This is a genomic window from Mycobacterium hackensackense (assembly GCF_025822555.1).
Classification (GTDB): Bacteria; Actinomycetota; Actinomycetes; order Mycobacteriales; family Mycobacteriaceae; genus Mycobacterium; species Mycobacterium fluoranthenivorans.
Genome location: NZ_JACKUC010000030.1, coordinates 457,044 through 1,379,789, shown reverse-complemented (window position 1 = coordinate 1,379,789; position 922,746 = coordinate 457,044). Strand labels below are relative to the sequence as shown.

At 67.2% G+C, this 922,746-nt stretch carries 862 protein-coding genes, 5 tRNA genes, 13 pseudogenes and 1 riboswitch (2 of these 881 running past the window's edge); of the genes and pseudogenes, 466 read left to right on the top strand and 414 right to left on the bottom strand.

The window, feature by feature from the left end; translation table 11 throughout:
- Nucleotides 1-212, bottom strand: the beginning of a protein-coding gene (locus H7J86_RS16040) for a potassium transporter Kup (RefSeq protein WP_372517278.1). 1,693 nt of this gene lie to the left of the window's left edge; 212 of the gene's 1,905 nt are visible here — the first part of the coding sequence; the start codon lies at nt 210-212; its stop codon lies beyond the left edge, outside the window.
- A gap of 61 nt (nt 213-273) precedes the next feature.
- Between H7J86_RS16040 and H7J86_RS16035 the strand changes: the two genes are divergently transcribed.
- Entirely contained in the window at nt 274-1,170 is an 897-nt protein-coding gene (locus tag H7J86_RS16035) for an alpha/beta hydrolase (protein WP_267292038.1), read from the top strand.
- 15 nt (nt 1,171-1,185) lie between these two features.
- On the opposite strand, the gene H7J86_RS16030 is transcribed toward H7J86_RS16035, so the two are convergent.
- Nucleotides 1,186-1,725, bottom strand: a complete 540-nt coding sequence (locus H7J86_RS16030) for a GNAT family N-acetyltransferase (protein ID WP_090361840.1) — start codon at nt 1,723-1,725, stop codon at nt 1,186-1,188.
- A gap of 66 nt (nt 1,726-1,791) precedes the next feature.
- On the bottom strand, nt 1,792-2,784 hold the full coding sequence (locus H7J86_RS16025; RefSeq protein ID WP_267292036.1) for a GGDEF domain-containing protein: 993 nt from the start codon (nt 2,782-2,784) through the stop codon (nt 1,792-1,794).
- Between the two features lie 867 nt (nt 2,785-3,651).
- Between H7J86_RS16025 and H7J86_RS16020 the strand changes: the two genes are divergently transcribed.
- Nucleotides 3,652-4,065, top strand: a complete 414-nt coding sequence (locus H7J86_RS16020; protein WP_267292034.1) for a helix-turn-helix domain-containing protein — start codon at nt 3,652-3,654, stop codon at nt 4,063-4,065.
- 51 nt (nt 4,066-4,116) lie between these two features.
- Here the strand turns inward: H7J86_RS16020 and H7J86_RS16015 are convergent, their stop codons facing one another.
- The 3 genes from H7J86_RS16015 to H7J86_RS16005 form a co-directional block, all read right to left on the bottom strand.
- Nucleotides 4,117-4,710 carry a hypothetical protein gene (locus H7J86_RS16015; protein ID WP_267292032.1) on the bottom strand — a complete coding sequence of 198 codons (594 nt, stop codon included), beginning with the start codon at nt 4,708-4,710 and terminating at the stop codon, nt 4,117-4,119.
- Between the two features lie 204 nt (nt 4,711-4,914).
- Nucleotides 4,915-5,004 (bottom strand) — tRNA-Ser (locus tag H7J86_RS16010).
- A 19-nt stretch (nt 5,005-5,023) separates the two neighbouring features.
- Entirely contained in the window at nt 5,024-5,536 is a 513-nt protein-coding gene (locus H7J86_RS16005; protein ID WP_090361852.1) for a MarR family winged helix-turn-helix transcriptional regulator, read from the bottom strand.
- A 41-nt stretch (nt 5,537-5,577) separates the two neighbouring features.
- Between H7J86_RS16005 and H7J86_RS16000 the strand changes: the two genes are divergently transcribed.
- Nucleotides 5,578-6,549, top strand: a complete 972-nt coding sequence (locus H7J86_RS16000; RefSeq protein WP_187097288.1) for an NAD(P)H-quinone oxidoreductase — start codon at nt 5,578-5,580, stop codon at nt 6,547-6,549.
- Here H7J86_RS16000 and H7J86_RS15995 read toward each other — a convergent pair.
- Entirely contained in the window at nt 6,546-7,742 is a 1,197-nt protein-coding gene (locus tag H7J86_RS15995; RefSeq protein ID WP_090361858.1) for a cysteine desulfurase-like protein, read from the bottom strand. The genes H7J86_RS16000 and H7J86_RS15995 overlap by 4 nt on opposite strands.
- 124 nt (nt 7,743-7,866) lie before the next feature.
- Here H7J86_RS15995 and H7J86_RS15990 point away from each other — a divergent pair, with 124 nt between their 5' ends.
- From H7J86_RS15990 to H7J86_RS15965, 6 genes are all read left to right on the top strand, one after another.
- Nucleotides 7,867-9,870, top strand: coding sequence for a DUF6541 family protein (locus H7J86_RS15990; protein WP_267292030.1), 2,004 nt, complete (start codon nt 7,867-7,869; stop codon nt 9,868-9,870).
- A gap of 8 nt (nt 9,871-9,878) precedes the next feature.
- Nucleotides 9,879-10,388, top strand: a complete 510-nt coding sequence (locus tag H7J86_RS15985) for a bacterial proteasome activator family protein (protein WP_372517306.1) — start codon at nt 9,879-9,881, stop codon at nt 10,386-10,388.
- Nucleotides 10,389-10,398: 10 nt separating this feature from the next.
- Entirely contained in the window at nt 10,399-11,199 is an 801-nt protein-coding gene (gene wzt, locus H7J86_RS15980; protein ID WP_267292028.1) for a galactan export ABC transporter ATP-binding subunit Wzt/RfbE, read from the top strand.
- On the top strand, nt 11,192-12,151 hold the full coding sequence (glfT1, locus tag H7J86_RS15975; RefSeq protein ID WP_267292026.1) for a galactofuranosyltransferase GlfT1: 960 nt from the start codon (nt 11,192-11,194) through the stop codon (nt 12,149-12,151). The genes wzt and glfT1 overlap by 8 nt, the downstream gene beginning before the upstream one ends.
- Entirely contained in the window at nt 12,148-12,978 is an 831-nt protein-coding gene (gene wzm, locus H7J86_RS15970) for a galactan export ABC transporter permease subunit Wzm/RfbD (protein WP_090361872.1), read from the top strand. The genes glfT1 and wzm overlap by 4 nt, the downstream gene beginning before the upstream one ends.
- Nucleotides 12,979-13,074: 96 nt before the next feature.
- A complete protein-coding gene (locus H7J86_RS15965) occupies nt 13,075-13,707 on the top strand; it encodes a hypothetical protein (RefSeq protein ID WP_090361875.1) in 633 nt (210 codons plus the stop codon).
- Nucleotides 13,708-13,802: 95 nt separating this feature from the next.
- Here the strand turns inward: H7J86_RS15965 and H7J86_RS15960 are convergent, their stop codons facing one another.
- Nucleotides 13,803-14,630, bottom strand: coding sequence for an oxidoreductase (locus tag H7J86_RS15960; RefSeq protein ID WP_267292024.1), 828 nt, complete (start codon nt 14,628-14,630; stop codon nt 13,803-13,805).
- Nucleotides 14,631-14,773: 143 nt separating this feature from the next.
- Between H7J86_RS15960 and H7J86_RS15955 the strand changes: the two genes are divergently transcribed.
- Nucleotides 14,774-15,619, top strand: a complete 846-nt coding sequence (locus tag H7J86_RS15955; RefSeq protein WP_267292022.1) for a helix-turn-helix transcriptional regulator — start codon at nt 14,774-14,776, stop codon at nt 15,617-15,619.
- Between the two features lie 11 nt (nt 15,620-15,630).
- Here the strand turns inward: H7J86_RS15955 and H7J86_RS15950 are convergent, their stop codons facing one another.
- Nucleotides 15,631-16,101, bottom strand: coding sequence for a carboxymuconolactone decarboxylase family protein (locus H7J86_RS15950; RefSeq protein ID WP_090362207.1), 471 nt, complete (start codon nt 16,099-16,101; stop codon nt 15,631-15,633).
- A gap of 50 nt (nt 16,102-16,151) precedes the next feature.
- Here H7J86_RS15950 and pdxR point away from each other — a divergent pair, with 50 nt between their 5' ends.
- Nucleotides 16,152-17,573 (top strand): MocR-like pyridoxine biosynthesis transcription factor PdxR, encoded by a 1,422-nt coding sequence (gene pdxR, locus H7J86_RS15945; RefSeq protein ID WP_267292020.1) that lies wholly within the window; start codon nt 16,152-16,154, stop codon nt 17,571-17,573.
- Here pdxR and H7J86_RS15940 read toward each other — a convergent pair.
- The gene (locus H7J86_RS15940) at nt 17,563-18,198 is read right to left on the bottom strand and encodes an HD domain-containing protein (RefSeq protein WP_267292018.1); all 636 of its coding nucleotides are present in this window, start codon (nt 18,196-18,198) and stop codon (nt 17,563-17,565) included. The two genes, pdxR and H7J86_RS15940, sit on opposite strands and share 11 nt — an antisense overlap.
- A gap of 68 nt (nt 18,199-18,266) precedes the next feature.
- Here H7J86_RS15940 and H7J86_RS15935 point away from each other — a divergent pair, with 68 nt between their 5' ends.
- The 6 genes from H7J86_RS15935 (at nt 18,267) to H7J86_RS15910 (ending at nt 27,988) form a co-directional block, all read left to right on the top strand.
- Nucleotides 18,267-18,692, top strand: a complete 426-nt coding sequence (locus tag H7J86_RS15935) for a GtrA family protein (RefSeq protein WP_090361882.1) — start codon at nt 18,267-18,269, stop codon at nt 18,690-18,692.
- A 41-nt stretch (nt 18,693-18,733) separates the two neighbouring features.
- Nucleotides 18,734-20,146, top strand: a complete 1,413-nt coding sequence (dprE1, locus tag H7J86_RS15930; protein ID WP_090361885.1) for a decaprenylphosphoryl-beta-D-ribose oxidase — start codon at nt 18,734-18,736, stop codon at nt 20,144-20,146.
- Between the two features lie 19 nt (nt 20,147-20,165).
- Entirely contained in the window at nt 20,166-20,945 is a 780-nt protein-coding gene (gene dprE2 / locus H7J86_RS15925; RefSeq protein WP_090361888.1) for a decaprenylphospho-beta-D-erythro-pentofuranosid-2-ulose 2-reductase, read from the top strand.
- A gap of 34 nt (nt 20,946-20,979) precedes the next feature.
- On the top strand, nt 20,980-22,884 hold the full coding sequence (locus H7J86_RS15920; protein WP_090361891.1) for a galactan 5-O-arabinofuranosyltransferase: 1,905 nt from the start codon (nt 20,980-20,982) through the stop codon (nt 22,882-22,884).
- The gene (locus H7J86_RS15915) at nt 22,881-26,102 is read left to right on the top strand and encodes an arabinosyltransferase domain-containing protein (protein ID WP_267292016.1); all 3,222 of its coding nucleotides are present in this window, start codon (nt 22,881-22,883) and stop codon (nt 26,100-26,102) included. Before H7J86_RS15920 ends, H7J86_RS15915 begins: the two co-directional genes overlap by 4 nt.
- A 200-nt stretch (nt 26,103-26,302) precedes the next feature.
- A complete protein-coding gene (locus H7J86_RS15910) occupies nt 26,303-27,988 on the top strand; it encodes a DUF7159 family protein (protein ID WP_267292014.1) in 1,686 nt (561 codons plus the stop codon).
- Here H7J86_RS15910 and H7J86_RS15905 read toward each other — a convergent pair.
- A complete protein-coding gene (locus H7J86_RS15905; protein ID WP_235633012.1) occupies nt 27,985-29,475 on the bottom strand; it encodes a GMC oxidoreductase in 1,491 nt (496 codons plus the stop codon). The genes H7J86_RS15910 and H7J86_RS15905 overlap by 4 nt on opposite strands.
- A 241-nt stretch (nt 29,476-29,716) precedes the next feature.
- Between H7J86_RS15905 and H7J86_RS15900 the strand changes: the two genes are divergently transcribed.
- From H7J86_RS15900 to H7J86_RS15890, 3 genes are all read left to right on the top strand, one after another.
- The gene (locus H7J86_RS15900; protein WP_372517277.1) at nt 29,717-30,904 is read left to right on the top strand and encodes an alkane 1-monooxygenase; all 1,188 of its coding nucleotides are present in this window, start codon (nt 29,717-29,719) and stop codon (nt 30,902-30,904) included.
- A gap of 75 nt (nt 30,905-30,979) precedes the next feature.
- On the top strand, nt 30,980-34,222 hold the full coding sequence (locus H7J86_RS15895; RefSeq protein ID WP_267292010.1) for an arabinosyltransferase domain-containing protein: 3,243 nt from the start codon (nt 30,980-30,982) through the stop codon (nt 34,220-34,222).
- Nucleotides 34,219-37,413 (top strand): arabinosyltransferase domain-containing protein, encoded by a 3,195-nt coding sequence (locus tag H7J86_RS15890; protein WP_267292008.1) that lies wholly within the window; start codon nt 34,219-34,221, stop codon nt 37,411-37,413. The genes H7J86_RS15895 and H7J86_RS15890 overlap by 4 nt, the downstream gene beginning before the upstream one ends.
- On the opposite strand, the gene H7J86_RS15885 is transcribed toward H7J86_RS15890, so the two are convergent.
- A complete protein-coding gene (locus H7J86_RS15885; RefSeq protein WP_267292006.1) occupies nt 37,403-38,545 on the bottom strand; it encodes an ankyrin repeat domain-containing protein in 1,143 nt (380 codons plus the stop codon). The two genes, H7J86_RS15890 and H7J86_RS15885, sit on opposite strands and share 11 nt — an antisense overlap.
- 161 nt (nt 38,546-38,706) lie before the next feature.
- On the opposite strand from H7J86_RS15885, the gene H7J86_RS15880 reads away from it, so the two are divergent.
- Nucleotides 38,707-39,588, top strand: coding sequence for an MBL fold metallo-hydrolase (locus H7J86_RS15880; RefSeq protein WP_267292004.1), 882 nt, complete (start codon nt 38,707-38,709; stop codon nt 39,586-39,588).
- A 16-nt stretch (nt 39,589-39,604) separates the two neighbouring features.
- Here H7J86_RS15880 and H7J86_RS15875 read toward each other — a convergent pair whose 3' ends face one another.
- The 20 genes from H7J86_RS15875 to glf form a co-directional block, all read right to left on the bottom strand.
- Nucleotides 39,605-40,501 (bottom strand): SDR family NAD(P)-dependent oxidoreductase, encoded by an 897-nt coding sequence (locus H7J86_RS15875; RefSeq protein ID WP_267292002.1) that lies wholly within the window; start codon nt 40,499-40,501, stop codon nt 39,605-39,607.
- Nucleotides 40,498-41,103, bottom strand: coding sequence for a TetR/AcrR family transcriptional regulator (locus H7J86_RS15870; protein ID WP_267292000.1), 606 nt, complete (start codon nt 41,101-41,103; stop codon nt 40,498-40,500). The genes H7J86_RS15875 and H7J86_RS15870 overlap by 4 nt, the downstream gene beginning before the upstream one ends.
- Before the next feature lie 56 nt (nt 41,104-41,159).
- Complete coding sequence (locus H7J86_RS15865; RefSeq protein ID WP_267291998.1) at nt 41,160-42,161, bottom strand: DUF4331 family protein; 1,002 nt, start codon at nt 42,159-42,161, stop codon at nt 41,160-41,162.
- 23 nt (nt 42,162-42,184) lie between these two features.
- Nucleotides 42,185-42,610 carry an RDD family protein gene (locus H7J86_RS15860; RefSeq protein WP_267291996.1) on the bottom strand — a complete coding sequence of 142 codons (426 nt, stop codon included), beginning with the start codon at nt 42,608-42,610 and terminating at the stop codon, nt 42,185-42,187.
- Entirely contained in the window at nt 42,603-43,037 is a 435-nt protein-coding gene (locus tag H7J86_RS15855; protein ID WP_235633015.1) for a hypothetical protein, read from the bottom strand. The genes H7J86_RS15860 and H7J86_RS15855 overlap by 8 nt, the downstream gene beginning before the upstream one ends.
- A gap of 11 nt (nt 43,038-43,048) precedes the next feature.
- Nucleotides 43,049-44,446 carry a serine/threonine-protein kinase gene (locus H7J86_RS15850; RefSeq protein ID WP_267291994.1) on the bottom strand — a complete coding sequence of 466 codons (1,398 nt, stop codon included), beginning with the start codon at nt 44,444-44,446 and terminating at the stop codon, nt 43,049-43,051.
- Between the two features lie 98 nt (nt 44,447-44,544).
- On the bottom strand, nt 44,545-45,960 hold the full coding sequence (locus tag H7J86_RS15845; RefSeq protein ID WP_267291992.1) for a phytoene desaturase family protein: 1,416 nt from the start codon (nt 45,958-45,960) through the stop codon (nt 44,545-44,547).
- 3 nt (nt 45,961-45,963) lie between these two features.
- Nucleotides 45,964-47,508, bottom strand: coding sequence for an acyl-CoA carboxylase subunit beta (locus H7J86_RS15840; protein ID WP_267291990.1), 1,545 nt, complete (start codon nt 47,506-47,508; stop codon nt 45,964-45,966).
- A gap of 23 nt (nt 47,509-47,531) precedes the next feature.
- Nucleotides 47,532-52,943, bottom strand: a complete 5,412-nt coding sequence (gene pks13, locus H7J86_RS15835; protein WP_372517276.1) for a polyketide synthase Pks13 — start codon at nt 52,941-52,943, stop codon at nt 47,532-47,534.
- Nucleotides 52,944-52,999: 56 nt separating this feature from the next.
- Nucleotides 53,000-54,889, bottom strand: a complete 1,890-nt coding sequence (gene fadD32 / locus H7J86_RS15830) for a long-chain-fatty-acid--AMP ligase FadD32 (RefSeq protein ID WP_090361930.1) — start codon at nt 54,887-54,889, stop codon at nt 53,000-53,002.
- 202 nt (nt 54,890-55,091) lie between these two features.
- Nucleotides 55,092-56,102: a carboxylesterase Culp6 gene (culp6, locus tag H7J86_RS15825; RefSeq protein WP_090361933.1), complete on the bottom strand. Its 1,011-nt coding sequence runs from the start codon at nt 56,100-56,102 to the stop codon at nt 55,092-55,094.
- Nucleotides 56,103-56,166: 64 nt separating this feature from the next.
- Nucleotides 56,167-56,664, bottom strand: a complete 498-nt coding sequence (locus tag H7J86_RS15820; RefSeq protein ID WP_090361937.1) for a DUF732 domain-containing protein — start codon at nt 56,662-56,664, stop codon at nt 56,167-56,169.
- 88 nt (nt 56,665-56,752) lie between these two features.
- Nucleotides 56,753-57,790 (bottom strand): alpha/beta hydrolase-fold protein, encoded by a 1,038-nt coding sequence (locus H7J86_RS15815; protein ID WP_267291988.1) that lies wholly within the window; start codon nt 57,788-57,790, stop codon nt 56,753-56,755.
- Nucleotides 57,791-57,915: 125 nt separating this feature from the next.
- Complete coding sequence (locus H7J86_RS15810; protein WP_090361942.1) at nt 57,916-58,920, bottom strand: esterase family protein; 1,005 nt, start codon at nt 58,918-58,920, stop codon at nt 57,916-57,918.
- Nucleotides 58,921-59,052: 132 nt separating this feature from the next.
- Nucleotides 59,053-60,036 carry an esterase family protein gene (locus H7J86_RS15805; protein WP_187097311.1) on the bottom strand — a complete coding sequence of 328 codons (984 nt, stop codon included), beginning with the start codon at nt 60,034-60,036 and terminating at the stop codon, nt 59,053-59,055.
- Between the two features lie 150 nt (nt 60,037-60,186).
- Nucleotides 60,187-62,148: a terminal beta-(1->2)-arabinofuranosyltransferase gene (aftB, locus tag H7J86_RS15800; protein WP_235633023.1), complete on the bottom strand. Its 1,962-nt coding sequence runs from the start codon at nt 62,146-62,148 to the stop codon at nt 60,187-60,189.
- A 16-nt stretch (nt 62,149-62,164) separates the two neighbouring features.
- Complete coding sequence (locus H7J86_RS15795) at nt 62,165-63,082, bottom strand: decaprenyl-phosphate phosphoribosyltransferase (RefSeq protein WP_090361946.1); 918 nt, start codon at nt 63,080-63,082, stop codon at nt 62,165-62,167.
- Nucleotides 63,079-63,609, bottom strand: coding sequence for a phosphatase PAP2 family protein (locus H7J86_RS15790; protein WP_090361949.1), 531 nt, complete (start codon nt 63,607-63,609; stop codon nt 63,079-63,081). The genes H7J86_RS15795 and H7J86_RS15790 overlap by 4 nt, the downstream gene beginning before the upstream one ends.
- A gap of 1 nt (nt 63,610) precedes the next feature.
- Nucleotides 63,611-65,569, bottom strand: a complete 1,959-nt coding sequence (locus H7J86_RS15785) for a glycosyltransferase (RefSeq protein WP_267291986.1) — start codon at nt 65,567-65,569, stop codon at nt 63,611-63,613.
- Nucleotides 65,566-66,804 carry a UDP-galactopyranose mutase gene (glf, locus tag H7J86_RS15780; RefSeq protein WP_187097313.1) on the bottom strand — a complete coding sequence of 413 codons (1,239 nt, stop codon included), beginning with the start codon at nt 66,802-66,804 and terminating at the stop codon, nt 65,566-65,568. Before glf ends, H7J86_RS15785 begins: the two co-directional genes overlap by 4 nt.
- Before the next feature lie 288 nt (nt 66,805-67,092).
- On the opposite strand from glf, the gene H7J86_RS15775 reads away from it, so the two are divergent.
- Together H7J86_RS15775 and H7J86_RS15770 are read left to right on the top strand one after the other, a co-directional pair.
- The gene (locus tag H7J86_RS15775) at nt 67,093-68,040 is read left to right on the top strand and encodes a hypothetical protein (protein ID WP_267291984.1); all 948 of its coding nucleotides are present in this window, start codon (nt 67,093-67,095) and stop codon (nt 68,038-68,040) included.
- Nucleotides 68,041-68,169: 129 nt separating this feature from the next.
- On the top strand, nt 68,170-69,762 hold the full coding sequence (locus H7J86_RS15770) for an N-acetylmuramoyl-L-alanine amidase (RefSeq protein WP_090361959.1): 1,593 nt from the start codon (nt 68,170-68,172) through the stop codon (nt 69,760-69,762).
- Nucleotides 69,763-69,777: 15 nt separating this feature from the next.
- Here the strand turns inward: H7J86_RS15770 and H7J86_RS15765 are convergent, their stop codons facing one another.
- The 3 genes from H7J86_RS15765 to H7J86_RS15755 are packed head-to-tail and all read right to left on the bottom strand — an operon-like array spanning nt 69,778 to nt 72,113.
- Nucleotides 69,778-70,590, bottom strand: a complete 813-nt coding sequence (locus H7J86_RS15765) for an HAD family hydrolase (RefSeq protein ID WP_090361962.1) — start codon at nt 70,588-70,590, stop codon at nt 69,778-69,780.
- On the bottom strand, nt 70,591-71,337 hold the full coding sequence (locus tag H7J86_RS15760; protein WP_090361965.1) for a lysophospholipid acyltransferase family protein: 747 nt from the start codon (nt 71,335-71,337) through the stop codon (nt 70,591-70,593). It abuts the gene before it with no gap.
- 5 nt (nt 71,338-71,342) lie between these two features.
- Nucleotides 71,343-72,113 carry a lysophospholipid acyltransferase family protein gene (locus tag H7J86_RS15755; RefSeq protein ID WP_090361967.1) on the bottom strand — a complete coding sequence of 257 codons (771 nt, stop codon included), beginning with the start codon at nt 72,111-72,113 and terminating at the stop codon, nt 71,343-71,345.
- A gap of 118 nt (nt 72,114-72,231) precedes the next feature.
- Between H7J86_RS15755 and H7J86_RS15750 the strand changes: the two genes are divergently transcribed.
- Nucleotides 72,232-73,776 carry an MBL fold metallo-hydrolase gene (locus H7J86_RS15750; protein WP_187097316.1) on the top strand — a complete coding sequence of 515 codons (1,545 nt, stop codon included), beginning with the start codon at nt 72,232-72,234 and terminating at the stop codon, nt 73,774-73,776.
- Nucleotides 73,773-74,111, top strand: coding sequence for a hypothetical protein (locus H7J86_RS15745; protein ID WP_090361973.1), 339 nt, complete (start codon nt 73,773-73,775; stop codon nt 74,109-74,111). The genes H7J86_RS15750 and H7J86_RS15745 overlap by 4 nt, the downstream gene beginning before the upstream one ends.
- On the opposite strand, the gene H7J86_RS15740 is transcribed toward H7J86_RS15745, so the two are convergent.
- Both H7J86_RS15740 and serS read right to left on the bottom strand, forming a co-directional pair.
- Nucleotides 74,108-74,917: a DUF5718 family protein gene (locus H7J86_RS15740; RefSeq protein WP_187097317.1), complete on the bottom strand. Its 810-nt coding sequence runs from the start codon at nt 74,915-74,917 to the stop codon at nt 74,108-74,110. The genes H7J86_RS15745 and H7J86_RS15740 overlap by 4 nt on opposite strands.
- Nucleotides 74,914-76,167, bottom strand: a complete 1,254-nt coding sequence (serS, locus tag H7J86_RS15735) for a serine--tRNA ligase (RefSeq protein ID WP_090361977.1) — start codon at nt 76,165-76,167, stop codon at nt 74,914-74,916. The genes H7J86_RS15740 and serS overlap by 4 nt, the downstream gene beginning before the upstream one ends.
- 114 nt (nt 76,168-76,281) lie before the next feature.
- On the opposite strand from serS, the gene H7J86_RS15730 reads away from it, so the two are divergent.
- The 3 genes from H7J86_RS15730 (at nt 76,282) to H7J86_RS15720 (ending at nt 78,405) form a co-directional block, all read left to right on the top strand.
- Nucleotides 76,282-77,724, top strand: coding sequence for a septum formation family protein (locus H7J86_RS15730; RefSeq protein WP_267291982.1), 1,443 nt, complete (start codon nt 76,282-76,284; stop codon nt 77,722-77,724).
- A gap of 7 nt (nt 77,725-77,731) precedes the next feature.
- On the top strand, nt 77,732-78,082 hold the full coding sequence (locus H7J86_RS15725) for a metallopeptidase family protein (protein ID WP_090361982.1): 351 nt from the start codon (nt 77,732-77,734) through the stop codon (nt 78,080-78,082).
- 71 nt (nt 78,083-78,153) lie between these two features.
- Complete coding sequence (locus H7J86_RS15720) at nt 78,154-78,405, top strand: hypothetical protein (protein ID WP_308204844.1); 252 nt, start codon at nt 78,154-78,156, stop codon at nt 78,403-78,405.
- Here the strand turns inward: H7J86_RS15720 and H7J86_RS15715 are convergent.
- Nucleotides 78,357-79,028 carry a histidine phosphatase family protein gene (locus H7J86_RS15715; protein ID WP_090361985.1) on the bottom strand — a complete coding sequence of 224 codons (672 nt, stop codon included), beginning with the start codon at nt 79,026-79,028 and terminating at the stop codon, nt 78,357-78,359. The genes H7J86_RS15720 and H7J86_RS15715 overlap by 49 nt on opposite strands.
- Nucleotides 79,025-79,957, bottom strand: a complete 933-nt coding sequence (gene pheA, locus H7J86_RS15710) for a prephenate dehydratase (protein ID WP_187097320.1) — start codon at nt 79,955-79,957, stop codon at nt 79,025-79,027. Before pheA ends, H7J86_RS15715 begins: the two co-directional genes overlap by 4 nt.
- A gap of 115 nt (nt 79,958-80,072) precedes the next feature.
- Between pheA and H7J86_RS15705 the strand changes: the two genes are divergently transcribed.
- From H7J86_RS15705 to H7J86_RS15685, 4 genes are all read left to right on the top strand, one after another.
- Complete coding sequence (locus H7J86_RS15705) at nt 80,073-80,864, top strand: DUF2470 domain-containing protein (RefSeq protein WP_187097321.1); 792 nt, start codon at nt 80,073-80,075, stop codon at nt 80,862-80,864.
- 31 nt (nt 80,865-80,895) lie between these two features.
- Complete coding sequence (locus H7J86_RS15700) at nt 80,896-81,663, top strand: CPBP family intramembrane glutamic endopeptidase (RefSeq protein WP_090362227.1); 768 nt, start codon at nt 80,896-80,898, stop codon at nt 81,661-81,663.
- Between the two features lie 64 nt (nt 81,664-81,727).
- Nucleotides 81,728-82,936, top strand: coding sequence for an LCP family protein (locus H7J86_RS15690; protein WP_276065472.1), 1,209 nt, complete (start codon nt 81,728-81,730; stop codon nt 82,934-82,936).
- A 140-nt stretch (nt 82,937-83,076) separates the two neighbouring features.
- Nucleotides 83,077-83,622 (top strand): ferritin, encoded by a 546-nt coding sequence (locus H7J86_RS15685; protein ID WP_090361993.1) that lies wholly within the window; start codon nt 83,077-83,079, stop codon nt 83,620-83,622.
- A gap of 1 nt (nt 83,623) precedes the next feature.
- On the opposite strand, the gene H7J86_RS15680 is transcribed toward H7J86_RS15685, so the two are convergent.
- From H7J86_RS15680 to H7J86_RS15670, 3 genes are read right to left on the bottom strand one after another with little or no spacing between them, the layout of a single operon-like run.
- Nucleotides 83,624-84,490, bottom strand: coding sequence for a glycerophosphodiester phosphodiesterase (locus H7J86_RS15680; RefSeq protein WP_235683443.1), 867 nt, complete (start codon nt 84,488-84,490; stop codon nt 83,624-83,626).
- Between the two features lie 4 nt (nt 84,491-84,494).
- Nucleotides 84,495-85,562, bottom strand: coding sequence for a DUF4328 domain-containing protein (locus H7J86_RS15675; RefSeq protein ID WP_090361998.1), 1,068 nt, complete (start codon nt 85,560-85,562; stop codon nt 84,495-84,497).
- A 21-nt stretch (nt 85,563-85,583) separates the two neighbouring features.
- A complete protein-coding gene (locus H7J86_RS15670; RefSeq protein WP_090362001.1) occupies nt 85,584-85,937 on the bottom strand; it encodes a rhodanese-like domain-containing protein in 354 nt (117 codons plus the stop codon).
- A gap of 431 nt (nt 85,938-86,368) precedes the next feature.
- Here H7J86_RS15670 and H7J86_RS15665 point away from each other — a divergent pair, with 431 nt between their 5' ends.
- From H7J86_RS15665 to H7J86_RS15645, 5 genes are all read left to right on the top strand, one after another.
- A complete protein-coding gene (locus H7J86_RS15665; protein ID WP_167154391.1) occupies nt 86,369-86,524 on the top strand; it encodes a hypothetical protein in 156 nt (51 codons plus the stop codon).
- Between the two features lie 166 nt (nt 86,525-86,690).
- Nucleotides 86,691-87,314, top strand: coding sequence for a superoxide dismutase (locus tag H7J86_RS15660; protein WP_090362005.1), 624 nt, complete (start codon nt 86,691-86,693; stop codon nt 87,312-87,314).
- A gap of 177 nt (nt 87,315-87,491) precedes the next feature.
- Nucleotides 87,492-88,025, top strand: coding sequence for a peptidase (locus tag H7J86_RS15655; RefSeq protein WP_267291978.1), 534 nt, complete (start codon nt 87,492-87,494; stop codon nt 88,023-88,025).
- A 254-nt stretch (nt 88,026-88,279) separates the two neighbouring features.
- Nucleotides 88,280-88,996 (top strand): TMEM165/GDT1 family protein, encoded by a 717-nt coding sequence (locus tag H7J86_RS15650; RefSeq protein ID WP_090362010.1) that lies wholly within the window; start codon nt 88,280-88,282, stop codon nt 88,994-88,996.
- A 435-nt stretch (nt 88,997-89,431) separates the two neighbouring features.
- The gene (locus H7J86_RS15645) at nt 89,432-89,830 is read left to right on the top strand and encodes a helix-turn-helix domain-containing protein (protein ID WP_090362012.1); all 399 of its coding nucleotides are present in this window, start codon (nt 89,432-89,434) and stop codon (nt 89,828-89,830) included.
- A 54-nt stretch (nt 89,831-89,884) separates the two neighbouring features.
- On the opposite strand, the gene H7J86_RS15640 is transcribed toward H7J86_RS15645, so the two are convergent.
- From H7J86_RS15640 to H7J86_RS15630, 3 genes are all read right to left on the bottom strand, one after another.
- Nucleotides 89,885-91,066, bottom strand: a complete 1,182-nt coding sequence (locus H7J86_RS15640; RefSeq protein WP_267291976.1) for a hypothetical protein — start codon at nt 91,064-91,066, stop codon at nt 89,885-89,887.
- On the bottom strand, nt 91,063-91,554 hold the full coding sequence (locus H7J86_RS15635; protein ID WP_090362230.1) for an ImmA/IrrE family metallo-endopeptidase: 492 nt from the start codon (nt 91,552-91,554) through the stop codon (nt 91,063-91,065). Before H7J86_RS15635 ends, H7J86_RS15640 begins: the two co-directional genes overlap by 4 nt.
- Nucleotides 91,555-91,617: 63 nt before the next feature.
- Nucleotides 91,618-92,790 carry a hypothetical protein gene (locus H7J86_RS15630; protein WP_267291974.1) on the bottom strand — a complete coding sequence of 391 codons (1,173 nt, stop codon included), beginning with the start codon at nt 92,788-92,790 and terminating at the stop codon, nt 91,618-91,620.
- 188 nt (nt 92,791-92,978) lie between these two features.
- On the opposite strand from H7J86_RS15630, the gene H7J86_RS15625 reads away from it, so the two are divergent.
- The 7 genes from H7J86_RS15625 to rraA are packed head-to-tail and all read left to right on the top strand — an operon-like array spanning nt 92,979 to nt 97,264.
- Nucleotides 92,979-93,647, top strand: coding sequence for a DUF6474 family protein (locus H7J86_RS15625; RefSeq protein WP_267291972.1), 669 nt, complete (start codon nt 92,979-92,981; stop codon nt 93,645-93,647).
- A 7-nt stretch (nt 93,648-93,654) separates the two neighbouring features.
- Nucleotides 93,655-94,164 (top strand): hypothetical protein, encoded by a 510-nt coding sequence (locus tag H7J86_RS15620; RefSeq protein WP_090362023.1) that lies wholly within the window; start codon nt 93,655-93,657, stop codon nt 94,162-94,164.
- A gap of 41 nt (nt 94,165-94,205) precedes the next feature.
- Nucleotides 94,206-94,874 carry a YcnI family copper-binding membrane protein gene (locus H7J86_RS15615; protein ID WP_090362026.1) on the top strand — a complete coding sequence of 223 codons (669 nt, stop codon included), beginning with the start codon at nt 94,206-94,208 and terminating at the stop codon, nt 94,872-94,874.
- The gene (locus tag H7J86_RS15610) at nt 94,871-95,374 is read left to right on the top strand and encodes a copper resistance CopC family protein (protein WP_090362028.1); all 504 of its coding nucleotides are present in this window, start codon (nt 94,871-94,873) and stop codon (nt 95,372-95,374) included. Before H7J86_RS15615 ends, H7J86_RS15610 begins: the two co-directional genes overlap by 4 nt.
- Nucleotides 95,375-95,379: 5 nt before the next feature.
- Complete coding sequence (locus H7J86_RS15605) at nt 95,380-96,282, top strand: CopD family protein (RefSeq protein ID WP_267291970.1); 903 nt, start codon at nt 95,380-95,382, stop codon at nt 96,280-96,282.
- A 59-nt stretch (nt 96,283-96,341) separates the two neighbouring features.
- Complete coding sequence (locus tag H7J86_RS15600) at nt 96,342-96,761, top strand: hypothetical protein (protein ID WP_267291968.1); 420 nt, start codon at nt 96,342-96,344, stop codon at nt 96,759-96,761.
- A gap of 23 nt (nt 96,762-96,784) precedes the next feature.
- Nucleotides 96,785-97,264, top strand: a complete 480-nt coding sequence (gene rraA, locus H7J86_RS15595; protein WP_090362036.1) for a ribonuclease E activity regulator RraA — start codon at nt 96,785-96,787, stop codon at nt 97,262-97,264.
- Between the two features lie 63 nt (nt 97,265-97,327).
- On the opposite strand, the gene H7J86_RS15590 is transcribed toward rraA, so the two are convergent.
- Nucleotides 97,328-98,797, bottom strand: a complete 1,470-nt coding sequence (locus H7J86_RS15590) for a flavin-containing monooxygenase (protein WP_267291966.1) — start codon at nt 98,795-98,797, stop codon at nt 97,328-97,330.
- Between the two features lie 78 nt (nt 98,798-98,875).
- Here H7J86_RS15590 and H7J86_RS15585 point away from each other — a divergent pair, with 78 nt between their 5' ends.
- Nucleotides 98,876-99,529, top strand: coding sequence for a TetR/AcrR family transcriptional regulator (locus tag H7J86_RS15585; RefSeq protein ID WP_267291964.1), 654 nt, complete (start codon nt 98,876-98,878; stop codon nt 99,527-99,529).
- A gap of 24 nt (nt 99,530-99,553) precedes the next feature.
- Nucleotides 99,554-100,768, top strand: a complete 1,215-nt coding sequence (gene dinB, locus H7J86_RS15580; RefSeq protein WP_267291962.1) for a DNA polymerase IV — start codon at nt 99,554-99,556, stop codon at nt 100,766-100,768.
- On the opposite strand, the gene H7J86_RS15575 is transcribed toward dinB, so the two are convergent.
- Complete coding sequence (locus H7J86_RS15575) at nt 100,765-101,196, bottom strand: hypothetical protein (RefSeq protein WP_267291960.1); 432 nt, start codon at nt 101,194-101,196, stop codon at nt 100,765-100,767. The two genes, dinB and H7J86_RS15575, sit on opposite strands and share 4 nt — an antisense overlap.
- Nucleotides 101,197-101,206: 10 nt before the next feature.
- Complete coding sequence (locus H7J86_RS15570) at nt 101,207-102,220, bottom strand: PHP domain-containing protein (RefSeq protein ID WP_187097334.1); 1,014 nt, start codon at nt 102,218-102,220, stop codon at nt 101,207-101,209.
- Between the two features lie 76 nt (nt 102,221-102,296).
- Here H7J86_RS15570 and H7J86_RS15565 point away from each other — a divergent pair, with 76 nt between their 5' ends.
- The 5 genes from H7J86_RS15565 to H7J86_RS15545 all read left to right on the top strand — a co-directional run bounded on the left by H7J86_RS15565 (nt 102,297) and on the right by H7J86_RS15545 (nt 106,427).
- Nucleotides 102,297-103,271 (top strand): EspA/EspE family type VII secretion system effector, encoded by a 975-nt coding sequence (locus H7J86_RS15565; RefSeq protein WP_267291958.1) that lies wholly within the window; start codon nt 102,297-102,299, stop codon nt 103,269-103,271.
- A 3-nt stretch (nt 103,272-103,274) separates the two neighbouring features.
- Nucleotides 103,275-103,598 carry an ESX-1 secretion-associated protein gene (locus H7J86_RS15560; protein WP_187097336.1) on the top strand — a complete coding sequence of 108 codons (324 nt, stop codon included), beginning with the start codon at nt 103,275-103,277 and terminating at the stop codon, nt 103,596-103,598.
- Nucleotides 103,595-104,101 carry a YbaB/EbfC family nucleoid-associated protein gene (locus H7J86_RS15555; RefSeq protein WP_187097337.1) on the top strand — a complete coding sequence of 169 codons (507 nt, stop codon included), beginning with the start codon at nt 103,595-103,597 and terminating at the stop codon, nt 104,099-104,101. The genes H7J86_RS15560 and H7J86_RS15555 overlap by 4 nt, the downstream gene beginning before the upstream one ends.
- Nucleotides 104,086-105,507, top strand: coding sequence for a 9-bladed beta-propeller domain-containing protein (locus tag H7J86_RS15550; RefSeq protein ID WP_267291956.1), 1,422 nt, complete (start codon nt 104,086-104,088; stop codon nt 105,505-105,507). The genes H7J86_RS15555 and H7J86_RS15550 overlap by 16 nt, the downstream gene beginning before the upstream one ends.
- Before the next feature lie 77 nt (nt 105,508-105,584).
- A complete protein-coding gene (locus tag H7J86_RS15545; protein WP_267291954.1) occupies nt 105,585-106,427 on the top strand; it encodes an LLM class F420-dependent oxidoreductase in 843 nt (280 codons plus the stop codon).
- A 172-nt stretch (nt 106,428-106,599) separates the two neighbouring features.
- Here H7J86_RS15545 and H7J86_RS15540 read toward each other — a convergent pair whose 3' ends face one another.
- Together H7J86_RS15540 and H7J86_RS15535 are read right to left on the bottom strand one after the other, a co-directional pair.
- Entirely contained in the window at nt 106,600-107,445 is an 846-nt protein-coding gene (locus tag H7J86_RS15540) for an enoyl-CoA hydratase/isomerase family protein (protein WP_267291952.1), read from the bottom strand.
- A complete protein-coding gene (locus H7J86_RS15535) occupies nt 107,442-108,926 on the bottom strand; it encodes an aldehyde dehydrogenase family protein (protein WP_267292972.1) in 1,485 nt (494 codons plus the stop codon). Before H7J86_RS15535 ends, H7J86_RS15540 begins: the two co-directional genes overlap by 4 nt.
- 129 nt (nt 108,927-109,055) lie before the next feature.
- On the opposite strand from H7J86_RS15535, the gene H7J86_RS15530 reads away from it, so the two are divergent.
- From H7J86_RS15530 to H7J86_RS15520, 3 genes are all read left to right on the top strand, one after another.
- A complete protein-coding gene (locus tag H7J86_RS15530) occupies nt 109,056-109,688 on the top strand; it encodes a TetR/AcrR family transcriptional regulator (protein WP_090362071.1) in 633 nt (210 codons plus the stop codon).
- A gap of 109 nt (nt 109,689-109,797) precedes the next feature.
- Nucleotides 109,798-110,058: a ferredoxin gene (locus H7J86_RS15525; protein WP_372517275.1), complete on the top strand. Its 261-nt coding sequence runs from the start codon at nt 109,798-109,800 to the stop codon at nt 110,056-110,058.
- Complete coding sequence (locus tag H7J86_RS15520; protein ID WP_372517274.1) at nt 110,015-111,424, top strand: cytochrome P450; 1,410 nt, start codon at nt 110,015-110,017, stop codon at nt 111,422-111,424. Before H7J86_RS15525 ends, H7J86_RS15520 begins: the two co-directional genes overlap by 44 nt.
- Before the next feature lie 545 nt (nt 111,425-111,969).
- Here H7J86_RS15520 and H7J86_RS15515 read toward each other — a convergent pair.
- Together H7J86_RS15515 and gltB are read right to left on the bottom strand one after the other, a co-directional pair.
- Nucleotides 111,970-113,436 carry a glutamate synthase subunit beta gene (locus tag H7J86_RS15515; RefSeq protein ID WP_267291948.1) on the bottom strand — a complete coding sequence of 489 codons (1,467 nt, stop codon included), beginning with the start codon at nt 113,434-113,436 and terminating at the stop codon, nt 111,970-111,972.
- A complete protein-coding gene (gene gltB / locus H7J86_RS15510) occupies nt 113,429-118,012 on the bottom strand; it encodes a glutamate synthase large subunit (protein WP_090362083.1) in 4,584 nt (1,527 codons plus the stop codon). Before gltB ends, H7J86_RS15515 begins: the two co-directional genes overlap by 8 nt.
- A 549-nt stretch (nt 118,013-118,561) precedes the next feature.
- Here gltB and H7J86_RS15505 point away from each other — a divergent pair.
- The 3 genes from H7J86_RS15505 to aqpZ all read left to right on the top strand — a co-directional run bounded on the left by H7J86_RS15505 (nt 118,562) and on the right by aqpZ (nt 121,649).
- Nucleotides 118,562-119,386: a PaaI family thioesterase gene (locus H7J86_RS15505; protein ID WP_090362086.1), complete on the top strand. Its 825-nt coding sequence runs from the start codon at nt 118,562-118,564 to the stop codon at nt 119,384-119,386.
- 32 nt (nt 119,387-119,418) lie between these two features.
- Complete coding sequence (locus H7J86_RS15500) at nt 119,419-120,777, top strand: chloride channel protein (RefSeq protein ID WP_187097346.1); 1,359 nt, start codon at nt 119,419-119,421, stop codon at nt 120,775-120,777.
- A 101-nt stretch (nt 120,778-120,878) separates the two neighbouring features.
- Entirely contained in the window at nt 120,879-121,649 is a 771-nt protein-coding gene (gene aqpZ, locus H7J86_RS15495; RefSeq protein ID WP_090362091.1) for an aquaporin Z, read from the top strand.
- On the opposite strand, the gene H7J86_RS15490 is transcribed toward aqpZ, so the two are convergent.
- Both H7J86_RS15490 and H7J86_RS15485 read right to left on the bottom strand, forming a co-directional pair.
- Nucleotides 121,646-122,530 (bottom strand): DNA-3-methyladenine glycosylase family protein, encoded by an 885-nt coding sequence (locus H7J86_RS15490; RefSeq protein ID WP_090362093.1) that lies wholly within the window; start codon nt 122,528-122,530, stop codon nt 121,646-121,648. The two genes, aqpZ and H7J86_RS15490, sit on opposite strands and share 4 nt — an antisense overlap.
- 9 nt (nt 122,531-122,539) lie before the next feature.
- Nucleotides 122,540-122,902, bottom strand: a complete 363-nt coding sequence (locus H7J86_RS15485) for a DUF427 domain-containing protein (protein WP_090362096.1) — start codon at nt 122,900-122,902, stop codon at nt 122,540-122,542.
- A 65-nt stretch (nt 122,903-122,967) separates the two neighbouring features.
- On the opposite strand from H7J86_RS15485, the gene H7J86_RS15480 reads away from it, so the two are divergent.
- Complete coding sequence (locus H7J86_RS15480; protein WP_267291946.1) at nt 122,968-123,435, top strand: SRPBCC family protein; 468 nt, start codon at nt 122,968-122,970, stop codon at nt 123,433-123,435.
- A gap of 36 nt (nt 123,436-123,471) precedes the next feature.
- Here H7J86_RS15480 and H7J86_RS15475 read toward each other — a convergent pair whose 3' ends face one another.
- From H7J86_RS15475 to H7J86_RS15440, 8 genes are all read right to left on the bottom strand, one after another.
- Nucleotides 123,472-124,245: a class I SAM-dependent methyltransferase gene (locus H7J86_RS15475; protein ID WP_267292970.1), complete on the bottom strand. Its 774-nt coding sequence runs from the start codon at nt 124,243-124,245 to the stop codon at nt 123,472-123,474.
- Between the two features lie 108 nt (nt 124,246-124,353).
- A complete protein-coding gene (locus H7J86_RS15470) occupies nt 124,354-125,370 on the bottom strand; it encodes an NAD-dependent epimerase/dehydratase family protein (protein WP_187097349.1) in 1,017 nt (338 codons plus the stop codon).
- Nucleotides 125,367-125,873, bottom strand: a complete 507-nt coding sequence (locus H7J86_RS15465) for a nuclear transport factor 2 family protein (RefSeq protein WP_267291944.1) — start codon at nt 125,871-125,873, stop codon at nt 125,367-125,369. Before H7J86_RS15465 ends, H7J86_RS15470 begins: the two co-directional genes overlap by 4 nt.
- Nucleotides 125,874-125,915: 42 nt before the next feature.
- The gene (locus tag H7J86_RS15460) at nt 125,916-126,728 is read right to left on the bottom strand and encodes a DUF4349 domain-containing protein (protein WP_372517305.1); all 813 of its coding nucleotides are present in this window, start codon (nt 126,726-126,728) and stop codon (nt 125,916-125,918) included.
- A 92-nt stretch (nt 126,729-126,820) separates the two neighbouring features.
- Nucleotides 126,821-127,705: a helix-turn-helix domain-containing protein gene (locus tag H7J86_RS15455; protein WP_267291942.1), complete on the bottom strand. Its 885-nt coding sequence runs from the start codon at nt 127,703-127,705 to the stop codon at nt 126,821-126,823.
- Complete coding sequence (locus H7J86_RS15450) at nt 127,705-128,508, bottom strand: alpha/beta hydrolase (protein ID WP_090362111.1); 804 nt, start codon at nt 128,506-128,508, stop codon at nt 127,705-127,707. The genes H7J86_RS15455 and H7J86_RS15450 overlap by 1 nt, the downstream gene beginning before the upstream one ends.
- Before the next feature lie 10 nt (nt 128,509-128,518).
- Entirely contained in the window at nt 128,519-129,619 is a 1,101-nt protein-coding gene (locus H7J86_RS15445) for an NAD(P)-dependent alcohol dehydrogenase (protein ID WP_267291940.1), read from the bottom strand.
- Between the two features lie 58 nt (nt 129,620-129,677).
- Entirely contained in the window at nt 129,678-132,866 is a 3,189-nt protein-coding gene (locus H7J86_RS15440; RefSeq protein ID WP_267291938.1) for an ATP-binding protein, read from the bottom strand.
- 201 nt (nt 132,867-133,067) lie between these two features.
- Here H7J86_RS15440 and H7J86_RS15435 point away from each other — a divergent pair, with 201 nt between their 5' ends.
- The 6 genes from H7J86_RS15435 to msrA all read left to right on the top strand — a co-directional run bounded on the left by H7J86_RS15435 (nt 133,068) and on the right by msrA (nt 136,504).
- Nucleotides 133,068-133,499, top strand: coding sequence for a VOC family protein (locus H7J86_RS15435; protein WP_267291936.1), 432 nt, complete (start codon nt 133,068-133,070; stop codon nt 133,497-133,499).
- A gap of 93 nt (nt 133,500-133,592) precedes the next feature.
- Nucleotides 133,593-134,267 (top strand): type 1 glutamine amidotransferase domain-containing protein, encoded by a 675-nt coding sequence (locus tag H7J86_RS15430; protein WP_267291934.1) that lies wholly within the window; start codon nt 133,593-133,595, stop codon nt 134,265-134,267.
- Complete coding sequence (locus H7J86_RS15425) at nt 134,267-134,575, top strand: putative quinol monooxygenase (RefSeq protein WP_267291932.1); 309 nt, start codon at nt 134,267-134,269, stop codon at nt 134,573-134,575. The genes H7J86_RS15430 and H7J86_RS15425 overlap by 1 nt, the downstream gene beginning before the upstream one ends.
- A 29-nt stretch (nt 134,576-134,604) precedes the next feature.
- Entirely contained in the window at nt 134,605-135,516 is a 912-nt protein-coding gene (locus H7J86_RS15420) for an alpha/beta fold hydrolase (protein WP_267291930.1), read from the top strand.
- A gap of 26 nt (nt 135,517-135,542) precedes the next feature.
- Complete coding sequence (gene msrB, locus H7J86_RS15415; RefSeq protein WP_267291928.1) at nt 135,543-135,995, top strand: peptide-methionine (R)-S-oxide reductase MsrB; 453 nt, start codon at nt 135,543-135,545, stop codon at nt 135,993-135,995.
- Nucleotides 135,992-136,504: a peptide-methionine (S)-S-oxide reductase MsrA gene (msrA, locus tag H7J86_RS15410; protein ID WP_443677655.1), complete on the top strand. Its 513-nt coding sequence runs from the start codon at nt 135,992-135,994 to the stop codon at nt 136,502-136,504. Before msrB ends, msrA begins: the two co-directional genes overlap by 4 nt.
- Here the strand turns inward: msrA and H7J86_RS15405 are convergent.
- Nucleotides 136,494-137,822: a cytochrome P450 gene (locus tag H7J86_RS15405; RefSeq protein ID WP_267291926.1), complete on the bottom strand. Its 1,329-nt coding sequence runs from the start codon at nt 137,820-137,822 to the stop codon at nt 136,494-136,496. The genes msrA and H7J86_RS15405 overlap by 11 nt on opposite strands.
- Before the next feature lie 133 nt (nt 137,823-137,955).
- A complete protein-coding gene (locus tag H7J86_RS15400) occupies nt 137,956-138,525 on the bottom strand; it encodes a TetR family transcriptional regulator (protein WP_090362129.1) in 570 nt (189 codons plus the stop codon).
- Between the two features lie 53 nt (nt 138,526-138,578).
- Here H7J86_RS15400 and H7J86_RS15395 point away from each other — a divergent pair, with 53 nt between their 5' ends.
- A complete protein-coding gene (locus H7J86_RS15395) occupies nt 138,579-139,229 on the top strand; it encodes a class I SAM-dependent methyltransferase (protein WP_267291924.1) in 651 nt (216 codons plus the stop codon).
- A gap of 60 nt (nt 139,230-139,289) precedes the next feature.
- Nucleotides 139,290-140,591 carry a cytochrome P450 gene (locus tag H7J86_RS15390; protein WP_267291922.1) on the top strand — a complete coding sequence of 434 codons (1,302 nt, stop codon included), beginning with the start codon at nt 139,290-139,292 and terminating at the stop codon, nt 140,589-140,591.
- On the opposite strand, the gene mmpH is transcribed toward H7J86_RS15390, so the two are convergent.
- From mmpH to H7J86_RS15370, 4 genes are all read right to left on the bottom strand, one after another.
- Nucleotides 140,588-141,658: an MMP endo-(1,4)-3-O-methyl-alpha-D-mannosidase gene (mmpH, locus tag H7J86_RS15385; RefSeq protein ID WP_267291920.1), complete on the bottom strand. Its 1,071-nt coding sequence runs from the start codon at nt 141,656-141,658 to the stop codon at nt 140,588-140,590. The two genes, H7J86_RS15390 and mmpH, sit on opposite strands and share 4 nt — an antisense overlap.
- Before the next feature lie 6 nt (nt 141,659-141,664).
- A complete protein-coding gene (locus tag H7J86_RS15380; RefSeq protein ID WP_267291919.1) occupies nt 141,665-142,381 on the bottom strand; it encodes a class I SAM-dependent methyltransferase in 717 nt (238 codons plus the stop codon).
- Between the two features lie 4 nt (nt 142,382-142,385).
- Nucleotides 142,386-143,618, bottom strand: a complete 1,233-nt coding sequence (gene manT, locus H7J86_RS15375; RefSeq protein WP_090362141.1) for an MMP alpha-(1->4)-mannosyltransferase — start codon at nt 143,616-143,618, stop codon at nt 142,386-142,388.
- A 92-nt stretch (nt 143,619-143,710) separates the two neighbouring features.
- Nucleotides 143,711-144,223, bottom strand: coding sequence for a hypothetical protein (locus tag H7J86_RS15370; RefSeq protein ID WP_090362248.1), 513 nt, complete (start codon nt 144,221-144,223; stop codon nt 143,711-143,713).
- A 137-nt stretch (nt 144,224-144,360) separates the two neighbouring features.
- Between H7J86_RS15370 and H7J86_RS15365 the strand changes: the two genes are divergently transcribed.
- From H7J86_RS15365 to H7J86_RS15340, 6 genes and pseudogenes are all read left to right on the top strand, one after another.
- Entirely contained in the window at nt 144,361-146,187 is a 1,827-nt protein-coding gene (locus H7J86_RS15365) for a hypothetical protein (protein WP_267291917.1), read from the top strand.
- On the top strand, nt 146,184-146,354 hold the full coding sequence (locus H7J86_RS15360) for a hypothetical protein (RefSeq protein WP_187097368.1): 171 nt from the start codon (nt 146,184-146,186) through the stop codon (nt 146,352-146,354). The genes H7J86_RS15365 and H7J86_RS15360 overlap by 4 nt, the downstream gene beginning before the upstream one ends.
- Complete coding sequence (locus H7J86_RS15355; protein ID WP_267291915.1) at nt 146,351-146,761, top strand: hypothetical protein; 411 nt, start codon at nt 146,351-146,353, stop codon at nt 146,759-146,761. The genes H7J86_RS15360 and H7J86_RS15355 overlap by 4 nt, the downstream gene beginning before the upstream one ends.
- On the top strand, nt 146,758-148,029 hold the full coding sequence (locus tag H7J86_RS15350; RefSeq protein ID WP_267291913.1) for a hypothetical protein: 1,272 nt from the start codon (nt 146,758-146,760) through the stop codon (nt 148,027-148,029). The genes H7J86_RS15355 and H7J86_RS15350 overlap by 4 nt, the downstream gene beginning before the upstream one ends.
- A gap of 9 nt (nt 148,030-148,038) precedes the next feature.
- Entirely contained in the window at nt 148,039-148,587 is a 549-nt protein-coding gene (locus H7J86_RS15345) for an isochorismatase family protein (RefSeq protein ID WP_267291911.1), read from the top strand.
- 32 nt (nt 148,588-148,619) lie between these two features.
- Nucleotides 148,620-149,330, top strand: a pseudogene (locus H7J86_RS15340) (DUF222 domain-containing protein); the annotation flags it as partial.
- 781 nt (nt 149,331-150,111) lie between these two features.
- Here the strand turns inward: H7J86_RS15340 and H7J86_RS15335 are convergent.
- Nucleotides 150,112-150,912 (bottom strand): enoyl-CoA hydratase/isomerase family protein, encoded by an 801-nt coding sequence (locus tag H7J86_RS15335; RefSeq protein ID WP_267291910.1) that lies wholly within the window; start codon nt 150,910-150,912, stop codon nt 150,112-150,114.
- A gap of 73 nt (nt 150,913-150,985) precedes the next feature.
- Here H7J86_RS15335 and H7J86_RS15330 point away from each other — a divergent pair, with 73 nt between their 5' ends.
- From H7J86_RS15330 to H7J86_RS15315, 4 genes are read left to right on the top strand one after another with little or no spacing between them, the layout of a single operon-like run.
- The gene (locus tag H7J86_RS15330; RefSeq protein WP_090364961.1) at nt 150,986-151,441 is read left to right on the top strand and encodes a MarR family winged helix-turn-helix transcriptional regulator; all 456 of its coding nucleotides are present in this window, start codon (nt 150,986-150,988) and stop codon (nt 151,439-151,441) included.
- Nucleotides 151,438-152,250 (top strand): ATP-binding cassette domain-containing protein, encoded by an 813-nt coding sequence (locus tag H7J86_RS15325; protein WP_090364959.1) that lies wholly within the window; start codon nt 151,438-151,440, stop codon nt 152,248-152,250. Before H7J86_RS15330 ends, H7J86_RS15325 begins: the two co-directional genes overlap by 4 nt.
- 55 nt (nt 152,251-152,305) lie before the next feature.
- Nucleotides 152,306-153,052: an ABC transporter permease gene (locus H7J86_RS15320; protein WP_267292966.1), complete on the top strand. Its 747-nt coding sequence runs from the start codon at nt 152,306-152,308 to the stop codon at nt 153,050-153,052.
- Nucleotides 153,053-153,103: 51 nt separating this feature from the next.
- Nucleotides 153,104-153,400: an SDR family NAD(P)-dependent oxidoreductase gene (locus H7J86_RS15315; protein ID WP_090364957.1), complete on the top strand. Its 297-nt coding sequence runs from the start codon at nt 153,104-153,106 to the stop codon at nt 153,398-153,400.
- Here the strand turns inward: H7J86_RS15315 and H7J86_RS15310 are convergent.
- Both H7J86_RS15310 and H7J86_RS15305 read right to left on the bottom strand, forming a co-directional pair.
- A complete protein-coding gene (locus H7J86_RS15310) occupies nt 153,389-155,428 on the bottom strand; it encodes an ArnT family glycosyltransferase (protein ID WP_443677659.1) in 2,040 nt (679 codons plus the stop codon). The genes H7J86_RS15315 and H7J86_RS15310 overlap by 12 nt on opposite strands.
- A 75-nt stretch (nt 155,429-155,503) precedes the next feature.
- Nucleotides 155,504-156,730 carry a maltokinase N-terminal cap-like domain-containing protein gene (locus H7J86_RS15305; RefSeq protein WP_267292964.1) on the bottom strand — a complete coding sequence of 409 codons (1,227 nt, stop codon included), beginning with the start codon at nt 156,728-156,730 and terminating at the stop codon, nt 155,504-155,506.
- 136 nt (nt 156,731-156,866) lie between these two features.
- On the opposite strand from H7J86_RS15305, the gene H7J86_RS15300 reads away from it, so the two are divergent.
- Both H7J86_RS15300 and H7J86_RS15295 read left to right on the top strand, forming a co-directional pair.
- Nucleotides 156,867-157,661 (top strand): HugZ family pyridoxamine 5'-phosphate oxidase, encoded by a 795-nt coding sequence (locus H7J86_RS15300; protein WP_267292962.1) that lies wholly within the window; start codon nt 156,867-156,869, stop codon nt 157,659-157,661.
- Nucleotides 157,662-157,694: 33 nt separating this feature from the next.
- A complete protein-coding gene (locus H7J86_RS15295; protein WP_267291906.1) occupies nt 157,695-158,261 on the top strand; it encodes an orotate phosphoribosyltransferase in 567 nt (188 codons plus the stop codon).
- Here H7J86_RS15295 and eccD (H7J86_RS15290) read toward each other — a convergent pair.
- The 14 genes from eccD (H7J86_RS15290) to H7J86_RS15225 form a co-directional block, all read right to left on the bottom strand.
- Nucleotides 158,258-159,796 carry a type VII secretion integral membrane protein EccD gene (eccD, locus tag H7J86_RS15290; protein ID WP_267291904.1) on the bottom strand — a complete coding sequence of 513 codons (1,539 nt, stop codon included), beginning with the start codon at nt 159,794-159,796 and terminating at the stop codon, nt 158,258-158,260. The genes H7J86_RS15295 and eccD (H7J86_RS15290) overlap by 4 nt on opposite strands.
- Nucleotides 159,793-161,193: a MinD/ParA family ATP-binding protein gene (locus tag H7J86_RS15285; RefSeq protein WP_090364752.1), complete on the bottom strand. Its 1,401-nt coding sequence runs from the start codon at nt 161,191-161,193 to the stop codon at nt 159,793-159,795. Before H7J86_RS15285 ends, eccD (H7J86_RS15290) begins: the two co-directional genes overlap by 4 nt.
- 92 nt (nt 161,194-161,285) lie before the next feature.
- Nucleotides 161,286-161,576 carry a WXG100 family type VII secretion target gene (locus tag H7J86_RS15280; protein ID WP_090364751.1) on the bottom strand — a complete coding sequence of 97 codons (291 nt, stop codon included), beginning with the start codon at nt 161,574-161,576 and terminating at the stop codon, nt 161,286-161,288.
- 42 nt (nt 161,577-161,618) lie between these two features.
- A complete protein-coding gene (locus H7J86_RS15275; RefSeq protein WP_234901109.1) occupies nt 161,619-161,927 on the bottom strand; it encodes a WXG100 family type VII secretion target in 309 nt (102 codons plus the stop codon).
- 104 nt (nt 161,928-162,031) lie between these two features.
- Nucleotides 162,032-163,339, bottom strand: coding sequence for a PPE family protein (locus tag H7J86_RS15270; RefSeq protein ID WP_235683448.1), 1,308 nt, complete (start codon nt 163,337-163,339; stop codon nt 162,032-162,034).
- A gap of 47 nt (nt 163,340-163,386) precedes the next feature.
- On the bottom strand, nt 163,387-163,683 hold the full coding sequence (locus tag H7J86_RS15265) for a PE family protein (protein ID WP_267291902.1): 297 nt from the start codon (nt 163,681-163,683) through the stop codon (nt 163,387-163,389).
- 149 nt (nt 163,684-163,832) lie between these two features.
- A complete protein-coding gene (gene eccCb, locus H7J86_RS15260) occupies nt 163,833-165,611 on the bottom strand; it encodes a type VII secretion protein EccCb (RefSeq protein WP_187099114.1) in 1,779 nt (592 codons plus the stop codon).
- An 8-nt stretch (nt 165,612-165,619) separates the two neighbouring features.
- Nucleotides 165,620-167,851: a type VII secretion protein EccCa gene (gene eccCa / locus H7J86_RS15255; protein ID WP_267291900.1), complete on the bottom strand. Its 2,232-nt coding sequence runs from the start codon at nt 167,849-167,851 to the stop codon at nt 165,620-165,622.
- Nucleotides 167,852-167,866: 15 nt separating this feature from the next.
- On the bottom strand, nt 167,867-169,393 hold the full coding sequence (gene eccB / locus H7J86_RS15250) for a type VII secretion protein EccB (protein WP_267291898.1): 1,527 nt from the start codon (nt 169,391-169,393) through the stop codon (nt 167,867-167,869).
- Between the two features lie 4 nt (nt 169,394-169,397).
- Nucleotides 169,398-171,119: a type VII secretion AAA-ATPase EccA gene (eccA, locus tag H7J86_RS15245; RefSeq protein ID WP_090364768.1), complete on the bottom strand. Its 1,722-nt coding sequence runs from the start codon at nt 171,117-171,119 to the stop codon at nt 169,398-169,400.
- Nucleotides 171,112-171,663, bottom strand: coding sequence for a YbaB/EbfC family DNA-binding protein (locus H7J86_RS15240; protein ID WP_267291896.1), 552 nt, complete (start codon nt 171,661-171,663; stop codon nt 171,112-171,114). The genes eccA (H7J86_RS15245) and H7J86_RS15240 overlap by 8 nt, the downstream gene beginning before the upstream one ends.
- A gap of 12 nt (nt 171,664-171,675) precedes the next feature.
- Nucleotides 171,676-172,518 carry an ESX secretion-associated protein EspG gene (locus H7J86_RS15235; protein WP_090364739.1) on the bottom strand — a complete coding sequence of 281 codons (843 nt, stop codon included), beginning with the start codon at nt 172,516-172,518 and terminating at the stop codon, nt 171,676-171,678.
- Complete coding sequence (locus H7J86_RS15230) at nt 172,518-172,838, bottom strand: type VII secretion target (RefSeq protein WP_267291894.1); 321 nt, start codon at nt 172,836-172,838, stop codon at nt 172,518-172,520. Before H7J86_RS15230 ends, H7J86_RS15235 begins: the two co-directional genes overlap by 1 nt.
- Nucleotides 172,839-172,844: 6 nt before the next feature.
- Nucleotides 172,845-173,942, bottom strand: coding sequence for an EspA/EspE family type VII secretion system effector (locus H7J86_RS15225; protein WP_267291893.1), 1,098 nt, complete (start codon nt 173,940-173,942; stop codon nt 172,845-172,847).
- Nucleotides 173,943-174,312: 370 nt separating this feature from the next.
- Here H7J86_RS15225 and H7J86_RS15220 point away from each other — a divergent pair, with 370 nt between their 5' ends.
- Nucleotides 174,313-175,686 (top strand): MinD/ParA family ATP-binding protein, encoded by a 1,374-nt coding sequence (locus H7J86_RS15220; RefSeq protein ID WP_267291892.1) that lies wholly within the window; start codon nt 174,313-174,315, stop codon nt 175,684-175,686.
- Nucleotides 175,687-175,710: 24 nt separating this feature from the next.
- Here the strand turns inward: H7J86_RS15220 and H7J86_RS15215 are convergent, their stop codons facing one another.
- Nucleotides 175,711-176,388 carry a helix-turn-helix domain-containing protein gene (locus H7J86_RS15215; RefSeq protein WP_267292960.1) on the bottom strand — a complete coding sequence of 226 codons (678 nt, stop codon included), beginning with the start codon at nt 176,386-176,388 and terminating at the stop codon, nt 175,711-175,713.
- Between the two features lie 321 nt (nt 176,389-176,709).
- Between H7J86_RS15215 and H7J86_RS15210 the strand changes: the two genes are divergently transcribed.
- On the top strand, nt 176,710-177,000 hold the full coding sequence (locus H7J86_RS15210) for a WhiB family transcriptional regulator (RefSeq protein WP_090364731.1): 291 nt from the start codon (nt 176,710-176,712) through the stop codon (nt 176,998-177,000).
- A 60-nt stretch (nt 177,001-177,060) separates the two neighbouring features.
- Here H7J86_RS15210 and H7J86_RS15205 read toward each other — a convergent pair whose 3' ends face one another.
- Entirely contained in the window at nt 177,061-177,531 is a 471-nt protein-coding gene (locus H7J86_RS15205) for a hypothetical protein (protein ID WP_267291890.1), read from the bottom strand.
- A 265-nt stretch (nt 177,532-177,796) separates the two neighbouring features.
- On the opposite strand from H7J86_RS15205, the gene H7J86_RS15200 reads away from it, so the two are divergent.
- Genes H7J86_RS15200 through H7J86_RS15190 form a run of 3 tightly spaced genes read left to right on the top strand, consistent with a single transcriptional unit; the run spans nt 177,797 to nt 179,806 of the window.
- Entirely contained in the window at nt 177,797-178,753 is a 957-nt protein-coding gene (locus H7J86_RS15200; protein ID WP_267291888.1) for a pirin family protein, read from the top strand.
- The gene (locus H7J86_RS15195; protein ID WP_090364725.1) at nt 178,743-179,012 is read left to right on the top strand and encodes a GNAT family N-acetyltransferase; all 270 of its coding nucleotides are present in this window, start codon (nt 178,743-178,745) and stop codon (nt 179,010-179,012) included. The genes H7J86_RS15200 and H7J86_RS15195 overlap by 11 nt, the downstream gene beginning before the upstream one ends.
- Nucleotides 179,009-179,806: an acyl-CoA thioesterase domain-containing protein gene (locus tag H7J86_RS15190; RefSeq protein ID WP_267291887.1), complete on the top strand. Its 798-nt coding sequence runs from the start codon at nt 179,009-179,011 to the stop codon at nt 179,804-179,806. The genes H7J86_RS15195 and H7J86_RS15190 overlap by 4 nt, the downstream gene beginning before the upstream one ends.
- Here the strand turns inward: H7J86_RS15190 and H7J86_RS15185 are convergent.
- The 3 genes from H7J86_RS15185 to H7J86_RS15175 all read right to left on the bottom strand — a co-directional run bounded on the left by H7J86_RS15185 (nt 179,784) and on the right by H7J86_RS15175 (nt 181,640).
- A complete protein-coding gene (locus H7J86_RS15185) occupies nt 179,784-180,302 on the bottom strand; it encodes a pyridoxamine 5'-phosphate oxidase family protein (RefSeq protein WP_267291885.1) in 519 nt (172 codons plus the stop codon). The genes H7J86_RS15190 and H7J86_RS15185 overlap by 23 nt on opposite strands.
- A gap of 70 nt (nt 180,303-180,372) precedes the next feature.
- Nucleotides 180,373-181,032, bottom strand: coding sequence for an enoyl-CoA hydratase-related protein (locus H7J86_RS15180; RefSeq protein WP_267291883.1), 660 nt, complete (start codon nt 181,030-181,032; stop codon nt 180,373-180,375).
- Entirely contained in the window at nt 181,029-181,640 is a 612-nt protein-coding gene (locus H7J86_RS15175; protein ID WP_267291881.1) for a TetR/AcrR family transcriptional regulator, read from the bottom strand. Before H7J86_RS15175 ends, H7J86_RS15180 begins: the two co-directional genes overlap by 4 nt.
- A 75-nt stretch (nt 181,641-181,715) precedes the next feature.
- Here H7J86_RS15175 and H7J86_RS15170 point away from each other — a divergent pair, with 75 nt between their 5' ends.
- A complete protein-coding gene (locus H7J86_RS15170; protein ID WP_267291879.1) occupies nt 181,716-182,660 on the top strand; it encodes a DUF808 domain-containing protein in 945 nt (314 codons plus the stop codon).
- A 31-nt stretch (nt 182,661-182,691) separates the two neighbouring features.
- Complete coding sequence (locus H7J86_RS15165) at nt 182,692-183,114, top strand: EVE domain-containing protein (protein ID WP_090364716.1); 423 nt, start codon at nt 182,692-182,694, stop codon at nt 183,112-183,114.
- On the opposite strand, the gene H7J86_RS15160 is transcribed toward H7J86_RS15165, so the two are convergent.
- Complete coding sequence (locus H7J86_RS15160) at nt 183,095-183,472, bottom strand: hypothetical protein (RefSeq protein ID WP_187097390.1); 378 nt, start codon at nt 183,470-183,472, stop codon at nt 183,095-183,097. The two genes, H7J86_RS15165 and H7J86_RS15160, sit on opposite strands and share 20 nt — an antisense overlap.
- Nucleotides 183,473-183,512: 40 nt before the next feature.
- On the bottom strand, nt 183,513-184,076 hold the full coding sequence (locus H7J86_RS15155; protein ID WP_267291877.1) for a TetR family transcriptional regulator: 564 nt from the start codon (nt 184,074-184,076) through the stop codon (nt 183,513-183,515).
- An 84-nt stretch (nt 184,077-184,160) separates the two neighbouring features.
- Here H7J86_RS15155 and H7J86_RS15150 point away from each other — a divergent pair, with 84 nt between their 5' ends.
- The gene (locus tag H7J86_RS15150; RefSeq protein ID WP_267291875.1) at nt 184,161-185,042 is read left to right on the top strand and encodes an SDR family oxidoreductase; all 882 of its coding nucleotides are present in this window, start codon (nt 184,161-184,163) and stop codon (nt 185,040-185,042) included.
- 68 nt (nt 185,043-185,110) lie between these two features.
- On the opposite strand, the gene katG is transcribed toward H7J86_RS15150, so the two are convergent.
- The 5 genes from katG to H7J86_RS33390 form a co-directional block, all read right to left on the bottom strand.
- Complete coding sequence (gene katG / locus H7J86_RS15145) at nt 185,111-187,300, bottom strand: catalase/peroxidase HPI (protein ID WP_187097393.1); 2,190 nt, start codon at nt 187,298-187,300, stop codon at nt 185,111-185,113.
- Nucleotides 187,301-187,339: 39 nt separating this feature from the next.
- On the bottom strand, nt 187,340-187,744 hold the full coding sequence (locus H7J86_RS15140; RefSeq protein WP_181953126.1) for a Fur family transcriptional regulator: 405 nt from the start codon (nt 187,742-187,744) through the stop codon (nt 187,340-187,342).
- Nucleotides 187,745-187,889: 145 nt separating this feature from the next.
- A complete protein-coding gene (locus H7J86_RS15135) occupies nt 187,890-188,168 on the bottom strand; it encodes a GlsB/YeaQ/YmgE family stress response membrane protein (protein WP_187097394.1) in 279 nt (92 codons plus the stop codon).
- Nucleotides 188,169-188,239: 71 nt separating this feature from the next.
- Nucleotides 188,240-188,956, bottom strand: coding sequence for a GAF and ANTAR domain-containing protein (locus H7J86_RS15130; protein WP_235633142.1), 717 nt, complete (start codon nt 188,954-188,956; stop codon nt 188,240-188,242).
- 35 nt (nt 188,957-188,991) lie between these two features.
- Nucleotides 188,992-189,999 (bottom strand): helix-turn-helix transcriptional regulator, encoded by a 1,008-nt coding sequence (locus tag H7J86_RS33390; RefSeq protein ID WP_235683450.1) that lies wholly within the window; start codon nt 189,997-189,999, stop codon nt 188,992-188,994.
- 244 nt (nt 190,000-190,243) lie between these two features.
- On the opposite strand from H7J86_RS33390, the gene H7J86_RS15120 reads away from it, so the two are divergent.
- Entirely contained in the window at nt 190,244-190,945 is a 702-nt protein-coding gene (locus tag H7J86_RS15120) for an STAS domain-containing protein (protein WP_235683451.1), read from the top strand.
- A 44-nt stretch (nt 190,946-190,989) separates the two neighbouring features.
- Here H7J86_RS15120 and H7J86_RS15115 read toward each other — a convergent pair whose 3' ends face one another.
- Nucleotides 190,990-191,439, bottom strand: a complete 450-nt coding sequence (locus tag H7J86_RS15115; RefSeq protein ID WP_187097395.1) for an STAS domain-containing protein — start codon at nt 191,437-191,439, stop codon at nt 190,990-190,992.
- 418 nt (nt 191,440-191,857) lie between these two features.
- On the opposite strand from H7J86_RS15115, the gene H7J86_RS15110 reads away from it, so the two are divergent.
- On the top strand, nt 191,858-193,690 hold the full coding sequence (locus tag H7J86_RS15110) for a fatty acyl-AMP ligase (protein WP_267291873.1): 1,833 nt from the start codon (nt 191,858-191,860) through the stop codon (nt 193,688-193,690).
- Between the two features lie 211 nt (nt 193,691-193,901).
- Here H7J86_RS15110 and H7J86_RS15105 read toward each other — a convergent pair whose 3' ends face one another.
- Nucleotides 193,902-194,318 carry a hypothetical protein gene (locus H7J86_RS15105; protein ID WP_090364694.1) on the bottom strand — a complete coding sequence of 139 codons (417 nt, stop codon included), beginning with the start codon at nt 194,316-194,318 and terminating at the stop codon, nt 193,902-193,904.
- Between the two features lie 635 nt (nt 194,319-194,953).
- Between H7J86_RS15105 and H7J86_RS33610 the strand changes: the two genes are divergently transcribed.
- Entirely contained in the window at nt 194,954-195,340 is a 387-nt protein-coding gene (locus H7J86_RS33610) for a GntR family transcriptional regulator (protein WP_372517304.1), read from the top strand.
- 66 nt (nt 195,341-195,406) lie between these two features.
- Complete coding sequence (locus tag H7J86_RS15100) at nt 195,407-196,825, top strand: amidase (RefSeq protein WP_267291871.1); 1,419 nt, start codon at nt 195,407-195,409, stop codon at nt 196,823-196,825.
- Here the strand turns inward: H7J86_RS15100 and H7J86_RS15095 are convergent.
- Genes H7J86_RS15095 through H7J86_RS15065 form a run of 7 tightly spaced genes read right to left on the bottom strand, consistent with a single transcriptional unit; the run spans nt 196,822 to nt 204,016 of the window.
- Nucleotides 196,822-197,796 (bottom strand): choline kinase family protein, encoded by a 975-nt coding sequence (locus H7J86_RS15095; RefSeq protein WP_267291869.1) that lies wholly within the window; start codon nt 197,794-197,796, stop codon nt 196,822-196,824. The two genes, H7J86_RS15100 and H7J86_RS15095, sit on opposite strands and share 4 nt — an antisense overlap.
- A complete protein-coding gene (locus H7J86_RS15090; RefSeq protein WP_267291867.1) occupies nt 197,793-198,737 on the bottom strand; it encodes a phosphotransferase in 945 nt (314 codons plus the stop codon). The genes H7J86_RS15095 and H7J86_RS15090 overlap by 4 nt, the downstream gene beginning before the upstream one ends.
- 1 nt (nt 198,738) lies before the next feature.
- Complete coding sequence (locus H7J86_RS15085; protein WP_267291865.1) at nt 198,739-200,151, bottom strand: amidase; 1,413 nt, start codon at nt 200,149-200,151, stop codon at nt 198,739-198,741.
- Nucleotides 200,148-201,395, bottom strand: a complete 1,248-nt coding sequence (locus tag H7J86_RS15080; protein ID WP_267291863.1) for a M20 family metallo-hydrolase — start codon at nt 201,393-201,395, stop codon at nt 200,148-200,150. The genes H7J86_RS15085 and H7J86_RS15080 overlap by 4 nt, the downstream gene beginning before the upstream one ends.
- Entirely contained in the window at nt 201,392-202,948 is a 1,557-nt protein-coding gene (locus tag H7J86_RS15075; protein ID WP_267291861.1) for a sodium:solute symporter family protein, read from the bottom strand. The genes H7J86_RS15080 and H7J86_RS15075 overlap by 4 nt, the downstream gene beginning before the upstream one ends.
- Before the next feature lies 1 nt (nt 202,949).
- Entirely contained in the window at nt 202,950-203,228 is a 279-nt protein-coding gene (locus H7J86_RS15070; RefSeq protein ID WP_090364878.1) for a hypothetical protein, read from the bottom strand.
- Nucleotides 203,225-204,016 carry an inositol monophosphatase family protein gene (locus H7J86_RS15065; RefSeq protein WP_267291859.1) on the bottom strand — a complete coding sequence of 264 codons (792 nt, stop codon included), beginning with the start codon at nt 204,014-204,016 and terminating at the stop codon, nt 203,225-203,227. Before H7J86_RS15065 ends, H7J86_RS15070 begins: the two co-directional genes overlap by 4 nt.
- 163 nt (nt 204,017-204,179) lie before the next feature.
- Between H7J86_RS15065 and H7J86_RS15060 the strand changes: the two genes are divergently transcribed.
- Nucleotides 204,180-204,953 (top strand): GntR family transcriptional regulator, encoded by a 774-nt coding sequence (locus H7J86_RS15060; RefSeq protein WP_267291857.1) that lies wholly within the window; start codon nt 204,180-204,182, stop codon nt 204,951-204,953.
- On the opposite strand, the gene H7J86_RS15055 is transcribed toward H7J86_RS15060, so the two are convergent.
- Both H7J86_RS15055 and H7J86_RS15050 read right to left on the bottom strand, forming a co-directional pair.
- A complete protein-coding gene (locus H7J86_RS15055; protein WP_267291855.1) occupies nt 204,941-205,111 on the bottom strand; it encodes a hypothetical protein in 171 nt (56 codons plus the stop codon). The genes H7J86_RS15060 and H7J86_RS15055 overlap by 13 nt on opposite strands.
- A 103-nt stretch (nt 205,112-205,214) precedes the next feature.
- A complete protein-coding gene (locus H7J86_RS15050) occupies nt 205,215-206,117 on the bottom strand; it encodes a leucine-rich repeat domain-containing protein (protein WP_267291853.1) in 903 nt (300 codons plus the stop codon).
- A gap of 2,154 nt (nt 206,118-208,271) precedes the next feature.
- On the opposite strand from H7J86_RS15050, the gene H7J86_RS15045 reads away from it, so the two are divergent.
- Together H7J86_RS15045 and H7J86_RS15040 are read left to right on the top strand one after the other, a co-directional pair.
- Nucleotides 208,272-208,421 carry a hypothetical protein gene (locus tag H7J86_RS15045; RefSeq protein WP_267291851.1) on the top strand — a complete coding sequence of 50 codons (150 nt, stop codon included), beginning with the start codon at nt 208,272-208,274 and terminating at the stop codon, nt 208,419-208,421.
- Nucleotides 208,422-208,439: 18 nt separating this feature from the next.
- Nucleotides 208,440-208,631 (top strand): hypothetical protein, encoded by a 192-nt coding sequence (locus tag H7J86_RS15040; protein WP_267291850.1) that lies wholly within the window; start codon nt 208,440-208,442, stop codon nt 208,629-208,631.
- A gap of 662 nt (nt 208,632-209,293) precedes the next feature.
- Here H7J86_RS15040 and H7J86_RS15035 read toward each other — a convergent pair.
- From H7J86_RS15035 to H7J86_RS15025, 3 genes are all read right to left on the bottom strand, one after another.
- The gene (locus tag H7J86_RS15035) at nt 209,294-209,767 is read right to left on the bottom strand and encodes a MerR family transcriptional regulator (RefSeq protein WP_267291849.1); all 474 of its coding nucleotides are present in this window, start codon (nt 209,765-209,767) and stop codon (nt 209,294-209,296) included.
- An 8-nt stretch (nt 209,768-209,775) separates the two neighbouring features.
- Nucleotides 209,776-210,648 carry an SDR family NAD(P)-dependent oxidoreductase gene (locus H7J86_RS15030; RefSeq protein ID WP_267291848.1) on the bottom strand — a complete coding sequence of 291 codons (873 nt, stop codon included), beginning with the start codon at nt 210,646-210,648 and terminating at the stop codon, nt 209,776-209,778.
- A gap of 87 nt (nt 210,649-210,735) precedes the next feature.
- Nucleotides 210,736-211,368: a TetR/AcrR family transcriptional regulator gene (locus tag H7J86_RS15025; RefSeq protein ID WP_267291846.1), complete on the bottom strand. Its 633-nt coding sequence runs from the start codon at nt 211,366-211,368 to the stop codon at nt 210,736-210,738.
- On the opposite strand from H7J86_RS15025, the gene H7J86_RS15020 reads away from it, so the two are divergent.
- On the top strand, nt 211,357-211,902 hold the full coding sequence (locus tag H7J86_RS15020) for a hypothetical protein (RefSeq protein ID WP_267291844.1): 546 nt from the start codon (nt 211,357-211,359) through the stop codon (nt 211,900-211,902). The genes H7J86_RS15025 and H7J86_RS15020 overlap by 12 nt on opposite strands.
- A gap of 445 nt (nt 211,903-212,347) precedes the next feature.
- Here H7J86_RS15020 and H7J86_RS15015 read toward each other — a convergent pair whose 3' ends face one another.
- From H7J86_RS15015 to H7J86_RS14995, 5 genes are all read right to left on the bottom strand, one after another.
- A complete protein-coding gene (locus tag H7J86_RS15015) occupies nt 212,348-215,284 on the bottom strand; it encodes a type I restriction endonuclease subunit R (RefSeq protein WP_267291842.1) in 2,937 nt (978 codons plus the stop codon).
- The gene (locus H7J86_RS15010; protein WP_267291840.1) at nt 215,284-216,447 is read right to left on the bottom strand and encodes a restriction endonuclease subunit S; all 1,164 of its coding nucleotides are present in this window, start codon (nt 216,445-216,447) and stop codon (nt 215,284-215,286) included. Before H7J86_RS15010 ends, H7J86_RS15015 begins: the two co-directional genes overlap by 1 nt.
- Nucleotides 216,444-217,937: a type I restriction-modification system subunit M gene (locus H7J86_RS15005; RefSeq protein WP_267291838.1), complete on the bottom strand. Its 1,494-nt coding sequence runs from the start codon at nt 217,935-217,937 to the stop codon at nt 216,444-216,446. Before H7J86_RS15005 ends, H7J86_RS15010 begins: the two co-directional genes overlap by 4 nt.
- Nucleotides 217,934-219,415 (bottom strand): type I restriction-modification system subunit M, encoded by a 1,482-nt coding sequence (locus H7J86_RS15000; protein WP_267291836.1) that lies wholly within the window; start codon nt 219,413-219,415, stop codon nt 217,934-217,936. The genes H7J86_RS15005 and H7J86_RS15000 overlap by 4 nt, the downstream gene beginning before the upstream one ends.
- Before the next feature lie 295 nt (nt 219,416-219,710).
- Nucleotides 219,711-219,793, bottom strand: a tRNA-Leu gene (locus tag H7J86_RS14995).
- Nucleotides 219,794-220,009: 216 nt separating this feature from the next.
- Between H7J86_RS14995 and H7J86_RS14990 the strand changes: the two genes are divergently transcribed.
- The 7 genes and pseudogenes from H7J86_RS14990 to pknB all read left to right on the top strand — a co-directional run bounded on the left by H7J86_RS14990 (nt 220,010) and on the right by pknB (nt 229,505).
- The gene (locus tag H7J86_RS14990; RefSeq protein ID WP_187097431.1) at nt 220,010-221,434 is read left to right on the top strand and encodes an FhaA domain-containing protein; all 1,425 of its coding nucleotides are present in this window, start codon (nt 220,010-220,012) and stop codon (nt 221,432-221,434) included.
- Nucleotides 221,435-221,539: 105 nt separating this feature from the next.
- Nucleotides 221,540-222,007 (top strand): FHA domain-containing protein FhaB/FipA, encoded by a 468-nt coding sequence (locus H7J86_RS14985; RefSeq protein WP_090359607.1) that lies wholly within the window; start codon nt 221,540-221,542, stop codon nt 222,005-222,007.
- A complete protein-coding gene (locus H7J86_RS14980) occupies nt 222,004-223,557 on the top strand; it encodes a PP2C family protein-serine/threonine phosphatase (protein ID WP_187097432.1) in 1,554 nt (517 codons plus the stop codon). Before H7J86_RS14985 ends, H7J86_RS14980 begins: the two co-directional genes overlap by 4 nt.
- Nucleotides 223,554-224,963 carry an FtsW/RodA/SpoVE family cell cycle protein gene (locus H7J86_RS14975; protein ID WP_187097433.1) on the top strand — a complete coding sequence of 470 codons (1,410 nt, stop codon included), beginning with the start codon at nt 223,554-223,556 and terminating at the stop codon, nt 224,961-224,963. The genes H7J86_RS14980 and H7J86_RS14975 overlap by 4 nt, the downstream gene beginning before the upstream one ends.
- Nucleotides 224,960-226,435, top strand: coding sequence for a D,D-transpeptidase PbpA (gene pbpA / locus H7J86_RS14970; RefSeq protein WP_090359601.1), 1,476 nt, complete (start codon nt 224,960-224,962; stop codon nt 226,433-226,435). Before H7J86_RS14975 ends, pbpA begins: the two co-directional genes overlap by 4 nt.
- Nucleotides 226,432-227,604, top strand: a pseudogene (locus H7J86_RS14965) (protein kinase domain-containing protein); the annotation flags it as partial. The gene pbpA and the pseudogene H7J86_RS14965, both read left to right, overlap by 4 nt.
- Nucleotides 227,605-227,693: 89 nt before the next feature.
- Nucleotides 227,694-229,505, top strand: coding sequence for a Stk1 family PASTA domain-containing Ser/Thr kinase (gene pknB / locus H7J86_RS14960; protein WP_372517303.1), 1,812 nt, complete (start codon nt 227,694-227,696; stop codon nt 229,503-229,505).
- 84 nt (nt 229,506-229,589) lie between these two features.
- Here pknB and H7J86_RS14955 read toward each other — a convergent pair whose 3' ends face one another.
- Nucleotides 229,590-230,243 carry an aminodeoxychorismate/anthranilate synthase component II gene (locus tag H7J86_RS14955; RefSeq protein ID WP_167154685.1) on the bottom strand — a complete coding sequence of 218 codons (654 nt, stop codon included), beginning with the start codon at nt 230,241-230,243 and terminating at the stop codon, nt 229,590-229,592.
- 30 nt (nt 230,244-230,273) lie between these two features.
- Nucleotides 230,274-231,083, bottom strand: coding sequence for a DUF881 domain-containing protein (locus tag H7J86_RS14950; RefSeq protein ID WP_267291832.1), 810 nt, complete (start codon nt 231,081-231,083; stop codon nt 230,274-230,276).
- A 17-nt stretch (nt 231,084-231,100) separates the two neighbouring features.
- Between H7J86_RS14950 and crgA the strand changes: the two genes are divergently transcribed.
- Nucleotides 231,101-231,382, top strand: coding sequence for a cell division protein CrgA (gene crgA, locus H7J86_RS14945; RefSeq protein WP_090359595.1), 282 nt, complete (start codon nt 231,101-231,103; stop codon nt 231,380-231,382).
- Between the two features lie 155 nt (nt 231,383-231,537).
- Complete coding sequence (locus tag H7J86_RS14940) at nt 231,538-231,954, top strand: PH domain-containing protein (protein ID WP_267291830.1); 417 nt, start codon at nt 231,538-231,540, stop codon at nt 231,952-231,954.
- 53 nt (nt 231,955-232,007) lie between these two features.
- On the opposite strand, the gene H7J86_RS14935 is transcribed toward H7J86_RS14940, so the two are convergent.
- A complete protein-coding gene (locus H7J86_RS14935) occupies nt 232,008-232,535 on the bottom strand; it encodes a peptidylprolyl isomerase (protein ID WP_090359591.1) in 528 nt (175 codons plus the stop codon).
- 141 nt (nt 232,536-232,676) lie between these two features.
- Between H7J86_RS14935 and cwsA the strand changes: the two genes are divergently transcribed.
- Nucleotides 232,677-233,003, top strand: coding sequence for a cell wall synthesis protein CwsA (gene cwsA, locus H7J86_RS14930; RefSeq protein WP_267291828.1), 327 nt, complete (start codon nt 232,677-232,679; stop codon nt 233,001-233,003).
- Between the two features lie 6 nt (nt 233,004-233,009).
- Here the strand turns inward: cwsA and H7J86_RS14925 are convergent, their stop codons facing one another.
- The 11 genes from H7J86_RS14925 to dnaA form a co-directional block, all read right to left on the bottom strand.
- Nucleotides 233,010-233,642, bottom strand: coding sequence for a hypothetical protein (locus H7J86_RS14925; RefSeq protein ID WP_267291826.1), 633 nt, complete (start codon nt 233,640-233,642; stop codon nt 233,010-233,012).
- Between the two features lie 288 nt (nt 233,643-233,930).
- Nucleotides 233,931-234,003 (bottom strand) — tRNA-Ala (locus H7J86_RS14920).
- A gap of 115 nt (nt 234,004-234,118) precedes the next feature.
- Nucleotides 234,119-234,192 (bottom strand) — tRNA-Ile (locus H7J86_RS14915).
- Between the two features lie 68 nt (nt 234,193-234,260).
- Complete coding sequence (locus H7J86_RS14910) at nt 234,261-235,130, bottom strand: DUF3566 domain-containing protein (RefSeq protein WP_267291824.1); 870 nt, start codon at nt 235,128-235,130, stop codon at nt 234,261-234,263.
- A 54-nt stretch (nt 235,131-235,184) separates the two neighbouring features.
- Entirely contained in the window at nt 235,185-237,695 is a 2,511-nt protein-coding gene (gene gyrA, locus H7J86_RS14905) for a DNA gyrase subunit A (protein ID WP_187097529.1), read from the bottom strand.
- A 26-nt stretch (nt 237,696-237,721) separates the two neighbouring features.
- Nucleotides 237,722-239,788 (bottom strand): DNA topoisomerase (ATP-hydrolyzing) subunit B, encoded by a 2,067-nt coding sequence (gene gyrB, locus H7J86_RS14900; protein WP_276065435.1) that lies wholly within the window; start codon nt 239,786-239,788, stop codon nt 237,722-237,724.
- Between the two features lie 154 nt (nt 239,789-239,942).
- Entirely contained in the window at nt 239,943-240,491 is a 549-nt protein-coding gene (locus tag H7J86_RS14895; protein WP_187097530.1) for a DUF721 family protein, read from the bottom strand.
- Entirely contained in the window at nt 240,488-241,648 is a 1,161-nt protein-coding gene (gene recF / locus H7J86_RS14890; RefSeq protein ID WP_090359548.1) for a DNA replication/repair protein RecF, read from the bottom strand. The genes H7J86_RS14895 and recF overlap by 4 nt, the downstream gene beginning before the upstream one ends.
- A gap of 14 nt (nt 241,649-241,662) precedes the next feature.
- On the bottom strand, nt 241,663-242,556 hold the full coding sequence (gene gnd, locus H7J86_RS14885) for a phosphogluconate dehydrogenase (NAD(+)-dependent, decarboxylating) (RefSeq protein WP_267291822.1): 894 nt from the start codon (nt 242,554-242,556) through the stop codon (nt 241,663-241,665).
- 30 nt (nt 242,557-242,586) lie between these two features.
- Nucleotides 242,587-243,786: a DNA polymerase III subunit beta gene (gene dnaN, locus H7J86_RS14880; protein ID WP_090359544.1), complete on the bottom strand. Its 1,200-nt coding sequence runs from the start codon at nt 243,784-243,786 to the stop codon at nt 242,587-242,589.
- A 581-nt stretch (nt 243,787-244,367) separates the two neighbouring features.
- On the bottom strand, nt 244,368-245,801 hold the full coding sequence (gene dnaA, locus H7J86_RS14875; RefSeq protein ID WP_267291820.1) for a chromosomal replication initiator protein DnaA: 1,434 nt from the start codon (nt 245,799-245,801) through the stop codon (nt 244,368-244,370).
- A gap of 613 nt (nt 245,802-246,414) precedes the next feature.
- Here dnaA and rpmH point away from each other — a divergent pair.
- The 9 genes from rpmH to H7J86_RS14830 all read left to right on the top strand — a co-directional run bounded on the left by rpmH (nt 246,415) and on the right by H7J86_RS14830 (nt 252,693).
- The gene (gene rpmH, locus H7J86_RS14870) at nt 246,415-246,558 is read left to right on the top strand and encodes a 50S ribosomal protein L34 (protein ID WP_073695092.1); all 144 of its coding nucleotides are present in this window, start codon (nt 246,415-246,417) and stop codon (nt 246,556-246,558) included.
- Nucleotides 246,559-246,578: 20 nt separating this feature from the next.
- Nucleotides 246,579-246,950 (top strand): ribonuclease P protein component, encoded by a 372-nt coding sequence (rnpA, locus tag H7J86_RS14865; RefSeq protein WP_187097532.1) that lies wholly within the window; start codon nt 246,579-246,581, stop codon nt 246,948-246,950.
- Between the two features lie 50 nt (nt 246,951-247,000).
- Nucleotides 247,001-247,231 (top strand): membrane protein insertion efficiency factor YidD, encoded by a 231-nt coding sequence (gene yidD / locus H7J86_RS14860; protein ID WP_208410311.1) that lies wholly within the window; start codon nt 247,001-247,003, stop codon nt 247,229-247,231.
- Between the two features lie 43 nt (nt 247,232-247,274).
- Nucleotides 247,275-248,300, top strand: a complete 1,026-nt coding sequence (gene yidC / locus H7J86_RS14855) for a membrane protein insertase YidC (RefSeq protein ID WP_267292958.1) — start codon at nt 247,275-247,277, stop codon at nt 248,298-248,300.
- A 113-nt stretch (nt 248,301-248,413) separates the two neighbouring features.
- Entirely contained in the window at nt 248,414-248,959 is a 546-nt protein-coding gene (locus H7J86_RS14850) for a Jag family protein (RefSeq protein WP_090359535.1), read from the top strand.
- A 61-nt stretch (nt 248,960-249,020) separates the two neighbouring features.
- Nucleotides 249,021-249,713, top strand: a complete 693-nt coding sequence (gene rsmG, locus H7J86_RS14845) for a 16S rRNA (guanine(527)-N(7))-methyltransferase RsmG (protein WP_090359533.1) — start codon at nt 249,021-249,023, stop codon at nt 249,711-249,713.
- The gene (locus H7J86_RS14840; protein WP_267291818.1) at nt 249,710-250,684 is read left to right on the top strand and encodes a ParA family protein; all 975 of its coding nucleotides are present in this window, start codon (nt 249,710-249,712) and stop codon (nt 250,682-250,684) included. Before rsmG ends, H7J86_RS14840 begins: the two co-directional genes overlap by 4 nt.
- Nucleotides 250,681-251,685: a ParB/RepB/Spo0J family partition protein gene (locus H7J86_RS14835; RefSeq protein WP_267291816.1), complete on the top strand. Its 1,005-nt coding sequence runs from the start codon at nt 250,681-250,683 to the stop codon at nt 251,683-251,685. Before H7J86_RS14840 ends, H7J86_RS14835 begins: the two co-directional genes overlap by 4 nt.
- Before the next feature lie 261 nt (nt 251,686-251,946).
- Nucleotides 251,947-252,693 (top strand): acetyltransferase, encoded by a 747-nt coding sequence (locus H7J86_RS14830; RefSeq protein WP_090359527.1) that lies wholly within the window; start codon nt 251,947-251,949, stop codon nt 252,691-252,693.
- 13 nt (nt 252,694-252,706) lie between these two features.
- Here H7J86_RS14830 and H7J86_RS14825 read toward each other — a convergent pair whose 3' ends face one another.
- The 8 genes from H7J86_RS14825 to H7J86_RS14790 form a co-directional block, all read right to left on the bottom strand.
- Complete coding sequence (locus H7J86_RS14825; protein ID WP_267291814.1) at nt 252,707-253,903, bottom strand: N-acetylmuramoyl-L-alanine amidase; 1,197 nt, start codon at nt 253,901-253,903, stop codon at nt 252,707-252,709.
- A 127-nt stretch (nt 253,904-254,030) separates the two neighbouring features.
- Nucleotides 254,031-254,363: a thioredoxin gene (gene trxA, locus H7J86_RS14820; protein ID WP_090359524.1), complete on the bottom strand. Its 333-nt coding sequence runs from the start codon at nt 254,361-254,363 to the stop codon at nt 254,031-254,033.
- A gap of 43 nt (nt 254,364-254,406) precedes the next feature.
- Nucleotides 254,407-255,342, bottom strand: a complete 936-nt coding sequence (gene trxB, locus H7J86_RS14815) for a thioredoxin-disulfide reductase (RefSeq protein ID WP_267291812.1) — start codon at nt 255,340-255,342, stop codon at nt 254,407-254,409.
- 94 nt (nt 255,343-255,436) lie between these two features.
- Nucleotides 255,437-256,033 (bottom strand): RsmA family anti-sigma factor, encoded by a 597-nt coding sequence (locus H7J86_RS14810; RefSeq protein ID WP_090359521.1) that lies wholly within the window; start codon nt 256,031-256,033, stop codon nt 255,437-255,439.
- Nucleotides 256,034-256,040: 7 nt separating this feature from the next.
- Entirely contained in the window at nt 256,041-256,616 is a 576-nt protein-coding gene (gene sigM / locus H7J86_RS14805) for an RNA polymerase sigma factor SigM (RefSeq protein WP_187097539.1), read from the bottom strand.
- 108 nt (nt 256,617-256,724) lie between these two features.
- Nucleotides 256,725-260,288, bottom strand: coding sequence for a murein biosynthesis integral membrane protein MurJ (gene murJ / locus H7J86_RS14800; RefSeq protein ID WP_267291810.1), 3,564 nt, complete (start codon nt 260,286-260,288; stop codon nt 256,725-256,727).
- A complete protein-coding gene (locus H7J86_RS14795) occupies nt 260,285-262,696 on the bottom strand; it encodes a hypothetical protein (RefSeq protein ID WP_372517302.1) in 2,412 nt (803 codons plus the stop codon). Before H7J86_RS14795 ends, murJ begins: the two co-directional genes overlap by 4 nt.
- 5 nt (nt 262,697-262,701) lie before the next feature.
- Entirely contained in the window at nt 262,702-263,475 is a 774-nt protein-coding gene (locus H7J86_RS14790; RefSeq protein WP_090359515.1) for an NUDIX hydrolase, read from the bottom strand.
- Between the two features lie 174 nt (nt 263,476-263,649).
- On the opposite strand from H7J86_RS14790, the gene H7J86_RS14785 reads away from it, so the two are divergent.
- Nucleotides 263,650-265,113 carry a CCA tRNA nucleotidyltransferase gene (locus H7J86_RS14785; protein WP_090359513.1) on the top strand — a complete coding sequence of 488 codons (1,464 nt, stop codon included), beginning with the start codon at nt 263,650-263,652 and terminating at the stop codon, nt 265,111-265,113.
- A 15-nt stretch (nt 265,114-265,128) separates the two neighbouring features.
- Nucleotides 265,129-265,617, top strand: a complete 489-nt coding sequence (locus tag H7J86_RS14780) for a pullulanase (protein WP_090359511.1) — start codon at nt 265,129-265,131, stop codon at nt 265,615-265,617.
- A 7-nt stretch (nt 265,618-265,624) separates the two neighbouring features.
- On the opposite strand, the gene H7J86_RS14775 is transcribed toward H7J86_RS14780, so the two are convergent.
- On the bottom strand, nt 265,625-266,401 hold the full coding sequence (locus H7J86_RS14775; protein ID WP_267291808.1) for a TIGR03084 family metal-binding protein: 777 nt from the start codon (nt 266,399-266,401) through the stop codon (nt 265,625-265,627).
- A gap of 10 nt (nt 266,402-266,411) precedes the next feature.
- Complete coding sequence (locus H7J86_RS14770) at nt 266,412-267,710, bottom strand: MFS transporter (protein WP_267291806.1); 1,299 nt, start codon at nt 267,708-267,710, stop codon at nt 266,412-266,414.
- A 122-nt stretch (nt 267,711-267,832) separates the two neighbouring features.
- Here H7J86_RS14770 and H7J86_RS14765 point away from each other — a divergent pair, with 122 nt between their 5' ends.
- The gene (locus H7J86_RS14765; protein ID WP_090359505.1) at nt 267,833-268,438 is read left to right on the top strand and encodes a YqgE/AlgH family protein; all 606 of its coding nucleotides are present in this window, start codon (nt 267,833-267,835) and stop codon (nt 268,436-268,438) included.
- Between the two features lies 1 nt (nt 268,439).
- On the opposite strand, the gene H7J86_RS14760 is transcribed toward H7J86_RS14765, so the two are convergent.
- Both H7J86_RS14760 and H7J86_RS14755 read right to left on the bottom strand, forming a co-directional pair.
- The gene (locus H7J86_RS14760) at nt 268,440-268,817 is read right to left on the bottom strand and encodes a hypothetical protein (protein ID WP_187097544.1); all 378 of its coding nucleotides are present in this window, start codon (nt 268,815-268,817) and stop codon (nt 268,440-268,442) included.
- Nucleotides 268,818-268,848: 31 nt separating this feature from the next.
- Entirely contained in the window at nt 268,849-269,904 is a 1,056-nt protein-coding gene (locus tag H7J86_RS14755; RefSeq protein ID WP_267291804.1) for an LpqN/LpqT family lipoprotein, read from the bottom strand.
- A gap of 174 nt (nt 269,905-270,078) precedes the next feature.
- On the opposite strand from H7J86_RS14755, the gene leuS reads away from it, so the two are divergent.
- A complete protein-coding gene (gene leuS, locus H7J86_RS14750; RefSeq protein ID WP_267291802.1) occupies nt 270,079-272,943 on the top strand; it encodes a leucine--tRNA ligase in 2,865 nt (954 codons plus the stop codon).
- Between the two features lie 183 nt (nt 272,944-273,126).
- Entirely contained in the window at nt 273,127-274,341 is a 1,215-nt protein-coding gene (gene fdhA / locus H7J86_RS14745; protein WP_090359499.1) for a formaldehyde dehydrogenase, glutathione-independent, read from the top strand.
- 2 nt (nt 274,342-274,343) lie between these two features.
- On the opposite strand, the gene H7J86_RS14740 is transcribed toward fdhA, so the two are convergent.
- Complete coding sequence (locus H7J86_RS14740; protein ID WP_267291800.1) at nt 274,344-275,018, bottom strand: SDR family oxidoreductase; 675 nt, start codon at nt 275,016-275,018, stop codon at nt 274,344-274,346.
- A gap of 67 nt (nt 275,019-275,085) precedes the next feature.
- On the opposite strand from H7J86_RS14740, the gene ggh reads away from it, so the two are divergent.
- Entirely contained in the window at nt 275,086-276,426 is a 1,341-nt protein-coding gene (gene ggh, locus H7J86_RS14735) for a glucosylglycerate hydrolase (protein ID WP_267291798.1), read from the top strand.
- Here the strand turns inward: ggh and H7J86_RS14730 are convergent.
- The 11 genes from H7J86_RS14730 to H7J86_RS14680 form a co-directional block, all read right to left on the bottom strand.
- Complete coding sequence (locus H7J86_RS14730) at nt 276,423-276,893, bottom strand: MarR family winged helix-turn-helix transcriptional regulator (RefSeq protein ID WP_090359493.1); 471 nt, start codon at nt 276,891-276,893, stop codon at nt 276,423-276,425. The genes ggh and H7J86_RS14730 overlap by 4 nt on opposite strands.
- Before the next feature lie 69 nt (nt 276,894-276,962).
- Nucleotides 276,963-277,724: an amino acid ABC transporter ATP-binding protein gene (locus H7J86_RS14725; protein WP_267291796.1), complete on the bottom strand. Its 762-nt coding sequence runs from the start codon at nt 277,722-277,724 to the stop codon at nt 276,963-276,965.
- The gene (locus tag H7J86_RS14720; RefSeq protein ID WP_267292954.1) at nt 277,724-279,430 is read right to left on the bottom strand and encodes an ABC transporter substrate-binding protein/permease; all 1,707 of its coding nucleotides are present in this window, start codon (nt 279,428-279,430) and stop codon (nt 277,724-277,726) included. The genes H7J86_RS14725 and H7J86_RS14720 overlap by 1 nt, the downstream gene beginning before the upstream one ends.
- Before the next feature lie 98 nt (nt 279,431-279,528).
- Nucleotides 279,529-280,206: a GntR family transcriptional regulator gene (locus H7J86_RS14715; RefSeq protein ID WP_267291794.1), complete on the bottom strand. Its 678-nt coding sequence runs from the start codon at nt 280,204-280,206 to the stop codon at nt 279,529-279,531.
- A gap of 1 nt (nt 280,207) precedes the next feature.
- Nucleotides 280,208-280,984, bottom strand: a complete 777-nt coding sequence (locus H7J86_RS14710) for an LLM class F420-dependent oxidoreductase (protein WP_090359487.1) — start codon at nt 280,982-280,984, stop codon at nt 280,208-280,210.
- Between the two features lie 17 nt (nt 280,985-281,001).
- A complete protein-coding gene (locus H7J86_RS14705; protein ID WP_267291792.1) occupies nt 281,002-283,050 on the bottom strand; it encodes a PhoX family protein in 2,049 nt (682 codons plus the stop codon).
- Between the two features lie 58 nt (nt 283,051-283,108).
- Complete coding sequence (locus H7J86_RS14700) at nt 283,109-284,005, bottom strand: Rv0045c family esterase (RefSeq protein WP_267291790.1); 897 nt, start codon at nt 284,003-284,005, stop codon at nt 283,109-283,111.
- A 45-nt stretch (nt 284,006-284,050) separates the two neighbouring features.
- Nucleotides 284,051-285,139, bottom strand: a complete 1,089-nt coding sequence (locus tag H7J86_RS14695) for an inositol-3-phosphate synthase (protein ID WP_090359481.1) — start codon at nt 285,137-285,139, stop codon at nt 284,051-284,053.
- Nucleotides 285,140-285,192: 53 nt separating this feature from the next.
- The gene (locus H7J86_RS14690) at nt 285,193-285,741 is read right to left on the bottom strand and encodes a PadR family transcriptional regulator (RefSeq protein WP_090359479.1); all 549 of its coding nucleotides are present in this window, start codon (nt 285,739-285,741) and stop codon (nt 285,193-285,195) included.
- Nucleotides 285,742-285,884: 143 nt separating this feature from the next.
- A complete protein-coding gene (locus H7J86_RS14685) occupies nt 285,885-286,751 on the bottom strand; it encodes a DUF1707 SHOCT-like domain-containing protein (RefSeq protein ID WP_187097551.1) in 867 nt (288 codons plus the stop codon).
- A 37-nt stretch (nt 286,752-286,788) separates the two neighbouring features.
- The gene (locus H7J86_RS14680; protein WP_267291788.1) at nt 286,789-287,646 is read right to left on the bottom strand and encodes a DUF1707 SHOCT-like domain-containing protein; all 858 of its coding nucleotides are present in this window, start codon (nt 287,644-287,646) and stop codon (nt 286,789-286,791) included.
- 101 nt (nt 287,647-287,747) lie between these two features.
- Here H7J86_RS14680 and H7J86_RS14675 point away from each other — a divergent pair, with 101 nt between their 5' ends.
- From H7J86_RS14675 to H7J86_RS14635, 9 genes are all read left to right on the top strand, one after another.
- On the top strand, nt 287,748-288,179 hold the full coding sequence (locus H7J86_RS14675) for a DUF5318 family protein (RefSeq protein ID WP_090359708.1): 432 nt from the start codon (nt 287,748-287,750) through the stop codon (nt 288,177-288,179).
- 109 nt (nt 288,180-288,288) lie between these two features.
- Nucleotides 288,289-290,571, top strand: coding sequence for a transglycosylase domain-containing protein (locus H7J86_RS14670; RefSeq protein WP_276065427.1), 2,283 nt, complete (start codon nt 288,289-288,291; stop codon nt 290,569-290,571).
- The gene (locus tag H7J86_RS14665; protein ID WP_267291784.1) at nt 290,568-292,205 is read left to right on the top strand and encodes a glycosyltransferase family 87 protein; all 1,638 of its coding nucleotides are present in this window, start codon (nt 290,568-290,570) and stop codon (nt 292,203-292,205) included. The genes H7J86_RS14670 and H7J86_RS14665 overlap by 4 nt, the downstream gene beginning before the upstream one ends.
- 190 nt (nt 292,206-292,395) lie before the next feature.
- Nucleotides 292,396-292,686, top strand: a complete 291-nt coding sequence (rpsF, locus tag H7J86_RS14660) for a 30S ribosomal protein S6 (protein WP_018603055.1) — start codon at nt 292,396-292,398, stop codon at nt 292,684-292,686.
- Between the two features lie 79 nt (nt 292,687-292,765).
- A complete protein-coding gene (locus H7J86_RS14655) occupies nt 292,766-293,269 on the top strand; it encodes a single-stranded DNA-binding protein (protein ID WP_090359468.1) in 504 nt (167 codons plus the stop codon).
- A gap of 36 nt (nt 293,270-293,305) precedes the next feature.
- Nucleotides 293,306-293,572 (top strand): 30S ribosomal protein S18, encoded by a 267-nt coding sequence (gene rpsR, locus H7J86_RS14650; protein WP_090359466.1) that lies wholly within the window; start codon nt 293,306-293,308, stop codon nt 293,570-293,572.
- A gap of 15 nt (nt 293,573-293,587) precedes the next feature.
- Complete coding sequence (gene rplI, locus H7J86_RS14645; RefSeq protein ID WP_090359464.1) at nt 293,588-294,040, top strand: 50S ribosomal protein L9; 453 nt, start codon at nt 293,588-293,590, stop codon at nt 294,038-294,040.
- Between the two features lie 503 nt (nt 294,041-294,543).
- Nucleotides 294,544-295,923, top strand: coding sequence for a replicative DNA helicase (dnaB, locus tag H7J86_RS14640; protein ID WP_090359462.1), 1,380 nt, complete (start codon nt 294,544-294,546; stop codon nt 295,921-295,923).
- Nucleotides 295,924-296,343: 420 nt separating this feature from the next.
- Nucleotides 296,344-297,339: a serine/threonine protein phosphatase gene (locus H7J86_RS14635; protein ID WP_267291782.1), complete on the top strand. Its 996-nt coding sequence runs from the start codon at nt 296,344-296,346 to the stop codon at nt 297,337-297,339.
- Between the two features lie 114 nt (nt 297,340-297,453).
- Here H7J86_RS14635 and H7J86_RS14630 read toward each other — a convergent pair whose 3' ends face one another.
- The gene (locus H7J86_RS14630) at nt 297,454-297,960 is read right to left on the bottom strand and encodes an NUDIX domain-containing protein (protein ID WP_267291780.1); all 507 of its coding nucleotides are present in this window, start codon (nt 297,958-297,960) and stop codon (nt 297,454-297,456) included.
- Between the two features lie 218 nt (nt 297,961-298,178).
- Here H7J86_RS14630 and H7J86_RS14625 point away from each other — a divergent pair.
- The 9 genes and pseudogenes from H7J86_RS14625 to H7J86_RS14585 form a co-directional block, all read left to right on the top strand.
- Nucleotides 298,179-298,316: pseudogene (locus tag H7J86_RS14625) on the top strand (meromycolate extension acyl carrier protein AcpM); the annotation flags it as partial.
- A 3-nt stretch (nt 298,317-298,319) separates the two neighbouring features.
- Nucleotides 298,320-298,802 (top strand): hypothetical protein, encoded by a 483-nt coding sequence (locus H7J86_RS14620; RefSeq protein ID WP_267291778.1) that lies wholly within the window; start codon nt 298,320-298,322, stop codon nt 298,800-298,802.
- 1 nt (nt 298,803) lies between these two features.
- On the top strand, nt 298,804-299,664 hold the full coding sequence (locus H7J86_RS14615) for a hypothetical protein (protein WP_267291776.1): 861 nt from the start codon (nt 298,804-298,806) through the stop codon (nt 299,662-299,664).
- A 249-nt stretch (nt 299,665-299,913) separates the two neighbouring features.
- Nucleotides 299,914-301,239, top strand: coding sequence for an AbiH family protein (locus tag H7J86_RS14610; protein ID WP_267291774.1), 1,326 nt, complete (start codon nt 299,914-299,916; stop codon nt 301,237-301,239).
- Nucleotides 301,240-301,514: 275 nt separating this feature from the next.
- Nucleotides 301,515-304,352 carry an NACHT domain-containing protein gene (locus tag H7J86_RS14605; protein WP_267291772.1) on the top strand — a complete coding sequence of 946 codons (2,838 nt, stop codon included), beginning with the start codon at nt 301,515-301,517 and terminating at the stop codon, nt 304,350-304,352.
- Between the two features lie 148 nt (nt 304,353-304,500).
- Nucleotides 304,501-305,097, top strand: a complete 597-nt coding sequence (locus H7J86_RS14600; protein ID WP_267291770.1) for a hypothetical protein — start codon at nt 304,501-304,503, stop codon at nt 305,095-305,097.
- 929 nt (nt 305,098-306,026) lie between these two features.
- Complete coding sequence (locus H7J86_RS14595; RefSeq protein WP_090359460.1) at nt 306,027-307,139, top strand: VldE C-terminal domain-containing protein; 1,113 nt, start codon at nt 306,027-306,029, stop codon at nt 307,137-307,139.
- 46 nt (nt 307,140-307,185) lie between these two features.
- Nucleotides 307,186-307,701, top strand: coding sequence for a DUF4262 domain-containing protein (locus tag H7J86_RS14590; protein ID WP_235683475.1), 516 nt, complete (start codon nt 307,186-307,188; stop codon nt 307,699-307,701).
- Between the two features lie 79 nt (nt 307,702-307,780).
- Nucleotides 307,781-309,394, top strand: a complete 1,614-nt coding sequence (locus H7J86_RS14585; RefSeq protein WP_267291768.1) for an arylsulfatase — start codon at nt 307,781-307,783, stop codon at nt 309,392-309,394.
- Nucleotides 309,395-309,656: 262 nt separating this feature from the next.
- Here the strand turns inward: H7J86_RS14585 and H7J86_RS14580 are convergent, their stop codons facing one another.
- The 3 genes from H7J86_RS14580 to H7J86_RS14570 all read right to left on the bottom strand — a co-directional run bounded on the left by H7J86_RS14580 (nt 309,657) and on the right by H7J86_RS14570 (nt 311,617).
- Nucleotides 309,657-309,929, bottom strand: a complete 273-nt coding sequence (locus H7J86_RS14580; RefSeq protein WP_227456369.1) for a hypothetical protein — start codon at nt 309,927-309,929, stop codon at nt 309,657-309,659.
- Nucleotides 309,930-310,430: 501 nt separating this feature from the next.
- Complete coding sequence (locus H7J86_RS14575) at nt 310,431-311,270, bottom strand: SDR family NAD(P)-dependent oxidoreductase (RefSeq protein WP_267291766.1); 840 nt, start codon at nt 311,268-311,270, stop codon at nt 310,431-310,433.
- A complete protein-coding gene (locus tag H7J86_RS14570; protein ID WP_267291763.1) occupies nt 311,267-311,617 on the bottom strand; it encodes a nuclear transport factor 2-like protein in 351 nt (116 codons plus the stop codon). The genes H7J86_RS14575 and H7J86_RS14570 overlap by 4 nt, the downstream gene beginning before the upstream one ends.
- Before the next feature lie 148 nt (nt 311,618-311,765).
- On the opposite strand from H7J86_RS14570, the gene H7J86_RS14565 reads away from it, so the two are divergent.
- Complete coding sequence (locus H7J86_RS14565; RefSeq protein ID WP_267291761.1) at nt 311,766-312,596, top strand: MerR family transcriptional regulator; 831 nt, start codon at nt 311,766-311,768, stop codon at nt 312,594-312,596.
- Nucleotides 312,597-312,671: 75 nt separating this feature from the next.
- Nucleotides 312,672-313,529 (top strand): TIGR03620 family F420-dependent LLM class oxidoreductase, encoded by an 858-nt coding sequence (locus H7J86_RS14560; protein WP_267291759.1) that lies wholly within the window; start codon nt 312,672-312,674, stop codon nt 313,527-313,529.
- An 85-nt stretch (nt 313,530-313,614) separates the two neighbouring features.
- On the opposite strand, the pseudogene H7J86_RS14555 reads toward H7J86_RS14560, so the two are convergent.
- Nucleotides 313,615-313,761: pseudogene (locus H7J86_RS14555) on the bottom strand (FAD-dependent oxidoreductase); the annotation flags it as partial.
- Nucleotides 313,762-313,854: 93 nt separating this feature from the next.
- Here H7J86_RS14555 and H7J86_RS14550 point away from each other — a divergent pair.
- The 4 genes from H7J86_RS14550 (at nt 313,855) to H7J86_RS14535 (ending at nt 317,428) form a co-directional block, all read left to right on the top strand.
- Nucleotides 313,855-314,421 (top strand): TetR/AcrR family transcriptional regulator, encoded by a 567-nt coding sequence (locus H7J86_RS14550; protein WP_187097562.1) that lies wholly within the window; start codon nt 313,855-313,857, stop codon nt 314,419-314,421.
- Nucleotides 314,418-315,428: an NAD-dependent epimerase/dehydratase family protein gene (locus tag H7J86_RS14545; protein WP_267291757.1), complete on the top strand. Its 1,011-nt coding sequence runs from the start codon at nt 314,418-314,420 to the stop codon at nt 315,426-315,428. Before H7J86_RS14550 ends, H7J86_RS14545 begins: the two co-directional genes overlap by 4 nt.
- 251 nt (nt 315,429-315,679) lie before the next feature.
- The gene (locus H7J86_RS14540) at nt 315,680-316,420 is read left to right on the top strand and encodes an SDR family oxidoreductase (protein WP_187097564.1); all 741 of its coding nucleotides are present in this window, start codon (nt 315,680-315,682) and stop codon (nt 316,418-316,420) included.
- Between the two features lie 60 nt (nt 316,421-316,480).
- A complete protein-coding gene (locus H7J86_RS14535; protein WP_235632928.1) occupies nt 316,481-317,428 on the top strand; it encodes an AraC family transcriptional regulator in 948 nt (315 codons plus the stop codon).
- A 168-nt stretch (nt 317,429-317,596) separates the two neighbouring features.
- Here H7J86_RS14535 and H7J86_RS14530 read toward each other — a convergent pair whose 3' ends face one another.
- From H7J86_RS14530 to H7J86_RS14520, 3 genes are read right to left on the bottom strand one after another with little or no spacing between them, the layout of a single operon-like run.
- Nucleotides 317,597-317,977 carry a DUF4267 domain-containing protein gene (locus tag H7J86_RS14530; protein WP_090359700.1) on the bottom strand — a complete coding sequence of 127 codons (381 nt, stop codon included), beginning with the start codon at nt 317,975-317,977 and terminating at the stop codon, nt 317,597-317,599.
- 22 nt (nt 317,978-317,999) lie between these two features.
- Nucleotides 318,000-318,317, bottom strand: a complete 318-nt coding sequence (locus H7J86_RS14525) for an NIPSNAP family protein (protein WP_187097565.1) — start codon at nt 318,315-318,317, stop codon at nt 318,000-318,002.
- Nucleotides 318,318-318,375: 58 nt separating this feature from the next.
- Entirely contained in the window at nt 318,376-318,852 is a 477-nt protein-coding gene (locus H7J86_RS14520; protein WP_267291755.1) for a DUF1772 domain-containing protein, read from the bottom strand.
- Between the two features lie 97 nt (nt 318,853-318,949).
- On the opposite strand from H7J86_RS14520, the gene H7J86_RS14515 reads away from it, so the two are divergent.
- A complete protein-coding gene (locus H7J86_RS14515; protein WP_090359439.1) occupies nt 318,950-319,555 on the top strand; it encodes a TetR/AcrR family transcriptional regulator in 606 nt (201 codons plus the stop codon).
- Nucleotides 319,552-319,743: an acetolactate decarboxylase gene (locus H7J86_RS14510; RefSeq protein ID WP_090359437.1), complete on the top strand. Its 192-nt coding sequence runs from the start codon at nt 319,552-319,554 to the stop codon at nt 319,741-319,743. The genes H7J86_RS14515 and H7J86_RS14510 overlap by 4 nt, the downstream gene beginning before the upstream one ends.
- 211 nt (nt 319,744-319,954) lie before the next feature.
- Here the strand turns inward: H7J86_RS14510 and H7J86_RS14505 are convergent, their stop codons facing one another.
- On the bottom strand, nt 319,955-320,506 hold the full coding sequence (locus H7J86_RS14505; protein WP_090359436.1) for a YaeQ family protein: 552 nt from the start codon (nt 320,504-320,506) through the stop codon (nt 319,955-319,957).
- A 245-nt stretch (nt 320,507-320,751) separates the two neighbouring features.
- Here H7J86_RS14505 and H7J86_RS14500 point away from each other — a divergent pair, with 245 nt between their 5' ends.
- Complete coding sequence (locus tag H7J86_RS14500) at nt 320,752-321,831, top strand: GGDEF domain-containing protein (RefSeq protein WP_267291753.1); 1,080 nt, start codon at nt 320,752-320,754, stop codon at nt 321,829-321,831.
- A 91-nt stretch (nt 321,832-321,922) separates the two neighbouring features.
- Here the strand turns inward: H7J86_RS14500 and H7J86_RS14495 are convergent, their stop codons facing one another.
- Entirely contained in the window at nt 321,923-322,411 is a 489-nt protein-coding gene (locus H7J86_RS14495; RefSeq protein WP_267291751.1) for a nuclear transport factor 2 family protein, read from the bottom strand.
- 146 nt (nt 322,412-322,557) lie between these two features.
- Between H7J86_RS14495 and H7J86_RS14490 the strand changes: the two genes are divergently transcribed.
- Together H7J86_RS14490 and H7J86_RS14485 are read left to right on the top strand one after the other, a co-directional pair.
- Nucleotides 322,558-323,151, top strand: coding sequence for a TetR/AcrR family transcriptional regulator (locus tag H7J86_RS14490; protein WP_267291749.1), 594 nt, complete (start codon nt 322,558-322,560; stop codon nt 323,149-323,151).
- Nucleotides 323,152-323,306: 155 nt separating this feature from the next.
- The gene (locus H7J86_RS14485; RefSeq protein ID WP_267291747.1) at nt 323,307-323,525 is read left to right on the top strand and encodes a hypothetical protein; all 219 of its coding nucleotides are present in this window, start codon (nt 323,307-323,309) and stop codon (nt 323,523-323,525) included.
- Between the two features lie 366 nt (nt 323,526-323,891).
- Here the strand turns inward: H7J86_RS14485 and H7J86_RS14480 are convergent, their stop codons facing one another.
- Together H7J86_RS14480 and H7J86_RS14475 are read right to left on the bottom strand one after the other, a co-directional pair.
- Nucleotides 323,892-324,653: a GAP family protein gene (locus H7J86_RS14480; RefSeq protein WP_267291745.1), complete on the bottom strand. Its 762-nt coding sequence runs from the start codon at nt 324,651-324,653 to the stop codon at nt 323,892-323,894.
- Nucleotides 324,654-324,774: 121 nt separating this feature from the next.
- The gene (locus tag H7J86_RS14475; protein WP_267291744.1) at nt 324,775-325,566 is read right to left on the bottom strand and encodes an alpha/beta fold hydrolase; all 792 of its coding nucleotides are present in this window, start codon (nt 325,564-325,566) and stop codon (nt 324,775-324,777) included.
- Nucleotides 325,567-325,638: 72 nt separating this feature from the next.
- Between H7J86_RS14475 and H7J86_RS14470 the strand changes: the two genes are divergently transcribed.
- On the top strand, nt 325,639-326,019 hold the full coding sequence (locus H7J86_RS14470) for a MerR family transcriptional regulator (RefSeq protein ID WP_267291742.1): 381 nt from the start codon (nt 325,639-325,641) through the stop codon (nt 326,017-326,019).
- Here H7J86_RS14470 and H7J86_RS14465 read toward each other — a convergent pair.
- The 3 genes from H7J86_RS14465 to H7J86_RS14455 form a co-directional block, all read right to left on the bottom strand.
- Nucleotides 325,995-326,783, bottom strand: a complete 789-nt coding sequence (locus H7J86_RS14465) for a class I SAM-dependent methyltransferase (protein WP_267291740.1) — start codon at nt 326,781-326,783, stop codon at nt 325,995-325,997. The genes H7J86_RS14470 and H7J86_RS14465 overlap by 25 nt on opposite strands.
- Nucleotides 326,784-327,119: 336 nt before the next feature.
- Entirely contained in the window at nt 327,120-328,304 is a 1,185-nt protein-coding gene (locus H7J86_RS14460; RefSeq protein WP_267291738.1) for an endo-1,4-beta-xylanase, read from the bottom strand.
- 61 nt (nt 328,305-328,365) lie between these two features.
- Nucleotides 328,366-328,938 (bottom strand): TetR/AcrR family transcriptional regulator, encoded by a 573-nt coding sequence (locus H7J86_RS14455; protein ID WP_267291736.1) that lies wholly within the window; start codon nt 328,936-328,938, stop codon nt 328,366-328,368.
- A 78-nt stretch (nt 328,939-329,016) separates the two neighbouring features.
- Between H7J86_RS14455 and H7J86_RS14450 the strand changes: the two genes are divergently transcribed.
- Nucleotides 329,017-330,066, top strand: coding sequence for an aldo/keto reductase (locus H7J86_RS14450; RefSeq protein WP_267291734.1), 1,050 nt, complete (start codon nt 329,017-329,019; stop codon nt 330,064-330,066).
- An 83-nt stretch (nt 330,067-330,149) separates the two neighbouring features.
- Nucleotides 330,150-330,593: a thiol-disulfide oxidoreductase DCC family protein gene (locus tag H7J86_RS14445; protein WP_267291732.1), complete on the top strand. Its 444-nt coding sequence runs from the start codon at nt 330,150-330,152 to the stop codon at nt 330,591-330,593.
- 28 nt (nt 330,594-330,621) lie between these two features.
- On the opposite strand, the gene H7J86_RS14440 is transcribed toward H7J86_RS14445, so the two are convergent.
- Nucleotides 330,622-331,524 (bottom strand): serine hydrolase, encoded by a 903-nt coding sequence (locus tag H7J86_RS14440; protein ID WP_267291730.1) that lies wholly within the window; start codon nt 331,522-331,524, stop codon nt 330,622-330,624.
- Nucleotides 331,525-331,798: 274 nt separating this feature from the next.
- Between H7J86_RS14440 and H7J86_RS14435 the strand changes: the two genes are divergently transcribed.
- Nucleotides 331,799-333,142: an acyl-CoA dehydrogenase family protein gene (locus H7J86_RS14435; RefSeq protein WP_267291728.1), complete on the top strand. Its 1,344-nt coding sequence runs from the start codon at nt 331,799-331,801 to the stop codon at nt 333,140-333,142.
- Here the strand turns inward: H7J86_RS14435 and H7J86_RS14430 are convergent.
- On the bottom strand, nt 333,100-334,017 hold the full coding sequence (locus H7J86_RS14430; protein WP_267292952.1) for a helix-turn-helix domain-containing protein: 918 nt from the start codon (nt 334,015-334,017) through the stop codon (nt 333,100-333,102). The genes H7J86_RS14435 and H7J86_RS14430 overlap by 43 nt on opposite strands.
- Nucleotides 334,018-334,280: 263 nt before the next feature.
- Nucleotides 334,281-335,072: a DUF1906 domain-containing protein gene (locus H7J86_RS14425; RefSeq protein ID WP_267292950.1), complete on the bottom strand. Its 792-nt coding sequence runs from the start codon at nt 335,070-335,072 to the stop codon at nt 334,281-334,283.
- 250 nt (nt 335,073-335,322) lie between these two features.
- Here H7J86_RS14425 and H7J86_RS14420 point away from each other — a divergent pair, with 250 nt between their 5' ends.
- Nucleotides 335,323-335,856 (top strand): type 1 glutamine amidotransferase domain-containing protein, encoded by a 534-nt coding sequence (locus H7J86_RS14420; RefSeq protein ID WP_267292948.1) that lies wholly within the window; start codon nt 335,323-335,325, stop codon nt 335,854-335,856.
- Nucleotides 335,857-335,860: 4 nt separating this feature from the next.
- Here H7J86_RS14420 and H7J86_RS14415 read toward each other — a convergent pair whose 3' ends face one another.
- From H7J86_RS14415 to H7J86_RS14395, 5 genes are all read right to left on the bottom strand, one after another.
- Complete coding sequence (locus H7J86_RS14415; RefSeq protein WP_267291726.1) at nt 335,861-336,460, bottom strand: hypothetical protein; 600 nt, start codon at nt 336,458-336,460, stop codon at nt 335,861-335,863.
- A 96-nt stretch (nt 336,461-336,556) separates the two neighbouring features.
- Complete coding sequence (locus H7J86_RS14410; protein WP_267291724.1) at nt 336,557-336,964, bottom strand: DUF732 domain-containing protein; 408 nt, start codon at nt 336,962-336,964, stop codon at nt 336,557-336,559.
- A 181-nt stretch (nt 336,965-337,145) separates the two neighbouring features.
- Nucleotides 337,146-337,733: a TetR/AcrR family transcriptional regulator gene (locus H7J86_RS14405; protein WP_267291722.1), complete on the bottom strand. Its 588-nt coding sequence runs from the start codon at nt 337,731-337,733 to the stop codon at nt 337,146-337,148.
- Nucleotides 337,734-337,846: 113 nt separating this feature from the next.
- Nucleotides 337,847-339,538: an MFS transporter gene (locus tag H7J86_RS14400; protein WP_267291720.1), complete on the bottom strand. Its 1,692-nt coding sequence runs from the start codon at nt 339,536-339,538 to the stop codon at nt 337,847-337,849.
- Nucleotides 339,539-339,973: a MarR family winged helix-turn-helix transcriptional regulator gene (locus H7J86_RS14395; protein WP_267291718.1), complete on the bottom strand. Its 435-nt coding sequence runs from the start codon at nt 339,971-339,973 to the stop codon at nt 339,539-339,541.
- A gap of 188 nt (nt 339,974-340,161) precedes the next feature.
- On the opposite strand from H7J86_RS14395, the gene H7J86_RS14390 reads away from it, so the two are divergent.
- The 8 genes from H7J86_RS14390 to H7J86_RS14355 are packed head-to-tail and all read left to right on the top strand — an operon-like array spanning nt 340,162 to nt 347,298.
- On the top strand, nt 340,162-341,160 hold the full coding sequence (locus H7J86_RS14390; protein ID WP_090359385.1) for a substrate-binding domain-containing protein: 999 nt from the start codon (nt 340,162-340,164) through the stop codon (nt 341,158-341,160).
- A gap of 8 nt (nt 341,161-341,168) precedes the next feature.
- Nucleotides 341,169-342,176: an ABC transporter permease gene (locus H7J86_RS14385; protein WP_090359383.1), complete on the top strand. Its 1,008-nt coding sequence runs from the start codon at nt 341,169-341,171 to the stop codon at nt 342,174-342,176.
- The gene (locus tag H7J86_RS14380; protein WP_235632924.1) at nt 342,173-342,982 is read left to right on the top strand and encodes an ATP-binding cassette domain-containing protein; all 810 of its coding nucleotides are present in this window, start codon (nt 342,173-342,175) and stop codon (nt 342,980-342,982) included. Before H7J86_RS14385 ends, H7J86_RS14380 begins: the two co-directional genes overlap by 4 nt.
- Nucleotides 342,960-343,880 (top strand): PfkB family carbohydrate kinase, encoded by a 921-nt coding sequence (locus H7J86_RS14375; protein ID WP_267291716.1) that lies wholly within the window; start codon nt 342,960-342,962, stop codon nt 343,878-343,880. The genes H7J86_RS14380 and H7J86_RS14375 overlap by 23 nt, the downstream gene beginning before the upstream one ends.
- Nucleotides 343,877-344,527, top strand: coding sequence for a nucleoside/nucleotide kinase family protein (locus tag H7J86_RS14370; RefSeq protein ID WP_090359380.1), 651 nt, complete (start codon nt 343,877-343,879; stop codon nt 344,525-344,527). Before H7J86_RS14375 ends, H7J86_RS14370 begins: the two co-directional genes overlap by 4 nt.
- 5 nt (nt 344,528-344,532) lie before the next feature.
- On the top strand, nt 344,533-345,522 hold the full coding sequence (locus H7J86_RS14365) for a LacI family DNA-binding transcriptional regulator (RefSeq protein ID WP_235632936.1): 990 nt from the start codon (nt 344,533-344,535) through the stop codon (nt 345,520-345,522).
- A 24-nt stretch (nt 345,523-345,546) separates the two neighbouring features.
- A complete protein-coding gene (gene fbaA, locus H7J86_RS14360; protein ID WP_267291714.1) occupies nt 345,547-346,569 on the top strand; it encodes a class II fructose-bisphosphate aldolase in 1,023 nt (340 codons plus the stop codon).
- A 27-nt stretch (nt 346,570-346,596) separates the two neighbouring features.
- The gene (locus H7J86_RS14355; protein WP_267291712.1) at nt 346,597-347,298 is read left to right on the top strand and encodes an MBL fold metallo-hydrolase; all 702 of its coding nucleotides are present in this window, start codon (nt 346,597-346,599) and stop codon (nt 347,296-347,298) included.
- Between the two features lie 39 nt (nt 347,299-347,337).
- Here H7J86_RS14355 and H7J86_RS14350 read toward each other — a convergent pair whose 3' ends face one another.
- On the bottom strand, nt 347,338-347,760 hold the full coding sequence (locus tag H7J86_RS14350) for a helix-turn-helix domain-containing protein (protein WP_267291710.1): 423 nt from the start codon (nt 347,758-347,760) through the stop codon (nt 347,338-347,340).
- 82 nt (nt 347,761-347,842) lie between these two features.
- Here H7J86_RS14350 and H7J86_RS14345 point away from each other — a divergent pair, with 82 nt between their 5' ends.
- Entirely contained in the window at nt 347,843-348,679 is an 837-nt protein-coding gene (locus tag H7J86_RS14345) for a class I SAM-dependent methyltransferase (RefSeq protein ID WP_267291708.1), read from the top strand.
- Between the two features lie 78 nt (nt 348,680-348,757).
- Here the strand turns inward: H7J86_RS14345 and H7J86_RS14340 are convergent, their stop codons facing one another.
- Entirely contained in the window at nt 348,758-349,216 is a 459-nt protein-coding gene (locus H7J86_RS14340) for a MarR family winged helix-turn-helix transcriptional regulator (RefSeq protein ID WP_187097596.1), read from the bottom strand.
- 121 nt (nt 349,217-349,337) lie between these two features.
- Between H7J86_RS14340 and H7J86_RS14335 the strand changes: the two genes are divergently transcribed.
- Nucleotides 349,338-350,366 (top strand): quinone oxidoreductase family protein, encoded by a 1,029-nt coding sequence (locus tag H7J86_RS14335; RefSeq protein WP_267291706.1) that lies wholly within the window; start codon nt 349,338-349,340, stop codon nt 350,364-350,366.
- A 20-nt stretch (nt 350,367-350,386) separates the two neighbouring features.
- Here the strand turns inward: H7J86_RS14335 and H7J86_RS14330 are convergent, their stop codons facing one another.
- Entirely contained in the window at nt 350,387-352,408 is a 2,022-nt protein-coding gene (locus H7J86_RS14330; protein WP_267291704.1) for a fatty acid desaturase, read from the bottom strand.
- Between the two features lie 141 nt (nt 352,409-352,549).
- On the opposite strand from H7J86_RS14330, the gene H7J86_RS14325 reads away from it, so the two are divergent.
- Nucleotides 352,550-353,806: a PucR family transcriptional regulator gene (locus tag H7J86_RS14325; RefSeq protein WP_267291702.1), complete on the top strand. Its 1,257-nt coding sequence runs from the start codon at nt 352,550-352,552 to the stop codon at nt 353,804-353,806.
- 63 nt (nt 353,807-353,869) lie between these two features.
- Nucleotides 353,870-354,547, top strand: coding sequence for a maleylpyruvate isomerase family mycothiol-dependent enzyme (locus H7J86_RS14320; RefSeq protein ID WP_187097599.1), 678 nt, complete (start codon nt 353,870-353,872; stop codon nt 354,545-354,547).
- Here H7J86_RS14320 and H7J86_RS14315 read toward each other — a convergent pair.
- Complete coding sequence (locus H7J86_RS14315) at nt 354,503-355,501, bottom strand: cation transporter (protein ID WP_267291700.1); 999 nt, start codon at nt 355,499-355,501, stop codon at nt 354,503-354,505. The genes H7J86_RS14320 and H7J86_RS14315 overlap by 45 nt on opposite strands.
- A gap of 116 nt (nt 355,502-355,617) precedes the next feature.
- Between H7J86_RS14315 and H7J86_RS14310 the strand changes: the two genes are divergently transcribed.
- Complete coding sequence (locus H7J86_RS14310; RefSeq protein ID WP_267291698.1) at nt 355,618-356,469, top strand: HpcH/HpaI aldolase/citrate lyase family protein; 852 nt, start codon at nt 355,618-355,620, stop codon at nt 356,467-356,469.
- On the opposite strand, the gene H7J86_RS14305 is transcribed toward H7J86_RS14310, so the two are convergent.
- Nucleotides 356,462-357,571: an ROK family transcriptional regulator gene (locus tag H7J86_RS14305; protein WP_267291696.1), complete on the bottom strand. Its 1,110-nt coding sequence runs from the start codon at nt 357,569-357,571 to the stop codon at nt 356,462-356,464. The genes H7J86_RS14310 and H7J86_RS14305 overlap by 8 nt on opposite strands.
- A 79-nt stretch (nt 357,572-357,650) precedes the next feature.
- Between H7J86_RS14305 and xylA the strand changes: the two genes are divergently transcribed.
- From xylA to H7J86_RS14275, 6 genes are all read left to right on the top strand, one after another.
- Nucleotides 357,651-358,874 (top strand): xylose isomerase, encoded by a 1,224-nt coding sequence (gene xylA, locus H7J86_RS14300; RefSeq protein WP_187097603.1) that lies wholly within the window; start codon nt 357,651-357,653, stop codon nt 358,872-358,874.
- A 101-nt stretch (nt 358,875-358,975) separates the two neighbouring features.
- On the top strand, nt 358,976-360,055 hold the full coding sequence (locus H7J86_RS14295; RefSeq protein ID WP_267291694.1) for a sugar ABC transporter substrate-binding protein: 1,080 nt from the start codon (nt 358,976-358,978) through the stop codon (nt 360,053-360,055).
- Nucleotides 360,056-360,062: 7 nt separating this feature from the next.
- Complete coding sequence (locus H7J86_RS14290) at nt 360,063-360,848, top strand: ATP-binding cassette domain-containing protein (protein WP_235632923.1); 786 nt, start codon at nt 360,063-360,065, stop codon at nt 360,846-360,848.
- 10 nt (nt 360,849-360,858) lie between these two features.
- Complete coding sequence (locus tag H7J86_RS14285) at nt 360,859-362,124, top strand: sugar ABC transporter permease (protein ID WP_267291692.1); 1,266 nt, start codon at nt 360,859-360,861, stop codon at nt 362,122-362,124.
- A 236-nt stretch (nt 362,125-362,360) separates the two neighbouring features.
- Nucleotides 362,361-362,807 carry an MmpS family transport accessory protein gene (locus H7J86_RS14280; protein WP_090359346.1) on the top strand — a complete coding sequence of 149 codons (447 nt, stop codon included), beginning with the start codon at nt 362,361-362,363 and terminating at the stop codon, nt 362,805-362,807.
- Entirely contained in the window at nt 362,804-365,701 is a 2,898-nt protein-coding gene (locus H7J86_RS14275) for an MMPL/RND family transporter (protein WP_267291690.1), read from the top strand. Before H7J86_RS14280 ends, H7J86_RS14275 begins: the two co-directional genes overlap by 4 nt.
- Here H7J86_RS14275 and H7J86_RS14270 read toward each other — a convergent pair.
- The 3 genes from H7J86_RS14270 to H7J86_RS14260 form a co-directional block, all read right to left on the bottom strand.
- Complete coding sequence (locus H7J86_RS14270) at nt 365,641-366,153, bottom strand: hypothetical protein (protein ID WP_308204843.1); 513 nt, start codon at nt 366,151-366,153, stop codon at nt 365,641-365,643. The two genes, H7J86_RS14275 and H7J86_RS14270, sit on opposite strands and share 61 nt — an antisense overlap.
- Nucleotides 366,154-366,246: 93 nt before the next feature.
- Nucleotides 366,247-367,275: a fused (3R)-hydroxyacyl-ACP dehydratase subunits HadA/HadB gene (locus H7J86_RS14265; RefSeq protein WP_090359342.1), complete on the bottom strand. Its 1,029-nt coding sequence runs from the start codon at nt 367,273-367,275 to the stop codon at nt 366,247-366,249.
- Nucleotides 367,276-367,372: 97 nt separating this feature from the next.
- The gene (locus H7J86_RS14260) at nt 367,373-367,945 is read right to left on the bottom strand and encodes a TetR/AcrR family transcriptional regulator C-terminal ligand-binding domain-containing protein (protein WP_235632922.1); all 573 of its coding nucleotides are present in this window, start codon (nt 367,943-367,945) and stop codon (nt 367,373-367,375) included.
- A 282-nt stretch (nt 367,946-368,227) separates the two neighbouring features.
- Here H7J86_RS14260 and H7J86_RS14255 point away from each other — a divergent pair, with 282 nt between their 5' ends.
- The 4 genes from H7J86_RS14255 (at nt 368,228) to H7J86_RS14240 (ending at nt 372,848) form a co-directional block, all read left to right on the top strand.
- Nucleotides 368,228-368,527 carry a hypothetical protein gene (locus tag H7J86_RS14255; RefSeq protein ID WP_187097606.1) on the top strand — a complete coding sequence of 100 codons (300 nt, stop codon included), beginning with the start codon at nt 368,228-368,230 and terminating at the stop codon, nt 368,525-368,527.
- Between the two features lie 165 nt (nt 368,528-368,692).
- Nucleotides 368,693-370,396, top strand: coding sequence for a metallophosphoesterase (locus H7J86_RS14250; RefSeq protein WP_267291688.1), 1,704 nt, complete (start codon nt 368,693-368,695; stop codon nt 370,394-370,396).
- A gap of 70 nt (nt 370,397-370,466) precedes the next feature.
- Nucleotides 370,467-371,597: a ferredoxin reductase gene (locus H7J86_RS14245; RefSeq protein ID WP_267291686.1), complete on the top strand. Its 1,131-nt coding sequence runs from the start codon at nt 370,467-370,469 to the stop codon at nt 371,595-371,597.
- A gap of 12 nt (nt 371,598-371,609) precedes the next feature.
- Complete coding sequence (locus H7J86_RS14240; protein ID WP_267291684.1) at nt 371,610-372,848, top strand: fatty acid desaturase family protein; 1,239 nt, start codon at nt 371,610-371,612, stop codon at nt 372,846-372,848.
- A gap of 12 nt (nt 372,849-372,860) precedes the next feature.
- Here H7J86_RS14240 and H7J86_RS14235 read toward each other — a convergent pair whose 3' ends face one another.
- Nucleotides 372,861-373,385, bottom strand: a complete 525-nt coding sequence (locus H7J86_RS14235; protein ID WP_090359332.1) for a hypothetical protein — start codon at nt 373,383-373,385, stop codon at nt 372,861-372,863.
- A gap of 320 nt (nt 373,386-373,705) precedes the next feature.
- On the opposite strand from H7J86_RS14235, the gene H7J86_RS14230 reads away from it, so the two are divergent.
- Nucleotides 373,706-374,692: a glycoside hydrolase family 6 protein gene (locus H7J86_RS14230; protein ID WP_187099147.1), complete on the top strand. Its 987-nt coding sequence runs from the start codon at nt 373,706-373,708 to the stop codon at nt 374,690-374,692.
- Complete coding sequence (abc-f, locus tag H7J86_RS14225) at nt 374,689-376,335, top strand: ribosomal protection-like ABC-F family protein (protein WP_187097616.1); 1,647 nt, start codon at nt 374,689-374,691, stop codon at nt 376,333-376,335. Before H7J86_RS14230 ends, abc-f begins: the two co-directional genes overlap by 4 nt.
- A gap of 4 nt (nt 376,336-376,339) precedes the next feature.
- On the opposite strand, the gene H7J86_RS14220 is transcribed toward abc-f, so the two are convergent.
- The 3 genes from H7J86_RS14220 to H7J86_RS14210 all read right to left on the bottom strand — a co-directional run bounded on the left by H7J86_RS14220 (nt 376,340) and on the right by H7J86_RS14210 (nt 379,355).
- A complete protein-coding gene (locus tag H7J86_RS14220) occupies nt 376,340-376,564 on the bottom strand; it encodes a hypothetical protein (RefSeq protein ID WP_090359329.1) in 225 nt (74 codons plus the stop codon).
- Nucleotides 376,565-376,614: 50 nt separating this feature from the next.
- Nucleotides 376,615-378,729, bottom strand: coding sequence for an MDR family MFS transporter (locus H7J86_RS14215; protein ID WP_267291682.1), 2,115 nt, complete (start codon nt 378,727-378,729; stop codon nt 376,615-376,617).
- 161 nt (nt 378,730-378,890) lie between these two features.
- The gene (locus tag H7J86_RS14210; protein ID WP_267291680.1) at nt 378,891-379,355 is read right to left on the bottom strand and encodes a hypothetical protein; all 465 of its coding nucleotides are present in this window, start codon (nt 379,353-379,355) and stop codon (nt 378,891-378,893) included.
- 337 nt (nt 379,356-379,692) lie between these two features.
- Here H7J86_RS14210 and H7J86_RS14205 point away from each other — a divergent pair, with 337 nt between their 5' ends.
- The 3 genes from H7J86_RS14205 to H7J86_RS14195 are packed head-to-tail and all read left to right on the top strand — an operon-like array spanning nt 379,693 to nt 381,877.
- The gene (locus H7J86_RS14205; RefSeq protein WP_187099560.1) at nt 379,693-379,866 is read left to right on the top strand and encodes a hypothetical protein; all 174 of its coding nucleotides are present in this window, start codon (nt 379,693-379,695) and stop codon (nt 379,864-379,866) included.
- A gap of 21 nt (nt 379,867-379,887) precedes the next feature.
- A complete protein-coding gene (locus tag H7J86_RS14200; RefSeq protein ID WP_187097619.1) occupies nt 379,888-380,382 on the top strand; it encodes a GNAT family N-acetyltransferase in 495 nt (164 codons plus the stop codon).
- Between the two features lie 49 nt (nt 380,383-380,431).
- Entirely contained in the window at nt 380,432-381,877 is a 1,446-nt protein-coding gene (locus H7J86_RS14195; protein ID WP_267291678.1) for a phospholipase D-like domain-containing protein, read from the top strand.
- Nucleotides 381,878-381,895: 18 nt separating this feature from the next.
- Here H7J86_RS14195 and H7J86_RS14190 read toward each other — a convergent pair whose 3' ends face one another.
- Nucleotides 381,896-382,876 carry an amidohydrolase family protein gene (locus tag H7J86_RS14190; RefSeq protein ID WP_267291676.1) on the bottom strand — a complete coding sequence of 327 codons (981 nt, stop codon included), beginning with the start codon at nt 382,874-382,876 and terminating at the stop codon, nt 381,896-381,898.
- A 123-nt stretch (nt 382,877-382,999) separates the two neighbouring features.
- On the opposite strand from H7J86_RS14190, the gene H7J86_RS14185 reads away from it, so the two are divergent.
- The 5 genes from H7J86_RS14185 (at nt 383,000) to H7J86_RS14165 (ending at nt 386,103) form a co-directional block, all read left to right on the top strand.
- Entirely contained in the window at nt 383,000-383,167 is a 168-nt protein-coding gene (locus H7J86_RS14185; RefSeq protein WP_090359320.1) for a hypothetical protein, read from the top strand.
- 3 nt (nt 383,168-383,170) lie between these two features.
- Nucleotides 383,171-384,001 (top strand): LLM class F420-dependent oxidoreductase, encoded by an 831-nt coding sequence (locus H7J86_RS14180; protein ID WP_267291674.1) that lies wholly within the window; start codon nt 383,171-383,173, stop codon nt 383,999-384,001.
- Nucleotides 384,002-384,093: 92 nt separating this feature from the next.
- The gene (locus tag H7J86_RS14175; protein ID WP_267291672.1) at nt 384,094-384,459 is read left to right on the top strand and encodes a VOC family protein; all 366 of its coding nucleotides are present in this window, start codon (nt 384,094-384,096) and stop codon (nt 384,457-384,459) included.
- 79 nt (nt 384,460-384,538) lie between these two features.
- Complete coding sequence (locus H7J86_RS14170) at nt 384,539-384,946, top strand: YciI family protein (RefSeq protein ID WP_090359315.1); 408 nt, start codon at nt 384,539-384,541, stop codon at nt 384,944-384,946.
- Nucleotides 384,946-386,103, top strand: coding sequence for an RNA polymerase sigma factor (locus H7J86_RS14165; RefSeq protein ID WP_267291670.1), 1,158 nt, complete (start codon nt 384,946-384,948; stop codon nt 386,101-386,103). Before H7J86_RS14170 ends, H7J86_RS14165 begins: the two co-directional genes overlap by 1 nt.
- On the opposite strand, the gene H7J86_RS14160 is transcribed toward H7J86_RS14165, so the two are convergent.
- The gene (locus tag H7J86_RS14160) at nt 386,048-386,671 is read right to left on the bottom strand and encodes a TetR/AcrR family transcriptional regulator (RefSeq protein WP_267291668.1); all 624 of its coding nucleotides are present in this window, start codon (nt 386,669-386,671) and stop codon (nt 386,048-386,050) included. The genes H7J86_RS14165 and H7J86_RS14160 overlap by 56 nt on opposite strands.
- 56 nt (nt 386,672-386,727) lie before the next feature.
- Between H7J86_RS14160 and H7J86_RS14155 the strand changes: the two genes are divergently transcribed.
- On the top strand, nt 386,728-387,582 hold the full coding sequence (locus H7J86_RS14155) for an SDR family NAD(P)-dependent oxidoreductase (protein ID WP_267291666.1): 855 nt from the start codon (nt 386,728-386,730) through the stop codon (nt 387,580-387,582).
- A gap of 3 nt (nt 387,583-387,585) precedes the next feature.
- On the opposite strand, the gene H7J86_RS14150 is transcribed toward H7J86_RS14155, so the two are convergent.
- Nucleotides 387,586-388,329 carry an SDR family oxidoreductase gene (locus tag H7J86_RS14150; protein WP_267291664.1) on the bottom strand — a complete coding sequence of 248 codons (744 nt, stop codon included), beginning with the start codon at nt 388,327-388,329 and terminating at the stop codon, nt 387,586-387,588.
- 134 nt (nt 388,330-388,463) lie between these two features.
- On the opposite strand from H7J86_RS14150, the gene H7J86_RS14145 reads away from it, so the two are divergent.
- The gene (locus H7J86_RS14145; protein ID WP_267291662.1) at nt 388,464-389,303 is read left to right on the top strand and encodes an SDR family oxidoreductase; all 840 of its coding nucleotides are present in this window, start codon (nt 388,464-388,466) and stop codon (nt 389,301-389,303) included.
- 31 nt (nt 389,304-389,334) lie between these two features.
- On the opposite strand, the gene H7J86_RS14140 is transcribed toward H7J86_RS14145, so the two are convergent.
- From H7J86_RS14140 to H7J86_RS14130, 3 genes are all read right to left on the bottom strand, one after another.
- Nucleotides 389,335-390,153 (bottom strand): glycoside hydrolase family 16 protein, encoded by an 819-nt coding sequence (locus H7J86_RS14140; protein ID WP_235632920.1) that lies wholly within the window; start codon nt 390,151-390,153, stop codon nt 389,335-389,337.
- Nucleotides 390,154-390,166: 13 nt separating this feature from the next.
- A complete protein-coding gene (locus tag H7J86_RS14135; protein WP_267291660.1) occupies nt 390,167-392,146 on the bottom strand; it encodes a universal stress protein in 1,980 nt (659 codons plus the stop codon).
- Between the two features lie 319 nt (nt 392,147-392,465).
- Entirely contained in the window at nt 392,466-393,473 is a 1,008-nt protein-coding gene (locus tag H7J86_RS14130; protein ID WP_267291658.1) for a prenyltransferase/squalene oxidase repeat-containing protein, read from the bottom strand.
- An 85-nt stretch (nt 393,474-393,558) separates the two neighbouring features.
- Here H7J86_RS14130 and H7J86_RS14125 point away from each other — a divergent pair, with 85 nt between their 5' ends.
- Complete coding sequence (locus tag H7J86_RS14125; protein WP_267291656.1) at nt 393,559-394,377, top strand: cutinase family protein; 819 nt, start codon at nt 393,559-393,561, stop codon at nt 394,375-394,377.
- Here H7J86_RS14125 and helR read toward each other — a convergent pair.
- Entirely contained in the window at nt 394,351-396,525 is a 2,175-nt protein-coding gene (gene helR, locus H7J86_RS14120) for an RNA polymerase recycling motor ATPase HelR (protein ID WP_267291654.1), read from the bottom strand. The two genes, H7J86_RS14125 and helR, sit on opposite strands and share 27 nt — an antisense overlap.
- 48 nt (nt 396,526-396,573) lie before the next feature.
- Nucleotides 396,574-397,257, bottom strand: coding sequence for a winged helix-turn-helix transcriptional regulator (locus H7J86_RS14115; protein ID WP_090359299.1), 684 nt, complete (start codon nt 397,255-397,257; stop codon nt 396,574-396,576).
- A 112-nt stretch (nt 397,258-397,369) separates the two neighbouring features.
- On the opposite strand from H7J86_RS14115, the gene H7J86_RS14110 reads away from it, so the two are divergent.
- A complete protein-coding gene (locus H7J86_RS14110; protein ID WP_090359297.1) occupies nt 397,370-397,591 on the top strand; it encodes a hypothetical protein in 222 nt (73 codons plus the stop codon).
- Here H7J86_RS14110 and H7J86_RS14105 read toward each other — a convergent pair.
- Nucleotides 397,568-398,143 carry a PadR family transcriptional regulator gene (locus tag H7J86_RS14105; RefSeq protein ID WP_090359295.1) on the bottom strand — a complete coding sequence of 192 codons (576 nt, stop codon included), beginning with the start codon at nt 398,141-398,143 and terminating at the stop codon, nt 397,568-397,570. The two genes, H7J86_RS14110 and H7J86_RS14105, sit on opposite strands and share 24 nt — an antisense overlap.
- 57 nt (nt 398,144-398,200) lie before the next feature.
- On the opposite strand from H7J86_RS14105, the gene H7J86_RS14100 reads away from it, so the two are divergent.
- The gene (locus tag H7J86_RS14100) at nt 398,201-398,632 is read left to right on the top strand and encodes a nuclear transport factor 2 family protein (protein ID WP_267291652.1); all 432 of its coding nucleotides are present in this window, start codon (nt 398,201-398,203) and stop codon (nt 398,630-398,632) included.
- Entirely contained in the window at nt 398,629-399,666 is a 1,038-nt protein-coding gene (locus H7J86_RS14095) for an LLM class F420-dependent oxidoreductase (RefSeq protein ID WP_267291650.1), read from the top strand. Before H7J86_RS14100 ends, H7J86_RS14095 begins: the two co-directional genes overlap by 4 nt.
- Here H7J86_RS14095 and H7J86_RS14090 read toward each other — a convergent pair.
- On the bottom strand, nt 399,663-400,355 hold the full coding sequence (locus tag H7J86_RS14090; protein ID WP_267292946.1) for a cutinase family protein: 693 nt from the start codon (nt 400,353-400,355) through the stop codon (nt 399,663-399,665). The two genes, H7J86_RS14095 and H7J86_RS14090, sit on opposite strands and share 4 nt — an antisense overlap.
- Nucleotides 400,356-400,518: 163 nt before the next feature.
- Entirely contained in the window at nt 400,519-403,059 is a 2,541-nt protein-coding gene (locus H7J86_RS14085; protein WP_267291648.1) for a DEAD/DEAH box helicase, read from the bottom strand.
- Between the two features lie 63 nt (nt 403,060-403,122).
- Here H7J86_RS14085 and H7J86_RS14080 point away from each other — a divergent pair, with 63 nt between their 5' ends.
- Entirely contained in the window at nt 403,123-405,015 is a 1,893-nt protein-coding gene (locus H7J86_RS14080; RefSeq protein ID WP_267291646.1) for a serine/threonine-protein kinase, read from the top strand.
- Between the two features lie 20 nt (nt 405,016-405,035).
- Nucleotides 405,036-406,256: a DUF7373 family lipoprotein gene (locus H7J86_RS14075; protein WP_090359287.1), complete on the top strand. Its 1,221-nt coding sequence runs from the start codon at nt 405,036-405,038 to the stop codon at nt 406,254-406,256.
- Nucleotides 406,257-406,259: 3 nt separating this feature from the next.
- On the opposite strand, the gene H7J86_RS14070 is transcribed toward H7J86_RS14075, so the two are convergent.
- Both H7J86_RS14070 and H7J86_RS14065 read right to left on the bottom strand, forming a co-directional pair.
- Nucleotides 406,260-407,471, bottom strand: a complete 1,212-nt coding sequence (locus tag H7J86_RS14070; RefSeq protein ID WP_090359285.1) for an acyl-CoA dehydrogenase family protein — start codon at nt 407,469-407,471, stop codon at nt 406,260-406,262.
- Between the two features lie 25 nt (nt 407,472-407,496).
- Complete coding sequence (locus H7J86_RS14065) at nt 407,497-408,081, bottom strand: TetR/AcrR family transcriptional regulator (RefSeq protein ID WP_090359283.1); 585 nt, start codon at nt 408,079-408,081, stop codon at nt 407,497-407,499.
- A 97-nt stretch (nt 408,082-408,178) separates the two neighbouring features.
- Between H7J86_RS14065 and H7J86_RS14060 the strand changes: the two genes are divergently transcribed.
- From H7J86_RS14060 to H7J86_RS14050, 3 genes are all read left to right on the top strand, one after another.
- Entirely contained in the window at nt 408,179-408,796 is a 618-nt protein-coding gene (locus H7J86_RS14060) for a DUF3159 domain-containing protein (RefSeq protein WP_187097638.1), read from the top strand.
- Nucleotides 408,797-408,917: 121 nt separating this feature from the next.
- Nucleotides 408,918-409,445: a hypothetical protein gene (locus tag H7J86_RS14055; RefSeq protein WP_267291644.1), complete on the top strand. Its 528-nt coding sequence runs from the start codon at nt 408,918-408,920 to the stop codon at nt 409,443-409,445.
- Between the two features lie 45 nt (nt 409,446-409,490).
- Entirely contained in the window at nt 409,491-409,907 is a 417-nt protein-coding gene (locus tag H7J86_RS14050; protein WP_267291642.1) for a hypothetical protein, read from the top strand.
- Here the strand turns inward: H7J86_RS14050 and H7J86_RS14045 are convergent.
- Both H7J86_RS14045 and H7J86_RS14040 read right to left on the bottom strand, forming a co-directional pair.
- Nucleotides 409,893-410,450, bottom strand: coding sequence for a chorismate mutase (locus tag H7J86_RS14045; RefSeq protein ID WP_267292944.1), 558 nt, complete (start codon nt 410,448-410,450; stop codon nt 409,893-409,895). The two genes, H7J86_RS14050 and H7J86_RS14045, sit on opposite strands and share 15 nt — an antisense overlap.
- Nucleotides 410,451-410,458: 8 nt before the next feature.
- Nucleotides 410,459-411,049 carry a TetR/AcrR family transcriptional regulator gene (locus tag H7J86_RS14040; protein WP_090359276.1) on the bottom strand — a complete coding sequence of 197 codons (591 nt, stop codon included), beginning with the start codon at nt 411,047-411,049 and terminating at the stop codon, nt 410,459-410,461.
- A gap of 186 nt (nt 411,050-411,235) precedes the next feature.
- Between H7J86_RS14040 and H7J86_RS14035 the strand changes: the two genes are divergently transcribed.
- The 7 genes and pseudogenes from H7J86_RS14035 to H7J86_RS14005 all read left to right on the top strand — a co-directional run bounded on the left by H7J86_RS14035 (nt 411,236) and on the right by H7J86_RS14005 (nt 417,842).
- Nucleotides 411,236-411,667: an MmpS family transport accessory protein gene (locus H7J86_RS14035; protein WP_090359274.1), complete on the top strand. Its 432-nt coding sequence runs from the start codon at nt 411,236-411,238 to the stop codon at nt 411,665-411,667.
- A 17-nt stretch (nt 411,668-411,684) separates the two neighbouring features.
- Nucleotides 411,685-414,834, top strand: a complete 3,150-nt coding sequence (locus H7J86_RS14030) for an MMPL/RND family transporter (RefSeq protein WP_267292942.1) — start codon at nt 411,685-411,687, stop codon at nt 414,832-414,834.
- Complete coding sequence (locus H7J86_RS14025; protein ID WP_187097641.1) at nt 414,831-415,172, top strand: DUF732 domain-containing protein; 342 nt, start codon at nt 414,831-414,833, stop codon at nt 415,170-415,172. Before H7J86_RS14030 ends, H7J86_RS14025 begins: the two co-directional genes overlap by 4 nt.
- A gap of 16 nt (nt 415,173-415,188) precedes the next feature.
- Nucleotides 415,189-415,659, top strand: coding sequence for a DUF5078 domain-containing protein (locus tag H7J86_RS14020; RefSeq protein ID WP_267292940.1), 471 nt, complete (start codon nt 415,189-415,191; stop codon nt 415,657-415,659).
- A pseudogene (locus H7J86_RS14015) lies at nt 415,660-415,779 on the top strand (DUF5078 domain-containing protein); the annotation flags it as partial. It abuts the gene before it with no gap.
- 101 nt (nt 415,780-415,880) lie between these two features.
- A pseudogene (locus tag H7J86_RS14010) lies at nt 415,881-417,228 on the top strand (MCE family protein).
- 26 nt (nt 417,229-417,254) lie between these two features.
- On the top strand, nt 417,255-417,842 hold the full coding sequence (locus tag H7J86_RS14005) for a hypothetical protein (protein WP_267291640.1): 588 nt from the start codon (nt 417,255-417,257) through the stop codon (nt 417,840-417,842).
- A gap of 1 nt (nt 417,843) precedes the next feature.
- Here the strand turns inward: H7J86_RS14005 and H7J86_RS14000 are convergent, their stop codons facing one another.
- Complete coding sequence (locus H7J86_RS14000) at nt 417,844-419,667, bottom strand: flavin-containing monooxygenase (RefSeq protein WP_267291638.1); 1,824 nt, start codon at nt 419,665-419,667, stop codon at nt 417,844-417,846.
- Between the two features lie 149 nt (nt 419,668-419,816).
- On the opposite strand from H7J86_RS14000, the gene H7J86_RS13995 reads away from it, so the two are divergent.
- From H7J86_RS13995 to H7J86_RS13985, 3 genes are read left to right on the top strand one after another with little or no spacing between them, the layout of a single operon-like run.
- Complete coding sequence (locus H7J86_RS13995) at nt 419,817-420,863, top strand: 2,3-butanediol dehydrogenase (RefSeq protein ID WP_090359266.1); 1,047 nt, start codon at nt 419,817-419,819, stop codon at nt 420,861-420,863.
- 35 nt (nt 420,864-420,898) lie between these two features.
- Nucleotides 420,899-421,711 carry an acetoin reductase gene (locus H7J86_RS13990; RefSeq protein WP_267291636.1) on the top strand — a complete coding sequence of 271 codons (813 nt, stop codon included), beginning with the start codon at nt 420,899-420,901 and terminating at the stop codon, nt 421,709-421,711.
- A 53-nt stretch (nt 421,712-421,764) separates the two neighbouring features.
- Complete coding sequence (locus H7J86_RS13985) at nt 421,765-423,045, top strand: GAF domain-containing protein (protein WP_090359262.1); 1,281 nt, start codon at nt 421,765-421,767, stop codon at nt 423,043-423,045.
- Here H7J86_RS13985 and H7J86_RS13980 read toward each other — a convergent pair.
- Genes H7J86_RS13980 through H7J86_RS13970 form a run of 3 tightly spaced genes read right to left on the bottom strand, consistent with a single transcriptional unit; the run spans nt 423,038 to nt 425,218 of the window.
- Entirely contained in the window at nt 423,038-423,823 is a 786-nt protein-coding gene (locus H7J86_RS13980) for a serine hydrolase (protein ID WP_267292938.1), read from the bottom strand. The genes H7J86_RS13985 and H7J86_RS13980 overlap by 8 nt on opposite strands.
- A gap of 31 nt (nt 423,824-423,854) precedes the next feature.
- Nucleotides 423,855-424,622, bottom strand: coding sequence for a 4,5-DOPA-extradiol-dioxygenase (ygiD, locus tag H7J86_RS13975; RefSeq protein WP_090359259.1), 768 nt, complete (start codon nt 424,620-424,622; stop codon nt 423,855-423,857).
- Between the two features lie 2 nt (nt 424,623-424,624).
- Entirely contained in the window at nt 424,625-425,218 is a 594-nt protein-coding gene (locus H7J86_RS13970; RefSeq protein ID WP_187097644.1) for a TetR/AcrR family transcriptional regulator, read from the bottom strand.
- Nucleotides 425,219-425,348: 130 nt separating this feature from the next.
- Between H7J86_RS13970 and H7J86_RS13965 the strand changes: the two genes are divergently transcribed.
- From H7J86_RS13965 to H7J86_RS13950, 4 genes are all read left to right on the top strand, one after another.
- Nucleotides 425,349-426,638 (top strand): cytochrome P450, encoded by a 1,290-nt coding sequence (locus tag H7J86_RS13965; RefSeq protein WP_372517273.1) that lies wholly within the window; start codon nt 425,349-425,351, stop codon nt 426,636-426,638.
- Nucleotides 426,635-426,826, top strand: coding sequence for a ferredoxin (locus H7J86_RS13960; protein WP_090359255.1), 192 nt, complete (start codon nt 426,635-426,637; stop codon nt 426,824-426,826). The genes H7J86_RS13965 and H7J86_RS13960 overlap by 4 nt, the downstream gene beginning before the upstream one ends.
- A gap of 10 nt (nt 426,827-426,836) precedes the next feature.
- A complete protein-coding gene (locus H7J86_RS13955; protein ID WP_267291634.1) occupies nt 426,837-427,691 on the top strand; it encodes an SDR family NAD(P)-dependent oxidoreductase in 855 nt (284 codons plus the stop codon).
- Between the two features lie 66 nt (nt 427,692-427,757).
- Nucleotides 427,758-429,098, top strand: a complete 1,341-nt coding sequence (locus tag H7J86_RS13950) for an FAD-dependent oxidoreductase (RefSeq protein ID WP_267291632.1) — start codon at nt 427,758-427,760, stop codon at nt 429,096-429,098.
- Between the two features lie 8 nt (nt 429,099-429,106).
- Here H7J86_RS13950 and H7J86_RS13945 read toward each other — a convergent pair whose 3' ends face one another.
- The 3 genes from H7J86_RS13945 to H7J86_RS13935 all read right to left on the bottom strand — a co-directional run bounded on the left by H7J86_RS13945 (nt 429,107) and on the right by H7J86_RS13935 (nt 431,518).
- The gene (locus tag H7J86_RS13945) at nt 429,107-430,237 is read right to left on the bottom strand and encodes a N(5)-(carboxyethyl)ornithine synthase (protein WP_267291630.1); all 1,131 of its coding nucleotides are present in this window, start codon (nt 430,235-430,237) and stop codon (nt 429,107-429,109) included.
- Nucleotides 430,230-430,628 (bottom strand): DUF5994 family protein, encoded by a 399-nt coding sequence (locus H7J86_RS13940; RefSeq protein WP_267291628.1) that lies wholly within the window; start codon nt 430,626-430,628, stop codon nt 430,230-430,232. The genes H7J86_RS13945 and H7J86_RS13940 overlap by 8 nt, the downstream gene beginning before the upstream one ends.
- 128 nt (nt 430,629-430,756) lie before the next feature.
- Nucleotides 430,757-431,518, bottom strand: a complete 762-nt coding sequence (locus H7J86_RS13935) for an alpha/beta hydrolase family protein (protein WP_090359245.1) — start codon at nt 431,516-431,518, stop codon at nt 430,757-430,759.
- 46 nt (nt 431,519-431,564) lie between these two features.
- Here H7J86_RS13935 and H7J86_RS13930 point away from each other — a divergent pair, with 46 nt between their 5' ends.
- Nucleotides 431,565-432,464, top strand: coding sequence for a mycobacterial-type methylenetetrahydrofolate reductase (locus H7J86_RS13930; RefSeq protein WP_235632916.1), 900 nt, complete (start codon nt 431,565-431,567; stop codon nt 432,462-432,464).
- 14 nt (nt 432,465-432,478) lie between these two features.
- Here the strand turns inward: H7J86_RS13930 and H7J86_RS13925 are convergent, their stop codons facing one another.
- Complete coding sequence (locus tag H7J86_RS13925; RefSeq protein WP_267291626.1) at nt 432,479-432,952, bottom strand: hypothetical protein; 474 nt, start codon at nt 432,950-432,952, stop codon at nt 432,479-432,481.
- A 52-nt stretch (nt 432,953-433,004) separates the two neighbouring features.
- Here H7J86_RS13925 and hrpA point away from each other — a divergent pair, with 52 nt between their 5' ends.
- On the top strand, nt 433,005-436,913 hold the full coding sequence (gene hrpA, locus H7J86_RS13920; protein ID WP_267291624.1) for an ATP-dependent RNA helicase HrpA: 3,909 nt from the start codon (nt 433,005-433,007) through the stop codon (nt 436,911-436,913).
- 4 nt (nt 436,914-436,917) lie between these two features.
- Here hrpA and H7J86_RS13915 read toward each other — a convergent pair whose 3' ends face one another.
- Complete coding sequence (locus H7J86_RS13915; protein ID WP_090359238.1) at nt 436,918-437,358, bottom strand: DUF4383 domain-containing protein; 441 nt, start codon at nt 437,356-437,358, stop codon at nt 436,918-436,920.
- A 98-nt stretch (nt 437,359-437,456) separates the two neighbouring features.
- On the opposite strand from H7J86_RS13915, the gene H7J86_RS13910 reads away from it, so the two are divergent.
- The gene (locus H7J86_RS13910) at nt 437,457-438,566 is read left to right on the top strand and encodes an FAD-dependent oxidoreductase (protein ID WP_267291622.1); all 1,110 of its coding nucleotides are present in this window, start codon (nt 437,457-437,459) and stop codon (nt 438,564-438,566) included.
- 56 nt (nt 438,567-438,622) lie between these two features.
- A complete protein-coding gene (locus tag H7J86_RS13905) occupies nt 438,623-439,972 on the top strand; it encodes a hypothetical protein (RefSeq protein ID WP_267291620.1) in 1,350 nt (449 codons plus the stop codon).
- Here the strand turns inward: H7J86_RS13905 and H7J86_RS13900 are convergent.
- Genes H7J86_RS13900 through H7J86_RS13880 form a run of 5 tightly spaced genes read right to left on the bottom strand, consistent with a single transcriptional unit; the run spans nt 439,898 to nt 443,415 of the window.
- The gene (locus H7J86_RS13900; RefSeq protein ID WP_267291618.1) at nt 439,898-440,365 is read right to left on the bottom strand and encodes a hypothetical protein; all 468 of its coding nucleotides are present in this window, start codon (nt 440,363-440,365) and stop codon (nt 439,898-439,900) included. The two genes, H7J86_RS13905 and H7J86_RS13900, sit on opposite strands and share 75 nt — an antisense overlap.
- Complete coding sequence (locus H7J86_RS13895; protein WP_170847305.1) at nt 440,362-441,468, bottom strand: molybdopterin-dependent oxidoreductase; 1,107 nt, start codon at nt 441,466-441,468, stop codon at nt 440,362-440,364. The genes H7J86_RS13900 and H7J86_RS13895 overlap by 4 nt, the downstream gene beginning before the upstream one ends.
- Nucleotides 441,465-442,094, bottom strand: a complete 630-nt coding sequence (locus H7J86_RS13890; protein WP_090359651.1) for a methyltransferase domain-containing protein — start codon at nt 442,092-442,094, stop codon at nt 441,465-441,467. The genes H7J86_RS13895 and H7J86_RS13890 overlap by 4 nt, the downstream gene beginning before the upstream one ends.
- Entirely contained in the window at nt 442,094-442,762 is a 669-nt protein-coding gene (locus tag H7J86_RS13885) for a TIGR04282 family arsenosugar biosynthesis glycosyltransferase (RefSeq protein ID WP_267291616.1), read from the bottom strand. The genes H7J86_RS13890 and H7J86_RS13885 overlap by 1 nt, the downstream gene beginning before the upstream one ends.
- A complete protein-coding gene (locus H7J86_RS13880; protein ID WP_267291614.1) occupies nt 442,759-443,415 on the bottom strand; it encodes a glycosyltransferase family 2 protein in 657 nt (218 codons plus the stop codon). The genes H7J86_RS13885 and H7J86_RS13880 overlap by 4 nt, the downstream gene beginning before the upstream one ends.
- A 103-nt stretch (nt 443,416-443,518) precedes the next feature.
- On the opposite strand from H7J86_RS13880, the gene H7J86_RS13875 reads away from it, so the two are divergent.
- Genes H7J86_RS13875 through H7J86_RS13865 form a run of 3 tightly spaced genes read left to right on the top strand, consistent with a single transcriptional unit; the run spans nt 443,519 to nt 446,269 of the window.
- Nucleotides 443,519-444,220, top strand: coding sequence for a response regulator transcription factor (locus tag H7J86_RS13875; RefSeq protein WP_267291613.1), 702 nt, complete (start codon nt 443,519-443,521; stop codon nt 444,218-444,220).
- The gene (locus H7J86_RS13870) at nt 444,207-445,232 is read left to right on the top strand and encodes a sensor histidine kinase (protein ID WP_090359645.1); all 1,026 of its coding nucleotides are present in this window, start codon (nt 444,207-444,209) and stop codon (nt 445,230-445,232) included. Before H7J86_RS13875 ends, H7J86_RS13870 begins: the two co-directional genes overlap by 14 nt.
- Nucleotides 445,229-446,269, top strand: coding sequence for an NAD-dependent epimerase/dehydratase family protein (locus H7J86_RS13865; protein ID WP_267291611.1), 1,041 nt, complete (start codon nt 445,229-445,231; stop codon nt 446,267-446,269). The genes H7J86_RS13870 and H7J86_RS13865 overlap by 4 nt, the downstream gene beginning before the upstream one ends.
- Nucleotides 446,270-446,309: 40 nt before the next feature.
- On the opposite strand, the gene H7J86_RS13860 is transcribed toward H7J86_RS13865, so the two are convergent.
- The 6 genes from H7J86_RS13860 to H7J86_RS13835 are packed head-to-tail and all read right to left on the bottom strand — an operon-like array spanning nt 446,310 to nt 452,608.
- Nucleotides 446,310-447,080 (bottom strand): DeoR/GlpR family DNA-binding transcription regulator, encoded by a 771-nt coding sequence (locus H7J86_RS13860; RefSeq protein ID WP_267291609.1) that lies wholly within the window; start codon nt 447,078-447,080, stop codon nt 446,310-446,312.
- A gap of 9 nt (nt 447,081-447,089) precedes the next feature.
- Nucleotides 447,090-448,094: a 4-hydroxythreonine-4-phosphate dehydrogenase PdxA gene (gene pdxA / locus H7J86_RS13855; RefSeq protein ID WP_267291607.1), complete on the bottom strand. Its 1,005-nt coding sequence runs from the start codon at nt 448,092-448,094 to the stop codon at nt 447,090-447,092.
- Nucleotides 448,091-449,185, bottom strand: coding sequence for a four-carbon acid sugar kinase family protein (locus tag H7J86_RS13850; protein WP_267291605.1), 1,095 nt, complete (start codon nt 449,183-449,185; stop codon nt 448,091-448,093). The genes pdxA and H7J86_RS13850 overlap by 4 nt, the downstream gene beginning before the upstream one ends.
- On the bottom strand, nt 449,182-449,859 hold the full coding sequence (locus H7J86_RS13845; protein ID WP_267291603.1) for an SDR family NAD(P)-dependent oxidoreductase: 678 nt from the start codon (nt 449,857-449,859) through the stop codon (nt 449,182-449,184). Before H7J86_RS13845 ends, H7J86_RS13850 begins: the two co-directional genes overlap by 4 nt.
- A complete protein-coding gene (locus tag H7J86_RS13840; RefSeq protein ID WP_267291601.1) occupies nt 449,856-451,028 on the bottom strand; it encodes a sialidase family protein in 1,173 nt (390 codons plus the stop codon). The genes H7J86_RS13845 and H7J86_RS13840 overlap by 4 nt, the downstream gene beginning before the upstream one ends.
- Nucleotides 451,025-452,608, bottom strand: a complete 1,584-nt coding sequence (locus H7J86_RS13835; protein ID WP_372517272.1) for an ABC transporter substrate-binding protein — start codon at nt 452,606-452,608, stop codon at nt 451,025-451,027. The genes H7J86_RS13840 and H7J86_RS13835 overlap by 4 nt, the downstream gene beginning before the upstream one ends.
- Before the next feature lie 243 nt (nt 452,609-452,851).
- Between H7J86_RS13835 and H7J86_RS13830 the strand changes: the two genes are divergently transcribed.
- The 7 genes from H7J86_RS13830 to H7J86_RS13800 are packed head-to-tail and all read left to right on the top strand — an operon-like array spanning nt 452,852 to nt 459,385.
- The gene (locus H7J86_RS13830) at nt 452,852-453,787 is read left to right on the top strand and encodes an ABC transporter permease (protein WP_308204851.1); all 936 of its coding nucleotides are present in this window, start codon (nt 452,852-452,854) and stop codon (nt 453,785-453,787) included.
- The gene (locus tag H7J86_RS13825) at nt 453,784-454,737 is read left to right on the top strand and encodes an ABC transporter permease (RefSeq protein WP_267291595.1); all 954 of its coding nucleotides are present in this window, start codon (nt 453,784-453,786) and stop codon (nt 454,735-454,737) included. Before H7J86_RS13830 ends, H7J86_RS13825 begins: the two co-directional genes overlap by 4 nt.
- A 1-nt stretch (nt 454,738) precedes the next feature.
- Nucleotides 454,739-455,551, top strand: a complete 813-nt coding sequence (locus H7J86_RS13820) for an ABC transporter ATP-binding protein (protein WP_267291593.1) — start codon at nt 454,739-454,741, stop codon at nt 455,549-455,551.
- A complete protein-coding gene (locus H7J86_RS13815; RefSeq protein WP_267291591.1) occupies nt 455,548-456,372 on the top strand; it encodes an ATP-binding cassette domain-containing protein in 825 nt (274 codons plus the stop codon). The genes H7J86_RS13820 and H7J86_RS13815 overlap by 4 nt, the downstream gene beginning before the upstream one ends.
- Entirely contained in the window at nt 456,372-457,328 is a 957-nt protein-coding gene (locus H7J86_RS13810) for an aldo/keto reductase (protein ID WP_267291589.1), read from the top strand. Before H7J86_RS13815 ends, H7J86_RS13810 begins: the two co-directional genes overlap by 1 nt.
- Nucleotides 457,329-457,334: 6 nt before the next feature.
- Entirely contained in the window at nt 457,335-458,105 is a 771-nt protein-coding gene (locus tag H7J86_RS13805; RefSeq protein ID WP_267291587.1) for an HpcH/HpaI aldolase family protein, read from the top strand.
- 59 nt (nt 458,106-458,164) lie between these two features.
- Nucleotides 458,165-459,385 carry a CaiB/BaiF CoA transferase family protein gene (locus H7J86_RS13800; protein WP_267291585.1) on the top strand — a complete coding sequence of 407 codons (1,221 nt, stop codon included), beginning with the start codon at nt 458,165-458,167 and terminating at the stop codon, nt 459,383-459,385.
- Between the two features lie 7 nt (nt 459,386-459,392).
- Here the strand turns inward: H7J86_RS13800 and H7J86_RS13795 are convergent, their stop codons facing one another.
- The 3 genes from H7J86_RS13795 to H7J86_RS13785 all read right to left on the bottom strand — a co-directional run bounded on the left by H7J86_RS13795 (nt 459,393) and on the right by H7J86_RS13785 (nt 463,292).
- The gene (locus H7J86_RS13795; RefSeq protein WP_267291583.1) at nt 459,393-460,865 is read right to left on the bottom strand and encodes an HNH endonuclease signature motif containing protein; all 1,473 of its coding nucleotides are present in this window, start codon (nt 460,863-460,865) and stop codon (nt 459,393-459,395) included.
- Between the two features lie 107 nt (nt 460,866-460,972).
- Nucleotides 460,973-462,106, bottom strand: a complete 1,134-nt coding sequence (locus tag H7J86_RS13790; protein ID WP_267291581.1) for an acyl-CoA dehydrogenase family protein — start codon at nt 462,104-462,106, stop codon at nt 460,973-460,975.
- On the bottom strand, nt 462,099-463,292 hold the full coding sequence (locus H7J86_RS13785; protein ID WP_267291579.1) for an acyl-CoA dehydrogenase family protein: 1,194 nt from the start codon (nt 463,290-463,292) through the stop codon (nt 462,099-462,101). The genes H7J86_RS13790 and H7J86_RS13785 overlap by 8 nt, the downstream gene beginning before the upstream one ends.
- Before the next feature lie 69 nt (nt 463,293-463,361).
- Here H7J86_RS13785 and H7J86_RS13780 point away from each other — a divergent pair, with 69 nt between their 5' ends.
- A complete protein-coding gene (locus tag H7J86_RS13780) occupies nt 463,362-463,781 on the top strand; it encodes an SRPBCC family protein (protein WP_090359217.1) in 420 nt (139 codons plus the stop codon).
- On the opposite strand, the gene lipE is transcribed toward H7J86_RS13780, so the two are convergent.
- Nucleotides 463,771-465,009, bottom strand: a complete 1,239-nt coding sequence (gene lipE, locus H7J86_RS13775; protein ID WP_267292935.1) for a lipase LipE — start codon at nt 465,007-465,009, stop codon at nt 463,771-463,773. The genes H7J86_RS13780 and lipE overlap by 11 nt on opposite strands.
- An 8-nt stretch (nt 465,010-465,017) precedes the next feature.
- On the bottom strand, nt 465,018-465,494 hold the full coding sequence (locus tag H7J86_RS13770) for a peroxynitrite isomerase (protein WP_187097664.1): 477 nt from the start codon (nt 465,492-465,494) through the stop codon (nt 465,018-465,020).
- A gap of 36 nt (nt 465,495-465,530) precedes the next feature.
- Between H7J86_RS13770 and H7J86_RS13765 the strand changes: the two genes are divergently transcribed.
- Nucleotides 465,531-465,998: an acyl-CoA thioesterase gene (locus H7J86_RS13765; protein ID WP_267291577.1), complete on the top strand. Its 468-nt coding sequence runs from the start codon at nt 465,531-465,533 to the stop codon at nt 465,996-465,998.
- A 5-nt stretch (nt 465,999-466,003) separates the two neighbouring features.
- On the opposite strand, the gene H7J86_RS13760 is transcribed toward H7J86_RS13765, so the two are convergent.
- On the bottom strand, nt 466,004-467,386 hold the full coding sequence (locus H7J86_RS13760) for an aspartate aminotransferase family protein (protein WP_267291575.1): 1,383 nt from the start codon (nt 467,384-467,386) through the stop codon (nt 466,004-466,006).
- A 29-nt stretch (nt 467,387-467,415) separates the two neighbouring features.
- Nucleotides 467,416-468,906, bottom strand: a complete 1,491-nt coding sequence (locus H7J86_RS13755; protein WP_090359211.1) for a CoA-acylating methylmalonate-semialdehyde dehydrogenase — start codon at nt 468,904-468,906, stop codon at nt 467,416-467,418.
- A 109-nt stretch (nt 468,907-469,015) separates the two neighbouring features.
- On the opposite strand from H7J86_RS13755, the gene H7J86_RS13750 reads away from it, so the two are divergent.
- The 6 genes from H7J86_RS13750 to H7J86_RS13725 all read left to right on the top strand — a co-directional run bounded on the left by H7J86_RS13750 (nt 469,016) and on the right by H7J86_RS13725 (nt 472,568).
- Nucleotides 469,016-470,647 (top strand): PucR family transcriptional regulator, encoded by a 1,632-nt coding sequence (locus tag H7J86_RS13750; RefSeq protein ID WP_267291573.1) that lies wholly within the window; start codon nt 469,016-469,018, stop codon nt 470,645-470,647.
- 27 nt (nt 470,648-470,674) lie between these two features.
- Entirely contained in the window at nt 470,675-470,875 is a 201-nt protein-coding gene (locus H7J86_RS13745) for a hypothetical protein (RefSeq protein ID WP_187097668.1), read from the top strand.
- Nucleotides 470,876-470,891: 16 nt separating this feature from the next.
- Nucleotides 470,892-471,155, top strand: coding sequence for a hypothetical protein (locus H7J86_RS13740; protein ID WP_267291571.1), 264 nt, complete (start codon nt 470,892-470,894; stop codon nt 471,153-471,155).
- Nucleotides 471,142-471,951: a dienelactone hydrolase family protein gene (locus tag H7J86_RS13735; RefSeq protein WP_090359204.1), complete on the top strand. Its 810-nt coding sequence runs from the start codon at nt 471,142-471,144 to the stop codon at nt 471,949-471,951. Before H7J86_RS13740 ends, H7J86_RS13735 begins: the two co-directional genes overlap by 14 nt.
- Before the next feature lie 158 nt (nt 471,952-472,109).
- Nucleotides 472,110-472,262, top strand: a complete 153-nt coding sequence (locus tag H7J86_RS13730; RefSeq protein WP_170847304.1) for a hypothetical protein — start codon at nt 472,110-472,112, stop codon at nt 472,260-472,262.
- A gap of 18 nt (nt 472,263-472,280) precedes the next feature.
- The gene (locus H7J86_RS13725; RefSeq protein ID WP_267291569.1) at nt 472,281-472,568 is read left to right on the top strand and encodes a hypothetical protein; all 288 of its coding nucleotides are present in this window, start codon (nt 472,281-472,283) and stop codon (nt 472,566-472,568) included.
- A 7-nt stretch (nt 472,569-472,575) separates the two neighbouring features.
- Here H7J86_RS13725 and H7J86_RS13720 read toward each other — a convergent pair whose 3' ends face one another.
- The gene (locus H7J86_RS13720; protein WP_187097671.1) at nt 472,576-473,712 is read right to left on the bottom strand and encodes a GGDEF domain-containing protein; all 1,137 of its coding nucleotides are present in this window, start codon (nt 473,710-473,712) and stop codon (nt 472,576-472,578) included.
- Nucleotides 473,713-473,825: 113 nt separating this feature from the next.
- Here H7J86_RS13720 and H7J86_RS13715 point away from each other — a divergent pair, with 113 nt between their 5' ends.
- Genes H7J86_RS13715 through H7J86_RS13700 form a run of 5 tightly spaced genes read left to right on the top strand, consistent with a single transcriptional unit; the run spans nt 473,826 to nt 476,287 of the window.
- The gene (locus tag H7J86_RS13715) at nt 473,826-474,746 is read left to right on the top strand and encodes an SDR family NAD(P)-dependent oxidoreductase (RefSeq protein ID WP_090359198.1); all 921 of its coding nucleotides are present in this window, start codon (nt 473,826-473,828) and stop codon (nt 474,744-474,746) included.
- A 52-nt stretch (nt 474,747-474,798) separates the two neighbouring features.
- Entirely contained in the window at nt 474,799-475,284 is a 486-nt protein-coding gene (locus H7J86_RS13710) for a GtrA family protein (protein ID WP_187097673.1), read from the top strand.
- Complete coding sequence (locus H7J86_RS33600) at nt 475,281-475,379, top strand: DUF6529 family protein (protein WP_372517271.1); 99 nt, start codon at nt 475,281-475,283, stop codon at nt 475,377-475,379. The genes H7J86_RS13710 and H7J86_RS33600 overlap by 4 nt, the downstream gene beginning before the upstream one ends.
- Before the next feature lie 16 nt (nt 475,380-475,395).
- Nucleotides 475,396-475,833: a Rieske (2Fe-2S) protein gene (locus H7J86_RS13705; protein WP_267291567.1), complete on the top strand. Its 438-nt coding sequence runs from the start codon at nt 475,396-475,398 to the stop codon at nt 475,831-475,833.
- Between the two features lie 43 nt (nt 475,834-475,876).
- Complete coding sequence (locus H7J86_RS13700) at nt 475,877-476,287, top strand: hypothetical protein (protein ID WP_090359192.1); 411 nt, start codon at nt 475,877-475,879, stop codon at nt 476,285-476,287.
- A gap of 10 nt (nt 476,288-476,297) precedes the next feature.
- On the opposite strand, the gene H7J86_RS13695 is transcribed toward H7J86_RS13700, so the two are convergent.
- Nucleotides 476,298-477,557, bottom strand: coding sequence for a L,D-transpeptidase (locus H7J86_RS13695; RefSeq protein WP_372517270.1), 1,260 nt, complete (start codon nt 477,555-477,557; stop codon nt 476,298-476,300).
- 357 nt (nt 477,558-477,914) lie between these two features.
- Between H7J86_RS13695 and H7J86_RS13690 the strand changes: the two genes are divergently transcribed.
- Nucleotides 477,915-478,919 (top strand): TerC family protein, encoded by a 1,005-nt coding sequence (locus tag H7J86_RS13690; protein WP_267291565.1) that lies wholly within the window; start codon nt 477,915-477,917, stop codon nt 478,917-478,919.
- A gap of 1 nt (nt 478,920) precedes the next feature.
- Here the strand turns inward: H7J86_RS13690 and H7J86_RS13685 are convergent, their stop codons facing one another.
- Together H7J86_RS13685 and H7J86_RS13680 are read right to left on the bottom strand one after the other, a co-directional pair.
- Nucleotides 478,921-479,574, bottom strand: a complete 654-nt coding sequence (locus H7J86_RS13685; protein WP_267291563.1) for a nitroreductase — start codon at nt 479,572-479,574, stop codon at nt 478,921-478,923.
- Nucleotides 479,575-479,620: 46 nt separating this feature from the next.
- A complete protein-coding gene (locus H7J86_RS13680) occupies nt 479,621-480,406 on the bottom strand; it encodes an SDR family NAD(P)-dependent oxidoreductase (protein WP_267291561.1) in 786 nt (261 codons plus the stop codon).
- Nucleotides 480,407-480,561: 155 nt separating this feature from the next.
- On the opposite strand from H7J86_RS13680, the gene H7J86_RS13675 reads away from it, so the two are divergent.
- The 8 genes and pseudogenes from H7J86_RS13675 to car (H7J86_RS13635) all read left to right on the top strand — a co-directional run bounded on the left by H7J86_RS13675 (nt 480,562) and on the right by car (H7J86_RS13635) (nt 494,637).
- Complete coding sequence (locus H7J86_RS13675) at nt 480,562-481,755, top strand: PE-PPE domain-containing protein (RefSeq protein ID WP_267291559.1); 1,194 nt, start codon at nt 480,562-480,564, stop codon at nt 481,753-481,755.
- Nucleotides 481,756-481,854: 99 nt separating this feature from the next.
- Complete coding sequence (locus tag H7J86_RS13670; RefSeq protein WP_267291557.1) at nt 481,855-483,129, top strand: MFS transporter; 1,275 nt, start codon at nt 481,855-481,857, stop codon at nt 483,127-483,129.
- 7 nt (nt 483,130-483,136) lie between these two features.
- Nucleotides 483,137-484,123, top strand: coding sequence for a LacI family DNA-binding transcriptional regulator (locus H7J86_RS13665; protein ID WP_090359179.1), 987 nt, complete (start codon nt 483,137-483,139; stop codon nt 484,121-484,123).
- Nucleotides 484,124-484,204: 81 nt separating this feature from the next.
- Nucleotides 484,205-485,407: a cytochrome P450 gene (locus H7J86_RS13660; protein ID WP_267291555.1), complete on the top strand. Its 1,203-nt coding sequence runs from the start codon at nt 484,205-484,207 to the stop codon at nt 485,405-485,407.
- A gap of 50 nt (nt 485,408-485,457) precedes the next feature.
- Nucleotides 485,458-486,498 carry a phosphotransferase gene (locus H7J86_RS13655; protein WP_267292934.1) on the top strand — a complete coding sequence of 347 codons (1,041 nt, stop codon included), beginning with the start codon at nt 485,458-485,460 and terminating at the stop codon, nt 486,496-486,498.
- Between the two features lie 45 nt (nt 486,499-486,543).
- Nucleotides 486,544-487,437 carry a DMT family transporter gene (locus H7J86_RS13650; RefSeq protein ID WP_090359173.1) on the top strand — a complete coding sequence of 298 codons (894 nt, stop codon included), beginning with the start codon at nt 486,544-486,546 and terminating at the stop codon, nt 487,435-487,437.
- 138 nt (nt 487,438-487,575) lie between these two features.
- A pseudogene (car, locus tag H7J86_RS33225) lies at nt 487,576-491,027 on the top strand (carboxylic acid reductase).
- Between the two features lie 131 nt (nt 491,028-491,158).
- Nucleotides 491,159-494,637 (top strand): annotated as a pseudogene (car, locus tag H7J86_RS13635) (carboxylic acid reductase).
- 58 nt (nt 494,638-494,695) lie between these two features.
- Here the strand turns inward: car (H7J86_RS13635) and H7J86_RS13630 are convergent.
- The 3 genes from H7J86_RS13630 to H7J86_RS13620 form a co-directional block, all read right to left on the bottom strand.
- Nucleotides 494,696-494,995, bottom strand: a complete 300-nt coding sequence (locus H7J86_RS13630; protein ID WP_090359642.1) for a hypothetical protein — start codon at nt 494,993-494,995, stop codon at nt 494,696-494,698.
- 176 nt (nt 494,996-495,171) lie between these two features.
- Nucleotides 495,172-495,573, bottom strand: coding sequence for a TIGR03668 family PPOX class F420-dependent oxidoreductase (locus tag H7J86_RS13625; RefSeq protein WP_187097685.1), 402 nt, complete (start codon nt 495,571-495,573; stop codon nt 495,172-495,174).
- Nucleotides 495,570-496,145: a hypothetical protein gene (locus tag H7J86_RS13620; protein ID WP_090359165.1), complete on the bottom strand. Its 576-nt coding sequence runs from the start codon at nt 496,143-496,145 to the stop codon at nt 495,570-495,572. The genes H7J86_RS13625 and H7J86_RS13620 overlap by 4 nt, the downstream gene beginning before the upstream one ends.
- Nucleotides 496,146-496,368: 223 nt before the next feature.
- Here H7J86_RS13620 and H7J86_RS13615 point away from each other — a divergent pair, with 223 nt between their 5' ends.
- From H7J86_RS13615 to H7J86_RS13600, 4 genes are read left to right on the top strand one after another with little or no spacing between them, the layout of a single operon-like run.
- Nucleotides 496,369-497,487, top strand: coding sequence for an ABC transporter substrate-binding protein (locus tag H7J86_RS13615; RefSeq protein ID WP_267291553.1), 1,119 nt, complete (start codon nt 496,369-496,371; stop codon nt 497,485-497,487).
- A gap of 14 nt (nt 497,488-497,501) precedes the next feature.
- Complete coding sequence (locus tag H7J86_RS13610) at nt 497,502-498,344, top strand: ABC transporter permease (protein ID WP_235632913.1); 843 nt, start codon at nt 497,502-497,504, stop codon at nt 498,342-498,344.
- The gene (locus H7J86_RS13605; RefSeq protein ID WP_267291551.1) at nt 498,341-499,099 is read left to right on the top strand and encodes an ABC transporter permease; all 759 of its coding nucleotides are present in this window, start codon (nt 498,341-498,343) and stop codon (nt 499,097-499,099) included. The genes H7J86_RS13610 and H7J86_RS13605 overlap by 4 nt, the downstream gene beginning before the upstream one ends.
- Complete coding sequence (locus H7J86_RS13600) at nt 499,096-500,133, top strand: ABC transporter ATP-binding protein (RefSeq protein ID WP_267291549.1); 1,038 nt, start codon at nt 499,096-499,098, stop codon at nt 500,131-500,133. Before H7J86_RS13605 ends, H7J86_RS13600 begins: the two co-directional genes overlap by 4 nt.
- A gap of 14 nt (nt 500,134-500,147) precedes the next feature.
- On the opposite strand, the gene H7J86_RS13595 is transcribed toward H7J86_RS13600, so the two are convergent.
- From H7J86_RS13595 to H7J86_RS13555, 9 genes are all read right to left on the bottom strand, one after another.
- The gene (locus H7J86_RS13595; protein WP_267291547.1) at nt 500,148-503,342 is read right to left on the bottom strand and encodes an ATP-binding protein; all 3,195 of its coding nucleotides are present in this window, start codon (nt 503,340-503,342) and stop codon (nt 500,148-500,150) included.
- A 22-nt stretch (nt 503,343-503,364) separates the two neighbouring features.
- Nucleotides 503,365-503,691: a YbaB/EbfC family nucleoid-associated protein gene (locus H7J86_RS13590; protein WP_267292930.1), complete on the bottom strand. Its 327-nt coding sequence runs from the start codon at nt 503,689-503,691 to the stop codon at nt 503,365-503,367.
- A gap of 20 nt (nt 503,692-503,711) precedes the next feature.
- The gene (locus H7J86_RS13585) at nt 503,712-505,259 is read right to left on the bottom strand and encodes a PPE domain-containing protein (protein WP_267291545.1); all 1,548 of its coding nucleotides are present in this window, start codon (nt 505,257-505,259) and stop codon (nt 503,712-503,714) included.
- 31 nt (nt 505,260-505,290) lie between these two features.
- Nucleotides 505,291-506,694 carry a type VII secretion protein EccE gene (eccE, locus tag H7J86_RS13580; protein ID WP_267291543.1) on the bottom strand — a complete coding sequence of 468 codons (1,404 nt, stop codon included), beginning with the start codon at nt 506,692-506,694 and terminating at the stop codon, nt 505,291-505,293.
- A complete protein-coding gene (mycP, locus tag H7J86_RS13575; protein ID WP_090359638.1) occupies nt 506,691-508,037 on the bottom strand; it encodes a type VII secretion-associated serine protease mycosin in 1,347 nt (448 codons plus the stop codon). Before mycP (H7J86_RS13575) ends, eccE (H7J86_RS13580) begins: the two co-directional genes overlap by 4 nt.
- A gap of 191 nt (nt 508,038-508,228) precedes the next feature.
- Nucleotides 508,229-508,486: an HPr family phosphocarrier protein gene (locus tag H7J86_RS13570; RefSeq protein ID WP_090359152.1), complete on the bottom strand. Its 258-nt coding sequence runs from the start codon at nt 508,484-508,486 to the stop codon at nt 508,229-508,231.
- Between the two features lie 44 nt (nt 508,487-508,530).
- Nucleotides 508,531-510,540: a PTS fructose transporter subunit IIABC gene (locus H7J86_RS13565; protein ID WP_267291541.1), complete on the bottom strand. Its 2,010-nt coding sequence runs from the start codon at nt 510,538-510,540 to the stop codon at nt 508,531-508,533.
- 28 nt (nt 510,541-510,568) lie between these two features.
- A complete protein-coding gene (locus tag H7J86_RS13560; RefSeq protein WP_267291539.1) occupies nt 510,569-511,540 on the bottom strand; it encodes a 1-phosphofructokinase family hexose kinase in 972 nt (323 codons plus the stop codon).
- The gene (locus tag H7J86_RS13555; protein ID WP_090359147.1) at nt 511,537-512,316 is read right to left on the bottom strand and encodes a DeoR/GlpR family DNA-binding transcription regulator; all 780 of its coding nucleotides are present in this window, start codon (nt 512,314-512,316) and stop codon (nt 511,537-511,539) included. The genes H7J86_RS13560 and H7J86_RS13555 overlap by 4 nt, the downstream gene beginning before the upstream one ends.
- Nucleotides 512,317-512,389: 73 nt before the next feature.
- Between H7J86_RS13555 and H7J86_RS13550 the strand changes: the two genes are divergently transcribed.
- Together H7J86_RS13550 and H7J86_RS13545 are read left to right on the top strand one after the other, a co-directional pair.
- Nucleotides 512,390-514,135: a phosphoenolpyruvate--protein phosphotransferase gene (locus H7J86_RS13550; RefSeq protein ID WP_267291537.1), complete on the top strand. Its 1,746-nt coding sequence runs from the start codon at nt 512,390-512,392 to the stop codon at nt 514,133-514,135.
- Between the two features lie 50 nt (nt 514,136-514,185).
- Complete coding sequence (locus H7J86_RS13545; RefSeq protein WP_267291535.1) at nt 514,186-515,151, top strand: pirin family protein; 966 nt, start codon at nt 514,186-514,188, stop codon at nt 515,149-515,151.
- On the opposite strand, the gene H7J86_RS13540 is transcribed toward H7J86_RS13545, so the two are convergent.
- Both H7J86_RS13540 and H7J86_RS13535 read right to left on the bottom strand, forming a co-directional pair.
- Nucleotides 515,096-517,285, bottom strand: coding sequence for an FUSC family protein (locus tag H7J86_RS13540; RefSeq protein ID WP_267291533.1), 2,190 nt, complete (start codon nt 517,283-517,285; stop codon nt 515,096-515,098). The two genes, H7J86_RS13545 and H7J86_RS13540, sit on opposite strands and share 56 nt — an antisense overlap.
- 19 nt (nt 517,286-517,304) lie before the next feature.
- Nucleotides 517,305-517,871, bottom strand: coding sequence for a TetR/AcrR family transcriptional regulator (locus H7J86_RS13535; RefSeq protein ID WP_090359140.1), 567 nt, complete (start codon nt 517,869-517,871; stop codon nt 517,305-517,307).
- A 158-nt stretch (nt 517,872-518,029) separates the two neighbouring features.
- Here H7J86_RS13535 and H7J86_RS13530 point away from each other — a divergent pair, with 158 nt between their 5' ends.
- The 3 genes from H7J86_RS13530 to H7J86_RS13520 all read left to right on the top strand — a co-directional run bounded on the left by H7J86_RS13530 (nt 518,030) and on the right by H7J86_RS13520 (nt 521,147).
- Nucleotides 518,030-518,665, top strand: coding sequence for a TetR/AcrR family transcriptional regulator (locus H7J86_RS13530; protein WP_090359138.1), 636 nt, complete (start codon nt 518,030-518,032; stop codon nt 518,663-518,665).
- Nucleotides 518,666-518,718: 53 nt separating this feature from the next.
- Complete coding sequence (locus tag H7J86_RS13525; RefSeq protein ID WP_267291531.1) at nt 518,719-519,660, top strand: class I SAM-dependent methyltransferase; 942 nt, start codon at nt 518,719-518,721, stop codon at nt 519,658-519,660.
- Nucleotides 519,661-519,737: 77 nt separating this feature from the next.
- Nucleotides 519,738-521,147, top strand: coding sequence for an aldehyde dehydrogenase family protein (locus H7J86_RS13520; protein WP_235632911.1), 1,410 nt, complete (start codon nt 519,738-519,740; stop codon nt 521,145-521,147).
- A 50-nt stretch (nt 521,148-521,197) separates the two neighbouring features.
- On the opposite strand, the gene H7J86_RS13515 is transcribed toward H7J86_RS13520, so the two are convergent.
- Nucleotides 521,198-521,374 carry a hypothetical protein gene (locus tag H7J86_RS13515; RefSeq protein ID WP_090359132.1) on the bottom strand — a complete coding sequence of 59 codons (177 nt, stop codon included), beginning with the start codon at nt 521,372-521,374 and terminating at the stop codon, nt 521,198-521,200.
- A gap of 213 nt (nt 521,375-521,587) precedes the next feature.
- Between H7J86_RS13515 and H7J86_RS13510 the strand changes: the two genes are divergently transcribed.
- From H7J86_RS13510 to H7J86_RS13500, 3 genes are read left to right on the top strand one after another with little or no spacing between them, the layout of a single operon-like run.
- Nucleotides 521,588-522,451: an SDR family oxidoreductase gene (locus H7J86_RS13510; RefSeq protein WP_090359130.1), complete on the top strand. Its 864-nt coding sequence runs from the start codon at nt 521,588-521,590 to the stop codon at nt 522,449-522,451.
- Nucleotides 522,448-523,413 (top strand): NADPH:quinone oxidoreductase family protein, encoded by a 966-nt coding sequence (locus H7J86_RS13505; RefSeq protein WP_267291529.1) that lies wholly within the window; start codon nt 522,448-522,450, stop codon nt 523,411-523,413. The genes H7J86_RS13510 and H7J86_RS13505 overlap by 4 nt, the downstream gene beginning before the upstream one ends.
- 9 nt (nt 523,414-523,422) lie before the next feature.
- Nucleotides 523,423-523,905 carry a DUF456 domain-containing protein gene (locus H7J86_RS13500; protein WP_267291528.1) on the top strand — a complete coding sequence of 161 codons (483 nt, stop codon included), beginning with the start codon at nt 523,423-523,425 and terminating at the stop codon, nt 523,903-523,905.
- 2 nt (nt 523,906-523,907) lie between these two features.
- Here H7J86_RS13500 and H7J86_RS13495 read toward each other — a convergent pair whose 3' ends face one another.
- The 4 genes from H7J86_RS13495 to H7J86_RS13480 all read right to left on the bottom strand — a co-directional run bounded on the left by H7J86_RS13495 (nt 523,908) and on the right by H7J86_RS13480 (nt 528,144).
- Complete coding sequence (locus H7J86_RS13495; protein WP_090359124.1) at nt 523,908-524,690, bottom strand: tyrosine-protein phosphatase; 783 nt, start codon at nt 524,688-524,690, stop codon at nt 523,908-523,910.
- A gap of 5 nt (nt 524,691-524,695) precedes the next feature.
- Nucleotides 524,696-525,910: an acyl-CoA dehydrogenase family protein gene (locus H7J86_RS13490; RefSeq protein ID WP_267292928.1), complete on the bottom strand. Its 1,215-nt coding sequence runs from the start codon at nt 525,908-525,910 to the stop codon at nt 524,696-524,698.
- Nucleotides 525,911-526,001: 91 nt separating this feature from the next.
- The gene (locus H7J86_RS13485) at nt 526,002-527,216 is read right to left on the bottom strand and encodes an MFS transporter (RefSeq protein ID WP_267291526.1); all 1,215 of its coding nucleotides are present in this window, start codon (nt 527,214-527,216) and stop codon (nt 526,002-526,004) included.
- A gap of 46 nt (nt 527,217-527,262) precedes the next feature.
- Entirely contained in the window at nt 527,263-528,144 is an 882-nt protein-coding gene (locus H7J86_RS13480; protein WP_187097703.1) for a LysR family transcriptional regulator, read from the bottom strand.
- Between the two features lie 46 nt (nt 528,145-528,190).
- On the opposite strand from H7J86_RS13480, the gene H7J86_RS13475 reads away from it, so the two are divergent.
- Nucleotides 528,191-528,838, top strand: a complete 648-nt coding sequence (locus H7J86_RS13475; RefSeq protein ID WP_170847301.1) for a response regulator — start codon at nt 528,191-528,193, stop codon at nt 528,836-528,838.
- Between the two features lies 1 nt (nt 528,839).
- Nucleotides 528,840-530,027, top strand: a complete 1,188-nt coding sequence (locus H7J86_RS13470) for a sensor histidine kinase (RefSeq protein WP_235683485.1) — start codon at nt 528,840-528,842, stop codon at nt 530,025-530,027.
- Here H7J86_RS13470 and H7J86_RS13465 read toward each other — a convergent pair.
- On the bottom strand, nt 530,017-531,156 hold the full coding sequence (locus H7J86_RS13465) for an acyl-CoA dehydrogenase family protein (RefSeq protein ID WP_090359114.1): 1,140 nt from the start codon (nt 531,154-531,156) through the stop codon (nt 530,017-530,019). The two genes, H7J86_RS13470 and H7J86_RS13465, sit on opposite strands and share 11 nt — an antisense overlap.
- Before the next feature lie 87 nt (nt 531,157-531,243).
- Between H7J86_RS13465 and H7J86_RS13460 the strand changes: the two genes are divergently transcribed.
- Complete coding sequence (locus H7J86_RS13460; RefSeq protein WP_090359111.1) at nt 531,244-531,822, top strand: TetR/AcrR family transcriptional regulator; 579 nt, start codon at nt 531,244-531,246, stop codon at nt 531,820-531,822.
- 15 nt (nt 531,823-531,837) lie between these two features.
- On the opposite strand, the gene pntB is transcribed toward H7J86_RS13460, so the two are convergent.
- The 4 genes from pntB to H7J86_RS13440 form a co-directional block, all read right to left on the bottom strand.
- Nucleotides 531,838-533,259: a Re/Si-specific NAD(P)(+) transhydrogenase subunit beta gene (pntB, locus tag H7J86_RS13455; protein ID WP_267291524.1), complete on the bottom strand. Its 1,422-nt coding sequence runs from the start codon at nt 533,257-533,259 to the stop codon at nt 531,838-531,840.
- A gap of 62 nt (nt 533,260-533,321) precedes the next feature.
- A complete protein-coding gene (locus H7J86_RS13450; protein ID WP_267292926.1) occupies nt 533,322-534,845 on the bottom strand; it encodes a Re/Si-specific NAD(P)(+) transhydrogenase subunit alpha in 1,524 nt (507 codons plus the stop codon).
- A 106-nt stretch (nt 534,846-534,951) separates the two neighbouring features.
- On the bottom strand, nt 534,952-535,959 hold the full coding sequence (locus H7J86_RS13445; protein ID WP_267291522.1) for a magnesium transporter CorA family protein: 1,008 nt from the start codon (nt 535,957-535,959) through the stop codon (nt 534,952-534,954).
- Nucleotides 535,956-537,254, bottom strand: a complete 1,299-nt coding sequence (locus tag H7J86_RS13440) for a serine/threonine-protein kinase (RefSeq protein ID WP_267291520.1) — start codon at nt 537,252-537,254, stop codon at nt 535,956-535,958. The genes H7J86_RS13445 and H7J86_RS13440 overlap by 4 nt, the downstream gene beginning before the upstream one ends.
- 238 nt (nt 537,255-537,492) lie before the next feature.
- On the opposite strand from H7J86_RS13440, the gene H7J86_RS13435 reads away from it, so the two are divergent.
- From H7J86_RS13435 to H7J86_RS13425, 3 genes are read left to right on the top strand one after another with little or no spacing between them, the layout of a single operon-like run.
- The gene (locus tag H7J86_RS13435; RefSeq protein WP_090359103.1) at nt 537,493-538,356 is read left to right on the top strand and encodes an ABC transporter permease; all 864 of its coding nucleotides are present in this window, start codon (nt 537,493-537,495) and stop codon (nt 538,354-538,356) included.
- Nucleotides 538,353-539,384, top strand: a complete 1,032-nt coding sequence (locus H7J86_RS13430; RefSeq protein WP_187097709.1) for a taurine ABC transporter substrate-binding protein — start codon at nt 538,353-538,355, stop codon at nt 539,382-539,384. The genes H7J86_RS13435 and H7J86_RS13430 overlap by 4 nt, the downstream gene beginning before the upstream one ends.
- Nucleotides 539,365-540,153, top strand: a complete 789-nt coding sequence (locus H7J86_RS13425; RefSeq protein ID WP_267291518.1) for an ABC transporter ATP-binding protein — start codon at nt 539,365-539,367, stop codon at nt 540,151-540,153. The genes H7J86_RS13430 and H7J86_RS13425 overlap by 20 nt, the downstream gene beginning before the upstream one ends.
- A gap of 111 nt (nt 540,154-540,264) precedes the next feature.
- On the opposite strand, the gene H7J86_RS13420 is transcribed toward H7J86_RS13425, so the two are convergent.
- Nucleotides 540,265-540,375 (bottom strand): hypothetical protein, encoded by a 111-nt coding sequence (locus tag H7J86_RS13420; protein ID WP_019514171.1) that lies wholly within the window; start codon nt 540,373-540,375, stop codon nt 540,265-540,267.
- A gap of 143 nt (nt 540,376-540,518) precedes the next feature.
- Here H7J86_RS13420 and H7J86_RS13415 point away from each other — a divergent pair, with 143 nt between their 5' ends.
- The 3 genes from H7J86_RS13415 to H7J86_RS13405 are packed head-to-tail and all read left to right on the top strand — an operon-like array spanning nt 540,519 to nt 543,689.
- Nucleotides 540,519-541,211, top strand: coding sequence for a TetR/AcrR family transcriptional regulator (locus tag H7J86_RS13415; RefSeq protein ID WP_090359099.1), 693 nt, complete (start codon nt 540,519-540,521; stop codon nt 541,209-541,211).
- On the top strand, nt 541,204-541,980 hold the full coding sequence (locus H7J86_RS13410; protein WP_090359633.1) for an SDR family oxidoreductase: 777 nt from the start codon (nt 541,204-541,206) through the stop codon (nt 541,978-541,980). The genes H7J86_RS13415 and H7J86_RS13410 overlap by 8 nt, the downstream gene beginning before the upstream one ends.
- Nucleotides 541,977-543,689 (top strand): acyl-CoA dehydrogenase, encoded by a 1,713-nt coding sequence (locus tag H7J86_RS13405; RefSeq protein ID WP_267291516.1) that lies wholly within the window; start codon nt 541,977-541,979, stop codon nt 543,687-543,689. Before H7J86_RS13410 ends, H7J86_RS13405 begins: the two co-directional genes overlap by 4 nt.
- A 131-nt stretch (nt 543,690-543,820) precedes the next feature.
- Here H7J86_RS13405 and H7J86_RS13400 read toward each other — a convergent pair whose 3' ends face one another.
- Nucleotides 543,821-544,915 (bottom strand): alcohol dehydrogenase catalytic domain-containing protein, encoded by a 1,095-nt coding sequence (locus H7J86_RS13400; RefSeq protein ID WP_267291514.1) that lies wholly within the window; start codon nt 544,913-544,915, stop codon nt 543,821-543,823.
- 26 nt (nt 544,916-544,941) lie between these two features.
- On the opposite strand from H7J86_RS13400, the gene H7J86_RS13395 reads away from it, so the two are divergent.
- Nucleotides 544,942-545,361, top strand: a complete 420-nt coding sequence (locus H7J86_RS13395) for an acyl-CoA thioesterase (RefSeq protein ID WP_187097714.1) — start codon at nt 544,942-544,944, stop codon at nt 545,359-545,361.
- On the opposite strand, the gene H7J86_RS13390 is transcribed toward H7J86_RS13395, so the two are convergent.
- The gene (locus H7J86_RS13390) at nt 545,338-546,291 is read right to left on the bottom strand and encodes a D-2-hydroxyacid dehydrogenase family protein (protein WP_187097715.1); all 954 of its coding nucleotides are present in this window, start codon (nt 546,289-546,291) and stop codon (nt 545,338-545,340) included. The genes H7J86_RS13395 and H7J86_RS13390 overlap by 24 nt on opposite strands.
- A gap of 19 nt (nt 546,292-546,310) precedes the next feature.
- Between H7J86_RS13390 and H7J86_RS13385 the strand changes: the two genes are divergently transcribed.
- The gene (locus H7J86_RS13385) at nt 546,311-546,751 is read left to right on the top strand and encodes an SRPBCC family protein (RefSeq protein ID WP_167155331.1); all 441 of its coding nucleotides are present in this window, start codon (nt 546,311-546,313) and stop codon (nt 546,749-546,751) included.
- Between the two features lies 1 nt (nt 546,752).
- Here the strand turns inward: H7J86_RS13385 and H7J86_RS13380 are convergent, their stop codons facing one another.
- A complete protein-coding gene (locus tag H7J86_RS13380) occupies nt 546,753-547,433 on the bottom strand; it encodes a GntR family transcriptional regulator (RefSeq protein WP_267291512.1) in 681 nt (226 codons plus the stop codon).
- Nucleotides 547,434-547,586: 153 nt separating this feature from the next.
- Here H7J86_RS13380 and fadD5 point away from each other — a divergent pair, with 153 nt between their 5' ends.
- From fadD5 to H7J86_RS13300, 16 genes and pseudogenes are all read left to right on the top strand, one after another.
- A complete protein-coding gene (gene fadD5 / locus H7J86_RS13375) occupies nt 547,587-549,230 on the top strand; it encodes a fatty-acid--CoA ligase FadD5 (protein ID WP_187097718.1) in 1,644 nt (547 codons plus the stop codon).
- Nucleotides 549,231-549,513: 283 nt separating this feature from the next.
- Nucleotides 549,514-550,251, top strand: coding sequence for an MlaE family ABC transporter permease (locus tag H7J86_RS13370; protein ID WP_170847319.1), 738 nt, complete (start codon nt 549,514-549,516; stop codon nt 550,249-550,251).
- Between the two features lie 67 nt (nt 550,252-550,318).
- Nucleotides 550,319-551,188 carry an MlaE family ABC transporter permease gene (locus H7J86_RS13365; protein WP_090359085.1) on the top strand — a complete coding sequence of 290 codons (870 nt, stop codon included), beginning with the start codon at nt 550,319-550,321 and terminating at the stop codon, nt 551,186-551,188.
- A 4-nt stretch (nt 551,189-551,192) separates the two neighbouring features.
- Nucleotides 551,193-552,513, top strand: a pseudogene (locus H7J86_RS33595) (MCE family protein).
- 61 nt (nt 552,514-552,574) lie between these two features.
- Nucleotides 552,575-553,606 (top strand): MCE family protein, encoded by a 1,032-nt coding sequence (locus tag H7J86_RS13355; protein WP_187097720.1) that lies wholly within the window; start codon nt 552,575-552,577, stop codon nt 553,604-553,606.
- Complete coding sequence (locus tag H7J86_RS13350; RefSeq protein WP_187097721.1) at nt 553,603-555,195, top strand: MCE family protein; 1,593 nt, start codon at nt 553,603-553,605, stop codon at nt 555,193-555,195. Before H7J86_RS13355 ends, H7J86_RS13350 begins: the two co-directional genes overlap by 4 nt.
- A complete protein-coding gene (locus tag H7J86_RS13345) occupies nt 555,195-556,844 on the top strand; it encodes a virulence factor Mce family protein (RefSeq protein ID WP_267291510.1) in 1,650 nt (549 codons plus the stop codon). The genes H7J86_RS13350 and H7J86_RS13345 overlap by 1 nt, the downstream gene beginning before the upstream one ends.
- Nucleotides 556,844-557,995 carry a virulence factor Mce family protein gene (locus tag H7J86_RS13340; RefSeq protein WP_090359076.1) on the top strand — a complete coding sequence of 384 codons (1,152 nt, stop codon included), beginning with the start codon at nt 556,844-556,846 and terminating at the stop codon, nt 557,993-557,995. Before H7J86_RS13345 ends, H7J86_RS13340 begins: the two co-directional genes overlap by 1 nt.
- Nucleotides 557,996-558,001: 6 nt before the next feature.
- Nucleotides 558,002-559,552, top strand: coding sequence for an MCE family protein (locus H7J86_RS13335; protein WP_308204850.1), 1,551 nt, complete (start codon nt 558,002-558,004; stop codon nt 559,550-559,552).
- Nucleotides 559,522-560,145: an Rv1363c family protein gene (locus H7J86_RS13330; protein ID WP_090359072.1), complete on the top strand. Its 624-nt coding sequence runs from the start codon at nt 559,522-559,524 to the stop codon at nt 560,143-560,145. The genes H7J86_RS13335 and H7J86_RS13330 overlap by 31 nt, the downstream gene beginning before the upstream one ends.
- Nucleotides 560,142-561,119 carry an RDD family protein gene (locus H7J86_RS13325; protein ID WP_372517269.1) on the top strand — a complete coding sequence of 326 codons (978 nt, stop codon included), beginning with the start codon at nt 560,142-560,144 and terminating at the stop codon, nt 561,117-561,119. Before H7J86_RS13330 ends, H7J86_RS13325 begins: the two co-directional genes overlap by 4 nt.
- A complete protein-coding gene (locus H7J86_RS13320; protein WP_267291506.1) occupies nt 561,116-561,667 on the top strand; it encodes an Rv1363c family protein in 552 nt (183 codons plus the stop codon). The genes H7J86_RS13325 and H7J86_RS13320 overlap by 4 nt, the downstream gene beginning before the upstream one ends.
- The gene (locus H7J86_RS13315) at nt 561,634-562,341 is read left to right on the top strand and encodes a mammalian cell entry protein (RefSeq protein WP_090359067.1); all 708 of its coding nucleotides are present in this window, start codon (nt 561,634-561,636) and stop codon (nt 562,339-562,341) included. Before H7J86_RS13320 ends, H7J86_RS13315 begins: the two co-directional genes overlap by 34 nt.
- A gap of 7 nt (nt 562,342-562,348) precedes the next feature.
- The gene (locus H7J86_RS13310) at nt 562,349-563,023 is read left to right on the top strand and encodes a YoaK family protein (RefSeq protein WP_267291504.1); all 675 of its coding nucleotides are present in this window, start codon (nt 562,349-562,351) and stop codon (nt 563,021-563,023) included.
- 9 nt (nt 563,024-563,032) lie between these two features.
- Nucleotides 563,033-563,860 carry an SDR family oxidoreductase gene (locus H7J86_RS13305; RefSeq protein ID WP_267291502.1) on the top strand — a complete coding sequence of 276 codons (828 nt, stop codon included), beginning with the start codon at nt 563,033-563,035 and terminating at the stop codon, nt 563,858-563,860.
- Nucleotides 563,861-563,983: 123 nt separating this feature from the next.
- Nucleotides 563,984-566,215 carry an alpha/beta hydrolase family protein gene (locus H7J86_RS13300; protein ID WP_267291500.1) on the top strand — a complete coding sequence of 744 codons (2,232 nt, stop codon included), beginning with the start codon at nt 563,984-563,986 and terminating at the stop codon, nt 566,213-566,215.
- An 11-nt stretch (nt 566,216-566,226) separates the two neighbouring features.
- Here the strand turns inward: H7J86_RS13300 and H7J86_RS13295 are convergent, their stop codons facing one another.
- The 3 genes from H7J86_RS13295 to H7J86_RS13285 all read right to left on the bottom strand — a co-directional run bounded on the left by H7J86_RS13295 (nt 566,227) and on the right by H7J86_RS13285 (nt 569,437).
- Nucleotides 566,227-567,327, bottom strand: coding sequence for a phosphodiester glycosidase family protein (locus H7J86_RS13295; protein ID WP_372517268.1), 1,101 nt, complete (start codon nt 567,325-567,327; stop codon nt 566,227-566,229).
- Nucleotides 567,328-567,414: 87 nt separating this feature from the next.
- Complete coding sequence (locus H7J86_RS13290; RefSeq protein ID WP_267291496.1) at nt 567,415-568,695, bottom strand: PQQ-dependent sugar dehydrogenase; 1,281 nt, start codon at nt 568,693-568,695, stop codon at nt 567,415-567,417.
- A complete protein-coding gene (locus H7J86_RS13285) occupies nt 568,676-569,437 on the bottom strand; it encodes a pirin family protein (protein ID WP_187097730.1) in 762 nt (253 codons plus the stop codon). The genes H7J86_RS13290 and H7J86_RS13285 overlap by 20 nt, the downstream gene beginning before the upstream one ends.
- A 69-nt stretch (nt 569,438-569,506) precedes the next feature.
- Here H7J86_RS13285 and H7J86_RS13280 point away from each other — a divergent pair, with 69 nt between their 5' ends.
- Both H7J86_RS13280 and H7J86_RS13275 read left to right on the top strand, forming a co-directional pair.
- On the top strand, nt 569,507-569,959 hold the full coding sequence (locus H7J86_RS13280; protein WP_267291494.1) for a MarR family winged helix-turn-helix transcriptional regulator: 453 nt from the start codon (nt 569,507-569,509) through the stop codon (nt 569,957-569,959).
- Nucleotides 569,960-569,963: 4 nt separating this feature from the next.
- Nucleotides 569,964-570,581: a maleylpyruvate isomerase family mycothiol-dependent enzyme gene (locus H7J86_RS13275; RefSeq protein WP_267291492.1), complete on the top strand. Its 618-nt coding sequence runs from the start codon at nt 569,964-569,966 to the stop codon at nt 570,579-570,581.
- Here H7J86_RS13275 and H7J86_RS13270 read toward each other — a convergent pair.
- Nucleotides 570,578-572,158: a class I SAM-dependent methyltransferase gene (locus H7J86_RS13270; protein WP_267291490.1), complete on the bottom strand. Its 1,581-nt coding sequence runs from the start codon at nt 572,156-572,158 to the stop codon at nt 570,578-570,580. The two genes, H7J86_RS13275 and H7J86_RS13270, sit on opposite strands and share 4 nt — an antisense overlap.
- A gap of 118 nt (nt 572,159-572,276) precedes the next feature.
- On the opposite strand from H7J86_RS13270, the gene H7J86_RS13265 reads away from it, so the two are divergent.
- Nucleotides 572,277-573,053: an SDR family NAD(P)-dependent oxidoreductase gene (locus H7J86_RS13265; protein WP_090359049.1), complete on the top strand. Its 777-nt coding sequence runs from the start codon at nt 572,277-572,279 to the stop codon at nt 573,051-573,053.
- A 54-nt stretch (nt 573,054-573,107) separates the two neighbouring features.
- Here H7J86_RS13265 and H7J86_RS13260 read toward each other — a convergent pair whose 3' ends face one another.
- Nucleotides 573,108-574,232, bottom strand: a complete 1,125-nt coding sequence (locus tag H7J86_RS13260; protein WP_090359047.1) for an NDMA-dependent alcohol dehydrogenase — start codon at nt 574,230-574,232, stop codon at nt 573,108-573,110.
- A gap of 128 nt (nt 574,233-574,360) precedes the next feature.
- On the opposite strand from H7J86_RS13260, the gene H7J86_RS13255 reads away from it, so the two are divergent.
- Entirely contained in the window at nt 574,361-574,852 is a 492-nt protein-coding gene (locus tag H7J86_RS13255; protein ID WP_187099158.1) for a VOC family protein, read from the top strand.
- A 21-nt stretch (nt 574,853-574,873) separates the two neighbouring features.
- Here H7J86_RS13255 and H7J86_RS13250 read toward each other — a convergent pair whose 3' ends face one another.
- Nucleotides 574,874-575,878, bottom strand: a complete 1,005-nt coding sequence (locus tag H7J86_RS13250) for a sigma-70 family RNA polymerase sigma factor (RefSeq protein WP_267291488.1) — start codon at nt 575,876-575,878, stop codon at nt 574,874-574,876.
- Nucleotides 575,879-575,930: 52 nt separating this feature from the next.
- Between H7J86_RS13250 and H7J86_RS13245 the strand changes: the two genes are divergently transcribed.
- Genes H7J86_RS13245 through H7J86_RS13225 form a run of 5 tightly spaced genes read left to right on the top strand, consistent with a single transcriptional unit; the run spans nt 575,931 to nt 579,716 of the window.
- Nucleotides 575,931-576,770, top strand: coding sequence for an alpha/beta hydrolase (locus H7J86_RS13245; protein ID WP_090359041.1), 840 nt, complete (start codon nt 575,931-575,933; stop codon nt 576,768-576,770).
- Complete coding sequence (locus H7J86_RS13240) at nt 576,767-577,801, top strand: alpha/beta hydrolase family protein (RefSeq protein WP_267291486.1); 1,035 nt, start codon at nt 576,767-576,769, stop codon at nt 577,799-577,801. The genes H7J86_RS13245 and H7J86_RS13240 overlap by 4 nt, the downstream gene beginning before the upstream one ends.
- Nucleotides 577,802-577,832: 31 nt before the next feature.
- The gene (locus H7J86_RS13235; RefSeq protein WP_267291484.1) at nt 577,833-578,573 is read left to right on the top strand and encodes a DUF2786 domain-containing protein; all 741 of its coding nucleotides are present in this window, start codon (nt 577,833-577,835) and stop codon (nt 578,571-578,573) included.
- A gap of 7 nt (nt 578,574-578,580) precedes the next feature.
- A complete protein-coding gene (locus H7J86_RS13230) occupies nt 578,581-579,069 on the top strand; it encodes a TIGR04338 family metallohydrolase (protein ID WP_090359035.1) in 489 nt (162 codons plus the stop codon).
- Nucleotides 579,069-579,716, top strand: a complete 648-nt coding sequence (locus tag H7J86_RS13225; protein ID WP_090359033.1) for an O-methyltransferase — start codon at nt 579,069-579,071, stop codon at nt 579,714-579,716. The genes H7J86_RS13230 and H7J86_RS13225 overlap by 1 nt, the downstream gene beginning before the upstream one ends.
- A 4-nt stretch (nt 579,717-579,720) precedes the next feature.
- Here H7J86_RS13225 and H7J86_RS13220 read toward each other — a convergent pair whose 3' ends face one another.
- Complete coding sequence (locus H7J86_RS13220; RefSeq protein ID WP_090359031.1) at nt 579,721-580,395, bottom strand: Crp/Fnr family transcriptional regulator; 675 nt, start codon at nt 580,393-580,395, stop codon at nt 579,721-579,723.
- Nucleotides 580,396-580,556: 161 nt separating this feature from the next.
- Nucleotides 580,557-581,207 carry an IclR family transcriptional regulator gene (locus H7J86_RS13215; protein ID WP_090359029.1) on the bottom strand — a complete coding sequence of 217 codons (651 nt, stop codon included), beginning with the start codon at nt 581,205-581,207 and terminating at the stop codon, nt 580,557-580,559.
- A gap of 65 nt (nt 581,208-581,272) precedes the next feature.
- Here H7J86_RS13215 and H7J86_RS13210 point away from each other — a divergent pair, with 65 nt between their 5' ends.
- The 5 genes from H7J86_RS13210 (at nt 581,273) to H7J86_RS13190 (ending at nt 585,423) form a co-directional block, all read left to right on the top strand.
- Complete coding sequence (locus H7J86_RS13210) at nt 581,273-582,613, top strand: FAD-binding oxidoreductase (RefSeq protein WP_267291482.1); 1,341 nt, start codon at nt 581,273-581,275, stop codon at nt 582,611-582,613.
- A 1-nt stretch (nt 582,614) separates the two neighbouring features.
- Nucleotides 582,615-583,367, top strand: coding sequence for a DAPG hydrolase family protein (locus H7J86_RS13205; RefSeq protein ID WP_267291480.1), 753 nt, complete (start codon nt 582,615-582,617; stop codon nt 583,365-583,367).
- A gap of 219 nt (nt 583,368-583,586) precedes the next feature.
- On the top strand, nt 583,587-584,876 hold the full coding sequence (locus H7J86_RS13200; protein ID WP_267291478.1) for an HNH endonuclease signature motif containing protein: 1,290 nt from the start codon (nt 583,587-583,589) through the stop codon (nt 584,874-584,876).
- A 42-nt stretch (nt 584,877-584,918) separates the two neighbouring features.
- On the top strand, nt 584,919-585,287 hold the full coding sequence (locus tag H7J86_RS13195) for an SRPBCC family protein (RefSeq protein ID WP_267291476.1): 369 nt from the start codon (nt 584,919-584,921) through the stop codon (nt 585,285-585,287).
- A gap of 37 nt (nt 585,288-585,324) precedes the next feature.
- A tRNA-Thr gene (locus H7J86_RS13190) sits at nt 585,325-585,423 on the top strand.
- Nucleotides 585,424-585,967: 544 nt separating this feature from the next.
- Here H7J86_RS13190 and H7J86_RS33690 read toward each other — a convergent pair.
- Nucleotides 585,968-586,825: pseudogene (locus tag H7J86_RS33690) on the bottom strand (dihydroxy-acid dehydratase domain-containing protein); the annotation flags it as partial.
- A gap of 288 nt (nt 586,826-587,113) precedes the next feature.
- Here H7J86_RS33690 and H7J86_RS13180 point away from each other — a divergent pair.
- From H7J86_RS13180 to H7J86_RS13170, 3 genes are all read left to right on the top strand, one after another.
- On the top strand, nt 587,114-587,689 hold the full coding sequence (locus H7J86_RS13180; protein ID WP_267291474.1) for a DUF305 domain-containing protein: 576 nt from the start codon (nt 587,114-587,116) through the stop codon (nt 587,687-587,689).
- Between the two features lie 4 nt (nt 587,690-587,693).
- A complete protein-coding gene (gene ricR / locus H7J86_RS13175; RefSeq protein ID WP_090363033.1) occupies nt 587,694-587,996 on the top strand; it encodes a copper-sensing transcriptional repressor RicR in 303 nt (100 codons plus the stop codon).
- Between the two features lie 174 nt (nt 587,997-588,170).
- Nucleotides 588,171-589,223, top strand: coding sequence for a L,D-transpeptidase (locus tag H7J86_RS13170; RefSeq protein ID WP_267291472.1), 1,053 nt, complete (start codon nt 588,171-588,173; stop codon nt 589,221-589,223).
- Nucleotides 589,224-589,232: 9 nt separating this feature from the next.
- Here the strand turns inward: H7J86_RS13170 and H7J86_RS13165 are convergent, their stop codons facing one another.
- Nucleotides 589,233-591,230 carry a M13 family metallopeptidase gene (locus H7J86_RS13165; protein ID WP_267291470.1) on the bottom strand — a complete coding sequence of 666 codons (1,998 nt, stop codon included), beginning with the start codon at nt 591,228-591,230 and terminating at the stop codon, nt 589,233-589,235.
- 54 nt (nt 591,231-591,284) lie between these two features.
- Between H7J86_RS13165 and H7J86_RS13160 the strand changes: the two genes are divergently transcribed.
- Nucleotides 591,285-591,869: a hypothetical protein gene (locus tag H7J86_RS13160; protein WP_267291468.1), complete on the top strand. Its 585-nt coding sequence runs from the start codon at nt 591,285-591,287 to the stop codon at nt 591,867-591,869.
- Entirely contained in the window at nt 591,866-592,555 is a 690-nt protein-coding gene (locus H7J86_RS13155; RefSeq protein ID WP_090363026.1) for a hypothetical protein, read from the top strand. Before H7J86_RS13160 ends, H7J86_RS13155 begins: the two co-directional genes overlap by 4 nt.
- A gap of 15 nt (nt 592,556-592,570) precedes the next feature.
- On the opposite strand, the gene H7J86_RS13150 is transcribed toward H7J86_RS13155, so the two are convergent.
- Both H7J86_RS13150 and H7J86_RS13145 read right to left on the bottom strand, forming a co-directional pair.
- On the bottom strand, nt 592,571-593,044 hold the full coding sequence (locus H7J86_RS13150) for an XRE family transcriptional regulator (RefSeq protein ID WP_235633046.1): 474 nt from the start codon (nt 593,042-593,044) through the stop codon (nt 592,571-592,573).
- Nucleotides 593,041-595,980 carry an MMPL family transporter gene (locus H7J86_RS13145; protein WP_267291466.1) on the bottom strand — a complete coding sequence of 980 codons (2,940 nt, stop codon included), beginning with the start codon at nt 595,978-595,980 and terminating at the stop codon, nt 593,041-593,043. The genes H7J86_RS13150 and H7J86_RS13145 overlap by 4 nt, the downstream gene beginning before the upstream one ends.
- Before the next feature lie 373 nt (nt 595,981-596,353).
- Here H7J86_RS13145 and H7J86_RS13140 point away from each other — a divergent pair, with 373 nt between their 5' ends.
- The 4 genes from H7J86_RS13140 to H7J86_RS13125 all read left to right on the top strand — a co-directional run bounded on the left by H7J86_RS13140 (nt 596,354) and on the right by H7J86_RS13125 (nt 599,656).
- A complete protein-coding gene (locus tag H7J86_RS13140) occupies nt 596,354-596,929 on the top strand; it encodes a hemophore (protein WP_372517267.1) in 576 nt (191 codons plus the stop codon).
- Nucleotides 596,930-597,110: 181 nt separating this feature from the next.
- Nucleotides 597,111-597,494, top strand: a complete 384-nt coding sequence (locus H7J86_RS13135; RefSeq protein ID WP_090363023.1) for a heme-binding protein — start codon at nt 597,111-597,113, stop codon at nt 597,492-597,494.
- A 59-nt stretch (nt 597,495-597,553) separates the two neighbouring features.
- Nucleotides 597,554-598,222, top strand: a complete 669-nt coding sequence (locus H7J86_RS13130) for a response regulator transcription factor (RefSeq protein ID WP_372517266.1) — start codon at nt 597,554-597,556, stop codon at nt 598,220-598,222.
- Between the two features lie 3 nt (nt 598,223-598,225).
- A complete protein-coding gene (locus H7J86_RS13125; RefSeq protein ID WP_090363019.1) occupies nt 598,226-599,656 on the top strand; it encodes a sensor histidine kinase in 1,431 nt (476 codons plus the stop codon).
- Here H7J86_RS13125 and H7J86_RS13120 read toward each other — a convergent pair.
- Genes H7J86_RS13120 through H7J86_RS13110 form a run of 3 tightly spaced genes read right to left on the bottom strand, consistent with a single transcriptional unit; the run spans nt 599,571 to nt 602,291 of the window.
- Nucleotides 599,571-599,933: a DUF3054 domain-containing protein gene (locus tag H7J86_RS13120; protein ID WP_267291464.1), complete on the bottom strand. Its 363-nt coding sequence runs from the start codon at nt 599,931-599,933 to the stop codon at nt 599,571-599,573. The genes H7J86_RS13125 and H7J86_RS13120 overlap by 86 nt on opposite strands.
- Complete coding sequence (locus tag H7J86_RS13115) at nt 599,926-601,146, bottom strand: peptidoglycan DD-metalloendopeptidase family protein (RefSeq protein WP_267291462.1); 1,221 nt, start codon at nt 601,144-601,146, stop codon at nt 599,926-599,928. Before H7J86_RS13115 ends, H7J86_RS13120 begins: the two co-directional genes overlap by 8 nt.
- Nucleotides 601,143-602,291 (bottom strand): lysylphosphatidylglycerol synthase transmembrane domain-containing protein, encoded by a 1,149-nt coding sequence (locus H7J86_RS13110; RefSeq protein ID WP_267292923.1) that lies wholly within the window; start codon nt 602,289-602,291, stop codon nt 601,143-601,145. The genes H7J86_RS13115 and H7J86_RS13110 overlap by 4 nt, the downstream gene beginning before the upstream one ends.
- A gap of 95 nt (nt 602,292-602,386) precedes the next feature.
- Here H7J86_RS13110 and H7J86_RS13105 point away from each other — a divergent pair, with 95 nt between their 5' ends.
- The gene (locus H7J86_RS13105; RefSeq protein ID WP_090363016.1) at nt 602,387-603,553 is read left to right on the top strand and encodes an AI-2E family transporter; all 1,167 of its coding nucleotides are present in this window, start codon (nt 602,387-602,389) and stop codon (nt 603,551-603,553) included.
- Here H7J86_RS13105 and mmpL3 read toward each other — a convergent pair.
- The 3 genes from mmpL3 to trmB are packed head-to-tail and all read right to left on the bottom strand — an operon-like array spanning nt 603,550 to nt 608,090.
- Nucleotides 603,550-606,456, bottom strand: coding sequence for a trehalose monomycolate exporter MmpL3 (mmpL3, locus tag H7J86_RS13100; RefSeq protein WP_267291460.1), 2,907 nt, complete (start codon nt 606,454-606,456; stop codon nt 603,550-603,552). The genes H7J86_RS13105 and mmpL3 overlap by 4 nt on opposite strands.
- 55 nt (nt 606,457-606,511) lie before the next feature.
- Complete coding sequence (locus tag H7J86_RS13095) at nt 606,512-607,240, bottom strand: NYN domain-containing protein (RefSeq protein ID WP_187099161.1); 729 nt, start codon at nt 607,238-607,240, stop codon at nt 606,512-606,514.
- Between the two features lie 28 nt (nt 607,241-607,268).
- A complete protein-coding gene (gene trmB, locus H7J86_RS13090) occupies nt 607,269-608,090 on the bottom strand; it encodes a tRNA (guanosine(46)-N7)-methyltransferase TrmB (protein ID WP_090363084.1) in 822 nt (273 codons plus the stop codon).
- Between the two features lie 171 nt (nt 608,091-608,261).
- On the opposite strand from trmB, the gene H7J86_RS13085 reads away from it, so the two are divergent.
- From H7J86_RS13085 to H7J86_RS13065, 5 genes are all read left to right on the top strand, one after another.
- Nucleotides 608,262-609,134 (top strand): hypothetical protein, encoded by an 873-nt coding sequence (locus H7J86_RS13085; protein ID WP_267291458.1) that lies wholly within the window; start codon nt 608,262-608,264, stop codon nt 609,132-609,134.
- 376 nt (nt 609,135-609,510) lie between these two features.
- The gene (locus H7J86_RS13080) at nt 609,511-610,533 is read left to right on the top strand and encodes a hypothetical protein (RefSeq protein ID WP_267291456.1); all 1,023 of its coding nucleotides are present in this window, start codon (nt 609,511-609,513) and stop codon (nt 610,531-610,533) included.
- A gap of 164 nt (nt 610,534-610,697) precedes the next feature.
- The gene (locus H7J86_RS13075) at nt 610,698-612,527 is read left to right on the top strand and encodes a phosphoenolpyruvate carboxykinase (GTP) (RefSeq protein WP_090363008.1); all 1,830 of its coding nucleotides are present in this window, start codon (nt 610,698-610,700) and stop codon (nt 612,525-612,527) included.
- A gap of 371 nt (nt 612,528-612,898) precedes the next feature.
- Complete coding sequence (locus H7J86_RS13070) at nt 612,899-614,233, top strand: calcium:cation antiporter family protein (protein ID WP_372517265.1); 1,335 nt, start codon at nt 612,899-612,901, stop codon at nt 614,231-614,233.
- Between the two features lie 11 nt (nt 614,234-614,244).
- The gene (locus tag H7J86_RS13065) at nt 614,245-615,195 is read left to right on the top strand and encodes an SDR family NAD(P)-dependent oxidoreductase (protein WP_267291452.1); all 951 of its coding nucleotides are present in this window, start codon (nt 614,245-614,247) and stop codon (nt 615,193-615,195) included.
- Nucleotides 615,196-615,198: 3 nt separating this feature from the next.
- On the opposite strand, the gene H7J86_RS13060 is transcribed toward H7J86_RS13065, so the two are convergent.
- The gene (locus tag H7J86_RS13060; protein ID WP_267291450.1) at nt 615,199-615,630 is read right to left on the bottom strand and encodes an SRPBCC family protein; all 432 of its coding nucleotides are present in this window, start codon (nt 615,628-615,630) and stop codon (nt 615,199-615,201) included.
- Nucleotides 615,627-617,024 (bottom strand): DUF2867 domain-containing protein, encoded by a 1,398-nt coding sequence (locus tag H7J86_RS13055; RefSeq protein WP_267291448.1) that lies wholly within the window; start codon nt 617,022-617,024, stop codon nt 615,627-615,629. The genes H7J86_RS13060 and H7J86_RS13055 overlap by 4 nt, the downstream gene beginning before the upstream one ends.
- 192 nt (nt 617,025-617,216) lie before the next feature.
- Here H7J86_RS13055 and fadD4 point away from each other — a divergent pair, with 192 nt between their 5' ends.
- From fadD4 to H7J86_RS13020, 7 genes are read left to right on the top strand one after another with little or no spacing between them, the layout of a single operon-like run.
- A complete protein-coding gene (fadD4, locus tag H7J86_RS13050) occupies nt 617,217-618,737 on the top strand; it encodes a fatty-acid--CoA ligase FadD4 (RefSeq protein WP_267291446.1) in 1,521 nt (506 codons plus the stop codon).
- The gene (locus H7J86_RS13045; protein WP_267291444.1) at nt 618,734-619,627 is read left to right on the top strand and encodes an enoyl-CoA hydratase/isomerase family protein; all 894 of its coding nucleotides are present in this window, start codon (nt 618,734-618,736) and stop codon (nt 619,625-619,627) included. Before fadD4 ends, H7J86_RS13045 begins: the two co-directional genes overlap by 4 nt.
- 46 nt (nt 619,628-619,673) lie before the next feature.
- Nucleotides 619,674-620,933, top strand: a complete 1,260-nt coding sequence (locus H7J86_RS13040; protein ID WP_267291442.1) for an MFS transporter — start codon at nt 619,674-619,676, stop codon at nt 620,931-620,933.
- Nucleotides 620,866-621,249: an ArsR/SmtB family transcription factor gene (locus H7J86_RS13035; RefSeq protein WP_090362997.1), complete on the top strand. Its 384-nt coding sequence runs from the start codon at nt 620,866-620,868 to the stop codon at nt 621,247-621,249. The genes H7J86_RS13040 and H7J86_RS13035 overlap by 68 nt, the downstream gene beginning before the upstream one ends.
- 15 nt (nt 621,250-621,264) lie before the next feature.
- Nucleotides 621,265-622,221: a MaoC family dehydratase gene (locus H7J86_RS13030; protein ID WP_267291440.1), complete on the top strand. Its 957-nt coding sequence runs from the start codon at nt 621,265-621,267 to the stop codon at nt 622,219-622,221.
- A 40-nt stretch (nt 622,222-622,261) separates the two neighbouring features.
- Nucleotides 622,262-623,365: a CoA transferase gene (locus H7J86_RS13025; RefSeq protein WP_267291438.1), complete on the top strand. Its 1,104-nt coding sequence runs from the start codon at nt 622,262-622,264 to the stop codon at nt 623,363-623,365.
- On the top strand, nt 623,359-624,660 hold the full coding sequence (locus H7J86_RS13020) for an amidohydrolase family protein (protein WP_267291436.1): 1,302 nt from the start codon (nt 623,359-623,361) through the stop codon (nt 624,658-624,660). Before H7J86_RS13025 ends, H7J86_RS13020 begins: the two co-directional genes overlap by 7 nt.
- Before the next feature lie 9 nt (nt 624,661-624,669).
- On the opposite strand, the gene H7J86_RS13015 is transcribed toward H7J86_RS13020, so the two are convergent.
- The 11 genes from H7J86_RS13015 to H7J86_RS12965 form a co-directional block, all read right to left on the bottom strand.
- Nucleotides 624,670-626,124, bottom strand: a complete 1,455-nt coding sequence (locus H7J86_RS13015) for an aldehyde dehydrogenase family protein (RefSeq protein WP_090362994.1) — start codon at nt 626,122-626,124, stop codon at nt 624,670-624,672.
- 130 nt (nt 626,125-626,254) lie between these two features.
- Nucleotides 626,255-627,019 (bottom strand): GntR family transcriptional regulator, encoded by a 765-nt coding sequence (locus H7J86_RS13010; protein WP_090362992.1) that lies wholly within the window; start codon nt 627,017-627,019, stop codon nt 626,255-626,257.
- Between the two features lie 69 nt (nt 627,020-627,088).
- Entirely contained in the window at nt 627,089-627,868 is a 780-nt protein-coding gene (fabG, locus tag H7J86_RS13005; protein WP_187097759.1) for a 3-oxoacyl-ACP reductase FabG, read from the bottom strand.
- A gap of 11 nt (nt 627,869-627,879) precedes the next feature.
- Nucleotides 627,880-628,875 carry a phosphotransferase enzyme family protein gene (locus tag H7J86_RS13000; RefSeq protein WP_267291434.1) on the bottom strand — a complete coding sequence of 332 codons (996 nt, stop codon included), beginning with the start codon at nt 628,873-628,875 and terminating at the stop codon, nt 627,880-627,882.
- Nucleotides 628,872-629,537, bottom strand: coding sequence for a microcompartment protein (locus tag H7J86_RS12995; protein WP_267291432.1), 666 nt, complete (start codon nt 629,535-629,537; stop codon nt 628,872-628,874). Before H7J86_RS12995 ends, H7J86_RS13000 begins: the two co-directional genes overlap by 4 nt.
- 4 nt (nt 629,538-629,541) lie before the next feature.
- Nucleotides 629,542-629,823 (bottom strand): BMC domain-containing protein, encoded by a 282-nt coding sequence (locus tag H7J86_RS12990; protein ID WP_090362988.1) that lies wholly within the window; start codon nt 629,821-629,823, stop codon nt 629,542-629,544.
- Nucleotides 629,824-629,834: 11 nt separating this feature from the next.
- The gene (locus tag H7J86_RS12985; RefSeq protein WP_090362986.1) at nt 629,835-630,083 is read right to left on the bottom strand and encodes a EutN/CcmL family microcompartment protein; all 249 of its coding nucleotides are present in this window, start codon (nt 630,081-630,083) and stop codon (nt 629,835-629,837) included.
- A gap of 25 nt (nt 630,084-630,108) precedes the next feature.
- The gene (locus tag H7J86_RS12980; RefSeq protein ID WP_267291430.1) at nt 630,109-630,588 is read right to left on the bottom strand and encodes a hypothetical protein; all 480 of its coding nucleotides are present in this window, start codon (nt 630,586-630,588) and stop codon (nt 630,109-630,111) included.
- Complete coding sequence (locus H7J86_RS12975; RefSeq protein WP_267291428.1) at nt 630,585-631,196, bottom strand: BMC domain-containing protein; 612 nt, start codon at nt 631,194-631,196, stop codon at nt 630,585-630,587. Before H7J86_RS12975 ends, H7J86_RS12980 begins: the two co-directional genes overlap by 4 nt.
- Nucleotides 631,197-631,200: 4 nt before the next feature.
- Nucleotides 631,201-632,748 (bottom strand): aldehyde dehydrogenase family protein, encoded by a 1,548-nt coding sequence (locus H7J86_RS12970; RefSeq protein WP_267291426.1) that lies wholly within the window; start codon nt 632,746-632,748, stop codon nt 631,201-631,203.
- Nucleotides 632,745-634,025 (bottom strand): class-III pyridoxal-phosphate-dependent aminotransferase, encoded by a 1,281-nt coding sequence (locus H7J86_RS12965; protein WP_267291424.1) that lies wholly within the window; start codon nt 634,023-634,025, stop codon nt 632,745-632,747. Before H7J86_RS12965 ends, H7J86_RS12970 begins: the two co-directional genes overlap by 4 nt.
- Nucleotides 634,026-634,210: 185 nt before the next feature.
- Here H7J86_RS12965 and H7J86_RS12960 point away from each other — a divergent pair, with 185 nt between their 5' ends.
- Entirely contained in the window at nt 634,211-635,752 is a 1,542-nt protein-coding gene (locus H7J86_RS12960; RefSeq protein ID WP_267291422.1) for an APC family permease, read from the top strand.
- Nucleotides 635,753-635,755: 3 nt separating this feature from the next.
- On the opposite strand, the gene H7J86_RS12955 is transcribed toward H7J86_RS12960, so the two are convergent.
- Genes H7J86_RS12955 through H7J86_RS12945 form a run of 3 tightly spaced genes read right to left on the bottom strand, consistent with a single transcriptional unit; the run spans nt 635,756 to nt 637,916 of the window.
- Complete coding sequence (locus H7J86_RS12955; RefSeq protein ID WP_235633041.1) at nt 635,756-636,664, bottom strand: alpha/beta hydrolase; 909 nt, start codon at nt 636,662-636,664, stop codon at nt 635,756-635,758.
- 26 nt (nt 636,665-636,690) lie between these two features.
- On the bottom strand, nt 636,691-637,401 hold the full coding sequence (locus H7J86_RS12950) for a GntR family transcriptional regulator (protein WP_267291420.1): 711 nt from the start codon (nt 637,399-637,401) through the stop codon (nt 636,691-636,693).
- Nucleotides 637,398-637,916: an HD family phosphohydrolase gene (locus tag H7J86_RS12945; RefSeq protein ID WP_267291418.1), complete on the bottom strand. Its 519-nt coding sequence runs from the start codon at nt 637,914-637,916 to the stop codon at nt 637,398-637,400. The genes H7J86_RS12950 and H7J86_RS12945 overlap by 4 nt, the downstream gene beginning before the upstream one ends.
- A gap of 109 nt (nt 637,917-638,025) precedes the next feature.
- Here H7J86_RS12945 and H7J86_RS12940 point away from each other — a divergent pair, with 109 nt between their 5' ends.
- The 6 genes from H7J86_RS12940 to H7J86_RS12915 are packed head-to-tail and all read left to right on the top strand — an operon-like array spanning nt 638,026 to nt 643,735.
- Nucleotides 638,026-639,141 carry a TIGR03364 family FAD-dependent oxidoreductase gene (locus H7J86_RS12940; RefSeq protein ID WP_267291416.1) on the top strand — a complete coding sequence of 372 codons (1,116 nt, stop codon included), beginning with the start codon at nt 638,026-638,028 and terminating at the stop codon, nt 639,139-639,141.
- A 9-nt stretch (nt 639,142-639,150) separates the two neighbouring features.
- Nucleotides 639,151-639,837 carry a phosphonatase-like hydrolase gene (locus H7J86_RS12935; RefSeq protein ID WP_267291414.1) on the top strand — a complete coding sequence of 229 codons (687 nt, stop codon included), beginning with the start codon at nt 639,151-639,153 and terminating at the stop codon, nt 639,835-639,837.
- Nucleotides 639,838-639,852: 15 nt separating this feature from the next.
- Nucleotides 639,853-640,905 carry a 2-aminoethylphosphonate ABC transporter substrate-binding protein gene (locus H7J86_RS12930; RefSeq protein WP_267291412.1) on the top strand — a complete coding sequence of 351 codons (1,053 nt, stop codon included), beginning with the start codon at nt 639,853-639,855 and terminating at the stop codon, nt 640,903-640,905.
- A gap of 1 nt (nt 640,906) precedes the next feature.
- Complete coding sequence (locus H7J86_RS12925) at nt 640,907-642,073, top strand: ABC transporter ATP-binding protein (protein WP_267291410.1); 1,167 nt, start codon at nt 640,907-640,909, stop codon at nt 642,071-642,073.
- Nucleotides 642,070-642,963: a 2-aminoethylphosphonate ABC transporter permease subunit gene (locus H7J86_RS12920; protein ID WP_372517264.1), complete on the top strand. Its 894-nt coding sequence runs from the start codon at nt 642,070-642,072 to the stop codon at nt 642,961-642,963. The genes H7J86_RS12925 and H7J86_RS12920 overlap by 4 nt, the downstream gene beginning before the upstream one ends.
- Entirely contained in the window at nt 642,938-643,735 is a 798-nt protein-coding gene (locus H7J86_RS12915; protein WP_090362969.1) for an ABC transporter permease, read from the top strand. The genes H7J86_RS12920 and H7J86_RS12915 overlap by 26 nt, the downstream gene beginning before the upstream one ends.
- A gap of 6 nt (nt 643,736-643,741) precedes the next feature.
- On the opposite strand, the gene H7J86_RS12910 is transcribed toward H7J86_RS12915, so the two are convergent.
- Nucleotides 643,742-645,946, bottom strand: coding sequence for an acyl-CoA dehydrogenase family protein (locus H7J86_RS12910; RefSeq protein ID WP_267291408.1), 2,205 nt, complete (start codon nt 645,944-645,946; stop codon nt 643,742-643,744).
- Between the two features lie 125 nt (nt 645,947-646,071).
- On the opposite strand from H7J86_RS12910, the gene H7J86_RS12905 reads away from it, so the two are divergent.
- From H7J86_RS12905 to H7J86_RS12895, 3 genes are read left to right on the top strand one after another with little or no spacing between them, the layout of a single operon-like run.
- The gene (locus H7J86_RS12905; RefSeq protein WP_170847440.1) at nt 646,072-647,295 is read left to right on the top strand and encodes an alpha/beta hydrolase; all 1,224 of its coding nucleotides are present in this window, start codon (nt 646,072-646,074) and stop codon (nt 647,293-647,295) included.
- A 25-nt stretch (nt 647,296-647,320) separates the two neighbouring features.
- A complete protein-coding gene (locus H7J86_RS12900; protein ID WP_267291406.1) occupies nt 647,321-648,760 on the top strand; it encodes a WS/DGAT/MGAT family O-acyltransferase in 1,440 nt (479 codons plus the stop codon).
- A gap of 43 nt (nt 648,761-648,803) precedes the next feature.
- On the top strand, nt 648,804-649,580 hold the full coding sequence (locus tag H7J86_RS12895; RefSeq protein WP_090362965.1) for a hypothetical protein: 777 nt from the start codon (nt 648,804-648,806) through the stop codon (nt 649,578-649,580).
- Nucleotides 649,581-649,610: 30 nt separating this feature from the next.
- On the opposite strand, the gene H7J86_RS12890 is transcribed toward H7J86_RS12895, so the two are convergent.
- The 5 genes from H7J86_RS12890 to H7J86_RS12870 are packed head-to-tail and all read right to left on the bottom strand — an operon-like array spanning nt 649,611 to nt 655,170.
- Nucleotides 649,611-650,834: an MFS transporter gene (locus tag H7J86_RS12890; RefSeq protein WP_267291404.1), complete on the bottom strand. Its 1,224-nt coding sequence runs from the start codon at nt 650,832-650,834 to the stop codon at nt 649,611-649,613.
- A complete protein-coding gene (locus tag H7J86_RS12885; RefSeq protein WP_267291402.1) occupies nt 650,831-651,469 on the bottom strand; it encodes a GntR family transcriptional regulator in 639 nt (212 codons plus the stop codon). Before H7J86_RS12885 ends, H7J86_RS12890 begins: the two co-directional genes overlap by 4 nt.
- Before the next feature lie 55 nt (nt 651,470-651,524).
- Nucleotides 651,525-652,733, bottom strand: coding sequence for an alpha/beta hydrolase (locus H7J86_RS12880; RefSeq protein WP_267291400.1), 1,209 nt, complete (start codon nt 652,731-652,733; stop codon nt 651,525-651,527).
- Nucleotides 652,726-654,354 carry an acyl-CoA ligase FadD12 gene (fadD12, locus tag H7J86_RS12875; RefSeq protein ID WP_267291398.1) on the bottom strand — a complete coding sequence of 543 codons (1,629 nt, stop codon included), beginning with the start codon at nt 654,352-654,354 and terminating at the stop codon, nt 652,726-652,728. Before fadD12 ends, H7J86_RS12880 begins: the two co-directional genes overlap by 8 nt.
- Nucleotides 654,355-654,360: 6 nt before the next feature.
- A complete protein-coding gene (locus tag H7J86_RS12870) occupies nt 654,361-655,170 on the bottom strand; it encodes a 1-acyl-sn-glycerol-3-phosphate acyltransferase (protein WP_090362958.1) in 810 nt (269 codons plus the stop codon).
- A 179-nt stretch (nt 655,171-655,349) separates the two neighbouring features.
- Between H7J86_RS12870 and H7J86_RS12865 the strand changes: the two genes are divergently transcribed.
- Nucleotides 655,350-656,162, top strand: coding sequence for an arylamine N-acetyltransferase family protein (locus H7J86_RS12865; protein WP_090362956.1), 813 nt, complete (start codon nt 655,350-655,352; stop codon nt 656,160-656,162).
- Here the strand turns inward: H7J86_RS12865 and H7J86_RS12860 are convergent.
- Complete coding sequence (locus H7J86_RS12860; protein ID WP_267291397.1) at nt 656,140-657,129, bottom strand: acyl-CoA dehydrogenase family protein; 990 nt, start codon at nt 657,127-657,129, stop codon at nt 656,140-656,142. The two genes, H7J86_RS12865 and H7J86_RS12860, sit on opposite strands and share 23 nt — an antisense overlap.
- A gap of 2 nt (nt 657,130-657,131) precedes the next feature.
- Nucleotides 657,132-658,274, bottom strand: a complete 1,143-nt coding sequence (locus H7J86_RS12855; RefSeq protein WP_090362953.1) for an acyl-CoA dehydrogenase family protein — start codon at nt 658,272-658,274, stop codon at nt 657,132-657,134.
- 46 nt (nt 658,275-658,320) lie between these two features.
- Between H7J86_RS12855 and H7J86_RS12850 the strand changes: the two genes are divergently transcribed.
- Nucleotides 658,321-658,851, top strand: a complete 531-nt coding sequence (locus H7J86_RS12850; protein ID WP_267292919.1) for a dihydrofolate reductase family protein — start codon at nt 658,321-658,323, stop codon at nt 658,849-658,851.
- Nucleotides 658,852-659,575: 724 nt separating this feature from the next.
- On the top strand, nt 659,576-660,523 hold the full coding sequence (locus H7J86_RS12845; protein WP_267291395.1) for a hypothetical protein: 948 nt from the start codon (nt 659,576-659,578) through the stop codon (nt 660,521-660,523).
- Here the strand turns inward: H7J86_RS12845 and H7J86_RS12840 are convergent.
- Both H7J86_RS12840 and H7J86_RS12835 read right to left on the bottom strand, forming a co-directional pair.
- Nucleotides 660,520-661,089 (bottom strand): TetR/AcrR family transcriptional regulator, encoded by a 570-nt coding sequence (locus H7J86_RS12840; RefSeq protein ID WP_267292917.1) that lies wholly within the window; start codon nt 661,087-661,089, stop codon nt 660,520-660,522. The genes H7J86_RS12845 and H7J86_RS12840 overlap by 4 nt on opposite strands.
- A gap of 29 nt (nt 661,090-661,118) precedes the next feature.
- Nucleotides 661,119-661,253 (bottom strand): hypothetical protein, encoded by a 135-nt coding sequence (locus H7J86_RS12835; protein ID WP_267291393.1) that lies wholly within the window; start codon nt 661,251-661,253, stop codon nt 661,119-661,121.
- A gap of 236 nt (nt 661,254-661,489) precedes the next feature.
- On the opposite strand from H7J86_RS12835, the gene H7J86_RS12830 reads away from it, so the two are divergent.
- Both H7J86_RS12830 and H7J86_RS12825 read left to right on the top strand, forming a co-directional pair.
- Nucleotides 661,490-663,319 carry an acyl-CoA dehydrogenase gene (locus tag H7J86_RS12830; RefSeq protein ID WP_090362950.1) on the top strand — a complete coding sequence of 610 codons (1,830 nt, stop codon included), beginning with the start codon at nt 661,490-661,492 and terminating at the stop codon, nt 663,317-663,319.
- Nucleotides 663,320-663,367: 48 nt separating this feature from the next.
- Nucleotides 663,368-663,913, top strand: a complete 546-nt coding sequence (locus H7J86_RS12825) for a hypothetical protein (RefSeq protein WP_187097783.1) — start codon at nt 663,368-663,370, stop codon at nt 663,911-663,913.
- A gap of 71 nt (nt 663,914-663,984) precedes the next feature.
- Here H7J86_RS12825 and H7J86_RS12820 read toward each other — a convergent pair whose 3' ends face one another.
- Complete coding sequence (locus tag H7J86_RS12820) at nt 663,985-665,454, bottom strand: aldehyde dehydrogenase (RefSeq protein ID WP_267291391.1); 1,470 nt, start codon at nt 665,452-665,454, stop codon at nt 663,985-663,987.
- Nucleotides 665,455-665,508: 54 nt separating this feature from the next.
- Entirely contained in the window at nt 665,509-666,273 is a 765-nt protein-coding gene (locus tag H7J86_RS12815; RefSeq protein WP_267291389.1) for a class I SAM-dependent methyltransferase, read from the bottom strand.
- A 33-nt stretch (nt 666,274-666,306) separates the two neighbouring features.
- Between H7J86_RS12815 and H7J86_RS12810 the strand changes: the two genes are divergently transcribed.
- The gene (locus H7J86_RS12810; protein ID WP_187097786.1) at nt 666,307-667,470 is read left to right on the top strand and encodes a glycosyltransferase family 4 protein; all 1,164 of its coding nucleotides are present in this window, start codon (nt 666,307-666,309) and stop codon (nt 667,468-667,470) included.
- Between the two features lie 6 nt (nt 667,471-667,476).
- Here the strand turns inward: H7J86_RS12810 and H7J86_RS12805 are convergent, their stop codons facing one another.
- Genes H7J86_RS12805 through pgfA form a run of 3 tightly spaced genes read right to left on the bottom strand, consistent with a single transcriptional unit; the run spans nt 667,477 to nt 670,710 of the window.
- Complete coding sequence (locus H7J86_RS12805) at nt 667,477-667,770, bottom strand: hypothetical protein (RefSeq protein WP_267291387.1); 294 nt, start codon at nt 667,768-667,770, stop codon at nt 667,477-667,479.
- Between the two features lie 58 nt (nt 667,771-667,828).
- A complete protein-coding gene (locus H7J86_RS12800) occupies nt 667,829-669,448 on the bottom strand; it encodes an MmpA family trehalose lipid delivery protein (protein WP_267292915.1) in 1,620 nt (539 codons plus the stop codon).
- Nucleotides 669,449-669,498: 50 nt separating this feature from the next.
- Nucleotides 669,499-670,710, bottom strand: coding sequence for a cell envelope lipid trafficking protein PgfA (pgfA, locus tag H7J86_RS12795; protein ID WP_267291385.1), 1,212 nt, complete (start codon nt 670,708-670,710; stop codon nt 669,499-669,501).
- 181 nt (nt 670,711-670,891) lie between these two features.
- Here pgfA and H7J86_RS12790 point away from each other — a divergent pair, with 181 nt between their 5' ends.
- The 3 genes from H7J86_RS12790 to H7J86_RS12780 are packed head-to-tail and all read left to right on the top strand — an operon-like array spanning nt 670,892 to nt 674,008.
- Entirely contained in the window at nt 670,892-672,001 is a 1,110-nt protein-coding gene (locus H7J86_RS12790) for an acyltransferase family protein (protein WP_267292913.1), read from the top strand.
- Between the two features lie 46 nt (nt 672,002-672,047).
- A complete protein-coding gene (locus H7J86_RS12785) occupies nt 672,048-672,944 on the top strand; it encodes a metal-dependent hydrolase (protein ID WP_090362938.1) in 897 nt (298 codons plus the stop codon).
- Nucleotides 672,941-674,008 carry a PDR/VanB family oxidoreductase gene (locus H7J86_RS12780; protein ID WP_372517263.1) on the top strand — a complete coding sequence of 356 codons (1,068 nt, stop codon included), beginning with the start codon at nt 672,941-672,943 and terminating at the stop codon, nt 674,006-674,008. The genes H7J86_RS12785 and H7J86_RS12780 overlap by 4 nt, the downstream gene beginning before the upstream one ends.
- On the opposite strand, the gene H7J86_RS12775 is transcribed toward H7J86_RS12780, so the two are convergent.
- Entirely contained in the window at nt 673,945-678,129 is a 4,185-nt protein-coding gene (locus tag H7J86_RS12775; RefSeq protein WP_267292909.1) for an alpha-(1->3)-arabinofuranosyltransferase, read from the bottom strand. The two genes, H7J86_RS12780 and H7J86_RS12775, sit on opposite strands and share 64 nt — an antisense overlap.
- Before the next feature lie 61 nt (nt 678,130-678,190).
- Nucleotides 678,191-678,364 carry a DUF2613 domain-containing protein gene (locus H7J86_RS12770; protein WP_064961435.1) on the bottom strand — a complete coding sequence of 58 codons (174 nt, stop codon included), beginning with the start codon at nt 678,362-678,364 and terminating at the stop codon, nt 678,191-678,193.
- Between the two features lie 103 nt (nt 678,365-678,467).
- Between H7J86_RS12770 and H7J86_RS12765 the strand changes: the two genes are divergently transcribed.
- Together H7J86_RS12765 and H7J86_RS12760 are read left to right on the top strand one after the other, a co-directional pair.
- On the top strand, nt 678,468-679,616 hold the full coding sequence (locus tag H7J86_RS12765) for a glycoside hydrolase family 3 N-terminal domain-containing protein (RefSeq protein ID WP_090362936.1): 1,149 nt from the start codon (nt 678,468-678,470) through the stop codon (nt 679,614-679,616).
- A gap of 57 nt (nt 679,617-679,673) precedes the next feature.
- Nucleotides 679,674-680,687 (top strand): alcohol dehydrogenase catalytic domain-containing protein, encoded by a 1,014-nt coding sequence (locus H7J86_RS12760; RefSeq protein ID WP_267291383.1) that lies wholly within the window; start codon nt 679,674-679,676, stop codon nt 680,685-680,687.
- A 6-nt stretch (nt 680,688-680,693) separates the two neighbouring features.
- Here the strand turns inward: H7J86_RS12760 and H7J86_RS12755 are convergent, their stop codons facing one another.
- From H7J86_RS12755 to H7J86_RS12735, 5 genes are read right to left on the bottom strand one after another with little or no spacing between them, the layout of a single operon-like run.
- On the bottom strand, nt 680,694-682,142 hold the full coding sequence (locus tag H7J86_RS12755; RefSeq protein WP_267291381.1) for an aminotransferase class I/II-fold pyridoxal phosphate-dependent enzyme: 1,449 nt from the start codon (nt 682,140-682,142) through the stop codon (nt 680,694-680,696).
- Entirely contained in the window at nt 682,139-683,305 is a 1,167-nt protein-coding gene (locus H7J86_RS12750) for an amidohydrolase family protein (protein ID WP_267291379.1), read from the bottom strand. The genes H7J86_RS12755 and H7J86_RS12750 overlap by 4 nt, the downstream gene beginning before the upstream one ends.
- Nucleotides 683,292-684,578, bottom strand: a complete 1,287-nt coding sequence (locus H7J86_RS12745; RefSeq protein ID WP_267291377.1) for an aspartate aminotransferase family protein — start codon at nt 684,576-684,578, stop codon at nt 683,292-683,294. The genes H7J86_RS12750 and H7J86_RS12745 overlap by 14 nt, the downstream gene beginning before the upstream one ends.
- Nucleotides 684,575-686,059, bottom strand: coding sequence for an APC family permease (locus H7J86_RS12740; RefSeq protein WP_090362928.1), 1,485 nt, complete (start codon nt 686,057-686,059; stop codon nt 684,575-684,577). Before H7J86_RS12740 ends, H7J86_RS12745 begins: the two co-directional genes overlap by 4 nt.
- Before the next feature lie 34 nt (nt 686,060-686,093).
- The gene (locus tag H7J86_RS12735) at nt 686,094-687,413 is read right to left on the bottom strand and encodes a type I glutamate--ammonia ligase (RefSeq protein ID WP_267291375.1); all 1,320 of its coding nucleotides are present in this window, start codon (nt 687,411-687,413) and stop codon (nt 686,094-686,096) included.
- A gap of 116 nt (nt 687,414-687,529) precedes the next feature.
- Between H7J86_RS12735 and H7J86_RS12730 the strand changes: the two genes are divergently transcribed.
- The 3 genes from H7J86_RS12730 to H7J86_RS12720 are packed head-to-tail and all read left to right on the top strand — an operon-like array spanning nt 687,530 to nt 689,827.
- Nucleotides 687,530-688,321 (top strand): class II glutamine amidotransferase, encoded by a 792-nt coding sequence (locus H7J86_RS12730; protein ID WP_090362925.1) that lies wholly within the window; start codon nt 687,530-687,532, stop codon nt 688,319-688,321.
- Nucleotides 688,322-688,326: 5 nt separating this feature from the next.
- On the top strand, nt 688,327-689,196 hold the full coding sequence (locus tag H7J86_RS12725; protein WP_235633039.1) for a MurR/RpiR family transcriptional regulator: 870 nt from the start codon (nt 688,327-688,329) through the stop codon (nt 689,194-689,196).
- A gap of 25 nt (nt 689,197-689,221) precedes the next feature.
- Nucleotides 689,222-689,827, top strand: a complete 606-nt coding sequence (locus H7J86_RS12720; protein ID WP_090362924.1) for a TetR/AcrR family transcriptional regulator — start codon at nt 689,222-689,224, stop codon at nt 689,825-689,827.
- Between the two features lie 3 nt (nt 689,828-689,830).
- Here H7J86_RS12720 and H7J86_RS12715 read toward each other — a convergent pair whose 3' ends face one another.
- On the bottom strand, nt 689,831-690,964 hold the full coding sequence (locus H7J86_RS12715; RefSeq protein WP_267291373.1) for a helix-turn-helix transcriptional regulator: 1,134 nt from the start codon (nt 690,962-690,964) through the stop codon (nt 689,831-689,833).
- A 162-nt stretch (nt 690,965-691,126) separates the two neighbouring features.
- Here H7J86_RS12715 and H7J86_RS12710 point away from each other — a divergent pair, with 162 nt between their 5' ends.
- Nucleotides 691,127-692,488: an FAD-binding oxidoreductase gene (locus tag H7J86_RS12710; RefSeq protein ID WP_090362921.1), complete on the top strand. Its 1,362-nt coding sequence runs from the start codon at nt 691,127-691,129 to the stop codon at nt 692,486-692,488.
- Nucleotides 692,489-692,503: 15 nt separating this feature from the next.
- Here H7J86_RS12710 and H7J86_RS12705 read toward each other — a convergent pair whose 3' ends face one another.
- Together H7J86_RS12705 and H7J86_RS12700 are read right to left on the bottom strand one after the other, a co-directional pair.
- Nucleotides 692,504-693,349 (bottom strand): MaoC/PaaZ C-terminal domain-containing protein, encoded by an 846-nt coding sequence (locus H7J86_RS12705; protein WP_090362919.1) that lies wholly within the window; start codon nt 693,347-693,349, stop codon nt 692,504-692,506.
- Nucleotides 693,349-694,701 carry a 3-oxoacyl-ACP reductase gene (locus H7J86_RS12700; protein ID WP_267291371.1) on the bottom strand — a complete coding sequence of 451 codons (1,353 nt, stop codon included), beginning with the start codon at nt 694,699-694,701 and terminating at the stop codon, nt 693,349-693,351. The genes H7J86_RS12705 and H7J86_RS12700 overlap by 1 nt, the downstream gene beginning before the upstream one ends.
- Before the next feature lie 46 nt (nt 694,702-694,747).
- Between H7J86_RS12700 and H7J86_RS12695 the strand changes: the two genes are divergently transcribed.
- Nucleotides 694,748-696,046: an acetyl-CoA C-acetyltransferase gene (locus H7J86_RS12695; protein ID WP_267291369.1), complete on the top strand. Its 1,299-nt coding sequence runs from the start codon at nt 694,748-694,750 to the stop codon at nt 696,044-696,046.
- Between the two features lie 124 nt (nt 696,047-696,170).
- Here H7J86_RS12695 and H7J86_RS12690 read toward each other — a convergent pair whose 3' ends face one another.
- The gene (locus tag H7J86_RS12690) at nt 696,171-697,283 is read right to left on the bottom strand and encodes a TDT family transporter (protein ID WP_267291367.1); all 1,113 of its coding nucleotides are present in this window, start codon (nt 697,281-697,283) and stop codon (nt 696,171-696,173) included.
- A 26-nt stretch (nt 697,284-697,309) separates the two neighbouring features.
- On the opposite strand from H7J86_RS12690, the gene H7J86_RS12685 reads away from it, so the two are divergent.
- Nucleotides 697,310-698,218: a TIGR03564 family F420-dependent LLM class oxidoreductase gene (locus tag H7J86_RS12685; protein WP_267291366.1), complete on the top strand. Its 909-nt coding sequence runs from the start codon at nt 697,310-697,312 to the stop codon at nt 698,216-698,218.
- Nucleotides 698,219-698,438: 220 nt separating this feature from the next.
- A complete protein-coding gene (locus H7J86_RS12680; RefSeq protein WP_267291365.1) occupies nt 698,439-698,762 on the top strand; it encodes a helix-turn-helix domain-containing protein in 324 nt (107 codons plus the stop codon).
- Here H7J86_RS12680 and H7J86_RS12675 read toward each other — a convergent pair.
- The 7 genes from H7J86_RS12675 to H7J86_RS12645 form a co-directional block, all read right to left on the bottom strand.
- Complete coding sequence (locus H7J86_RS12675; RefSeq protein ID WP_267291364.1) at nt 698,759-699,352, bottom strand: ClpP family protease; 594 nt, start codon at nt 699,350-699,352, stop codon at nt 698,759-698,761. The genes H7J86_RS12680 and H7J86_RS12675 overlap by 4 nt on opposite strands.
- A 28-nt stretch (nt 699,353-699,380) precedes the next feature.
- Nucleotides 699,381-699,980 (bottom strand): ClpP family protease, encoded by a 600-nt coding sequence (locus H7J86_RS12670; protein WP_267291362.1) that lies wholly within the window; start codon nt 699,978-699,980, stop codon nt 699,381-699,383.
- Between the two features lie 72 nt (nt 699,981-700,052).
- The gene (locus H7J86_RS12665; RefSeq protein WP_267291360.1) at nt 700,053-700,724 is read right to left on the bottom strand and encodes an RsiV family protein; all 672 of its coding nucleotides are present in this window, start codon (nt 700,722-700,724) and stop codon (nt 700,053-700,055) included.
- Nucleotides 700,721-701,881: a hypothetical protein gene (locus tag H7J86_RS12660; protein ID WP_267291358.1), complete on the bottom strand. Its 1,161-nt coding sequence runs from the start codon at nt 701,879-701,881 to the stop codon at nt 700,721-700,723. The genes H7J86_RS12665 and H7J86_RS12660 overlap by 4 nt, the downstream gene beginning before the upstream one ends.
- 129 nt (nt 701,882-702,010) lie before the next feature.
- Nucleotides 702,011-702,406, bottom strand: a complete 396-nt coding sequence (locus tag H7J86_RS12655; protein WP_267291356.1) for a hypothetical protein — start codon at nt 702,404-702,406, stop codon at nt 702,011-702,013.
- Entirely contained in the window at nt 702,403-702,861 is a 459-nt protein-coding gene (locus H7J86_RS12650) for a hypothetical protein (RefSeq protein WP_267291354.1), read from the bottom strand. Before H7J86_RS12650 ends, H7J86_RS12655 begins: the two co-directional genes overlap by 4 nt.
- A 78-nt stretch (nt 702,862-702,939) precedes the next feature.
- A complete protein-coding gene (locus tag H7J86_RS12645; RefSeq protein ID WP_267291353.1) occupies nt 702,940-703,578 on the bottom strand; it encodes a DUF1361 domain-containing protein in 639 nt (212 codons plus the stop codon).
- A 154-nt stretch (nt 703,579-703,732) separates the two neighbouring features.
- On the opposite strand from H7J86_RS12645, the gene H7J86_RS12640 reads away from it, so the two are divergent.
- On the top strand, nt 703,733-703,954 hold the full coding sequence (locus tag H7J86_RS12640; RefSeq protein WP_235683495.1) for a hypothetical protein: 222 nt from the start codon (nt 703,733-703,735) through the stop codon (nt 703,952-703,954).
- A gap of 67 nt (nt 703,955-704,021) precedes the next feature.
- On the opposite strand, the gene H7J86_RS12635 is transcribed toward H7J86_RS12640, so the two are convergent.
- A complete protein-coding gene (locus tag H7J86_RS12635; protein ID WP_090362900.1) occupies nt 704,022-705,857 on the bottom strand; it encodes an acyl-CoA dehydrogenase in 1,836 nt (611 codons plus the stop codon).
- 249 nt (nt 705,858-706,106) lie between these two features.
- On the opposite strand from H7J86_RS12635, the gene H7J86_RS12630 reads away from it, so the two are divergent.
- Nucleotides 706,107-707,186, top strand: coding sequence for an NAD(P)H-dependent amine dehydrogenase family protein (locus H7J86_RS12630; protein WP_267291351.1), 1,080 nt, complete (start codon nt 706,107-706,109; stop codon nt 707,184-707,186).
- On the opposite strand, the gene H7J86_RS12625 is transcribed toward H7J86_RS12630, so the two are convergent.
- On the bottom strand, nt 707,183-718,132 hold the full coding sequence (locus H7J86_RS12625; RefSeq protein ID WP_267291349.1) for a type I polyketide synthase: 10,950 nt from the start codon (nt 718,130-718,132) through the stop codon (nt 707,183-707,185). The genes H7J86_RS12630 and H7J86_RS12625 overlap by 4 nt on opposite strands.
- Nucleotides 718,133-718,481: 349 nt before the next feature.
- On the opposite strand from H7J86_RS12625, the gene H7J86_RS12620 reads away from it, so the two are divergent.
- The 9 genes from H7J86_RS12620 to H7J86_RS12580 all read left to right on the top strand — a co-directional run bounded on the left by H7J86_RS12620 (nt 718,482) and on the right by H7J86_RS12580 (nt 729,791).
- Nucleotides 718,482-719,903 carry a condensation domain-containing protein gene (locus H7J86_RS12620; RefSeq protein WP_276065352.1) on the top strand — a complete coding sequence of 474 codons (1,422 nt, stop codon included), beginning with the start codon at nt 718,482-718,484 and terminating at the stop codon, nt 719,901-719,903.
- A 94-nt stretch (nt 719,904-719,997) separates the two neighbouring features.
- Complete coding sequence (locus H7J86_RS12615) at nt 719,998-722,976, top strand: MMPL/RND family transporter (RefSeq protein WP_267291347.1); 2,979 nt, start codon at nt 719,998-720,000, stop codon at nt 722,974-722,976.
- Nucleotides 722,973-724,106, top strand: coding sequence for an acyltransferase PE (gene pe, locus H7J86_RS12610; RefSeq protein WP_267291345.1), 1,134 nt, complete (start codon nt 722,973-722,975; stop codon nt 724,104-724,106). Before H7J86_RS12615 ends, pe begins: the two co-directional genes overlap by 4 nt.
- A gap of 229 nt (nt 724,107-724,335) precedes the next feature.
- The gene (locus tag H7J86_RS12605) at nt 724,336-724,830 is read left to right on the top strand and encodes a hypothetical protein (RefSeq protein WP_267291343.1); all 495 of its coding nucleotides are present in this window, start codon (nt 724,336-724,338) and stop codon (nt 724,828-724,830) included.
- Nucleotides 724,831-725,425: 595 nt separating this feature from the next.
- Complete coding sequence (locus tag H7J86_RS12600; RefSeq protein WP_267291341.1) at nt 725,426-726,271, top strand: hypothetical protein; 846 nt, start codon at nt 725,426-725,428, stop codon at nt 726,269-726,271.
- A 164-nt stretch (nt 726,272-726,435) separates the two neighbouring features.
- On the top strand, nt 726,436-726,768 hold the full coding sequence (locus tag H7J86_RS12595; protein WP_267291339.1) for a hypothetical protein: 333 nt from the start codon (nt 726,436-726,438) through the stop codon (nt 726,766-726,768).
- A 90-nt stretch (nt 726,769-726,858) separates the two neighbouring features.
- On the top strand, nt 726,859-728,070 hold the full coding sequence (locus H7J86_RS12590; protein WP_267291337.1) for a glycoside hydrolase 5 family protein: 1,212 nt from the start codon (nt 726,859-726,861) through the stop codon (nt 728,068-728,070).
- A gap of 28 nt (nt 728,071-728,098) precedes the next feature.
- Complete coding sequence (locus H7J86_RS12585; RefSeq protein WP_267291335.1) at nt 728,099-728,323, top strand: hypothetical protein; 225 nt, start codon at nt 728,099-728,101, stop codon at nt 728,321-728,323.
- Between the two features lie 43 nt (nt 728,324-728,366).
- Complete coding sequence (locus H7J86_RS12580) at nt 728,367-729,791, top strand: lipopolysaccharide biosynthesis protein (protein ID WP_267291333.1); 1,425 nt, start codon at nt 728,367-728,369, stop codon at nt 729,789-729,791.
- Between the two features lie 38 nt (nt 729,792-729,829).
- On the opposite strand, the gene H7J86_RS12575 is transcribed toward H7J86_RS12580, so the two are convergent.
- Entirely contained in the window at nt 729,830-730,921 is a 1,092-nt protein-coding gene (locus tag H7J86_RS12575; RefSeq protein ID WP_267291331.1) for a glycosyltransferase family 4 protein, read from the bottom strand.
- Between the two features lie 615 nt (nt 730,922-731,536).
- On the opposite strand from H7J86_RS12575, the gene H7J86_RS12570 reads away from it, so the two are divergent.
- The 5 genes from H7J86_RS12570 to H7J86_RS12550 all read left to right on the top strand — a co-directional run bounded on the left by H7J86_RS12570 (nt 731,537) and on the right by H7J86_RS12550 (nt 737,511).
- Nucleotides 731,537-732,514 (top strand): class I SAM-dependent methyltransferase, encoded by a 978-nt coding sequence (locus H7J86_RS12570; RefSeq protein ID WP_267291329.1) that lies wholly within the window; start codon nt 731,537-731,539, stop codon nt 732,512-732,514.
- A 253-nt stretch (nt 732,515-732,767) separates the two neighbouring features.
- Nucleotides 732,768-733,658 carry a polysaccharide pyruvyl transferase family protein gene (locus H7J86_RS12565; RefSeq protein WP_267291327.1) on the top strand — a complete coding sequence of 297 codons (891 nt, stop codon included), beginning with the start codon at nt 732,768-732,770 and terminating at the stop codon, nt 733,656-733,658.
- A 31-nt stretch (nt 733,659-733,689) separates the two neighbouring features.
- The gene (locus H7J86_RS12560; protein ID WP_308204841.1) at nt 733,690-734,880 is read left to right on the top strand and encodes a glycosyltransferase family 4 protein; all 1,191 of its coding nucleotides are present in this window, start codon (nt 733,690-733,692) and stop codon (nt 734,878-734,880) included.
- 414 nt (nt 734,881-735,294) lie between these two features.
- Entirely contained in the window at nt 735,295-736,128 is an 834-nt protein-coding gene (locus H7J86_RS12555) for a glycosyltransferase (protein WP_267291326.1), read from the top strand.
- A gap of 54 nt (nt 736,129-736,182) precedes the next feature.
- Entirely contained in the window at nt 736,183-737,511 is a 1,329-nt protein-coding gene (locus tag H7J86_RS12550; protein ID WP_267291324.1) for an O-antigen ligase family protein, read from the top strand.
- Nucleotides 737,512-737,612: 101 nt separating this feature from the next.
- Here H7J86_RS12550 and H7J86_RS12545 read toward each other — a convergent pair whose 3' ends face one another.
- The 4 genes from H7J86_RS12545 to H7J86_RS12530 all read right to left on the bottom strand — a co-directional run bounded on the left by H7J86_RS12545 (nt 737,613) and on the right by H7J86_RS12530 (nt 743,172).
- Nucleotides 737,613-739,331 carry an AMP-binding protein gene (locus H7J86_RS12545; RefSeq protein WP_267291322.1) on the bottom strand — a complete coding sequence of 573 codons (1,719 nt, stop codon included), beginning with the start codon at nt 739,329-739,331 and terminating at the stop codon, nt 737,613-737,615.
- Between the two features lie 108 nt (nt 739,332-739,439).
- Nucleotides 739,440-740,741, bottom strand: a complete 1,302-nt coding sequence (locus tag H7J86_RS12540; RefSeq protein WP_267291320.1) for a sugar transferase — start codon at nt 740,739-740,741, stop codon at nt 739,440-739,442.
- Between the two features lie 1,254 nt (nt 740,742-741,995).
- Nucleotides 741,996-742,628, bottom strand: coding sequence for a GAP family protein (locus tag H7J86_RS12535; RefSeq protein WP_267291319.1), 633 nt, complete (start codon nt 742,626-742,628; stop codon nt 741,996-741,998).
- Between the two features lie 7 nt (nt 742,629-742,635).
- Nucleotides 742,636-743,172 (bottom strand): arsenate reductase/protein-tyrosine-phosphatase family protein, encoded by a 537-nt coding sequence (locus H7J86_RS12530; protein WP_443677658.1) that lies wholly within the window; start codon nt 743,170-743,172, stop codon nt 742,636-742,638.
- A gap of 112 nt (nt 743,173-743,284) precedes the next feature.
- Here H7J86_RS12530 and rfbA point away from each other — a divergent pair, with 112 nt between their 5' ends.
- From rfbA to H7J86_RS12490, 8 genes are all read left to right on the top strand, one after another.
- Complete coding sequence (gene rfbA / locus H7J86_RS12525) at nt 743,285-744,154, top strand: glucose-1-phosphate thymidylyltransferase RfbA (protein ID WP_267291317.1); 870 nt, start codon at nt 743,285-743,287, stop codon at nt 744,152-744,154.
- Nucleotides 744,154-745,152 (top strand): dTDP-glucose 4,6-dehydratase, encoded by a 999-nt coding sequence (gene rfbB / locus H7J86_RS12520; RefSeq protein WP_267291315.1) that lies wholly within the window; start codon nt 744,154-744,156, stop codon nt 745,150-745,152. The genes rfbA and rfbB overlap by 1 nt, the downstream gene beginning before the upstream one ends.
- 2 nt (nt 745,153-745,154) lie before the next feature.
- A complete protein-coding gene (locus tag H7J86_RS12515; RefSeq protein WP_267291313.1) occupies nt 745,155-746,588 on the top strand; it encodes a sugar nucleotide-binding protein in 1,434 nt (477 codons plus the stop codon).
- Between the two features lie 195 nt (nt 746,589-746,783).
- Nucleotides 746,784-747,137: a hypothetical protein gene (locus tag H7J86_RS12510; protein WP_267291311.1), complete on the top strand. Its 354-nt coding sequence runs from the start codon at nt 746,784-746,786 to the stop codon at nt 747,135-747,137.
- A gap of 193 nt (nt 747,138-747,330) precedes the next feature.
- Nucleotides 747,331-749,064: a DUF4012 domain-containing protein gene (locus H7J86_RS12505; RefSeq protein WP_267292903.1), complete on the top strand. Its 1,734-nt coding sequence runs from the start codon at nt 747,331-747,333 to the stop codon at nt 749,062-749,064.
- 159 nt (nt 749,065-749,223) lie between these two features.
- Nucleotides 749,224-750,588 (top strand): tyrosine-protein kinase domain-containing protein, encoded by a 1,365-nt coding sequence (locus H7J86_RS12500; RefSeq protein ID WP_267291309.1) that lies wholly within the window; start codon nt 749,224-749,226, stop codon nt 750,586-750,588.
- 59 nt (nt 750,589-750,647) lie between these two features.
- Complete coding sequence (locus H7J86_RS12495; RefSeq protein WP_267291307.1) at nt 750,648-751,667, top strand: isopenicillin N synthase family dioxygenase; 1,020 nt, start codon at nt 750,648-750,650, stop codon at nt 751,665-751,667.
- A 13-nt stretch (nt 751,668-751,680) separates the two neighbouring features.
- Entirely contained in the window at nt 751,681-752,163 is a 483-nt protein-coding gene (locus H7J86_RS12490; protein WP_167155764.1) for a flavin reductase family protein, read from the top strand.
- Here H7J86_RS12490 and H7J86_RS12485 read toward each other — a convergent pair.
- The gene (locus tag H7J86_RS12485; protein ID WP_090362847.1) at nt 752,160-752,321 is read right to left on the bottom strand and encodes a hypothetical protein; all 162 of its coding nucleotides are present in this window, start codon (nt 752,319-752,321) and stop codon (nt 752,160-752,162) included. The genes H7J86_RS12490 and H7J86_RS12485 overlap by 4 nt on opposite strands.
- 242 nt (nt 752,322-752,563) lie before the next feature.
- Here H7J86_RS12485 and H7J86_RS12480 point away from each other — a divergent pair, with 242 nt between their 5' ends.
- Nucleotides 752,564-752,794 (top strand): hypothetical protein, encoded by a 231-nt coding sequence (locus tag H7J86_RS12480; protein ID WP_267291305.1) that lies wholly within the window; start codon nt 752,564-752,566, stop codon nt 752,792-752,794.
- A gap of 17 nt (nt 752,795-752,811) precedes the next feature.
- Here the strand turns inward: H7J86_RS12480 and H7J86_RS12475 are convergent, their stop codons facing one another.
- Nucleotides 752,812-753,414, bottom strand: a complete 603-nt coding sequence (locus H7J86_RS12475; RefSeq protein ID WP_267291303.1) for a TetR/AcrR family transcriptional regulator — start codon at nt 753,412-753,414, stop codon at nt 752,812-752,814.
- 74 nt (nt 753,415-753,488) lie between these two features.
- Between H7J86_RS12475 and H7J86_RS12470 the strand changes: the two genes are divergently transcribed.
- The gene (locus tag H7J86_RS12470; protein WP_267291301.1) at nt 753,489-754,718 is read left to right on the top strand and encodes an FAD-dependent monooxygenase; all 1,230 of its coding nucleotides are present in this window, start codon (nt 753,489-753,491) and stop codon (nt 754,716-754,718) included.
- A gap of 30 nt (nt 754,719-754,748) precedes the next feature.
- Here H7J86_RS12470 and H7J86_RS12465 read toward each other — a convergent pair whose 3' ends face one another.
- From H7J86_RS12465 to H7J86_RS12450, 4 genes are read right to left on the bottom strand one after another with little or no spacing between them, the layout of a single operon-like run.
- Nucleotides 754,749-755,498, bottom strand: a complete 750-nt coding sequence (locus H7J86_RS12465) for a succinate dehydrogenase/fumarate reductase iron-sulfur subunit (protein ID WP_090362840.1) — start codon at nt 755,496-755,498, stop codon at nt 754,749-754,751.
- Nucleotides 755,499-755,500: 2 nt separating this feature from the next.
- A complete protein-coding gene (locus H7J86_RS12460; RefSeq protein ID WP_267291299.1) occupies nt 755,501-757,417 on the bottom strand; it encodes a fumarate reductase/succinate dehydrogenase flavoprotein subunit in 1,917 nt (638 codons plus the stop codon).
- Nucleotides 757,418-757,462: 45 nt separating this feature from the next.
- The gene (sdhC, locus tag H7J86_RS12455) at nt 757,463-758,293 is read right to left on the bottom strand and encodes a succinate dehydrogenase subunit SdhC (protein WP_090362836.1); all 831 of its coding nucleotides are present in this window, start codon (nt 758,291-758,293) and stop codon (nt 757,463-757,465) included.
- Nucleotides 758,294-758,331: 38 nt separating this feature from the next.
- Entirely contained in the window at nt 758,332-758,634 is a 303-nt protein-coding gene (locus tag H7J86_RS12450) for an Rv0250c family protein (protein WP_090363052.1), read from the bottom strand.
- Nucleotides 758,635-758,750: 116 nt separating this feature from the next.
- Between H7J86_RS12450 and H7J86_RS12445 the strand changes: the two genes are divergently transcribed.
- Nucleotides 758,751-759,506, top strand: a complete 756-nt coding sequence (locus tag H7J86_RS12445) for an isocitrate lyase/PEP mutase family protein (protein WP_267291297.1) — start codon at nt 758,751-758,753, stop codon at nt 759,504-759,506.
- Between the two features lie 115 nt (nt 759,507-759,621).
- Entirely contained in the window at nt 759,622-760,452 is an 831-nt protein-coding gene (locus H7J86_RS12440; protein WP_267292901.1) for a type IV toxin-antitoxin system AbiEi family antitoxin, read from the top strand.
- Between the two features lie 75 nt (nt 760,453-760,527).
- Here H7J86_RS12440 and H7J86_RS12435 read toward each other — a convergent pair whose 3' ends face one another.
- From H7J86_RS12435 to H7J86_RS12420, 4 genes are all read right to left on the bottom strand, one after another.
- Nucleotides 760,528-762,177: an acetolactate synthase large subunit gene (locus H7J86_RS12435; RefSeq protein WP_267291295.1), complete on the bottom strand. Its 1,650-nt coding sequence runs from the start codon at nt 762,175-762,177 to the stop codon at nt 760,528-760,530.
- A 61-nt stretch (nt 762,178-762,238) separates the two neighbouring features.
- On the bottom strand, nt 762,239-763,174 hold the full coding sequence (locus tag H7J86_RS12430; RefSeq protein ID WP_267291293.1) for an aldo/keto reductase: 936 nt from the start codon (nt 763,172-763,174) through the stop codon (nt 762,239-762,241).
- Nucleotides 763,171-763,881 carry a cysteine hydrolase family protein gene (locus H7J86_RS12425; RefSeq protein WP_267291290.1) on the bottom strand — a complete coding sequence of 237 codons (711 nt, stop codon included), beginning with the start codon at nt 763,879-763,881 and terminating at the stop codon, nt 763,171-763,173. Before H7J86_RS12425 ends, H7J86_RS12430 begins: the two co-directional genes overlap by 4 nt.
- A gap of 96 nt (nt 763,882-763,977) precedes the next feature.
- Nucleotides 763,978-764,583 (bottom strand): TetR/AcrR family transcriptional regulator, encoded by a 606-nt coding sequence (locus H7J86_RS12420; protein ID WP_167155791.1) that lies wholly within the window; start codon nt 764,581-764,583, stop codon nt 763,978-763,980.
- Nucleotides 764,584-764,718: 135 nt separating this feature from the next.
- Between H7J86_RS12420 and nirB the strand changes: the two genes are divergently transcribed.
- Entirely contained in the window at nt 764,719-767,280 is a 2,562-nt protein-coding gene (gene nirB, locus H7J86_RS12415; RefSeq protein ID WP_267291288.1) for a nitrite reductase large subunit NirB, read from the top strand.
- Nucleotides 767,277-767,648, top strand: coding sequence for a nitrite reductase small subunit NirD (nirD, locus tag H7J86_RS12410; RefSeq protein ID WP_167155797.1), 372 nt, complete (start codon nt 767,277-767,279; stop codon nt 767,646-767,648). Before nirB ends, nirD begins: the two co-directional genes overlap by 4 nt.
- Here nirD and H7J86_RS12405 read toward each other — a convergent pair.
- The 10 genes from H7J86_RS12405 to H7J86_RS12360 form a co-directional block, all read right to left on the bottom strand.
- Complete coding sequence (locus H7J86_RS12405; protein WP_090362821.1) at nt 767,614-767,883, bottom strand: helix-turn-helix domain-containing protein; 270 nt, start codon at nt 767,881-767,883, stop codon at nt 767,614-767,616. The two genes, nirD and H7J86_RS12405, sit on opposite strands and share 35 nt — an antisense overlap.
- A 526-nt stretch (nt 767,884-768,409) precedes the next feature.
- Nucleotides 768,410-769,105: a sirohydrochlorin chelatase gene (locus H7J86_RS12400; RefSeq protein WP_267291286.1), complete on the bottom strand. Its 696-nt coding sequence runs from the start codon at nt 769,103-769,105 to the stop codon at nt 768,410-768,412.
- On the bottom strand, nt 769,105-770,250 hold the full coding sequence (locus H7J86_RS12395; protein WP_267291284.1) for a uroporphyrinogen-III synthase: 1,146 nt from the start codon (nt 770,248-770,250) through the stop codon (nt 769,105-769,107). Before H7J86_RS12395 ends, H7J86_RS12400 begins: the two co-directional genes overlap by 1 nt.
- A 203-nt stretch (nt 770,251-770,453) precedes the next feature.
- Nucleotides 770,454-770,993: a GNAT family N-acetyltransferase gene (locus H7J86_RS12390; protein WP_267291282.1), complete on the bottom strand. Its 540-nt coding sequence runs from the start codon at nt 770,991-770,993 to the stop codon at nt 770,454-770,456.
- Between the two features lie 27 nt (nt 770,994-771,020).
- Nucleotides 771,021-771,902: a 5-oxoprolinase/urea amidolyase family protein gene (locus H7J86_RS12385; protein ID WP_267291280.1), complete on the bottom strand. Its 882-nt coding sequence runs from the start codon at nt 771,900-771,902 to the stop codon at nt 771,021-771,023.
- Nucleotides 771,899-772,543, bottom strand: a complete 645-nt coding sequence (locus H7J86_RS12380) for a 5-oxoprolinase subunit B family protein (RefSeq protein ID WP_167155807.1) — start codon at nt 772,541-772,543, stop codon at nt 771,899-771,901. The genes H7J86_RS12385 and H7J86_RS12380 overlap by 4 nt, the downstream gene beginning before the upstream one ends.
- A 74-nt stretch (nt 772,544-772,617) precedes the next feature.
- Nucleotides 772,618-773,259, bottom strand: coding sequence for a queuosine precursor transporter (locus tag H7J86_RS12375; RefSeq protein ID WP_167160567.1), 642 nt, complete (start codon nt 773,257-773,259; stop codon nt 772,618-772,620).
- Between the two features lie 79 nt (nt 773,260-773,338).
- On the bottom strand, nt 773,339-774,280 hold the full coding sequence (locus tag H7J86_RS12370; RefSeq protein WP_267291277.1) for an ABC transporter substrate-binding protein: 942 nt from the start codon (nt 774,278-774,280) through the stop codon (nt 773,339-773,341).
- A 98-nt stretch (nt 774,281-774,378) separates the two neighbouring features.
- Nucleotides 774,379-775,071: a maleylpyruvate isomerase family mycothiol-dependent enzyme gene (locus tag H7J86_RS12365; RefSeq protein WP_267291275.1), complete on the bottom strand. Its 693-nt coding sequence runs from the start codon at nt 775,069-775,071 to the stop codon at nt 774,379-774,381.
- Nucleotides 775,072-775,080: 9 nt separating this feature from the next.
- Nucleotides 775,081-775,677, bottom strand: a complete 597-nt coding sequence (locus H7J86_RS12360; RefSeq protein ID WP_267291272.1) for a TetR/AcrR family transcriptional regulator C-terminal domain-containing protein — start codon at nt 775,675-775,677, stop codon at nt 775,081-775,083.
- A gap of 79 nt (nt 775,678-775,756) precedes the next feature.
- Between H7J86_RS12360 and H7J86_RS12355 the strand changes: the two genes are divergently transcribed.
- Genes H7J86_RS12355 through H7J86_RS12340 form a run of 4 tightly spaced genes read left to right on the top strand, consistent with a single transcriptional unit; the run spans nt 775,757 to nt 780,728 of the window.
- Nucleotides 775,757-776,737 carry a nitrilase-related carbon-nitrogen hydrolase gene (locus H7J86_RS12355; protein WP_267291270.1) on the top strand — a complete coding sequence of 327 codons (981 nt, stop codon included), beginning with the start codon at nt 775,757-775,759 and terminating at the stop codon, nt 776,735-776,737.
- Nucleotides 776,734-777,747, top strand: a complete 1,014-nt coding sequence (locus H7J86_RS12350; RefSeq protein WP_267291268.1) for an agmatine deiminase family protein — start codon at nt 776,734-776,736, stop codon at nt 777,745-777,747. The genes H7J86_RS12355 and H7J86_RS12350 overlap by 4 nt, the downstream gene beginning before the upstream one ends.
- Entirely contained in the window at nt 777,748-779,373 is a 1,626-nt protein-coding gene (locus H7J86_RS12345; protein ID WP_267291265.1) for an amidohydrolase, read from the top strand.
- A gap of 11 nt (nt 779,374-779,384) precedes the next feature.
- Nucleotides 779,385-780,728 carry an APC family permease gene (locus H7J86_RS12340; protein ID WP_267291262.1) on the top strand — a complete coding sequence of 448 codons (1,344 nt, stop codon included), beginning with the start codon at nt 779,385-779,387 and terminating at the stop codon, nt 780,726-780,728.
- Between the two features lie 73 nt (nt 780,729-780,801).
- Here the strand turns inward: H7J86_RS12340 and H7J86_RS12335 are convergent, their stop codons facing one another.
- Nucleotides 780,802-781,206, bottom strand: a complete 405-nt coding sequence (locus H7J86_RS12335) for an organic hydroperoxide resistance protein (RefSeq protein WP_090362801.1) — start codon at nt 781,204-781,206, stop codon at nt 780,802-780,804.
- A gap of 113 nt (nt 781,207-781,319) precedes the next feature.
- On the opposite strand from H7J86_RS12335, the gene H7J86_RS12330 reads away from it, so the two are divergent.
- Together H7J86_RS12330 and H7J86_RS12325 are read left to right on the top strand one after the other, a co-directional pair.
- Entirely contained in the window at nt 781,320-781,769 is a 450-nt protein-coding gene (locus H7J86_RS12330; RefSeq protein WP_267291260.1) for a MarR family winged helix-turn-helix transcriptional regulator, read from the top strand.
- Nucleotides 781,770-781,796: 27 nt separating this feature from the next.
- Nucleotides 781,797-783,362 carry an FAD-dependent monooxygenase gene (locus tag H7J86_RS12325; protein WP_267291257.1) on the top strand — a complete coding sequence of 522 codons (1,566 nt, stop codon included), beginning with the start codon at nt 781,797-781,799 and terminating at the stop codon, nt 783,360-783,362.
- 77 nt (nt 783,363-783,439) lie between these two features.
- Here H7J86_RS12325 and H7J86_RS12320 read toward each other — a convergent pair whose 3' ends face one another.
- The 3 genes from H7J86_RS12320 to H7J86_RS12310 form a co-directional block, all read right to left on the bottom strand.
- The gene (locus tag H7J86_RS12320; RefSeq protein WP_267292899.1) at nt 783,440-784,465 is read right to left on the bottom strand and encodes an alcohol dehydrogenase catalytic domain-containing protein; all 1,026 of its coding nucleotides are present in this window, start codon (nt 784,463-784,465) and stop codon (nt 783,440-783,442) included.
- Between the two features lie 2 nt (nt 784,466-784,467).
- Nucleotides 784,468-786,378: a flavin-containing monooxygenase gene (locus H7J86_RS12315; RefSeq protein WP_267291255.1), complete on the bottom strand. Its 1,911-nt coding sequence runs from the start codon at nt 786,376-786,378 to the stop codon at nt 784,468-784,470.
- A gap of 102 nt (nt 786,379-786,480) precedes the next feature.
- Nucleotides 786,481-787,479, bottom strand: a complete 999-nt coding sequence (locus H7J86_RS12310; RefSeq protein ID WP_267292897.1) for a GlxA family transcriptional regulator — start codon at nt 787,477-787,479, stop codon at nt 786,481-786,483.
- A gap of 325 nt (nt 787,480-787,804) precedes the next feature.
- Here H7J86_RS12310 and H7J86_RS12305 point away from each other — a divergent pair, with 325 nt between their 5' ends.
- Genes H7J86_RS12305 through H7J86_RS12280 form a run of 6 tightly spaced genes read left to right on the top strand, consistent with a single transcriptional unit; the run spans nt 787,805 to nt 791,077 of the window.
- Nucleotides 787,805-788,326: a DUF1097 domain-containing protein gene (locus tag H7J86_RS12305; protein ID WP_267291253.1), complete on the top strand. Its 522-nt coding sequence runs from the start codon at nt 787,805-787,807 to the stop codon at nt 788,324-788,326.
- Nucleotides 788,326-789,060, top strand: a complete 735-nt coding sequence (gene nthB, locus H7J86_RS12300) for a nitrile hydratase subunit beta (RefSeq protein WP_267291251.1) — start codon at nt 788,326-788,328, stop codon at nt 789,058-789,060. The genes H7J86_RS12305 and nthB overlap by 1 nt, the downstream gene beginning before the upstream one ends.
- Entirely contained in the window at nt 789,057-789,674 is a 618-nt protein-coding gene (gene nthA / locus H7J86_RS12295; protein WP_267291249.1) for a nitrile hydratase subunit alpha, read from the top strand. Before nthB ends, nthA begins: the two co-directional genes overlap by 4 nt.
- The gene (locus tag H7J86_RS12290; protein ID WP_267291247.1) at nt 789,674-789,991 is read left to right on the top strand and encodes a nitrile hydratase accessory protein; all 318 of its coding nucleotides are present in this window, start codon (nt 789,674-789,676) and stop codon (nt 789,989-789,991) included. The genes nthA and H7J86_RS12290 overlap by 1 nt, the downstream gene beginning before the upstream one ends.
- A 19-nt stretch (nt 789,992-790,010) precedes the next feature.
- On the top strand, nt 790,011-790,235 hold the full coding sequence (locus H7J86_RS12285) for a CbtB domain-containing protein (RefSeq protein ID WP_267291245.1): 225 nt from the start codon (nt 790,011-790,013) through the stop codon (nt 790,233-790,235).
- A gap of 17 nt (nt 790,236-790,252) precedes the next feature.
- On the top strand, nt 790,253-791,077 hold the full coding sequence (locus H7J86_RS12280; protein WP_267291243.1) for a CbtA family protein: 825 nt from the start codon (nt 790,253-790,255) through the stop codon (nt 791,075-791,077).
- 37 nt (nt 791,078-791,114) lie between these two features.
- On the opposite strand, the gene H7J86_RS12275 is transcribed toward H7J86_RS12280, so the two are convergent.
- Together H7J86_RS12275 and H7J86_RS12270 are read right to left on the bottom strand one after the other, a co-directional pair.
- The gene (locus H7J86_RS12275) at nt 791,115-792,284 is read right to left on the bottom strand and encodes a thiolase domain-containing protein (RefSeq protein WP_267292895.1); all 1,170 of its coding nucleotides are present in this window, start codon (nt 792,282-792,284) and stop codon (nt 791,115-791,117) included.
- 114 nt (nt 792,285-792,398) lie between these two features.
- Nucleotides 792,399-794,249: a sigma-54-dependent Fis family transcriptional regulator gene (locus H7J86_RS12270; protein WP_267291240.1), complete on the bottom strand. Its 1,851-nt coding sequence runs from the start codon at nt 794,247-794,249 to the stop codon at nt 792,399-792,401.
- A 179-nt stretch (nt 794,250-794,428) separates the two neighbouring features.
- Here H7J86_RS12270 and H7J86_RS12265 point away from each other — a divergent pair, with 179 nt between their 5' ends.
- The 10 genes from H7J86_RS12265 (at nt 794,429) to H7J86_RS12220 (ending at nt 805,928) form a co-directional block, all read left to right on the top strand.
- Nucleotides 794,429-796,360, top strand: coding sequence for a hydantoinase/oxoprolinase family protein (locus H7J86_RS12265; RefSeq protein ID WP_267291238.1), 1,932 nt, complete (start codon nt 794,429-794,431; stop codon nt 796,358-796,360).
- Between the two features lie 46 nt (nt 796,361-796,406).
- Nucleotides 796,407-796,835: an acetone carboxylase subunit gamma gene (locus H7J86_RS12260; protein ID WP_167155922.1), complete on the top strand. Its 429-nt coding sequence runs from the start codon at nt 796,407-796,409 to the stop codon at nt 796,833-796,835.
- A 29-nt stretch (nt 796,836-796,864) separates the two neighbouring features.
- Complete coding sequence (locus H7J86_RS12255; protein ID WP_267291236.1) at nt 796,865-798,994, top strand: hydantoinase/oxoprolinase family protein; 2,130 nt, start codon at nt 796,865-796,867, stop codon at nt 798,992-798,994.
- A gap of 39 nt (nt 798,995-799,033) precedes the next feature.
- Complete coding sequence (locus H7J86_RS12250; RefSeq protein WP_267291234.1) at nt 799,034-801,346, top strand: hydantoinase B/oxoprolinase family protein; 2,313 nt, start codon at nt 799,034-799,036, stop codon at nt 801,344-801,346.
- Between the two features lie 79 nt (nt 801,347-801,425).
- On the top strand, nt 801,426-802,214 hold the full coding sequence (locus H7J86_RS12245; protein ID WP_267291232.1) for a hypothetical protein: 789 nt from the start codon (nt 801,426-801,428) through the stop codon (nt 802,212-802,214).
- Nucleotides 802,215-802,223: 9 nt separating this feature from the next.
- On the top strand, nt 802,224-803,036 hold the full coding sequence (locus tag H7J86_RS12240; protein ID WP_267291229.1) for a CoA transferase subunit A: 813 nt from the start codon (nt 802,224-802,226) through the stop codon (nt 803,034-803,036).
- Nucleotides 803,036-803,668 (top strand): 3-oxoacid CoA-transferase subunit B, encoded by a 633-nt coding sequence (locus H7J86_RS12235; RefSeq protein ID WP_267291227.1) that lies wholly within the window; start codon nt 803,036-803,038, stop codon nt 803,666-803,668. The genes H7J86_RS12240 and H7J86_RS12235 overlap by 1 nt, the downstream gene beginning before the upstream one ends.
- A 36-nt stretch (nt 803,669-803,704) precedes the next feature.
- Nucleotides 803,705-804,760, top strand: coding sequence for a zinc-dependent alcohol dehydrogenase family protein (locus H7J86_RS12230; RefSeq protein ID WP_267291225.1), 1,056 nt, complete (start codon nt 803,705-803,707; stop codon nt 804,758-804,760).
- Nucleotides 804,761-804,942: 182 nt separating this feature from the next.
- Entirely contained in the window at nt 804,943-805,392 is a 450-nt protein-coding gene (locus H7J86_RS12225; RefSeq protein WP_267291223.1) for an SRPBCC family protein, read from the top strand.
- Nucleotides 805,393-805,481: 89 nt separating this feature from the next.
- Nucleotides 805,482-805,928 carry a response regulator gene (locus H7J86_RS12220; protein WP_167155936.1) on the top strand — a complete coding sequence of 149 codons (447 nt, stop codon included), beginning with the start codon at nt 805,482-805,484 and terminating at the stop codon, nt 805,926-805,928.
- Nucleotides 805,929-805,937: 9 nt separating this feature from the next.
- On the opposite strand, the gene H7J86_RS12215 is transcribed toward H7J86_RS12220, so the two are convergent.
- A complete protein-coding gene (locus H7J86_RS12215; protein ID WP_267291221.1) occupies nt 805,938-806,327 on the bottom strand; it encodes an STAS domain-containing protein in 390 nt (129 codons plus the stop codon).
- A 263-nt stretch (nt 806,328-806,590) separates the two neighbouring features.
- Between H7J86_RS12215 and H7J86_RS12210 the strand changes: the two genes are divergently transcribed.
- The 10 genes from H7J86_RS12210 (at nt 806,591) to H7J86_RS12165 (ending at nt 815,653) form a co-directional block, all read left to right on the top strand.
- Nucleotides 806,591-807,853 (top strand): class I SAM-dependent methyltransferase, encoded by a 1,263-nt coding sequence (locus H7J86_RS12210; RefSeq protein WP_267291219.1) that lies wholly within the window; start codon nt 806,591-806,593, stop codon nt 807,851-807,853.
- On the top strand, nt 807,844-808,911 hold the full coding sequence (locus H7J86_RS12205) for a glycosyltransferase (RefSeq protein ID WP_267291217.1): 1,068 nt from the start codon (nt 807,844-807,846) through the stop codon (nt 808,909-808,911). Before H7J86_RS12210 ends, H7J86_RS12205 begins: the two co-directional genes overlap by 10 nt.
- A 109-nt stretch (nt 808,912-809,020) precedes the next feature.
- Complete coding sequence (mbp1, locus tag H7J86_RS12200; protein WP_090363875.1) at nt 809,021-809,254, top strand: microaggregate-binding protein 1; 234 nt, start codon at nt 809,021-809,023, stop codon at nt 809,252-809,254.
- Nucleotides 809,255-809,316: 62 nt separating this feature from the next.
- On the top strand, nt 809,317-810,081 hold the full coding sequence (locus tag H7J86_RS12195) for a glycosyltransferase family 2 protein (protein ID WP_267291215.1): 765 nt from the start codon (nt 809,317-809,319) through the stop codon (nt 810,079-810,081).
- Complete coding sequence (locus H7J86_RS12190; RefSeq protein ID WP_267291212.1) at nt 810,078-811,052, top strand: acyl-CoA dehydrogenase family protein; 975 nt, start codon at nt 810,078-810,080, stop codon at nt 811,050-811,052. The genes H7J86_RS12195 and H7J86_RS12190 overlap by 4 nt, the downstream gene beginning before the upstream one ends.
- Entirely contained in the window at nt 811,049-811,840 is a 792-nt protein-coding gene (locus tag H7J86_RS12185; RefSeq protein WP_267292893.1) for a PIG-L deacetylase family protein, read from the top strand. The genes H7J86_RS12190 and H7J86_RS12185 overlap by 4 nt, the downstream gene beginning before the upstream one ends.
- A 287-nt stretch (nt 811,841-812,127) precedes the next feature.
- The gene (locus tag H7J86_RS12180; protein ID WP_267291210.1) at nt 812,128-813,246 is read left to right on the top strand and encodes a GGDEF domain-containing protein; all 1,119 of its coding nucleotides are present in this window, start codon (nt 812,128-812,130) and stop codon (nt 813,244-813,246) included.
- A 115-nt stretch (nt 813,247-813,361) separates the two neighbouring features.
- A complete protein-coding gene (locus tag H7J86_RS12175) occupies nt 813,362-814,291 on the top strand; it encodes a mechanosensitive ion channel family protein (protein ID WP_267291207.1) in 930 nt (309 codons plus the stop codon).
- Between the two features lie 87 nt (nt 814,292-814,378).
- Nucleotides 814,379-815,020, top strand: a complete 642-nt coding sequence (gene phoU / locus H7J86_RS12170; RefSeq protein ID WP_267291205.1) for a phosphate signaling complex protein PhoU — start codon at nt 814,379-814,381, stop codon at nt 815,018-815,020.
- Nucleotides 815,021-815,146: 126 nt separating this feature from the next.
- Entirely contained in the window at nt 815,147-815,653 is a 507-nt protein-coding gene (locus H7J86_RS12165; protein ID WP_267291202.1) for a hypothetical protein, read from the top strand.
- Nucleotides 815,654-815,656: 3 nt separating this feature from the next.
- On the opposite strand, the pseudogene H7J86_RS12160 reads toward H7J86_RS12165, so the two are convergent.
- The 4 genes and pseudogenes from H7J86_RS12160 to H7J86_RS12145 form a co-directional block, all read right to left on the bottom strand.
- Nucleotides 815,657-816,035, bottom strand: a pseudogene (locus H7J86_RS12160) (DUF5078 domain-containing protein).
- A 14-nt stretch (nt 816,036-816,049) separates the two neighbouring features.
- A pseudogene (locus H7J86_RS12155) lies at nt 816,050-816,333 on the bottom strand (DUF732 domain-containing protein).
- On the bottom strand, nt 816,330-819,200 hold the full coding sequence (locus H7J86_RS12150; RefSeq protein ID WP_267291200.1) for an MMPL/RND family transporter: 2,871 nt from the start codon (nt 819,198-819,200) through the stop codon (nt 816,330-816,332). Before H7J86_RS12150 ends, H7J86_RS12155 begins: the two are co-directional and overlap by 4 nt.
- On the bottom strand, nt 819,197-819,643 hold the full coding sequence (locus tag H7J86_RS12145) for an MmpS family transport accessory protein (RefSeq protein WP_167155961.1): 447 nt from the start codon (nt 819,641-819,643) through the stop codon (nt 819,197-819,199). Before H7J86_RS12145 ends, H7J86_RS12150 begins: the two co-directional genes overlap by 4 nt.
- A 192-nt stretch (nt 819,644-819,835) precedes the next feature.
- Between H7J86_RS12145 and H7J86_RS12140 the strand changes: the two genes are divergently transcribed.
- A complete protein-coding gene (locus H7J86_RS12140) occupies nt 819,836-820,435 on the top strand; it encodes a TetR/AcrR family transcriptional regulator (RefSeq protein ID WP_267292891.1) in 600 nt (199 codons plus the stop codon).
- Nucleotides 820,436-820,594: 159 nt separating this feature from the next.
- On the opposite strand, the pseudogene H7J86_RS12135 reads toward H7J86_RS12140, so the two are convergent.
- A pseudogene (locus tag H7J86_RS12135) lies at nt 820,595-822,086 on the bottom strand (catalase); the annotation flags it as partial.
- 8 nt (nt 822,087-822,094) lie between these two features.
- Between H7J86_RS12135 and H7J86_RS12130 the strand changes: the two are divergent.
- Nucleotides 822,095-822,706, top strand: coding sequence for an LLM class flavin-dependent oxidoreductase (locus H7J86_RS12130; RefSeq protein ID WP_308204849.1), 612 nt, complete (start codon nt 822,095-822,097; stop codon nt 822,704-822,706).
- Between the two features lie 168 nt (nt 822,707-822,874).
- Here the strand turns inward: H7J86_RS12130 and H7J86_RS12125 are convergent, their stop codons facing one another.
- Nucleotides 822,875-824,080, bottom strand: a complete 1,206-nt coding sequence (locus H7J86_RS12125; RefSeq protein WP_267291198.1) for an MCE family protein — start codon at nt 824,078-824,080, stop codon at nt 822,875-822,877.
- A gap of 101 nt (nt 824,081-824,181) precedes the next feature.
- On the opposite strand from H7J86_RS12125, the gene H7J86_RS12120 reads away from it, so the two are divergent.
- Nucleotides 824,182-825,003: a hypothetical protein gene (locus H7J86_RS12120; protein ID WP_267291196.1), complete on the top strand. Its 822-nt coding sequence runs from the start codon at nt 824,182-824,184 to the stop codon at nt 825,001-825,003.
- A gap of 304 nt (nt 825,004-825,307) precedes the next feature.
- Here the strand turns inward: H7J86_RS12120 and H7J86_RS12115 are convergent, their stop codons facing one another.
- Both H7J86_RS12115 and H7J86_RS12110 read right to left on the bottom strand, forming a co-directional pair.
- The gene (locus tag H7J86_RS12115; RefSeq protein WP_235632885.1) at nt 825,308-825,715 is read right to left on the bottom strand and encodes a hypothetical protein; all 408 of its coding nucleotides are present in this window, start codon (nt 825,713-825,715) and stop codon (nt 825,308-825,310) included.
- A gap of 223 nt (nt 825,716-825,938) precedes the next feature.
- The gene (locus H7J86_RS12110; protein WP_267291193.1) at nt 825,939-826,079 is read right to left on the bottom strand and encodes a hypothetical protein; all 141 of its coding nucleotides are present in this window, start codon (nt 826,077-826,079) and stop codon (nt 825,939-825,941) included.
- Nucleotides 826,080-826,126: 47 nt separating this feature from the next.
- Between H7J86_RS12110 and H7J86_RS12105 the strand changes: the two genes are divergently transcribed.
- A complete protein-coding gene (locus H7J86_RS12105) occupies nt 826,127-826,588 on the top strand; it encodes a PPOX class F420-dependent oxidoreductase (protein ID WP_090358411.1) in 462 nt (153 codons plus the stop codon).
- Here H7J86_RS12105 and H7J86_RS12100 read toward each other — a convergent pair.
- The 3 genes from H7J86_RS12100 to H7J86_RS12090 are packed head-to-tail and all read right to left on the bottom strand — an operon-like array spanning nt 826,585 to nt 828,475.
- The gene (locus H7J86_RS12100) at nt 826,585-827,199 is read right to left on the bottom strand and encodes a TenA family protein (protein ID WP_187098001.1); all 615 of its coding nucleotides are present in this window, start codon (nt 827,197-827,199) and stop codon (nt 826,585-826,587) included. The two genes, H7J86_RS12105 and H7J86_RS12100, sit on opposite strands and share 4 nt — an antisense overlap.
- Nucleotides 827,196-827,753, bottom strand: coding sequence for a TenA family protein (locus H7J86_RS12095; RefSeq protein ID WP_267291191.1), 558 nt, complete (start codon nt 827,751-827,753; stop codon nt 827,196-827,198). Before H7J86_RS12095 ends, H7J86_RS12100 begins: the two co-directional genes overlap by 4 nt.
- A 53-nt stretch (nt 827,754-827,806) precedes the next feature.
- Nucleotides 827,807-828,475, bottom strand: a complete 669-nt coding sequence (locus H7J86_RS12090) for a TetR/AcrR family transcriptional regulator (RefSeq protein WP_267291189.1) — start codon at nt 828,473-828,475, stop codon at nt 827,807-827,809.
- A gap of 133 nt (nt 828,476-828,608) precedes the next feature.
- On the opposite strand from H7J86_RS12090, the gene H7J86_RS12085 reads away from it, so the two are divergent.
- The 3 genes from H7J86_RS12085 (at nt 828,609) to H7J86_RS12075 (ending at nt 831,796) form a co-directional block, all read left to right on the top strand.
- The gene (locus H7J86_RS12085) at nt 828,609-830,210 is read left to right on the top strand and encodes an alpha/beta hydrolase family protein (RefSeq protein ID WP_267291187.1); all 1,602 of its coding nucleotides are present in this window, start codon (nt 828,609-828,611) and stop codon (nt 830,208-830,210) included.
- A 28-nt stretch (nt 830,211-830,238) separates the two neighbouring features.
- A complete protein-coding gene (locus H7J86_RS12080) occupies nt 830,239-831,102 on the top strand; it encodes a LysR family transcriptional regulator ArgP (RefSeq protein ID WP_090358420.1) in 864 nt (287 codons plus the stop codon).
- A 103-nt stretch (nt 831,103-831,205) separates the two neighbouring features.
- A complete protein-coding gene (locus tag H7J86_RS12075) occupies nt 831,206-831,796 on the top strand; it encodes a TetR/AcrR family transcriptional regulator (protein WP_372517262.1) in 591 nt (196 codons plus the stop codon).
- Between the two features lie 52 nt (nt 831,797-831,848).
- On the opposite strand, the gene H7J86_RS12070 is transcribed toward H7J86_RS12075, so the two are convergent.
- The 3 genes from H7J86_RS12070 to H7J86_RS12060 form a co-directional block, all read right to left on the bottom strand.
- Entirely contained in the window at nt 831,849-833,549 is a 1,701-nt protein-coding gene (locus H7J86_RS12070; RefSeq protein WP_267291184.1) for a sensor histidine kinase, read from the bottom strand.
- Between the two features lie 9 nt (nt 833,550-833,558).
- Nucleotides 833,559-834,206, bottom strand: coding sequence for a hypoxia response regulator transcription factor DosR/DevR (dosR, locus tag H7J86_RS12065; protein ID WP_090358425.1), 648 nt, complete (start codon nt 834,204-834,206; stop codon nt 833,559-833,561).
- Between the two features lie 144 nt (nt 834,207-834,350).
- A complete protein-coding gene (locus tag H7J86_RS12060) occupies nt 834,351-835,340 on the bottom strand; it encodes an Acg family FMN-binding oxidoreductase (RefSeq protein ID WP_090358427.1) in 990 nt (329 codons plus the stop codon).
- A 107-nt stretch (nt 835,341-835,447) separates the two neighbouring features.
- On the opposite strand from H7J86_RS12060, the gene H7J86_RS12055 reads away from it, so the two are divergent.
- Complete coding sequence (locus H7J86_RS12055; RefSeq protein ID WP_090358429.1) at nt 835,448-835,885, top strand: pyridoxamine 5'-phosphate oxidase family protein; 438 nt, start codon at nt 835,448-835,450, stop codon at nt 835,883-835,885.
- On the opposite strand, the gene H7J86_RS12050 is transcribed toward H7J86_RS12055, so the two are convergent.
- On the bottom strand, nt 835,827-836,501 hold the full coding sequence (locus H7J86_RS12050; RefSeq protein ID WP_187098007.1) for a TetR/AcrR family transcriptional regulator: 675 nt from the start codon (nt 836,499-836,501) through the stop codon (nt 835,827-835,829). The two genes, H7J86_RS12055 and H7J86_RS12050, sit on opposite strands and share 59 nt — an antisense overlap.
- Nucleotides 836,502-836,558: 57 nt before the next feature.
- On the opposite strand from H7J86_RS12050, the gene H7J86_RS12045 reads away from it, so the two are divergent.
- Nucleotides 836,559-837,578, top strand: coding sequence for an aromatic ring-hydroxylating dioxygenase subunit alpha (locus H7J86_RS12045; RefSeq protein WP_187098008.1), 1,020 nt, complete (start codon nt 836,559-836,561; stop codon nt 837,576-837,578).
- A 7-nt stretch (nt 837,579-837,585) separates the two neighbouring features.
- Entirely contained in the window at nt 837,586-838,662 is a 1,077-nt protein-coding gene (locus H7J86_RS12040; protein ID WP_090358435.1) for an NAD(P)H-dependent amine dehydrogenase family protein, read from the top strand.
- A 54-nt stretch (nt 838,663-838,716) separates the two neighbouring features.
- Here H7J86_RS12040 and H7J86_RS12035 read toward each other — a convergent pair whose 3' ends face one another.
- Entirely contained in the window at nt 838,717-839,028 is a 312-nt protein-coding gene (locus H7J86_RS12035) for a hypothetical protein (protein ID WP_090358437.1), read from the bottom strand.
- A 217-nt stretch (nt 839,029-839,245) separates the two neighbouring features.
- Here H7J86_RS12035 and H7J86_RS12030 point away from each other — a divergent pair, with 217 nt between their 5' ends.
- Nucleotides 839,246-840,046: an acyl-CoA thioesterase gene (locus H7J86_RS12030; protein WP_090358438.1), complete on the top strand. Its 801-nt coding sequence runs from the start codon at nt 839,246-839,248 to the stop codon at nt 840,044-840,046.
- 156 nt (nt 840,047-840,202) lie between these two features.
- Here H7J86_RS12030 and H7J86_RS12025 read toward each other — a convergent pair whose 3' ends face one another.
- Nucleotides 840,203-840,625 carry an STAS domain-containing protein gene (locus H7J86_RS12025; RefSeq protein WP_090358440.1) on the bottom strand — a complete coding sequence of 141 codons (423 nt, stop codon included), beginning with the start codon at nt 840,623-840,625 and terminating at the stop codon, nt 840,203-840,205.
- 222 nt (nt 840,626-840,847) lie between these two features.
- Nucleotides 840,848-842,077 carry a non-homologous end-joining DNA ligase gene (ligD, locus tag H7J86_RS12020; protein WP_267291181.1) on the bottom strand — a complete coding sequence of 410 codons (1,230 nt, stop codon included), beginning with the start codon at nt 842,075-842,077 and terminating at the stop codon, nt 840,848-840,850.
- 54 nt (nt 842,078-842,131) lie between these two features.
- On the opposite strand from ligD, the gene fadD2 reads away from it, so the two are divergent.
- The 3 genes from fadD2 to H7J86_RS12005 all read left to right on the top strand — a co-directional run bounded on the left by fadD2 (nt 842,132) and on the right by H7J86_RS12005 (nt 846,466).
- Nucleotides 842,132-843,802 carry a long-chain-fatty-acid--CoA ligase FadD2 gene (gene fadD2 / locus H7J86_RS12015; protein WP_090358443.1) on the top strand — a complete coding sequence of 557 codons (1,671 nt, stop codon included), beginning with the start codon at nt 842,132-842,134 and terminating at the stop codon, nt 843,800-843,802.
- A 130-nt stretch (nt 843,803-843,932) separates the two neighbouring features.
- Complete coding sequence (gene ctaD, locus H7J86_RS12010) at nt 843,933-845,603, top strand: aa3-type cytochrome oxidase subunit I (RefSeq protein ID WP_267291179.1); 1,671 nt, start codon at nt 843,933-843,935, stop codon at nt 845,601-845,603.
- Between the two features lie 74 nt (nt 845,604-845,677).
- Nucleotides 845,678-846,466 (top strand): SDR family NAD(P)-dependent oxidoreductase, encoded by a 789-nt coding sequence (locus H7J86_RS12005; RefSeq protein WP_090358447.1) that lies wholly within the window; start codon nt 845,678-845,680, stop codon nt 846,464-846,466.
- A gap of 70 nt (nt 846,467-846,536) precedes the next feature.
- Here H7J86_RS12005 and H7J86_RS12000 read toward each other — a convergent pair whose 3' ends face one another.
- From H7J86_RS12000 to H7J86_RS11985, 4 genes are all read right to left on the bottom strand, one after another.
- Complete coding sequence (locus H7J86_RS12000) at nt 846,537-848,735, bottom strand: acyl-CoA dehydrogenase family protein (RefSeq protein ID WP_267291177.1); 2,199 nt, start codon at nt 848,733-848,735, stop codon at nt 846,537-846,539.
- A gap of 72 nt (nt 848,736-848,807) precedes the next feature.
- Nucleotides 848,808-849,776: a 2-hydroxyacid dehydrogenase gene (locus tag H7J86_RS11995; protein ID WP_267291175.1), complete on the bottom strand. Its 969-nt coding sequence runs from the start codon at nt 849,774-849,776 to the stop codon at nt 848,808-848,810.
- Nucleotides 849,752-850,885, bottom strand: a complete 1,134-nt coding sequence (locus tag H7J86_RS11990) for an alpha/beta hydrolase (protein WP_187098013.1) — start codon at nt 850,883-850,885, stop codon at nt 849,752-849,754. Before H7J86_RS11990 ends, H7J86_RS11995 begins: the two co-directional genes overlap by 25 nt.
- Nucleotides 850,882-851,451, bottom strand: a complete 570-nt coding sequence (locus H7J86_RS11985) for a TetR/AcrR family transcriptional regulator (RefSeq protein WP_187099201.1) — start codon at nt 851,449-851,451, stop codon at nt 850,882-850,884. Before H7J86_RS11985 ends, H7J86_RS11990 begins: the two co-directional genes overlap by 4 nt.
- A 143-nt stretch (nt 851,452-851,594) precedes the next feature.
- Between H7J86_RS11985 and H7J86_RS11980 the strand changes: the two genes are divergently transcribed.
- On the top strand, nt 851,595-852,170 hold the full coding sequence (locus tag H7J86_RS11980) for a VOC family protein (protein WP_090358454.1): 576 nt from the start codon (nt 851,595-851,597) through the stop codon (nt 852,168-852,170).
- A gap of 61 nt (nt 852,171-852,231) precedes the next feature.
- Here H7J86_RS11980 and H7J86_RS11975 read toward each other — a convergent pair whose 3' ends face one another.
- Nucleotides 852,232-852,459, bottom strand: coding sequence for a hypothetical protein (locus H7J86_RS11975; RefSeq protein WP_267291173.1), 228 nt, complete (start codon nt 852,457-852,459; stop codon nt 852,232-852,234).
- Nucleotides 852,460-852,594: 135 nt separating this feature from the next.
- Nucleotides 852,595-853,158: a TetR/AcrR family transcriptional regulator gene (locus H7J86_RS11970; protein ID WP_267292885.1), complete on the bottom strand. Its 564-nt coding sequence runs from the start codon at nt 853,156-853,158 to the stop codon at nt 852,595-852,597.
- Nucleotides 853,159-853,281: 123 nt separating this feature from the next.
- On the opposite strand from H7J86_RS11970, the gene H7J86_RS11965 reads away from it, so the two are divergent.
- From H7J86_RS11965 to eccE (H7J86_RS11910), 12 genes are all read left to right on the top strand, one after another.
- On the top strand, nt 853,282-854,160 hold the full coding sequence (locus H7J86_RS11965; protein WP_267291170.1) for an oxygenase MpaB family protein: 879 nt from the start codon (nt 853,282-853,284) through the stop codon (nt 854,158-854,160).
- Nucleotides 854,161-854,466: 306 nt separating this feature from the next.
- Nucleotides 854,467-856,335 carry a type VII secretion AAA-ATPase EccA gene (gene eccA, locus H7J86_RS11960; RefSeq protein WP_267291168.1) on the top strand — a complete coding sequence of 623 codons (1,869 nt, stop codon included), beginning with the start codon at nt 854,467-854,469 and terminating at the stop codon, nt 856,333-856,335.
- Complete coding sequence (gene eccB, locus H7J86_RS11955) at nt 856,332-857,897, top strand: type VII secretion protein EccB (protein ID WP_267291165.1); 1,566 nt, start codon at nt 856,332-856,334, stop codon at nt 857,895-857,897. Before eccA (H7J86_RS11960) ends, eccB (H7J86_RS11955) begins: the two co-directional genes overlap by 4 nt.
- Entirely contained in the window at nt 857,897-861,922 is a 4,026-nt protein-coding gene (gene eccCa / locus H7J86_RS11950; protein ID WP_267291163.1) for a type VII secretion protein EccCa, read from the top strand. Before eccB (H7J86_RS11955) ends, eccCa (H7J86_RS11950) begins: the two co-directional genes overlap by 1 nt.
- The gene (locus H7J86_RS11945; RefSeq protein ID WP_187098018.1) at nt 861,922-862,230 is read left to right on the top strand and encodes a PE domain-containing protein; all 309 of its coding nucleotides are present in this window, start codon (nt 861,922-861,924) and stop codon (nt 862,228-862,230) included. Before eccCa (H7J86_RS11950) ends, H7J86_RS11945 begins: the two co-directional genes overlap by 1 nt.
- Nucleotides 862,231-862,263: 33 nt before the next feature.
- Complete coding sequence (locus H7J86_RS11940) at nt 862,264-863,811, top strand: PPE family protein (protein ID WP_267291161.1); 1,548 nt, start codon at nt 862,264-862,266, stop codon at nt 863,809-863,811.
- Between the two features lie 53 nt (nt 863,812-863,864).
- Nucleotides 863,865-864,158 carry a type VII secretion protein EsxS gene (locus tag H7J86_RS11935; RefSeq protein WP_167156113.1) on the top strand — a complete coding sequence of 98 codons (294 nt, stop codon included), beginning with the start codon at nt 863,865-863,867 and terminating at the stop codon, nt 864,156-864,158.
- A gap of 25 nt (nt 864,159-864,183) precedes the next feature.
- Entirely contained in the window at nt 864,184-864,471 is a 288-nt protein-coding gene (locus H7J86_RS11930; RefSeq protein WP_090358481.1) for a WXG100 family type VII secretion target, read from the top strand.
- A complete protein-coding gene (locus tag H7J86_RS11925; RefSeq protein ID WP_267291159.1) occupies nt 864,472-865,389 on the top strand; it encodes an ESX secretion-associated protein EspG in 918 nt (305 codons plus the stop codon). It abuts the gene before it with no gap.
- Entirely contained in the window at nt 865,371-866,762 is a 1,392-nt protein-coding gene (gene eccD / locus H7J86_RS11920) for a type VII secretion integral membrane protein EccD (RefSeq protein WP_267291157.1), read from the top strand. The genes H7J86_RS11925 and eccD (H7J86_RS11920) overlap by 19 nt, the downstream gene beginning before the upstream one ends.
- Nucleotides 866,759-868,141: a type VII secretion-associated serine protease mycosin gene (mycP, locus tag H7J86_RS11915; protein ID WP_372517261.1), complete on the top strand. Its 1,383-nt coding sequence runs from the start codon at nt 866,759-866,761 to the stop codon at nt 868,139-868,141. The genes eccD (H7J86_RS11920) and mycP (H7J86_RS11915) overlap by 4 nt, the downstream gene beginning before the upstream one ends.
- Nucleotides 868,138-869,052, top strand: a complete 915-nt coding sequence (gene eccE / locus H7J86_RS11910; RefSeq protein WP_267291155.1) for a type VII secretion protein EccE — start codon at nt 868,138-868,140, stop codon at nt 869,050-869,052. Before mycP (H7J86_RS11915) ends, eccE (H7J86_RS11910) begins: the two co-directional genes overlap by 4 nt.
- Here the strand turns inward: eccE (H7J86_RS11910) and H7J86_RS11905 are convergent.
- Both H7J86_RS11905 and H7J86_RS11900 read right to left on the bottom strand, forming a co-directional pair.
- The gene (locus H7J86_RS11905) at nt 869,042-870,292 is read right to left on the bottom strand and encodes an alpha/beta hydrolase family protein (RefSeq protein WP_372517260.1); all 1,251 of its coding nucleotides are present in this window, start codon (nt 870,290-870,292) and stop codon (nt 869,042-869,044) included. The two genes, eccE (H7J86_RS11910) and H7J86_RS11905, sit on opposite strands and share 11 nt — an antisense overlap.
- The gene (locus tag H7J86_RS11900; protein WP_267291151.1) at nt 870,264-871,139 is read right to left on the bottom strand and encodes an amidohydrolase family protein; all 876 of its coding nucleotides are present in this window, start codon (nt 871,137-871,139) and stop codon (nt 870,264-870,266) included. The genes H7J86_RS11905 and H7J86_RS11900 overlap by 29 nt, the downstream gene beginning before the upstream one ends.
- A 44-nt stretch (nt 871,140-871,183) precedes the next feature.
- Here H7J86_RS11900 and H7J86_RS11895 point away from each other — a divergent pair, with 44 nt between their 5' ends.
- Entirely contained in the window at nt 871,184-871,954 is a 771-nt protein-coding gene (locus tag H7J86_RS11895; RefSeq protein WP_090358492.1) for a trans-aconitate 2-methyltransferase, read from the top strand.
- On the opposite strand, the gene cysC is transcribed toward H7J86_RS11895, so the two are convergent.
- The 7 genes from cysC to H7J86_RS11860 all read right to left on the bottom strand — a co-directional run bounded on the left by cysC (nt 871,941) and on the right by H7J86_RS11860 (nt 880,041).
- A complete protein-coding gene (gene cysC, locus H7J86_RS11890; RefSeq protein WP_267291149.1) occupies nt 871,941-873,821 on the bottom strand; it encodes an adenylyl-sulfate kinase in 1,881 nt (626 codons plus the stop codon). The two genes, H7J86_RS11895 and cysC, sit on opposite strands and share 14 nt — an antisense overlap.
- Nucleotides 873,821-874,738 carry a sulfate adenylyltransferase subunit CysD gene (gene cysD, locus H7J86_RS11885; RefSeq protein WP_267291147.1) on the bottom strand — a complete coding sequence of 306 codons (918 nt, stop codon included), beginning with the start codon at nt 874,736-874,738 and terminating at the stop codon, nt 873,821-873,823. The genes cysC and cysD overlap by 1 nt, the downstream gene beginning before the upstream one ends.
- Nucleotides 874,735-875,544, bottom strand: coding sequence for a trehalose 2-sulfotransferase (gene stf0 / locus H7J86_RS11880; RefSeq protein WP_090358498.1), 810 nt, complete (start codon nt 875,542-875,544; stop codon nt 874,735-874,737). The genes cysD and stf0 overlap by 4 nt, the downstream gene beginning before the upstream one ends.
- Before the next feature lie 47 nt (nt 875,545-875,591).
- Entirely contained in the window at nt 875,592-877,022 is a 1,431-nt protein-coding gene (locus H7J86_RS11875; protein ID WP_267291144.1) for a sulfatase family protein, read from the bottom strand.
- Between the two features lie 92 nt (nt 877,023-877,114).
- A complete protein-coding gene (locus H7J86_RS11870) occupies nt 877,115-877,834 on the bottom strand; it encodes an NUDIX hydrolase (protein ID WP_267291142.1) in 720 nt (239 codons plus the stop codon).
- Nucleotides 877,831-878,313 carry a hypothetical protein gene (locus H7J86_RS11865; protein WP_267291140.1) on the bottom strand — a complete coding sequence of 161 codons (483 nt, stop codon included), beginning with the start codon at nt 878,311-878,313 and terminating at the stop codon, nt 877,831-877,833. The genes H7J86_RS11870 and H7J86_RS11865 overlap by 4 nt, the downstream gene beginning before the upstream one ends.
- A 72-nt stretch (nt 878,314-878,385) precedes the next feature.
- Nucleotides 878,386-880,041, bottom strand: a complete 1,656-nt coding sequence (locus H7J86_RS11860; RefSeq protein ID WP_267291138.1) for a purine-cytosine permease family protein — start codon at nt 880,039-880,041, stop codon at nt 878,386-878,388.
- A 100-nt stretch (nt 880,042-880,141) separates the two neighbouring features.
- On the opposite strand from H7J86_RS11860, the gene H7J86_RS11855 reads away from it, so the two are divergent.
- On the top strand, nt 880,142-880,813 hold the full coding sequence (locus tag H7J86_RS11855; RefSeq protein ID WP_267291136.1) for a phosphatase PAP2 family protein: 672 nt from the start codon (nt 880,142-880,144) through the stop codon (nt 880,811-880,813).
- Here the strand turns inward: H7J86_RS11855 and H7J86_RS11850 are convergent.
- Entirely contained in the window at nt 880,755-882,248 is a 1,494-nt protein-coding gene (locus tag H7J86_RS11850; protein WP_267291134.1) for a bifunctional phosphatase PAP2/diacylglycerol kinase family protein, read from the bottom strand. The genes H7J86_RS11855 and H7J86_RS11850 overlap by 59 nt on opposite strands.
- Nucleotides 882,249-882,342: 94 nt before the next feature.
- Between H7J86_RS11850 and H7J86_RS11845 the strand changes: the two genes are divergently transcribed.
- Complete coding sequence (locus tag H7J86_RS11845) at nt 882,343-883,002, top strand: L,D-transpeptidase family protein (RefSeq protein WP_267291132.1); 660 nt, start codon at nt 882,343-882,345, stop codon at nt 883,000-883,002.
- A gap of 15 nt (nt 883,003-883,017) precedes the next feature.
- On the opposite strand, the gene H7J86_RS11840 is transcribed toward H7J86_RS11845, so the two are convergent.
- Nucleotides 883,018-883,500: a nuclear transport factor 2 family protein gene (locus H7J86_RS11840; protein ID WP_090358514.1), complete on the bottom strand. Its 483-nt coding sequence runs from the start codon at nt 883,498-883,500 to the stop codon at nt 883,018-883,020.
- Between the two features lie 24 nt (nt 883,501-883,524).
- Here H7J86_RS11840 and H7J86_RS11835 point away from each other — a divergent pair, with 24 nt between their 5' ends.
- From H7J86_RS11835 to H7J86_RS11815, 5 genes are all read left to right on the top strand, one after another.
- On the top strand, nt 883,525-883,719 hold the full coding sequence (locus H7J86_RS11835) for a hypothetical protein (RefSeq protein WP_090358515.1): 195 nt from the start codon (nt 883,525-883,527) through the stop codon (nt 883,717-883,719).
- Nucleotides 883,720-883,782: 63 nt separating this feature from the next.
- Nucleotides 883,783-885,672: an Hsp70 family protein gene (locus H7J86_RS11830; RefSeq protein ID WP_267291130.1), complete on the top strand. Its 1,890-nt coding sequence runs from the start codon at nt 883,783-883,785 to the stop codon at nt 885,670-885,672.
- Between the two features lie 97 nt (nt 885,673-885,769).
- Nucleotides 885,770-886,039, top strand: a complete 270-nt coding sequence (locus tag H7J86_RS11825) for a hypothetical protein (RefSeq protein ID WP_181953092.1) — start codon at nt 885,770-885,772, stop codon at nt 886,037-886,039.
- Entirely contained in the window at nt 886,039-886,464 is a 426-nt protein-coding gene (locus H7J86_RS11820; protein WP_235683511.1) for a hypothetical protein, read from the top strand. Before H7J86_RS11825 ends, H7J86_RS11820 begins: the two co-directional genes overlap by 1 nt.
- 208 nt (nt 886,465-886,672) lie before the next feature.
- Entirely contained in the window at nt 886,673-887,347 is a 675-nt protein-coding gene (locus H7J86_RS11815) for an Rv3717 family N-acetylmuramoyl-L-alanine amidase (protein ID WP_187099204.1), read from the top strand.
- A gap of 10 nt (nt 887,348-887,357) precedes the next feature.
- Here the strand turns inward: H7J86_RS11815 and H7J86_RS11810 are convergent, their stop codons facing one another.
- The gene (locus H7J86_RS11810; RefSeq protein WP_267291127.1) at nt 887,358-888,767 is read right to left on the bottom strand and encodes a short-chain fatty acyl-CoA regulator family protein; all 1,410 of its coding nucleotides are present in this window, start codon (nt 888,765-888,767) and stop codon (nt 887,358-887,360) included.
- A gap of 119 nt (nt 888,768-888,886) precedes the next feature.
- Here H7J86_RS11810 and prpD point away from each other — a divergent pair, with 119 nt between their 5' ends.
- Genes prpD through H7J86_RS11790 form a run of 4 tightly spaced genes read left to right on the top strand, consistent with a single transcriptional unit; the run spans nt 888,887 to nt 892,777 of the window.
- Entirely contained in the window at nt 888,887-890,404 is a 1,518-nt protein-coding gene (gene prpD / locus H7J86_RS11805) for a 2-methylcitrate dehydratase PrpD (protein WP_267291125.1), read from the top strand.
- A 41-nt stretch (nt 890,405-890,445) separates the two neighbouring features.
- Nucleotides 890,446-891,318: a methylisocitrate lyase gene (gene prpB, locus H7J86_RS11800; protein WP_276065335.1), complete on the top strand. Its 873-nt coding sequence runs from the start codon at nt 890,446-890,448 to the stop codon at nt 891,316-891,318.
- Nucleotides 891,315-892,439: a bifunctional 2-methylcitrate synthase/citrate synthase gene (locus tag H7J86_RS11795; RefSeq protein ID WP_187098038.1), complete on the top strand. Its 1,125-nt coding sequence runs from the start codon at nt 891,315-891,317 to the stop codon at nt 892,437-892,439. The genes prpB and H7J86_RS11795 overlap by 4 nt, the downstream gene beginning before the upstream one ends.
- Nucleotides 892,436-892,777, top strand: coding sequence for a WhiB family transcriptional regulator (locus H7J86_RS11790; RefSeq protein WP_308204839.1), 342 nt, complete (start codon nt 892,436-892,438; stop codon nt 892,775-892,777). Before H7J86_RS11795 ends, H7J86_RS11790 begins: the two co-directional genes overlap by 4 nt.
- A gap of 67 nt (nt 892,778-892,844) precedes the next feature.
- On the opposite strand, the gene metE is transcribed toward H7J86_RS11790, so the two are convergent.
- A complete protein-coding gene (gene metE, locus H7J86_RS11785) occupies nt 892,845-895,145 on the bottom strand; it encodes a 5-methyltetrahydropteroyltriglutamate--homocysteine S-methyltransferase (RefSeq protein ID WP_372517259.1) in 2,301 nt (766 codons plus the stop codon).
- A gap of 132 nt (nt 895,146-895,277) precedes the next feature.
- A riboswitch (cobalamin riboswitch) is annotated at nt 895,278-895,486 on the bottom strand.
- A 380-nt stretch (nt 895,487-895,866) separates the two neighbouring features.
- Between metE and H7J86_RS11780 the strand changes: the two genes are divergently transcribed.
- From H7J86_RS11780 to H7J86_RS11745, 8 genes are all read left to right on the top strand, one after another.
- Nucleotides 895,867-897,483, top strand: coding sequence for an ABC transporter substrate-binding protein (locus H7J86_RS11780; RefSeq protein ID WP_267292877.1), 1,617 nt, complete (start codon nt 895,867-895,869; stop codon nt 897,481-897,483).
- Nucleotides 897,484-898,521 (top strand): ABC transporter permease, encoded by a 1,038-nt coding sequence (locus H7J86_RS11775; RefSeq protein ID WP_090358530.1) that lies wholly within the window; start codon nt 897,484-897,486, stop codon nt 898,519-898,521. It abuts the gene before it with no gap.
- Between the two features lie 3 nt (nt 898,522-898,524).
- Entirely contained in the window at nt 898,525-899,487 is a 963-nt protein-coding gene (locus H7J86_RS11770) for an ABC transporter permease (protein ID WP_090358532.1), read from the top strand.
- Nucleotides 899,484-900,485, top strand: a complete 1,002-nt coding sequence (locus H7J86_RS11765) for an ABC transporter ATP-binding protein (RefSeq protein WP_267291119.1) — start codon at nt 899,484-899,486, stop codon at nt 900,483-900,485. The genes H7J86_RS11770 and H7J86_RS11765 overlap by 4 nt, the downstream gene beginning before the upstream one ends.
- Nucleotides 900,482-901,477 carry an ABC transporter ATP-binding protein gene (locus H7J86_RS11760; RefSeq protein WP_267291117.1) on the top strand — a complete coding sequence of 332 codons (996 nt, stop codon included), beginning with the start codon at nt 900,482-900,484 and terminating at the stop codon, nt 901,475-901,477. Before H7J86_RS11765 ends, H7J86_RS11760 begins: the two co-directional genes overlap by 4 nt.
- A gap of 158 nt (nt 901,478-901,635) precedes the next feature.
- Nucleotides 901,636-902,322, top strand: coding sequence for a VldE C-terminal domain-containing protein (locus H7J86_RS11755; RefSeq protein ID WP_090358993.1), 687 nt, complete (start codon nt 901,636-901,638; stop codon nt 902,320-902,322).
- A gap of 75 nt (nt 902,323-902,397) precedes the next feature.
- On the top strand, nt 902,398-904,236 hold the full coding sequence (locus H7J86_RS11750) for an ABC transporter ATP-binding protein (protein ID WP_267291114.1): 1,839 nt from the start codon (nt 902,398-902,400) through the stop codon (nt 904,234-904,236).
- Nucleotides 904,237-904,320: 84 nt separating this feature from the next.
- A complete protein-coding gene (locus H7J86_RS11745; RefSeq protein ID WP_170847293.1) occupies nt 904,321-905,205 on the top strand; it encodes a glycoside hydrolase family 16 protein in 885 nt (294 codons plus the stop codon).
- A 10-nt stretch (nt 905,206-905,215) separates the two neighbouring features.
- Here the strand turns inward: H7J86_RS11745 and H7J86_RS11740 are convergent, their stop codons facing one another.
- Both H7J86_RS11740 and H7J86_RS11735 read right to left on the bottom strand, forming a co-directional pair.
- The gene (locus H7J86_RS11740; protein WP_267291112.1) at nt 905,216-905,698 is read right to left on the bottom strand and encodes a hypothetical protein; all 483 of its coding nucleotides are present in this window, start codon (nt 905,696-905,698) and stop codon (nt 905,216-905,218) included.
- A 115-nt stretch (nt 905,699-905,813) separates the two neighbouring features.
- Nucleotides 905,814-906,668, bottom strand: a complete 855-nt coding sequence (locus tag H7J86_RS11735; RefSeq protein ID WP_267291110.1) for a LysR substrate-binding domain-containing protein — start codon at nt 906,666-906,668, stop codon at nt 905,814-905,816.
- A gap of 71 nt (nt 906,669-906,739) precedes the next feature.
- Between H7J86_RS11735 and H7J86_RS11730 the strand changes: the two genes are divergently transcribed.
- Nucleotides 906,740-907,744: a bile acid:sodium symporter family protein gene (locus H7J86_RS11730; RefSeq protein WP_090358997.1), complete on the top strand. Its 1,005-nt coding sequence runs from the start codon at nt 906,740-906,742 to the stop codon at nt 907,742-907,744.
- An 18-nt stretch (nt 907,745-907,762) separates the two neighbouring features.
- Here H7J86_RS11730 and H7J86_RS11725 read toward each other — a convergent pair whose 3' ends face one another.
- Nucleotides 907,763-907,996 (bottom strand): hypothetical protein, encoded by a 234-nt coding sequence (locus tag H7J86_RS11725; protein ID WP_139169979.1) that lies wholly within the window; start codon nt 907,994-907,996, stop codon nt 907,763-907,765.
- 144 nt (nt 907,997-908,140) lie between these two features.
- Between H7J86_RS11725 and ppk2 the strand changes: the two genes are divergently transcribed.
- Complete coding sequence (gene ppk2, locus H7J86_RS11720) at nt 908,141-909,004, top strand: polyphosphate kinase 2 (RefSeq protein WP_090358544.1); 864 nt, start codon at nt 908,141-908,143, stop codon at nt 909,002-909,004.
- 9 nt (nt 909,005-909,013) lie between these two features.
- Here the strand turns inward: ppk2 and H7J86_RS11715 are convergent, their stop codons facing one another.
- From H7J86_RS11715 to H7J86_RS11700, 4 genes are read right to left on the bottom strand one after another with little or no spacing between them, the layout of a single operon-like run.
- Nucleotides 909,014-910,462: an aldehyde dehydrogenase family protein gene (locus tag H7J86_RS11715; RefSeq protein ID WP_267291108.1), complete on the bottom strand. Its 1,449-nt coding sequence runs from the start codon at nt 910,460-910,462 to the stop codon at nt 909,014-909,016.
- The gene (locus H7J86_RS11710; RefSeq protein ID WP_090358547.1) at nt 910,459-911,271 is read right to left on the bottom strand and encodes a carboxymuconolactone decarboxylase family protein; all 813 of its coding nucleotides are present in this window, start codon (nt 911,269-911,271) and stop codon (nt 910,459-910,461) included. Before H7J86_RS11710 ends, H7J86_RS11715 begins: the two co-directional genes overlap by 4 nt.
- 22 nt (nt 911,272-911,293) lie before the next feature.
- Nucleotides 911,294-912,097 (bottom strand): mycofactocin-coupled SDR family oxidoreductase, encoded by an 804-nt coding sequence (locus H7J86_RS11705; protein ID WP_267291106.1) that lies wholly within the window; start codon nt 912,095-912,097, stop codon nt 911,294-911,296.
- Entirely contained in the window at nt 912,094-912,924 is an 831-nt protein-coding gene (locus H7J86_RS11700; RefSeq protein WP_267291104.1) for a mycofactocin-coupled SDR family oxidoreductase, read from the bottom strand. Before H7J86_RS11700 ends, H7J86_RS11705 begins: the two co-directional genes overlap by 4 nt.
- Nucleotides 912,925-913,024: 100 nt before the next feature.
- On the opposite strand from H7J86_RS11700, the gene H7J86_RS11695 reads away from it, so the two are divergent.
- The gene (locus H7J86_RS11695; RefSeq protein WP_267291102.1) at nt 913,025-913,612 is read left to right on the top strand and encodes a TetR/AcrR family transcriptional regulator; all 588 of its coding nucleotides are present in this window, start codon (nt 913,025-913,027) and stop codon (nt 913,610-913,612) included.
- Between the two features lie 8 nt (nt 913,613-913,620).
- Here H7J86_RS11695 and H7J86_RS11690 read toward each other — a convergent pair whose 3' ends face one another.
- From H7J86_RS11690 to H7J86_RS11680, 3 genes are read right to left on the bottom strand one after another with little or no spacing between them, the layout of a single operon-like run.
- Nucleotides 913,621-915,075, bottom strand: coding sequence for an aldehyde dehydrogenase family protein (locus tag H7J86_RS11690; RefSeq protein WP_187098049.1), 1,455 nt, complete (start codon nt 915,073-915,075; stop codon nt 913,621-913,623).
- Nucleotides 915,072-916,355, bottom strand: a complete 1,284-nt coding sequence (locus tag H7J86_RS11685; protein ID WP_267291100.1) for a cytochrome P450 — start codon at nt 916,353-916,355, stop codon at nt 915,072-915,074. Before H7J86_RS11685 ends, H7J86_RS11690 begins: the two co-directional genes overlap by 4 nt.
- A gap of 23 nt (nt 916,356-916,378) precedes the next feature.
- Nucleotides 916,379-916,609 (bottom strand): ferredoxin, encoded by a 231-nt coding sequence (locus tag H7J86_RS11680; protein WP_267291098.1) that lies wholly within the window; start codon nt 916,607-916,609, stop codon nt 916,379-916,381.
- A 128-nt stretch (nt 916,610-916,737) separates the two neighbouring features.
- Between H7J86_RS11680 and H7J86_RS11675 the strand changes: the two genes are divergently transcribed.
- A complete protein-coding gene (locus tag H7J86_RS11675) occupies nt 916,738-917,337 on the top strand; it encodes a TetR/AcrR family transcriptional regulator (protein ID WP_372517258.1) in 600 nt (199 codons plus the stop codon).
- A 180-nt stretch (nt 917,338-917,517) separates the two neighbouring features.
- On the top strand, nt 917,518-918,357 hold the full coding sequence (locus tag H7J86_RS11670; RefSeq protein ID WP_090358998.1) for a mycofactocin-coupled SDR family oxidoreductase: 840 nt from the start codon (nt 917,518-917,520) through the stop codon (nt 918,355-918,357).
- Between the two features lie 190 nt (nt 918,358-918,547).
- On the opposite strand, the gene H7J86_RS11665 is transcribed toward H7J86_RS11670, so the two are convergent.
- Nucleotides 918,548-919,015 (bottom strand): hypothetical protein, encoded by a 468-nt coding sequence (locus H7J86_RS11665; protein WP_267291096.1) that lies wholly within the window; start codon nt 919,013-919,015, stop codon nt 918,548-918,550.
- Between the two features lie 70 nt (nt 919,016-919,085).
- On the opposite strand from H7J86_RS11665, the gene H7J86_RS11660 reads away from it, so the two are divergent.
- Nucleotides 919,086-921,002, top strand: a complete 1,917-nt coding sequence (locus H7J86_RS11660) for a cadherin-like domain-containing protein (protein ID WP_235683514.1) — start codon at nt 919,086-919,088, stop codon at nt 921,000-921,002.
- A 248-nt stretch (nt 921,003-921,250) separates the two neighbouring features.
- On the top strand, nt 921,251-921,430 hold the full coding sequence (locus H7J86_RS11655; RefSeq protein WP_139169983.1) for a hypothetical protein: 180 nt from the start codon (nt 921,251-921,253) through the stop codon (nt 921,428-921,430).
- Between the two features lie 29 nt (nt 921,431-921,459).
- On the opposite strand, the gene H7J86_RS11650 is transcribed toward H7J86_RS11655, so the two are convergent.
- Together H7J86_RS11650 and H7J86_RS11645 are read right to left on the bottom strand one after the other, a co-directional pair.
- Nucleotides 921,460-921,762, bottom strand: coding sequence for a hypothetical protein (locus tag H7J86_RS11650; protein WP_187098052.1), 303 nt, complete (start codon nt 921,760-921,762; stop codon nt 921,460-921,462).
- 89 nt (nt 921,763-921,851) lie between these two features.
- A protein-coding gene (locus H7J86_RS11645; protein WP_267291094.1) for an APC family permease crosses the window boundary here: on the bottom strand, nt 921,852-922,746 show its 3' portion. 536 nt of this gene lie beyond the right edge of the window; the window shows 895 of its 1,431 coding nt (coding positions 537-1,431); the start codon falls outside the window, past its right edge — the gene reads right to left on this strand; it ends in the stop codon at nt 921,852-921,854.

The window sequence follows — 922,746 nt, the reverse complement described above, 5'->3', positions numbered from 1 at the left end:
CTGACGTAGGTGAGGGTGACGATGAGCATCACCGACCAGAAGATCAACGACACCACGCCGTAGACATGTGTCTCACTGATCGGTACCGGATGCGGGTCGCCGGGGTTGAAGACCGTCTGGAGGGTGTAGATGGGACTGGTGCCGATATCGCCGAACACCACGCCGAGCGCGGCGATCACCAAAGGCGGCCGCAGGGCCTGCTTGTTGTGCACGGCAAGTATTGTGCCGTCGAAGACTGTCGGGCGGCGGGAGATCCGGGATCGGTGAGGGCGAATGCGTGAGAACACGGAGTTTTCCAGCGGCGGCGAACGTTGCGACGCATGGCTTTACCGGCCGCAGTCGGACGGTGACGGCGCGCCGACACCCGTCATCGTGATGGCCCACGGCCTCGGTGGCACGAAGGCCATGCACCTGGACGCGTACGCCCAGCGCTTCACCGCCGCAGGCTACGCATGCCTGGTGTTCGACTACCGCCACTTCGGCGACAGTGCAGGCTTGCCACGGCAATTGCTGTCGGTACCCCGACAGCTGGCCGACTGGGAGGCGGCGATCGCGTTCGCCCGGTCGTTACCCGGTATCGATGCCGGCCGGGTGGTCACCTGGGGAACCAGCTTCGGCGGCGGGCATTCGCTGACCATGGCCGCGCGCGACCACCGCCTCGCCGCCGCGATCGCCCAATGCCCGTTCACCGACGGTCTGGCCTCCGCCCTGGCTGTCAATCCGTTGACCAGCGCCCGGGTCACGTTCGCCGCCGTACGGGACCTCATCGGTGCCGCCCGCGGCGCGGCGCCGCGCTACCTGCCGTCGGCGGCACGACCAGGCACCCCGTCGTTCATGAGTGCGCATGACGCGCTGCCCGGCATCACGGCGCTGGGTGCCGAGGACGCCGACTTCGACAACAGAATCACCGCACGCTCGGCGTTCGATGTTCTTCTCTACGCACCCGGCCGGCACACCAAAGACATCCGCTGCCCGGTCTACGTCGCGCTCTGCGACCCGGATACCGTGGCCCCCAACCGCACCGCCGAGCGGCAGACGTCCCGGGCATCCACTGCGGAAGTGCACACGTATCCGGTCGGCCATTTCGACATCTATTTCGGCGAGCACTTCGACCGCGCGGTCTCGGACTACCTGGATTTCCTCCGGCGACACGTTCCCGTCGCGACATAGCCCCGACGCATCGGATCAGACTGCGGAGTGGGTCGTTTCGCGACTGTCGACACGCAATTCGTACTTGATCTCGCAGATGTACTTGCCTCCCACGAAATCGGTTCGCTCGGATCCTTCGATGGTCCAGCCGGCACGCGCATAGAAGCGTCGTGCACGGGTGTTCGTCGACAGCACCCACAAATAGGCCAAGCCGTATCCGGCCTGGCTCAACTGCCGGCACGCGGCTGCCAGCAGGGCGCTGCCCACACCTGATCCCCAGTGCGCGGGATCGACATAGAGCGACCAGATCTCGCCGAACTCGTCGTGCTCACGTTCCCGTGATCGCCCCAGCGTGACATGCCCGCATACGACGCCCTCGTCGACGGCTACCAGCGTGTAGGGCCCGTTGACGGGGTCCATCCGTTCGAACTTGTAGCGACTGGCCCTGTCCTCGGGGCGCATCCGGTCGAGGTACTTCTGCGAGATCAGTCCCGCATAGCCGACTTGCCAGGAACGGACGTGCGTCTCTGCCACGGCCAGCGCATCGGCCGGGACCGCGTCCCGCACTTCCACCATGAACGGAATTATCACTGTGAGTCCGTCATTTGGTGCTGTATTCGCCCCGACTGCCCGGGCTTTCGACTAGCTGTTCGCGACGGTGTCAGGGCCTTGGAGGCGACGACCGCGACTCTGGTAGAGCGCGGCATCGGCTTGCGCATACAGGGCGGCGATGTTGGCTCCGGACAAGTTCGCAGTGGCCGTTCCGAGGCTGACCGACGGTGTCCTTGTCCGGACGCCGTCGAGGAAATCCCTGACGACCCCGGGATCTTCACCTGCGATGCAGACGGCGAACTCGTCGCCGCCGAGGCGGGCCAACACAGCACGTCGGGGTACCAGCTGTTTCCACTGGTGGGCATAGTCGGTGATGCGGCGGTCTCCGGCTTGATGGCCCTGCGTGTCGTTGAGGGTCTTCAGGCCATCGATATCCAGCGCGACGACAACCACCGAGACCGACGTGGTCGGCCGGAAATGCCTGAGCAGATCGGAGGTTCCGATCTCCCACCCGGCGCGATTCAGCAGGCCCGTCATCGGGTCGGTACATGCGGCGGTGAACATCGCGCGCATGAGTAGACCGAAAGACTCGGCTGCTGCCGTGATGGCGACGACGATGATGAGAAACGTGATGACGCCGACGTGCCGTGCGGGGGCGAGGGCGACCGCGACCACACAGGCCACGGTGAGCACCGCGATCAGCATCCACGCCTGGTAGGGCGGATGGAAGGCACGCAGATACATCGCCAAGAACATCGGGGCGATCAGGCAGACGTACTCGGCGGTGATGGAGACGTGAAAAGCCATCACCACCGGGGTGGCCGCGATCGCGGCCACGGTGGGGAACATGACGCGCTCCGGCTGGATCGCGAGCTGCGCGAGTGCCGCCATCCCGAGAATGATGGCGATGATGCCGCCGGTCGGATTGCCGTAGGCGATGTCGCTGCGCACCGGAAACAAGGTGAACACAACACCGTACAGGTACAGAAACGTCGTGGCGCTCAAATAGATTCGCAACAGCCGCACTCGCTGCTTGCGCCCGACGCCGATACCGGCCCCGGCGACCGAGCTCAGGCGATACATGACGCCAACTTGCCTGTGAATGAGTTGATCGTCAACCGAGACGACTGTCGGACCGGCTGGGCTCAGGTCCGCAAAATTCGGTGTTCGGCCGAATACCGAGTGTGGATTCGACTTTTATCGCAATCCATACCGGTGCGCACCGTGGCGCACGTACATCACTTTTATGCCCTACAGGTTCACGGCATTCGCCGTACGCCGCGACAGAATACGTACAGGGTGGGCGATGTGGTGAACATTCCTCCCCACGATGACCCGCAGCCACTCTTTCTGGCCGATCCGCGTCATCGAGCCAATCGACAGACGGTCTGCCGGCGCGCGTTCGCGACTGCGCCGCGGATCAAAGCGACCAACGAGCGGGACACATCGAGCAATCATCACGGGTGCACCGACAGTAACTCACAGCGTCGGCGCCGAGGTGTGTACGTGACACCTCGCCGGCTCTCCGTGTGCCGGCGGCACGTCGGTGCTTGGATGTCACGGCGCTGACCAGGAGAGCCCCCACCGAAATAGCTGACATGACCAGCGGCAATCCATCAAATATTGCTGGCTGCATACCCGAGCGTCCTTCCAATGGTTCTACCTGTAACATTGTTCGGCTCGAACTGCCGTCCGATATTGCTGTGCATACATCAAGATCGTTCCCAAGGAACATGTCACGCGCGTAACGATCGCGTCAATATGGCCCGGCACACACTCACGGCGTGGTACTCGTTTCGGTATCGGAATCGTCGGTCGTGGTCAGCCGAGGCAACGTCGCCACACGCTCCGCTGGCTACTACTCCACGCGGTGGATGAGGCGGAGCCGAAGCCCGGCCGTTCGCACCGAACGGCCGCCGTCACATGAGACGTGGAGGTTGGCAGGACGGTATGAATACAACTTTCGCCGCCCGTCTCAACAAACTGTTCGAGGCCGTCTACCCACCCGGGCGCGGCCCTCACACTTCTCATGAAGTGGTCAAGGAATTGCGCGGCGAGGGGATAAGGATTTCAGCGCCCTATCTGTCGCAATTACGCACCGGTCAGCGCACGAATCCGTCTGCTGAAATGATGGAGGCGATCGCTCAATTCTTCCGAGTCAGCGTCGCCTACTTCACCGATGACAGGTACTTCCAGAAGGTCGATGAGGAACTCACCTGGCTGCTGCACATGCGCAATGAGAACGTCCGATTTGTCACGTCCCGTGCGCTCGGACTCTCCGAGGTCTCCCTGTCCGAATGGATCTGCTACGCCGACACCCTGCGACGCCATGAGGCCACTGCAGAACACGATGCGGTCGGATAGACCTTTCGGTGGTTCCGATCTTTTTCCTAAAATCACGAATGTTGCTGCCCATCAACTGTTCTCGCGGACGAGCCAGTCGAAGGCTTCGGTGACCAGCTGTTGCGCCAGGACCGGCCGGTCGTCACCCGGCAGGTCACGGTTTACGGGGTATCCGCGAACATCGAAGTAGTAGGCAAGCATTCGGTAGCTTGCGGGCATCGCGGCGAGCCGCTCGCGATCGACCGACAAGGAACTGCCGGGTACGACGGGGCTCAGGGTGTCTCGTTCATAGATCGTCGAGAGATCACAAATTCCGGTCTGCCCGTCACGGTGTTCCACGCGGTAGATGCCGCGGGCGTAACTGATGAGATCGGCCTCGACTCCGTGGATGTCGATGCGAAATTCGATCGCCATGGGCATCGACACCACTGCACGCCGACCGTGCCGATGCACCGAGGGGAAGGCCAGGCGGTGTCTGGCGTGGTCACCTCGCTGTGCCATGGCGCGGGAGGCAGCGGCGAATTCCTCGCCGGTGCCGGTGAACCACATCGACCGCACACGCGAATCGCGGTGATAACACCCGGCCATCTGGTCCCACCAACCCCGGTCACGGGCTTCCCGCTCGTGTGCGACCACGTGCACGACGTCAGTTACTGGATCAGTCATGTGGAAGGGCCTCCGTCGCTAGCCGGGCACCCATGTCGGTGGGCTCATTACCGAGTCTCGGCGGCCGGGCAGCGGCCTGGATAGGTCCCGCTCATCCTGGGTACTGGGAGGCCCACTCTTGGCTACGCCGGGACGCTGACCGGCGGCACTGCGCTCGGCGACCACCGCGAGCTCAATCGGTGTGGACAACGAAGATCGAACTTGTGGCGGTGGCGGAGGGATTTGAACCCCCGGTCGGTGTTAGCCGACTCTCGCTTTCAAGGCGAGTGCATTAGGCCGCTCTGCCACGCCACCGCCGATAAGCGTAAAGGGTCTAGACCCGGCCGAGCCTCGCGGGCGGCGCATCCGACTGCAGGCCGGCACTGATCCGGCGGCAGTTCTCCCCCACCGCAGCCATCTGCGGCCGCGACAGGCGGCCCAGGTAGTGCGTGCGCACCCCGTCACCGTAGGTTTCCAGCGCTTCCTTGAGCAGCGCCCGCCCGTCGTCGGTGATCGTGGCGAGCACCCCTCGGCCGTCTTCCGGGCTGGCCACCCGCTGGACCAGTTTGAGCTTCTCCAGCCGGTGGATCTGCCGGGTTACCCTGCTGGGCAGTGACATCAGGTTCTCCGCCAGGTCGCCCATCCGCGCGGACCCTGTCATCGAACGGTCCAGGATGTCGAGAAGACGCACGTCGTTGAGCGTCAGCCGATGCGCGTCCACCAGGGAACGATTCAGCGTCGCGTACAGCCGGAGCGCGGAGTCCAGGAAGTTTTGCCAGGATCTCTGCTCAGCGATATCCAGACCCGGCATCGTGCTGGCTGTCCGCCCGGCGATTGTGCCTTCCATCGCGCCATCGTAAGGCTCTCAGCACAAGTAACGTTGTCCGAATGCGCGCCATCGTTGCAGTTTCAACCGAACGTATGACAATGCAAGTAGTTCCCGACGTCGCAGCTCACACCCGTCAAGTTGTGATCCGCGTGGCTGCCGCCGGCGTGAATCGGGCCGATCTTCTGCAGGCTGCAGGTAACTACCCGCCCCCTCCCGGCGCCAGCGACATACTCGGGCTCGAGGTTTCCGGGACGATCGCCGAAGTGGGCAGCGAAGTCACCGAGTGGTCCGTCGGGCAACCGGTATGTGCGTTGCTGGCGGGCGGTGGCTATGCCGAGTACGTAGCGGTTCCGGCCGAGCAGGTGATGCCGATTCCCGACGGCGTCGGGCTGCACGAGGCCGCCGCACTACCGGAGGTGGCGTGCACAGTCTGGTCAAATCTGATGATGACGGCACATCTCGATCCGGGCCGGCTACTGCTCGTGCACGGCGGCGCCAGCGGTATCGGCACGCACGCCATCCAGGTTGCCCACGCATTGGGCAGCCATGTCGCCGTCACCGCCGGCTCCGCGGAGAAGCTGGCGGTGTGCGCCGACCTCGGGGCCGACATCACCATCAACTACCGCGAGGAGGATTTCGTCGAGCGGGTGCGCGCCGCCGGTGGAGCCGAGGTGATCCTCGACATCATGGGGGCGAAGTACCTGGACCGGAACATCGACGCCCTCGCCGATGGCGGCCGGCTCGTCGTCATCGGCATGCAGGGCGGGATCAAGGCCGAGCTGAACCTCGGCAAGCTGCTGAGCAAGCGGGCCGGGGTGATCGCGACCGCACTGCGGTCCCGGCCGGTCGACGGGCCCGACGGCAAGGGCGCGATCGTCGATGCGGTGGTCGCCAACGTGTGGCCGTTGATCAGCGCGGGCAAGGTCAAGCCGATCATCGGCGCCGAGTTGCCGATCGAAGAGGCCGCACGGGCCCATGCGCTGCTGGCCGCCGGCGAGGTGCACGGAAAGGTGTTGCTGCGGGTGTCTTAGCCCAGGGAGGCGAGCGCCCGAACCAACTGGTCGACCTCGGCCGTCGTCGTGTACGGGGCCAGTCCGACGGTGACCGCACCACCGACGTCGCTCACCCCGATGAGGTCGAGCACGCGCGAGTTCGGATCGATCGACGCCAGCACGCCGTTATCGGCGAGCCGCTGCAGCACGCGCTCCGCGGGCACGCCCTGCACCGCGAAGCTGAGCACGGGGATGCGCTCGGCCGGGCTGCCCAGCACCATCACCAGCGGCAGTGAGCGCAACGACGCCAGCAGATAGCCGAACAGCCGGTCCATGTAGGCCGCCGCAGACTCCATTGACACCCCGAGTCTTTCGCGCCTGGTGCCCTGCGCGGCCTCGTCGAGCGACGCCAGGTATTCGATGCTGGCCACCACGCCGGCGAGCAACCCGAACTGGTGGTTGCCCATCTCCAGCCGAGCCGGGCCCGTGGCGTGCGGATCCAGCGACACCGAGCTGAACATGTCGATCACCGACGGATCGCGGAACACCAACGCGCCGATCGGCGGTCCGCCCCAGGCGACGGCGTTCAGGGCCAGGACGTCGGCATCGATATCGTCGATGTCGATCAGCCGGTACGGCGCCGCCGCGGAGTGGTCGACGATGACCAGCCCGTTGTTGGCGTGCACCAGCTTGGTGACCGGTTCCAGGTCGGTGAGGGTGCCCAGCGTCGAGGACGCCGACGTGATGGCCACCAACCGGGTCGGCTTGGTGATCAGGTTCTCCCACTGCCATCCGGGCAGCTCACCGGTCTCGACATCGACCTCGGCCCATTTGACCTTGGCGCCGTACCGGTTGGCCGCGCGCAACCACGGCGAGATGTTCGCCTCGTCGTCCAGGCGCGTCAGCACCACCTCGTAACCCAGCCCCACCCGGGACGAGGCCGCGTCCGACAGCAGGGTCAACAGCACGGACCGGTCGGCGCCCAACACCACCCCGTCCGGACTCGCCCCGACCAGATCCGCGATGGCCTGGCGGGCGGCGGCCAGCACAGTGGCACTGCGTCGCGCGGACGGATGCGGGCCGGATGCGATCGGCATGGAGCCACGGAAGGCCGTCGATACCGTGGTGGACACGGAATCGGGCAGCAGCATCCCGTCCGGTGCGTCGAAATGCACCCAGCCGTCGCCAAGTGACGGGTGCAATCCGCGCACCCGGGCGACGTCATAAGCCATGCAAGCCACCTTAGAGCGTCTGCAATTCGTGCAGACGGACACAGTTGCGGTAAGTGCCCGGTAGCACCACGGCGTCTTGGGCCGGGGTCCTGGGCCGGATCACTTCGGCAGCCATACTAGTGCAGTGGGCTTGTCGTTCGGGGTGCTGATTGCCCTGCTTTTGCTGGTGTGCCCGGGAGCAATCGTCGGACGAACGGCGGGCCTGACCTGGCCGACTGCCGTGGCGGTGGGTCCCGCGGTGACGTATGGCGTTGTGGCACTGGCCATCGTGCCGATGGGCGCCGTCGGTATCCCCTGGATGGTCTGGACGGCCCTGGCGGCCCTGATTCTTGTGATCGGCATCACTTTCGGTTTGCGCCGGCTCCTCATCCGGTTCGGTGATCGTGATGCCGAGGAACGCGCCGCAGAGCGCGGACCTGCGCTGGTGGTGGCGGCCGGGGTGGTGTTGGGCGCCCTGTTCATCTGGTTCGCCGCGGTGCGCGGACTCCCGAACTGGCAGTCGATTCCCAGCAACTGGGACTCCGTCTGGCACGCCAACACCATCCGCTGGATCCTCGACACCGGTCAGGCCTCACCGACGCATATGGGGGAACTGCGCAACGTCGAGACCCATGACGCGCTGTACTACCCGTCCACCTTCCATGCGCTCGCCGCGATCTACAGCCAGGTCAGCGGCGCCGCGGCGACCACCGCGTACACAATCAACTCGCTCGTCGCCTCGATCTGGCTGTTCCCGGTCAGCGCGGCCAGTCTCACCTGGCTGATACTGCGCCGAACGACCACGTTCGGCGGGCAGGAGCGTAGCGACCCGGGGATTGGGCAATGGCGCACCGCCGGGTGCGCGGCCACCGCGGCCGCCCTGTCGGCATCCTTCACCTCGGTCCCCTACGTCGAATTCGACACCGCGTCCATGCCCAATCTGGCCGCATACGGCGTGGCCGTACCCACGGCGGCACTGACCATCTCGGCGCTGCGGCACCGCGACCGGATCCCGCTGGCGGTCCTCGCCGTGATCGGTGTGTTCTCCGTCCACATCACCGGTGGCGTGGTGGCCGTGCTGTTGGTCGCCGCGTGGTGGTTGTTCGACGGCCTGTTGCGCCCCGTGCGCGGCCGGCTCGGCGATTTCCTCACCCTGCTGGCCGTCGGCCTGCCGGCGCTGGTCCTGCTTCTTCCCCAGTTCGTCGGAGTGCTGCAGCAGGCCGAGATCATCGTCGGGCACGCGTTCGTCACCCACGAGGGCAAGAAGCGCGGCCTCATCGACGCCGTCGTGCAGCACACCCGCCACCTCAACGACTTCCCGATCCAGTGGTTCCTCGTCCTGGCCGCGGCCGTCGGCGCCGGCGTCCTGGTGTACCGCCGGATCTGGTGGCCGCTCGCGGTCTGGTGCCTGCTGGTGGTGTCGATCGTGCATTCGTCGGCCCCGTTCGGCGGCATCATCGGCACCCTCACCGGGCGGTTCAGCGACCTGTTCTACAGCGACCCGCGCCGGCTTTCTGCCGTGGTGACGATGCTGCTCACCGCCACGGCCGGCATCGGGTTGTTCACGGTGGTCGCCCTGGCGGTGGCCACCGTCCGCCGGTTCGCCCACCGCGGCACAGCCCGGGTGTGGCACGGGGTGACCGCCGCGGTACTGGTCGCCGTCGCATTCACCAGTGCCTGGCACTACTTCCCACGGCATCGCTTCCTGATCGGCGACAAGTACGACCACGTGATCATCGACGACAAGGACCTCGAGGCCATGTCGTATCTGGCCGCGCTGCCCGGGGCGCGCAACACCATGATCGGGGATGCCAACACCGACGGCACCGCCTGGATGTACGCCGTGGCGGGGCTGCATCCGCTGTGGACGCACTACGACTATCCCCAGCAGCAGGGGCCCGGCTACCACCGGTTCATCTTCTGGGCCTACGCCGATGACGCCGATCACGACCCGCGGGTGGCCGAGGCCGTGCACGCGCTCAATATCCGCTACGTGCTGACCAGCACCCCGGTCGTGCGCGGGTTCGTGATGCCCGACGGACTAGTGTCACTGGACAAGTCGAAGTCGTGGGCCAAGATCTACGACAATGGGGAGTCCCGCATCTACGAGTGGCGCGGTGACACCCCATCGACACCGACCAACGGGTGAGGACGGGTATCAGGAAGGCCATGACGATCAATCCCGACGACGACAACATCGAGATCCTGGCGGGCGACCCGAGCACGGGTACCGCCGAGGACGACAAGTCCCTGACCGACCTCATCGAGCAGCCCGCCAAGGTCATGCGGATCGGCACCATGATCAAGCAGCTTCTCGAAGAGGTACGCGCCGCACCTCTCGACGATGCCAGCCGCACCAAGCTGCTGCAGATCCACAAGAGCAGCATCCGTGAGCTCGAAGACGGTCTGGCCCCTGAACTTCGCGAGGAGCTGGAGCGGCTGACGTTGCCGTTCACCGATGACTCGGTGCCCTCGGACGCCGAACTGCGCATCGCACAGGCCCAGCTGGTCGGCTGGCTGGAGGGACTGTTCCACGGCATCCAGACCGCTCTGTTCGCCCAGCAGATGGCCGCGCGGGCCCAGCTCGAGCAGATGCGTCAACTGCCGCCGGGAATGGCCGGCCAGCAGCGCGGTCCCGGACACCCCGGCACCGGGCAGTACCTGTAGCCCTCATCGCATGAGCAATCCGCATATCGAGACCCGCAACGCGTGGGTCGAGTTCCCGATCTTCGACGCCAAGTCGCGCTCGCTGAAGAAGGCGTTCCTCGGCAAGGCCGGTGGTGCGATCGGGCGCAACGAATCCAACGTCGTGGTCATCGAGGCCCTGCGGGACATCACGCTGTCGCTGAAGATGGGCGATCGGGTGGGGTTGGTCGGGCACAACGGCGCGGGCAAATCGACGCTGCTGCGGCTGTTGTCGGGGATCTACGAACCGACGCGCGGCTCGGCGACCGTCACCGGGCGCGTGGCGCCGGTATTCGACCTCGGCGTCGGTATGGATCCGGAGATCTCGGGTTTCGAGAACATCATCATCCGCGGGTTGTTCCTGGGTCAGACGCGCAAGCAGATGATGGCCAAGGTCGATGAGATCGCGGAGTTCACCGAGCTGGGCGACTACCTGTCCATGCCGCTGCGCACCTACTCGACCGGTATGCGGGTGCGGCTGGCGATGGGTGTGGTCACCAGCATCGACCCCGAGATCCTGTTGTTGGACGAGAATATCGGCGCGGTGGACGCCGAGTTCATGCACAAGGCGCGCAAACGCCTCCAAGACCTGGTGGCGCGCTCCGGAATCCTGGTTTTTGCCAGCCATTCCAACGAATTCCTGGCCCAGCTGTGCGACACGGCGATGTGGGTGGACCACGGCACCATCAAGATGGCCGGCGGTATCGAAGAGGTCGTCGGCGCCTACGAGGGTCCGGACGCCGCGCGGCATGTGCGTGAGGTGCTCGAGGAGAATGCCCGCGCCGATGGCTGATCTTGTGATCGCCGTGGTCGTCACGCACCGCCGGGTCGACACCTTGGCGACGTCCCTGGCCGCGGTGTGCGGCCAGGACCGTGCGCCGGATCATCTGATCGTCGTCGACAACGACGCCGATGACCGCGTCCGCACGGTGGTCGACGGCCAGCCGGTACCGGCGACGTATCTGGGTTCGCACCGAAACCTGGGCGGTGCAGGCGGTTTCGCCCTGGGCATGCTGCACGCGCTGGCCCTGGGCGCGGACTGGATCTGGCTCGCCGACGATGACGGCAGGCCCGCCGACCCCTCCGTGCTCAGCACGCTAATCGACTGTGCCGCAACGCATTCCCTGGACGAGGTGTCCCCTATGGTGTGCGATATGGACGCACCGGAACGACTTGCCTTCCCGCTGCGCCGGGGGCTGGTGTGGCGACGGCGAGTGTCGGAGTTGCGTGAAGGTACCGGCGATCTGCTGCCCGGCATCGCCTCGCTGTTCAACGGTGCACTGTTCTCCGCGGCGGCCGTGGAAACCGTTGGAGTGCCTGACCTTCGGCTGTTCATCCGGGGCGACGAGGTAGACCTGCACCGGCGGCTGGCCCTGTCCGGGCTGGCGTTCGGCACCTGCCTGGAGGCGAAGTACCTGCATCCGTACGGCACCGACGAGTTCAAGCCGATCCTCGGCGGGCGCATGCACACCCAGTATCCGGACAACGACGTCAAACGCTTCTACACCTACCGCAACCGCGGCTACGTGCAGTCCCAACGCGGTCAGCGACGGCTGATCCCCCAGGAGTGGGTGCGGTTCGGCTGGTACTTCCTGGTGACCCGGCGCGATCCGGCGGGACTGCGGGAGTGGTGGCGACTGCGGCGGTTGGGCCGCCGGGAGAGGTTCGCAAGGTTCGAGAACCTAGGCGAGCGAAGCGACGGGGGAAAAGCCGGCGAGGGACGCGACGGGAGAGGCAACCGATGACATTCACCGACGCGGCGGCACAATCCAAGACCTTCGGTCGCGCCTGGTCCGATCTGGTGGTCGGCTTCGGCAAGCGGGAGCTGTGGCTGCACCTGGGCTGGCAGGACATCAAGCAGCGCTACCGGCGCAGCGTGCTCGGCCCGTTCTGGATCACCATCGCCACCGGCACCATGGCCGTCGCACTGGGCGGGTTGTACTCACAGTTGTTCCACCTGAAGCTGGCCGAGCATCTGCCCTATGTGACGCTCGGCCTGATCATCTGGAACATGATCAACGCCGCGATCATCGAGGGCGCCGACGTGTTCGTCGCCAACGAGGGCCTGATCAAACAGCTGCCCACCCCGCTGAGCGTGCACGTCTACCGACTGGTGTGGCGCCAGGTCCTACTGTTCGCACACAACATCATCATCTTCGTGATCATCGCGATCATCTTCCCGCAGCCGTGGAAGTGGACCGATCTGACATTCATCCCGGCCCTGGCACTGCTGGTGGCCAATTGCGTATGGGTGGCATTGTGTTTCGGCATCCTGGCCACCCGATACCGCGATATCAGCCCACTGCTCTTCAGCCTGGTGCAGCTGTTGTTCTACATGACGCCGATCATCTGGAACGACCAGACACTGCGCGATCAGGGCGCCGGCGGCTGGGCCAAGATCATCGAATTGAATCCGCTGCTGCACTATGTCGACATCGTCCGGGCGCCGCTGCTGGGCGCCGACCAGGAGCTGCGGCACTGGATCGTGGTGCTGGTGTTCACCGTGCTGGGCTGGATGATGGCGGCCATCGCCATGCGGCAGTACCGGGCCCGCGTGCCGTACTGGGTGTAGTTCGACCGTTCACCTTCACGCAATCGACGATTCGGCTGCGCCGCGTTGAATGGTGCGCATCCCACATCTGACTTTTCCAGATTCCCAGGAGTTGCCATGACCGACGTCATCAACGGCGAAACCACCACACCGGCCCCGGAGAGCTTCGTCGAAGCCGAGATCGTGCCGGTGCTCAATCAAGCCGAAGCCGCCGCACTCGAGGCCGAAGCGGCGGTGAAGCACCGCGTCCTGGAGGTGCGCGAGGTTTTGGAGCGTCAGCTCGTCGCCGGACACAGCCTGTCCGGCGAGCTGGTCACGGCCACCACCGACGCCACCGCGGCCCTGGTCGAGGCCCCCGCCAAGGTGATCGCCGCCGTCCGCGACGGCGCCACCCTGCCCGCCGCGTTCGGCGAGACGGGCGACGCCGTGCAGGTCGCCGTGAGCGAGGCGGGCACCCGGATCCGCACCGCCGTCGGCCAGTACGTCGGCCAGCAGTCGACCCTGCCCAACGCCGTCATCACCGGCGCCGCCGAGGTGGCGGGCTCGCTGGTCCGCGCCCAGGGTTCCCTGGCGGTCGCCGCCGTCGACGGCGCCTTCAGCGTCGCCACCGTCGCCAGCAAGGGCGGCGATGTCCGCGACGCCATCGATCAGGAGTGGAGCGAGTTCAACGCCACCGCGGTGGCCGCGCGTGACGCCGTCGAGGCCCGGGTCTCGACAGCGCGCCAGGCCATCCGCGACGCGATCGCCTGACCCCCACAGCCACCTCCGGGTGTGGGCGTCGTGCCCGCACCGGCTCAGCTCCTCGGCACCGCCGGGGAGCTGACTGCTGCGCCGGGACGCGCGGGTCAGAAGTCGGCGGACAGCGCGACCTCGCGCCATTGCTCCAGGTCTCGTGATGTCCGGGCGAGCTTGTCGGCGATGTCATGAACGGCGTTGGCGCCGAGCTGGATTCGCTCCGGAAGTCGGTCCTCGGACGCGAGGCCGACGATGATCGCGGCGGCCTTCTCCGGATCTCCGGCCTGCCCGGCGTTGTTGTCGACGGCCCAGGTACGCGCCGCGCCGCCGGTCGAGGCGTAGTCGGCGATCTCGGTGGCCGCGATGTGCAGGCTGCTGCCGTCGAGGAAGTCCGTCCGGAACGGCCCCGGCTCGATCGCGGTCACCTTGATACCCAGCGGCTCCAGCTCATGTTTCATGGCGTCCGACAGACCCTCGACGGCAAATTTGGTCGCGCAGTAAACCCCCCAGCCCGGCCAGGCGACGAAGCCGCCAACCGAGGACACGTTGATGACGAGGCCTGATCCCTGGGCACGCATCTGGGGCAGCACCGCCCGCGTCACGGCGAGCAGGCCGAAGACGTTCACGTCGAATACCGCACGTGCCTCCGCATCCGAGGTCTCCTCGACGGCGCCCACCAGACCACGGCCGGCGTTGTTCACCAGGGCGTCGATCCGCCCGAATGCCGCCACCGCGGCGTCGACCGCCGTGGCGATCTGCTCGGGTCGATGCACATCGAGTTCGACGGTGAGCAGGCGTTCGTCGCCTGCCGGGAGCACCTCGGCGAGGGCCTGCAGGTTGCGCGCGGTGGCCACGACGCTGTCGCCGCGGCCGAGGGCCGCACTCGCGATTGCCAGGCCGAATCCACGCGATGCCCCGGTGATGAACCAGACGGTCATGATGTTCCCTTCGTGTTGTTGCTTACCTGGAAATCAACACAGCGGGACGGCTACGCGACAGCGGATTTCCCGCCCTGTTGTTCCTAGGTCTGCCAGACCTGGTCTCGGCTGCGCGCGGCGGCCGCTCGCCGATAATGGGAACCATGACGCAGCCCAATGAGCTCGGCGAGTTCCTCCGCTCGCGCCGGTCCAGGCTGTCGCCCACCGAGGTGGGCCTGCACGGCAGCACCGCGCGCCGCGTCACCGGTCTGCGCCGGGAAGAACTGGCGGTACTCGCCGGTGTCAGTGCCGACTACTACGCGCGCCTGGAACAGGGCCGGGCCCGCAACATCTCCGATTCGGTGCTGTCGGCGGTAGCCGACGCGCTGCGCCTCGATGATCTCGAGCGGCGTCACCTCACCGAGTTGGTGCGGCCGGCACGGTCTGTGTCTTCGACAACCAGCAAGCCGCTGCGGGTGCGTGCCGCCCTTCGGGCGATGATCCACGCGCTGGATCCGACACCCGCTGTGCTGCACGGCCCGAGGATGGAGGTTCTCGCCATCAATCGCGCGGGTGCGACGCTGCTCGACGACTTCGAGGCGATGCCACCCGCCGAACGCAACATGGTGCACTGGATGTTCCTCAACCCGAAGGCCAGGGCCGTATATCCGGACTGGTCCGATATCGCCGCGCAGCTGGTGGCGATTCTGCGGTTGGCCGCCGGCCGGGACGCCGGCGACCAGCGACTGGCAGCTCTCATCGACGAAATCACCGCGCAGTCGGACGAGTTCGCCACCTATTGGTCCGACCACCGCGTGTCCCAGCACACGCACGGCCCCAAGAGATTCGAGATCGAGTCCGTCGGTGCGCTGACGCTGAACTACGAAGCACTGATCCCACCCAGTGATCCCGAGCTACGGGTGATCATCTACACCGCCGAGGTGGGATCGCCGTCGGAAGAGCGACTCCGCGAGCTGCTGAAGTCCCGGCCCGTCGACGTAGGAACGTGAGCAGACAGGGCTCAGCGGCGCGGCGCCTTCAGCCGGGTCGCGACGTTGAACCGGTTCCACGCGTTGATGGTGACGGCCATCGCGATGACCTGGGCGAGCTCCTTCTCGCTGAAGACGGCGGCGGCCTTCGCGTACACCTCGTCGGACACGTGGCCGTGGTGCAGTTCGGTGATCGCCTCGGTCAGTTCGAGGGCGGCGCGCTCCCGTTCGGTGAACAGGTTGCCCGCCTCTTCCCACGCCGCGATGAGCGCCAGCCGTTGCTCGGTCTCGCCCTGTTTGCGGGCGTCCGCGACGTGCATGTCCAGGCAGAATGCGCAGTGGTTGAGCTGGCTGGCGCGGATCTTGATGAGCTCACCGATGGTCGGGTCGACATCCTTGGCGGATGCGCCGGACAGTTTCATCATGGCGTCGTAGAGCTCGGGGGAGACCTTGTAGATCTGCACGCGGTCGATGGCGGTGGGGTGTTCGAGTGTCTGTGTCATGCCTTCCACGCTAGGTCCACAAAGACCCACATACATGGTTCAATCCGTTAGTGAGTTCATGGGCCAATTCCGAGCCGGCAGATCCGGGATCGCGGGACCTACATCTGGACCTACGTGAGGTCATCACACCGGGCGCTCGCGGGGCACGGGAACTGCTGCTGAGCGCACTGCGCGACGCCGTGCGTTCCGGTCGGCTGTCCGCGGGCACGATGCTGCCACCGTCACGGACCCTGGCCGCCGACTTGGGCCTGGCCCGGAACACCGTCGCCGACACCTATGCCGAACTGGTGGCCGAGGGCTGGCTGGCCTCCCGGCAGGGCGCCGGGACCTGGGTGGTCAACACCGGGGCCGCCACTCCCCTGCCCACCCGGCCGCGCGGCGCACCCGGCACCCCGCTGCACAACCTGATGCCCGGCTCACCCGATGTCGCAGAGTTCCCCCGTGCCGCCTGGCTGGCGTCCACCCGCCGGATGATGGCCACCGCCCCCAATGATGCTCTGCGGATGGGTGATCCACGCGGGCGCATCGAATTGCGCACGGCCCTGGCCGAATACCTCGCCCGGGTGCGCGGCGTACGCACCACCGCGGACGAGATCGTCATCTGCGCCGGGACCCGGCATGCAGTCGAGATCCTCGCGCGCGCCCTCGGCGGACCGTTCGCCGTGGAATCCTACGGCTTGTTCCTGTTCCGCGATGCCCTTGCCGCACAAGGTATCCTGACCGTACCGATCGACGTCGACGAGCACGGCGCGGTCGTCGACACGCTGCCGGATGAGGCCCGCGCCGCACTGCTGACCCCGGCCCACCACTTCCCGCACGGGGTGCCGTTGCACCCGGTCCGGCGCACCGCCGCACTGGACTGGGCGCACCGCACCGATGGCTATCTCGTGGAGGACGACTACGACGGGGAGTTCCGCTACGACCGCCAGCCGATCGGCGCCGTACAGGGCCGTGATCCCGACCGGGTGGTCTACCTCGGCTCCACCAGCAAGAGCCTGGCCCCCGTGCTGCGGCTGGGCTGGATGGTGGTCCCCGGCGATCTGCTCGACGCCGTGCTCGCGGCGATGGGCGGTGACCAGTTCTACGTCAACGGGCTCACCACCCTGACGATGGCCGACTTCATCGCACATGGCAGCTACGACAAGCACATTCGGCGGATGCGGCTGATGTACCGGCGCCGCCGCGACCGCCTGGTGGCCGCGCTGGAACCACTGGGTGTGGGTGTCAGTGGGGTATCCGCCGGGCTGCATCTGTTGCTCACCCTGCCCGAGGGCACCGAGGCCGAGGTGGTGCGCCGCGCCGGGGAGGCCGGTATCGCGCTGTCCGGGCTGGCCATGCTGCGCCATCCCGACGCCGGGCCGGGCACCCCCGAGCGGGACGGTGTGGTGGTCAGTTTCGGCACCCCTGCCGAGCATGCCTTTGCACCCGCGATCGAGGCGCTGTGCCGGGTACTCGCCGGGATCAGTCGCTGAGCGCACGCAGTTCGGCGGACATGTTGGCCCGCGCGGCGTCCTCCCACAGCCGGCGGCCCAGCTCGGTGCGGTAGAGCGACGGCGCCGACAGCAGCGACCCAATGACGCGTACCCGCCCGGCCCGAAAGTCCCCGTCGGTGACGTGGCCGTACTCGGCGCGCACCTTGGCGGTGTTGCGCCGGTAATCCTCCGGAGGAAGGCCCAGCACGGCCAGGTCGGCATCGGAGAGCACCTGCCCGTTGCGGTCCTGGGGCGCGGGATCATGCTCGACGGTCATCCGCACCAACCGAGCCACCTCCGCCACGAACTCCGGCGCCGCCCCCAGCCCGGTGAGATCCGATTCGGCCAGCAGCGCGCTGTTCTCCTCGTCATCGGGCTGACCGGCGTACACGGCGTCGTGGTACCAGGCGGCCAGTCGCACGGCGTCCACATCGACATCTGCGGCGTCGGCTCCGGCGGTCAGTTCCTCGATCGCCTCGAGCACCCCGCGCAGATGCGACAGATCGTGGTAGCGGCGGTGCGGTTCGGACCACCGTGCCAGCAGCGCCGCCCCCACGGCCTCCACATCCGGTGACGCGGTATGGCGCGTAAGCACGGCGCGCCAGGCCTCGAGCAGATCCGTCACCTCACCATGGTGCACCGCCGGCGCCGACGGGATCAGGCGACCCCAGGTGCTGCCGCTAAGCTGCCCGGGTGGCCGAGACAGCCGACGGATCCGTCCAGGGCGGCGCACCTTTGAGCCTGCTCACCCAGGCCTGGCGATTCCTGGTCACCGGTGGGCTGTCGGCCTGTGTCGACTTCGGGCTCTACGTGCTGTTCCTCAAGCTGGGACTGCAGGTCAATGTGGCCAAGACGCTGAGCTTCATCGCAGGGACCACCACGGCGTACCTGATCAACCGCCGGTGGACCTTCCAGGCCCCGCCGAGCACGGCGCGATTCATCGCGGTGATCGCCCTGTACGCGCTGACCTATGCAGTGCAGGTCGGTATCAACTACCTCTTCTACATGAAGTTCGCCGGCCAGCCGTGGCAGGTCCCGGTGGCATTCGTCATCGCGCAGGGCACCGCCACCGTCATCAACTTCGCGGTGCAGCGCGCGGTGATATTCCGGTTGAGGTAAATCCGCCCCGGTGGCCCGGACCGGTATCGTCTGGCACTGATATGTCTACCGAACTCCCCCTCACGCGGCGATCCCTCACCGGGTTCGGCCAAACCGCGCCCAGTGTGGCGCAGGTGCTGACCACCCCCGACGTCGAGGTGATCGCCGCCGCCGTGCGGCAGGTGGCCGACGCCTCGTCCGCCAGTCCGTCCCATCTGCGCCGCGGGATCGTGGCCCGCGGCCTGGGCCGGTCCTATGGCGACCACTCCTGCAACGGCGGCGGCATCGTCGTCGACATGACGCGGGTGAACCGCATCCACTCGCTGTCCGCCGAGACCGCGATCGCCGATGTGGACGCCGGGGTGAGCCTGGATCAGCTGATGAAGGCCGCCCTGCCGTTCGGCCTGTGGGTGCCGGTGCTGCCGGGTACCCGGCAGGTCACGGTCGGTGGCGCCATCGGCTCGGACATCCACGGCAAGAACCATCACAGCGCGGGCAGCTTCGGCAACCACGTGCTGTCCCTCGACCTGTTGATGGCCGACGGTGAGGTGCACACCCTGACCCCCACCGGCAGCCCCGGCGACGAGGACGGGTCGCTGTTCTGGGCCACCATCGGCGGAAACGGCTTGACCGGCATCGTCATCCGCGCGCGCATCGCGATGACCAGGACCGAGACCGCCTATTTCATCGCCGACGGGATCGCCACGGCGGACCTCGACGAGACCGTGGCGGTGCACCAGGACGGCAGCGAGGACAACTACACCTACTCCAGCGCCTGGTTCGACCTGATCAACCCGCCGCCGAAGCTCGGCCGCGCGGCGGTCAGCCGCGGCAGTCTGGCCAAGCTGGATCAACTGCCGCCCAAGCTGGCCGCGAACCCGCTGCAGTTCACCGCGCCGAAGCTGCCCGCGGTACCGAACCTGTTCCCGGTCAGCGTGATGAACAAGTTCACGCTGAGCATGGTCGGCGAGGCGTTCTACCGGGTCAGCGGCAACTACCAGAACAAGATCGTCAACCTGACGCAGTTCTACCATATGCTGGACATCACCACGGGATGGCAAAAGGCTTATGGCCCAGCAGGTTTCGCCCAGCACCAGTTCCTGGTGCCGCCGAACGCCCTGGACGATTTCAAGGCGATCATCCGGTGGATCCAGACCCAGGGCCATTACTCGGCACTGAATGTGTTCAAGCTGTTCGGCCCCGGCAACAAGGCGCCGCTGAGCTTCCCGATGGCCGGCTGGAACGTGGCCATGGACTTCCCCAACAAACCCGGCGTCAACGAATTCCTCAACGAACTCGACAGTCGCGTCATGGAATTCGGCGGCCGCGTCTACACCGCCAAGGACTCCCGGGTCAGCGCGGAGAACTTCCACAAGATGTATCCCCGGGTCGACGAATGGATCGCCGTGCGCCGCAAGGCAGATCCGCAGGGCGTCTTCGCCTCCGATATGGCCCGCCGTCTCGAACTGCTGTAGAAAGGCACACCCCGCGAACATGATCGACGCCACCGGTAACCCGCAGACCGTTCTGCTGCTGGGCGGAACGTCCGAGATCGCCCTGGCCATCGCCGAGCGCTACCTGCGCAATGCGAAGGCCCGGATCATCCTGGCCGATCTGCCCAACGCCCCGAAGCGCGACGCCGCGATCGCGCAACTGGAGGCCGCCGGGGCCAAGTCGGTCGAGTACCTCGACTTCGATGCCCTGGACACCGCATCACATCCCGCGGTGATCGAATCGGCTTGGGCACAAGGCGATGTCGATGTCGCGGTGGTCGCCTTCGGGGTGCTCGGCGATGCCGAGGAGCTGTGGCAGAACCAGGCGAAGGCCGTGCTGACCGCCCAGATCAACTATGTCGCCGCGGTGTCGGTGGGTGTGCTGATCGCCGAGAAGATGCGCGCACAGGGCTTCGGGCAGATCATCGCCATGTCGTCGGTGGCCGGCGAGCGGGTGCGCCGCTCCAACTTCGTGTACGGCTCCACCAAGGCCGGATTGGACGGCTTCTACCTGGGGCTGGGAGAAGCCTTGCGCGAGTTCGGTGTTCACGTGTTGGTGATCCGGCCCGGACAGGTGCGCACCACCACCACCCTGGAGCACTGGAAGGCCACCGGCGCCAAGGAGGCCCCGTTCACGGTCGACAAGGAATACGTCGCCGACCTGGCGGTGACCTCGGCAGCCAAGGGCAAGGACCTGGTGTGGGCACCGGGACAGGTGCGCGTGCTGATGTCGGTGCTGCGCCATATCCCGCGCCCGATCTTCCGCAAGCTGCCTTTCTGATGTTCCGGAGGGCAGGAGCGAAGCGACCCGGGAAATGAAACCCAGCATGCTGGTCGGCCCGGCCCGGGTGATCGGCCAGATGATGGTCGCGGTCATCCTGTCGGCCACGGTGACGGGTATCGCCCTCATCGCGATCAAACGCGTCGAATGGCCGGCGTACAACTCGTCGAACCAGCTGCACGCCCTGACCACCGTGGGCCAGGTCGTCAGCCTGGCCGGGATCTTCGGCGCCGGGCTGCTGTGGCGGCGGGGCCGGCGGGTGCTGGCCCGGATCACGGCCGTGTTCATGCTCTCGGCACTGTCGGCGGTCACCCTGGCGATGCCATTGGGGGCCACCAAGCTGTACCTCTTCGGCATCTCGGTCGATCAGCAGTTCCGCACCGAATACCTGACCCGACTGGCCGACAGCCCGGCCCTGCACGATATGACCTATCAGGGGCTGCCGCCGTTCTACCCGCCCGGCTGGTTCTGGATCGGCGGCCGCCTGGCCGCCCTCACCGGCACCCCGGCCTGGGAGATGTACAAGCCGTGGTCGATCCTCTCCATCACCGCCGCGATCGCGGTCGCCTTCGTGCTGTGGAAAGCGATGATCCGGTTCGAGGCGGCGCTGGTGGTCACCACCGCCACCGCGGTCGTCACGCTCGCCTACACCTCCACCGAGCCCTACGCCGCCGTCATCACCGTGCTGTTGCCGCCCGCGTTCGTGCTGGCGTGGAGCGGACTCGGCGGGCTGGGTGGCCGCAGCAGAAACGGCGGATGGGGCGCTGTCCTCGGCGTCGGGGTCGTGCTGGGCGCCGCGGCGCTCAGCTACGCCCTGCTGCTGGGTTACGCCGCGTTCACCGTCACGTTGATGGCGCTGATGCTGACCATCTCCAGGCGCACCCTCGAACCTCTGCTGCGCTTGGCGGTCATCGCCGTCATCTCCGGCGCGATCGCCCTCGTCGGCTGGGCGCCGTACCTGCTGGCGGCCGCCAAAGGCACGCCCGCCGACAAGGGCACCGCGCAGCACTATCTACCCAATGATGCTGCCGTCCTGACATTCCCGATGTTCCAGACCACCCTGCTGGGGGCGTTGTGCCTGCTCGGCACCGTGTGGCTGGTGATGTACGCCCGCAGCTCGACGCGGGCCGGCGATGAGGGCTTGCGCGCAGAGAATGCTGCCCCAGCACTGACCATCGCGGTGCTCGCGGTGTACGCATGGTCGTTGCTGTCGATGCTCACCACCCTGGTGGGCACCACCCTGTTGTCGTTCCGGCTGCAGCCCACCCTGAGCGTGCTGCTCGCCGCGGCCGGCGCGTTCGGGTTCATCGCGGTAACCCAGGCCGCCACCGCGCGCTACCAGCATCCCGGCCGGCACGTGGTGGCCATCGCCGCGACCATCGGCGCGATCGGCGCGATCACGTTCACCCAGGACGTTCCCGACGTGCTGCGCTCGGACATCAACGTCGCCTACACCGACACCGACGGCTACGGCCAGCGCGCCGACCGGCGCCCGCCCGGCTCCGAGCAGTACTACCGCCAGATCGACGCGCGCATCCAGCAGGTCACCGGCCGGCCGCCGCACGACACCGTGGTGCTGACCGCCGACTACAGCTTCCTGTCGTACTACCCCTACTACGGGTTCCAGGGCCTCACCTCGCATTACGCGAATCCGCTGGCACAGTTCAAGGAACGTTCGGCGGCCATCGAGAGCTGGGCGTTGTTCACCAAACCGGATCAGTTGATCGGCGCGCTCGACCAGCTGCCCTGGGCACCGCCCTCGGTGTTCCTGATGCGCCGCGGCGGTCCGGACAGCTACACGCTGCGACTGGCGGCCGACGTCTACCCGAACCAGCCCAACGTCAAGCGCTACCAGGTCGAGCTGAACTCGGCCCTGTTCGACGATCCGCGCTGGGACGTCTCGACGGCGGGACCGTTCACGCTGGCGATCCGACGGTGACGGCCAAAGAGAGCGTGCCGTTAGCATCACCATCCGTGACCAACCACCGATCTACGCGGCTGGTGGCCATCGTTGCGGGCTTGCTGGGCACCGTGCTCGCGGTGGCGACACCCTTTCTGCCCGTCACCCAGACCACCGCGCAGCTCAATTGGCCCCAGAACGGCACGCTCACCAGCGTCGACGCCCCGCTGATCGGGTACGTCGCCACCGACCTGAACATCTCGATCCCCTGCAGCGCCGCCGCGGGCCTGACCGGCAGCCGCAACATCCTGCTGTCCACGGTGCCCAAGCAGGCGCCCAAGGCGGTTGACCGCGGCTTGCTCATCGAGCGGGTCGGCAACGACCTGCTGATGATCGTGCGCAACACGCCGGTCGTCAGCGCACCGCTGACCCAGGTCCTCAGCCCGGCCTGCGAGCAGATCACCTTCACCGCGCATGCCGACAAGGTCACCGGTGAGTTCGTGGGCCTGCGAAAAGAACCTGACGAGGAAGGATCAGCCAAGCCGGGCGCACCGCTGCGCGGCGAACGGGGCGGCTATGACTTCCGTCCGCAGATCGTCGGCGTCTTCACCGACCTGTCCGGACCCGCCCCGCCCGGTCTGACGTTCTCGGCCACCATCGACTCCCGCTACAGCAGCTCCCCGACCTGGGTGAAGATGCTGGCGATGATCATGGCGGTGGCCATGACGGCGATATCCCTGATCGCACTGCACCGCCTCGACATCGCCGACGGCAGACCCACCCGGCGGTTCCTGCCGCAGCGCTGGTGGTCGCTGACCCCGCTGGACGGCCTGGTCGGCGCGCTCCTGGTGTGGTGGCATGTCGTCGGCGCCAACACCTCCGACGACGGCTACATCCTCACCATGGCCCGGGTCTCCGAGCATGCCGGCTACATGGCGAACTACTACCGCTGGTTCGGCACCCCGGAGGCGCCGTTCGGCTGGTATTACGACCTGCTCGCGCTGTGGACGCACATCTCCACGGCCAGCGTCTGGGTACGGCTGCCGACCCTGCTGATGGCACTGGCCTGCTGGTGGCTGATCAGCCGCGAGGTGATCCCCCGCCTGGGCCACGCGGTCAAGCACAGTCGGCCGGCCGCGTGGACGGCGGCGGCGATGTTCCTGGCGTTCTGGCTGCCGTTGAACAACGGCTTGCGGCCGGAGCCGATCATCGCCCTGGGCATCCTGCTCACATGGTGTTCGGTGGAACGCGGGGTGGCCACCAGCCGGCTGCTGCCGGTTGCCATCGCGATCATCATCGGCGCACTGACGCTGTTCTCCGGCCCCACCGGCGTCGCCGCGGTGGGCGCCCTGCTGGTGGCGGTCGGTCCGCTGAGAACCATCGTGGCTGCCCACACGTCACGTTTCGGGCACTGGGCTCTGCTGGCCCCGATCGCCGCCGCCGCCACGGTGACGATCGTGCTGATCTTCCGCGACCAGACGATGGCCGGTGAGATCCAAGCCAGCTCCTTCAAGTCCCTGGTCGGCCCCAGCCTGAGCTGGTTCGACGAGCACATCAGGTATGAGCGGCTGTTCACCACCAGCCCGGACGGTTCGGTGGCCCGGCGCTTCGCCGTGCTGACTCTTCTTCTGGCACTGGCTATCTCGGTCGCGATGTCACTGCGCAAGGGCAGGATTCCCGGTACGGCCATGGGACCGGCGCGGCGCATCATCGGCATCACCATCATCTCGTTCCTGGCGATGATGTTCACCCCGACGAAGTGGACGCACCATTTCGGCGTGTTCGCCGGATTGGCCGGTTCGCTGGGCGCGCTCGCCGCGGTCGCGGTGACCGCCGCCGCCATGCGATCCAAACGCAACCGGACGATCTTCACCGCCGTGGTGCTGTTCATGATGGCTTTGTCCTTCGCCACCGTGAACGGCTGGTGGTACGTCTCGAACTTCGGCGTACCGTGGTCGAATCAGTTCCCGGAGTGGCACTTCGGCTTCACCACCATGCTGCTCGGGCTGTCGGTGCTGGCCCTGTTGGTCGCGGCGTGGCTGCACTTCTCCGGCCGGGACCGGCCCCGGCCGTGGGCCCGCTTCACCCAAGCTCCGCTGGCCGCGGCGGCCTGGGTGGTGGTGATCTTCGAGGTGCTGTCCCTGACACTGGGCGTCACCCAGCAGTACCCGGCATGGTCGGTGGGGCGGTCGAACCTGGACGCCCTCACCGGCAAGACCTGCGGCCTGGCCGATGACGTGATGGTCGAACAGGATCCGAACGTCGGCCTGCTCGTTCCTGTCGACAAGCCGGTCGGCGAAGCGCTGGGCGGGGTGACCGCGCAGAACTTCAGCCCGAGCGGGATTCCCGCAGACGTGTCCGCCGACCCGGTGATGGAACAACCGGGCGGCACGAACTTCGCCGATAGCGATACCGGCCCCGTCACCGGCAGTGAACCCGGCACCGAAGGTGGCACCACCGCCGCGGCCGGCGTGAACGGATCGCGGGCACGGCTGCCCTACAACCTCGATCCGGCCCGCACACCGGTGATGGGCAGCTGGCGCGCCGGCGCCCAGCAGCCCGCCGCGCTGCGCTCCTCCTGGTACCGGCTCCCGCCCCGCGGCGAGCGCGGCCCTCTGCTGGTGGTCGCCGCCGCGGGCCGGTTCGATCCGGGCGAGGTCGTGGTGCAGTGGGCCACCGACGAGCAGGCCGCCAAGGGCACCGCCGGCGGCAGTCTCGGCTTCGCGGATGTCGGCGCGGCACCGGCGTGGCGCAATCTGCGTGCCCCGATGTCGGCGATTCCGCCGGAGGCCACCCAGGTGCGCCTCGTTGCCACAGATGACGATCTGGCACCACAGCACTGGATCGCGGTCACCCCGCCCCGGATTCCGACCTTGCGGAGTTTGCAGGACGTCGTCGGGTCCTCGGATCCGGTGCTGCTCGACTGGCTGGTCGGTCTGGCGTTCCCCTGCCAGCGCCCATTCGGGCATCAGTACGGCGTCACCGAGGTGCCCAAGTGGCGCATCCTGCCGGATCGTTTCGGCGCCGAGGCAAACTCGCCCGTGATGGATTACCTGGGTGGCGGGCCGCTCGGCATCACGGAATTGCTGCTGCGTGCCAACCCTGTGCCGACGTACCTGAAGGACGACTGGTTCCGCGACTGGGGATCGCTGCAGCAACTGACGCCGTTCTATCCCAATGCCGTGGCGGCACGCATCGACCTGGGTACCGCGACCCGCAGTGGACTGTGGAGTCCGGCGCCCCTTCGGCCGTCCTAGGCCGGCACGGGCATGTATTTCCTTGGCAGTCTTCTTATCTCGCCTTAAGCAGTCAGTAAGGAAACTGCCGCACTCCGCTATGCCCGCTATCGTGGAGTGAGGACCGCACTTCTGGTGCGTCGGTTGATTGCTGACAACGTTTGCTGACAACGAAGTCACGCACCCCGCTTACGGACACATGAGACAGGGAATCAGTGGTAATGGACGTCGTGCTTGGAATAGCGCTGACGGTCGACAGCGTTCGGTTGGTTCTGGTCGAGGGATCCGGCGGCGGCGATCTCATCGATCAGGACATTTTTGATGTCGATCGCAGTGGCGGAGTCGAAAGTGCCACTGTCACAGAACATATCGTCAACGCGGTGCTCGGAACCTACGGCGTCGCCGCCGCCAACGGGCACCACGTCGAACGAATCGCCGTCACGTGGACCGACGGCGCCGCCGAGGACGCCGATTTGCTGATCGAGGCACTCGGCGAGGTCGGGCTGCCGAATGTCGTTGCCATCACAGGGTGTGACGCCGCCGAGACCTTCGTCGAGCAGATGGCCTCGGCAGCCGGTGAGAGCTGCGCGGCCGCGTGCCTGATCGAAGGCACCCAGGCACCGGTGGCCTATATCGCCGTCATGCACGCCGCCGGCGGTGTGCGCCGCATGCGTAGTCGTGTGGTGGATGCCGCTGATCACCGCCAATTGGCGTTGTCGGTGCGCGGCGCCTGCGCCGAGTGCGCCGCCGAGGCCGACGAGGTCGCGGTATACGCCGCCGGCTCCGCCGGTGTGCTCACCGGAATGCTTGCCGGAGAACTCAATTCGACGCTGTCCACCCAGGTGACCATCCCGCAGAACGCGGCGTTGGCGTTTGCCCGCGGCGCCGCCCTGACCAATGCCGGCGCGCATCGCCGATTGCATGTCGTCGGCACCCGGTCCGCGATGGCCGCAGGTGGCGGGTCCGGCATCGGTCTGCCGGCGCCCGCCCTGTTCGTGCCACGCACCGCCAAGCTGATGGCCATCCCCGGTGTCGGCACCGCCCCCGCGCCCGTCTCGGCACCGGCCGTCGCCGTGACCACCCCCGACCACAGCCGCCAGCTGCGGATGCTGACCGCCGTCGTCGGCGGCGGCGTACTGGCGTTCGTCGCGGCGGTGTCGATGTATGTCGGCAGCCAGCTGCGCACCGGCGACGAGCAGACCGCCGAAGCCAAGCCCCGCCCCGCCAACGTGGCTCCGGCCGCCGCGGAGACGCCGGCTCCGCAGGCCGCCCCGACGCCCGACGCCGCCGCAGCACCGGCTGCCCCACCGCCGCCGGCCGCTCCGCAGCTGCCCCCGGCACCTGCCGCACCGGCGGTCCCGGCCGCGGTGACGGTCATCGCCCCGCCCGCGGCGCCCGCACCCGCCGTCCCGCCCAATCCGCTGCAGCTGCTTGCCGCAGTGGCCGGCCCCCAACTCGCCGCCCTGAACCAGGGCCTGCACGGCGGAGCGATGCCCGGCAGTACCGCACCCGGCGCCAACCCGTTGAGTGCGTTGGCGCCCGGCGCCCTCCCGCCCAATCCGGCGGCGGGCGACCCGGCCCTCAACAACGCCGCCTTCCAGGTGGCCCAGGCCGTCGTCCCGCCGGCGCTGGACCGCGCCGATCAGCCGGTGAACCTGCCGGCCGTGCCGCCGGTCACCGACAAGCCGATCAATCTGCCGCCGCTGCGCGACATCATCGACGGTGTGCGTCCGGACCGGCAGAACGAGGATGCCCATTTCGGGGTGAACGTGCCCAAGCCGGACAGCCCGTACTACCAGCCGCCGGGCGCGAGCGCAGCGACGGGGGAAACACCTGTCGAGGCGGCACCTCCGCCCGCCGAGGCACCGCTACCCGCCGAAGCCGGTGCGGCGCCGCCCAGTCCTTAGTGGCGGCCGGCCAGGATCCCCTCGATGTTGCGCTCGGCCAGTGCGGTGATCGACATGTACGGGTTACAGCCGATATAGCCCGGAATCAGTGACGCGTCGTTGACGAACAGATTGTCATAGCCGTTGACCCGGCCGAACGCGTCGGTGGCCTTGCCCCGCACACACCCACCCAGCGGGTGAACGGTGTTGGAGGCGAAGGCTTCTCCTGAAAAAAGGTCGTCGCGATAGTCGACTCCGTTGGCCGCGGTGAGCTTGTCGAACACGATCTTGGCCCGCTCGATCAGATGGTCGGTGTGACTTTGGGGCCAGTCGATCCGAATGGAATCCGACGCCTTGTCGAAGGTGATGTCGGAGCGATCGCCGGTCTTGACCATCACGTAGTACCCCAGCGCGTGCGTCTCGATGGGCAGCGGCAGCGAGAACATGCTGGCGTAGACCGGGTTCACCGGGTCGTCGCGGCCGTCGAGATTGATCATGCCCAGCAGGGACTGTTTGGTGCCCGCCGGATCGCTGTCCTTGAGGTTGTGCGCGAGCATCAGATCCCCGTTGTTGCCGTAGCCGCGGCCGACCTCGTCGGACAGGTCCGACAGCGTGCCGGTATCGCGGGCGCGGAGCAGAAGCTGGTTGGTGCCCAGCACACCGGCGGCGAGATAGAGCTGGTCACAACCGAATTCGTCGCGGGACTGTTCGGCGCCCCACCGGTCTATGCGCCGGGTGGACACCACGTACTCACCGGAGCGCTCCCGCCGAATCCCGGTGACCTCGGTCAGCGGTTGCAACGTCACCTTGCCGGTCTTGACCGCCGCGGCGATATACGTCTGGTCGACACTGCCGTCGCGGCCGTAGTTGTTGCCGAACTGGCACTCCCAGTCCAGGGCGGAAAGCGGCACCTCACCGTTGGCCTCACGCATCATGTAGTCGAACGAATACGCGCTGCCGTTGTAGTCCACCTTGTATCCGGCGGTCTGGGCGTACGCGCGGCCCACCCTGGCGTACTGGAAGTACGGGGTCTGCTCGAACCAGTCCATGTTCCGGTAGCTGATCCGCAGCGCCGTCCTGGCACGGTCCATATAGGTGCCGAGGAATTCCGTGGGATCGATATCGGGGAAGGCCGCCCGCACCTGGTCCGGGGTCGGGATCGCCGCGATGGCGGCGTTCACCATCGAGCCACCGCCCACCCCGACGCCGTGGAACACGTGGTGGGCACCGTGGGTGACCTTCTCGCAAATCCCGGCCTGCTTGGGCTGGGAGGACGGGTTGTGGGCGGCGACGGCGTCGATGGAAACTCCCCGGAACGACGTCACGATGCTGGGCGGGACGTCGGAGAACCAACCCGCACGGGTGTCGGCGGGGAGCATCTTGGTGAACCGCTTACCGTCCGCGTCGGGGGTGTCCCACAACCTGCCCCGCTCCAGGACGAGGGTCTCCACACCGGCCTGGCCCAGGCGCAGGGCACTCACTCCGCCGCCGTAACCACTGCCGATCACGATGGCGGGGTAATGCCGGCGCGAGTCCGGACGATGTTCCGTCCGAGAGAGGAGATAGGCACCCGCGCCCACGCCGCCGAGCGCGATCCCTGTGGCGGCGCCCAGAAATTTACGCCTTGTCAACTTATCTTGCGGTAGTGTCACACATACCCTCTCAGCAAATACTTCCCTGGCCGTCGTTCGCGTTTGCGTTCCGCCGAGTTCCAGGTTAAATAGTCACCACAGCAAAGAACTCGAATCAATGGCAAGGAATAACGTGGCAGATCAAGAGGGCCTCCGCACGCCGGCCTGGCGTGACGCGAAGCGATACCTCTGGTTGCTCGGTGCCATTGTGCCCGGCCTGGTTCCTTTCGCGTGGCTACTAGTCCATGTGACCGGCCAGGAGGTGTTCTGGTGGGTCGGTCCGCTCATGGCCTTCATCATCATCCCTGTCGTCGATCACCTGGTCGGAAGCGATAATTCCCGTGCGTCCGAAAAGACCCTGGAGTGGCTCGAGGACGATGCCTTCTACCGCTGGGTGACCTACCTCTACCTACCCAACCAGTACCTGTCGCTGGTGTTCGCATGTTGGCTGTGGAGCGGCGGCGGCTGGGTCACCATGCACACGCTGGACAAAGTCGGGTTGATGGTGACCGTCGGCATCGTGGGCGGGATCTCGATCAACGCCGCACATGAGCTTGGTCACCGTCGGGCGACCGCTGAGCGGCGCCTCAGCAAGATCGCGCTGGCGCAGACCGGCTACGGACATTTCTTCGTCGAACACAACCGGGGCCATCACGTCCGGGTCGCGACGGTCGAGGACCCCGCCAGCGCCCGCCTCGGCGAGCCCCTGGTTCACTTCATCCCCCGCTCGGTCCTGGGCGGCGTGTGCTCGGCCTGGCGTCTGGAGGGCGAACGGCTGGCCCGGGCCGGCACACCGAAATGGTCCCTGCGCTGGATCCTCAAGAACGAGGTACTCAACGCCTGGCTAATGACCCTCGCCCTGTTCCTCGGGCTGAGTGTGTGGTTCGGCATCGTCATCGCGCCCTGGCTGATCGGTCAGGCCATCATCGGGGTGTGCCTGCTGGAGTCGGTGAACTATCTGGAGCACTACGGGCTGCGCCGCCAGCGGCTGGCCAGTGGCCGGTACGAGCGGGTGGGGCCCCAGCACTCCTGGAACAGCGACACGCTGATCGCCAATGTGTTCCTGTTCCACCTGCAGCGCCATTCCGACCATCACACCAATCCGCAGCGCCGGTATCAGACCCTGCGGCCTGCCGACCAAGCACCGCAGTTGCCGTACGGCTACGGCACCATGCTGGTGCTGGCCTGGTTCACGCCGCTGTGGCGCCGGACCATGGACCACCGGGTGCTCGCCCACTACGGCGGCGACGCCGCCCTGGCGGCGCTCGGTCCCGCCCGATCCCGTTCCGCCGCGCAGCGCGCATAGGCGCGGACAAAACTTGGGACACCGCCGCGGGTCGGCGGGCAGCGCCCATAGCTACGTCGCATACTCTTGAGCCTCGTGCCCGCCAGGACTACCCGACTCGTCGCCATCATCGCGGGCATCGTCGGCCTGCTGCTGTGTGCCTTGACCCCGCTCCTCCCGGTCAAGCAGACCACCGCCACCATCATCTGGCCCCAGGCCCCCACCGCAGACGGATTCGTCGGGGACCTGACGGCGCCGCTGGTCTCCGGTGCCCCGCTGGCCCTCGATGTCTCGATCCCGTGCCAGGCGGTGGCCACCCTTCCGGCCTCCGGCGGTCTGGTGTTCGCCACCATCCCGCCCGGGGGTATCGACGCCACCCGTAACGGCCTGTTCGCCCGCGCCACCGCCGACACCGTCTTCGTGGCCTTCCGCGATACCGTCACCGCGGTCGCGCCGCGCGCCGCCGTCAGCGCGGGCGCCTGCAGCACGCTGCACATCTGGGCCAACACCGGCGGCGTCGGCGCAGATTTCGTCGGGATCCCCGGCGCGGCGGGTACCGCGGCGATCGAGAAGAAGCCACAGGTTGCCGGGATCTTCACCGATCTCAAGGTGGCCCCGCAGCAGGGGTTGGGCGCCCGGGTGGACATCGACACCCGGTTCATCTCCACACCGACGGCACTCAAAGCCGCGGTCATGGGGCTCGGCGTGCTGAGCGTGCTGATCTCGATCGTGATGCTCGCCGTCCTGGACCGCGGCGCCACCCACCGGATCCGGCACGTGTGGCGACGGTTCTGGCGGGTCGGTTGGGCCACCTGGGCCGCCGATGCCGCCGTGCTCGGCGGACTGTTGGTGTGGCACGTCATCGGCGCCATCTCCTCCGATGACGGTTACAACCTGACGATGGCCCGGGTGTCCGGTGACGCCGGCTACGTCGCCAACTACTACCGCTATTTCGGCACCTCGGAGGCCCCGTTCGACTGGTACCAGTCGGTGCTCAGCCATTTCGCCGCCCTCAGCACCGCCGGCGTGTGGATGCGGCTGCCCGCACTCCTGGCCGGCATCGGGACGTGGATCCTGCTGTCGCGCTGGCTCATTCCCCGGTTGGGCCGCCGGCTGGCCACCAATCGCATCGCGGTCTGGACGGCGGCTGCGGTATTCCTGGCCGCCTGGTTCCCGTTCAACAACGGTCTGCGCCCCGAACCGCTGATCGCCTTCGGCGTCCTGGCGGTGTGGGCACTCGTCGAACTCACCATCGGCACCCGCCGGCTGTGGCCCGCGGCGCTCGCCGTCGTGCTCGCGGTGTTCACCGTGACGCTGGCCCCGCAGGGCATCCTGGCGCTGGCCCCCCTGCTGGTCGGTGGGCGGGTCATCGTCACGGTGCTGCGGGACCGGCGCGCGGTGCTGCCCGCGCTGGCCGCGTTCGCGGCCGCGGCGTCGCTGCTGGCGGTGATCGTGTTCCGGAGCCAGACCCTGGCGAGTGTCGCCGAAGCGGTGCGGATCAAGTACACCGTCGGCCCGACCATCTCCTGGTACCAGGAATTCCTGCGCTACTACTTCCTCACCGTGGAGGACAGCACCGACGGCTCCCTGACGCGGCGGTTCTCGGTCCTGGTGTTGATGCTGTGCCTGTTCGGCATGATCGCGGTGCTGCTGCGCAAGGGTCGGATCCCCGGTCTGGCGGGCGGGCCGATGTGGCGGTTGATCGGGATATGCGCGGTGGGCCTGCTGCTGCTGACCTTCACACCGACCAAGTGGGCCGTGCAGTTCGGTGCGTTCGCCGGGATCTCCGGCGCGTTCGGTGCGGTGACCGCCTTCACGTTCGCGCGGGTGGGTCTGCACAGCCGCCGGAACCTCGCCCTGTACGTCACCGCGCTGCTGTTCGTGTTGGCGTGGGCGACCTCCGGTATCAACGGCTGGTTCTACACCGGCAACTACGGGGTGCCCTGGTTCGACCGCCAGCCGGTGCTGGCCGGCCAGCCGGTCACCACCATGTTCCTGGCGTTGGCGATCATCACCGGGGTGTTGGCCGGCTGGCTGCACTTCCGCATCGACTACGCCGGGCACACCGAGGTGGCCGACACCCGGCGCAACCGCGTGCTCGCGTCGACCCCGCTGCTGGTGGTCGCCATCATCATGGTGGTGCTCGAAGTCGGTTCCATGGCAAAGGGATTCGTACAGCGCTACCCGGCGTACACCAACGCCAAGGCGAACGTGTCGGCGCTGACCTCCGGGCTGTCGAGCGCCAGTTGCGGGATGGCCGACGAGGTCCTGGTCGAGGCAGACCCCAATGCCGGTATGCTGCAACCGGTTCCGGGCCAGACCTACGGCAAGTACGGACCACTCGGCGGTGAGAACCCGGTCGGGTTCACCCCCACCGGCATCAGCGACACCCTCGAGCCGCCCAAACCGGTGGTGGCCAACCCGGGCACCGTGAACTCCGACGGATCCCCCAACAAGCCCAATGTCGGGATCGCGTACGCGGCCGGCACCGGCGGCGGCTACGGCCCGGTCGGGGTGAACGGCTCGAATGTGTTCCTGCCGTTCGGGCTCGATCCCGCCCGCACCCCGGTGATGGGCAGCTACAAGGAGAACTCCACCGCCGCCAAGGCCACCTCGGCCTGGTACCAGCTGCCGCCACGCACCGCGGACCGCCCGCTGGTGACCGTCGCCGCCGCCGGCGCCATCTGGTACTACGACGAGGAAGGCGACTTCCACTACGGGCAGTCGCTGAAGCTGCAGTGGGGTGTGCACCGTCCCGACGGCAGCTACCAGGCCCTCGATGCGGTCCAGCCCATCGACGTGTTCGCCCAGTACGCATGGCGCAACCTGCGTTTCCCGTTGGCGTGGGCGCCGCCGGAGGCCAACGTCGCCCGCCTGGTGGCCGACGACCCGAACCTGTCCGACGACCAGTGGTTCGGTTTCACCCCACCGCGGGTGCCGCAACTGCAGACCGCCCAACAGTTCCTCGGCTCGCAGACGCCGGTGATGCTGGACATCGCCACCGCCGCGAACTTCCCGTGCCAGCGGCCGTTCTCCGAACACCTCGGCGTCGCCGAGCTTCCGCAGTACCGCATCCTGCCCAACGTCAAACAAGTGGTGGTGTCGTCGAACATGTGGCAGTCCGCCCAGAAGGGTGGCCCCTTCCTGTTCATCCAGGCGTTGTTGCGCACGTCGACCATCCCGACGTACCTGAACAACGACTGGTACCGCGACTGGGGCTCACTGGAACGCTACGACCCGGTGGTGCCGCCGGCCCAGGCGCCGGTGGCCGCCATCGACCAGGGCACCCAGCGGGTGTTCGGCTGGAGTAGGTCCGGGCCGATCAGGGCGCTGCCATGACCGGGGCCGTGAGCGACCTGAAAGACGACGTGAAGCTGACCCGATGGATCGCGATGATCGCCGGCCTCATCGGTTTCCTGTGTGCGGTGGCCACACCGCTGCTGCCGGTGGTGCAGACCACGGCGACGCTGAACTGGCCGCAGGCTGGCCAGCTGAACAGCGTCACCGCGCCGCTGATCACCCAGACACCGGTGCACATGACCGCGACCGTGCCGTGCGAGGTCATCAGGTCGGTGCCGCCGGCCGGGGCCCTGGTCTTCGGCACGGCCCCCAAGTCGGGTAAGCAGGCCGCGCTCAACGCCTTGTTCGTCAACGTCACCGGCTCGCGTGTCGACATCACCGACCGCAACGTGGTGATCGCGAGTGTGCCGCGCGCCAAAGCCGAGGCGTGTCAGCGCATCGAGATCACCTCCTCGGCGGAAGGGACGTTCGCGACGTTCGTGGGGTTGCCCGGCAGCGACGGCAAGGATCTGCGCAGCGGGTTCGCCGACCCGAATCTGCGCCCCGGCATCGTCGGGGTGTTCACCGAACTGACCGGTCCTGCACCGCAAGGTCTTTCGCTGTCGGCGACGATCGACACCCGGTTCACCACCAAACCCACCGCCCTCAAGCTCGCCGCGATCGTGCTCGGCATCGTGGCCACCGTGGTGGCGCTGTTCGCCTTGTGGCGCCTGGATCAGCTCGACGGCCGGCGGATGCAGCGGATCATCCCGACCCGCTGGCGCACCGCGACCCCGGTCGACGGTGTCGTGGTCGGTGGGTTCCTGCTGTGGCACGTGATCGGCGCCAACTCCTCCGACGACGGCTACATCCTGCAGATGGCCCGTGTCGCCGACCATGCCGGCTACATGTCGAACTACTTCCGCTGGTTCGGCAGCCCGGAGGATCCGTTCGGCTGGTTCTACAACCTGCTCGCCCTGATGACCCACGTCAGCGATGCCAGCATCTGGATGCGGCTGCCGGACCTGGTGTGCGCGCTGGTGTGCTGGTTACTGCTCTCGCGTGAGGTGCTGCCCCGGCTGGGGCCCGCCGTCATCGCGAGCCGGCCCGCGCTGTGGGCGGCGGGTTTCGTGCTGATGGGCGCGTGGATGCCGTTCAACAACGGGCTGCGCCCGGAGGGCCAGATCGCGACCGGCGCGCTGATCACCTATGTGCTCATCGAACGGGCCATCATCTCGGGCCGGCTCACTCCAGCGGCCATGGCGATCATCTCCGCGGCGTTCACCCTGGGTATCCAGCCGACCGGACTGATCGCCGTGGCGGCCCTGCTGGCCGGTGGCCGGCCGGTGCTGCGCATCCTGGTGCAGCGCCGCCGCCGGGTCGGGCTGTGGCCGCTGATCCTGCCGCTGCTGGCCGCGGGCACCGTGATCCTGTGCGTGGTGTTCGCCGACCAGACGCTGGCAACGGTGCTGGAGGCCACCAGGATTCGGACCGCGATCGGGCCGAGCCAGGAGTGGTACACCGAGAACCTGCGCTACTACTACCTGATCCTGCCCACCGTGGACGGTTCGGTGTCACGCCGGTTCGGCTTCATGATCACCGCGTTGAGCCTGTTCGCGTCGATGTTCATCATGTTGCGCCGCAAGCGGATTCCCGGCGTGGCCCGCGGCCCGGTGTGGCGGCTGATGGGCATCATCTTCGCGACGGTGTTCTGCCTGATGTTCACCCCCACCAAGTGGGTGCACCACTTCGGCCTGTTCGCCGCCGTGGGCGCGGCCATGGCCGCGGTGGTGACGGTGCTCGCCTCGCGCGCGGTGCTGCGTTCGGCGCGGAACCGGATGGCGTTCACCGCTGCCGTGTTGTTCGTGCTGGCGCTGTGCTTCGCCACCACCAACGGCTGGTGGTACGTGTCGAGCTACGGGGTGCCGTTCAACAACGACAAGCCCCAGATCGGCGGAATCACCGTCAGCGCAATCTTCTTCGCGCTGTTCGTGATCACCGCGGTGTGGGCGTTCCTGTTGCATTTGGCGCCCCGCGACCGCGGCGAGAGCAGGGTGATCCGCCTGCTCACGGCGGCGCCCGTGCCGATCGCGGCCGGATTCATGGTCACGGTGTTCGTGGCGTCGATGCTGTTCGGCGTGGTGCGCCAGCACGGCACCTACACGAACGCGTCGTCGAATATCGAAGCGCTCGCCGGCGGATGCGGGCTGGCCGACAACGTGTTGGTCGAGCCGGATCCCAACGAGGGATTCCTGACGGCACTGCCGGGTGATTACGGTCCGCTCGGCCCGCTGGGCGGCGTCAAGCCGGTCGGCTTCACCCCTAACGGCGTCCCGGATCACATTGTCGCCGAAGCGATCCGGCTGACCCTACCGATGCCAGGCACCGACTACGACTGGGATGCGCCGGTCAAGCTGAAGACCCCGGGGATCAACGGCTCGACCGTGCCACTGCCCTACGGTCTGGACCCGGCCAAGGTGCCGCTGGCCGGAAGCTTCGTCGAGGGCCCGGCCCAGCAGGAGGCCCGGCTGGCCTCGGCGTGGTACCAGCTGCCGCCGCCGGACGCCGGACATCCGCTGGTGGTGGTGACCGCCGCAGGCACCATCACCGGCAACAGCATCTTCAACGGCCTCACCCAGGGCCAGCCGGTCGAACTCGAGTACGGCCGCCCCGGTCCCGACGGTGCTCCCGTGCCCGCCGGGCGCGTGGTGCCCTACGACATCGGCCCGCTGCCCTCGTGGCGCAACCTGCGCTATGACCGCAGCCGGATCCCGGCCGACGCGACGTTCGTTCGCGTGGTGGCCGAGGACAAGTCGCTGTCCCAGGGTGATTGGGTCGCCATCACCCCGCCGCGGGTGCCGCAGGTCAAGACGATCCAGGAGTACCTCGGGTCTGCGCAACCGGTGCTGATGGACTGGGCGGTCGGCCTGGCCTTCCCGTGCCAGCAGCCGATGCTGCACGCCAACGGCGTCACCGATGTGCCCAAGTACCGCATCACCCCGGACTACAACGCCAAGATGAAGGACACCGACACCTGGCAGGACGGCATCAACGGCGGCCTGCTGGGGATCAGTGACCTGCTGCTGCGGGCACACCTGATGGCGACGTACCTGAACAAGGACTGGGGCCGGGACTGGGGTTCGCTGCGCAAGTTCGAGACCATCGTCGATGCCGCGCCCGCCGAGATCGACCTGGGCACGGCGACGCACTCGGGGCTGTACTCGCCGGGGCAGATCCGGATCAAGCCGTAGCACCGCGCAGCAGGTCGGCGGCCTCGGTCTGATAGGCGTATTCGGCCCAGCCCAGCGGTGTCGCACCGAATCTCAGGTCGGTGATGGTGGGGTCGGCGCCTGCCGCGAGTAGCCGTGCGATCAGCTCGAGGTTGCCGGCCCACGCCGCGTGGTGCAGCGGCGTGGCGCCCTCGTCATCGCGCAGGTTCGGGTCGGCGGGGAAGCTCACCTGGTGCAGTCGGGCGGTCGAGATGTCGACACCGTGGTGGCCGAGTAGCGCCAGGCGGTCGGCGAATCCGTGCTCGGCCGCCCAGTCCACCTGCCTGCGCCACATCTGGTCGCGGGTTTCCATGGCCGCACCGAGCCGGCGTTCCCACGGGCTCGGGGGCGCGTCGGCCAGGCCATGGGCGAACAGTAGGCGCAGGTGCGCGTCGTCGGCGCCGAACATCCGGTTGTACAGGGTCTGTTGATCCGCCGGGTGCGCCCCGCGCTGCAGTAACACGGTGGCCAGTTCCTCGGCGTGGGGGTGTCGAGGCTGCCGGCGCGTCCCCTGCTCGCCCTCCCCGAACACTCCGGTGAGCACCGTGAACGGGGTGGCCATCCCGCGCCACAGATAACCGTCGTCGGGATCCGCTCCGGCGTCGAGCAGGATCAGCGCAGCCGAGACGGAGTCACCGGGCACCCGGCTGTAGGCCAGGTACATCAGCGGCGACCAGCCGTAGGGTCCGCCCTTGGCGGTGGGCTGGGTGGTGCGCAGGTGGTAGCGCAGTGCGTCTGGGTCGGCGGCCGCGGCGGCGGCCCAGATGTGGTTGCGCACCAACTCCGGTCGCGCGGCCAGCAGATCCGCCGCGGCCCGCCACCGGGGCGGGGCGTCGTCGGCGTCGTACCGCAACGACGCCAACGCGCAGAACCGGTCCGGCGGCGCGAGCGCGTCCTCGTCGACGGCGCCGGGGTCGACGCTCAGCCCGGCCGCGACCTTCAGATACCGCACCAATGCCGGCCAGCCGGCGAAGCCGTAACCACGGGCCACCGTCAACTGGGCTTCGTGCAGGGCGTAGTGCTCACGACCGGAAGCGATCTCGGCCCGCTGTAGCTCCCGGGCCTCTCGTTTGAGCCGATCCAGGGACGGATTGTCGGGCAGTGTGCTGGCCATGACGGCCTCCTCTCGCAAGCCCGGTGTCCGCGAAGTCGGGCCGAGAAGAGGTCGGCTTCGGTCAGGTGCTGCTGCAGGAGGGCTGAGCCCCTTCGAGCGGACGTCGGGCGTTCCTGCGCGCCTTCACCGCAACCTACCCGATATCACCGTACGGTCGGGGTATGGCCGACACAGTCCGCCTCGGTGCCGCCGTGCTCACCCGCGTGGTGGAGACGATGTTCGAACCGACGTCCGCGGTCTTCGCCCATACCCCGGCGCAAGCGTGGAGTGAGCACGCCGACCTGCTGGTACCCACGTTCTACCAACCGGACACGCAGCGTTGGCGCGTCACCGTGCAGTCCTGGGTGGTCGACGTCGACGGGCTGCGGATCCTGATCGACACCGGCGTCGGCAACGGTCGCCGGCGCGCCGTCGCGGTGCTCGACCACCTGGACACCGACTTCCCCGGCGCCCTCGCCCGCGCGGGTGTGCCACCCGAGAGTGTGGACGTGGTGATCAACACCCATCTGCACAGCGATCACGTCGGCTGGAACACCTGGCGCAGTGCCGACGCCTGGGTGCCGTTCTTTCCAAACGCCCGATATCTGTTGCCCGAGGCGGACTTCCGGCACTTCGAGCCGGGTGGCCCGGGCGCCGACGAGGCCGCGGCCATCGTGTTCGACGACAGTGTGGCCCCGGTATACGCGGCGGGTCAGGTCGAATTGTGCTCCGGCGAACATCAATTGAGCGAATCGGTGTGGTTGCGTCCGGCGCCCGGACATACGCCGGGCTCCTCGGTGCTCTGGCTGGACGCGGGTAAGCCGGCGGTGTTCGTCGGCGACCTCACCCACTGCCCCATCCAGATTCCGCGTCCCGCCGACCCGTGCGCCTTCGATGTCGACGGGCCGGCAGCGGTGGCCACGCGCAAACGTATCTTCACCGAGGCGGCCCGCTGGCGCGCCGTGGTGATCCCCGCGCACTACCCGGGCCACGGCGGTGCGACCATCGTCGCCCGTGGTGATGCCTTCATGGTCGATGACTGGCTGGCCCTCGACCCGATCTGAGTGACACCGTCCCGGACTACAGCGCAGCCAGCCGCTCGCTGGTGTCCCACAGATCGCGCGCCTTGGCGGTGTCATACGAATCCGCCGACGAAAGAATGGGTTTGGCGCCCTCGAAATACTCTCCGGTGACATGGGCGAACCTCGGATCGACGGCGAGTGCGGCCAGGTTTGCGCCCGACGTGGCGACGCTGTGGACGTTGGGCAGCACGCGCAACAGCGGGGACACCATGCGCCAGAGCACCTTCTGCGCCGGGCTGTAGTCGCGGGACAGTCCGGAGGCCGGCATCAGGCCCGGGTCGAATGCCGTCACCGTGATGCCGCGGTCACCGTGGCCGAGCCTGCGGTCGAGCTCATAGGCGAACAGCACGTTGCACAGCTTCGAGGTGGTGTATCTGCGCCTGCCGTCGATGGGAGCACCGGGTTGCGGGTGGGCCAGCTCCTCGGCCGAGGTGTACGCGGGGTGCGGCATCCCGGTCAGCTTCTCCGGATCGTGGGTGCCGCTGGCGACCAGCACGATCCGGGCGGGCGCGACGAGGTGCTCGAGCAGTCCGTCGACCAGCGCGAAATGTCCGAGATGGTTGACACCGAAAGTCATCTCGACGCCGTCGGCGGTCTGCTGCAAGCCGGACACGATCTGCAGACCGGCGTTGCACACGAGGGCATGCAACGGGGGCAGGCCCGCCTCGGCGAAGACGGCGGGGAAGGCGCGCACCGATTGCAGCGAGGCGAGGTCGCACGGCAGTACCGTGCATCGATCCGGTGTCCCGAGTTCGGCGACGGCCGCCGCACCGCGTTGTGGGTCGCGTACAGCGAGCACGACGTGCCAGCACTCATCGGCCGCGAGGATCGCCCGGGCGCACTCCAGCCCGAGGCCCGCGTTGGCTCCGGTGATGATGACGGATCTGGTGGTCATGTCTCCTCCAGGAGGATGGGAATGAGCGCCGCGACGGCTTGAAACATGCGGGTGTACATCCGGTCTACGTCGGTGGACTCCGGCTCGAGGTGATCGGCGAAGAACACCCCGTCGGACAGCGCGGTGGCAAAGCTCGCCAGTTCGGCGACCACCCGTTCGGTGCGCTCGTGCTCCACCCCGGCAGGAATCATCTGCCTGATCACGTCGCGGAAGCCGGCGATCGCGGTGTCGCGGACCCGGCGGACCGCGGCACCGACCGCGGGGTCCGCACTGCGCTCCAGCGAGAGGATGTAGGTCAATCTCAGGAATTCGGGATGTTCGGCGAGCAGCTTCGCCGCGGCCGCCCGGGTGGTCTCGACATCCCGGTTGCGTGGGATCTGCGCGAAGAACCGCTCGGCACCGCGCTCCATGACCGCGGCCAGCACGCCCTCTTTGGAACCGAAATGCCAGTAGATGGAGCTCGCCGGCAGGCCGCATTCCGCACGGAGATGACTGATCGAGGTGGCCGCATAGCCCTGCGTGGACATCAGTCGCTCCGCGGCGTCGAGAATCTGCCCGCGGGAGCTCTCACCCTGCTGCTGGCGCTTGGTCTGTGCGCGCATCACCGGAACCCCGTGTCTGTAAGGATCGTTACAGACACGGTAGCAGGTGTGCGGATCTAGTGCGGTGTGCCGAGGTAGGGGAACACCTCCAGGGTGTCGGTGTGCGGGCGCAGACCGCTCGGCGGGCAGTCGCCCTTGGTCAGCGAGGCCAGTCGGTAGTCGATGACATCGTCGGTGAACGTCCGACCGTTCGGGTACCTGGCGGGTTCGGCCGGGTCGAAGGTGAGCATGTCGGGCAGGATGCCCTCGGCGTCGATCGCTTCCACGGCCTCGTCGTGCGAGTAGCCGCCGGTGTGTCCGAGCAAGTGGACGAACTGTCCCAGCCAGCGGGCACGGTCGGCGATGGGCTCGCTGGCGTTGTACTCCTCCTTGGTCTCATCGGTGTTGAAGAAGCTGCTCACCGACGGGTGCCCGGCCCGGTCCACGTGCACCAGCTCACCGTCGCGGCGCACGCTGCAGCGACCCCAGATCCGGATGTCCGGGGCGGCGCCCAGCCTGGCGGTCGGCAGCTCCAGCACAAAAGCCATCACGTTGGCTTCGGTGTTGGAATCGACGCCGGTCCAGGGTGATTCGCTGCCGAGGTGCGGTGCGGTGAAATTACGGCCGCCGGTGATGTCGAACAGGTTCTTGATCCCGTCGAAATCGAAGAAGAACGCATCGCTGCGCGCCCCCGCGAAGAACATGTAGTCGCCCTCGCGAGCAATGACGGGTTCCTTACCGAAGGACACCGGGACGGATTCGAAGATCTTCTCCCCCACCGCTTCCGGTTCTTCGGCTTGGTCGCCGACGGCCAGGTACACATCGACGGTCTGGCGACCGTCGGCAGGTTCGGAGAACACATAGCTGAACGCGATGTCGTTACGCAGGTCACCGTCGTTGTCCACGGCGAGCCGGTAGATGGCGTCGGGGTGCAAGGCGTCGGCACTGGGGTTGGCGTTGAGGATCAGCACGGTGTTGGCGGGGTTGGCCGGTGACTGGAATGCGTACAGGTCGCACAGGTCAAGCCGCTGATCGCCCAGCGGCGGGCCTAGGGACAACCCGGTGAAATGATTGGACATACCGCCATCCAACCCCGTTTGCGCTACGGCCGGGCGTAAACGACCCGGCTGCCGAACACGATGTCCTGTAGGGATCTTCGGTGCCGGTCGACGGCCACCCACAACAGCCCGACGGGCAACAGCACACAGGCCACCGCCCGCAGCAGCGCCACTGCCGGCGACAGCCGGCGTCCGCGCCGGCCGATCACCCGTAACCCCATGGTCACCGATCCGACGGTGCAGCCCGATACCGCCCAGCATGCCGTCAGGTAGCAGACCGCGACACCGAACAGCACGGCGGTGGAGAAGACGGCGCTCATGGTCGGCGCGCGGAACGCGGTGGGGTGAAACATCAGCCGGGTCAGGATGAGACCGAGGTAGATCGCGGCCAGCACCATCGCGACGATGATCAGGTCGATCACCGCGGCCACGCCACGGCTCACCACACCGGCGGGGCGGACCTCAGTCACGGTCGCGCCCCAGCAGGCGGTCGACGAAACCCGATACCAGGTCGTCGGCCCGCTCGCCCTGGCTGCGCACATCGGTCATCACCTCTGCGGTGACGGATTCGGTGGACTGCCTGATGATGGCCTGCAGGTCGATACCGTCGACCACCTCGTTGGCCAGCCCGACCAGATCCACCCGCGTGCGCACCAGCTCGTTGAGGTCGAGTTGGTCGAGCACGCGTTCGACGATCTGCACCGCGATGCCGGCCACCGCCGCTTTGGCCGGTTCCAGGGCACGCTCACCGCGGGCGGCCAGTCCCGTGCGGGCCTGGTACAGCAGGCCGCCGAGGACGGGTAGCCGTTCGGCACCGCGATACACCGCGACGGCGCCGCCGACCGCGGTGGCCGCGATACCTGCCGCGATGTCGACCGTGGCGGATGGTCGCGGCACCTCAGGGGGCATCAGGCTCCGCCGTTGCCGCGCACGATGTCCTCCAGACAGCGCAGCCGGGTCTGATGCGTCTGATCCACGCAGACCCGTACCGGGCCCTCGGTTTCGGGGGCATAGGTCTGCTCGCCCTCGGCGGGAGTGGCGCTGGGCGCGGACGGCTCGGTGACCTGCTGGCTCAGCGACCAGATGGTGGAGCCGGAGTTCGGCAGCTGAGCGCAGTACGCGGGTGCTCCCGACTCCGCGACGCCGGCGGCGCCCAGGGTGGCACAGGTGGCCCCGATGACGACGACGGGTATGGCCGGCGCCTGAGCGGCTGCCGGCGACGAAAGCGCTGGTGGCGGCGGGGCGGCCGTCGCGGTGGAAGTCTTGGTCTGCGTGGGTGCCGGTGTGCCACCGGGCCGGCCGAAGGCGCCCATCGCGAACGCCACCGCCGCCGCGATCACGGCGACGAGCGCCACGGCCGCGGCGGGCACCACCAGCTTGGACCGGGACCTGGCCGGCGCGGGATGTGCTTTGGCGTGCCGCGGTCCGGAGGCTGTGACGGCGAGCATGGTGGCCTCGGATCCGACGGTGCCGATCCGGTGTTCGAGGGCGCGGGCGAAGTCCACGCACTTGCCGTACCGCTCGGCGGGATGCTTGGCCAGGGCACGCTCGAAAACCGGTCCCAGACCGGAGAGTTCCGGCCTGCGGTCCCCGATCGGTGGCGGGCTGGCGGTCAGGTGCTGGCTGATCACCACGGCCGGATTGGAATGCTGGAAGGGTGGGGACCCCGTGAGCAACTGGTAAGCGCTCGAAGCCAGCGCGTACTGGTCGGCGCGACCGTCGATCTCGGCACCGGTCAGCTGTTCGGGTGCCGCGTAGGCCACGGTGCCGACGGTCATGTTGGTGCCGGTGAGATTGCTGGTCTCACCGGTACGACGGGCGATGCCGAAGTCGGCCAACAGGACTCGTTCATCGGAGGTGTCCGGGTTGGCGATCAGGATGTTGGCCGGTTTGACGTCGCGGTGCAGCAGGCCCTTCTGGTGGGCGTAGTCGAGCGCTTCGGCGACGGCGGTGACGATGCGCACCACCTCATCGGCCGGCATTCCGCTCGGGTAGCGCTCGGCCAGCAGCGCGCCGGCGTCGGTGCCCTCGACATAGTCCATGGCGATCCACAACTGACCGTCGACATCGCCGCGGTCGTGCACCTCCACGATGTGCGGATGCCAGAGGGTGGCGGCGATATCCGCCTCACGCTCGAAACGCTGCCGATATTCGGAGTCGGCGCACACCGTGGCGCCGAGGACCTTGAGCGCGTCGCGGCGGGGCAGCCGCGGGTGTTGTGCCAGGTAGACCTCGCCCATACCGCCGGCGCCGAGAGACCGCACCACGGTGTACCCGGCGATCACCTGGCCTTCCTCGAGCGGCATGGGCGAAGTGTAATGGCCGATCAGAGATGGTGTGCCGCATCTCCATATGCGCGGCTACGCACCTGATCAGCGAGGGTGCGCCGGCAGCGCGAGGAGCATCACCGTCGCAGGTGGGCCAGCGCCTCGGCGGCCGCGTTGGCCCCGCACATGCCGTGCGCGCCGGGGCCGGGCGGCGTGGCCCCGGAGCAGAGGTACATGCCGGGCACCCCGAGCCGGTACGGGTGCAGGGTGGGCCGCGGTCCGAACACCAGCTGGCGGATGTCCTTGGCGCCGGTACAGATATCGCCGCCGACGAAATTGGGGTTGTGTACCGACATCTCGGTGGTGGAGCGGACCGCCATGCCGACCACCCGGTCGCGGAATCCGGGGGCGAACCGCTCGAACTGACCGATGATGGCCTCGGCGGCGTCTCCGGTGAACCCGTGCGGCACATGGGCGTAGGAGTACACCGGATGGATGTCCCCGACCGAGCGGCCGGGGTCGGCCAGATACTGCTGGCCGACGAGCACGAAAGGCCGCGCCGGCATGCGGCCGGCGTGGATGTCGCGTTCGGTGGCCGCGATCTCGCCGAGATCACCGCCCAGATGCACGGTGCCGGCCCGCCCGGCGTCGGGATTGCGCCACGGCGCCCCGCCCTGCACCGCGAAGTCGACCTTGAAAGCCCCTGGGCCATAACGGAATTTGCTCAAGGCCCGGCTTGCGCGCCGGGGCAGCCGGTCACCCAGGATATCGGCGACAGCGGTCGGCGCCAGGTCGAAGAGCACCACGTCGGCGGCGGGCAGCTGGGCCGCCGAGGTGACGCGCACCCCGGTTCGGACCTCGCCGCCGTGCTCGGACAGCGTGGCCGCGAGGGCATCGGTGATCGACTGCGAACCACCCTCGGCGACCGCCCAGCCGTGCCGGTGCCCGGCGGTGATGATGCCCAGCCCGATCGCCGATGTCATCGGGTAGTGCAGGGGACGGAAGGTGTGCGCGGCGACACCGCCGAACAGCGCTGCGGCCGCCGGCGTGCGGAACACCCGGGCCAGCGTCGCGGCGGGTAGCAGCGTCGGCGCACCGAAACGGGCCAGCGTCAGGGGATGTTTCGGGACATGCAGCAGCGGTCCCATGATGTCCTGCGACAGCCTGTCGAACCGGCCGACGGAACCGGCGAACAGCGCCCGCCAGCGCGCACCGTCGGGCCCCAACCCCGCGGCGGTGTCGTCGACGCTGCGGTACAGCAGCGCGGCGCCGCCACCGTCGAGTGGATGTGCACAGTCGACTTCGGGCCAGCGCCAACGTAATCCGTGTCGTGCCAGATTCAGATCGGCGAGAAAAGCCGAACCGACGGCCATCGGGTGGATGGCGGCGCAGTGGTCGTGCACCAGCCCGGGGACGATCGCTTCCCCGGAACGCACGCCGCCGCCGATCTCATCGGCGGCCTCCAGCACGGTGACCTCGACGCCGGCCCGGGCCAGCGTGATGGCGGCGGCGAGCCCGTTGGGGCCGCCACCCACCACCACCGCGGATGTCATCAGCTACAGCGGGGTCAGGCCGTGCTTGCGCTGCACCTTGTGGATGTTCTGCTTGTCCCGCAACAGATGCAGCGACTTGCGCAGCAGCAGCCGGGTCTCGTGCGGTTCGATGACACCGTCGATGTAGCCGCGCTCGGCGGCAATCCACGGCGTCGCCAGGTTGAGGTTGTAGCCCTCGATGAAGTCGGCACGGATCTTCTGCACCTCGGGTGCGGTCGGATCCGGGAAACGCTTCACCAGCAACTGCGCCGCACCTTCGGCGCCGATCACCGCGATGCGGGCGGTGGGCCAGGCGAAGTTGAGGTCCGCGGACAGCTGCTTGGAGCCCATCACGGCGTATCCGCCGCCGTAGGCCTTGCGCACGATGATGGTCACCTTGGGCACATCGGCTTCCACGATGGCGTTGAAGAACCGCCCACCGCGCTTGATGATGCCGCCCTTCTCCTCTTCCACACCCGGCATCGCACCCGGGGTGTCGACGACGAACACCAAGGGCAGGTTGAACGAGTCGCAGAACCGGATGAACCCGGCGGCCTTGTCGGAGGCCTCGTTACCCACCGCGCCGGACATGTGCATGGGCTGGTTGGCCACCACCCCGACCGGGCGGCCGTCCACCCGGGCGAACGCCGTGATCATGGACGGGCTGCGCTGGTCGGCGATCTCGAAGACGTCACCGTCGTCGAAGATCCGGAGCAGGACCTCGTGCATGTCGTAGGCCATGTTGTCCGAGTCCGGCACGATCGTGTCGAGCTCCAGATCACTCGGGGTGATCTCGGGCTCCAGGCCCGGGTTGACGATGGGCGCATCGTCGAAGTGGTTGGGGGGCAAGAAGCTCAGGTAGTCGCGGACGTATTGGTACGCCGCGGCCTCCGACTCGACCACCTTGTGGATGTTGCCGCGCTGCGCCTGCACATCGGCGCCGCCCAACTCGTCGAAGCTGACATCCTCACCGGTGACGTCCTTGATGACATCCGGACCGGTGATGAACATGTAGCCCTGATCGCGCACCGCCACAACGAGATCGGTCTGGATCGGCGAGTACACCGCGCCACCGGCGCACTTGCCGAAGATCAGCGAGATCTCCGGGACAAGCCCGCGCAGCATCTCATGGCGGCGCCCGAGTTCGGCGTACCAGGCCAGCGAGGTCGCGGTGTCCTGGATGCGGGCACCGGCCGAGTCGTTGATACCGATGATCGGGCAGCCGACCATGGCCACCCACTCCATCAGCTTGGCGACCTTGCGGCCGAACATCTCACCGACCGAGCCCTGGAACACCGTCTGATCGTGGCTGAACACGCCGACGGGGCGGCCGTCGATGGTGCCGTGCCCGGTGACCACACCGTCGCCGAAGTAGGCGTTGGGGTCCCCGGGGGTCTTGGCCAGCGCGCCGATCTCCAGGAAGCTGCCCGGATCGAGCAGCGCGTGGATGCGGGCGCGGGCACTCGGAATGCCCTTCTTGTCGCGGCGGGCCTTGGCCTTCTCATCACCGGGGTCGGCGGCCAGTGCCAGCTTCTCGCGGAGCTCGGCCAGCTTCTGCGCCGTGGTCACCGCTGGGACACTGGAGGTTTCGGTCACTTGTTCGCGCCCTTCTCTGCTGTGTTAGCCGTCGCTTCGCTCTCGATACGGTTGATGGCCTCGCTCATGTGCGCGCCGACCTTCGCGATATAGGGCTCGTCAATGGCCTGGATGTGCTCACCGCCGATCGGCACCACCTCCAGCTCGGACACGTACTCGCCCCAGCCTCCGTCGGGCTTCCGGGTGGCGTACGCGGGCTCGAACACGATGGCGTCATCGTGGTACCGGTCGGCCAGATAGAGCGCGACATGCCCGTCGTAGGGCTGGACCTCGATGGTGGCTAGGGCACGCTGATCCAGATACGAGGTGCGCTGGTGCTCGATGATCCCGCCGGGGATCTGCACACCGCTCTGGGACACGGCATCCAGTACGAACTTCACCTGGCCCTCGTCGTCGAGCTTCTCCAGCTCCTCATAAGGAATCTCCGGGATCTCGACGTTGAAGGTGCGCTGGGCGAACAGCGCGTAGCGGTCCCAACGGGCACGGTTGCCTTCCTTGGACTGATCGATCGGCTCACCGGGCAGGGCGAGGTCAATGAGGCCGACGAACCGCACATCCGCACCGGCCTGCTTGAGCCCGATCGCGCAGGCATAGGCCAGCGCGCCACCGAGCGACCAGCCCGCCAACACGAACGGACCCTGATGCACCCCAAGCAGTTTCGGCACGTACTCGGCGGCCCGCTCCTCGATGGAGCCTTCGACACGCTCGATGCCGTACACCGGGGTGTCCGCGGGCAGCCGTTTGATCAGCGGTTCGTACACCACCGTCGACCCACCGGCCGGGTGGAAGACGAACAGCGGAAGGGCGGTCGAACCCTCCTTCGGCGCCCGCAGGGTGCGGATGAATCCGTCGACCACACCCTCTTCGAGCTGGGCGCGCACGACGGTGGCCAGTTCCTCGATGTTCTTGGCGGAACGCACATCCTCGACGGTGATGTTGCCTTCGGCGCGCTCCGTCAGCCGTTTCGCCATCTTGTCGGCGGCCGCGTCATCGAGTTTCGGGAGGTCGTTGAAGATGCCGCCCGGCGACTTGCCGGTGACGATGGCCCAGGTGGCGAACGTGACGCGTTCGGCGGCGTCGCGCGGCGGCACATCGGCGCCAAGCGCCTCGGTGACGGCCTCCTGGGTCAGCACCTTCGCCGCGGCCGCGGCCGCGGTGGCCTTGCTGGGGCCGGCCGGATCACTCGGCGGTGCGGGGATGTTGGCCGTGGGTCCGGCCGGATCCGTGGGCGGCGGCGGGATTTCGAGCTCGGTGGGCGACGCGACCGGGGTCTGCCCGCTCTCCGCCAACGGGTGACCCGCCTCGGTCACATTCCCCGTCGCTGCGCTCGCCTCGGCCAACTTCGCCTCCAACTCCGCCACAGTCGTCGCCCCGCCCAGCAGTTCGGCCTGCGCGGCCGCGATCTCCTCGGCGGTCTGTCCCTTCTGGGATTCGGCGATCTCATCGACCTCGTCGCGGTGCTCGATCGCGTACTTGATGAGCTCCTCGACGTTGTAGAGGTTGGCATCGCGCACGGCGGTCAGCTGGATCGGCGGCAGGTCGAAGTCGTACTCGACGCGGTTCTTGATCCGCACGGCCATCAGCGAATCCAGGCCCAGCTCGATCAGCGGGACCTCCCACGGCAGGTCCTCGGGTTCGTAACCCATGGCCCCACCGACGATGCTGCCGAGGCGATCCGCCACCGTCTCACCGGTTTCCGGTGACCACTTGGCGAAATTCGCGGCCAGGCCGGCGCCGGCGGTCAGGTTGTCCTGCAGGATAGCCACATCGGCGACGTCCTCGGGCGCCGCCTCGGCCACCGGCTCAGCCGCAATCGCCACCGCGGCACCCGTGGCCACGGGCAGCACCGCGGCGCTACCGCTGCGGCTGACCACCGCGTCGTACACCAAGGTGAACGACTCGTCGATACGCGCGTGCACCTGCACGGTGCCCCCGCCGGGATGCCGGGTGAGCGTGGTGACCAGCCGGGCCCCGTCACCGGGGACCGCACGCTGTTCGAAGGCGGTCAGCACGGCGTCCGGAAGAACCTGGGTGGCAGCGGCTTTCACCAGAGCCGCGAGATCGGTGGCACCGCTGGGGGCGTACTCCCAGACATGCCGGCCGTCGGGAGTGGCGACATGAGTGCCCGGGAGGACCACCGAGCTGTCACCGGCGAACCGGGCGTTGAGCCAGTGCTCCTTGTACTTGAAGCGGGTGGGCGGGATGTTCGCGTGCTCACCGGGGCCGAAGAACACCCGCGGATCCAGATCGTGGCCGTACACGAAGAGATTGGCCATCGCCACCGTCATCGAGTCGACCTCATCCTGCTTACGGGCGAGCGTGCCGATGAGTTGCGCATCGTGCAGACCGGCGCTGGCAGTCGTCAGGCCGACCTGCATGAGCGCCACCGGGTTCGGCGCGAGCTCCAGGAAGGTGGTGTGCCCGTTGTCGACGGCGTTGCGGATCCCGTGGGTGAAATAGACGCTGTGCCGCAGGCCCTTCTTCCAGTACTCCACATCGTGGATCGGATCGGCCCCGGCCCGGATGAACTTGCCTTCGTGCACGGTGGAGAAGTACGCCGTCTGCAGTGGCAGCGCCTGGATGCCCTGGATCTCGGCGGAGAGCTCACCCAGCAGCGGGTCCATCTGCTGGGTGTGGCTGGCGCCCTTGGTCTGCAGCTTGCGGGCGAACTTACCCTCGGATTCGGCCCGGGCGATGATCGCGTCGATCTGCTCGGGCGGGCCGCCGATGACGGTCTGGGTGGGAGCGGCGTAGACGCAGACCTCCAGACCCGGGAAGTCGGAGAAGACGGTCTTGATCTCCTCGGCCGAATACTCGACCAGCGCCATCAGCCGGATGTAGTCACCGAACAGCATCGCCTCGCCCTCACCCATGAGATGCGCGCGCGAGCAGATGGTGCGGGTGGCGTCGGCCAGGGACAGACCACCGGAGAAATAGGCTGCGGCCGCTTCACCGAGCGACTGACCCACCACCGCAGCGGGTTTCGCACCGTGATGCTTCAGCAGTTCACCGAGCGCGATCTGGATGGCGAAGATCACCGTCTGGACCACTTCGATGGGGTATTCGCAGGTCTCGTTGGTGTAGTCGATCGCATCGTCGAGGATCAGCTCGACGACGGAGTAGCCGCGTTCGTCCTGGATGTGCGCGTCGACCTTGTTGATCCACTCGGCGAACACCTCGTCGCGCAGATACAGGCTCTTGCCCATCTTGCGGTGCTGCGCGCCGAAACCGGCCAGCACCCAGACGGGTCCGTTGGTGACGGGGCCGTCGGCGGCCAGCACCAGCGGGCTCTGCTTGCCCTCGGCGACGGCCCGCAGGCCCTTGACGGCCTCGTCGTGGTCATGGGCCAGCACCACGGCGCGCGAGCGGCCGTGGTTGCGCTTGGACAGCGAGCGGCCGATCGACTCCAGTGACGAGGCGCGGCCCTCTTCGCTGTCGATCCAGTCGGCGAGCTCCGCGGCAGCGGACTTCTTACGCGAGGTGAGGAATCCGGAGATCACCAGCGGCACAACGGGAGTGAACTCCAGCGCCTCGATCTCGGCACGACCGACCTCGATCAGCCGCTTGGCCTCATCGGTCAGACCGGGCAGCTCGTAGCCGCCCTCGTCATGCGAAGAGGAGCCCGGGAGACCATCCGCGCCGTCGCTGTCGACGAACTCGCCGTACTCGTCCATCCGGACCCCGCCGACGTACACGGCGTCGGCGTCATCCGACTTCTGTTCGCTGACTTCGGGTTCCGGCTCGGGTTCGACCAGATCAGCCGGCAGCACCTCACGCAGCACCAGGTGGGCGTTGGCGCCACCGAAACCGAAGCCCGACACACCCGCGATGGCGTGTCCGCTGTAACGCGGCCACTCCGAGACGGTGTCGTTGACCTTGAGGTGTTCCTTGTCGAAGTCGATGTACGGGTTAGGGCCCGCATAGTTGATCGACGGGGGCAGCTTGTCGTGCTGCAGCGACAACGCCACTTTGGCGAGGCTCGCCGCGCCCGCGGCCGATTCGAGGTGTCCCAGATTGGATTTCACCGCACCCAGCAGCGCCGGCTTGTCGGCGGCGCGGCCACGGCCGACGACCCGGCCCAGGGCGTCGGCCTCGATCGGGTCACCCAGGATGGTGCCGGTGCCATGCGCCTCGATGTAGTCGACGTCGCGGGGGTCGATACCCGCGTTCTTGTAGGCCTTACGCAGAACCGCTTCCTGCGCATCGGGATTGGGGGCCAGCATGCCGTTGGACCGGCCGTCGTGGTTGATCGCGGAGCCGGCGATGACGGCCAGGATCTGGTCACCGTCGCGGCGGGCGTCCGACAGCCGCTTGAGTGCCAGCATGCCGCCGCCTTCGGAACGGGCGTAACCGTTGGCGTCCGAAGAGAAGGACTTGCAGCGGCCGTCCGGGGCCAGCACCCCGCCGACCTCGTCGAAACCGATGGTGACGATCGGGGTCACCATGGCGTTCACCCCACCGACGATCGCCACGTCGATCTCGCCGCTGCGCAGGGCCTGCACACCCTGGTGGGCGGCGACCAGCGAGCTGGAGCACGCGGTGTCGATGGACTCCGACGGTCCGCGGAAGTCGAAGAAGTACGACACCCGGTTGGCGATGATGGAGCTGGCCGTGCCGGTGATGGCGTACGGGTGAGCGGTGGTGGGGTCGGCGACCGCCAGCAACATATAGTCGTTGTTCGAACTGCCCACATACACACCGACATCGGCGCCGCGCAGGCTGGAGGCCGGGATCCGGGCATGCTCAAGGGCCTGCCAGGTCAGCTCGAGTGCCATCCGCTGCTGCGGGTCGACGTTGTCGGCTTCCATCTTCGACAGTGCGAAGAACTCGGAGTCGAAACCCTTGATATCCGACAGATACCCGCCGCGGGTGTGGGCCCTGGCCACGCGCTCGGCGACCCGGGGCTCACCGAGGAACTCCGACCAACGGCCCTCGGGCAGATCCGAACTGGCGTCGCGGCCCTCGAGCAGCGCCGCCCACATCTCGTCGGGGGTGTTCATGTCCCCCGGGAAGCGGGTCGCCACACCGACGATCGCGATGTCCTCTACCTCGGCCGGGCGCGACCAGTCCTCGTCGCCGGTGTCCTCGGGTTCGGGCTCACCCTCGATGAGCACCTTCGCCAGCGACTCGACGGTCGGATTGCGGAAGACGACGGTGGCGGTCAGCGTGACACCGGTGAGGTCCTCGATATCGGAGGCCATCGCGACGGCATCGCGGGAGGACAGGCCGAGCTCGACCATCGGGGCCGACTCGTTGATCGTGTCGGGCGACTGGCCGGTGGCGTTGGCGATCCAGTTGCGCAGCCATTCGCGCATCTCGGCGACCGTCATGTCGACGGCCGGAGCCGCGCCGGCGGCGGCGACGGCGTTGGATTCTGAAGTCTGCGAGTTCTCGCCAGTGTCAGTCATTTTCATTCACTTTCGCCGCCGTGCGGCCTGGTTGAGGGGCCGGATGTGTGCGGGGTTCAGTCCGTTTCGTCCGGGAAGTCGTTCGCGGTCTTGCCGCTGCGCAGGCTGCCGTCGAGGTAACCGGCGCGGCATGCGCGACGGCCGATCTTGCCGCTGGAGGTACGCGGGATGGCACCTGCCGGTGTCAGCAGCACATCGCGCACCGTCACGCCGTGCCGGACGGCGATGGCGGCGCGGATATCGTCGACGACCGGTCCCAGGTCGAGCTTGTGCGAGCCCGGCGCGCGTTCGCCCACGATGACGAGCTGTTCGGAGGTGTCCTCCGGATCGAATTTCAGGCCGGCGTGGGTGTTTTCGAACACCTCGGCAGGCAATTGATTCGCCGGCACCGAGAAGGCCGCCACGAACCCGGTACGCAGCGCCTTGGTGGATTCCTGCGCCGAGTACTCCAGGTCCTGCGGGTAGTGGTTGCGGCCGTCGATGATGACCAGGTCCTTGACGCGGCCGGTGATGTAGAGGTCACCGTCGTAGAACGCGCCGAAGTCACCGGTGCGCACCCAGGTCGCGTCATCCGCCGCACCTTCGGCGTGCGAGGGGCTGGTCCGCGATTTGAGGGTGTTCTGGAAGATCTCACGGGTCTCCTCCGGCTTACCCCAGTAACCGGTGCCCATGTTCTGGCCGCTGATCCAGATCTCGCCGATCTGTCCGTCGGGCAGCTCCGTCGCGGATTCCGCATCCACGATGACGGCCCATTCGGAGATGCCGACCTTGCCTGCCGAGGCCTGCGCCACCGCCTTGGGCGAGTCCGCGTCCACCTCGACGATGCGACCGGTGTTCAGCGCATCGCGGTCGACGTTGATGATCTTCGGCTCTTCGGCGGCCGGGGTGGTGGACACGAACAGGGTGGCCTCGGCCAGGCCGTAGGACGGCTTGATGGCCTTGGGCGGGAAGCCGAAAGGCGCGAAGGCCTCGTTGAACCGGCGCACGGTGGCCGCCGAGATGGGCTCGCTGCCGTTGAGGACCGCCTTGACATGGGAGAGGTCGACGGGCGCGTCGCCCTCTTTCGGCACGCCGCGGGCGGCGGCGTGATCGAAGGCGAAGTTGGGGGCCACCGAGATGACACCGCCGGTGTCGTCGGGCTTGAAGCCCATCTCGCGGATCCAGCGCTCGGGCCGGCGCACGAAGGCCGCCGGCGTCATGAAGGTGAAGTAGTGGCCGATCATCGGGGCGATCAGCGCGGTGATCAGCCCCATGTCGTGGAAGAACGGCAGCCAGGACAGGCCGCGATCGCCTTCCTCGCCTTCCAGGGCCTCGACCACCTGCAGGACGTTGGTGGCCAGGTTCAGATGGGTGATCTGCACACCGGTGGGGATGCGCGTCGAACCCGAGGTGTACTGCAGGTAGGCGATGGTCTCTTCGGTGGCCACCACCTCTTCCCAGGTGACGGCGACGTCGTCGGGCACGGCATCCACCGCGATGACCCGGGGCCGCTGGTTCGCCGGCCGGCTGCGGAAGAACTTGCGCACGCCCTCGGCGGCGTCGGTGGTGGTCAGGATGGCCGACGGGCTGCAGTTGTCCAGGACGGCGTGCAGGCGTCCGACGTGCCCGGGCTCCGACGGATCGAACAGCGGCACCGCGATGCGTCCGGCGTAGAGCGCGCCGAAGAAGGCGACGAGGTAGTCCAGGTTCTGCGGGCAGAGGATCGCGACGCGGTCACCGGGCTGGGTGACCTGCTGCAACCGGGCCGCGACAGCCTTGTTGCGGGCGCTGAACTGGGCCCAGGTGAGGTCGCGGGCGACACCGTCGCGCTCGGTGGAGTAGTCCAGGAACCGGTAGGCGAGCTTGTCGCCGCGGACCTTGGCCCAGCGCTCGACGTGCGAGACGATACTGGCGCCATCAGGGAACTTGATCTGACCGTCCTTGATGAACGGGTTATGGAACGGCATCAAATTCTCCTGTCACTGCACACTCTTCGCACGGTCGTCGCGAGCCCCGGCGATCGTACCGGGACGCCCTGTTCCCACCCCTCGACGCCCGCCCGCCGCTCTTAGTTTTCTCTTAATGTTAGGGGACCGATTCTCGCAGGCCAAATCTGGTTACCGGCGAGTCGGGTTCCCGGGGGGCGAAGCCACGGGGAGAGCGAACAGATCAGCCGTGTTTGGGGTGTGGCGCGTTGTCCAGCAGGTTGCGGGCCCACTGCTCGGTCCACTGGGTGGCCGTCTGGCCGTCCAGGCTCCAGAACTGGGGGGTGTTGTAGAGCGCGTGCACCGGCCCCGCCGTGCTGCCCAGCAGGGTCTGCAGCGTCGCGGGCAGATTGCCGACGGAGAACGCCTGCTCGGGGGCGGCGCAGATCAGGTCGCCGTTCCCACAGATCTGGTACGTGCGGTCGTTGAGCGCTCCGAAACCCCCGTCGCGCGGGCCGGTCATCGACAGACCCAGCGCGGACAGCATCGGCAGTTCGTGCAGGGTGATCTCGGCACCCTGCCCCGGCGGATTCGCGGGCAGGCTCTGACCGACGTTGTCCTGGCGCCGGCCGTCGGCGATCAGCGTCACGCCCAGCACCAGGTCCTGGTCGACCGGGCCGCGGCCATTGCCGATATCGCTGGCGATATCGCCGCCAATGACCGCGCCCTGGGAGAATCCGATGATCACATAGCTGCTCAGCGGGCAGCGGTTGTTCATATCGGTCAGTGCCTGGACCGCCTTCTTGGTGCCCTCGGTGCGGGAGTCGTTGTAGGACATCTGACCGTCCGCGGCGAACGGGTTATGGAACTGTGCGGTGTAGGGGACCGTGTAGACCTGGATCCGGTCTGGGCCGAACTGCTGCAGCAGCGGGTTGGTGACATTGAGCAACAGCGCGGCCGGGAACTGCACCGGGTTGTTCGGGTCGAGCACCGGTGAGGATTCCCAGGTGCCGGGAATGGACAGCACGAACACATCCGGGCAGCTGGCGTCCTGGAACTCCGGGCGCGGTTTGCTCGGCGAGGGACCCGTGGTCGGGACCGCGGTGGGCGGCGCCGTCGGCGGCGTGGCCAGCGGCGGATGCTCCGGCTGACGCAGCCAGACCACGAGTGCGGCGACGATCACCGCCACCAGGACGGCAACCGCCCCGGCCGCGGCCACCGCGAGAATCCGGTGGCGTTTGCGGTTGTTCGCCATAGTTGATGAGCTCCTCGGTTCAGCTGGGTTGCCCGAGCGCTGCTGTCAGGTCCGCGGGAAGCGGTCAGCAGAGCTGTTCGGTCGCGATGCGAATGTAGTCGGCGGTGACAGAGTCGACCTCACCCGTCGGCGGGGCCGTCGAACTCACGTGCGCCTCACGGACATCCGCCCGGACCAGCGGCACGACGAAGTCCCACACCGCTTGATCGGTCTGCTTGGCCGCCCGTGCCTGACACACGTAGGACCCGATGGTGAGCGCGATGATCTCGTCGGAGGGGTGCACGCCGGCCGTGCCCAGCGCGTCCAGATAGGACTGCTGCTGAGGGGACATCGGCATGTGCTCGTGGTAGCCGCCGGCCGCGCTGGCGGCCGGCGGGGCGATGTCCGCCAGCCCGTCCGACGGTCCGGCGGACTGTGAAGACGGCAGTCCGATGGTCGTGATGACGTCGTCGCTGAACGAACATCCGCACACCGCCGCCGCGGTGGAGGCCAGCATCAGCGGGGTCAACACCAGCGCGGGTCGCTTTGCCAGACCCGCAGTCCACCGGTGGTTACGCTGCACGGTTCCACGGTACCGGCTGTCCAGCGCGTCCCCCCGGGCCGAGACGATGCCGTGATGTGATATTTCCCGCGGCTGCGCTCGCCCCGACTTAGCGGATGGCGGCCGAGAGGTCGCCGGACAGGGCCGCCAGTTGCGGGCCCCAGCTGCTCCAGTCGTGCTGGCCACCGGTCGGGAAGTCGAAGTGCCCGTTACGGCCGCCGAGGCTGCGATAGTGCGAGTAGAACGCACGGTTGCTGCCCTGGGCCTGATCGCAATAGCCGATCATCGCGGCCGGATCGCTGCAGGTCAGGGTCTGCGGGCTGAACACCCAGATCCGGGTGTTGTTATCCGCCAGCAGCTGCACGTGGGCATCCGGGTCGTGCCACTTCCACCGCCCGAACTGCGCCGGGCCCCACATGTCCTGGGTGTTGACCCCACCGAACTGCGCCATACCCGCGGTGATCGCACCGTTGAGGAAGGTGTTGCCGACCGTCAGGAAGCCCGACATCGAGCCGGCATAGCGGAACCGGTCCGGGTGGAACTCCGCCAGCGTCAGCGCCGCGGTGCCGCCCTGGGCCGCGCCCACGACACCGTGCCCGCTAGGGGCCAGGCCCTTGTTGGCGGCCAGCCAGTCCGGCAGCTCCTGAGACAGGAACGTCTCCCACTGCTTACTGCCGTCCTGCTCCCAGTTCGTGTACATGCTGAACGCACCACCGGCCGGGGCGGCCACCGAGATGCCCTTACCGGCCAGGGTGTTGAACGCGCCGGCATTGACCCAGTTGCTCACATCGGGTGCGGCGTTGAACGCGTCGAGGAGGTAGACCGCGTGCGGACCGCCGGCTTGAAAGGCCACCGGGATGTCGCGGCCCATGGCGGCCGACGGCACCTGGAGGTACTCGATCCCGGCCGCCTGGGCCGGGGCCCCTGCCGTCGACCACAGCCCCAGCGCCAGCAACGCCGCACATGTCACCTGCACCGTCTTGCGGATCGCCGACTGCAGGGTGGATTTCCCGTCGCTTCGCTCGCCCCGGATGAGTTTCCCGTCGCTTCGCTCGCCCCGGATGAGTTTCCCGTCGCTTCGCTCGCCCCGGATGAGTTTCCCGTCGCTTCGCTTGCCCAGCCGCATATCCCACCTCATCGAAGTCACCGATTCTCCCCACCGCCGCGTTGTAGTGAACCACATCACCGCAGTCCACTGCTTTGAAAACGACTGACGGCGGTGCCCCCGAGGGGTCACCGCCGTCAGTCTTCAGGTTGTTGCTGCGCCGCGGGTCAGGCGGTCGGCACCGCGCCCAGCACGCGCTGCATGTCCGGCTTCATGGCCTGCAGCTGCTGGCCCCAGTACGGCCAGTCGTGCACACCGTTCTCCGGGAAGTTGAACACGGCGTTGGTGCCACCGTTGGCGATGTAGGTGTCCCGGAAGGTCTTGTTGGTGCGGATGGTCAGGCCTTCGAGGAACTTCGCGTTGAACAGGTTGCCCGCGCTGGCGCCGCCGCTGAGTTCGGACGGGGTGCCGTTACCGCAGTAGACCCAGAGCCGGGTGTTGTTGGCGATCAGCTGGTTGATGTTCACGAACGGGTCGTTGCGCTTCCATGCGTTCCCGGCGTCGCCGGTCTTGCCCCACATGTCGTCGGCCTTGTAGCCACCGGCGTCACCCATCGAGATGTTCACCAGGAACGGCCACCAGCCCTCGGACAGGTTCAGGAAGCCCGACATCGAGCCGGCGTAGATGAACTGCTGCGGGTGGTAGATCGCCAGCGTCATGGCCGCCGAACCTGCCATCGACAGACCGACGGCGGCGCCACCGGTCGGCTTCACCTGACGGTTGGTCTGCAGCCACGCGGGCAGCTCCGAGGTCAGGAAGGTCTCCCACTTGTAGGTGGTGCAACCGGACTTGCCGCAGGCCGGCTTGTACCAGTCGGAGTAGAAGCTGGACTGGCCACCGACCGGCATCACCATCGAGATGCCCGAGCCGTTGTACCACTCGAAGGCGGCGGTGTTGATGTCCCAGCCGTTGAAGTCATCCTGCGCGCGCAGGCCGTCGAGCATGTAGACGGCCGGGGAGTTGGCGCCACCGCTCTGGAACTGGATACGGATGTCGCGGCCCATACCGGCCGACGGGACATCCAGGTACTCGACCGGCAGACCCGGCCGCGAGAAGGCACCAGCAGTCGCCGAGCCTCCGACGACGCCGACCAAACCGGGCAGTACCGCGGCAGCAGCTGCCGCGACCACCACTCGGCGCGTGGCGCCGCGAATCTTCCCAACGAAACTCATCACTGCTTACCTATCCATTCTGTCGTGTGCCGCACCCGGTCGGTGTGCGCCGGTCCGGGCCGCATTGCCCATGTAGTCAACCACAAGTCTGGGTGTCTCTCTCTTCCTCGAAAGTCCTGTCCGGTCGCCCCATCAGCCGTTCAGGGTCGCGATCAGATCGGGTTTGAGAGCCTGTAATTGGGCGCCCCAGTAGGCCCACGAATGGTTCCCGGACGGCGGGAACTGGAAGGTCGCATTGCGGCCGCCGGCAGCGGTGTAGCGGTCCTGGAACCGCTTGTTGCTGCCGATCGCCAGACCTTCCAGGCTGTCGGCGTTGAGCTTCTGCCCGGGGTCGGCGTTCTCGTCGAGCGGGGTCGACCCGCCCGGGGCGCAGTAGATCCACAGCCGCGTGCCGTTGGCCACGAGCCTGCCGACCTGCTCGACCGGATCGTTGCGCTTCCATGCGGGATCCCAGGGCGGGCCCCACATGTTGTCGACGTTGTACCCACCGGCGTCGAGCATGGCGACCCGGATGGCCTGCTTCATGAAAACCGTCGACGGGTTGAGGAACCCGGACAGCGAAGCGGCATAGCTGAACTGCTGCGGATGGTAGGCGGCCAGGATCAGTGCGGCCCCGCCCGCCATCGACAGTCCGACCACGCCGTTGCGGGAGGTGGAGACCTGCTTGTTGGCCGCCAGGAACTGCGGCAGCTCCTGAGTCAGGAAGGTCTCCCACTTGTAGGTGTAGCCCTGGCTGTTGAAAGTCGACGGCGAGTACCAGTCGCTGTAGAAGCTGGATTGCCCGCCGACCGGCATCACGACCGAGACGCCGGAGCCGTAGAACCATTCGAACGCGGCGGTGTTGATATCCCAGCCGTTGTAATCGTCCTGGGCACGCAGGCCGTCGAGGAGGTAGACGGCACGGCTGCCCGGGGCGCCCGTGCCCTGGAACTCGACTCGGATGTTCCGGTTCATCGCCGTGGAGAACACGTCCAGGTACTCGACCGGCAGACCCTCACGGGAGAACGCCTGGGCAGCGGGCAACGGCAGCGCCAGCGCGGCCATCACAGTGACAACCATCACAGCAGCCGCGCGCAGCGGTGCTGTGATCAGCCTCACACAAGTGGTCCTACGCATGCGTCGTTCATCCATTCCGCTTCACAGGCAATGCGATGCTTCGCATTTCAAGGTCCGGATCTCGGTGCGGGGGCGCCAGCACAGGCCGGATGCCACCACGCTTCGTCTATCGCCACAACATAGCCGGGGCGTTACGCGACCCGCAAAACCCTAAGGCCCCGTCGCAGGCATTCCGGTGTACGGCGGCGCCTTGGGCGGCGGGGCCACCAGACCGCATCGGTACAGCTCATAGAGCGGAACGCGGTCGATCCGATAGCTGCCGAACTGCAGCGCATGAGTGAGGTTGGACAAGAACAACCGCGGCGTCAGATTTCCGCGCACGGAGTTCAGGATCACGTGGGTCTCCGGACACGTCAGCGCAACCTCGGCCTGGGCGATCCAATCCTCGTCCAGATAGGCCGGGATGTAGGGGCGCTCCTTGAGGAACGGGCCTTCCGCGACCGCCCAGTCCGGGAACAGGTTCTTGTCGTGGCCGATGCGCGCGTCCTCGAGGCGGGCGGTGTGTGCGGCCAAGGTGTTGACCAGGCCGATCTGGTCGATCACCCGGACATCGAGGCCGACGTTCATTCCCAGCATGCCCATATTGGTGAAAAAGACTGTGTGCGGGCCTGTTTCACCATTTCGGTACGGTTTGTCCGCCGGCGGCGGGATGGCGGGCACCACATCCCACCGGTCGTAGTCGCCGGACGGCAGCAACAGGGCGCCGTCGGGGGTGTTGTTGATCGCGGTCAGCACCGCGCGCATCCGTGGATAGTCCAGGTAGTCGGCCGCGGTCAGGGGGTGCGCGTGGCCGGTGGCCTGCGCATAGAACCGCCGCTCGTCGACGATGCCGGAGTAGGTGACCCTGGTGGCGTCGGCGCCCATCCCGGGCGAATTCGCCGCCCACAGTGACCATCCCGCAATCGACAGCCACAGCACGCTGGTCGCGCCGGCCAGCAGGTAGCCGGTCTGCCGGCTGACCCGGGCCTCATCGGGAACCCGGACCGGGATCACCGAGATCGGGGCGAGCACACAGAACAGTGCCGTCAGAAGCACCCGCCCGTGCATGAAATCGCCGCCCTGGCGTATCCAGTACACGGCCTGCAGCAGACCGCTCACCACGATGAACACGACCACCGCGGCCGGACTCTGCACGATGCGCGCCAGCCGGCCCGGTCCGGCGGCCGACGGCAGGGACTCGAACGGCTGGATCTTCCAGGGGTGCGACCTACCGCGCAGCAGCACGACGGCCAGCAGTATCGCCAGGACCAGAGGCACCCAGAGCAGGTAGGGACTGTTGAAATTGGCCAGATACTGAAAACCCTGCGCCCACTTCGAGCCCGTCGCGTCCTTGGCGATGGCGGTCTGCGGAACCGCAAGAGCGTAGTAGCCCATGCGAAAGATCTGATAGCCCACCGGAAGTGCGCCACCGGCCGCGACGATCAGAATCCTGCGCCGCCAGCCGCGTTCGGCCACCAGCAACATCACCAGCGCGGCGCCGCCGAGCAGTGCGAGTTCCGGGCGCACCAGCACGGACAGTCCCGCGACGAAGGCCAGTGCGCCGAGGAACACCGCGCCCTGGCGCCGCGGCGCGGGCAGTCGCGCCGCCTGCGACCAGCACACCATCAACCACCACAGCAGGCCGATATAGGCCAGTACCAAACCGTTTTCCAGGCCTGAGGTGGCGAAGTCGCGGGCCGGCGGTATCGCGATGTAGATGAGCGCACCGGCCGGCAACAACACGGCGTGACGGCCCACCAGGCCGGGTGCGTACAGCCGGCCGGTGCCCAGCATCAGCATCACCACCCCGGCGACCGAGAACACCAGGGCCAGCGTCAGCGCCACGTACTCCAGCCGCACCGGGCCACTGATCCAGCTGACGCCGTAGATCAGGTACGTCCACAGGGTGGAGGTGTTGGACTCCACCCGTTCCCCGGCATTGAAGACCGGCCCGTTGCCCGCCAACAGGTTCCGCACGGTACGCAACACGATCAGGCCGTCGTCGGCGATCCAGCGTCGTTGCCACGCACCCCAGCCGAAGAGCGCGGCGACCACCGCCACCGACAGCCACAGGCTGATCCGCACCGACACGCTGTACCGGAAAGACGGCCAGCCCGACAGGCTGGCCGCGATGGCTCGGCCGACGCGGTCAGCCGAAGTACGCAGCGGCACCGACGGTTCCGATCAACGCCAACGCGAGCAGTTGCAGCACGCGGTCGCCCAGCGCGATCTCCTCGGGTTCGCCGGCCTCGCCACCGTCGATATCGACGGCGTAGCGCAGGATCGCGATGGTGAACGGGATGATCGACACGGCCCACCACGACGCCGAACCGCCGTCGCGTTCGAAGGCGAACAGGGCGTAGCACAACACCACGGCGGTGGCCGCCAGCGTCCAGACGAAACGGAGGTAGGAGCTGGTGTAGCTCTCCAGCGATTTGCGGATCTTGGCTCCGGTGCGTTCGGCCAGCGCCAGCTCGGCGTACCGCTTACCCGCGGCCATGAACAACGACCCGAAGGCGAACACCAGCAGGAACCACTGGGACAGCTGGATCGACGCGGCCGCACCACCGGCGATGGCACGGATCAGAAAGCCCGAGGAGACGATGCAGATGTCCAGCACCGCTTGATGTTTGAGGCCGAAACAGTAGGCCAGCTGAATCGCGATGTAGACCGCCATCACGATGGTCAGGTTCGTGTTGACCAACCACGAGATGCCCAGCGAGGCGACGCCCAGCACGACGGCCAGCGAGTAGGCCAGCGAAACCGGCACCACCCCGGCCGCGATCGGGCGGAAGCGCTTGGTGGGATGCGCGCGGTCGGCTTCGACATCGCGGGCGTCGTTGACCAGGTAGATGCTCGACGCCGCCAGACAGAACGCCACGAACGCGACACCGACGTGGGCGAGCACCTCGGGGTAGTTCAGGTTGGCGTCGACGCCGAAGGCGGCCAGCGGTGCGGCGAGCACCAACAGGTTCTTCACCCATTGCCGCGGACGGATCGCCTTGATCACCCCGGCAAAGAGGTTCTTCGGCGGGCCCAGGGTCGATGCCGGCGCTTCTTCACTCACTGCACGACTCCTTCGCCCCAGTTGTCTGAGATCGCCCCCACCGTCTTCGCGGTCACCACACCGACCACCGCTCCGGTGAGAACGTCCGTCGGGTAGTGCACCCCGAGAACCAAGCGCGACAACGCCATCGGCGGGATCAGCAGCCAGGGCAGCCGCGAACCGGTCGCCCGGCCGATCAGGATGGCGGCCGCGGTGGTCGAGGTGGCATGAGCCGACGGGAAGCTGAGCCTGCTCGGCGTGGCGACGTTCACCGCGATCGCGGGGTGATGCGGACGTTCGCGCTTCACCACCCGCTTGATCACCACCGCGGCCGCATGGGCGGCGAAGGCGCCGAGGCCCACGGTCAGCCAGGCCCGCCTGCGTTGCGGTTGCAGTACCGCACCCAGCGCGGCGATGCCCACCCAGCCCGCGCTGTGCTCACCGAAATGCGAAAGGGCGCGCGCGGTGCCGGGCACCCCCGGCCGCCCGGCCAGTGCGGCCTGGACCACCACCAGCGCGGTCTCCTCGCGCGTCAGATCGCCTGCCACATCAGGCCTTTTCCAGGGACGGAGCGGGGTCCGGTGCGGAGGCCAGCAGCACGTTCTCCCACCGCTGGGTGCTGGTCAGTTCCGGCAGCGCGGCGCGGTACACCTTGCGCATCCGGTTGAACTTGCGGGCCAGCAGCGTCTGGCGCTTCACCGACTCGCGCAGCAGCTCGAACATCTTCTCGCGGTCCCGCTGCCGGTACACCACACCGCGGCCGTCGGCGGTGGTGACCGTGACACCGTCGACCTTGCACAGCGAGAACCAGCGGGCGTCCTGGGTGGCGACGTTGACCTGCGGACGGACGTGATGCGCCGGGTCGTGCGCCTTGAGCTGGTGCATCACCCCGCGGGCCAGCCGCCACGAGATCGACAGCGGGCTGGTGGGGATCGCCACCTTCTTGCGCCACTTCTTGTCCGAGGGGGTGGGCAGCGTGGTGGCACTCGGCAACACCACCGCGTCGGGGAATTGCTGGCGCATCGCGCGGACGTCGGGCAGCGCGGACTCCAGGATGGAGAAGATGTGCTCGGGGCCGGCCAGGAAGTCGTCCATTGCCTTGTTCTGGATGGCCACGGTCGAATATTCAAGGCAGAGAAGGTGTTTGAACGTCGCCTTGAGATGGCTGGCGAGCAGTCCCTTGATATCGCCGTCCCAGTGCAGCGCCGCCACCACCAGCCGGTTGCGCAGGTGGAAGTAGGCCTGCCAGTCGATGGCGTCGTCCTTGTCGCTCCACGCCATATGCCAGATGGCCGCACCCGGCAGCGTGACGGTCGGGTAGCCGTGCTCACCGGCGCGCAGGCCGTAATCGGCGTCGTCCCACTTGATGAACAGCGGCAGCGGCTGGCCGAGTTCCTCGGCGACCTTGCGCGGGATCATGCACATCCACCAGCCGTTGTAGTCGACATCGATACGGCGGTGCAGCAGCCGGCTGCGGTAGGCCTCTTCGTCGTTGAGCGGGTACTTGGCGAAGTTGTGGTCGTATTCGGTGTTGACCGCGCCGGTCCACATGAAATTCGTCGCGTCCACCATCTCGCCCATCACGTGCAGGTGCGAGGGCTCCTGCAGGTTGAGCATCTGCCCGCCGATGAGTGTCGGCACCTTGGCGAACCGGCTCAGCGCCAGTGCCCGCAGGATCGAATCCGGTTCGATCCGGATGTCGTCGTCCATGAACAGGATCTGTTCGCAGTCGGTGTGGTGCAGCGCCTCGTACATCACCCGGCTGTAGCCACCGGACCCGCCCAGGTTGGGCTGGTTGTAGATCGAGAGCCGGTCCCCCAGCGGCGCGGCCGCCGCGGCGAATCCGGGATGGTCCACCGCCTTCTTGGTGCCCTGGTCGGTGACGATGACCGCGCTGATCACCTGATCCACCAACGGATCCGAGGTGAGCGCCGCCAAGGCGTTGACACAGTCCGACGGCCGGTTGAAGGTCGGGATCCCCAGGGCGATATCGGCCCTCCCGGGTGCCGGCACCGGGGCGAACCAGCCCGCACTGCGCACCGTCACCGCGGTGTCGGTGGTGATGTCGAACCAGATCCAGCCGCCATCCTCGAACGGGTCTAGTTCGATCTCGAATTCGGCCACGGCCGGGGTCGGACCGCCGCTGTCGGATATCTCCGTGCCGCCCACCGTGATTCGCGCACCGGTCGCCTTGGACCGGTACAGGTCGATGCGGGCGCTGCCGGTGATCTCGACCCGCAACACCACCGACTCCAGGATCGACCAGCGCCGCCAGTAACTGGCCGGGAAGGCGTTGAAGTAGGTGGCGAACGACACCTCCGATTCGGCGCCGATCTCCAGCGTGGTGCGGGTCGGGGCGTGCGCCCGGCGCGCGTTGGTGGCCGACTCCTCGATGTAGAGCTTGCGCACATCGAGTGGTTCACCGGGCCGCGGCAGGATCACCCGCGAGAGCAGGCTGACCGCCCGCGACTCGGCGCCGTCGAGTGCACCGGAGGGGATGTCGCTCATGCTGTACTGCTTTCGTCTGAGGCCGGCAGCGGCGCGCCGTCGCGCAGGTGCGGAGCCAGGATGTTGTCGTACATGTTCAGCGCACTGGCGATGGCCATGTGCATGTCGAGGTACTGATAGGTGCCCAGGCGACCACCGAACAGCACCGCGGCGGTCGCGGTTTCGGCCCGGGCCCGGTCGCGATAGCCGGCCAGTAACGCCCGGTCGGCTTCGGTGTTGATCGGGTAGTACGGTTCGTCGTCGTTCTCGGCGAAGCGGGAGTACTCCCGCATGATGACCGTCTTGTCGGTCGGGTAGTCGCGTTCGGGATGGAAGTGCCGGAACTCGTGGATGCGGGTGAACGGCACGTCGATGTCGTTGTAGTTCATGACGGGCGTGCCCTGGAAATCTCCGGTCGGCAGCACCTCGGTCTCGAAATCGAGCGTGCGCCAGCCGAGCCGGCCGTCGGCATAGTCGAAGTAGCGGTCCAGGGGGCCGGTGTACACCACCGGCGCCTGTGGGGACTCAGCGCGGAGTTCTTCACGGACGTCGAACCAGTCGGTGTCCAGCCGCACCTCGATCCGGTCGTCGGCGGCCATCTTCTTCAGCCAGGCCGTGTAGCCGTCGGCGGGCAGGCCCTCGTAGGTGTCGTTGAAGTAGCGGTTGTCGAAGGTGTAGCGCATGGGCAGCCGGTTGATCACCGCGGCGGGGAGCTCGGCGGGATCGGTCTGCCACTGCTTGGCGGTGTAACCCTTGACGAACGCCTCATAGAGCGGGCGGCCGATCAGCGAGATGGCCTTCTCTTCGAGGTTCTGCGCATCCTCGGTCTTGATCTCGGCGGCCTGTTCGGCGATCAGGGCGCGGGCCTCGTCCGGGGAGAAGTACCGGCCGAAGAACTGCGACACCAGCCCCAGACCCAGCGGGAACTGGTAGGCCTGGCCCTTGTGCAGCGCGAACACCCGGTGCTGGTAGCCCGTGAAGTCGGTGAACTGCCGCACGTAGTCCCACACCCGCTTGTTGCTGGTGTGGAAGAGGTGGGCCCCGTATTTGTGGATCTCGATACCGGTCTCCGGTTCGGGCTCCGAATAGGCGTTACCGCCGAGATGGGACCGGCGTTCGACCACCAGGACCCGCTTGTCCAGTTGTGTCGCGGCGCGTTCGGCGATGGTGAGGCCGAAGAAGCCCGAACCCACAACGAGGAGGTCGTAACGACCGGTGGAAGGGCGTGCATCGACCCGGGCAGATTGATCGGTCATCGGCAGCAAGGGTATCCGACCGGCCCTCGGCCGCCCGAAACGTGTGACGGCGCGGGCGCGGGGAGGCCCGGTGAGGCGGCCGCGCCCACATTCGCGGCAGGTCGCAATTCGCTCACAATTCAATATCGTCACTCTAGACCCAGTAGTCACACCAGTACCATCGATCACGTTGGAAGACGACGTTTTCGGAGCTGATGGCAAGGCACAGGACCTTCAGAAAGGGAACGTCGCCGACGCTGCACCGAACACACACCGCTCACACGTAGTCCATGTATTGAGGAGACTTCCGTGCCGAACCGACGTCGACGCAAGCTCTCGACAGCCATGAGCGCAGTCGCCGCCCTGGCCGTCGCAAGTCCAGTTGCCATTGCTGCACTCTCAGAACTACCCGCCAAGAACGATCAGCCCCAGCATCGGCAGTTCGTCCAGGCCGCCCTGGTCACCGACCTCCCGGGCGAGCTGATGTCAGCCCTGTCCCAGGGCCTGTCACAGTTCGGGATCAACCTGCCTCCGATGCCGACCGGCATGCTGACCGGCTCACCGGCAGCGAGCCCGACGCTGACCTCACCCGGCCTGGGCGCCACCGGTCTGACCTCGCCGTTGTCACCCGGGCTTGGCACCGCCGGCCTCAGCACCCCCGGTCTCACGTCACCCGCGGGAGCCACCGGCCTGGGTGTGCCCGCGGCGGGGTCGACCTCGCCGCTGGCTCCCGGGCTCAGTGTGCCGCCGATCAATGCGACCACCCCGTCGCTGAGCCCCACCTCGCTCACCGATCCGCTCAACACCAACCCGGCCCTGACCGGCGCGACCCCGGGCCTCACGTCGCCGAGCCTGGCCAGCCCCGCGGGTCTGGGCACCACCGGTCTGGGCACGACCGGCCTGGGGGCCACCGGCCTCGGCGTTCCGGGTGAGGTGCCGATCTCGGCACCGATCGGATTGGACCCCGCGGCGGGCACCTACCCGATCCTGGGCGGCGATCCGGGCCTCGGCCTCGGCGCCCCGGCCGCAGCCAGCGGAAGCGGCGGGCTGATCGGCGACCTCAGCAGTGCGGCGAATCAGCTCGGTGCCGGCCAGGCCATCGACCTGCTCAAGGGCATGGTGATGCCGGCCATCCAGTCGGCCATCAAGCAGGCGGCCCCGGCCGCCGCGGCAGCCGCTCCCGCCGCAGCTGCGGCCCCGGCCCTGACCGCGGCTCCGGCAGCCATTGCCCAGGTCGCCTCGGGCGCCGGCGCCTGACCCGTACAAGCCTGTCACCGAACGGCACCGCAGAAGCCTTCCCGGCTCTGCGGTGCCGTTGTGTGGTGAGCGGAATTCGTATCGTGTCGAAACTCTGGTAACACTGGACTCATACGTAACATTCGGGACGTGTCGCGTCGTCGTCCTGCACCTTCGCTGCTGTTATCGGCAGTCGTGGGCACGGTGGTCATCCTGCCGTGGGCGGTCAACGGCGTCCCCGAGAATCCCGGTCCGCCCCCTGTCGTCATCAGCCAGCAGCCACTGGGCGGGCTGGGCACGGGCGACTCGGCCGGTGAGACCATCCGGGAGGTACACCAGGACACCCCGTTCTCCATGGTCGCCATCACCGCCGACGACCTGGACGGCACCACCGCGCGCGTGCGGGCCAGACAACCGGATGGCTCATGGGGGCCCTGGTACGACGCCGAGGCCCTGGACGGCGTCGGGCCACAGGACAAGACCACCCACGGCACCGAACCGGTGTTCGTCGGCCGCACCACCACCGTGCAGATCGCGGTGCGCCGGCAGCCGGCCGCGCCGCCGGCCACCCACGCCGGCCTCGGCTACATCCCGGTCAATGTCGAGCAACCACTGCCGCAGAACGTCAACGCGGTCCTGATCAGCCCGCCCAAAGCGCCCATCGACGTGCAGTTCAACCCGCCGGCGGCGGCCGCGACCATCCCCGGCCAGCCGCCGAACATCATCAGTCGCGCGCAGTGGGGTGCCGACGAATCGATGAAATGCGGCGCCCCCATCTACGACCAGGGCGTGCGCGCCGGCGTGGTGCATCACACCGCCGGCAGCAACGACTATCTCCCCGAGGATTCCGCGGCCATCGTCCGGTCCATCTACGAGTACCACGCCCGCACGCTGGGCTGGTGCGATATCGCCTACAACGCGCTGGTCGACAAGTACGGGCAGGTGTTCGAGGGCCGCGCAGGCGGAATGGACCGGCCCGTCCAGGGCGCACACACCGGCGGGTTCAACACCGACACCTGGGGTGTGGCGATGCTCGGCGATTTCGACGTCGTACCGCCGACCCCGATTCAGTTGCGGACCGTGGGCCGCCTGCTGGGCTGGCGACTCGGGCTCGATCACGTCGACCCGCTCGGCACCGTGACGCTGACCTCGGCCGGCGGCGACTTCACCAAGTTCGCGGCGGGTGCCGTGGAGAACCTGCCCACGATCTTCACCCATCGCGATGTCGGCAACACCGACTGCCCGGGTAACGCCGCGTACGCCCTGATGCCCGTGCTGCGCGATATCGCCGCGCGGTTCAACCGGCCCGCCGGCCCCGCCGACCTGGTCGACACCCTGCGCGGCGGGGCAATCTTCGCCAAATGGCAGGCGATGGGCGCGGACAAGGGGCCGCTCGGCATGCCCACCTCACCGGAAGCCGCCGGCAACGGCGATGCCCGCTATGTGACCTTCGACCGGGGAGCCATGTACTGGTCACCGGTCAGCGGCGCACAGCCCGTGACCGGGGCCATCTACGACGCCTGGGGTGCACTGGGTTTCGAGCGCGGCGCGCTCGGACTGCCCACCAGCGGTGAGATCAACGAACCGCAGTGGATCGTGCAGAACTTCCAGCACGGGACGTTGAACTTCGACCGCGAGACCGGCGCCGTCACCCGGGTCACCGACGGCGTTCCGCTGAAGCTGCCCACACCGAACCACTCACCGATTCAGATGGAGCGGTTCACTCCGATCGACCCGCGCTGAGCTCGCTCGCCCCGGCTACATCCACCAGCGTTCGAGCACCCGCGCCACCCCGTCATCGGCATTCGTGGTGGTGATCTCGTTGGCGGCAGCCAGCGCATCGGGATGCGCGTTGCCCATGGCCACACCGAGTCCCGCCCAGCGCAGCATCGGCACATCGTTGGGCATATCGCCGAAGGTCACCGCGTCCTCGGCGGCGATCCCCAGGGGCCGGGCCACCTCTTCGATACCCGAGGCCTTGCTGATGCCGATCGGCATCACCTCGATCAGGCCGTTGTTGGTCGAGTAGGTCAGATCGCCCTCGATCCCGATATGCGGGGCCAGCGCCGCGGCCATATCCGCACTGCGCGCGCCGGCCTTGCGAATCAGCAGCTTCACCGCGGGCGCGCTGAGCAGGTCCTCGAGCGACACCTCGGTGTTGTCCGGATTCAGCCACGCATGCTCGTACCCGGGTGAGCTGACGAACTGCGGGGTGGCCGCGTCGTGCGCGCTGCGCCCCACCCGCTCCACGGCCAGCCCGGCACCCGGAATGACCCGGGTGGCGATATCGGCCAGTGTCGTGAGCAGTTCCGCGGACAGGGTGCGCGCCGACACGATCCGGTCGGTGGCGGAGTCGTAGATCACCGCGCCGTTGGCGCAGACGGCCATCGGCGCAAAGCCCAGTTCCTCCACCACCGGGGGCACCCATCGCGGTGGACGGCCGGTGGCCAGCACGAAATGGGTTCCGGCGTCGACCGCGGCATGTACCGCGGCCCGCGTCCGGGCGGTGACGTGTTCGTCTGCGTCGAGCAGCGTGCCGTCGACATCCGTGGCGATCAGGGTAGGCAGCATTCAGTGGTTCCCCAGCTGTTTACGGCCGCGCTCGGCGAGCTCGGCCTCGTCGAGGCGCTTGGCCTCCTCAGGTGTCGGCGCCCCGCCGCCGAGGCGACGGGGCACCCAGTATGCCCCCGGGGGCTGCGGGTAGGCGTCCTGCACCTTGTAGAGCAGTGCCCCCATGGCCTGGCGCAGCTCGGCCATCAGCCGGTCCACGCCCCCCTCGGCGGGCAGCGCCGGGCCGAGCGCCACCGTCACCGGAATCTTGTTGCGGCCCAAAGCCTTCGGATGATCCTTTGTCCATATCCGATGCACGCCCCACACGACCAGCGGAACGATCGGCACCTGGGCGTCGAGGGCCATCCGAGCCGCCCCGGTCTTGAAGTCCTTCAGCTCGAAGCTACGGCTGATGGTGGCCTCCGGATACACCCCGACGAGCTCACCGGCGCGCAGCCGCGCGACGGCCACCGGGTACGCCTCACCGCCGGCACTGCGGTCCACCGGGATGGTGCCCGCGTGCTTGATCAGGAAGTTGACGCCCCGCACGTCCTGCATCTCGGCCTTGATCATGAACCGCATCCGCCGCTTGCGGGCTGTCGCGGCCAGGGCTGCCGGCAGGAAGTCGACATAGCTGGTGTGGTTGATCGCGACGACCGCGCCACCCGTGCCGGGAAGGTGCTCCAGCCCCTGGAAGTCCAGCCTGGTGCCGGTGACGCGCATCGCCGTCTTCCCTGCGATTTCGAGGGAACGAAAGACCGGCTCCATAGGCGCTACTCCGGCGCCTCACCGGCGCGCTGGGCCCGTCGGGCCGCCTTCTCCGCTGCCTCTTCGGCGTCCATCCGGTTGGCCTCGGCCAGCGTCGGCGCGCCGCCACCGAGACGGTGCGGCACCCAGAACTCTCCGGCCGGATGCTCCCCGTAGGAGTCCTGTACCCGCTCCAGCAGATGCTGCATCCGGGAGTGCAGCAGAGCGGTCAGCTCGGCGGCCGGCAATGTCGGGTAGATGGGTTCACCGACGGCCACGGTGATGGGCACCTTGGGCCGCCACATCTTCTTCGGGTGCCCCTTGGTCCAGATGCGCTGAGCACCCCAGACGATATGCGGGATGATCGGCACGTCCGCCGCGATGGCCATCCGGGCGGCGCCCGACTTGAAGTCCTTGATCTCGAAACTGCGGCTGATGGTGGCCTCGGGGTACACCCCGACCAGTTCGCCGGCCTTGAGGGCCTGGCAGGCGGCGGTGAACGAGTCGGCACCGCTGTCCCGGTCCACCTCGATATGGCGCAGGCTGCGCATGATCGGGCCGCTGACCTTGGAGTCGAAGACTTCCTTCTTGGCCATGAACCGGACTTTGCGGCCGCGGTGCTGCAGGTAGGCGGGTAACCCGGCAAAGGTGAAATCGAAATAGCTGGTGTGGTTGATCGCGATGACCGCGCCGCCGGTCACCGGGAGGTGTTCGACCCCGGTCACGGTGAACTTCAGGCCCTGTAACCGCCAGATGAGGCGGGCGGCTTGGATGACAGTTCCGTATACCGGCTCCACACTGGACAGCCTAGTGCCGGTCGCCACCGGTGTTCATGCGCCTTGGTCTCTGGCGCGCGGGCCGCGGTGCGCCGGTTACCCTGATATGGCACGACGGCAACCATGCGAAAGGGTATTTGTGCAGGTCACGAACGTGGGGCACGCGGGCTTCCGGATTGACACGGCAGCAGGCAGCATCTTGTGCGACCCCTGGGTCAATCCGGCGTACTTCGCCTCCTGGTTCCCGTTCCCCGACAACAGCGCCCTGGACTGGGACGCGCTCGGGGACTGCGACTACCTCTACGTCAGCCACCTGCACAAAGACCATTTCGACCCGGTCAACCTACGCGACCACGTCAACAAGGACGCGGTGGTGCTGTTGCCCGACTTCCCGGTGCCGGATCTGCGCCGCGAACTGGAGGCCCTCGGTTTCCACACCTTCGTCGAGACCACCGATTCGGTGAAGCACACCGTGACCGGCCCCAAGGGTGACCTGGACGTGATGATCATCGCGCTGCGGGCCCCCGCCGACGGCCCGATCGGGGACTCGGGCCTGGTGGTGTCGGACGGCGTCACGACGGTTTTCAACATGAACGACGCCCGGCCGGTGGAGTTGGACGTCCTGGCCCAGTTCGGCCATATCGACGTGCACATGCTGCAGTACTCCGGCGCCATCTGGTACCCGATGGTCTACGACATGCCGGCCCGGGCCAAGGAGGCGTTCGGCATCCAGAAGCGGCAGCGTCAGATGGACCGTTGCCGCCAGTACATCGCCCAGGTCGGGGCGACCTGGGTGGTGCCCTCGGCAGGGCCACCCTGTTTCCTGGATCCGGAATTGCGGGATCTCAACGACGATCACGGCGACCCGGCCAACATCTTCCCGGATCAGATCGTGTTCCTGGACCAGATGCGCAGCCACGGACACGACGGCGGACTGCTGATGATCCCCGGTTCCGTAGCGGATTTCACCGGCTCCCAACTGGATTCGCTGACGCATCCGGTCGAAGATCCGGAGAACATCTTCACCACCGGTAAGGCCGCCTACATCGAGGACTACGCGCAACGGATGGCGCCCGTGCTGACCGCCGAGAAGGCGGGGTGGGCGCCGGCCGAGGGCGAGTCGCTGCTGGAGCCGCTGCGCGCGCTGTTCGAACCGATCATGATCCAGTCCGATCAGATCTGCGACGGTATCGGATACCCCGTCGAACTGCGCCTGGGGCCGGAGACCGTCGTTCTCGACTTCCCCAAACGCGCTGTGCGCGAGCCTGTTCCGGATGAGAAGTTCCGCTACGGTTTCGAGATACCGGCCCAGTTGGTGCGTACCGTGGTCCGCGATCACGAACCCGACTGGGTGAACACCATCTTCCTGTCCACCCGGTTCAAAGCCTGGCGGGTCGGCGGATACAACGAGTATCTCTACACGTTCTTCAAGTGTCTCACCGACGAGCGGATCGCCTATGCAGACGGCTGGTTCGCCGAGGCCCATGACGACAGCGCCTCGACCACGCTGGACGGCTGGGAGATCCAGCGCCGGTGTCCGCACCTCAAGGCCGACCTGTCGAAATTCGGTGTGGTGGAAGGCTCCACGCTGACCTGCAATCTGCACGGCTGGCAGTGGAACCTGGAGAACGGCCGCTGTCTGACGGCCAAGGGCCACCAGCTCAGGAGTGCGAGACGATCATGACGACGGCGGTGTCGTATGACGACGGGCTGATCCAGCTGGATCGCCAGGCTCTGACGCTGCGCCGCTATCACTTCCCGTCGGGTACATCGAAGATCATTCCACTGCAGTCGATCCGGGGTTACAAAGCCGAGACCATGGGGTTGGCGTTCGACCGGTTCCGGATCTGGGGGCCGTCGGACGACCCGCGCCGCTGGCTCCCCCTGGACGTGTGGCGGCCCATCAAGTCCACCCTGGTGGTGCTCGACGTGCCCGGCACCCGGCCAAGCCCCGCGTTCACGCCGTTGCGGGCCAGGGAGTTCCTGGCGGTGCTGGACGAACTGCTCGGCCGCGACTAGCTGCTGCCCGAAACCTTCTGCCGCAGTTCGGAGAACTCATCCGATGCGGTGTCATACACCCGGACCACCGCCTCGTCGCCGGGCTGCAGGAACGTCGACTCACCCAGCGCGGTGTAGCGCGTCGCACCGATCCCGATGAGCACCCGCTCGGGGTGACCCGACGCGACCATCAGCGCGCCGACGTCCTCCAGCGGGGTGTCCGGCGAACCCTTCTGGTTGGCCAGCCGTTCGGTGATCCAGTCCAGCAGCACTTCGCCGTAGTAGGAGTAGCCCAGCAGCGGGCTGTCCACCCCGTACTCGTGTTCTTGTCCGTCGGCGGTGTTGAGGTAGCACACCAGCCGCAACGTCGCGGTCGGGCCGTCCGGGGTGAGGTCGCTGATGTCGAAGAACTCGCGCGCCACGCCTTTGGACGCCGGGCCCCAGTTCTTCTTGTGGCTGATCTTCGGCGCGTTGGGCCGCCGGATCGAGCAGTCGTTGAACGCGCCGAGCGCGAACGGCACGAGCGAGGTGACGGTGTCGCCCTGCCAGCGCACCTCACACGCCAGTCCGACCTCGGGTTCGATCTGGAGGTTCAGCGGGGTCTCACTGGCCGGCAACGCGATCGTGTCGTGCGACAGCGGGAACTCGCCCAGGAAGCCGTCGTATCCCGGTGCGTACCAGGGAAAGATGCCCTTGGGGGCTGGGCCCTCGGACTTGACGTTGACGAAATCCGCTGCCTCCCCGGCTTGTTCGAGGTGTCCGGCGAAATTGCCCGCCACTCCGAAGCCGAACCAGTTCCGCAGCTCCGCGTCGTCGAGTTCGATCATGGTGTCAGGACCTCCGTACCGAGATAGGGCACCAGCGCGGCGGGCACCCGCACACTGCCGTCGGGCTGCTGATGGTTCTCCAGGATGGCGACCAGCCAGCGGGTGGTCGCCAGCGTGCCGTTGAGTGTCGCGGCGATCTGCGGCTTGCCGTCGTCGTCGCGGTAGCGGGTGGACAACCGGCGGGCCTGGAACGTCGAGCAGTTCGAGGTGGAGGTGAGCTCGCGGTAGGTCCCCTGGGTGGGCACCCAGGCCTCGCAGTCGTACTTGCGCGCAGCCGAGGAGCCGAGATCGCCTGCGGCGACGTCGATCACACGGTAGGGCACCTCGATGGCGGCCAGCATCTCGCGCTGCCAGCCCAGCAGCCGCTGATGTTCGGCCTCTGCGTCCTGCGGCTTGCAGTAGACGAACGCCTCGACCTTGTCGAACTGGTGCACGCGGATGATGCCCCGGGTGTCCTTGCCGTAACTCCCCGCCTCGCGGCGGAAGCACGACGACCATCCGGCATAACGCTTCGGGCCCTCGGACAGGTCCAGGATCTCGTCGGCGTGATAGCCCGCCAGCGGCACCTCGGAGGTGCCCACCAGGTACAGGTCGTCTTCCTCGAGCCGGTAGATCTCGTCGGCATGGGAACCGAGGAATCCGGTGCCCGCCATCACCTCCGGACGCACCAGCACCGGCGGGATCATCAGGGTGAAACCGTTGGCGGTCGCCAGCTTGACGGCCAGCTGCAGCAGACCGAGCTGCAGCAGTGCGCCCTGACCGGTCAGGAAGTAGAAGCGCGATCCCGACACCTTGGCGCCGCGCTCCATGTCGATCAGGCCCAGTGCCTCACCGAGTTCCAGATGATCCTTGGGATCCGACAGGGTCCGCGGCTCACCCACCACGTCCAGCACGACGAAGTTGTCCTCACCGCCGGCGGGCACGCCGTCGACGATGACGTTGGCGACGGCCAGGTGGGCGGCGGTGAAGGTGGCCTCGGCGTCAGCCTGGGCCGCTTCGGCGGACTTGACGGCCTCGGCGAGCTCCTTGGCCCGCGCCAGCAGGGCGGGGCGCTCCTCCGGGGAGGCCTTGCCCACCGACTTGCTCGCCGCCTTCTGTTCGGCGCGCAGGTTGTCCGCGACAGAGATGGCGGAACGGCGGGCGGTATCCGCTTCCAGCAGCGCGTCCACCAGGCCCGGATCCTCGCCACGGGCTCGTTGTGACGCACGTACCCGGTCGGGTTCGTCACGCAGCAGCTTGAGGTCGATCACGGCAGCAACCCTACTGTGCCGCACGGCGCCGGCCGGGGCAGCATGCCACAACCACATAACTTTACAACTGCATCACTTGTCACAGCACGTGACACGCCTGTCACAATAGAGCCGATGTTGGACGCACCCGAACACCCGGAGCCGTTCCTGCCAGACGGGACGGCTGAGCCGACCCAGCCGCAGCGACGCCTGGGTTGGTTGCGGGATGCGCAGCTCACCCCGACGCGGCGCGCCCTGCTCCTCACCGCCCTCGGCGGACTCATGATCGCCGGTGTCATCACCGTCCTGCCCGATACCGCGGCCGGTGGCCGGCTGGCCGGCCTGAGCTCGGGCGCCGGTGGACTGTCCCGCGCCAACAGCACGTTCGACCACGCCTCCAGCGGCGCCTGCCTGAACTGGCCCGACCGGGTACCCGATGCCGCCCAGATCGTCGACTGCACCACCGAGCACCGGTTCGAGGTCGCCGAGGCCATCGACCTGAAGGCCTTCCCCGGCACCGAGTACGGCCCCAACGCCGCGCCGCCGTCGCCGGCCCGTATCCAGCAGATCAGCCAGGAGCAGTGCCAGAGCGCCGTCCAGCGCTACCTGGGCGACAAGTACGACCCGAACGGCCGGTTCGCGGTCAGCCTGCTCTGGTCCGGGGAGAAGGCTTGGCGGCAGAACGGCGAACGCCGGATGCTGTGCGGCCTGCAGCTGCCCGGCGCCGACAATCAGCAGCAGGCCTTCCAGGGCAAGGTCGCCGCGGTGGACCAGTCCAAGGTGTGGCCGGCCGGAACCTGCCTGGGCATCGACCCCGCCACCAACCAGCCCACCGATGTCCCGGTCGACTGCGCGAGCCCCCACGCCCTCGAGGTGACCGGCGCGGTGAACCTCGCCGAGAAGTACCCCGCCGGCGTCCCGCCCGAGCAGGAACAGGATTCCTACGTCAAGGACACCTGCGCCAAGGTCACCGATGACTACCTGGCGCCACTGAAGCTGCGCACCACCACGCTGACCCTGGTCTACAGCACCATCTCGCTGCCCAGCTGGCTGGCGGGCAGCCACCAGGTGTCCTGCAGCATCGGCACCACGCTCGGCAACGGCGGCTGGTCCACGCTGCTCAACAGCGCCAAGGGCGCGCTGATGATCAACGGCCGGCCTCCGGTCCCGCCCCCGGACATCCCCGACGAGCGGCTGAACATGCCGGCCATCCCGCTGCCCTCGATCGACCTGACCCAGAGCCAGTACTCGGGATCGTCTGACTCCAGCCAGTCCTCGCAGCAGACGCAGTCGACCCAGCAGACCCAGTCCAACCAGCACCTGCCCGGCCAGACGAGCCAGACGAGCCAGACGCCCGCCACCCAGAGCACTCAGCCGTCGACGGCCGCGCCGGTGCCGCCCGGGAACACCTTCCTCAACGGACCGCCCCCGCCCGATCAGGTCGGTGATCAGCCGGTACCTGCTGGTCCGCCGCTGGACGGTCCGCCGCCTCCCGCAGATGCGCCCGCGGCACCCGCCCCGGCGGGTCCGGCACCCGGCCCGGCAGAGCCGGTGCTGCCGCCCGCACCGGTGCAGTAATCGCGCGATGCCGGTACAGATGAACCGGAAACGGTTCGACGAACTGGTGTCGGATGCACTGGACCTGATCCCGCCGGAGCTGGCCGCCGCCGCCGACAACGTGGTCTTCCTGGTGGAGGGCCACCATCCCGAGGAGCCCGATCTGCTGGGCCTCTACGAGGGTGTCGCACTGACCGAACGCGACTCGTCCTACGGTGGCTATCTGCCGGACACCATCACCATCTACCGCGACGCCCTGCTGCAGATGTGTGAGTCCGAGCAGGAGGTGGTCGAGGAGGTGGCGATCACCGTGGTCCACGAGTTGGCCCACCACTTCGGTATCGACGACGACCGGCTACACGAATTGGGCTGGGCCTGACCGCGAAACGACGGGGGGATCATCCCGCGTGGGAACCCACCGATGTCGGTGCACGGTGCTATGAACGGGTCATGAGCATCAGCGAGAAGCCGAAGGCGGAATCGCGCATGAGTGCTGAATGCCGGGATTGCGCGGGCGGTCTCGCACACTGCCACGGCACGGTGATCCTGCACATCGGCCAGCGGGCCGAATGCACCGACGACTGCGGCGTCCCGGAGATCGCGCACACCCTGACCATCGACTGCGCAGTCCTCGGTTGCGGTTGCGCCGCGGATCAGCCCATCGGGTCGGGCACCGGGTCCTCGCGGGTGCGCTCCGCGTAGAACGGCGGGCTGAGCGCACCCCACTGGACGCAACTCCACCGGCCGTCGGTGATCGGGCTGAGTACCACGCTCTCGGTGTTGGCCAGATGGTGATCGAGCGCGAACTTCCCGTCGACACCGGCCAGCACCGCAGCCACCAGCCGGATCGCCGCGCCGTGGCTGACCACCACGATGTCGTGGTGCCAGTCGTGGTCGTCGAGGTGGCGCATCCGCAGCCTGGTGAGCACGGGGACGACGCGCTGAAGAACCTGCCTGCCGCTCTCCCCGCCGGGCATGGCCGCGTCGATATCACCCAGCTGCCAGCGCTCGTAGATCGCGTCGAACTGCGCGACGGCGGCCTCGTCGTTGCGGTCTTCCAGGTCGCCGACCTGGACCTCGTAGATATCGTCGAACTCGTGCGGCGTCAGGGTCAGGCCGGCACCGATATCGGCGGCCGTCTCCCTGGCCCGGGTGGCCACCGAATGACCGACCAGACCGACGGGGTGGCTCCAGTCGCGGGCGAACGTCTGCGCCTGTTCGTGGCCGAGTTCGGTGAGCGCGGCACCGGGCGGGCGGGTGTCGAGGCGTTTTTCGACATTGCCGAACGACTGCCCGTGCCGCACCAGAACCAGCCGCCCGCTCACGATCGCTCCCCCTGTCGAAGTGCCGTCAACCACCGGGTCGCCTCGCGTGCCTTCTCCGATCCCGGCGGGTTCGCCCCGACCGCGGCGCCGGTCGGCCAGGAACCCAGATACCGGACATCGACGCAGCGCCGATACAGCGCCTTGAGCGCCTCGGCGACGGCGTCATCGGCGATATGCCCGACACAATCGAGGAAGAACTTGTAGGTACCCAATTCCGTTCGGGTGGGCCGTGATTCGATGCGGGTGAGGTCGATGCCCCGTATCGCGAACTCGGTCATGGCGGCCACCAGCGCACCGGGTTCGTTGTCCAGGCTCAGCACCACCGAGGTGCGATCGGCGCCGGTGCGGGCGGGTGGCGGCCCGGGCGGGCCGGCCAGCACGAACCGGGTCCGGGCGTTCGGTTCGTCGACCACACCGGCGGCGAGCACCGACAGCCCGTAACGCTGCGCGGCCAGCGCCGTGCTGACCCCGGCGTCGGCGCGCCCGTCGGCGACATCGGCGGCGGCCGCGGCATTGGATTGGGCGGGAACCACCACAGCCTGCGGCAGTTCGGCGGCCAGCCACCGCCGAACCTGGGCGGCCGCGACCGGGAAGGCCGCGATGGTGGCGACATCAGGGGCCGCCACACCGGCCCTGGCCACGATGCTGAACGCGACGTCGAGGGTGTGCTCGGCGTAGATCTGTAGCGCCGATCCGGTGGCCAGGGCGTCGAGGGAGGGCAGCACCGACCCTTCGATGGAGTTCTCGATGGGGACGCAGGCATAGGACGCCTCGCCGGCGCGGACGGCTTCCAGCGCCGCGGGCGGGCTGTCACACGGCACCGGAGTGAAATCGCCACCACCACCGGGGACCAGTGCACCGGCCGCCATCTGCAGCAATGCCGCCTCGGTGAACGTTCCCTCCGGTCCGAGATAGGCGATGCGCGGCACGGCTTCAACCCTAGTGGCTCGCCGCGGCGACTCAGGTACGCCGAGAGGAAAACCTTGCGCCACCCTCGGTCCTGTAGTTAAGTAAGGCTTACCTCACTAAATGGAAGGTGGTCAGATGACGACTGTGGTGGCGGCACCGACAACGGCCGAGCGGATCCGCAGCGCCTGCGCACGGGCGGGCGGCGCGATGCTGGCGGTCGAGGGGCTCGAGCCGGTCGCCACTCCCGTGCACCACTTACTCGCCGACGGCTCGTTCGCGGTCACCATCCCCACCGATGGGCCGCTGGCCGGCTCACTGGTGTCCGCCGGCGCGGGCGGGCTGCAGGCCGTGCTGGAAATGACCGATTACGCACCGCTGCCGCTCCGCGAACCGGTGCGCTCGCTGGTGTGGATCCGTGGCCGGTTGTTCACCGTGCCCGCCGGCGAGATCCCGGGAGTGCTCGACCTGATCGCCACCGAGCACCCCAATCCCGCTCTGCTGCAGGTGAACACCGAAGGCTCCGCGGGAGACGAGACCGCGTACGCGCTGGTTCGCCTGGAGATCGAATCCGTGGTGGTCGCCGACTCGACCGGCGCCGAGTCGGTGGGCGTGGGCGCCTTGCTGGAGGCGTTGCCCGACCCGTTCTGCGGCCTGGAGTCCGGCTGGCTGCGCCACCTGGAGTCGGCGCACCGCGACGTCGTGGAACGCCTGTCGGCGCGCCTGCCGATGACGCTGCGCAGCGGCCGGGTCCGGCCCCTGGGCCTGGATCGCTACGGCGTCCAGCTGCGCGTCGAGGACGAGTCCGGTGACCACGATGTGCGGCTGCCGTTCGCCAAACCGGTCGACGACGTCACCGGCCTGAGCCAGGCCATCCGCGTGCTGATGGGCTGCCCGTTCCTCAACGGGCTACGCGCGCGCCGAATCTGAGCACACCGCCGCGGCGGTTACCGTGTCTGCGGTGACCTCAGGACTGGACCCCGCGGCCGAACTTCCCCGGCGCACCCTGCGCATCGAGGTCCTCGTCGTCCTTGCGGTCACCTTCGGCCTGAGCGCCTACACCGCGCTGCTCGATCTCATCGAAGCGGTCCTACTCGGCCTGTCCGGCCGCCATGTCGCGCTGAACCAGCGCCGGTCCCCCTTCGACCTGATCGACTTCGGCCTCAACATGGCCGCTGTCTTCCAGCTGCTCGCCTGGGGCGCGCTGGGCCTGTACCTGCTGTGGCGCAGCGGCTTCGGGCCGAGAAGCATCGGGCTCGGCCGGATCCGCTGGCATCCCGACGTGACCGGCGGCCTGGCCCTGGCCGCGCTCATCGGGCTGCCGGGGCTCGGGCTGTACGTCGCCGCACGGGCGATGGGCCTGAGCGCCGCCGTCGAGCCCGCCCAGCTCTACGACACGTGGTGGCGCATCCCCGTACTGCTGGCGCTCGCATTCGCCAACGGCTGGGCCGAAGAGATCATCGTGGTCGCCTTCCTGATCACCAGGTTGCGCCAGCTTCAGGTCAACCCCATGGCGGCGCTGGCGGTCTCCGCGGTCCTACGCGGGACGTATCACCTGTACCAGGGTTACAGCGCCGGGCTGGGCAATGTGGTGATGGGGCTCGTGTTCGGTTATGTCTGGATGCGCACCGGCAGGCTGTGGCCGCTGATCGTCGCGCACGGCTTGATCGACACGGTGGCGTTCGTCGGCTACTCACTGGCCGCCGGCCACTTGAGTTGGCTGGGCTGAATATGCGGCCGCGACCAGTACATTCGCAGTTGTGAACGACGACCGGCCGCCCGGACCGGAGCCACTGCCGCCGAGGCCGCGGCCACCCCGGCGGGAGCCGTCTCAGGTCATCCGCCGCGACCCCGGCCATCGGCCGCCGCCCGTCTGGCCCCCCGCTCCGCCGACACCGCCACCACCGGCACCCCGGCGGCCGACACCCCCACCGCCGCCGCCGGTCCGTCGTCCGGCACCACCGCCGCCACCACCCTTGCCCCCAACCAAGAGACAAACCGCGCCACCGCCGCAGCCCCCACCGGCCCGGCCACGCCGCCGCGGTCGGCTCCGGCGGGCCGCGGCACTTCTCCTGGCGCTGATACTGACCGTGCTGGCCGCCGGCGTCGGCGGTGCGGTCTGGTTCGACACCACGCTGCACCGGATTCCCGCACTGGCGGATTACCCGGACCGGCCGAGCGCCGGCAAGGGCGTCACCTGGCTGCTGGTGGGTTCCGACAGTCGCCAGAATCTGTCCCCGGAGCAACAGGCCGAGCTGGCGACGGGCGGCGATATCGGCAACGGGAGAACCGACACGATCCTGCTGGTCCACATCGGTGGGTGGGCGTCCGGCATACCCACCACCATGGTGTCGCTGCCTCGCGACTCCTATGTCGACATCCCCGGCCACGGCCAGGACAAGATCAACGCCGCATTCGCGATCGGCGGCGCACCGCTGTTGACCCAGACCGTGGAACAGGCCACCGGGCTGCACCTGGACCACTACGCCGAGGTGGGTTTCGACGGATTCGCCGAACTCGTCGACGCCGTCGGCGGGGTGACCATGTGTCCGACCGAGCCGATCAGCGACCCACTGGCCGGTATCGACCTCCCCGCGGGCTGCCAGGAGCTCGACGGCCGCAGTGCGCTCGGTTTCGTTCGTACCCGGGCCACGCCCCGGGCCGACCTGGACCGGATGCTGCACCAGCGCGCCTTCATGTCGGCCCTGCTGCATCGGGCGGCCAGCCCGGCGGTACTGCTCAATCCACTGCGCTGGTACCCCATGGCGCACGCCGTCGGCGGGGCACTCACCGTGGATCAGGGCGGCCATGTCTGGGATCTGGCCCGGCTGGGCTGGGCGCTGCACGGGGACACCGTGACCACGACGGTGCCCATCGGCGACTTCACCAGCAGCGACTCGGGCTCGGTGGTGATCTGGGACCGCGAGGCGGCCGGTCGGCTGTTCGCCGCACTCGCCGCCGACACCCCGGTCCCCGCGGACGTTCTCAACACGGTTGGGTGAACGCCCCAGACTTCGGCTCAGCAAACTTTCACGCTTGCCCAAAGTACCCCCTAACTGGAGTCACTCCAGTTAGGAAACGCTAACCTGAATAAGGGTCACCTTTGCTGACAAGCCCTCTGACCTGCACTATTGTCGTTCCCATGAACGACGCGACCCCACTCGACACGAAATTCAACACGCTCCTCCGGGAGCAGATCCGCAGCGAATTCACCGCGTCGCAGCAATACATCGCCGTTGCCGTGTACTGCGACGGATCCGACCTGCCTCAGCTCGCCGCGCACTTCTATGCCCAGTCCGTGGAAGAGCGCAACCACGCGATGATGCTGGTGCAGTACCTGCTCGACCGCGACCTAGACGTCGAGATCCCGGGCGTCGACGCGGTGCAGAACTCCTTCGACACCCCGGCCCAGGCGCTGCGGTTGGCCCTCGAGCAGGAGCGCACGGTCACCGAGCAGATCACCCGGCTGGCCAGCGTCGCCCGCGAAGAGGGCGACTACCTCGGCGAACAGTTCATGCAGTGGTTCCTGAAGGAGCAGATCGAGGAGGTCGCCACCATCTCGTCGCTGGTCCGCATCGCCGAACGCGCCGGCGCCAACCTGTTCCACCTGGAGGACTTCGTCGCCCGCGAACTCACCCGCGGCGGCACCGACCCGAGCGCCCCCAAGGCCGCCGGCGGAAGTCTCTGATCTAGTCCCGCCCCACCCCGGTCAACCCGTTCTGCAGCCAGTCCTTGGTGCGGCCGGGGTGGTTGGTGGCGACCCAGCCGACCCCGACGTCACGGCAGTACCGGACGTCCTCGTAATGGTCGACGGTCCAGCAGTACAGCGCGCGGCCCTGCGCGGCCGCGCGGTCCACCAGCTCGGGGTGGTCCCGCAGGGTGGCGATGGACGGCCCCACCGCGGTGGCACCCACCGTGGTGGCCGCACTGCCCCCCAGATAGCGCGAGGTCTCGCCCAACAGCACGGTGGGCAGCATCGGCGCCGCACGCCGGATCCGCCACACCGCCGCCGCCGAGAACGACATGACCACGGCGCGGGCCAGATCCGCCGACGGCGGCGCGGCGATCCCGTACCGGTGCAGCAGCGCCAGCACCTTGCTCTCGACAAGGGCGCCGTAGCGCACCGGGTGTTTGGTCTCGATGAAGATCTTCACCGGCCGCTTCCAGTCCAGCACCAGCGTGAGCAAGGCGTCCAGCGTCAGCAGCCCGGTATCGCCGGACGCGCCGCCGGCACGCCAGCCGGCATGCCAGGAGCCGTAGTCCAGCTCCCGCAACTGGGCCAGCGTCATCTCGCTGACCAGACCGGTTCCGTCGGAGGTGCGGTCGACCCGGCGGTCGTGCACGCACACCAGGTGCCCATCCCTGGTCAGCCGGACATCGCACTCGACGCCATCGGCACCTTCTTGCAAGGCCAGCTCATACGCGGCGATGGTGTGCTCCGGACGTTCGGCGGAGGCACCCCGGTGCGCGACGACGAAGGGGTCGCGTTCGGCCGGGGAGGCCGATATCGGTTCCGATCCGGCCGGCCCAGTGGCGCCGGCGTCGCCCGCGGTCATACGGCTATGCTGCCGGGTTTTGGTCTTCGGCCTCAACCGCTGGCGCGGATTCGGTCGATTCCTCTTCGGATTCCTCTTCGGATCGGCCGGCGCCGGGCACCGTCGCGACCATCACCCAGCGTTTGACCGGACGATCGACGGGCCGGCGCTCGAAGCCTTGGAAGACCTCCAACACGAGCACCACCGTCGCGAGCGCCAGCAGGTAGGCGATCGTGGTGGTGACCGTGTTGTTCGCGATGCCCTGGGCGTCGCTGGCGAAACTGGTGGCGATCGAGAACACCGACACCACCGTGCTGAGCACCCACGCAATCCACCATGCGGTGATCCGCAGGCCGGTACGGCCCTCGGCGCGGGAGAGTTCGATGAGGTAGACGGGCGCCCAGAACAGATTGACCAGCGGGATCAGACATCCCGCCCACAGCTGCCACTTCGACCGCGGATCTTCGCGGCCGTGGTGCGCGAACACCGCGGCCCGACGGGCGATGAGCCAATTGGTCAGCACCACCGCCGTCACGACCACCGCGAATGCCGCCAGCACGCTGGCCACCACCCCGCCCCAGGTCACCACCGCCGCGAGTAGGGGGTTCAGCAGCACCGTGCGGTTGATCAGCAGCAGGGCGTATCGCACGATGTGCATCAGCACAGCGAAGCCCAGGAGAGCCATGGTGGTGATCAGGGTGGCGCGGACCATCGTCGCCGACGGCCCGCTGCGGGCCCCGGCACCGGTCGTGGTGTCGACGGTGTGCTCGCCGGCCGGGTCGTAAAGGCTCCAGCGCGGAATGCCCGCGTAACGCGGAGTGGGTCCCAGCGGCCGACGGGGCTGCCGGGGTGGCGGCGCCGCACCGGGGCGCACCGCGATCCATTTGAAACCCTGTGGGAGCGGACCGGGCTGCGGCCGGTTGGGGGCAGCTGCCGGGGCGCCCCACCGCCGATCCGGAGGGCCCTGCTGCGGCGGCGCCGCCGGCGGCAGCGCACCGGGCGCCAGCAGGGTGCCTCGGCATCGCGGGCACCAGACCCGCTGGCGGTCACGGACGTTCCACCGCGTCCCGCACTGAGCGCAGACCTGAATCACGCCGACCAGCCTACGGCGTGCTCAGACCGTGCCGACGGAACCGCCGTCCGGCCCCTCCGGCGCCGTCACCGGCCGGCCGGCCTGCGCCCACGCCAGCATCCCGCCGGTCACGTTGATGGGTTCGAATCCGTTGCGGGCCAGATACTGGGCAACGCGCAGCGAGCGGCCGCCGGCATGGCACATCACGTAGAGCGTCGCGTCCCGGTCGATCTCGTCGATCCGGGCCGGGACATCGCCCATCGGGATGTGCTGCGCGCCGGCGACATGTCCGCGCTGCCACTCGTCGTCCTCGCGGACATCAAGCAGGACCACAGAATCGTCGAACGTCAGCGGAACGTCGTTCACTTCGGCATGCGCCACGTCGATGTCAGACATGGGCAGACATTCTCGCCGGTCCGTCGGTGCGCGCCTGGCAGTGGGTCATACGGTCCATGCTGGCATGGGCTGCCCGAGCCAGCAATGAACGGGCTATCCACAGTTTCCACAGGTTCATCCACAGGCACTGGGTGCCATAGAACCCCCGAATGCGTGCGACTCCGCCGATCGGCTGTGGATAACCTGAGCCCGAAAGACGCCACGATCAACAAGGGCAGGCGTGGGCTGAGCGAAAAAGATCGCTGAGCTAACTTTCACATCCGGTCAATTCGGCCGGGTTCGGATCAGCGTGATCATTGCCCCCGGGGCACAATCTCAAACACGGGTGCCGATTTCGCCCGTGGCCGATCAAGGCTTATGATCACCGTCACCACAGCCGTGTGACAGATCTCACTGGGGGATATTTCGATCGTGCAGGTCAGGAGCTTGTGATGGCAGCGCACCCACTGGGCCACGGAGCAGCCGTGCCCCCGTCCGACTGGCAGGGCCCGGCGCGGATGTACGGCAACCAGGCCATGGCCTGTCTGCGCGCCGGCGTGATCGCGCTGGTCCTTCTCGCAGTCCTCGCACTCATCGTATTGACCTGACTGCGGCCGCTCTTATTCCCCGTGTGCGCTGACGGCACACGTCCTTGCGGTGCCAGCCGTCATGAGGCAAGGATGGAGCCGAGCTTGTTGTCGAGATACGCCTGCCATATCCGACGCCGAACTCCACCGCCGATCCAGACGGATCACATGACTAGGAAGGAAGCCAGTGGCTGAATACACCCTCCCAGAGCTTGACTACGACTACAGCGCCCTGGAACCCCACATTTCCGGACAGATCAACGAGATCCACCACAGCAAGCACCACGCGACCTACGTCAAGGGTCTGAACGACGCGCTGTCCAAGCTCGAGGAAGCCCGCGCCAAGGACGATCAGTCGGCCATCTTCCTGAACGAGAAGAACCTCGCGTTCCACCTCGGCGGTCACGTCAACCACAGCATCTGGTGGAAGAACCTCTCCCCCAACGGTGGCGACAAGCCCACCGGCGAGCTCGCGCAGGCGATCGACGACCAGTTCGGTTCGTTCGACAAGTTCCGTGCGCAGTTCACGGCGGCGGCCAACGGCCTGCAGGGCTCGGGCTGGGCCGTGCTCGGCTACGACAGCCTGGGCGACCGCCTGCTGACCTTCCAGCTGTACGACCAGCAGGCCAACGTGCCGCTGGGCATCATCCCGCTGCTCCAGGTCGACATGTGGGAGCACGCGTACTACCTGCAGTACAAGAACGTGAAGGCCGACTACGTGACCGCGTTCTGGAACGTCGTCAACTGGGCCGACGTGCAGGACCGGTTCGCCAAGGCGACCACCAAGACCGGCGGCCTCATCTTCGGCTGAGCTGCCCCGCACCCCCAACGGGACCCCGCACGCGGCAAGCGTGCGGGGTCCCTTGCGTTGCGTACCGGTTCGGCTCTGGCACTCGTGTCCTCTTGCGTGCTAGCCACCTCCTGCCTCATTCTGTGCGGATCGACCCACAGCAGTGTCGCCAGCGTTCCAGCACTGTCGGGAGGCCAGATGGATACCGGACCCCAACAAGCGGTGGAGATTGCCCCGTTCCACACCGGTGGTTCCCTCAAAGGATTCGTGGTGTCCGGCCGTTGGCCCGACTCGACCAAAGAGTGGGCGCAGCTGCTGATGGTCGCTGTCCGGGTTGCATCGTTGCCCGGATTACTCTCCACCACAACGATTTTCGGTGTTCGCGAGGAGCTCCCGGACGAGCCCGCACCGGGCACGGTCGGCCTGGTGCTCGCCGAGGGTCCGGTGGTCGGTGAATCTGCCGTTCCCCCCGGCTTTTTCGCCGCCCGTCAGCCGCCGGCGCTGTTGATGCTGCACCCGCCGTCGGAGACCACTCCGTCACTGCCCGAATGCACCGGTGCGGCTTCGGGTTGCGTGCTGCTGCCGGGTCTGCCACACCTCGGCCTGGAGCACCGGGCCGCCTGGGTGGAAGCGGAGTCCGACGGGACCATCACGTCGATGATCAGCCGCGTGGGAGTGGACCCGATCAGCCATCCGGATACTGCGATCCTGGCGATGCTGCTTGCCGCATAAGGCTTTTCGCACACCGTCGTAAGAAAGTGCGGGTGCCCGAACTCGCCGGCCGAGCTGGCGCGGTCACCCGCGGGCGGTTATCGTCGGTGGCATCAGCGAAGGGGAGTAGCCCCCAATCGTCGTGTCGACATACTGGCGAAAGCCCGGCCGGCGAACCGCACCTGAGCTTGCAGGGGTGGTGGGCGAGACCTTCGACCGAATGTCCGGTGGCAGCTGCACGCAGCCCGCCGGCGCCGTGTCGAAAGGTCGTCGTCGTGCTCAGTGCCGCACTCGTCAGTCTCGGGGTGGTGTTCGTCGCCGAACTCGGTGACAAGTCCCAGTTGATCACCATGACCTACGCGTTGCGGCACCGCTGGTGGGTGGTGCTCTCCGGCGTCGGTATCGCCGCCTTCCTGGTGCACGGCCTCTCTGTCACCATCGGTCACTTCCTGGGCCTGACCCTGCCGCAACGGCCCATCGCCTTCGCGGCAGCCATCGCCTTCCTCCTCTTCGCCGCGTGGACCTGGCGCGACAGCCGCGCCAAAGACGACGACACCCAAGAAGTCCGGGTCGCCGAGCCGCGGTTCATCGTGTTCGCCGTCGTCTCCTCCTTCGTGCTCGCCGAACTCGGCGACAAGACGATGCTGGCGACGGTGGCGCTGGCCAGCGACCACAACTGGGCCGGCGTGTGGATCGGCGCCACCATCGGGATGGTGGCCGCCGACGGTGTCGCCATCGCGGCGGGCGCACTGCTGCACCGGCGGCTGCCAGCGGGCTTCCTGCACGGCATGGCCGCGGTGATCTTCGCCCTGTTCGGCTTCTGGCTGTTGTTCGACAACGCGCTCGGCCTGCGCTGGCTGGCGATCGCGGTCACCGGCACCGTGGCGGTCACGGCCATCGGTACCGCGGCGGTGCGCTACCGGCGCAAACGCGTGGTTTCCGCTACCGAAAACGGCTCCGCGCCACTGGATTCGTCGTCCGAACGCCGCTGAACGACTGCTGGCTACTGCCCCTCGCCCGGATCGCATCCGAGATCGGCCGTGGCGCCCGCATATTCACGTGGCCATAAGCCGACCTACGCAGGAGGCTAACCATATTTCGCCAGCGTGCACAGCAAATTCGAGTTCCCGCTTTGCTACGGGTAGCACTCCCGGCTGGGCGGACACCATGGGCAAGCTGTGACAATCCGTCCCAGTGTGCCGATACGGGCAAAACAACGCATACGTCATTTTTTCGTTCGCCGGACCGGCGGTCCTGGGTTTTCAAAACTCCCTGAGATGCTGCTGGGGAGCCCCGCGGAGTATGCTGCGTCAGTGGGTTGAGACTTTTCAGTCGTTTGCACTTGGTTGTGGCGATAACTCTCGCTACGATGATCAGCAAATACGAGACTAACGTGCACCGCTCGTGAGTTATGTGGAGGAAAGTAGATGAGCAAGACGTTCGCCGCCCGGCTAAACCGGTTGTTCGAGACGGTTTACCCGCCGGGACGCGGCCCGCACACATCTGCTGAGGTCATCGGCGCGTTGAAGGCTGAAGGCGTCACGATGTCGGCTCCTTACCTGTCGCAGCTTCGTTCGGGCAACCGCACGAATCCCTCGGTCACGACGATGGCCGCGCTGGCCAACTTCTTCCGGATCAAGCCGGCGTACTTCACCGATGACGAGTACTACGAGAAGCTCGACAAAGAGCTGAGCTGGCTGGCCAACATGCGCGACGAAGGTGTGCGCCGCATCGCCGCCCGCACCGTCGGGCTCTCCCCCGAGTCGCAGCAGGATCTCGCCCTCAAGGCCGACGAGCTGCGCCGCAAGGAGAACCTCGACAGCTGACCCGGCTTCGGCCCGGTCCCCGAGAACGTCACCACACACGGTGTCATCGCGCGTCTAACGCGCGGTGGCACCGTGTGTGCGTTCGAGATCGCAGTACTGCTCGGCGATCGCCAGAATCCACTCCCGATCCGAGAACGTCGGCGGCTGACGCAGCCAGTTGAGCCCGGGAAACTCCCGGTTGGCGGCGTCACGGTCGGCACCGCGCCCGTCGTAGATCCACTGCGCGATACCCCTGGCCTGTTCGGCGGCCGGCACCGGCGGACCCTCCAGCTCGGCGATATCCACGAATTCGTCGGGATCGTCGTCGTGGTCGTCAGCCAGCTGCCGGGCCGCCGATCCGTGGGCCTGGACACGGCGGCGGACGGTCTCGGCCGCGGTGGCTTCCAGATACAGCGAGTCGGAGATCAGGGACATCTGCTCAGCCACCCGGAACAGCAGCGGCCCCCGCGGGCGCACACCGATACCCACATCCGGGTGCCGGGCACTGAGTTCGGCCAGCAGTGGCGAAACCGTGCGCAGTTCACGCCGGGCGCCGAACCAGTCCTCGATACTCGGCAGCAGGGATCCGCCCGCGACCACCAGCATGGCGCACCCGAGCAGCGTCGCCGCAGATCCGACCCCGAGCAGGTCGGTGTTCCCGACGGCCCGGAGCAGGAAGAAGGCACTGGCCAGGACGATCAGCACGATTCCGATGCTGAATACGAACAGGGCGCGCCCGCGCCGGGTGCGGTTGGAGTGCCGTACACCCGCCCACGCCACCAGGGTCAGCGCCAACAACACGTAGAGCATCGGCAGCAGCCACGCCGACCAGCCGCCCGCCGAGCCCAGGTTGCGGCGCAGGTACTCCTGCGGCGCCATCTCCGGCTCCTGCCCCGAGACGAAGAACCCGACCATCGTGCCCACCGCGATGGCGAGCGCCACCAGGTACTGCGCGATGGCGATCCGCCGGATCGTCACCGGCTTACGGTCCGAGGCCACCGTGGTGATCATGACGCAGCTGCCCGCCGCACAGGAGATCAGCGCCACCTGACTGAGCGCGACGGCGATGTTGGGCCAGTGCAACGCCGTGTCGATCAGCAGGGTCAGCGGCTGCCAGTTCAAGGCCGCGACAGTGCCCAGACTGCCCAGCGCCAGGATCATGGCGCTGCTGACCAGGGATTGCTTGTTGACCAGAGCCCATCCGATACGCAAGCCGGTCGCCAGTCCGAGGAGACCGGCGATCACCCAGACGATCAACCAAATGCCTCTCCGAGCCGCACCTGCACAATCGACGATCGATCGGACGGCAGCCGGCCGAGACGGTAGATCAGCAGTGCGGCGAAATCCTCCGCCTCCTGCTCGGCGTCCTCGCCGGCAGGTCCCATGCAGCCGGTCCGCTGGTTCAGCATGTAGCCGATGAGGTCAGATCCGGCCAGTTCCATGGTTCCGCGGGCCGCCTCCACCACGGAGATGCCGTCATGTCCCAGCACGAGGTGGCCGAGCTCGTGGGCCAGGGTGCGATCCCATGCAGGCAACCCTTTTTGGATCAGAAACACGTCGTGGTCAGCGTACTGACGCCATTGCCCGCAGACACCGGCCGGCAGATCCGCCATCTTCAGTTCGATCGGGCGGCCGCGGTCGGCACTGACTGCCTCGACCAACCGTGGCAGGGACACCTCTCCCTTCCGCGGGGCAAGATCCAGTACGGCACTGACGGCTCTGGTCACACTGCGACTAGCAGGCATTTCGACCTCCTTCCGGTACTTTCCACTATGGCGGTGCAGCGCCGCGTAGGCGAGCACTTCCGGTCAACTCGTGAACCGCGCCGACCGGGTCGATCGCAAGGTGAGCGCCGACCGGGCCTGGCGGTACCCAATGATCCCACCCGCTCCCGTCAGCAACATGATCCCCGTGAACCCGGGAACGGCAACCGCAACCACCTGCGAGGTGCCGGCCGTGCGCAGGTACTCGCCGTATCCCACCCGGTAGGACGCCGGCACCACAGGATTGTCGACGGCCTGAACCGGTGACCGCGGCGGTTCTGCGGGAGAGCGGGGCGCACTCGGGGCGCGCGGCGCGGCAGGGGGCGGGGCCCCGGATCCCCCGGCCGCCGCTCCGCCGCCGCCACCGCCCGCCGCCGGTGGCACGACGATCTGTGGCACCGACACCGGTGGCAGCGGTAAGCCGGCGGCTGCCGAGGCCAGCCCAGGCAAGACATCGACCACATCGGGAAGGGCGGGCACCACCGGAACCTCGCCGTTCGGGGCCCACTGGGGAGCCGGGGTGGGCAGTTGCATCACCGGGGGCCGGGACGGACGTCCGGACGGCGGTTTGGGGGCACCGCTGCCGACACCGCCGTTCCCGTTACCCGGGGACACCACGACCGGTTTGGGCCACCACCAGGGCAGGCAGTGGTGGCCGTTCTCATCGCACTCGTCCGGATCGTCCGGATCCTCCGGATCGTCCGGGTCTTCGGGATCCAGCCCGGGGTCCGGCGGATCCGCGACCGTCGACGGCAAGGTGGAGCCCAGGGGCGGTTGGGCGGTGACCGGCGGCAGCGCCGGAGGCGCCGCACCCACCCCGGTGTTTCGTTCGCCGGCGGCTCCCGAAGACGCGCCGCCCGAGCCGCGATCGACGGTCGCGGATTGTTTGCTGGAAGTGTCGCCCTTGGTGCTTTCCCCAGCATCCGACGGCGCCGCGTCGCGGCCGTTGCCGATGACCACGCGGGGTGGCTGCGGGTGCCGCCCGCGCCGGTCGGGACGACCGCTCCCCGCGCCGTCGACAGCGGCCGGCCCCTCCGCGTCCGAGGGTGCGTCGCCGAGGGTGCCGCCGGTCGTCCCCGCACCGCCTGCACCATCGGTTTCGTCCGGGTTGGCAAACGCCAGTGCACCGCCGGCACCACCGACGAACAGGCCGGAAACCATCAGACAGGCTGCCGCCGCGACTCGCACCCGCGACACCACGTCGTCACCACCCCTCACGGCACCGCACTGTGTGGCGGCAGGAATTTACCCGATTGTCGCACACCGAGGTCAAATTGTTTGCTGAGAGACAAAATGTGCTACCACGAGAGGACACCGGCGGCCGATGCATGTTACGGGCGATAGTGTTGGCCACAACTGCCGTCCTGCGACCGCGGTAGTCGATGAGATATTGGGAGGCAACGCCGATGGGCCTGTTCACGCGACGCAAGAGCCGGGCGATCCGCCGGGCCGAGGCCCGCGCCATCAAGCGCTCCATCAAGACAAAGGCCAAGCTGGAGGCCAAACTCGCGGCCAAGAACGACGCCCGCCGCGTCAAAGCCGACCGCAAGGAGCAGTCCCGGGCGCTCAAGTCCCAGATCAAGGCCCAACGGGACAGCGATCGCACGGCACTCAAAGTTGCTGAAACGCAGCTCAAGGCCGCCCGAGAGGGCAAGCTGCTCTCGCCCAGCAGGATTCGCCGGACCTTGACGGTGTCCCGCCTGCTCGCGCCGATTCTCGTGCCGCTGGCCTACCGCGTCGCGGTGACCGCACGGGGCTTGATCGACCAGCGCCGCGCCGATCGTCTCGGCGTTCCGCTGAGCCAGCTCGGCCAGTTCTCCGGACACGGCGCGGCCCTGTCGGCGCGGATCGCCGGTGCCGAGCAGACACTGCGGCAGGTGGCCGCCAAGAAGCCCAAGGACGCCGAGACCAAACAGTTCGTCACGGCGATCACCGACCGGCTGACCGACCTGTCCGCCGCGGTCACCGCGGCCGAGAACATGCCGTCGGAGCGCCGCCGCGCGGCACACGCCGCCATCATCGCCCAACTCGACGGTGTCGACGCCGACCTCCTGGCGCGCCTCGGACTCGGCTGAGACACCCATGACCGCCGCATCGCCCCGTCGCCCCGCGCTTCTGCGCGGTGGTGCCGTCGGGGCGCTGACGGCGGCATTGGCCCTGGCCGCGCACGGAACCGCGTCCGGCATGTTCCCCGCGGGCGCGGCGACGGCCCAGCTCCTGGTCCTGGCCGGTGCGGTGGGAGCGGTGGCGTCGACCACCCGCAGGGGCTTCTGGCCCCTGCTGACGGCGCTGGCGGCCGGTCAGGCGCTCGGCCATCACCTACTCGGCGTCGGGGATCATCCGCATGTCTCGGCGCACCCCCTGACGATGCTGGCCGCGCACCTCGCCGCGGTGTTGGCGGGGGCACTTCTGATCGGGGCGGGTGAACGGCTGTGCGCCGCACTGTCGCGCACCGTCGCGGCCATCGCAGGCCCGGTATCGCTACCTGTGGCACCTGCCACCGTGACCTATCGCGCCGAGGGCCAACCGCTGCACTCGGTTTCGTTGTTGCGCTCGTCGATATCGCATCGGGGTCCGCCGGTCCCGGCTTGACCGCCGACCCCCGACCCTCACCCCAGAAAGCCGACAACAGAATGCGATTCACCCACCGGGCGCCCGCGCGCGCCCTCCTCACGCTGGCCGCGGCCGGCGCCGCGCTCATCACCGCCGCACCGGCATCGGCGCACGTCCACGTCGACGCCGACGACGCCCATCCGGGCGGCTCCGCCGTACTCACCTTCCGGGTGCCCGGCGAGTCCGAAAAAGGAGCCCTGACAACACAATTCAGTGTGACCCTGCCGAACGTCGCCTCGGCCCGCACCGAATTGATGCCCGGCTGGACCGCACGCCTGGACCGCGACACCGCGGCAGGCACGGTCCGTTCGGTCACCTGGACGGCCGCACCCGCGGTCGGCATCGCACCCGACCAGTTCGGATTGTTCAAGGTCTCGGTGACCCTGCCCAAACAGGACACCGTCAGCTTCCCCGCCACCCAGACCTATTCCGACGGGACCGTCGTGCACTGGGATCAGGCCCCGCTGCCCGGCGGCGGCGAACCCGAGTACCCCGCGCCGGAGTTGTCCCTGACGGGCGAGCCCGAGCCCGCCCATGCACCGGCGGCCCCCGCGGTGGCGGCGTCGCCCGCGGTGGACGCGCAACCGGTCAGCCGAGCCGACAACGGCGCACGCTGGCTGGCCGGCGGCGCCCTGGCCTTGGCCGCGGTCGCCGTGGCCGCCGCGCTCATCGGGCGACGACGGGCATGAGACTGCGCATGCTCGCCGCGCTCGGCGCTGTCCTCGCGATGGTCGCGCTGGCCGGAGCCGGCGTGGCCTCGGCGCACGCGGTGCGGGTATCCAGCGACCCGGCCCCGGATGCCGTGCTCACCCAAGGGCCGGCCCGGATCACCGCCACGTTCAACGAGCAGCTCCAGACGGCGTTCGCCTCGATGACGCTGGTCGGGCCGGACGGCAATCTCTGGTCGACGGGCGAAGCCAAGGTGCAGGGCCCGGCGGTCCAGGTCGATCTGCGACCGCTCGGCCCGGCCGGCACCTATACCGCCAACTACCGGGTGACATCCGCCGACGGGCACGTCGTGAACGGTTCGTGGTCGTTCCGGCTCTCCGTGGCGGGTGCCGGCACCCCGGGCCCACCCGTCGCCGCACCGGCAGCCGCGGACGGGGAGATCCCCGTCTGGCCCTTCGCCGTCCTCGCCGTGGCGATCGTGGGCGCGGGCGTGTGGTGGAGCCGGCGCCGGCAGACGTGAGGCGAATGCTCGGGGGCACGGCGGCGCTGGTGGTCGGGCTCCTGCTGGCCTGGGCGTTGACCTACCCGCAGGTGGCGTTCGGCGCCACCGTGACCCGGGCCGCGGCCGACGTGGCCGCGGTGGTGGTGCTGGGCTTGGCGTTGGTGCCGATGCTGGACGTCCCGCGCTACCGCGACGAACTGGCCACGCGCAGCGCCGCGGCGATGACGGTCGCCGCGGCGCTGTGGCTGGTCGCGGAGGTGGCTCGGCTGTTCACCGCCGCTGCCGCCACTGCGGCCGTGCCGCTGAGCACCCTCGGGGTCCGGACCACCGTCGAATACGCGATATCGACGGTGGCCGGCCGGGCCGACCTGATCAGCGTGCTGGCCGCGGCGCTGGTGGGCGCCCTGACCATCTGGTGGCGGACGCCCGCCGCCGGGGTCGCGGTCGCCGGAATCGCGGCGATCGGCACCACCGCGCGCACGCTGGCCGGCCATCTCTCCGGGAACGCGTTCGGCGGGATCGCGGTCACCCTGCACGCCCTTGCCGCGGCCGTCTGGTGCGGCCTGCTGGCGGCACTGGTGCTCACCGTCGGGCATCGCGGCCAGTGGGCGCGCGTGCTGCCACGGTTCTCGGCGCTGTCCCTGTGGTGTGTGGTGGTGCTGCTGGTGGGCGGGATCGGCAGTGCCGTGGTGACGCTCGACGCGCCCACCCAGTTGTGGAGCACCGGCTACGGGCGGCTGGTCCTGGCCAAGGTGCTGTTCACCGCCGCCCTCCTGGGGCTGGCCTGGCACAACCGGACCGATTGGCTGCCGTCGGCTCGGGGACATCGGGTGACGGCAGCCACCTCCAGCCGGCGGTCCTACACCGAGTTGGCTCTCATGACCGTGGCCCTGACGCTTGCTGCCGCGCTGGCGGTCACCGGCTAGCGATTATCCGACTGGCATGATGGAACCACTGTCTGTGCCACAGCGAAGGAGCGCCCCACATGGCCGACGAGCCGGACCGGCCCGACGAGACACCGAGTGAGCAGCCACCGGTTCCGCCTGCGAAGAAGGCACCGGTCAAGAAAGCCCCGGCGAAGAAGGCTCCGGTGAAGAAGGCCACCCCGGCCAAGAAGGCAGCTCCGGTCAAGAAGGTCGCGCCCGCCAAGAAGGCCGCCCCGGCCAAGAAAGTGCCACCACCGCCCGCGGCCCCGAAGCCCGTCCCGGCCGAACCGCTGTCACCGGCCAAAGAAGTTGCCGCCCAGGCGAAGTCGACTGTGGCCACGGCTCCCGCGCAACTCGTCGCGGTACCGTCGCCCGGTCCGGGGCAATCCCGGTGGCCGTTGGCCGCGGCCCTGGCGGCCGCCGTGCTCGCGGTGCTCGTGGTGTACCTGGCCCGCCGCGGGTCCGACGAACAGGACTGAGCCGCCTCGCTAGCATCGACGGCGTGAGTATCGAACCCCGCGCCACCGCCGACCTGGTCGATGAGATCTATCCCGACGTCCGCAGCTGCGATCTGCAGCTACAGAACTACGGCGCGCGCACCAGCTTCGCCGGCCGGATCACCACCGTGCGGTGTTTCGAGGACAACGCGCTGCTGAAGTCGATTCTGTCGACACCCGGTGAAGGCGGAGTACTCGTCGTCGACGGCGACGGTTCCCTGCACACCGCGCTGGTCGGCGACATCATCGCCGGCCTGGCGCGCGACAACGGGTGGGCCGGTGTCATCGTGCACGGGGCGGTGCGCGACGCCGCGACGCTGCGCACCATCGATGTCGGCATCAAGGCGCTGGGCACCAACCCGCGCAAGGGCACCAAAACCGGTGCCGGGGAGCGTGATGTCGCGGTCACCTTCGGTGGCGTCACGTTCGTCCCCGGCGAGATCGCCTACAGCGACGAGGACGGGATCGTCGTCGTCGCTCCCTAGGACGGCCAAACGCGAATACCCCCGGAATCCGTGGATTCCGGGGGTATTCGCGTCGTGTCGCGGTTAAACCGTCACGGCCGCACGGTGCTTGGTGAAGTGCAGCGACTCCTCGTCGACCTTGCCGTACCGGATGGTCCGCAGGTCGAAGAAGTAGTTCTGCTTGAGCCGCCACGGCGCCTCCGAACCCGACTTGGGCAGGCTGTCCATGGCCCGCCGGAAGTAGCCCGGGGTGAAGTCCATGAACGGCTCCTCATCGACGGCTGCACCGGGATGCTGCGGTTCGACGCGGTCGAATCCGTTGTCGTCCATGAAGTTCAGTACACGGCAGATGAATTCCGACACCAGGTCGGCCTTCAGCGTCCAGGACGCGTTGGTGTACCCGAAGGTGATCGCCATGTTCGGCACACCGGAGAGCATCAGGCCCTTGTAGGTCATCGACTTGGTCAGGTCGATGGGCTGGCCGTTGCGCAGCGCCTTCGCGCCGCCGAACAGCTGCATGTTCAAACCTGTTGCGGTGATGATGATGTCGGCCGCCAGCTCTTCACCGGAGGTCAGCTTGATACCGGTCTCGGTGAACCGGTCGATGGTGTCGGTGACCACGCCGGCCTTGCCGGACCGGATGGCCTTGAACAGATCGCCGTTGGGCGCCAAGCAGACTCGCTCATCCCAGGGGTTGTAGCGCGGGCTGAAATGCTTCTCGTAGTCGAAGTCCGCGGGCAGTCGGCGGGTCGCCATCTCACGCAGCGCCTTCTTGAACACGGCCGGGAACTTACGGGCCAGCTGGTACTGCGCGGTGGCGTAGGCGATGGCCTTCCACCGGTTGACCCAGTGCGCTGCGTTCTTCGGCAGATACTTGTTGGCCTGCTTGGCCACCGGATCCTCCAGCGGCAGGGAGCCGATGTAGGTGGGCGAGCGCTGCAGCATCGTCACATGGCCCGCGCCACCGTTGACCAGCGACGGAATCAGGGTGACGGCGGTGGCGCCGGAGCCGATCACGACGATCTTCTTGCCGGCATAGTCCAGATCCTCCGGCCAATGCTGCGGATGGATGATCTGGCCCTTGAAGTCCTCCGCACCGGTGAAGGTCGGGGTGTAGCCCTCGTCGTAGTTGTAGTAGCCGCTGCAGACCGACAGGAACGACGCGGTGATCTGCTTCTCTTCGCCGTCGGTCTCGACGGTGACGGTCCACCTGTTGTCGGCATCGGACCAGTCGGCGGCAATCACCTTCTGACCGGTGCGGATGTGCTTGTCGATACCGTTTTCCTGGGCGGCCTCGTTGATGTAGTTCCAGATCGCGGGACCGTCGGCAATCGAGCGGGCCGAGGTCCACGGCTTGAACCGGAAGCCGAGGGTGAACATGTCCGAGTCGGAGCGGATGCCCGGGTACTTGAACAGGTCCCAGGTCCCGCCGATGTTCTCGCGGCGTTCCAGGATGACGTAGCTCTTGGACGGGCAGCGCTCCTGCAGGTGCCATGCGGTGCTGACACCGGAGATGCCGGCACCGACGATCACGACATCGAAGTGTTCGTTCATGGGACCGACGGTATCAACACAGTGTCGAGTCGGTCAACGGTGTGTTGAAATTTTCGACATGGCGTAAAGTGCCTGGTGATGACGCAGCCCGATGTGAGGCAGAGCCCGGTGAAGACCGCCCGCGGCCGCCGCGCGACCCGCCCCTCCGGCGACGATCGCGAAGCGGCCATCCTGGCGACCGCGCAACGCCTGCTCGAGGAGCGCGCCTTCGCCGACATCTCCGTCGACGACCTCGCCAAGGGGGCCGGCATCTCCCGGCCGACGTTCTACTTCTACTTCGCCTCGAAGGAAGCCGTCCTGCTGACGCTGCTGGATCCGCTGATCAAACTCGCCGACACCGGGTTCGACAGCGCACTGGAGGACATGCCCTCCGATCCGAAGAGCGCGATCCGCCGGGGCATCGAGATCTTCTTCAGCTCGTTCGGTTCGCACCCCGCCACCGCGCGGGCCGGCGTCGAGGCGGTGACGGTCAGCCCGGAGTTCCGGGCGGTGTGGCAGGGCTTGATGCAGAAGTGGATCGCCATGACCGCGGCGCTCATCAAAGTCGAACGTGAGCGTGGCGCCGCCGCCGAGACCATCCCCGCCTCGGACCTGGCGACCTCGCTGAACCTGATGAACGAGCGGATGATGATGGCCACCTTGGCGGGTGATCAGCCGGCAGTGGAGCATGCCCGCGTCGTCGACACGCTCACCCATATCTGGTTGACCAGCATCTACGGCAGCACACCCTGATCTGTCGGCACCTGATGCGAACATATGTTCGTGTCTCGGCCCGTGCCTGCAGCGCACATCCTGCACGCTGATCTCGACTCGTTCTACGCCTCGGTAGAGCAGCGGGATGACCCGGCGCTGCGCGGCCGCCCGGTGATCGTGGGCGGCGGGGTGGTGCTGGCGGCCAGCTACGAGGCGAAGGCCTACGGCGTCCGCACCGCCATGGGCGGCCATCAAGCCCGGCGGCTGTGCCCACACGCCATCGTGGTCCCGCCCCGCATGTCGGCCTACTCGCAGGCCAGCCGCGTCGTCTTCGAGGTCTTCCATGACACCACCCCGCTGGTCGAGCCGCTGTCGGTGGACGAGGCCTTCCTCGACGTCTCCGGCCTGGCCCGGGTGTCGGGCACCCCGGTGCAGATCGGGGCAGCATTGCGCGAACACGTCCGCGACCGGGCCGGGCTGCCCATCACGGTGGGCATCGCCCGCACCAAATTCCTCGCCAAGGTCGCCAGCCAGCAGGCGAAACCGGATGGGCTCCTCCTGGTGCCACCCGATCGCGAGCTGGCGTTCCTGCACCCGCTGCCGGTGCGCAGCCTGTGGGGAGTGGGCGCCAAGACCGCCGAGAAGCTGCACGCGCACGGCATCCGCACCGTCGCCGATGTCGCCGAACTGAGCGAGAGCTCGCTGGGCGCGATGGTCGGCGGCGCCATGGGACACCAACTGTTCTGCCTGTCCCGCAATATCGATCGCCGGCGAGTGGTCACCGGCGTGCGCCGGCGCTCGGTGGGTGCCCAGCGGGCACTGGGGCGAGCCGGAAACACCATGTCCGACAAAGAGATCGATGTGGTGGTGGTCAACCTCGTCGACCGGATCACCAGGCGGATGCGGGCGTCCGGGCGCACCGGACGCACAGTGGTGCTCCGGCTGCGGTTCGACGATTTCGGCCGGGCCACCCGGTCGCACACTCTCGCCCGGGCCACCGCGTCCACCGAGGCGGTGCTGGCCGCCGCCCGTGAGCTGATGGCCGGTGCGGCACCGATCATCGGCGAACGCGGCCTGACCCTGGTCGGCTTCGCGGTGTCCAATATCGACCGGGACGGAGCCACTCAACTGGAGCTGCCGTTCGGCGGCGCCGCCGATCCCGTGGCCGTCGACACCGCCGTGGACCGGGTCCGGCAGCGATTCGGGAACGCGATGCTGACCCGAGGAGTGCTGCTCGGACGCGACCCGGGATTGGAGATGCCCATGCTGGCGGACTAGCCGAATTGCGCGGCGGCAAAGCCGCTGAACAGCACCAGGAACCCGCCGATCTCACCGGCCATCAGTGCCACCATTCCGGCGTGCAACCCCGGTGCGGGCCGCTCGAACTGATTGGTGGTGTCGCGCCGCAGACCGTGCTGGACATAAGCCCCGATGGCCACCACGAAGAAGAACACCACCACCATTGCGGCCGTGAGGTTCAACCACGTCGGCCAGGCGCTGAGCTCGACGAACACGGCGATGAGCAAGGTGGCGAAGGAGTACAACAGCGCCGCGCGGTGCGCGATGTCGACGTAGGGGTGGGCCAGATGGTCCGGGCTGGTCGCCATCTGCCGGTACTTCCAGGCGCCGAGGACGAGCGCCGCCAGGAAGATCAGCCCGGTCGCCAGCAGGGTGACGACGGTGTCGATGCCGAGATGCGTGCTCATCGCGCCGAGTCTAGGAAGCCGTCCACGCCAGGAGTCGCTCGGCCGTCCAGGTGTTGACGATGCGGTCCTGCGGGACCCCGGCGTCCAGCGCCCGCTGCGCCCCGTAACCGAGGAAGTCCAGCTGACCGGGCGCGTGCGCGTCGGTGTCGATACTGAACACGCACCCGATCTCGATCGCCAGGCTCAGCAGCCGGTCCGGCGGATCGCAGCGTTCCGGGCGCGAATTGATCTCGACGGCAACGCCGTTGTCGCGACAGGCGGTGAACACCCGCTCCGCGTCGAACTTCGACTCGGGCCGGGTGCCGCGGCTGCCCTCCACCAGCCGGCCCGTGCAGTGGCCGAGCACATCGGCGTGACCGCCCTCGACGGCGCGGACCATCCGCCTGGTCATGGCATCGGCATCCATGGCGAGTTTGGAGTGCACACTGGCCACGACGACGTCCAAGCGCTCCAGCAGGGCGGGTTCCTGGTCGAGACTTCCGTCGTCGAGGATATCCACCTCGATACCGGTCAGGATGCGCATCGGTGTGGTGCTCGAGAACTCCTCGCGCAGTTCGTCGATCACGTCGAGCTGGTGCCGTAACCGCTCCGGCGAGAGCCCGTTGGCGATGGTGAGCCGCGGGGAATGATCGGTCAGCGCGCAGTATTCGTGCCCGAGCCGCTGCGCGGTCGCCATCATCTCGGCGATCGGCGCCGATCCGTCCGACCAGTTCGAGTGCAGATGCAGATCGCCCTTGAGCGCGGCACGGATGTCACCGCCACCGAGATCTGTTGCGTTCTGCCGTAATTCGGCGAGGGTATCGGGTTCGCGGCCCGCCCAGGCCTGTGCGATGACCTTGGCGGTCTTGGGCCCGACCCCGGGCAGCGCCTGCCAGCCGTTGGTGCGCCCCAGCTTGTCCCGCTGCTCGTCGGTCAGCGCCTCGACCACGTCGGCGGCCTTGCGGTAGGCCATCACTCGCCGGGATTCCTCGCGCGCCCGGTCCTTGAAGTAGGCGATCTCGCGCAACGCGGCAACCGGGTCCATCGATTCAGTGTGCCGCGAAAACGTGCTCCGGCACACCGTGAGGCCTTGTTAAGCTGCCGGATGGGGGTGATGGTGCGTGAGTGACGGCGGTAGCGATCTTCTCAAGGATCTGTTCGACCTCGGCAACGGAATCCGCAGCGGCATCCAGGACGTCCCGAAACTCTTCCAGGACGTCGTGACCCTCGACGCCCACGGAGCGTTGACCGACGGCCGCAAGGTCATCGGCGATGTGGGCGATGTCCTGAACGGCCTGGGTGGGCTGGGCATGGGGCTGACCGAGGTGCCCAGGCAGATCGCGGAGAAGTACGCCGGGTCCGCGCTGGGCAAGCTGGCCGATTCCAAGATTCTGTCCGCCGCGCAGTTGGCGATCGAGGCCGAGAAGGCCACTACTGGTTCCGGTGATCCCGAGGACGGCAACGGCTACCACGACTCGGCGGTCCGGATGCAGGAGGTGGTGCAGACACTGTCGGACGCGGATCCGCGAGACGATCGGTGGAACGGCAGAGCGGCCGAGACCTACACCGCCACCAACAGCGCTCACCGCAAGCACTCCTCCGCCGTCCAAGCCGCCGACCAGGAGATCGCGAACATCCTCAGCGGCGAAGCAACCCAGGTGAGTCGCACCCGTAGAACACTCGACGAGACGAACCAGTATCTTTCGGACTACGGGGCAGCCACCGCATGGATGAACTTCGTTCCAGGCCTGGCACAGGCGAAGGCGGTGGCCGACATCGCTGCAGCCTCGGCCGCACTGCTGACCACGAACACCACGATGGCAGTTCTCGTCGCCGACGCCGCGCAGAATGCGCTCCGTGTTCGCGCGCAGATCGACAGTTACGTTGCCGCAGCAGACCTTCCTGCAAGACCGGACCTGCCGCAGACAGAGCAGCCCGGCGAGGGCGAGCCGTTCGTGTCCCAGACTGCTGACATCGCCGATGGCACTGCACCGGGGCGACTCAACAACGACCGTTCGTTCGACGTTCCGCGTGCCGATGAACCACCGAACAGTCCCGGAATCCCCTACGGTTCCGCGACGGCAGCAGGAGGGTGACCCGTGACGGTAGAAGCCGACAACCTTCGTGTCTTGACCGAACAAGTCAGGAAGCTGTCGAGTAAGCAGCGCTCTGCCGCAGACCAAGTCACCGGTGCGAACCGGGCGATCGCCGGTGTCGCCGACCGCGTATCGAGTACCCATGGGGTCGTCTGTTTTCTGACCTCCAACGCTCTGACGGCTGCCGATGGGGCGCGTAACGCCGCGGGTTCGGCGTTGCACACGGTGTCTAATGACCTTTCCGAGAAGCTCACCACCGCGGCGGACAATTACGACAACGCCGACTATCGAGCAGGAAAGCGCATCAGCCAAGCCGGGCGCATGTGAGCGATTCGGCCGGGGGATCGTGGGACGACGATGACGACGATCAAAGGCACGCTGACGAGACATCGGTGTTTGAAGCCTTTGCGGTCTACGTATCCGATGACGCCGACGCGGCAGGAATTCTCGACGAGCTTGGCTCGAACACTGACGACGATCTCCTCACCGTCGTCTTCACCGCAACCAACCCGCAAGGCTCGGTCTCGGTGACCGCGCTCCTGGACGGCAGGGTGCTACGCGTCGATTTGGACCCCAAGGTGTCGTCCATGACCGAGGCCGAACTCTCACAGGAAATCGTCGCCATCGCCAGGCTCGCCACCCGGCAAGCGCTTGCGGGTCAACACCTTGTGATCGCCGCGCTCATGCAACGTCGTGGTCATGACTCGGCCAACACCCGTAGCTTTCTGGAGCGCGAACTACGCCTCCCACCCCCTGATGTCGTGGTGGCCGAGCGCGCTCAGCTCTTCGCCCATCGATATGCGGAGAAAGAGGAGTGGCGGCGCCAATGAGGTCGGTTCCACAGCCCTACAGGCGAGTCTGGCTGATCGTCCTCGTCGTGCTCGTTGCCGTCCCAGCACTTGTCATCACGATCGTCACTCTCATCGGGCAGCGCGCCCTGACGAAGACGACCGACAACGTCACCTTCACACGCGGCGACTGGCAGCCTCCGACTCAGGCGCTTCTCTCCTCACCGATGCAGGTGCGGCCGGTGCCCGGATGGCGCACTACGACAACCGATCTCGGCGTGACGGATGCTGAGCCTTCGGCGCCACCCCTGTTCGCCAACGATCCCGCTCCGTTCCGATCAGACTCTTACCTGGGTAACGTCGATGATCGGGCGTTCTTCATGGTGGGCAACGTGGGTGCGCCCGCCCCGCAGTGGTGGCTGGTTGCCATCGACGTGAGCAATGGCGGCCGAGTGTTCCGCCCGGTTCCCCTCATCACCAGTCACGCCCGCCCGAGGTGCTACCTCAATGGCCCAGACGCCGTCCTGTGTTTGACGGACGACGCCAACGACACCACCGCGTGGGTTATCAACAGCCACAGCGGAATAGTCGAATACAGCGGGCCGACTCCGCTGACGGTCTACTCCTCGAGATTCATCATGCAGCAGGCCGGCATCTACGCCGTGGCGATGAAACAGTACGAAGGCATCTACGGCATCGGCCCGACTGCGAACACCAGCTGGTTCGTACCCGGCTATGGAACCCTCGACACAGACGTTCGCAACCCGTTCCTGTTCGCGCCGCCGAGCCTGGCCACACAATCTGCCGGACGCGGAGCCGACCGCACCATCACCTTCTCACTGAAAGACGGCACTGTCGTCCGGCCCGAGATCGCTGCCGGCCAGCAGCAAGAGCGGGCCGTCACCTATCTCGGCGGATTCGCGGCCGAGGTGGCTGTTCCACGCGGCACCACGGATGTTCAATTCTTCGACGACACCGGCCGACGCGCGGGGCAGAACAGTGCCCCAGGAACGCTCGTCGGATCGGGCGGTCTGCCCCTGGTGAACCTGACCGGCGGAGGATGGGCCCTGTTCAACACCCGGGGCGAAGTACTCATCCAACGGGCGGCTCCGGAGGATGCGCAGCCGGCCGTCATCGGAGACTTCTTGCTGATCAGTGGTGACCAGCGGGAGGACAAGCACCAGTACGACCTGAAGTCTGGCGCGGAGATGAAAGCCTGTGACCTGCCGAGCGGATACTTCGCAAGTGACGGCAGGGTCGCCCTCGGCTACCACGGCTACGCCGACACCGTCAGCACGCTCGCGGCCGTCGACCTCGCCACCTGTGACACGCTGTGGACAACGCAGTCCCCGGTCGGCTCGTTTCGCAAACTCTGGCGCATCAACACCACGCTCGTCCAATTGTCCGATGACGGAAAAGAACTGATGTCACTCGTGGCGCCCAGCTGACTCCGGGCGCGGCATTCACACCGAATTGCCAACAAGTCTCCGGAATGAACCGCTCGCGCGGACTAGTTTCGGGATGTGTGAGATTCGCATTCAAGACATCCCCGCAGAACACGCCATGGGCCGACATGCTGGCCATCTGGGAAGCCGCAGATGACATCGACGTCTTCGAATCGGGCTGGACCTTCGATCACTTCTATCCGATCTTCTCCGACTCCACCGGCCCCTGCCTGGAGGGCTGGACCACGCTGACCGCACTGGCCCAGGCCACCAAGCGGCTGCGGGTGGGTGTGCTGGTCACCGGCATCCATTACCGCCATCCCGCGGTGCTCGCCAATATGGCGGCTGCGCTGGACATCATTTCCAACGGCCGGCTCGAACTCGGCATCGGCGCCGGGTGGAACGAGGAGGAGTCGAGCGCCTACGGCATCGAACTGGGCAGCATCAAGGAGCGCTTCGACCGCTTCGAAGAGGCCTGCGAGGTCCTCAAGGGCCTGCTCAGCCAGGAGACCACCACCTTCGACGGCAAGTTCTACCAACTCAAGGACGCCCGCAACGAGCCGAAGGGCCCGCAACAGCCGCACCCGCCGTTCTGTATCGGCGGTAGCGGTGAGAAGCGCACCCTGCGCATCACCGCCAAGTACGCCGATCACTGGAACTTCGTCGGCGGCCCGCCGGAGGAGTTCGCGCGTAAACGCGATGTGCTCGCCTCGCACTGTGCCGACATCGGGCGCGACCCGAAGGAGATCACGCTGTCCGCGCACGTCCGGCTCGGCGCGGACCGCGACTACGCCAAGGTCGTCGCCGAGGCCGCCGCCCTCGGCGAGGAGGGGCTGGATCTGGCCATCATCTACCTGCCACCGCCCTATGACACCGCGGTGCTGGAGCCGCTGGCCGAGACCATTCGGGACGCCAAGCTCTGAGCTCGGGACGGTTCCCGCAGGGGGCAGGTCACCCTGCGGGAACCGCCGGTCCGGCCGAGAACAGGGACGGCGCCGCTGCTCTCTGGGTACATCCTGTGCATTGCGCGACGATTCCGCGCGATGAAACGCCAGTTCGGGGGGCAGCTTTTTCCCGGGAACGCCACGACCGGCCCTACAGCCGGCCATCCGATCGCAGCTGCGGGTGTACCCAATTCGGGGAACGCCGCTCCTTGAACGCCATGAAGCCTTCGATCGACTCGGGCGCTCCCAGGCTGGACTCCATCCCGATGCGGTCATACAGGCCGATGAAGCTGTCCAGGCTCGACTTGATGACGTTCCTGGCTTTCGGTGCGGTGCGACAGCACTGCGCGAGCACTTCGCGTGCAGCGTCGTGCAGGTCGTCATGCGCCACCACCCGCGCCACCATGCCCCAGTCCAGGGCTTCCGCTGCGGACAGACTACGGCCGGTGAACATCAAGTCGCGGGTACGCACGGGTCCGATCAGCCGCGCCAACATGTGGCTGTAGTAGGTGTCGGCGATCCCGCGATAGAGCTCGGGGACGCGGAAGGTGGCGCGCTCGCTGACCACCGCCATATCCGCGCACAGCGCGATCTGTAATCCGCCACCCTGGCACAGTCCGTTCACCGCGACCACGACGGGCTTGGCCGACTGACGCAGCGTGTCAAAGGGGAGTGCATCCATGCCGAGTGCGGAACCGAACGTCAGCCAGTTGTCCGCTCCGCCACCACCCATATCGCCACCGGGTGCGAAGACGTCACCGGTACCGGTGATCAACAGCCCGGCCAGGTCGGAGTCGGTGCCTACGTGCCGCACGGCGTACTTGATGCCGAAGTACATCGCCGGGGTCATCGCGTTGCGCGCCTCCGGCCGGTCCAGGGTGCACACCCCGAACGCGCCTTCGCGGGTGAACCGCAGGTAAGGCGTGCCCAGCCAGTCACCCTCCGGTGGTCGGGGCGCGGCCTCGTTGTCATCGACGACTCCGGTCCCGTGGCTCATACCGGCATCCCGACCGTTTTGGACTCCAGGTACTCCTTGAATCCCTCCTCACCGTTGCGCCGCCCGAGGCCGGATTGCTTGATACCGCCGAAGGGGCTGCCGATCCCGAAGTGGCTCTTGCCGTTGATGGTGACATTCCCGGTGCGCATGCGCCGGGCCACCGCGACCGCACGATCCACATCCGCGCTGGATACCTCGCCGGACAACCCGTAGATGGAGTTGTTGGCGATGCCGATGGCTTCGTCCTCGCTGTCATACGCCGTCACGGCCAGCACGGGACCGAAGATCTCTTCTTGCGCCACAGGGCTGTTCGGATCGACATCGACGAGCAGCGTCGGTTGCACGTAGTAGCCGACGGGCAGGTTTGCGGGCACTCCCCCACCGGTGACGACCCGGGCGCCGGAGTCGACGCCGGAAGCAATCAGTCCGAGAACCTTCGCTCGTTGAGTGGCGCTGATCTGCGGGCCTTGCATGATGCCCGGCGTCCATGGATCACCGATGGGGAACCCCTGCATGCTCGCCTTGAGAATGTCCACTCCTTCGTCATACCTGCTGCGCGGCAGGAGAATCCGCGAGGACAGGATGCAGGATTGGCCGCTCATCACACACGCCATCATCGCCGCGAGCGGCAGCGCGGAGCTGAGGTCGGCATCGTCGAGAACGATGTGGGCGGACTTGCCGCCCAACTCCAGGAGGGTCTTCTTCACGGTGGGCGCCGCAGCGCCCAGGATCGTCCTGCCCGTTGTCGTCGAACCCGTGAAGGTGATCATGTCGACCCGCGGATCCGCGCTCAGCGCCGCACCGACCTCGTTGGCATTGGAGAGCACCACGTTGAACACTCCGGGCGGAATGTCGGTCTCCTCGGCCACGATACGTCCCAATTCACTGCCCGACCACGGTGTGAGCTGAGCGGGCTTGAGCACCACCGTATTACCGGCCATCAGCGCGGGCATCGTCTCGGCGATGTTCAGGTAGAACGGCACATTCCACGGAGTGATGGCCCCCACCACACCAGCGGGCTCGTAGAATATCTTGCGCCGGGCCGGACCCAAGGGGGTCTCGTGTACGCCATTGTCGATCTCGTATGGGAACGTGCGGCCGTGTTCGGCCCAATGCCGCAATTCGTTGATCGGCTCGTCGATCTGGCTGCCGGTCACACTGATCGGACAACCGACCTCGGTGACCAGGATCCTTCTCAGCCGCTCCTTCTGGGCCTCCAGCGCATCGGCCAATTGGACCAGGCAGTGGTGGCGGAACTCCGTGTCACGGGACCAATGTGTGGTGTCGAAGGCTCGGCGCGCGGCGCCGACGGCCCGCGTCATGTCACTGACGGTGCCGTCGGTCGCCTGTCCGGCGACCTGCTCGGTCGCGGGGTGTACGACATCGAACATCACGCCACCGGCCGTCTGCTGCAGTTCCCCGTCGATGAGCATCCGCTCGTCGCCTGCCAGCACACCGCTCTCACTCTGCACACCGGTCAATGCGTTCACTCCTCGCAGCATTCGGGTCAGTAACCTCTTCGATTGACTCTAAACTATTAGAGATGGAGGATTCAATGGATTGCGGGAGCCGCCTGGGCAGCGGAATCGCGCCCGGTAGATTCGAACGTCGTGAATCAACGTAGGGCCGACGGCGAGCAGCGTCGCAAGATGCTGTGCGATACGGCGATCCAGGTACTCGCCGACGAAGGCGCCAAAGGGCTGAGCCACCCCAAGGTCGATCAGCGCGCCGGCCTTCCCGCCGGCAGCACGTCGTTCTACTTCCGCACCCGCGCAGCGCTTCTGCTGGCCACCACCCAACGGGTGTGCGAGCTGGACCTGGCAGACCTGTCGGCGGTACTGGACCCGCGGCCCGACGAACCCGCCGACGACACCCGATCGAGCGCATCCCCGTTGGCGGTGTTGATCGCACAATCGGCGCAAGAGCCACGCCTGAGCCGCACCAAAGCGCGCTTCGAGCTGTTGCTGCAAGCCACCCGGGATCCCGCCCTGGCCGGCGCGTTCCGGGAGAACATGACGTTGTTCGCCCAGGTCCAGCGCGATATCGTCGTGCGCTCACAGCCTGGCCGCGACCTGAGCCCCGCGGTGGTACACGAACAGGTCGTTGCAACGCTCAACTTCGTCAGCGGATTGTTCATGCGGCTCGTGGCGGGCGAGCAGTCCTTCGAGAGTGCCGAACACCTCGACCGGACACTGGCCGGCATCGTCAATGGGATCGCGGCGGCTTATCGGGACAGCGCCTGAGCCGTACGCGCCGCACCGGGGCCGGTCGCGAATCACCCCTTGCCTGACAGACTCTAATTAATTAGAGTCTGGTTTTACTCGACCCTATTCGAGGTCGGGTTGAAATGGAGTGATCGTGCGGGCTTCGGTCGATTCAAACCGGTGTCAAGGCCATACCCTGTGCGCCATGATCGCCCCGGCCGCGTTCGAACTGGATGACCTCGACGGCCGGGCAGCACCCGTCAGCGAGGTGGTGTCCATCGAGCAACAGCGACTGGTTCGGGAGGCAGCCCGGTCATGTCCGGAGCGCGCGATCCATCTCGCCGATGACCCCGACACAGCGGCCGATGCGCCGCACACACCCGACGGAGGCGACCACGGTGGACGTTGACAGTTCCGCTACCCCGGCCGAACCCGGGATCCGCTTCGACTTCGACAGGCATTCACCCGAATACCGGGATCGGTTCGACGAGATCACCCACCAGATGCACGCCAGGTGCCCCGTCGCGTGGACGGAAACCTATGGGGGCCACTGGGTCGCGGCGGGCAGCCAACACGTTTTCGAACTCGCGCGCTGCCCCGCGGTGTCCAACGACCACGATATCCGCCACGAACGCAAGGGCTACAAGGGGATTTCCATACCCACCGCGCAACGCGTCGGGGCCACCCGCGGCGGCATCCTCGAGATGGACGATCCGGAACACCGCATCTACCGCAGTGTCCTCAATCCGTATCTGTCGCCGGCGGCGGTCAGGCGCTGGCAGCCCTTCGTCCATGAGATCGTCCGCGCCGCCCTTGACGAGAGCATCGAGTCCGGTCACATCGATTTCGTCGACGATCTCGCCAACATCGTGCCCGCCGTTTTCACACTGGCAATGATGGGCATCCCGCTGAAGAAGTGGCAGATCTACAGCGAGCCCACACACGCCGCCGTATACACCCCGGAGCACTCTCCCGACGCCGCCCGCGTGGCGGAGATGCACCGCCAGATGGGCTTGGACCTGCTAGCCAATATGGTCGAGATCCGCGAACACCCGCGCCCCGGCCTGGTCAACGCGTTGATCGCAGCGCGGATCGATGGTGAGCCCGCGCCCGACGTGGAGATACTGGGCAATCTCGGATTGATCATCGGAGGCGGGTTCGACACCACCACCGCGCTGACCGCACATGCGCTGGAATGGCTTTCCCAGCACCCGGACGAGCGGGCGACCTTGTCGCGGGAACGACACCGCCTGCTGGACCCCGCGACCGAGGAATTCCTGCGGTTTTTCACGCCGGCACCAGGCAACGGACGCACCTTCTCATCAGACGTCGTGGTCGAGGGCACTCAATTCCGAGAAGGCGAACGGCTGTGGATCTCCTGGGCCATGGCCAATCGCGATCCATCGGTCTTCGATAGTCCTGACGATATCGTGTTCGACCGAAAGGGCAACCGCCACTTCAGCTTCGGTATCGGTGTACATCGATGCGTCGGGTCCAACGTCGCCCGCATGCTTTTCAAGGCGATGTTGACCGCCGTCCTCGACCGCATACCCGACTTCCGATGCGATCCCGATGGCACCGTGCACTACGACACCATCGGCGTCATTCAAGGCATGCGGCATCTGCCGGCCTCCTTCACCCCCGGCACACGGCGTGGCCCCGGCCTGGAGGAGACGCTGGACAAGCTCCAACGAATCTGTGACGAACAGGGACTGGCCCGGCCGATCACCGAACGTAAGGAGGCCGCGATCATCGACTCGGCGCTACCGAACTGACGGTAACGAAACGATCACAACCGGCAAAGTAGCGCGCCCGTCAGTGACGGGCGAGTCATGAAACTGGATCAGACGCCGAAGCGGAGCATTTCCGCGGCGGTGATCAGGCGCTCGTGCTTAGCTGGAAACTCGCGGCTCTTCACTGGGTGGCGGAACCATGACCAGGCGATTCGGCTCATTCGTGACCGTGAATCCGGGAAGTTGTACACGGTGAAAACTCCTGCGGTCGGGCGTATAGCTGCACCGGGGGGTCACTTTACCGCACGACCCCTACCAGATCATTAGATAACGCTCACAGAGCAAACACAGCGAGGCGCGCCGACATAAAATCGGATGTTTTTCCTGTGACTGAAGTTGCTGGAGTTGCGTTGCGCAACCGCTCCGAGACCAACCCGCGCCGCGAAATTGTTGCCATCGCCACGTTCTGCCAGGACAGCGGGCAACCGCAACAATCTCGCGACGAATCGGTGAACGCCCGATCTACCGCTGTTCTATCGGCTCTTCGCGCAAGCGCTCAGCCGCCTATCGGCTCTTCGCGCAAGCGCTCATCGCTGCGGCGCGGCGGTGGGCTTGATCGGCACAGGCAAGGCCGACTCGCCCATCAGGAACCGGTCGACACCTGCGGCCGCGGCCCGGCCCTCGGCGATCGCCCACACGATCAGCGACTGCCCACGCCCCATGTCACCGGCCACGAACACGCCGGGAACGGTCGTCTGGAAGTCATCGGTGCGTGCCACGTTGCCGCGGTCGGTGAACTCCACGCCCAGATCGGTCAGCAGACCCTCGCGCTCCGGCCCCACGAAGCCCATGGCCAGGAAGACGATATCGGCATCCAGATCGAAATCTGATCCCTCCACCTTCTCGAACTTGCCGGCATTCATCTTGACCTCGTGCACCTCCAGCGAGGACACCTTGCCGTCGGTCCCGACGAACTGCTCGGTGTTGACGGAGAACACCCGCTCGCCGCCCTCTTCATGCGCAGAGGCCACCCGGAACATCAGCGGGTAGGTCGGCCACGGCGTCGAATCCGCCCGCGTCTCCGGCGGGCGCGGCATGATCTCGAACTGGTGCACGCTGGCCGCGCCCTGGCGGTGCGCGGTGCCCAGGCAGTCCGCGCCGGTGTCGCCACCGCCGATGATGACGACCTTCTTACCCTTGGCCGTGATCGGCGGCTGGCCGTCGGGGCCGGCCACGTCATCGCCCTGCTGCAGGCGGTTGGCCCACGGCAGATACTCCATGGCCTGGTGGATCCCGTCCAGCTCGCGGCCCGGGATCGGCAGGTCACGCCACGCGGTCGCACCGCCGGCCAGCACCACCGCGTCGAAATCGTCCTGCAGCTGCTCGACGGTGATGTCGACGCCGACGTTGACGCCGGTGCGGAACTGGGTGCCCTCGGCCGCCATCTGCTCCAGGCGGCGGTCGATGTGGCGCTTCTCCATCTTGAACTCGGGGATGCCGTAGCGCAGCAGACCGCCGATGCGGTCGGCACGCTCGAACACCGTCACCTCGTGACCGGCACGCGTGAGCTGCTGGGCCGCAGCCAGCCCGGCCGGCCCGGAGCCGACCACGGCGACCTTCTTGCCCGTCAGCACGTCCGGCGGCAGCGGCTTGACCCAGCCCTGCTCCCAGGCGTTGTCGATGATCTCGACCTCGACCTGCTTGATGGTCACCGGGTCCTGGTTGATGCCGAGCACACAGGACGCCTCACAGGGCGCCGGGCACAACCGGCCGGTGAACTCCGGGAAGTTGTTGGTCGCGTGCAGGCGCTCGATACCGTCACGCCAACGGCCCCGGAACACCAGATCGTTCCACTCGGGGATCAGGTTCCCCAACGGACAACCGTTGTGGCAGAACGGGATACCGCAGTCCATACAGCGTGATGCCTGGACCTGCAGGGTGTCCTTGGAGAAGTCCTCGTAGACCTCTTTCCAGTCCCGCAGACGCAGGTCCACGGGACGACGAGCCGGGGTCTCCCGGACCGTGTGCTTGAGAAAACCGAACGGATCAGCCACGAGCCGCCGCCATGATCGCCTCGTCGACGTCGCTGCCCGAAGCCTCAGCCTCGGCGATCGCCGACAGCACGCGCTTGTAATCGCGTGGCATCACCTTCACGAACTTCGACTGATGCGCCGGCCAGTCGGCCAGGATCCGGTGGCCCACGGCCGAATCCGTGGCATCCACATGCGCGGTGATCATGCCGTGCAACCATTCGAGGTCGGCATCGTCCAGAGCGTCAAGATCGACCATCTCCCCATTCACGTTGCCCGGCAAGACCTTGTCGGGGTCGTAGACATACGCGGCGCCACCTGACATACCGGCGGCGAAGTTCCGCCCGGTCTGACCGAGGATGACGACCTTGCCACCGGTCATGTACTCACATCCGTGGTCGCCCACACCTTCGACGACGGCGTGCGCACCGGAGTTGCGGACGGCGAAACGCTCGCCGACCACTCCGCGCAGGAACGCCTGCCCGCTGGTGGCACCGAACAAGATCACGTTTCCGCCGATGATGTTCTCCTCGGCGACGTAGTTCGCCGGGGCGCTGGCGGACGGACGCACCACGATGCGCCCACCCGAAAGGCCCTTGCCCACATAGTCGTTGGCATCGCCGCGGACCGTCAGCGTGATACCGCGCGGCACGAACGCACCGAAGCTGTTACCGGCCGATCCGTCGAACGTGATATCGATGGTTCCGTCCGGAAGACCTTCGGCGCCATAGACTTTGGTCACCTCGTGGCCCAGCATGGTGCCGACCGTGCGGTTCACGTTGGCGATCTTGGTGGTGAAGCTGACCGCGGTGCCACTGTCGATGGCCTCACGACTCTGCGCGATCAACTGCTGATCCAGCGCCTTGTCCAGCCCATGGTCCTGGACCGACGTGCAGTACAGGTCCTGGTTCATGAACGCCGACTCCGGCTCGTGCAGCACCGGCGACAGGTCGAGCTTGTGCGCCTTCCAGTGCTCGGCAGCCCGCTGGGTGTCCAGCGTCCCGACCTGGCCGACCATCTCGTTGACGGTGCGGAAGCCGAGCTGGGCCATGAGCTCCCGGACTTCCTCGGCGATGAACAGGAAGAAGTTCTCCACGAACTCGGGCTTCCCGTTGAAGCGCTGCCGCAGCACCGGATTCTGCGTGGCCACGCCCACCGGGCAGGTGTCGAGATGGCAGACCCGCATCATGATGCAGCCCGACACCACCAGCGGCGCCGTGGCGAAGCCGAACTCCTCGGCCCCCAGCAGCGCGGCGATCACGACATCGCGGCCGGTCTTGAGCTGACCGTCGACCTGCACGACGATGCGGTCGCGCAACCCGTTGAGCAGCAGGGTCTGCTGCGTCTCGGCCAGGCCCAGCTCCCACGGGGCGCCGGCATGCTTCTGCGAGGTCAGCGGTGTCGCACCGGTGCCTCCGTCGTGGCCGGAGATCAGCACCACGTCGGCATGGGCCTTCGACACACCCGCGGCCACCGTCCCGACCCCGTTCTCGGACACCAGCTTGACGTGCACCCGCGCCGCCGGATTGGCGTTCTTCAGGTCGTGGATCAGCTGCGCCAGATCCTCGATCGAGTAGATGTCGTGGTGCGGCGGGGGCGAGATCAGCCCGACGCCGGGTGTCGAATGCCGCACCTCGGCCACCCAGGGGTACACCTTGTGTCCCGGAAGTTGGCCGCCTTCACCGGGTTTCGCGCCCTGGGCCATCTTGATCTGGATATCGGTGCAGTTGGTCAGGTAGTGGCTCGTGACACCGAAGCGGCCCGAGGCGACCTGCTTGATCGCGCTGCGGCGCCAGTCACCGTTGGCGTCCGGCTCGAATCGCCCGACGGCCTCGCCGCCCTCGCCGGAGTTGGACCGGCCGCCGAGCCGGTTCATCGCGATGGCCAGCGTCTCGTGCGCCTCGGCGGAGATCGAGCCGTAGCTCATCGCGCCGGTGGAGAAACGCTTGACGATCTCGCTGGCGGATTCCACCTCATCGAGCGGAACCGGCTGCCGTACACCATCTTTGAACTTGAACAGGCCACGAAGCGAGGCCATCCGCTCGCTCTGGTCGTCGACCAGCTTGGTGTACTCCTTGAACACCGAGTACTGCCCGGTGCGGGTCGAGTGCTGCAGCTTGAACACCGTGTCGGGGTTGAACAGGTGGTACTCACCCTCACGCCGCCACTGGTACTCGCCACCGACCTCGAGCTCCCGGTGGGCCCATTCGTCGGGCCGGTCCAGGTAGGCCAGCTGGTGCCGGGTCGACACATCGGCGGCGATATCGTCCAGATCGATACCGCCCGTCGGGCAGTGCAATCCGGTGAAATACTCGTCGAGCACCCGCTGGCTGATGCCGACCGCCTGGAACAGCTGCGCTCCGGTGTAGGAGGCCAGCGTGGAGATGCCCATCTTGGACATCACCTTGAGCACACCCTTACCGGCGGCCTTGACGAAGTTGGCCTTGGCCGCATCACTGGTCAGCCCGGTGATGATGCCGCGGTCGACCATGTCCTCGATGGACTCGAAGGCCATGTACGGGTTGATCGCGGCCGCGCCGAAGCCGACCAGCATGGCCATGTGGTGCACCTCGCGGGCGTCACCGGTCTCGACCACCAGGCCGACCTGGGTGCGGGTGCGTTCCCGGACCAGGTGGTGGTGCACCGCGGCGACGGACAGCAGCGACGGGATCGGTGCCAGCCATTCGGTGGACTCGCGGTCGGAGAGCACGATGATGCGCGCGCCGTTGCGGATGGCCTGGCTCACCTTGGCGCGGACTTCCTCCAGCGCACGGCGCAGCCCGGGACCACCGTCGGCGACGGGGTACAGGCAGCTCACCACGGCGGCCCGCATGCCGTGCTTGCGGCCGCGGATCTCGTGGTCGGGATCGACGTGGATGAGCTTGGACAGATCGGCGTTGCGCAGGATCGGCTGCGACAGCACGATCTGGCGGCACGAGTTCTCGTCCGGGTTCAGCAGGTCGCCCTCGGGACCGATGACACCCGCCAGGCTGGTGACCACCTCTTCGCGGATGGCGTCCAGCGGCGGGTTGGTGACCTGCGCGAACAACTGCTGGAAGTAGTCGTAGAGCATCCGGGGGCGTTGCGAGAGCACCGCGATCGGGGTGTCGGTACCCATCGAGCCCAGCGCCTCGGCGCCGGTGCGCGCCATCGGCGCCACCAGCAGGTTGAGCTCTTCGTAGGTGTAACCAAACGCCTGCTGCCGCAGGACAACCCGATGGTGCGGCATCTTGACGTAATCGCCGGGCGGCAGATCGTCGACGTGGAACTGGCCGGCGTCCAGCCATTCCTGGTAGGGATGCTCGGCGGCCAGCTCGGCCTTGATCTCCTCATCGGAGACGATGCGGCCCTGGGCGGTGTCCACCAGGAACATCCGGCCGGGCTGCAGACGGAGCTTCTGCACCACGGTGGCCGGGTCGAGGTCGAGCACACCGGCCTCCGAGGCCATCACCACAAGACCGTCGTCGGTCACCCAGATGCGCGACGGGCGCAGGCCGTTGCGGTCCAACACCGCGCCGACGACGGTGCCGTCGGTGAAGCACACCGAGGCCGGGCCGTCCCACGGCTCCATCAGCGAACCGTGGTAGCGGTAGAAGGCCCGCCGGGCCGGGTCCATGTCCTCGTTGCGCTCCCACGCCTCGGGGATCATCATCAGCACGGCGTGCGCGATGCTGCGTCCACCCAGGTGCAGCAGTTCCAGGACCTCGTCGAAGCGCGCGGTGTCCGAGGCCCCGGGCGTACAGACCGGGAAGATCTTGTTCAGGTCGTTGTGGTAGCCGAACACGTCGGTGTGGATCAGCGCTTCGCGCGCCCGCATCCAGTTCTCGTTACCCGTGACGGTGTTGATCTCGCCGTTGTGCGCCACGCGGCGGAACGGATGCGCCAGCGGCCACGACGGGAACGTGTTCGTGGAGAACCGCGAGTGCACGATGCCCAGTGCGCTGGTCAGCCGGTCATCCTGCAGATCCAGGTAGAACGCCCGCAGCTGGGGCGTGGTGAGCATGCCCTTGTAGACCAGCGTCTGCCCGGAAAGACTTGGGAAGTAGACGGTCTCACGGCCGGGGCCGTCCTGCCCGGGGCCCTTGGTGCCCAATTCGTGCTCGGCACGCTTGCGGATCACGAAGGCGCGTCGCTCCAGGTCCATCCCGGAGGCGCCGCCGATGAACACCTGGCGCAACGTCGGCATGGCGTCGCGGGCCAAGGCGCCCAGCGAGGAATCGTCGGTCGGGACATCCCGCCAGCCCAGCAAGGTCAGGCCCTCGGCCTCGATGATCTTCTCGACGGCCTCGCAGGCCAGCTTGGCGTCGCGGGCCGACTGCGGCAGGAAGGCGATGCCCGTGACGTAGCTGCCCTCCTCGGGCAGGTCGAAGTCGCACACGGCACGTAGGAACTCGTCGGGAACCTGCAGCAGGATGCCCGCACCGTCGCCGGTGTTCGGTTCGGCGCCGGCGGCGCCGCGGTGCTCCAGGTTCAGCAGGGCCGTGATGGCCTTGTCGACGATGTCGCGGCTACGGCGGCCGTGCATATCGGCGACCATGGCCACACCGCATGAGTCGTGCTCGTATGCGGGGTTGTACAGACCACTGGGCCCTGGTCCCACCGGATACCACCTGACCTTCACTATCTTGATCTTGCCCGAGCTTGCGTGAAGCCGGGTGTGTTGCTGCCTGCTGTGACCAGCGGCATCCGCCGGCTTTCCGGCCAGGCGATCGCGGTGCCTTTCGTGCAGCATTGAACGACGGCCAGTCCCGCTCGCCTTGAGTTGGGAAAAACGATATGACAAACACCGCCTGACATGCCAACTTAGTCAAACCTAACTAACCCGGAGACCAGGGCGTCCCGCGACCACCGTGCGCTATTCGCACGAGCAGTGAAAGTGCCTGCAGTTCTTGAGTTTTCATGAATACGCCCGCACCAGCGCCACAATTCCGCACCGGGGGCAATATCTCGTCGATGTTTGCTAGGAGATCGTCATATCTCGATTAACTGCACCGATGCTAGATGGCATATTTGCTCAAAGCCTGGTCAGATTCTTAGGCGCCGCCGTACCCCGCAGATTCACCGACCCCACCGGCCACATCCGACACTTCGGTCGCACAGCGAATTCCCGCGCGCGCCGCGGCCGGCCCGCCGTGTCAAGCTCATCACGATGTCGAATTCAACGACGGCGGAGTATCCGCTGAACACCCCACCAGGCCGGTTCGGGATCACCAACCTGTCTGCCGATGCCGAACGCTGTGCCGCCACCATGCCGGTATCGGGCCTGTGCAACCCGTTCACCGGCGCGCCGAGCCTCGCTCCGCTGGCCGTCCTCGTCGATCACATCGCCGGCTTCGCCAACCACCTGCGCCGCCCCGACGGCCATTGGACGGTCTCCAGCGAGCTGACCATGGAGTTCACCCCGGACGCACTGGCCGTGATCGCCTCCGACCCGGCCGTCCCGGTGCTCGTGGAGAGCCGGTCGGTGGGCACCGCGACCGCCACCTCGCTGTCCGCCTGTGATCTCAGCCACGGCGGGGTCCAGATCGGGGTGGGCACCGTCCGGACCTTCTACATCGCCGTCTCCGCACCGGCGGCGCCTGCCGGGGAGCCCGTCACCACTTCCGAGCCCGCACCCCGCGCGCTCGACGCCCTGATGGCCGTCGAGGTGGCCGAGGGCGGCGGCGCCGAGCCGGTGCTGGTGCAGCATGCCCACCCCGCCGTGAACAACACCCTGGGCGCGGTACACGGCGGCGTCGCCGCGGCGGGCCTGGAACTGGTGGGCGCCGCAGCCCTCAACGCCGACCGGGGCGACGCGCCACTGAACACCGCCTCGCTACGGGTGAACTATCTGCGCCGGCTGATCTCCGGGGCGCGATCCCACTACACCGCAACCGCGTTACACAGCGGGCGCAGCAGTGGCGTGGCCGACGCGCAGGCGTTCGACGCCGACGGCCGTCTGGCCCTGGTCGGGCGACTCACCGCTTACCTCTGACACTCGCCCCGCTCCAGCACTAACATCCGACTGTGCTGGCCCCCCTCGCCGCGTTCGTGCGCAACTCCGGTTACCTGCGCAAGTGGCTCATCCTCGGTATCGCGATCGGCGTCATCGCCGGACTCGGCGCGGTGCTCTTCTACCTCATGCTCGACTACTCGGGCCGCTTCCTGCTCGGCTACCTCGGCGGATACGACGTCCCCACCGCGTCCGGTGACGGCGGGCAACCGGGCTCCGGGCATTTCGAGCGCGCCTGGGCCATCCCGCTGATCACCTTCGGCGGCGCCCTGGTGTCCGCGCTCATCGTCGCGCGGTTCGCCCCCGAGGCGCAGGGTCACGGCACGGACAACGCCATCGAGGCCGTCCATACCGATCCCCGCGCCATCCGGGCCCGCGCCGTCCTGGTGAAGATGGTGTCCAGCGCCCTCACCATCGGTTCCGGCGGTTCGGCCGGGCGAGAGGGACCCACCGCCCAGATCTCCGCGGGCTTCGGTTCGCTGCTGACCCGGCGACTGGACCTCTCCGATGCCGACGGACGGGTCGCGGTGTCGCTGGGCATCGGCTCGGGTATCGGTGCGATCTTCGGCGCGCCCCTGGGTGGGGCGGTGCTGGCCGCGTCGATCGTCTACCGCGAGGATTTCGACTACCGCTCGCTGGTCCCCGGATTCATCACCTCGGGTACCGCCTATGCGGTGTACGGCAGCATCCTCGGATTCCAGCCGCTGTTCGGCACCGTCGTCACCGGCTACGTGTTCGACCCGGCGCAGCTGGGCTGGTTCGTCCTCATCGGAATCGTCTCCGCGGCAATCGGATACGCCTATGCCCGGGTGTTCTACGGCACCGTGGCGCTGACCGGACGGCTACCCGGTGGCATCGTCGTCAAGCCCGCACTGGGCGGCCTCGCAGTGGGTCTGCTGGCACTGGTGGTCCCGCAGATCCTGGGCAGCGGGTATGGCTGGGTGCAACTGGCCGCCGCCGAAGCGACCCTGTCCGCCTTCCCCCTGTGGATCGTGCTGGTGCTGCCCCTGGCCAAGATCCTCGCCACCTCGCTGTCCATCGGCACCGGCGGCTCGGGCGGTATCTTCGGGCCCGGCATCGTCATCGGCGCATTCGTCGGCGCCGCGATCTGGCGACTCGCGGAACTGACCGGACTGCCCGGAATCCCGGACGGCCCCGGCGTATTCGTGGTGGTCGCGATGATGGCATGCTTCGGCAGCGTGGCGCACGCACCGCTGGCGGTGATGATCATGGTGGCCGAGATGACCAACTCGTTCGCGGTGCTACCCGGTGCGATGATCACCGTCGGCATCGCCTATCTTCTGATCAGTCGCACCCCGGTGTCGATCTATCGAGCGCAGCGGCTGAACCGCCTGAGCGACAGCGCGATCTAGAAACCGTCTCTAAACAGCCAAGATTCGGACACATTCCCCCTTGCTGGGCGCCTGCTGTGCGACCCTCACGACAGACGTCATGTCCAGCAAAGGAGCTCGTCATGTCAAGACCCACCATGCGCCATCGGCTGGCCGCCGAATTCATCGGAACATTCTGGCTCGTCCTCGGCGGCTGCGGTAGCGCCGTCTTCGCCGCCAAGTTCGTGGCCGGCGACGGCACCTCGCTCGGCATCGGATTCCTCGGCGTTGCACTGGCATTCGGCCTCACAGTGCTCACCGGTGTCTACGCCTTCGGCACCATCTCCGGCGGTCATTTCAATCCGGCGGTCACTCTCGGCGCGGCCTTGGCCCGGCGGGTGGAATGGTCGGCGCTGCCCTTCTATTGGGTGGCCCAGGTGCTCGGCGGCCTGGTGGCCGGCGGTGTCATCTACTTCGTGGCCAGCGGCCAGCAGGGCTGGAGCGCAACCGGCAACATGGCGGCCAACGGTTACGGGGCGCACTCACCGGGCGGCTTCTCGCTGGTGGCCGTGCTGGTCACCGAGGTTGTCCTGACGGCGATCTTCCTTTTGGTGATCCTCGGCTCCACCGATGACCGGGCCCCGAAAGGCTTCGCCGGCCTTTCCATCGGCCTCACCCTGACGCTCATCCACCTGATCTCCATCCCGATCTCGAACACGTCGGTGAACCCGGCCCGTTCGACGGCGGTGGCGTTCTTCAACGGCGACGGCGCACCCGCCCAGCTGTGGGCGTTCTGGCTGGCGCCGCTGGTGGGCGCGGCCATCGCCGGCGTGGCCTATCCGTTCCTGTTCGGGGTCGCCGAACAGCTCGCGGACCGGCCGGATCGCGACAGCGCGCTGGAGCGGGCCACCTAGAGCGCCTTCAAGTCGGGAATGGCCTGGCGCGCACCGAATCTCGGATTGCGCGCCAGGCCACTGGCCTCGAGTAGACGCACCGCCCGCTGGCGGTGCGGCCGCATCGGCTCGAGCAGCTCGAGCATGGCCGCATCGTCGATGCGGTACCCCAGCAACGTCATACCCACCATGTTGGACAGGTGGTAGTCGCCCACCGACACGGCGTCGGCGTCGCCGAAGGCGCGCTGCATCGTCTCGGCGGCGGTCCACTCCCCGACGCCGGGCAACGACCGCAAACCCGCTTCGCCACGACAGCGCTCCAATGCGTCGGCCCGCTGCGCGCAGCCCACGATGGTGCGGGCCCGGCCGGGATCGACATTGGCGCGGTGGAACTCCCAGGACGGAATGCGCCGCCACACCTCGGCCGTCGGCGGCACCCGCATCCCCGACGGCGCCGGGCCCGGCGCCGGGGCACCGTATTTCGTCACCAACAGCCGCCAGGCCCGGAACGCATCCTTGCCCGACACCCGCTGTTCGATGATCGCCGGGATCAGCGCCTCCAGCACCCGCCCGGTCCGGCCCAGCCTCAGATGCGGCACCCTGCGGTGCGCCTCGGCGATCGTCGGTTCCGTCGGCGCGAAACCCGACGCGTCGTCATCGGCGCCCAGGTAGGCGGGCAGCCCGTCCAGGAACTCGTCCGCGCCGGCACCCCACGCCTCGCATTCGGCAACACTGCGGGTGCTGCTGATCCGGGCCGTCACCGGACCGGTGGGCATCAGGCTGGCGCGCCAGATCACGCCGTCCACCACCCGGAAGCAGGGGTCACCGGGCCCGCGGCGCAACGGGAAGAGCGTCAGGCCCGGGCTGACGGGACCGGTGAAGGCCACACTGCTCGTCGGCACCGCTCCAGGTTAGGGGGCGAGGGTGATATCGGCCTTGTCCGGATAGAACGCCACCCGGCCCGCGATCGCGGCCACCGCCGGGTAAGGCTGCTCGTAGGTCCAGATGGCATCCGGCACGCCGGCCACGTCGTAGTACCCCGCCTCACCCTTGTACGGGCAGTAGGTCGAGGTGTCGCTGCGGGTCAGCACGCCGGGAACGACATCCGCCAGCGGTAGGTACTGGACGGCCGGATAGCTCGACTCCTGCAGGGTCAGCGCATCGTCGGTATCGGCGACGACGGCGCCGTCGACCCGCACTGTGACCCGCCGGCCGGTGGGTGTGATGGTGATGGGGTGCTCCGGGCCTGGCTCGAGCACAAGACGATCGGTCATACGGTGGACAACGTGCGGCAGCCGGCCTGTGATTCCCGCCACCCGCCGGGTTTACCATCGACCGCATGGAAACCTCCGGACCGGCCGCTGCGGGCGCCGACGTCACCATCGCCGCCTCACCCGAGGCGGTATACGCGCTGATCACCGACCTGCAGACGATGGCGACGCTGGCCGAGGAGACGCACGCCATGGAGTGGGTCACCGGTAATGCGGCGGCCCCGGGCGCAGTGTTCAAGGGCCACAACCGCAACGGGTCGAAGAAGTGGACCACCAAGTGCACCGTGACCGCCGCCGAGCCGGGCCGGACCTTCGCCTTCGACGTGAAGTCCACCGGCCTGCCGATCGCGCACTGGCGGTATGACATCACGGCGACCGACGGCGGGTGCACGGTCACCGAGCAGACCTGGGACCGCAGGCCCGGCTGGTTCAAGCCGTTTGCCGGCCTGGCCACCGGTGTCAGCGACCGCGACACGGCCAATGCCGAACACATCAAGGTCACCTTGGCGCGACTGAAGGCCAAGGCCGAGGGCTGACGCGCCGCGTCGCCCGGTGATCACGGGAGCGAGGCCTCAGAACGCGTAGCGGTGGTACTGCGCCATGTACTTCGTCGCTCGGACCCCCGACATCGCCCGCCCCAGCACCCGGAATGCCCACGACACCTGGCGGAAGCTGGCCGTTTCGAACGGGGACTGCCACGCCAGCAGTCGCACGCCGGGCACCGCTGCCACGATCTCGTCGGGCCGGTTGATGCCCCAGTACAGCGTCGCACCCGACCTGCGCACCACCGCATTGCTCCACTGCGTCCTGATCCCGAACCGGCTGAAGGCGTCGAATTGCAGTTCCCCACTGGGGAAGTGCGCCACGATCCGCCGCAGCAGCGCCACGCCGTCGACCTCGGTCAGGTACATGGTGAGACCTTCGCCGAGCATCAGCACCGGGCGGTCGCGTGGGATTTCGGCCAGCCAGCCGGGGTCGGTCACCGAGGCGGGAACCACCCGATACCCGTCGGCGGCGGGGTAGAGCCGCTCGCGCAGCCCAGCCACCTCGGGATAGTCGATGTCGTACCACAGCACGCCAGGTCCGGGCCCGACCCGGAAGAACCGACTGTCCAGCCCGCATCCCAGATGCAGCACCACGGCATGCGGGTTCGCGGCGAGGAACTGGCGTGTCCAGTGGTCGAAGTGTGCCGAGCGGGTGGTCACCGCCGGGGAATTCCGCGCAGTGATGGTGGTGCGGGACCAGTCGTAGTCGATGCGGTCGACGATCTGTTTGGCCCACCTGTCGTGCAAGATCGAATTCGGCAGGTCGGCGTCGAGGGCCTTGGCGTAGAACGTCGCGAGCATGGTCTGCGGGGCCCCGCTGAGGTCGACTTCCACGTGGTCGGTCACCACCCGAGGCTAACCCGGGCGCGGCGCCGCGGTGGACGCACTGAACGCCGACCGGCGTGGCGTTCAGCCTGCCTTACTCTTGCGCCGCGCCGCGCGCAGCCCCACCCAGAACCGCGCCGCCTCCCGAATCGATTGCTCGACAGGTGTTGGCGCCCAGTCGAGTTCGCGTCTGGCCTTGCTGCAGTCGACCGGCGCCTCGGCACGCATCAGCCGCAGCGAGGCCAAGGAGAGTTTCTCGTCGGTGCCCTTCAGCCGGCCCTTCACCGTGCCCAGGGTGGCCAGCAGGTAGGTCAGCGGCAGCGGTAGCGAATGGGCCGGGGCGGGCACTCCGGCGGCTTCCGCGGCGATCCGTGCCACCTCGGCATTGCTGATCATCTTCTCCGAGATCAGGTAGCGCTCGCCGACCCGGCCCTTGGCGGCGGCCTTGATCAGCGCACGGGCGGCATCGTTGACCCCGACGGCCTCGAGCTCGATCCCGCTCATCACGAACGGCAGCTTGCCGAACGCGGCGCCGGCGATGATCTCGCCGTGTGGGGTCCGGCCCCAGTCCTTACCGCCGTAGGTGGTGGACACGCACATGGCCACCGCCGGCAGGCCGCGCTCACGGGCATACTGCAACACCAGCCGTTCGGCCTGAACCCGCGACCGCACATAGGGCGTCAGCCCTTTCTCGGAGATGACGTCGGCTTCGGTGGCCACCCGCCCGCGGCGCCGGCCGACCGTGGCATAGCTGCTGGTGAACACGAACTTCTTGAGGCCGGAGGCGATTTCAGGTTCGGTTGCGATATCGAGCACGTGGCGCGTGCCCTCGACGTTGGTGCGGAACAGCGGTGCCGGGTCGCGTAGCCAGCCGCGGGTGTCGACGACGCAGTAGTAGACGACGTCGACTCCCGTCATCGCCGCGCGCAGGGCGTCGTCGTCCCAGATGTCACCGACGAAGCGCGTCACGTCCAGGTCGTCGATCCCGATGGTGTTGGCGCCCTCGCGCACCATCACCCGGACCTCCTCGCCGTCCTCGACCAGGGCGCGCACCACGTGCGAACCGAGGTAGCCGTTGCCGCCGATCACCAGGGACGTCATCGCCCACCCTTCATGTCCCGCATCCATGCCGCCGCTTCGTCCGGCAGCGTGCCCAGTTCCCCGGCCTTCTTGCACCACTTCATGGCCGCCGACACGAACCGCAGCGGGTTGTAGATGTCCTCCTGGCGCCGCCACAGCCCGTCACCGGCGTAGGTGACGATCGAGATGTTCGTGGCGCTGATGATGGTGCCGTCACCGGGATCGCGCATCGGGTTGTCCAGCTCGCAGATCACCCGGCCGGTCGGCTCATCGATCACCGTCCACAACGACGGGAACGCGGTCATGTAGCTGCCGGGGAAGGACTCCATGGTCTTCCAGATCCACGGCCGCACCTGTTCACGGCCACGCATGGTGCCCGCCGCGTGTTCGATGTACTCGACGTCCTCGGTGCACTGGTCGACCCACGGATCCCAATTCCGCGTCTCGGCGGCACCGGCGACGGTCCGCTCGAATTGCGCGAATGCCTCTGCCAGCTCGTCACGGGTGAACAACCTGCTCGTCACATCTCAAACTAGAACACGTTCTAACGACTCTTGTCGAGATTTTCACGAACGACGGGCGCGCACCAGCTTCACGATTCCGTATCCGATCGCGCCGAGGACCGCCGCTGCCGCCAGCCACGGGAGCATCAGCCCGAAGGCCAGCACGACATTGGACACCGCGGCCACCAGCAGGTCCCAGCCGCGTTCCACCTGCCCGAGGAAACCGCGGTACTCCTGCGGTGCGGGGCCTCCGACACGCTCGGCGCGGATCTCCACGTTCACGGTGCTGTAGTCGATCTGGGCACCGAGTGCGGCACGCTGCGCGCGCAGGCTGTCCAGATCCGCCTGCCGCTGCGACAGCGCGTCCTCGGCCTTGATCAGCGCCTCCGGATCCTTGGCATCGCGCATGATGCCTAGCAGCCGGTCCACCGAGGTCTGCAATGCGGTGATGCGCGCATCCAGGTCGACCCGCTGTGCGGTCACGTCGTCGGAGCTGATCTGCATGCTGTCCACGGTGCCGAGCTTCTTGATATCGCCCAGCGCCGCATCGAGTTTCGCTGCGGGCACCCGCAGTACCAGCGAGATGTGCGCCCGCCCGGTCCCCGAACCAGCGTCCTCGGACCGGTTGTCGACGCGGCCACCCGCCGCGGTCGCGATATCGGCCGCCTTGTCGGCCGTGGCGGGCACATCGGCGGCGGTCATCGTCACGGTCGCCGTTTTGATGATGTCGCGTTTCACATCCGGTGCCGGTTCACCGGGCGGCGCCAACGGCGGGCCGCCGCCGGCATCGGAGAGTTTGGACTGCGGGGCTCCGGCCGCATTCGGTGCGGTGTGGTCACGCACCGGGGATCCGCCGGCACATCCGGTGAGCGCCACCAGGAGAACAACCAGGGCGAGGGCCTTTGCCATAGATCGAATGTACCGATTCGCTGTGAACTTCCTTGAGATCGCGCTCGGGACGGCTCGCCCTACCCGGCGGCGGCACCCCACGAATCCGGGCGCGCACCGGCGTAGCGGCCGGGTGTCACGCCGTACCGGCCGTGGAATTCCTTGATGAAGTGCGACACGCTGGTATACCCGACCTCACGGGATACCGCCGTCACCCCGACTTGCCCGCCATCCAGGAGCCGCCGGGCGTGATCGAGCCGCTTTTCCTTCACATACTGATACGGCGACTGCGCCGTCAGGTCCCGAAACGCCCGGGAGAAGGCCGACGGGCTCAGACATGCCTGCGCAGCCAGCGTGTCCACCCTCAGCGGTTCTGCCAGATTCGCCGAAATGTAGCTCAACGCCGACCCGATCGGACTCCTGATCGTCTGGGCGGCGGCCAGTTCCACCAGCGTGACCCGCTGCTCGCGCTGCAGCACCCGATACACCAACTCCTGCAGGTACAAAGGTGCCAGGACCCGACGGTCATCGGCGGACGTCAGCGCGCCGAGAAAGCGTGCGACCGTGTACGACATCTCGGTGTCGAGAGGTGAGACCCCGCGCGGGTCCAGGTCCTTGGCCTGCGCACGACCACGCACGTTCTCGCCCACCGCGCGAACCAGTTGCGGCTCGATCTGCAAGACCAGACACCACGCCGGACGAGGGACCGAGGCCGCCACGACACCGCACCCGGTGTCGCGGCGGTCGCCGAGCACCCGGTAGCACATCTCGTCCGTCGCCTGGGTCGCCGGAACGATGACGGCGAGCGCGAGGCGGTCGATGTCATCGAAGCCCAGGCGCGTGGGCCGGGTGAAGCGATACGTCGTCAGACCCGGCCATGCGCCGGCATTGGCTCCCTCATGCCGGGCGAGTCTGCTCAGTTCGGACACCAGCGCCGACGCCGCCTCGCGCTCGGAAACGGCCACTACCGCGGGTCTCCGGAGAACCCCTTGTCGGCAAGCCAACTCAATGCGACGTCGGCGACCTCCCGCCAGCGGTGGTCCACCGTCAGGGAATGCCCGGCCCCGTCGAACCGGTGAAAGTCGGTCACGGCAGAGGATCTCGCGTACTGCTTGTACGTGGCGTGGGCGCTCACGAACGGCACGGTGTGGTCGAGGGTGCCGCCCGTGATCAGCAGTGGGCCCCTGGTGGAGTTCTCGACGTCGACCTTGGCGGGCGAGTGCGGCGAGAAGTTTGCGATCGCCGCCTCGAACAGCGGCTTACCCGGCGACGGAATGGACCATCGTTCCCAGAGCGCATCCGACTCGTCGGTGTCCAGTCCATTGCCGAAGCCGTACCGGAACTGGTTGCGGGTCAGGGCTTTCGCCCGACCCCGGTTACGCGGGTTGCTCAGCACCGGGAATGCGGATCGCAGCTGGGCCGGCGGTAACGGCTTGACGCCCTTGATCGGCGCGGGATCGATCGCCACCGCCGCGGCGACTTTTCCCCGGCCGAGCAGCTTCTGGGCGATCAGACCGCCGAACGAATGCCCGATCGCAATCGGCGGGGTGTCGAACTGCTCGATCACCGCGGTGAAATGCTCGGTGAGTGCTTCGATGCCGTAACCGGCTTGGGCATCGGGGTTTTCGCGGGACTCGGCCGCCGACTCACCTTCTCCGAGCCAGCGCGGAGCAATGCCGCGATATCCGTGGGTCTCGACATGGGCGATCCACGGTTGCCACGCCGTGTACGAGATCCACAACCCGTGGATGAAGACGATATCTGCCATGCGCGGGCTTTCAGTCGAACACGATGACAGCACGGCCGACGATGTCACCGCGCCCCAGTGCTTCGAGGTTGGCATTGACGTCCTCGAGTTTCACCGGCACCACGTTGTGCTTGATCAAGCCCTGTCCGGCCAGCGTGAGCACGTCCCGGAGATCGTTGTAGTTTCCCCAGAACGACCCGAAGTAGGACTTCTCCCCGCTCACGAACGGAAAGAGCGGCAACTCCACGCGTTGTCCCATCAGACCCACCTGGCAGAGGGCGCCTTCGGTGGCCAGGATGGCGGCCGCCAGACCGAGCGAATCCGGAGATCCCGCGCAGTCGAGCACGGCATCCACCGTGCGCCGTCCGGTGAGGTCTTCGAGTTCGTCCTGGACACCGTCGGCCGTCTTGTCACGCACGTTGATGGTGTGATCTGCTCCGTTTTCCCTTGCGACGGACAACTTCTCGGCAGTGCGGGCGAACCCCAGAACGGTGGCGCCGGCGCCGAGAAGCCGCGCGTACTGCACCCCGTAGGCACCCAGACCGCCGATGCCGTTGATGACGACGGTCCGGCCGGGGCCCAGCTTGCCGGCATCGCGGAGCTTCTTCATTCCGCGGTAGGGAGTCAGCCCGGCGTCGGTCAGCGGTGCCAGATACTCAGGTGGCAGCCCGGTGTCGGCGACGGGTATGACGTGGTCGAACGGTGCGACCATGTATTCGGCGAAACCGCCGTTCGGCCCGAATCCGGCGAGTTGTCCACCACTGCAGAGCTGTTGGTTGCCTTCATGACATTGCCGGCAGGTGCCGTCGCCCCATTGCGCATCGACGACCACCAGATCGCCCTCGGACAGTCCTGCGGATTTCGGCACGCCGGCACCCAGAGCCGCCACGGTGCCGGCGACCTCGTGCCCCGGGATGAACGGCAGATCGACGGGCAGGCCGTGCCGGAAGTAGCCGTCCAGGAGCTGATAGTCGCTGCGGCACATACCTGCCGCGGCGACCTTGAGCAGCACCTGGTTCGGTCCGGCTTCGGGGACCGGGACTTCGTCCAGTTCCAAAGGCTCATTGAAGTGGTGGATTCGTGCCGCGCGCATCTGCATGGTCTGCACCTCTGCGTTCGTCTCAACGTCCACCGAAAGGTATCCGGACGGTGTTGACGAGTTGTGGATGCTTAGTTGATCGCCGGTCCACTCAGCCGATTTCGGCCAGGAACCGGTCGACACGCTGCACGAACAGGCGGGCTTCGCTCTCGTCGGACAGCGTGCGGGCGGCCGTCGCGGCGGCTCGCACCTCCACCATCGGTGTGCCGCGCGCGTGCAACAGCCGGGCACGCAGCAGCAGAAGCAGGCCCTCCGGGTAGCGCTGCCCGAAGGTGTCGAGGTAGAACTCCGCCCGGTCCAGCGCCGCGGCGGCATCGTCCAGCGATCCGGCCGCCAAGTACATCTCGCCGAGGAGCGCGTACCAGGTGGCCACACACGAACGTGGGGGATCGAGGAGGTTCGCGGCGATGAGCCTTTGGGCTTCGGAGATCGCGGCTGCGGCTGCGGCCGGGTCGTTCGCGGTCACCGCCCGCGCCCAGCATCCGGCCAGTCGTTGATAGGTCCCCAGGAAGACGAACGAGAACCCCGGATCCACGGTGGTCCCGCGCTCCGCGCTCAACAGGGCCCACGCCGGATCGCCCACGATGGTCGCGATCCGGCCTGCCATCGTGGCCCATATCGTCACTCGATAGGGATGGTCACCTGCCACCGATTCCAGGGTGTCGAGCAGGTCCCGCGCTGCGGGGACGTCGCCGTGCAGCGCGGTGATCTCCGCGAGCATGCCCAGCATCAGCAGCTCGAGATCCCCGCGCACCGGGTCCTCCTCGGCTCGCTCGAGCCCGCCCAGCAGCGAACTCTCGGTCTGGCTCAGATAGCGGAAGGCCTCGCCGATATTGCTGACATCCCATTGGTGCAGGCCCCACGCCTGCAGACCGTACGTGCGCACCATCGGTTCCGAGGACGCGTAACCCTGATCCAGCAGGCGCCGGGCAAGCGGGCCGCTGCGATCGAGCTCGAGCGCTTGTTGATGTGCACTCCAGCGCGAGAAGAGAAAGGCCGCCGCCTCGACCTCGCGGCCCAGCCCACGCGCCAATTGCTCTGCGCGCTCGAACAAGTCGACGGCCGCGGTGCCATACATCGAACGCATTCCGACCACCGCCGTCAGCTGCGCCAGCGCCGAGAGTTCAAGCTCCGCGAGGCCGGCCTCGCGCGCGATGTGTACAGCGGACCGCAGCTGACGCTCGGCGGCCTCGAGTGCCGATTTCGCCGCCGCGCAGCCGCCCGCACGCGCCAACGCCTGCGCGGTGCGCGCCGCGTCGGCAAGCGGGCCGGCTGACCACAGGTGGTAGGCCAGCCGCTCCGCGATGGTCTCGTCGTCGGCATCGCTGCCCTCCAGCGCGTCGGCGATTCGCAAGTGCAGCATGGTCGCTCGCCCCGGCGGTGTGCTCGCCGCCACCGACTCGCGGACCAGATCGTGGGTGTACCGGAACGAGTGCGGGTCATCGGGTGCGGACTCGAGCAGTCCGAGGGCCCGCAAGGGTTCGAGCCTCGCCAAACAGTCCGAGATATCGACACCGGCCACGGCGGCGAGCAGGCCGATGCCCACACCGCGGCCCAGCAGTGCCGCGATCTGCAACAGCAGGATGAGGTGGTCGTCGAGCCGGGACATCCGGTCCCGCACCACATCCCGGACGGTCGCAGGCACGCCGCGATGCGCCGTCGTGTCCTTGGCGAAGACGCCCCCGTCGTTGAGGAACCGGGATAGTTCACGCACGAAAAAGGGGTTGCCCGCGGTGCGCGCATGGATATCCCGCGCAGATCGGGTACTGGGTTCGTGCCCGGTCTCACGGCGGACGAGTTCGGCGACTTCGGCGAGGTTGAGCGGACCGAGCGCGATACGGCGGTGGCCTGGGACCCGGCTGGCGGCGGCCAGTACCCGGGCCAACTCGGTGCCGGGTGACGGCGCGCGGTCGCGCAGGGCGCCGACGACCACGGCGCCGCCCGGCAATCGTGCCGCCAGGTGGGTGAACAACTGCAACGAGGCGATATCGGCCCAGTGCAGATCATCGATCACGATCAGCAGTGGCCGCTGCGCCGATACCTCGCCGACGAGGGCGACGACCTCCTCGAACAGCCGGAACTGGGCGCCGGTGTCCACCAAAGCGGCGCCGGCCAGCACGATATCGCGGGGCTCGGTGAGCCGGCCGAGGTCGCCGGTGCGCCACTTCTGCGCGAGCGCGGCAGGCAGTGAGCGCAGCACGCCGTTCACCACCTGCAGCCATGGCCACATCGACGGCGTTCCGTCGCCTTCCAGGCAGCGCCCCCAGACGATCACGGCGTCGCCGGCTCCGGCCTCGTCGGCGATCTCCTGCAGCAGGCGGGTTTTGCCCACCCCCGGCTCACCTTCCACGACCACCAGACCGGTACGTCCGTGGGCGGCCGCGTGCACGGCCTGCCGCAGCAGGGCGAGTTCGTCGCGGCGGCCCACCAGACCGCTGAAGGGTTCCGTCGGTCCGGGTTCCGCGGTGCGCAACGTCGCGTTCAGCACTCGCCGATGGGCATCCTCCAGGGCGGGTCCCGGGTCGAGCCCGAGTTCCTCGGCCAGGCGGGTCCGTACGGCGCGAAACGCCGACAACGCCTCGACCTGTCGCCCGGCAGCTCCCAGCAGTGAGATCAGGGCGGCCTGCACGGGTTCGTGCAGCGGAGCCAGCACTGCTGCCCGGCGCACCGCAGCGAGGACGTGTTCGGGTCGACCCACCTGCACCGCGAGATCCGCTGCGACGGTGCATACCGAGAAGAACTCGTCGTCCAGTCCGGCGAAGATCGGTATCGCTGCCGGTGCCGGGTGCAGTCCTGCCCCCGCCGGCCCGGTCCACAGGCGCAGCGCCGCCGCGTAGAGATCGAGTGCGCGGTCAAGGTGGTGTTGCGAGAGGGCCGCGTCGGCGGCTGTCGTGAGGTCGCGGAAGCCGAGCAGGTCCAGCTCGCTCGCGTCAGCGGTGAACACATAGCCGTTACCCCTCCGCAGCAGATGGGATCCGGCTTTGCGCGCGGGAAGACTGGGTTCGATCAGCCGCCGCAGCGCACCGATGTACTTGTGGAGCACATTGAGGGCGCTGACGGGTGCGTCCTCTCCCCACAGCAGGTCGACCAGTTCCGAGGTGCTGCTGACCCGCCCCACCCGCGCCAGCAACAGCGCGAGGAGGTATCCCTGTTGCCGCGGACCCGCATCCAGCTCGACGTCGTCACGCCAGACCCGTAACGGCCCGAGAATCTGCAGGCGCAAGGTACTGGCGGAGGCCGACTCGCCGCCGCCGGGATCATCGACTGGACCGTTCGGCACAGTCCGTCCACCGTTTCGGGATCGTTGAACGGCCACACAGCCTGCTCAGTTGCCCGTTGAGTTTACTGCGAAGTCGCTGTCCTCGTGCTGCGTCCGCGCTGCCCCCCGGTATGACGCATTCCCGTCGAGGTGTAGCGGGCATCGGCCTTCCGCTCGCGCGGGCCTGTACCCCAGCCGGGACGCCAGTCCACAATCATGCACATGAGTGCAAGCAACGACGCCACTTTCAGCGGCGTCCACCATGTGTCGTTGACCGTCACCGATCTCCCCGCCAGCATCGAGTGGTACCAGCGGGTGTTTCGGACCCAGCGATTGGACATCACGATCCCGCACTACGGGCGGGAGGAGACGGGATACAGCGTGCTGTTACCCGAGCCTCGCTCCGGGTTGATCTTCGGGCTGCACACCAATAGCGGCAATCGCGGTGAACCGTTCGACGAGGCTCGAACCGGCTTGGATCATGTGTCGTTCGGGGTGTCCGGCCGGCCAGCGCTGGAAGCCTGGGTCGCCTGGCTGGATGAACTCGGGGTCGAGCACACCGGCATCGTGGACGAAGTGGACCCGATCCGGTACTCGACGGTGGTGTTCCGCGACCCGGACAACATCCAGCTCGAACTCATCGCGATGGACTGACGCGCCCCGCCCGATCGCGATCGTCTCCGAATGGGCTACTGCCGGAGCGGAATACGATACTCAGTCGCGGGTGCGGTGCGGCATTCTCGACCCGTGAGCGTTCCCTATGTCCTGTTCGTCGTGACGAACGCGGCCGTGATCGGCCCGAACAATCGTGCAACGGGTTTCTTCTTCCCCGAGGTGGCCCATCCCTACGAGGTGCTCAACCGGCACGGGGTGGCAGTCGAATTCTGCTCCCCGCAAGGCGGCCGACCCCCCGAAGACGGGTTCGACGCCACCGACCCGACGCAGACCGAGTTCCTGGACACCAAGGCCTACCGCCGGTTGGGCCGAAGCCGCAAACTGTCCGAGGTCGACGTACTCGACTACGACGCGGTCTTCATTCCGGGCGGGTTGGGACCGATGGTGGACATCACCGGCAATCCGGAGGTCCAGGACACCGTCCTGCGCGCGTGGAATGCGGGATTGATCGTGTCCGCGGTCTGCCACGGGCCGTCTGCGTTCCTGGGTGTCGTACTCGACGACGGGTCGCCGCTGGTGCGTGGTCGCCACCTCACGTCCTTCTCGGCCGCCGAGGAGGACGGGTACGCCGACAAGGACGTTCCGTTCGATCTCGAGGCGGCCTTGCGTGCGGAGGGCGCTCTGTATCAGGCGACCGACCCCTGGCAGCCGAAGCTCGTGGTGGACGGCCGCCTGATCACCGGCCAGAATCCGCAATCGGGCACGCTGGTCGGTGAGGCGCTGGCCGAGGCGCTCGGGAAGCACTGATGGGATCGACCGATCCTGTTGTCGTGGTGGCCCATTGGCAGACGACCGAGACCGAACTGGGCACAGTGCTGGCACACGTCGCCGCGCTCCGGCCCCAGGCACTGGCCGAACCAGGGTGCCTCGGCTATCAGGCGTTCCAGAGCGTGGACGACCCCACCCATCTGCTGCTCGTCGAGCATTACCGTGACGCCGCCGCCCTCGACGAGCACCTGGCCTCCCGTCACTATCAGGAGCTGGCGGTGGAGCGCGTCCGCCCACTGCTCACCGACAGGCAGGTCGAACTTCTGCAACCGCGGAACGCCACCTGAGGCCGCACAGGCGGCCATAGGGTGACCGTATGTGGATCCGGCCGGTCCTGGCCGTCGCACTGCTCGCCATCGCCGTCGGCGTGGGGCCGCCCGCCGCCGCCGACACCTCGCGCCTGGTTCCCATCGGTGACGGGCGCTCCCTGTTCCTGGACTGCCAGGGATCCGGCGCGCCGACGGTGTTCGTCATCCCCGGCAAAGGCAGTTACGCACAGGCCTGGAACGCCGCCATCGCGCCCGACGACCCGGCCCGGGCGTCCCCGTACGACCTGATCGAGCAGGCCGAGCCGGTACTGACCCCGATCTCGGCGCAGCCGCTGGTCGCCAGGACCACCCGGATCTGCACCTACGATCGCCCCGGCACCCGCCCGGACGGCAACGACCGCTCCACCGCGGTGCCGCAACCGCACCATGTCCGCGACGATGTCGACGATGTCGTGAAACTCATTGCCGCGGCACACCTTCCGACGCCCATGGTGTTCGTCGCGCACTCCTATGGCGCGCTGATCCTGGATCTGCTGGCCCGCACACATCCCGAACTGGTCAGCGGGATGGTGTTCTCCGAGCCGACATCGGAGTTCCTGATGGCGCTGGGCCGGCCGGATCAGAACGCCGCCTTCGACCGCGACGGCATGGTGGTCGACCCGCAGAGCCCCGAAGCGATCCTGGCCGATGACGCCTTCGCGCAGATCGCCGCGGCACCTCCCCTGCCCCGGGTGCCCGCGATCGTGCTCAGCGCGGACAAGTTCGCGCCACCGTGGGCGCTCACACCGGACAATTACACGCAGGCGCAGATACACGCCGCCAACGATCTGCTGGCGGCCGCACTGGGCACCACCGATGTGATCATCCCCGACACCGGCCACAACCAGATGCTGTACCAACCGCACGCCGTCGCCGACCAGATCGCCGGCGTCGTCGCGCGGGTCCGCGACGGGAACTAACCGCACGTCAACGGGGTTATCACTACGTGACGTACAACAAGAATCCCGGGGCAGTCGACGCACTGACCCCGGAGCAGTACCGGGTCACCCAGCGCGACGGCACGGAACGGCCCTTCACCGGTGAGTATTGGGACAACCACGAACCGGGTATCTACGTCGATGTGGTGTCAGGCGAGCCACTGTTCGCCTCGACCGACAAGTTCGACAGCGGTAGCGGCTGGCCCAGTTTCACCAAACCGATCAACGGCTCGAACGTGGTGGAGAAGCGCGACTTCTCGCACCTGATGATCAGAACCGAAGTGCGGTCGGCCAACGCCGACAGCCACCTCGGCCACCTGTTCACCGACGGGCCCCGCGACCGGGGAGGCTTGCGCTACTGCATCAACTCGGCTTCGCTGAGATTCATCCACCTCGACGACCTCGAGGCGCAGGGGTACGGCGAGTACCGGGCCCTTTTCCCGACACAGGAGGACAAGTGAGCAACAAGAAGGCGATTCTGGCCGGCGGCTGCTTCTGGGGCATGCAGGACCTGATCCGCAAGCAGCCCGGTGTGGTGTCCACCCGGGTCGGGTACACGGGCGGCCGAAACGACCACCCGACCTACCGCAACCACCCCGGCCACGCCGAGGCGATCGAGATCATCTACGACCCCGCGCTGACCGACTACCGGGCGCTGCTGGAGTTCTTCTTCCAGATCCACGACCCGTCCACGAAGGACCGGCAGGGCAATGACATCGGCAGCAGCTACCGGTCGGCGATCTTCTACGTCGACGACGAGCAGAAGCAGGTGGCGCTGGACACCATCGCCGATGTGGACGCCTCCGGGCTGTGGCCCGGCAAGGTGGTGACCGAAGTGGTGCCCGAGGCCGACTTCTGGCAGGCCGAACCGGAGCATCAGGACTACCTGGTGCGCTACCCGTCGGGCTACACCTGCCACTTCCCGCGACCGGGCTGGAAGCTGCCCAAGCGGGCCGACGCTAGCGCCTAGCCAGCGTCACCCGGCCACCGCGCTTGGGCGTGAAGGCCACTCCTCGCGAGTGCACCTTCTCCCCCGGCGCGGTGGTCGTGGTGAGGGTGAAGTGCCGCAACACCGTTCGCAGCACGATGTCCATCTCCACATTCGCGAACACGGCGCCGACGCACCGGCGGGTGCCACCGCCGTAGGCCGCCCAGGCCAGCGGCGGCCGGGTCCCCATGAAGCGCTCGGGATCGAATCGGTCGGCGTCCGCGAACTCGCGCTGGTGCAGCTGCGAGAGGCTGACCATGATCGAATGCCCCTGCGGGACAACCCATTCACCCATCTCGAAGGTCGGCGAATGGACATGTCTACCGGCGAAGTCGATGACGGTGCGGTTGCGCTGGGTCTCCAGGATGACGGCCTGCCGGTACTCGTTCCCCTCACCGTCCGCCTCGTCGACCAGCCGGGCCAGCACCTGCGGATGCCGGCTGATCCGCTCGAACACCCAGGCCAGAGTGGAGGCCGTGGTCTCGTGTCCGGCGGCCAGCAACGTCAGGAGTTCGTCGGCGATGTCCTGGCGTGACATCGCGGTTCCGTCCTCGTAGGTGCTGCGCAGCAGCAAGGCCAGCACATCGTCGCGACCGGCCAGACCGGGATCCGCGCGCACCTCGTCGATCAGCCGGCCCACCACGATGTCGTACCGGCGGCGGTACTCGGCCAGCCGCCCCCACGGGCTCAGCCGCCCGTAATCGCGCTTCGGGCTGGGCATCGTGGCCACCCGGGAGCCCAGCGTCACCCATGGCGGGATGATGCGGCGCAATTCGTCCAGGTGCGCACCATCGGCCCCGAACACCGCCCGCAGGATCGCGTTCAAGGTGATCCGCATCATCGGCTCGAGCGTCGGGAACTCCTGCCCGACGGGCCAGTCAGCGGCCTCGCGCAGCGTCTCCTCTTCGAAGATCCGCTCGTAGTTCTTGATGCTCTTGCCGTGGAACGGCGGGGTCAGCAGCTTGCGGCGGCGCCGGTGTTCGGCCCGGTCCAGCGCGAACACCGAGCCGGGGCCGAGCACCCGGGACAGATTCGGCTGGATGTTGCCGACGTCGTCGGTGTGGGCGGTGAAAAGCTGCTTGGCCAGGTGTGGGTCGGCGACGATCACGGTCTGGCCGAACACCGGCAGGCTGATGGTGACCGCGGGTCCGTACCGGCGCACCAGCATCTCGGTCATCGGCCGGCGGAACAGGGCGAAGGCAATGCCCTGCAGCGAGCGGGCGACGCGCGGGCCGGGCGGCAGATGCTCCGCGCGGACGGAAGCGGGCTGCTCCGAAGTCGTCAAGGCCGTCTCAGTCATGCGCACTCCAGACCCGTACGTTGGTACTTCTATGTACCAATGGCGTGTGCGTCACGGTACTCCGCGGTACCGATGGGGCGCAAGAGCCTCCGGTAGGACATTCGAAGGCGCGCAGCGGCCCCGTACTTGAGCTTCAGCCCAGGATCAGCCGCGCCGAACGCTCCAGGCGCGGCGCGATATCGGCATAAGAGACATACCCCATGCCCGCGCGGACCAGGGCACCCGAATACAACAGCTCCAGCGTCTCGATGACGGCGATATCGGTTTCGGGACCGAGCGCGGCCATCAGCCGCTCCCGGATGTCGAGGCCGATGCGTTGGCGCAACACCTCGACATCGGCATCGCGGGCCAGTAGCGCACTGGTGACGGCACCGGCGAACTCCGGTTCGTCGGCCACCAGCAGCGCGATGTGACGCAGCACCCCGATCGCCCTGGCCGCCGCGTCGCCGTCACCGGGCTCAGTGGGTGGCGACGCCGCGAGCCGGCGCCAGAACACCTCGGCGACAAGGTGTTCCTTCGAGGAGAAGTAGGTGTAGGCGGTGGCCGCTCCCACGCCCGCATCCGCGGCCACCCGGCGCACGGTCAGTGCGGCGAAACCTTCGCGGTTGAGCAGGCCGATCGCGGCGTTGCCAAGGCGCTCGACGGTATCGGCCTGCTTGGCGCTCAGACGCCGCCGAGTCGACTCCACAGCCGCGTCGGACACGTGTCTGGACGCTACTACAACGACCCGGTACCAGCAACGGTAGGTTGACTGCCATGAGTGCAGCCGACATCGCCCTGCCACCCGACGCCGCGCGGCTCTTCGAGTTCGCCGAGACCGTCATCGGCTTCATGCCCGCCGACGAGGGCCGGGCCCTGTACGACGCGGCCGTGCACTACCTCTGCGGTGGCGTCGGCGTCGAGATCGGCACCTACTGCGGCAAGTCGACGGTGTTGCTCGGGGCCGCCGCCCGCCAGGTCGGCGGCGTCATCTACACCGTCGACCACCACCACGGCTCCGAGGAACATCAGCCCGGCTGGGAGTACCACGACACCACCCTCGTCGACCCGGTCACCGGACGTTTCGACACCCTGCCCACGCTGCGGCACACCCTGGACCTGGCCGGCCTCGAGGACAGCGTCATCCCGATCGTCGGCAAGTCCCCGACCGTGGCGCAGGTGTGGCGAACGCCGTTGCAATTCCTGTTCATCGACGGCGGCCACACCGAGGAACACGCCCAGCGCGACTACGACGGGTGGGCCACATGGGTCGCCCCCGGCGGCGCCCTGGTGATCCACGATGTCTTCCCCGACCCGAATGACGGCGGCCAGGCGCCGTATCACATCTACCGTCGCGCAATCGATTCCGGTGACTTCCGCGAGGTCTCCGTGACCAGCTCACTGCGGCTGCTGGAGCGCGCAAGCTAGACGAACGGACGCCTGCCGTCCACCCGTTCGACGTTTCGGCCCTCTATCGTGCGCGGCGCCATGACCGCACACTCGTACCTGCCTCCCGGTCCGCCGCTGCCGCGCGCGGTGCAGGGCGCACTCGGCGTCGCCGACCGGATTCGCGCACTGCAGATCCTGCGTTCGCGATACGGCTCGGCTTTCTCGATCGACCTGCCGATCTTCGGCCACCTGGTGGTGCTCAGCGATCCCGACCAGGTGCGCGAGCTGTTCCGGTGCGGTCCTGCGGTGGTCGACACGACCGAGGCCAATCTGGGCCGCGTGATGGGCCCGCATTCGTTGTTCGCACTGACCGGTGACCGGCACCTCGCCCGGCGCAAACTGCTCACACCGCCGTTCCACGGCCGCCGGCTGACGGCCTTCGAGCAGATCGCCGAACAGGAGACACTGCGCGAGGCCGCGAACTGGCCGGTGGCACAGGAGTTCCCGATACTGCCGTCGATGATGCGTATCACGTTGAACGTCATCCTGCGGGCGGTGTTCGGGGCCGACGGCCAGGAGTTGCAGCAGCTGCGCGCGGTGCTGCCACCGGCGATCCGGCTGGGCTCGGCGTTGTCGCTCATCCCTGTGCCGCAATGGGATTGGGGACGCTGGAGCCCGTGGGGCCGGGTATACCGGTACCGCCGCGAGTACGACGCCATCGTGGACCGGCTGATCGACAAAGCGCTGGCCGATCCCGCACTGGCCGATCGCGACGACGTGCTGGCCACGCTGCTGCAGAGCAGATACGAAGACGGCAGCCCGATGGCCCGGGCCGAGATCGCCGATGAACTCCTCACGATGCTCGCGGCCGGCCACGAGACGACGGCCACCACCCTGGCCTGGGCGATAGAACGGCTGCAACGACACCCCGCCTTGCTGGCCCGGCTCACCGCCGAACTGGACCGGGGCGCGACAGATCTGCTCGATGCCACCCTCCTGGAGGTACTGCGGGTCCGGCCCGTCATCGACGTGACGTTCCGGCAGGTGAAAAGTCCAGTGCTGCAACTCGGCCCGTGGCGGCTACCGCAGGGCCAGACGATCGCCGCCGGTATCGGACTGCTGCACTCGGACCCCAAGGTCTTCCCCGATCCGCGTCGGTTCGACCCGGACCGCTTCCTGCACCGGCCGCCCAACGCCGGCGAGTGGATGCCCTACGGGGGTGGGGTCCGGCGCTGTATCGGCGCCGCATTCGCGACGATGGAGATGCGGGTGGTGTTGCGGACGCTGTTGCTCGAACACACCCTGGCGACCACGACCGCACCGGGTGAGCGGTGCCGGTCCCGCGGAGTGGCGATCGCGCCGGCGCGGGGCGCCCTGGTGCGGGTCGACAGGCGGACCTAGCGGCCCGAAGCCGCGCAGACGCAGTCGAATTCGTCCTCCAGCCCACGCGGCAACCCGGCACCGCGGAAGATACCGCTGGCCGGGCTGGTGAGGGACAACGCGTCGGCCGCCAGGATCATCGCCGCACCGGTCCAGGTGGTGCGCTCCTCGGGCCAGCGCTTGCCGTCGGCGAACACCAGCCCCGTCCAGTACGAGCCGTCCGTCTCACGCAGGTGCTGCATGGCGGCGAACTGCTGGTGTGCCCTCGCCCGGTCGCCGATCGCATCCAGCGCCATCACCAGCTCGCAGGTCTCCGCACCGGTGACCCACGGCCGATGGTCCACGCACCGGATGCCCAGTCCGTCGACCACGAAGTCATCCCAGCGGTCCTCGATCCGGGCCCGCGCGGCGGCACCGCGCACCGCTCCGCCCAGTATCGGGTAGTACCACTCCATCGCGTGAGTGTCTTTCGGACTGAACGCATCCGGATGCTCGGCGATCACATGGCCGAGCCGGCCGACGGCCACCTCCCATTCGGGCTGCGGTTCGTCGAGATAGTTCGCCAGCGCCAGCGCACACCTGATGCTGTGGTAGATGCTCGCGCACCCGGTCAGCAAGGCCTCGTCCATCATCCCGGCATCGCTTCTGGCCCAGCTGATCTGGCCGCCGGGCAGCTGCATACTGAGCACCAGCTCGATCGCCCGGCTGACCGTCGGCCACATCCGCAGCGCAAAGCGCCGGTCCCCGGTGATCAGCACGTGGTGCCAGACTCCGGTGGCGATGTAGGCGCAGAAGTTGCTGTCGGTGTTGGCGTCCTCGATGACACCGTTACGCGTTTGGATCGGCCACGACCCGTCGGCCCGTTGGGTGCTGCGGCACCAGTCGAATCCGGCCCGAGCCGGCTCGAGAAGACCTGCGACGGTCAGCGCCATCAGGTTCTCGACGTGATCCCACGGGTCGGTGTGACCGCCCACCGACCACGGCACGGCACCGTCGGACTCCTGGGTGTCGGCGATGGACTGAGCCGTCTGCAGGCACTGCAGCGGCGTCAATACACCTGACACACCGGGAATCTCGTGGTGGCGCATGGCGTCCTACGCGGCCGGCTTGGCGAAGTAGAGCGCCACACTCTTGCCGATCAGCGGGTTCAGCACGTCCTCGGCGGTGCGCGTCAACCACGGCCGGCTCATCATGTCCCACACCAGCAGCTTGTGGTAGGCGGTGACCGCGGGGTGCTTCGGTTTATCCACGCCGACAGCACATTTCAGCCACCAGAACGGTGCGTGCAGCGCGTGTGCGTGATGGGCGTGGATGAACGTCACCCCGCGGGAGGTGATCTTGTCGCGCAGCTCGTCGGCACGATAGATGCGGATGTGTCCGCCCTCGTTGGCGTGGTACTCGTCCGACAGCAGCCAGCACACCTTCTCCGGCAGCCAGCGCGGTACCGTGACCGCGAGCTTGCCGCCGGGCTTGAGCACCCGCACCAGTTCGGCGATCGCCGCGTCATCGGCGGGCACGTGCTCCAGGATCTCCGAAGCGATGACGACATCGAAGGTGCCGTCGGCGTAGGGCAGATCCAGGGCGTCGCCCTTGACCGCTTCCGCACGGGCCCCGGCCGGAGCCTCGCCCTGTTCCTTCATCGCGGTCAGGATGGCATCGACATCGTTGAGGTCCTCGACGCTCTGATCGAAGGCGATGACGTCGGCGCCGCGCCGGTAGGCCTCGAACGAGTGCCGGCCGGCACCGCAGCCCACGTCGATCACCGAGATGCCGGGTCCGACACCCAGGCGGTCATAGTCGACGGTCAGCACGACGTCATCCTCTCGTGGTCCTCTCGATTGCCTTTTCGTACACCGAAACTGTCTGTGCAGCAACCGATTCCCAACTGAACACCGCCAAGGCCCGCTGGCGTCCGGCCGCGCCGAGCTTGCGGCGTTGCGCCGGGGAGTCCAACAGCTCGCCGAGCACGGCGGTCAGTCGGTCGATATTGCCCGGCGGCACCAGGCGGGCGCATTCGCCTTCGGCGCCCAGCACTTCGGGCAGCGCTCCCGCGCGGCTCGCCACGATGGGCGTGCCGCTGGCCATCGCCTCCACGGCCGGCAGCGAGAACCCCTCGTAAAGCGAAGGAATACAAGCGATCTCAGCCGAGGCCAGCAGGCGGGCCAGCTCCTCGTCGGGCAGGCCGGACGAGCTGTGCACGATATCGGAGATGCCGAGTTCGGCGATCAACTTCTCGGTGGGTCCGTTGGGCTCCAGCTTGGACACCAGCTGAACGTCCAGATTGTGGTGCGCGCGCAGCCTCGCGACCGCATGCAGCAGATTGCTGACACCCTTGAGCGGAACGTCGGCGCTGGCGATCGCGATGATGCGGCCGGGCACCCGGTGGTCGGCCGGCCGGAACAGGTCGGTGTCGACCCCGAGCGGCACCACGTGCAGCTGGTCGTCGGCCACCCCGAAGTCCTCGGCGATATCGGCACCCGAGGTCGTCGACACCGTCAGCAATTCGGGGATCCGGCGGGCCACCCGCTTCTGCATCTCGGCGAATCCGTACCAGCGCCGCACCAGGGGTTTGCGCCACCAGGTGGCGGCGGCCACCTCGAGCACCCGGTCCCGGGTGATCGGATGGTGCACGGTCGCGACCAGCGGGATATCCCTGGCGATCCCCAGCAGGGCGGCGCCCAGGCTCTGGTTGTCGTGCACGACATCGAACTCGTCACGACGTTCGGCCAGGATCCGGGCCACGCGCATGCAGAACGTACGGGGTTCCGGGAAGCCGGCGGACCACATGGTGAACAGCTCCAGCAGATCGATACCGTCCCGGATCTCACTGGGACGCGGCACCCGGAACGGATCGGGTTCGCGGTAGAGGTCCAGGCTCGGCACCTTGGTCAGCCGGACGCGAGGATCCAGCCCTTCCGGATACGGCTGGCCGGAGAACACCTCGACGTCGTGGCCGAGCTCGACCAGACCGCGGGACAGGTGCCGGACGTACACACCTTGGCCACCGCAGTGCGTCTTGCTTCGATACGAAAGCAGGGCGATACGCACGTCAGCTCAATCCGCTGAACTGCGGCGAGACACACTGGACATGTGTCCAGACTATAGTTTGACGAGCTAGCAGACGCAACGCGGCCGCTGAGTCACCACCGGCGGGGAAGCACGAAGGCAAACGGTGTCGGGAAGCCCAGCCCGGTCAGCCCGCCACGCCGGACGGCGTCGATCGCCACCTCGCGCACCTGTCCGGAACTGGGCTCATAGCAATGCAACCGACCCTCGCCCGCGCCGACGACGAGGATCCAGTGTCGGGGTAGGAATCGGCCGACGAGCACCGCCACCGGGCGCCCCGCCCGCACCGCCGAGAGCACATCGGAAAGGGCGTCCCGGCCACCGGGCAGCAGGCCGCGGAACAGTCGCCACCGGTACCGGACCGGGCTGTGCGCGCTGATGGCCCTGGCCACCCCGACCGGCGTGGTCCCCAGCCGACGGGGCCAGAACCGGTTGACCAGACGGTGCACCCGGCCCTGTTCGGCATGGAAGAGATGCGGGGTTTGCAGCGCTTCGCGGTACCCCGGATCCAGCAGCGCACCCGCCACCACCGCCACGGTCGGTCCGCACGTGACGCCATCGCGCTGCCGCAGGCCCGCGAGTTTCATCACGCTCAAGGCTAGCGACGGCGCCAGCAAACTGCCTAGGCTCGACAGTGTGTCCGGTACCCCTGGTTTCGGATACAGCTTTCTGACAACATTACCGGCGAGTAGGTATCGAGCTCTTCAACGTAGCGGGGTGGGACATGGCGCAACGGGTTGCTGTATTGGCCGCGGCCGGGACCGAAGGCGGCGGTGCGGCGCTGGACCAGGTCATCGGGATGTCGGTGGCCACCGCCATCATCACCGCCGGACTGTTGTGGATCGGCTACCTGCACCGTCAGCGCCGGATCACCTGGCTGCACGATCTCGCCGAGAAGACCGGCCGCAAGATGAATCGCCCCGGCTGGGTGGCCCTGCCCGCGCTGCTGTTCACCTCGACCATCATCTGCGCCATGTTCGGCTTCATCTGGGATGTCAGCCTGCACATCGGCAAGGGCCGCGACGCGGGCCCACTGGCCAACCCGGCCCACTACTTCATCCTGATCGGCTTGTTCCTGCTGTTCATCGCCGGATCCCTGTCGATCATCCTGCCCTACGAGAAACCCGGACCGGCCGCGGTAAAGATCACCCGGACCTGGTACGCACCCGTCGGCGGCATCCTGATGGCCGGCTGCGGTCTGTACGCCCTCATCGGCTTCCCCCTGGATGACATCTGGCACCGGATCTTCGGCCAGGACGTCACCCTGTGGGGTCCCACTCACCTCATGCTCATCGGTGGCGCGGGCCTGTCCCTGGTGGCCACGCTGCTGCTGACCCGGGAGGGCGATATCGCCATGGGCGCCGAGGCGCCGGAGCAGCGCCGCAGCATCCTGGCGTATCTGGCGTGCGGCGGCCTGGTCATCGGCCTGTCGGTGTTTCCGGTCGAATACGACTTCGGCGTCGAGCAGTTCCGTTTGGTGCTGCACCCCATGCTCATCGCCGCGGCAGCCGCCATGTCCCTGGTCGTCACGCGACTGTTCCTCGGCCGCTTCGCCACCTTCGGTGCGATCGCCTTCGCCTTCCTCATCCGCGGCCTGGTGGCACTGGTCGTCGGACCCGTACTGGGCGCACCGCACAGCTGGTTCGCGCTCTACCTCGGGTCGGCCATCGTGGTGGAACTCCTCGGGCTCACGCCACTTGCCAAGCGGCCCATCCTGTTCGGTGCGGTTGCCGGTCTGGGCGTCGGGTCCGTGGGCATGTGGCTGGAGTCGTTCTGGGTCGACGCCGTCTTCCGCAACCCGTGGCCGCAGAGCATGTGGGGCGAGGCGCTGGCCACCTCGGTGCCGGTGGCCGTCGGGATGGGCATGTGCGGTGCCCTGCTCGCCATCGTGCTCACTGGCCAGAAACTGCCGCAGCGCCCCCTCGGCATCGGCATCGTCGCCGCGACGGTGCTGGTCATCGCCGGCGCCGTCGCCAACGGGCTGAACACCACGGTGCCAGAGAATGCCAGCGCGCAGATCACCCTCACCGACGTGCCGAGCGACGCAGGCCAGCGACTGGCGAACGCCGACGTCAAGATCACGCCGGCCAACCTGATCAGCGCCGACCCCGAATGGGTGTCCATCCTGGCGTGGCAGGGCAAGCTCGACCACGAGCGTGGTTTGGTCATCGACCACCTGGAGCGGGTCGGCCCGGGCCACTACCGGTCCACGCGCCCCATTCCGGTATGGGGTACCTGGAAGACGGTGCTGCGCGTACAGGACGGCCGGACCATGGCCGCCGTGCCGATCTTCCTGCCCGCCGACCCCGGTATCGGCGCCGACGAGACCCCGGCTCTGGCCTCGACCTCGCGTGACTTCACCGAGGAGATCAAGGTCTTGCAGCGCGAACGCAACCTCGACGTCCCGTCCTGGCTGTACAGCGCGGCATCGCTGGTGGTGCTGGTGTGCTCGCTGATCCTGGTGGCACTGCTGAGTTGGGGTGCGGGACGGATCAATTCGCGCGAGCAGCACAGCACCGCCGAGACCCGGGAACCCGTCGGACAGCCGTGACCGTTCTCGCCGACCATTCGCTCTGGCTGGCGCTGCCCGCGTTCGCACCGGCCGTCGTGGTGGCCGGGGTGGTGGCCTGGGTGGCCGTCCGCGACAGACGGGCCGGCCCCGATGGCGATTCTGACAGCGAGAACGCAGGTTCGACCGACGAGGATGGTTCAGCGTGACTCTCATCAAGACACTTACCGCCGTGTGCGCCGTCGCCCTGATCGCCGGCTGCGGCAGCTCGACGACGCCGGAGAACACCGGCACGACGTCGAGCACCGGGACCGCCGCGCCCGAGATGACGGACCAGCAGTCCCCGCCGGAACGCGTCGTCATCGACGTCACCATCGCCGGCGGCAACGTCACCCCGACCAACCAGCAGGTGCAGGCCAAGGTCAAGCAGCCGATCATCGTCCGGGTCAACAGTGACGCCGCCGATCAGCTGCACGTGCACTCCAACCCCGAGCACACCTTCGACATAAAGCCGGAGAACGGTCAGGCGTTCCAGTTCACCGTGGACGTGCCCGGCAAGGTCGATGTCGAACTGCACCACCTGGACAAGACCGTCGCGACCATCACGGTGCAGTGATCCTGGCGCACGGGCTGGGCGGCTCGGCCGATCTGCCCATCCCGCTGACCTATGCCCTGATCGGCGCGGCGTGGGCACTCACCTTCACCTTCGCGGTGGTGGCACTGGCATGGCGTAGACCACGCTTCGATCCCGCGACGCCGGGGCGACCGTTGCCGCATTGGGTGACGGAATTCGTCGATTCGCCGGCGACCCGGTGGACGGTCGGTCTGCTGGGGCTGGCGTTCGCGGGGTGGGTCGCGGTGGCTGCGGCGTTCGGTCCGCAGAACTCGTCGAATGCCCTGCCCGGTGTGTTCTACGTGCTGCTGTGGGTCGGATTGGTTGCGCTGTCAGTCGTTTTCGGACCGGTGTGGCGGGTGCTCTCGCCGGTACGGACCGTCGCCCGGCTGTTCCGGGTACGCGCTTCGTCCTACCCCGAGCGACTCGGCTACTGGCCCGCCGCCTTCGGATTGTTCGCCTTCGTATGGCTCGAGCTGGCCAGCCCGGACCCCGGTTCGCTTGGTGCCGTGAAGATCTGGTTGTTGATCTACCTCGGTGTCACCATGGGTGGGACTTTCGCCTTCGGCCCCCGGTGGTGCTCACACGCCGACCCGTTCGAGGTGTACAGCGTGGTGGCGTCACGATGCTCCCCGTTGCGGCGCAACGCCGATGGGCGCATCGCGGTCGGCAACCCGTTCGACCACCTTCCGACCTTGCCGGTCCGGCCCGCGACGGTGACGGTGCTCGCCATCCTGCTGGGGTCGACGGCCTTCGACAGCTTCTCGGCGACACCGGCGTGGCGCGGGTTCGTCGACGCGCACACCTCAGGCGCTTGGCAGCCAACGGTTTTCAAGACCGTCGGGCTTGCGGCATTCGTCTTGATCGTGGCGCTGACGTTCAGTCTCGCGGCCCGGGCCACCGGCGGGGTGAGCCGGGAGCGGCGCCGGGAGTTGCCGGGGCTGATGGCGCACTCCCTCATCCCGATCGTCATCGGCTACGTGTTTGCGCACTACCTGACCTATCTGGTCGAGAAGGGTCAGCAGACCGTCTACGCGCTGTTGGGTATGCACGATGCGCACGTGTATTACGTGCTGTCCCTGCATCCGTCGGTACTGGCCACATTGAAGGTCCTGTTCGTGGTCGGTGGCCATATCGCCGGGGTGATCGCCGCACACGACTGCGCACTGCGTGTCCTGCCCAAGCGGCATCAGCTGACCGGCCAGCTCGCGATGATGCTGGTGATGGTCGGCTACACCTTCACCGGCCTGTACCTGCTGTTCGGCGGTTAGGCTTTGGGCATGCGGGCTTTGATCGTCGTCGACGTACAGCGGGACTTCTGCGAGGGTGGCTCCCTGGCCGTGGCGGGCGGCGCCGACGTCGCTCGCGCAGTGACCGCACTGCTGGGTTCGCACGACTACGACCATGTGGTGGCCACCAAGGACAATCACATCGATCCGGGGTCCCATTTCTCCGATACTCCCGACTACCGGGATTCCTGGCCGCGGCACTGCGTCGTCGGCACCCCGGGCGTCGAGTTCCATCCGTCGTTCGATCCGTCGGCGGTGGAGGCGGTGTTCACCAAGGGTGAGTATTCCGCGGCGTACAGCGGTTTCGAGGGCGCGGAAGCGTCCGGGGCCGGCCTGGCTTCATGGCTACGCGAGCGCGGGGTGACCGACGTGGACGTGGTGGGTATCGCCACTGACTATTGCGTGAAGGCCACCGCCGCCGATGCCGCGGCCGCGGGTTTCCGCACCCGGGTGCTAGTGGATCTGACTGCGGGTGTGGCCCCGACGAGCACCGACGAGGCGGTGGCCGCGTTGCGGGCGGCCGGCGTCGAGGTCGTCTGAACGTGTCGTAGCTCCCGCCTATAGTCGAACGTATGTTCGAACTGGGTGGTGTGGGGGATGCGGCGCTGATCGAGGCGTTGCGCGCCGCGACCCGGGCCGAGGCGGTGGCCGCGGCGCAGCGGTGGGCGATCATCGCCGCTCTGGTCGACTGGCACTGCAAGGACGAAGACCAGGCGCGGGCCTCTGCGGCGTTGGATGGGTGGGAGTACGCCGCCGCCGACATATCGGCGGCCTGCCAGATGCGCATCGCGCTCGCGTTGCGGGACCGGCTCCCGAAAGTGGGGGCGCTACTGGAGCACGGGGAGATTTCGGCCAAAACCGCGGCCGCGATCACCTGGCGCACCCGGCTGGTCACCGATACCGAGGCGTTGGCGTTGATCGACGCCGCCCTGGCCGGGGTCGCCCCGACGTTGGGGGTGCTCTCGCAGAAGAGCACCGAGGCTGCTATCGATGTGTGGATCGAGAAGTTCGATCCGGTCGCGGTGCACTGCACCCGCACCGCGGCCCGATCCCGGTGTCTGGAGTTCGGGGCGCAGGAGGATCCCGCCGGCACCGTCGCGGTGTGGGGGCGGCTGCTGGCCACCGACGCCGCGGTGCTGCGGGCCCGGCTCACCACCCTCGCCGACACGGTGTGTGACGCCGATCCCCGGACTGTCGGGCAACGCCGCGCCGATGCCATGGGGTTACTGGCCGTCGACCCGAACGCCGACCGGCTGGCGTGTTTGTGCGGGGAGCCAGGCTGCCCGGCCGGCGGGGTAGATCCCCGCTCGGCCGCGGTGACGGTCTATGTCCTCACCGACACGGTGCCTCACTCCGCCGACGAGGGCACACCGGCTGCTCCTGATCCTGAACCCGACACCCCGGCGCGCGACCCCGGTGTGCACGGCGACGACCTGCAGACCCTGCGCACCCCGGCTGCGGTGACCGGCTCACCAGGGGTCATTGTCGGGGGCGGTGTCGTGCCCGCCCCGCTGGTCGCCGAACTCATCGCCACCGGCGCCCGGGTGAAAACCCTCACCGACCCGGCCGCACTGACCGCTGAGCCGCGGTACCGGCCCTCGGCAAGGCTGGCGGCCTGGGGTCCGCACCCGCGACCTCACCTGCACCTTCCCTGGCTGTCACCGCGGCGCCCAGCACTGCGACCTCGACCACAGCGTGCCATGGCCGAGCGGGGCCACCCACCCCGGAAACCTCGCCGCACTGTGCCGCACCCATCACCTACTCAAAACCTTCGGCGGCTGGACCACCCTCCAGCACCCCGACGGGACACACACCTGGACCAACCCCACCGGGCACACCTACACCACCGTGCCGCTGACCCGGATCCTGTTCCCCGACAAACACATTCACACCCCGCCACCACCACCGACACCAACCACCACCGGTATCGGGGATCGGGGGCTGGCCATGCCCCGACGCCGCCACACCCGCGCCCACACCCACGCCGCCCGCATCAACACCGAACGCCGCCTCAACCAACAAACCCTCCAACAGAACGCGAAACCACCACCGTCCTGAGAGAACTCAGCGCGTCGGATCCACCGGAGCACCCGTCCACCGCGGTGCCCGCCCCGCGAGATGCGCGCGCACACCCTCCCGGGCGTCCTCGTGGGCCATCACCTGCCGGTGGATCTCGGTCTCCCTCGCACCCACCTGCTCGCGCGTGAGCCCGAACGAATCCCACAGCAGCCGCTTGCTCGCGGCAACCGACATGGGCGCGGTGTTCTCGGCGATATCGCTGGCGATCTCCAACGCCGTGGGCAGCACCTCCGCCGCGGGGAGCGCCCTACTCCCGAGCCCCATCTCCACAGCCCGTCTGCCGTCGAAAGTGGCTCCGGTCAAAAGGATTTCCGCGGCCGCTGAGATTCCCACCAGCCGGGGCAGCACCCAGTGCGCATACGCGTCGCCCACCACACCGCGCCGCACCTGCACGACGCCATAGCGGGCGTCGGCCGCGAAGATCCGGATATCGCACTGCAGGGCCAGCGTCAGACCCAGACCGATGGCGTGGCCGTTGACCGCCGCGATCACCGGTTTGTCCAGGCTCCAGGCCGGCACCTCGATCCCGGCGGCGCTGAACCCCGCTCCCGGTTCGGCGAAGGTCTGGTCCCCGGCTCCGAGATCGGCGCCCGCGCAGAAGGCGGGCGGCGCACCGGTGAGCACCACGGCACGGATCGTGTCGTCGGCATCGCAACGGCGGTAGGCGTCGGCCAACTCCGCACGCATCCCGTCACCGAAGGCGTTGCGCCGTTCGGGCCGGTTCAACGTGATGACGGCGACGCCGCCGTCGGTGTCGAGCAGCAGTGTCCGGTACTCGTGCACCACCTCATCATGGGGTAAGGCGTCAAGATGTTCGGCCCAATCGATATTACCTCTGTAACAGAGGTAATATGTCCCGGTGGACGCCTACGACGACCTCGTCACCGAACTGTTCGGTGTGGTGGGGCGATTCCGGAGACAGTTGCGCCGCTCGACCGGGGGCGGCGGATTCGACCGGTCCGGGTTGACCCAGTCCCAGGCCGAGCTGTTGCGGCTGGTCGGGCGCAAACCCGGAATCTCGGTGCGGGAGGCCGCCACCGAACTCAGCCTGGCCGCCAACAGCGCCTCCACCCTGGTCTCCCGGCTCGCCGCGGACGGACTGCTCATCCGGGAGGTGGACGACGCCGATCGCAGGATCGGACGCTTGCGCCTGGCCGTGCCGGCGCAACGCATCGCCGACGACTCGCGCCACGCCCGCCGTGCTGCGATGGCCGATGCCCTCGATGAACTCGACCCTTCCCAGATCGACCAACTCGCAAAAGGTTTGACGGTCCTCGCCGAACTGACCCGGATACTCCAGGAAAGGCAGCCATGACCACCACCCCGCCGGCAATCGAATGCCGCCGGCTCACCCATCGCTACGGCCAGTTCACCGCCGTGCACGAACTCGACCTGCAGGTGTCCACCGGCGAGACGGTAGGTCTTCTCGGCCCCAACGGCGCCGGGAAGACCACCGTGATCCGGGTGCTCACCACGCTGACCCCCGTGCAAGAAGGCGACGTCCGGATCTTCGGGCTGGACGCGCGACGCGACACCATGGACATCCGCTTCAACATCGGCTATGTCCCGCAACAACTTTCCATCGAAGCAGCACTCACCGGACGGCAGAACGTGGAGCTGTTCGCCCGGCTCTACGATGTGCCGCGTCGCGAACGGGCCGAGCGGGTCGCCGACGCGCTGGACGCCATGCAGCTCACCGACGTGGCCGACAATGTGGCGGGAACCTACTCCGGCGGGATGGTCCGTCGGCTGGAATTGGCGCAGGCCCTGGTGAACCGGCCGTCACTGCTGTTGCTCGACGAACCGACCGTGGGCCTGGACCCCATCGCGCGGGACAGCGTGTGGGAGCAGGTCGACCGGATGAAGGCGGACTTCGGCATGACGGTACTGCTCACGACGCACTACATGGGCGAAGCCGATGCGCTCTGCGACCGGGTGGCCCTGATGCACCACGGCCGGCTACAGGCGGTCGGCACCCCGGCGGAACTGAAGGCGACCGTGAGCCCCACCGCCACCCTCGAAGACGTCTTCCGGCACTACGCGGGATCCGATCTCGACGAGCCCACCCAAGCGGGCCTGCGTGAGGTGCAGGCCGCTCGACGGACGGCGCGCCGTGTCGGCTGAACCACTCACCCTGGTCCGGGCACCGCGGGGCTGGCGCCGGCTGCGCGGACTGGCCATGCGCATCGGCGCCTTCTCCTTGGTCGAACTACAGAAGCTGCGCCACGACCGCACCGAGTTGTTCACCCGCATGGTGCAGCCGGCGCTGTGGCTGCTGATCTTCGGCCAGACCTTCAGCCGGCTGCGCGTCATCGATACCGGCCACGTCGACTATCTGGCCTTCCTGGCCCCGGGCATCATCGCCCAGTCCGCCCTGTTCATCTCGATCTTCTACGGAATCCAGATCATCTGGGACCGCGATGCGGGCATCCTGGCCAAGCTCATGGTGACCCCGGCACCACCGTCGGCACTGGTCACCGGGAAGGCCTTCGCCGCAGGTGTGCGCTCGGTGGTGCAGGTGATCGGCGTGGTGCTGCTGGCCTACCTGCTGGGTGTGCACATGACCGTCAACCCGCTACGCATCCTCGGCGCGATGGCCGTGGTGGTGCTGGGATCGGCGTTCTTCGCCTGTCTGTCCATGTCGCTGGCGGGCCTGGTCCGGCACCGCGACCGGCTGATGGGCATCGGCCAGGCCATCACCATGCCGCTGTTCTTCGCCTCCAACGCGCTCTACCCGGTGGACGTGATGCCGCAGTGGTTGCGCTGGCTCTCCGCGGTCAACCCGCTGAGCTACGAGGTGAATGCGTTGCGCGGCCTGCTGATCGGCACGCCCACCAACGGTTGGCTCGATATCGCGGTCCTGATCGTCGCGGCCGTGCTCGGCATCGCCACCGCGTCGGCACTGCTACGCCGCCTGGTGCGGTAAGACATATTCAGCACATATCGGGCACCCAGATTCACGGCGTTGAGTTGAGTCATGAGCACCGAGAATCGTGACAGCGCAGGCAGAGTCGTCGTCGTGCTGGACGCCGGCACCACCGAGGGATACCGCACCGCCCGCGCGCTGCTGGCCGACGGCTGCCGTGTGGTCGCCACCGACCGGCACGCCGCGGCGCTGGTACGCATCCTGCACGACCAGTCCGCGGATCGTCTGTTGCTACTGGCCGCCGATGACTCCCAGCGCAACCTGGTGCTGGCCAAAGCGAAAGCCCGGTTCGGCCGGGTGGACTCGGTGATCCGGCCGGCCGCGCTGCCGCTGGTGCTATCGGCCTGACAGGTCGTACACCGTCATCGATCCGATGAGCTGAGCCGGAAAATGCGCGGCCACCCACTGCGTGATGTCACCGTGGGCGCGGGTGTTCAGCGACGGCCCGTGCCCGGGTGCCTTCTCGACGAGGTAGTACCCGATCTGGTGGCGCGCCACGTCATCCTGGAACTGCTTCAGTGTCGGCACCGGGTCTGTTCCGGAGAAGCCCCCGATCGCCATCAACGCCGTGTGCGTCGCAAGTTCCAAACCGGCTGCGCTGGAGGAGCGTTCGATGGCCGCCGACCACGGCGCGGTGCTGGCCGAGAGCAGCGTCTCGAGTGCGGAGGTGTCCGCGTCGCGACCCCACATACCGGTGTCCTTAGCCGATCGGTGCGGGCCGACCAACGGCCCGCCGCCCTGGTGCGCGTTGGCGACGGTCGCCACGGCGTAGGCGGCCGGCCCGAGCAGCGCGGCGCAGAGGGCAAGTACGAGGGCCCCTCGCGCGATCACCGGCTTGCGAATCCAGAACGCCAGACCGGCGACCGCCAGCACGACGATGCCCCAGCGGATCACCGGCAGCCAGTGCGGGTTTCGGTGCAGCAACCACCATCCCCAGCCGGCGGTACCGGCCAGCAGCGCCGTCAAACCCACCCGGCCGAACCAGGTGCCCCGGCACTCCCACATCCGGCGCACGCCGAGGGCGAACATCGCGGCCACGGCGGGCGCCACCGACAGGCAGTAGTACGCGTGTGCGGTGCCGTGCATGAAGCTGAGCACCAATCCGTCCACCAGCAGCCAGCCGCCGAACAGCACGGCGCCCGCCCGCACCCGGTCGGTGCGCGGCGCCCGGCCCCGTTCCACCAGCACCAGCACGGTGGCCAACAACGCACCGGGCAGCAGCCAGCCGATCTCGAAGCCGAACTCGCCGTGGAAAAGCCTTGCCAGTCCCTGTGATTGGCCACCCCAGCTGCCGACGCTGCCGCCCTGGATTCCCATCGATCCGAAACTGGTCTCGCTGTGCCTACCCAGGACACGGGCCACACCGTTGTAGCCCAGCACCAGATTCATGAAGTTGTTGTCGGTGGACCCGGCGAGATACGGCCGCGACGACGCCGGCCACGCCAGCGTCAGCAGCACGTACCAGCCCGCCGAGACCAGGAACGCAACCAGCGCCCCAAGCAGGTGCACCAACCGCGACCGCATTGCCACCGGCGCCGCGATCAGGTAAACCAACCCCACCGCAGGCATCGACATGAGCCCTTCGAGCATCTTGGCCAGGAACGCGAAACCCAGCGCGACACCGGCCAATGCCATCCACCGCACACCATGCCGTTCCAGGGCCCGCACCGTGCAATACGCCGCCGCGGTCATCAACAACACCATCACCGCATCGGGATTGTTGAACCGGAACATCAACGCCGCCACCGGCGTCAACGCCAACCCCGCACCGGCCAGCAGCCCCGCCCGCACCGTGCAATACGCCGCCGCGGTCATCAACAACACCATCACCGCATCGGGATTGTTGAACCGGAACATCAACGCCGCCACCGGCGTCAACGCCAACCCCGCACCGGCCAGCAGCCCCGCCCACCGCCCACCGATCCGGCGCACCGCCCCATANAGCAGCCACACCGANCCGACCGCCATCAACGCCTCGGGCACCAGCATGCTCGCACTGCTGAACCCGAACAGCTGACCCGACAGACCCATCACCCACTGCGACACCGGCGGCTTGTCCACCGTGATGAAATTGCGCGGATCCAACGACCCGAACAACAACGCCTCCCAGTTCACCGACCCGGCCTGCGCCGCCGCATGACCCGACAGACCCATCACCCACTGCGACACCGGCGGCTTGTCCACCGTGATGAAATTGCGCGGATCCAACGACCCGAACAACAACGCCTCCCAGTTCACCGACCCGGCCTGCGCCGCCGCGGCATAGAACTGATTGCCCATCCCGTTGACGGTGATATTCCACAGATAGAGCACGGCGGTGCCGATCAGCAGCACGGCCAGGCCGGCCTTGGCCCGAAGGTAGGTCACGCCCAACAGTCAGCCATCCCGACCGTGAGCGAACCTGTGAGTCCGCCGCGAGGACGCTGCGGGTCGGTGACGAGGGGAGCGACGCTATCCGGCCACGATCCTGTCGACGGCGGCCAGCGGGATAGGCAACCAGTCCGGGCGGTACCGCGCCTCGTACCCGACCTCGTAGACCGCCTTGTCCAGTTCGTAGGCCGCCAGGGCCGCGGCCTCGTGGCGCGGGTCGGTGCCACTGACGGCGGCGTAGCCGTCGCAGAACGCCGCGCAGTTGCGGTCCACCCACGCCCGCGAGCCGCGTGCCGCGTAGTCGTAGGACCGCAGCATGCCGGCGACGTCGCGCAGTGCGGAGTCCGGGCGCCGGCGATCCGCCAGCGGCTGGCCCGGCTCGCCTTCGAAATCGATCACCAGCCAGGTGCTCGGGGTGTGCAGCACCTGACCCAGGTGCAGGTCGCCGTGGATCCGTTGAACCGTGCTCGGCGCATCGGTCAGGGCGCGGTAGCGGGTCTCGATCCGCGGGACGTAGTCATGCAGCTGGGGCACCGCAGCGGCCACGCCGCGCAACCGCCGAACCCAGGTGTCGACGGGGAACGGTGCGGTCGAGGTGCCGAGCGTGGCGGCCAGTGCCGCGTGCACACTGCCGACCGCCTGACCCAAGGCGTAGGAATCGGCGTCGAAGTCGACGGAGGGGTCTCCGGCGGCGGCCAGGGCCAGGTCCCATCCGTCGGTCGAGCCGGCGGCGAAGGTGGTGAGCATTCCCAGCGCATACGGCTCACCGTCGCCGGCCAGCTCGTAGCAGCCCAGGAGCGGGGTCACATGCGGGTTGCCGGCCAGGGCGCGGGTCAGTTCGATATCGGGATTGATACCGGCGATGAGGTGCCGGAACACCTTGAGGATGGCCTGCTCACCGAACACCACGCTGGTATTGGACTGTTCGGCACCCAGCCGGCGGCCCACCCGGTCGGCCGGGAGCACCGCCCCCGGTTCCAGGCGAAAGGTCACCGGCCCGACGGTCTCGGACGCCTCCAGCAGATTCAGCAGGATGCCTGCCGCGGCGGGATCGGCCATCGCGTCGTAGCCGACGCGGTCACCGTCGACGCCGATCATCGCGGGGTCATCTCGGCCGTCTCCGTCCTGCCACCGCACCAGCACCTGGTACTGCTCGACCGAGCCGTCGGTGTAGCCGACGTCCAGCAGCGCGAGTTCCAGATCGTGGGTCAACTGCACCGTCTGCGCCGGCACCACCGCGCGCAGTTGCCTGCCGCGTCCCGAGTACCAGCGCTGCGCGGGCAGCCACGCGTCGAACGCAAGATTCACCAAAGCCACGTATCCCTCCGTACCCGACTGCTGATCTTCGTACACCCCGCAGGTTTGTGGGTATGGTGCCGACGTGGCTGACCAACCCCCCGTCGCTTCGCTCGCCCCCGCCTCTGGCTCTGCCTCTGGCTCTACCCTGCGTGATCACGGCGACCCCGGCGACGCCCCGAGCATCCCGCCGGCCCTGACCCCCGTCGTCAACGCCACCCGGCCGTCGGCGGCCGAAGAGGCCCGCACCATCGCCTCCTCCACCAACGCCGGCACCCTGGCCACCCTCACCGCCGACGGCGACCCCTGGGCGTCGTTCATCACCTACGGCCTGGTGGGCGGTGCGCCGGTGTTGTGCGTATCCAATATGGCCGAGCACGGCCGCAACCTGGCCGGTGATCAGCGGGCCAGCATCTCGATCGTGGCGCCGGACGCGCCGGAGGACCCGCTGGCGTCCGGCCGGATCACCCTGGCCGGGGTCGTCACCCGGCCCACCGGCGCCGAACTCGACGCCGCCCGGCAGGCACATCTGGACGCGGTGCCCGCCGCCAAGTACTACATCGACTACAGCGACTTCACCCTCTGGGTGCTGCAGGTGCAGCGGGTCCGCTGGGTCGGGGGTTACGGCCGGATGGATTCCACCACCGGTGCCGACTACGCCGCCGCAGAACCCGATCCGGTGTCCCCGCACGCCGCCGGCGCCATCGCCCATCTCAACGCCGACCACGCCGATGCGCTGACGGCCATCGCCCAAACCCTCGGCGGCTACCCGGACGCCACCGCCGTGACCTGCACCGCCGCCGACCGTTATGGCCTGGACCTGCGGGTGCTCACCCCGCGGGGCATGGCCTACACCCGGGCCGGGTATTCCGAGCCCATCAACTCCATCGGTGAATTACGTGCGGCCTCAGTCGAATTGACGCGTCGGGCCCGGCAGGCCTGAGCGCTGCGTGCCCGGTGCAATACGATTCCGGGTATGCAGCGACCGGACACCTGGCAGGCGGCCTTCGACCTGATCCGCACCCGCGCCCACGAACGGCGTGAAGAACCGTTCCGGCTGGTCAGCGGCCAGCTGAGCCACGACTACATCGACGGCAAGTACGCCATCGACAACGGTGGACGGCTCACCACCGTCAGCCGGGCGGTGGCCGATCTGGCGGCGCTGAACGGTATCGAGTTCGACGCCGTCGGCGGTCTGACCATGGGGGCGGACCCGTTGGCGCACGGTATTGCGATGGTGACGGGTAAGGCCTGGTTCTCGGTGCGCAAGGAGCAGAAGCAGCGCGGGCGTGAGCAGTGGATCGAGGGCACCCGCCTGAAGGAGGGTGACCGGGTCCTGCTGGTCGACGACGTGATCAGCACCGGGGGTTCGACGGAGAAGGCCTACGAGCGGGTGCTGCAGGTCGGCGCCGTGGTGACGGGCGTGATCCCGATGGTGGACCGCGGCGACGTGGCAGCCGAACTGTTCGGCGGTAAAGGGGTGCCGTTCGTCGCTCTGGTCACCTACAAGGATCTGGGCATCGACCCGGTCAAAGCCGTCTAAAACCGGAGATTGCGCAACAGGTCGTAGACGCCCGCGATCCAGAGCAGCAGCGGGATCACCGCGGCGATGGCCGCGCCGTCGAGCAGTTCCAGGATGCGTTTGGTGACCGGTGAGACGCGCTGCACATCGGAGGTGGCGCCGACGATGATCAGTGCCACCACCGCGACCGCGGTGTAGACGGCCAACACCAACCAGGCCGAGTGCGGATACCAGAGGCACAGCCGGATCATCACCCCGGTCGGCACCGCCACGGTGACACCCAAAAGGGCCCAGGCGCACCAGCGTTCGGCGTACAGCCGGGAGCGGAAGCCACTCACCGCGGCCACCAGTGCGGCCACGATCAGGCTGTGCACGAAGAAGTGGCCCTGCTCCACCACCGCGATCGCGCCGGCGGCCAACACCACCGCACCCGCGGTGAGGAAACCGTTGAGAAGCTGCTTGGAGAGCTGACTGCGCTCGCTGAGGCGCGCGGCCGACTCGGGGACCGAGGCGATGATCGCCTGCCACGTGGGGCTTTCCTCGTCGGCGCCCTCGGGGTGGGACACCGGGTCCAGCAGTTCGTCGTTGGCCACCGTCTCCCCCGGCGCCGGGATCGGCGGGAGCGCGATACGCGCGACGGCCACGGTCAGCTTGGCCGCATTGGTCACCACGATGAGGCCGAAGGCGATGGCGCCGGCGGGCACCCAGTCCTGGGCGCCGTACCCGTAGGCGACCGCCGCCGCGGTGAGGGCCGTCGCCGCCACCGCGAGAAAGGAGGCCAGATCCGCACGCCGGCGCGGGCCGCCCCGGGTGGCCAGGGCGTACAGCAGGACGACGCCGGCCGCCGCGGCGATCTGGGGGGCGCCGAGACCGTCGGCATCCCGTGGCAGCGGCACCGCCAGCGCGACGGCACCCGCCAGCGCGGGAAGCGCTGCCACCAACAGACTTTCGGCCATGTCGATATTGCCGAATCGGCTCTTCGACAGCATGGCGCCGGCGAGCAGACCCAGCCCCAGCACACCCAGCGCGACGGTCCACCACCAGCCGTGGCCGGACTGCGACCAGGCCAGCAGGGCGGTGATGACCACGACGGTCGACACGACCGGAACCGCCAGCCCGACAAACCGGTTCAGCGCGGTGCGGTCGAACACCGGGGATTCGTCGAGTACGGCGATCGCATCGATGACGTCCTCGACGAGCGGCCGATAGCGCTCGGTGCGGCTGACCGACACCAAGGTCAGCAGCGATCCGTCGACGACGCCCGCATCGTCGAGCGACTCGGTGGCCTTCAGCGGCGGAGCGCCCGGCCGCGCGAACGCCCACTCGCCCTGCGCCTTGAAGTCGAACCCCGCCAGTACCTCGGCCGGTGTGTCATCCAGCAGATCCGCCAGTACGGCCACCGTCTCGTCGATGTAGGTCTCGATCGAGGCGGCGGCCGGCAGCACCAGGTCGGTGAGACGGCGTCCGGTCAGGATGGTGACTCGGGTCGTTGCTGGGCGGCCGGGCGTCACGCTCGAGGACGCGGGTGCGGCCGCACCGGTTGAGGTGGCGGTCAACGACGTTCGAGGCGGTCGAAGTCGTCGGACAGCGCCGCGGCGAGTTCCACGATCCGGCGCTGGAACGTGCTGCCCAGCAGTTCGAGCTGGATCTCGGTACCGGCGGCGATGTGCTTGTCCCAGGGCAGCACGATGACCCGGCCGGGTGCGACATGTCGCTCGAACTGCTGCACGAGGTCTTCCACGTCGATGTTGGTCTTGCCCGGTGTGACGTGGTTGATCACCACGCACGACCGGCCCAGCAGATCTTGATAGCCGTTCTGCCGCAACCAGTCCATGGTGACCGCGGCCTGGCGGGCTCCGTCGATGGAGGCACTCGCGACGATCACCAGACCGGACACCGTGGACAGCACGCCGCGCGAGGCCGGCTGGAACAGCCCGGCGCCACAGTCGGCGAGCACGAGGTTGTAGTAGCGCGAGACGATGCCGACCGCGCCCTTCCAGTCGTCGTCGTTGAACTCGCGCCGGGCGGCGCTGTACTCCTCCGAGGACAACACCTCGAGGTTGGCGCCGTTCATGCTGGTGTACGCCCGGATGTCGTTGTAACGAGACAACTCTTGGTCGGACAACAGATCTGAGATCGTGGCCGCGGACTGCCGGCCCGCCCGGTCGGCGAGGTTGCCGCCGTCGGGGTCGGCATCGATGGCCAGGATACGGTCGCCGCGGACCCGGCTCAGCGCCGAACCGAGCGCCACGGTGACAGCGGTCTTTCCGACGCCACCCTTGAGCCCGAACACGCCGATCTGGTAGGAGTCCCTCGCATTTCGGCGGATTCGCGCGTGCAGGTCCATCTCGTAGATCTCGTCGGGCGAGAGCCCGAGGTTGATCCGGCTGAACACATACAGCCAGTGCCGCCAGCCGCGCTGGGACGGCATCTTCACCGCCGTGCGGACACCGACGTGTGAGAGTGCGTCGATGGCACGGTGATTGCCCATGCTGGCGGCCGAGGTCGGCGCGGGCTGGGCCGGGATCGGCTGGCTCTGCGACCACACCGGTTCCGGCGCCTCGGCGAAGACCTGGCTGGGTGCCGGCGCAGGCGCCGGACGGGCCTGCGGGGCCGGTGCGGGCCGCTGCTGCTCGTGCCGGGCACCGGAGGTCTGGGCGGCGGGCGGCGGGGTGCGCAGCATCCCGTTCTGGGCGCGCTGCGGACCGGTGTGTTGGGCCGGCCGGATCTGCTGGGTGATCTCCGCCTCGCGCGGGGCGGGGACACCCGACGCCTGGGTCTGCGTCGGGGCGACCGGCATCGACGGCGGAGTCACCTCGGTGGCACGCGGCGCCGAGGCGTGGATGGGCATCGGTGGCGGTGTGACCGCCGGTGCCGCACCGTCGATTTCGCTGTTGGCCTCACCGTCGGCGGGGCCGGCGGAGTGGAAGAGCCGGTCATAGTCGGCCGACATGATTACCTCTCATAGGTGATACGCGACTGTGCAAGCAGGAGGTGGGCGGACAAGCCTCAGGCTAGTCCGCCCACCCCACCTGCACTGTGGTTCTAACCGGCGAACATCCCGGTGACGCCGGCTTCGGTCTGCGCCATGGTCTGGGCGGCTTCGTCGACGGTCTGCGCCAGGTTCTGCAGCGCGTTGTTCAGCTCGGCCGCCGTGCTGTTCCAGCGGACCTGCAGGGCCTGGTAGGCCTCGCGGGCGGCGCCGTCCCAGGTGGCCGCGAGCCGGCCCAGCGAGGCCTCGCCCTCTTCGAGCAGGCTCTGGGTGGTACCCACGGAGCCGTGGATGTCGGCGGCGCCGGCCATGATGGCGGCGAAATTCCATGTCTGTTGGCTCATGATTCGATTTCTCCGTTTCGGTGGTGGTAGGTGGTTCGGGTGCTAGATCATCCGGCTGGCGAGGGCGCTGGCCTGGTCCTCATCGGTGCTGCCGTACTGCGTGCCACCGATGCCCAGGTTCTCGGAGATGTCGTCGAGCTCCCGGTTCTGCTGCGTGGCGGCCTCGTGGAAGCGCAGCAGGGCGGCCTGCGCGGCGGTCGCCGACGCACCGACCCACGCCGGCTGCAGGCCGGCCGCGGTGGCCTCGACGTGGGCCATCACGGTCCTGAGTTCGTCCGCGATGCGCTGGAAGTTGGCCGACTCGCCCGCGATGACGGAGAGATCGGCTTCCATCCCCTGTCCTGAAGTCATGGTGAAGCTACCTTTCCTTTTCCTGTGTCCTCACCACGTGTTGGCGAGTCTTCCAGCCCCCTCGGCCGGGAAGTTTGTGTGTTGCCGGTGCCGGTCATCGGCCGTCACCAGTCGTCGTCGTCTTCATCGAAACCATGTGCCAGCGGTGACGGGGTGGCGAGCGCCTCCCGCTTGCCACCGCTCTTCTCGCGCTGAGCGGCGCCGTTCATCGGGCCACCGCCGCCCGATCCGGCACCCACCGGTGCCAGACCGGCACCGGCTCCCCCGGCGGATGCTCCGGTCGGCACCGGGGTCGACTGGGCCGGCGACCCGACCAGACTCGACATCAGCGGCGTCCGGGCCAGGGTGCCGCCGGCGCCGGGCAGCGACGCGGCGCGCACCAGACCCGCGCCCGATGTCGCACCCGAGCCGCCGAGCAGCGGGTGCTCCGAGAACGGGCTCGCGCCGATCAGGCCGAACTGCCGTCCGCCGCTTCCGCCCATCTGACCGAAGATCGAGCTCACCTGCTGCAACGGCTGGGTCAGCGTCTGCGCCCCCTGGGTAACGCCCTGCGTCATCTGCTGAGGCGCCTGCATCAGCGACTGTCCCAGTTGCGAGGCGATCTGCATGCCCTGTTGCATCCCTTGCTGCAGCATCTGCTGGGTCTGCTGGCCCTGAGCCTTATCGGCTTTCTGCGCGGCCCCCTGAGCACGCTGCTCACCCTGATTCGCAAATGCCGCACCACGTCCCGCCGTCAGCCCGGCCGACTCCACCGTCGCCTGCATGGTGGTGTGCGCGAAGGCGGCCTCGCGCAGCGCCGAGCCGGGCAGCGTCGCGGCGAGCTGCCCCGAGGCCATGCCCAGTGCCGACTCCCCGACCCCCGGCACGACGATGGGCGTCATCGGCAGAATCGGTTCGAAGATGGTGTTGGCCGTGGTCTCGGCCTGGTACCCGAACATCACGGCGGCGGCCTGTTCCCACATCCGGACGTAGTCGGCCTCGTTGATGCCGATCGGTACCGCATTCACGCCGAGGAAGTTGGTGGCGTTGAGCACCGCGTTCGTGACGTGGTTCATCTCGATCTCGGGCAACGGCGGCGTCACCGCCATGGCCAGCGCGTACGAATTCGCTTGTGCGATGGCCTGCATGGCTCGCTTCTGTGACTGCAGCGCCGCGGTGCGCAGCCACACCACCATCGGAGTGGTCGCGGTGACCGCCTGCTCACTGGCCTGGCCCTGCCAGGAACCCGACAGCGAGGCGAGACTGGCCGCGAGTTCTTCAGCCTGCGTCTCCAGGGAGATCGCCAGGGTTTCCCACGCCGCCGCCGCCTGGAGCATCGGCGTCGGGCCGGCACCGGCCATCAGGCGGCCGGTGTTGATCTCCGGTGGCAATGCTTCATAGAACATCGTCAACATTGCGGGGACTGCAGACATTGTTTGCCAGCTTCGCTCTCGTCAATTCTTGGCGGTCGCCGAGCCGGTCACATCAGGGTGGCGGCGCCCTCGGCGTCCACCGTCGTGTAGATCCCGGAAGACTCCAGATAGGCGGCGCCGGCGCGGGCCAGTTCCTGCTGTGCGAAGGCATTCAGCGCCGCAACCTGGGCGGCCTCGCTAGCAAATGCGAGGGCGGCCTGGACCGACACCTCTTCGGCACCTGCAGGCAGGAGGGCCATTGCCTCACTTGTCGCGGTGGTTCCGGTGGCGAGTCCGCGTCCCCCGTTGGCAACCACCTGGCTGCCGATGCCCAGCACTGCGGGCGAGTGTTCCATCGGTTGCATGTGCAGTTCCTCCTCAACGGTTCCAAACGAGCTGGATGACATCTTTGGGATGGGGACCGCAAGTCCTGCCGTGGCGCTTCAATCGTGGACCCCCCGATCCGTTTGCTACCTCGTCGCCGTCAATTTTGCCAGGCGACTCGAAATCCATACTAACCGTGGTTTTGGGGTGCTGCCGACACTTCTTCTTCCGGAGGATCGACATACGCCGCCTGAATCACCTCCTTCGCGTCCGGAGAGACGAGAAGTGCCTGGCCAGGCGGCCTGCGCTTGAGTTTGAACGCACTCGACGGGAACTCGGTCTTGTCGCCGGAGAGGAACAACGTCGGGGTCCCCGCGCCGTAGGCCGCACCGACGAACCGGTCCATCGTGGCCCGCTGCGCCTGACTCATCTGGCACGTGACGACGAGGTGCAGGCCGATGTCGGCGGCAGCGGGCAGCAGGGGCCACAACGGCGCCATCGGAGGCAGGCCGCCCGCGGCCGCCACCACCATGTGCCAGTCGTCGATCAGCAGCACGATATCGGGGCCCGACCACCAGGATCGGGACCGCAATTGGGAGGTCGTCAGGTCCGCCGGAGGGAGCCGCTGCTGGAGCAGAACCGCCAGCCCCTTCACCGACTCGTCGAACGTCGCGGCATTGCGATTGATCGCTCCGGCCGACAGCAAATGACTCTCGGGAACCGCATCCAGCAAACCCGATCGGAAGTCACCGACCATGAACCGCACCTGATCTCGATTGTTGCGCAAGCAAATAGCTTGGGCGATCGCATGCGCGATCCGGGTCTTGCCGGACTTCGGCGCACCGAAGACCAACACATGCGGCGTGCGCTGCATATCGGTGTAGGACACCGACAAGTCGGACTCGCGCACACCCAGCGGAATGGTCCACCGCGTGCGGTAGTCGGCATCGGGTCCGGGCGGATTGGGGTCCATCTCGTTCAGGTAGATCCGGCTGGGCAGGACTCTGACCTGTGGGGCTTCCTCGGTGTGCAGCGAGGCGATGTGGTCGACGGCTGCGGTGATGGCCGGCACCAGGTCGGCGCCGCTGTGCACACCGTCCAGGCGCGGCACCCCGATCATCAGGTGGTGCTTCTCCAACGAGATGGCCCGGCCCGGCCGGTTCGCCGGGATCTCCCGGGTCATCCGGTCTATCTGCGTCTCGTTGACATCGCCGAGCCGGAATTCCACCTTGGTGCCCAGGTAATCCCGGACCCGGGAGCGCAGCTCGGTCCAGCGCGGTGTGGCGATCACGGTGTGCACCCCGAACGCCAAGCCCTGGGCGGCCAGGTCCTGCACCACCGGCTCCAGATCGGGGAACTCGCCGACGAACGCCGGCCAGCCGTCGATCACGAGGAAGACGTCACCGAACGGGTCCTGCGACGCCGCGTGATTCGGGTCCTCCCGCATCTGCCGGTACGCGGCGATGGAACCGACCCGGTACTGCTTGAACGTCGCTTCCCGCTGCCGCAGCACGGCCTTGATCTCCGCCACGGCCCGGTTGACCCGGTCCGGCTCGGCCCGGGTGGCGACCCCGCCGACATGCGGCAGCCCTTCCAGGTACATCAAACCGCCACCACCCATGTCGATGCAGTAGAACTGCACCTGGCGGGGAGTGTGCGTGGCCGCGGCCGAGAGCACCAGGGTCTGCAGGAAGGTGGACTTCCCGGTCTGGGGCGCCCCACCGACGGCGATGTTGCCGCCGGCTCCGGACACATCGATACCCCAGACCTCCTGGCGGTGCCGGCGCGGCTCGTCCATGATCCCGAGCCCGAAACGCAACGGCTGCCGGTGATCCCGCTCGACGAGCTCGTTGACCGGGGTGGGATCCGCCAGCGGGGGCAGCCACATCTTGTACGCCCGCACCTCACCGGTGGTCAGCTGTTCGAGCACCACCTCGCGCAGCACCCGCTGGTCACCGAGCTCGGTCATACCGTTGGTCACGACACCACCCCCGCGTCCAGCAGCGGTGCCGCCGTGAAGGGCTGAATGCGCACCACCTGGCGCTTGGGCTGGACCCGTGGCGCATCGTCGTCGGCGCCCGCGAGCACGGTGGGCACGTAGTTGGTACCGGTGTACACACTGTGGAATTTCACCGGGTCCTCCATCCCCACCCGCAGGAATCCGACCCCGCTCTCCTTGTTTGTGATGTACTGCGCCTCCGGCGTACCGATCACCGCCTTGGACTCCGCGGAACTGGTGGTGCGCAAGGCAATCCGATAGGTGAGGTTGGGTTCGAGCTTGTCGATCCGGACACCGCCGGTGTTCAGCGACTGGGTGGCCAGCAGCAGATGCACCCGCAGCGACCGGCCGACGCGGCAGATCCGGTCGAACAGCGCGATGAAGTCGGGGTGGTTCTGCAGAAGTTCGGCGAACTCGTCGACGACGACGAAGAGTGTCGGCAGCGGAGCCAGATCGGCCCCGCGTTCCCGGTGCTTCTCGTACTCGGCCACCCCGGAGAGCGCACCGGCGGCACCGACCTGCATACCCGCCTGGCGCAGAATGGACTGCCTGCGGTCCAGCTCACCGGTCAGCACCTCACCCATCCGGCTGACCAGCTCGGCCTCCTCCTCCATGTTGGTGACCACCGCCGCGGTATGCGGCAGCTTCTCCATGCCGAGGAAGGTGGAGCCACCCTTGAAGTCGGTGAGCAGCAGATTGACCTGATCCGGGTGATGCGTCGCGGCCAGCGACAGGATCAGGGTGCGCAGGAACTCTGATTTACCGGAACCTGTTGTCCCGATCAGCATTCCGTGTGGACCGGCGCCGAACTCGGCGCCTTCCTTGATGTCCAGGTGCATGATGTCGCCGGTCTTGAGCTCATGCCCGAACGGAATCCGCAGCCGGTCCCGGTCGGTATCGGTGAACATCCGCCAGCGCGCGGGGGTGACCTCTTCCACCGTCTGCGCCCCGACCAACTGGTGCCACTCGGTGGCGACCTTCTTCTGCACCCGGGTGGTCTTGTCGATGATCGTCCCGGTGATGGACCAGCCGGCGAGCTTCCTGGCGATCCGGCCCGCCTGGGCCGGCGTCATGGAGTCCGTCACCCGGACCACCTGGCGCCAACCCTGTTGGGCCAGTTTGTCTTCGGCAGATCCGTCGGGATTCACCTTCAGTTTGTAGGCCGATCCCCGGTGATTGCCCAGCGTGATCACCGTGACACCGGCACGGCCGTCCACCGGGAAACCGGCCCGACCGCCGGTGAGGTCGATGACGACGACATAGGCGCCGGCCGGTGCGGCGTCGGCGGTGTGCGGACCGCGCGCCGTGAGATCGGACAGTCCGTCCGGCCGGGTGAACACCAGCCGGGTCGGGCCGGCCACGTCGGTATCGGTCTGGTGCTGCGCATGCGGCAGCCATTTCAGCCAGGCCCAGCTCGGGTCCTCCGGGGTGTCCGTGAGCACCCGGATCTGCAGCAGGTCCGGTGGATGCAAGACGGCCAGATGGCAGATCATCGCGGTCAGCAGACCGGCCGCACGTTCGGGCTCACCGCCGACGGCGATCGTCGGGAAGGTGCGCAACTGCACCAACTTCGGGCAGTCGTGGATCAGGCCGTGCGTGCGCAGGAACTTGATCAGCCACATGTGGCTGACCGGCTCCAGGTGCGGTTGTGGCGCACCCTGGGGTCCGGCCAACTCACCGCCCACCGCCGGCTTGAGCAGCCGGTCGACGGCCGGCTCGGCACCGATGCCGATCCGGGTGGCCGCGAAGAAGTCGCCGTTGGCCGGCCGCGACCACTGCCGGTTGGTGCCGACCATCGACAGCAGGTCGCCGGGATGCGGTGCGTGATAACCGAAGAACGTCACCTGAGCGGCGGCCGAAGTGGTGACCCGGGACCGCAGGCCGGCCAGATACCGCAGGTACTCCTTGCGGTCCGCGTTGATCTCGGGCACCTTCTTGCCGCCTGGGCCGCCACCGGCCATGAAGCCGACCGTGCCCATGATCATCATCAGCGGCATCATCAGCATGTAGGGCGACAGCTGCCGGATGCCGGTGAAGATCATGATGGCGAGCATGCCGAGCATCCCGCCGCCCATGACGTAGGGCAGCGCCTTCTGCAGGCCCGACGGTGGGATCTCGATACCCAGGTCATCCGGTGGGGTGACGTTGATCTCGCCCGGTGTCAACCGCGGGCCCCGCCGGATGGTGGGGGTGAACTTCTTGGTGGTCATCGTCCACCTCCTTTCCTAACGTATCGGCGCACCCGGCGCGGGCATCGGCAGTGGTGCGGCCGCACCCGGCGGCGCGGGGGCGCCCTGGCCGGGCGCCTGCTGGCCGGCCGCCGTGCCCGCGACCTTGCGGGGGTCGGGGTCGGCGGGCAGCGTGTCGTGCTCGAGCAATGCCGCCTCCTTGGACAGCACCGGACCGTCGACGAGCAGGCTGACCACCTGCCAGGGCGCGGTCTGCGGTGAGGTCAGCCCGAGCACGGTGGCGGTGTCCTGATTCGGCAGGCCGTACCGGATGCCCTGCGGGTCGATGTAGTAGAGCGCCTCGCCGTAGCGCGGATCCGGTGACTGCAGCCGGATGAACTGCCCGCCCTCGATGTACACCGTTGCGGTGCCGGCGATCTGGCGAATGCCCGCGTTCATCCGGGCCGCCGGGATCGGCAGATGCCGTCCGCTGAAAACGGTCTGGCGCGGCGACTGGTCGCCGGGTTCACGCTGCCAGGACCAGCACAGCGTCGGGGCGTCGTGGCGCCGCCGGATCTCCATCGGTTGATCGGGCAACGGCGACACGAAAACCTGTTCGGCAATCTTGGCGACATCGCTGGCCTCCACCGACGGCGGCGAGATCAGTCCGAACGAGTTGGACGCGCGCAAGGCGGCGGCCGTCGTGCCGTTGACCTTCGCGACACCGTCGGCAAGCACCACATACTGCTGCTCGCCCGCGTCGGAGATCGTCTTGAACACCGACCCGATCACCAGATTCGGCGGCAGGCCAACGGTATTGGGGGCGCCCGCGCCGGCGATCTCCGGCAACTGCCAGGGGCCGGCGTTGGGCAGCGCGTTGAACAGGCCCTCGGAGATCGGCGTGGGCCGCGCGGTGACCGGGATGCCGACCGCACTGGTCACGGCCCGGTTGGCCAGGTCGATGGAATGCCGGCCGTCCTGGGTCACCAGCCAGTTGCGGTCCTGATAGGACACCAGCACGCCCTGGCTGGGGCGGATCGGCCCGACCGAGGCGTCGACCGCCGGGGGCATGATGACCACCGACGTCTCCACCGAAGGTGCGACGCTGTCGGGTTTGGTGACCGTGTCGCACAATGTCCACGTCGACGCCGGCGCACCCAACGGGGTGGCATACGGCGCACCCGGGATACCGATCGGCTGGCCCTTCGACATCCGGTTCAGCTCATCGGATTTCACCGCCGACGGATTGTTGGAGTTACCCAGCACCAAGCGGGCCGACGTCAGGTTGTAGACGGGCCGCAACTCTCCGGTGCCGGGCAGCACGACGTAGAGCTGGTTGGTCGTCCGGTCCACCAGAAGTGAGTCGTCGCCGCGCTTGCCGAGTGGTTTGAAGTACGCCAGCAGCGCCGCGCCGAGGCACACCAGCACCGCGATCACGATGCCCGCGCTGACCGCCCGGCTGTAGAACTGCAGCGGGTCGTCGTACATCCGGGTATCGCGCCGGACGATCGCATGCTCGACCCGCCGCAGCAGGAAACGCCATCCGCTGACCTGGACCTTGGTGGTGAGCCGGAAACCTGCCATCTGCTCAGGCGCCGATATTCAGGCGGGCGTGCACAGCCTCGATCGCGGCGGCCATATCCTCGCCGGTGACCTCGCTGAGCGCATCGACGTCGAGGTTCTCGAAGTCCAGCGAACGAGCCAGCCGCATGTCCCGGCTCTGCTCGCCCGCCTCGACGAGCTGGCGGGCATACCGGCCGTTGCCCGCGATGTCGAGCGCCGGCTTACCGTTGAGGTTCCGCTGGCTCAGCAGGGTCGCCGCCTCCAGCACACGCTTGGCCGCCTCCTCATCCAGGCGCGAATCATTGGCCCCGGCAATGACCTTGGCGATCTCGACGATCTCCTCGGGTGCATAGGAATCGAACTCCACGCGGGTGGAGAAGCGCGACCGCAGACCGTCGTTGGTCTCCAGTAGTCGGTCGATGTCGGCGCTGTACCCGGCGATGATGACCACGAGCCGGTCGCGGTCGTTCTCCATCCGGGCCAGCAGCGTGTCCAACGCCTCGGTGCCGAACGGGTCGGCGCGGCCGTCCCGCTCCTGCACCAGGGTGTACGCCTCGTCGATGAACAACACCCCGCCGACGGCCCTGTCGATGGTCCGCGACGTCTTCACCGCCGACTGGCCTTCGTACTCGGCGACGAAATCCTTGCGGGAGGTCTCCACCAGTTTGGGTTCGGTGATGACGCCGAGGCCGGCCAGGATGTTGGCCACCACGCGGGCGATGGTGGTCTTGCCGGTGCCGGGCGGTCCGGTGAAGATCATGTGCTTGGACTGTTGGGCGACCTTCATCCCGCGCGCGGCCCGGACCCGGGCCATCTGGGTGGCCGCCCGGTACTTCTCGATCTGCTCCTTGACCCGGCTCAGCCCGATCTGCCGGTCGAGTTCGGCCTGCGCCTCGGCGAGCAGTCGTTCGCGGCCGGAGTTGTCGGCGGCGACGCTGGCGGGATCCCAGGGGTCCTTGCGGGCGGCGATCTTCTCGGCGGTGGTGGTCTCCATCCGGTAGGACGGATCGCGCAGGGCCGCTGTCACTTTCGGGGACGGGTGGGTGGCCTGCAGCCATTCCAGCAGCGCGATGGCCGCATCCTCGTTGCCCTGGCTGCGCCGGGTCATCGCCAGGAACCAGGCGATCGCCGGCGCGCACGCCTCACCGGCCGGCGCCGAATTTGCCTCCGTCAGTCTGCGTTCGGCCTCGGTGAACAGACCGAGGTTGGCCACCGCCACACCGTGCGCCACGCTCGCGGCCGCGCCGAGGAACTTGTCCGGCCAGCCGGCCGCCCCCCGCACCTGGTCGATCACATCGGTCCAGCGTTCGGCAGCGCCGTAGATGACCGCCTTGATCCAGGAGACCAGGTACTCGGCACCGGCGGCGGGCGCGTCGTCGAGTGCTTCGATCGCGTCGGCATAGTTGCCCTCGGCGGCCTCGCGCACCGCGAAGGCCATCGTGATGGCCAGCGGCGAGTTCACCGGGTAGGTGATATCCCCGTACAGCCCGCCGATCGGGATCCGGGCACCCAGGCTGTTCATCGAGACCTCGGCACGGCCGGCGAGCTGGCCGAAGTTGCCGCGGGAGAACCAGGCTCGGAACAGGGTGGCCCGGTCGGTGTCCCCGCACCGGATCCGCCCGACCCACGCGTCGCAGGCGGTCTCGTCGACGGCGGTGATCTCGGTGAACAGTTCCAGGGACCGGGCGGGTGAACTGGGCAGCATGCCGATCGCGGTGCCGAACAGACTCGCCAGATGTTCAGTCATGGTCACCTGCATACCTGGTCGCGAAAACGTGCGCCTGCGCGGCATCGGCCTCCTCCGGGGAGGGCAGATCGAGATCGCGCTTCAAGAAATCCCGGGTGACCACATCGTCCTGGCCTTCGCGCCGCATTCCTTCGAGCATGTAGGTGAACTGCGCGGAGCGGGCCTGCGCGGTGGCCAGCCCGGCGATCACGACGATCTCGTCGGCGAGCTGCGCCTCCGTCGACAAGACGGCGGAGGGGGCCAGCTCGATGCGCTGCACCCGACCGTCCATCAGCGCCGTCACCGTCACCGTGCCGGGCGGGTTCGTGACCGAGAACACCGCCACATCCGCGTCGAGGTCCTCCTCGGGAGGCCCCTCGTCGTCATCCACAGCAGCGGGCAACCCGGCGTCGAACACACTGAAGGCATCGAAAACCGATCCCTCCTCGTCCACGGCCTCGGCGTCGCCCGCCGCGAAGTCCAGCCCGACCAGATCGTCGAACCCATCCTCGGTCCCCCCGGGATGCGGATAGTCATCGTCGTCGTACGACGGAGTCCCCACCATCGAATGCTCTCTTCAGTCCCCGTCGAAGTAGTCGGTGTCCACCGTGCGTTCGAACCAGGTGCCCGACGGCAGGAATTCGATCAGCCCGTCCAAGGCCCGTTGCAGGTTCTCCTGGGTGCCGGGCAGGAAGCTGCCGAACAACTCGCCGTTGACGCGGCGCGGGATCGAGACGATCCGGCCGAGTTTGGAATCCAGCACGCCGGCGGCGACGGCGGCCTGACTGTAGGTGCCGCCGTCATGCCGTTCGTTCGCCGTGATCTCGACCCAGCTGTCGGGTTCCGCGGTCGCCTGGGCGTACACGCGTGCCGACGCCGGGGCGATGCCGAACTGGGCCAGCTGGTGTGGGGTCCGGGCGTCGGCGAGCTGCGAGCTGACCGCGGTCATCGGTTCCACGTCGGCGGGTTCGGCGGTGCCGAGCACGGCGGTCACCATCCCGGCGAGTCCGACCTGCGGCGCCACCCGCTGCAAGACCAGCATTTCCCCATCCCTGGCGGCGATGACATGACGCTCCCCCTTGCGACACACCACGAATCGCACCATCTTCCCACCCACATCTCGACGCCACCACCGGCCCTCCAGGGTCCGGTCCGGGCGGGCCAGGGTGTCGGTCATCGCCGCCACCTCGGGGTGCGGTGCACCGAAGACGTCGAGCACGCCCTGCGCGGTGAGGTCGCGCGCGACCTGCTCCCACACCAGGTCCCGGAGTTCGGGCTGCGGGATGTTGGGCCGGATGCCCAACGAGGTCGGGAACTCCACCAGGTTGAGCCGGTCGGCGATCACCAGCATTCCGTCGATGGTGACCTCCACCGCGACGACGTCGTCGTAGTGCGTGGGTTCGCGGTGGAAGCTCGTCATCACCGGCCCCCTGCGATCTGCCGGTCCAGAGCCGACCGCTGCGCTTCATCGGTGCGGTCGTACCGCCCGGCCGAATCGCCGAGCCGGACACCGAGACCCTGCGACACCGACGCCATCCGCGTACCGGCGTCCGTGCGGGCCGCCTGTACGGCCGCGAGCGCCGCGGAGGTCGCGGAGGCGACCACACCGTGCGTGGCGCGCACGGCAGGCGGCGTTGCCTCGGGCATTGCGGTGGCGGCGGCGAGTTCACCGGCGGCACGCTCCTGGACGGCGGCCAGGCCACGTAAGCACGCGGTGGTGACGCGCAGATCGTCAGACACGTGGTCTTACCTCCCAGGTGGTTGCGTGGCGGCGTCCGATACGGGCGTATGGCCGGGGTTAACGTTAGCCGGGTCGGAGCCGCCAGGACCACTGTCTTCTGCGCGGACGTGAATTAGCTCATCCGGAACGGCCGTCGAGGACGGGCCGGGTTCGCTTTCGTCCTCGTCGTCGGGCTGGTGCTCGCGCGGGCCGGCCGCCGCACCCTGGGCGGCCGCCTGCACCGCCGCGGCGACAAGCCCGCCGGCGGGCGCGAGCAGCGCGGCCAGCGGGGCGGTGAACGCCGTGGCCAGCGCGGGCAGCGCGCCCGCCATCCCGAACAGACCGGCGAGTGCGGCCGGCGGACCCGGTTGATCGGCGGGGTCCACACCGGTCGACTCCGCGAGATCCTCGGCACCGCCGGCGGCGCCGACGGCACCACCCATGGCACCGAGATCGTCGGGTTCGGCGTCCGGCGGGCGCGACGGGCCACCGCCGGGTCCGCCGAACCCACCGTCAGGCAGTTCCGCGCCGGCGGCGATCGCCTGGTAGCGGCCGACGAGATCCTTCAGCTTGTCCGCGTTGTCTGCGGCCTCCTGGTGCATATTGGCGACCTCGAACCCCGCAGATGCCAGCGCCGTGTGCACCGCCGCGCTCTCGACCACAAGTTTGGCCGCGTCGCCGTACCGCGGCACCAGATCCAGCCATCGGGTGTACTCCGACAGCTCGCCGAGCCAGTTGTAGAGCTCGTCGATCTGCCTGCGGTGAAAGCTCACCTGGTACGCCTCGCCGGCCAGCACGCGGTGCACCTCGCGGTCGGCGTCGGCCACGGATTCCGCGCGCATCCGCTGCCGGGCGTTCTGGTCTGCGTAGGCGTCCGCACCCTCCCCCGCCCAGTGGTCCGCGGCGACCGCCCCACCGAGTTCCGCGTCCGCGCTGCGGAATCCCTCCGCCGCCGCGCCGAACGCCCGCCCGTCATCGGGATCACCGTCACCGAGGGTGCGCTTCATCTCGGTGAGCAGCCACTGACCGCCCGCGAGGATGTGCGAGCCGACCGCCTCGACGAGGGCGCCGGTGAGCTCGCCGTCCTTCCTCGACGGGCCGGGTGGCGTCGGTCGCGTGCTCACCGTGCCCCCGCCAACCATCCGGCGCGCCCGAATCTCACTTTGCCAACCCCATTCCGGTACCTGTCGGATCGCAGGTCCATCCGCCTCCGGAAACGACCATAACAGCGGATCCCGGCCACCTCACGCACCAATTTCCGCCCGCAGCCGGGCCCTATTTCTGCACTACAAGTGGCCTATCTGGAAAGTACCCGCACCGGCGGCGCCGATGCGACGACCAATGACGCGCGGGCCGAACGTCACCGCGCAGTTGCCGTTCCTCCAGGACAACGTGTTTGCTGCCCGGTGCCGCCTCACCCCGTCGCCGAGGGCGGTGGTTGATACTGGTGGGACCTGACGTCCGTGTCGGGAGACTGCGCAGAGGAGGACCACGGTGAGCGACCGTGACGACGCGCTGCGTCACGAGCTCGGTTGGACCGGGCCGGAGGAATCCGACTACGAACCGCCGACCACGAAGGCGCGCTCGGCGGCGCCGGCCCCTGCCGCTGTGCCCGCCCGCCCGCCGGTGGATTTCGTGGCGCCCACACCCGACGAGCCGCGTCCGCCCGCGCAGCATCACCGGTCCGACGCCGGCGACGACACCGGACCGATCGCCGCCGTGCGGCCCGAGCCCGTTCCCGGTCACCTCCGAGCCGAACACCCGCACGCCCACTCCCGCCCCGAGCACGCCGCGCCCGCCCGGTCCGACTGGCCGCCGCAACCGGCTGCACCGCCCCCGCGCCCGGCGCCCCAGGGTCCCGGCCATCCGCACCCGGGCCACCCGTGGCCGCCGCCCGCCGGGTACGCCCCCGCAGCTCCTTCGTCGTACGCCGACCGGATCCCGGTCAGGGATCTGGTTCCCACCCGGCCCGCACCACCCACCCGTGGCTGGCGCCGCGTGCTGCACACGCTCACCTTCGGGCTGGTGAACCTCGGCCCCTCGCCCGACGAGATCCGGGAGGCCGAGCTCGAGGCCGGCATCCGCGGCGTGCTGCGCGGCCATTACAAGATCGGGGTCATGGGCAAAGGCGGCGTCGGCAAGACGACCGTATCCGCAAGTGTCGGTTCGGTTTTCGCAGAGCTGAGGCCTGACGACCGGGTGGTGGCCGTCGATGCGGACACCGCCTTCGGGAAACTGGGCAGCCGGGTGGATCCGCGCGCGGTCGGCTCATACTGGGAGCTGGCGTCCGACCAGCATCTGGACACGTTCGCCGATATCCGCAACCGGGTCGGAAACAACGCCGCAGGGTTGTTCGTGCTGGCGGGCGAGGCCAGCCCCGCGCGCCGGCGCATCCTCGACCCGGCCATCTACCGGGAAGCGACCTCACGGTTGGACCGGTACTTCTCCATCTCGATCGTCGACTGCAGTTCCACCATGGACACTCCGGTCACCCAAGAAGTGCTCCGCGATCTCGACGCGCTGATCGTGGTGTCCTCGCCCTGGGTGGACGGTGCCGCCGCGGCCGGGCAGACGATGGACTGGCTGGCCAGCCGTGGACACACGAACCTGCTGCAGCGCACCGTCGTGGTGCTCAACGACTCCGACGGGCACTCCGACAAACGCACCCGCTCGATCTTGGTCCAGCAGTTCGCCGGGCAAGGCCAGGCCGTGGTCGAGGTACCCTTCGACAGCCAGATCAGGCCCGGCGGAGTGATACCCGGCACCAGGGGAATGTCACCGCAGACCCGGCGAAAGTTCGTCGAGATCGCCGCGGCGCTGGCCGCCCACTTTCCCCGCACCGACGACCGGAACCGGGAACGCTTCTGACCACGTTGCAGGTCGCTTCGCCGTTCAGCGCCAGTCGATCTGAGCGATGAGTTCGTCGACGGCGGCCGACGCGTCGGCGGGCACCTGCTCCTCGGCCTCGACGCGGGTGACGACGTCCTCGGGTACTCCGGCGGCCTGCGCGGTCTCGGCGATGGTGAGGTTGGCCCGTCTGCGCGTGGCGTAGAGCCGCTGCCCCAGGGTCGCTCCCGGGGCGGCTGCGGCACGCAGGGTGAGCTCGTCGATCAGATTGCGCACGGTACTCAGCGCCCGGATCAGCGCGGGTGTCACCTGGATCCGGGTGGCCCGGGCGGCGACCGCCTCCAACTGACGCAGATCGGACAGGATCGCGGTCGCACGCGGGATGAACTCCGGGTGCTCGGGGTCGGGCAGAGCGGTGATCGTCGACCCGAAGGTGTTCGCCGCCGCCGTCACCGCCTGCGCGATCAGCGGGATCTCATCCGCGGCCGTTCGACGCTCGGTCCGCGCCTCCGCCGGTTCACCCCGGCGCAGGCGCTCGATGGCGCCGGGCGGCCATTGCAGGATCGCTTCGAGCTTGGCCCGGGTGCCCTGCCGCGGCCAGCTGCGGCCCTTCTCGAAGGCGATCAGGGCGCCCGCATTGATGACCCCCTCGGCCGCGAGGCTGCGCTGACTGACATTGAGTTCGCGGCGACGGGCGGCGGCGGCGGCGCCGGCACGGACCATTCCCGGGTCTTCGCCAGGGTCGGGTTCGACCACGCGCGTGACCTCCCTGAACCCTGGACCGGATGCGACTAGGTGCGCCAATAGTAGCGAAACTACAGCGGCACCATCTACAACTCGCCACAAAACTGTTGCATTGACACCCTTACTTCCGTTGCGTTCGAGCTGCAGAATTGCATCGCTGTAAGCATTTCACACAACTTGCCTGCGCAAACAGTTCGATCGAAGGCGCACTGCCGCCACCTTGAAACTGTTGCATCGCTACGGTTTGTGTTCTACATTCGTCTGCAACGCGGCAGACCCGCCGCCGACAGGAGGATCACCATGAGCCCATTGAGCGCAGACGGACTGCCCATCGGCGAGTGCACGCGGGATCCCGAGCGTTGGACCTCGGCGGCCGACGAGGATGCGAAAACGATCTGCCGGATGTGCCCGCGCCGCTGGGCCTGCGCGAGGGAAGCCTGCGAACTGCCCCGCGCCGAAGGATTGTGGGCAGGCATCGTCATCCCCGAAGGAGGACGTGGCCGCACCTTCGCGTTACGGCAGCTGCGATCGCTGGCCGAACGCAACGGTTATCCCGTCCGGGCACGCCGGCTCTACCTCGAGTCGGCCTGAGACCGGCTGCTCCCGCTACCGCATTCGAGGGGCCGGTAGCGGGAGTGGCCTTCTCGGCTCTCAGATCTTGGCGATGAAGTCCGTGGTGTACGCCTCGGCGGGCTGCTGCGAATACGCACTGGGGCGTTCGACGGAGATCCAGACTCCGGTAGCGCCGGGATTGACCGCCGTGCGGATGGTAGCGTGCGCCGCGCCGACCCCGTCGGTCTGCAGCAACACCGGGGCGACACCGCAGTCGTTGGAGGCACGCGGCATCTGGAACACCCGGGCGAAGTACTGGGTGTCGGGCCGTGCGGTCAACAGCTCGACATCGACGACGAGCGTGTCGCCCTCGGTCCGCACATGCGCCAGCGGTCGCGCATAACCGGTGGCCCACGTGCGCTCCGCCGGGGTGTAATCGCAGGCCCGCACGGTACTGGTGAACGGCATGATGGTGGCGTCGGCCGCGGCCGTACCCACCGGGAAAACCACCGACAGCGCCGCCATCACCGCGCCCAGTCCGGCCGCAGTCACTTTGGCACGCTTTTGCATGTGGCTCTGGTCTCCCTAAGTTACTTGCCGGTAATTTTACCGCCGCGTTGATTGCCGCGGGAGTGGCCGCCGCGGTGATACTGCTCACCGCGCCACCGACGGAATAGCCACGGCCCCCGGCCTGTTGGACAGTCCGACGGTGCCGGTCATGCCCCGGGTACCACATCAGAATCGTCGCCTCGAGCGACCACTTGCCGAGAGGCGCCATGCCGGTACCGTCCCCAAACTTCTGCTCCCCGCCGCGCGCCGGGGCTACTGTGGCAGCGTGAGCAACGCGGATGCGAACCCGGATGAAGTCGACTGCGGCGCATCGCGATTCAGTGGGGTGTTACATGCTCGCGAGGTGCCGCTGGGCGGTCCGCGAGCGATGACGGTGCGGCGCACGCTGCCCGCAAAGGAACGCTCCATGGTGGGGGCGTGGTGTTTCGCCGACCACTACGGTCCCCAGGACGTGCGTGGCGGTCCCGGAATGGACGTCCCGCCCCACCCGCACACCGGATTGCAGACCGTCAGTTGGCTTTTCAGCGGTGAGATCGAACACCGCGACAGCGCCGGGGTACACGCCATGGTCCGGCCCGGTGAGCTGAACCTGATGACCGCCGGTGCGGGTATCTGCCATTCCGAGGTGTCGACCGCGGCCACCACCGTGTTGCACGGCGTCCAGTTGTGGGTGGCGCTACCCGACACGGCCCGCGACCGCGGCCGCGATTTCGCGCACTATGCGCCGCCCGCCGTCTCCATCGGAGGTGCCACGCTGCGGGTGTTCCTCGGCGAGTTGGGCGCAAGCCGCTCGCCGGTGTCCACCGCCACCGCGCTGCTGGGCGCCCAAATCGATGTGGCTCCCGGGGCGACCATCGACTTGGACGTCGACCCGGCCTTCGAGCACGGTGCGCTGCTGGACCAGGGTGAGGTCGAGGTCGCCGGCGATCAATTGCAGGTCGCCGATCTCGCCTACCAATCCCCCGGCTGCGATCGCCTGCAGATCGTCAACCGTGCCGACGCGCCGGCACGGCTGATCCTGTTGGGCGGTCCGCCGTTTCCCGAGCGGCTGGTCATGTGGTGGAACTTCGTCGGCCGCAGCCACGAGGACATCGTGGAATATCGCGAGGCCTGGCAGGCCGGGGATGCGCGGTTCGGCGCCGTCGAGGGCTATGCCGGTGCACTCCCCCGACTGCCCGCGCCCGTGCTGCCCGGAGCTAGGCTCAAACCCCGTGAGCGCTGAATACACGGCAGCCGTGGTGACACCCGGCGACAACCGGTTCACCATCTCCCTGGACGGCAGGCAGGTCGGTCTGGTCGACTTCCACGATCGCGACGGGGTACGGGTGTTCACGCACACCGAGATCGATCCCGCATTCGGCGGGCGCGGCCTGGGGACGCAGCTGGTCGCCGAGACCGTGGCGGCCACCCGTGCCGACGGGCTGTCCATCGAGTCGTACTGCTCGATGGTCACCCAATACATCGCGAAGCACCCGGAGTGAGCTTGCCAGCGGCCTACTTTCGGGCCGCCGGGAACGGGTTCGCGCCGACGCCGCTCGCCCAGGGCCCGTGGGGTCAGACCATCAGCGGCAACGTGCTGGGCGGTCTGCTCGGATTCGTCCTCGACCGCGACGCGGGCGACCCGCAGATGCAACCGGCCCGGCTCACCGTCGACCTCTTCCGGCCCGCCGCACTTGAGCCGGTCACGGTGCGCACCCAGGTGGTCCGCTCCGGCAAACGCATCAAAGTTGTTGATGCTCAAGCGTTTCAAGGTGACGTCATGGTGGCGCGGGCCAGCACCGTGTTCCTGCGCCGCGGCGAGCCCGCCCCGACCGATATCTGGACATCCGAGATCGCCATCCCGGCCGCGCCGCCGCCCGACCACGATGACGACCGGCCGATGCAGATCGTCGCGCACGGGGCCGGGACGGAACCGAGTTCGGATCTGACCGCCTGGCAGCACACCGGACCCAAACACGCGTGGGTGCGCAACACGGCACCGGTGGTCGACGGCGAACCGATGACACCGTTCACCCGGGCGGCCATGGCCGGCGACGTGGTGAGCTCACTGACGCATTTCGGGCCGGGCGGGCTGCACTACATCAACGCCGACTACACCTTGACGCTGAGCCGCCTGCCCGTCGGACCTGATATCGGTCTCACCGCGCTGACCCACTACAGCAGTGCCGGCGTCGCGACCGGCACCGCGGCGTTGTTCGATCGCAGCGGACCGATCGGCAGTGGCATGGCGACCGCGGTGACCAGCGGCGGCTTCAGCCCGCCGCCGGGTCGCTAGCCAGATACTGGGCGGTGCTGCCGCTGACCGGCATCTCCGGCATGCCCAGCTTGCGGTGATCCCAACTGCGCCGCCGCGACTCCACCACCCGGATGCAGACCCGGTTGTTCATCATCTGGTCCACAAAGGGTTTCATCTCGTCGGTGTAGGGACCGGTGTAGCGCTCCCACACACTGATGCCGACCCGCAGGTTGGTCTCGGGATCGTCGATGATCTCCGCGGTGCCGTCGATCGACACTCCGCGCAAGGTGTTGTAGGTCAACCCGTCCTCGATCATCACGGTGATGGTCGGATCGCGGCGCAGGTTCACCGCCTTCTGCGATTTGGCCTTGGTCTCGAACCAGATCTCCCCGTCGAGGACGGCGTACCACATCGCCACCAGGTGGGGCCGGCCGTTCGGCAGCACCGTCGCCATGGTGGCGGTGCGGCTGCGCTCGATGAACTCGGTGATCTCGTCATCGGCCATCACGATCGTGGCGCGCTGATTGGTTCCCATGATCAATCCTTACCAGGGGGCCGCGGCGGCCACCGTCACCGGGATGCCGTTGCGCCCCCTGTCGACCGGGCTACCGGCCGGCCGTGAGGACTTCGGCGGCAGCACCGTACATGGTCTGCTTGATGGCCCCCAACGTGCCGGGGTCTTTCCCGGCCAGCGGCCGCAGGATGTCCAGGGCGGCATCGTCGACCGCACCCTCACCGGCGGTGCCGTCGACGATGGCGTAGGCCTGTGCGTCGACACCTCCGAACCGGCGGCCGGTGGTCATCGACGCGACGGCGGCCTGCGGGGTGAGCTTGGCCTGGATGAGCGCCGCCATCCCGTCGGTGAACGGGATGCGGATATCGGCCTCGGGGAAACAGAAGAAGCCGCGGTCGGCGCGCATCACCCGGAAGTCGTGCGCGACGGCGAGCATCGCCCCGGCGCCGAACGCGTGCCCGACGATCGCGGCGGCGGTCGGGATGGGCAGGGTCAGCATCCGGGCCAGCAGGCCCTGCACCTGTCCGACATACCACGGGGTGCGGTCGGCGTTGGCCGCCAGCCAGTCGAGGTCCAGCCCGTTGGTGTAGAACTTCCCGCTCGCCGTGGTGAGCAGCCCGGCGGCCCCGTCTGCGAGCACGGTGTCCAGATGTGCGTTGACGGTATCGAGAAAGTCTGGGGTGAAACGGTTCTCGTCGTCACCGAGGTTGAGCACGGCGATCTTGTCGGTGTATTCGAGGGTGGCTGTCATGGTCGGGTTCCTTTCAGGGGTGGCGGTCCGATATCGAGCACGGCGCGTACGGCCGCGCTCAGGTGGTTGCGGGCGGTAGGGCTGGCCAGTCGGTCCCGGGTGAGCAGGATGGCGGTCGGCAGGTCCACGACGCAGGTGGTGATGGTGTCCGCCGCGGCGCGGTCGCGGCGGTGCCACAGGCCGTCGGCCAGTCGCACCATCGTGTCGACCAGCCGGATCTGCAGCTGGTGCAGTTCGCGGGCCAGCCCGTCGGGTAGCTCGGCATCCAGGATGTCCTCGCGTCGCACGGTCAGCACCAGGCGACCGGAATCCGGGTAGCGGTCCGCCAGCACCGCGGGCGCTCCGGCGGCGGCGATCACGGCGGCCACCGGGTCCGGCGCCTGGTCGATGAGGGCGTCCTGAACCTGCAGGAACCGGTTACCGGCCCGCAGCCAGGCCCGGCCCAGTAGCTCCGACCGCGACGAGAAGCTGTGGTAGAGCGCGCCGTTCGAGATGCCGGCGGCGGTGGCGACGGCGCGCACGGTCACGGCCGCCGGACCCTGTTGGACCACCAGCGTCTCGACGGCGTCGAGCACGGTGTCCGGGTCGTACACGCGCGGGCGGGCCATGGTGCCACCATAACAGAGCATCCGCTCTGTTATGGCCGGCCTGAGCGGTTCCTGCGTACCGGGTACCCTTCGGGCATGAGCGCCGGGCTGTTCGGACTACTCGACGACGTCGCCGCCCTGGCCCGGTTGGCGGCCGCGTCCATCGACGACATCGGCGCGGCCACGGGCAAGGCGACGGCCAAGGCCGCGGGCGTGGTGATCGACGACACCGCGGTGACGCCCCAGTACGTGCACGGCATCACCGCCGACCGCGAACTACCGATGATCAAACGCATCGCTGTCGGGTCACTGCGCAACAAGTTGGTGTTCATCCTCCCGGCGGCGCTGCTGTTGAGCCAGTTCGCACCGTGGTTGCTGACACCGATCCTGATGCTCGGCGCGACGTACCTGTGTTTCGAAGGCGCCGAGAAGGTGCTGGGCCGGTTCCTGCATCACGACGCGCACGGGTCTGACGACGCAGAGGCGTCCGCCGGGGCGGTCGACGAGAAGGCGATGACGGCCGGTGCCATCCGGACCGACTTCATCCTGTCCGCCGAGATCATGGTGATCGCGCTCAACGAGGTGGCCCATCAGCCGTTCGTACCGCGGTTGATCATCCTGGTGATCGTCGCGCTGGTGATCACCGCCGCCGTCTATGGCGTCGTCGGCGTTCTGGTCAAGATGGACGATGTGGGGCTCAGCCTGGCGCAACGGCAATCCCGCTTCACCCAGAAGATCGGCCGCGGCCTGGTCGCGGGAATGCCGAAGGTGCTGGCCGCGCTGTCGACCATCGGCACCGTCGCGATGCTGTGGGTGGGCGGGCACATCCTGCTCACCGGTACCGACAACCTCGGCTGGCATGCGCCCTACGGTCTGGTGCACCACGCCGAGGACTTCGTGCACCACGCGGTGCAGGGCATCGGCGGCCTGCTGGCCTGGCTGACGAACACTGCGGCCTCCGCCGTCGTCGGCCTCGTCGTCGGCGCCATCGTGGTGGGTGTCGTCCACGTGCTGCCGTTCGGCAAGAAGAAGCACGACTGAACCTGTCGGGGCCCGCGCCTACCCTGCGGGCATGACGTACTGGATCAACACCGTCAGTCGCGGTCACGTCGAACGCGGCGTCGCCGGCGGCTTCACCCAGGCCAACCACGGCAAGCCGCACGGGCTGCGCAAACTGGCCCGCGATGACTGGATCGCCTTCTATTCACCGAAGACCGACTACCCCGAAGGCGCACCGCTACAAGCATTCACGGCGCTGGGTCGGGTGTCCGACGACGCGCCGTATCAGGCCGACAACGAGCACTGGCGACGCCGGGTCGAGTTCGTGACGTGTACCGAGACTCCCATCCGTCCGCTCCTGGATCGGCTGGACTTCATCGTCGACAAGGCGCGCTGGGGCTACCGGTTCCGGTTCGGGTTGTTCCCGATAGAGCAGACCGACTTCGAGGTGATCCGCGCGGCGATGTGCCCCGACGTCAATGCGGTACCGCACTGAGCATCAGGTAGGCCAGACACAGCATCGCGTTGAGCGCTATCAGCGCCACCGCGACGAAGATCGCCGCCTGCACGGCACTCGCGCGGGCGCGCCGCATCGCGGCCTGGTGTCGCTGTTGTTCGATATCGAGGGCGGTGAGCGCGAACCGCACGTCGGTCACTTCCGCATCGGTCGCCTCGTGGCCCGCTTCGGCGGTGCCCGCGACCAACTCCCGCAGCCGGGGCGCGGAAATGGTGACCCCGACCCCGGAGAACCGCCGGCTCCAGTGCCGTGCCTGCCGTCTGCTCAGCGACTGCGACCGCCCGTACGCCCGGTGCGGAGCGGCTCCCCATTCGCCGGCCCATACCGGGAATGACACCCCTTGATGTTAGGCCGATTCCCGCTGCAAGGGAACGGCTTTAGCCGTTCGCGCTCAGCACCTTCAGCGCCTCGAGAGCGTCCTCGACGGCCTCCGTCAGCTCGCTTTCCTCGGCCCGGATCCACCGCTCGAATGCCACCTTGAACACCGCGATACCCGCCTCCGCGGTGACCCGCGCCGCCAGTTCTGGCACCCCGCGCCCCCGTAGCGCCTCGGTCAGGGCAGTGCCCAATGTCGCAAGCTTGCTCAGCTCCCGTTCCTGCAGACCGGGATTGGCGTCGATCACCGCCTGCCGGCGACGGGCACCGTCGCGCCGGCCACCGATGACGCGCGCCGCCGCATGCAGTCCGGCGCCCACCGCGTCGAGGGGCGCCGTGCCCGCGGGCATCCCGACCACCGCGCCGGTCATCGATTCGATCAGTGCCGCCTGCCCGGAGAACAGCACCTCGCGCTTGTCGGCGAAGTATCGGAAGAAGGTGCGCTCGGTGAGCCCGGCATGTGCGGCGATCTCCGCCACCGTCGTCGCGTCGAAACCGTGCGACGCGTAGAGCTCGAGTGCCGCCTCCTCGAGACGGCCACGGGCGTTGGGCTGCCACCGGCTCACGCAGAGATCCTAGCCCGAGGGAATGACAGCGACTGTCATCAACGTTAACCCCATGACAGCTACTGACATCACAGGGAGGATCACATGCGTATCTTCGTCACCGGAGCATCCGGCTTCGTCGGATCGGCGGTCGTTGCCGAGCTGGTCGGCGCCGGTCACGAGGTCACCGGCCTGGCCCGGTCACCGGAGTCGGCCGACGCCGTCGCCGCCGCGGGCGCCGTCCCGCACCGCGGCGACCTCACCGACCTCGCCGGCCTGCGGGCAGCGGCCGAGGATGCCGACGCCGTCGCGCATCTGGCGTTCCACCACGATTTCACCGACTTCGCACGGGCGAGCGCAATGGATCAAGCCGCCATCGCGGCCCTCGGCGAGGCGCTGGCCGGCTCGAACCGCCCATTGGTCGTCACCTCGGGGATGGCGGTCGTGAGTTCCGCCGGGCTGATCACCGAGGCCGATCCGGCAGCGCCCGGCATTCCCCGGCAGTCCGAAGCGGCCGCCCTCGGCTTCGCGCAGCGCGGCGTCCGCGCGCTCGCGGTGCGGCTGCCACCGACCGTGCACGGCAAGGGTGATCACGGCTTCGTGCCGCGGCTCATCGACATCGCCCGCGAGACCGGGGTGGCGGCCTATCCGGGCGAAGGGGCCAACCGGTGGCCGGCGGTCCACCGGTTCGACGCGGCGCGCGCGTTCCGGCTGGCGCTCGAGGGCGATATCCCGGCCGGCAGCATCGTGCACGCGGTCGCCGAGGAGGGCATCCCCACCCGGGTCATCGCCGAGACGATCGGCGCCCATCTGGATCTGCCGGTGCGCTCGGCACAGCCCGACCATTTCGGCTGGCTCGGCGCCTTCTTCGCCCTCGATCTGGCGGCCTCCAGCGTGCACACCCGGAAAGCGTTGGGCTGGCAGCCCACCGAGATCGGCCTGATGGAAGATCTGGCACAGGGCCACTACTTCACGCCTCGGCCGTGAAAACGGTCCAGGCCGGCCCCCGAGGGGACCGGCCTGGATCGAGGGGCTGCAGGTGAGATTCAGCTCGCCTAGAAAAGATCCGAGTTGGCGACCTTGGTCCACGCGGCGACGAAGTCCTTGACGAACTTCTCCTTCGCGTCGTCCTCGGCGTACACCTCAACCAGCGCTCGCAGCTGCGAGTTCGACCCGAACAGCAGGTCAACGCGGCTGGCGGTCCACTTCGGCGCACCGGTCGCCCGGTCGGTGCCGACGTAGGTGCCGTCCTCGGCCGAGGATGGCGTCCACTTGGTGCTCATGTCCAGCAGGTTCACGAAGAAGTCGGTCGTCAACTGCCCCGGCTTGTCGGTGAACACACCGAGGTCGGTGCCCTGGTAGTTGGCGCCCAGCACCCGCAGGCCACCGATCAGCACCGTCATCTCCGGACCGGACAGGTTCAGCTGGTTGGCCCGGTCGATGAGCACGTACTCCGACGGCAGCGGCAGACCCTTGCCCGCGTAGTTGCGGAAGCCATCGGCCTTGGGCTCCAGGTAGGCGAACGACTCGACGTCGGTCTGTTCCTGGGTGGCATCGCCACGCCCGGAGGTGAACGGCACGGTGATATCGAATCCGGCTGCCTTGGCAGCCTTTTCGACACCCACGTTGCCGGCCAGCACGACCAGATCGGCGAAGGACACGGGCACACCGGCGGAGGACTGGATCTCCTCCAGCTTGGCGATCACCGGGACCAGCTCGTCGGTCTCGTTGGCTTCCCAGCCCAGCTGCGGCTGCAGCCGGATCCGCCCGCCGTTGGCGCCGCCACGCATATCGCTGTGCCGGTAGGACGCGGCAGCCTTCCACGCGGTCGACACCAGCTGCGGCACCGTCAGACCCGACTCGGCGATGGCCGCCTTGAGGGTCGCGACATCGGCATCGCCGATCTTCTGGCCGGCGGGCACGATGTCCTGCCACAGCCAGGTCTCCTTGGGCACCAGCGGTCCGAGGTAACGCGAGACCGGCCCCAGGTCACGGTGCAGAAGCTTGAACCAGGCCTTGGCGAACGCGTCGGCCAGCTCCTCCGGGTGATCCAGCCAACGCCGGGTGATGGCGCCGTAGATCGGGTCCATCCGCATCGACAGGTCGGTGGTGAGCATCGCCGGATGAGTCTTGCCGTCGCCCTGGGCCATCGGTACCGAGTTGGCCCAGCCGCCGTCCTTGGGCCGCCACTGGTTGGCGCCCGCGGGGCTCTTGAACAGCTCCCACTCGTTGCCGTAGAGGATCTCCAGGAACGAGTTGTCCCACTTGGTGGGGGTGTGGGTCCAGGTCACCTCGAGACCGCTGCTGACGGTCTCGTTGCCCACACCCGAGTTCGCCCAGCCCAGGCCCTGCATCTCCAGCGGCGCGGCTTCGGGCTCCACGCCGTTCTCCACCTCGGTGGCGCCGTGGGTCTTACCGAAGGTGTGACCACCGACGATCAGGGCTGCGGTCTCCTCGTCGTTCATCGCCATCCGGCCGAACGTCTCGCGGATATCGATGGCGGCGGCCACCGGATCCGGATTGCCTTCGGGGCCTTCGGGGTTGACGTAGATCAAACCCATGTGGCTGGCGCCCAGCGGGTTCTCCAGCTTGGTCCGGTCCTTGCCCGCACCGGCGTAGCGCTCCTGGGAGCCCAGCCACTCGTGCTCGGCGCCCCAGTAGATGTCCTCTTCGGGCTCCCAGTAGTCGGGGCGGCCGAACGCGAAGCCCGCGGTCTTGAAGCCCATGTTCTCCAGGGCGCGGTTGCCTGCGTACACGAGCAGGTCGGACCAGGACAGCTTCTTGCCGTACTTCTTCTTCACCGGCCACAGCAGACGGCGGGCCTTGTCCAGGCTGACGTTGTCGGGCCAGCTGTTCAGCGGCGCGAACCGCTGCATGCCCTTACCGCCGCCGCCACGGCCGTCCGCGACCCGGTAGGTGCCGGCCGCGTGCCAGGACATCCGGATGAAGAACGGTCCGTAGTGCCCGAAGTCCGCGGGCCACCAGTCCTGCGAATCGGTCATCACGGCGTCGACGTCAGCGGCGAGTTGATCGAAATCGAGGGTTTGCACGGCCGCGCTGTAGTCGAAGTCCGGGTCCAGCGGGTTGATGACGTCGGGATCCTTCTGCAGGATCTTCAGGTTGACCGCGTTGGGCCACCAGTCGCGGTTGCTGCCACCCTCGACGGGCGGCTTGATGAGCATGGGACAACCACTCTCGGCGGGCTCAGTCTGGGCTTCACCGATCGGTGGGGATGTCTCTGGCATGTGAAACCTTTCCGGGGCTGTCGGACTGACTACAGGTGATCAAACAGTTTGTGCGATAGCACAATCGGGGCAAACGCCCCAGTAGATGACTTCGGCCTCATCGATCGCGAAACCGAGGTCGTCGGATGCCGTCAGACACGGCGCCTCGCCGACCGCACAGTCGACGTCGGCGATCACGCCGCACTTTCGGCACACCACATGGTGGTGGTTGTCCCCGACTCGGGACTCATAGCGAGCCACCGAACCCGACGGCTGGATTCGCCGTACCAGACCTGCGGCAGTCAGCGCATTGAGCGCGTCGTACACCGTCTGATGCGACACCTCCGGAAGGTCCGCCCGCACCGAACGGATGACCGTGTCGGTATCGGCATGCGGATGACCGTGCACGGCGCCCAGCACGGCGACCCGGGGACGGGTGACGCGCAGAGAGGCGTCCCGCAGCATCTGCTGGAACTCCTCTGCCGTACCCACGCAGTCGAGTCTTGCCCCTTATCTGGAATTAGTCAAGAAAAAGGTTGGTGTTTTTCGGGTGAAGTCCAGACATGCGAAAGCCCCGACCGTGGCCGGGGCTTTCGGTGTCGCGGAAGTGTCAGTGCGTGACGTGATGCGACCGGCCGCGGACGGCCAGGTACACCGCGATCAGCGCGGCGGCCACGGCGATGCCGACGACGAACGGGATGATCTCCCACCCACCGTTGGCGTTGTGGTAGCCCAGTTGGTAGGTCGCCCAGCTGCCGATTAGCGAGCCGAGAGCGCCGAGCCCGATGGTCATGAGGATGCCGATGTCCTGCTTGCCCGGCATGACAAGCCGAGCCAGGGCGCCGATGATCAATCCGACGACGAGAGCGCTGATGATGGTCCCGATCATGGTCGTACTCCTGTCGATGCGGTGCACCCCGATGGTGCGCCCAGGTCAGGATTGCCCGCTGCCGGTGAGTCTCAAACCGACCCGACGACCGATCCGTCATTGTCGGTCGAGTTGCGCTCGGCCAGTCGGGCCGCGATGACCTTCACCGGCGTGTTGGACTCCTGCGACACCCGGCGCAACAGCTCGAAGGCGCGGACCGCGTCGACGTCGAACCGTTCCATGATGATGCCCTTGGCCTGCCCGATCAGGTCCCGGCTGGCCAGCGCCGAGTCGAACTGCTGCTGCCGGTTGGCCGCCACCAGGGAGATGGCCGCGTGTGTGGCCAGCATGGCGCCCAGGGCCTCGGGTTCGGCGGTGAACGAGCCGGTTCCGAAGCCGAACAGATTCAGCGCACCGCTGTCCACCCCCTTGGTGTACAACCGGAACGACATCACACTGAGCACACCGGTGGCTATCGCGACCTCACTGAAGCGCGGCCAGCGACCGTCCTTGCGCAGATCGTTACACCGCACGATGACATCGCGCTCGGCCGCATCGACACAGGGCCCCTCCCCGGTATCCCGCTGCGCGTGGTCGAGTGCTCTCGCGACGTCCGATGTACCTGCGAGCGAGGAGAATTCACCGTCCTTGATCAGCAGCACGCCGGCACAGTCCACGCCCTCGATGAGCGCCACCGCGGCCTCGGTCAATTCGGACAGGGTGCGTTCGATCGGCTTGCGGGCGTCCTCGGCGGTGCCGGCCAGGTCCGCCATGGCCGTCCTGAGGGCGTCGTCATAACTGTGCGTCACCGCGCCGTCATCTCCGTCATCTGCACACCTTCTCACTAACGTCGCAATGTCATATGCGGGCTGACTCCATAAGTCTCCCGGTAGAGGACCGCAAAACGTCCGGTATGGCCGAATCCCCAGCGTCGCGCCACCTCGGACACCGTCGTGCTGCTTCGGTCGGCCGCGAGCAGGTCCAGATGGGCCCGCTGGAGCCGCACCCGACGTAGGTGTTCGGTCGGAGTTTCGTCGAGGTGCTTACGAAACAGGTACTGGACGGCCCGCGGCGACAGATGCACCGCTTCGGCGATCTCGTTGACGCCGATCATCTCGCGCGCGCCGGCGGCGATGAAAGCCATGGCGCGCCGCAACGGCGTAGGCAGATCCGCGACGTGCGCGCCCCCCGGCGTGGGCGGTGCTGAAGGTGGCGCGAAGCAGGCGAGCACCGCGGCGGCGAGTACCTGGCCGCCGGCATCGACGAGAGCGCGCGGCGCCCGGGCGTCCATCATCTCCACGACGTAGTGCACGCTGCGCTGCCAGGCTTCGCCCAACTGCTGCACCACCGGTCGAAGGTGCAGGTCGCGCGTCGTGAGCAGTCCCGACGCGCCCCGTTCATCCGCGGCTCGCTGAATCAGCCACGCCTCGAGCATGATCAGCACGACGGTGCCCGAGCGCGCCGTCGCGGTCCAGCCGCGCCGCTCATCCGCCAGGACCGACTCGCCGGGTCCGAGTTCGGTGTCCCCCAACTGCACGGCACCGTCCACCGCGAGGGCGATCAACACGCCGGTCCCGGGCCGGGCGACCAGCCGGACACCGCGCCGAAGGCTCACCTCGTCCACCGTGAACCCACTGGCCGTGCCGTACCGGTGCCGGACCGAACTGCCCGGACCGAGGCCGTCGATGGACAGGGCCGTGCCATATGTCGCGTCGAGATAGGCCCGTTCCGCGTTCCAGTCGGCGGCGCCGAATTCGATCAGCCATCCCCCGGACCCGCGCCGGCCGTCACCGTGCCGAAGGATCGGCGCAAATGGCGGTGCCGTGGTATCCACGTCGGGGAGTGATTTCACGATCTGTCCGCTCTGCCAAGATGGGCCGGTTGACACCGATCCGCGCACACAGGGGCGCCGAAGGATCGGGACGGCTCTTGCTCAGCCAGACGTCGCCAGCATACCGCCGCCGCACCGATACCGTTTCCACCGCCCGGACAAGGGGTAGTCCTGCGGATATGAGAGTGGGCGGCCGTCAGCGCGTGGACCGGTGACCGCGTCGATTCAGGTGGACGGACCTGTACGCGGGGCGTGCGGTGAGTCCGTGTTGAGCTGCACCGGGACCCTCGACGGGACTTCGTATGTGACGTTGCGCGACAGCGTGATCGACGCCGCGCTCGAGGAGCCGCGGGCGGTCATCGTCGACGTCAGCGCCCTCGACGTGCCCGCGACGACGGCGTGGTCTGCGATCACCAGCGCACACTGGCACGTCCACACGTGGCCGAACGTTCCGCTGATGCTGGTGTGCCCGGACTCCGCCGTCCGTGACGCGCTGCGCGGCAAGGGCATCACCCGGCAGGTGCCCGTGTACCGCAGCCTGGAGGAGGCCCGCCGAGCCTGCGTGGCCAAGAGACGGACGCACAGGCAGCGGGCCTGCACCCGGCTGCCCGCGACGGTGCTCAGCGCGGCCCGGGCGCGGCGCCTGGTGCATCGCTGGCTGACGGCCTGGTCCTGCCCGGCGATGATCTCCGCGGCCGCCACCGTCGCTTCCGAACTGGTGGAAAACACTCTCCTGCATACGAATTCGGCACCACGGCTCACCGTCGAGTACGACGGAGAGCTGGTCGCGGTGGCCGTCGAGGACACCAGCCGAGTGCGCGCCCAGCGCAGAGAAGACGCCACTCATGGCACCAACCCCGTCTCGGGACTGGCGGTCGTCGCCGCACTGAGCCGGTCCTGGGGATGCACACCCAAGCGGACCGGCAAGACGGTCTGGGCCGTGTTCGGTCCCGAGAATGCTTTGTAAGCGCTCCGGATGGTTCTGTGCAGCACCGGTTTTGGATGACCGGTTCAGGCGATCCGGCCCCCGTCGCCGGGGCCTGCCACCTGCACGATGGGCACATGTAGTTCTGCGGCGGCGAACGCGTCTTCCAGACATGTCGTCGTCGGCACCATGCCGGTGGTGTCGAACCGATGCAACAGCCGCTGGACCGCGTCCGAGGGGATGATCGTCCACCTGGTGTCCGCGATCTCGCAGCGCCCGTGCAGGAGAAGCAGCGCCTCAAGTCCGGATATGGACATATACGTGACATCGCGTAGGTCGACGATCAACGAGCAGCACAGCATGGCCCGGTCCAACACCACGTCGACCAGGGTGTCGACATTCGCCGCATCGACGACGCCGTCGATGGTCGCCACGATGACCGCCGGGTCGTACCACCGGGTCGCCACCGCCAGCGCGGTATCCCCGCGGCGGGGAGGCCGAAAAAGGTTGCCGGTCCGGTTCCGAGTCGACGCCATGGGCAACTTCCTCACTCTCGGGATGCCCGGCCGCCGCCGTACAGCCGCCGGTCCACACTCCATGCGGTTTCGAGCAAGCTGTTGTTTCAACTTTGTTCAGGCTAGTGAGCTAACACACAGAAGGCGATCCCCGCCCGAAGGTCTTCGGTTTGCGGACTACCGACCATCGATGGTGCTGAACTGGCGTGCGCACAGAGCCCATGGCGCCCAATGGTTTGCCGCGAGTGGCACAGCGCGACAGATGCGAGGCCGCGATGTCCAAGAAACGAAGAGCCTCGGCACTCACGCCGTCGGGCATTGCCGCAGGCGGCGGTACGCTTCATCGCTATGCGCTGTACGTCACAGAACGGCACCGGAGTGAGAACTCCCATCACTCCACGATTCACCGAATAGTTAGCGCTGCTACTATATTTGTGCTATGGGTCGGGAAGCGTTGAGTGCCAAGATCGTTGAATCTGCCGTGCCGAGTATCGAAGAATACGTCCGGCCAGACGGCACCATTGTCATACCCGACGGCGTCACGCTGACCTCTTTTCTGGACCGCAATCGCGAGGCGTACGGCGATGCTCCGTCCTACCGGTTCCTGGACTACACCCAGGGTGCGGACGGCCGGGCGATCGAGCTCAGCTGGAACGGGATGTGGGCCAAGGTCGGCGCGGTCGGCGCCCGGTTGCAACAGGTCACCACCCGCGGTGACCGCGTCGCAATCCTGGCCCCCCAGGGCGTGGACTACGTGGCGGCGTTCTTCGCGGCGATCCATGCAGGCAATATCGCGGTGCCGCTGTTCGCCCCGGCTCTGGCCGGGCATACCGAACGGCTGGCGGCGGTGCTCGCCGACGCCAAACCCACCGTGGTGCTGACCACCACCGCCGGGTCGGAGGCCGTACGCAACTTCCTGCGCACCCTGCCCGCCGCCGAACGTCCCCGGATGATCGCCGTGGACGCCGTGCCCGACACCGTCGCCCAGACCTTCACGCCGGTCCCGCTGGAGACCGACGACGTCGCCTACCTGCAATACACCTCGGGATCCACCCGTACGCCCGCCGGCGTGGAGATCACCCACCGCAACGTCTGTACCAACGTGCTGCAGATGGTCCTGGCCGGCGATCTGGACATGGGCGTGCGCAGTGTCAGCTGGCTGCCGCTCTACCACGACATGGGACTGATCATGATCATGTTCCCGGCGCTGTGCGGCGCGCACATCACCCTGATGGACCCGATGGCCTTCGTCCGCCGGCCCTACCGGTGGATCAAGGCGCTCGGCATCGAGTCCGCCCACGGGCGCACCTTCGCCGCGGCCCCCAACTTCGCCTTCGACTTGGCCGCCGAACGGGGCCTGCCGCCCAGCGGTGACGACCTGGACCTCACCAACGTGGTCACCCTCCTCAACGGCTCAGAGCCCGTCACGCTGTCTTCCATCGAGAAGTTCACCGCGGCATTCGCGCCCTACGGGCTGCCCGTCACCGCGATCAAACCGTCCTACGGTATGGCCGAAGCCACCCTGTCGGTGGCCAGCATCGCCCCGTCCGCGGCAGCTGAGGCGGTCTACCTGGACCGCGCCGAGCTCAACGCCGGCCGTGCCGTGGTGGTGGATGCCGGCGCCGACGGTGCGGTGGCCCATGTGTCCTGTGGTCAGCCGATCCCCAACCAGTGGGCGGTGATCGCCAGCCCCGACGGCGAAGAGCTTCCCGACGGGACGGTCGGTGAGATCTGGCTGCACGGCAACAATGTCGGGCGCGGCTACTTCGGCCGGGCCGAAGAGACCCTGCGTGTGTTCGGCAACAAGTTGCAGACCCGGCTGCGCGACGACAGCCACGCCGACGATGTCCCCGACAATGGATTGTGGCTTGCCACAGGCGATCTCGGTGTCTATCTGGACGGGGAGCTGTACCTCACCGGCCGGATCAAAGACATGATCATCGTCGACGGTCGCAACCACTACCCCACCGATATCGAAACCACGGTGAGCGCCGCCTCCCCCGCCGTCCGCTCCGGTTACGTCGCCGCATTCTCGGTGCCCGGCACTGCCAGCGAGGAACTCGTCATCGTCGCCGAACGCGCCGCCGGGTCGGGCCGGGCCGAGCCCGGCCCCATCGTGGACGCGATCCGTGCCGCGGTGTCACGGAATCACCAGGTGCGCGTGGCCGACATACGGATGGTCGCTGCCGGGGTCATCCCGCGCACGACGTCGGGCAAGCTGGCCCGAAACGCCTGCCGGACAGAGTATTTGGCCGGCAAGTTCGACCGCTAGCGAACGCCCACCTGATATGCAGGCGCCGCGGTCTCAATTCCCTCTCTGAGGGCACGGAACAGCCTTTGGCGCTCACCGAGTTCAGTGGTGGTGCGGGTGCCAAGTTCACGCCGCCAGGCCTGCGCATAGCGAGACACGGTCACCTCACCCAGGCAGGCGCCGTATTTGAGCGCCGAGCCGCTGTCACCGTTGTTTTGACAGACCCGAACGTCTACGTGGGTGCTAGGACTTGGGTGCCGTTCAGCATGGCTTGTGAATCACGTTGATACGTCGGGTCGTTGGGTTGGGTGGTCACGCTGGTGACGGCCACGGTGTAGAGCTTGGCGCCGACTGTCGGGGCAATGACGAGGGCGGTCACGGTTTGCGTGGGACCGCCTGGCGCCGCATCCACGGTGTAGTTGAGGGTGAGGGCCGGGTACCCGCATACGACGGTGTTTTGCTGGCTCTTGAGCTGGGGGTTGGTGTGGTTCTTGGTGAGGGCCTTGTAACTGCCGTCTAGCAGAAGTTGTGGCGTCTTTTGATTCGTAGAGTCCCCGACCACGGCAGTGAGCGCTGGCGCGTAGTTCCCCTGCTGAAGGCTCATGTTGCGCAGCACGATGGGTGCAGCGGCGGTGATCAGCTCGGGCACAGAGTCCCATGAGGGCGGCTGGGGTACTCGGACGCCGGGACCATCCCCCGTTGGGGGTGCAGTGGCCCAGCGGTCCGCAGTCGCCGCCGGACACGTGCCCGCGGCAGGGTCGCTGGGCGGTGACGACACATTCCGAATGGGCTGGCCGCAAGAAGCCAAAGCCACCACCACCAGCGCGGTGCCGATGGCACGTACCGCAGACCGCGGGTGAGATTTCATGATTGACCATCCTTACCAAATAGAAACGTGATCCGCCCAGGCATGCCGGGACGATCCACACCGGCAGAAAATCCCCAACGACCCACGACCCAGTCCCCCCTACATCGATCAACATCGCCCGTCAGCTACGACGGACATCTGCAAGGTGTAGTCGGGAACCAACCCCGAAACCGAACGGTGATCTAGCCCACAGCTAACAAAGCGGTCGCTCACGCGCTGTTCCGAGCCAGTACGCGGTCATGAATGATCTGCAGGTGACAGCCCAACCCCGAGAGGTCCATCACTCACGCCGTTATCGGCCCAGCCGGGTTCGGCCCCGCCGCCAAAGCCGGACATTCAGACCGGATCCACGAACAGCGCGAACAAAGACATAGCGCCTCGACCACTATTGCTTGACGAATCCCCCGGCCGGAACTGTGCAGCAATTCGTGAGAAACATATCCGAGGCCCTCGGTGTCGGCCGGCTGACAGTGCGGGCGGCATTGGTGCGGCTCGTCGACCGCGGCTTGCTGGAGACGCGGCGGCGGCTCCTACGTGCTCGACCAATGGCCCGAATCGTCCACCGAGACGGTCGGCTGCACCCTAGGCGATCCGATTCGATGAACTGCGGGACCCCGCGACCCGATCGCCCGGCTGCACGTGGCGATCATGGATGCAGCCCACAATGCCACCTTGAAGCAGGTTCTGCTGCAACTGGAATCGTCCAACAGTGTGGGTATATCGACGCATCTGGGGTGAGCCCGCCACGATGCGCGAGATGGAACTGCCGGTGTGCGCACAGCCGGACGATCCGGCAACGATAACGTACTCCGTTGCCGGACAGCATTTTTCGTACTGCGAAGGGGTGGCCCACGCCCTACGCTGTCAGCATGCCCGACAACGAATTGTGCTGGACACCCGCGACCGACCTCGCCGACGCCGTCCGTACCGGCTCCATCACGGCCACCGAGATCGCGACCGCGTTCGCCGACCGCATAGAGTCGGTGAACCCGGGCTTGAACGCCTATATCCACTTCGACCGGGACCAGGTGCTGGCCGACGCCGCGGTACTGCACGAGGAGCTGGCCGGCGGAACGCCGCGCGGGCCACTGCACGGTGTGCCGTTCTCCATCAAAGGCCTGACCACCATGGCCGGACTGCCGTTCGACTCTTCGCTCAAACCACTGGCGGGACATGTGGGTAGCCACGACGCCACCGTGGTGACGCGGTTGAAGGAGGCTGGCGGGCTGTTCCTGGGCAAGACCAACGCCCCGGAGTTCGGTTACTACGGCGGCACCGACAGTCACCTCTACGGTCCCACCCATAACCCGTGGAAGCACGGGCACACCGCGGGTGGATCCAGTGGCGGTGCGGCGGCGGCCGTCGCAGCAGGCCTGGGGCCATTGGCCGAAGGTGCCGACGGTGCCGGATCGGTGCGCATACCGGCGGCGATGTGCGGCGTGGTGGGCTTCAAACCGTCGCTGGGCCGCATTCCGCACACGCTGCTGGACGGCCGGCATTACACCCACATCTTCCACGGACCGATAACCCGCACCGTCGCCGATGCCGCGCTGATGTTCTCGGTGATGGCCGGGCCGTCGGACTCCGATCCGAACAGCGTGCCCGCAGACGGAATCGACTATGCGACAGCAACTGCCGGTGACATCACCGGGTGGCGGGTTGCCTGGTCGCCCGATCTCGGCTTGGGCCACGTCGACCCGGAAGTGGTGGCGGTGTGTGCAGAGGCGGTGCGGGCCTTCGAATCTCTGGGCGCGACCGTCGAAGAGGCCACTCCCGCATGGGGCAACCCGGAGGAGGCCATGTGGAAGGGACTGTGGGTTCCCGGGTATTCGTGTGAGTACGACGTCCTGGACTGGAAATCCCAGCACGGTCAGCTCGACGACAACCTGATCGAGATCTTCGAGCAGGCCGAGACCCTCACCGCAGTGGAAATCGGCCGGGCGGAGGCATTCCGCGGCCAGATGTGGGACACCTTCAGCGAATTCATGCGGACCTATGACATTCTGGTCAGCCCGACGCTGGCGACCCCCACATTTCCGCTGGAGCGCTTCGCCCCGCAGTGGCTCGAAGGGCAGTCGCTGCAACGCCAGCTCCTCGGCTGGCTGCTCACCTACCCGTACAACATGACCACCACACCCGCCATCACCGTGCCCGCGGGATTCACCGCCGACGGCCGGCCCGTCGGGCTGCAGATCGCCGGAGCGCACCGCGCCGATGCCGCCGTCCTGCGCGCCGCGGCCAATTACGAGGCGGCCCGGCCCTGGGCCGACGCCAGGCCGGCTGTCTAGAGCGACGTGAGCCAGAACGGCCAACGCGGGTCCGCCATCTTCAACCGGGCGCGCATCAGTTTCCAGCAGCCGTACTTGTGATAGTCGAAATCCCATGCCGAACTCAACTGTTGGTTGACGCATGCCCACAGACCCCATTTGGTGTCGGCCAGCGCTCCGCAGACCTGCACCCGCGCGAGCAGGCCGAAATCGCTGCGGCCGTAGAAGTCCTCGACGAGTTCGATGATCCGTTCCTCGGTATAGAACATCTCGGTGGTCAGCAACGCGAGCTCGTAGGCGCGTTCGTTGTTCGAGGCGAACTCGTAGTCGACGAGCTTCATCGGCCTGTCGTCGGCGACCAGGAAATTCCCCGGCATCGGATCGTTGTGGCAGGCAGCCAGATCCAGTCCGGAGGCGAGCAGCGCCGACTTGGCCACCTGGTACTCGCCGAGTATCAGCTCAGCATCCGCGGGCAGCCGCACCCCGAGCTCACCGACCTGAGCCAGGTGCTCGTCGATCATGTCGAACATCGTCTTGGTGACGCTGAGCAGCCCGCCGTCGTGCAAGACCCGGTAGATGTCGATGATCTGGTGGGCGACGGCGACATCCTTGAAATCACCGTTGGTGCAGGCGCGATAGCCTTCCAGGAACTCGATGACCTCGACGCCGGTGTCGGCATCGAAATACACCAGCTCCGCGCCGATCCCCTTTTCGCCGGCACGTCGAGCGGCTTCGTTGGCCAGGACCCGGTCGATGAAGGTGTCGCTGCCGTCGCCGGGGATCTTGAGGAAATAGCGGGTGTCGGTGCCCTCGACGGTGATGCGCCAGTTGCTGTTCTGCAGGCCACCGAGCACCGGGGCGTACTCGATGTGCCTGCCGCGCCAGATCTCGATCGCTGCCACCGCGGCTTCCACGCGCCGTTCGACGTCGTTGCGCGCGCTACCGAGCACCCGGTTGCCGGTGGTGTCGCGTGTGGTCGGTGAGGCGGTCACAGGTTGTTCACCCGATCGTAGAAGGCGCTCTCGCCGAGGCCGGCCCGCGCCCGCAGGAACTGCCAGTCGGAGAGTTTCGAGTATTCGAGGGTGCCCGGACGCGCGTGGTCCGCGTAGGCCCCGATCAGTCCCCAACGGACACAGTCGGCCACACCGTAGATCCGCGCGCGATCGAACAACGATTGATCGAAACTGCCCCAGGCCGCCGCGAAGACCTCACGCGCCGTCGAATCGAACGGACGGACCTCGGCCAGCAGAACGCCGATGTCCTGCAGCGGGTCCATCAGCGCCGCGACATCCCAGTCCACCAGTAACATCCGGCCGTCGTCGGCAAGCAGCACATTGGACACGTTGCCGTCACCGTGGCACGCCACCAGATCGAAACCGGCTGCCGCTATCCGCTTCTCGGGCATATCCAGCATGCGCAACATCCAGTCGAAGTCGGCAGGCAGGGTCACCCGGTTGGTGGTGGCGAGTTCGGTCAGGGCGCGGATATCGTCGAAAACCGTGGCCGTGCGGGTTATCGCGCCGAATTCGCGGACCTGCGCCCGTAGCGCGATCAGCTGTTCCAGGCGGGCATCGTCGTCGAAGACATCCAGGGTCGCCGTCGAGGAGGTGTCGACCAGGTTCTCCAGGACCAGAATCCCGGCAGCGGGATCGGCCGCGTACACCGCGGGGCCGACGCCGCGTAGGCCGGCCTCGGCCGCGGCGGCGAATGCGTGCGGTATGTCGATATAGGCATCCGCGTGGCCGATCATCGATTTCACGAAAGCGCCTGACTCCGAGCCGGAGTCGTCGGCGCCGCGCACATCGAAACATTCGGAGTCGGCACCCCACCAACTCGGGCTGGCCATCGTCGGGGTGGGATCGGCCGTGACGGCACCGGTGAACAGGCCCATGGCCCGCAACGGCAGCGCTATCGGTGGTGCGGTGGCGCTCATGTCAGCTACCTCCTCCGGTGGAAACGGCCGCGGCGGGCGCAGGCCAGACGATGTTGACGGGACGGTTGCACTCAAGCCATTTCGTCAGTCGCAACACCTCGCGGTCTGCGAAGCGTGGACCGATCACCTGGATACCGACCGGCATACCGGCGCTCATACCGAAGCACAGCGCGCTGGCCGGTTGCGCGGTCTGGTTGAACCACGCGGTGAAGCCGCAGTGCGCCAGCGGATATGCCCGGTCCAGACCGCAGTCCTCCGCGGCGAATCCCACCACCGGTATGACCGGTGCGATGACGTAGTCGAATGACGCGCAGGCGACCCGCATCCGCTCGGCCGAGCGGGCGACCGCCTCACTGTCGCGGGCGAAGTCGGTGGCGCGGTATCCGGTGCCGGGAGCGCACCACTGCCGGATCGCCTGATGCACCAGGGGGCGCAGATCGACACGGATCGACTCAAGCTCAGTCGCCGCGCGCACCTGGAACAGCCGATCCAGGGCAGGGTAGGGGTCATCGGAGAACACCGGTGGCATCGCCGACACCTCGGCGCCGGCCTCGCCCAACACCGCGGCTGCATCCCCGACCACCGACAGCACCCGATCGTCGGCGCCGAACCCGGCACCCAGGTCGGTGAGCACACCGATGCGAAGACCTCTGGGCGACAAAGCCTCCCGGGAATCCGGTGACGTCTCGGGTGCCAGGCTCCACAGGTCACGGGCGTCCGGCCGGCTCAGCACCTCGAACATGTCCATCACCTCGTCGACGGTGCGACCCATCGGCCCGGCGGAGCGCATCGTCGACGGCGCAGTGTGCGGTATCCGGCCCTGGGTGGGTTTGAGAGCCACCAGGCCGCAGTGCCCGGCGGGCAGCCGGACCGACCCCGCGATATCACTGCCGACGGCACCAAACCCGATACCGGCTGCCAGCGCGGCGCCGGCACCGGAGCTGGACCCACCGGTGCTGCGCGAAGTGTCCCACGGATTGCGGGTGATGCCGTACAACGAGCTGACACCGGCGGCCATCATGCCGAAGTCGGGCATGGTGGTCTTACCGAGGATGACGGCACCGGCCTCTTTGAGCCGGGCAGCCGGCGGGGCGTCGACGCCAGCGTCGGGCAGGTCCGCATTGGCGGCGCAGCCGTGCCGCCACGGCATCCCGGTCGCCTGCACGCTGTCCTTGATGGTGACGGGCACGCCATCCAACGGGCTCAGCGGCGTGCCGTCGGCCCAGCGTCGCGCCGAAGCCTGCGCCGCGGCGTGCGCCCCCGCGGTGTCCAGGTAGGCCATGGCGTTGACGGCCGGATTGCGGGCTTCGACGCGCGCCAGCGTCAACTCCAAGACTTCTACCGGACTCGCTGTGCCGCTGCGGTATTCGTCGCGCAGGGCATCGGCGTGTGCGTCCAGGATCGAATCGCTCATGTGAGTACGGCCGCCTCGAGGGCTCCGGTCACCAGCTGCCGCGCGGTGGCCGTCAGCATGCGCAGGCCGGCCAGCAGGTGAGCATCGGTGCTGTACTCGTTCTCGTTGTGGGATACGCCGTCGACGCTGGGCACGAACAGCATGACCGTCGGCACCAGCGACTTGAGGTTCACCGAATCATGCCCGGCCATCGTCGGTAGCGTCCGCCACCGCAGTCCGAGCTCATCGGCGATGCCACCGGCCAGGGCGACCCCGGCCTCCTGATAGCGGGTGGAGGGTCGCAGGGCCGCCGATTCGATCTCGATGCGAACCTCGCCGGCCCCGGTGATCGCCGAAACGCGTTGCAGGAAAGACCGGTGCGCGGCTTCGACGGTTTCACCGTCGAGGGTGCGCAGATCCGCCGCCAGCCGGACCCGCGCCGGCACCACCACGGGAGAGTTCGGCTCGACGGTGAAGCTGCCGACCGAGCCGAGCACCGTGTCGGGGCCGAACTCGTCGGCGACGGCCCGGACCGCCAGCACCACCTGACTGGCACCCACCAGCGCGTCACGCCGGTAGCGCATATGCGTCGCGCCGGTGTGGGCCTGCTCACCGTGCACGGTGATGGCGTACTTGTAGGCCGCCCAGTTCTCGGTCACCACCCCGATATCGAGGTCTTGGTCGATCAGCGTGCGGCCCTGCTCGATGTGGATCTCGGCGAAGGCGCCGGCCTGCGGCGGCATATCACCGCCGTGGAAACCGATGGATTGCAACGCTTCCCGTACCGTGACGCCGTCTTTTCCGACGGTGTCGAGGACGGCGCCGGCGGCCAGCTTGCCGGTGTACACCGCGCTGCCCATCAGGCTCGGCGAGAAGCGCGAGCCCTCCTCGTTGAACCAGTTCACCGCCGCGACGTTGAAGCGTGCCCCCTCGGGCCGGCTCGCGGCCGCGGCCGCCGCATACGCCCCGGCCAGCACCCCGTAGGCGCCGTCGAAACGACCGGATGTCGGTTGACTGTCGAGATGTGAGCCGAGCAGGACGTACGGTGCGCCCGCGACGATGTCGGCGCAGCCGTACATGTTGCCGACGGCGTCGACACGGCAGTCCAGCCCGTGTTCGATGAACCAGTCGCGCAACCACTCCCGGGCCCGCCCGTCGGCGGCGGTGGCCGCTTCCCGGTCCACCCCGCCTGCCGCGGTCGCGCCGATCGCCGACAGGGCGGCGAAATCGGCGAGAAACGCGGAGTCGGTCAGGCCTGAGGTCATCGGGTCTCTTCGGCCAGCTCGTGCACCTGGTCCTCCAGCGATACCGGCGCAGTGGGCGCCGCGATCCGCATCTTGGTCTTGGCGGCTTCGAACATCTCGTTGACCCGGGCCTTGTCGGCATCGTCGGTGCCGATCAGCGCGGCGGCGGCGAGGAAGACGGCCAGGTTGACCACCAACCCGACGATACCGCCGGTCAGGCTGCCCAGCCAGCGCACGTCGTCGGGGTAGATCCAGGTCATGACCATCGCGACCAGGAAGCCCGAGAGCATTCCGGCGACCGCGCCCTGCTTGTTGCCGCCCCGCCAGAAGATGCCCAGGAACAGCGGCACCGCCAGCTGGATCACGCCTTGATAAGAGATCTGGGCCAGCAGCTGCAGCCGGGTCATGTTGAACGTGGCGTAGGCGACGACACCCGCGGCGATCATGAAGACCAACATCGAGGTCTTGGCGACCTGGGTCAGCCGCTTATCCGACAGCGGCCGCTTCGTGGTGTTGACCAGGTCGTTGGCGATCTGCAGACCGCATACCTGCACGCTGCCGTCGATGTGGCCCATGGAGGCCGCGAACACGATGGTGATGCCCAGGCCGAGCAGCCAGGTGCCGCCGTAGTCGCTCATGATGGTGAACCAACCGGCCTGCGGGTTCGCGCCGACGTCGGGCATGACGGTTGCGGCGATACCCACCAGCATCAGCAGGGTGTAGAAGACACCGGAGATCAGCACCGTGCACAAGGTGCCCGATTTCACCGACCGCACGCTGGAGGCGGTGTAGATGCGCTGGAAACTTGTTGGCCAGCGAAGGGAGCCGACCACGCCGGTGAAGATCAAGGCGAAAATGTAGAGCGGTCCGTACTTGTCGCCGTCGCCGGGCAGGACGAGGTACTTGTCCGCGACGTCGTTCAAGTCGCCAATGCTGATCGGGCTGCCCGCGATCCCGGACAGCAGCACCACGCACAGGATGGCGGAGAAGACGTAGGCGACGGTGCCCTGGAAGGCGTCGGTCATGATCAGGCCGCGCATGCCCATCCGGACGGTCCAGTACTGCCGGATGAGGATCACGGCGAGACCCACGATCAAGCAGGTGGTAACCGACCATGCGCCATCGCTGGCGAGCTCGAATACCGTTCCCAGAGCTTGCATTCCGAGAACGACCCAGGGAAACAGCGACACGATGCCGATCACGCTGGCGATGATGCGCACCGCGGGGGAGTCGAAGCGCTTGCCCAGCAGGTCGGGCTGTGACCGTAGGTCGTACTTCTTGCCCCAGCGCCAGGCGCGGGTGGCCATGAAGTACATCATCGCGACGCCGAGGCTCGAATACGCCAGGCCGTACAGGCCGAAGACGCCGGCGCCGGTTGCTAGTCCGAAGAAGGCGATGAACGTGGACCCCGGCCACCACGAGTTGACGTAGCTCATGGCCACATACCAGGGTCCGTAGCTGCGACCGCCGACGGCGTACTCGTCGAACGTGGGTGCGGTCTTTTGCTGTGTCACATAGAGAATGGCGATGACGATGGCGTAGAACACCGCCAGCATGGCGAGCATGATCCACATGTCAGCCTCCGAGGCCTTCTGCGAGGGGTTCCAGCGAGTCGTCGTCGAGTTCGCCGCGGATGTCTTCAACGATGTAGAAAGCCGTCAGGGTCAGCCCAAGCACGAGGGCGTCGATCACCCAGTACATGATTGCGAACGGGATGCCGAGGACGTCGAATCTGCTGCCACTGCCCCACAGATACAACGGCGGAAAGAGTGCGAACAGTAGCGCGACGGCATAGAGGCTGCCGAAGAAGATGACGACCGACCGGCGGCTGAGCCCGCGGATGAAATCTTTCACAATGGAATTCCTTGTCGCTCGGGGGTTTCGGAGCCCACATGAGACAACAGCGTGTCGTGCAGGAGACCGTTGCTGGCGATTCCGTTGCCGGCGTCGAATACCCGTCGACTGTCGAGACTGGTGAAACGGCCGCCGGCTTCCTCGATGATGACCGGCATCGGTGCCAGGTCGTAGGGTTGCGCTCGGTAGTCCACCACGGCGTCGGCGTGTCCGCAGGCCACCATTGCGTATCCGAACGCGTCCCCCCAGGTGCGCAGCACGGCACCCTGGGTGTGCAGGCCGTCGATGATCTCGGAATCCCAGTCCTCCAGCCAGGTGGCCATCACGTACGCACCGTCGAGGGCGTCATGCCGCGAAACTCGGGCCGGCGTGCCGTTCCGCCAGCACCCGCCGCCCCGCTCGGCGTGCACCAATGTGTTGGCGCTGGGCAGGTTGATCAGGCCGAAGACGATCTCGTCACCCTCCTGAACGGCGATGAGATTGGCATACAGCGGTACGCCGCGGATGAAAGATTTGGTTCCGTCGATCGGGTCGACGATCCAGCGATAGGCCGAGGTGCCCTGGGTGTCGGGGTATTCCTCGCCGGTGAAACTGTCCGCGGGAAACGCGTCGGCCACCGCCTCGCGCATCGCCAACTCGATTTCGCGATCGGCCCGGGTGATCGGCGATCCATCGGTCTTGGCATGGACCGAGAGGTCCGGCGCGGCGAAGTACCGGCGGGATATCTCGCCCGCGACCTCGGCCAGCTCGAGGGCGAGCCGGACACGATCAGCACGGTTGTCGCTCACACGTAACACCCTTGGGATGAACCATTTCTGGTTCATCGGGCCGCATGTAAATGTTGCGTAACACGTCAGGCGCCGATCTTTACACCGCGAACACGCAGGCAAGACGTGTCCGGGCTAGCCTGGCATACGGTCGCCGCGCGGGTATCGCAGGAAGGGGCACGTCATGCTCGTGCACGAGCAAGCGCATGAGGCATTGCGCCGGCTGGCGGACGAGTTCGCCGAGCGCGGCGAGTACCGGTTGCCGACCGAGCGTGCGCTTGCCGAACGTCTGGGAATGTCGCGGACCACGGTGCGCCGGGCACTTGATCTGCTTGAACGCGAGCACCGGATCCGTCGGGTCAAGGGCCGCGCGGGCGGTGCCTACCTGACCGATGTGACCAAACGTGACGCCTCACCGCAGGCGGCCCGGCCGTTCTGCCAGTCGCACAGCATCGTGCGTAGCTTGAACACGGTGAAAGGAATCCCGGAGATCCTGCACGATCAGGGCTTTCGAGATGGCACCACGGTCATTCGCGCCGGATTGTCACCGGCGCAGGCGGCTATCGGTTCGGCACTGGGCGTCGGGGAGGGCGAGCCGGTGGTGTCACTGCTGCGGTTGCGGCATGTCGACGGGGAGACGCTGTCGCTGGAGCAGATGTACCTGCGGCCCGAATTGGCCGGCCTGCTGCGCACCGGGATGACCTCGGTCTACCGCACATTGCGGGCGCAGTTCGGGGTGCAGATCTGTGTCGCCGACGAGTCCATCGAGGTGGCCAGCGTCTCCAGCGCAGAAGGGGAGTTGCTCGGCCGACCCGCCGGCACGCCGGTCCTGAAACTGGAGCGCCGGGGTTTCGACCAGCACGGCCGTGCCTTCGAGTACTCCGTCGACCTGTTCCGCGCCGACCGCACCCGCCTGCACGTGCGGACTCAGTCGCCGGTGACCGCTCACGCCATGTGATGCTGCTGATCCGGGTGCGTGTCAGTGAATCGGGCCGACGATAGGCCCTGGCCCGACAGTAGTGCGGTCACCTTGTTGCGTGTGGCGTCGAGATCGCGCAGTTGACCTTCGATATCGCTCAACGTCTCGCGGTTCACCACGGCCGCCTGCGCGCACATGTCCACATCGTCACCGCTGATGCATGGCAACACTTTTCGGATGAACGAGTACCCGAGACATTCGGGAGACCCAAACGAGACAACGCGCGAGATGCTTGCTTGCTTACTGATCCCAGAAGGGTCGTCGGCCCTGAGCGATCCAGGTTTTCCAGGTGGCTTCCCAAGCTTGGGGATCGATGCTGGCCAGGTTGGTGACTGCGAGCTCGGTCAGGTTGGGGGCTGTCAAGACTGGGCGGGTGTCTGAGAGTTTTTTGAGGTCGTCTATGACGAGTTCGGTGAGTTGGGTCAGCGCCGACATGTCGGGCAAATTAGCGACTTCCTTGAGGTGGTACAGCCGAAGTGCACGCAGCGAGGTGAGGTGCGATATCGGACTGAGGTCGGCGAGTCCACTAACTTTGAAGAACGCCAACGTTTCCAGCGCGGTGTCGGCAATGGCACTGATATCGGTGATGCTGCCGAGGTTCATCGTGAACGAACGCAGGCTGCGGGGAAGGAAGTCCAAGCCTGGCAGTTTTCGGGCGGAGCCCAGGCTCAATGTAGTGAGATTCGGCAACGACTCGAGAGCGCTCAGGTCCCGAGTCTGCCCGTCTAGCATCAGGTATTCCAGCTTGTCCAACTCACCGACCACCTGCACAGACATCCGCGTGGGCGATTTGTAGATTCGGAGCTCGGTACATGCGTCGAGATGGCGCAATCCATCTAGTGATTTCAGGTAGAACATGTCGCATGTGAACCGTTTCAGCTTCGGAAAGAACCGGAGAAATTCCAGATCCGTGATCTCGCGCTCCACTGACGGCTCCTCGCTCCAACTCGCAGGTCCCAGCTGCATGGCGAACAGCTTCTTGTCCGGGTAATCCGCGATGAAGTCGGAGAGAGCTTGAAAGTCAGCATCAGTTAGTGGTTCCTCGAACGAAACTCCAGGTGACTCCGCTGGAAGCGGCGCCAGCATATCGGGTGTCAACGGCGAAGCGACGCTGCGGAATGCGTTCGGGTTCTCGATTTGCACTGTTTGAGACTTTCAAGGTCGGTCAGGGACGGCATCGCCCGCCACGGGGGACAAAGTCATGTGGGGCCCTACCTCTAGCCCTGAGCTGGCACGGATTTCTTCTTACACGTACTTACCTCGGGCGCGGGTGGTTGACCTTGCTCTTTTTCTTCTTAGGCTTCTTCTTCTGCCCGCTCTTCTTGCCGCTTGCGTTGTCTCCGGCGCGTGATGTGGTGCCGTCGCCGTTGGACTGCCTAGCCCGAGCGATCGCGTTGTCACGGTGTTGGTCGGCGCGTGACCGAGCTTGTTGTTGCGCTTGCTCGTTCCGTTCGGCAGCTTGAGGTCGGATGTTTGGCGAGCGGATCACACCATCAGCTGGCTCACCACCATTCTCCCGAATGAACCTTTGGATGTTCCGCGTGGACCTTCTCCCAGATTCCTCCTGGGCAGCTTCCCATTCTTCGGGTGTCTTAGTACTTTTGCCAGCCGGGCCGTTGCAGCCGATGCAGAGGATTTTGGTGTCTTCGCCATTCTTGCCGCCGGTACCACCGGCAGACCTTGGAGTCTGATCGTGATCGAACTGGGCCCGGTTGGGCGGGATCTTGTCCCCCTTCTCCAGCGTGCCCTCCTGGCGATACACCCGCTGCCCACACGCCGGGTTCTCACAGTAAAGATTCCTGCCGGGATTGCTCGCCACTCGATCCTCGGTGACAACGTCTTTCACTCTCGGTGAAATCGTTCCGCCCGTAGGCTTGGGCGCCACATTTGGAACCGGGAGATCAGGCCCCGGTGGCGCATTCGGTGCTTTCGGAGTCCCTACGCCGGGCAGGGGTGGTTTGGCTGCAGCCGGTGCCCCAGCGATGTCGTTGGCCAGCTGCGTGGGCGGGGTGGGGGCTTCGGTGGCGGTGTCGATGACCTTTTTGGCGGCGTTGGCGAGGTCATCGGCGTGGGTGGCCAGTTCTTCGGTGGCCTTTTCGGCGACCTCTTTGACCGCGGCCTTCGCCGCGCCTTGTGGGGTGACCATCGACGCCACCCCCAGTACCGTGGACCNGTTGGCGAGGTCATCGGCGTGGGTGGCCAGTTCTTCGGTGGCCTTTTCGGCGACCTCTTTGACCGCGGCCTTCGCCGCGCCTTGTGGGGTGACCATCGACGCCACCCCCAGTACCGTGGACCAGGTACCGAGGGCTTGGTTGTCGGGCATCGCCGCGGCGGCGATGTCGACCCCTGCTGAGGCGAGGTTGACCGCGGAGCTGGCGATCATCGCCGCCCCAGCCGGCCCGCCGACCCCGGTCAGTGCGAGGGCGACCCCGCCGACCAGNGGCATCGCCGCGGCGGCGATGTCGACCCCTGCTGAGGCGAGGTTGACCGCGGAGCTGGCGATCATCGCCGCCCCAGCCGGCCCGCCGACCCCGGTCAGTGCGAGGGCGACCCCGCCGACCAGAACCGCGGATTGCAAGGGGTTGTTCTTCACGAACGTCCCGACCGCGGTGGCACCGGCCACCGTGGCCGACGCGGCGGTAGTGACCGCATCCCCGACCGCGCTGGCAGCNCTGCTGATGGTGGAGGTGATCGAGTCGAACAATCCGGTCGGCAGCGGTGCCCCACTCAGGCCGCCGACATGCAGGGGCGGGTCCACATAGACCGGCCATGCGGTGTCGGGGCGGGGAGGGCATCGCCGCGGCGGCGATGTCGACCCCTGCTGAGGCGAGGTTGACCGCGGAGCTGGCGATCATCGCCGCCCCAGCCGGCCCGCCGACCCCGGTCAGTGCGAGGGCGACCCCGCCGACCAGNACCGCGGATTGCAAGGGGTTGTTCTTCACGAACGTCCCGACCGCGGTGGCACCGGCCACCGTGGCCGACGCGGCGGTAGTGACCGCATCCCCGACCGCGCTGGCAGCNCTGCTGATGGTGGAGGTGATCGAGTCGAACAATCCGGTCGGCAGCGGTGCCCCACTCAGGCCGCCGACATGCAGGGGCGGGTCCACATAGACCGGCCATGCGGTGTCGGGGCGGGGATCGATCACCTCGGCCAACGCATACAGCTGCGGGGCGACCTTTTTGACCACATACGACGACGGGACGAGTTTGCCTGTGGCGTCGCGGGTTTCGGCCGGGGCGAACATGCCGACGGTCTCGGCGGTCGGGGTGGCCCGGTTGATGGTCAGGTAGCCGTTGGTGTGGGCCAGCATCACCGTATCGGCCGGGGTGCGCACGAAGGTGGTGACCATCCGCACCCCACCAGGAGTGTTGATGCGGGCCACCGTGCGGGTCCCGGTGGCGGTGTTCTCGGCCAGCATGTCGAACCCGGCCCCGGTATCGGGGTAGACCACCTGCCCACCGCTGGTGTGCTGGGCAGCACCCAAACCTGCGGGCAGCACCACCTGCACCGGCCCGGCCGCAGTGTTCGAGGTCAACCCGGCAACAGGGTCGGTCGGCAAGCCCGCCGACCGCTGCCCCGCCGTCAACGCCGAATCGGTCGCGGTGACGGTGCTGGATCCACTGAATGCGGCCAACGCGGCATCGGCGAATCCTTGAGCCAGCGACACCGACCCCGCACCGGCACCGGGCCGGTCACGGTCAGAAAGCCAGTGCACCCCACCCACGGTGAGCGCCACCGTGACGATCAACGCGAAGCTGACCTGCCACCACCGACCGATACTCCACCCCGACCGGTCACCCGGCAGAAAATCCCCCACGACCATTCCCCCCACATCAGATCCCCGGCCCGTCAGCTACGACGAGCATCTGCAAGGTGTAGTCGGGAACCAACCCCGAAACCGAACGGTGATCTAGCCCACAGCAACAATCTCGGCGATCCCGCCCGATACTGCGCAGCGCACACTCACCCGTCACGGACACGGAAGATCCCAGTACAACCCCGATGGCGCACCCTCACATATACGCGACTGGAATGTCAATCCCGTAAGAGTAGTGGCTATCGGGCAACCTTCCATGCGCAGAGCTCAGGCATCTCGCCGACGCGGGCCGCACTGCACGGAGCAACGGATCGCGGGGAGGCGCGGTCACACCGATCGGTGGGAGAACTCGCACACGGTGATGGCGTTGCGCTGATCGGCCTTCTCACCGCAGTCGCCAAGAACGGTCATCCGGTGTGCCGAATGTGAAGCAAAGAGTCGGCGATCAATGACCTGATTTGGGGCCGCAGGGCCCGGGCGCGGTGAGGGACCGATCCGCAGTTAGCCCGTGTCACCGGTGGTGCCGCCATAAGTGGTGATCTTGTACTCGGTGGCGGCGAGGGAGAGGGTGAGTTCGCGGATCTGGCGGCGGATGGTGTCACGATGTTCGAGGAGCATGTCGAGGCGTTCAGGTACGGTCTGATCGCCGCCGTCGACGAGCGAGATGTAGTGCTGCAGATCGCGGATTGCCATGCCGGACAACCGCATCCGGGTGAGGAAGACGAGTCGGCGCACTGCCTCCGGTCGGTAGCTGCGATGCCCGCTGCTGTCGCGGTCAACCTCGACCAGGCCGGCGCGTTCGTAATAGCGCAGGGTGTGCACGGAGACGTCGAGCAGGGCGGCGACTTCGGCGATGGACATCGGCTCGCTGAGATCACCGGTGTCAGCAAGCCGATGGATCACTTCGACCGACATCGGACCGTCGATCTCACCGAGTGAGGCGAGCGCCCTGGTCATCAGGTCGTCGGTGGACATACCCGATCCTAGATCGGACGGACCGAGGTGGCGGCGTCGGCGAAGTCGGCGCTGCGCGCCAGCTCGGCCCATTGTCCGACCCCGTCCAGACCGCGTTGGTAGGTGGCCGTAAGCCGCTCGACGGCCTCGGCGCCCAGCGGCAGCCGGAGGGGGACTTCCGCGGAGTGGGCCAGGGAGACGATGATCTGCGCGGCCTTGACGGGGTCGCCTTCCTGGTTCCCGTCCGCACCAGACATATCGGCTCGCACATCGGCCAGTATCTCGCGGTAGGTCTGCGAGGTATCGGCGAAGTCGAGCACGTCGGCGGCGTTGAAGGCAGTACGAAATCGGCTGGGCTCCACCAGCATCACGCGGATCCCGAACGGCGCGACCTCTCCGGCCAAGGCCTCTGACCATCCCTCCAACGCGAACTTCGACGCCGAATAGGTCGAGACTCCCGGGAAGGACATCCGGCCGCCCTGGCTGCTCATCTGCACGATCGTCCCGCTTCCCTGCGCCCGCATGACCGGCAACGCCGCGCGCACCAGGGCGGCGGGACCGAACAGGTGCAGATCCATCAGGTCGCGCAGCTGGGTATCGGTGACTTCCTCCGCGGCGCCGACGATGGCGCGGCCGGCATTGTTCACCACGACGTCCAACCGGCCAAAGTGTTCGACCGCCACCTGGACGAGGCCCGCGGCCGCGGTGGTGTCTCGAGCGTCGAATGCCACGCATTTGACTTGTCCGCCATAGCTGTTCGTCAGATCGGCGATGCTGTCGGGGTTACGCACTGCGGCCACGACGTGATCTCCCGCGGCAAGGGCAGCCTCGGTCAAGGCACGACCAAGTCCCTTCGATGCTCCGGTGATGATCCAGGTCTGCGATGGCGTCGGTGTTGTCATAACCGCGACGTTAGGAGTTCGAGCGCGCTCGAACGCAACACAGGATCTGCGCCCGCTCCCTTCTCCAGAGACGGAAGAGGGGTCGGGTCAGGGCGCGACGGGCGCCGGTTGCGGCAGAGGATGGGCGCCGTCAGTGCGTAACCCATCGAAGATGATGGCCAGATACCGTTGCCACAGCAGCGGCGGTGGGGCTGCAAGGTTTTCGACGATGTGGATGGGTGCGCACATCATGAGGAAGACGTCGGCCTCGGTGATGTCTGCTCTGATGGCGCCCGACGTGCGCGCTCGGCCAACCAACGTTTTGAGGTGCTTGTGCAGCACATCGCGAACCTCGGTGACCCTCGGGTCGCCGGCGCTGGCTGACTGCAGGAACGTCAGATCGTGCCGTTGGCGTTGGTCGGCCGCGATGGTCAGGAACTCCAGTAACGCGGCGCCCGCGTCCGGCGAGTCGGCCAGCCCCCGCGCGGCCTCTGCCAGCACGGCGATGTGCCCACACACAATGGCGGCGACCAGATCCTCTTTCGTCGGGAAGTGTCGGAACACGGTTCCCTTCGCCACCCCGGCCCGGCGGGCGATATCGGCCACCGACGCCGATGCGCCCCGTTCGGCGAACTCGTCCTCGGCCGCGGCCAACAACAACGCGCGGTTGCGTGCTGCGTCCGCGCGGGTGGGTCGATCACTGGTAGTCCCTACCTCCTCGTCCACGATGTGCTCAACCACGTCGACCAACGTACGGGCAAGTCCTACGGGCCGTGGCGCACCATGCACGTGCCTGTACCAGACAAGCTCTGGCTAGCCCCCGAAGCGGCCGAGCGAAAGGGCGGGCAGTTCCTGCTCAACGCCTCGAACCAAATTGCAAGCGCAGCGGGCGATCCCCTCCCCTTCACTCCGCTGCAGGACCTCATCAACGTCAAGCAGCTTGCCCTACGCACCTACGCCATCCGCTCCAACGACTTCAAGGCCAACCTCGCGGCCAGGACCACGTCCGAGGCGATCCAAACCGAATACCGACTGGCCCGCTTCCCGCGATTCATATGGGTTGTAGAAGCCATCGACCGGCAGCTACGCAAAGCAGGCAAACCCTGCGTCGTGGGCGAAGCGGTGCTCGACGCAACGTCATCGGACCACGACCCACAGGAAATCGCGCTACACATCCATGGCGTGATGTGGCTACAGCAAACCAACGGCAACATCCGGTTCCCCATCACCGGAGACGCGCAGCCGCATAACAGTGGGGACATCGGTACTCCCTGACCGCTGCCCTCGCAGAAGAGGAGGGCGGCGTCAACGCAACGCTACCCCGAGGCTCAAGGCACCGTACTTCGGTTACCTGTGCTTGCGACCTGAGGAAGGCAGGCCACCACTGACGGTACGAACGCTTAATTCGCCCTGGCTCGGAAGAGGCGCTGCGTGTTTCTGTATGGTCGAGACGACCGGACGGATCGCGCCATCGTCGTGTGGGTCGAATCCTCCCGGACACCGGCTTTCATTGTTCCAACGGATGTGGCCGCCTTCGCCTCGATAGTGCGGGCGCAGACTCCCATCATCGCGGACCGCGACACGATTTCCACACTCCGCGCACTCAGTCCGTTGTGACCGTCGCTCAGCCATGCCCGCTCCCGCGTCCAGCACTCATGACATTCCCGGCCTTCGTGGCCGTAATCTGCGCCCCCGCGCACAGCTTCGGAGATCACTTGGCCTAGTAATACTCACGCACATACCCCAACGCCTTCTCAAACACGTCATTATCCCGAATCTTGAACTGCACGTAGAGGGTTTTCCTCAAGGCTTGACGTACTTCCTGGTCACCTCGGATGGTCGATTGCCAGCCGACAAACCGAACCGCACGCACAACTTCATCGATACGGTTGACGATGTTCTCCACGATGATCGGGGTTTCGTCAGTCTTAAGCGCTTCGAAAAGTTCCGTCAGCGCTGCTTTGCCTTGCTCCTCTGGCGCGACCTCATCTACAGCCTTCTCTGCCGCGACTGTATCTTTGGCCAGTTCCAAGAGCTCTCGGAGGAAATCCAGGCTGGATTGCTGTATATTCGAGTACTTTTCGCGCAGTTTGTTTAGGCGCTGCCCTAAGTCGATAAAGACCGGATTATTGAGATGGCGAGCAATCCGAGCCGTGATCTGCTTCTCGATCTCCTTGATCGGGATATCTCTCCGCTTTCCCGTCATCAAGTCCTCGATCGTCTGCGCGTCGAGCACGATGGTCTCGTCCCCTTCGGGGATCTCAACCTGAATACTCTCATTAATCAGTTCAATTGTCTTGGCACCCAACGCATGCCAGACAAGTCTCCCTGTGATGTCGGCCGGCCGTACCGACTCATACACGTCAGAGAGCCATCTGTAGTCGTCGCGGAACGCCTTAAGCATCGGGTCAGGACTGAGCGCCTCCCACAACTGTGACACCACGCTGTATGCCAGCCCAAAGGCATCCTTGGTGGCTTCATCCGCGATGGCAGCTTGCGCCTGGATCAACCCTTCGTACCCACCCACGGAACGGTCGACCCCTGGAAAGAATGCGACAGCGGCCGCCATTGCGGGGGCAAGTTGGTCCTTCAGTTCCCCAATGTTGCTGACAACCTTCTGGATTGCTGCCTCATCGAACGCGAGAGACTTGGCGACGTCGTCAAAGATGCCGAGGTAGTCCACGATTAGGCCGTGGGTCTTGTTGGGCGGGTAGACACGGTTGGTGCGGGTGATGGCTTGCAGGAGCGTGTGCTCCTTGAGCGGCTTGTCCAGGTACTGCGTCTGCAGGATCGGGGCATCGAAACCGGTGAGCAGCTTCGCGGTGACAATGATGATCCTCAGCGGATCAGTCGGGTCGTTAAACCGGGCGACGACTTGTTCCAGTTCCTCAGCACCGGGCGTCCACTTCCCCCACGCTGCCGGATCGGTGCGTGACTTCGACATGACGATGGTGGAAGCTTCGTCCGGAAGCATGGTGTCAATGGCCTCCTTGTAGGCCACACATGACGCTTTGTCGTAGGCGACAAGCTGTGCCTTAAGGCCCTCGGGCTCAACTTTAGTGGTGAAGTGCTCGACCACGTCGGCGGCGATATGGCGGATGCGGTCGGGCGCTTTGATGAGCACCTCGATGGAGGCCGCCTTCTTTGAGAGCGTGATTTTCTCGCCCTCGCTCAGATTGCGCTCGGCCGCAAGCTCCTCGAAAGCGGCGTCGATCTTCTCCTGATCGAGATGTATCTCGGACAGGCGCGGCTCGAAATGCAGTGGCAGGGTTGCGCCGTCGCGGATAGAATCTTGGAACGTGTACCGCGACAGGTATCCACCCTCGTCCTCCGGGGAGCCGAACCACATAAACGTGTTGCGGTCACGTTTATTGATCGGCGTTCCAGTCAGCCCGAACAGGAATGCGTTGGGCAGCGCCTCGCGCATCTTCTGGCCATAGTTGCCCTCTTGGGACCGGTGGGCTTCGTCGACCATCGCGATGATGTTGTGGCGGTCATCGAGCACGCCGTCGGCTTCACCGAACTTGTGGACCGTCGTGATGATGACCTTGCGCGCACCCTGGCTCAGCAGGGTCTGCAACTCCTTGCGGGAATCCGTCGATACAAGCCCGGGCACATCGGACGCATTAAAGGTCCCGGTGATCTGGGTATCCAGGTCAATGCGGTCGACGACTATCAGGATCGTCGGGTTGGTGAGCTCAGCCATCGCACGGAGCTTCAACGCGGTGAACACCATCAGCAGCGACTTACCCGAACCCTGGAAGTGCCAGATCAGCCCCTGCTTGATCTTTCCGTGCAGGACACGTTGCACGATCAGGTTGGTCGCTTGAAACTGCTGGAATCGCGCAATGACCTTGATCTTGCGGTGCTTTGAATCGGTCGCATAGATCGTGAAGAACCGCAGGAAATCCAGCACTGCCGCAGGATTGAGCACGCCGTTAACAGCGGCCCTGACGACCTCCAGGCCGACTTTCGCCGGCGCATCCGGATCGGTCTCCTCCTCGCGCCATGGACCCCACAGCTCGACCGGCATCCCGACGGTGCCGTAGCGGAAGTCCTTGCCCTCGGTCGCGAACGAGAACACGTTGGGCACGAAGAACTGCGGAACACTGGCCTCGTAGTCATCGTGTACCTGCGCGGCGCCGTCGATCCACGAGTACGCAGCCCGGATCGGGGTCTTCGCTTCGCCGACTACCAGGGGAAAGCCGTTGCACCACAACACAATATCGAAACGCTTTTCCACGCGGCCATGTTTGATGGTGACTTCGGTCGAGATCGTCCACTGGTTCGAGGAGTCGTCCTCGGGGTGGCCAAAGTCGATCAGGCGGACCGTGGTGTGCTCACCGTTCGGACCGAACGGCATCGACTTCTGCCCGGTCAGCCACGCCATGAGTTCCTCGTTGGCGACCACCGGGTGCGGAGTGTTGCGCGCCGAAATCATAATGGCGCGCAGCACGTGAATCACTTCATCAGCCTTGCGTGGATCGGACTCGATTTCCGGGTTCAACCGGACCAACGCCGCCTTGACCGCACCTTCCAACAACACCTCGTCAGCGCGTCGCGGCAGCTCGTTTCCGGGCACGAACGGGACGTCGATGGACTTCACCAGATCGCGGACGAAGTCGCGGACCGTGTTCGCCTCGTTGAACTGGGCCATCAGTTGCCTCCGAAGATCTCGGCGAGGAGTGCGGTGCTGACTGTTCGGAGGCTCGCTGCTTCCTCGCGTGAAAGGTCGGCCGAAGCTCGAACCTCCTCAACCTGCTGAACGATTTGACGCTGTTCGTCAATGTCAAAGTGTGGGATCTCAAGCTTCTTGAGCGCGCCCACGTTGAAGTGTTGCTGAGCCGTGCCCGCGGAGAGGCGGGCGATCTGGCCACGCCCGTACGACGAGTTCAAGTAGTGGGCCAGAAACTCGGGAACCAAGCCGCTGCCTGGGCGAGCAATAATCAAGTCGATGCAGTTGAAGCCCGCGATGTCATCCGTGACAACGGCGGCGTCGCCTGGGCGGCCAGTACGGACGATTGCAACATCTCCGACGCCGAGCGTCGACTTCTTGAGCTCCGCAGCGCTCTCCGGCTTGAACCGCACCAAATCGGTGAGGTCGAACCCGCCCGGCTCAATGTTGAGGCCACGAAGCGCCGGCACTCCTGCGGGGTCATCGGTGTAGTACTGCGTCGGCCGTACAACCACACCGACGGTCATCTCCTCCACAACCCTTGGAAGCAGAATAGTCTCAGCAGTCGATCTGGCGAGCACATTGCTAAACACCTCATCTGCGAGCCGGTCACTGCTTGCTGAACGAGCATCCACCGCCTGGCGGTGCCACTCAGTCGCCCAGAGGAGATCCGCGATGCGTTTCTGTTCGTCGACGGGCGGGAGATCGAACTCGAAGTTGGCAAGATCGCGCCAGTTGGTACGCGGCGACAGTGAGCCCGCCGAGGTACTGAGCGCGTGGTCGAAGAACTCGTTGGACTGAACCAGGAACGGCAGGAACTCGCCGAGCATCTGCGCCTCGTCAGCCTCGAAGGTGTAGATGTCGCCGGAGCACATGGCGTCGAACTCGGCGTAGCCCACCTTGCGCTGATAGGCGCGGCGCTTGCCGAACAGAGTCTGGCCCGGTTTCACGCGTCGGGTGAAGGTGGTGCCGTTCTCGGTCGATCCCCAGCGGCTGATCTTCAGCTCACCAGGGTCCATGTGCTCCATCGCAATGATCCGGTCGATGCCGGCCTCGTCGAGGTTGCGCACGCTGTCGTTGGCGTTGTGGACGGCATCACCGAAGGTGACCCGTTTCCATGCTGACTTGTCGAGATTGAGGCTCACGCCGTCACCGCCGCTCGGAGCAGGGCAAGTACCTCGTCAATGGCGCTGTCGGATGCATCGGCCGCGGCACGCCAGTCGGCGACAGCATCGGTTACGTCGAGTTGCTCGCCGGCGCCGGCAGCCTTGGCTCCCGCCACGTACAGAGGGATGGCCAAACTGTGGCCCTTTCCGGCGATCTCATCAAGCGTTGCGACTGCTGCGAACTGGTCGATGTCAGCAAAGGCGCGGTAGGCATCGACGATCTTCTGCTGATGGGTGTCACGCAGGAACGACTGCGCCTGCTCGCGAGCAACTTCGTTGACCGCGTTAACGAACAACACCTTGCCCTTGTGCTCGGCAGGCTTGGTGGCGCGCAGGGTGATGACAACGGCCTCCATCGGGCTGTTGTAGAAGAGGCCTGCACCCAGGCCGAGGGCGCATTCGATCAGATCGGACTTCACCAGCGCCTCACGCATCGCTGCCTCCTCGCGCCGAAAGAGCACGCCGTGCGGGAAGAGGATCGCGGCGCGCCCATTCTTGGAGTCGAGGCTCTTGGCGATGTGCTGGAAGAAAGCGTAGTCGGCGCGGCCCTGCGGCGGGACGCCCCACATGTTGCGGCCGTAGGGATCTTTGGCGAAGGCTTCGCGATTCCAGGCCTTGATGGAGTAGGGCGGGTTGGCGAGCACGACGTCGAAAGTCTCCAGGCCGCCCTTCGCGTTGAGGAACGCGGGCCGGGCGAGGGTGTCGCCGTGGGCGACATGGCCGTCGGTGATGCCGTGCAGGAACAGGTTCATCCGTGCGATCGCCGAAGTCCCGTAGTTGAGTTCCTGGCCGTAAAGTCGCACGCTGCGCCACTCTTCGCCGTGGCGTTTGAGTTCAGCGACGGTGGAAATGAGCATGCCGCCGGTGCCGCAGGTCGGGTCGTAGACCGACTCTCCGGGCTGGGGTTCGAGCATCAGGGTCATCAGGTGCACGAGGGTGCGGTTGGTGTAGAACTCCTGAGCGGTGTGTCCGGAGTCGTCGGCGAATTTCTTGATCAGGTACTCGTAGCCGTTGCCGAGTTCGTCCTCGGGCAGGTTGGCGATCGACAGCGTCTTGGTGGAGAAGTGCTCGATCAGGTCGGCCAGGGTGGAGTCGGGTAGGAGGTCCTTGTTGCCCCAGTCCCCGTCGCCGAAGACACCGGGCAGGGTGTCGGGGTTGGCGGATTCGATCGCCCTCATCGCCTGCAGGACGGTCGCGCCGATGTTCCCGGTGATGGAACGGATGTCGTCCCAGTGGCAGCCGTCGGGGACGGCGAAACGGTGGTTCTCCGGCAGATCGGCGAGTTCCTCGTCGCCGTAGGTCTCCATCGCTGCGGTGTGCTCCTCGTCGTAGACGTCGGAGATTCGTTTCAGGAAGACGAGCGGGAAGATGTACTGCTTGTAGTCGCCGGCATCGATGAGGCCGCGCAGCACCACGGCCGCACCCCACAGGTAGGACTCCAACTCTCGTTGGCTGATCTGCGTGGTCATGCGCTCAACCCCCACTTGGCCAGCTCGGCTTCAAGTGCGGCGCGCGTCTCGGCGGCCCTGGCCTGGGCGGCTTCGAGGTTGGTGAGCGCCTGTTCGAGTGTGAGCTTCTCTCCGGCGTCTGCGGGGGCGACGTAGAGCGGGACGTTGAGGCTGAAATCATTGGCCTCGATCTCATCGACCCCAACGACGCGGGCGCGACCATCGCTATCCGCGAAGTCGCGGTACACCTCGAACAGTTCGTGGGCGTGCTCGGGCTCCAGGGTGTTCTGGTTACGCCCCTTCTTCATCAGGCCCTCACCGTTGATGAAGAGCACCTTGCCCTGACGGTCTGACGGTTTGTCATGGCGGAGGATCAGCACACAGGCGGCGAGGCCGGTGCCGTAAAACAGGTTGGGGGCGAGCCCAATGACGGCCTCGATCTTGTCGGCCTTGAGCACGTAGGTGCGGATACGGGTTTCGGCACCTTGACGGAACAACGCCCCCTGCGGGAGTACGACGGCGACACGGCCGGTTCTCTGGTCAGCGGAGGTGAGCATGTGCTGCACCCACGCCCAGTCGGCATATCCCTTCGGCGGGACACCGCCGAGTTGGTTGCGGCCCCACTTGTCGCTGGCCCACTCACCCTCGCCCCAGTTCTTCAGGGAGAACGGCGGGTTGGCGACGACGCAGTCAAATTGCGCCAGGCGATTTCCGGTGTAGAACGCCGGGTTGCGCAGCGTGTCCTCACGGATGATCTTGAAGTCCTCCACACCGTGGAGCAGCAGGTTCATCCGGGCGATCGCGGAGGTCGCGAGCACCTTGTCCTGTCCGTAAAGCTTGCCCCACAAGGTTTTTGGGCTTCCACCGGAGGACTTCACGTGCTCGATGACCTCGATCAGCATACCGCCGGTGCCGCACGCCGGGTCGTAGACGCTCTCGCCCTCTTGCGGGTCGAGGATGTTAATCAGCAGGCCGACCACCGAGCGCGGCGTGTAGTACTCGCCGGCCTTCTTGTTCGACTGGTCGGCGAACCGTTTGATGAGGTACTCGTACGCATTGCCGAACACGTCGGGCGTCACGTTGGCGTTGGACAGGGTTTTGGTGGAGAAGTGCTCGATCAGGTCGGCGAGCTTACGGTCGGGTAGCTTGTCCTTGTTGGTCCAGTTGGCGTTGCCGAAGATGCCGTAAAGCGTTTCGGGGTTGGCCTTCTCGATCTCCCGGAACGCGGTCTGCAGGGCGCTGCCGATGTTCTCGGTGTGGTCACGCACGTCGGACCACAAGTTTCCGTCGTGGATCGCGAAGCGGTGGTTCTCCGCGAACGCCGCGAATTCGTAGTCTCCGCCCGACTCCGTAAGCGCCTCCGCGAACTCTTCTGCGTACACATCACTGATTCGCTTGAAGAACATCAGCGGAAAGATGTAGGCCTTGAAGTCGGCCTGGTCGATGCTGCCGCGTAGCAAGTCGGCCGCCCTGGCCAGGTACTGCTCAAGCTCGGCCAATGTGATGCGGTCAGTCGTCAATTCGCCCCCGTTTTTTCGCGATCATCATGAGCGCCACCACCGACAGAACTAGCAGAGTCAACCTACGACATTGAGTGGACCTAATCAGCCAACCGGTACAACGCCGCTCCAGCGCAGATTCAAGTGGTCACTGCACCTAACGGGGGACTTACGCGGCCCACTCCCCAAACCACGGCCGGAACGGTGCCCTGCACACCCACCAACCAAACACAAAGGTCACGAACCATTTCTGGTTCGTGACCTCATATGCGGCAGTTCGTGGAACCGCACTTTGTGGGCGAAGGGGGACTTGAACCCCCACGTCCCGAAGGACACTGGCACCTGAAGCCAGCGCGTCTGCCATTCCGCCACTCGCCCGGATTGACCGCGCAACCGTATCACCACACCGGCACCGGACCCAAACCGTTGGATCCGAATCAAGATCACCCACCCTGACCTGGCGCGACGTGATTCTCAGAGTTCTGTTGGTCCCGCATCGGCGCACTTGGCCGATAACATGCGTGTGAGCAGTGTGGCCAGAGCGACACTCCATGCGCGGGGGCTCAGCACGACGACAACAGATGGGGCGGTGAGATGGGTCTGGCGGACCGTATCGAACGTCGCCTCGAGTCGACTGTCGGCGACGCTTTCGCCCGGGTCTTCGGCGGATCGATCGTTCCGCAGGAAGTCGAAGCCCTGTTGCGCCGCGAAGCCGAGGCCCACGCCCAGCCGGTCGGCGGCGGCCGCATTTTGGCCCCCAACGACTACATCATTACGCTCAGTGACACCGACTACCAGAAGGTGAGCGCGGATCCGGAACGGACGTCTACGACTTTTGCCCGGCACCTGCAAGGTTTTATTCATGAGCAGGGTTGGCAAACGTATGGTGATGTGGTCGTCAGATTCGAGGCCTCATCGACGCTGCACACCGGACAGTTTCGTGCCCGCGGCGCGGTGAACCCCGACTCGGCCGCCGGCACGCCCGTCCCACCACAGCACGACCGCCCGTCCACCGCACAACCAGGAGTACCAGCGATGACCGACAACCCGAGCTACCGCGGCCAGGGACAGGGGCGGCCCGGCGACGACCAGTACGACGACCGCTACCGCCAGCAGGAGGAGCCGCGCGCCGGCCATGCCGCCGAGCGCCCAGACCCAGCTGCCTACCCTGACCAGGGCGGCTACCCGCCGCGCCAGGGCGGTTACCCGGACCAGGGCTACCCGCCCCCGCCGGCCCAGCCGTCCTACGAGCAGCGTCCGCCCGCCGGCTATGGCGGCCCGCAGGGTGGCCAGCAGCCCCCGGCCGGTTACCCCGATCAGGGTTACCGCCAGCAGCCGCCGCCGCCCGGATATCCGCAGCCGCCGGCCTCGCCGCCGCCGGGCTACGGCGAGTACGACTACGGCCGCCCGCCGGCCCCGCCGCGTCCGGACGAGGGCTATGGCCGTCCGCCCGCTCCGCCGGCTCCGTCCTACGAGCAGCCGCCGTACCCGGACCAGGGCTACGGTCGCGCCGATTACGGCCGCCAGGACTACGCCGCGCCCGCAGCCCCGCAGGCGCCCGACTACGGCCGCTACGGCGAACCGCCGGCCGCCCCGGGCTACCCCGACGCCGGCTACGGCGAACCGGAGGGCTACGGATACGGACAGGGCTACGGCCAGGACTACGGGCAGGGCTACGGCGCCGAGCCCGCAGCTCCGGCCGCTGGGGCCTACGGCGGTTACGCCGCCGGCGCCGCCACCGTGACGCTTCAGCTCGACGACGGCAGCGGCCGCACGTACCAGCTGCGTGAGGGCGCCAACGTCATCGGTCGCGGCCAGGACGCCCAGTTCCGCCTCCCGGACACCGGGGTGTCGCGCCGCCATCTGGAGATCCGCTGGGACGGTCAGATCGCGCTGCTGTCGGATCTGAACTCCACCAACGGCACCACGGTGAACAATGCACCGGTGCAGGAGTGGCAGCTCGCCGACGGAGACGTGATCCGGCTCGGCCACTCCGAGATCATCGTCCGCGTCCACTGAACGCCCCGAACTGGGGAGAGGCGCACCGCTTGGCCCTCGAGCCGGCGAGCGCCCCAGTATCGTGACGGTGCCGAAAGTCGACAGGCGAGGCGGGAAGGACGTCAGATGCAGGGGCTAGTACTGCAGCTGACAAGGGTCGGTTTCCTGCTGTTGCTGTGGCTGTTCATCTGGTCGGTGCTGCGCATTCTGCGCACCGATATCTACGCCCCGACCGGGGCGGTGATGGTCCGGCGCGGGCTGGCCCTGCGGGGCTCGCTGCTGCCCAACCGGCAGCGGCTGCACATCGCCCGGCACATGATCGTCACGGAGGGCGCGCTGGCGGGCACCCGCATCACCCTGGGTAGCCAGCCGGTGCTCATCGGCCGGGCCGACGACTCCACCCTGGTGCTCACCGACGACTACGCATCGACACGGCATGCCAGGCTGTCCCCACGGGGCTCGGAATGGTACGTCGAGGACCTAGGATCGACCAACGGTACATACCTTGACAGGGCGAAGGTGACGACGGCGGTAAGGGTTCCGATGGGAACGCCGGTACGAATCGGCAAGACGGTAATCGAGTTGCGGCCGTGACACTTGTATTGCGTTACGCAGCACGCAGCGACCGCGGCCTGGTCCGCGCGAACAACGAGGATTCGGTGTACGCCGGGGCACGCCTGCTGGCGCTGGCCGACGGGATGGGCGGCCATGCCGCCGGTGAGGTCGCCTCACAGCTGGTGATCGCGGCACTCGCTCATCTCGACGACGACGAACCCGGCGGCGACCTGCTAAAAAAACTCAACGATGCGGTGCACGAGGGCAACTCGGCCATCGCCGCCCATGTGGAGGCCGACCCCGAGCTGGAGGGCATGGGCACCACGCTCACCGCGATCCTGTTCGCGGGCGGCCGACTGGGCCTGGTGCACATCGGCGATTCCCGCGGCTACCTGCTGCGCGACGGCGAGCTGAGCCAGATCACCAAGGACGACACGTTCGTCCAGACCCTGGTGGACGAGGGCCGTATCACCGCGGAAGAGGCGCACAGCCACCCGCAGCGGTCACTGATCATGCGGGCCCTCACCGGCCATGAGGTCGAACCGACGCTCATCGTGCGCGAGGCCCGAGTCGGCGACCGCTACCTGCTCTGTTCGGACGGATTGTCCGACCCGGTCAGCCACGACACCATCCACGAGGCCCTGCAGATACCGGACGTGGTCGACAGCGCGGACCGGCTGATCGAACTGGCCCTTCGCGGCGGCGGCCCCGACAACGTCACCGTGGTGGTGGCCGATGTCGTCGACTACGACTACGGCCAAACCCAGCCGATCCTGGCCGGCGCGGTCTCCGGGGTGGACGACGACACCCTCCCCCCGAACACCTCGGCGGGGCGGGCATCGGCGTTCAACCCCCGTCGGACGGCCCCGAAAAGGGTACTGACCGCACCGGAGGAACTCCCAAAAGCACACCGCTCCAAGCGGCGTCTGGTGATCGCGGGAGTCGTGGTGTTGCTGATCGTGCTGGCCGGCTTGGCGGTCGCACGGGAGATCATCCGCAACAACTATTACGTCGGTGAGCAGGACGGCACCGTCTCCATCATGCGCGGCGTGCAGGGCTCGTTTCTCGGGCTCTCACTTCAGGAACCGTTTCTGGTCGGTTGCCTCAACCAACGAAACGAGTTGTCGCTGATCAGTTTCGGCCAGTCCAAGACCAACCTGGACTGCGCACTGCTCGGCGTCGACGATATCCGGGAATCCGAGCGCGCCCAGGTCGCCGCGGGATTGCCGGCCGGCACCCTCGATGACGCGATCAGCCAGATCAACGAACTGGCCCGCAGCTCGCTACTGCCGGTCTGCGCGCCGCCCGCCACCACAGCCAAGACGACGCCCAAGCCCACCCCGACGCCGAGTCCTGCCCCCACTTCGCCAGTCGCACCGGCTCCCACCACCTCGGGAACACCCGTGGCGCCCACGAGCAACACGCCCGTACCGGCACCCGCATCCACCCCCGTTCCCACCCCGGCTCCGACACCGCAGCCGACCACCACGCCGCTCCCACCCAGTCCCAGTCCCACCCAGGCATCGACCGTCACGGCCCTGCCTCCCTCACCGCCGGAGCCGGGCACCACCTGCCGGACGGCGTCATGACCACCGCGCCCCAGTCACCCGTCGCCGTCACGCCGCCGCTGCCCAACCGGCGCAACGCCGAACTGGGGCTGCTGGGCTTCGCCGCGGTGATCACGACGGTGGCACTGCTCATCGTGGAGGCCAATCAGGAGCAGGGCCTGAACTGGGATCTGCTGCAGTACACCGTGGCCTACCTGGCCCTGTTCGCGGGCGCACACCTGGCCGTCCGCCGATTCGCGCCCTACGCCGACCCTCTGCTGCTTCCGGTGGTCGCGCTGCTGAATGGCTTGGGGCTGGTGATGATTCACCGCCTCGACCTGGCCGCCGCACCGATGAACCCGGACAGCCCGACCGCCAACCAGCAGATGCTGTGGACGCTCGTCGGCGTCATCGCCTTCTCGGTGATCGTGATCGCGGTACCTGACCACCGCGTGCTGGCCCGCTACGGCTACCTCTGCGGGCTGACCGGCCTTGTGCTGCTTGTGATTCCGGCCTTGCTGCCCTCGGAGTTCTCCGAGCAGAACGGCGCGAAGATCTGGATCCAGTTCCCCGGTTTCTCCATTCAGCCCGCGGAGTTCTCCAAGATTCTGCTGCTGATCTTCTTCTCGGCCGTACTCGTCGACAAGCGCGAACTGTTCATCAGTGCCGGAAAGCACGTTCTCGGAATGGATCTGCCCCGCCCCCGCGATCTGGCGCCCCTGCTGGTGGCCTGGGTCGCCTCGGTGGGGGTGATGGTCTTCGAGAAGGACCTCGGCACCTCTCTGCTGCTGTACACCTCGTTCCTGGTGCTCGTCTACGTGGCCACCGGCCGGCTGTCCTGGGTGCTCATCGGTCTCGTGCTGTTCGCCTTGGGAAGCGTGGTGGCCTACCAGCTGTTCGGTCATGTCCGGGTCCGGGTGCAGAACTGGATCGACCCGTTCGCCGACCCCGACGGCGCCGGGTTCCAGATGGTGCAGTCCCTGTTCAGCTTCGCCACCGGGGGCATCTTCGGCACCGGCCTCGGCAACGGCCAGCCGGGCACAGTCCCTGCTGCCTCAACGGATTTCATCATCGCGGCCATCGGCGAGGAGCTCGGCCTGGTGGGCCTGGCCGGCGTGCTGATGCTCTACACCATCGTCATCATCCGGGGCCTGCGGACTGCGGTCGCCGTGCGTGACAGCTTCGGCAAATTGCTTGCCGCGGGGTTGGCATCCGCATTGGGCATCCAGCTGTTCATCGTCGTCGGCGGGGTGACGAAACTGATCCCGCTGACCGGCCTCACCACCCCGTGGATGTCCTACGGCGGTTCGTCTCTGGTGGCCAACTACATCCTGCTGGCCATCCTGATGCGGATCTCGCATGCCGCCCGGCGGCCGATCACCGCCAGCCGCGGACCGAACCCCACCCCGATCGCCGCCGCCAGCACGGAGGTGATCGCGAAGGCATGAACACCTCTCTGCGTCGTCTCTCCGTCACGATCATGGCGCTGATCGTGCTGCTGCTCGCCAACGCCACCTTCACCCAGGTGTTCGCGGCCGACGGCTACCGCGCCGACCCCCGCAACCAGCGGGTGCTGCTCGACGAGTACTCCCGTCAGCGCGGCCAGATCTCGGCCGGCGGCCAGCTGCTGGCCTACTCGGTGTCCACCAACGGCCGGTTCCGGTTCCTGCGTGTGTACCCCAATCCGCTGGCCTACGCGCCGGTCACCGGCTTCTACTCACTGCAGTACTCCAGCACCGGGCTCGAGCGCGCCGAGGACACCGTGCTCAACGGCTCCGACGAGCGCCTGTTCGGACGGCGCCTGGCGGACTTCTTCACCGGCCGTGACCCGCGCGGCGGCAATGTGTCGACCACGATCAACCCCCAGGTCCAGCAGGCCGCCTGGGACGCCATGCAGCGCGGCTGCGACGGCCCGTGCAAGGGGTCCGTGGTGGCACTCGAGCCCGCCACCGGCAAGATCCTCGCGATGGTGTCCGCACCGTCGTACGACCCCAACGAGCTGGCCAGCCACGACGGCAGCGAGCAGTCCGCGGCGTGGCAACGGCTGCGCGACAACCCGGACTCCCCACTGGTGAACCGCGCGATCTCGGAAACCTACCCACCGGGTTCGACGTTCAAGGTGATCACCACCGCGGCCGCGTTGGCCGCCGGCTCCACCCCGGACACCCAGTTGACCGCCGCGTCGCGCATCCCGTTGCCCGACAGCACCGCGACGTTGGAGAACTACGGCGGATCGACCTGCGGCAACGGCCCGACGGCCACGCTGCGGGAGGCGTTCGCGCGGTCCTGCAACACCGCCTTCGTGCAATTGGGTATCAACACCGGTGCTGACAAGCTGCGTGCCACCGCACGGTCGTTCGGACTCGATGAACCCCCGGCCCCGATCCCGCTGCAGGTGGCCAATTCGACCATCGGCCCCATCGAAGATGGCGCCGCGCTGGGTATGTCCAGCATCGGACAGAAGGATGTCGCGGTGACACCGCTACAGAACGCGATGGTGGCCGCCACCATCGCCAACGACGGCGTCACCATGACGCCCTACCTGGTCGACGCCCTCAAGGGCCCGGACCTCTCCAATATCGCCACCACTGCCCCGCAGGAGCTGAGGCGGGCTGTGTCGCCGCAGGTCGCGGCTACACTTACTGATCTGATGGTCGGCGCCGAGCAGGTGACACAGCAGAAGGGAGCCATCGCCGGCGTGCAGATCGCATCGAAGACGGGCACCGCCGAGCACGGCACGGATCCCCGCAACACCCCGCCGCACGCGTGGTACATCGCATTCGCCCCGGCACAGGCCCCCAAAGTGGCGATCGCCGTGCTTGTGGAGAATGGGGGAGACCGATTGTCCGCCACCGGCGGTGCGGTGGCTGCCCCCATCGGGCGGGCCACCATCGCCGCTGCTCTGCGGGAGGCATCATGACGGCCCGGGTGGGTGTGACGCTGTCCGGCCGTTACCGGCTGCAGCGTCTGATCGCGACCGGCGGTATGGGCCAGGTGTGGGAAGGACTCGACACCCGGCTCGGCCGCCAGGTGGCGATCAAGGTGCTCAAGGCCGAGTTCTCCGAGGACTCCGAGTTCGTCGACCGGTTCCGCGGTGAAGCACGCACCGTCGCGATGCTCAACCACCCCGGCATCGCCAGCGTCTACGACTACGGCGAGACCGAGATCGAGGCCGGTGAAGGCCGCACCGCGTACCTGGTGATGGAACTGGTCAACGGGGAGCCGCTGAACTCCGTCATCAAACGCACCGGGCGGCTGTCGCTGCGCCACGCCCTGGACATGCTCGAGCAGACCGGCCGGGCCCTGCAGGTCGCGCACACCGCCGGCCTGGTGCACCGCGACGTCAAGCCCGGCAACATCCTGATCACCCCGACCGGCCAGGTGAAGCTGACCGACTTCGGTATCGCCAAGGCCGTCGACGCGGCCCCGGTCACCCAGACCGGCATGGTGATGGGTACCGCGCAGTACATCGCGCCGGAGCAGGCACTGGGCCGCGACGCCACCGCCGCCAGCGACGTGTACTCACTGGGGGTCGTCGGCTACGAATCCCTTTCCGGCAAAAGGCCGTTCACCGGCGACGGCGCACTCACCGTGGCCATGAAGCACATCAAGGAGCAGCCCGCCCCGCTGCCCGCGGATCTGCCACCCAACGTGCGCGAGCTCATCGAGATCACCCTGGCCAAGGAAGCCAACCACCGGTACCGCTCGGGCGGTCCGTTCGCCGACGCCGTGGCCGCGGTGCGCGCCGGGCGCCGGCCGCCGAGGCCCAACCACGCGCCCACCATCGGCCGGGCCACCCCCGCAGCCATCCCGTCGACCACCCAGGCCCGGGCCGCGGCAGCCGCCGAGTACCGGCCACCGCCGACCGCCGCGCGACCCCGCCCGGTCACGGGTAGCCACCGCACGCCGCCGCCGCGCCGTACCTTCTCACCCGGTCAGCGCGCGCTGCTGTGGGCCGCCGGGGTGCTGGGTGCGCTGGCCATCATCATCGCGGTGCTGATCGTGCTCAACGCCCAGGACAAGAAGGACCGCCCGGTGCAGCAGGAGACCTCCACCAGCACCACCGTCATCGGCGTGCCGCCGGCCAGCGGCGCGCCGCCCAGCGGGTCACCGTGACAACCCCACCTCAGCATCTGTCGGACCGTTACGAGCTCGGGGAGATCCTCGGCTTCGGTGGGATGTCCGAGGTCCACATCGCCCGCGACGTCCGGTTACACCGGGATGTCGCGGTCAAGGTGCTGCGTGCCGACCTGGCCCGCGACCCGAGCTTCTATCTGCGGTTCCGCCGCGAGGCGCAGAATGCCGCCGCGCTGAACCACCCGGCCATCGTCGCCGTGTACGACACCGGGGAGGCGGAGACCCCCACCGGCCCGCTGCCTTACATCGTGATGGAGTACGTCGACGGGGTGACGCTGCGCGATATCGTGCACACCGACGGACCGATGGAGCCCAAGCGCGCCATCGAGATCATCGCCGACGCCTGCCAGGCCCTGAACTTCAGCCATCAGCACGGCATCATCCACCGCGACGTCAAGCCCGCGAACATCATGATCAGCAAGAACGGCGCTGTGAAGGTGATGGACTTCGGCATCGCCCGCGCGCTGGCCGACACCGGCAACAGCGTCACCCAGACCGCCGCGGTGATCGGCACGGCGCAGTATCTGTCGCCCGAACAGGCCCGCGGCGAGCCCGTCGACGCCCGCTCCGACGTGTACTCCCTGGGCTGCGTGTTGTACGAAATCCTCACGGGGGAGCCACCTTTCATCGGTGACTCGCCGGTGGCCGTGGCCTATCAGCATGTCCGCGAGGACGCCGACCCACCGTCCAAGCGTCACCCCGGCATCTCCCCGGAACTCGACGCGGTCGTGCTCAAGGCGCTCACCAAGAACCCGGAGAACCGCTACCAGACCGCGGCCGAGATGCGCACCGACCTGATCCGCGTGCACAGCGGCGAAGCGCCCGAGGCACCCAAGGTGCTGACCGACGCCGAGCGCACCAACATCCTGACCATCAGCCAGCCGCATGCCCGGGCGTTGCCGACCGAGCACATCCCGGCCACCGGCGCCTACAACCCGCCCTCGGGCGGGGGATCGGTGGGGCGCTGGCTGATCGCCGTCGCCGTGCTGGCCGTGCTGACCGTGGTGGTCACCATCGCGATCAACGCGATCGGCGGCAAGCCCCGCGACGTCCAGGTTCCCGATGTGGCCGGCCAGGCGTCGGCCGACGCCATCGCGACACTGCAGAACCGCGGCTTCAAGACCAACGTCCAGCGCAACCCCGACTCGAAGGTTCCGCCGGATCACGTCATCGGTACCGACCCGAATGCGAACACCTCGGTGAGCGCAGGGGACGAGATCACCATCAACGTCTCGACCGGACCCGAGCAGCGTGAGGTGCCCGACGTGTCCGGCCTGAGCTACGCCGACGCGGTGCGCAAGCTCACCGACGCCGGCTTCGGCAAGTTCAAACAGGCACCGTCGTCCTCGGTGCCCGAACTCAAGGACCGGGTGGTCAGCACGGTGCCGCCGGCGAACTCGACATCGGCGATCACCAACGAGATCACCGTCGTGGTGGGCACCGGCCCGCAGACCAAAGCCCTGCCCGATGTCACCAACCAGACCGCCGACGGCGCGACGACGAACCTGAAGATCCTCGGCTTCACCGCGATCCTGACCGCTCCGGTGGCCAGCCCGCGCCCGGCCGGGGAGGTGGTGGCCACCGATCCGATCGCCGGCACGGTGGTGCCGCTGGATGCGCCGGTCACGCTGAAGGTGTCCCTGGGCAACCAGTTCACGATGCCGAACTTGGTAGGTCAGTTCTGGGTGGACGCGGAACCGAACCTACGGGCACTGGGGTGGACCGGCGTGCTGATCAAGGGTGCCAACGTCGACAACAGTGGGCTGCGGTCGAACGCCGTGGTGACGCAGAGTCCGGCGCCGGGTAGCGGTGTCGGCTACGGCGACTCGATCACCCTGAGCTTCGCCTCGTAGCTCCCCGGGTCGCTACGCTCCTTGCCCGCGCAGCCTTTTCCCGGGTCGCTACGCTCCTGCCCGCGCAGCTTTAATCCCCGGTCGCTACGCTCCTGCCCGCCGGACGGTGTCGGCGACTTCCTGCTCGAGCTTGGCCACCAGCTGCTCGTCCGGGGCGGCACCGCAGAAGCCCAGCCAGTTGGCCAGCATCCGGTGCCCGCCCTCGGTGAGGATGGACTCGGGGTGGAACTGCACCCCGTGGATCGGCAGCTCGGTGTGCCGAACCGCCATGATCACTCCGCTGTCCGTGTGACCGGTGGCCTCCAGGACATCGGGCTTGGTCTCCGGCAGGATAGTCAGCGAGTGGTAGCGCGTGGCGGTAAAAGGATCCGGAAGTCCTTGCAGCACACCGACATTGGAATGATGTACCAGGCTGGTCTTGCCGTGCAGCAGTTCCGGGGCACGGTCTACGGTGCCGCCGAACGCCACCCCGATGGCCTGGTGCCCAAGACACACCCCGAGCAGCGGCGTCCCGGTTTCGGCGGCGGCGTGCACCAGCGGGATGGACGCGCCGGCCCGCTCCGGGGTTCCGGGGCCGGGGGACAGCAGGATGCCGTCGAACTGCTCGGCGATGCTGCCGGGGTCGGCCAGGCGCTCGTCGTCGTTGCGCCAGACCTGCGCCTGCACGCCGAGTTGGCCCAGGTACTGGACCAGGTTGAACACGAAGCTGTCGTAGTTGTCGACGACCAGAACCTGCATGCGGTCAGGGTACGTGGGCACGCAAAACGGTTAATACCCGAGCGGCCCGGCCGGCTTGGCGTACTTCATCCGGACCGGCGCGGAGTAGCCGGTCAGCTCGACGGCCGAGCCGGGCACCTCGCTGTAACCGAGGCCGAACCGCACGGCGTACTGCTTGTACAGCGTGACCAGCGGGGCAGCGGTCAGCGCGGCCTGCATGGCGGGCACATCACCGATCGCGCTGATGACATAGGGCGGGCTGTAGGTGCGCCCACCCAGCAGCAACGTGTTGCCGACGCAGCGCGGCGCGGACGTGCCGATGATGCGCTGGTCCTGCACCTGAATGCCTTCGGCACCGGCACTCCAGAGCGCGTTGAGGACCGCCACGATGTCCTGCTGGTGAACGACCAGGTCGTCGGGTGCGGCGTCCCGGGGGAAGCGGCCCTCGGCGTCGCGTTGCGCATCGTTGAGGGTGACCACCAGCCCGGGCCCACGTTGCGGATTCAATCCGGCCTGGTCGGCCAGCTGATCGGACCGCCGGGTGATGGCCTGCAGGGCGGCCGTGGCACCGGGGGAGCCGCCGTGATGATTGTCGACGGCCGATACCAGTCGGTCCCGCTGTGCGGTGAGCCGATCCACCCCGCTCTGCGCCTCGCGCACCAGATCGACCAGCCGCGGGGCGTCACTGCGACGGATCTCGCCGCCGGCGGAGACCCCGTGGGTGGTCGCCAGCAGCAGGCCGGCGAGCAGACAGACCACCGGCACACCGAATCGCCAGGCCGAACGCGACCTCGCAGAATTCTCGACGCGGGCAGGCGCTGCGTTAGGCTCGGGGTTAAATTTTCGGCCGTCATCACCCATCGTCTCCAAAGGTAACCATGCCCAAGTCCAAAGTTCGCAAGAAGAACGACTTCACCATCAACCCGGTGAGCCGGACCCCGGTCAAGGTGAAGGCCGGGCCGTCGAGCGTGTGGTTTGTGGTGCTGTTCGTCGGGCTGATGCTCGTCGGCCTGTTCTGGCTGCTGGTGTTCCAGCTGGGAGCCACCGGACTGAACGCTCCGACCTGGCTGAATTGGATGGCGAACCTCGGTCCGTGGAACTACGCGATCGCCTTTGCCTTCATGATCTCAGGTCTGTTGCTCACGATGCGGTGGCGCTGAGACCGCAGCATGCCGGAATGAATTCATTTTGGCTCCGGAGTGTTACCCATCTCGCTACCGCAGCGTCATCCAATCACAACGTTGTTATTCATCCCCATTGGGGATAGCGCCTGTGGATAACTCCAAACCGCACGGTGAGACCGGGTATTGACGCGATGCAGCAAACAAGTTGGGGCCCCGCATCCGCGGGCATCGCCGCGATCGGATTCGCGGGATTCCTGATGGCCGTAGCCGTTGTGACTGTGGTCACAGACGGTCCGGGACGTGTTCTGGGCGGCTTTGCCGCGGTGGGTTTGCTGGCGTTTGCAACTATGTCGTGGGTCACACGCCCGAAGCTGGCAATCTCCGGGGAGGGGTTGGCGGTGCGGGGATGGTGGCGCACGCGGGTTTTGCGGCGAGAGGACATCACCCTCGTCAGGATCACCGAGTTCCGCAGGCTGGCCCGCAAGGTCCGGCTGCTCGAGGTCGACACCACCGACGACCGGCTCTACGTGTTCACCCGCTGGGACCTGGGAACCAGCCCGCTCGACGTGCTCGACGCCCTCACCGACGCCGGCTACACCGGCCGATAACGCAAAAACAGCGCACGCCCGCGTGCTGCGGGCGTGCGCTGGTCGTGCGTAGTTCAGGAAATAGTGACCGACTCGATCACGACGGCCTCGGTCGGCCGGTCGCTGCGGTCGACGGACGTGGTGGCGATGGCGTCGACGACCTTCTGCGATTCCTCGTCGACGACCTCACCGAAGATGGTGTGCTTGCGGTTCAGGTGCGGGGTCAGGCCCACGGTGATGAAGAACTGCGAACCGTTGGTGCCCGGCCCTGCGTTGGCCATCGCCAGCAGGTAGGGCTTGTCGAACTGGAGTTCCGGGTGGAACTCGTCGGCGAAGCGGTAGCCCGGGCCGCCGCGACCGGTGCCGGTCGGGTCGCCGCCCTGGATCATGAATCCGTCGATGACTCGGTGGAACACCGCGCCGTCGTAGAACGGACCCGAGGTTCCGCCGGAGGCGTTCTCGGTGCTGTAGTCCTTGGTGCCCTGCGCCAGGCCGACGAAGTTGGCGACCGTCTTGGGGGCGTGGTTACCGAACAGGGCGATCTTGATATCGCCGCGGTTGGTGTGCAGCGTCGCGGTGGCTGTCTGAATGGGGCTCGTCACGAGTTGCAGTCTGCCACCCGCTCATCGGGGCCGATTTCACGGCCCCTCAGCCGGCGCCCCGTGCGGGCACATCCCGTACCGCCCCGGCGCGGTTGATGGCAGGCTGGAGGCGTTTCCCGTTCGCCTGCGAAAGAGGTGCCCATGAGTTCTGACACGGATGTCCGGCTGACGTCGGGACAACGACTCGCGCGTGGCCTGAAGTACTCCGTGGTGGGCCCTGTCGACCTCACCGTCGGCGGCCTCGGCGTCGGCCTGAAATCGGCTGCGTCCTCGGCATCCTGGCTCGGAAGCAAGCTCCGCAGCGACGAGGCCGTCGAGGAACCGCGCCGCCGTCGGCTGCTGCTGTGGATCGTGATCGGTGCGGTGGTGCTGGCGGGCGGAGCCGCGACCTTCTCGATCGTGCGCCGCTCGACCCGCCCGGACCCCTCGCCGCTGCCGCCGAGCGTCGAGGTCGCACCGAAGCCGTAGCGCCGCTCAGCCCGCCGCGCCGGTCAACGCGGGCAGCCCTGTCGTCGGGACGGAAGGGATCCCGGCGGTGGAGAGTCCCGGGATGGCGGCCGCCGTCCCGCTGAGTGTCTGCAGCGGGGCGGCATTGGTCGCCGCACCGGTCAGTGCCTGCAGGGGATTGGTAGTCGCACCGGTCACCGACTGCAGCGGATTGAGTGCCGAACTCGCACCCGTCAGCACGCCGGGTAGATGCCCGTTGGCGATGTCGTTGATCCATGACGGGCACTGGTTCTGGATGACGGCGTTGGTCACCCCACCCGCGATCGCACCGCCGATCGGGTTGCCGTTGGACTTGTAGGAGCCACTGGCGAAGTTGGTGCCGGCCTGCGCGATCAGCGGGCAGAACATCTCACCGACTTGCGCGATCATCGAACTGATCGGTCCGTTGTTGCCGACGCCCACATCGTTGAGGACGGTGGTGACCGGGTCGGCCGCGGCACGCGGCATCGACCACCACATCGCGGCGATCAGGATGGCCACCGCCACCACCACGGGCCGCAGCACCGTCGCGATCACGTCTCCGGTGCGCACCAGGGCACGCCCGAAGTTCCGGCGGGTGGCCCAGTCCGGCAGTGTCTGGTGGTAAAGCGCAATGGTCATGTCGTTCCCCTTTGTTCCCCGATGGCATCGCGTGGATCGAGACGCGATGTCACTTCGGTAACGTTGGGCTACAAAGGTCACATTTTTAACACGGCACGGTAACCGTTCGAACCCTATGCGTTTCACAGCGTCGAGCTGTGGCGGGTTGATGAGAGGATGCCCGGTTTACTAAACGCGGAGTAAGAGATCGGGCGGTTACCTTAACGAAAATTGCGCGCGCTCAACCGAATCCGATCGGTGCTCGAGAGGAGGCCGGCGCTTGCACGGCGCGGCGAGAAAGAGAGGTTGTGGAGCCTAGGAGATTCGAACTCCTGACATCTGCCTTGCAAAGGCAGCGCTCTACCAACTGAGCTAAGGCCCCTCTACGGGTGATCGGCGGTGTGCCACACTTCGGCGCCGTGTCGCGACCGCCACACGACTGCTGCGGCTGCGATCACCGCCAGCACCACCACCAGCCTCAAGGTGTAACCCTTCCGTGGGCCTAGGAGGACTCGAACCTCCGACCTCTTCGTTATCAGCGAAGCGCTCTAACCGCCTGAGCTATAGGCCCGTATGTACCGCACTACGGCCGAGCGACGAGATTACCGTAACGGCACCCGTCTTCCCAAACCGGTGGAATCAGTCGCGGTCGGCGAGGGTCACCTCGACGCCGCCGACCAGGTCCGTGGTGAGGTTGTAGATGAACGCACCGGCGGTCGCCATCGCCGTCAACAGCACGATGTTCACCAGGCCGATCAGCGCCGCGCCACCGAAAATGGTTCCGCTGGAGACGAGTTCGCCGCCGGTCCCGCTGTTGCTGGTGAGCAGATCGCCCACATTGCTGTTCAGCTTGCTCCACACGCCCATACCGCCGAGCACCAGGTAGAGGAACGCCACGGCGATCATCCACACGAAGAACAGCGCCGCCGAGAGCACCAGCGAGACCTTCAGGGTGCTCCACGGGTCGATCCGGCGGATCTGCATGCTGGCCCGGACGGGGCCCTGCTTGCGGTTGGCGACCTGCACCCGGGTGGCCGCCGGAGCGGGCCGGGACTCGGCCGCGGGAGCCGTCGCCGGCGGGGCGGACGCGCGTGCGGGACGCGGTGCCGGGCCGGACAGGTCGGGGAGCTCACTCGCGTAGTTCTCCGACCGGGTCGGCTCGGGCCGCGGCGCCTCGACACGCGTGGGGATCACCTCTGTCTCACGCTGGGGGGCCTCGCGCTGCGGAGCGTCGCGTTGCGGGGTGTCGCGAGCCGGGGCATTACCGCCGGCGATGAAACGGTTCAGCCGGGCGTCCACGCCGGGGGCGTGCGGTACCGGCCTGGCGCCGCCCTCAGCGGGGCGGGGCGGCTGCTCGGCGGGGCGGGCCGCACCGGCCCGGGCGGCCGGGCCGCGCTGCCACGGGGGCACCTCACCATCGGGCGTGGCTGACGGAGCGCCAGCCGTGCCGTTGGCGCCGCCGGGGCCCTCACCCGCCCGTGTGTGACCCGGTTCCTTTGGGGACGTCACCAGAGGTGCTCCTTAGCTCTGGCCCCGGGGGGCCGGTGGCAATCAGCATTCACGCTACTCATCGGGCGTCTCGTCGTCCTCGGGCTCCTCGGGGCCCTCCGCGTTGCGTGCAACGGCAATCAGTGTGTCGCCCTCACCGAGGTTCATCAAGCGCACGCCCTTGGTCTGCCGCCCGGCCTTGCGCACCTGGCGCGCCGCCGTGCGGATCACACCGCCGCCCGACGTGATCGCGTACAGCTCGGTGTCGTCGTCGACGATCAAGGCGCCCACCAGGCTGCCCCGGCGCCGGTCGTACTGGATCGTCAGGATGCCCTTACCGCCGCGGCCCTGGACCGTGTACTCCTCGATATCGGTGCGCTTGGCATACCCGCCGGCCGTGGCGACCAGCAGATACGTGCCTTCGCGCACCACGTTGAGCGACAGCAGCCGGTCGTCTTCGTTGAACCGCATACCCTGTACGCCCGAGGTGGCCCGGCCCATCGGCCGCAGCGCCTCATCGGTGGCGGAGAACCGGATGGACTGGCCGTTCGCGGACACCAGCAGCAGGTCGTCCTCGGCCGAGCAGAGCACGGCCCCGACCAGTTCGTCCCCGTCGCGCAGGTTGACCGCGACGATGCCACCGGAGCGGTTGGAGTCGAAGTCGACGAGCTTGGACTTCTTCACCAGGCCGTTACGGGTGGCGAGCACCAGGTACGGCGCATCCTCGTAGCTCTGGATCTGGATGACCTGGGCGATGCGTTCCTCCGGCTGGAAGGCCAGCAGGTTCGCCACATGCTGGCCACGCGCCGTCCGGGACGCCTCGGGCAGGTCGTACGCCTTGGCCCGGTACACCCGGCCCTGCGTGGTGAAGAACAGGATCCAGTCGTGGGTGGAGCAGACGAAGAAGTGGTTGACGATGTCGTCCTGTTTGAGGCCGGCACCCTGCACGCCCTTGCCGCCGCGCTTCTGGCTGCGGTAGAGATCGGTCTTGGTGCGCTTGGCATATCCGGTCTCGGTGATGGTGACGACGACATCCTCACGCTGGATGAGGTCTTCGTCGGTGACGTCACCGTCGGCGGCGATGATCCGGGTGCGACGTTCGTCGCCGTGCTTCTCGACGATCTCCTTGAGCTCATCGCGGACGATCGCGCGCTGGCGCTCCGGCTTGGCCAGGATGTCCTCGAGGTCGGCGATCTCGGCTTCGATCTTGGCCAGGTCATCGACGATGCGCTGCCGTTCCAGGGCGGCCAGCCGGCGCAGCTGCATATCGAGGATGGCCTGGGCCTGGATCTCATCGACGTCGAGCAGCTCCATCAACCCGCTGCGCGCGACATCGGCGTTGGCCGACGCCCGGATCAACGCGATGACCTCGTCGAGCGCATCGAGGGCCTTGACCAAACCGCGCAGGATATGGGCGCGCTCATTGGCCTTGCGCAGCCGGTAGCGGGTGCGCCGGATGATGACATCGAGTTGGTGCTCGACGTAGTACCGGATCATCTGGTCCAGGCGCAGGGTGCGCGGCACCCCGTCGACGATGGACAGCATGTTGGCACCGAAGCTGGTCTGCAGCTGGGTGTGCTTGTAGAGGTTGTTCAGCACCACCTTGGCCACGGCATCGCGCTTGAGCTCCACCACGATTCGCAGACCCACGCGGTCGCTGGACTGGTCCTCGATATTGGAGATACCGGTCAGCTTCGCGTCGCGGACCTGCTCGGCGATCGAGGTGATGAAGTTGTCGTGGTTGACCTGGTAGGGCAGCTCGGTGATGACGATCGAGGTCCGGCCGCGCGAATCCTCTTCGATCTCAACGACACCGCGCATGCGGATGGAGCCGCGGCCCGTGGTGTAGGTGTCGTTGATGCCCTGTGAACCGACGATCAGACCGTGGGTGGGGAAGTCCGGGCCCTTGACCCGCTCGCAGCACGCGGCCAGCGTGGCTTCCTCGTCGGCCTCGTGGTTCTCCAGGCACCAGTACACCGCCTCGGCGAGCTCGTTGAGGTTGTGCGGCGGGATATTGGTGGCCATACCGACGGCGATACCGCCGGAGCCGTTGGCCAGCAGGTTCGGGAACCGGCTGGGCAGAACCGTCGGCTCCTGCACCCGGCCGTCGTAGTTCGGAATGAAATCGACTGTCTCCTCGTCGATTTCGCGCAGCATCTCCATCGCCAGCGGGGTGAGCCGGGCTTCGGTGTAACGCATGGCGGCGGCGGGATCGTTACCCGGCGAACCGAAGTTGCCCTGCCCGTCGACCAGCGGGTAGCGCAGCGACCACGGCTGGGCCATCCGGACCAGGGTGTCGTAGATCGACGAGTCGCCGTGCGGGTGGTAGTTACCCATCGTCTCGGCAACCGAGCGAGCGGATTTGGCGTGCCCGCGGTCGGGGCGGAAGCCGGAGTCGAACATGGCGTAGAGCACGCGGCGGTGCACGGGCTTGAGGCCGTCGCGGACCTCCGGCAGCGCACGGCCGACGATGACGCTCATCGCGTAATCGATGTAGCTGCGCTGCATCTCGTGCTGGATGTCGACCGGTTCGATGCGGTCGGTCGTTGCGCCGTCGTCGCCAGGCGGCAGAGTGGTGTCAGTCATCTGATTCCTATCGCGTTTTTCTGACGTTAAACGTCAAGGAAGCGAACGTCTTTGGCGTTGCGGGTGATGAAGCTGCGGCGCGCTTCGACGTCCTCGCCCATCAGGATGGAGAACAACTCGTCGGCAGCGGCCGCGTCGTCGAGGGTGATCTGGCGCAGCACCCGCACCGACGGATCCATGGTGGTCTCCCACAGCTCCTTGGCGTCCATCTCACCGAGACCTTTGTAACGCTGGATACCGTCGTCGACGTTGATCCGCTTGCCGGCCTTCTTTCCGGCCTCCAGCAGACCGTCGCGCTCGCGGTCCGAATAGGCGAACTCCGGTTCGGAGCGTTGCCATTTCAGCTTGTACAGCGGCGGCTGTGCCAGGAAGATGTGCCCGTTCTCCACCAGCGGCTTCATGAAACGGAACAGCAGGGTCAACAGCAGCGTCGAGATGTGCTGGCCGTCGACATCGGCGTCGGCCATCAGCACGATCTTGTGATAGCGCAGTTTGGCGATGTCGAACTCGTCGTGGATACCGGTACCGAGCGCGGTGATGATGGCCTGGACTTCGGTGTTCTTGAGCACCCGGTCGATACGGGCCTTCTCGACGTTGATGATCTTGCCGCGCAGCGGCAAGATGGCCTGGAACATCGAGTCCCGGCCACTCTTGGCCGAGCCGCCGGCCGAGTCACCCTCCACCACATAGAGTTCGGACTTGCTCGGGTCGGTGGAGCGGCAGTCCGCGAGCTTGCCGGGCAGGCCGCCGATATCGGTGGCGCTCTTGCGACGCACCAGTTCCCGCGCCTTGCGGGCCGCCATCCGGGCCTGTGCCGACGAAACCGCCTTGTTGACAACGGTTTTGGCTTCCGCCGGGTTGGCGTCGAACCAGTGCTGGAGCTCCTCGTTGCAGATCTTCTGCACGAACGACTTGACCTCGGTGTTACCGAGCTTGGTCTTGGTCTGACCCTCGAACTGGGGCTGGGCCACCTTCACCGAGACCACCGCGGCCAGACCCTCACGGATATCGTCACCGGTGAGGTTGGGGTCCTTGTCCTTGAGGAGCTTCTTCTCCTTGGCGTACTTGTTCACCACCGTGGTCAGCGCGGCGCGGAAACCCTCTTCGTGGGTGCCGCCCTCATGGGTGTTGATGGTGTTGGCGAAGGTGTGCACCGACTCGGAGTAGCCCGCGTTCCACTGCATCGCGACCTCGACCTCGTGGCCGGGGCCCTTCCCCTCGAAATCGATGACGCTGGGCTGGATCGCGGTCTTGGTGCGGTTGATGTGCTTGACGAAATCGACCAGGCCGCCCGGGTAGTGGAACACCCGGTGCTTGACCTTGTGCGGTGCGGCGACCTCGGCCGCTTTCTCCTCGGCGGACTTCGGAGCCTCCGCGTGATCGCTGACGATCTCGTCGACGACCTGTTCGGGTGTCACGCGCTCATCGGTCAGTTCGATGGTCAGGCCCTTGTTCAGGAAGGCCATCTCCTGCAGGCGGCGGGCGATCGTCTCGAAGTCATAGGTGGTGGTCTCGAAGATGTCCGGGTCGGCCCAGAACCGGATGGTGGTGCCGGTCTTCTTGGTCGGCTCGCCCTGGCGCAGGGTGCCCGGGACCGACCGGTCATAGGTCTGGAACCACTCCATACCGTCCTTGCGGACATCGGCTTCCAGGCGGGTGGAGAGGGCGTTGACCACCGAGACGCCGACGCCATGCAGACCGCCGGATACCTGGTAGGCGCCCTCTTCGAACTTCCCGCCGGCGTGCAGGACCGTCATCACCACATCGATGGTGGGGATACCGGTCGAGTGCATCGCGACGGGGATACCGCGGCCGTCGTCGGTGACCTGGACGCCACCGTCCTCGAGGATCCGGACATCCACCTTGGTGGCGAAACCGGCCATGGCCTCGTCGACGGCGTTGTCCACGACTTCCCAGACGAGATGGTGCAGACCGCGCTCGCCGGTGGATCCGATATACATGCCGGGGCGCTTACGGACCGCTTCCAGGCCCTCGAGGACCTTGATCGACTCGGCACCGTATTGATCTTGGGCAGCCACGTTGGACGCGTCTCCTTGGGGTTCGCGGGGGGCGGTATCGACTACCGCCCGCAGATCTCGTCCGAGTCTACCGTTTGACCCGCACTGGACTGACTCTGCGGCGGCGTTTTCACCTACCTAAACGCGGCGCCTGTGGAATTTCGCGCTCTTGGGTGCGTCCGCACGCCTGAGAAACTCCTTTATGAGGTTCTGGCGGCTTTCAGCCGACCTATCCGTACGTGTCGCGCGGTCCACGGCCGGAGATGTGGTAGCGGCCCTTCTTCCACGACGGAGCCTGCGGACCCAGGATTCTCATCGAGGTCACCACGCCGTCGCCGACGGCGGCCGCGATCTTGGCCAGGATCTGCGCCTGCATCATCCGCAACTGGGTGGCCCAGGCCGTCGATTCGGCAGCGACCGTCAGCACACCGTCGCGTAATCCCGTCGGGGTGGCGTGATCGGCGATATCGGCCCCGACCACCACGGTCCACTGACCGAGCACCGAACCCTCGGCGACTTGCTTGGACCAGCCGCGACTCTGCGCCAGGTCACGGGTGGCGGCACCGAACGCCTGGGGGTCCCGGACATCGGGTCCGGGACCCGACCAACTCCGTCGTTTTCCGGCGTGACCGGTGCGCCGGGCGGGTGAGGTCTTCCCGCGGCCCACATCCTTACCTTGACTACGCGCGGCACCGCGGGCTTCCTCGAGCACCCGGCGCACCATATCCCTGGGATCCTCCGGTTCGGGAGCATCCGCGGGCGGGGTCTGATCGGTCATGACAGCACCTCCGATATCCGTCCGGTGTCATCGTCGCGCATATCCACCTCGATGCGGCGCGCGTCCCAATCCCCGGGCAAGTCGTCCGGGACTGCGGCGGTCACCAGTACCTGTTCCGCGGATGCCGCGACTTTCGCCAGGGCCTGCCGGCGTGCACTGTCGAGCTCGGCGAACACATCGTCGAGCAAGAGCACCGGATCGGTGCCGTCGGTGCGCAACAGTTCGTACGCCGCCAGCCGCAATCCCAGTGCCATCGACCACGACTCCCCGTGACTGGCGAAACCCTTGGCGGGCTGATCACCGAGGCGCAACTCGAGGTCGTCACGGTGCGGACCCACCAGACAGACGCCGCGTTCCAATTCCGCGGAACGCCGCCGGCGTAACTCCTCGAGCAGCGCCGCCTCGTAGGCACCCGGGTCGACGGTGCCCGCCGATGCCTCGGCCTCCACCGCTTCGGTGCCGCTGCGGTAGTGGATAGCGGCCGGCCGCGACGCCGGTGCCAACAGTTGGTAGGCCTTCTCCACTTCCGGGCCGAGCTGATTCACCAGATCAACACGGGCCGAAAGTAATTGTGCGCCATGGGATGCCAAGTGACCATCCCAGACATCGAGAGTGTCCACCAAACTGCTGTCCCCCCGGTACCGGGCCGCCCCGGCGGATTTCAGGAGCGCGGTCCGCTGCCTGACCACCTTGTCGTAGTCGGCCCGCACCCCGGCTATCCGCGGCCGACGGGTGGTCGCCACCTCGTCGAGGTAGCGCCGTCGTTCGCCCGGGTCACCACGGACCAACGCCAGATCTTCCGGTGCGAACAACACGGCCCGCAGCACGCCGAGCACCTCACGGGGACTGCGTACCGGTGAGCGGTTGAGCCGGGCTTTGTTCGCCCGGCCGGAGGTGATCTCGAGGTCGACCGCGAGTTCGCGTCCCTCATTGACCACGATCGTCGAGACCACCGCGCGGTCGGCACCGGCTCGGATCAAAGGGGCATCACTGGCCACCCGGTGTGAGCCGAGAGTGGCCGTATACCACAGTGCCTCAACAAGATTCGTTTTACCGTAGCCATTGGGTGCGACGAACACCGTCTGACCGGGACCCAGCTCGAGATCGGCCCGCGGCCACGAACGGAAATCCGTCAACACCAAATGACGTACGTACAAATCGTCGTCCCGGGTCAGCCCGACTCGGAAATCCGTTTGACGGCATGCCCACCGAACTGGTTGCGCAGCGCCGCCACGGCTTTCATCGTCGGTGAATCATCTTGCCGGGAAAGGAATCTGGCGAACAACGAAGCCGCGATGCCGGGAACCGGCACCCGCAGCCGAATGGCTTCCTCGACGGTCCAACGGCCTTCACCGGAATCATCGGTGTAGCCGGTGATGTTGGCCAGCTCGGGATCTTCCTTGAGCGCCTTGGCCAGCAACTCCTGCAGCCAGGACCGCACCACGGTGCCATTCGACCAGGCCTGGTAGACCGCAGCCGGATCCTTCACCAACGGCTCCGCCGCGAGCAGCTCATACCCTTCGGCGTACGCCGTCATCAGCGCGTACTCCACACCGTTGTGCACCATCTTGGTGAAATGGCCGGCACCGACCGGGCCGGCGTGTACGAACCCGTCGGCGACGTCACCGGCGGGGCGCAGGGTGTCGAAGATCGGCATGGCGCGCGCCACATCCTCGTCGCTGCCGCCGACCATCAACCCGTAGCCCTCGGTCAATCCCCAGATACCACCGGAAACTCCCGCATCGATAAAGGAAATTCCCTTGTCGCCCAAGAGCTTTGCGTGCGGGCCGTCCTCGGTGTAGCGCGAGTTGCCGCCATCGATCACCAGGTCACCGGGCTGCAGATGCTCGGCGAGCTCGACGATGGTCTGGTGGGTGATATCACCGGAGGGCACCATGACCCACACGATCCGCGGCGCCGTCAGCGCCTCGGCGAGTGCCGCCAGGGTGGGAACATCGGTGACCTCGGGCCTCGGGTCGAAACCGATGACCTCATGGTCGCCCCAACGCAGGCGCTCCCGCATGTTGAAGCCCATCTTCCCCAGGCCGACCAACCCGAGCTGCATATATGTCCCCTTTGCGCGAGGTAGGACCGGTCAGCCAGGAAGACGTACCGGCATCAACAGATAGACGTAGTCGGTCTGTCCGGCCGGGAACGGCCCGGACGAACCGACAGTCTCATCATTCTCGCCTGCCGGCCGCAACACTGCGGGACGGCTCGGTGTCGTGAAGCCGAACGTCACACGCTCGGAATGCAACGAACTCAGCCCGTCGGTCAGATAACCGGGGTTGAACGCGATGGTCAGCGGTTCCCCGGAGAATTCCACCGGCAGATCTTCCTCGGCCTTACCGACATCGTCGGCACCGGCCGACAGCCGGACCACATCGGTGTCGAATTCCATCCTCACCTGCGCCCCACGATCTGCCACCAGCGCCACGCGTTTGATCGCCTCGGTCAGCTCGGCGACGCCGACGGTGGCCACCGCGGTGTGCTCGGTGGGCAGCAGCTGGCGGAACTTCGGGAATTCCGCATCCAGCAGGCGGGTGGTGGTCCGCTTGCCGTTGGACCGGATACCCAGCAGGCCTTCCTTACCGACGGACGCGCCGGCACCGAGCGCCAGGTGCACCTCGGTACCCGCGGTGCCGGCCTTGGCGGCGTCGGCCAGGGTCTTCGCCGGCACCAGGACGGCAGCCTCGACCCCGGCGACCGAGGTCGACCAGGTGAGCTCGCGCACGGCCAACCGGAACCGGTCCGTTGCGGCCAGCACAACTTTCTCCCCGGTGATCTCGACGCGGATACCGGTGAGCATGGGCAAGGTGTCGTCGCGGCCGGCGGCCACCGCGACCTGGCCGATCGCCTGACCGAACAGATCAGCCGAGATCACACCGGTCTCGTCGGGCAGGGCGGGCAGCGACGGGTAGTCCTCGACGGCCATGGTCGGCAGCGAGAATCGGGCACTACCGCAGGTCAGGGCGACGCGAGTGCCTTCCACGCTGACATCGACGGGCTTGGCGGGTAACGAGCGGGTGATCTCCGAGAGCAGCCGACCCGATACCAAAACGCTTCCCGGAGAAGCGATCTCGGCAGCAACGCGAATCTCGGCCGACGTCTCGTAGTCGTATCCGGAGATCGTCAGCCCGTCGTCGGACCCGGTGAGCAGCACGCCGGCCAGCACCGGGACGGTCGGGCGACTCGGCAGGTTGCGAGCGACCCAGGCGACCGCGTCGGCAAAATCCTCACGTACCAGGCGGAACTTCAAATCGGTGAGACCAACGCTCGTCGTCACCACGTCCATAACGTCCCTTCGATCTACCGCATCAAACAAGCACAAGAGCGCGGATGCGCAGTGTCGCTCCGAGCCTAGTCGCGATGTGATCGGCGACCATGCCGGCTATCGAATCACCACCGTAGAGCGTTCGACGCGAAGTTGAAAGCGATTCACTCGCCGAGACCGAGGCTCCGGAGGAGCACGCCCGGATCGCCGGAATGCTCTGTCCCCAACAGCCTTCTTCTAAAGAAGGAACTAAGTAGATATACAAGCAACAGTAATAGGGCCTGTGCAGGTTGGGGATAGCCCCGTGGCGATGCTGGTCGGGACGCCCGCGCGGGTGTGGGCAGGCTGTGGAATCACAAGGCGAACACTGGGTGTGAATGTGGATAACTTCGGCGGTGTGGAGTGAACGAGGGTTGTCCGGCCGGTTGCGCGCAACTTCTCCACAGCGGTATCCACACCGATTCTTGTGACAAAGGGGGCAGCCGGGACAGAAGTTTTTTGGAAAAATTCTCCGGCCGGTGGGTGCACCAAACAGCACCTCGAGCGGCGAGGCGGGTGAAAGTTCATCCGTTCGGCTCACATCGGGAGCCGGGAGGGGCGCGTCAGCCCTTGGAGCGCTGACGGATCCGGGTGGTGAGTTCTTTGACGTGATCGAAGATCTCGCGTCGTTCGGCCATACCGTCGCGGATCTTGCGCTCGGCGTACATCACAGTGGTGTGGTCACGACCGAATGCCTCACCGATCTTGGGCAGCGACAGGTCGGTGAGCTCCCGGCACAGATACATGGCGATCTGTCGGGCCTGGGCCAGTGCGCGGGTCTTGCCGGGCCCACGGAGCTCCTCTAGAGAGGTCTCGAAGTACTCGGCGGTGGCGGCCATGATGGTCGCCGTACTGATCTGCACGGTGCTGGCATCGGCGATCAGGTCGCGCAGCACGATCTCGGCCAACGCCTTGTCGATCGCGGTATTGCTCAGCGAGGCGAACGCGGTGACCCGGATCAGCGCGCCCTCGAGCTCGCGGATATTGCGTTCGATCCGGCTGGCGATCAGCTCGAGCACGTCGGGCGGCACATCGAGGCGGTCCATCTGGGCCTTCTTGCGCAGGATCGCGATCCGGGTTTCCAGCTCCGGTGGCTGCACGTCGGTGATCAGGCCCCACTCGAACCGGGTGCGCAGCCTGTCCTCGAGGGTGGCGAGCTTCTTGGGCGGCCGATCCGAGGAGATGACGATCTGCTTGTTCGCATTGTGCAACGTGTTGAAGGTGTGGAAGAACTCTTCCTGGATACCTTCCTTGCCCTCGATGAACTGGATGTCATCGACCAGCAGCACGTCGATATCGCGGTAACTGCGTTTGAACGACGCCTTGCGGTCGTCGCGCAGCGAGTTGATGAAGTCGTTGGTGAATTCCTCGGTGGAGACGTACTTGACCCGCATCCCGGGGAAGAGCTTCTGCGCGTAGTTACCCGCGGCGTGCAGCAGGTGGGTCTTGCCCAAGCCGGATTCGCCCCAGATGAACAGGGGGTTGTACGCGCGTGCCGGCGCTTCGGCGATCGCGAGCGTGGCGGCGTGTGCGAAGCGGTTGGATGCGCCGATGACGAACGTCTCGAAGGTGTAGCGCCGGTTCAGGCTGACATCGTCGGGTTCGGGATTGGCCGGCTGCGATCGATTGAAGAAGGTCGGCCAGCTCTGCTCGGCGCTGGTGCGGGCCTCGAGGTCGTCGTCGACTTCCTCGGTATCGGTCGGCGCGGGGGCCACCACGGGCTCGGCTTCGGGTTCCGGCGTGGAGATCCGCACGGCCAGCTCGACCCGCTGACCGAGTTGACGGCTCAGCGACGCGACGATCGGCTCACGCAGGTGGCGTTCGATCTCGTTCTGGACGAACGGCGTCGGAACCGACAACAGGGCGAATCCCTCGGTGATGACCAGAGGTTGCACCATCCGGAGCCAGGCGCGCTGCTGTGCGGTCAGTGACGATGTGAGTTCGGCGACGACGTTGTTCCAGATCGTGCCGAAGGAAGCATCGGGGTCCGCGGCCAACGACGCTTACCCCCTTGCGGCTGGCCTGGGCGGTGCCCAGGATCGACGACGACAAACTGTCCACATGGTTATCCACAGTCTGTGGAGAGTGGCCAGCCTTGATTGTCGCGTCGTCTGTTGGCTTGTTCGTACGCGGGGAAACCTGTGTCGGAGCTCGTCACGTGCGTTGTCGCGTGTGGGCTCTCGGCCGGCGGTTGTCCTCGCTCTGGTGTCCGGCGCCGCTTCGTTATCGAAACGGCATTGCCAGAAGCTAACAGTTTTCTCTCCGAGTGCCAACCGTTCTGCAACATTGCCGAGAGGTACCTGGCGAGGGCCGTAATGTTGGTGACGCGTGTGACTTTTGTGATCTCACAGGGGATTCGAAAGTGAGCATGCGCACAGGCGGGGGAGCGGTGGCAGAGGATGACGAGCGCAGGTTTGACCCAGGGAAATCTCGTCAGTACCCTCGAGCAGTCGCCCGCACGTGGTGATACGGCTGCGACCCGGGTATCCGGGGACCGCGCCGGTTAGTACATGAGATCGACGAGCTTACCAACGGTGGTCGTGATCGCATCGCTACGAAACACTCGTAGTGGTGAGGTCGCGGTCCCATATGTAACAAGGAGAGACAGCCGTGGCCAAGGGCAAGCGGACTTTTCAGCCGAACAACCGCCGCCGGGCCCGTGTGCACGGTTTCCGTCTGCGCATGCGCACCCGTGCCGGCCGGGCCATCGTGTCCGCGCGGCGCGGCAAGGGTCGCCGTTCTCTGACTGCCTGATTCGATCAGGGCTCAGGGCGGTGCTTCCGGCCCGAAACCGGATGACACGGTCGACTGATTTCGGTGTCACGGTTCGTCAAGGAGTAAGGGCTGTTCAGCCTGATCTCGTCGTGCATGCACTGCGCGGTGGGTCGGGCGATTCCGGTGACCGCACGGACGGCCCGAAGATCGGCCTCGTCGTGTCGAAATCTGTCGGCACTGCGGTGCAACGCCATCGAGTGTCCCGTCGGCTGCGTCATGTGGCGCGCGCCATGCTCGGCGATCTCGATGTCTCGGATCGGGTGGTCATTCGCGCCTTGCCCGGCAGCCGAGACGCCCTCTCCGCGCGGCTCGAATCCGAGCTGCGTGCGGCCCTCAAGCACACCCGGATCACGGCCGGAGCCGGGTCGTGAAGGGAAGGGCAGCCAGAAGCGTCATCTTCGTCATCCAGCTGTACCGGACGATGGTGTCACCGCTGCGGTTGCCCTCATGCCGCTTCACCCCCACCTGTAGTGAGTACGCCGTCGATGCCTTGACCGAATGGGGCCTGATCCGCGGCGGATGGTTGGCCGTGGTGCGGCTGGCCAAATGTGGGCCATGGCATCGCGGCGGATGGGATCCGATACCCGAGCGGTGTGACCACACCGCGGGGCCAACGTCAGCGGTAATCGTCAGGAGCGACTCTCTTGTTTAACTGGTTCAGCCTGGACATCATCTATTACCCGGTGTCGGCGATCATGTGGGTCTGGTACAAGCTGTTCGCCCTGATCCTGGGACCCTCGAACTTCTTCGCCTGGGCACTTGCGGTGATGTTCCTGGTGTTCAGCCTGCGCGCGATTCTGTACAAGCCGTTCGTCCGCCAGATCCGTACGACGCGCCAGATGCAGGAGCTGCAGCCGCAGATCAAAGCACTGCAGAAGAAGTACGGCAAGGACCGCCAGAAGATGGCCCTGGAGATGCAGAAGCTCCAGAAGGAACACGGGTTCAATCCGATCCTGGGCTGTCTGCCCATGCTGGCGCAGATCCCGGTGTTCCTCGGACTGTTTCACGTGCTGCGGTCCTTCAACCGGACCCAGGGCGGTTTCGGTCAGATCCACCTGACGGTGGAGCAGAACCGCGCGGTGGGTAACTACGTCTTCAGTGCGGCCGATGTCGGCCACTTCCTGGACGCCAACCTGTTCGGTGCGCCGCTCGGTGCGACCATGATCCAAACCACCGGTATCGATGCCTTCACGGAATTCAACCGGGCGGCAGTCATCGGGGTCGGACTGCCGATCATGATCCTGGCCGGCATTGCGACCTACTTCAACAGCCGCGCCTCGGTGGCCCGGCAGAGTCCGGAAGCGGCGGCCAACCCGCAGACCGCGATGATGAACAAGCTGGCGCTGTACGTCTTCCCGCTGGGCGTCGTGGTCGGTGGCCCGTTCCTTCCGCTGGCGATCATCCTGTACTGGTTCGCGAACAACATCTGGACGTTCGGTCAGCAGCACTATGTGTTCGGGAAGATCGAGCAAGAAGAAGAGGCCAAGAAGCAGGAGGCCATCGCACGCCGTGCGGCGAACGCCCCGGCACCGGGTGTGAAGCCCAATCGTGCGAAGCGGCCGGCCAAGGAACTCACCGAGTCCGAGGGGGTCGAGGATTCAGCGGTGCCGGATTCCGTCGAGGATTCCCCGGGCAAGGTGGAGGACACGAACACCGGCACCGGTACAGCCAACAAGACGCCCCGTCCAGGTGCGCGCCCGAACCGAAAGCCGAAGCGCTAGTCGCTGACCACGGCGCGGGCGAGTGTAGCCAGGCGGAGAAGACCAGGCCGACGGCCAGGCGACTGGGGTGAAGGTCCCCGGAAGCGGACGCGGCAGATTAAGGAGAGAACGACATGACTGATGCGGAGACCACGGAGCGGACCGAGGATGCGGTCGACGAAGCGGATACGGCTGCCCCGGAACCGACGGACGATCTCGAAGACCGCCTGGTCGCCGAAGGCGAGATCGCCGGTGACTATCTGGAGGAGCTGTTGGACCTCTTGGACTTCGACGGCGATATCGATCTGGACGTCGAGGGCGATCGGGCCATCGTGAGTATCGACGGAGGTACCGACCTGAACAAGTTGGTCGGGCGTAAGGGCGAGGTGCTCGACGCTCTCCAGGAGCTGACCCGGTTGGCGGTCCACCAGAAGACCGGTGAGCGCAGCCGGCTGATGCTGGATATCGCACGGTGGCGCCGGCGTCGTCGTGACGAGCTGGCGGCGCTGGGGGACAAGGTGGCCCGGCGGGTGGTGGCCTCGGGTGTGAGCGAAGAGCTCGCGCCGATGACACCGTTCGAGCGCAAGATCGTGCATGACGCGGTGGCCGCGGTCGACGGTGTGCGCAGCGAGAGCGAGGGCGCGGAGCCCTCCCGGCGCGTCGTCGTACTGCCGGCCTGAATTACAGGGATGTAGTTCCAGCCATACAAAAACAAGGCCGTCGGCCTGGGTCATCCGGAGGATGTTTCACGTGAAACATGGCGAACTGAGTCCGGCTCCCCAGTCGGCGGCCTTGTGCTTTGGCGAGCGTGCCGATCTGGCCCGCCGCTACGGCGAGATCCTGGCGGGGGCCGGGATCGAGTGGGGTCTGATCGGACCGTCTGAACTCGACAGGCTGTGGGACCGCCATCTGCTCAACAGCGGTGCGGTCGCGGAACTGTTGCATCCCGGTGAGCGGGTGGCCGACATCGGGAGTGGGGCGGGGCTGCCGGGTATACCGTTGGCGATAGCACGCCCGGATGTCCGGGTGGTCCTCGTCGAACCTCTGCTGCGCCGAAGCGAATTCTTGCGAGAGGTCGTCGACGATCTCGGTCTGGAAGTCACGGTCGTTCGCGGCCGCGCGGAGGATCCGGGAGTTCGGGATGAGGTGGGGGAGTTGGACACGGTGACGTCACGAGCGGTCGCCTCATTGGACAAGCTGGCTCGGTGGAGCATGCCTCTGCTGCGTGTCGGCGGGCGGATGCTCGCCCTCAAAGGGGAGCGGGCCGAGCAGGAAATTGTGGATCACGAGCGGGCCTTGCGTTCGCTTGGTGCCACCGACGTAAGGGTGGTGAGATGTGGCGTGGACTATTTGAATCCACCCGTAACCGTGGTCGCGGCAACGCGAAGCCCGCGGACGGATCGATCGGTGCGATCCAACAGGAGGAAGCGATGAAGCCGGGACCGGCTCAGCGACCAGACGGTCCCGATGTTTCACGTGAAACATGGACGGCGGACGGCGCAGGCACGTGGAACGGAGACCCGGGCGCGGACACCCCGATTGCGGCAGAAGCCGAGCGGGCCACCCGGCTGCTGCACAACCGCGGCGGCAGCCTGCCCAAGCCGTCACGTCAACGGGTGTTCACCATCGCCAACCAGAAGGGCGGCGTCGGCAAGACCACCACGGCCGTGAACGTGGCGGCGGCGTTGGCTCGACAGGGCCTACAGGTCTTGGTCATCGACCTCGATCCCCAGGGCAATGCCAGCACGGCGCTGGGCATCGAACACCGGCAGGGCACACCGTCGTCCTACGAAGTTCTCATCGGTGAGATCCCCCTGCACGACGCGCTGCAGCGCAGCCCGCACAACGAGAGCCTGTTCTGTGTGCCGGCGACCATCGACCTGGCGGGCGCCGAGATCGAGCTCGTCAGCATGGTGGCTCGCGAGGGACGGCTGCGGACAGCGCTCATGGAACTCAAGCAGCACAGCTTTGATTACGTCTTCATCGACTGCCCGCCATCGCTCGGCCTGTTGACCATCAACGCACTGGTCGCCGCGCCCGAGGTGCTGATCCCGATCCAGTGCGAGTACTACGCCCTGGAGGGGGTGGGACAGCTCCTGCGCAATATCGAGATGGTGAAGTCGCACCTCAACCCCGAGCTCGATGTCACCACGGTCATTCTCACCATGTACGACGGGCGGACCCGACTGGCAGATCAGGTGGCCGAGGATGTGCGCACACACTTCGGGGACAAGGTGCTCAAGACGGTCATTCCGCGCAGCGTGAAGGTATCGGAGGCACCCGGGTACGGGATGACGATCCTCGACTACGACCCCGGTTCCCGGGGAGCGATGAGCTATCTCGACGCCAGCCGGGAGATCGCCCATCGCGGACAGGTTGTCGATCAGCAGAGGGGACAGGCGTGAATCAGCCATCGAAGAAGCGCAGCGGTCTGGGTCGTGGCCTGGCGTCGTTGATCCCCACCGGCCCCGCCGACGAAGATCCGTTGGGTAGCAAGCTGGGGAGCGCGGCCGCCGATGTGCTCATGGGTGGCCCCGTGGCCGGCCCTGCCGCTCCCGCAGCGGGTAACCCGGCCGCGGTGTCGGAGTTCGGTGCGGTGTACCGCGAGATCGATCCGAAGCTGATCGAACCGAACCCGCGCCAGCCCCGGCAGGTGTTCGACGAGGAAGCACTCGCCGAGATGGTGCACTCCATCAAAGAGTTCGGTGTCATGCAGCCGATCGTGGTGCGGGCGTTGTCCGGCACCGGCGACGGGGCGCGCTACCAGCTGGTGATGGGGGAGCGGCGGTGGCGCGCCTCGCAGGAGGCCGGGCTGTCCGCCATCCCGGCGATCGTCCGCGAGACCGCTGACGGCGATATGTTGCGCGACGCGCTTCTGGAGAACATCCACCGGGCCCAGTTGAATCCGTTGGAAGAGGCTGCCGCATATCAGCAGTTGCTCGAGGAGTTCGACGTGACCCACGACGAACTCGCGGTACGGATCGGACGGTCCCGCCCGCTCATCTCGAACATGATCAGGCTGCTGCGCCTGCCCATCGCGGTGCAGCGCAGAGTGGCCGCCGGGGTGTTGTCCGCCGGCCACGCCCGCGCGCTGCTCGCCCTGGAAGGTGGACCCGAGCGCCAGGAGGAGCTCGCGGCCCGGATCGTTGCCGAAGGATTGTCGGTGCGGGCCACCGAAGAGGCCGTGACGCTGGCGAACCGGAACGGTCCGGCGCAGCCGTCGTCGCCGCGGCGTAAGCCGATCCAGATGCCGGGTCTGCAGGATGTCGCCGAGCAGCTGTCCACGGCCTTCGATACGCGGGTGACGGTGAGCCTGGGCAAGCGCAAGGGCAAGATCGTCGTCGAGTTCGGGTCGGTCGACGATCTGCAGCGGATCGTGGAACTGATGAACGCCGCCAAGTCGTAAATGGCCGAAATGGGTGTTGTCGAGGTGGACCCTAGGACACAGGCGAATTACGTCACTGTGACACTGGACCGCGGGACGGCCGGCGTCCGCCGGTCCGACGCGGGAGATGCCATGTCCGGCAATGCATTTCGTCGTCAACGTGCTGCCGGACGCAAAAACCGGCCTGGCCCGGCCGTCCGCGGCGGGCTCTCCTATCCTGGAGGGGCAGCGCAAGCGCTCGTAGCGTCATCTGCCGGGATTTTGTGAGAGTCGGGGGTCGAAGTGTCATCGCGAATCACGCCGCTCCGGCTTGAGGCGTTCGAACAGCTGCCCAAGCACGCCCGGCAGTGCGTGTTCTGGGAGGTGGACCCCTCGACCCTGGGTGGCGACGATCATCTGGCCGATCCCGAATTCGAGAAGGAAGCCTGGCTTTCCATGGTGATGCTCGAGTGGGGATCGTGTGGGCAGATCGCGGTCGAGTGCGCTCCCGCCCCGGGCCAGCAGGACGTCGCGCAACCAGATCTGCGCAGCGACTCGGCTTGTCTGGGGTATGCCTTCTATGCTCCGCCGGGTGCGGTCCCGCGCGCGCGGCGTTTCCCCACCGGCCCGGTCAGCCCGGATGCCGTGCTGCTCACCTCATTGGGTGTGGACCTGTCCGATGACACCGGCGCACTGCCTCGCGGATTGATCGCAGCGGTGGTCGCGGATCTGGTGCGACGGGGGGTCAGGGCGCTGGAGGCCTTCGGCCGTACCTCCGCGATGTTGACACTCGATCCGGCCGCCGTGCCGGCGGATCTGCTCCCGGTGGTCGAGGTGCTCGGGGATTGCTCGACCGAGCAGTGCATCATCGACTCCGACCTCCTTGCCGAGGCGGGTTTCGAGGTGGTGGCACCGCACCCTTACGTGCCGAGGCTGCGGCTCGAACTCGAGCAGGGACTGGGCTGGAAGGCTGGTGTCGAAGCGGCGCTGGAACGTCTGCTCGAGTCGGCCCGTATCGAGGTACCGGTCGGAGCGGTGCCCTGCGGCTGATCCGGGTGCAGCGCTAGCTGGGTGAAACGCGGCCGGCCTGTTCGACCGACAGTTCGTGTGCGAGCAGCTCGGCGAAGGTGAAGGTACCGGTCGGGCGGTCGTTCTTGCCGAGCAGGTACAGCCGCTTGACCGCGGCCAGCATTCCTTCGGCGATAGCGTCGCGAGTCGTGCTGGAAGCCAACAACTGTCGATCGTGTGGATTGGTGATGTAACCCAAATCGACCTGGACCGTGGGCATTCGGGTGAGCCGCAGCAGGTCCCAGGTGCGGCCGTGGGTGCGGCAGTCGCGTAAACCTGTGCGTGCCACCACTTCCCGCTGGATGAAATCGGCAAGATTGCGTCCGATGGTGGACACCGAGCCGTGCGAGTTACCGAAGTGGAACGACGCCACCCCACTTGCGGCGGGGCTCACGTGGCTGGTGAAACGCAGACTGATCATCAGGTCCGCGCCCACGCTGTTGGCTGTCTCGGCCCGCTCGGCATCCGACGGGCTGCGGCTCCCGGGACGGGACAGGAAGGTGTCCATACCGATGGCCGTCATTCGGCCCTCGAGCCGAGTCGCCAAGTCCCACAGGATGTCCGCTTCGCTGATCGGACCCGCGGGGCCCTGCATGATCAGCCCGTGGTCATCCCCGCCGCGACCCGGATCGATGATGATCCGCTTACCGGACAGCCGCGGGCCCGAGCGCCGGACCAGCTCCTCCTCGCGGATGGCGTGCAACGAGCCGCCGGTGACACGGGAGCCCAGAAAGTACAAGGAGCGCAAGGTATCCGGGCCACAGATCCCGTCCGGGAACAGCCCGTACTCGCGCTGATAGGACATCAGGCCGTTGTGCGTCTGCAGGCCGAAATGCCCATCCACCAGGCCGGTGTAGAACCCGAGGTCCTGCAGGCGAGCCTGCAAGGTCGCGACGTCGTCGCCGTACATCGGGGCCCCGAACTGGTGGGCCAGGGTGCGGGCGCCCAGTTGGTAGGACGCCTCCTTCAGTGCCCGGAAGGTGGCCTCACCGACCATGCCGTCCACCAGCAGACCACGATGCTGCTGGAAGGCGCGGACGGCGTGGTCGAGATCCTCGTCGAACACATCCAGCGCGACGTGCCGGCCGGTGGTCAGGTCGGCGTCCGGGTTGTCGATCATGCCCAGTGCCGCCAACGCCGACCTGATCTCGGTGACCGCCACTCCACGGTCACCTCGACGCAGAATCGACATACCTGGCCTTTCACATACGCTGCAGCCGGCACGAGCCGACGACTGCTGGACGGACTGACAGCATTGTCGCAGATACGCGCGAGAATCCGGAAAATTCCGGGAACGGGGAGTGCCTGCGCGTTACCTGTTAAACGTGCTCCGCGATCTCCCGGAGCAGGGCTGCCTTGCCCTTTGCACCGACGATACGCTTGACCGGCTGGCCGCCCTTGAACAAGATCAGCGTCGGGATCGACACCACCTGGAAGTCACGGGCGGTCTCCGGGTTGGCGTCCACATCGAGCTTGACCACCCGCAGGTCGCCGGTCTTCTCCTTGGCGATCTCCTCGAGCACCGGGGCGACCATCTTGCACGGCCCGCACCAGGTTGCCCAGAAGTCGACCAGCACCGGGGTGGAGCTGGACAGCACATCCTGGCTGAACGAGGCGTCGGTGACGGTGCTTGTTGCGGAATCTTCGCTCATGTCGTCCTCCTGATCGGGGTGATAAGACTGAATCGGTTGTGGGTCAGTCGTTCTCGGCGAGCCAGCGCTCGGTGTCGATGGCAGCCGAACAGCCGGACCCGGCGGCGGTGATGGCCTGTCGGTAGGTGTGGTCGACCAGGTCGCCCGCGGCGAAGACACCGTCGACCGACGTCGCGGTGCTGCGACCGACCACCTTGACGTAACCCTCGTCGTCCAGGTCCACCTGGCCGCGCACCAGATCCGAGCGCGGGTCGTGACCGATCGCCACGAACACGCCGGTCACCGCCAGCTTGGACTCTTCACCGGTCACCGTGTCCCGCAGGCGAATTCCACTCACCTTCGGTTCGCCCTCGATCTCGGTCACCGCGGTGTTGGTGAGGAAGGTGATCTTCTCGTTGGCCTGCGCGCGTTCCAGCATGATCTTCGACGCCCGGAACTCCGAACGCCGGTGGATCAGGGTGACGCTGCGCGCGAAGCGGGTGAGGAACGTCGCCTCCTCCATCGCGGAGTCGCCGCCGCCGATGACGGCGATGTCCTGGTCGCGGAAGAAGAATCCGTCACAGGTGGCACAGGTGCTCACGCCGAGGCCGATGCGCTCCTGCTCACCGTCGATACCGAGCTGGCGGGCCGCCGCGCCCATGGCGAGGATCACCGCGCGCGCCTGGTACGTGGCGTCGCCGACCGTCACCTTCTTGATCGGGCCGGACAGGTCGACCTCGTCGACGTCCTCCATGCGCAGGTCCGCGCCGAAGCGCAGCGCCTGCTCGCGCATCTCGTCCATCAGGTTCGGGCCGGTGACGCCGTCCCGGAAGCCGGGGTAGTTCTCCACCTCGGTGGTGGTCATCAGCGCGCCACCGAACTGGATGCCTTCGAACACCACGGGCTTGAGTTGGGCTCGGGCGGTGTACACCGCGGCCGTGTAACCGGCCGGGCCCGAGCCGATGATGATCACGTCATGGATCTCAGAGGAGCTTGACATCGTGGGTGCGAAGCCTTTCTGCCGTGTGAAACCGGCGTGAGTTCAAACATCAGGGTAGGCCCCCGTGTTCCCGGAGGTGATCTCGCACCGCGCCCTAGGGACGGTGCAGTGTCTTCTCGGCCAGGGGCCGGGTGTCGGCAGCACCACAACCGGCGTCCAGCACCACCGCCGTCACGCTGTCCACCGGTCCCGATTCTCCGGTGGGCAGCACCACCAGCACCGTGGACCGGCCGTCGACGGTGACCGGAGTCGCACCCAGCACCGGCGTGGCCGGGTCCCGCCTGAGCCCGCTCAGACATGCCGACCACCGCTGCGGGTCCGCCAGGGCACCCAGATCGGCGGGCCGGGTCAGCAGCGCCAGGATCTCGCCATCCGGGAGTGGCATCGGGGCGCTGCGCCGGGTGACGGTGATCAATTCGGCGGTGGGGCCGGTGCTGCGGGCCGGGGCCGAGGTGTCGATCAAGGCCACCGCACCCACCCCGGCGGCGAGCACCGCCGCCCCCGCTCCGCACCACAGCGCGGTCCGGCGCCAGCGCAGCGGGCGGTCGGTGTGGGCCGGTCCAGCCGCGCGCAGCGCCGTCAGCACCCGAGCGCTGACCGGTGCGGGTACCTCAGGTGCCGAATCGGGATCGGCGGCCAGCGCGGCCAGTTCCGCCCGGACCCGGTCCTCTCCCGGTTCAGCACTCTGCACCGCTCCATCATGGCGCGACCGGCAAGGCCCGCTCGGCCGGTTCGGCCAGGGCGCGGGCCAGCTTGGCTCGAGCCCGGGCACAGCGGCTCTTCACGGTGCCCTCCGCGACACCGAGCATCCGGGCCGTCTCGGCCACCGAGAATCCCTGCATATCGACGGCCACCACCGCGGCACGTTGGTCGACGGGCAGCCGCATCAGCGCCTGTTCCACCACGATCGCGGTGTCCACCTGTGCGGTGGCGTCGTGCGCCGGCCCGTCACCGTCCTCGAGCGGCGTCGTGGGGCGGGCCTTGCGCCGGCGCAACCGGTCCAGGCAGGCGTTGAGCACGATGCGGTGCAGCCAGCTGCTGACCGAGGAACCATGCCGGAACGTCGCCGCGGCGCAGTGCGCGGACAGCATCGCGTCCTGCAGGGCGTCACCGGCGTCTTCCGGGCTGTGGGTGGTGAACCGGGCCAGCCGGTACAGCGGCCGTTGATACCGGATGAACAATTCCTCGAAAGCGAACCGGTCGCCGGCGACGTGTGCCGCCAGCAACTGCGCATCCGTGCGTTCCCAGCCAGAATTCCCCCCGAAACTCCCCACAGCCGAACCCTAGTGAGGCCGCGGTGGTCCTCCCGACAGATCTTCTGGCACATGTCCGGATAAGGCGCTGACCTGCGCCTTCAGGAATGCACAGGCTGGGGATAACCGTCAGGACTTGGCTTTGAGGGTGATCTCGGAGATATCGGTGCGGTTCTTCCCGTCGACGGTGCCCAACGTGGAGATCCACACCAGCACATACGACGTCGGGGAGGCGTTCTCGACGGTGATGGTGTTGGCCCCCTTCTTCAGCGGGGTGGCCGGGGCGAGGACGGTGGTGTCTTCCAGCTTGGCCGGGTTCGCGGACTGGGCGGCCCGGATCTGGACGGCGGTGCCCGTGCCGGTGGTGTTCACAGTGACGGATCCGATTGTCGTCGGCTGCGCCAGCTGCAGCATCAGACCGACCCCGTTCTTGAAATTGGGGAACGGGTTGGGGTCGGAATAGGTGTCGCTGGGCCAGACGGTGGCCGGATTGCCGTCGATGGCCAACCCGGCCAGGGTCGGTGCGTCGGCTTCGCCCTCGGGCGAGAACACCGTGGCGCGCACCGGCTTGACCGTACTTCCGGCGTCGGCGTTGGCAGTGCTGCTCGGGGCGTTGAGCCCCAGGTCGCCCTTGTCGAGCGAACCGCCGACGTCCCCGAAGATGCCTTTGAGCACCGACGCCAGTACGACGAGTGCGATCACGACGATCACGGCGGCCGCGGAGAGCCCGATGATCAGGCCCTTGCGACGGCGCGCGAGGGACTCCGGGTCGTTGGCCCGCACCGCGCTGAACGGGCTGGGGTTGGCGGGCGGTTCGGTTCCGGCGACCGGCGCGATGTAGTCGGTGCGGTCGGCGACGGCGGTGGCCTGCTGCAACAGGTTCAGCAGGGTGGGGGCGCTGCGGATGCCGCCGCCCTCCTGCACCGCGCGTGCCGCGGCGGCCGAGATCTGGAACGGGATGTCGCGATCCACCGAGCGCGGTTCGACGGGTTGCCCGGCACTGTCGACGTCGGCGGGGGCCAGGCCGCTGTGCACGCCGGCTTCGGGAAGCGGCCAGCGGTTCACCAGCAGCGCATACAGCGCCGCGCCGATCCCGCGGATATCGTCCTCGGGCGTCGCGTTGGGCAGCGTCGCGGGGAAGGCCAACGCCACATCGCCTTCGATGCTCACCCGGACCCGGCTGGGATCGTCGATCGACAGCGCCACGCCGCTGCGGTGGGCCGCCTCGGCTGCGGCGGCCAGTGACTGGATGGCGCGCGCCCCGCCGATCGGTGAGGGTGTGGTCTCGGCGACCTCGGCCAGGGAGCCGCCGCGGATCCACTCCGAGACCACCAAACCGCCGACCGCGGTCCGGGCGACGTCCAGGATCTGCGCGATGCCGGGTGAGTTGATCTTGCTCAGCCGGGAGGTGCGGCTGAGGATGTCCTGTAGCTGGCTCTCGGGCAGCTGACCGTCGGGATCGATGAACGTCAGCGCGACCTGGCGGTCCAGGGCGGTGTCCAGGGCATGCCAGAACTGCAGATGCGGGGGCCCGCCGTGGAAGACCAGCAGCCGGTACCGACCGCCGGCAATGGTGGCGCCGGGGATGAGGTGTACGTCGTCATCCCCGGCCGGCGGGGATGTGGTCTCGATCGCCGGTTCACGTGGCGGATCGAAAGGCAGGGCCTCGCGGGCGGGGACGTCGGGCTGAAGGTCATCTGCCACCGCGGGCCGGGAATCGGACCCGGCGGTGGGGATGCGTGTGGTCGCGCCGGAACCGGCGCTTGTCTCCAAAGGAGAGTCAGCGCCGGGAGAGAACCCGCTGCCGGGTTGGTCGGCCACCATATTTCCTTTCCGCGTGCCCGTCCCGGCGGGGCGCTGAGATGCATACGAATTGCTCTGAACAGCGTAATTGACGGGACGTCCCGGGCGCTGGGAGATACCCGGTGCCGGTGGCACGGCGGGCACTCGCCCGAGCCGCCGCTGCACCGCGCGCAGCGCGGCCTGGGCGTCGGGCACCCTGGCCGCGAGTAACACGCCGGCGATGATCGGCAGCATGATCACGCCGAGGATGAGCAGCCGCAGCAGCGATCCGGCGGCTCCGCCGTGTTCGGTGAGCTTCTCGACGCCGAGGAGGCGATCCACCACGTGCGCGGCGAGCCCGGCGAGCAGAGAGGCGGTGATCGTGACCAGGATGGTGCGGACGACGTCGACGCTGAGCATCCGGCCCACCTGGGGCGAGCGAAGCGACGGGGGAGGCGCCTGGGGCGAGCGAAGCGACGGGGGAGGCATCAGCGGCATGAGGTTGGCCCGCAGCACCAGATAGCCGACGGTGGCGCCGGCCAGGAAGCCGAGCCCGTTGGCCAGCCCGAGGTAGCCGGCGACCAGCTCCGGATCCTGCACCAGGTGCCCGACCAGCACCGAGGCGACGATCTTGACGGCGGTGATCACCAGGATCAGCACGATCGGGATCCACGGTTGCTCCCGCGCGTAGAACACCCGCAGCTGTAACAGGACCAGCGCATAGGGGATCAGCGTGAACGCCGACAGGGTGATCGCCTGGCCGAGATAGCCGGCGTCGGTCTCGCCGAAGTTGCCGTAGGCGAACAGGGCCGTACCGATCGCCGGGCCGCCGACGGTCATGAACGCGACGATCGGGATCAGCGTGATCATGGTCAGCCGGGTGGCCAGAGAGAGGTCGGCGAGCACCGCGGGGCCGTTCTCGGCGGCGGCGTTGCGGGACAGCCGCGGCATCACCACCGTCAGCACGGTGACACCGATCATCCCGAACGGCAGTTGCAGTACCAGCCAGGTGTAGTTGTAGATCGCCGGGCCGGACGCGGCGGCCGAGCTGGCGATCTGGTTGCCGACGATCAGGCCGATCTGGCTGATCAACACGTAGAGCACCATCGCGGCGGCCATCGTGCCGAACTTCTTGAGCCGGTCGTCGATACCCCACAGCGGGCGCAGGCTGATCCGCTCGCGGCGGATAGCCACCAGCAGCACCGCGGCCTGCGCGACGACGCCCAGCGTGGTGCCGATGCCCAGCACCAGCAGCTTGGCGTTGCCCATCTCGACGGGGTTCAGCGACAGTTCGCCGGGCACCAGCAGGTACACCCCGAGCGTCACGATGGCCACGATGTTGTTGACCACCGGCGCCCAGGCGGGCGGCCCGAACACGTTGCGGGTGTTCAGGATTGCCATGTACACCGAGGTGAGGCCATAGAAGATGACCTGGGGCAGCAGCAGGTAGGCGAATGCGGTCGTGAGCGGCCGGTTCACCTGCGGGTCGCTGCCCAGCATCAGGTCGACCAGCAGCGGTGCGGCGGCCACCGAGATGATCGTGGTGACCAGCAACAGGGTGGTGGCCAGGGTGACCAGGCGGCGCACGAAAGCCGTTCCGCCGTCGGCGTCATCGCGTTCGGCGCGGGCCAGCACCGGGACGAAGATGGCGGTGAACGTCGCCTCCAGCACCAGTGCGGCCACCATATTGGGCAGCTGGTTGGCCACGGAGAACGAACTGGACAGTGCGGCGCCGAGGATGGCGGCCAGCAGCACGATGCGGAAGAAGCCGGTGATCCGGCTGATCAGGGTGGCGAACGCCATACCCCAGGACCGCGATACGACTGCTGAATCCGACAGCTCCGTGCGCTGCGGCGACGGCGGGGGAGCCGGCGGCGCGGCGCGGCGCGGGGAGTGTTGAGGTGCGTTCATCGGGTGTCATCGTCCGGGGCGTGGGCCAGTGCGGTGTCCAGCGGGTCGGGCCGGTGTGCCCGCAGCGGACGGGTGGGCGGCACCAGGTCGGCGCGGTCGGGCTGACCGCGGAACCGGTGCCACAGCCGGCGTCCGACCAGCAGTGCAAGTATGGCGCCGCCGGTCAAGGTGATGAAGAACAGCACCTTTCCGTAGGCGTTGGAATGCACCGACAACCGGACCTGCTCACCCAGGGGCATCCCGTCGACGGTGGTCAGGGCGACGTCGACGGCGACGCGCTGGGTGAAGTGCACCTCGATCGGCACCCGCAGCGGCAGATAGCCGGGGGGTAGTTCGATCTCGCCGGGGTCGGTCACCGTCATCCCCGGCGGAGCGTCGATGTGCAACCGCACGCGGATCGGCACCGGCAGGTCGTTGCGCAGGGCCAGCGGCAGCGGACTGCGCTCGGTGGCCAGCGTGTAGGACCCGCCGGGGTTCACGATGGTCACCGCCCCGGTCAGATCCGCGAGCGTGCGCTGGACGGTCGAAAGTCGTTGCTCTGCAAGACCGTTGCGTGAGTCCGGCGGTACGGTCTGGCTCAGCGCGCGCAACATGTCCTCGCGCAGCGGCGCGGTGTATTGCGGACCCGTCAGGCCGGTCTGCTGGTCGGTGGTCAAGGCGGCGGTGAGCTCCGACAGCCGCGTGGTGGTCGAGCCGATACCGGAGATGACGTCGTCGTCGAACCGGGCCCGCGGATTGCCGTCGATGGCGGGTGGGCGTCCGGCCGCCGAGGGGGCCGCGGCCAGGGTTTCGTCGATCAGCGCCGGCAGCGGGCGCGGCACGGCGAGACCGGCGCGCAGCGTGCTGGAGATCGCGGTGAACACCGCCTGGGCTTCGTCGGGCCGCAGATTCCACGCCAGCGGGGGCATGACGATCTGGGTGCGGGGGTCGATATCCGGCCGCAGGCCCCGCCAGAGCAGCGATCCCAGCGCGTCCTGCAGGCGGGCCACTTGCGAGTCGTGGGCGAGCGGGATCGTGAGCGACGAGTCCACATAGGTCGGTGTCTGCGGGTCCGTGCCGGCCCCGGCGAGCGCGGCCGCGACCATCGGGTCGAACGGTGCGGTGACCACCTGCGGTGCGTCGCGACGTGGATCCAGCGCGACGGTGTCCTCGCCGCTCGCGGTCAGAGGCGCCGCGGCGATCGCGACCGTCGGGCCTTGCGCCGCCAGCAAGGACACGGTCCGGTCGGTCATCGGCCCGTCGCCCAGCAGGGCGGCGCCGCGGACCGACTTGATACCGAGGATCTGGTCCACGATGTCGGCGGCGCCCGTGGTCGCGGCGGTGTTCAGGGTGGGGTCGCCCACCCGGGCCAGGGCGTCCACGTCGGCCTGCGCGTACACCGTGGACGTCACGCAGGTGCGTTGCGCCAACGCTTTGAGCCGGTTGAGCCAGTCGACGGCCGCGTCCTTGCCCGTGCCCGGCCGGGTGGGTGCGTTCAGCCCACCATCGGGGGTGGTGCTGACCACATAGCCGGCGGTCATCGCGTTGACGGTGACCAGGAGGTCCGGATCGACCGCCAGACACAGCGCCGTGCGGACGGTGCCGTCGGGATCCACTTCGGGGCTGGTGGCGAAATCGGCGGCGGTCAGCAGGGTGTCCAGCCGGCCACCCGAGGCCAGCGAGGTGGCCAGGTCGTCGTCGAGCAACCGCACCGGCGTGGTCCCACCGGGGATACCGGCCGCCAGCCTGGGCCGATCTGCCAGCGGCCACAGCACCGTCGTGGCGACCGGTCTGGTGGTGTCCGGTGCCACGACGGCGCCGACCGTGGGGGCCCCGTCGGTGCCGGCGGTGTCCGTCGGATCGGCGGGCACCCCGAGCACCGGCAGCAGGAAGCGGGCATCGTCGAGCCGGGCCGGCTCGCCGTAGTCCGGGGTGCCGTTGACGTTCACCAGGACGGGGTACACGCCCGGTTTGTCGATATGCAGGGAGGGCTGGCTGCCGCCCCGCACCGGGTAGCTCAGGGTGAACGGGACCTTCTCACCGCGCTGCAGCTCGGGCGCCAGGGTGATGAAGTCGGCGACGGGTTCGTACTGGTCCAGGTTCCCGGACAGATTGCTGCGCAGTCCGGGGGCGGCGGTCACGCCGGCCGCATGTTCGAGCCGGACCACGATGTCACGCACCGGCCGGTCGCCCACATTGCTCACGGTGCCGGCGACGGTGACCACGGCATCGCTGGTGGTCGTGACGATATCGGGGGTTACCCGGTCGATCTGCAGGTGCAGGAACTGCGCGGAACTCGGCTCACCGGCGGCCGCGCGCGGCGAGACGGCGGGGATGGCGACCAGGATGAGCAGTACTGCGGCGGCGAGGAAGCGGAAGACGTGGACCGGCGGGCAGGAGCGAAGCGACCCGGTACGCCGGACCGCCACCGAACTCACGGGCCGTTTCCGCATCCGTTCGCCCGCCGGCCGGACGAGTCTTCCTGGCGACGGTTCCGGGTGTGCGAATGGGTCTGCGGACGTCGTCGCGGGGAGCTGTGCGGTAGTGGCGGCAGCGCCGCCGGGCCATCGGATTGCAGCTTCTCGATCAGTTCGCCCGCGACCTCGGCCAGCCGGCGCTCGTCGGCGTAGGCCAGCCGGGCCGGTAGGTCCCCGATCGGAACCCACGCGACCTCGGTGACCTCGACATCGTCGTCGGAGAGTTCGCCACCCAGGAATCGCATCAGGTAATGGTGCACCGTCTTGTGCACCCGGCGCCCCTCGGTGACGAACCAGTAGTCGATGCTGCCGAGCGCCGCCAGCACGCTGCCCTGGATGCCGGTCTCCTCGGCGACTTCGCGGATGGCCGTCTGTTCGGCGGTCTCACCCATCTCGATATGGCCCTTGGGCAGTGACCAGAGCATCCGGCCACGCCGGTCGATCCGGCCGATCAACGCGGCGACCTGGTCTTCTTTCGGCCCGTCGATACCGTCGATGACGAGGCCGCCCGCCGATGTCTCGTGCACGGTGCGCAGTCGTTCCTGGGCGCGCCGGGGCTGGCGCTGCGGACGGTTCTGGCCGGGTTTGGCCGGAGTGGGTGTCAACTCGGCGGCCGATTGATCGGCGTTTCCGGCGGACTGTTCGGTGGCAGGTGCGGGTGGACCGGCAGCACGGCGACCGCGGCGACGCCCTCGGCGCCGTCGCGGTTTGGCTTGTTCGCCGTCCGACACCCAAGCGATAGTAGCTGCCGCGGCGTGCGCTTCCTGCCACACTGGCCCGGTCGTGGCCGGGCTGTCGCCGGGTCGTTATCGGCCGACCCCGGCCGACGGCGCGACTTCTCAGCGCGCTCTCGTTCCTCGTGCGCTTGATCGGCGTCCCGCGCCCGGTCACTAGACTCACCGACCGTGCCGAACGACGCGACTCCCGACGCCGCCGATGCCGAACTGCTGGCCGGCGCCTGGTTGGCGCTGAGCCGATACCGGCACCTGCTGGTTGATCTGGGCGCCACGTTCGCCGCCGCCGGCCACGAGTTGTACCTGGTGGGGGGCAGTGTCCGGGATGCGCTGCTGGGCCGCGACTACACGGATCTGGACTTCACCACCGACGCCCGCCCGGAGCAGATGCTGAAGTTCCTGCGCGGGTGGGGTGACGCACTCTGGGACACCGGTATCGACTTCGGCACGATCGGGGTCGGCAAGGACGGCTATCGGCTGGAGATCACCACCTTCCGGTCCGACAGCTATGACCAGGTGACGCGCAATCCACAGGTGCGTTTCGGCGACAGCCTGGACGAGGATCTGGTGCGCCGCGACTTCACCGTCAACGCGATGGCGGTGCGGATCGGCGAAGACGGTCCCGCGGAGTTCTGCGACCCGCTCGGTGGTCTGGCGGCGCTGCGCGCCAAGGTGCTGGACACGCCGTCGGCGCCGCAGGTGTCGTTCGGCGACGATCCGCTGCGGATGTTGCGGGCCGCACGGTTCGTGTCCCAGCTCGGCTTCACGGTGGCGCCCCGGGTCCTGGAGGCGCTGCTGGACATGGCGCCGCAACTGGAACGGATCACCGCCGAGCGGGTGGCCGCCGAACTGGACAAGCTGCTGACCGGTGCCGACCCGGTCGCCGGGGTGGACCTGATGGTGCAGACCGGGCTGGGCGATGTGGTGCTGCCCGAAGTCGGTCAGATGCGGATGGCCATCGACGAACACCACCAGCACAAGGACGTGTACTGGCATTCGCTGACGGTGCTGCGCCAGGCCGTCGACCTGGAGGATGACGGGCCCGACCTGGTGCTGCGGTGGGCAGCACTGCTGCACGACATCGGCAAGCCCGACACCCGCAAGCACGAGTCCGACGGCGGGGTGAGCTTCCACCATCACGAGGTGGTCGGCGCCAAGATGGCCCGAAAGCGCATGCGCGCGTTGAAGTATTCCAAGCAGATGGTCGACGATGTGTCCCAGCTGGTGTACCTGCACCTGCGGTTCCACGGCTACGCGGATTCGACGGGCACCGGGCGGTGGACCGACTCCGCGGTACGCCGGTACGTCACCGATGCGGGCCCGCTGCTGACCCGGTTGCACAAACTGGTGCGGGCCGACTGCACCACCCGCAACAAGCGCCGGGCCGCCCGGCTGCAGGCCAACTACGACGATCTCGAGGCGCGGATCGCCGAGCTCGCGGAGAAGGAGGACCTGCAGCGGGTCCGCCCCGATCTGGACGGCAATGAGATCATGAGGATCCTCGACATCCCGGCCGGCCCGCAGGTCGGGCAGGCCTGGAAGTACCTCAAGGAACTGCGGCTGGACCGCGGCCCCCTCGAGCACGACGAAGCGGTGGCAGAACTTCGCGAATGGTGGAACGCGCAGCAGGCCTGATGCGTCTGACAGGGTATGGACTACTGCCTGGCCGACGGTGACGGCGGCGCGACGATGTTCACCGGGGAACCCGTCGTCGATGTGGACGGTGACGGGATAGTCGACGGCATCGGCCTGGATCTCGACGGCGACGGCGGTATCGACGACGCGCTGGCCGACCTGGACCAGGACGGACTCGCCGACCACGCTGTCCACGATGTGGGCGCGGCCGCCACGTTGTTCACCGACGACGGTTCGGGCGCATGGGCGGTCGCAGTCGACGGAGCCGGGCGGGTGCGGTGGTTCGGCCTGGACGGGGTGGAACAGACCGGCGGCCCGCTGGTCGACTTCGACGCCGACGGCCAGGCCGATGACCGGCTGCTGGATACCGATGCCGACGGCCTGGCCGACCGGGTGCTCGCGGGGGAGGTGGCCTATGCCGACCGCGACGCCGACGGGCAGTGGGATGTGAAACTCACCGACAGCGACGGCGATGGGGCGGCGGATTCGGCCAGTGAGATCTGAGGCGTACTCAGCCGCGCCCGGCGCCCGGCGGGCCGGCGAATGCCTGGGCGATGGTCAGCCAGGTGGCGGCCTCGTCGCCCACGGCCGTCACGTCCAGATCGGCGGGCGCGCGGCGCTGGGTGACCAGCATGCAGAAGTCCTCGGCCGACCCGGTCACCGACTGGGCGGCGTCGTCGGGCCCCCAGGACCACGAATCCCCGTCGGGCGCTTGAAGTTTCACGTGAAACGGAGCAGCTGGCGGGGCCAGCCCGTGCACGCTGAAGGCGAAGTCACGGGTGCGTACCCCGATGTGGGCGATCGAGCGCAGCCGTGCCGTCGGCTCCCTGCGGACACCGAGGGCGTCGGCGACGTCGAGGCCGTGCGCCCAGGTCTCCATCAGCCGGGCGGTGGCCATCGATGCGGCGCTCATCGGCGGTCCGAACCACGGCAGCTTGCGGCCGTCCTCGACCTGCAGCAAGGCCTCGTGCAGCCGGGTCCGGTCGGCGCGCCACCCGGCCAGCAGGTCTGCCGGGGCGGTGGTGGCCAACCGCTCGGCGGCCGCGTCGACAAAGCCGAGCGGATCTTTTGCCGCCTCGCCGAGCACCTCGGTGAAGGCGGCTTCGTCGGTGACCGCCTGCAGTGAGGTCCGGTCGGTCCACCACAGGTGCGCGATCTGATGGGCGATGGTCCAGCCGGGGGAGGGGGTCTGGGTGTGCCAGTCCTGCACGGGCAGTTCGGCCACCAGTGCGTCGAGCACATCGCTCTCGGCCCGCAGATCGGCGACGATCGGTGCTGCTCCAGCCATGGGGTGGACTCTAGCCGCGGTCCTCCGCCGGGCCGACCCGCCTCCCCAGCCACGCGTGCAGCGCGAGCCCGGCGAGGTAGAGCCCGGCGCCGGCCACCACCAGCGGCGCCGATCGACCGTCGACGGGGATGACGGCCGCCGCGGCTGCCACCGCCACCACGAACGAGACCCAGAACAGGGCGTCCTGGACGGTGAACACATGCCCGCGCAGGGCGTCGTCGACGTCGATCTGCATGGCGCTGTCGGCGCACAGCTTCACCACCTGTCCGGCGGCGCCCAGGATGAACCCGCACCCGATCATCACCGGCAGCGCCAGGGTGACCGCGCACAACTGGATGACGACCGCCAGTGCCAGCGCGCCGTTGGCCGCGCGATAACGGCCCCAGCGGCCGACCACCGCGGGGGTCAGGAGGGTCGCCAGCAAGGCCCCGATACCCGCGGCGCCGACGAACACCACCGTGGTGCCCAGTCCGATACCGGCGACGTCCCTGTCACCGACATGACGCACGATCACCAGCACCAGCAGGGTGTTGATGCCGAAGGCCATCCGGTGCGCGGCCAGGCCGCTGAGCGTGGCGGCCACCGTCGGCACCGCGGCCACGGTTTTGGCCCCGTGCAACCAGCCGGTGAACACCGCGTAGGCCACCGTCCCGTGTACCGCGCGGGCAGTGTCGTCGGGGCCGAGGACGTGCGGGGGAAATCGCACCGAGAGCAGCAGCGCCCCGGCCACCGGTATCGCGGCCAGGAAGATCACCGCCGACGCGCCGACGTCGTCGGCGCCGAGCAACGAGCGTGGCGCCAACATGAAGATGGCGCCGAGGAAGGCGGCCACCGAGGCGGTGGCGGTGGCCACCGAGTTCATCGAGACGACCTTGTCGCGCGGTACCACGTGCGGCAGGGCGGCCGACAGCCCGGACGAGACGAAGCGGGTGAACCCGTTGACGATCAGCGCACCGGACAGCAGCACCAGATCGTCGGCACTGAACGCCAGTGCGGCGCCGACCACCAGCACCATCGCCAACCGGCCGACGTTCGCGCCGACCAGCACCAACCGGCGATCCCACCGGTCCAGCAGCGGACCCGCGAACGGACCGAGCAAGGAATACGGCAGGAACGTCACGGCGAAGGACAGCGCGATCTCTGTCGGTGTGGCCGCGCGTTCGGTACCGAACAGGATGGCGCCGGCCAGTCCCGCCTGGAACAGCCCGTCACCGAACTGACTGGTGGCCCGCAACTCGAGCAGCCGACGGAATTCGGGCATACCTCGGATCGCCTGCCAGCCGGTGTCAGGTGGGCGGGTGTCCGTCATGTGGTGTCAGATCCTGTCCGGGCCGGGACCGTGCGATCCGCACCCAGAATCCACACTACAAATATCCCGGCGGGCCGTGCTCGTTCGTCACCGCGCGCGGTCGCTGGTGCGATGATGAACGGGTGGCGCACTCAGAGGATCCGGAGGATTACACGGCTCCGACGGCACCTCGTGTGCGCGCCGGCACGCTGCTGCTGGCCGAGACGGATCTGCTCGAGCCGACGTTCCGGCGCAGCGTCATCTACATCGTCGAGCACAACGAGGGCGGCACGCTCGGGGTGGTGCTCAACCGGCCCAGCGAGACCGCGGTCTACAACGTGCTGCCGCAGTGGGCGAAGCTCGCACTCAAACCCAAGACGATGTTCATCGGCGGCCCCGTGAAGCGGGATTCCGCGCTGTGCCTGGCCACGCTGCGGGCCGGGATGAGCGCGGCCGAGGTGCCCGGGCTGCGCCATGTGCAGGGCCGGGTGGTGATGGTCGACCTGGATGCCGATCCGGATGCGATCGCCCCCGTCGTCGAGGGAGTCCGGATCTTTGCGGGGTACTCGGGCTGGACGATCGGTCAGCTCGAGGGCGAGATCGAACGGGACGACTGGATCGTGCTGTCGGCGCTGCCGACGGATATCCACGTCGAGCCGAAGGTCGATCTGTGGGCCCGGGTCCTGCGTCGCCAGCCGCTACCGCTGTCGATGCTTGCGACGCACCCGATCGATATCAGCCGGAACTGACTCAGCTGCAGGACAGGGTGCAGGAGGCGCACGATCCCGCGCACCCGGCCGAGCCGTCGGCGCCCGAGCGTGCCCGGGCGAGTTCCTCGGCGGCTTCCGCCCTGGCCACCAGCTTCGCGTTCTGCCAGCATCCGGCGGCGACCGTGCCGACCGCACCCACGACACACACCATCAGTACGAGGAACGCCATCGTGCCGGGCTTGGCCAGTGCCACCACACCACCGGTGGCGAGCATGGCCGCCGCCGCGAACTGAGTGGGTGCGACGGCCCGCAGGATCTGACGGACGGGATCGTCCGAATGCGGACGGCTCAGCGTCCAGCCGGCGACGGCGGCGGTGGCAGCCGCGGCACACAGACACAACACGGCGGCGACGAGCATGCCCCCCAGGATACGAGGCGCGCGTGACCCGTCAGCCGGGGAGGCCCAGAGCCAGCGGCGCGACGGCTCCGGTGGCCGCGGGAGCGGCAGGTGCCGCCGGTGCGGGAGCCGCCGGTGCGGCAGGTGTGGCGGCTGCACCCGGGACGGCCAGGGCGGCGGCGGGGGCGGCGGGCGCAGGGGCCGGTACGGCACCGGGCGGCAGCACCTTGAACCCGTTGATGATCGCGTCGGTGGCCTCGCCGGAGGCGACCGAGACGCTGGCCCCGGTGGTCACCGCCAGTGACACCAGGTAGCGGTCCGGGCCGGCCGTCGCGATCAGGTTGTGCCGCGACGTGTTGAGCGTCATGTTGTTCTCGCGGTAGGTGCCCTCGATCCACGAGGTCGGCACATCGTTGATGACGGAGATGCGGCCGTCGGTGGGCCGCCAGGCGGTGAGCTGCTGGCTGTCGACGAAACCGTGCCGGATGGCTTCGCGGGGGTCGAAGTCGCCGACGAGCTTGTAGATGACCACCTGGGCGTTGGAGGTGTACAGGCCGTCACCGCCGACCCGGTCGGCGATCACGGCGAACGCGTCGGGCACGTTCGGGTCGGGGACCTGCGACCAGCCGGTCGGCATCGGCAGCACGATGTGCAGGGCCGTGAAATCGCGGGGGTTCTGCGGCTCCAGCGTGACGCCCTTGGCCTTGAGGAAATCCTTGATGGTGCCCGAGTTGTCGGGATTCAGCGGGATGGTGACCGGCTGGGCCATGGTGGCGGTCGCGGTCGCGACCGGGGCCATCGAGACGCCCGGCGTGGCCGGCGCGGCCAGTCCGGCGGCGGGTGGAACCGCGGCGGGGGCTGCGGGGGCGGCGGCCGGCACGCTCGCGGCCTGTGCGGGCACCAGCGGGTTCGCGTTCGGGGTGACGGTGACCGTCTGGGTGACGGTGGCGGGTGCGGGCAGCGCCGGTTGTGGGGCCAGGGGCTCGGCACCGGCGACATTGCCGGCCAGCCCGACCACGCCGGCCACGCCGGCCGCGGTTCCAGCGATCAGAATCCGCCAGCGGTGCGAAGTCTGATGGACGGCCCCGCCGTCGCCAATTTTCCTCATCTGACGTCGGTCCTTCCAGATCGTTCCCCAAGTCAGGGGCCGACTGTATCCGCGCCCGGTGCGTGGTCACCAGGGCCGGAACCGAGCTGCAACCGTGTGCTGACCGCTCTGCAACGGAACCTTTACCAACCCGTGGCCGAAGGCACCTCGAGCGGCGCTTATACCCTGTTTGGCGTGACAGACGCCCCGGCGGACACCGACGCCTCCCCTGATGCCGACGCCCCGAGCCATCGCTACAACGCGCAACTGGCCGGTGCGATAGAGGCCGGCTGGCAGGAGCGGTGGAACGTGCTCGGCACGTTCAACGTGCCGAACCCGGTCGGTTCGCTCGCGCCCGCCGACGGCGGATCCGTGCCCGCGGACAAGATGTTCGTCCAGGACATGTTCCCGTACCCGTCCGGTGACGGGCTGCATGTGGGGCATCCGCTCGGCTATATCGCCACCGACGTGTACGCGCGCTACTTCCGGATGACCGGGCGCAACGTGCTGCACGCTCTGGGGTTCGACGCGTTCGGTCTGCCCGCCGAGCAGTACGCCGTACAGACCGGCACGCATCCGCGCACCCGCACCGAGGCGAATATCGTCAACTTCCGGCGCCAGCTGGGCCGGCTGGGTCTGGGCCACGACACCCGGCGCAGCTTCTCCACCACCGATGTGGACTTCTACAAGTGGACGCAGTGGATCTTTCTGCAGATCTACAACGCCTGGTTCGACCCTGCCCTCAACCGCGCCCGCCCCATCGCCGAACTGATCGCCGAATACTCCTCGGGGGCGCGCCCGGTGCCCGACGGCCGGGACTGGGCGACGCTGTCGGCCGGCGAGCGCGCCGATCTCGTCGACGGTCACCGCCTGGTCTACCGCGCCGACTCGATGGTCAACTGGTGCCCCGGGCTGGGCACCGTGCTGGCCAACGAAGAGGTGACCTCCGACGGCCGCAGCGACCGCGGCAACTTCCCGGTGTTCCGGAAACGCTTGCGGCAGTGGATGATGCGGATCACCGCCTACTCCGACCGGCTGCTCGATGATCTGGACCACCTGGACTGGCCGGACAAGGTCAAGGCCATGCAACGCAACTGGATCGGCCGGTCCACGGGCGCCTCCGTTTATTTCCAGGTGCCTACGGCCCCTGACGCCGGCGACGTCGAGGTGTTCACCACCCGGCCCGACACGCTGTTCGGCGCGACGTATCTGGTGCTGGCCCCCGAACACGATCTGGTCGACGTGCTGACGGCGGGCAGCTGGCCGGCCGGAGTCGACGGGCGCTGGACCTACGGCGCGGCCACCCCGACGGAGGCGGTGGCGGCCTACCGGGCGGCCATCGCGGCCAAATCGGACCTGGAGCGCCAGGAGAACAAGTCGAAGACCGGGGTGTTCCTGGGCGCCTACGCCACCAATCCGGTGAACGGACAACAGGTTCCGGTCTTCATCGCCGACTACGTGCTGGCCGGCTACGGCACCGGCGCCATCATGGCGGTGCCCGGTCACGACCAGCGGGACTGGGAGTTCGCCACCGAATTCGGTTTGCCGATCGTGGAAGTGATTGCCGGCGGCGATGTTTCGGAGCAGGCATATACCGGCGACGGAGAACTGGTCAACAGCGACTACCTCAACGGGCTGAGCGTCGCGGACGCCAAGGATGTGGTGGTGTCCCGGCTGGAGGCCGACGGCCGCGGTCGCGCGCGCGTCGAATTCAAGCTGCGGGACTGGCTGTTCGCCCGCCAGCGCTATTGGGGCGAGCCGTTCCCGATCGTCTACGACGCCGACGGCCGGGCGCACCCGCTGCCGGAATCTGCGCTCCCCGTGGAACTTCCGGACATCCCGGACTATGCGCCGGTGTCCTTCGACCCGGATGACGCAGACAGCGAGCCGTCACCGCCGCTGGGCAAGGCCACCGAATGGGTGCACGTCGAACTCGATCTGGGCGATGGGCTGCAGTCCTACACCCGGGACACCAACGTCATGCCGCAGTGGGCGGGCAGCTCCTGGTACGAGCTGCGCTACACCGACCCGCAGAACCCGGACGAGCTGTGCGCCAAGGAGAACGAGGCCTACTGGATGGGCCCGCGGCCCGAGATCCACGGCCCGCATGACCCGGGCGGCGTGGACCTCTACGTCGGCGGCGTCGAGCACGCGGTGCTGCACCTGCTGTACTCGCGGTTCTGGCACAAGGTGCTCTTCGACCTGGGGCACGTCAGCTCGAGTGAGCCCTACCGCCGTCTGATCAACCAGGGCTACATCCAGGCCTTCGCCTACACCGACGCGCGCGGCAGCTATGTGCCCGCCGCCGAAGTCGTGGAACGCGACGGGAAATTCTGGTTCGCGGGCCAGCAGGTCAACCAGGAGTTCGGCAAGATCGGCAAGAGCCTGAAGAACTCCGTCTCGCCGGATGAGATCTGCGACGCGTACGGGGCGGACACCCTGCGCGTCTACGAGATGTCGATGGGACCACTGGAGGCGTCGCGGCCCTGGGCCACCAAGGATGTCGTCGGTGCGCACCGCTTCCTGCAGCGGGTGTGGCGTGCGGTGGTCGATGAGACCACCGGCGCCGAACGGGTCGCCGAGCATGAGGCACTGTCCGACGACACGCTTCGCGCCCTGCACAAGACCATCGCCGGGGTGGCCGAAGACTATGCGGCACTGCGGAACAACACCGCCGCGGCCAAGCTCATCGAGTACACCAACCACCTGACCAAGGAAGGGGTGACGGCCCGCGCGGCGGTCGAGCCGCTGGTGCTGATGGTTGCCCCGCTGGCACCGCACCTGGCCGAGGAGCTGTGGCGCCGTCTGGGCCACGAGACCCCGCTGGCGCACGGCCCCTTCCCGGTCGCCGACGAGCGCTATCTGGTGGACGACACCGTCGAACTGCCGGTTCAGGTGAACGGCAAGCTGCGCGGCAAGATCACGGTGCCGGCCGATGCGGACAAGGCGGCCCTGGAGGCCGCGGCCCTGGCCGACGAGAAGGTGCTGGCATTCCTCGACGGGGCCACCCCGAAGAAGGTCATCGTGGTACCGGGCAAGCTGGTCAACCTCGTCGTCTGAGGGGAACCCCCGAGCGGTGGGGCATGGTCCCCACCGTTCGGTTAGTTTCCGCTGCCGATGAGCACGTATTCGCCTTTTCGCATATCGGCGCGCGGATACTGGGCTCCAGGACCGCGCGATGTCGGCGGAAATCCCGTCTGAGAGAACGACATACGGTGATCGCGGTCCGGGTTGGAGTGCGCGATGAGTGATAACCGGATCGTCGTCTACAAGGGTCCCGGCAAGGTGGCCGTCGAGACACTGCCGTACCCGAAACTCGAGGTGCCCGCCGAGGTCGCCGAGGCGATGGGGATGAGTCGCAAGGCCGACCACGGCGTCATCCTCAAGTGCGTGTCGACGAACATCTGCGGGTCGGATCAGCACATGGTGCGCGGACGGACCACGGCGCCGATCGGCCAGACCCTGGGCCACGAGATCACCGGCGAGATCGTCGAGAAAGGTTCGGACGTCCAGTTCCTGGAAGTCGGGGACATCTGCTCGGTGCCGTTCAACATCGCCTGCGGGCGCTGCCGGAACTGTCGCGAGGGGCAGACCGGGATCTGCCTGAACGTCAACCCCGCCCGCGCGGGCTCGGCCTACGGGTACGTCGACATGGGTGGCTGGCTCGGCGGCCAGGCCGACTACGTCATGGTGCCGTTCGCCGACTTCAACCTGCTGAAGTTCCCCGACCGTGATGCCGCGCTGGCCAAGATCCGCGATCTCACGATGCTGTCGGACATCTTCCCCACCGGCTATCACGGCGCCAAGACCGCGGGCGTCACCACGGGGTCGACGGTGTACGTCGCCGGCGCGGGGCCGGTCGGTCTGGCCGCGGCGTACTCGGCACACCTGCTGGGTGCGGCCGTGGTGATCGTCGGTGACCTGAACGCCGAGCGTCTCAAGCAGGCCGAATCATTCGGTTGCGAGACCATCGACATCAGCGCCGACGCCACGCTGGAAGACCAGATCGCCGACATCCTGCACACCAATGAGGTCGACTGTGCCGTCGACGCAGTGGGATTCGAGGCCAGCGGGCACGGCCACGGGGCCGGGGAGCAACCCGCGGCGGTCCTGAACTCGATCATGAGCGCCACCCGGGCCGGTGGATCGCTCGGAATCCCGGGCCTCTACGTCACCGGTGATCCGGGCGGGACGGATGACGACGCCAAGCACGGCACGCTGAAGGTCCGCCTGGGGCTGGGCTGGGCGAAGAGCCACAGCTTCTACACCGGGCAGTGCCCGGTGCTGAAGTACAACCGCGGCCTGATGATGAGCATCCTGCACGACAAGGCCCACATCGCCGATGCGGTGAACGCGACCGTGATCGGGCTGGAGGACGCCCCGGAAGGCTATGCCGCGTTCGACTCAGGCGTGGCGCAGAAGTTCGTGCTGGACCCGCACGGCATGGTCCCGGCCTGAGGTCAGCGGGGGCGGACGACGATCTCGTGCACGTGGCCATCCTCCGGGGTGGCCACGGCATGGGCGACGATCTCGGCGACGGTTTCCGGGCGCAGGAACCGCGCCGGGTCGTAGTCCTTCGCCCCGTCCGATTCATAGGCGACCAGATCGCGCTGCATCTCCGAATCGGTGCGGCCCGGGAACACCGAGGTCACCCGCAGCGACGGTTCGTCGGCACGTAGCGAATCGGCGAACGCCCGCAGCGCGAACTTGCTCGCCGAATAGGACGCCATACCTGCGGATACGGCGCGGCCGGCACCGGAATTGATGAACACCACCTGCCCGCGGGCGGCTCGCAGCTGGGGCAGCAGCGCCAGGGTGAGCGCCACCGCGCCGGTCACGTTCACCTCGAAGCTGGCCCGCCACTGCTCGGCCGAGGATTCCCCGACCCGCCCCGGGTAGAGCACGCCGGCGTTGTGGACCAGCACGTCGAGCTCGCTGAGCACCTCCGTGGCGGCCTCGATCGAGTCGGGGTCGGTGAGCTCCAGCGGCCAGGTCGGGGCACCGAGACGTTCGGCGAGCGCATCGAGCCGGGCCGAGGGCCGGCCGGCCAACAGCAGGGTGTGGGTGGGGGCGAGCGCGGCGGCGATGGCGGAGCCGATGCCGCCGGCGGCGCCCGTGATCAATGCGGTCGGCACCAGTCGAGGGTACCGATCGCGACGTGCCAATCTGCAGAATGACGTCCGGCGTCGCATGATTGATGCGATGCCCCCCGATCCGAGCTTCGCCCCCACGCAACTCGCCGCCCGCGCGGCCTATCTGCTGCGCGGCAATGACCTCGGCGTGATGACCACCGCGGCACCGCTGCTGTACCCGCACATGTGGAGCTGGGACGCCGCCTTCGTCGCGATCGGTCTGGCGCCGCTGAGCGTCGAGCGGGCCGTCGTCGAACTCGACACCCTGCTGTCCGCGCAGTGGCGCAACGGCATGATCCCGCACATCGTGTTCGCCAACGGGGTGGACGGCTACTTCCCGGGCCCGGCCCGGTGGGCCACCTCGGCGCTGGCCGCCAACGCCCCCCGCACCAGGCACACGTCCGGCATCACCCAGCCGCCGGTGCACGCCATCGCCGTGCAGCGGATCCTGGACCGCGCCAAGACCAGGGGCCGCTCCACCCGGGCCGTCGCCGAGGCGTTCCTGGACCGGCGCTGGGCCGATCTGGTGCGCTGGCACCGGTGGCTGGCCGAGAGCCGCGATCAGCAGGGCCACGGCCGCGTCACGCTCTACCACGGCTGGGAATCCGGCATGGACAACTCGCCACGCTGGGACAGTGCGTACGCCAACGTGATTCCGGGCAACGTGCCCGAATACCAGCGCGAGGACAACAAGATCAACACCGACTCGACACAGCGTCCGTCGGATCTGGAGTACGACCGCTACCTGTGGCTGCTCGAGGAGATGAAGTCGGCGCGTTACGACGACGAGCTGCTGCCCAAGGTGATGAGCTTCGCGGTCGAGGACGTCTTCGTCTCGGCGGTCTTCTCGGTGGCCTGCACCGTGCTGGCCGAGATCGGTGAGGACTACAAGCGACCGAACGCCGATGTCCGCGACCTGTACGCCTGGGCCGACCGGTTCCGCGCCGGCGTGATCGAGACTGCCGATGAACGATCCGGTGCGGCAAGGGATTTCGATCTCAGGTCGGAGAAGTGGGTGGCCACCGAGACGGTCGCGCAGTTCTCCCCGCTGCTGTGCGGCGGGCTGCCGCACGACAAGGAGCGGGCCCTGCTCAAACTGCTGGAAGGCCCGCGGTTCTGCGGGCATCCGGACCTGAAGTACTCGCTGATCCCGTCCACCTCGCCGGTATCGCGGGACTTCCGGCCGCGGGAGTATTGGCGCGGCCCGGTGTGGCCGGTGATGACATGGCTGTTCTCGTGGTGTTTCGCCCGGCGGGGCTGGGCCGAGCGGTCGTCGGTGCTGCGCCGGGAAGGGTTGCGCCAGGCCAGCGATGGCACGTTCGCCGAATATTACGAACCGTTCACCGGCGAGCCGCTCGGCAGCATGCAGCAGTCCTGGACCGCTGCCGCGGTACTCGACTGGTTGGGCTAGTTGGACTTCTCGGTCGGGGGTTGATCGCCCAGCCGATCCAGGGAGCCGAGCGCGGCGGCCAGCGTGCGCTGGTCGTCCTCGCTGAGCTTGGCCAACATCTCGGCCAGGAACGTGCGCCGGGCCTCCAGTGCCTCGCGGTGCTGGACGAGGCCGCGCGGGGTGACCTCGACCAGGACCGCACGCAGGTCCGACGGGTCGCGGGAACGCTTGACCAGCCCGAGCTTTTCCAGGCGGCGGATGGCGACGGTGGTGGTGGGTGTGCGGACGCGCTCATGGGCGGCCAGTTCGGTCATCCGGATGGGCCCGCAGTCCAGCAGAGTCAGCAGGATCGACAGCTGGGCCAGCGTCAGGTCACCGGCCTGGCTCTTGTTGGTGGTGTCACCGCGACGCAGCACGGAGAACAGCTTGGAAAGCACCCGCTGGAGCTCCCCGGCCAGCTCAGCGACCTGCGGTTCGGTCTCGACCATAATTCGCTAGTCTAACCTGTCTGTTCCTGCCGGGTCGGCTCCGTGACGAAGTTTCCCGTCACGCGGACCTCACAGTACCTGCGACAGGAAACGGCGTAACCGTTCCGTTTCGGCCGCCTCGAAAATCTGCTCCGGCGGACCGGATTCGACGACCTTGCCGTGATCCATGAACACGACGGTGTCGGCGGTGGACCGCGCGAAGCTCATCTCGTGGGTGACCATGACCATGGTCATCCCGCCCGAGCCGAGTTCGGCGATCAATTCCAGGATGCCCTTGACCAGTTCGGGATCCAGCGCAGAGGTCGCTTCGTCGAAGAACATCACCTGTGGCGACATCGCCAGTGCCCGCGCGATGGCAACCCGCTGCTGCTGGCCACCGGACAGCGTGGCCGGCCGGACATCGGCCTTGTGCCGCAGACCAACCCGGTCCAGCTGGGCCAGGCCGACCTCGCGCGCCGCCTCGACGGACATGCCCTTGAGCTTGCGCGGCGCCAGCGTCACGTTGTCCAGCACGGTGCGGTGCGGAAACAGGTTGAACTGCTGGAACACCATGCCGATCCGCTGGCGCAGCACATCGGGGTTGTCCTTGAGCACCGAACGGCCGTCGAGCAGGATGTCACCGCGGTCGGGTTCGTAGAGCCGGTTCAGGGTGCGCAGCAGCGTCGATTTCCCCGAGCCCGACGGCCCGATGATCGCGGCGGTGCTGCCGGCGGGTACCTGGACATCCACCCCGCGCAGCACCTCGTTCGGCCCGAACGAGAGGTGAATGTCCTTGGCTGCCAAGGAGACCGCAACATTCCCCGTCGCTTCGCTCGCCCCTGGGTCGGCCATCAGATCATCTCCTCTTGCACCGGGGCCGGCCGGCGGCCGGTGCGCAGGCGCTCGTCGATGACGTTCACCAAATGGGTCAACGGGACGGTCAGCAGCAGGTAGAACAAGCCGGCCGCCACCAGGGGGGACAGGTTCCCGGTTTGGGCGTTGAGGTCACGTCCCACCTGGAAGAGCTCCCGCTGGTTGGCGACCAGGCCGAGGAAGTACACCAGCGAGGACGCCTTCAGCAGCGAGATGAACTGGTTCACCAGCGCGGGCAGCACGCGGCGCACCCCCTGGGGCACCACCACCAGCCGCATCGACGAGCGGTAGCTGAAGCCCAGTGCGCGCGAGGCTTCCAACTGTCCGGCCTCCACGCTCTGGATGCCGGACCGGAAGATCTCGCCGACATAGGCCGCCGACATCAACCCGAGCGCGGCGATCCCGAGCGGGTACGGGTTGTTCCCGGTCAGGCCGCCCACGATGGGTCCGATACCCAACCCGATGACCAGGATGATCACCACCTCGGGCAGGCCGCGGAAGATATCGGTGTACACCCGCGCCGGCCAGCGCAGCCACCTCGAGCCCGAGATGCCCGCGATGGCCAGCACCAGACCGAGGAGCACCCCGATGACGGCGGCGCCGGCGGTGAGGATCAACGTGTTCGGCAGCCCGGTCTTGAACAGATCGGGGATGGCTTGTCGGTAGAGGTCCCAGTCCAGGAACGCCGCACCCAATTGGGCCAGGGTGGATTTGGGCGCGGCGCCGCCGGCGGCGGGTGCGCCCGCGTGTTGGGCCGCGATGGCCGCGAAGTCCGGAAGTTGCGGCACCGGAGCGGCTTTCGAGCCCGGCTTCCAACCCGGCGGCAACGCGCGGGGCACCCAGTCGGCGTACAGCCGAGCCCAGGTGCCGTCGGCGATCACCGCATCCAGCCCCGAGTTGAGCGCGTCGATGAGCGCCTTGTTCTCTTTCGCGACGGCCCAGGCGACGAAATTGTCCAGGCTGAAGGTGTTTTCGACGATGACGGCCGGATCGCCCGGCTGCACGGTGCCGACCGCCTGCTGCGACGGCGCGACCCACGCGTCGATCTGACGGGTCTTCAGGCTGGCGTAGACGGTGTTGTAATCGGGGAACTTCACCGGATCCAGGTGCAGGGTGTCCACCACATAGGCTTCCTGCACGGTGCCCTGGACGACGCCGATCCGCTGCCCTTTGGCCAGTTGCGAGAACCCGGCGATGGGCGACCCGGACGGCACGACCAGCGAGAAGTAGCCGAAATCATAGCCATTGGTGAAGCCGACGGTCTTGCGCCGCGCGTCGGTGGTGGTGATCGAGGACGACCCGACGTCGAAGCGGCGGGAGGCGACCTGGGCGAGCAGGCCGGAGAAGTCGGTGCCGACGAAGTTGATCTTCAGGCCGATCCGGTCGGCGACGGCGCGCAGCAGTTCGTTGTCGAATCCGGTGAACTGGCCGGCGGAGTTGATGCAGATGCTCGGTGGTGCATCGGACAGGGTGCCCACGGTGAGCACCCCGGGGACGCCGAGTCCCAGCGCCTTGATGTCGATGCTCTGCAGCGGTTCGACGCCGGCGGTGGTGTACCTGTCGGCGTCGGGACCCTTGGCGGCGGCCGCCAGGTTCGTCGGGAGGGCACTGGCACTGTCCACGCCGGGCGGGGCGCACTGGTCGGCGTGCGCGGGTGCGGCCAACGCCAGCGCACCGGCCATCATGGCGATCAGCACGCAGAGCACCGCCCGGCCGACGCGGTTCGGAACAGACGTCATCGTGGCAACGTAGCCGGTGCGCGGCGGAAGGCGGCGAGTTCGGCTCATTCGGAATCCCGGTGCACGCCGCGGGACGGTATCAGCGGTGCGAGGACGCCGCGGCGCACCAGCTCGGCGAGCATGACCCGGCCCATGTGGGCCGCGCCCCTCTCACACGCGGCGCGCGCGGCATCGGGGTCCCCGACGGCGATGGCGTTCGTCTCGGCCACGTAGTGCGCCAACAGCACCGGCCCGACGTGTTGGTGGTCGGCCCAGAACGCCCGGGGGATGAAGGTCTGCGCCGCACCGATCGCGGCCTGTAACCGTGGTCCGGCATGGTGTTCGACCAGCAGCTGCCGGTACTCCCACGCGATGTTGTGGAAGTTCTCGCTGCGCAGCGCGCCGACGAGGTCCTTGAGCCGTCCGATGGTCTCGGTGTTCGCCTCGGCGGCCGCACCCGCCGATACGAGACCGTTGAGCACCCCGTACAGGTGGTAGTGCTCCAGCAGCACGTGCGCGTCGAAACGCGCGATGAACGCGCCACGGTGATAGCGGGTGGCCACGACACCGTCGTGCTCCAGCTGTGCGACGGCCTCCTGGACCGGGACCCGACTCGTCCCCAGCGCGGCGGCAAGTTCGTTGCGGTCCAACCGGTCTCCGGAACGGAGCTTGCCGGTGAGGATCAGCTGCGCGACGTGGGCGACCACCTGGTCACGTTCGTTGACGCCGTACCGCTTGGGCATGTCACCGGCGGCTGTCGCGCCACCGGACCAGTTCTTCGGCCGCCGAGAGGTCGTAATCCGGGCCGTTCACCCCGACTGTCAGCAGTGAAACACCCAGTGCGGTCACCGCTTCGGCGTTGGCGATCAGGCCGTCGCCACTGCGGTCGACGCCGGCCGACCGCTCGATTGCGGCCGGGTCGCGCCCGGCGTCGGCGCAATGCCGGTCCAGCACGGCGGCCTTGTCCGGGTAGGTCTCCGCGGTGGTGAATCCATGCCAGATGTGCGCGTACTGGGCGACCAGTTTGAGCGTCTTGCGTTCACCTTGACCGCCGATGAGGATGGGGATCTCGCGCACCGGCTGGGGGTTGAGTTTGCCCAGCCGGGAAGTGATCCGCGGCATGGCCGCGGCCAGGTCGTCCAGTCTGCTTCCGACGGTGCCGAATTCGTAGCCGTACTCGTCGTAATCCTTCTCCTTCCAGCCCGATCCGATGCCCAGGATCAACCGGCCGTCGGAGATGTTGTCGACGGTGCGGGCCATATCGGCGAGCAGTTCGGGATTGCGGTAGGAGTTACAGCTGACCAGCGCGCCGATCTCGATACGCGAGGTCTGCTCGGCCCAGGCCCCCAGCATGGTCCAGCATTCGTAATGCGCACCGTCGGGATCGCCGTAGAGCGGGAAGAAGTGATCCCAGTTGAACGCGATGTCCACGCCGAGGTCTTCACAGCGGCGCAGGGCGTCGCGGAGGTGACCGTAGTTGGGGGAGTGCTGGGGCTGCAGCTGAACGCCGATACGAGTCATAGAGACCAACGGTAGCGCTACAGCCCGATCGCGCCACCGTCCCGCCATACCGCGACCACCGCCGGGCGGGCCGGTGCGGTGCCGCCGTCGGGCCAGTGCGACAGCGGGTTGTCCAGGCTGTGATCGTCGCCCTCGCCGGGATGCTGCACGCTGACGGTGACCAGGTCGTCGGTGACGACGGGTCCGCAGGTTTCCGCACCGACCGGCACCGTCAGGAACTGCTTGGTCTCGCCGCGTCGGTTTCCGTCCAGGGCCACCGCGAACAGGCCGTCGTTGGACTTCAGCGCGTTCCCGTCGGTGGAGATCCAGAGATTGCCGTGCCCGTCGAAGGCGACATTGTCGGGGCAGGAGATCGGGCTCACCTTGGTTTTGTCGAAACCACCGAAGTAGGTGTCGGCCGCGGCCGGGTCGCCGCACACCAGCAGCAGGTCCCAGGTGAACGAGGTGCCGCCGTGGTCGTCGGTGATCTCCAGGACCTGACCGTTCTTGTTCTCGTTGCGCGGGTTGGCCGCATCCGGTTTGGCCTTGCCTTCGGCGCCGCGTTTGTCGTTGTTGGTCAGCGCGACGTAGAGCTTGCCGGTCTTGGGGTTGGCCTCGAAATCCTCCGGGCGGTCCATCTTGGTGGCACCGGCCTTGTCGGCCGCCAGCCGGGTGAACACCGCGACGTCCTGGGCCGAGAACCCCTCGATCAGCGATTCGGCCAAACCGGCGGGCCCGGAGTGCAGCAACGGGATCCAGGTTCCGGTGCCGGCGAACGCGCCCGCGGCGGGCAGCTTGCCGCTGCCGTCGATCTCGGTGGCCGGGATATCGCTGGACAGTTTCGCCACGTACAGCGTGCCCTCGTCCAGCAGCGTCATATTGTGCGCAAAATTACCGGGTTGGATCTTCTTGTCCGACACGAACTTGTACATGTAGTCGAAGCGCTCGTCGTCACCGGTGTACACCACGACGGTGCCGTCGCCGGTGACGTAGACATTGGCCGCCTCGTGTTTGAAGCGGCCCAGCGCCGAGTGTTTGACCGGGACCGACGCCGGATCCCACGGGTTGATCTCGATGACGTAGCCGAACCGGTTCACCTCCAGCGGTGTCTTGGCCAGGTCGAAGCGCGGATCGAAGTTCTCCCACTTGAGTTCCGACGGCTCGGTGAGCACGCCATAGCGCTTGTACCGGGCCGGGTCGGCGGGTGCCGTGCCTTCGGCCGCGCCGAAATAGGTGTGGAAGTTCTCTTCGCCGGAAAGGACGGTTCCCCACGGGGTCACCCCACCCGAGCAGTTGGCGAAGGTACCGATCACGGTGCGCCCGGCCGGGTCCGCGGCGGTCCGCACGGCGGGTGATCCGGCCGCGGGCCCGGTCAGGGTGAACGGTGTGTCGGCGGTGATGCGGCGGTTGTAGCGGCCCATGACGGGGCGTAGCCCACCCTGCGGGCTGCGCTGCACCTCGACGACGGACAGGCCGACCGCGCCGGTCTCGATGTCGAACTGCTCGCGGGTCGGCGCGTCGGCGTCGTAGCCGTGGAACATGAACTGCGGGCTGACGTATTCGTGGTTGCTCACCAGCAGGTAGTGCCCGGCGACGCCCTCGATGGGCAGCAGCGCGGCGAAGTCGTTGTTGAACCCGAACTGTGCGCGCTGCGCGGCGCCGGTCTGGCGTTTGACGTCGAACACGGGCGCGCCCGGCAGGACCGGGTCACCCCAGGCGATCACCACGCGCTGCTGGTAGCCGTCGGGGACCACCACGGCGTCCTCGGTATTGGGTGCGACGCTCTCGAACCGCATCCCGGGCAGCGGTTCGCCGGATGGCGCGGCGGAAGACGAAGGTGCGGTGGATGTTTCGCCGGCACAGGCGGCGAGTGCCGATCCGGCACCGACGGCCAGCACCGCGACACCGGTCGCGCGCAGCACCGACCGCCGCGACATCGCCGCCACGATATCGCCGAAGTAGGCGTTGTCGCTGGTGTTGGGGGCGGGCCTGGAACAGGCGTCCCCGCATCGATTGCGGCAGGTCACATGCTGGCGGCCAGAGCGGCCGTGATGGGAGACAAGCAGATTCAGCGGAACGAGGGCCATGGCCGGCGAACCTACGCGAGCCTGGCAATCAGCTGGTGAACTGCTGGGAAAGTCCCGGTTATCCGAGGATCTCGCGTAGCAACTCGACCAGTTTCGCCGGCTGGTCACCCTGGACGGAATGCCCGGCGCCCTCGACCACATGGGTGCGCCGGAAGCCCGGGGCGGTGCGGGCGAAGGTCGCGGCGTCCTCGTCGTTGACGAAGAACGAGTTGGCACCCCGGATGAGCGTGGTGGGCATGCTGATGGCCGGTACGTCATCCCAGAGTCCCTCGAATCCGTCGCCCTTGCGGAACGAGTCGTAACGCCACGTCCAGGAGCCGTCGTCGAGCTGTTTGGAGTTGTGGAACACCCCGCGCCGCAACGAGTTCCGGTCCCGGTGGGGTGCCGCGGCGACGGTGGCCTCCAGGATGGCCTCGAAGGTGGGAAAGGTCCGGTTCTCCTGAACCAGTGCGACGGTGCCCATCTGAGCCTTGGTCATCTCGGTGTGCCGTTCGGGAGCCGACGGTGTCACGTCGACGAGGACGAGCTCGGGCACCAGCGCGGGTTCGGTGGCCGCGATGCGCAGCGCCGTCAGCCCGCCCAGGGACATGCCGACCACCAGCCGGGTGTCGGGGGCGTGCTCGCGCAGGATCGGCGCGATGGCCTGGGCTCCGAGCTTGGGGCCGTAGTCACCGTCCGCGCGCCACGCCGAGCGGCCGTGCCCGGGCAGGTCGATGGCCAGGGCCGGCACCTCGAGCCCGAGGATGACGGTGTCCCAGGTGTGCGCATTCTGTCCGCCGCCGTGCAGGAACACCACCCGGGGTGACTCGGTACCCCACTTGAGGAAGCTGACCCGGCCGGCGTCGACGCGCGTCACCGGCGGGATCGCGGTGGCGCCGATCTGTGCGGCGTTCTCGTGCAACAGGCCGAACTCGTCGAGGTCGGCCAGGTCGTCATCCGGGATCTGTGGAGTCATACCCGCAATCATTACGGGTACGACTCCACAAATCGCCGGTTGGGGCTATCCGTGGATGAAGTTCTCCAGCTCGGTGCGGGCGACATCGTCGGCCAGCTGCTTGGGCGGGCTCTTCATCAGGTAGGCCGAGGCCGGGATGATCGGGCCGCCGATACCGCGGTCCTTGGCGATCTTCGCGGCGCGCACGGCGTCGATGATGATGCCGGCCGAGTTCGGCGAGTCCCACACCTCGAGCTTGTACTCCAGGTTCAGGGGCACATCGCCGAAGGCGCGGCCTTCCAGACGCACATAGGCCCACTTGCGGTCGTCGAGCCACGCGACGTGGTCCGACGGGCCGATGTGCACGTTCTTGTCATCGATCTTGCCGGCCAGCGAGCCGGTCAGGTTCGACGTGACGGCCTGGGTCTTGGAGACCTTCTTGGATTCCAGGCGCTCGCGCTCGAGCATGTTCTTGAAGTCCATGTTGCCGCCGACGTTGAGCTGGTAGGTGCGGTCCAGGGTGACGCCGCGGTCCTCGAACAGCTTGGCCATCACGCGGTGGGTGATGGTGGCGCCGACCTGGCTCTTGATGTCGTCACCGACGATCGGGACACCGGCATCCTCGAACTTCTTGGCCCACACCGGATCCGAGGCGATGAACACGGGCAGGGCGTTGACGAACGCCACCTTGGCGTCGATGGCGCACTGGGCGTAGAACTTGTCGGCCTCGTCGGAGCCGACCGGCAGGTAGGACACCAGCACGTCGACCTTGGCGTCCTTGAGTGCCTTCACCACGTCGACGGGCTCGGCGTCGGAGATCTCGATGGTCTCGGCGTAGTACTTGCCGATGCCGTCCAGAGTCGGCCCACGCTGCACGACGATGTCCGTCGGCGGCACGTCGGCGATCTTGATGGTGTTGTTCTCCGAGGCGAAGATGGCCTCCGAGAGGTCGAATCCGACCTTCTTGGCGTCGACGTCGAACGCGGCGACGAACTTCACGTCGCGCACGTGGTACTGGCCGAACTTGACATGCATCAAGCCGGGCACCGAGGCGTTCTCGTCGGCATCCTTGTAGTACTGGACGCCCTGGACGAGTGAGGACGCGCAGTTGCCCACGCCGACGATAGCGACCCGAACTTCGTTCGACTCAGACATGTAACGCTCTCCTTCTCTTACTGAACTTCGTGCTGGATGCTGAACAGGGCTGATCAGGGTTGTGACTCCGGGCGGCCCTGCGCCACCCGTTCGGCTGCGATCAACTCGTTGAGCCATTTCACTTCGCGCTCACTGGATTCCAGGCCCAGCTGATGCAACTGCTTGGTGTAGCGATCGAAGGAACTGCTGGCCCGGGCGATGGCCTCCCGCAGGCCCTCGCGACGTTCCTCGACCTGGCGCCGCCGGCCTTCCAGGATCCGCATCCTGGCTTCGGCCGGCGTGCGATTGAAGAAGGCCAGATGTACCCCGAAACCGTCGTCGGTGTAGTTCTGTGGCCCGGTGTCGGCGACCAGCTCGGTGAAGCGTTGCGTGCCCGATTCGGTGAGCTGATAGACGCGCCGCGCCCGACGGACCTTGAGGGTGCCTTCGGGTGCCGCGTCCTCGACGATCAGGCCGTCGGCCTGCATGCGCCGCAGTGCCGGATAGAGGGAGCCGTAGGAGAACGCCCGGAACGCGCCCAACAGCCCGGTCAGCCGTTTGCGTAGTTCGTAGCCGTGCATGGGCGACTCGAGCAGCAGTCCGAGAATGGCGAGCTCCAGCACCGAATCACCTCCCCCTCAGAGCGAACCTTGGACGTACTTGTCAAAGTCGAACGAATGTCACGTCGACTCAACACGTCGGGCAATTGTATCGCGCCGATATATTCGGCGCTACGTGTGCCCGATATGCCGGGCGACGTATCGGGCTATCCGGCGTAGTTCACGCGTTTGATGGTGCCGTCCCCGTTGAGCTCGATATAGCCGCTGTTGCCGAACTTCGGTGACACGTAGACGCTGATCTCGATGGCCCCGGGCGGGGCGGTGATATCGCTGTTGGGCTCGATGCTGACGTGGGTGCTCTTCACCTCGGCGGGGTTGATGCCCACGCTCTCCGCGGCGCCCCGGATGATCCCGACCATCTTCGGGATGTCGAAGGCGCCCAGGTCGACCACCTTGTCGCCGTCACTCACGTTCGTCTCGGACGGATCGTCCCAGCCGCCGCGGTAGTAGTAGTTCAGCGCCCGCCGGGGCTCCTTCGGATCGGGGCGGGTCAACGAGGCGTAATCCTCGAAGATGGTGATGCTGTAGCCCTTGGTATCGCCGAACTTCTGCCGCATCTGCTCGAACAGACCGGTCAGCCCGCCCAGTGACTGCAATTGCCTGGGTGGCGTCAACACGGTGGCCGGGATGCCGTCGGCCTTGGCACCGGGGTCGGTGGTGAAACTCAGCGGTGAGGACGAGTTGCCGTACAGGCCCCACCCGATGGCGATGCCCAGCATCACCAGCACGGCGGCCGTCGCCACCCGAAGGCCCCAGCCCCCGCCGGCGGCGGTGCCCGCCAGGGTGCGTTCCGGTTTCAGGTTGGGCAGGGTGACCGGGGCATTGCCCACCTGGAGGTCGCTGACCAGATTCTGCAGCGCGCCGAGGGTGGCCGCATTGGTGGCCGCGCTGACGCGCTCACGGTGCTCCTCCATGGACAGCTGCCCTTCGGACAGCGCGGTGTCGAGCACCTTGCATGTGTCGTTGCGGTCGGTGTCTTTGGCCCGCGTTGCTGCTGTCTGCCGTGTCGCCACGCGATGATCGTAGAAGTTCCTATGTTCTGACTGCAGGTCAGCTGGGATTCTCGACGCGTTTCACCTTTGCGGACGGATCGAGATAGAGGTAACCGCTGGAGCCCGATGTGGTGGTGATCTTCACCAGCAGCTCGAGTCCGCCCTCGGCGGCGACGTGGTCGATATCGAGATAGCTGCTCGACACGTCGGCCGGCGCGATGTTCAGCGTCGCCGGGGCGGCGGCCAGCGCCGCCGCGGTGGCCGGAATGTCGAAGGCGGCCAGATCGGTCAGGTCGTCGCCATCGGACCGCGCGCGCTTGGACGGGTCGTCCCAGCCGCCGCGGTAGGGGTAGATCACCTTCGACTGCTCATCGGCCGGGTCGGGCCGGGCCAGCGATGCCTGGTCGGTCCCGATGGCGAGTTCGTAGCCCATGGTGTCGCCGAACCGGGCGCGCATCGCCTCGATGACCGCACTCAGGCCTTCGACGGTGTGCAGGTCGCGCACCGGGGTGATGACGGCCGGGGGCACGGTGTCGGGTGCGACGGTCGGCGCCGGCGGCGCGAGTGCCACCGGTGATTCGGGCACCGGTGCGGCCGGACCCGGGTTGCTGGCCGGGGCGTCGTCACCGCCCCAGTCGACGGCCGTGGCGAGGACGACCAGGACCGCGGCGGTGATACCGGCCGCAGCCACCAGCACGTTGCGCTTGGCGCGGGTGCGGGCGGGCGGCTGGTCCTGCTCGGTCGGCTGCAGATCGGCCACGAGGGCCTCCAGCTCGCCGAGGGTGGTGGCCGTCACGGCGGTCTGCACCCGGCGCCGGTGCTCCTCCCCGGAGAGCTGCCCATCGGCCAGGGCGTTGTCCAGAAGTCGGCAGGTCGCGTCACGGTCACTGTCCTTCGCCCGTGTGCGTGCAGCCATGGCGAAGATCGTATTGCCGGGGGTGCGACAGCGCCGACGCACAGCGTTCTTCAGCGCCCGTCCTCACTCCGCTGCCGGGGCACCGACGTACTCTGGTGAGCGTGCGATTGCAGCGACAGGTGGTGGATTACGCGCTCCGGCGCCGATCCCTGCTGGCCGAGGTGTATTCCGGACGTACCGGGGTGACCGAGGTGTGCGACGCCAATCCTTACTTATTGCGTGCCGCCAAATACCACGGGAAACCCAGTTCGGTGATGTGCCCGATCTGCCGCAAGGAGCAGCTCACCTTGGTGTCCTGGGTCTTCGGTGACCATCTCGGTCCGGTGTCGGGCTCTGCCCGCACCGCCGAGGAGCTGGTGCTGTTGGCGACGCGCTACGACGAATTCGCGGTACATGTGGTGGAGGTATGCCGGACCTGCAGTTGGAACCATCTGGTCAAGTCGTATGTGCTCGGCGCGCCTCGGTCGCCGAAGGCCCCGAAGGCGCCTCGCACTCGAACGGCGCGTTCCGGCGCGCGTACGGCCAGTGAATAGCGAAGGGCGCCATACGAGGTCAGCGGGTGATGCCGAACGCGAGCACACCGCTGCACCGGGCGCACACCGCCGGGCGAACGTTCCGCCCGATGACCGTCAGACCACGCTGTTGCCGCCCGTGCGCAACGCCACCGCGGCGCACCTGCGTGACCCGATCGACGTCGTCAAGGCCGCATTGGACGGCGCACCGCCGCGCAAACCACCACCGCCGGCACCCCCGCGCCCGCCCACGGGCGGACCTCCGCCCGGCCCGACTGGACCTTCCAGGGCGCCGGGCCGCAGCTTCCAGTGGAAGTGGGTACGCCGCGCCGTCTATCTCGGGCTGGTGCTGTTTCTCGTCCTGCCGTTCGTCACGTTCGCGATGGCCTATCTCATCGTCGACGTGCCCAAGCCCGGTGACATCCGCACCGCGCAGGTCTCGACGATCCTGGCCAGTGACGGCAGCGAGCTGGCGAGAATCGTTCCGCCCGAGGGCAACCGCAACGACGTCAGCATCAATCAGATCCCGGTGCACGTCCGTGATGCGGTGATGGCCGCCGAGGACCGCGACTTCTACAGCAACCCGGGCTTCTCGCTGTCGGGGTTCGCGCGCGCCTTCAAGAACAACATCTTCGGCGGTGACCTGCAGGGTGGCTCGACCATCACGCAGCAGTACGTCAAGAACGCCTTGGTCGGCGATGCCCGCTCCGGGGTGGGCGGGTTGGTCCGCAAGGCCAAGGAACTCGTCATCTCGACGAAGATGTCGCGGGAATGGGGCAAGGACCAGGTTCTGGAGTCCTACCTCAACATCATCTATTTCGGACGCGGGGCGTACGGCATCTCGGCCGCGGCCAAGGCGTATTTCGACAAACCCGTCGAACAACTCGATGTCGCCGAGGGCGCCCTGCTGGCGGCGCTGATCCAGCGGCCCTCCACGCTGGACCCCGCGGTCGATCCCGAGGGCGCGGCCGAGCGGTGGAACTGGGTGCTCGACGGCATGGTCGACATCGGTGCGCTGTCCAAGACCGACCGGGCCGCCCAGGTGTTCCCGCCGACGGTGCCGCCCGAGCAGGCCAGCGCGGCGAACCAGACCACCGGTCCCAACGGGCTGATCGAACGGCAGGTCACCAAGGAACTGCTGGACCTGTTCAACATCAACGAGCAGACGCTGAACACCGAGGGCCTGCAGGTCACCACCACCATCGACCCGACCGCGCAGAAGGCGGCCGAGGACGCCGTCACCAAGACGCTCGACGGGCAGATGCCCGATATGCGCGCGGCCGCGGTCTCGATCGACCCGAAGACCGGCGGCATCAAGGCCTACTACGGCGGCTCCGACGCCCAGGGTTTCGATTTCGCCCAGGCCGGTCTCCCGACGGGGTCGTCGTTCAAGGTGTTCGCTCTGGTCGCCGCGCTGCAGCAGGGTATCGGCCTGGGTTACCAGATCGACAGCTCGCCGGTGACGGTCAACGGCATCAAGATCACCAACGTCGAGGGCGAGGGTTGCGGGGTCTGCAATATCGCCGAGGCGTTGAAGCGGTCGCTCAACACCAGCTATTACCGGCTGATGCTCAAGCTCAAGAACGGGCCGCAGGACGTGGCCGACGCCGCGCACCGCGCCGGCGTCGCCGAGAGCTTCCCCGGTGTCGAGCACACCTTGAGCGAGGACGGCAAGGGCGGACCGCCCAACAACGGCGTGGTGCTGGGCCAGTACCAGAGCCGGGTCGTCGACATGGCCTCGGCCTACGCGACTCTGGCCGACTCGGGCGTCTACCACAAGCCGCACTTCGTGCAGAAGGTCGTCGACGCGGACGGCAAGGTCCTCTTCGATGCCTCGCAGCAGGACAACAGCGGCGAGCAGCGCATCGACAAGGCCGTGGCCGATAACGTCACCGCGGCGATGCAGCCGATCGCCGGCTGGTCCAGGGGACACAACCTGGCCGGGGGCCGTGCCTCGGCGGCCAAGACCGGTACCAACCAGCTGGGCGACACCGACGCCAACCGGGACGCCTGGATGGTCGGGTACACGCCGTCGCTGTCGACGGCGGTGTGGGTGGGCACCACCTCGGGTACCAAGCCTCTGGTCAACGAATGGGGCGGACCGGTGTACGGGTCCGGGCTGCCATCCGATATCTGGAAGGCCACGATGGACGGTGCGCTCAAGGGCACCGACAACGAGACCTTCCCCAAGCCGACCGATATCGGTGGCTACGCCGGCGTGCCGCAGGCACCCCCGCCGCCGCCCGTGGCGCCGGTGCCGCCCCCGCCGTCGGAGACCGTCATCCAGCCGACCCTGGAGATCGCGCCCGGTGTGACCATCCCGTGGGGTCCGCCGACCACGGTGCCGCTGGGACCGCCCCCGCCGGGTGATCCCAATGCGCCGGCGCCGCCGCCCGGCCCGCCGCCACCGTGACCGAACCGGACGAGCAGCAGACGGTTTCCCCGGCACCGCTGGCGCGTGATCTGCGCAGTGCTCATGACCGGGACCTGCCCAGCCGCACGGATGTGATCGGTGCGGCGCTGTCGCACACCATCGGTGGCCCGGTGGGGCGGCACGCGCTCATCGGGCGCACGCGGTTCTTCACCCCGCTGCGGGTGATGCTGGTGATCGGTGTGATCTTCCTGGCGCTGGGCTATTCGACGAAGGCCGCGTGCCTGCAGTCCACGAGCACCGGTACCGCGGCCCAGCGTGTCGCCAACTGGCAGAATCAGCGGGCTTACTACGAGTTCTGCTACTCCGACACCGTGCCGCTCTATACCGCGGAACTGTTGAACCAGGGCAAGTTTCCATACAAGTCCAGCTGGGTGGACACCGACAGCACGGGCAAACCCAACGTCCAGTACGACGGCAGCCCGGCGATCCGCTATATGGAATATCCGGTGCTGACGGGCATCTACCAGTACCTGTCCATGACGCTGGCCAAGACGTATTCGGCTCTGACGAAGCTGGTTTCGGTGCCGTTGGTCGCCGAGGTGGTGATGTTCTTCAACATCTCCGCGTTCGGGTTGGGGCTGGCGTGGCTGGCGACAATATGGGCGACGGCCCTGCTGGCCGGCCGGCGGATCTGGGATGCGGCGTTGGTCGCGGCCTCACCGCTGGTGATCTTCCAGATCTTCACCAACTTCGATGCGCTGGCCGCCGCGTGTGCGGCCGGCGCGATGCTGGCGTGGGCACGCCGAAAACCCGCTGTGGCGGGTGTGCTCATCGGTGTCGGGGTGGCGCTCAAGCTGTACCCGTTGCTGCTGTTGGTGCCGCTGGTGATCCTGGCGCTGCGCACCGGACGGTGGCGGGCGACGGGGACCACGGCACTGGCCGCGGTGGCCGCCTGGATCGTGGTGAATCTGCCTGTGCTGCTGCTGTTCCCACGCGGCTGGTCGGAATTCTTCCGGCTCAACACCCGCCGCGGTGATGACATGGATTCGCTGTACAACGTGGTGAAGTCGTTCACCGGGTGGCGTGGCTTCGATCCCGATCTCGGGTTCTGGGAGCCGCCCTCGGTCACGAACGCGGTGACGGCGGTGTTGTTCGTCGTGTGTTGTGTGGGGATCGCGTACGTCGCGCTGACCGCACCGCACCGGCCGCGGGTGGCGCAATTGGCCTTCCTGGTGGTCGCCGCCTTCCTGCTGACCAACAAGGTGTGGAGCCCGCAGTACTCGCTGTGGCTGGTGCCGCTGGCCGTTCTCGCCCTGCCGCACCGGCGAATCCTGTTGGCGTGGATGACGATCGATGCGCTGGTGTGGATACCGCGAATGCTGTACCTGTACGGGGAGCAGAACCGCGGGCTACCGGAGCAGTGGTTCACCGCGACGGTGTTGCTGCGCGATATCGCGGTGTTCGCGTTGATCGCGTTGGTGATCCGACAGATCTACCGGCCCGAGCTGGATCTGGTGCGCCATCACGGCACCATCGACGACCCGTCGGGCGGCGTGTTCGACGGGGCGCCCGACGCCTTCCCGAAGTGGCTGCCCGAGCGGTTGCGGCCGCGGCAGGTCCTGGTGGGACCCGAGCCCGCCTCGGATGCCGAGCTGGCCGACGCCGCCCGCTGACGCGAATTCCGACGTTTCGGTGGTTCATGCGCCGCGGTAGCCACCAAAACGTCGGGAACGACGGCCGGGTATCGCGCGATTTCGCAGATCAGCGGCCTGGCCTGTAGCCTGGTCAGGTTGCCGACGCAGGCGACCCTCCTGCCACGGACACGCCGTGGCCGCAACGACCATAGGAGGTGATGGGTTTCTCATGCGTCCATACGAAATCATGGTCATTCTTGACCCCACTCTCGACGAGCGCACCGTAGCTCCGTCGCTGGAGACGTTCCTGAACGTCATCCGCAAGGATGGCGGTTCCGTCGACAAGGTCGACATCTGGGGCCGTCGCCGGCTGGCCTACGAGATCGCCAAGCACGCCGAGGGCATCTACGCCGTCGTCGACGTCAAGGCCGAGCCGGCCACGGTGTCCGAGCTGGACCGCCAGCTCAACCTGAACGAGTCCGTGCTGCGGACCAAGGTGATGCGGACCGACAAGCACTAGGCCGATACACGCCGCCCATGTCGGGTGCGTTGCGTAGGCTCGCGCCCAACATAGGCTGCCCACTGCCCAGGAGGACCTCGTGGCTGGTGACACTGTCATCACCGTTATCGGAAACCTGACCGCCGACCCGGAACTGCGGTTCACGCCGTCCGGAGCGGCCGTCGCCAACTTCACGGTGGCGTCCACTCCCCGGACGTTCGACCGTCAGACGAATGAGTGGAAGGACGGCGAAGCGCTGTTCCTCCGCTGCAACATCTGGCGGGAGGCGGCCGAGAACGTGGCCGAAAGCCTCACCCGGGGGTCGCGCGTCATCGTCTCCGGCCGGCTCAAGCAGCGGTCCTTCGAAACCCGTGAGGGTGAGAAGCGCACCGTCGTCGAGCTCGAGGTCGATGAGATCGGCCCCTCGCTGCGGTATGCGACGGCCAAGGTCAACAAGGCCAGCCGCGGCGGCGGTGGCGGCGGCGGTGGTGGATTCGGCGGCGGATCGAGTCAGCCGCGCAGTGCGGAGCCGAAGGACGATCCGTGGGGCAGTGCTCCCGCGGCGGGCTCCTACAGCGGCGCTGACGAAGAACCGCCCTTCTGACATACACAGACGAACATTTGAGAAAGAGATAGACCCATGGCCAAATCCGGTAGTACCAAGCGGCGGCCGGCACCCGAAAAGCCGGTCAAGACCCGCAAGTGCGTGTTCTGCTCCAAGAAGGGCAAGGGGCAGGACATCAACTACAAGGACACCGCGCTGCTGCGCACCTACATCAGCGAGCGCGGCAAGATCCGTGCCCGCCGGGTGACCGGCAACTGCGTCCAGCATCAGCGCGACGTTGCCGTCGCGGTGAAGAACGCCCGTGAGGTGGCTCTGCTGCCGTTCGGTTCGTCGACGCGGTAAGGGAGGAACCACATCATGAAGCTGATTCTCACCGCAGAGGTTGACCACCTGGGTGTCGCCGGCGACGCCGTCGAGGTCAAGGACGGCTACGGCCGTAACTACCTGCTCCCGCGCGGGCTGGCCATCGTGGCCTCCCGTGGCGCCGAGCGTCAGGCCGACGAGATCCGTCGTGCCCGCGAAACCAAGGAGATCCGCGGCGTCGAGCACGCCAACGAGCTCAAGCAGGCCATCGAGGCCCTCGGCCCGGTCGCTCTGGCGGTCCGCGCCGGCGAGGGCGGCAAGCTGTTCGGTTCGGTGACCCAGGCCTCCGTGGTCGCGGCCATCAAGAAGGCCGGCGGCCCGAACCTGGACAAGCGCACCGTCGACCTGCCCAAGGCACACATCAAGGCGGTCGGGACGCACCCGGTCGGAGTGCGGCTGCACGCGGGCGTGACCGTGTCGGTCCCGCTCAACGTCGTCGCCGAGTAGGCTCGGTACTCCTCACGTACCTCTGCAACGCCCGGGTGGAAAGCTCAGAGCTTCCGCCCGGGCGTTGCTGTGTCTCCAGCGAACGCAACTCCAGTTATGGCCCCAGCAACGGAAACTGTCTGTTAACCTCTTCGGCTCTTCGGCGCAATGCAACACGCCCGACCCGGCAACCCAGGCCGACACGCCGGGTGACTTTGCATCCACAAGTTTAGACACTTCGGCGGTAGCGTTGACCTGCAGGTTGTTCGGCTACCGATGAGTTAATCCACAAGTTCTCCCCACCCGCTCAACACGGTTGTCCAAGGCTGTCCACACGCCATCCACACCTTCATCCACAGGCTCGGTTGCACCGGCCACAGCAACGTCTAATGTTGGCCCGTCGCCAGGCAGTGGCGCCGAACCCCGACTGGCTTTGGCTGGACTTGTCGGGAGCGCGTCGTACTGTCATGACAACTATCGCCGAACATATGTTCGGCCACATAACGAAGGGGGAGGGACGCTTAGTGGCAGTCGTGAACGACCTCGGTCATCACGGTATGGACGAGCCGCCCAGGGAGGATTTCGGCCGTCAGCCCCCGCAGGACATGGCTGCCGAGCAGGCGGTCCTCGGCGGCATGTTGCTGAGCAAGGACGCCATCGCCGACGTGCTGGAGCGCATGCAGCCCGGCGACTTCTATCGGCCCGCGCACCAAGACGTCGCGACAGTCATCCTCGATCTTTACGACCGCGGTGAGCCCGCGGACGCCGTGACCGTCGCCGCGGAGCTGGACCGGCGCGGGCAGCTGCGCCGCATCGGTGGCGCCCCGTATCTGCACACCCTCATCTCCACCGTGCCCACCGCAGCCAACGCCGGCTTCTACGCCGGCATCGTGGCCGAGAAGGCGCTGCTGCGCAGGTTGGTGGAGGCCGGCACCCGCGTCGTGCAGTACGGCTACGCCGGAGCCGACGGCGCCGATGTGCACGACATCGTCGACCGCGCCCAGGCCGAGATCTACGACGTCACCGACAAGCGCAACCAGTCCGAGGACTTCGTGCCGCTGGAGGACCTACTGCAGCCCACGATGGACGAGATCGACGCCATCGCCTCGGCGGGGGGCATGGCCCATGGCGTGCCCACCGGATTCATCGATCTCGATGAGGTCACCAACGGTCTGCACGGCGGCCAGATGATCATCGTGGCGGCGCGTCCGGGCGTCGGGAAATCGACGCTGGGTTTGGATTTCATGCGGTCGTGCTCCATCAAGCACCGGATGGCCAGCGTCATCTTCTCGCTGGAAATGAGCAAGTCCGAGATCGTCATGCGCATGCTGTCGGCAGAGGCGAACATCAAGCTCGGTGACATGCGCTCGGGCCGGATGAACGACGACGACTGGACCCGGCTTGCGCGCCGGATGAGTGAGATCAGTGAGGCGCCGCTCTACATCGACGATTCGCCGAACCTCACCATGATGGAGATCCGGGCGAAAGCGCGACGGCTCAAGAAGAAAGCCGATCTGCGACTGATCGTCGTGGACTACATGCAGCTGATGAGCTCGGGCAAGAAATACGAATCACGCCAGCAGGAAGTTTCGGACTTCTCCCGAAGCCTCAAGCTGATGGCCAAGGAACTCCACGTACCGGTGGTGGCGATCAGCCAGCTCAACCGTGGTCCGGAGCAGCGCACCGACAAACGCCCGCAGGTGTCTGACCTTCGTGAGTCGGGATCGCTGGAGCAGGACGCGGACATGATCATCCTGTTGCACCGCCCGGATGCTATCGACCGGGATGACCCGCGCGGTGGCGAGGCCGACCTGATCCTGGGCAAGCACCGTAACGGGCCGACGGCGAATATCACTGTGGCGCACCAGCTTCACCTGTCGCGGTTCACGAATATGGCGCGGTAGAAGCGGTGGTGTTGCTACTGTGGCTTCCCGAGTTTGATGTCCATATCCCATATCAAATGTCCACATGATGTCCATTAACCGGGATTTTTGACACCCGGCCTACCCGCAGGCCAAGGCGCGGTTCGTCGTGGAGGTCCCAGATCGGTTGGCTCAAGCATCGGTTCCTACCTTAGTAGCTGCCGCCGCGTGAACCGAGAAGCTTGGTCACATCGCTAACGTCTCATTGCTGTGCGCCACTGAAGATCTGAGGCACGCAATGTAAAGCAGATATGAGACACCGCGACCTGGCATTACACGGTGGGCGGTGGCGCATCGGCGGCTGTCTCGTTTTCTACATGCGAGACGGGTGCACGTGTTGTGGATATCTGACAACAGCTCACGCTTTGGGGTCGAGACCTCGGTCAGTGCCACACTCGTGTGATGACAGCGGCTAGGGCTGCCCTTCATCGGAAAGTCTCGGCGTCGCTGGGGTCGCGCAGCGATGGTGAGCTTGCAGCGCTGGTGGGAACCGGACGACTGAACGGCGTGGGGGTAGGTGGCGGATCGGAGGTTGTGGAGGTCGACGGGACGCCCTTCTTCGTCAAGCGGATCCCGTTAACCGATCGGGAGGTCGCCAACCCGGGCTCCACAGCGAACCTGTTTGATCTGCCGATGTTTTGCCAGTACGGCATCGGCGGACCAGGGTTCAATGCTTGGCGGGAGCTGGCCGCCAACGTCATCGCCACTGACGCCGTGCTGACCGGCGAAACGCAGTCATTTCCATTGCTCTACCACTGGCGGGCGCTACGTGGCCGGTCACCAGTCGCCGCCGAACACGCCGACATCGACGCCGCCGTCGCCACGCAGGGCGGTTCCCCGGCCGTGCGGGTCCGTCTGGAAGCGTTGGCCGCCGCCACCCGCAGCCTGGTCCTGTTCTGCGAATACATTCCACACCCGATTACGGACTGGCTGCGACACAACCCCGCAGATAAAGCTGTCGCGTTGGAGCGGCAGCTGGCCGACATCGTGACCTTCCTGCGGGACCGGGAGTTGCTGCACATGGACGGGCACTTCGGCAACATCCGCACCGACATGGAGCGGATCTATCTCGGCGACTTCGGCCTGGCAATATCGCCGCAGTTCGACCTGACAGCAGCTGAGCGTCACTTCACGGCACAACACCTCACGCACGACGCCGACTACGCAGCCATGCGGCTGGTCAACTGGCTGGTCACCGATGTCTGCGGCGTTCCCGGTGGTCACCCAGTCGCCCACGACGAGTACGTAGACCAGTGCGCCGCTGGACGCGTACCAGCGGACGTGCCACCGTCGGTCGCTGCGATCCTGACCCGGCACGCACCGACCGCCGCGAAGATGAACCCCTTCTACGGGCGACTGTTCCACGGCGACCTTCACGCCGAATACCCGACACCCTGAAACTTCGACCTCGACCTCGATCAGTGACGGCCACGGAGCTGGCGACCAGGCCGTGCGCGGTGAGACAGGAAAGGAGCTGTCCAACGTCTCTAGAAAAGAACAGCAACCATTTTCTCAGAGCCCAATAGCGATTGGCGCTGTCGGCGGACCGTCCAGAACTGCCCGGATGAGCGTCGGCAACGCCCGCGGAGAAAACAACTCTCCATGAGCATGGGCGTACACGATCTCAGTCAGAGACCACCAGCGCTGGTGAAGGATTCCCTCCCCGTCAGGGTGGCCGGCCTCACCCGCCGCGAGCCCGCTGGCCGGCTCGAAAATATCAACGTGCAGCAGAAAATAGTAGTTGACGACCCCGGCATAACCCTGTTCGCTCATTTCCCTGAACTCGGCGGTCTGAATCCACACCAGCCGAGGGATATGGGCGCCGGTAAGCACCAGGCCAGTCTCCTCATGCAGTTCGCGGGCCAGCGTCTCAGTGAGGGTTTCATCGTCCTCGACCCCGCCACCTGGACCGACCCACACGGTGCGGCCGTCACCAATGCTGTGCTGGGCAAGCAGAATCTGTTCGCCGTTGGCTAAAAGACCTCGACATGAACGACGCAACGGCAGATTCCCAGACATCGCAACCGACGCTATCGCCGATGGATCACTATCCGCCAGCAACGATCAACCCGATTCGTCCAGAGAGCATGCAGGGGGCGAGTGAGCCGGGCTCGCTACGGTAGGGCGTGGGCAGAACGATTTACGTGGTGACCCATCCAGGGGCCACACACCATTGCGAGGGTTTGGTCGGCGGGTGGTACGACTCTGACCTGACAGCGAAGGGCTTGGCGGACGCCAGGTACGGCGTGAATATCCCGGACGACGACCTGGCCGGCCTGCGCACCGTCGGCTACATCCAGAAGCTCGAAGAGGAGAACCCGAAGGCCGCCGCGGCGGCGTTCGAGGTGTTCGACATGAGGGAGTGGGACGCCTAAACGATGACGGAGCCGATCGACCCGGGCGGGTTCACAGGCTGGGTACCGTTCGCGGCGCTGCCGACCGCCGACGTACCCACCGGCCCCGGGGTTTACGTGATCGTGCGACCCACCGACAATCCCCCGACGTTCCTGGACGCCTCGCCGGCCGGCCAATTCAAAGGCAAGGACCCAACGGTGCCCGTCGCCGAGCTGCACGCGCACTGGGTGCCCGGCACCCGCATCGTCTACATCGGCAAGGCAAATGCCGGCGCCACCGGACGCCGCGGCCTGTGCAAGCGCCTCGACGAGTTCCGCCGCCACTGCGCCGGCGAACCGGTCGGCCACGCCGGGGGCCGCCGCATCTGGCAGTTCGCCGACCACGCCGACCTCCTGGTGGGCTGGCGCACCACCGACGAGGGCGCCGCCGCCACCACCGAAACCGAGATGATCGCCCTCTTCCGCGCGCACCACGGCCGGCTGCCGTTCGCCAACATGCGCGGCTGACATGAGAGCGGCAGAGGACACCGCGGCGCCGCCGTGCGGGCACCACGGTTGCCGAACCACTCCGATCGAGCGACGAGCGGCGACGGCCGCCGCGACGGTGCTCGACGACCCGGATCTCACCCGTGTGTGCGACCAGGACCCGACCTTCGTCACCGGCGGCCCGATCCCTGACTTCCACTCGCCACGCCACGTCGTGGAAGTCAAAGAATTGACCAGCGAGCCGCTGCGCCGATTCATCGCCGCCTACGACGCACTACCCGGCAGGTACATCCCCATCCCTACCCTCCAGCACCTCTGGGGCGTATCGCTGGACGTGTCCGCGGCGCACCAAACCTACGAAGGCAGGCTCAAGACGCCTCGGGTGAAGACCCTGATCAACTCCCTCACTCAATTCATCGGCGAGCTGGAATCCCGCGGCATCACCGACGCATTCACCGATCACGACAACTGGCCACGATTCGCAGAAATGGCCGGCTTCTACGGGCATTGCGCCGTGCTCCCCAGCGCCGGGCTGCAGCCGGGAATCATGTTTAGCGGCACCATGAGTGAGCAGCCCCGCACCACCCACCTCGACGACGATGTCGCGCCCTTCCTGCAGGACTGGCTCGACGAGCACTCCGATAACGCCTGCCAGTCCCTGGCCGGCCGCGCCGGCGTCCACGTAGCGGCTCTCGTCGCCAGCCTGGACGGCCCCGCCGCCGGCATGATCCACACGATGATGGAGACCCCCGGTGAAGCACCCACCGCGATGCTGCGGTTACCGGCCGAAATCGACGTCCTGATCGTCGTAGCCAACGCCGACGTACTCAGCTTCGCCACCGGCGGCGGCTGGTCTCGCCGGAGCATCCCGCCCCACCTGTGAAGGAGGCGAAACGACCCACAAGGATTCGGGCGACTCGACACCCGCGCTGCCCTCGACGAGTGCCCCGCCGCCGCTTGGAGGTGGCCACGCTGAGCATGCGCCGTGCCTAGTGCACGACTGTGGTCACTGGCGACGAAACTAGCGAGCCGCGGGGGGATCCGCGAACGACGAGGGCGAAGAGCTGACGCTAGAAGAGCCCAGCCGGATGTGAGATGTGTGGCCAGCACTCGGTGACCGCGACTTCGCGGGATGACATCGGAGATGGAAGTGAAACACCGTCTGGTAGCCAAGTGGAACCGGGCCGAGGCGTTGCTGGGTGTCGAACCGGCCGAAAACTCACCGCATCGGGGCCCTAGAATCCCCCGTGGGGAAGCCGGCGCGCAACGAACACGGACGGCTCGAACGGGAGAGATGGGCGGGCCAGACATGGGGTATCGCGAGTTCACGTCTGCCGACTACAAATCCCTGAGGCGCCAGCACAACATCATGGTCCTGGTGGGCAACGGCTTCGATATTCAAGTCGCACAGCGCTACGAATCCCGGTTCTCCCCCCGCTATCCAGCCTTCTATCACTACCTCGCCTCTCGCAACTTCGACTCCTCAAATCTCGTGGTCCAGCAGATGGCTGACGCTAAGGAGAACGGCGAGGAAAACTGGAGCGATATCGAAGCAGCAATCGGGCGACTCATCAGACCTCACGGCGGCGTGCAGCAGGCCAAAACCGTCTACGAGTCAACACTCGCCATCCAGGCGGCGTTCTCCGAATTCCTGGAACTCGTCGCACCACCTGACCTACTCGCCCGGGTCGGGAAGGACTCCGCACAAGGTGCCTTGGCCGTGGAATCAATGGCGAAATTCGTCGGAGACGTCGCCAAAATGTCCCCGACCTTCGAGTCCTTCTCCTTCCCCACCGAGACCCAACACTACGACCTCTTCAACTTCCTGTTCGTGAACTTCAACTACACGCCTCTACTCGACGACTACGCCTTTCTCGACGCCCAGCAGTTCAGGCCGCAAGCGCACACGCATGCCGACCGGAACTTCTGGTTTTATCCCAACCCAACAGGCCATCTGGATGGATCGTGGAACCACGACACCAGTTGGTCCAGTTACGTCCGCAGCGAGGTCATCCATCCTCACGGACAGCAGGCAATTCCGCGGTCGCTTCTGTTCGGGATCGACGCACCCGACAGCTTCAACCAGGGCACAGACCCCCACCGGGAACTCATGAAGCCGTACTGGGCCATGAACCGTATCGAGTACAGCCACCTGTTTCCCGACACTCGACTGTTCATCATTTTCGGGTGCTCTCTTGGCGAATCGGACGGCTGGTGGTGGCGCCGCGTCTACGAGGCGCTCAATCATGAGCCCGACGACGGAAGCCCACGGAGCGAACTCATCATTTACTGGTGGAGCCCAGCGGTGAAGCCCGCCACTCGGGAAGACGTCCTCGACACCTTCCTCACTGGTGCCACAGGAAATCCGAACTGCCCTGAGCGAGCGGGCGTGCAGGACCGGATCCAGATCGTGCTGTACACGGACGAAACCCCGCGGGTTTTCCTCGCCACGCCCTGACGTCGACGTCCTACGTCAATCGCTAAAGGCAGTGAGAACGGTCCTACATCAGCCGATGTGATCCCCGAGCAGAATTGACCGACCGGAAACCCGCCCACTCAGCGGGGCGCATCCTGCGCTTGCCTTCATAACCCCGGGCCGGCGTTCACGACGAAATATGTAGTGGTGCGGGGAGCACGCCGGTAACAGGGCGAGGGAGAGTGTTGCTGCGACGGCTCAGTTCGTGGAGGCCCTAGGCTCGTGTTTGGCAATAGACCGCATGACCAGGGATGTTAGTGGAAAACGACTTTGCTTACGAGCAGCTCAGCGCGCGTGCATTCGAACAGCTCGCGGTCGCGCTTGTGGAGCCCGTCATCGGCGCCGGCCTAGAGGTGTATGGGCCCGGCCCTGATGGGGGGCGTGAAGCCACGTGGACCGGCCCGGTCAACTGGTCGGCCACCGAGCCTGACGATTCGACGCGGTGGGACGGGTACACCGTGGTCCAGGTCAAACATTGTCAGAATCCTGCCGACGATCCTGACAAGGACCTGTCCTGGTTGTTGGGTCACCTTGGCACCGAGCTTGATACCTGGATGAAAGCTGAGTCAAAGAGATCGCGCTTCCCCAACTATTTGCTCGTGATCACCAACGTTCGCCTGACGCCGGCCGATCCTGGCGGGACCATGCACAAACTCGAAGCCTGGCTCGCAAAAAAGCTGGTCCACAACTACGGGAAAGGACGCAGCCCGCGGACTTTGCGCAGCAAAGGTCTACGAGAAATACGGGTGTGGCATCGCAATAAGATCAACAACGCGCTCACCGGAAACGCCAGTGTGCGCCAACGCTTCACACCGCTCATCACCGTCGGCGACGTCCTGGCCCGCCTCGGCCAGCTTCCTGGCGCTATCCCAGCGGATCTCTTACCGGCGGTGTTCATTGACCACGCGCGCCGGTCCTTGGAAACTGGTCGCTGGATCAGATTCGACGATGCCGGCGACGGGCAGGCCAAACACGTCGTCGATGACATTGTTGTCGACCTTCCCGTCGAGATCGCGCAGGGGCGATCGACTGCACTTCAAGAAGCGTTAGGTCGCAGCGACCAAGTCCTGCGCTCCTCGTCGTGGCGCTCCGAGACGGTGAGCGAAGGCCCACCTGCGCGTCACTTGGTCATCACTGGTGCAGCCGGGAACGGAAAGAGCACTCTGACCCGGTACCTGACGCACCTCTACCGAGCATCGTTCTGCAGCAACGAATCTATCGTGCCGGCCAGCGTTGAGGATGTGATCGCAGCTGCGCGTACCTCGATGCATCGACTCGGGCTACACCCACTTTCGTTGCCGCGGTGGGCGCTACGGGTCGAACTCGCGGCGATGGCCGACGCCATGGGTCCCGACGACGGTGGGCCCAGTGTCTACCGATACATGTGCCAGCTGGTGTCGGATCGATCGCAAGTTCAGGTGCAGCCATACAGCTTGGAAGCCTGGTTCAAAACGTGGCCCTGCGTCGTGCTGTTTGACGGGCTCGATGAAGTAACGCATCCCGCTGTACGCCAGAGGGTTATCTCGGAGATCACGCAACTGGTTCGCGACGCGAATGACAACGATGCCGACCTGTTCGTTATCGTCACCACCCGGCCAACCGGATACACCGAACGACTCTTACCAGAACACTTCGACCAGATCGACCTGGCGGACTTCACAAAGGACGAGGCCACCGCCTACGCGCAACACATCAGCTCACAACGGCTAAACACCGACGAACCGGACTACCGCAACGCCATCATGGCCAAGCTGGACACTGCGTTAGCCACTAGTTCGGTACAGAGACTATTGAAAACGCCACTTCAGGTGCTGATTCTTACCGTCATCGTGTTCAGCTCTGGCGTGCTCCCTGCTAATCGCTACCGCCTGTTCTGGAGCTATTTCGACACTGTCTTCAAGCGCGAAGCGGGCAAGTCGACGGGCCATCAAGCGTTCTTCAACACCTACCGAACCGAGATCGAGGACGTCCACCTCCGGGTCGGTTTAGTCCTCCATCAGCGCAATGAGGCTTCAGGGGATATCCGCTCGCAAATGCCCTTGGAGACACTGCGAGACATCGCATTCGAGCGCTTTCGGGAAGATCAACATCCCATCCCGAAGGCCAACACACTCGCTGACAAGCTGGTCGATGTCGCTACTCAACGTCTGGTTCTGCTTGCTGCGGCCGAAGACCAGACCGTCGCCTTTGACGTTCGCAGCCTTCAAGAACTCATGGCTGGTCGCGCTCTTATCAACGGATCCGACGCCGATACCCGACACAACCTTGTGACCGCTGCGCGCAGTCCGCACTGGCGCAACGCTTGGCTCTTCGCGGCAGGGGAGCTTTTCACCGGCAGTGACCACGACCGTGACGCTGTACTGGATGTAGTGGAGCAGTGCGATGAGGATCCCAAATGGGCCGGTTGGCTCTACCCCGCGGGGCCCGAGTTGGCTGCGAACATCCTCGACGACGGCCTCGCCGCGAACAAACCGCGTTACCTTCATCGCCTCATCGACGTATCGCTTCGCATCTTGGACGGTCCTATGCCCACGGAGCCGAAGAATCTTGCCCGCGGATTGACGACGGCTGCAACCGAAGTGGACTACCGCGCTGCCATCCGGGAGAAGCTGCGCACAGCTTTGGCCGGCAGCGCGATGCAACACATTATTGCGACTGCTTTGCTGCACTACGGCGACTTCGGCACCCGGATACCAGGCGAATCCGATCAGGGCCGCTACGTCGACATGTGGGCCTACCGGAAGGGTAGCGGCCGGCGCGTCACCGTGGGGGAATTGTTGTCGTCCCTGCTTAAGGGCAGCAACATCTCAGCGTCCCCGCAGCTGCGGTCCGCTATCGACGCCCTGGACAATCTTGTTCTGTACTACGCCGACGACGGACAAATGAAGCCACTCGAAACTGGTCGGCGAGGCTTTGACCATCGCCCGGTCCTCGCTGCGCTAGCTGACGATGACGACGCGAGCATGCTGCAACTGTGCCTAGACGAGTTGCCTGACCACGCCTGGCCCGCAAGATCTTTGATAGCGAGGGCCTGCTGGCCCGCTTTGAGCCGCATGGCGATAACGAACAACCTGAACACCTATCACCGCGAGTAGCTGGCCTCAGCAACTCAGGGTCGCGTCAGAGGCAGACGGCTAGGTCGCCATCACCATGAGCCCTGTCACGACCGCACGTTTGGATCGCTACGGGGCAGAACTCCAACATGGTGTCCATGGTCGGGTGTTGGCAGGCAGACTCAGGACCGTGACCGGCGACATGATGTTTCAACCAGGACCCGCCCGGGTTCTGACTGGTGACGAGCGCTTCACAGGACTCGACCACACCGTGAAGGACTTCTGGTCATACGCGGCCAGAGATCTTCGCTCTAATGTCCTGCGGGGAGTTCTCGCCGAGTGGCTTGTAGCGAAGGCCGTTGGCGCGGTGGAGCCCCGGCCTGAATGGGATGATTTCGACGTCCTCACAGCCGCCGGCATTCAGGTTGAGGTCAAATCTTCTGCCTACCTCCAGGCCTGGCCACAGCACGATCTGTCGAGGATCTCTTTCAGTGGCCTCCGTTCCCAGAAGCTGGGTCCCGAGAACCGATACTCGGGTCAGCGAACGTTCAATGCCGACGTCTATGTTTTCTGTGTCCAGACGGCGCAGTCACACGATGCCTACGATCCGCTGGACGTTTCGCAGTGGGATTTCTACGTCCTGCCGCGGTCTCACGTTGAGTCGATTGGCTACCGGAGCATCGGTTTAGCGCGGATTAAGAGTGTGACGCAGCGAGTCTCTTTCGACGAGCTTGCGGCCGCTATCAATCAGGCTGCCGAGGCCACTGTCCGGGACACACCCGAGTAAATCCCCGCGCCACCGTCCCGGCAGCCGCCAGGACCAAGCATCACCATAAACAAGAGCTTCACGAACCCTTTCGGGTTCGTGACCTAAGCGGCAGGAGTTAGTAGAACTCCTCCTGGCTGGCTGAAGTAAGTGGGACGTGTCATCGCCGCAGCTAGGGCACCGCCGCCGAGGACCGGGGATGCTCTGTGGACTGCACTCCGAGCCAGCAGCGTCACGTGAATAATCCGGCACCGCTACTCCTGATGGCGAGCAAGATCTACTGCCAGGTCAAACCAGCGTCTTGAGCTCAGTGGACACGAAAGTGGGATTTGCACCCATAGACATCCGCCGGGATTGGTGCGATTCGCGCCAGATCCGCGGTGGATGTATGGACATGAAAGTTGGGCAGCCACAACACGTCGTCGTGTGGCTTCTCGAGTTTGATGTTCCATTCTCAAGTTGAAGGTTGATCCGATGTCCGATTGGACATGAAAGTGAGAATCTTCGGCTTTCTGCATCCCCGGACAAGGACCGAGACGCAGCTCGCCTGATCGCGCGGGCGCCGCGGAACTGGGCCGGCACACTGCCGGTCCGGATGTCGGGTGCATGGTGCTGGCCGATCCGGACGGCAACGTGTTCTGCGGGGCCGGCGCCATAACGGTCTCGCCTTGGTGGCGCTAAGAGGGTGCGGAGCCAAGAGTTCCCCCAGGGCGGATCCCTCAAGCCGACAATGATTCTGCGCCCTGACGTATAGAGGCGAACGCTCAATCGCGTGGGCATTGGATGGACGCAAAGGAAAGTCGCGATCTCCATGAACCTTAGAAGTCAGTCCCTGACCAGGGGAGCGACGACGCTCGGCTAGACATCGTCGAGCACAGTTCGTAGCCTGTCCCGGGACATCGACAGCCGGGCTAGGCCGCACCATGACCGAAGGATCGTGACAAATCCGCATGACTGGGATTCGCGACCGCCTTCGACGGACGATGTGCGGCGCCGGATCGGCGCTCCTGGTGATGGCCGCGGCGATGGGCGCCGCGAATGCCGAACCTGCGGACGACGCGTTGGCCAAGCTCGATGAGCTTTCTGCGCAGGCGGTGGGCAGCCGGGAGGCCGTCACCACGGCTCAGCGCGACGCCGACGCTGCCCAGGCTCAACAGGTCGCAGCTGAGGACCGCCAGCGCGCCGACCTCACGGCATTGGAGGCAGCGGACACCCAGCTGGGGCCGCATCAGATGGCCGTCGATCGCCTGGCCGCGATGACCTACATGGGCGGTGGTCACAGTCAAATGACTGCAGCGCTCACGGCGTCATCGCCGCAACGTCTCATCGACGGGCTCTCGCTGCAACACACGATGGAAGCCACCGCCACCGATCAGCTGAGGGCTTACCGCGAAACGCGCGAGCGCGCCGCTGCCGCCGCCTTGGCCTCAGAGCGCTCGGCCGCAGACGCGCGCACCGCGGCGGAGCGAGCTGCCGCAGTACGCGCGGACCTGCAAACCGCACTGCAGGATCTGCTGCGCCGTATCGCCGCAGCGGAAGCACAGTACGCCCTGTTGACTCCGCAGCAGCAAGCGGTGATCGAAAGCGCTGTTGCACCGCCACTGCCGCCGGAAACGCCACCTGCGCAGGATCCCGCGATCGTCGCGATGCCAGACCTGCCGGCGGGCGACCTGGCTCCGCCGCCCCCGGCTGCCATCCCAGACGATCCCGCCGCACTGCCCATGGGTGTCGCGAATGAGATTGGCCTACAACCCAATACCGTCCTTGCTGCCCGAATGATCAGCGCGCACTTCCCCCAGATCGCGACCATCGACGGGGTACGGCCGGACTCGAAGCCGTGGCATCCGCGCGGTCTCGCGATCGACATCATGATTCCCCACCCGGAGAGCCCGGAAGGTATCGCGCTCGGCGACCAGATCCGCGCGTTCGTGCTGGCCAACGGACCTTCGTTCGGGTTACAGGACGTGATCTGGCGGGGTGTCTATTCCACGCCGGCCGGGCCCCAGGCGACGGGATACGGTCACTTCGACCACGTACACATCACCACGACACCGCGCGGCTGATCGATCGTCGGACCGAGCCCCCGCACACATGTCGGAGGGTGCGCGCATGCTGGCGGCATCCACAACGAAAGGGGCCGCGATGTGCTGGAAATGCGACAACCCGGACGGCACCACGGAGCAGTACCTGGACCACCTGCGCGCGACAATTCAGGACCACGGGTGGGCTGTTCAATACGTCGAGAGTGACAAGCGACCGTTGGCGTACACGGTGGGACTACACAATCGCGGTCTTCCAGAACTGTTGATGACCGGGCTGCCCGCAAACGTCTCCTGTCGAGTGCTCAACTCGATCGCGCACATGATCGTCGACGACGGCGTCGAGCTTGCCCCGGCAATGCACATCGACTATGAAGATCGATTCCTCATCGAGGTGGCTCAGGTGGAGCACCCGGATGTCCATATGAGGTTCGCCGTCGAGCTCTTTGGTCGTAATTTCCCTGCATTGCAATTGGTATGGGCTGACGAACGGGGATGCTTCCCGTGGGCCCCGGGGTGGGGCCATGGACGTCGTCGGCAACCCGTCCTAGGACGACGTGCCAAGTGGCCGAACTCAGCCGCCTGAACCACGGCTCACGACCACGAATGCGGACCAGGGCTGAATAGGGGCGGGTCTTGGCTGGGCCGTGACAGGATGCTTCAGCGTGACGCGTCCCAACTTCCTGGTCATCGTGGCCGACGACCTCGGGTTCTCCGACATCGGCGCCTTCGGCGGCGAAATCAACACCCCGAACCTGGACCGCCTGGCCCACTCGGGCATCAGGCTCACCGATTTCCATTCCGCGCCGGCCTGCTCGCCGACGCGGGCGATGCTGCTGACCGGAACCGATCACCACGTCGCCGGAATCGGCACCATGCTCGAGATGGCTGCCCCCGAATTCCGCGGCGCCCCCGGCTACGAGGGCTATCTGAACGACCGGGTCGTGGCGTTGCCGGAGTTGCTGCGCGACGCCGGCTACCAGACGCTCATGTCGGGCAAGTGGCATCTGGGCGACACGATCGAAAGGTCGCCGTGGGCAAGGGGATTCGACCGCTCTTTCGCCCTGCTGCCGGCCGGCGCCAGCCACTACGGCACCCGCGGGGGCGGCGGGCTCTCTCCCGTGCCGACGATGTTCACCGAAGACGATCAGTTCGTCACGGTAGGGGAGGACTTCTACTCGTCGGATGCGTACACCGACACACTGCTGCGCTACCTCCACGAACGTCCCCAAGACGGTGAAGACCAGCCCTTCTTCGCCTACCTGCCCTTCCAGGCGCCGCACTGGCCGCTGCACGCGCCGCAGGAAACCATCGCCAACTACCACGGCCGCTATGACGCCGGACCGGACGCACTGCGCGAGGAGCGGCTGGCCGCGCTCACCCGGTTGGGCCTGTGCCCACCCGACGTCGAGCCCCACCCGGTGGTCGCCGACGGCGCCCCGGAATGGGCGGACATGACCGACGAGGAACGCGCCGTCTCCGCCCGCAAGATGGAGGTTTACGCCGCCATGGTGGATAACATGGACTGGAACATCGGTCGGGTGATCGACTACCTCGAGGGCACCGGCGAGCTCGACAACACCGTCGTGATCTTTCTGTCGGACAACGGCGCGGAGGGCACGATCGTCGAGGCGATGCCGCTGCGCGGCCCCGAAATCGAAGCGTTCGTCGCGAAGCACTGTGACAATAGCGTCGATAACCTCGGTGCCCCCACCTCCTGGGCCTGGTACGGCCCGCGCTGGGCGCAGGCCGCCACCGCGCCGTCGCGGCTGCACAAGGCCTTCACCACCGAGGGGGGAATCCGGGTGGTGGGCTTTGTCACCTGGCCGGGTTTTGCCCGGCAGGGGGAGATCGGCACCGCGTTCACCACCGTCATGGACATCGCCCCGACCGTGCTGGAGCTCGCCGGTGCCGCGCACCCCGCTACCGAGTATCGGGGCCGGGAGGTGGAGCCGATGCGCGGGCGATCGATGGTGCCCTACCTGTCCGGGCAGGCGGACGTGGTGCATGATGCCGACACCGGCACCGGGTGGGAGTTGTTCGGGCGCCGCGCGATTCGCCAGGGGGATTGGAAGGCGCTGCATCTGCCCGCGCCCTACGGTCCGGGCACCTGGCAGCTCTATGACCTCTCCTGCGACCCCGGCGAGGTCCACGACCTGGCCGCTGCCCGGCCCGACAAACTGGCCGACTTGATCGAGCTGTGGGACCGCTACGTCGAGGAGAACGGCGTGATCCTCGGGCCTGTGTCGCTCTTCGATATCGACTTTGAGGCGCGCTGACGGAGCAGATGCGGAACGGTATTCTCGGCCGCGCGCCAAAGCTGGCCGCGGAGCGGCCAAACAGCCCGATCCACGGACGTCGCCCCGAGACACCCCGTTGACCCCTTTGCCCCGGCCGCGGACACCAAGGGGCATGTGAGGTGAAAGGTCGGCTCGGGTGGCTACCTGCCCTGGACCTTTTGAGCGCCAAGGCTATTCGGAGGTAGCCGGACCTCGTCGGAGCAAGGATCAGATCCAGGCGGCAGCCCTGAGGCGGGCGCGGCTACGCCTGTCCCAAACTCGGCCGGTAATCAGCCGCCTCCGCCTCCGCAGCAAGCAATGCACCCAGTTCGCCCTCCTGCTGGGCAACAAACACACCGACCACCTGCCGGCATACCTCCGGCACGCTCACCCCACGCATATCCGCAATACGTTTCAGCCCGAGCAGCATTGACGTCGAGACGTGAAACTGCACAGCGAACTGACCGCATGAACCGTCCTCAGGCGGCAACCCCGGCCCCACTACCACGGGTTCGTCCACCTCGTACTCGCTCACCTGAGCACCCCGAGCTTGCTCAACAGCCCCACCACCAACGCCGTCGGCCGGGGATCGGGACTCCTCATGACTGAACAAACCCATTCCGCCCACGCTAGACCTCCCAGCATTCCCAGGCGAGATCGAGACGCCGTGTCTGCACCGGCAACGTGGACAACGCGACGCTCACCGAAGGATTTGAAGCCGCCCTCAGCGAGCATGCTGACGTGGTCGTCAGGTCCGCAGACCGGTGAGCAGCATCTCGAGTGGGCGTCCAGCAGGCGGCAACCTCGGAAAAGGCTGAGCGGCTGCTCGGTTGGACGGCGCGCCCAGCGGCCACGGCAGTACGAGATGCGGCTGTGTCGCTGCTTGAGCGCAACCTCGTGTAACGCCTCGACCATCGCCGCACCGACTGAAGAATGCGATAGTTCAGTGGGGTCACTCCGGCGACCAGCGTTCTTGGTCTGGCCAACGCAGTGAGACTAGCTGGTCGGGCCGGGTGTGTCTCGCTCAGCAGATCGACTAGGTGGGGAAATCCGCGCTGCGGGAGAGCATTTCGTTAGCCCGGATGTCGGCAAGGGTCTGCCCCAGCGTATCGATCACGGCGTCGTAGCCGCTATTGCCTAGGACCAGCCGACGGGGCGGCGGGTTCTGGGCCATCGCCGCGATTACCGCACGGGCACCGCGGAGCGGATCGCCGGGCTGCACCCCGTCCATCCCGACGAACACGGCGCGGACCTGCTCCAGCATGTCGTGGTACTCCGGGATCGTCTCCGCGACAGGCTCGTTGGCGAAGCCGGCGTAGGCGTTCGTGCGGAACGCCCCCGGTTCGACTGTCAGCACGGAGATGCCTTGTGTGGCGACCTCATCACGCAGGGCATCGGTGATGGCTTCGATGGCGAACTTCGTCGCACTGTAGTAGCCAAATCCAGGCGCTGATACAAGCCCAGCCACCGAGGACACGTTGACGATCCACCCATTGCCCCGGGCGCGCATCCCCGGCAGCACTGCACGTGTCACCGACAGCACGGCGAAGAAGTTCAGTTCGAACATTGCCCGCAAAGACGACTCGTCCATGCCCTCGATCGATCCGTACCATCCGCGGCCGGCATTGTTGACCAGCACGTCGATGCCGCCGAAGTGCTCCTCTGCGGCATGCACCGCACGCTGCACCTGCGCCGCGTCGGTGAGTTCCAGCGGCACGACCAGAACGCGGTCGCCGTACTGCTCGGCCCACGTCGCCAGCTCTTGCGGGCGCCGGGAGGTGATTACCACACGGTCGCCGGTCTCGAGTGCGGCCTCGGCGAACGCCATCCCGAAGTTGCCGGGGGTGCCTCCGGTGATGAACCAACGCCGCGTCATGGCTCGATCACCACCCGGCTGATCACAGTGCCGTCGAGGGTGAAGCGGTAGTGCAGGTCGGCGACGCCGCCCGGGAAGTCGCCCTCCAAGTGCTGCCCGACGTCGACAGTCGTACCGGTCTGCCGTTCGAGCACTGTCGCGCCGGTGAATGCGGTGGTGTAGGTGTACTCGGCGGCCGCGGTGGCCACCCAGGCCCCGATCTCGTCATGTCCCTTGTAGTGGTGGCCTTCGTCGGTCACCACGGCATCGGTGGTGAGTGTGGCCAGCGCTTGGTCCACCTCACGGGCATCGAGTGCGGTCATGAACGTTTTTACGGTGTCCGGGAGTGCTTCCCATTCTGTGGTCATGAACCCACCGTGGAGCTTCCCCTAAGGGGAAGGTCAACCCTGGGCCGGCGAATCTCGGACTCACGCCGCGATGTTGACCTTCCCCCAGGGGGAGACTTCAGGATGGCCTTACGCCTTAAGCGGGCGGCGGAACGCAGAGGAGGATGCGATGGGCGCACGGGTCTCGATCGGTGACTTCGCCGTGATGACCAGCTTCAGCAGGAAGGCGCTACGGCACTACCACGACATCGGCATTCTCGAACCAGCTCTCGTCGATCTCCACACCGGCTACCGGTTCTACGACACCAGCCAGGTCGATCATGCACACATCATCCGTCGGTTCCGCTCTCTGGGCATGTCCATTCCCGACATCAAGGCGCTGCTGAGCACAGACGACGCCGCGGCCCGCACTGAGATCATCACGGCTCATCTCCAACAGATGGAAGTGCAACTGCAGCAGACCCGTGACACCGTTGGTGCGCTGCGCGAGCTGCTTTCTCCTGTGCACACCCCCGCCTCTGTGGAGTTGCGCCGTGAACCCGCGCTCGCAGTGTGGTCGATCGGCGCCACCATCGAGGTGTCCGCGATCGACAGCTGGTTCGCGGTGACGCTGAGGACGCTGAGAGACGCGGTTGCCACGGCGACAGGCGCACCGTCGACGGTCGTGCCGGGTGGCCTCTACGACCGAGCACTGTTTCTCGAATCACGGGGCAAGGCCACCCTGTTCGTGCCTGCGCCGCAGTCCGCGACCCCTCCTGAGGGGGTGCGTGCCGAGGTCTTGCCTCAGGCTGAATTCGCCGTCCTCACTCACCCCGGCGGTCACGACGAGAGCATCGACCGCAGTTACGGGGCTCTGGGCATATACGCAAACGAGCATCTGATCAGCGACCAGGGGCCGATCCGCGAACACTACATCGGTGCCACGCCCTCAGATCCGACAGCGTTCACCGCCACAGAAATCTGTTGGCCGATCTTCAGTACCACCCCACCGCCGGGATGAAAGCAGTTCTCACGCAGTTCATTCCGCAGCCATACCGGCACCCGTTGGTGCGCCAACCCGAAGGAGATAATCGACGTGCACGAGCAGTTCGGCACTTACGGAGCATGGCTCAATCCCGCACTGGGCGACGCTCCACGTATCGAATACGCGCCTGAACTCGAAGAGCTGGGTTATCAGACGATCTGGGTGGGAATCGGCGCGGACCCCGTAGGTGGCATGGAGCTGCTTGAGCAGATGATCGCCGCGACGAAGCATGCGATCATCGCGAGCGCCATCATCAACATGTGGCAAGACGACGCCCGCAGCATCGCGCGTCATTATCACCGAATCGTCGACCGCTACGGACCTCGCCTGCTGCTCGGCGTCGGTCTCGGTCATCCTGAGTCCCGAGACGTCTACGAAAAGCCTTACGAGCGGATGGTCCACTATGTCGACGCGCTTCTGGACGGCAGGGTGCCGGCCGAAGCGATCGTGATCGGTGCGCTGGGAACCAAGACGCTCACACTGGCCGGCGACAAGACATTGGGGGCGCACCCATATCTCACCGTGCCCACGCACACCCGCTATGCGCGAGAAACATTGGGTAGCAGCGCTTTTCTGGCCCCCGAGCACAAGGTCGTGCTGACCGAGGACGCTGACGCAGCGCGAAAGATCGGCCGTCCCGCCGTCCAGAATCCCTACCTCGGATTGCGCAACTACACCAACAACCTGATGCGGCACGGGTTCACCGAAGCCGACGTCGACGGGTCAGGCAGCGACGCACTCATCGACGCCCTGGTCGCTCACGGCTCCCCGGAAGCGATCTACACCCAGATCAACGAGCACCTCACCGCCGGCGCCAACCACATCGGCATCCAAGTTTTCACCGAGGACCCCACCGCCTCACCTGTGCAGGCCTTCCGCGCCTTGGCAGAGCACCGCCACGCTCAGTGAGACGCCGGATGCTGTCGATCCGCGGTCAGCGCGACCGTCACATTGCGTTGGGGTTTTGCCCGATCACCCGGGGATCGGACGTGAGTCAGGAGTCGAAGCCCAGCCCCACGGCATCCAGGGTGCGCAGCAGCACGTTGCGCCTTCCGTAATTGTGGTCGGCGCGGTCGAGCGACCATCGCACCGCGTTGACGCTCAGCGACGCCACTGGCTCGGGTGGGAACGGCAGCGGCTTGCGCCCCCTCCTGACTACCATGCCTGCGCCGCGCGAAAAGGAAATATAGCACCGCTATAGCGCAGGGGCTATAGCGGTGCTATATTTCGAATCGTGGATACGAAATCGCTGCTGGTGGCCGCGGCGTTGCAGGTTCTGGAACAACAAGGCGAGGCAGGTTTCTCGACGCGTTCGGTGTGCGCGATCGCAGACGTCACCGCCCCGACCCTGTATCACCATTTCGGCAGTGCGGATGGCCTTCTCAGTGCCGCGATCACCGAGGCGTTCGCGCAGTTCCTCACGAGCAAGAAGGCTGAAGCCCTCTCCGCTGATCCGGTAATGGCGCTACGGCAGGGCTGGGACAACTACGTGCGCTTCGCCGCCGAACGACCACGGCTGTACGCCGCCATGGTGGTCCGTGTCTTGCAAGGGGCCACCATTCCCGCCGCCGATGCAGGACGCGCGCTTCTCGTGGAGCGCATCGCGGCCATTGACGCTGACGGTCGCCTCGCCATGGAAGTCGAAGCGGCAGCGGACCTCATCTGGTCCTCGGCGCACGCCGCGTCGACTCTCTACGTGATGGCGCGGGAGCGACAGCCAGATCCGGTCGTCATCACGACCCTGCGCGAACGCGCAGTGCAATCCATCTGTACTCCCGACGAAAGCGAGAAACCAGCATGAAGATTGCCGTAACCGGCGGCTCCGGATTCCTCGGTGCCCACCTGATCCCACGGCTTGTCCAGGACGGACACACCGTATTCGCCCTCGCGCGCTCGGCGTCGTCGGCTGACGTGGTGCGCGCCTTGGGCGCGACACCGGTGCCGGGGGACCTCGACAAACCCGACGAACTATCGCTGCCCGCGGTCGACGCGGTTGTTCATGCCGCAGCGCTGTTCCGCTTCGCCGGGCCGCGTGCCCCGTACTTCAGCGCGAATGTCGCTGGCACTGAGGCTGTTTTGAATGCAGCCCGGGTTGCCGGGGCCGTAACGTTCGTCTACATCAGTGCCGCCGCGGTAGCCATGGACGATCGTGGCACGCCGGCCAGCAACATCGATGAATCAGCGTCCACCTACCCGCGTAGCTTCTCGGGCTACATCGCCAGTAAGTCTCAGGGTGAGGCGGCGGTGTTGGCCGCCAACGGCCCCGGCTTTCGCACGATCGCCCTTCGCCCGCCCGCCCTCTGGGGTCCCGGGGGGCCGTTCAGCAAGCAGCTTCCGCACGCCATCGAGTCAGGTCAATTCGCATTCATCGGCCGCGGCGAATACCCCGCGTCCACCATCCATGTCGACAACGTCGTCGAGGCGGTGCAGTGTGCGCTGGCGCGTGGCACGGGCGGGCGCCCCTATTTCATCAACGACCGCGACCTGGTCACCTTCCGCGAATTCATCGCTGGGCTCGCCAAACTGGAAGGTCACTCGATCGATGGCTTGCGCTCCGTGCCTTACCGTGTCGCGTTCACCTTCGGACGCCTCATGGAAACCTTCGCGGCGCTGCGCACCGACAAGGGCGACCCGCCGCTGACCCGCACGATGGTGCGGTTGATTGGGCGGGAATTCACCACCGACGACGACGCCGCTCGTCGCGAATTGGGCTACGTCGGCACGATGACGCGCGCCGAGGGACTGGCACGAATGGCACAACGTCTGGCGCAATCTGCCCCGCGCCCAGGTGTTCGACCTTTGGCGTGAGCACACTCCGCAGACATTCGCTCATCCGAAATAGCAAGCGCCGCAGAGCGGTCGCTGAACACCGGGCCGACTGCGCCACTTGGCACCGGTGCAGGAAATGAAGCGCTTCGTGAGTGGCGCTGTGGCACCCAACAGTGGACCCGACCCACCAACCCCAGTCGCATAGCGGCTGGACCGCCAAAGACGATCGCGAAGCTATTCAAGACGGGACGGTGTTGTTCGGGACCGCCCGCGCTCATTAGCTTTTAGCCATGACATCAGTACTCATCACCGGCTGCTCTTCCGGCTACGGCCTCGCTACTGCACGAAAGTTCCTCGACGAGGGGTGGAACGTTGTCGCCACCATGCGGACACCACGTCAGGACGTGCTGCCGAGTTCGGATCGGCTGAAGATAGTTGCGCTCGACGTCACCAGCCGCGACAGCATCGCAAACGCGGTCCAGACCGCCGGGCCGATCGACGTGCTGGTCAACAACGCAGGCATCGGCGGTATCGGCGTGTTCGAGGCCACCCCGATGGACACCACACGAGAGTTGTTCGACACGAACACCTTCGGTGCCATGGCTGTAACCCAGGCCGTCGTCCCGCAGATGCGGTCACGCCGTTCCGGCGTGATCGTCAACGTCACCTCAAGCACTACGCTCGCCGCGATGCCGCTGGCCGCGGTATACACAGCCAGCAAGTCCGCAATCGAGGGGTTCTCCGGGTCACTGGCCCTGGAGCTGGGCTTCTTCGGGGTGCGGGTCAAGCTCGTCGAACCGGGTTACGGACCGTCGACGGCGTTCACCAGCAACGGCTCCGGCCGCATGAGCCAAACCCCCGAGGACTACGTTCCGTTCGTGGCACCCATCATGGAAGCGTTTGGTCAGCCCGGCGAGGTGACCACCCCCGGCGACGTCGCGGACGTGGTGTTCAAGGCCGCCACCGACACATCGGACCAGCTGAGGTTTCCCGCGGGACCCGATGCCGTGGCGCTGGCCCAGTCGACCTGACCTGACTCGTCAGGATGGGCATGTCGGCAGTGGAATGGAGTCCACGCTAGCGTCTGCGGCATGGGCGACACGGAACCGATGGAGGAGCTGATGTCGCTGCTACGTCCCGAGGCGGTCCTGGCCAAGATCATCACAGGTGGTGGCCAGTGGGGCGTCCAAAAGCCTCGTTACGGCGACCCGGCGTTCTGTTTGGTGCTCGACGGGTCGTGCCTGCTGGAGCCCGAGGGCCTCGACGACATCGAACTTCGCCGCGGTGACTTCCTGCTCTTCCCGCAGACACCGGAGTTCACCATGCGCAGCCGCCCGGACGCCACCCCGATCTTCACACCGCTCGACCACTCGGGGGAGACCTATCATGGCGACAAATCTGAGCCGATCACGATGCGCATGCTCGGCGGGTACTTCCGCTTCGATCCGGCCAGCGCGGCCCTGCTGGTCGCATTACTTCCACCGGTCATCCTCGTAAGGGCCGGGCAACCGGGCGCGGCCAGGTTGACCCGGCTGGTCGAATTGATCGCCGAGGAAGCCGATACCGACGGACCCAGTCGGGACGTCATCCTGAAACGCCTCGTCGAGGTGCTGGTCATCGAAGCCACACGGGTTCCCGCGGCGCCGGCGCTTGGTAGCCGCGGCAAGGGATTGATCGCGGGTCTGGCGGACCCGGTGCTTGCCCCAGCGCTGCGTGCAATGCACGCCGACGTCGCACGGGGCTGGACCGTCGAGCACCTCGCTGGCGTGGCCGCGGTATCGCGCGCAGTCTTCGCTCAAAAATTCACCAGGACAGTGGGATTGACACCCATGCAGTACCTCCTGGAATGGCGAGTGGCTTTGGCCAAAGACCTGCTGAGGACCGAGCGGCCAGCCGTCGCGCGCGTGGCTCAGGTGGTCGGCTACCAGTCTGCGACCGCGTTCACCACCGCGTTCGCACGGGTGGCGGGATGCTCGCCCTCTGAGTACGCCCGCCTAGCCGCAGCAGAAACGACGGGGCGCGACAGCACCGCACGGTGAGTCCGTTCATCAAAACCGTTGAGCCAGACGCGAAATTGTGACCAAGGGAGGAAGCCGGGTCACCGACTCAGCGGCGGCGACGACTTTCTCGGCGCTGGGGGGGAGAGAACAGATCGGTTCTCATCTCGGTCCTCCTGTGCCCATGGGTGGCGAAGGGCGTGATACGGCTCAAGAGGCGAGCAGTAGCGCGGTGGTGATGAGCATGACCGCCGCGGTGCCGCCGTGCACCCCGTAGGCGATGGACTTCGCTCCGCCGTTGCGCAGCACGATGGCGGCATCGACGATTGGGATGAGGGTCGCGGCCAGCATGACCCAGCCGACGAGATGGGTTGCGTGGGCGAGCATCAGGATGATGACGAACAATCCGGTGGTGATGTCGCGGATGCCTTTGACGCTCAGGTAGGCACGGACGCCGGGTTGGCCGAGATCGGGCAGCACGCCGTAGCCCGCGGCGGCGGTGCGTGGCGCGATGAGAAAGCGTGCGCCGATGAAAATGATGGCAGCGGCGAGGATACCGGCGAGGATGTATCCGACGGTGGTGATGAACATGTTCATTGCTCCTGGGGTTCGGTCAGTGGATGGGGGAGAAGGCTGTGGGGTCGAGCAGTGTGGTCTGGACCTCGAGGATGTCGGTGACGTCGAAACCGGCCATGTCGGCGGCGAATTCCGGACTGGCCATGACGCGGCGGGTGATCTCGTCGGGATCCGCGGCCGGTTGGTAGCCGATCAAGGCGACCAGGCGGTTCGCGTTGTCGGTGTGGTCGGTCCACACCCCGTAGGTGGTGACGCCGAACACGGCGAAGGTGGCCAGGTGCCGGGCCCAGTGCACGTCTGCGTAGCGCCGAAGAGCCTCTGGAGATCGCAGGCGGTAGATCCTCAGCTGAAACATGGTGAAGGGCTCCTTCGTGGGGACGAGGGGATAGGTGGTGCCTGTGACGGGGTGGTGATCAGGCGAGTAGGACCACGCACGAGGCGGCGACGGCTATACCCTGCAGGGCTGCACGCGCGGCGATCAACGAGTCCCATTTCACCTGCAGCGCACGCCCATTGGGCAACATTTCGCCGGTTTCGGCGGCCGCCGTCAGCTGCCGGTTGATAGGTGCGCTGAGTCGGGTGTAGAGCAGTAGCCACATCAGCAACGCCGCCAGAGCTGTGCCCGCAGCGGCGGCCTGGACCCAGTGCGCACTCGTCGCCGCCGCGACCGCGCCCACTGCGGCGGCAACGATGCCGAGCACGCCGGGCACCGGCATCCGCCGGTCACCGTCGCGGTGCACGTAGCCCATCACCGCGACCAGCGCGTCGTCGTCGACCTGAGCCAGCGCCGGGCGCATCACCATCGCGCAGAACACGTCGGTGCCATACACCACACCTGTGCCCAGCACTGTGACCAGCGCAGCGGCATGAATGAGCAGGTCCACATCCATTTCTCACTCCTTCGCGGAAAAAGTGCTAGCAATGCTAACCCTTGGCTCAACCGTAGCATTAGCGCTGCTATTCCTGCTAGCGGTGATAGCATTTGGCATGGCCACGAAGGATCGCCGTGAGCGCGAGCAGTCCGCCCGGCGCCAACTCATCGTCAGTACTGCGCGCACACTGGCCGAGGCCGAGGGCTGGGATGCGGTGACCACCCGCCGGCTGGCCGCCGAAATCGAATACAGCCAGCCTGTGCTCTACAAGCACTTCGCCGGCATGGAACAGATCGCCGACGCTGTGGCCCTCGACGGTTTTGCCGAACTCTCCGAGGTCCTCGCCGCCGCCGCGGACGCTGAAGTCGCCGCCGAGGCTGTCCTGGTCCGGATCGCCTACGCCTACCTGGATTTCGCTCGCGACAACCCCGCGCTCTACGAGGCGATGTTCACTCGCGCGACGGCCCTGCACTTTGGCGCCGACGACACGCCACCGCAACTGACGGCGGCGTTCGCGACGCTGCATCGGGCGGTCGGTCGCGTCGCCGACGGGCAGGACGTCGACACCCTCACCGAAGTCTTCTGGGCGTGCCTGCATGGCACGGTAACCCTCGGCGTCACCGGTCGACTGCGTGACGACCACGTCGCCGAACGCGTGCAACTTCTGGCCGAACGGTTCACCGGGGCACGGCAACCGGCGCGCGATGTCGCCGAGGAATGACGCCGTACCTCGACCGTGACTACACGCGCGGCGGGCACGTGCTGGACTTCATGGTGACCCTCGCCCGCGTCGAGATCAGCATGCGGTCGGATCTGCACCTGTGCCTGCCCACCGCACCCCAATTCCTGCATCCGCATCTCGACCGTGGTGATGTCGATGCCGACGTCAGCCGGGTGGAAGGCGATTGAACGGTCAAGCCTGCTTCGATCGTGGTTGCGGGTCGCGACAAGCATCGTCATGGGCGAAGGTGTACGCACGGAGCCAGTGGCCAGCGCCCGCCGACTACCCTGAGTTGCTCGAAGCCCATGCCACGACGATGGGGCGATCGACGGCGTCAGTAGCGACCGGATCCGCATAGGGCGTCCTCGCGGTATCGACGAGCCCCCGGGGCACAGACGTTCACTCCAATGGCTCGGGCGTGAAGGTGACGTCGACACCGCCCACGGTCATCGTCACCTGACCTTCCATCACCATCACCTGCGCCGAGACCCGTCGATCGACAGTCTGGGCCAGTTGCTGCACCGGGGCGTGCGGTATCTGCACCACCGACAGGTTCGGAATCCCGGCCACTTTGGGCCCCACGGTGCGCCACCAGGTGGCCACGCCGGCGGCGAACGGGAACAGCAGCACCTGGTCGGCCTGGCTGGCCGCCTTGCTCAAGGCGCGTTCATCTGGCTGACCAACGTTGATCCACTCCAGGATCCGGCCCGTGTAGTCCGCGAGCCGCAAGTCCGGCACGCCGGGGGTGGACAGGCCCGCCCCGAACGCCAACTCGCCGTCGACGTCGCTGAGCCGGTGTGCACGCAGCCCAAACGCCAACAACCGCACCACCATCCGCTCATCGGTCTCACTGGGATGACGGGCCACGGTCAGTGTGTGATCGGCGTAGTAACCGTGATCGACATCGGAGACGCCGAGTTCGACTTTGAACACTGTTGCAGAAAGGGCCACGTCATAGTGTCCACCCTGGTGGTGTTTCCCCAGTAGTCGGGCCACTTGGAGCGGTCAGGCAGTCGGGCCGGACGAGCCCGATCCCCTACGCTTCGAGAGCCCCACAAGGGTCGGCACATCATGACGAATCTCGCCAGGGGAGTTGCACGCGGCAAACCGGCCCCTGCGCCGGGCGCCGGGCGGCGCTGGCAAGATTGAGGTGGCAACTATTGGGGGCAGTTCGCGGTCGGATTTTGGGAGTGGCGATGGCGCGGTGGGGCCGTGTGCCGGGGCGTCATGCCGACCAGTACGACTGGATCAGCGCCTACCTCTACGACCGCGGTCTGCAGCGGCTGTGGCGGGTGACGATCGTCATCGCCACCGTGTTGCTGGCGGCTTCGACGGCGCTGATGGGGTTCAGCCCCCAGGGGCCTGGCAACCGGCTGACGACCGTCATCTGCTTTGTGGCGGCCGGGTCAGCTGTGGCCGCCGCGCTGCCTTTCCTCTCGCACTGGCCAACGCGGCGGCAGTCGATGGCGTTCTCGTTGACCTCGTCGGCGACGATCGCCGCGGCCTGCTTGTCGTACTCGAACCCTTACGTGGGGTTGGTGGGCTGCGCGACGTTCTCGGTGGTCGGGGGATTCGTCGCCTACTTCCACACCCTGCGGGAGGTCAATCTCAACTGCGGGGTGGCCGCGCTCTGCGCCGCAGTCCTGGCCGGTCGTGTCGTCGCCAAGACCGGCGACGCCTACCTGACAGCCGCTGCGCTCGCGGTCGTGGCGGCGCTCAACGTCAGTCTGCCGTTCGGCATCGAGTCGTTGGTCCGCACCTTGCGCGTCGACCTGCGAAGCTCCGGCCGTGACCCGCTGACCGGTTTGCACAACCGGCGGTCGTTTCATTACTCGGTCTACGAACTCATGATGCGTCACCACGGCAGCGGTGCCCATTTGATCATTACGATGATCGACCTCGATAACTTCAAGCACCTCAACGACACTCAAGGGCACGCCGCCGGCGACGCCGCGTTGATCGGGGTGAGTGAAGCGCTGGAGAAGAGCTGCCGGCGCTCGGCCGTGATCGGCCGAGCCGGGGGAGAAGAGTTCCTGGTCGCCGATGTCGTGCGCCAGCCGGAACCGGAGGTCCACGCGGAGCGGTTGCGCCAAGCCATCGCCAACCTTCCGGTATCGGTGACCGCGAGTGTCGGTACTGCCAGCGCGCCGATTGACGGTGACGCGGCCACTCCCAACCTGGGGCTCATCGATGAACTGATCCGGGCCGCCGACGACGCGATGTACCAGGCCAAGCGCGCCGGTGGAAACCGGTCTTGTCATAACGGACAGCTCTGACTACCGGTTCACCCGAAGACGCGTATCGAGCGTTCTAAGTGCTTGTCCTTTCAGGCGCCGGCGTGTTGGCCGAGGGAACGAGACGACAGAGTCACAGACCGAGGTCGGATAAACTCGTATGATCTACTGGCCGTGGCGCATTCCGATCCCAGAAGAACTTGCGCTCTCCTTCCTCGATCGGCACATCGTTGATACTGGCGTGGCGGTGTGTCATCAGCCCGTTCTCGTCGTATAGCCAGTTCTCGTTGCCGTAGGCACGGAACCACTGACCCGAATCGTCGTGGTATTCGTACGCGAAGCGGACCGCAATGCGGTTGTCGCTGTGCGCCCACAGCTCCTTGATGAGGCGGTACTCGTGTTCGCGGTCCCACTTGCCACTCAAGAATTCGACGATCTGCGCACGGCCCGTCACGAACACCGAACGGTTGCGCCAGACGCTGTCGATTGAATAGCCCTGCGCTACCCGCTGCGGGTCGCGGCTATTCCAAGCGTCTTCAGCCAGCCGGACCTTCAGCACAGCCGACTCATCGGTGAACGGCGGAACTGGAGTTTTGACATCGATTACGGAAGTCACGGTCATCGTCGTTGTCCTTATCTTGGAAAGTGGATCGAGACATCGATCCGTGTAGACGGACCTGTCTACATAAACGCTACGGTAGCGCCTGTCGACAGAGCTGTCTACATCAAGACGTCGCCCATGTGGACAGAGTTGTCTACGATGAGGGGGTGAGCATTGCCCAGGTTCTCGATCCGCAGATCGACGTCCCGGCCCTCCCGGCTCGGGAACGGATACTGGCCACCGCGTACCGGCTCTTCTACCGCGAGGGAATTCGAGCCACCGGCATCGACAAGGTGATAGCCGAAGCCGGTGTCACCAAGGTGACTTTCTATCGTCACTTTCCAAGTAAAGACGCGCTGATATTGGCGTTCTTGGACTTGCGACACCGGCGCTGGATGGACTGGTTTGTCGACGCACTCGATCGCTACGCCGCTGGCAATCGCCGCCGGCCCGCAGTGGTATCCGCGATCGAGGAATGGTTGACGGCAGACTCGTTCCGCGGCTGCGCGTTCATCAACAGCGTCAACGAGATCGGCGCCGAACTGCCCGAGGTCCACGCCATCACCACGCGACACAAAGCAGACATGGTCTCGGCCATCAAAGCGACACTTCCCCCGGGTGCGAACCGAGCCAGAACGGCGCAAGCGCTCGGTGCGGCAATCGATGGTGCCATCGTGCAAGCGCAGTATCAGCGTGACGCCGCATCCGCAGTGAAAGCGTTGGCCACGATTGCGTCATCACTGCTTCTCGCGAATCCATGACGGTCGGCTGGTGATAGCTATTGGCGATCGTCTCGGCCCGCCAGACTGGTTCCGGCCGGGGGTTCGGTCAGGCCCGCGAGTAGCCTTCGGGGTTGAGGGTGATCAATCGGGCAGTGAGCGGGTGAGGTGCCTAAGAGTAAGCACGTTCTACAGCCGTGCAAGCGGCCGTGCCGGCAGAGGTCCGAACGCACCCGCGACTCAAGGTCGGCGTGATCAGCTCGGTGAAAGGCGCCGTACGCGACACCGCCGTCGCCGCAATCGACAATCACTGCCATGACCCCGAATTCCTGCGAGTGCTGATCGAGCAGGCTACCCGGTTGCGGGAGCTCCTCGCGAAAGTCGCTGAACGGCATCAGAAGCTATTTCGGGGGTGAAGTGGGCTCACACGGTACCTGGCGTAGCGACTCGTGGTGAGTCAGGCGGTACGATGTCAATTTCAGGCCGCCGCGAAGCGCGCGCATAGGACCGCAGACGATGTCGTGTTTGCGAACTACTCGTGAGTGAGAGCTCTCTTGCCGAGCGCGAACCTCTTGAAGCGCGCCCGACATGAGAGTTTTATCGAGCGCGGCTACCGGCAGGCTCAGCGTCCCCTTGAACGCAGCCCGCATCGGGATTGTGGAGAGCGACGTGGCACGCAGAGGTTCCACCGCTGGCCGTCGTGGAAACCATTCGCGGGCTCGAACGCCCGCGTTGTACCCGGACACTGGGCGGCGTCCCTGGGTGTGGGCGGTGTCCGTCCATCAGCCCTTCGGCAGGTGCTCGAACGCGTTGTGGCCCACGAACGCCGCGGCGGCCAGCAGCAGGACGGCGATGATCCAGCGCCCATGGACCTTCATGAGCTGCTCGTAGCGGTCCTTGATGCGCCCAGAGGCACCGGGGCTGACCAACTCGATCACCGCCGGCGCCAGCGCGGGGACCACCGCGATCACGGCGAAGACCACAATGCCGAGGGTTCGTTCGGAGCGGTCGCTGATCTCCAGCAGTTGATGCCCGGCGGCGATGGCGATCGGGAACACCTTGGGATGTAGTCCGCAGACGGCGAACCCCGCCATCGCTGCCCGCGTGATCCGTTGGCGCACAGGTAGGTCGGCTTGTGGATTCAGCTGGCGCGACAGCGCCGGGAAGCGCTCGGTGACTCGGGTCCGCAGCCGGCTGGGCTGGTGGTCGGGTTCGGACACGTCGGCGATCGGCTTGTGCCGCGCCGCGGCGACCGCCCGGTAGATACCGATCACCAGCAGGGCGATGGCGATCACGACACGGACCAGGAAACCCGGCCACGAATTGTGGTGCGCGGACGCGCTCCCGGCGCCGGTCAGGTGGGCGATCACCATACCGATACCGGTGGCGAACGCGATACCGGCGATGGCGCCGACCGCGAAGGCGAATGACGCCTGCCTGGGCACCTTCTTGTCGCTGGCGACGATCAATCCCAACACCAGCGTCTCGGGGCTGAACAGGATGGCCAGCGCCAGTGTGGCCAGGACAGCGAGGTGTGCGCTCACGGCTCAGCCCAGCGCCACGGTGGTGGTGATCATGTCGACGTTCACGGTGGGAGGGTACGCCCGTCCGTGCTGGAATGTCGGTGCGCTCACGCGCGGGCGGTGCGTCACCTGCGGCGGGCGCTCACAACTCGTGATCGCGCAGGAACTCGCGAATGTCGTCGATCCAGACCGATGCCTCGGGAGGCGTGAAGATGTGCCCAGCCGCGGCATACTCGATCAGCGTCGCGCCCGGTATCGCCTCGGCCAACTGACGTGTCGTCTGCGGCAACACGATGCGGTCCTGACCGCCGACGAAAACGACTGTGGGTATTGCGATTTGGCGGCACGCGGCCACGGTGTCGACCGAGGCCGCCAACCGCGCCTGGTCCGCGCCGCCGGCCGGGTAGTTCTCCAGCGTCGCCGCGATGGCCGTATCGGCGGCTTGCCGGTCGAAATCGCTGAGCACCGCGGGGGACGACAGACTCACCAGATAGCCGGCCAGCGCCCGGCGATCATCACGTGCCGCCAGCGCGGTCCACGTGTCGACGACGAGCCGGAGCTGTTGGTCGGGCTGGGCGAATCCGACGGTGAGCAGCAGTCCCGTCACCCGATCCGGGTGACGGACCGCGGCCGTCACCGCAACAGCCGTCCCCAGTGACAAGCCGAGAATGGGGAACTTGTCGAACCCGGCGTCCAAAGCCGCCCGCACCAAGGAATCGGCGAGAACGTTCACGTCCAATGTATTTGGGGCCTCGGGTGTTGCGCCCGAGCCCGGATAGTTCAGGCCGACGAGCGTGCGGGTGGCCGACAAGGCCTCGATCACCTGTCCGAAGTTGGCGCCCACGCTGCCTCCCGCACCGTGGGCGAGCACGAGCGGCCCGCCGGTTCCGGTCGCGATGATGTCGGGGTCGGCGACGAGGTGTGGATGCGTCATAGAGTGGACGCTAAACCTTCACATTGACGTCAAGGTCAACTTCGTGCGACCACCATCACATAGGCAGGCACCATGCGGATCGGCGAGCTGGCACGACGCTGCGACGTATCGCCCCGGTCGCTGCGCTACTACGAGGAACAGCACCTGCTGCAGTCCGACCGGCACTCGAACGGATACCGCGACTACCCCGAATCGGCCGTCGAATCGGTCAAACGGATCAGGGGCCTGATCGATGCGGGGTTCAGTGCCGACACCATCCGAAAAGTGCTGCCGTGCATGAACGGTGACGATCTGGACATGTGCCCGCAGGTGGCTGCGGTGATCCGTGAGACGTTGCGCGATATCGACGGCCAGCTGCGCGACCTGGACGCCAAGCGCAGCAAGGTCACCGCACTGCTTGCGGGCCAAGGCCTGCCGTCACCGGCCACTCAGTCGGCGCGCAACGCGAAATAGCTCGGAAAGTACTTACCCACCTGTTCGCGCGCGTTGAACTCTTCAAGGTAGCCGTTGATGCGCAGGCCTTCCGCTGACAGACCGCCGATGATCTGTTCGAGGCTGTGCCCGAATTCCAGTGGCGCGTCGGGTCCGAAGAGGGTGAGCCGTTCCTCCTCGGTCAGCGAGGCCAGATCCGAGTACGGCACCCGGTGCCTCACCTCGAGCCTGCCGGCCAGCTGAGCCGCCCAATCGAACACATAGCAGACCGGGTTGATGAAGGCCCCGATGAAGGCGCCCTCACTGGTGAGGACGCGGCGCACATGCGCGAACACCGGGCGAATGTCAGCCACGAACTGCGACCCCATGCCGAGCACCACCATGTCGAACGCCGACGCTGGCAGCATATGCATATCGTCCATGGAACCGATGACGGCGGTCACCGACAGACCGAACCGGGCGCAGGTGTCGAGGTCGCGTTGCAGTTGCTGGGTGGAGTTCTCCAATGAGGTGACGACAGCGCCTCGCGCGGCGAGCAGCACCGCCTGTTGTCCACCACCGCAGGCGATGCACAGTACCCGTCGGCCCGCGAGGTCACCGAACCACCCGGCGGGCACCGGCCGAGATCCTGTCAACGACACCGGAAATCCGTGGCGCGCCGCGTCGCGGAACTCGTCGTCGGTCAGGGGCACGGTCGCCCAATGATGGTTGGCAACCTCGATATTCCAGGCTCGCGCATTCACCCGGGCGATGGCGGTCGAGTCGTACTCGTCAGAGCTCGGCAACTCGAATCTCCTTCCCGTTGTACAGCGATGAGACCCCCAGCCTAAGGCGCCCCTATCGTCGAGTGAGCCCGCGATTCTGATGGGCGGTGCCTGTTCCGGACGATCGGCCTGTGCGACAATATGACCGTATTGGCCCCTTGGGGGCCAGCCACGCGAGCAAACGCGGCCTTCTCGGTCTGGGGCGTGCGAGGGGGTGGAAATTGCTCAAGAAGCTGCGCAAATGGTGGACCACACCGGTCATCCGGCCCAGGCCCGCGATGTGGGAAGACCGGTCGGCCCCTCAGGAGTTCAAGCGTGAGGACCATAAACACGACACCCCCTAGGGCTGCGACTCAGTCAACTCTCCTGGAGCGCTTCGGCTATTCCGTCGCGAGCCGGCTTCCTTTGATAATTCGTGGTCAGTGGGGTGGCGGCGCCGTAGCCGGAGAAGGTATAGGGGTAATCGGTGATCCAGGAGCGTTTGTCGGTGAATCCCCAGAGCGTGATGCCCGTGCACTGCGGCTGATCAAGGCACAGTGTGGTCATCGCTCTGAAGACGTCTCGCTGCCGATCGAGGTCGGCCGCGGTGGCGGTCCCGTTGACGACGGGAATACGGACATCGAGTTCAGTGAAGCGGATCTTGAGCCCGAGGTCGGCGAAGCGTTGCAGATTGGCGGCCATGTCGGGGACCGAGGGCTGTTGGCCTTCACCGCCCAGCATGTGTGCCTGAAACCCGATCCCGTCGATCAGGGGCAGTGACTCGGTGGTGCCGTCGACATCGACGTCGACCGTGGTGTCGTGCAGGCGTTTGACCAAGTCGTAGATGGCATTGGACTTGTCGCTGTGGGTTTCGGCACTGTGGTCGTTGTAGAACAGCTGGGCGTGTGGATCGGCGAGGCGGGCGGCGCGGAACGCGTCGAAGATGTACTGGTCGCTCCGGGTCGTCTGCCACCATGCGGTGGGCTGCAGGTGGCCCATCTGGTCGAACGCCTCGTTGACCACCGTCACCGTGCTCGCCCTTCCCGCATAGCGGTGCAGAATCGCGGTGACGGTGTCGGTCATGAGCTGATGACGCTGCGGGGGCGGGAGTGCGCGGATCGCCGGCGGCACGATGGCCCACTGTGGTTGGTCGAGCGGGTCCCAGATGAGGGCGTGGATCTGAAAATCGCGGTGCTGCCGTGCGGCGACGTCGGCCACGGCGTCGGCTTCGCGGAAATCGAACACCCCGGGCGCCGGTTCGATCGTGTTCATCATGGTGCCGATTTCGGTTGTCAGAGAGTTGAACTCGGTCGCAGCGACGATGCCATAGCAGGGGTCGGTCTCGGCGAACGTAGACCGGTAGGCGGTTCCGATCGTCTTTCCGCGCCGTTCAGCGAGCTCCGCCAGCGTGGGGCCGGACATCCCACACGCCCCGTCCTTGGCCGGACCGGTTGACTCGACTCGTGGGCCAGTCGGTGGGTCGGTGCACGCCGCAACGAGCATGCATGTGGCGGCGACGATGAGCAGCGCCCAGCGGTTCGGTGCGGCCGAACGCGTTGCCATACAACCGAACTATCCCAGAACACGCACGGCCAAGCACCCGGGAGCGAACCGGCCGCGCTCGTCACGACCCTGTTGAGTGCCGGCGCGGGGACACCGCCAGTGAGTCCACGATCAGGTCCAGGATGCGGTCGGCTTGGGTCAGTCCCGCCGACCCAGGGGGCACCCGCCACAGCGCGCTGAGCAGCAGTAGGACGTCCCCGGCATCGATGTCTGCCCGGATGTCGCCAGTGGTCGTGGCGGCATCGAGGAGGCGTCGAATCGCGCCGGTGACGGGCTCGTACGTGGCGTCGATGACGGCCTTGGCGGCGGGACTCTCCAAGGCCTCGCCGAGGCCGTGCTTGACCCGAACCAGCTCGGCGAGTCTGCGTACCCAGGCGCGGAAAGCGTCCAGCGGCGGGTTCTGGTCGAGCAACCGCTCGACCGATGCGCCCAGGGCCTCGATCTCCTCCTGGTAGACCGCCAGTAGGAGCGCCTCCCGGGTGGGGAAGTGCCGATACAGCGTGCCCGGGCCCACGCCCGCGCGTTTGGCGATCGCATTCAGCGACACCTGGGGGTCCTCGGTGAATGCCGGCAACGCCACCTCGAGGATGCGAGCCCTGTTGCGCTGGGCGTCCGCGCGCTGGACGTCGGCCACGCCATCCTCCTTGCTAAGCGGAGAACTCTCCGTTACCTTCAAGTGGAGATGTCTCCGGTACTCATTGAAGGGAATCCCATGCAATATCGCAAGCTCGGCACCACCGGCCTGGACGTGTCTCCCATCGCGATCGGCGCCATGACCTACGGCGAACCGGACCGCGGCCACCCGGTGTGGTCACTGGGCGAGGACGAGGCGCGACCTCTCATCAAGTACGCCCTCGACGCGGGCATCAACTTCTTCGACACCGCCAACATGTACTCCAACGGTTCCAGCGAGGAGATCCTCGGGCGCGCGCTCAAGGACTTCGCCAACCGCGACGACGTGGTGATCGCGACCAAGTTGCGCCACCCGATGCGCCCCGGCCCCAACGGTCGCGGGCTGTCCCGCAAGGCGATCATGACCGAGATCGACCACTCGCTGCGGCGGTTGGGCACCGACTACGTCGACCTCTATCAGATTCACCGCAACGACCACGCCACCCCGTTGGAGGAGACGCTGCAAGCTCTCGATGACCTTGTGAAGGCCGGCAAGGTCCGTTACCTGGGCGCATCGTCGATGCCGGCGTGGGAGTTCGCCAAGGCACTGCACCTGCAGGCACGCCACGGCTGGGCCCGATTTGTCAGCATGCAGGACCACTACAACCTGCTCGCCCGCGAAGAGGAACGAGAGATGATCCCGCTGTGTCTGGACGAGGGCGTCGGGACGATCGTGTGGAGCCCGCTGGCGCGTGGGCGCCTGGCGCGCGGCTGGGATGAGGCGAAGTCCACCACGCGATCGGAATCCGACGGTGCGTTCGCCGATGCGCTGTACTCCCCGTCCGACGAGGACGCCAACCGGGCCATCATCGAGGCGGTCGGCCGGATCGCGAAGGAACGCGGCGTCACCCGCGCGACAATTGCGCTCGCGTGGTTGCATCGCCAGCCGGTGGTGACCGCACCACTGGTGGGTGCCAATTCGACCAAGCACGTCGACGACGCGATCGCTTCTCTCGACATCGAACTCACTGCCGACGAGGTCCGCGCGCTGCAAGCGCCGTACACCCCGCGAAACGACTTCCAAGGCGTGTCCGACGAGGCCGACCTCGAAGCGATCCGAGCGCGCATCCCTGGCATGGCGCTGAAGTGATCATGGGAACAGTCCGCAGAAGTCCCGGTCAATGTTTGCGATGATCGACGAGACGGTATGGCTTCTCTGGAGGGGAGGTCCGGGTGAACGCAGCGCAGCCATCGCTCGACGCACCGGTCCTGCTGTACGACGGCGTGTGCGGCGTCTGCAACAGCGCGGTACGCACCATCCTGCGATTCGATCGCCGCGGCACCCTACGGTTCGCAGCCCTGGACAGTGACTTCGCCCGCGAAGTGACGGCGCGCCATCCGGAACTGGTGGGTATCGATTCGGTGGTGTACGTCCGCAACGTCGGCCGGCCCACCGAGGCGGTGGACATCCGTTCGACGGCGATGCTACGGGTCGCTGCGTATCTCGGCGGCTGGTGGCGACTGGCGCTGGCTGGACGCGTGATTCCGTCGCGGGTACGCGACAGGCTCTATGAGCTTTTCGCCGCGCGACGCTACCTTGTCGGTGGTCGCTACGACACCTGTCCGATCCCGTCACCTGAGGTGCGAGGCCGTTTCCTCGACGCCGCCTACGGATGAATGAGCCGGCTCTGAATCCGGCTGTGTCTCAGATCTTCCCGCCGGGGAACATCGTCTTGACGGCCTGCGTGATGGTCTCGCGGGCGGCGGCGGCGTCATCGGGATCCAGGGAGCTGATCGCCATCACGTAGCGACGGTCGGGTCCGATTGCGCCGGTGGACACGTGCAACTGGTTGGCGCCGTCCCAGCAGCAGAACCAGCCCTGTTTTACCGCGACCGGTTCGGCATAGAGCCCCTCGGGGATGCCGAACCGCTGCGGGTACCCGTCACTTCCCGTCGGTGTGGATTGCGCGAGGTCGCCGATGATGACGCCGGCCTGTTCGGGTGGCAGCCCGCCGGTGCCGTCCAACAGCATGGCGTAGTAGTGGACGAGATCGTTTGCGGTGCTTTGGGTGACGTCCCAGTGCCCGTTGTACGGCGCTGTGGTGCCCGGCAACCCGTACCGGGCCTTGATGCGCGCGATGACGGCGTTCCGGCCGCTACGGTCCCAGAAGGTCTGGGCGGCGCCATCGTCGGACGAGCGCAGCATGAGGTCGAGCAACTGACGGTCGGACGCCGATAGCGTCGTTTTGCCCTGGGATTCCTGCAACAGCAGGTCGTCGGCGATGAACAGTTTCACCACGGACGCGATCGGAAAGGGCCTGTTGGCCCCGTTGGAGACGGTCTGGCCGGTGGTGCGGTCGAGCACAACTGCCTCGATATCGGCCCCAGACTTTGCCGCGTCAGCAGTGGCTTGACGGACTCGGGCGTCGAGTCCGGCCAGTGGCGCCGCCGGCTCGGCGGGCGGGGCTTGGGGAGCGAACGTCGCCGGCGGCGTGTCCCCCACGGTCGCAGGCGCACCCTCCGCCTGCGCCTCGCAACCGCTCACGAGCAGTGCTACCCCGCCGATCGCCATGCTTGTCATCGCCCATTTCGGCAGCCGCCAGCGCATAAATCTCCTCCACCAAATCCTGAACCAGGGGTCAACGCTGCGCCCACCGTTCATCCCAGCTTAATCGGCTGGCCGACATCCCGGTCGGAACTCTCGATCGACTCCGCCACCGGAACTGCGCCGGGCTCTGCTGCAAAGGAACGACCGACGCGAGTGAGGCGGTCGCGCCGAGGGGTGTCTCGCGTCCCAGTCCTGAGACCCCGGACGGAGTCGGTCGCGGCGATAGTGGCGCACCGGTACAACGAACCCGGCACGTCCGTACAAGGGAAACGTCTTGTTCCGCAACAATATCGACGCATCGTACTACCTGTTGCGGGACTCACAGGGGGTCCCGGCGATTCCCGCGTATCAGGAGGAAGTGTTCATGACCATCGACTTCACCATGAGTGAGGACCAGCTCGCATTGCGGTCGGCTGCGCGCACCTTCGCCACCGAACGGCTCAGCCTCGTCGACAAGGCGATCGCGGGCATGTCTACACCCGAGGCGAGGTTTGCCGCGATCCGACCGTTCTACCAAGAGATGGCCGATGCGGGTTTCGTCAAGGCGCTGCTACCCGTTCAATATGGCGGTACCGCGATGTCGTCCCTCGACTTTGCACTGGCAGCGGAGGAACTGACGCGGGTCGACATCAACGTGCCGACCGCGTTGTTGGGAACCGGCCTGGGCCTGCAGCCGATCATTCACTTCGGCACAGACGAGCAGAAGATCAAGTTCCTGCCCCGGTTCGCGGGCACCGAGGCGCTGCTGGCTGCGTGGGCATTCACCGAGGTGGCCGGCGGCGCCAATTTCGACAGCGACGATCCGCTGGGCGGTGTGCAAACGTTCGCACGGCGGGACGGGGACGACTGGGTGATCAACGGCCGCAAGCACTTCACCACGAACGGCTCGGGCTGGTACGGGGAAGGCGCCGCCCTCATCAGCGTGCTCTGCCGTACCGATCCGAGTCTGAGTCCTGCGGAATCGATGGCCGTGATCGTCGTACCGGGCGACACTCCCGGGGTCGTCATCGAGTCGTACATCGACACAGTCGGTCACCGCGCGACCATCTCGCCACGCATCACCTTCAACGATGTGCGGGTGCCTGCCGATCACCTCATCGGACAGCCGGGCGATGGTATCGAGATCGTGCGAAGGACGTTCAACTGGACATCATCGATCATCGGCGCCGCGTGCGTCGGCCGGATGCGAGCCGCGTTTGACTACGCGCTCGCGTTTGCCAAGGCCGACAAGCGCTCCGGGTCGGTCCCGATCATCGAATACCAGAATGCTGGGTACATGCTCGTCGACATCAAGACCCGAATCGAAGCTGCCCGCTACCTGACCTGGAAGGGATGCCATCTCTACGACCGGACCTGCGGTGGCGACGAGGAAATAGGACACATGGTGAAGATCTTCACCTCTGAACTGGCGGTGCAGGTCGTGTACGACGCCATGCGTGTTGTGGGAGTGAACTCCTACGGCGACGAGACTCCGATCGCCGGGATCATGCAGGACGTGCTCTGTTTTCCCCTGTATGACGGCGGAAACATGGGAGTGCGCCGTCGCCAGTTGCACGCGCTGATGAGGCGTGAGGACTACGACCCGATGTTGTCGAGCACATGGGTCGCCGAGGTTTGACCAAGTCGGCCAACCCGCCCGCCGGCGGCACGATACTCGGTCGGTGTGCAGCCGAGGTGGCGTTGAAAGGCCCGGGTGAGATGCGAGTTGTCGTAGAAGCCCCATCGGGCCGCGATCTCGTAGAGCGGCAACGAATTGGGCGACGAGACGAGATCAAGCATCACACCGCGCAAACGCTCCTCACGGACGCACGCGGCGAAGCTGCTCGACTCTGCCTCGAACAGTCGGTGCAATGAACGGACCGAGATCGACACCGCGCGAGCGGCGTCGGCGGCCGTGACCCTTCCCCGCGGGATCATCGTCCGAATGTGCTTGCGTACCAACAATCTCAGCGCGGCGTCACGTTGTCCGCTTTCGGACTCCAGGGCGGCGCGGCTATGGACGGCGGTCACGGCGGCAAGGACGTCGGTGAATGAACTCTCGAGCCTCGTCGCCGTGCCCTGGTCCAGGGTCTGCAGGTTCTGCCACAGCGACGCCATCATGGCCGAGGCGACGCTTCCGGGTCCTCCGTTCGTGTCGATGGTGGTGGAGGTGAATTCGAGGTCGCCGACGCTGGCCTGCCAGCGATCGCGAGGGATGCGAAACGACAGCACACGCCAACTCCTTTGGGCCATCGGCTCAGTGAATTCGAGTCGGTATGGCCGCGTTGTATCGAACACGGCAATGCTGCCGGCGGGGACGATGCACCTGCGGTCGTCTTGCTCCCCGTAACACGTCCCGTCGAGTTGCAGGTTGACGAACACTGCCTCGGTGGGGGACCGGCGTACCTCGCGTGGGCCGTGAGTCAACAGCTGGGTGCACGACGCGATCTCGGCGCAGTTCGTTTCGGCTAGTGGGGACGATCGCACCCAGCCTGGGAGGCCTTCGGTAAACATGCTGCGGTGGAGTTGTGTCTGACCGCGTTTGGGGGACAGCGGAGTAAATGCCTCGCACACGACATCACCCCAGTAGGCAGCCTGATCCTGCACGCTGAGGTCTGTGGTGGACCAGTATGGCAAGCCGTTACCTCCGGATTGCTGACGTTCGAGCTGAGGCTGAGGTCGTCGCCTTCCTCAGTCTGCGCATCTGCTGGCGTGTGTCAAGCCGAGACGAACAAGATGGAAGCGGGACGAGCGGGGCTATCGACGGTCAGCAGCCGTCACGGATGCAGGTTCCACTGGCCCACATCCTGGGCCAGGGCATCGCTGACATCGACTTCGAGCCCGCCGACCACCGGGCCTGGATTCGACGCGGTGCTCACCACGCGCTGGTAGAGCACGGCGGCGGGGTAGATCTGACCGCCCGACCATGACCGGGTTTGCCACGCCCATACGCGGCCGGGCGAACGTGACCGTCCGATGACACCGTCGGTGGTGGCCCACTGGCACGGCCTGATACCGCCGTAGATGCCGGTGCGCTGCACGCCGAGTACCGAATTGATCCCCCGAAACCATTGCAGTGCCACATTGTTCCAGGTATCGCGGTCGATATCGTCGTCCACACTGAAGAAGATGGGTGCACTCTGGCCGCCACCGGCGGCGGTGTGGAGCTGCCATGCGGTGCGGGCGTCGGCGACGCCGCCGGCGTAGCCCCGGGTGAAGTCCGACGGTGCGGTCCCGCCCGGCTTGCCGTATTGGTAGTTGCTGACGATCGCCAGCCCAGCGGCGGTCAGGGACTGCGCGTAGGGCAGGGTGATCGGCTTGGCACCCATAGACGAGCCCGGGCGTGACGTCGAGACGTAGTTGATCACCCCGGCGTGCCCCGCTGCCAGGATGTCGCGAGCCGGAATCTGGCGCATGGCGAAGTCGATCAGCGTGGGCGCGGCGGCCGACGCCGTGGGCGCGCCGGCACGTGCCGCTGCCGCACCCAGTCCGGTCAAGGCCGTCGCGGCGGCCGCGTAGCGCAGCGCGTCACGGCGGGATACCGGGCTGACGCGCGGCTTGTTGGTCATCCACGACGAGTCGGACACCGCGCGATGTTAACAATGTGACTGCTGTTATTCGTGTTGCCTCGCGGGACGACGCGTGTCTTTCGGCCTGGTGGCGTTTCGGAACCGAAAGGCGCGGGTAGCCAACCATCTCATCCGAACGCAATCCAGTGGGGAGTTCACCATGCGCGCTGAGGAAGGCGACGAGTCGATCGCGGAGTTGGCTGATTTCGCCGGGCAGGCCGAACAGGCGCTGGAGGAGAGCATCGCGCCGTTGGAGGGCAAGAAAGTCGCGATACTGGCCACCGACGGCGTCGAGCGTCGTGAGCTGGAAGAACCCCGGGAGGCGTTGCGCGCCGCCGGAGCAAGTACCGAACTCCTTTCACTGCAAGATGGTTCGGTCGGTATGCGCAACCACGACTTGGAGCCGGCAGGGGAGACGCCGGTGGAGCGTTTGGTGGCCGAAGCAACGCCCGCCGAATTCGATGCGTTGGTGATTCCCGGTGGCACAGTCAATGCCGACAAACTGCGCAGTGATGCCAAGGCGGTGACCTTCGTGCACGACTTCGTCGAATCGGGCAAGCCGGTCGCCGTGATCTGTCATGCCCCGTGGACGTTGATCGACGCGGGTGTGGCCAAGGGTCGGACGTTGACCTCCTACCCGAGTCTTCGCATCGATCTTCAGAACGCGGGTGCTTCGGTCGTGGACCGCGAGGTCGTGGTCGATGGAAACCTGATCTCCAGTCGTTCGCCCGACGATCTCCCGGCGTTCTGCGCGGCCATCGTGGAGGCCCTGGCCCAGAAGTGACCGCCTACGCGGCGGCCGCCGCGGCTCTGCGGGAGATCGACATCGCATGGCTGGTCCAGCGCTCGCCCGTGCGCACCAGTCGCCGGGCAGTCTTCCGGCCGGCCGAGGTGCGGCGCCCGGTGTGGAGCTGAGATCCGTCGAGTGTGGACATGGAGCCGACATCGTTGGCTCGACGGCGATCGCCTTCAGTCATCACGACGTACAGGTCGGTCGTGGCCGCGAGCATCTTCGACTGCACCGCGCGCAGAACGTCGCGGCACGGTTCCGCCATCGGGGCACCCGCTTCGGCGAGTTCGACCACGAGCCAACCCATCTTGGCCAGCACTCGGGCATCCCGGTACACGGTGAGGAGCGGTGAAATGCACGAAGCGGAGGGGACGTGCCACGCCAAGGCGAGGGCCTCGCGTTTGGCGTCGGCGCAGCCGGTCTGGACCCGATCGTTGTCGCGGCGGACCTCATCGATCACCAGCAGTGTGTCCGAATCACTCAGATCGCCCACCGCCAGTAGCGACGCTTCCAGGAGTCTGCAGACCTGTTCCAGCGTGAACCGCAGCTCGCCCAATCGATCGTCGAAGGTGGCTTGCCGGATCGCAATGTCTGGCATGAGGGGTCCCCTCGGTCCGGGAGCGTCTGAAATCGGCTCGACCGCGATCGAATAGCCGATTCGGCCGGCTTTCAAACAGCGCAAGAGCGCCTGTGATCACGGACAACTGGGGTAGATCTGCATCACCGTCGAGACGAACAGGTCCGCGACTGCTGAATCACCTTGTGACACCTGCGTATAGTCCCGCTTCACCTCCGCCACGGATTGCCCGTGCTGCAGCCGTGCACAGATGAGATGTGCATCGCGCGCCGTCATGGACGGGTTGGCGATGCTGAGCCCGTGGGAGCGCAAACTGGTCACCAGCTGCTGGTCGTATTCGGCGAGGGCACCGGGGGCGAGCCCACTGGACGGCGACGGCGAGGCCGTGGTCGCCGGCGGGCTCGGATGGGGTGAACCGGGGGTCTCGTCGGCCTGCAGGTGGAGCGCAGCGAGCGTCGCGCCGCCGACCACCACCAGCGCGCCGGTGGCAGCTGCGATGGCGATGACTATTTGGCGCGTGCCCATGAGACGGCAGCGTAGCCGGTCTGCCTCGTCGCGGTCATTTCCTGTCCGGTAAGCGAAGGTGTCGGCGTCTACGACGCAAGGACGATGAATCTGATTGGCATGAAAAGTGATTCGCCCGTATGCGACTTCAGCAACGCAGATGTTCGACACGTCGGCGCGCGACGAGGAAGCCGCACCGCCGTCAGCCGCCGAATCCCCCGGACAACAGCCTGCGCAACCTCTCGACCGCGGCGGTGTGCTCGATCTCCGCGTCGGCGAACCCACCGTGCAGGCTGGCGCCGACCATCACCGCGTAGAGCATTTCCACCACTGCAGCCGTGTCGGTGTCGTCGGCCAGCTCACCCCGCGCGACAGCGTCGCCCACTGCCGCTGTCAGGAATGCCAGGGCATCTTCGCGCGGTGCGCAGTGGCGATTCTTCAAGTCGGGGTGGCGGTAGGAGTCCAGGACCACGGTGGCGAAGAACGTGGCGCGGCGCCGGTCGGAGACGATCATCGCCATGAACGCGGTGAGCCGCTCGAGCAGTGTCGTTTCGCGTGCGGCGGCCGCGACCGCCGCAGCGATATCAGCACTCGCCCCGGCCAGCACCCCGTCATAGACAGCCCGCTTGGACGGGAAGTAGCAACGCAACGCCGGGCGCGTGACGCTCGCCCGGCGTGCGATCTCGCCTGTCGTCGCGCCTTCGTATCCGACTTCACCGAAGACTTCACGGGCAGCCGCGATTATTCGCTCTCGCGTCTCTGATCCGCGAACTCCGATCGGCCGTCCCATTGGTCGTTGCACCAGATGCCCCCAGTGGCGATCTTGGCACGGTTCTTCATGCGGCGCATCAAATCTTTGCCAAAATTGTCAGTCTGTGCACAAAAGGATGTCGATCGAGCCGATCAACGAGGTCTGGTGGGTTGCCGAATCCGTCCCCGGGCCAATGAGGCGGTGGCAGCTACGAGCGCCAGACCGATCGAGACCCCGAAGACCACGGTGAGCCCCTGGTGGAATGGCGCGCTGATGAGTTGCGGGAAGAATTCGCGGCCGGTGATGGCATCACGATCGGCCGCCGGCAGCGCGGTGAGAACGCCGCTCGGCGTCAGCAGGTGCTCGAGCGGATTGACGCCCAGCACCGCGGCGAACAGTGTCGACACCGGTGGCAGCGCCGCCACTTGGTGCGCCACGTCGCCGGGAATGCCACGGTCCTGCAGTCCGGTCGCCAAGGCGCCGGGCAGGCTGCCGGACAGGCCGACCACCATCAGGGAGAAGAACACCCCGATAGACAGCGCGGTGCCGCTGTTCAGGAATGTCGCACGCATGCCGGACACGACGCCGCGCTCGGCGGCCGGAACGCTGCCCATGATGGCCGAGGTGTTCGGTGCGGCGAACATCCCGCTGCCGACGCCGTTGAGCGCGATGAGTGCGGCGAACATCCAGTACGGAAAATCGATCGGCAACAACAGCAGACCGACGAAGCTCAGCCCGAACAGCACCATGCCCGATGATGCGATACCGCGGGCGCCCAACCGATCCGACAGCGCACCCGAGGCGGGACCGGCGATCAAGAAGCCTGCCGTCAGCGGGAGCAGGAAGATGCCCGCCCACAGGGGTGTGTCGGCGTAGTCGTAGCCGTGCAGTGGCAGCCAGATGCCCTGCAGCCAGATGATGAGCATGAACTGCAGGCCGCCTTGTGCCAGCGCCGAGGCCAGCGTGGCGATGTTGCCTGCGCTGAAGGCCCGAATTCTGAACAGGCTCAACCTGATCATCGGTTCGGCGACCCGGGATTCGATGATGACGAACGCGATCAGTAGCAGTATCCCGGCGGTCAGCGTGCCCAGGACGAACGGGCTGTGCCAACCGGTGGGATGCCCGCCGTGCGGTTGGATTCCGGAGGTGATGGCGATCAGAACTGCAGACAATCCGACGGCGAAGGTGATGTTCCCCCACCAGTCGATCCGCCCGCGGTGCCGTTCACCGTTGTCGCGGAGCCGGCGATAGGCCCAGATGGTGCCGAAAACTCCGACCGGCACGTTGACCCAGAAGACGGCCCGCCAATCCCAGGCCGCCAGCAGTCCGCCCGCGATGAGTCCGATGAACTGGCCGGCCAGTGCGGCCACCTGGTTGAAGCCGAGTGCGAAGCCGCGCCGGTCGGAGGGGAACGCATCGGTGAGGATGGCGGCCGAATTGGCCGTCAGCATGGATCCGCCGACGGCTTGCAGCAAGCGCCAGCCGATCAGCCACTCCGCGGCGGCCGACCCGTCAAAGGGGTCGAACGACAACAGGATCGAGGCGACGGTGAAGACGGTGAAACCCAGGTTGTACACCCGCACCCGGCCGTACATGTCGCCGATCCTGCCCAGGGTCACGACGAGTACCGATTGGACCAGGCGGTAGCCCATGATCATCCACAGCAGGAACGTGATGTTGGCCGGTGCCAGCGGATCCAGGTGGATGCCGCGGAAGATCGCCGGCAGCGAGATGATGACGATCGATCCGTCCAGCGCGGACATGAATACCGCCGCGGTGGTGTTGGTCAGCGCGACCCAGCGGTAGTTGTCCCGGGCCTCGGTGGATTGCTCTTCGACAGTCATCTAGGGGCGCTGCGCGAGTCGCTCGATCAGCGGCGCGGCGGCGGCCAACTGGGCCAGTTCGTGGGCCGTGAAGTCGGCCAACCCGGCCGCGAGCTGCTCGACGCGGGCGTCGCGCCGACGATTGACTTCTCGACTACCGGAAGCGCTGATGGACAAGAGAATTCGCCTTCCGTCGGTGGGGTCGGGCTGACGGGTGATGAACCCTCTGGCTTCGAGCTCTCCGATCGTGGTGCCCATCGACTGTGGACTGATCTGCTCCTGTCGGGCCAGATCCGCCGAGGTGGCGGGTCCGCACCGGTCCAGCCGACTCAAAGCGGCCATCTGAGGGAACGTCAGAACGTCGGCGACCGGTCGCTGCCGAAGGCGCCGGCGCAGCAGGCCCATGCACAGGAACAGTGACCGTGCCACCTGCTCGGTTTCCCGGTTCTCACCCATATCATCAGGCTAGACTTATCAGTCTGAGTTGATCAACCCGAGGGGTGGGTCAACTCATGCGGGCTACACATCGGCCGGAACCAATTCGCGAAAGCGCATGCGAAAGCGCATGCGCAAGCGCTTGCCTGCCCTTAGGCTGCCGAAGAACGTCGCGTGATCGGCGTCACATCGAGGACAAGGGGGTCCGCATGTTCGACAAGCGCAACAAGGGCACGCTCGCGGTAGGGGCGGTGCTGATGGCCGGTTCGCTGGTTCTCGGTCTGACCGGTTGCGGCGGATCGAGTTCGGGCAGCGTCAAGGTCGGCCTCATCACCAAGACCGACTCGAACCCGTACTTCGTGAAGCTGCGGGAGGCCGCGAAGGCGCAGGCCGACAAGGACGGCGCCCAGCTGATCGCCCTCGCGGGGGCGTTCGACGGTGACAACGAGGGTCAGGTCGCGGCCATCGAGAACATGGTCGGCCAGGGCGTGAAGGGCATCCTGATCACCCCGAACTCCTCCACCGGGGTGCTCGACGCGATCAAGAAGGCGCGCGACGCCGGCGTGGTGGTCATCGCACTCGACACCGCCACCGATCCCGAGGACGCCGTCGACGCCACCTTCGCCACCGACAACAAGGCCGCGGGCGTCAGCCAGGGCAAGTGGGTCAAGGCCGCGCTCGGCAACACACCTCCCCAGGTCGTGATGCTGGATGGCACCCCGGGTGGCACCGTCGACACCTTCCGGCACGACGGCTTCCTCGAGGGCTTCGGTATCACCAACGACTCACCGGAGATCGTCGGCCGGGAGAGCACCAACGGCGACCAGACCAAGGCGCAGACCGCGATGGAGAACATCCTGCAACGCGCCCCGGGCGCCAACGCGCTCTACACCATCAACGAGCCCGCCGCCGCCGGTGCGTACCAGGCGATCCAGTCCGCCAACCGCGCAGGCCAGATCACCATCGGCTCGATCGACGGCAGCTGCACGGGCATCGCGGACGTGAAGTCGGGGAAGATCGGCGCCACCGTGCTGCAATTCCCGGCCAAGATGGCCGAGCAGGGCGTCGACGCCGTGGTCAAGTTCGCCAAGGACGGCACCAAGCCGAGCGGTTTCAACGACACGGGCTCGCAGCTCGTCACGGACAAGCCCGTTCCCGGACTCGAGTCGAAGGACACCGCCTGGGGCGAGAAGAACTGCTGGGGCTGAGCCGAGATATGACCACCGGCGCACCTGCGACAGCACCAGCTACGGCCAAGCCCTCGGTATCGAGCCGGTTCAACGCGGCAAGCATCCTGCGTGAACCATTGCTCGGTCCGCTGGTGGCGCTGGTCATCGCGATCATCATCTTCAGTGCGGTCTCGGATTCGTTCCTCAACCCGCAGAACGTCTCGCTGATCCTGCAACAGTCCGTGGTGGTCGGCATCCTGGCCGTGGGCCAGACGCTGATCATCCTCACCTCCGGTATCGATCTGTCGATCGGCGCGGTCGCCGTCTTCGGCACCATCGTGATGGCCCAAACTGCCGGCGCGGCAGGACCGGTCGTGGCGCTGGGGTCGACGCTGCTGGTGTGCATGGTGTTCGGTGCGCTCAACGGCGGGCTCGTCACGGTGCTGCGCCTGCCGCCGTTCATCGTCACGCTGGGCACGTTCACGGCGATCCTGGCGGGCACCCGGCTGCTCGCGGGTTCGCAGACCTACCGCGTGCCGCAGGGGCCGTTGACGTTCCTCGGCACGTCCTTCCGGATCGGGTCGTTCTCCACCACCTACGGCGTGCTGGCGATGCTCCTGGTCTACCTCGCCATGGGGTACGCGCTGTCCCAAACCGCCTGGGGGAAACACATATACGCCGTCGGCGGTAACCCGCAGGCGTCGAATCTGTCCGGAATCAAGTCCGGGCGGGTGCTGTTCTCGGTCTACCTCACCACGGGCGTGATCGCCGCCATCGCCGCGTGGGCGGCCCTGGGTCGCATCCCGAACGCCGACCCGAACGCGTACCAGAACGCCAACCTCGAGACGATCACCGCGGTGGTCATCGGTGGGACCAGCCTGTTCGGTGGGCGCGGCGGGGTCGGCGGAACACTGGTGGGCACGTTGATCGTCGGCGTGCTCCGCAACGGTCTCACCCAGGCCGGCGTCGACAATCTGTATCAGAACATCGCGACCGGAATCCTCGTGATCGTCGCGGTGGCAGTGGATCAATTCGCGCGCAGGAGATCACAATGAATACCGGGAAGACCACCGGGATGACGACCGGGGCACCCGTGCTCGAAGCCCGCCGTCTCGTCAAGAAGTACGGCAACGTCACCGCCATCAATGGCGCCGACTTCGAGCTGCGCGCGGGTGAGGTCCTCGCGGTCATCGGTGACAACGGCGCCGGGAAGTCCAGTCTGATCAAGGCCTTGGCAGGTGCGGTGATACCGGATTCGGGCGAGATCCTGATGAACGGAGCACCGGTGTCGTTCAAGAGCACCCGAGACGCCAGAGCGGCCGGAATCGAGACGGTGTACCAGGATCTCGCGGTGGTGCCGGCGCTGGACATCGCGTCGAATCTGTACCTCGGACGCGAGGTCCGGCGAAAGGGCATCGCGGGCAGCCTGTTCCGTCGCCTGGACATGCCGAGAATGCGTCAGGAGGCATCCCAGCACCTGGCGGATCTGAAGATCGGCATCAAGTCCGTGAACCAGGCCGTCGAGACGTTGTCCGGGGGTCAGCGTCAGGGCGTCGCGGTGGCGCGCGCGGCCGCCTTCGGCCGCGGGGTGATCATCATGGACGAGCCGACCGCCGCGCTCGGGGTGCGGGAGTCCGGACAGGTCATCGACCTGATCAAGTCGATCCGCGACCGCGGTATCCCCGTGGTGCTCATCAGTCATGACATGCCGCACGTGTTCGAGGTGTCCGACCGCATCCACATCCACCGACTGGGGCAACGTGCCGGCGTCGTCGATCCGAAGAAGCGCTCGATGTCCGAGGTGGTCGCGCTCATGACCGGTGCAGAGGAGCCCACCGATGAGGAACGCGCCGGCCTCTGAGGGGGCGCCGGTCGGGGTCTTCGTCGGACTGGCGACCCTCGATGTGATCCACCGGATCGGAGGAGCCCCTGCGGTCAACCAGAAGATCACCTCCACCGCGCAGTTCGTCGCTGCGGGTGGACCAGCCGCAAACGCCGCCGTCACCTTCGCGGCGCTGGGCGGCCGCGCGATCCTGGTCACCGCGCTCGGCGATGATCCCGTCGCCGATTTGATCCGAGCCGATCTCGCCGCGTACGGCGTGCGCGTCGTCGACGCGGCGACCGGTACCAGCCGGGCGGTGCCCGTGTCGTCGGTGGCGGTCGTCGAATCGACGGGGGACCGATCGGTGGTCTCACTCGACGCGGTCACCTCCGACGCGTCACCACCGGCAGGCCTCGGTGATCTCGTGGCGGAAGCCGAGGTGGTGCTCGTCGATGGCCACCACCCGCTGATGGCCATCGCTGCCGCGGAATTCGCGGCGGCACGCGGTGTCACCCTCGTCGTGGACGCCGGCCGATGGAAACCGGTGATGGGTGAGCTGGTCAGCCACGCGACGGACATGGTGTGCTCCGACGACTTCCGGATGCCGGGCGCCGCCGACCCCGCGTCCACCGCAGCGGCGTTGGTGCGCAGCGGTGTTCGCACCGTCGTCACCACGCACGGCGGCGACCCCGTGCAGTGGTGGTCCGCCGGCGAGTGCGGGTCCGTGCCGGTGGAACCGGTGGTGGTGGTCGACACACTCGGTGCCGGCGATGTCTTCCATGGTGCATATTCGTACTTCTCGACCCAGAGCGGGCGCGGCGTGGCCGAGCGCATCGATCGCTCGGCTCGGGTGGCCGCACTCCGGTGCTCGGTCATCGGGCCACGGGCATGGCTGAACGAACTCCCCACCCAGCAGACTCGAAAGCGAGAACGGTGACCATCGAGCGAGACGTACAGGACGCCACGTTGGAGGAGCTCGTCGAGTGGGCCACGGCCCTCGTCGTTCCGGGCGAGCGCCGCATTCTCGGCCTGACCGGCGCCCCCGGAGCCGGGAAGTCCACCGTCGCAGAACGACTCGTCACCGCGCTGGGCCCGGACACCGCCGTGCTGGTCCCCATGGACGGCTTTCATCTGGCCAACGAAGTCCTGATCGACCTGGGCCGTCGGGACCGCAAGGGTGCGCACGACACGTTCGACGACGACGGGTATGCCCGGTTGATCGCCGCCCTTCGGGCGCAGCGCCCCGACGACGCGATCGTGTACGCGCCCCGGTTCCGGCGCGAACTCGAAGAGTCGATCGGCTCGTCCATTCCGGTCCCGCCCACGGTGCCCCTGGTTGTCACCGAGGGCAACTACCTCCTGCTGGAATGCGACGCGTGGCCCGCGGCGCGAGCCTGCCTCGACGCGGTCTGGTTCCTGGCTCCCGACACCGACGTTCGCCATGCGCGGCTGGTCCGCCGGCACGAGGCGCACGGCAAGTCCCCGGAGGACGCGGCGTTCTGGGCGTTCGGGTCCGATGAACGCAACGCCCAACTGATCGAGTCGACCTCAGGTCGCGCCGACCGAATCGTGCGTCTCCGGTGACCACGATGGGCGATGTCGCCCGTATCGCCGGCGTCTCTGCTTCGACTGTCTCGCACGTGCTCAACGGCACCCGCAAGGTCGACACGGCGACACGGTTGCGCGTCGAGGCGGCCATCGAGCAGACCGGGTACCGCCGCAACGTCGTGGCGCGAGCACTGGCGGCCGGGCGCACGCACACGGTCGGGCTGTCGATCTCCGCGTTGACCAACCCGTACTTCGGGAGCCTGGTGCACGCGGTGGAACGTGCGCTCTCCGATGCCGGGTACGTCCTGATCGTCGGAGATTCCCACGACGACGTCGACTCGGAGCGACGTGTCACCGACTCGCTGCTGGACCGGCAGGTCGACGGGATGATCGTGGCGCCGGCGGCCGGCTCGGAGCGGGTCACCCTCCCGCAGGTCACCCGCACGGGAACCCCACTGGTCCTGATCGATCGCTGGGTCGACATCGCCTGCGATCAGGTCGGTCCGGAGAACTTCTCCTCGGCGCAGTCGCTGACCGAGCACCTGCTCGACCTCGGACACCGGCGGATCGGGGTCGTACGCGGCCTGGCCGGGATCTCCTCCACCACCGAGCGGTTCGACGGCTACACCGCGGCCCTCGCGGACCGCGGTATCACGGTCGACGCGGATCTGGTGGTGGACGGCCAGTCCAGCACGGACGTGGCGGAACGCGAGGTCTGCGAGCTGATGTCGCGCGCGGACCGGCCCACCGCGCTGGTGTCCCTGAACAACGCCATGACCATCGGCACGCTCAAAGCGGTGCGCAGCCTCGGCTTGTCCATTCCGTCCGACGTGGCACTGGTCTGCTACGACGACTTCGAATGGTCGGATCTCTTCGAGCCCAAGCTCACGGCGGCGGCGCAGGACGTCGAGACGATCGGCGCCACCGCGGTGGAACTGCTGCTGCGCCGGATACGAGGGCACGATGCCGAGCCGCAACGGATACGGGTGCCGACGACGTTTCACCATCGCAATTCGTGCGGATGCACGTGACGCCCACCGAGAGGATCCTGGCTGATGCCGATAGCAACCCCCGAGCGCTACGTGGCGATGCTCGATCGCGCCAAGGAGCACGGGTTCGCGTACCCAGCCATCAACGTGACCAGTTCGCAGACGCTCAACGCTGCGTTGCAGGGCTTCGCGGAGGCCGAAAGCGACGGCATCATCCAGGTCTCGCTCGGCACGGCACTCTACTTGTCCGGCAACGTGGTTCAGAGCCGCTTCGCCGGGTCCAGGGCCCTCGCGCTCTACGCGCACGAGGTCGCCTCGCACTACCCGGTCACGGTGGCCCTGCACACCGATCACTGCCCCGCCGAGAACCTCGACGACTGGGTCCGGCCGTTGCTCGCCGACGCGATCGAGCGCCGCAGCCGTGGCCTCGACCCGCTCTATCAGTCGCACATGTGGGACGGATCGGCGGTGCCCCTGGACGAAAACCTGCGCATCGCAGCGGAATTACTGGAGGCGTCGGTAGCGGCGAACACGTTGCTGGAGATCGAGGTCGGCGTGATCGGCGGTGAGGAGGACGGCATATCCCATGAGATCAACGAACAGCTGTACTCCACCGTCGATGACGCGCGCGCGACCATCGAGGCGTTGGGCGCGGGGGAGCGCGGCAGGTACCTGACCGCGTTGACGTTCGGCAACGTGCACGGTGTCTACCACCCGGATTCGGTCCAGCTGCGCCCGGAACTTCTGCATGAGATCCAGACCGTCATCGGCGGGGAAGTCGGGCGACCCAAGCCGTTCGACCTCGTCTTCCACGGCGGATCGGGATCGAGCGCCGAGGACATCGCGTCCGCGGTCGCCAGTGGTGTGGTCAAGATGAACATCGACACCGACACCCAGTACGCGTTCACCCGGTCGATCGCCGGGCACATGATGGGCAGCTACGACGAGGTGCTCAAGGTCGACGGCGGCTACGGCAACAAGAAGGCCTACGACCCGCGATCATGGGGCAAACCGGCCGAGAACGCGATGGCCGCGCGGGTCGTCGAGGCCGCGCAGACCTTGGGTTCGGCCGGCCGGTCCATGCGCTAGACGATCACGTGGAAGGCTGAAGCCACTATGAATCAGGACTGGGAGTCGCTCGCGACGGGCGTCTACCGCTGCCGGCTCGAGTTTCTCGACGTCACCGTGGGGTTGGTCTTGGGCGACGACGGTGCGTTGCTGATCGACAGCGGAACCACGTTCGAGGAAGCCCGCTCGATCGAGGCCGACGTGCGCCGTTTCGACCAGCGCGGAGTACGCCATCTCGTGCTCACGCATGACCATTTCGACCATATCCTCGGCTCAGCGGTATTCGCCGAGGCCGCCGTCCACGCCATGCCGGCAGTCGCCGAGACGATGTTGCACCGCACCGACTACCTGCGGTCACACGCCCTCGAATACGGTGCCGCGGAGGCGGATATCGACGCGGTGATCGCGGCGGTGCGGATCCCGGAGCACCTGTGTGCTCAGGCCTCGATCGAGCTCGGCGACCGCACCGTCGAGGTCGAGCATCCTGGGATCGGCCACACCGACCATGACCTGGTCGTGCGGGTACCGCCGCTGCGCGCTACCGACCCGACCGTGCTGTTCTGCGGCGACCTGGTCGAGGAGTCCGGCGATCCCTCGGTGACTTCCGGGTCCGATGTGACCCAGTGGGCGCTGACGTTGGACCGGGTCCTGGAAATCGGCGGACCCGGCGCCGTTTACGTGCCTGGGCACGGTGCCGTCGTCGATGCGGATTTCGTTCGGCGCCAGCAGCAGTGGTTGCGTGCGCGGTGAGCCAACTCCACCGTGAGCAGACCCGAGCGACACCAGGCTCTACTTCGGGCGCCTGACGCGCGCCGACTCACCAAGTAGTCCGGCCGCGGCGAGGTCGAGGTAGCCGCGGAAGGTGGGGCACTCCAGGTGATCCGGGGCCGGGCAGGCCGCGGCGTGCTTGAGTGCTGTGCTGATGGCGGTGAGTGTGCTTATGGTGCTGTCGATCTCGGCCGCTCGGGCGGTGAGAGCCGTTCGGTCGAGCTGCAGTGGTCCGCCGAGGTTGAGCATCGTGGCGATCTCGTCGAGGGAGAAGCCGGCAGTCCGACCGAGCGTGATGAGCGCCAGCTTGTCGAATACGTCAGGGGCGAAGAGGCGGCGTTGGCTCCGGCGACCGACGGAGGCGATCAGGCCCTTCTCCTCGTAGAACCGGAGCGTCGAGGCCGGCAAGCCCGAGCGCCTCGCGACTTCGGAGATGTCGATCACCGCTCGTTGACTCCTCTTGCGCTCAAGTTGACTTGAACTGAAATTGTGGGTCAAGTCCAGTTCGTGAGCAAGGGAGTCGACGATGACCGAGCGGGTGAACGCTGCTCAGGTGCAGGCATGGAACGGCGACAGCGGTCGAGCGTGGGTGACGTTGCAGCCCGTGCTCGACCAGACATTGAAGGCCTTCGAGGACCTCATCGTCGACTCCGTGGCCGCGGCGGCCGAACCGCGCGCACAAATCCTGGATCTGGGCTGCGGCACCGGTGCCACGACACTGGCCCTCGCCGAGCGCGTGGGGGGCCTCTGCACCGGAATCGACATCTCCGAACCGATGATCGAGTTGGCCCGAACGCGCGCGCGTGACCGGCAGCTGCCCGTCGACTTCATTATCGGTGACGCACAAGCGTTTCCCTTCCCGGCACACACCTTCGACGTCCTGGTGTCCCGCTTCGGGGTGATGTTCTTCGACGACCCCCAAGCGGCATTCGGAAATCTGCGGCGCGCCACCCGCCCAGGTGGCCGACTCGCGTTCGTGTGTTGGCGTCACCCGGAGGACAACCCGTTCATGGCGACTGCCGAACGTGCGGCGGCGCACCTGCTGCCGGACCTCAAGCCCGTGATCGCGGGGAGCCCCGGGCCGGTCGCCTTCGCCGATCCGGATCGGACCCGATCCGTCCTGAGCGCCGGCGGGTGGTCTGCCATCGATATTCGCCCGGTCGACGTCACCTGCACCATGCCGGAAAGCGACCTGCTGCCTTACCTGACCCAGATGGGATCGGTCGGCCGGGCACTGCGGACAGCAGACTCCCGGACACGTGCTCAGGTGATCGCCGCACTTCGCGAGGCGTACTCGGAGTTCGTCGTCGACGGCGAAGTGCGCTACCCCGCAGCGTGCTGGATGGTCGAGGCGCGCGGCTGACAGCGCGAATTGCCACCCGGGCGGTGGTTCCTCGCCGATCATCCACCGCCGCGCGGTCGGGAACCGCACCGAGGCCGTCTACTCCGTCGGTCCCGCGCTCAGGTCGTCGACGAACCGGGAGAACAGCGAGGCGAATATGACCTGATCGCGCTTCGGCCACTTGCCTACCACGGCTTCGAGCAACTCGACTCCCGCCGAGTCCATCCGCCGACACGTTCTCAGGCCCTGGGTGGTCGCCGTGAGCAGCGCCGCCCGGCGATCGGTCGGATCCGTTTGCCGCGCGACCAATTCGCGCTGCACGAGCCGACGAACCTGCAGGGTGATGGTGGATTTGTCGACGGCCTGCCAATCGGACAGCTCCGACGCCCGCATGGGGCCATTGGCAACGATGGTCCGCAGCAGCTCGACGTCGATGGGCGTCAGATCGCGGCCGGAGTCGCCCAACAGTTTGGTGCGCGTCTCGGCGCGAGTCATGAAGCGGGCCAGCTTGGCCATCGCGATGTGGATGCGCTGAGTGGGCTGTTCCCGAGTCGACATGTGTCTCATTCCCCGCGTGACAGTTGGTTGGTGCAAACCAACCAATGTGGCTATAGTTGGATGCTACCAACTAAATCTTGGTCGAGTGCCCCGCGGCGCGCTTTCGATAAGGGAGAGTTCAATGACCAGTGGTACGATGAAGGCCGTCAGGATCCACCGTTATGGGCCGCCTGAGTGCCTGGTCTACGAGGATGTCCCCATCCCCCAAGCAGGTCCCGGCGAGGTGCTGGTCCGCAATGAGGCGGCGGGAATCAACTTCGCCGACATCGACCAGCGGCGCAACAACTACCCATTTCAGCCCGCATTGCCTCACCTTTTGGGGGCGGAGTTCGCCGGCGTTGTCGAGGCCGTCGGCGACGGTGTCGCAAGCGCAGCGGTCGGCGACCGAGTATTCGGCTTCCTCTCCGGAGCGGAGCCGGCCGCGTACGCACAGTACGTCGTCGCGGCGGCAGAGGCGGTGCGCCCACTGCCTCCCGGCCTCGGGTACGCAGAGAGCACCGCACTGCTGGTTCAAGGAGTCACCGCCTACTTCTTGCTTCGTGACGGAGTGCGGCTCGCCTCCGGCGAGTCGGTGTTGATCCTCGCCGCGGCGGGTGGCTTGGGCTCGATTGCCGTGCAGCTCGCCAAGATCCGGGGTGCGCGACCGGTGATCGGCGCCGCCAGCTCGGCGGAGAAGCGAAAGATGGTGTCCGAACTGGGCGCTGACGCATGTATCGACTACACGCAACCCAACTGGAGCAAAGCGGTGCTGGACGCTACCGGCGGTCGCGGCGTCGACGCCGCGCTGGTCAACGTCGGCGGAAGCGCGTTCACCCAAGCCGTCGCCGCGCTGGCGCCGTTCGGCCGGCTGAGCGCTTACGGCGGCGCCGACAAGACCACTCCGGTCATAGATTTCGAGGCCGAGTTCGCAGCTGGACGGTTGTTCGGCAACCAGACACTGGGATTCTTCAGCCTCTATCCCTATCTGCACGGCGACCGGCACGAAGTCACGTCTGCGCTCGCCGAACTCGCCGACCATGTGGCATCCGGGCGCCTTCGAATCCAGCTCGGAGTACAGCTACCGCTATCGCAGGCCGCGAAGGCACACCGGCTCATCGAAGACCGGCAAACGACGGGTAAGTGCGTGCTGTTGCCGTGGGAAGAGCAGTAGTCCGGGATCGGTCGTCAGCATCACGCGTCGAAGTCGACCGACACCGTCGGGCTCGTCGGATGCGCCTGACACGTCAGCACATACCCGGCCTCCACGTCAGCGGACCCGAGCGCGAAGTTCTGGTCCATCACCACGGTGCCGTGCAACAGCCTGGCGCGGCAGGTGCCGCAGGCGCCACCCATACACGAGTAGGGGGCATCACCGCGGACGCGCAACGCGGCCTCCAGGACAGAGTCCCCGGGGGTCAGCTCGGCCGTCGCCTGCTGTCCGGACAAGGTGAAAGTCACCGTGGCAGAGGCATAGTCACGATCAGCCGTGGGCGTCTGTGGGTAGCCGGTGAACAACTCCAGGTGGATGCGCCCGTCGGCGACCCCGTGGCCGGTCAACACATCCCGGGCCACGGTGCTCATCCCGAGGGGCCCACAGATGAACCACTCGTCCACGGTGTCGGGCGCCAGGCCGGTGCTCAGCAGCGACTCCAGCCTGTCCCGGTCGATCCGCCCCCGTAGCGCGGGAGTGTGCAACGGCTCGTCGGACAATACGTGGGTGATCTCCAGGCGGTCGGCGTAGCGGGACTCCAGCCGGGCCAGATCATGCCGGAACATGGTCGACTCCCTGGTGCGGTTGCCGTAGATAAGGGTGAACCGGCTTTCGGTCTCGATCTGCATCACCGTCTCCAGGATCGACAGCACCGGTGTGATTCCGCTACCGGCCACCAGACCCACGTAGTGCCGGCGGGCCAGCGGCTCCGGTGCGGTGCCGAACCGGCCGCTGGGGGTCATCACCTCCAGCACATCCCCGGCCTTGAGTTCATCGGCGACAAACGTCGAGAATGCCCCGCCGGGAAGGTGTTTGACCGCGATACGCAGTTGGGCGCGGGTCGCCGGTGCACAGATCGAATAGGTGCGCCGGACACCCACACCGCCGAGATCGGTCCGCACGGTGATGTGCTGGCCGGGCTCGAACCGGAACTCATCGCGCAGCGCCTCGGGCACCGCGAAGGTCACCAGGGTGCTGTCAGCGGTGATCGGGTCGACCGAGGCCACCGGAATGCTGTGCAGCACCGCGTACGGCGCGCTCGACCGCGGCGGCATGTAGACCGGCACCACCCGGCCGAGCTTGCTGTTGAGCAGCTTCCATTCGCGGTACTCGCCTGCGTTGAGGTGCTGGCCGAACACCGTGGTGATCGCCGCGTCACGCTCGAGGTAGGCCTCCTCGTTGCGGTGCCAGGTCTTTCGGTACCGGTAGAACGGCACCGAGGGGTGCAGATGATGCACCAGGTGGTAGTTCTGCGACAGCATCAGCGGGGTGTAGAGCCACTCCATGCCTACCCGGGCTCGGGTCGCGCCGTAGCGATTGCTGCGCTGGGTGTCGGCCAGGCCGTGATGTGGCAGCCAGTCGAACCACCACAACAGGACGATGAGCCCGATGCGCTGGGGGATCAGGAACACCACGGCCAGCGTCCAGAAATGGCCGCTGACGATCGCGACGCTCAGTGCGGACACGCAGAGGGTCAGCAGCCCCAACGTCTCGGCCACTTCGGATTTCGGTCGGCTGCGCACCGTGCGGAGGATGAACCCGGAGTACATCAGCTCGGGGAACGGCCACCGCAGCGGCATCTGCCACCACCGGGAGTGCGAGGCCCAGGCATCGGGATCGTTCGCGTCGTCGTTGGCGTGCCGATGGTGCTCGATGTGGAGGAACGCATACGTCGGGAACGAGATGATCGGGACCACCAGCAGCCACGCCAGCCGCCCGACGCACCCGTTGAGCCACCGCGTGCTGCTGATCGCGTGGTGGATGGCGTCGTGGCTCACGGTGAACATCACGAAGGTCACCACGGCGTTGATCGCGATGGTGACTCCGGCAGGGAGCCAGCCATGGAGGTAGCCGACCGTCGACGTCACGAACGCCGTCCACGCCACCACGAGGAGCGCCACCGTCGGCAGGGCCAGCTTGGGCACCGGCGCACCCGGATCCGGCAACGCATGGGGTTCGGATGATGTCGTGGCGGGTTCGTCGACTGCTGCTGCGACGGACATGGGCTGCTCCAAGACGCTCTGTGTCTGCGGTCTGAGAACCGCTCAGTACAACGCTAAGAGGCTCATGAGCCCAAAACGACATCCCCAGGGCACCAACTGCGGGCCTCTCTTTGTTGCCGGAAGACAAGTAGGGTCGCAGGCATGGTTGAACGCAGCGCCGGTGATTCGGTGGCTGACTCCGCGGCGGCGGTGGTCAGCAGACTGGCCGCCGAGCTTGATGAGGTCACGGCCCGCACCCAGGCCGTCCTGATGGAGGAGGTCGCCGACCTGCGCGGCGACGCACAACTGGTGCAGCTGATGCGGGACAACGTTGCCGCGAACATCGACACGGTCTTCTCGGCGATCCGCCACGGCATCCCGGTGGAGCACGTGGAGGCGCCGACGGCCGCCCTGGAGTATGCGAGGCGGCTTGCACAGCGGGATATATCGGCGAACGCGTTGGTGCGCGCGTACCGGATCGGTCACCAGGAGGTGCTCAAGATCCTGCTCGAGGAGATCCGAGCCGCCGAACTGGATCCGCAACGCAGGCTGGACGTGTTCGACGAGATCGTCGCCGTGACATTCCGCTATATCGACTGGATCAGCCAGCAAGTCCTCACCATCTATCAGGACGAGCATGACCGGTGGCAACAGAGTCGAAACCACATGCAGGCAGCAGAGATTCGGCGCGTGCTGGAGAGCGACGAGGACATCGACATCGACATCGACGCGGTCGCTGCGGCGCTGCGCTATCCGCTGCGGTCGCACCACCTGGCGCTGGTGCTCTGGTGTGAGGAATCCGCCGAGCGGGATGAGCTGACCACCTTGGAGCGGTATGTGTACGAATACGCCACCACCGTGGGTGCACGCGACCGTGCGCTGTTCGTGTCGGCGGACCGGCTGACCGGGTGGGCATGGATACCGCTGGAACCCGGCCGCCGCGTCCCGCTGCCCGACGCCGCGAACTCGTCGATCAATCTCGCTGCGGGCCAACCCTTGCCGGGGGTGGAAGGGTTTCGCCGTTCTCATCGACAGGCGCAGCTCGTGCATGCGGTGCTGACCGCTGCGGGTACCGGCCCTGCCCGGGCGGTCAGCGCCGCCGAGCCGGGACTGATGCTGGCCGGTCTGGCCGGCGGCGATCTGGCCGAGGCGCGTGTCTGGGTGCACGAGGTACTGGGGCCGCTGGCCTCTGCCGATGCGAGGGACGAACGTCTGCGTGAGACCCTGCGGGTGTTCCTACGAGCAGGACAGAGTTTCACGGCGGCTGCCGGCGAGCTTCACCTGCACTTCAACTCGGTGAAGTATCGGGTGGCACGGGCGATCGAGCGCCGTGGCCGACCGATCACCGCTGACGTGCTGGACGTGGAAGTTGCCCTGCTGCTGTGCCATTGGTACGGCGCCGCAATCCTGCGTTCGTGAACCGGGTGGAGCACCCTGATTTATCGGATTGAGTCGATCCGCCGCGATGGATAGGTTGTGGTCATGCGCCTCAGCGGGGACGAACGCGAACGGGTCTTCGTCGCGGTGGCCGACGAGCGGCGGGCGATCGCGACGCTGATCGACGGGCTGGATCCAGCACAGCTGGCCACCCCGAGCCTGTGTGGCGGCTGGGATGTCAAAACCGTGGCGGCACATCTGGTCAGCGATTTCACCGACGGATTCTGGGGCTTTCTGGCCAGTGGGGTACGACACGGCGGGATGAATCGCGGCATCGACGCGCTCGCGAGACACCGGGCGCGCGCCTCGGCCGCCGATATCGCCGCAACGTTGCGCCGGGAGGCCGACCACCGGCTCAGCCCGCCGGTCACCGGCCCGCTGTCGGGTCTGACCGATGTGCTGGTGCACGGTGCCGACATTCGAATCCCCCTGGGGATGGCCCATCGCCCAGATCCGCAGCACGTGGCCCGCGTCATCGATTTCCTCACGGGCCCGACACAATTCGGCTTCTTCCCGCAGCGTCGGCTGCGCGGCATCGCGCTGCGCGATGAGGACACCGGCCGGACCTGGGGTGGTGGCGATCTGATCAGCGGATCCGGCACATCGGTGATGCTGGCGCTCTGCGGTCGGGCGGTGGCGCTCGACGCCCTGACCGGACCCGGCGTGCAGGTCTTACGGTCACGCCTGTCGCCGATCCAGCGTGGGTACGGCGTGAATGGGTAGGTCGCTGAAGACCAGCGTCAGCCGCAGCGGCCCGATGCGGTCGCGGAGCTCTTGATAGGTATGGGCCCGCAATTCATCCTGTTCGGCGACGGACATCGTGCCCGCGTAGGAGACCCGCAGGTCGATCTCGATCGTCTTGCCTCGGCTGATGGCCAGCGCGTCGACCAGCGTCAGGTCGTGATCGAGCTCGTGGGCATGGGCTGCGTCCACCGCGCTCACCGCGTCCCGCACCGCGGCATCGAGATCGGGATCGGCGCGACGCCCGGACAGGCGCCCGAACTCCAACCGGATCTGACGCACCGGCTCACCGAGGAGCAGCACGCACAGGATCAGCACGATGATGCTGTCGGCGATGTCCTTGATGTTGAAGTCGGCCGACGTGATGACGGTGCCTTCCGGAATCACCGTGACCACGACCAGTGAAGCGCAGATGCCGCCGCTGATGATGGCTTCCATCTTCGCCGCCGTCGCCTCGACCCGCAGCAGCGCCGACGCCCCACCGACCGCCCGGTTGTGCCGTTCGTGGTTCCACTTCAGCGCCAGGCAGATCAGCACGCACACCGCGGTGTACACCGCCGCGATACCGAACTCCGGTTCACTGCCCTCGCCGGTCACCAGATAGTCGATCACCTTGATCGCATTGGTGACCAGACCGACGATGACCACGCCGAGGATCATCAGGGAACGAAACAGGGCGTACAGGTTCTCCAGCGCCAGACGACCGTAGGGGTTGTCGGCATCGGCTGGCCGTGACGCCGTCACCGCCAGCCGTGCCGCGATAAAGGCGGCCGCCGCGTTGATCAACGAGATCACCCCATCGAGCTGGGTGGCCGACACCCGCGTGATCGCGTAGACGGCGAAGCCGAGGACCGCCAGGCCGAGCATCGTGAACATGTAGGCGTGCAGGCTGCGCCGCTCAGCCTGCACCACCATCGCCTCGGTGGCCACTGCCATGGGTTCCTCCTGCAGCCGTGCGCGAATGTGTCGTGAACTTTATGTGCGCAATCTGGTACCCACGCCGCGGGGCTTGGACGATGGATGCGACGTCGCCGAGCGAGAGGGCCCCACACGTGACAGTTTCACCACAGGTAACGGGACGAGTCCGCAAGCCGCACTGGTCACTGGCCCGGGCATGGCTGTTGCAGCCGGGGATCCCGGACGGTCGCGACGCGTATGACGCCGCCACCGCCGGCAGTGCTGATGTGGTCGTGCTGGATATCGAGGATGGACTGCCTGCCACCCAGAGACCCGCCGGTCGCCTGTCGGTGGTCGAGTGGCTCAACACCGGGGCGCAGGGGTGGGTGCGGATCAACAGTGTGAGCACGCCCGACTGGTCGACCGATCTCGATGCCCTGGCCGATGCCCGTGGGCTCTCCGGCGTCATGCTGGCCAAGACCGAATCCGGTGACGATATCGCCGCGACCGCCGCGCGGCTGCCGGCAGGCACACCACTGGTGGCGCTGGTGGAGTCGGCACTGGGTATCGAGTCGGTCTCCGATATCGCGCGGTCCCCCGGATGTTCTCGAATTGCGTTCGGGGTCGGTGACTTTCGCCGCGACACCGGGATGAGCGAGGAGCCGACGGTGCTGGCCTACGCGCGTGCGCGGCTGGTGATCGCCAGTCGGGCCGCGGGTCTGCCCGCGCCGATCGACGGCCCCACCTTGCGTGACCAGACGCGCCACCTCGCTCGGGAAACGGCGGTGGCCAAAGCCGCCGGTATGACCGGGCGGCTGTGCCTGGACCTTGAACATGCAGAGACCATCAACCGGTTGCTCAGTCCGTCGCCACTGGACATCGACCAGGCGCGTGGCACGCTCGCCGACCTGGACGCACCCGCCGGACCGTACGACGGCAGCGTCGGCCCCACCCGGGCCCGGGCACAAGCGGTCCTCGAACTGGCCGAGAAACTCGGCCTCATCTGATCGCGCGTCCCCCGCTGGTGGGACAGTGCGCCGCGGGGTCGGCGAGCAACGACGCGAAGGCAGCCTCCGCGGCTCCGATCATCAACGTGCCCGAGCCCAAATTGGCCGACACGATGCGCACCTGCTCGTTCGGTACTCGCATGGAGTGGCGGGTGACCGCGGTGTCGAGTGCCGCAGCGGCCTGCATCGGGAAGGCGCTCAGGAATCCGCCGAGCACGATGAGGTTCGGGTTCAGCAGGTTGATCGCGTTGCCGAGTGCGATGCCGAGATACTGAGCCTGGTGCGCCAGGGTTTTCGTGGTCGTCTCGCTCACTTCGGTCTCCAGGCATCCGATGCGTCCGCAGTGGCACGGCCCGGCGCCGCCGACGTAGGTGTGACCGAGTTCGCCGGCGTAGCCCGCCGCACCTTCCAGCAGTTCACCCGCCACGACGAAGCCCGCGCCGATTCCGCTGGCGCCGCCGTTGACGTAGATCATGTGACGCGCGTCGGGATGGCCGCCGAAGATGTGTTCGGCGATCGCACCCAGATTGGCGTCATTCGCCGCAAACACGGGTAATCCCGTTGCCGCGCGCAGCATCTGGCCGAGTTCCTCGTCATGCCAGTCGAGGTGCGGGGCCAGCCGGACCACCGAACTGGTGGCGTGCACCAGGCCGGGAACGGCAACACCGATCGCGATGACACGTTGATGGCTGTCCAGCCCGGCCTCGATCCGGGCGACGGCGTCGGCGGTGATGGTGACGGTCTCGCCCACACTGGGTACGCCGTGCGTCGGGTACCTGGCGACCTCGAGCACGGTGCCACCCAAGGCCACCACACCGATGGTGATGGCATCGGTTTCGGGATTCACCGCGATGGCGAGGGTGCCGGTCTGCGGGCGCACCATGGGGCTGGGCCTGCCGACCTGACTGACCGGTGCGGCCGGCGACTCCTCGATCAGGCCGGCGCCGACCAGCTCTTCCACCAGGTCCTTCACCGTGGATCGGGACAATCCTGTCCGGCGGGTCAGCTCCGACCTGGTCAGTGCGCGAGCACGGTGCACCAGCGTGAGCACCGCGGACAGGTTGCGGCGCCGGACATCGTCGGTATTGGTGCCGACTCCCATTCGAGAATCCTCCCTTGACAGTGGTCTGCGCCACATCTTATGTTCGGACAAGCAACAAATCCAGTTTCAGGAGCATGCGATGTCCATCCTCGAATCCACCGCCGCGGCCACGGGCGACCTCGCCCCGAAGCGCTCGGACAAATTCTCCTTCGGCCTGTGGACGGTCGGCTGGGTCGCCTCCGACCCGTTCGGCGTGGCCACCCGGCCGGCGCTGGACGTGGTCGAGGCCGTCGAGCGGCTTGCCGAGCTCGGCGCATACGGCCTCACCTTCCATGACGATGACCTGTTCCCGTTCGGCAGCACCGACGACCAGCGCCGCCGCGCCATCTCCAGGCTGACCTCGGCGTTGGCGGCCCACGGGTTGGTGGTGCCCATGGTCACCACCAATCTGTTCACCCATCCGGTGTTCAAGGATGGCGGATTCACCAGCAATGATCGCGGCGTCCGGCGATTCGCGCTGCGTAAGGTGCTGCGCAATATCGACCTCGCCGCCGAACTCGGAGCGGAGACGTTCGTGATGTGGGGCGGTCGCGAAGGCAGTGAATACGACAGCGCCAAAGACGTCCGGGCCGCGCTCGAACGCTATCGCGAAGCGCTGGACCTGTTGTGCGAGTACGTGCTCGACCAGAAGTACGCGCTGCGCTTCGCGATCGAACCGAAACCGAATGAGCCGCGCGGCGACATCCTGCTGCCGACGGTGGGGCATGCACTGGCCTTCATCGAGTCGCTGGCCCATCCGCAACTCGTCGGGGTCAACCCGGAGACCGGCCACGAGCAGATGGCCGGGCTGAATTTCGTGCACGGCATCAGCCAGGCCCTGTACTCCGGCAAGCTGTTCCACATCGACCTCAACGGCCAGCGCGGGATCAAGTTCGACCAGGATCTGGTGTTCGGCCACGGAGATCTGGCCAATGCCTTCGCGCTCGTCGACCTCCTGGAGAACGGCGGCGTGGACGGCGGCCCCAGCTACACCGGCCCCCGGCATTTCGACTACAAGCCCAGCCGCACCGAGGACAGCAGCGGGGTCTGGGAGTCCGCCGCCGCCAACATGCGGATGTATCTGCTGCTGAAACAACGTGCCGCGGCCTTCCGTGCCGACCCGGAGGTCATCGAGGCGCGCCGGGTCGCCCGGGTCGACGAGCTCCGGCGAACCACGATGGGCGCCGGCGAGACATATCAGGAGCTGTTGGCCGACCGCTCGGCGTACGAGGATTTCGATGCCGATTCCTATTTCGGCGCCAAGGGGTTCGGATTCGTTCGGCTGAACCAGTTGGCGATCGAGCATCTGATGGGTGCGCGCTGAGGGTCGCGGCCCGAATCGCTGGACGTGATGCACATCACGCTATAAGTTGTCCGAAACAACAAAAGGCCGAGGTATCGGCGGATGTGATGAGGGGCGGTTGCATGAAGCGAATCACCGGTCTGATGGTCGTCGTCGTCGTCGGCGCAGGCCTGACGCTCACCGCGTGTGGCGGCAACAACGGGGGCAGTGGCGGCGGCGCAGGTGAGGCCAAGGGGCAGAAGATCGGCGTGATCCTGCCCGACACCAAGTCGTCGGTCCGCTGGGAATCCAAGGACCGGCCGGCATTGGAGGCCGCGTTCAAGGCGGCCGGCGTGCCGTACTCCATCCAGAACGCCGAGGGATCCGCCGACAACATGGCGACCATCGCCGACGCGATGATCGCCGACGGCGTGACGGTGCTCGCACTGGTCAACCTGGACTCCGACAGCGGCGCGTCCATCCAGCAGAAGGCCGCCGGCCAGGGCGTCAAGACGATCGACTACGACCGGCTGACCCTGGGTGGCTCTGCCGATGCGTACGTCTCGTTCGACAACACCAAGGTGGGCGAGCTGCAGGGCCAGGGGCTGGTCGACTGCCTCGCGGGCAAGCCGTCGAATGTGGTCTTCCTCAACGGATCGCCGACCGACAACAACGCCACGTTGTTCACCGGTGGCGCGCACTCGGTGGTGGACAAGGTGCCGACCATCAAGGTGGTGGCCGAGCAGGCCGTACCGGATTGGGACAACGACAAGGCGGTCACCATCTTCGAGCAGATGTACACCGGCGCCGACGGCAAGGTCGACGGCGTGTACGCGGCCAACGACGGGCTCGCCGGGTCGGTGATCTCGATCCTGGAGAAGAACGGGCGGGCCGGGCAGGTGCCGGTCACCGGTCAGGACGCCACCGTCGAAGGATTGCAGAACATCCTCTCGGGTTCTCAATGCATGTCCGTGTACAAATCGGCGAAGGAAGAGGCGGGGGCGCTCGCGCAGGCGGCGATCGCACTGGCCAAGGGCGAACAACCCAAGACCAACAGCACATCTCGTGACGACAAGGGCAACCGGGACGTGCCGTCGGTGTTGTTGACGCCGAAAGCCATCACCAAGGACACCGTCAAGGTGGTCTTCGACGACGGTGGCCAAGCCAAGGCCGATGTCTGCACCGGGCAGTTCGCGGCGGCGTGCAGCGCTGCGGGGCTCTAGGGGCATCGTGTCCGTACCGAACGCGCCCATCCTCGAACTCCGGGGCGTCAACAAGAGTTTCGGTGTCGTGCACGTGTTGCACGATGTGGATTTCCAGGTGTATCCGGGAGAGGTCACCGCGCTGGTCGGAGACAACGGCGCGGGCAAGTCCACTCTGGTGAAGGCCATCGCCGGGATCTACCCACTCGACAGCGGAACCTATGTGTTCGAGGGCAACCCGGTCACGGTGCACGGACCCAACGACGTGTCGGCGCTCGGGGTCGAGGTGGTCTACCAAGACCTGGCGTTGTGCGACAACCTCGACATCGTCTCCAACATGTTCCTCGGGCGTGAGCTCAAGCGACACGGTGCACTTGACGAAGCGAAGATGGAATCGCTGGCCCGCGAGGCACTTTCAGCGCTGTCGGTGCGCACGGTGAAGTCCGTGCGCCAGCCGGTGTCCAGCCTGTCCGGCGGACAGCGTCAAACGGTGGCGATCGCCAAGTCCGTCCTGTGGAAGGCAAAGGTGGTGCTGCTCGACGAGCCCACCGCCGCGCTCGGCGTGGCGCAGACCCGGCAGGTCCTCGACCTGGTCCGCCGGCTGGCCGACCAAGGCGTGGGCGTGGTGTTCATCTCGCACAACTTGAACGACGTGTTCGAGGTCGCCGACCGGATATGCGCGCTGTACCTCGGTCGGGTGGCCGCAGAGGTGAAAGCGGCTGAGGTCAGCCACAGCCAGGTGGTGGAACTGATCACGGCGGGCCGCTCCGGCAGCCTCGGTTTGGCACCGGCCGACGCCGCACAGTCGATGTGAGGACCACACGATGACAACGCTCAATCCGAAACTGGCCGACGCGGACTTCGCTGCCGACGCCCGTACCGACGAATCCTTCCGCGATGCGGTGCGCAGCTATCTGCGGCGCGTCCGCGGCGGCGACATGGGGTCGCTGCCCGCCGTCCTCGGCCTCATCGTGTTGTTCACCGTGTTCGGGCTCGCCAATGAGCGCTTCACCTCGGCCCTGAACCTGGCCAACCTCGTCACCCAGGCCGGCTCGATCTGTGTGCTCGCCATGGGACTGGTGTTCGTGCTGTTGCTCGGCGACATCGACCTGTCCGCGGGCGTGGCAGGAGGGGTGTCGGCGTGCGCGATGGGCCTGATGATCGTCGACGGCGGCTGGCCCTGGTGGGCCGGGGTGCTCGCGGGCATCCTGTGTGGCGCGGCGATCGGCCTGGCGATCGGCCTGCTGCGCGCCAAACTCGGTATCCCGTCGTTCGTCGTGACGCTGGCCTTCTTTCTCGGCCTGCAGGGCGTGACGCTGAAACTCATCGGGGAAGGCGGCTCGATCCGCATCGACGACCCCGTCATCCGCGGTATCACCATCGACAACATGCCGGTCACCGCGGGATGGCTGTTCGCGCTGCTGATCGTCGCCGGCTTCACCGGTCTCGAGTTGTATCGGCACCGCACCAAGGTCACCCAGGGGCTGGTCCATCCGCCGATCGGTGTGGTGATCGCGCGCATCATCGGGGTGGCCGCGGTGACACTCGGCGTGGCCTACGTGCTCAACCTGAACCGCAGCGTCAACCCGAACGTCGAGATACGCGGCATTCCCTATGTTCTGCCTCTGGTGGGGGCGCTGCTCATCGCGCTCAGCGTGGTTCTCAACCGCACCTCCTACGGTAGGCACATCTATGCGGTGGGCGGGAATGCCGAAGCGGCCCGCCGGGCCGGGATCAACGTCGCCCGTATCCGGATGTCGGTGTTCGTGGTCTGCTCGTCGCTGGCAGCGCTCAGTGGCATCATCGCCGCGTCCTACGGCGGCAAGGTATCCGCCTCCTCGGGCGCCGGCAACGTGTTGTTGTACGCCGTCGGCGCGGCCGTGATCGGCGGCACCAGCCTGTTCGGCGGTAAGGGCCGGGCGCTGGATGCCGTCATCGGCGGGGTGGTGGTGGCCACCATCGCCAACGGGTTGGGCCTGCTCAACCAGTCGTCCTACATCAACTTCCTGGTGACCGGCGGGGTCCTGCTACTCGCGGCAAGCGTCGACGCGATCTCGCGCCGGCGCCGGTCGGCGACCGGCCTGGCCTGAACAATCGGCCGGGACGACCGAGAGTCGTTGTCCCGTAAGGCCCCTCGGGTCGCAGCAGGCGATCCGGCGCGCACACACGCCCACCTCGGGTCGTGGTGGGACGCGCCCGCGTGCGCGGGTAGGTCGCCGCCCGGTGTTGTGATGCCCGCCCTGTTGTCGTACCGTCAACCTAGTTGATTAGCCGTCCTAAAAGCCTCTACTGTCCGCGCCTGTCGCCGCTCACGAAAGGGTCACGGATGCAGCGGGTTTCGTTCAGCCGAAAGCTGGGAAAACGCTGGATGCTTCTCGTCGCGGTGGCGGTGGTCGCCATCGCGGGTTTCACGGTCTTTCGGTTGCACGGAATCTTCGCCTCGACGGATGTCACGTCCACCCCCAGCGGCTCGGACAACGACATCGTGCCGTTCAACCCCAAACACGTGGTGATCGAGGTGTTCGGCCCGCCGGGCACCGTCGCCACCATCACCTACCTGGACGTGGACGCGCAACCGCAGCGCGCCGATGGTGTCACGTTGCCCTGGGCCTATGACACGACGACCACCCAACCGGCCGTCTTCGTCAACGTCACGGCACAGGGCGACAGTGACTCGATCGGCTGCCGCATCAAGATCGATGACGCGGTCAAGGACGAGCGAACGGTGAACACCCTGAACGCCCTCACCTACTGTCTGGACAAGTCCGGATGAGCACTGCTTCCGGTGGCGGCGTTCCGGACTTCATTCGGCGGTTCTCGGTGCTGATCGCCTTCTTCTGGCTGGGCCTGGCGGTCGTCACGAACGTCTTCGTACCGCAACTGGAGACCGTGGCCGAATCGCACAACGTGTCGCTGAGCCCGCACGATGCACCATCCCTGCAGGCCAGCAAGCAAATCGGCAAGGTGTTTCAGGAGTTCGACTCCGACAGTTCGGCGATGATCGTGCTGGAGGGCGACCAGCCGCTCGGTGCCGAGGCGCACCACTACTACGACGGCCTGGTGCAGAAGCTGTCCGAGGACACCAAGCACGTCGAACACATCGACAACTTCTGGGGCGATCCGTTGACGGCGGCCGGGTCGCAGAGCGCCGATGGCAAGGCCGCGCTGGTGCAGGTCTACCTCGCCGGCAACCAGGGTGAGTCACTGGCCAACGAATCCGTCGACGCGGTGCGTGACATCGTCAACCACACCCCGCCGCCGTCGGGCCTGAAGGTCTATGTCACCGGCGCGGCGCCACTGGTCACCGATCAGTTCGAGGTGGGCCGCCACGGCACGCTGAAGACCACGCTGATCACCCTCGGGGTCATCGCGGTGATGCTGTTCTGGCTCTACCGTCGCCTCACCACGGTGTTCTTCGTCATCTTCACGGTGATGATCGAACTGACCGCATCCCGCGGCGTCGTGGCCGTGCTCGCGAACGCGGGCATCATCGAACTGTCGACGTATTCGACGAACCTGCTGACGCTGCTGGTGATCGCCGCAGGCACCGACTACGCGATCTTCCTGCTCGGCCGATTCCACGAAGCGCGATACGCCGGGCAGGACCGCGTCTCGGCGTTCAACACGATGTACCACGGGACCGCGCACATCATTCTGGGTTCGGGCCTGACCATCGCGGGCGCCGTCCTGTGCCTGACCTTCACCCGGCTCCCGTACTTCCAGAGTCTGGGTGTCCCGGCCGGCACCGGCGTGCTCGTCGCGGTGGTGGCGGCGCTGACCCTGGCACCGGCTTTGCTGGTCATCGGCCGCCATTTCGGTCTGTTCGAGCCCGCCCGGCCGATGCGCACCATGGGCTGGCGGCGTATCGGCACCGCCATCGTCCGGTGGCCCGGGCCGATCCTGGCGGCGACGGTCGCGGTCGCGCTCATCGGCCTGCTCGCCCTGCCGCGCTATCAGACCAGCTACGACGCCCGGCCCTATATGCCCGCCGGTGCCCCGGCCAACGTCGGCTATGCCGCGGCCGAACGGCACTTCTCGCAGGCGCGGCTGAACCCTGAGTTGTTGATGATCGAAGCCGACCACGATCTGCGTAATTCCACCGACATGATCCTGCTGGAACGGGTCGCCAAGGCGGTCTTCCACACCGACGGTATCGCGCAGGTGCAGTCGATCACCCGGCCCCTGGGCACACCGCTGGACCACACGTCGATCCCGTTCCAGATCAGCGCGAGCAGCGCTTCTCAGATCAACAACCTGCCCTTCCAGCAGGCTCGCGGTGCGGATCTGCTCAAACAGGTTGACGTGATCAACAATTCGATCGACGTGCTGCGCCAGCAGTACGCGCTGCAACAACAGTCCGGCGCCGTCACCGACGAGCAGGCCAAGGCCTTCGCTCAGACCGTCCAGACCGCCAACGATCTGCGCGACAAGATCGCCAACTTCGACGACTTCTTCCGGCCCCTGCGCAACTACTTCTATTGGGAGCCGCACTGTTTCGACATCCCGGCGTGCGCCGCCCTCAGATCGGTGTTCGACGCGCTGGACGGTATCGACGCGCTGACCGATCAGTTGAGCAACGTCGCGGGCAGTATCGCGAAACTCGATGCGCTGCAACCCAAGCTGCTCGCGCTGATTCCGCCGCAGATCCAGAGCCAGCAGACCAATCGCGATCTCACGCTGACGAACTATGCCACCACCTCGGGAATCAACGATCAGACCGCCGCCGCACTGCAGAACGCCACCGCACTGGGCCAGGCGTACGACGCGTCGAAAACCGATGATTCCTTCTATCTGCCGCCCGAGGCGTTCAGCAATCCCGAATTCCTGCGCGGGATGAAGCTGTTCATGTCACCCGACGGCAAAGCCGCCCGGATGATCATCACGCACGAAGGCGATCCCGCTACGCCCGAAGGTATTTCGCATATCGATGCCATCCGCCATGCCGCCCAGGGTGCGGTCAAGGGCACGCCCCTGGGGGGATCCAAGATCTACCTCGCCGGTACCGCCGCTACCTACAAGGACATTGCGGACGGCGCCAAGTACGACCTCATGATCGCCGCGATCGCCGCGCTGAGCCTGATCCTCCTGGTCATGATGTTCATCACCCGCAGCATCATCGCGGCGATCGTCATCGTCGGCACCGTGGCGCTGTCCTTGGGCGCCTCGTTCGGCCTTTCCGTGCTGATCTGGCAGGACATCCTCGGCATCGACCTGTTCTGGATCGTGCTGGCGCTGGCCGTCATCCTGCTGCTGGCCGTGGGCTCGGATTACAACCTGCTCTTGATATCCCGATTCAAAGAGGAGATCGGTGCCGGCGTGAACACCGGCATCATCCGGGCGATGGCCGGATCCGGCGCGGTGGTGACGGCGGCCGGGCTGGTGTTCGCGGCCACCATGGCCTCATTCGTCTTCGCCGATCTGCGCATCCTCGGCCAGATCGGTACGACGATCGCCCTCGGGCTGTTGTTCGACACGCTGATCGTGCGGTCGTTCATGACACCGGCCATCGCGGCCCTGCTCGGTCGCTGGTTCTGGTGGCCGTTGAAGGTGCGTCCCCGGCCCGCCAGCCAGATGCTCCAGCCCTACGGCTCCCGCGCCTCGGTCCGTCAGCTCCTGCTCTGGGAGGACGACGACGACATTGCCGAGGTGGCCCCGGAGTCCCGATAGACCGGCTCGGTCACGTCTACATCCCGCAGGGTGACATCCCGCAGGTTCTTCTTCAGCCGGGCCACCCGGCGCAGCTGAGCGGCGATGTTCATCGAGGTCAGCATCGGGATACCGCCGATGAAGGTGCGAAACGAAGGGTTGCCACCGTGTACGTGCAACTCGTAGAGGCAGCCCACCACATAGAAGAAGCCACAGCTGAAGAGCACGGCAGGTATCGCGTAGGCGAGCGGCGAGCGGGCGTCGTCGACCAGTTCGGTGGCGTAGTCGAACTCTTCTCGGGACAGCGTTTCGCGTTTACGCAGTTTGGCCAGTACGGCTTTGTGGGCGCCGACCTGTTCACCCATCGCCGCGGGCGTGCGGTTCTCCAACCTGCGGATGTAGACGAAGACGCACGCGACAAGAGATAGGGCCAGCATCCCGTCGAGAATGGTGAGATCACCCCAGAGGTTCACCGTGCCTCCTCATCCGCGGACCCAGGAAACGTTAATTGGACTAAGTATCTCTCCTGGTGCGCCGGCCTGGCAAGGTGCGCTTGCCGGCTGCCCTCAGCTGAACCGGACGTTGAGCGTCGCCAAGCCGAAGATCTTCCGGCCCTGCGACTTGGCGCCGACCAGCACGACACCGGAGCGGGTCTGCGGGTCCAGTGACTTGATCTTGCCGCTGTACTCGATGTCCGCGCCGCCGGCAGCCGGCACCACCGCGGGCTGCGAAAGCCGCACCGCGTAGCGGGTCACCGCGCCGGGGTCGCCCGACCACGCCGAGAAGAACGATGCGCCCAACCCCATGGTGAGCATGCCGTGGGCGATCACGTCGGGCTGGCCGGCCAGCTTGGCGATGTTCTCGTCCCAGTGCAGCGGGTTGGCGTCGCCGGAGACGCCGGCGTAGTTCACCAGGTCGCCGCGGGACAGCCGAGTGTGGTGCACGGGCAACTCGTCGCCGACCGCGAGCTCATCGAACGACGGCGACCCGGGCGTCCGGGTGGCGCCGCCCCCGGCGATCCGGATCTCGCCCTCGGGCCGCACCGTCTTCCGGTAGTCCTCGGGATGCTCGGCGCCGAGCATGTTGATGCCGTGCATCATCACGCCCTGCACGGCGGGCTTGATCGCCGGATCGACGTCCTCGCCGGTGACGCCGACGACGGTGGTGTGCAGGGTGTGCACCACCTCGCCGGCGGTGTCGGTGAACGTGTTCGTGACGGTGATCAGGTCGCGGCCGGCCACCCGGCGGACCGACGTCAGCTCGATGTCGATCTGCAGCTCATCGCCCTCGACGATCGGGCGGTGCTGTTCGAAGACCTCTTCGGTTTGCAGATACATGTCGTAGCCGACGACCACCGATTCGAACATGCGCTGGTTGCAGGCCATGGCAGGGCCGGAGGTGAACGTCAGCGGCGCGATCAGGCCCGGGTAGCCCAACGCCTTGGCGGCGTCGACGTCCCAGTGGGCGGGGTGATCCGACTGGAGTGCCCGGGCGTACTCACGTATCTTCTCGCGTCCCACCAGGTACGTGTCGTCCATCTGGTAGTAATGGCCGACCCGGGACTCAAGTGCGGAGGTATCTGCTGCTGCGGTCATGGCTGTGCTCAACTTCTCTATCTGCGCGTTCGCTGAGGTTGACCTCAGCACATTAACGCGCCACCAGGCACTGAGCCCAACCGCGGACCATAGGTGGTCAGGAACGCACCGCGTGCCACACCAGATCGGCCATCAGCCGGCAGTACTGCTCATCGATCGGTTCGCCGGTGAACAGGGCGCGCATATTGATCGGCGCCAACAGCATCTCGAGTACAACGGCCGGTTCGATACCGTCTCTCAGCTCGCCGCGATCGCGCGCCCGGGTGAACACGATGCCGAGCCGCTGCACGCGCACCCGCCACAACGTGCGCCGGATCTCGATGCCATCGAGAAACGGCTCGCCGATCAGGTGCGAACCCTGGATCTGATGGCCTTGATCGGATCCCAGATACGCGGCCATCCCGACGGCGAGCGCGTACAGATCGTCGCGAAGGGAACCGGTGTCGGGTGGCGCCGCCTCGCGTCCGGCACCGTCCAGAAGGACATCCATGATGAGTGCCGCTTCGTCCGTCCAGAACTCGAGGATCTCGTCCACCGGCAGACCGTTGCGATCCGCCAACGCCACGATGCTGAATCGATCGATACCCCACTTGGTCAGCTCCTGGCGGGCCGCCGCATGGACGAGTTCACGGAACTCGGGTGTCAGCCCTTCCGTCTCAATGGCGCTCAAAAGCAACCCCCCTTGGCGAATTCACCCATCCTAGCGGCCCTGTTGGCCGGGGCTGAGAAGGCTTCGCGGACGACCGGCGCAGCAACGTCGGACCGCGTCCGGGAAAGTCTGGAACCTGGAGCAAGCGCAAGTGCATTGAGAATCAGCGAGTCGGGGCAGGCCCGCCGAGGCGGACGGCGGCGGCGAAACGGTTTGTCTTGCAGGGAGATTGATCCTGACCTTGATCGCACCGTTGCCCCCCGGCGATATCGGGTGGATCGTGGAGGGATGTGGTGCGCGCGGATGGTGGTCGGGGCGGTGCTGACCGCTGCGGCGCTGACCGCCGCCCCCACCGCGCGCGCGGAGGGGGCCGATGCGGTCATCGCCGACCTCGAAGACCAGGGATACCTCGTCCAGATCAACTGGGTGAACGGCTACGACACCAAACCGCTGTCCTCGTGCACGGTGGTCGCCGTGAACAATCCCGATCACTCGGGTGCGCCGCCGGCGACCGGTGACACCGTCTACGTCGACGTGCGCTGCCCGAACCACAACGATGACGATCCGGGCGGTGAATTCGGCATCGGTATCGGGTTCGGCTGAGCCGGATCGAATTTGCGCACTCGTCGAACATGTTGCCATGCGGCCTCTTACGGTTCCTCGCAGCCGGGACCCATCCCGCAGAAGTTAGGTCGTTCACTGGAAGTTCGGTCCGGGTTTCCCCGCTGCGTTACGCATCTCGGCGCGATCTGAGCCACCATCGGTGGAATGGTCCGCAACTCACCCCCCGACGCCAGGGACGTACCCGACACCGGGATTCCGGTGGGGATTGCGGCCCCCATGAGCATGGCCGAGCGCCATCACTGGCATCTGAACTACCTGCGAAGCAGGCCGGTCTCCCGCCGGCTCTTCCTCGGTGGGGCGGCGGCCGCCGCAGCGATCGCCGCGGTGGGCCGGTCCCCGTTCGGGGTCCGTGCCTATGCGGACGACGCGCCCCTGGGGGTGGCCAACCGCCGGGTGGGGTACGGCTCGGATGCCTCGACTCAGCTGCGGCTGTCCGCGCAGCTCTCCCGAAATCCCAAAGGCACGAGAGTTTTCCTGGACCACGGCCCGACGGCCGACCTGGGCGCGACGGTGCAGGCCGAGATCCGGAATCTGGTGACGCAGATCCCCGATGGCCGCGGCGGTGTGCTGGCCGCCGAACAGTTCTACGTGCACGCCCCGATCGACGGTCTGCCGGGCGCGGCGGCGCACCACTACCGCTGGCGCACCGACGACGGCTTCCTCGGCGATGTGCGCTCGGCCTCGACGGCGATGCCGAGCGCCAGGGCGGCCACCGGCCCGTTCCGGTTCACCATGATCGGAGACCAGGGCACCGACGACACGCCGGTGCTGCCGCCCGGCCTCGCCGCCGGCGAGTACGACGACCGCTACTACAAGCCCGACAACGATCCGGACGTGCCGCACACGGCCAACGTGCTGCGCCAGATCATCGCGGCACGCCCCGACTTCCACGTGCTGGCCGGCGATATCGCGTACGCCGATCCGTCGGGCATGGGCAAGCCGGGTGCGTTCATCGGCCCGGGCGGTACGCCGCCCGCGGGCTTCGACAAGTTCAACCCCTTCGTCTGGGATGTCTACCTGGGCTCCATCGAAGGCAGCGCCTCGACGACGCCGTGGATGTTCGCCACCGGCAATCACGATATGGAGGCGGCGTACGGGACACACGGGTACGGGGGCCACCTCGCCAGGCTGGATTTTCCCGGCAACGGCCCCGCGAACTGCCCGTCGGTGTACTCGTTCGTCTACGGCAACGTCGCGGTGCTGTCGCTGGACGCCAACGACGTGAGCTACGAGATCACCGCCAACACCGGATACTCCGGGGGTGCCCAAACAACCTGGACGGCAAGGACACTCGCGGCGCACCGAGCCAACCCGGACATCGACTTCATCGTCTGCTTCTTCCACCACTGCGCGTACTCCACCACCGACGCACACGCCAGCGACGGCGGCGTGCGGGCGGCATGGTGCGACCTGTTCGACCGATACCAGGTCGACCTCGTCCTGCAGGGCCACAATCACGTGTTCGAGCGCACCGACCCGATCCGGGGTGGGGCACCGACGACGGTCGCCCTGGACAACTCCGTGGTCTATCCCGCCACGGACGGCACGGTCTACTACACCGTCGGGTGCGGCGGCCGCCCGCGATACGGCTTCCAGCCCGGTGAACTGGAGAGCTACCGCGGCCACGTGCTCGACGATCTGAGCGTGCCGAACAGCTATGTCTGGAACGCCGCCGGGGGCAAGCAGGCCGAGGCGGTCAACTGGTCGCGGGTGCGGTTCCGCAACTACGCGTTCCTACGGGTCGACGTCCGGCCCGGCGTCCTGGTCAGTGAGATGGACGTGACGGCCGTCGACGAATACGGACGAGAGTTCGACACACTCACCTACCGGCGCCCCGTGCGCACCTGAGAACGCTGCGGACGGGATTTCGGAGCGGCTCGAGGTGTGAACTACCTTACTCGCGGGTAATAACACCGGCATGGTCACAGCGATGCGCCGGCTGGCCCGGTGGAGTATCCGGCCCGCCAAGAATGTCGAGACGGCTGTCAGCCCGAAGGTGAACGTGCTGCGCGGGTTGACCGCTCGCGCCACCACCCCGTTGCTTCCCGATGACTACCTGAAGATGGTGAACCCGCTGTGGTCGGCACGGGAGCTGCGTGGCGAGGTGGTCGATGTGCGGCGCGAGACCGAGGACACCGCGACGGTGACGATCAAACCGGGTTGGGGTTTCGCGGCCGACTACCAGCCGGGGCAGTACGTCGGGATCGGGCTGCGGGTCGACGGCCGCTGGCACTGGCGATCCTATTCGCTGACCTCGGTACCGCAGCGCGGTGCCAAGCACATCACCATCACCGTCAAGGCCACACCGGAGGGCTTCCTGTCGTCGCACCTGGTCAACGGCGTCGCGCCGGGAACCATCGTGCGGCTGGCGAAACCCAAGGGCGACTTCGCCTTACCCAACCCGACGCCGGAGAAGCTGCTCTTCATCAGCGCGGGCAGCGGTATCACCCCGGTGATCGCCATGCTGAGGTCCTTGTCGGTCCGCGGGCAGCAGCCCGATATCGTGCACGTGCACTCCGCCCCGTCGGAAGCATCCGTCATCTTCCGAGACGAACTGCGGGCACTCGAAGAGCGGCATTCCAGTTACCGGCTGCACCTTCAGCTCACCGAGACTGCCGGGCATCTGGACTTCACCAGGTTGGACGGTGCGGTTCCGGACTGGCGAGCCCGGTCGACGTGGGCATGCGGCCCGGCCCAGATGCTCGACGATGTCGAGGACGCGTTTCACCGGGTGGGTCTCGATGATGCCCTGCACGTCGAGCGGTTCACGATCGAACGGACCGACAAAGGCGGTGAGGGCGGCACGGTGACCTTCGCGGTATCCGGCAAATCGATCGAGATCGACGGTGCCACTTCACTTCTCGAAGCCGGTGAGAAGGTGGGTATCCAGATGCCGTTCGGGTGCCGGATGGGGATCTGTCAGACCTGTGTGTTGCCCCTGGAGGAGGGGCATGTGCGTGATTTCCGCTCGGGCGTCGAGCACGGGGCCGGGGATCGGATCAACACCTGCGTCTCGACCGCGTCCGGTAACTGCACACTCAAGGTCTAAGGGGGAACAGTCATGGCCATCACGGATATCAAGCGGTACGCACATCTGACGCCGGACGATGTGGAAGCGCTTGCCCGCGAACTGGATACGATCAGATCGGATATCGAAGAGTCGCGCGGCGAACGCGATGCCCGCTATATCCGGCGGGCCATCCAGCTTCAGCGCGGTCTGGCTGTCGGTGCCCGTGTCCTGCTGTTCGCCAGTCACCACAAGGGGGCCCGCCGGGCCGGTATCGCGATGCTGGCGACGGCGAAGATCATCGAGAACATGGAGTTGGGGCACAACATCACCCATGGTCAGTGGGACTGGATGAACGATCCGGAGATCCATTCGACCGAGTGGGAATGGGACACCACCTCTCCCACCGAACACTGGAAGAAGTCGCACAACTTCATCCACCACAAGTACACCAATGTCGTCGGCCTCGACGACGATATCGGCTACGGCATCATGCGGCTGACGCGAGATCAGCGGTGGGAACGCTGGATGATCGGCAACCCGGTGTACAACCTGCTGCTGGGCACATTCTTCGAATGGGGCGTTGCCGCACACGGTCTGGAGACGGCGAAGGTCCGCGCCAAGGAGAAGTCCTGGGCCGAGGTCCGCAAAGACCTCCGGGTGATCGGTAAGAAGGTGGGTAAACAAGTCGGCAAGGACTACCTCGTCTTCCCGGCACTGTCCGGCAAAAACTGGAAGAGCACGGTCAAGGCGAATGCGGTCGCGAACCTGATCCGCAACTACTGGTCGTATATGGTCATCTTCTGCGGGCACTTTCCCGACGGCGCAGAGAAATTCACTCGCCAGGAGTTCGAGAACGAGACGCCGGCGGAATGGTATCTGCGCCAGCTGCTGGGCTCGGCGAACTTTCGCGCGGGTCCGCTGATGGCGTTCATGAGCGGGAACCTGTGCTACCAGATCGAGCACCACCTGTTCCCCGACCTGCCCAGCAATCGCTACGCGGAGATCAGTGAGCGGGTGCGGGCGCTGTGCGAGAAGTACGATCTGCCGTATACGACGGGATCGCTTCCGCGCCAGTACTTCCAGTCGTTCTGGACCATCGTCAAGCTCGCGCTCCCGGACAAGCTCCTCACGGCGACGTCCGACGACGCGCCGGAGACGAACTCCGAACTGAAATTCCGGATCCGGGCCGGTATGCGGGAGAGCTTCGGCGTCGATCCGGCCACCGGGCGGCGGCGCGGGCTGCGCACGGCGATCCGCGAACTGGAGACCGCGGCGATGGCCACCGGCTAGGCCGGTCGGCGATCAGCGCGGTTCGGTGCCTTTCAGAAGGAACTTGGCCGCCGCGAAGGACCGTGCGGCGCCTTTGAAATCGTCGTTCAGCCGACCGAACTCGCTGAAGGGTGAGGTCAGGCTCAAGGTCGAGCAGTGCGTGGTCAAGTCGTCGAGGTGAACCGTCAGCTGCCGCAGCGCAGCGGTGAGGGCACGATCGGGCGTCGGCAGGGAGGCGCGGATGCGTTGGTTGATGGCGGTCACATCGCGGCAGACGGCGTGCATACCGGCGAAGTCGCCGCGGGTGATGGTCGCCATCAATCGGTCGGAAGCCGCCGCCAGCGAGCTCAGCGGTTGACCCTGCTCCCGCCGCCAGACGCTGACGGGTTTACTGCTGTACAACCGAACTCGTTCAGCACTCTGCGTACTGGCGGCCAGCGCAGGGGCCGACACGGCCGTGGTGTGCACTACGCCTCGGTCGGACTGGAGCGCGCCGTCGGCACCGACCACGCCAAGTGCCAGCGCCAAGATCACCGCGAGCCGGTGGGAGCGTTTCACTGTGCGTGCTCACATACTTTTTCGAGTCGGGGCAGGTCCGGTGGGCACTCTATCTCACCGTCGGTGGGGTCGGTGCCGTTTGCATTCGGCACGTCGACCCTCGGGTTGAAGTCGAGGGTTGTCGGCCGCGCGCAGCGAACAGTCGGGGGAACCTGGCGTGGTTGCTGTCGTGTCCACGCCTCGGTAAGGGCGCTGTATGAACGCTTTTGGCGCGTTGCCTCATGATTTGCCGACCAGCGGCCCCAGCATCGTTCGGGATCGGCGCAGCGGGCCGCTGTAATTGGCACTCATTGTGTTGCGACACTATGTTTTTGGGCGTGATGTCCTCAGCTGCCGGCGTGGTCGCTCGGTGGGTCGCTCCGTTGTTGACCGTGGCGGCCATGGCGGGCGTGGGCCTCGTCGCCGGTCCGGTGCAGACCCCCGCCATCCGCCTGGTCGACGATGCCAACCCGCTCGCGGGAATGCCGTTCTATGTCAACCCCGGGTCGGCCGCCATGCGGGCGGCGCAGAGTGCGGACCCGCCCAGTCCACAGTTGACCGCCATCGCGAACACCCCGCAGGGGTACTGGATGGACCGGTTGTCCACCCCGGCGGTCGACGCGGCATACATCGCCGCCGCGCAGGCCGCGGGCACCAGACCGGTGCTGGCCCTCTACGGAATCCCGCACCGCGACTGCGGCAACTTCTCCGCCGGCGGGTTCTCCTCGGCGGACGCCTACCGAGGCTGGATCGACGGAGTCGCGGCGGCCATCGGTTCCGGGCCGGCCGCGGTCATCCTCGAACCCGATGCGCTCGCCATGGCCGACTGCCTGTCGGCCGGCCAGCGTCAGGAGCGTCTCGACCTGATCCGGTACGGCGTCGACACCCTGACCCGGAACCCGGCCACCGCCGTCTACATCGATGCGGGTCATTCCCGCTGGACCAGCGTCGACAAGATGGCGGCCATGCTCAACGACGTCGGCGTGGCCAAGGCCAGGGGCTTCAGTCTCAACACCGCGAACTTCTTCACCACCGAGGAGGAGATCGGCTACGGCGAGGCGATCTCCGGACTGACCAACGGCGCGCACTACGTCATCGACACCTCGCGCAACGGCGTCGGACCGGTCGACAGCGATTCGTGGTGCAATCCCGCCGGCCGGGCCCTCGGCACGCCGCCCACCACCGCCACCGCCGGCGCACACGCGGATGCCTACCTGTGGATCAAGCGTCCCGGCGAATCGGACGGGTCGTGCGGGCGGGGCGACCCCGGAGCGGGCCGCTTCATGAACCAGTACGCGATCGATCTGGCGAGCAAAGCGGGTCTGTGACCGCAACCCTCGTCGCTTCGAACGTGGCAGGCGGTTACGCCCACCGCACCCTCTTCGAGGGCCTCGACGTGACGGTGGCGCCGGGCGATGTGATCGGTGTCGTGGGCGCCAACGGTGCCGGCAAGAGCACGCTGCTGCGCATCCTGGCCGGCGATCTCGCCCCGCTGGAGGGCACGGTCAGCGTCGCGCCGGCCGACGCATTCATCGGATGGCTGCCGCAGGAACACGAACGGGTGCCCGGTGAGACCGTCGCCGGCTACATCGCACGCCGGACGGGCTGCGCGGAGGCGACTCTGGCCATGGAGACCGCGGCGGCGGCGCTGGCCGAGTCGGATACCGCTGCGGACACCTACTCACGCGCGCTGGATCACTGGCTCGCCACCGGCGCGGCAGATCTCGACGAGAGGCTGCCCGCGGTGCTGGCAGACCTGGGGTTCGACCCGCAGGCCGTACCGCCGGAGTCGACCGAGATGACGTCGCTGTCGGGCGGACAGGCGGCCCGGGTGGGTCTGGCGGCGCTGGTGCTCTCGCGATTCGACATCGTGCTGCTCGACGAGCCGACCAACGATCTCGACCTCGACGGCCTCGACCGGCTGGAGCGTTTCATCTCCGACCTGCGCGGCGGTGTGGTGCTGGTGAGCCATGACCGGGAGTTCTTGGCCCGCAGTGTCACCCGAATTCTGGAACTCGATCTGGCGCAGAACACCACGACGGTGTTCGGCGGCGGCTACGAAAGCTATCTGGAAGAGCGGGAGGTGGGGCGGCGGCACCGGCGCGAACAGTACGACGAATTCGCCGACAAGAAGGCCGATCTGGTGGCACGCGCACGCGTCCAACGGGAGTGGTCCAGTCAGGGCGTGCGCAACGCGATGCGCAAGGCCCCCGACAACGACAAGAACCGGCGCCGTGCGCAAACCGAGTCCAGCGAGAAGCAGGCGCAGAAGGTGCGCCAGATGGAGAGCCGGATCGCCCGCCTCGAGGAAGTCGAGGAGCCGCGCAAGGAGTGGACGCTGCAGTTCACCATCGGCGCCGCACCGCGGTCCAGCTCGGTCGTCGCGACACTCGACAAAGCCGTTGTCCGCCAGGACGATTTCGTGCTCGGCCCGGTGTCGTTACAGGTGGCCGCCGGCGAGCGGATCGGTATCACCGGCCCCAACGGGGCGGGCAAGTCGACCTTGTTGCGGCTGCTGCTGGGGCACCGAAAGCCCGATGACGGCCGGGCCACCCTCGGTGCGAATGTCGCCATCGGCGAGATCGACCAGGCCCGGGCCGAGTTCTCCGGTCCGGGGCGGCTCCTCGACCGTTTCGAGCAGCAGATGCCGTCGTGGTCGACCGCCGACGTGCGCACCCTGCTCGCGAAGTTCGGGCTGGGTGCCGACCATGTCGAGCGCGCGGTCGACGGGCTCTCTCCCGGTGAGCGCACCCGCGCCGGGATGGCCTTGCTTCAGGCCCGCGGCGTGAACGTGCTGGTGCTCGACGAGCCGACCAACCATCTGGACCTGCCCGCCATCGAACAACTCGAGCAGGCACTCGAAACCTATGACGGCGCATTGCTGTTGGTGACGCACGACCGCAGGATGCTGGAGAACGTGCGGCTGGACCGGACGTGGCGAGTGGCAGACGGTCAGGTCGACCAGCGATAGCTGGTCAGTCGGCCGGTTGCTCGGCGCGGCGGCTGTCGAACGCGAAGAGGACCAGGCTGGCGACGAATCCGGTGGCAGCGACGACGGCGAGCAACACCGCCACGGCGGTGTGTCCGCCGAGCGCAAGCGCGAGCGACCCGGTGATCGCGATCAATGCCGCAAAGTTCAGGAGGAGCCCGATGGTGGCGGGTGCATCATCGCGTCCCGGCGGGGTGACTGGTGTGCTCATGGCGATCCATGTACCCACTCCGGCGGCGCGGAAAACCGCGGGGTGTTCTCCTAGGGCGATCGATTGAACCGGAACGGCTGAGTCGGCGGCTCACCTGCCGGAGCCCCCAGTTTCAGCGGCCGGGGTTCCTCGCGCTCCGCGATCCGTTCCAGCAGCACGCCGCGCGCGATACGGTCGAGAGCACCCTGCACCTGCATGCGATCCGCCCGGCCGCCGAGACCGGCGCTGAAATCCTCTGACTGCGACAGTGATTCGGTGATCCAGCTGGAGATGAGGTCGCGGGCCTTGTTGATCTCGGCGGCGCCGGCGGGTGTCAGCGAGAACTGGTCGGCGACCCGCGTCGCGTACCGGGTGGCGACCAGCCGGTCGAAGGTGGGCTCCAGGATCTGGCGCGGCACCCGGCGCTCCTCGGCGATGTCGACGATATCCGCGGTCCCGGTGACCGACGCGTGCCGGTAGATCTGCATCAGCGCCCACAGGGCCGCGGTATCGACCCGGCTGCGCGGGGAACGTGCGAGCGCCTCCAGGTCGACGCCGTGGCTGCGTTGCAGCAGCCGCCCGATCGCGACTTCGAGCAGCTTCTCCGGAGATTCGATGGTCGGCATGCCGAAGCCCTCGCCCATATCGGTGCTGCCGCTCGCGGCGGTGTCGCGCAGCGGAACCTGCTTGAGGAACCACGCCAGGATGAAACCGATGACGGCGACCGGTGCCGCGAACAGGAACACCCGGCTGAGCGAGTCGGCGTAGGCGTCGATGATGGGGGCGGCCACCTCGTGGGACAGCTGGTGCAAAACCTGCGGGGAGGTGGCCGCCTGGGCCGGGGCGCCGCTTCGGGCCATCGCCGCGGGAAGGCGGTCGTCGAGGAAGTTCGAGAACATCGATCCGAAGATCGCGGCCCCGAATGAGCTGCCGATCGTGCGGAAGAACGTGACCCCGGAGGTCGCCACGCCGAGGTCGGTGAAGTCGACGGTGTTCTGCACGACCAGGACCAGCACCTGCATGCTCAGGCCGATCCCGGTACCCAGCACCAGCAGGTACAGCGACTGAACCAGGGTGGAGGTGCCGGCATCCATCTGGGAGAGCAGCACGAAGCCGAGCGCCATGATGGCGGTGCCCGCGATGGGGAAGATCTTGTAACGCCCGGTACGACCGACGATCACACCGCTGCCCAGGGATGTCACCAGCAGTCCCGCAACCATGGGCAGGGTGCGTAACCCGGAGGCGGTGGCCGAGACGCCGTCGACGAACTGCATATAGGTCGGCAGGAAGGTCAGCGCGCCGAGCATCGCGAAGCCCACCACGAACGACAGCACACAACACACGGTGAAGACGGGGTTGGCGAACAACCGGATGGGCAGGATCGGTTCGACGGCGCGCCGCTCGGCGGCGACGAAAGCGATGAGTGCCGCCGCGGACCCGACGAAGAGCGCAAGGATGATCGGCGAGCCCCAGGCGTAGGTGGTGCCGCCCCAGCTGGTGGCCAGCGTCAGCCCGGCGGCACCGAGGCCGATGAGCACGATGCCCGCATAGTCGAGGACCGGCCGCGCGGTGCGGTGCAACTCCGGGATGGCCACGGCCGCGATCGCGATCACCACGACGGCCACCGGCACATTCACCCAGAACGCCCATCGCCAGGTGAGGTGGTCGGTGAACAGTCCGCCGAGCAACGGGCCGATGACGGTGGTGACACCGAAGACCGCGCCGAGCGCCCCCTGGTAGCGGCCGCGTTCCCGGAGCGGGATCACCTCGCCGATCACCGCGACCGCCGTCACGGTAATGGCGCCACCCCCGAGTCCCTGCAGAGCCCGTGACGCGACCAGCATCTCCATCGACTGAGCCAGGCCGCACAGGATCGAACCCGCCAGGAACAGCAGGACCGCCAGTTGGAACACCTTCTTGCGGCCGAAGATGTCGCCGAGCTTGCCGACCACCGCGGTCACGATCGTCGACGCGAGCAGATAGCTGGTGACCACCCAGGCCTGATGGCCGGCGCCACCGAGATCCGCCACGACGGTCGGCAGCGCCGTCGCGACGATGGTCTGGTCCAGGGCGGCCAGCAGCATGCCGAGCACCACCGCCAGAAAGGTGAGATTGCGCTGGCGGTGGTTCGCGGGGTCGACGGGCGGTACCGGGTCGGCGGCCCGTGGTGATGTGCTCACGGACATCGCTGCGTTCCTCCTGTGCACTGGTGGTGACCGTGGTCGACATACCCGTGTCGGCCGGTGATGACACGTGCGTCGCAGGGGCCATCACATCTCAGTGGGATGGGAACGCGCTATGAGTCAGCTGAGCGCAGTGGATGAGTTCCCGCTCGGTGGTAGGCAGGTCATCTGACCGGGCTCGCGCTCCGCGGTGCGGGGGTGTGGAAGACCGGGGCGGCTTGGGTGGCGCGGCGCTGACGGCGCTGGTCGCGCATGATCCACCGGTTGAGAACCCGCTCGTCCCTGGGGGTCACGGTGCGGTTCTGGCGGGCCAGCAGATCCAGCTGCTCCCAGCTGAGACCGTCCAGGTCGCCGTCGGCGTCATGGGTCGCCACGACGATGCTGCCACGCAGCAGCGGGACCGTCTTCGCGGTGAAAGATGTGGTCGCCAAGAGTAATTCGGAGGCCCGGCGATTGACGCGGCGCTGGCACCGCCGCGATGTCGGGCTGAACCAGAAGTCGAACTGCCGGTCAGCGCTGGTCAGGCACTGCAGCCCTTGATCGTGGATGAGCTGGGTGATATCGGCCTGGGTGTAGGCGCGGGTTTCATAGACGGCGCCGGTGGCGCTGAAGTAGAGGACGGTGTTCATGGTGATGACCCATTCGGCTCTTTCTCTGTGGACGGGTTGCGCCGGCGCCCCGGCGCTGTTACCAGAGATACCCGTGTGACAATTGGGGTAAACGTCGATAACGGTTCGGATAATTCCCGCGAAGCGCAGCGCGCACGTCCGGTACCTCCGTGAATCTGCACGGTGTTTAGCCGGCGCGCACTCGACGGATGACCGGTGGCGGCATCCCGGCGCCACATTCTGCCAACCGTGCGCCAATTTCTGCCAGCGGAATTAATGGCACTGACCTGCGTGTTGTGGAAGTCAGACCGGCCAGGAGAACCCCGAACCGGTAAATCGACTCCATAACGAAGGACTGATGAAAATGAAGAAGTTCGGATTTGCCAGCATCATCGCCACCGGATTCGCCGCCGCCCTGGTCGGGTTGGCCGCGCCGGCTCAGGCCGATATCACCCACCACGACTGGGTGCACGAAATCCAGCAGCACGCGAGCACCGGCCAGGTGACGTCGACCTTCGGCAACGGCCGGTGACCGGCTTGTAGCGTGTCGTGGATGTGTGTGGGGCCGGTCGAGTTCGTGGAGGTACGGCAGGACGATCCGCTGGCGGCGCCGCTGCTGGCGGAACTCGGCCGGGAGTACCAGGCGCGCTACGGCGATCTGAGCGGTACGGAATACGCCGATATGCGCAGCTATCCCGCCGAGCAGTTCGCCCCGCCGGGCGGGGTGCTCGTGGTGGGACTGTCCGGTGGAATACCGGTGGCCGGGGGCGCTTTTCGCCGCCTGGACGCATCGACGGCCGAGCTGAAACGGATCTGGACATCGTCGGAGCACCGTGGTCGCGGTTACGGCAAGCTCGTGGTGGCCGAGCTGGAGCGCATTGCGCGTGAACGCGGCTATCGGCGGGTGTACCTGACCACCGGTCCCCGCCAGCCCGAGGCGGTGGCGTTGTATCTGTCGACCGGATACACCGCGCTGTACGACCGGGCGTTACCCGCAGAGCAGATCGGTGTGCACGCTTTCGAGAAGCAGCTCGGCGCAGCCGGGTAGGCGACGTCACAGACCAGCGTCGCCTGCGCCGGTGTGGTAGACAGCGGCTGTGTCTGGCGATTTCGTGCTTGAGCCGGGCCGGACGTGCTGGCGGGTGGAACACGCCGACAAGGTCGCCTTCATCGTCGACGGTGCGGACTACTTACGGCACGTCAAGGCCGCGATGCTGCGTGCCCGCCATCGGATCATGCTGATCGGCTGGGATTTCGACGGCCGGACCACCATGGAGCAGGGCCAGACCACGCTGCCCGGGCCCAATCAGTTGGGGGCACTGCTGTACTGGCTGCTGTGGAAGCGGCCCGGCCTGGAGATCCACGTCCTGAAGTCCAATCTGCGGCTGCTCCCGGTGTTCGACGATCTCTGGTACGGGCTGACGCCGGTGACGGTGCTGAATCGGCTCAGCGGCAGGCGAATCCGATTCGCGGTGGACGGCCGGCATCCCACGGGTGCGGTCCACCATCAGAAGATCGTGGTCATCGACGACGTGCTGGCCTTCTGTGGCGGTATCGACCTCACGCTGGGACGCTGGGATACCTCAGAACACTTGGACGACAGCGTGTTCCGCCGGGACTACGGCCCTCGGCACGAGATCGCCGCGGCGATCGACGGTGCGGCCGCGAGCGGGCTGGGTGATCTGGCCCGGGACCGATGGGAGGCGGCCACCGGTCAGTCCTTGGACCGGCTGGAGGTGACGAACCAGGCGTGGCCGCGCGGTCTGGAACCCGACGCGACCGATGTCGGGGTGGGTATCGCGCGGACCATCCCTGACCTCCCGGGCCGCGACGAGGTACGCGAGGTGGAGGCGCTGAACCTGGCAGCCATCGCGGCCGCCCGGCGGACCGTCTATCTGGAGAATCAATACCTGGCCTCCCGGCGTCTCGCCGAAGCGCTCGCCGAGCGGCTACGGGACCCGGACGGGCCGGAGATCGTCATCGTGCTGCCCCGCCGGTCCGAGAGCCGGTTGGAGCAGGAATCGATGGACAGCGCACGCAAGCTGCTGCTCGAAGAGCTCTGGGCTGCCGACAACCAGCACCGGCTGGGCGTCTACTGGCCGGTGACCGAAGCCGGCGCGCCGATCTATGTCCATTCCAAGATCCTGGTCATCGATGACAGGTTGCTGCGCATCGGCTCGTCCAACCTGAACAACCGGTCGATGGGCTTCGACAGCGAGTGCGATGTGGCCATCGAGTCGGGCCCGGCAGATGACACCCTCCGGCAGACGGTTACCGCTTTCCGGAACCGGCTGATCAGCGAACATCTGGGTGTCGCCGCCGGCGACTTCGAAGCAGCACTGCAGGACGGCGCGACCTTCCTGCAGGCCACCGAGGCACTGATCGGCGAGGGCAGGACGCTGCGCCGGTTCGCCGCGGATACGGTTGCCGGCGAAGGCAGTCCGCTCGCGGAGAACGAGCTGATGGATCCCGACCACGTGCCCAGCTCACTGGCCACCAGCCTGCGGCGACTCCTCACCAGGCTGGGCAACTCGCGCAGGTGAACGGCCGGTGGCCCCGCATCACCGGGACGGATCCGGTATCCGGTCGCCGAACAGTCGCAGCGCGTTCTGGTAGCCGACTTTGCGGCGGTCGGCCTCACTCATCGGATACGAGGCCAGGAATTCGGCGCCGGCGACGTTGTCATCCATCGGATAGTCCACCGAGAACATCACCCGATCGGCGCCGAGCACCGACAGTGTGCAGGCCATGGCCGGCGGGGAGAAGTTTCCGCTCGTGGTGACGTAGAAGTTGTCCCGCAGATACTGCGACGGGAGTTTGGCCAGATCGCCGCCTGATCCGCCCAGTCCGTAGTAGCGGTCGGTACGAAAGGCGGTGAACGGCAACATCTCTCCGAGGTGGCCCAGGATCATCTGGAGTTTCGGATGCCGGTCGAACAGTCCGGAATAGATCAGCCGGAGTGCATGCGTACCGGCTTCGACCGCGAAACCCCAGGATGCGAGGTGCAGACCCTGATCGGTGTACGGGGCGAACCAGGCCGCCATAACCGCCGGGTGTGGTGTGGTCGGGTGCAGGTAGATGGGCACACCCAAGCTCTCGGCAGCGTCGAACAGCGGCTCATACGCGGGATCGTCGAGATACCGCCCATGGGTGTGACCGTTGATCAGTGCACCGGCGAAGCCGAGGTCGGTGACTGCGCGGCGCAACTCGAGGGCTGCGGCATCCGGATTCTGGGTGGCCAGCGTCGCGAAGGCGCCGAATCGATCGGGGTACTGCCGTACCGTCTCGGCCACCTCGTCGTTGGCCCGGCGCGCGTAGTCCACCGCCAGCGCGGGGTCGGTGTATTCCTGTACGCCGGGATCGAACAGAGACAGGATCTGGAAGTCGATGCCGGCGGCGTCCATCTGCTCAAGCCGTAACGGCCCGCGATCATAGAGCCGGTCGTAGCCGAGCTGATTGTGTGTGCGCAACCAGCCCGCCACCGCGTTGCCGTCGCTGACGGGATCCCAGGCGAAATGCTCTTCCAGCGCGATCAGGTGCATGCCGCTGAGGATACGTAGGGCGACTGCCACTCGGCGGTCAATTTCTGCCATCGGAATTACCGGGCCGGGCCGGGCGTTACCTAGGCCAGAAGCAACCCGAGCCTCCCACGAAAGGGATTGGAAATGAAGAAGTTTGGATTCGCCGGAGTCATCGCCACCGCGTTCGCCGCCGCCGTCGTCGGACTGGCTGCGCCCGCGCAGGCCGATATCGCCCATCACGAGTGGGTGCACGACAACCAGCAGCGTGCCACCACCGGTCAGGTGACAGCGACCTTCGGCAACGGTCGCTGATCGATGAAGTTCGGAATCTCGACCTTCGTGACCGATGACACCATCGACACCGTCACGCTGGCCCAGGCCATCGAGGAACGGGATTTCGACGCGCTGGCCATCGCCGAACACACGCATATCCCGGCCAGCCGGGAATCGGCGTACCCGTTGGGCGGCGAGCTGCCGAATATCTACTACCGGACCCTGGACCCGTTCGTCACGCTCGCGGGGGCCGCGGCTGTCACCTCCCGCATCCAGCTGATCACCGGTATTGCGCTGCTCATCCAGCGCGACCCGATCATCACCGCGAAAGAAGCCGCCAGCATCGACCTGATCTCCAACGGCCGCTTCGTCTTCGGCGTCGGCGCCGGGTGGAATCTGGAGGAGCTGCGTCATCACGGCACCGACCCGAAGACCCGCGGCGCGCTGCTAGACGAGCGGATCGAAGCCATCAAGGCGCTGTGGACCACCGAGCCCGCCGAATACCACGGTAAATACGTGGACTTCGATGCGTCCTATCTGCGGCCCAAGCCGGTACAGACGCCGCACCCGCCGATCCTCATCGGTGGCGATTCGGATGCCACCGTCAAGCGGGTGATCCGGCACGGTGCGGGCTGGATCTCCAATCCGCTCCCCGTGGAGCGACTGACCCGACGCATCGAACAGCTGCGCGACGGCGCCGGTCACGATGTGCCGCTGAGCTCGTTCGGCATCCCGCTCGACCCCGGGTACTGGTCCGCCTTGGAGCGCCTCGGCTTCGGGCAACTGAACCTGTTGCTGCCGAGCCTGCCGCGCGATGAGGCGCTGCGCCTCCTCGACGACTACGCCGACAAGGTGGCGCAGTACCGCGGTTAGCAGTCCCGGAAGAGCAATTACTGTCAGGTTGTTGTCAGGTAATCGGGCGCGCCACTCGTGTGTCCGGTCTGACGTACTGACGGGGGACGGTCGTGAGCATTCGGTTGGGCGCGGTGGCGGTGGATTGCCCGGACCCGGCGGCACTCGGTGATTTCTATCGGGAGGTGCTGGGGCTCAAAGTGGTGCTGTCCACCGCGGACGTCGTCGCGCTGGAGGGGGCGGGGTTCCTGTTGAGCTTCGAGCGTGTCGAGGACCATCGCCCGCCGACCTGGCCCGGCGGGCAGGTGCCCAAGCAGCTGCACCTGGACCTGGCGGTCGCCAACCTCGACGTGGAGGAGACCCGAATCCTGGCGTTGGGGGCCACCAAGGCCGAGATCCAGCCCAACCCGGAGAAATGGCGGGTACTGATCGACCCGGCGGGCCACCCGTTCTGCATCACGGTGCTGTTCCGGCCGTGAGGTGATGTCGTGAAACGCGCGGCAGCTCCGTCTCCATGGTGAGGCGACCGCTAGGGTCGCCAACCGGAGGGAGAATGTCATGGCCAAGTACCTACTGCTGAAGCACTACCGGGGGGCGCCGGCGTCGGTCAACAACGTGCCGATGGACCAGTGGACGCCCGCCGAGGTCGAGGCGCACATCGCGTACATGAACGAATTCGCCGGGCGGCTACAGGGCACCGGCGAATACGTCGACAGTCAGGCGTTGGCCCCGGGAGGGACCTGGGTGCGCTCCGGCGGTGAGGGGAAACCGCCGGTCACCGATGGCCCGTTCGCCGAGACCAAGGATCTCATCGCCGGCTGGATGATGATCGACGTCGACAGCTACGAGCGGGCAGTCGAGCTGGCCGCGGAATTGTCGGCCGCACCCGGCGCGGGTGGTGCGGCGATTCACGAATGGCTGGAACTTCGGCCGTTGCTCAATCACACGCCGTGCGTCGCTGACTAGTGGACGAGGCGCGGTTGCGCGATCTGATCCCCGGTGTGCTGGCGGCGCTGGTCCACCGGGGTGCGGATTTCGCGTCTGCCGAGGATGCGGTCCAGGAGGCGCTGATCCGGGCGCTGCAGACGTGGCAGGACCGCCCGCCGGACGATCCCAAGGGCTGGCTGATCACCACGGCGTGGCGCCGCTTCCTCGACCTGGCGCGTTCCGACGCGGCCCGACAGCATCGCGAAGTTCTTGTCGCAGAACAGCCTTCGTCCGGTCCGGCCGTCGCGGTGGACGACACGCTGGACCTGTACTTCCTGTGTGCCCATCCGGACCTGACTCCGGCCTCCGCCGTCGCGCTGACGCTGCGCGCGGTGGGCGGGCTGACCACTCGTCAGATCGCGGCGGCCTACCTGGTTCCGGAATCGACCATGGCACAGCGGATCAGCCGGGCCAAGCGCACCGTCGGCGCCACCGGCCTGGTCCGGCGCGGCGATCTGCACACGGTGCTCAAGGTGCTCTACCTGGTCTTCAACGAGGGGTACAGCGGCGAGCTGGATCTCGCCGAGGAGGCCATCCGGCTGGCCCGGCAGCTGGCCGCCGCCACGCCCGACGAGGAGGCGGCCGGACTACTGGCGCTGTTCCTGCTGCACCACGCGCGACGGCCGGCCCGCACGAGGCCCGACGGGGCCCTCGTCCCGCTGGCGGAGCAGGACCGTGCGCTGTGGCGGCGCGACCTGATCGCCGAGGGCGTCGACATCCTGCAGGCGGCCCTGGCCCGGGACCGATTGGGGGAGTACCAGGCTCAGGCTGCCATCGCGGCCCTGCACGCCGACGCGCAGACCGTCGGTGAGACCGACTGGGTGCAGATTGTCGAGTGGTACGACGAACTGGTCCGGCTCACCGACAGCCCGGTGGTGCGACTCAACCGCGCGGTGGCGGTGGGGGAGGCCGACGGGCCGCACGCCGGGCTGGCCGCCCTGGTCGAGCTGGATCCCGCGCTGCCCCGTTACACCGCCGCGGCGGCGCACCTGCACGAGCGGGCGGGCGAAACCGCCACGGCGGCAGATCTTTACGCGCGCGCGGCGGCCGAGGCGGACAACCTCGCCGAACGCCACCATCTCACGATCCGCGCGGCGACCCTGCGGCAGCGGCTGGGGGACGGAAACCCCGCATGATCGTGTCCAGGTGGCGTTCCCAGCGGTGCCGACCACGGTGGGCCGGGTCGATGCGCTCGGACTGGATCACCCCGCGCAGCGCCCACACGGCGATGGTGATGTCGTCGGGGGTGAGGTCGGCGCGCACGGCTCCGGCTTGTTGGGCGCGGGTGAGCAGGCCGGTGGCGCGCCGACGCAGCTCGTCCACCAGCGCGCGCGGTGCCAGGTCGCCCCACACCGGCGCCGACAGTCCCGACTTCTCGGCCAGCTCCACACCGACGGTCCGCAGGAACAATTCCACACCCTCGTCGGCGGGTGCCTGCTCGGCGACGCCCGCGACATCGATGAGCCGCTGAAAGAATCCCGCGAGCACCTCCCGTACCAGGGCTTCCTTATTGGCGAACCGGCGGTAGAGCGTCGCCGGGCCCACACCGGCGGCGGTGGCGATGTCGTCGAGCGTGGCGTCCGGGCCGTGTTCGGCGAATACCTGCTCGGCCGCCGTGACGAGCTTCTCGCGGTTGCTGGTGGCATCCCGGCGCACGTGCACCTCCCTGGTCTGGTCATACGGGAATAGATCCCGCGCCGACATGTTCCAGACTATGTGATAGTCAAGCTCTCACTTGTGAGAGGGACGGGAGAGAAGGCATGAGCAAGGTCTGGTTCATCACGGGTTCCTCCCGCGGGTTCGGTCGCGAACTGGTGCGTGCCGCACTGGCGGCCGGTGACCGTGTCGCCGCCACCGCACGCCGACCCGAACAACTCGACGACCTGGTAAGCGGCTACGGCGATCGGATTGCCGCGCTGCCGCTGGATGTCACCGACCCGGACGCGGCTCGCGCGGCGATCGCGTCCGCGCGCGAACGGTTCGGCCGCCTCGACGTCGTGGTCAACAACGCCGGCTACGCCAACGTGGCACCCATCGAGACCGGCGACGACGCCGACTTCCGCGCCCAGTTCGAGACGAACTTCTGGGGTGTCGTGCACGTGTCGAAGGCTGCCATCCCCGTGCTGCGCGCCCAGGGCGGCGGGCTGATCATCCAGTTCTCGTCGATGGGCGGCCGGGTCGGCGGATCGGCGGGTATCGCGTCGTATCAGGCCGCGAAATTCGCGATCGACGGATTCTCGCGGGTGCTGCAGACGGAGACGGCCCCGTTCGGTATCAAGTTGCTCGTCGTCGAACCGAGCGGGTTCGCGACCGATTGGGCCGGTGCCTCGATGGAGGTGGCCGACATCCCCGAGCGGTACGCGAGCACGGTGGGCGCCATGAACACCGTGCGGAGAACGGCTGCGGTCACCGCGGGTGACCCGGTGCGCGCCGCCGAGATCCTGGTCCGGCTGACACGCCGGGACGACCTTCCGTATCACCTGCCGCTGGGGGTGAACGCCGTGGAGGGCTCGATCCGCCAGGACGAATTGCTCCTCGCCGAGGATCGCAAATGGGCCGCCGTGGGGCGCTCGGCGGATTTCGCCGAGCCTTATCCGGTCGAGTTCCCGGCCTGACCACTATCGGGTGGCCAGCCAATCGGTGAACCGGGTCTGGGCGAGCACCGCTGCGGGCCCGGTCACCAGGCTGTCCTGGTCGACGACAGTGCCGAAGTACGTGGCCGCCGGATCGATGACCACCGGGGTGTCCTCACCTCGCTGCGCCAGCACCGCGCGGACCAGGTCGGCGAAGCTGAGTTTCTCCGGCCCACCGATGTTGACGATGCCGTTGACCGGCGGCTGTTGGGCCACCCGGGCAAGCTCGGCGGCGACCTCGGCCGACGCGATCGGCTGGATCCGGGCGTCCGGAGCGTGGATCACGTCACCGGAACGCAGGGAATCGGTGATCGCGCCGCCGAATTCGTGGAATTGCGTCGCCCGCACGATGGTGTGCGGTAGGCCGGAATCGGTGATGATCCGCTCCTGAGCCACCTTCGCCCGCAGGTAGCCGCTGTCGGGCAGGCCGTCGGTGCCCACGATGGACAGCGCCACGTAATGCCCGACGCCGGCGGCTCGGGCCGCCTGAACCAGATGCGTCGACGAGGCGGTGAAGAACGCCAGCACGGGCTCGTCCTCGAAGGACGGCGAGTTGGTGACGTCGATGAGGACGTCGGCACCGTGACACGCTTCGGCGAGGCCCTCGCCGGTCAGCACGTTTGCGCCGGTACGCAACGACGCGCCCACCACGTCATGGCCGGCCGCGGTGAGCAGTTCGACGACCTGCGAGCCGATGAGCCCGGATGCTCCGAACACCGTGATCCTCATGATTGTTCTCCTTGTCAGAGGTGTGTACCTGGTACCAGCCTGCCCCCGGGCGGCACTCGGCCGAGCCCTTGAAAACCCGTGGTAATCCGCGATGAGGTCTACACGTGCACGCGAATTACGTATACGGTCTAACTATGAGCGGAGTGTCGGTGATCACAGGTGGCGCGGGCGGTATGGGACGGGCCACGGCCAAGATCGTCGGGCGGGACCACACCGTGGTGCTGGCCGACAACAGGGCAGATCGGCTGACCGCCGCGACCGCCGAATTGTCCGGTCTCGGGGTGACGGCCACCGCGGTGCACTGCGATGTCACCGACCGGGCGGCCGTGGGGGCGTTGTTCGAGACCGCGGCGCGACTGGGTGAGATCGCCTCGGTGATCCACGCTGCGGGTGTGAGCCCCAGCATGGGCGACGCCGATTACGTGATGCGGACCAACGCCCTGGGCACCGTCAACGTCAACGAGGCCTTCTTCGCCATCGCGGGCGAGGGCTCGGTGATCGTCAATGTCGCGTCGATGGCGGCCTATCTGATGCCCGAGGAACTCATTCCGGCGGCGCAGTTCCCCCTGGCGCTGACCGACGCTCCCGCCTTCGCCGACGCGATGCGGGCGGCGTACGCGATCGCCCCGGAGGAGGCTCGCTCCGGGATGTCCTACGCGGTGAGCAAGGGCTTCGTGAAGTGGTACACGTCATCTCAGGCCGAGCGTTTCAACACCCGCGGGCTGCGGATCGTCTCGGTGTCCCCGGGGTCGGTGGACACGGAGATGGGGAAGCTGGAAGCGGACGCGGGGGCCGGCGCCATGGTGGCCGACTTCGCCGTGCCCCGCTGGGGCAAGGCCGAGGAGATGGCCGAACTGTTCGCCTTCTGCGCCAGCGACCGGGCGGGCTACCTGACCGGCACCGACATCCTCAACGACGGCGGCGTGGTCGCGTCCATGCGCGAACGTGTCCGGGTCGCCGCTTTGCAGGCCTGAAGCCCCCGCTGTCCTGAAAAGGCGTGCGGCGTCACCAGACTCGCACGTAATCGACGAGCATGTCGGCCGGATAGGTCCCGGCGCCCGGGTCGCCACCGCCGGACCCGGCCACCGCCAGATCCAGCACCGGAAACAGTTGGTAGCCAGGCTGATTGAACTGCCAGTCCGGTAGCGCATGCGCGGGCACGTTGAAATACGGCTGGGCACCGTCGGTGTAGTCCCGCCAGAACCGCATACCCGCGTCATCCCACTGCACCCGCCACGTGTGCCAGGCACTGTCGACGCTGATCGTCTGGCTGACGTGCTCGCCGCCGTTGAGCTTGGCGTGCACCGCGGTACCGGGGGCCCATTTGCCGTTGCCGTACCACTCCATGATGTCGACCTCTCCACCGATGGTGGGGTCGTTGTTGGCCAGGTACCAGGCCGGCCAGCTGCCCGGGGTGAGGCAGTTCAGCTTGATCCGGGCTTCCCAGTTGTGCCCGATGCCACCCCGCCACTTCCCGAACAGCTTGCCGCTGTAAAAGGTGTTGCCGTCTTTCGCGGCGCGGAACACCAGGTTGGACTTGCCGTCGACGAACACATTGCGGCGATCGTCGCGGTACTGGCCGACATTGCCGGGCAGCTCCCAGAACGTCGGATCCTCCATCGACTCGCGGGCCAGCGCCACTTCCCATTTCGATGCGTCGGGGGCCGAGCCGGCCGGCCCGTCGAACTCGTCGGCGAACAGATAGCCGCCAGTCGGTGGGGCCGCGGGCGGGGGAGCGACGGGCGCGGCCCGAGCCACGGGTGTGGGCATGGCGGCGGTCAGCGCGCCGATACCGGTCAGCAACATCATGTCGCGACGATTCATCTGGGGACTCCGTTCAGTCGCCGACCGCAACGAGATTCGAGGCCTGCGGGACGATCAGCACCGGGATATCGGTGTGCGCGACGACCGCCGCCGCGACGCTGCCCTGCAGGTGGCCCAGTAATCCGTTGCGACGGTGCGGTCCGAGCACGATCAGGCTTGCGTGGTGTTCCTTGGCCGTCGCGACGATGCCGTGCCAGGTCGGCGACGCCTCGACTGCCTTACTGCACACCGCAAATCCTGCCTCGGCGGCCAGCGTTGCGCCATAGGCGGCGGTCTGCTCGGCGGATCGCCGCACCTCAGCGGCTTTGTCGGCATCCAGATGGCGGCCGTCGGCGGGGGTGAATCCGACGTCGACGGGCTGCCAGATGCACAGCACGAGGGCCTGGCGGCCGGGTGGCAGCGCCGCCGCGGCTGCGGCGATGGCGGCGGCGGCTCGCTCGGTGCCGTCGTAGGCGATGACCACGGGGCCGGGGGAGTCGGCGGCGAAGGAGGATGGCGGTGGTGCCGCGGCTGGCGCCGGTTCGGCTTCCGGCACCGATGCCGGAAGCCCGCGCAGGCGCGCCAGCAGCGGCGGCGAGTACCAGGCCGGTGATTCACCGTCCAAGAACAGGTCCAGGTCTGGGGTCTGCGGGCGGGCTCCGCTCAGTGCGTAGACGGCGACACCGAAGACGGCGCCGGCGATCGACAGCCCGAACCCGATCCACAGGGCGATACCGGTGCCGGTGACCAGGTCGTCCGCGGCGGTCGACGCGAAGTGGGCGAAGATCGGCGCCACCATGAACGCCGCGACGGCGCGCAGCAACTCGATGATGGCGAACACCCGCTGCAGGCTGTTGGACTGGAGCGAGAAACCGGCGACGAACAAGGCCGGCGCCACCGTGGCCCCCAGCGCCAGACCGGTCAGCGCCGAGCCGAGTAGGGCCAGCGGCTGATTGCCCGGTAACGACAGCCGGAACACCAGGATCCCGGCGGCCAGCAGCGCCATCCCGACCAGCGGCAGGTAGTGCATCGCACGCCGGGAGATCACGATGCCGAACACCACGGCCATCACCACCGCGCCGCCCAGCTCGGGCAGATAGATCAGCCCCACCTGCACCGGGCTGAAGCTCAGCAGGAAGACGTTGGCGGTCAGCGCGGTGGCGGCCACCGATGCGGCCGCGGCGAACAAGGCGACGCCGACGCCGGCGACCGGGATGGAACTGGTGAGCATGGTGCGGATGGTCAGCAGCGGGCGGCGGGCCCGGAACTGGTAGACGATCAGCGCGACGATGAGCGCCAGGCCGCCGAGCATGGGGCCCGTCACCGCCATATCGCCGAAACCGTGGGTGGTCAGTTGTGCGGCGCCGACGAAGGCCGCGGTGCAGCCGGCGGTGGCCAGGGCGATCGCCCACAGGTCGCGCGGCGCGTCCGGATCGGCGGGCGGCGCGTCGTCGAAGGTGAGGGCGGCCAGGATGAGTGCCGTCAACGCGATCGCGGCGACGATCCAGAACAGCGGCCGCCAGGCGTGCGATTCGGCCTGCACACCACCGACGAACGGGCCGAGTGCGACGGCCCCGAACACGCACATGTTCATGATGACGGCGGTGTTGCGCAGCTTGTCCCGGGGGAAACCGATGGTGAGCGGCGGCGCGGCCGCGATGAGCAGCATGCTGGTGGCCAGCCCCTGCAGGACGTGACCGCCGATGAACATCCCCGCGTTCTGCGCCGAGGCGGCCAGCACCGAACCCACGACGAGCAGCACCGCGTAGCCGAGCAGCATCCGGCGCTGGGGCAGGTGCTGGGCGAACTGGACCGCGAGCACCGTGCCCACGGCATAGGCAGCGTTGCCCAGCCCCGCCGACAGGCTCATCTGCTGGGCGGTCATGTGCAGATCTGCGGAGATGATCGGTACCAGCGGATCGAGTGCCGCCGACAGCGCGAGATAGGGGATGAGCGCCAGCGTGACCATGGCGGCCACGGCCGGATACCGTCCGGCCAGAGGTCCCTGGCGCATCAGAACAGCCCGAAACTGTGAATTTGCTGGCAACTCGGCACGGTAAGCGGCCGGCTGGTCATCCGGTTCGGGTCGGCCACGTGTCGCTGCAACTCCTTCGGGCGGGCATTTGTTCCCGGGCGTTGCCCGGGAACGCCCCATGGTCGATAGCTCGGTTCTATTACCCACGCCGAGAATCATTTTCATCGGTGGGACGATCGCGGTAACGGCATCGTCAACCGCGCAGACAGGTCAATGCTATCGGTCTTCGCGTGCCTGGGCGGACTCAGGTTGAGTTAGGGATGCCCAGCAAACCGCGTATTTCGTTCACAGACACTAATTAGCTGCGGGAATCGGGGCCGGCCCACCAGTCGAGCACCCGGGTCCCGAAGAACGTCAGCCACTTCGAGGGTTCACCGGCGGGGACGTCGACGTCGAACCACACCCGTCCGGGCAGCGGGCTCGCTTGCAGCCAGGTGCCGTCCGGGCGGCGAGCATTGCGGATGAGCGCCACCGCATCGGCCATCCGCGCATCGGGTGACACACCGTCGTGTGTGCCGGCCTCGCGGAAGTAGTCGGCGGCGCGCAGCACGTCATAGCGCCAGCGGAACGGGTAGCCGAACGCGTCGACCCAGTCGGCGACCGGCTGCCCCGTCGACAAGCGGCGGAACAGGCCCCGCGCCAACAGGTATTCCTGCCCGGCCCACCGCGCCGCTCGGACCGCATCGTCGGGCCCCTTCGCCACCTCATAGGCGAGCAGTCCCTTGAGCGAGTTCAGGGTCGAATGGAACGACGATCGCCTCGACCCGTCCTCCCACTCGCAGTTCCACCCGCCGTCGGGCAGTTGGTGCTCGAGGAACCAGGCGACGATCCCGTCGACGTCGGCACCGAGCCACACCCCGTTGGCCACGGTCCAGGCGTTGATGCAGCAGTCCACCTCGCCACCCCAGTACGGCAGCTCGTCGTACTCCCAACGGCAGTGCTCGGCGAGCAGCTCAGCCGTGCGGCGCCCGCGCAGCACCGCCGGGTCGAGCCCCCATTCGCGCAATGAGTTCAGCGACCAGGTCGTCGCGGTCCAGGGCTGGCCGTGGGTCTCACGCTCCGCTGTACCATCCTCCCCGTCGCTTCGCTCGCCCGTGTCGAAATCGGCCGGGAAGAACGCGCCACCCGCCCATTGCCCGTCCGGGTCCTGTGCCGCCAGCAGCCGTGCGCCGAAGCCCTCGGTCGCGACGCGGGACCGGGTCGCCTGCCAGACCTCGGCGGGCATCCTCATCAGGTCGCGCTCGACCTGCCAGCGCAGCGCAGGATCGGCATCGGCAAGCCAGCTGACCAGCGCATCAGATGCCATGTGGTCACCGTAGCCAACGGCGGCGTGCGGCACCTCACGTAACGCTGCAGCCGCTGGTGACGATCATGTATTCGTGATTCGTCGGGTGATAGCAGTGGTTGCGGGGGCGTTTCTCGCGCCCGGTCTCATCGGTCTGTCCGCAGGCCCGGCCTCGGCGGCCCCCGGATGCGGGGACTACCACTGGATCGGCGCCGCCGGCTCCGGCCAGCGTGATGGTGCCGCCCTGGCCGCCAACGCCGGGATGGGCGATGTGGTCTACCAGTCCTATCTGCAGATGCGCTCGGCGCTGGCCGCCAGCGGGCGGACCCTCACCGCCGAAGCCGTGCAGTACCCGGCCGCCCCCGTCCCGGCCGACGGCGGGCTACGCGGGTGGATGAACTTCATGGACAGCGTGCACGCGGGTACCGATGCCACCGCCCATCAGCTGACGGCCTTCACCGCGCAGTGCCCCACGACCAAGGTGATCCTGGCGGGATACTCGCAGGGCGCCATGGTGATTCATCGCAACCTGCACGATCTCGCCGACGATCCCCAGGTGGTGGCCGCCCTGCTGGTCGCCGACGGCGACCGGCTGCCCGGCGACACCACCATCAACATGGGCTCGGCGGCGCTGGCGCCGGGGGTGGGTAAAGGTGTCGCACAAGAGCATTCGTTCCTGGCGTCGACGGACACCTCCACGCTGCCGGCGCGGATGGGCGCCCGGACCGTCAGCGTCTGCGATGTGGGCGACCCGGTCTGCGATGCCGTCCCCGATCAGGACGCGATGTCCGCCACCGGTATCGCCGTCCACACCGGCTACGCGCCGGCCACCGACGGTCTGCACGCCTGGGGCGCACCGCTGTACAACCTGGTGCTGGCCGACGAAACCGACACCGGGCTACAGCCCGCGCAGAGCCTCCGGTAGCGGACCCGTGTGCAGCACGCCGAGACGCTGGGTGGCACGGGTCAGCGCGACGTAGAGGTCGGCTGATCCGCGCGTACCGCCTTCGGCCGGGATCCGTTGGGGTTCGACCACCAGGACGGCGTCGTACTCCAGGCCCTTGGTCTGCGACGCGGGCACGGTACCCGGCACGCCGGGCGGTCCGATCACCACGCAGGTGCCGGGCAGGCGGTCTTCCTCGGCCACGAACTGCGCTATCGCCGAAGGTAATTCCTCTGCGTCGACCCGTCGTGCCCACGGCGCGAAGCCTGATGCCCGCACCGATTCCGGCGGTGTCACCTCGGGTGCGAACTCCGCGAGCAGGGCTGCCGCGACGGCCATGATCTCCGCGGGTGTTCGGTAGTTCACCGACAGCGAGCGGTACACCCACCGGCCCGGGACGTACGGTGCCAGCATGGCATCCCAGGACCGCGCACCGGCTTCGGAGCGGCGCTGGGCCAGATCGCCGACGATGGTGAACGACCGCGCGGGGCAGCGCCGCATGAGCACCCGCCAGTCCATCTCGGACAGTTCCTGTGCTTCGTCGACCACCACATGCCGGTACGTCCAATCCCGGTCGGCGGCAGCGCGTTCGACGAGATCGCGGGTATCGCGTTCGGAGAACCTGTCGGCGAGGTCCTCGGCCGCCAGGATGTCCTGGGCGAGCAACCGGTCCTCATCGTCCATCAGTTCTTCGCGGGCGACCATCAGGTCCAGGACGCCCTTGGCGTAGGCCTCCTGCTTCTTGCGTTCGCGTGCGGCGGCCCGGTCGGCGGCCTTGTCCCGGCCGAGCAGGTCGACCAGTTCATCGAGCAGCGGTACGTCCGACACCGTCCACGCCTGCCCGTCGGCTCGCCAGAGCGCCTCGTCGGCACCCGCGGCACGCAACCGTTCCTTCGACGAATACAGCTGCGAAAGAACGGATTCCGGAGTCAACAGCGGCCACAGTTCGTCGATGGCGGCGTGGAACGCGGTGTTCTCGGCGAGGTCCTCGAGCAGGTCGGTACGCATCTGCTCCCAGGCGTTCTTGTCCGACCGGGACAGCCAGCCCCGGCCGATACGGGCGATGGCCCGCTCGGTCAGGACGTAGGTGACGATATCGATGAAGACCGCGCGGGCCTGATTGTGCGGATGGCCGCTGCCGCGCGCCTCTTCCCGGGCCCACTGTGCGGTCTCCGCGTCGATGCGCACCGTGACATCCGAGAGCTCGATGGTCAGCGGCTCCTCGGGCAGGCGTTGGCGGTCGGCGACCGCCGCGGCGAGCACATCGAGCATGCGCAGCGAGCCCTTGATCCGCGCCACGGCGGGGGCGTCCTCGGCGGTGACTCGAAGACCGGGCACCAGGTCGCCGGTGGTCGTGAACACCACGTCGGTCTCGCCGAGGGAGGGCAGCACCCGGCCGATGTGCTCCAGGAAGGCCGGGCTCGGCCCGACGACCAGCGCGCCGTGCCGCTCGATCTGCTCCCGGCGGGTGTAGAGCAGATAGGCCACCCGGTGCAGGGCCACCACGGTCTTTCCGGTGCCGGGTCCACCCTCGATCACCAGCACTCCGGGATGGTCCAGCCGGATGATCTCGTCCTGTTCGGCCTGGATGGTCGCGACGATGTCCCGCATTCCGTCACCGCGCGGGGCGTTGACCGCCGCCAGCAGCGCGGCGTCCCCACCGGTGGCGGCATCGGGGCGGCCCAGCACCTCGTCGGTGAAGCTGACCAATCGCCTTCCGAGCGTGCGGAATTGGCGCCGCAGCCGCATACTCTCCGGGTTCGCCGCGGTCGCCGTGTAGAACGCCCGCGATGCCGGGGCGCGCCAGTCCTGCAGCAGTGGCTCGTAGCCGTCCTCCGGATCGAACAGGCCGAGCCGCCCGATGTACATCCGCTCGCCGGACTCGGAGTCCAGCCGCCCGAAGCACAGCCCGCTGTCCGCGACGTCGAGGCGATTCATCTCTCGCGCGAGAGCCCGCACGCCGACATCGCGTTCCAGCAGCGTGGCGCCGTCCTGGGCGTCGATATCACCGCGCAGCGCGGCGTCGTAACGTTGTTTGGCCGCCGAGCGCTCGGTGTCCAGCCGGGTATACAGGCGGTCCACGTACTGCCGTTCCGACCGCAGTTCGTCGTCGTAATCTCCGCTAGTCACAGTTTCCCCCAACGCGCCCGAACGTCCGTGAGTTCCAGGCCAGGGGAGTCAGGCACGCAGGGGCGCACCGCCCGGCAGGCGCCGCTCGACGATACCGGTCAGCTGGGCCATCGCGTCGGCGTCGCCGGTGACCTCCAGATCGCCCCTGGCGATGGCCTCACCCAAGGTGACGTGTCGCCCGGCGATCGCGAGGAACGTCGCAGCGGTGGTTCGGACGGTGACGTCGGCCGCGGGAGCGGCGCCGGCCTTGACCCGCAGCCGGCCGTCGCGGACGTGCAGACAGGCGGTGCTGCCGTCGATGTGGAACTGGTAGACCGCGGCGAAATCGGCGGGTATCTCGTCGTCGTCGGCGGCGGCCAGGAAGCCGAGCGCCCACTCGGCGCGGAAGGTCTCCTCGACGGACTCGACGCCGGCCATCTGGTGCCGCGCGCCCCAGAGTGCGAGCGGGACCGTGGCCTTCGCGAGCTCGATGCCCGACGGGGTGAGTTCGTAGGCCACCGCCGCATTGGGCTGGTCGAGGATGAGCTTGCGTGCGACGACGCCGTCGGCCTCCAGCTGCCGGACCCGGGTGGCCAGCAGGCTGGTGCCGATACCGGTCAGCGCGTCCGCGAGCTGCGTGTACCGCTTCGGCCCGGAGGCCAGCTCCCGGACTATCAGCAGCGTCCAGCGTTCGCCCACCACATCGAGGGCGTGGGCGAGACCGCAGAACTGACCGTAGTTGCGCCGGGACATGCCGAGAAGCCTACCGCAGCGCTCCTTAATGGTTGTGCGAACTGAAATAAGATAGTGCGCACTTCAATTTCTTATGTTAGGTTTCCGGCAGGTGAGACGACGAGGAGATGTCATGGCTGCATCGATCGGTGCCGGAACCCATGCCGGCACAGCTGGGCCGGCCCGCCGGCTGGTGATGACCCTGGTGATGAGGTTGGGGCACGTGCTGGCGCGCGAATGGATCGCCGAGTCCGGGCAGCCGGACCCCGGGGCGCGACGGCGGCGGTACTACCCGCCCAGGCGGGACCGCGTCATCGAAGAGGCGGCGATGTCACGCGAGATGTATCGGCTCTGACCCCGCGCGCCTGTCGAGCACCGACAGCGTGCGCTGCGCCCAGCGGATGTTCTCCTCTTCGAAGGCGATGCCACGCAGCAGGGTCAGGTAGGGGCCGATCCGGGTGCCGTTGGCGAGATGGTCGTCCTCATCCCGGCCGGCGAGCAGGCGCACCCGCATCCGTTCGTAGCGTTCGAGTTTGGTCTGCGACCATGCGAGCTGCTCGGCCACCAGGCCGCGGACGGCGGTGGCGTCACCGCCGTCGAGGGCGTTGACCTTGATGAGCAACTCGTCGCGGAAGATCGAGGGTTTCGGCGGTGCGGCGGTGAACGCCATGATGGCCGCGTGCCCGGCTGGTGTCAGCGAGAAGATCCGTTTGTTGGGCCGACGCTCCTGCTGGACGACCCGGGCTTCGATGAGGCCGTCGGCGGCCAGCCGATCCAGTTCTCGGTACAGCTGTTGTGGGGTGGCGGTCCAGAAGTTGGCCACCGAGGCGTGGAAGGACTTGGCCAGGTCGTAGCCCGACGATTCACCGTCGAGCAGGGCGGCCAGCACCGCGTCGCGTAGTGCCACCCGGCTACTGTACTGTCATCCACACCTATTCAACAATGTGACTATGTGAGGTGCCGGATGCATCCCTTCCGTCAAGCCGTCGAAGCCCGTGATCCCGACGCGATGGCCGCCCAGCTGGCCGACGATGTGGTGTTCACCAGCCCGGTGGCCTTCAAGCCGTATCCGGGCAAACCGATCACCGCGGCCATCCTGCGCGGGGTGCTGCGGGTCTTCGAGGACTTCCGCTACATCCGCGAGATCAACGACGGACACGATCACGCGCTGGTCTTCGAGGCGACGGTGTCCGGTAAACAGATCACCGGTTGCGACTTCATCCACACCAACGACGCCGGCCTCATCGACGACTTCATGGTGATGGTCCGCCCGCTCTCCGGGGCGCAGGCGCTGTCCGAGGCGATGGCCGCCCAGTTCCCGCAGATCCAGGCCGAAGCACTGGAGGGTTCCCTGGGGGCAGGAGCGCAGCGACCCGGGGGAGAGTACGGCGCATGAAGATCGGACTGGGTATCAACTACGCCGGCGGATTCAAAGAGGTCGCGGCCGAGGTCGCCGACCTCGAACGCGCCGGCCTGGACATCGTGTTCGTCCCGGAGGCGTACTCGTTCGACGCGGTGAGCGCACTGGGCTATCTGGCGGCCAGCACCGAACGGGTGCAACTGGCCTCGGGCATCATGCAGCTCTACACCCGCACCCCCACCCTGACCGCGATGACGGCCGCCGGACTGGATTACGTCTCCGACGGCCGGTTCATCCTCGGCCTGGGGGCCTCCGGGCCGCAGGTCATCGAGGGCTTCCACGGGGTGCCCTACGACGCACCGATCGCCCGGACCCGCGAGGTGGTGCAGATCTGCCGGCAGGTCTGGCGTCGCGAACGGCTGCAGTTCGACGGTGAGCACTACACCATCCCGCTGCCCAAGGACCGCGGCACCGGACTGGGCAAACCGCTCAAGCTGATCAACGAGCCGGTCCGGGAACGGGTCCCGATCCTGCTGGCCGCCCTGGGGCCCAAGAACGTCGAGCTGACCGCCGAGATCGCCGAAGGTTGGCAGCCGATCTTCTTCCTGCCGGAGAAGGCCGGTGAAGTCTGGGGCCGGGCGCTGACGGCCGGGCGTGCCAAGCGCGATCCGGCGCTGGGCGAACTGGACATCTACGCCGGGCCGGTGCTCGCCATCGGCGATGACGTCGAACCGCTCCGCGAGTTCGTCAAACCCCATCTGGCGCTGTACATCGGCGGGATGGGCGCGAAGGGCAAGAACTTCTACCACTCGCTGGCCACCAGCTACGGCTACGGACCGCAGGCCGACCGCATCCAGGAGCTCTACCTGGCCGGCGAGAAGGAAGCCGCGGCCAAGGCGGTGCCCGACGAGCTGGTCCGCGATGTCTCGCTCATCGGCTCAGCGGGATTCGTCAAGGAGCGGGTCGCCGCGTTCCGGGAGGCGGGCGTGACGGCACTCAACGTCGTGCCGATCGCCGAGACGCCCGCCGCCCGGATCAAGCTGATCGAGACGCTGCGCGAACTGGTTTAACGCTGGCCGGCCTGGTCGATGGGCTGGGCCGCGGTACGGCCGCCCAGCCGGCTGACCACGTAGTCGGCCGCCTGGTCGGTGAGGCCGCTGGCGGCGTACGAACCGTGGGCGCCCTGGTCATGACCGGTCGGCGAGCACACCGGGTCTTCCGGGATGCACAGGTCGTCGGTCTTGCCCGCGTACCGGGAGCCGACGGTGATCGGTGGCGCGCCGGTGTAGATCATCTGCAGGAAGCCGCTGGACGGTTTGCCGAACAGCGCCACCGCGGCAACGTGATCGGCCACCGAGGCCGGCATCGGTCCGGTGAGACCCGAGGGCAGCGCGAAGCCCGCGGGCACGGCATCGGCCGTGATGTAGGCGGCCACCGCCGCACCCTGCGAGAAGCCACCGAGCACGATCTTGGTGTCCGGGCAGGCGGACGCGGTGGCCTTCACCTTGTTGCTGGCGTCGATCACCCCATCGGCCGCCGTCGAGAAATCGAGGGAGGCAGGGTAGTTCACCGCGTAGACGTCCACCGTCTTACCCGGGGTCTTGGCCCGGAGCGCATCCACGAACGCCCCGCCGGTACCGCCGATACCTGCCGGCTCGAACGTCCCGCGCGCGAAGACGACTTGCACGTCCGGACACGCGCCGGCCGGATCTGCCACAGCCTGACCAGCGCCGGCGAGTGAGCCCGCCGCCGCGCACACCGCCGCTGCCGCGGCGCCCAACCAATGATCAATCCGATTTTTCACAACTGCTCCACACTTTGTCCCCGACCCGCGGTGGCGCCAGTGCCCCGCGCTAAGCACGAACGGAATACCCAGGAAATCCTCATCCGAACCCCCAAGACGGCGTGCTGCCCGGTGACGATCAGTCGAGCCGCCCGGCACCGGTCATCCGCACCACCGGAAATCCTTCCTCATCCGATGCGGCCAGGTCCACCTCTATGTCGAATCCCCAGTCATGATCACCGGCGGGGTCGTCGAGGATCTGCCGCACCCGCCACACCTCGGGTTGGCGGTCGAAGATCAGCAGGGCAGGCCCCCGGGCGTCGGCACCGGTGCCCACGTCGTCATGTTCGCGGGCATACGCCGCCCCGACCTCTTCCCAACGGTGTGCCGGCCAACCCGAACCGCCATCCAGCGCGCCCAGATCTGCCCAGCGCCGGCGTGCGAACAACTCGACCCGCCGGAACAGCGCGTTACGCACCATCGCCGTGAACGCACGTTCGTTGGCCGTCAGCGCACGCACCGGCACGGTCACCGGAGCGGCATCGGGTTGGTCACCGCTGGTGAGCTGTTCCCATTCGTCGAGCAGGCTCGAATCGACCTGACGCACAAGCTCACCGAGCCACTCGACGATATCGACGAGCTCCTCGGTACGTGCGGTGGCGGCCACCCCGGACCGCAGCGCCTTGAACGCGTCGGAGAGGTAGCGCAGCACCGCTCCTTCCGATCTGGTCAAGCCGTATTCGCTGACGAACTCCCGGAAGGTCTGCGCCCGCTCCCACATCTCGCGCACGATCGACTTCGGTGCGAGTTTCCCGTCGGCGGCCCACGGATTGGTGCGCAGGTACACCCCGAAGGTGTACTCGAGCATCTCTTGCAGCGGTTTGGGATAGGTCACCTCGTCGAGCAGCTCGATACGCTCGTCGTACTCGATGCCGTCGGCCTTCATCTGCGCCACGGCCTCGCCGCGGGCCTTGTTCAACTGCGCGGCCAGGATCTGGCGCGGATCCTCCAGCGTGGCCTCGATCACCGAAACCACGTCGCGCGCATAGGTTTGCGCTTCGGTGTCGAGCACGTCGACGGCAGCCAGCGCGAAGGTCGACAGCGGTTGGTTGAGGGCGAAGTCGGGCGGTAGGTCGACGGTCAGCCGGTACCTTCTGCCGTCGGGCTCGGGTTCGGGCAGCCGTTCCAGGATCCCGGCCTGCAGCAGCGAGCGGGCGATGCCCACCGCTTCCAGGATGAGCTTGAGCTGGCGTTTGCGCGGTTCGTGGTTGTCGGTGAGCAGCCGGCGCATGGACTCGAACGGGTTCCCAGGCCGGTCGACGACATCCAGGATCATGGCCGTGGACACCCGCATATTGCTGGTCAACGGCTCGGGCGCGGCTTCGACCAGCCGTGTCATGGTCGCCTCACTCCACGGCACCATGCCTTCGGGTACCTTGCGGCGCACCAGTTTTCGCCGCTTCTTGGGGTCGTCGGCCACTTTGGCGAACTGTTTGAGGTTCTCCACCTCGTGGTCGGGGGCCTGCACGACGACGGTGCCCGCGGTGTCGTAACCGGCCCGGCCGGCCCGGCCGGCGATCTGATGGAACTCCCGGGCCTTGAGCAGTCGGGTGCGGGTGCCGTCGTACTTCGACAGTGCGGTGAACACCACCGTCCGGATGGGCACGTTGATACCGACGCCGAGCGTGTCGGTGCCGCAGATGATCTTGAGCAGGCCGGCCTGCGCCAGCTGTTCGACCAGCCGCCGGTACTTGGGCAGCATGCCCGCGTGGTGCACGCCGATACCGTGGCGCACCAGCCGGGACAGCGTGGTGCCGAACGCCGTCGAAAAACGGAAGTTGCCGATGGCCTCGGCGATCGCGGCCTTCTCCTCCTTGGTGCAGACGTTCACGCTCATCAGCGCCTGGGCCCGCTCCAGGGCGGAGGCCTGGGTGAAATGCACCACGTAGATGGGCACCTGCTTGGTGCTCAGCAGGTCGCCGATGGTCTCGTGCATCGGTGTGGTGGCGTAGGAGTAGAACAGCGGCACGGGCCGCTCCGCTCCGGCCACCAGCGCCGTGGGCCGGCCGGTGCGCCGGGTCAGGTCTTCGCGGAGGAAGGTGACGTCGCCCAGGGTGGCCGACATCAGCAGGAACTGCGCACGGGGCAACTCCAGCAGCGGCACCTGCCAGGCCCAGCCGCGGTCGGGGTCACCGTAGAAGTGGAACTCGTCCATCACGATGAGGTCGGTGGCCGTGCTTTCCGGACCGCCCTCGCGCAGCGCGACATTGGCCAGGATCTCGGCGGTGCACGCGATGATCGGCGCACCCGCGTTGACGGCCGCGTCGCCGGTGAGCATGCCGACATTGGCCGCCCCGAACACGTCGCACAGTGCGAAGAACTTCTCACTGACCAAGGCTTTGATCGGCGCCGTGTAATAGCTGCGCCGGCCGCCGGCCAGCGCCGCGTACTGCGCACCGGTGGCCACCAACGACTTCCCGGACCCGGTCGGGGTGGCCAGCACGACATTGGCGCCGCTGACCAATTCGATCAGCGCCTCTTCCTGCGCCGGGTAGAGCGTGGTCCCGCAGCGCTGCGCCCAATCGGCGAAGGAGACGAACAATTCGTCGGGATCGGCACCCAGCGCCCGCAGGGCGGTCAGGTCGGTGGGGTCCTCGAGCAGGGCGGCAGTGGTGGTCATGTCCTGTCCAGCCTGCCTGACAGACCTGACGCTTTCATCCGACGGGTCGAATACGATTTGCCCGTGTCGCTCACCGAGGGTCAGATTTTCGCCGGATACACCATCCGGCGGTTGCTCGGCGCGGGCGGCATGGGCAGCGTGTACCTCGCGGACCATCCGAGGTTGCCGCGCCAGGATGCGGTGAAAGTGCTGGCCGCGACCCTCACCGCCGATCCGGAGTACGCACCGCGGTTCCGGCGCGAGGCGGACCTGGTGTCCACCCTGTCTCATCCCAACATCCTCGGCGTGTACGACCGCGGTGAGGTCGACGGGCAACTCTGGATCTCCATGGTCTACGTGGCGGGCACCGATGCGGCCCGGTTGTTGCGCGACCACTACCCGAACGGGATGCCCGCCCACGTGGCATTGCCGATCATCGCCGGTGTCGCCTCGGCCCTGGACTATGCGCATCAGCGTGGCCTACTGCACCGAGATATCAAGCCGGCCAACATCTTGCTGGAATCCGATACCTCGCGCATCTATCTGGCGGATTTCGGCATCGCCCGTCCGATGGACGACTCGACGAAGCTGACCGCGACCAACATGGCGGTGGGCACGGTGGCCTATGCGGCACCCGAGCAGCTGCGCGGCGACCCGATGGACGGCCGGACCGATCAATATGCGTTGGCGTGCACCGCGTTTCACCTACTCACCGGCATCACGCCGTATGCCGACAGCAATCCTGCGGTGGTGATCACCAAACACGTCACCGCGCCCGCGCCGTCCCTGGGTGAGCGCAGGCCGGAACTGCGCGGGCTGGATCCGGTGTTGGCCCGGGCGATGGCCAAGTCCAAGGAAGGCCGTTACCCCACCTGCGGCGAGTTCGCGCATGCGCTGCAATATCAGCTCGCGGCGCCGATGCCGGAGCCCCGAAGTCATCCCACCTTGCCCGCGACCCCGCCACCTCCACCGCCGCCGACTCAGCCGCCCGCGGAACAGGAACCGGAACCGGGATCCAAGGGCATCTCCAAGTCACTGGTGGCGGTGCTGTCGGTGCTCGCCCTGGTACTGGTCGCCGGCGCCGTCTTCGCGGGTGTGCGGTTGTCCTCGCGTGACGGTAAGCCGGCGGCCACGCCGGCCGCCCCCACCGCGCAGGTGGCGTCCGGATCGGGGTTCACCGGCTTGTACCGGGCCGACTTCGGACCGGGCACCGACCTGGAGGGCAACCCGGTTCCGGGGGCGGCAGCCACGACGGGCACCTACGATGTCCGGTCCGGGTGCGGTTCGAACGGCTGCATCGCCACCGCGTCCTATGTCGGGGACAGCGGCATCGTGCTCGTCTCGGATATGACCTTCGACCAGATCGCCGGCGCCTGGGTCGCCGTGGCCACCGCGTCGGTGCAGTGTCCCGACGTTCCCACCGAGGTCTGGGTGGTGTACACCCTCACCCCGCAGCCCGACGGCACCCTGACCGGGGAGACCACCAGATCCACGGCGAACAACTGCGGTAGCGGCAAGCGGACGGTCACGTTCACCCGCACCGGTGAGAACGCGCGCAGCACGCTGCCCGACCCGGCGACCCTGCCGCCGCGAACGACGTCCCCGGCATCGGGGTTGCACGGGCGCTACCACGAGTCCACCGTCTACGCCGCGGGCGGTTTCGCGCCCGGAGCGCCGGACCTGCAGGTCCGCACCCACTGCCTGCGCACCGGCGATCGGTGCATCAGCACGTTCCACGCCATGGACGGTGTGGTGACGCTGGTGTTCGCGGACGGCAAATGGGTGCGGGACGAGGAGGGCACCGTGCCCTGCGCGATGGGCGGCACGACCCACACCAAGATCACCGCCGAGTACCCGTTGCCGGGCGACGGGCAGGATCCGATCCCCGTGCTCAGCGGAAAGGGTCAGAACGTGTCGACCGGTGGTGAGTGCAAGGGCGGCGATTTCACCGACAAGTTCGTCCGAACCGGCGATTGACCCGCTAGGGTCGGAACGCAATGACTACACCAGATGCGTTGCGCCGCCTCACGAAACACGGCCTCACGCTTGCCGCCGTCGTACTGCTGGCCGCATGTTCGCACGCCAACGAGGGTCCGGCAGCGCCGAGTTCGGTTGCGGCACCGACGGCTTCGGCGCTGCCCGTCATCAGTCCCGACCAGCTCAATGTGGGCAACTACCTGAGTGCACCGCGTCCGGTGTTGGGCGCGGCCGGATCTGTGGAGGCGGGCGCCGCGGCCGAGGCGCGCCGCATGGCCGAGTACGTGATCGGGCCGTGGGATGTCGACGCCTCGCTGATCGACCCTTACCTGGGCACGTACTACGTCATGGACACCCCGGCCGTGTTGGCCCAACTGGGACCGGAGGCCATTGCCGAGGCGGCCCAGAGCCACGGCTTCGTCGGCGGCTTCGCGTCCGCCCGCAAATCGGACCAGGCCGTTCTGGTCAACGCGGTGTTGCGGTTTCCGGACCCGGCCGCCGCCGCCGCGGCGGCGGGCGCGATGGCCGACGCCGCCGCAGCCAGTCCGATCCGTGGGGTTCGGCCGGAGCGCACGCCGATACCCGGCCACCCCGAAGCCACGGCCGTCTCCTATCCCTTCACACCGGAGGGATCGGATCACCCCTGGACCGTGGTGCGGTCGTTCAATCCGCACGGGACCTTCGTGCTCACCCAGCTGACGCAGACCTCGGCCGGCCCGGACGCCGCCACCGGGCTGGTCGCCAAGGCGATCGCCACGCAGGGCCCGGTCATCGACGGATTCACGCCGACGGATGTGGCGGCATTGGCCCAGATTCCGCTGGACCCGACCGGCCTGCTGGCCCGCACGGTGCTGGTCACCGGTGAGGTCAAGCCGACCAAGAACTCCGTGTACCCGGCCCGTGCGGCCATGCACTTCCAGAGCGACCCCGTCGCGTCGAAGAAGTTGTTCGCCGATACCGGTGTCACGGCGGTGGCGATGGGCCAGGCGAATGTCTACCAGTCGCGCGATTCGCAGACGGCGCAGGCCATCACCAAGGGTTTCGACAACGAGGTGCTGTTGCAGGGGGCGAAACCGGCCGACCAGGTTCCGGCGCTGCCGCAGAGTCATTGCGCGGCTCGCCCCAAGGGCTTCTACTGCGTGGCACCGGCCGGCCAGTACGCGATCGAGGCGAACGGTGTCGGGCTGCCCGAAACCCAGCAGTTGGTGGCCGCCCAGTACGTGTTGCTCACCCAGAAGTGAGGGCTACCGGATCGACAGTCCGGTGATGGCGCGTGAGATCACCAGGCGCTGAATCTCACTCGTGCCTTCGAAGATGGTGAAGATCTTCGCGTCACGGTGCATGCGTTCCACCGGATAGTCACGGGTGTAGCCGTTGCCGCCGAGGATCTGGATGGCCTCGTCGGTGACGTAGACCGCGGTCTCGCTGGCCACCAGCTTGGCCATCGAGCCCTCGGCGCTGTCGAAGCTCTGGTTGTTGCGTGCCATCCAGCCGGCCCGCCACACCAGCAGCCGGGCGGCGTCGATCCGGCACTTCATATCCGCAAGTTTGAACGCGACCGCCTGGAACTCACCGATCTTGCGGCCGAACTGCTCCCGCTGGCTGGCGTACTCGAGCGCGTACTCGTAGGCGGCGCGCGCCACCCCCACGGCCATCGCACCGACGGTCGGGCGGGTGCGCTCGAAGGTCTTCATGGCGGCCTGACCGCCGGCGGAGGCGCCCGATTTCACCCGGGCCACCCGCTCCTCGAACTTTTCCCGGCCGCCGAGGATCAGGTCTTCCGGCAGCCGGACGTTGTCGAGGACGACCTCGGCGGTGTGCGAGGCGCGGATGCCGTGCTTCTTGAACTTCTGGCCCTGGGTCAGACCGTGGGTGTCGGGCGGGATGATGAAGGTGGCCTGCCCGCGGGATCCCAGTTCCGGATACACCGAGGCGACCACGATGTGCACGTTGGCGATCCCGCCGTTGGTGGCCCAGGTCTTGGTGCCGTTGAGCACCCACTCGCGGGTGGCCTCGTCATAGCGGGCCCGGGTGCGGATGGCGCCGACGTCGGAGCCGGCGTCGGGCTCGGATGAGCAGAACGCGCCCAGCTGGGGTTCGCCCGGGGTGCCGAACATCGCCGGCAGCCACTGGCCGATCTGCTCGGGAGTTCCGTTGCCGGCCAATGCCGCTGCGGCCAGGCCGGTGCCCAGGATGGACAGCGCGATACCGGCGTCACCCCAGAACAGTTCCTCGAAGACGGTGAGGAAGCCCAGCCCGCTCGGCTCGGCGGCCTGCGTCCCGAAGAATTCGGGGGAGTACAGGCCGACCTTGGCCGCCTCGGCGATGATCGGCCACGGTGTCTCCTCGCGCTCGTCCCATTCGGATGCGGCGGGGCGGACGATTTCGGCGGCGAACTGGTGCACCCAGTCGCGCACCTCGACGACGTCATCGGACAGTTGAAGTGAGAAAGTCATGCTTGCTCCTGAATTCGATTGCTGCTCAAGGATTCTTCGGGATGGTGTGTCGTTCCAGCACGGCGGTGGTCTGGTCGACCCAGGCTTCGAAATAGCGGTCGTCGTCGACATTGCCCGGGGTGCGGGTGGTCAGGGCGCGGAGCGTGGCGAAGTAGCTCAGCGAGGCGATGGCCACCGCGGCGGCGGCCTCGGGATCGGGGATGCGGGTGCGGCCCGACGTGTTCAACCGGGTGAGCTCGTCGGCGAAACGTTGATAGGCGTTGTCGGTGATGATCTGCCACGTCTTCTCGTCGAGGTCGCCGAGCTCGTCGGGTTCGCGCAGCATGACGCGCAGCAACTCTTCGCTTTCGGTCAGGTTGCTCCAGATCAGCCGGCCCGCCATCCGGACCGAGGCCACCATGCCCTGCGGTTCGCCCGAGTCGTATTCCTCTCGAGCGGTCACGATCTTCTCGATACGGCTGGTGATCGCCGCTTCCAGCAGGGCGCGCTTCGAGCTGAAGTGCTTGTACAGAGCGCCGGACCCGGGGGCCAGACCCGCGGCCTGTTGGATATCGGCCACCGACGTCGCCCCATAACCCTTGGCCGCGAACAGTGCCAGCGCGGTGGCCATGAGTTGATCGCGACGGGAGACGGTCACGAGGTGAGAGAGTACTCACTCACGCGCGAGGCAGCAAATCTTGGTGCCCGCCCACGTACCCTCGGTGGGCATGACGGAGACGCGGTCGCCGGCCGCCACCCTGCTGGCCCACGCGGGTGGCGTTCGCGGGCTCATCCACACCGCCCTTCCGGTCACCGTGTTCGCGGCGACCTCCGCCGTTGCCGGCTTGGTGCCCGCCGTTGCCGCCGCGGTCGGGGTCGCGGTGGTGATCCTGGTGTGGCAACTGGTGCGCCGTGCCTCCACCCGTCCCGCGCTGTTCGGGTTCGCCGGGGTTCTGGTGTGCGCCGGCCTGGCTTTCGTCACCGGTGAGGCCCGGGACTTCTATCTCCCGGGCATCTGGATGTATCTCGGCATGGCCATCGCCTTCACGGTGTCGGTGCTCATCCGGCGGCCACTCGTCGGTGTGGTCTGGGCGCGGGTCACCGGCCGCGACGACAGCTGGCGCGCCATCCGGCGGGCACGGCTGGCCTTCGACGCCGTCACCGTGGTGATGGCACTGGTGTCCTGGACCAGGTTCTTCGTGCAGTACCACCTGTACGAGTCGAATCAGGCCGAGTTGCTCGCCATCGCCCGGGTCGCGATGGGCTGGCCCGTCTTCGCCGTCACGTCCTCGCTGATCTACCTGGCGATCCGCACCGCGATCAGGGCGGTGCCGCGGCCGGGCTGAGTTTCGGTTAGCCGCGTCGCGGCCGACACAAGCGCGAGCGTGTTGCGAGAACTTAACGATTCGGTGGTGTCTCGGCGTTGACGCTCGCGCAATTACCCGGGTCGTGGTCAGGTGGAAGGTGATGCCTACTTCCACGCTCTCCGTTGTCCGCCTGGCCGCATCCGCCGCGGCGGGCCTGACGCTGCTCGCGACCGCGGCGGGGTTGGCCGGCGCCGCTCCGGACAGCGACAGTCAGGGCTACGTCGACTCCACAGCTCGGTGCAGTGCCCCCGCGGTCGCGGTCCTGTTCGGCAGCACCTCCAGTTCGCGCATCGCCATCTGCAAGACCGCCAGCGGTGGCTACGAATATCGCGGCGTGCGGGTGCGCGACGGCGCCAAGCTGGTTCTGACCGCCACCGCCTCGAACGGCGGGTACGTCGCCGAGAGCGACGGCGTCACCTACACCGTCACCCCGACCGGGCTGAAGGTGAGCACCAGCGGCACCGTCATCCGCAACGAGCCGCTCACCGATGTGCACGAACCGCAGGGGACCCCGACAAGTGGCACCGCGACGACCGTGACCGCCACGGTGACCTCCACGAGTTCCACCACACCGACGTCCACCACGCCGCTGCCGCCGCCGTTGCCCGCGGAGGTGGGCGCCCGCTGACGGGTCGCCGGGCACAGCATTACTGAAAATCGTTACCATTAAGGTATGCCTGTTGTCACCCGTTGGCTGCTTCGCGTACCTGATCTGGACGAGATCCGTAGCGGCACCATGTATCTCACCGTTCCGCTGGTCGACGATATGGTCCAGATCGGCTTGGGCGGCCAGTACCGCACAGGCACCCTCGAAGTGTGCAAGAGCCGCGCTGCGCTCACCGTGATCCGAACTGACGGGTCACCGCTGCAGGCGCAGATCGTGCGCGACGGTGCGCGGATCACCGTGCTGCGGGAACCGGTGCCCCAGCTGCAGCTCACCCGGGGCGGTCCCGCGGTGTGGCTGGTGCCCGGTGGCGTCCCGGTCGGGCGGGTGGCAGATCTGGAGCAACTGGTGCGGACGGTGGCCACTTTCGGTGTGGCCAAACAGCGCCGGGGTGAGCGAGGCGCGCCGACCTCAGCCGCAGTATGAGTGGGTCGCGAAGGCCAACGCGTCCCGGTAGTCCGGGTCCAGGCCGTACGTCGTTGCCGCGGTGTCGGCTGCATCGCGCAGGGCCGGGACGCAGGCCGGCGAATGCAACAGGTCCCATTGTGCGGCAAGTTCATCGACGATCGTCGTGTTCAGCGCGTCGATGCGGGACCGGGACGCGGACAGGTCGGGCGCCGACGGCGGCGCGGCGGCGGGGTCGAGTTTCCATTCCGCGAACCGGCGGTACTCGACCGCCTCGGTGGCGTGGATCTGGTCGGTGAAGATCCGCCGGACGTAATCGGCGTCGATCCCGCGGGTGTGCGCCGTCGTGGCGACGGCGTCGAGCACCTGTTGGACGCGCGCCGGATCCTCGATGTCCCCGTGGGTGATCCACTTGACCGCGGCGACAGGATCGGCGACCTGCAGCCGTTGCGCGGCCGCGGAGACCAGGGCATCCAGTGGACTGGGCATCGCGTGCGCCACCCCCGGTGTCGCGGACGCGACGCTGACGGCGGCCAGCGCGGCGAGGCCCATACGTCGCAGCAACACCGTGCTCACCCGCGCAGCGCGGCGGTGCCGGGTTGGGCGGCGACCGCCAGCAGGCGCTGGGCACGGTCGAGCAGGATGCGGTGCAGATCGCCGTCGGAGATATCGCTCAGGTGCGGTTCGGTGGTGCTGCCGAAGATGCCCGCGGTGATCATCCCGATCGTGACCCGGGTCTCGACGTCGACGGTCGGGCCGATCAGGAGCTCGCGCAGGCGATCACCGCAATCCTCGAACTCCTTGTGCGCCCGGACGAGCTCGAGCACCGCGGGATCGCCGTAGAACAAGGTGCCGATGCGCCGGTGCCGGATCGCCATCTCGACGAAACCGCTGATGGTGGCGTCGCGGCGGGAGTCCGGATTGGAGATGGTCTCGGCGATGCGGACCAGCCGGTCCATATCGTCGAACACCGGGCGGACCACGGACAGCACGATGTCGTCCTTGGTGTGGAACTGGTAGTAGATCGCGGCCTTGCTGACGCCGAGGTGGTCGGCGATCATCTGCAGCGAGGTGCCGTTGACGCCACGCTCGGCGAACAGATTGAGGGCGGCGTCGAGGACGCGTTCACGCGCGAAGCCGCGCTGAGCCACTGGCTTGGCCATCCGACCGCCTCCTTTCCGGATCTGGTCCCTGATCTGGCTGTGACCTGCTGCGCATCTTCGCACGGACAGTATCCGCCGTCACAGACTTTGACGTTCGTCTTGTCCTAACTTAGCCGATTGGCTAATCTCGTCCAGTCGAGTAGCCAGGCTAAGTGAGGCTGTTCACGGACCGGACGGAGTCGGGCGATGAACGTGTTGAAACGCGTGTGGATACCCCTGGTCATCGTCGTGGTGGTGGCCGTCGCGTCGTTCACGGTGATGCGGGTCCGTACGTTCTTCGGGACCGGCCCGGGCTATGTCTCCACGGAGAACAGTGCCGCCGATGAGAGCGAGCCGTTCGACCCCAAGGTGGTGAAGTACGAGATCTGGGGCGAGCCGGGTGCGACGGCGAACGTCAACTACATGGATCTGGACGCCAAACCGCAGCGTGCCGACAATGTCGCGCTGCCCTGGACGCTGACGCTGAGCACCACCGCGCCCTCGGTCTTCCCCACGATCTCCGGCCAGGGCGACGGCTCCAGCCTGTCCTGCCGCATCACCGTCGACGACGAAGTCAAAGACGAACGTACTGTCGACGGTGTCGGCGCCCATACCTACTGCTTGGTGAAATCCGCATGAGTGCACCTCACGACGACATGAGTGCCCCGCACGAGCCGCCCACCGACGCCTTCGCGGCCGCCCCGCGAGCCGCCGGGCACGACCGCGGTGGCATCGCGAAATGGGTACGCACGCTTGCCGTCCCGATCATCATCGGCTGGGTGGCGGTCGTCGCACTGCTCAACGTCATCGTCCCGCAGCTCGAAGTGGTGGGGCAGATGAAGGCGGTGTCGATGAGCCCCGAGACCGCGCCGTCGGTGATCTCGATGAAGCGGGTCGGCGAGAACTTCCAGGAGTTCAAGTCGAACAGTTCGGCGATGGTGGTGCTGGAGAGTGATCACCAGCTCGATGACGCCGCGCACAAGTTCTACGACGAGATGATCAAGAAACTGGAAGCCGACACCAAACATGTCGAGCACATCCAGGACATGTGGGGCGATCCGCTGACGGCGGCCGGTGCGCAGAGCGCGGACGGCAAGGCCACCTACGTGCAGGTGTACACGGCCGGTAACCAGGGCGAGTCACTGGCCAACGAGTCCATCGACGCGGTGAAGGGTGCCGTCGACAGTTTGACGCCGCCACCGGGGGTGAAGGTCTACGTCACCGGTCCGGCCGCCATGACGGCGGATCAGCAGATCGCCAGCGACCGCAGCCTCAAGGTGATCGAGGCGCTGACGTTCGCGGTGATCATCGTGATGATGCTGCTGATCTATCGATCGGTGGTCTCGGTGCTGCTGACCTTGGTGATGGTGGTGCTGGGCCTGGCCGCCACCCGTGGCGCGGTGGCTTTCCTCGGCTACTACGACATCATCGGGCTCTCGACGTTCGCGACGAACCTGTTGGTGACGCTGGCCATCGCCGCGGCGACGGACTACGCGATCTTCCTGATCGGCCGCTATCAAGAGGCGCGCACCCGGGGTATGGACCGGGAAGCCGCCTACTACGACATGTATCACGGCACCGCGCACGTGATCCTGGGCTCGGGCATGACGATTGCCGGCGCGACGTTCTGCCTGCACTTCACCAAACTGCCGTACTTCCAATCGCTCGGTATCCCGCTGGCGGTCGGCATGGTGACCCTGGTGTTCTGTGCCCTGACCCTCGGCCCGGCCATCATCTCGGTGGCGACCCGATTCGGAAAGACGTTGGAGCCCAAGCGCAGTGCGCGTATCCGCGGCTGGCGCAAGATCGGTGCCGTGGTGGTGCGCTGGCCCGGGCCGATCCTGGTGGCGACGCTGGCCCTGTGCCTCGTCGGCCTGGTCGCACTGCCCGGCTACCAGACCAACTACAACGACCGAAACTATCTGCCTGGCAATCTGCCTGCGGCCGAGGGGTACGCGGCGGCGGATCGGCATTTCAACCAGGCCCGGATGAACCCGGAACTGCTGCTCATCGAGAGCGATCACGATCTGCGTAACTCGGCGGACTTCCTGGTGATCGACAAGATCGCCAAGGCAGTGTTCCGCACCCCGGGCATCGGGCGGGTGCAGGCCATCACCCGGCCACAGGGCACCCCGATTGAGCACACCTCGATCCCGTTCCAGATCAGCATGCAGGGCACGTCGCAGAAGATGAACGAGAAGTACCAGCAGGACATGATGGCCAACATGCTCAAGCAGGCCGATGACATGCAGGTCACGATCGACAACATGACCAAGATGTCCGACATCACGGTGCAGATGGCCGCCACCACGCATTCGATGGTCACCAAGATGAAGAACATGACCCTCGATGTGGCCGAATTGCGGGACCATATCGCCGATTTCGACGATTTCTTCCGCCCGATCCGTAATTACCTCCAGATGGCCGCCACCACGCATTCGATGGTCACCAAGATGAAGAACATGACCCTCGATGTGGCCGAATTGCGGGACCATATCGCCGATTTCGACGATTTCTTCCGCCCGATCCGTAATTACCTGTACTGGGAGCCGCACTGCTACGACATCCCGTCGTGCTGGGCCATCAGGTCGATCTTCGACACCCTCGACGGTATCGACACCATGACCGACGACATCCAGAAGCTGATGCCCGATATGGAGCGTCTGGACACGTTGATGCCGCAGATGGTGGCGCTCATGCCGTCGATGATCGCGACGATGAAGAATATGAAGACCTACATGCTGACCATGTATCAGACCCAGAAGGGCATACAGGATCAGATGTCGGCGATGCAGGACAACTCGTCGGCGATGGGCGAAGCGTTCGACGCNATCGCGACGATGAAGAATATGAAGACCTACATGCTGACCATGTATCAGACCCAGAAGGGCATACAGGATCAGATGTCGGCGATGCAGGACAACTCGTCGGCGATGGGCGAAGCGTTCGACGCGGCCCGCAACGACGACTCCTTCTATCTGCCACCCGAGACGTTCGACAATCCCGAGTTCAAAACCGGTATGAAGAACTTCATCTCCCCCGACGGCAAGTCGGTGCGCTTCATCATCAGCCATGACGGGGATCCGATGAGCCCCGAAGGCATCTCGCATATCGAGGCCATCAAGCAGGCCGCCAAGGAAGCCATCAAGGGCACCCCGCTGGAGGGCTCCAAGATCTACCTGGCCGGTACCGCCGCCACCTTCAAGGACATGCAGGAGGGGGCGAACTGGGATCTGGTCATCGCCGGGATCGCCTCGCTGTGCCTGATCTTCATCATCATGTTGATCATCACCCGCGCGATCGTCGCCTCCGCGGTGATCGTCGGCACGGTCCTGGTGTCACTCGGTGCGTCCTTCGGGCTCTCGGTGCTGTTGTGGCAACACCTGCTGGGCACCCCGCTGCACTGGATGGTCCTGGCGATGTCGGTGATCATCCTGTTGGCAGTGGGCGCGGACTACAACCTGCTCTTGGTCTCCCGGTTCAAGGAGGAGATCCACGCCGGCCTCAACACCGGCATCATCCGCTCGATGGGCGGTACCGGATCGGTGGTCACCTCGGCCGGTCTGGTGTTCGCCTTCACGATGATCTCGATGGCGGTCAGTGAGCTGACCGTGATCGGGCAGGTCGGAACGACCATCGGCCTGGGTCTGCTGTTCGACACGTTGATCATCCGGTCGTTCATGACACCCGCGATCGCGGCGCTGCTGGGCAAGTGGTTCTGGTGGCCGCAGCGGGTGCGTCAGCGCCCGGTCCCGGAGAACTGGCCGGCACCCATCCAGAAGAACCCCCAGGAGGTCCTGTCATGAAACGCGTAGCCATGGTGATGGCCGGTGCGGCAATCGCTTTCGCGACCGCAGGGGTCGCGAGTGCCGACCCGTCGTTCGACCGGGATCCCGACACCAACTTCGCCCATCAGCTGCACACCGTGGGGATCTACGGGCAGAAGGATTACAACGCCTGGATCGGCAAGATCATGTGCAAGCGGATGTACAACAACGTCGACACCGATGCGGCGCAGACGGCGACGTTCGTACGGAATCAGCTGGACCGGGACAGCAGCACCGAGCAGGTGTGGCAGTTCGTGGGGCTGGCCGTCGACTACTACTGCCCCGAAAAACGCGGCGTCATCGATCACGCCGCCTAGGAGGGAAATCACCATGATGCGCACCAACTTTCGGAACGCCGCCCGGGTAGGCCTGGCCGCCGCCGCCCTGGCCGGCGCCATCACCACCGGTATCGCCACCTCCGGCATCGCCTCCGCCGATGCCACCGACGACTACCCCATCCCCAACCGCATCCTGCGCACCCCCTGCACCGCCGAACAGATCATGGCCGCCGCCCGCGACGTCGAACCCGTCTACTACGAGCGCTACATGATCGACTACAACAACAAACCCGCCGCCGACCAACAAGGCACCCAAGACCGCATCCACTGGTTCTTCTCCATGGACTACGCCGGNCGGCGCCAATACTCCGAAGACACCGCCACCAACGCCTTCTACGANCANATGTCCTGGCGCTGGCCCAACTGGGCCAAACTGTTCTTCAACAACAAAGGCGTCGCCGCCCACACCACCGACATCTGCCAGAACTACCCGCCCAACGACATGTCCGTCTGGGACTGGCACTAGTCCTGGCGCTGGCCCAACTGGGCCAAACTGTTCTTCAACAACAAAGGCGTCGCCGCCCACACCACCGACATCTGCCAGAACTACCCGCCCAACGACATGTCCGTCTGGGACTGGCACTAGCCTTACAACTGTTACCGCAGTCACAACTGGCCGCCCCGGGCGGTGAGTATCACAGCTGTCCGCATATGCGGAAAACTGTTGTGACATGGTGAAATCGACAGGTGTCAGTACCCGATACCGGTGGTCCCGAGCTCGTTGATGAGGGTCCTTTCAACGACGCGAAGGAACCCCCGTACCGGATCGCCGGCGCGGTGTTGCTCGCCGTCGTGGTGTTGGTCTTCGGTCTGACGTGGGCGCAGTTCCGCGGCTACTTCGATGACAAGGCTTCCTTGGTGGTGATGGCCGAGCGGGCCGGGTTGTCGATGGACCCGGGTTCGAAGGTGACCTTCAACGGGGTGCCGATCGGGCGGCTGAAATCCGCGGGTGTGGTGAGCGACGGGAGTCAGTCGCGGGCCAGGTTGGTGTTGGATGTCGAGCCGCGGTATCTGAACATGATCCCGGCCAATGTGGACGCGCAGTTGCGGGCGACGACGGTGTTCGGCAACAAGTACATCTCGTTCCTGTCGCCGGCCGATCCGTCGTCGGACAAGCTCAAGCCGGGTGCGGTGATCAACGCGACGAGCACCACCACGGAGTTCAACACGTTGTTCGAGACGATCATGGGGATCGCCCAGCAGGTGGATCCGGTGAAGTTGAACCAGACGTTGACCGCGGCGGCGCAGGCGCTGGACGGGTTGGGGGACAAGTTCGGTCAGTCGCTGGTCAACGGTAATGACATTCTGGGTGAGCTCAATGCCCGGGACGTTGACCGCGGCGGCGCAGGCGCTGGACGGGTTGGGGGACAAGTTCGGTCAGTCGCTGGTCAACGGTAATGACATTCTGGGTGAGCTCAATGCCCGGATGCCGCAGATCCGCAGGGACACTACGGGGTTGGCGGATCTGTCCGGGGTGTATGCCGATGCCGGTCCGGATCTGTTCGACGGGCTCGACCATGCGGTGGTCACCGCGAGGACGCTCAATGCCCAGCGCGGCAATATCGACAAGGCGTTGATGTCGGCGGTCGGGTTCGGTAACAACGCCGGGGACATCTTCGAGCGTGGTGGGCCGTATCTGGTTCGTGGTGCGCAGGACCTGCTGCCCACCAGCAAGCTGCTGGACTACTACAGCCCCGAGCTGTTGTGTACGTTGCGCAACTTCCACGATGTCGCACCCAAATTCGCCGATATGCTCGGCGGCAACGGCTATTCTCTGGTGCTGGCCGACGAACTGGTCGGCGCCGGAAACGGTTACGTGTATCCGGACAATCTGCCCCGGGTCAATGCGCGGGGTGGTCCCGAGGGACGGCCGGGTTGCTGGCAGCCGATCACCCGCGACCTGTGGCCGATGCCGTATCTGGTGATGGACACCGGTGCCAGCATCGCGCCCTACAACCACTTCGAACTCGGCCAGCCGCTGGCCGCCGAGTACGTCTGGGGCCGCCAGATCGGCGAACGCACCATCAACCCTTGACGCCCGGTATCGACTAGTTTGACCGGGTGGCTCGTCCCAAACGCTCGAGCGCCACTCCGGTGGCGGCGATCCTGACCTTGGTCGGTGCGCTGTTGTGCACGCTGGCGGTCGGGGGATTCCTGCTCTACCCGTATTTCGTCCTGCGGCCGTGGCTTTACCACCCGGTGCTGTTCGGCGTGCCGGGCTTCCTGCTTCTGGCCCTGGCCTGCTGGCTGGGCTTCGCCCGCACCGCGCTGAAGCGGGCGGGCGTCGCGGTGTGCGCACTGGCCGCGGTGGCCGTGGGATTCATCGGCTGGTTCGCGGCCGCGTTCGCCAGTCCGATGAACACCCCGTCCGCCTTCCCCTCGCCGGACGGTCGCGCGGACGTGGTGGTGTACCAGAGCACTGCGGGCTTCGCGCCGGATATGACGTGGGAACTGCGGCTGCACACCCGGCGTGGCCTGTTGTCGCGGGAGAGCACGCTGGGCTGCGTGAACTCGGATGCCATGTCGCTGAACCTCGTTCAGTGGATCGACGCCCACACGGTGCGGGTGGGCCTGTCCCGGGGTGGGATGGTCGACATCGTTGTCGACGACCAGGGCAGGCCCGACCGCACCGTCAACGGAGGCTGCTGACTCAGGACAGGTGGTGCACGTCCTGCAGCCCGTACACCGGAGTGGGCAAGCCCGCATGGCGCGCCTTGAGCTGGAGCGCCAGGTACAGCGAGTAGTGCCGGGACTGATGCAGATTCCCGCCGTGGAACCAGAGGTTCTCCTGCTGGGTCGGTTTCCACATGTTGCGCTGCTCGCCCTCCCACGGTCCGGGATCCTTGGTGGTCTCCGACCCCAGGCCCCACACCTTGCCGACCTTGTCGGCCACCTCCTGGCCGATCAGATCGGCGGCCCAGCCGTTCATCGAGCCGAACCCGGTGGCGTACACCACCACATCGGCGGGCAGCTCCGTTCCGTCGGACAGCACAACGGAATTCGGTGTCAGGTCCGATACGCCGCCGTGGGCCAGCTTGACGCTGCCGTCGGCGATCAGGTCGCAGGCGCCGACGTCGATGTAATACCCGGAGCCGCGGCGCAGGTACTTCATGAACAGACCGGAACCGTCGTCACCCCAGTCCAGGTCGAAGCCGGCAGCCTCCAGCCGCGCGTAGAAATCCTTGTCCCGCTCGCGGATTGCGTCATAGATCGGGATCTGGAACTCGTGCATGATCCGGTACGGCAGCGACGCGAAGGTCAGATCGGCCTTCTCCGTCGTCATCCCCGCGGCCAGCGCCCGCTCCGAGTACAGGTCGCCCAGACCGAGATCCATCAGCGAATCCGATTTCACGATATGCGTCGAGGAGCGCTGCACCATGGTGACATCGGCACCGTTCTCGAACAGGGCCTTGCAGATATCGTGCGCGGAGTTGTTGGAGCCGATCACCACCGCCCGCTTGCCCGCGTAACGGTCGGGACCGGGGTGGTGACTGGAGTGATGCTGATCGCCGAGGAAGACGTCCTGCCCGGGGAACGAGGGCACATTCGGCTTGCCCGACATTCCGGTGGCCAGCACCAGGTGGGCCGGGCGAAGCGTCACCTTCTCGCCGTCGCGGTCGACCTCCACGGTCCACCGCTTGTCCGTCTCGTTGTAGGTGGCTGCCACGCAGGACGTCTTCGACCAGTACGGCACCTCCATCACCCTGGTGTAGAACTCCAGCCAGTCGCCGATCTTGTCCTTGGGCGCGAACACCGGCCAGTTCTGCGGGAACGGCAGGTAGGGCAAGTGGTCGTACCACACCGGATCGTGCAGGCACAGCGACTTGTAGCGGTTGCGCCACTGGTCGCCGGGCCGCTCGTGCTTGTCGATGACGATGGCCGGCACGCCGAGCTGGCGCAGCCGCGCACCCAGCGCGATCCCGCCCTGCCCGCCGCCGACGACCACCACGTACGGCTGCTCGGAGTAGCCGAGGGTGCGCTCCTCGTCGAGCCGCTTCTCCGCCCACGACCGGGTGTCGGGGTCGGAGCCGTGCACGGCGCCGAGGGTGCGGCTGGCGCCCTTGTGCTCCTCGTGGCCCTTGAGCTCCTGGAGGGTGGTGAGCAGGGTCCAGCCTTGATCCCCCTTCAGGCGCAGATGCCCCACCCCGCGCCCGACGGCGGTCTCGAACTCGATGAAGGCGGTCGTCACCTCCCCGTCCTGAGTGGGGGTCTCACGGGTCCGGAACCCGGAGGGGTCGGTGCCGGCCAGTCGGTTCTCCAGCATCTCGCCGATGGCGTCGCGACCCTCCAGGGTCTTGAGATTCCAGGTGAAGGACACCAGGTCGCGCCAGAAGCTGTCGACGGCGAACTTGCCGACGGCGCGCTCGATATCGCGGGTGGCCAGGGCATGTTCGAAATCTGCGAGCCAGGCGTCGACCCGCTCCTGGGGCGACAGTGTGGGCGGTGCATCGGGACGTTCAACGGTCTGGGTCATGTGAGGCAGCACACGCCGGCCCGGCACACGTCACAAGGGTTGCAGGGGGTTGCAGCGCCCGGGTGGGCGGAGCCGACGGGTGGCGGTTCGCCCACTGCAACCCCCTGCAACCCTTTCGGGTGTGCCCCGCATCACATCAGACTCCAGGCATGAAAGCAGCTGTGTACTACGGACCCAACAAGCTCGACGTCACCGAGGTGGCCAGGCCCGAGCCCGGGCCGGGCACCGTTCAGATCCAGGTCGGCTTCAACGGCATCTGCGGGACCGACCTGCACGAATACTTCGCCGGGCCCATCTTCATCCCCACCGCACCCCATCCGCTGACCGGTCAGCAGCTGCCGCTGGTCATGGGGCACGAGTTCGCCGGCACGATCACCGCGGTCGGCGCGGGGGTCAAGGGTTGGGCCGAGGGTGACCGGGTGGCGGTCGAGCCGATCTACCGGTGTGGACACTGCCCCGCCTGTCAGGCCGGCAACTACAACATCTGCGCGCAGATCGGGTTCCACGGCCTGATGTCCGACGGTGGGATGGCCGAGTACACCGTGGTGCCCACCGACATGTTGCACAAGCTGCCCGACAACGTCTCCCTGGAACTGGGCGCACTGGTCGAACCGATGTCGGTGGCCTACCACGCCGCCACCCTCGGTGAGCCACCCGCCGACGGCACGGCCATGGTGTTCGGTGCGGGACCGATCGGTATCGGGCTGTGGTTCGCCTTGCGGGGCAAGGGCCTTGAGGACATCTACGTGGTCGAGCCGACACCCACCCGGCGGGCGGCGATCGAAGCGCTGGGCGCCCGCACCCTGGACCCGACCGCTGTGGATGTGCCGGCGTTCATCGCCGAACACACCTCGGGCCGCGGCGCCGACGCCGTCTACGACGCGGCCGGGGTGGCGCCTGCGGTGGACACCGCACTGGCCTGTGTGGGTGCCCGACGGCCGATGGTCAGCGTGGCGATCTACGAGAAGCCTTTGACGACACCGCTGTTGAGGCTGGTGATGAACGAGTCCCGCATCCAGGGATCGCTGTGCTACACCTCGGCCGACTTCGAGGCCGTGATCGGGCTGATGGCCCAGGGCGCCTACGACACCACCGGATGGGTGACCTCCATCGGTATCGACGAGGTGGTCGACGAGGGGTTCGACGCCCTCCATGCCGGCACCAAGATGAAGGTCCTCGTCGACCCGTCCCGCTGACCGGTACGACAACCACACACCGAAAGGCACAGCACATGACACGCACCATCGACGCTCCGCTACTGGACAAGGTCGCCTTGGTGACCGGCGCGGGGCGGGGAATCGGCCGGGGTATCGCCCTTGAGTTGGCCCGCCAGGGCGCCGATATCGCGCTCGTCGATACCCAGCACGACGGTATCGCCGCCGTCGCCGACGAGATCGCCCAGATCGGTTCGAAATCAACCACATTCGTGGCGGATGTGTCGGACCGCGATGCGGTGTTCGCCGCCGTGGCGCACGCGGCGTCGGCACTGGGCGGGTTCGACGTGATGGTGAACAACGCCGGTATCGCCCTGGTGGGACCGCTGGCGGAGGTGACACCGCAGGAACTTGCCCGGCTGTGGGCCGTCAACGTCGACGGAGTGCTCTGGGGTGTCCAGGCCGCGGTCGCCAAGTTCAAGGAGCTCGGGAACCGGGACCGGGGAAAGATCAGCAAGATCATCAATGCGTCGTCCATTGCGGGACACGAGGGGTTCGCGATGCTGGGCCCGTACAGTGCCACCAAGTTCGCGGTGCGGGCGCTGACGCAGGCCGCGGCGAAGGAGCACGCCGCCGACGGCATCACGGTCAACGCCTACTGCCCCGGTGTGGTCGGCACCGATATGTGGGTGGCGATCGACAAGAGGTTCGCCGAGCTGACCGGTGCGGCGGAGGGGGAGACGTTCGAGAAGTTCGCCGCCACGATCGCGCTGGGCAGGCCCGAGACGCCTGCGGATGTGGCGGGTTTCGTCGCCTATCTCGCAGGTCCCGGCGCGGACTACATGACGGGCCAGGCCGGTCTCATCGACGGTGGCATGGTGTACCGCTGAGGCCCGGGCGCCCGCGCGTGACAGCCGGTGTGATGGGGAGCACAATCGAGGCAATGCCCGGTTCGTCGATACCCGAACCCGCGGTCGCGCTCGGCGATGACCCGCGGAGCTACGCGCTGCTGCTGTCCGAGGTGTACGACGCGACGATGGCCGGTGGGCGGTCCCCCGCGAAACCACGCCTGGTCATCGAAGAATCCTGGAACAGGTTGCTGGGTAAGGGTATTGACCCGGAACATCACTGCCCGCCGGATGTGGACCGCAGCGGACTCGATGCGCTGCGGCAGTCGTCGGGACTGATGGCCGTACTCGACGACATCGCCCGCGGTCTGGAATCGGTGCTGGCCGACGGGAACAACATCCTGGTGGTCGCGGATGCGCGGGGGCGGGTGCTGTGGCGTTCCGGGGCGCCCCGGGTGCTGATGAAAGCGGACCGGTTGGGTTTCATCGAGGGCGCCAACTGGGGTGAGGCGGCGGTCGGGACCAATGCCATCGGCACCGCGCTGGTGTCCCGGCGCGCGGTGCAGATCTTCTCGGCCGAGCATTTTCTGCGCAGCCACCACGCCTGGACGTGCGCCGGTGCCCCGATTCGGGATCCGCGCACCGGTCAGGTGATCGGTGCCGTCGACGTGTCGGGACCGGCGGCAACGGTCCATCCCACCACCATCGCGCTGGTCGACCTCGTGTCCCGGCTGGCTGAATCCCAGTTGCGTGAGGCGCATGACCGCACGCTCAACCAGTTGCGGGCCGTCGCCGCCCCGATCCTGGCCAGGATGGCCGGGCCCGCGCTGGCGGTCGATGTGGATGGCTGGGTCGCCGCCGTCGGCGCACTCCCGCCGCATCACCGAATTCTGTTGCCGCAGAACGTTACACCCGGTAGGGCCTGGGTTCCCGCGCTGGGGTCCTGCGATCTGGAACCGTTGAGTGGCGGGTGGCTGGTGCGACCGGTCGGCGAGGACGACGCCGCGGCGGCGTCGACCCGGGCGACCCTGGATCTGCGCGATCCAAATGCCCCGACGCTCGAGGTGGCCGGACAGTTCGGGTCGTGGCGGCGGGACATCTCGCAGCGTCATGCCGAGATCCTGTATGTGCTCGCGACCTGTCCCTCGGGCCGTTCGGCACCGGAACTGGCGGAGGACCTCTACGGAGACCGGTCCCGGGTGGTCACCGTACGGGCCGAGATGTCGCGGATCAGAAAACAATTGGCGAGTGTGATCGCCGCACAGCCCTACCGCTTCACCGAATCGGTGGAACTGGACGTGCGGTATCCCGACGATATGCGCGGCTTCCTGGCGGCGTCGAATGCGCCGGCGATCCGGGCGGCGCGCATCAACTGAGCAGGATCTGGCTCAACCTGGTGGTCGTCGCGACGCCGTCGTCATAGCCGCCCTCGCCGCCGAGGGCATTCATGATGGCGAGAGTGAAGCGCGCGCCGGCCCCGGCGAATCCCACCGAGTTGATCACCCAGCCGCCCTGTTCCTGGGACCAGCCGTTCTTGTTGCCGGGAGTCATTGCGGGTCCGGCGCCCCAGACGCCCCACTGTTGATCCGGACTGACCCGCTGCATCTCACTGGCGATCGCCGCGGCATCGGCGGAATTCATCTGGGTCAGCACGTAATTCATCAGGCGGTCGAGGTCGTTGGCGGTGGCCTTCTGAAATCCCCAATAGGGGAACACATCGCCGAACCCCGGTTGTGGCTGCAGGGATGTCAATCCGTAGCTCGGGAAGTCGGTGTTGAACGCGCGATGGTCGGGCCCGCCGTAGCGCGACCACAGCGTATCGGCGGCGTCGTTGTCCGAGTCGCGCAGCATGGCGATCATCAGCTGACGGTCCGCAGCGGAAAGCCGCAGCGCCCCGGCGCGTTCACGGGCCAGCAGGTCGACCACCATCGCGAGCTTGATGGTGGAGGCGGTCCAGATCATGGTGTCGGCGGCCGCGTTGGCGTATCTCTGCCCGGTGCTGCGGTCCCGCAGGACATAACCGATCACACCCGGTCGGGAGGCCAGATAGCTGTCGGCCGCGGCGATACGGGACTGCAGGTCCGCGCGGGCCGCCGGGGCGACGAATCCGGTGAGCGTCAGCAGGGTGGCCACGACCAGCGCCAAGCGACCCATGCGTGCACTCACGCCGCACACAGTATCCCGGTCAGGCGGCGTACGACGTCATCGACAACGAACCGTAGGTATATCCGTCGATCAGCGTGTCGGGGGCGGCGGACGGTCCCGCCGCCGCGAGCAACCCGGCGAAGTACAGCGACGGGATGAAATGGTCGGGGGTGGGCACCGCGGCGGCGTAGTCGGGATGTTCGGTGAGTCGCGCCATATCCGCCGGGGACGCGGTGAGCAGCTCGCGGGCGGATTCGTCGAATCGTGCGGCCCAATCGAATCCGGTATCCGGTGTGCCCGGATCCATGGCGCGCAGATTGTGCACGATGTTTCCGCTGCCGACGATGAGGATGCCGCTGTCGCGCAGCGGGGCCAGCCGGGCCCCCAGATCGAGGTGGTAGTCGAGCGACTTCTCGGCATTGATCGACAACTGGACGACGGGGATGTCGGCGTCGGGGAAGGCATGCACCAGCACCGACCAGGTGCCGTGGTCGATACCCCAGCTGTCGACGTCGGAGCCCACCCAGGTGGGTTCGGCGATATCGGCGATCTCGCCGGCCAGATCCGGCAAACCCGGTGCGGGGTAATGCATGTCGTAGAGCTCGCGCGGGAAACCGTAGAAGTCGTGGATGGTCCGGGGCCGCGGCATCGCCGTCACCGCGGTGGCGTTGATGTACCAGTGTGCGCTGATGACCAGGATGGCCCGTGGCCGTGGCACGGATTGACCGAACTGCTGCCAGGCGCGGGTGTAGCGATTGGTCTCGAGCGCGTTCATCGGGCTGCCGTGTCCGAAGAAGGCGGCGGGCATTCTCATCCCGCCATTGTCCTCCCGGGCGGTAGGACCAGCGACTGCACGCGGAAGTACCGGTCGGTGAAGTCGACCGGGTCGAGTGGTTCGTCGTCCTCGACCAGCCATCTGATCAACAGTGCGGTACTGCCGCCGACGAAGGTGGTGGTCAGGTCCGCGATCGTCTCGGCGCTGACGGTGTCGCCGAACTGAAGGACCAGGCTCTCGCGGGTGATGGGAGCCAGCACGTGCGAGAGTTCGCGACTCAACGGCAGGCCGGCGGCGCTGAGCAACACGGGCCGGTAGAACGCCCGGTACCCGGCGAAGTGTCTGGCGTTGGTGAGCATGCGGGCCCTGCCGCTGGGGAGCGCTGCCAGCGCCGGAATCAGCTCGCACCGGACCAAGTCGAGGGCGGTCTGCAACAGCAGCGCGTCGCGGTCCCCGAACTGCTGATAGGCCGCCTTGCGGCTGACGTTGGCGGCCTCCGCGATATCGGACATGGTGATGGCAGCGGTGCCGCGCTCGGACACCAGGTCGACCGCGGCGCGCATCAGAACGGTACGGGTGCGTTGCGCGCGCGGATCGCGGGCCGGCTCCGGGCGAGCGGTGAGAACCATGGCTCGATTATGGGACTTCAGCTCACTAAGTAACAGGTGTTTCCTAGTTCTGTTAGAGTAGCTAGGTAACGGATGTTACCGAGATGCTGACCGCGACCCCTGGGTGGGTCCGGGCCGGAAGGAGTCCACCGTGCCGCCGACGCCCCCGAACGTCCTGGAAGACATCGATTTCTTCCAGGACCCACGCTTGATCGCCGACCCTTATCCGCTGCTCGAAAGCATGCGATCCAGCAACCCCGTACTGCGCGAACCCACTCACGGTGTCCTGGTGGTCACCGGATATGACGAGGTGCACACCGTGGTCAACGACCCCGCGGCGTTCTCGTCGTGCAACTCCACCACCGGACCGGTCCCCGGATTTCCGGTGCCGCTCGACGGACTGGACGGCGCGGCCGTCGGTGCGCTCATCGACGCGCATCGTGATGAGTTGCCCTTCAGCGATCAGCTGCCGTCGATGGATCCGCCGACGCACACCGCGCACCGGTCGCTGCTTGCCCGCCTGATCACCCCGAAGCGGTTGAAGGAGAACGAGGAGTACATCTGGCGGTTGGCCGACCAGGTACTCGAACCGTACGTGGCCGGCGGTGGCGGCGAGTTCATCAGCAAGGTGGGCAATCCCGTCGCGCTCCTGGTCATCGCGGATCTGCTCGGCGTCCCGCACGAGGACCGTCCCGAGCTCGCGGAAAGGCTGACCGGCGATGTGTCGCTGGGCAGCACCGAGGACGGCGTGATGGCGCATGCGCCGCTGGAGTTCCTCTACGAGCGGTTCTCCGGCTACATCGAGGAACGCCGCTGCGAGCCGCGCGGCGATGTGCTGACCGAGATGGCGCACGCCGCATTTCCCGACGGGTCGACACCGCAGGTGATCGACGTGGTGCGGGTGGCTGCCAATCTGTTCTCCGCGGGTCAGGAAACCACCGTGCGCCTGCTGTCCTCGGCGTTGAAGATCCTGGCCGAGAACACCACCCTGCAGGAGCAACTGCGCCGAACTCCGGAACGCATCCCCGATTTCATCGAGGAGACACTGCGTTTCGAGAGCCCGATCAGGGGTGACTTCCGGCTGGCCCGTGCGACGAAGACGGTGGGTGACGTCGAGATCGCGGCCGGTACCACCGTGATGGTCCACTACGGTGCGGCCAATCGCGACCCCCGTCAGTTCGAGAACCCCGACGCGTTCGATCTCGACCGGCACAACGCCCGCCGGCACCTCGCATTCGGCCGCGGGGTGCACAGCTGCATCGGTGCGCCGCTGGCCCGCGCCGAGGCCAAGGCGGTGGTGGCGCGAATCCTGCTGAACACCAGCGCGATCGACATCGACACCAACAGGCACGGTGAGGTGGACAGCCGGCGCTTCGACTATGTGCCGACCTACATCCTGCGCGGGCTGACGGACCTGCATCTAGTGGTGACCCCGTCGTGAGGGTGACCGTAGACGACGAAGCATGTGCCGGTCACGGAATCTGCGTCGGATTGTGCCCGGAAGTGTTCACCCTCACCGGTACCGGTTACGCGGAAGCCATCCGTACCGAAGTTCCCACTCGTGTCGAAGATGCTGTGGCCGAGGCCGTCTCGCAGTGTCCCGAACATGCAATCCACACCACATCTTGAAAGAGGGACCATGGCAATAGATTTCGATACGCAGACCCGTACCGCCTTCGACCTTTCCGGCAAGGTCGTGGTCGTCGTCGGAGGCGGGCAGATGCCTGGGCCGAAACTGGGCAACGGGCGAGCGAGTGCCATTCTTGCGGCGCGGCACGGAGCGACCGTGGTAGCAGTCGACCACAATCTCCCCGCCGCCCAGGAGACCGTGGACCGGATCGCCGCGGAGGGGGGTGCCGCCTACGCGGTGCGGGCCGATGTCGCGGAAAAGGACGACTGCCAACGGATATTCGACTCCGTCATGCAGCACAGCGGCCGCGTGGACGGCATGGTCTACAGCGTGGCGATCAATCCGCCGTTCGACCGGCTGAACAACACGATGACGACGGCGGACTTCGATCGGGGCATCAACGTGAACATGCTCGGCTGCTACTACTGCAACCTGTTCGCTGCGGCGGCCATGGAGAAGAACGAGGGCGACACCACCGGGAGCATCGTCAACATCTCGTCGATCGCCAGCATCAAGAACGAAGTCGGATTGAACATCGGCATCATGCCTTACGCCCTTGGCAAGTGCGGCCTGAACTACATCACCGAACTCACCGCGGCCCAATACGCCGCGTCAGGTATCCGAGCCAACACCCTGATGCTCGGGCCGATCGACTCGCAGCTCGGCAACACCGATTCGCAGTCGCTGTTCGGACTCGAGCCGGACGAAGTGGACCAGGCCTATCAGGACGTGCTGAAGCTGAAGATGGGCCGGGCCACTGCCTGGGAGACCGGATACGCCGTGTTGTACCTACTGGCCGACGAATCACGGTTCATGACCGGGCAGCAGATCCGTCTCGACGGGGGAGCGACCCTGGTTCGCTGAGACGTAGGTCTTGCGGTACCCGCGTGCCAGATTAGGCTCGCCTTACTTACTTGAGTGAGGTGCTGAGTGCGTGACATCCGTGTGGCGGTGGTCGGGGCCGGTCCGGCCGGGATCTATGCGTCCGACATCCTGACCAGCGAACATCCCGGTGCCCGGGTCGACCTGTTCGACCGGCTGCCCGCCCCCTACGGCCTGGTGCGCTATGGCGTGGCGCCCGATCACCCGCGGATCAAGGAGATCATCAAGGCGCTGCGCCGGGTGCTGTCCCGGGACGAGATTCGCTTCCTCGGCAATGTGCACTACGGCAGCGATGTCACCCTCGCCGACCTGCGCCGCCACTACGACGCGGTGATCTTCTCCACCGGCGCCCGCGGGGACCGTCCACTGGACATCCCCGGAATCGACCTGCCCGGCAGCTATGGCGCCGCGGACTTCGTGTCGTGGTACGACGGTCACCCGGACGTGCCCCGTTCCTGGCCGCTGGAGGCCCAGAGCGTGGCGGTGCTGGGCGCGGGCAATGTGGCGCTCGATATCGCGCGGATGCTCGCCAAACCCGCCGACGAACAGCTGAGCACCGAGATCCCGGGCAACGTGTACCAGGGCTTGCTGCTCAACCGGGCCACCGACGTGCACGTGTTCGCCAGGCGCGGTCCGGCCCAGATCAAGTTCTCGCCCATGGAGTTCCGCGAGTTGTCGCACTCGCCGAGTGTGGATGTGATCGTGCACCCGGAGGGCTTCGAGATCGACGAGGCCAGTCAGAAGGCGATCAACTCGACGAAGTCGGTCAAGCTGGTCGTCGACACGATGATGCGCTATATGGACAAAGAGCCCACCGGGGCGCCGCACCGCATCCACCTCCACCTCTGTCAGGCGCCGGTGGCGGTGCTCGGCGAGGACCGCGTCGAAGGGCTGCGAACGGAGCGCACCGAGCTGATCGGTGACGGAACCGTCCGTGGTACAGGTGAATACATCGACTGGCCGGTGCAGGCCGTGTATCGCGCGGTCGGGTACCAATCCACCCATCTGGCTGATCTGCCGTTCGACCACCACGCCGGGGTGGTCCCGCACGACGCGGGACGGGTACTCGACGCGGACTGGATGGTGGTGGACGCCACCTATGTCACCGGCTGGATCAAGCGCGGCCCGGTCGGGCTGATCGGCCACACGAAATCCGATGCGGCCGAGACGGTCAGCAGTCTGCTGGCCGATCTACCGGGACTGCGGCCACCCGAGGTCGGCGACCCCGACGCCATCCTGGCGTATCTTTCCGGCAAGGGCGTCGACTACACCACGTGGGCGGAATGGGAACGGCTCGATGCGCACGAGATCGCCCTCGGTGAACAGCAGGGCCGGGAGCGGGTCAAGGTGGTTGCGCGCGAGGAGATGATCCGCGCCGGGCGCGGTTAGCCCGTGGCTCACCCCTGCCGGCGTTGGAACGAGGTGATGGCGGGGTTCAGGATCTTTCCGTCCTGGATCTCGATCGCGCGGCGGATGGTGGGGTCGGCGTTCCAGCCCTCGGGCCCGGCGAGCACGGATCGCAGGTACGGAAGCAGCGCCTCGCTGATCTCCCACGTGGCGGAGTTCCACAGGTAGGACGGGCTGTGGTCGACGGCGTAGTACGTGATGTTGGTGCCGACGGTGAATGTCGGACGGTCGAACGAGGTGGGCGTCGCCCAACTGAAGGCCATCCCTTCGTCGCAGGACACATCGATGATCACGCTGCCCGGCTGGAACGCCGCGAGATCGTCCTCGACCAGGAAGGTCAACGGCGCATCGGTGTCCTGCAGGACGCAGTTGACGATGACATCGTGCTCGGCGAGAAACTCCGACAGGGGAGTCCGCCCGCCGTCGATGAGTGCGTAGCACTGCGATCGGCCGCCCGGGCCCGTCGCCTGCTCGTCGAATTGCACGATATCGGCGGAGTGGATCGGCGAGGCCACCGCGGTGACACCGCGGTGGGTCAGGATGTCGACATCCGTGACGCCGTGCGCGCCCAGTGCCGTCACCGCACCCCGCGCGGTCGCGCCGAAACCGATCACCGCGGCACGCAGCCGACGGCCATAGGTGCCCGTGGAGCCGATGAGCTGTAGCGCGTGCAGCACCGAGCAGTAGCCGGCCATCTCGTTGTTCTTGTGAAAGACATGCAAGGTGAACGACCCGTCGGCGCTCCAGTGCTGCATCGACTCGAACGCGATGAGCGTTTGGCGGCGTTCGACGGCGCGCTGAGTCAACGTCGCGTTCTGCACGCAATGCGGCCAGCCCCACAGGACCTGCCCGACCCGAAGTTGGTCCAGATCGTCGGCGTCCGGCTTGATCAACAGGATGACATCGCACTCGGCGATCAACTGGGCGCGTGAGCGCACCCCGGCGACCGACTCCGACAACTCTGCGTCGGAGACGCCGAAATCTGCGCCGTAGCCGTCCTCCAGATAGATCCGGTCGCGTAGGTCGGCGTCGATGCGGCCCAGCTGCGCCGGGTGCAGCGGCAAGCGGTGTTCGTTCTCCTTGCCGGTGCGGGCGATCACGCCGAGCGTGAGATCAGGCATCGATCGTCGTCGTCCGGACCGGCGCTGCCGCGGCGGACATCGTGGACTCGGCGTGCGCGGGGCTCGCGTCCGGTGGGACCACCAGCAAGACGACCCTGTTGCGGTTGAACCCGAGTACCTCGACCGTGTGCGGCGGCTGGATCCGGTACCCGTCGAGTCGGATCCTGCGCGTCCCGACAGGCAGTTTGGCGGGTGCGTGCGCCCATTCGCTGAGTTTGTACAGCACCCGATCGACGGGTCCGATCCGCGTCTCGAGCGCCGCGAGCAGATCGGGGATCTCGGTCGTCAGATCGGCGCTGCGTGGCCACCAGGCCCCGTCGACGTAACCGCTGTGCGGTCCTTCGGGTTTCAGTCGCAGCCGTACACGGTCCGTCGGTGTGGGAGTCGTCATGGTGGCACTTCCGCCCTTGTTGTCCCCGTGCCGCCCGTCGCGGCTTGCTACGTGCAAATGACGCTATGACTTCGGGGAAGCCAGACCATAGGGACGAAAGTCACCGAGTGGTGCGCTGATGGTAGGCGCTAACGGTCACCCAGATACGCATCGGCCCACGCGCCGATGATGCGGCCGGCGCGGTGCGCCTGACCCGGGCCGGTGAGCAGGTGCTCGGAACCCTCCAGGGACACGAAGCTGCGGGGGTGCCGGGCGGTGCGGAAGATATCGCTGGCGTTCTTGATTCCCACCGTGTTGTCGGTCGGGGAATGCAGGATCAGCAGCGGCAGCTTCAGACCTCTGATCTTGTCGTGCAGTTTGGCCACCCGGACATCCTCGACGAAGGCCCGCTTCAGGGTCAGGGTCTTGCCGCCGACCATCCACTGCCCGCTGCCCTCGGCGAACACCTGCTCCAGACAGGCGTCGTACTGGTGCTCGACGTGCGAAGGATCGATCGGGGCGCCGACGGTCACCACGGCGCGCACCCCGGGGCACTGGCGGGCCGCGGCCAGGACCGCCGCACCGCCCCAGGAGTGCCCGGCCAGGATGTCCGCCGGTGTCCCGCGGTCGGCCATGAACCTGCACGCCGCGATGACATCGTTGACCTTGACGGTGAAGGATCCGTCGCCCCAGTCGCCCTCGGAGCCGCCCAGCCCCAGCGCGTCGAAGCGCAACATCCCGATCCCGTCGGACGCCAGTTGCTTGCAGATCCGCGCTGCCGCGGGTGAGTCCTTGCCGAGGGTGAAACCGTGCGAGAACACGCCCCAGCCCCGCGCCGGGCCGTCGGGCAGGTCGATCACCCCGGCCAGCATGGGCCCGGTCGCACTGGGAAAGGTCACCCGTTCAGCCATGGGGGAGGTTTACCATGCCCCCCGACTCGATCCGTAGGGTATGAGGGTGCCAGCGACCACACCTCTGAACACCATCGCACTGGAACTCGTGCCGCCGAACGTGGAACGCGGCCCGCAGTACGCCGTCGACGAGGCCCACAAGGTGCTCGAGCTGGCCGCCGCGACGGGGTTGGCAGGCCGGTTCGGCCACATCATGATCCCCGGCATGATCGACGAGGACGACGACCGTCCCGTCGAGATGAAACCGAAGATGGACGTCCTCGAGTACTGGTCGCTGATCCGGCCGGAACTGCCCGGTATGCGCGGGTTGTGCACCCAGGTGACGTCCTTCCTGGGCCCCGACGCCCTCGGGCAACGCCTCACCGAGCTCAGCGGCGCGGGTTTCGACGGGATCGCCTTCGTCGGCGTGCCGCGCACCATGAAGGACGGCGAAGGGGAGGGTGTCGCACCCACCGACGCGCTGTCGATCTACGCCGACCTGGTGCCCAACCGCGGCGCCATCCTGATCCCCACCCGCGACGGTGAACAGGGCCGGTTCACGTTCAAATGCGGTCAGGGCGCCACCTACGGCATGACGCAGTTGCTGTATTCCGACGCGATCGTGGGCTTCCTGACCGAGTTCGCCGAGCAGACCGATCACCGGCCCGAGATCCTGCTGTCGTTCGGGTTCGTGCCCAAGATGGAGTCCAAGGTCGGGCTGATCACCTGGCTCATCCAGGATCCCGGCAATCCCGCGGTGGCCGCCGAACAGGAGTTCGTGACCAAGCTGGCCGGCCTGGAGCCCGCCGAGAAGCGGACCCTGATGCTCGATCTGTACAAGCGGGTCATCGACGGCGTCGCCGATCTGGGTTTCCCGCTGAGCGTGCACTTCGAGGTCGCCTACGGGGTGTCCACACCGGCGTTCGAGACGTTCGCCGAGATGCTGGCCTACTGGTCGCCGCGCTAGCGGGCCGGCAGGCCTCAGGCCGCGAACGCCGGTGCCAGCTGCACCTGTAGCACCGGATCGGTATCCAGTCGGTGGCGCAATGCGCTCTCGAACTGCCAGATCGACGCGAGGTCGTGGTCGAGGCGGCAGTCCACTGCGGCGGCCGAACCCGACGGCGGCGGGCTGGCGGCGACATGATCGGCCACCCAATCGAGGAGGGCGCGCGGCGCCGCCAGGTAATGGCGCGGTTGGGGCAGGGTGACCACGGCCGCGTACAGCAGGCCGTGCTCGGTGATCACGATGTGGGTGGCGGCCACGTGTACCGGTCCCCGTCCCTCGGCCAAGCCCCATTCGGTGGCGGCCAGCCGGCCCTGGAGGACGTGCAGACGCACATCGTCGGTGAGGAACCTGGCGAACTCGTCGGCACCGATCTGAGGTGACGAACTCAGATCGGCGTCCAGGCAGGCCCGCAACATCTCGCCGAAGTAATCGAACAGCTGATCGCTCATGAGGCGCTCCCGTCGGGTCGATCCCTCGAGCGTGCACCCTATGCTTGTCCTGGTGCAAGAACCGTCCGCCACCGAGCTGCGCGCGCGCCTCGATGACCTGACGTTCCGGGACGCCGCCAGGTTGGGCCGGCGACTGAAGAATCTGCGCGGCGCCCCGGATGAGAAGTTGGTGGCGCAGTTCGCCGCCGCCGAAGGACTCATCGCCACCCGGCGGGCCGCGGTCCCCGAGATCACCTACCCCGACCTACCGGTGAGCGAGCACCGCGGGGAGCTGGCCAGGGCGATCGCCGCGCATCAGGTGGTCGTGGTGGCGGGGGCGACCGGGTCGGGCAAGACGACTCAGCTGCCCAAGATCTGCCTGGAACTCGGCCGCGGTATCCGCGGCACCATCGGGCACACCCAGCCGCGGCGGCTGGCCGCCCGCACCGTCGCCCAGCGCATCGCCGACGAACTGCACGTCCCGCTCGGTGGCGCCGTCGGCTACACGGTGCGCTTCACCGATCAGGCCGACGATTCGACGCTGGTCAAGCTGATGACCGACGGCATTCTGCTCGCCGAGATCCAACGAGACCGGCGCCTGCTGCGGTACGACACGATCATCATCGACGAGGCCCACGAACGTAGCCTCAACATCGACTTCCTGCTCGGCTACCTGCGCGAATTACTACCCCGCCGACCGGATTTGAAGGTCATCGTCACCTCGGCGACGATCGATCCGGGCCGATTCGCCGAGCATTTCGGCACCGTCGGGGCGCCGGCCCCGATCGTCGAGGTGTCGGGGCGCACGTATCCGGTCGAGATCCGGTACCGCCCCTTGGAAGTGCCGGTCGCAGCCGATGCCTCCGACGACCCGGACGATCCCGATCACGAGATCGTGCGCACCGAGCTGCGCGATCCGACCGAGGCCATCGTCGACGCGGTCAACGAACTGGCCGCCGAACCGGCGGGTGACGTGCTGGTGTTCCTGTCCGGGGAGCGCGAGATCCGGGACACCGCAGAGGCACTGCGCGGTGCGGTCGGACCGCATACCGAGGTGCTCCCGCTGTATGCCCGGTTGCCCACCGCCGATCAGCAGAAGGTGTTCACCCCGAGCCGCAGCGGTCGCAGGATCGTGCTGGCCACCAACGTCGCCGAGACGTCGTTGACGGTTCCGGGGATCCGGTACGTCGTCGATCCCGGTACCGCCCGGATCTCCCGATACAGCCGGCGCACCAAGGTTCAGCGACTGCCCATCGAACCGATCTCGCAGGCGTCGGCGGATCAGCGCGCCGGCCGGTCGGGCCGCACCGCGCCGGGTATCTGCATCCGGCTGTACTCGGAAGCGGATTTCGACGGCCGGCCGCGCTACACCGACCCGGAGATCCTGCGGACCAACCTCGCCGCGGTCATCCTGCAGATGTCGGCGCTGGACCTCGGTGACATCGAACAGTTCCCGTTTCTCGACCCGCCCGACGCACGCAGCATCCGCGACGGGGTCGGGCTGCTGCAGGAACTCGGCGCCTTCGACAGCACGGGCGCGCTGACCGACACCGGGCGCCGGCTGGCGCGGCTGCCGCTGGATCCGCGGATCGGCCGGATGATCCTGGCGGCCGACGCGGAGGGCTGTGTGCGCGAGGTGCTGGTGCTGGCCGCCGCGCTGTCCATCCCGGACCCGCGTGAACGACCCGTCGACCGGGAGGAGGCGGCCCGGCAGAAGCATGCCCGGTTCGCCGACGAGCACTCCGACTTCGTGTCGTACCTCAATCTGTGGAACTATCTGCGTGAGCAGCGAAGGGAACGCTCCGGCAGCGCTTTCCGCCGGATGTGCCGCGAGGAGTTCCTGCACTACCTGCGCGTCAGGGAGTGGCAGGACCTGGCCGGTCAGCTGCGCAGTATCGCCCGCGATATCGGTATCCAGGAATCCGACCAAGCCGCCGATCCCGCCGGCGTGCATGCCGCGTTGGCGGCGGGACTGCTCTCCCATATCGGCCTGCGCGAGGAAACCAAGGGCCGGGACTCCCGCGACTACCAGGGTGCGCGGAATTCGAAGTTCGTCCTGGCGCCGGGCTCGGTGCTGACCCGCAAGCCACCCCGCTGGATCGTCGTCGCGGATCTGGTGGAGACCAGCAGGCTGTTCGGCCGGACAGCGGCCCGTATCGATCCCGAGACGCTGGAACGCGTTGGCGCACATCTGGTTGCGCGCACCTACAGTGAACCGCACTGGGACGCCGTCCGTGGCGCGGTGATGGCCTATGAACGGGTCACCCTCTACGGATTGCCGCTGGTGCCGCGACGGCGGGTCGGCTATGGCACCGTCGACCCCGTCGTCGCCCGCGAGCTGTTCATCCGGCACGCGCTGGTCGAAGGCGATTGGCAGACCCGGCACCACTTCTTCCGCGACAATGCCGCGCTGCGCGCCGAGCTGGCGGAGCTGGAGGAACGGTCGCGGCGGCGTGACCTGATGGTCACCGATGACGAGATCTACGCCCTGTACGACGCCAGGGTGCCGGCCACGGCGGTATCGGCGCGGCATTTCGACGGGTGGTGGAAGAAACAGCGACACCTGACCCCGGATCTGCTCACCTTCACCCGCGAGGAACTGCTGCGGGTGGACGACTCCGCCGACCATCCCGACGCCTGGCGCACCGACGATCTGGCGTTGCCCCTGACCTACCGCTTCGAACCGGGTGCGGCCGACGACGGCGTCACGGTCCATGTGCCGGTGCAGGTGCTGGCCCGCCTCGGCGGTGACGGATTCGCCTGGCAGGTACCGGCATTGCGGGAGGAACTGATCACCACGCTGATCAAGTCACTGCCCAAGGACCTGCGCCGCAACTTCGTGCCCGCCCCCGACACCGCCCGCGCGGTGCTGCCCACACTGGATCCCGGATCGGGTTCGGTACTCGACGCGCTGCAACGTGAACTGCGCAGGATCAGCGGAATCCTGGTGCCCATCGACGCCTTCGACCTGACCAAGGTGCCCGCGCATCTGCGGGTCACGTTCGCCGTCGAGGACAACGACGGCAAGGAGGTGGCGCGCGGCAAAGACCTTGGCGCACTTCAGGAAGACCTGGCCGCACCGATTCAGCAGGCGGTGACCGCGGCCGTCGCGGGTGGCCTGGAGCGCACCGGTCTGACCGCGTGGCCCGCCGATCTCGATGAACTGCCCCGCACCGTGGAGCGTGTCACCGGCGGGCACACCGTGCGCGGTTACCCGGCCTTCGTCGACCGCGGAAAGTCGGTGGATGTGCGGGTGTTCGCTTCGGCTGCCGAACAACAGGCCGCGATGGGTCCCGGCATCCGGCGGTTGTTGCGGTGCAGCGTGCCCTCGCCGGTGAAGGCCATCGAGCGGGGCCTGGACACCCGAACCCGATTGGCGCTGGGCGCGAACCCGGACGGCACGCTGGCGGACCTGCTGGACGACTGCACCGATGCGGCGGTGGATGCGCTGGCCCGCACGACGGTATGGACCGTTGCCGATTTCACCGCGTTGCAGGCAAGGGTGGCCGCGGAGCTGGCCCCCATGACCCGGGGCATCGTCACCAGGGCGGAGAAGGTGCTGACGGCGTTCCATGAGGTCCGAGTGGCCTTACCGGACAAACCCGGTCCGGCCCAGGCGGCAGCGGTCGCTGACATCCGGTCACAACTGGACAGACTGCTGCCCAAGGGATTCGTGACGAATGCCGGCGCCGGCCGGCTGGCCGATCTGACGCGATACGTCACCGCCATCGAACGCCGGTTGCAACGGTTGCCGCACGGCCCGGGCGCCGACGCCGAGCGGATGGCCCGCGTGCACGCCGTCGAGGATGCGTACGACGCTCTGGTCCAAGCTATTTCGCCCACCCGCGCCCAAGCCGCCGATATCCGGGAGATCGCCTGGCAGATCGAGGAGCTGCGGGTGAGCCTGTGGGCACAGCAGCTGGGTACACCCCGGCCGGTGAGTGAACAGCGGATCTACAAGGCCATCGACGCGATCGGCTAGCTCGCTAACGTCGCAGATCGGCCAGCGACCTTCGCAGCCCACCGTCGAGCCGGATCTGGATGACGGCGACCCCGGCCATCACCGCCGCCGTGATGAAGTGCACGACCGCATCGGTGATGTTGTGGGGAAAGGTGAACACGTAGGCGACCTGATGGGAGAACAGTGCCCAGACGCCGGGGAGTCCGCCGGCCACCGCGCCGGCCAGCAGATACAACACCGACCAGGACTTGCGCAGGCAGAACACCAGGCCGGGCCCGAACAGGGCGAGACCGGCGAGCGCATGCCACCCGTTGTAGTCCATGCCGAGGATCTGCACGGTCGGCGCTCCCGGGCCGGTGGCGAAACTGGGTTCGGCGATGAATCCGATGATCGCCTGCGTGAGGTGGAACGCCGAGATGACGAGCAGACCCCACTGGGCGAAGCTCCAATTACTGATACGGAACATCTCCTACCCCCTGTAGTAGATCCGTGCTGTGACGGTACGACGGTGGCGACGTGGCGTCAATGGTCGGATTGCCGGCCGCGAGCCGTTAGCGTGCGGTGATGGACCGCCAACGCGTCGTGATCGCCGGGCTCGGCGACACCGGGGTGCTCACCGCCATCCGGCTGGCCCGGCGGTTCGACGTCGTGGGCATCTCGGTGAAACCGGGTTTGGTCAGTGGCCAGGAACTGGGCGTGCGGGTGGCGCGGCCCGACGACTGGGCGCGCGATTACTGGATCGAGTTCGGCCGGTTCCGCGGACTCGACCGGGTGCGTACGGTGCACGGGGTGCTCACGGGGGTGGATCTGACGGCGCGCACCGTGCATGTCGATCGCGCCGGTGACGCCACGGTGGAGCCCTATGACGCGCTGGTCATCGCGACCGGCGTGACCAACGGATTCTGGCGCCGGCCGGTCTGGCAGACCGCCGAAGATGTTGGGCGCGAGCTGTATTCGGTGCGCGACCAGTTGGCCGGTGCGGAGTCGATCGCGGTCATCGGTGGCGGTGCCGCCGCGGTGAGTGCCGCGGCGAATCTCGCGGTGGCGTTGCCGGCTTCCGGTGTCGCGCTGTACTACCCCGGTGAACGTGCGCTGCCCCAGCATCATTGGCGGGTGTGGAAGCGGATCGAGAAGCGGTTGCGGGCGGCCGGGGTGACGTTGCACCCCGGCCATCGCGCGGTGGTCCCGGTGGGATTCGGATGCGACGCCATCACCGGTGACCCGGTGCACTGGTCGACGGGGCAGTCCCCGGTCGCTGCGGACGCGGTGCTCTGGGCGATCGGCAAGGTCCGCCCCAACACGGCGTGGCTACCGGCCGATGTGCTCGACGAACAAGGATTCGTCCGCGTGACACCGCAATTGCAGGTGCCCGGGCATCCGGGGGTGTTCGCGGTCGGCGACGTCGCGGCCACCGATCCGCTCCGGGCGTCGGCGCGCAGCCGAGCCGACGGTCTGGTGGCCCGCAATGTCAAGGCCCATCTCGCCGGTGGCCGGCCGCGGGACTACCGCGCCCCGTCGACCCGCTGGGGTTCGGTCCTCGGGGTGCAGCACGACGGCCTGGAGGTGTTCACCCCGGCCGGGCAGGCGTTCCGCTTCCCCGCGTGGTCGATCGACCGGGTGCTGCAGCCGTGGATCGTCCGGCGTGGCATCTACCGCGGGGTGCGGGAGCGGTAGCGGCGTCACACAAATGTCAGAACCTCGGCGCGCGCGGCGCCGTAGGGTGAATCGGTGTGAGGGGTGCGAACCGTGGCTACGTGGCCGCCGGTCTGGGGGCCGTTTTGGTCGTCGTCGCCTTCGTGGTGCCGCACCTGCATTGGGGAATCGTCACTCCGCTGATCAACAGCACCGCCCAACAGGTCCGCGACTTCGCCCAGACCGCACCGATCTTCGGCTGGTGGAACGTGCATGTCGGCTGGGGCTCGGGGCCGGCGATCGCCATCGCCGTGGCAGCGGTGTTGTGGGGCCCTTCGCTGTCGGCCCGCCTGCCCTGGCGCGCCGTGCCGTGGGCAGCGTGGGCGACCTCCTGCACCTGGGCATTCTCGCTGGCCATGGTCGACGGCTGGCAACGCGGGTTCGCGGGCAGGCTCACCGCGCGGCACGAGTATCTGCGCCAGGTCCCGACCATCACCGACATCCCGGAGGCTGTCCGCACCTTCGCTTCCAGAATTCTTGATTTCCAGCCGAACTCGTGGATCACCCACGTCTCCGGCCATCCGCCGGGTGCCTTGCTCACCTTCGTGTGGCTGGATCGGGTGGGTCTGGGTGGTGGTGCGTGGGCCGCGTTGTGGTGCTTGCTGATCGGTTCCAGCGCCGCCGCGGCGATCGTGGTGACCCTCAAGACCCTGTCCGGTGAAACGGTGGCCCGGGCCGCAGCACCGTTCGTGGCGGTGGCGCCGACCGCCATCTGGATCGCCGTGTCCGCGGACGGCTACTACGCCGGTGTCGCCGCGTGGGGTATCGCCCTGCTCGCGCTGGCCACGCGCACCCGGCGGGCCGTGTACCCGGCCGCAGGCGCAGGTCTGCTGCTGGGATGGGGGATCTTCCTCAACTACGGCTTGGGCCTGATGGGGTTGGTGGCCGCCGCGGTGCTGCTGGCGGCGCCGGATCGGCGCACCGGGGCACGCGTTCTGGTCACCGCGGTGCTGGCCGCGGTCGCGGTGGTGGGAGTGTTTGCGCTCGCCGGATTCTGGTGGTTCGACGGTTACGTGCTGGTGCAACAACGGTATTGGCAGGGTATCGCGTCGAACCGGCCGTTCCAGTACTGGTCGTGGGCGAATCTGGCCGCGGTGGTGTGCGCGGTGGGGCCGGCGACTGTCGCCGGTATCGCTCACACCTTCGACCGGGCGGCGCTGCGGGGCCGCTCCGGTGCGCATCTGGTGGTGCTCGGGGCGCTGCTGGCCATCGTCTGCGCGGATCTGAGCATGCTGAGCAAGGCCGAGACCGAGCGGATCTGGTTGCCTTTCACGGTGTGGCTGACGGCCGCATGCGCTTTTCTGCCCACCGGTTCACGCCGGTGGTGGCTGGCCCTCAACGTCACCGGCGCCCTGCTGATCAATCATCTGATCCTGACGAACTGGTAGCACCCGCGACGACAGCAGATACGCGGGTACACACAGCCACACCACCGCCAGCGCGATCACCAGACCGAGGTGATAGTCCCGGTCCAGGACCGTGGTGTTGTCCGGACGCATACCGGGCTTGTCGTACACCGGGACCGCGAGAGCGACCAGCACGACGGTGCACAGACCCGCCACCGCGACGGGGGACCACCAGCGCGTCGGGAGCAGGCGCCGGCCGGCGAAGCCCACCGCGACGCACAACGGGGCGAAGAGCGCGTCGTGGACGATCACCGCGACCAGCCCCCACACCAGGATGTGGACCAGTACGACCGCGGGGTTGTCCCACAGCAGTACCGCTCCATAGCCGGCGAGCAGGACACCGGCCAGGGCCAGCACGGTGCGCGCCGCGATCACGGCAGGACCTCGATCCGGTCCAGCCATTTCGTCTGCAGCACACCGGGGCGTGACGGGGCGATCAGCCGACAGGGGTAGCCGTGGTCGGCGTGCAGCGTCTCACCGTTGAGCCGCAACGCAATCAGCGTCATCCGGTCCCTCGCGTGACGAGCGGGCAGTACCGTCCGCGAGTACGGGCCGGGCGGTTCCAGAGAGATCATCCTGACATCGTGATCCGGTGAGCCGCCGACCGCGGCGATGAGGTCGGCCAGCACGATTCCGGTCCATGCGGCGTCCGCGCTCCAGCCTTCGACACAGGCGATCGGTAGGCGATGTGTGGTCTGGGGCAAGCCGTTCAGTTCGGCGACCGAGAACGTGCGCACCGTGGTGCCGTTGGCCACCGTCAATCGGTACTCGGGGGCGTAGGCCCGGCGCAGCACACCTGCCGCAATCGCACTGCGGTTCACGGGGATGCCCTGCGGCCCCTGCCCGGAACGCGGGGCCAGCACCGAAAGATGACGCAGCACGGGGACGGCCTGGCCCGCGGTCGCCACGGTGGCGACGCCCACCGCCAGCCAGGTGCCGCGCAGCACGGTTCGGCGGGTGGGGCCCACGGCACCGCCGGCGCGTACGTCGCCGAGCGGCTCGCCCAGTGCGCGCCGGATCACCGGCAGTTTCACCGCCAGATGGACCAGGACCGCGCCCGCGGCCAGGTAGGCCACCGCGTAGTGGGCGGTCGTGAAGAAGAATCCGAACACATACCACTGGGCGATGTTGAGTAGCCCGGTCGACAGTTCGAACAGCATGGCCCCCACCAGCACCAGGATCGACAGTCGCTCCAGTTGCCTGGTGACACCACCGATCAGCGGTCGCTCGAAGAGCTTTGGCCACACCGACCACAGCTTCACCACCACCAGCGGGATCGCGGCGATCCCGGAGGCCACGTGCAGCCCCTGCGTGACGCGGTACAGCCAGACCGGCCGCGTGGGCCACCCGAACCAGGGTTGGGGGTGCTGGATGAGATGACTGATCAGACCGGTGCAGAAGCACACGGCGACGGCCACGCCGAGCGCCATTCCGATACGGGCGGTGACCGCCGTCCCGCGCAATCCAGACGTGCTCATCGCACCGACAAACTGGCCAGCACACGGTCGCCGATCTGATGTTCCGCGGTGATCGACAGGCCCGCGCCGGCGGCGATACCGGCGGCGCTGTCGATCCCCACCGTCGCCCACCGGAACCACGGACCGATCATCTGCGCCGACTCGAGGCGCACCCACCGGTATCTGATTCCGACTGGGGCCGAGTCGAATTCGGTGAGGCAGATACCGCCGTGGCACAACAGTTCGGCGGCCCGGGACAGAATCCGCAGCGGATCACCGCCCAGACCCACGTTGCCGTCGGCCAGCAGCACCGTCTGCCAGCGGCCGGTACCCGGCAAGGGGTCGAACACATCACGGCGCAACGCCGGGGCGCCGCGGCCTCGGGCCAATTCCACCGCGGTGGCTGACTGGTCCACCCCGAGTGCGGGAATCCCGCGCCGGATGAGACCCGCGACCAGCCGGCCGGGACCGCAACCGAGGTCGATCGTCGGGCCGGCGCAGCGGTCCAGGACCGCGCGCACGAACCGCCGATCGGACCGGTGCCCACCCAGCCAGGTGTGTACGGGCAGCTGCTGCACCGTGCCGTCGTTGTATCGGACCCAGCAGCGCTCACCGGCAAGCGCAAGCTCGTAGAGATTCCCCAGCATCATGCTCCCCCCGTTGCAGTGACCGCGCCGAACCTGCTGTCGCGCGGGCATTCCCGGCGCACCACATCGATATCTGCGAGGTTGTCCACGTCCGACAGGGTGGCGAGTAGGCGCACCTCCAGTCCGGTGTCGGCAAGCGCGTGCAGCGTGACAGCCCCGGTGTCCGGGCGCGACATCGGCACCGTACGCAGACACGCTGCCGCGGCCGGATCGTGCAGGCCCAGCGCCCACCAGCCGCCGTCGCGCGCAGGACCCAATACCGCCTGCGCATCCAGCAGTGTCGCGGCGCATTCCTCGATCAACCCGGCGCTCACCTGCGGGGTGTCCATCCCGATCTGCAGCACCGGGTAGCCGGCCACCCCCGCATCGCGGTGGGCGTTGGCCAGCCGGTCGGCGAAGTCCATCCCGCGCTGCGCGATCACCGTGAACGCCGTCAGCTGGGAGCGGATCGCGGGGCCGCAGCGCGCCAGATTCAGATCGCCCGTCAGCGCCACCGTGCGGGCGGCCACGCGTGCGGCGGCCACCGCGTCGAGAGTGTCCTGCAGCGCCGCTGCGGCGATATCGGCGGCCAGGTCGTTGCCGACGGCGGCGGCCAGCCGGGTCTTGGCCTGCCCGGGGACCGGTGCTTTGGCCACCACCAAGACGTTCACCGGAAGTGGCCGGTTCACGAGAGTACTCGCCAAAAATCCAGCGCTGCAACGATGCTGCCGCGCAGCGATCCGCTCACCTTGGACACGCCGCCGGTGCGGGAACGGTAGGCGACATCGCGCTCGGTCACCTGCCAGCCCGCCTGCGCGGCACGCACGAGCAGTTCCAACGGATAGCCCGATCGGCGGTCGGTGACACCCAGATCCAGGAGCGCGTCGCGGCGGGCCACCCGCATCGGGGCGATGTCGTGCACCGGCAGACCGTGGCGGGCTCGCAGCCGCCAGCACACCGCGGCCGTACCCAGCCGCGCGTGCCACGGCCACTGGGTACCCGGCTCCCGCCGGCGCCGACCCACCGCGAGGTCGGCGCCGGCAGCGATATCGGCCACCAATGCGGGCAGCGCCGCCGGGTCCAGCGAACCGTCGCCGTCGAGCACCGCGACAAGCGGAGTGCGCGCCGCGACCACGCCGGCATGCACCGCCGCGCCGTACCCGGGCCGCGGTTCGGCGACGACCTGGGCGCCGTGCTGCGCTGCGACCAGGGCGGTGTCGTCGGTGCTGTTGTTGTCCACGACCAGGCAGTGGTACCCGGCCGGCACCGCGGCGAGCACGCCAGGTAGCGACGCGGCCTCGTTGAGGCACGGCAGCACGACGGTGACTGTCGGTCCGGACATATCCCGACGGTAGGCCCGGCCGACCGGCATGGGGAAGGGCCCAATCATGACGACTTCGTGACATCCATGCAGGTAGCGACCATACCGGGCTACTGTCGATGACGTGACGAGGGTGCTGATCGCCGATGATGACCCGGTCGTACTCGATGTCGTCCGGCGGTATCTGGAGCGCGACGGTCACCAGGTTTCGGTGGCTCGCGACGGATCAGAGGCACTGCGGATGCTGGACACCCTCCAGGTGGACCTGGCCGTGCTCGATCTGATGATGCCCGGCCCGGACGGACTCACGTTGTGCCGAAGCGTGCGCAGTGGTGCGGACTCCGGACTGCCCATCATCTTGTTGACCGCACTGGGCGAGGAGGACGACCGGATCGCCGGCCTTGAAGCCGGGGCCGACGACTATCTCACCAAACCGTTCAGCCCGCGCGAGCTGGCCCTGCGGGTGCGATCTGTGCTTCGGCGCGCACCCGCGTCCACAGCCGCCCCTGCCCTCTTCCGCAGCGGGGGTCTGACGGTGTCCACGGCGGCCCGGTCGGTCACCGTCGATGGCGTGCCGGTGAGCATCACCAGCCGCGAATTCGATCTGCTGGCGTTCCTGATATCGCATCCCGGCACCGTGTACTCCCGCGAGCAGCTGCTGAAACTGGTGTGGCAGTGGGACTTCGGTGACTTGTCGACGGTGACGGTGCACATCAAGAGGTTGCGGGCCAAACTCGGCGACCAGCACCGCGTGCAGACGGTGTGGGGTCGGGGTTATCTCTGGGGCGCGCCGGAGCAGGACGGTGGCGGTCATGCCGTCGGCTGACGTGTGGGAGATCATCGGGTGGGCGCTGGCCTGTTCGGTGCCGGTGGTCCTCGCCGGTGCGGTGATCATCCGGTTCGCGCGGTCATGGTCACTGGCGCTGAGCATGGTGGCACTGGTCCTCATTCCCACTCTGGCCACGTTCACCGGTGTCCTCGGCGCGAGCGGGTTCATGATCACCGAGACGTTCGAGCGCACCGCGGTCGTTCTCGTCATCGTGTCGGTGGTGACGATCCCGGCGGCCGTGATGCTGGCCCGCTACCAAGCCCGTCGCACGGTGTGGGAACGAGAGATCCGCGATTCCGAGCGGGCGGCCGAACAGTCGCGCCGGCGGCTGGTGGCCTTCGTCAGTCACGACCTGCGCACCCCGCTGGCGGGTATTCGCGCGGTGGCCGAGGCGATCTCGGACGGACTGGTCGAACCCGGCGAGATCCGTAGGCATGCCGAGCACATCGAACAGGAGTCGATCCGCTTGGCCGAGATGGTTGACGACCTTTTCGAGATGTCCAAGATCAACGCGGGTGCCGTACAGCCCGCCCACGACACGGTGGCGCTGGACGAGGTGGTCGACGATGTGGTGGCCACCCACCGGATCGCGGCCGAACGTGCGGGTGTGCTGTTGCGGGCCAGCCTTCCCGCCGAACCGGTCCGCGTGGTCGGTAGCGATCGCGCGTTGGTGCGGGTGTTGTCGAATCTCGTGGCCAACGCCATCGCGCACACGCCGGAAGGGGGCCATGTCGAACTGACACTGGGCCGCGACGAGCACGGTGCCTGGGCGCGCGTCGACGACACGGGTGTGGGTATCGACGAGAACGATCTCGCCCGGGTCTTCGATGTCGCCTACCGGGGTTCCAACGGCCGTGTGCCGCGGTCTGATTCGTCGCTGCCCAGCGGATCCGGGTTGGGGCTGGCGATCGCGGCAGGTCTGGTGCAGGCCCATCGTGGGACCCTGTCGGCGCACAATCTGGGCACCGGGGCGCGGTTCGAGGTGCGTTTACCGCTGGCGGAATCATGAGGGTGCTTCTCACGGGGGCGGCGGGATTCATCGGCAGCCGGGTCGCGGCGGCGCTGAGCGCCGCCGGGCATGACGTCGTCGCCGTCGATGCGATGCTCGCTGCGGCGCACGGCCCCGGCGCGGCGTTGCCGGCGGGCTGCACGCTGCTCGATGTGCGGGATGCGGACGGATTGGCCCGGGTCTTGCGGGGTGTCGACGTGGTGTGTCACCAGGCGGCCGTCGTCGGGGCGGGGGTGGACGCATCCGATGCCCCTTCCTATGGCGCGCACAACGATTACGCGACCACCGTCCTGTTGGCGCAGATGTATGCCGCGGGGTGCCGCAGGCTGGTGCTGGCGTCGTCGATGGTGGTCTACGGGCAGGGGCGCTACCGCTGTGCGGTGCACGGCGCCGTCGACCCGCTGCCGCGCACCACCACCGATTTGGATGCCGGCGTGTTCGACCACCGCTGCCCGACCGGTGGAGAGACCCTGCAGTGGTGTTCGGTCGACGAAGGGCAACCGCTGCGGCCGCGCAGCCTGTACGCCGCCAGCAAGACCGCCCAGGAGAACTATGCACTGGCGTGGGCCGAGGCCACCGACTCCACGGTCATCGCGTTGCGCTATCACAACGTCTACGGACCGGGCATGCCGCGCGACACTCCGTACTCGGGTGTGGCGGCGATCTTCCGGTCCGCTCTCGAAGCCGGTCGGGTGCCCGCGGTCTACGAGGACGGCGGGCAGATGCGGGATTTCGTGCACGTCGAGGATGTCGCGGCGGCCAACGTGGCTGCGGTCAGCGCCGGCGCCGGACCGCAACGCGCGCATTTCGCGGCGTACAACGTGTGCTCGGGCCGTCCGGTCTCGATCATGGAGGTCGCCCAATGGCTGTGCGACGCCCGTGGCGGCCCGGGACCGGAAGTGACGGGGCGCTACCGCAGCGGCGATGTCCGTCATATCGTGGCCGACCCCGCCCGGGCGGCCGCGGAGATCGGGTTTCGCGCCGCGATCGACCCGGCCACCGGGCTGACGGAATTCGCGTTCGCACCGCTGCGCTGAACTCCGGGCGTGCGCCGACCGGCCCATCCGGAATGCCCAGTCAGGGGGCACGTTGGGGGAGGACCCCGGCCGCCCGGAACGGGGCGAGCTGCTCCTCGGTCGCCGACTTGTCGGTGACCAGGGTCGTCCCCGGCGGGATCGGCGCCCACGCGTGGAACTGCCGCTGCCCGAGCTTGGCCGCGTGCGCCAGGACGTACACCGTCCCGGAGCGCTCGATCATCAGCTCCTTGAGTCGGGTCTGCTCCAACTCCGCTTCGCAGATGCCGAGTTCGGCGTGCACCGAGTCGGCACCGAGGAAGGCGCGGTCGAACGTCAGCCGGCTCAGGGTGGCCTCGGCCAGTGGCCCCACGAATCCCTGGCTGAGGTGCCGCAGGGTGCCGCCGATGCATTCGACGCGCACGTCGACGGCGTCGGCCAGTTGCTCCAGTGCGCTGAGCCCCGCGGTAACCACAGTGAGCCCGGCAACCTCGCAGAGGAATTCACCCATCGCACCGACCGTGGTCCCGGCATCGAGCAGGATGGTCTCACCGGACCGCACCTGGGCCGCCGCCCACTTGGCGATACTGCGTTTGGCGTCGTAACCCTCCAGTGCCCGCTGCCGGAACGAGGATTCAGGTTGACGGTCCAGGGCGATCGCCCCGCCGTAGGTGCGGGCGATCAGCCCCTGCTCGGTGAGCTGGCTCAGATCACGCCGGATGGTGGAGGCGGTGACGCCGAACTGGGTGGACAGTTCCTCGACACTGGCCAGACCACTGGACCGCGCGAGCCGGACGATCTCGGCCCGGCGGGCCTGCGAACCCCGTACCGGCACACTCGATCCTTAGACAGTCGTTGTGCTGCTTGCCAATTCAGCAGCCTGGCGAAGTGCTTCGACCATACTACCGGCCTCGGCGATGCCCTTGCCCGCAATATCGAACGCCGTACCGTGATCCACCGAGGTGCGGATCACCGGCAAGCCGACGGTGATGTTCACTCCAGCCTCGATACCGAGCACCTTGACGGGGCCGTGCCCCTGGTCGTGATACATCGCCACGATCAGGTCGTAGTCACCGCGACCAGCCAGGAAGAACGCCGTATCGGCGGGCAGCGGTCCGTGCACATCGATACCTTCGGCGGCCAGCTTCTCGACGGCAGGGACGATCTTCTGCTCCTCCTCGCCGTATCCGAACAGCCCGTTCTCCCCGGCGTGCGGATTGATCCCGCACACCCCGATCTTCGGGCTGATATTTCCGGACCGGACCAGTGCCTCATGCCCGCGGCGCACGGTGCGTTCCACCAGACCCGGCTCGATCCGCCGCACCGCGTCGAGCAGTCCGATATGAGTGGTGACGTGGATGACCTTGAGTTTGGGGGTGGACAGCATCATCGACACCTCCTCGGTGCCGGTGAGATGCGCCAGCAGTTCGGTGTGCCCGGGGAAGATGTGCCCGGCCGAATGCAGGGCCTCCTTGTTCAGTGGTGCCGTGCAGATGGCCTGCACCTCCCCGCGCACCGCGAGTTCGCTTGCCACCCGGATGTATTCGTAGGCCGCGTGCCCGGCAACGGGAGACAGCTGACCCCATGGCAGATCCGCGGGCAGCAGGTCCAGGTCGATGACGTTGATCCGGCCGGGAATCTGTTGTGCGTCGAAAACAGATGTGACGGTGACGATCTCGACGTCGATTCCGAGTATGCCGGCGGCCTGGCGCAGCCGGTTGGCATCGCCGATCACAACGGGGTTGCAGAACCCCTGGGTGGCCTTGTCGAGCAGGGCGGGCACGATGACTTCCGGTCCGATGCCCGCGCCGTCGCCCATGGTGACGGCGACGATGGGATGTCCTGTCATGACTTGTCCTTCGGTTGGGGATGGACGTGCGGGGTCAGGTGGTCGGCGATCGCGACAAGGCTGTCGTGATCGCCGAAGCTGCCCGGACGGGTGGCGACGTTGCGCCCGTCGGAGGCCACCGACACCACCGCACCGTGGTGTACCTGGTGAACGGGCCGCAGCTCGGTGAGGCCGATGGCGTCGATGACCGCACGGGCGGTCTCGCCGCCGGTGAGGATCAGATCGGGCCGATGCTGAAACTGGCCCTGGGCAACGAGTTTCCCGAGGGCTGCTGACAGCTCCCGAGCCTGCCCGGGCCGGACCTCGCCGCCGATGGTGAGCACCACTGGGCCGCTGTCCAGGGCCAGCACCAGCCGGCCTGGATCGGCGCTGCCGTTCAACAGGGCAGCGGCGGCGACGGGAAGGTGTCCGAAGCCGTGTTCGATCAGCCGCCGGACCTGTTCTGCTGCTGTTGGTTCGGCGGTGCCGACGACGGCGAGCAGAACGGAGGGATCCCGGCGCGGCGGAGGCTGCGGAGTGCCCGGTGCGAGGGTGCGCGCGGCCGCGGCCGCCAGTGCCGCGGTGCCGACGAACTGGGTGCCGGGGGCGGCGTCGCGCAGGACGGCGTCCAGATCGGCATCGGTGACGGCGTCACACACCACGACATCGGCGCCGAACAGTTCGGTGACCGTGCTCGGTGGGGTGCTGGTTTCGGCCGCCCAGGCGCCGGTTCGATGCAGCGGTATCCCGTCGATGTGCAGGACACCGCCGATCACGGTGCGGCCCAGCGCCGGCAGAGCCGCGGCGACGGTCACCGGTCCGCGTTCGGCCAGCACCGCCACCTCGGTGCCGATGTGTCCACGCAGCAGTGAATCGATCTTCTTGAACACCATCGCATCCGGGGCGACCGTAGCCAGCGCGTCGCGGTGTGCCCGCCGGGCGTCCGGTGCGCTCATGGTGCGGGTGTTCAGGTCGATCACGGTGACTCCGGGCCCGGCCGGCTGCCCGGGTGTCAACTGCAGGGCGACGCAGGTCTGCCGGTCCAGGAACACCGCGGCGGCTTCGGCGGCCCCGGACAGGTCATCGGCCAGCACGATGATCGGGGCGCTCACAGTGAGGCTCCCGCGCACTGCACGATGGACTGGCCGGTGATGCTGCCCCCGTTGGGACCCAACAGGAATGCGATCAGTCCGGCCACCTCGGCCGGGTCGATGAACCGGCCGAGCGGGGGCAGTTTCGGTGGAGTGTGGGCCCGGGCCGGGTCGGTCAGCATCGGGGTGTCGGTCGGTCCGGGGGCCACTACGTTGACGGTGATGGCACGGGCGGCGAGCTCGGCCGCCCAGGATCGCGCCATCCCGGTGAGTGCGGATTTCGTTGCCGCATACTGGCTTTTGCCGACGTTGCCGGTCATGGTGCGGCTGCCGACCAGAACCACCCGGGCACCGTCGGACAGTTTCGGGGCCAGTGCGTCTACCAGCACCTCGGCGGCGCCGACGTGGATCCGCCACATCTGCAGGCCGTGCTCGGGATCGAGCGCTCCCAGTGGGGCGGAGTGCTGCAATCCTGCGGCGTGCACGACGGCATCCACTGAGCCGGCCTGCCCGGCCCAGGCGCGCAGCGCATCGAAGTCACCGAGATCGATGGTGACGGGGGTGAACTCGGCGTCCTGGACATCCGGGGTACGCCGGCTCAAACCGATGACGCGCCAGCCATCGTCGAGCAGGCGGCGCACCGCTGCGGCTCCGATGCCGGAGCTGGCGCCGGTCACCACCGCGGTCGGTGTCATGTCCGGATCCATTCCGGGGTGACCTCGACGTATTCGATGGCCTGCCGGAACCGGGTGAACGCCGTGTGCAGGGTGTCCCCGGTGGAGGCGATACTCGGGTAGGAGTACTCGCGGTTCAGACCGTCGCGCGAGTTGTTGGACAGGCAGTACCCGTCGCCCACTTCGATATTGCGCCGGACCGGCCAGGTCAGTCCGCCGTCGTCGGAGATCGCCAACGTCATCGGGGCGCGTGGAGCCCCCCAGAATGCTGCGCGGTCGTCCCCGTCATCGGGCTTCACGGACTGCACGGCAGGACCGTCGGCCAGCCCGTCGTCATCGATCTCGTCATAGAGCGACGTACGCCGCGCGGTGGCGTCGGCTGCACTGGATTCGTTGAACACCAGTGCAAGTCGATCATCGTCGAGCACCACGAACTGGATCGAGGAATTGTTGTTGGGCAGTTCGGTGGGAACCGGCGCGCTCCAGCTTTCCCCGTCATCGGTGGACACGCTGCGGTAGACCGCGTCGGCCCAGCGGCTGCGGTACAGCGCGATCAGGGTGCCGTCGGACAGGCGGCCGATGTTCATGTGCACGCAACCGGTGCTCTCGGGCACCGCCACCTCACGCCAGCTGCTCCCGGCGTCGTCGGAGATCATCACGCTGCTGTAGTCGCGGTCACCGACCCAGCGCTGTCCCGCGATGCGTACGCAGTGGAAGATCGGCAGCAGCAACCGCCCGCCGGGCAGTGGCACCAGCGGCTGCCGGACGAACACCCCGCCCTCGGCGGTCTCCGGCAGCAGCACATGGGCGTCGCCCCAGGTACGCCCGCCGTCGTGGGAGATGCGGCGCAGTACCCGTGCGGTGTCCTGGTTGCCGGCATGCTGGGATGTCCACAGCAGCCACAGTTCGCCCGAATCGTGTGCGTGCAGAATCGGATTCTGCTCCGAGCGGGTCGGGTCATCGGAGAGTTGCACCGGTGTCGACCACACCCCGTCGTCGATCCGGGAGAACCAGACGCTGATATCCGGCACACCCTCCTGGGTCCCGGCGAACCACACACAGGCCAGCGATCCGTCGGGCAGCACGGCGAGGTTGGCGGCGTGGTTCTGGACCTGGGGGGCGGGCAGCAGCGCGTCTCGCCGTCCGGCCTCGGTGTGGCTGCGCACAACCCCGTCGGTGAGCACGGTCATTCGCCCTTCAGCGAGACAGTGGACAGATCATAGGAATTGGTGGGGCGCAGGCTGATCCCTTCGATCCGGGCCCGACGGCCCAGCACCGCCTTCGGCACGAAGGACCACAGCATCGGGCAGGTGTCCCAGATCGCGTGCTGTGCGGTGGCCAGCAGTTCGGCGCGCTTCTTGGCGTCGGGCTCCTCGGATGCACGCGTGATCTGCGCGGTGATGTCCGGGAAGAGGTAGCCGTGGTACGTGTCGCGGGTCTTCTCCTTCTCCGCGGTGCCCGCGTACATGCCCTGCATGATGGTCAAGGCCAGCCCGGTGGGGCTGGGGAAGCCGTTGCCCAGCACATCCCAGTCGCCGGCTTTGCCCTGACGCCACTGCGCGATATCGCCGCCGGGTTCGAACTGCTGCAGGGTGGCGTTCACCCCGACCGCCGAGAGCATCTGTACCACCGACTCCATGATGTCGGTGTCGGCGGCGAATTCGCCACTCTCCCAAATGATCTTCAGTTTCAGGTCGCGCAGGCCCAATGCGTCGAGTTCGTGGCGGGCACGGTCGGGATCGTAGACGTACACCCCGGTCTCGATCGCGCCGTCCAGGCTGAGCGGGATGACACCCTTGGAGGCGGTGGCTGATCCCTGGAGTACGTTGTCGGTCAACGATTTGCCGTCGATGGCGTAGGTGAGGGCACGGCGGACCCGGGGGTCGGCTGTCGGGGCGCCAGCAGCTTTGCGGAAGTTGTAGAACAGCTGGTTGAGGCGCACGCCGTCGGCGTGGTCGATGGCGACACCGGTCAATCCGGCGAGCTGGTCGGTGGAGTCGGGGGTGATGGAATCGATCACGTCGACCTCACCGCTGCGCAGCGCGACCACGCGGCTGGACTCCTCGGGCATGAACCGCACGTGTACCGATTCCAGGGACGGGCGCGGACCCCAGTAGTTGGTGTTGCGTTCCAGGCTGTAGTTGCCCAGGCCGCGGTCGGCGGCGGTGACGATGAACGGGCCGGTGCCGACACCGCCCTGCAGATCCTCGGGACGGTTGGCCGCGGCCGGGGTGATCAGGATGTTCGACATCAGGTAGTCGAGCACCGGGACTGGACGCTGCGTGTTGAGGGTGAACGCGGTGGCGTCGATCTTGCGGACGGTCGGCCACTCCGGGAAGAATCCGCCGACGAATCCGCCGTGCACCTGGCTGTACATGTTCAGCGCGGTGGCGACGTCCTCCACCTGCACCGGGGAGCCGTCGGAATACCGAATCCCGCGGCGCAGCCGGACGAACCATTCGGTCGGCGAGGTGAGCCGAAACTCCTCGGCGAGCACCAGCTGCGGACGCAGATGCCGGTCGATCTCGGTGAGGGCCTGGCGGACGGCCCGCTGCACCGTCACCGCCGCGTCGTACTGCAGCAGCTTGTTGTCCAGTGTGGTCATGGACCGGTTCATCGCGAGGCTGATGGTGGTGGGGCCAGGGCGGCCGGTCGGGGTGGCGCACCCGGCCGCGGCGGAGCCGAAGGCCAGGCCGGCGCCGAGCAGCGCGCTGGAGCGCAGCAGGTTTCGGCGGGAAAACTGCCGGTCGAGCAAGGGTTTGGTCATCATCGACCCTCCGGGCGAAGTGCTGCTGTGACGGCTGACACAGCTGAACTGTACGCCCTATTGCGCGAAACACGCAATACAACCACGATGCTTGCGCAAATCACGCACTCATGCCATTGTGAGCTGAGTAACAAAACCTGTCGTTCAACGAAGGACGTCACGATGACCCAACAGCTCTACGCTCCGGCGGCGCCGCCCCCGGCCGCAGGCGCCCGAACGCCCGCGCGCCGCTGGTTCACCGCCGCCATGCCGAGATACATCGTCCGGCGGCTCGGGCAGAGCTTGCTCACCGTCTTCCTCACCCTCACCACGGTGTTCGTCCTCATCCGGCTGGCGCCGGGGGACCCGGCGGACGCCATCGCCGGCCCGCTGGCCAGCACCGAGGATCTGGCCCGTATCCGAGCCGACCTCGGCCTGGACGAGTCGGTGTTCATCCAGTACCTGCGCTACCTGCAGGGGCTGCTGCACCTGGATCTGGGCACCTCGTACTCCTTCCAGGCGCCCGCCTTCGACGTGGTGCTCGGGCGCCTGCCCTACACCATCACGCTGTCGGTGGCAGCGATCCTGCTGACCACCCTGGTGGCCGTGCCCCTGGGGGTGTGGATGGCACGACACGCCGACACCCGCCGCGAACTGGCCGCCAACGCCGTCACCATCACCGGCCAGTCGATGCCGGACTTCTGGACCGGCCTGATGCTCATCACCGTGTTCGCGGTGCTCATGCCGGTGTTCCCGGCGGCCGGCTTCACCACCTGGTCCAGCCTGGTGCTGCCGACGGTCACCATCGCCGTGCTGCAGGTCGCGCTGATCTCGCGGATGGTGCGCCGGGAGATGGTGGGCGCATTCACTGCCCCCTATATCACCGTGGGCCGGGCCCGCGGCGTGTCCGAACGCGAACTCATCTGGCGGTATTCGATGCGCAACTCGGCCATCCCGGTGCTGACCGCGCTGGGCACCCGGTTCGCGTCCATGCTCAACGGAGTCGTCGTCGTCGAGGTGGTGTTCGCCTGGCCGGGCGTCGGCTCCCTGGTGGTGCGTGCACTGGAAACCCGTGACTATCCGCTGATCCAGGCCACCGTGCTGGTGACCGCCGTACTGGCGGTGCTGGTCCAGCTGGCCGTGGACCTCTGCTATCCGGTGCTGGATCCGCGGGTGCGGCTCGGGAAGGGAAGCGCCAGATGAGCACCGAAACAGCCACGACCGTCTTCGAAGCCCCGGCAGTCCAGCGGCCCTCCGCGGTCACCGCCGGCGATATCGCCCGCGCCGGAGCGACCCGGCGAGCCCGCGACAGCAAGGTCAAGATCTGGGTTGGCAGCATCGCCGCGCTGCTCGTCATGGTGCCAGTCGCGTTCGCCCGGATCCTGCCGGTCCCTTCGCCGGATGCCACCGACCTGGCCGCCCGCCGGCTGGCGCCGCTGACCGACGGCCACCTGTTCGGCACCGATCAACTGGGCCGCGACCTGCTGGCACGCGTGCTCTACGGCGGCCAGGTGTCGCTGGTCATCGGCATTCTCGCCGTGGTGGTCTCGGGCCTGATCGGGCTGTCCCTCGGCGCGCTGGCAGGCTACCGCGGCGGCTGGGTGGACACCGTGGTGAGCCGGCTGCTGGAGGCGCAGCTGTCGCTGCCACTGTTGATGATGCTGCTCCTGGTCGTGGCCCTGTTCGGGCCCTCCATCCCCGTCATCACATTCGTCATCGCGATCGCCCAGTGGCCCGAAATCGCGCGTCTCACGAGATCATTGACATTGGTCGAGCGGGAGAAGCCGTATATCGCCGCCGCACACGTTCTCGGTCTGGGCCGCACCGCGATCCTGTTGCGCCACATCATCCCCAATATCGTCAAGCAGGTCTCCCTGGTGGTTCTGTTGCTGCTGGCCCAGGCGGTGCTGCTGGAAAGTGCGCTGAGCTACCTCGGCGCCGGACCGCAGCGCCCGTTCGCCACTTGGGGTCGCATCATCTCCGACGGCCAGGATTACGTCACCACATCGTGGTGGTTGGTCACTCTGCCCGGCTTGGTCATCGCCCTGTTGGTGGTCGGGGTCAACCTGCTCGGCGACGGGCTGCGCGACAGCGTCGGACTGCCCGGAATCGCTGTACTGAAACGGTTCTCGCTGCGAAAGAAGGCGAACTGAGATGCCCAAACTCCTTTGCGTCGATGACCTGCAGATCGAACTGATCACCGCCGGCGGTGTGATCCGCGCCGTGGACGGAGTGTCGTTCTGCATCGAGGCCGGCGAAACCGTCACCATCATCGGAGAATCCGGCTCCGGCAAGTCGACGACGGCGATGGGCCTTCTAGGCCTGCTGCCGACCGACCTGGCGGTGCTGTCCGGGTCGGTGACCTTCCAGGACCGACCGATCCTCAACAACGTCAAGGCTTTACAGGCGGTACGCGGTCGTCACATCGCACTGATACCGCAGGACCCGATGACCGCGCTGAGCCCTGTGCACACCGTCGGCGCCCAGCTGCGCGACGCTATCCGGCACAGCGGTGTCACCGGCAGGGCCCGCCAACGTGACCGAGCGGTGGAACTGCTTGAGCAGGTCCATATTCCGCGACCGACCGAACAGCTGATCAAGTATCCGCACCAGCTTTCCGGAGGACAGCTGCAGCGCGTCCTGATCGCCGCCGCGCTGGCCGCCGGCCCCGAGTTGATCGTCGCCGACGAGCCGACCAGTGCGCTGGATGTCACCGTGCAGGCCAGCATCCTGGACCTACTGCTGGAACTGCAGGAACGCACGGGCGTCGGCATGCTACTGATCACCCATGATCTCGGGGTGGCCCGGCTGATGTCGGATCGCGTTTTCGTGATGTGCAACGGGCGGTTCGTCGAAGGCGGCTCCGCCGAAGAACTGCTGCGTGCACCCCAGGCCGAGTACACCCGGCGCCTGCTGGCCGCGGTTCCGCGGCTGGACGGGCCCGTCAAGATCGGAGTGCCGGCATGAACCTACTGGAAGTCGACGACCTGGTGGTCGAATATTCGGTGGGCGACGGGGTGTTCCGTGCCCTGGACACCGTCAGCTTCAGCGTCGAGAAGGGCTCCACCCTGGCTGTCGTCGGCGAATCGGGCTGCGGGAAATCCACCCTCGCCAAGGCGATCGTGCGGCTACTGGCCCCGACGTCGGGGCGGATCGTGTTCGACGGCACCGATATCGCGACGTTGTCCGAGCGCGGAATGCGGCCGTTGCGGTCGCGTATCCAGATGGTCTTCCAGGATCCCTACGGTTCGCTGGACCCGCACCTCAGCGCCGTCGACATCGTCGGAGAGCCGTTGCGGCTGCAGGGGGTGCGCAGCCGGGCCGCCCGGGAGGCCAAGGCCGCCGAGTTGATCGACCGGGTGGGGCTACCGTCAACAGCCCTGCGCCGCAGGCCCGCCGAGTTCTCCGGCGGTCAGCGCCAGCGCATCGGCATCGCTCGCGCACTGGCCAGTGGCCCGGACCTGCTGGTCTGCGATGAGGCCACCAGCGCCCTGGACGTGTCGGTGCAGGCGCAGGTGCTCGAACTGCTACGGGAGATCAAACGCGACACCGGGCTGACCTATGTGTTCATCACCCACAACCTCGGCGTGGTGCGCGAGATCAGCGACACCATCATCGTGATGCGCAGTGGCAGCATCGTCGAACAGGGTGCCACTGCCGATGTGCTCGCCCATCCACAACAGTCGTACACCCGTGCCCTGCGAGCCGCCGCTCTGGATCCCACCACCATGGTAGGCGTCAAGCCGCGCAGTGTGTTGCGCACCAAACAGGAACAAGGAGCCGCGTAGTGTCCGACCTTCAACTGGCCCCACTCATCTTGGGCACCATGACCTTCGGCGACACCGTCGATGCCGCGGGTGCACGGCGTCTACTCGACGCGGCGCTGGACGCCGGGATCACCCATATCGACACCGCCAACGGGTACGCCGGAGGTGAGACCGAACGGATCCTGGCCGGGCTGCTCAAGGGCCGCCGCGACCGGGTCACCCTGGCCACCAAAGCCGGGATGCCGCACCCCGACGCGGGGGAGCATGCCCCGCTGTCGACGGCCGGGTTGCGCGCCAGCGTAGACGGCAGCCTGGCACGGCTGGGCACCGACCACGTCGAGCTGTTCTACCTGCACCAGCCCGACCGTGCGACCCCGCTGACCGAAACCCTTTCCACCGTCGCAGATCTGGTAGCCGAAGGCAAGATCGGAGCGCTCGGGGTGTCCAACTTCGCCGCCTGGCAGATCGGCGAGGTCAACCGCGTCGCCGATGAGGTCGGCGCGCCCCGCCCGATCGTCGCTCAGCAGCTCTACAATCTGCTGGCCCGCCGGATCGAGGACGAGTACGCCGAATTCGCCGCCGTCACCGGGCTGGTCACCATGGTGTACAACCCACTCGGCGGGGGACTGCTGACCGGTCGGCACAGCTTCGACGCCGACCCGGCCGACGGCCGGTTCGGCGACTCGCGATTGGCGCAGATGTACAAGCAAAGATATTGGAATACCGCGATCTTCGACGCAATCGAGGCGTTGGGCACCATCGCCGAGAAGGCCGGCGTGCCCCTGACCGAACTGGCGCTGCGCTGGCTGCTGTCCAAACCTGCCACCGGACCGATCCTGCTCGGTGGCTCCAAAGTCAGCCACCTGCGCGCGAATATCGCGGTGCTGGCCAAGGGGCCGTTGGACGCCGAGATCATCGAAGCCTGCGATGACGTCGGCGCTGCGCTTCGCGGCCCGATGCCCAACTACAACCGATAGGTCATCATGAGCGCACATGAATTCGCCGCTCGGCTCCGTAACCGCGAACGTATCCTCGGCTACTGGTCGGTGCTGGACTGTCCGGTCGCCCACGAATGGGTGGCGCATGTCGGCTGGGATTACCTGGCGCTTGACCTTCAGCACGGGCTGATCGGATACTCCGGCATGCTCGCCGGGCTGACCGCCATCGACGCCGCAGGCGGACCGGTCGGGTTGGTGCGTGTCGAGGCGAACAACCCGACCCCGATCGGGCGGGCGCTGGACGCCGGGGCGGCCGGGGTGATCGTGCCGTTGATCGACACCGCCGCCGATGCCGCCGCCGCGGTCGCCGCAGCGACATACCCGCCCAACGGGATCCGCTCCTACGGGCCGATGCGCTCGCAGCTGCGGATCGGCCCGCTGCCCGCCGATGCCAACCGCGACACCGTGGTGCTGGCAATGATCGAAACCCCGCAGGGCTTGGCCAACGTGGCCGAGATAGCCGCGGTGCCCGGACTGGACGGCGTGTACGTCGGACCGTCGGATCTGCGGCTGGCGGTCGGCGGTGCGCACTCCAATGATCCCACAGTGGCCGACGAATTCGAGGCCGCGCTGACAAAGGTGCGTGAGGCGGCGGCCGCAGTAGGTATTGCCGCAGGCATCCACACGTCCGACGGCGTCACCGCCGCCCGGCGCCTGGCCGAAGGGTTCACCTTCGCCTCCGTCGCCTCCGATATCACGCACCTGAAGGCGGTCTCGGCCGCACATCTCAAGGATGCACTTGGCGGCTCAGCCTGACCCACCCGTACCGTCGCCAATACGGTACGGTCGCCAGTAGATCGGTGGAGAGGACCCGGATGAGCAAGGTCATGGAGGGCGTGCGCGTCCTGGAGGTCGCGCAGTTCACCTTCGTCCCGGCGGCGGGGGCGATCCTGGCGGACTGGGGTGCCGATGTCATCAAGGTCGAACATCCGATTCGGGGCGACACCCAGCGTGGTTTCGTCAACATGGGCGGCTTCGCACTGGACCGCGACCGGCACCCGCTGATCGAACATCCCAACCGCGGTAAACGCAGTGTCGGAATCGACGTCTCCACGCCCGGCGGCCAGGAGGTGCTCTACGAGATCGCCAAGACCGCCGATGTGTTCCTGACCAACTACCTGCCTGCACAGCGGCAGCGGAACAAGTTCGACGTCGAGCACATCCGTGCGGCGAACCCGAACATCATCTACGCGCGCGGCAGTGCGTACGGAGACAAGGGCGCCGAACGCGACACCGGCGGTTTCGACGGCACCGCGTTCTGGACCCGCAGCGGGGTCGGGCATGCGCTCACCCCCGAGGAACTGGGAGGTGCTCTGCCCCAAGGTATCCCGGCCTTCGGTGACTCGATCGGCGGGATGAACATTGCCGGCGGGATCTCGGCGGCACTGTTTCACCGGGAACGCACCGGGGAGGCCCTGGAGATCGACGTCTCGCTGTTGAGTACCGCCTGGTGGGCCGCGGGCGCCAGCGTCACCCAGGGCATGGAGACCGGGGAGACGATGCGCTCGCTGATGCCGGGCGCCACCGCATCGGTGAATCCATTCATGGCCAACTACCAGACCTCTGACGGCGGCACCATCAATCTGTGCATCGTCAGCCCCACCGGCTATATTCGCGACACCTTCGCACACCTGGGCCTGCCCGAACTCGCCGATGATCCGCGATTCTGCGACGTGCTGCCGTTGATCGAGAATGCCGAAGCCGGTGTGGAACTCATCACCGAAGCAATCCGCAGCAAGCCGTTCGAGTACTGGCGTCGGCATCTCAAGACGATGAAAGGTCAGTGGGCGCCGTTCCAGAGCCTGGTGGATCTGGGCACCGACGAGCAGGCGATCGCCAACGACATGATCGTCGAGGTCGAAGGTGCGGACGGGAAACCGTTCAAGGTGGTGCGTGGGCCGGTGCAGTTCAATCATGAACCGCTGCAGACCACCCGTGCCCCGCAGGCCTCCGAGCACACCGAGCTGGTGTTGATGGAAATCGGGCTGGAGTGGGACCGCATCGAGGAGCTCAAGGACGCCGGCGCGATAGCCTGAGCCGGCCTCAGAACGGGATCGGTGTGTCATCGAGTGCGGCTTGTTCGTAGAGGTGGTCTTCGAGCTGCCACGCCAACAGGCGTCGTTCGGCCTGTCGTTGGTTGAGGCGCTCGCGGTTGGTCCCGCGTTCGTGGGTGACGCGTTGGGTGTGTTCGGCGGTGCGAGTCTGTCCGCGCCGGGGCATTTTCAGGCCGCGGAGCGGGCTCGGCGGCTCGGCGGCGTGGACAGCGGGTGTTCCGGTGGGCGTGGCCAGGACGGGGAACCAGTGCGCGCCTTCGGGTGTGGTGGTGTGCACCTGGCCGGTGGGGGTGCGCCAGGCCACGGTGCCGTCGGGGTACTGGGTGTCGGTCCAGCCGTCGTGGAAGGTTTTCAGCAGGTGATGAAAACGGCACAGGCACTTCAGGTTTGACGGGTGTGTCGGGCCGCCCGGCCACGGCACGGTGTGGTCGAGGTCGCAGTATTCGGCGCGCACGGCGCAGCCGGGGAACCGGCAGGTCAGATCGCGGGTGCGGACGAACTGCGCCAACGCGGTGGAGGGCCGGTAGCCGGGTTCGGCCTCGGGTGCCGGGACGGGGATGTCCTTGACCGCGGCACCCGCACGCACCAGAGCGGTGACCTGGTCGGCGGGTAGTACGCCGTGCCCGGGCAGGTATCCCGGCGCGTGCGGGTCGGCGGTGAGGGTGGCCGGGGTGGCGATCACGTGGATCACGAATCGGCCCGCGATGGCGGGGCGACCGGGGTCGGCGGCCGGGCAGGCCGCATTACCGCATTCGCAGGCCAGCGCGGTGCCCAGCCCGATCGCGAGGATCGCATCGGAGCGGCGTTGGTGTTTGGTGCGAGGGTCATCGGCACACACGCTGTCGGCCATCGTGTCGAGCAAGGTGTCGAACGCGGCACCTGCGGCGGCCTCGACGCGGGCCCAGACATCGGACATCCCGCCCGGCGCGGGCGCCACATCGACGCGCCGCTTATCCCGCGCCGGGCCCGGAGTGCGGACTCCTGCAGGATCACTGCGGGCAATGACTTCGTCGATGCGCTGCTCCTGCACCGGCCCCGACAGTCGCATCCATTCGAGCAGCTTGGCGGCGATCTGGACGTCGATCACGCCCAACCGGGCCGGATCGTCGACCAGGTCGGTGCGGTTGATCACCGTGGTGACCAACCGGTAGTCCACCTCCCCGGACAGATGCACCGTCGCCACGGCCGGTAACCGGTCGCGGAGCGCTATCGCCACCCTGAGCTGGGCATCCGCCCGGGATCGGGAGATCCCCAACCCGACCGCCACCTCGGCGGCCAGGCCGGCGTATCCGTCGATCGCCCAGTTCAGCCGCTCCACGTCCGCACCCGGGGCGCGGATCTCATAGAGATCGGCGATCGCCTCCAGCCGTCGCGCTCCCGCGGCGTTCTCCGCACGCACGGCCGCCGTCATCCGGTCCAGTGCTTCCCCCGCCGCGGACCGCTCCAGCAATACTTCGAACATGTGTTCGACGCTAATCGAGAGGTACGACAACTGATCGCGGCCGAGATCGCCGGCCTCGACGCTTAGGGAAGCTAGAAGTTAGCCTCACTCACCGTCGAGGCAACCCCTCAGCCCGCCGCGACCCGGGGTGCCTTGTCCACGACCGCGGTATCGAGCACCAACTCCGCCACCCGGTTCCGATGCGCTTCGGCACTGCCGAGTAACGCCGCGTCGGTGATGGCCCGCTTGAAGTACAGGTGCGCCTGGTGTTCCCAGGTGAACCCGATACCGCCGTGCACCTGGATGGTGTCGGTGGCGATGCGGGCGAGCGTCGCCGACGCCAGGGCCTGGGCGATGCTGACCGCCAGCGCGGGGTCATCGGATCCGTCGGTCAACGCCCACACCGCGTGATAGGCGGCCGAGCGGGCATGTTCGAGGTCGACGAGACCTTCCGCGAGCCGGTGCTTCACCGCCTGGAACGAGCCGATCGGCCGGCCGAACTGCAGCCGGGATTTGGCGTACTCCACCGAGAGGTCGAGCAGATGCTGCGCGGCGCCGACCTGCTCGGCGGCCAGCAGCGCCGACCCGGCCTGCAGGGCGTGCGTGATGACGCGCGGTGCGGTGTCCGGTCCCGCGATCAGCCGGGCCGGCGCATCGGTAAGGGTGACGGTGGCCTGCGGCCGGGTGAGATCGAGGGTGACCAGCGGTTCGCGACGGACGCCGTCGGAGGTCACGGCATACAACGCCACACCCTGCGAACTCGTTGCCGCGACCAGCAGTTCGTCGGCGTCGCCGTCGACCACCCGGTCGATGCGGCCGGTCAGGGTGTCGGTCCCGGTCACCGTGACAGCGTCGGGATCGAAGGCGCCGGCGCGGTCGCCGACGGCGAAGGCCGCCGTGCGGGCACCTTCCATCAGCGCACCGAGCAATTCGTCGCGGGCCGCGCCGGGTTCGGCGGCCACCAGTGCGGGGATGGCCAGGTATACGGTGCCGAAGAGCGGACCGGTCGCGAGTGCGGCGCCCAGTTCCTCCACCGCGATCGCCTGATCGACGAGGGTGCCGCCGGCTCCACCGTCGGATTCGGGCACCGAAAGGCCGAGCACCCCCAACTCGGACCCGAGGCGCTGCCAGACCTTCCGGTCGAACCGCGGCTCGGATTCCATCCGGGCGCGGGCGGCCTGCTCGCCGAAGTTGTCGGCACTGAATCGTCTTACGGCAGCACGCAATTGGATCTGTTCGGAACTGAACTCGAACTCAGCCACGGGGGATCTCCTTCCAGGGCATACCGGCATCGGCCCGCAGATCACCGGGCAGGCCGAGGATCCGCTCGGCCAGGATGTTGCGCATCACCTCGGACGTCCCGCCCTCGATGGTGTTGGCCTTACTGCGCAGGAACCGCTGCTGGACGGGCCCGCGCCAATCCTCGGGATCGTCGCTGTCGTGCAGTCCGTAGCCGTGGTACAGGATGCCTTCGGCGCCAAGCAGATCCATGCACCATTGGTAGATGTGCTGATTCAGCTCGGCACCCACCAGTTTGCCGATGGACCCCTCCGGGCCAGGGCCGCCGACGGTCGCGGTGGCCCGCGAGCGTTGCGCGGTCAGCCGCTGCGCTTCGGAGCGCAACCACAGCTGGGTCAGCCGGTCCCGCAGTACCGGCGTGCGCAGATCGGGTCGCGTCGCCCACAACGCGACGGCGTCGGCGATGGTGCCCGCGCCGCGCCGGCTACCGCTGCCACCGAGGGCGCTGCGCTCGTTCATCAGCGTCGTCATCGCCACGTTCCAGCCGTTACCCACGTCGCCGAGCCGGTGGGCATCGGGGATCCGGGCGTCGGTGAGGTACACCTCGTTGAACTCGGCCTGCCCCGTCAGCTGGCGCAGCGGCCGCGTCTCGACGCCCGGCCCGTGCATGTCCAGCACGAAGTAGGTGAGCCCTTTGTGTTTGGCCACATCGGGATTCGACCGGGCCAGCAGCAGACCCCACCTGGCCCGGTGCGCCAGCGACGTCCACACCTTCTGACCGTTGACCACCCATTCGTCACCGTCGAGGACGGCGGAGGTGGCCAGGCCGGCCAGATCGGATCCGGCACCGGGCTCGGAGAACAGCTGACACCAGATGTCCTCGGTCGCCGCCAGTGGCCGCAACCACGACCGCTTCAGCTCCTCGGACTGTGCATGCTCGCGGATGGTGGGCGCGGCCATGCCGTAGCCCATGGGATTCAGGCTCAGCGGTATCGGTCCGCCCGCGCCCTGCAGGATGCCGTCGGCGACGGCCTGCAACCCGCGCGACACCCCGAGGCCACCGAGGCCCTCCGGGAAGTGCACCCAGGACAGGCCGGCGTCGTAGCAGGCGGTGAGATACTCCGGAATCGGGACCTGAGTCGGATCGTGTTCGGCGACGACCCGGCGGGCCAGGTCGGCGATCCGGTCCGCATCGGCTTTCGCGCTCATCTCCTCACCATAGGCAGGCGTGACGGCCGTCACTTATGCGGGTTGCGCACCCTGGGGCAGGATGAGGCCATGCAGGTCACCGCAAGCGCAACCGTCGCCACACCCATCGACACGGTGTGGGCCACCCTGACCGACCACGTGGGAATGGAGTCCTGGGCGCCGGGCATCAAGGTCAGCCTGGGCCGGCCGGGCACCCCCGAGGCCAACGGCGTGGGCGCCGTCCGTCAGATCAAGACCCCCGGGCCGGGGCCGGATATCGTCGAGGAAGTCACCACCTTCGACGCACCGCACGTGTTCGGTTACAAGGCGCTGTCGGGTACGCCGTTCCCCGGCTACACCGGAGAGGTGCGGCTGACACCGTCGGGTACGGGCACGCGGATCGACTACACCATCGGTTCCACGGCGTCGTTCCCACTGGTGAAGATCCCGCTGGCGGGGATCGGTCAGGTACTGCTGCGGCTGCTGGTGCGGGCCGCCGCTAAGGCGTGACCGGGAACTCGCGGTTGATGCTGTCCAGCAGCGCTGGATAGCGTTTGGCTTCGGGGTGACCGCTGGGTTTTCCACTGCTCACGACGGCCACCGACAGGGCGCGGTCCGGGTCGGCCCATACCGCGATATCGGTCAGCCCGGTGTGCCCGAACGCCCCCGCCGCGTCCCGCCCGAAGGGGCCGAATCGCTTGGACCCGAGCATGTAGCCGGTACCCCAACGCATCGGCGCCCCGCCGACGGCGAGATCGGGACGCAGGCGGCGCGCCTGTCGGGTCGCACCGTGCAGTGTCTCCGGGGCCATCACGCGCACCCCGTCGAGTTCGCCACCGCGGCGCAGGATCTCGGCGAACCGGGACAGTTCGTCGGCGGTGGAGACGGTGTTCGAGGACGGGACGACGCCGGTGAGGAACTCGGGAGTGTTCGAGAGCGGGATGATCTGCTGCGGCGTTCCGCCGATCGCGAGCTTGAACGCCTTGGCGATCGGTGCCGGAAGCGGCTTGCCGGTCACGTGGCTGGGTGCCACCAGTGCAACATCTTCTGCGGCCACACCGTAATTGGTCCACCTGAAACGCAGCGGCGCCAGGATCTCGTCGTGCAGGATGTCGCGGATGCTGCGTCCGGTGGCCGCCGAGATGATCTCGCGCATCAGTGGACCCCACGTCAAGCCGTGGTAGATGTGCACCAGGCCGGGCCGGTAGACGGGCTTCATCTGGCTCAGCATCTCGCGGGCATACGCACTGTCGTCCATCCGCCGCAGATCCGGTTTCGGCCCGGTGGCGAACGGGATTCCGGCGCTGTGGGTGAGGACGTGCCGGATGGTGGTGCGGTCCTTGCCATGGCTGGTGTAGCCGGGCAGGTAGTCGCACACCCGGTCCTCCAGCGCGAAGCTGCCCCGCTCGACGAGCATGTGTGCGACGGTGACGGTGATCGCCTTGGCGGCCGAATAGACGCAGAACGGGGTATCGGTGCGGACCGGAATTCGTTCGGCATCAACGGGATCGGCCGGGCCGTTACCCCAGGCGTGGCCGATGGCGCGGTTGAGCACCACCTTGCCCCGGTGCCGCACGCACACCTGGATGGCCGGCTGCATCCCGGCCTGGTACCAGTACCTGGCGTTGTCCCAGATGCGTTCCACCGCTTGGGAATCGATATCGCTGTGGTCCTCGGGCGCGCGATCGGTGATCTCGTCCAGATCGCTGGACACCCGGATGCGGCCTTCGGGTTTCATCGTCGTGCTCATGACTGCCTCCGCAGAGTCGCCGACAGATGGTGCTGCAGTGGTTGGCCTACCGCACCCATCTGAACCGTGTAGGTCAATTCGTCACCGTCGCACCGGAACGAACGGGCCAGCGCGGTCACCTCTTTGGCCGATGCGGAGCGGCCGATGGTCGTCGCGGTGACGTCGATTCGCAGCGGGTGCGTGGTGAGCGTGCCTTCCAGGACCTCCACGATGCCGGTCGGATGCGCCAGCAGAAACTCCACCCGGCCCGGCTCGGGTACGCGGACATAGCCGGATTCGGCGTGCAGGGGCCGGCCGTCATCGGCGGCCTTGGTGCGCTGCGAGTAGGCCAGGAACGGCTTGCCGATATGGCCGAACGTCACGGTCTCCAGATACGTGAACGGCGCGATGGTGGGATATTCACCCGCCCCGGGGCCGACCCAGGTGCCGAGCAGCGGAGCCAGAACAGCGATATCGGGGTGAAGGTCGGGCACGTCCGCCAGCCTACGGCGTGGTGTACTGACGCCGAGATGACGAACGACGAGCCGCTGGTGACCGCCGTGCAGCGCCCGCATCCGGCGCGGTCGGACCTGCAGACCTACCCCGTGACCGGTGCCGGCCTGGCCCGGTTCGGCGATGTCGACGCCAATGGGCACCTGAACAACCTCGCACTGGCTTCGCTGCACGAGAATGCCCGCGCCGAGTTCAACACCGCGGTCTTTCCCGGGGTGTATGAGCAGGCCACCCGTGCCGTCCGGGTGGTGGTGGCCAGCAGCGTGCTGCACTATCTGGCCGAGGCGCACTGGCCGGCGGCCGTCACCACCGGCCTGGGTGTCGGGCGCATCGGCCGGACGTCGTATGTGCTGTCCACGGCGCTGTTCGTGGACCAGCGCTGTGTCAGCTTGTGCGACACCGTGTTGGTGACCCTGGTGGACGATGCGCCCGCGCCGATCCCGGATGCGGCGCGGGTGCACCTGGCCGCGCATCGCCTGCGCTGACCCGACTACAGTGCGGCGTCGGCCACGCCCAGAGCGTTATCCAGGATCGCCAGACCCGCGCGCACCTCGTCCTCGGAGACGTTGCACGGCGGCACCACGTGGATGCGGTTGAAGTTCGCGAACGGCAGCAGGCCACCGGCCTTGCAGGCCGCGATCACGGAGTTCATCGCCGGGCTGGAACCCCCGTAGGGCGCCAGGGGCTCGCGGGTCTGCTGGTCGGCGACCAATTCGACGGCCCAGAACACCCCGGCGCCCCGCACCTCACCGACACTGCGGTGCTTGGCGGCGAGCTCGGCCAGTCCGGGGCCGATGACCTCGGCACCGATTCGGGCCGCGTTCTCGACCATGCCCTCGTCGGCCATCGCGTTGATGGTCGCCACGGCCGCCGCGGTCGCCAGCGGATGCCCGGAGTAGGTCAACCCACCCGGGTAGGGGCGATGCGCGAACGTCTCGTAGATGGCCGGGCTGATCGCCACACCACCGAGCGGGACGTAACCGGAGTTGACCCCCTTGGCGAAGGTCAGCAGGTCCGGCACCACGTCGAAGTGGTTGATGGAGAACCACTTTCCGCTGCGCCCGAAGCCGGCCATCACCTCGTCGGCGATGAACACGATGCCGTGGCGGTCGCAGAGCTCGCGCACCCCGGCGATGTATCCCGGCGGGGGCACCATGATGCCCGCGGTACCCGGGATCGACTCCAGGATGATCGCGGCGATGGTGGACGGGCCCTCCAGTGCGATCAGCTGTTCCAGATAGGCCAGCGCCCGCTGTGACTCCTCGGCCTCGGTGGTGGCATGGAACTGCGAGCGGTACAGGAACGGTCCGAAGAAGTGCACCACCCCGGCGTTGCCGTGGTCATTGGGCCAGCGGCGCGGATCACCGGTGAGGTTGATCGCCGTCTCCGTGCCGCCGTGATAGGCGCGGTACCGGGAGAGCACCTTGTAGCGGCCGGTGTGCAACCGGGCCATCCGCACCGCATGCTCGACGGCGTCGGCTCCACCGTTGGTGAAGAAGATCTTGTCGAGCTCACCGGGGGTGCGCTCGGCGATCAGCCGGGCCGCCTCCGAGCGTGCTGCGTTGGCGTGCTGCGGTGCGACCGTACAGAGCTTGGCAGCCTGTTCGGCAATGGCGGCAACCACTTTCGGGTGCTGATGGCCGATGTTGGTGTTCACCAGCTGACTGGAGAAGTCCAGCAGCCGGTTGCCCTCGCCGTCCCAGACATAAGACCCCTGCGACGCGGTGATCGTCATCGGGGCGATCTCGGCCTGGGCCGACCAGGAGTGGAACACATGCTTGCGGTCCAGCTCGTAAGCACGGGCGGCTTCGGCGCGGGCGTCCGCGACGGTGAGCCCATTGGGCAGCGCGGCGGTCTCTTCGGTGACAGTCATGGTTTCGATTTTCTCACTTGCCCGGTCGATTAGTTGGTGGGGAAGCCGAGGTTGATGCCCCCGTGCGACGGATCGAGCCAGCGGCTGGTGATGGCCTTGGCGCGGGTGAAGAAGTTGACACCCTCGGTGCCGTGGGCGTGGCTGTCGCCGAACAGCGAGGCCTTCCAGCCGCCGAAGCTGTAGTAGGCCATGGGCACCGGGATGGGGACGTTGATGCCGACCATGCCGACCTCGACCTCGTTCTGGAAGCGCCGGGCGGCGCCGCCGTCGTTGGTGAAGATGGCGGTGCCGTTGCCGTAGGGGTTGCTGTTGATGAGTTCGAGGGCCTGGTCATAGCTCTCGACGCGCAGCACCGACAGCACGGGGCCGAAGATCTCGTCGGTGTAGACGCTCATGTCGGGGGTGACGTTGTCGAGCAGGGTGGGGCCCAGCCAGAAACCGTCTGCCGCGCCGTCAGCGGTGACGGTGCGGCCGTCGACGACGACCTTGGCGCCGTCGGCTTCACCGGCGTCGATGTAGGCGGCCACCTTGTCGCGGTGGGCCTTGGTGACCAGCGGACCCATATCGGAATCCTTCGTGCCGTCGCCGATCTTGAGGCCGACCGTGCGTTCGGCGATCTTGGCGACCAGGTCGTCGGCGATCGGTCCGACGGCGACGGCAGCCGAGATGGCCATGCAGCGCTCACCTGCGGAGCCGAAGCCGGCGTTGACCATGGCGTCGGCGGCCAGGTCGAGGTCGGCATCGGGCAGGATGACGGCGTGGTTCTTGGCGCCGCCGAGGGCCTGGACGCGTTTGCCGGCGGCGGTGCCGGTGGCGTAGACGTACTGGGCGATCGGGGTGGAGCCCACGAAGGACACCGATTTGATCTTGGGGTTGGTGAGCAGTTCGTCGACGGCGGTCTTGTCGCCTTGCAGAACGTTGAACACGCCGTCGGGCAGCCCGGCCTCGGCCCACAGCTGGGCCAGCCACAGGGACGCCGAGGGGTCTTTCTCCGACGGCTTCAACACGACGGTGTTACCGGTGGCGATGGCCAGGGGGAAGAACCACATCGGGACCATGGCCGGGAAGTTGAACGGGGAGATGATGGCCACCGGTCCCAGGGCCTGGCGGATCGAGTAGACGTCGACCTTGGTCGAGGCGTTCTCGGTGAAGCCGCCCTTGAGCAGATGCGGGATACCGCAGGCGAATTCGACGACTTCCTGGCCGCGGGAGACTTCACCGAGGGCGTCGGAGACGACCTTGCCGTGCTCAGAGGTGATGATCTCGGCGAGTTCGCCCTTGCGGGCGTTGAGGAGTTCGCGGAAGTTGAAGAGCACCTGGGTGCGCTTGGCCAGCGAGGCGTCCCGCCAGGCCGGGAACGCCGCGGCGGCGGCGTCGATGACGGCCTGGGCGTCGGACACCGAGGCGAGCGCGACCTGGCCGGTGACCTGGCCGGTCGCCGGGTTCGTCACCGGCGCGGTCGCACCCGAGGTGCCTTCGAAGAACGTGCCGTTGAGCCAGTGCTGAACCGTGGCTTGCATCGCGATGTGCTCACTTTCTGTTGAGGGTTGCATCCAGTCTGCGACGGGGTGGTCCTCCTCGAGCGTGACGAAGTGTCTACAGATTGTGCTTCGCCGATACACTTTGTAAATGATCATCACGGTGGCCGATGTCCTGGGACTGCCGGTGCTGCAAGACGGCGAGCCCGAGGTCCTGAGCTCCCGGCGGTTCGACGAGCCCGTCCGCTGGGTGCACGTCAGCGATATGGCCGACCTGTCCACGCTGGTGCAGGGCGGTGAGCTGGTGCTGACCACCGGTGCCGCGTTGCGCGCGGACCCGCGCCGCTACCTGGCGGGCATGGCCGAGGCCGGGGTGCTCGCGGTGGTCGTCGAACTCGGCGGGGCGAGCCTGCCGCCGGGGGCGGGCGCGATCGCCGAAGAGTGCGATGTGGCGTTGGTGGCGCTGCACCGCCAGGTGCGCTTCGTGGAGGTGACCGAGGCGGTGCACCGGATGATCGTCACCGATCAGTTCGACCGGGTGGACTTCGACCGGCGCGTGCACGAGACCTTCACCGACCTCAGCATGAAGCGTGCCTCGGTCGGCGGCATCGTCGACGCCGCGGCGGCGATCCTCGACGAACCGGTGGTGCTCGAGGATCTGGCGCACCGGGTGCTGGCGGTGTCCGCACGCGGGCACGCCGCCGACTTGCTGCACGACTGGGAGCGCCGATCCCGGCGCAATGCCGGAACCGAGCACTGGGCGTTGACCTCGGTGGGGCCGCGCACCGAAGAGTGGGGTCGGCTCATCGTGCCCCGGCGGCCCGCCGATGTGGCGCGCACCCAGATGGTGCTGGAACGTGCCGGGGTGGCGCTGGCCCTGCACCGGATGATCGAGCGGGACCGATCCGGGCTACAGCATCAGGCCCAGACGGGCCTGATCGACGATGTATTGCGCAGCCGGGTCACCGACGAGCGCGAAGCCGCGGCTCGTGCGCACGCGCTGGGGTTGCGTTCGGCGGCCCGCTACGTTCCGGCGACCGTCCGGGTGCAGCGGCCCGAGAACATTCGAGCCCAGGCCGATCCCGTTGCCGGGCAACGGCGCAACGTCTCCCTGTTGGACACCGTCATGCACACCGTCAACGCGTCCGGACACACCGGCCTGTTCTCGGTCCGGCGCGACGGTGAGATCGGACTCGTGCTGTCGCTCGGCGTCACTCGTTCCGCGGACGCGGCGCTGAGCGCGCTGGGCAATGATATGCGCCGCGAAATACGGCGTGTCGAAGGGGTTTCCGACTCGGCGCTGGCGGTCGGCGAACCGGTGGAACGGGTCATCGATGCGATCCAGGGTTTGGCCGAAGCCGCCCACATCGCCGAGGTCGCCCTGTCGATGGGGGAGAAGCCGCGGCCGTTCTACCGGGCCGCCGATGTCCGGCTGCGCGGATTGATCTCCTTGCTGCGCAGCGATCATCGGGTGCAGGCCTTCGCCGAAACCGAACTCAGGGCACTGCTGTCCGATGACCCGTCGAACATCGCGGTCCTACGGGAATACCTGCGGCTGGCCGGGAACAAGGTGGCGGTGGCCCAGCGGCTGCACATGAGCCGGCCCGCGCTCTACAAGCGCCTCGCCTCGATCAGCGAGACGCTGGGCGTGGAGCTCGACGACGGGGACTCGCGCACCTCCCTGCATGTCGCACTGATGGTGCTCGACGCGCAGAAGCTCAGTCGCCCGGTGGGTTCGGCGAGCGAACCGATGCGCGCGGAGATCATCGATCCCTACGTGTGAACGGGTACGCACCGATACGTTCGAATTGTGAATGTGCTCGACCGGATCATGAACTGCCGGCTGACCATCGCCGAATGGATCGGCGCGGCTCTGCTCCTTGCGGTGCCGTATGGGGTCGCCGGAGTGCTGTGGTCGTTCTGGCACCTGGACCAGCTGACCGCGCTGACCTTCGTCAGATCGACGATGACGTGGCCGATCCTGTTGTTCGGCAACGGTTGTATCTCGTGATCTGAACGGGGAGACGATGCGGCGAGTGCGTGGGATGCTGGCCCGCCCGGTGACCGTGGGGGCGATGCTCGAGGCGCTGATGTGGCTGGCGCTGCCCTACGTCGTCATCGGTCTGGCCTTCACCGTGGTGCACCCCGACCATGTCCGATATCGCGAAGCGCAGTTGCAGATGTGGTTTCCGGCAGGAGCCGATGTGCTCGCATTCGGCGAGACGACGGTAGGGTGGCCGCTGTTGCTCGTGTCTGGTACGGGAGAGGACCACTGCGGTGCCCAACGATGATCTCGCCGATTTCGAGCACACCGAGTTCACCCACGACGGCACCACGCGGTCGATCTTCCGCAAGGGCAGCGGGCCCGCCGTCATCGTGATCGCCGAGATCCCCGGGATCACGCCGAAGGTGCTCGATTTCGCCAGGAAGGTCGCCGATATCGGATGCACGGCGGTGCTTCCACACCTGTTCGGCGAACCCGGCTTCGATCCCAACCGGAGCACCTTCACCGCGCTCAGCAGTTTCGCCAGGACGATGGTGCCCGCGTGTATCAGTAAGGAATTCGTGACCCTGGCGACCGGCCGGACCTCACCGGTCATCAGCTGGCTGCGCGCACTGGCCCGCGCCGAGCACGAGCGCTGCGGCGGGCCCGGCGTCGGTGCTGTCGGAATGTGCTTCACCGGCGGCTATGCGCTGGCGATGGCGACCGATGACGTGCTGCTCGCCCCGGTGCTGTCGCAGCCGTCGATGCCGGTGGCACTGACGGCGCGACAGAAGCACTCCATCGACATCTCACCCCAGGATCTGGCCGTGGTGAAGCAGCGGTGTGCGGCCGGGCTGACGGTGCTGGGCCTGCGGTTCACCTCGGATCGGCTGGTGCCGGCCGAGCGGTTCGACTTCCTGCGTGAACAGCTCGGGGAGGCCTTCGTCGCCGTGGAACTCGATGACGCGGACGCCAACCCCGACGCGCTGATGACTCCGCACTCGGTACTCACCGAGCATCTCATCGACGAACCGGGCCAGCGCACCAGAGCGGCGCTGGACCAGGTGCTCGACCTTTTCCGCACCCGTCTACTGACGGTGTGAAGTCTCGCCGTCCCTGACGGAATGAGCGAGGCGCCTCGTGCTGTTGGCACAGGTATGAATCAGTGCGCCGGTGTGACGAGTGGCCGGGAATCCGGCTGGGGCGTGTCCTCACTCACAAATGCCTTGTCAGGCGCCTTGCTTAGGGGGACTATCTAGTCATGCTAACTATAAAGCGTTACGCCGAGGCGGCCCTGCTGTCCGTGGTCGCGCTGGTGGCGATTGCGACACCCACCGTCATGCTGCTGCAAGACGGACCGCACATGCCGGTGCAGATCGTCGTCAATCAACCGCTGTCCACCGACGCTCGCTGAGTCGAGGGAGCGTGCGATATGAGTGCGATGAGACGACTGGCGACGGTGGCATGCGCCGCCGTGGCATTCGCCGCGCCGGCGGCGGTCGTGAGCGCGGCTGCGCCCGAGGTGGGGTCACCGACCTCGGTGGTGGCAGAACCTAACGGTTACGGCGGTCCGGACGGCCACGGCGGCGGCGGAGGCTGCAGCAGCGGGCCCGGTTGGCACGGCTGTGGTGGTTGGAACCCGCAGCAAGGTGGCTTCGGCAGCGGGTGCATCAACGGCCTGTGCGCTGGCTGGGACGGCACCCGCGGCTGGGGCGGCTGATCGGCTTCTAGGCCGAGCGGCCGATGTCCCGGTGGTCCTCATCCGGATCGTCGCGCACCGTGGCCAGCTTCGGCGATTCGAGCAGGCAGCTCTGATTGCCCCCGGCCTTGCGTGCTTCGTACATGGCGTTGGTCGCGATGGTGACCAGCTCGTCGAGCACGTCGTGCGACGTGTGCCGTGCCAGCGGCTGCAGCGGCGTGCTGACCACCCCGAGGCTCGCGGTCAGCTGGAAGGGCGCCGATTTGATGGTGCTCAGGATGCGGTCGGCCAGTGGGGTGGGGTCGGCGTGGGTGAAGACATCGGCGACCAGATACTCACAATCGCCGAGGTGACCGATGATGGCGTCACCCCGGACGGTTTCACGCAGGCGCTGTCCGATCGCCACGCGAGCGCGGTTCCCGCCGGCTTTTCCGGACATCGCGGTCAGCAGCGAGAAGCTGTCCAGGTTGGCCACGATGAGCACCAAGTAGCGGTCGTCGCGCCGGCTGCGTGAACCGATGAGAGTGGCCACCTGGTCGTAGAACGTCTGCCGATTCAGCAGACCGGTCAGCGGCTCGATGCCCCCGGTGTTCGTCTCGGAACCGGCGATCTTGAGCGCCAGTTCGCAGGCAGAGGCGACGGACACGTTGATGGTCAGCACCAAGGCGACCGACGAGACCGCCATGACGGGATCCTCGACGAACAACCGCCAGGCGAGGGTGGCGAGCGTCGCCGCCTGGAGAGTCCAGATGATCAGCAGGAGCCGGCGAGAATGGAAGAACACCGTGTACGCGGTCGTCACCACGAACGCGGTCGAACCCACAAGGGCGAGCACCGGATTCGGCACCATCAGGCACCCGGCGGCGATCAGCAGTGTCCCGAGCGTCACGCAGAACACCGACTGACGCCAGGTCGGCCATTCCGCGCGCAGCCAGATTGCGGCCATCGCGCCGATGGACAGGATGACGACGGTCACCGCCAGCGGCCCGTACGCCACGGAGTGCCGCGGCGTGGAGATGATGGCGGGTACGGCGATCGCGCCGAGCGCAAGGATGCTCCACGCCACCACGCGACACGTCAGTGTCTGCAGATCGCGGGCGGCCAGGAATGAGGTCAGCCACCGGTAGTGATCACCGCGATGTCGCCACCGCCCAGGAGTGCGCATCAGGCACCTGACCGCGTCGGGCACGAACACCGTGACATTCAGCGAACGGTACCAGCACAGGTGGCCGTCGGCACCGTGCTTGCGAGTGCAAAATCCGCGGTTAGCCTCGCACTATGACATCGCAGTGGACACCGGGACGGCTCGGCGATCTGACCGGAAAGCGCATCATCGTGACGGGTGCGACCAATGGGGTGGGCTTGGCGACTGCGACCGCGTTGGCCCGTGCCGGCGCGCGGGTGATCCTGGCCGTCCGCAACACCGCCCTGGGTGCGCAGCGGGCAGCGGAGATGGGTGGCGACACCGTCGTGGCCGAACTCGATCTGGCCGATCTGGCGTCGGTGCGTGCCTTCCCCGGCCGGCTCGACACCCTCGGTGTCGACGAGATCGACATCCTGATCAACAACGCGGGCACGCTCACCCGGCAGCGCTGCGACACCGTCGACGGATTCGAAGCGACGATCGCGACCAATCTGCTCGGACCGTTCGCGCTCACCAACCTGCTGCTGGACCGTGTGCGTGACCAGATCATCAATGTGGGCTCCGAAGCGCACAAGTCGGCGACGCTGCACCTCGACGATCTGCACCTACGCGCCCACAAGTGGACCGTGATGGGCGCCTATGCGGCGTCCAAGCTCGCCGTCATGCTGTGGGGACTGGAACTGGATCGACGCCTGCGGGCCGCGGGGTCACCCGTCGTCACCCAGCTGACCCACCCCGGATGGGTGGACTCGAATCTGCCGCAGCTACCCGGCGGCCCGCTGATGGGGATCGTGCAGCGCGGGGTCAAGGTGGTCGCCGCAGCGCTGGCCAACGACACCGACGCCGGCGCGGCCACCACCCTGTACTGCATCAGCGAGCCGATCCCGCCCGGCAGTTACGTCGGTGTGGACGGCCGGTTCGGTCTGCGTGGTGGACCCGTGCTGATCGGCCGGTCGGCGCTGGCCTGTGACTACGCCGTCGCGGGGCGGGTCGTGCAGTTCGCCGAACAAGAAACCGGGACAGAGCTTTTGGCCGCTCGCGCCGGCAAGCGCTGAATGTTTGCCGGCGCATAACGGGTCGGTCATATCCGGGTGCCATCGTGGGGCGGTGACCGCCGAACCGGCGCCGGCGTCGGCACCGGCCCGACTTGCCGAGCGGTTTCACCGATTCTGTGCACGCGTCGTCGCCCGCCTGCCGTACGGGTTCGACCGTGTCGTCGCGCCGACCTTCCTCGGCTTCGCACTGATCAACAGCTTCACCTTCGGGGTGGATCTGACGATTCTGACCTTGCTGCACAGTGGTTTTGGTGTGCCGCTGCCGGTGGCGCTGACCCTGGGCTACGTGGTGGCCTTCGCGCTCAGCTATGTGCTGAACCGGACGCTGAACTTCCGCTCGCACGCGGTGGTCGGACCGCAACTGGCCAGCTATGTGGTGGTCGTCGCCATCAACTACGCGGCCTTCATCGTCGCGTTTCCCACCGCGCTGGCCTCGTTCGGGCTGGAGTACCACCTGGCGCGCCTCATCGCCGGTGGCGGTGAGGCCGTGTTCATGTACAGCGCCATGCGGTGGGTGGTTTTCCGTAGCCGGGGGTGATTCCGGTGTTAGGTCGCCCCGTGTTCTTTACGCTCGTCGACATCTGGTTGACCGCAGCCCTTCGGTTCCTCCAGACCAACGGACTTGCCGACTGATGCGAGGAGATTGCTCATGACCACTCAGGACAACGCCGTCGGGCGCCGCCAGGTGCTGGCCGGTGCCGGAATAGGTCTGGGGGCCACCGCAATCGCGGCATGCTCAGGCTCCGGCCAGAAGGCGGCCCCGCCCGCAACGGAATCGTCGGCGGGGACGTCGGCGCCGGGGCAGGCTGCGGGCACGCTGGCCACGACGTCCCAGGTGCCGGTCGGGTCGGGTGTCATCGTCGACGACGTGGTGCTCACCCAACCCACCGCCGGGGTCTTCAAAGGGCTCTCGACGGTGTGCACCCATGCCGGATGCGCGGTGTCGTCCGTCGCCGACGGGAAGATCACCTGCCCGTGCCACGGCAGCACCTTCGACCTGGACGGGGCGGTGCTCAAAGGCCCGGCGACCAAGCCGTTGGCGACGGTCGCCGTGACCGTGCAGGGGCAGGACATCGTCAAGGGCTAGTCACACACCTGGCCGGCACAGCCGCTGGCTACGATCACCGGCTGTGGGCGACGACGAGGACACCGCGACGGGGGAACCGGCGCAGGCGCCGTGGTACGAGGAATCGTGGGCGGTGTACGCGGCCGGGGCCGGCGCGGTCGCCGTGATCGTCGTCCTGGTGTTCGCGGTGCTGCAGACGGCGCACGATTCGGTGGAACCGCCCCGCGGGCCCGCACCCACCACCGCCGACGCCCCGTCGACGTCGTACACCACCACCACGACCACGACGACCACCCGCAGCACCAGACCGTCGACGTCGGATATCAATCCGGGGGAGTCCAGCCCCGGGACGACCACGACGACCACCGACGACGGCTGGGTTCCCGACTTCCCCGAGTTGACCGGCACCACGCCCACGACGACGACGGACCCCTACGCGACGAGCACGTCGGCCCCCAGGGCCGGGGCCATCTAGGCGAGACGCCTCAGGGCAGCGCGCTGCCCTTGCGCCACTGGTCCCAGGGCACGCTCCAGTCGCCGTTCTGAGCGAGCAGCTGCTGTGGCGGCCCGCCGGTGTGCCGGACCTCGACCACGTCGCCCGGCATCGAGAAGTTGAAGAACCATTCGGCGTTCTCGGAGTTGAGGTTCAGGCAGCCGTGAGAGGTGTTGGTGTTGCCCTGCGCCCAGACGGTGGCATTGAGCTGGTGCAGGTAGATACCGTCACCGCTGATCCGGGTGGCCCAGGGGATGGTCTCGCGGTAGCCCAGCCGGGAGTTGACCGGCAGGCCGTAGGACGAGGAGTCCATGATCACCGGATTGGCCTTGTCCAGCACGGTGTACACCCCTGGTGGCGTCCAGAAGCTCAGCGTCGTCCCGCCGATGGTCTCGGTGCCGCCCCGGCCCATGGAGGTCGGCATGGTGCGCACCAGTTTCCCGTTGTCGAACACGCTGACCTGCTTGGTGTTGTCATCGGCGATCGACACATGGGAGTCGCCGATCTTGAACGACACCTTCTCGTCGTCCTGCCCGTACACCCCGCCGCCCAGCGGCACACCGTAGATGTTCGCGGCCACCGTGACGGTGGTACCCGGCGCGTAGTAGTGCTCGGGCCGCCAGTGCGCGGTCTGATCGTCCACCCAGTTCCACGAACCCTTCACCGGTGGCGATGTCGTCACCACCAGCTGCCGTTCCGCGCGTGCCCGGTCGGTGATCGGTTCGTCGAACCGCGCCACGACGACGGTGCCGACGCCGTACGTGCCGCCCTCTTTCAGGGACGCGTATCCGGTGGTGTTGAGGTAGACCGAGGTCTGGTAGCTCGGCGACACCGTCGTGAAGCTGGACGTCTCCGCGGCCGGCATCCCGCCGGGCCCCTGCGACCGCACGGTCATGGTGTACGTCCGGCCGTAGCCGAGTTGGACGGCCGGCTTCCACACCGTGCGATCAGGGGTCAGCACACCCGGCACGGTCGTACCGTCCTCGTTGACCATCGTCACGTCGGTGAGTGTCCCGGTGAACGCGGTGACCCGGACCGGGCCGACCGGCAGCACGCCCTGGGCCCCGGGCTGTGGCAGTACCCGGACGGTCGCGGGCACCGGCGCCGGTGGGGCCGCCTCGGCGGCGGCGGCCAAGTCGGGACCTGCGGCCAGGGTGCGGCAGCCGTCCTGGCAGGCCACGATGCGGGAGCTCTGCGTCACGCCCAAGCCGGTGGCAACGATGAGCAACGCTGCCAGACCGGCGACGCGCACGCGGTAACGATCAAGACGCAAGGGCACTCCGCGGCAGAGGGGGTGGGCTTGACCGGAGTGCGTCACTGCACTGGCCGGACAGAAGCTCTCATAGTAGAGGGCGCGCCCGCCTGATCGCAGGCATGGTCGAGATATGGCTTGGGGTCGGCCATTTCGGTCTTCGTCGAGCGTGCCGAGGCCCGGCGATTCGACCTGGCCCGACCCGTCTGACACAATCGACGGCGAGGGGAGTACTCCTACCGCTGCGGTGTCGTCATCACGTGATCCAACGTCGGGTTACCGGTGCCGCGGGCTGTGCCTATCCGGCGCGGCGGAAGAGACCTCGGCCGTTGAACGACGACCGGAGGCTCGTATTCCATGAATGTTTCTGCACTCGAGTGGGGCATCACGCTCAGCGTGACGATCGCGATCCTGCTCTTCGATGTGATCGTGATCGGGCGGCGCCCGCACGAACCGTCCAAACGCGAGACGGCCACCTACCTGACCATCTACGTCAGCCTGGCGGTGGCGTTCGGGCTGTGGACCTGGTTCTTCCACGGTCAGCAGTACGGCGTGGAGTTCTTCGCGGGCTGGCTCACCGAGTACAGCCTGTCGGTGGACAACCTGTTCATCTTCTTGATCATCATGGCCAGCTTCAAGGTGCCCAGGATCTACCAGCAGCAGGCGCTGCTGGTCGGCATCATCCTGGCGCTGATCTTCCGCGGCATCTTCATCGCGCTCGGCGCGGTGGCCATCGAGCAGTTCTCCTGGGTGTTCTACCTGTTCGGTGCGTTCCTGGTGTACACCGCGATCAAACTGGTCCGCGATACCGAACACGACGACGATGCCGACAACGGCGTGGTCCGGTTCGCGCAGCGGCACCTGAAGTTCACCGACAAGTGGGACGGCCTGAGCCTGTGGGTGAAGGACAACGGCAGCCGCCTGATGACGCCGATGTTCCTGGTGATCGTCGCGCTGGGCACCACCGACCTGCTGTTCGCGCTGGATTCCATCCCGGCCATCTACGGCCTGACCCGCGAGCCGTACCTCGTCTTCACCGCCAACGTGTTCGCGTTGATGGGTCTGCGGCAGCTGTACTTCCTGCTCGGCGATCTGCTCAAGCGGCTGGTCTACCTGTCGCAGGGCCTGGCGTTCATCCTCGGCTTCATCGGGGTGAAGCTGCTGCTGCACGCGCTGCACGAGAACGAACTGCCGTTCATCAACGGCGGCGAGTCGGTGCACGTACCGGAGATCCCGACACTGGCCAGCCTCGGCGTCATCGTCGTCACCCTGGTGATCACCACGGCGGCCAGCCTGTACAAGACGCGTGCCGACGCGAAGAAGGCCGTGTCCGCGGCCGCAGCCGACGACGCCGGCGAGTAGCTCAGTCCTGCACGAACCGGACGTTCTCGGCCAGCGGATTGCGGGGGATGTGCAGCCCGTTGGCCGGGAAGTCCGGGTCCGGATAGCCGATCGCCAGTCCGCACAACACGCGCATCTCCTCGGGGATCCCGAGTTGGGCGCGCACGGTCTCGGGATAACCGGCGATCGACACCTGCACACAGGACCCCAGCCCGCGCGCGGTCAGCGCGAGCAGGAAGGTCTGCAGGAACATGCCCACCCCGAGGCTGTCGACGAAGTCGAGATCGCGGTGCATGCAGACGATGCCGGCCAGCGGTGCCCGGAAGAACTCCCAGTTGCGCAGAACCGCGATCCGGCGCCCTTCGGTGTCGTGCCGGGGGATGCCCATCGCCCCGTACACGAGCGCGCCGGTATCACGGCGGTAGTGGTCGAAGTGCTCCGGTAGTTTCGGCACCTTCGGCGTCGAGGAGTCGGCCTCGGCCAGGAGCGCCTCGACCAGGCGGTCCCGGGCTGAGCCGGAGGCGAAGACCACCTGCCAAGGCTGGATGTTGGAGTTCGACGGGGCCCGCACGGCGAGTTCGAGGGCCTCGTCGATCAGTTCCTGCGGTACCGGCTTGTCCCGCAGGAACAGCCGGCTGGACCGGCGCTCGGTGATCGCGTCTTCGAGGTCGTACATGTGCTCAATCCTGCACCACGAGAACGGCTTTGCAGCGGCGGCCGTGCTAGACGGTGGTCGTGACCAAGCCGCCGTCGATACGCACGTCGGCGCCGGTGATGTTGGCGGACCGGTCGCTGGCCAGGAACAGTGCCAGGTCGGCGACCTCTTGTGCGGTGGTGGCACGCCCGGTGGCAGATCTCGCGACCACGGACTGCAGCACGTCCTGCGCGGATGCACCGCTGCCGCCGCCGAACTGGTCGCCGACACCGCCCTCGGCCAGCCACAGCGGGGTCGCCACCGGGCCGGGGCTGATGACGTTCACGCGCACACCCCGGGGCCCGAACTCTCCGGACAACCCTTTCGCGAGATTGGCCAGCGCCGCCTTGGTGGCGCTGTAGTCGAGGATGGGGTAGTCGGGCATCACCGCATTCACCGAACCGATCATCACGACCGATCCGCCGTTCTTGAGCAGATAGGGCAGCGCCGCGCGGGTGAGGCGGACGGCCGAGAGCAGGTTGACCTCGATCGAGGCCTGCCAGGCCTCGTCGGTGAGCGTGAGGAAGCCACCCATGTGCGGCACGACCGCTCCGGTGTTGTTCACCAGGATGTCGATACCACCGCGGGCGGCTGCGGCGGCGACGAGTGACGCGACACCGTCGGCCGTGGCCAGGTCCGCGGCGACGAAGGTCGCGGATCCGGCGGCCTCGAGCGCCTCCAGTTCGGCTGAGTTGTGCCGCGCCCCGGCGATGACGGAGGCGCCGGCGGCGGCGAACGCCTGGCTGATCGCCAAGCCGATACCCTTGCTCGCCCCCGAGACGACGGCGATCTTGTCGATCAGATGCATGTCCATGCCTCATACAATGCTCCGGTTGTGCCCGGCCGGCGGATCGGCGGCCGAGAAGGTGTTCACCCGGTGCCGAACAGTGCGCGTAATCGCCGCGCCAGCAAACTCGATGCGCTACGCTTTCGCGAGGTCCCGGTGGCCGGGCCGAAATGAGGTCTCTCATGGCGAATACACAGGGTCGGCATCGTGCCCGTTCGGCGGGTGTGGTCAGCGGAGTTCTCGGTACCGCGGGCGTGGCACTCGCAGGAGCCGTCCTGGTCGGGATGACGCCGGCGGTCGCGGCGGCTCCGGCGCTATTGGCAAACTCGGCCGTGTATTTCCTGCAGGGCACCAAGATCGGCGACACCACCAGCCATCCGGCGCCCCTGGTCTTCACCGGCCGGATGATGACGGGCGCCGGCGAGCAGGCGCCGGACGCGGCCGACTTCCACTTCGTGGACTATCCCGCCACGATCGGGCCGTTCTCCCACGGCGGGTTCCGTGACCCGTCCTGGGGCGTATCGGTCGGCCGGGGCATCGCCGCCCTCGGCGAGCAACCGCACCGTGGGGACACCGTGTTCGGCTTCTCACAGGGCGCGGTGGTGGCCACCGCGTACAAGCGCGACCATCTGGGCAACGGCGTCAACTACGTCCTGGTGGAAAACCCCAACCGGCCCAACGGCGGCATCCTCGAGCGTTTCCACGGGCTCTACGTGCCGCTGCTGAACATCACGTTCAACGGGGCCACCCCGGTGGTGCGTGAACCGGTGGAGGGCAGCGGCACCACGGTCGACATCGCCCGGCAGTACGACGGGTGGGCCGACTTCCCCGCCTACCCGCTGAACCCGTTGGCCACCGCGAACGCGGTGCTCGGGATCATCTATCTGCACGGCGACACCCAGGATCTCGGTGCGGATGCGGTGGCCGGCATCGACAAGAACGACCCGCGGTACTACCAGCAGCACGGCGACACGACCTATTACGTGATCCCGACCAAGCAGCTGCCGCTACTCATGCCGCTGAATGGTCTGCTACCCAAGCCGGTGCTGGCCAAGTTGGACGCCCCGCTGCGGAACGTGGTCGAACTCGGTTACGACAGAAGCGATTACAGCAAGAGTGTGACCGCGGCAGCGGTACCGCCGATCGGGGCGCCGGCCACACCGAACACCGTGGCGCACAAGGCGACCGCGGGCGAGGCGACACCGAAGAAGACGGCGAAACCTGCCCGAACCTCGCTCCCGGACAAGCTCCGGCAGTCGACGGCGGCGATCTCCTCGACGCTGCGGGCGCTGACCGGGCGCAAGTCCGATCCCGAGCCCGAGAAGCAGCAGCCGAAACCGTCCGCTTCGGAGGCGGACAAACCGGACGCCGCCTGAAGCCTGTTTCGCGGCAAGGGGATTGAGCCCCGCGGTTAAGCGTGTCGCCTAATCGGTAAACGGCGCATCGCGGTCGGTGCCTGACTACCGTGTGTCGGCATGTCCAGCGCAGTGCGCAGAGCCGTCGTCGGTGCCTCGATCGGCAATGCCGTCGAATGGTTCGACTTCGCCATCTACGGATTCCTCGCCACCTTCATCGCCGCGCACTTCTTTCCGGCCGGTGACGACACGGCCGCGCTGCTCAACACGTTCGCCATCTTCGCCGCGGCGTTCTTCATGCGACCGTTGGGGGGACTGGTCTTCGGGCCGCTCGGGGACCGTATCGGTAGGCAGAAGGTGCTCGCCGTCGTCATCCTGTTGATGTCCGGTGCGACGCTGCTGATCGGTCTGCTGCCGACCTACACCTCGATCGGGGTGGCCGCCCCGCTGCTGCTGCTCGGCCTGCGCTGCGTGCAGGGCTTCTCGGCCGGCGGTGAATACGGTGGCGGTGCGGTCTACCTGGCCGAGTACGCCGACCCCGAACGCCGCGGCCTCACCGTGACGTTCATGGCGTGGTCCGGGGTGCTGGGTTTCCTGCTCGGATCCGTCACCGTGACCGTGCTCCAGGCGACGTTGCCCGCCGCGGCCATGGACAGCTACGGCTGGCGCATCCCGTTCCTGCTGGCGGCGCCGCTGGGCCTGGTCGGCCTGTACATCCGGTTGCGCCTGGACGACACCCCGGAGTTCACCGCCCTGCGCACGCGCGCCGATATCGCGCGCCGGCCGCTCTACGAAGCGCTCACCACGTCGTGGCGGCCCATCATGTCGGTGATCGGCCTGTTCCTGATCTTCAACGTCGGCTACTACGTGGTGTTCACGTTCCTGCCGAGCTACCTGATCAAGACGCTGCACCACAGCAAGACGGCGTCGTTCGTGTCGATCACGCTGGCCGGCTTGGTGGCGTTGATCCTGATCCTGCCGCTGGCCGCATTGTCGGACCGGATCGGGCGGCGCCCGCTGCTGATCGCCGGGTCGGCGGGGTTCATCGTGCTGGCGTATCCGCTGTTCCTGCTGCTGAACTCGGGCTCGCTGGTGGCGGCGATCGGGGCGCACTGCGCGCTGGCCGCGATCGAGTCGGTGTACGTGTCGGCGGCGGTCACCGCGGGGGTCGAACTGTTCGCCACCCGGGTCCGGTACAGCGGTTTCTCCGTCGGCTACAACGTGTGTGTGGCACTGTTCGGCGGCACCACGCCGTACGCCGTGACGTGGCTGACCGCCAACGTCGGCAGCGTGGTCGCGCCGGCGGGTTATCTGATGGTCGCCGCGGTGCTGTCGCTCGGCACGGTGTTGACGCTGCCCAGGGAGACGGATCCGGCGCCGGGTGACCTGCCATGATGGGCCGATGACAGCGCAGCCGAAGTCGGCACGCCCGACGAAAGCCGATGTCGCCCGTCTGGCCAACGTCTCGCCCGCGACGGTCAGCTATGTGCTCAACGACGTCAAGGGCCAGACCATCTCGGCGCAGACCCGTGCCGCCGTGCACGACGCGGCCCGCCAACTCGGCTACCGGCCCAACCTCGCGGCCCGCAACCTCGCCCGTGGTGGCAGTGGGGTGGTGCTCTACGTGGTGCCGCGGTTCTCGCTGGGTGAACTGCTGCTGGAGGTGGGCAGCCGGCTCACCACCGAACTCGGCCGGCACGGCATCGTGCTGTCCTTGCAGTTCGAGACCGACGACGGCCGCAATGTCGTCGACGCGGTCGCCGATCTGAACCCGATCGCCGTCACCAGTGTGTTCCCGCTCAGCGGTGCGGCGCTGGAATCGGTTGCCGCAGCAGGTATTCCCCAGATCCACCTGGGCAGCGCGCAGTTGCACGCGATGGGGGCGCTGCACCTGAGCATCGGGGAGATGCGGGTGGCGCATCTGGTGTCACGCGGGCACCGCAGGCTGGCGTTCGCCTACGCCGAGGCCGAGGCGCTGCGCCCGCTGGGCGACTACTGGCTCGCCGGATTGCGGGTGGCCGCACGCGACCTGCCCGAGATCGTCACCGGGGCCGTCGCCGCCGACGGCAGTGACGCCGCCGCGGTGGTGCGGGACTGGGTGGGCGCCGGGGTGACGGCGGTGTGCGCGCAGAGCGATGAGACCGCGCTGGTGGTGTTGCACGGTATCCGGGAGGCCGGGTTGCGCTGTCCGCAGGACCTCGCCGTGATGGGAGTCGACGCGATCCCGCTGGGCGCGGTGAGCGGGCCACCGCTGACCTCTGTCGGGCTGGATGCCAAGACCATCGTCGAGGTGTCGGTGGCGGCGATGATGTCCGAGCTCGGCTATCCCAGCGGCCAAGAGCCCAGCAGTGAGAACGTCGCGCATCTGATCCAGCGCGCCTCGACCTGACGGTCACATCCACGCTTGCCCTCCGGGGAGTGACCCGCGTAACTTACGCGAGTAAGTGATTGCCCCCGGAGAGGTGAACAGGTGACCGTCGACGCCAGTAAAGATGTGTACTTCGACCCGTACAACGTCGAGATCAATGCCAACCCGTATCCGGCGTTCGCCCGGCTGCGGGAGGAGGCGCCGCTCTACTACAACGAGCAGTTCGACTTCTACGCGCTGAGCCGGTTCGCCGACGTCAACAAGGCGCTGATCGACCACGAGACGTTCAGCTCGGCGCGGGGCGCCATCATCGAGCTCATCAAGGCCAATATCGAGATCCCCTCGGGCGCCTTGATCTTCGAGGATCCGCCGATCCACACCACGCACCGCAAGCTGTTGGCCCGGATGTTCACGCCGCGCAAGATCGCCGCGCTGGAACCCAAGATCCGGGAGTACTGCGCCCAGGCGCTGGACCCCCTGGTCGGCAGCGGCAAGATCGACTTCATCACCGACTTCGGCGCCATCATGCCGATGCGGGTGATCAGTGCGCTGCTGGGTATCCCCGAGGATGACCAGGAGATGATCCGCGACCACGGCAACGCCCAGATGCGCACCGAGGCGGGTAAGCCGATGGAAGCCGCCGAGAAGGGCCTGGTCGACGGCTCGATCTTCGAGACCTATATCGACTGGCGCAAGCACAACCCGTCCGACGACATCATGACCGACCTGCTCAACGTCGAGTTCACCGACGAGCACGGGGTGACCCGCCACCTCACCCGCGAAGAGCTGCTCATCTACATCAACGTGGTGGCGGGTGCGGGGAACGAGACGACCACCAGGCTCATCGGCTGGGCGGCCAAGGTGCTCGCCGAGCACCCCGATCAGCGGCGTCAGCTCGTCGAGAACCCCGCGCTGATCCCGCACGCGATCGAGGAGCTGCTGCGCTTCGAGCCGCCCGCGCCCCACGTCGCGCGCTATGTCACCCGCGATGTCGAGTACTACGGCCAGACCGTGCCCGCGGGCAGCTCGATGATGATGCTCATCGGCGCCGCGGTCCGCGACAGCCGCCAGTTCCCGCCCGACGGTGAGGTCTTCGACATCCACCGCGAGCAGCGTCAGCACCTGGCGTTCAGTGTCGGCACCCACTTCTGTCTCGGCTCCGCACTTGCGCGTCTGGAAGGCCGGATCGCCCTGGAGGAGATGCTCAAGCGCTTCCCGGAGTGGGAGATCGACCTGCCCAACGCCGCGTTGTCGCCGACGTCGACGGTGCGTGGCTGGGATTCGATGCCGGCCTTCATTCCGTGACGGCGAGTCTGACCGTTCCGAGCTCGTGGGATGAGGTCGGCGCGGACTGGATGACCGCTGCGCTGGCCCGCGACTTTCCCGGTGCGGTGGTCGGCGAGGTCAGCGTCGCGATGCGCGATGACGGCACCAACCGGCGGGCCCGGCTGGCGCTGACGTACACCGCGGACGGACCTACCGGGCCTCCCGCGGTGTTCGTCAAGGCGGTCGACCCCGAACATCGGGAACTGATCAAACTCACCAGCGGGCTGCTGCACGAGCCGCGACTGTTCGCCTCGCACGTCGACCTGCCGCTGGAGCACCCGAGGGTGTTCGCCGCGGTCATCGACGAAGGGGCCGAAGACTTCGTCCTGGTCATGGAGGACCTGACCGCGCGTGACGCCGATCCACGTGACGCGACCCGGCCGCTGACCGTCGAGCAGGCGGCCGCCGGCATGCGCGGGCTGGCCCGTCTGCACGGGAGGTTCTGGGGTGAGCGGCTGGGCCGGCCCGGCCTGGACTGGCTCGAACCGTTCGTGGAGTGGGACGGGATGCAGTACGCACCGCTGCCCGCCGCGCTGGAGCGCCTCGGCGCCGATGCGCCCGCCTCGGTGCACGCGCTGAGTATCGAGGACCTCATCGAAGGTATCTGGAAGCCCTTCGTCGCGACGTTGACCGGCCCGTCCGGCGGGGTGCCGACGCTGCTGCACGGTGACGCGCACGTGGGCAACACCTACCTCCTGCCGACCGGGGAGCTGGGCTTCCTGGACTGGCAGGTGGCCCGCCGCGGCAACTTCTCGCTCGACCTCGGCTACTTCCTGCAGGGTGCGGTGACCACCGAGGACCGCCGGGCGCACGAGCGCGACCTGCTCGCCGTCTACCGCGAGGCGCTCGAGCTGCCTGCGGCGGAACTCCCGTCGGCCTACGAGATCTGGCTGCGCTACCGCGCGTCCGTGGCGCATGGGCTGACCTTGTGGCTGGCCACCGCCAGCGCCGGGGAACTGTGGCAGCGCCCGGATATCGCGCTGGCGCTCGCGCAACGGTATTCGGCCGCGTACGACGATCTGCGGACGGCGGACGCGCTCGCCGAACTGGGGTCCGGACCGACCCGCTGACCGCGGTCTTAGGCGCCCGGCCCGCTGACCCCATAGGGTTGGGGCGTGCTAGGCCCCGCCCTGGTGGTGTTGTTCGCTTTGTGCGCCGCGATCTTTGCCGCTGTCGGCATCGTGGTGCGCCAGCGCGCCACCCTCGACGTTCCCCCGGAGCACGGGGTGAGCACCGTCATGGTTGCCACCCTGTTGCGCCGCCCGCTGTGGTGGGCGGGCACGGCGTCGGCCGTGGCCGGATTCGTCTTCCAGGCGCTCGCCCTGGCGCACGGCTCACTGCTGGTGGTGCAGCCGCTGCTGGTGTCGGCACTGCTGTTCGCGCTGCCCCTGAGCGCCCGGTTGGCGCACCGCAGGGTGACCCGCGGTGAATGGCTGTGGGCCATCCTGCTCACGCTGTCGCTGGCGGTGTTCATCCTGCTGGCGCATCCACGGGCGAACGAGCACATCGCGCCCGCCCGCCAGATCGCCGTGGCGGTGGCGATCAGCTTCCTGCTCGTCATCGCCTGCGTGGTGATCGCGGTGCGCAGACCGGGCTGGCAGCGCGCGGTGCTGCTGGCCGTCGGGGTCGGCGTGCTGTTCGGCATGGTGGCGGTGATGACCAAGGTCCTGACGCACCTGCTCGCCCGTGACAGCGTCGCCCAGGTGCTGGCCACCCCGGTGCCCTACGTGCTGGTGGCGCTGGGCGTGGTGGCCACCCTGCTGCAGCAGTCGGCGTTCCACGCCGGCTCCCTGCAGACCTCGGTGCCCACCATGATCGTGATCGAGCCGTTGGCCGCCGTGCTGCTGGGCGCCTTCATCCTCGGTGAGCAGTTGGACGCCAACGGCTGGGAGTCCATCGCCCTGACCGCGGCGGTGGTGGTCATGACGACCGCGACGATTGCGCTGGGTCGTGACGAGGGTGCCTACGAAGCACAACTGGAAGCCCGCAAGACTCCGACGCCCAGTTAGCTGGCTCACAACACACTGGTAGTCGCCGAGAACGGGCATATCTTTAGTTTTGCTAACGTTGTTTCGGTTACCGGGCCGCAGAGCCCGGCATATGGCACCAGAATTTCATTGATCTGAAGAGTTATCGGGGGTTTCCGCATGACCAACGACATGAGCGATGAGCGTTTCGAGCTCCGCCTCGACCACCTGTACGCCACCGACCCGCAGTTCGCCGCCGCGACGCCCAGCGCCGAGGTGATCGCCGCCGTCGACGAGCCCGGCCTGCGTCTGCCCGCCGTCGTCAAGACCGTGTTGCAGGGGTACGGCGACCGGCCTGCGCTGGGCCAGCGCGCCGTCGAATTCGTCGCCGATCCCGCGACGGGGCGGACGGTGGCCTCGTTACTGCCGCGCTTCGAGACCATCACCCACCGGCAGCTGTGGGACCGGGTGCAGGCGATCGCCAACGCCTGGCAGAACCATCCCGTCGCCCCCGGCGATCGTGTCGCCATCCTCGGCTTCACCAGCGTCGACTACACCACCGTCGACACCGCGCTGACCCAGCTGGGCGCCGTCTCGGTGCCGCTGCAGACCAGCGCGTCGGTCGCGGCGCTGCAGCCGATCGTCGCCGAGACCGAACCCGTCCTGATCGCCACGAGCATCGACTACCTGGATGACGCCGTCGCTCTGGTGCAGGCCGCGAACACCGCGCACCTGGTGGTCTTCGACTACCACCCCGAGATCGACGACCAGCGCGAGGCCGTCGAGGCCGCACAGGCCCGGCTGGGCTCCGGCGTCACCGTCGAGGCGCTCGCCGACGTCCTCGAGCGCGGTGCCGATCTGCCCGATATCGAAGGTGTCACCGGTCCCGAAGACGACCCGCTGTCCCTGCTGATCTACACCTCGGGCAGCACCGGAGCGCCCAAGGGCGCGATGTACCTGGAGAGCAAGGTCGCCAACGTCTGGCGACCCGCCGCCAACGCACACTGGGACGACAGCCAGGGCAAGGTGCCCTCGATCGTGCTGAGCTTCATGCCGATGAGCCACGTGATGGGCCGCGGCATCCTCTACGGCGCCTTGGCCGCCGGTGGCACCGTCAACTTCGCCGCCCGCGCGGACCTGTCGACCTTCCTGGATGATCTGGCGCTGACCCGCCCGACCCAGCTGAACTTCGTGCCGCGTATCTGGGACATGCTGTTCCAGGAATTCCAGAGCCGCACCGCGCACGGTGCCGATGAGGACGCAGTACTGGCCGATATGCGCGAGAACGTGCTCGGCGGGCGCTATGTCAGCGCGCTGACCGGTTCGGCACCCATCTCGCCCGAACTCAAGGCCTGGGTCGAGCGCCTGCTCGACCAGCACCTGCTGGAGGGCTACGGATCGACCGAGGCGGGCTCGGTGTTCGTCGACGGCCGGATCACCCGTCCGCCGGTGCTGGACTACAAACTGGTCGATGTCCCCGAACTGGGCTACCGGCTCTCCGATGTCCCGCACCCGCGCGGTGAGCTGCTGGTCAAATCCACCCAGCTGTTCCCGGGTTACTACAAGCGCCCCGAGATCACCGCGCAGATGTTCGACGAGGACGGTTTCTACCGCACCGGCGATATCGTCGCCGAACTCGGGCCCGACGAGGTCCGCTATGTGGACCGGCGCAACAACGTGCTCAAGCTGGCCCAGGGCGAGTTCGTCACCGTCTCCAAGTTGGAGGCCGCGTTCACCAACAGCCCGCTGGTGCAGCAGATCTACATCTACGGCAACAGCTCTCGGCCGTACCTGCTGGCCGTCGTCGTGCCCAGCGATCCGACGGCGACCAAGGCGGATATCGCCCAGTCGCTGAAGGACACCGCCCGGGCCGCGGACCTGCAGAGCTACGAGATCCCGCGGGATTTCCTGGTGGAGACCACGCCGTTCACGGTGGAGAACGGTCTGCTGACCGGGATCCGGAAGTTGGCCTGGCCCAAGCTCAAGGAGCGCTACAGCGCCGCACTGGAGGCGTTGTACGCCGAGCTCGCCGATGGGCAGGCCAACGAATTGCAGACCCTGCGCCAGCACGGTGCCGAGGCGCCGGTGCTGGAGACGGTCTCCCGCGCCGCGGTCGCCCTGCTGGGCGCGGCCAGCAGCGATGTGGCGCCGGATGCGCACTTCACCGATCTGGGTGGGGATTCGTTGTCGGCGTTGACGTTCGGGAATCTGTTGCAGGAGATCTTCGGGGTTGAGGTGCCGGTGTCGGTGATCGTGAGTCCATCGAGACGCAGCGCGCCGGTGGCACCGGCCGGCCCACCTTCACCTCGGTCCATGGCGCCGGAGCCAAGGAAGTCCATGCCGCGGACCTGACCCTGGACAAGTTCATCGATGCCGCGACATTGGCTGCGGCACCGACACTTCCGAAGGCGGGCAGCGAGATTCGCACGGTGTTGTTGACCGGTGCGACCGGGTTCCTGGGGCGTTATCTGGCCCTGGAGTGGCTGGAGCGGATGGACCTGGTGGACGGGAAGCTGATCTGCCTGGTGCGCGCCCGGTCGGATGAGGAGGCGCGGGCTCGGCTGGATAAGACTTTCGATAGTGCTGGACCTAACAGCGGCGGTGACCCGAAACTCCTTGCGCACTACCGGGAACTGGCTGCCGATCATCTTGAGGTGATCGCCGGTGACAAGGGTGAGGCCGATCTGGGGTTGGACAAGGCCACCTGGCAGCGGTTGGCCGATACGGTGGATTTCATCGTCGATCCGGCGGCGCTGGTCAATCACGTGCTGCCCTACAGCGAGTTGTTCGGTCCCAATGCGTTGGGGACCGCGGAGTTGATCCGGATTGCGCTGACGACGAAGATCAAGCCGTTCGCCTATGTCTCCACGATCGGTGTCGGTTGGGGTATCGAGCCCGGCCGGTTCGTCGAGGATGCCGATGTCCGGACCATCAGCGCCACCAGGGTCGTCGACGACAGCTATGCCAACGGTTACGGCACCAGCAAGTGGGCCGGTGAGGTGTTGCTGCGCGAAGCGCACGATCTGGCCGGGCTGCCGGTTTCGGTGTTCCGCTGCGACATGATCCTGGCCGATACCACCTACGCCGGACAGCTGAACCTGCCCGACATGTTCACTCGGATGATGTTCAGCCTGGTGGCCACGGGCGTGGCGCCTAAGTCGTTCAATGAGCTTGATGCGCAAGGTAATCGGCAGCGTGCCCACTACGACGGGCTGCCGGTCGAGTTCATCGCCGAGGCCATCTCGACACTCGGCGCCCATGTCGGCGCGGGTTTCGAGACCTATCACGTGATGAATCCCTATGACGACGGCATCAGCATGGACACCTTCGTCGACTGGCTGGTCGAAGCCGGCTACAAGATCGAACGCGTCGACGACTACGCCGACTGGCTCGACCGGTTCGAAACCACCCTGCGGGCCCTGCCCGACAGGCAGCGCCAGGCCTCGCTGCTGCCGCTACTGCACAACTACCAGCGGCCCGGCGCCCCGGTCAACGGTGCCATGGCCCCGACCGAGGTGTTCCGCGCTGCGGTGCAGGACGCGAAAATCGGGCCGGACAAGGACATCCCGCATGTCAGCCCCGCGGTGATCGTGAAGTACATCACCGACCTGCAGTTGCTCGGCCTGCTGTAGGGCTTTTCTCAGCTCATTGACAGCCGCGAGCGGGAATTCGCCGACCTCCTCGCTCGTCATTCCTAGTGGAGCCCAATGATGCGCTCCCTCCTGATTTGTCTTGAAATACCGAACGTTTCAGAGGTTTTGTGATGTCCACAGCTACCCAGGACGAACGGCTCGAACGCCGCGTCGCCGACTTGATCGCCAATGATCCGCAGTTCGCCGCAGCGCGACCCGACGCCACCGTCGCCGAGGCCGCCGAAGCCCCCGGGATCAGACTCCCGCAGATTGTCCAGACCGTCCTGCAGGGCTACGCCGACCGGCCGGCCCTCGGGCAGCGCGCCGTCGAGTTCGTCACCGATCCCGCCACCGGCCGGACGACGGCCGCGCTCCTCCCTCGGTTCGAGACCGTCGCCTACGGGGAGCTGTGGAACCGGGTTCGCTCGGCCGCCGCCGCACTGTACGACGCCGGTGTGACAGCAGGTGACCGGGTGGCCATCCTCGGCTTCACCAGTGCCGACTACACCGTCATCGACACGGCCCTGGGCCAGATCGGTGCGGTTTCCGTTCCACTGCAGTCGAGTTCGTCGGCTTCCGCGCTGGCGCCCATCCTGGCCGAAACCGAGCCGCGGGTCATCGCTGCCAGTATCGGATATGTCGACGAGGCCGTCGAGCTCGCGCTCACCGGCCACGCACCCGAGCGCGTCCTCGTGTTCGACTACCACCCGGAGGTCGATGACCACCGCGAGGCCCTGGCCGCTGCCGTCGAGGCATTGAGCGCGGCGGCCGTGGTCGTCGAAACCCTGCCCGAGGTGCTGGCGCGCGGCAGCGAGCTGGCACAGGCCCCGGCGCCCAGCGGTGAGGACCCCAACCCGCTGTCCCTGCTGATCTACACGTCGGGCAGCACCGGTGCCCCGAAGGGCGCGATGTATCTGGAAAGCCAGGTCGCGTCGTTCTGGCAGCGCTCGAGCGAGTCGTGGTTCGGTCCGAGCGTCGCCTCGATCAACCTGAACTTCATGCCGATGAGCCACGTGATGGGCCGCGGCATCCTGTACAGCACCCTGGCCGCGGGCGGGACCTGCTACTTCGCCGCCCGCGCCGATCTGTCCACCCTCCTGGAGGATCTGGCACTGGCCCGGCCCACCGAGCTGAACTTCGTTCCCCGCGTGTGGGAGATGCTCTATCAGGAATTCCAGAGCCGCACCGCGCACGGTGCCGATGAGGATGCCGTCCTCGCCGACATGCGGGACAACCTGCTCGGCGGGCGCTATGTGGACGCCATGACCGGCTCCGCCCCGATCACCGATGCGCTGAAGTCCTGGGTGGAGTCGTTCCTCGGTATCCACCTTCGCGAGGGTTACGGCTCCACCGAGGCCGGCATGGTGTTCTTCGACGGACGGGTGCAACGGCCGCCGACCATCGACTACAAACTGGTCGACGTCCCCGACCTCGGTTACTACCACACCGATCAGCCGTATCCGCGCGGCGAACTTCTGGTCAAGACGGTCAACCTGTTCCCCGGCTACTACAAGCGGCCGGAGGTCACCGCGGGCGTGTTCGACGAGGACGGTTTCTACCGGACCGGCGATATCGTCGCCGAACTCGGGCCGGACCAGATCCGCTATGTGGACCGGCGCAACAACGTGCTCAAGCTGGCCCAGGGCGAGTTCGTCACCCTGGCCAAACTCGAAGCCGCGTTCAGCAACAACAGCCCGCTGGTGCGGCAGATCTACGTGTACGGCAACAGCGCTCAGCCGTATCTGCTGGCCGTGGTGGTACCCACCGAGGACGCCCAGGCGCGCTGGTCGCACGACGAGCTCAAGCGGAACATCGCCGCGTCGTTCCAGGATGTCGCCAAGGCGCTGGAGCTGCAGAGCTACGAGGTGCCCCGGGATTTCCTGGTGGAGACCACGCCGTTCACGGTGGAGAACGGTCTGCTGACCGGGATCCGGAAGCTGGCCTGGCCCAAGCTCAAGGCCCATTACGGACCCGCACTCGAGGAGCTGTACGCCGAGCTCGCCGACGGGCAGGCTCGCGAGTTGAGAGAGCTCCGATCCGCCGGTGCCGACGCGCCGGTGATCGAGACCGTGGTGCGCGCTGCCGCGGCACTGCTCGGTGCGGCGACTTCACCGATCTGGGTGGGGATTCGTTGTCGGCGTTGACGTTCGGGAATCTGTTGCAGGAGATCTTCGGGGTTGAGGTGCCGGTGTCGGTGATCGTGAGTCCGGCCTCGGATCTGGCGACCATTGCCGCGCATATCGAGACACAGCGCGCCGGGGGAACCGGCCGGCCCACCTTCTCCTCCGTGCACGGCCGGCATGCGGCCGAGGTCACCGCGAGTGAGCTCACGTTGGACAAGTTCCTGGATTCCGCGACGTTGGCTGCGGCGCCGTCGCTTCCGAAGGCGGGCAGCGAGATTCGCACGGTGTTGTTGACCGGTGCGACCGGGTTTCTGGGGCGTTATCTGGCCTTGGAGTGGCTGGAGCGGATGGACCTGGTGGATGGGAAGCTGATCTGCCTGGTGCGCGCCCGGTCGGATGAGGAGGCGCGGGCTCGGCTGGATAAGACGTTCGATAGTGCTGGACCTAACAGCGGCGGTGACCCGAAACTCCTTGCGCACTACCGGGAACTGGCTGCCGATCATCTTGAGGTGATCGCCGGTGACAAGGGTGAGGCCGATCTGGGGTTGGACAAGGCCACCTGGCAGCGGTTGGCCGATACGGTGGATTTCATCGTCGATCCGGCGGCGCTGGTCAATCACGTGCTGCCCTACAGCGAGTTGTTCGGTCCCAATGCCTTGGGGACCGCGGAGTTGATCCGGATTGCGCTGACGACGAAGATCAAGCCGTTCGCCTACGTCTCCACCATCGGCGTCGGCGACCAGATCGAGCCGGGCACGTTCGTCGAGGATGCCGATGTCCGGACCATGAGCGCCACCAGGGCCATCAACGACAGCTATGCCAACGGTTACGGCACCAGCAAGTGGGCCGGTGAGGTGTTGCTGCGTGAGGCGCACGATCTGGCCGGATTGCCGGTATCGGTGTTCCGCTGCGACATGATCCTGGCCGATACCACCTACGCCGGACAGCTGAACCTGCCCGACATGTTCACCCGGATGATGTTCAGCCTGGTGGCCACCGGGATCGCACCCGGATCGTTCTACCAACTGGATGCCGAGGGCAAGAGGCAGGCGTCGCACTACGACGGGTTGCCGGTGGAGTTCATCGCCGAGGCCATCTCGACGCTCGGTGCGCACGTTCAGGACGGGTTCGCGACGTATCACGTGATGAATCCGTACGACGACGGCATCGGCATGGACACCTTCGTCGACTGGCTGGTCGAGGCGGGCTACAAGATCGAACGCGTCGACGACTACGCCGAGTGGTTGTCCCGGTTCGAGACGACGCTGCGCGGGCTGCCCGACAGGCAGCGCCAGGCCTCGCTGCTGCCGCTACTTCACAACTACCAGCACCCGGAGACCCCGCTCAACGGTTCGATCGCGCCGACCGAGGTGTTCCGCGCCGCGGTGCAGGACGCGAAAATCGGTGCGGACAAGGATATCCCGCATGTCAGCGCGCCGGTGATCGTGAAGTACATCACCGACCTGCAGTTGCTCGGACTGATCTAGACACGAAAGTGGGGCACCCCGATCGGGGGTGCCCCACTTTCGTGGTTCTTCGCAACGATTACTTCACGTCGACGTAGACCGTCTTCTCCGCGACCGTGGCCAGGTAGTCACCACCGGTGGCATCCACGCCGGCATAGGTCTGTCCCGGGCGCACCGCCACCACCGTCGCCTGATCGAGTGGAGTGGTACCCACCCGGTTGACGATGACCTTGTAGCCCTGAGCCTGAAGTGAACTGATGGTGTCCTGGGCGGAGCCCGGCCCGGACGGCGCGGCAAGCGCAGGCGCCGCGAGCCCGATGACAGTGGTGGCCAATCCGCCGGCAAGAGCGGTGCCGACGGCGATGCCGAGCTTCTTCATGTGCTGTTTCCTCTTCTGCGACTTGACGTTCCACACCGCCATGGGTGGTGGTGGTGCGGCTACGTCCCCCTCAATCGGTACCGCTGGTTCGGTCCCGACGTGACAGCTTCAACGGGGGTGCCGGTGGTTTTAATTCCGGCGGCAGTAATTGATCGACAGCTGGCAGGATCGCGTACTCAGGCGTGCCAGGAAGACCATCGGCTGACGGTGACCGCCACCACCGGACCGTCCAGTGCGGTGCGCTCGTATTGCCGATACTTCGCCCGCAACAACGCGTAACCGATCGCCATCTGGTCGCCGTGTGAATGGATTTCGGCGGTGCCATCGGCGCGTACCCACCACAGTTGGGTCCAGTCCTCGGCGTAATGGTCGACCAGCAGGCTCACCGCGGGATTGGCCTCGATATTGGCCAGTCGCCGCAACCGCTGGGTGGACTTACGTTTCGCGTCCACCGCGGTGTACAGCGTGTCGCCGCTGACGGCGAAGACCACCGGCACCACGTGCGGTACCCCGTCCCCGACGGTCGCCAGCACCGCGACGGGTGCGGCAGCGAACAGGTCGGTGGCGGGAAGGGTCATCGCGTACGGGGTTGCGGCGCCACACTCATCGGCGACCGGGTGACATTGATCCGCGGCTTCGAGGACGGTTCACTGCGCTGGCGCGGTGCCGGGCCGGATTGCTCGGGCTCCGGTGCCGGCGGGGGAGGAGGCGGTGGCGGAGGTGGTGGGGGTGCTGGGGGCGGCAGCACCGATGCCGAGGTGGTCGTCGGGGTGGCCGATGGGGTGGTGTCCACGTGATCCGCCGGATCGTCGGTCCCGGGGCCGGAGAAGACGAGAAGCACGATCGACACCACGATGGCAATGGCCGCGGCACTCACCGCAAGTATCGCCAGTGTCGCCTTCTGGGTGCGATACCAGGGCGCCGGCGGAGGTTTGAAGGTCCACGTTCCGGTGTTGAACGCGTCGAACGGACCGGTCGGGGGATCGCTGGGGGCGGGTACCGGTTCATACAGCCGCGGGTCGTCCCACACGCTGGAGTTATGCCCGACCCAGCTGGGGTGGTCGGCGTCGGGCACGCCGTCGGCACCGGCCGGACCGGCGGTCTCATCCACCCGAAAATCTGCTCCCCCTGGGGCCTCGCGTTCAGCCACACCCCAGATAGTATGCGCCGACCTGCGCAAACGCCGATTCTGGCCGGAGCGGCACGCCGACAGACCTGCGCCGCGGTGTGGGCAGCGACCTTCGGCGAAGGGCCGTCGCGGGGGCGAAAGCGCCGGTAGGGTCGGTCTACGTTCATCGCAGATTCATCGCGGAACGCAGATGTTGTCACCACCACGTCACCGGGCGGCAGTCTGTTCAACGGAGGGTTCGCGTATGAGGAAATCAGGACTTGTCGCGATGACCGCCACCGCCGCGCTGACCGTCACACTCGTCACGTCCTGCGCGCCGCCGCAGAAGAACGAGGAGCAGAGCGCGAACAAGGCGAGCACGGCGACCTCGGCGGCCGATTTCGGCGGGATGGACGGCCTGATCGAGGCCGCCAAGAAGGAGGGTGAACTCAACGTCATCGCCCTGCCGCCGGATTGGGCCAACTACGGCGCCATCATCGAGGCCTTCACCGCCAAGTACGGCATCAAGGTGAACTCGGCCCAGCCCGGTGCCAACAGCCAGGAGGAGATCAACGCCGCCCAGCAGCAGAAGGGCCGTAGCACCGCACCCGACGTGTTCGACCTGGGGCAGTCGGTCGCACTGGCCAACACCGACGTGTTCGCGCCGTACAAGGTGGAGCACTTCGGCGAGATCTCCGATGACTTCAAGGATCCGAAGGGGCTCTGGGTCAACGACTACGGCGGCTACATGTCCATCGGTTTCGATTCCACCAGTGTGGGGGTCATCGCCGGCGTGGACGACCTGCTCAAGCCGGAGTTGAAGGGCAAGGTGGCGCTCAACGGCGATCCGACCCAAGCCGGTTCCGCCTTCTCCGGGGTGATGATGGCGTCGGTGTCCCAGGGTGGGTCGCCGGACGATATCGCCCCCGGTGTCGAGTTCTTCGGCAAGTTGAAGGAGGCGGGTAACTTCCTGCCGGTGGATCCGACCCCGGCCACCATCGCCTCGGGACAGACCCCGGTGGTGATCGACTGGGATTACCTCAACGTCGCGCAATCCAAGAAGGTGCCCGGCTGGAAGGTGATCATTCCGCACAACGCCGCCGTCGCCGGTTACTACTTCCAGGCCATCAGCAAGGATGCACCGCATCCGGCGGCCGCCCGCCTGTGGCAGGAGTTCCTCTACAGCGACCAGGGGCAGAACCTGTACCTGGCCGGTGGCGCCCGACCGGTGCGCGCGGACTCGATGGTGACCAAGGGCTCCATCGACCGCGCCGTGTACGGCACGCTGCCGCCGGTCGACGGCGCCGCGACGTTCGTGTCGGTGGAGCAGAACAAGAAGGCCACCGAGTATCTGAAAGCCAACTGGGCCAAGGTAGTCGGCTGATTCTGCGCCCGACGGTGCGCCGTATCCGAGAGGCGTTGCCGCTGCTGCCGTTCCTGACGGTGGTGGCGGTGTTCCTGATCATCCCGACCGGGACGGTCCTGGTGAACGCGGTCCTCGTGGACGGGCATTTCTCGCTGGCCCGGATCGGGGCGCTGTTCACCGAGGCACCGCTGGCGGCACTGGGGCGCAGCCTGGTGCTGTCCGGCAGCACCGCGCTGATCGGTGGGGTGTTCGGGGCGATCCTGGCCTGGCTGATCGTCGGGAGTCCGCCCGCCTCGACGCTGCGCAGGGCGGTGCTGTCGCTGTGCAGTGTGCTGGCCCAGTTCGGCGGGGTGGCACTGGCGTTCGCGTTCCTGGCCACCATCGGGCTCAACGGTGTGCTGACGGTCTGGGCCCAAGAGACGTTCGGCTGGGATCTGGCCGGATCGGGCTGGCTCTTCGGCCTGCCCGGGCTGATCCTGGTGTACTGCTACTTCCAGATCCCGTTGATGGTCATCGTGTTCCTGCCTGCCCTCGACGGATTACGGGTGCAGTGGCGTGAGGCGGCCGTGAGTCTGGGGGCAGGGCCGTGGCAGTACTGGCGTGAGGTCGGGGTGCCCTTGTTGACCCCGGCCTTCCTCGGTTCGGTCCTGTTGTTGTTCGCCAACGCCTTTGCCGCCTATGCCACCGCCGCAGCGTTGGTCAGCCAGGGCAGCCCCATCGTGCCGCTGTTGATCCGGGCCGCACTGACCAGTGAAGTCGTCCTGGGCCAGTCCGGGTTCGCCTACGCGCTGGCGCTGGAGATGATCGTCGTCGTCGCGGTGGTCATGGTGGCCTACAACGCGCTGGTGCGCCGCACCGCGAGGTGGCTGCAGTGAACAGGGCTGTGCGCGGCGCACTCTGGGTGCTGTTCGGGGTGTTCTTCCTCGTTCCGCTCTATGCGATGGCCGATTTCGCCACCAGAGACCTGGGTGGCGGAGGACGCACCCTGGCGGCCTGGCGCAGTCTGGTCACCGACGATGAGCTCACCGGCGCGATCCTCACCTCACTTCTGCTGGCCGTGCTGACGGTCGTGGCGATGCTCGCGCTGTTGGTGCCGACGATGATCTGGGTGCGGTTGCGCACACCGTGGGCCCGCGGGCCGGTCGAGTTCCTGTGTCTGTTGCCGTTGACGATTCCCGCGCTGGTGGTCGTCGTCGGCCTGCGTAACGTCTACCTGTGGGTGACCTACCTGCTCGGGGAATCCCCACTGACCCTGACCTTCGTCTACGTCGTACTGGCGCTGCCGTTTGCCTACCGGGCACTGGACGCGGCCCTGGCGGCGATCGATCTGCAGACCCTCGCCGAGGCGGCCCGCTCACTGGGGGCGGGCTGGACCACGACCATCGCGCGGGTCATCGTGCCCAATATCTGGTCGGGCATCGTGGCGGCGGCGTTCATCTCGATCGCGGTGGTGCTCGGCGAGTACACGGTGGCGTCGCTGTCGGGGTACATGACGTTGCCGGTGCAGATCGTCACGATCGGCAAGGCCGACGGGCCGACGTCGGTGGCTGCCTCACTGGCCACCCTGGTGTTCGGTTTCGTTCTGCTGCTTGTTCTTTCGATGGTGACCAGAAGGGGGCGTCGAGGATGAGCGCCGGTGTCGCGGTGGAACTGCGTGAGCTGACCCGCCGCTATGGGTCCGTACGGGCGCTCGATGGGCTCACCTTGCGGATGGAGCCCGGTGAGTTGGTGGCACTCCTGGGACCGTCGGGTTGCGGAAAGACCACCGCGCTGCGGATCCTGGCCGGTCTCGACGAGGCCGGCACGGGCAGCGTGTGGGTCGACGGACGCGATATCAGCCGGACACCGGCCAACAAACGCGATATCGGGATGGTGTTCCAGGCGTACAGCCTGTTTCCGCATCTGACGGTGCGCGACAACGTGGCCTTCGGGCTGAAGATGCGCGGAGTCGCGAAGCGGGACAGGCAGACTCGTGCGCTGGACATGCTCGATCTGGTGGGACTGTCGGCACAGTCGGACCGGTATGCCGCAGAGTTGTCCGGCGGTCAGCAGCAGCGGGTGGCGCTGGCCCGCGCACTCGCGATCCGGCCGAGGGTGCTCTTGCTCGACGAGCCGCTGTCGGCACTCGATGCCAAGGTGCGCACGCAGTTGCGCGACGAGATCCGGCGGGTCCAGCAGGAAGTCGGCATCACCACGCTGTTCGTCACGCACGATCAGGAGGAGGCCCTGGCCGTCGCCGACCGGGTGGGTGTGATGAACGCCGGCCGCCTCGAACAACTGGCCGCCCCCGTCGAGCTGTACACCTCGCCCGCCACCCCGTTCGTGGCCGAATTCGTCGGACTGAGCAACCGGATCCCGGCGCAGGTGGACGACGCCCGGGTGCGGCTGTGGGACCGCACGGTGGCCGCGCTGCCCGGGTCGGTGGCCGGCGCGGGTACGGCGCTGGTGCGGCCGGAGGCGGTGCGCCTCACCGCCGATCCGGCGGGCGCGGGGACGGTGCAGTCGGTGTCGTTCCTCGGCGCGATATCAAGGGTTTTCGTGGCTCTGGGACATGGCCCGGCTGCGGGGCCGCTGGTACTTGCGCAGGTGGGAGGTGGCCAGACGTTCGCGGTGGGGGACCGGGTCCGGGTCAGTGTCGAGTCCGCCGGCGTACTGGTGGTCTGATCCACGCCCAGGCGTCACGTCATATCGGCTACCCAGTCGAGGTGACCCTCGAACCCATGCGCTTCGGCCATATCGCGGTACTGATCCCGGTATCGGTGACAGCGCGCATCGTCGCCCTGAGCCCGGGCCAGCAGCGCCTGCAGCCGCAGCAACCAGATTTCGCGCACGGCCAGGGCATCGTCGGCGGGCGCCTGCACCAAGCGTTCGATCGCTGCCTGGGCTTCGGCCATATCGGCGGCGGTGCAATCGTCGAGTAGAGACTCCACCAGAACGCCGGTCGCAGGGATGCCCCACAGCAGCAGTCCGCCGTCACGGAACAGGTGGTCGCAGATGGTGCGCATGATCGCGATCGCGCCGGCCCGGTCTCCGCCCCCGACTCTTTCGCGCGCCACATACATCTCGATGATCGGCAGATCGCAGAGGTTGCGTCGCCGTTTCACCAGCACCTCGCCGACCTCGATGGCGACCTCTCGCCCGCGGTCACGCTCTGCCGTTGCGCTGCGATGCATCAGCGCAACACTCAACGCCATCCGGATGTATCCGACCACGGCGTCATCGCTGGAGCGCTCAGCAATCCGGAGCGCATCCTCGATCTCGTGCAGCGCATCATCATCGGGCTTCAGTACGCCGAAAGGTATGCCCAGCAAGTAGACATAGCCGACCGCTCCCGCGTAGGACGCGGCATCGGAGCGCTGCGCCAGAGGCAGGCTCTGGCGCAGGTCCGCACGCCATCCAGGACGACCCAGACAGTACCGGGCCATCCCCCGCGACGTGCAGGCGAGAGCCAGCGGAGACCCGACCAGGAAGTTCCCTTTCGATGAATCCCCTTCTGCCAGATCGATAACGGTCTGCGACCACCGCAGGACCTCACCCCACTGCCCACTCTCGATCTTGCCGAAGATAAGCGGAAACGACAGCCCCACCGTCAACGTCGCGTCTTCGACCGCCTCGGCGAGGGTCCACGCTTCGGAGGCCAACTGGGACGCCTCGCGCACCCAGTCTCGATGTGCGTAACTCACCACCATGCCTGCCGTGGCGATGCTCAGTGACGCCTTGTCCCCGGCGGCGGCGCACAACTTTCGCAACTGATCGAAGCGCGCGCCGGCGGAGTCGGCGCCGACACGCCAGCCGGTCCCGCACAGCATCGTGCGCGGGGCGATCCGCATGGCTGCCCGGCCCGGATCATCGGCCGGCAAGGTGTCGGCGAGCGTTTCGGCACGCTCCCAACTCGACAGGGCGGCCCTGATATCGCGGTTGGTCGCCCAGATGGCGGCGCGCATGTGCCAGCCGTAGGCGGCGTGCTGATCGCCGGCGGCCTCCCGGTGTTCTGCGATGGATGCCGCGTTCTCCTCGACCGAATCCGGGTCGCGGGCTTCGATCGCGGCAGCCACCCGGCGGTGTAGATCTGAGCGGTCCGACCTGAGCTGTGCCTGGTAGGCCACCGAATGAATGAGCGGATGGTGAAACGCATACTCGGGTTCTCGGATGACGCCGACGAGTTGGGCCGCCACCAATTCGTCCACGACCGGCTCCACGCCCAACCACGTGACCAGGTCGAGGTTGAATCGCGAGCCGATCACCGCTGCCGCGCTCAGCGTGCGCTTGGCCGCCGGAGCGAGCCGGTCGATGCGTGCGGCGATGGTCGCCTGCAACGTGGCGGGCACGCTCACCTCGCCCGTCTCCACCCCCGACAGGTAGGCGCCGGGCTCGCCCCGCAGCGCACCGCGTTCGGCCAAGTCGCGCACCAACTCTTCGGCGAAGTACGGATTGCCGGCGGCCCTTTCGGCGACTCTGCGGCCCAGTGCCTCGACCGAGCGGTCGGCGCCGAGGAGGTGTGTGACCAGCGTTGCGGTGTCTGAATCACTCAGCGGGACAAGGGTTACGGTGTGCGCATCGGCCATGTCGGCCAGCGCTCCGTGATACTCGGGCCGGTAGGTGATCAGCACCAGCGAGGGCGTCTGCGGGACCACCGTGAGGAAATCGGCCAGCATCGACTCGCTGGCCTCATCGATCCAATGCGCGTCCTCCACGACGTAGACCGCCGGGGCCGCGCGGGCCAGCATCGCCGCGTCGACCAACGCGCTCAACCGCCGCCGACGGGCATCGGGGTCGATCGAGGGCAGGATGGCCTGCGGATCGGCGATGCCCAGCAGGTCGTCGAAGAGCGACAGGTCGTCGGGGTCTGCCCCAGGCATCTGGTCGCGCACTCGATTTCGCGCGACCGAGGGTTCCAGGGCCCCGATCTCGGTGGCGGCGCGCAACAGCTGCGTGACGACTCGGAAGGGCACCTGGGCGGCGTGCGACTCGCAGAAGGCGCTGAACACGGGTGCCCCCCTCCGGCCCGCCATGGCCGCCACCTCGCGCGCCAGGCGACTCTTGCCGATACCGGGCGGGCCCACCACGCCGACAATCACGCCGTGGCCGTCGATCGCGCGCTGCAGTGCGCCTTCGACGACCGACAGCTCCCGCCGTCGACCGACCAGATCCGACTCGGCACCCGCAACGCGATGCGGTTCGCCGATGCTCAGCAGGCGGTGGACGCGCACCGGTTCGGCGGCACCCTTGATGTGAACCCACTCGGCTGCGCCCAAGGTTGCCGATTCGGCCACCAGTTGCGCGGTCGACGCACTGAGCATCACCCCACCGGGAGGTGCCACCGATTCCATCCGCTGAGCCATGCCCACCTGCACACCGATCGTGGCGTACCTGGATCCGGAGCCGATCTCACCGGCGATCACCTGACCTGAATTGAGGCCGACCCGCAGCCATAGATCGATGCCGTCGCGATCGCGGGCCTCGGCCGCCACCCGCTTGGCCTCTTCTTGGATGGCCAACGCTGCCAGGCAGGCGCGAACAGCGTGATCCTCCAACGCCATCGGCGCGCCGAAGACCGCCATGATGCCGTCGCCGGTGAATTGGCTCAGGGACCCGTCGTAGCGGCTGACCACGGCCGTGCAGCGGTTCAGCAGGTTGCCCATGATCTCACGCAGCCGTTCGGCGCCGACGGCTGCAGCGATGTCCATCGAATGAACGACATCGGCGAAGAGCACCGTCACCTGCTTGTACTCGGCCGTCGTCGGTGCCGATGTGACAGGCGCGCCGCACTTGTTGCAGAAGCGGGAATCCGGCGGCAACTCCGTACGGCCGCACGACCCACACCACGGTCCCGTTACCGGTACCGCACCGCGACCGTCGTCGGTGTCGCCCACGTCAGCATCATGTCACCGCTGGTCAAGGGATGCCCGGCGTATCGCCGGTGATGTCGGCGATGGCCTCGTTGAGCCGATCCTGATCCACCGCAATGGATTCGCTGGCCACCTCGGTGGCGTTGTGCAGGGCTTCGTTGAGCCGGCGGGAGACCGTGTCCGAACCCAGGCGCAGCACCCCGTCGGACAGATGGACGTCGACGAGGTGGTGGTGTCCGTTCAGGGTGACCTCGACGGTCTCGGATTCGTCTGCCGCCGTGAAGGATTCGTTCGCCATCTTCTGCAGCTGGCTGTCCATCAGATCCTGTAGACGGCCGGCCTGCCGAAGTACCGCGGCCACCTGGGGGTGCATATCGTCGGTCGGCTCGAAACTCACTTCGGGTCCTTGTCCGGGATATCGCGGCGCCGGCGGGCGCCGATGACCCCTTCGGTCCATGGCCGATCCTCGGTGTAGAGGTCCTCGTCCGGGGCGGTGTTGGGATCGCGGCGCTTCTCCTTGCCCGGTGATGCGCCACCCGCACCGTGGCCCATTCCGCCCATACCGCCACCCATGCCGCCACCCATGGCCGACGCCGGAATCGCACCCGAGCCGCCGCCTCGGGCGCCGCCGCCGGGCGCGGGTCCGACGGTCTCGGCCCCGACACTGGGTTGCAGGGGCAGCGCCGGTGCGCCCCCTCCGCCGCCCGCGCCGCCGCCGGATCCGCCGCCACCCCCGGTGGAGGCGGGACTCACGCCCGGATCGTCGAGCCCGAGATCGGGCAGCCCACCATCGGGTAGCCCACCGCCGGGCAGGCCACCCCCCGACGGCGCACCGCCGCCCGAGGGTGCGCCGCCCTTACCGGACGGGCTGCCACCCGAACCCGATTGGCCGGCACCGGACCCGGACGATCCCGACGGGGACTGACCGGCGGATGCCGGATCCGTGCCCTGCGGCGTACCGGACGAGGCGAACTGCGCCGGGGCTCCCATCGGCTGGCCGCCGGCCCCCGGAGCGCCTCCACCACCGCCGGTACTGCCGCCGCCACCGGAACCGCCCGCACCGGTGCCGCCCCCACCGCGCGAGGCGAACCCGGGATCGCGGACCTTCACCTGATCGAAGGTCGCGTGGCCCGCGTAGTCCTGCCGCACCTCGTCGGATTGCTGCTGCAGTTTGGTCATCTCGGCCTGGACGGGCTGGGCCTGCACCTGGGACCGGGCATCGCCCTCGGCGAGCAACCGCGCGAGAGCCTCCTTCGCCGCCTGGTACCGGAGGTACAGAGGGGTGTGCTCGGTCAGCGCGGTCACGTGGGCATCGGCGACCTTGGTGGCCGCCTCGGCCAGCCGGCGCCACGCCGCAGCCAGATCGGTGCACCAGTCGCCGTAGTCGTTGAGCCGTTTGTGGGCGGCGTCGGCCGCTTCACCCTCCCAGTCGTTGGCGTCGTGCATCGGCCGGGCGCCCTCGGCGCTGTCGGCGGCCAGTCCCCATTGCACGGCGGCCGCCCGCAGCGAGGCCTCGTTGCCGCTGAGCAGAAGTGCTTGCGTTTGTTCGATATTGCTGTAGCCGCCGCCGTCGAGGGCCTCGGGAGCGGCCGGGCCGTCCGGCAGGGGCGGCAGCGGCGTGGACGGCGGCGCCACGGTGATGGCCTCGACCGCCGCGTGGCGCTGCGGGTCGTCGAGGGCGTTCTTGTACTGCTCGTCGACCTTGTCGTAGGCGGTGGCGGCCGAATCCAGCATCTCGCTGAGCCGCTGGCCTTCGGCCTCGGCGATCTTCTGATGCTGCTGCAGCGCTGCGGCATTGGCGTTGAGATTCGCGGCTGCCGCCACCGCCAGCGGAAGCTGATCGGGCGGCATGGCCTGGGCCTCCGGCTGGTACCAGAAGACGCTTCGCATGGCGCCCGCAAGACCTTTGAGTGCGGCGGTGTCGACCTTCGCCTCTGTCATGCGCGATCCCACTCCGCTTCTCGCTGGGGCGTCACGACGCCCCCTCCAGCGCCATCTGGTACCGGCTCTCCTCACGCGGATTGATCAGCCGGATCGGTAGCTGCCGATGCCGCGGGGTCCCGATGAAGTTGCTGCGCAACACCACCCGGCCGACACCGGGATGCGGCCCCAGATACGTGGTGGCATGGGGCCACGTCACTTTGGCCTCACTGCCGATGCGGGCGTTGACGAACCCGGCGAACTCGCGGAACTGCGGGCCCAGGGTGACCACACCGCCCGCCGCGGCGGACCGGATCACGAACTGGGTGAACAGCCGGGCGTCACCGAGGTTGATGCTGACGTCGACATCGTCGAACGGCATGTAGACCGGGTAGCGGTCGGCCGTCTCGCCCACCAGCACACCGGCCGAGCCGATCGGCAGTTCGTAATGCCGGTCGGAGACCGGGCTCTTGCCCAGCAGTGCGGCCCGCTGCCCGCCGAACAGGCACGAGAAACCGCGCGGCGTGGTCGGATTGGCCAGCGTGGTCAGCAGCACCGTCGTGGTCGGGGCGCTGCCCGGCCGGATACGCACCCGGGTGATGGTGTGGTCGGCACGGGCCGACCACCACACATTCGGGCCGCCCGGTGCGACATAGGCGGCGGTGAACGTGCTGCGGCCCTTGATGGAGGACCAGGATTCGCGTTCGAAGCTGATCTCGGTGGCCCGGTCGAAGTCGTCGAAGCTGCGCCCGCACCGTGCGTCGATCCCGTTGCCCGCCAACTGATCGGCGATCCGGGTGGTCGAGGCGACCAGGTAGCGGGCCAGTCCGGCGACCCCGGATTCGCGCCGTTGGGCCGGTCGCCGGGTCCGTTCGGGGTCGGCGCGCAGCACGATCCAGGTCCGCCGGTTTGCCGGGGCGGGATACGGCCCGACCACCTGCTCGTAGAGCGCCACCAGATTGGCGGGCGCGGTCTTGCCGACGCGGTAACCCGCCGACACGACATCGGCCTCCAGTTCGGGGCAGTGCGCCGCGATGAGTTTCTCCACCAGCCGGGTGTCCACCACATCGTCGGTGAACGCCTCACCCGAGACCAGCACCGTCGGGGTGAACGCCCGGGGGACCAGCTCGATGGTCGCGATCAGCGCGTCGCCCTCCCACCGCACCGCCACGTGGTCACCGGGCAGCACCGTCGCGCCGACATCGGGTTCCGATGGTGCCGGTGGCGCGACGGTATGCCGCCGGCGCCAGGAGAACAGTGCCGCGATCCACCCGGTCAGCCGCCGGCCCCGGATGGTCAGCGTGGTGGCGATCGCGATCAGCGCGCCGAGCGTGATGCCGAGCCACAGCAGGTTCATCGGGATCGACACCACGACGACGGCCGGAATCAGCACCGCCGCCCACAGCAGGTGGGCGGTGGTGAACCGGAAACCGAACTGGCCGAAGAACTCTCTCATCGGCGCCTCAGGGCACGCCGGGCCAGTGCACCGATCCCGAGGATCAGCGCCACCGCGGTGCCGGTGAGCACCACGATGGTGATGGGTCTGCGATCCGGGGGCGCGACGTAGACCGGGGGCGGAAGCTGTTTGACCCGGTACGGCACCGCGGACGGGCCGGACGGGACATCCCAGGTGAGTGCGGCCACCGGGTCGATGACGCCGGCACCGACGTAGTTGTCGACCCCGCCGCCGGGATGGCGGGCGGTCGCGGTGATCCGGTTCATGATCTGCGCCGGGGTGAGCTCCGGGAACCGCTGACGCAGCAGCGCCGCCAACCCGGACACATATGCGGCGGCGAAGGATGTGCCGGCGATCGGGATGGGCCCGTCGGTGCCGGCCAGCGCGTTGACCGGATTGCCGTCGTAGCCGAGCGCGATGATGTTCTCCGCCGGTGCCGCGGCATCCAGCCAGGGGCCGGACACCGAGAAGCTGCTCGGTTGTCCGGTCTCGCCGATACCGCCGACCGTGAGCACCAACGGCGAATACCAGGCGGGCGACACGATGGTCTGGACCTGCTTCCAGCCGCGGGGGTCGTTGGGCTGGTCGGCCTCGGGCGGCGGATTCTGCGTGCAGTCCTGACCGGTGTTGCCCGCGGCGACCACGATGACGACACCTTTGATGTTGACGGCGTAGTTGATGGCCGCGCCCAGGCCGGACTCGTTGATCGGGCGGGTGACCTTGTAGCAGGCCGCCTCGCTGATGTTGATCACCTGGGCGCCGAGATTGGCCGCGTGCACGATCGACCGGGACAGGCTGCGCAGGGAGCCGGCGGTCTGGGTGCTGTTCGGATCGTTGGGGTCGTTGCGGGACCCGACCGGCTGGAAATTGTCCGAGGTCTGGCGCAGCGACAGGATGCGGGCATCGGGTGCGACACCGACGAACCCGTCGGTGGGCGCGGGCCGTCCGGCGATGATCGACGCCGTCAGTGTGCCGTGGGAGTCGCAGTCCGACATACCGTTGCCGGCTTTGTCGACGAAATCGCCGCCCGGTTCGGCCGGAACCCGCGGCGAGCCGTTGACCCCGGTGTCGATGACGGCGACGGTGATACCGGCGCCGGTGGCGAACTTCTGGGCGTCGGCGATCCGTAGATAGTCGTTGGCCCACGGCTTGTCGGTGAAGTTCGAGTTCGGGAAGGTGATCGGGGCCGAACACACCCGCCGCTGCTCGGTGGGTTGATCGGGCCCGGTCTCGTCAGGCGGTACCGCCGCCGGATCGATCGTCGGTGGCTCGACCGCACCAGCCGGCGGGGCCGTACCCACCAACAACACGCACGCGGCCAGCAGCGCGGCGATACGTCGCACGTTGTCCACTCCCCCTTGCAATCCCCGGATGCGGATGTGCAGGCACAACCGCAGCAAAGCGAAGGCCCCGTCTTGGCGGCGTGTTCGCGCAACGTCAGCCTGCCAGATGGGTCTCGCAGGCTGACGTCAGAGCAATATTACGGGGACGACGAAGGGGGCAGTTGCGCTTTCTGTCAGGCGCGCGGGCGCGCTCAGGCGTCGAGGTCCTGGGCGACCAGGTCGGCGACGGTGGCCAGCGCGGCGGCGTCGTCGGAAGCCACGGTCACCTGGGCACCGTTGCCGGCGCCGAGGGTCATGATCATCAGCGCGGAACCGGCGTCCACCGGCTCGCCACCGTCGACGGCCAGGGTGACGGGGACGCCGGCGTTGACGACGGCTTCGGCGATGATGGCGGCCGGCCGGGCGTGCAGGCCGATGGCGGATCCGACGACGACGGTCTTGCTGGGCATTGCTGTTCTCCTCTTGGCGGTGGTGGTGCGATGGGTGGGACGGATCAGGCGGATACGGGTGTCTTGGTGAACTGTTTGGCGAGCACCACCGCGAGGGCGGCGACCACGGTTCCGGCGGCCAGGGCGACCAGGAACCACATCAGGTGGCCGATCGCGAAGAACACGAAGATGCCACCGTGCGGCGCTTTGAGCGTGACGTCGAAGGCCATGATGAGCGCTCCGGTGACGGCACCGCCGGCCATCATCGACGGGATGACGCGCAGCGGGTCGGCGGCGGCGAACGGGATGGCGCCCTCGGAGATGAACGCGGCACCGAGGAACCACGCGGCGTTGCCGTTCTCCCGTTCGGGCTCACTGAACAGCCCGGGCCGCAGCCGGGTGGCCAACGCCATCGCCAGCGGCGGCACCATACCGGCGGCCATCACCGCGGCCATGATGCGCAGGGATGCGACATCGCTGACGTTGAGGCCGGCGGTGGCGAACGCGTAGGCGGCCTTGTTGACCGGCCCACCCAGGTCGAAGCACATCATCAGACCCAGGATCACCCCGAGCAGGATCACCGAGGCGCCGGTCAGTCCGTTGAGCCAGTTGGTCAGTCCGGAGGTGATCGCGGCCAGCGGGCGGCCGAGCAGCATGAACATCAGCAGGCCGACGATCAGCGAGGCGAACAGCGGGATCACGACCACCGGCATGAGACCCCGGAACACCTGCGGCACATTGATCTTGCTGATCCACAGTGCCGCGAACCCGGCGATCAGGCCGCCGACGATACCGCCGATGAAACCACCACCGACGAAGACCGCGACCGCGCCGGCGGTGAATCCGGGTGCGATACCCGGCCGGTCGGCGATGGCGAAGCTGATGTAGCCGGCCAGCGCGGGGACCAGGAACATGAATGCCAGGCCGCCGAGGGTGAACAACACCGCGCCGAGGTACTGGACGAACCCACCGGCGGGCAGGTTCACCAGCGAGTTTCCGGTCGCGATGTGCGCGCCCAGCGAGTTCATGCCGAAGGACAGCCCTTTGGCCCCCTCGGGTGCGTTCGCGATGTCGTAGCCGGCGAACAGGAAGCCCAGCGCGATCAGCAGGCCGCCGGCGGCGACGAACGGGATCATGTAGCTCACGCCGGTGAGCAGGATCTGACGCAACCGGGTGCCCCAGCCCAGGCTGTTCGCCGCGGACGAGGCGCCGGCCTCCTCGACGGAGCCGGACACCCGGGCCGCCTGCGGATCGGATGCGGCCGCAATGGCTTCGGAGATCATGGTGTCGGGTTCGTTGATGGCTCGCTTGACGCCCGAGGCGATGACGGGCTTACCGGCGAATCGCTGTTTGTCCTTGACGCCGACATCGGTGGCGAAGATGACGGCGTCGGCACCGGCGATGGTGTCGGCAGGCAGCGGGGTGCTGCCGGAGGAGCCCTGGGTCTCGACGGTGAACGTGACACCGGCCCGTTCTGCGGCCAGCTTGAGGGCGTCGGCAGCCATGTAGGTATGCGCAATACCGGTGGGGCAGGCGGTGATCGCCACGATCGACGTGGTCTTGCCGGGGACGGGCGCAACGGCGGCGGCGGGACTGCCGGCGGGGGCCGGGTTCACCACCCCGTCCACGAGTGCCACGAGTTCCCCCGCGGTCTTGGCCGTCCGCAGCGATTCCACGAACTCCTTGCGGACCAGGGCGCGGGCCAGACTGGACAGCAACTTGAGGTGGTCGGCACCACCGGATTCCGGTGCGGCGATGAGGAAGACCAGATCCGAGGGGCCGTCGGGGGCGCCGAAGTCCACGGCCGGCGCCAACCGGGCGAACCCGATGGTCGGCGTGTCGACGAAGGCCGAGCGGCAGTGCGGGATGGCGATTCCACCGGGGAGACCGGTGGCCGACTGACCCTCGCGGGCCATGGCGGCGGCCACCAGGCCGTCGGCGTCGCCGGTGCGGCCCGCGGCGGCGAGCAGTGCGGCGATGCGGGCGATGACGGACTCGTTGCTGGTGCCGGCATCGGTGTCGAGTAGCACCAGGTCGGTGGTGATCACCGGCTGTGCGGTATCGGTGGATGACATGACGTGACCTCCTCGTCGGGGTTCAGGATCAGGCGGCGGACGGCGAGAGTGACCTCACCGCAACGGCTTCTGTGTTGATCTGCGAGGGCGCGGGCAGTGCCGAACCGGGCAGCGCGGCCGCGGCGCTGCCGTAGGCGACGGCCATCTGCAGCCGCTGCGCGGGGGGCGCACCTTCCAGTGCGGCACGCACATAGCCGGCCAGCGACGAGTCCCCGGCGCCGACCGTGCTGCGCGGGACGATGGGTGGCGGTGTGGCGAGCCAACTGCCGTCGCCGTCGACCAGCACGGCTCCGGCCGCTCCCAGGGTGACCAGGACGGCGGCCGCGCCACGGTCGACCAGTTGCCGGGCCGCGGCCACCACCGGTCCGGTATCACCCTGGGCGGCAGCGCTTTCCAACTCGGCGGCCGAGTATCCGGTCAAGCCGGCGAGCTCCTCGGCGTTGGGCTTGATCACATCGGGGGCGGCGGTACCGAAACCGGCCGCGAGAGCGGCCAGCGGTGCGTCCGAGGTGTCCACGGCGACGCGGCAGTCGTAATCCGACAGTGCGGCCACCATATCGGCGTACCAGTGCACGGGGATGCCCGGGGGAAGCGAGCCCGACAGCACCACCCAGCTGGCACCTTGGGCGACCTGCAGCACGGTGTGTGTCAGCTCCTGCAGCGCAGCCGCCTCGAACGGCGCGCCGGGTTCGTTGAGTTTGGTGGTGGTGCCGTCACTTTCGGTGATGGCCAGATTGGTCCGCACCTGGCCGCGGATCGGCACGTTGCGAAACGGGACGCCGGCGGCCCGAAGCGCGGCCAGGATGAGATCGGCATCGGCGGCGGGTAACACGGCGATGGTGTCCAGTCCGGCCAGTCCGAGGGCGCGGGCCACGTTGACGCCCTTGCCGCCCGGCTCGTTGGTGACCGATCCGATCCGATGTACCGCCCCCCGGGTGAGGGGAGTGCCGAGGGTGACCGTGCGGTCGATGCTCGGATTGGGTGTGACGGTGACAATCATGCCGCGGCTCCTGCCAGGACGATCTCGATGCCGAGACCGGTCAGTTCGGTGCGGTCGGCGTCGGTGATCTCGGTGTCGGTGACCAGCGCGTCGACGCTGGACAGGGGTGCGAAGCTGACCAGCTCCTCGCGGCCGATCTTGGACGAATCAGAGGCCACCACAACGTAATTGGCGCTGCGGACCATGGCGCGTTTGACGGCGGCCTCGTCGGGGTCGGGGGTGGACAGGCCGTGGCGGACGCTGATGCCGTTGGTGCCGATGAAGGCGATGTCCACCCGCAGGTGATCGAGTGCCTGCAGGGTGGCGTCGCCCACCGCCGCCTGGGTGAGGCCGCGGACCCGTCCGCCGAGCAGTTGCAGCGTGACCGACGGGACGGCCGACAGTCGGGCGGCGATCGGGATGGAGTTCGTCACCACCACGAGGTCGCGGTCGGTGGGCATGGCCGCGGCGATCCGGCTGGTGGTGGTACCGGCGTCCAGCAGCACGCTGGAACCGGACAGTGGGAAGAAGTCGGCGGCTGCCGCGGCGATCGCGTCCTTCTGATCGGAGCGGGTGGTGTCGCGTTCGTCGACATCCTGCTCGACCAGGTGCAGGGCTCGCGACGGAACCGCGCCACCGTGCACGCGGCGCACCAGCCCCGCCTTGTCCAGGACGGCGAGGTCGCGCCGGACGGTTTCGGTGGTGACGTCGTAGGCCTGCGCAAGTTCGGCCACGGACGCGCGTCCCTGCCTGATCACCAGGGAGGCGATCGCTTGCTGACGTTCTTCGGCGTACATGGCTCCGGTCTCGGTGCTCGAGGTCTGGGATCGGGTGGGTTTTTCCGGTGCTACCCCGGTGAGGAATGTTGGTATGTGTTGTTTTACGCTTGTTTGTGTTGACTTGTCAACGATTTCTTGTAACGTGGCTCACATGAGTTCCCCATCTGTGACGGACACCGGGATCCTCGTCCTGACCGGTGTCCCGGTAGTGCCCGGAGTGGCCTATGCCCCGGTGATCCGTCCCGGGCGCAAGCCGGTCATCGATCTCGGTGCCGATTCGCTGGGCGAGGACGAGCGTCCGGCGGAATCGGCCAGGTTCACCGCCGCGGCCGCGACCGTGGCCGAACGGCTGCGGGAGCGGGCCGGTCGCGCCACCGGTGCCGCCTCCGAAGTGCTCGCGACCACCGCCGGTCTGGCGCAGGACCGGGCCTGGCTGGGTGCCGCGGAGAAGCGCATCGCCGAGGGCGCCCCGGCCGTGCGTGCGGTGGCCGCTGCCGTCGACCAGTTCGTCGGGCTGTTCACCCAGATCGGGGGGATGATGGCCGAGCGGGTCACCGATCTGCGCGATATCGGGGATCGGGTGATCGCCGAACTCGTGGGCCTGCCCGAGCCGGGGGTCCCGCAACCCGATGTGCCCTCGGTGCTGTGCGCCGAAGACCTCGCGCCCGCCGATACCGCGGGCCTGGATCCGTCGCTGGTGGTGGCCCTGGCCACCACCCTGGGCGGACCGACCAGCCACACCGCGATCATCGCCCGTCAGCTGGGTATCCCGTGCGTCGTCGCCGTCAACGGACTCGATGACGTGCCCGTCGGCGCCAAGGTGCTCGTCGACGGCACCCGCGGCACGGTGACCGTCTCGCCGGATGATGCTGCCGCCCGTGGGGAAGTGGCCGAGGCGCAGCGTGCCGCCGCGACCGCGGCCGGCTGGGCCGGGCCGGGCGCGACGGCGGACGGTCACGCCGTCGCCGTGCTCGCCAACGTCCAGGACGGTGCCGCGGCGCGGGCTGCCCGCCAGACACCCGCAGAGGGCGTCGGCCTGTTCCGCACCGAGATGTGCTTCCTCAACACCGACACCGAGCCCACGGTCGAAGAACAGGCGAGCGTCTACGCCGAGGTGCTCGAGGCCTTCGCCGGTGGCAAGGTCGTGATCCGCACCCTCGACGCCGGCTCCGACAAACCGCTCAAGTTCGCGGGCCACCCGGATGAGGCCAACCCCGCGCTGGGGGTGCGAGGTATCCGGATCGCGACGGGTAACCCGGGGCTGCTCGATCGCCAGCTCGCGGGCATTGCCGCCGCGGCGCAGCGGTCCGGCAACGCGCCCTGGGTGATGGCGCCGATGATCGCGACCGCCGAAGAGGCGAAGAGCTTTGCGGCCAAGGTCCGTTCGCACGGGCTCATGGCGGGCGTGATGATCGAGGTGCCGGCCGCGGCGCTGCTGGCCGACCGGATTCTCGAGCACGTCGACTTTCTGTCGATCGGCACCAATGATCTTGCGCAGTACACGATGGCCGCCGACCGGATGTCTGCGGACCTGGCCACCCTCACCGATCCGTGGCAGCCCGCGGTGCTCGCGCTGGTCGCCATGGCGGTGAACGCCGGTGTCGCGGTGGGCAAGCCGGTCGGTGTGTGCGGGGAGGCGGCGGCGGATCCGTTGCTGGCGTGTGTGCTCACCGGCTTCGGCGTGACCTCGCTGTCGGCGGCCTCGGCCGCTGTCCAGGGCGTGGGCGCCAAACTGGCGCAGGTCACCTTGCAGCAGTGCCGCGACGCCGCCGAGGCGGTCTTGGGTACCGCCAGCGCCGCGGACGCCCGAGCCGCCGCACGCGCCGTCCTCGGGTAGGCGGCGAATGTACGGGGAATTAATCGGACCATAGTCCGGTTAGATGTGGTATGCCTGCCATCACAGCCGATACGCTGACCCTGCCCCGCATCGCGGGGCCAGAACCTGCCGACACCGAACGCCCGGTGCGTTCGATCACCACCGGCCCACGCGGTTTCGAGGGGGAGGGCTTCCCCGTCGTGCGCGCGTTCGCCGGGGTGAGCGCCGCCGACCTCGACCCGTTCATCCATATGGATCAGATGGGCGAAATCGAATACCAGCCCGGTGAGCCGAGGGGAACGGACTGGCACCCGCACCGCGGGTTCGAGACCGTCACCTACATGATCGACGGCCGCTTCGCCCATCAGGATTCGCACGGTGGCGGTGGATTGATCACCGACGGTGCCACTCAATGGATGACCGCCGGGGCCGGGATCCTGCACATCGAGACGCCGCCGGCCGAACTCGTCGAGAGCGGCGGCGTGTTTCACGGCATCCAGTTGTGGGTGAACCTGCCCCGTGCCGACAAGTTCGCCACGCCCAGGTACCAGGCCATCGAGGGGCGCGAGGTGCAATTGCTCTCCTCGGCCGACGGCGGGGCGCTCGTGCGCGTCATCGCCGGTGAGGTGGACGGCCACACCGGGCCGGGCGGTACTCACACCCCGATCACGTTGGCGCACGCCACGATTGCCCCGGGCGCGCGGCTGGATATGCCGTGGGACAGGCGGTTCAATGCCCTGGTGTACGTGTTGTCCGGGCGCGGCTCGGTGAGACCGGTGAGTCACCCGATCCAGCAGGGTCAGTTGGCCGTGCTCGGGCCGGGCGACCGGATCGCGTTGGCCGCGGATGGCTCCCAGGACTCCCACCGCCCGGCGATGGAGGTGCTGCTGTTGGGCGGCCAGCCGATTCGCGAGCCGGTCTTCCACTACGGGCCGTTCGTGATGAATTCCAAGTCCGAGGTGATCGAAGCGCTGGAGGACTTCAACGCGGGCCGGTTCGGGACGGTGCCGCCGAATGCGCTCCGGCCCCATCGCTGACCGGCTCCGGGTAGAGCAGTTCCAGTTCGCCGAGGTGGGCGGCGACGGTGACCAGCGGCAGCGCGGCCGCGATCGCCAGTTCGCCCGCACCGGCGCCGGCGCGCAGGGCCCGCACGAAGTCGTCGCTGATCGGCGGACCGAAGTGCACCGACTCGACACCGCGAAATCGTTCGCATACTGCGTGGCAATGAGATTCGAGGGCGTCACGGACCTGGGGGTAGACCGCCAGGGGTGGTGGGACGACATCGGCGATCAGCTCGGCCGCGGCCCTCAGCCGGGTGACTCGGTTGGCCGACCTGATCACCGGAGCGCGCAGGTCGGTCGGGCCCCCGCTCTCCGAAAGATAGTGGCGCACAGTGTCATCCAGGGTCCGGGCGGCGGACAGCGCATCGTGGCCGAGTGCGGTGATGCGGTCGTCGGCCTCTTCCGAGGCGCCCCGCGTCACCCGTAGCACCGCGGCCTTCATATAGGCCGTGCCGGCGGCGCGGGCGGCATCCAGTGACCGGGTCACCGCCGCGGCCGCACCCCGCGGCCACAACAGCAGCGACACCACCACGCCGACAAGGGCGCCGATCGCCACGTCCTCGACCCGGATCAGGCCCACCCGCCAGCCGATCGGGTGGATCAGGTTGAAGATGATCACCACCATCATGGTGAACGCGGCCTGCCCGGCGATGAACGACGCCACCTCCGGGACGAACGCCGACCCGAATGCGACCAGCGGCAGCGCCAGCCACATCACCACCGGGTCCACGCCCAGCAGCGCGATGAAGGCCGCGCCGAGCCCGAACCCGATCACCGTCCCGGCGACCGCGCGTACGACGCGGGTCCCGGTGGTCAGGGCGCTGCTGCGCAACACCGACATGGCGCCCAGTACCACCCACAGCCCGTTCTGCAGGGGGAAAAGATGCGTCACCCCGACGGCCAGGGCCAGCCCCAATCCGGTGCGAAGACTGTTGCGCACCACCACGGCCCGCGTCGCGACCAACCCCGACGGGATGCTGGCGATGGCCTCGGATTCGGACAGCACCCGTGCGGCCGCGCCGGAATCCGGCAGTCGCAGGCCCAGCACTCGCGCCCACACCGGGCGGGCGTCGGCGTCGGCGGCCAGTCCGATCACCCGCCCCGTCGCGGAGACGCACGCCGATATCGTTCTGCGGGTCAACAGTATTCGTCCGATTCCCAGCGCCGCGGCGTCATCGGGTGCGTCGAGGATCTCGCAGATGTCCTCGCGGTACCGGCTCTGCGCGATGAGTCGCTGCACGGCCAGGGCGTGGGCCAGCGCGCTGCGATGTGCGTCGCGTTGCGGGCCGCCGGTCTCCAGCACGGCGGCGGACTCACGCAGCACCGCCACGATCGGGTCCCGCAGCTCGGCAAGCGCGGTGCCGGGGGATCGCGTCACGAGGTCGGACAGCCACTGCAGGTCGTCGATCACCCGCACGAGAGCCCGGCTGCCCGCGGTCAGTCCGACCGGGCGGAAATCGGCACCGAGAAAAGTGGTGCGCAGCTTGTCCATCGCCTCGTGAACGGCGTCGAGGTCCTCGGCGCTCGGTTCGACCCGGTCCAGCGTGTCGGCGAGCGTCGCGCAGACCCGGGCGGCGTAGAGCCGAAGTTCGTTGTGGTGGCGCGGAGGGAACAGGAAGAGCGCGGCGGGCACGCACAGGGCGAGGGCGATCAACCAGCCGAGCAGGCGATCCGGAATCGGGCCCGGCGGCAGGCACAGGGCGGGAACGAAGGTGAGCAAGGTGGAGCGCTGGCCGGCGGCCACGATCTCACTGAGCACGCCGGCGAACATCACCGCCGCCGCCACCACGAACATCACCGCCACGGCCAACCACGGCACGGGCGCCACCACGGTGCCCAGGGTGACCAGGATGGCCCCGTTGACTCCCAACCCGGCGTAGGCCAGGGCCCGGGCGGGCCGGTTTCCGGGGAAGTCGACGAGGATCAGCAGGGCGACCGCGCCGAGAATCGCGAACAGCGGCGTCTGCACGCCACCGACGCTGAACCCGGCGGCGGCGACCACCGGCATCATCAGCCCGGCGCGCGCGGCGCGACGCATCGCGTCGTACTCGGGGTCGCGAGCATGCACCCTTCTCCACAGCCTGAGCCACAGGCCGGCAGGGGTGAGCATGCCCGACGATGTTAGACGGTCACGGGTGGTCCGGAACGGTGCCGAACATCCCGGAGTCGAGCCCGTCGAGCAGTTGGTCGGCCAACCAGCGCAGGTCTCCGAAATCGCGGGGCAGCGAGGTCTGCTCATAGCCGGTCAGCAGATACACCGCGGCGATCGCGAACACATGCGCCTGCCGGTCGCTGGTGAGGATCTCCAGCGCCGATTCCTTCATGATGTCGAACCGCTGCTGGTCGACGGTGCGCTGCACCTCACCCACCGTCGGGTCGATGGAACTCCACACCCGGATGGCCGCCTCGGCGCCGTGCGGCAGGGCGAGCGCCTCCTCGACCAGCGTGCCGATCCTGCGCCGCGGATCGGACTCGGCTCGGGCCGCGTCGATGATCTGGGTGGTCTTCACCTGCACCCAGTTGTCGACGAGCGCCCGGGTGTAGGACGACCAGCTGGTGAAGTAGTGATAGAACGAGCCCGTTGTGACACCGAGTCGCTGGCATACCTCGGCCAGCTTCAGGCCGCCGTAGCCGAGGTCGGACAAGATGTCGATACCGGCTTCGAAATATGAATCCCTCGACACGCCAACCCCCATGGTGGGACACCTTAGTTTGGTCTGTCCACGGATATTGCCGGGCTGCGCCGGTCCGGCGCCGGAGCAACGATAACCAACGTTTGCTGGGCGCGAGCTGTAGATAACGCCGAGGCGAAGATCGCGGTAGTGAAGTGGGTAATCTGTGGCACAATTTGACTGTGCCGCACATAGCCAGCAGAGGACCGGGTCGCCCGCCTGCAGCCAAAGCAGCCGACACCCGAGAGCGTATCCTGCAGGCTGCGCGGGAGGTGTTCAGCGAACTCGGCTACGACGCCGCGACCTTTCAGGCGATCGCCATCCGCTCGGACCTCACCAGGCCCGCCATCAATCACTACTTCGAGAGCAAGCGGGTGCTCTATCGCGAGGTGATCGAGCAGACCAATGCCATGGTGGTGGGCGCCGGGTTCGAGCGCGCCAAGGCTCAGTCGACGTTACTGGCCAGGCTGTCGGCATTCTTCTCGGTGGTCATGCAGACCGATACCAAGGATCGCTCGGTGGCCGCCTTCCTGGTCACCTCGGTGCTGGAGGCGCAGCGTCATCCTGAGCTCGCCCACGAGACCCACGACTCGCTGGCCAGTTCGCGGGAGTTCATTTCGTGGGCGGTCCGGGAGGCGATGGGCAGTGGGGAGCTAACCACCGACACCGACGTGGAGACGCTTGTCGAGCTCCTTGTCGCGGTCATGTGGGGGATGGGCTTCTACGCCGGGTACGTCGGCTCGCATGCAGATCTGGAACGTGTTATCGAGAAGTTCGAACTGCTGCTGGCTAACAAGCTCTGGTCGCTGCCGACGTAACTGGCACCCGCGCTAGCGTATAGCTAATCTAAGTTGTTCGGTAGCATGGCGGAATGAGTTCTCTGCGCACCGACGACGACACCTGGGACATCGCCACCAGCGTCGGAACCACTGCCGTCATGGTGGCCGCCGCCCGCGCGGCCGAAACCGACCGGGATGACCCCCTGATCAGTGATCCGTACGCCAAGATTCTGGTCGGCGGCACCGAGGCCGGGGTGTGGAACTTCATGCTGGACAAGGAGTTCGTCGCCAAGGCGGCCGAGATCGATGCCGAGGCCGCGGCGATCTTCACCCATATGGGCAGCTATCAGGCGGTGCGGACGAAGTTCTTCGACGAGTTCTTCGCCGCCGCCGTCGACGCGGGCGTCCGGCAGGTCGTGATCCTGGCCTCCGGGCTGGACGCGCGGGCCTATCGGCTGGACTGGCCGGCAGGCACCACCGTCTTCGAGATCGACCAGCCCAAGGTGCTCGAATACAAGGCCGCGGTGCTGGCCGAACACGGCGTCCGGCCGTCCGCGACGCTGCATCAGGTGCCGGTCGACCTTCGGCACGACTGGCCCGGCGCGCTCACCGACGCGGGATTCGACGTCGCCGCGCCGACCGCGTGGCTGGCCGAGGGGCTGTTGATGTATCTGCCCGCTGACGCGCAGGACCGGCTGTTCGGCCAGATCACCGAGCTGAGTGCGCCGGGCAGCCGGATCGCCGTCGAGACCGCGCCCCGTCAGGCCCAGGAGCGTCGGGAACAGATGCGAGCCCGGTTCGAGGCCATCCGGGAGAAGTTCGGGATGGGCGAGAGCATCGATGTGGGTGAGCTGATGTACAACGACCCGGACCGAGCGGATGTCGCCGTCTGGCTGGCCGAGCACGGCTGGGACAGCACGGCGGTCACCTCGGCCGACGAGATGCGCCGGCTGGGCCGCTGGGCGCTGCCCAGTGGCCCCGACACCCCCGGCGATGACGCGTTCTCCTACTTCGTCACCGCGGTCCGCCGGTAAACGCCGCACGGCGGGGTCTTCTGGCCGCCCAACCAAGTGGTTAGTATTCGGGGCATCTCATGCGGAAGGACGCGCCCGTGACCACGACCGATGCGACGCCGGCGACCACCCCGGTGGCGGCTCCCGATATCCCGGCGATCGTCGCCGATGTCCGCGCTGCCTTCGCCACCGGCCGCACCCGCGACCTGCGGTGGCGCAAGCAGCAGCTGCTGGCCCTGCAGAGACTCGTGGTCGACAACGAGTTGGCGATCGCCGCCGCCCTCGACGAGGACCTCGGCCGCAAGCCGTTCGAGGCGTGGCTCGCCGATGTCGCCAGCGTGGCCGCCGAGGCCGGTGACGCCGCCAAGCACGTTGCCAAGTGGGCCCGCCGCAAGTATCGGCGCCTGGAGATCTCGCAGTTGCCGGGCCGCGGCTGGATCGAATACGAGCCGTTCGGCACGGTGCTGGTCATCGGTGCCTGGAACTTTCCGTTCGCGCTGACCCTCGGGCCGGCGGTGGGCGCGATCGCCGCGGGCAACGCCGTAGTGCTCAAACCGTCCGAGTTGGCGCCGGCCTCGTCGGCACTGATGGCCGAACTGGTGCCGCGCTATCTGGATCCGCGCGCGGTCGTGGTCGTCGAGGGCGACGGTGCGGTCAGCCAGGAACTCATCGACCAGGGCTTCGACAAGCTGTGCTTCACCGGTGGTACCGAGATCGGGCGCAAGGTCTACCAGAGTGCCGCCGCGCATCTGACGCCGGTGACGCTGGAACTCGGTGGCAAGAGCCCGGTGATCGTCGCCGCCGACGCCGATATCGAGGTGGCCGCCAAGCGCATCGCGTGGACCAAGCTCATCAACTCCGGCCAGATCTGCATCGCTCCCGATTACCTGCTGGCCGACGCCAGCATCCGCGACGAGCTCGTCGACCGGATCAAACAGGCCGTCACGACGTTCGAGGCCGACGCTGCCGGCGGCAAGCGGATCGTGAACCGGCGCCACTTCGATCGCTTGGCCGGGGCGGTCGCCGTCACGACCGGTGAGGTGGTGATCGGCGGCGGATCCGATGCCGAGGCCCTCGAGATCGACGCGACCGTCGTGCTCGACCCCGCGCTCGACGAACCGCTGATGACCGACGAGATCTTCGGCCCCATCCTACCCATCATCACCGTGCAAAACCTGTCTGAGGCAATCGATTTCGTCAACGCCCGGCCGAAGCCGCTGGCGGCCTATCTGTTCACCGGGTCGAAGGACACCCGGGAGCGGGTGATCCGGGAGGTGCCGGCCGGCGGCATGGTGGTCAACCACCTGATCTTCCACTTCGCCACCACGCGGCTGCCGTTCGGCGGTGTCGGGCCGTCGGGTATCGGCGCCTATCACGGGCGTTTCGGATTCGAGGAGTTCAGCCACCGGAAGTCGGTGCTGACCAAGCCGACCCGGCCGGACCTGGCCAAGATGATCTATCCGCCCTACACCGAGAAGGCATGGAAACTGGCGCGCAAGATCTTCTGACGCACGAAAAAGGGGGCATCCGTTCGGATGCCCCCGGTTTCGTCGGTACGTCAGTGGCTCTGATGAACCGTGTTGTCCACCTGCGGCGCCGATGCGTGCGGCTGGATGTCGTAGATCCAGTCGTGGTGGCTGATATCGGCCGAGGCCGGGGCCGCCAGGCCCAGGACGGCGGCGGTCAGTCCGCCGGCGATGATCGCGGTGATGCTGATGTTCTTGACGTTCTTCATGATCGTGCTTCTCTCTTCTGCCGTCTTAGGTGCTTTTCGCGCCCTCTGATGGTTGAAACGCACAGGTCAGCGAGGTAATCCCGATGGCGGTGATTGATCGGCGGTTGGCAGGAACAAGTCGTCGGCGGACCCGGTCTACCGCCGCAGAACCGACTTCCGTATACAGAAGGTTGTCGTCCGACAACCGGACAGAAAACCGTGGAGAGGAATCCCATGCCCGGAGTGCAGGATCGCGTCGTTGTCGTCACCGGTGCCGGTGGTGGACTGGGCCGTGAATACGCCCTGACGCTGGCCCGTGAAGGGGCCAGTGTCGTCGTCAACGACCTCGGCGGTGCCCGTGACGGGTCCGGTGCCGGACACAACATGGCCGACCAGGTCGTCGAGGAGATCAAGGCCGCCGGTGGCCGTGCCGTGGCCAACTACGACAGCGTCGCCGAGTCCGCGGGTGCGGAGAACATCATCAAGACCGCCATCGACGAGTTCGGCAAGGTCGACGGTGTGGTGAGCAACGCCGGCATCCTGCGTGACGGCACCTTCCACAAGATGACCTTCGAGCAGTGGGACGCCGTGCTGAAGGTGCATCTGTACGGCGGTTACAACGTGATCCGCGCCGCGTGGCCGCATTTCCGCGAGCAGAGCTTCGGCCGGGTGGTCGTGGCCACCTCCACCAGCGGCCTGTTCGGCAACTTCGGACAGGCCAACTACGGTGCCGCCAAGCTCGGCCTGGTCGGTCTGATCAACACGCTGGCGCAGGAGGGTGCGAAGTACAACATCAAGACCAACGCCGTCGCGCCGATCGCGGCCACCCGGATGACCCAGGACATCCTGCCGCCCGAGGTCTTCGAGAAGCTCACCCCGGAGTACGTGGCGCCGGTGGTGGCCTACCTGATGACCGAGGAACTGCCCGACACCGATTCGGTGTTCATCGTCGGTGGCGGCAAGGTGCAGCGCACCGCACTGTTCCAGAACGACGGCGTCACCTTCACCGAGGTGCCGTCGGTGGACGACATCGCCGCCAAGTGGGGCGAGATCACCGATCTGTCCGCTGCCCAGGCCGCCAGCTTCAAGCTCGGATGAAAGCCCTTGTCGCACAATCCCTGACCGGTACCGAGGGGCTCGCCTACACCGATGTCGACGACCCCGTATCCCCGGATGCGGTGGTGATCGACGTCGGCGCGGCCGGCGTCTGCTTCCCGGATCTGCTGCTGTTGCGCGGTGAATACCAGCTGCGGTTGGAACCCCCGTTCACCCCGGGGATGGAGGTGGCCGGAACCGTGCGTTCGGCCCCCGCGGAATCGGGATTTTCTGCTGGGCAGCGTGTTTCGGCATTCACCATGCTGGGTGGCTACGCGGAGCAGGTGGCGGTGGCGCCATCGAGTGTGGTGCCGACTCCCGAGGGCATCGACGATGCGTCGGCGGCGGCTCTGCTGGGCAACTACTACACGATGTACTTCGCCCTGGCGCGCCGCGCGGCATTGCGGGCCGGGGAGACGGTGTTGGTCCTCGGTTCGGCCGGCGGTATCGGCGTGGCGAGTATCCAGATCGCCAAGGCGATGGGGGCACGGGTGGTGGCGCTGGTGCACCGGCCCGACGCCCTGGACTTCGTGGCCGGCGTGGGTGCCGACGTGGCCCTGCCGTTGACCGACGGCTGGCGCCAGGCGGTGCTGGAGGCCACCGGCGGCCGCGGTGCGGATGTGGTGGTGGACCCGGTCGGCGGGGATGCGTTCGATGACGCCATCCGGGTGCTGGCTCCCGAGGGCCGGCTGTTGGTCATCGGATTTGCTGCCGGACAAGGTATTCCGACGGTCAAGGTGAACCGGCTGCTGCTGCGCAATGCCAGCGTGGTCGGCGTCGGGTGGGGCGAGTTCGTCCGGCAGTCCCCGGGTGCGCAGGCCGAGGTGGGTGCCGGTCTGGCGCAACTGGTGGCGGCGGGCCTGCGCCCGCCCGCACCGGTGAGCTACCCGCTGGCCGACGGCGCGGCGGGTCTGCAGGCGCTGGCCGACGGCAAGATCCGGGGCAAGCTCGTCCTCGTTCCGTAGCCTGAAGCGGTGAGCACCCTCGGCGTCGTCCTGGTGGCCGTGGTCATCGCCATCGGCCTGGCCGGCATCGTGATACCGATCCTGCCCGGCGGGCTGCTGGTCTTCGCCGCGATCCTGGTGTGGGCGCTGGTCGAGCAGACCGCGGTGGGCTGGGTGACCCTCGGTGTCGCGGCGGCGTGCTTCGTCGTGGCCGAGGTGATCAAGTACACGTGGCCGGTGCGCCGGATGCGGGCCGCCGAGGTCGGCACCTGGAGCCTGGTGGCCGGCGGGGTGCTCGGTGTCATCGGGTTCTTCGTGGTGCCCGTACTGGGCCTGGTTCTCGGTTTCGTCCTCGGGGTGTACCTGGCCGAGTTGGCCAAACGCCGGGATCAGTGCCGGGCCTGGGCGTCCACCGTGCACGCCGTCAAAGGTGTGGCGCTGTCGGTCGGGGTGGAGTTCACCGGGGCGCTGCTGGCCACCATCACCTGGGCCGTCGCGGTGCTTGTCTGGTGATTTCACTGATGCAGGGCGGCGCGCAATCGGTCGAGTTGGTCGGGAGTCACTTCTGCGACGTCCAGGAAACCGCCGAGTGAGCCGTACTTCTCGTCGCGCACCCGCCACGCCGCGTCCAGGTACTCCTCGCGCACCCCGAGCACCTCGTCGGTCAGCCGGGCCTCGGCGAAGGTGATCACCTCGGCGGAGTCCGATCGGGCGCGCACCGATTCCAGGATCTGCTCGCGCAACGGCGGGATCGCGTCATTGCTACGCAGGAAGTCGGCCAGGATGGCCTCGCGGTCGATGCCGACGGCCTCCAGCACGGTCGCCACGGTGAATCCGGTGCGGTCCTTGCCCGCGAAGCAGTGCGCCAGCACGGGCTTGTTGTCGGCCAGCATCGCGATGACCTGCCGCACCGCGGTCTGGGCACCGGGTAGGGCGGGGAACTCCTCGTAGACCTCGGCCATGTAGCGCTTGGCCGACTCGGCGACGTCCTCGTCTGCGGGCGACTCGGACATCACCCGCTGAAAGGTCGATTCGTGCGGTGCGTCCTGCTCGCTGTCGTCGTCGAAGTGGAACGGCAGCAGATGCACGGCCACGCCGGCGGGCAGCAGGCCCCCGCCGCGGCGCTGGACCTCGCGGTGCGAGCGCAGATCGACGATATCGGCGATGCCGAGCGCGGACAGAGTGGCGCGACCGCTGTCGTCGAGCCGGCTCAATTCACTGGAGCGGTACAGCAGGCCGGGACGGATCCCGGTCTGCTCGGCGACGTCACGGAAGTTCCAGGCACCCGACAGTTCCACGCTGACTACTTTGTCACAGCCGCCGCAAACGCCGATTTCTCCCGGCCGAGTTCGGCGCGGGCGATGGTGCGGATGTGCACCTCGTCGGGCCCGTCGAACAGCCGCATGGCACGGTGCCAGGCGTACAGGCGGGCCAACGGGAAGTCGTCGGACACGCCGGCGCCGCCGTGTACCTGGATGGCGCGGTCGAGCACATTGCACGCGACCTGCGGGGCCACCGACTTGATCTGGGAGACCAGCACGTGCGCGGCCTTGTTGCCCTGCTGGTCGATCGTCCAGGCGGCCTTCTCACACAGCAGCCTGGCTTGATCGATCTCATTGCGGGACTTGGCGATCTGCTCGCGCACCACACCCTGTTCGGCCAGCGGCTTACCGAAGGCGATGCGGGTCTGCACCCGGTCGATCATCAACGCCAACGCCCGCTCGGCCGCACCCAGGGCGCGCATGCAGTGGTGGATCCGGCCCGGCCCCAGCCGGGCCTGGGCGATCGCGAACCCGCTGCCTTCCTCGTGCAGCAGGTTCTCCACCGGCACCCGCACGTTGTCGAACACGATCTCGCAGTGCCCGTGCTGGTCCTGCCAGCCGAACACCGGCAACGACCGAAGGACGGTGACCCCAGCCGTATCAATGGGCACCAGGATCATCGACTGCTGCGCGTGGCTGGCGGCGTCGGGGTTGGTGCGGCCCATGACGATGAGCAGCTTGCAGCGCGGATCGGCCGCCCCGGTGATCCACCACTTGCGGCCGTTGATGACGTAGTCCGAGCCGTCGCGCAGCATGGTGGTCTCGATATTGCGGGCATCGCTGGAGGCCACCGCGGGCTCGGTCATCGCGAACGCCGAGCGGATCTCACCGTTGAGCAGGGGTTCGAGCCACTGCGCGCGCTGCGCCTCGTTGGCGAACAGGTGCAGGGTCTCCATGTTCCCGGTGTCCGGGGCGGCGCAGTTGAGCACCTCGGGGGCGATCTCCATGCTCCAGCCGCTCAGCTCGGCCAGCGGGGAGTACTCCAGGTTGGTCAATCCTGACTCGGCGGGCAGGAACAGGTTCCACAGCCCGGCCGTCTTGGCCTTGACCTTGAGTTCCTCGACCACCGGCGGCACCGTGTGGTCCTTGGGGCCCATCTGGTCGCGATAGGCGTGATACGACGCCTCGGCCGGGAACACGTTCTCGACCATGAAGTCGGAGAGCCGCTTGTGGTAATCAGCCGCCTTGGCAGACATCGCGAAGTCCATGACCGTCACGATATGCCACTTGGTTAGACAAGTGGAAGGAGGCATGGGTGCACCCCGCCCGCCACCTTCGGTGCGGAGTTCACCGGCGAGGATGTTCCGCCGTTCTGAGCGTCGCGGCGGCGAGCAGGCCGGACACGGCGGCCAGCCCGATGACGGTCCCGGCCACTGCGGGCCAGCCGGCGGTGTCGAAGGCCACCCCGCCGAACCAGCCGACCACGCTGGAGCCGGCGTAGTAGCAGAGGTTGTACAGCGAGGAGGCCTGCGCTTTGCCGTCGGCGGCGGCGGTCCCCACCCAGCCCGAGGCGATCGAGTGAGCGCCGAAGAACCCGGCCGTGGCCAGCACCAGCCCGGCCAGTACGGCAAAGATGTTGTCGCTGAGCGTGATCGCGGTGCCGACGATCATCGTCGCGGTGGAGGCGAGCAGTACCGCGCGGCGGCCGTGCCGGCCTGCTTCGGCGCCGGCTCGGGCCGAAGCCCAGGTCCCGGCCAGATAGGCCAGGAACATCAGGCTGACCAACGTCTGCGGCAGGTGGAACGGCGCCGCCATCAGTCGGAAACCCAGGAAGTTGTACATGGCGACGAACCCGCCCATCAGCAGGAAACCCTGGCCGAACAACACCAGCTGCCGGGGTGAGCGCAGATTGGCCAGCAGTTTGTGGCCCAGATCGCGGCTGCGCGACGGGGCGAAGCCGCGTGCACGTGGCGCAAGTTTGACGAATGCCGTTGCCGCCAAAGCGCATAGCACCGCCACCGTGAGCACGCCGGCCCGCCAGCCGGCGTACTGCGCGACCGGCCCGGTGACCAGCCGGCCGGCCAGGCCCCCGATCGTCGTCCCCGCCACGTAGGTGCCCGCCGCGCGGGCGGCGTGACCGGATGCGATCTCCTCGGTCAGGTAGGCGATGGCGACGGCGGGGACACCGCCCAGCATCAGTCCTTCGAGCAGCCGGCCGCCGAGCAGCAGACCGGCGGTCGGCGCGAACGGTACCAACAGCCCGAGAACCGTTGCCGCAGCGACGGACATCGTCATCGCCTGGACCCGGCCGATCCGGTCGGCAAGCACCGACCACGGGATCACGCCGAGCGCCAGGCCGACGGTGGCGGCCGAGACGGTCAGCGCGGCGTGTGCGGCACCGGTGCCCAGATCGGCGGCGATCAGCGGCAGCACGGCCTGCGGCGAATACAGCTGCGCGAAGGTGGCGACGCCCGCACAGAACAACGCGGCCAGCAGCCTGCGGTACTCGGCCGACCCACGTGCATGTCCCCGCCAGGTCACAGTGGTGGTCGTAGAAGTCACTCAGACGACGCTAGGACTCCTCAAACAATGTGTCCAATGCATGAATTTAGGCAAGTTCATGACGATTCTGTATGACGAAATCGATCAGCCGCGCCGCGGCGGGCGGCACCTCCCGGGAGCCGTTCCAGGTCAGCCCGATCTGCCGTTTGGCTGACGCCTCGGTGAGCGGAACATAGGCCGCACCGGGTTCGGCGCGCTGCGGTCTGGGTACCGGGACGACCGCCACCCCGAATCCCGCCGCCACAAGCCCTTCCATCGTCGGGATCTCCATGGCCTCGAAGACCACCGGCGGGTCGATCCCGGCTTCCTCGCACAGCTCATCGGTCAGCTGGCGCAGCCCGAATCCCGGTGCCAGCCCGACGAATGGTTCGGCGCCGGCGTCGGCGAGCCGGATGCGGGTCCGTCGGGCGAAGGGGTGCTCGCGAGGTACCGCCAGACACAGCCGCTCCACGTAGAGGCCGCGCCACGGGAAGCCCGGCGGCCGCGGCGAGGTGATCGCGAGATCGGCCTGCCCGGCCGTGAGCCGCTCGACGATCTCGTGGGCGGCCCCCTGGAACAGCTCGAATCGCACCCGGGGTGCCTCGGCCCGGAACCGCCGCAACAGTTCCGGAACGAACCCGCCGGCTTGCGAATGCAGGAACGCCAGCCGCACCAGGCCGGTCTCCGGATCGCGCAGTGCCGCGATACGTTCGGTGGCCGAACGCATTTCGGCGATGCTGCGGCGCGCATGCTCGAGCAGGATCCGGCCGTAGGCGTTGAGCGCCAGTCTGCGGTTGACCCGGTCGAACAACGGTGCACCGACCTGAGCCTCCAGCCGGGCCAGCGCTCGCGACAGCGTCGGCTGGCTGATGCCGAGCTCGGCCGCCGCGTCGGTGACGTGTTCGGTTTCGGCGAGCACGACGAACCACTGCAGCTCGTCGGAATCCATACCGATGACTCTCCCGGTCGGCGCAAGCTGTGACAAGCTGACTCGCATGCAGGACTCGGCACAGAAGGTGCGGGTGGTGGTCGGTGATGACCACCCGATGTTTCGCGACGGAGTGGTCCGGGCACTGGTGGCCAGCGGATCCATCGAGGTGGTCGCGGAGGCCGATGACGGGGTGGCCGCACTGGAGGCCATCCGCACCCACAAACCCGCGGTGGCGCTGCTGGATTACCGGATGCCGGGAATGGACGGCTCCGAGGTGGCGGCCGCGGTGACCCGCGACCAGTTGCCCACCCGGGTGCTGCTGATCTCAGCCCATGACGAATCGGCCATCGTTTACAAGGCGTTGCAGGACGGCGCGGCCGGCTTCCTGTCCAAGGAGTCGACCCGCGGCGAGTTGGTCAGCGCCGTGCTGGACTGCGCGCGGGGACGCGATGTGATCGCCCCTGCGCTGGCCGCGTCGCTCGCCGGTGAGATCCGGCGCCGTCACGAGCCGGATGCGCCGACGCTGTCCGCCCGCGAGCGGGAGGTGCTGGGCATGATCGCCAGTGGGTTGAGCATCCCGGCGATGGCCAAGGAGCTGTATCTGGCGCCGTCCACGGTCAAGACCCATGTGCAGCGGCTTTACGAAAAGCTCGGCGTCGGCGACCGGGCCGCCGCGGTGGCGGAGGCGATGCGGCGCAAGCTGCTCGACTGACGTGGTGCGCATCGTCGACTTCTTCGCGGCCGAACCGGTCCGGGTCTCCGCGGTGCTGCGGTTACCGCTGATCGCGCTGATCGCGGTGCTGGTGTGGATCTGGGAGGTCGACCACTGGCTGCCCGGTCTCTATGCGGTGGTGCTGGGCACGTACGCGATCGCCGCCGTGGCGTGGGTGCTGGTGGCGTTGCGGGGTCCGTTGCCGCGCTGGGCGGACTGGGCGTCCACAGGAGTCGACGTCCTCGTCATCGTGGTGCTGTGCCTGGTGTCCGGAGGTGCCACCGCGGCGCTGCTGCCGGTGTTCTTCCTGCTGCCCATCTCGGTGGCGTTCCAAGACCGGCCGTGGCTGACCGGCATCATCGGAACCCTCACGGCCGCAGCGTATTTGTCGGTGTGGATCGTCTACTCCAAGCGCGACGACCGCATCGGCCTGCCCAATATGGTGTACACCCACTTCGGCTTCCTGATGTGGCTGGCGGTCGCGACCACGGCGTTGTGCCTTGTGCTGTCGCGTCGTTCGGCCCGGGTCAAGGCACTGCTGGAGGTGCGCCGGCAACTGGTGTCGGAAGCGATGGCTGCCGACGAACGGCGTCACCGCGAGGTGGCCGAGAACCTGCACGACGGTCCGTTGCAGAACCTGCTGGCCGCCCGGATGGAGCTCGACGAGATCCGGGAACGGCTGCCCGATCCCGCGCTGGATGCGGTGCACTCGGCGCTGCAACAGACTGCGGCCCTGTTGCGCTCCGTCGTCACCGAACTACACCCGCAGGTGCTCGCGCAGCTCGGTTTGACGGCCGGGGTTCGGGAGTTGGCGCGGCAGTTCGAATCTCGCGGGCAAGGCGAGGTGATCGCCGACCTGGAGGAGGTCGGCAAGCCGGAATCGGAGCCGCTGATCTACCGGGCCGCGCGGGAACTGCTGGCCAATGCCGGCAAGCACGCGCACGCCACGGTGGTGACGATCAGGCTGGCGCGTGTCGGCGACCGGGTGGTGCTCACGGTTGCCGACGACGGCGTCGGATTCGATCCATCCCTGGTCGCCGACCGGGTGGCCGCCGGCCATATCGGCCTGGGATCGCTGCTCGTTCGGGTCGATGCGATGGGTGGGGACATGGACGTGGACTCGGCGCCGGGACGCGGGACGACGGTCACGGTGACCTCCCCGCCGGAACCGGCCTCCGTCAGGCGGTGAGCCCGCGGGCGATCACCAGCCGCTGAATCTGGTTGGTGCCCTCGAAGATCTGGGTGATCTTGGCCTCGCGCATATACCGCTCCGGACGGAAGTCGCGGGTGTAGCCGACCCCGCCGAACACCTGCACGGCGTCGGTGGTCACCTTCATCGCGGCGTCGGTGGCGATCAGCTTGGCCACGCTGGCTTGTGTCGAGTACGGCAGACCCTGATCGCGTCGCCGCGCCGCATCCAGATAGGTGGCCCGCGCGCTGACCACCTCGGCGGCCATCGCGGCAAGCAGGAAGCCCAGTCCCTGATGGTCGATGATCTTGCGCCCGAACGTCGTTCGCTCGTTGGCGTAGCGCAGCGCTTCGTCGAGGGCGGCCTGGGCGATACCCACGGCCACTGCGGCGATGCCGAGGCGACCGGAATCCAGTGCCGAGAACGCGATCGGCAGGCCCTGTCCTTCGGTGCCGATCAACCGGTCGGCCTCGATGCGCGCGTTGTCGTAGTACGCGGAGGTGGTCGGCACCGCGTGCAGACCCATCTTCTCCTCGGGTTGGCCGAAGCTCAGGCCTTCGGTGTCGCCCGGCACCAGGAAGCACGAGATCCCGCGGGAACCCTCGCCGGTCCGCGCGAACAAGGTGTAGAAATCGGCCTTGCCGCCGTGGGTGATCCACGCCTTCGAACCGTTGAGCACGTAGTGATCGCCATCGCGGACGGCCGCACACCGCAAGGCCGCGGCATCGGAGCCGGCCTGCGGTTCGGACAGGCTGTAGGCGCCGATCTGCGCTCCGGAGAGCATGTCGGGCAGCCACCGCTGCTTCTGGTCGTCGCTGCCGAACATCAGCAGTGCGTGCGAGGACAGGCTGTGCACGCTCACCGCCACCCCGATCGCCGCCCAGCGCGCGGCGATCTCCTCGAGCACCTGCAGATACACCTCGTACGGTTGGCCGCCACCGCCCCACTCCTCCGGTTGCGGCAGGCTCAGCAGCCCGGCGGCGCCCAACTGGGCGAACACGCCCTCGGGGTAGGTCTCGGCCTTCTCGTGGGCGTCGACGATGGGGTCGAGCACGCGATCGGCGATATCGCGGGTCAGCGCGATGAGCTCGTGTGCTTCTGCGGTGGGCAGCAGGCGGTCGACAGCCACGGGAGGTCGCCTTTCCAAAACAGTACTGAAGTCGAGCCAACAGTATCATTAAGGGTACTGAAAGCGTCACTGCAGTACTATTGGCTGATGTTCGATCTGGCGGACGACGGTTTCGCGACACGTCGGCAGACCGCGTTGTTCGACGATCTGCTGGCGCTGTTCCTGGCGGAGGGGTTCAGTCACCTCACGCTGGATGACATCGCGGCGAGACTGCGCTGCTCGAAGTCCACCCTCTACACCCTGGCCGGCAGTAAGGACGAGTTGGTCAGGCGGGTGACGATCCACTTCTTCAAGCGTGCGACCAATGCCGTCGAGGCGATCCTGGAGCAGACCCGCAGCGAACGCATCGCGGCGTACCTCACCGCAGTCGGCGAGGAGCTGGCCGTCGCCTCGGACGTGTTCATGGCCGATCTCAACGCGTTCGCCCCGGCCCGCGAGGTGTATGAGGCCAATACCCGCGCCGCCGCGCAGCGCGTGCGCGAACTGATCGAGGAAGGTGTCGGCAACGGTGCGTACCGTCAGGTGCACGCCTCGTTCGCGGCGGATCTCGTCGCGACGATCATGGTCCGTATCCAGCAACGCGAGGTCCGCACGGCGACGGGTCTGAGCGACGCCGAGGCCTATGCCGAGTTGGCCACGCTGCTCACCTACGGTCTGCGGGCCTGACCCGCTGGATACGCGCTACAGCGCGGCGAGGATGTCGTTGACGCGGTCGCGCGCGTCGCCGAACAGCATCTGGGTGTTCTCCCGGAAGAACAGCGGGTTCTGCACACCCGCGTAACCCGAGGCCATGGACCGTTTGAAGACGATGACGTTCTCGGCGTTCCACACCGTGAGCACCGGCATACCGGCGATCGGGCTGCCCGGATCCTCGGCGGCGGCCGGGTTGACGGTGTCGTTGGCGCCGATGACGAGCACGACGGCCGTGTCGGCGAAGTCGTCGTTGATCTCGTCCATCTCCAGCACGATGTCGTAGGGCACCTTCGCCTCGGCCAGCAGCACGTTCATATGGCCGGGCAGCCGGCCCGCGACGGGGTGGATGCCGAAGCGGACGGTGACCCCGCGTTCGCGCAGTTTGCGGGTCAGGTCGGCCACGCCGTACTGGGCCTGGGCCACGGCCATGCCATAACCGGGGGTGATGATGACCGTGTCGGCGGATCCGAGCAGTTCGGCCGCGCCTTCGGCGGTGATCTCGCGGTGTTCGCCGTAGTCCTTGTCCTCGGCCGGGCCGGCCTCGATCCCGAAGCCGCCGGCGATGACCGAGATGAACGACCGGTTCATGGCCTTGCACATGATGTAGGACAGGTAGGCACCGGAGGAGCCGACGAGGGCGCCGGTGATGATCAGCAGGTCGTTGGACAGCAGGAATCCCGATGCCGCGGCCGCCCAGCCGGAGTAGCTGTTGAGCATCGACACGACGACGGGCATATCGCCGCCGCCGATGGAGGCCACCAGGTGCCAGCCGAGCAGCAGGGCGAGCACGGTGACGACGATCAGCAGCCACAGCGCCGGGGAGATGACGAACCACACCGTCAACGCGAAGAACACCACCAGCGCACCGATGTTGAGGACGTTCTTGCCGGGCAGCATCAGCGGGTTGGATTTGATCCGGGCCGACAGTTTCAGGTTGGCCACGATCGATCCGGTGAAGGTGACTGCGCCGATGAAGACGCCGACGAACACCTCGGCGGAGTGGATGCCGAGCATGCCTTCGCCCGCCAGGTGTGCCGCCTCGGCGCCACCCGGCGAGTTCTCGACGTGCAGGTAGCCGTTCCAGCCGACCAGGACGGCGGCCAAGCCCACGAACGAATGCAGCAGCGCGATCAACTCGGGCATGCCGGTCATCTCGACGACGCGGGCGCGCCACAGGCCGATCGCGGCACCGATGGCCATCGCACCCACCAAGAGCCCGAGGCCGAGGGGCTCGATCTTGCGGTCCAGTGCGAGCGCGATGGTGGCGATCAGGGCCACGGCCATGCCGGCCATGCCGAAGGTGTTGCCCGCCTTGGATGTCTCGTGCTTGGACAGCCCGGCCAGGGCCAGGATGAACAGCAGGGCCGCGACGACGTAGGCCGAGGTGGCGGCAGTCTCTACCGTGAACATGGAATCCGTTCCATTCAAGTCAAGATGGGCATCGAAACTGGTTCGAATAAAGGGCGCTGGTTCTAGCTGCGGGAGAACATCGCGAGCATGCGACGCGTCACCGCGAAGCCGCCGAAGACGTTGATGGAGGCCAGCAGGATCGCGATCGTGGCCAGGACGGTGATCGGCAGATCACCGTGGCCGATCTGCAGCAGCGCACCGACGACGATGATTCCGGAGATCGCGTTGGTGACCGACATCAGCGGGGTGTGCAGCGCGTGGTGGACGTGCCCGATCACGTAGTAGCCGATCACGATGGCCAGCGCGAACACCGTCAGGTGCACCTGCAGGGCGACCGGGGAGATGGCGATCAGCGCGAACAGCACCGCGGCGGCGATGCCGGTGAGCCCGAGCCGGCGGCCGGTGGACATCGGTTCCTTGGCCGGCTTGGGCTCCACTGCCTGCGCGACCGCGGCCGCCGGTGCCGCCGAGACCTGCACCGGGGGCGGGGGCCAGGTGGTCTCGCCGTCGCGCACCACGGTCACCGAGCGCTGCACCACGTCGTCGAAGTTCAGGACGAGCCGCCCGTCCTTCTCTGGGGTGAGCAGCTTGAGCAGGTTGACCAGGTTGGTGCCGTACAGCTGGGACGCCGTCGCCGGCAGCCGGCCGGCGAGGTCGGTGTAGCCGATGATCGTCACGCCGTTGTCGGTGACGACGGCCTGATCCTTGACCGTGCCCTCGACGTTGCCGCCGTTGGCCGCGGCCATGTCGACGATCACGCTGCCCGGCTTCATCGACGCGACCATCTCGGCGGTGATGATCCGCGGCGCGGGGCGGCCGGGGATCAGCGCGGTCGTGATGATGATGTCGACGTCTTTGCTCTGCTCGGCGTAGAGCTCCGCCTCCCGGGCCTTGTAGTCGTCGCCCATCTCCTTGGCGTAGCCGGTGGCCGACACCTCGGCCGCCGCGGGGTCGACGTAGAGGTAGTCCCCACCCAGTGACTTGACCTGATCGGCCACCTCGGGCCGGGGGTCGGTGGCCCGCACGATCGCACCCATGCTGCCCGCCGCGCCGATGGCGGCCAGTCCGGCGACCCCGGCACCGACCACCAGGACCTTCGCCGGCGGTACCTTGCCCGCTGCGGTGACCTGGCCGGTGAAGAACCGGCCGAAGGCGTGGGCGGCCTCGACCACCGCGCGGTAGCCGGCGATATTGGCCATCGAGGACAACACGTCCAGTGACTGGGCCCGCGAGATGCGCGGTACCGCGTCCATGGCCAGCACCGTGATCGGGCGCGCGGACAGCTTCTCGACCAGTTCGGGCTTGAGTGCGGGCGAGATGAACGACACCAGGGTCGCCCCGTCGCGCAGCGCGGCGATCTCGTCATCGCTGGGGGCGTTGACCTTGAGCACCACATCACCGGCCCACGGGTCGCCGATCTGCGCGCCGGCCTCCACGTAGGCGGCGTCGGCGAAGCTGGACGCGGCGCCGGCGCCGGACTCGACCACTACCGAATAGCCCAGCTTGATGATCTGCCCAACGGTTTGCGGTGTGGCGGCGACGCGTGTCTCACCCGGCAGAGACTCGCGCGGTATCGCGATGATCATCGACTCAAGTCCGTTCTTGGGAAATGCGGCCTGTTGGTTGGCATGCATGAGTTTCGCATCCGCAATGCCCGTTTGCGCGGGCCCCCCTGCAACGGTGAACGAATGTTCACAGCCAGTCGCGCCTCTTGAACGATACGTACAGCAGAATCACCAGAACGACGATCAGCGTGGAACTGGCGACGAATCCGATCGTGGTGTTGATCCCCGGGTAATTGACGTTCTGGCCGTAGAAGCCGGTGATCGCGGTGGGCACCGCGATGATGGCCGCCCAGCCGGTGAGTTTCTTCATCACCGTGTTCAGCCGCGCGTCCTGTAGCGACAGATTGGTCTCGAACACCGACGTGACCATGTCGCGCAGCGATTCGGTCCATTCCGAGGCGCGCAGCACGTGGTCGTACAGGTCGGCGTAGAGCGGATCCAGCTCGGGCGACGTCCGGGAATCCAGCCGGCGGTGCTGGATGGTGCTCACCACTTCGCGCATGGGCAGCACCACCCGGCGTAGCTGTACCAGGTCCTTGCGCATCCGGTAGGTGCGCCGCTGCAGGCCTCGCCGCGGTCCGTCGTTGTCGAACAGTTCGTCTTCGAGGGATTCGATGGCGTCGTCGAGCTCCTGCACCGCTTCGAAATGACCGTCCACCACGACGTCGAGCAGGCCGTGCACCAGGGCGCCGGTGCCGTGCTCCTGCCCGCCGAGTTCGTCGAACCGCTGTGACACCAGGTCGATGTCGAACGGCACCGCCCCGTCCGGCCCGACCGCGGGCAGACGCACGGTGATGAGTCCGCGGGGAAGCACGAATGCCGAGATCCGGTACTTGACCAGGGTGGCCGTGCTGTCGTCCTCGGGAGCGACCGTGCTCACCGCGTACACGGTGAAGAAGGTGTGCGAGTGATAGACCGAGACCTTGGTGCGTTCCATCGGTGCGGTGGCGTCCTCCACCGCCCAGATGTTCAACCCCAGCTCGATGGCCAGCCTGCGCAGATCGTCGTGGTCGGGGTTGTAGATGTCAGCCCACACCAGCGTGTCCTCGGCCGCCAGGCAATCCGAGATCGCCTCGAACGTGAACCCGTCCACAGGCTTGCCGGACCGCCAGATCCGGCCGCGCACCTCGGTCATGGCGGACCCACCAGATTGCCGCGCCGGACGTTGTCCCGGCAGGTCGCGCGGTCCTGGCCGGTTTCGGTGACGCACACCCGCACCTGCGCTTCGATACCCGGCGGATACACCTGATCGGTCGCGGCCGGGGTGACCGTCGGGACCGGGACGGTGCCGGAGTAGATCGACCACATGGTGTCCCCGGTGCTCGGCAGCCGGGCGCAGTAGGCCTTCTCGCCGGTACTGCTCTGCCCGGCTGCACCGAGTGTTTCGCAGTCGGCGCCGATGAGCACCACGGGCACCGGGGGTGTTCCGGGGGCGGCGTGTCGTGTCACCGGCTCACGTTCGCCCAGCAGATAGGCCGCCGCCGCGACGCCGATCGTCGCGAGCACCGCCACCAGTGCCAGCAGTCGGGTGCGGCGACGGCGGGGCTTGGGCGTGCGGTACGCCTGGGCCGGGACGGTGAGGCCGCCGGGACCACCGATGCTGGCGCGCAGTGCCGAGGCGAATTCCGCGCAGCTTCCGAAACGATCCTCCGGGGATTTCGCGAGCGCCCGCGACAGCACCGGGTCCAGATCCGCGAGCTCGGGCCGGCGTCCAGCGATCGGGGGCGGCGGCGCCGTGATGTGCTTGCTGATGACCGCGGCCGGATTGTCGTGCAGGTACGGCGGCACCCCGGCCAGGAGTTCGAAAGCCGTTGCCGCCAGCGAGTATTGGTCAGCCCTGCCGTCGACGTGTTCACCCATCAACTGCTCCGGTGCCGCGTAGGCGACGGTGCCGACGGTCATGCTGGTCGCGGTCAGGCGGCTGGTATCGCCCATCCGCCGGGCAATCCCGAAATCTGCGAGCAGGACACGTGGCCACTCGGCGCCGATATCGGTGAGCAGGATGTTGGCGGGCTTGATATCGCGGTGCAGCAGCTTGCGCTGGTGTGCGTAGTCCAGGGCGTCGGCGACGGCGCTGACGATGTGCACCACCTCATCGGCGGGCAGACCGCCGGAGCCCCGCCCCCGCAGCAGCTGCCCGGCATCGGTGCCGTCCACGTACTCCATCGAGATCCACAGCTGCCCGTCGTACTCGCCGCGGTCGTACACGCGGACGATGTTGGGGTGCATGAGGTCGGCGGCGAAGTCGGCTTCCCGTTCGAAGCGGGCCTGGTACTCGGTATCGGCGCTGACGTCCTTGCGCAGCACCTTGATGGCGTCCTGGCGCGGGAGTCGCGGGTGGGCGGCGAGGTAGACCTCGCCCATACCGCCCGCACCGAGGAGGCGCACGACGGTGTAACCGGCGAACCGCTCACCGGGCGCTATCGACAACGTCGCCTCCTACCGTGCTCCCCCCATTGTCACCGACGAAAAGCGAGACGGTCGTATCTGGCCGGACACGAGGGTCTCCGGCCGGTTTCGCAGGCGGTGGGCGGCGCGGGTGCAACGGCTTAAAACTCGCTGTGAGCAGAGCTCTTCACCCTGCGTTCAGCCGCCCGTATAAAAGGGGCGGCGTGTACCCGACATCACCGGTTCACAGAAAGCCGTCCACAAGAAAGTTGGGCCCGACGTGTCGGTCTTTGTCGATATCACCCCGGATGAGGCGGTCGGTCCGGTGCATGCGCCCGCCGGAGGTTCCGGGCGAGGCCGCGCTGTCCTGACCCGTGCGGGGTTGCCGCTGCTGTCGGTCCTGGTGTTCTTCGCGGTGTGGCAGATCGTCGCCGCCGCAGGCATCTGGAACCAGACCTTCGTGCCGTATCCGGGCACGGTGTGGCGGGCCTTCGTCGATGTCTCTACCACCCACGACGGCACCCGCGGCTACGCGGGCTACCTGCTGTGGGAGCACCTTTACATGACGCTGCGGCGGGTGTTCGCCGGGGTCGTCATCGGCGTGGCCGCGGGTGTGTTGCTGGGTCTGGTGATGGGCTCGGTCGGCTGGCTGCGCAGCGTGCTGGAGCCATGGCTGACGTTTCTGCGGGCACTTCCGCCGCTGGCCTACTTCTTCCTGCTGGTGATCTGGCTGGGTATCGACGAGGCCCCGAAGATCACCCTGCTGGCACTGGCCGCCCTGCCGCCCGCAGCGGTGGCCACCACCTCGGCGGTCGTCGCCGCACCGGTCGGGTTGCAGGAGGCGGCCCGTGCGCTCGGTGCCACCCGCACCCAGGTGATCCGGGATGTGGTGGTGCCCTCGGCGCTGCCCGAGACGTTCACCGGCATCCGGCTGGCGGTCGGTATGGCCTACTCGTCGGTGGTGGCCGCCGAACTGTTCAACGGCATCCCCGGGATCGGCGGATTGGTCAAGGACGCAAGCAATTACAACAACACCCCGGTCGTGCTGGTCGGGATCTTCGCCATCGGGATCTCGGGTCTGGTCATCGACGGCATTCTGCGGGCTGCCGAGCGGCGGGCCGTCCCCTGGAGAGGAAAGATATGAAACTGAAGGCACTGTTGGCCACGGCCGTCGCCGCCGCGCTCACGCTGGCCGGGTGCTCGGTGGACCACTCCGGGCAGGACCAGTCGAAGCCCACCATCCGCATTGCCTACCAGTCCTTTCCGAGCGGTGACCTGATCGTCAAGAACAACAAGTGGCTGGAATCCGCGCTGCCCGACTACAACATCAAGTGGACGAAGTTCGACTCCGGTGCCGATATCAACACCGCGTTCATCGCCAAGGAACTCGATTTCGGTGCCATCGGTTCCAGCCCGGTGGCCCGCGGACTGTCGGCCCCGCTGAACATTCCGTACCAGGTGGCTTTCGTGCTGGACGTCGCCGGTGACAACGAGGCGCTGGTGGCCCGCAACGGCACCGGGATCAACACCATCGCCGACCTCAAGGGCAAACGCGTTGCCACGCCGTTCGCCTCGACCGCGCACTACAGCCTGCTGGCCGCCCTGGCGCAGAACGGCTTGAGCCCGGCGGATGTTCAGCTGATCGACCTGCAGCCGCAGGCCATCCTGGCGGCGTGGGACCGTGGGGATATCGCGGCCGCCTACACCTGGCTGCCCACGCTCGATCAGCTGCGCAAGACCGGCAAGGACCTGATCACCAGCCGCCAGCTGGCCGAGGACGGCAAGCCCACACTGGACCTCGGGGTGGTGTCCGGTGAGTTCGCCGCGGCGCACCCCGATGTGGTGGATGTGTGGCGCCAGCAGGAGGCCCGCGCCCTCAACGTCATCAAGGATGATCCTGCCGCGGCGGCCAAGGCGATTGCCGCCGAGATCGGCCTGAGCCCCGAAGATGTTGCGGGACAACTGAAGCAGGGCGTGTACCTGACTCCGCAGGAGTTGACCTCGAATCAGTGGCTGGGTACCGACGGGAAGCCCGGCAACATCGCGGCCAATCTGGAGAGCGCGTCGCAGTTCCTGGCGGAGCAGAAGCAGATCCCGGCCGCCGCTCCGCTGAGCACCTTCCAGAATGCGGTCTACACCAAGGGATTACCGGATGTCCTCGACAAGAAGTGATTCGTCCGGCCGGCTGCTGATCAAGAACGTCGAGCACCGGTACGGCAAGGGATCGGGCGCGGTCACCGCGCTGGGGCCGGTGAACCTCGACGTCGACCCGGGGGCCTTCCTCGTCCTGGTGGGTGCCTCGGGATGTGGGAAGAGCACCCTGCTGCGGTTGATCGCCGGCTTCGAATCGCCCAGTGCGGGCGATGTGCAGGTGGCCGGGACGTCCCCGACGCCCGGTGTCACGTCGGGGGTGGTGTTCCAGCAGCCGCGGCTGTTCCCGTGGCGGACCGTCGGCGGCAATGTCGATCTGGCGCTCAAGTACGCCAAGGTGCCGCGGGAGCGGCGCGCCGAGCGGCGCGAACAACTCCTCGAACGGGTCGGGCTCGACGGCACCGGTGATCGCAAGATCTGGGAGATCAGCGGTGGGCAGCAGCAGCGGGTGGCGATCGCCCGGGCGCTGGCGGCCGAGACACCCCTGTTCCTGCTCGACGAGCCGTTCGCCGCGCTGGACGCACTGACCCGGGAGCGTCTGCAGGAGGATGTCCGTCAGGTCAGCGCGGAGTCGGGACGCACGACGGTGTTCGTCACGCACAGCGCCGACGAGGCGGCCTTCCTGGGTTCGCGGATCGTGGTGCTGACCCGGCGCCCCGGCAAGGTGGCTCTGGACCTGCCTTCCGAGTTGCCCCGCACCGGCGTCGGCGCGACGGAGCTGCGGCGGTCCCCGGAGTTCCTGAAGCTCAAGGATGAGGTGGGCGAGGCGGTCAAGGCCGCCGCGGCGTGAGTGATTTGTGCACGTCTGCCGGCGCTCACCGCCGGTAAACGTGCACAAATCGCAGGCCCGCTACACGAAAAAGGCACCCGCCGCGGCGGGTGCCTTTTTCCTGTGAGTCCGTCAGACCGGCGGATACGCGGGCGGCGGGTACACGCCACGCAGTCCCCAGGCCAGCCAACTGAAGAAGAACTCACCCTCGTCGCTGATGTCGTAATCCGGATTCGGGTCCATCGATGCCTCCCCAGCATGGCCATTGCGTGTGCAAAGTCTAACGCGATTGTGCCGGGGTGCGACACCGGATCCCGCCGATTGCCTAGACTGGCCAACCAGTTGATTGGTTCCCGGTTTTCCCGGTCTGCAGATAGTGAGTTGTCATGTCCACGGAGTCGAACGGGGCGTCCAATGGGGCATCCACCGCCAACGGGTTGTCTCGGCGGGAAGAGCTGCTGGCCGTCGCCGCCAAACTCTTCGCCGCCCGCGGGTACCACGGCACCCGGATGGATGACGTCGCCGACGCTGTCGGGCTGAACAAGGCCACCGTCTATCACTACTACGCCAGCAAGTCGCTCATCCTCTGGGATATCTACAAGGCCACCGCGGACTTCACCGTGCACGCGCTGCACGATGACCCCAGCGCCTCCGCTCGCGAGACCATCTACCACTTCACCAGGCGGTTGCTCACCGGTATCGCCAATGACCTGGAGGCGGCGGCCGTCTATTTCCAGGAGGGCCCCTACATCAGCGAGTGGTTCACCGAGGAGCAGGTGGACTACATCCGCAGGGCGGAGGCCACCGTCTACGAGCATGTGCGCGATGTGATCGACCGCGGGATCGCCAGCGGTGAGTTCTACGACTGCGATTCGCACGTGTTGGCGCTCGGGTACATCGGCATGACGCTGGGCGCCTATCGATGGCTGCGGCCCCACGGCCGCCGTACCGCACAGGAGATCGCGGTGGAGTTCAGCACCGCGCTGCTGCGCGGCCTGATCCGCGACGAAACCGTCCGCAACGCGGAACCCCTGGGAGGAGCCCAGGGATTGACGGAGGGTGGTGCCGGCCATGAGTGATCTGTTCCGGCTCGACGGCAAGGTCGCGGTGGTCACCGGCGGCGGGCGCGGCATCGGCGTGATGATCGCGCGCGGGCTGCTGGAAGCCGGTGCGGCCAAGGTCTACCTCGCGGCCCGCAAGGCGGCCGAACTCGACGCCGCGGTGGCCGAGTTGTCCCCGCTGGGCGCCGTGGAGGGCATCCCCGCCGACCTCGGCACCGCTGAGGGCGTCCGAGCGCTGGCCGACGCGGTGACCTACCAGGAGGACGCCGTCCACGTCCTGTTCAACAATGCCGGCGCCGCCTGGGGTGCGCCGTTCGAGGATTTCCCGGAGTCCGGTTTCGACAAGGTCTTCGACGTCAACGTCAAGGGTGTGTTCCTGCTGACCCGCGCGCTCGTGCCACTGTTGACCGCCGGCGCCACCGACGATGATCCGGCTCGGGTGATCAACACCGGCAGCATCGACGGCTTCCTGGTGCCCGAGCGGGGCAGGGACAACTTCTCCTACAGCGCCAGCAAGGCGGCGGTGCACATGCTCACCAAGCATCTCGCAGGGGAGCTGGCCCCCAAGATTCTGGTGAACGCCATTGCGCCCGGCCTGTTCCCGTCCCGGATGACCAAAGAGCTGTTGTCGGCCGGTGAAGACGCCGTCGGGTCGCTGCTGCCGCTGGGCCGGGTCGGGCAACCCGACGATATGGCCGGTATCGCGGTGTTCCTGGCCAGCCGGGCCAGCAGCTACATCACCGGTGCGGTGATCCCCGTCGACGGGGGAGTGAGCACGATCCGGTGAAGTCGACCATTCTGTCCCGACGCGACCTGGATTTCCTTCTCTACGAATGGCTTCGGGTGGAGGAGCTGACCGCCCGGCCCAGATTCGCCGAGCATTCCCGGGAGACGTTCGACGGTGTGCTCGAGCTGTGTGAGCAGCTGGCCGAACGCTATTTCGCCCCGCACAACAAGCTCAGCGATGCCCACGAACCCAGCTTCGACGGCACCACCGTGACGGTCATCCCCGAGGTCAAAGAAGCACTGCAGGCGTTCGCGAGAGCGGATCTGCTGGGCATGGGTTTCGACGCCGAACTCGGTGGCGCGCAGTTACCGGCGACGGTGGCCCAGGCGGGGTTCGCATGGATCTCGGCGGCCAATGTCAGCACCTCCGGTTACCTCATGCTGACCATCGCCAATGCGAATCTGATCGCCAAATTCGGCAGTGCCGACCAGATTTCGACCTGGGTCAAGCCGATGCTGGCCGGCCGTTTCACCGGCACCATGGCGCTGTCGGAGACCCAGGCCGGCTCGTCGCTGGCCGATATCACCACCCGTGCCGAGCCCCAGGCCGACGGGAGCTACCGGATTTTCGGCACCAAGATGTGGATCTCGGGTGCCGAGCACGAACTCAGCGACAACATCGTCAACCTGGTGCTGGCCAAGATCCCGGGTGGGCCGGCCGGTACCAAGGGCATCTCGCTGTTCATCGTGCCGAAGTACCTGGTCGGCGCCGACGGCGCTGTCGGGACCCGTAACGACGTCGCGATCTCCGGGCTCAATCACAAGATGGGCCAGCGCGGGATCACCAACACCGTCCTCAACTTCGACGGCGCGGTGGGCTATCTGGTCGGTGAGCCGCACCGTGGTCTGGTCTACATGTTCCACATGATGAACGAGGCCCGCCTCGGTGTGGGGATGGGTGCCGTATCGCTGGGCTACACCGGTTATCTCAAGTCCTTGCAGTACGCCAGGGAGCGACCGCAGGGCCGATTGGTCAAGGATCCGAGCACCCCGCAGGTGCCGATCATCGCGCACGCCGATGTGAAACGAATGCTGTTGGCGCAGAAGTCCTATGTCGAGGGCGCGCTGGGCCTGGCGCTGTACTGCGCGCGGCTGGTCGATCTCGAGGAGACCGATCTGCTGGATATCCTCACCCCGGTGGCCAAGAGCTGGCCCTCGCAATGGTGCGTGGAGGCCAACAACCTGGCCATCCAGGTCCTCGGCGGCTACGGGTACACCCGCGAATACGATGTCGAACAGCATTACCGGGACAACCGGCTGAACCCGATCCATGAGGGGACGCACGGAATTCAGAGCCTGGATCTGCTGGGGCGCAAGGTGACCCAGCGCGGCGGTGCCGGGATGGCGGCCCTCGGGGAGCGGATCGCGGCGACGGTGGCAGCGGCCGGCGATCACGAGTTCGGTGCGCAGCTCGACACCGCATGGCGGCGACTGGCCGAGGTGACGACGGGCCTGTTCGCCTCCGGTGACATCGAGGCGGCCATGGCCAACAGTGCGATCTACCTGGAAGCGTTCGGGCACATCGTGATCGCCTGGATCTGGCTGGAGCAGTTCCTGGCCGCCGGCGATCGGGCCGGTGACTTCTATGCGGGCAAGCGCCAGGCTGCCACGTTCTTCTTCCGCTACGAATTACCCAAGACAGCAACGCAACTGGACCTGCTGGCCAGCCTGGATCGGACCACGCTGGAGATGGCCGACCCCTGGTTCTGACCTCCCTTTCCGCCCAAATGCGCATTTGGGTCGCAAAGTGCGAGTGGTTCTCGGCAGAATGTCGATCTCGGAGGTCCGGGTGTGCTGCCCTTGCTGTCCGACGTGGTCTCGGGTTGGTCGACGCACTCGTGTCAGCCGTGGCCGAACTCGATGATCTGGCGCACCGCGGTGCCGGCGGCCAGCGCGTCCATTGCGGCGTTGATCTGATCCAGGGAGACCGTCGCGGACACCAGGGCCTCCACCGGCAGCCGCCCGGCCCGCCACAGGTCGACGAAGCGCGGGATGTCTCGAGCGGGTACCGCCGAGCCCAGGTAGCTGCCGATCAGTGCGCGGCCCTGCGCCACCAGCGCCAGCGGCGACAGACTGATGCGGGCGTCGGGATGCGGCAGGCCCACCGTGATGGTCTTGCCGCCCGGTGCGGTCAGCCCGATGGCGGTCTCCAGCGCCGCCGGATGCCCGACCGCCTCGATCACCACCTCGGCCCGTACGGCCTCGGCCTGTTCGGGTGTGAAGACCTCGTGCGCACCCAGCTCGTGGGCCCGAACCAGCTTGTCCGGCAGCCGGTCCACCGCGATGACCCGCACATCGTCATGCGCCAGCGCGGTGAGCATGGCGGCCATCCCGACCCCGCCCATCCCGACCACCGCGACCGTCTGGCCCGGCTTCGGCCGACCCGCATTGAGTACCGCCCCGCCGCCGGTGAGCACCGCGCACCCGAGCAGCGACGCCACGACCGGGGGGACATCGTGCGCGACCGGCACCACCGATCGCCGATCCACCACCGCGTGCGTGGCGAAACCGGACACCCCGAGATGGTGCAGCACACCGTCGCCGAGCCGCACGGCCCCGCTGAGCAAGGTGCCCGCGGCATTGGCTGCGCTTCCGGGAAGACACGGTGCCAGCCCGTCCGTCGCGCAGGCGCTGCACTGCCCGCAACGCGGCAGGAAGGTCATCACCACGCGCTGACCGACCGTGAGATCAGATGCACCACCGACCTTTTCGACTATCCCCGCGGCCTCATGCCCCAGCAGCATCGGCACCGGACGCACCCGATTGCCGTCCACCACCGACAGGTCGGAGTGGCACAGGCCGGCCGCCTCGATCCGCACCAACAGCTCACCATCGCCGGGATCGGACAAGTCGAGTTCGGTCACGCGCAGTGGACGCGAGTCGGCGTAGGGGGCGGGTGCCCCGATGGTCTCCAGAACGGCACCACGAATCCTCATCGCACCAGCCTGACAGACTGACCGTCATGGATCTGACGAGTGCCGACTTCCCGGTGCACTGGCCGGTGCAGACCCGCTGGACGGACAACGACATGTTCGGCCACCTCAACAACGCGGTGTACTACGAGCTGTTCGACACGGCCATCAACGCCTGGATCGGCGCGGGCAGCGGTACCGACGCGATGTCGGCGCCGTGGTTGGGCGTGGTCGCCGAATCGGGCTGCCGGTACTTCGCCGAGCTGAAATTCCCGGCGGATCTGGTGGTCGGCCTGGCCGTCACCCGGCTGGGCACCAGCAGCGTCACCTACCGCACGGCGCTGTTCGAGGCGGGTGCACCACTTGCCGCCCTCGGAACCTGGGTTCACGTCTACGTCGACCGCGACACCAGAAGACCGGTGCCGATCCCGGCCGAGATCAGAGGCCTACTCTCGGGCGCCGTGGTGTGACAGCCACTCCGCGATGGCGGTGACACCGTCGGAGAAGAAGATCCGGTAGGGCCGGTCGGCCACATAGCCGATATGCGGGGTGGCGACGACGTTCGGCATCGTCCGCAGCGGATGCCCGGCGGGCAGGGGTTCGGTGCCGTACACGTCCAGACCGGCCCCGGCGATCGACCCGCAGCGCAGCGCCTCGATCAGCGCCGCCTCGTCCACGATGGGACCGCGGGACGTGTTGATCAGCAGGGCGCTCGGCTTCATGGCCGCGAGTTCGGCGGCACCGACCAATCCGCGGGACCGGTCACCCAGTTTCAGGTGCACCGTCAGGACGTCGGCGGTCGAGAAGAACTCGTCACGCGGCACATGCCGGGCGCCCGCCGCGACCGCGTCCTCCGGCGTCATGTTGGTGCTCCACGCCACCACGTCCATACCGAAGGCGGCCCCGATCCGCGCCACCCGTGGCCCGATTCGACCCAGTCCCAGCACCCCGAGCACGCGACCCTCGAGCTCTCGGCCCACACCGATCTGCCAGCGGCCCTCGGCGACCGCCTGCCGTTCGGCCACCAGGTTGCGCGCGGTCGCGAGGATGAGCGCCCAGGTCAGTTCCACCGTCGAGGCCACCGATCCGCCGGTGTGACTGACGTGGATGCCCAGCTCCGCGGCCGCCGCCATATCGATCGACGCATTCGCGTTGCCGGTGGAGGCGATCATGCGCAGCCGGGGCAGCCGGTGCAGCACGCTGCGTGGCAACGGCGTTCGCTCCCGCATCACGAACACGACATCGAACGGCGCCAACCGGGCCACCAGCGCATCCTCGTCGGCCAGGTGATCGTCGAAGACCGTCACCTCTGCGCGCGACGTGACCGGTGACCAGTCGGTCATCTGCAAGGCGACGTTCTGGTAGTCGTCGAGGACGGCGACCCGGAGCGGTGGGTTCATGGCCTTATAGAATCGCCCGATGCCCATCGTGAGCAAGACCGAAGAGGTCACCGCCCCAGCCGCGGCGATCATGGCGATCGTGGCTGACTTCGAGGCCTATCCACAGTGGAACGAAGAGATCACCGGCTTGTGGATCCTGGCGCGGTACGAGGACGGCCGGCCCAGCCAGCTGCGGATGGACACCAAGATCCAGGGTATGGACAGCAGCTTCATCCAGGCGGTCTACTACCCCGCCGAGTTTCAGATCCAGACGGTGATGCAGCAGGGCGACATCTTCTCCAAGCAGGAACAACTGTTCTCGGTGGTGGACATGGGTGCGACGGCGCTGCTCACCGTCGACATGGACGTGGAGGTGTCGATGCCGGGTGTGCCGTCGCTCATGGTGAAGAAGATCGCCAACGACGCGCTCGAGCATCTGGCGGGCAATCTCAAGAAGCGGGCCGAAGAACTGGGCGCCTGACTCAGGTCCAGAGACCGAGTTCGTCCAGGCGGTTGGTCAACCGCTGTGCGCCGTCGGAGAACTGGTTGCGTGTCAGGCGAACCACCTCGTCGACATCGCGACGCCGGAGCGCTTCGACCAGTTCGCGGTGGTTGACCACCGCGCCGGCACCCCAGGTCGGGTCGGCGGCGTAGAGGTGGTGCGGCAGGTAGCGCGTCGCGTGCAGCAGGAACCAGGCCAACTTGATCCGGCCGGCCGACCTGTTGAAGGCGCGGTGAAACGTGTACTCCGCCATGGCGATCGCCTCGGCGTCTCCGGCGGTGACGGCATCGGACAGCTCGTCGGTCAGCCGGGACAGCTCGTCGATCTCGGCATCGGTGACGCGGGTGGCGGCGGATGCGGAGATCTCGGTGGCGATGGTGGCCTGCAACCAGAAGATGTCGGCGATATCGTCGCGGGTCAACGGCGCCACCACATGACCGCGGTTCGGTTCCAGCTGCACCATGCCTTCGCCGCGCAGCGTGCGCAGGGCCTCGCGCACCGGCGTGATGCTGACGCCGAGCCGGGCGGCGGTCTCGTCGAGCCGCACGAAAGTGCCCGGCCGCAGCGTGCCGGACATGATGGCCGCCCGCAGGTGGGCGGCCACTTCGTCGGACAGCTGTTCGCGACGGCCGAGCGCGAGGGGTTTCGCGGGTGCGTTCACAGTTCGGGTGGGTTGCCTTTCGCGGAGGTGCGGGTTTGTCGCGGCTTTGTGCGAGTTTGTTCAGGGGCCATTCTCGTCATAGTGTGACCGCGGCGACACAAGATTTGATCAAATATCAAGAACGCGCAACTCCACGACCGAAAAGGCGTCCCGTTGACCTCGCAGCCGCTGCCCACCGACCAGCCGTACCTCGCCCGCCAGCAGAACTGGTCCAACCAGCTGTCCCGGCACGCGCTCATGCAGCCGGCACAGACCGCGCTGCGTTACCTCGGCCAGACCACCACGTGGGGTGAGCTGGACCGGCGGGTGACCGCGCTGGCCGGGGCGCTGCAGCGCCGCGGCGTGGAATTCGGCGACCGGGTGCTAATCCTGATGCTCAACCGAAACGAGTTCATCGAGTCGTTCCTGGCGGCCAACCGGCTGGGCGCGATCGCGGTACCGGTGAACTTCCGGATGACCCCGCCCGAGATCGCCTTCCTGGTCAGCGACTGTGCGGCACGGGTGATCATCACCGAATCCGTGTTGGCGCCCGTCGCGGCTGCGGTCCGCGGGCTCGACGCGACACTGGCCACCATCATCGTGGCCGGCGGCGGGAGTGAAGACGGTCTGCTGGGCTACGAGGACCTCATCGACGAGGCCGGCGCACCGCCCGCCCCGGTGGACATCCCCAACGATTCACCGGCGCTGATCATGTACACCTCCGGTACCACCGGACGTCCCAAGGGGGCGGTGCTCACCCACACGAACATCGCCGGACAGGCCCTCACCAACCTGTTCACCAACGGCGCCGATCTCAACAACGACATCGGCTTCATCGGCGTCCCGCTGTTCCATATCGCCGGTATCGGCAACATGATCGCCGGACTGCTGCTCGGCCGCCCGACCGTGCTGTACCCGCTGGGCGCGTTCGATCCCGGTGCGCTGCTGGACGTGCTCGAGGCCGAGAAGGTCACCGGTATCTTCCTGGTGCCCGCGCAGTGGCAGGCCGTATGCGCGGCGCAGCGGGCCCGGCCACGGAAGCTGGTCCTGCGCGTGTTGTCCTGGGGTGCCGCCCCGGCCTCGGATACGTTGCTGAGGGAGATGGCCGAGTCGTTCCCGGGGGCGAACATCCTGGCCGCGTTCGGGCAGACCGAGATGTCACCCGTTACTTGTATGTTGTTGGGGGAGGATGCAATTCGCAAGCTCGGCTCGGTCGGTCGGGTCATTCCGACGGTGTCGGCGCGCATCGTGGACGAGGATATGAACGACGTCCCGGTGGGGCAGGTCGGCGAGATCGTCTACCGGGCGCCCACCCTGATGGCCGGCTACTGGAACAACCCGAAGGCCACCGCCGAGGCGTTCGCCGGTGGCTGGTTCCACTCGGGTGACCTGGTGCGCCAGGACGACGAAGGTTACATCTGGGTCGTCGATCGTAAGAAGGACATGATCATCTCCGGCGGGGAGAACATCTACTGCGCCGAGGTGGAGAACGTTTTGGCTGCTCATCCCGCGATTGCGGAGGTCGCGGTCATCGGCCGCCCACATCACAAGTGGGGCGAGGTGCCGGTCGCGGTCGTGGCACTGGGGACGGTGACCGGCGAAAGCTTGACCCTGGCCGATCTCGGTGATTTTCTCACCGAGAGGTTAGCTCGCTACAAGCATCCCAAGGCGCTGGAGATCGTCGACGCATTGCCCCGCAATCCGTCGGGCAAAGTGCTGAAAACAGAGCTGCGCGCGCAGTTCGGTACCGAAACCGTCGTTGACGCAGGCGAAAGTTCTACTGCGGCAACGGTTTCTAGCACAACATCGGTAAGGTAACCAGTCGGCATGGCTTTGCTAACGGTTGCGATGTGAATAAATCAGTTGCCCAACACCGCCGGTACCGGATCGGGTACAGTCCTGTGGTCCGTCTTACTACCCGCGAGTAGGGAGACGGGAATCACATGTTCGGGGACGGGGCCGGAAATGGGCAGGGAGGGGATGTGCCACACGTGATGCCGCTCCGTGCGGACCGTGACGATCTCGGGGGGAGTACGCCACGGTGACCGCGAGCAACGGCCTGGTCGACTACGTCCGCGATCAGCTGGAGAAGCCCCTGACCATGGTCGGTGGCTTCTTCAAAATGTGCGTGCTGACCGGTAAGGCTCTGGTGACCCGGCCCTTCCAATGGAAGGAGTTCGTCCTCCAGAGCTGGTTCCTGATCCGGGTGGCCTTCCTTCCGACCCTTGCGGTCTCGATCCCGCTGACTGTGCTCATCATCTTCACGCTGAACATCCTGCTGGCCGAGTTCGGTGCCGCGGACGTCTCCGGCGCGGGTGCGGCGCTCGGTGCGGTCACCCAGCTGGGACCACTGGTGACGGTGCTCGTCGTCGCCGGCGCCGGCTCCACCGCCATCTGCGCCGACCTCGGTGCGCGCACCGTGCGCGAGGAGATCGACGCGATGGAGGTGCTGGGCATCGATCCGATCGAACGGCTGGTGGCCCCGCGCGTGGTGGCGTCCACTTTCGTGGCCTTCCTGCTCAACGGCGCGGTCATCACGATCGGCCTGGTCGGCGGCTACTTCTTCGGTGTGTACATCCAGAACGTCAACGCCGGCGCCTACGTCTCGACACTGACCCTGCTCACCGGTTTTCCCGAGGTGATGATCTCGGTCATCAAGGCCACCCTGTTCGGGCTCATCGCCGGTCTGGTCGGCTGCTACCGCGGGCTGACGGTGGCCGGCGGCTCCAAGGGCGTGGGCACCGCGGTCAATGAGACGCTGGTGCTCTGCGTGGTGGCGCTGTTCGCCGTCAACGTGGTGCTGACCACCATCGGCGTGCGATTCGGGACGACCACATGAGCGGGCAGCAAGGAGCCGGAGGCGGATTGCGCATGAGCCTCAGCAAGAAGCCGAAGGCGGATTGCGCATGAGTACAGCGGCAGTTCTTCGGACCCGGTTTCCCCGGGCGTTCGGTCGAGCCTCCGGTTTCGCCGGTGCGCCGGGCCGGTTCCTGGACAGCATCGGGCACGTCGCCTGGTTCGTCGTCACCGCGGTCGGGCATATCCCGCACGCGTTCAAGAACTATCGCCGCGAGGCCCTGCGACTGGTCGCCGAGATCGGGATGGGCACCGGCGCCATGGCGGTCATCGGCGGCACCGTGGCCATCATCGGTTTCGTCACCCTGTCCGCCGGCTCGCTGATCGCCATCCAGGGCTTCGCGTCGCTGGGCAACATCGGTGTGGAGGCGTTCACCGGCTTCTTCGCCGCGCTGGCCAACATCCGTGTCGTCGCGCCGGTGGTCACCGGCCAGGCCATGGCGGCCACCGTCGGTGCGGGTGCCACCGCCGAACTCGGCGCCATGCGCATCAGCGAGGAGATCGACGCGCTCGAGGTCATGGGCATCAAGTCGATCTCGTACCTGGTGTCGACCCGCCTGATCGCCGGATCGATCGTGATCATCCCGCTCTACGCCATGGCGATCCTGTTGTCGTTCTTGTCCGCCCAGTCGGTGACGACGCTGTTCTACGGCCAGTCATCGGGCACCTACGACCACTACTTCCACACCTTCCTGCGGGTCGACGACGTCATGTGGTCGTTCCTGGAGGTCATCATCATGTCGGTCATCATCATGCTCAACCACTGCTACTTCGGCTATTTCGCCAGTGGCGGTGCGGTGGGTGTCGGTGAAGCTGTGGGGAGGTCGATGCGTACGTCGCTCATCGCGATCGTGATGGTGGTGCTGCTGGCCTCACTGGCCCTGTACGGCACCGACCCGAACTTCAACCTGACGGTGTAGCACGATGACCGCACCCACTGGATCTGTGAACAAGCCCAAGACTCCGCCCTACAAGCTGGCCGGTCTGGTGCTGCTGCTCGTGGTGGCCGTCGTGCTCAGCCTGACCTGGGCGCAGTTCCGCGGCTATTTCGACAAGAAGGCCTCCCTGGTGGTGATGGCCGAGCGGGCCGGGTTGTCGATGGATCCGGGTTCGAAGGTGACCTTCAACGGGGTGCCGATCGGACGGCTGAAATCCGCGGGCGTGGTGAGCGACGGCGAGGAGTCGCGGGCCAAACTGCTCCTGGATGTGGAACCGCAATACCTGAACATGATCCCGGCCAATGTCGACGCAGAATTGCGCGCCACGACGGTGTTCGGCAACAAGTACATCTCCTTCCTGTCGCCGGCGGACCCATCGTCGGACAAGCTCAAATCGGGTGCGGTGATCAACGCGACGAGCACCACCACGGAGTTCAACACGTTGTTCGAGACGATCATGGGGATCGCCCAGCAGCTGGATCCGGTGAAGTTGAACCAGACGTTGACCGCGGCGGCGCAGGCGCTGGACGGGTTGGGGGACAAGTTCGGTCAGTCGCTGGTCAACGGTAATGACATTCTGGGTGAGCTCAATGCCCGGGACGTTGACCGCGGCGGCGCAGGCGCTGGACGGGTTGGGGGACAAGTTCGGTCAGTCGCTGGTCAACGGTAATGACATTCTGGGTGAGCTCAATGCCCGGATGCCGCAGATCCGCAGGGACACCAAGGGGTTGGCGGATCTGTCCGGGGTGTATGCCGATGCCGCTCCGGATCTGTTCGACGGGCTCAACCATGCGGTGGTCACCGCCAGGACGCTCAATGCCCAGCGCGGCAATATCGACAAGGCGCTGATGTCGGCGGTCGGGTTCGGCAACAACGCCGGGGACATCTTCGAGCGTGGTGGGCCGTATCTGGTCCGTGGTGCGCAGGACCTGCTGCCCACCAGCAAGCTGCTGGACTACTACAGCCCCGAATTGTTGTGCACCGTCCGCAATTTCCACGACGCCGCCCCCAAACTGGCTGCGGCCCTTGGCGGTAACGGCTACTCGCTGCTCACCAACACCGAGCTGCTCGGCGCGGGCAACCCCTACGTCTACCCGGACAATCTCCCGCGGATCAATGCGCGTGGTGGTCCCGAGGGACGGCCGGGTTGCTGGCAGCCGATCACCCGCGACCTGTGGCCGATGCCGTACCTGGTGATGGACACCGGTGCCAGCATCGCGCCCTACAACCACTTCGAACTCGGCCAGCCGCTGGCCGCCGAGTACGTCTGGGGTCGCCAAGTGGGGGAGAACACGATCAACCCATGAGAGACGCTTGCGGAACGAATAGACAAACGGCATGCGGGACCCGAGCCTGCGAGGGAGCCGCATGAGTATCAAAGGCACGATCTTCAAACTGGGAGCGATCTCGGCGGTGCTGCTCGCCTTCACCGCCATCATCTTCGTGGTGTTCGCCCAGCTCCGCTTCGACAAGACCACCAGCTATTCAGCGGTGTTCGACAATGTCAGCGGGCTGCGCAGCGGCCAGTTCGTCCGCGCCTACGGCGTGGAGGTCGGCAAGGTCAAAGATGTCACGCTGATCGACGGCGGCCAGCACGTCCGCGTGGACTTCGCGGTGCAGAACGACCTGCAGTTGTTCCAGGGGTCCACCGCCGCGATCCGCTACCTGGATCTGATCGGCAACCGCTACCTGGAGCTGCGCCGCGGTGACAGCGACAAGATCCTGCCGCCGGGTGGCACCATCCCGCGCGAGCGCACCGAGCCGGCGTTGGATCTCGATGCCCTGGTCGGCGGTTTCCGCCCGCTGTTCAAATCGCTGGACCCGGACAAGGTCAACAACATCGCCAACTCGCTCATCACGATCTTCCAGGGTCAGGGCGGCACCATCAGCGACATCCTGGACCAGACGGCGGAACTGACGTCGGCACTGGCCAGCCGTGACCAGGCCATCGGCGAGGTGATCACCAATCTCAACACCGTGCTCGAGACCACCGTCAAGCATCAGACCCAGTTCGACGACACCCTGAAGAACTTCGAGGCGCTGATCACCGGCCTGAAGAACCGGGCCGATCCGATCGCCTCGTCGGTCGCCGACATCAGCAACGCCGCCGGTTCGCTCGGTGATCTGCTGGCGGACAACCGGCCGCTGCTGCGGGACACCCTCGGCTACCTGGAGACCACACAACAGCCGCTGATCGATCAGAAGGACGAGGTGAACAGCATCCTGCAGCAGATCCCCGCGTCGCTGAAGATCATCGGCCGCGCCGGCGGACTCTACGGTGACTTCTTCAACTTCTACGTCTGCGATCTCTCGCTGAAGCTCAACGGGGCGCAGCCGGGCGGGCCGGTCCGCACCGTCCGGGTGGTCACCCAGCCGTCGGGCAGGTGCACGCCGAAATGAGGACCATCCAGGGTTCGGACCGGGTCCGAAAAGGCGTGATGGGTGTGATCACGGTGGCGCTGGTCATCGGGGTCGGCTCGAGCTTGACCAGCGTGCCGATGCTGTTCGCGGTCCCGACGTATTACGCGCAGTTCAACGACACCGGCGGCCTCAGCGTCGGGGACAAGGTGCGCATCGCCGGCGTCGACGTCGGCGATGTCACGAGCATGGACATCAAGGGCGACAAAGTCGAGATCGGCTACACCCTCGGTGGTCGCCAGATCGGTACGGAGAGCCGCGCCGCGATCCGCACCGATACGATCCTGGGCCGCAAGAACATTCAGGTGGAGCCCCGGGGCAACAAGATCCTCAAACCGCGCGGGTTCCTGCCGGTGGAGCAGACCCAGACGCCGTACCAGATCTACGACGCGTTCCTCGATGTCACCCGCGCCTCGCAGGGCTGGGACACCAAGGCCGTCAAGCAGTCGCTGAACGTGCTCTCCGAGACCGTCGATCAGACCTCGCCGCACCTGAGCGCCGCGCTCAAGGGTGTGCAGGAGTTCTCCGACTCGTTGGGCAAGCGCGACGATCAGCTCAAGGCGCTGCTGTCCAACGCGGGCAAGATCGCCACCGTCCTCGGCGACCGCAGTGGACAGGTGAACGCGCTGCTGGTCAATGCGCAGACGCTGCTGGCCGCCGTCAACGAGCGCCACCAGGCCGTCAGCATGCTGTTGGAGCGGATTTCGACGGTGTCGCAGCAGCTCACCGGGTTCATCAATGAGAACCCGAACCTCAACCACGTGCTCACCCAGTTGAAGACGGTCAGCGATATCCTCAGCGAGCGCCGCAACGACCTGGCCGACACCCTCAGCCTGGCCGGCAAGTTCATCATCTCGCTGGCCGAGGCGCTGGCGTCGGGGCCGTACTTCAAGGTGCTGCTGGCCAACCTGCTGCCGCCGACGCTGCTACAGCCGTTCGTCGACGCGGCGTTCAAGAAACGCGGTATCGACCCCGAGCAGTTCTGGCGCAACTCCGGTCTGCCGGCATTCCAGTTCCCCGACCCCAACGGCACCCGCTTCGAAAACGGTGCACCGCCACCCGCGCCGACCCCGCTGGAAGGGACCCCGGAGAATCCCGGACCCGCGGTGCCCCCGGGATCACCATGCTCGTACACGCCTCCGGCCGACGGTCTGCCCCGCCCCGGTGATCCGTTGCCGTGCGCGCATCTGGGAGTCGGTCCCTACGGTGACAACCCGTACGGGCCCAACTACGGCGCGCCGAATGTGGCGACGTCGGCACCGAATCCGGGCGGTATCGGCCCGAACCCGGGTGTCCCGTCCGCGGCGATCCCCGGTCAGCTGTCCCCCGATGTGCCCGGCACACCGGTGCCGATCGCACCCGGTCCGCCCGGTGCACGCCAGGTGCCCGTCGGTCCGCCCGGGGTACCCACGCCCCCCGGCGACATCCCCGGTCGCGCGGTGCCCGCACCGATCCTGCCCGGGCCGCCGCCCCCGCCGGGACCGGGCCAGCAGTTGTCCCCGGTGGGCACCGAGCCCCTGCCCGGTAACCCGCCGTTCCTTCCGCCCGGATCTCAGGGGGTGGCTCCGTAATGTCGAGCGTCTTCAACATCCGAAACATCAAGCTGCCGCACTTCTCCCGGACGGCGGTGATCCTCACCGCCCTCGTGGTGGCGGTGGCGATCGGCGCCGGCGTGGTGGGCTGGAATGTCTACAGGAAGCTGACCACCACCACGGTGACGGCGTACTTCCCCGAGGTGCTCGCGTTGTACCCCGGGGACAAGGTCCTCATCATGGGGGTGCAGGTCGGCAAGATCGACTCGATCACCACCGACGGCGACAAGATGAAGGTCGTCTTCCACTTCAACAGCAAGTACAAGGTCCCGGAGAACGCATCCGCGTCGGTGCTCAACCCCAGCCTGGTGGCATCCCGCGTGATTCAGCTGTCGCCGCCCTACACCGGTGGGCCGGCGATGGCCGACGGCGCGACGATCCCGTTGGAGCGCACCCAGATTCCGGTGGAGTACGACGAGCTGCGCGACCAGGTGACCCGGATCCTGGCCGATCTGGGGCCCTCCAAGGAGCAGCCCAAGGGCCCGTTCGGCGACATCATCGAATCGTTCGCCGACGGGTTCGCCGGGAAGGGCGAGCAGTTCAACAAGACCATCCAGGGTCTGTCCGAAGCACTCGACGCGCTGCATCAAGGCCGCGGTGACATCGTCGCGGTGATCAAGAGCCTCGCCACCTTCGTCAACGCGCTGTACAAGAACGACCAGCAGTTCGTGGCGTTGAACGACAATCTGGCGCAGTTCACCAACTCGTTCACCAACACCGATCGTGAAGTCGCCACCGCGCTACAGGATCTCAACAACGTGCTGGCGACCACCCGAAAGTTCTTGGACGAGAACGGTAAGCCGCTCACCGCCGACATCAAGAACCTGTCGGATGTGACCACCACGATCCTGCAACCGGAGCCGCGTAACGGCCTGGAGACCGGCCTGCACGCGTACCCGAACCTGGTTTCCAACGTGGTGAACATCGTGTCGCCCAACCAGGGTGGCATCGTGGCCGTCCCGGTCCTGCCCGGTGTCACGAACTTCTCGAACCCGCTGAACTTCATCTGCAGCACCATCCAGGCCGGTAGCCGGTTGGGCTACCAGGAATCCGCGGAATTGTGCGCCCAGTACCTGGCGCCCATCCTGGACGCCATCAAGTTCAACTTCCTGCCGTTCGGGGTGAACATGGCCAGCACCGCGATGACGCTGCCCAAACAGATCGCCTATTCCGAACCGCGACTGCAGCCGCCGCCGGGGTACAAGGACACCACGGTGCCGGGCATCTGGTCGCGGGACACGTTGTTCTCGCACGGCAACCACGAGCCGGGCTGGATTGTGGCGCCGGGCATGCAGGGTGTCTCGGTGCAGCCGTTCACGCAGAACATGCTGACCCCGGATTCGTTGGCGGAGTTGATGGGTGGTCCGGATATCGTGCCGCCGGCCGCGCCGCCCGCCTTCGGTGTGCCCCCGGGTGGCAACCTGCCCGGCCCGCCGAACGCCTACAGCGAGAACACTCCATTGCCGCCGCCGTGGTATCCGCAGCCGGGCCCACCGCCCGTGCCGGCCCCGGGCGTGCTGCCCGGCGACCCGCTGGGAGCGATCGCGGCGCCGCCCGCGGCGGCCCCGGCCGCCGTACCGGCACCCGCCGGCCCGCCGCTGCCCGCCGAAGCCGGAGGGGGCAACTAGTGCGCACCCGTGATTGGAAGACGACCGGCCGGCGCACCGCCGCGCTGGCGGTGGCCGCGCTGGCACTGAGCTCCTGCTCGCAGTGGCGCGGTGTGGCCAACGTCCCGCTGCCCGGTGGACCGGGAACGCAGGACGGTCACTCCACCATCTACATCCAGATGCCGGAGACGTTGGCGCTCAACGCCAACAGCCGGGTCCGGGTGGCCGATGTGTTCGTCGGCCGGGTGCGCTCGATCGAGCTGAAGAACTGGGTCCCCACCCTGACGGTGGACCTTGAGCCCGGCGTCAAACTGCCGTCCAACGTGCTCGCCAAGATCGGCCAGACCAGCCTGTTGGGCTCGCAGCACGTCGAGCTGGACAGCCCGCCGGACCCGTCGTCGACGCCGCTGCGCAACGGGGACACGGTGCCGTTGAAGAACTCGTCGGCCTACCCGACCATCGAGCGGACGCTGGCGAGCATCTCGGGCATCCTCACCGGTGGTGGTATCCCCAACATCGAGGTGATCCAGAACGAGGTCAACAACATCCTGACCGGCCGGGCCGATCAGATCCGGGAGTTCCTCAACCGGCTGGACACCTTCACCCAGGAGATGAACAAGCAGCGCGACGACATCACCCGCGCCATCGACTCCACCAACCGGCTGCTGGCCGTCGTCGCCAAACGCAATGACACGCTGGACCAGGTGCTCACCGAATTCCCGCCGCTGATCCAGCATTTCGCGGACACCCGCGATCTGTTCGCCGACGCGGTGACGGCACTGGGCCGGGTGTCGGCGGCCGCCGACGACACGTTGAGCAACACCAACGCAAACCTGCACACCAACCTGGTCAACCTGCAGCGTCCGCTCAAACAGCTGTCGAAGGCCTCGCCGTACCTGGTGGGCGCGCTGAAGCTGCTGCTGACGGTGCCGTTCAACATCGAGAACGTGCCGAAAGCCATTCGCGGCGACTACATCAACGCCTCCGCCACCATCGACCTGACGCTGTCCGCGGTGGACAACGGCCTGCTGTCGGGCACCGGGGTGTCGGGCATGCTGCGGGCGCTGGAACAGGCCTGGGGCCGCGATCCGGCGACCATGATCCCGGATATCCGATACACACCGAACCCGCACAACGCGCCCGGTGGTCCGCTGGTCGAAAGGGGGGAGTGAGACATGTTGCTGACCAGGTTCATCAAGATGCAGCTGCTGGTCTTCACCGCCCTGACGATCATCGGTCTGGTGGTGCTGTCGCTGGTCTATCTGCGTCTGCCCACCGCCGCAGGGATCGGGATGTACCGCCTCTACGCGGATCTGCCGAACTCGGCAGGCCTGTACGAGACGGCCAACGTCACCTACCGCGGCACCACCATCGGCAAGGTGCGCGATGTCCAGCCCACCCCCAAGGGCGCCCGGATCACCATGGACATCGACAACGACAAGAAGGTCCCGCTCGACGCGTCGGCCAACGTGCACTCGGTGTCGGCGGTCGGTGAGCAGTTCCTGGACATCGTGTCGGAGAAGGACGAGGGCAAGTACTTCAGCTCGGGGCAGACCATCACCAAGGGCTCGGTGCCGGCCGAGGTCGGTCCCGCGCTGGACGCCGCCGAGGCGGGCCTTGCCGCGCTGCCCAAGGAGAAGATCGGCCAGCTGCTCGACGAGACGGCGAAAGCCGTTGGCGGACTGGGTCCGTCATTGCAGCGGCTGGTGGACTCCACCCAGGCACTGGCCGGTGACTTCAAGGACAACCTGCCCTCGGTGAACGATATAGTCGAGCATTCCGGGCCGATCATCGACAGCCAGGTGAACTCCGGGGACGCCATCGCCCAGTGGGCGGCCAACCTGAACACCATCACCAGCCAGACCGCGGAGCAGGACGGTGCACTACGCAGCGGCCTGCAGCAGGCGGCGCCGACGGCCGATCAGCTCAACGCGGTGTTCGGCGATGTGCGTGATGCGCTGCCGCAGACGCTGGCCAACCTCGAGGTCGTCATCGACATGCTCAAGCGGTACAACAAGAACGTCGAGCAGGTGCTGGTGGTGCTGCCCCAGGGCGCGTCCATCGCCCAGACCGCGACGATCTTCGCGCCGAAAGGCCTGCTGCACTTCGGCCTCGGGATCAACTCTCCGCCGCCGTGCCTGACCGGATTCCTGCCGGCCTCGCAGTGGCGGTCGCCGGCCGACACCACCACCCAGCCGATCCCGTCGGGCCTGTACTGCAAGATTCCCAAGGACGCACCGAACGCAGTGCGCGGCGCGCGTAACTACCCCTGCGCCGACTTCCCCGGCAAGCGCGCGGCCACCCCGGCCGACTGCCGCAGCAACGAGCCGTATGTGCCTGCGGGCACCAACCCGTGGTACGGCGACCCCAACCAGGTCGTCGATTGCCCGGCGGCCGGCGCCCGCTGCACCCACCCCGTCGAGCCGGGCCGGGTCATCCCCGCGCCGTCGATCAACAACGGGCTCAACCCGCTGGGGGCCAGCCAGTTGCCGCCGCCGGAGGTTTTCGCCCCGACCAGTGACCCGCTCACCCCGCCCGGCCAGGGCACCGTCAGCTGCAGTGGACAGCAACCCAACCCCTGCATCTACACTCCGGCAGCAGGACCGTCGGCGGTGTACAGCCCATCCAGCGGTGAGGTGGTCGGACCAGACGGTGTCAAGTACACCGTCAACAACTCGATGAAGCCAGGAGATAGCGGATGGAAGGAGATGCTGGCACCAGCCGGCTGAACCCCACCCCTGATGACCACGATTCAGAAGAACCGATAGCGGCACTTCCCGAGGCGCAGCCCGATCCGGTGACCCCGGCGCACCAGCCGAGGCCGGAGCGTCTGGGCTCGGGATGGGTGGCCGCGATCGCCGCCGGCCTGCTCGTGCTGACCGCCGGGCTCTCCGTGGTCGGCTACCTGGCCGTGCAGGCCAACGCCCGCAGCGCCCAGATCGGGCGCGATGACGCCGTCGCGCTGCAGGCCGCCAAGGACTGCGTGACCGCCACCCAGGCTCCGGACACGGCGTCGATGGGGGCCAGCCAGGCCAAGATCATCGAGTGCTCGACCGGTGACTTCGGGGCCCAGGCCGGGTTCTTCAGCGGCATGATGGTGGAGGCGTATCAAGCGGCGAACGTGAAGGTCGCGGTGTCGGACCTGCGTGCCGCGGTCGAACGGCACAACGACGACGGCTCCGTCGACATCCTGGTGGCGGTGCGGACGAAGGTCACCAATTCGCAAGCCGCGGACCAGGAGCAGGGCTACCGGTTGCGGGTGACGATGCAGCGTGACGACGGCACGTACAAGATCGCCAACCTCGTCCAGGTGACGACGTGACGGCGGTGCTCGACGTGAACGATGCCCTGGACACCGCAGCAGCCACCGCCACCCCCGACTTGCCGGTGGCCTCCTGGCGGAGCCGGGCCGGGGCGCTGGCCATCGACGTGCTCTTCGGGGTCGCCGTGGTGGTCATCATGGCGATGCTGGCCTGGATCTCGCCGTGGATGAGCTGGCAGTGGTGGGTGTTCGCGGTACTGGGGGCGGCGGTCACGCTGGCGGTGCTGGTGAATCGCTGGCTGATACCGGCATGGACGGGGTGGACCCTGGGGCGCGCGGTCACCGGCATCCGGGTGCTCACCCGCACCGGCGCCCCGGCGGGCAGCGTCCGGTTGATCGTCCGCGATATCGCGCATCTGCTCGACACGGCCGCGGTGCTGGTCGGGTGGCTGTGGCCGCTGTGGGATCGGCGTGGGCGCACCTTCGCCGATCTGCTGCTGCGTACCGAGGTGGTGCGAGTCGACGCTCCGGCGCGCGATCTGCGCCGGCCGGTCGCGCTCGGGCTGGCCGCCACGGTGGTGCTGTGTTGTGCGGCGGCCGGACTGGGCTACGGCGCGGTATACCGGCATGACCGGGCGGTGGACGAGGCCCGGGCGCAGATCTCGGAGCAGGGCCCCCGGATCGTCGAGGAGCTGCTCAGCTATACCCCGCAGACCCTGGCCGACGATTTCGCGAAGGCGCAGTCGCTGGCCACCGACGGCTATCGCCCGCAGCTTGTGGCCCAACAGGAGTCGGTGCGCAAGGCGCCGATCGTGGCCAATGAGTACTGGACCGTCAACAGCGCGGTCACCCAGGTCGGCGCGGACACCGCGACCATGCTGATGGCCATGCAGGGCCAGCGCGGTGCCGACCCGAAAACCCTGCGCGTCATCACCGCGACGGTGCAGGTGGACTTCGTCAAATCCGGCGGACAGTGGCGGGTGGGCAACCTCACCGTGATCACCCGGCCCACCCCGGGCGGTGGTCCCCGATGAGCCCGCGCCGCCAGATCGACCCGGACGAGCCCGAATTCTTTGTCGCAGCGGACAATCCGCCGAGGCGCTGGGGTCTGCCGGTGGTCGGTGGTGTCTGCGCGTTGGTGCTGGCCGCCGTCATCGGGCTGTGCACGGTGATGGTGATGGCACACGAATCGGATCGCCGCACCGAGGTCAGGGACGCGTCCGCGCTGGCGTATGTGCGGGACTTCATGACCGTGTACACGACCATGGATCCGTTCCATGCCAACGACTATGCCGACCGGATCAAGGCACAGGCCACCGGCGAGTTCGTGAAGGCGTTCACCGAGAAGCAGAACGAGATCGTCATCCAGGTGGCGCGTCTGGAGCCCACCACGGGCGCGGTGCTCGCCGCCGGTGTACAGCGCTGGAACGACGACGGCAGTGCCGACGTCCTGGTGGCCACCCTGACGACCAGCAAGACTCCCGACGGCAAGCAGACCATCGAAACCGGAAGCCGTTGGTTGGCAACGACAATTCAGGAAGGGCGCCAGTGGAAGATCAGCCGGCTGATTCAGGTGATCTGACCACCGGGTCCGAGGACGACGAAGCCCAGGCCCAGCCGACGGGCAAGGCGGGTAGAGCTTCGGCGAGCGGCCCGGAGTCCGTCCCCGAGACGGACGCCGCCCCAGCGGATTCCGGTGACGCGGAGCCCGCCGAAGAACCCGTGCTGGTGCCGCACCGGCCGGCGGGTAAGGCACTCAAGATCGTCGCGGCGGTAGCGGCGCTGCTGTTCGTGGCGGCCGGCGCGTTCGCCGGTGCGACGGCGCAGCAGTACCTGTCCGACCGCGCGTTGGTGCACACCAAACTGGACGTCGCCCGCACCGCGACCAGCGCCATCACCACGCTGTGGACCTACACGCCCGACGATATGGAATCGCTGCCCGACCGGGCACAGAAGTATCTGGGCGGCGATTTCGCGGCCCAGTACCGCCAGTACATCGACGCGATCGTGGCGCCGAACAAGCAGGCCCAGGTGTCCAACAGCACCCAGGTGCTCGGTGCGGCCATCGAGAGCATCGGCCCGGACCGGGCCACCGCGCTGGTGTACACGAACTCGGTGGCCACCAGTCCGGTCACCAAGAACATCCCGTCGCTGCGCTACCTGTCCTATCGGCTGACGCTGGAACGCCGGGACTCGAAGTGGCTCATCACGGAGATGACGCCGGTCACGTCGCTGGATCTCACACCGAGGCTGTAGCCGCGCGATGCGTTCACCGGTGTCCCGGCGGCTGACCGTGGCGGCCCTGCTGCTGCTCACCCTGGCCACCGGTGTGGTGGACGCGGTGAGCGTGCTGGTGCTCGGTCACGTCTTCGTGGCCAATATGACCGGCAACGTGATCTTCCTCGGGTTCTGGTTCGTGCCGCAAACGGGTGTGGACCTGACCGCCGCCGTGGTCGCCTTCACCGGCTTCGTCGCAGGTACGGTGATCGGCGGACGTCTTGCCCGGCAGCTGGATTCGACGGTACGCAGGTGGTTGGTGGTCACGCTGTCGATCGAGGTGGTGATCATCGGCGCCGTGGCCGCGCTCGCCGGTGCCGGCGTCCTGGACTACCGGGATGACAGCAAGCTGGTCTTGATCGGCGGGCTGGCGATCAGCTTCGGTATCCAGAACGCCACCGCGCGGCAGTTCGGCATTCCGGAACTGAGTACGACGGTGCTCACCTCGACCATCGTGGGCATCGGATTCGACAGCAGGCTCGCCGGCGGAACGGGTCAGCGGGAGAAGCTGCGGTACGCGGTGGTGGCCACCATGTGCGGCGGCGCCGTGCTGGGCGCGACGCTGAGCCGATTCGCCGTCGCACCGGTGATCGGGCTGGCCGCGGTGATAGTCGCCGCGTCTGCATCGATCTTCGCTTTCGGGCCCGAGGACTCCGGATAACCTGGCCACATGCCATCAGTACTTGTGACCGGTGCCGGACGCGGAATCGGGCGCACCATCGCCGAAGAGTTGGCCAAGCGCGGGTGGGAGGTGATCGCGGGCGTCCGCTCGGCCGCCGATGTGGCCGCCGTCGGCGCGACGCACGAGCGGATAACGGGGGTGCTGCTCGACGTCACCGACGAGGAACAGCTCGCGGCGTTGGATGCGGCGTTGCCGTCGAGGCTGGACGCCGTGGTCAACAATGCCGGCATCGTGGTCGCGGGTCCGATGGAGACGGTCACCACCGAAGGGTGGCGAAAGCAGTTGGACGTCAACGTGATCGGTCAGCTTGCGGTCACTCGGGCGGTGTTGCCGCGCTTGCGTGAGTCCCATGGCCGGGTGGTGTTCATCTCGAGCGTCAACGGCCGGCTGTCGACGCCGCTGACGGGTGCCTACGCGGCGTCCAAGTTCGCGCTCGAGGCGGCCGCCGACGCCCTGCGGATGGAGTTGGCGCCGTGGCGGATACCGGTGGTGCTCGTCGAGCCGGCGCAGACCGACACCGACATGTGGCGCACCGCCGACACCATGGTGTCCGAGGTGGAGGCCGACCTGACGCCGCAATACCGTGAACTTTATGCCCGTCACGTTGCTGGCATGCGCAGGTCCGTGCCGATTTCGCAGCGGCTTGCGGTCGCACCCGAGACGGTGGCCGATGTGGTGTACACCGCGCTGACCTCGCGGCGGCCCCGGCCACGCTATGTCGTAGGGCTGGGCCCCAAGGCTCAAGTTGCCCTGCTGACTCATATCCCGACTGCTTTGCGAGATCGGCTTCTTCGTGTCGTGATGCGTCAGCCCTGACCAAAACCCAACGCGCGCAAGACTTCGACGCACGCGATAGTTCTCGGCAAAACCGTATCCGGGCACCGGCAGGGTGTTACCGTCCTGTGCGTCGGCTGGGAGGCTACGGGGAGGCACGTAAGCATGACGGGGAAACATCGCGCGGCGGGGGAGCGGACCAAGCGGCTCGCGGTCGTGGGGGCCGCAACCGCGACGGTCACCGCACTGACGGTGGGAGCGGCCGCGCCCCAGCCGGTGCAGGCGCGTCCGGAGTTGCGTCTGGTACACGATCAACCGCTGGATCTCACGGCGTCGACAAGCCTGTTCCCGAAACCGGGCGAGCTGCCGGATATCACTGGCGGCCTGGGTAATACGGTCTACAACGAGGCGCAGGACCTGTACGCCACCATCGCCAAGGCCCTGGTCGGCAGGGTGAGTGTGCCGGCCCTGACCGGCGGTCTGCACATCAACATCGGCGATGTGCTGAACCAGATACCGGTGGACCTGCTCGATCAGGTGCTCGGCGCGGTGAAGATCGACCTCGGGTCGCTGCTCGACGGGGCGTTGCCCGCCGGGGTGTCGGACGCCTTGGTCGGGGTCCTGGATCTGCTGAACATCACCGACTCGGCCGGCAACGTCTCGCTCAGTGCGCTACTCGGTCTCATCGGGCTTGATGTGTCGAATATCGTGGATCTGGCGAACACGGATGTGGCTGGGGTCAAGGTCATCACCCCGGGCCCCACGTTCGGCCTGCTGAAGATGCTGGGGCTGGATATCGGGTGGACACCCGGTACTCCCAATGCCGTTGCCGAGGCCATCAATTCGACACCGTACTTGGATATCAGCGGCGACGGTCTGCTCGACATCGTCTTCAAGCAGGCCAAGGAAGCCCTCGACGTGCTGGGGCCGCTCGGAGTGCCGCTGCAACTGGCGGTCAATCTGCTGCACGCGGTGACCGACGCCCTGCCGCTGGAACTACTCGACGTCACCGACGTGCGCATTCCCATTGTCGCCGGTATCGGTCTGGGGGCTTTCTCCACCGGGGCGTCGTATTCGAAGATCCTGAGCGAGTTGGGGTTCCAGCCCGGCGGCTCCAAGGCGAGCCAGCATCCGCTGGTCGGTGGCTTCACCATTCTGCCGATGGTGCTGCTGAACAATCTGGGCCGGGCCAACGGTGGTCTGTTGTCCCGGTTCTACCCGTTGGGCGATCTGCTCGGCATCGACCTGCTGACCCCGGAAACGGGGGCTGTGCACAGCGGCGGAATCCCGTTGCTCACCACCGGGCTGGCGGTCGGCGGGGCGAATCTGGTCCCGATCAAGATCGATGCGACCGCGCAATACCAGCCGTTCTCCGACTTCGCCGCTTGGCCGAATCCCTTCTCGCTGGCCAACAACCTGATGGCCGGAACGGTGGGCGCCACCTACATCCTTCGCGGTTTGACGCTCGACACCATCCTGGAACAAGTGGGGGACGAAGTCGGCGATGCGGTGGGTAACGTGACCGCCGGAAATCCGCTGGCGCTCAACATCTATCTCACGCTGCCGGCGAAGACCCTGCCGCTGTTGGAACCGCTGTACCTCACCGGCGATGTGCTCAACGCGGTGAGTTTCGGCACGATGGGCACCTTGCCGATCCGGCTCGCCAACGCCCTGGCGCCGGCACTGACAAGTCTGGTGAACCTCGGGTACACCGACGTGGTGCGCAATGCCGACGGCACATACACCAGGACGCTCACCGACGCCGACACCCCGACGCCTTTCATGACGTTCCCGCACGTGAATCCGGGCCAAGCGGTCAACGACGTGATCAAGTCCCTGGTCAAGGGATTCCAGAAGGAGTTCTTCAGCGGCCATCCGACGGCGGCGCCGCCGAATATCGTCAACGAGCTCGTCAAGGTGGTGAAGAGCATCACCAGCGGCAGCTTCGCGAAGGAGCTGACCAAGACGGCCACCGATGCGGCTTCCGGGCTGGCCGAGGCCAACGCGCTACCGTCGGCCGCGGCACGGACCTTGACGCTCGCCACCGGCCAGACCGCCGAGTCCACCGGTAAGCATGCCGCGGCGGACGATGACACCAAGGCCGACGACACCAAGGCCGATTCCAAGAAAGACGACTCGAAGAAGGCGGACTCGAAGAAGGACGACTCCAAGAAGGACGACGCCAAGAAGGACGACACCGCCAAGAACGAGAAGCCGGCGCAGGCGAATCCGAAGCCGACGGTCAAGAAGCCCGACCCATTGACCAAAGCGGTTCGCGATATCACGCGTGCGTTCAGCCCGAAGAAGAAGCCGGCCGCCTCGGAGTCGAAGGATGCCAGCACGACGAAGAAGAGCTCCGAGGGCGCGCGATCAGGTTCGGCCGGAGAAGCCGCTTAGCCGAACGGTTTTCAATCGAACGCGAGCCAGGCCGGTAGCGCGCGTTCGCGCGAGTCGCACAGCACCTGATAGGTGTCACACGACCCCTTGGGCACGCCGGCCCCGGCCCACATGCCACCGGCGTCACGGCGCAGCACGATCGCCGACGATCCGCCACCGTCGAGCAGGATGGCCGTATCGCTGCCCAGGCCCCGGAACAGATCCTGGATCTGGTCCGGGGTGTAGCTGCCGCCCTGGAACACGTACATCTCGTCGCGGCCGCGCGCATAGGCCAGCGCGGTGCGCGCCGCCGAGGGGCCGGGGTCGTTCATCTGGCCGGTATCTCCCGGGGCGAGCAGTCCCAGACCGCTGACCGCGACGAAGCGGGTGCCCTTGCTCATTAGGTCGGTGACGACCGGGGTGGCCGCGTCGAAATCCTCTGCACCCCTGGGACCTACCACGAACGGCGCCCCGGACACCGGAAGGACCATCGTCGACAGCGGGGTCCAGATCTCGTTTCCGCCGGACAGACCCTGCTTACCTGCGTAGGCGATGGTGCCGGTGACTGCGGCGTTGGTCTTGCCCTGCCCGCGGGTGTTGTCGACGTACGCCCCGAGCGGGGAACTGCAGCCGGTGGTCTTCCACGAGCCGCCGCGCTGTCCCCGGATGTCGAAGAAATTGGCGTTGACGGCGATCGTCGGCCGGCCCAGCGCGTGCCACGCCGCGATCGGGGTGTAGATCTCTGCGGACTGCAGCAGTCCTTCGCCGGTACGTGCGCCGGGTGTGCGTTCGCAGCGAGACTGGTAGCCGGCATGAGAATCGACGAGTAGGCGCGGTGTGAGCCGCGCCGATGCGCCCTTGATGATCATCAGGTGGCCGCCGTTGCTCATCTCGTACCAACTGCCCGCGGCATTGAGCATCGGTGCCGGATTGCCGGCGCCGAAGTTGTACACCAGGTACGCACCGCGGGTGGTGGCGATCGCGTTCGCCAGCAATGTGCGGCCGTCTGCGGCTCGCGCAACCGGGGATCCGGTGGCCGTGGCAAGCGCCGCGGTGATCGCGAGCACTGCGATTCCGGCGCCAATGCGCAGGAGAAACCGGGTTGTGCTCAGCACGTCGATCCTTCCTGGCAAACTTCGGTCAGATGCTCAGGATAATCACAGCCGGCTCACTGTCAACTTACGTCACGGCCGCATAACGCTTCTGCCACAAGACAATTGCTAGCGCAGCCCCGGCGGCGCCAGGCGGTACACCGCGTCGGCGAGGTCATCCGTGACATACACCCCTCCATCGGGGCCGACCACCGCGGAAACCGGGCGCCCCCAGCGGGATCCGTCCGCGGACTGGAACCCGCCGAGGAGCGTCTCTGCCGGGCCGAGGATCCCGTTGCGCCATGGTAGGAAGGACACTTCGGGGGCGCGGGGCGGTTGCCGGTTCCAGGACCCGTGCACGCCCAGCAACGCCCCGGAGTCGTACGGCGCCGGCAGCGCGCCCTCGGTGAAGCTCATGCCCAGCGGTGCCGAATGCGCGCCGATGGTCTGCTCGACGGGTGGCAGCGACGCACAGTCGAGCGCGCCGCCGTCGGCGTTGGTCTGGACGTCGCGGATGAACGGGGCGTCGGCGGGGCCGCCGGTGGGATGGCAGAACGGCCAGCCGAGTTCGCGGCCCGCGGTCAGCCGGGCGATGGCTTCGGGCGGATTCTCGGCGACGTAATCGGGATGGACCATTCCGGTGGCGGGGTCGGCGATGTTGTCGCGATTGTTGACGGCCGTCCAGATCGATCCGTCTGGTGCGGTGGCCAGGCCGGTGCCGTTGCGAACCCCGGTGGCGAACACGGTCGCGGGACCGCCGCCGGGCGGAACGCGCATGATGGTCGCCCGTGGCGGGTCGGCCGTCCGGTCCTGTGCCGAGATGTTCCCGGTCGATCCGATCGAAAAGTACACTGCGCCATCGGATCCGACGGTCACGCTCTTGAGGGCGTGCGAGTAGGCGCCGCGCAGCTCCGGGCTGCGTGCGTCCGGCAGCCCGGCCGCGATCGGCCGGGGACCGGTGGCGCTGCCGTCGCGGTAGTCGTAGGCGGTGATCCGATCGCTCTCCGCGACCAGCAGGGTAGAACCGGTGAAGGACAGGCCGTGCGGCTGGGTGAGGCCGCTCAGCAACGGGGTCACGCGCTCGGGTCCTACCGACACCACCTGGCCCATGCTGGGCAGCGAGACCAGCAGTCGCCCGTCGGGCGCCCACGCCGCCAGCCGCGCCTTGGGCACCCTGGCCCAGACCGATACCGTCCACCCCGGCGGGACCAATGCCTGTCGTGCGGTGTCGAACGGCCGGTGATCGAGGCCGTCGGGGACGGCGACGGTCACCGGCACCAAACCGGCAGGCGCGGCGGCGGGTGCTGTCGTGCCGGCGGGTGGCGGCGGGGTGGTGCCCGCCGCGCACCCGGCCAGCAGCACCACCGCGGCGCTGCAGAGGAGCTGTCGGCTAGGCGGCCAGACCCGCATGCATCTCCCAGACCAGGATCTCGGCCGCGGTGGTCGCTGTCACCCGCTGGCCGCCGGTGGCCGTCAGTCGGACGGCGTCGCCCTCCTGAAGCGGGCCCGCGCCCTCCAGGGCCACTTCACCGCGGGGTACGAACAGGTGCAGGTAGGGCGCCTGGGGCAGTTCCACGGAGTCGCCGGGTTGCAGGCGCGCACCGTGCAGCGCGGCGAAGCGGTTCTGGATGCTGATCGCGGTCTCGTCGCGATGCTCGGGCATACCGGAGGCGATGGTGATCAGCTTGCCGCGCAACAACTCGTCGTCGATCTCCATTTGCTGATAGCCCGGCGTGATGCCGGACTCGTCCGGGACGACCCACATCTGCACGAAATGCACAGGCTCGGAATGTGTTTCGCCGCCCGTAAGGTTCCAGGAGTCGTTCTTCTCGGAATGCAGGATGCCCCGGCCGGCCGACATTCGTTGCGCCAGTCCGGGATAGATGACCCCGGAGTGCCCGGTCGAGTCCTGGTGCACCAATGAGCCGCGCAGCACCCAGGTGACGATCTCCATATCGCGGTGCGGGTGGGTCTCGAACCCGGCGCCCGGCGTGACGATGTCGTCGTTGTTGACCAGCAGCAGCCCGTGATGGGTGTTGGCGGGATCGTAATGATCGCTGAACGAGAAGGAGTGCTTGGAGTCCAGCCATGAGATCTTCGTGGCCGCCCGGTCGCCGGCGCGGCGGATGTCGATGGTTGCGGTATTGCTCATCGGGTTCTCCTTGCGATTCGATGCCAGCCTAGGTGCCGGTACTGGACACCACAACATAGATGATGTGTCATGTATTCCATGTGGTTGACCGACGACGAACAGCAGATCTGGCGTGACTACCTGACCATGAGCGCCCGGCTGCAGGCCGCGATGAATCGGCAGTTACAGGCCGATTGCGGGTTGTCACTGGCCGACTACGAGGTGCTCGTCGCCCTCGAGGAACAACCCGGCTGCGCGATGAACGAGCTCGGCGAGCGGCTCGGCTGGGAACAGAGCCGGGTGTCGCATCAGCTGCGCAGGATGACCGACCGTGCCCTGGTGGCCCGCCACGGTGCCGACGATGACCGGCGCGTGGTCACGGTGCAGATCACCGCCGCGGGCCGGGAGGCGCTGGCGGTCGCCGCGCCCGGTCATGTCGCACTGGTGCGCGCGGTGCTGTTCGACGAGATGAGCGCCGCACAGGCCGCCGCCGTGGGGCGTTGGCTGGCCGGCGCGGTGCGCAGGCTCGATCAGGCACACTGAGGCGGTGGCCACCGTCCGTGCCCTCGCCTGCGCGGAACGCGAGACGTTCGCCGATCTGCTGGAAAGTCTCACCCCGCAACAGTGGGATGCCCCGAGCCTGTGCGCGGGGTGGACCGTCCGGGACGTCGCGACGCACACCATCGCCTATCTCGGTCAGGGACGTATTGCCCTGGCCCGCAACATGTTCGCCGCGCGCTGGGACGTCGGCAGACTCAACGCGAATGCCCTTGCCCGCCTCGGGTCTGTTCAGCCCGGGCGGCTGATCGAACTGATGCGCCGGGCCGAACCGACCGGTGCGGGCGCGTTGTACGGCGGCCGGGTGGCGCTGATCGAATGCCTGGTCCATCAGCAGGACATCCGCCGGCCGTTGCGGATGCCCCGCGCCGTCGATCCCGAGGCGCTGCGCGCCGCGCTGGCCTTCGCGCGGATCAGCCCGGTGATCAGGGGCGCGCGTCGCACCCGGGGCCTTCGTCTGGTCGCCACCGATCTGGATTGGGCGGCCGGGCGCGGGCCCGAGGTCCGCGGGACCGGTGAGGCACTGCTGCTGGCGATGACGGGGCGCGCCGCACACCTTTCAGGTGAGCTCGCCGGCGGCGGTGTCGCGCTGCTGGACCGGCGTTAGCCCCGGCGCAGCAGCTTCATCTCCGACAACCGGTGCCGCATCGTGTGCACGTGCTCGACGAGGGCCTCCCGGGTACCCGCGCCGGCGGTGAGCAGCGCCTCGACCAGTTGAGCGTCATCGCGGCTACCGTCGAGCAGCGGGAGCAGGAGGCGGTCCAGGGGTTCCAGCGGCACCGTCTCATGCCAGCGGTTGAACGTCGACCCGCCCTCGTCGAGCTGGGTCAATTCGGCCATCCGCCTTGCCGATTCGTCGATTCTCACCGGTTCGCCGGCCGGTTCGGGCAGTACCGGATCGAGGCGGTAGTGGGCCTGACCCTGCATGACGAGGACACTGGTCAGGTCGTCGATATGGGCGGGCAGATCGGCACTCGGTTGCTCCCCGGCGGCGATGAGGCGCTCACGCACGGTCGCCACCAGTTCGTCGTGGGACAGTGTCCACGGCCAGCGTTCGGTGAGCGCATCGAGGGCCGCCTTGATGGCCGGTGCGTTGGTGAACAAGGTGGCGCCGTCGGCCTGCTGGAACTCCTGGCGCGAGGTGTCCAGCCGGGTGGGCCCGTCGAGGGGCGGGACCGTGGCGGCCAGGTGCAGCCGGCGGAAACGGTCGGCGTCAGGGTCATAGCTGATCTGCTGGGCGCGCTCGGCGTGGACGAACAACGACTGCCGGAACGTGCGGTTGGTGACGAAGTCCAGGTATTGCTCCACCAGAACCTGCGCGCCACCGCAGTGTGCGGCCAGGTACTCGGCCACCTTGGGTCCGTGATTGGCCGGGATCATCACTTCCGGGCGGGCCTCACCCAGATAGGCCAGCCCGTGCGCGCTGGTGCGGGCGAGCACCTCGTAGAAGTAACGCGGCGTGTTGAAGGCCTCCAACTCGTCGTGCAGCAGGTAGGAATCGCCGAAGCCGTCGTCGGAGGCCCGCCATTCGGCCAGGATGCTCGCCATCACGCCACCGGCCGGCACCACCTCCTCCAGGAAATCGGCCATCCCACGGGCTTGCCGCACCTTCTCGCCCGGCGTCTGGCTGCCACCGCCGGCCAGCAGCATGGCGTCGCGCACGATCTCCTTGGCCTTCCAGCCCGGGTAGCAGTTGTAGCTGAGGTAGGCGACGCCGTCCGCGGTCAGCGTGGCCCGGATCATGGCCAGCAGGGCCTCGGCCACGCCATCGGGCACCCAGCTGTACACACCGTGGGCGATGACGTAGTCGAACCGCCCCAGGCTTGTGAGGTCCAGCCGGGCGATATCGCCGGCGATCAACTGCATGTTCTCCAGGCCCAGCGCCGCTATGCGGGCGCGCCCCTGCGCGATCTGCACCTCGGACAGGTCGATCCCCACCACCTCGGCGTCCGGGTGGGTGGCGGCGAACGGCAGGATGTTGCCTCCGGCGGCGCAGCCGATCTCGAGGACGCGCGCGGTCCCGACCTCCGCCGGCGCCAAGCCGAACAGGTGGGCCACGGCCGCCAGCGTCCCGGGTGCCGACTGCGGGAAGGAGTTCGAGACATACGGTGTCTGGTCGTAGTCGGAACGGAGCGCATCAACGGCATCGGTGCGGCCTGCATCGGTGCGGCTGGCGTCGGTCAAGGTGACTCCTGTCTGTGCCTACGCAAAACTGCGGGCACGGTACGCGGCCCAGGTGAACTCGAGGTGCCAGTCGGTGGTCTGTTCCCTACCCACCGGTGGATAGGGATAGTCTGCGGGCGTGGATATCAATGGAGCTAGTGCAATCGTCACCGGTGGCGCGTCGGGTATCGGCGCCGCCGCCGCACGTCAGCTGGCCGCCAAGGGCGCCAGGGTGGTCGTCGCGGACCTGAACGCCGAACGCGGCCAGGAACTCGCGCACGAGATCGGCGGCGTCTTCGTCACCGTCGACGTCACCAACACCGACCAGATCATCGACGCCGTGAACACGGCCACCGACCTCGGTCCGCTGCGCGCCCTGGTGAACTCGGCCGGTATCGGCTGGGCCCAGCGCACCATCGGCAAGGACGGCCAGTTCGAGTCGGCGCACAACCTGGACGTGTACAAGAAGGTGCTCGCGATCAACCTGGTCGGCACCTTCGACTGCATCCGACTGGCCGCCACCGCGATGAGCCGCAACGAGCTCACCGACACCGGCGAGCGTGGCGCCATCGTCAACCTCACCAGCGTCGCAGCCTTCGACGGGCAGATCGGCCAGGCCGCGTACTCGTCGTCCAAGGGTGGTGTCGTGGGCCTGACCCTGCCGGTCGCCCGGGACCTGTCGGCCGTCGGTATCCGCGTGAACACCGTGGCCCCCGGCCTGATCGACACCCCGATCTACGGGGAGGGTGAGGCGTCGGAGGCCTTCAAGGCCAAGCTCGGCGAGTCGGTGCTCTTCCCGCACCGCCTGGGCAAGCCGGAGGAACTGGCCTCGATGATCATCGAGCTGATCACCAACTCCTACATGAACGCCGAAGTGGTCCGTGTCGACGGCGGCATCCGGATGCCACCGAAGTAGTCACCCGCAAGCGAAAGGCCCCCGCGTGAGCGGGGGCCTTTTTGCGTGCGAGGGTTACCAGTCCGATTCGTCGAACCGGATCACGCCGCGAATGTTGTTGCCGTCCAACATGTCCTGGTAGCCGGTGTTGATGTCTTCCAGCTTGTAGGTGCGGGTGATCATATCGTCGATGTTCAGCAGTCCCGACTTGTACAGCGCCGTCAGCCGCGGGGTCTCCACGTGGCTGCTGCCGCCGCCGAAGATGTTGCCCTTCAGCGTCTTCTGCAACATGGTGAACAGGAAGAGGTTCAGCTTCACGTCGGCGTCGAGCATCGATCCCATCCCGGTGACCACACAGGTGCCGGTCTTGGCAGTCAGGATCATCGCCTCCTCGATGTACTCGCCCTTCATCTCGCCGACCGCGATGATGACCTTGTCGGCCATCAGGCCGTAGGTGGTGTCGATGACGGGCATGATCGCCTCGGACATCGACGGGTATACGTGGGTGGCGCCGAACTTGATGGCCTGCTCGCGCTTCCACTCGTTCGGGTCGATGGCGATGACGTGCTTGGCGCCGGAGATCACCGCGCCCTGCAGGGCGCTCATCCCGATACCGCCGACGCCGACGACGATGACGGTCTCGCCCGGCTTCACCTCGGCCACATTGGTGGCCGAGCCGAACCCGGTCGGCACCGCGCAACCCATGATCGCAGCGGTCTCGAACGGGATGTCCTTGTCGATCTTGACCACCGAGTCCTTGTGCACCGTCATGTACGGCGCGAAGGTGCCCAGCAGGTTCATCGGCGACACCTCATGCGACCCGGCATGGATACGGCTGGTGCCGTCGGCGATCGCCTTGCCGCCGAGCAGGACGGCGCCGCGGTCGCACAGGGAGCGGAAGCCCTTGAGGCAGGGCGGACACACGCCACAGGCCGGGATGAACGCGAGGATGACGTGGTCGCCCTCCTCGATCCCGGTGACGTTCGTGCCGACCTTGGTGACCACACCCGCGCCCTCGTGGCCGCCGAGTGCGGGCAGGCCGATCGGGGTGGCGCCGGTGGTGATGTGGTAGTCGGAATGGCACATGCCGGCGGCGTGCATCCGGATCTGGACCTCGTCGGCGACGGGGTCACCGAGTTCGATCTCGTCGATGGTGAACGGCGAATTGAGTTCCCACAGCAGGGCGCCCTTGGTCTTCATGGATTGCGATCATAGAACAGGTTCTAGAAATTGCGTATGTACCACTATTGAACTGCAGATTCGATGGCTTTACTGAATCGTTCAGGATGGTTTCGATGAATCCGCGGGTCGGCGCGGGTCTACCCCTCATGACTCAGATCAACGCCCAGATCGTGCCCAACCTCTGGTTCGACCGCCAGGCCGAGGAGGCCGCCGCGCACTACATCGCCGCGTTCGGTGGCAACGGCCGGATCGTCACCACCATCGCCTCCCACCCGGACTCGCCGTCCCCGCAGGATGTGCCCGTGGTGGTGGAATTCGAGCTCGCCGGTCAGCGGTTCGTCGGGATCAACGGCGGGCCGCAGTTCACCTTCTCCGAAGCGGTGTCGTTGGAGGTGCGGGTCACCGGCCAGGCGGAACTGGACCGGTTGTGGGCGGCGCTGGTCGAGGGTGGGTCGGAGCAGCCCTGCGGGTGGCTCAAGGACAAGTACGGCCTGTCCTGGCAGATCACCCCCACGGAGTACTACGACCTGGTCACTGAAGGCGATGCCGCGTCTCAGGACCGGCTGATGGCGGCGGTGCTGGCCACCCACGGGAAATTCGATATCGCGGGGCTACAGGCTGCGGCCCGCGGTCGGTGACGGCGATCGACAACCGCCGATTCAGAGCCGTTCGGGTAGTCCGAACGTCGCGAACAACCGCGGCTCCATGAACGCCACCACATGGGAGATCCCGGCCGGGGTGATGTCGAGGACATGGAGCTGGAACGCCTCGTGTGCATCGGTCTGGGGGTTGCGCATGTACATCGCCGCCGCGGGCTGGCCGTTGGCCGTGGTGGCGATGAACCGCATATCGCCGGGGTATTCGGCCGGACACTTGTGCTTCGAGAGCATGCCGATGGCCTCCGGGCCGCGATACCAGGTGTCGAACGGAGGCATCTCCCAGATGGCCTCCTGGGTGAACAGCGTCACGAGTTTGTCGATGTCGTAGGCCTCGAACGCCGCGATGTAGCGGCCCAGCTGCTCCTGGGCCTCGGGGGAGTCCGGTGCCGACAGTGTGTTGTCCGCGCTGGGGCCCACCTCGTCGAGCTGGGCGCGCGCCCGCTGTAGCAGGCTGTTCACCGCGGCAGTCGAGGAGCCGATGGCATCGGCGACTTCGGCTGCGCGCCACTGCAATACATCGCGCAACACGAGCACCGCCCGCTGCCGTGGGGACAGATGCTGCAGCGCTGCCACGAACGCCAACCGCACCGACTCCTTGGACTCGACCACCTCGGCGGTGTCGGGCAGCGGCTCCAGCCAGGGCACCTCATGGTGTTCGAGGATCTCGGTGGTCGGGTCGGAGCTGTCGGTCCCCAGCCCGGACGGCAGCGGACGGCGCTGCTTGTTCTCGATGGCCGTCAGGCAGGTGTTGGTGGCGATGCGGTAGAGCCACGTACGCGCCGAGGACTTGCCCTCGAAACCGTCGTAGGACTTCCACGCCCGCAGGAATGTCTCCTGCACCAGATCCTCGGCGTCGTGCACCGAGCCCGTCATCCGGTAGCAGTGCGCCAGCAGCTCGCGCCGGTACTGTTGCGCGTCCGCCAGGAACGCGTCATTGGAGTCGAACTTCTTCGGAGTCTCTGTGAGGACGCTCACGCTGACGAGCTTACGCACCGATACCGACACAGGGGCCACCTCGGCGCCTCCGGCGGTGGGCCATCCCCGTTACGCTCGTCGGGTGGCGACTACCCGCAGTGAACGCAGCTTCGACGGTGTCGCAGGCACCCGCATCGTCTACGACGTCTGGACGCCGTCCACCGAGGCGAACGGGGTCGTCGTGCTCTGCCACGGCTACGCCGAGCACGCCCGCCGCTACGACCACGTCGCACAGCGATTCGGCGAGGCGGGACTGATCACCTATGCCCTCGATCTGCGCGGGCACGGCCGGTCCGGCGGCAAGCGGGTCTACCTCAAGGACATCTCCGAGTACACCGACGATTTCCACCATCTCGTCGGCTTGGCGACCGCGGCGCACCCCGACCTGAAACGGGTGGTGCTCGGCCACAGCATGGGCGGCGGCGTGGTCTTCTCCTACGGCGTCGAACACCCTGACGATTACGCGGCGATGGTGCTGTCCGGGCCGGCGGTCTACGCCCAGGAAGCGGTGTCCCCGGTGATGACGGTGGTGGCCAAGGTGGTCGGAAGTCTGCTGCCCGGGCTGCCGGTGGAGAACCTGCCCGCCGACGCCGTCTCGCGCGACCCGCAGGTGGTGGCGGCCTACGAGGCCGACCCGCTGGTCCATCACGGCAACCTGCCCGCCGGTATCGCCAAGGCCCTGATCGGCGTGGGCGAGAGCATGCCGCAGCGGGCCTCCGCGCTGACCGCGCCCCTGCTCGTGGTGCACGGCGGTCAGGACAAGTTGATCCCGGTCACGGGCAGCGAGCGGCTGGTGGAGTGCGTGGCATCGGAGGACGTCAACCTCAAGGTGTATCCCGAGCTCTACCACGAGGTGTTCAACGAACCCGAGCGCGCACTCGTGCTCGATGACGTGACCACCTGGATCGAGACCAGGCTGTGAGACGAGCCCTGCTGTTGCTGGCCACGCTGGCGTTGGTGGTCGCCGGCTGCTCGTCGGAGGCCAAGACCCCGCAGCCGCCCACGGGCTGGGTCGACGAGGACATCAGCTTCGACGCCGACGGCCTGACGATCCACGGCACGTTCCGCCATCAGAACACCCCGGGACCCGCGGCGCTGCTGATCTCCGAGAGCGGCCAGACCGACCGCAACGGCGACAACGCGGTGGCCGGCCCGGTGGGCAACATGCGCCAGCTCGCCGAGTATCTGTCCGACCATGGCATCGCCACCCTGCGCTACGACAAGGTCGGCACCGGCAAAACCGGTCTGGGCAAGTTCAAGGACCACCCGGCCGAGGTCGGCAGCGCCGTCTACACCGCCGGGGCCCGCGCGGCGATCAGGTTCCTGGCCGGCCGGCCCGGCGTCGACGCGGCGCATCTGTCGGTATATGCGTTGGGCGAGGGCACCATTCACGCGATGAACCTGGCCACCGACACCGCACCGGACGCGCCCAGGATCCACGCGCTGGGTCTGTTCCAGCCGCTGTCGGCCCGCTATCTGGACATCATCACCGGCCGGGTACACGCCGACGTCGACGCCGCGGTCAGCTCGGGGGCAAAGACCAGGGCACAGGCCGACGTCGTGGTGGCGGCCTGGAATGCCGCGGTGGCCCAAGCCCGGACGCAGGGCACCGCGCCGGACACCCTGCCCGAGGGCCTGTCGGCGATTCTCAACACCAAGAACGTGAAGGCCGTGGTGGAGGCCGACGCGATCGATCCGGTGGCTCTGGCCGCGAAGATCCCCGCGACCACGCCCGTGCTGCTGACCTGCTCGGACGCCGACAACCAGGCCAGTTGCCCGGCGGAGCAGGGGCTGATCGGCGCGCTCAAGCACACCGCCCTGACGGTGGTGGCGCTCAAGGGGGTCAACCACGTGTTGCGCGACGACCCGACCGACAATGTGGCCAACTACGCCAAGAAGGCGCCATTATCCCCCCAATTGACCGACGCGCTGAACACCTTCATCACGAAATAGGCTGTCGGACTGGAGCGTTAACCTGGCGAACATGAGCGACAAGATGCTGGCCCGGATCGCGGCCCTGCTGCGCCAGGCCGAGGGCACCGACAATCCGCATGAGGCCGAGGCGTTCATGACCGCCGCGCAGCGCCTGGCCACGGCGACCTCGATCGACCTGGCGCTGGCCCGGGCCCACTCGGCGCAGCGCACCAAGGCGCAGTTACCCGAGCAGCGCACCATCACCATCGGATCGGCCGGCACCCGCGGGCTGCGCACGTACGTGCAGCTGTTCGTGGTGATCGGGCTGGCCAACGATCTGAAATGCGATGTCGCCACCAACTCGACCTATGTGCACGCCTACGGGTTCGCCGAGGATATCGACGCCACCCATGCGCTCTACGCCAGCCTGGTGACCCAGATGGTCAAGGCATCCGAGGCCTATATCGGCTCGGGCGAGCACCGGCCGACACCGACCATCACCGCCCGGCTGAACTTCCAGCTGGCCTTCGGCGCGCGGGTGGGGCAGCGGCTGGCCGAGGCCAAGGCCGAGGCCGAACGTGAAGCCGATCGGCAGGACCGGCCGGGGACGGCGCTGGCCCTGCGTAACAAGGATCTCGAACTGAAATCGTTCTACCGGCAGAGCTCCTCGGCACGCGGCACCTGGCGGGCCAGCAGCGCCTCGTCGGGCTACTCGTCGGCGGCCCGGCGCGCCGGTGACCGTGCCGGGAAGCGGGCCCGGCTGGGGCTCAGCCAGGAGTTGCCCGGCGCCCGTACCCCCTTGTCGCCATGACGTCGCCGTGACCGCGCGGGATGTCCAGCGCGCGAAAGTGTATGCCGCCGAAGGATTTATCCGCACGATGTTCGACCGTGCCGCCCAGCGCGGCAACGGTTCGGTGGACTTCTTCGGCACCGCGCTGACGCTGCCTCCGGAGGGCCGGTTCGGCTCGCTTGATTCGGTGCGCCGGTACGTCGACGACGTGCTGGCGCTGCCCGCCGTCCGGGAGAGGTGGCCCGGTGCCGGTCCGGTCGCGGTCCGGGCCAGACGGGGACTGACGGCCGCGCACTATGAGGCCGACACCGCGACCATGGCGGTTCCGGATCAGCACACCACCTGGGCGCTGCGGGAACTCGTGGTGCTGCACGAGCTCGCCCACCATCTGTGCCCGGAGGGCGCGCCACACGGCCGGGAATTCGTCACGACGATGGGTGAGCTGGCCGGTGTGGTGATGGGACCCGAGGTGCAGCATGTACTGCGAGTGCTCTATGCGAAAGAAGGGGTGCAGTGATGGCAGATCCGGTGGCGGTCGACGCCTTGTTCGGTGAGTTGTTGCAGACCGAGGACGAGGCGTTGCGCGCGGCGCGTGAGTCCGCGGCCGTGGAGTCCATGCCGGCCATCGAGGTGTCCGCACAGCACGGTCACCTACTGCAGTTGCTGGCGCGGATCGCCGGGGCTCGGCGTGTGCTCGAAATCGGCACGCTGGCCGGGTATTCCACGATCTGTCTGGCCCGCGGTGTGGGCCCGGACGGGCGGGTCGTCACGCTGGAGTTCGATCCGCGGCACGCCGAGGTCGCGCGAAAGAACTTCGAGCGCGCCGGGGTTGCGGACCGGGTCGAGGTGATCGTCGGTGCGGCGCTGGACACCCTGCCGACGTTGCAGGGCCCGTTCGACCTGTTCTTCATCGATGCTGACAAGGAGAACAACAGCGCCTACGTCGAGTGGGCCGTCCGGCTCGCCGCGCCGGGCGCGGTCATCGTCGTCGACAATGTCACCCGGATGGGCCGCGTCCTGGAACCGGAACCCTCGGATGTCCAGGCGCGCGCCGTACGCGACATGTTGGCCTTGATGGGCCGCCATCCCCGGTTGGACGCCGCGGCCATCCAAACCGTCGGCACCAAGGGCTGGGACGGTTTCGCCGTAGCCGTCGTGACCTAGCCCGCTACTTCGCGCGCTGAGCCAACCGGGCCGAGTCGTAGATCAGGATCGTCTTGCCCTGCAACTTGATCCAGCCGCGCTGCGCGAAGTCCGAGAGGGCCTTGTTGACCGTTTCGCGCGATGCGCCGACGAGCTGAGCCAACTCCTCCTGGGTCAGCTCGTGGGTGACATGCAGGACGTTGCCCTCCGGCCGGCCGAACCGCTTGGCGATATCGAGCAGCTGCTTGGCCACGCGGCCGGGCACATCGGTGAAGATCAGGTCGGAGAGCGCGCTGTTGGTGCGGCGGAGCCGGCGGGCCAGGACGCGCAGCAGTTGCTCGGCGATCTCGGGGCGACCCATAACCCAGGCGTGCAGGGCTTCCCTGTCCATCGTGACGGCTTTCACCTCGGTCAGGGTGGTCACCGTGGAGGTGCGCGGCCCCGGGTCGAACAGCGCGAGCTCACCGAACATGTCTGCCGGACCCATCACCGTGATCAGGCTTTCCCGGCCGTCTGCCGTACGGCGTCCGATCTTCACCTTGCCCTCGGTGATGATGTACAACCGATCGCCGGGCTCGCCCTCGACGAACACGGCGTGCCCGCGGGGGAATGAGACTTGCTGTAACTGCGCGATCAGGGCGGCGGCAGCATCGGGAGCAACCCCCTGGAAGATGCCGGACCGCGCGAGAACGTCGTTCACTGAAGACTCTTTCCGTGCATCTCGATATGTGTTGTGGGCCACTGCTCGACCTCACATTACAGGAGATATGGGGTCCGTAATCGGTGGGCGCAGGGCGGGCGAGCTGCGGCGCGAACGTTGCCGGAGACGCGAAGCGTCAGCGCTAAAGGAGACACGCCGCGTCAGTGCTGAAACGATGCGCGCGCGGCCCGCAGCGCCTTGACGATCACGGACCGGTTGGCCCGGAACCGGTCGCTGGGTGCCGGCACCGAGATCGCCACGACCTGCCCGCCGGGCGTCCAGCCGGCTATCCCCGCCGCGGAGATGCCCGGGGTGTGCTCGTCCAGATCGAACTGCACCTCGGCGGCAGCACCCTCCAGCACCGCTTTGGCGGCCTTGCCGTTGGCGGTTCCGTCGATCGGAAAGCGCACGCCGACGGCAGATACCGCACGAAGGCGGTGACCCGATTCGATCTGGTCGATGAACCACATCTCGCGTCCGCGCAGCACCGAGAGGTCGACGGTCTCGCCCGTGGCGTCGGCGATGCGCTGCAGGGTGGGACGGAAAGCGGCGACGAGGTGGGCGCTGTCGGATCCGGCGAGGCCGACGAGGCGGTCGCCCAGGCTGAACCTGCCTGCCTCGTCCACGGCGGCATAACCGATATCGGTGAGGGCCAGCAGGATCCGTCGGACCGTGGATTTCGCCAGGCCCAGCCGGTTCTCCAGGTCCACCTGACGTAACCGGCCGGGTTCGGTCGCGATCTCGTCGAGCGCTGCGGCGGCCCGTCGTAGGACCTGAATTCCGTCTTCGCGATTCTGTTCCGCTGCGGGCATCCGCTCACTATAGTGACCCGAATTGTGGACTACAACGAACCGCATTGTGAATCTGAGGAGTGATCATGAGCGCCCTCCCCGACGGACGGCACTTCTTCCGCGGCGACGACGGGTATGAGCCCGCCCGTCGGGCGACGGTGTGGAATGCACGCCTGCCGCAGCGCTTTCCGGACGTCATCGTGCAGGCATCCGATGTCGCCGATGTGGTCGCGGCGGTGCGCTACGCGGCCGCGCGCGACGTGAAGGTGGGTATTCGGTCGGGTGGGCATAGTTGGGCGGCCAACCATGTCCGTGACGGCGGTCTGCTACTCGACGTCAGCCGGCTCGACTCGTGCGTGGTCGACGAGCCGGCCATGACGGCCGTCGTCGGACCGGGCAAAGGTGGCAGTGTGCTGGCCGTCGAGCTCGCCGAGCGGGGCCTGTTCTTCCCGGCCGGGCACTGCCGCGGGGTGGCGGTCGGCGGGTATCTGCTGCAAGGCGGTTACGGCTGGAACAGCCGGGTGGTGGGGCCGGCCTGCGAGAGCGTGCTGGGCTTGGAGGTGGTGACCGCCGACGGGGAGCAGGTGTACTGCGATGCCCGGCATCATCCCGAACTCTATTGGGCGGCAAGGGGGTCGGGTCCCGGCTTCTTCGGGGTGGTGACGGCCTTCCACCTGCGGCTCTATCCGAAGCCCCCGGTGTGCGGTAGCAGCCTTTACGTGTACCCGATCGAGACTGCCGACGAGGTGTTCGGCTGGGCGCGGGCGATCAGTGCCGACGTGGACCGGCGGGTGGAACTGCAGATCGTCACCTCGTCCGAGATCCCCGGCGTCGGACTGCGCGCCCCGGGTATCGTGCTCGCCTCACCGGTGTTCGCCGATACCGAGGAGGACGCCAAAGCCGCTCTGGCACTGCTCGATTCCTGCCCGGTGCGCGACGATGCGCTGGTCGCCGTCCCGTTCGCCCCGGCGGATCTGCCCAGCTGGTTCGAGGCGGTGATGAGCAACTACCCGTCCGGGCACCGCTACGCCACGGACAACATGTGGACGTCCGCCCCGGCGACCGAACTGCTGCCCGGCATCCGCCGGATCATCGAGACCATGCCGCCGCATCCCTCGCATTTCCTCTGGCTGAACTGGGGACCCTCACCCGCCCGCCAGGACATGGCCTACAGCCTGGAGGACGAGATCTATCTGGCGCTCTACACCGCCTGGTCCGACCCGGCCGACGACACTCGATACGGCGACTGGGCGCGTACGAACATGGCGGAGATGGCCCACCTGGCCACCGGGGTGCAGTTGGCGGACGAGAATCTGGGTCAGCGACCGGCGCGGTTCGCCACCGATGCGAGCATGGCGCGCCTCGATGCCGTTCGCGCCCAATATGATCCGCAGGGTCGTTTCCACAGTTGGATGGGCCGGGTCTGAGATGGGCTATCTCGGTTACCGGGGCGACGACGCTGAGACGGAGTTCGGGTCCTTCTTCCGTCCGGAGATGGCGCCGCTACCCCGTCATGTGGTGCACGCCCTCGAGCACGGCCCGCAGGCCGGTCCGGTGTTACCCGATTTCGGGGATCGGCTCGCAGAGCAGGGCTATCAGCAGACCGAGAACGGTTATGGCACCGTCGGTGACGGCGGCTTCACGGTGGCCGTGCGCACCGATATGCCCGGTGTGACGCCGCCGATGTGGCAGTGGTGGTTCGGCTGGCATGGCTGCGACGCCCGGCGATACAAGCTGTGGCATCCGCGGGCGCATGTCTCGGCGCGCTGGCGCGACGGTCGCGATGACCCGACCTATCTCGGGCGCACGTCGATCGTGCACGAGTACATCGGATCGGGATTCACCAGAGGCGCAATACAGTTCGTCGATCCGTCGGTTTTGGGGCACGCCGGTTTGGCGATCACCGCGCGGCTGGGTTCGGCTGACATTCCGGTGGACATCGGCTGGCTGGTACATCAGGTCCGGCCGACCGCCGAGGGAGCGGAGATGCGCTCACGGTTCTGGATGGGTGGCAGGCATGTGGCGCTGCGCGGCGGGATGGCGTTGGCTGACTGGGCCTTACGTCCGATCGCGGCCCGGCAGCTCCCCGATCCGCGTGACCTGCTGGTGCATTGCGCGCAGGAGATGAACCATCTGGCCGGCTTTCTGCCGGAGTTGTACGGACGGTTCCGCGGCGAATAGGTCGGCTCTCGCCGTACCCGAAATGACGCTCAACCCAGGGTGATCAGAGTTGCCGGCCACCCGCTCCACGGAGCGAGCGAATGGTCTTGCGTCGTTGGCCGGGCAGATCGGCGTCCGACCGTGCTTGGTGGGCTCACCTCATGAGGCCGCGCGAGTTGCCAATCGACTGTGCGTCCAGCTGACCATCACTTGTCGGACCCCTCTGCGAGAATTGGGGTTATGTCCGGTACCGCAACATCTTTGGCCGCTGGGGAGCGGTTGGAGGTGTTGTTCGACGAGATCGCCGAGTTGTGTGGGCAGCGCAATGCGATCGACGGGCGCCTGGTGCAGATCGTGGCCGAACTGGAGCGCGAGGAGTTGTGTGGCCTGACCGGCGTGCGCTCCCTGTCTGCTCTGGTGGCCTGGAAAACCGGGGTCGCACCCCGTAACGCCGAGACCGTCGTCGCGGTGGCACGGCGGCTGGAAGAGCTTCCGCGTTGCACCGAAGCCCTGCGCGAAGGCCGGTTGTCGCTGGATCAGGTCGGGGTGATCGCCGAACGCGCCGCCGAGGGCTCCGATGAGCATTACGCCGAACTCGCTGCGGTGGCCACCGTCAGCCAGTTGCGTACCGCAATCAAGATGGAACCGCACCCTGATCCTGAGACACCGTCCGAGCCGCGCCGCGAGTTCACCAAGACCAGCAGCCCCATGGAACCGCACCCTGATCCTGAGACACCGTCCGAGCCGCGCCGCGAGTTCACCAAGACCAGCAGCCCCGACGACACCTATACGACTTACCGGATCCGGCTCCCGCGGCTGGACGCCGCGAAGTTCGATGCGGCCGTGCAGTCCCACCATGACGCGCTGATCGCCGAACACCCCGCCGACACCGAGGAAGCGTTCCCGACGCGGATCGATGCGTTCATGAGCCTTGTTGAGGCCGGCTGGGACACCGACGTGGCCCGCCGCCCGCACGGGCAGCACACCACCGTGGTCGTGCACCTCGACATCGACAAGCCTGCAGCTGCATTACACCTGGGTCCGGTGCTCTCCGAGGGCGAACGCCGCTACCTGCTCTGTGATGCCACCTGCGAGGTGTGGTTCGAACGCCACGGCCAACCGATCGGCTCCGGCCGGACCACCCGCACCATCAGTCGCCGCCTGCGCCGGGCGTTGGAGCACCGCGACCACCACTGCGTGGTCCCCGGCTGCGCCGCCACCCGCGGACTGCACGCCCACCACCTCCAGCATTGGGAAGACGGCGGCCCCACCAACCTCGACAACCTGGTCTTGCTCTGCCCGTTCCACCACCGCATGCATCACCGCGGTGGCCTCACCCTCACCGGACCGGCAGACCGGCTGGTCGTCACCGATACCGAGGGCCGAAGACTCGACGGCGGAGCCTTGGCCCGCCCACCCACCACGCTGGCACCGTCGGTCCCGCCCTACCCCGGGCCGACCGGGGAACGCGCCCAATGGTGGTGGTACCAGCCCTTCGAACCACCGCCGCCACCACCGACGGTGAACTGAGCGCGGGTTCGGCCTACCCGGGCGGCGGGTATATACCGCGGCATGTGGACACGGAGCCGGGACGTCGATGCACCCGCAGACACGGTGTGGCGAATACTGACCGATCTCGATGCCTGGCCGCACTGGGGCCTGACGGTCGCGAGGGCCGAACTCGACGGCACCGCAATTCAGCTGGGAGCCAGCGGACGGCTCTGGACCCCGGTGGGTATCCCGTTACCCTTCCTCATCTCCAGTTTCGATCCCGGGCGGATGTGGGCCTGGGATGTCGCGGGAGTGCCCGCCACCCGGCACGGTGTGGAACCGCGCGGCGCCGGGTGCCGAGTCTGGATGAGTGCGCCCAGGTGGGCGCCCGGTTATCTACCGGTGCTCGAACTCGCTGTCCGCAGGATCCGCCGGATGGCGGTTCGCTAGCCGGCTCAGCTACACACCGCGCCGACGGCAGCGGAGCCGACCAGCTTGGTGTACTTGGCCAGCACGCCGGTCTTGTACACCGGGGGCAGCGGCTCGAAACCGACCTTGCGCGACTCGAATTCGGCCTCGTCGACCAGCAGGTCCAGCTTCCCGTTCGCGACGTCGAGGCGGATCTTGTCGCCGTCCTTGATGAACGCGATGGGTCCACCGTCGACGGCCTCGGGCGCGATATGCCCGACACACAGGCCCGTCGTACCGCCGGAGAACCGGCCGTCGGTCATCAGCAGCACATCCTTGCCCAGGCCCGCACCCTTGATGGCGCCGGTGATGGCGAGCATCTCGCGCATACCCGGACCGCCCTTGGGGCCCTCGTAGCGGATGACGACAACGTCGCCGTGGGTGATGGTGCCGTCTTCAAGAGCGTCGAGTGCTGCGCGCTCCCGTTCGAAAACCCTTGCGGTGCCTTCGAACACGTCGGAGTCGAAGCCCGCGGACTTCACCACCGCGCCCTCGGGCGCCAATGAGCCGTGCAGGATCGTGATCCCGCCGGTGGGGTGGATCGGATTGTTCATCGCGCGCAGCACCTTGCCGTCGGGGTCCGGCGGCGCGATGTGGGCGAGGTTCTCGGCCATGGTCTGGCCGGTGATCGTGAGGCAGTCACCGTGCAGCAGCCCGGCATCCAGCAGTGCCTTCATCACGACGGGGACACCGCCGATCTCGTCGACATCCTTCATCACGTGGCGGCCGAAGGGCTTGACGTCGGCCAGGTGCGGAACCTTCTGTCCGACGCGGGTGAAGTCCGCGAGCGTCAGCTCGACCTGCGCCTCCCACGCGATGGCCAGCAGATGCAGCACGGCGTTTGTGGAACCGCCGAACGCCATCACGACGGCGATGGCGTTCTCGAAGGCCTCTTTGGTCAGGATGTCGCGGGCGGTGATCCCGCGGCGCAGCAGCTCCACGACGGCCTCACCGGACCGGCGCGCGTACTCGTCGCGGCGCTTGTCGATGGCCACCGGAGAAGCGCTGCCGGGCAAGGACATACCGAGCGCCTCGGCGGCAGAGGCCATGGTGTTGGCGGTGTACATGCCGCCACAGGCACCCTCGCCCGGGCAGATCGCCCGTTCGATGATGTCCACATCCGCACGCGACATCAACCCCCGCGCGCACGCCCCGACCGCCTCGAAGGCGTCGATGATGGTGACTTCCTTCTCCGTGCCGTCGGTCAGCTTGGCGACGCCCGGCATGATCGAGCCGTTGTACAAGAACACCGAGGCGAGATCGAGCCGGGCGGCGGCCATCAACATGCCGGGAATCGACTTGTCGCAGCCGGCCAGCAGCACGGTCCCGTCGAGGCGCTCGGCCTGCACGACGGTCTCGACGCTGTCGGCGATCACCTCACGGGACACCAGTGAGAAGTGCATCCCCTCGTGGCCCATCGAGATGCCGTCGGATACCGAGATGGTGCCGAACTCCAGCGGATAGCCGCCGCCGGTGTGCACCCCACCCTTGACCGCCTGCGCCAGCCGCTGCAGCGACATGTTGCACGGCGTGATCTCGTTCCACGACGAACCCACGCCGATCTGCGGTTTCGCCCAGTCGTCATCGCCCATGCCCACCGCGCGGAGCATGCCGCGGGCGGCGGTCTTCTCCAGGCCGTCGGTGACGTCGCGGCTACGGGGCTTGATGTCCGGCGCTGAGCCGCTTGCGCGAAGAGAGTCAGAGGTCGAAGGAGCATCTGAGGGCATCCCGTAAGTATGCATTCGGGGCCCCCACCGGCCCAAACCGTATTCAGATACCCCGCCGGGGTACCCGGTACAGTGGGTGCGGTGCGCGCTCTGTTCTCGATGGCCCTGGTGGCGGTGGCCGTGTCGGTCGGAGCCTGCTCCGGTGAAACGCCCGTCCCGGCACCCGTCCAGACCAGCGCGGCACCGGTGATCACCGAGGCGCCCGCGGGCAGCAATGCCGAGGACACCACCTTCGGCACAGATCTGATGCAGTTGCAGCAGCAGGCCATCCAGTTGGCGCGGCTCGCGCCGACCCGTTCGTCGAACTCCGACCTGGTGGCACTGGCCAACACCGTGGCGACCGGACAACAGAGCGAGAGCGACACCGTCAAGGTGCTGTTGGTGCAGTGGAACGACGGCGCGAGTCCGTCCGCGGCGCCGGGCACCGCGGCACAGGGCGCGCTCGACCCCGCCACGGTCGGGCGGCTCGAGTCGCTGCACGGCCAGGAGTTCGACACACTGTGGTTGCAGTCGATGCTCGGCCTGCACCGCGCCGTGATCGATCTGGCCCAGAGCGAGATCGCCGGCGGGCACAACGTCGACGCCCAGACACTGGCGAAATCGATTCTGGCCACACGCCAGGCGCAGGTACAGCAGATGCAGCAGATGGTGGGGTGAGGAAATGACGGACGTGAACTCCGGTGACCACGGCTACTCGTCGCAGAAGGACAACTACGCCAAGCGGTTGCGCCGGATCGAGGGGCAGGTCCGCGGCATCGCCAAGATGATCGAGGACGACAAGTACTGCATCGACATCCTCACCCAGATCAGTGCCGTCAACAGCGCACTGCAATCGGTGGCACTGGGCTTGCTGGATGAGCATCTGGGTCACTGCGTGACCCAGGCGGTGGCCGAGGGCGGTACCGAGGCGGATGCCAAGTTGGCCGAGGCGTCGGCGGCCATCGCACGGCTGGTCCGGTCGTAGCCACCGACCTGCGCAAACATCACACTTTGTAACGGCCTACGCCGGGATGGCGATTAAACCCCAGGTCAGTGGCGTCGGCCGGGTGGAGATGAGGGGTCTGCCCGGCCTCGCCAGGGTTAATGGGGTCTTGGCGCTATGCCACACTGGTTTGCAGAAATGTACTGGAGGTAACGCATGTCGCAGCAGACGAGACGCAAGCTCGCCGGCGCGATCCTGGTGACCGGGGTGGTCGCAGGATTCTGTATGAGCAGCCCGTCTGCCTGGGCGGATCCCGAAGTCGCACCCGACCCCGGCGTCGTCGACGCCCCGCCGGCGCCGGCACCGCCGGACCCGTTCGCGTTCCCGGCCAATCCGGTCCCGCCGGCCCCGGTCGACCCGCCCGCGCCGCCGCCCGTCGATCCGCTGGCCCCGCCGCCGGCTGATCCGCTGGCCGCCCCGGTCGACCCGATGGCGCCCCCCGGGGTGATTCCCGCGGGCACCCCCGCCGGGCAGAACCCGACTCCGTACACCGGCCAGCCGGTGTTCGCGCCGCCGACGTTCAACCCCACCAACGGGGCGATCGCCGGTGCCGCCAAGCCGATCTACATCAACTTCGCGCGGCCGATCGCCGACCGGCAGATGGCCCAGGACGCGGTCCACATCTCATCGGTCCCGCCGGTGCCGGGCCGGTTCTACTGGACCACCGACACCCAGTTGCGCTGGCGGCCGCTGGCCTTCTGGCCGGCAGGCACCGTCGTCAACATCGATGCCGGGGGCACCAAGTCGAGCTTCCGGGTGCCCGAACAGCTCATCGCGACCGTGGATGACGCCACCCACACCATGACCGTCACCCGTAACGGCAAGGTGGAGAAGACGTTCCCGGTGTCGATGGGCCGTCCCGACGGCAAGCACGAGACCAAGAACGGCACCTATTACGTGCTGGAGAAGTTCCCGGACATCGTCATGGACTCCTCCACCTACGGTGTGCCGGTGAACTCCGCGGAGGGCTACAAGCTCAAGGTGCAGGACGCGGTGCGCATCGACAACAGCGGCATCTTCGTGCACAGCGCCCCGTGGTCGGTCGGTGATCAGGGCAAGCGCAATGTCAGCCACGGCTGCATCAACCTCAGCCCGGCGAACGCCCAGTGGTTCTACGACAACTTCGGCAGCGGTGACGCCGTCGTGGTGAAGAACTCGAAGGGCACCTACAACGCACCCGACGGTGCGTCCGATTGGCAGATGTTCTAACCGCGCAACCTAGTTCCAGATGCGCACGCGGGCGGCCGGCTCCAGATACAGCTCGTCGGAGTCGGTCACCTCGAACGCATCGTAGAACGCGTCGATATTGCGGATGACGCCGTTGCAGCGGAACTCCGGCGGCGAATGTGGATCGGTGGCCAGCCGGCGGATCGCCTCGGCGTCACGGGATTTCGTGCGCCAGACCTGTGCCCAGCCGAACAGCACCCGCTGCACGCCGGTCAGGCCGTCGATCACCGGAGCTTCTTTGCCGCCGAGAGACAGTTCGTAGGCCAGCAGGGCGATGGACAGACCGCCCAGGTCGCCGATGTTCTCCCCGACGGTGAACGCGCCGTTCACATGATGGTCCGGGGCCAGCGCGCGTGGCGTGAACTCCTCGTACTGCTCGATCAAAGCCTTTGTCCGCGCGCCGAATTCGGCGCGATCGCTATCGGTCCACCAGTCCACCAGGTTGCCGTCACCGTCGTACTTGGCACCTTGGTCGTCGAAGCCGTGCCCGATCTCGTGCCCGATCACCGCGCCGATGCCGCCGTAGTTGGCGGCATCGTCGGCCTCGGCATCGAAGAACGGCGGCTGCAGAATGGCAGCCGGGAAGACGATCTCGTTCATCCCGGGGTTGTAGTAGGCGTTGACGGTCTGCGGCGTCATGAACCACTCGTCGCGATCCACCGGACCGCCCAGCTTGGCCAGTTCCCGGTCGTACTCCACGGCGTAGCCGCGCTGATAGTTGCCGTACAGGTCGCCGCGGTCGATCACCAGCGCCGAATAGTCGCGCCACCGGGCCGGGTAGCCGATCTTCGGGGTGAACTTGTCCAGCTTGGCCAGGGCGCGCTCCCGGGTCTCCGGCGTCATCCAGTCCAGGTTGGTGATGCTGACCCGGTAGGCCTCCCGCAGGTTGGCGACCAGCTCGTCCATCCGCGCCTTCGCGGCGGGCGGGAAATGGCGCTCCACGTAGAGCTTTCCGACCGCATCGCCCATCAGGTTCTCGACCAGGGCCACCCCGCGCTTCCACCGGTCCCGGATGGCCTGGGTGCCCGACAGGGTGCGGCCGTAGAAGTCGAAGTTCTCCTCGACCAGCGCGTCGGGCAGCAGCGAGGCACGCGAACTGATGAGTCGCCAGCTCAGCCAGGCCTTCCAGTCGGCCAGCGGCTCGCTCGACCACAGCGCGGCGAACGCGGTCAGGAAGTCGGGCTGGCGCACCACCACCTGAGCAGGGTCGGCCCCCAGGGCGCCGACCCAGCCCGTCCAGTCGAATCCCGGTGCCTCGCTGGGCAGTTCGGCGAAGGTACGCAGGTTGTAGGTGAGGTCGGCGTCACGGCGCTTCACCACATCCCAGTGTGCGGCGGCCAGTTTGGTCTCCAGCGCCACGATGCGCGCCGCGGTGTCGGCGTGATCTTGCTGATCCACCAGCTCGAGCATGCGGGCGATATGGGCGGGGTAGGCGTCCAGGATCGCGGCATGCTGCGGATCGCGATAGTAGGACTCGTCGGGCAGGCCCAGCCCGGACTGGGACAGGTGCAGCAGGTAGCGCGAAGAGTCCTTGGAGTCGGTGTCGACGTACACGCCGGTGCCACCGCTCACGCCGGTGCGCTGTAGGCCGGCCAGCACCGCGGCCAGCGCGTCGGCATCGGCGGCGGCGTCGATCAGGGCGAGTTCGTCACGCAACGGTGCCAGCCCGCGCCGGTCGACGGTCTCGGTGTCCATGAAGCTGGCGTACAGATCGCCTATCCGTTGCGCGTCCCCGGCCCCGCCGGACTGGGCGGCCTCGGTGATGAGGTCACGCACCTGCTCCTCGGCGCGGTCGGCCAGGGTGCGGAAGGCACCGTCGGTGGCCCGGTCGGCCGGAATCTCGTAGTCGGCCAGCCAGCGGCCGTTGACATGACCGAACAGGTCGTCCTGCGGGCGGACCTCGCGGTCGACGAAGCTGAGGTCGATACCGGATGGAATGGCTTCGGCGCAGGGCTGTGGCGGAGCGACCCGGGAAGTATCTGATGTCACTCTCGCATCCTGCCAGAAGATGACTCCAGCAACGGGGCAGGTAGCCTCACGGCCATGCCTGACCAGCTCACTGAAGAGCCGCCGGAGCCGACGCCGACCATCAGCCGCTACGGCGTCGCCTCCGCCGTGTTCGGCGTGATCGCGGTGGCGGCCGCCGTGCTGGCCGCGATGATCTGGTCCGGGCACCACCGCGACGCCGAGGAACTGGCCTATCGCACCCGGGTGCTGCAGACCGCGGCGGACTGGACCGGCGGGCTGGTCACCATGAATCCCGACACCGTGGCGGGCAACCTGCAGAAGCTGCGCGACGGCACCGTCGGCCAACTCAACGTCGAATTCGACCAGACCGTCGAGCCGTTCAAGGAGATCGTGGCCAAGCTGAAGGCGCAGACCGTCGGCCAGGTCGAGTCGGTGTCCATCGAGACGCTGCACCACCAGCCGGGCGAGGGTGACAAACCGGCCGCCGACCAGCCGGAGCTCTCCGCGGTGGCGTCGCGCACCGACGACGTGCTGGTGGTGGCGACCTCGGTGAGCCAGAATGCCGGTGGCAAACCCCAGACGGTGCGGTGGAACCTGCGGCTGGGGGTCTCCGATGTGGACGGCCGGCTGCTGATCTCGCGGCTGGAGACCATTCGATGAGCAACCGGTTGCGCGTGCTGTTGTTCGATGTCCTCGCCCCGCTCGCGGCGATCGTCGCGCTGCTCTACGTCGGCGCCGCACTGGCCTGGCCCCTGTGGTGGGTGTCGGTGTGTTCGGTGCTGTGCCTGTTGATCGTCGAGGGCGTGGTGGTCAACGCCGTGTTGTTCCGGCGCGACGGGGTCACCCTCGGCACCGATGACGACGGCCCGGCGCTGCGGCTGGCGGTGGCAGCGGTGGCGGCCGTGACCTTGGCGGCCGCGGTATGCGTCGGGTACACGCGGTGGACGGTGCCCGACCGCAATCTGCACAACGACAGCGCCGAGGTGGTGGGGATCGCGAGCAGCGTGGCCGAGGCCTCGGCCACGTTCACCCCGAGCAGTCCCAACGCGTCGATCGACCGGGCCACCGCCTTGATGACACCCGACCGCGCGGAGTCCTATCGGGGCGAATTCTCGGCGGTCGTGAAAGACCTGACCAGTCGCAACGTCTCGGGCCAGGCACAGACCATCTCGGCGGGGGTGGAGGCGATCGGCCCGTCCGATGCGAGCGTGGCGGTGGTGATGCGAGGCACCCAGAACGCACCGGGTAAACCCACCGATATCGCGGTGCTGGCCCTGCGGGTGGTGCTGACCAAGCAGGGCGGCAAGTGGCTGGTCGCCGACGTGACGCCGATCAACGCGCACTGACGACGCGGGCGGTCGCTACTGCGCGTCGCGTTGCGCCCGGAGCTTGGCGAACCGATCCGAGAGCCGGCGCATCCGGACCATCATCGACGCCGCCGGGCTGGTGGTGCCGTCGAGAAATCGGGTGAACTCGTCGGCGGGCACGCCGATGCGGGACGCGAACTCGTGCGGCTTGAGCCCGGAGCGTTCCAGCAGCAGCCGGACATGGTGGGTGACCTCGGCGCGCTCGGTGGCCTCCAGATGGGCCCGCGCCTTGTCCAGGACCTCCGCCAGCGCCGCCGAAACACCGTAGGGCTGTGCGGTTTCGAGCACCTCTTCGACCTGGCGCGCGGTCCGGCCGAACGGATCGCGTTTGATCGCGGTGGCGATGCGCTGCCACACCGACAGATCGTCGTTGTCCAGGGCCGCGCGGATCGCCGAGGTCGGCCAGAATTCCACCGGACGGTCCCCGGTGGGCACCGAGGCCTGTGCGGGCTTCGCGGCCACCGTCACCTCGTCTCCTCGAGCATCGCCACGGCGACGGACAGGCAAATCCGCCGGACCGTGGGCCAATCGGTATCGGCCGATGCGAACGCGTCGGCCGGGTCGTCCTCTGGGCGCGGATCGGCCAGCCGCCTGATCAGCTGAGTGGCCACCCACTGCGACCGCGGGTGCTGTCCACAGTAGTACCGGTCCATCCCGGCCAGCACCGAAGCCGCTGTCTCGGTGTCCATCGATGTGGCCATACCGGCGAAATCCGCGTAGTCCTTGGCGCTGTTGCGGGCCATGATCAGGTAGCCCTTGAGACGCAGCGTCTCGGCGCCGGTCGGTATCAACAGCCGGTCCCCGGTGGGCAGCTGGACGTTGGTGGTCTCCATCGGCGCGAAGTCGTTGCGGGCGAGCCGCTCCGCGGGCGAGCGCTCGGCACCCGAGGCGATCTCCAGGGCGTCCAGGGCCACCGCGAGCCGGCCCCGCCACATCGTGACCGGGTGCACCGGCTTGGTGACGGTCTGCGTCACGCCGGTGGCGCCGCCGCCGCCGGCACGGCCGGCACCGACGCCGGCGAACCGGCGCGCACCCGCGAGTTGGGCCACCCGCGGCCGGCAGCCATTGAACACCAACGGATCGGCGACGATAATCGACTGCGGCGCAAGGGTTTTGAGTCTGGCCGAGGATTTCATCACCACGCGTAGATCTCCGCCGGGGGCGACCAGGCCGGAGATGTCATCCGGGATGAGGACCAGGTCGCCGATATCGATCTTGGGGAGCGGCTTCTCGAAGTCCACCGACGGCAGGATGCGGTCCAGCCAGGCCGGCAACCACCAGTTCCACTGATCGAACATCGCCATCAACGCGGGCACCAGCACCAACCGCACCACCGTGGCGTCCACCGCGATCGCCGTCGCGCACGCGACACCGAGCTGGGCGACCAGCGGCATGCCGGCGAACGCGAAACCGATGAACACCGCGATCATGATCAGCGCCGCGCTGGTGATGGTGCGCGCACTGGTGCTCACCCCATAGGCGACCGCGTCGCGGGTGTTGTTGGTGTGCAGGAACCGCTCCCGGATGCGGGTCAGCAGGAAGATCTCGTAGTCCATCGACAGGCCGAACGTCATCGCCAGCACCAGCGGCGGGATGGTGCTGTCCAGCGATGCCAGCGGTGCGAAACCGAGGTCCTCCAGCCAGCCCCATTCGAAGACCACCACCAGGCTGCCGTAAGCCGCGGCCACCGACAGCACCGTCATCAGCACGCCCTTGAGGGCCAGGAACACCGACCGGATCGAGATGAGCAGCATCACGAACGCGATCACGCAGACGAACACGAAGACCCACGGCTGCATGGCCGAGACCTGATCGTCGAAATCCTTGATCAACGCGGTGGGGCCGCCGACATCGACCCGCACACCGTCGGTCTGCAGCTTCGGCAGTTCGGCGCGCAGCCAGTCCACCGTCCTGCGTGCCCCGAGGTCCTCCGGGTCCACCGAGAGCACCGCCGACATCAGGGCGTGGCGGTTGTCCTGGCCGAACACCGGCGGCGACACCGTCGCGACATCGGGTGCCTGGGTGATCCTGGTGTGGATGGCGTCCAGCACGGGCGCCGACTGGGGCGCGTCGGCATCGCCGGTCGGGAAGGTCACCAGGATCCGGATCGGCCCGAGTGCACCCGGTCCCAGCGCTTCGGCGGCCGCATTGACGCCGCCGCGGATCTCGTGGCTGGGGTCGAACTGGCGCAGCATGCTGTTGCCGAGCGACATCGCGAAGGCCGGTGCGGCCATGGCGAGCAGCAGGATCGACGCCAGCAGCGCCGACAGCCAGGGCCGGTGCATGACCCCGCCGATCCACCGGGTCCAGAACCGGGACTGGGTGGTGTCGGCCCGGCGCGACCAGTGCAGCAGCGCCGACCGTTTGGCCGCGGCCCGGCCGAACGTGGCCAGCACCGCCGGGGTCAGGGTGGTCGAGGTGAGCACCGCGATGGCGACCGCGAGGATCGCGCCGGTGGCCATCGAGCGCAACACCGGGGTCCCGATCAGATAGATACCGGTGACCGAGGCGATGACGGTGAGCCCGGACAGCACCACGGCCAGGCCGGAGGTGGCCATCGCGGCATCGGTGGCCTGGGCCGGGTCGCGGCCGGCGCGCAGCTCTTCCCGGAACCGCATCAGGATGAACAGGGAGTAGTCGACCGCCAGCGCGATACCGAACATGGACACCGTCGAGGTGACGAACACCGACATGGTCGACACCATCGACAGCAAGAAGACGACGCCCATCGTCACCACGACGGTGCACACCGCGAGCAACATGGGCATCGCCGCGGCGGCCAGCGACCCGAACACTGCCAGCAGCACGATCAGCACGACGGGCAGGTTCCACTGTTCGGCCTGGGCGATGTCGTGTTTGGTGGCGGTCTGGGCCGCCGCGCCGAGGGCGCCTTGGCCGATGACGTACAGCCGGACCTTGCCATCCTGGGTCTGCCCGGCCTGGTCCCCGACGATGCCGACCTTGGTGCGCAGTTGCTTGGCGATGTCGACGGCGCCGCTGTTGTTGAAATCCAGCTGCAGGGTGACGACGTAGGGCCGGTCCGGGGCCGGTGGTGGCTGTTGCCGGCCGCCGGCGGCGGCAGCGGCGACAGGCGGGACGACCTTCACCCCGGGCACCTCGGCGGCGATGCGCTGCAGATCGGCCACGGCCGCGTTCATATCCTCGAACGACGCGTCCGCCCGCGGCACCGCGACCAGTGCCAACGGCGACGCGCCCTGTTCGGGGAACTGCGCTTCGAGCTGGCGCTGGACGTAGAGCGACTGCGATCCGGACACCTCGAAGCCGCCGCCGGTGAGATTGTCCGACTGGCTCATCGCGAGATAGACCGAGGGCACGAGCAGCAGCAGCCATGCGACAAACACCGCCCAGCGATATCTGCGCAGGCCGCTACTCAAGCGCAACATGAACTGCTGGATGGCGAGCCTCCGCCTCTCTCCCCGCCGCTGGTAGCCCGGAGCCTACCGCAGCAGGCTGTGTCCTGACCTGCTCTGAACCCGCTCGTGACCCGCTGTGAACAGCGGGTGCGGCTGCGCACGGGCTCTGACGTGGGACTGGGCTGCCCGGCGTCCCCATGGTGTGGAGCGGGTCACGGCGCACCGGCCGGGCCGGTATGTGCCACCCTCAGCTGGAAGTTTGCTGCGCCGATTTCCCGCGGTCGGCGTGCAATGGCATCATGGCGGAGGAGTTTCCGGGTCGGGGGCCCGAAAGTCTGCGGAAAACGCCGGTCATCACCGCTGCGCGACCGGCATCGCAGTCGTCACCGTGAAGGAGTGACCCATGACGATGACGTCCCGAGCCCCGCGCTCCCTACGTCGTGCCCTGTTCGGAGCGTTCGCTGTGAGTGCGCTCGGTGGTGGGGTGGCGGTGGGTTTGCTCACCCCGGCCGCCACCGCGGCACCCGATCCGTGCGCGGCCAGCCAGATCGCCAAGACCATCGGCTCGGTGGCGAACTCGACGGGGACGTATCTCGACGCTCACCCCGAGACCAACCAGGCGCTGACGACGATCGCACAACAGCCTGCCGGGCCCCAGTCGCTCGCCGCGACCAAAACGTACTTCGACGCCAACCCGCAGGCCGGCAAGGATATGCAGCAGTTGCAGCAGCCGTTGGTGTCGCTGTCCACCCAGTGCCGGCTGCCGATCACGATGCCGCAGCTGCTGGGTTTGATGCAGGCGGCCCAGAACGCCTCCCCGGTCACCCCGGGAGGTTTGCCGGCAACCCTGGCTCCGGCACAGTCGCTCGGTGCCGCAGGGACCCCGGTGGCCACCACGCCGGCCGCCACGGCGCCGTCGGCGGCGGGTGGATCGGGTTCCGGACCGCTGCCCGGGCCCGCCACCATCGCCGCCCGGTAGCCCGGGCGACCCGTGCGCACCCGCTGAGTCGGCGGTGCGACCTGGGAATTCGTGGTTTCTGACGATTCGTTGTCAGCAAGCCGCGAAACTCCCTCGGGATTCTGCTTAGCTTCTTGGTGTCGGTCACCGAACACGGTCACCGACGCAGGTGAACATGCAGAATTCGGTAAGGAGCTTGACCATGTTGCTCTCGGCTCGTGCTGCGCGGCGTGCGGTTGCTGGCGCGGTAGGCACCGGCGCACTCGCCGGTGCGATGTTGTTCGGTGCCATCCCGTCGGCGCTTGCTGACGATCCCGCCAACAATCCGCCCAACTGCACTGCCGGCGACCTGGCTCAGGTGGCCGCCGGAGTCTCTGCGGGGACCTCCGCGTACCTGTTCACCCACCCGGATGTGAACTGGTTCTTCACCAGCCTCGAGGGCCTGCCCCGCGACCAGGTCCGCGCCAAGGTGACCGAGTACCTGGACCAGAACCCGCAGACCAAGGCGGAGCTGACCGGTATCCGTCAGCCGCTGGTGGATCTCAAGAACCGCTGCGGCGCCGGACCGGCGCCTGCCATACCGTAGGTAGCGTGCCTGGCGCCCTCGACTCAGTCTCCTCGGAGAGCACCGGTCGAATGGTGCTCATGGTCGACGACGACCCGGACGTACGAACGTCGGTAGCTCGCGGGCTACGGCATTCGGGGTTCGACGTCCGGGTCGCGGCCAACGGCAAGGAGGCGCTGCGCCTGTTGTCCACCGAAGCGCATGACGCGCTCGTGCTGGACGTGCAGATGCCCGAACTCGACGGCGTCGCCGTGGTCACGGCGTTGCGCGCACTGGGTAACGACATCCCGATCTGTGTGCTCTCGGCGCGCGATACCGTCAACGACCGGATCGCCGGCCTGGAGGCCGGCGCCGACGACTACCTGACCAAACCGTTCGATCTGGGTGAGCTGGTGGCGCGGCTGCACGCGCTGTTGCGCCGGGCCGGTCATTCCGACCGGCCGTCGGACACCATGTCGGTGGGGCCGCTGACCATCGACACCGCGCGGCGTTTGGTCTTCGTCGACGGGGATCGCGCGGACCTGACCAAGCGCGAATTCGATCTGCTCGCGGTTCTCGCCGAGAACGCGGGCGTGGTGCTCTCCCGGCAGCGGCTGCTGGAACTGGTGTGGGGATACGACTTCGACGTGGACACCAACGTCGCCGACGTGTTCGTGTCCTATCTTCGGCGCAAACTCGAGCGCGACGGCCATCCGCGCGTCATCCACACGGTCCGCGGGATCGGGTACGTCCTGCGGGAGGAGGCGTAGCGCGTGCGGCTGTCCCGTTTCGGTCGGTCCGCATCGCTGCGCACCCGGGTGGCGCTGGCCTCGGCGGTCGCCGCGGCCGCCGTCGTCGCCGGATTCACCATCCTCACCTCGGTCGTGCTGGCCAGCAATGACGATGCGCAGTTGGACCGGCGGCTGGATTCGATCGTCGAGGCGAGCATGTTTCCCGAGCAGCTGGCCGACCCCAAGCGCGGCGTGCTCACCACCGGCCGATCGATGTCCACCGGCCAGGTGGTCTTCCAACGCGGCTTCCAGTTGCCGTCGTTGCCGCCCGGCACCGACACCGTCGTGGTCAACGGTGTGGACTACCGGGTGCGCACCATCAAGATGACCCAACAGGCCGGAAATGTGCTGGTGTCCATCGGGATCCGGGCCGACAGCATCCTGCTGAACCGGGCCAGGATCCCGTTCTACACCGCGGTCGGGGTGTTCACCGTGATCGTCGCGGGCGGGCTGGGCTGGCTGCTGGCCGGCCCGGCGGTACGGCCGCTGCGCAAGCTCACCGAGCAGACCACGCGACTGGGTGGTGGCAGCGAACAGATGCCGGCGGTCACCGGCGCGCGGGAGGCCGAGGAACTCTCCGACGCGATGGCCGGAATGCTGCGCCGGCTGGCCGCCGCTCAACAGGCCACCACGAATTCCCTTCAGGCCGCCCAGGATTTCGCGGCCAACGCCGCCCACGAACTGCGCACCCCGCTGACGGCGATGCGCGCCGACCTGGACACGCTGCGAATCCACAACCTGCCCGACGAGGAGCGCGACGAGGTCGTCGCCGACCTGCTGCGGGCGCAACTGCGAGTCGAGGCCACCATCACCGCGCTGGGACAACTGGCTTCCGGCCAACTCGCACAGGTCGAGGACCGGGAGCCGATCGATGTCACCGACCTGCTCGACCGGGTGGCGCGGGAGAACCGGCGCACCGGCAGCACGGTCGAGATCACCGTGGAGGCGGATGACGACCTGGGCACCGTGTGGGGCTGGCCCGGCGGTCTGCGCCTGGCGGTGGACAACCTGGTGCGCAACGCGGCGACCCACGGCGGCGCCGAGCATGTCGTGCTGACCGGACACCGCCGGTCTCACACCATCGACATCATCGTCGACGACGACGGCGCAGGCGTGCCGGCCGACGAACGGGACATCGTGCTGGGCCGGTTCGCCCGCGGCAGTACGGCGGCGCCCGGCGGTTCCGGTCTGGGGCTGGCGCTGGTCACCCAGCAGGCCGATCTGCACGGCGGCGAACTCGATCTCGCCGACAGTCCGTTGGGCGGCCTGCGCGCGACGCTGACCATCGCCATCTCGGCTCCGGTGGACCCGGACGCCACCGTGCCGGTCAGGACCGGGACGCCACCTTGGCGGCGGCGCGCCAGCCGAGTAGCAGGATGGCGGTCGTCAGGGATGCAACCACCACAAAGCTGAACGCGGTACCGGCGGCGGTGGCCTTGCGCAACACCATGCCGATCGCCACGGTGCACACCCAGATGATCAGGCCCGTCGGGGTGATCGCGGTGGGGCGCTGCCAGCCCCGCGCCGCCAGCCAGCCGACGAGGGTGCCGGTGAGGAACGGCCACGCCGTCTGGGCGACCCCGTCCAGCGTCACCCCCTCGGCGTGGCTGCGCCGGCCTATCGCGCAGAAGACGATGACGGCCACCACATCGGCAGTCACGGCGGCCAGGACGGTGCTGCGTTTACTCACCGGAGTAGTCCATCACATCGGAAACCAATGGGGTGACCTCGGATTCGTCACGGGCGTGCGAGCCGGGCCGCAACGGGGCCGGCTTGCCCGCGATCAGGGTGTCGAAGACGTCGATGCTCGCGGTCTGGGCGTCCAGCCGAAACGAGGTGAACACGAACGGCAGGCCGTCCGAACGCAGCGGATCGGGAGAGTCCATCACGTGGAAGTGCAGGTGTGGTGCATCCGAATTGCCGGTGTTGCCCAGGCTGCCGAGCACCTGTCCGCTTGTGAGCCGTTGTCCCGGTTGGACTTTCACACTCCCGGTTTTCAGATGGGCATACAGCGCATAGTTGCCGTTGCCGAGATCCTGGACGACGTGGTTGCCGGCGTACTGATCCAGGGGCAGCCCGGTCGGTGTCTGCCCCGGCACTTGTTCGGGCAGACCGTCGAGGACGGCGACCACGGGTCCGTCGGCGACGGCGTGGATATCGGTGCCGAAGTACGGGTAACTGGTCAGCTTGCCGGCAGGGCCGTTGAGCAGCCGGTAGCCGGGGTCGAGCTGGACGTAGTCGATGGCGAACCGCTCGGCGGCCCACAGCTGACCGTCGAGCGGGTTGAGGGCCATCCGGTGCGGCGTCATCTCGCAACATCCGTTGGCGTCCAGCCATTTCGGTCCACGCAGCGGAGGCGCGATCTGCACCGGTGTGCGGGTCTGCACCGTCACCGGGGCCACCGTCTCGGTCATGATCGCGGGGAGCAACGGGGGAGCGGGCCGGCTCAGCGCCACGGTGATCGTGTGGTCGAGTCGGGCCGGGACATTTTCCGGGGCGACCGTGGCATCGATCCACACGGCCGCGGTCTGCGCGGGGCCGATGGTGGTGGTGGGTTTCGCGGCGGCGCCCAGTATCCGGGTCCAATGTGCCAGCGCGTCACCGGAAAGGGACAGCAGCGATGCGCCGCCACCCTGCACCGTCACCGTCGAGACGGTGACGTCCTGGCTGAGGACGTTGGTGAGCAGCAACTCGTAGGCCAGATGGGTCCGCCCGTCGGTGCCCGGCACCGGGATGGGGGCGGCGACGGGGCGGGCCAGCAGCGGGGTGGCGACCGGCTCACCGGCGGGGGCAGGGGAGGTGGAGCTGGTGGGCGGGGCCGAACGCGTGGTCTCGCCGGTGCAGCCGGCCGTCACCGCGACGGTGCTGAAAAGAACTGCGGCCCACCGCATCAGCGCTGTCATGAGTCGGGATTGCGGGTGTTGTCGGGATCAGGGGTGAAGGTCATATCCTGGCTTTCGGTGGCGGTTTCGCGAATGTTGTCCGGCTCGGGTTCCCGGTGCGGGTCGGCGTCCGGGTCCAGGTCCGCCTCGGTGCGGAACATGAGGAAGAAGATCACCCAGCCGATCGTGGAGATGAAGATCCAGCTGACCAAGCGATAGATCAGCATCGCAGAAATGGCTTGGGCCAGCGTCATTCCGCTGGACACCAGGCCGGGTACCAGGACCGCCTCGACCACCAGTAGGCCGCCGGGCATCAGCGGGATCGAGCCGACCGCACGGGCCGCGGCGTAGGCCACCGTCAGTCCGGCCAGCGATGGGTGTCCGCCCGCGGCGTAGGCGGCGAACGCCAGGCAGGCGACATCGGCGATCCAGTTGAACATCGACCAACTGAACGCATTCGTCAGTGCCCGGCGGCTGAGACTGACCGACTCCAGCTGTGTGAGCATCCGGCGCCAGCCGGCCAATCCGGTGTCGACGGGTTTGCCCCGCACCGCGTTGAACCGGGACAACAGCCGAACGCCGATGCCGTCGATCTGTTGGGGATTGGCCGCCACGGTCTGCGCCAGCACCAGCAGCGCGACGAACCCGCCCAACGTGAAGATCAGCGACAGCGGGTTCTTGCTGGCGCCGAGCAGGAAGGCCCCGCCCAGGCCGAGCAGTGCCAGGCCGACCACCTGAAGCACCCCGGACATCACCAGCTGCCAGGAGGCCACCATCGGTGACGCGCCCCAGATCCGCTGCTGGCGATAGACGAAGGTGGCCGACAGCACCGGACCGCCCGGCAGTGTCGTGGACAGCGCATTACCCGCATAGAACGCGGCCTCGGACCGCCACTGCCTGACCTCCACACCGGCCGAACGCAGCAGGGTGCGCTGGATCTGGGCGAAACTGTGCATCGAGGCCATCGCCGCACCGACGGCCGCCAGCACCCACCACCCGTTCGCCGACAGCAGGCTCTTCCACGCCTTGGCCAGCTGATCCCAGACCAGGACCAGTTCCACGGTCAGCACGATGACGGCGACTACGAGGATGGCCCAGCGCACCCACCAGTACTTGCCGCGGCGACGGCCATCCGGCGGGGAAGCCTGGTGGTGGTCGCTGCTCATCGGCGCGTCGTCATGCGACACGCCTCCAGGGTAACGGCCGATGTCATGCGGAAACGTGCGCCTGCGTGGCGCGCCGCGCCGTTACGCTACCGGGCATGACCCGCTCCCCTGGTGTACTCACCGCCGATCCGCTCGCCGACGAGTCGGTGAGCCCCGTGATCCGCAAGGCGGCCGCCTGGTCCTGGCGGTTGCTGGTCATCGGTGCGGCGGTGATGGCGGCGCTGTGGGTGATCACCCACCTCGAGCTCATCTTCGTGCCCGTGGCATTGGCGGCCATGATGGCCGCGCTGCTGATGCCTGCGGTCGACCTCCTGCACACGCGCCGGGTGCCGCGCGGGGCGGCGGTGGCGGGGGTGATCCTCGGCGCGATCGCCGTCGTCGGCGGCATCCTGACCTTCGTGGTGAGTCAATTCATCAGTGGCGCACCGGATCTCGTCGAGCAGGTGACGCGCAGTATCGACGGGTTGCGGGTGTGGCTGGTGGAGGGGCCCGCGCATCTGAGCAAGGATCAGATCGACCACGCCGGCGACTCGGTCATCACGGCGCTGCGGGAGAACCAGGCCAAACTGACCAGCGGGGCGCTGTCCACCGCGGGCACCATCACCGAGATCGTGACCGGTGCCCTGTTGGTGCTGTTCACCCTGATCTTCCTGCTCAACGGCGGTCGCGACATCTTCGCCTTCATCACCAGGATCTTCCCGACGACGGTGCGCGACCGGGTCCGGGACGCCGGGCGGGCCGGGTTCCGTTCGCTGATCGGCTACGTGCGGGCGACCTGCCTGGTGGCCCTCGTCGACGCGATCGGTATCGGTACCGGCCTGGCGATCATGGGGGTGCCACTGGCACTCCCGCTGGCCTCGCTGGTGTTCCTCGGTGCGTTCATCCCGCTCGTGGGTGCGGTGCTCACCGGCGGGATCGCCGTCGTCGTCGCGCTCATCGCCAAAGGCTGGGTGTACGCCTTGATCACACTGGGCCTCATCATCGCCGTACAACAGCTGGAAGCCCATGTGCTGCAACCGATCGTGATGGGTCGCGCGGTGTCGTTGCACCCCCTGGCCGTGGTGCTGGCCATCGCCGGGGGCGGTGTGCTGGCCGGCATCGTCGGTGCGCTGCTCGCGGTGCCGGCGCTGGCGGTCACCAACAGCGCGGTGCGGGTGCTGCTGGCACCGGATCCGGACGCCGAGGAAGCCCTGCTGGCCGCCGAGTCGGGTGCGGGGCCCGACCCCGACCCCGATCCTGGGGCCGGGGACGAGTCCGGTTAGAGCCTGCCCTCGCGCCGCAGCAGGTCGGCGGCGCTGAGCCCGCCACTGCGACGGGTCGGTGCATCGTCGCCGGTTTCGGCTTTGTCGCGCACCTTGGAAGTGTCCAGCTTCTCGGTGGCCGGGTCGGCGTCACGCTGGGCGGGGATGGCGGTCGTCGGTGCGTTGGCACCCGGATCGCCCATCGCGACCGTCGGTTGTGCCGACGGGCGCGCCGGTGGCGGCGGGGGAGTGTTCCCGGAACGAAGATCGCCCAGCCAGGATTCGATCTCCCGCTTGTCGCGCGGCTCACCCCGGCGGGCCCGATCGGCCGGCGCCTGGGTGCCGGCGGAGTTGACCGCGTTACGCGCCGCGTCGATCGCCACGGTGGCGGGCGACTCGGGCTGCGCGGCGAACCGCGTCGTCGGAGGCTCCGGCGCGGCGGGCGCGGTGGTCGGAATCCGGGTGGTGCCCGCGGCCGACGGTCCGGCCGGGCGCACCGGAGGTCGTCCGCCCGCCGGAGGTGCGGGCGGTGCGGCCGGATGGGTGGGGTCGTGTGCGGGCAGGGCCGGCAGCGGTGCGCCGACCCCGACCAGAGCGGCCGGGTCGGCTGCGGGCTCGCCGGAGTCCCGGACCGTCGGGCGCTTGCGCTCGTCGGGCAGTTCGACCTCGCCGAGCCCGATCCGCTGCTGGACCCGCTTCATCCATTGCGGGGCCCACCAGCAGTCGTCGCCCAGCAGCTTCATGATCGCCGGCACCAGGAACATCCGGATGACGGTGGCGTCCAGCAGCAGCGCGATGAGCAGGCCGAAGGCCAGGTACTTCATCACCACCAGATCGGAGAACGCGAACGCGGCGACGACCACGGCCAACACCAGCGCGGCGCCGGTGATGAGCCGGCCGGTGGTGGCGGTACCGATCCGAATGGCCTCCGCGGTGGACAGGCCGCGTTCGCGGGCCTCGACCATCCGGGACACCAGGAAGACCTCGTAGTCGGTGGACAGGCCCCAGATGACCGCGATGATCAGGCCGATCATCGGCGCCAGGAGGGGCTGTGGCGTGTAGTTGAACAAGCCCGAACCGTGGCCGCCCTCGACGAACATCCAGGTCAGGATGCCCATCGTGGACCCCAGGGTCAGCGCGCTCATCAATGCCGCCTTGATCGGCAGCACGATCGAACCGAACGCCAGGAACATCAGGATGGTCGTCGTGATCACCAGGATCACCGCGATCAGCGGCAGTTTGTCGAACAGGGTCGTGATGCTGTCCTGCGCCAGCGCGGACGTGCCGCCTACCAACACCGTGGTGCCGCGAGGTGGCGTCAGCGCCCGCAGTTCCTCGATCTTCTTGGGGGCGTCACCGCTGTTCACCAGACCGTTCTGCAGTACCCGCACCGACGGGTCCTTGGACCCGCCCTCCTGCACCGAGCGTTCCTGCCACATCTTCGACGGGTTGTCGGTGCCGGAGAAACCGGACACCGTCTGAGCCTCGGACCGCAGCGTGGCCAGTTGCTGATCGGTCACCGGTTCGCCGTTGTCGCTGCGGATCACCAGGGTCAGCGGTTCGGTACGGAAACCGGAGAACTCTTTGTCGAACTGTTCCTGGGCACTACGCACCGGGTTGTCCGGCGGCAGGTACTTCTCACTGAGGCCACCCAACGCGAGCTGCCCGATGGGAATGACCAGCAGGATCATCAGGACGAGGATGGGTGCGGCGAACGCGATGGGCCGCTTCATCACCATATTCACCAGCCGGCCCCAGAAGCCCTTCTCGACCTCTTCGCGGGTCTTGGTTTTCTGGGTCTTCTCGATGAACCAGTCGATGATCTTGCGGGAGAACGGCCAGTTCGCCAGGAACGGCACCCGCAGCAGGGTGCGCACGCCGAGGGCGTCGACGTTGGTCCCGAGGATGCCGAGGACGGCGGGCAGCACGCTGATCGACAGTAACGCGGCCAGCAGCACCGACGCGATGACCGCGTACGTGATGGATTTCAGGAAGCCGAGCGGGATGAGCAGCAGCGGCAGGATGGAGGCGACGATGATCACCGCGGAGAACGCGACCGTGCGGCCCGAGGTCATCACCGATCTTCGTACCGCGGCCTCGACGTCATAGCCTTCGGCCAGTTCCTCCCGGAATCGGCTGACGATGAACAGGCCGTAGTCGATGGCGATGCCGAAGCCCATCATCGTCACCACGGGTTGCGCGAAATAGTGCACGGGCCCGAACTCGGCGGTGAACCGCAGGATGCCCAGCGCGCCGCCGATGGTCAGGCCGCCGATGATGGCGGGCAGGGCCGCGGCGACGGCGCCACCGAACACGAAGAACAGCACCACGGCCACCAGCGGGATGATGACGACCTCGGCGCGTTGCTGGTCGGTGCCGATGGTGCCGGTCAGCTCGCTGGCCAGCGGATTCAGGCCGGCGAGCTGGATATCGCCGCCGTTGATCTTCTCCAGGTCGGGCTGGACGGTCTGGTAGTTCTTCAGGATGGTGTCGTCGTCATCGCCCTTGAGCGGGATGCTGACGAAGGTGTGCCGCAGATCCTGCGTCTTCATCTGGCTGACGGTCGGATCGGTGGTGTCGGGGGCCTTCAGCCAGCCCACCCAACCGACGATCTGATCGGGATGGTCCTTGACCACCTGGTCCAGCTCACCGACGACCTTCTTCTGCCAGTCCTTGTCGGTGACCTTCTTGTCATCGGGCGGCGTCAGGATGGCGACGACGTGGCTGGTGCGGTCCCGGCCGTACACCTCGTCGCTGAGCAGCGACGCCCGCACCGACTCGCTGCCCTCGTTGTAGAAACCGCTCTGGGTGACATGCTGACCGAGGCTCGCCCCGAACACGCCGCCACCAAGGCACAGTGCGACCATGACACCGATCACTATGTATCGGAATCGGTACACCGTTCGACCCCACCAGGCGAACACGTCAGCTCCTTAATATGTTCTGGTCACGCTGCGCGCGCATTATCGCTTCTGTTGTCTATAAGCGCGAGGTCAGAAGCGCCGACAGCGGCCGGAAGGGCTGCAGCCAAGCGCCCTGCTCGGGCAGCGAATCAAGGCCGATTCGCGGTAGCGGCTCCCGGAAGACACCTGCGATGTCCTCCAGGTCGACGAACTCCAAGGTATCCGACGCTAACGCCCAACTGGCATGTTCGCGAAATCCCAGCACCTGCACCGGAACGCCGTCGTGCGCGATCTCCTCGAGCGGCGCGCGGAACGCCTGACCGTCGGCCGACGCCACGACCAGACCCGCCAGACCTTCGCCCCGGCGCAGCGCGATGTGGCTGAGCATGTCGCTGTCGACGTCGCTGTCGTCATCGACTTTGGGCTTCGCGAAGACCGCAAAGCCCACGTTACGCAGCGCCTCCACCCACGGGCGAACGACATCGGCGCTACCAGGGGCGATATTGGTGAAGACGGTGGCTTCCGGCTCGAGGTGGGCCTCCAACGAACCCAGCGGTGCGTCCTCGGCGCTGCCGGTGGCCGCGACAGCCGAGATATCGGCGGTCCGTTGCAGCAGCCACCGCCCCAGCGCGTCGAAGCGCGGCCGGTGCGCGGCCGTCGGCCGGCCACCGAGGATCGAGCCCAGTCCCATGTCCAGGTTGGGCGCGTCCCAGACCAGCAGCACCTTCCTGATCGCCGGCGACTGTGCCTCGTCGGCGGGGGCCGCCAGCTCCGGCACCTCGGTGGTGTCGGAGGTCGCGCTCATCGGCTGCTCGTCGGTAGCTGTCATTCGCTCACTCCACCCGCTTCCAGACCAGCTCGGCGATATCGCGCCCGGCCTCCAGGCCCTTTCCTTCGTACTTGGTCTCGGGCCGCCGCACCGAAATCGGCAGCCGGCTGTCTGCGGATACCCGCTGCAGCAGCGGTTCAGCGTCACCCACCTCGACGATCTGCTCGGCATAGCCGGCGTGGTCGGTGGCGGCGTGCAGGATTCCGCCGGGCACCAGACGGTCGGCGATGAGCGCCACGGTCTCGGGTTGCAGCAGCCGGCGTTTGTGGTGCCGGGCCTTCGGCCACGGATCGGGGAAGAAGACCCGTACGCCGGTCAGCGAGGCCGTGCCGAAGAAGTGCTCGAGCACGTCCAGTCCGTCACCGCGGATCAACCGGATGTTCGTCACGGGGTGGTCCGTCTTGGCGGTGCGGTCGATCGCCCCGAGCAGCTGCGCCAGCCCGCGCCGGTAGACCTCCACGGCCACCACGTCCAGGTGCGGTTCGTCGATGGCCATGGCCAGCGTCGAGATGCCGGTGCCGCAGCCGATCTCCAGGACCACCGGGGCCTGACGGCCGAACCACTGCGGGAGGTCGCGGGGCAGCGGACGCCCGGTGGTGTCGCGGGCCTCGGCGCCGAGCTCGGGCCAACGCCGCTCCCACAGCTCCTGCTGACCGCCGGACAGGGTGGAACGTCGGTTCCTGAAGCTGCTGACGCGCCGGGCATGGTGCGTGATCGGCACACCGTCCTGGGCGCCGTTCGCTGCGCTCAGGCCCGCGGTACCCGAATCCGGCAGCTCACGACCGGCTTCCTCGCGCTGGGCATACATCGGTCCATCGTCGCTCATCACGCCCGATCTACCCGCATCGTGGTGCAGATTGATACCCAACAGTTGCCTGGAACGCCGTGTGCGAAAAAACACCGTTCACGACCACCTCGCCGCAGTGTCACCATTTGATGTGGGGATTGGTGTCAGTGCGACGCATGAGGTGAGGAGTCGGTCATTTTCGCCGAGGAGTTGGCGGCTTTCGCCGCACGGACCGGCGATGGCCGTCTGGCTCCGATCCTGCGGCGCCTGACCCGGCCCATCACGGTGCGTGTCACCGGCCGACCGGGGACCGGCCGCGCCACGGTCGCCGCCGCGCTCGGCGGTGCCGGTTGGACCGTGCTGAACCCACCCGGTCCCGATACCGGCGATGTCACCGTCCTGGTGGTCGCCGAGACGGTCAAACCCGAGGACTCGGCAGGCCGGGCGGCGCTGGTGGTGCTCAACAAGATGGATCTGCTCGGCGCGGCGGCGCCTGGGCAGGTCGGCGAGATCCGGCGCCGCACCGGCCGCCCGACGGTGCCGCTGAACGCCCTGCTGGCCACCGCCGTGCTCGACGATTCCCTGGTCGGCACCCTGCAGGTGCGGGCCCTCGACCAACCCGGCCGCGCGTCGCCCGTCGATGCGGCCCTCGCGGATCGGCTGCTCGCCACCCTGGACCGGTTCGGCATCGACGCGCTGACCGACGCGCTGCGGGCGGGCGCGGGCCCGTCCGCGCTGCCGGGCCTGCTCCGTGAACTCAGCGGCCTCGACGAGGTCCTCACCGCCCTCACCGCGGCGGCGGCGCCGGTCCGGTACGGGCGCATCGAGACGGCCCTGACCGAACTGCGGGCGTTGGCGGTGTACTCCGCCGACGTCGCGCTGTGGGATCTGCTCGCGTGTGACGCGGTGGTCCTCGCGGTGATGTCGGCCGCGGCCGATGTCCTGCGCGCCGACGGGTTACCCGTCGGCGGCGCCGATGCGGTGCGGTGGAGCCGGTACGGCCGCGGGCCGGTGAACGCCCTGCACCGCCGGTGCGCGCATGCCCTCACCCGGGGAGCACTGCGGCTGACGGAGCGGGCATGAGCCCCGAGACCGCACCCGAGACGGTGCCCGCCGGTGTCGACCCGCCGGGCGTGGTGCGCCGCGATGTCGTCGCGGTGGTCGGGCCGTGGCTGGCCGGGGTGTCCGCCCTGGCCGCGGCGCTGCGGGCCAGGGTTCCGGGGCGAGCCTTCGTCGAAGCCGCCGACCTGGCTCCCGACCATGCGCCGGTCGCCGTCGTGTTCACGGTATCCGCGGTGGCACCGCTGACCGAGTCGGACGCGGCGCTGCTGGATACGGCCGCGCGCAACACCGACCTGCTGATCGGTGCCGTCAGCAAGATCGATGTGCACCGGGCCTGGCACCAGGTGCTGGCCACCGACCGGGAGATGCTCGCCGCAAGATCCCCGCGGTTGCGCAGATGCCGTGGGTCGGCGTGGCCGCCGCGCCGCAGGACGGCGAGCCTGCGCTCGACGAGCTGGTCGAGGTGTTGGCCGCGAAGCTGGCAGACGACACCGTGGATCGCCGAAATGAATTGCGTGCGTGGGAAACTCATCTGACCGGGCGGATCGGCACGCTGAGCGCTGGGCGGCGGCCGGACGACCGCGCGGCATTGCTCGCCGCCGAACGTGAAGAGTTGACGCGGTCGCTGCGGCTGGCCCGTTCCGAACGCCACATCGCCCTGCGGAGTCAGGTGCAGCAGGCGCGGGTGCAGTTGGCGTATTACGCCAGGAATCGGTGCGCCTCGGTGCGCACCGAGCTCTCCGAGGACGTCGCGGAGTGGAACGGCAGGAGAGCCGACCGGCTGGTGTCCTATGTGCACCGACGGTCGGCCGAGGTGATGCGGGAGGTCGACGACGGCATCACCGAGCACCTCGCGGATGTCGCCGCCGAACTCGGCCTGTCCGTTCCCCAGGTGCCTGCGCCGGATCCGGTACCGGATCCCGGTGTGCCGGGGCTGCGGTCCAGGACCCTGGAGACGCGGCTGATGATGCTGCTCGGCGCGGGATTCGGACTGGGCGCCGCGTTCGCGGTGAGCCGGCTGTTCGCGGGACTGGCGCCCGGCCTGGCCGCATCGGGTGTGGTGATCGGCGCGCTGGCCGGGCTGCTGCTCAGTGTGTGGGTGGTCGGCATCCGCAGCGTGCTGCACGACCGCGCGGTGGTGGACCGCTGGGTCACCGAGGTCACCGCGAGGCTGCGGGAGGCGGCCGAGCAACGTGTCGCCGGCCGGGTTCTGGTTGCAGAGGTCCAGTTCACCGGTGAAAATGCGGCCTGGGACGAGCGGCAGGCGGCCGAACTTTCCCGGCGGGTGGCGGAGATCGACGCCGACCTGCGGGATATCGCGGTGGTCACCGCGCGATCGGCCGCCGACAGCCGGCGGGAATTGTCTCGGCTGCGCGCCGCGCTGACGTCGGTGTGTGCCGAGCTGCACAGCGGGTATTGACCGGTTCTGGCGTTCTGGGGTTTCTGAATCGTTCTTGTGAGTGATCGGACATTGTCCCGATTCACTACACGTATGTCACGGGAGTTAACCTCTCCATAGGGACGATCGTGACCTACCAGTTATCGCCAATGCTACTGGCGCGTAACCTACGCAGGAGATATTAGATGACTTCAGCGACCATTCCCGGTCTCGACACTGCACCGACCAAACATCAGGGGTTGTTGGCCTGGGTTCAGGAGGTCGCGGAGCTGACCCAGCCCGACCGGGTGGTATTCGCCGACGGCTCCGAGGAGGAGTACGAGCGTCTCGCCGCGCAGCTGGTCGACGTAGGTACCTTCCAGAAGCTCAATCCGGAGAAGCAGCCGAACTCCTACCTGGCGCTGTCCGATCCGTCCGACGTCGCCCGCGTCGAATCCCGCACGTTCATCTGTTCCGAGCGCGAGGTCGACGCCGGCCCCACCAACAACTGGATGGCGCCCGCCGAGATGCGGTCACTGATGACCGATCTGTACCGCGGCAGCATGCGCGGCCGGACCATGTGGGTCGTCCCGTTCTGCATGGGCCCCCTGGACGCCGAGGATCCCAAGCTCGGTGTCGAGATCACCGACTCGGAGTACGTGGTGGTCTCGATGCGCACCATGACCCGGATGGGGCAGGCCGCGCTGGACAAGATGGGCGACGACGGGTTCTTCGTCAAGGCACTGCACTCGATCGGCGCCCCGCTGGAGCCCGGTCAGAAGGACGTGCCCTGGCCCTGCAACGACACGAAGTACATCACCCACTTCCCGGAGACCCGGGAGATCTGGAGCTTCGGTTCCGGCTACGGCGGTAACGCGCTGCTGGGCAAGAAGTGCTACTCGCTGCGCATCGCCTCGGCGATGGCCCACGACGAGGGCTGGCTGGCCGAGCACATGCTGATCCTCAAGCTGATCAGCCCGGAGAACAAGGCGTACTTCATCGCCGCGGCGTTCCCGTCGGCGTGCGGCAAGACCAACCTCGCGATGCTGCAGCCCACCATCCCGGGCTGGCGTGCCGAGACCGTCGGCGACGATATCGCGTGGATGCGGTTCGGCAAGGACGGCCGCCTCTACGCCGTCAACCCCGAATTCGGTTTCTTCGGTGTCGCACCCGGCACCAACTGGAGCAGCAACCCGAACGCGATGAAGACCATCGCGGCGGGCAACACCGTCTTCACCAACGTCGCCAAGACCGACGACGGCGATGTGTGGTGGGAGGGGCTGGAAGGCGAGCCCGACCACCTGATCGACTGGAAGGGCCACGACTGGATCCTGCGGGAGACGGAAAGCAAGGCGGCGCACCCGAACTCGCGCTACTGCACCCCGATCTCGCAGTGCCCGACGCTGGCGCCGGAGTGGGACGACCCGCAGGGCGTGCCGATCTCGGCGATCCTGTTCGGTGGCCGTCGCAAGACCACGGTCCCGCTGATCACGCAGGCTCGCGACTGGCAGCACGGCGTGTTCATCGGCGCCACGCTGGGCTCCGAGCAGACCGCCGCCGCCGAGGGCAAGGTCGGCACCGTCCGCCGCGACCCGATGGCGATGCTGCCGTTCCTCGGCTACAACGTCGGCGACTACTTCCAGCATTGGATCAACATCGGTAAGAACGCCGACGAGTCCAAGATGCCCGCGGTGTTCTTCGTGAACTGGTTCCGCCGCGGCGACGACGGCCGGTTCCTGTGGCCCGGTTTCGGCGAGAACAGCCGGGTGCTCAAGTGGGCCATCGAGCGCATCGAGCACACGGCCGAGGGTAAGAGCACTCCGATCGGTATCGTGCCGACCGCCGCTGATCTGGACCTCGAGGGTCTCGATGTGAAGGCCTCCGATGTCGACGAGGCGCTGGCCGTGAACGCCGATGAGTGGCGCGCCGAGCTGCCGCTGATCGAGGAATGGTTCGAGTTCGTCGGCGAGAAGCTGCCCACCGCGATCTTGGACGAGTTCGACACGCTGAAGACGCGCTTGGCCGAGTCCGACTGACCGTTTCGCAGCCACAGACACCGCCCCCGGCCCAGGCCGGGGGCGGTGTCTTTTTGTTTACCATTTGCTAGGGGTGGCAGGAACGCTGAGTTCGAACGCCCAAACAATCGGATACGTAGGCTCTGATCAGCAAGTTTAGGGTATTTGACACGATTAATTTGTAGCAACGCTAAGTTGCTGTGCCGTTCTCGGACGCGTAGGGTCGGGCACAGCGAAGGGGAGTAGTTCCTGACCGCCGGCTGGCCCGGCGCGATGCGGATGGTCGACACACTGGCGGCGGTAGCCGCCCGGCCCTCCACCGGATCCCATATCCGGCGAGCGAGACCTTCGGCCGACATGACATCTGTCGGTCCGAGGTTTCGTCGCCGTCGATGAAGTCCGGGCCGGACACCGCGCACACAGCAAGGACTGCCCTCGTGACCAGAACCCACGGATGGACCCTCATCCGGTCGCTCGCCCTGGCCCTCGTCTTCATCATTCCCGCTCTGGTGGTACGCGTTGCCGGCCTGCATCCGAATCCCATTGTGGCGCTGGTGATCTACGGATCCGCGGTGGTCGCCGCCAGTTTCCTGCTGGCCTGGGCCGCCGAAGCCGCACAGATCGATGTGTCGGGCGGACTGGCCATCGCCGTGCTGGCGCTGATCGCGGTGCTCCCCGAGTACGCCGTCGACCTGTACTACGCGTACACCGCCGGCAGCAATCCCGAGTACGTCCAGTACGCGGCGGCGAACATGACCGGCTCCAACCGGCTGTTGATGGGTATCGGGTGGCCCGTCGTCGTGCTCGTCGGCCTGTGGGTGGCCCGCCGCACCACAGGTCAGAAGACGTCGAAGATGGCCCTGGACCCCGGTAACCGGGTGGAGCTCGGGTTCCTGCTCATCGCCGGTGTGATCGCCTTCGTCATCCCGTCGACCGGACGGATCCACCTGGTGCTGGGGGTGGCGCTGCTGGCCTGGTTCGGTTTCTACCTCTACAAACTGACCCGGGGCGAGGTCGAGGAACCCGATCTGATCGGTGCCGCCGCCGCCATCGGCGCGCTGCCCACCGGGACCCGTCGCCGCACCGTCGTCGCCCTGTTCGTGATCGCGGGTGCGGTCATCCTCGCGTGTGCCGAACCGTTCGCCGAGAGCCTCATCGGCGCCGGAACCGAACTGGGGATCGACAAATTCCTCTTGGTGCAGTGGTTGGCGCCGCTGGCATCGGAGGCACCCGAGTTCATCATCGCGATCATCTTCGCCAGCCGGGGCAAGGGCACCGCCGCGATCGCCACCCTCATCTCGTCGAAGGTGAACCAGTGGACGCTGCTGATGGGCTCGCTGCCCATCGCGTACCTGGCCGGCGGCGGCGGAAGCGCCCTCGTGCTGGACGGCCGCCAGATCGAAGAGGTGTTGCTCACCGCGACCCAGACCTTGATGGGCATCGCGCTGATCCTGTCGCTGCGCTTTCACCGGCACACCGCCTGGCTGCTGCTGGCGCTGTTCCTGGTGCAGTTCCCCATCACTTCGACCACGGGCCGGCTGGTGCTGTGCGGTGTCTACGGCGTGCTCGCCATCGCCGGTCTCATCGTCAACCGGCGCGAGCTGCTCCCGACGCTGCGGGCGCCGTTCGGTGCGCCGACGTCGGCGCACGTCATCGACGGCCGGCCGATACGGAGGGCCGGCGGCTCCGAATCAGGAGAGGAATCCCCCCTCTTCGCGGACCGATAGGAGCCACCCCGATGACCAGCTTCCCCGGGAAGTTGTTCGACGCCCTGCTCGACCGCACGATCGCTGCGGGGTACTCCCGAGTGGGTTACGCCGTGCGGGAGCGGTTCTGGCCGGCCCTGGATCCGGGCGCGCTGGACGGGGCCACGGTGCTGGTCACCGGCGCGAACTCCGGTATCGGCAAAGCCATCGCGGCCGGCGCCGCCGAGCTGGGCGCCACCGTGCTGATGACGGTGCGGGACCGCGCGCGCGGCGAGGCGGCCCGAGACGACATCCGCGCCGGGCTGCCCGGCGCGAAGCTGGTGGTGCAACGCTGCGATGTGTCCGATCTGACGGACGTGCGGGCGTTCGCCGCCGAGCTGACGGCGAGCCGGCCTCGGCTGGACGCGGTGATCCACAACGCCGGTGTCATGCCGCCGGAGCGCACCTACACGGCCCACGGGCACGAACTGTCCCTGTCCACCCATGTGCTCGGGCCCCTGCTGCTCACCGAGCTGCTGTTGCCCGCTCTGGTCGCCGCGCCCGATCCGCGCGTGGTGCTGATGTCCTCGGGCGGTATGTACACCCAGCCGTTGCCCGTGGACGACATCGAATACCGCAAGGGTCGCTACCGCGGCGCGACGGCCTACGCGCGCAGCAAGCGGGTCCAGGTCGCGCTGACGCCGCTGCTCGCGAAGCGCTGGCCGGTGATGGTGGCGGCGATGCACCCGGGCTGGGCGGACACTCCCGGAGTCGCCGAGTCCCTGCCGGCGTTCCGCCGACTGACCGGCCCGGTGCTGCGCACCGCCGAGCAGGCCGCCGATACCGCGATCTGGCTCACCGCGACAACTCCCACGCCACCGTCGGGCGAGTTCTGGCACGACCGCCGGATCCGTCCGATGCACTACCTGCCGACCACGCACTACAGCGATGCCGACCTGAACTGGGTGTGGCAGTACTGCACCAACGCGGTCGGACTGGCGTAGCTCTCAGATCTTCGCGAGTTCGCGGCGCAGCCCTTGGGCGCCCTTGTCCATCAGGTTCCCGACGGCCAGCCGCAGCAGCGGCTCGGCCCAGCGAAGTAACCCCTGGAACGCGAATTCGATCTGGTAGGTCACCTGCGAACCGTCGGAGTCCGGGCGCACGGTGATGGTGTCATGCGCGAGGAGCGAGGAGTTCTCGCCGCGCAGGCGGATGGATTTCCCCGGGGTCACCTCGGTCACCTCATAGACCAGTTCGCTGGTCCGGCCGGCGAATTTCGAGGTGTTCTCGTATCGGGTGCCCACACCCCCGTCACCGGCGACCCGCACGGTCCGCACCGTACCCGGATCCCACTGCTCGGTGGTGGTGAAGTCCGCCAGGTAGGCGAACACCGCATCGGGTGCGGCCTGGGTGTACACCGTGCGCTGCATCTGGATCATCTGCGCTCCTTCGTATGGTCGGTCGCTGCGACGCCGCGCAGCAGGGCGGCGAGCCCGGCCCGGTGCATCGGCAGCAGGGCGTACCAGAAGATCTGTCCGGCAAGCCCTTTCGGGGTGTAGATGGCCCGCTGGTGGACGCGGGTGCGCTGTGCGTCGAGAGGTTCGAGCTCCCATTCGAGCCGGATACTGCCCGGCGCGCGGGTGTGCGCCAGCACGCGCAGATACTGCGGTTCGGTCTGCTTCTCGACCCGCCAGTGGCGGCGTCCCGGACCGAACGGGAACGGCCGCCGGCGATTCTCGGTGCGGCCCCCGTCGAGGGCGTGCCACACCCGGTCGACGGGTTCGCCGCAGTCGATACTGCGCACATCGGTGTACACCACCTCGCCGGCCCAGGACGGATCGGACGGCAACGGGTCCGACGGCGCCCCGTTCGCCGAGGCGTTCGCCCATGTGGTTTCCACCTCGCCCCGGTCGGCCAGCCGGAGCGCGAGGGTGACGGCGTCCCGGTAACCGGTCGGCCCGCCGGGCGGCGGTGCGATGATGGCGTCGATATCATGTTCGGCCGCAACGGCATCGGTGCTCAACGATTCGATGAGGGCGCGACCGATACTGCGCGGGACCGGTGTCACCAGGCCGATCCACAACCCGGCGAGTTTCGGTGTGAGGACCGGGAGCACCAGGATCCGTCGCGGTGCCAGACCGGCCACCTCGGCGTAGATCTGCATCATCTCGCCGTAGCGCAGCACATCGGGTCCACCGATATCGTAGGTGCGGCTTTTCGGCAGCTCGGCCGTCGCCGCCGCGATCAGGTAGTACAGCATATCGCGCACGGCGATCGGCTGGATGTGGTTGTTCACCCAGCGTGGTGTGGTCATCACCGGCAACCGGTCGGAGAGGTGCCTGATCATCTCGAAAGACGCTGAGCCGGAACCGATCACCACACCGGCCTGCAGCACCACCGTCGGAATGCCGGAGTCCATCAGGATCTGCCCCACCTGGGCACGTGAGCGCAGGTGCGTCGACAACTGGTCGGAGTCCGCGTGCAGGCCGCCGAGATACACGATGCGGCCCACGCCCGCATGGGTGGCCGCCGCGGCGAGATTGCGCGCGCTGCGGCTCTCCGCCTCGATGAACTCCCCATCGCTGTTCATCGAGTGCACGAGGTAGTAGATGACGTCGACGTCCCGACAGGCGGCGTCGAGGGTGCCCCGGTCCATCAGGTCGCCCTGGCAGACCTCGACATCCGCGGCCCACGGCACGGTGCCGATCCTGGCCGGATCGCGGACCAGTACCCGCACCCGATGCCCGGCGCCCAGCAGTCGCGGTGCGAGCCGCCCGCCGATATAGCCCGTCGCTCCGGTGACCAGCACCCGAAGTGAACCGTCGTCCGTCACAAGGCCTCCTGCCGGCCACGGACTACGTCGCAGACGTGGCTGCGCGTGGATTCCACCGAACCTCCCAGACCAAACCCTTGTCCTCCGGCATTCGGAGCCGGCGGCCGCCCGGATGGGCCGGTGAAGCTGGTCGCGGCACGTGTGGCGGCCACCACTTGACGGGTGTCAAGAGGCGCGTCGTAGAGTCAGCCCATGCAGATCCGTGAAACCGCGCTCGCAACCCCTGACAAGCCCGCGGTCATCCTGTATCCGGCCGGCACCGTCGTCACCTTCGGTGAGATGGAGGCCAGGGCGAACCAGCTCGCCCACTACTTCCGCAGCCGTGGGCTGCGCGAGGGTGACGCCGTGGCGATCCTCATGGAGAACACCGAGCACATGCACACGATCATGTGGGCGGCGCGGCGGTCGGGGCTGTACTACGTCCCGATCAACACCCATCTGACCGCGGCCGAGGCGGCCTACATCATCGACAACAGCGAGGCCAAGGCCATCGTCGGGTCCGCCGCGCTCCGCGACGTGTGCGCCGAGCTGGCCGCGCACCTGCCCAGCGGCCTACCCGCCGTGCTGCTCACCACGGCCGACGACCTGGACGGCTGGGCGCAGTACCCGGCGGCCGTCGCCGATCAGCCCGAGACGCCGATCGACGACGAGACGGACGGGGACCTGCTGCAGTACTCGTCGGGGACCACCGGCCGGCCGAAGGGCATCAAGCGCGCGCTGCCGCATCTGCCGCCCTCGGAGACGCCCGGACTGATGGCGGCACTGGTGTCCATCTGGATGAATCCCGACGCGGTGTACCTGAGCCCGGCGCCGCTGTACCACACCGCGCCGTCGGTGTGGTCGATGCAGGCGCAGGCCGGTGGCATCACGACGGTGGTGCTGGAGAAGTTCGACGCCGAGGGCGCGCTGGATGCCATCCAGAAGCACGGCGTGACGCACGGGCAGTTCGTCCCGGTGATGTTCACCCGCTTCCTGAAACTGCCCGAGCAGGTCCGCCGCTCCTATGACGTCTCGAGCCTGCAGCGGGTGATGCACGCTGCGGCACCGTGCCCGGTGGAGATCAAGAAGCAGATGATCGACTGGTGGGGTCCCATCGTCGACGAGTACTACGCCTCCTCCGAGGCGATCGGTGCCACGCTGATCAGTGCGCAGGAGTGGCTGACCCACCCCGGCTCGGTGGGTAAGGCGATGACCGGGATCGTGCACATCCTCGACGAGTCCGGCAACGAGTTGCCGGCCGGTGCGGCGGGCGAGATCTTCTTCGAGGGCGGGCAGGATTTCGAGTACCTCAACGATGCCGAGAAGACCAAGTCCGCGCGTGATTCGCGGGGGTGGAAGACGGTCGGCGATATCGGCTACCTCGACGAGGACGGCTACCTCTACCTCACCGACCGGCGGCATCACATGATCATCTCCGGCGGGGTGAACATCTACCCGCAGGAAGCCGAGAACGTGCTTGTCACGCATCCGAAAGTGATGGACGCCGCGGTGTTCGGCATCCCCGACGCCGAGATGGGCCAGAGCGTGAAGGGCGTGGTGCAGACCGTCGATCCCGACGATGCCACCGAGGAGTTCGCGCAGGAGCTCCTCGCCTGGCTGCGGGACAACCTGGCGCACTACAAGTGCCCGCGGTCGATCTCGTTCGAGGCGCAGCTGCCGCGCACCGACACCGGCAAGCTCTACAAGCAGGAGCTGATAAACAAGTACTCGTGAGCGAACTGGCGCTGCCGGCAGGCATTCTCGTCGGTACCGGCGCGCCCGCTGATCATCTGACCTTCACGCTCACCGAGAATTCCGCCGAGGACCCGCGGCTGATCACCGTCGATTCGGTGGAACAGGCGGTCACCGAGCTGACCGGACGCTGCGCGCGCTGGCCGCAGGCCGCCGCGGTATGCGATGACGTGCTGCGTGCCCTGGACCCGGCGGCCCCGGCATTCGGCGGAGTGATCACCGAATCGCTGGCGTATTCGACGCTGCAGGCAGGTCCGGAATTCAGCCGCTGGCTGGCCGGCCGCGGGCCCGTGCAGCTGCCGGTCCTGCCCGATCCCGTGCAGGCCGAACGCGCCGGGGACACCCTGTTCGTGCGTTTCAACCGTCCGCAACGGCATAACGCGTTCACCACCGATGCGCGTGCGGCGCTGCTGGAAGCGCTCGAGGTGGCCCGGCTCGACGACGGCATCACCGAGGTGGTGCTGACGGGCAACGGCCGGTCGTTCTGCAGTGGCGGTGACCTGGCCGAGTTCGGCACCTTCGACGATCCGGCCAGTGCACATCTGGCGCGCACCAGGTACAGCCCGGCGCTGGTGCTCGATGAACTCGCCGGCCGGCTGGGGCCGCGCTGTCGTGCCGTGGTGCACGGTCAGGTGCTGGGCAGCGGTCTGGAGATGGCCGCGTACTGCGGGCACGTGCGGTGCCACCCGGATGCGGTACTCGGGCTGCCCGAACTCGCTCTCGGGCTCATCCCCGGTGCCGGTGGCACGGTGAGCATCACCCGGCGGATCGGCCGCTGGCGCACCGCCTATCTGGTGTTGTCCGGCCGCACCATCGACGCCCGCACCGCGCGGGCGTGGGGCCTGGTCGACGAGATCGGGCCGACGGCCTGACGACCTATATGTGCGCAACTGCGCACATATAGGTCATACTTGTCGCATGGTCCTGCGGCACCGCGTCTTCCGGCGACTCTACGTCGCCCAGGGGACCGCGCTGGCCGGCACCGGACTGCTGACCGTCGCGCTCGGGTTGCTCGCCTTCGAACTGGCCGGCGGCGCTGCCGGCACGGTGCTGGGCACCGCGTTGGCCATCAAGATGTTCGCGTATGTCTTTGCGGCGCCGGTGATGTCGGTGGTGACGGCGCGGCTGCCCCGCAAGGCGGTGCTCGTCGGGGCGGATATCGTGCGCGCGCTGGTCGCCGTGTCGCTGCCCTGGGTGCACCAGGTCTGGCAGATCTACCTGCTGGTGTTCGTGTTGCAGGTGGCGTCTGCCACCTTCACGCCGGCATTCCAGTCGGTCCTCGCCGATGTGCTCACCGACGAGGGTGACTACACCAGAGGTCTGGCCTTGACCCGGCTGGCCTATGACCTGGAATCGCTGCTCAGCCCACTGCTGGCCGCGGCACTGCTCACGGTGATCGCCTATGACGGCCTGTTCGTCGGAACCGGCGCCGGATTCCTGGTGTCGATGGCCCTGGTGCTGACCACCGCGATACCGTCGCCGGCGGCCGTGGCGGCGCCCGCGCCGCTGTACGTACGCGTGCTGGCGGGGATGCGGATCATGATGCGCAGCAAAGAATTACGCAGTCTTCTCGCGATGAACGTGGTGGTCGCGTCGGCCACCGCGCTGGTGGTGGTCAACACAGTGGTCTATGTCCGGGACCTGCTCGGGGGTGACAACACCCAGGTGGCGTTGTTGTTGGCCTGCTACGGCGCGGGGTCGATGGCGCTGGCCCTGCTGCTCCCGCGCTTGCTGGGTGTGTACCCGGACCGGGTGTTGATGCTCACGGGAGCCGGCCTCGCGGCGGCCGGCCTCGGTGTGACTGCCGTTGTGCTCGTGGCCGGCCTTGTCGATTGGCCGGTTCTGGCCCTGCTGTGGGTGGTGCTCGGTGCGGCGACGTCGATGATCAACACACCGACGGGCCGGCTGCTGCGGCGCAACGCCGGTGCGGACCGCGCCGCGGTCTTCACCGCGCAGTTCTCGCTGTCACATGCGGGATTCCTGATCACCTATCCGGTGGCCGGATGGGTGGGCGCGACCGTCGATCAGGGTGCCGCCGCCTCGATTCTCGCTATCCTCGCTACATTCGCGGCGTTGGCCGCGGTGCGAATCGCACGGAAGGACAGGGTCGATGGGCAGGCAGCCGGTCTCGGGGGAACGGGGACCGAAGCCAGGTCAGTCGCCCAGTCTCGTACATGAGGCCGCACCCGATCGGGAACGGCTCGATATCGCCAGTGAGACCTTCGGCATGCTGGCCGACCGCACCCGACTGCACCTGTTGTGGTTGCTGGCCCAGGGCGAGGCCGATGTCACGGCACTGGCGGACGCGACCGGAGCGTCCCGCACATCGATCAGCCAGCATCTCGCCAAACTGCGGTTCGCCCGGCTCGTGGACACCCGCAAAGACGGGCGCCGGGTCTTCTACCGGCTGCGCGACGGGCATCTGAGTCGCCTGGTGCAGGAGGGTCTCAACCACGCCGACCACCGGGTGACCGGGGAGCCCACCCACCCCTGACCTAGAGTGCGGGCCGTGACTGCGCATACGCCGGGTGGCCCGTATTTCGACGATCTGCGGGTCGGCCAGGTCTTCGACACCGCGCCGTCGATGACACTCACCTCCGGTGCGGCGGCGACCCATCAGGCCATCCTGGGGGACCGGCTGCGCCTGCCCCTGGACGCCGAACTGAGCCGGGCGGTGACCGGGGCCGCCGGCCCACTGGCCCACCCCGGTCTGGTGTGCGATATCGCGATCGGTCAGTCCACTCTGGTGACCCAGCGGGTCAAGGCCAATCTGTTCTATCGGGGCTTGAATTTTCACCGCTTCCCGGTCATCGGTGACACCCTCACCACCCGGACCGAGGTGGTCGGACTGCGCCAGAACTCCGCCAAACCCGGTCGCGCCGCCACCGGGCTCGCGGCGCTGCGGATGACCACCGTCGACCAAGCCGGCCGGTCCGTGCTGGACTTCTACCGCTGCGCCATGTTGCCGCTGTCCCCGGACGCGCCCGACACCGGCCACGCCGACGATCTGACCGCGATCGGCGCCGGACAGCAGGTGCCGCCGGATCCGACGGCCGGCTGGACGGTGGACGCAGTCCGGACCTCCGGTCGACCCGTGGCGGGGGCGGTCCTGTCCAGCACGGCGGATGTGGTGTCCAGTGCCCCGGAACTCGCCCGGCTGTCGCTCAATATCGCGGCCACTCATCATGACTGGCGCCCGGGCGGGCAGCGCCTGGTCTACGGCGGGCACACCATCGGTCTGGCCCTGGCACAGGCTGCCCGGTTGCTGCCCGACGTGCTCACGGTGCTGGGCTGGGAATCCTGCGATCACACGGGCCCCGTGCACGAGGGCGACACGCTCTTCAGCGAACTGCATGTCGAGACGGTGGGATCCGACGGCCGACTGGGGCTGAGATCGCTGGTCTACGCGGTGGGCGAGCCCGACCGTCAGGTGCTGGACTGGCGTTTCACCGCCCTGCACGCCTGAACCGGCGCGCCTCGGCGGCGCGCCGGGGCAAGATGGCGGGATGACCGAGGTGGGTGTTCCGCAGCAGATCTGCGCACGCGCCCAGCAGATCGCCGACCGGTTCGCGCTGCGTACCGGCGTCCCCGTCGATGCCACCCAGGTGCTCACCGGCCGTGCCGTGCAGCTGGGCTGGGCGCCCCGGGGCAGGTTCTCCGCGGGCGGTGCCACCCGACTACTGCGCGGGGCGGACGGCTGGTGCGCACTGACCCTGGCCCGCCCCGACGATCTCGACGCGGTGCCCGCACTGGTCGGCGCCGATGCCATCACCGATCCGTGGCAGGCGGTGCAGTCCTGGATCGAGCGGCACGGCGCCGTCGAGGCCGTCGGGCGAGCCCGGTTGCTCGGTCTGCCCGCCGCCCTGCTCGGTGAAACCGCAGCGGCCGCACCGCGACTGCACCGCACCGGGACGCCGCGGATCCGGCCGTGGGCCGATCTGCTGGTCGTCGACCTGTCGTCGATGTGGGCCGGCCCGTTGTGCGGGCACCTGCTCGGGGCCGCCGGCGCCACCGTGGTCAAGGTCGAGAGCCCGCGCCGCCCCGATGGCACCCGCGCCGGGCCGGCCGCCTTCTATGACTGGATGAACAGCGGAAAGCTGTCCTATTCAGTCGATTTCGATGACACCGAGGCCTTGCACCGGCTGCTTGCGGTGGCCGATGTGGTGATCGAGGCCTCGCGGCCGGCCGCGCTCCGGCGGCGCGGGCTGGACCCCGACACCGTCGCACCCCGCGATGGCCGGGTATGGCTGCGGATCACCGGGCACGGCGGCGACGGTGTGGGAGCGGACTGGGTGGCTTTCGGCGATGACGCCGCGGTATCCGGCGCGCTGGTCGGATATGACGGCGGCGGGCCGGTTTTCGTCGGTGACGCCCTCGCCGACCCGCTGACCGGTCTGCACGCGGCCGATGCGGTGGCCGAATCCCTGAGCCGGGGCGGGGGAGAACTCATCGACATCTCGATGGCGGCGACGGCGGCGCGCTACGCGGGCCTCGGGGGCGAGTGCCGCCGCGCGGCGGCACCGGAGCCCGGTTGCCCCGCACCGGAGTTGGGGGCCGATAACGCCCGAGTTCACAGATTGGTCGAGGAAAGGTGGTCCGTGTCATGCTGATTCGGCGTGCAACCCTGCTGGATGGCGATGTCGTCGATATCCGGGTGGACTCCCGGATCACCGAGGTCGCCCCGGCGCTGGAGCCCGCCGACGGGGAACAGGTGCTCGACGCCGGGCTCGGCCTGGTGATCCCCGGTCTGCATGATCACCATGTGCACGTGCATTCGGCTGCCGCCGCGGCAGATTCGCTGCGCGTCGGCGTCGGCGAGGTGCACGACCGCGATGATCTGGCCCGGGTGCTGGCCGCTGCCGAGGTGGGGGATGACGGTTGGATCCGGGCCATCGGCTACCACGAGGCGGTGGCCGGCTCCTTGGACCGGGACGGACTCGACGCGTTGGCGCCCTCGGTGCCGGTCCGGATCCAGCACCGCAGCGGTGTCCTGTGGACCCTCAACTCGGCCGGCCTGGCGGCTGTCGGGCTCGCCGATCATCCGGACGGCCGGCTGCGCAGTGCCGACCGGTCCTGGTCGGATGCGCTCAAACGGCGGGATACCGCCGTCGATGATCTCAGCCGGCGCCTCAGCCGGTACGGGGTCACCGGAATCACCGATGCCACACCGGATCTCGACATCACCGATATGGTGGTGCTGGCCGAGGTGCACCGCCGTGGCGGCCTGCGTCAGCACGTGCACCATCTCGCCCCCGGCAAACGCATCCTGCACGACGAGGATCTGGATCTCGGCGAACTCACGGCCTGGATCGGGCGCCGTCACGACGAGGACGCACCGGTGGCGCTGCACTGTGTGACCGCCGCCCAACTGGTCGTCAGCCTCGCCGCGCTGCGTGATGCGGGTGTGCATCCCGGTGACCGCATCGAGCACGCGGCGGTGGTGCCCGACGATCAGCTCGACGTGCTCGCCGGGCTGGGGGTCACCGTGGTGACCCAACCCAACTTCGTCGCCGAACGCGGCGATCAGTACCTCGCCGACGTACCGGCCGAGGAACACCAGGACCTGTGGCGGCTGGCCTCGCTGCTGGAAGCCGGTGTGCCGGTGGCGCTTTCCACCGATATGCCGTTCGGCGACGGCAACCCGTGGGCGGCGCTACGGGCGGCCGTGCACCGTCTCACCCCGTCGGGCGCCGTGCTGGGGGCGCGGGAGCGCATCGACGCGCGGACCGCGCTGGCGCTGTTCCTCGGCGACGCGGCCGAGCCCACCCGGGCCCGGACGGTGGCGCCCGGTGCGCCCGGCGATCTGTGTGTGTTGGCCGGCCCGCCCGAGGATGTGTTGCGCGATCTGGACGCAAAGTGGGTGGCGGCCACCATCATCGACGGTCAGGTGGTCGGCCGGGATTAGCGGTGTGGACTAGAGCGCAGCCCAGACCGACTTGGTCTTCAAGTAACCGTCGAGGCCCTCTTTGCCGAACTCGTGGCCCCAGCCGGACTGCTTGTAGCCGCCGAACGGCACATCGTGGTCGAACACCAATTGGCAGTTGATCTGCACGCTGCCGGCGTGCAACCGCTTCACCAGCCGGTGACCGCGGCTGATATTGGTGGTCCACACGGTGCCGGCGAGCCCGTAGGTGGTGTCGTTGGCCATCGCGATGGCCTCGTCCTCCTCGTCGAACGGGATGATCGACACCACCGGCCCGAAGATCTCCTGCTGATAGAGCCGCATACCGGGATCGACATTGGTCAGCACCGTCGGATGGACGAAGTAGCCCTTGCGGTCGAGCCGGTGTCCGCCGGTGACCACCTCGGCACCGTCGCGCTTGCCCTCCTCGATGAAATCCAGGACGCGGCTGAGCTGTTTGGCGCTGATCAACGGGCCGCTCATGACGCCCTCTTCGCTCGGGCCACCGTACTTCATGAAATTCGCGACGCCGGCGATGCCTTCGACGACCTGGTCGTACACCCCTCGTTGTACGAAGATTCGCGAACCACACACGCAGCCCTGGCCGGAATGCACGAAGATGCCCATCGCCGCGCCGAAGATGGCCTTGTCCAGATCGGCGTCGTCGAAGATCAGCACGGGTGATTTCCCGCCGAGTTCCAGCATCACCTTCTTGAGGTTGCCCGCCGAGGCGGCCACGATCATCTTGCCGACCTCGGTGGATCCGGTGAAGGCCACTTTCTCGACATCGGGATGGGCGCTGATCGCTGCGCCCGCGGTGTGTCCATAGCCGGTGATGAGGTTGACCACACCCTCCGGCACGCCGGCCTCATGGATCAGGCGATCCAGCAGAAGTGCCGAAAGTGGGGTCTCCTCAGCGGGTTTCACCAGGCTGCTACACCCGGCGGCCAGCGCGGGAGCGATCTTGGCGCAGGCGTTGAAGATCGGCCCGTTCCACGGGAAGATCAGCCCGACGACGCCGTAGGGCTCCTTGAGGGTGTACGCGTGCATGTCGACGTAGCTGTCGGCGGCGATGCCGGTGGTCTTCACGTCATAGGCGGTGCCGTTGATCTTGGAGCACCAGCCGGCGTAGTAGCGGAAGAACTCTGCGCAGGTGGGTACCACCATCTCGGATTGCAGTTTCATCATTCCGGTGTTGGCAGAGTCGATTTCGGCGAACTCGGCCGCGTGCTCGTCGATGAGATCCGCGATGCGCCACATGATCTTGGCGCGTTCGCGGCCGGGCAGCCCGGCCCAGACCCCGGCCTCGAAGGACGCCCTGGCGCGGGTGACCGCTTCGTCGACCCCGGCCTCCCCGCAGTCGGTGAACTCGGTGATCTGCTCCTCGGTCACCGGGTCGATGATCGGGATGACCTCGCCGGTCCCGGGGCGCGTCCGAATCTCGTCCAGAACCGCCTGCAGCGTCATCGTCGACCCTCTCGTCGTGCCACGGCGCAGAGGCGCGCCACTATGCTGAGCACCTGCTTAGCACTGTGGCGACCCCAAGGTCAATACCTCGTTGGCCGAATCGGAGAATGAGATTCTCCGAACGGGGAGGTCAGCCGGTCTGACGCTGCAAACTGATGGATGCCGGCTCACCGTCGGCGCCCGCGAGACCGCGCCCCTGTGCGGTGACGGCCAGTGCGGTGCGATCCCCGCGGAACAGATCCCGGGAGTACTCGTAGGGAGTGCCGTTCTGATCGTGCGTCACGCGGGTGATCAGCAGCAGCGCCGCTTTGGGCTTGATGCCCAGCAGGGTGGCCTCGTCATTGGTCGCGCTCACCGCCTCAATGCGTTCCACCGCGCGCCCGGCCGTCAGTCCGTACTCGGATTCCAGGATCTCGTAGAGCGATCCGCGCAGCGGCTGCTCCAGCAGTCCGGGAACGGTGTCGGCCGGAAACTGCGCGTGCTCCAACGAGATCGGCGACCCGTCGGCCAGCCGTACCCGCTGGATCTCGACCACGTAATCGTTCGGTCCGAGCTTCAGCGCGTGCTGGGTGCCGTGGTCGGGCACGCCGATCTTCGTCGACAGCACCCGCGTGCCGGCGACGTAGCCCTGGTGCGCGAGGAACGCGGGCACCCCGACCACGTCGGCGAGATTGCGCTCGACCTGTCCGTGGCTGATGAAGATACCGCCGGCCCGGCCGATCACCCGGTGCACCAGACCCGCCTCCTCCAGCGCGGCGAGCACCTGGCGCAGGCTGGACCTGCTGGTGCCGTAGCGCTCGGCCAGATCCCGTTCGCTGCCGAGTTTGGCTCCGGGTGTGCCGGCATTCACGTCTGCCACGATCCGGCGCCGCAACTCTTCGCTGTGAGTTGCCACCCGCGCCCCCTTGTCAGCCGTGCGACCCCGCCGGTCTTATTGGTATAGCCAATTCTAGCCGCAGGTGTCTCAGAGTTCGGCGATAGCCAGGTGCGATTCGGGCAGAATCTGCCCACCATCGACGACCAGCGACTGTCCCGTGATGTAGGCGGCCTCGTCCGTGGCGAAGAAGAGTGCTGCGTTGCCGATATCGGCCACCGAACCGAGCCGGCCCGCGGGCACGGCCGATGCCATTTGGTCGAGGTATTCCTGGCCCATTTCGCCGAGCCCGTCGGTGACGATGTTGCCCGGCAACACCGCGTTGACGGTGATCTTCTTCGGGGCGAGTTCCATGGCGGCGGTGCGCAGGAAGCCGAGCTGGGCGGCCTTGCTGGCACCGTAGTGCGACCAGCCCGGGTAACCGGTGATCGGTCCCGTGATCGACGAGGTGATCACCACCCGGCCGTGTCCGCTGGAGGTCAGCGCGGCCAACGCGGCCTGCACGATGTACACGGTGCCTTTGAAATTCACCGCGAGCACCGCCTCGATATCGTCGGGGGTGAGGTCCTCCAGCCGTCCCGACGGGAAGATCCCGGCATTGGCGCAGACGATGTCGACGCCTCCGTACCTGCGGACCGCCTCGGTCACCGCCCGGCGGGAATCCTCGGGGTCGGCGACGTCGGCACTGATCCCGCTGACCCGGCCGGGCAGACCGGCCAGCGCGGCGACGGTGCGATCCAGATCGTCGGCGTTGCGGCCGGTGATCACGACGTCGACGCCGGCACGTGCGAACGTCTCGGCGATCCCGCGGCCGATCCCCTTGCTGCCGCCGGTCACGATCGCGGTGCGGCCCTGTAGTGAGGTGAACATGGTGGTGCCCTTCAGAAGTTCAATGTGTGGCCATCGGAGGTCAGGTACCGCTCGGCCAGCGCGCAGCTGCCGGCGGCATAGCTGATCGCCTTGGTGGCGGATTCCCGGGTGTGGCTGTGGCTGCCCATCCAGGCCAGCAGCAGCAGCCGGCGTAGCAGGACGAACGAGGCCAGCATGTCCTCGTCGGCGGCGGCCAACTCGCGCCGCGTGCGGTAGCCGCTCACCCAGGAGTCCTGCCATTCCGGCAGCGCCGGATCGTCCTCGATGAAGGACACCGCGGTGCCGAAATCGTAGAAATACCAGCCGAATCCACAGTCATCGAAGTCGATGACGGTGATCTGGGATCCGTCCGGGTCGACCAGCAGGTTCGCCAGCCGCAGATCGGCGTGGATCAGCCCGTAGACCTCGGGCCCGGTGCCGTACTCGGTGAGCCGGTGCCGCAGCAGCGTCTGAGCCCGCTCGAGCACGGTCCGCTCGGCTGGACCGACCCCCTCGGCGTCCTGCCAGCGGCCCCATCGCGGGGCTGCGCCGAGGCTGTGCTCCCAGTCCCAGGAGAACCGGCCGAAGCCGGCCGGCCGGGTCCAGGACCTGGCGTGGTCGTGCAGCGCAGCGGTGATCCGGCCCAGGGTGTGGAAGTCCTCACGCGTGAGCGTGTTCTCGTCCGGCTCGACTCCGTTGACCATCCCGAAATGCACGATATGGCGAGGGGTTCGGTGGGGATCGGGGCCGTCCACGGTGACCAGCCGGCGTCCGTCGCGGGCGGGCAGCACGGTCGGCACCGTGACGTCACCCTCGGCTTTCAGCGCGGCCAGCCAGTCCAATTCCGACTCGATCTCGTGCGGCCGGTGATAGTCCTGCCGGTGCACCCGCAGGATCGACCGACGGTCACCGTCGGTGACGAGATAGGTGGCATTCTCCGACAGGTTCAGCAGCCGCAGTGACGCACCGGGGGAGATGTCGTAGTGCGCCCGCGCCTGTTCGGCCACCGCGCGGTCGTCGGCGATCACGAGTGGTCCCGTCCCTCGATCCCGGCAAGTACCGAGGTGATCCGATCGCGCGCCGCCGTCACCTCGGCGGTGCTGCCGCCGATGTAGAGCCGCCCGGCCGCGCCGATCATCTGCACATCCACCACGGTAAGCCCGGGCGCCACCCGTTCGGCCTCATTCGCCGCGACCGCGGCGAACAGTGCCGGGGTCATCTCGTACACCAGCAGCGACTGCCCGGGCAGGATCATCGATGCCTGCCGGTTGCGGTTCAGGATGACCGCGTGCTGATCGGTGATATCGGTGATGATGTCGTGATAGAGCACCCGCGGCCGGAGCTGGTCGGACGCCTTGTTGCCGGTGCCCGCGAGGATCGCCTCGCCGGCGCGGCGCACCTCGTCCAGATCGGCCGAATGGATCTCCAGCACACCGAATTGCCGTTCCACGTAGAGGATTCCCGGTTGGATGCCGGGTACCTCGCGCAGCGCCAGATCGATCACCCGCTCGATCGCCAACGCGGGCGACACCTCCACGATGAGGGCGTGCTCACCGGCATAGGGTGGATAGCCCCGGGCCCGGGTCGGGGTGCCGAGGTAGGCGGCGAACTGGCGCTGCAGGTCCTCCACCATCAGGTAGACGCGGATCTGGGTGTGAATCCGCGTGTGCTCCTGCGCTTCGGTCGGCATGGGGTTACTTGCCGGCGAGTGCGAAGTGTGCGCCGAGTTCGTTGTGCGGGCGCGGGATGACGTGCACGCTGACCAGTTCGCCCACCTGGGAGGCCGTCTCTGCGCCGGCCTCGGTGGCGGCCTTGACCGCGCCCACCTCGCCGGTGACGATGACGGCGACCAGGCCGTCACCGACCTGCTGACGATCGGTGATGGTGACGTTGGCGGCCTTGACCATGGCGTCCGCGGCGGCCAGCGCAGCCACGTAGCCCTTGGTTTCGATGAGACCGATTGCGTTGCTGGACATGGTTGTTCTCCTTATTTGTTGGGATGGGTATCGATGGATCCGATGATGAGTGCGTCCACCGGGGGTGGTGTGCCGGTGAACCAGCTCGAGGCCACCGACCCCTGGGCGATCAGGACGCGCTCGCCCACGCCGGTACCGAGGACGTCGAAGGCGATCAGGCTGCTGCCGCCGTCGACCTCGACTTCCAGGAAGGCGCCCGCCGGAATCCCCGCCACGCGGCGGGTGGACCAGACGTTGCCGGTCACGGTCGCTGAAATCATTGACGCTCCTTCGTCGCTGGGGCGATCATGTGCGCTCCTTCGTGATGGTGATGCCGAGCATCCGCGCCTTCTCCCGCGCCAGCGGGGTGAGCACGGCCCGGCGGCCGAGGACCAGCGTGCCGCCGGCCAGGTCGGCGATGTGTCGTTCGGTCACCGCGCCGCTGTGCACGCGGTGCACCGCACCCGTGGGGGTGGCGTGGGTGGTGTTGCCCAGCCGAAACCGCAGCCGGCCGGCTTTGAGGTCGGCCCGGGTCTTCGGATTCTCGAACAGCCGCAGCAGTTTTCGCACGAAGCCGTCCAGGTCGGTATCGGTGGTCAGTCGCACCGTCTCGGTACGGTGGCGCTCATCGGCCGCGCGCGGACCGGTGGGTTCCGGGCCGGCCGGCTGAACGGGACTCGCGGGCGGCGAGGGTGGGGCGGTCCGGATACCGATGCCGACATCCCGGACCGCTTCGCGCACCACCTCCCGCACCAGCGCGCGGAGCTCGTCGCGGTCCATGCTCACGCTCGGGCCAGGGCATCGCGGGCGGCGTCCGCGGCCTGGCGGACGTCGGCCTCGGTGCCGGAGAGGTAGACCCGCCCCGTCGCACCGATCATCCGGAAGTCGACGACCTTGATGTCGGCGGCCTTCTCGGCCTCGTTGGTGGCCAGGATGGCGTAGGACGCGGGCTGCACTTCGAGCACGAACAGGGATTCGCCGGCCAGCACCATGGAACCGATCTTGTTGCGGTTGATCAGGAATGCGTGCTGATGGTCGATGCTGGAGATGATCCGGGAGGCCAGGATGGTCGGCCGCACCGCGGCGTGCGAGTCATCGCGTCGAGATTCCCGCAGCGAATCCAGCGCCGCGTCGGCGGCGGCCTGCACCGCACCCGTCTCGCCGTGGAACTCCAGGTAGCCGAATTGCCGCTCCACCACCAGGATTCCGGCCTTGACCTCGGCATGCTTGAGCGCCACGTCGGTGACGCCCTCGATGTCCAGGCCGGGGGCGACCTCGATGATCTGAGCGGCCTGGTTCGCCCGCGGCAACGCACCCTTGATCCAGGTACCCAGGTAGGACATCGTCTGCGGCTGCAGGCGGTCGATGAAGATGAAGGAACGAAGTTCAGCCACGGATCTACCTCTTGATCAGTTGTGCGAGTTCTTCGACGACCAGGGCGCGCAGTTCGGCGCGCAGGGCATCGAGATTCGGGTCGGTCGAGCGTGCCGGTGCGGGGTATGCCGGCCGCGGCGGCGTCACGGGCGCGCCGCGATCGTTGGAGGCCCGCGGGTACGCCGGAACCGGCCCCGTCGGTGTCTGCCACGGCACGATGCCGCCGAAATCGCCTATCGGAACCCCGTTTTCGGCGTTGTACGCGATGCGGGCCCAGTTGATCAGGTTCTGCGGTGCCAAGTTCTCGCCGATGGAACTGCGGCCGACGAATCCGGTGCCGATGGTCATCGACGGTGCCAGGTTGGTGTCCAGGCCGGAGCTGCCGGTGCTGTTACCGACATTCACCGACACCCGCAGCACCGGCACCTGCGCCGCGAAATCGGCGATCACCGAGGGGTTCTCGCTGTGGATGGCCGCCGAATGACCCGCACCGCCGATGCGCACCACGGCCCGGGCCGCGCGGATACCGCGTGCCGTATCGGCTGCGGTGGTCATCCCCAGAACCGGGCAGAGTTTCTCATGGGCCAGCATCTCCTCGGCGATCACATCGCCGAACGGAGCGATGAGCACCTTGGTCTTCTGGGTGACGCGCAGACCGGCCTGTCCGGCGATCCACGCGGCGTCCCGGCCCACGACCTCGGTGTTGAGCCGGCCGTCGGCGAACATGTAGGCCCGCAACCGTCGTGCGCCGTCCTCGTCGAGCAGGTGCGCCCCGGCTCTGGTGAGGGCCCCGCGCAGCGTGTCGGCGATGGAATCCTCGGCGATGAGCACGGATTCGTTGGTGCACAGCACCGAGTTGTCGAAGGCCTTGCTGTCCACGATGCGCATGGCGGCTGCGGCGGCATCGGCGCTGGCGTCGACGAACACCGGCACGTTGCCGGGCCCGACCCCCAGTGCCGGGTTGCCCGACGAGTACGCCGCGCGGACCACGCCCGTTCCGCCGGTGGCGACGATGACATCGGTGCGGTCATCGGCCATCAGCGCTTGCACCAGCGGAATCGACGGCTCCTCGACCACCTGCACGACGCCGTCCGGTGCGCCCGCGGCGACCGCCGCCTCCGCGAGTACCCGGGCGGCGCCGGCCGAGCAGTGGGCGGCCCGCGGGTGCGGCGCGATGACGACGGCATTGCGGGTCATCAGGGCGAGGATCGTCTTGAAGTACACGGTGGCCACGGGATTGGTGGTCGGCGTCAGGGCCAGCACCACCCCGGCGGGGCGGGGGAGTTCGACGATCTTGCGGGCGGCGTCGATGCGCGGTGTCACGTAGTCTTCGCCGCGGTAGTGGTCGACGATGCCCCGTGAGCACGCCCGGTTCTTGGTCACTTTGTCGGCCACCACGCCCATCCCGGTTTCGGCGACCGCCTCGGCGGCGAACCGTTCGGCTTCGGCGTGGGCTGCCTCGGCCACCGCATGCACGATCGCCGTCACGGCTGTCGCGTCGTATTCGGCGTAGGCGGCGGCCGCCCATCGGGCCCGTTCGAGCATGTGGCCCGCCTGTGCGGTGCTGGTCATGTGTTCTTCCTTCCCCGCGCAGCGGTCTTGGCCCGGGCCACGGCGACGTCGAGGCGGTCCAGCACGTCCTCACACAGCTCGCGGGAGAGCAGCAGGCCCGGTTTGAACTGCAGCACACGGGGATCCAGGGTCGAGAAGATGGCCCACACCCCGTTCTCGTAGAGCTCCCGCATGACGAACTTGGCGCCTTCGGGGTGGTCGAACTCGAGCCCGATCACCACGCCGTTCTGCCGGATGCCGATGAACCAGTCCGGATGGCCGGCCTGGATGCGGCGTAGCCCGTGGTCGAAGAGGTCGGAGATGTAGTGCACCATCGAGCGCACCTCGGGCCGGCAGCTGATCTCCAGGGTCTTGATCGCGGCGACGCAACCGAGTTCGGACCCGCCGAATGTCGAGATGTGTCCGAAACCGTCCTGATCGAGCCACTGTGCGGCCCGGTCACCCAGCAGCGCCGCGGTGATCGGGTACATGCCACCGGACAGGCCCTTGCCGGTCACCAGGATGTCCGGCTCGATCCCGTGCTTGGTGATGGCCCACAGTTCGCCGGTCCGCATCAGTCCGGTCTGCACCTCGTCGGCGATGTAGAGCGTGCCGTGTCTCTCGGTGGCCGCCTTGACCGCTTCCAGGTAACCCGGTGCGGGAAGCGGGAATCCGTAGGTGGCCGGAATGGTCTCCATGATGACCGCGGCGATGTCTCCGGAGGCCAGCACCCGCTCCATCGCGTCGATATCGTTGAACGGCACCTGGAGGAACTCATCGGGGTTGTCGGACAGGAAGAGTTTGGCGAACCGGTCGTCGCCGGTGGCGACCGCCAGTCCGGTGTGACCGTGGTAGGCCTTCACGATCGAGACGATCTTGCGGCGCTGGGTGGCGTGCCGGGCACTCTTGAGCGCGATATCGATCGCCTCACCACCGCCGGACCCGAAGGCCACCTTCTTGATGGACGCCGGGGCGGTCTGGACCAGGCGCTGGGCCAGCGCGGTGCGCGCCACCGAGGGAAAGTGGTGGTTGCCGACGTCGAAATGCGTCATGCCCTCCGTGATTGCTTGCATCACTTCGGGATTGCGATGACCGAGGTTGTAGGTGCCGCCGTTGAGATGCATGTCGATGAGCCGGCGCCCACCCATATCCCACAGGAAGTACCCCTCACGGCGGTCGATCACCAGATCGACACCCGAGTCGGTCCAGAACTGGGTCTTGTCCGGGTTCCAGAACGTCTTCGCGCGCTCGAGCACCTCGGTCTTCGAAGCGAATGAGAACGTGCCGTAGTCGTACATGCGGCTCCTCTGCCGTCACTGGGAAGCGGTGACGGCGCCCACCGTAAAACGGTAGGACCAATTGTGTCAATGGCCCAGATTGGGTCTTGCGCCAATCAATTGGTAGTGCCAATATACGAGAGGTTCCGGCTGTGGCGTGCGCCACATCGAGCCGCCCTCTTCACGCGTGGAAGGTACGTCCATCGATGACTGAGAACGTCGCACCACCTACCAAAAGACCAGCTGACGGCGCTGGTGACGTCCAACGACTGAAGCGCAACGCAGTGGGCACCATCGGCGTCATCTTCATGGCGGTGGCCACCGCGGCGCCGATCACCGCGATGGTCGGCAATGTCCCGATTGCCGTCGGATTCGGAAACGGTTCACATGCCCCGGCCGGCTATATCGTCGCGACCGTCGTCCTCGGGCTGTTCGCCATCGGGTACGCGACCATGGCCAAACACATCACGGCCACCGGTGCCTTCTACGGCTACATCTCGCACGGTCTCGGGCGCATCATCGGTATGGCCAGCGGCCTGCTGATCACCATGGCCTACATCGTGTTCGAGGCGTCGCTCATCGGGATCTTCTCGTTCTTCTTCCAGAACCTGTTCGCCTCGCAGTTGCACATCCAGGTGCCCTGGCTGATCCCGGCGCTGCTGATGCTCACGCTCAACTGCATCCTCACCTATTTCGACGTGAACCTGACGGCGAAGGTACTCGGGGTGTTCCTGGTGACCGAGATCGTCATGCTGGCCCTGGGTGCGCTGGCGGTATTGGTCAAAGGTGGTGGCCCCGAAGGGTTTGCCGTGGCCGAGACGCTCAATCCGATCGGTGCGTTCACCCCGGCGGCGGTCGCCGGGGCCAGTGCCGGACTGGGCCTGTTCTTCGCCTTCTGGTCGTGGGTGGGATTCGAGTCGACCGCGATGTACGGCGAGGAGTCCAAGGATCCCAAGCGAATCATCCCGCGCGCCACCATGATCAGCGTCATCGGCGTCGGCCTCTTCTACGTGTTCGTGTCGTGGATGGCCATCGCGGGCACCGGTCCGCAGCAATCGGTCGAGCTGGCCCAGGATCCCGCGACGTCATCGGAGATCTTCTTCGGGCCGGTGCGCGGCACCTACGGTGAATGGGCCATCACGGTGTTCAACATCCTCCTGGTGACCGGATCGTTCGCCTGCGGTATGGCGTTCCACAACTGCGCGTCCCGGTATCTGTACGCACTCGGCCGGGAAGGCCTGTCGCTGCGGCTGCAGAAGACCATCGGCGCCACGCACCCGACGCACGGATCGCCGCACGTCGCGTCGTTCGTGCAGACCGGGATCACGCTGGTGCTCATCCTGGCCTTCTTCTTCGCGGGCATGGACCCCTACGTGCACATGTACACGCTGCTGGCGATCCTCGGCACCATGGCCATCATGGTGGTGCAGTCACTCTGCGCCTTCTCGGTCATCGCGTACTTCCACTTCCACAAGAACCACCCGTCCAGCGCCCACTGGTTCAAGACGTTCACCGCGCCGCTGCTCGGCGGTATCGGCATGCTGTACGTGGTGTACCTGCTCTGGGAGCACAAGGACGCCGCTGCGGGTGCGGCGTCGGGCACGTTGCTGTTCAAGCTGACACCGTGGATCGTGGTCGGACTGTTCGTACTCGGGGCCGCGCTGGCCACCTACTTCCGGCTGCGCGACCCGCGCCGCTACGAACTGATCGGCCGGATCGTGTTCGAGGACAACGTCGTCCGAGAGTAGCGACTAGGGCGCAGCGGTGAACGCCCGCCGCAGTGTCGCAATCTGACTTCCGATGAAGTCTTGTGACACTGCGGTTTTGGGCGCTATCGCATCGAAACCGTGGAACGCCCCCGCGACCACCTCGACCTCGACCGGGACCCCCGCCTCGCGCAGGCGCTGCGCATAGGCCAGGTCCTCGTCGTGAAACAGGTCGTGGGTGCCGACGCCGATCCAGGCGGGCGGAAGCCCGGACAGGTCCGGGTTGCGCGCGGGGACCGCCACCTCAGGATCCGCCCCGCCCAGATAGGCCCGCCAGCCGAATCCGTTACTGCCCTGGGTCCACAGCCGGTGCCCCGGATCGTCGAACTCCGGGCCCACGGTCCGGTCGTCGAGCATCGGGTAGACCAGGACCTGCGCGGCGAGCGGCACCTCGCCCCGGTCCCGGGCGAGCAGGGCCAACGCGGCGGCCATCCCGCCGCCGGCGCTGGCACCGCCGATGGCCAACCGCGACGGGTCGACGGTGGGCAGCTGCGCCAGCCACGTCAACGCCGCGTAGCAGTCGTCGAGGCCGGCGGGGTACGGGTTCTGTGGTGCCAGCCGGTACTGCACGGCGGCCACCGTCGCGCCCAGTTCGCCGGCGTAGCGCCGGCACAACTTGTCGTCCTGCGCCGGGCTGCCCAACACATAGCCGCCGCCGTGCATCCACAGCAGAGCGGGGCCGGGTTTGGCCACCCCGCGCGGGCGGTGCAGGCGCAGCGTGACCCCGGAACTCAGGGTCAGGACCTCAACCCCGTCCGGGACGGAGCGCCCCATCCGCCGGGACAGGTACTGCATCACCGGGGCAGTTTGCGGGCCCACCAGGCGGCGCGGGATGAAACGCGCGATGCGGGCCAGATCGGGGTGGTACACGACATCGGGTACGGGGCTGGGCACCCGCACAGTATTACGGCAATTCTGTATTACGACAACGAGGTCTCGAAAGCGATCCGGTCACCGCGATAGAGCGCGCGCACCGTTTCGATGGGTACCCCGTCGGGGTCGAGGGAGCGGCGGTGCAGCAGCAGCATCGGCATGGCCGTCGTGGTGTCCAGCAAGCCCGCCTCACGCGGTGAGGCCAGCGCGGTCTCGATGCGTTCGGTGGCCGACCCGAAGACCACACCGGTGGCCCGGATCGCCGCATAGAGCGAGGTGGTCGGGTCGAAGGTGGTGCGCAACGCCCTGAACCGCCTGGACGCCAGGTAGGTGCTCTCCAGCCCGATCCGGCGTCCGTCGGCGAGCAGCACCCGTTCCAGTTGCATGACGATGCTGCCCGGCGTGATCGCCAGCGCCGCGGCGAGTTCCGGACCGGCTTCGATGTCCTCCCAGCTCACCAGCAGGCGCCCGGGAACGCGGCCGCGTTCGGCGGCGCCTTCGGTGTAGGAGCGCAGCGACAACGGTTGCACCAGTTTCGGGGCGGCCACCACGGTGCCGCGGCCGCGCCGTTCGATACGGCCTTCGACCAGGAGTTCGTGCAGTGCCTGCCGGACGGTTTCGCGGGCCACCCCGAACCGCACCGCCAGTTCGCGTTCCGGCGGCACCGCATCGCCCTCGTGCAGAGCCGCCAGGATCTCGTCCAGCCCGGTGCGCACCACGTACGGTTTGGGCACCGGTCGGGAAGACGGGGAGGTCATCGGTGCAGCACCCGCCGCGCCACGGTCAGCACATCCTCGATGGTCGCACCCCGGGCGCCGGGATCCTTGGCGGCATCGTCATAACGGCGCAACCGCAACGCATCCGGCCACCACGGGTGTGTGACGAATACGGGGTCGACACCGGGCCCGCCCTGGCTCGCCAGCGACAGCATCGACACCTGGGACGGCGCGTAGCCGGCATCGGTGGCCGCCAGGTAGCGCTTGGCGGCCACATGCGCACCGGCCAGCCAGCCGACACGCTCGCCGAATCGCGGGGTCAGCCATGCGCGGGCCACCGCGTCGTGTTCCGGCCCGGCATCGATGAGCGGACTGTGCGCCAGGTCGTGCAGGGCGGCGGCGAGCACCAACTCGTCATCGGCGGTGTCCTCCATCGCCCTGGCGGCGGACTGTAGGGCATGGTCCAGCTCGTCGACGGACTCCTCGTCCCACACCCCGCGCAACGAGCGCAGCACGGTGTGCACTTCCTCGAGGCTTGTTTCGTCGAGAACCCGCATGGCCCAACACTACCCCAGTTTGGTCTATACCAATTGTTCACTCAGTATTCGGCACCCCAACATGATCAGGTCGGGCGCAGGTCGCGGCGAGGGGCCATGGTCAACCACCATGCGCGTGACGATCATCGGTGGCGGCATCCTCGGCACCGCCCACGCCGTGGAGGCCATCCGGCGCGGGCACACCGTGTTGCACCTGGAGCGGGAGACCGAGGCCCGGGGTGCCACGGTGCGCAACTTCGGCCTGGTCTGGGTGTCCGGCCGCTCCACCGCCGAACTGGACGCCGCCCTGCGGTCGCGTGAGCTGTGGGAAGAGCTCGGCGCCGAGATCCCCGGGATCGGATTCCGGGCGGCCGGCTCGATCACCCTGCTGCGCACCGACGCCGAGGTGGCGGTGGCCCGCGAGGCCGTCGACCGCGGCGATGCCGACCACCGCGGGTTCACCCTGCTCGACCCTGAGCAGGTACGTGCCCTCAATCCGGCGTTGCGCGGCACCTTCCTGGGAGGTCTGCACTGCGCGCGGGATGCCGTCGTCGAATCCAGGCAGGCGCTGCCCGCCATCCGCGAATATCTGGTGCGCACAGGGCGATACACCTTCCTGCCCGGCGTGGAGGCCAGATCGGTGGACGGCCTGACGGTGCGCGACGACCGCGGCGAACGCCACAGCGCCGACCTGGTCGTGGTGTGCGCAGGTGCCGTCCACGCGGGCCTGGTCCGGGAACTCGCCGGTGACCTTCCGGTTCGCCGGGTGCGCCTGCAGATGATGCAGACCGAGCCGCTGGGTGAGGCGCTCGCCACCGCCGTCGCCGATGCCGACAGCTTCCGCTACTACCCGGGTTTCGCCGGACCGGCACTGGACGCGCTGCGCCGCAACGAACCTCAGGATCCGATCGCCGCCGACGGGCATATGCAACTGCTCTGCGTGCAACGCCTGCACGGCGGTCTGACGATCGGCGACACCCACGAGTACGACGAACCGTTCGCCTTCGACGTGAGCACACAGCCCTATGCCTACCTGGCGGCGCGGGTCGAGGAGTTCCTCGGCAGGCCGCTGCCCGCCATCCGGCAGCGCTGGGCCGGTGTCTACAGCCAGTGCACCGATCCTCACCAGCTGGTGTGCCGGACCTCGCCCGAGGACAACGTATGGGTGGTCACCGGCCCGGGCGGCCGCGGTATGACGCTGGGGCCCGCCATCGCCGAACACACCGCCGATCTCATCGGAATGTAGGGAGAACATATGCCGGACAAGACCATTCAGGTCGCCGTCCTCGACATGGCCGGAACCACGGTCGCCGATGACGGACTGGTCGTCAGCGCCTTCGAGGCCGCCGCCACCGCAGCGGGACTGCCCGCCGACGGCGACGAACGCGACCGGGCGCGCCAATACGTCCTGGACACCATGGGACAGTCGAAGATCGTGGTGTTCCGCGCCCTGTTCGGTACCGAGGACCGCGCCCGGCGTGCCAATGACGAGTTCGAGCGTGCCTATGCCGAACTGATCGACAACGGTCACGCCGCACCCATCGCCGGTGCGGCCGAGGCGATCACCGAACTTCGCGGGGCCGGGGTCAAGGTGGCGCTGACGACCGGGTTCTCCGCGGTCACCCAGGACAAGCTGCTGGCGGCGCTGGGCTGGCAGCAACTCGCTGATCTGGTGCTGGCGCCCGGCGCCGGCGTGCGTAGCCGGCCGTACCCCGACCTGGTGCTCACCGCGTTGATGCGGTTGCAGGCCGACAGCGTCGACAACGTCGCCGTGCTCGGCGATACGAGTACCGACGTCGAGAGCGCGCTGCGTGCCGGTGCCGCCATCGCTGCCGGTGCCCTCACCGGCGCCCACAGCGAGGAAGACCTCCGCGCCGCCGGGGCCACCCACGTGGTGGGCTCCGTCGTCGATTTCGCCGATCTGCTCCTGACCTCCCGCTGACCCGTGAAGGACATCATGTTTCTGCGCAACGCTTTTCGTGCCACCGCGGTGGTGGTGGCCCTCGCTGCCACCACCCTCACCGCCGCCTGCGGTGGGACCGGGTCCAGCGGCTCCAGCAGCGGCACCACCCTCACGGTGTACAGCGCCGACGGGCTGGCGAGCTGGTACAAGGGCCGGTTCGCCGAGTTCACCAAGGACACCGGTATCGCGGTCAACCTGGTCGAGGCCGGATCCGGGGAGGTGGTCTCCCGGGTGGAGAAGGAGCAGTCCAACCCGCAGGCCGACCTGCTGGTGACCCTGCCGCCGTTCATCCAGAAGGCCGACGCGTCAGGGCTGTTGGTGCCCAGCGGGGCCGATACCTCGGGTATCGCCGCGGATCAGGTCGGACCGCAGGATCGCTACGTGCCGATCGTCGACAACGCGTTGAGCTTCATCGTCAACCCGGCCGCCACCCCCGCCCCGGCGACCTGGGATGACCTGCTGGCACCGGAGTTCAAGGGCAAACTGCAGTATTCGACGCCAGGACAGGCCGGTGACGGCACCGCCGTGCTGGTCCTTCTGCAACATCTGCTCGGCAAGCAGGGTGCCTTGGACTACCTCGCCAAGCTGCAGACCAACAACGTCGGGCCGTCGTCGTCGACGGGCAAGTTACAGCCCAAGGTCAGCAACGGAGAACTGTTGGTGGCCAACGGCGATGTGCAGATGAACCTCGGCTCCATCAAGGACGACGGGTCCACGTTCGCCATCGTCATCCCCGCGCACAACGGCACCCGCACCACGGTGTCGCTGCCGTACGTGGCCGGCGTCACCAAGGGTGCACCGCACGCCGAGGAAGCCAAGAAGCTACTGGCCTACCTGCTCTCCGATGAGGTGCAGAAGACGGTGGAACCGGATGCGCTCGGTATCCCGGTCCGCGACAGTATCCGTACCGTCGCCGCCGGCACGCCCGCCCCGAACACGCCGGGCGCCGTGCTCAAGGATGTCCAGATCTGGGTGCCGGACTGGAACGCGGTGCTGGCCGACCTCGACGCCGACGTCGCCGCGTACCAGAAGGCGACCGGCAACTGATATGGCCGAGATCAAGGTCGCACGTGCCGGCGTACGACCCAGGGAATCCGGTGATCCCGTCACGGCCGGCCCGGCCATCGTCTTCGACCGGGTGGGAGTCAGTTACGGCCGCGGTGCCAAGGCCACCCATGCGCTGGTCGACTTCAACCTGCGGGTCGGCACCGGGGAGACCGTGGCGCTGCTGGGGCCGAGCGGGTCGGGGAAGTCCACCGCGCTGGGCGCGCTGGCCGGCTTCGTCCGGCCGACCTCCGGTGCGGTCCGGCTCAATGGGCGCGATATCACCGATCTGCCTCCGGCCAAGCGCGGTATCGGGGTGGTGTTGCAATCGTATGCGCTGTTCCCGCACATGCGGGTGGCCGACAATGTCGCCTTCGGGCTCAAGGCGCAGCGCGTACCCCGGGACCAGATCGGCGGCCGGGTCGCCGAGGCCCTGGATATGGTCGGCATGTCCGCCTACGGAAAGCGGCTGCCACGTGAGCTTTCCGGAGGTCAGCAGCAGCGCATCGCGATCGCCCGGGCGCTGGCGATCCGCCCGAGGGTGTTACTGCTGGACGAACCACTGGCCGCCCTCGACGCCCAACTGCGCCAGTCGATGCTGGCCGAGCTGCGACAGCTCAAGGAATCGTTGCCCGATACCGCCATGCTCTACGTCACCCATGATCAGGCGGAGGCGCTGGCGCTGGCCGACCGCATCGTGGTGATGAACAACGCCCGGCTGATGGACGTCGACACCGCCGAGAATCTGTGGAAGCGGCCACCGAGCAGCTTCACGGCGGCATTCCTGGGCGGGGCCAACCTGATTCCGTGCACCGTCGGTCGCGTCATCGGCACGTCGGCGTTGGTGACGGTCTCGCACAAGACGGTCAGCGCCGAGGCCCCGCAACCGGCCGTCGGCAAGGCCGACTGGGCGCCGGGTGCGCACGCCCTGCTGTGCATCCGTCCGCACGCCCTGCGCATCGTATCGCTGGGTGACCGGGATGCGCTGCGCGCCAGTGTCAATGCGGCAATGTGGCGCGGTGCGGTCACCCGGCTGGTGCTGACGATCACCAGCATGCCCGACCAGCTCATCGAGATCGACGTACCCGGACATGTCCACTTCGAGGCGGGAACCGAAGTGGGCGTGCGGATTCCGGAACCGGCCGGAGTGCTCGTCCGGGCCGGCTCGTGACCGGGAGTACTGCCGTGCTGCTCGACACGGCTCGGGTCACCCGCGCGCCGCGACGCCACCGGGCGCACTGGTGGGTGCTGCCGCCGTTGGCCGTGGTGCTGTTCGCGGCGGTGTATCCCCTGGCGCGGGTGTTCGGCGAGTCGACCCGGCCGGGAAAATGGGCCGAGGTGCTGGGCTCCGCACAGTTCCGGGATGCGTTGTGGCGCACCGTCGCCATCGCGGCGAGCTCGACGCTGGGCTGCCTCGTGCTGGGCACCTTCCTGGCGGTCATCCTGGCGTTCGTGCCGTTTCCCGGCTCCGGCCTGGTCGGCAGGCTCATCGACACCGTCCTGTCGTTGCCGTCGTTCCTGATCACCCTGGCCTTCACCTTCCTCTACGGCACGGCCGGTGCGGTCAACGCGGCGATCAGTGCCCTGAGCGGCGACCCGGCACCGCTGCTGAACGTTCTGTACACCCCGGCCGGCGTGATCGCCGCGGAGATCACCTTCTTTACCCCGTTCGTGGTGCGACCACTGCTGGCGGCGTTCGCCATGGTGCCGCGCGCCCAGCTCGATGTGGCGGCCAGCCTGGGTGCCGGCCCGCTGCGGGTGCTGCGCTCGGTGGTGCTGCCGGAGGCATGGCCGGCCTTGATGGCCGGTGGCAGCCTGGTGCTGTTGCTCACCCTCAACGAGTTCGGCATCGTGTTGTTCACCGGAGCCAAGGGCGTCACCACCCTGCCGGTGCTCATCTACACCCGCGGGATCGTCACCTTCGACCTGCCGGGCGCCGCGGTGATCGCTGCCGTGCAGGTGGTGCTCTCGCTGGGGCTCTACCTCGCCTACCGAATGATGTTCGCCCGCATGACCTCTGGAAGGGGCGGCGCCGATGCTGTTGTGGAACCGGCGAAGTAGGGCGGTCGCACTGGCCGTGTTCGGCGTGGTGGTGCTCGTCGTGTTCGTCGCACCGCTGGCCACCGTTCTGCTGGCCGGGCTGGCTGGCTCGTGGACGGGTGCACTGCCTTCGGGACTGGGCCTCGGCCGGGTCGGCGAGGCGCTCACCGGGGAGAATCTGGCCAGCCTTTCGGTGAGCCTGCAGACCGCTTTCGTCGCCGGCGCATTCGCACTGCTCCTCGGGACCTGGGCCGCGCTGGCCGCCCGGGACTGTCCGGTATGGTTGCGCCGCTTCACCGATGCGGTGTTCCACCTGCCCATCGCGGTGCCCTCGGTGGCCATCGGGCTCGGTCTGCTGATCGCCTTCAACTCCCGGCCGCTGCTGTTGGGCGGCACCCGCTGGATCGTCATCCTGGCCCACGCCGTGCTGGTACTGGCCTTCGCGTTCAGCGCGGTATCGGCGGCGCTGGACCGGTTGGACCCGCGTTACCGGCAGGCCGCCGAATCGCTGGGCGCCGGCCCGGTGCGGGTGCTGCTGCAGGTGACGTTGCCGCTGCTGCTGCCGGCCCTCGGCGCGGCGGCAGGACTGGCGGTGGCACTGTCCATGGGTGAGCTCGGTGCCACCGTGATGGTGTACCCGGCGACCTGGAAAACCCTGCCCGTGACCATCTTCGGGCTCACCGATCGCGGCCAGGCCTTGCAGGCGGCCGCGTCGACCGCGATCCTGCTGCTGGTCACGCTGCTGGCACTGGCGGTGCTCGGCCGGATCCGGGGCCGCGCCGCCGTCCGCTGAGTCAGCTCACTTCAGCAGTGGATCGCGGGGCAGACCGAGGATGCGTTCGGCGATGGTGTTCCGGGTGATCTCCGACGTACCACCGGCGATCGTCATGGCCCGGTTGCCCAGGTACGCGCGCGCCAGCGTCGGCTTCGCTCCCACTACCGCGGCCGGGCCGGCCAGCGCCATCCCCAATTCGGTCAGCCGCTGAGTGTGTTCGGCCAGCAGCAGTTTGGTGACATTGCCCTCCGGGCCGGGATCGGTGCCGGCGATGGCGCGGCTCACCCGCCGTAGGTTCAGCATCGGCAGGGTGTGCGCCTCGGCGATCACCGCGCCCGCTGCGCGCACGTACTCAGTCGCGATCAACGGCGGTGCGGCGTCGAGCAATTCGACCAGTTCATCGAGGGTGAAGCCGGTCGGCGCCGACGAACCCCCACCGATGGAGATGCGTTCGTTGCCCAGCGTCGCCCGCGCCACCAGCCACCCCTTGTTCACCTCGCCCACCACATCGGCGTCGGGAACGAACACGTCGTCGAAGAACACCTCGTTGAAATGCGCGTCGCCGGTCAGCCCGCGCAACGGATTGACCGTCACTCCAGGCGCTTTCATATCGACGGCCATCATGGTGACACCCGCGTGTTTGGGCGCGTCCGGATCGGTGCGCACCGTCGCCAGGCCCCACTGGCAATGCTGGGCCAGACTGGTCCACACCTTCTGACCCGTGATCTGCCAGCCGCCGTCCACCTTCTTGGCCGAGGTGCGCACGGCGGCGGCATCCGAGCCCGCACCCGGCTCGGAGAACAGCTGGCACCACATCACCTGACCGCGCAGCACCGGCTCCACCCAGCGTGCGCGCTGCTCGTCGGTGCCGGCCTGGGCGATGGTCAGGGTCACCCATCCGGTGATGCCCATGTCGGGGATGTCGATCGGTGTCGATCCCCCGGTCGCTGCGCTCCTGCCCGCCGAACCGAACTCCTCTTCGATGACCAGCTGTTCGAGTACATCGGCGGCCCGGCCCCACGGCTTGGGCCAGTGCGCCACCAGGTAGCCGGAGTCGACCAGGAAGTCGCGTTGCTGATCGGCCGGCAGAGCACGCGCGGTGGCCGCGGCTTCGGCGGCGGCGGGGCGGTACTGCTCGGCCTCGGCCGGCACACTGAACGACGCGGTGTGGGCGGCCCCGCTGCGCTGTGCGTCCACGACGTCGAGCAGGGGGTCGGCACCGTCACCGAGCAGGGTGGCCATGGTGCGAGCCCGTCGCAGGTACAGATGCGCATCGTGCTCCCAGGTGAACCCGATGCCGCCGTGGAGCTGAATATTGTTCTGCGCGTTGAACACCTGGGCGCGGATGGCATGCGACGCCGCGATCGCCGCCGGGAACCAGGCCGCGCCCAGGTCATCGTTGCGGGCGGCCGCCCAGGTGGCCGACGTCGTCTGTTCGGCCTCGACGAGCATGTTCGCGGCGTGGTGCTTGACGGCTTGGAAGGTGCCGATGGTCCGGCCGAACTGTTCCCGGACCTTCGCGTATTCGACGGCCATGTCCAGGGTCGCCCAGCTGATCCCGACCGCTTCGGCCGAGGCCAGGATGCGGAACACGGTGCGGGCGCGCCGCGCGGCGCCGCGCAGCACCCGGTCGGCGGGAATCTGGGCGCCGCGCATGGAGACGGCGCCCACCGTGCGGGTGGTGTCCAGCGGTTCGAGCGCGGTGACGGTGACACCCGGTGCGTCGGCCGCCACGATGACGAGGTCCGCACCGGCCGCCAGCACCAGGATGTCGGCGTCGGGTGCGCCGAGCACCGCGGGCCATTCGGCGGTCGAGGTGTGGTCCTCACCCAGGGTCACCTTGATGTTGAGCCCGAGTGCGGCGGCCAGGCTGCCGTCGGCGAGTCCGGGAAGTAGCTGCGCCCGAACGGTATCCGGGGCGCACCGGTCGATCGTCACGGCGGCGGTGACCGTCGGCAGGAAGGGGCCCGGCATGAGCTCGCGGCCCGCCACTTCGGCCACGACGGCCAGCTCGGCCAGCCCGAACCCCGATCCGCCGTACTCCTCGGCCAGCGCCAGCCCGTTCCAGCCGAGATTCGCACCGGCCGACCAGAGGGCCGACGGGTGGCCGCCCGGGTTTTCCAGGGTGGCGCGCGCGGCCGCGAGGCTGTGCGAGCGCTGCAGCTGCCCGGCCGCCGCAGCGGCCAGGTCCCGGTGTTCTTCGGTGATGGCCAGGGCCGACTTGCTCATGATCAGCGAAGTTACCCGGCTCACCGAACGACGTAGAAGTGACGCAGGTCACAATATGGGACCGGGGTAGACAACTTCGCCAAGTTGTCACGTCGGCGGTGGTTACCGCGGGGTAGTCTCGCGAAATGACGGCACGCCCGGACACCCGATACCCAGGATCCGATATGTGGAGCCGCGCCCGCTGGTTGCTGACCGCCGGCCCGGCCGACCGCATGCTGGCGCTCACGGTGGCCTCGGCTTCCCTGCCGGTGATCGGCAAGCATCTGGAGCCGCTCGGTGCGGTCGCCGCGATGGGCGTATGGGGATTCCGGCATATGCCGGATTTCTTCTCCTCGTCCGCGAAGTCGTGGATGACGCCGGGCAGTGCCGAGATCCGCAAGGCGGAGCGCGACCAGACCAGCGCGATCGCTGCGGAGGCTCTGCGCGCCGTGGTGCCCGCCGCCGACCTCGCCGTGGAGTGGCCGGCCCCGGAGCAGAAGCCACCGCTGTGGAACACCCTCCAGTACCGGCGCAATGTGTACCGCACGTCGGTGCGCTACGGCGACAGCCCGACCCAGCTGATGGATGTGTGGCGGCCCAAACAGTTGCCGGCCGAACCCGCGCCGGTGCTGCTGTTCGTCCCGGGCGGTGCCTGGGTGCACGGCAGCCGGATGCTGCAGGGCTATGCCCTGATGTCGCATCTGGCCGAACAGGGCTGGGTGTGCCTGTCCATCGACTATCGGGTCGCCCCGCATCACCGGTGGCCCCGGCACCTGCACGATGTGAAGGCGGCGATCGCGTGGGCGCGGGCCAACGTCGACAAGTTCGGCGGCGACCGCGACTTCGTCGCCGTGGCCGGGTGCTCGGCCGGTGGGCATCTGGCCGCACTCGCGGGCCTGACCCCGAACGACCCCGAGTTGCAGGGCGATCTGCCCGACGGTTCGGACACCTCGGTCGACGCCGTCATCGGTATCTATGGCCGCTACGACTGGGAGGATCGCTCCACCGAGGAGCGGATGCGCTTTGTCGACTTCCTGGAACGCGTTGTGGTCAAGCGCAAGATCGACCGTCACCCGGAGGTCTTCCGGCAGGCATCGCCGATCGCCCAGATCCACCGGGATGCCCCGCCGTTCTTGGTCATCCACGGCACCGGTGACTCGGTCATTCCGGTCGAGCAGGCCCGCAGCTTCGTCGAACGACTCGGTGCGGTGTCCGACTCCGAGGTCGGTTATATCGAGCTACCCGGTGCCGGCCATGCCTTCGATATGACCGACGGTGCCCGCACCGGTCCCATGGCCACCGCAATCGGCTTGTTCCTCAACCAAATTCACCGAAACTCCCCGGCGAGACAGGCAAAGGCAGTTATATAGACTCCTCGCACGGGGAGGAACGCCGGTGAAGAGGCTCAGCGGGTGGGACGCGTTCCTGCTCTATTCGGAAGCGCCGAATGTGCACATGCACACCTTGAAGATCGCGGTGATCGCGCTCGAGGGTCTCGGTGACCGCACTTTCGGCGTCGAGGATTTTCGCAACGTACTGCACAGCCGGCTGCACAAGCTGGATCCGTTCCGGTATCAACTCGTCGACATCCCGTTCAAGTTCCACCACCCGATGTGGCGGGAGAACTGCGATGTCGACCTCGAGTACCACGTGCGGCCGTGGCGGGTGGCCGCGCCGGGCGGCCGCCGTGAGCTGGACGAGGCCATCGGGCAGATCGCCAGCACGCCACTGGACCGTAGCCGTCCGCTGTGGGAGATGTACTTCGTCGAGGGACTGGCCGACGGGGGCACCGCCGACAATCCGGTCCGGCGTATCGCCGTGGTGGGCAAGATCCACCATGCGCTGGCCGACGGTGTCGCCTCGGCCAATCTGCTCGCCCGGGGGATGGATCTGCAGGACGGGCCGCAGCGGGACCGCGACTCCTACGCCACCGATCCGGCGCCGTCCGGGGCGGAGCTGGTGCGCACGGCGTTCACCGATCATCTTCGGCAGATCGGCAGGCTGCCGGGTCTGGTGAAGTACACCGCCGCCGGGGTGGGCCGGGTCCGTCGCAGCAGCCGCAAGTTCGGGCCCGAGCTGACCCGTCCCTTCACCCCGCCGCCGAGCTTCATGAACCACGTGCTCACCCCGGAACGCCGTTTCGCGACGGCGACGCTGGCACTGGCCGACGTGAAGTCCACCGGAAAACTTTTGGGCGCCACCATCAACGACATGGTGCTGGCCATGTCGTCGGGGGCGCTGCGCGCACTGCAGCTGCGTTACGAGGGCAAGGCCGATCACCCGCTGCTGGCGTCGGTGCCGATGAGCTTCGACTTCTCCCCGGAACGGATCTCGGGCAACCGGTTCACCGGTGTGCTGATGGCACTGCCGGTGGACCTCGCCGATCCGCTGGAACGGGTGAAGCGGGCCAGTGCGGACGCCGCGCTGGCCAAGGAGAGCAATCAGCTCATCGGTCCCGAACTGGTCGCGCGGTGGGCGTCGTATATGCCGCCCGCCGCCGTCGAGGGCCTGTTCCGCCGGCTTTCGGACAAGGACGGCCAGAACAAGGTGCTCAATCTCAACATCTCGAATGTCCCCGGGCCCCGGGAGCAGGGCAAAGTCGGTGGCGCGACGGTCACCGAGATCTATTCGGTGGGCCCGCTCACCGCGGCCAGCGGACTGAACATCACGGTGTGGAGCTACGTGGACCAGCTCAACATCTCGGTGATCTCGGATACCGCAACGGTGGAAGACCCGCACGAGGTCACCGAGGCGATGGTGCGTGACTTCCGCGAGATCCGCCGTGCCGCAGGGATTTCCGAGGATCTGACCGTCATCGAGAACGCGATGGTTTGAGGCAGTCGCTCACAGGCGTCGGGTATACGTCAGAATGACACCCATGGAATGGCCAGCGCACCTGGGCGCCGCAACCTCGGTCCTCGCGGCGGCCGTCGTGCTGGCGGGCTGTTCGTACGGGCCCGCAACCCCGCCGATGGCCGAGACGTCGTCCGTCAGCGCCAGTGCCAGCACCGGCCCGGCTGCGGTGTCGATTCTTCCGGGTATGGCCCAGCTGGGGACGGCGCTGACGGCCAAGGGCGCCACGATCACCCCGAAGTCCGACAACCTCACCGTGGTGCGCCAGCCGACCAGCAGCGAACTGGAGGTCGGGATCGAGGTCTCCCTCACCGGGGTCACCGCACCGATCGACGTCACCGGCCCGAACGGCGGCTTTCAGCTGTACGTCAGCAGCGGCGAACACATCCCCACCGCGAAGCCCACCGTGCTCACGTCGCCGCCCCTGGTGTCCCCGGTGAGTGCCGACGCCGACGGGTGGGTGTTCTTCCACCTCAGGCCCGATATGCTGCCCACCCAGTTGGCGCTCACGGCCGCACCGGCGGGCTACGGGCTGACGCCGCAGTCGATCGCGATCTGGATCATGCCCGCCAAGCTGCCCGCACCCGGACTGCCTCCCGCGCCGCCGGCGCCGCCACCACCACCGGGGGCTCCGCCGGCGGAGCCTGCGCCCGCACCCGCTCCCGCCGACCCGGGTGGCGGCGGAGGTAATGACGGCAATCGCGGAGGCTTCCACCCCCGGCTCCCGCCGCCGCCCAAGATGCCGCAATTACCGTCGCCCCAGGTGCCGCCGGTCATCTGCCGGCACACCGGATTGTGCTGATCGCGCCTCGGTGATCTCGCTGGCGTGCGGTCAGCCCACCGCTGCGGCGGCGGGGCGCTCGAGGTGCTTGGACCACCCCGTCGCGCAGCGCAGGGCGCACACCGCCGCCAGCACACCGAGCGCGGTCAGCATGGCCGGATAGCTGAAGTAGTGCGCCAGCACGGCCAGCACCGCGGGCAGCAGGAAGCCGACGTAGGCCAACGAGTAGTAGACCCCGGAGATCCCGGCCAGCTCGTCGGGTTCGGCGATCCGCTGAATCTCCAAAAGGCCTGAGACGATGGCAATTCCGTAGGCGCTGCCCAGCAGCATCGCGACGAACAGTGCGACGACCGGGGACCGGGTGATCGCGGTGGCCACCGCGGCGAACACACCGGCGGCCATCAGCACCATGGACACCACGACGGCACGCGCGCTCGAGCGGTCGTCCAGGCGGCGCGCGATCGGCTGCACCGCCACACCGCAGCCGAGGGTGAGCACCGTCAGCCCCGCGGTGTACAGCAGTGCCCAGGAACCGAGCCGGTCGGCCACCAACGCGGGCACGATCGCATAGGCGATGGCTGCCGAGCCGAAGATCCACGGCGCCATGGGCGCCACGACATGCAGGAATCGGCGGTGGCTCGCGGCGGGCACCCGCAGCCGCCCCAGCAGCGAAGCCCCACTGTCGTGTGCCTCATCGCGGGTCTCCACCGCTCGGTAGGACACCGCCCACAACGCGGGTAGGCACAGCAGCGCATGCACGATGTAGGTCAACACCAGCGGCAGCGGCGCGAACGCGGTGAGCACCCCGGCGAACAGCGGTCCGGTCCCGAGCCCGACCGACAGCCAGATGGACGCCCGCCGTGCGCCGGTCCCCGCGGGTGCGCAATCATATGGTGGCCTTGACAATTCGGCAATCCAGGCCGACCCCACGGCCATCGCGATGCCCACGGCCAGACCACTGAGCAGTCGCCCGCCGAACAGGGCTGCGAAACCTGCGTCATCGCCGACCGCCAGGATGATGCTGCCCAGCGCCGAGCTCACCAGACCCGCGATCATCACGGGCCGGCGCCCGTGCCGGTCGGACAGGGCGGAGGCCACCAGCAGTCCCGGCACCAGGCCCAACACGTAGGCGCCGAGCAGGATGTCGACGTCGACACGCGTGTAACCGGAGTGCTGCGCGTAGGCGATCAGCAGCGGGGTGAACTGGTTGCCGCCCCAGCCGATGCAGAAGACGGCCAACGCGACCGCGGCCCAGGGCCGGACTGGGGATTTCACAGCACCACCCCGTAGGTCGCCTGCAGGTGAGCCAGCAGCAGGGCCTCGAAATCGGCCAGATCGCGACGCGCGATCGCGTCGGCCAGCAGGGCGTGCTCATCGATCAGCCGTGCCGCGCGGGCGGTGTCGGACCGCACGGCGGCGGCCATCATCCGGCGCTGCCGGTCCCGCAGCGAGCCGTAGAAGCGTTGCCCGATGGCGTTGCCCGCGACGTCGACGATGCGGTGGTGGAACGCGTCATCGGCGGCGGCGAACCGGTTCTCGTCGCCGGCCGCGGCGCCCTCGCGCTGCAGGGTGATCAACTCGGTCAGTTCGGTGAACAACGCGTCGACGGCGTCGGGGTTGCGGCACAGCCTGCGCACCGCCGCCGACTCCAGCGCCAGCCGCATCTCCAGCAGATCGGTGGCCTCCCGCGGCGGCACCGGCACCACGACGGCACCGCGACGGGGGAGCAGTTCGAGCAGGTCCTCGGCGGCCAACCGGAGGAAGGCCTCGTGCACCGGCGTTCTGCTCACCCCGAGGGACGCGGCGACCTCGACCTCGCTGAGCAGCTGTCCGCCGCGTACCACGCCGGACAGGATCTGGTCCTTGGTGGTCTGGTAGGCACGCTGTCCGCTGGAGTCTCCCTCGCTCATGGAGGTGACTCTACGCCCCTTGCATGCAACCTTGCATGCAAGGTTGCTCACACCGTCACTCCGGCCGGGTGGCCCGCGCCCAGTTCAGGAAACGTTCCACCGCCGACGCGGTGTAGTGCCCGCGCGCCGAGCCGAAGATGTCGAAGGCGTGCTGGGCGTCCGGGATCTCCGCATAGATGACCGGGGCCGTGGACACCGCGCGCAGCGCCTCGACGAACTCGCGAGCCTCCTCCACCGGGATCAGCGTGTCGTGGGTGCCGTGCAGGATGAAGAACGGCGGGGCGTCCGGGCCGACATGGGTGATGGGGGACGCATCCAGGTACAGCTGCCGGTTGTCGGTGAACGGCAGCTTCACGATCATCCGCTCCAGCACCGACCCGAACTCGCGCCGGTCCGGATAGCTCTCGGTGACCCAGTCGTAGCGGCCGTAGATCGGCACCGCGCCGGCCACCGACGTGTCGGCATCCTCGAACCCCGGCTGATACGCCGGATTGTTGGGGGTCAGCGCGGCCAGTGAGCAGAGGTGACCGCCGGCCGAACCCCCGGTGATGTACACCGAATTCGGGTCACCGCCGTACTCGGCGATATTGGCCTTCACCCAGGCCAGTGCGCGCTTGACGTCGACGATATGCGCCGGCCAGGCATGTTTCGGGCTGATCCGGTAGCCGATGGACACACAGATCCAGCCGTGGTCGGCCAGCTGCGACATCAACGGATAGGCCTGCGGCCGGTGCATCCCGATCATCCACGCACCGCCGGGAACCTGCAGCAGCACAGGTGCTTTGCCGTCGCGGGGAAGATCCGGCCGCACCCAGACATCGGCGACATTGGAGCGGTACGGCCCGTAGCTGACCGTCTTCTCGACGTACCGCCGCCGCGTCCGGCCGGTCGCGAACACCCCATCGGGACGCGGGGGCACCGACGGGAACGCCGGTCCCAACACCTCATCGAGCGGGTCTTCGAAATACGGCCGGGACCGCACGCCGCGGCGATGTACGACCGCCAGTACCAGCCAGGAGGTAACCTTGAGCAACAAGGCGATTCGTCCACCGGTCGAACGGTAGTCACCGCGCACCGCGTGCCGCAGTGCGCTCAGCGCCGATCCGCCGACCACGAGTGGCACGTTCTCCGCAGTCGGCCAGCCGAATGCGAACACCCCGATCGCCGGGTAGCCACGGCGGGTCAGCGGCCGGAAGGCGTTGGCGGCGTTGACGGTTTCGGCAGTGGCGGCAAGCAGGGTGCGGAGGGCTCTGCGTTTACCCACCGACACGCTCCTGAAGGTCGCGACGCACGATCTTGCCGGTGCTGTTGCGCGGCAGCTCGTCGAGCACGGTGATCTCGCGCGGCACCTTGTAGTTGGCCAGATTCTCCCGCACGAACTGCTTCAGCTCGTCGGCCGTGACACCGGCCCCCTCGCCGGTCAGCACCACGAACGCGGCCAGCCGCTGCCCGAACTGTTCGTCGTCCACCCCGATCACCGCCGCTTCGGCGACCTCGGGATGGGTGACCAGGATCTTCTCCACCTCGATCGGATACACGTTCTCCCCACCGGACACGATCATCTCGTCATCGCGGCCCACCACGAACAGCCGGCCCGCCTGATCCAGGTACCCGATATCGCCGGAGTTCATGTAGCCGTCGTGGAAGTTCTTCGTCGAGCCGGAGGTGTACCCGTCGAACTGGGTGGAGTTGCGTACGTAGATCGTGCCCACCTCGCCGGTCGGCATCTGCTGGTGCTCGGCATCCAGGATGCGAATATCGGTGCCCTCGGCCGGTTTTCCCGCGGTATCCGGGGCGGCGCGCAGGTCGGCCGGTGTCGCCGTGGCGATCATTCCGGCCTCGGTGGCGTTGTAGTTGTTGTAGATGACGTCACCGAACTGATCCATGAATTTGATGACGACGTCGGGGCGCATCCGCGAGCCCGATGCGGCGGCGAACCGCAGGGTGCGCCCGCTGTAGCGGTTGCGGATCTCGTCGGGCAGTTCGACGATGCGGTCGAACATCACCGGCACCACACACAATCCGGTGGCCCGGTGGGTGTCGACCAGGGCCAGGGTGGCTTCCGGGTCGAACCTGCGGCGGGTGACGATGGTGCACGACATCGACGCCGCGAACGCCAACTGGGAGAACCCCCAGGCATGGAACATCGGCGCGACGATGACGACGGTTTCCTCGGTGCGCCAGGGTGTGCGATCCAGGATCGCCTTGAGCACCTCGGGTCCGCCGCCGGAATGCTTGGCGCCCTTCGGGCTACCGGTGGTACCGGAGGTCAGCAGGATGACCTTGCTCTTCTCGGTGGCGCGCACCGGTGTCTTGCCGACGTGGTCGCGGATCAACTTCTCGACCGTGAGATCGGCGGCCGCGGTGTCGGTCCACGCGATGACGCGGGTGATGGCGGGGTTGCCCTCCAGCGCACGGTCCACCGTCGCGGTGAACTCCTCGTCGTAGATGACGGCCGCAGCCTTGTTCTCGGTCTCGCGGTCGATCACCTCGGCCATCGCCGGTCCCGCGAACGAGGTGTTGAGCAACAGCACGTCGGCGCCGATCCGGTTGGCGGCGATCAGCGACTCGATGAACCCGCGGTGGTTGCGCGCCATGATCCCGATCACCTCGGGGGAACCGATGGCCTGCAGCCCTGCGGCCAAAGCATCGGCACGCTGGTCGATTTCCCGCCAGGTGAGCGCTCCGAGCTCGTCGATCAGACCCACCCGGTCCGGACAGCGCTGCGCGGCGGCGGCGAAACCCGAGGTGATGCTCATGTTCTCCCGGGCCATCGCGGCGGCGATGCGCAGGTACTTGTCCGGGCGCAGTGGCGCGATGACGCCGGCGCGCGCCATGGTGCTGAGCAGGCCGACGGTGTTGGTGACGGGGTCGAGGAGGCCCACTACACGTCAGCCGATCACCGGGAAGCGACGTTCCTCGGCTAGTCCGTCCAAGGCACGCTGCATGACATGGCGGACGTGCGCGTCGACCTCGTCGATGTCCGGGTTCTCGCCGAACTCCGTGTCGATGTGCACCGCGGGCAGGACCTGCATGACGATCTTGGACGGCAGCGGCACGTTCAGCGGGAGCACTGCCGACAGGCCGAACGGCACACCGAACGACAGCGGTACCACCTTGGTGCGGGCCAGCCGGGCGACCGGTCCGAGTGCCTTGGCCAGCCAGGTGCCCCGGGACAGGTACAGCTGGGTCTCCTGCCCGCCGATCCCGACCATCGGCACGATCGGCACTCCCGCGTTGATGGCGGCGCGCACGTACCCCTGGCGCCCGTCGAAGTCGATCTTGTTCGCCTCGGAGGTGGGGCGGTAGACGTCGTAGTCACCGCCGGGGAACACCACGACGACGCCGCCGGAGCGCAGCGCCTCATCGGCGTTCTCGCGGCTGGCGAGGATGAAACCGGTCTTCTTGAAGAAGTCGGCGGTGGGCCCGACCATGAGCATGGCGTGGCTCAGCGTGTAGACGGGGCGGCCGTAGCCGAACTTCTCGTAGAAGTCGGCGGCGAAAATCGGCACATCCATGGGGAACAGGCCACCGGAGTGGTTGCACACCACGAGCGCACCGCCTGGGGGGAAGTTCTCCAGGCCGCGCACCTCGGAGCGGTGGTACGCCTTGAGAAGCGGCCGCAGCCACCCCATCACCTTCTCGGTGAGGCCGGGATCGAATTTGGTGATCTCCGCGGGGTCGATCTCGGTAGCAGTCATCTGCCCCTCCAGAAAAATAGAACGTGTTCTAGTTTTGCACGGACCCGGTCGGGCGGTCAAAGAGATGCGGTGGAGATCACCCGTGGTCGCTCATGCTTCACGATAGAGAAATGACAGTCGACAGCACCGGCGGGCTGGGGGTACCTCCCGCTCGCGGGGCAGAGCGTAGCGACCGGGGAATGGAAAAGGCGTACTTCGCACGAATCGGCCTCGAATACCCCGTGGTTCCCAGCCTGGACACCCTGCGGGACATCGTGGCCGCGCACAATCGCTCCATCCCGTTCGAGAACCTCGATCCGCTGATGGGTATCCCCGTGCACGACCTGAGCGCCGAGGCGCTCTCCGCCAAGCTGGTCGGCCGCCGGCGCGGGGGCTACTGCTACGAGAACAACGGGTTGCTGGCCTATGTGCTGGAGCACCTCGGGTACGGGGTGGACCGTCTGGCGGGGCGGGTGGTGTGGATGCGGCCACCGGACGCGCCCAAGACCGGGATCACCCACAACGTGCTGGCCGTCACCGTGCCGGGTGAAGACGGCCGCTTCCTGGTCGACGTCGGCTTCGGCGGCCAGACGCTGTCCTCGCCGATCAGGTTGCAGGCGGGACCGGTGCAGCACACCCGCCATGAGCCCTACCGGCTGGTGGACCACCCCGAGGGCCTGCAACTGCAGACCCAGATCCACGGCGGCTGGCTGCCGCTGTACCAGTTCAGCCTGCGCACCCAGCCCCTGGTCGATCTGAGCATCGGGTCCTGGTATTCGTCGACCTATCCGACGGCGGTCTTCGTGGTCGGGCTGTCGGTCGCCCTGGTCACCGACACCGCGCGGTGGAATCTGCGCGGCCGGAATCTGGCCATCCACACCGATGGCAGCACCGAGAAGATCCGCTTGGCGTCGGCCGCGGAGGTGCTCGAACAGCTCACCGGCCGGTTCGGCATCGACCTGGCCGGGCTCGGTGATGTGGAGGCCCGGGTCAGCCAGGTGTTGGACACGTGATGAGCACGTCCCACGGATCGGCGGCGTCCAGCGCCAGCCGGCCCAGCCGTCGAGCGTGGGATGCGGTGCTGCCGAACTCATCGCTCCAGCTGCGAGCCCGCATGGTGGCCGACCACAGCTGGTGCTCGATGGTGACGCCGATGGCGCCGTGCAGTTGGTGGGCGATGGTGGTGACCGGAGTGACGGCCCGCCCGACGGCCACCTTCGCCACGGTCACCGCGTAATCGGCCTGCGGCGCCGCGAAACCGTATTCGGTGACCGCTGCCGTCGCCAGATCCGTCGCTGCTCGGGCGCGTTCGACCTCGCCGGCCATGGCGGCAAGGGAATGCTGGACCGCCTGGAACTTGCTCAGCGCCCGGCCGAACTGCACCCGCTCCGACGTGTGCGCGACGGTCAGCTCCAACACGGAATCGAAGGCGCCGACGATCTGGACGCAGCGCGCCCATGCGCCGCGGCGCGCCAGTTCGGCACCGATCGCGGTGTCCAGGCGCTGCAGGCCGACGGTGTCGTAGGCCAGGATGCCGCGCGGTTCGCCGGCCAGATTGTGGCCGTCGGTGATCTGCGGATCCGCCGCCAGCCCCACCGAGATGCCCTCCGCCGATCGGTCGGCCACGACGACGGTCGCCGCTCGCGGCCAGGGCACGCCGGTCGCGGTCCCGCCGGTGCCGATCGCCACCGTCAGCGGCCCGGTCTCGGGCACCGCGATCCCCGCCTGCCGGGCCAGCCAGCCGGCCAGCAGGTCCGTTTCGGCGATCGGGACGGCCGCGGCGTAGCGGGCCAGGCCGCCGAGCACCACAGCCGACTCCGCCGGGCCGGCGCCCTGCTCGGTGGTGAGCCGGCTCAGCCCGGTCTCGTCCAGGTTCTGCCACAGCTCGGCATCGAAAACCTCAGGGAGCCTGCGCTTCCCGAAGTTGGCGTCATAGGACCGGCGGCCGATGTCATCGACCAGCGCAGCGAGCTCATCCATGACTAGCGCACCCCCAGACCGCGGGCGATCACACCGCGCAGCACCTCGTTGGTCCCGCCGCGCAGCGTGAACATCGGCGAATGCAGCCGCGCCGTGTCCAGCACGGCACGCAGCCCGCCGGGATCGTCCACCGACTCCAGCAGATCGGCGCACAGTTCCACCGACTCCTGCTCGAAGCGGGTGCCCAGATCCTTCACCAGCGCGGCCCGGGTGGCCGCATCGCGTCCGGCGGCCAGATCGCGTGCCACCGCCACCGACAGCTGACGGAGCGACATCGCGCGGCCCAACAGGTCACCCACGGCCGTCGCGGTGCGGTCGTCGACATCGGGACCCAGCGCGCGGATCACGCCGAAGATCAGGATCGCGGTCGACAGGATCCGTTCGGGGCCGCTGCGCTCGAAGCCCAGCTCGGCGGTGACCTGATGCCAGCCGTCGCCCACCTGACCGAGCACGTCATTGTCGCCGACCCTCACCTCCGCGAAGGTCACCTCGTTGAAGTGGTGGTGCCCGTCCAGCGTGACGATCGGGCTGATCGTGATGCCGGGGGAATCCAGCGCGACGATGAACTGGCTGAAACCGGCGTGCCGGTGCTCGGGATCCAGCGGACTGGTGCGGGCCAGCACGATCGCGAAATGTGCGCGATGCCCGCCGCTGGTCCACACCTTCGTCCCGTTGAGCACCCAGCCGCCGTCGGTGCGGGTGGCCCGGGTGGCGGTCGCCGCCAGATCCGAGCCGGCGCCGTGCTCACTCATGCCGATCGCCGAATACAGCCGGCCCGCCGCGATCTGCGGCAACAGCCGGCGGCGCTGTTCCTCGGACCCGTAGGACAGCAGCGACGGCGCCACCTGCCGGTCGGCGAACCAGTGCGCGGCCACCGGAGCGCCCTGGCCGAGCAGTTCCTCGGTCACCACGTAGCGGTGCAGGAAGCCCTGCCCGTGGCCGCCGTACTCGGACGGGATGGTCAGCCCGACATAGCCGGCGTCGGCCAGCCGCTCGCTGAAACCGGCGTCCCAACTGGTCAGCCACGAGTCGATCTGGGGTTCCCAGCCGTGCGCGGCCCGGTCGGAGGTGATGAACCGCCGGACCGAAGCCCGCAGCTCGGCCAGGTCACCGTCGTTGGCGCACAGCGCTTCGAATTCGCTCACTGGTGAGGGAGTCTAGATGTCGGTGCCGGGACCCATACTCGCGGTCATGGCCACCATCTACTACACCGCGTCCAGCCTGGATGGATTCATCGTCGACGACCACGACAGCCTGGACTGGCTGCTCACCCGGGACATCGATGCTGCCGGGCCGTTCGGCTACGAGACGTTCGCCGCCTCGGTGGGGGCGCTGGTGATGGGGTCGCAGACCTACGAGTGGCTGGTGCGCAACCAGGAAGGTGACTGGATGTACGAACAGCCGTCCTGGGTGCTGACGAGCCGCCCGGGCATCGTCGCCGACGGGCACCCGGTCCGGGTCTTCCACGGTGACGTCACCGCGTTGCATCCGCAGCTGTCGGCCGCGGCGGGAGACCGCCATGTATGGGTGGTCGGTGGCGGGGTGGTAGCCGCGCAGTTCGTCGAGGCCGGGCTGGTGGACGAGATGATCGTGAGTTATGCGCCGTGCACTCTCGGCAAGGGCGCCCCGGTACTGCCGGTGCGCTCGGAGTGGACGCTGACCGAGTCGGCGGTCAATGGCGAGTTCATCTGCGCACGTTGGGTTGCCGCTCCGGCGGACTGACCTCACACCCTCCGCGACTTGTGGCAACTCCGGAGGCGCGTCGCGGTGGCTGCGCGTGCGCCGCGGTCCCTGCCGGACCGCAGCGGTGCACGGTCCCGCTCGCGCCGGCGATGCGTTTTGCTGAACCTGACGTCGTGCGTGGCGACCGTCGTACGTCGCGGACGGGGCGCATATTGCGCCGCTGGCTCCCGCCGGTATGCCTGCTGCCTGTTCGGCGTGGTGGGGAACGACCGTGCTCCGATGGTGCCGTTTGCAATATCATCGCTCTCCTGAAAACCCTTGGCCGAGAGGGTGATCAGAAGTTGTGCCGGAATTTGCCGAAATCGGATGCACGGCCTGCGCTGTCGGGATCGCCGGTCTCAGGCCACCGTACCGGCGTTGCTGGCGCACCGATCGCCGGTGTTTTCAGTGTGTTTCCGGCACCTGAATGACTATTTGCTGGTTCAACGAATCGCGGCGTTGGAGTGTGCCCGGCACACGAGCATCCATGAGGTGCGGCGCGTCGGGCGGCTCGCGATCAGCGAACTATCGAACCGCATTGCGGGCGAAACACCTTGGCGGGAAATGGCTTTCAGTCGCATCGCGGCGGGCCGGCCGACGCGGGTGTCTCCGGAAGGAAGTTTGCCCGAGTTTTTCAGCTAACTCCGCACGGCGACGGGAAGTAATTTACGCTGCTGCCAATGTCGACGCATCGGCGCCGGCGCACAGGGCGAAGGAGACGAGCATGAAAGCTGCCGGGTACGTCGGGCGCGTGGGCGGTCTGGCCGTGGCGCTGGGTATCGGTGCGGCGGTGACTCTGGGATGCGGCACGGCTGCCGCGGATTCCACCGAGTCGTCCCAGGGCGCATCCTCGGCATCCGCCGCGTCCGGACCGTCGGCCACCAAACCGGCCGACGGTACCAAGACCCCCGGCGGGAAACGGCGCAGCGGTAGCGGTGCGGTCAAGAACGACAGCGCGGCGTCCAAGGATGACAGCGCCTCGTCGACCACGCGGAAGCCCCGTAAGCGCTCGACCGTGGCCGGCAGCTCGTCAGGCGAGGACAGCGGATCGGCATCGGATACGAGCGCAGGATCGTCTCCGGCGCAGGATGTCTCGGACACCTCGAGTGGCGTGCCGAAGGTGGACGCGGTGACGGTGCCGTCGTCGACCGGGACCGAGGTGGCCGCGGCGATCAAGCCGGCCAAGGTGAGCAAGAAGGCCGCCCCGGCCGATCCGGCCACACCGCCACCGGCACCCGCGGAGCTGCTGCTCCTCGGCGCATCGCGCAAGCTCGGCGGTGGTCACTCCGGCGTCGCCAGCACCGCGAAGGTGGCCACCACCACGACCTCGAAGATCGTGGCAGCCAGTGCCACGACAGCGGTGGCCAAGACCGCGACAGCCGCTGCCAGCGTGACCACGGCCACCACTGCCACGACGGCCACCACGGCCACTGACCCGTTGGCGACGCTGAAAAAGGTTGCGCCGTACCTGAAATACGTCAAGGCTGCGGTGACGGCGGCGCAGACGGTGGTCCAGAACACCTTGACCTATGTGACCACCAACACGTCGGTGAACCTCGGCTCCGCGACCGCGGCGGTCGTCGGTGCACTGCAGACGCTGGACTCGAAGTTGAGCACCGTCGCGCAGACTGTCGACGTCCTGGTGAAACTTGCCGATCTGCTCGGCTACTAGCGACCTGGAATTCCGTACACTCGCACGAATTCCCTTGACTTGATCAGGAATTCGAGTTGGTGACCGACCTGGTGCAGCGGTTCGGGGGTGCGTGCAGACCGGCACAGCACCACCGCGCCTTCCAGCGCGGCGATGCACATGACGGCCAGCGATTCGGCTTCGGCGGACTCGAAACCGTCCCTGCGAAAGGTCTGACTCAGCGCGTCGCGCCACCGCGCGAAGATCTCGCCGGCCGCAGTGGCCAGGACCGAGTCATCCTCGGTGGAGCTGATGGCTGCCGCCATGACCGGGCAGCCCGCGGTGTACGCACTGCCCGCCAGTGCGCGTTCCCAGAAGGCGACGAACTGTCGCACCAGGGCTATGCCGCCGCGGTCGGCGGCGGCGTCGATGACCTCGGTGAGGGAATCCCCGGCATAGTTCAGCGCCTCGATGAGCAGCTGACTGCGGCCCTGGGGGAAGTGGTAGTAGACCGAACCGCGCGGTGCGCCGCTGCGCGCCAGGACCTCGTCGATGGTGACCCCGGCCGCGCCGCGTTCGCGCAGGACGTCGACCGCGGAGACGAGCATCGCGCGCCGCGTCGACCCGCGCTTGCGGGTCAGGCCGCCCGCGACGGACGCCACTGCATGGTGCGCGGGTTGAGTCGGGCCCGGACCCGATCGAAGGTACGGCGGGGCTGGTCCACCCGGTGTGTGCACCGGTGGCCGGCGACGTTGAGCTCGATGAGCAACATCGTGTGCCTCCTATCTATGGCTTCGAGCATAAACCAGGAACGCGCCGTCGACCATCGGCGGTCCCGTCAAAACGCCTGGTGGTGGGTTAACAATCGATGAACACCCACGCGGGTGCCATCGGCGCACTGGGGAAATATGGTGTAGTGCATAGTTAGCCCGCCGGAACCGACCGGGCGGCATGCCCACCCTGGGCGATTCCCAGGGCGTTGACCGCGTCGGCCGATAGGCTCGCCTCATGGGGCACTACCGCAGCAACGTCAGGGATCTCGAGTTCAACCTGTTCGAGGTCTACGCACTCGAAAAGATCTTGGCCACAGGCCAGTTCGGGGATCTCGACGGCGAATCGGTCCGGCAGATGCTCGACGAGGCCGGCCGTCTCGCGGAGGGCCCCCTGGCAGAGGCCTTCGCCGAGACCGACCGTCATCCGCCGACCTTCGACCCCGAGTCCCATGTGGTCAGCATTCCCGAGCCGTTCAAGAAATCGCTGCGGGCGTGGAAGTCCGGCGAATGGTTCCGGATCGGCTTGGAGGAGAGTGTCGGCGGGGTGCCTGCACCGGCGATGCTGGCGTGGGCCATCAACGAATTCGCGCTCGGCGCCCAGCCCGCTGCCTTCATGTACCTCGCCGGACCGGTGCTGGCGAGCATCCTCTACGAAATCGGTAACGAGAAGCAGCGACAGTGGGCCGTCCAGTCGGTCGAGCGGAACTGGGGCGCGACCATGGTGCTGACCGAGCCCGACGCCGGCTCCGATGTCGGTGCGGGCCGCACCAAGGCCACCCAGCAGCCCGACGGCACCTGGCACCTCGACGGGGTCAAGCGGTTCATCACCAACGGTGACACCGACGACCTGTTCGAGAACATCCTGCATATGGTGCTGGCCCGGCCGGAAGGTGCCGGGCCGGGGACCAAGGGGTTGTCCCTGTTCGTGGTGCCCAAGTTCATCCCGGACGACGACGGAGCGCCAGGGGAGCGCAACGGGGTCTTCGTCACCGGGCTGGAACACAAGATGGGGCTCAAGGCATCGGCGACCTGCGAGCTGACCTTCGGTCAGCACGGGGTACCGGCGGTCGGCTGGCTGGTGGGCGATGCCCACAGCGGTATCGCGCAGATGTTCAAGATCATCGAGTACGCGCGAATGATGGTCGGTACCAAGGCGATATCCACCCTGTCCACCGGATATCTGAACGCGCTGGAGTACGCCAAGACCCGGATCCAGGGTGCCGACATGACCGAGATGTCGAACAAGACGGCGCCGCGGGTGACCATCCTGCACCACCCGGACGTGCGCCGAGCCCTGCTCGTGCAGAAGTCCTACGCCGAAGGGTTGCGGGCGCTCTACCTGTTCACCGCCGCGCACCAGGATCCGGCGGCGGCCGCCATCGTGTCGGGAGCCGATGAAGCGATGGCCGAGCGCGTCAACGACCTGCTGCTGCCGATCGTCAAGGGGGTGGGATCCGAGCGCGCCTACCAATGCCTGACCGAATCGTTGCAGACCTTCGGCGGCTCGGGCTTCCTGCAGGATTACCCGGTCGAGCAGTACATCCGCGATGCCAAGATCGACTCGCTCTACGAAGGCACCACCGCCATCCAGGCGCAGGACTTCTTCTTCCGCAAGATCGCCCGCGATCAGGGCGGGGCGCTGTCCCATGTGGTCGGGCGCATCCAGGCATTTCTCGACCGCGACAACGCCAGACCGGAACTGGCCGACGGGCGCGCGCTGTTGCGGACGGCGCTGGCGGATGTGACGGCGATGGTCACCGCCATGACGGGATATCTGATGGGCTCGCAGGAGAATTCGCGGGAGCTCTACCGGGTCGGGCTCTCCTCGGTGCCCTTCCTGCTCGCCGTCGGCGACCTGTTCATCGGCTGGTTGCTGTTGGAGCACGCCGAGATCGCCCATGCCGCGCTGGACAGCGCCACCGATCGGGACCGCGATTTCTACCTCGGCAAGATCGGCGCGGCGGACTTCTTCGCCGGGCACGTGCTGCCGCGGCTGGCGTCGGACCGGGCGGTCATCGAGGCGATGGGGCTGGCGCCGATGGAGCTACCCGAAGGGGCGTTCTAGGAGCACGCATCACGGGTTCATCCCGCAGAGCTCGGTTACAGTCACCCCATGGTGATCCCCAAGGCCGCGGCGGGGGTGCTGGCGGCCGCAGCCCTCGTCACGGCCTGCGCGCATGAGAACACCGCGACACCAACAACACCCGCGTCCGCCACGACCACCACGGCGTCATCGCCGGCTGTCCTGCCCGGGGTACCCGCGTTCCTGCCGCAGCCGCCGGCCAACCGTGGTCAGCTCGACCTGATCGGCTACCTGACGGCCCCTGGCCCGGACGGCAGCACCGTGGCCACGGTGTACTTCCACGCACCCGCCGTCACCTCGGTCATCCCGCCCGGGATGGCGGGCCCGCCGCCGTGCGATATTGCCGCGCGCGTCACCGGCGCGGGCACCGACCACGTGACCGTCGACATCGATCTCACCTTCTCGGCGAGCTCGGCGCAGGCCAACCGGATCATGGCCGACTGCTGGACCGGCGAGGCGCACAACCCGGTCGTGCGCTCCTATGTGGTGGGCCCGGTCCCGGCCACGGCGAAACTGTTCACCGGGAAGCCGGCACCGGACACCCCGCTGCCCAAACTGACGGAGCCGCCCCGCTAGCCGGCGGCCTAACAGAAAAGGCCCACGCTCGGAATCAATCCGGCGCAGGCCTTTTCGCGGTCTATCGAGTTTTACTCAGGCGTGTACCCGAACGGCAGCAGCACGCTCTTGGACTCGCAGTAGCCCGAGATGCCCTCCGGCCCACACTCGCGGCCGATACCGGAGTTCTTGTACCCACCGAACGGTGCGCCCGCATCGAAGGCGTACATGTTGATCCCGTAGGTGCCGGTGCGAATCTGCTTGGCGATCTCCACGGCCTTGGCGTAGTCGGTGGTGTACACCGAACCGGCCAGGCCGTACACCGAGTCGTTGGCGATGCGCACCGCGTCGGCCTCGTCGTCGAACGGGATCACCACGAGAACGGGTCCGAAGATCTCCTCCTGCGCGATGGTCATCGAGTTGTCCACATCGGCGAACACCGTCGGCTGCACGAACCAGCCGCTGTCCAGGCCCTCGGGGCGGCCGCCGCCGGTGACGACGCGGGCACCCTCCTCGACGCCCTTCTTGATGTAGCCCTCGACGCGCTCACGCTGCTTCTCGCTGATCAGCGGGCCGATCATGGCGGCCGGGTCATCGGGGGTGCCGGCCTGCATCCCGGCAGCCGCGGCGGCCACCTTCTCCACCACCTCGTCGTAGCGCGACCGCGGGGCCAGGATGCGGGTCTGGCCCACGCAGGCCTGCCCCGAGTTCATCAGGCCGGAGAAGATCAGCATCGGCAGCGTCGAATCCAGGTCGGCATCCTCCAGGATGATCGCCGCGGACTTGCCGCCGAGTTCCAGCGTGCACGGCTTGAGCTTCTCGGCCGCGATCTTGCCGATCTCCTTGCCGACCGCGCTGGAGCCGGTGAAGGTGAACTTGTCCAGCGCCGGGTTGTCGGTCAGCGCCCGGCCGGTCTCGACACCGCCGGGCACCACCGAGAGCACGCCCTCGGGCAGGCCGGCCTCGGCGAACACGTCGGCCATCAGGTTGGTGGTCAGCGGCGTCTCGGCGGCCGGCTTGAGCACGATGGTGCAGCCGGCCAGCAGCGCCGGGCCCAGCTTGTTGGCGGCCAGGAAGAACGGCACGTTCCAGGCCACCACGGCGCCGACGACACCGATGGGCTCCTTGAGCACCAGGGTCTGGCCGTAGAGCCCGTCGCGGATGTCCTGCCAGGCGAACTTGTCGGCAGCCGAGGCGTAGAACTGCAGGGTCGACATCGCCGCGCCGTACTGCATCATGTCGACGATGGTCTGCGGCTGGCCGGTCTCCAGCTTGAGCAGGTGCTTGAACTCCTCGGCGCGGGCCTCGATCAGTTCGACGGCCTTGGCGAGCACCGCCTCGCGCTCCTTCGGGGACATCCGCGGCCACGGGCCCTCGTCGAATGCCTTGCGGGCTGCGGCGCACGCGGCGTCCACATCCGCCTTCGCGGCCAGCGGAACCTGGCCGACCTTCTGTTCGGTCGCGGGGGAGAAAACCTCGATGACCTCCGAGGTCGACGGTTCAACCCACTGACCACCGATGAACAGCTTGTCCCATGTCGTCTTGAACGCCGTCTGTGTCATGGCCGTCACATTACCCAGTTCTCGGCAAAACGAGAACCTGTTCCATCGGCGGCCTCAGGTGGGCCGCAACACCAGCACCAGATTGCTCACGGCGAATTCCCGGAACCCCGGGACCGAGGTCATCCACCACGCCCATCGTGGGTGGTAGCGGGGATATGCGGCGACCAGCGCGCCCGTCGAGCGGGCCCACCGCAATCCGTCCGCCGCGGACACCGCGAACAACGACGAACCGTAGTCGTTCTTCGGCCGGTGCCCGTGTCTGCGGGTGTACCGCCGCGCCGCGCGGGCCCCACCCAGGTAGTGCGTCAACCCCATCTCGTGACCACCGAACGGCCCCAGCCACACCGTGTAGGACAGCACCACCAGCCCGCCGGGCCGGGTCACCCGCAGCATCTCGTTACCCAGTCGCCACGGGTGCCGGACGTGCTCGGCCACATTCGACGACAGGCAGATGTCGACGCTGCCATCGGCGAACGGCAGGGCCAGCCCCGAGGCGCGGACGAACAGGCCGCTGCCGGGCTCACTCGCAGGTCCGGCGTGCATTTCCGTCGGATCCGGCTCCACCCCGATATAGGTCATTCCGGCCGCCTCGAACGCCGCGGAGAAGTAGCCGGGGCCACCGCCGACGTCGAGCACCGTCCGGCCGGCCACCGGCGACGAGGTGGCACCGGCCCACAGGTCGGCCACCATGGCCGCCGTGTCGGCGGCCAGCGCGCCGTAGAACCGGGCCGGATCGCTCTGCTCGAAGCGGAATGCCCCCAGCAGCCGGGCCGACCGGCGCAGTGTCGCTCGCCGGGCGAACGAATCCAAGGGACGCACCCGCTCAAACTACTCACCGGTACTCTCGACACGATGTCCGAACGCCGCCCAGTCCGCTCAGTACTGCTGTTGTGCTGGCGTGACACCGGACATCCGCAGGGCGGCGGCAGTGAGGCGTACCTGCAGCGCATCGGCACCCGGTTGGCGGCCGACGGGGTCCACGTCACGTTGCGCACCGCGCGCTATCCGGGCGCGCCGCGCCGTGAAGTGCTCGACGGGGTGACCGTCAGCCGGGGCGGCGGCGCGTACTCCGTCTACATCTGGGCCGGTGTGGTCATGGTGCTGGCCCGGCTGGGGCTTGGCCCGCTACGCCGGTCTCGGCCCGATGTCGTCATCGACACCCAGAACGGTATCCCGTTCCTGGCCCGGCTCGCCTACGGCCGGCGCTCCCTGGTGCTGGTACATCACTGCCATCGCGAACAGTGGCCGGTCGCCGGACGCCGCACCGGCAGGTTCGGCTGGTTCGTGGAATCGACGTTGTCGCCGCGCCTGCACCGGCGCAACCAGTACGTCACCGTCTCGTTGCCCTCGGCCCGGGAACTCGTCGAACTCGGTGTGGGCAAGAACCGGATTGCGGTGGTGCGCAACGGACTTGACGCGGCGCCGGGATGCACCCTGGAGCAGCCGCGCTCGGCGACGCCGCGGGTGGCCGTGTTGTCGAGGCTGGTGCCGCACAAGCAGATCGAGGACGCGCTGGATGCCGTCGCGGCATTACGGCCGCAGCTGCCGGATCTGCACCTGGACATCGTCGGCGGCGGCTGGTGGGAGGACCGGCTGGTCGCGCACGCTGCCAGGATCGGGATCGCCGACGCGGTGACCTTTCATGGGCACGTCGGTGACGACATCAAACACCAAGTGATCCAACAAAGTTGGGTACACCTGATGCCCTCCCGCAAGGAAGGCTGGGGGCTGGCCGTCATCGAGGCCGCCCAGCACGGTGTCCCGACCATCGGCTACCGGTCCTCGGGCGGGCTGACCGATTCGATCGTCGACGGAGTCACCGGGCTGCTGGTCGACGGCCCGGGTGAGCTCGCCGAGAGCATGGCGCGGCTGCTGACCGATCCGGTGCTGCGCATCGAACTCGGCGCCAAGGCGCAGGCGCGCAGCACCGAGTTCTCCTGGCAGCAGAGTGCCGATGCGATGCGGGTGGTGCTGGAGGCGGTACACGCCGGCAGGTACGTCAGCGGCGTGGTGTAGCCGGTCCTACTTCGGCGAGTTCCCGGGCAGGTTGCCGGGGGCCGCGGTCTGCGGACCGGGTGCCTTCACCGTCGGGGTGAACAGGTTGCCGCCGGTCGGGCTGATGCTCTTCTCGGTGGGCTCCACCGGCGCCGCGCTCGTCGTCGGTGCCGGCGTCGTGGTCGTGGTGGTGCTGGTGCTGGTGCTGGGCGCTTCCTTCTCGCTGTTGGAGCAGGCGACCGAACCCACCGCCAGCGCAACCAGGACGAGGCCGCCCGCAGTGCGGCGCAGCAAGGGGGACCGGTGGGTCATGACGTTCATGTCGAGCTCTCCTATGGTGTGACAAGCGGACCATCAGCCGGTATATCGCCTGAAAACCCTAACCTGATTCCCCGCTGTGTGCCCGCCTGGTCATGGCCGGGTAGGCCCGGCCCAGTGCCAGCAGCCCCGCACCCACCAGCACGCCCAACCACACCAGATGCGCGGCGATCGCGACCGCACGCCCCGATGCTGCCGGGGCCGTACCGCCCACCCGGTACAGCGTGAGATCGCCGTCCCGGTAGGCGACCGGCAGATTCACTGGGGGAGAGCCCGGTTCGGCCACCACCCAGCCCACCCCGGCGTCGGCCAATCGCTCCCGAGGGGCGCCGTCGAGCAACAGCGCCGTGACGCGGCGGCCGCGGGTGCCCTCCCCGGACACCGTCCGTCCGCCGATCACCAGGTCGCCGCTGGACAGCACGTCGGCAGATACCCAGCGGGGCAACGGATCCAGCACCGGCGCGGTCCCGGCCCAGGCAAACTGCCGCATGCTGTCGGCGGGCAGCACCGCCACCGGACGGGGATCGGCGTTGATCATCGCCGCCACCGTCGCCCACCCCGCCGGGTAGTGCACCGCGCGCAGCTGCCCGCCGACACCCCACGCCAGGTCGGGCAGTACCGCGATCAGCGCGGCGCCGCTGACGACGGCCACCGCGCGGCCGTACCGGGCCACACCGGCCGCCGCCAGCACATATCCGGGCAGTGCGAGCGCCACCCACTTCTGCCCGTCGCGCAGCAGGCCCAGACCCGGCACCGCGCGCACCACCGTCTCCAACAGGGCCAGACCGGGTCCGGTCGCCAGCAGCGCCGGCAGCACCACCGCGGCGACCGCCAGCACCAGTAACGGCCGTGCGGCGCGCACCCGCAACGCCGCGGGCAGGCCCACCACCACCACGGCCACCACGACGACCGTCGCGACCACCGCGAAAAGACTTGTCCGCGAACCGGGTACGGCCTGCGCGTTCCAGATCCCGCCGAGGCCGGCCAGGCTGCCCGCCGTGCCCAGCCCGGGCTCGGCGCGGGCCGCGAAGGCGTGCACACCGGTGCTCGCCACCCCGGACAGCGACCCCGCCAGCACCGACGCGGTCAGCCACGGCAGCGCGGCCGCGGCCGCCGTGGTCACCACCACCGCCGCGGCGCGCCGGCTGCGCACGCACACCAGCGCCACGATCGCCGCCAGGATGAGTCCCGTCGGGGTCAATCCCGCCAGCGCTATCCAGAACACCAGGGCGGGCCAGCCCCGTCCGGTCGCCCTGATGCCGAACATGGCCGCAGCCACCCAGGGCAGGCAGCCGTAGCCGACCAGCAGGCTCCAATGGCCCTGCACCAACCGCTCGGCGACATAGGGATTCCATATCGCCAGCGTCACCGCCACGCATTGACCCGCCAACCCGGTATCCGGCAGCACCGCCGACACCAGCCGCGCGGAACCCCAGCCGGCCAGCCACAGCCCGGCCACGAGCAGGACCTTGGCCACCACCCCGCCGTCGACGACCGTCGACGTCACGGCCATGAAGAAGTCCTGTGGCAGCGCTCGGGGCGCGGCCTCGGTGAGGCCCAGGGCTGCGTCGGACAGGTAGGACCGCGGCGTGGACACCGCGTCGCGCAGCAACAGATACCCCGGGCCCAGCAGGGGGCCGGTCACCACAAGCGAGAGCGCCAGCGCGTACGCCGGCGCTATCGCTGATCTCCAGAGGGCAGGAGCGCAGCGACCCGGGGAGGGGGTCGAGCTCAGACCGGTCGGTCCGGTGGGAGATCGGTCGGACGCCGGGTCGGGATCTTCTCGGTCTGCGCCTCGGCCGCCGGCATCGGACCGGACTCGTCGTCTCGGCGGCTGAAGAACCCGCGATCCGAACCGTCGAGCCCCGGATCGATCAGGGCGGATTCGGCGCGCAGCCCGAACGAACCCAGCAGCACACCACCGACCAGCGTCACCAGGCCCAGGCCGGCGAACGTGATGGGCAGGATGCGGCTCCACAGGGCCAGGTGGTCGGCCTCGTCGCGCGCGGCGGACACCTGCGACTCGACGGTCTCCTCGGTGGAGGTGACCGTGAAGTCGGCGAACGTCACCTCGGGCTTGAGGGCGTCGCGGGCGTAGTAGTGAAAGCCGTGCTGCTTGGACTTGACGATGGTGCCGCTCACCGGGTCCACCCAGAACGTCCGCTGGGCGGCGTAGTAGCGGGTCATGGTGACGGGGTCGTACGGATCGGCGGCCTCCACGCCCCACTGCGCGGCGCGGGCGGTCACGGTGCTGTCGATGTCGTTGTCGTACAGCGACGCGTACTTGATCGGCTCGGCCAGCTTGCCGTCGGCGTCGTAGCCGACGTTCTGGGTGAACCGGTAGGTGGTCAGCCCGTTGACGTCCTCTTCGCCGTCGTAGTTCGCGTCGTAGGGCTTCTGCGCGATCGGATCGAAGAACGGGTAGGTCTTCTTCTCGGTGTCGAACGGGAACCGGTAGGCCAGACCCTCGTGCGGCAGCGCGATGTTGGTCGGCGGGTTGTCCTCTTCGATGGTCCGCGGTTTCTGCACGGCGCCGCCGGGGTTGGTGTCACTGGACACCGCCTCCGCGGTCTTGCGGTTCAGCGTCACGGTGTCGACCATGGCCAACAGCAGGCCGTTGTCCTGCTGTTTGTCGGCGCGGCGCAACGAGGTGCCGACCTGCAGGGTGACGACATCGGCGTTGGCCGGCGCCTCCACGCTCAGCTGCTGCTGGAGCGCCACCGGCACGTTCTTGTTGACGACGAAATGGTCCGGCTGAGACAGCGAGGCCGGGTCCAGCGCGGTGCCGGTGCCTTCGCTGATCAGGTCGGCTTCAAGATCCAGCGGGATCTTGGCGATCTTGCCCTTGGTGTACGTGGACAACAGCAAGGCGGCGATGAGCAGGGCAGCGCCGAGCCCCATCAGTCCGCACGCTGCGATTCGCAGGGCCACTGCGCGGTTCAACCCGTGCTCCCTTCGGTCGAAAGCTGACCCTAACAGCACACCGTAAGGGCGATGTTTATGACAACGGCATCCGACTACTCCCCGGGTCGCTTCGCTCCTGCCCGCCGGCCCCGGCACACTGGTCTGCGTGAGCACTTCCCAGACCGGCGGGACGCGGAGTTTCCTGCCCGCCGTCGAGGGGATGCGGGCATGTGCGGCGATCGGGGTGGTGCTCACCCACGTCGCGTTCCAGACCGGGCACACCGGCGGTGTCAGCGGGCGCCTGCTCGGCCGGTTCGATCTCGCGGTCGCGGTGTTCTTCGCGCTGTCGGGTTTCCTGCTGTGGCGTGGTCACGCGGCGGCCGCGCGCGGGCTGCGCCGACGGCCTCCGACCGGGCATTATCTGCGCTCCCGGCTGGTGCGCATCATGCCCGGTTACCTGGTGGCGGTCATCGTGGTGCTCACCTTGTTGCCCGACGCGCAGGCGAACGTCACGGTGTGGCTGGCCAACCTGACCCTCACCCAGATCTATGTGCCGCTGACGCTGACCGCCGGGCTGACCCAGATGTGGAGCCTCTCGGTGGAGGTCAGCTTCTACCTGGCGCTGCCGTTGCTGGCATTGCTGGCCCGCCGGCTGCCGGTGCGGGCCCGGATCCCGGCGATCACCGTCGTGGCGTTGGCCAGCCTGGCCTGGGGACTGCTGCCACTGCACCCGCCCGCCGGCGTCAATCCGCTGAACTGGCCGCCGGCCTTCTTCTCCTGGTTCGCCGCGGGCATGCTGCTCGCCGAACTGACCGTCAGCCCCGTCGGGCTACCGCACCGGCTGGCCCGCAACCGGCTGCTGATGGCGGCGCTGGCGGTGTCGGCATTCGTGGTGGCCGCCTCGCCCCTGGCCGGCCCGGAAGGGCTGACGCCGGGTTCGGTGGGCCAGTTCGTGGTGAAGGTGACGATGGGCGCGGTGGTGGCCGGAGCGCTGCTGGCGCCGCTGGTGCTGGACCGGCCCGACACCTCCCACCGGCTGCTGGGCAGTCCGGTGATGGTCACCCTGGGCCGCTGGTCCTATGGCCTGTTCGTCTGGCACCTGGCCGCGCTGGCCATGGTGTTCCCCGTCATCGGGCAGTTCCCCTTCAACGGGCACATGCCGGTGGTGCTGGCGCTCACCCTGGTGTTCGGGTTCGCGATCGCGGCCGTCAGTTATGCGCTGGTCGAGTCGCCGTGCCGGAACGCGCTGCGCCGCTGGGAGTACCGGCGCAACCCGCCGCCGCTGGACAGCTCGGTCACCGATACCGCCGAGCCCGCCATCGCGCGATAGCGGTCCGGGATCGACTTTATCTAGTACCGCGGGTACCGTTCTGCCGATGGAACTGTTGGACACCGACACCCCGGACGGTACGGCGATCGCACTGCATGCCCGTCCGGTGCAGTTCGATCTGAGCGCCGTTCCCGCGCACTACGTCTACGGGTATCCCGTGGCCACCCACCTGTACAACGGTCTGAGCCTGCTGCTGCCCGCAGGTGAGGAATGGTTCATCACCGTCCTCAAAGAGGCGCTACCTCATATCGAGGACGAGAAGCTGCGCGAGGATGTCATCGGCTTCATGGGCCAGGAGTCCATGCACGCCAACGCCCACGTCGGCCTCAACGACTACCTCACCCGGCACGGTATCGACCCCACCCCGATGATCGAGCGCGCCAACTGGGTGTTCGGACACCTGCTCGGGCCGCGCCAGACCACCGGCGAGGAGGCACACAACTACCTCGTCGAACGGCTCGCCGTGATCGCCGCGCTGGAGCACATCTTCGCGTTCCTCGGCGACTGGGTGCTCAACGCCGACCGCCTCAACGAGACCACGGTCGACCCGGTGGTGCTGGACCTGCTGCGCTGGCACGGTGCCGAGGAGGTCGAGCACCGGATGGTGTCCCATGACGTGCTGCACTACTTCGACGGCAGTTATGTACGGCGGGCCCGCGCTCAGGTGGTGGTCGCGCCGATTCTGCTGTACCTGATCTGGCAGGGCATCCGTTACCTGATGCGGGTCGACCCGAACGTGTCGCTATCCCGGCGGCAGCGTAAAGTGGTGTGGCGCAAGCTATTCCGTTCCGCCCGCCACGGGGTGACGCCGCCCATTCGGCATCTGGTCATCCGTGCCCTGCAGTACTACTCGCCGTGGTACCACCCGGGCGACGTCGGCAACACCGCGCAGGCAGTGGCGTACCTGGCGTCGTCGCCGGCCACCCGGCCCACCGCGCAGTGAAGCACGTTCCGCCGGTCGGAGCGCGTATCGACGACCGGACCATCAACGTGGTCGCCACGGTGCTGGACAAGTTCTGGCTGCGCCCGGTGACCCGCAAGGGCTACACCGACCAGCGCGCGGTGCGCACCCCCGACGATCCGATGACCCTGGTGCTCGTCAAACGCGCCGTGGTCGCCAGCGACAACGACGTGGTGGCACTGACTTTCGCGGATCCCGGCGGGGCGGCGCTGCCGGCCTGGCAGCCCGGCTGCCACCTCGATCTGCACCTCCCGTCCGGGCGGCGCCGCCAGTACTCGCTGTGCGGCGATCCGCAGGACCGCTCGGGTTACCGGATCGCGGTGCGCAAGATCCCCACCGGTGGTGGCGGGTCACTGGAGATGCACGCCCTGGCCGAAGGGGACACCGTCACGGTCCGCGGGCCGCGCAACGGCTTCCCGTTCATCCCGCACTCCCGGGTGCTCTACCTGGCCGGCGGTATCGGCATCACCCCGATCCTGCCGATGGTGCGCGCCGCGCAACGGTTGGGCACCGACTGGCATTTCGTGTACTGCGGGCGCAGCATCGACACCATCCCGTTCCTCGACGAGATCTGGCAGTGGGACCCGGCCCGGGTCACCATCCGTCTCGATGACGAGCACGGCATCCCCACCGCGGCCGACCTGCTGCGCCACGCTCCCCGCGGCGGTGCGGTGTACGTGTGCGGGCCACCGCCGATGATCGAGACGGTCCGGCACGGGTTCGCTGAAACCGGTGCCAAGAACCTGTATTTCGAGCGTTTCAGCGCAGCGCCGGTGGTCGACGGAACGGCCTTCGAGATCGAACTGGCGCGCACCGGTGAGGTGGTGCCGGTCGCGGCCGACGAGACGGTGCTGCAGGCCCTGGTCAAGGTGCGTCCCGACACCGCCTACTCGTGCAAACAGGGGTTCTGCGGTACCTGCAAGGTCGGGGTGCTGGCGGGTACGCCCGAACACCGGGACAACCGGCTCACCGATGGCGAACGTCAGTCCTCGATGCTGGCCTGCGTATCCCGTTCGGCCACACCGCGTCTGGTGCTCGACGTATAGGTGACCGTCGAGGCCGCCAGCATCGCGACGGCGATCAGCGCCACCAGTTGCACACCGGCGGAATGCCCGACGTACCCGTCCACCGAACGCCACGGATAGCGCGACAGCGCCGCGCCGGCCACGATCAGCCCGACGGCGCAGGTGCCGACGGTCACCGTCTCCTGCAGGCGTGCGCGGTGTCGTAGCAGATGGCGGACGGCCAGCGCCGCGGCGACCACCAGGGGGCCGGTGATCCCGCTGATCACGCCGCCGGCCGCCAGCACGGCGATCCCGGTCGGCACCGGACCGGGTGCCCAGGTGCGCACCGGTTCGCCGCCACGCGGCCGCCGGATCGGTAGCAGCGCAAGCAGAGCCAGGATCGGCAGCAGGGCCAGCCCGCCGAACAGGCCGAGCCGGTAGGCCGCGTTCGACGGGAAAGTCAACGTGAGGGGGCCCGACGTGCCCGCGGGGACCACCCAGCCCTGCTGCCAGCCGTTCACGGTGACCGGACGCAGTTCCGCGCCGTCGGCGGCGTGGGCCACCCAGCCCGGACTGCGGCTCTCGGGCACCACCAGGATCCGGTCCTGCCCGGCGGCCTCGAGCTCGACCTCGCGGCGATCGGCGCCCCACTGCCCGCGCTGCACGGGAGTCGTTGCCGCGCTGGGTACTCGACCCGCCGCGGGGGTGGCCAGCTGGATACCGTCGACGAAGAAGGACGGTCCCGGGCTGATCAACAGTTCCTGCTGCCCGGCGGGCAAGGTGATCGGCCGGTCCTGGCAGGGACGCGCGGCGACGGGTGCACCGTCGAGGAGCGCGCCGACGGTGGTGGTCACCGAGGTCTGCACGAACTGCCCGGCCACACCGATGATCGGTCCCTGGCCGCAGGCCAGGGTGATGGTCCGCTGCCGGTTCGCCGCGCCTTCGGCGGCGGCGATCGGCCGGTGTGCCCGGTCCAGTGCGGTCACCTCGGCCAGACCGGGCGGCTTGAGCTGATCGAACCCCAAGGCGTTGCGGTCGATCACATCTCGCCAGTCCAGGATCGACACGGTGATGGTGTTCGTCACCCTGGGTTTGAGGTCGACGGTCTGGGTCTTGGTACCCGTCAACGGCCGCACCTGCGGGCCGTCGCCCAGATCGATGGCCACCATGGTCGGATGAGCGGGCAGCTCCGAGGAACTCGGCGCCAGCATCAGTGCCCCCACCTCCGCGGGTTCGGGCAGGGTGAGGGTGATGGTGGGCCCCGTCTTGAACTGCGCCACGTTCTGCGGGGCGGTCCAGGCGGTCCGCGGATCGCCGTCGGCGGCGGCGTAGGCCGAGCCCAGCACATCGATCGGGTCGGCGTCGCCGGTGGCTCGCGCGGCGACGGGCGCGGCGATCAGATCGGCCAGTCGCGGCCCCTGCCGGGCCCGCACCCAGACGGTGGCGGTCACCGAGGTCTGCGCGGGCACGGTCAGCGTGCGGCTCAGGTTCACCGGCTCCTCGGGGGCCAGCGCCATCGCCGCGGCACACCGCACCCCCTCGGGCGCCGGCGCGCAGCCGGGTTGGCCCTGCAGTTCTGAGCCCAGATCCCACAGCGCGACCTCCGCACCCGCCGGCGGCCCGGGCACCTCGACGGTGTGGCGCAGATTGACCGGGTGCGCGAAACCCGAGGCGTCGTACTGGGTGACGGAGAAGTCGGTGATCCCGAACTGCACACCGGGGGAACCGTCATCGGTACCCACCGCGGTGATCCGCATCCAGGGTGTCTCCCCGTAGGGCAGCGCCACCGACAGCGGTTTGCCCGGCTGTTCGAAACGCAGCGTGGTGGTGCCGTTCGCGGTGGACACCTCGATCCGGCGCACCTGAGCGCCGACCGCGGTGGCACTCGGGGTGATGGTCAATGACGCATTGGTGATCGGATGGTCGAAGTCGACCTGCAGCCACTGGCCGACCGCCGTCTGCAGGGCGTTGGACACCCAGCTGGTCGACGAGTCCCCGTCTATCGCCGCGGCCGGCCCCGTCGACGGCGAGACATTGGGCAGGGCAGTCGAATCCGCTGCGGAACTGGACGCGGTGAGCCGCCCGCCCGACCATTTGCCGTACACCGGTTCGGTACCGGCCGGGTAGTCCATCACCCGGTTGAAGGTGTGCCGCGGATCGTCGGGGGTGCGCACGGCCGAGGAGTGGTTGTCCACCCGGCCGTAGTCGGTCTCCCTGGCCAGCGGGGTGTCGGTCACGGTGACCAGCGGGGTGGGCAGCCCGGCGCGCTGGGCATCGGCGGTCAGCAACATCGGACCCAGCGGTTGTCGGCCCAGCAGCCGGCGCCGTTCGTCCAGGCGTACCAACGCTTCCGGGCCGCCGTCCACCCGTGCCATCGTGTCGGTGTCCACCAGATACGGCCCGGTGACCGGAGTGCCCACCCGGTAGATCTCCACCGCCGGGTACCGGGGCCGCAGTCCGCTGTCGGCGACGAATCCCTCCAGCAGGCCGGGCCCGACCGGATCGCCGAAGGTGGCGACCTTCGTCAGTCCCGGCGAGTTGTCCACGGATCGGTGCACCAGCAGCGGCCGCGCCGACCGGGACGTCTCCGGATCCAGGTCGTTGCGCACCACCACATAGGAAATCCCTTGCTGGGCAAGGGTGTCGGCGAGGCCCGCGGAGGGGCGCCCGGCGGCGAACAGGCGCTGCACCGAGTCGAGCGCGCGGATGGTCTCCGGTGGGGTCAGCGGGATGGAGTCCCGCACACCCCACGGATTGTCGCCGAGCACCTGCAGCGGTTCGTCATGGGTGTTACCCCACACCTGGGTGGCGAACGGCGCGCCCGGCGCCACCAGGACCCGCCCCCGCTCGGTGTTGTGCTCATCCAGCCAGCGAGCGGTGTCATGCCAGTACTGCGGTATCGCGGTGAAACTACCCGGCGGGGTGAGCCGCCCGGTCCAGGCCAGCGAGGTGCCCGCGGCCAGCGCCGCCAGCACCACGATCGCCACCGCCACCCGTCGGTCCTTCTCCGGGTGCGTCCACGCGGGCAGCCAGACCTGCCGGGGCGCGCTGCCGGGCATCGGGACCCGGCCCAGCAGGTGCGCGAGCCCCAGCGTCAACGGGAGCCGGATCAGGGGTTCGAGCTTGTGCACATTGCGCAGCGGGGTACCCGAGGCATCCAGGAACAGCTGCACCTGATGCGCGATCGGCGACCCCAGCCCACCGGAGTAACCGGCGGCCAGCGCGACGATCCCGAGCAGCAGGATGGTGATCAGCCGCCCGCGTGTCGGCATGCTGCGCATCGCCAGCCCAGCCAGGCCGGCCGCGGCGATGAGGGTGGTGGCCAGCACCGCCACCGTCCCGGTGACCAGAGACGAACCGGCGGTCGCGGTGGTCGCGACATACGGGGTCCAGCTGTCGGTGCCGCGCAGCACCTCGGTCAGCGACAGCCAGCTGGTGGTGACGCCCGAGGACTCGATGTAGTCGAGGAAGGGCGGGCTGATCCGGCCCAGCAGGACCAGGGCCACCGCCCACCACGTGATGGCCAATGCCGTGCACAGGGCCCACCACGCCGTGAAACGCCACCACTGCTTGTTCGGACGATGCGCGGCCCACCAGATCACCGCGGCCAGGCAGCCCGTCAGGGTGGCGACGGCGTTCACCGCCCCCATCAGGGCGACGGCCACCGCCGAACGGGCGGCCAGCGTCCGGATCCGCGGGTCGCCGCGCATCACCAGGATGACGGGCAGCAGCACCCAGGGGGCCAGCATCATCGGCAGCGTCTCCGACGAGATCGCGCCGAGGGTGGTCAGCACGCGCGGCGACAGCGCGAACGCCGTCGCCGCGATCACCCGGGAGGTGGGGTTGCCGATGCCGAGGAGTTCGGCGACCCGCAGCAGACCCCAGAAGCCAACGGTCAGCAGCAACGCCCACCACAACCGCTGGGTGACCCAGCCCGGTAGCCCGGCGATATCGCCGAGCAGGAAGAAGGCGCCGTGCGGAAAGAGATAGCCGTAGGCCTGGTTCTGCGCCTGGCCGAACGGCAGGTCGCTGTTCCACAGGTTGGCGGCGCGGGCCAGGAAGCGCAGCGGATTGGCGGTGAGATCGAGTTTGGTGTCCGGCGAGATGCGGCCGGGGGACTGCGCGAAACACAGAGCCAGCGAGACGATGCCGACCAGCCACAGCCAGCGGCGGGAAAGGGGCGAGGCGACGGGAAACGGGCCCTGTGCGGCGGTTGCCCCGGTGCTAGGCCCGGTCGCCGTATTCAACGCGGTTGAGCACGGATGACGCCGGGTCACCCGACTGCACCGGCGGCTTGGTGTCCTGCTGGATCATCAGCGTCACACCGAAGATAGCGGCCGCGCCCAGCAACAGGCCGACGACGATGCTGGCCGCAGCAGGCACGACGAACCGATCCATGCGGTCAACCTAGCACGGGACAATATGAGGACGGCGCACCTCGACGGTGCACACACGTCCTGGCCGTCGGACGCGCGCGCTGCGGCGACTAAGGTTTCTGGGCATGCCGATGTCCCGCACCCTGGGTGCCTTGACAGCGCTGTCCGCACTACTGCTGGGGTGTTCGCACTCCGCGCCCGAACCGGCGGCGTCGCCGGCGACCAGCAGCGTGACTCCCGCGTCGACGAGTATGCCGCTGGCCCCCGCGCCGTCGCCGGCGCTTCCGCTCTGCGGTGACGTCACCAGCCTCCCGATCCGGGAGAAGCTGGCGCAACTGCTGATGGTGGGGGTGACCGACGCCGCGGACGCCAAGGCGGTGGTGACGAACTATCACGTCGGGGGCATCTTCATCGGCAGCTGGACCGACAAGTCCATCCTCGGTGCGCCGCTGGCCGACATCGCCGGCGCGGCGTCCGCCCTGCCGCTGGCGGTCAGCGTCGACGAGGAAGGCGGCCGGGTATCGCGGCTCGCCGACCTGATCGGGGCCCAGCCCTCGCCGCGGGTGCTGGCGGCCACCAAGACCGCCGACGAGGTGTACCAGATCGCGCTGCAGCGTGGTCAGGCGTTACGCAACCTCGGCATCACCGTCGATTTCGCTCCCGTCGTCGACGTCACCGAGGAGGCCGACGACGAGGTGATCGGGGACCGGTCCTTCGGCTCGGATCCGGCCAAGGTCACCGAGTACGCCGGCGCCTACGCCCGCGGCCTGCACGACGGTGGGGTCATGCCGGTACTCAAGCACTTCCCCGGCCACGGCCACGGGTCCGGCGACTCGCACACCGGTGGGGTCACCACGCCGCCGCTGGACGCGTTGAAGGCGAACGACCTGGTGCCGTATCAGACCCTGACCACGTTGCCCGGTGTCGCGGTCATGGTCGGACACCTGCAGGTGCCCGGGCTGACCGGCAGCGACCCGGCCAGCCTCAGCGGGCCGGCGTACGCGTTGCTGCGCTCGGGCGGTTACGGCGGTCCGGGTTTCAACGGCGTCGTCTTCACCGACGACCTGTCCAGCATGGCGGCCATCAACGCGCGGTACGGCGTGGCCGAGGCGGTCCTGCGCGCGCTGCAGGCCGGGGCCGATATCGCGCTGTGGGTGACCACCGGCGAGGTGCCGGCCGTCCTCGATCATCTGGAGAAGTCGGTCAACGCGGGCCAGCTCGCGGTGCCGGCGGTGGACGCGTCGTTGCGGCGTCTCGCCGCGATGAAGTGCTGACCTGACAACCTTTCCGTTTCGCTGGCGCGGCGCGCGACATCGTCGCAGGATTCACCTATGACCACACATCGCGCCGTCCACGTCCCTGCGGCCCAGGGGTCACTCGAGCTCGTCGAGGTGGAGACGTCCTCGCCGCCGCCCGGGCATGTGCGTATCGCCGTGCAGGCGTGCGGAGTGTGCGGGACCGACCGCGAATTCGTCGCCGGTCATTTCCCGGGAATGTCGTGGCCGTTGACCCCGGGGCACGAGATCGCCGGCACCATCGCCGAAATCGGTTCGGGTGTTGAAGGTTTCGCTGTCGGTGATCGGGTGGCGGTGGGCTGGTTCGGTGGCAACTGCAATCACTGTGGGCAGTGCCGCAAGGGTCAGTTCATCCACTGCGAGAACGGTCAGGTGCCCAGCTGGCAGTACCCGGGCGGATACGCCCAGTCGGTGACGGCGCCGGCGACTGCGCTGGCCCGGATTCCGGAGGCGTTGTCCTTCGTCGACGCGGCGCCGATGAGCTGCGCCGGCGTCACCGTCTATCACGCGCTGCGGTCGACGCATGCGATGGCCGGGGACCGGGTCGCGGTGCTCGGGGTGGGCGGGCTCGGACACCTCGGCATCCAGTTCGCGCGCGCCATGGGCTTCGAGACCATCGCCGTCGCGCGTGGCCAGGACAAGGCCGACGACGCCCGTCGGTTCGGCGCGCACCACTATGTCGACTCGACGGCCGGCGATGTCAGCGAGTCGCTGCGCGCGCTGGGCGGTGTCGCGGTGGTGCTGGCCACCGCGGCCAACGCCGCCGCCATCGGCCAGACGGTGGGCGGGCTGAATCCGCGCGGCGAACTGATCGTCATCGGGGTGTCCGCGGACCCCCTGCCGATCAGCCCGCTGGACCTCATCACCCCGGCGCTGACGGTGGCCGGGCACCCGTCCGGGACCGCGGCCGACGTCGAGGACACGATGAACTTCGCTGTGCTGCACGGTGTCCGGGCCCAGATTCAGCAATACCCGCTGGAACAGGCGGCCGACGCCTACGCCGCCATGGAACAGGGCCATGCCCGGTACCGCGGGGTCATCACGATCTGAGCCGGCTCAGCGCACCACTTTGACGTGGTCCAGCGTCGGGTCCGACGCGCTGATCGGGGTGCCCGACGCCCGCAGCGTGCGCAGTAAGGCCACCGCGTCGGCGGTCAACCGCTCACCCGGCATCACCAGGGGGATCCCGGGCGGGTACGGGGTGATCGCCTCGGCCGCCACCCGGCCGGTCGCGTCGGCCAGCGCAACGGTCGCGTCGGCGGCGAAGAACGCCTCGCGGGGGGTGAGCACCGGTTCGGCGCGCAGCGCCAGCAGATCGCCGACCAGCCCGGCGTCGGTGCCACCGGCGCGGGTGCCGGCGTGTGTGCAGACCTCGGCGAAACCGTCGACCAGCCGGTCCATATCGCGATCGGTGTTGCCGATGGTGGTGATGCACAGAATATGCCCGGGCCCACTCAGTTCCGGCTGCACACCGTGCACCCGGTTGAGCCGCGCCATCACCTCGCGGGCGTCGGCCGCCAACCCGCGGGTGCCGATCAGCAGTTTGGTCTCGTCGAGGTGGCAGAACCCGGTGCCCGGGCCGGTGGCGTCCGAGCCGCGCAGGACCTGCAGTCCGGGTATCGCGGCCAGCCGCTCCGCCGTCCGCCGCGCCCGCTGCAACGTCTCCGTCAGCAGATCGCGTCCATGACAAGCCATTTGGCTGCGGGCCAGATCGATGGAGGCCATGATGGCGAAATGTGGGCTGGTGGTCTGTACCAGCTGAAGTGCCCGGCGTACGGTCGCCGGGTCCAGTCGTTCGGGATCGATGTGCAACACCGCGGCCTGACTCAACCCCGACAGGATCTTGTGCACCGACTGCACCGTGGCCGCGGCTCCGGATCGTTCGGCGGCCGGTGGGAGATCGTCGTGGAACGCGAAGTGCGGTGAGTGCGCGCCGTCCACCAGCAGGGTGGCCCCGAACCGCCGGCACAACGCGTCCAAGGCGGTGATATCGGCGGTCGTGCCGTAGTAGGTGGGGTGCAACAGCCACAGGGCCTTCGCGCCGCTGTCGGTCAGGCCCCGTTCCACCACCTCGGTGTCCAAGCCGTGCGCCACACCGAATCGGCTGTCCCACTGCGGTTCCAGCCACACCGGCCGGGCGCCGGACTGGACCAGCCCGGCCAGCACCGACTTGTGGGCGTTCCGCTGCACCAGCACGGGTTCGTCGGGACGCAGCGCCGACAGGGCCACCGCGATGTTCCCGCCGGTGGACCCCTGCACCATGATGAAGCTCTGGCCCACACCCCACGCGTCGGCGATCAGGCGTTCGGCGTCGGCGATCGGCCCCTCCGGGCAGTGCAGGGTGTCCAGGTCGGGCAGATTGTTCAGGTCGATCGCCGCGATGTTCGCGCGGAACCACGGGTCCAGGGTGCGGCCGCCCTTGTGCCCCGGGCTGTAGAACGGTGCCTGATCGCGTTCGACGAATCGGCGCAGTTCGTCGAAAAGCGGTGCCCCGTAATGATTCAAAGCCCGTAGACCCGACGGGCGTTGTGGACGCCGATCATGTCCACGATCCGGATCGCGTCCTCGACCGTGCAGTCACCGCGCTGGATCCAGCCGCCCAGTTCCAGACCCATCGCGCGGCGCCACAGCACCGATCCCAGCAGGTGCAGCTCGGGTGGTCCGAAGGCATCGGAGGAGTACAGCTGCTTCGCGAACGGTGCCGTCTCCATGGCCTCGGCCACCAGTGCGGTCGAGCGCACCCCGAGGTAGTTGATACCAAGGCCCACATCGAAATTCACGTGGTCGAAGGCCTGGGCCAGATAGCCGGCCTGGCGGTGGAACGGGTAACAGTGCAGCAGTAGCACCGGGACGGGGACCATGGTGCGCAACAACGGCAGCAACAGCAGCGGATCGGTGCGCTGCAGATCCAGATCGCGGTCGCCGAACCCCACGTGCACCTGGATCGGCAGCTGTCGTTCGGCGGCCTCGTGTACCCCGAAGGCGATCAGCACGGGGCTGTCCACCCGTGTGGACGGCCGGAGGGCCAGCGCGCGGGCATGCTCGATGACCTGTGCATCCGACGGACGTGACCAGTCGATATCGAATCCGGTGCGGTAGGCGGCGATCGTCTTGGTGCCCACGATCTCCGGATTGGCCGCCGCCTCGGTCAGTGCCGCGCGGAACGCATCCGGAAATGCCTCGGCCGCGGTACCCGCCTCCAGCAGATCCTCGGCGAGGCGTTCCAGGCGCAGGATCTCCGAGGACGGGGCGCCGCTCAATTCGGTGAGGCGTTGCGGGGTCGAGATGAGATCGCCCTTGAAGCCGGTGTCCACCACCCAACGGGCGACCCGCGCCGGCGGCAGGAAGACGTCCGCGAGCTCACCGGGGGTGAGTTCGGCGCGTCGCTTCCAATAGGTGTCGGCATCGGCGAAGGCATCCAGGCCCAGCAGTGGCGCACACCAGCGCCGCAGGGAAAGACCCAGCGGAGAATCGAATTGGGTCATGAACCCGGGGATGGGGTCGGGCGAGCCCTCGTTGATGGACTCCTCGAATCCGGCCCGGTCGACCGGTTCGTTGAACACCCCGTGCACGTGGTGGTCGACCAGCTCGACGGTGCGCAGATGGTCGGCCAGCTTCTCGGGCACCTGCACGCGATCGAACACGTCGATGACGTCACCAACCGGCATAACGGGCCACCTCCTCGGCGTCGACGCTACCCGCCGCGGCATCGGCGATGGCCGCTCCGATGATCTCGGCGCCGCGCAGGGCCTCGTCCTCGGTGAGCACCAGCGGCGGCGTCACCTCCAGGACATTGCCGCCGACGTAGTAGACCACCGCACCCAGTTCCCATGCCCGGTACACCACTTGGGCGGCCAGCCGGGGATCGCGCTCCCCGGTCGCCGGGTCCACCAGTTCCACCCCGATGGCCAGCCCGCGCCCGCGGACGTCGCCGATCCGGTCGGTGTCCAGTGCGCGCAGCGCATGCGTCAGCACCGCTCCGACTTTCGCGGCGCGCTCGGCGAGCTGCTCCTCGACGATGGTGGCCAGCACGGCGCGCCCGGCGGCCGTGCAGACCGGATTGCCCGCGGTGGTCAGCAGTGCCGCGGCGGGCGGGTGGTCCAGCAGATCGGCCGGACCGACCGCGGCCGAGAGCGGGAGACCCCCGCCGAGCACCTTGCCGAACGTGACGATATCGGGCACCACCCCGTCGTGTTCGAAGGCGTGCAGGGTGCCGGGCCGGCCCAGCCCCATCTTCACCTCGTCACAGATCATCGGGACGCCGAACCGCCGGCACAGCTGGTGCAGCCGGGCCAGGAAACCGTCCGGCGGCACCACCAGCCCGCCGTCGGACAGGATCGGTTCGACGATCAGGCAGGCGATCTGCCCCTGGGACATGTGCTGCTCGGCCAGCGCCAGGCAGGTTCCCACGTCATCCGGCCCGTGCGGCCGGAAAGGGTTGGGGTAGGGCAGAAAGATCGCATCCGGGTCGGGTGCCACGCCGGCGTCGACGTGCACGCCGGAGACACCCATGGCCACCCCCACCCCGCCGTGGTAGCTGTGCTCGAAGGCCAGCACGGTGCGTCTACCGGTGCCGTGCCGGCACGCCCGCAGGGCGACGTCGTTGGCATCGGATCCGGCGTGCCCGAGGTAGACCCGGCGCTCACCGGTGCCGGGCACGAGTGCCAGCAGATCCTCGGCCAGCCCGACCGAATCCGGGTGCACCGCAGACAATCCTCCGGAACCGGGTGCGGTGCGCACCGCCCTGCTGACCGCCTCGGCGACCGCCGGATGCCCGTGGCCGAGCCCGGAGGCGGTCCAGGTGGCCGACAGGTCCAGCAGTTCCCGGCCGTCCGGGGTGACCAGCGTGCTGCCGTGCCCGGACACCACCTCCAGTGGGAAGAACCGCAGCTTCTCGATTCCGGCGATGACGGCGTCGTCGCGTTGGTACAGCGTCGTCACTGCGCACCCGGCAATTGCAGTTCGGCGGTCAGCGACTCACCGACCCGTTTGGCGATACCGGAGGCGGCCAGCGCGATGACCAGTCCGACCAGGCACCAGTACAGGCCGAGCAGCGGTGCCGCCGTCCAGGTTTCGGCGTCCTTGACGTTGAACCACAACACCACCGCGATCACCACCGCACCCACTAGCGGCAGTACCAGCCCGGCGACCTTGCCGTGCCCGCCGTGCACCGAGAGGAACCTGGGGGCGCCGACGAACCATGCCGCGGCGATCTCGACCAGCAGGTAGCACACCATCAGGCACACCGAACCCGCCACCGCGAACAGGAAGTACGTGTCGATGGCCGGGTTCCCGGTGCCCATATCGGGCCAGCCGACCGCCCCGCAGATCACGTCGACCACCAGCGCCAGGCCCACCACCAGCCAGGTGGCCCGGCGCGGGCCGCCGGTGGCCGGATGGATGTGGGCCAGCGCGCGCGGGCCGAATCCGTCGCGGCCGAACGCGTAGAGCATGCGGCCGGAGGTGGCGGCGGTGGCCATGTGGCAGCCGAATGCGGCGACGGTGGCGGTGAAGATGATGAGCAGGCTGAACCACTGGCCGATATAGGTGCTGCCCAGATCGCCGAGGGTGTTGCCGGACCCCTGGAACGCGGCCAGACCGGCCTCGTCCGTGCCGAATCCGATGACCTGGGCGAACATCACGACGACGAACAGCACTCCGGTCAGGATCAGGGTGCCGCCGAGTGCGCGCGGGATGTTGCGGCCGGGGTTGTCGGTCTCCTCACCCATCGATGCGCACGCCTCGAACCCGGCCCAGGACAGGAAGGCCGCCACCACACCGGAGATCACCGCGGACGCGGAGACACCGCTGCCGGAGAACGAGAAGACGCTGAAGTCCACCCCGGTCGACGGTGCCCCGCCGCGGGCGAAGATGACGACGACGAGGACCACCATCGCCAGGATGCCGACCCCCTCGATGGCCAGCAGGATCTTGGCCAGCAGGGCGACGTCGCGGCCGGCCAGCAGCACCGAGATCACGGCACCGATCACCACGGGCACCAGCCAGGGCAGCTGGTAGGGGTGCTCACTGCCGGCCTGGAGCTGGGCGATGAAGGCGTTGGTGAAGGCCGCGGTCAGGGCCAGTGTGCCGATGCAGAAGCCCACGTAGGCGCCCAGCATCGCGAACCCGGAGAAGAAGCCGGCTCGTGGCCCCACGGTGCCGCCGACCAGGGCGTAGGCGGAGCCGGCGTGGTTGAGGTGGCGGGTCAGCCGGACGAAGCTGTAGCCGACCAGTGACACGCCGACCAGGCCGATGACGAAGACCAGCGGCAGGGCCTTGCCGACGGTGGCGATCAGGCCCTGACCGTTTCCGGACATGGCCAGTGTCGGCCCGACGGTGGCGACGGACAGGGCCAGTGCCACCCAGAACGGCAGCCGCCGTCGCGGCAGTTGGTCTGTCTCGGTGGGTGTTTCGGTGCTCATATGCGATTCCTCCAGGAATTCGGCGGTAGTGGGGTCAGCAGCTCCAGGCCAGTCGCAGCGCTGCGATGGCGTCGGTCAGCGGCCGGCTGCCGAAGGTGCGCTGTTCGTAGCGGCGAACGGCGACCAGGGCGTCGATGACAGCCGGGGTGAGTAATTCGGCTGCGACCGTTGATCTTTCGAAGATGTCCAGCACGGTGTCCTGATCGGCGGGCAGTGCCTCGACGGTGCCCGCGGGATCCTCGGCGACTTCGTCGGGCAGCGGCAGTTTCCGGTCGATCCCGCGCAGGGCGCTGCCGAGGAAGGCGAGCACGGCGAGATACGGGTTGGCACTGGGATCGATGATCTTCAGTTCGACGTTGGCGCCGTGCGGGTTTCCCGGGGTGGCGGCGACGAAGCGGACGGCCGCTTCGCGGTTCTCCAGACCCCAGCAGCGTGCCGCGCCCGCCCAGTTGCCGGGCTGTAGGCGGGTGCCCGACAGGACCGAACCGGCGTACACGCCCAGCAGATCGGGCAGCGTGTCCAGCACACCGGCGATGGCGGATTCACCTGCGGGCCGGATCCCGTGCGGTCCGTTGCCACCGGAGAACAGCGGACCCTGATCGTCGGCCAGGGACAGGTGCAGGTGTGCGCCGTTGCCGGCCTCTCCGAAGAACGGGACGGGTGAGAAGGAGATCTTCATGCCGTGCCGGGCCGCGGTGCGCCCGATCACGATGCGGGCCAGGATGACCGCGTCGGCGGCGGCCACCGGCGAGGCGGGCGGCAGCGACATCTCCAGCTGATCGTGGCCGTACTCGGTGTGCAGTTGTTCGAAGGCCAGCCCGGCGCGGTCGGCGTCGGCGGCCAGATCGGTCAGGAAGGCGGCGTGGTGCAGCGAGGTGCGGATGCCGTAGGGGGACCAGGGTTCGGCCGTGACATGGCCGCCGTCCTCGGTGAGCAGGGTGCATTCCAGTTCGGCGCCGACCAGCGCCGTCAGGCCGTGTCCGGCCAGGGCCGTCTCGGCGGCGCCGAGCAGCGAGCGCGTGCACAGGGGCGCGGCGTCGCCGTTCTGATCGCCGAGGCGGGCCGGTGCCCAGGCGATTCCGTCGCCGATCAGGTGCAGGTCGGCGGGGTCGATCCGCAGCCGCTGATCACCGACGACGCCGATATCCGGGGTGAAGGCGATACCGCTATCGACGCAGAACACGCTCCATGACGGTGACACCCCCATACCGGAACGGACGAAGGCGCCGAGTCGGTGCACGGGCACGTACTTGGCCCGGGTGACGCCCGCCAGGTCGGTCATCGAACCGGCCACCAGGGCGACGTCGTCGGCGCGCAGCCGATCCACGAGTTCCCGCTCGCTGTCTGCTGTCATCGACGACCTCCCTCGGTAGTGGTTCGGCGGGAACGCTATGTCATAAATGTTTCAGAATCTTTAAGATGCGCGTATCGAAGAAATATTCATAAAATATTCTCGGATAGGGGGAAGCCATGTGTCGCTTGCTGGGTGTGGTCTGCGCTGAGCCGATCTCGATCGAGAAGGCGGTGGGTGCGCACGTCCTGAAGGACTTCGTGGCGCTCACCCAGGTGCACGGCGACGGCTGGGGTATCGCCGCCACCGGCGAAGGAGAGCCGCGCGTGCACGTCAGCGCCCAGAGTGCGGTGCGCGATCAGGCTTTCCCCGCGTACATGCAGGACTGGCGCTCGACCGGCAGTATCGTGCACCTGCGTTGGGCGACAAGCGGTCTGGCGGTACGCCCGGAGAATTCGCACCCCTTCGTGGCCGACGGCCTGGCGATGGCGCACAACGGTTCGATCAAGCCGGGCGATGCCCTGGACGCCCTGCTCGAACCGGAGATCGCCGCATCGCTGCGCGGCACCACCGACAGCGAGAAGTACTTCGGCATCATCCGCGCGCACCGGCGCCGGACCCCCGACCTCGTCGAGGCGGTGCGCGCCGCAGTGGCCGATGTCCGCGCCCACTATCCGGACGCCAGCCTCAACGCCCTGCTGCTCGGCGAGGGACAACTCATCGCCGTGCACGCCAACGCCCGCAGCATCCTCTCGGCTGAGGATGTCGCCGAGATCAGCGTCACCGATCTGCCCGCCGAGCACCTGGAGGACTACTTCGGGCTGCGCTGGGCCCGCTCGGCGACCGGCGCCCTGATCGTCGGCTCCACCGGGTTCGGCGACCTGGACTGGCAACCACTGCCGCCGGAGAGCGTCAATGCGATCTCCCTGCATGACCAGGTGATCACGACGGTGCCGGTCATGGCAGATTGACAGGCGTGACCGCCGACCCGCAGCCTCCGCAGTCCGTGGCGACACGGACCAGCGCGGCGCTGCCGATGCTCAGCAAGGCCGAGCGCAGGGTCGGCCGCGCCCTGTTGGCCGACTATCCGAGCGCGGGGCTGGCCAGTGCGGCCAGGCTGGCGCAGCGGGCCGAAGTCAGCCCGCCCACGGTGCTGCGGTTCGCGCAGTCACTGGGCTACGACGGGTTCGCCGACCTGCAGGTGGCGTTGCGCGCCGAACTGTCGGCCCAGTCCAGCGGGCCCATCAGCCGGGTGTCCGACGCCCCACCCGCGGGCAGTCTGCTGGACCGGTTGCTGCACCACGGCCGGGCCCAGAGCGATCGGGCCGTCGAGACGCTGACGCAGTTGCCCGCCGCGGCAGTGGAGGCGGCCGTCCGGCTGCTCGCCGACACCGACCGCACGGTGTACTTCCACGGCGGCCGGTTCTCGCATTTGCTGGCTGCCCATCTGGCGGCGCATCTGGAGCAGCTGCGGCCGGGTATCCGCGTGCTCGGCGATCCCACCGGCCGTGACCTGGGGGCGCTGCTGGAACTGGACCGCTCCGATGTGCTCGTGCTGTTCGACTTTCACCGCTATCAGCGCAGCGCCGCTGAACTGGCCGGTCGTGTGCACCGGGCCGGTGCCACCGTGCTGCTCATCACCGACGACCTGGCCTGCCCGGTGGCCCCGGACGCCGAGGTGGTGCTGGCCGCCTCCAGCTCGGTCGGCACCACCTACCAGAGCATGGCGGCCGGCTTCCTGCTGACCGAGTTGCTGGTGCCGCTGGTGATGGACGCCGTCGGCGAGCCGGCCAGGACCAGGATGGCGCTCTGGGAGGAGCAGCGGCGAGGCGAGTTACTGTCCTGACCGCACCATTGCCTACGCTGGTCCGATGGCAGGTGGAACGAAGCGATTGCCGCGCGCCGTGCGTGAGCAGCAGATGCTCGACGCCGCTGTGCAGATGTTCTCGGTGAACGGCTATCACGAGACGTCGATGGACGCCATCGCCGGCCAGGCCCAGATCTCCAAGCCGATGCTGTACCTGTACTACGGCTCCAAAGAGGAACTGTTCGGTGCCTGCCTGGACCGGGAGCTCAACCGGTTCGTCGAGGTGGTCCGCGGTGACATCGATTTCACGCTGAGCCCAAAAGACATGCTGCGCAACGCGGTCGGGGCCTTCCTCGGCTACATCGACAAGAATCGGTCGTCCTGGATTGTGCTGTACAGTCAGGCCACCAGTTCGCAGGCGTTCGCGCACACGGTGCGTGAGGGCCGCGAGCGGATCATCGATCTGGTCGGCCGGCTGCTGCAGTCGGGCACCCGAAACCCGGAGCCGGACGCGGATTTCAACATGATGGCCGTCGCACTGGTGGGCGCCGGTGAGGCCATCGCCGACCGTGTCAGCACCGGTGACGCCGATGTGCACGACGCCACCGAGCTGATGATCAACCTGTTCTGGCGCGGCCTGAAGGGGCGGCCCTCGGAGGGCAAGGCCTGAATCTCACTGGCTGAACCACCCGTTCGGTGCGAGTTCGCCGCCGATCCTCGGCACGTACTGGTCGAAATACACCTGGGCGATCAGCTCCCGGCGGGAGCGCACCCCGGCCTTGTCGAAGATGGTCTTCAGGTGGTCCTGCACCGTGTAGGTGGACACCTGCAGGCTGGCGGCGATCTCCTTGGTGTCCACTCCCTGTAACACCAGGCGAGTGACGTCGCGCTCGCGAGGCGTCAGCCCGTATGCCGCGATGACCAGCGAGACGATCTCCGGTGGCCGGGCCTCCTCGATGGTGACCACCACCTGCCCGGTGGCGGCCAGCGCATCGTCCAGCGGCGAGGCGTGCAACACCAGCCACTGCCCCGATGGGGTGCGCACCCGTGCTCGCGGTAACGGGGCATCGGCGGTGGCGCCGGCCAGGCGGGCGGCGTTGGCGATACTCACCACCAGCGACAGCGGGTCACCGTCGTGGACGGTGGTGGCCAGCGCGGCGAGTCGTTCGGAGGCGCCCCGGCTTATCTGGGCGATCTCGTCGTTGCGGTCGAGGATCACCACTGCCGGACCACCGGTGGTCAGGTCGACGATCGCGGTATCGGCGAGCCGGGTGAGGATCCCCGAGCGCACGCCGCGGGCCAGCGGCTCGGAGAGCGTGGCCAGATGGGCGATGTCGTCGGCGCCGAACGGCGAATCGTCGGGCCCGCGGAGCAGGGCCATACCACCCCACACGCCGGTCGTGTCGTGGAACATCACCCGTGCCTCGTCGGCGAATCCGTACACCGGACGCATCAGCCGGTTCATCCGCGGTGAGGTTTCGGCCTGGCGGTCGGGCAGTTCTTGCATGGACACCGCACGGGTTCCACCCAAGGCCAGGGAGCGGAACGAGGTCGCCTCGCAGAGACCGTATTCGATTGTGCCCCAGAGGGTGTCATTGTCGTTGTTGGCGGTCAGGGCACCGAACTTGCGGACACTGGTCAGGATCAGGGTGGCGGGATCGTGCGTGCCGACGCAGGCCCCTGCCCATGGCACGGCGCGCTGAATGGCGTTGCAGGCCTCCGCCAGGAATGCCTCCAGGTCCAGACCCGCGCGGGACAACACATCGATGTCGGCGCGGATCCGTTCGGCGGTGAGGCTGGCGAGCACGGGTACCAGTATCGCGGCGGGGCCGCCGCGCCGATACCCCAGAAGTCTGGGGGCGAAGATCTGCGGCTTTCTGGGATGGCCCGCAGGTACTCGGCGACGGCAAGGTGGCTGGGCGACGCCGCGGGAAACGGACCGCGGCGACCACTCTTGAGGAGCATTGATATGACGGTCGCCCCAGCCGATTTGGTGGAACTTCAGCAATCCGGCGCGGTGTACTTCCCGGCCGATCCGCGGTACGAGTCGGCCTGCGCGCCGTGGAACAGCGCGGTGGCGCAGCGTCCCGTCGCGGTGGCCGTGCCGCGGACGGTCGAGGAGGTGTGCGCCGTGGTGCGGGCCGCGGTGGCGTCTGGACTCAGGGTGGCGCCCCAGAGCACCGGGCATGCCGCAGCCGCACTCGCGGTCGATGCACTGGACGGGACGCTGCTGTTGCGGTTGCACGAGCTGACTGGGGTGCGGGTCGACCTGGTCGCGCGGTCGGCGCGGATCGTCGGTGGCACATTGTGGGCCGATGTGTTGGCAGAGACGGCGCCCTTCGGGTTGACCGCACTGCACGGCAGCGCGGGTGACGTCTCGGCGGTCGGGTTCCTGCTCGGCGGCGGCCTGTCGTTCTACGGGCGCGCCCATGGGCTGGGGGCGTCCACGGTTCGGGCGGTCGAGATCGTCACCGCCGAGGGGCAGGTGCTTCGTGCCTCGGCCACCGAACATGCCGATCTGTTCTGGGCGGTGCGCGGCGGTGGCGGAAGTTTCGGCGTGGTGGTCGCCGTGGAGATCGACCTGCTGCCGATGGCCGATGTGGTGGCCGGGATGCTGTTGTGGGATATGGCCGCGGCCCCTTCGGTGGTTGCCGGGTGGGCGGACTGGACCGCGACCCTGCCCGAGGCAGTGACTACGTCGTTGCGGCTCATGCGGTTTGCGCCGCTGCCTGAATTGCCCGACTTCCTGCGCGGGCGCGAGTTGGTGATCATCGACGGGGCCGTGCTCGGTGACGATGACACGGCCGCACGGTTACTGGCCCCGTTGCGCGCCCTGGAACCCGAGATCGACACGTTCGCGCGGGTTCCCTGCGCTGCGGTGTTGCAGATGCATATGGACCCGCCCGGCCCCACGCCGACGGTGACCGACCATGCCCTGCTTTCCTCGCTACCGGCCGAGTCGGTGCAATCCCTACTCGCGATGGCCGGACCCGGTGTGTCGACACCGCTGATGATTGCCGAACTGCGGCACCTGGGCGGTGCTTTGGCGCGGGAGATCGACGCGGCGCTGCCGTCGGTGGCAGCGGAATACCTGCTGTTCTGCCTCGCGGTGGCGGACACGCCGGAGTCGGCCGCGGCAGGGGTGTCCGCGGCTTCGGCTCTCGTCGCGGCGATGTCGCCGTATGCGACCGGTGGCGTGTTCCCCAACTTCGATGACAGCCCGTCCGACGGTGCACGTGCGACTACGCCGCAGGCGTGGTCGCGGCTCCGCGAGATCAGGGCGGCCCATGACCCGATGGGAGTCTGGGTGGCCGCCCATGCGGTGAGCTGAGGACGGGCCCGCGAACTAGAGCGGCCGTACCGTCGCCGTCAGGTGCGGGTAGCCCTTCTTCAGGTGGCGCAGCGCGAGGTTCCAGCCGTCCGCGTCATGGTCCACCCACAACCCGGCCTTGGCCGGCAGGAGCACCGGCTTGCCGAACTTCACGGTGTAGCTCAGCGCATCGGGCAGCTGACCCTCGATATTGGCCAGCACCGCCGCGGCGCTGTACATCCCGTGTGCGATCACGGTCGGGAAGCCGAACAACTTGGCGCCCAACGAGTTCGTGTGAATCGGGTTGTGGTCGCCGCCGATCGAGGCGTAGGAGCGGATCTGCCCCGGCGTGATCGACAGCACCGCGTTCGGCGGCGGCAGCTTGGGCTGCTTGGCGGGTTCGGGACGCGGCTCCCCGGACAGGCTGGTGCGCTGCTGGTGCAGGAACGTGGTCACCTGGTGCCACGCCACATCGTTGCCGATCCTGATCTCGGTGACGATGTCGACGAGCAGGCCCTTGCGGTGCTCGCGCAGGTTCTCCGCATGCACCGCCACGTCCAGGGTGTCGCTGACCGCGATGGGCCGGTACTGGGTGATGCGGTTCTCGACATGCACCGAACCCATTGCGGGGAAGGGAAAGTCGAATCCGGTGACCAGTGACATCACGGTCGGGAAGGTCAACGCGAAGGGATAGGTCAGCGGCACGGTGTCGCCGAACTTCAGACCTGTCACCCCCGCGTACGCCGCGACATTGGCCGCGTCGATCCGCACATCGGGCACGTGCACCGTCCGGTCCGGCAGTCCACCGGTACGCGGCACGAACGGCAGCGCACCCGCCACCGCCCGCGCCATGTTCAGCAGGCCGTTGGGCTGCTCGCTCATCACGCCCCCAGCAGGGCTTGCCCGCAGACCCGGATCGTGTTGCCGGTCACCGCATTCGACGCCGGGCTGGCGAAGTACGCGATGAGCTCGGCGACGTCGACGGGCTGGCCGCCCTGGAACAGCGAGTTCAGCCGTCGGCCCACCTCGCGGGTGGCCAGCGGGATGGCCTCGGTCATCTTGGTCTCGATGAATCCGGGCGCCACCGCGTTGATGGTGATGCCCTTCTCGGCCAGTGACGGGGCAAGTGTCTCGGTAATGCCGATCATGCCGGCCTTGGTGGTGGCGTAGTTGGTCTGGCCGCGGTTACCGGCGATACCGGCCATCGACGACAGGCCGACTACCCGGCCACCCGCCCCGAGCGCACCGGCAGCGACCAGTCCTTCGGTGAGGTTCAGCGGCGCAAGGAGATTGACGGCGATGACGGCGTCCCAGCGACCCTCGTCCATATTGGCCAGCAGCTTGTCGCGGGTGATGCCGGCGTTGTTCACCAGGACGTCCACCTTGCCGGCGTGATGTTCGGTGACATGCGCGATGATGGCGTCGACTGCGCCCGCCGAGGTGACATCGAGCGCCAGCGCGGTGCCCCCGACCTTCTTGGCGGTCTGCGTCAGCGCCTCCTCGGCCTGCGGCACGTCGACGGCCACCACGGCGGCGCCGTCGCGGGCGAACACCTCGGCGATGGTCGCACCGATACCGCGGGCCGCACCGGTCACCACGGCGACCTTGCCGGTCAGTGGCTTGTCCCAGTCGGCCGGCGGCACCGAGTCGTCGGCTCCGACCCGGAACACCTGGCCGTCCACGTAGGCGGACTTGCCGGACAGGATGAAGCGCAGGGTGGACTCCAGGCCCGTCGCCCCGGCCTTGGCGTCGGCGGCCAGGTAGACCAGCGACACCGTCGCGCCGTTGCGCACCTCTTTGCCCAGCGAGCGGGTAAAGCCCTCCAGGGCCCGCTGCACGATGTGCTCGTGCGCGGTCGCCGCCTCCGACGGGGTGGTGCCGATGACGACGACACGGCCGGAATGCCCGAGGTTGCGCAACACCGGGGTGAAGAACTCGTAGAGCGCCTTCAACCCGGATGGTTCGGTGATGCCGGTGGCGTCGAACACCAGACCGCCGAACGAATCGGCCCAGCGGCCACCGATGTTGTTGGACACGACGTCGTAGTCACCGGCCAGGGCGGTGCGCAACGGTTCCACGACCCGGCCCTCACCGCCGATCAGCAGCGAGCCGGCGAGCGGCGGTTCGCCGGCTCGGTAACGACGCAGAGTTTCGGGCTGGGGTACGCCCAGTTGCTTGGCCAGGAACGATCCGGGCCCGGAGTTGACCACTTGGGTGAACAAATCGGAAGCCATGGGATCTAACTTACTCCAGAGTAAGAACGCCGGGTAACATTGGGATATGGCTAACACGAATTCTCGCCGCGTCGCGATCCTCGGCGGTAACCGGATCCCCTTCGCCCGCTCCGACGGCGCTTACGCCAACGCCTCGAACCAGGACATGTTCACCGCGGCGCTGGACGGTCTGATCGACCGCTTCAAGCTCCAGGGTGAACGCATCGGCATGGTGGTCGGTGGCGCGGTGCTCAAGCACAGCCGCGACTTCAACCTGGTCCGCGAGAGCGTGCTGGGCAGCGCCCTGTCGCCGTACACCCCGGCCTATGACCTGCAGCAGGCCTGCGGCACCGGCCTGCAGTCGGCCATCTCGGTGGCCAACGGAATCGCCTTGGGCCAGTACGACTCCGCCATCGCCGGTGGCGTCGACACCACCTCGGATGCCCCCATCGCCTTCGGGGACAACCTGCGGCACGTGCTGCTGAGCCTGCGTCGCAGCAAGTCCAACGTGGACCGGCTCAAGCTGGTCGGCAAGCTGCCCGCCGCGGTCGGGGTGGAGATCCCCACCAACGGTGAGCCGCGCACCGGCCTGTCGATGGGCGAGCACGCCGCCATCACCGCCAAGCAGTTCGGTGTCAAGCGCGTCGACCAGGACGAGCTCGCCGCGGCCAGCCACCGCAACATGGCCGCCGCCTATGACCGTGGCTTCTTCGATGACCTGGTCACCGGCTTCCTCGGCCTGTACCGGGACAACAACCTGCGGCCCGAGTCGTCGCCGGAGAAGCTGGCCAAGCTCAAGCCCGTCTTCGGCGTGCGCAACGGTGACGCCACCATGACCGCCGGTAACTCCACCCCGCTCACCGACGGCGCGTCCGTCGCCCTGCTGTCGACCGAGGAGTGGGCCGCCGAGCGCAACCTGCCGGTGCTGGCCTACTTCGTCGACGGCGAGACCGCCGCGGTCGACTACATCAACGGGCCGGACGGCCTGCTGATGGCGCCCACCTACGCGGTGCCACGGCTGCTGGCCCGCAACGGGCTGACCCTGCAGGACTTCGACTTCTACGAGATCCACGAGGCGTTCGCGTCGGTGGTGCTGGCGACGCTGGCCGCCTGGGAGTCCGACGAGTACTGCAAGGAGCGCCTCGGCCTGGACGCTCCGCTGGGCAGCATCGACCGCAGCAAGCTCAACGTCAACGGCTCCTCGCTGGCCGCGGGGCACCCGTTCGCCGCCACCGGTGGCCGCATCGTCGCCCAGCTGGCCAAGCAGCTCGCCGAGAAGAAGAAAGAGACGGGTAAGCCGGTGCGCGGCCTCATCTCGATCTGTGCGGCCGGCGGCCAGGGCGTGACAGCAATCCTGGAAGCCTGACCAGGCCCGAAAGAATCTCGAAAAAAGTTTCCGGAAACCTGTAACGCCGCCCGGAAGTGCGTCGATACACCGGATAGCTCCGTGTTGCCGTCTGACCCCCCGACCCGACGGCAACACGGGGCTCTTACTTTTTGGGCTGCTTTGACGCCGTGATCGGCCCGGGCGCAGCCGGTGCGAACAGGCTGCCCGCCAGGCTCCCGCGTGCCGTGCGCACCGCCACCAGGCCCCAGGTGCAGAGCAAGCCGACATAGGCCGCCACGGCCGCCACCTTGAACGCCGGCAGCCCGGTGTGCACGGCCAGCTGTGTGGTGCCGGTGACGAAGGTGCCGACGGGAAAGGTCAGGCTCCACCAGGTCAGGGCGAACGGCATCCCGCGGCGCAGGGTGCGCACGGTCAGCGCGGTGGCCAGCGAAATCCACAACACGGCGAAGCCCCACACCGGCACGCCGAACAGGATCGCGAACACGCTCATCCCGGCCGCCACGTCGGCGGGGGCGGCCAGCACAGCGTTGGTGCCCAGCAGCCCGGCCGCGGTGATGCCCTGACCGAGCGGCCCCAACACGATCCACAGGGTGGGCACCCGCGCCGTCCCGGACGTGCCGTAGTGCATCAGCCGGCTCCAGATCAGGCTGATGATGATCAGCGCGGCGATCAGCGACAGCCCGAACATCGCGTAACAGCCGTAGAGCATGGTGGTGCGGCCGGTGCCCGGCACCATGTGCGGAATCAGCAGGGCACCCGCGGCGGCCGACACCATCGGCGGCACCACCGGCATCAGCCAGCCGCCGAAGGCCGCGTCGGGACCCACGTCGATCTGGGTGAACATGATGAAGGGGATGGTCATGGCGGTGAACAACCCGCCGACCGTGCCCGCCGTCCACAGCACCCAGTCGATATCGACGGCCAGCCGCTCACCGATCAGGTCACGGCCGACCAGGATGGCACCGGTGCCGACGGTGAGCAGCGCCATCGGGGCGGCGCCGTAGAAATGGGCCATCTGCGGGTTGTGCGCGTGGCTGCGCGCCACGGTGGGGTGGCGCACCCATTGCACCGTCACCGCCACCAGCAGCACCACCAGCAGTGCCGCGGCCACCACCCACACCACTTCGGCGAAGCCACGCAGTCCGGGTAGATGAATCGGTAATGTCGCGCCCGCGGTCGCAACGATGCCCGTCCCCATCACCGATGCGAACCAGTTCGGCCCGAAATTTCCCAGCCGTGGCTGCTGCGTGGTCATGGTGCGACATTCAACAGGAGCGTGGCATGCAGGTAAGTCTGTTCGGGTCGTTGAGTGGTGGCGGCTCGCCGGTGGACGCCACCGTGGAATACCTCGCCCAGGCCCGGGATGAGGGATTCCGGCGGGTCTGGATGACCCAGATGCCTTACGAGCCCGACCTTCTCACCGTGCTGGCCGTCGCCTTTCGAGAGGTCGGCGGGATCGAGGTCGGCACCGGCGTGGTGCCCATCCAGAATCAGCACCCGATGCAGTTGGCCCAGCGCGCGCTGACCCTGAACCTGATCGCCGGCGGCCGGTTCATCCTCGGGCTGGGCATGACCCATGCCGCCGTCACCGAGGGCATGTGGGGCATCCCCTGGGACAAGCCGGTGCGTCGGCTCAACGAGTATCTCGACGGGTTGCTGCCGCTGCTGGCCGGTGAGCCCGCGGATGCCCCGGGCGAGACCGTGACCACCCGCGGCGCCCTGCAGATCGCCGGCGCCCCGCGCCCGGATGTCTACATCGCCGCGCTGGGCCCGCAACTGCTGAAGATCGCCGGGCGCCGCACCGCGGGCACCATCACCTGGATGACGGGCCCGAAGACACTCGGTGGTCATGTCGGTCCGGCGTTGCGGGCCGCGGCCGGGGAGCGTCCGGTGCGCGTGGTGGCCGGGTTGCCGGTGGCCGTCACCGATGACGTCGACGGTGCCCGCGCCCGGGCCGCCGAGCAGTTCGCGATGTACGGGCGCCTGCCGTCGTATCGGGCGATGCTCGACCGCGAGGGCTATGCGGGTCCCGCCGACGCGGCCCTGATCGGGGACGAGGCGACCGTGACGGCCCGGGTCGAGGAACTCAAGGCCGCCGGTGTCGACGAGTACGTGGGTGTGCTTTTCGATGCATCACCCGAGGTCAGGGCCCGTACCCGGGCGCTGCTCCGGTCGCTGGAATCAGATTGAAATTGCCTCTGGTGTGATCTTGATCACGGGCGTACATTCGTCTGCACGACGGGTTCGGGAAGTGACAGATCCAAAGAGCCGGAACAAGAGGTGAAGATCCGGCCGCGTGCCATACCGAAAGGTAGTGAAGACGCCCCTCAAGTGTCCTTCCCGAACCCGCCCATTTGTGCTCATGGCGAACAGGCAGGCGCCCGGCCCTCCCGGCGGCGAAGATACGGGGATGGGCGAGGTCATCCGTATCCATCCCGGTATCCACCCCCACCGCGAGGCGCCGGAACCGCTGTGGCGTGAGGTCCTCGGCCGTCGGCTCCGCGAAACCCGCCACGAACAGGGGCAGCGTCTGGTCGACGTCGCCGCGCGGGCCGGCGTGTCACCGCAGTACCTCTCCGAGATCGAACGCGGCCGCAAGGAGCCGTCCAGCGAGATGATCGCCGCGGTGTGCGGGGCGTTGCGCACGGACCTGGTCCGGCTGCTGGGTGGTATCTCGGCAGATCTCAGCCGCCCCACCCGGCCCGTGCGCGGCCCGATGTTGATGGCGGCCTAGGGGTTTCGCTGGTCCAGGACGCGGTCGGCCAGGCCGTAGGTGACGGCTGCGTGGGCGTCGAACACACGATCGCGATCGGTGTCGTGCCGTAGCTGTTCGGTGCTGCGCCCGGTGTGCCGCGCCAGGATGGCCTCCAGCTGGCTGCGCACCCGCGCCACCTCGTCGGCTTGCAGGATGAGATCGGGAATGGTGCCGCGACCCTGCGCGGCGGGCTGGTGCAGCACCACTCTGGTGTGCGGCAGTACCGCCCGGCGCCCCGGTGCGCCCGCGGCCAGCAGTACCGCCCCGGCGGCGACGGCCTGACCGATGCACGTCGTCGCCACCGGCGCTTTGATGAACCGCATGGTGTCGTATACCGCCAGCATCGCCGACAGGTCGCCGCCTTCGGAATTGATGTAGAGCGCGATCTCCTGCTCGGGGTTGTCGGCCTCCAGGTGCAGCAGTTGCGCGATGAGCGCGTTCGCGACACCCGGGTCGATCGCGGTGCCGAGGTAGACGATGCGCTCGCTGAGCAGGTGTGAGTAGACGTCCATGATGCGCTCGCCACCGCTGGTACGGGCGATCACGTTGGGGATGGTGTAGGTACTCATATCTGTCGATTCCCTCGGCAAGCCTCGCTCATGCGTGAATTCCCAACTGCTGCCTCTGATTCGGCGCTATCTGGGTGAAGTCGCCGACGATGTGGTCGATGAATCCGTACTCGCGTGCCTGCTCGGCGGAGAACCAGCGGTCGTGCAGCGAGTCGGTGAAGATCCGGTCGATCTCCTGACCGGTGTCCGCGGCGATGAGGCTGAGCACGGTGTCGCGGGTGTATCGCAGATCGTCGGCCTGGACTTCCACCTCGACCGCCGACCCGGCGATACCCGCCGACCCCTGGTGCATCAGGATGCGCGCGTGCGGCAACGCGAAGCGTTTGCCCGGCGTGCCCGCGGACAACAGGAATTGCCCGGCGCTGCACGCCAACCCGAGAGCCAGCGTGCCCACATCCGCAGGGACCAGCCGCATCACGTCGCGGATGGCGAGCATGGCCGGCACCGATCCGCCGGGGGAGTGGATCCACAACCAGATATCGTCGCCGGAGTCGGCGGCCAGCGTCAGGAACTGGGTGACCAGCACCGTCCCGTTGTCATCGTCGAGTGCGCCGTCGAGCACGAGAACTCTTTTGCGGTACAGGTCTTCGCGTAGTTGTCGGCTGAACAGCGGTGGCTTGTCTGTCATCCCTCGACAATGCAGCCTGTCGACCCGATCTCGCCGCCGGTGCTGCTGTGAGCAGAACGGCGGCCGGTTCGCTCAGACCAACACCGCTGCCAGTTCGCTGCGGGAGATCGACACCCGCTGCGGGCCCGCGACCTCCGGCAGCCACATGCCTTGGCCGATGTAGAAGATCACCGCGTCGTCGGTGAGCGCGAAGTCCTGATACACCCTGGCGCCCAGGGTGTTGTGCGGTGCCGGGTCCAGGTAGCCGACCCAACGCTTCTCCATCTCCCGTTGCACGATCGGGTCGAGCGCGCCGACTGCGCCCGGTGTGAATGCGGTGTCGAACGTGATCGGTGCGCCCGTGCCGAGGTCGTAGTTGAACGCCTGGAATGACGTCACCGGGTGGGCGCCGGTGTCGCCGTACACCTCGAGCACGACGCTCGCCGTCGAGCGCGATGCGTACGAATGCGGGGTGATGCCGCGGTCATACGTACGGTCCCGCCGCGGGATGGACCCGACGAAAGCAATGAAATCGTCCTTGTCCGTGGCGATGTAGTCGGTCAGCGCCCGCTGGTCCGGATAGTCCAGCGGATAGCTGATATCGATTGCGTACGTGTCGCTTTCGGCCACGATATGGCAGATTCGAGCGCCCTCGACGGACCCGCCCAGGTCCGTGCAACTGCGTACCGGCTGCGCCGAGGCGGGGGCGCCGAAGGTGATGGCGCCGATGAGAAGCGCAGCCCACGCCGTGATGAGCCGGGTCACGGCGTGACCGGGTAGAGGCGGACGTCCTCGACCCCGCCGCCGTTGACAGGTGCGCCGAGCAGTACGTCCGACGTGTTGGTGGCGGGGTCGTAGGACACCAGTGAATTGCCGCCACCACACCCGACCTGACCTACCACCACCAGTTTGTCACCGCTGACTCCGGCCAGCCCGACACTGTCACTGACACCCGGGATATGCAGGCGCTCGGTGTGCCCGTCCGCAGTCAGCTTGGAGACGAAGCTGGTGCCGCATGCGCCCGCGGTGGGCAGGAACGTGCCGTTGGTCGTCTTGAAGGCGTTCCAGTTGCCGTAGTTGCCCTCGAACCCCGGTTCGTCGTCGTGCGTGTTGACCGCTGTGAGCGCGGTGGGCTTTCTGCCGTCCAGGGGCACGGTCCACAGCTGCTCACCACCGCCGCGCTGAATTTCGCAATGGGCAAGCAGGACGTTGTCGGTCCACCACTTCACCGGTGCGCAGGTGGCGTTCGACATCGGCACCGGCAGGGTCCGGTTGATCGACCCGTCGTTGCCGACGATCACCAAGCTGTTATCCGACCTGGGCACGACCTCGTTGCCGAGGTTGGCCGTGGAGAGCACCAACTGTGTTCCGTCGGGGAATGCGAGGTAGTCGCCGCTGAACTGCCCGGCACCACCCAGACCGTCTGTCGGATAGGACATCTGCACATTACCGCTGGCGTCGATACGCGTCAGGGTCCCCGGCTCGGCACCGTTGTAGCTGTTCGACACCAGGAATGCCCTGCCGTTGGGTTGCGTGTACCGCACCGTTCCGGTGACGGGAAAAGCAGTGCGCTCACCGGTGCGCAGATCAAGGGAGATCGCTTGTCCGTCTTGACCGTAACCCGGGGTCAGCAGCACATGGCTGCCGTCTCCGGACCAGTCGGACACGTGGGTGGCCGACTCGGCGGGCCCGAATTCGGCCATCGGGTAGCGCTCCCCGGCGGGGGAGACAAGGTAGAGGACCTGGGTGGCGGTCTCCGGGGTGGGCTCGCCGGGGACGGGCGGCGTGCCGGGGTGATGCGGAGTGACGGGGCTCCACATGGCCACCACCCAGCCCGGCCCGACCTGATCCCACGGTACGTCGGCGGCAGTGTGCGCAGACCCCTTGGCGGCGACGGGTGCGGCCGGTGCGGTCGCCTGCACGGGCGACGCAGATTGCTTATTCGTGTGTACTGCAACCGAAGTCGGCTCCGATGTGCACCCGGCCAGCATGATCGAGGCGAGTGCTGCGACGCACATGGTGTGAGTGGCGAAGTGGTTCATGACGGTCTCTCAGGAGAATCGGCCGATCGCGATACGCGCGAATCGGGTTACGGTGTCGCAGGGTTGGTAGGTTGCGGTGGCCCGGTAGATGCGGTTGTCGTGCAGTCGCGCGATCACTGTCGTGGACGGCGGTGTGGTCATCGGTTCGGTGACACAGACCGGCTCGGCGGCGGCGGGCATTGCGCCGGGTGCCAGCACTTCGGAGCTGATGCCCAGACCGGGTTGTTCGCCGGATATCGCGTACCAGCAGCCGGCTTGTCGCGGTGTTGCGGCGACCGGTTGTCCGAGGATGTCCGTTGCTTCTCGGACGCTCACCCAGTCGCATGGTGTCGAAGCGTCGGCGGTCGCGGTCGGGGTGAGCGTCAGGACCGAACCGGCCAGCGTCAACGCCGCAATGAGCTTCATGACCGCGGCCGGTAGCACTTGCCGGCGGGCCAGTTCCACAGCGCACGGATGTGCTCGGGGATCGGGCACGGTGCCTGTCCGGCTGGTATCGGTCCGAAGCCGATGGCGGTCGGGATCCAGGTGGCGCCGGGGATACCCGGCTGCCTGAACGACATGTAGCTGTTCTGGTCCTGGAGCTGGATCGCTGCCTCGGGATGGGTACCGTCGGTGTGCAAGGCGGCAGCGGCCCAGCGGATTCCGGTCTCCGGGTCCACGGCATAGTAGGACTGGCCTTCGCGCAGGCCGGTGAATTCCGACGCCGGTCGCCCCGTCAGCACTGCGCCGGCCTGAATCAACTCGGCGCGCACATCCGGTGTCAGCGGTAGGTTCACCGCGTCGTCGGCGTGCGCGACCGGTGACAGCACAGTGGCGACGGCGAATGCCGCGATGGCGGTGGTGATGAGTGTGCGTGGCACGGCAGCTCCCTTTCAGTCACCCGAAATGCTGCGACCGCCGCCTTGGCACATTCTTGGGGCGCATTCTTGGCTCGTGCATCAGTCCGAGTCGAGGCCGTCCAGCGCCCAGATCGTGAGGTAGGCCAGGCCGAAGAACACCGCGACCGCCACTGCCACGCCCGTCGATTGCACGTACGCCAGCGGTGAGCGCACCCATTCCAGCGTCCCTGCCACCACCGCGTCCGGCCGCGTGACCAGATCCCACGAGTTCCACCGCTGGAACCGCCCGATCACCACGCCGACAGCGCACAACCCCACCGACACGATGACCAGGAACCACCCGGCTGCCGCGCCGAACTGCCTCTCGACGCGATTGTGCACCAGCCGCATCGACACCACACCGAGGACGATGCCCGTCCACGCCGCGAATCCGTACTGCAGGATGTGCCGCCACAGCTCGACATCATCGCCCAGGTGCACCAGATCGGTCACCAGATAGGGCGAGTTCGGCAGGAATGCCAGCCACAGCATGCCCAGCGGCAGCAGCCAGATCCCGCGCCGCACACTGGCGAAGGCGACCGCGGCCACCATCGGGATCCACGCCAGGAACAGATTCCAGATCAGGAACCGCGAGGGATAGGACAGCGGCGCCTCGGGATCCGTCACACCCAGCACCACGGTCAGCGCGGTGGTGGCGGCCAGGGAGACGAGCAGGATGACGCGTCGGGCATGCAGCATGACGTCAATCCTGCCGATACGCGCCGTGCCGTTCCCCCGATCGGGGGACAACCACTTCACCCGGTGCATCCACCGGTCACCCGACAGCTCCTGAGCGCCGTTCGGAGCATTGTTATCGCAACGGAGAAAACAACTCACACAAAGGATTACCGAAATGATCAAGCACCTGGGACTCAGCATCGTCACCGCGGGCATCATCGGCGCAGGCGCCCTCGGCCTGGCCGGCACCGCCGCCGCGGCCACCACCGCGCAGGCCCCGACCGGCCCCGGCTACTCCTACAGCCCCGAGGTCAAGGCACACCCGGCCCCGACCATGGCGCCCGGCTGGCACGCCCACCACGGCGCCGCCCGCATCGCCGTCCTGCAGAACCGCTGACACACCGAAGCATGCCCCAAACGACAAGTGCCCCCGGGATCGCCGGGGGCACTTGGTCTGTGAGAGATCAGAAGGAGGCTTCGGCCAGCTCCATGACCTCGTTGTCGATTCCGTCGAGGACGGTGCGGGTGCTGGTCAGCAGCGGCAGGAAGTTCTTCGCGAAGAACGACGCGGCCGCGACCTTGCCGTCGAGGAAGGCCTTCTCCTCGCCGGTGGCACCGGCGTCGAGGCGCTCGATGGCGACGGCGGCCTCACGCTGCAGCAGCCAGCCGACCATCAGGTCGCCGACCGAGAGCAGGAAGCGCACCGAACCCAGGCCCACCTTGTAGATGCTCGCGGCATCTTCCTGCGCGGCCATCAGGTAGCCGGTCAGGGTGGCGGCCATGCCCTGCACGTCCTCCAGGGCGGTGGCCAGCAGCGCACGCTCGGCCTTCAGGCGACCGTTGCCCGACTCGTTCTTGATGAACGTGTCGATCTGGCCGGCCACGTAGGACAGCGCCTGGCCCTTGTCGCGGATGATCTTGCGGAAGAAGAAGTCCTGCGCCTGGATGGCGGTGGTGCCTTCGTAGAGCGAGTCGATCTTGGCGTCGCGGATGTACTGCTCGATCGGGTAGTCCTGCAGGAAGCCGGAACCACCGAAGGTCTGCAGCGACTCGGTGAGCTTGGCGTAGGCCTGCTCGGAGCCGTAACCCTTGACGATCGGGAGCAGCAGGTCGTTGACCCGCAGTGCCAGGTCCGCGTCCACACCGTGCAGCGCCTGGGCCACCTCGTCGTCCTGGAAGGTGGCGGTGTACAGGTACAGCGCGCGCATGCCCTCGGCGTAGGACTTCTGGGTCATCAGCGAACGACGCACGTCCGGGTGGTGCGTGATGGTCACGCGCGGCGCGGTCTTGTCGGTCATCTGGGTCAGATCGGCACCCTGCACGCGCTCCTTGGCGTACTCCAGGGCGTTGAGGTAACCGGTCGACAGGGTGGCGATGGCCTTGGTGCCGACCATCATGCGGGCCTGCTCGATGACGTCGAACATCTGCGCGATGCCGTTGTGCACCTCGCCGACGAGCCAGCCGACGGCGGGCTTGTCGTGCTGGCCGAAGGTCAGCTCACAGGTGGCCGAAACCTTCAGGCCCATCTTGTGCTCGACGTTGGTCACGTAGACGCCGTTGCGCTCGCCCAGCTCACCGGTCTCGAAATCGAAGTGGAACTTCGGCACGAAGAACAGCGACAGACCCTTGGTGCCGGGGCCGGCGCCCTCGGGGCGGGCCAGCACAAGGTGGAAGATGTTCTCGAACATGTCATCGGCCTCGGCGGAGGTGATGAAGCGCTTCACACCGTCGATGTGCCAGGAGCCGTCCTCCTGCTTGACGGCCTTGGTGCGGCCGGCGCCGACGTCGGAGCCCGCGTCGGGCTCGGTCAGCACCATGGTGGCGCCCCAGTCGCGCTCAGCGGCGATGACGGCCCACTTCTTCTGCTCTTCGGTGCCGTTGTGCGCGAAGATCTGCGCGAACGCCGAACCGCCGGCGTACATCCACACGGCCGGGTTGGCGCCCAGGATGTGCTCGTTGAGCGCCCACAGCAGCGCCTTGGGGGCGGGCACGCCGCCGAGTTCCTCGTCGAGGCTGACCTTGTTCCAGCCACCCTCGATGGTCACCTTCACCGACTTCTTGAAGGATTCGGGCAGCTTGACGGTGTGAGTCTTGGGGTCGAACACCGGCGGGTTGCGATCGCCGTCGGCGAACGATTCAGCGACGGGGCCCTCGGCCAGGCGCGCCATCTCGGAGATCATCTCCTTGGCGGTGTCGGCGTCCAGGTCGCTGAACGAGCCGGCGCCGAGCGCCTTGTCGAGACCGAGTACGTCGAACAGGGTAAAGACCTGGTCACGGACGTTGCTCTTGTAGTGGCCCACGGTTTCTCCTCAATGAGATGGAAGCTGTCGGTTGGGTACTCAGGGCTAAGTTACCCACCAGTAACTGGCCTGAACTATACCGCCCGGTAACCCCATCGCAAAGGGGCTCTGAGCAAATTGTCGCCAGCGAACCAACCGCCTGGTTGATTGGGCGGCTCTCGACGCTCATTTTTGCCGTGTGACCTGCAATGACATTCAATCTGTGATGCTCGCCACGGAGGCACCCAACAAACCTCTAAGGTGAGGCGCATGAGGCGTGTGGTGGTATGGGGAACGGGCAATATGGGCTCGACGGCGATCCGCTCGACGGTCGCCTTCCCCGGTCTTGAGCTGGCCGGCGTCATCACCTCGTCCGCCGACAAGGCCGGCCGCGACGCCGCCTCGTTTGCCGGACTTCCCGATTCCACCGGCGTGCTGGCCACCACCGATGTCGACGACGCCCTGACCGGGGCCGACGCGGTGGCCTATATGGCGTCCGGCGATATTCGGCCCGAGGAGGCGATCGCCGATATCGAGCGCGCGCTCAAAGCCGGCGCGCATGTGGTGACGCCGTCGCTGTACTCGCTCTACGACCCGCGCTCGGCGCCACCGGAGTGGGTGGCTCGGCTCACCTCGGCAGCCGAAGCGGGCGGGGTGTCCCTTCTGGTCAGTGGCGTCGACCCGGGCTGGGGCAACGACGCGCTCGCGGTGCTCGCGGCGGGTTTGTGTACCCGCATCAAGACCATCCGCTGCCAGGAGATCTTCGACTACTCCACCTACAACCAGCCGCATTCGGTGAAGGTGCTCTGCGGTTTCGGCGGGTCGATGGACGAGACGCCGATGATGCTGTTGCCGTCCATCCCGACCATGGTGTGGGGCGGTAACGTCCGCCTGATCGGGCGGGGGCTCGGCCTGGAGATCGACGAGATCACCGAGGACGTCCAGCGTCTGGCGCTCACCGAGGACGTCGACACCGTGATGGGCACCTTCGAGAAGGGCACCCAGGGGGCGTTTCGGCTCAAGGTGATCGGCTGGGCCGGCGGACAGCAGCGGGTGGTCATCGAACACATCACCCGGATCCATCCGTCCGTCGCACCGGATTGGCCGGCTCCCGATCAGGGCGCCGGCGACCACCGGGTGATCATCGACGGCGATCCGGAGTTGACCATCGTCGTGCGGGCCGACGTACCGGGTGGCACCCGGGCCGACGGCGGCAACACCACGGCGGCCAACCGTCTGCTGGGGGCCATCGAATGGCTGGCCACCCAGCCCGCCGGGATCTACGACGGGCTGGATGTGCCGATCCATCCGTCGCTGCCACTCGAGGTGGAAGCGACGCGCTGGGCTTAGTCCACGGCGGCCGGGGCCGGCTCCTCGGCAGGCGCCTCCGGCGTGGCCGGAGCCGCTGGGGCCTCAGAATCGGGCAGCTGCGAGACCAGGTGCTCGGCCAACTCTCCGATGGTCGGGTAGTCGAACACCGCCGTCGGGCTGATGTCGAACTTGCCACCGAACTGACCGAACAGCCGGTTGCGCAGTTCGACGGCCATCAGCGAGTCGGTGCCCAGGTCCAGGAACCGGCTGGATGCCGCGGGCGGCTGCGCCAGTCGCAGGAAGCCCTGCACCTCGCGCTGCAGGAATTCGGTGATGAACCCGCCGCGCGCTGCCACCGGCAGCTCCTGCAGTTGCCGCAGCAACTCGCTGTCGCCCTGCACCGATCCGTCACCGCTGGGCAGCACCTGATCCAGCAGCGGCGGGCGGATACCGCCCAGCATCTTCGCTGTGCGTTGCCAGTTCGCCTTCAGGACGGTGACCTGCGCCGCGCCATGCCGGATCGCCTCGCCGAGGGCGGCCAGCGCCGCCGACGGCTCCAGCGGCATCATGCCCTGCGCACTGAGGTTGGCGACGGCGGCCTGCGAGCTGGCCATACCGCCATGACCCCACGGACCGAAGTTGACGGCGGTGGCCGGCAGCCCCTGCGCCCTGCGCTGCGCCACGAGCCCGTCGAGCAGCGCGTTGGCGGTGGCGTAGTTGGCCTGCGACGGCGAGCCCAGTACCGCGGACGCCGATGAGTACACGATGAAGAACTCGAGGTCATCGTCCTTGGTCAACCGGTGCAGGTGGTGCGCACCATAGGCTTTCGGGCCCAACGTCGTCCGGAAGTGCTCCAGATCCTGCTGCGGGAGCAGCGCGTCGTCGAGCACACCGGCCAGGTGTGCGATACCGGCCAGCGGCGGAAGCTCGGCGCGGATCTTGTCCAACAGCGCCGCCACCGAAGCCTCGTCCCCGACGTCGGCCGAGAACACGTGGATCCGGCAGTGGAACCGCTCGGTGATGGCGTCGATGGCCTGCTGGGTCTCTGCGTCGGGTGTACGCCGGCTGGTCAGCACGATGTCCCCGGCGCCGAGCTGAGCCAGATAGGACGCCGTGTGCAGACCCAGGGCGCCCAGACCGCCGGTCACCAGGTAGCTCCGGTCGCCGTGCGGCTGAAGCGGTTTCGGCATCTGCACGACGATCTTGCCGATGTGCCGAGCCTGCTGCATCCGGCGGAACGCGGTCCTGGCCTCGGTCAGCGGATAGACCTCGGCGGGCACCGGAGTCCACACGCCCGTGGCCAGCCCCTCGGAGACCTCCGCCATCAGCTTCTGGATGTGGTCGGGATCGGTCATCATCGTCACGTCCAGTGCCACGATCTCGTAGTTGATATCGGGCCGCACCTCGGCCATCCGCTCGGCGGTCCAGATATCGCGCTTGGCGATCTCGGCGAACCGGCCGCCGTGGGCCGTGGCCCGCAACGTCGCTTCGATGAAGCCGTCACTGGTCAAGGAGTTGAGCACCACGTCCACACCCGCGCCGTCGGTATCCGCGAGGATCTGATCCGCGAAATCCGTTGTCCGCGAGTCGTAGACGTGCTCCACGCCCATCTCCCGCAGCGTGGCGCGCTTGTACTTGCTCGCCGTGGCGAACACGATCGCGCCGTGTGCACGGGCCATCTGGACCGCGGCCAATCCCACGCCACCGCTGGCGGCGTGGATGAGCACCTTGTCCCCGGGCTTGAGCTGGGCCCAGTCGAAGGCCAACCGGACCGTCAGTGCCGCAGCGGAGATCGTCGCCGCATCCACCGAGCTGATGCCGTCGGGTACCACTGCCAGCAGCGGTGCCGGGACGTTGAGCCGGCTGGAGAACGCGCCCTGCATCGAGCCGAAGACCCGCTGTCCGACCTCGAGTCCGGTGACAGCGGACCCCACTTCGGTGACCACTCCGCAGAGGTCGCCACCGATCGGGCCGGGATCACCGGGGTACAAGCCGAGTACGTTGAGCACATCGCGGAAGTTGAGGCCGGCGGCCTCGATCCGGACCTGTACCTCGTTGGCCTCCGGCGGGGTCAGTTCTTTCTCGACGAGGCGCAGGTTGTCGATCGCGCCGCGCTCGGTCGGTGCCAGCACGTAATCGTCGCTGCGCGGCATCGGCAGCTGACCGCTACGCGCCCAGTGCAGCAGCCGCGACACCAGGAAACGTCCTTGCCGCACCGCCATTTCGGGTTCGACGACGGGTGCACCCAGCGCGCCGGCCAGCCAATCCAGCGACTCCTGGGAGCCATCCCCGTCCACCAACCGGACCCGCAGGGTCGGCTGCTCGGCGATCAGGGTGCGCCCGAAGCCCCACAGTGCCGACTGAACCGGATCGACCGGTTCACCGGGTTCGGTGGCCACGGCCCGTTCGGTGACGATCCACAATCCGCCGCGCAAGCCTTCTGCCACCCCGGTCTGGGCGGTACCCAGCAGGGCGGTGATCTCGGCTTCCAGCCGCTCGGCCGGATTGTCGTCGAGGTCGGGGCGTCCGGCACTGCGCCAGACGATTCCGGTCACCGGCGCGCCCCGCTCGGCGGCGGCCGCGAACGCGTCCTGCCAGGACTGCGGATCGGCGACATCGTCGACCGTGGCAGCCCCGGGTACCTCGGCGGACAGCTTGTCGAACCCGGCGATCAGCCAGGTGCCGCTGGTCATTGCCTCGTCCTCGACAGTCGGAGCCGCGGCTTCCTGCCAGCCCAGGGTGTACAGCAGCCGGGTCGAGTCCCCGCCCAGCCCGCGCAGCAGCGCCTCGCGGGGAGCGCGTTTCACCGTGAACTCACGGATCCCGCCCAGCACCCGCCCATCCCGATCCACGAAATCGATGTCGAAGACCTGGGTTTCACCGTTGAGGGCGCTCTCATGCCAGCGGGCCCGGCAGTAGAACCGGCGCGGCATCTTCTCGGCCACCTGAACCTGGCCGTACCGCAGCGGCAGGAACAGATCGTGCATGCCCTGCTCGGCGGCGAGGATCGCGGGGAAGGCCGGGAAGGCCACGCCCGTGCACAGATCCAGCAGCACCGGGTGGATCGGCTCGCTGCTGAGGTGTTCGGCCAGTTCCTCGCCGATCGAGATATCGCCGATCGCCTCGCCCTCGCCCACCCACAACGACTTCAGCGAAGTGGACCACGTGGGTCCCCACGCCAGTTCCATATCGTGGAAGATGTCGAAAAGTTCCTGTGGGCGGGTGCGATTCATGTGCTCGATCGCCTCGTCCGGCGCGATCACCACATCCGGCGACTCCGCATCGGGATCGACACCTGCCAGCAGGGTGCCGTCGGAGTTCAGCGACCACTCGGACTCCCGGACACCGTAAGGCCGGCTGTGCACCTGGAACTTCCAGCCGTCGTCGACCGGATGCAAGGTCAGCTGTACTTCCCGAGAAGCTTTGTCGGGCAGGATGATCGGCTCGTAGAAGAAGACCTCCTTGACCCGCGCAGGCGCGCCGGCCGCGGCCAACGCCATCGCGGCGTAGGTCGCGCCCGGAACGACGACGGTGCCGTAGATGACGTGGTGCGCCAGCCATGGCTGCGTCTTGACCGAGAACACGTTGCTGTACACGGTGTCACCGGAGGCCAGATCTTTGGCGCTGCCCAGGATGCCGGAAACCCGAACGCCGTCGGCGCCCATTCCTGTCATACCGGTGGCTTTTGGCCAGTAGCGGCGGCGCTGGAACGGATAGGTGGGCAGCGCGAGTCGCTGACCCGGCCTGTGGTGCTTGGCGGCGAAGTCCGGCCGGTGCCCGCAGATGTAGGCGTTGGCGAGCGCTTCGGTGATCTGCCGTTGTGCGTTGGCGCCCTTGCGTAGCGACACGATGGTCCGCGGAGTGTCCGAGGACTCGGGCCAGCTCTGCAACGCGGCCGCGGTCAGGATCGGCTGTGGGCCGATCTCCATCAGCACCGAGCAGCCCAGGGCTGCGACGGTACGCACGCTCTCGGTGAACTGCACCGGCTGCCGGGAATGCCGCCGCCAGTACTGGGCGTCGATCGGTGTCTCGGCGGTGAGCACCGTGCCGGTCCGGTTGCAGACCAGCGGCAGGGTGGGCACCGCGTAGTCGAATTGCGAAGCGAACGTCTCGAATTCGTCGAGCACCGGGTCCAGCAGCTCGGAGTGGAAGGCGTGGCTGGTCTCCAGCCAGGTGCAGCGGGCGCCGTCCTCGCTGCAGTTGGCGACGATCTGTTCCAGATCCTCACCTGGGCCCGACAGCACGGTGTTGCGGCCGTTGTAGGCGCCGACCGAGACCCGCGGGAACGCCTCGGCGGCGTCCTCCACGTACTGGGGATCGGCGAACACCGCGACCATCCGGCCGCCGGCCGGCAGGCTGCCGAACAGTCGGCCACGTTCGGCGATCAGCCGGGCCCCGTCCTCGAGGCTGAGCACGCCGGCCACGCAGGCCGCCGCGTACTGGCCCACGCTGTGGCCCAGCACCACGTCCGGCTCGATACCCCAGGACTGCCACAGCCGGGCCAGGCCCATCTCGACGGCGAAGATCGCCGGCTGCGCAAAGGAGGTGTGCTTCAACGTTTCGGCGGCATCCCGACCGGAGCCGAACAAGACCTCCAGCAGCGGGCGTGGCAGCATCCCGTCGACGGCTTGCGCGCACTGCCGGACGGTGTCGGCGAATACCGGTTCGGATTCGAACAGTTCGCGCGCCATGCCCGGGTACTGGCTGCCCTGGCCCGGGAAGAACCACGCGGTGGTCGGCGGGTCGGTGCATTCGCCACGGACGACACCCGGGCGCAACCGGTTCGCCACCAGATCGTCGAGCAGCATCTTGGTCTCGGCGACCGAATTCGCGACCAATGCGGCCCGGTGCTCGAAGTGGGCGCGGCCCGCTCCGGCGGTGAAGCTCACGTCGTCGATCGCGACGTCGGGGTGTGCCTCCAGCCAGGCGCTGTAGCGCTGGGCCAGAGCGGTCAGCCCCTGCGCCGAGCGGGCCGACAGCGGTATCACGCTCAACGGCTCGCGCGGTGCGTCCGGTGCCTCGTCGGCGGGTTCGTCCGCTGCCGGCGGCGCTTCTTCAAGCAGCACGTGGGCATTGGTGCCGGTGAATCCGAAGGCGCTGACACCGGCGCGCCGCGGCCTGCCGTTGGTCAGCCACGGGGTGGCCTCGTTCACCACCTGCACGGGCAGGGTGTCCCACGGGATGTGCGGTGACGGATTGTTGAAGTGCAGGGTCTGCGGCAGCATCTCGTTCTGCAGCGACAGCACCACCTTGATCAGACCGGCGACACCCGCCGCGGACTCCAGGTGCCCGATATTGGTCTTGGCCGTGCCCACCAGCAGCGGCCGGTTCGGGTCGCGGCCGGCGCCGTACGCGGCCGCGGCCGCTTGCACCTCGATCGGGTCACCCAACGGGGTGCCGGTGCCGTGCGCTTCGAGGTAGTCGACATCGCCTCCGGCCAGACCGGCCCGGGTCAGTGCTGCGGTGATGAGTCGTTGTTGCGCACCACCATTGGGTACCGTCAGGCCACTTGAGGCGCCGTCCTGGTTGACGGTGCTGCTGCGGATGACAGCGCAGATCCGGTCGCCGTCGCGTTGTGCGTCGGACAGCCGCTTGAGCACCAGCACACCGCAGCCCTCACTGCGCACGTAGCCGTCGGCGGCGGCGTCGAAGGTCTTGCACCGCCCGTCCGGGGACAGCATCCGGGCCTGCGAGGCGGCGACGATGGACGCCGGGCTCAGCAGCACGTTCACGCCGCCGGCCAAGGCCAGATCACAGTCGCCGGAGTGCAGGGCCTGGCTGGCCTGGTGGACGGCCACCAGGGAGGAACTGCACGCGGTGTCGACCGCCATCGCCGGCCCCTCCAGACCGAGGGTGAAGGCGACGCGCCCCGCGATGGCGTTCAGCGCATTGCCGGTGATGAAGTGCGCTTCGAGCTTCTCCACCGAGTCGCCGGACAGCAGGTGTGAGTACTCGTTGGCGCCGACGCCGACGAAGACGCCGCTTCGGCTGCCCCGCAGGGACGAGGGGGAGTACCCTGCCCTTTCCAAACCCTCCCAGGCGATTTCGAGCATCAGGCGCTGCTGCGGGTCGATCCAGACGGCCTCGCGCGGCGAGATGCCGAAGAACTCCGGATCGAAGGTGTCGACACTTTCCAGGTATCCGCCGCTGCGGGTGTAGATCTTGCCCGGGGTCTGCTGATCGGGGTCGTAGAACTCGTCGACATCGAAGCGGTCCTCGGGAATCTCGCGGATCGCGTCGACACCGTTCGACAACAGTTCCCAATAGGCGTCCGGATCGGGCGATCCGGGGAACCGGCAGGCCACCGCGATGATCGCGATCGGCTCGTCGGTCGCGGAGGTGGCCAGCGAGGTGTGCTTGGTGATCACCTTGGCGCCGGCGCGCTCGTTGAGGTTGAGCACATCGCCGAGCAGGTAGTCAGCGACATCGGTCAGGCGCGGGTAGTCCATTGCCAGCGTCGCCGGAAGTTCCTTGCCGACAGCCTGTTCCAGGCGGCGCCGTAGTTCGACGGCCATCAGCGAATCCATGCCGAGGTCGAAGAATCCGCCCTCTTCCCGGATCTCTGAGGCGTCGATCTGCGTCACCTCGGCCACGGCGTCGCGCAGGTACTCCAGGACGAGCTTCTTGCGTTGCTGCACCGGCGCGGCGGTGAGCTGTTCGACGAATCGGGTGGTGCCGGCGGGGCCGGGGGCCGCGGCCACCGAGTCGGGCACCTCGCGGGCCACCTCGGCCAGCAGCGAACGCTGCCCGGTCTGCAGGTAGATCGGCAGGAAGCGGGCCCAGTCGATCCGCGCCACCACACCTTGGGCGGTATCCCCGACGATGACGTCGGCCATGCCCGCCAGTGCATCCGCCGGGGACAACGTGCGTACGCCGCGCCGTTCCAGTTGGGCGCGGGCGTCGGGATCGGCCATACCCGCCGACCAGGGACCGAAGTTGACGCTCAGTCCGGGGATGCCCTGGGCGCGAAGGTGCCAGGTCAGCCCGTCGAGGAAGGCGTTGGCCGCGCTGTAGGCGCTCTGACCGTAGCTGCCCCACACCGAGGAGATCGAGGAGGTCGACAGGAAGAAGTCCAGCTTCAGGTCCGCTGCCGCTTCGCCGAGATACCAAGCACCCCAGACCTTTCCGGAGAACACCCGGTCCAGTTCTGCGGAGTCCAGATCGCTCAACGGGGTGGTGCTGTTCTCACCGGCGGCATGCACGATGCCGGCCAGTGGTGCAAGCTCGGCAGCCACGGTGGCGAACAGGTGCGCGACCTCGTGCGGATTGGCGACATCAGCCGTGACGACCCGGACCTCGCAGCCGTGCTGCTCACGTAGGCCGTCGATACGCTGCTGCGCGGCGGCGTTCGGTGCACGCCGGCTGGTCAGCACCAGTTGCTTGGCACCGTGCGAGGCCAGATGGCCCGCGATCTCCAGGCCGAGTGAACCCAGTCCGCCGGTCACCAGATACGTGGCGTCCGAACGCAATTCCAATGGTGTCGGGTTGGGCTGACCGGTCCGCCGGACCAGCCGGGGCACGTAGGCGGCCTGCTCACGCAGGGCGATCTGGTCTTCCCCGCGCGGGGCCGCGACCAGGGCCCTGATCAGCCGGAACCACTCGTCGGAGCTGCCCTCGGTGACGTCGGCCAATCCGCCCCATACCTGCGGGTACTCCAGCGCGACGGCGCGGCAGAACCCCCACAGGCTGCTCTGTTCGGGCGCCACGGTGTCGGTGTCGGTGACGCGTTGTGCGCCGCGGGTCGCCACCCAGATGGGCACGCGCAGTTCGGCGGCGGCTGCGGCACGGAACAGTCGTTGCGTGCCGCCCAGGACGCGGTGCTGCATCCGTAGCAGTGAGCGCATCGAGGGCGTGCTGTCGGATTCCAGCGCCGCCACATGCAGGATGCGAAGTTCGGGTTCGTCTTCTACCGCGGCGCGCAGCTCGGCTTCGAGCTGTCGCTCGTCGGCGTCGGATGCGGGCAGGGGGAGGACCCGCTGCCGGTGGCCGTGTGCGGTGAGTGCGCCGATGATCGGTGCCAGCACCGCAGCATCCTCGCCGATGAGCAACCAGGCCGAGCCTTCGCCGACGGCCGGTCCACCACCGGCCGCCTTCTGCCAGCTGATTTCGTAGCGGGCATCCGAGATGGACTGCGCGCTGCGCTGCCGGTTATGTTGCGTCGCAAGCTTGTTCAGGACATCGGTGACCGTCTGGTCGCCATTCGAGCCGCCGAGCAGGGCTGCGAGCTCGTCGATACGGCCGTCCTCCAGCAGGCGGACGGCCTCGGTGCGGGCCGAGTCGGTCTTGGCCGCCGGCTGCACCTGCTTGTCCCGGAACCAGTAGTGCCGGTGCTGGAACGGATAGGTCGGCAGGTCCAGCTTGCGCGCGGGTTGCTGCAACAGCGCGCCGAAGTCGGGCACGTGTCCGGCCACGTACGCGTTGGCCAGGGCTTCGGCGATCTGGCGGTGGTCGGCGCCGTTCTGGCGCATCGACGCGATCGCCCGCGGTGCGTTGGCGGGGTCGGGCCAGGCCCGCATGGCCGCGGCGGTCAGCACCGGCTGCGGGCCGACCTCCAGCAGCACGGCGCAGCCGAGCTCGGCCAGCGTGGCCACACCCTTGGCGAACTCGACGGGCTGGCGGGCATGGCGGCGCCAGTACGCCCCGTCCAGCTTCGCGGTGCGGCCGAGCGCTGCACCCGTCCGGTTGCACACCAGAATCCGTTGTGGGGCTTTGAATTCGAACTGGCCGGCGAAGGACTCGAACGCGTCGAGCGCCGGATCGAGCAGTGCCGAGTGGAACGCATGGCTGGTATCGAGCCAGTCGCACCGGACTCCGTCGGCCGACAGCCCGGCGATCGCCTGCTCCAGGTCCTTACCCGGACCGGACAGCACGGTGTTGGCACCGTTGTAGGCGGCCACCGACAGGCTCGGGTACTCGTCGGTGAGACGCTCGACCCGGTCCGGGTCGGCGAAGACCGCGGCCATCCGCCCACCGGCGGGAAGTTCACCGAAGAGGCGGCCCCGCTCGGCGAGCAACCGGATGCCGTCTTCGATGCTGAACACCCCGGCGACGCACGCCGCCGAGTACTGACCGACACTGTGCCCCAGCACCACGTCCGGCTCGAAGCCCCACGACTGCCACAGGCGGGCCAGGCCCATCTCGACGGCGAAGATCGCGGGCTGGGCATGCTGGGTCAAGCGCAGCGTGTCCGCGCCGTCTGCGTCGAAAAGCAGTTCAAGCAACGGCTTTTCGAGTACACCGGCCAGCGCGTCCGCGCACTGGGTCATGGTCGCGGCGAACACCGGTTCGGTCTCGAACAGTTCGCGAGCCATCCCGGCGTACTGGCTGCCCTGCCCGGGGAACAACCACGCCGTCTTCGGCGCATCGGCGCACTCGCCGCGCAGCAACCCGGGTGCGGGCCGGTCGTCGGCCAGCGCACCGAGCAGCTCGCGAGCCGAATCGAGTGAGTTCACGACCAGCGCGGCACGGTGCTCGAGGTGAGCCCGGCCGGCTCCGGCGGTCAGGCACACGTCGGCCAACGTGGCCTCCGGATGTGCGCTCAGCCAGCTGCGGTACTGCTCGGCGGTCTGCACCAGGGCGGCCGGGGTCCGCGCCGACAGGGGGAGCACCTTGAACTGCCGGTCATCGGAGGCGGTATCCGAGACGGCGGGCACCGTAGCGGGTGCCTCTTCGAGGATGATGTGGGCGTTGGTGCCGGAAAACCCGAACGAGCTGACCCCCGCGATGCGCGGCCGGTCGTTGCGTTCCCACGTGGTGGCCTCGGAGACCACGCGCACGGGAATCCGGTCCCAGGGGATGTGCGGCGACGGGTTCTGGAAGTGCAGGTGCTTGGGCAGTTCCTGGTTCTCCAGCGACAGCACGACCTTGAGCACACCGGCGATACCCGCGGCGGCCTCCAAGTGCCCGATGTTGGTCTTCGCCGACCCGATCAGCAGCGGATGGTCGGCATCGCGGCCCTTGCCGAGCGCGGCGGCCGCCGCCTGGACCTCGATGGGATCACCTAGCGAGGTGCCGGTGCCGTGCGCCTCCAGGTAGTCGATATCGCCGGGCGTCAGGCCCGCGCGTTCCAGCGCTTCGGTGATGACGCGCTGCTGGGCGACGCCGTTGGGCACCGTCAACCCACCCGACGCGCCGTCCTGGTTGACGGCGCTGCCGCGGATGACGGCCCGGATCCGGTCCCCGTCCCGAAGCGCGTCCTCGAGGCGTTTGATGACGATGACACCGCAACCCTCGCCGCGTACGTAGCCGTCGGCCGCCGCGTCGAACGTCTTGCACCGGCCGTCGGCCGCCAGCATCCGGGACTGCGAGAACGTGATCATGGTGGCCGGGCTGAGCAGGGCGTTCGCCCCGCCGGCCAGCGCCAGATCGCATTCGTCGAGCAGCAGTGCCTGGCACGCCTGGTGGATGGCCACCAGCGACGAGCTGCACGCCGTGTCGACGGTGACCGCCGGGCCGTGCAGACCCAGCCGGTAGCTGATCCGGCCGGCCCCGGCGGCACCCGAGGTGCCGATGGCCAGGTAGGCCTCGATCTCGGGATAGGTCAGTTCCGACGAGGCCATGCCCAGGTAGTCATGGGTGGACAGCCCGACGAACACGCCGGTCCGGCTGTTCGCCAACGCGGTCGGCGCGGTGCCCGAGTGCTCGACGGCCCGCCACGAGGTCTCCAGCAGCAGCCGATGCTGAGGGTCCATCAACCTGGCTTCGCGGGCCGAGACGCCGAAGAACGGGGCGTCGAATCCGACGACGTCGTCGACGAACCCGGCGCGACGGGTGACCACCTTGCCGGCCGCGCCGGCGTCGGAGTCGTAGAACTCGTCGGCATCCCAGCGGTCCTGCGGGATCTCCGAGACCGCATCGCGCCCCTGGTGCAGGACGTCCCAGTACTGCTCGGCGTCGGCGGCACCGGGAAGCCGTGCGGCGTACCCGATGATCGCGAAGCTGGAGGTCTGCCCCGCAGACGCAGCGGCGTGTTCACTAGTTGACATCAAGAGTTCGCTTCCGCCGCGGTCCGACAAGATCTGAGGCTGTCCCGACCGACCGAGGACTGCGAAAGTTGTGCGACGGCTCTGGCGCGCTCAGTCCCCGACGGTCACAGCCGGCTTCTTACTCGCGGGTCAGTATGGCACGCGGGTTGCTGAAACAATCCGTTTCGGGTCTGCGGACAAATCCCCGGGTGGTCGGCGCGCACCCCCTGGGCAAAGGTCGCGGCAACGCGTCTCAAAGCGGGTGCACAGCCGGTGTGTGGGCGACCCCGCCAGCGGTAGGCGCTATCGTGAAGTCGCCATCAGCGTTGCCGGACCGGAGCCGCCGCCGCTCAGACCCGGGAGGAACATTTTGCAAATCGGGAAAATCACGATCGGCACAATCGATGATTGGGCGCCGAGTCCAGGTGTGGTGACGTCCTGGCACCCGACAAATACGGCCATGGAGAAGGCCCGACAAGCTCCGGTCAGCACGGTGCCCGTCAGCTATATGCAGAGTCAGCATATTCGTGGGGTCTACCACCAGGAAGTCGCGGGCCTCGACTATTCTCGTCAAATTATCGCCACCTGCGAAGTGCCTGGTAAGTGCGATATTTCGGCGATGAATCACGCGCTCAACGCGTACCTGCGCCGGCACGACACGTACCGCAGCTGGTTCAAATACGAGGGCTCCGGCGAGATTGTCCGGCATTCCATCGTGGATCCTGAGGATATTGAATTCGAGCCCGTAAATCATGGCGAACTCACGGCTGAAGACGCGCGTAAACACATTGTGGATATACCGTCTCCGCTGGAGTGGGGTTGCTTTTCTTTCGGCATTGTTCAGAGTGAAGATCATTTCGATTTCTACGCGAGCATCGATCACGTCCACGGGGATGCCGCGCTGATCGGCATCACGATGCTCGAGGCTCACGGCATGTACACCTCGCTCACCACGACCGGTCAGCCGATGCCCCTACCGGAAGCTGGTCGGTTCGATGATTTCTGTGTCAACGAACGCGCATCGACGGCCGCTCTGACGGTCGATTCGCCCGAGGTTCGTGCCTGGATCGAATTTGCTGAGAACAACAACGGCACCCTTCCGGAGTTCCCGCTACCGCTGGGTAACCCGCAGGAGCCGACGGTGGCCGACATGGTCGGCGAGATGTTGCTCGACGCAGATCAGACGGCACGATTCGAAGCGGCGTGCACTGCGGCGGGTACCCGTTTCGTCGGCGGCCTGTACGCCTGCACCGCCATGGTCGAACACGAGCTGACGGGTGCGGCGACCTACTACGGGCTCACCCCGAGGGACACCCGCCGAACGTCGGACAACTTCATGACCCAGGGCTGGTTCACCGGTCTGGTCCCGATCACCGTCCCGATCGCCGCGACGACTTTCGCCGAGGCCGCGTGGGCGGCGCAGACTTCGTTCGATTCCGGTCTCAATCTGGCGAGGGTTCCGTATTACCGCGTACTGGAATTGGCGCCGTGGTTGGAGAACCCGCATCCGAACTTTCCGGTTTCGAACTTCCTGCACGGTGGCGCAGCTCCGCTGAACGCGGTGATCGCTGCAGCTGAGATGGGTTATTCGAACAATATCGGAATTTACTCCGACGGTAGATTCTCCTATCAGTTGACGATCTACGTATTCCGGTACGAGGCCGGTACGGCAATGGCGGTGATGTTTCCGGACAACCCGGTCGCCCAGAAGTCGGTCGCCCGCTACATCGCCACGATGAAGTCCGTGGTCGAGCAGGTGGCCGACAGCGGCGATTGGGGCCGTTTTGCGTAGGTTGCCGTGCATGGCCGGACAGCACAACGCGGCTTGAGCTTGTGACAGTGATTTTCGGGGGCCAGAGAATACGAGGACCACAGGTGGGGGCAACGTGCGCCGGCTAGCTGATTTTGTGGTGCGATTGCCCTGGGCGGTGGTCGGCCTGTGGGTTGCCTTGGCGGTGGTGCTGCCGCTGACGTTCCCGAGTCTGAACGAGATGGCTCAGAAACACCCGCTGGCCATGCTGCCGGCCGATGCGCCGTCCAGCGTCGCCGCCAAGCAGATGACCGAGGCGTTCCAGGAGCCCGGCGGCGATGACCTCCTGTTGGTGGTCCTGACCGATGAGCGTGGGCTCGGTCCGGCCCATGAGGCCACCTACCGCAAATTGGTCGACGCGCTGCGCGATGACCAGCAAGACGTGGTGATGCTGCAGGATTTCGTCGGGACGCCCGCCCTGCGTTCGTTTCTGACGAGTAAGGACGGCAAGTCCTGGGTCCTGCCGGTGGGCCTTGCGGGTGCGTTGGGCACGCCGCAGTCCTATGCCGCCTTCACCCGGGTGGCCGAGATCGTCAAACAGAACACCGCGGGAAGCCCGCTGGAGGTCCACCTCACCGGCCCGGCGGCCACCGTCGCCGACCTGACCGCCGCGGGGCAGCGCGACCGTCTGCCGATCGAGATCGCGATCGCCGTCCTGGTGCTCCTGGTGCTGCTGGTGGTGTACCGCAATCCGGTCACCATGCTGCTGCCGCTGACCGGTATCGGCATCTCTCTGGTGATCGCGCAGTCTCTGGTGGCCGGCTTGTCGCAGCTGACCGGCCTGGGGGTGTCCAACCAGGCCATCATTCTGCTCAGCGCGATCATTGCGGGTGCCGGCACGGACTACGCGGTCTTCCTGATCAGTCGCTACCACGACTACGTGCGCATGGGCGAGAGCTCCGAGGACGCGGTCCGGCATGCCCTGGGCTCGGTGGGGAAGGTGATCACCGCGTCGGCGGCGACCATCGGACTCACCTTCGTCGGGATCAGTTTCGCCCGGATGGGAGTGTTCTCCACGGTCGGTGTGTCCTCCGCGATCGGGATCGGGGTGGCCTTCCTGGCCGCCCTGACACTGCTGCCGGCCATCCTCGCCATCGTCGGGCCACGGGGCTGGGTCACGCCGCGGCGCGAGCTGACCACGCGGATGTGGCGGCGGTCCGGTATTCGCATCGTGCGCCGGCCGCGGTTGCACCTGGTGGCCAGTCTGCTGGTGCTGATGCTGCTGGCCAGCTGTGTCGGTCTGGCGAAGTACAACTACGACGACCGCAAAGCAGTGCGGGCGTCGGACCCGAGTTCGGTCGGGTATGCGGCGCTGGAACGTCATTTCGACCTCAACCAGTCTGTTCCGTCCTATGTCCTGGTCCGGTCGCCGCACGATCTGCGCACCCCGCAGTCCCTCGCGGACCTGGAGCAGATGGCTGAACGCATCACCCAGGTACCCGATATCTCGATGGTCAGCGGTATCACCCGGCCGCTCGGCGTGGTGCCGCAGGAGTTCCGGGCCACCTACCAAGCCGGACTGGTCGGCGATCGGCTGGGTACCGGCGCCGACATGATCACCCAGAACATGACCGACCTCAATCGGCTGTCGAAGGGGGCGGGCACCCTGGCGTCCGGCCTCGGCGATGTCCGCGGTCAGGTCAACCAGATCGCCGGGACCATCCAGCAGATGGTCAACGCCTTCTCGTCGATGCGCGACCAGAACGGCGGCGACAAGCTGGTCCGCAACGTCGAAGTCGGCGCCAAGCTGGTCGACAGCATCAACCAGCTCGGCAATTCGATGGGCATCAGCGTCACGGCGGCCAAGGACATGTTCGGCTGGGTGGGGCCGGTGCTGACGGCGTTGCAGGGCAATGTGACCTGCGATCTGGACGCCTCGTGCAGTGAGACCCGTGCGCACTTCTCCCGGCTGGCCCAGGCACGCCAGGACGGCACCCTGGATGAGATCAATAGGCTTGCGGGACAACTACAGTCGATGCAAGACAGGCAATCGCTGAATGCCTCGCTGAATCAGCTGGGCACCGCCTTCACCAACCTCACCAAGCTGATGAAGACGTTGGGTCTGGACTCGCCCGCCGGGGCGCAGGCGACGCTGGGCAAGCTCCGGCAACAGGCCGACCGTTCGGCGACCGGCAGCCGTGAGGTGGCGACCGGGGTGAACGAGGTGGTCGACCAGATCCAGCTCATGCGCAGCGGTCTGGACCAGGCGTCGGCGTTCCTGCTGTCGATGAAGCAGAACGCGGCGGGCCCCGCGATGGCGGGATTCAACATCCCGCCTGAGGTGCTGGCGCTGCCGGACTTCAAGGCCGCCGCCAAGACGTTCATCTCGCCGGACGGGCACTCGGTGCGCTACCTGGTGCTCACCAAACTCGATCCGTTCAGCGTCCAGGCGATGGACCAGGTCAATGCGATCAGTGACGCGGCCAAGGGCGCTCAGCCGAACACCAGCCTGGCCGATGCGTCGATCTCGATGGGCGGATACCCGGCCGCGCTTCGCGACACCCGCGACTACTACCAAATGGACATCCGGTTCATCATCGCCATCACCATCATCGTGGTGCTGCTGACGTTGATGTTGCTGCTCCGTTCGGTCATCGCACCGCTGTATCTGGTGGGGTCCGTGGTCATTTCGTTCTTCGCGGCGCTCGGTATCGGTGTGCTGGTGTTCCAGTACGGCTTCGGTCAGCAGTTGCACTGGACCGTGCCACCGTTGGCCTTCGTGGTGTTGGTCGCGGTGGGCGCGGACTACAACCTGCTCTTCGCCTCCCGATTGCGCGACGAGTCTCCGCACGGCACGCGGTACGGCATCATCCGGACGCTGTCATCGACGGGCGGCGTGATCACGGCGGCGGGTCTGATCTTCGCGGCCTCGATGTGGGGTCTGCTGTTCTCCAGCATCGGTACCGTGGTGCAAGGCGGGTTCGTCATCGGTGCCGGAATCCTGCTGGACACATTCCTGGTCCGGACCATCACCGTGCCGGCCATCGCTACGCTGGTCGGCAAGGCGAACTGGTGGCCATCTCGACCGATATCGCAGGGGAGTAGTCAGGCATGAGGAAACTTCTCGCTGCGGTGACGGTGCTGGTGACGGTCGGTGCCACGGGCGCCTCAGGCATCGCCGGAGCCGACGAGCCGGCGCCCGCACCCGCCCCGGGAGCGGGATCTGCCGCCCCGGCCCCTCAGCGTGGCACCCCTGGTAACGCGTACGCGCTCGGTGGCGCCCATGTCCTCGGTATTCCCTATGACGAGTACATCCGCCGCACGGGCGCGGACTGGTTCCCCGGCTTGAATCGCATGAACATCCAATATCCGGCAGGTCAGGTTCAGGGGCACACCCTGGAGCGACTGTTTCCCGGAATCGGAAAGCTGGATGACGGTTTCCCGGGGCTGGGACTCGACGGCCCGAGCATCGGCGAGTCGGTCGACGTGGGTGAGGGCAACCTCATCCGTGCCATCCAGGCGGGTGGTAGCGGCACGGCCATGGGGTTATCCGAGGGCGCCATGGTGCTCAACGCGGTGAAGAACCGGCTCGCCAACGATCCGGCCGCGCCTCCGCCGGATCAGTTGTCCTTCGCGACCTTCGGTGATCCGCTGACGACGAACCCGTTCGGCCAGAGCTTCCTGAGGCAGAACTTCCCGGTCGGCAGTGTCGTCCCGTCACTGGACTTCACCATGCCGCCGCAGGTGGACAGCCAGTACGACACTTACGAATTCATCTCGCCGTACGACAGCATCGCCGACTGGCCGCAACGCCAGGACAACATCATCTCCGTCACCAATGCGATCGTCGGCCTGGCCACCGGGCACACCGCGGTGGCCTTCACCAACCCGTCGAATGTGCCGCCCCAGAATGTCGCGGTCACGTACAACTCGCGGGGCGCGAAGACGACGACGTACATGATTCCCGAGCAGCACCTCCCGCTCGTTCTCCCGTTCAAGTACATGGGGGTGGACGAGGGCACGCTGAATAAGCTCGACGGGGTGCTGAAACCCTATGTGGATGCGGGATATACGCGTAACGACAATCCGTTGACCGCACCCATTACCGTGGATCCGGTTCGCGGCTACGACCCCGCGGTGGTCACGGCGGGGGCGAGTGAGGCCGCCTTTGGCAGTGGAGGCGTCGATCCGCTGTCGCAGCTGATGGCCGGGTTCCAGTACGTGTTGGATCACAACGTGCACTGAGGCGGACATATCGGGACCGAACTGGCTCATTTCGGATCACGCCGTGCATTCGGATTGCGGTGGAAGTTCGGACACGGGCTGCGAATCTCGCAAATGACGCGTTGGGGCACAAAAGATCTCAAGTAGCCGTCCGGTCACTGCCCGTTTGACGCTGCTGTCAGATTTGTCGTCAATTTCCCGTGTCGCGACGGTATGCTCGGGCCGCATACACGGCGATGGGAGTAAATCGGTGTCGGTAAAGGTAACTGCCGGTCGCGTCGCAATTCTGATCGCGGCGTTCGCTTCCACCATGCTCACTTTGAGCGGCGGGATCGCTCACGCAGATGCGTTGGCCGGCCAAACGTATGCTGACGCCACCCAGACCGCATCCGGGTGGGGAAGCAAACTGATCATCTCCACCGTGGTCGGCGGTTCGCTGCCCACCGACCAGTGCATTGTCACGTCCTCGCAGAAGGCTCCGTCTGTCAGCGGTGACAACTTCTCTCACCGGACCGGATTTCTCGTCGCGTTGAATTGCGGCGCAAAACTCGCGAGTGGTGGTTCTTCTGGCAACTCCCTGATGACCCCAGAAGGGCAAGCCGCGAAGAAGGATCTCAGGAGCGTGGACTGGATCAACACCACGCCCGAAGGCACGCAGTGGTGCACGTCGAATGTCAAAGACTGCAAGACTTTGTGCGATCGGACGGAAAGTTGCTCGGCCGAGACGCTTTCGTCATTGGGTTAGCGACAGCTATCACCTGACGAGGCCGAAGCGTTCATTGGCACAAGGAAGACGGATTCGATAAGCGTTGCTGACGATGCCGAGCGATCCATCTGGGACGGTCGTTCACCGAGTTTTTCCCGCTGTGGGTCGGACCGCTGGGCACTTACTGATTGCGCGGGTTCATCCCAGCGAGAGTCGTTGGCTTTTCCCAGGAATGCGCCGGGAATGCGCCGGTCCGATTCGACCGGACTACCCGCCGACGAGTGTGGGACGCAGTGCATCGCTCAGCGGGACTCAATGAGGCCATCGCTGAGTGTTGCGGTTGCATCTGGCTCCCGGTTGGGGATGATCATTGCATCACCGTTCGCGCCGACGTCGGAGAACGCACTTCGACAGATTTGGTTAGCAGAGAGTAGTACTGGTGCAGATGTTGGACGCGACGGACAGGGCCTGACCTCGATCGCCCGAGCCTGGGCCTCTCACTTTCCCATCAGTCACAGCAACCGCCGACGAGAAGGACTGGCCTAGTGAAAGCAACCACGATATGAGTTGGGACATTTCCCGCAGGTCCGTCTTGGGGGCTGCAGGAGCGGCAGTCGCAACCGCAGGAGCGAGCATGGCATTGAGTTCCTGCTCGCGCGAAGAAGATTCGAGCCCACCGAGCGACGAGGAGTCGCTGCTTTCGACTGCCCGGGCTCCGCAACGCAATCCCCTTCGCGGCACGGTGCTCTTTCATGACACCTTCGATGACGGCTTCAACGGCTGGCGAGACCACTACAACGGCCGTGGCCCTGCGACAGCCCTTTCACTCACTTCTTATCCCGTATTTTCCGGAAGTCACGCCCTGATGATCGGTTGCTCGGCGGCACCCGACGACGGATATACAGACGGCTGGGCTCCTGCGAATGCGGCTGCTTTCAAGAACCTATCCCGTTATTATGACGCGCGGCTGGTGACGTTCTCGTGTTATATCGCTCATGGCGCGGACGATTCGGCAGCGTCGCTCGGGGGATTCTGGCTGATGATCGATACTCAGTTCTGGGATAACTCGAAGCGCTCTTTCTTCAAACTGCAGGTGAGCCGGAAAGCGGCAAGTGAATCGCGCACCCTTTCGATCTCCGACAATAACCAAAAATGGGTCGATGTCTATGGTGGCCCTGATTTGGTGGCTGGGGACAATGAGAATAAGTTCAACTTCGACTGGCTCAGTCTCACCGTGGATTTGGACGCAAACGATGGAGCGGGTGGTTACCATTCGTGCCAGGTAAACCGTCGGACGTTCGACTTGACGAAGCTCAGCGGGGGTAGCGCCAACGAGAACCCGCAGCGTGGCGGCGCGATGTCGTCGTTCGCGGGTGGGCTCAACTTCGGGGTGGCAGCTTTTCCCGGGCCGCCGGGGACGGGCGAATCGTTTATCGTCATTGACCAGGCCGTGGCCACCGTCAATGAGGTGACAGGCTGATGCTGCGGTTCTCGAAGACTCAGATTCTCGTTTCCTCGTCGACGACTGACGGTCTAGGCCAAGGACCTATTCGGCCTGCATCTGCAAAAGGTCGTATCAGCCTCGCCCAGCCGGGGCACCCCATGGACTTCGGGTGGGCGGAGACTCTGACGTGGGTGCTAGGCGTGGAGTCGGTCACCGGTAACCCGGCCACCTGGTCACTAGGAGTGACGTTTCAGTATTGCCTCGACAACATGGACGGTTTTCAGTACACGAAGAACCGTTGGTATGACCTCGCCCCTGAGAACGTTGTCTCCGACATCGCCGAGGGTGTGCCGTGGCATGGCCCGAACTTGCCGGTGCCGACGGTGGCCAATGAAACATCGATCCTGCCGATCGCGGTGAAGCGCACCATTCGCAACCATCCCCGGCGCGTCCGCGTCCTGCTCGATCCGCAATTTGCCGGTGGCGAGAACCCCGGTCTCTACATAAATCTTCAAGTGACGCCCAGAACCTAGGCTCGGGTTTCCGTATTGGGAGTAACCGGGTTAAACGTCGTTAACGAGAGTGGTGAGCTGGGTATGCGACTTGCTAAAGCGTTCGCAACCGTGGTTGCGGTGCTGTTGGCGGGTTGCTCGCTAGGCCAGCAGGCGGCAGCTCGGAACTTTCCGCAGCCGAGTTCGTCGATCTCCGGAGCAAGCCATGCAGTGGCGGAGTTCATCCCGGATAGCGACGTCTCTGATGTGAACAACACGACGGGTCGGCCCTACTGGCATGCTGCCGACTGGGCATTGGGCAGTGGCAATTCGACCCCTGCGGGCGGCGCCGGCGGTGCTGCACGAGTTACTTCGGTGCCCGCAGTGGCGGGGTTCGGCACCCTCATCCCGGGAATCAAGGTGAAAGGGGGGAACGTTGTCGTCAAATCCTATGGCGGATCGTGGGGCGGTCTGTTTTCTGAGTGGGACTGGGACGACTGGATAAAGCCACAGGTTGACCGTGCGCGGGTGCTAGGCATGAACACGATACGACTCATTGGCAACCCCGGCATCATCTTTATGGCCGCGGGAGAAAACTATCCTGCCATTACCTTGGAGCAGTACATCGCCAGGTGGCGGCAACTTGCTGACTACACAAAGTCGGTCGGGATGATGCTCTACCCGGCTTTGTGCGAAAAATGGGCATTCTGGGACGGTACGACCTTCGATTTCGCGAATGCGGATCGAATCGATGCGATCAAGGCAGTGGCGAAAGCGCTCGCTCCGTATCCGAACGTCATCGGGTTCGACGTTTTTCAGGAAGGCTCCGGTAAGGATGACGGGTTGACGGTGAAGAACGTTCTTGATCTATACGGCGCGATCAGGTCAGTCGCGCCGGGGATACCGCTTACCACATCCAACTCGTCAGATGGTTTCGGAAATCCAGAGGATTTCTGGTCCGACCAAAACTCGATTCAGTATCAAGCATGGACGGCGAACGGCGGGGCTGATTTTGTCGATATCCACGTCTATTTGGACAACATCGACGTCTCGAAACTCTCGAATTTTTCAAGTCTGGGTAAGCCGATACTCGTGGGTGAGTTCGGAACTCCGCAGTCTTTGACGCCCGCAGAGCAGGTGGGTCGCATTGTCAGCGGAAAGGACCTGCACAATCTGCCAGGTGTACTCGGGTCGATAGTTTGGGGCCTTGCCGATCAGGGGACCGCAGATATAGACAAGATCGGAATTTGGGACAACAGTGGCTTCTCGCAGGGTAGTAGTCCGCTCTCCACCAAAACCGGACAGCGGACCAGCCTGACCGATCTCCTCAGCCAGTTTGACTAGCCACGTTGAGAATCGGAATGTTGACTTGGTGAGCGCGACCCCGCCCACTTCTTCCCATGAGTATGAGCTCAAATCTGGGATGCTCGTTGTCGAACGTGATCCCGTTTTGATGATCCGCTATCGCGTATGGCGCCACGGGGTGGTTGTTGGCGCACCGCTCGACAGGAATCGGCGGACAATCGAGATGAAACGTCAACGAAGCCGCTCGGTCGACTTCACAGATCAAGGCGATCTCGATGTCTCAACCCACTGATCAGGTGCGATCCACTTCCGCGACAAGAGCGGGAGCGGTCACGATGGTTGGCCAACTCGTCAAGGCTCTGGTGCAGTTGGTGGGGTTGGTTGCCTTCTCGCGACTGTTGAGCCCGTACGAAATCGGCCTGATTGCGATGTTGGCCGTCTTTGTCATGCTCGGGGAGTTACTCCGTGACTTTGGGTTGTCCCAGGCTGCAATCCAAACTTCCAAACTGACTCACGGTCAGGCGAGCAACCTGTTCTGGACGAATACGCTTGTCGGCATCGTGATGACAGCAACGCTGTCGCTGGCGGCACCTGCGGTCGCGAGCATGTACAGCGAGCCCGTCCTACGGGATATCGCGCCGTTCGTTGCGCTGGCTTTCACGATCAATGCACTTCAGGCCCAGTTCCAAGTTCGCTTGGCGCGCGACTTTCGCTTCGTCGCACTGACCATCACCGATACGACATCGCAGGTCATCGGCCTCGCCGCAGGGGTCGCCGCCGCGGTGGGCGGCGCGAGCTATTGGTCGCTCGTCATCCAGATGCTGGGCACGTACGGTTCGCTGCTCCTCCTGCGGATAGTTGTCACTCGTTGGTGGCCCGGGCACCCGCGTCGTGAGCCCGGAATGAAAGCCCTCTATCTGTTCGGCGTTCACTCCGGGGCGTCCCAGCTGATCAATTACGCCGCATCGAATACGGACAGCTATCTGATCGGTGTCCGCTGGGGGGCTGGTCCGCTCGGCCTCTACAACAGGGCATTTCAGATATTCTCGGTTCCGGCGAACCAACTCCTGGCACCCCTGACCAACGTCGCCCTGCCACTGCTGTCGCGGAAACACCACGAAGGCAACGATTTCTACCCCCTTCTGTGGAAGGCGCAGGTCGTTCTCTCGGCTTCTCTGGTGTTCGTCTTCACGCTGACGGCCTCGCTTGCCGAGCCGTTGGTGCACGTCGTCCTCGGACCGAAGTGGGCTGCATCTGCTCCACTATTGGCGATTCTGTCGATTGGCGGTGCGGCGCAGGTCCTCAGCTACGTGTCCTATTGGGCATTTCTTGCCTCAGGAAATGCGAAGCAGCTGTTCTACTTCAGTCTTGTCACCAAGCCGATGCTTGTCGTCTGCATCCTTGTGGGGTCGATCGGCGGAGTTCAGGGTGTCGCCTGGGGATTCGCGACCGGCTTGGCGATGTCCTGGTTGATCAGTCTTGTCTGGCTTCAGCGTTGCGATTCCATGCCCGCATGGAAATTCCTGCGCACCGGCCTTCATGTGCTCTTGTGTGGCTTCGTAGCGGGCGGAACCGTGCGCGTGGTCGCCACGCAATCAGGCATGGACTCAACCGTTCTCACCCTCGGCGGCGGATTCGTACTCAACAGTTGCATCTACCTTTCTCTGCTGCTGTTCAGTACACCCACGCGAAAGCTGTTGGCCGACGTCCTTGGTCGCGCTCTCACCAGGGTGCGACACCGTCGCATGGGACGGCGTTGATTCCCGGATACCCTCTGGAGCAGGAGGCCACGGTCACGTCAGCGGGCAGTAGGCGACACGCTGGCGGAACCGCCGCTCTTGATGGCGTCGTACACCGCGGCGAATCCAGCTGCCATCGAAGAGGGGGAAAACTGTTCTCGTCCGAACTCCCATGCTTCGCGTCCAGCTTGGGCACATCGCTCCGGGTCATTGAGAAGCTCGACCACGGAACTCGCGTACTCGTGCGTGTCGAACGGACATACCACCTTCGCCAAATCGGGCAGAAATTCCTGCACTTCATCGATATCGAACGCAAGTATCGGACGTGAAAAGGAGTACGCGTCGAGTATGACCCCGGATTGAGTCATGGATAGGTACGGAGTGAGCACGAGTGTCGCCTCGCGGAAATACCGCTCGACGGCATCCTCCTCGATGAAGTGGTCGTCCAGATGGACATTCGGGCACGCTGCGATTCGAGCGATGAGTTCGCCTGGCAGATCCTTGGACGGTTGGCCGGCGACGGTGATCTTGATGGTGGGATCGAGTCGGTAGACCTCGTTGAAGATATCGGGGTACATCTCGCAGCCCTTGTACAAGTTCAGCCGACCGAACACGAGGGCTCGCTTTGATGCACTGGCATCGGCGGCCTCGTAGTCCCTCCACCGTTTCAAGCCGAGCGGAGCCCGGACAATACGACATGTGGGCCGGAGGAACCGCTCCGTTTGCGATCGCGCTGTCTCGGAATGGACGATGATCGCATCTAGTCGGCGTTGGATGGCCTTGTGGTAGGCCACGACACCTCGCTGGACCGAGTCTCCGTCGTGTCCTATCGGATCGTGGAACGTGTGTACCCATCGGGTGTGGATGCCTCGCCACCTCACTTGTTGCAGAAGCAAGTAGTTCCACACGTGCTTGTTCACAAAATGGATGACATCTGGCTGCACCCGTTGGATGAGCTCTGCTACGACATGGAGCGACTTTTTTGACGACCACAATGATGCAATGGAGGGGCGTGGCGTTGCCGGCGTATCTACGACGATGTTTCGCGGGCCCAGGTCATACGGACTTCGCAGAGTCGTGGAACCGGCAGTCCACACATCGTGGCCAAGGGAAGCAAGCTCGTCGCTGGCGCTGTAAAGGTACTTCTGCATCGTTGGCAGGGTCGAAAACGAGATCAGCAGTACCTTCGCCAAATTTCTCGGACCCTTTCATCCGGTCAAGCGACCCGTTCGGCTCATGGCGGATACGTGAAGCCACGGCGCGACGCGATGCTCACAGGAGTGTAGAGCTACTACTCGATATTTTATGGGCTACGGCGATCGATCGCGACTCCCGATGCGGAAATCCGACCCTGTGCGTGGCGCCGGAATGTCGAATCAAAAATAGCTGCGATCTGCCCGGGGATCGAATAAGCCATGTTGAGAATCTGGCAACGCGGCAGTGGAATGTGCTGAAGACGATGAACCGCGTTTCCGTATTCGCATAAACGTGCAGCCGGGAGAGCTGCACTGCACAATGTTCGTCTCCAGCTTTCGCGCGTGAGGCAGCCGAGATACCCTCCATCCGGGAAACTATCGCGATACGCTGACCCATACGCCACCTTTGGGGAGATCTGAACCTACCGCTCCCTCAATATACGTTGCAGGACAACCACTTTCACGTCCTTTTGGCCGCTTCGCATGACATTTCTCGCCTGAATCAAGCTAGACTCCACGCAAGCGAATCGGCGGTTCATTGAACGTCGCGCACCTGATCCAGGAGGGCTGTTGAAGATTTTCTCCAAGCAGATGGCTGAGCGGCTTGCACCGGCTGCCGACCTTCTGATTTCGCCGCTTGTGTTCCTGTGCGCGGTTGTTCTCGGATTCGTGCGCCGCGCAGGAGTTGAGCGTCTTCCGCGAAGTAGGTCAATGCTCATCCGAGCGGGCTGCTTCCCGCTGCGAGATCATTACTACGAACCATCTTTCGACAACGAATCGTTGCGGGATTTGTTGTCAAAGGACAGGCCGCTACCGGGTATCGACTGGAATGTGGCCGACCAACTCGGGCTATTGGCATCGTTCGCGTATAGCAGCGAATTGGCCGGCTTACCCAGGGACAGTGCACCGGGCTACGAGTACTACCTCGAGAACAGCTCTTTCGAGTCCGGGGATGCCGAGTACTGGTACAACCTGATTCGGGTCAAGAAGCCGAAGCGAATCATCGAGATCGGCAGTGGATTTTCGACACGCCTGGCTCGGCGCGCGATTGCGGCGAACGTGGCCGAAGATCCGGGGTACGGATGCCAGCACGTGTTGATCGAACCGTACGAGCACGACTACCTGGAGAAATTAGGCGGAGACGTCAGTGTCATCCGTGAGAAGGTGGAGGACTGCGACCTGGCGATCTTCGACGATCTTCACGAAGATGACATCTTGTTCATTGATTCGTCGCATGTCATCCGACCCGGCGGGGATGTCGTGGTGGAGTACCTGGACATCCTTCCGAGGCTCAAGCCGGGTGTGATAGTCCATATCCACGATATTTTTTCGCCGAAGGACTATCCAGCCGAGTGGCTTGTCGACGAAGTGCGGTTCTGGAACGAGCAATACATAGTCGAGGCTTTCCTCACTTCGAACAGAGACTGGAAGATCGTTGGCGCTCTCAATTTCCTGCGTCATAACCACTTGGATCAACTGAAGGAAAAGTGCCCGTTCTTGACCGAGGAGCGGGAGCCAGGATCGTTCTACATCCAGAAGGTTGGATGAGCGGTGCATCCGACACCGAGTCGTCGTACCTCCCGCAGCTCATCGGGACCACGTCTGCGGCCGGCGGTTCTCTGCACGCCATCCAGTCGGACAACGGTGTAAATGACTGCAGCAGTTCAGAGCTGGATGCGCGTCCACGCTGACCTTATCCGTACGCGATCTTTGAAGGCCCCCGGAAGCGGCCTGGCCGCTTCCCTACAGAGAGTGCGACCATGACGCCAGCAGTCGACGAGTGTGAGCCGGACGATCGCATATGAAGCTCTTCTGGTGGTCGCCGCGCAGGGATGTGCGCGCTGCATGGGTCGAACTGAGGTCGAACTCCGCGACATGGATTCGATTGCGAGCCGGCGGAGGCAGGCTGCTTTCGAACTTCGGTGATGAGATGTCACCGCTTGTTTTTCGTTCCCTCGGATATGACGTCACGTGGGCGCCACTCGACTCGGCTGAGGTGACAGGCATAGGTTCGGTCCTCGACCTGTACATGTGGGCGCGAAAGCCGACTTCGTCGGTCGTGTGGGGCTCAGGTTTGCGGACGGTCCCGACGCCCGAAACGCGAGATGCCGTGCTGGGATCGGTAGGAAGATTCATCGCGGTCCGAGGACCGAAAACCCGGGACGCGCTTGGGCTTCCTTTGAACACCACGCTCGGTGATCCCGGCCTTCTCGCACCCGCGTTGGTCGACGGGTTCAAGTTGCGGCGCGGTTCGCGCGCCGTTGTCGTCCCGCACTATCGCGTCTGGGCGAATCCGCAGTCCCGGGGTCACTTGAAGGCCTTGTCCGCGCAGGGGTGCCAGGTAGTCATGCCGAATGAGCATCCGATAAAGGTGGTGCGTGCCATCGGCAGCGCTGCGATCGTCTACACCTCGAGCCTGCACGGCCTGATTGTCGCTGATGCACTTGGTGTGCCGGCAGTGTTGCTCCGATTCTCGGGGCCACAGGACTCGGGCGAGCCCGAGTTCAAATATGCGGACTATTTCGAGAGTGTCGAATCAACACCCCACTGGATTGACGTCCACGAGATCGCCTCCGGGCGAAGAGTATTGCTGGACCAGATCGAGACGGAGTCAGAGGCCCGGCAGCGGTTGGCTGCCGCTCTCAGATCGGGCCTCGAGGAGTCTGCTTGCCTGTTGTCGGGCGCGCTATGAGAACGGGTGCGGCGGAAGTGTTCATCGACGTATGTGCCTCGCGTGCCAGGATCAGCCTTCTGTGACAAGGGTCCTCCTCATTTCGCCGTTTTCCCCGCTGGAGTCTCACGACCATGCGGCCGCTGACTATATGGGGCCTCTGGTCCATGAACTCGGCAAGCTCGTCGACTTGCACGTGTACGCGCCCACCACCTGCGTAACCCGGCCGTCGGTGGTAGCTGGGGTCAACTTCCACGCTGCGTCCCCGGCGCGTGGACGACTGACAGCAGCGGCTGGTCTGTACCCATACCATTTCCGGGAATCGTGGAGCCGAGAATCAACGCGCGAAGCGTTGCGCATTGTGAAGCAGATCGATCCCGACGTTGTGCACATGGAGTACATCCAGCCGGCCGAGGCTGCACTGGCAATCCGAGACGTGCCTGTGACGATCACGCTGCACGACTTGGTCACCCGCGCCTACCGACAGTCACTTCGGTCGCCTTGGTACACGCCCCGCGGGGCCTTTGAACGTGTAGAGCTTGCGCGATTCGGGTTCTGGGAACGAGCCGCTGTTCGGCGTGCTGCGCATGTCTTCACGCTCTCGGAGAATGATGCAAAGGACGTGTCGCATCTGGCGCCGTCTACTTCTTCACCGAGAATCGGTATCTCACTGGACGTACCGGCTTGGTCGCGCGTCGAACGCGACGCGCCAGTTCTGCTGTTCGCGGGCGCTATGTGGCGTCCCGCGAACGTCCTTGCCGCAGAGTATCTGGCGAATGAGGTTCTTCCGCTGGTTCGTCGCGCACACCCCGACGCGGTTCTCCGGGTCGTCGGCGCGAGGCCGAGAGACTCGGTGCGAGAACTCGCGCGTATCCCAGGAGTTGACATCGTCGGGGCGACGGACGACTACTACGGGGAGTTCGGGCGCGCTGACGTGGTCTTGACTCCCTCGATGGTTGAGGCCGGTGTGCTGCTCAAATCGCTGCATTCCCTCGCGGCGGGTGCACCGACCGTGCTGAACTCATTCGCAGCGCGGGGACTCGAAGGTCTCGACTGGGGGAACGACGCCCTAGTTTCTGACGACGCAGGGGAGATGGCGGAAGCGGTCACCCGGGTTCTCGCCGACGCCTCGTTCGCCCGAGCCCTTGGAGCCGCGGGCCGGCGCTTCGTCGAGCAGCACCATTCGTGGTCTTCTTTTGCCCGAGAGTATGCAAGGGTCTTCCGCGAATTGGCGGCAAAGTGAGTGACCGATCGACATTGCGATAAGAGGAGGGCCCTGCCTGGTGATATGTCGATTCGGACGAGCCAACGAGGCACGGGTGCAAGAATTTCAGCATATTCCGGTGCGCGGCACGGCCTGTATTCGATCGCAGAACTCATCCTGCTCCATACGTCGCACCGCCACTGAATCCCCTATTCTCAAGTCACGTGGAACCCTCGTGGATATTCGGCCGAACGTGTTTGGAGCGCATGCAATCTTGACGAACTTGGCACCGAGGTCTGGTGGGCCTGGCGCTCCGGCCGTGGACGTTGGCTCGCTCGCCCTCCAGGCCGACCGCAGGGGCGCACCTGAGGCACGTCGTGTTGCGCGCGCACGTCGGTGTGTCAATTCCGGCCTAACAGCCACGTGTGGTTCCACAGCCCGATGAACAGTCCAGTGGCGATCGTCGTGGGGTTTCGTTCAGAGACGGTGATCGGCGAGTGTATTAATGCTCTGCTTGCGGTTCCGGATCTACGCGTCTTTGTATGGGATAACTCGCCGGACACAGCGACACGGTCAGTGATCGAGGAGTTCGGCAGCGATAGGGTCACCGTGCTGTCCGACGGTCTGAATCACGGCTTCGGCGGCGGGGTCAATCGCGCCGTTGCCGCTGCACATGCAGCGATTGCGGAAGACATCAGTCTTCTCGTGGTCAATCCGGACTGCGTGGTCACGCCTGAGGTGGTCGATCGGCTTCATACTCGTGTCACTGGGGCGGATGATGCCGGCATGGTGGCGCCGAGAATGCGATATCCGGATGGTCGCGCGGGATTCGCCGGCGGCCCTTGGCCATCGCTACTGAAAGAGGTTGCCGCAGCGACTCGGCTGGATGACCTGTTGCCAGTCGGACTCAGAAACAAGATCCTTGCGGGCGGGGGAAGAATTCTGGGGAGGCGGAACACGCTTGCGGATGGTTTGAGAGAAGGATCCGAGCTGGAGGTGGACTGGGTTTCGGGCTTCTGCTTCGCAATTCGGTCCGAATTGTTCGTCGCGGTCGAGGGATTCGACGAGGATTATTTTCTGTACTACGAAGATGTGGACCTGTCACGTCGCGTGAAGGCCAGAGGCTATCGAAATCTCATTCTGCGCGATATCGAGGCGCTTCATTATGAAAGTACATCAACCCGCGGCGTGGGAAAGTCCAAAGTCTATTGGAAAGGCTTCGCGACGTATTGCGCAAAGCACAAGTCCAGAAGTGCGGCCCGGATCGCAAGTTTGCTGGCCTCATGAACGATCGCCAGGATGTGGTCGTGATGTGCCTAAAAGGCCGGGGGTGTTGACTCCATGACCGTCGTCTATGTGCTCGCTGTGGTGTTTGCCCTGATTTTGGTACGCGGACTGCAACGAGGTCCCGAAGAAAGCTCGGCGATCACCTTGGTGTTTGTCGTCGCGGTGTGCTATCTCGCGCCAGTTTATGTTCTCTACCTGGGCGATGTGTACAAGCATGTCGACATTGCGCCGTCCTCCATCGGTGTGACTTCAGTAATGATTGCCGTCGTCGCGGCACTACTGATCAACCTTGCTGGGCGGTTGCACTTTCCGGGAGCTTGGCTTCTTATGCCGGCGATAATTTGGCTTGCGGCAGGTACCTGGCTTTCGTGGGGTAGGTCGGACGAGCATGACGCTGGCCTGGCGCACTTGGGTGTGGGGTTTGCCGCTTGGCTTGTCGGGACGTCATGTGCGTATGCCATACGCGCCGATCCGCGTGTCCGCGAGCGTGCCGCGATGTACCTGACCGGACTACTCGGGATACAAGCTGTGGTGGTTGCCGGACAGGCGATCGGGTTTGACATCAACCCGATGAGCGCTGAGGAGCTCGCCATCCTCGATGGGCGCTACAACGGCCTTCTGAATCATCCCGGACAGCTGGCCAACGCAACATTGATGATCTTCGTCCTGATCCTGGCGCTTCGGGATACGGCCGCTTCGTGGCGGAGCGGCCGGACGTCGTTGATCTTCGCGCTTGTCATGGGAATCTGTATCGCCGCTGGAAGTCGAGCTCAGATTTTCGGAGCCCTTGTCTTGCTTATGGGTTGGGCGTTCTTTGCCTATGGGCAGCGGGCTCCGCGAGGCAAGAGGTTCGGCGCGTTGGGCATCGCGATAGTCGGGCTCGTTGCGAGCTACCCGGTACTACAGCGAAGGTTCGAGGAGGATCCGACCGGTGGTGGTCGCAGTGTTCTCCAGGAGATCGGGTTACAAGCGGTGATGGATCATCCTTTTGTCGGGGTGGGGCCGAACAGCTACGTAAGTGTCGTTGGGTTGTCAGACGCGCTGACAGCGTCGGGTGTGCCTGTGCACAACGCCTTCCTGCTCGCGGCGGTGGAGATCGGTGTCATCGGCGCGGTCGCGCTGTGGTTGCCAGTGCTCTGGACGTTCGTCCGGGGATTTCGCCTGCGCAAACAGGCCGGGATCGTTCATGCGCCGGCCGCGGCAGCGGCTGCCTTTCTCATCCCGTTCGTCATCAGCACCTTCACGGGATGGGGCCTGCTGTCTGACCCGCTGTACGGTCTGCTGATGTTGGTGATGGGGGCGATATACGCTCTGATGTTCCCGCTCGGCGGAGATGAGGAAGTACTGAAGCCGGCAGTTCTGCAACGTCGCGCGCGATTCTGACGCAGGCTGCAGCGCCAGGCGCGTAATCACCACGGCGGCAACGCGCTAAATCGCCGCCAAGGTCGAGCAGCACGTCGCCGGTGTCACACGTCGCCAACAGTTCACGGCGCAGCGTCCAATCGCACGAACTGCCCTTGCCGATGCTGTTCGATGCAGGCGGCGCGGCGGATCTTGCCGCTGGTGGTGGTCGGGATCGAGCCGGGCGCCACCAGTACGATATCGGCGACGTGGAGTCCGTGTGCGCGGGAAATCGCTGCGGTCACATCACCTTTCACCACGGTCAGGTCGTCGGAACCGTCGAGTTTCTTCAGCTCGATGACGGTGACCAACTTCTCGGTCTGCTCGTCGGGCACCGCGATGGCTGCCACCCGGCCACGGGTGATCTGCTGGACGGTGGCTTCGATGTCTTCGGGGTAGTAGTTGCGGCCGCGCACGATCAGCATGTCCTTGATACGTCCGACGATGAACAGGTCGCCTTCGGAGATGAAGCCTCGATCGCCGGTGCGCAGCCACCCCGTCTCGGGGTCGTCCGGCGGCGCGTCCGCCAGCGTCGCACCGAATGCGGACCCGGTCTGCTCGGGCTTGCACCAGTAACCGGCGGAGACGTTCTCGCCGTGGGTCCAGATCTCGCCGATGATGCCGTCCGGACAGAGTCGGCAGGTGTCGGCGTCGACGATTCGCACCAGCGGCGAGATTGGCATCCCGTACCTCATCAGGGGTGACCCACCCGGGCTGCGGGTCGCGATGCCCTCGACCAAATCCTCGGCGGCGAACTCGACGGCTTCGGGCACACGGCCGCTGTTGCCGCTGGCCACGAAGACTGTCGCCTCGGCGAGTCCGTATGAGGGCACCATCATCTCGGGACGGAAGCCCACGGCGCTGAACCGCTCGTTGAACTTCACCAGGGTGGGCGGATGGATCCGCTCGGCCCCGTTGATGATGCCGAGGATCCCGCTGAGGTCGAGATCCGACAGGTCGGCATCACCGGCGCGCCGTGCTGCGAAATCGAACGCGAAGTTGGGTGCGGCTGACCACGCGTACCTGGGCCGAGACAACGCCTGCACCCAGCGCATCGGATTGCCCAAGAACGCCAGCGGGCTCATCAGGTCCGCCGCATGCCCGGCGAAGATGGGCCCCGCGATTCCGAGCATCAAGCCCATATCGTGGTAAAACGGCAGCCACGAGACCAAGTTGGTGCCGTCGGGGAGCACGCCTCCGTGCTGGGCGAAGTAGTCGGCCATCAACTGCTCGTAGTTCGCCTGCAGGTTGCGGTGGCTGATCATCACGCCGGCCGGCAACCGAGTCGAACCCGAGGTGTACTGCAGATAGGCGGTATCCGGGCCCTCTGCCGGTGCGGAGTTCGTGGGTGCGGGCCCGTCGAGATCCAGGGTGTCCACGGACACCACCGCGATCATGGCGGCACCGTCATCGACGTACTGGGTGGCGAGGTGGGCGACCGCCGAGGTGGTCAGTACGACCGCCGGCGACGTGTCGGCGACTACGGCGCTGACCCGCTCATCATGCGAGCCGGGTACCGGCACCGACAGGGGCACAGCGATGAAACCGGCCTGCATGGCGCCCAGGAACGCCACGATGTAGTCCAGGCCCTGCGGGGCGATGATCAGTGCCCGGTCGCCGGGGGACCCGTACTGCTCGAACTCCACGGCCGCGTTGAGCGTGCGGCGGTGCACCTGCGCCCAGGTCAGCGTCTCAGCCACACCGGCCGGGTTGACGTCATAGTCGGTGAAGGTGAAGGCCTCGGCGTCGGGAGTCGCGATGGCGCGTTCCTGGAGCAGGGTCAGGAGGGACGCGTTTGGCATGGTGGTCAGGCTACTCAACGGCTTGTACGGTCACCCGGTGGTGGCCCCGCCTACCTGTCCGACTGACTCAGGTCGCACTGAGACGGTGTGTCGGTGGAGGGAGCTCGCTTACCGGGTTGATCGCTCGCGATACAGCACCACCGCGCGGAACGTCCGGATGATGATCTTGATGTCGAGCCACAGCGACCAGTTCTCGATGTAGAAATTGTCGTACCGGGCCCGGTCAAAGATCGAAGTATCGCCTTTGAGACCACTGACTTGGGCGAAGCCGGTGAGACCCACCTGAACCCGATGCCGATAGGCGTACCGGTCCACCTCGGTGGAGAACTGCTCGACGAAATGTGGCCGTTCCGGTCGTGGACCGACAATGGTCATATCCCCACGGAAGATGTTCCAGAGCTGGGGTAGTTCGTCGATCGACGTGCAGCGCAGGAGCCGTCCGACTGGGCCTACGCGGTTGTCTGAGGCCACATTCCAACGGGTTTGTGACTCTGCTTCATTCGCCGGGCGCATCGAACGGAACTTCAGCAATTCGAACTGCTTTCCGTCTCGGCCGACGCGGACCTGGCGGAAGATGACGCCGGGTCCGCCCTCGATCCGAACCGCGATGGCCGCCGTGGCCAGTACGGGCATCAGCACGATGAGCGCAATTGTCGAGACCACGATGTCGAACACTCGCTTGATCACTCGCGTCGGTCCCTGCAGGTTGGGGTTGCGGATCCGCATGATGGGAATGGAGCCGATCTGGTCGGCCATACCGGTCTGGGTGTGGAAGTGATGCATCCGCGGAACGATCAGCAACTCTGCTGACAGACATGCCGTGGTTCTCACGGCTGTCATCAGCGCACGTTCCTCAAATGAGCCGTCGGCGATCAGGAGCGTGTCCGCGCCCGATGTCACAACGGCCATATCCAGGTCGGCCAGCCGGCCGAGGCGCTTGAGGTATTTCTCGGCCGGGCAGATGTCGCAGTCATCGACGAAGCCCTCGACCTTGAGCCCGTACTCAGGGTGTTCGGCGAGAGTTCTGGCGAGTTCGGATGCCGCCACACCTCCGCCGATGAGGACGGTGTGGTGTCTGGTCAGCCCACGCCGTCGGCTTGCGGCAATGAGACGTGTGGTGATGAGCCGCCCGAGCACGACGAGCGCGATAGCCTGCGCGGCCGTCTCAAGGAAGGTCAGCACCGAGATCTTCTGATGCGTATAGAGGATCGCGGTGGAAACCACGGCGGCTGCGGCCAGTAACCGCGTGAGAATCGTGGGGAGCTCGTCCAAGACACTCAAGTGCAGCGGCGCGGTGTATTTGGTTCCGCCGGTGAGAAGCAGGATTCCAAGAATGGTGAAGGCAAGCATCGAGAGGATCTGGGGTGGCCGCCATGCGAGTGGCATCAGCATCATCGCGAAGTCGATCACCGGAACCACCATGTATCCCCGGATACGGCTGAGGAGTGGCCTACTCGGCGCAGTCTTGTCGATCTGCTGCGGTTCGATGTCGGTGGTCGGGAAGAGATTCGTCCTCGGTGCGGCGGCACGTTCCCAACGGGTATGCGGCGGTTCGACTGTGCCCGCGGCCAGTTTCTTAACCGCGACTGCGGCCCTTACGGTTTTTCCGGCGGCGGGGACACGCGCAATCGCGTCAGCTACGTCCGTCACTTACCCGTCCGTTCGAAGTCAGCAAACAATTTATCCTCCGAATGATCTTGCGTATACCGACGCTGAGGCCGATATCTTGCTGACGGCGCCGTCAATGGGAGCAATGTTTCATGAGTGGGTATGCGATAGCGAGCGTCCTTGGAGCCATCGCCTAAGGGGCGTTGTGAAAACTCGATGTGGAATTTGCTGGATCGCGGTGAGCGCGTGACGTGCAAGGTGAGGCTACATCTTGCGTCCGTCATGGCACTGTTCCCATCCTTTCCGCAGTTCAGAAGGATACTAATGGGCCCGCTCGGGGTTTGCACAGTGAATTATTAACGTTTCGGAAGATAAATGTCGACCCCTGTCGCCGGAACATGAATGTGACAGTAAAAGTCCAGTTCAAAGCCACTTTGACGGCTTCTGTGGCGTGCCGGTCGGTACCTGCACCGGCGGTGGGACGGTGCGCGCAATGCAGAGTCTTTTATGTCCTTCTAAGTTTGCTGAATTATGTTCCTATTGGCCGGTTAACGGTGGGTTGCCGTCCCTCGGGACTATTCGCGGACATTCGCCGAGGTTGCTCGATAACGCATCGGTTGAATCACTTCGTGATGCCTTCCCGTATTGGAGCAAAGCGGTCGGCACGGCACCGCTCATGGGACAACCCTTCCTGCTATCGGTTGTGCAGCGACTTTCTTGCCTGATCGGAGCTGAATTGTGGATGCGGTGAGGGGGTCACTCGGGTGAACACGGGCAGCACGCACGGCGATGACCCCTGGAGTTGCTGGAGATCGTGACTGTGAGGTTGCTGAACGGATCTCGCAGTTGCCGTATGTCATGAGGATCGTGATTGTGCGACCGGTGCCGGACGGTGTGCCGGCGCCGGCCTGCAGCGCACGGCATGTAGCCCGCACGTGGTACCCCGTGCGGGTGAGCGGTACGTGGGCGTGTGCGGGTGGGCGATCGTGAACGAGACGTAAATTTTGGTGAGCGACGCTGTGCATGTCGTAGTTGTCGGACCCGCAATGCTGTGGCTCAGACGCCCGACAACCCCGCCAGCAGCAGCGCGGCGCCCACTACGGTCAGCAGACCTGCGACTTCTCTGCGTCGACGCGCGCGGATCCAGTCGTTCAGAGCGGTCATCACCGCACCGGTCTTGGCCGGGGCGACCAGATAGGCGATCAGTGGAATCTCCACAAGGGCGAATGCCACGCCGTTGAACAACACAAGGGCGCCCAATTGCGCAGACGTGCCGATCCCCGATGCCGCAATGACGGCAAGGGCCGCCAGATAGTCCACCGAGGGAAGGGCAATCCCGAGCCCGGCGGTTCCCGCAACCCACAGAGATTCTCCCTCCAGCAGTCGCGTCATCCACGCCGGAGGTGTTCTCGTCTTTCCTGGTATCACCGCCAGAGCGAGCGCGGCGACCAGCGCCATCGCGCCGATGGCGATCTGGACGCGGGGCAAGGTGAAATGCTCCTGCGGCAACCGCTTTCCGATGACGAAAAGCACTGTCACGCCGGTGGCCAGGCCCATCGCGAACCCGCCGGCCAGAAATGCGCCCAACTGAAGGTGTGGGCGGGGACGGTTCAGCATCACGACCGACATGCCGATGCGGAAGGGTTCCAAGCTGACCGCAACGGCCATGACCAGGAGGGTCAGCCACATGTGATGGCTAGTCGCTCGGTGAATCGGAGGAGCGCCGGCACAGTTCAAGGATTGGGGTGAGCAGTTCGGCGATGCGAGCCCCCACCGCCGCGAAGTACTGCCGATCCTGCCCGATCGGGTCGGCGATATCAGCCGCCGCCCGGCCGGCCAGATGGGGACGCAGCGCCGCGAGGTCGGTGACGGTGGGCGGCTCGTACTCGGCGGCCAGCAGTGCGGCCTCGCTCAGTGTGAAGGTCTTGCGGAACTGCCGCGGAGCCAGTTCCAGCACGTCGTTTCTATGCGCCGCGGTCATGGTGAGAACCAGGTCCGCGTCGTTGGCGACAGGCGCGGTGAGGTGTCGTGCCACAAATCCGGATGCGTCCCCACCCAGTTCCTCCAGGACTCGTGCGGCGTCGGCGTGCATGGGATGCCCGATGAGAGCGCGCGTACCGGCACTCGAGGTGGCGAAATCCGGGATCTGCAGTTCGGCACCACGCGCTGCGGCGAGTCGCTCACCTGTCGGCGATCGGCAAATGTTGCCGGTGCAAACGAAGAGGATGTGCAGATCAGCCCCCGATTCGGTCTGGTGAAAGGTGCGGTTTTGCTGCTCGTGGATCAAGGCATCCACCGGTGCTCCAAAGTTAGCCCACCCGCTCCTGCTGTGCCACGATGGCCGCGTGAAAGGGATAATCCTGGCCGGCGGTTCGGGAACACGTTTGCACCCGATCACTTTGGGTGTGTCCAAGCAGTTGATCCCGGTTTACGACAAGCCGATGGTGTACTACCCACTGTCGACGCTGATGCTGGCCGGTATCCGCGACATCTTGGTCATCACGACGCCGCATGACGCGCCGAGCTTCGAGCGGTTGCTGGGCGACGGTTCCCGATTCGGTGTGTCGATTAACTACGCTCAACAGCCGTCGCCTGACGGACTGGCTCAGGCGTTCACGATCGGCGCCGAATTCCTCGGCGGTGACAGCGTTGCGTTGGTGCTGGGCGACAATCTGCTCTACGGGCCCGGATTGGGCACTCAACTTCAAGCCTTCAACGACATCGACGGCGGGGCGATCTTCGCCTACTGGGTGGCCGAGCCCGGCGCCTACGGCGTGATCGAGTTCGATCGCGATGGATTGGCGGTGTCGTTGGAGGAAAAACCGAAGGCGCCCAAGAGTAACTACGCAGTTCCGGGACTTTACTTCTATGACAATGACGTGGTGGCGATGGCGAAGTCCCTGAAGCCAAGCGCGCGTGGTGAATACGAGATCACCGATATCAACCGGAGCTACCTCGAACAGGGACGATTGCAGGTGCAGGTGTTGCCGCGAGGAACAGCTTGGCTGGACACCGGGACTTTCGATCAGATGACCGACGCCGCCGAGTTTGTTCGTACCATGGAGCGACGCACCGGATTGAAAATCGGTGCTCCTGAGGAAATTGCTTGGCGGCAGGGATATTTGACCGATGACGAGCTACGTGAACGGGCCGAATTGCTGGTGAAATCGGGCTACGGGACGTACTTGTTGGGTCTGCTCGACAGGGGCCACTGATGACACGGTTGCTCGTTACCGGGGGTGCCGGATTCATCGGGTCCAACTTTGTCCACTACGCCGTCGAACACACCGACCATCACCTCACCGTTCTTGACAAGCTCACCTACGCGGGCAACCGCGAGTCGCTGGCGGGCCTGCCGGAAGATCGGGTGTCCTTTGTATTGGGCGATATCGCGGATGCCGCGTTGGTCGACGACTTGGTGGGATCGGTCGATGCCGTCGTCCACTACGCCGCGGAGTCACACAACGACAACTCCTTGAGTGATCCGCACCCATTCATGCACACGAATCTGGTCGGCAGCTTCACGCTCCTGGAGGCGGCGCGCAGGCATAGCGTTCGGCTACACCATATTTCGACCGACGAGGTGTACGGCGACCTGGAACTCGACGACCCGGCACGTTTCACCGAAGCCACTCCGTACAACCCGTCCTCGCCCTACTCATCGACGAAAGCGGGCAGCGATCTGCTGGTTCGTGCCTGGGTACGGTCCTTCGGGGTGGAAGCCACCATCTCCAACTGCTCCAACAACTACGGGCCCTATCAGCACGTAGAGAAGTTCATTCCCCGTCAGATCACCAATATTCTGCGCGGCGTGCGCCCGAAGTTGTACGGCGAGGGTCGAAACGTGCGGGACTGGATTCACGCCGACGATCACTCGTCGGCTGTGCTGACGATCCTGGAAAAGGGGCGCGCCGGTGAGACTTATCTCATCGGCGCCGACGGCGAAAAGGACAACAAAAGCGTCATCGAAATGATCCTGACCTTGATGGGTCAACCCGCCGACGCGTTCGACCATGTCACCGACCGCGCAGGGCACGATTTGCGTTACGCCATCGACTCGACCAAGTTGCGCACCGAACTCGGCTGGCGGCCGCAGTACCAAGATTTCGAGAGCGGTCTGGCCGCGACCATCCAGTGGTACCGCGACAACGAATCCTGGTGGGCGCCGGCCAAAGACGCGACCGAAGCGTTCTACGCTCGCCTAGGCCAGTAACCGTGACCGAGTATGGAAAGGCGCTGCGCTGCAGTGCGACTCCGATTCCCGGTCTGACCGTCTGGGACCTACCGGTGCACGGCGACAACCGCGGTTGGTTCAAGGAGAACTGGCAGCGCGAGAAGATGGTGGCTGCCGGGCTGCCCGACTTCGGGCCGGTGCAGAACAATGTGTCGTTCAACGATGCAGTCGGCACTACCCGCGGTATCCACGCCGAGCCCTGGGACAAGCTGGTCTCGGTGGCCAGCGGTCGGGTTTTCGGTGCGTGGGTCGACCTGCGCACCGGCCCCTCCTTCGGGGCGGTGTTCACCACGGAGCTGGATCCATCCCGGGCGGTGTTCGTGCCGCGTGGTGTCGGCAACGCGTTTCAGACCCTCGAAGCAAACACCGCCTACACCTATCTGGTCAACGACCACTATTCACCGGAAGCCACCTACACGTCGGTAAACCTCGCAGACGACACGCTGGCCATCGCCTGGCCGATCCCGTTGGAAACGGCCGAGTTATCAGCCAAGGACCGTGCCCATCCGAGGCTGAGCGATGTCGTTCCGATGCTGCCGCGCAAGACGTTGGTCCTTGGCGCGAACGGGCAACTGGGCCGGGCCTTGCGCGACGTGTACGCGGATGTCCCGTACGTCGACTTCGCCGGGCGAGACGAGGTGGACCTCGCCGCCGCCGACTTCGACCAGGCATTCCGGTGGCGTGACTATGACACCGTTGTCAACGCTGCGGCGTACACCGCCGTCGACTCGGCAGAGACACCTCAGGGGCGTGCTGCAGCCTGGGCGACGAACGTCGCGGGCGTGGCCGCATTGGCGCGGATCGCCACCGCACACGGACTGACCCTTGTCCACATCTCGAGTGACTACGTATTCGACGGCACCACAGAGCGGGCCTATCGCGAAGACGATCCGCTTGCTCCGCTGGGCGTCTACGGTCAGACCAAGGCCGCAGGCGACCAGATCGTCACCACAGTTCCTCGCCATTACATCGTGCGGACATCATGGGTGATCGGCGACGGACCCAACTTCGTCCGCACCATGGTGGGTCTCGCTGAGCGCGGCGTGAACCCGTCAGTCGTCGATGACCAGTTCGGGCGGTTGACCTTCGCCTCCGAGTTGGCCGGTGCCATCCGGCACCTGTTGCAGACGTGTGTCCCGTACGGCGTGTATAACGTGACGGGCTCCGGGCCGGTGACCTCATGGGCGGGTATCGCGCGTCGGGTGTTTGCGCTGGCTGGTCATGATCCGGATCGGGTGACCGCAGTGAGCGCCGAACGATACTTTGCCTCAATTGCAGGTCCTGTCGCACCTCGGCCGCGGAATAGTGTATTGGACCTGGCAAAAACGTATTCCGCTGGATATCGGGCAACCGACTCTGACGAGATGCTGGTCCGTTATGTGTCGGGTGTAGATCAACTCCGCGGGCAGCGCTGACCAAAGATAGCGGGGCCTTGGATATCGGCATTCCGCATAATTTGCTTAGCCGTAGAAACATCCCTTCACCTGCGCTCTTTCGTGTTGACAGGGGGCGCAGGGTCTGGGATTCTTTTCTCAAGTTCCTTGACGGAAGGCCATGAGAAAATGTCCGCTATCGCGACACGTTTTTCCAACGCAACGACCAAATTTCAGGTGGGAGTCGCAACCTGCGCCGTCGCGGCAGCTGCCACTCTTACTCCGGCGATTGCCGCCCAGGCCGATATCGCCACACCGGCCCCTCTGGCCCCGGTGACCCAGGTTATCGACAACATTGCTCAGGACAACTGGTTGCAGAATCAGCTGTGGTGGATCGGTACCGCGAATCCGAACCCGCCGGCCCAGACCACCGTGCTGGTGTTCACACCGTTGTCGTTGATCCCGGGCTTCCTCAAGCCGATCTACAAATCGATCACGGGCGGACTGAACTTCCAGGTGTGCCTCTTGGGGGCAAGCGCGAAGATCGGGCCGTACGGCACGTTGACCGTCTCGTTCGGTAGGGGCTGCTAGTCCGCAGACCGCCGCACTGGTCAGTAGGGACACATCAGCCGTCCCGTTGATGCTGCAGTCAGATAGGCCGCAGCCCTGAATGGGAAGGCGATGTCCGCTGAGCGACTCTTCGAACGATGAAGATCGAGTGGAGACTGACGGCGCGCCACGGTTCGAACGCTTTCGTGATGTGCTGAGTGGCCGCCAGACGAAGATGGTGGCTGCAGCGCTCCTGGTGATCGTCGTCGCGTTGCTCGGCTGGCTCGGATTCGAGGCGTACTCGGCCAAAAGTGAGCTGGAGCAGGCGCGGGGGGACGCACAGCAGGCGAAAGAAGCCCTGTCGGACGGGCGAGTTGACGAGGGCCGGCGATTGGCGGACTCGGCGGCGACTCACGCCCAGGCAGCGAATGACGCGACGCGCTCGCTGCCGTGGAGTATTGCTGCCGCTGTTCCGTGGTTGGGTAGTCCATTCGAGACCGGCCGACAGATCTCGGGTGTCGTGCTCGGCCTTGCCAGTGAGGTGCTCAAGCCGTCTGCGCAAGTCGGCGTGGCGATTTCGCCCGACAAACTGTTCGAAGGTTCACGTCTGAACGTACGCCTTCTCCAGGAGAACGAGCCTGCACTCAGCAAGATCTCCGGGGATGCCCGCCGTTTGGAAGCTGAGGCGAGTGCGATCCCAGAACCGGCGTATCTGTCGGTACTCGGGAGGGCTCGAACGGAAGTTCAAGCCCAAACGGCAAAGATCACCTCACTTCTGGAAAACACCGCTCTTGCAGCCCGGTTGGCCCCATCGATGATGGGGGCCGATGGTCCGCGAACCTACTTCATGGGCTTTCAAACCAACGCCGAGGCGCGTGGTACCGGGGGAATTCTCGGTGGGTTCGGCATTCTTCATTTCGAGAACGGCAAGCCCACCGTCGAAGCGCTGGGACCCAACACCGAACTCAAGGGACCGTTCACCCCGCTCGACCTCGGACCGGAGTACGGCGAACAGTACGGGTTCGCCAACGCCAGCACTGATTTCCGCAACAGCAATCTCAGTTCGCATTTTCCGTATGCCGCCCAGATCTGGAAATCCATGTGGGCGCAACAGTCGGGAATCAACGTTGATGGTGCGATCGCCATTGACCCCGTTGCGTTGAGCTACATCCTTGGCGCAGTGGGGCCGGTGACACTTGCCGACGGTGAGAAGGTCACCAAAGACAACGTGGTTGAGCTGACCGAGTCGATTGCGTACCAGCGCTTTCCCACCGATCAGACGGCACGTAAGCAGTATCTCCAGGATATTGCGAACGCAGTGGTGAAGAAGATGACGGGCACCGTGGAATCACCACGGCAGCTGCTCGAAGCCTTGGGTAAGGCTGTCGGTGAGGGCCGCATCGCGGCCTGGAGTGCGTCGCCCGACGAGCAGAAACTGCTCGAAGAGACACCTCTGGGTCATGCCGTCCCCGCAGACTCAGCGCCCTACGCCGCGGTCGTCATCAACAATCTCGGCGGTAACAAGATGGATTACTATCTGCGGCGGGAGATTGAATACGCCGCGGACGGCTGCTCAGCGGATCATCGGAACACCACTGTCACGGTGAAGTTGAAAAGTGTTGCCCCTGACGCGCCACTACCCGACTACGTGGCCGGAGCCAACGGCGTGATCCCGAATATTCCGTTCACTATGCCGAGCGGGTCGATGTTGACGTCGGTGCGCCTCGTGGCGACCAAGGACGCAAAGATATTGAGCGCGTTCTCGAATGGCGAACGCATACCGGTCTTCACGGGCACCGAGCGTGGGCATCCGACATTCGAAGTCCAAGTTGCCATCCCGCCGCGACAATCAGGTGAACTGGTCTTTCGACTGTCTGAACCGACCGCGCCGGGAGCGCCGCGAGTTCCGGTTCAGCCCCTGATTGACAGTGTCGTTCCGGCCGTCAAAGTGCCGGAGTGCCCGCAATGACGAAGAATCATCCCCACCGGGCGTCCATGGTTGTCGGCGAGAGCCGCATACGAGCGGGTTGACACGGCTGAAGAGACGGCCGGCGGTAGGGTTCGCGGGCGTCAACGATAGGACAATCAAGGCTTTGAGGCGCGGACGAGTTACGGCGAAGGGTTGACGTTGAAACTACAAGACTTCTTGAAGTTGATTCGGGCACGATGGATTACGGTCTGTGCGTCGGTGCTGGTGGCGACCGTGGTCGCGGTCGCGGTGACATTGTTGACTACTCCGCTCTACCAGGCATCGACTCGCCTGTTCGTCTCGGCATCAACCGCCTCCAGTGTGTCGGACATCTACCAGGGAAACCGCTTCTCACAGGAGCGCGTCGTCTCCTACGCGCAGCTACTCATGGGTGAGACGCTCGCGCAGCGCACGGTGGACAAGCTCGGCTTGGACATGACGGCCCAGGCGCTGCAGGAGAAAGTCAAGGCAACGGCGAAAGCGGGAACCGTACTCATCGACGTGAACGTCGTCGACGCTTCGCCCGTTCGTGCGCGTGACATCGCCAATGCGCTTTCTGACGAGTTCGTGGTCATGGTTCGCGACCTGGAAACGGTGGAGCGTGGTGCAACCCCCGATGCCCGGGTCGTGGTGGAGCAACGGGCGTCCGTCCCGGAAACTCCGGTGAGCCCAAAGAAGACCCGCAATATTCTCGTGGGGCTGGCCGCAGGTCTTGCGCTCGGTGTCGCACTGGCCATCGTTCGGGACCTTCTGGACAACACCGTCAAGAGCCGGGAAGTTCTTGAGGAGATCACCGATGTCGGCGTGGTCGGCGGCATCCAACTCGACAAAGAGCGCCGAAAGAACCCGGCCATCCTGTTCGGCAAGGACAACAGTGCGATCGCGGAATCGTTCCGTAAGCTCCGCACGAATCTGAGCTTTCTCGCGGTCGACAACCCGCCGCGTGTCATCGTCGTGACCAGCTCGATTCCCAACGAGGGGAAGTCCACCACCGCAATCAACATCGCATTGGCGTTGGCGGAGAGCGGCAACAACGTCGCACTGGTTGACGGCGACATGCGCCGGCCCACGGTGCACAAGTACCTCGACCTCGTGGGACCCGTGGGATTCAGCACCGTGCTCAGCGGTGCGGTACCGCTGACAGAAGCGCTGCAGAAGACACAGTTCGACGGCCTCACCGTCCTGGCCGCCGGCACGACACCGCCCAATCCGAGCGAACTGCTGGCGTCCCAGGCCGCGACGAAGGTGCTTGCCGAATTGCGGGCACATTTTGATTACGTCATCGTCGACTCGTCACCGCTGCTGGCCGTCACAGACTCGGCCATACTCGCCGCCAATGCCGACGGTGCCTTGATCATGGTCAGGTATGGCCAGACGAAGCGCGAACAGCTTGCCCAGGCAGTCGAAACTCTGCAGGGCGTCGGTGCCACTCTCTTGGGCTCGGTGTTCACCATGATCCCGTCGAAGGGAAGCGCCGCGTACGCGTACTCGTACAGCTATTACGGTGAGTCCAAGGAAAAGTAGCCCCCAAAGTCTGTGGTGGGTGAACCGACTGCGCGGTTCCATTCACCCTGAGCCGGACCATGGCCCTCCGTCCGTTCGGCGGGAAAGATGGACCTGTGGTTTCTGTGCAGACGGCGTTGCCGGTCGTCGACCTCCGGGATGATCCGGACGTCCTGCGACGCCGGCTCGGTCAGGTGGCGCACGAGGTGGGCTTCTTCTACCTCACCGGTCATGGCGTCCCTGACGAGCTGATCGACCGGGTGCTGACCCAGGCCAGGCGACTGTTCGCGCTGCCGCAGGCCACCAAGGATGCGGTGGCGATGGTCCACAGCCCGCATTTCCGCGGGTACACCCGGCTGGGCGGTGAACTCACCGGTGGCCAGGTGGACTGGCGCGAGCAGATCGACATCGGCCCCGAGCGCACCCCGCTGTCCGACCCGGGCGAGCCCTACCTGCGGCTGCAGGGGCCCAACCAGTGGCCGGCCGGACTGCCTGAACTGCCCGCTGTGATCGCCGAGTGGGATGCGGCCTTGGCGCAGGTGGGGCGAACCCTGTTGCGGCACTGGGCCGTTGCGCTGGGCAATCCGGAGAACGTGTTCGACGCGGCCTTCGCGGATACGCCGGCCACACTGATCAAGGTGATCCGGTATCCCGGTGGCGCACCGTCGAGTCAAGGTGTCGGGGCGCACCGCGACGCCGGCGTGCTGACCCTGCTCCTCGTGGAACCGGGCAGCGCCGGCCTGCAGGTGCGCACGAGCGGGACCGGTCCAGATGGCTACATCGATGTCGACCCGCTGCCGGGGGCGCTCATCGTGAATATCGGCGAGATGCTGGAGATCGCCAGCGGCGGCTACCTGCGCGCCACCGAGCACCGCGTCCGGATCCATGAGGCCGAGCGTCTGTCGGTGGCCTACTTCTTCAACCCGCGCCTCGATGCGCAGATACCCGTCCTACCGCTGCCCGCCGACCTGGCAGCACAAGCCCGCGGGGTCACCGACGACCCCGCCAACGATCGCATTTACGCTGTGTACGGGCGCAATGCGTGGAAGAGCAGGTTGCGCGCGCACCCTGATGTGGCCGCCGCGCACCGTTACGTGTGAAGATGGAAGTGTTATGAGCGACACAGAGCTGAGCCCAGCCTCCCTCCGCGAGGCCTTCGGCCATTTCCCGTCCGGTGTCATCGCGATTGCCGCGGAAGTCGACGGCGTCCGGGTCGGCCTGGCGGCGAGCACCTTCGTTCCGGTTTCCCTGGATCCGCCCCTGGTGGCGTTCTGCGTGCAGAACAGCTCGGAGACCTGGCCCAAGCTGAAGGATCTGCCGTCCCTCGGTCTCAGCCTGCTCGGCGAATCGCACGATCAGGCCGCGCGCACGCTGGCCGCCAAGACCGGGGATCGGTTCGAGGGCCTGGACACCCACTCACACGAGAGCGGCGCGGTGTTCGTGCACGGCACCAGCGTGTGGTTGCGCAGCACCATCGATCAGCAGGTGCTGGCGGGCGACCACACGATTGTCGTTCTGCAGGTCACCGGCATCACTGTGCACGACGTGCCGCCGATCGTGTTCCACCGCAGCACGTTCCGCAAGCTCGGCGTTTAGGGCCGCCCCGCGAGCTCCTCGCGGTAGGCGGCGATCCGCTGGTCGATCTCGGCCGCGTCGCCGGGGCGGCCTTCCTTGCGGGCCAGCTCGGCGCGGGTACTCAGCTCGCGGATGGCGTTGCGAATGTCGTTGACGCTGTTGGTTCCACCCAGTGTCATCGGTGTCCCTTTCGACGCTGATCGGACATCTTTCGGTCGCTCCACCAACCGTACGCCGAGTGCCGACGGTTGTGGGCGTCGATTTCGTCATGGACTCGGGCGCACCAGCGCGGCTTCACTTCCCCCGATCGGGGGACATGCGGTTCATCCGGTGCCTCCACCGGTCACCCGACAGATCTGACGTGTGATTCCCGGCATTCTTATCTCAACGCAGAAAGCCACTCACACAAAGGATTACGAACATGGTCAAGAACCTGAAGGCCGCAGCCCTCGGGATCTGCACCGCCGCCCTCATCGGCGCCGGAGCCCTCGGCCTGGCCGGCACTGCCGCCGCGGCCACCACCAGCACCGGCCCGACCGGCCCGGGCTACTCCTACAGCCCCGACACCCACGCCCACCCGGCCCCCACCGCCAAGCCCGGCTGGCACAACAACCACGGCCCGGCCCGCATCGCCAACCTGGCGAGCAGGTAACCAGCGGGGTTCCGCTCTCAGCGCTTCCGGGAGAGAGCCGTCGCCAGCGGCAGAAAGACCTCGTCGACGATCTCGATGATCGTCTCGGGTGTGGCCGGCGCCATCGTCATGAGGACTTCGTGGCGAAAGAGGTCGCTGGGCAGGGAGACAACACGCGGGGGCAGTGGCGTCGGACCCAGTTCGCCACGGTCGACGGCACGGGCGATGATCGTCTCCATCAGGGAAGGCCCGTCGGGCACGAAGAGGCTGCGAAACTCGGCCGGCGAGCCGCCTTCCTCGTCGTAGTAGGCGCCCAGCCGAGCGGTCAGGAGGCCGATCTGCCCGGAGCGTCGCCGGTTCACCTCGCTCAGGACGGCCAGGACGTCGCCGCGCAGGCTGCCGGTGTCCGGAGCCGTGATCACGTCCTGTTCGCCGCGATGCCGGACCGCAGCGCGGAGAAGTTCCAGGCGCGATGGCCAGCGCCGGTACAACACCGAGCGGGCCGTCGAGGAACGGGCCGCCACGGACTCGATCGTGAACCGGTCATAACCGTGCTCGCTGAGCTGATCCCATGCCGCGTCCAGAATCGCCGATTCCAACGCGGCGCCGCGGCGACGTGAACCGCCGGAGGTAGAGGACACTTGTGTAGCTTATCGCACGGTGTTAGCGTCGAGCGCATAAGCAACGGATGTGTATCTTATCTTCGGGAGCTGACATGACCACACGCAGCGCATTGATTTCCGGGGCCAGCATCGCCGGTCCGGTGCTGGCGTTCTGGCTGGCCGAGGCCGGCTGGGACGTGACCGTCGTGGAACGTGCCGAACGTCTGCGCACGAGTGGCTACCCGGTGGACATCCGGGGGACGGCCGTCGACGTGGTGCGCCGGATGGGATTGCACGCGGAGATCGACGCAGCGCACTATCGCCACGTCCCGATCAAGCTGCTCACCCCGGGCGGCCGCCGACTGACCACCCTGGACTTCGGAGGGCTGGTCAACGATGCCGCTGCCGGTGATGTGGAGATCACCAGGGGAGAATTGGGCGCGATCCTGCACCGGGCCGGGGCCGACCGGGCCACCTACCTCTTCGGGGACTCGATCAGCGCCCTGACGCAGACCGCGTCCGGTGTAGACGTCGCCTTCGGGCACCACCCGGCCCGGACCTTCGACGTGGTCATCGGAGCCGACGGAATCCATTCCCACGTGCGCTGCCTGGCCTTCGGGGACGAAGCGCGGTTCGTCCGTCACCTGGGTCCATACGCGGCGATCTGGGATATGCCGCAGGACACCTTCGCCCCCGGCGACGGCTATATGTACTCCAATCCAGGTCGCACGGTGGCCGTCGAACGTCCCCTCGACGGCGCAGCCCCGCGCGCGTTCCTGGCGTTCATGCACGAGGATCCCGGTTCGGTGAGTGGACGTGACGTCGATCAGATCGTCGCCACCGTCCGCGCCGCATTCGCCGAAGACCGCTGGCGCACAGCGGAAATCATCGACACACTGCCCTCCGCGGACGACATTTACTTCGATACCGTCAGCCAGGTACGGATGGATCGGTGGAGCTTGGGTCGGGTCGCGCTGGTCGGTGACGCCGCCTACGCCCCGTCGTTTCTGTCCGGGCAGGGCACCAGCATCGCCATCGCCGGCGCCTACGTGCTGGCCGGCGAACTGGCGGGGCACCAGAAGCCCGAAGAGGCCTTCGCCCGCTACGAGCGTCGGTTGCGTGACTATGTCACGAAGAATCAAAACCTGGCGCTACGAACGGATTCCACCGTGATAGCGCGCACCCGGGGACAGCTGTGGCGTCGCAACCTGATGGCCTGCGCGGCACCGCTGATACAACGACTCGGCGCGAACCGGCATTTGCGCCCCGCCCTGCGAGAGGCCGCGACCGACCTCCGGTTGACCGACGACGATCTGCATCGCAGGGCCGGCGCGGCGACCTAACCTAGCTGAGCTTTCTGCTCTTCGAGCTGACTATCGCCGGAACAGCTTGTTCCCCAGCCACACGATCGGGTCGTACTTGCGGTCGGCGACACGCTCCTTCATGGGGATCAGCGCGTTATCGGTGATCTTGATGTGCTCTGGGCACACCTCGGTGCAGCACTTGGTGATGTTGCAGAGCCCAAGCCCGTTCTCGTCCTGAGCCATGTCGCGGCGGTCCAGGGTGTCCAGCGGATGCATGGACAACTCGGCTTGGCGCATCAGGTACCGCGGTCCGGCGAACGCCTCCTTGTTCTCCTCGTGATCGCGGACCACGTGGCAGGTGTTCTGGCACAGGAAGCACTCGATGCACTTGCGGAACTCCTGGCTGCGGTTCACATCCTCCTGCTGCATGCGGTAATCGCCGGGCTGCAGGTCCTTCGGCGGCGTGAACGACGGGATCTCGCGGGCCTTGGTGTAGTTGAACGAGACGTCGGTGACCAGGTCGCGCATCACCGGGAAGGTACGCAACGGCGTGACCGTCACCGTCTCGTCCTCGCCGAACGTCGACATCCGGGTCATGCACATCAGCCGCGGGCGCCCGTTGATCTCGGCCGAACAGGAGCCGCACTTGCCGGCCTTGCAGTTCCATCGCACGGCCAGGTCACCGGCCTGGGTGGCCTGCAGGCGGTGGATGATGTCGAGTACCACCTCGCCGTCATTGACCTCGACCGTGTAGTCCTTCAGCTCGCCGCCGTCCTCGTCGCCGCGCCAGACCCGCAGACTCGCGTCATAAGAAGCCATGGTCAGCCCTTCCGTTCGGGGTGCTCGGTCAATTCGGCCTCGGTGTAGTACTTCTCGAGTTCGGCGAGCTCGAAGGTCGCCAGCAGGTCCGGTCGCATCGGCACCTGCGGCTCGGGATCGACCGTGACACCGGGGACCATCGCGTCGGCGGTCGCGGCACCCGTGGTCTTGCACACCAGCAGCGTGTTGCGCCAGTTGGAGTCCATCGCCGGATAGTCGTCGCGGGTATGCCCGCCGCGGCTCTCGGTGCGCTGCAGGGCGGCCTTGGCCACGCACTCGCTGACCAGCAGCATGTTGCGCATATCGATGGCCAGGTGCCAGCCCGGGTTGTAGATCCGGCCGCCCTCGACGACGACGTTCTGCAGGCGGCCCCGCAGCTCGTCCAGCTTGACCAGCGCCTCCTCGATCTCTTCCTTCTTGCGGATGATGCCGACGAGATCGTTCATCGACTGCTGCAGCTCGGCATGCAGCGTGTACGGATTCTCGGGATTCTCGTGCGCCTCGTACGGAGCCAACGCCATCTTGGTGGCCTCTTCGACGGCCGCCTCCGGGGGTGTCGGCCGGTCGGTCAGTGCCCGCACATAATCGGCGGCCCCGAGCCCGGCCCGGCGGCCGAACACCAACAGGTCCGACAGCGAGTTGCCGCCGAGGCGGTTGGAGCCGTGCATGCCGCCGGAGCATTCGCCGGCTGCGAACAGTCCCGGAGTCGCGGCGCCGCCGGTGTCGGGATCGACCTCGATGCCACCCATCACGTAGTGGCAGGTCGGGCCGACCTCCATCTCGTCCTTGGTGATGTCGACCTCCGCCAGCTCGATGAACTGGTGGTACATCGAGGGCAGCCGGCGCTTGATCTCCTCGGTGGGCATGCGCGAGGCGATGTCGAGGTACACCCCGCCGTGCGGGGTACCGCGGCCCGCCTTGACCTCGGCGACGATGGCCCGGGCGACCTCATCGCGGGGGAGCAGGTCAGGGGTGCGCCGCGCGGAGTCGTTGTCCTTGAGCCACTGGTCGGCTTCTTCCTCGGTCTCGGCGTACTGACCCTTGAACACCGGGGGGATGTAGTCGAACATGAACCGCTTGCCCTCGGAGTTCTTCAGCACCCCGCCGTCGCCGCGGACACCCTCGGTGACGAGGATGCCCTTCACCGAGAGCGGCCAGACCATCCCGGTGGGGTGGAACTGGATGAACTCCATGTTGATCAGGTTGGAGCCCGCCCTCAACGCGAGGGCGTGTCCATCACCGGTGTACTCCCACGAGTTGGACGACACCTTGAACGACTTGCCGATGCCGCCGGTCGCGAGCACCACCGCCGGTGCCTCGAAGAGGATGAAACTGCCGCTCTCACGCCAATACCCGAACGCTCCCGCGATCCGGTCCCCGTCTTTGATCAGGTCGGTGATCGAACACTCGTGGAAGACCTTGATCCTGGCCTCGTAGTCGCCGAGTTCCTTCTTGTCCTCCTGCTGCAGCGAGACGATCTTCTGCTGCAGGGTGCGGATGATCTCCAGACCGGTGCGGTCACCGACGTGAGCCAGTCGCGGGTAGGTGTGACCGCCGAAGTTGCGCTGGCTGATCTTGCCGTCCTTGGTGCGGTCGAAGAGCGCACCGTAGGTCTCCAACTCCCACACCCGGTCCGGTGCCTCCTGCGCGTGCAGTTCGGCCATCCGCCAGTTGTTCAGGAACTTGCCGCCGCGCATGGTGTCACCGAAGTGCACCTGCCAGGAGTCCTTCGAGTTGACGTTCTTCATGGCTGCCGCGCAGCCACCTTCGGCCATCACGGTGTGGGCCTTACCGAACAGCGACTTGGTGACGACTGCCACCCGCAGGCCCCGTTCGCGGGCCTCGATCACCGCTCGCAACCCCGCGCCGCCGGCACCGATGACGACCACGTCGTACTGGTGCCGTTCGAGCTCAACCATTAACCACCCTCATCTATTGAAAAACACAGTTTGTGAATTGTTCTGTTAACCAATGAATCTGAGATCGGCGATGGTGCCACTGGCCACCAGCATGATGTAGAAGTCCGTCAGCATGAGGGTGCCCAGCGTGATCCAGGCGTACATCTTGTGCCGGGTGTTCAGCCTGCTGACCTGCGTCCACATCCAGTACCGCACAGGGTGTTTGGAGAAATGCTTGAGCTTGCCGCCAACGGCGTGCCGGCAGGAGTGGCACGAGATCGTGTAGACCCACAGCATGATGACGTTGACCAGCAGGATGATGTTGCCCAGGCCGAAACCGAAGCCACTGGCGGTCTTGTCCGAATGGAAGGCGATGATCGCGTCGTAGGTGTTGATCAGCGAGATGATCCCGGCGATGTAGAAGAAGTACCGGTGGGTGTTCTGGATGATCAGCGGCAGGCGCGTCTCGCCGGTGTACTTGGCGTGCGGTTCGGCCACAGCGCACGCGGTGGGGGACTGCCAGACCGAGCGGTAGTAGGCGCCCCGGTAGTAGTAGCAGGTCAGCCGGAACAGCAGCAGGAACGGCAGCGACAGCGCGGCGTAGGGCAGCCACCAGACGTCAGGAAGGAACTGCGGCCAGAAGTGGCTTGCTTCCGGCACACAGCCCTTACTGACGCACGGTGAATAAAACGGTGTCAGGTAGTGATAGGCGGGAACGTAGTAATTGCTCTGCAGGAAGGCACGCACCGTCGCGTAGATGACGAATGCGGCGAACCCGAGATCCACGATGAGCGGAGACTTCCACCATGCGTCGGTGCGCAGGGTGCGTTGTGAGATCTGAGCTCTCGTTGGTGAGAAGACGCCGGTACCTTGACGATCCGAGGTCGGTGCGCTCACTGAGTTCCCTCTTTTTCTGTTGTGTGCTGGCGCGGTGCTTACCGCGTGCCGCCGAGCCCTTCGTCGTCGACGTCGCGCCAGAAGTCACTGTCATAGTCGGTGTCGGGGATGGAGATCTTCTCCACCGAATGCGGGTGGTGCACCGTCCGTCCGCCGCGATCTGTCTCAAGCTCTCCGGCGTCGATATCGAGTCGGTCGATATCGTTGAGCATGCGTTCGGCGTCGTTCACGATGCGGCGCATCGCGGGGCTGTCGCCGTGCCGGGCCGCCAGTGATGTGACGCATCGGCGAAGGCCGCCGATGAGTTCGTGGAGTTCGGCAATCTCGGTCGTAGTGGACAAACTAGTGACCTCCTTGGGCTGAAGGGTGTCATGGCTCACATTACGCATTCGATGTTAGCCACAACACGGACTCCATAGTGAGACAGATCACGTCTACGAAACGAGAGGTAACCGAATTGTCGAATCAGGTGCTTGTGGAGAAAGCCGCCGCGCTGCTGGCGCTGCACCGTCCTGGCAATCCAGGGGTGCTCCCGACGGTGTGGGACGCGTGGTCGGCGAACACCGTGGTCAACGCCGGTTTCAGTGCCCTCACGGTGGGCAGCCACCCCGTCGCGGACTCCCTCGGAAAGCCCGATGGCGAAGCGATCAGCTTCGATGATCTGCTGACCCGCGTCGCCCAGATCACCGCCGCCGTCGATGTCCCGGTGTCGGTGGACATCGAGTCGGGTTATGGCGAGTCGCCCGCCAGGTTGATCGACGGACTGCTGTCGGTCGGGGCAGTGGGCTTCAACCTCGAGGACACCGTGCACAAGGAGGGTGACCGGCTGCGCACCCCCGAGGAGCATGCGGCGCTCGTGGGCGAACTGCGCGCCGCGGCTGATGCGGCCGGGGTGCACGTGGTGATCAACGCCCGTACCGACATCTTCATCAAGAAGGAAGGCTCTGATTCCGACCGCGTGCAGCGCGGGATCGACCGGCTCACCCTGGCCGCCCAAGCCGGCGCCGATTCACTGTTCCCGGCCGGCCTGCAACCCGCCGATGGATTGGCGACCCTGGTCGAGGCCGTGCCGCTGCCGGTCAGTGTGACGGTCAAGCCCGACGCCGATCTGGCCGCGCTCACCGCCGTCGGCGTCGGCCGGATCACCTTCGGCCCGTTCCTGCAGTGGGCGCTGACCGAGAAGATCAACGAGATCCTCACCGGCTGGAAGTAGCCCCAGCTGGATTCCGACGTTCTGGTGTCCTGAACGCCCGCGCCATGACCAGAACGTCGGAATCCACAGCACAGGGAGCCGCCGCGGCGTCCGGTGCGTCTGAACAGATGTGCGCATACCGTTCGTGGGCAGCGCGGCGGTCACTGAGGGCCATCTCAGCCGGTCACAGCTGCGTACGAGCTACCGGCCCATTTATCGTGGCATCTACGTCCCGGCCCGCCACGAGCCGACGCTGCGGGATCGGATTGTCGGTGCCTCGTTGGCCACGGGCGGGGTGATCGCTGGTGTTGCGGCTTCGGCATGGCACGGCACGAGCTGGGTCGATGCGGACACCGATATCGAGGTCGTTTCCGCCGGCCGGCCACAGCGCGGCCTGGTCCTGCACGATGAGCGGATCACGTCCCACGAGATCACCTGCATCGACGGCGTGCGCGTCACCACGCGTGCCCGGACCGCCTTCGACCTTGCTCGGCGTCTGCCGCGAGATAAGTCTGTCGCCCGTCTCGATGCCCTGATGCACGCCAACCCGTTCGCGATGGATGACGTCTATGCGCTGACCGGGCGCAACCCACGGGCGCGCGGATTACCACTGCTTCGCAAAGCGCTACCGCTGGTCGACGGCGGGGCAGAGTCACCGCGGGAAACCTGGCTGCGACTCCTGTTCATCGACGCAGGATTGCCAAAGCCCACAACACAATTCGTCCTCTACGAGGACCGTCGCTACGTCCGCCGGATCGACATGGTGTGGGCGGAGTTCAAGGTAGGGGCCGAATACGACGGCGCCCAGCACCTCACCAGCCGCGCCCAGTACGCGAAGGATGTATGGGCGGCCCGCGCGCTCGCGAGACTCGACTGGCACGTCGTGCACGTCATCAAAGAGGACGACCCCCACGAGATCGTGAACGAGGCACGCGCAGCGCTGCTCTCCCGTGGCTGGCGTCCGTGAATCCCGACGTTTTGGTGCCCTGGCCGTCGCCGGAGCCGCCAGAACGTCGGAAACCAGGCTCAGGCGCCCGGGCCCCTACAGCGTGCCGTCGAGCTCCCCGAGCCTGTTGGTCAGGCTGATGTTCTCCGAGTAGTCGACCGGGCAGGCGATGATGGATACGCCGTCGGAGGCCAGCGCGGTGCACAGCGTCGGCAGCAGTTCGTCGGCGGCGTTGATCCGATACCCCTTGGCGCCGAAGCTCTCGGCGTACTTCACGACGTCCGGGTTGGTGAAACCGACGTTGTAGTGCGCGCCGAGTTCAAGGTCCATCTTCCATTCGATGAGACCGTAGCCGTTGTCCTCCCAGATCAGCACGACGAGCGAAATCTGTTCCCGGACAGCCGTTTCGATCTCCTGGCTGTTCATCAAGAAGGCGCCGTCACCCATCACCGCGAGAACCTTGGCATCCGGCCGGGCGAGTTTGACACCCAAGGCGCCGGGCAGGGAGAACGCCATGGTGGACAGCCCGTTGGAGATCAGACAGGTGTTGCGCTCATAGGTCGGATAGAGCCTGGCCATCCACATCTTGGCCGCACCGGTGTCCACCAACACGATGTCACTGCGTCCCAGCGCGGCCCGGGTATCGGCCACCACCCGGGCCGGGGCCAGCGGGTAGCGCGCATCATCGGCGCCGCGTGCGATCTCCTCGGCGAGCAGATGAGCGCCGGGCGCCGGGCGCTCCCGGTCGTAGCGTTGCCCGGCCATCGCCTCCCGGATTGCGTCGAGTGAGGCGCTGATATCGCCCATGATGCCGACGTCGACGGAGTAGTGCGCGTCCACCTCGGCCGGAAACCGGTGCACGTGGATGATCCGCTTGTCGGCGTTCGGGTTGATCCGCACCGGGTCGAATTCCTGCAGTTCATAGCCGACGGCGATGATGGTGTCGGCGTCGTCGAAGCCGAAGTTCACGTAGTCGTGCCGCATGAAGCCGAGGGTGCCCATGCCGTTGGGATGATCGTCGGGCATCACACCCTTGCCGTGGAAGGTATTGGCCACCTGGATGCCGAGTTCCTCGGACAGTTGCACCAGCGCCGTCGTCGCATCCGCACGGGCGGCGCCGTGGCCGGCCAGGATCACCGGCCGTTTCGCCTCCTTCAACACCGCGACGGCGCGCGCGATCTGGCCGGGGGAGGGGGATTCGGCGCGAACCACGTTGCGTGGCAGTGGGTGCAACGCGTAGTCGCCTTCGTCGGCGTCGATGTCCTCCGGGATGGCGAGGTACACCGCCGCGGGACGCTCGGTTTCGGCGAGTTTGAATGCCTTACGGAACATCTCGGGGATGGCCAGTGGTGTGGGCACACCGTCGGACCACCGGGTGATGGGGGCGAACATCGACACCAGGTCGACGTACTGGTGGGATTCCTTGTACTCGCGGTTGCGTCCCACCTGTGCCGAGATGGCCACCAAGGGGGTGCTGTTGGTGGTCGCATCGGCCACCCCGAGTTGCATGTTGATCGCACCCGGGCCCAGCGTGCTCGACACCACGGCGGGTCGCCCCGTCACACGCCCGTACATCTCGGCCATGAATGCGGCGGCCTGCTCGTGGCGGGTCAGCACATAACGGATCGTCGACGAGCCGGCGAGCGCCTGCACGAATCGGATGTTCTCCTCGCCGGGGATCCCGAAAACCAGTGAAACTCCCTCTGCTTCAAGGCACTCGACCATCAATTGCGCTGCCGTGGGCATCCTCAGACCTCCAGATCACGTTTCCACCGTCACGCTACGCCGGTCTGGTGGCGTGCCGGCGTCAGCTGCCGACGGGCACCTCGGTGAATCCTGGTTCGCCGGCGTCGACAACCGAGTTGAATCGGCGGCGGGTATGCAGGTGGTGACTGATTTGGTCCATCGCGTGTTCCGAAAGTGCAGTGACGTCGAAGTTCTCGGCTATCCGCGTAGCGCTGACCGACGACGTCAGAACCGCGGTGCCGCGCTGGATACCCCAGGCCAGGAGCACCTGGGCCGGGGTTTTCCCCGCGTCGGCCGCGATGGCGACGATCACCGGGTCATCGAGAAGCCGCGGTTCCAGGGCGTGCCCCAGCGGCGCGAACGCGAGCAGGGCGATGTCTTCGGCTCGGCAATAGTCATACAGCTCCCACTGTGGGTGGTAGGGGTGTGATTCCACTTCCACGACCGCCGGTTTGATCCGGGACGCGGTGACGATTCTGCGGGTGCCCTCGACGTCGATATCGGACAGACCGATGGCGCGGGTGAGCCCGGCGTCGACCAACTCCTCCATCGCGGCCCAGGTTTCTTCGAGGGTGACGCCGTCGTCGTAGACGACGGCACCGGAATCATCGCGGGGATCCTGGTCGTCGCCGGGCCGGAATGCGAACGGGGTGTGCATCAGGTAGAGGTCGGCGGTATCCACACCGAGCCGGCGCAGGCTCGCTTGCAGGGCGGGTTTGACCCGCTCCGGGCGGTGGTTGTTGTTCCACAGCTTGGTGGTCAGGAACAGGTCGTCGCGTCGGACGATACCGGCGCCGAACACATCTTTGAGCGCCTCACCCACGTCGGCTTCGTTACGGTAGCGCTCGGCGGCGTCGAGGTGCCGGAAGCCCGTTTCGACAGCGGTTCTGACCACCTCGCGGGTGCGCCGACTGTCGGAGATCAAGGTCCCGAACCCGAGGGCGGGCATCTCGCCGGCGTCGTCGCGCAGCTCGATCCGTTGTTCGAAAAGTGTCATTTCTGTTCTCCTTCAAGGTGTTTGACAGCCTGTGCGGTGGTCCACACCGCGCTGGCGAGGAAGCGGAAGTTCACCAGTGCCGCCAGGTACCCGTCGCCTTCGGGCAGGCGCGGCCCGGCGGTGGCATCCTTGACCACCGCCACCTCGAAACCCTGCTCGATGAGTTCGCGCAGGTGTCCTTCGACGCACAGGTTGGCGGCCATTCCGGCCAGGATCACTTGGCTCACACCACGTTTGCGCAACTGAAGGACGAGGTCGTTCGATTCCGGGCCGACGATCTTGTGTGGTGAGGTGATCACGGTTCGTCCGTCGTGGATATGGCGGTGGTATGCGGGCAGGAAGTCCGCCCCCGAGCCGGTGAACCCATCGAGGGTGTACGCCCCCTGGCGTGCGAACATGCCGACCGAACCCATGAACTGTTCGAGCGGATCGCCGAAAGTCCACTGTTCGTCGGTCGGATAGAAGTAGTGCGGAGACACCGCGACGGTGATGTCGGCCGACTTCGCGGCGCGCAGGAGTTCACCGATGTGGGCGACGGTGTCGTTCTCGATGATGCTGGGCCCGAACGCCGCCCAGGATGCCCCCTCGGCGCTGAGGAAATCGATCTGCGGATCGGTGATGACGAGCGCCGCGCGCTTCGAGTCGAAGACGAACCCGGAGGCCGGCAGGGCGGGGTTCGCGGGTTCTCCCGATGTCGTGAGCTTCATTGGACCGTCCTTGGGTAGGTGACTGCCCACAATGATAAGTGACCGGTCGTCTATTAACAACGAGTGTGAGGTGTGATGCGTCAGACTCGCGGTGGATCAGGGCGTGAGGAGGGCGGGGATCGTGACCGCTTCGAAGCGCTGATAGGGGGCGCGGCTGCGGATGACCTTCCCGCGCAGAGCGGCGCCCTCCCACGCTTCGATCAGGGTGGCGGCCAGTTCGCCGGCGTCGATATCGGTTCTGATGTCGGCCCTGAAGTCTTCGCCGTCACGCTGCCCGGAACGCACACACGCCGCGAGTGCGTCATCCCAGCGGTCCAGGATGCGCAGGAGTTCGGCGCGGACCGACTCGCTGGAACCGCCCAGTTCCAGCGACAGGTTGCCGACCAGGCAGCCGAGCAGGAAGTCCTCGGCTTCGTGATCGTCGGTGAGCGCGCGGAAGAAGCGGATGATCCGCTTGCGCGCCGGCCCGTTCGACTCGAGGATCGGCAACAGCCGTGCTTCGATATCGGACCAGTAATGGTTCAGGATCGCGGCGCCGAACTCTTCCTTACTGGGGAAATAGGCGTAGAAGGAGCCTTTCGGCACGCCGGCGACGTCGGTGATGTCTTTGACCCCGCTGGCGGCGAACCCCCGGGCGTGCACCAAGCCGAGGCCGGCGTCGAGCAGGCGCTGGCGTACCTCGGGATTCGCGGGACGGGGCACCATGAAATCATAGCCGACCGGTCACTTATCGACAGGAGAGCACTCACACCCGCCTCCCGGCCGATGTGAGAACACCGTGACGGCCGCTTCACACAACGCGACATTTCGGCAATATCGACTCCCTAACGTCGTGGTATGCACTCAGCCAAGCATGTTGTCGTGGTCGGACACGGCATGGTCGGACACCGGTTCGTCGAAGCCCTGCGATCCCGGGACACCGAAGGCTCCTGGCGGGTCACCATCCTGTCCGAGGAAGCCGATGCGGCATACGACCGCGTCGGTCTGACGGGATACACCGAGCACTGGAACCGGGCCGCGCTGGCCTTGTCCGGTAACGACTATGCAGGCGACAACGACGTCGTGCTGCACCTCGGCTTGGCGGCCCGGGAGATCGACCGGGCCGCCAAGACCGTGACCGCCGCCGACGGCCAGGTGCTGGAATACGACGCCCTGGTGCTGGCCACCGGGTCGTACGCCTTCGTGCCCCCGGTACCCGGACACGACCTGCCGCAGGTGCACGTCTACCGCACCCTCGATGACCTGGACGCCATCCGGGCGGGCGCGAACACCGCCCTGGCCACGAGCACCCCGGTCGGTGTCGTCATCGGCGGCGGCCTGCTCGGCCTGGAAGCGGCCAACGCCCTGCGTGGGTTCGGGCTCACCACCCATGTGCTGGAGATGTCGCCGCACTTGATGGCCAACCAACTCGACGAGGCCGGCGGTGTGCTGCTGAGTCGGATGATCAAAAGCCTCGGTATCGAAGTGCACACCGCGGTGGCCACCGAGAGCATCGCCCCGGCGCAGCGGCACCGGCCCATCCGTAAATCCGCCGTCGACGATTCGATGCGGGTCACACTCAACGACGGCAGCATCATCGACGCCGGCGTGGTGGTCTTCGCCGCCGGTGTGCGCCCGCGGGACGAACTGGCCCGCGCCGCAGGCCTGGACATCGCTCAACGCGGTGGCGTGCTCACCGACCTTTCCTGCGTCACAAGCGATCCGCACATCTACGCCATCGGCGAGGTGGCTGCCATCGAAGGCCGCTGCTACGGGCTGGTGGCCCCCGGCTACACCACCGCAGAGGTGGTGGCCGACCGGCTCCTCGGTGGCGAGGCCGAGTTCCCCGGCGCGGACATGTCGACCAAGCTCAAGCTGCTCGGCGTCGACGTCGCGAGTTTCGGTGATGCCCAAGGACATACGCCGAACTGCCTGGAGGTCGTGGTCAACGACCCGGTCAAGCAGACTTACGCCAAACTGGTGCTCTCCGATGACGCCAAGACGTTGCTCGGCGGCATCCTGGTCGGCGACGCGTCGGCCTACGGTGTGCTGCGGCCCATGGTGGCCAGCGAGCTGCCCGGCGACCCGCTGGCACTCATCGCCCCGGTGACCGACGGCGACTCACCGGCACTCGGTGTCGGGGCGCTGCCCGATCTCGCCCAGATCTGCTCCTGCAACAACGTCACCAAAGGTGATCTCAAGGAGGCCATCTGCGGTGGCTGTGACGACGTCGCCGGCCTGAAGAAGTGCACCCTGGCCGGCACCTCGTGCGGATCATGTGTGCCGCTGCTCAAGCAGCTGCTGGAGGCCGAGGGTGTCGAGCAGTCCAAGGCGTTGTGCGAGCACTTCGGTCAGTCGCGTGCCGAGCTGTTCGAGATCGTCAGTGCCACCGAGATCCGCACGTTCTCCGGCCTCATCGAGAAGTTCGGCACCGGAAAGGGTTGCGATATCTGCAAACCCACGGTCGCGTCCATCCTGGCATCCACCAGTTCGGATCACGTGCTCGACGGTGAGCAGGCTTCGCTGCAGGACTCCAACGACCACTTCCTGGCCAATATCCAGCGCAACGGCAGCTACTCGGTGGTGCCGCGGTCGCCCGGCGGCGAGATCACCCCGGAGCAGCTGATCCTGATCGGCGAGATCGCCAGGGATTTCGACCTCTACACCAAGATCACCGGCGGGCAGCGGATCGACATGTTCGGCGCCCGGGTCGACCAGTTGCCCGAGATCTGGCGGCGCCTGGTCGAAGGCGGCATGGAATCGGGTCAGGCCTACGGCAAATCCCTTCGCACCGTGAAGAGTTGCGTGGGTAGCACGTGGTGCCGGTACGGCCAGCAGGATTCGGTGAACATGGCCGTCGAGATCGAGAAGCGCTACCGCGGTCTGCGTTCACCACACAAGATCAAGATGGCGGTGTCGGGCTGCGCTCGTGAGTGCGCGGAGGCCCAGAGCAAGGATGTCGGGGTCATCGCCACCGAACAAGGATGGAACCTCTACGTGTGCGGCAACGGCGGTATGTCGCCACGGCACGCCAAACTGCTGGCCAGTGACCTCGACGACGAGACCCTGGTGCGGTACATCGACCGGTTCCTGATGTTCTACATCCGCACCGCGGACCGGCTACAGCGCACCGCGCCGTGGCTGGAGGCCATGGACGGCGGACTCGATCACCTCCGTGATGTGGTGTGCAACGACTCGCTCGGCCTGGCCGCGGAGTTCGAGGCAGCCATGGAGCGGCACGTCGCCGGCTACGCCTGCGAATGGAAAGGTGTGCTCGACGACCCGGAGAAGCTGTCGCGTTTCGTGTCGTTCGTCAACGCGCCCGATGTGGTGGATCCCACGATCGAGTTCACCGAATCCTCCGGCCGCAAGGTGCCGATCGGGATGCCCACCCTGCGGCCAGTTCAGGAGAAGTCATGACCTTGCTCGACGACCGCAAAGACGTTGACGCCCAGGGCGACTGGGAATGGGTCGAAGCCTGCCCGTACGACCGGCTGCTGCCGTGCCGCGGCGTGGGCGTGCTGTTGCCCGACCAGACCCAGGTGGCACTGTTCCGCCTGGACGACGGGTCGCTGCACGCCGTCTCTAATATCGACCCGTTCTCCGGTGCCGCGGTGATGTCACGTGGGATCGTTGGGGACCGTGCCGGTCGCGCCTGCGTACAGACACCAATCAAGAAGCAGGCCTTCGCCTTTGACGACGGCAGTTGCCTGGACGACCCGGACGTGTCGGTCGCGGTGTTCCGGACCCGGCTTACGCCGGACGGTCTTGTGCAGATCGCTGTGTAGCGGCAGCGGCCCAGTGGGCATCCCGGCCCGGTCCGGGCCGGCGCACGACGTCCCCACGCCGCTCCAACACGGTGAGATTCCGATAGACCGACTCGATCACCGCGCCTTTGCCCAGAGCCTTGCCCTTGAGCTGCACGTAGTCGCGCAGTTCCGCGGTGGTCATCGTCCCGTCCGTGTCGTCTAACGCGGTGAGCAGCCACTCCCGTAGCTGCGCCGCCCCCCATTGTGAAGCCATCGCAGAGATAGTAGCCGAGGAGCGCGACGCGTCCGACCAGTTGCGTTATGTCAACCTCGAACGTCGAGTTCAATTTGAAAAGTGCTGCGCCATCTGGTAATTGCTGCCGACCTTTCGCGCAGGTGAACATCGGGCGGCCGACTCGAGCCATTCGCCGGCACTGACTAGTATCGATCCTGAAGTGGGGGGCGGTATGGGGATGCGTTCGGTAGCGACACTGGTCGGAGCGGCAGGGGTGCTGGGCTCGCTGCTGGCCCTCGCCACAGCCGTCGGACTCGGGGCGGTGGACCGCAGCGGCGCACCCATTCCGTGCGGGGACGGCTTCCGTCCCGATTTCGAGGTTGCCGCCAAGGTGGACCGGCTCAACTTCGACCAGAACATCCTGAGCGGGCCGCAGTTCGAGACCAGCGACTACGCAGAACAGTGCGACGGGTTGATCGACACCCGGCGGACGGTGGCCGCGGCGGTTGCCCTTGGGGGAGCGGTGCTGCTGGGGTCCGTGTCTGCGGTCCCGTACCTGGGCCGGCTACGCCGCGGTGGGCAGGCCGACCGCACCGGCTCGGCGGAACCTGCCGGCGATCAGCCGGACCATGCCCGGGTGGATGCCGAGTGGGTCGCCGACGATATCGGCACCGGAGGCACGCAGCCGATCCTGGAAAAGCCCGTCGGCCAGCAGATAGGACGCGACCGCCACCCGTCCATCCGTGCGGTGGCGCGCAGCCTGGACGGCCTCCGCGACGGTGGGGGCCCCGGTAGCGGCGAAAGCAAGCTCTACGCGGTCTCCCGTTAGGGCCGATAGCATCGCCGCGGTCTTACGCAGATCGGACTGCGCACTGCGATCCGAGGTGCCCGCGGCCGCCAGGATGACGGAATCGCCTGGCCGCCAGCCCGATTCGAAGAGTCTGTCGGCCATGACCCGCACCGTTCCGTGGCATGGCCCCAGCGGCTGGGTGACAACGACCCGCTGGTGTCCGCTGGCCGCGACATGGGCGGGCACGTCCACCCGCACGTGGTAGCCACCGGCCAGGAACGCCGGCACCACGACGGCCGGTTCGTGTGCGGGCAACGAATCGAGCACCTCGCACGGCGTCGGCCCGAGGACGTCGACGAACGCCACGCGCACCTCACGGTCCAACACCGAGGAGACGCGCTGCGCCAGCTCGCCGATCATGTTCACCCCGCCGGCCTTACGGGTGCCGTGCGCCACCAAGACGTAACTCATCATGCACCCACCGGGAATTCGTCCACGGCCAGCCGATAACCGCGCTTGACGACGGTCGTGACGATGTTCTTGTCGCCCAGCGCCGTTCGTAACCGCAGCACCGCCGTTTCGACGGCGTGGGTGTCGGTGCCACTGCCGGGCAGGGCACCCAGCAGGTCGGCGCGTGACACCACCGCGCCCGGCCGGTGCGCCAGCGCGCGGATGGTGGCCATACCCGCCGGCGGGAGTTCCTTGACCACCTCGTCGACCATCACGCAGGTGCCCCGGATCTCCAGGACATGTCCGGCCACCCGGATACGGCGGGACTGCAGCAGCGGCAGCTCATCGGTGATGTGCCGGGCCAGCGCACCCAGGCGCATCCGTTCCGGGGCCGAGGTGGGCACGCCGAGCCGGACCAGCGGCCGGGCGGTCACGGGGCCGACGCACATGGCGTGCACGGTGGTGCGCAACGCGTGCAGCAACGAGTCCTCCACACCGAGTTCGGCCGCCCTCAACAACGTGGCCGCGACCGCGGGGGCGGAGGTGAAGCTCACGGCATCGAATCGTTGATCGGCGATGGCCATCACCATCTGGTCGAAGGCGCCACCGCGCGGTGCAGGGTGCCACCGGTACACCCGGATGGGCACCACGTGGGCTCCGGCGGCCATCAACTCGTCGAGGAATTCCGGGAACGGATCCCACTCGTCGGTGGCACCGTGCAACTGGACTGCTATCCGCATGCCGACGATGCCGCCCTCCAGCAGATAGTGCAGCAGTTCGCGGGAGGACTCCGATTCCGGCGACCACTCCTCGGGCAGGCCGGCCGCGCGTAACGCCCCGGTGGCCTTCGGCCCGCGGGACACAATCCGCGCCTTGGACAGCGCGGAGGTCAGTTCGCGGGCCAGTCCCCAGCCGTCGGCGGCGGCGATCCACCCGCGCAGCCCGATCCCGGTGGTGGCGATGACGATATCCGGCGGGGCCGCGATGAGGGCCTCCGTGTTGGTGCGCAGTTCGTCGTCGTCGGGCAGCGGGACCATGGCGATGGCGGCCGCGCTCGTGACGTCGGCACCGCGCCGCGTCAGCAGTGCGCTCAGCTCCTCGGAACGCCGGGCCGAGGTGACCGCAACCCGGAACCCGGTGAGCGGAGCCCAATCAGGTTCGTTCATGGCACCTGTGTATTCAGCTCATGTTTCGGGCGGGTTACTCGGCCGTTGCCGAGGTGTGTCGCGTCATCGCGAAGGTGCTGCGGGCTGCGCATGCCACCCACGTTAGGAAGGCTATGTTGCGCGAACACTCTCTGCGATAGCCCAGCTGTGAACTTCCGCTCACTGCCGCCAGAGTACTCCTGTGAGATCCGTGGGCAACGGTTTCACCAAATGTCGCCGTCCCGCCAATCGCAGGTCAGACCCCCGTCGGGGTCGAGTTGTGCGGTCAACGGCAACACGTAGACGGCTCCGTCGTCATCGGGGGTCGGGGTGATACCCGACGGGGTCAGCGCGGAGGTTGCGCCCCGCCACTTCACCCAGCCGCGCGCGTCGTACAGCGAGCGTCCCGCGTCTGAGGAACTGAGCGCACCAACCTCGTAGGCGCCCCGCAGCACCTGCTCGACGGCGTCCAGCACGGCTCCCGCCAGCCCCTGTCCGCGCCAATCCGCACGCACGGCGACCGCTTCGACGTACCCGCAGCGCAGGGCGCGGCCCTGGTGCAGCAGCCGGCGTTGCACCACGGCCCCGTGGGCGATGATCGCGCCGTGGTGCCAGACGAGCGCGTGCATCCCGCCCAGCGCATGTTCCCAGTCGGCGTCGGTGAAGTCGCCCGCGAACGCGTCGAGCACCATCTTGCGGGCGTCGGCTCGCGTTTCACCGTCGAGATCGGCGGTGTGGATCAGGCGTGCGGTGTATGCAGCCATACCTGTCGTTCTACCAGGAGCAGTCGCCTACTGCACCGGGCCGCGCGGGTGCGACCAGTGCAACCGAATGGTCTGCCCCGGCCGGGCCTGGCCGACCTTGTCCAGATCGTCGTCGGTGATCACGCCGATCACCGGGTAGCCGCCGGTGACCGGATGATCGGGCCCCAGAATCACCGGGAAACCGTTGGGGGGTACCTGGATTGCGCCGCGGGTGGCGCCCTCACTGGGAAGCTGCCGATCGGGCCAGCGGTACTCCAACGGCATGCCGACGAGGCGCATGCCGACGCGGTCACTGCGATTGGTGACGAGCCAGTTGGTGCGGACCAGGATGTCCGCATCGACGAACCAGTCGTCCCGCGGGCCGGGCACCACGTGCATCTCCAGAATGTCCGGCTCGATGGAGGCCACCGGCGCCTGGTCCAGTTCGGGGAACTCGGCGGTGTGTTCGCCGACCGGCAGCACATCGCCGGCGCGCAGCGGGGCCGGACCGATCGCCGACATCACGTCGTAACTGCGTGAGCCCAGCACCGGGGCCACGTCGATGCCGCCGCGCACCGCGAGATAGCTGCGAAGCCCGGAGTGCGGCGCGCCAAGCGATATCACCTCGCCGTCATGGGCGTAGTGAATGCTGTTGGTGCCGAACGGCTTCCCGTTGACCGACGGATCGGTGTCCGCTCCGGTCACCGCGATCGCCACATCCCCGCCGCGCACCCGGGCCGAGAATCCGCCGAAGGTGACCTCGACGGTGGCGTGCTCACCCGGGTTGGCGACCAGTCGGTTGGCCAGTGTGTGGGCGCGCCGGTCGGCCGCACCGGAACGGGTGACGCCCATGTGCGCCAGCCCGGGCCGGCCCAGATCCTCCACCAGAGCCAACGGCCCGGTGCGCAGCACCTCCAGCGTGACGCTCATCGTGCCTCCTCGAATCGCACGGTCATACCGGGCACCAGCAGGGCGGGCCGGTCGCGGTTGATATCCCACATGACGGCATCGGTGCGCCCGATCAGCTGCCAGCCGCCGGGCGTCTCGCGCGGATAGACACCGCTGAACTCGCCGGCCAGGGCCACCGCGCCGGCGGGGACCCGGGTGCGTGGCTCCGAGCGCCGTGGCACGTGCAGGCGAGGGTCGCCGCCCACCAGATAGGCGAAACCCGGTGCGAATCCACCGAACCCGACCTGCCACAGGCTGCCGGTGTGCGCGGCGATCACCTGGGCGGGACTCAAACCGGTCAGCTCGGCGACCGTGTCGAGATCGGCACCGTCGTAGACGACCTCGATCACCACATCGGGTCCGGCCGGCGGTGCGGTGGCCTCGTGGTCGACGCGCACCTTGCTCAGCCGTTGCCGGGTCGGGGCGACATAACGCGGCCCGGCAAGCTTGAGCAGGATGGTGCGCGACGCGGGGACGATGTCGAGCACACCGAGCAGGTCGGCGTGGCGGATGGCAGCGGCCCAGGCCAATACCTCGGCGGTGCTGCCGAACTCGAGGAGCAGTGCCTGATCCCCGTATTCACGAACGGTGCTGAGCACCGGCGAATCCGTAGTGACGGTCATCTACCAACGCTACCGCCGGGTAAGTTCATTGCGCCGCGGTCTGTGAGCTTTGCCAGAGGAGCCTTAAAGCCGACTTAGGCAGCCAGTGCGTACGTCGGTTCGTGGCGTTTGACGTACGCGATCACCCGGTAGGTGATCGGCAGCATCACGATCTCGACCGCGGTCTTGTAGATCCAGCCCAGTGCGGTGTAGACGGCGAGATCCTTGAAGGTGGTGATGCCGATGGCGCCCGCGGCGATGGTGCAGAACACCAGGGTGTCGCCGAGCTGACCGGCGAAGGTGGACCCGACCAGTCGCGCCCACAGGTGCTTCTCCTTGGTGCGCTCCTTGATGGCCACCACGACCCAGGCGTTGATGGTCTGCCCGACGATGAAGCCGGCCAGGCCGGCGACGATCAGCTGGGTGTAGGCGTGCACGACGTTCTCCAGGTGCGGCTGGTTCTCGTAGAAGTCGGCCGCCGGGAGGTACAGGGTCACCCAGAACATGAGGGCCGCGAGGATGTTCATCGCGAATCCCAGCAAGATGGCCTTGCGGGCCGCCTTGAATCCGTAGACCTCGGAGAGCACGTCACCGATCACATAGGTCAGCGGGAAGACGATGAAGCCACCGTCGGTGAGGATCGGCCCGAACGCCACGCCCTTGGTCGCGGTGACGTTGGAGATGATGACCAGGGCGGTGAACACCGCGACGAAGACCGGATAGTAGGCCGAACCCATCTGCGCGAAACGGGTCGGCTCACGGTCCTCGGTGCTGATCACCCGGATATCTTGTCAGGCCATTCCTGTGGGCCGGTTGCTAGCCCACCACCGCCGCCAGCAGCGGCGGTAGCCGATCGGCGACCAGGGGCAAGGACAACGGCGACGAGAACATGATGGCCGCGGCCAGCTCGGGGTCGGTGAACACGTTGTGTTTCGTGCGGGCGGCGATATCCGGTTCGGTCAGCAGGGCATCCCGGGCGGCGTCGCTGTCGGTGGTCCAGATCAACACGTCGGCGCTGCCGAGCTCGGTTTTGAACTTGTCGCGCGGCACCGGGGAGTCCACCGTCGGTACCGAGAAGCCGAGTTCGGTGAGGAATTCACTGCGCCATCCGGTGCAGACCAGGAGGTGGTCGGCGCTGAGCGCGCCCTCCAGAAGGAGTGCGGTGCGCCCGGCGAACTGCCCGCTGTTCTTGCCCGCGGTGGTGAACTTGTCGTCCACCTCGGTGACGAGCCGCTGCATCTCGTCGTGCTTGAAGACCGCCTGCCCGATGGTGGTGGCCTGGTCCTTCCACGGTTCGAAGAAGGCCTCCTGGCCGGACTGCGCGACGGTCGGCGCGATCCCGGCGAGCTTGTCGTAGGTGTCCTTGTCCAGCCCGGCGTTGGTGGCGACGATCAGGTCGGGTTTCAGCGCGGCAATGGCGTCGGTGTCGATACCGTTGGCCAGGTTCAGCAGCGCAGGCTGCGCCGAGCCGAGTTTCGCGGTGGCCCAGGGCCAGACCCCGAACGGCTGCCCGCCGAACCAGTCCGTCACCGCGATCGGCACCACACCCACCGCCAGCAGGAAGTCCTGTTCGTTGAGGCCCGCGCTGACCACCCGTGTGGGCGCTGCGGGAATCTTGGTCTCCCCGAACGCGTGCTTGACGGTCACCGACCCGTCCTTGGCCACGGTGCCCGGTTTGGCCTCGGGGCTGCACGCGGCCACCAGTGCCACCCCCGCCGTCATCGCCAGGAAACCGCGCCGGGACAGATGTGTCGACACGCTGCGAGACTAGCTAAGTCTTCTCTGGTACGCCGATTGTGGGTCTTGTGCACGCTGTCCCGTCGAAACGCGTGCACAGGGCCCACACTGGGCGGCGGTTACGGCGTCAACGCCAGCCCGAGTGTGCGCCGCGCGGCGGCCTCGTCGCCGTCGATCCGGGCAACGGCAGGCAGGTCGAGGCGTTTCCACAGTCCCAGGTAGAGCGTCTGGGCATCTGCGGTCAGGGTGGTAACGGGCTCGCCGTCGCCGAGGGTCCAGGTGTCTGCCGTGTCGGCGGCCACGATCCGCAGGGGTTCGGACACCGGCTCGCTGCGCTCCATGCGCACCTGGCGGGGGTAGAACATCGACACGACCTCGTCGACGCCGTCGGCGGCGAACGCCGCGTCGAAGACGGGTGTGGTGCCGAAGGCGGATTCCAGGTCGACGCGATGGATGGCGTGCTCATGGGCCTGGCGGCGGATCCACCAGCCCGCGGTCCTGGGCGGCGGCCCGAAATTCCAGCACGGTTCGTCGGCGGCAACGGCGCGCAGCGCGGTGAGGAAGTCGGGGATGCCGTCGATGAAATCGGCGACGGGTGCGGGACCCGGCTCCGGGGTGGATTGCGGCTCCCGGCCACGCAGGATCGAGCGCACCCAGGACTCGACAACCCAGAGGTGGGCGAGCAGATCGGTGACGGTCCAACCCGGGCAGGTGGGTACCTGCCGCTCCAGATCCGGGCCGCCGGCCAGGGCAGTCGCCTGGATGATGATCACGTCGTCCTGCAGTTGCCGCAGCAGCGCATCGTTGTCCACTGGGGCAGATTACGGCCCGCCGATGCCCCGCAGCAGCACGGTCAGACCGAACTCGAAGGCCTCGTCGGCGCGGCCCGGCCGGTGGTCACCGGTGGCCAAGGCGGCAGCGAACTCGGGTGCGACGTCCGGACTTGAGCCCCATGGTGTTTCGGGTGCGGCCGCGTCCAGTGCGGAGCCGAGGACGAAATTGTCGATGAGGGTGATGATGTGCAGCGTCTCGTCGGGTCCGAAGCCCGCGCGGGTGAGCGTCAGGGCGAGCGCGTTGTACATCTCGACCGCGTGCGGGCTGCTCACCGGGTACGCCGTCATCAAGGGGATCAATCGGGGGTACCGGGCGTAGCTCCGTCGATACGACCGCATGATCGCGGCGACCACCTCGGCCCATGGGCCGTCGAGTTCGGGGAGCTCGACCTCGCTCATCGCGATCTCGCGCAGCAGTTCGACGATCTGTTCGCGGCCGGTGACGTGGTTGTACAGCGAGGACGGGCTGACCTTCAGCTTGCGGGCCAGGTCCGGAATGGTGAATCCGCCGGTCGCAGCGACCAGGTCCATCGCCGCCCGTGCGATGCGGTCGGTGGACAGGATCGGAACTGAAGGTCGGCCCATGCGAATTTCTCCGAACACTTGCGAAGTCGTGGCGTCCATCACACAATAAACGAAATCAATTCGTTTTAGGGGTATCGACATGCTCACCTTGACCGCAGCCGCGCCCGCTCCGCTGTCGCGCACCACCGCCTCCGATCGGGACCCGCTGCGCGTCGCGCTCGTGCAACACCGCTGGCGTGACGACGCTGCCGAACTGGCCCGGGTGCTGCGGGGCGGCATCGACCGAGCCGCGGGCGAGGGGGCCCGGGTGGTGTTCCTGCCCGAGATCACCCTGCTGCGCTACCCGGCCGACGTCCAGGCCGGCCCGAATCCCGGGGACGCTGCGGAGGAACTGACCGAAGGCCCGACCTTCGCCCTGGCCGCCGAGGCTGCCCGCGCCAACGGCATCTTCGTGCACGCCTCCCTCTATGAAAAGGCCCCTGCCGCAGACGGTCTGGGCTACAACACGGCAATCCTGGTATCTCCGTCCGGGGAGTTGGTCGGGCGTACCCGCAAGATGCACATCCCGATCTCGGCCGGCTACTACGAGGACACCTACTTTCGGGCCGGGCCGGCAGAGAATGCGTACCCCGTCTACGAGCCCGAGGGTCTCGGCGCGCGGCTGGGCATGCCGACCTGTTGGGACGAGTGGTTCCCCGAGGTGGCCCGCAGCTACTCGCTCGGTGGTGCCGAGATCGTCGTCTACCCGACGGCCATCGGATCCGAGCCGGTGTTCCCGGCCTTCGACACCCAGCCGTTGTGGCAGCAGGTGATCGTCGCCAACGGCATCAACAGCGGGCTGTTCATGGTGGTCCCCAACCGCACCGGGAACGAGGGCGCGCTGTCGTTCTACGGTTCGTCGTTCATCTCGGATCCCTATGGCCGGGTGCTGGTGTCGGCCCCGCGTGACGAGGAGGCCGTGCTGGTGGCCGATCTCGACCTGGACCAGCGTCGCGACTGGCTGGAGCTGTTCCCGTTCCTGTTGACCCGCCGGCCCGAGAGCTACGGCGCACTGACCGCGCCCGTCGACCCCGAGCGTCCGTACGGTGCGGGGCATGCGGCGACAGCGGTGGTCAAATGACGTACGTCATGCCCGCGGAGGCCGCGCCGCAGGACAGGGTGTGGATGGCCTTCCCGTCGGCGGGGTATTCGCTCGGTGACACCGAAAGTGAGCACCACGAGGCCAGGTCCACCTGGGCGGCGGTCGCGCACGCCATCGCCGAGTTCGAACCGGTCACCATGCTGGTCGATCCGGCCGAGCTGACTGCGGCCAAACGCTATGTCTCCCAATCGATCGAGATCGTCGAAGCACCGCTGAACGACGCGTGGATGCGCGATATCGGACCGACCTTCGTGCACGCCGAGGACGGCTCGGTGGCCGCGGTGAACTGGGTGTTCAACGGATGGGGCGCTCAGGACTGGGCGCGCTGGGATCGGGACGAGAAGATCGGCGCGACCGTGGCGGAGCTGGCCGGCGTCCCGATCGTCAACTCGGAGTTGGTCAACGAGGGCGGCGGTATCCAGGTCGACGGGCACGGCACCGTGTTGGTCACCGAGACCGTGCAACTCGACCCCGGACGTAACCCCGGGCTCGGCAAGGCTCAGGTCGAGGCGGAGTTGGCGCGCACCATCGGCGCGACCGATGTCGTGTGGTTGCCGCGTGGGCTCACCCGCGACTCGCAGCGCTTCGGTACCAGGGGACATGTCGACATCGTCGCCGCGATCACCGCACCGGGACGGTTGCTGCTGCACACACAGACCGCCGACGAACATCCGGACACCAAGGTGTGCAAAGAGATTCGAGATGCACTGGAGGATCGCTTCGACATCGTGGACATGCCCGCACCGGATACCCTCACCGACGCCGAAGGCTACGTCGACTACAGCTACATCAACCACCTGGTGGTCAACGGCGGGGTGATCGCCTGCAGCTTCGGCGATCCCCGCGATGCCGACGCCGCCGCCATCCTGGCCGAACAGTATCCCGGGCGCACCGTGGTCGGTGTGGATGCCCGGCCACTGTTCGAGCGGGGCGGCGGTATCCACTGCATCACCCAGCAGCAGCCCTCGCCGAATACCGAGCGCGCGTAGATGTCTGGGCGTACAGTGCCCCGGGTGGCGACACTGTTTGACAACGGAACAATCTGGACCGGGGCGCAGACCTCGGATGCACTGCTCATCGCCGACGGCGTCATCGTGGCGCTGGGGCAGCAGGCCCGCGAAGGGCAAGCGGACGAGACGGTGGACCTGGAGGGCGGATTCCTCATGCCCTCCTTCGGGGACGGGCATGCGCACCCCCTGTACGGCGGGCTGGAGGCTGCGGGCCCCCAGGTGCGTCAGTGTGGGTCGGTCGACGAAATCGTTGCGGAGGTAGCCAGATTCGCTGCCGAGAATCCGGACGAGGAATGGATCGTCGGTGCGTCCTATGACGGCAGCCTGGCGCCGGGTGGTCTGTTCGACGCACGCTGGCTCGATGCCGCTGTACTGGATCGGCCGGTCGTGCTGCGGGCGTGGGACTACCACACGTTCTGGGTGAACTCCATTGCGTTGCTGCGCGCCGGGATCACCGGGGATATGGACGATCCGGTGCTCGGGGAGATCCCGCACCGTGCGGACGGATCCGTGCTGGGCACCCTGCGGGAATGGGGTGCCACCGACCTGGTCAGCAATGTCATGCCGGCCCGGGACGAGGCCGTGCGCATCGCGGCGCTCGGTACCGCGGCCGACTACTTTCTGGCCCGTGGTGTCACCTGGGTGCAGGACGCCTGGGTGGAGCCGGCCGACGTCGACACCTATATCGCCGCCGCCGAGCAGGGCGCGCTGCGGATGCGGTTCAATCTGGCGTTCTATGCCGACCCGCGTCATTTCGATTCGCAGGTAACGCAATACGCGTCCGCGCGGGATCGGGTGCAGCAGGCGGGATCGCCGCTGCTGACCGCCAACACGGTGAAGTTCTTCGCCGACGGGGTGGTGGAGAACGAGACCGGGGCGCTTTTGGCGCCGTACTGTTCGGGCCTGCATAGTCACGGAATGCAGCTGTGGGAAGGCGATTCGCTGGCCGAGGCCGCCCGCCGGGTCGACGAACTGGGATTCCAGATCCATATCCACGCGATCGGCGATGCCGCGGTGCGCCAGGCGCTCGACGCCATCGAGTACGTGGTGGCGCACAACGGTCCCCGGGACCGGCGGCCCGTCATCGCGCACGCCCAGCTGATCGATGACGCGGATATCGACCGGTTCGCCGCGCTCGGTGTCATTCCCAACATGCAGCCGTTGTGGGCGCAGATGGATGCGCTGATGACGGTGCTGACCATCCCTCGACTGGGTGTCGAGCGTGCCGATAAGCAGTACCGGATGCACACGCTCGAAAACACCGGGGCGGCACTGGCCTTCGGCTCGGACTGGCCGGTGTCCTCCGGGGCGCCGCTGGACGGCATCGCGGTTGCGGTGTCGCGGCGCACCGCCGAGGGTGATCCCGAAGGCGGCTGGATTCCCGAGGAGATCGTGCCCATCGACCGGGCGCTGTCGTCCTATACCGCGGCCGTGGCGTATCAGGCCTTCGCCGAGAACGCCTGGGGCCGCCTCGTGCCGGGCGCCAGCGCCGATCTGGTCTGGCTGGACGGCGATCCGACCACCACTGCTGCGCTGGACCTGCCCGGGTTGCGGGTGCGCGGCACCTATCTGCAGGGCCGGCGCGCGTACGCAGCCGAACAGTGAAAGGCGCCAACATGTCTGAGACGATCGCGGAAACCGAAGGCAACCTGAAGCGAGTGCTCGGGCTCCCGTCGCTGGTCCTGTTCGGGCTGGTGTACATGGTGCCGCTGACGGTGTTCACCACCTACGGCATCGTCACCGAGACCACCGGTGGCCGGCTGTCGGTGGCCTACCTGGTCACGCTGGCGGCCATGGTGTTCACCGCGCGTTCGTACGCGCGCATGGCGATGGCGTATCCCGTGGCCGGATCGGCGTATACGTACACGCAGAAGTCGTTCGGCGCACCGATCGGTTTCCTCGCCGGCTGGTCGCTGCTGCTCGACTATCTGTTCCTGCCGATGCTCAACTACCTCGTCATCGGCATCTATCTCAACGCCGCCATCCCGGCCATCCCGGCATGGGCAATCGTCCTGGTCACCATCGCGATCGTGACCGTGCTCAACATCGTCGGCATCGTGTCGGTCGACCGGGCCAACTTCCTCATCATCGGTATCCAGGCGATCTTCATCGTGGTGTTCGTCGTCATGGCGTTCATCGCGATCTCGCACTCCGGAACGGTCGACGCGATGGCCCCCTTGCGCGGCGATGGGTCGGCCGGCGGCTTCGACCCGATCCTGGCCGGCGCGGCCATCCTGTGCCTGTCCTTCCTCGGCTTCGATGCGGTTTCAACGCTTTCCGAAGAAGCCAAGGACCCGAAGCGGACGGTCCCGCGGGCCATCATGATCGCCACCGTGGTGTCGGGCCTGATCTTCATCTTGCTGTCGTACATCTCGCAGCTGGTGTACCCGGCCAACCAATTCGCCGATGTCGACTCAGGCTCCCTGGAGGTCATGACGACCGCAGGTGGGCAGTTCCTGAACTCCTTCTTCACCGCCGCCTATGTTGCCGGTGCGCTGGGGTCGGCGATCACCTCGCAGGCGTCGGTGGCGCGAATTCTCTTCGCGATGGGCCGTGACGGCATCCTGCCGCGCAAGGTATTCGGCCACGTCTCGGTGCGCTTCAGCACACCCGTGTACGCGATCGGGTTCGTCTCCGTCATCTCGCTGGCGGCGGTGTTCGTGGACTTGGCGCTGCTGGCCTCGGTGGTCAGTTTCGGTGCGCTGGTGGCCTTCTCGGTGGTAAACCTGTCGGTGATCAAGCACTATTTCGTCGATCTGAAGCACCGGGCGGGTGCGCAACTGCTCGGCAGCCTGGTACTGCCTCTGATCGGTTTCGTGCTCACGCTGTGGCTTTGGACCAGCCTGTCCGGTACCGCATTGATCGTCGGATTGATCTGGCTGGCGATCGGGTTTGTCTGGTTGCTCGGCGTCACCCGCGGATTCTCCCGGCCGACGCCGACGCTGGATCTCGCCGAGTAAAGGCAGCGCGCCGAACAGCCGACCGCCGGCTACGGGACGTCAGTAGCCGGCGGTGGAGCTTGGCCGTGCGCGATCAGACCAGGGTGACGGTCACCGGGATGTTGCCGCGGGTGGCCTTCGAGTACGGGCAGGTCTGGTGCGCGCCGTCCACGATCTTCTGGGCGATCTCGCGATCCACACCGGGCACGCTGACGTTCAGCCGGGCCTGCAATGAGAATGCGCCGTCGGTGTTGAGCAGGTCTACCTCCGCGTCCACGGCGGTGTCGGCGGGCAGCTTCACCTTCTGGGCGGCCGCGGCCACACCCATTGCGCCGATGAAGCAGGCGGACCAGCCTGCGGCGAACAACTGCTCGGGGTTGGTACCGGTGCCGTTGGCCCCGGGCGGGGTGAGCTGGATGTCGAGGTTGCCGTCGGCGCTGTAGGACTCACCCTGGCGGCCACCGGTGGTGTGGGTCTGGGCGGTGTAGAGGACGGACATGTGGGGACTCCCTCGGCTTGTTGTGTTCGTTGCACAACCCAGAACGGGTGGTTCCGGCAGATCATTCCCATCCGATTAAATCGGATCCGATTATTTTTGGCTACGCTGGGGAGATGACACCGGATGTTCCGAAGCTCGCCGACTTCATGTGCTTCGCGGTCTACTCGGCCAACCTTGCCTACGGGCGGGCCTACAAGCCGATCCTGGACAAACTGGGTGTCACGTACACCCAGTACATCGCGATCGTCGCGCTCTGGGAGGAAGACCACCAGACGGTCGGGCAGCTGGGTGACAAGCTGTTCCTGGAGTCCAACACCCTCACGCCGATCCTGAAGAAACTCGAATCGGTGGGCTTGGTCACCCGTGCCCGCGATCCGCGCGACGAACGCCAGGTGCTCGTCAGCCTGACCGACGCGGGCCGCGCGCTGCGTGAGCAGGGCGCGGAGATGGATCTGGTCGCCGCGACCGGCCTGTCCCTGGACGAGCTGCGCATCTTGCAGCGCGGGGTGGCCACCCTGCGGGACAACCTGCGCCGACACGTAGAGGACACATCTGCCCGGTAGGCGTTGACTCTGCTGCATAATCTCGGCGTGGCCGACACCGAGATACTCATCGCCGGAGCTGGCCCCACCGGGCTGACCGTCGCCATCGAACTCGCTCGGCGCGGTGTCTCGGTTCGCATCGTGGACCCGCTGATCGAACCTCCTCAGTACGCGAAAGCAGTTGGGGTACAACCGCGGACGCTGGAGATCTTCGAGCGGATGGGGCTGCTGTCGCGGGTCCTCGACGCCGCGGTGCAACTGCGCGGGCAACTCGTCTACGTCAACGGTGCGCCTGCAGGACAGATCGAGCTGGCCTTGCCCGCCGACATCCCGTTCCAATTCATCGGGCTGCCCCAATACGCCACCGAGACCATCCTGCGCGACGAACTTGCGGCGCGGGGTGTGGCCATCGAGCGTGGCGTCCGCGTCGTAGGGTTCGACCAGGACGTCGACGGCGTCACCGTGACCTTGTCCGGTGACGCCGGCGAGCGGACGGTGCGTGCGCGGTATCTGGTGGGCGCCGACGGGGCGCACTCGGCGGTGCGCAAGGGCCTGGGGCTCAGCTTCGAGGGAGCGGCTTTCGAGGAGCAGTACATGCTCGGCGATGTCGAGGTGGATTGGTCGCTTCCCCACGGATACACGGTGCGGTCAATGCATCAGACCGACGGGGTGATCGATGACCTGCTGGTGTGCATTCCGCTGCCCGGCAGGGGACGATACCGGATCTCCATGCTGGTGCCGCCGGAGCTTCGCACCGACGCGTCCGGTGGTGTGCAGCACGGGTTCGAAGGTGGGAAGAAGCCCGAGCTGAGCCATCTTCAGGCCGTGCTGGACCGACTCGCCCCCGAGCCCACCACTGCACGGAACCTGCGCTGGTCCTCGGTGTTTAGGATCAGCCACCGCATCGTCGACGCGTATGGGCGGGGCCGGGTGTTCGTCGCGGGCGACGCCGCGCACATCCATCCGCCGACCGGCGCGCAGGGGATGAACACCGGCATTCAGGACGCGCACAACCTGGCATGGAAGCTCGCGCTGGCGGTATCGGGTGCCGGCGCGCCGGGTCTGTTGGAAAGCTATGACGCCGAACGCCGCCCGGTCGGTGAGGAAGTGGTCGGGCGCACCGTCCGCAGCGCGCGCGAAGGCCAAGGCACCGACTCCACCGACGTCGGCTTGTTCATGCGCCGAGAGGCTCAGTTGCTCATCGACTACGCGGGCAGCCCCATCGTGGCCGAGGGCGCGGGCGCGAGGGCGCCGGACGCCCGCGGATTGACCCGGCCGGCAGTGACCGACCCGTTCCGGCTATTCACCCTTCTGGACGGGGCGCAGCACACCGTTCTGCTGCACGCTGCGGCGGCGACCACCGTGGCCGATCTCGAGTCGGTGGCCGCGGCGGCGCGGGTTGCGGCGCACGGCCTCGTCGACGTCTACGTCCTCGCGGACCTGGACGCCGCGGTCGACGCCACCGATCTGCCGCTGATTCGGGATGCCGCAGGAGATTTCGCGCGTGTCTACCCGTCCCCGGCCGTGGCGGTGCGTCCCGACGGCTACCTGGGTTACGCGGGTCCGGCCGACACCGACGCGATCACCGCTTATCTCAAGGGGACGTTCGCCTAGCTATCGCGGCGCTTTCCACCTGAGGGTCGTCGTTCGCCGAACATCGCGACCCACGCGTAGAAACGACTTCGAGCCGGCTACGGTACCAGCCGGATCTTCAGGTGTTCGCCCGAGCGTGACATGGCCGCCGCATATCCGGCGGCCGCCGCGTCCAACGGCATTGTGGTGGTGAAGATTCCGCCGACATCCAGCCGACCGTCCTGCAGCAGCGGGATCAGTTCGGGCCAGGTCTGCTGCACCGGGGCGGTGGTCAGCCGGATGGTCAGGCTGCGGATCAGGCAGGCCAGTGCGGGGAGTGGGTAGGGCTGCAGGTCGTGCACGCCCACAATCGACACCGTCCCACCGGTACGTACGGTGTCGAGCGCATCGTTGATGGAGGCGTCGGTGCCGACGGCGTCGATCACCGAGTCAGCGCCGAGACCGTCGGTGAACTCCCGCACCTGCTGTCCTGACGGCGGCGACACCGCGACGGCCCCCCGCACCGTCGCGCGGGCGCGACGGGCCGCCACCGGGTCGACGGCGAAAACCGTGGCAGCGCCCAAAGCGAAGGCACTCTGTAACGCGCACATGCCGACCGCGCCGAGCCCGATCACCGCGACCGTCCCGCCGATCGGGATGTCGGCACGTTTGGCGGCGGCCCAGCCGGTGGCCAGGTTGTCGGTGAGAAGCAGTGCCTGGTCGGTGTCGATACCGTCCGGCAGGGCCAGCAGCTGAAAGTCCGCCGCGGGCACGGCGAGCAGATCGGCCTGCGCACCACCGAGCGCTCCCGAGCCGAAGATCCGCGGTCCGCTGACACAGCGGATCGGATCGTGTGTCGCGCAGCCGGGACAGCGTCCGCAGCCGGCGACCGAGGACACCAGGACTCGGTCGCCCACAGCGAATCCGGCTACCTCCGAGCCGATTTCGACGACGGTGCCGACCGCCTCATGTCCGAGGGCGACGGGGTCGACGATGGGGTAGTGGCCTTCCAGGAAGTGCAGGTCCGATCCGCAGATGCCGGTGGCGCTCACCTCGACGATGGCGCCATCGGGGCCGGGTAACACCGGGTCGGGCCGCTCGGCGACGCTGATCTGTCCCGCATTGTCGACGACGACCGCGCGCATACTCATGCCTCCTGATAGTCGGAGAAGATGGGTTCATCGATGGCGGAACGATATTCGGACAGTCGCCACGGGCTGACGGTGTGGATCTCGCCGTCGGCGTTCTTGAAATACGAATGCTTGACCGACGGGTGCGCCCACACCGTCTTGCGGATCGCGTCCTGGGACCGGGCATGCCACGCGGCGGTGGGTTCGGGTAGGGGCTCCATGGATCGCAGTCCCGCCGTGATGAGGTGCTCGAGGCACTTGTTGATGTAGCGCATCTGCAACTCCGAGTTCATGATGAGGCTGCCGCCGTGCGCGAGGTGCGTGCCGGGTCCGTAGGTCATGAAGAAGTTGGGAAAGCCGGGCACCGTGATTCCGCGGTAGGCGAACGGTCTGCTGCCCCATTGGGCGTGTAGGTCGGTCCCGTCGCGGCCGGTGACCGTCATCGGGAACAGGACATCGGTGGCTCGAAAGCCGGTGGCGTACACGAGGATATCGGCGTGGTGCTCGACGCCGTCGGTGGTGACGATCCCGGTCGGCGTGATGCGCTCGATCGGAGTGCGGATCAGATCGACATTGTCGCGCTTGAGGGTGGACAGCCAGCTGCCGTTGTCCTGCAGGGTGCGCTTGCCGGTGGCCGGATAGTCGGGTAGCACCTTGGCGAGCAGTTCGGGATCGTCACCGACCTGGGTGGTGATCCAGTCGGTGAACATGATGCGAGCCAGGGCGTTGATCTCGCTGACGGCGTTCTGCTGGTCTGGGTAGTCGGGGTCGACCCGGGCGGCGTCGAGACCCTTGTCCGCGCCGGGCCACAGCAGCAGGAACCGGTACCACCGGCCGTAGAACGGCAGGTGCTGCATGGCCCAGCGGGCGCCCTCGGGTACCCGGTCGTGATACATCGGGTTGGGGAACATCCACTGGGCGGTCCGCTGGAACACCGTCAGATGCGCCACCTTGTCCGCGATGGCCGGGGCGATCTGAAATCCGCTGGCGCCGGCGCCGATCAGTGCGACGCGCTTACCGGTGACATCGATGGTGTGATCCCACTTCGCCGAGTTGAATGCGGGTCCGGCGAACGTCTGCGCCCCGGGAAATTCGGGGATCTGTGGCCGGTTGAGCTGGCCGACGGCGGTGATCACGGCGTTGGCGGTGAGCGTCTGCGTGCCGTCGGCAGTACGCACCGTGACATGCCAGCGCTCGTCTTGCCAGGTGGCGGAGAGGACCTCGGTGTTCCACCGGATGTGCGGTTCCAGGCCGTGCCGGTCCACCACCTCGCGGAAGTACTGGCGCAGCTCGGGTTGTTCGGCGAAGAAGTGGTCCCAGTGATTGCTCGGTTCGAAGCTGAAACAGTAGAAGTGGTTGGCGACATCGACACGCGCGCCGGGATAGCTGTTCTCCCACCAGGTTCCGCCGGGGCCGGTGTTCTTCTCCACGATGGTGAAGGGAATGCCGGCTTGGGTGAGCCGCACGCCCGCCAGTACACCGGACTCTCCGCAGCCGATGACGATGACACTGAAGTCGTCGGTGTCCTGGAGTGCCGTCGGGCGCCTGGGGTCGGCACCCTCCAGATCCAGCTCTTCGAGCATCAGCGCCATATTGTCCTGGTCGACGGGTTCGCAGGCGGCCCAGTCGAGCATCTCTTTGACCAGTTCGGAGGGTAGCGGGTCGGGTACCGGGCAGCCGCGGTCGCGGTAGTCGGCGATGACCGGCAGCGCGGCGGCGCGGGCGCGAGCCTTGTCCTCTTCGCTCATGAAGCCCTGTACCTCGTTGAGGAACAGTCCGGCCTGCTTGAAGTCCCTGATGTAGGACGGGTCGCCCGTGATGTGCACCAACGACAGCAGCAGGGTGGGGATGCTGACGTCCTCGAGGGCCTTGGTGATGTCGACGTCCGGCGTATCGAACGGCTGTCCCACGTGGAAGCTACGCGTCACGCGGGGTTACGCTACTCGCCGTAGCGTTATGGGACAAGGGTTGCCGGCCTCCAGTCCATCGTGCTTCGTTACCCGGATGGCAGGGCGTGGGAGGGGAATCGGCTAGCGGTGGATGCCGGTGGTACGGAACCGGCTTCGATATGTGCTGGGTGAGACCCCGAGAGCGCGCCGAAACGCGCGCCGCATGGTGTCCGCAGACCCGAAGCCGGCCCGGCGCGCGACGGCTTCCTGACCGTGATCTCCCGTCGCCAGTAGCACTTTCGCCGCCTCGAGTCGCGCCTGTTCGACGAACCGGGCCGGGGTCAATCCGACCTGATCGTGAAACATGCGTACCAGGTGTCGTTCGCTGACCGCAGCACGTTCAGCCATCGCCGCGATCGAATGATCGGCGCCCGGATCGGCAACCACCGAGTCGAGGATCTCGCGAAGTCCACTCTCGACCGGCAGCGCAGCCTCGGTCCAGACGCTGAACTGGGCTTGACCGCCGGGGCGCTGCAAGAACACCACCATCCAACGCGCCACCCGCCGGGCCACGTCGGGACCGTAATCGCTTTCCACCATGGCCAGGCCGAGGTCGATGCCCGCGCTGATTCCCGCTCCTGTGATGTACGGCCCGTCCTGGACGAACAGCGAGTCCGGCACCACTTCGATCTCGGGATACGTACGTGCCAGCTCCTGGCAGTGCGCCCAATGCGTGGTCGCCCGGCGGCCGTCCAGTAGACCGAGGGAGGCCAGCACGAATGCGCCGGTGCACACCGAGGCGACCCGCCGGGCCCGCGGCGCCAGTTCACCCACCATCTGCAATGCCGCCGCAACGACGTCCGGCGTCTGCTCTTCGGGGATATCGTGCTCGCCGGGCGTGAATGAGAAGTCGGGCGGCACCCCGCCAGGGACGATCAGTGTGTCGATCCGGTCGGGCACCTCGGCCAGCGACATATCGACATTCAATGAGACGAACGACGTCGTGTCGACGGCCTCGCCTGTGGGCGAGGCCAAGATCACCCGGTAGTGCGCTCCGAAATCATTTGCCCGGGCGAATATTTCGAGTGGCGCGGCGACATCCTGCAGCGTCACCTTGTCGTACAAAGCGAACACGACGATCTTGGGCGCCTTGGATCCCCGCGCTTTCGCGGGTTGGCGCCCTGCGGCAGAGAGCCGCGCTGAGCTGCGCGTGTCCGACACCCGGTGATGTCCTTTCCTGGCCCCGGCCGAGGTGACAGTCAACGTAGCGGCAGACGGGTACGACGGCAATGGGGGCGGAGCCGAGAACAGTGCCAAGTCCGGAATTGCGCGATTCGTGTCCGGACCTGACGGGCGGAGCAATCCACGTGTAACACCGCTGAAACCCACTGGCATGAAGCTGATTTCAGCGTAGCTCGCTCCGAAGCCGAAGCGAGACATCCCCTCAGATTCTCGAAGGTGAGCCATGGATTCTCGGACAGCCTTGACGCTGAGTATCGGCGTGCTTGGCGGCGTGGCAGTCGCATTCACTGCTGAAGTCATCACAGTGCCCATCTGGGTGGTGTTCCTGGCCTGGGCATCGTTTTTCTTTGTCGGAGGCGGCGTGGCCGGCTGGGTCCGTTCGGTTTCCTCGAATCTCGTCGGTGTGGTGATCGCTTCTGCCAGCCTGTATGCCGCCCATCTGATGGGCGGCGGCCTGCTGGTCACTGCCGTCGCCGTGGGCGTCGGCAGTGCAGTGATGGTGCAGGCATCCTGGGTGCCGCTGCTGGCCACCACCCCGGCCGTCGTCGTTGGATTCGCCTCCACGGTGTCGACGGTCGCCGGGCGGGGCAATGACATCACCGTGACCACCATCTCGCACCTCGGCCTGGTCGCCGCCGTGGCCTGTCTCCTCGGCGCATCTTTCGGTTTTCTCTCCGAATACCTCGCGACGGTCATGACCAAGAAGTCCGCTGCGACCCCGTCCACAGAAGGAAGCCCTGCCTGATGAAACTGCAGCACTATCTCGGCGGCCTCGAGGGGTTGCCCGAGCCGCTCACCTTGGAGAAGCGAGTCTTCGTCGAGGACTGGGAGAAACGGATCTTCGGCATCCATGTCGCGATGATGGGATTGTCCAACCATCTCGGATCGGCGTTGCCGGAGTACCCGATCGATGAGGTACCCACCGCGTTCAAAGACGAGTGGACGTGGGCCGACCTGCGCACTGGCGCAGAGGCGATGAACCCGTTCGACTACTTCAAGTTTCGCTACTACGAGAAGTGGTTGGGCGGCATCACCCAGTTCTTCATCGACAAGGGCTATGTCACCGAAGAGGAACTCGCCGATCGGATTGCCGAACTGACCCCGCCAGCAGGCGAGGACCTGCCGGCCATCGACGATCAGGTGATCGCCTATCTCCGCCTCGGCGACAGCCCACGCCGCGACGTCGCGCACCCGAAGTTCGCGGTCGGCTCGCAGGTGCGTATCACCAACGTCCCTGCCGACGCGCACAGCCGGCTGCCGGGATACCTGCGTGATCGGGTCGGCGTAGTGGAACGGGTCTTCGAGGGCGACTACGGCTACTTCACCCATACCGGCGACGGGATCGGTAACCCGATGCCGATCTACATCGTCGAATTCGACCCGGCCGAAATCTGGGGTCCGCGCGCCGAGGGCGGCCCGCTGAAGCTCTACGCCGAGCTGTTCGAAGCCTATTTGGCACCAATCGAGGAGGAAGCATGACCGGCCAGTTCGCCTACCCGCCCGACCGCGAGGAGATCAGCGCCAAACAGGTGACCGCCTTGGAGGCGCTGCTCATCGAAAAGGGCGTCATCACACCGCAAACCGTCGACAAGGTGCTCGCCTACTTCGAGACGGAGATGACCCCACTCAACGGCAAGAAGATCGTCGTCAAGGCGTGGACCGATCCGGAATTCGCCGCCAAGATCGTCGTCGACACCCCGGCGGCCGTCGCCGAACTGAACCTGCCCGAGGGTATGGCCGGTGCCGAGGGTGAGCACCTGCAGGCCGTCGCTAACACGCCCGGGGTGCACAACCTGGTGATCTGCACGCTGTGTTCATGCTTCCCGTGGCCGGTGCTCGGGTTGCCGCCGTACTGGTACAAGGATCCGACATTCCGGTCGCGGGCCGCGCGGGAGCCGCGCAAGGTGCTCGCCGAGGTCGGAGTCGATCTGCCGGCCGACACCGAAATCAAGGTATGGGACTCCAGCGGCCACTCGCGATGGTTCGTCATACCCGAAAGGCCGGAAGGCACCGAGGATTTCACCGATGAGATGCTGATGGATCTGGTGACCACCGAGTCGATGATCGGCGTGGCGTTGGCGGGTCCCGCGTGATGAAGCTGCACGAGACCTGCACCACCGATCAGGCTGCCCCGCAGTTCGACCACGAATGGCAGCGCCGGGCATTCGGGTTGGCCCTCGCGCTCTCGGAGTTCCGGCACTACCCGTGGAGTGAGTTTCAGCAGACCCTGATCGCGACGATCGGGGAGTGGGAAGCCACCCCGGAACCCGAACGGGGGCAGTGGGAGTACTACGACCACTGGGTCGCGACGCTCGCGAAGCTCGTCGACCGCCACGAGCTGCTGACCGCCCCGCTGCTCACCGACGCCAATGATCACGCCATCGCCCACGACCACGATCACGATCACTAGAACTGCGAGGACTTCTGAGATGAACGATGCCAACCCCGCCCTCGGTGCGCCACTCGCCGACCTGCGTGCAGCAGCTACAAGCCTCGCCGTACCGGTCCAGCTGGCCGTCCTGACCCTGCTCGCGCTCATCGCCTACTACTTCGTCGGCTACGACCAAGGTGCAGTGTCCGTGTTCGGTTCGGACACCCACGTTCACGAGTTCGTGCACGACGCGCGACACCTGCTGGGGTTCCCGTGCCACTGAACGTCGAATTACCGCCCATGCTGCGCTATCTCGTGCCCGGTGTGGTCGGCGGCATCGTCAGCTTCGCGTTCAGCCGCGTGATGATCGAGCCGTTGATCAGTTCGGCCGTGGACTACGAAGGGGAACGCGAGCACGCGCAGGCCCAGCTCGCCGGCAGCGATCACGAGCACGGTCACGAGCTCTTCACCCGGTCGGTGCAGGAAAACTTCGGCGCCGCAGTCGGAATCATCGCGATGGCCGTCGCGATGGGTGTGCTGTTCGCGGTGGTCCACACCGTGCTCCGCACTGTGCTCGCCCGGCGCGGCTTCGCCCCCGATCCCACTGGCCTGGCCCTGGTGCTCTCGGCGGGAATGTTCACGGCGATCGCGTTGGTGCCGGGCCTGAGATACCCTGCGAATCCGCCGACCGTCGGGCTGGAAGAAACCATCGGTGCGCGAAGTTCGGCGTTCCTGACGATCACCGTGATCTCGGTGGTGGGTGCCGGCCTTGCGGTGGCGGCCGGGTTGGCATGGTCGCGTCGGTGGGGAAGTTGGCCGGCGGCCGCCGTGGCGGTGGGCGGTTACGGCGTCCTCATGCTGGTTGCGTCTGTGTGGTTACCGAGCTTCCACGAGGTTCCAGGACCGATCAGCGGTCCCGACGGCATTGTTGTCGACGGCTTTCCAGCCCAGGTGCTCGGCGACTTCCGGGTGTATTCACTGCTGAACCAGGCGTTGATGTGGCTGACGATCGGTGCGACCTGGGCATGCCTGTCGGCGCTGTCATCGTCGATGCGACGCAGGAACGGACTGTCGTCCCTGGCGACGGTCGGTGGACCGCCCGCAGGTGCTCGACCGCAACGATGACGGTATGAACGGGTCTGATGGCAACAGGCCTGCCGGCTCAGCCGCCGAGCACCGTGGCGTAGTTGGCGACCGCCAATCCACCCATGTTGTGCACGAGTCCGAGTTTCGGGGCCGGCAGCTGCATGTCCCCGGCGCGACCGGACAGCTGCAGTGCGGCGATCACATGCTGGGACACCCCGGTGGCGCCCACCGGGTGGCCTTTGGCTTTGAGCCCGCCGGACACATTGACCGGGAGCCGTCCGTCGCGAAAAACCCACCCCTCGTCGATCGCGCGGCGGCCCTGCCCGCGCGGAGTCAGCTCGAGCATCTCGTAGCAGATCAACTCGGCGATGGTGAAACAGTCGTGGACCTCGGCAAAAGACAGCTGGTCGACGGAAGCGCCCGCCCGCATGAGTGCCTCGTTTACCGCCTTGCGCCCGGCGGCGAATTCGAGCACATCGCGCTGGTTCTTTTCCAGTCGGTCATTGGCATGCCCGAATCCCAGGATGGTGGCCATCGGGTGGTCGGGGTCCTTACGGAGAACGAGAGCCGCCGCACCGTCGCTGACCAGTGAACAATCCGTCCGTCGCAGTGGTTCGGCGACCACCGGATTACGTTCTGACACCGTCGAACAGAACTCGACGCCCAGGTCTTTGCGCAGTTGCGCCCACGGATTTGCGCAACCGTTGAGGTGATTCTTGGCCGCGATGCGCCCGAGGGTGTCGCCGAGCCAGTCCTGCGCGTGGTAGCGATCCCGGTATTGCCGTGCCACCTCGGCGAAGACGCCGGCGAATCCCTCCGGCGACTGGGTGCCGGCCAGCTCGGCGTCGGCCCCGAGCAGGGCGCTCGCCACCTGTGCACCGCCGGCATGAGTCATCTTCTCCACGCCGACCACCAGCACGGTATCGGCGAGTCCGGACAGAATCGCCCGAATCCCTTGGTGTACAGCCGCTGAACCCGATGCACATGCATTTTCCACCCGGGTCATCGGGATTCCCCACAGCGCGGGCTCGGCGCCGATCGGCAGTGACGAGGGGAAGGCGAATGGCGTCAGGCCGCTGTTGAACTGGGAAACGAACACCTCGTCGACTTCGGCGGGTTCGATCCCGGCGTCCTTGATCGCACCGACCGTGACGGAGCCGACCAGGCTCGCCACCGTTTCGTTCTCGAGTCGGCCGAACGGGCTGTGGGCAACGCCGATCACGCCGATCCGGGGTGCGGGAATCATGGTCACTGGCTCTCCTCGTCTGTGCGGCGGGGCAGGATCAATCGGCCCCTGTCGCCCGACGTTAATAGGAAAGAGAGTTGTTGCGCTGTCCCATCTTTGGACAGTTTCTTGGCGTCATACGGTGATGCCGTAGGTCTTGAGCTTGCGGTAGAGGCTGGACCGCGCCATACCCAGATGGGTTGCCGCCGCCATCCGGTTCCCCGCAGATTCCCGCAGCGCCGCGACGATCGCGTCTCGCTCGGCGCTCTCCAGTGGGGTCAACGTGTGCCGGGCGGCCGTCTGGCAGTACCCGGGCACATCGGCGGTCTGGATCTCCCCGACGGGGCGCCGTCGCACGGCGTGCACCAGAGCCTCCCGAAGCTGGGATATGTTGCGCGGCCACGAATAGCGCGAGATGAGCCGCATCGCTTCCGGGCTTATCCGCACATGACGCTCGGGGGCGATACCCCGGAGCAGGGCGGCGGTCAGGGCGGGCAGGTCGTCGGTGCGGCAGCGCAAGGGTGGCACGGCGATCGAGATGTCGAAGTAGTGAAGTAGCTGGCGGAACGGCAGATCGGCTGTCGATGAACCGTCCGAAGCGGTGGCCACCATCCACACCGGGCCGTCGAGCGACACCAAAGCCTCGAAGTACGCGGCCAAGCGCTCCACCCCGTCTGTGGTGGCCTGGTCGATGTCGCGGACGATGTGCAAGGTCGGTTCCGCCGAATCACCCAGCAAGGTCGCGAGATCCGACGGCGGGCCCTCCATGCCGAGCTGTGTCGCATCCACGGAGATACTGCGACCAGCGGGGTAGACCGAGTGGAAGAGCTCGGCCACCAACGTGAACTTCCCGACGCCGGTCTCTCCGACCACGAGGGCGGGCTGGGTTCGTCGAAGCGCTTCGCGCAGCTGGGCTCCGGCCCGAACCCAGGCTGGAGTCGTCCCGCCGGCCAGGGACTCTCGGGCCTGGCTCAGGCCGTCGATGATCTGCGACGTGTGCGGTGTGGCGATCGCGATCGGTGGAAGCTGATGCACGCTGAAGTCGGTCGGCGATCCGGAGTGATGAGCGAGCACCAGGTCGGCGATCACCACGATCCCGGCCACATCGGAACCCGCAAGGATCCGAGTGCCGCGGATGTGCACGAGGCGCTGTCCATCGGGAAGCGCCACCGTATCGGTGACGCGGTCCTTGCCTGCCATCAGGAATGTCGCATGCTCGCGGAGCACCCGCTGCTCGTCGGCGTTGAACATCTGCTGCGCCACCGGATTGGCGATGAACACCGACTCGCCGAACCCGAACACGGCTTGGCGTTCCGCGCGTGCCGTCACCTTGAGATAGGTGTCGAAGATGGCCCGCTGGGCTTGGCCGCGGTCCATGAGGAGATTGTGGCCGATGTCTTTGGCCGCGCTCTTGGCGAGCGTGTGCATCAGCGGACTCCACGAGTGTGACAGCGCGGAGATATCCAGCACTCCAGCGACTCGTCCGGTCACCGGGTCGATCACCGGCGCGCCGGTGCACGCGAACATGTGCAGGTTCTCGCTGAAGTGTTCCGGGCCGACGACGCTGATCGACTGCCCCGCTTCGAACACCGTGCCGATCCCGTTCGTGCCCATGGTGGACTCCGAGTAGTCGAAACCGGGCGCAAGGTGAACTCGATCGAGAAGTCGGGCGACGGCGGCCGAACTGTCGATGCGCTGCACCACGCGGGCCTTGTTATCGGTCAACACGATGACCATCGGCATGTCCACGGTGTCGATTTCCAGCTGCTGCAGCACGGGGCGGGCCGATCGGATGAGCAACGACCCGGTGTCGATCTCGTCGGTGAACTCACTGTGCGGCTGCGACACGTCGACCCCCGCGGCCTGGCTACGTTCCCACGAAGCCGCGACGAGTTCGGAGACACCGGCCGCCCCGGAGCCACCGAACTCCAGGAAATCCGCCCGAGCGGCCGCAACCCGCAGCATCCGCGCCGCGCTGTCGGGCATAGGTGACTCCTGTCCGTCTGGGTCGAGGCCTCCAGTGTGAACGAGAGCCAGATCACATCCAAGCGATCACGCTGTCCCATTTTGGGACACGCCACCGGGGTGAGACGTGGGCAACGTTAATGCCAGAGATGTGTCACGGAGCACATCGGATGCGCAGTGAATCCTGAGAACGGAGCGGCATGGAAACCCTGATCAACATCGACAACGGTGGCACGCTCACCGACATCTGCGTGTGGGACGGCGGTGCGTTCACCTTCACGAAGACCCTGACCACGCAGCATGACCTGTCGGAATGCCTGTTCGCCGGTATCGAAAAGGCGTCGCAGGCTCTATACGGCGAGGCGGACATCACCCGGTTGCTGCACGCCACCGAGCACATCCGTTACTCCACCACGCAGGGCACCAATGCCCTGGTGGAGCGGCGGGGACCCAAGATCGGTGTCCTCACCACGATCCCCGATCTGCAGACCGCGATGCAGCAGACCGCCGCCGAGGAGAAGCTGTTCGCCGGTCTGGTGTCCGACCGCTTCCTGAGCCTCGATTCCTCCGCCGACGACGAAACCTTCGAGTTCGACGCGGTACAGAAGGTCAACCGGTTGACCACCTTGGGCGCGGCCCGGGTCGTCATTGCCGGGAGCGACCCCGAGCAGGAGCGGCGGCTCCGGCACGTCTTGCTCCGTAAGTTCCCGCGCCATCTGCTCGGGTCGGTGCCACTGATCTACAGCTGGGAGCTGGCCGGCGACCGCAATGACATCAGGCGGGTGTGGTCGTGCGTCGTGAACTCGTTCCTCCATCCCACGATGGAGCGCTTCCTCTACAGCGCCGAGCGCCGGCTCAAGGACTACAAGGTGGCCAACCCGCTGCTCGTGTACCGCAATGACGGGGCGTCGTCGCGGGTCGCCAAGTCGATCGCGCTCAAGACCTACTCCTCGGGTCCGCGGGGCGGGTTGGAAGGCACCTCGGCCCTGGCCAAGGTCTACGGCCTCAAGCACGCCCTGATGATGGACATCGGCGGCACCACCACCGATGTCGGCATCGTCGACGACGGTGTGGTGGCGGTGGCCGATCGGGGCGCCATCGAGGACGTCGAGATCTCCTATCCCATGAGCGATGTCACGTCCGCCGGTGTCGGTGGATCGTCGGTGATCCAACTGGTCGACGGTGCGCTGCGGGTGGGCCCGAAGTCCGTCGGTGCCGCGCCCGGTCCGGCCTGCTTCGGCTTCGGCGGCAAACAGGCCACCATCACCGACGTCAACCTGCTGCTCGGCATCCTCGACCCCGACACCTACCTCAACGGCACCTTCAGGCTCGATCCGAGTCGGTCGAAGGCGGTCATCGCCGAGACGATCGCCGCACCGCTGGGCATCTCGCTCGAAGAAGCCCTGATCCGGATGGAACATGCCTACTTCCAAGCGTTGTCCACGTCGTTCGCCCACCTGGTCCGCGACGACACGACGCTGCTGGCGTTCGGTGGCGCGGGACCGATGAGCGCGGCCGGCGCAGCGCGGCTGGCAGGTGTGAAGCACGTGCTGATTCCCCGGACCGCCGCGGTCTTCTCCGCGTTCGGCATCTCGTTCTCCGATATCGGCAAGACCTACGAAGTCATCGTTCCCGGAACGTCCACGGGGGCGGCCCGGCAGACCTATGACGAACTCCTGGCTCGAGCCGAGCGGGACATGTTCCAAGAAGGCTATTCGCTCACCGACTGCGAAACCTCATGGACGTTGCTCGTAGAGAACGCCGACGACCGGGATTCGGTGGACGGCCCCAAGGTCTCGCGCTTGCCGTATCAGCCGGGCGACGAGGTGGACTATCCCGGGTGCGTGGTGTCCCTGCAGCTGAACGCCACTGCGCGGTTGTCGCATCCCGCACTGGAACAGGGCAATTCGGTGGAGCCCCGCCCGGCCACCTCGGTCAGCCATCGATCCGTGCGCGCCACGGCAGACCGGGTCGACGAGATCCCCGTATACGTCCTCGATGAACTGAGCCCGGGTCACACCGGCGAAGGGGCGGCCATCATCGAAGGTCCGTTCTTCACCGCACGGGTGTTGCCGGGCTGGACATTTCGTGTCACGTCGGCCGGCGACCTGCTGCTCACCGACAACAACTGACCTCGCTTCACCCAGACCAATTCGTTTAGAAGGAAGGAGACTTGCGATGCGAGTCCCCATGACCGAATACCTCGTCATCGATCTGGACACCGAACGGTGGGTATGCCGCGTGTGCGCCCATGACATGGGTTCGGCACACGAGAACTACAAGCCGGGCACCCTGGTCTACGACCGCGACCCGCGCGAGATCCACCAACCGATCATCGATCCCGAGCGTTACGAGTACACGTTCAGTCCGGACCCGACGTACTGCCGGATCCTGGAGTATTACTGCCCCGGATGCGCCACCCAGATCGAGTGCGAGTACCTCCCGCCGGGCCACCCACCGGCCGTCGACATCCTGATCGATATCGCAGCGCTCCGAAAGCAATGGGAAGAACGCGGCGTCGACGCCGAGGCAGTCCACAACTACGGCCCCGGCGAGGACGCGCAGAAGTACACGGCCGCGCTCAAAGCATCCGCCCACCATCACTGACACGAACCTCAACCTGGAGAACTACTGACATGAAACGCATTTCAGTCGACATCGGTGGCACCTTCACCGACTGCTTCTTCGTCTGGGACGACATCTACGTCGACGCGAAGGCGCTGACCACCCACCACAATCTGGCGATCGGGTTCAACGATGCACTCGACCTCGCGTGCAAGCGCGCCGGGCTGGACCGCTCCACGGTGCTCTCGGAAGTGGACTCGGTGCGTTATGCCACCACGTTGGGCACCAACGCGCTCATCGAACGCAACGGACCCCAGGTGGCGGCCATCGTCACCCATGGGTTCGAGGACACCATTCCGCTGTCGCGTGGCCGTGGCTACGGCGAGGGCCTGGACTATTCGATGCAGCAGAACCTCCCCGCAGCCGAGCGGCCCGAACCACTGGTGCCCCGGGCGATGATCCGATCGGTCAAGGAACGCATCAACTCTGCGGGCAAGATCGTCGCCCGGCTCGATCCCGACGACGTGCGCACGGTGGTCCGCGAACTCGTCGATGCCGGCGCTGAGGCGATCGTGGTCTCGACGGTCAATTCGACCGAGAACCCGGAGCACGAACTGGCCATCCAGGAGATCATCCTGGACGAGTTTCCGCCGCACGAGCTGGGAGCCATCCCGGTGCTGCTCGGGCATCAGGTCTCCGGCCGCAAGGGCGAGTACGTGCGCGCAACGTCGACCATCATCGATGGTTACCTGCACGAGATCATGCTCCACGCGCTGGCACAGTTGTCGACCAACCTCCGGGACTTCGGTTACGACAAGCCGATGTTGGTCATCCACAACTCCGGTGGCATGGCCCAGATGAACTCGACGGACGCGCTGCAGACCATCCATTCCGGCCCGATCGCCGGTGTGGGTGCCGCCGAACACCTTTCGAGCGAGACCGGGATCGGTCATGTCATCGCCACCGATATGGGCGGCACCTCGTTCGATATCGGCCTGGTGCCCGAGGGAGGCGTCAAGCACTACGACTTCCTGCCCACCATCGACCGGTGGCTGGTATCGGTTCCGATGGTTCACCTGGACACCCTGGGCGCCGGCGGCGGATCCATCGCCAGCTACGACCGCATCCACAACTCGATCAAGATCGGCCCGAAGTCGGCGGGTTCCAACCCGGGCCCGGCATGCTACGACCGCGGCGGGCTCCGTCCCACCGTGACCGACGCGGACCTCCTTCTCGGGTACCTCGACCCGGACAACTATGCCAACGGTTACATCAAACTCAATCCGAAGCGCTCGCTGTTCGCCATCGAAGAGGATCTGTGCGACCCCCTCGACATGGATCCGATCGACGTGGCACGGGTGATCAAAGACGGTGTCGACGAGCAGATGGCCATCGGTATCGGCAAGGAACTGCGGGTGCGGGGCTATCTTCCCGAGGATTTCACCATGCTCGCCTACGGCGGCAACGGGCCACTGCACGCGTGCGGTGTCGCACGGCACGCCGGTATCAAACGTGTTCTGGCGCCGCCCTTCTCCTCGGTGTTCTCGGCATGTGGTGCGGGCAATATGAAACAGCTGCACTTCCACGAGCGCGGCGTGCACATCACGATGTACAACGCCACCACGCGTTCGCTCTACGCCAACTACGCCGAATTCAACTCGGTGGTACAGGAACTTGAGGATGCCGGGCGGGAAGACCTGATCCGCCAGGGGTTCTCCGAGGAAGACGTCCGGTACCGGCTCGAGCTCGACATGCGGTATGGCAACCAGCTGCTGACGCAAGCGGTGGCGCTGACCGACCTCCACCGCATCAACGGTGTCAAAGAGGTTCTGGAGATCATCAAGACCTTCGGCGATGTCTACAGTCACCGCTTCGGGGCCTCATCGGCAGCGCCGGAAGCCGGAATCCGATGCAGCACCGTACGGGTGGCGTCATTCGTCGACGGCGATGTGGTCAATTTCGAATCACTGGAGCACGGTGGCGCGCGGAGCGCCCCGACCCCGGTCGGTAGTCGCACGGCGCACTTCATCGGAATCGACGATCCGATCGACACCCCGGTCTACGACCAGGATTCGCTTCGTCCGGACCGGGTGATCGCCGGTCCGGCAATCGTCACCACCGAGAACACCACATTCCTGGTCGAGCCCGGTTGGCGGCTCGAGCCCACGGCCCAAGGCGCCGTGTGGTTCCTGCAGGACTGACCGAAACCCTGAACCGTCGAGAAAGTTGAGTACAAGACCATGACCACAGTCAACGAACGGCCCGCCACCACGCTGACGAACGAAGAACAGCAGTGGGTGGACAAGTTCATGGACGAAACCACGCTGTTCCTGGGACCCGACGCCGGGATCATGCGCAGCCACAGCATCTCCGAACGTTCGGCGCACGAAGAGGTGGCGCTTGCCGCCGGCGTGGATCGGCTGCAGGTGGAACGCATCCGTAAGCGCATCGCCGGTGCCCTGGACGAGGGTTACGAGATGTGTGAGGCCCAGGGCGCGGCCCCGGGAGCCAAATGGGGCGACCTCACCACGGCCATCTACACCGCCGCCGGCGACGTGTCGTACCTTTCGTGCCACGGCGTCATCGCCTTCAGCGCGATCCTGCACCACCCGATCCGGTACATCATGAAGTACTGGAAGGACGAACCGACCGTGGGCGTCCACGAGGGTGACGGGTTCATCCACAATGACGCCAGGTACGGCAATGTGCACAACACGGACCAGTCGATGATCATGCCGATCATGCGCGACGGCAACATCATCGCGTGGGTCGCCGCCACCATCCACGAAGGTGAGAACGGCGCATGCGAACCCGGCGGTATGCCGTCCGGGTCGGAGACGCCGTTCGATGACGGCCTGCGCATGAGCCCGTTCAAGATCGTCGAAGGTGGTGAGCTACGCCGGGATCTGCTGACCTTCCTTCAGCATTCGGTGCGAGATCCCAAGCTGCAGCTGGCGGACCTGAAGGTGAAGATCACCGCGGTGCGCAAGATCATGGAGCGCATCGACAAGGTGATCGACGAGGTGGGTGTCGATACCTTCGTGGGAGCACTTCGGACCACCATCGAAGACGTCGACGCCGAGGTCCGTCGTCGTATCTCCGAGTTGCCGGATGGCACCTACCGGTTCGACCAGTTCATGGACAGCACGCTCAAAGAGAACATCCTCATCAAGATCGCGTGCAAGATCACCGTCAAAGGCGACTCGATGACCGTCGACCTGCGTGGCACCGGGCCGGAAATCATGAACCGTGCCATCAACTCACCACTGTGCTCCGTGAAATCCATGATGATGCAGGCAATCCTGGCGTTCTGGTGGCCCGATCTGCCGCGCTGCACCGCGGCGATGAGCTGCATCGAGATCATCTCGGACGAGGGCACCTGGGCGGACGCGTCCTATGACGCCCCGATGGGGCAGTCCCTGCAGGCCTCGTTCCGCGGATTCTCGGCGATGCAGGCGCTCTACAGTCGGATGTCGTTCTCCACGCCGCACAAGTACAGCAATGTGGTTGCCAACTGGTTCAACCAGATCAACACCTTCCTGTGGGGCGGTATCACCCAGCACGGCGACATGGTGGGCAACCTCTGCGCCGACCTCAACGGAATGCCCGGTGGGGCAAAACCCTTCCGTGACGGAGAGGACGCGGTCTCGCCCCTGTTCTGCGCCATGGCCGATACCGCCGAGCAGGAGGTGATGGAGGAAGAGGTGCCGTTCATGCAGCTCGTGGCCAAGCGCCTGGTCCGCGACAACATGGGCTTCGGCAAGTTCACCGGCGGCATGGGTTACGAGATGATCGTCGCTGCCGAGGGCTCCCCGGAGTGGGGATTCATGACCGTGACCTCCGGTGCCAAGTTCTCTTCCATCTACGGGATGTACGGCGGATACGGTTGCGGCACCTACCCGCTGGCCATGGTCAAGGGCACCAACGTCTACGAACACTTCCGGCAGGACAACAAGAAGTTCGACCTGTCCATCGAGAAGGTCATGAACGAACGCCCATTCCCGGACGGCCGGTACTCGACCTACCACATGGGGCTGCAGTTCGATCGGGCCAAGGACGGCGAGCTGTACATGATCAGCCAGGGCGCCGGCGGTGGCTACGGCGACCCGCTGGAGCGCTCGCCGGAATCGGTCATCCGGGACGCCGAACTGGGGCGCATCAGCCAGAAGGTGGCCGAGACCATCTTCGCCGTGCACTACGACCCGGCGACCTTCCGGCTCGACGTGGCACGCACCGAACAGGCACGCTCCGACGCCCGGCGGGCACGTCTGCAGCGCGGAAAGCCCTTCGCCGAGTTCTGCCAGGAGTTCGTCAAGCCGGAACCTCCGAAGGAACTCGCTTACTACGGATCGTGGGGCACCTGGGAGCCGGGCAACGAGGACATCACGGCGACCGTGTACACGATCGACGGCCCCGAGCGGGTGAAGGCCCCGCTGGTCGAGCTGCCACTGGTGGTGGTGCCGGACCGCCGAGAGGTCAAGATCGCCAAACTTCAGGAGCGCATCGACGAGCTGGAGGCGCGTTACGGCGAGACCGCGCGCAAACTCGCCTGACACACCGGTGGTGGCGGCCCCTCCCGCCGGGACCGCCACCACCGTCCCCTGACCGAGCCGAACGTCACAAGGATCCGCCATGAGCCTGAAAACCCTTGCCGCCGCGCCTCCCAGCGGGCGCCCTCGACCTTTGTTGATCAACGATGACGGCTATTCCACTGCCGTCATTCGCCAGGGCGCACCGATTCCCTGGACGGACACCACCCTCGCGGCCGGGCACTTCGGGCAGGTCCGCGGACTGTTGGATCCCGACAGTCACTGGATCGACGTTCGCCGGCTGATGGCCGCTCACCTGGCGGCTCGTCCCGAACTCGTCGAGGCGATGGGGGCCCGGTCCCGGACGGGCTACCCGCTGCGCACCTTGCTCGGCGACGAGGCCCTGCTGGAGTCGCTGCTGGAGGTGCTGGGCACGGTGTCCCACACCACCCGACGCGGGCTGGTTCTGTACACACCGTCACCGGCTGCCTGGCTGTCGTGGGCGCACCAGATCGCAGGCAGCCCGATCGGCGCCGTGGACCCCGACCGCGCCGACAGCGCGTCGATGTACGTCGCCGAATGGCTCGGGCGACTCGGCGAGCTCACCGTGGCTCTGGTACTGCTCGACGCGCGTGGGACTCCCTGCCAGACCGCCGAACGGCTGGACGGCTACACATCGATTGCCAACGTCGCGGGGCACTTCGACTGGTCGGTGGCGCTGTGGCACGACGGTGGAATCGAGACCGCGGCAGGGGATCCGGGGATCGTCGTCATTCCCGACCAGTTCTGGACCGCCACTGCCGAGGTTCCCGAAGGAGAGGTGCTGCTGACTACCATTCCCGACTCGGCCCAGCCCGAACACGTACTCGACCAACTCGCCACACTGCGCTGAAAGGACCGCATGGACAAGACAGTTGCGACCGCCGCCGAGGCGGTGTCCGACATCCCGGACTCGATCATGCTGGCGACCGGAGGCTTCGGGATCTGCGGTATCCCGTCGGCATTGCTGGCGGCCCTGGCCGAATTGGGCAGCCGGGACATCACTTTGGTCTCGAACAACTGCGGTATCGCGGGCGTGGGCAATTCGCTGTTGCTGGAGAAGCGGCAGATCAGACGTTTGATCGCCTCCTATGTCGGGGAGAACAAGGAACTGGAGCGGCAGTATCTGTCGGGGGAGGTGGAGATCGAGCTCAATCCCCAGGGCACGCTGGCCGAGCGGCTGCGCGCCGGAGGCTCGGGTATCGCGGCCTTCTACACCCGCAGCGGAGTGGGGACCCAGATCGCAGACGGTGGCCTGCCCATTCGGTACGCGGCGGACGGGTCGGTGGCCGTCGCCTCGAGACCCAAACCGGTGAAGGCATTGAGCTGGGACGGTGTCGAGCAGCCCTTCGTCCTGGAGGAGGCACTGCGCCCCGACTTCGCCTTGATCCACGCCTGGAAGGGCGACCGGCACGGAAACCTGGTGTTCCGCAAAGCCGCCCGGAACTTCAATCCGCTGTGCGCCATGGCCGCGAAGGTCACCGTAGCCGAAGTGGAGATCCTGGTGGAACCCGGTGAACTCGATACCGATGCAGTTCATCTGCCCGGTGTCTACGTGGATCGCGTGTTGCCGTTGACCGCGGCCGAGATCGCCGGCAAGGGCATCGAGCGGCGCACGGTCCGGCTCGGGCCTGCAGATGAGGCCGATCGGCACTCGGAAGGTGAGGTGGCCTGATGGCCTGGGATCGGCATCAGATGGCGGCACGGGCCGCCGCGGAACTCAGCGATGGCGACTATGTCAATCTCGGGATCGGATTGCCGACGCTGGTCCCCGAGTACGTGCCCCGCGATGTGCACATCGTCCTGCAGTCCGAGAACGGGATCCTGGGCCTCGGGCCGTATCCGTACGAGGGTGCCGAGGATCCGGATTTGATCAATGCCGGTAAGGAGACGGTGACCACCTTGTCCGGCGCCAGCTTCTTCGACTCGGCGACCAGTTTCGGCATGATCCGATCCGGCAGGATCGATGCCGCGATCCTGGGCGGTATGCAGGTCAGTGCCCGTGGCGATCTGAGTAACTGGGTGGTGCCCGGAAAGCTCGTCAAGGGTATGGGCGGCGCGATGGATCTGGTGCACGGTGCGAAGAAGGTGATCGTCCTGATGGAGCATCGAACCCGGGACGGAGCATCAAAGATCCTCGCGGAGAACACCTTACCGCTCACCGGTGCGGGCGTCGTGAACCGGATCATCACCGATCTCGGCGTGCTCGACATCGATGCGCAGGGATTGAAGCTAGTCGAACTGGCCCCTGGAGTTCACCCGGACGAGATGCGGAGCTGTACGGCAGCGCCCATCACGGTCGACTGAACCTGTGCCACAGAGTAATCGAGTGAGGAGCCTGTCATGAAAGCGCTGGTCTACCACGGCAATGGTGAGAAGTCCTGGGATGACGTACCGGACGCCACCATTGTGCACCCGACGGATGCTGTGGTGCGTGTCGACGCGGTCACCATCTGCGGTACCGACCTACACATCCTCAAGGGTGACGTCGCCACCGTGTCACCGGGCAGGGTGCTCGGTCACGAGGCGGTCGGCACGGTGGTCGAGATCGGTCCGGGTGTGCAGCGGGTGGCCGTCGGCGATCGGGTACTGGTGTCCTGTATATCGTCGTGCGGAGTCTGCCGGTACTGCCGTGAAGGTTCCTACAGCCAGTGCCTTGGTGGCGGTGGGTGGATCCTCGGCCACCGCATCGACGGTACGCAGGCCGAATACGTCAGAGTGCCGTTCGCCGACAACTCTACCCATCCGATACCCGATCAGGTCGGCGACGATCAGATGATCCTGCTGGCCGACATCCTGCCCACCGCCTACGAGGTGGGCGTCCTGAACGGAAAGCTGCGACCGGCGGACGTGGTGGCCATCGTCGGTGCCGGGCCCATCGGGCTGGCGGCTGTGCTGGCGGCGAAACTGTTGAGTCCCAGCCATATCGTCGTCATCGATCGAGTGGACGCACGACTCGACATCGCGCGCAAGATCGGCGCCGACATCACCGTCAACAATGCCGACCAGGACCCGGCGGAGGTGATCGCGAGTCTCACCGACGGTGTGGGCGCCGATGTCACGATGGAGGCCGTGGGCATTCCCGCGACCTTCGACCTGGCGGTGTCGCTGGCCCGCCCAGGGGGACACATCGCGAACATCGGGGTGCACGGCGAACCGGTGACACTGCACCTGGAGGATCTCTGGATCAAGAACCTGACCCTGACCACCGGGCTCGTCGACACCCGGTCCACCCCGACGCTGATCAAGCTGGTTGCCAGTCAGCAGATCGACACCTCATCGCTGGTCACCCACCGGTTCGCCCTATCCGATATCGAGCAGGCTTACGACGTCTTCTCCGACGTGGCCTCGTCCGGCGCGCTCAAGGTGTTGCTCAGCAATGACGCGGGGGTCCGCTGAACGACGGCAACACCGAGGCGTCATGCGGGCTGCGCACCCGTGTTCGTCCCTGTCTCGCAGGGGTTTGCACCGCACGGAAGGCGGGTACTCGCGCTCATCGCTACGCCCTCGGCGAGGCCGTTCTTTCGCCGTCGACCCGTACAGGAGTAACCCGTGCCCACGTCGAATCAGTCGGTTGCCCGATGACCGTGTCACGGCAGATCGCCGCAAGCCGCGAACGCGTGTGGGCGGTGCTGTGCGACGGGTGGACGTACTCGGGCTGGGTCGTGGGTAACAGCCGTATCCGGGCCGTTGGCGCCGACTGGCCGGATACCGGATCCCGGATCCTGCACTCCATCGGCACGTGGCCTGCGGTGATCGACGACGAAACCGTGGTGGTCAGTGTCGATCCTGGGCGTGAGCTGGTTCTGCTGGCCAAGGTCCGGCCGGCTGCCGAAGCGCGAATCACCTTGCACCTCAGTGATACTGCCGATGGTGGCTGCCAGGTGGAGATGAGTGAGGTAGCCGTGGGCGGGCCACTGAAATGGGTGCCCGACGCCGTAGCGCTCCTGGCGGTCGCCCCACGTAACAGGGAGTGCCTGTGGCGGCTCGCGATGATCGCCGAGCGAAACGAGCCCGACCAGGTCGAATGAGCGCGGTGGGTCCTGCACACGGCCGCCGCCTACCCGCGTGCACGATTCGTCTCTACGCTGTGACAAGAGGCGGCGGAAGGAACCTGTGAATGAGCACGCCCATGGACGCAAATGCGATCGTCATCTTGCTGGTCGAGGACGACGCAGGTGACGAGCTGATCACCCGGGAAGCGTTCGAGCACAACAAGATCAAGAACAACCTGTACGTGGCTCACGACGGCGAAGAGGGCTTGGACTTCCTGTATCGGCGCGGCATCTATGCCGATGCGCCGACACCGGATCTGATCCTGCTCGACCTCAACCTGCCGAAGTATGACGGGCGCCAGGTGCTGGAGCAGATCAAGTCCGATCCCGAACTGCGTCACATCCCGGTGGTCGTGCTCACCACATCCGCGGCCGAGGAGGACATCCTGCGCAGCTACAAGTTGCACGCCAATGCGTACGTCACCAAGCCCGTGGACCTCGATCAGTTCCTCAATGCGGTGCGCCAGATCGACGAGTTCTTTGTCCAGGTGGTCCGGCTGCCGAAGGTCTGACGACCATCGTCACCCGGTGATGTCGGCGACGGCCTCGTCGAGCGTGGAGAACAGATCGATGATGTTGGCGATCCCGACCAGCTTGAGTGGCCGGCTGGTGGCGGGTCCGTCGGCGACGACGACCAATCGCACGGCCGGTGCCAGCTGCCCGTGGGCTTCGACGAGCACTCCCATGCCGGTTGAGGCCAGGAACTCCACGGCGGTCAGGTCCACCACGATCGCCGTGGGCGCGCTGCCCGCAGCAGCGGCGATCGCCGCCTTCAACTGTGGCGCGGTGAGCACATCGACCGTGCCGGCGACGGTGAGGACGCGCACGTCGCCGAGCTGACTTTCGGCGACGGCGCAGTGGGGCACGGCAGCGGGACCGGCGCTGTCACCCGGGTCTGCGTCGTGCGGCACATCTACCTCCGAAGTGTTCCTCTGCCTATCGGCAGTGGACTCATCGTAGCGGCGGCGGTGGATCCAGCCGTCTGAGTAGTGGTACAGAGGCACCTTCCCGCCCGTATCGATTGCGATGGGCAAGACCTGGGTACTTCGGTATGAGGTGGTCGGCGAAGGGGCTCAGCTTTGGTGCAACGGTTGGTCGATTCACGATGACGGCGCAGGCCAGGGGTGCCCCGTGGCTTCTGGACCCCCGCTGGGATACCGTTGCGCGACTCGACATGGGTCGGAACCCCGGTGTGTGCACCCATATCGTGCTGATCGGCAGCCCCGTGCTGGACGGCTGCGCTGCCGTGGGTGCGACGCTGACCGATCTCGGGCGGGGTCGCGCCGGTCCCGTCGTGGATCTGATCGATGTGATGACAGGTCCCGCCGACGCCGAGCGCCCACCGGGCTCGGACGGCGGGAACCGCTTGGTCGCCGGTGGCCGGCCGATATCGTGGGATCTGCGGGGACTGGAGCTCGACGCCGTCGAAGACCTGGTGCGTGCACGCCTCACCTCGGTACTGCATCCGAACTCCCTCCTCATCGCGCCCGCCGCGGCCGCCGACTCGCCGGTACGTTGCGGTCTCGCCCGCGCCGCCCTGGCCGCCGCGCGCAGCCAGGCGGCAATACTGCTGGAATACCCTCAGTGGCCCCATGATTCATCCTCCTTCGAGAACGTGCAGTGGACCAGACTCCGCCTCCTGGCGCCGTCGCTGACCGCTCTGAGATCCAAGGAATCCGTGCTACCTGCCGTGGGCGATCTCGCAGCGGCGCGGTGCGTAGCCGAGATCGTGGCGCTCCCAGGGGATCCCGAACTCGCCGAGCGCAGCGATGTCTTCGCCGAACCTGCGGATGCGCATGCCGACGTTGCGGACCCGTTCGACGCGATGCTCACCGAGGGCGCCACCGACGATCCTTGGCACCTGGACGATTCACCCTACGAGCGCCGACGCCTGGAACTGGTATTGGCCTGTCTCGGGAGGCCACGCTACGCACGGGTCATCGAAATCGGCTGTGCCACTGGTCAACTATCGGTGCAGCTGGCCGAACGCGCCGATCTGGTCATCGCCGTGGACGCCAGCGCGAAAGCGCTGGAGGTGGCACGCCGAAACCGTACCCCGAACATCCGCTGGGTGCTGGGCACAGTGCCGCAAGACTTCCCGGCTGCTGAGGCCGACGTCGTGATTCTTTCCGAGATCGGCTACTTCCTCGACGGACCCGACCTCTTGGCCACGGTGCGCGCGGCCCGTCGGGCTCTGCGGCCCACCGGGGAAATCGTCGTCGCGAACTGGCGGCGTCCCACCGAACACATACCCCTGGATGGCCCTGCGGTCCAGGCACAGGTGGCGGACATCATCGACCTGCCGCTGCGCGCCCGCTACCAGGATGCGGATCTCGTCATCGAGGTGTGGGGTGAACCGGTATCGGTGTACGACGAGTACGCCGAGCCACCGGACCGCCGGTCGACGGCAGCAGAGCACGAGCGGTCATGCGAGTAGCGATCTTGGCGCCGTCGCGGCATCCGTTGTGCGAACCGTTCGCCGGCGGTCAGGAACGACTGGCCGCCGATATGGCGGCAGGGTTACGGCGCCGCGGACACCACGTGCAGCTGTATGCACGCGCGGGCACCGATTCCGCGCTGGCCGACGATCTGCACGTGATGCCGCCGGTCCCGGAACTGTCTGAGATCGCCTCCGGCGACCTGAACATGCCCGAGCCACGTTTCCTGTCCGATCAGGTGGCGTTCCTCGCGGTGATGCGAGATGTATTGCGCGACAGAACTATCGACGTGGTACTCAATCAGAGCTTGCACCAGCTCCCGCTGGCGCTCAGTCCCGCGCTGGATGCGCCGATGCTGACCACATTGCACACACCGCCGTTCCCGTGGATGGAGGTGGGGGCCTGGCTGGCAGGCGACGCGGGTCATTTCGTCGCGGTGAGCGAGGCGTTGCGACGGCAGTGGACCACGTTGGTGCATGCCGAGGTGATCCACAACGGCGTCGATCCCCACGTGTTCTCGGAGGGCTTCGGTGGTGACGACCTTGCCTGGGTGGGCCGGCTCACGCCGGAGAAGGGCGCCGACATCGCGGTCCGCGCGGCAGCGCAGACCGGTCGGCACCTGCGGTTGGCTGGACCGCTCAGCGACCCGGAGTGGTTCGACGGTGTCCTGCGCCCTCTGCTCGGCGGTACCGCCGAATATGTGGGCACGCTGGCCGGACAGGAGTTGTCGGATCTCTACGCGCGCAGCGTAGTCACGCTCGTCACGCCGCAATGGGATGAACCATTCTGCTTGGTGGCAGCGGAATCTCAGATGTGTGGCACGCCGGTCGCCGGACTGGCGCGGGGCGGACTGCCGGAGGTGGTGCAGCAGTCCGGAGGCCAACTGGTCGCCGAGCACGCCTCGCCGGTGGAGCGGCTGGCTCAGGCCGTCGAGGTGGCCGCTCGAATGGACCGCCGAGAAGTTGCCGCCGATGCGCGTCGGCGTCTCACCACCGATCACATGCTGGACCGTTACGAGGACACGCTCACGAAACTGACGGCAGAGCAGCAGGGTTGATGCCGCTCGGGTGGTGTCAGGTTTCGATCAGCGCACCCGGGGAATACCACCAATGCAGGCTCAAGCCAATGGTCTGGTCCGAAATTCCGATATGACGAAGGAGCCCAGCATGGGTGAGAAGAACGGTGTCCAAGAGGGTGTGGAAGGCGTAGTCGAGGGTGTGAAGGGCAAGGTCAAGGAAGTCGCGGGCACCGTCACCGGCCGCGACGACCTGCGCCGTGAGGGCGAGGCGCAGCAGGACAAGGCCGACGCGCAGCGCGAGGCGGCAGAGAAAGAGGCGCAGGCCGAAAGTGCCCGCGCGGCCGCTTCCGCCAGCGAGGCGCGCGAAAAAGCCGAGCAGTAGGCCTATCGCACCAAGGGGACAGCCAACCGGACTGTCCCCTTGGTGCTTTTCAGAGGAACGTGATGACCACAGTTGAGACAGCGCGGTACCACGCTGCTGTTCGGTGCAGCGCCCCCACCGCGCAGGCCGTGTCCGAGCTGATCGTCGTCGTGCCGGCCCACAACGAGGAACAGCTCATCGGCACGTGTCTGGCTGCGCTACTGGATTCGCAGCGCGCAGCCCATCGCCTCTTCCCGCAACTCACCTGTCGTATCGTCGTGGTTCTCGACGATTGCGAGGACGACACCGGCGTCATTGTGCAGCGGATGGGTATCCGCTCGATCGTGGTGGACCGGCACAGCGTCGGTGCGGCCCGTCGCGCCGGTGTGCGTGCCGCGCTGGCCGATGCCGGCGCACCGCTGCGGCGAATCTGGTTGGCGAGCACCGACGCCGACTGTCGGGTGCCCGCCGGCTGGATGTCCCGATTTGTCGACGCCGCGGCGCACGGCTACCACCTCGTGCTCGGAATGGTCCATCCGTCGGGAGATCTGCCGGCTTCCCGGCTGCACGCCTGGCAGGACCGCCATCCCTACGTCGAAGGGCACCCGCACGTCCACGGTGCGGCGCTGGGCATCCGAGCGGACGTGTATCACGACATCGGCGGGTGGCGCCCGCTACAGACCGGTGAAGACGTGGAGTTGGTCAAGCGCGCCGAACAGCGGCCTTGGATCCGTATCCTGCGTACCGCCCAGGACCCGGTGTGCACCAGTGCCCGGACGGTGGGTCGTGCACCTGCCGGATTCGCCGACTACATGACGAATCTGCCTGAGCTGAGCCGCGACAGATGACAGCCGATCGGCCTGCCGCGGAATCGGGGACCCACGCCCTGGTGCGGCGATGGCTGGACTCTGGTCGCCTCGATGTGCCGTTCCCGGGTTCCGGGGCCACCGCCCAGCGGTGGCATCGGCTGATGAACCTGGCCGAAGAAGATCTCGGCGCGGGGCGTCTCGCCGAAGCCCACACCGATGCGGCGGCCATTCTGCACGAGCTGGGCGAGAAGCCGCCGAATCCGCATGAACTCTGGGGCGTATGGGCAGCGGAATCGTCCACCCTTCGGCTCGTGGCAAAGGCCGTGTCTGACAACGCATTCCGCCTGGAGGGCACCAAGCCGTGGTGCTCAGGTGCGAGCCTGTGCACGCATGCGTTGGTCACCGCGGAGATCGAGAGTGGGCAACGCGCGTTGTTCGCCGTGGCGCTCGACGCCCCGACGGTCACCGCACTTCCGTCGGCCTGGTCGAATATCGGCTTGGCGAGCACCGATACGCGGGCCGTGCAGTTCACCGCGACCCGGGCCGTGCACGTGGGCGCAGCAGGCCGGTATCTCGAGCGTGCCGGCTTCTGGCACGGCGCGATCGGGGTGGCCGCATGTTGGCTGGGAGGCGCGCACGCGGTGGCACGGCCGCTCTATCGATACGCGGTGGAGCGCGCCGAGGATCCGCACCTGCTGGCGCACCTGGGCGCCGTGGATGCCACGCTGGCCGGTGCCGACGCCATGCTGTCCGTGGCGGCAGCCCATGTCGACGCCGACCCGTTCGACCGGACCGACACCGCACGATTGCTTGCCCGGCGCACCCGCGCCGTCATCGAACACGCCGTGGAGGAAGTGATCACCCGCACGGGCAGGGCAATGGGTCCGGAGCCGCTTTGTCACGACAACCTGCACGCCCAGCGCGTGGCCGATCTGGTGATCTACGTACGCCAGAGCCATGCCGAACGGGACCTCGCGGACCTGGGCCGATTGTGCCGACCGCGCAGATGAACGGCGAGTTGGACAATTGTGCGCGCTTTGCCGCCACTCCGCTGGACACCGGAGGCACCGGCACAGCCGCGTGGGCGTCGGCGGATCCGTTGCCCGCCATGGACTTCAGCGGTTGTCGAGCACTGGTCGTGGTGGGGGCTCATCCCGATGACGAAACACTGGGATTCGGGGCAACGTCGGCATATCTCGCCTCGCGGGGGATCGAGGTGCGTGTGGTCTCGGCCAGCGACGGGGATGCTGCCCACCCGGGGGCGTCCACCTCGGAGCGAAGTCGGCTGGCATATGAACGCCGCATCGAACTCGAGGCGGCGATCCGGGTGCTCGGCCTCACGAGCGCGGTCTCGCTGGGCTTGCCCGACGGGCGACTGGCCGACCATGAGAGCGTCCTGACCGGCTTGCTGACCGACATCCTGGCCAACAATCCGGCGGGCACGTGGTGTGCGGCGACCTGGCGCGGCGACGGCCACCCCGACCATGAAGCAGTGGGGCGGGCCGCCGCCACGGCCGCGGCGGCCACCGGCGTCCGCATGCTGGAGTACCCGGTGTGGATGTGGCACTGGGCGAGGCCGGGCGACCCCGCGGTGCCCTGGGATCTCGCCCGCCGCGCCCACCCGCCGAAAGCGTTCGTGGACCGCAAAGCACGGGCTGCACAGTGCTTTAGAAGTCAGTTCGAACCCACGGGGGCAGGATGTCCGCCCGTCCTGCCCGCCGTCGTCCTACGGCGCCTGCTGGCGGTCGGCGAAATGGTTTTCAGTAACCCCGACGCGCCACCCGTCGCTGGAATTTGACGGGTTTGCACATTTGCTCTCAACTGCCGTGGGACTTTGCTCCAAATCGTTCGCGGGTGAGAAGTGCAAGGCCCACAATGGAAACGTGTGGGCCCGCCTTTTTCCTGTATTCGTCGGCGGGTGAAGGTGGCAAAAGCGTTGTCGGATCTGGTCGCCGAATGGCCCTGAAATGGCCCTGAACTTCCCTTCGCCGGCTCTAGACTTGCCCGGTGGCGCGGAGCGGGCTGGAGTCCCCATCGGGACCGAGGATACCTTTCGAGGATCCGCGAGGGACTTTGCTGTCGCGCATGATTGTCGAGTGGTGGCGTACCCCAGTCGATTACGACGCTCAGGTCGACTTCTTCACCAAGCGGGGGTTGACGCGAGCCAATCAGGCGCTGATCGGTGCGAGCGTGATGATGGTCGCGATCGTCTCGACGATCATCCAATTCACCCCGGCTGGCCCCGGAACGTTGCTCTCACGCGTTCTGGCGGCGGGTGTCGCAATCGGTGCCGCGGGGTGGGCGCTGCGGTGGTGGCTGGGTGCCTGGCCGGGCAAGGTCACCTCGCGGGCGTTCATCGTGTGCGCCGATGTGGGAATGGCGATCCTCGCGATCGTCAACACGGATGCATCCGCGGTGGGCTTCGCCGCGACCCTGCTGGCCTTGTTGTCGTTCTATCTGATGTTCTTCGAGGGTCCGAAATTTCTTGCAGTGCATGCGATCTGGGTAATGGGGACGGTGGTGCTGCTGGCTGCCAACGTGATGATCGACACCGGTGGCGACATCGCTCTCGCTGTGGTGAAGGTCATCGTCGGGGTCAGTCTGGCCTGTGTCCCGGTCGCCATCCAGTTCGGGATCTGGACGCTGCAGAACGAGGCGAACGAGTCGTTGATCGACCCGCTCACCGGTCTGCTGAACAGGCGCGGAGTGCGGCTGCATCTACGAAATCTGTTGAATCGTAAAGGCAGTGGTGACGACCACATCGTGGTGATGGTTGTCGATCTGGACCGCTTCAAGGACATCAACGAGGTACACGGCCATGGCGTCGGCGACGAGGTCCTGGTCCGCAGCGCGCGCCGGATCCAATTGGCCGCCGCTCCACAGTCCGTGGTCGCACGGGTGGGCGGAGAGGAGTTCGTCGTCATCGCGGTCTTGGCGGCCGCAGCGGTGGCGCGGGCAGCCGATCTGGTGTGCGCGGCCGTCTACTCCGCCACCGACGCCGTACCGGTCACCGGCAGTGTCGGTGTGGCCAGTACGTCGATCGCCGTATCCAAGGACAAGCCTGCGGTGTCGGCACGGATGTGGGAAGCGCTGTTGGATTGCGCGGACCATGCGATGTTCGACGCCAAGCGGGCCGGGGGTAACAGGTCGGTGCACCTGCCCACGGAACACCGGACCTCGATGGCGCCGACGATGCATCCGTAGTCGTCGACGGCGGTGGTCAAACCCGTTGTCACACAACGTCGAGGATGATCCAGTGCCGCTTCGCGGCGGAAGCGGGTTTGCCAACGGGCCCGGATCTCGCGTTACCGTCGAAGGCATGGATGTACACGCCCTGGCTTTCGAATGGACGGATACCAACAGACACTGGCTCATCGAGGTACCGGTGCGCGTGGTCGTTTACACCGCGGTCGCGCTGCTTCTGCGCTACGCGGCACACCGCATGATCGACCGCGCCAGCGGACAGAATCGCAAGGGTGACGCACCGCCGCAGGGCAAGCCGACACTCCTGGGCAATCTGCGCGGCCGCATGCCCGCCGCGGCGGACCCCAAGACTGCCGAGCGCCGACTTCAGCGGGCGCAGACGATCGGCTCGGTGCTGAAGTCGACCGTCTCGATCGTGCTACTGGTGTGGCTCAGCCTGGCGGTACTCAACGTGCTGGGGGTGAATATCGCGCCGTTCATCGCATCGGCCGGCGTCATCGGGCTGGCCATCGGGTTCGGTGCGCAGAATCTGGTCCGGGATTTCGTCTCGGGCGTCTTCATGCTCTTGGAGGACCAGTACGGGGTAGGCGACACCGTCGACCTGGGTGACGCCACCGGTGAGGTGCAGAGCGTGGGACTGCGCATCACGACGGTGCGCGATATCGACGGCACGCTCTGGTACGTCCGCAACGGTGAGATCGCGCGGGTCGGGAACATGAGCCAGGGGTACGCCGTGGCCCGTATCGAGGTACCCGTCGCCCTGACCGCCGACGTCGAGCGGGCCGAGCAGGTTGCCCTCGACGCCGCCGAGACCGCCCTGCAGGATCCGGCACTCGCAGCGAAGGTGCTGGGCGAACCCAACATGCTCGGAGTGCAGGAATGGTCGCCCGACCTGGTGAAGCTGCGGATGACGATCAAGACGCGGCCGAACGCGCAGTGGGCGGTGCAGCGTCGGCTCCGACGCGAGATTCACCGTGCCTACGACGCACACGACATCGATCTGCCGTATCCGCGCGGACGTGTGCAGGCAGCTGCCGGCGAGTAGGGCGAATGAGGCCTCCTGACCGACGGGCTGGTGTGAACCCATGCCGAGACGGGTATGGACAACCATCGGGTCCTACGTGGGAGTCTCATGCGGTCGGCATTCAGGGAGCAAGTCGGTGCGCTGGGCACCGGCATCGCCGGTCTGTGCGATCTCAGCGGAAGAGCGATGCAACACGCCACCCATGCGCTGCTGAACGCCGACCTGACCGTCGCCGAAGAGGTGCTCGGCCGGCACGAAGAGCTCACCTACCGGTGCGCCCAGGTGGAAACAGATGCGTTCACCATCCTGGCCCTGCAGGCGCCGGTCGCCGGGGATCTGCGCGCCGTTCTCAGCGCACTCAAGAATGTGGCCGATGCCGAACGGATGGGTGTGCTCGCGCTGCACGTGGCCAAGATCGCCCGCCGGCGCCACCCCCGCCCCGCGGTGCCCGACGAGGTCAGCTGCGATGTCGCCGATATGGGCCGCATTGCTGTCCGTATCGGCAACGACGTCACAGACGTGGTGCTGAACAACGACTCCGGCAAGGCAGCGCAGCTGGCCCTGGACGACGAGGCCATGGACGACCTGCATCGCCATCTGTTCACCGTGGTCATTAACCCCGACTGGCCGCACGGTACCGCCGCTGCCGTCGACATCACGCTGCTCAGCCGCTACTTCGAACGCTTTGCCGATCACGCGGTCGACATTGCGGGCCGTGTCATCTACCAGAGCACCGGCGCCCACGCCTGACCGTGCGGATACGGCGACGCCGCCCACGGCGTTCGACTCGGCCGGATGCCGGCGTACCCCCTCCATATGGTCGGTTCGCACCGGTTTGTCCGACATTCTCGGCCGATCCCGGTTAGCCTGCCCGGGATGAAGTCACTACTGGCCTCCTGTGCAGCCGTGGCCGTGGCGCTGGCATCCGCGGCCTGCGGTACGTCCTATGGCACCTCCAGGTCGGAGGCGCCACAGCTTGCCGCGTACCCCGCCGAAACGCCGGGAGGTGCCGCGGTCACCTTGGGCGCAGCCACCGTGTCCGCGCAGGGCATTGTCGACAGCTTCGCCGCCGGCGACTTCGCCGAAGTCTGGGAACACATGGCGCAGGAGGTGCGCCAGGGGATCACGCGCGAGGACTTCGTCGAGTTCTACAGGACGTGCAAGAAGCCGGGTCCGCGTCTGTCCGTCGAGGGACTGCGCATGGAGCCCGACGGCCAGGCCATCGTGCGCGTGATGAATCACGGTGCCGGGGGTTCCCGGTTCATGGTCTACGAGGACGGGGCTTGGAACATGCGGGCCACCGCCGACTTCGCCGCGCACCTCGGGCAGCCCCTCCAACGGATCATCAGCGAAGAGAAGGCCGCCGGTCTCTGCGACAGCTGAGCGTCAGTGCCAGTCCCAGACGGACATGTCGTTGGGCGGGTAGTTCTGGCAGATGTCGGTGGTGTGGGCGGCGACGCCTTTGTTGTTGAAGAACAGTTTGGCCCAGTTGGGCCAGCGCCAGGACATTGAACCAGTGGATGCGGTCTTGGGTGCCTTGTTGGTCGGCGGCGGGTTTGTTGTTGTAGTCGATCATGTAGCGCTCGTAGTAGACGGGTTCGACGTCGCGGGCGGCGGCCATGATCTGTTCGGCTGTGCACGGGGTGCGCAGGATGCGGTTGGGGATGGGGTAGTCGTCGGTGGCATCTGCTGACGCGATACCGGAGGTGGCGAGGGCGCCGACGAGGGCTGCGGTGGCGGCGGCGAGGCGAAGTGTGGTGTGCATGATGGTGTTCCTTCCTAGTGCTGGGCGGCCGCGACCTGGTCGAGGATGACGCGTTGGTCGGGGCAGTAGTAGTTCAGTGCCGAGCCCAGGAACTGCCAGTTCTGCTCGGTGGTGTTGTGGCGGTCCAGACCAGTTTGCCGATCCAGGCGTTGTAGTCCTTCTGCCCGTAGATGCCGTAGGTGTGCAACTCGTGGGCGAAGTTGGTGTCGGGATCGCGGTCATATGCCGGGTCCGCGGCCGCCGGGGCTGCCAATCCCAGTGCTGCACCGACGATCACGGCTGTGACGACAGACTTCACGACGAAACCTCCTCAGACTCCTTGTGGGCGGGCGCCGGCCACGGTGCCGGCAACGGACGCTGACGCACGGACACCGGCCACCAGAACCACTTGCCCAGCAATGCCGCGATCGACGGCGTCATGAACGACCGCACGATCAACGTGTCGAACAACAGTCCCAGGCCGATGGTGGTACCGATCTGTCCGAGGATCACCAGATCGCTGAAGATGAACGACGCCATCGTCGCCGAGAACACCAGACCCGCGGCCGTGACCACCCGGCCGGTACCGGCCATGGACCGGATGATGCCGGTGTTCAGGCCGGCATGCATCTCCTCCTTGAACCGCGACACCAGCAGCAAGTTGTAATCGGCACCCACCGCCAACAACAGGATGATGGCCAGCGGCACCACGATCCAATACAGATGGATCCCTAAGATGTACTGCCACAACAAGACCGACAAGCCGACCGAGGCGCCCAACGACACCGCGACGGTGCCGACGATGACGATCGCGGCGACGATGCTGCGGGTCACGAACATCATGATCAGCAGGATGAGTGCCAGTGCGGCCAGTGCCGAGATCAGCAGGTCGTACTTCATCCCTTCTTGAATGTCCTTGTTGGTGGAGCCGATTCCGGCGACATAGACCTTGGCATCCGACATCGGCGTGGCCTTGAGCGCATCGAACACCGCATCCTTCATGGCGTCGATATGCGGGATCGCCTCGGGAGTGGCGGGATTGCCCTGATGGGTCACGATGAACCTGGCGGCCTTGCCGTCCGGCGAGAGGAACAGCTTGAGTCCGCGCTTGAAATCGGCGTTGTCGAAGGCTTCCGGCGGCAGGTAGAACGAATCGTCGTTCTTGGCGTCATCGAACGCCTGGCCCATCGCGGTGGCGTTCTTCAGCGCTTCATCGCTCTGGGCGTTGGTGCCACCGGTGGTCGCGTAGTTCGACAGGGTGAGATCGCGGTTGCGTTCCTGAATGGCGATCTGGGGCGGCAGCAGCGCGACCAGCTTCGGCTGAAGCGCGTCCAATTTGTCCAGACTTGCGGTGATGTTGCCGAACTTGTCGGACAGCTCCGAGATTCCGTCCAGGGAATCGAACACCGACCGCAACGCCGAGCACATGGGAATGTCGAAGCAGTGCGGTTCCCAGTAGAAGTAATTGCGCAGCGGGCGGAACTGATCGTCGAAATTGGCGAGTTTGTCGCGCAGATCGTTGACCGTTGCCACGGTGTCGTGGAACGCCTGGGTCTGCTCGTGGGTGGCCTCCGCGCTCTGCTGCTGCAGGGTGAGCTGCTGCTTGAGCACGTCGATGGTGTTGTCGATCTCGTTGGCCTGCTTGAGCAGATCGTCGGCCCGGTCCTTCTGATAGCCCAGGTTCATGATCTGGCTGGCGCTGGACGCACTGATCTGGAAGGGGATGGAGCTGTGGGTGATCGGGGTGCCGAGCGGTCGCGTGATGGACTGCACCAGCGCGATTCCCGGAGTGTGCAGGACCGCCTTTGCCGCGCGCTCGAGGATCAACATGTCAGCAGGATTCCGCATATCGTGATCGGTCTCGATCATCAGCAGCTCGGGGTTGATCCGCGCTTCGGTGAAATGCCGTTCGGCGGCTTCCATCCCGATCACCCCGGGTGCGGTACCGGGGATGTACGGGCGGTTGTCGTAGCTGGTCTGATAGCCGGGCAGGGCGAACACCCCGATGAGCGCGATCGCGCCGGTCACCACCAGTATCGGACCCGGCCAGCGCACGATCGCGGCGCCGATCCGGCGCCATCCGCGTGCACGCAGTTGGCCCTTGGGCTCCAACAATCCGAACCGGCTGGCGATCAACAACACGGCGGGCCCCAGTGTCAGCGCGGCGGCCAGGGTCACGAGTACGCCGAGAGCGGCCGGGATACCGAGTGTCTGGAAGTACGGCAGGCGGGTGAACTGCATGCAGGCGACCGCTCCCGCGATCGTCAATCCCGAGCCGACGATGACATGGACAGTGCCCCGGTACATGTCGTAGTAGGCCGGGATCCGCTCCAGCCCGTTACTGCGGGCCTCCTGATAACGGCCGACGACGAAGATCGCGTAGTCGGTGCCCGCCGCGATCGCCAGCAACGTCAGCAGATTCGTCGAGTACGTGGACAGCCCGATGACACCGGAGTGGGCGAGGACGGCCACCACGCCGCGGGCGGCCGCGAGTTCGATGGCCACCATCAGGAGCACGATCACCATCGTCACCACGGAGCGGTAGACGAACAGCAGCATGATGCCGATCACCAGGAAGGTGATGGCGGTGACCTCGTGGGTGCCCTCGCTGCCCACCTCGAAGTTGTCGGTCACCAGCGGTGACGCACCGGTCACATAGGCCTTGATACCGGGCGGCGGCGGTGTGTCGGCGACGATCTTGCGTACCGCGTCGACCGATTCGTTCGACTGCGCCTCGCCCTGGTTTCCGCGGAGGTACACCTGCGTCAGGGCGGCCTTGCCGTCCTTGCTCTGCGAGCCGCCGGCGGTCAGGGGATCACCCCAGAAGTCCTGCACGTGCTCGACGTGCTCGGTGTCCTCCTGGAGCTTCTTGACCAAGCCGTCGTAGAACTTGTGCGCCTCGGGACCCAGCGGCTGGTCGCCCTCCAGCACGATCATTGCCGCACTGTCGGAATCGAATTCGTGGAACACCTGCCCGATGTGCCGCATCGCCAGAATGCCCGGCGCATCGGGTGCGTTGAGCCCCACCGAACGCTCGGCGCCGACGACCTCCAGCTGAGGGGCGATGATGTTGGACACCGCGGCGATGGCGATCCAAATGAACAGGATCGGTACCGACAGCGTCCGGATCAGCCGGGCCGGCAGGGACCCTTCGGTCGGGCCGACCTCGGTCTGATGCTGGCTCATGCTGTCTTGTCCAAGCAGGCGATGTAGCCGTTCACGTTGTTCGAGGACCTTTCGTCCTTGACGATTCCGTTGACGGTGATGCGGCAGCCGATGGTGTCGCCGTCACCTTGTGCGCGCAGATCGGCGTACATCGTCGGGTCGTCGGTGGTCAGCGTCTGTGACCACGGCAGCGGGACATTGTCGACGTGCTGAGGCTGCGCATGAATATCGAGGTAGTTGATGGTGGCCACGGATCCGGGTGAGCCGAACACCTCGAACAACACGTGCTTGGGGTTGTAGCCGGTGTTCTCCAGGGCATCCGATCCGGCCCGGGACACCTCGTTGTCGGAGCCGAACACACCGTGCAATCGGGTGACGGTGAACGCGACCAGAGCGATCACCACGATCGACACGATCGCGATCCACTGCCGCTTTGCCAGCGCAGCCACCGAGAACCCACTCAATCCAAGACCTTTCGCCGCCCCCGCTGGCGATCACACGATGTCACGCTGTGAAATCGCCACGTGAAGCAGAACGGTACGGTACCGTACGATCTGTCGCAACTGCTTGACGTACGCAAAAATTGCTGCTCTAGCTGCGTCAACGTGGTTCAACGTCGCGGCGTGACCGCGATATTCCAAGGGAGGGCGCACGCGATGGTCACCGATCACCAGGACGATGCCTCGAGCTGTCCTTGGAACGAGCGAGAGACCGAGCTGTTGGCCATCACCCTGGAGTTGCTGCAGGAGCACGGGTACGACCGCCTGAGCGTCGAAGCCGTGGCGACCAAGGCCAAGGCCAGTAAGGCCACCATGTACCGGCGCTGGCCGTCCAAGGCTGATCTGGTGCTCGCGGCGTTCATCCAGGGCACCCGGGACACCGCCATCCCGCCGCGCACCGGCTCGCTCCGGGGCGATCTGTTGGAGATCGGGCGGGCGACATGCCAGCAGTCGAAGGAACACATGCGCACCATGCGCGCTGTCCTCAACGAGATGTCGCACAACCCGGGTCTGCAAGATGCGATGCAGGAGAAGTTCGTCCTGCAGCGCAAGATGGTCATCGACGGCGTGCTGGCCGCGGCGGTCAAGCGGGGAGAGATCGACGCGTCGGCGATCAATGAGGAGATCTTCGATCTGTTGCCGGGATACCTGGTGTTCCGGTCATTGGTATCGGATCGGCCGCCGACCGAGGACACGGTCCGCGCGGTGGTCGACGGTGTGTTGCTGCCCAGTCTGATGGGCGCGCGAGGGCACTAGATCCACCACCGGAGCCCTTCCCCCGGCGCATTGGTCCCCGGCGTCGGTGAAATACCTTGTGCGCACCTGTAGTTGCGCGGGAAGCGCGGTGAGTCACCCAGCGCGGGTTGGGTGCTGAGTTTGCGACTTCTGAGTCGGGGTATTCACAGACGGAGACGGTATCGCCTTTTCGTACACCTTGCCCAATTCGAAGGTGAAGGCCTCGACGATATGGTCCCTGCTCGACCGCACTGAGGCTGCGGTAGAACATCGTCGCCTGCGAGAAGTGGTCGTCGAACGAGGCCGGTTGGGCTCGCACGGCCGTGCCGTCGATGACACGCGGCACCTGTACGTAGCCGCCCTCGGACGCATCAGCCGGGTGCGGCTCGTCACCGTCGATGCTGTTGGGATGGTAGGCGGCGACACCGGTGTGAACCGCGCTCTGGTGCATACCGTCGCGAAGCATGTCATTGACCGGGCAGTGCGGCTGGTTGATCGGCAGCTGCGTGAAGTTCGGTCCCCCCAGGCGGGTGAGCTGGGTGTCCAGATAGGAGAACAACCGGGCCTGCATGAGCGGATCGTTGGTGACCTCGACACCCGGCACCAGGTTCCCGGTGTGGAAGGCCACCTGTTCTGTCTCGGCGAAGTAATTGGTGGGGTTCCGGTTCAGCGTCATCTTGCCCACCAGCTGCACCGCTGCCAGTTCCTCGGGCACGAGCTTGGTGGGGTCCAGGAGGTCGATGCCCTCGAAACTGTCCGTACCGGCATCGGGCATCACCTGGATACCGAGCTCGTATTCGAGGAAGGCGCCTGCCTCGATCCCGTCCGCCATGTCACGGCGGTGGAAGTCCGGGTCGCAACCGGCGGCGATCTGCGCCTCCTCCCAGACCAGCGAGTGCACCCCGGCGACCGGCTTCCAGTGAAATTTCACCAGGCTGGTCTCGCCGGACGCGTTCACCAACCGGAAGGTGTGGACACCGAACCCTTCCATCGTCCGGAAGGAACGCGGTATGCCGCGATCGCTCATACTCCAGAACACATGGTGCGTGGCTTCGGTATGCAAGGACACGAAGTCCCAGAACGTATCGTGCGCGGACTGGGCCTGCGGGATCTCGCGGTCCGGTTGCGGTTTGGCCGCGTGGATGATGTCGGGGAACTTGATGCCGTCCTGGATGAAGAACACCGGCATGTTGTTGCCGACCAGATCGAACGTCCCTTCATCGGTGTAGAACTTCACCGCGAACCCACGGGTGTCGCGGACGGTGTCGGCGGAACCGCGCGACCCGAGAACCGTCGAAAACCTGGTGAAAACCTCGGTTTTCGTGCCCTTCTTGCCCAGGAACGCGGCCTTGGTGACCGAGGAGGCGACGCCATAGGACTCGAAGACGCCGTGTGCTGCCGCGCCGCGTGCGTGCACGACCCGCTCCGGGATCCGCTCATGATCGAAGTGGGTGATCTTCTCCCGCAGATGGAAATCCTCGAGCAGCGTCGGGCCCCGGGAACCTGCCTTCAGGGAATGATCGGTATCCGGCAGGCGCAGGCCTTGCGCGGTGGTCAGATGGGTACCTGTTTGAGCGCGGGCATCGTCCGCATCGGACACCCGTCCGTTGACAGCACCGGTGGGTCCGGCATTCGCCGGGGCTTTTTGATCGCGCTTGCGCGGTGGGGGCATGACATCTCCTGAAGGAAACCGGCGTCCTGCGCGCGCTTCTGGCCGGCGGACCGTCCACCTTCGACGGACGGTGGTTTCAGACCGACGGCTACCGGCCGCGGCCGGTGTCGCGATGGCGGGAACGCCCACGAATCTATTCCGGCGGCGAGGATGCCTGCGATGCCTGGTTCATCAACGGCCAGCCGCTGGACCGGGTGGCCGCACTCATCGACGATGTGCGGGCCCGGCCACGTACCGGCGCGCCAGTCGAATTCGGCATGGCCGCCTTCGTCATCGCACGTGAGACGGACGCCGAGGCTGCCGAAGCGTTGGCCTATGCGTGGGAGATCGACAAACGGGACAAGGCCGAGCAGGAATGGATCACCGGGCAGGTGGATCCCGCGGTCGCGATGTTCGAGACCTTTCAGGAGTTCCCGCACATCGGAACCAACGGAGGTACCGCGGCCGGGCTGGTCGGCAGTTATGACACGGTGGCCGCGCGTATCCAGCAGTTCCACGAGGCGGGCGTCGAATTGTTCATGCTCCAGTTCCAGCCGTTCGAGACGGAGATGACGCGCTTCGCCGAACACGTGATCCCGCGGGTTCGCAGCCGGGTTCCGTCCCGGTCGTCGACGTCCTGACCGGACCTCGATTGGTACACGGCAGCGCAGGGTCGTCGGATATGTCTCTATCCGTGGCGCAGTGCCGGGGCATTGGCCACCAACTGCAGACCGAGGACGGCTCGGCCTGAGTTCGATGATTCTGTCGACGGCAGGTGCGTCTACCTGCGGGTAGATGTGCCGACGCGGTCAGTAGTCGTCGTGTTCGGCGAAGGCGCCGTTGAAGAGGAACTGCAGTGTGCTGGGTGCGTTGAATTGCGTTTCGGTGTTGGGTTGGTAGGGCACGTAGGCGTTGTCGGTGACGAGAAACGGTGCGTGGTACCAGCTTCCGCCGTTCTGCTTGGTCGGCGGGTTGGGCAGTCCGCGGCAGTTCGGGCCTCCGGAGGCGTTGACGATCGGCAGGCTCTCCGGGTAGGTGTAGGCGGGTGCGCCGGGGATGAAGTTGGCTGAGGCGAACAGGCCGGGACGGACCCCGCCGATGATTGCCCCGACACTGGGTAATCCCTGGGCGATGCCTTGGAGGAGGCAGCCGAATTCTGGGGAGTAGTCGCTCGCGACGGTCAGCGGGACGCGAAGTCGTCGAATAGCGGCGATGTAGTCGTCGGCGGCCGGGCTCACGGTGGCGGTGGCGTCATTGGCTAGCCCGGTGGTGGCCAGAAGGGTTGCCTCGAGGTTGTCTGCTTGGTCGACGATCGTGGTGTTGAGCGTAGGCAGGTTATCCAGCACGGTGGTGAGATCGGGCGCGGTGTCACCGTAGACCGGGGCCACTGTCGCCGCCGCGGCCACGTCATTGCTCAGTGTCGGCAACTTCGGATTGATCTGGCGCAGATAGGAATTGAGAACTGCGAGGGTAGCGCCGACGCTGTCGCCGTGTCCGCGCATGCCTTCACTTATCGCGGTCAACGTGGCGTTGAGGTTCAGTGGTTCGATCTTCTGCAGCAGGCCGTTGAGGTTCTCGAACAGTGTGTTCGCTTCGAGCTGCACCGACGTTGCGGGCACCGTGGCGCCGGGTCGAAGCCTGCTCGCTGAGGGCGACCGGGGTGGTTGAAATTCGACCGATTTTGCGCCGAATACGGTGGTGCTGCCGATGTGCACCTTCGCGTTGGTGGGAATGAAGGTGATCTGGCGGCTGTCGATCGCAAGTACCAACTGGGCTTGATCGCCTCGGTAGGAGATGGTGCCCACCGTGCCGATCTGGATTCCGCGGTACTTGACCTTGGCCCCGGGTTCCATGACCAAACCCGCTCGCGGCGAGACCACGGTGACCTGCGCGGTCGAGGCGAACGCTGCCGTGTACGACGCGTAGGTGAGCGCGGCGGCTCCAGCGATCAGCACGGCTAAGCACGCGGCGGCCACCCGCACCCGGACCACGTGTCGTCGGTCTTCGTGAGCCATCTGCATGTCCCTTGCGGTTGATTCCTTGCCCTGCGTTCGCCGGTGTTGTTACATTGGCACAAATAATAGGCAATGTGCCAATTTGGGGATTGAGGGACGTCTTGATGCAGAAACTGAACTTTGCCCGCCCGGTGGCAGCGCACCGGCGGCGTATCTATGCGGTGATGTTCGTCCTGGGCGTGCTCATCACGGGAATCCCATTCCTAGGGGTCGGCTTCGGCGTTCTTCCGCCCGAGCCGACGTACACGATCTGGGGTGCGCTGATTTACATCCCGCTGCTGGTGCCGCTGTTCACGGCGTGGTGGGATGCCCCAGGGGAGAACCGGACGTGGTCGGAACGTGCCGCCGAGTTCACGATGGTGTGGTTTCCGGTGACCGCCAGCAGTCAGATCACATGGGAAACGCCCTGGTTGATTGGTGATCTGACCGGCATCATGAACGGAGCGGGCCCCGACGACCGTTGGGTGTGGCTGTGGTGGGGGTACGGGGCGGCTGACACCCGTTATCTGACCAGCGATGCGGGGCTCTATGGCATGGAGGTCGTGGCTGTCATCGGTGGATTGGCACTGTTCACGGCGTGGTTCTACCTGTTGCGCGCCAAAGCCACCGGAGACGACATCAAACGCATCAAGGGACTTTTCGTCGGCATCGTGGCCTGCTCGATGATGCTGGCAGTGGTGTCGATCTACTACATCTCCGAAACACGGGCCGGGTTCGCCGACCTGGAGCAGGGATTCTGGATGGGGTTCATGTTCAAGTTTGTCTTCATGAACATCTGGTGGGTCTTCGCCCCGCTGATCACGATCCCATTCATGATCAAGCAGATCGACTACCTCTACCGGACACTGCCACCCTCAGCTCGGATCCACCTCGCCCCGAGCGCGACAGCGCCGGGCTCAGTCGCGCTGAAAACCCCAGTGTGACAGCGACTCAACACACTGACGTGAAGCGAGTTCTGGTCACCGGAGGAGCGGGGTTGGTCGGCAACAATCTTACGGCGAAATTGTTGTGACGCGGCTGTTGGCCTCTGGCGCACACCTCATTCATGGGCAGCTGTGGTGGCCTAACAGTTGCCCCCGCTCGGAACTGCCTGCGGGCAAGCTTTTTTCATTACCGACGAACGGCCAGTCGACGTCTTCGAGTTTCGCCCGCCCGATCGTCGAAGCGTGCGGACAGCATTGGCCGCGGGTGGCAGAAACGTGGACCTAACCGACCGGGCTGGCCATCTCACCAAACCATCGGCGCCAGGATCTGCACGGCATACGCGCGGGCCGCAGCGGGATCATCCAAATCGACCACGGCCGAAGGACTGTTCATCAAGGAAGTGGTCAAACGAATCATCGCCTCAACCGCGATACGGAGTTGCTGCTCGTCCATCGACGCCCCCGCCCGACGTGCCTGCAGCACCGCGAGGTCGATGACCTTACCCAGGATGAGGTTCATATCCGGTCCCACGAAGCCCAACAGCGCACCCAAAGTCTGCGGTTCAGAGACGGTGAGTTGGCGCAACACGCCCTCCGTCTTGGCCTTTTGAACTGCGATGCAAAACACCTCGACGACGGTGTCTCGGACCCCCAGGCCGCTCACCGTCTGCGCCAACTCCGCCAGAATGGATCCCGCCAAATCGCTGACCACGGCGTACAGCAGGTCCTCCTTTGTGGGGAACCGTCGATACAACGTCCGGCGACTCACTCCAGCCTGATCCGCGACCAACGCCAAACTAGATCTACGCACCCCCACCCGCGCGAATTCCTCGGCCGCCGCGGCCAGAATCAGCGCCTCCTGCTGCTGCGGGCTGGCCGTAGTACGTAAACGCCGAATCGGAATCTCCCAAAGCGCCGCAGTGACCAGGACAATTTCAGGCTACCGCCCCGGCCAACAGCCGGTTGGCGGCCAGCAGCTTGTGCACAATCTGCTCCCGACTGGGCCGCTTGCGCCTCGCCATGATCTCATCGAGCCTCCCGGCCACGACGTGGGCCGCAAGACTCTCATAAGCCATGGATCAACCGATCGCGGTCAGGCCAGTCCCGCTCATAGACTTGGGACATGCCCCGCACCTACGCCACCGCAGACGATGTCAGCCTCGACGAACTGCTGGAGTTCGTGCGGCCGAGGCACCGTATGGTGCTGACCACCTTCCGGGCGGACGGCTCGCTGCAGAGCTCGCCGGTCACCGGCGGCGTGGACGAGCAGGGACGCATCGTGATCGCGAGTTACCCGCAGCGCGCCAAGTCGGTGAACATCGGCCGGACGCCGCGCGCCAGCGTCACGGTGTTGTCTGATGAGTTCAACGGCCCGTACGTACAGGTCGACGGTGACGCGGAACGGATCGACCTGCCCGAGGCGGTGGAGGCGCTGGTCGACTACTTCCGCGCGGTCGCCGGTGAGCACCCGGATTGGGACGAGTACCGGCAGGCGATGGTCGATCAGCGAAAGTGCCTGCTGCGCATCACTCCTACGCGCTGGGGCCCGGTGGCCACCGGCGGGTTCCCGGCGGCACGGGACTAGGCGGTGAACGCCGCCTCGAAGAATCCCAGCTCCAGCTGCATGGCGCGCCGGTAGGTGGCGTGCACGGCGGGGGTGTCGGTATGTTGCGCGTCGAGCAGCGTCTCCAGCTGGGTGGCCAACGCCTCGAACCCAGGATCGGCGTAGGTCTGCACCCACTGGGTATAGGGTCCGGCGGCGTCGGGGTTCAGCGACTGTCCCAGCCATGCGTACAGCCGCATGCACGGCGTCATCGCTGCGTATACGGCTGCAGGCCCCTGGGTGGAGGCGGTGGCCAGCAGGAACTCGGTGTAGGCCAGGGTCGCCGGCCACGGTGCGACGCCGGACATGTCGATACCCCACGACTCGGCGTAGGACGCGTGCAGGCCGAGTTCATCGCGGACCCCTGCCAGCAGGTCGGCCAGGGTGAGCAGCGTGGCGGTGTCGGCGCTGCGCGCCAGCGCGAAAGCGTAGGCGCGGGCGAAAGATTCGAGGAAGAACGCGTCCTGCGCGACGTAGCCGGCGAAGAGTTCCCGCGGCAGTGAGCCGTCGCCGATCCCACGTACGAACGGGTGGTCGAGGACCTGGGCGGTGACGTCGGCGTTCTCCGACCACAGCCGGGCGGACAGTGTCATACCCCGGCCATCTCCCAGAAGTCGACCTCGTGGGACAGCACCTCGGCGATCAGTGCGTCCTTGCCGTCGGGGGTGGCCAACGCGGCGAGTTCTTCGATGTAAGACGCGAACTCGGTTGTGCTCCAATGCTCTACGAACTCACGGAATCGCGAAGTATCCGACCGGGCGTGCGTCCAGGCGAGTAGGTACACCCGCTCCAGCACCCACAGGGCGGTGATCGCCGCATCGAACGGTTCGCCGTCGAGGACCCGCAGCAGTTCCCGGTAAGCCAGCGTGGCGGGTAGGGGTCGCTGGTCCAGGGCGATACCCCGCAGCCGCGCCTGTGCCTCGAACCAGTCCAGTTCGGCCACCAGCGCGACACAGCCCGCGGCGAGCACCGACTGGGCCGCACGGGGTGCGCGGGCCAGCAGCCGAGCTTGGAACGTGAGCAGGTCGGCGACGAACAGGGCGTCTTGGCACAACCAACGATCGAAGGCCTCATCGGTGATGGAGCCGTCGCGCACCGCACCCAGGAACGGATGCCGGGTCGCGCTCTCCCAGAGCTCGTCTGACACGTCACGAACAATAGCGGTGTGCGTTCAACGCGTGTGGTCGCCGGTCCGGCTCGTCACTCGCTTGTCTCGCCGGCGGTGAACACCGGTGATGCCGGCGGGAATTGCGCCGCGACGGCGGGCAGGAAGAAGACGTCGAGGTAACGCCGTGTCGTCGCGGGATCCTCGGAGCCGGGGATCACGCCGAGCAGCAGGCTCATGCTGGTGGCGATGAGGAACAGGCCGAGGTCCTTGGCGCGCAGCCCGGGTCGCAGTGTCTTGCCGGCGTCGGCTTCGACCATCGCGGACATCCATGTCTCGACCAACCGGTGCAGTTCGGCGTTGTTGGCCAGCATCATCGCGACGGTCCGCTCATCCGTCTGATCCGAGATCGAGCGCACCAGGGGATCTCGATTGAGCTCGCTGGCGACGATCACCAGGCTCTCGGTGATGACGTCGAGTGGTTTGGCGTCCTTGGGTAGGCGGTCGAGGATGCCGAGCATGTGCCGACGTGTGGTCCGCTGGATCAGTGCCTCCACGAGGAGGTCCCGGGTGGGGAAGTGGCGGTACACGCTGCCCCGTGAGTACCCGGCCTCGCGTGCGATCACTTCGATGGTGGTGGCCCGGTAGCCGCGGCTGACGAACAGTCGCTCCGCCGCGTCGAGGAACGCCTCCCGTAATTCTTCGGCTGCCGCCCCGCCGCCGGAGGGGCGGCCCCGACGGCGGCGTACCGGCTCCTCGCCCACTCGTGCTGCCCTTCGTGCTGGTCGTGACACCGAAAGGGTACTCCGGCCGCGCGGGCACCTCTCGACAGTTAAATGACATGTGATCTAATTTGTTTAATTATGCCGCGGCTGCGGTGTCCAACAGGAGGCTCGGATGCGTGACCGGTTGCTTCGATGGCTCGGCGCCCTGGCGGCGATGACGGCACTCACGGTCGCGCTGCTCGCCGGCGCGGCCGCGGCCGCGGCCGACCCCGGATCGGAGCCGTCGGCGGGAAACGACAAGCCGGCCGCAGCGGTACAGCAGGACAGCCCGACATCCACGTCGGATGAAGGCGTGCAGCATCACCCGCGACCGGCCGGCGGCGACGAGACACGCGGAGCGGCCTCCGGGCAAGACGTCGAACCGGCCTCGGAAGCCGAGAAGTCCGGGACCGCCAAGAAGAAGGCCCGGGCGGCGCGCCTGAGTGTGGCCCGGAGTGTGGGCACGGTGCAGCGCGACACCGCAAGCCGGCAGGAGCACCCCGACGACCCGCCGACGCAACAGAAGCCCACCGCCGCGGCGGCGGCTGTGGTGCAGAAACCCGCGGCGGCGGCCGCGGTGCCGACGAGCACCACCGCGGTGACCGAGCGCGCGGCCGACACGGCGCTGGCGCAGGCTGCTGCGCCGCGCCGCGCGACGCCGCTGGATGCTGTCGGTTCGGCGGTCCTCAACGTCGTCATGGGACTCATCCAGTTCTTCGCCGGACCACCCGTGCTCCCTGCCGATGCGCACGTCACCGTGCGGACGTCGACGCTGCGTATCCCGGTCGCCGGCGGGCGTACCGTCACCGCCGATTGGTATTTCCCGGATACCGACGAACCGCCCACTCGCCTGATCTACCTGCAGCACGGATTCGGTGCGGTCGGTTCGATGTACAGCCACACCGCTGCCGCGCTCGCCGAACGGACCCACAGCGTCGTGGTGGCGCCGACCATCACGTCGAACTTCCTCGCGTCCGACGGTGCCTGGCTGGCGGGCGCCCCGATGCAACAGGCGGTCGCGGATCTGTTCGCCGGCAATCGCGATGCCCTGACGGCCAGCGCCTCCGCTGCGGCTGGACACGATGTCGTCCTACCCACCCGCTTTGCCCTGGTCGGTCATTCCGCCGGCGGCAGCCTGGTGATGGGCGCCGCGGCCGAGATGACCGAAAACGGTGCGCTCGCCGACTTGACCGGAATCGTGCTGTTGGACTCGGTCGATATGAACGGCACGGTACCGCACGCGCTGTCCACCCTCACCGGCGCCAATTACCGCCCCGTGATGGATATTTCGTCGGAGAGATACGTGTGGAATATGTTCGGCACCGTCGGCGACGAACTCGAAGACGCCCGCCCGGGCCAGTTCAACGGGGTGATGCTGACCGGTGGCCGCCACATCGACGGCCTCTACGGTGGCAACCCCGTCATCCAGGCCGCCGAATATCTGATCGCTGGGGTCTCGGCGCCGAAGAATGTGGCGGCAGTGCAGACGGTCGCGACCGGGTGGATCAATGATCTGTTCGCCGGTACCCGCGAGGGCTACTACCCTGCACCGCGTGAGGCGATCGACATCCCCACCGCCAAGGGCGTGGCCACCGCGGTGGGGTTGCCCTTCACCTCGACAAAGCGCATCCAGGCGACGCCGTGGGACAAGGTGTCCGAAGTCATCCTGACCTGGATCGCGCGGGTGGCGCACTACGATTCGGACTCCGGATCAGTTGTGGCTCTTAAGGACTAGGGGAAGGCCTGTGCACTAGCATTGCGGCATGAGGCTGGACGGTCAGCAGTTGGCGGCCTATGCGGCGGTCATCGAGCTCGGCAGCTTCGATGCTGCGGCCACTCGCCTGCACGTCACCCCATCCGCGGTCAGCCAGCGCATCAAAGCCCTCGAGCAGCGGGTGGGACAGGTGCTTGTGGTTCGCGAAAAGCCCTGTCGTGCAACATCAGCGGGCGTCCCATTGTTGCGCCTGGCCGCCCAGACGGCGCTCCTGGAAGCCGAGGCGCTCGCCGAGACAGGTGCGGAATCGCAGGAACACGTCAGGGTCGCCATCGCGGTCAACGCGGATTCCATGGCAACCTGGTTCACCGATGTCTTCGCCCGCCTGCCCGGCATTCTGTTCGATATCAGGATCGAGGACCAGGACCATTCGGCGCGATTGCTGCGCGAGGGTGAGGTGATGGGCGCCGTCACCACCGAGCGTGCGCCGGTGTCCGGTTGCCGGACGCGGCCGCTGGGTGTCATGCGCTATATCCCGGTGGCCACCCCTGCCTACATCGCGCGGCACCTACCCGACGGATTCACCGCAAAATCGGCCGCCCAGGCTCCGTCGCTGGCCTGGAATCGCGATGATGCTCTGCAGGACAACCTGATACGCAAGGTGTTTCGCCGAGAGGTGCGTCGGCCAGTGCACTACATCCCGACGGCCGAGGGATTCCGGGCGGCGGTACAGGCGGGGCTGGGCTGGGGGATGTATCCCGAACAGTTGATCGGTCCGGACTTCGTCCGGATCGCCGAGGTGCATCTCGATGTGCCGTTGTACTGGCAGTGCTGGAAGCTGGACAGCCCGGTGGTCGACACCGTGACCGACGCGGTGCGGGGCGCGGCCGAGCGCCTGGGCCGGCGCCGTTAGACACTGCGGGTGAATCGGGCGCTGCGGCACGCCGGGCTCCTATAACGACTGTGATAACCGCAGCGTGAACTATGCTATGACGGTCGTTATAGCGAGGAGGGCCGTGGCTGACAGCGGAGTGGATGCACGGATGCGCATGGTGGCGGGCGCGGCGGACATGATCGGGCGCCGCGGGGTGAACGCCACCAGCGTGCGGGAATTGGCGAAACACACCGGAGCCCCGCTGGGGTCCACCTACCACTACTTCCCGGGCGGGAAGGGGCAGCTGGCGGCCGAGGCGGTTCGGTGGGCCGACGATCTCACCGCACGCATGCTGGCTCGGGCGATGGCTGCCGGGCCGGCCGAAGGCCTGGAAGCGTTTCTCGGGATGTGGCGGAAGAAGTTGGTGGACAGTGACTTCCACGCGGGATGCGTGGTTCTCGGCGTCGCGGTGGAGGAAACGGCCGACGGGGATTCCGTGGCGCGCGACGCGGCGGTCTTCGCCTTCGGGAATTGGACATCGATCCTGGCCGGCGCGTTGCGGGAGTGCGGTGTCGAACCGACCCAGGCGTTGGGGACCGCGACACTGATCGTGGCCTCGGTGGAAGGCGCGGTGGCGATGTGCCGGGCCGAACGCGCGACCCAACCGCTGGACACGGTGGGGCACGAGCTACACCGTGTCGTGCGGTCGGTGCTCGTCGAATCCGCCGGATAGGGACTGGTCGCAGGCTGCCGCGCGTGTCCGTTCGGCGAGGGGTGGGCCGCCCTCAGGGCAGCGGGACCTGCCACACGACCACGATGCCGCCACTCGGGGATTCCTCGAACGACAACGTGCCGCCGCATTCCTCGGCGCGCAGGCGCAGATTCGCCAGCCCGCTCTCGGTGATCGGTCCGTTGAAACCCGTTCCATTGTCGGTGATTTCGATGGTCAGATTGTCGTCGACGCGCACCGACACCGAGATCTCGGTGGCGTTGCCGTGCCGTACCGCATTGCTGACCGCCTCGCGTGCCACGGCCTCGGCGTGGTCGGCGATCGCGGGTTCGATCACCGACAGCGGTCCGCTGTAACTCGCCGAGGTCCGGACACCGTCTGACGCGAACTGGGTCAGGGCGGCGTCGATTCGCTGACGCAGCCGAGTGCTTCCGGCGGAGGATCCACTGTGCAGATCGAAGATCGCGGTGCGGATCTCGGAGATGACATCCTGCAGGTCGTCCACGCACTGCTCGACCCGCCGTTGTGCGTCGGCCGGCCGGATACGGGGAACGGCGCCCTGCAGCGCCAGGCCCGCGGCGAACAGCCGCTGGATGACGTGATCGTGGAGGTCGCGCGCGATACGGTCGCGATCGGTGAGCACATCGAGTTCGTGCATCCGCCGCTGGGTGGTGGCCAGCTGCCAGGCCAGCGCAGCCTGGTCGGTGAAGGCCGCAGCCATCGACAGATCGTCCGCGCTGAACGGGGCGCCCCCGGCGCTGCGCTGGGTGATCACCACGCCCGCAACGGTTTCGGTGGTGCGAAGCGGAAGCACCATCGCCGGTCCGCCGGCACCGGCAAGATCGAGATCGCCGGTCCGCACCGGAGCCCGCCGGGCATAGGCTTCGCCGACGATCCCCACACCGACCGGGATCGGCGCGAAGGCCGCGATATCCACCGGTTCGGCGCTCGCGGCCTCGACCACGACGAGCTCACGCGCGGAGTCTTCGTCGTCCTCCTCGGCGGGCACCGCGACGACCGCGATCGTCGACTCGGTGAGCCTGCGGGCCTGCTCGGCGATCACCTGGAATACGGCGGCGGGTTCGGTGCCGGACAGGAGTTCGGTGGCGATATCGCGAGTCGCCTCGATCCATGCCTGCCGTCGCTGGGACTGCTCGTACAGCCGGGCATTGTCGATGGCGATACCGGCGGCGGCGGCCAGCGCTTGCGCGAGTACCTCGTCGTCCTCACTGAAGGGCTGTCCCGAGTTCTTCTCTGTGAGATAGAGGTTTCCGAACACTTCGTCCCGAATCCGGATCGGCACCCCGAGAAACGTCGACATGGGCGGATGGTGCGCGGGAAATCCCACGGACGCAGGGTGATCGCAGATGTTGTCCAACCGGATCGGCCGCGGGTCGTCGATGAGCGCACCGAGCACCCCGAGGCCCTGCGGCAGCTTTCCGATGTGCCGGCTGGCGTCCGCGTCGATTCCTTCGTAGATGAACTCGACCAGTTCATGCCCGTGGCCGCGAACGCCCAGCGCACCGTAGCGGGCGTCGATCAGTTCGATCGCGGTGTGCACGATCGTGGTGAGGGTGGCGTCGAGTTTCAGACCGGATGTCACGGCCAGCATCGCGTCGACAAGTCCGTCCAGGCGATCTCGGCCCTCGACGATCTGCTCGACACGATCCTGTACCTCGCTCAGCAGTTCGCGCAGCCGCAGCTGCGACAGCGTCTCGCGAAGGGGGCGATGGTGTCCCTCATCTGGTCCGGCCACGACAGGAGTCTATTGTCCCTGGGTCGGCCGGCGATCCAACTTTGAGACGAAGACCGCGGCCTGGGTGCGGCGGTGCATCCCGAGTTTGGCGAGCAGCCGCGACACATAGTTCTTCACGGTTTTCTCCGCCAAGAACATTCGGGCCGCGATCTGCTTGTTGGTCAGCCCTTCGCCCAGCAGGTCCAGCAGGACTCGTTCCTGATCGGTGAGCCCGGACAACGGGTCTGCCTGTTCGGCCGAGCCGCGCAGCTTGGCCATCAGTGCCGCGGCGGCCCGGTTGTCCAGCAGCGAACGGCCGGCTCCGACTTCCTTGATGGCCTGGGCGAGCTCCATCCCCTTGATGTCCTTCACCACATAGCCGCTCGCGCCGGCCAGGATCGCGTCCAGCATCGCCTCGTCGGAGGTGAACGAGGTGAGCATCAGGCACCGGAGGTCTGGCAGCTGGGACAACAGCTCTCGGCACAGTTCGATTCCGTTGCCGTCCGGCAGGCGGACGTCGAGGACCGCGACGTCGGGACGCAACGCGGGGATACGTGCCAAGGCCTCGGACACCGATCCCGCCTCGCCGATCACGTCGAGTTCGGGGTCGGAGTCCAGCAGGTCGATCAGTCCGCGCCGCACCACCTCGTGGTCGTCGACAAGAAATACAGAGACCATGGGCAGACCTTTCGCGAGAGACCCTGTGGTCACCATAGTGGCGGTGTGGGTACTTCGGGGGCGAGCGAAGCGACGGGGTTTAAATACGGGGGCGAGCGAAGCGACGGGGTTTGAATACGGGGGCGAGCGAAGCGACGGGGTTGATCAGATCTCGACACGCAGCACGTCGTGCAGCGGCCGGCGCGGCGTCGGCGGCGGCACTTCCTCCAGCGGAGGGGCAATTCCCAGTCGCACCACCACCTGCGGCGAGGCGCGATGGACCAAGGCCGCGACGATGTCCCGGCTGGCGGGCACCTCGGTCAGATGGCTCAGTGTGCACGACGACATCCCGGCCATGGTGGCGTCCAGCAGCACCGCAGACAGCGCCTCGCCGGCGGCGAGGACACCCTCTCGGGTGTCGTCGGAAGCGGAGATGACCAGCAGCCGTGCCTGATCTTCGCCGACGTCGAGTCGGCGTTCCCGATTGTGCGTGATGGGGAAGGTCCGGCCGACGTCGACGCGGTCGGCCTCCTGCGCCGATACCAGCGACGTGTGGGGGATACCGTCGTTGACCTCGTACGGCGAAGTCCACCAGGTGATCTCGTGGTGATACTCGGAATCGTAGAGCCGAAGGGCGTCGGTGAGGTGGGACGCCTCGGCCAGGGTCTCCCGGTCGGCGGGGTCGATCACGTCGACGGCACACCCCAAGGGGTTGGCCGTGCTGTCGACGGCGGCGCGCACCGTCGGTTCGAAGGCATTCCAGTCCGGCGGGGCGGCGAACGGCAGCCGGTCGGTGCGCCGGTGCAAGATGGCGTCGGCCCGACGGCGCTGAGCGCCGGTGACCTCGGCCAGCCTGCTCAGGCGGATGTCTGCGATGCGGTGATGGTCGTCGGGGTCGGGATAGCGATCGACGTGGCTGGCATAGCCGGCGGCCGCCATGGCCACCCGAAAATGATCCAGGGCGACGCCGCAGCTGAGCAGGGCCTGCCGCCCGTCGGCATCGGAGGCGACCAGGTGGTCGGGATCGACGAACAGCGACACGGTGCCGGACTGGATCACCCACCGCCACGGCTGGCTGTTGTGATACGACGGGGCGCGGCAGGCAAGGCGGACAGCCTCCTCGATGACGGTGACGGGCAGCAGTGTCGTCGGCATCCCCCGATCCTGCTCCGCCGGCGCGGCGCGCAGCAGGGCCAGAAGTCCTCAATCGCGGGACTTTCAGCGCTATCGAGCGGCGGCCGGCGTCCGTTAGCGTGAGCGCCATGACGACTTCGGACGATTCGCCCATCACGGTGCTCAGCGCGGACGAGAGCTGGGATCTGCTGTCGTCGGTAACCCTGGGCCGGCTGGCGACCAGTGTCGGCGGGCAGCCCGACGTGTTCCCGGTGAACTTCGTCGTCATGCGGCGCCAGATCATCATCCGGACCGCGGAGGGCGCCAAGCTCACCGAGATCGTGCTCAACGACCGGGTGGCATTGGAGGCCGACGACCACGGCCTGGAGAACGCCTGGAGCGTGGTGGTCAAGGGTGTGGCCGAGGTGCTCGACACCGCGGAGGACATCGCCGCCGCCGACCGGGCCCAGGTGCTGCCGTGGACGGCCACCGTCAAACAGCGCTATGTGAGGATCACCCCGGCCGAGATCAGCGGTCGCCGTTTTGTTTTCGGCTCCGAACCGGAGTGGGGTTGCGGTCTGGGGTGAGGCGCGACGCCTCCAGGTAGGCCACGATCGCGTTGGACAGGCCGCGACGGGCCTCATCGAGGTCGATATAGCTGCCGAGTTGCCGCTCCGAGGTGATGCCGCGCATCGCCCCGGGGATGAACAGCGCCACCTCACGCACCCGGGCCGGGTCGACATCGAGATCGGCAAAAGCCTTCTGGCAGGCTTCGATCCACGTCCGCTGCCAGGACGCCAACTCCGACGCGGTCTGCGGGAACAGTCGCTCGAGTTCGGTGCGGTCGCGGGGGAGTGCCGCGCGCAGATTCTCGATGGCGCGGGAGTCCGTCGCGGTCAGCCCGTCGTACATGACGTCGAGGATGGCCGAGACGCGCACGGCGAGCGGGCCGTGCGGCGCGGCACGGGACGGCAGTTCGCCGCGCCGTTCCGCGGTGAAGCGCAGCACCGCCGCCCACAGCCCGTCGATATCGCCGAACTGGTATTTAACCGTGCCCCAGGTGGCCCCGGCATCCTTGGCGATCCGATTACCCGATACCGACCCTGGTTCGCCGGAAGCCAACGCGTGCAGCGCCGCCTCCAGCATGCTTTCTCGGGACGCTGCGCCGCGCCGGTTGGTGCGGCGTTCGGCGGCTTCGGTCATCACGCGAATGCTACGCGATGGTTGACTTTGATAGAACCCTCTGTGATTCTAGGGCTCATGGCAAAACCGCCGTTATCGATGAAACCGACGGGCTGGTTCCAGGTTGCCTGGTCGGACCAGATCGGCGTCGGCGACGTCCATGCGATGAAGTACTTCGACACCGAAATGGTGGCCTGGCGCGCCGAATCGGGCCAGGTCACGGTGATGAACGCGTACTGCGAACACCTCGGCGCCCACCTCGGCTTCGGCGGGCATGTCGTCGGCGAGGTCATCCAGTGCCCATTCCACGGCTGGCAATGGAACGCCGAAGGGCGCAACGTCTGCATCCCGTACGAACCACGCCCCAACCGCGGTCGCCGCATGCGCACCTACCCCGTGGCCGAACTCAACCAGTCGATCTACATCTGGCATGACACCGAGGGACGCGAGCCCTTCTTCGACGTGCCCGACGTGTTCGCCGCATTCGGGGACGGCAGCAGCATCGATGACTACTGGCCGCAACAGCGCCTGCACCGTGAAGCGCTGGAGCTGCACCCGCAGTACGTCCTCGAAAACGGCGTCGACTTCGCACATTTCAAGTACGTGCACCAAACCCCGATCGTGCCGGTGTTCACCCGGCACGATTTCGCCGAGCCCACCTCATACGTGGACTTCACCATCACGTTCGAAGGCGACGAGCAACAGTCCATAGACGATGTCCGCAGTGGCGTGGAGGCCATCAACGGCGGACTCGGCATCGCGGTGACCAAGAGTTGGGGGATGGTCGACAATCGCACCATCTCGGCCATCACACCGGTCGACGATCGCACGTCCGACGTGCGCTTCATGGCCTACATCGGGCGGGTGCCCGGCAAGGATTCACCGAGGGCGCAGGCCAAAGCCGTCGCGTTCGGCGAGGAGATCATCCGTCAGTTCGCGCAGGACATCCACATCTGGAGTCACCAGCGCTATTCGGATCCACCCGCGCTGTCGACCTCTGAATATGAGGGTTTCACGGCGATTCGCACGTGGGCCATGCAGTTCTATCCCGACGGCCGGGGCGGAAGCGCCGCGGACCTCGCACACCAGAAGGGTTGACAGTCATATGAATACACCGATCCGGGTATTCCAGGTGGCCACCGGCAACGTTGGTTCCGAGATGATCAAGCGGTACGCCGCGCAGTCCGAACTCGAACTCGTCGGCGTGCACTGCTACTCGCCCGAGAAGGTCGGACGGGACTCCGGTGAACTCGCCGGCGCAGCGCCGAACGGGGTGATCGCCACCGGTACGATCGCCGAGATCATCGCGGCGAAGCCCGATGTGCTGACCTTTCACGGGGTGTTCCCGGATGAGGATCTGTACGTCCAGGTACTGGAGGCGGGGATCGATATCGTCACCACCGCCGACTGGATCACCGGCTGGCACAGGGACACCAACCACCCGCACCCGTCCGGAAAGCCCGTCAGCCAAGTACTCGCCGAGGCGTGCGAGAAGGGTGGTGCCACGTTCTACGGCACCGGTATGAACCCCGGTCTGAACCAGATCCTCGGCGTGGTCTGCTCGGCCGACGTCGCCGAGATCGAGAACGTCACCACCATCGAATCCGTCGACGTGTCCTGCCATCACAGCAAGGACACCTGGATCGAGGTGGGATACGGTCTGCCCGTTGATGATCCGTCGATTCCGGACAAGTTGCGCAAGTACACCGAGGTTTTCGCCGACAGCGTGCTGATGATGGCCGACTGCTTCGGACTCGAGCTCGACGAGGTCAAGTTCAGCTACGAGCTCGGCGCATGCACCAAAGACGTCGACCTGGGCTGGTACGTGCTGCCGAAGGGTTCCCTGGGCGGCAACTACATCAAGTACCAGGGCATGGTCGACGGAGTGCCGCGGGTCGAGACGCATCTTGAATGGCAGATGACTCCGCATACGGATCCGAGTTGGGATATCAAGGGCTGCTACATCACTCAAATCAAGGGCGACCCCTGTGTCTACAACAAGCACATGATCTTCCCGAAACCGGGCGTGGACCTGTCGAACCCTGACAACTTCGCCTCGATCGGCATGACGGTCACCGGTATGCCTGCGCTGCACGCCATCCGGTCCGTCATCGCCGCTGCACCGGGGCTGCTCACCAGTGCGGACCTGCCCCTGCGCGGTTTCGCCGGCCGCTTCAAATGACCTGCAGCGCAGGTCCGGTCCGGTGCCGAAAGTGGCCGCCGAGCTCATCGGTGATCACGGGCACTGGCCGTTGTTGACGCAGGTCGCCGCGGCGGTGGCTTTGTACGTGGGTGCCGCGAGCGGGGTGGCCGGCGTCGACGCGGGAAGCTGAGCCGTCGCGGTCGAACCGAGCTTCATGTTGCCGGTGGCGTTGATCGTCATGGCCGGCACCACGGGCGACGAATAGATGCCGGTGGTCGAGGAGTCCCCCGACCCGCCGGCGACGACGGTGGACGGCGCTGCGCTGCCGATGACGTCGATCAACAGGCCGACGGCGACCGCCCCGCCGCCGACCACAGCACACACGCGCTTCTGGAAATCCCGCATCTCCGCTCCTTCACACGACGCCGATGACAGAAGGATCAAGAGGGTTCCCGTACGCGGCATTCCCGGAAAATCGCTGCATCAGCGTGCTTTACGGATACTTGCAACCGATGGGCAGCGTTCGGGGTGTCTCACAGCGGCATCGTGGCCCCGATCCCGCTCACCGCTTCCGGTGACCTACTGATTAGCCTGTCAAAGGATCCGGGGTAAAGTCACGCCGATGACGGTGTTCGACGATGGGATTGCCCTGGAAGCCCTGGGCGACGGCCTGTTACGAGGGCGGACGATTCCGCAATGGGCGAATATGGTGGGCCCGTTCGGCGGGATCACCGCGGCCACATTGCTGCGGGCGGTCGAGCTCCAGCGTGACGCGCACGGGTTTCCGGTGGCGCTCACGGTGAACTATCTGGCGCCGATCGCCGACGGAGATTTCGACGTTCGGGCCCGGGCCGTGCGAACCAACCGGTCCAACCAGCACTGGTACGTCGAATTGAGTCAGAACGGTGAGGTGAAGACCACGGCGACCGCGGTGTTCGCGGTGCGCCGGGAAACCTGGGCCGACACCGAGATCGCGCGCCCGGACGTGGGTGAGCCGGAGTCGATCGAGGACGCGAGTGCCGGGTTCGGGGTGGCATGGACCAGGAATTACGACCTCCGATTCATCGACGGTGCCTTGCCCGCTGCCGGTGCCGGTGAGTCGACGTCGTCGACGACGACGTTGTGGGTTCGCGATCGACCTGCCCGCCCGATCGATTTCGCCTCACTCACCTCGCTGTGCGACATCTTCTATCCGCGTCTCTGGCTGCGGCGCGGTCAGCTCCTGCCTGCGGGCACCATCTCGTTCACCGCGTACTTCCATGCGGGTCCGGCTGAACTGGCCGAGCAGGGTGACGGATACCTGCTCGCCACGGCACGTGCCCAGGGGTTCTCGGGTGGGCACTTCGATCAATCGGCGCAGATCTGGAGCCGGGCGGGCGATCTGCTGGCGACCACGCATCAGCTGGTCTATTACAAGGCCTGAACGCGCTGGGCTGAACATGAAAAAACCTGGCCGGCGAGTCGCGCGACTCGCCGGCCAGGTTTCTTGGTGACGCAGTTAGTGGGCGTGCTTGCGGTGACGGCGGACCAGCGCGGTCAACCAGCGAACATCGAGCAACATGTGATCCGCCTTTCTTTGTTATGCGGTCTTGTGCAGGAGTGGGAGCAGGCGCCGGCGGGCCAGGGTGCCCTCGGCGAAGTGATGCAGTGCCTCGGGTACCGATGCGGTGATCGGGAAGGCGTCGTCGAGGAGCCGCAGAATGTCGAGCACCTGCGGGCTGGCAACCAGTGCCCATTCGACACCGGCGAGGTCGCACTCGTCATCGAGTCCGTAGAGCAGGGACACGCCGCGCGCGGACAGCCCCGTCACGCCGCTGAGGTCGAGGACGAACGGCTTCTCGGTGAGCACCATCTGCCGGACTCGATGCGTGAGTCGGTCGAAGTTGGCGTCGTCGATGACTCCGGTGAGCGTCGCCACGGTCGCCAGATGGCGGCACTGTGCGCGCAGCTGGGCACCGTCACAGTCGACCGCCGGATTGCCGTACCTGAATGCGATCGTCATGTAATGCCTCCCTTCGGTGCTTCGAACTAACACCGAAGTTATCGGGCGAATTTAAGGTACCTGGGAGTACGCATTAATACTTTGCTAAGAACTGCGCCTGATGAGCCCATAAGGTTTTGCTGAGAGTTTTCTATTCTGTTGAGGCGCAACACTTTTGGCTTACTCTAAGAGTACTCCTCAATAATTGACGACAACTTACCGTTGAGTAGCCCCGATCCGGTCTCAGCGTCGAAATTGTCCACCGGTGTAACCGACCCAGGGCGAATAGTCGGCGATCAGCGGTTCCTGTGGCGGGCGTTGGTCTTCGGGAACGTGCTGCAGATTGACGCGTACCCGGTACCAGATCGAGCTCGGGCCACGCATCCCGTCGACCAGCACGTCGACCGGTGTGAGCAGGTCGGCGGCCGCGGGGTGGCGACCCCGCCACACGTCCAGTGCGGCCAGCGCCTCATCCCGGGTCTTGGTGCGGGCTACCTCGATGAGCGGCATCTGCGACACTCGCCGGCCCGTTCCACCGGACGCCTTCGCCGGCTTCTCCGGCGGCCCCAACTCCTTGGCCAGGGCGAGTAGTGGCTCCAGCCCGCCCGGTGCGTCGTCCATGCCCTCCCACGGATCGCCGATATCGGCGAACCGTGCGGGCACGGTCGCGATGGTGAAGGCCTCGGCTCGGCAACCCGGTACCTCCGCCCAGTGCAGCGGAGTGGAGACCCGAGCGTCCGGGGTGGCCCGCACCGAGTAGGCCGAGGCGACGGTGCGGTCCTTGGCGTTCTGGTTGAAGTCCACGAAGACGCGCTCACCGCGTTCTTCCTTCCACCAGCGCGCGGTCGCCAGGTCGGGTACGCGCTGCTCGACCGCCCGGGCCACCGTCTCGGCGGCCAGCCGAAGCTGTCTGAACGGCCAGTGCGGGTGGATGCGGGCATAGATGTGGAATCCGCGCGAACCGGAGGTCTTCGGCCAGGCGGTCAGACCGTGATCGTCGAGCACCTCGCGCGCCACCTGTGCCACGGCGAGGATCTGCTCCCATTCCACCCCGGGCATCGGGTCCAGATCGATCCGCAACTCGTCGGGGTGGTCCAGGTCGGCGGCCCGCACCGGATGTGGGTTGAGGTCGACGCAACCGAGGTTGACCGCCCAGACCAGTCCCGCCGCATCGGTGAGCACGGCCTCCTTGGCCGACGTGCCGGAGGCGTACTTGAGCTCGGCGACCTCGATCCAGTCCGGCCGCTTCTCCGGGGCGCGTTTCTGGAAGATCGCCTCCTCGGAGATGCCCTTGACGAAACGCTTGAGGATCATCGGCCGGTCCGCGACACCGCGCAGCGCCCCATCGGCGACGGCGAGGTAGTAGTCGATCAGCTGCCGTTTGGTGACCCCTGCGTCGGGGAACACCACTTTGCTCGGATTGCTGATCGGTACCTGCCGGCCGCCCACCTCCAGTGAGACCGCTTCGGCCATGGCCCCATGGTAGTTACCGACCCGGGTGCGACGTGTGTCACATATTGTGGCCGTATGCCCAGTCTTTTCGACCTGCCGGCGCAGGTGGCCGCGAAAGCCCAGCAGTACTTCGACCGCGGCGCGGCGGAGCTGCACTACGCCCGCAAGATGTTCGAGGCGGGCGCATTCAAGCTCGAGCCGCCGCAGAACTTCGTGGCCATGCTCGCCGACATCCGGCGCTGGGGAGAGTTCGGCATGATCCCGGCGCTCAACGCGCGGCGTTACCCGGACCGACCCGCCATCATCGACGATGACGGCGAGATCACCTTCGCCGAGCTGGATGAAGCTGCCCATGCGGTGGCCAACGGCCTGCGCAATATGGGTGTCAGGGGCGGCGACGGTGTCGCGCTGCTGATCCGCAACCACCGCTGGTTTCTGATCAGCGTCTACGGCGCGGCCCGGGTCGGAGCCCGCATCATCCTGCTCAACAGTGAGTTCTCTGGTCCGCAGATCAAAGAGGTGTCCGAGCGTGAGGGCGCCAAGCTGGTCATCTACGACGACGAGTACACCGCGGCGGTGGCGCAGGCCGAACCCGCGCTGGGCAAGCTGCGCGCCTTGGCCACCAACCCGGACACGGACGCGCCGTCGGGCAGTACCGACGACACCCTGGCCGATCTCATCAAGCGCAGCAGCAAGCAGCCCGCGCCCAAGGCCACCAAACACTCCTCGGTGATCATCCTGACCAGTGGCACCACCGGTACCCCCAAGGGCGCCAACCGGAGCACCCCGCCCTCGCTCGCGCCGATCGGCGGCGTGCTGTCACACGTGCCCTTCAAATCCGGTGAGGTGACCTCGCTGCCGGCCCCGATGTTCCACGCACTCGGCTTCCTGCACGCCACCATCGCGATGATGTTGGGCACCACTCTGGTGCTGCGCCGCCGTTTCAAACCGGCCACCGTGCTCGCCGATATCGAGAAGCACCAGGTGACCGCGATCGTCGTCGTGCCGGTGATGCTGTCCCGGATACTCGACGAGTTGGAGAAGACCCAGCCGAAGCCGAACCTGTCCAGCCTGCGAATCGTGTTCGTATCCGGTTCGCAGCTGGGTGCGGAGCTGGCCACCCGGGCGCTGAAGGACCTGGGTCCGGTGATCTACAACCTGTACGGGTCCACCGAGATCGCGTTCGCCTCCATCGCCCGGCCCAAGGACCTGTCCAAGAATCCCGCGACGGTGGGTCCCCCGGTCAAGGGCATCACGGTGAAAATCCTGGACGACAACGGGATTGAGCTTCCGCAGGGCGAGATCGGGCGCATCTTCGTGCGTAACACCTTCCCGTTCGAGGGGTATACCGGCGGCGGCGGCAAGCAGATCATCGACGGAATGCTGTCCTCGGGTGATGTCGGGTACTTCGACGAAGGCGGTCTGCTGTACGTATCGGGCCGCGACGACGAGATGATCGTGTGCGGCGGCGAGAACGTCTTCCCCGCCGAGGTCGAGGACCTCATCAGCGGCCACCCAGAGGTGGTCGAGGCCACCGCCCTGGGCGTGGAGGACAAAGAGTGGGGGCACCGGCTGCGTGCTTTCGTGGTGAAGACCGAGGGTGCGTCCGTCGACGAAGAGGCGATCAAGACGTATGTCAAGGAGAATCTCGCCCGCTACAAGGTGCCGCGAGAGGTGATCTTCCTCGACGAGCTGCCCCGTAACCCGACCGGCAAGATCCTCAAACGCGAGCTGCGTGAGCTGTGATGCCCTGAACATCACCCGGTCGGCTGCGCAGTCGGGACTTTAGTCCCTAGATCGAGACGCGGACAGGTCGCAGAGTTGAGGTGCTCTGACAGTCCAGTGCCGATCACGCCGCAAGGCGGGGGAGACGAATGTGGTAGCCGAAGCGCCCTCCATCCCGGAAGTCCTGCCGCGCCGACCCTTTCCCGCTCGCATGGGCCCCAAGGGCAATCTGGTCTACCGGCTGATCACGACGACCGATCACAAACTGATCGGCATCATGTACTGCGTCGCCTGCTTCATCTTCTTCATGATCGGCGGGCTGATGGCCCTGATGATCCGCACCGAACTGGCGGCGCCGGGTCTGCAGTTCCTGTCCAATGAGCAGTTCAACCAGCTGTTCACCATGCACGGCACGGCGATGCTGCTGTTCTATGCCACCCCGATCGTGTTCGGCTTCGCCAATCTTGTTCTGCCGCTGCAGATCGGCGCCCCCGACGTGGCGTTCCCGCGACTGAATGCGCTGTCTTTCTGGTTGTTCGTGTTCGGTGCGCTGATCGCGCTTGCCGGCTTCATCACTCCCGGTGGTGCGGCGGACTTCGGCTGGACGGCCTACACCCCGCTCTCGGATGCCGTGCACAGTCCGGGTGCAGGTTCGGATCTCTGGATCCTCGGTATCGCCGTCGGCGGTCTCGGCACGATCCTGGGCGCCGTCAACATGATCACCACCGTGGTCTGCATGCGTGCCCCGGGTATGACGATGTTCCGGATGCCGATCTTCACCTGGAACATCCTGGTGACCTCGGTCCTGGTGCTGGTCATCTTCCCGTTGCTGACGGCAGCGCTGTTCGGCCTGGCCGCCGACCGCCGCATCGGTGCGCACATCTACGATCCGGCCAACGGCGGGATGCTGCTCTACCAGCACCTGTTCTGGTTCTTCGGCCATCCCGAGGTGTACGTCATCGCGCTGCCCTTCTTCGGGATCATCAGCGAAGTGGTGCCGGTGTTCTCGCGCAAACCGATCTTCGGCTACACCACGCTGGTCTACGCGACGTTCGGCATCGGCGCCCTGTCGGTGGCGGTGTGGGCGCATCACATGTACGCGACCGGCGCGGTCCTTCTCCCGTTCTTCTCGTTCATGACGTTCCTGATCGCGGTGCCCACCGGTATCAAGTTCTTCAACTGGATCGGCACGATGTGGAAGGGGCAGTTGACCTTCGAGACACCGATGCTGTTCTCGGTCGGCTTCATGGTGACCTTCCTCCTGGGCGGTCTGTCCGGTGTGCTGCTGGCCAGCCCGCCGCTGGACTTCCACGTCACCGACTCCTATTTCGTCGTGGCGCATTTCCACTACACGCTGTTCGGCACCATCGTGTTCGCCACCTATGCGGGCATCTACTTCTGGTTCCCGAAGATGACCGGCCGACTGCTCGACGAGCGCTTGGGCAAGCTGCACTTCTGGCTGACCTTCATCGGCTTCCACACCACCTTCCTGGTGCAGCACTGGCTGGGTGACGAGGGCATGCCGCGCCGCTACGCCGACTACCTGCCCACCGACGGGTTCACCACGCTGAACGTCTCGACGCTGCCGTTCGTCTGGAACGTGTTCCGGAGTTGGCGGTTCGGCGAGCCGGTGACGGTGGACGACCCATGGGGACACGGCAACTCGCTGGAGTGGGCCACCTCGTGCCCGCCGCCGCGGCACAACTTCACCGAGCTGCCCCGGATCCGTTCGGAGCGACCGGCATTCGAGCTGCACTACCCGCACATGGTGGAGCGACTGCGGGCGGAGGCCCATGTGGGCCGAGGCGAAGGCGCGCACTGAACGACCCGAGGGTCCCCACCGGGGGTGATGGCCGTTCGGGAATAGACGACCGGCCGCGCGGGTAACACTAAGTCATGAACATCGACCTCTCCGGAAAGACCGCACTCGTCACCGGCTCCACCCAAGGCATCGGTCTGGCCATCGCCGAGGGTTTGGCCCGCAGCGGGGCGCGGGTGGCGGTCAACGGCCGCACCGCGGCCCGCGTCGACGAAGCCGCGGAAAGGGTGCGCGGTCTCGGCGGAACCGCCTTCGGGGTGGCCGCCGATGTCAGCACGGAGGAGGGCACGGCACAACTGCTCGCCCAACTGCCCGAGGTCGACATCCTGGTCAACAATCTCGGCATCTTCGGCGCGGTACCGGCTCGGGAGATCACCGATGCGCAGTGGCGCACCTACTTCGAGGTGAATGTGCTTGCCGCAGTACGGCTCATCCGCGCCTACCTGCCGGGCATGGCGGACCGCGGCTGGGGCCGGGCGATCCAGATCGCCAGTGACTCGGCCATCGTCATCCCGGAGGAGATGATCCACTACGGCGTCTCCAAGACCGCGTTGCTGGCGGTGTCCCGGGGCTTCGCCAAGGACGCCGCGGGCACCGGAGTGACCGTCAACTCGGTGATCGCCGGACCGACGCACACCGCCGGGGTCGAGGATTTCGTCTACGAGTTGGTGGACAAGTCGCTGCCGTGGGAGGAGGCGCAGCGCGAGTTCATGGTCAAGTACCGGCCGCAGTCCCTGTTGCAGCGGCTCATCGAGCCGGCCGAGATCGCGAACATGGTGACCTATCTGGCGTCGCCGCTGGCCTCGGCCACCACCGGAGGGGCGCTGCGGGTCGACGGCGGGTACGTCGACTCGATCCTGCCCTGAGCGCCGAGACTACGGTTTGTGTCGCCAGTTTCGCCGACGGGCGCCACAAACCGTAGTGCCGGCGACGTGATTACGGGTCGCGGGGCAGGCCCAGCAGGCGTTCGGCGATGATGTTCAGCTGGACCTCGGTGGTGCCGCCGTAGATGGTGGTCGCCCGGCTGAACAGCAGATAGTCGGCCCATTTCCCGGTGATCTGTTCCTTGTCGCCGACGGCGCCGTCGGTGCCGAACGACGACACCCCGAATTCGGCGTAACCCTGCCCGGTCTTCATCGACAGCAGTTTGGAGATGGCCGCGGCGGGCATCGGATCGCCACCGGCCAGGGTGAGCAGCGTCGAGCGCAGGTTGAGCACCTTGGCGGCGTAGCCCTCGGCGATGAGCTTGCCGGCGTGATTCTGCTCGATCTGATCGAACTGTCCTTCGGCCAGGAACGCCACGAACTGATCCAGGCTGGCCAGGAACGGCGGCTCCCCGCTGCCGATGGACACCCGCTCGTTGGTCAGGGTGTTGCGGCTGACCTCCCACCCGCGGTCGACCTCACCGAGCACCATCGAGTCCGGGACGAACACATCGTCGATGAACACGGTGTTGAACAAGGCGTCGCCGGTCAGCTCGCGCAGCGGTTTCACCTCCACGCCAGGTGATTTCATGTCCAACAGGAAGTACGTGATGCCGTTGTGCTTCGGGGCACTCGGGTCGGTGCGGGCCAGTAGCGCGCCCCACTGGGAGAACTGCGCACCGGTGGTCCAGATCTTCTGCCCGGTGATCCGCCAGCCGCCGTCGACCTTGGTGGCCTTGGTGGTCAGGCTGGCCAGGTCCGAGCCGGCGCCCGGTTCGGAAAACAGCTGGCACCAAATCATCTCGCCGCGGAAGGTGGGGGACAGGAACTGCTGCTGCTGTTCGTCGGTGCCGTAGGCCACGATCGACGGGATGATCCAGGCCGCGATGCCCATGTTGGGGCGGGCGACCTTCCCGGTGCTGAACTCCTGGGCCGTGATGATCTGTTCGACGGGGCCGGCGTTGCGTCCCCACGGTTTGGGCAGATGCGGCTGCACCCAGCCGCCCTCGGCGATTGCGGCGTTACGCTCTTCGCGCGGAATCGCTTTCAACGCTGCGACCTCGGCGCGAATCTCCTCGCGGAGCTTCTCGGTGTCCGGGTCGAGATCGATGTTGAGGTTGCGCAGCCCGGAGCTGGTGGCGGTGTCGACGACAAGCTGCGGGTAGTCGGCAGCCCGGCCGAAGCTGGCCGCGAGAATCAGCGAGCGACGGTAGTAGATGTTGGTGTCGTGCTCCCAGGTGAAACCGATACCGCCGTGCACCTGGATGCACTCCTGGGCGCAGTGCTGAGAGGCGACCGGAGCGAGCGTGCCCGCGACCGCGGCGGCGAACTCCCACCTGGAATCGGGATCGCCGTTGCGGAGTTCGTCCAGCGCACGCGACGCGTCCCACACGGCGGCGGTGGCACGCTCGGTCTCGGCGATCATGCCCGAGCACTTGTGCTTGATGGCCTGGAACTGGCCGATGGGGCGGCCGAACTGCTCACGGATCTTGGCGTACTCGGTCGCGGTGTCGGTGGCCCAGCGGGCGACGCCGACACACTCGGCAGACAGCAGCGTGGCGATGAGCGCGCGGGCATGGGCACGGGTGAGGTTGGACAGCACCTTGTCGAGGCCCACCTCGACGGCATTGGCCCGGACATGCGCCACCGGGCGCAACGGGTCGATGCTGACCACCGGCTCGAGCTCCAGGGTGTCGGCATCCAGGACGACCCATTGCACGCTGCTGGCTTCGCCGAGGCCGGATACCGGGAGCACCAGCAACGACGCCTGCCCGGCCGCGGGGACCGCACGGACCTCACCGCGGATGACGAGCTTGTCGCCGGTGGCGGTGGCCGTCAGCCCCGAGTCGATGGCGTAGGCGGCGATGGTGTCACCGGCGGCCAGCCCCTGCAGCAGCGGGGACTTCGGGTCGTTCGCGGAGATCAGTGCGCTGGCGATGGCCGAAGGCACAAACGGGCCCGGCACGGCGCCGTAGCCGAACTCGGCGAGCGTGATCGCCAGCTCGAGGATGCCGAATCCTTGTCCGCCAACCTCTTCGGCGAGGTGCACCCCCTGCAGGCCCTGTTCGGCCGCGGCCTTCCAGTAGCTCGGCGGGTTGGAGATCGGGGTCTCCAGCGCCTCGTGCAGGACGTCGGCGGGGGCCACCTTGGCCACCAGGGACCGGACCGAGTCGGCCAGGTCGTTGTGCTCAGGATTGATCGCGATAGGCATATGCGCCCTTCCCTATTAACCGGTCGGTCGGGAACGAGGGTACCCCGACGTGACGGGCGCCACTTCAGGGGGCTATCTCACTTCGTTAACCAAGTGGGCCAGGGGTTCGCCGTCGCGCAGGCGGCGGCAGTTCTCGACGGCCATTTCCAGATATCTGCGCATCGTGTCGACCGTGTACCAGGTGACGTGTGGGGTCACCACGACGTTGTCGAGGGTGAGCAGGGCAGCGTCCGCGGGCACCGGTTCCTCGGCGAACACGTCGAGCCCGGCGGCGGCCAGGTGACCGGATCGCAGCACCTCGACCAGGGCCGCCTCGTCGACGATCGGCCCGCGTGACGTGTTGACCAGGATGGCACCCGGTCGCATCGCCGCGAGCTCGTCGGGGCCGATCAGATGACGGGTGCGTTCGTCGAGCGGCAGATGCAGCGAGACGATATCGGCGGCCGCCAGCAGGTCGGGCAGGGCGCGCCAGCCGGGCGTCCCGTCGTCGCGGGTGCTGGTGTGCACCACCTGGCCGCCCATGGCCAGCACGATGCGCTCGACCTGTTTGGCGATGTTGCCGTAACCGACCAGCCCCACCGTGCAGCCGCCGATGTCGCGGACGGTCTCACCGAGACTGGGATCCGACGGCCAGCCGCGGCCCTCTCGGGTGGCCCGGTCCAGCGCCGGCAGCCGGCGCAATGCGGCCAGCATGAGGAGCAGGGTGCCCTCGGCGACCGACGGCGCATTGGCCCCTGGCATATTCGCCACCGCGATACCGCGTCGGGTGGCGGTGTCGACGTCGATGGTGTTCACGCCGGCGCCCAGCTTGTGTACCAGCCTGGCGTGCGTAGCCCGTTCCAGGTCGGGGCCCGACAGCGGCCGCAGCACGTGCCAGATCACCTCGGCGTCGGGCAGTTCGCGGTGGAAGGTCTCGTCGTCATCCTCGGCGCACCACCGGATATCGAGCCAATCAGATTCCGGCGCAACGAAATCCAGAACCTTCGCGCCTGGGGTGAAGTGGGCGAGGACCTTGACTACTTCCACCGCTTCGCGATCCATTTGGCGATGGTATCGGCCTGTTCGCTGCGGGCACCCGGGGTGGTGAAGTAGTGGTCGGTGTCGATCGAGCACAGTGCCTTGTCCGTCGAGGCCAGTGCGGCATGGATGCGTTGGGCGTCGGACGGGAACACGCCGGTGTCCTGTTCGGCGTTGATGACCAGGGCCGGGCAGTCGATCAGCGCCAGGTGCGGTTCGGCGCGGGTCTGCGCGTGCCGCAGACTCCACATGCCGAGCCAGTTGCGCAGCGTGCACGCCGCGGCGATCCCGCGTGCGGATCGGTTGGCGTGCATCGGGGTTCCCGCGTAGCACAGGTTGGCCTGGCGCTTGGTCGGCTCCAGTGTCGGGTCGACCATCCGGGGATCGGCCCAGGTGCGCATCACGGTGAACGGGCGGTCGGAGTGTCCGGCCGCGCGGATACGTTCGAGTTCGGCTTCGGCCCAGTCGGTGATGGCTTCGTTGCGGGCGGTCTGCGCCGCACGGTATCGCGCGACGAACTCCTCGGAATAAGGCGGGCCGTTCTTCGCCTCGAACAGATCGAGCGCGGGATCGGTGGCCACCGGGTCGTCCTCGTCGACCACCGCGGCGTCCATCCACGCGGTCAGCACGTCCGGGCGGCCGGGATGTGCGGCGCTGGCGACGTAGCCGTCGGCGGGTGGTAGGTCGGACAGGCCCGCGGCGGGGCGCATCCCGTCGAGCACCGGCCGGACATGGTGGTGCAGCGCTTGTGCCTGATAGGCCGACATCAGTGATCCGCCACCGGAATTGCCCAGCAGGATCACCGTCTCGATACCTTGCACCTCGCGCAGCCAGCGCACGCCGACCCCGATGTCGACCAGGGCGTGGTCGAGCAGGAAACTGGTCTCGAAACCCCGAAACCGGGTGTTCCAGCCCAGGAACCCGATACCCCGGGTGGCCATGTAGTCGGCCAGATAGTGCTCGGAGAAGTCGATCTGATAGTGCGTGGCGATCATCGCGATCTTGGGTTTGCGCCCGATGCCGCGGTGGTAGAGGCCCTGACAGGGATGACCGCCGGCGCCGGCGCGGATGGCGGTAGGTGAGTCCAGTCCGACGAATTCGCGGGTGACGCCGGCGGCAGCGCTCTTGCTCATGGTGCGACGTTCTCCTTGTGGTAGATCGTCCGGTAGAAGATGTTGGCCAGTGTGGTGATGCAGGCGGCGTCGTCCGCGGTGGCCGCGCCGTCACCCGAGAGTTGGCTGTAGCAGAACTGGTTGAGCATCGACACGAGGGCCACCGCCACCAGTTTCGGGTCGTCACCTGCGCAGAAACCCTGGCGCTGAGCGTCTTCGACCATGGCGGTGATCAGGGCGATGGGCAGCGCGCAGATATCCGCCCAGTACTGCGCGAAGTCGTCGTTGATCATGGCCAGCTGCGAGACACTGATGATCTCGGCGAGCCGGTGCCGATAGGTGTTCCAGTGCGCGGCGGCCGCGGCATGTGCGCGTTCGGCGTTGCTCAGACCGGGCTCGGCGGCCGCGCGCGCCCGGTGCCGGGCCTCATCGCGGAACCGCAGGGCCCAGTCCCGGACCATCGCCTCCTTGGAGTCGTAATAGTTGTAGAACGACGCCGTGGAGCGGCCCGCTTCGGCGGCGATATCGGCGACCGTGGTGGCCAAGATCCCTTTGCGCGCCACCACGTTCCGTGCGGCCGCATCCATCGCCGCCTCGGTCTGGCGGCCACGGACCGTGGGAAGCTGCACGCGCGCGGTCACGATGTTCCCCCTCGTCCGGGTCGTGCATTGATCGAATCTGAATCTGATGTTAGGTTCAGATTCAGATCTGCGCCAGAGGGGACGTCATCATGATCAGGCCGGACAATCCCAACACCGAGTTCGCGCTGGGCGGCATCAACCACGTCGCGCTGGTGTGCTCGGATATGCAGCGCACCGTCGACTTCTACTCCGGTGTGCTCGGCATGCCGTTGATCAAGGCGATCGATCTGCCGGGCGGTATGGGGCAGCACTTCTTCTTCGATGCCGGCAACGGCGACTGCGTGGCGTTCTTCTGGTTCACCGATGCGCCGGACGGCGTTCCGGGCATCTCGGCGCCGATCGCACTGCCGGGTCTCGGCGAGATCACCAGCGCCGTGTCCACCATGAACCACCTGGCCTTCCATGTGCCGCCGGAGAAGTTCGACGAGTACCGCGAGAAGCTGAAGGCGAAGGGTATCCGGGTGGGTCCAGTGCTCAATCACGACGAGAGTGAATGGCAGGCCTCGCCCAAGGTGCATCCCGGTGTCTACGTGCGGTCCTTCTATTTTCAGGATCCCGACGGCATCACACTCGAATTCGCCTGCTGGATAAAGGAGTTCAATCCGGACGAGGCAAAGGTGGCACCCCGGACGGCGGCCGACCGCCGTCCGCGCGCCGCGGTCTGACAAAGCGAAGCCCCTCCCGCCCTCGTGTGCCGCGAGGGGGAAGGGGCTTCGGGCTTTTCGGTTACCGGTTCTGCAGGGCGGCGATCTTGGCGGGGCCGTGGTGTCCGTGCCAGCCGGGCTGCATCGTCGGGGCCGGGTGGGCGTGGGTGCCGGGGCTGTAGGAGTAGCCCGGGCCGGTCGGGGCGGTGCCGGTGGCCGCGGCGGCGGTGCCGGCCAGGCCGAGGGCTCCGGCGCCGATGAGGGCGGCGGTGCAGACTCCGAGGGCTGCGGCCTTCAGGTTCTTGATCATGTTCGTAATCCTTTGTGTGAGTGGCTTTCTGCGTTGAGATAAGAATGCCGGGAATCACACGTGAGATCTGTCGGGTGACCGGTGGAGGCACCGGATGAACCGCATGTCCCCCGATCGGGGGAGTCGGCGGCACGCTCAGTACAACCGGGGGTCGACGAAACCGTCGAGCAAGGTGGTCAGCTGGTCGACGAGTTCCTCCCGGCCGAACGCGATCGAGCCGGTGAGCCACGCGTTGATGGCCTGACTGACACCGCCGACCACGAAATGCGCCACGGCATTGATCCGCGGCGTCTCGTCGCGCTGCAGTGCCGTTTGCAGGTGTTGACCAGCCAGAGCCGCGAACACCCCGCCCAATTCCGTCCGTTTGCGCATCAGCACGGCGTTGGACAGTCGGGGGTCGAACAACAGCCGGCCCACCCGGGTGTCCTCGCTGACGGTGCGCACCAGGTTGGTGATGCCGGCCCGGTTCTGCTCGGCGAACGGGACCGAGGCCACGGCGGCCTGGGTGGTGGCGGCGATCACGGCGACCACCGAGTCGAACACCGCCGCGACGAACTCGTCCTTATCGGCGAACGCCTCATAGAAGTGGCGGGTGGCCACGCCCGACTGGCGGCAGATGGCGCGGACCGTGAGCTCCTCGGTGCCGCCACCGAGCAGTTCCAACCCGGCGTCGATGAATCTGCGGCGCCGGTCGGCCATCCGCTGCGGAGCCTCGACGCCGCGATACGGCCTGACCTGCGTCACCCTGCCATCTTGACACCTGTCCAATCGGAAAGGCAAGATCAGGAAACATTCGTTCTCGCTTTTGTGACAGGGGTATCAATGACGATCGCCGAACGTCCCATCAACGAGACCGCACCCACTTCGACGCGTACATCGAAGTGGGGTGCCGGCTTCGACGACGGGTTGATGGGGGTGGCCCTGCTCGCCGGTCCCGCCAACGTGATCATGCAGCTGGCGCGGCCCGGGGTGGGCTACGGCGTGATGGAGAGCCGGGTCGAGAGCGGCCGGATCGACCGGCATCCGATCAAGCGCGCGCGTACCACCTTCACCTATCTCGCCGTCGCGGGACGCGGCACCGACGAGCAGAAGGCGGCGTTCCGGCGCGCGGTGAACCGAGCGCACGCCCAGGTGTATTCGACCGATGAGAGCCCGGTGCAGTACAACGCCTTCGACAAGAACTTGCAGCTCTGGGTGGCGGCCTGCCTGTACAAGGGCGCGGTGGACGTACACCGGCTGTTCGTCGGGGAGATGGACGAGCAGATGGCCGAACAGCACTACCGCGAGGGCAGCACGCTCGGAACGACCCTGCAGGTGTCCCCGGAGATGTGGCCGGCCGACCGCGCCGCGTTCGACAAGTACTGGGAGGAATCGCTGGAGCAGGTGCACATCGACGACGCGGTGCGCGAGTACCTCTATCCGATCGCGGTATCCCGTGTGCGCGGGGTGCGACTGCCGGGTCCGCTGCAGCGGTACGCGGAGTATTGGGCCGGGCTCATCACCACCGGCTTCCTGCCACAGCGCTTCCGGGACGAGATGCGCCTGCCCTGGGATCTGCAACGGCAGCGCCGGTTCGACCGGTTGATGAAGGTGATCCGGACGGTCAACAACGCGGCGCCCGGTTTCGTCCGGCAGTTCCCGTTCAACGTCCTGCTGAAGGATCTGGACTGGCGCATCCGTACCGGCCGCCCGCTGGTCTGAGGGACATCGCCGCGCACGTATTTGCTGCGCTACGCCAGAAGGCTGGTCGGCTGGTTGTTGTTCTCGCCCTCGAATCGCCGCTGCCAGCGAAGTTATCCCGTTCTGCGCGAATCACGCGCAGGTGACCGTTGCTCGGAGCGATTCGCCCAGCTGGGGCGGTAAGCCCCCGCTCCGGTGACTGGCGTCACTGGCGCAGTCGTCCCCGAACGTCTCGACAGTTAGTTAATGCAATGCTAACTTCACCCGAGTTAGCATAGGCAAACTTAAGGAGACGGCAGGCGGCTTTGCGCCCCTGTACGAAGGCATATGGATACGGTCAGTGGCACGCTCACGCCGAGCGCAGCAAGAGCGCGCGTCGACCGCGACGTCGCGAGCAGGTTCGCGACCTGTTGTCGCGCGCTGGGGTTGTCGGTCAACGATCGGCAGCGTCCGGCCGACCTCGTGGCCGCGCGATCGGGCTTCACCGAGCTGACTCGCATCGCCGGGGACCAGTGCGACGGCTGGGTCGGTCTGGCCGCTGCCGGTGCGGGCCTCGGACAGGACGCTCTGCGCGTCATCGAGACCATCTGGCGGACGGCGGCCACCTTCGGTGTCCTCCAGCGCGATATCGGCCTGGAGCCCGGCGCACTCGGTTTCGTCTACGACACCGGGCTGTATCTGCAGTTCCGGGCTGCCGACCGCGACGATATCGAGCTGGCCTACGCGGCCTCCCTTGCCGACCGGGGCGAGTTCGCCGCCGCCGACCAGCTGGCCGCGGCACTGGCCGAGCGCCGGCCGCACTGGCTGCAGGCGCGGTGGGTCCGGGTGGCGATCTTCCACCGGGCCCGGCGCTGGTCCGATGTGGTGCGTCTGCTCACCCCGGTGGTCAACGCCCCGAATCTCGAGGACCATTACGCGCACGCGGCCCGCGTGACCCTGGGGATCGCGTTGGCCAACCTGGGCATGTTCGCGCCGGCCATCTCGCACCTGGAGAACCCCGACGGCCCCGTCGCGGTGGCTGCCGTCGACGGCGGGCTGGTCAAGGGCCTGTCGTTACGGGCCCAAGGTGAAGCGGACGAAGCTGCCGATGTGCTGGCCGCGCTGTACGCCGCCAACCCCGAGCATGCCGGAACCGAAGAGGCGCTGCTGGATTCGTCGTTCGGCCTGGCGACCACCACCGCGGCGCGCATCGAAGCCCGCACCGATCCGTGGGACCCGGACACCGAACCCGGCGAAGGCGATTTCGTCGATCCGGGTGCCAAGGAGCGCAAGGCGCACCTGCTCACCGAGGCCGAAGCCGAGCTGGCCGAGTTCATCGGCCTCGACGAGGTCAAGTACCAGGTGGCCAGGCTCAAGAGCTCGGTGGCCATGTCGATCCGGCGTCAGGCACGTGGACTGGCCGTTGCCCAGCGCACCAATCATCTGGTGTTCGCCGGTCCGCCCGGTACCGGCAAGACCACGATCGCCCGTGTGGTCGCCAAGATCTATTGCGGCCTGGGTCTTTTGAAGAAGGAGACGGTGCGCGAAGTGCACCGTGCCGACCTCATCGGTCAGCACATCGGGGAGACCGAGGCCAAGACCAACGCGATCATCGACAGCGCCCTGGACGGGGTGTTGTTCCTGGACGAGGCCTACGCGTTGGTGTCCACCGGCGCCAAGAACGACTTCGGCTTGGTGGCCATCGACACGCTGCTGGCCCGCATGGAGAACGACCGCGACCGGCTGGTCGTGATCGTCGCCGGCTACCGCGCCGACCTGGACCGGTTCCTGGACACCAACGAGGGTCTGCGCTCGCGTTTCACCCGCAGCATCGACTTCCCGTCCTACAGCGCACCGGAACTGGTCGAGATGGCCGTCCGGATGGCCGAGAAGCGCGACAGCGTCTTCGAGTCCGCCGCCCATGACGAGATGGAGGCGCTCTTCGCCCAACTGGCGGCCGGCAGCACCCCGGATGCCGATGGTGTGGCGCGCCGCAGCCTGGATATCGCCGGTAACGGCCGATTCGTGCGAAACCTTGTCGAGCGTTCCGAAGAGGAACGCGAATACCGATTGGACCACATGCCGCGAACGAGCGGCCCGGCCGCCGATTCCGACGATTTCACCGACGAAGAACTGATGACGATCACCGCCGACGACGTCAACCGCTCGGCCGGCCCGCTGCTGCGTGGCCTGGGACTGACGGTGCCTGAACAATGACCGATAAGAACGATGACGGTCGCCGCGAATTCGCCTCGCGCACACCGGTGAACGAGAACCCCGACCGGGTCGCCCACCGGCGTGGATTCGTCACCCGGCATCAGGTGTCGGGTTGGCGGTTCATGATGCGCCGGATCGCCTCCGGCGTCGCGCTGCACGACACCAGGATGCTGGTCGATCCACTGCGCAGTCAGAGCCGCGCGGTACTTGTCGGTGCGCTCGTGGTGGTCACCGGCCTGGCCGGCTGTTTCGTGTTCTCGCTGATCCGTCCGGGCGGAGATGCCGGCAGCTCCACCATCCTCGCCGACCGCGACACCTCCGCGCTGTACGTACGCATCGGCGACGTGGTGCACCCCGCGCTGAACCTCACCTCGGCCCGGTTGATCGCCGGTCAGCCCGATAACCCGACCCTGGTCAAGAGTGCCGAGATCGACCGCTTCGCCCGCGGCAACCTCATCGGCATCCCGGGAGCGCCGGAACGCATGGTGCAGAACACGTCCCGGCACGGGGAATGGACCGTGTGTGACGCAGTCGCCGGCCCCGCACCGGGAGTCACCGTGCTGGCCGGCACACCCGACCAGACGGGTGAGCGCGCCACGGCGTTGCCCTCCGATCACGTCGTGCTGGTGCAGAACGTCGGTGGTGTCCATGCCGGCACGTGGCTGCTGTGGAACGGCAGGCGCAGCCCGATCGATCTGGGCAGCCGGGCCGTCACCGATGCACTCGGTCTGGGTACCGACATCCCGGCGCCCCGGGTGATCGCACCCGGTCTGTTCAATGCCATCCCGGAATCGGCACCACTGGTGGCGCCGGCGCTGCCCGGCGCCGGAACCCCGCCCCGCTTCCCGCTGCCGGTGCAGGCGCCGATCGGTGCCGTGCTCGCGGCATACCAGGCGAATAACGACATCCGCTATTACGCGGTGCAAGCCGATGGCCTGCAACAGATTTCGCCGGTGCTGGCGGCGATGCTGCGCAACACCAACTCCTACGGCCTGCAACAGCCCCCGCGATTGGGTGCCGATGAGGTGTCGCGGCTGCCGGTGGCCACCGGTATCGACATGGCCGCCTATCCGTCCGATGAGGTCACCCTGGTCGACACCGCGGCCGATCCGGTGACATGCGCGTCCTGGTCCAAGCCGGCCGATGCCACCGAGAGCTCGCTGACGCTGCTGGCCGGCGCCGCCCTGCCGCTGCCGAGCGGATTGCGCACGGTGGACCTGGTCGGTGGCGGGAACGGATCGACCGCCAACCGGGTGGCCCTCCCTCCGGGCAAGGGGTACTTCGTCCAGTCGGTGGGTTCTGACGCCGGTGCGCCGCAGGCCGGTTCGTCCTTCTGGATCAGCGACACCGGGGTGCGCTACGGCATCGACACCACCGGTGACGCCAAAGCCGTCGCCGCGCTGGGCCTGACCCCGCCACCGGTGGCGATCCCGTGGTCGGTGCTCACCCAGTTCGCCGCCGGACCGACGCTGTCGCGCGCGGACGCCCTGATCGCCCACGATGCGCTGCCCGCCGATCCGAAACCTGCCGCGGTGAACACCGCCCGCGAGGGAGACAACTGATGAGCCGCTTGATCTTCGAGGCCCGGCGGCGCATCCCCGCCCCGGAGGTACGCAAAGGTGCGATCACCATCGAGGCGCCGCCCACGTTGCCGCGGCTGGTGCCGCCGTCGCTGCTGCGCCGCGTGCTGCCGTATTTGATCGTCATCCTCATCGTGGGCATGATCGTCGCGCTGGTCGCCACCGGGATGCGGTTGATCTCACCGACGACACTGTTCTTCCCGTTCGTGCTGCTGCTCGCCGCCACCGCGATGTACCGGGGCTCAGACAACAAGCTGCGCACCGAGGAGGTCGACGCCGAGCGCGCCGACTATCTGCGTTACCTGTCGGTGGTGCGGGACAACGTGCGCGCCCAGGCGCAGTCCCAGCGGGCGGCGCTGGAGTGGTCGCATCCCGATCCCGAACTGCTGGCCGCCGTTCCGGGCACCCGCAGACAGTGGGAACGCGACCCCCACGATCCGGACTTCCTGGTGCTGCGGGCCGGACTGCACGACGCGCCGCTGTCGGTCGCGCTGCGCGTCAAGGATGCCGTCGACGAGGTCGACCTGGAACCGGTATCGCACACCACGCTGCGGGGGCTGCTCGATGTGCACCGTACCGTCCGCGCGGTGCCCGCCGGAATCGACCTGGCCAAGGTTTCGCGCATCACGGTGCTCGGGGATCCCGGCGAGGTCCGGGACGCGTTGCGGGCGTGGGTCGCTCAGGCGGTCACCTGGCACGACCCCGCGGTGCTCGGTGTGGCACTGGCCACCCCAGATCTGGAGGGGCCGGACTGGTCGTGGTTGAAGTGGTTGCCGCACAGCGATATCACCGGCGTGGCCGACGGCGTCGGGCCGGCACGCTACCTCGCGACCAGCGCACAGGAACTGGGTGGCCTGCTCGCGCCCGTGCTCGCCGACCGTGACGCCTTCACCGGCGATGCGCTGCCGTCGGGCAAGCACCTGCTGATCGTGCTCGACGATCCCGAGATCGATCCCGACGATGTGTTCGGCCGCGCCGGCGCGGCCGGTGTGACGCTGGTGCACCGCGGTGATACCGAGCCGCACCGTGAACAGTATTCGGATCCGGACCGTCCCATCCTGAAGGTGGTGGACGGCAAGATCCTGCGGTGGGGCAGTGCGGGCTGGCAGCCGTTCGTCGACACCGCCGACGCGTTCTCCGCCGCGGCCGCCACGCACCTCGCCCGCCGGTTGGCGCGCTGGGACTCCAATCCGGACCAGGCGCGCTCCGCCGGCTCCGGCGCGTCGACGTTCACCACGCTGTTCGGTATCCCGGATGCCTCTGCGCTCGATATCGCGAGCCTGTGGGCGCCCCGTGACCGCGATGACGAGCTGCGGGTGCCCATCGGGGTCACCGCCACCGGTGATCCGCTGGTCTTCGATCTCAAGGACGAGGCCGAGGGCGGCATGGGCCCCCACGGCCTGATGATCGGTATGACCGGATCGGGCAAGTCGCAGACCCTGATGTCGATCCTGTTGTCGCTGTTGACCACTCATTCCGCCGACCGGCTCATCGTCATCTATGCCGACTTCAAGGGTGAGGCGGGTGCCGATATCTTCCGGCACTTCCCGCAGGTGGTGGCCGTCATCTCCAATATGGCCGAGAAGCGTTCGCTGGCCGATCGGTTCGCCGACACGTTGCGCGGCGAGGTAGCCCGTCGTGAACAGCTGCTCAAAGAAGCGGGCCGCCGGGTCCAGGGCAGTGCGTTCAACTCGGTGACCGAGTACGAAGCCGCCCAGAAATCGGGCGTGCCGGGATCCGTTGATCTGGCCCCCATCCCGACGCTGTTCGTGGTGGCCGACGAGTTCACCCTCATGCTGGCCGAACACCCCGAGTACGCCGACCTGTTCGACTATGTGGCACGCAAGGGTCGATCGTTTCGGATCCACCTCCTGTTCGCGTCGCAGACGCTGGATGTGGGCCGGATCAAGGACATCGACAAGAACACGTCGTATCGCATCGGCCTGAAGGTGGCCAGCCCGTCGATCAGCCGACAGATCCTCGGCACCGAGGACGCGTTCCACATCGAGTCGGGCCGCGAGCACAAGGGTGAGGGCTTCCTGGTGCCCGCGCCCGGGGCGACGCCCATCAAGTTCCGCAGCACCTACGTCGACGGGATCTACGATCCGCCGCGTACCGCCCGTTCGATCGTCGTGGCGGCCACCCCAGCGCCCCAGCTGTTCACCGCGGCACGGGTAGAGCCGGCGCCCGACACCGTCATCATGTCCACCGAGCCGGAGGAGGTGCCGGTCCCGCGCAAGCTGATCGCCACGATCGGTGACCAGCTGGCAGCGTACGGGCCGAAAGCGCCGCAGCTGTGGCTGCCCCCGCTGGACGAGCCGATTCCGCTGGCCGAGCTGCTGGGCCGCACCGGGGCAGCGGCGAGCGCAGCGGGAAGTGGCTTCCCCGAGCAGCGATTCCAGTGGCCGCTCGGTGAGATCGACAAGCCGTTCGAGATGCGCCGGGACACACTGGTGTTCGCGGCCGGCTCGGCGGCCGGCAACATGCTGATCCACGGCGGCCCCAAGTCCGGCAAGTCGAGCGCACTGGCGACCTTCATGTTGTCTGCCGCCGCCTCGCACACCCCGCGTGAGGTCAGCTTCTACGTGCTGGACTACGGCGGCGGCCAGCTTGCACCGATGGCCGATCTGGCCCACGTCGGTGCGGTCGCCACACCGTTGCAGCCCGAGCGGATCCGGCGCACCTTCGCCGAGCTGGAACAACTGCTGCGGCAACGACAGCAGCGCGGCGCGGTCAACCGGCCCGGCACCTACGAAGACGGTTACGGTGAGGCTTTTCTGGTCATCGACAACCTCTACGCGTTCAGCCGGGACAATATCGACACGTTCAACACCCGTAACCCGTTGCTGGCCAAGGTCACCGAACTGGTCAACGCCGGCCTGGCCTACGGGATCCACGTGGTGATCACCACGCCGAACTGGCTTGAGGTCCCGCTGGCCATGCGCGACGGTCTCGGTCTGCGCCTGGAGCTCAAGCTCAGCGACTCCCACGACAGCAACGTGCGGGTGGTCGGGGCGCTTCGCCGGCCCGCCGACGGGGTCCCGGCCGAGCAGCCGGGGCGCGGGCTCACCATGGCCGGCGAGCACTTCCTGTTCGCCGAGCCGGATCTGCGCCTCATTCCCGCGATCAACGCCCGCTACCCGCAACTGCATGCGCCCGAGGTGCGGTTGCTGCCCAGTCAGCTTCCGCCGACTGCGTTGGGCCCGTTGTACGTCGGCCCGGAACAGGTGGTCATCGGTCAGCGCGAAGAGGACCTGGCACCGGTCGCGATCGACTTCGCCGCGCATCCGCTGATGATGGTGTTCGGCGACACCCGCTCGGGCAAGACCACCCTGCTCCGGCATCTGATCCGCACGATCCGGGACAACTCGACGCCCGACGGGGCCGGGGCGAGCGGAGTGACGGGGAATGGTGTGGCGTTCACCGTCGTCGACCGCCGTCTGCAACTGGTGGACGAACCCCTGTTCGCCGATAACGAGTACACCCCCAACATCGACCGGATCACCCCGGCGATGCTCGGGTTGGCGGCGCTGATCGACAAGCGGCGACCACCGGCCGGGTTGCCGCCGCAGGAGCTGCGCAACTGGCGTTACCAGGGACACACCCACTACCTGATCATCGACGATGTCGATCAGATCCCGGACGGCCCGGCGGTCAGCGGACCCTATGTCGGACAGCGGCCGTGGACCCCGCTGCTCGGCCTGTTGTCCCAAGCCGGGGATCTGGGACTGCGCGTGATCGTCACCGCGCGGGCCAGCGGCTCGGCGCACGCGGTGATGACCGCCCCGCTGCTGCGCAGGCTCAACGACCTGCAGGCGACGACCGTGATGCTCTCGGGCAGCCCCGCCGACGGCGGCAAGCTGCGTGGTCACCGTTTCCACCGGCTGCCGCCGGGACGCGCCATGGTGCTCGGCGACAGCGAAGAGCCCACCTACGTCCAAATCGTGAACCCCTTGGTCCCCGAGCACGCATCGGGGATCGCGTCGAACGGAAAGGAATACAGCTGATGACTCTGCGTGTCGTTCCCGAAGGACTGACCGCCGCGGGCGCCGCGGTCGAGGCGCTGTCCGCGCGGCTGGCCGCCGCTCACGCCGCTGCGGCGCCGATGACCAACGCCGTGCTGCCGCCGGCCGCCGACCCGGTGTCGCTGCAGACCGCCGCAGCGTTCAGTGCCGCAGGCGCCGAACACAGTGCGGTCGCGGCGCTGGCCGTGGCCGAACTCGGCCGGGCCGGTGCCGGTGTCGCCGAATCGGGGGCGAGTTACGCCGCCGGGGACGCCGCGGCCGCTTCGTCGTACCTGATCGCGCGCGGCTGATATGACAACCCCCGTCGCTTCGCTCGCCCCGGCATGACCGCCCCCATCTGGATGGCCCTGCCACCCGAGGTCCATTCGGCGCTGCTCAGCAGTGGCCCGGGACCGGGGTCCTTGCTCGCCGCCGCGGGGGCCTGGCAATCTCTCGGTGCCGAATATGCGTCCGCGGCAAGTGAACTCAGTGCCACGCTGGGCTCCGTCGGCGCTGGCTCGTGGCAGGGGCCCAGCGCCGAGCAGTACATCGTCGCGCACCAGCCGTACCTGATGTGGCTGGCGCAGGCCGCCGCCGACAGTGCGGTCGCGGCGGCACAGCACGAGACGGCCGCGGCCGCCTACAGCACCGCGCTGGCCACCATGCCCACGCTCGCCGAACTGGCCGCCAACCACGTGGTGCACGGAGTGCTGCTGGCCACGAACTTCTTCGGTCTCAACACCATTCCCATCGCGGTGAACGAAGCCGACTACGTCCGGATGTGGATCCAGGCGGCCACGGTGATGAGCGGATACCAGGCGGTGTCGGCGGCGACCGTGGCGGCCACGCCGACACTGCAGCCGGCACCGATGCTGCTCGCCCCGGGTGTCGGCGAGGCGGGTGCCGCCACCGCGACGGCCACCCAGTCGGCGGCACAGGCGCAGGCCGTGAATTCCGGTACAGCGCTGGATAGTTCGAACTCCATCGTCAGCTACCTCGAGCAGTACATCAAATCGCTGCCGGGCGGAGATCTGATCTGGGATTTCCTGCAGAACCCGTTAGGGACCACCCGGCAGATCATCCTCGACTTCCTGACCAACCCGGCCGGGGCACTCGTGCAGTGGGGGCCGCTGCTGGCCGCTCTGCTCTACCAGGCGATCCTCCAGCCGGTGGGGTGGGGAACCTGGATCGGGGTGGCGATCGCGCCGTTCCTGCTCCCCGTGCTGGCCGGCGTCGGCCTGGCCATGCTCGGACTGCTCGCCCTGCTCCCGCAGCCCGATGTGCCGGTCGACACGACACCCGCACCGGCTCCGCAACGGTCCGACCAACCCAACGTCTGGCCGGTGGCCGGCGTGGCCCCGACCATCAGCACGCCCACGGGATCCCCTGCAGCGGCGCCGGCCGGAACGGCCCCGGCGAGCGCACCGGCGCCGGCGCCGGCCGCGGCGACCACCGTCGCCTATGTGGTGCGCGGCGGTGACCCGGGCGAAGGGTTCACACCGGTGATCCGCGACCAATCCGCCGCCAAGGCGCCGGCTTCGGGTTCGGCGGCCGCGGTGGGCTCCGCGGCAGCGGTCTCGGCAGCGGAACGGCGCAAACGCCGCCGCAAGAAGGAAGCCGAGATCAAGGACTTCGCGTACGCCGACGAATACCTGGACTACGACGAAGGCGAACAGCGCCCACCCGCCCCACACCGATCCGACCCGGCGGTACGTGCCTCTGCCCGTGGGGCCGGGCCGATGGGCTTCACCGGCACGCTGGACGGTGAGACGGAGAGAACCGCGGCCGCCGGGCTCACCGAGATGAGCGGCGACCAGTTCGGCGGGGGACCGGTCAATCCGATGCTGCCGGGCAACTGGTCCGCAGAACCTGAAGGGGGACAACGCAACTGAACACAACCGGAGACTGTCACTCCATCTGATCAGCACATCCGAGAGGAAAATCCATGAGCATGCTCGACGCACACATCCCGCAGATCGTCGCCTCTGAGTCGGCGTTCGGCGCCAAGGCCGCGCTGATGCGCAGCACCATCGCGCAGGCCGAGCAGGCCGCCCAGGCCTCACAGGCCTTCCACATGGGCGAGTCCTCGGCCGCGTTCCAGGCCGCGCACGCGCGCTTCATCGAGGTGGCCGCACGGGTCAACGCACTGCTGGATGTGGCCCAGGCCAACCTGGGTGACGCCGCCGGCACCTACGTCGCGCAGGACGCGTCCGCCGCCACCACCTACACCTCCATCTAACCCACCAGCCGACCAGGAGAACCACATGTCGCAGATCATGTACAACTACCCGGCCATGCTGGGGCTCGCCGGCGAGATGGCCGGTTACGCAGGCGCGCTGAACGCGGTGGGCGCCGATATCGCCGCCGAGCAGGCCGCGCTGAGCGGCGCCTGGCAGGGCGACACCGGTATGACGTACCAGGCGTGGCAGGCACAGTGGAACACCAGCATGAGCGAGCTGGTCCGGGCCTACCAGGCGATGGCCAGCACCCACGAGACCAACACCGTCGCGATGAACGCCCGCGATCAGGCGGAGGGCGCCAAGTGGGGATAGATGGCTGCTAACGCGGTCGAGCTGACCGTCGAGCAAGCCTGGTACCTCGCCGAACTGACCGGCTCCGGCTCGTTGCCCTGGGTGCTTGCCATCACGCCGCCCTACAGCGATTCGGCGGCGGCGGCGGGGTTCGCGGCCGATCGTGTCGCCGAGCTCACCGAGCTGGGTGTGCTATCCGGCAGTGGTGCTGTCAACCCCGCTGTCGCCCAGTGGATCCGAGTGAGCTGCCGGGCCCGGCAGTGGCTTGAGATCCGGGTGGTCAGTGCTGACGGCAACATGCTGCGCGGTGTGGTGGGCCGCCAAGGCGAGCGAAGCGACGGGAAGGTAAACCAAGGCGGGCGAAGCGTCGTCGCGCTGCGCAGCGCAGGGCTGGTGACGTTCACCGAGATGGACATCGCGCATCCGCACGACCTGGTGCCGGTACTGACGGCGGGGCTCGCGGCGCGGCGTGCGGCCGACTTCGACGAGTTCACCGTCCCCATGCGGGCCGGGGCGCGAGCCGACGAGAGGCTGCGAGGAGGCACCGAGCTCACCGAAGTCGTTGAACACCTGGGCATCCCGCCTTCGGCGCGGGCGGTGGTGGAGGCGGTCTTCACCGGGCCGCGCACGTATGCCGAGATCGTCGCAGGCGAGAACCGCGACGGGTACCGGATGAGCACCGAGGTGGGGGTCGCCGTCGTCGACTGCACCGCGGGCCGCCTGTTGGTCCACCCCACCCAGGCGTTCGACGGGGAGTGGGTGTCGACCTTCACGCCCGGGCACACGTCGGCCATCGCGGCCGCGGTGGACCGGTTGACCACTTCCCTGCCGGGGGGCTCATGGTTTTCTGCGCCCGCCGGCAGCGACCAGATTCCCGCCACCCTGCTCCACAGAGATTTCGACCAGAGAACGGAAAACCGATGCCCGACAACACTGTGATGCCGATCGTGCGGGTGGCCGTGCTGGCTGACTCCGGCCGGCTCACCGAACTGGCGTTGCCGGCCGAGCTGCCGCTGCGCGAGATCATCCCGGCCGTACAGCGCACCGTGCTACCCGCCGACGACGATCGCGAAGGCACGCCCGCCCGGCTGAGCCTCGCGCCGATCGGCGGAGCGCCGTTCAGCCTGGATGCCACCCTGGACACCGTCGGGGTGGTCGACGGTGACCTGCTGGCCCTGCAGCGGATTCCGGCTGGCCCCGCAGCCCCGCGCATCATCGAGGACATCGCCGACGCGGCCGTCATCTTCTCCGCTGCACGCGAACGAGCCTGGGGTGCCGCCCAGATTCAGCGTGCTGCCGGTGCCGCGGTGATCGCGCTGCTGCTGCTGGCCACGGCGCTGGCCGCGACCTTCCGCGTCAGCACCGGGCATGCCGGCGGGCTGTTCACCCTTGCCGGTGTCGCCGTCGCGACCGTCCTGGCAGCCTTGGTGGCCCGGGCACGATCCCGCGGATTCGGTACCGCGTTGGCGGTGACGGCGCTCGTTCCGGTGGCCGCGGCCTTCGCGCTGGCGGTTCCCGGCGAGTTCGGCGCCGCGCAGGTACTGCTCGCGGCGGCCGGTGTGACCGCCTGGTCGATCATCGGCATCGTCGTGTTCGAGCGTGCCATCGCGACCTTCACCGCGGCCGCGGTCACCGGCTTCGGAGTGCTGCTGTTCGCCGCGCTGGGCAGCGTGTGGGAGCTGACCGATACCAGGATCGGCTGCGGCTTGATCGTGTTGGCGCTGCTGGTCACCGTGCAGGCCGCGCAACTGGCGGCATTGTGGGCCCGGCTGCCGGTCCCCGTCATCCCGGCTCCGGGCGACCCGACCCCGTCGGCTCAGCCGTTGCGGGTGCTGGAGGATCTGCCGCGCCGGGTCCGCGTCACCAACGCACATCAGACCGGCTTCCTGGCGGCCGGGGTGGTCCTGTCGGTGGCCGGCTCGGTGATCCTGGTCGGTGGCCCCGCGGTGTCGCCGTGGGCGTGGGTACTGGTGGTCGCCGCGGCGGCGGGCACGGCGTTGCGTGCCCGAGTATGGGATTCGGCCGCCTGCAAGACCTGGCTGCTGAGCCATTCGTTCCTGGTGACCGCCGTGCTGCTCGTCATCCTTCTGGTCGCCGGCCGCTATACCGCGGCGTGGTGGGCCCTCGGCGTGCTCACCGTCCTGGTGGCCGCCTGGGTGCTGGTGGCGCTCAATCCGCGGATCGCCGCACCGGAGACCTACTCGCTGCCGGCCCGGCGCCTGCTCGGATTCGTCGCCGCCGCGGTGGACGCTTCGGTGATCCCGCTGGCCGCCTACCTGCTGGGTATGTTCGAATGGGTCCTGAATAGGTGACCGGATTGCGTGTCGGTTCGGCAGTGCTCGGCGTCATCGGGGCGGTGGCGTTGCTGGTCAGTCCCTCCGCGGGCGCCATCACCCCGCCGGCGGTCGATGATCAGATCGCGCCGCCGTCGGGTGCCGCGGGTCCGGTGCAGGCGATGGCCCTGCGCAGTCCCTGCGTGACCACCGGTGTGCTGCCCGGTGGCGATCCCGCCGCGGTGAACCCGAACCCGTTGGCACTCAACCTGTCCGATGCCTGGAAGTACAGCCGCGGTGACGGGCAGACGGTGGCCGTCATCGACACCGGCGTGCACCCAGGGCCCCGGCTGCCCAATGTCGAAGCGGGCGGCGACTTCGTCGAATCGACCGGCGGCCTGACCGACTGCGACGGTCATGGCACCTTGATCGCCGGGTTGATCGCAGGCCAGCCCGGTCCCGACGGATTCTCCGGTGTCGCGCCCGGCGCCACCCTGTTGTCGATCCGCCAGACCTCCGCGCACTACTCACCGGCGCAACAGGGTGAGGATCCCGCGATCACCCGGGCCACCATCGACATCGCCACCCTGGCCCGCGCGGTGGTGCGGGCGGCCGACCTGGGCGCTCGGGTGATCAACATTTCCGCGGTGACCTGTGTGCCCGCCGACAGCACGGTCGACCAGTCCGCTCTCGGCGCGGCCCTGCGTTACGCGGCAGTGCAGAAGGACGCCGTCATCGTCGCGGCCGCCGGTAACAGCAGCTCCACCACCGGTACCGGAACATCCTGCACGACAAACCCATTGACGGACCCCGCCCGACCGGGTGACCCGCGCAACTGGGGCGGCGTCACGTCGGTGTCCATCCCGTCCTGGTGGCAGCCCTATGTGCTGTCGGTGGGCGCGTTGACCGGCGCCGGCGCGCCGGCACCGTTCAGCATGGCCGGGCCGTGGGTCGGTATCGCCGCACCCGGACAGGACATCATCTCGGTGAGCAACGGTCCCGACGGCGGACTGGCCAACGGAATACCCAATGCCAAAGGTGAATTGGCGCCGCTGCGCGGCACGAGTTACGCCGCGGCCTATGTGTCCGGGGCGGCGGCGCTGGTGCGCGCCCGATTCCCCGAGTTGACCGCTGAACAGGTGATACGCAGACTGACCGTGACCGCCCACGGCGCCGACCGATCACCGTCGAACCTGGTGGGCGCGGGCAGTATCGACCCGGTGGCGGCACTGACCTGGGATGTCCCCGGCCCGGGAGGTGCGGCTCCCACGGCGAAAACCGTTGCGGGACCGCCCGTCCCCGCACAGAAGGACCTCACTCCGCGGACCGTCGCGTTCATCGGCACCGGCGCGCTTGCGCTGCTCGTGCTGGTGGTGGCCGCGATCACCGCCCATCGACGGAAGGACAAAGCCGCATGACGGCCCGACTCACCCTGGCGCTGCTCTTCATCGTTCCGGCCGCGCTGGCCTATCCGTGGCAGACCGTCACCTCACGCTGGGTGCTCGGTGCGGCGGTCGCCGTGGTGGTCATCGTGTTCGCCTGGTGGCGTGGTGAATTCGTCACCACGCTGCTGGGCCGGCGGTGGGCGATCATCGGCCGTCGGATCCGCACGGCGCAACCGGCTGCCGCGCCCGTCGACCGCGCCTCCATTCTGCTGCGGATCGAGGCCTCCGACGTCGATGAACTCCCGGTGCCGCTGATCGCCGGCTATGCCGATCGCTACGGTCTACGCTGCGACAAGGTGCGGATCACCAGCCGCGATGTCGACGGCCGGCGGCAGACCTGGGTTGGGCTGACCCTGGCCGCCCAGGACAATCTGGCCGCGCTGCAGGCTCGTTCGGTGCGAATCCCCCTGTATGACACCGCCGAGATCGTATCCCGCCGCCTGGCCGATCACCTGCGGGAAAGCGGCTGGACGGTGACCGCCGTCGAAGGCGGCCAGCCGGATCCGGTGCCGGCGGAGGCGAGGGAATCCTGGCGGGCACTGTCCGACGGCGCCGGGTTCGTCTCCGCGTACGCGATTCCGGTGCGGAATCTGCCGGAGGTGCTGGCGTCGGTATGGGCCCATCCCACGCTGGAGACCTGGACCGCCGTCGAGTTCGGCCCCGATACCGCCGCGGCGCTCGTTGCCCTGCGCACCGCGGAGGTGCCGGGCAGTTCGGCGCCGGTGCCGGGGCTGGTCCGGCTGGGCGGTCGGCAGCGCCCGGCTCTGGATGCGCTGAATCTCCATGCCGCACAGCGGCTCGACGGCCATGGCCCGGCCGGCCCGGATCTGGCCGGCAGACTGAGCTGGCCGGCGGGTGCGCTGCAGGCCCGGGTCAGAACATGAACGGGTGTAGGAAACGCGTCATCCGGCGCAGGTAGTCCGGTTGGCTGACGTGCAGGATGTGGTTACCCGGGAACCAGTGGAACGCGCAGCGATCCCAGTGCTTCCACAGGATTTCGGCCTGCTGCGGCGGCGCGAGCCTGTCACCCAGTCCGGCGATGATCAGACGACGGTCCCGGGGTACCAGCGGCTGGTAGTTCAGTGGTGAATGGAACATGGTGGCGGCGTCGGACTTGGCCTTGTCGACGCGGGTGATCCGGTCGCCCAGCGACACCAGCTTGTTGGCGGGGAACCAGTCATCGAACGCCGCTTCCGGGGTGACCACCGGGACGTTCGGGATGACCGCCTGGATGCGGTCGTCGACACTGGCGATGAGCGCCGAGGTGTATCCACCGAGCGACATGCCGGTCAGCGCAATGCGATCGACCCCGGTGTGCTCCAGATAGTCCAGTACCGAACGGAAGTCGTGCACGGCCTGGGCCATCGCCTCGGCGAATCCGGCCATACCATCGGCGAAGTACCCGTATCCGCTGTAGGGCGAACCCTTTTCGGCACGAGGGCCGTGGAACGGCAACGTGTAGAGCAGCACGTCGTATCCGGAGCGGTAGAACCAGGGCAGTGCGAAGAACAGCCCGTTGAGCAGATAGGGCGATCCCATGAAACCGTGGATCACGCACAGCGTCGGGTGCGGTCCGTCCTTGTGCACCCAGTGCTGGGCGTGCACCACGTTGTTTCGGGTGTAACCCCGGCGCTGCTCCCGGAGTGCGGGATTGATCGCCTCGAAACTGCTCTGGAACCGGAGGTTGCGCACCTCGCCGTGCGCCATCCAGGTGGCGACGGGGTTGGCCGGGCGCGAGGACACCCGCGCCGCGGCGGTCGGCGCCGGGAACGACAGTTCCGGATCGTGTTTCGCGGCCAGATCGATGTAGAAGTCCAGCGCGTGCTCCTCGGCGGCCACGCGCGACGGGTGCCGTGCTGCCCCCGCGAGCCGGGGCAGCATGGCCGCGCCGACGATCGAGGCGATCGTGGTGCGCAGCCCGAGATCGGCGATCGCGGAGGCGTCGACGACGAGTTTCTGCTGCCAGGTCAGGTCGACCCGGCGGGGCAGGCCGCGGGCGGTCGCGTCGGCGCCGGCGACATCGGGGACAGGAATCGGAGGGACCGGGGGAGCCTGGAATGGTTCGGTCACGACCCCGATGCTAGCGGCAGCCGGCTCAGCGAAGTCCGAAGATGCGGGCGGCATTGTCGTGGAAGACCCCGCGCAACCAGTCGTCGTCGATACCGGGCAGCCGGGTCAGTGCCGTCATCGCGTCGGCATAGCCGTACGGGATGTTCGGGAAGTCGCTGCCCCAGAGGATCCGGTCGCCGCATCCGCGTAGTCGCGGGTACTCGCGGGCGGGGAAGGGCATGGTCTCCTCCGAGAAGGCGGTGAACGCCATCGTGGTGTCCAGATACACCCCGAAACGTTCGGCCAGGTCCAGGAATTCGGTGTACTCGGGCATGCCCATATGCGCCACGATGAGCCGCAGCCCCGGGTGTCGCTGCAGCAGCGCCCGGACCGGGCCGGGACCGGTGTACGCGCCGGGCTGCGGCCCGGACCCGCAGTGGATGACGATGGGGGTGCCTGCTTCGGCGAGCACACCCCACACGCCGTCGAGCAGCGGATCCGTCGGGTCATAGCCGCCCACCTGCACATGGGCCTTGAACACGCGGGCACCGCCGGCGAGGGCCGCACCGACATATTCGGCCGCGCCGGGTTCCGGGAAGAACGTCGCCGTGGACAGGCAGTCCGGCGTGTCGGCCGCGAACTGTGCCGCCCACTGGTTCAGCCACGCCGCCATCGCGGGCTTGTGCGGATACACCAGTGAGGTGAACGCCAGGACTCCGAACGAGCGCAGCGTCTGCAGGCGGGCTTGCTCATCGCTGCGATAGGTGATGGGCCAGGGCCGCCCCACCAGCGGGCCGGCGGCATCGAAATACTGCCAGACCTTGTCCATGACGTTCTTGGGCATGAAGTGTGTGTGTACGTCGAAGATGCCGGGCAGCCCGAGAGCCTCCCAGATCTGGCGCACCGAAGTCGGTTCGTCCATCGCCTGAGAACATACTCACGGGCTCGAGGGGCACAATCGGGGATGTGTGGAATCCCGACGTGTACCTGGCGTTCGCCGATCACCGCGGCCGCCCGTTCTTCGATCTGCTGTCGCGGGTGGCGGCCGAGAGCCCGAGGCGGGTGGCCGACCTCGGCTGCGGACCCGGCAACCTCACCGCGACCCTGAACCAGCGCTGGCCGGACGCGCAGATCGAAGCGTGGGACTCATCGCCGGAGATGGTGGAGAAGGCGCGCGAGCGCGGCCTGGACGCCAAGGTCGGCGGGATCGAGGACTGGGCCCCGCAACCGGATACCGACGTGGTGGTGTCCAATGCCGCGCTGCAGTGGGTGCCGGGACACCGCGATATCGTGCTGCGGTGGGTGCGCCAGCTGGCGCCGGGATCGTGGCTCGCGTTCCAGGTGCCCGGTAACTTCGACGCCCCCTCGCATGAGGCGGTCCGTGAGGTCGCCAGGCGGGAGCCGTTCGTCGAGGAGCTGCGGGATATGCCGTGGCGGGAGGCCGATGTCGTCGGCACGCCGGTCGAGTACGCCGGCCTGCTCCGCGACGCGGGCTGCACGGTGGACGTCTGGGAGACCACCTACATTCACGAATTGCGCGGTGAGACACCGGTGTTGGACTGGATCACCGGGACCGCGCTGACCCAGGTGAAGGCACGGCTGTCCGGTGACTCGTGGCAGCGGTACCGCAACGAGATCATCCCGGTGCTGGCCGGCGCCTACCCGGTCCGCCCGGACGGCGTCACGTTCTTCCCGTTCCGGCGGATCTTCGTGGTCGCCCAGGTCACTCGCGGTTGAGCAGCGCGATGACCTGTCCGACCAGCTGATCGAGATCGGCATCGGTGGTGTCGACCACGAGATCCGCCGCCTCGGGTGCCTCATACGGGGCGTCAACCCCGGTGAGCCCCTTGAGTTCGCCCGCGTTGGCCCGCGCGTAGAGCCCCTTCGGATCGCGGCGTGCGCACTCCTCCACCGGGGTGGCGACATGGATCTCGATGAACGGCAGCTTGGCGGCGGCGTTGAGCGAACGGGCGATCTCGCGGTCGGATCGCAGCGGTGACACCAGCGCGGCGAGTGCGATGACACCGGCGTCGGCCAGCAGGCGGGTCAGATGCCCGACCCGCCGGATGTTCTCGGTGCGATCACCCGCCGAGAAGCCAAGATCGTCGGAGAGTCCGTGGCGCAGATTGTCTCCGTCCAGCAGGTAGGCCACCCGGCCGGCCTCGACAAGTGCCCTTTCGACTGCCACCGCCAGCGTCGACTTACCCGACGCCGGCAGCCCGGTGAACCAAATGGTGGCGCCGCGCTGACCCGTCTTGCTCCACCGGTAATCGCGGTCCAGCGATGACGGGTGCCACTTGATATCGGAACGGTTGTGACCGCTGGGCTTGACCGCGCGGGCTTCGGTGATGATGCCCGCGCCGACGGTGTCATTGGACACCTCGTCGATCAGGATGAAAGCGCCGCTGTCCCGGTTCTCTTCGTATGGATCTGCCACCACGACCGAGCTGGTCCGCAAGGTCACCGAGCCGATATCGTTGAGTGCCAACTCAACCGGACCGTCGACCTCGTCGAGCGTCTCCGGGTCGAGCTTGGTGTGCAGGTCCTGCACCGTGGCCCGCACGGTGCGGGTGCCCTGTTTGAGAGCCAACCGGTCACCGGCGCGCAACGGGCTGTCCTGGAACCAGCACACGGTGGCGTCGATCTCGCGGGCCAGCACCGGCAGCGCACCGGCTTCTTCCGCGGCGGCGCTGACGAACACGTCACCACGGCCGACGTCGATATCGTCGGCCAATTCGATGGACACCGACAGCGGGGCCACTGCGGTGGTCCGATCGTCGTCGAGAGTGTCGACGACGGTGACGGTGGACCGGGTGCCCGCGGGCAGGCTCACCACGGTGTCGCCGACACTGAGCGTGCCCGCCGACAGCCGGCCGGTGTAGCGGCGGCGCTGTTCGGCCGTCGGGCGCGACACCCACTGGACGGGCAGGCGCAGATTGGCCGGATCCGGATGTGGTGCCGAAAGTTCGACGGCCTCAAGGTATTCCAGGAGTGTCGGCCCCTGGTACCACGGTGTGTTGGTGGACCGCAGCACGACGTTGTCGCCCAATTTGGCGGCGATCGGGATCACCGTCAGTTCGGCTCCGCCGAGCCGGCCGGCGACCAGCTGCAGCTCGCGTTCCACTTCGGCGAAGCGCCGCTGATCGAAATCGACCAGGTCGATCTTGTTGACCGTGGCGACAAAATGCTTGATACCGAGCAGTTTTGCGATTCGGGCGTGGCGGCGGGTCTGGCGCAGCACCCCGGCGCGAGCATCCACCAGCAGAATGGCCACGTGCGCGTTGGACGCGCCGGTGAACATGTTGCGGGTGTACCGCTCGTGGCCGGGTGTGTCGGCGAGGATGTAGCTGCGGGTCTCGGTGGAGAAGAACCGGTAGGCGACATCGATGGTGATGCCCTGCTCACGCTCGGCGCGCAGACCGTCGGACAGCGCCGCCAGGTCGGCCACGCCCTCTTCGTCGGTGACGGCCTCCAGATGATCCAGGGGCAGGCTGTCGGTGTCGTGCAGTAGACGGCCGATCAGTGTGCTCTTGCCGTCGTCGACCGATCCCGCGGTGGTGATCCGAAGCAACTGCCGGGTCGTCGAGCCCGTCTGAGAACCCATCAGAAGTAACCCTCTCGCTTGCGGTCTTCCATGGCCGCCACGGATGTGCGGTCATCGGCGCGGGTCTCGCCCCGCTCGGACACCGTCGCGGCCGAGATCTCGCTGATCACCTGATCGATGCGGGTGGCACGTGAGCGGACGGCGCCGGTGATGGTGAGGTCGCCGACGGTGCGGTAGCGCACCCACTCGACGGCCGCCTTCTCGTCACCGGTCGGCTGGGTGTACTCCGACACCGCGAGCAGGATGCCGTCGCGCTCGAACACCTCGCGTTCGTGGGCGAAGTAGATCGACGGTAGTTCAAGGTTTTCCAGCTCGATATAGCGCCAGATGTCGATCTCGGTCCAGTTCGACAGCGGGAACACGCGGACCTGCTCACCCTTGCGGATGCGGCCGTTGTACAGCGACCACGGCTCGGGGCGCTGGGCCCGCGGATCCCATTGGCCGAATTCGTCGCGGAAACTCAGGATGCGCTCTTTGGCCCGCGCCCGTTCTTCGTCGCGCCGGGCTCCACCGAACGCGGCGTCGAAGCCGCCGGCCTCCAACGCGTCGAGCAGCGTGCGGGTCTGCTGCCGGTTTCGCGAGGCGCCCGGGCCCGGGTCGGCGACGCGGCCGCTGTCGATGGTCTCCTGCACCGAGCCGATGAGCAGCTTGTGACCCTGACCCGTCGTGCGGCGGTCCCGGAACTCGATGACCTCAGCGAAGTTGTGTCCGGTGTCGACGTGCAGCACCGGGAACGGCAGCGGGCCGGGGCGGAATGCCTTCTCCGCCAGCCGCAACAGCACAATGGAGTCCTTGCCCGCGGAGAACAGCAGCACGGGCCGCTGCAACTCGGCGACCACCTCCCGGATGATGTGGACGGCCTCGGCCTCCAGCAGCCGCAACTCATCGACCCGGATCGTGTCGGTGGCAGTGGTCATGTCGGCAGTCCCTCCCGGTGCGCATCCGCGCGGTAGCGGTCAACCCATTCGTCGGATCGTTGATCTGCTTGGCGTTCGAGTACCGGCCGGGGCGCCAGCCGAGGATCCAGGCCCAGTTGCTCCAGCACCGTGGCGACCACCGTGGTGAGGTTGCGCCACAGGTACGGGTAGGAGACGTCGATCGGCTCGACGCCCTCCTCGGCGAACCAGTTGCGCCATCCTTCTTCCTGATCGCGCAACAGCTTCACGACATGCGCGATGCCGCCGGCGTGGTATTCGGCGCGGGCGTCGCGCACCGGGTCGGGCCGGCCGCGCCACACCCGGGTCTGCACCGCACGCCAGAACGACACCGCCTGGGACACCACATCGGGGCGGTAGACGTGGATCAGTACCGGATCGCTGCCGACCACATCGCGAATGGCCGCCAGCAGCCCGTCACCGGAGCGGTTCGGCAGATCCTTGGCGCGGTCCAGCAGCAGCGGCGTCTGATTCCACATCAGCTTGCCGCCCCACACTCCGTTGGGGGTCCGACCGACGGTCTGGATGTAGTCGCGCCAGATCTCGGCGGGGGCAAGATCGGGCTTGCCCTCGACGATCGGGTCGAGCAGGCGCAGGATCGACTCGTCCTCGACATCGGCGAACCATTCGCGCGGCTGCGGCGACATGCTGGTGGTGGGTAGGTACTGGAAGAACTCCTGCGGTTCCCCGGCGACACCCGTGGCGCGCAGGGATTCCACCAGCAGAGTGCTGCCGCTGCGCTGTGAGGCGAGGACCAGATACGCCGTGGGTGTCGTCTGCGAAGACATGCGCGAGAGCCTAACCGGTAGGCGTAAGTGCTGCTCAGAGGGGTTTTTCACTCATCGTGAGTATTAGTCTTGCCGCTCCGCTCGCCGTCGATTCCGCGGTCCGCGGCGATACCGGATCGGCTGGTGACAGGGCGTCCGTGGATGCTCAGATAGGTCTGGGTGTAGCGCTCTGAGATGCGGCTACCGGCGAAATCCGAGGGAATGACGTCATTGGTCTTATGCCGCCAGTCGTCGAGTTTGAGGGCCAGCTCCCCGGCGATCTCCTCGGCCGCCCGGACATCGGAGTCGGTAGCACTCTCGGTGAGCAGATTACGGGTTTCGGTGGGGTCCGCGGTGAGGTCGTAGAGTTCGCGCTCCGGCCGCGGTGCGGCGACCAGCGGGCCGACCGCCTGACCTGGTGGGCTGTCGGCGATATCCCACGGCAGATCCAGCAGCGGACGCGCGGTGTAGTTCTCGATATAGCTGTATTCCTTGGTCCGGATCGCCCGGATCGGATCGAAGGAGTCGTGGTAGGTCTTGGTGGTGTACACCTCGGTGCGGACCTCGTCGCCGGCCGCGGCGCGCAGGTTGTCGGCGTGCGAAAGCCCTTGTACCTCAGTGGGAATCGGCACACTCAGCAAGTCCAACAGGGTCGGGGTGAGGTCGACACCGCTGAACAGGTCGTCGTAGACGCGGGGGGCGATGTTCGCCTCCAGCGGTGGTCGCACGATCAGCGCGATCCCGGTGCCGGCGTCGTACAGCGTGGACTTGGCCCGCGGCAGCGCGGGCCCGTGATCGGTGAGGAACACCACCCAGGTGCTGCGGTCCAGGCCGGTCTCGGCCAGCGTGTCCAGCAGCTCGCCGACGGCGGCGTCGGCCACCGTGATGGAGCCGTAGAAATCGGCGAGGTCCTGGCGGATATCGGGGGTGTCGGGCAGGTAGTCGGGGACGTCCACGCCCGCGGGATCGGCTGGGTCGTAGCGTTCGGCGGGATAGGGCCGGTGCGTCTCGAAGAATCCGGTGGTGAGCAGGAACGGTTCCGGATGCCCCGGGGCGTTCGCCCGGCCCTTGAGCCAGGCCACGGCCCGCTCGACGACGTACTCGCAGTAGGAGTTGGACACGTCGAACTCGTCGAAACCCAGCCGCGCCGGGTAGGAGGTCTCGTGCTGCATGCCGAACAGGGCGGTGTGCCAACCGGACTCGGACAGCAGGGCCGGCAGTGTCCGCACATCCGCGCGGTACTCCCAGCCGTGGTGCGCCAGGCCGAGCAGGCCGTTGCTCTGCGGGTAGCGGCCGGTGAACAGGGATCCGCGCGACGGCGAGCACAGTGGGGCGGTGGCGTGTGCCCTGGTGAACAGGATGCCTTCGGCTGCCAGCTGGTCCAGTCGCGGGCTGCTGACATCGGCATGGTGGTAGGCGCCGAGGTAGCGGCCGAGGTCGTGCCAGTGCACGAACAGCACGTTGTCGCGAGGGGGTCCGTCGGGACGGGGGGAGGTCACAGAGAGTCCTTCATCGGATCAAACACGGAACGGATCACCACGGAACATGGTGCGCCGGCGTTCGGCAACCCTTTCGTGCAAGGGGATATCACTCATTTCCAGGCGAACACCGGCTGCTCGAGCTCGTCGACACGTTCGGAGCTGCCCTGCAGGCACAACCAGCGGACTTGGAGCAACACCGCGCCCGTCGGTGCGTGGATGAGGTCGTTGCCCAGCGGAATCTGCACCACCGGCCGGGGGCTTTCCGGGATGCTGATGTACCGCGGTGAATCGTCGCGCAGCAATTGGTGCAGGCCCACCCGGTAGGCGGCGACCACTTCCTCGGGTGCCGGCCGTAGCTCGAGCCGGCCACCGCCCCACAGCACCACCGGTGTGATGACGTACCCGGACCGGGTGGGGTAGTCGTCGAGCAGGCCGAGCACCGAGGAACCGGGTAGGTCGACGCCGATCTCCTCATGCGTCTCGCGCAGTGCGGCGTCCACCGCCGTCTCGCCGGGGTCCAGCCGCCCACCCGGCAGTGCCCACTGCGCCGCATGGGAATTGAGCCGGGATGCGCGCCGGCACAACACGAAGGCGGCGCCGCCGGACACGTCGACCATGCGGCCGTCCAGACCGGCCTCGGGCATCGGCCGGCCCGCGATCCAGTCGTCGACGGGTGCCGGGTCGACGCGGTCCTCGCCGAGTTCGGAGTCGACCAGCACGACCGCGACCGCGGCATGCCGCTTGGCCGGATCGGTGACACTGCGCCGCTGGTGCCCGGTCAGATTCCGCTGGATGCGCTCCCGCAGCGTCGCGTCATAGGGGAGGGTCACGGGTGGTACGGCACGCCGACGGCACGGAAGACGAACTCCGGCGGGACGTCGTAGGACAGCGTCCGCCGCGGCAACCGGTCCAGTACCTCGTGCGACAGCGTGTCCTTGTAGTGCAGCGACAGGTGTCCGCTGCAGCGTGGATCGACCTGGCCCACGTCGACGTTGATGCGCAGTCCGGTCTCCGAGATGTCGGCGGTCACCGCACCGGATTGTGGTGCATCCCAGCGTTGATCGATGACCCGGCCGGCCAGCTTGGGTACCGAGGACAAGGTGGCCAGCACGCGCTGCGAGGTGAACACCAGCGATCCGGAGTAGCTGCTGACACTGCCCGCGGACCGAAGGCCCGGAACCTTACCCGAGAAGTGCCGGGTCACCGCGACGTATTCGGCCAGATGGATGATCCCTTCGGCCGTCACCGCCGCGCGCAGATCGTCGGGCAGCTTGCCGATGCCGAACAGCTTTCGAAGAACGACGGCCATGAGGCCACACTACGACGACTTGTGCACGTTTACCGGCGCTCGACGCCGGTAAACGTGCACAAATCGCGCGGTTTACTGGGCGGGCAGGACGTGCTCTCCGGTCTTGTCGGTGCTCAGGCACAGCGAGCAGATGAAGCCGTTGCCGGTCGCCGATTTGAGCATGTCGGGCCGCTCGTAATCATGATGGCAGACATGGCATTTGAGGTGATCGTCGGCCGGGTTGCCGTGCTCGTCGAACATCGGCAGGTCGATCTCGTCGCTGGTGCGGCGCAGGTAGTACTTGCCCTTGGTGGCGATGGCGAAGATGGGCGGGAGTACCAGGGCCAGGCCGATCGCCACCAGCGGCGAGTACGGCCGGATGGCCTCACCCAGTCCGCCGAAGAACGCGATGACCGACAGGCCCGCCGCGATCAGCATCGAGCCGAAACCGACCGGGTTGAACGCGTAGAGCATGCCGCGCCGGAACTCGGGCACCTTCGGTGACAACTTGAGCAGGTACTTGTTGAACACGATGTCACTGGCCACCACCACGACCCAGGCCATACCGCAGTTGGCGTAGAAGCCCAGGATCGTGTTGAGGAAGTCGAACATGTTGGCTTCCATCAGGATCAGCGCGATCAGCAGGTTGACACCGAGGAACACCAACCGGCCCGGGTAGGTCTTGGTGACGCGGGTGAACGAGTTGGTCCAGGCCAACGAGCCGGAGTAGGCGTTGGTCACGTTGATCTTGATCTGGCTGATGACCACGAGCACGACGGCCAGGGTCATGGCCAGCCAACCGGGCAGGAAGTTCTGGTAGATCTCCAGGAACTGATGCACCGGCTGGTTGGCGATACCGGCGCTGCCGGCGACGTTGGCGATCAGGTAGACGGCCAGGAACAAACCGACGATCTGCTTGATGGCGCCGAAGATCACCCAGCCGGGGCCGGCCAGGAACATCCACGTCCACCAGCTGCGCTTGTTCTCCGGGGTCTTGGGCGGCATGAACCGCAGGTAGTCGTTCTGCTCGGCGATCTGCGCGATGAGTGACAGGCAGACGCCCGCGGCCAGCAGCGTGGAGCCGATGTCGAAGCCCTTGACCCCGTTCTCACCCTGGTAGGCGAAGAACTGGCCGACTGATTCCGGGTGGCTGATCACCAGGTAGCCGAACGGCGCCACCATCAGGATCAACCACAGCGGGGTGGTCCACACCTGCAGTGTGGACAGCACTTTCATGCCGTAGATGACCAGCGGGAAGATGATGAGTGTGGAGGCCGCGTAGCCCAGCCACAGGGGGATACCCAACCCGAGTTTGAGGCCCTGGGCCATGATCGAGCCCTCGAGGGCGAAGAAGATGAAGGTGAACGTCGCGAAGATGACATTGGTGACGACCGACCCGTAGTAACCGAAGCCGCTGCCGCGGGTGACCAGGTCGAGGTCGATGTTGTAGCGCGCCGAGTAGTAGGCCACCGGGAATCCGGTCAGCATCACCACGACGGCGAAGATGAAGATGCCCCACAGTGCGTTCGTGGTGCCGTAGGAGATGCCGATATTGGCGCCGATGGCGAAGTCGGCCAGGTAGGCGATACCGCCGAGTGCCGAGATGCCGACCACCCGGGTGGACCACTTCCGATAGCTGCGCGGGGCGAAGCGCAGCGTGTAGTCCTCGAGGGTTTCCTTGGTTGCGGTGAGCCGGTCGTCGGGGTCGACGGAAGTGCCGGCCGGCTCGTCCGTGAGCTCTTGTGTCATGGTCAGCAAACTTATGGGGGCTATGTTTCGCCCGTATCACCGTGGCGTTGCCCTCAGACTGCGTCCAGCTGTGGGTGGTAGGACTGATTTGGTGACACGCATGACGAGGTGGGCGGCGGTGCTGGCGGCCGTGAGTGCCGTCGTGTTCATCGTTGTTCTCGTGGCGGTGCTGACTCATGCCGAGTGGCTGGCAACTATGGACGCGGCGATCCTGGATCCGCTGCACCGTTACGGTCTGGACCACCGGGGCTGGGTGCGGGGTTGGACGATTTTCTGCGACGTGTTCCATCCCGGAGTGTTGCGGGTCGTGGGCGGAATCTGCATCGTCGTAGCCCTACTTCGGCGCCGGTTTCGGGTGGCGCTCTTCCTCACACTGTCGGTGGAGTTATCCGGTCTGCTGGTCACCGTGTTGAAGAATGCGGTGCGCCGGCCCCGCCCGTCCTTCGATCTTGCCTATGAGCCGTCCTGGTCCTTCCCGTCCGGGCATGCGCTCGGGGATATGGCCGCCGTGCTGGCACTGACGGTGGTGGCCTGGGACCTGTTGGGGCACCGCCGGCGGACACCGGTGCTCGTCGCGGGCGCGGTGATCGTCATCGGGATCGGGGTCGGGCGGGTGGTGCTCAACGTGCACAACCCCTCCGATGTGCTGGCCGGCTGGGCGCTGGGCTATCTGTGGGTGCTCGGGTGCCTGCCCGTGCTGAGACGAAGGACCGTCACCAGGCCTGTCGACCCAGGGGCCGAAACACCGGCAGCGCTCGGTACAGCACCTTGAACGTGGCCTCCTCGCAGGAGTTCTCCACCTCTCCGTCATGAGCCACCGGTGTCGGTCCGTCGACCGCCACAAAACTGAACTCGGGCACCCGCAACTCGTGGTACAGCGGGCTGCGCACCAGACGTCCCAGCATCAGGGAGGTCAGGACGCGCACCCGGGCGAACCGGCGTCCGGTCTCCAGGATGCGGATATCGATCAGGCCGTCGTCCATCCGGCTGCGCCGGGACGGGGCGAAACCCGACGGCGCGTACACCGAATTGCCGAGGAAGAACAACGAGGTCTGCAGGGTCGTGTTGTCGAACGCGATGCGCACGGCCTGATCGCTGCGCAGCGTGCGCCACAAGGCGTACGCCCCGGCCAGCGGCTTGCCGATCCGGTGTTCGAGCTTCTCCCGGACCCGCACGAACGCCGGGTAGGCGCCGATGCTGGCGGTGTTGATCACGGTATCGGCCTCGTTGAAGCGAATCACGTCCACGTGCGCGGCGTGCCCGTTGCGGATCGCGGACACCGTCGCGGCCACGGTGTCACAGCCGATGTCCTTGGCGAAATGGTTGAAGGTCCCGCCCGGGAACACGGCGAGCGGTAACCCGGCGTCGACGGCGATGCCCGCCGCGCACGACACGGTGCCGTCACCACCGCCGACGGCCAGCACCTCGGCCCGGGCGGCGGCCGCCCGTAACGCGTCGGCGATGTCGTCACCTTCGCCGACCTCCACGATCTCGGCCCGGGGCAGCGCCGCTTTCACCTCGTCGACGACCCGGGCGCCGGTGCCGCTGCCCGAGGCCGGGTTGATGACCAGCACGACGCCTTCGCCGGCCGGGCGGGGCGGAGTGTCCAGGCGCAGCAGTTCCGACGCCGTCGGCGGGGCCTCGACGATCGGCGGGACGATACGGGCACCGAGCACCGCCACGGCCGCGCCGATACCGAATCCGGCGAAGACGTCACCGGGGTAGTGCGCGCCGGTCGCCACCCGGGACAACCCGACGAGCCCGGCGAGCAGGGCCAGCCCGAAACCGAGCGGGGGGCTTTCCAGGCCGACACCCACGGCGAACGCGGCCGCGCTGGCCGAATGTCCCGACGGCAGCGAGTTCGATGTCGGGATGCGCAGGGACCGGCGGATCAGCGGGACCGGCGTGCGATCGGGCCGCGGTCGTTTCCACAACCGCTTGGCACCCTGATTGGTGACCAGACTGGTCACGGCCAGTGTCATCAGGCCGCGGGTGGCCCCGCGCCGCATCGAGGGGGTACCGACCGCGGTCAGCGCGGCGCCGATGCCGATCCAGAGTTTGGAATGGTCGGCCGCGGAGGTCAGCCTGGGCATGACGGAGTCCAGCAGCGGGCTGGGGGATTCGGCGACCGCCTCGAAGATCTCGCGGTCCAGGGTGCCCAAACCCTGGCCGATCTGCTGGAGTCCGCGAGCCCGCCGTCCGATCATCTTTCCAACCTACGCAGCGCGCTCCCTGGCCAAATGCAGTCCGTGTCCAAACCTTGACTTGACCCGCGCGGTGCCGGCTGCAGACGATGGACGGATGCGCCGACTGCTGATGCTGTGTGCGGCGATGCTCCTGTGCGGTGCGGGATCGGTGCCGCCGATGGCCCGCGCGGTGGACACCCCGTGGTTCGCCGATTCCGTCGGCGCCGCGACCCAGGTCATCTCGGTTGTCGGTGTGGGCGGTTCGTCGGCGAAAATGGATGTCTGGCAGCGCACGACGGCGGGCTGGGAGCCGATCGGCGTGGGAATCCCGGCGCATATCGGGGCCAACGGAATGGCACCGCAGACCCACGACGGCGAAATGAAAACGCCGATGGGCATATTCACCCTCGACTTCGCCTTCGGCACGCAGCCCAACCCGGGCGGTGGGCTGCAGTACGTCCAGGTCGGTTCGGATCACTGGTGGGACGGCGATATGAAGAGCCCGACCTACAACACCATGCAGGTGTGCAAGAAGGCGCAGTGTCCGTTCGACACCGACCCGAGCAGCGGTACCGAGAACCTCAAGATTCCGCAGTACGCCCATGCCGTGGTGATGGGCGTGAACAAGGCCAGGGTGCCCGGTAACGGTGGGGCGTTCTTCCTGCACTCCACCGACGGGGGTGCGACGGCGGGTTGCGTCGCGATCGACGACGCCACCCTGGTCAAGATCATGCAGTGGCTGCAGCCGGGCGCGCTGATCGCCGTCGCGAAATAAGTACGCGCGAACCCGTCAGATGTTCAGCGCACGACCGGGTTTCAGGGAGAACTTCAGGCCCTCCAGCGACATCGTGGCGTCGTAGGTGCGGTCATAGGACGTCGCGCTGATCTTCCAGCCGTCCGGTGTGCGGCGGTATCGGTCGTGGTAGAACGCCGCACCGATGAGCATGAAGTTGAAGTCGGGAGCGATGACGCGGTCCTGCAGATACCAGGTCGCCGAGGCTTCGTCGGGTCCGTCGAGGGTGATCTCGGGGTGGTCCACCCGGTGCTCGGTGATGATCTCCGGTCCCAGCGACGTGCGCATGAAGTTCACCAGCGCATCGCGGTCGGTGAAATGCAGTTCGTTGCCCAGGGAGGGCCCGTAGTCGCCCTTGACGTCCTCGGCGAGGGTATCGGCGAAGTCCTCCCAGTGCTTGGTGTCCAGTGCCCGCAGGTACCGGTATTTGACCTGTTTGATCGCTTCGAATTCACCCAAGGTGTCACCCATACCCGACATTGCAGCACACCCGTGGTCCGTCGGATGCCGGTCCGGGCCACGAAGTTCGTCGACACCGTCGTCAAATATCCGTGTGCGCGCCTGGTGTCCGATTCGGTGCCGGCCCTGGTCGGCGCCGGGCCGGCCGAATTGCGCAAACTTCCCCCGCTGCCCCCTGCCCCGGGGGAAGCGGGCAAAGCTGGTTCACAACTGATCCAAAAGTTCAGTGCCGGAACGTAGTTCGAATCGGCGCGGTGTGTCCGTTCGTCGGGGTGGTGGTGGGGCGGCTAAGGTGTGCTCAATATGAGCGACCCCTTGGGGTTGTCGATCGGGACGACCAACCTGGTCGCGACGAGTGTCGGCGGCCAGTCTGTGACCCGACGCGCTGTGCTGACCCTGCCCACGCACGGCACGCCGGCTATCGGCGTGTCCGCAGAAGAGGGCCTGGTACTCACCGGGTTCGTCGAGCGGGTGGGCGACCCGGTACCGCTGGTGGCATCGGATGGATCGTCGTACGCCGCCGACGACCTCCTGGTCGAGGCGCTGGAAGCGATGATCGGTGCCGCCGGGGCGGACCCGGCGCCCCAGACGGCCATCGCCTTTCCCGCGCACTGGACTGCGGCGACGGTGCGGACGTTGCGCGCGGTCATCCGCACCAACCCGGTGCTCGCGCCGAGCGGCACCCCGCCCAGGCTGGTGTCCGATGCGGTGGCCGCGCTGACATCGTTGCGCACCAACCCGGGCCTGCAGGGCGGCGGCCCGGTGGTGCTGCTCGATTTCGGGGGCGGCGGCACCAGTGTCACGCTCGTCGACGCCGGAGCCGCGTTCGAGCCGTTGGACGAGACGCTGCGGGTGACCGAGTTCTCCGGTGATCTGATCGACCAGGCGGTGCTGACGAAGGTGCTGGCAACGGTCGGTGGCGCCGATCCCGCCGCCACCGCCGCGGTCGGACTGCTCGGGCAGCTGCGCGAGGAATGCAGCCACGCCAAGGAGAGACTGTCGTCGGTCACCGCCACCGAGGTGCCCGTGGCGCTGCCGGGTGAGCGGTCGGTGGTCCGGCTCACCCGTGCCGAACTGGAGGAGCTGCTTGCCGAGCCGTTCGCCGAGGTGCTGGCGGCCCTGGATAATCTGTTGCAGCGCAACAGGATCACTTTTTCCGACCTGTCCGCGGTGGCGACTGTCGGCGGTGGCGCGAGCATTCCGCTGATCACCCAACTGCTTTCGGAACACACCCGGATCCCGGTGGTGACCACGGCGCAGCCTGCGCTCGACGCCGCCGTCGGCGCCGCACTTTTCGCCGCCTACGGGGCCGAATCCGATCTGCGCACGGGGATGGCACCGATCTCCGCGGACGCACCCACCGGGCTGGCGCCGGCGGCGCCCGACGCGCCGACGGGACTTGCCGCAGCCGCCCAGGACATCCCGACCGCGCTCGGGCCCGCAAGCGCGGGTGCGGTCGGTGCGCTGGCCTGGTCGCAGGACGATGACGCCACCGGCGAACCGGTCCCGTACGCCGGCGGGGAGATTCCGTATGCCGGCGCAAACCCGTATGGCACGGAGAACCCGTACACGATCGACACCACCACACGGGCTGTGGCACAGCATGTTCCCGGCACGTACGACGATGCGCCGCGGGCCTGGCAGCGACTGCCGATCCTGGTGTTCGCCGGTGCGGGCGTACTGACCCTGGTCGCCCTCGGAGGGGTGGCGATCGCGCTGACCGGTAACTCGGGCACGTCCACTCCTACGCCGACGCCCGCGCCGGCAACCCGGGCGATCACCCCGCCGCCGAGCGCATCGCCGCCAGCTGCGGTGGCGCCGTCGGCCACCGAGGCGCCGCCCCCCGTCCTCACCGTGACCACGGAGCCACCGGCGCCGCCCCCACCACCGCAGACCCAGACCCCGGTGCCGGAGCAGACCGTCACGGTGACCAAGACGTACACCACGCACAGCACGACCACCACGACGACACCGCCGACCACGACGACCACACCGCCGACCACCACCACCGAACCGACCACGACCACCACCGAGACGACCACCACGACCACGACGCCGGCGATGACCACCAGCTACATCAAGGTGCCGTTCCTGCCGGTACCGATCCCGATCCAGGTGCCCAACCGGGGTGAGACCACCCAGACCACCTACCCGTACGCACCGCAGTATCCGAACCAGCCGACCTACCCGTAAGTGCCCGGCTTGCGGTAACCGGTCATTAACGATTGCGCCAGCAACATCACAGGTCGGGTTCAGCCAGCTTGCGGTTCCTGGCAGCACGATCAGGGGCATGAACACTCAAACGTCATGGCATTCGCGGCGCGCGGTTCTCGGCGTGATCGGGGCCGGCGCGATGATCACGCTCGGGGCGCTCAGCGCCACGCACGACGGTGGGGGCTCGGCCAGCATGTTGGCGGGCTCGGGCGATGCACCCGCCAACACGACCTACTCATCCCCGGTCGTGAAGGCCGCCGACATGGGCGCGACGGCCACGTGGGAGGCGCCGTCGAATGTCGAGGCCACCACGATGGCGGTACCTGCGGTGAAGGCTGGACACTGATGAAACGGCTCGCCCTGGGCGTCGGACTTGCCGCCGTCACCGCCGGTGTGGTGGTGGCGATCAGCACCGGAAGTGCCGCCGCGGCGGGTACCGATGTGACCGGCCAGAAGTTCAGTGACGCATCCTCGACGCTCAGCGGTGCCGGTTACACGGTGATCGTGGGCACCACCTTCGGCGACGAGCAGGGCCGCGACGATTGTGTGGTCGTCAACGCGGTGCCGCGGACCGTGCCGGCGCCGGAGAACAGCTCCGGATCGGCCACCAAGGAGATGGTCGTCTCACTGAACTGCGATTCCGGCGCGGCGTCCAACAAGTCGGCGGGCTACTCGATGGGCAGCCCGGAAGGCCGGGCCGCCAAGGCCGCCGAAGAATCGGCGGCGGCGAAGGCGTCTGCGCAGGCGTCCCCGGACTCGGGTGGTCAGTAGGTAGTCAGCCGGGCGGCAGGTCACCCGAACGCATCGATTCCCTGCCGAGGTGCTGTGATCCATTCTGATCCGGCGGTGCGGCTTCTACGGTGAAAAGGTGTGCTGCGGCTCCTCTTCGACACCCCGGTTGTCCACCCGTCGTGAGCTGCTGCGCTACGCAGTGGCCGCCCCGGTGGTCCTGGGCACCGCGTCGGCTGTGCTCTCCGAAATGCCTGTGGCTCATGCCGCCTCGAACGTGGCAGGCCGGATCGTGTTTCTCGATCCGGGGCACAACGGTGCCAACGACTCCTCGATCGTCCGGCAGGTGACGGACGGACGCGGCGCGACCAAGGAGTGCCAGACGACCGGCACCACCACCGACGCGGGCTATCCGGAACACACCTTCAACTGGGACACCGTCTTGCGGATCCGGGCGGGGCTGAGCCAACTGGGCGTGCGAACGGCACTGTCGCGGACCAATGACGATGCGCTGGGCCCGTGTGTCGATCAGCGTGCGGCCATGGCGAATTCGGTTCGTCCCGATGCGATCGTCAGTATCCACGCCGACGGCGGACCCCGGCAGGGCCGCGGGTTCCACGTGAACTATTCGGATCCGCCGCTGAACGCCGCGCAGGCCGGTCCGGCTCGGCGGCTGGCCCAGGCGATGCGCGACGAGTTGGTCGCGTGCGGTATGCAGCCGTCGACCTACCGTGGCACGGACGGGCTCTACGGGCGAGCGGATCTCGCCGGTCTCAATCTGGCTCAGTATCCTGCGATCCTGGTCGAGATGGGCAACATGAGGAACCCCGACGACGCGGCGGTTCTGACGGACGCGGGCACCCGCGCGCGTCTTGCGGACGCCGTGACACGGGGTATTGCAGGCTATCTGCAGATGCTGGCGTGAGCGTCGCCGATCAGCTCGCAGGCGGATACGGCAGATTGCTGCTGGTCTGCGGATCGACCTGGACGGGCCGGCCCACGTACGGGAAGGCCCGCTGCGGGCACGCCGACCGGTCGCAGATCCGGCAGCCCGCGCCGATCGGCACGGTGGCGTTCGGGTCGGTGAGGTCGATACCCACCGAGTAGACGAGTTTGTCGGCATGTGCCAGATCGCAGCCCAGGCCGATGGCGAAGCGTTTGGGTGTACCGAGATACCTGCTCGGGGTCGACGCCGCTGTCTTGGCGAGCCAGAAGTAACTGCGCCCGTCGGGCATCTGTGCCACCTGGGTGAGGAACTCTCCGGGTCGTGAGAATGCATGGTGCACCACCCACAGCGGACAGTTGCCACCCACCCGAGAGAAGTGGAATGCCGTGGCAGACTGGCGCTTCGAGATGTTTCCGGCGCTGTCGGTACGGACGAAGATGAACGGCACGCCACGCGCATCCGGTCGCTGAAGGGTGGACAACCGGTGGCAGATGGTCTCGAAACTGACCTCGAACCGGCGGGCCAACTGGTCGATGTCATAGCGTAATTGCTCAGCGGCACCGAGGAATTCCCGGTACGGCAGCAGGAGGGCACCGGCGAAGTAATTGGCCAGCCCGATATGTGCCACATCCCGGGCCTCGGCGCTGAGTTGGCTGTCGGTCGCCACGATCGCGGCGATGAGCTCGGAATGCAGCAGCAGGGCGAGTTGGGTGGCCAGCTGGAAGGCCCGCTGGCCGGGCAGCAGCCAGCGCGCCAGGTGGAGCGCCTTGGCATCGGGCTGGTAGCGTCGCTTGACGTTGGCGCCCAACGCATCTCCGTCGTCTATCAGCACGGTGATCCCGAACGTGTCGGCCAGCAGGGTGGTCAGCTGGCCGTCCAGCCCGCCGACCCGTAGCCGGTGGGTGCTCCGAAGCTCCTCGGCCGCGCGATCGAGTGCGTCGATGTAGTTGCGCCGGTCGTAGAAGAAGTCCCGGACCTCCTCGAACGGCATCGGCTGCTGGGCCCCGGACTGACTGTCCAGATTGGCGCGTCCGTGCACCGATTCGAGTTCGGCGGTGGCGTCGTGCAGGCGCCGATGCAGGTTGACCATGGTCTGCCCGACCTCGGGCATGCGCGCCACCAGTTCCTCGATCTGCGCCGTCGTGGCGGGTCCGTCGGAGAGGATCTCCCGCAGGTCGGTCACCAGCCGGGCGTCGGCATCGGCGGCGAAGTAGTGGGTCGGGAGATCGAAGCGGTCGGCCAGGGCGAGCAGTACCGACACGGTGATCGGCCGCTGGTCGTTCTCCAGCTGATTGACGTAACTGGTGGACAAACCGAGGGCGCGCGCCAGTGCGACCTGGGTCAGGCCCCTCTCCTCGCGCAGCCGTCTCAGCCGGGCGCCCGCGAACGTCTTCGCCACCTGGTCAAGGCTACCGCCCGAGGAGTTCGCAACATTCGCAAAACGGGTCAGGAAAGGACACAAAATTACGCACTTACAGGTACTTTCCGCGAGTCGGCGGCCTGCGTAGCGTGCGAAACATGCGTGAACATGACGTCAGGACCCGGCGCAGCGCCGACGAATTCCCCCGCACCGAGCACCTCGCCTGGAAGATCGCCGAGGTGGCGGCGGACCCCGTCGCGGTACTGCCGGAGACCGAGGAGATGGTGATCAATCGGCTCATCGACAACGCGGCGGTCTCGGCGGCATCGGTGATTCGCCGCCCCGTCACCGTGGCCCGGACCCAGGCCCTCACACACCCGCGCCGCAAGGGCGCGGCCGTGTTCGGCGTCGAGGGCCGGGTGTCGGCCGAGTGGGCGGCGTGGGCCAACGGGGTGGCGGTGCGCGAGCTCGACTTCCATGACACCTTCCTGGCCGCCGAGTACTCGCACCCGGGGGACAACATCCCGGCCCTGGTCGCGGTCGCGCAGCAACTCGGCGTCCGCGGGTCCGACCTGATCCGTGGCATCGCCACCGCTTACGAGGTTCAGGTCGATCTGGTCAAGGGAATCTGCCTGCACGAGCACAAGATCGACCATGTCGCCCATCTCGGCCCGTCGGTTGCGGCGGGCCTGGGCACCATGCTGCGGCTCGATCCAGAGACCATCTATGCGGCCGTCGGGCAGGCGCTGCACCTGACGACCGCGACCCGGCAGTCCCGCAAGGGCTCGATCTCCAGCTGGAAGGCCTTCGCACCGGCATGGGCCGGCAAGGTGGCCATCGAGGCGGTCGACCGGGCGATGCGCGGTGAGGGCGCGCCGGCGCCGATCTGGGAGGGTGAGGACGGCGTGATCGCCTGGCTGCTGGGCGGACCCGAGCACACCTACCACGTGCCGCTCCCGGAACCGGGCGAGCCCAAGCGCGCGATCCTGGACACCTACACCAAGGAACACTCCGCCGAATACCAGAGCCAGGCGCCGATCGACCTGGCGCGGCGCCTGCGCGAGCGTTTGATCGGTTCGGGGGGCGACCTGGACCAGATCGCGTCGATCGTCCTGCACACCAGCCATCACACCCACGTGGTGATCGGCACCGGCTCCGGTGATCCCCAGAAGTTCGACCCGGGCGCCACCCGCGAGACGCTGGACCACTCGGTGCCCTACATCTTCGCGGTCGCCCTGCAGGACGGCACCTGGCATCACGAGCGGTCCTACACACCGGAGCGCGCGCACCGCGCCGACACCATCGAGCTGTGGAACAAGATCTCCACCGTCGAGGATCCCGCATGGACCCGGCGCTACCACTCGAATGACCCCGCCGAGAAGGCGTTCGGCGCCCGGGCGGTGGTGACGTTGAAGAGCGGCGAGACGGTCGTCGACGAACTCGCCGTCGCCGACGCGCATCCGCTGGGCGCCCGCCCGTTCGCACGCGCGCAGTACGTCGCCAAATTCACCGAACTCGCCGACGGCGTGGTGGAATCCGCAGAGCAGCAACGCTTCCTGGATCTCATCGACGGTGTCGCCGCGATCAAACCCGGCGGGCTGGATGCGCTGAACGTGCGGGTCGACCCGCGGGTGCTGGACAAGGCACCGACGATCCCGTCCGGGATCTTCCGGTGACCGGCCTTCTGGGCGCGGTCACCTCGGCCGCCGACAAACGCATGAGGTTTCGCGACGCACTGAACTCCGGTCGTCTGCAGCGCTTCCCGGGTGCCTTCTCGCCACTGGTCGCCAAACTGGTCGCGGATATCGGCTTCGACGGCGTATATGTGTCCGGCGCGGTGCTCTCCGCCGACCTCGGCCTGCCCGATATCGGGCTGACCACGCTGGCCGAGGTGACCGGCCGGGGCGCGCAGATCGCCTCCGCGACCGACCTGCCGACCCTCATCGATGCCGACACCGGCTTCGGTGAACCGATGAATGCGGCGCGCACCGTCACCCTGCTCGAAGAGGCGGGCCTGGCCGGGTTGCACCTGGAAGATCAGGTCAACCCGAAACGCTGCGGGCATCTCGACGGCAAGACCGTGGTCGACATCGCGACGATGGTGACACGGCTGCGAGCGGCGGTGGCCGCCCGCCGCGATCCCAACTTCGTCATCTGCGCCCGCACCGACGCCGCGGGTATCGAGGGGATCCCCGCGGCGATCGACCGCGCCAAGGCCTATGCCGATGCCGGTGCCGACCTGATCTTCACCGAGGCGCTGCACACGCCGGCCGATTTCGAGCAGTTTCGCGCGGCCGTGGCAACGCCACTGCTGGCCAATATGACCGAGTTCGGGAAATCGCCGCTGCTCACGGCGAGTCAGCTGGCCGAGATCGGCTACAACGCCGTCATCTACCCGGTCACCACGCTGCGGTTGGCCATGCACGCGGTCGAGACCGGACTCCGTGAAATCGAGAGCACCGGAACGCAATCCGGGCTGCTCGATCGCATGCAACACCGCGGCCGGCTCTACGAACTGCTGCGGTACGCCGACTACAACCAATTCGATTCCGACATCTTCAACTTCAGCCTTCAGGGGGCGCAGCGATGAGTGTTGTCGAGGACAAGCCGCAGATCTTCAAGGGACTGGCCGGAGTCGTGGTCGACACCACGGCCATCTCCAAGGTGGTCCCGGAGACGAACTCGTTGACCTACCGCGGATATCCGGTCCAAGATCTGGCCACCCACTGCGGCTTCGAGCAGGTCGCCTACCTGCTGTGGCACGGGGAGCTGCCGACCGACGCGGAACTGGCCCAGTTCACCCAGCGCGAACGGGCCTCGCGGCGCATCGACCGCTCCCTGCAGTCGCTGCTGGCCAAGCTGCCCGATACCTGCCACCCGATGGACGTGGTGCGTACGGCGATCAGCTACCTGGGCGCCGAGGACCCCGAGGAAGACGATGCCTCCGAATCGGCGAATTACGAGAAATCCCTTCGGATGTTCGCGGCGCTGCCCACGATCGTCGCCGCAGATATGCGCCGCCGGCGCGGCCTGGATCCGATCGCACCGCACAGCCACCTCGGTTACTCGGAGAACTTTCTGCGGATGGCGCTGGGGGAAGTGCCCGACAAGGTGATCGTGGCGGCTTTCGAGCAGTCCATGGTGCTCTACGCCGAGCACAGCTTCAACGCGTCGACGTTCGCTGCCCGCGTCGTCACCTCGACGCAGTCCGATATCTACAGCGCGGTGACCGCGGCCATCGGTGCCCTCAAGGGCTCCTTGCACGGCGGCGCGAATGAGGCCGTCATGCACGACATGCTGGAGATCGGCTCAGCCGAGCGGGCGTCGGACTGGTTGCACGGCAAACTGTCCCGCAAAGAGAAGGTGATGGGGTTCGGGCACCGGGTCTACCGCAACGGTGACTCGCGGGTGCCGACCATGAAGGCCGCGTTCGAACGCGTCGCGATGGCGCGAGACGGGCGTCGCTGGCTGGATATCTACCACCGGCTGGAACAGGACATGTTCGCGGCCACCGCGATCAAACCGAATCTGGATTTCCCTACCGGCCCGGCGTATTACCTGATGGGTTTCGATATCGCCAGCTTCACCCCGATCTTCGTGATGAGCCGGATCACCGGGTGGACCGCGCACATCATGGAGCAGGCCGCGTCCAATGCCCTCATCCGCCCGCTCAGTGAGTACAGCGGACATCCGCAGCGCGCACTCACGTGAGCATCGGCGCTCTGGTCGCGAACCCGGCACCGCGAAGGCGGATATCGGAGTCTCAGTGGGCCGATGGGCGTGATCGGTCGGGAACCGGTGATTGGCGGAACCGGGCTCGGTGTCGGGACAGCGACCCCGACCTGTTCTTTCACCCCGACGGCGAACGTTCGCAAGCCAGGCGCCGACGACTGGCACTGGCTCGGGAGATCTGTACGACGTGTCCGGTGAAGTGGGAGTGCGCGGGATTCGCGCTCGACAACGGCGAGGATTTCGGAATCTGGGGTGGTATGTCAGAGACCGATCGCGCCAGGCTGTTCCTGATTCAGGACGAATGTCGCCCCACCTGAACGGAGCTCATCGCCGTACCGAGATCGTGCCCCGGAATCCGCGTCGGATTCCGGGGCACGATGCTGTTCACTGCTCGGCGCGTACCAGCTCGGCGGCCTGCACCAGATTCTGCAGGGCCGCGGTCACCTCGTCGGTGCTGCGCGTCTTCAGGCCGCAGTCGGGGTTCACCCAGAGCCGGCCGGCGGGGATGGCTCGCACCGCGGCACGCAGAGATTCGGCGATCTCCTCGGTGCCGGGCACCCGCGGGGAGTGGATGTCGTAGACACCCGGGCCCACGCTGGTGGAGAACCCGATCGCATTGAGGTCGTCCAGTACCTCCATATGTGAACGCGCCGCCTCGATCGAGGTCACATCGGCGTCCAGATCCGCGATAGCGCCGATGATCTCACCGAACTCCGAGTAACACAGGTGCGTGTGGATCTGGGTGCTGTCGCCGACTCCGGAGGTGGAGAGCCGGAAGGCCCCGACTGCCCACCGGAGGTAGGCCTCTTTCTGATGGGACCGCAACGGCAGCAACTCGCGCAGGGCGGGCTCGTCGACCTGGATGATCGTGATGCCGGCCGACTCCAGGTCGACGGTCTCGTCACGGATCGCCAGCGCGATCTGGTTCGCGCTGTCCGCCAACGGTTGATCATCACGCACGAACGACCACGCCAGGATCGTGACCGGACCGGTCAGCATGCCCTTGACCGGCTTGGTGGTGAGCGATTGTGCGTAGGTGGCCCAGTCGACGGTCATCGGTTTCGGTCGGACCACGTCGCCGTACAGGATCGGCGGACGGACGCATCGGGTGCCGTAGGACTGCACCCAACCGTTCTGGGTGGCGAAGAAGCCGTCCAGCTGTTCGGCGAAGTACTGCACCATATCGTTGCGCTCGGGTTCGCCGTGCACCAGCACATCCAGCCCGATCGCTTCCTGCAGTCGGATCACCTCCGCGATCTCGGCCTTCATCCGCCGCTCGTACTCGGCCGGGGTGATCTCGCCGGATTTCATGGCGGCGCGCGCCTTTCGGATCTCGACGGTCTGTGGGTACGAGCCGATGGTGGTGGTGGCCAGTGCCGGAAGGTGCAGACGGGCATCTTGGCGGGCCCGCCGCCGGTCCGCGGGCCCGCGGGCGATCCCTGAGGCCAGCACGGTCTGCAGTCGAGCCCGGACCGCACTGTTGTGCAGACGCGGATCGGACTTGCGGGATGCCACCGCTGCCGCAGAAGCGGCGATCGCGTCGGCCACCGACTCCCGCCCGTCACGCAGCGCCGTGGCCAGCGTCGCCACCTCGGCGACTTTCTCGGCGCCGAAGGCGAGCCAACTGCGCAGCGCCGCATCGAGTTCCGTCTCCTGATCCAGGGAGTACGGGACGTGCAAGGTGGAGCATGACGTCGAAACAGCCACCGCCCCGGCCGATCCCGACAATCGCGCCAGCGTGCCCAGCGCCGACTCCAGGTCGGTCGCCCAGATGTTGCGGCCGTCCACGACTCCGGCCACCAGGAGCTTGTCGGCGAGCTCGGGGATGGCTGCCGGCGCCCGGTCGCCGCCGGCGACCAGGTCGACCCCGATCGCCTCGACCGGGGTCCTCGCCAGCGCCGGCAGCGCACCGTCGAGCGCGCCGAAGTAGGTGGCGACGAAAAGTGCTGGACGGCTGCTGGTTTCGCCGAGGTACTGGTAGACGCGTTCGGCCAGAGCGGCGGGATCGTCGAGGGTGTCGGTGACCAGCACCGGCTCATCGAGCTGAACCCACCGGGCACCTGCGCCGGCCAGCTGTTCGAGCAGGTCGCGGTAGAGCGGCAGCAGTTCGTCGAGGCGCTCGATGGGAGCCGGGCCCCCGTCGACGGCTTTGGACAGGGCCAGGAATGTCAGGGGCCCGATGACCACCGGACGGGCGGGGATGCCCTGCGCCTGAGCCTCGGCCAGTTCACTGAGGACCTTGCCCGGGTTGAGGTGAAATGTCGTCGCGGGCCCGATCTCGGGAACGAGGTAGTGGTAGTTGGTATCGAACCACTTCGTCATCTCCAGCGGCAGGATGTCGGCGGTGCCACGGGCCGCGGCGAAGTAGCGATCCAGATCGTCCGGCACGGCGTCGACCCGTGGTGGCAGGGCACCCAGCAGGACGGTGGTGTCGAGCACCTGGTCGTAGTAGGAGAACGTGTTGACCGGGACCGAGTCCAGGCCGGCGCCGGCGAGCGTTGCGCGGGTGGCCGAGCGCAGACCTGCCGCCACGGATTCGAGCTGGGCACGGTCGATCCGTCCCGCCCAGTAGCTCTCGGTGGCCCGTTTGAGTTCGCGATGGGCACCGATGCGCGGTGAGCCGAGCACGGTGGCGCGGAAGGTCGGGGATGCTGAGGGTGTCGGGGATGCAGAGGGTGCAGTCACGGCGATGTTGTCCTTCGAACAGGGGGAAGCCCACCGCCCTAGAACGTGCAGCCGAAAGGGCCACCGCATCACGGATACGGCGACCATGCCGGCCATACGCCCAGTCCACGAGGCGATGCGCCGCCGGACGCGGCGCGCCCGGCACAGCTGGCAGGTCTTCGGACTCACAGGCGCACACCCGTAACCGGGTGTTCCTACCGGCCGTCGCTTCCCAGTGCTCGTTGTGCTGCACACCAGTGCTCATGACGGCGTTCGTTCCTGCTCACCGCTGCGGGACAGTCCCGGATTCTCACCGGGTTCCCTCTCGCAGCACCACCGTCACCGGCGATGCTGCTCGATACCGTCGACACATCTGCGTGCCGACGGAAAAACCAGCTGCGAGGGGTACTCTACCGCGCCGCGCAATCGGTGGTTCCGGGCCGTGAAGCAACTCCGGCCTGGCGGTTTGCCGCCCGACTGCACTGCGCGCACACGGTCTGCCCGGTGAATCCGCGTCATGGCGTCGACCTGACAAATGATCGCGATTGTCACTGTCATGCTGGGCTTTTCGCGGCACCGCGAAAACCGATTCTGAAATCTCGAGTTGCCGACTGCGAGTTTTCCTCAAAGATGGTCCACAGCCCGTTGGGGTGGCGTACAGTTTATGGACATCGGATGGGTATCCGAGGCAAGCAAGGGGGAGCGGATGAGCAGGCTGCGCAAAGCGCGGACTTTCGGGACAATGGCGCTCGTGGTCGCGCTGACCGCGTCAGCGGTCGCGGCGTGCGGTGGCGACTCTTCGGAGAACGCCGGAGGCGGCGGCGGCGAGATCAACATCTCGCTGACGTCGTTCCCCGACTACGTGGATCCGCAACTGTCCTACACCGTCGAGGGGTGGGAAGTGCTCTACAACGTCTACACGCCGCTGCTGACCTACAAGCACGCGAAGGGCACCGAGGGCACCACGGTCGTTCCCGGGCTGGCCAAGGCGATGCCGGAGGTCTCGGCGGACGGTAAGACCTATAAATTGACGTTGCGGCCCAATATGAAGTACTCCGACGGTACCCCCATCAAGGCCTCGGACTTCGCCTACGCCATCCAGCGTCTGTTCAAGGCGGACTCGGGCGGGTCGGTGTTCTACAAGCCGATCGTCGGCACCGAGGAGTACGCGGCGGGTAAGGCCGACAAGATCAGCGGTATCACCACCGATGACGCCACCGGAGATATCACCATCACGCTGACCGAGGCCAACGGCACCTTCGACAACGTCCTGGCGCTGGCGTTCGCCGCCCCGGTGCCGCCGAGTGCACCGTTGACCGAGGACGCCACCAACAACCCGCCGCCGTCCAGCGGGCCGTTCCGGATCACCAAAGTCGAAGCGCCGCAGACGCTCACCCTGGAGCGCAACCCGAACTTCAAGACGGTCAAGGACGCCGGAGCCACCGAGGTGGCCGACGCGAAGGTCGACAAGATCACCGTCACCCAGAACAAGAGCAACTCGGCCCAGGTCACCGGTGTCGAGCAGAACACCATCGACTTCATGGTCGATCCGCCCGACGCCGACCGCCTCGCCGAGGTGAAGGCAAAGTTCGGCAACCGATTCCGGTTGGAGGATTCGATCAACACCTACTACTTCTGGATGAACAACAAGACAGCCCCGTTCAACGACATCCGGGTTCGCCAGGCCATCAACTATGCGATCGACCCGGAGGCGCTCAATCGGGTGTTCGGCGGCCGCTTGCATCCGACCCAGCAGATCCTGCCGCCGGGGATGCCGGGCTACGAAGAGTACAAGCTCTACCCTGGACCCGACCTGAACAAGGCGAAAGCCCTTATCGCCGAGGCGAATCCGGCCGACAAGGACATCACGGTGTGGACCGACGACGAACCGGACCGCAAGCGGATCGGCGAGTACTACCACGACGTGCTCACCCAGTTGGGCTTCAACGCCACGCTCAAGGTGATCGCCGGAGACGTCTACTGGGCCACCATCGGCAACCAGTCCACCCCCGATGTCGACACCGGGTTCGCCGACTGGTTCCAGGACTTCCCGCATCCGGACGACTTCTTCCGTCCGCTGCTCAACGGTGCGAGCATCCTGCCGACCAACAGCAACAACTACTCCCGGGTGAGCATCCCCGAACTGGATGCGAAGGCCGATGAGCTGCGCACCCACCAGATGTCCGACGATGTCAAGAAGCAGTATGCCGAGCTGGACCGCAAGTACATGGAACAGGCGGTGTGGGCGCCCTACGGAAACGAGGAGTTCGCCACCTTCGTCTCGGAGCGCATCGACTTCGACAAGACGATTCCGCATCTCCTGTTCAACCAGGACTGGTCCGCGCTGGCGCTCAAGTAGATGGGCGCCCCCGTCGGGGACGTCGTAGCGCCGGGTGAGCCTGTTCTACCCGTCGGCGTCCCGCCGGAACAGATCCGAGGCCGCAGCCCCTGGTATCTGGCGTGGATCCGGTTGCGCCGCAACCGGGCGGCGCTCGCATTCGGTGTGCTGTTCCTGCTGATCGTGCTGACGTGTCTGGCGGCACCGCTGTGGTCCGAGCATGTCGCCCATACCGGTCCCAACGAGAACCACATCACCGACAAGACCCTGGTCGACGGTCACCAGACCGACGTGGTGTCTGCCGACGGCACGCCGATCGGTCCGGGACTGCGCGGGCGCTACCTGCTCGGCGCCGATCAGAACGGCCGCGATGTCATGGTCCGGCTGCTCTACGGCGGGCGCACCTCGATCTTCATCGGTGTGGCCGCGGCCGTGGTGACCACGGTGCTCGCCGTGGTGGTGGGACTGCTGTGCGGTTTCTACCGCGGCTGGATCGACGCGGTGCTCTCCCGGGTGATGGATGTGGTGTGGGCCTTCCCGGTGTTGCTGCTGGGTATCGCCCTGGGCACGGCACTTGCGCTGGGGGGCTTGAAGATCGGCTCCCTGACCATCGCCGGGGACTCACTGTGGATCCCGATCCTGATCATCGGCCTGGTGTACGTGCCCTATATGGCGCGACCCATCCGTGGCGAGGTGCTCGCGCTGCGGGAGAAGGAGTTCGTCGAAGCCGCGGTCTCCCAGGGCATGGGGCCGTGGCGGATCATGTTCTCCGAACTGCTGCCCAATACGGTGTCCACCGTCATCGTGTTCTTCACGCTGAACATCGCGAACAACATGCTGCTGGAATCCGCGCTGTCCTTCCTGGGTGCCGGCGTGCGGGCGCCGAACGCCTCCTGGGGCACGATGATCGCCGATGGCTATCAGACCATCTACACCGCACCGCACCTGACGATCGTTCCGGGCGCGATGATCGTGCTGACCGTGCTGTCGCTGAACGTGTTCGGTGACGGCCTGCGCGATGCGCTGGATCCGCGGGCCAAGATCCGGATGGAGCACTGAGACATGCTCCGATTCGCCGCGCGCCGTGTGCTGGGCATGATCGCCGTGTTGTTCGCGATCACCGTCCTGATCTTCGTCATCTTCAACGTGATTCCCAACTCCGACCCGGCGGTGCGCATCGCCGGCAAGAACGCCGACCCGGCGCTCATCGCGCGGGTGAGTGCCGACCTCGGTCTGGATCAACCACTTCCGGTGCAGTACCTGACCATGATGAGGCAGATCTTCACCGGCGAACTCACCTCGTATGCCAGCTCGCAGAATGTCGTCGAGCAGATCTGGAAGGGCCTGCCCGCCACGTTCTCGCTGTGCATCGGTGCGGCGGTGCTGTGGATGACCCTGGCGATCGTCTTCGGATATCTGTCGGCGGTGCACTCGGGGAAGTTCACCGACCGGCTGCTGTCCATCCTGGCATTGACCGGGATCTCCATGCCGGTGTTCTGGCTCGCCGCAATCCTGTTGTACTACTTGAGTTTCAAGGCCCAGTTGTTCCCGACGAGCAGTTATGTCCCACTGACCAAGAACCCGGCACAATGGGCCTACCACCTGGTGCTGCCGTGGATCACCCTGGCGGTGCTCTACGTGGGCTTCTACAGCCGGGTGCTGCGCGCCAACATGCTCGACGTGATGAACGAGGATTACGTCCGCACCGCGCGGGCCAAGGGAATCGGTGAGAGGCAGGTGCGGTTGCGGCATGTGTTGCGTAACTCGATGATTCCGATCGTGACGATGTTCGGGCTCGACTTCGGGGTGGTCGTCGGTGGCGGCGCGATCCTCACCGAAACGGTGTTCAACCTCAACGGGGTCGGGTTGTACGCCGGGCAGGCGATCGGCAGTCTGGACCTGCCGCCGCTGATGGGAGTCACCATGTTCGGTGCGTTCTTCATCGTGTTGTTCAACACCATCGTCGACATCCTGTACGCCTTCCTCGACCCACGGATCCGGCTCGGAGAGGCGGCACCGGCATGATGCTGCAAGTCGACGGGCTGACCGTCAGTTTCGCCACCGACGGCGGGGAGGTGCGGGCCGTCGACGGTGTGTCGTTCGGGCTCGATGCGGGCGAGATCTTGGCCATCGTCGGCGAATCGGGCTCGGGCAAGAGCGTGACCGCACAGACTCTGCTCGGCTTGACCCGAGCACCGAACGCCACCATCGGCGGCGCGGTGCACTTCGACGGCACCGATCTGAACGAGCTGGACGACAATGGCTGGCGGGCGGTGCGCGGCGAGCGGATCGCGATGATCTTCCAAGACCCGATGACCTCGCTGAATCCGGTCTATCGCGTCGGCGACCAGCTGATCGAGATGATCCGGGCGCACCGTGACGTGTCCAAGGCCGAGGCGCGGGACCGTGCCGTGGAGCTGTTGCGCTCGGTGGGCATCCCGAATCCCGAACGGCGCGTGCGGGATTACCCACACGAGTTCTCCGGCGGCATGCGGCAGCGGGTGATGATCGCGATGGCGCTGTCGCTTGATCCCGACGTGCTGATCGCCGACGAACCGACCACCGCCCTCGACGTGACGGTGCAGGCGCAGATCCTGCGGCTGTTGGCGCGGCTGAACTCCGAACGTGGCCTGGCCGTTGTGTTGATCACCCACGATCTGGGTGTGGTCGCCGAGGTCGCCGACCGGGTGGCGGTGATGTATGCCGGTCAGATCGTCGAAGAGGCGAGCCTGGACGAGCTGTTCTACGACCCGCAGCATCCCTACACCTGGGGCCTGTTGGGTTCACTGCCCCGACTCGACCAGCCCAACCCGGAGCGGCTGGCCCAGATCGCCGGAGCGCCACCGTCGTTGACCGACCTGCCGCCCGGCTGCCGATTCGCCCCCCGCTGTCCGCACGTCTTCGACAGATGCGCCGAACCGCCACCGCTGCACCGGGATCGATGCTGGCTTGATGACGAGCAGAAGCGCACCCTGCGAGTGGTGGACGGCCGAATCGGGCTGCGCAAGCCGGTGACCACATGAGCCCCCTCCTGGAGGTCACCGACCTGGTGAAGCACTTCCCGATCAAATCCGGTGTCGTCATCGACCGGGAGACCGGCCGGGTCCGTGCGGTCGACGGCGTCAGCCTGACCCTGGACGAGGGGGAGACCCTCGGGCTGGTGGGCGAATCCGGTTGTGGAAAGTCGACGCTGTGCCGGCTGATCATGCAGCTGAGCACACCGACATCGGGATCGGTGCGTTTCGCCGGCGAGGAACTGGTGGGCAAGAGCCCCCGTGAACTGCGCGCCGTACGCCGCCAGATGCAGATGATCTTCCAGGACCCCTACGCCTCGCTGAATCCGCGTAAGCGGGTCGGTCAGATCATCGGTGCGCCGATGGAGTTGCACGGCCTGGCCAGCGGGCGGGACGTCACGACGAAGGTCCGTGATCTGCTGGACCGGGTCGGATTGCGGCCCGAACACGCCGACCGCTTCCCGCACGAGTTCTCCGGTGGCCAGCGGCAGCGCATCGGGATCGCCAGGGCGCTGGCGCTGCGGCCGAAGCTGATCATCGCCGACGAACCCGTCTCGGCGCTGGACGTGTCGGTCCAGGCGCAGATCGTCAACCTGCTCAAAGACCTGCAGGACGAGTTCGGGCTGTCCTATCTGTTCGTCGCGCACGATCTCGGTGTCGTTCGGCACGTGTCGAACCGGGTCGCGGTCATGTACCTGGGCAAGGTCGTGGAGAGTGCCTGGGCCTCGAACCTGTACGACCACCCGATGCACCCGTACTCCACCGCCCTGCTCTCGGCGGTGCCTGTCCCGGACCCACGGCGCAATGCCGCCCGGGAACGGCTGGTGCTCGAGGGCGATGTCCCCAGTCCCATCAACCCACCCGGGGGGTGTCGATTCCACACCCGTTGCCCGTGGTCGACGGGGGTCTGTGAGAGCGACGAGCCCGCGCTGGTCGACCACACCGCGTCGGCCGAATCCGGGCATGTCGCGGCCTGTCACCACCCGCGACATCTCGACTGAGGACTCCTGCCGGCAGCTTCTGCCCGCGTCACCGCATTCCCGCTGAATTTGAGCGCCGGCGACACGCCCGGTTATGATCACGAAACTGTAACAACCAGTGCACGGTCAGATATCGGAAGTTGCTGCGTATGCCCCGTCTCGGTCGTAATGTGCAGTCGGTGAGCCGACACGCATTAGTCCGCAGGCGTGCCCCCAGGCCGTCTTCGCTGGCTGTGGCCGCGCTCGTACCAGCGGCGATGCTGGCCGCGGCGGCAGGCGATGTGCAGCCACTGGCCGCCGGCCGCGCGGCCGAACCCGTGGTCGAGCACGTCGTCACGGTCGCCGATGACGTGCCCTACGGCCTGGAGATCGTTGCCGCGCCCGCAGCCTTCTCCTCGGCGCCCACCGCGGTGCAACCCCAGGTCAGCTTCGCCGCAGCCCAGACCGGCACCGCGTCGCGCTGGCGGCTGGACACCCGGCCGCTGCTACTGCCCGTCGGTCTGGCACCCGAGCGGGGCCTGCAGGTCCGCACCATCCTGGTGTCCCGGACCATCAGCGCGACGTTTCCGGAGATCCACAGCATCGGCGGCGTGCGTCCGGACGCGCTGCGCTGGCATCCGGACGGTCTTGCCCTCGATGTCATGATCCCGAACCCCAGTTCGGCCACCGGGATCGCGCTGGGCAACGAGATCGTCTCCTTCGTCCTGAAGAACGCGGTCCGGTTCGGCATCCAGGACGCCATCTGGCGCGGCGTCTACTACACGCCGGGCGGCGCGCAGAGCGGCGGCTACGGACATTACGACCACGTCCACATCACCACCACCGGTGGCGGCTACCCCACCGGCAGCGAGGTCTATCCCCGCTGAATGCGGGTTTTACCGCGCTCGCGCTCCCGCCATACCGCATCCTGATCTCGACATTGCGAGAGAAGGTGGCACTCATTGGCCCAATCCATTGCCGCTGCCCCGCGGCTGATCTGGCGCAGCCTGGGCATGCTCCGTGCGGTACGGGGACTCATCGTGATCTCCCTGCTGCTCGGCGTCATCGCCTCGTCCCTGCCGTACGTCTCGGCGGCGGCGTTCGGGCCGATGATGCAGGTGGTCGCCGATGCGGGACAGGGCGGCAACCTGAGCGGGGTGTGGGAGCTGCGGGGGCCGTTGGTAGCCCGCGAGGACGGGTTGCTGCATTCGGTGGCCGGTTCGGTGCCGTTCGCGGTGCTGTTGGCCACCTGGGCGGTATCGCTGGTGCTGACCCAGTTGATGTATTTCGTCAACGGCTGGGTGGGTGCGAAGGTCGAACAGATCCTGGTGGTCGACATTCGGCAGCGGGTGCACGACCACCTGCAGACGCTGTCGATGGATTTCTTCGCCCGCTCACGCACCGGTGAATTGATCCAGCGGGTCACCGCGGAATCCTCGGGTGTACAGAGGTTGTTGACCGGATGTCTCATGCCGCCGCTCATCGACAGCCTCGTGCTGCTGTCGGCCATCGGGTATCTGATGATCATCTGCTGGCAGATGACGGTGGCCTCGCTGGTGCTCACCCCGCTGGCGCTGTTCACGCTCCGGTTCGCGGGTGCGCGCGTCCAGTCGGCGGTGCACCACGAGATGACCGCCGACCGTGCCATGTCCACGGAGCTGGAGCAGACCGTCAGCGGTATCTCCGAAATCCAGATGTTCAATGCACAGCCGTTGCGTAGCAAGCGCTTTCACGAGGTATCCGAGAATGCGGCGAAGGCGGGCGCGTCCTCGGTGGCGTGGATGCAGGCCACTGCCAACGGTTCTCAGATCTTCGTCGCGCTCAGCACGGTGGTGGTGCTGCTCGTCGGGGTGAGTTTCAGCGACGACTTCGGATTGACCTTCGCCGGTCTGCTGGTGTTCGCGGGCATGGTGCCGACGATGTTCGGTGCGGCGCAACGGGTCATGGGTGCGTACACGACCTATAAATCTGTGGCGCCCAACGCGACCTCGACCTACGAACTGCTCGACACCCGCCCGTCGGTGGTGCAGATCCCCGGCGCCACCGCACTCGGGCCGGTACGGGGCAATCTGGTGTTCGATGAGGTCACCTTCGGCTATACGCCCGATCATGCGGTGCTGGACGGACTCTCGTTCACCGTCGCCGACGGGGAGACCGTCGCGCTGGTCGGCGGTATCGGTTCGGGCAAGTCGACCGTGTTCAACCTGATGCTGCGGTTCCTGGATCCACAAGGCGGACGCATCCTGCTCGACGGGCGTGACATCGCGGCCGTCACCGTGGACTCGTTGCGCGAGCAGGTCTCCAAGCTCGCCCAGTTCCCGTTCTTCACCAAGGACACCATCCGGGCCAACCTGAGGCTGGCTCGTCCGGAGGCCAGCGACGCCGAGATCGAGGCGGCCTGTACCCAGGCGGGTATCCATTCCGTCATCACCGACCCGGTGAAGATGTTCGACGGCTACGACACGGTGATCGACGTCCAGGTGCCCTCCGGCGGACAGAAACGGCTCATCGCACTGGCGCGTTGCCTGCTGCGCAGGCCCGAGGTGCTCCTGCTCGACGAGCCGACCGAGAATCTGGACGCCGATCAGCGGGCCCGGCTGACCGGTGTGATCCGGGGTTATGCCCGGGACCGTACCTGCTTGGTGATCAGCCACGATATGGATTTCATCGCCGCCGTCGCCGACCGGATCCTGGTGCTCGAAAACGGCCGGATAGCCCAGTCGGGCGATCACCGTTCGCTGATTGCGCAGGGTGGCCTCTACAAGCGGCTCTACGAGGCGCAGAACGCCGAGGTGGGCTGAAGATCGGCGGTCAGTTAACAGGACCCGAACAGAGGTTGAACGACCGCCGTCACTTGGATCGTCTAAGGTTCTGCTGTGCCTGAGATGGATCGCCGCAAGGTGATGATGATGATGGGCCTCGGCGCTGCTGCAGCCGTGCTGCCCACCCAGACCGCCCACGCAGAGCCGCTTCCCGGTGATCTGGGACCCGTTCCAGGACCCGGTCCGGCGGCCCCGGGTGCGCCTGCACCGGCTGCCGCGGTCGCCGGTCCCACGTTCCTGTTCCAAGACGAATTCAACGGCCCGGCCGGTGCGCCGCCGGATCCGGCCGCGTGGTTCGTCGTGCCGGCTCGCGAGGTCATCAGGAACCCGGTCGAGTGGGACAAGCCCTACAACATGGGCCGCTACGTCACCGACCAGGAGCACGTGTTCCAGGACGGCAAGGGCAACCTCGTCATCCGAGCCACCCGCGGGCCGGGCAACAACATCCAGGAGCGCTACGCCGGCGCCAAGATCATCGGCAACTGGCGTGGCGGGATCGGCACCACGTGGGAGGCCCGGGTCAAGCTGAACTGCCTGACCGACGGCGCCTGGCCCGCGTTCTGGCTGCTGAACGACGATCCGGTGCGTGGCGGTGAGGTGGACCTGGTCGAGTGGTACGGCAACCGGGACTGGCCCTCGGGCACCACGGTGCACGCCCGGCTGGACGGCACCTCGTTCGCCACCGACTCGCACCCGATCGACAGTGGCTGGCACACCTGGCGGATGACCTGGCTACCCACCGGCATGTATTTCTGGAAGGACTACGCACCCGGGATGGAGCCGTACTTCACCGTCCCGGCCAATTCGCTGGACGACTGGCCGTTCAACGACCCCGGATACACGCTGGCCCCGGTGTTCAACATCGCCGTCGGCGGTTCCGGTGGGCGTGAGCCCGGCGGGGGTAACTACCCGGCCGAGATGCTGATCGACTGGATCCGCGTCTTCTGATCTTCACCCGTCACCCGGGCGAGAACCCACAGCGTGCGATGAGCGGGTGTTCGGCACCGACGAGTTGGTCGGTGACGTCGTCATAGGCGGTGATGTGGCCGAAGATGATGTCGTCCGGCGCCGGTTGCCGGCGGACCTGTTCGACGATGGTCACGGCTCGGGTGGACAGGTCGGCTATCTGCCGCAGCGCGTTGACGATATCGGGTTCGCCGCGACGCGCGGCGTACTCGTGAAGTTGATCTGACCATCCTCGATAGGTCGCCAGGCTGGGCCCGGTCGACGTGATCAGCCAGGGGTTGAGCAACTTGTCGTTGTCGGCCACATAGGTGATGGCGATGTCGACGGTGTGGCATTCGTCGGTGTCGGTCCGGCTGATGACCCAGGCCGGCAGCGCCGCGGCACCGATCACGAGCAGTGCCAGAGCCGGTGTGCCCCAGCGCGCGCGCCGCCCGGCCGGCGCGACGGCGGCCGGGGTTGCGGTGACGGTGTCCATGAGGCTCCCCCTCGGTGCCGTCGACGCTCTCCTCCCCGGGAGCCCGCCGGCCACATTGCAAACTGATACCTCAGTCATTTAATTCGACGGTAGGGATCCCGTCAAGATGTGTGGGTCACTGGTGCATCCGGCGGGCGCCGGCGACGATGGCGTCGTGCAGGGCCCGCTCGGGCTCGGACAGGGTGCTGCGCCGGCACACCAGGACGAACTCCAGCTCGCCCAGCTGTGGCAACCGGTCATCATCGACTCGGTGAAGACCTTGGGGCAGAAGGGTTTCGGCATGCGGGACGATCCCGAGTCCGGCCAGCACGGCAGCCTGTAGACCCAGCTGGCTGTCGCTGACGCACGCGATGCGCCAGGTACGTTGCTCGCGCTCCAGTGCCCGCAGTGCCACATGACGAGTCAGGCTCGTCGGGGGATAGGTGACGATGGGGACCGGGTCGCCGACATCGGTCGTACCGGCGCGCCCCGCCCACACCAACCGGTCCTGCCACAGCAGTTCGCCGTGCTGCTCGCCGGGCAGGCGCTTGGCGACCATCATGTCCAACTCCCCGGCAGCCATCCGGATCTTGAGGTTCTCGCTGAGTCCGACGACGAGTTCGAGGTCCACGGCCGGATAGGCGCGCTGGAATTCGACCAGCACGTCCGGCAGGTCTCGGGTGACCAGGTCGTCGGACGCGCCGAGCCGGATGAAACCGGTCAACCGGGATTCGGAGAAGTACCGGTCGGCCTGGGCCTGGGCGTCCAGGATGCTGCGTGCGAAGCCGACCATGGCCGCCCCGTCGGCCGTGAGCGCCAGGTTGCGGGTGTCCCGACGGAACAGCTCGCGGCCGACCGCCTGTTCGAGGCGCGCGATGTGCCCGCTCACGGTCGACTGCCGCAGGCCGAGTACGCGGCCGGCGGCGGTGAACCCGCCCGCGCGTTCGACGGCCAAGAACGTGCGCAACTGTTCCGGATCCAACACATTCATCACGCTACTCGATGCGATTTATCTTGTTAATCGCCTTTCGCAATGAGTCACCCGGCTTCTACGGTGAACCGGTGAGACTTCTGGCCAAACTCCGGATCGACGGATTCCTGCTCGGGTTGTTCGCCGCCATGGCGATCGGGCTGTTGCTGCCCGCAAGCGGTGGTGCCGCCGGCGTACTGGGCTGGGCCACCAAGGTCGCGATCGCGGTGCTGTTCCTGTTGTACGGGACCAGGCTGGAGCCGCGTGAGGCGTTGCAGGGTCTGCGGCATTGGCGTCTGCACACCACTGTCCTGGCCGCGACCTATGTGCTGTTCCCGCTGCTGGGTCTGGCGCTCAAGCTGCTGGTGCCCTCGGTGCTGACCAATGACCTCTACACCGGCGTGCTCTATCTGTGCCTGCTGCCGTCCACCGTGCAGTCGTCGATCGCGTTCACCTCGATAGCCCGCGGCAATGTCGCGGCCGCAGTGGTCAGTGCGTCGGCGTCGAACATGCTGGGGATCTTCATGACCCCGCTGCTGGTGACCCTGCTGATGCAGACCACCGGCGATGCGACGGTGTCGGCGCGGTCGATCCTGGAGATCGTCGTCCAACTTCTGCTGCCGTTCGTCGCCGGACAACTGTTACGGCCCAAACTGCATCGGGTGTTGTCGCACACCACCTTGACCAAGATCGTCGACCGCGGCTCGGTGTACCTGGTGGTGTATGCGGCCTTCAGTGCGGGGATGACCGAACACATCTGGGCCGGTATGACGCTGACCCACCTCCTGGCCGTCGTCGGGGTGTGCGTGGTGCTGCTGGCCGTGGTGCTGGGTGTGACGGCGGGGGCGGCCAGGCTGATGGGCTTCAACCGGGCCGACCGCATCGTGGTGATCTTCTGTGGCTCCAAGAAGAGTCTGGCCACCGGGCTGCCCATGGCGACGGTGCTGTTCGCCGGGCACCCGGTGGGCCTGATCGTGTTGCCGTTGATGATCTTTCACCAGATTCAGCTGATCACCTGCGCGACGCTGGCCGGCCGCTGGGGCCGGGCGGCCGAGGCGGAGTGCCCCGCGGAACAGCACACCGTCGGCGCCCGGTGATCACCGTCCGCTCGGCTTTCAGCCGAGCGGCGGGACCGACCCCCACGAGCCGTACGGGCCGTTCATCACCCCGGTCCTGGGCTGCGGCACATCGAATCCGTCGATGCCCTGCGGTCCCAGGCAACGTGATGTCGACACCGCCACACTGCACGGGTCGTTGATGGCTGCTGCGGCGGCGGTCGGCGCGGTGAGCGAGGCGGCGGCCATACCTGCCGCAGCGATGAACGGGACGGCGATGATCGTGAACCGCATGATGGTTCCTTTCTCCGTGTGGATACTTGACATCCTGTCTACCCGCGCCGGGCTGGCACGGAAACGCCCTCATAGACAATGCATATGAAGGCAGTCGGCCGTTTTCGACACGAGCCGATCGGCAGGACGGACTACTATTCGCCGATGACCAAAGAGCCGAAAAAGGGCAAGGCGGAGAAGAAGGCCAAGAAGCGCGACTCCGCCGGCAAACTGTCCAACCGTGTGTATGAAGCTGAGTTATTCCGTCTCCAAACCGAATTCGTCAAACTCCAGGAGTGGGTGAAACACACCGGGGCGCGCGTCGTGGTGGTGTTCGAAGGACGTGACGCCGCGGGTAAGGGCGGAACCATCAAGCGGATCACCGAATACATGAGCCCGCGCATCGCGCGGATCGAGGCACTGCCCGCTCCGAGCGACCGCGAGCGCGGCCAGTGGTACTACCAGCGCTATATTTCGCAGCTGCCCGCCAAAGGCGAGATCGTGCTGTTCGACCGGTCCTGGTACAACCGCGCGGGCGTCGAGAAGGTGATGGGTTTCTGCACCCCGGAGGAACACGCCCTGTTCCTGCACCAGACTCCCCGGTTCGAGCAGATGCTGATCGAGGACGGCATCCTGCTACGCAAGTACTGGTTCTCGGTGTCCGACGAGGAGCAGCTGCGCCGGTTCCGGTCGCGCTTGAATGACCCTGTGCGCCAATGGAAGCTGTCGCCGATGGATATGGAGTCGGTGTACCGGTGGGAGGACTACTCGCGCGCCAAGGACGAGATGATGGTGCACACCGACACCGCGCTGAGCCCATGGTTCGTGGTGGAGTCCGATATCAAGAAGCACGCGCGACTGAACATGATGAGCCATCTGCTCTCGACCATCGACTATCACGACGTGGAGAAGCCGGAGGTCACTCTGCGTGAGCGGCCCGCCGTCAGCGGCGGCTACCAGCGGCCACCCCGGGAATCGTCGACGTACGTCGACAATTTCGTGGCGACGCTGCTGGGGGATGTGGAGTAGCCGGCGCGGCTAACTGATTCCGATACGAATGTTCTTGACCCGGGTGAACTCCTGGAAGCCTTCGAGGCCGCCGGTTCTGCCGAAGCCGCTCTGTTTGAAACCCCCGTAGGGACCCTGCGGTGACACCTGGCTGAACTGGTTCACCCAGACGGACCCGGCCTCCAGCCGCCGTGACACGGTATGCGCCCGGGTGAGGTCGCGGGTGTGCACGAACGCGTTCAGGCCGTACTGCGTGTCGTTCGCGATCCGCACCGCCTCGTCGACGTCGGTGAACCGCATCAGCGAGACGACGGGCCCGAACGTCTCGTCCTGGGCCAGCGCGGACTGATTGTCGACGTTTCCCAGCACGGTGGGTGCGACGTAGAAGCCCTCGGCCAGGGGGCCTTCGGCGATGCGGTGTCCGCCGGTCAGCAGGTCACCGCCCTCGTCGACGGCCCGATCGACGATCGTGAGGATGCGATCGAGAGATGCCGACGAGATGACCGGGCCGAGTCTGACCGACGGGTCGGTGGGGTCTCCGACACGTGCGGTGGACACGATGGCCAGAAAGCGCTCGACGAACTCGTCGTAGATCGCATCCTGGACCAGGATGCGGCTGGCGCAGGCGCAGCTCTGCCCGGACTGCATCAGCGGGCCCTGGTGTGCGGACAGCGTGGCAGCCTGGTCGAGGTCGGCATCGGCGAAGATGATGTTGGCGGACTTCCCGCCGAGTTCGGTGACCACCGGAATCAGATTCTCTGCGGCGGCCCTCAACACCTTGCGCGCGGTGACGCCACCGCCGGTGAAGTGGATCTTGCCGATACCGGGGTGCCGGACCAGCGCCGCACCGCCCACCGGTCCGGCGGGCACGATATTGACCAGTCCGGGGGGTAGGCCTGCCGTCAGGCACAATTCGCCGAAACGCAGTGCGGCCAAGGGTGCCAACTCCGACGGTTTGAACACCACCGCGTTCCCGGCCGCCAATGCCGGCGCCACACAGGATGCCGCCACCGCCAGCGACCCGTTCCACGGCGCGATGACGCCGACGACGCCGTAGGGTTCGCGCTCGATCAGGTTGAGGTCGAACGAGCCGTTCACCGGGGAGCTGAATCCGTGCGGCTTGTCGGCATAGCCGGCGAAATGCCGAAGGAACCACTCGAGCATGCGCGCGGTGCCGGCATAGGAGATCGGCACGGCGTAGTCCTGCACATTGAGTGCGGCGAGTTCGTCCAGGTGTTCGTGCACGACATCGGCCAGGTCGATCAGCGCGTCCCGGCGACGGTCGACGGTCAGCGCCATCCACGCACGCTGTGCCTGTCGTGCGGCGTCGACCGCCTGGTCGATCTCGTCCCCTCCCGCCAGTGCCACGGTGGCATTCGGCGCCCCGGTGGCCGGATAGATGTGCTCGTGCAGATTCTCCGAGGTCGCGGTGACACGATCACCTCCGATGAGAAGCCCGACGGGCCCGGCGGCGGTCATGACCCTGACACGGTTTCGGCGGACCACTCCGCAGCCACCCGCGCCTTCTGCTCACCGATCACCTGGTTCAGGTGCGACCCCTTGGGCCATCCGTAATGGGCGGCGAAATGCAGTGCCAGTTCGTCCATCTCGTCGAACGAGATCTCCCGGCTCTTGAGCGCCGCGTAGACATGGCTCAAGATCGGGTACGGCGCGTCCTGGAAGGCGACGCACGCCACGGTGATCAGCCGGCGTTCCTTCATGCCGAGGCCCGGCCTCAGCCACATCTCACCGAAGACGAAGTTGAGGATTCCGGCGCCCTGGTAAGGGTTGTCCCGGGCCGGGGAGTAGGGCAGGCAGTTGATCGCCTTGAACGACTCTTCGCCGACCGCGAGTCGCTGCTCGGGATCGCTCGGGGTGGTCAGCGGTAACAGCGGTTCGGGAGCCGGGATCTCCTGCCCGCGGTCGCGGTGGATTCGGGCCCACTGTTCCTCGACGATCATGTTGAAGCGCGACGCTTTCGGCCAGCCGGCGTAGACCGCGAAATGTAGGACCGTTTCCTGCATTTCGACGATCGATACATCGCCGCTGTTGAGGGCTGCGTAGACGTGGTCGCGAAGCGGACCCTCCGCGTCGGCGGCCGCCACGCAGGGCAGCGTGACGAAGCGCCGGTCGCGCCGGCTGAGCACGGGCCGTTGCCACACCTCGCCGAACACGAAGTCGAGCAGACTCGCCTCGGCGGGGGCCTCGATGTCGGGCGCCGGAAAGGTCATGATCTCCGCGAAGGCGCGCCGTCCGCGTTGCAGTCTGTCGGAATCAACGGTGGTCATATCGCTCCCTTGTGCGGTTCGCTCAACGCAGGGTGACCCCGGCGTCGACCTTGAGTTCCAGCCCGGTGACGTAGCGGGACTCGTCCGAGACGAGGTACAGCACGGCATTGCTGATGTCGACGGCCTCGGCCATCACGATGGGCAGCGCGTTCTGGAAGATCGGCCCGAGATCCTGGCGGGTGTCGTGCAGCAGGGTGTGCAGCGAATCCGGGCGCATACCCGTCGGCACACCGGTCGGATGCACGGTGTTGACCCGGATGTGGGAGGCGGCCAGCTCATTGGCCAGGGCGCGGCTCAGCCCGACCACGCCGTGCTTGGAGGCCGTGTAGGGCGTGTGCAGTGGTGAACCCTTCAGTCCGGCAACCGAACTGATGTTGATCAGACTGCCACCGCGGTCCACCAGATGCGGGATCGCGGCGCGGCAGGTGTTCCACGTGCCGATCAGGTTGATGTCGACGACGGTGCGCCACTGCGCGGAGGTGGTGGTGGACCATGTTCCGGCGGTCAGCACCCCGGCGTTGGCCACGGATGCATCGAGGCCGCCCAGCTGGTTCACGCCGTCGTCGACGGCGGCCGTGAGCGCGTCGGCGTCGCGCACGTCGACGACGTGTGCGACCGCGACCCGACCGTGTTCCCGCACCAGCCGGGCGGTCTCCTCGAGGTCCTCCTCGGCGGACAGCGGATATTCGACCTCCGGTAGTGACCGGCAGATGTCGATCAGGATCAGGTCGGCGCCCTCTTCGGCGAGGCGCACCGCATGGCTTCGGCCCATTCCGCGGGCGGCGCCGGTCACCAGGACCCGCTTGCCCGCAACGCGCCCGCTCACAGCTTGTTGCAGAAGCCGGCGTCGACGGGGAAGGCGACCCCGGTGACGTACTTGGCGGAGTCGGAGACCAGATAGAGGATCGCCGAACTGATATCACCTGGCTCGAGAAGTCCGACCGGCATCGGGTTCTGCAGATGTGGACCGCCGCCGGGGTAGTTCTCCAGGAACGCCGTCATCGCCGGGTTGACCGCCATCATGGTGTTCACCGCCGTCGGGTGCACGGTGTTGACTCGGATACTGTGGGGTGCAAGAGCATTGGACAACGTGCGCATCAAGCCGACGATGCCGTGCTTGGACGCTGCGTAGCCGAGGCCGCCGCCCTGCATGCCCCCGAACCCCTTCAGGCCGGCGGTCGAGCTGGTGAACACGATCGAGCCACCACGCTCTCCTGCGATCAGGTGCGGGATGGCCGCCTTGGCGGTGTGGAAGGAGCCGACGAGGTTGACGTCGACGACGTCGGTCCACATCTGCAGATCTTCCTCGATGGTCAACTCCCGGAACGCCATTGCCGCGATGCCCGCGTTGGCGCACACGATGTCCAGGCGTCCGAACTGTTCGACTCCGGAGTCCAGTGCGGACCGTAGGGCGGCGAAGTCCCGCACGTCGGCCACGGTGGCGAGCATCTTGCCCCCGGCGGCCTCCACGAGAGCGACGGTCGCGTCGAGCTCGGCCCGGCTCGCCATCGGGTACCCGTTCGAGGCGATGTCGGCGCAGATGTCGATACCGATGATGGCCGCCCCCTCCTCGGCCAGCCGCACAGCGTGACTGCGGCCCTGCCCTCGCGCGACACCGGTGATGAAGGCGACTTTGCCGTCCAGGGAACCCATGGGACCTCGCTCGATTGCGCCGCAGAAGCGGCTGCCAGAAGATGTGTAACCGTGTTACTCAAGTTAGAGTAACCGAGTTACCAACTGGGGGGCAAGGGAAATGACGAAACCGGCCGATGGCGTTTCGGCGCCGGATCGACGCGGCGACCGGCTGCTTGACGTCGTGGTCGAGATGCTGGCGGCCGAGGGCTACGACGCCGTTCAACTGCGCGAGGTCGCCCGCCGGGCGCGGACCTCGCTCGCGACGATCTACAAGCGGTACCCCACCCGGGAGGATCTCATCCTGGCCGCGCTGGAGTCCTGGGTGCAGCAGAACCGCTATTCGGGCGTCGCCGTGCAACCCCGCGAGCCGGGCGCTTCGCTCTACGACGCGTTGATGGACCTTTTCCGGTTGATTTTCGAGCCCTGGGAGCGGCATCCGGAAATGCTCACGGCCTACTTCCGGGTCCGCTCTTCTGCGAACGGCCAGGCGCTGTTTCGCTTCGGCCTCGATATCGTGGCCCCGGCCGGCCGGGAGATCCTGGCCGGGGTCGACGACGCATTCGTCAACGACCTCGAATCGATCGTCTCCAGCGTCATCTACGGACTGCTGGGCCGGCACTCGGCGGGCGAGATCAGCGTGACCGACATCCTGCCGATTCTCGACCGCACGGTGTACTGGCTGGTCCGCGGGTACGAGGGGCACTGATCTCCGGATCAGAGCTGCGCGTAGACCGTCTTGGTCTTGAGGAAGCTCTCGATACCGTCGCGGCCCCACTCGTGGCCCCAGCCGGACTGCTTGTAACCGCCGAAGGGCATCGAATGGTCGAATACCATCTGGCAGTTCAACGTGACGGTGCCCGCCTCCAGCCGCTTGGCCAGCCGGTGTGCCCGGCTGATGTCCTTGGTCCAGGCGGTCGCGGCCAGGCCGTACTCCGAATCGTTGGCCAGGGCCACCACCTCGTCGTCCTCGTCGAACGGCAGGATGGCGACCACCGGTCCGAAGATCTCCTGCTGGTACAGCCGCGCCGTGGGAGCGACATCGGTGAGAACCGTTGGGTGCACGAAGAATCCGGGGCGTTCCAACCGCTTACCGCCGGTGACCACCTCGACCCCGTCGCGGCGACCTTCGTCGATGAAGCCCATCACCCGGTTGAGTTGCTTGGCGCTGATGATGGGGCCGATCAGGACATCGTCCTCGGTCGGTGCGCCGAGCTTCACCGAGTTCGCCATATTGGTGACGCCTTCGACCACCTTCTCGTACACGCTGCGCTGGGCGAAGATCCGGGATCCGCTGATGCAGCCCTGCCCGGAGTGGATGAAGATCCCCATCGCGGCCATCATGATGGCGGTGTCGATATCGGCGTCATCGTAGATCAGCACCGGTGACTTGCCGCCCAGTTCCAGCGCGACCCGCTTGAGGTTGCCGCTGGATGCCGCGATGATCTGCTTTCCCACCTCGGTGGAGCCGGTGAACGCGACCTTGTCGACACCGGGATGCGCGGTGATCGCCGCGCCCACCGTGTGGCCGTATCCGGTGACGAGGTTGACCACCCCGTCCGGCACGCCGGCCTCGGCGAGGATCCGTTCCAGCAGCAGGGCCGAAAGCGGCGTCTCCTCAGCGGGTTTGACCACGCAGCTACACCCTGCGGCCAGTGCCGGCGCGAGCTTGGTACAGGCGTTGAACACCGGCCCGTTCCACGGGAAGATCAGCCCCACCACGCCGTAGGGCTCTTTGAGCGTGTAGGCGTGCATGGTGGTGAAAGCGCCTGTGATTCCGCCGGTCTGCTGCACATCGTGGGCGATGCCGTTGAGCTTGGTGCACCAGCCCGCGTAGTAGCGGAACGACTCGGCGCATGTCGACATGATCATGAATGCCTGCAGGTACGGCATCCCGGTGTTCAGCGAATCGATCTGGGCGAGCTCGCCGGCGTGCTGGTCGATCAGATCGGCCACCCGCCACAGCACCTTGGCCCGCTCGTTGCCCGGCAGGGCACTCCACACGCCGGAGGTGAAGCTCTCCCGCGCCTGGGCCACCGCCGTGTCGACGGCTTCGGCGCCGCCGTCCCGGAACTCGGCGATCACCTCTTCGGTGGCGGGGTTGATGATCGGGATGACGTCACCGGTCCCGGAGCGGTCCCGGATGTCGTCGAGGACGGATTGCACACTCACTTGCCGGCCTCCGTGAACTCGATATGCAGCTCGGTCAGGCCGCGCAGCAGGAATGTCGGTTCGTAGCCGTAATTGCGGTGACCCGGGGCACCGTGCTTGGCCTCGCTGATCCGGATATCGCTCATCCGGTCCAAGAGCCGGTTGATGGTGACCCGGCCCTCGACCCGGGCCAGCGGGGCACCGGCGCAGGTGTGGATCCCGCGGCCGAAGGTGATGTGCTCGCGCACATTCTTGCGGTCGACGCGGAACTCGTCGGGATTTTCGAACTTGCGGGGATCGCGGTTCGCGGCGCCCAGGCACAGCATCAGCACGGTGCCGGCCTTGATCGGCACGCCGCCGAGGGTGGTGGTCTTGCGGGCCAGCCGGAAGTCCACCTTGGTGGGGCTTTCCAGGCGCAGTGCCTCCTCGATGAACGGTGCGATCAGGTCGCGGTCGGCGCGCAGCCGCTCCTGCAGTACCGGCTGATCGCCGAGTACCCGCACGGCCGAACTGAGCAGCTTGGTGACCGTCTCCTGGCCGGCGGCGAACAGGAAGGTCGCCGGGCGGACCACCTCCAGCAGCGGCGGGACGGACCCGTCGGGATAGGTGGCGGTCGCCAGACCGGTCAGCACGTCCTCGCGCGGGCTCTCGCGCCGCTCGGTGATGTACTTGCTGAACAGGTCGTCGAGGTACTGCAGCGGATTCGATCCCACCGGCTCATGGTCCAGGGCGCCCACCCGTGAGCCCGGCGCGTTACCGGCGCCGAGGTTGCGCCGGATCTCCGGACGATCCTCGTCGGGAACGCCCAGCAGGTCGGCGATGGCCAGGGTGGCGAACGGCTTGCCGTACTCGCCGAGGAACTCGCAGTGGCCGTTCGCGATGAACTCGTCGAACTGCCGGTCTGCCAGGCTCCAGATGTAGTCCTCGTTCTCCTGCAGACGGCGCGGTGTCAGCAACCGACCCAGCAGGGAGCGCGCCTTCTCGTGCTCCGGCGGATCCATCACCACCATGTGCTCGAAGATCGGGAACTCGTGCCGGTGCGCCTCGATCAGCTCGGTGATGTCATCGCCTTCTGGCGTGAACGGCAGTGGCGGGAACGGGCCACCGATGGCGTTGACCGCAGAGAACGAATCGACGTCCTTGAAGGCCGCCTGGACTTCCTGGTACCCGGTCACCGCGACCACGCCGTAGTGCGGCTCGCGCACCACCGGGCCTTGACCGCGCAGGTGGTCCCAGTACGCGTACGGATCCTGGGCGATCTCGGCGTTGGTGAAGTAGTCGATGTCGGCGAGGTCGGTCATGGTGTGGGCTGCTTTCCTGAACTTCAGCTGCTGACGATCCAGCTGATGGCTTGACGGGGACATGCGGCGATAGCGGCTTCGGCACTGTCCCAGTGCGATTGGCCGATCTCGGGTGTACAGGTGGCGACGTCGTCGCCGAGGTCGAAGATCTCCGGGTCCAGATCGATACAGAGGGCGTGTGCTTCGCACAGCTTCGGATCGATCCGAAGCCTGCGGTGCGCGGCCGTGCTGGCCTCCGTTGACAGGGGCTGCATGTCCGCGCCTCCTCGCTGCCGTCGACCCCGAGGTCGAAAGAAACTGATCGAATGATCAAACTGTTAGACTGCCGTATGCCTATCACGGACCGCGATGACCGGTCAAGCATGTCGAGACCGGTTCGTTGATGGCCGCTGGGCGCAAATCCAAGGCCGATGACGGCGGTGCCCGGCAGCGCCTCATCGAGGCCGCGGTGCAGATCATGCACGATGAGGGGTACGCCGCTGCCACCTCGCGGCGGGTCGCCGCCAAAGCCGGCGTCAAGCAGGCGCTGGTCTACTACTACTTCCCGACGATGGACGACCTGTTCGTGGAGGCCCTGCGTGCCGGCGGCGAAGTGGCCCTGGAGCGGCTGCGTGGTGTGCTGCTCGAAGACGACCCGCTACGTGCGTTGTGGCGGATCAACAGCGACCCCAGACAGACGGTGCTGAGTACCGAATTCATGGCATTGGCCAACCACCGCAAGGCTGTTGGTACGGAACTCAAGGCGTACTCGGAGCGGGTACGCGATATCGAGACCGCGGCGGTGACGCTGGTGCTGCGTGCCAACGGGGTGGACCTGAACGAATACCCACCAGTCGTGATCTCGATGATCGTCGCCCAGATCGCGCGCAGCGTGGGTAATGAATGCGCCGTGGGTGTGACTCGCGGTCATGAGGAACTGCGCGCGTTCATCGACCGGCAGATCGAACTCCTGTCCAAGCCTTCCGAAGTCGTGCGCGACTGATCGGCCGCCGGAGCCGCGCGGCGCCCGCCCGTTCGGCCGTGGTGGCCGCACCTTCGCATCTCGATATTGACAGTGCGCCACGTCCATGTCATCGTTCCTGATCGATCGACAAAATTTTAGTCGATGAGCCGGACCGCCCCTTCCGTGGCGGCGGCACAATCAGACAGTGAGGGTGGACTCATGGCGGGACGGGTAGAAGGCAAGGTCGCATTCATCACCGGCGCGGCACGTGGCCAGGGGCGCAGTCACGCGCTGCGGCTGGCCGAAGAGGGTGCCGACATCATCGCCGTCGACATCTGCGGTCCGGTGAGTAGCAACCCGCAGATCGAACCCGCCACGCCGGACGATCTTGCCGAGACGGCGGACCTGGTCAAACGGCTCAATCGGCGCATCGTCACCGCCGAGGTCGACGTGCGCGACTACGAGGCGGTGAAGGCCGCCGTGGACAGCGGTGTCGAGCAGCTGGGCCGACTCGACGTGATCTGCGCCAACGCCGGTATCGGCAACGGCGGCCAGACGCTGGACCAGACCAGCGAGGCCGACTGGAACGATATGATCGACGTGAACCTGTCCGGCGTGTGGAAATCCGTCAAAGCCGCAGTCCCGCATCTCATCTCGGGAGGGCGGGGCGGATCGATCATCCTGACCAGTTCGGTGGGTGGCCTGAAGGCCTATCCGCACACCGGCCACTACATCGCCGCCAAACACGGTGTGGTCGGTCTGATGCGGACCTTCGCCGTGGAGCTGGGTCACCACTCGATCCGGGTGAACTCGGTGCACCCGACGAATGTGAACACCCCGTTGTTCATGAACGAGGGAACCATGAAGCTGTTCCGCCCGGACCTTGAGAACCCGGGCCCCGAAGACCTGAAGGTTGCCGCACAGTTCATGCACGTGCTCCCGGTCGGCTGGGTCGAACCGGTGGACATCAGCAATGCGGTGCTGTTCCTGGCATCGGATGAATCGCGTTACGTGACAGGACTTCCGATGACCGTCGACGCTGGCAGCATGCTCAAGTAGCAGCTGCCGTCCGCAATCGCGCCGACTTGGCGGAATTCAACTGAATAGGAATCACACCAACGGCAACGGAGCCAAATCCTATGGCGAGTAACAATTCCCGTGTCAACCCTCTGTTCGCATCAACCGCCAAGGTCGGCGGTTACGGCGGCGTGGCGGTAGCCGCCTGGCTCGTCGCCGCGGTGGCCACCGGTCACGGTATGGCCGCGGCCGACACCACCGGCGGGTCGTCGGAGTCCAGTTCGTCGTCGAGTTCGACAGCAGAGTCTTCGTCGGGGACGGCGCAACCGTCGTCTGAGCCCGCGGCCACGTCTACCGGAAGTGGCTCGACGGCAACCGATCCGACGACTCCTTCGGGTACCTCCGAACCCGTCAAGAGCTCGGGATCCACGGTATCGAGCACCGAGGTCGGCGCCGGCGTCACCGTCAGCAGCAGCGGCGGGGCGCACACGACCGACAAGGCGGCCAAGCCCGCCAAGACGGTGAAGTCGAACAAGTCCGGTTCAAAGCCCGCCGCCGCAGTGGATACCGTAAAGACCGCAACCGAATCGACGGGATCGCCGTCGTCGGCCGCGAGCACCGCTGCCACCGCGACGGCCGTGAAGAAGTCGGCCGCCGCGGTGACGACCGCGACCGCAGCATCGACCCCGTCGGCTGTCACGGTCGCCGCGGTCCCCAACCCACTCGCGGTCGCCGCCGTCCCTGTGACGAGCGCCAAGGTGAGCAGTCCCGTGACAGGTCTGGTGGGCTTTCTCAACAACGTGGTCACCAACCTGCTCAACCCGTTCCTCAAGCCCGCGCCCCACACACCGGAACCGTTCACCCCGGCGGTGTGGGCAGTGTTGGCCTGGGTGCGGCGCAACGTGTTCAATCAGGCTCCGACGGTCGCGTACAACCCGACCACGACGGTGCAGACCGGGCAGACACTGTCGGGCAATATCGGCGCCACCGATGCCGAGGGCGATGCGTTGACCTACAAGGTCACCAAGGGTCCACAGTTCGGCACGGTGAGCATCGATCAGGCCACCGGCAGTTTCACCTACACCCCCGATGACATCAACTACACGGCGGTGCAAACCGATTCGTTCACCGTGTCGGTCTCCGATGGGAAGTTCAATCTGCTGAACCTGTTCAGTCCGCACGGCGCCAAGGCGGGTATCGGTGTCTCGGTGCTCAACCCGGAGGTGTCGCGGGTGATCCTGAACCTGCCCGATGGCATCCACAGCCCGGCCAACCCACGCTATTCGGCAGACGGCAAGTCCATCTTCTTCGCCGGCCAGCCGGCCGCCGGTGGCCGCTCGGAGATCTATCAGATCAACACCGATGGCACCCATGTCGATTGCGTGACCTGTGGGGTGGCGACCAACGAAACCGGCAATCTGATGAAGCCGGTTCCCGTCGATGACGGGTCTGGCCGGGTTCTGGTGCTGGTTCAGGATCCAGGCAAGGGACCGCGTTATTCCATTCTGGAAGACGGTGTCAACGGACGGCAGCTGATTGCGGTCACCACGCCGCCGGGCGGCGGGTTTGCCATCGATGCGCAACGCGAAATGCGGGTCTCCCCGGACGGAACGCACGTGCTGTTCACCCGTATTGTGTTGGGCCCGAACAACCTTGTGCAGGCGCTGCCGATCGTGGGCACGCTGGTCCGCACCGCCAATGGGTACGAAGTCGACGACGCGCGGGTGGTTTACCCCACCGGTGAGGGCAAGCAGTGGACCCCTGATGGCAAGGGCGTGGTCATCCTCGGTGGGGCCTTCGAGGCCGGCAACGTCGACGATATCGAGGTCGACCTGGCCACCGGCAAGGTGAATCGAGTGACCGCGAACCTCGACTACGACGAGGACATGGACTTCTCGCCGAATGAACAGTGGATCGCGATCGGCAGCACACGCGGGCTCGACGCGCTCACGCCGATGACACGGATCATCCGGCCGAACTTCCTGCCCGCCTACGTCAGCGCACCGGTGTACGACGAGTACGCGCTGCCGGTCAACGTCTCGAACCAGGAGTGGATCGTCGCCCTCGACGACGAGCTCAAGCGCGAGAACGGTATTCCGCTGTTCGATACCGGGGACGGATACGCCGCCCGGAGCATGCCGAGCTGGAATCCCACCGGCGACGCGATCACGTTCTGGGAGTCCAGCATCACCGACCCGACGGTGTCCCGGCTGGTCATCGCGAACCTGAAGTACACCACCAGCGTCGGTCCGGTGGCCGCGGACCGGACCACGCCCAGCTCCGATTCGTGGGCCCCGCAGCTCGGCACCTACGTTGCCACCACGACACCGCTGCCGGCAGTCGGCACGCATGCCGGTGTGGGTGGTGGCACCGCGTTGGTCAGCGAGGCGCCCGACCCCGCGGACGCGACTCGCACGATCCGCACCGTCGTCTACACCAACTACGTCAACGAGATCGGGGAGATCCTCAACGGCACCGAATCGGCCGACTACAACGCCGGCCAAACCGCCGTGCACTACGTCGCCGATATCACCGTCACCGGAGCTCACACCGGCTACTTGAAGGCCGACGCCACCGTCAACGCCTTCCAGCAGTCCCTGACGGGATTCATCACCTCCAGCGTGGATGGTGATGTGCAGAGCCTGCCGAATCCGGCTGCCGCCGAGGAAGCCCAGCAGAGCGCCTAGCTGCCGGTGACTCTTCACAGATTGTGATCATGGAGCCCACGACGGAGAGCGCTATGCGTGATGTCCCAGCCAACAGTCACACGATGAGTGACGTGCCCATGCAGGCAGAGTGCGCACGACACCGCGCTGCGGAGACAATCCGCATTGCTTCTCTGAAAAAGATCGTCGCTCAGCTGAACTGCGCTCGTGAAGCGTCCAATCTGACGAAGTCTCAACTCGCCAGGGCAATCGGATCTGATCCCTCCGTCGTGGGCAGACTCCTGGGCGCGCACACCGAGAACCCGACCCTTGCCACCGTGGTCGAAGTGGCCGCGGCGGTCGGTTTGAAGCTCTGCCTTGTCCCGATGTCGGCGGAGGAGCGCGCACGAATCACCGAGCCGATGCTGTCCGCGGAGACTGCCCGCAGCAGACCGTCGTATCAGGGTTGACTCAGGAGCTACTGGCCGGCGCCTGAGCGTCAGAACGGCAGGTCTACTTCACCGTTCGTCGTGATGCCCTCGTCGTGATTGCGGTTGACGAACCCGGTCGTGACGGGGGCTTGCGGCTCGGTTCCGTACGGCACGAGGGGATCCGGGCCGGCCTTGGTATCGCCGAATGGGGCGCCGGTGTCCGCGGAGACCGCAGTGTCCTGCTGCCATGAGGTGGTGGAGGTGGGGCCGGCGGCGACCGCAACGGTCGAGCCGACGGGTGCCAGAGCCACGAAACCCGCCGCGAGGCCGACGGCCAGCAGGGGTGTCGCGAAAGCGATCGGGGTCTTCATGATGATCTCCTCTTCCTGGTCGGATGAGTTGATCAAACGCCTTGATCCTGGCCGAATCGCCACGGCTAGCTGCCAAGATTCAATTGCAGCTAGCCGGTAATCGACTGTGACGGCCGCCAGGCAGCAAAACCGATGACGAGTCCCAGGAACGGGATCGGTGCCAGGATCGTGCTCAGCGTCGTGCTGCCGCCCGTGACCAGGGTGAAGTTCGAGAGCACCAGCCACAGGCTGCCGAGCAGTCCGAGTACCGCCAGCGCGGGCGCGATCCGTGTCGTCCACAGGTGCGCTGGTACCCGGTCCCGGTTGCGCAGGAAGAACACCAGCACGGCGATCGAGGTGGTCAGCATCAGTACGACCATGCCGACCGTGGCGACGCCCGCCATCGAACCGAACACCCCGACCAGCGGATCTATGCCCAGAATCGCCAGCACGCCGACGATGACTGCCGCGGTCACCGTCTGTACCACCGACGAGAACGACGGCGCCGCATGAGTGTCGTGGACCTGGGCGAGCCGGGTGGGCAGCAGGCCCTTGCCGGCCAGCACGAACTGGTAGCGGGCGATCACGTTGTGGAAGGACAGCACACAGGCGAACAGGCTGGTCAGCAGCAGCACGTTCACGATGTCGCGGCCGACGGTGCCCAGCATGTCACCTGTGGTGTCCAGCAGCATGTTGCCCTCGCCGTCGAGGGTTTTCTGTGCCACGGCACCGACCTGCTCGGGCCCGATGGCCACCACGAACGCCCACACGGTGATGGCGTAGAACGCGCCGATGATGATGACCGCGGCATAGGTGGCCCGCGGAATGGTGCGCTCGGGGTCGCGCGCCTCGTCGCGGAACACGGCGGTGGCCTCGAAGCCGATGAAACCGGTGAGGGCGAACAGGATCGCGATACCGATGGTGCCCTGGGTGAAGGTGGCGGGATCGAATGAGGTGAAGGTGAGGCCGGCCGGGCCGGGCTTGGCCACCATCACCACGTCGAGC

Coding starts and splice junctions, on each gene's coding strand:
- H7J86_RS15965 (WP_090361875.1), top strand. CDS start 13,075: ATGACCGACGTCATCAACGGCGAAACCACCACACCGGCCCCGGAGAGC.
- H7J86_RS12675 (WP_267291364.1), bottom strand. CDS start 699,352: ATGAGTACCTACACCATCCCCAACGTGATCGCCCGTACCAGCGGTGGC.
- H7J86_RS14525 (WP_187097565.1), bottom strand. CDS start 318,317: ATGTTTCAGCTGAGGATCTACCGCCTGCGATCTCCAGAGGCTCTTCGG.
- H7J86_RS12000 (WP_267291177.1), bottom strand. CDS start 848,735: ATGCCTATCGCGATCAATCCTGAGCACAACGACCTGGCCGACTCGGTC.
- H7J86_RS12915 (WP_090362969.1), top strand. CDS start 642,938: ATGCTGTTGTGGAACCGGCGAAGTAGGGCGGTCGCACTGGCCGTGTTC.
- eccA (WP_090364768.1), bottom strand. CDS start 171,119: ATGACTGAACATCTGGCGAGTCTGTTCGGCACCGCGATCGGCATGCTG.
- eccE (WP_267291155.1), top strand. CDS start 868,138: ATGACGGCCCGACTCACCCTGGCGCTGCTCTTCATCGTTCCGGCCGCG.
- H7J86_RS13835 (WP_372517272.1), bottom strand. CDS start 452,608: ATGATGACCAAACCCTTGCTCGACCGGCAGTTTTCCCGCCGAAACCTG.
- H7J86_RS13825 (WP_267291595.1), top strand. CDS start 453,784: ATGAGCACCGAAACAGCCACGACCGTCTTCGAAGCCCCGGCAGTCCAG.
- H7J86_RS11725 (WP_139169979.1), bottom strand. CDS start 907,996: ATGCGGTTCACGATCATCGCCGTCCCGTTCATCGCTGCGGCAGGTATG.
- H7J86_RS15910 (WP_267292014.1), top strand. CDS start 26,303: ATGGACGTCGTGCTTGGAATAGCGCTGACGGTCGACAGCGTTCGGTTG.
- H7J86_RS15275 (WP_234901109.1), bottom strand. CDS start 161,927: ATGACTTCAGGACAGGGGATGGAAGCCGATCTCTCCGTCATCGCGGGC.
- H7J86_RS14115 (WP_090359299.1), bottom strand. CDS start 397,257: ATGTCCCGGCGCAACTACGGTCAGTTCTGCGGTCTCGCCCACGCCCTC.
- H7J86_RS12035 (WP_090358437.1), bottom strand. CDS start 839,028: ATGCGGGATTTCCAGAAGCGCGTGTGTGCTGTGGTCGGCGGCGGGGCG.
- H7J86_RS16020 (WP_267292034.1), top strand. CDS start 3,652: ATGAATACAACTTTCGCCGCCCGTCTCAACAAACTGTTCGAGGCCGTC.
- H7J86_RS15450 (WP_090362111.1), bottom strand. CDS start 128,508: ATGGCAGATATCGTCTTCATCCACGGGTTGTGGATCTCGTACACGGCG.
- H7J86_RS11865 (WP_267291140.1), bottom strand. CDS start 878,313: ATGGCCGTCGTTCTTCGAAAGCTGTTCGGCATCGGCAAGCTGCCCGAC.
- gnd (WP_267291822.1), bottom strand. CDS start 242,556: ATGCAGCTCGGGTTGGTCGGCCTGGGGAAGATGGGCTTCAACATGCGG.
- H7J86_RS12600 (WP_267291341.1), top strand. CDS start 725,426: ATGGCATTGAGTTCCTGCTCGCGCGAAGAAGATTCGAGCCCACCGAGC.
- fadD4 (WP_267291446.1), top strand. CDS start 617,217: ATGCAGATCCGTGAAACCGCGCTCGCAACCCCTGACAAGCCCGCGGTC.
- H7J86_RS15740 (WP_187097317.1), bottom strand. CDS start 74,917: ATGATCGAACTCGACGACGCGGAGCTGCGGAACTGGTTCGGCTTCGGA.
- H7J86_RS14530 (WP_090359700.1), bottom strand. CDS start 317,977: ATGTTCATCACCACCGTCGGATACATCCTCGCCGGTATCCTCGCCGCT.
- eccA (WP_267291168.1), top strand. CDS start 854,467: ATGGATACGGTCAGTGGCACGCTCACGCCGAGCGCAGCAAGAGCGCGC.
- H7J86_RS12655 (WP_267291356.1), bottom strand. CDS start 702,406: ATGAAGCTCATTGCGGCGTTGACGCTGGCCGGTTCGGTCCTGACGCTC.
- H7J86_RS14985 (WP_090359607.1), top strand. CDS start 221,540: ATGCAGGGGCTAGTACTGCAGCTGACAAGGGTCGGTTTCCTGCTGTTG.
- H7J86_RS14535 (WP_235632928.1), top strand. CDS start 316,481: ATGGGCGACACGGAACCGATGGAGGAGCTGATGTCGCTGCTACGTCCC.
- H7J86_RS11985 (WP_187099201.1), bottom strand. CDS start 851,451: ATGGATGCGGCCGCACGGAACGTGGTGGCGCGCAAAGGGATCTTGGCC.
- H7J86_RS13430 (WP_187097709.1), top strand. CDS start 538,353: ATGAAACTGAAGGCACTGTTGGCCACGGCCGTCGCCGCCGCGCTCACG.
- H7J86_RS11905 (WP_372517260.1), bottom strand. CDS start 870,292: ATGCCGCCCGCATCTTCGGACTTCGCTGAGCCGGCTGCCGCTAGCATC.
- H7J86_RS14430 (WP_267292952.1), bottom strand. CDS start 334,017: ATGTTTACCGAAGGCCTCCCAGGCTGGGTGCGATCGTCCCCACTAGCC.
- H7J86_RS15420 (WP_267291930.1), top strand. CDS start 134,605: ATGTGGATCCGGCCGGTCCTGGCCGTCGCACTGCTCGCCATCGCCGTC.
- H7J86_RS15060 (WP_267291857.1), top strand. CDS start 204,180: ATGCTCGTGCACGAGCAAGCGCATGAGGCATTGCGCCGGCTGGCGGAC.
- H7J86_RS15540 (WP_267291952.1), bottom strand. CDS start 107,445: ATGAGCCACGGGACCGGAGTCGTCGATGACAACGAGGCCGCGCCCCGA.
- H7J86_RS14610 (WP_267291774.1), top strand. CDS start 299,914: ATGACATCGGAGATGGAAGTGAAACACCGTCTGGTAGCCAAGTGGAAC.
- H7J86_RS11760 (WP_267291117.1), top strand. CDS start 900,482: ATGAGCCCCCTCCTGGAGGTCACCGACCTGGTGAAGCACTTCCCGATC.
- H7J86_RS15270 (WP_235683448.1), bottom strand. CDS start 163,339: ATGTCTGCAGTCCCCGCAATGTTGACGATGTTCTATGAAGCATTGCCA.
- H7J86_RS14160 (WP_267291668.1), bottom strand. CDS start 386,671: ATGTCGGCGCGGGATCTATTCCCGTATGACCAGACCAGGGAGGTGCAC.
- H7J86_RS13815 (WP_267291591.1), top strand. CDS start 455,548: ATGAACCTACTGGAAGTCGACGACCTGGTGGTCGAATATTCGGTGGGC.
- H7J86_RS11685 (WP_267291100.1), bottom strand. CDS start 916,355: ATGACCGACCTCGCCGACATCGACTACTTCACCAACGCCGAGATCGCC.
- H7J86_RS15370 (WP_090362248.1), bottom strand. CDS start 144,223: ATGAAACTCGCGGGCCTGCGGCAGCGCGATGGCGTCACGTGCGGACCG.
- H7J86_RS14155 (WP_267291666.1), top strand. CDS start 386,728: ATGAGCAAGGTCTGGTTCATCACGGGTTCCTCCCGCGGGTTCGGTCGC.
- H7J86_RS12180 (WP_267291210.1), top strand. CDS start 812,128: ATGATTGTCGAGTGGTGGCGTACCCCAGTCGATTACGACGCTCAGGTC.
- trxB (WP_267291812.1), bottom strand. CDS start 255,342: ATGTCAAGCTCCTCTGAGATCCATGACGTGATCATCATCGGCTCGGGC.
- H7J86_RS13135 (WP_090363023.1), top strand. CDS start 597,111: ATGTTGCTCTCGGCTCGTGCTGCGCGGCGTGCGGTTGCTGGCGCGGTA.
- H7J86_RS12350 (WP_267291268.1), top strand. CDS start 776,734: ATGACGTACGTCATGCCCGCGGAGGCCGCGCCGCAGGACAGGGTGTGG.
- H7J86_RS12545 (WP_267291322.1), bottom strand. CDS start 739,331: ATGCCAAACGCGTCCCTCCTGACCCTGCTCCAGGAACGCGCCATCGCG.
- H7J86_RS15890 (WP_267292008.1), top strand. CDS start 34,219: ATGACCGGGGCCGTGAGCGACCTGAAAGACGACGTGAAGCTGACCCGA.
- H7J86_RS12185 (WP_267292893.1), top strand. CDS start 811,049: ATGAACGGCGAGTTGGACAATTGTGCGCGCTTTGCCGCCACTCCGCTG.
- H7J86_RS12285 (WP_267291245.1), top strand. CDS start 790,011: ATGAACGATGCCAACCCCGCCCTCGGTGCGCCACTCGCCGACCTGCGT.
- H7J86_RS14850 (WP_090359535.1), top strand. CDS start 248,414: ATGACTGATGCGGAGACCACGGAGCGGACCGAGGATGCGGTCGACGAA.
- H7J86_RS14705 (WP_267291792.1), bottom strand. CDS start 283,050: ATGGCCCTCGTTCCGCTGAATCTGCTTGTCTCCCATCACGGCCGCTCT.
- H7J86_RS13725 (WP_267291569.1), top strand. CDS start 472,281: ATGAGTGCGATGAGACGACTGGCGACGGTGGCATGCGCCGCCGTGGCA.
- H7J86_RS14925 (WP_267291826.1), bottom strand. CDS start 233,642: ATGACCATTGCGCTTTACCACCAGACACTGCCGGACTGGGCCACCCGC.
- H7J86_RS12820 (WP_267291391.1), bottom strand. CDS start 665,454: ATGACACAGACGGCGTTCAAGACGACATGGGACAAGCTGTTCATCGGT.
- H7J86_RS11840 (WP_090358514.1), bottom strand. CDS start 883,500: ATGTCGGGTATGGGTGACACCTTGGGTGAATTCGAAGCGATCAAACAG.
- H7J86_RS13820 (WP_267291593.1), top strand. CDS start 454,739: ATGCCCAAACTCCTTTGCGTCGATGACCTGCAGATCGAACTGATCACC.
- ppk2 (WP_090358544.1), top strand. CDS start 908,141: ATGACCAAAGAGCCGAAAAAGGGCAAGGCGGAGAAGAAGGCCAAGAAG.
- H7J86_RS14150 (WP_267291664.1), bottom strand. CDS start 388,329: ATGAGGATCACGGTGTTCGGAGCATCCGGGCTCATCGGCTCGCAGGTC.
- H7J86_RS12405 (WP_090362821.1), bottom strand. CDS start 767,883: ATGGCTTCACAATGGGGGGCGGCGCAGCTACGGGAGTGGCTGCTCACC.
- H7J86_RS15520 (WP_372517274.1), top strand. CDS start 110,015: ATGCGCCGCACACACCCGACGGAGGCGACCACGGTGGACGTTGACAGT.
- H7J86_RS12760 (WP_267291383.1), top strand. CDS start 679,674: ATGACCACACATCGCGCCGTCCACGTCCCTGCGGCCCAGGGGTCACTC.
- H7J86_RS13535 (WP_090359140.1), bottom strand. CDS start 517,871: ATGGGGGTTGGCGTGTCGAGGGATTCATATTTCGAAGCCGGTATCGAC.
- H7J86_RS13955 (WP_267291634.1), top strand. CDS start 426,837: ATGGCAATAGATTTCGATACGCAGACCCGTACCGCCTTCGACCTTTCC.
- H7J86_RS12100 (WP_187098001.1), bottom strand. CDS start 827,199: ATGACACTGTCCGCCCGGCTGTGGTCGGAGAACGCCGACGTCACCGCC.
- H7J86_RS12290 (WP_267291247.1), top strand. CDS start 789,674: ATGAAGCTGCACGAGACCTGCACCACCGATCAGGCTGCCCCGCAGTTC.
- mbp1 (WP_090363875.1), top strand. CDS start 809,021: ATGGGTGAGAAGAACGGTGTCCAAGAGGGTGTGGAAGGCGTAGTCGAG.
- H7J86_RS15055 (WP_267291855.1), bottom strand. CDS start 205,111: ATGTGCGCGCAGGCGGCCGTGGTGAACCGCGAGACGTTGAGCGATATC.
- H7J86_RS15030 (WP_267291848.1), bottom strand. CDS start 210,648: ATGACAACACCGACGCCATCGCAGACCTGGATCATCACCGGAGCATCG.
- H7J86_RS13395 (WP_187097714.1), top strand. CDS start 544,942: ATGGATCTGACGAGTGCCGACTTCCCGGTGCACTGGCCGGTGCAGACC.
- H7J86_RS12385 (WP_267291280.1), bottom strand. CDS start 771,902: ATGAGCGTCACGCTGGAGGTGCTGCGCACCGGGCCGTTGGCTCTGGTG.
- H7J86_RS14130 (WP_267291658.1), bottom strand. CDS start 393,473: ATGGCATCTGATGCGCTGGTCAGCTGGCTTGCCGATGCCGATCCTGCG.
- H7J86_RS13160 (WP_267291468.1), top strand. CDS start 591,285: ATGCCTGACCAGCTCACTGAAGAGCCGCCGGAGCCGACGCCGACCATC.
- ricR (WP_090363033.1), top strand. CDS start 587,694: ATGACGGACGTGAACTCCGGTGACCACGGCTACTCGTCGCAGAAGGAC.
- lipE (WP_267292935.1), bottom strand. CDS start 465,009: ATGAAACCCGAAGGCCGCATCCGGGTGTCCAGCGATCTGGACGAGATC.
- fadD32 (WP_090361930.1), bottom strand. CDS start 54,889: ATGCCGTTCCATAACCCGTTCATCAAGGACGGTCAGATCAAGTTCCCT.
- H7J86_RS14975 (WP_187097433.1), top strand. CDS start 223,554: ATGACCACCGCGCCCCAGTCACCCGTCGCCGTCACGCCGCCGCTGCCC.
- H7J86_RS16025 (WP_267292036.1), bottom strand. CDS start 2,784: ATGTATCGCCTGAGCTCGGTCGCCGGGGCCGGTATCGGCGTCGGGCGC.
- H7J86_RS13845 (WP_267291603.1), bottom strand. CDS start 449,859: ATGACACCGACCGCGGTGGTGACCGGCGCCAGCTCCGGCATCGGAGCC.
- H7J86_RS12670 (WP_267291362.1), bottom strand. CDS start 699,980: ATGACAGACAAGCCACCGCTGTTCAGCCGACAACTACGCGAAGACCTG.
- H7J86_RS12270 (WP_267291240.1), bottom strand. CDS start 794,249: ATGCCCGACAGCGCGGCGCGGATGCTGCGGGTTGCGGCCGCTCGGGCG.
- H7J86_RS12850 (WP_267292919.1), top strand. CDS start 658,321: ATGGCCACCATCTACTACACCGCGTCCAGCCTGGATGGATTCATCGTC.
- nirB (WP_267291288.1), top strand. CDS start 764,719: ATGCACTCAGCCAAGCATGTTGTCGTGGTCGGACACGGCATGGTCGGA.
- H7J86_RS11930 (WP_090358481.1), top strand. CDS start 864,184: ATGTCGCAGATCATGTACAACTACCCGGCCATGCTGGGGCTCGCCGGC.
- H7J86_RS15575 (WP_267291960.1), bottom strand. CDS start 101,196: ATGAGCACGCATCTCGGCATCGACACCGTCGTCACCCTGCTGGCGACC.
- H7J86_RS13260 (WP_090359047.1), bottom strand. CDS start 574,232: ATGAAGACCAAGGGCGCCCTGCTGTGGGAACTCAATTCGCCGTTCACC.
- glfT1 (WP_267292026.1), top strand. CDS start 11,192: ATGGCTGATCTTGTGATCGCCGTGGTCGTCACGCACCGCCGGGTCGAC.
- H7J86_RS14695 (WP_090359481.1), bottom strand. CDS start 285,139: ATGTCTGAGTCGAACGAAGTTCGGGTCGCTATCGTCGGCGTGGGCAAC.
- H7J86_RS14515 (WP_090359439.1), top strand. CDS start 318,950: ATGGCCACGAAGGATCGCCGTGAGCGCGAGCAGTCCGCCCGGCGCCAA.
- H7J86_RS13545 (WP_267291535.1), top strand. CDS start 514,186: ATGCCTGCCATCACAGCCGATACGCTGACCCTGCCCCGCATCGCGGGG.
- H7J86_RS13865 (WP_267291611.1), top strand. CDS start 445,229: ATGAGGGTGCTTCTCACGGGGGCGGCGGGATTCATCGGCAGCCGGGTC.
- H7J86_RS14210 (WP_267291680.1), bottom strand. CDS start 379,355: ATGAACACCGTCCTCTACTTCAGCGCCACCGGCGCCGTCTATGAAACC.
- H7J86_RS13460 (WP_090359111.1), top strand. CDS start 531,244: ATGTTCGATCTGGCGGACGACGGTTTCGCGACACGTCGGCAGACCGCG.
- yidC (WP_267292958.1), top strand. CDS start 247,275: ATGTGGGTCTGGTACAAGCTGTTCGCCCTGATCCTGGGACCCTCGAAC.
- H7J86_RS12080 (WP_090358420.1), top strand. CDS start 830,239: ATGAGGCTGGACGGTCAGCAGTTGGCGGCCTATGCGGCGGTCATCGAG.
- H7J86_RS13980 (WP_267292938.1), bottom strand. CDS start 423,823: ATGGGTCGCTTGGCGCTGGTCGTGGCCACCCTGCTGACGCTCACCGGA.
- H7J86_RS15705 (WP_187097321.1), top strand. CDS start 80,073: ATGACGACTGTGGTGGCGGCACCGACAACGGCCGAGCGGATCCGCAGC.
- H7J86_RS13840 (WP_267291601.1), bottom strand. CDS start 451,028: ATGACCGTGCTCACCGACGGGGTTGTGCGCAGCCACACCGAGGCCGGA.
- H7J86_RS14265 (WP_090359342.1), bottom strand. CDS start 367,275: ATGACCGCAGCAGCAGATACCTCCGCACTTGAGTCCCGGGTCGGCCAT.
- H7J86_RS11695 (WP_267291102.1), top strand. CDS start 913,025: ATGACGAAACCGGCCGATGGCGTTTCGGCGCCGGATCGACGCGGCGAC.
- H7J86_RS13925 (WP_267291626.1), bottom strand. CDS start 432,952: ATGAGCGATCAGCTGTTCGATTACTTCGGCGAGATGTTGCGGGCCTGC.
- H7J86_RS15605 (WP_267291970.1), top strand. CDS start 95,380: ATGCTCGGGGGCACGGCGGCGCTGGTGGTCGGGCTCCTGCTGGCCTGG.
- H7J86_RS12380 (WP_167155807.1), bottom strand. CDS start 772,543: ATGACCGTCACTACGGATTCGCCGGTGCTCAGCACCGTTCGTGAATAC.
- H7J86_RS14520 (WP_267291755.1), bottom strand. CDS start 318,852: ATGGATGTGGACCTGCTCATTCATGCCGCTGCGCTGGTCACAGTGCTG.
- H7J86_RS12625 (WP_267291349.1), bottom strand. CDS start 718,132: ATGTCAACTAGTGAACACGCCGCTGCGTCTGCGGGGCAGACCTCCAGC.
- H7J86_RS14065 (WP_090359283.1), bottom strand. CDS start 408,081: ATGGCCACCGCGCTGGCACTGTTCGCGGCCAAGGGTTATGGGGCGACG.
- H7J86_RS15725 (WP_090361982.1), top strand. CDS start 77,732: ATGCCGGTACAGATGAACCGGAAACGGTTCGACGAACTGGTGTCGGAT.
- H7J86_RS15610 (WP_090362028.1), top strand. CDS start 94,871: ATGAGACTGCGCATGCTCGCCGCGCTCGGCGCTGTCCTCGCGATGGTC.
- H7J86_RS15285 (WP_090364752.1), bottom strand. CDS start 161,193: ATGTCGGCCGACTATGACCGGCTCTTCCACTCCGCCGGCCCCGCCGAC.
- H7J86_RS15505 (WP_090362086.1), top strand. CDS start 118,562: ATGTCGAATTCAACGACGGCGGAGTATCCGCTGAACACCCCACCAGGC.
- H7J86_RS14780 (WP_090359511.1), top strand. CDS start 265,129: ATGGACTACTGCCTGGCCGACGGTGACGGCGGCGCGACGATGTTCACC.
- H7J86_RS14250 (WP_267291688.1), top strand. CDS start 368,693: ATGGTCCGCAACTCACCCCCCGACGCCAGGGACGTACCCGACACCGGG.
- H7J86_RS14770 (WP_267291806.1), bottom strand. CDS start 267,710: ATGACGGACACCCGCCCACCTGACACCGGCTGGCAGGCGATCCGAGGT.
- H7J86_RS13525 (WP_267291531.1), top strand. CDS start 518,719: ATGAGTTCTCTGCGCACCGACGACGACACCTGGGACATCGCCACCAGC.
- H7J86_RS13195 (WP_267291476.1), top strand. CDS start 584,919: ATGTGGACACGGAGCCGGGACGTCGATGCACCCGCAGACACGGTGTGG.
- H7J86_RS11940 (WP_267291161.1), top strand. CDS start 862,264: ATGACCGCCCCCATCTGGATGGCCCTGCCACCCGAGGTCCATTCGGCG.
- H7J86_RS15730 (WP_267291982.1), top strand. CDS start 76,282: ATGTTGGACGCACCCGAACACCCGGAGCCGTTCCTGCCAGACGGGACG.
- H7J86_RS15435 (WP_267291936.1), top strand. CDS start 133,068: ATGAGTGCAAGCAACGACGCCACTTTCAGCGGCGTCCACCATGTGTCG.
- H7J86_RS12335 (WP_090362801.1), bottom strand. CDS start 781,206: ATGTCCGTCCTCTACACCGCCCAGACCCACACCACCGGTGGCCGCCAG.
- H7J86_RS12400 (WP_267291286.1), bottom strand. CDS start 769,105: ATGAGTTACGTCTTGGTGGCGCACGGCACCCGTAAGGCCGGCGGGGTG.
- H7J86_RS14075 (WP_090359287.1), top strand. CDS start 405,036: ATGACTACACCAGATGCGTTGCGCCGCCTCACGAAACACGGCCTCACG.
- H7J86_RS15015 (WP_267291842.1), bottom strand. CDS start 215,284: ATGGCCCAGTTCAACGAGGCGAACACGGTCCGCGACTTCGTCCGCGAT.
- H7J86_RS12710 (WP_090362921.1), top strand. CDS start 691,127: ATGACGGTCGCCCCAGCCGATTTGGTGGAACTTCAGCAATCCGGCGCG.
- eccCa (WP_267291163.1), top strand. CDS start 857,897: ATGAGCCGCTTGATCTTCGAGGCCCGGCGGCGCATCCCCGCCCCGGAG.
- H7J86_RS11710 (WP_090358547.1), bottom strand. CDS start 911,271: ATGACCACCGTTGATTCCGACAGACTGCAACGCGGACGGCGCGCCTTC.
- H7J86_RS14355 (WP_267291712.1), top strand. CDS start 346,597: ATGAATCAGGACTGGGAGTCGCTCGCGACGGGCGTCTACCGCTGCCGG.
- H7J86_RS15480 (WP_267291946.1), top strand. CDS start 122,968: ATGGAAACCTCCGGACCGGCCGCTGCGGGCGCCGACGTCACCATCGCC.
- H7J86_RS13020 (WP_267291436.1), top strand. CDS start 623,359: ATGCTGATTCGGCGTGCAACCCTGCTGGATGGCGATGTCGTCGATATC.
- trxA (WP_090359524.1), bottom strand. CDS start 254,363: ATGAGCGAAGATTCCGCAACAAGCACCGTCACCGACGCCTCGTTCAGC.
- H7J86_RS12830 (WP_090362950.1), top strand. CDS start 661,490: ATGGGGCACTACCGCAGCAACGTCAGGGATCTCGAGTTCAACCTGTTC.
- H7J86_RS11815 (WP_187099204.1), top strand. CDS start 886,673: ATGCCTGTGGCTCATGCCGCCTCGAACGTGGCAGGCCGGATCGTGTTT.
- H7J86_RS15345 (WP_267291911.1), top strand. CDS start 148,039: ATGCGGGCTTTGATCGTCGTCGACGTACAGCGGGACTTCTGCGAGGGT.
- H7J86_RS14760 (WP_187097544.1), bottom strand. CDS start 268,817: ATGCTCGTCGCCGCCGTGTTGTGTCTGTGTGCCGCGGCTGCCACCGCC.
- H7J86_RS15760 (WP_090361965.1), bottom strand. CDS start 71,337: ATGGAGCCGGTCTTTCGTTCCCTCGAAATCGCAGGGAAGACGGCGATG.
- katG (WP_187097393.1), bottom strand. CDS start 187,300: ATGCCAGAGACATCCCCACCGATCGGTGAAGCCCAGACTGAGCCCGCC.
- H7J86_RS15425 (WP_267291932.1), top strand. CDS start 134,267: ATGGGATCGACCGATCCTGTTGTCGTGGTGGCCCATTGGCAGACGACC.
- H7J86_RS13755 (WP_090359211.1), bottom strand. CDS start 468,906: ATGCAAGCCACGGTTCAGCACTGGCTCAACGGCACGTTCTTCGAAGGC.
- H7J86_RS12485 (WP_090362847.1), bottom strand. CDS start 752,321: ATGACACTGGGTGGAACCAACAGCGTCAACGACATTCGCAACGCCATC.
- H7J86_RS11965 (WP_267291170.1), top strand. CDS start 853,282: ATGACGATCGCCGAACGTCCCATCAACGAGACCGCACCCACTTCGACG.
- H7J86_RS15570 (WP_187097334.1), bottom strand. CDS start 102,220: ATGGACCCGGTTGCCGCGTTGCGCGAGATCGCCTACTTCAAGGACCGG.
- H7J86_RS15635 (WP_090362230.1), bottom strand. CDS start 91,554: ATGCCTGCTAGTCGCAGTGTGACCAGAGCCGTCAGTGCCGTACTGGAT.
- H7J86_RS11735 (WP_267291110.1), bottom strand. CDS start 906,668: ATGAATGTGTTGGATCCGGAACAGTTGCGCACGTTCTTGGCCGTCGAA.
- H7J86_RS11740 (WP_267291112.1), bottom strand. CDS start 905,698: ATGGACACCGTCACCGCAACCCCGGCCGCCGTCGCGCCGGCCGGGCGG.
- H7J86_RS14950 (WP_267291832.1), bottom strand. CDS start 231,083: ATGGGTGATGACGGCCGAAAATTTAACCCCGAGCCTAACGCAGCGCCT.
- H7J86_RS15240 (WP_267291896.1), bottom strand. CDS start 171,663: ATGGTGGGGACTCCGTCGTACGACGACGATGACTATCCGCATCCCGGG.
- H7J86_RS13555 (WP_090359147.1), bottom strand. CDS start 512,316: ATGTACGCCGAAGAACGTCAGCAAGCGATCGCCTCCCTGGTGATCAGG.
- H7J86_RS14340 (WP_187097596.1), bottom strand. CDS start 349,216: ATGTCGACTCGGGAACAGCCCACTCAGCGCATCCACATCGCGATGGCC.
- H7J86_RS14840 (WP_267291818.1), top strand. CDS start 249,710: ATGAAGCCGGGACCGGCTCAGCGACCAGACGGTCCCGATGTTTCACGT.
- H7J86_RS13890 (WP_090359651.1), bottom strand. CDS start 442,094: ATGCTGGGGAATCTCTACGAGCTTGCGCTTGCCGGTGAGCGCTGCTGG.
- H7J86_RS14400 (WP_267291720.1), bottom strand. CDS start 339,538: ATGACTGTCGAAGAGCAATCCACCGAGGCCCGGGACAACTACCGCTGG.
- H7J86_RS15395 (WP_267291924.1), top strand. CDS start 138,579: ATGAGTGCAGCCGACATCGCCCTGCCACCCGACGCCGCGCGGCTCTTC.
- H7J86_RS14425 (WP_267292950.1), bottom strand. CDS start 335,072: ATGACCAACAAGCCGCGCGTCAGCCCGGTATCCCGCCGTGACGCGCTG.
- H7J86_RS14095 (WP_267291650.1), top strand. CDS start 398,629: ATGAAGATCGGACTGGGTATCAACTACGCCGGCGGATTCAAAGAGGTC.
- H7J86_RS13280 (WP_267291494.1), top strand. CDS start 569,507: ATGTATTCCATGTGGTTGACCGACGACGAACAGCAGATCTGGCGTGAC.
- H7J86_RS13515 (WP_090359132.1), bottom strand. CDS start 521,374: ATGAAGAACGTCAAGAACATCAGCATCACCGCGATCATCGCCGGCGGA.
- ggh (WP_267291798.1), top strand. CDS start 275,086: ATGCCCCCCGATCCGAGCTTCGCCCCCACGCAACTCGCCGCCCGCGCG.
- H7J86_RS14100 (WP_267291652.1), top strand. CDS start 398,201: ATGCATCCCTTCCGTCAAGCCGTCGAAGCCCGTGATCCCGACGCGATG.
- H7J86_RS12330 (WP_267291260.1), top strand. CDS start 781,320: ATGACACCGGATGTTCCGAAGCTCGCCGACTTCATGTGCTTCGCGGTC.
- H7J86_RS12945 (WP_267291418.1), bottom strand. CDS start 637,916: ATGCGGGTTCTCGACGAAACAAGCCTCGAGGAAGTGCACACCGTGCTG.
- H7J86_RS14755 (WP_267291804.1), bottom strand. CDS start 269,904: ATGAGGAAAATTGGCGACGGCGGGGCCGTCCATCAGACTTCGCACCGC.
- H7J86_RS15590 (WP_267291966.1), bottom strand. CDS start 98,797: ATGAACGAACACTTCGATGTCGTGATCGTCGGTGCCGGCATCTCCGGT.
- H7J86_RS12110 (WP_267291193.1), bottom strand. CDS start 826,079: ATGGCTTATGAGAGTCTTGCGGCCCACGTCGTGGCCGGGAGGCTCGAT.
- H7J86_RS11900 (WP_267291151.1), bottom strand. CDS start 871,139: ATGGACGAACCGACTTCGGTGCGCCAGATCTGGGAGGCTCTCGGGCTG.
- H7J86_RS12685 (WP_267291366.1), top strand. CDS start 697,310: ATGCAGGTAAGTCTGTTCGGGTCGTTGAGTGGTGGCGGCTCGCCGGTG.
- H7J86_RS15185 (WP_267291885.1), bottom strand. CDS start 180,302: ATGGGAACCAATCAGCGCGCCACGATCGTGATGGCCGATGACGAGATC.
- H7J86_RS11775 (WP_090358530.1), top strand. CDS start 897,484: ATGGGCGCCCCCGTCGGGGACGTCGTAGCGCCGGGTGAGCCTGTTCTA.
- H7J86_RS13915 (WP_090359238.1), bottom strand. CDS start 437,358: ATGTTCCGTATCAGTAATTGGAGCTTCGCCCAGTGGGGTCTGCTCGTC.
- H7J86_RS14110 (WP_090359297.1), top strand. CDS start 397,370: ATGGCTGCATCGATCGGTGCCGGAACCCATGCCGGCACAGCTGGGCCG.
- H7J86_RS11860 (WP_267291138.1), bottom strand. CDS start 880,041: ATGACACAAGAGCTCACGGACGAGCCGGCCGGCACTTCCGTCGACCCC.
- H7J86_RS15615 (WP_090362026.1), top strand. CDS start 94,206: ATGCGATTCACCCACCGGGCGCCCGCGCGCGCCCTCCTCACGCTGGCC.
- H7J86_RS15005 (WP_267291838.1), bottom strand. CDS start 217,937: ATGACCACGCAGATCAGCCAACGAGAGTTGGAGTCCTACCTGTGGGGT.
- eccCa (WP_267291900.1), bottom strand. CDS start 167,851: ATGACCACCAAGAAGTTCACCCCCACCATCCGGCGGGGCCCGCGGTTG.
- H7J86_RS13345 (WP_267291510.1), top strand. CDS start 555,195: ATGTCGAGCGTCTTCAACATCCGAAACATCAAGCTGCCGCACTTCTCC.
- H7J86_RS13140 (WP_372517267.1), top strand. CDS start 596,354: ATGACGATGACGTCCCGAGCCCCGCGCTCCCTACGTCGTGCCCTGTTC.
- H7J86_RS13805 (WP_267291587.1), top strand. CDS start 457,335: ATGAGCGCACATGAATTCGCCGCTCGGCTCCGTAACCGCGAACGTATC.
- culp6 (WP_090361933.1), bottom strand. CDS start 56,102: ATGGCGAACAACCGCAAACGCCACCGGATTCTCGCGGTGGCCGCGGCC.
- H7J86_RS15600 (WP_267291968.1), top strand. CDS start 96,342: ATGGCCGACGAGCCGGACCGGCCCGACGAGACACCGAGTGAGCAGCCA.
- rfbB (WP_267291315.1), top strand. CDS start 744,154: ATGACACGGTTGCTCGTTACCGGGGGTGCCGGATTCATCGGGTCCAAC.
- H7J86_RS13685 (WP_267291563.1), bottom strand. CDS start 479,574: ATGTACGACCTCGAAGACGCGATCACCGAGCGCCGGTCCAGCCGGCTG.
- H7J86_RS12435 (WP_267291295.1), bottom strand. CDS start 762,177: ATGCCCACGGCAGCGCAATTGATGGTCGAGTGCCTTGAAGCAGAGGGA.
- H7J86_RS13420 (WP_019514171.1), bottom strand. CDS start 540,375: ATGGACCCGAATCCGGATTACGACATCAGCGACGAGGGTGAGTTCTTC.
- H7J86_RS12125 (WP_267291198.1), bottom strand. CDS start 824,080: ATGGCTCACGAAGACCGACGACACGTGGTCCGGGTGCGGGTGGCCGCC.
- H7J86_RS11670 (WP_090358998.1), top strand. CDS start 917,518: ATGGCGGGACGGGTAGAAGGCAAGGTCGCATTCATCACCGGCGCGGCA.
- H7J86_RS15090 (WP_267291867.1), bottom strand. CDS start 198,737: ATGAGCGCCACCGCACCACCGATAGCGCTGCCGTTGCGGGCCATGGGC.
- H7J86_RS12425 (WP_267291290.1), bottom strand. CDS start 763,881: ATGAAGCTCACGACATCGGGAGAACCCGCGAACCCCGCCCTGCCGGCC.
- H7J86_RS15585 (WP_267291964.1), top strand. CDS start 98,876: ATGACGCAGCCCGATGTGAGGCAGAGCCCGGTGAAGACCGCCCGCGGC.
- H7J86_RS13310 (WP_267291504.1), top strand. CDS start 562,349: ATGCGTTCACCGGTGTCCCGGCGGCTGACCGTGGCGGCCCTGCTGCTG.
- H7J86_RS15745 (WP_090361973.1), top strand. CDS start 73,773: ATGACGACGGCGGTGTCGTATGACGACGGGCTGATCCAGCTGGATCGC.
- H7J86_RS13785 (WP_267291579.1), bottom strand. CDS start 463,292: ATGAGCGCGAAAGCCGATGCGGACCGGATCGCCGACCTGGCCCGCCGG.
- H7J86_RS13355 (WP_187097720.1), top strand. CDS start 552,575: ATGAGTATCAAAGGCACGATCTTCAAACTGGGAGCGATCTCGGCGGTG.
- H7J86_RS13095 (WP_187099161.1), bottom strand. CDS start 607,240: ATGAGCGCGACCTCCGACACCACCGAGGTGCCGGAGCTGGCGGCCCCC.
- H7J86_RS11845 (WP_267291132.1), top strand. CDS start 882,343: ATGCGCCGACTGCTGATGCTGTGTGCGGCGATGCTCCTGTGCGGTGCG.
- H7J86_RS15955 (WP_267292022.1), top strand. CDS start 14,774: ATGACGCAGCCCAATGAGCTCGGCGAGTTCCTCCGCTCGCGCCGGTCC.
- H7J86_RS12265 (WP_267291238.1), top strand. CDS start 794,429: ATGGAAACCCTGATCAACATCGACAACGGTGGCACGCTCACCGACATC.
- H7J86_RS13025 (WP_267291438.1), top strand. CDS start 622,262: ATGACCGAGGTGGGTGTTCCGCAGCAGATCTGCGCACGCGCCCAGCAG.
- H7J86_RS15865 (WP_267291998.1), bottom strand. CDS start 42,161: ATGTCCAATCATTTCACCGGGTTGTCCCTAGGCCCGCCGCTGGGCGAT.
- H7J86_RS12735 (WP_267291375.1), bottom strand. CDS start 687,413: ATGACAGCAGACAGCGAGCGGGAACTCGTGGATCGGCTGCGCGCCGAC.
- H7J86_RS15960 (WP_267292024.1), bottom strand. CDS start 14,630: ATGACCGTCTGGTTCATCACCGGGGCATCGCGTGGATTCGGCCTGGCA.
- H7J86_RS12085 (WP_267291187.1), top strand. CDS start 828,609: ATGCGTGACCGGTTGCTTCGATGGCTCGGCGCCCTGGCGGCGATGACG.
- H7J86_RS15085 (WP_267291865.1), bottom strand. CDS start 200,151: ATGAGCGATTCGATCCTGGACGCACACGCCGATGCCCTGCGCGACGAA.
- H7J86_RS12505 (WP_267292903.1), top strand. CDS start 747,331: ATGGTGGCTGCAGCGCTCCTGGTGATCGTCGTCGCGTTGCTCGGCTGG.
- H7J86_RS11975 (WP_267291173.1), bottom strand. CDS start 852,459: ATGATCAAGAACCTGAAGGCCGCAGCCCTCGGAGTCTGCACCGCCGCC.
- H7J86_RS14185 (WP_090359320.1), top strand. CDS start 383,000: ATGAAGAAGTTTGGATTCGCCGGAGTCATCGCCACCGCGTTCGCCGCC.
- H7J86_RS15115 (WP_187097395.1), bottom strand. CDS start 191,439: ATGGCGTCGACTCGGAACCGGACCGGCAACCTTTTTCGGCCTCCCCGC.
- H7J86_RS15685 (WP_090361993.1), top strand. CDS start 83,077: ATGAACGACGCGACCCCACTCGACACGAAATTCAACACGCTCCTCCGG.
- eccD (WP_267291157.1), top strand. CDS start 865,371: ATGCCCGACAACACTGTGATGCCGATCGTGCGGGTGGCCGTGCTGGCT.
- H7J86_RS15995 (WP_090361858.1), bottom strand. CDS start 7,742: ATGGCTTATGACGTCGCCCGGGTGCGCGGATTGCACCCGTCACTTGGC.
- H7J86_RS13015 (WP_090362994.1), bottom strand. CDS start 626,124: ATGACGCTGCAGGCGGTTCTGGACGAGATTCGGACGCGCCCCGGGACC.
- H7J86_RS12750 (WP_267291379.1), bottom strand. CDS start 683,305: ATGCCGGTTGGTGACGTCATCGACGTGTTCGATCGCGTGCAGGTGCCC.
- H7J86_RS12630 (WP_267291351.1), top strand. CDS start 706,107: ATGAGGCGTGTGGTGGTATGGGGAACGGGCAATATGGGCTCGACGGCG.
- H7J86_RS12950 (WP_267291420.1), bottom strand. CDS start 637,401: ATGACCTCCCCGTCTTCCCGACCGGTGCCCAAACCGTACGTGGTGCGC.
- H7J86_RS14320 (WP_187097599.1), top strand. CDS start 353,870: ATGCGCCTCAGCGGGGACGAACGCGAACGGGTCTTCGTCGCGGTGGCC.
- H7J86_RS13475 (WP_170847301.1), top strand. CDS start 528,191: ATGCAGGACTCGGCACAGAAGGTGCGGGTGGTGGTCGGTGATGACCAC.
- H7J86_RS16030 (WP_090361840.1), bottom strand. CDS start 1,725: ATGGTGGAAGTGCGGGACGCGGTCCCGGCCGATGCGCTGGCCGTGGCA.
- H7J86_RS13945 (WP_267291630.1), bottom strand. CDS start 430,237: ATGCCTGATCTCACGCTCGGCGTGATCGCCCGCACCGGCAAGGAGAAC.
- crgA (WP_090359595.1), top strand. CDS start 231,101: ATGCCCAAGTCCAAAGTTCGCAAGAAGAACGACTTCACCATCAACCCG.
- H7J86_RS15180 (WP_267291883.1), bottom strand. CDS start 181,032: ATGACAGCCACCCTCGAATACACCGACAAGATCGCCGTGCTCAACCTC.
- H7J86_RS11770 (WP_090358532.1), top strand. CDS start 898,525: ATGCTCCGATTCGCCGCGCGCCGTGTGCTGGGCATGATCGCCGTGTTG.
- H7J86_RS12250 (WP_267291234.1), top strand. CDS start 799,034: ATGACCACAGTCAACGAACGGCCCGCCACCACGCTGACGAACGAAGAA.
- dprE2 (WP_090361888.1), top strand. CDS start 20,166: ATGATCGACGCCACCGGTAACCCGCAGACCGTTCTGCTGCTGGGCGGA.
- H7J86_RS12245 (WP_267291232.1), top strand. CDS start 801,426: ATGAGCCTGAAAACCCTTGCCGCCGCGCCTCCCAGCGGGCGCCCTCGA.
- H7J86_RS13480 (WP_187097703.1), bottom strand. CDS start 528,144: ATGGATTCCGACGAGCTGCAGTGGTTCGTCGTGCTCGCCGAAACCGAA.
- H7J86_RS12225 (WP_267291223.1), top strand. CDS start 804,943: ATGACCGTGTCACGGCAGATCGCCGCAAGCCGCGAACGCGTGTGGGCG.
- H7J86_RS13415 (WP_090359099.1), top strand. CDS start 540,519: ATGTCCACGGAGTCGAACGGGGCGTCCAATGGGGCATCCACCGCCAAC.
- H7J86_RS12175 (WP_267291207.1), top strand. CDS start 813,362: ATGGATGTACACGCCCTGGCTTTCGAATGGACGGATACCAACAGACAC.
- H7J86_RS12840 (WP_267292917.1), bottom strand. CDS start 661,089: ATGCTCGTCTCCGCGGTCGACGTCCTGCGCGAACGCGGCGCGGCCGGG.
- H7J86_RS15680 (WP_235683443.1), bottom strand. CDS start 84,490: ATGACCGCGGGCGACGCCGGCGCCACTGGGCCGGCCGGATCGGAACCG.
- H7J86_RS15850 (WP_267291994.1), bottom strand. CDS start 44,446: ATGCCGCTCGAGGAAGGCCAGGTGATCGCCGGGTACACCGTGGTGCGG.
- H7J86_RS12230 (WP_267291225.1), top strand. CDS start 803,705: ATGAAAGCGCTGGTCTACCACGGCAATGGTGAGAAGTCCTGGGATGAC.
- pdxA (WP_267291607.1), bottom strand. CDS start 448,094: ATGACAGGACATCCCATCGTCGCCGTCACCATGGGCGACGGCGCGGGC.
- H7J86_RS15785 (WP_267291986.1), bottom strand. CDS start 65,569: ATGAGCGACATCCCCTCCGGTGCACTCGACGGCGCCGAGTCGCGGGCG.
- H7J86_RS13145 (WP_267291466.1), bottom strand. CDS start 595,980: ATGTTGCGCTTGAGTAGCGGCCTGCGCAGATATCGCTGGGCGGTGTTT.
- H7J86_RS12305 (WP_267291253.1), top strand. CDS start 787,805: ATGGATTCTCGGACAGCCTTGACGCTGAGTATCGGCGTGCTTGGCGGC.
- H7J86_RS13990 (WP_267291636.1), top strand. CDS start 420,899: ATGACACGCACCATCGACGCTCCGCTACTGGACAAGGTCGCCTTGGTG.
- H7J86_RS14055 (WP_267291644.1), top strand. CDS start 408,918: ATGCCTACTTCCACGCTCTCCGTTGTCCGCCTGGCCGCATCCGCCGCG.
- H7J86_RS13285 (WP_187097730.1), bottom strand. CDS start 569,437: ATGAGCAATACCGCAACCATCGACATCCGCCGCGCCGGCGACCGGGCG.
- rplI (WP_090359464.1), top strand. CDS start 293,588: ATGAAGCTGATTCTCACCGCAGAGGTTGACCACCTGGGTGTCGCCGGC.
- prpD (WP_267291125.1), top strand. CDS start 888,887: ATGCGTGAACATGACGTCAGGACCCGGCGCAGCGCCGACGAATTCCCC.
- H7J86_RS15295 (WP_267291906.1), top strand. CDS start 157,695: ATGCAGCGACCGGACACCTGGCAGGCGGCCTTCGACCTGATCCGCACC.
- fdhA (WP_090359499.1), top strand. CDS start 273,127: ATGAGTGATAACCGGATCGTCGTCTACAAGGGTCCCGGCAAGGTGGCC.
- H7J86_RS13690 (WP_267291565.1), top strand. CDS start 477,915: ATGAATGTTTCTGCACTCGAGTGGGGCATCACGCTCAGCGTGACGATC.
- H7J86_RS15470 (WP_187097349.1), bottom strand. CDS start 125,370: ATGACGTCCCTGGTGATCGGCGGCAACGGCTACCTCGGTTCGCACGTG.
- H7J86_RS15215 (WP_267292960.1), bottom strand. CDS start 176,388: ATGGTCCGTGCCGGCGCCGCCGCCGCCGCCCGTCGCCGCGAACTCAAT.
- H7J86_RS15880 (WP_267292004.1), top strand. CDS start 38,707: ATGGCCGACACAGTCCGCCTCGGTGCCGCCGTGCTCACCCGCGTGGTG.
- H7J86_RS14545 (WP_267291757.1), top strand. CDS start 314,418: ATGAAGATTGCCGTAACCGGCGGCTCCGGATTCCTCGGTGCCCACCTG.
- H7J86_RS13560 (WP_267291539.1), bottom strand. CDS start 511,540: ATGATTGTCACCGTCACACCCAATCCGAGCATCGACCGCACGGTCACC.
- H7J86_RS14590 (WP_235683475.1), top strand. CDS start 307,186: ATGCTGGCGGCATCCACAACGAAAGGGGCCGCGATGTGCTGGAAATGC.
- H7J86_RS12705 (WP_090362919.1), bottom strand. CDS start 693,349: ATGAGCGAGCAGCCCAACGGCCTGCTGAACATGGCGCGGGCGGTGGCG.
- H7J86_RS14330 (WP_267291704.1), bottom strand. CDS start 352,408: ATGTCCGTCGCAGCAGCAGTCGACGAACCCGCCACGACATCATCCGAA.
- cwsA (WP_267291828.1), top strand. CDS start 232,677: ATGAGTTCTGACACGGATGTCCGGCTGACGTCGGGACAACGACTCGCG.
- H7J86_RS14405 (WP_267291722.1), bottom strand. CDS start 337,733: ATGGGACGGCCGATCGGAGTTCGCGGATCAGAGACGCGAGAGCGAATA.
- H7J86_RS14285 (WP_267291692.1), top strand. CDS start 360,859: ATGACAACGCTCAATCCGAAACTGGCCGACGCGGACTTCGCTGCCGAC.
- H7J86_RS12940 (WP_267291416.1), top strand. CDS start 638,026: ATGCGCGTGACGATCATCGGTGGCGGCATCCTCGGCACCGCCCACGCC.
- H7J86_RS14025 (WP_187097641.1), top strand. CDS start 414,831: ATGAAACGCGTAGCCATGGTGATGGCCGGTGCGGCAATCGCTTTCGCG.
- H7J86_RS12480 (WP_267291305.1), top strand. CDS start 752,564: ATGGTCAAGAACCTGAAGGCCGCAGCCCTCGGGATCTGCACCGCCGCC.
- H7J86_RS14495 (WP_267291751.1), bottom strand. CDS start 322,411: ATGACCGTGACTTCCGTAATCGATGTCAAAACTCCAGTTCCGCCGTTC.
- H7J86_RS14615 (WP_267291776.1), top strand. CDS start 298,804: ATGAGAGCGGCAGAGGACACCGCGGCGCCGCCGTGCGGGCACCACGGT.
- H7J86_RS15320 (WP_267292966.1), top strand. CDS start 152,306: ATGCGCATCGGCGCCTTCTCCTTGGTCGAACTACAGAAGCTGCGCCAC.
- H7J86_RS15900 (WP_372517277.1), top strand. CDS start 29,717: ATGGCAAGGAATAACGTGGCAGATCAAGAGGGCCTCCGCACGCCGGCC.
- H7J86_RS13625 (WP_187097685.1), bottom strand. CDS start 495,573: ATGACCCTTCCCGCCACCGACCTGTTCGCTGCCGCACCCGTCGCGGTG.
- H7J86_RS14895 (WP_187097530.1), bottom strand. CDS start 240,491: ATGACCGATCAGACCCCGCCCGCGGATGCTCCCGAACCGGAGGATCCC.
- H7J86_RS12565 (WP_267291327.1), top strand. CDS start 732,768: ATGAAGCTCTTCTGGTGGTCGCCGCGCAGGGATGTGCGCGCTGCATGG.
- H7J86_RS13255 (WP_187099158.1), top strand. CDS start 574,361: ATGACTCAGATCAACGCCCAGATCGTGCCCAACCTCTGGTTCGACCGC.
- trmB (WP_090363084.1), bottom strand. CDS start 608,090: ATGAGCGACGATGGACCGATGTATGCCCAGCGCGAGGAAGCCGGTCGT.
- H7J86_RS14085 (WP_267291648.1), bottom strand. CDS start 403,059: ATGACCACCACTGCCGCCCTGCTCGAGGACCCCACCGACCTGACCGCC.
- eccCb (WP_187099114.1), bottom strand. CDS start 165,611: ATGACCGAGCTCGGTGACCAGCGGGTGCTGCGCGAGGTGGTGCTCGAA.
- H7J86_RS15265 (WP_267291902.1), bottom strand. CDS start 163,683: ATGCAACCGATGGAACACTCGCCCGCAGTGCTGGGCATCGGCAGCCAG.
- H7J86_RS12465 (WP_090362840.1), bottom strand. CDS start 755,498: ATGGCTTCTTATGACGCGAGTCTGCGGGTCTGGCGCGGCGACGAGGAC.
- pks13 (WP_372517276.1), bottom strand. CDS start 52,943: ATGACTGACACTGGCGAGAACTCGCAGACTTCAGAATCCAACGCCGTC.
- H7J86_RS13895 (WP_170847305.1), bottom strand. CDS start 441,468: ATGAGCACGTCTGGATTGCGCGGGACGGCGGTCACCGCCCGTATCGGA.
- H7J86_RS12680 (WP_267291365.1), top strand. CDS start 698,439: ATGGGCGAGGTCATCCGTATCCATCCCGGTATCCACCCCCACCGCGAG.
- H7J86_RS14410 (WP_267291724.1), bottom strand. CDS start 336,964: ATGGGCACGCGCCAAATAGTCATCGCCATCGCAGCTGCCACCGGCGCG.
- H7J86_RS12960 (WP_267291422.1), top strand. CDS start 634,211: ATGACTGAGAACGTCGCACCACCTACCAAAAGACCAGCTGACGGCGCT.
- H7J86_RS12050 (WP_187098007.1), bottom strand. CDS start 836,501: ATGACCGAAGCCGCCGAACGCCGCACCAACCGGCGCGGCGCAGCGTCC.
- ygiD (WP_090359259.1), bottom strand. CDS start 424,622: ATGCCCGCCGCCTTCTTCGGACACGGCAGCCCGATGAACGCGCTCGAG.
- H7J86_RS16000 (WP_187097288.1), top strand. CDS start 5,578: ATGCGCGCCATCGTTGCAGTTTCAACCGAACGTATGACAATGCAAGTA.
- H7J86_RS12275 (WP_267292895.1), bottom strand. CDS start 792,284: ATGATTCCCGCACCCCGGATCGGCGTGATCGGCGTTGCCCACAGCCCG.
- H7J86_RS12490 (WP_167155764.1), top strand. CDS start 751,681: ATGAGCGACACAGAGCTGAGCCCAGCCTCCCTCCGCGAGGCCTTCGGC.
- H7J86_RS13155 (WP_090363026.1), top strand. CDS start 591,866: ATGAGCAACCGGTTGCGCGTGCTGTTGTTCGATGTCCTCGCCCCGCTC.
- H7J86_RS11830 (WP_267291130.1), top strand. CDS start 883,783: ATGAGCGACCCCTTGGGGTTGTCGATCGGGACGACCAACCTGGTCGCG.
- H7J86_RS13450 (WP_267292926.1), bottom strand. CDS start 534,845: ATGATCATCGCGATACCGCGCGAGTCTCTGCCGGGTGAGACACGCGTC.
- H7J86_RS11945 (WP_187098018.1), top strand. CDS start 861,922: ATGACTCTGCGTGTCGTTCCCGAAGGACTGACCGCCGCGGGCGCCGCG.
- H7J86_RS14365 (WP_235632936.1), top strand. CDS start 344,533: ATGGGCGATGTCGCCCGTATCGCCGGCGTCTCTGCTTCGACTGTCTCG.
- H7J86_RS12375 (WP_167160567.1), bottom strand. CDS start 773,259: ATGGGTTCGGCCTACTATCCGGTCTTCGTCGCGGTGTTCACCGCCCTG.
- H7J86_RS13600 (WP_267291549.1), top strand. CDS start 499,096: ATGAGCGCCGGTGTCGCGGTGGAACTGCGTGAGCTGACCCGCCGCTAT.
- H7J86_RS14230 (WP_187099147.1), top strand. CDS start 373,706: ATGTCCTCAGCTGCCGGCGTGGTCGCTCGGTGGGTCGCTCCGTTGTTG.
- H7J86_RS12965 (WP_267291424.1), bottom strand. CDS start 634,025: ATGTACGACTACGGCACGTTCTCATTCGCTTCGAAGACCGAGGTGCTC.
- H7J86_RS12150 (WP_267291200.1), bottom strand. CDS start 819,200: ATGAGCCAGCATCAGACCGAGGTCGGCCCGACCGAAGGGTCCCTGCCG.
- H7J86_RS15135 (WP_187097394.1), bottom strand. CDS start 188,168: ATGATCGGGACCATCATCAGCGCTCTCGTCGTCGGATTGATCATCGGC.
- H7J86_RS14335 (WP_267291706.1), top strand. CDS start 349,338: ATGACCAGTGGTACGATGAAGGCCGTCAGGATCCACCGTTATGGGCCG.
- H7J86_RS15325 (WP_090364959.1), top strand. CDS start 151,438: ATGACCACCACCCCGCCGGCAATCGAATGCCGCCGGCTCACCCATCGC.
- H7J86_RS13715 (WP_090359198.1), top strand. CDS start 473,826: ATGACATCGCAGTGGACACCGGGACGGCTCGGCGATCTGACCGGAAAG.
- H7J86_RS13675 (WP_267291559.1), top strand. CDS start 480,562: ATGGCGAATACACAGGGTCGGCATCGTGCCCGTTCGGCGGGTGTGGTC.
- nthA (WP_267291249.1), top strand. CDS start 789,057: ATGACCGGCCAGTTCGCCTACCCGCCCGACCGCGAGGAGATCAGCGCC.
- H7J86_RS13985 (WP_090359262.1), top strand. CDS start 421,765: ATGCCCGGTTCGTCGATACCCGAACCCGCGGTCGCGCTCGGCGATGAC.
- H7J86_RS13390 (WP_187097715.1), bottom strand. CDS start 546,291: ATGAACCCACCGCTCCGGGTCGCCGTCCTCGACGACTACCAGAACGTC.
- H7J86_RS13800 (WP_267291585.1), top strand. CDS start 458,165: ATGAGCAAGGTCATGGAGGGCGTGCGCGTCCTGGAGGTCGCGCAGTTC.
- H7J86_RS11990 (WP_187098013.1), bottom strand. CDS start 850,885: ATGAGCAAGAGCGCTGCCGCCGGCGTCACCCGCGAATTCGTCGGACTG.
- H7J86_RS14190 (WP_267291676.1), bottom strand. CDS start 382,876: ATGCACCTGATCGCGCTGGAAGAGCATTTCGCCTGGGATCCCGTCAGC.
- H7J86_RS15810 (WP_090361942.1), bottom strand. CDS start 58,920: ATGAGTTTCGTTGGGAAGATTCGCGGCGCCACGCGCCGAGTGGTGGTC.
- H7J86_RS12895 (WP_090362965.1), top strand. CDS start 648,804: ATGGAATGGCCAGCGCACCTGGGCGCCGCAACCTCGGTCCTCGCGGCG.
- H7J86_RS13235 (WP_267291484.1), top strand. CDS start 577,833: ATGAGCGACAAGATGCTGGCCCGGATCGCGGCCCTGCTGCGCCAGGCC.
- H7J86_RS15235 (WP_090364739.1), bottom strand. CDS start 172,518: ATGACGAGCTTCCACCGCGAACCCACGCACTACGACGACGTCGTCGCG.
- H7J86_RS14570 (WP_267291763.1), bottom strand. CDS start 311,617: ATGACCACAGAATGGGAAGCACTCCCGGACACCGTAAAAACGTTCATG.
- mmpH (WP_267291920.1), bottom strand. CDS start 141,658: ATGCGCCACCACGAGATTCCCGGTGTGTCAGGTGTATTGACGCCGCTG.
- rsmG (WP_090359533.1), top strand. CDS start 249,021: ATGTTTCACGTGAAACATGGCGAACTGAGTCCGGCTCCCCAGTCGGCG.
- H7J86_RS14345 (WP_267291708.1), top strand. CDS start 347,843: ATGACCGAGCGGGTGAACGCTGCTCAGGTGCAGGCATGGAACGGCGAC.
- H7J86_RS12645 (WP_267291353.1), bottom strand. CDS start 703,578: ATGCTGCATGCCCGACGCGTCATCCTGCTCGTCTCCCTGGCCGCCACC.
- H7J86_RS14395 (WP_267291718.1), bottom strand. CDS start 339,973: ATGGGTGAGAACCGGGAAACCGAGCAGGTGGCACGGTCACTGTTCCTG.
- H7J86_RS16035 (WP_267292038.1), top strand. CDS start 274: ATGCGTGAGAACACGGAGTTTTCCAGCGGCGGCGAACGTTGCGACGCA.
- H7J86_RS13205 (WP_267291480.1), top strand. CDS start 582,615: ATGGGCTATCTCGGTTACCGGGGCGACGACGCTGAGACGGAGTTCGGG.
- H7J86_RS14575 (WP_267291766.1), bottom strand. CDS start 311,270: ATGACGCGGCGTTGGTTCATCACCGGAGGCACCCCCGGCAACTTCGGG.
- H7J86_RS13705 (WP_267291567.1), top strand. CDS start 475,396: ATGACCACTCAGGACAACGCCGTCGGGCGCCGCCAGGTGCTGGCCGGT.
- H7J86_RS13075 (WP_090363008.1), top strand. CDS start 610,698: ATGACTTCAGCGACCATTCCCGGTCTCGACACTGCACCGACCAAACAT.
- pbpA (WP_090359601.1), top strand. CDS start 224,960: ATGAACACCTCTCTGCGTCGTCTCTCCGTCACGATCATGGCGCTGATC.
- H7J86_RS14375 (WP_267291716.1), top strand. CDS start 342,960: ATGAGGAACGCGCCGGCCTCTGAGGGGGCGCCGGTCGGGGTCTTCGTC.
- H7J86_RS15365 (WP_267291917.1), top strand. CDS start 144,361: ATGGCGCAACGGGTTGCTGTATTGGCCGCGGCCGGGACCGAAGGCGGC.
- H7J86_RS15845 (WP_267291992.1), bottom strand. CDS start 45,960: ATGACATCCGCGGTGGTGGTGGGTGGCGGCCCCAACGGGCTCGCCGCC.
- H7J86_RS13880 (WP_267291614.1), bottom strand. CDS start 443,415: ATGTCCGGACCGACAGTCACCGTCGTGCTGCCGTGCCTCAACGAGGCC.
- H7J86_RS13040 (WP_267291442.1), top strand. CDS start 619,674: ATGGTCCTGCGGCACCGCGTCTTCCGGCGACTCTACGTCGCCCAGGGG.
- H7J86_RS12640 (WP_235683495.1), top strand. CDS start 703,733: ATGATCAAGCACCTGGGACTCAGCATCGTCACCGCGGGCATCATCGGC.
- H7J86_RS14460 (WP_267291738.1), bottom strand. CDS start 328,304: ATGGCAACGCGTTCGGCCGCACCGAACCGCTGGGCGCTGCTCATCGTC.
- H7J86_RS14775 (WP_267291808.1), bottom strand. CDS start 266,401: ATGGCTGGAGCAGCACCGATCGTCGCCGATCTGCGGGCCGAGAGCGAT.
- H7J86_RS12190 (WP_267291212.1), top strand. CDS start 810,078: ATGACAGCCGATCGGCCTGCCGCGGAATCGGGGACCCACGCCCTGGTG.
- H7J86_RS14415 (WP_267291726.1), bottom strand. CDS start 336,460: ATGCCAGACATTGCGATCCGGCAAGCCACCTTCGACGATCGATTGGGC.
- H7J86_RS12810 (WP_187097786.1), top strand. CDS start 666,307: ATGTCCGAACGCCGCCCAGTCCGCTCAGTACTGCTGTTGTGCTGGCGT.
- H7J86_RS14060 (WP_187097638.1), top strand. CDS start 408,179: ATGACGGAGACGCGGTCGCCGGCCGCCACCCTGCTGGCCCACGCGGGT.
- xylA (WP_187097603.1), top strand. CDS start 357,651: ATGTCCATCCTCGAATCCACCGCCGCGGCCACGGGCGACCTCGCCCCG.
- H7J86_RS12355 (WP_267291270.1), top strand. CDS start 775,757: ATGCTCACCTTGACCGCAGCCGCGCCCGCTCCGCTGTCGCGCACCACC.
- H7J86_RS11675 (WP_372517258.1), top strand. CDS start 916,738: ATGGCCGCTGGGCGCAAATCCAAGGCCGATGACGGCGGTGCCCGGCAG.
- H7J86_RS13570 (WP_090359152.1), bottom strand. CDS start 508,486: ATGCCCAGCAAGACCGTCGTCGTCGGATCCGCCATCGGCCTGCACGCC.
- H7J86_RS13565 (WP_267291541.1), bottom strand. CDS start 510,540: ATGTCATCCACCGATACCGCACAGCCGGTGATCACCACCGACCTGGTG.
- H7J86_RS13290 (WP_267291496.1), bottom strand. CDS start 568,695: ATGCGGGTCTGGCCGCCTAGCCGACAGCTCCTCTGCAGCGCCGCGGTG.
- H7J86_RS13070 (WP_372517265.1), top strand. CDS start 612,899: ATGAAGTCCGGGCCGGACACCGCGCACACAGCAAGGACTGCCCTCGTG.
- H7J86_RS13510 (WP_090359130.1), top strand. CDS start 521,588: ATGCCCGGAGTGCAGGATCGCGTCGTTGTCGTCACCGGTGCCGGTGGT.
- H7J86_RS12235 (WP_267291227.1), top strand. CDS start 803,036: ATGGCCTGGGATCGGCATCAGATGGCGGCACGGGCCGCCGCGGAACTC.
- H7J86_RS14500 (WP_267291753.1), top strand. CDS start 320,752: ATGGCGCGGTGGGGCCGTGTGCCGGGGCGTCATGCCGACCAGTACGAC.
- H7J86_RS14565 (WP_267291761.1), top strand. CDS start 311,766: ATGGGCGCACGGGTCTCGATCGGTGACTTCGCCGTGATGACCAGCTTC.
- H7J86_RS12165 (WP_267291202.1), top strand. CDS start 815,147: ATGAAGTCACTACTGGCCTCCTGTGCAGCCGTGGCCGTGGCGCTGGCA.
- H7J86_RS13105 (WP_090363016.1), top strand. CDS start 602,387: ATGACCCGCTCCCCTGGTGTACTCACCGCCGATCCGCTCGCCGACGAG.
- pknB (WP_372517303.1), top strand. CDS start 227,694: ATGTCCGAGGTCCACATCGCCCGCGACGTCCGGTTACACCGGGATGTC.
- nirD (WP_167155797.1), top strand. CDS start 767,277: ATGACCTTGCTCGACGACCGCAAAGACGTTGACGCCCAGGGCGACTGG.
- H7J86_RS11795 (WP_187098038.1), top strand. CDS start 891,315: ATGAGTGTTGTCGAGGACAAGCCGCAGATCTTCAAGGGACTGGCCGGA.
- H7J86_RS13115 (WP_267291462.1), bottom strand. CDS start 601,146: ATGACAGCGCTGATGCGGTGGGCCGCAGTTCTTTTCAGCACCGTCGCG.
- H7J86_RS13130 (WP_372517266.1), top strand. CDS start 597,554: ATGGTCGACGACGACCCGGACGTACGAACGTCGGTAGCTCGCGGGCTA.
- H7J86_RS12210 (WP_267291219.1), top strand. CDS start 806,591: ATGGGTCGGAACCCCGGTGTGTGCACCCATATCGTGCTGATCGGCAGC.
- H7J86_RS13300 (WP_267291500.1), top strand. CDS start 563,984: ATGACGGGGAAACATCGCGCGGCGGGGGAGCGGACCAAGCGGCTCGCG.
- H7J86_RS13940 (WP_267291628.1), bottom strand. CDS start 430,628: ATGACGACTCCCACACCGACGGACCGTGTACGGCTGCGACTGAAACCC.
- fabG (WP_187097759.1), bottom strand. CDS start 627,868: ATGTTCACCTCACTACAGGGCCGCACCGCGATCGTGACCGGCGGCAGC.
- H7J86_RS12860 (WP_267291397.1), bottom strand. CDS start 657,129: ATGGATGAGCTCGCTGCGCTGGTCGATGACATCGGCCGCCGGTCCTAT.
- H7J86_RS12495 (WP_267291307.1), top strand. CDS start 750,648: ATGGCCCTCCGTCCGTTCGGCGGGAAAGATGGACCTGTGGTTTCTGTG.
- H7J86_RS13585 (WP_267291545.1), bottom strand. CDS start 505,259: ATGACAGAGGCGAAGGTCGACACCGCCGCACTCAAAGGTCTTGCGGGC.
- H7J86_RS14475 (WP_267291744.1), bottom strand. CDS start 325,566: ATGACGCATCCACACCTCGTCGCCGACCCCGACATCATCGCGACCGGA.
- H7J86_RS15475 (WP_267292970.1), bottom strand. CDS start 124,245: ATGCTCGCGACGTTCTACGCCAAGGCCCTCGACGCCGACCTGCCGAAT.
- H7J86_RS13995 (WP_090359266.1), top strand. CDS start 419,817: ATGAAAGCAGCTGTGTACTACGGACCCAACAAGCTCGACGTCACCGAG.
- rpsR (WP_090359466.1), top strand. CDS start 293,306: ATGGCCAAATCCGGTAGTACCAAGCGGCGGCCGGCACCCGAAAAGCCG.
- H7J86_RS12990 (WP_090362988.1), bottom strand. CDS start 629,823: ATGTCCAGCAACGCAATCGGTCTCATCGAAACCAAGGGCTACGTGGCT.
- H7J86_RS13410 (WP_090359633.1), top strand. CDS start 541,204: ATGAGTGATCTGTTCCGGCTCGACGGCAAGGTCGCGGTGGTCACCGGC.
- H7J86_RS11925 (WP_267291159.1), top strand. CDS start 864,472: ATGGCTGCTAACGCGGTCGAGCTGACCGTCGAGCAAGCCTGGTACCTC.
- H7J86_RS15620 (WP_090362023.1), top strand. CDS start 93,655: ATGACCGCCGCATCGCCCCGTCGCCCCGCGCTTCTGCGCGGTGGTGCC.
- fbaA (WP_267291714.1), top strand. CDS start 345,547: ATGCCGATAGCAACCCCCGAGCGCTACGTGGCGATGCTCGATCGCGCC.
- H7J86_RS11700 (WP_267291104.1), bottom strand. CDS start 912,924: ATGGGTTCCCTGGACGGCAAAGTCGCCTTCATCACCGGTGTCGCGCGA.
- H7J86_RS13615 (WP_267291553.1), top strand. CDS start 496,369: ATGAGGAAATCAGGACTTGTCGCGATGACCGCCACCGCCGCGCTGACC.
- H7J86_RS15405 (WP_267291926.1), bottom strand. CDS start 137,822: ATGACTGAGACGGCCTTGACGACTTCGGAGCAGCCCGCTTCCGTCCGC.
- H7J86_RS12240 (WP_267291229.1), top strand. CDS start 802,224: ATGGACAAGACAGTTGCGACCGCCGCCGAGGCGGTGTCCGACATCCCG.
- eccB (WP_267291898.1), bottom strand. CDS start 169,393: ATGGCAGGTTTCCGGCTCACCACCAAGGTCCAGGTCAGCGGATGGCGT.
- H7J86_RS12885 (WP_267291402.1), bottom strand. CDS start 651,469: ATGAGCGAGGGAGACTCCAGCGGACAGCGTGCCTACCAGACCACCAAG.
- cysD (WP_267291147.1), bottom strand. CDS start 874,738: ATGACCACTGCCACCGACACGATCCGGGTCGATGAGTTGCGGCTGCTG.
- H7J86_RS13320 (WP_267291506.1), top strand. CDS start 561,116: ATGAGCCCGCGCCGCCAGATCGACCCGGACGAGCCCGAATTCTTTGTC.
- H7J86_RS15665 (WP_167154391.1), top strand. CDS start 86,369: ATGGCAGCGCACCCACTGGGCCACGGAGCAGCCGTGCCCCCGTCCGAC.
- H7J86_RS12045 (WP_187098008.1), top strand. CDS start 836,559: ATGGCAAAACCGCCGTTATCGATGAAACCGACGGGCTGGTTCCAGGTT.
- H7J86_RS11980 (WP_090358454.1), top strand. CDS start 851,595: ATGATCAGGCCGGACAATCCCAACACCGAGTTCGCGCTGGGCGGCATC.
- H7J86_RS13065 (WP_267291452.1), top strand. CDS start 614,245: ATGACCAGCTTCCCCGGGAAGTTGTTCGACGCCCTGCTCGACCGCACG.
- H7J86_RS15280 (WP_090364751.1), bottom strand. CDS start 161,576: ATGAGCCAACAGACATGGAATTTCGCCGCCATCATGGCCGGCGCCGCC.
- H7J86_RS12560 (WP_308204841.1), top strand. CDS start 733,690: ATGTGCCTCGCGTGCCAGGATCAGCCTTCTGTGACAAGGGTCCTCCTC.
- H7J86_RS14220 (WP_090359329.1), bottom strand. CDS start 376,564: ATGAGCACACCAGTCACCCCGCCGGGACGCGATGATGCACCCGCCACC.
- H7J86_RS12865 (WP_090362956.1), top strand. CDS start 655,350: ATGGAAAAGGCGTACTTCGCACGAATCGGCCTCGAATACCCCGTGGTT.
- H7J86_RS12770 (WP_064961435.1), bottom strand. CDS start 678,364: ATGGATCGGTTCGTCGTGCCTGCTGCGGCCAGCATCGTCGTCGGCCTG.
- H7J86_RS15885 (WP_267292006.1), bottom strand. CDS start 38,545: ATGGCCAGCACACTGCCCGACAATCCGTCCCTGGATCGGCTCAAACGA.
- H7J86_RS14295 (WP_267291694.1), top strand. CDS start 358,976: ATGAAGCGAATCACCGGTCTGATGGTCGTCGTCGTCGTCGGCGCAGGC.
- H7J86_RS12195 (WP_267291215.1), top strand. CDS start 809,317: ATGACCACAGTTGAGACAGCGCGGTACCACGCTGCTGTTCGGTGCAGC.
- H7J86_RS14940 (WP_267291830.1), top strand. CDS start 231,538: ATGCAGCAAACAAGTTGGGGCCCCGCATCCGCGGGCATCGCCGCGATC.
- H7J86_RS13540 (WP_267291533.1), bottom strand. CDS start 517,285: ATGCTCACCCCTGCCGGCCTGTGGCTCAGGCTGTGGAGAAGGGTGCAT.
- H7J86_RS12720 (WP_090362924.1), top strand. CDS start 689,222: ATGGCAGGTGGAACGAAGCGATTGCCGCGCGCCGTGCGTGAGCAGCAG.
- nthB (WP_267291251.1), top strand. CDS start 788,326: ATGAAACTGCAGCACTATCTCGGCGGCCTCGAGGGGTTGCCCGAGCCG.
- H7J86_RS12470 (WP_267291301.1), top strand. CDS start 753,489: ATGACCACACGCAGCGCATTGATTTCCGGGGCCAGCATCGCCGGTCCG.
- H7J86_RS15920 (WP_090361891.1), top strand. CDS start 20,980: ATGAAACCCAGCATGCTGGTCGGCCCGGCCCGGGTGATCGGCCAGATG.
- dinB (WP_267291962.1), top strand. CDS start 99,554: ATGTTCGTGTCTCGGCCCGTGCCTGCAGCGCACATCCTGCACGCTGAT.
- H7J86_RS15670 (WP_090362001.1), bottom strand. CDS start 85,937: ATGTCTGACATCGACGTGGCGCATGCCGAAGTGAACGACGTTCCGCTG.
- H7J86_RS14595 (WP_090359460.1), top strand. CDS start 306,027: ATGACTGGGATTCGCGACCGCCTTCGACGGACGATGTGCGGCGCCGGA.
- H7J86_RS13665 (WP_090359179.1), top strand. CDS start 483,137: ATGACAGCGCAGCCGAAGTCGGCACGCCCGACGAAAGCCGATGTCGCC.
- H7J86_RS12360 (WP_267291272.1), bottom strand. CDS start 775,677: ATGGGCCGACCTTCAGTTCCGATCCTGTCCACCGACCGCATCGCACGG.
- H7J86_RS13670 (WP_267291557.1), top strand. CDS start 481,855: ATGTCCAGCGCAGTGCGCAGAGCCGTCGTCGGTGCCTCGATCGGCAAT.
- H7J86_RS15035 (WP_267291849.1), bottom strand. CDS start 209,767: ATGTCCACCGACGACCTGATGACCAGGGCGCTCGCCTCACTCGGTGAG.
- yidD (WP_208410311.1), top strand. CDS start 247,001: ATGGTGTCACCGCTGCGGTTGCCCTCATGCCGCTTCACCCCCACCTGT.
- H7J86_RS14990 (WP_187097431.1), top strand. CDS start 220,010: ATGGGTCTGGCGGACCGTATCGAACGTCGCCTCGAGTCGACTGTCGGC.
- H7J86_RS12550 (WP_267291324.1), top strand. CDS start 736,183: ATGACCGTCGTCTATGTGCTCGCTGTGGTGTTTGCCCTGATTTTGGTA.
- H7J86_RS15210 (WP_090364731.1), top strand. CDS start 176,710: ATGAGCCCATTGAGCGCAGACGGACTGCCCATCGGCGAGTGCACGCGG.
- H7J86_RS14180 (WP_267291674.1), top strand. CDS start 383,171: ATGAAGTTCGGAATCTCGACCTTCGTGACCGATGACACCATCGACACC.
- H7J86_RS12985 (WP_090362986.1), bottom strand. CDS start 630,083: ATGATTTCAGCGACCGTGACCGGCAACGTCTGGTCCACCCGCCGCGTG.
- H7J86_RS15165 (WP_090364716.1), top strand. CDS start 182,692: ATGACGTACTGGATCAACACCGTCAGTCGCGGTCACGTCGAACGCGGC.
- H7J86_RS14135 (WP_267291660.1), bottom strand. CDS start 392,146: ATGCGCCAGGGACCTCTGGCCGGACGGTATCCGGCCGTGGCCGCCATG.
- murJ (WP_267291810.1), bottom strand. CDS start 260,288: ATGAACGCACCTCAACACTCCCCGCGCCGCGCCGCGCCGCCGGCTCCC.
- H7J86_RS14035 (WP_090359274.1), top strand. CDS start 411,236: ATGAACGTGTTGAAACGCGTGTGGATACCCCTGGTCATCGTCGTGGTG.
- H7J86_RS13590 (WP_267292930.1), bottom strand. CDS start 503,691: ATGCACCCCCAGGTGGCCGCGGTACTTCGGCAGGCCGGCCGTCTACAG.
- glf (WP_187097313.1), bottom strand. CDS start 66,804: ATGACCGATCAATCTGCCCGGGTCGATGCACGCCCTTCCACCGGTCGT.
- H7J86_RS11825 (WP_181953092.1), top strand. CDS start 885,770: ATGAACACTCAAACGTCATGGCATTCGCGGCGCGCGGTTCTCGGCGTG.
- H7J86_RS15175 (WP_267291881.1), bottom strand. CDS start 181,640: ATGGCCCGCCCGCGCGTGTACGACCCGGACACCGTGCTCGACGCCGTC.
- H7J86_RS14730 (WP_090359493.1), bottom strand. CDS start 276,893: ATGGTCGAGACCGAACCGCAGGTCGCTGAGCTGGCCGGGGAGCTCCAG.
- H7J86_RS14140 (WP_235632920.1), bottom strand. CDS start 390,153: ATGAATCGTCGCGACATGATGTTGCTGACCGGTATCGGCGCGCTGACC.
- cysC (WP_267291149.1), bottom strand. CDS start 873,821: ATGGGTTCTCAGACGGGCTCGACGACCCGGCAGTTGCTTCGGATCACC.
- H7J86_RS13870 (WP_090359645.1), top strand. CDS start 444,207: ATGCCGTCGGCTGACGTGTGGGAGATCATCGGGTGGGCGCTGGCCTGT.
- H7J86_RS13365 (WP_090359085.1), top strand. CDS start 550,319: ATGAGTACAGCGGCAGTTCTTCGGACCCGGTTTCCCCGGGCGTTCGGT.
- H7J86_RS12995 (WP_267291432.1), bottom strand. CDS start 629,537: ATGCCGACCGAAGCGCAGGAGCACACGCGGATTCACACCCAGATCCGC.
- H7J86_RS13780 (WP_090359217.1), top strand. CDS start 463,362: ATGCAGGTCACCGCAAGCGCAACCGTCGCCACACCCATCGACACGGTG.
- H7J86_RS12430 (WP_267291293.1), bottom strand. CDS start 763,174: ATGACACTTTTCGAACAACGGATCGAGCTGCGCGACGACGCCGGCGAG.
- pe (WP_267291345.1), top strand. CDS start 722,973: ATGAGGAAACTTCTCGCTGCGGTGACGGTGCTGGTGACGGTCGGTGCC.
- H7J86_RS13655 (WP_267292934.1), top strand. CDS start 485,458: ATGACCGCTGCGCTGGCCCGCGACTTTCCCGGTGCGGTGGTCGGCGAG.
- H7J86_RS12835 (WP_267291393.1), bottom strand. CDS start 661,253: ATGTTGCTCATCGAGCTCAACGTCGCCGGCCACCGGTGCACACACCGG.
- fadD2 (WP_090358443.1), top strand. CDS start 842,132: ATGCCCAGTCTTTTCGACCTGCCGGCGCAGGTGGCCGCGAAAGCCCAG.
- H7J86_RS12390 (WP_267291282.1), bottom strand. CDS start 770,993: ATGGCTGCATACACCGCACGCCTGATCCACACCGCCGATCTCGACGGT.
- H7J86_RS14470 (WP_267291742.1), top strand. CDS start 325,639: ATGCGGATCGGCGAGCTGGCACGACGCTGCGACGTATCGCCCCGGTCG.
- H7J86_RS12280 (WP_267291243.1), top strand. CDS start 790,253: ATGCTGCGCTATCTCGTGCCCGGTGTGGTCGGCGGCATCGTCAGCTTC.
- H7J86_RS12935 (WP_267291414.1), top strand. CDS start 639,151: ATGCCGGACAAGACCATTCAGGTCGCCGTCCTCGACATGGCCGGAACC.
- H7J86_RS11680 (WP_267291098.1), bottom strand. CDS start 916,609: ATGCAGCCCCTGTCAACGGAGGCCAGCACGGCCGCGCACCGCAGGCTT.
- H7J86_RS15765 (WP_090361962.1), bottom strand. CDS start 70,590: ATGCTGCCTACCCTGATCGCCACGGATGTCGACGGCACGCTGCTCGAC.
- stf0 (WP_090358498.1), bottom strand. CDS start 875,544: ATGTCTTCGCAGACGACACCCACGGCGTATCTGGTCCTCGCCTCACAG.
- H7J86_RS12905 (WP_170847440.1), top strand. CDS start 646,072: ATGACGGCACGCCCGGACACCCGATACCCAGGATCCGATATGTGGAGC.
- H7J86_RS15205 (WP_267291890.1), bottom strand. CDS start 177,531: ATGCAAAAGCGTGCCAAAGTGACTGCGGCCGGACTGGGCGCGGTGATG.
- H7J86_RS11715 (WP_267291108.1), bottom strand. CDS start 910,462: ATGACCGCCGCCGGGCCCGTCGGGCTTCTCATCGGAGGTGATCGTGTC.
- eccE (WP_267291543.1), bottom strand. CDS start 506,694: ATGAGAGAGTTCTTCGGCCAGTTCGGTTTCCGGTTCACCACCGCCCAC.
- H7J86_RS14700 (WP_267291790.1), bottom strand. CDS start 284,005: ATGACTCCACAGATCCCGGATGACGACCTGGCCGACCTCGACGAGTTC.
- H7J86_RS13550 (WP_267291537.1), top strand. CDS start 512,390: ATGTGTTGTTTTACGCTTGTTTGTGTTGACTTGTCAACGATTTCTTGT.
- H7J86_RS13400 (WP_267291514.1), bottom strand. CDS start 544,915: ATGAGGATTCGTGGTGCCGTTCTGGAGACCATCGGGGCACCCGCCCCC.
- H7J86_RS15110 (WP_267291873.1), top strand. CDS start 191,858: ATGGGTCGGGAAGCGTTGAGTGCCAAGATCGTTGAATCTGCCGTGCCG.
- H7J86_RS15080 (WP_267291863.1), bottom strand. CDS start 201,395: ATGACCTCAGGCCTGACCGACTCCGCGTTTCTCGCCGATTTCGCCGCC.
- H7J86_RS11855 (WP_267291136.1), top strand. CDS start 880,142: ATGACGAGGTGGGCGGCGGTGCTGGCGGCCGTGAGTGCCGTCGTGTTC.
- H7J86_RS14305 (WP_267291696.1), bottom strand. CDS start 357,571: ATGGGAGTCGGCACCAATACCGACGATGTCCGGCGCCGCAACCTGTCC.
- H7J86_RS12790 (WP_267292913.1), top strand. CDS start 670,892: ATGCGGGCATGTGCGGCGATCGGGGTGGTGCTCACCCACGTCGCGTTC.
- H7J86_RS15315 (WP_090364957.1), top strand. CDS start 153,104: ATGAGCACCGAGAATCGTGACAGCGCAGGCAGAGTCGTCGTCGTGCTG.
- H7J86_RS11650 (WP_187098052.1), bottom strand. CDS start 921,762: ATGAAGACCCCGATCGCTTTCGCGACACCCCTGCTGGCCGTCGGCCTC.
- H7J86_RS14170 (WP_090359315.1), top strand. CDS start 384,539: ATGGCCAAGTACCTACTGCTGAAGCACTACCGGGGGGCGCCGGCGTCG.
- H7J86_RS13385 (WP_167155331.1), top strand. CDS start 546,311: ATGCCCATCGTGAGCAAGACCGAAGAGGTCACCGCCCCAGCCGCGGCG.
- H7J86_RS12845 (WP_267291395.1), top strand. CDS start 659,576: ATGAAAGCTGCCGGGTACGTCGGGCGCGTGGGCGGTCTGGCCGTGGCG.
- H7J86_RS13080 (WP_267291456.1), top strand. CDS start 609,511: ATGCCGTGGGTCGGCGTGGCCGCCGCGCCGCAGGACGGCGAGCCTGCG.
- H7J86_RS14040 (WP_090359276.1), bottom strand. CDS start 411,049: ATGGCCAAGCCAGTGGCTCAGCGCGGCTTCGCGCGTGAACGCGTCCTC.
- H7J86_RS13215 (WP_090359029.1), bottom strand. CDS start 581,207: ATGCCCGCAGCGGAACAGAATCGCGAAGACGGAATTCAGGTCCTACGA.
- H7J86_RS14710 (WP_090359487.1), bottom strand. CDS start 280,984: ATGACTCGTATCGGCGTTCAGCTGCAGCCCCAGCACTCCCCCAACTAC.
- gyrA (WP_187097529.1), bottom strand. CDS start 237,695: ATGACTGACACCACTCTGCCGCCTGGCGACGACGGCGCAACGACCGAC.
- H7J86_RS14280 (WP_090359346.1), top strand. CDS start 362,361: ATGCAGCGGGTTTCGTTCAGCCGAAAGCTGGGAAAACGCTGGATGCTT.
- H7J86_RS14630 (WP_267291780.1), bottom strand. CDS start 297,960: ATGTCTGGGAATCTGCCGTTGCGTCGTTCATGTCGAGGTCTTTTAGCC.
- H7J86_RS12690 (WP_267291367.1), bottom strand. CDS start 697,283: ATGACCACGCAGCAGCCACGGCTGGGAAATTTCGGGCCGAACTGGTTC.
- H7J86_RS12220 (WP_167155936.1), top strand. CDS start 805,482: ATGAGCACGCCCATGGACGCAAATGCGATCGTCATCTTGCTGGTCGAG.
- H7J86_RS12005 (WP_090358447.1), top strand. CDS start 845,678: ATGAACATCGACCTCTCCGGAAAGACCGCACTCGTCACCGGCTCCACC.
- H7J86_RS12700 (WP_267291371.1), bottom strand. CDS start 694,701: ATGGCTTCCGATTTGTTCACCCAAGTGGTCAACTCCGGGCCCGGATCG.
- H7J86_RS14450 (WP_267291734.1), top strand. CDS start 329,017: ATGCAATATCGCAAGCTCGGCACCACCGGCCTGGACGTGTCTCCCATC.
- H7J86_RS14725 (WP_267291796.1), bottom strand. CDS start 277,724: ATGGCCGACCCAGGGGCGAGCGAAGCGACGGGGAATGTTGCGGTCTCC.
- aqpZ (WP_090362091.1), top strand. CDS start 120,879: ATGTCAAGACCCACCATGCGCCATCGGCTGGCCGCCGAATTCATCGGA.
- H7J86_RS11835 (WP_090358515.1), top strand. CDS start 883,525: ATGCCGGTCCGGGCCACGAAGTTCGTCGACACCGTCGTCAAATATCCG.
- H7J86_RS11970 (WP_267292885.1), bottom strand. CDS start 853,158: ATGGCCGACCGGCGCCGCAGATTCATCGACGCCGGGTTGGAACTGCTC.
- ligD (WP_267291181.1), bottom strand. CDS start 842,077: ATGGCCGAAGCGGTCTCACTGGAGGTGGGCGGCCGGCAGGTACCGATC.
- H7J86_RS12695 (WP_267291369.1), top strand. CDS start 694,748: ATGGCTAACACGAATTCTCGCCGCGTCGCGATCCTCGGCGGTAACCGG.
- H7J86_RS13060 (WP_267291450.1), bottom strand. CDS start 615,630: ATGATCCAGATGCAGCGCACGGTGTACACCCAGGCCGCACCCGATGCG.
- H7J86_RS13970 (WP_187097644.1), bottom strand. CDS start 425,218: ATGGTTCTCACCGCTCGCCCGGAGCCGGCCCGCGATCCGCGCGCGCAA.
- H7J86_RS14315 (WP_267291700.1), bottom strand. CDS start 355,501: ATGGCAGTGGCCACCGAGGCGATGGTGGTGCAGGCTGAGCGGCGCAGC.
- H7J86_RS12535 (WP_267291319.1), bottom strand. CDS start 742,628: ATGTGGCTGACCCTCCTGGTCATGGCCGTTGCGGTCAGCTTGGAACCC.
- H7J86_RS15075 (WP_267291861.1), bottom strand. CDS start 202,948: ATGTGGATCATGCTCGCCATGCTGGCGGTGTTCTACGCCATCGTCATC.
- H7J86_RS13760 (WP_267291575.1), bottom strand. CDS start 467,386: ATGACTGTCACCGAAGAGACCGCCGCGCTGCCCAATGGGCTCACCGTC.
- H7J86_RS12765 (WP_090362936.1), top strand. CDS start 678,468: ATGCCGATGTCCCGCACCCTGGGTGCCTTGACAGCGCTGTCCGCACTA.
- H7J86_RS16005 (WP_090361852.1), bottom strand. CDS start 5,536: ATGGAAGGCACAATCGCCGGGCGGACAGCCAGCACGATGCCGGGTCTG.
- H7J86_RS14050 (WP_267291642.1), top strand. CDS start 409,491: ATGCCTGTTGTCACCCGTTGGCTGCTTCGCGTACCTGATCTGGACGAG.
- H7J86_RS13370 (WP_170847319.1), top strand. CDS start 549,514: ATGGTCGGTGGCTTCTTCAAAATGTGCGTGCTGACCGGTAAGGCTCTG.
- H7J86_RS15870 (WP_267292000.1), bottom strand. CDS start 41,103: ATGCGCGCACAGACCAAGCGCCAGCAGCAGGGTGAGAGCTCCCGCGGG.
- H7J86_RS13350 (WP_187097721.1), top strand. CDS start 553,603: ATGAGGACCATCCAGGGTTCGGACCGGGTCCGAAAAGGCGTGATGGGT.
- H7J86_RS15485 (WP_090362096.1), bottom strand. CDS start 122,902: ATGACCGATCGTCTTGTGCTCGAGCCAGGCCCGGAGCACCCCATCACC.
- prpB (WP_276065335.1), top strand. CDS start 890,446: ATGAGGTTTCGCGACGCACTGAACTCCGGTCGTCTGCAGCGCTTCCCG.
- H7J86_RS14715 (WP_267291794.1), bottom strand. CDS start 280,206: ATGCCCAAGCGGTACGGCGTCAACGAACGTGACCAGGTGGTCGCCCAC.
- H7J86_RS13730 (WP_170847304.1), top strand. CDS start 472,110: ATGCTAACTATAAAGCGTTACGCCGAGGCGGCCCTGCTGTCCGTGGTC.
- H7J86_RS12040 (WP_090358435.1), top strand. CDS start 837,586: ATGAATACACCGATCCGGGTATTCCAGGTGGCCACCGGCAACGTTGGT.
- H7J86_RS12740 (WP_090362928.1), bottom strand. CDS start 686,059: ATGAGCACCGAAACACCCACCGAGACAGACCAACTGCCGCGACGGCGG.
- H7J86_RS12730 (WP_090362925.1), top strand. CDS start 687,530: ATGTGTCGCTTGCTGGGTGTGGTCTGCGCTGAGCCGATCTCGATCGAG.
- H7J86_RS12395 (WP_267291284.1), bottom strand. CDS start 770,250: ATGAACGAACCTGATTGGGCTCCGCTCACCGGGTTCCGGGTTGCGGTC.
- H7J86_RS15950 (WP_090362207.1), bottom strand. CDS start 16,101: ATGACACAGACACTCGAACACCCCACCGCCATCGACCGCGTGCAGATC.
- H7J86_RS14145 (WP_267291662.1), top strand. CDS start 388,464: ATGAGCGGAGTGTCGGTGATCACAGGTGGCGCGGGCGGTATGGGACGG.
- H7J86_RS14245 (WP_267291686.1), top strand. CDS start 370,467: ATGGTCACAGCGATGCGCCGGCTGGCCCGGTGGAGTATCCGGCCCGCC.
- H7J86_RS15645 (WP_090362012.1), top strand. CDS start 89,432: ATGAGCAAGACGTTCGCCGCCCGGCTAAACCGGTTGTTCGAGACGGTT.
- H7J86_RS14275 (WP_267291690.1), top strand. CDS start 362,804: ATGAGCACTGCTTCCGGTGGCGGCGTTCCGGACTTCATTCGGCGGTTC.
- H7J86_RS11820 (WP_235683511.1), top strand. CDS start 886,039: ATGAAACGGCTCGCCCTGGGCGTCGGACTTGCCGCCGTCACCGCCGGT.
- H7J86_RS12825 (WP_187097783.1), top strand. CDS start 663,368: ATGGTGATCCCCAAGGCCGCGGCGGGGGTGCTGGCGGCCGCAGCCCTC.
- H7J86_RS14070 (WP_090359285.1), bottom strand. CDS start 407,471: ATGACTTTCTCACTTCAACTGTCCGATGACGTCGTCGAGGTGCGCGAC.
- H7J86_RS13200 (WP_267291478.1), top strand. CDS start 583,587: ATGTCCGGTACCGCAACATCTTTGGCCGCTGGGGAGCGGTTGGAGGTG.
- H7J86_RS15170 (WP_267291879.1), top strand. CDS start 181,716: ATGAGCGCCGGGCTGTTCGGACTACTCGACGACGTCGCCGCCCTGGCC.
- H7J86_RS13935 (WP_090359245.1), bottom strand. CDS start 431,518: ATGGCTGAACGGGTGACCTTTCCCAGTGCGACCGGGCCCATGCTGGCC.
- H7J86_RS12575 (WP_267291331.1), bottom strand. CDS start 730,921: ATGCAGAAGTACCTTTACAGCGCCAGCGACGAGCTTGCTTCCCTTGGC.
- H7J86_RS13110 (WP_267292923.1), bottom strand. CDS start 602,291: ATGAGCAGCGACCACCACCAGGCTTCCCCGCCGGATGGCCGTCGCCGC.
- H7J86_RS12205 (WP_267291217.1), top strand. CDS start 807,844: ATGCGAGTAGCGATCTTGGCGCCGTCGCGGCATCCGTTGTGCGAACCG.
- rpsF (WP_018603055.1), top strand. CDS start 292,396: ATGCGTCCATACGAAATCATGGTCATTCTTGACCCCACTCTCGACGAG.
- H7J86_RS13210 (WP_267291482.1), top strand. CDS start 581,273: ATGAGCGCCCTCCCCGACGGACGGCACTTCTTCCGCGGCGACGACGGG.
- H7J86_RS13035 (WP_090362997.1), top strand. CDS start 620,866: ATGGGCAGGCAGCCGGTCTCGGGGGAACGGGGACCGAAGCCAGGTCAG.
- H7J86_RS13330 (WP_090359072.1), top strand. CDS start 559,522: ATGGAAGGAGATGCTGGCACCAGCCGGCTGAACCCCACCCCTGATGAC.
- H7J86_RS13910 (WP_267291622.1), top strand. CDS start 437,457: ATGGACCGCCAACGCGTCGTGATCGCCGGGCTCGGCGACACCGGGGTG.
- H7J86_RS14200 (WP_187097619.1), top strand. CDS start 379,888: ATGTGTGTGGGGCCGGTCGAGTTCGTGGAGGTACGGCAGGACGATCCG.
- H7J86_RS12805 (WP_267291387.1), bottom strand. CDS start 667,770: ATGAACGTCATGACCCACCGGTCCCCCTTGCTGCGCCGCACTGCGGGC.
- H7J86_RS13830 (WP_308204851.1), top strand. CDS start 452,852: ATGCCGAGATACATCGTCCGGCGGCTCGGGCAGAGCTTGCTCACCGTC.
- H7J86_RS11765 (WP_267291119.1), top strand. CDS start 899,484: ATGATGCTGCAAGTCGACGGGCTGACCGTCAGTTTCGCCACCGACGGC.
- H7J86_RS14205 (WP_187099560.1), top strand. CDS start 379,693: ATGAAAATGAAGAAGTTCGGATTTGCCAGCATCATCGCCACCGGATTC.
- H7J86_RS13425 (WP_267291518.1), top strand. CDS start 539,365: ATGTCCTCGACAAGAAGTGATTCGTCCGGCCGGCTGCTGATCAAGAAC.
- H7J86_RS13445 (WP_267291522.1), bottom strand. CDS start 535,959: ATGACCGAGGTGCGCGGCCGGATCTGGCGGTCCGGCAAGCCTGTGGAC.
- wzm (WP_090361872.1), top strand. CDS start 12,148: ATGACATTCACCGACGCGGCGGCACAATCCAAGACCTTCGGTCGCGCC.
- H7J86_RS12910 (WP_267291408.1), bottom strand. CDS start 645,946: ATGAGCAAGTCGGCCCTGGCCATCACCGAAGAACACCGGGACCTGGCC.
- H7J86_RS13795 (WP_267291583.1), bottom strand. CDS start 460,865: ATGTTCGAAGTATTGCTGGAGCGGTCCGCGGCGGGGGAAGCACTGGAC.
- H7J86_RS12320 (WP_267292899.1), bottom strand. CDS start 784,465: ATGCGCGCGGTCGTCGTCGACAATGCGGGACAGATCAGCGTCGCCGAG.
- H7J86_RS12870 (WP_090362958.1), bottom strand. CDS start 655,170: ATGACTGCTACCGAGATCGACCCCGCGGAGATCACCAAATTCGATCCC.
- H7J86_RS12140 (WP_267292891.1), top strand. CDS start 819,836: ATGGTCACCGATCACCAGGACGATGCCTCGAGCTGTCCTTGGAACGAG.
- H7J86_RS14325 (WP_267291702.1), top strand. CDS start 352,550: ATGGTTGAACGCAGCGCCGGTGATTCGGTGGCTGACTCCGCGGCGGCG.
- H7J86_RS15390 (WP_267291922.1), top strand. CDS start 139,290: ATGACCGCACACTCGTACCTGCCTCCCGGTCCGCCGCTGCCGCGCGCG.
- H7J86_RS14955 (WP_167154685.1), bottom strand. CDS start 230,243: ATGCAGGTTCTGGTCGTCGACAACTACGACAGCTTCGTGTTCAACCTG.
- H7J86_RS13630 (WP_090359642.1), bottom strand. CDS start 494,995: ATGAAGAAGCTCGGCATCGCCGTCGGCACCGCTCTTGCCGGCGGATTG.
- H7J86_RS11995 (WP_267291175.1), bottom strand. CDS start 849,776: ATGGATCGCGAAGCGGTGGAAGTAGTCAAGGTCCTCGCCCACTTCACC.
- H7J86_RS13680 (WP_267291561.1), bottom strand. CDS start 480,406: ATGGACATGCATCTGATCGACAAGATCGCCGTCGTCTCGGGGGCGAGC.
- H7J86_RS12255 (WP_267291236.1), top strand. CDS start 796,865: ATGAAACGCATTTCAGTCGACATCGGTGGCACCTTCACCGACTGCTTC.
- H7J86_RS15100 (WP_267291871.1), top strand. CDS start 195,407: ATGCCCGACAACGAATTGTGCTGGACACCCGCGACCGACCTCGCCGAC.
- H7J86_RS12340 (WP_267291262.1), top strand. CDS start 779,385: ATGTCTGAGACGATCGCGGAAACCGAAGGCAACCTGAAGCGAGTGCTC.
- H7J86_RS14620 (WP_267291778.1), top strand. CDS start 298,320: ATGACGGAGCCGATCGACCCGGGCGGGTTCACAGGCTGGGTACCGTTC.
- H7J86_RS13720 (WP_187097671.1), bottom strand. CDS start 473,712: ATGCGCACTCCTGGGCGGTGGCGACATCGCGGTGATCACTACCGGTGG.
- H7J86_RS14390 (WP_090359385.1), top strand. CDS start 340,162: ATGTTCGACAAGCGCAACAAGGGCACGCTCGCGGTAGGGGCGGTGCTG.
- H7J86_RS14540 (WP_187097564.1), top strand. CDS start 315,680: ATGACATCAGTACTCATCACCGGCTGCTCTTCCGGCTACGGCCTCGCT.
- H7J86_RS15720 (WP_308204844.1), top strand. CDS start 78,154: ATGAGCATCAGCGAGAAGCCGAAGGCGGAATCGCGCATGAGTGCTGAA.
- wzt (WP_267292028.1), top strand. CDS start 10,399: ATGAGCAATCCGCATATCGAGACCCGCAACGCGTGGGTCGAGTTCCCG.
- H7J86_RS12055 (WP_090358429.1), top strand. CDS start 835,448: ATGACGACTTCGGACGATTCGCCCATCACGGTGCTCAGCGCGGACGAG.
- H7J86_RS15150 (WP_267291875.1), top strand. CDS start 184,161: ATGCGTATCTTCGTCACCGGAGCATCCGGCTTCGTCGGATCGGCGGTC.
- H7J86_RS13305 (WP_267291502.1), top strand. CDS start 563,033: ATGCCATCAGTACTTGTGACCGGTGCCGGACGCGGAATCGGGCGCACC.
- H7J86_RS13740 (WP_267291571.1), top strand. CDS start 470,892: ATGCGGCGAGTGCGTGGGATGCTGGCCCGCCCGGTGACCGTGGGGGCG.
- H7J86_RS14720 (WP_267292954.1), bottom strand. CDS start 279,430: ATGATGGCCGGTGCGCTGGCGTTGGCCGCACCCGCGCACGCCGACCAG.
- H7J86_RS14215 (WP_267291682.1), bottom strand. CDS start 378,729: ATGTCCGTGAGCACATCACCACGGGCCGCCGACCCGGTACCGCCCGTC.
- eccB (WP_267291165.1), top strand. CDS start 856,332: ATGACCGATAAGAACGATGACGGTCGCCGCGAATTCGCCTCGCGCACA.
- H7J86_RS15655 (WP_267291978.1), top strand. CDS start 87,492: ATGGATACCGGACCCCAACAAGCGGTGGAGATTGCCCCGTTCCACACC.
- H7J86_RS14380 (WP_235632924.1), top strand. CDS start 342,173: ATGAATACCGGGAAGACCACCGGGATGACGACCGGGGCACCCGTGCTC.
- H7J86_RS12260 (WP_167155922.1), top strand. CDS start 796,407: ATGCGAGTCCCCATGACCGAATACCTCGTCATCGATCTGGACACCGAA.
- pntB (WP_267291524.1), bottom strand. CDS start 533,259: ATGTTCACGGTAGAGACTGCCGCCACCTCGGCCTACGTCGTCGCGGCC.
- H7J86_RS12030 (WP_090358438.1), top strand. CDS start 839,246: ATGACGGTGTTCGACGATGGGATTGCCCTGGAAGCCCTGGGCGACGGC.
- H7J86_RS13750 (WP_267291573.1), top strand. CDS start 469,016: ATGATCATCACGGTGGCCGATGTCCTGGGACTGCCGGTGCTGCAAGAC.
- dosR (WP_090358425.1), bottom strand. CDS start 834,206: ATGGTCTCTGTATTTCTTGTCGACGACCACGAGGTGGTGCGGCGCGGA.
- H7J86_RS12460 (WP_267291299.1), bottom strand. CDS start 757,417: ATGGTTGAGCTCGAACGGCACCAGTACGACGTGGTCGTCATCGGTGCC.
- H7J86_RS12580 (WP_267291333.1), top strand. CDS start 728,367: ATGGTTGGCCAACTCGTCAAGGCTCTGGTGCAGTTGGTGGGGTTGGTT.
- H7J86_RS11745 (WP_170847293.1), top strand. CDS start 904,321: ATGGATCGCCGCAAGGTGATGATGATGATGGGCCTCGGCGCTGCTGCA.
- H7J86_RS12345 (WP_267291265.1), top strand. CDS start 777,748: ATGTCTGGGCGTACAGTGCCCCGGGTGGCGACACTGTTTGACAACGGA.
- H7J86_RS12930 (WP_267291412.1), top strand. CDS start 639,853: ATGTTTCTGCGCAACGCTTTTCGTGCCACCGCGGTGGTGGTGGCCCTC.
- H7J86_RS14635 (WP_267291782.1), top strand. CDS start 296,344: ATGACAGCGGCTAGGGCTGCCCTTCATCGGAAAGTCTCGGCGTCGCTG.
- dprE1 (WP_090361885.1), top strand. CDS start 18,734: ATGTCTACCGAACTCCCCCTCACGCGGCGATCCCTCACCGGGTTCGGC.
- H7J86_RS13170 (WP_267291472.1), top strand. CDS start 588,171: ATGTCGCAGCAGACGAGACGCAAGCTCGCCGGCGCGATCCTGGTGACC.
- H7J86_RS12925 (WP_267291410.1), top strand. CDS start 640,907: ATGGCCGAGATCAAGGTCGCACGTGCCGGCGTACGACCCAGGGAATCC.
- H7J86_RS11850 (WP_267291134.1), bottom strand. CDS start 882,248: ATGATCGGACGGCGGGCTCGCGGACTCCAGCAGATCGGCCAGGGTTTG.
- H7J86_RS13765 (WP_267291577.1), top strand. CDS start 465,531: ATGACGAACGACGAGCCGCTGGTGACCGCCGTGCAGCGCCCGCATCCG.
- H7J86_RS15625 (WP_267291972.1), top strand. CDS start 92,979: ATGGGCCTGTTCACGCGACGCAAGAGCCGGGCGATCCGCCGGGCCGAG.
- H7J86_RS12025 (WP_090358440.1), bottom strand. CDS start 840,625: ATGACGATCGCATTCAGGTACGGCAATCCGGCGGTCGACTGTGACGGT.
- dnaN (WP_090359544.1), bottom strand. CDS start 243,786: ATGGACGTGGTGACGACGAGCGTTGGTCTCACCGATTTGAAGTTCCGC.
- H7J86_RS14000 (WP_267291638.1), bottom strand. CDS start 419,667: ATGACCCAGACCGTTGAACGTCCCGATGCACCGCCCACACTGTCGCCC.
- H7J86_RS11935 (WP_167156113.1), top strand. CDS start 863,865: ATGAGCATGCTCGACGCACACATCCCGCAGATCGTCGCCTCTGAGTCG.
- H7J86_RS14255 (WP_187097606.1), top strand. CDS start 368,228: ATGGTGGTCGGGGCGGTGCTGACCGCTGCGGCGCTGACCGCCGCCCCC.
- H7J86_RS14510 (WP_090359437.1), top strand. CDS start 319,552: ATGACGCCGTACCTCGACCGTGACTACACGCGCGGCGGGCACGTGCTG.
- H7J86_RS12785 (WP_090362938.1), top strand. CDS start 672,048: ATGGAACTGTTGGACACCGACACCCCGGACGGTACGGCGATCGCACTG.
- phoU (WP_267291205.1), top strand. CDS start 814,379: ATGCGGTCGGCATTCAGGGAGCAAGTCGGTGCGCTGGGCACCGGCATC.
- H7J86_RS15805 (WP_187097311.1), bottom strand. CDS start 60,036: ATGCGTAGGACCACTTGTGTGAGGCTGATCACAGCACCGCTGCGCGCG.
- H7J86_RS12060 (WP_090358427.1), bottom strand. CDS start 835,340: ATGCCGACGACACTGCTGCCCGTCACCGTCATCGAGGAGGCTGTCCGC.
- H7J86_RS14680 (WP_267291788.1), bottom strand. CDS start 287,646: ATGGCTGCACGCACACGGGCGAAGGACAGTGACCGTGACGCGACCTGC.
- H7J86_RS14825 (WP_267291814.1), bottom strand. CDS start 253,903: ATGTCGATTCTGCGTCGAGGTGACCGTGGAGTGGCGGTCACCGAGATC.
- H7J86_RS12105 (WP_090358411.1), top strand. CDS start 826,127: ATGCCCCGCACCTACGCCACCGCAGACGATGTCAGCCTCGACGAACTG.
- H7J86_RS16015 (WP_267292032.1), bottom strand. CDS start 4,710: ATGACTGATCCAGTAACTGACGTCGTGCACGTGGTCGCACACGAGCGG.
- H7J86_RS15875 (WP_267292002.1), bottom strand. CDS start 40,501: ATGACCACCAGATCCGTCATCATCACCGGAGCCAACGCGGGCCTCGGG.
- H7J86_RS14240 (WP_267291684.1), top strand. CDS start 371,610: ATGGCCATCACGGATATCAAGCGGTACGCACATCTGACGCCGGACGAT.
- H7J86_RS14440 (WP_267291730.1), bottom strand. CDS start 331,524: ATGCGCTGGCGGCTGCCGAAATGGGCGATGACAAGCATGGCGATCGGC.
- H7J86_RS12970 (WP_267291426.1), bottom strand. CDS start 632,748: ATGACCAGCACCGCACAGGCGGGCCACATGCTCGAACGGGCCCGATGG.
- H7J86_RS11780 (WP_267292877.1), top strand. CDS start 895,867: ATGGCGCTCGTGGTCGCGCTGACCGCGTCAGCGGTCGCGGCGTGCGGT.
- H7J86_RS13225 (WP_090359033.1), top strand. CDS start 579,069: ATGGCAGATCCGGTGGCGGTCGACGCCTTGTTCGGTGAGTTGTTGCAG.
- H7J86_RS15140 (WP_181953126.1), bottom strand. CDS start 187,744: ATGCTGCGGGACGCCTCTCTGCGCGTCACCCGTCCCCGGGTCGCCGTG.
- H7J86_RS13505 (WP_267291529.1), top strand. CDS start 522,448: ATGAAAGCCCTTGTCGCACAATCCCTGACCGGTACCGAGGGGCTCGCC.
- H7J86_RS14385 (WP_090359383.1), top strand. CDS start 341,169: ATGACCACCGGCGCACCTGCGACAGCACCAGCTACGGCCAAGCCCTCG.
- H7J86_RS13490 (WP_267292928.1), bottom strand. CDS start 525,910: ATGTCTGCCAAGGCGGCTGATTACCACAAGCGGCTCTCCGACTTCATG.